Consider the following 922,746-nt stretch of genomic DNA (forward strand, 5'->3'; position numbering starts at 1 on the left):
CACGAACAGCTGCTTGCCGGTGAGTTCCTCCAGCCGCTGCAGCTGCAAGGTGATCGCCGGCTGGGTGCGTCCCAGCCGCCGGGCGGTTTCGGTGATGCTGCCGGTCTCGACCACGGAGATCAGCGACCGCAGCATGCGGATGTCGAGGCTGATGAGGTTCATTCTTGGCCCATACATCCAGCAAAGCAAATTTCGTGCAATGGCCACATGGAAGCGCCGGTCAGACAATGCGCATCTCTGTTTCAGGTCGTTTGCAGTTGCTTATTCTGAGGTGCCGCGCCGCTCAGGTCGGCCGCGGAAGGCCGCCTTGCTAACTGGTCAAAACAAGATGAGAACGTAAGGAGTGAATGGTCGCTCATTTGAGCTTCCGAAACTGGAGGGATCTTGCGCGACGTTTGGGCGCAAGTCCCGAAAGCCATGAAGAACAATGAGGCCTTTTCCTCCCAAACGGATTGTCAATAATCTGATTTTGTTTGATTTTTCTGCTTCCCTAGGGAGCGCCATTTCCGGCGCTCAACCCTTCATGTCTGACCTGTAAGCGCGGCTCCTCGGCCTCGCGGCGCGCTGTCGCGTCCGAGCTTTGCTCTTCGTCACGCCCTTATCAAAGAAGGGCGCAGGGAAGGCCGGGTGCGGGCCGCACCCATGGCCCGCCTGCAGAAAAAAAGCAGGCGGCGTCACCACAGGATTGGCCGGACACACCGGCGGATTCAATCGGTCGTCGCAACACTCGATGAGGAGGTTGCGATGGGTATCCGAAAGCGGCGGTCGACGCGGGCGAAGCTGGGATCGATGGGGCGCCCACCAGTGGCGGGGCGTGCGGAACAGCAGAAGTTTTGGCGGGGGATTGCCGCCGGATTGAACAGCGAGAAGGCTGCGCTGGCTGCTGGATTGTCAGATGCTGTCGGCCCTCGATTGTTTCGAAGGGCGGGCGGCGTGACACCCGCGATGTTCAGATCTTCGGCGAAGCCGCTCTCCGGCCGACGCCTCTCCTTCTCTGAACGCGAAGAGATTGCCCTGCTGAATGCGCAGCGCCATTCTGTACGAGAGATAGCGCGGCGCCTCGATCGGTCTCCCTCGACCATCTCTCGTGAGCTTGATCGCAATGCGGCCACGCACGGCGGCAAGATGGCCTATCGAGCGACGGCCGCCCAGTGGCATGCAGATCGATCGGCCCGGCGTCCCAAGCCGAGCAAGCTTGCAAGCAACGCCGCCTTGCGCACTTATGTTGAAGACCGGCTTGCCGGCGTTGTCGCGCCTCCAGGTGGCATCCGGCGGAAGGCCGGTCGTGCGGGTTCGGACCAGGAACGGCGATGGGCAAAAGCTTGGATTCCTGAGCAGATCGCCCAACGCTTACCGATCGACTTCCCGGATGACGAGACGATGCGGATCAGCCACGAAGCCATTTACCAGGCGCTTTTTGTTCAGAGCCGAGGAGCGCTCAACCGGAAGTTGACGGCCTGCTTGCGAACAGGGCGGGCACTGCGAGTGCCTCGAGCGCGCACGCGAAAGCGCAGCAAAGGCTTCGTATCGCCAGAGATCATGATCAGTGAGCGTCCGGCCGAAGTCGCGGATCGCGCCGTGCCGGGACATTGGGAAGGAGATCTGATCGTCGGCTCCGAGAGCTCGGTAATCGGCACGCTCGTCGAACGCAGCACACGGTTTACAATGCTGCTGCACCTGCCACGCTTGCCGGGATTTGAAGACGGCCCACGTACGAAGGACGGGCCTGCGCTCTCCGGACACGGAGCTGAAGCGGTACGCGATGCGATTACGCGCACCATTATCACCTTGCCCAAGGAACTACGCCGCTCGCTGACTTGGGATCAGGGGACCGGGATGGCTCAGCACAGTGACCTCAAGATCGATACAGGCCTTCAGGTCTACTTCTGCGATCCAAGAAGCCCTTGGCAGCGTGGCACGAACGAGAACACAAATGGACTGCTGCGGCAGTACTTCCCGAAAGGCACCGATCTGAGCGTCTACGATGCTGACGGGATCGCCGCTGTGGCCGCAGCGCTCAATTCCCGACCGAGAAAGACGCTGGGATGGAAAACCCCAGCAGAGGCGCTTGACGAGTTCCTGTCCGGAATGAAAACACTTTGTGTTGCGACGACCGCTTGAGCCCGCCCCCGGCCCTCCCCTGCGCGATGGGCTTAACGGCTGCTCCGTGCTCTCCCAGGGGACCGGGCTTGCTTGCCCCCGTCATCGGGATGTCGCCGACCAAGACACCAGCGTCGGGGTGTCGGGACCACACGGCTTGACCGTCCGCACCGGGTTCGTTCGTCCGCACGCGAAACGCGCACTGCGACTCCAGCCGGCCACCGCATCTCCCGCTCCACGGTCCGTGACGATCGCGAAACGCCCCTTCAGTGAGCAGGAGACGGCGGAGAAGATCGATCTGATTTGCCCGACGGTGCAAGGCCGGATTTGCCCGACAGAATGCGACAAACTGGCACGACGGGCAGTTTGGGGCATAACGGTGGCCAGAGCAGCTTTGAGCTGCGGCCTGCATTCCAGAGCGTCAGGGCCCTTGCCCGTCTCCACCTCCGAACTCGTGGACAACCTCAAAGCCCTCTGCCTACGCGATTGTGCCAGAGCCTTGCCTTGCGGTCTCTGTGCCCAGCCGGGAGCGGCCTTGGCTTGCTGTGGAAACGCGGGTGTAGGTGACGAGCGCAGCAAGCTGCACGGTGGAAGGCCGTCCAGAATTGGTCGGAGCGATTCCGCCTTTGTATAGCTTGCCCCATTGGAGAAAACTTCGATCTTACACGGCTTGCGTGCGTTAAAGTAATCGCTGCACCAGGAATCGGTGTATTAGCGACCAAGAACGAATCACCGCGCGGAGCAGCAAATGTCGCATCGTCTGGAGTTCTTTAGTCTGGATTTGGAGGCATTTGGGGCGCGCCTCGACGCTGTGCTGTCGCCTGCGCGAGCAATCAAGTCTCATGAGTTTCTTCAGGGACGGGATGGACAGCTCACCGAAGTTCGCCAGGCCTTGTCAATGCAGGGCCGGCATGTGTTCATTCATGGCTTTCGAGGCGTGGGAAAGACGTCGCTTGCCTATACGGATGCCAATCTAATTCAGTCGTCAGAGATACGGATCATCAGACGATCACAACTAGCGAATTGCTCAATCGTGTTCATGAACTAACAATCGAACTTAGACGCTTTCAGCAAGATCATGACAGTCGAAAGGTGGACCAGAGAGCGACCGCAACCCGCGACAAGCACCTGTGGTTGGAGAGAGTAAAAACGAATAAAGAGCTGTTCGAACGAGATGGCCAATTGTTCAATCGGCTTTATCGGGAGAGGGCTCTGACCCTTGCCAGCGCTATGCTGTTCAAGACCGGCGGAGTAAATCTTTCTGAGACCAACCCCCAACAACAATCCGGGGCTCAAGTAATATTGCAAGGATGGGCAGGCGGCAGTCCTGCATCGGATGCCGCTGACTTCTTAGAATTTCTAGAGCATGCTGTTTTTGTACGGAAACATACCCTGAGTTTCTGAGGTAGTTTGCGCACTCCTGCTCCGAGAAGAGGTCGAGGAGATCTCCGGCCTTTCGCCAAGTCGTTTCGATGGTGCGAGGTTCTACATCTCGCATCAGGTGCTTCAGCTTGGCGAAGACCTGCTCGATCGGATTGAGGTCGGGACTGTAGGGCGGCAGGAAGAGCAGACGTGCACCTTTGGCGCGGATCGCGTCTCGTGCACGCGTGCCTTTGTGGCTGCCAAGATTGTCGAGGATGACAATGTCACCTTTGGTCAAGGTCGGAGCCAGCTCGTTCTCGACATAGAGCGTGAAAAGTTCGCCGTTGATAGGACCGTCGATGACCCAAGGTGCCGAGATCCGATCGCAGCGAAGTGCTGCGATAAATGTCATCGTCTTCCAGTGACCAAACGGCGCCGATGCCTCAAGCCGTTGCCCGCGTGGTCCCCAGCCACGCAGCGGGGCCATGTTGGTTTTGATCCAGGTCTCATCGATAAAGACCAGGCGAGACACCTCGATCTTGCCCTGGTGAGCTTTCCAGCGTGCTGGTTTACGAGCGACATCGGGACGCTCCTGCTCCGCCGCCCGCATCGTTTTTTTTGAAGCTCAGGCCTTCGGCGTGGACAAAGGTCGATACCGCCCGCACATCAGTCTTGATGCCACGCTCGGCCAACTCAGCCGTCAACTTGCGCAAGGTGAATGGACCGGAACGGATACGCTTACGCACCCATTCCGCATGCGCGCCGGACAAAGTCCGCTTCTTGTGGCCACCGATTTTGCCCGGAGTGACGCCTCCGGTCTGCTGTCTGAGGTTCTTCCACTTACTGATGCAGGACGGGCTGATCCGGAGAGCCTGCGCAATCGAGCGGACCGTCTCGCCTGCAGCAGCACGCGCCAGAGCGCGTTCGCGAATGTCTTCCGAATAGGGCCGTGTCATCCATGCTGGCCTCCGGCTCCCAGCATGGAATTTGAATCAGAACTTCCCCGACTCGAGAATCCCGATTCCGCCAAAAAACATCATGCTCTAGCTCGAAAGCTGAAATCCTAGATTGCCAGTGCCGCCGAAAACGGAAATCGGTCAAAGTTGTCGGACACTATTCCTGAGCTTTGCCGAAACGCCGCACTCAACTTCTGCGAGGCACGTAGCGAGGTGGGCCGGATCAGCACGACCCAGCGCATGCCTTCCCTGACGGCGGCACGCCGGCGCATCGGCTTACGCACGGCGGCGAGCAAGTCCCTCCTGGCCATGCGGATGGCTGCAGCGGAGAAGAACTCGCGGAACACATGGCGTCGCAAGTCACGCTCAGGGGGGCAGTGCGGCGTATCGACCACGTCCTCAGATGCTCACGTCCAGCTCACTGCTGCGGCCGCGACATAGAGGCCGCGCAGGTGGATCAGCGGGATGCCGGTTTCCGAGATCGTCGAGAACACCGAGACTTCGAACTGCAGCGTCGAGCGTGCCAGCAGGGCGGCCGGCAGCGCGTTGTCGCTCCGCCACTTGCCGAGCGCGGCGACGAGCTTCCCAACCAGCGGCGCCACGTCGGCGGCGCTCGGATAGAACGGCAAACCTTCCGGCAGATCGAGCAGGACCGGCAGCACGCGGTCCGGCAAGGCCAGCGGATTCGGGCCGTCCTGCACGGGATAGACCAGGTCGATGACGGTCTGGACGCTGCCCTGCGCGCCGGATTTGAGGTTGGTCACGCCCGTCAACAGGTTCACATAAAGCCGTGTGAGCGCGTCCGTCAGCGTCGTCGCCACCGGGCCGCTGCCGGAAAGCGGCAGCTTCGAAATGTCGATCTGCGGATCGAGATCCTTGTCGATGAACGGCAGCACCTTGTCCGGTGCCTTGATGGCCGGTGTCAGATACTCGAACGGCTGCGGCAGCCCGGGTATCCGGACCGGCGTATCGCCCTGGAGCACGACGGCGCCGGCGTTGCGGGCGATGCTGAGCTGATAGGCGCCGTTGTGGTGATCGATGATGCTCAACGGCTCGACCGCGAGCGTGCGCGCCGCGACCGACATCGCCTTGTCGGCTTTCAGCCCGTCCGCGGGATCGGTCTTGCCCTGGGGCAGGAAATAGGCGTCGCCATGGGCGTCGGGGGCGGCGCTGTAGGTGACGCCGTCGATGCTGATCCGCATCGTCGGCAGCGGGCAGTGCCAGGTCCCGATCGTCGGATTGTTCGGGTCCGCCACGACCTTGAGACGCCATGGCGCCGTCTCCGGCGTGAGCCGCGCGTCGAACCATTCCTGGACCGTGAAATTGAACGGCACGCCGCCGTCATTGTCGCCGACCGAGCGGCCGGACGGCATGCGCTGCGGCAGTTTGATCGGAACGTCGAGCGATCCCGCGACGTGCTCGACCGTCGTCGCAAAGGCCACCAGCGCGTCGGAGAGATGATCGGCGGTCCCGGTCCTGCGCAGGTTGTTGAACACGGCGCCAATGCCGCCGGAGGGACCGCCGGCGCCATAGATCGTGGCGAATTGCGTCAGCGTGTCGACGAGATCGTCCGCCACGCGCGCGGCCGCGAGCATGACCCGGCGCGGCTGCTCGCCGATATTGATGGTGACCGTGACGTTCAACGTATCCTGCGCGATGAACACGTGCTGATAGCCGAGCTCGAGCGACCATTCGTCGGCGCTGGCGAGCGGATCGTCGCCCTGCGTGACCTGCGAACCGAAGGTCTGCGCGTTGATGATCGGCGGCCGCGGATAGGCGCGCAGCGGCAGCGCGATGTTGGCCGGCTGCATCGTCAACGTCGCGTCGGCCGCGAGCACGAAGCGCAGCCAGGTGCCGAGATTGAACGCCCCGTCGGGAACGTTCAGCGTGCCGGTGACGTCCTCGAAGGCGTCGATCTGGAACGTCTGGGGCAGGCTAAAGACGGCTTCCTCGCCCTTGCGATGCGCGCTGAGCGTGAGCGCCAGCGGCTGCGCGGCGGCCGGCGACATCGCGACCTTGCCGGGCGACACGGTGACGTTGTTGTTGCTGGTCGTGCTCTGCGCTCCGACCGAGCGGCCATAGAGATTGAGGTTGAGGCCGGTCGGCCATGTCGCCTGGCCGACGCTCGTCGTCGTCTCGGTCTGGGCGACGGCGTCGATGCCGTAGAAGTTGGAGAGGCTGATCAGGCAGGACTGGCGATAGGCCTCGGTTGCAGCCGGCGACTTGGTGGTGCCGTCGGCGAGGCTGACGACGCGGCCGCTCAGCCTGGTCGCAAGGTCGCGCTTGGCGGCGAGGCAGCGGTCGACCGCGCTCGGCACGGCGGTGTCGTGCAAGGTGGCCGGAATGCCGCAGTCGGGCGCCAGGAAATTCTCGACCATGGCGAGGAAATTCGCAAACGCACCGTCGAGATCGAGGTCGGTGGCGGTCATCGCCGTGGCGCCGAGCAGGAAGACGTTGCTCGGAGTCTGTTGCGCGATGAGCGCGTCGAGATTGGCGCCGCTGATGCCGCCGCGGCTGATCAGCGTGTTGTTGACGCCGGGCGGCGCATAGGCCAGCGGCTTGGGCGCGAAGCCGGTTGGCGGCGCGAAGGCGACCGAGAGCGCGCCTGTGCCATAGCGCATGATCCACAATTGCGCGCCGCCGGGCACGTCGGCGTCGCCGGCCAGCACCTTCATCCGGGTCGAGGTCAGCGCCTGCTCGAACGCGGTGGCGAACACCGTGTAGGACTGCACCGAACTGCCCGCCTCGGTCGGGTAGTAGGGCGACAGCACCGTCGTCATGACGGAGATCGCAGCATCCGAGGCGAAATTGGGATCGACGGGGCCGCGCCGCTTGAATGTCATGGTCGCGGTGAGCGGGAACAGCACGTCGGTCCGATAGGAGGGATCGTCCGTGGGCAGCGTCAAGGAGAGATCGGGGAGGGCGCAGCCCGTGCGGGCGTCAACGGCCGTCATGATGGCCTTGATGTCCGCTTGGAGCAGCTCGGCGATGCTACCGCCACCGCTCGGAATAGACAGCGGCTGCGACAGGAACGACACTGTGACGCTGGCGTCGATGTCGGCGAGCTGATGATAGATGGTGGCGTAGGTGCGCTTGAGATTGTTGGTGCGGCGAACGTCGCTGCCGTCGTCTTGGTAGACGAAGGTCCGCTTCAGCGTGAGCACCCGCTGGCCGCCGACTTGCTTCACCATGTAGCCATAGACCAGATGCGGCCAGTCGCCGAGGCCGGCGACGGGATCGGTGTAGCCCACCGGCAGCACCGATGTCGTCAGCTGCCGTGACGGCAGCGTGTTGCCGTAGAGATCGATCCATTCGAAGCCCAGCGACAGCGAGCCGCCGATGAACATGTAGGGATCGAGCACCCGCAGCGTCTCCCAGCGGATCGACGGCGCGGGGATGCTGAGGTCGGGCGGATCGCTCGGCCAGGCGTTGCCGGTGAGTTCGAGCAGGTTGAACAGGCGTTGATAGGCGATGCGTCCCTCGGCGGCCGCGGCGTCGTCGCGCAGCGGCCCGGTGACGAACTGATCCCGCGGCGGATTCACGATCGGCACCGCCTTACCGCTCGCGGTGACCGGAGCCTGCGGGACGAAAGCGAGCAGGTGGAACAGATTGTCCAGCGTCGCCTGATAGTCGCTGGTGGACGGCGGCGTCAGGCGCGTCACCCGGATGCCGACATTGCCGGTCGGCGCCGTCGCGTGCAGGTCCTGCAAGGTCCAGGCGGAGGCAAACAAGGTCGGGTCGGCGCCCGTGGCCGGGTCGCTCACGCGCGCGGCGTTCACCGTGCCGTCCAGCGCGGCGCCGAAATCGGTCGGCGACTTGGTCTGCTGCGGCAAATTGAAGGAGACGACGAGCTGCATCTGGCCGAGCCCGTCGCTGTCGAACAGGCTGTCGGGCAGCGGCGTCGGAGCGCCGAAATACAGATAATAGCCGCCGGAGTTGGTCAGTCCCCCCGTCATCATGTGTTCGATGAAGGTGATGATCGCCGGATCCGGCGCCGCTGCTGCGGCCGCACCCCGCACCGCCATCAGCATCCGCGGTGGATTGGTCTCGGTCGAGACGTTGCTGCGGAAGATGAAGGTCTGCTGCGCCGTGACCAGTTGGATCGACAGCGCGCCGGAGCCGGTGCCGCCACTGCCGGCGACATAGGCGATCTCGAGCGCGGTCGGCGGCTGGGCGTCCTTGCGCTGATAGATCCTTTCGAGCACCCGCAGGTCGTCCGACTGCACCCCGAACAGCTCATAGACATTGGCGAGGTAGGTCGGCTTCGCGCCGGTGGATTCGGCGGCCGGCACGCGCCGGACCGTGAAGGAAATGGTCGCGCACCACGCATAGGCCGACGCCGGCACGTCGTGCGCGACGTTCTGGGCGTCGAGCGTTTGCAGATGGAACAGAAGCGAGGCGTCGGCGCCGGCGATCGTGCTGATCAGCGCCGGCGGCAGGCTGCGCAGATAGGCCGATGTGCCGGGGCTGGCGAGCACCTTGCCGGGCTGGCCATTGGCCAGCGTGAAGCTGCGCGGCGCCGACGCCGCCAGCGACATCGTGGCGGCCACCGCGCTGGAATCATCGACGCCCGTCACGGATGTCGGGATCTGAACGCCGATCGGAACGGGCGCGGACGGCAGCACCAGGCCCCAGGACTGAGCCGCCGAATTGGTGAGATTGACCGTCGGCGATGGCGCCGTTGGATTGGCGACGACCACTTCCTGCCCGGTGGCGCTGTAAAGCGCCTGCCAGCCGATGCGTGTTCCGTGCAGCATGAAGCGCGTGCCATTGCCGACCGCCGACGACATCGCCGAGGGCGCTCCGCCGCTCGTCTGCTCCATCAGATCGTAGAGCGCCGACAGCGCCATGGGCGAGGTGCCGATGAGCTGACTGCCGCCATGCAGCGCCGCCTGAACGGTGATGCGCAGATAGTCGGATACGATGACTGCGAGATCGGTGGTCGCGATCGGCACGGTTTCGGTCGACACCGACACGACCGTACCGGGAAGCAGCGGGAAGAAGGCGAGGCCATAGTCGGCGCCGGTCGCCAGTTGCTGCGGCGTCAACGACAGGTTGGTCCCGAAGAAGGATTGCAGTTCGGTGAGCGACGGGGCGCGTGCGGTCGAGCCGGGCTGGCCGATGCTGCTGAGATAGGTCGACAGGCCGTCGAGATCGGACGGCAGCACCGTGATCGCCTGATACAGCGCATCCGGCGTTGGCGCGCTGGCCGGCGGCACGCCGCGGGCCCAGCTCTGATAGGCCTGCAGCAGCCACGCGGTGAACAGCTTCACGGCTTCGTTCGCCGGGCTTGGGCCGGTCGCGTTGGCGAGCCTGACCTGCGACGGCGTCTTCGTCTGCGGCGACATCAGTGCCGTCTGGATGACGTAGATCCAGTTGGTTTGGGTGCTTGTCGGACTTGCGAGCCCGAGCGTCAATTGCGGCACCACATAGAGGTCGAGCGCGAGCGGTTGGCAGTTCAGCGGCGGATAGGCGATGGGCGGCGGCGCGGCCAGAGTCGTCGCGAACATGCGCTCGGCCTGCAGCATCGCAACCGAGGATGACTTGTTCCACAGCGCGTCCTGCCAGGTGTCGGTGCCGAAGGTCGCAGTGTAGCTGACCGTGGTCGAGAAGCCGACATGGATGTGGATCGTGAACAGGCCGCAGTTGATCGACACGGTCAGCTCGACGTCGACGCTCGCCGACATCGGCACCGTGACCTGGCGGCGCGTCTCGGCAGTGACCGCGACGGAGATCGTGATCTCGACCAGGAGCGATGCAGAGATGATCGCGAAATCGATCTTGCCCTCGAGCTTGCCTATGATCGTCAGCGAGGCATAGACATTGTAGTAGTCCTCGGACACCTGCTGACCGCCGGACGGATTGCGGGTGAACTTCGAGAACGTGCCCTGGAAGATGCCTTGCAACAGCACGCCCAGCGAGGCCGACATCGGCCCGGCCGAGAATTCGCGGTAGATGCCGATGCGGAAGCCGAGCCCGATCTCGATGACGTTGCCGAACGCGCCGACCGGCAGGTTGTTGCTGCCGACCGCGATGGGCGGCAGCTTGTCATCGGTCGCGCCCGACAGCTTTCCGAACAGCAGCCCGCCCGAACCGTAATACTCGGCCGCGGCAATCACGGCCGAATGCGAGAAATCGCCATTGTGCGGATAGCCGATGTCGATCTCGAAATCGCCGTTGGTGAACACCTTGACGCCGAGCGACGGCAGCTGGACCTCGAAGGCCTCCATGTTGATCTTGCGGATCTTGTCGGGCAGCGTCAGGTAGGCCTCGTAGACGCCGATCGTGGCCGATACCTTGCGATAGAGGATCTCGGCCGACAGCCCGACCAGGGCGTCGAGATAGTCAGATTTCGGCGCGCCCTCGATGTTGAGGTCGTCGCGCACGAGGAGATGCACGCCGTAGATCTGCGGATCGGCGAACACCAGCCGCACGTCGATCTGCCCGAGCAGGATCATGCGGGCGCCGATCAGCCACCCCGCATCCTTGTCGAACAGGTGGACCGGCAGGGGGTTGCCCTCGCTGATGCCGGCAACGATGTTCTGGATCTGGATCAGCGCGTCCTCGACCGAGACGGGCTGGGTCGGCAGCCCGACATGCTGGCCGAAGGCGGCGAGCACCACGTCGAGATAGGCCGCGCCGAGCCCCGGCGCGGTCGGGGCCTGCGATGGTTGCGTCGGGTCCCAGCTCGGATTGCTGGAGGTGCCGAGCATCGGGAAGTTGCCCTTGACCGTAAAGCTGAAGCCCGAGCCTGTCTTCGCTTTCGCGCTGTCATAGACGAGCCCGAAGCCGGTCACGGAGCAACCGAGGAAATCGAAGTCCAATCCCTCGTAGTCGATCTCGATGACGCGCGATGACTGCCCGAGCGTGATCGACAACGAGAAGCTGCTCAGCCCGATGTCGTTGAGCAGGTCCCACGGCGCCGGCAAGGTGGTGAAGGAATTGCCGGTGAAGATCGCGACGAAGTCGGCCAGCAGTTGTCCCAGCGTGGTTTGCTGGCTGGTCGACAGCGTCACCTTGTTCTGAGAGATGTCGAAGGTGCCGACCAGTCCGGCGAGCTTCGGGGCGTTGACCGACAGGATGGTGCCGCCGCCTGCCTGCTTGCTGGAAAAATCGAAGGTGAGCACCAGCGCGAAGCCGTCGATGTCGAGCGTGCCGACGATGGTGTTGCTGTCGCCGCCGAGCTGGGCGTCGGTGTCGGTCGAAATGGCGATGCCGCCGAGCGTCCAGTTGGTGGTGAAGGCGACGTGCAATTGCCAGGTGGTCGCGCCGGCTTGCGGGATGGTGACGCTGCCGTCGAGAGCCTCCAATGCGAAATGATCGAGGAACGACTGCATGTCCGTGGGCAGGTTGAGTCCCAGGGCACCCAGCAGGTCGCCGAACAGCAGCGAGGTTGCCTGTGGCTTGCCGAGATTGGCGAGCGTGGCCGGCAGATCGAGCCCGGCTGCGGCGGTCCAGCTCGACGACGCCTGGGCACTCGAGGCGACATCGGCCATCAACACGACGCCGAGGGCGATCTTGTCGTGGACCAGCAACTGCGCCGCAATCGATGCCGAGGTGGCGGCCTGCGCGTATTGAACGCCGAGCGTCAGGCTGTCGAGGGCGAGCACGCCGTCGAGGATCGAGAACGGCTGACCGTTCGGCGTCGTCACCTGCGCCATGAAGTCGACCGCCTTGTCGCGGCTCATCACCGTGAGCTGCAGGCCGCTCAGCAGCAGATTGGCGAAGGAGGCCGGCGACGGAAGTTTGAACGCTTCCAGCAGCGCCTTGAAGCTCGGTGTCGATCCCGGGGCCTCGGTTGCTGTGAAGGTGAAGCTCGGGCAGTCGACCGCGACGTCCAGATTGAGCGCGCCGAAGGTGAGGTTGCCGCTGAGCGTCGCGGTGACGAAGGGCGACGAGAACGGGCCCTGAACGACGAGATTGATGTGGGACAGCGTCGCGGTGATGTTGAGCGCATCGAGCACCGTGACGGAGAAGCCGGCGCGCTGTCGTCCCAAGGCGACGCCGACCGACAGGCCGACCAGCTGGCTGGAGCCGCCATTGCTGTCCTTGAGAACCTCGAAGCCCATCTGGTCGACCGAGACCAGGCTGTTGTCGCTCGTCAACGGCGACAACAATCCCTCGCGCGGCAGCCATTGCGCCAGCGGCAGGCCCGGAAACAAGGCGGCCAGGCGATAAAGTCCTAGATCGGCCAGCGGGTCTTCGCCGGCGGAGAAGGGAATCACGGTTGAAACGACCGGCAGATCGGCCAGCGGCGATGCCGCGATGAGGTCGGCCGTGGCGACCACCAGCGGCTTGCCTGATTTGATCGAGTCGCTGACGGCCTGGCGGATCGCGTCCGATGGGGTGCCGCCGGTGGTCATTGCCATCGTCCGCTCCCTTAGTTCTGCACGATCTGGACGGGAAGATGATCACTGAGCAGCAAATTGAACATCAGCGCCCGCCCCGTAGCGACATCACCGACCGTATAAGGACCGCCGGAATAGAACTCGTTTACGACCGTGCCGGCGTTGTTTGGAAACCATTCATCCACCCATTGCAGCAGCGTGTTGGTGATGAAGTTTCTGATGGCCTGCTGCCGGAGCAGCGCGTAGGCGCGGGTCCCGTTCTGGGTGAAAAGCCCGAGCACGTCGGGCACGCTGGTCGCGTTGGCCGTGGTGCCGAGCCCGATGTCGCGTGGCGAGGTCAACACGCCGGCGCCCTGGTGCCACGGGCCGTTGGTGCCGACGGCGGAGTGGACCGACGTATTGGCGAATGCGTTGTTGGCATAGGTCTGGCCAACGAAGTTCAAGGCGGTGGCGCGGTTGCGCAGAACGGTCAGGTCGCCGTTGACGACCACGTTGAAGTCGCCGATGTAGCCGCGCGCACCCGCATTGGCGCCGAGCGCGGCTGCGGCAAAGCCGAGCAGGGCGCCGTAGATGGGGCTCTTGGAATTATTCTGGCCGACCGGCGCGTGATAGACGACGGTCGACACCGGCGTCTGCGGATTGGCGTGGGGATCGACGATCGAGACCTGGCACGGCCGCCGCGACATCCGTTGCTGCGGGATGACGTTGTTCGAGTGGAACACGCGCCCACCGCGCAGATTGCGGACGATGTTGGCATCCGGACAGGTCGAGGTTGGGAAGCCCAGCGCTGCCGCCGCGCCGAGCGCGTTGAAGGTGATGACGGGATTGTTCGCGTTGAACTGGATCGGCGATCCGTTCAGGACGAGATCGATGCGATTGGCGCCGCCGCCGCCAGCGGCGTTCAAGGTGTCCTGGCCGGCCGACCGTGCGCCAGCCTGCTGCTGCGCGTAGCCGTTGCGGTAGAGCACGCCGTAGCCTTCGAGATTGCCGGGCGCGGTGAAGCCGAGATCGCCGATCCCTGCAGGAGGCATCGCCCCGGCATTGGTAATGGCGCCCGGAACCCAGTCGAAGTGCCAGTCATTGTTGCCGGTCGCGTTGAGGAAGTTCTGCAGACGCGCGAGAAAGGGGACGCCGTGAACCCTGAGCTCCTGGATCACCAGCACCTGGGCGCCGAGATCGGCCACCACAGCGGCGATCAGCGCACAGCGCACGATCTCGCATTGACGGCTGGTCGCTTCGAGGCCGTAGCGGACGCCGAATTCCTCGAGGTTCCAGGCGAGCGCAGTGACGGCCATCATTGTCCTCCCGTCACGGCTTGGGTCGGCGACAATGGCGGCGCATTCGGATCGACATAGGCGCCGAACCAGCCAAGCGTGCGGTCGCCGAATCCGGCGACGAGAATGTTGGTCGAGCCCTTTGGCGGGAACGAGCGCGTGAACACGGTGACGCCGATCGAGGCGAAGGTGAAGACGTAGACCGACTGCTGCCCCTGCGCGATGCGCGACAGCATGATGCCGTCGGCACCAAATTTGAGGATGCCTTCGAGGTCGAAGCTCAGGTTGACGCCGCCGGGCCCGGAGAGCCGGATGAAGGGCGCGTAGGCGGCAACGCCGGTGCCGCCCGCCGTCCAGGTGAACATCAGCTGCGCGTTGATCAATCCGGACGCATCGAGCGAGCCGGAGCCGCCGAGCGGCAGATCGAAGGCGAGGCCGTACCACTCGCCGCTTGGCGGATCGCCGCCGGTCGACGGATTGGTGGCGAGCGCGCGGTAGCCCAGGTCGCTCGGCGATTTGCTGTCGGCTCCAATGACGAAGCTCTTGAGCTGCAGCGGGAAGCTGGCCGCGAAGCTGTCGGCGCGGTAGAGCGTATTGGCCGCGGCCGAGCTGGTATCGACGAAACTGCCGTCGAACAGCTTGTCGGGCAGGCCTGTCAAGGCGAAGCCACTGAGATCCGCTGTAAACTTCTTGTCGCCGCCGGGCGTGGGACTCTGGTTCGAGTCATATGACATGGTCAGCCCGAAATTGACGAAGGACAGCGCGGCGTAGGACAGCAGGTCGAAGACAGGATCGTCTCCGGCAACCGGCGGCAGCGTGCCCATCCAGCCCGACATCTGGAAGGTGACGGACGAGGTCAGATCGACGTCGGCGTTCTGCGCGACCACCGCACGGTCGATCTCGATACGGTCAATCGCGCTGCTCGACAGGTAGAACGTGCTGGTCACGCCCGGCGCGGTTGCGAACACGTAGCTCGGCGCGCCGTCGTTCTGCTGCAAGGCGCCGCGGATGACGATGAGATCGGTGGCGATCGGGCCGGGACCGCTCGGCGCGGCTAGCACGGCATCGCCGAAGAACGTGTTGAGGATGACGGCGGCGCTGGAGGAAAAGCTCTTCAGCGCCGAGTTCTCGAACAGGGTCTCGAGCGCCAGCAGCTGGAAATCATACGGCACTGACGTCGCGATGAAGCCCGAGCCCGGGCTTCCGTTCGGCGACGTTCCCGGACTGAGATAATGCACCAGGCCGAAGAACGCGCTGTCCGGAGCATAAGAGCTGCCGTCGTAAACCGTATGATTGACCGCGCAGCCGACGTGGTGGGCAACGAGTGCGCTCGGATCGACGCCGGCAAGCAGAAACGACAGGCTGGGGTCGAGTTCGCCGGCGGCCACCGGCACGTTCAGGAACACGAAGCCGTTCCATGCGGGATCATCGATGAGTTCGCAGAAGGTCTGCAGGCCGGCGAGCCCGAGTCCATTGTTGTACTGGGCCTTGGCGTTGGCGATGTAGCTGCTGAGCCAGCCCGACAGCACCGCGCCGGTCGGATCGAGCGAGGCGGCGTTGAATTGCTGGTAGGCGGTCCAGGCCGCCGGCGTGGCCGCGAGCTCGCTGACGCGCCCCTGCGCCGATTTGATGATCAGGACCGACTGGTAGTCGCCGGGCGCGATCTTGTCCGGCGGCGCGGGGGCGAAGGAGAAGCCCCAGCCGCTCATGGCGAGCGTCACCGTGCAGTTGGCGACATACTCCGCCGTGGCGGCGCTGATGACGATGAACTGCTGCGTCGCCAGAAAGGCGTCGCGCAGGTCGTCCGGCAACGGCAGGCCCGTCGGCTGTCTATTGCCGTCGAGCACCTGGAAGATCAGCTCACAGCCCGCTGCTGCGCCAAGCTCGACCGACACGATATCGCCCTTGCCGTCCAGGCCAACGATATAGCCCTGCGGCGTGACGGCAATCTTGCGCGGATCGCCGAGATCGGCCGGCTGCGTCGGGAGGCCGCGGATCGCCTGGGCGCGGGTCGTTGCGACATAGCCATATTCGAACGCCGCGACCGCGCCCTTTTGGGCAGCGAAGCCGGGCGTCGGGGCCACTGCGGCATAGGGCAGCAGCGGAAAGCCGGCGCCCGTAGGCGGTGTTGGCGGCAGGGCGCGTAAGGCGAAGCCGTCATGCCGCAGCAGCTGAGGATCCTGACCCGCTCCGGCCAATGGGCTGAACAGCGGCGAGTTGGCCGATTCGGAATAGTAGACGTTGTAGGGCGGCGCCGCGCCGCTCTTGACGACTGCGGCCAGCGCGGTGGTGTGACCGTTGCTCGGGCCGGGTGCGAACGTGAAGCTGCCGCTCGTGGTCGTCACCGCGATGTCGGCCGGCATTCCCGGCGTGAAGCGCAACAGGTCGCCGTCGGCGAAGCCGATCTCCTCGGTGGCTGCGAAGCCGCAGACCAGCCGGTGCGCGGCCATCGGTGCGCCGGGCACCGTCATCGCGAAGTCGCCGCTGGGCGCGAAATAGAGTCGCGCCGGCTGGACCGGATCGGCCGTCGCGGCCGCGACGAATTGCGCCTTGTTGCTGACGGGGCCGAGGGAAATCGGCTCGTCCCAGATCGTGCGATAGGCCGAGACGAAGCTGCCGCCCTTGGGCGAGATCGTCATGTTGTTGCGGATCGGGCTGCCGAAGCCGAACGGATCGATGACGCCGCTGACCGTCGCGTCCGCCAGCACCTCGCTGCCATCGAGCAGCGGGAACGGCAGCCGGCTCGGCGGGCCGCCGTCCTGCGCCATGGCATAGTCGAAGCCGAACTCGAAGGCGGTCAGCGCGCCGCCATTGCTGCCCTGGAAGGTGAGGCAGCCTGCGGTCTGCCCCGCCAGCGGGACCGTCAGCGCCCCCAGCTTGACCGCAGGCTGGCTTGGCGCGGCATCGCCGAACGACAACGTCGCGCCGTTGGGCGCAATGACGAGGTTGCCGTTGCCGTCGTAGTTCATGGCGCTGGACGGGCTGAGCTTGCTGGCGTCGAAGAACAGCGTCCGTCCCTGGCCACCGGCCGCGAACAACCGATAGGCCTGCGGCTGCAGCGCATAGGCCGGGTAGGGCATGCTGAGGCCGGCGGCCAACGAGTCGAGCTGCTGCAGCCACAGCAGAAAGCCGCCAAGAGTTGCGTTGCTGCCGAACGCCGGAAATCCCTTGGCCGCGGCCAGCATGCTGGCGCGGAACGCAGCCATGCTGGATGAAGCCGGCGGTTGCGGCAGGAACACGAAGCCGGCGTGCTGGAATATCGCGTGATTTCCGATCACGTTGGTGAAAAACTGACTGAGCGTCAGCTGCGGCAAATTCGGCTTCGCGTTCACCGCATAGGCGAACGCGCCAACCCAGGGACCTCCCGCAGGCTGAGCCGTCGCTGCCAACAAATAAGTATTGTCCGCGGGGGATGGGTTGGTGAAGGCATAGAGTGGCGCAAACGTCACAACCGTCATTCGCGCGTGCCCCCTGGCTTTTCTGCGGCACCAGAGTATGCTCTTATCGTGACGATTGTATAGTCCCATCGAGACGATATAAGGTTGTTTGCGGCTTCGGCCTGCAGCTGAACAGGAAAAAGGGTCATGGCCGGCTTGTCGGGCGGCGGACGATGCGGCCGTCTCGTCGTCGCAGCTGCCTTTATCTTGGCGTTTGCCGATCGGGCGGCCTTCGCCGGTGAGTCGTTCGACCAGCGGTTCTGGTCGCCACTGCCGCCTTCGAGTTCGTTCGCCGGGCCGCTGCTTTCGGCGGACAATGCGATCGTGCGCGACGGCTGGACCGCCTACGCCACCGGCTACAGTATCGATGGCCATAGCATCACCGACAACATTGTCGCCGACGGCCGCTTCACCTCGAAGGGATATGTTGCCGGCCTCGCCAAGCGGCTGTCGCCGAATTTCACGATTGGCCTTCGCGGACAGCACGGGACGACCGACGTCAACTACAAGCAGACGCCCGACCGGAACATGAGCAGCAGCAGCCACGGCATCGGCTTCGACCTCATCGTCGAGGACCAGCACGTGCTGTGGCGCACGACCGCGAGCTATGCCGACGACAGCTTCAATGCCAACTTCAACGCATTCACGCCCGGCAGCTGGAACGGTCGCGAATGGGCTGTGGACTCCCAGTTCAACGTGCGCTGGACGTTCTCGCGGCTCGTGACCACCGGCTTCGTCGGCTTCCGCTACCTGACGCTGGAGCAGAACGCCTTCACGGCCGGCGACATCTTCTCCACGCAGTTTCCGGGGCAGCGCCGCGAATCCAGCCAGGTTCGCGCCGGCATCGATCTGCTGTGCTCGCTTCTCAACGTCGGTCCGTTCGAACTGCTGGCCTCGGCCTCCGGGCAGGTGCGCAACGAGATGGACAAGCACCCGCCGATCTATGGCGCGGTCGATCTCACCGGGATGGCCGGCAACAGCTTCACCTTCGACTATGCCAATGCGGAGCCGGTTCGTTTCCCTGCCGCCGTCACCTGGCAGGCATCGGGCGGATTGGAATTACGTGCGGCGAACACCTTTCACGTTTTCGTCAACGCCACGACAAGTCGTAACGCGATGCTGGGCTGGACCGGCTATCAGGTCGGCGCCCGTCTCCTGTTTTGATCGCGGCCAACCGCTGATCGTGAAGATGGCGCCGCTGAACCTGCGCCCAAGTCGATGCTCCCAGGGATGCCGCCGCGGCTAAACAGATCGCTCGGTTCCAAACGCATCACCGGCCTTCGCTCGGCGGTCAATGCCAGCATCGCCTCGCTGGTCGAAGCTCGGGTCGACAATGAGCCGGCGGAGCTCGGCACGATGTCGGCGCGTATCGGCGGGCTCGAGCAGAATTTCAATCGGCTCATCGCGTATCAACGCGAGGTGCTCAGAGAGGACACAAGCGAAGATTTGCCCGACGGAACGCGACAAACTGGCACGACGCCGCGCGCCGACCTCTCCCCGACGGGGAGAGGTGAGCTGAACTTGCGGTAAGCGCTTTGATTCGACAAAGGGCGTCACGCTCTAAGCCAGCGCCTCGGCCATCGTGCGCATCTGGATCTGGATGATGCGCGAGCCTTTCGGCTGGGTGCAGGCGAAATGGATGGCGGCGGCGACGTCCTCGGCTTCCAGCATGTCCGATTGCGCCACCCCCGCCTCGGTACGGCCCTTGCCGAGGGCGAATTCCGTCTTCACCCCGCCAGGGTTAATCGTTCCGACCTTGATTCCGTGCGGACGCAGCTCCTTGTCGAGCCCTTGCGCAAAACCAACCTGCGCGAATTTCGTGGCGCAATAGACCGCCTCACCGGCGAAGCCGTAGACGCCGGCCATGGACGAGACCATCAGGATGATGCCGCTGCCCTGCGCGATCATGACCGGCGCCACGTGGCGGCTGAACAGGAACGTCGAGCGGACGTTGACGTCCATCATCTCGACGTAGTCCGCGAGGCTGGTGTCCGCCAGCTTCTTGTAGTTGCCGACCCCGACATTGTTGATCAGGATATCGATGCTGCCGAAAGCCTTGGCTGCTTCGACGACCGCATGCGCAGTCTCCTCCTCGCGCGCGTCGCCGATCACCGCGACGCCATCTCCGCCGAGCGAACGCGCCTCATCGATCAGCGCCGTGAGCCGGTCTGGCCTGCGGGCGGTGAGCACCAGGCGCGCGCCCTCGCGGGCGAGCGCGCGGGCGCTCGCCTGACCAATGCCGGCGCTCGCCCCCGTGATAATCGCAACCTTGCCCTCGAGCTTTCCAGTCATCTGTCGAATCCTTTCCACGAACACATCGTCCACCAGCGCCGTCCTGAGGCGAACGGCTGGCGCAGTGCCGCGGCAAGATGCTGATCGATCCCCCGGGCGTCCAACAGATAATCAAGATCACTCTGATCGATCTCGGCGATGAACCGCACTCGAGCCGCACTCGAGCGCACTTGGCCGAGCTATTGGAAGGTCAGAAGATCGAGGAAGCCTTGAGCCGCGCCATTCAGCGGGGCATCGCCGTCGGTCCGCAAATAGGCGATGAGCAATTCCCAGCAGATGGCGGGCTCGGCCAGTTCGCAGACCGAAATCTTCGAGCGCCGCATTTCGGCGATCGTCTCTGGCAGAAGCGCTATTCCAAGTCCTTGACCGACGAGGTCGACGATGGTTTCGAGATCCGTGACGTCGAAGTTGGTCTGCCGTTCCAGGTTCGCTTGGCCAAAGGCGCGATCGATCAGCGGCCGCGTGCCCCAGCCGATCTCGAAATCAACGAACGGATAGGGCATGAGTTCGCGCAGATCAACGCCGGTTCGCCCTGCAAGAGGGTGGTTTGGCGGCGTGGCGGCGACGAGATCCTCGCAGGCGATGATCGCAGTGAAGATGTCGTCCGGCGCGTCCAGGAGCGGCAGGAAGGCAAGATCGAGCCGCCCGCTGCGAAGCTGCTCCATCAGCCCTGCTGCATCGCCCTGGCGCAGCCGCACCTCAATTCCGGGCGAGATCGCGTGATAGCGGGAGATCAGAGTGGGCAGATCGAGAAACGCGGGCAGGCTGTGAACGGTCCCGATTGACAGCGAGCCACGCCGCAACCCCGCGATGTCAGCGACGGTCTCCCGTCCGATGTCGATGACCTTGAGGGCCTCGCGGGCCTTCTCCAGAAAGGCGCGCCCCGCCGGGGTGAGCCGCACCTGTCTTGTGCTGCGCACAAAGAGGCGGACACGCAGCTCCTCTTCGAGACTGCGGATCGAACTGGACAGCGCCGACTGGACGATGTGAACGCGATCCGCGGCGCGAGTGAAGTTCAGCTCTTCGGCGACAACGATGAAATGCTGGAGTTGACGCAATTCCATTGCACGAACCGAAGGCTTTCATTCATCAGACAGATTAACGCGATCTCTACTATCTGTTGGACGGACGAGCAACCGTTTCCCATTGTTCTGGCGGTGAGCAATCGCCCGGCGGCAACACCTTCTCCGCCGGGGATTGGCAATCGGCTAGGCGCATCAAAAAGGGACGTAAGTCCGGGCGCCTTTCAGCCGGGTTCGAGTAGAGGAAACGCCGGCGCATCGCACGCCGGTTCAAGGGAGCGAGAACTGCCATGAAGTACGCGAGTGTGATCGCCGCCGCCAGCCTGATGCTGGTCGGCGCGGCGGAGGCTGCCGATAAGAAAGTCATCGTCTGGGTGCCGAACGGGGCGTCGGATTTCTGGAAGCTTGCCGAAGCTGGCATGCACAAGGCGCAAAAGGAGCTGCCGAACGTCGATCTGCAGTGGAAATATCCTGAGCGCGCCGACGCGGCCATCCAGCAACGCCTGATGGAAGACCTGGTTGCGGCCGGCGCCGCCGCAATTGCGGTGTCGCCGCTCAACCCGAAGACCCAGGCCGAAGCGTTCAACAAGATCGGCGCTCAAGTGCCGCTGTTCACCTTCGACAGCGACGCTGCCGACGCCAAGCGCGTGTTCTACATCGGCTCGTCCAACGTCGACCTCGGCAAGAATGCGGGCGAGGTCGCGGTCAAGGCCCTGCCAAATGGTGCCAAGTGCATGGGCTTCGTCGGCAACACCGGCGCCGACAACGCTCGTGAGCGCATCGAAGGTTTCAAGGCGGTCGCCGGCGTCAAGAATATCGAGTTGGTCGACGTGCGCACAGACGACCACGACCAGGCCCGTGCCCGCGCCAATGTGGACGACACGCTCGTCGCCCACCCTGAAATCGACTGCATGGTGGGATTCTACTCGTACAACCCGCCGAAGATCTACGAGTCGCTTCGTGACAACCGCAAGCTCGGCAAGATCACGGTGATCGCGTTCGACGAAGACCCGATTACGCTCGGCGCCGTCAAGGACGGCTCCTTCGCCGGCACGGTCGTGCAACAGCCGTACGAGTGGGCCTACCAGGGCAGCAAGTTGTTTGCCGCCTATCTGAGCGGCGACAAGTCGGTCGTCCCAGCCAAGGGCATCGCCATCATTCCGGGCAAGATCATCAGCAAGGACAATGTCGACGCGTTCAAGGCCGATCTCCAGGCGAAGTTGACCAACTGAGCCTGAGTTCCCGCAGCCGGCCTCCGGTACACCTTCCCTCCGTTCCGGCTTTGCCGGCTGCGGGAGTCTTTCCTCGGGTTCAACATGTCTGTCGGCGATGTTTCGTCCGTGCCTTCGCAAGTCGCGGAGCCGTTCCTCAAATTGACCGCCATCACCAAATCCTATCCAGGCGTGGTGGCCCTCTCGGATTTTGCCGCCGAGGTGCGGCGTGGCGAGGTCGTCGGGCTCGTCGGCGAGAATGGCGCCGGCAAATCCACCCTCATGAAGATATTGGGCGGCGTCACCACACCCGACCGGGGCACGGTCGAGATCGATGGCGTACCCCACCACAGCCTCACGGTCTCCCAGTCGATGAGCGCCGGCATAGCCTTCGTTCATCAGGAGCTCAATCTGTTCGAAAACCTTGACGTCGCGGCCAACGTTTTCATCGGGCGAGAGCCTCGCAAGTTCGGTCTGCTCAACGTCGTCGACGGCAAGAAATTGCACGCGATGGTGCAGCCCTATCTCGACCAGCTCGGGGCGACTTTTTCCTCCTCGACCGCGGTATCCCGGCTTTCGCTCGCGCAGCGGCAGATGGTCGAGATCGCCAAGGCGCTGAGCCTGAACGCAAGGCTCGTGATCCTCGACGAGCCGACATCCAGCCTGCCGCTCGCGGAAACCGAGAAGCTGCTCAAGGTCGTGGCAGCACTCAAGGCCAACGGCATCGCGGTGATGTTCGTCTCGCATCGGCTGAACGAGGTGGTCCAGGCATCCGACCGCGTGATCATCCTGCGCGATGGCCGCCTCGTGGGCCATCTCCAGGGCGACGCAGTGACCCATGACGCGATGGTCAAGCTGATGGTCGGGCGCGATCTCAAGGTCGCCTATTCGGCGCCGGCGAGCGAACGCGGCGACGTCGTCGTGTCCGTGCAGAAGCTGCGAACAAAGACGTTCCCTCTCGCCGAAGTCAGCATCGACTTCCATCGCGGCGAGGTTCTGGGTCTTGCCGGCCTCGTCGGCGCCGGGCGAACCGAACTCGCCCACACCCTGTTCGGCATCGACCGCGCCGAGGGTGGCACCGTGCTGCTGGATGGCGCGCCCGTCCGGTTCGCAAACTCGGCCGAGGCCGTGCGAGCCGGCGTCTTCCTGGTGCCCGAGGATCGCAAGGGAATGGGCCTCCTGCTCGACTTCGCCATCACCGAGAACATCACGCTTCCCAACCTCCGCGCCTATGCGCGCGGCATGACGGTCTCACGCAGGGCCGAGCGCGAGCGCGCGGAAAAGAGCCGGGGTGAACTCGATATTCGTGCACCGAACGTGGCCGCGCGCGCCGGCTCGCTCTCCGGAGGCAACCAGCAGAAGGTCGTGCTGGCAAAATGGCTGGCGATGAAGCCGCGCGTCATCATCTTCGACGAGCCGACCCGGGGCATCGACATCGGCGCCAAGTCGGAGATCTACCGGCTGATGCGCATGCTCGCCGACTCCGGCGTTGCGGTGCTGATGATCTCTTCGGACATGGAGGAGGTGATCGGTGTTTCCGACCGCGTCGCCGTGATGCACCAGGGACGCATATCCGGGATCCTCGATCGCGCGCAATGCCGGGAAGAGGACATCTTGCGGCTGGCCGTGGGACACGGCGTGGCGCAGCCAGCAAACCAAGCGGGACATACTCAATGCTGAATTTCAAGAAGGACCTCGGGCTGTTCGTCCTCATCATCGTGGTCGGGACGGTTGTCGCGCTGATCAACCCGCGTTTCCTGTCGGCGGTGAACATCTCGAACACGGCCAACCTGGTCGGCTTGTTCGGCATGTTTTCCATCGGAGAAGCCTTCGTCATCATCACCGGCGGGATCGAGCTTTCGGTCGGCTCGATGATCGCGCTCTTGGGCGTGATCTTCGTCGATCTGATTGCCAGTCGCGGCGTTCCCTGGCCGGTCGCCTCGCTCATCATCCTCGCGATCGGCGTTCTGATGGGCCTGATCCATGGACTGCTCATCACCAAGAAGAGGATGCAGCCGTTCGTCGTGACGCTCTGCGGGTTGCTGATCTACCGCGGCGTCGCGCGCTTCTATACCGCCGACGCCACCGCCGGCTTTCCTTTCGGCGTCCGCTTCGAAACTCTGGAGTACCTCACGACCGGCCGCACCGACATCGTTGGGTTGTTCACGGGCGACGCCTACACGTCGATCCCGATTCCACATTCATTCGTTTTCATGCTGGTCGTTGCTGCGGCAATGTGGGTTGTGCTCCATCACACCGTCTTCGGGCGCCACCTTTATGCGGTCGGCAAGAACGAGGAAGCCGCGCGGTTCTCGGGGATTCGAACCGGCGGCGTCATTGTCGCCGCTTACGCGATCTGCGGAGTGCTGGCCGCCGTGTCGTCGATCTTCCTGGCCATGTATACGCGTTCGATTCTGCCGAGCTCGCATGGCAACTTCTACGAATTATACGCCATCGCGGCCGCGGTTCTCGGCGGCTTTTCACTGCGCGGCGGCGAAGGCTCGATCATCGGTGTCGTCCTCGGCGCCATTCTGCTGCAGGTGCTGCAGAACCTCGTCAATCTGCTGGGCATCCCGTCGTCGCTCAATTTTGCGGTGAGCGGATCGGTGATCCTGATCGGCGTGCTCGCAGACCAGGAGTACGCCGACTTCCGCGAACGCCGGGAAAGGCTGCGCAGGCTCGCCGCCGGCGTGGTCGGCACAAGGCAGACGGACGGCCCGCCGACACGGAACGACATGCCGGCCGCCGACGCGAGGCCAATCAAGGTGGATTGACAGGCCAGCTATCTCGAACTCGCTGGCGTGCTCTCCGGATTTCGACGACGCCTGACAGCTTGCGACGTAGGGGCTCGGGATATGCCACCAGTGGTCCGGTGAAAACGCTCTCCATCATCCACGTGGGCCTCGAACTGGAGCAGCTCCAACAAGCGGCGAGCCTTGATGTCCTGCGGAGCGGACAGAATCTGGCGAACCTCCATGAGGCGTTCTGCGGGAGCAATGCCGGCCGTACACTGGTCAAATTTTGTCTGCCGCTCCGATGCAGAAAACGGGTTCGACAAGGACCCCTTGGGATGCTGTAGTGATCGCGCCAGGCGCCGGCCGTCCTTCAAGGTCACGATCGTCGTATGCGGCAACAGATTTGTCGCAGTTTCCTCGCCGCTTTCGGCCTTCGGATCCAGCCGCATCTCGACAATTCGCATGTGGCGCCGGGTTTCGGCATCGCGCACCGCTTGCGGAGTGAAGTCGGCGAGCTCCACGCCGCCATAGCGAAGCATGGTTGCAATGGCGTACTGCATCGAGAACATGGCTTCCCGCGGATCGCCTGGCTCTGAATGCTTGAGGTTCACCATGTTGACCCGGCCTACCAGCGTTTCGACGCGTGCGACCTCATCTGCATCGAAGCGGTGCTCTGCAGCGAGAGCTTGCAAAGCATCAAGGCAGCGATGCGTGGACGCGCAGTTCGGGTAGAGCTTGAATGCAAACCCGTGGCTCTCGATGGCCAGGGGGTCTTCCTGGACATTTGCGACAGCGGACCAGTCAGCCATCGTGTGGCCGCTGTACAGCGCGCCAAAGCCGTGTGGGCCTTCCAGTGCCACTTCACTGCCCCTCACTCCCGCCGCGGCCAATGAGGCCGCCAGGACTCCGCCTTGGGCGGCCAGTCCAGCATGCAGCGGCTTGGCGTCGGTGCCGAACTGGACCTTGGGCCCCGCGGCCATGGAAACCGCCAGGCTGAGCGCGTGCGTCATCTTGTCGGTGTCCAAGCCCCGTAGCCTTGCGCATGCCGCTGCGGCGGCAATGACGCCGATGGTCTGCGTGCCGTGCCAGCCTTTTTCGAAATGCGCCCTGTTCATGGCCATGCCAATCCGGGCCATCACTTCGCTGCCGACAATCAGCGAATCCAGCACCTGGTCCAGAGAGGCATCCATCTCGCAAGCCTGCGCCAGGATCGCAGGGATGACGGCGCAGCCAAAATGGCTTCCCGCAACGAAAAACATTTCGTCGAGCTCTCTCGCATGCGCCGCCGTTCCGTTCGCCAGCGCGCTCAATGGGGCGCACAGTCGCTTGGTGCTGCCAATGACGGGAATATATCCTGCACCGGACGCCAGCCCCCGCCGGACGGACGCCGAAACGCGATCCCCTGCGCCCGCCACCATGGCTGCGATCGTGTCCTCCAGAGAATGCTCGGCGATGCGGAGCGTCGACGGTGCCCACTGCGCTGGTACCGTGGCTGCCCAGTGCGCGAGCGTTCTCGTGGCCTGCGGGTTCGCGCTCATGTCTTCTCCTTGAATTCGCCGGCTGCCTGGCCCTGGGTGCTGCGACTCTCGTCGTGGAAACAGACCGGAGCTCTTGCGACTCCACTTGCCTCCATGGTTGCGCCGTAACGCTATCCGCAATCAGATCGCTGACCGGAGACGATGGCTCGCAATCGCAACGAACATGCCGCCCGCGACCGGAAGGATCTCATCGCAGAAATCATACTTCGGGTCATGCAGATAGGCGCTCTCCTCGCCATTGCCGACAAAGAAGAAGCAACCCGGAACCTGCTCGAGATAGAATGCGAAATCTTCCGCGCCCATCGTCGCAAGCGTGTCGATGCGTCCCGCTCGATTCTCGCCAACAGTATCGATCGCGACCTTGATCACAAAATCTGTCTGCGCTCGATCGTTGATGACCGACGGAATGCGTAGGAGCTGCGTGATCTCTGCGCGTGCGCCATGCGCGCTACAGATGTTGGTCGTCACTTGCCGTATCTCGTGACCCAGCAGCGCAAAGACATCCGGCGAACCGTCACGGGCGCTGATCATGAGCCTTGCCGTCGGCGGGATGACATTGCCGCCCCCGCCGGCATGGAAACCGGTCACGGTGATCACCCCGGATTCGAGTGGCGACAGCCGTCGAGACACAATACTCTGGAGCCCCTGGACCACGGCGGATCCAACAAGGATGGGATCTATGGCGAGATCCGGTCGCGCCGCGTGGCCGCCATGTCCCGTGATGGCGAGTTCGTAGCGAGTACTGCCGCCCATTGCCGGACCTGATTTGGCGAAAACCCGACCGAGCGGAAAGCCCGGACGATTGTGAAAGCCATAGATGTTCTCAACGCCCTTCAGCACGTCAGCCTCGATCATGGCGACCGCGCCGAGGCCACCTTCCTCCGCCGGTTGGAACAATAGCTTGAGTCTGCCTGAGAGATGATCGTGGTCTTCTGCAAGCTTGCGCGCAGCCAGGAGCAGCGATGCGGTGTGCCCGTCGTGACCGCAGGCATGCATCTTGCCGGGGTTACGCGAAGCATAGGAAAGTCCGGTCTGCTCCTCGATCGGCAGCGCGTCCATGTCGGCGCGAAAAGCAATGGTGGGGCCGGGTCTGCCTGTATCCAGGAGACCGACAACCCCCGTCTTGGCGACGCCCTCGGTCACGTCATAACCCAACGCCTTGAGCCGGCTAGCGACCAGATCGGCGGTTTGACACTCTTCGTACCGCAACTCGGGATTGGCGTGCAGGTGCTGCCTGATTGCGGTCGCCTCCGCGATCGCCGGCTTTGAAAATACCGACACCGATGCCTCCCCGACGTTTTGCGCCTCATGCTGACCCATGGTTAGTCATGGGAATGCTCTGCCACAATCGCTTAGATTCGCATCCTTCATTGCTGAAATGGCAATGCATTGGTTGGCGCGGAGTACGATCGACGCGGTCGACCAAATCGCGCCGACGTCAGCTGGCCGCGGACTCCGATCGTGCAATTGAGCGACGGTGTGAATAGCGATGCTGCCCGCGCTAGGGCACTCATTTAGTCACCGGACCGAAGCCTACCCAGCACGATCTCAAGAAACGCCTGAACCGTTGCAGGAAGTGTTCGCTTTTCCATGATGATGACGTGGATCACTGTTTCCGCGACTCCATCGTCACGGATGGGAACGACCTTCAAACCTTCCGCATCGGCTTCTTCGGCAATTCGCGATGAACTAAAGACGACTGCGCCGGCACTCTTGGCGAATTGGCGCATGGCGGCAACGGAATTGGACGACATAGCCGGCTCGACCCTCAGCCCGTGCCTGGCGAATGCCGTCTCGATCATCTGACGCTGGGTTCTGGACTTGTCGGGCAAGGCAAGCGGATAGCGGGAAATGTCCTTCAGCGTGACGCCCCGCCTTTTTGCGAGCGGGTGGTCTTTCGGGACGACGATGCTGACCAGGCGCCGACTGACGTGAACAACGTCGACGCCGCGTGGCGACGGATGATTGAAGGTCACTCCGATGTCCGCTTCACCATCCTTGACCTGCCTGGCGATCTCGAACGAGTTGCCGAGGTATAGATCGAATGTCACCTGAGGATATGAGCCGCGAAAATCGGACATCATGCGAGGCAGAGGCTGAAGCGCAAAACCATCAAAGGCCGCGACCCGGATGTGGCCCTTGTGAGGACCGCGCAACTCCCTGATCTCGGCGATTGCACTGCTCGCGTCCAACTCGGTGCGGCGACCATGCGCGACCAGAATTTCTCCCGCCGCGCTCGGAACCATCCCGCGCGCACGCCTTTCGAAAAGCTCAACTCCAAGCTGTTCTTCGATCTTTGCGATCTGCCGGCTGATCGCCGATCCTGCGACATTCAGCCGTGAGGCGGCTTCGGCGATGGAGCCGTAGCGGGCGACCGCCAAGACATACCGTATGGAAATGGGCTGCATCGAAACCTCGTGCGTTGCCAATTAGGCAACGGATTATGCGAATTATGATTATTGTGGCACGGCCGGCCGATCGATATCAAGGCAGCTAGAACGAAAACCGACAGAAGAAGCCGGAATGACGCGGACGCCAAAGCCTCCGAAAAGAGACCGGCGTGCAGCGGGCAGATCTTCTGTTCAACTTTCAGGAGGAGCGAGAGTGCCAGGCAACAGCTATAGCCGTCGTACGATCCTGAAGTATGGATTGGGCGCAGCGACCGCCTTTCCGCTGGTCGGCCTCGCCTGTCCCTCATTCGCTCAAGATGCCGTTTTGCGGATCGCATTGTCTGCACCGCCAACGACGATCGATCCTCATCTCTACAACGCAATTCCGAATAATGCGCTGGCCAGGCACTTGTTTGATCCCGTCGTGCTGACAGACGAGAGCGTGAAGTCCATCGCCGGCCTTGCGAGGTCCTGGAAGGAAATCGACCCCACGCATTGGGAATTCGAGATCCGGCCTGACGTCAAGTTCAGCGACGGTGCGCGGCTCACCGGAGACGACATCATCGCTTCAATCGAGCGAGCGTCCAGGATTTCGACTCCGGGAAACTTTCAGATCTACACACGGTCGATCAAGAAGATCGTCTCGGGGGGCCGGACACTTCTCATCGAGACGAACGCCCGTGATCCCTTGCTGCCGAACTCGCTGAGCCGGATCGGGATCATCAAGGCACAGTTCAAGAACGCCACGACCGGCGATTTCAACAACGGTTCGGCGGCGATCGGCACCGGCCCCTTCGTGCTCGACAAGTATATTCCGGGAGACCGGATAAATCTGGTTCGAAACGACAGCTACTGGGGTGAGAGGCCTGCCTTTGAGCGCGTGGAGATGAAGATCATCTCCAACGAAGCTGCACGCATCGCGGCGCTGCTGTCGGGCGATTGCGACCTCGTTGAAGAACTGCCCCACACGGGGTTGGAACGGGTTGAGGCATCCCCGAGCTTCCACGTCGTTAGAGGTATGTCGAACCGGCTTGTCTATTTGGCCATGGACCAACACCGCGACGTCTCTCCATTCATCACGGACCAGTCAGGCAAACCGCTCGCGAAGAACCCGCTCAAGGATCCGACGGTGCGCAGGGCCTTGTCCCTCGCCATCAACCGGGAGGGAATCGTCAAGCAAGTCATGGCGGGAAACGCAGAAATTGCGTCTCAGTTTCTGCCAGCCGGGCAGCCCGGCACATCGCCAGACCTGCAGCCGGAAAAGTATAATCCGGGCCTCGCCCGATCACTGCTTGGGACGGCCGGATATCCTGACGGATTCCGATTGACCGTGCATGGGCCCAACGACCGCTACATCAATGACGCGAAGATCGTTCAGGCGGTCGCCCAGATGTTCTCGCGCGTCGGCGTCGTTTCGGCTGTGGATGTCATGCCATGGTCTGTGTATTCGGCGCGCAACAACAAGGGCGAATTCAGCCTGTCTTTGTCAGCTTGGGGTACCAACACCGGCGAGACCTCCAATCCGATGTCAGCGACCGTTGCGACGAGAAACGCAGAGAAAGGTCTCGGGGGCTCAAATGCTGGCTTCTATTCCAACCCGGCGGTCGACGAAAATCTGGAGAAGGCGGCAACGGCCCCTGACGATGCGACCCGCTACGCGATCCTCGCCGAAAACTCGAAGATCATTTTTGAGGACCACGCGATTCTTCCGCTGCACCGTGAAGCGATCGTGGTCGGCGCCAAGACGAGCATCCAATATACGCCGCGATCGGATCAGTTCATGTCTGTCATCGCTGCAAAGCGAACCGCGACCAGCAGGACATGATTGCGCGCTCACGTGCCGTCAGGCGCGTGAGCGGAGCAGTTGACTGAAGAAGACTTCATCGACAGTCGCCGCGGCGACACCCGCCTGTCGCCGGTGGTGCCGGCGGGCTCTTCCAGATGCGTCATGCCGGCGAGGCATGCGAGCGAGTTTCACGCAAGGAGGCATGATGTTTGGTTGGCTCACGAGCCGGCTCTTCCAATCGATCCTGGTCATGCTCGTCATGACCTTGATCGTTTTTGCCGGCGTCAATGTCATTGGCAATCCGATTGATATCCTCGTTCCTCCCGATGCCTCTCAAACCGAGAAACTTCGCATTGTCGCGCATCTCGGGCTCGATCGGCCGCTGTGGATTCAATATCTGCTCTTTCTAAAAGGCATCCTGCAGGGAGACCTTGGAACGAGCTACGTCTACAACCAACCGGCACTCGGCGTCATCCTTGAGCGGCTACCTGCGACGCTGGAACTGGCCATCGGCGCCATGCTGCTTTCGGTGGTTTTCGGCCTGCCGCTTGGCCTCTTTGCTGGATTGCGGCCGGATAGCTGGCTGGCCAAAACGTTGATGGCTGGTAGCATCCTCGGTTTTTCTCTGCCGACATTCTGGATCGGTCTGATCCTCATTATGATTTTCTCGGTCCAGTTGGGATGGTTGCCTTCTGGCGGGCGAGGAGCAACCGAAAGCCTGTTTGGCGTGCAATTGTCGTTTCTGACCGTCGGCGGGCTCAAACACCTGGTGCTGCCTGCGATCACCTTGGCTCTCTTCAAAATCGCGATGGTGATGCGCCTGACACGAGCAGGTGTCCGTGAAGCGATGCCGCAGGACTATGTTCGCTATGCTCGAGCCCGTGGGTTGCCGGAAAGACGGATCGTCGGCATCCATGTGCTCAAAAACATCATGATTCCGATCGTGACCGTCATCGCCCTGGAGTTTGGTTCGCTCATCGCCTTTTCGGTGGTGACCGAAAGCGTGTTCGCTTGGCCCGGCATGGGCAAGCTGATCATCGACAGCATAAAGGTTCTGGATCGACCGATCGTGGTCGCCTATCTCGTGCTGATCATGCTGATCTTCGTCGGCATCAATCTCCTGACCGACATTGCCTACACGATTCTGGATCCACGAGTCCGTCTCGGCACAAAAAGAGGCGCATAAATGTCAGCAATACTGGAAATCGAAGTTGAACCTGTTGTCGTGGAGCAGGCGGTCGAGCGACCTTGGCGGAGAACATTGAGGAGCTTTCTGCGATCGCGCATTGCTGTCGCTGCCCTTGCTCTCTTGGTCATCATTGTTTTGGTTGCCCTCTTTGCTCCTTGGATCGCCCCGCAGAACCCTTACGATCTCATGCAACTCGACATTCTCGACGGCATGCGGCCGCCGGGCAGCCCATCAAGCGGCGGGGGTTTTGTCTATTTGTTAGGCTCTGATGACCAGGGCCGGGATATGTTCTCCGCGATCCTCTTTGGTCTGCGCATTTCCCTGGTCGTCGGCGTGTTGTCGGCTCTCATCGCCGCTCTCGTCGGCGCTTCGGTCGGGCTGATCGCTGCCTATGTCGGCGGTCGAACCGAGAATTTGATCATGCGCATCGTGGACATGCAGCTATCGTTCCCGGCTATCCTGGTGGCGCTCTTGATCCTGGCGATACTCGGCAAGGGCGTCATCAACGTCGTGCTGGCGCTGATCATCGTCGAATGGGCGATCTACGCGCGCACGGCCCGTGCGGCGGCCCTGGTCGAACGTCGCCGTGAATATATCGAGGCCGCCCAGTGCCTCGGCTTTCCGCCCTATCAGATCATCTTCCGGCACCTGTTTCCCAACTGTCTCCCCCCGCTCATTGTCATTGCGACCATTCAAATCGCACGGGCCATTTCACTCGAGGCGACCTTGTCGTTCCTGGGTCTTGGCGTTCCGATCACAGAACCGAGTCTCGGCCTGCTGATTTCGAATGGCTATCAATACACGCTTTCGGGAAAGTTCTGGGTCGCTCTCTATCCTGGCATTGCGCTGCTCCTCACCATCGTCAGCATCAATCTGATTGGAGATCAGGTGCGCGACGTCTTTAACCCGAAGGGACGCGATTGATGTCGACTGGTCAGCCAGTGAGCGAAGCAGCAACCCAACCCCTTCTGGCGGTACGCGGTCTTTCCACTTCGTTTCTGAACGACGGCAAATGGAAGCCGATTGTCCGAGATATCTCCTTTGATGTCGGACGTGCAGAGACGGTGGCGGTCGTCGGCGAATCCGGTTCGGGCAAGAGCGTCACCGCAATGTCTATCATGCGGCTGTTGCCTTCGAAGACCAGCAAGCTGGAGGGCCGGATCGAGTTCGCAGGCAGTGATCTGTTGGCGTTGCCCGAGGAGGCGATGCGAAAGGTGCGCGGCAACAGGATCGCAATGATCTTTCAGGAATCGGCCCTCAACCCGGTTTACACCGTGGGCAACCATCTCGTGGAGACCCTGCTTCAGCATCGTGATCTTTCTAGAAAAGACGCAAGAATGGAGGCGCTGGGACTGCTGGAGAAGGTTCGCATACCATCTGCGAAACAGCGGCTTGACGAGTATGCGCATCAACTCTCGGGCGGCATGCGCCAACGCGTCATGATTGCAATTGCCTTGGCATGCCGGCCGAAACTGTTGATCGCGGACGAACCTACAACAGCGTTGGACGTGACGATCCAGGCTCAGATTTTGCAGCTCATCCGCGAACTCCAGCGTGCCGAGGACATGTCGGTGTTGTTCATCACCCACGATATGGGTGTGGTGGCCGAGATCGCCGACCGCACGGTCGTGATGTACAAGGGCTCGTTGGTGGAGACCGGTGAGACCGCACAGATATTCAACGCACCTCGCCACAATTATACGCGTGCGCTGCTTTCGGCGGTGCCTCGCATGGGCGAGATGGCGAGCCATTCGCGGCCGATGCGTTTTTCAACGGTGGACAAGACCACGGGAGAGATGGCCGGGGGCCAGGAGACGCCCGAGACGGTTGCGGCGTGCAGCCAGCCCTTGTTGCAAGTCAGGAATCTGGTGAAGAGGTATGACATCCATGGCGGTGCGCTCGGCGGATTGAAGGGACGCGTCCACGCTGTGGAGGATGTTTCTTTCGATCTCCGCGAAGGCGAAACGCTTTCTCTCGTCGGCGAGTCGGGCTGCGGCAAGTCGACGACGGGCCGTTCCGTCATGCGGCTGATCGAACCGACCTCCGGTTCGGTCGTCGTGGATAGCACGGATATGGCGACGCTGGGCAGCTCTGGCCTGCAGCGCCTGCGCAAGAAGATGCAGATGGTCTTCCAGGATCCTGTGGCCAGTCTCAATTCGCGCATGACGATCGGCACGGCTATCGCCGAGCCGTTTCTTGTTCACGGGATGGGCAGCAAAAAGGAAGCAAGAGACAAGGTCGCGCATCTACTCGATTTGGTGGGCCTGAAGGCAGATATGGCCAACCTCTATCCCCACGAATTTTCTGGCGGTCAACGCCAGCGCATCAGCATCGCCAGGGCGTTGATCCTCGATCCGAAGCTGATCGTTGCGGATGAATCCGTTTCCGCGCTCGACGTGTCGGTCAAGGCGCAGGTCGTCAATTTGCTGCTCGACCTGCAGGCGAAACTCAAACTCGCTTATCTGTTCATTTCGCACGACATGGCCGTGGTCGAGCGATTCAGCCATCGGGTCGCCGTGATGTATTTGGGTGAGATCGTAGAAATCGGCTCGCGCCGAGCGATCTTCGGCAATCCTCAACATCCCTACACGAAAAAGTTGATGGCAGCCGTTCCAGTCGCCGATCCGTCCCAGCGCTCGATGAAGCAAGATGTTCCCGCCGATGAAATCAAGAGCCCGGTCCGGTCGCTCGACTACGTCCTTCCCGCCCGGAAATATGTGAAGGTCGGAGACGACCATCTGATGCTCGCAACTGATTGATGTCCGGGCGATGTCAGCGGGACAAACGTCATGATCGAACAGCTCCAAGATCTGGAGATCGCCTTCAAGGAGCTGGCCTGGAAACGAAAAATTGGTTCCCGGTCAATACCGTAGCAATGAGCGTAAGCCGCGGCGTTTTCTCACTAACAAGGTGCTGACGATGGAAATCTCCGTAAGAGGGCACTTTCATCAAGAGGATTGGTCGCTCCCGGTTGCTGAGTGACGATGTCCGCGCGGGGGGACTGGAGTCCGACTGATTATTGCGCCGGCAGGCCTGCGTCGACCATGAGCTGGACGATGCGGCCGGCGACCTCGCGGTACAGCGGGCTGGTGTTCTTCTTCGGTGGGGCGACGTTCAATGCGGTCGTGCCGGGCCGCAGCTTGAGGCCGTTCTGCATCGCGGCTTTCGCCTCGTCGGTCTGCCCGGCCCGCTGGTAGGCGGCGGCCAGGAGCATGTAGGGACGGCCTGAGGCCGCCGTGATGGCGATCGAGCGCTGCAGCCAGGGCAGGGCGTCCTCGGCACGGTCCATCGTCATGTAGGCCCAGCCGATGCCGAGCAGCCAGGTCCACCGCGACACCGCCGGCGTGTCGTAGCGGTCGGCCTGCTGGAACGTCGCCAGCGCATCCTCGAAGCGGCCGAGATTGAGCTGTGCGAGGCCGATCAGATACATCGCCAGCCCGTTCCAGGGATCGCGGCTCACGGCTCTGGCACAGATCACGAGGCTCTCGACGAACCGGTTGGTGGCGCTGAGGAAGCGGCAATAGGTCTCTAACACCGGGATCGCGTTCGGCCGCGTGCGCAACGCCCGCTCGAGGTTGGCGGACGCCTGGGCCTCGGCCGCCGCGGCGGCCTCGGGACTGTACCAGACCATCTGGATGCCGCGCATCTGCAGCGCCGCCAGCGCGACCGCAGCGTCGACATTGTCGGGCTCCTCGGTGAGCGCGTTCTGCAGCATCGTCTGCGCCATGCCGAAGCGCTCCAGCGTCACGCTGTTGATCGATGCGGTCGCCTGCTCGATGGCGGCCTTCGCGCCGCCGGCGGTGGCGGCGCCATTCACCGTGGATCCGGACTCCGTCAATGCGTTGAGACGGCGGGCCAGCACGTCGCCGACGCCGGCGGCAAGCCGTGTCTGCTGCAGCGCGAGCGCACTGTCGTCGGCCTCGACGGCCTCGACCGAAATCGCGGCGACACCCTCGACCTTGCCGGTGGTCGTCTGAACCAGGCGGGCGCGCAGGGTCCAGGATGGCCCGTTGCGCTGCAGCTCGCCGTGGATCTCGAAGTCCGAGCGGACCGTGGCGGCCGCAGCAACAGGCGCGGGGCGCGGCGCGGTCGATGCCGGTGCGACCACGCTGATGCCGTCGATGCGGGCGAAACCATCGGCCAGCCGGGTGCCGATCTCGCTCGCCATCGTCGATCCGCGGGGATCCTCGGTCGCATTCGTGATCGCCATGACGGCGACGACCGGCGGGACGCTCCCGAACAGGTTCTGCTTCAACAGCGGCGTGGCGGCGGCGAGCCCGACGATCGCGCACAGTCCGAGCACGATGGCCGCCGCCACCCGCCCGCGTGAGAACCAGGGCGAGCCCAGCGGCGCGGTCGCAATTTCGGCCGGGGAGGCGGTTTCGGGTTCGGCGGCCGCCGGCGGTGGCTCGGCCTCGGGCGCGGGGACATCGGGCGCGACGACCGCGAGGTCGGCGGTGAAGATGTAGCCGCCGCCGGACGCCAGCTTGACCAGCTGCCGCCTATCGTCGCGCAGCGCGTTGCGAATCTCGCGGATGCATTGAAACAGGCTGTCCTCGCCGACATGGACCTCCGGCCACACCGCCTCCATCAGCTCCTGCTTGCTCAGCACCCGGCCGGGATTGGCGACCAGCAGCCGCAACATCTCGTAGGTCTTCGGGCGCAGCTTGATCGGCACACTGCCGGGGCCACGCAGCTCGGCGTGCTGCTGGTCGAGCTCGAACCCGGCAAAACGGACGATCATTCAGTCTCTCTGGATATGCTGCCCAAAATGCATTGGCATACCGGTACGTCGCCGAACCATGGCCTGACAGCTGGTCTCGATAGAAATTTCAGAAAACTTCGGAAATCGATACCCTAACCCGATACCGTATTGCGACATCGTGAACGGCGCTCGCGGGCCGCTGCCGTGGATGCGGCGATCGCGAGGCGTCCTCTACCCCTCGCCATGCGGCTGAAAGAGCGCGCCCGGATGGCATTTTGCGCGGGCTTGGCCGAGCTTGCTCTGCGGCTTCGATCAGGTGGATTGCCGGCGTTTTGCAGCGCATTCCGATTCTGATTCAGAAAATTTCACAGCATCACGGCCGGCTTCCTCAGGACTTCCCACGGTGCGGGTGAGACACCAGGGAGGGAAGGGCCGGTTGACTCGCCGACGGTTGTCACGCGGGGGCGTCCTTCGCCGCGAGGCAACGAGGGCATGGTGCTGACCGCCGAGCAGACTCCGGATCATGCCGCCCGCGTTCGGAGGCCGGCGGCGCCCTGCGGCTGTCGTCCGGCGGGGCTGTTCAGCCCGCGAGCATCGTTTCCGCTTCCGAGAGCCGCCCGGCTCGGCGGCGGCTGTTCGGACTGACGCCCGCATACGTCTTGGACGCATTGGTATTGTACGAGGATAGTTGAATGGTGGTCACGACGATCAAGTCCGACGGTTTGTCGTCGGATCCGTCGCCAAGCGGATCGATCACGAACGCGGGCGCCTTCGCGGCCCAGCATCCGGCGAGCCCGGTCGCCACCGCCGCCGTTCAGGGGCAGCCGCTGCAAGACCATCCCTTGCCACGGCCGTTTGCGCCGGCGGAGCGCCGTGACGAGCGTGTCCCTGTGCTGGAAGCGCGCCAGGACCCGGGCGAGCAGCCGGAGGCGACCTCGCCGAAGCCCGCCCAGGTCATCGGGCGCGTGGTGGAGACCAAGGGCCACGTCGTCGTTTTGCGCAACGGCGTCGCGGTCACGCTCCATGACGGCGACGCGCTGCACAAGGGTGATGTCGTTCAGACCGATGGTGACGGCGCCGCCAGTCTGATCTTCAGGGACGGCAGCGTTTTCCAGCTCGGCCACGAGTCGCGCCTCGCGCTGACCGAGTTCAGCTATGGCCAGCTTGGCGTCGAGAACCGTGAAGACTTCAACCTGCTGCAGGGATCGTTCAGCTTTGCCGCCGGCGCCGTCGCCCGGACCGGCGACATGCGCGTCAAGGTCGCATCCGCCTCGGCGAAGATCCTCGGCGGCGTCGGAGGCGCCGACATTGCCGAGAGCGGCGGCGTCGCCAAGCTCTCGATGTACCATCAGCAGCACGGCCGCGGCCACGCGACAATCTACGACGGCGACGGCAGTCCGGTCACGACCATCGATGGCGATGGCGGCAGGCTGACCCTGACCTCGACGAACCCGTTGCATGTTGCCGCCGACGAGCAGGCCAAGTCCGAGGCCGACAAGGCCCAGGAAGCCTCCACCCTCAACCAGATTCTGCAGATCAGGATCCTTGCGAAGGACAGCGTCGATCCCACCGCGATCGGCAGTCGCGGTTCGTCCTTTGCGCCTATTGGCGGCGACGACCACAGGACACCCGTGTTCGAGCCAGGCTCGTTTGGCTTCGGCTCTGGTCAGTCCGCGCCGTCCGACCCCACGGGCGGCTTCGTCCAGCGCGGTGCAGACGGCACCTCCGGAGGTCTGCCCGCCGACGCCGGGTTCGGGCCGGTCAACCACGCGCCAGTGCTCGATCTGCATGTCGCCGCGGTGGCGGCGCTCGAGCAGACGCCGCTGACGGTGTTGCCGCAGCTGACCTTGAGCGATGATGACGGCACGACGCTGCTGAAGGCGACGATCCGGATCGCCGGACATTTCGAGCCGGGCAAGGACATGCTCGCCTTCGCCGGTACGGCGCAGGTCGAAGGCCGCTTCGAGGCCAGCACCGGCACGCTGACGCTCGTCGCCGCGCCCGGCCACACCGCGAGCCTGGCCGATTTCCAGGCTGCGCTGAGCAGCGTCCGCTACATCTATGTCGGTGATGCGCCGTCGGCGCTGCCGCGCACGTTGATCGTCACGGTGCAGGACGCCGGCGGCACCGCATTCGATGGCCACGACTTGGCCACCGCAGCCGTCACGCTGACGGTCACGGGCATCAACGATGCGCCGACGCTCAGTGTGGGCCAAGCCCCGGTTGCCGCCGCCGAGCAGACCCCGACGGCCGTCGCTCCGCATGTGTCGCTGTCGGACGTCGACAGCACGGCGATCGATCACGCCTCGCTGCAGATCACCGGCAACTACCTGCCCGGCGAGGATGTGCTGTCATTCACCGACACGGCGCAGATCCACGGCGCCTTCGATGCGGCCACCGGCACGCTGATCCTGACCGCGCGCTCCGGCCATTCACCGACGGTCGCGGATTTCGAAGCCGCGTTGCGTTCGGTCACCTATATCGACACCAGCGACAATCCGTCATCGCTGCCGCGCACGCTGATCATCATTGTGCAGGACGCCGACGGCACCGCCCATGGCGGGCACGACACGACGGTGCGCACCGTCACGCTGACGGTCACGCCCGTCAACGATCCGCCTGCCATCACCGGCGAGACCGATCCGGCCGCCGTCGCCGAACTCGCGGATGCGCATGCGCAATCCGCAGGTCCGATCACCGGCACGCTGTCGGCTGTTGACCGCGATATCGGCGACGTCCTGACCGGGCATGTGGCGGCGTCCGCAACGGTCAGCTACAGCGGCGGCGCGCTGCCGGCCGGCGTCGACATCGACGCGTTGCGTGATGCGGCGGCGATCTCGTTCGACAGCGTGACGACCAGCATCAGTGGCGGCGTCAATCCGCTGACATGGACCTATCAGCCCGCCGCAGCAAATCTGGACTGGCTGGCGGCCGGCGAGACGCTGACCATCACCTATCTTGCAGAGGTCACCGACGGCACGGCGCATGTCGGCAGCCAGCCGCTCACGATCGTCATCACCGGCAGCAACGATGCGCCCACCATCGTCGCCGCGCAAACGGCGGCCACGGCGACGCAGGATGTCGCCGTTGATGCCCAGGGCCAGCTCCACGCGAACGGCAGCTTCGGTTTCGCCGACCTCGATCTCTCCGACACGCATTCAGCCTCGGCCATTTTGCTGAGCACGACCGGCCCCGGCGGAGTCGCGCTCGGCAGCATGGCCGCGCTGATCGACACGGATACGGCCGGGGGCAGCAGCGGCGAAGCGACATGGAGCTACCACGTCGACAACAGCGCGGTGCAATTCCTCGCTGCCGGCGAGAGCGTGGTCGAGACCTACCGCGTCACGGTCAGCGATAGCCACGGCGGAACGGTAAGCCGCGACGTCAGCGTCACCATTGCCGGTGCCAACGATGCCCCCGTGATCACCACGGCGCAGGCGACCGGCGCGGTGACCGAGGACAGCGCCGTCGATGCACACGGAGAACTGCAGGCCAGCGGCGTCATCGGCTTCGGCGATGTCGATCTGACCGATACCCACACCGTCTCGGTCGCCCTCGTCAGCTCCAGCAACGCCGGTGGCAGTGCGCTGGGGACGATGAGCCCGCAACTGACTGCTGATACCAGCCACGGTGCTGGCGGCGAGCTCGATTGGACTTACCAGGTCGACAACAGCAGCATTCAGTTCCTGCAGGCCGGCCAGACGGTGACCGAGATCTACGCCGTGACCGTCAGCGACGGACATGGCGGACAGACGACGCAGAACGTGGCGGTCACGATCACCGGCACCGAGGATGCGCCGGTGCTGACCGCCGGCGGCTCGGGCACCGTGACCGAAGCTGCCGACGCCTCTGCACAGGACATCGCGCCGATCACCGGCACGCTTGCGGTGACCGATCTGGATCTCGGCGATGCGCTGTCGGCGTCCATCGTCGGTTCACCGGCGGTCACGCTCGATGGCTATGACTTCACGTTGCCTGTTGCCGCCGCATCGCTGATCGATCACGCGCTCTCGTTCCAGAGCGGCGTCACCTCGAACGGCGGCGCCGCACAGATCGGCTGGAGCTATGATCCCGCGGCCGCCACCCTGGATTTCCTGCGCCAGGGCCAGCAGCTGGTTCTGACCTATACGCTGGCCGTCTCCGACGGGATCCACGACAGCGGCACGCAGACGGTGGCGATCACCATCACCGGCACCGATGACCTGCCGACCATCACCGGCACCGCGGGGGCAGTCGATGAGGCGGCCGACGCCCATGCCCAGACGATCACGCTGGCGGGCACGATCGCGGTCACCGATCTCGACGCCGGCAACCCGTTGACGGCATCGGTCATCAGCTCGCCGGCCGTGATGCTGGATGGCCAGGCCTTCACGCTGCCGGCCGGCGCGGCGGCGCTGGCTGACGCCGGCGCCCTGACGTTCGACAATGCCGGATATCTGTCGAATGGCGGCACCATCAACACCGCCTGGATCTACCAACCGGGTGCCGCGGATCTGGACTTCCTGAAACAGGGCCAGACGCTGACGCTCACCTACGCCGTCGACGTCAGCGACGGGGTAGCGACCGGTCTGCCTCAGACCGTGGTCATCACGATCAACGGCACCAACGACGCGCCGGTGGCGGCCGCCGACAGCTACACGACCGCCGAAGACAATGCGTTGATCGTTCCGGGCGCAGGCGTGCTCGCCAATGATCACGATGCCGAAGGCGATGCGCTCAGCGCGATCCTCGTCAATGGCCCCAGCCACGGCACGCTGGCGCTGAACCACGACGGCTCGTTCACCTATACGCCGTCAGCCGATTACAACGGTGTCGACAGCTTCACTTACAAGGCGAATGACGGCCTGGCCGATTCCGGCACCGCGACCGTCAACATCACGGTCACGGCGGTCAACGACCCCGCTGTGATCTCGGGCGTCAGCAGCGGCGCAGTCACCGAGGCTGGCGGCGTGAACAACACCGCGCCGGGAATGCCGACGGCGGCCGGCGCGCTGACCGATACCGACGTCGATAATCCCGCCAACACCTTCAACTCGGTCGCAACGCCTGCGGCGAGCACCGGCGGCTACGGCACCTACACCATGACCTCCGGCGGGGCGTGGACCTATCATCTCGACGACGGCAATAGCACGGTGCAGGCACTCAATGCCGGCGCAACACTAATCGACACGTTCACGGTGTCCACCATCGACGGCACGCCGCAGGTGGTGACGATCACCATCAACGGCGCCAACGATGCGGCTGTCGTATCGGGCACGACCGGCGGCGCGGTGACTGAGGCGGGCGGCGTCAACAACGGCGTGCCGGGTATCCCGGTCGCGACGGGCACGCTGACCGACAGCGATGTCGACAATGCCGCCAACACGTTCAACGCTGTGGGAACGGCAACCGTCACCGCGGGCGGCTACGGCACCTACACGATGACCTCGGGCGGCGTGTGGACGTATGCGCTCGACAACAGCAATCCCGCGGTTCAGGCCCTCAACACTGCCGCAACGCTGACCGACACTTTCACGGTGACGACGATCGATGGCACCGCGCAGGTTGTCACGGTCACCATCAACGGCGCCAACGACGCGGCGGTGGTGTCCGGCACCGCCAGCGGCGCGGTGATCGAGGCGGGTGGCATCAACAATGGCACCCCGGGAACACCGGTCGCGACGGGCACGCTGACCGACAGCGACATCGACAACCCGGCGAATACGTTCACAGCCGTCAGCACGGCGACGGCGAGCGCGGGCGGCTGCGGGACCTACACGATGACCGCGGGCGGCGTGTGGACCTATACGCTCGACAACAACAATGCCACGGTGCAGGCGCTCGACGTCGGCGGGACGCTGACCGACACCTTCACGGTAGCCACCATCGACGGCACCACGCAGGTGGTGACGATCACCATCAATGGCGTCCACGATACGTCCGTGGTGACCGGCACGATCAGCGGCGCGGTCATCGAGGCGGGTGGTCTCAACAACGGCACGCCGGGCGTGCCGGTCGCGACCGGCACGGTCACGACCGCCGAGGGGACCTTCGTGACGGTTGCCGCAGCCACGGCCAGCACCGGCGGCTATGGCACCTACGCGCTCACATCAGGCGGGGTGTGGACCTACACGCTCAACAACAGCAATCCCGCCGTCCAGGCGCTCAATTCAGGCGCCATTCTCACCGACACCTTCACCGTCACGACGACGGCCGGCAGCACGCAGGTCATCACCATCACGATCGCCGGCAGCGACGATTTGCCGGTGCTGTCCGGCGACGCGTCGGCCTCGCTGCTGCAGGGAACGTCGACGGTGATCACCACCGCCGACCTCAGCGCCGCCGATATCGACAACACGGCCAGCCAGCTCACCTTCAACGTCAGCAGCACCGTTCACGGCTACGTCGCGCTGTCGAGCACGCCCGGTGCGGCAATCACCAGCTTCACCCAGGCCCAGCTGGCGGCGGGACAAGTGATCTTTGTCCACGACGCGACCCAGAATCCGGCCGCGAGCTTTACGGTCACCGCGACCGACGGCAGCCTGAGCACGGCCGGGATGGCCGTGAACGTCGCCGTCAACAGCGACTTCGTCATCACCAGCAATCTCGATCTCGGCGCCGTCTCCGAGACCATCCACAGCCTGAGCCAGTCCGCCGGCATTCTGTCGGGCACGGGCACGCTGACCGACGCCAACGGCGCGACCTTCACCGGCGGCACCGAGAGCGGCAGCGGCACGACGGTCGTCAATGGCCTGGCGTCGTTCTTCGATGCCGGCAACGAGACGTTCACGCTCGACGGCCGGACGCTCCAGCTGCATGGCTCGGCCCAGAACGGGACATTCTCCGGCGATACGCTGCATCTCAACAACGGCGCCGTGCTGAAGATCGATGCCGGCGTCACCTTCACCGATGCCTCCGCCTCAGGCACCGCCTTCACCATTTCCTCGAGCGCCGGCACCGGCACCGTCAATGTCGCCGGCAGCTATGAGAAGACCGGCGGCGGCACCACGGCGATCTCGACCGCGCTGACCAACACCGGAACGATCGACGCCAAGGCCGGCACGCTCGACCTCGCCGGCAGCGTCACCAACTCCGGCACGCTCAAGGCGGAGAGCGGCGGCACGCTGCTGGTGGCCGGCAACGTCACCGGATCGGGCGCCGTGATCGTCGATGCCAACGGCACGGTCGAGTTCGGCGGCAATGTCGGCGCCGGGCAGACGGTCACGTTCAGCGGCTCGTCGGGCACGCTGAAGATCGATCATCCCGCCAGCTTCGCCGGCACCATCACCGGCTTCAGCGGTGCGACCGACACGATCGACCTCGCCGGGATCAATCACAATTCCGCGCAGTACGCGCAGTCGTTCAATCCGTCGACCGGCATCCTGACGGTGACGGACGGCGTCAACACCGCCAGTCTGCATTTCAGCGGCGCGACCTACGGCTTCGCAGCGACGAGCGACGGCGCCGGCGGCACCCTGATCAAGCCGGCCAATGTCTTCATCGTCCACAATGCCGCCGAGCTCAACGCGGCGCTGCTCGCGGTCAGCCAGGGCGGCTCTGCGGCCGCTGCCAACACCAGCTATTCGATCGAGTTCGCCGCGGACATTTCGGTCACCTCGCTCGGCGCCAACCTGACCGCGATCAATCTTGCCAGCGGCAGCTCGCTCGTCATCCATGGCGGCGGACATGCGCTGGATGGCGGCAACGCCTATCGCGGCCTGTTCGTGTACGGCGGCAACGTCACCATCGATCATCTCGCCATCAATCATACGCTGGCACAGGGTGGAGCCGGCGGGACACAGGGCGGCGGCGGTGGCGCCGGTTTGGGCGGCGGACTGTTCGTCGCCGCAGGCGCCACGGTGTCGATCAGCGACGTCAGCTTCAGCGGCGACAGGGCGGTCGGCGGCAAGGGCGGCAGCCTCGACGGTGGCGCTAACAGGGGTGCCGGCGGCGGCGGCATGGGATCGGCTGCCAGCGCCAACACCGGACAGTATCGGCACGACACGACACAAGGGCCGCAAGGCCATTCCACCTACGTCGCAACGGCGTTCGACGGTACGGCTGGCGGCGGTGTCGGACTCAACATTCCCGGCCAAGGTGGACTAGCGGATGGCGGCGCCGGTGGCGCCTGGACAGGCGGAAGCTTCACCAACTACACGCCGGCTGGAACCGGCGGCTTCGGCGGTGGCGGCGGTGGTGGCTTCTACAGCTACATGAACTCCATCGCTACGTCCCAGATCTCGCGGGTGGGCTCCAACGGCGGCAATGGCGGCTTCGGCGGCGGTGGTGGCGGCGGGGCCAGCGGCTCAGCCGGACTACACACCACAGGCGGCGCCGGCGGCTTCGGCGGCGGTGGCGGCGGCGGATATTTCGGCGGTGCCGGCGGCTATGGCGGCGGCGCCGGGGGCGGCAAGGTCAGCTTCGGTCTGCTCGGCTCCGGTGGCGGCGGCCTCGGTGCCGGTGGCGACATCTTCGTCCAGGAAGGCGGACACCTCATCGTCGGTGCTGGCTCTCTGTCGGGCGGAACCGTCGCCGGCGGTGCCGCAGGGAACCTCAGCACGGCAGCGCAAGCCGGCCAGGCGCTCGGCTCCGGCATCTTCATTCAGGGCAACCAGACCGTCACCTTCGCGCCGGCGTCTGGCGACGATCTGGCGATCTCCGACGTCATCGCCGACCAGCATGGCAATGGCGGCACCGGCAATGTCGAGATTGCCGGTGCCGGCACCGTGCATTTCGCCGCGGCCAACAGCTATGTCGGCACGACCACCGTCGATGCCGGCGCCACACTCGACATCGATGCTGCCGGCGGCCTGGGAACGGGTGCAGTCACCGACAACGGCATCCTCAATGTCAATGCGGCGACGACGTTTGCCAGCACGGTCAGCGACGGCGGCGTTCTCAACGTCAACGCAGCAACGACCTTTGCCGGCGCGGTCATTGACAGCGGTGTCCTCAACGTCAATGCGGTCACGACCTTTGCGAGCACGGTCACCGACAACGCCACGCTGAACGTCAACGCGGCGACGACATTCGCCAACACCGTCAACGACAACGGCGCGCTGAACATCAACGCGTCCGCGATCTTCCAGGGCACGGTTGTCAACAACGGCACCGTCACCATCAACGCCGCCAATGCCGATTTCGCCGGATCGATCACCGGCAACGGCACGATTAACTTCGGGACCTCCGGCGGGACTGCCGTGTTCGAGCATGGCGTGCCGACCCAGACCATCTCGGGCTTTACCAATGGCGACGTCATCGACCTCCGGTCGGTGGTGGCGACAACGGCCGTGGTTGGGACCAACAATGTCGTGACGCTGAAAGATGCCGGCGGCACTGCGGTTGCGACCCTGCATTTCGATCCGGCGCAGACGCTCGGGCCGTTCGGCGTGACCAGCGACGGCCAGGGCGGCACCAAGGTCGTCGCCATCCAGACCAGCTTCAACGTCAGCTCCGCGGCAGATCTCAACGCGGCGCTCGCCGCGATCAGCCAGGGCGGCACCTCCTACGCGAAGAACGCGGCCTATACGATTCACTTTGCCGGCGACATTTCGCTGGCCTCGCTCGCCACCTCCGCGCAGCTTGCTGCGATCAACCTCGACACCGGCAGCTCGCTGCTGATCGACGGCGCCGGCTTCAAGCTCGATGGCGCCGATGCGCATCGCGGCTTCTTCGAATATGCCGGCAATGTGCGAATCCAGAACCTCACGATCGCGCACACGCTGGCGCAGGGCGGCGACGGCGGCATTGGTGGCGGCGGGGGCGGCGCCGGGCTCGGCGGCGGTCTGTTCGTCGCGGCCGGCGCATCGGCTACGATCGCCAACGTGACCTTCCTCGACAACGCGGCCCATGGCGGCGACGGTGGTGGCGTGAACCCGGCCGGTCGGATTTTTCAAGGTGGCGCGGGCGGCGGCGGCATGGGCATCGATGGCGCCGCTGGCTCCACGACCGGGGTGTACCATCTCAATCACTACAACGTCTTGTCCGGCTGGGGCTATGCGGGCGGAGCGGGCGGCGGCCTGGGCCTGTCGAATCTTCCGGACGGAGGTGGCGCAGGAGGGACGTCGTATCGCGGATCGTCCCCGACCTCCGGCGCCTTTGGCGGTGGCGGCGGCGGTGGCAGCGCGTTTCTCGCCTCCGCGAAAGCCGGAACCACCGGTGCACAGGGCGGCTTCGGCGGCGGCGGCGGTGCCGGCGGCGGCTTCAACACGAACACCTACATGTACGGCAACGGTGAGAATGCTGGCGGCGGCAATGGCGGGTTCGGCGGCGGCGGTGGCGGCGGTGGGCTCCGCGGTCACGATGGCCTCGGGGGATTTGGTGCCGGCAATGGCGGCGTCTCCTTCGCCTATCGGGCCGGCGGGTATTACCAGGCGAAGATCGGCAATGTCGGCGGCGGCGGGCTCGGTGCCGGCGGCGGCGTCTTCGTCCAGGAAGGCGGCACGCTGATCCTCGAGAGCGGCTCGCTGTCCGGCGGTTCCGTGGCCGGAGGCGCCGCTGGCGCCATCCAGGCAGCTCATCAGTTGTATGATATGCCCGGCGCCGGTCAGGGGCTCGGCAGCGGCATCTTCTTCCAGGGCAATCAGTCGATCGTCCTCGCACCGACGGCGGGGAATGCGATCACGATTGCCGACGGGATCGCCGACCAGGGCGGCAATGGCGGCAGCGTGTCGTTTGAGATCAAGGGACCGGGCACCGTCGAGTTCGACGGCGCCAACTCCTATGTCGGCGGCACCATGATCGATGCCGGCGCCAAGCTCACGCTCGGCGGCCAGGGGACGCTCGGCTCCGGCGCGGTCGTCGACAATGGCGACCTCGTCATCGCGCACTCCGGCACGTTCGGCAATGCGTTCAGCGGCAGCGGCGATCTCGGGCTCGGCGCCCAGATCATCAACGTCACCTTCACCGCCTCGGTGTTGCTCAGTGGCTCGCTCGATCTCGGCAATGGCGACAATGTCGCCGCCTTCAACGGCGGGCTGTCCGGCCTGCAATCGATCAATTTCGGCACGGGCATGCAGACCCTGTCCGTCACGGGCGCGATGCCGAGTACGGTGGTGCACGGCTTCGGCGTTGGCGACACCATCGACCTTGCCTCGATCAACGCAACGGGCGTCGGCAGCTTCGTCAACAACGTGCTGGCGCTGACCGGCCCCGGTGGTGCTGTCGTCGCGACCGTTCACTTCGACCCGGCCCAGCAGAATCTCGCGCCGCACGGCTTCCTGCTGGTCTCCGATGGCGCCGGCGGCACTGACGTGATCCTCAACGAGGTGCCGGTCTATCATGTGTCGACCACGGCGCAGCTCGTCCGCGCGATCCATGAGATCAGCGTCGGCGGCACGTTCTCCTCCGCCAACCAGAGCTACGAGATCGATATCGTCGGCAGCTTCACGCTTGATGGCGCGCTGCCCAATATCAATCTCGCCAATGGCGACACGCTGACGATCCACGGCCTTGGCCATGAGATCAACGGCGCGGCCACTTATTCCGGCTTCCTCCTGCAATCCGGCGCCGTGACCATCGATCATCTGACCGTTTCCGGCTTCGTCCGGCACGGCGGCGACGGTGCGTCGCCAGGAAATGTGTCGTTTCGCGGCGGCGGCGGCGGCGGATTAGGTGCAGGCGGCGCGCTGTTCGTCGGCGCCGGCAGCTCGGCGACGCTGACCGATGTCGCGTTCACCGACAATCACGTGTTCGGCGGCAATGGTGGTCAGGGCGGCATCTACACACGGATCGCCGGCGGCGACCGGGGTGTTGCGACGGGCGGCGCATCGAACCCTGGCCAAGTGGGGTTCGGCTATGGCGGGACCGGTGGCAGCTCCCACAACGGTGACGCCGGCGGTTTCGGCGGTGGTGGCGGCGGTGGTGGGAGTGGAAGCCCGAACTCCACGCCCGGCGCGGGTGGCAGCGCCGGCTACGGCGCCGGGACCGGCGGGCTTGGCGGCTCCAACAACGGTGGCGGCGGCGGCGGCGGCGGCGCGGGCCTCGGCGGCGCCGTGTTCGTCGCGCCGGGCGGCGCGCTCAACCTCAACGACTCGGACTTCTCCAACAATGGTGCAGCCGGCGGCGCCGGCGGCGCCGGCCTGTGGGCGAGCGGCGGCACCGCGGGCCAGGGCATCGGCAACGATCTCTTCAACTATGGCGGCACGATCGGCCTGACGTCCAACCCCGGACAGACGACGACGATCGATCAGTACGTCGCCGGCACGCAGGGCAATTTCAACATCTACGCGTCCGGCATCGTCGTGCTGGCGCAGGGCATCGGAACCGGTGTCCTCAACATCTCCGGGTCCGGCACCGTCAGCGTGCTCAACGACATCACGGCCACCGCCATCAACGTGTCGGGGACCGGCAATGTGCTGTTGCAGGGCGAATTCCACGGCCAGCAAGCCATCACCCATACCGGCAGCGGCACGCTCACCGTCAAGCCGATCTACAACGTCTCGACCACTGCCGAGCTCGTCACGGCCATCCAGACCATCGACGGCAACCCGATCACGGGCCTGCCCGTCAACTACGTGATCAATCTCACCGCAGACCTGAACCTGAACGCGGTGCTGCCTATCCTGACGATCGCGGCCGGAGACACGCTGACCTTCGAAGGCAACGGCCACATCATCGACGGCGGCAACAGCTACGGCGGATTTTTTCTCCAGTCCGGCTCGGCGACGTTCGCCGATCTGACGATGCAACACCTCGTCGAGCGTGGCGGCGTCGGCGCTAACGGCTTTGTACTCCTGGGGGGCGGGGGAGGAGGCGGTAGCGGCGGCGGCGGTCTCGGCGCGGGTGGCGCATTTTTCATCGGCGGCTCCGCAACGCTCGAGAATGTCAACGTCATCGCAAACGGCGCGATTGGCGGAAACGGGGGCACCACTGCGCAGCGGTATCCCTACCCCGGCGGGACAGGACCAGGATACGGCGGCAACGGAGGCTATCTCGACGGCTGGACAGGACTCGGGTCCGGCGCTCATGGCAGCGCCCGTTGGAGTTGGAGTCCGGCACCCAACGGCGGGTTCGGCGGCGGTGGCGGCGGTGGGTTCGCAAGTGGCTTCTACACCGGTCGCTACGGTCTGCAACAGAGCGGTGGCTCCGGAGGTTACGGCGCCGGCAACGGCGGCTCGTCGGGTGGAGTCGGCGGGGGCGGTGGCGGCGGCGCCGGACTCGGCGGCGGCATTTTCGTCGACGGTGGTGGTTCGCTCACGCTCAAGGGCGGCGTTTCGATTGCTGGCAACTACGTGCAAGCCGGACTCGGAGGATCGGGCGCGAGCAACGGGGCTGGCATAGGTGCGGGTCTTTTCACCGCGTCGAACACCGTCACGCTGGCGCCCTCGCTCGGGCAGACGGTCCATATTTCCGATGCGATCGCCGGCCACATGACCGGCACGCTCCACATCGATGGGGCCGGCATCGTCGTGCTGGACGCGATCACGGCGACGGTCATCGACATCACGGGCAGCAGCGCGCTGACGCTGCCGTCGTCCCTCATCAACGACTCGCTGACCGTATCGGGCTCGGCCACCTACACCGTCACTGCCGGTTTCACCGGCGGCGGCCATTTCGGCGCGGCCGGCTATGGCGTGCTCACGATCGCCGCTGCGCAGATCGTGACCGGCGGAGTTCAACTCGCCGACCACGGCACGGTCGAGCTTGCCGCCGCCAATGCCGCGGGCAGCGGCGCGATCACCTTCCAGTCCGGTGCGCAGGCAACCCTGATCATCGATCAGGGCGCGACGCCGACCAATGAGATCGACGGCTTCGTTCCCGGCGATACGATCAGGCTGGCCGGCTTCGCCGCCGGCGCCACCGCGACGCTCGGCGCCGGCAATGTGCTCACCGTCAGCGACGGCGCGCACAGCGCTCAGCTTCATCTCAATCCGAACTTCGATTTCTCGACCACCCAGTTCAACGTGGCCGCCTATAGCGGCGGCATCGTGCTGAGCGAGACGATCGCGCCGAAGATCACGCTTGTCGGCCAGCCGCTGAACGGCAACCAGGTCGTGCTCAGCGGCATCGGGGCGCCCGGCAGCACCGTCCAGATCTTCATCGACGGCAATCAGGTCGGCACCGCCGCCCCGGACGCCAACGGACATTTCACGTTCTCGACCGCGGCGCTTGCCGATGGCGAGTATCATGTCACGGCCACGCAGACGGCCGTGGGCCAAGGCCCGCTCACGGCGTCGCTCGTCGTCGACGTTCTGCCGAACGTCCCGTCGGTCGCACTGGCCGCCGGGCAGCCGCTCTTGGTCAACAATGCCGGCGTGCATCTGCAGGGCAGCGGCGAGCCGAACCAGACCGTCACCCTGCATCTCAGCGGTCCCGGCGGCAGCTCCCTGACCTACACCACCACGACCGACGGCAGTGGCAACTACGACTTCGTCACGCCGAACCTGCCCGACGGCCACTACACGCTCAATGCGACCGAGACCAACGCGCAAGGCCTCGTCAGCCCATCATCGGGCGTGCTCGCCTTCGACGTCCATCCGAAAGCCCCGGTGATCGCCGTGGTCGGGCAGCCGCTCGATGGGGCCAGGATCGAGGTGGCAGGCAGCGCCGATCCCAACATCACGATCAACATCTGGGTCCGCAATGCCTCCGGCGACCAGTACATCGGCTCCGGCAGGAGCGATGCCACGGGTCATTTCGACTTCACGGCCAGCCAGCCGATCGGCCACGGCAACTACACGCTGCTCGCATCGGCGCAGGACGCCGTCAACCTGGTGAGCGACCAGGCGATCCCCTTCGCGTTCCATGTCGATCCGCAGGCGCCTGTCATCACCGCGATCGTCGGGCAGCGCGTCAACGGCGGCACCGCGGAGGTCAAGGGCAGTGCGCTGGCGGGCAGCACCGTGACTCTGTACGAGGGCAACGCGGTGGTCGGGGTGGGCGTCGCGAATGGCGCCGGCGTGTTCGATATCGTCACCACCGCGACGTTTGCGGATGGCGTCCACGCATTGCGGGCGACCGCGACCGACTCCGACAGCCTGACCAGCCCGTCCACCTCGTTCAACGTCAACGTGCTGCCGACCGCACCGGTGATCTCGGCCGTCATCGCGACGGCGGCTCAGACAATCAAGGTTCAGGGCACGGGCGAGGCGGGAGAAACCATCAAGGTCTATGCCGATGGCACGACCTTGCTGGGCTCCGGTGTGGTCGATCAGACCGGGCATTTCGATGTCAGCGTCGATGCGCCGGGCGGGCGTCACGTCATCACCACGACCGAGACCAACGGCGACAATCTGACGAGCGCCGTCTCCGCGGGCGTTGCGCTCGACGTGACGCCGCGGGCGCCCGTCATCACATCGGTGGCGCCGCTGGTTGCGACGCAGATCGACGCCAGCCACGCCTTCATCGTCAAGGGCACCGGCCAGCACGTCGGCGAGACCATCACGCTCGATGCCGATGGCGGCACGACTCCGATTGGCACGGGTGTCGTTGCCGCCGACGGCACCTTCACCATCACGACCACGGCGGCGCTCGCGAACGGCAGCCACACGCTGACCGCGACCGATGCCGCCGGCGCCGACGTCAGCGCGCCGTCGGCGAGCTTCGCCATGTATGTCGATCCAGCGCCGGTTACTAACATCGGTCAGGTCGGGGTCGGCGCGGATCACGGCGTCATCGAGTTGCAGGGCACCGGGCAGCCGGGCGATACGATCACCCTGATGCTCGGCAACACGGTGATCGGCACCGGAGCCGTCGATGCGTCGGGCCATTTCGACGTCACGACCGATGCAAGCGCGGGTGTGCTGCTCGGCCCCGGTCATCAGCACATCACGGTGATCCAGACCGACAGCCTCGGTCATGCGAGCCCAGCGGCCGCGTTCGATGCCAGCGTCGCTCCGGCTGCGCCCGTCGTCGCGTCGGTGGTCTCCGTGCCGGACCCGGTCGGACGCGTCGAGGTGAAGGGCAGCGGCGAGGCCGGCACCATCATCAAGCTCTATGCCGACAACGGCACCACGGTGATCGGCACCGGCACGGTCGATGCATCAGGCCATTTCGACATCACTAGCGAACTCCAGTCGGTCAGCGGCGGCGCGCACAGCATCACGATGACCGCGACGACCATCGACGGCATCACCGGACCGGCATCGGCGGGCGCTGATGTCACGATCACGCCGGTGGCGAATACCTGGACCATCACCTCGGCGGCCGATCTCGCCAAGGCGATCGCGGCCATCGACGTCTCCGGCGCCAGCGCGCAGAACGGAACGCATTATACGTTCGACATCGTCCGCGATCTGCAGCTCAGTGATCAGTTGCCGCTGTTCAATCTTCCACCGGGCGCCTCGCTCACAATCGCCGGCCATGGGCACGTGCTCGACGCCCATGGCCTGCCGGGCCTGTTCGTCTACGCAGGCAATGTCGAGATCGACGATCTCAGCATCATCAATGCCGTGGCGAAGGGCGGCGACAGCAGTTTCGGTGGCGGCGGCGGTGCCGGCCTCGGCGGCGGATTGTTCATCGCATCAGCAGGCACGGTGACGCTGTCCAACGTCAATTTCGCCAACGACAAGGCGGTCGGCGGCACCAGCAGCGGCGTGTTCGGCTATTTGGGATCCGCGCTCTACGGTGGCGGCGGCGGCCTCGGCGGCGCCGGCGGTTTCCAGGGCGGTGGCGGCATTGGCATTCATGCCTCCGGCGCCAGCCATCCGCGGTCCTACTATTCCGGCACGGGCGCTGGCAGCGGCATCGCCGTTGGAGCGCCCCCGGGAGGCGGGCAGGTCGTCGGTACGAATCCGGCCTATCTGGGCGGAGCCGATGGCGGCGGCGGCGGCCTCGGCGCTGGCTTCTATGCCAGCGCTGGCGTTTTCGGCCTTCCTGGATACGGCCGCCCGGGCGGCGGCGGTGGCATCGGCGGCGGCATTGGCACCTTCAATGGTAGCGTTGAAGCGGGCGGATCAGGCGGCTTCGGCGGCGGCGGCGGCGGCGCCACGATCGACGTCGTGAATGCAGGTGGAGCTTCCATTTCCGGATATGGCGGTGCCGGCGGATTTGGCGGCGGCGGCGGCGCTGGCCGGCATGGCGGCGGCGCCGGCGGCTTCGGCGGTGGCGGTGGCGCCGGTGGCGGCGTTTACGGCACGAACGGCGGCGCGGGCGGCTTTGGCGGTGGCACGGGGGGCAGTGGCGCCTATGGCGGCGGCGGCCTCGGCGCCGGCGGTGCGATCTTCGTTCAGCAGGGCGGCACGCTGATCTTCGCCGGCTCGGGCAGCGAGCAGAACGATGGCGTGACCGCGGGCATTGCGACCGGCTTCGACGCCAATGCCGGCGCGGCCTATGGCAGCGGCATCTTCCTGCAAGGCGATCAGTCCATCACCTTCGCCCCCGATGCGGGACACAGCATCACTCTTGCCGGCGTGATCGCCGACATGACCGGCTCGCACGATGCCAGCGGCCAGACCGGCGCCGGACATCTGCTGCTCGACGGCGGCGGCACGCTGGTGCTGGGCGCGACCAACACCTTCACCGGCGGCATCACGATCGAGAACGGCACGCTCGATCTGACGGCCCACGGCGCCGCCGGCTCCGGCGCGATCAGCTTCTCACCGGCCGACCATGCCGCGCTGGAATTCAGCGCGTCGAACGCGCCGACCAACGCGATCGCGAATTTCGGCACCCGCGACCAGATCGTCGTCGACGGCTTCCATGCGACCAGCGAGAGCTACAGCAATGGCGTGCTGGTGCTGAACGGCGCCAGCGGCTCGGTCAGCCTCAAGGTCGCTGGCGCGGATCTGCATTCGCTGTCCGACTTCCACTTCGCGTTCGATGCCGCCAGCGGCGCCACGATCATCACCGGCGGACCCGACCGCTCCGGCAATGACGTCATCCATGGCGGCAGCACGGCCGATCTCTTCACCGGCGGCACCGGCGACGACGTGTTCTTCTTCCGCGGCAGCGATCTTGCCGCCGGCGTCACCGACAAGATCACCGATCTCGGCTGGGCGAACGGCAGCGGCGAGCACGACCGCATCCATCTCGAGGGTGTCGATCCCAATGCGGTGGCGGTCACGACCGTCAATGGTGGCCACGACACCGACATTGCGATCGCCGTCACCGGCGGCACGTCGCACATCCTGGTCCAGGGCACCGGCGCGGCGCCGCTGGAGATCGAGTTCCAGAACACGACTCCGACCAGCGACGCCGACCTGAGCACCCTGCTGACAGCCTCGACCGTGAACGAGACGGTCGGCCGGTTCACGGTCGGGGCCAATCCGCCATACATGAAATCCCTGGTGAGCTACGGAGCCGATGGCAACGTTGCCGCGCAGGATGTCACCAACAATGACGGATCGCACACCATCACGCTGCAGGCGTCGAATGCGGCGGTGACGGCCTCGGCCGCCAGCGACACATTTGTATTCCAGTTCGCTGCACAGACGCGGGCCAATGCGACCATCACCGGCTTCGACGTGGCGCACGACATCCTGCAGCTCAGCCATTCCGTCTATGCGGATGCGGCGGCTGCGCTGGCCGCGATCGCCGCGGATCCGCACAACACCAATAGCCCCGCTGACACGACCGTCGCGATCGACGCCAGCCACAGCATCACCCTGGTGGGGATCAATCCGAGCCAGCTTGCACAGCACGACATTCTGCTAGTGTAGGGGTCTCGTCATTCACGAGTTTTGAGGATCATGCAGGCCGACATCCATTTCATCTCCGGGCTTCCGCGGGCCGGCTCGACCTTGCTGTCGGCCATCCTGCGCCAGAACCCGCGCTTCCGCGCCGGCATGACCGGGCCGGTCGGCTCGCTGGTCGATGCCATGCTGCGCAGCATGAGCATGAGCAACGAGACCTCGATCTTCATCACCGACGCGCAACGCAAGGCGCTGCTGGAAGGCATCTTCTCGGCCTACTACTCCGACGTCCCCAAAGGCGACGTGGTGTTCGACACCAACCGCAACTGGTGCACGCGCCTGCCGCTGCTGACCGAACTGTTTCCGCGCGCCAAGGTGATCTGCTGCGTGCGCGACGTGCCCTGGATCCTCGACTCGGTCGAACGGCTGATCCGCAAGAACAAGTTCCAGCCGTCGGGCATCTTCAACTTCGAGCCCGGCGGCACGGTGTATTCGCGCGTCGATGGGCTTGCCGCACCCAACGGAATGGTCGGCTTTGCCTGGAATGCGCTGCGCGAGGCGTTCTGCGGCGAGCAGGCCGACTGCCTGCTGGCGCTGACCTACGAGACATTGACGCAGCGGCCGCAGCAGGCGATCGCCGCCGTCTACGACTTCATCGGCGAGAAGCCGTTCGCGCATGATTTCGAGAACATCGAGTTCGACGCCGAGGAGTTCGATCGCCGGCTCGGCACCCCCGGCCTGCACAAGGTCGGCCGCCGCGTGGAATCGCCGGGCCGCAAGACCGTGCTCCCCGGCGACCTCTGGCGCAAATACGAGAACGACGCCTTCTGGCGCGATCCCGCCCGCAACCCGAACAAGGTGCGCGTCGTCTAACCAGACACGCTCGTCAGCTCGCCGCCGCCGCAAATCCGAGGCGTATGACGAGACGACGGCGAGCAGGTCGCAGTTGCTGAGCGACGATGTCCGCGCCCAGAGGGGGTGGACTGGCGTGGTCCAGCTACTAAACTGGTGACGGCTCACCGCGCCGGAGAGGCCGACGGTCGCGAGGTTCGCGTCGCAGAACAGAAGGCCCATCAGGATGCCCAAGGGATCGGATCCGCCCGGGCGGCTTGGGAAGCCGCGCATCGTGCTGTTTTCGGGGGGCACGGCGATGCGGGGCATCAACGTCGCCCTGTGCCGGCGCGGTGTGCAGATCACGCGGGTCGTGCCCGCATGGGACAATGGCGGCAGCTCGCGCGTTCTCCGCGACTGCTTCGACATGCTGCCGGTCGGCGACGTCAGGCACGCGCTGATGACGATGGCCTATGCGGAGGGTCGGGTCGGCAATGTCGTCAAGATCTTCAACGCGCGGCTTTCCAACGCGTCGGCGCCTGCCGAGCTGGACGAGGAGATCGACTTCTACGTCTCCGGCAAGCATCCGCTGATTGCCGCAATGGAGCCGGGGCTCAGGGGCGCGATTCTGAACTATCTCCATATCTTCAAATCGCGGATCGGACGAGATTTCGATCTGCGCCGGGGAAGCATCGGCAACTTCATTCTGACCGGCGCCTACTTCGCCCACAACTCGGATATCAACACCGCGATCTTCGTGTTCCGAAAATTGTGCGGGATCGAAGGCAATGTCTGGCCGGCGTCGACCTGCAACGACGCGCATCTCATGGCTGAGCTGCACAATGGAAAATCGGTCACCGGCCAGGATCGGATCACGGCCCTGGTGGGGGAGGATGCCGCGGCGGGGATCAGGCACGTCAGGCTGGCGAGCGCCCCCGGCGAGCCCTGCAGCGTTGGCGCGGTGGCCGCGAACCCGGCGGTGATCGAGGCGGTGCTGAACGCGGATGCCATCGTGTTCGGCCCGGGCAGCTTCTACACCAGCATCCTGCCCCATCTTCTGGTCGAGGGTGTCGCTGAGGCGATTTCGGGGCGCGCCGATATTCCGAGAATCCTAGTCTGCAACATGATGGAATGCGGCGAGACGCGCGGGCGCAGCGCCGGTGACCTGATCGCGACCTTCGCTGCGAAGGGCAGATCCCCCGGCGCTGTCGATGCGGAGGCCGGGTTGCTGACGCACGTCCTGGCGAACCGGCGCCCGCTGCCCTTCCTGCGCTCCGACGCGGGCGCGTCATACCTCGATCTCGGCGACGCCCAGCGCATCGCCGACTAGCGTGGCATCCGCCTGATCACCGACGACTTCGAGGATGCGTGGCAGCGCGGCCTCCACGATGCGGACGCCGTCGCATCGCAACTGTTGCAGCTCGCATCCGACGACTGAATCAGATCCGGCTTCCACTACCTCACGAGCGCGATGCTCTGCCTTGCGAAGGACAGCTCGATCGCCGAGCCGGCGGCGGGGCACGCGTCGGTCTGGCGACTGACGACCAGGAGCTCGCCGACCGCCGTCGCGACGATCAGCTCGATGTGGTCGCCGAGGTAGGAGGATTTTTGCACGGTGCCTGCGAGGCCCTCGCCGAGGGCGATGCCGTGGGGCCGGATGGCGGCCCTGGCCGGGCCGGGCGTGAGGCCGCGCGCGGGAAGCGTCAGGCGGAGGGGGCCGAGCGCGACATCGGCCTGGCCGTCCTGCACCGCCTCGATCGTGACGTCGACGAGGTTGGCATCGCCGATGAAATCGGCGACGAAGCCGTTGGCCGGGCTCTCATAGAGCTCGCGCGGCGAGCCCTGCTGCGCGATCTTCGCATTCGACATCACGATGATGCGGTCGGAGACCGCGAGCGCCTCCTCCTGGTCATGCGTGACATAGGCGACGGTGAGCTTGAGCGACTGCTGCAGCTCGCGGATCTCCTGCCGCACCCTGCGCCTGAGCTTGGCATCGAGATTGGACAGCGGCTCGTCGAACAGCAGCACCTGCGGCTCCAGCACCAGCGCGCGCGCCACCGCGACGCGCTGCTGCTGGCCGCCGGACAGCTCGGACGGGTAGCGCTTCTCGTAGCCGCCGAGCCCGACCAGCGCGAGCTTTTCGCGGGCCATCGCCTCAGCCCGGGCCTTGCCGAGACCTTTCACGCTCGGCCCATAGGCCGCGTTCTCGAGCACGGTCATGTGCGGGAACAGCGCATAGGACTGAAACACCATGCTGACGTCGCGGTCGGCCGCCGACAGCCGCGTCACGTCCTTGCCGCCGATCAGGATCTGCCCTTCGCTCGCGATCTCGAGGCCGGCGATCATGCGCAACGTCGTCGTCTTGCCGCAGCCGGACGGGCCGAGCAGGGTCACGAGCTCGCCAGCGGCGATGGTGAAGCTGACATCGTCCACCGCCGTCACCGGGCCATAGCGCATGCTGACATGGTTGAATGCGACCGAGGCGGGTCTGGATTTTTCCATGGCAGGTCCTAACTGGCGGGCGCGGCGGCCGGGGCCGCGAGCGTCACCTGCTTGCGCCCGAGCTTGCGCTCGCCGACGCCGAACTGGATGAGGGCGATGCCCGCCGCCATGATGACGATCAGCACCGAGGAGTAGGCGATGGCGAGGCCGAACTCGCCGGCCTCGACGCGGCCGACGATGTAGGCGGTCGAGAGATTGTATTCGGCCGAGACCAGAAAGATCACGGCGCTGACCGAGGTGATGCTGCGCACGAAGCTGTAGACCAGCGCGGCGACCAGCGCGGGCTTGAGCAGCGGCAGTACGACGCGGCGCAACGTCGTGAAGCTGCGCGCCCGCAACGTCGTCGAGGCCTCGTCGAGGCTCTTGTCGATCTGCGCCAGGCCCGCGATACCGGAGCGGATGCCGACCGGCATGTTGCGGAACACGAAGGCGATCACCAGGATCAGGCCGGTGCCGGTGATCTCGATCGGCGGCACGTTGAAGGCCAGGATGTAGGCGACGCCGAGCACGGTGCCGGGAATGGCGAAGCTCAGCATGGTCGTGAACTCGAGCAGCTTGCGGCCGACGAAACGTTGCCGTGTCAAGAGATAGGCGGTGAGCAGGCCGATCAGCGCCGTCAGCGGTGCCGAGATCGCGGCGACCTTCAAGGTCGTGAACAGCGACGGCCAGGCGGCGCCGCTGAAGAACAGCCCGTGGCTGACATCGACGGCGAAGCCGGTGCGGTAGTGCTCCAAGGTCGGCGTATGATCGCGGCCCATCGTCTTGACGAAGCCGCCGACCAGGATGACCGTGTAGATCACCGCGGTCAGCGCGACCCAGGGTCCGGTCACCGCGGCCGACAGCATGGTGACGGAGATCGGCAGCTTCGCCGGAAGGCCGGCATCGCCCTTGCCGGAGATGGTGGTGTAGCTCTTGCCGCCGAGCCAGCCCTGCTGCAGGCCGAATGCGGCGAGCGTGAAGGCGAGCAGCACGATCGCCAGCACGGCCGCCAGACCCTGGTTGTGCGCGGCGCCGACCACGGCAAAGAAGATCTTTGTCGAGAGCACTTCGAAATTGCCGCCGAGCACCAGCGGGTTGCCGAAATCGGCGAGGCTCTCGACGAAGCCGAGCAGGAAGGCGTTGGCGAGCCCCGGCCGCAGCAGCGGCCACGTCACCGTGCGAAACGTCGCCCAGCGCCGCGCGCCGAGCGTCTGCGCCGCCTCTTCGAGGCTGGGGGCGATGGCCTGGACCACGCCCATCAGCACCAGGAAGGCGATCGGCGCGAATGCCAGCACCTGCGCCAGCAGCACGCCGGGCAGACCGTAGATCCAGCGCGAGCGCGGGATGCCGAACCAGTCGAACATCAGGCCGGTGACGACGCCCGAGCGGCCGAACAGCAGGATCAAGGCGAGGCCGATGACGAACGGCGGCGTGATGATCGGCAGCACCGTCATCGCCCGCATCAGCCGCTTGCCAGGCATCGCCGTACGCAAAACCAGGAGCGCGCAGGCGAGCCCCAGCAGCGTGGTGATAAGGCCGGTCAGCACGCCCAGGATCAGCGTGTTCCAGGCGACGCCGCAGGCGATGCCGCCGCCGAGGCAGCCTGTGCCCCAGATCGTCGCGGAGAACAGGCGATCAAAGAAGTCGCCGAGCGCCCAGCTGCCGTTGCTGTCGACCAGCGCGCTGCGCAGGATGGTCGCGACCGGCAGGAAGATGAAGAGGCCGATCAACAGCACGACGACGCCGATGGTGGACGTCGTGAACAGGTCGCCGCGGCAGAAGCCGCGATAGGCGAGGCCGTGGCAGAGCAGCAGCAGCAGCGAGACCAAGGCCAGCAGCGCGCCGAACCCCATCCCCGGCTGCGCGGCACCGGCGCCGCCGAGCAAGGCTGCGAGCGCTGATATGCCTTGGCCGGGCAGCGTGATCGCGAAGCCTTGCGCGAAGAACGCGGCCAAGCCGAGCAGCCCGACGACGATCAATCCGCGGCCGCCCGCATTGGTATCGCCGCGGACCACGAGCACCGTCGCTGCGAGCAGCGCGATGCCGATCGGCCAGAGCCACGGCGCTGCGCCTGACATCGCCAGCGCCAGCGCGGTGCCGGCCTTGCCGAACGGATAGCCGGCGAGGTCCCAGCCCTCCGGCAGGTACCACGGCACGATGATGTAGCCGAGCCAGCCGACGATCAGGGCAAGCCGCGTCGCAGCACGCATCACGCTCTCCGCCGCCCGCTGCTACTTCGGCAGCGCCTTGACCTCCTTGTCCCACTTCGTCAGCAGCCGCGTGCGCTCGGCGGACGAGCCGTATTTGACGAAGTCGTAGTTGATCAGCTTCATCTCGCTCATCTTCGGCGCCTGCGTCGGCACCGGCGCGTTCTTGTTCGACGGCACCTGATACGACTTCGCGGGAGCGGCGAGCGCCTGCGCGGCCGGGCTCAGCGCCCAATCGTAGAACTTCTTCGCGTTCTCCAGATTGCGCGCGCCCTTGACGATCGACATCGAGCCGATCTCGTAGCCGGTGCCCTCGCACGGCGCCACGGCCTTGACCGGGTCGCCCTGCACCGTGAACACCAGGGCATCATGGACGAAGACGATGCCGACCGCGGTCTCGCCGAGGCTCGCCGCCTTGGCCGGCGCGGCGCCGGACTTGGTGTACTGGCTGACATTCTTGTGCAGCGCCTTGAGATAGTCGAAACCCTTGTCCTCGCCCATCAGCTGCACGACCGTGGCGAGCAGGGTGTAGGCGGTGCCGGACGAGTTCGGATCGGCGACCTGCACGTCGTCCTTGAGCTTCGGATTGAGCAGGTCGGCCCAGCATTTCGGCTCCGCGATGCCCTTGGCCTTGATCTGCTCGGTGTTGTAGCCGAAGCCGAGCGCGCCGGCGTAGATGCCGATCGCGCGCTGCTTGGCCGCCTTCCACTGGTTCAGCGCCCAGTCGTGCAGATCCTTGTTGGCGGGCGATTCATATTCGAGCGTCAGGCCCTCGTCGGCCGCCTGGAGATGCGGATCGCCGGTGCCGCCCCACCAGATGTCGGCGCGCGGGTTGGACGCTTCCGCCCGGAGCTGCGCGTAAACCTCGCCGGCGGATTTCCGGGTCATCGCGACCTTGATGCCGGTCTCCTTCTCGAACGTGGTGGCCATCGCGCGGCACCATTCCTCCTGCACGCCGCAATACATCACCAGCGAGCCCTCGGCCGATGCCGGCGCAAAAGAGCCGCCCGCGGCCAGGAGGCCGACGCCGAGCAGGACGCTCAAAGTCAGGGATTTCGAAACCATGGACCACTTCCCCCCAACGAGAAACTTGATGCTTCTCTGTCTTTGTCCTGACGGTGGCTCCTCTTCGGCTTCAAAGCAACGGTATTTTATCGCCTTACCCAATCCCCGTGATGTCGCGCAGCTGCGGCGCCAGCGCCGGCGTGCAGCACAGGATCGGGTTGCCCGTGCTGATGCCGTCCCCGGCAAAAAAATCGTTCACCCAGCCGCCGGCCTCGGCGACGATCACCATGCCGGCCGCGACGTCCCATGAATTGATGTGCGGCTCGGCATAGGCGTCGGTGCGGCCGTTGGCGACGTGGCAGAGGCCGAGCGCGCCCGAGCCCGAGCGCTTCACCGAGCAGCCGGCGGCATAGGCACGGCCCATCACGTCGAGATAGCGTTGCGCCGGCGTCCGCGCCGACCAGCCCAGCTCGACATAGGCGCGCCGGATGTCGTCAGTGCTCGAGACGGCGATGCGCTGCCCGTTCAGCGTCGCACCGTGGCCGCGCCGCGCGACAAAGAGCTCGTCGAGCGCAGGAGCGGCGATGATCCCGATCGTCGGCACGCGTTTCAGCAGGAAGCCGATGGAGATGCACCAGTTGCGATCGCCGCGGGCGAAGTTCGCCGTGCCGTCGATCGGATCGATGATCCAGACCGCATCGCTGGCGTCGCCGCCGCCTTCCTCGCCGATCACGGTGTCCTGGGGGAAGAGCTCGGCCAGCCGTGTGCGCAGATAGGTCTCGACGATGCCGTCCGCGACGGTGAGCCAGTCCTGCGTGCCCTTCATGGTCACGCCGAGGCTGTCCTTGCGGCTGAAATAATCGAGCGCGATACGCCCGGCCTCCGCGACGAGGCCCTGGACCGCGTAGCAGCGCAGCAGAATGTCGGTCTCATTCATTGTCAACGGGCCTCGACGGCGACAGGCCGCCCGCTGCGCGCCGACAAGGTCGCGGCATCGGCGAGCATCTGGGCCCGAAGCCCGTCGCGGCCGCTCGGCGACGGCGCAGTCTTGCCGGCGCAGACATCGATGAAGGCGGCGAGCTCGGCGCGATAGGCGGCGCTGTAGCGTTCGAGGAAGAAGTTCTGCACCGGGTCGGCGCGAAAACCCTGGCCGGTCGCGAGCTCGACGGTGGTCTCGTGGATGTTGCCGGCGCGCAGCATGCCCTTGGCGCCGTGCACCTCGACGCGCTGGTCGTAGCCGTAGGTGGCGCGGCGCGAGTTGGAGATCTGCGCGATCCGCCCGCTCGCCGTCTTCATCAGCACGGCGGCGGTGTCGACGTCGCCGGCTTCGCCGATCGCCTTGTCCACCAGCGCCGAGCCGAGCGCGAACACCTCGACCGGCTCCTCCGCCAGGAGGAAGCGCGCCATGTCGAAATCATGAATCATCATGTCGCGGAACAGACCGCCCGAGCGCTTCACATAATCGACCGGCGGCGGCGACGGATCGCGCGAGATGATGCTGACGATCTCGATGTCGCCGGCATCGCCGCCGCGCAGCCGCTTTTCCAGCGCCGCGAAGTTCGGATCGAAGCGGCGGTTGAAGCCGATCATCAGCGGCTTGCCGGCTTTGTCGACCGTGGCGAGGCAACGGCGGATGCGCTCCGAATCGAGGTCGACCGGCTTTTCGCAGAACACCGCCTTGCCGGCCGTTACAGCGGCTTCGATCAGATCGGCATGCGTATCGGTCGGCGTGCAGATCAGGATGGCGTCGATGCCGGGATCGCCGATCACGGCCTCCGCATCGGCCACCTTGGCGCCGGTGGCCTGCGCCAGCGACGACGCCGCCTCGTGCGAGGCGTCGGCCACCGCGATCAAACGCGCATCGCCGCGCGATGCGACATTGAGGCCATGAATGCGCCCGATCCTGCCGGCGCCGAGAAGTCCAAATCGCATCATCACCTTCACTGCTTGACTCTTCGGACGAGCATTCCATTCTCGCCGCCGCCACGTCAAGGATGGAGCCTGATCTTCTCGATGTCATCCGCCGCATCGCAACATCGCTGCTCGACGACACAGTCTCAAACAATTGCGTGAGTGCGCGCGTTTCGCAGAGAGGGCCGACAGCGCGGGCTTGCATCATGCCGGCGGGCTGGTGCATGTCGAGCGACGCGGTTGAGCGGGAGTTGAGGTGATGGCGACGATCAGGCTGACCATGGCGCAGGCGCTCGTCGCCGCGATGGCTGCGCAGCGCACGGTGATAGACGGGCAGACGCTGCCGCTGTTCGCCGGCGTCTGGGCGATCTTCGGGCATGGCAATGTCGCCGGTCTCGGCGAGGCGCTGCATGCCGTGCGCGACCGCCTGCCGACCTTGCGCGCCCACAATGAGCAGGCGATGGCCCATGCGGCGATCGCCTTCGCCAAGGCCGCGCGCCGCCGCCGCATGATGGCGGTGACGAGCTCGATCGGCCCCGGCGCGACCAACATGGTGACGGCCGCAGCCGTCGCGCACGTCAATCGCCTGCCGGTGCTGTTGCTGCCGGGCGATGTCTTTGCCGGACGCCGTCCCGATCCGGTGCTGCAGCAGATCGAGGATTTTGGCGACGGCACAGTCTCCGCCAACGACTGCTTCCGCCCGGTGTCGCGCTATTTCGACCGCATCACCAGGCCCGAGCAGATCATGCCTGCCTTCGAGCGCGCGATGCAGGTGCTCACCGATCCCGCCGAGTGCGGCCCGGTGACGCTCGCGCTGTGCCAGGACGTGCAGACCGAGGCCTGCGATTTTCCGACCTCGTTCTTCGCCGAGCGCGTCTGGCAGCCGCGCCGCGCGCGAGCCGACGAAGCGCAATTGGCCGAGGCCGCAGCGCTGCTCAAGGCCGCGAAGCGTCCGCTCATCGTTGCTGGCGGCGGCGTGCTCTACAGCGAGGCGGAGCGCGAGCTCGCCGCGTTCTGTACCGCGCACGGCATCCCGGCGGCGGAGACGCAAGGCGGCAAGAGCGCGCTGCCGCACGATCATCCGCTCAATCTCGGCGCGATCGGCGTCACCGGCACTGGCGCCGCCAACGCGGCCGCGCAACAGGCCGATGTCGTGCTCGCGATCGGCACGCGGCTGCAGGATTTCACCACCGGCTCGCGCGCGCTGTTCGCCGATCCCGCCTGCCGGATCATCGGCCTCAACACGCAGACCTTCGATGCCACCAAACACCGCGCGCAGCCGCTGGTCGCCGATGCCAAGGCCGGATTGGCCGAACTCAACGCCGCGCTTCAGGGCTGGGTGGCGCCTGCCGCCTGGACCGAACAGGCGAAAGCCGGCCGCGCGGCGTGGCTCGACACCGCGGCGCGCTACCTCGCTGCCAGCAACGCGACATTGCCGAGCGATGCCGAGGTGATCGGCGCCGTGCAGCGCCGCGGCCGGCCGGATGACGTCGTGCTGTGCGCGGCCGGCGGCCTGCCGGGCGAGCTGCACAAGCTGTGGCAGCCGGGCGGCCCGGGCGGCTATCACATGGAATACGGCTATTCCTGCATGGGTTACGAGATCGCCGGCGGGCTCGGCGTCAAGCTCGCCGACCCCAAGCGCGATGTCGTCGTGATGGTCGGCGACGGCTCCTACCTGATGATGAACTCCGAGATCGCCACCTCGGTGATGCTCGGCGCCAAACTCATCATCGTCGTGCTCGACAACCGCGGCTTCGGCTGCATCAACCGGCTGCAGAACGCGACCGGCGGCGCGCCGTTCAACAACCTGCTGCGCGACACCCGTCACGAGACCTTGCCCGAGATCGACTTCGCCGGCCATGCCGCCAGCCTGGGCGCGATCGCGCGCAAGGTCAGTGGGATCACCGAGCTCGAAGCCGCGATCGACGCCGCGCGCGGCCACGATCGCACCAGCGTCATCGTGATCGACACCGACCCGCTGCGCTCCACCGATGCCGGCGGCCATTGGTGGGACGTCGCGGTGCCGGAGGTCTCGGAGCGCGCGGAGGTCGAGACCGCGAGACGCAACTATGTCGAGGCGCTCGCGCGCCGCGACCATTGAATGAGTGAGGACGACATGCCCATCCGTATCGGCGCCAACCCCATCGGCTGGTCGAACGACGATCTGCAGGAGATCGGCGGCGAGACCCCGCTCGAGACCTGCCTTGCCGAAGCGCGCGAGGCCGGCTTCGTGGGCATGGAGCTTGGCCACAAATTTCCGCGCCAGCCGCAGGCGCTGCAGGCCGCGCTCGTGCCGTTCGGCATGGCCTGCATCTCCGGCTGGTACTCGGCCGAGCTGCTGACGCGCGACGCTGAAGCGGAGATGCGGCAGCTGCGCCCGCATCTCGATCTGCTCAAGGCGATGGGCTCCAACGTGCTGGTGTTCGCCGAGACCTCGAATGCGATCCACGGCGATCGCAGCAAACCGCTGTCGCAGCGGCCGGTGATGCAGGCCCGCGATTGGGCTCAGTTCGGCCGCCGCATCACCGAGGTCGCCGAGCGCACGCTCGCCGAGGGCGTCAGGCTGGTCTACCATCACCACATTGGCACGATCGTGGAGAGCGCCGACGACATCGACGCCTTCATGGCGGCGACCGGCGACGCCGTGCATCTCCTGCTCGACACCGGCCACGCCACCTGGGGCGGCGCCGATCCGGCGGCGCTGGCGAAAACCTATCGCGCCCGCATCAGCCACGTCCACGCCAAGGACGTCCGCCGCGCCGTCATGGAGCAGGCGCGCCGCGAGGACTGGAGCTTTCTCGATGCCGTGCTCGGGCAGGGCGACGCACTCGGCGTCTACACCGTCCCCGGCGACGGCATGGTCGACTACGCCGCCGTGTTCCGCGAGCTCATCGGCTACACGGGCTGGATCGTCATCGAAGCCGAGCAGGACCCGCGCAAGGCCCATCCGCTGACCTACGCGAAACAGGGTGTCGCCCATATCAAGCGGACCTTGCAGGAGGCCGGGCTGTCCTGAGCAGGAAACCAATCGACATCGCCGCGGGCGCGGTGGCTGTGACTGCGCCCTCGCCCCTTGTGGGAGAGGGCATGTAGGACAGCCCCGCAAGCTCGGTTAGGTGAGGGGTTTCTCTCAACGAGTCGTGCTCGCGGAGAGAACCCCTCACCCAACCGAGCCCGAGGATCGGCCGGCGCTGCCCTCTCCCACAAGGGGCGAGGGCACTGCATCGCGCAGCGATGCGGAGGTTACAGGCGGGTTCGAACGAGATCATCGAGGAACCAGAGATCGAGAAGCGGGAAGAGAGCCGGCGCCGAAATCGGAGTTGCACGTGATCCATGAGCCGCGTGTTCATGGAGAAGTGAGACCTCGCCGCACTCGATCTTCCATCTCGGCCCCTGCAGTCACGGCTTCGCCGCCTCGCGGCGCGCTTTTGCGTCCGAGCTTTACTCTTCGTCACGCCCTTATCCAAGAGAAGGGCGCAGGGAAGGCCGGGTGCGGGCCGCACCCATGGCCCGCCTGCAGAAAAAAAGCAGGCGGCGTCACCACAGGATTGGCCGGACAACCGGCCTTCCCTGCGCGATGGGCTTAACGGCTGCTCCGTGCTCTCCCAGGGGACCGGGCTTGCTTGCCCCCGTCATCGACATCGTCGCCGACCAAGACACCAGCGTCGGGGTGTCGGGACCACACGGCTTGACCGTCCGCACCGGGTTCGTTCGTCCGCACGCGAAACGCGCACTGCGACCCCAGCCGGCCACCGCATCTCCCGCTCCACGGTCCGTGACGATCGCGAAACGCCCCTTCAGTGAGCAGGAGACGGCGAGGAAGATCGATCTGATTTGCGCGACGACACAAGGCCGGATTTGCCCGACGGAATGCGACAAACTGGCACGACGGGCAGTTTGGGGATGGGTGGGATGCGAAGAAGCCATGGCGCGTTAGGCGCCTCCCCCGGTGCGGAGCTAACCATCGACTAGCCGCTGTAGCCGATCTAAGCCAGCATTGAGGGCTTCGATTTGATTGCAAATTTCACCGGCGCGAATTTTGATTTCAGCCTTAGTCAGCTCTTCGTCGAGCAGGTATCTTATATTTTCCCTAATGGTTCTTTTGCCGTAGGCTCTGTTGTTCAACACATTGTCGATCGCCCGGGCGACGGGGCCACCACCCAATTTGTTTCTGATCGTTTTCATAGTGTGGAGCGCCGCGAATACATCGTCCTCGCTCTTACTGAGCTTCGCATTGAGCTCGCGAAAAGTGGTCTTCTTTTCTTTCCCCTCCGCGATGAGCCTGAGCTGTTGCAACATGCCGTCTTCCCAGAAGCGAATCTTGCCCGCTTCTTCCGCAGCTCTCCTCTGGCGCCTCCCAGTCCATAAGCCCATTACGGCCTTTAGTAACTCGATGGTAGCCGCCTTATCCGGTCCTGATGCGCCTTCAGCCATTTTCGCTCCGGGCAATTGTCCAAAAGATTTTTGGACCGTTCGATAAATCTACCGCTTTATGCCGAGTGGCAACATGCGCTCGGAAGTTAGCTCTCACCACCCAGTTCGGATTCAATTTATCAAAGGCGAGATGCCAACCATCGTGTAAAAAGTGCGGGTTTCGTCCGATACCGTCTCAACAATTTCGACCTTTTCCAAGTGCGCGCTGCACCGACGACCAAAGTAATCTTGCAACTTTGGCTTCACCTCGCGGGTGAGCTTTCCTTCGATTATGCTCCGGTCTGACGTTAACAGCTCGAATCTGTCTCGCAGTAGGCTCGCTCCTAATAGGACGGATGGTATCGTTATCTCAACGCTCTGCCGTGTTTTGAAGCGTGCGACGTTCTTCTTTAAGGACGAGATTTTCTCACTATCGGCGGACCATTGAAATTCCGTGCCTGACATGTCCGTCCAAGATAATTCGAACCCAGCATCCGATCGATTGAGATCGTCAAGTACATGCCGCAGATGCCCTACGGCGCGTTGACCAAGCTCGGCAGATAGGCGCGATATTTCGGCCTCCTTAGCTGTCGAATTGAGGAGCGTGAAGAGTGTCTGAAGCGTAGATGCGGCTGTGCTGTCTCCAAACAAATCGTATCGAGGCCGAATAAATATCTCCATCCCAAACGATGATGGAAAAACGCTCGCAAACCGCATCGCGGTGGCAGACATTATTTCATTTGAAATCGGACCGCGCCTGCGAGGACCCGTGGTGATAGATTGGCCGATACTCGAAAAGAGTTTCTGTAGCCGAATAAGAAAGAAGCCTAGAGAGCCGACATTTGCTGAGTGATCCGCGTAAGCGCTTCCATTGAGCGATATCGTCAAGCGTTCTTTTTGGCGATGCTGTACTAGATCTGACCGCTCTGCCAAAAGCCGTTTTTGTAGATTTGAGAGGCTAGACAGACTCAGCTCGGCCGCAAAGCTACTAGGGTTTTCGGCCAAGATGATCTGGTTTGCGTGCAGCGCTTCATCCAATTCCGTTAGGCGCCGGGTAAGCCCTCGCACTCTCGCTTCGGCTTCGTCAGGGTCGATTCCTTCCCAAAGGTTCATGGGGTTGGCCCACTTGCCGGTACCGTCGGAATCGGACACGGTGGGGGCGGTGCTGGGGGAGCCAGCTGAACTTGAACAATCCCTTTTGGTACTTCCTGCCTATCGAAGCCGAACTCGCCCATCCAATACTTTCGAATTTGGCGAAACTGTTGAAACTGGGGATGAGTCTCGGGGTAGGTCGGGCAAAAGTAAGCGTCACATAAGTGCGTCGCTTTCGTCTGCTGGCCTGCGGTAAGCGCAGCGAATTCCGCTTTCTGTGACGATGACAGATTGTCGATTACCGACGCATCCACGAATAGCACCATGTCCACGTCACCCGGGTCGTTCTTGTTGGTGACAAAGCTTCCGTCAAGCAACTGCTCGCATGCGCCAACGAGCGCAGTAACCTCCAGCGAATGTTTTTTGTATCCCTTCATAATGTCGCCGCGAGTTGACGAGTGCGGAAAGGCCGTCACAAATGCTGCTTCCAAATCTGACTGAGCCATAGGGTGTAGCCCTGGCGCTATATATCCGTGTCCGTTAAAGGTGCCGCTCACGCGCTCTCCCCACCTCTTTTTTGCGGTTCATTAGGCTATAACAGGTTGTAGGGGCGCGGTAGCACTAATTTTTGGTGGCGCAACTGACGCGCGAGCGTGCGGCTGGACATTCTACGTTTGGATTGGGCCGATGATTGCCTGGATGATGTTCGCTGTCGCTTAGAGCGGCTTCAAGCTGCGATCCGAGTGCGCCATCCCCCCGGAAGCTGCCAATTCGGCGGGATAGGGCAACCGTGTGCTCAATATCTGCGCGTTCGAGGCGCCGTGGCGGACAATGATCCGAGACAACCCGCAACCGGGTCACGTGCACTGAGGCAACACAAAGAACGAGGCTGTTGCGCTCCGATCCTAATAGAGCCTCACCGCCAAACCCAGCGGCCCCCTGAACCCGAACCCGTGCCACCGCACGCTCGCCGCATCCGCGAACTCCATCTTCGGAAACCGCTCGAACAGCATCGGCAGCAGGATTGCGCCGACGGTGCGGCGGGAGAGGTGGGCGCCGGCGCAGTGGTGGGGGCCGTTGCCGAAGGCCTGGTGGGGATTGGGGTCGCGCAGCGCGTTGTAGTGCTCGCCGTCGGTGAAGATTTCCTCGTCGCGGTTGGCGGAGGCCTGGATCGTCATCACGGTGTCGCCCTTCGGGATCAGGCAGCCGCGGATTTCGGTGTCCTCCATGACAAGGCGTGAGCTCGCCTGGATCGGCGCCACCCAGCGCACGCCCTCCTCGAAGGCGGAGCGCCACTTCTCCTGCGCGCGCACGGCCTCCAACTGCTCCGGATTGGTCAGCAGGCCGTAGAGGATCGTCAGCAGCGCGTCGCGCGGCTCGTTGATGCCGCCGCCGATCGCGATCTTGATGTTGGCGATGATCTGGCTGTCGGGAATCGGGTTCTTCGCGTTGACCATGAAGGAGAGCGCCGACGAATCCGGCGCGGCGCGGACGCGATCCATGTTGGCCAGGATGCAGCGGTCCATCTCGGCATTGGCGATGTCGGAGGCGTCGAACGGCCCCGGCGTCCAGCCGAAATTGCCGGCGCCGTCGATCAGGGCCTGCGACCAGCGCTGCATGTCCTGATCGCTGGCGTCCGGGATTCCCATCACATGCGCGAGGATGCGCGCGGCCAAGGGGCCGGCCAGCGCAGGGAACAGGTCGACGATCTCGCCGCGCGGCAGCCGGTCGAGATACTCGCCGGCGAATTTCCTGTAGAGCGGCTCCCAGACGGCTTCGATGGTCTTCGGCATCAGCGCCGGCATCATCGCCATGCGCTCGGCGCGGTGCTCATCGTGATCCTTGCGCATCAGGGTGTGCGCGAGGAAGGCGCGCTTCATCGGCGTGTTCGGATCGTCGGACGAGAACAGCGTTGCGTTGTCCTTGACGACTTTGGTGTCGGCCGCCTTGGTGAGGAACGTCCGGCCCACCGACTTGACCCGCAACACCGGCGCCTCGCGGCGCAGGCGCTGGTAGATCGGATAGGGATCGTGCGTCAGCTCGGCGATGCCGATGGTTTCGTCGAGGGGAGCCAGGGTCGGCATGGGGCGCTCCTCCGGGATGCAGGCCAGCGCGGATCCGCGCAAGGATAGGCGCAGCGATGGACCGGTGCAATGCTGCGCCCGCGCCTTGGCGGGGACGAACGTCGATTGCTGAACGAGTTCCGGCCTCCTCCGTTTCGCGACGGGCGTGATTCCGCAGGGCGGAACGGTGGCGTCAGTTGGCCCTGGCCGCGCGTGCCGGCGGCGCGCGATCCGGCGCTCAGTCGCTGGCGACGTGGCCCATCAGCACCGACAGCTCGGCGGCGGATTCGCGCAGCAGCTCCTTGATGTCGGCGATCGAGGGCGTCACCTTGTTGTCGATGCGCTTGATGTAGGGCACGTTCAGCACCGCGTGCGCATGCGCGGACGCGCCGAACACGGGGAAGGCGATGTTGGTGACGCCGTGGGTCTGCCGGCTCTGCACCTCGGCGTAGCCCTGCCGCTCGACGTCGCGAACGATCTTCATCAGCTTGACCGGATCGACGTCGAGCTCGCCCTCCGCCTTCTGATGCGCTTCCAGCATGGCGCGCCGCGTCGCCTCGTCCTGGAAGGCGAGCAGGACGTAGCCGGACGCCGTGTCGGTCAGCCCGACCAGGGCGCCGATCTTCATTCCGAACGCATAGCGCTCGGGGCTGTCGACCTCGCTCACGACCATGACGCGGCCGGCGTGAAACACGGTGAGATGGCACGACTGCAGCGCCCGCTGCGCCAGCCTGAGCATCAGCGGCGCCGCCGCCGCGGTGAGCGACTTGATGGGACGGTGACGATGCGCCAGCTCGAACAGCTTGAGCGTCAGCGTATAGCGCTCGCCCTGCCGCTGCTCGATATAGCCGCGGCGCGCCAGCCCGATCACCATGCGAAACAGCTCGCTCGGCGTACGGCCGAGCGAGCTGGCGATTTCGTTCAGCAGCAGTCCCTCCGGCTCGCGCGCCAGGAGCTCCAGCACGTCGAGCCCCTTGTCGAGGGCTGGGACCGGATAGCGAACTTCGGCGGGCCGCTGCTTGCGGCGCGCCGGCGGACCCGCAGTTCTTCCGCCGGCGCGATTGCTACGCTTGATCAGTCTTCGCCTCCGGGCTGATGCCTGCGATAGAACAGCAACGCATTCTTGAACATGACCTTGTCGCGGACCTGCTCGCCGAGCGGCGCCAGGTAGTCCTCGGCCAGCTTGATCTCGTTCGCCATCGTGCCGTGCAGATCGGAGACCGGCCAGTTGCTGCCCCAGATCAACCGGTCCGCACCGAACGCCGTCATCAGCACGTCGAAATGTGCCTTGTAGGACGGCAGGTCGGTCGGCGAGATGAAGGGAACATCACCGGGCGCGTACATGTCATAAAACGACGAGAACTTCATGTAAAGATTGGGGCAGAGATCGGCGAGGCGGCGGATCGAGAACTCCCACTCGTGATCGACCGGCGGCGGGCCCTTGGCGCCGCCGAGATGATCGATGATGATCTTGAGATCGGGGACCGTCGTGCACAGCGCCTCGACCTGGTTCTTCGGATTCTTGTCGGACCGGCTGATGATGTCGAGTGACATGCCGCGCCGCGCCAGCTCGCGCAGGTCACGCAGCTGCGCCGCGCTCAGCGTGATGCCCTCGGCAGGGCTCCAGAGATAGCCGCGAATGCCGACGAAGCGGCGATCGGCCGACAGCCGGTTGAGGCCAGAGATGAAGCTGGATGAGCCGATCTCGAGCTGTCCGACGTAGAACGAGAAGAACCGGTCCCGGCCCAGCATGTCCAGGACCTTCAGGTTGTCCTCGAACAGAGGGCTGGCCTCGACGACGCCGGCCGTGACGATGCCGTTGGCCGCGGCCACCGCCTTGTACTCCGGCGGCAGCACGTCGCGGCACAGCGCGGACGGGCAGTCCGGCCACGGCACGCCGCCCGGCCGCGACGGCTTATAGAAGTGGATGTGCGTTTCCACGATCGGACGCGCGTGTCCGCGCTGCTTGAACGCCGCCAGATAGTCGTTGACCGCATCCACCTGGCTCGCCTCCTCGCTCGCCGCGATCGACGCGCCCTGCAGCGTTATCAGCGCCAGCGCGCCCATGCAACTACGCAAGAAATTAGTTCGAATGCCCATGGAGTTCTTCTCCTTGTTGTTTCCCCACTCTCGCCACTCCCCACGCTGTGGTTGAGGGCGGGCGAGTTTTATAGGCGAAATTTATTTTTGTAAAGGAAATCACTAATCGCGTTGCGGTAGAGCGGAGGGATCGCATGGTTGGAACCGATCTGCGATCGCGTCCGGCGTGGCGCGCAACTAATTCAGCTCGATCGCATAATTTGCTGTAGGAAGCGCACTTTTGGCCATCGCAGGTTGGAGAAGTGCCGAACTAATCATTTTTTCCGCGGGATCTGTTTTGCAACCCTCAAGTGTATTGCGGCACAGCATCACTGAACGACAGGGCGCTGCAGCGCCGTCGCTGCGGTGCGGTTGCAGTGCGCTCGTGCCACCCGGGTGGACCTTTCGCCTTTTGCGCGAGGTCAATTTCGTGGCCAATTCGTGATGTCTTCTTTGACAAAAATTGTTTTCGCTTATAAAACGAGCGGCAACTAACGAAGAATGCGGGGGAGGATTGCAGGCGCTGCGGATTGCCCAGGGCAAGCGGCGTCGACCGATTTCTCACTGAGAGCACGAACAAGCGGGCGGCGAACTCATCAGCCGTCCGAACGATGAATGCTGGTTGCGAGATGCGTCATGAGGGTGCCGGTCGTGCCGAAGTCTGTGGCTGCTCTGTCCGGTGCGTATCGTTCATGCGTCCATCGGCTCGGCGCCTTCAGGGCCGGTCGCGCCGGCGCGGCCGTCGTGCTGGTTCTGCTCGGTCTCCCCGTCCTTGCCGCCTGCAAGCTGACTGACGGGACCACCGCAGCGCCTGCCGACATCGACGTGCTCGACAAGGTCCGCTCGCTCGACATCCTGCCGCGGCAGACCCAGCCGGTCGATCGGCAGGCCGCCACTGCCGGCCGGCGCGGGCAGGCCGCGGTGTATGAGGGCGCCGAGATTTCCGACGTCGGCGAGGCTCCGGCGCGGCCGGCGGCCGGCGGCGGCGGCTACGACCTGAACTTCGAGAGCACGCCGATCCCAACCGTCGCCAAGGTGGTCATCGGCGACATCCTCAACACCGGCTACGTCATCGATCCCCGCGTGCAGGGCACGGTCAGCCTGGTCTCGGTGCGCCCGGTCGCGAAGTCCGACATCGTGTTCGTGCTGGAGAGTGCGCTTCGGGTGTCCGGCATCGTGCTGCTGCGCGATGCCGCCGGCTATCGCCTGGTGCCGCTCGGCGAGGCGCCCGGCGGCGGCCGCGTCGACCAGGCCGCCGCCAATCCCGAGCCGGGCTATGGCGTCTCGGTCGTGCCGTTGCGCTACGTGTCGGCGCCGGCCGTCCTCAAGCTGATCGATTCCTTCGCCACCAAGCCGGGCAGCGTTCGCGCCGATCCCGCGCGCAATCTGCTGCTGATCCAGGGCACCGGCGCCGAGCGCCGCACCGCCGTCGACACCGCCATCAGCTTCGACGTCGACTGGATGCGCGGGCAATCGGTCGGCATCTATCCGCTGAGCAACAGCACGCCCGACGTGATCAGCGCCGAGCTCGAGAAGATCATGGATTCCGGCGACAGCGGCCTCAGCCAGGGCGTGGTCAAGTTCCAGCCGATGACCCGGCTGAACGCGATCCTGGTGGTGAGCCGCAAGCCGGCGCTGCTGCAGACGGCGGCGACCTGGATCGCGCGGCTCGATCGCACCGACGCCGCCCGCACCAGCGTCCACGTCTACCGGGTCAAGTATGGCGAGGCCCGCCAGATCGCGCGCGTCCTGACCGACATGTTCGTCGGCGGCGCGACATCCGCGCTCGACAGCGCCGAAAATCAGCTGGCGCCCGGATCGGGCCTGTCCGCGAGTTCGAGCGGCGACCGGCTGTCGATGAATGCGAGCGGCACGTCGTCGCAGCCCGCCGGCTTCGGTCCGCGCCCGCGCGCGGCGACGGCGACCGGCATGTCGGCGGGTCTCGGCACGCCGCCGCCCGCAAGCGGCCTCGTCCCGGGCGGGACGCAGGCGGACACCCGCAGTTCGGCCGCGGCCGGGCAGCCGCTGATGCAGGGTGTCCGGATCACCCCGGACGTGGTCAACAACACCATCCTGATCTACGCCGATCGCGCCAACTACAACATCATCGAATCGACCCTGCTCCGGATCGACCAGCCCGCGCTGCAGGTCGCCATCGACGCGACCATCGCGGAGGTGACGCTGACCAACGAGCTGAGCTACGGCGTCCAGTTCTATCTGAACAGCAGGAACGTGGGCCTGCGCCCGGACCAGGGGTCGGCGCTCAATACCCAGACCCGGCCGGACACCACAGCCGGCGCCGTGGCCAAGGCGCTGATCAACCGCGCGCTTCCCGGGTTCAACTTCCTGATCGGCGCGGAGGCGCAACCGAATGCCATTCTCGACGCGCTGCATGCCGTGACCAGCGTCAAGGTGCTGTCCAATCCGTCGCTGGTCGTGATCAACAATCAGGTCGCCACGCTGCAGGTCGGCGACGTCGTGCCGGTCTCGACCGGCAGCGCGACCGTGCTCACCACCAGCAACACGGTGGTCAACACCATCGATTATCGCAACACCGGCATCATCCTGCACGTCTCCCCCCGCATCAACGTCAACGGCCATGTCCGGCTCGACGTCGAGCAGGAGATCAGCAACGTCGCCCCGCAATCGGCCACAAGCCTGACGCCGACGGTGTCCGAGCGGCGGGTCAAGAGCTCGATCTCGGTCGCGTCCGGCCAGACGGTGCTGCTCGCCGGCCTGATCAGCGAACAGCAGGACGGCCGGCGCGACGGCATCCCGCTGCTCGATGAAATCAAGGGCTTTGGCGACCTGTTTTCGCATCAGGACAAGAAGGGCACGCGCACGGAGCTGATCATCTTCATCCGTCCGCAGATCATTCGCGACAGTTCGGACGCGCATCATGTCGCGGAGGAGTTGCGGTCGAAATTGCGCGGCACGGTCGGAGCGAGCACCGATGACCTCAGCAGTCACACGGTCCGTTGAAGGAGCGCTCGTCGCGGCGCGCCGGGCGGCGCGGGGCGCCCTGCTGGCGCTCGCCGTCTGTTGCGTGCTCGAAATGCGCGGCGCAAATGCCGACCCGCTGTCGCGCGCGGACGTGGCCTATGCCAGGGGCGACTACGTTCAGGCCGTCGACGTCCTGACCCCGCTCGCGCTGCGCGGCAATTCGCGCGCGCAGGCCATGCTCGGATTCATGGTCGAGAACGGCTATGGCGCACCGCAGGCCTATGTCGTCGCCGCCGATCTCTACGCGAGGGCGTCGATCCGGGGCAACCCGTTCGGCCAGGCCATGCTCGGCCTGATGTACGACAAGGGCCATGGCGTGCCGCAGGATGTCGTGCTGGCCTACAAGTGGCTGAACCTCGCAGCCGCAGCCGCCTCGAAGCACGAGCGGGAGTACTTCGTTCGGCTGCGCAATGCGGTCGCGTCGAAAATGGCGACGGAGCAGATCGCCGAGGGCCAGCGGCTCGCCGCGCAGTGGGCGGTCGAAGCGCGCCATGGACGACGGCCATGAGCACAAGTCAGGAAGCGGCGCGGTTTGCCAGCCACGTCCTGAGCTCCGAGCATCGGTGGTCGGCCGAAGGCGCTGCGTCAGCCAATCCCACTGCATCCGGCCGGGAGAGCGAGAGCGCGCAGCGCGATCAGCCATTCGGCGCGCAGAAGAAGCTGTGGGAATTGACCGATCTCACGGCGAGCGAGTTCGCCGACGCGGCGGCCGCCTTCCATGGCCTCTCCCGCGTGACGCTGCAGGAGATGCTGGAGGCCGCGCCGCTGGTCGCGTCCTTCTCGCAGCGTTTCCTGCGCGACACGCTGATTTTTCCGTTCAGATCGCCGGACGAGACCATCGTGCTCGCGGTGGCCGATCCGACCGACCTTGCGGCGACGCGCGCCGCCGAGATCGTGCTCGGCCCGTCGATCACGATGAAGATCGCGGCTTTCGACGATCTCGCCGCCGTGCTCGACCAGCGCCTGGCGAGCGACAATCCGGAAGCCGCCATCGCCGCCGCCGCGTTCTCGCAGCTTCGCGAGGACGACATCGAGAGCCTGCGCGACCTCGCCAGCGGCGCGCCGGTCGTGCGTGCGGTCAACGATCTGCTGGAGAAGGCCGTCGAGCTGCGCGCCAGCGACATCCACATCGAGCCGTTCGCGGCCGGGCTGACGACGCGCTTCCGGATCGACGGCCTGTTGCGCCAGGTCGCAGCGCCCGCGGGCGTGCCGGCCCAGGCCGTCATCTCGCGCATCAAGATCATCGCGAACCTCAATATCGCCGAGCGGAGGCTGCCGCAGGACGGCGCGGCGCGGCTGCGTGCCGGCCGCGCCGACATCGACATCCGCGTTGCCATCATGCCGACCCAGCACGGCGAATCCGCCGTCATTCGCATCCTGCCGAAGGACCGTGGATTGCTGGTGATGGACCGGCTCGGCTTTGCGCCGCGCGACGAAGCCAGCCTGCGGCGGCTGTTGAAACTGCCGCATGGCATGATCGTCATCACCGGGCCGACCGGCAGCGGCAAGACCACCACGCTCGCCACCATCCTGTCGATCCTCAACGAACCGGTTCGCAAGATCCTCACCATCGAGGACCCTGTCGAATACGAGATCCCCGGTATCAACCAGTCGCAGATCAAGCCTGCGATCGGCCTGACCTTCGCCACTGCGCTGCGCTCCTTCGTCCGCCAGGACCCCGACGTGATCATGGTCGGTGAGGTGCGCGATGCCGAGACCGCGAATGTCGCGGTTCACGCCGCGCTGACCGGACATCTCGTGCTGACGACATTGCATACCGAAACCGCGGCGGCGGCGCTGCCGCGCCTGCTCGATCTCGGCATCGAGGCCTTCCTGTTACGCTCGACCTTGCGCGCGGTGATCGCGCAGCGCCTGGTGCGCCAGCTCTGCGAACGCTGCAAGTCCAGCAAGATGCTTTGCGAAGCCGATCTCGCCGAGGACCCACGGCTCGCCGTGCTCGGCTTCCGCGCCGGCGAAATCGTTCACGAGCCGGCCGGCTGCGAGCGCTGCGGCGGGTCCGGCTATCGCGGCCGGATCGGTGTGTTCGAGGTGCTCGAGCTCGACGGCGAACTGCGCGCGCTGATCGGTGAAAAGACCGACGGCCTCAAGATCGACGAAACAGCGATTCGCCAGGGCATGACGACGATGCTCGACGATGGGCTGGCGAAGTGTCGTGCAGGCCTGACCAGCCCGGCGGAGATCCTCCGCGTCACCACGACGAGGTGAGCCGTGCCGCACTATCGCTACCGCGCTTTGACACAGACCGGCGAGATCGTGAACGGCAGGCTGTCGGCGCCGAATCTGACCGAGGTCGCGGCCCGGATCGAATACCTCAGGCTGTTGCCGATCGAGACCGTGGAGGAGAAGCGCGCACCGACCTCGGCCGCCGGTTTCGGCAGCTTCGGCCAGCCGGGCCGCAGCGAGGTGACGACCTTCACCCGCGACCTTGCGCTGCTGCTGAAAGCCGGTGCCCGCCTCGACGATGCACTCGAGCTGCTCTCGAGCGATGCCGATGTCGGCCGGCTTCGCCCCGTCGTCGCCAGGTTGCGCACCGCACTGCTCAGCGGCGAGAGCTTCGCCGAGGCGGTCGGAGCTCACTCTGCGCTGTTTCCGCAGATGTATGTCGCGCTGGTCAGGGTCGGCGAGATCTCCGGAACGCTCGACCAGGTGCTGGAGCTGTTGGGCCAGGAGCGGCTTCGCGCCGAAGCGATGCGGCGAAAGCTGACGGATGCGATGCAGTATCCGCTGTTCGTCCTGATCGCGGCGATCGCGGTGATGCTGTTCTTCATTCTGTTCGTGCTGCCGCAGTTCTCCTCGGTGCTGCAGGACTTCGGCGGCAAGTCGGACTCGGCGCTGAGCTTCTTCATTCGCCTCTCGGATCTCATGCGCGCCAACGCGACCGCGCTCCTGCTCGCGAGCGCCGGCTTGATCGCCATGCTGGTTCTCGTGCTGCGCCGGCCTCACGCGCGGAGCATGATCATCGGTCTGGTTGCAGGTTTTCCAGGGATCAGCCGGATCGTTCAGTTCTATCGGGTCAGCCTGTTCTGCCGCAATCTCGGCGTCCTGCTCGGCAGCGGCGTCAGCCTGACCGCGACCTTGCGTATTCTCGTCGACATCATGGCGGTGACCGGCAAGGCCGGGACATGGGACGCGGCCGCAGATCGCGTGCGGCAGGGCGGCAAGCTGTCCGATGCCTTGTCTGCGTCGAGCAGCCTGCCGCCGATGGCCGTGCGGATGCTGCGGCTCGGTGAGGAGACCGGCCAGCTGCCCGTTCTCGCGGGCAGGGTCGCCGAATTCTACGAAGCGAAGCTGCAGCGGAGCCTTGATCGCGTCGTCGCCGTCATCGGGCCGCTCGCGATCATCGTCATCAGCGCCGTGGTCGGCGGCTTGATCGTGTCCGTGATGACTGCGCTGCTGTCGGTGACCCAGCTTGTCGGATAGGGGAGGAGGAGCGATGTCGAGACGATTAGTTCATGCACGCGGCGCTGGTCAGGGCAGGGCGCGCTGCGGCGAGCAGGGCTTCACCCTGGTCGAGATGCTGGTCGTGATCACGATCATCGGGCTGATCATGGGACTCGTCGGCCCACGCGTGCTCAACTATTTGAGCGAGTCCAAGGTCAAGGCCGCCAAGATCCAGATGCAGAGCCTGGCCAGCGCGCTCGATCTGTTCAATCTCGATGCCGGACGCTATCCGTCGAGCTCGGAGGGGCTGGTCGCGCTGACCCGGCGCACGCCGGGGATAGCGGGTTGGAATGGCCCTTATTTGAAGGGCGGCAGCGTTCCGAACGATCCCTGGAACCACCCGTACATCTATCGCGCGCCGGGCGGGCGTAGCGCCTTTGACATCGTCTCCCTCGGATCCGATGGGCAGGAAGGGGGCAGCGGCACGGCGGCCGACATCTCGCTCGACGGTGTGACCGGCACGAGCAGCGAGTGAGGCCGTCCGATGAGGCCCGAGACGAGGAGGGCGGAACACGGCTTCACCTTGTTGGAGGTGGTTTGCGTGATCGCACTCGTCGCGATGCTCGCGGCCGTGGCGCTGCCATTGCTCCCGCGCAATACGTCGCGGGCGCGGCTGCACGCCTATGCGCTCGAAGCTGCCTCACTGCTGAAGGCCGATCGCAACGCCGCGATCCGTGGCGGCGGCGAAATGTCGACGCTGGTGGATGCGCCCTCGCGCGCGATCCGGTCGGGCGCGACCGGGCAGGCGATCCGCATCCCCTCCGACGTGCGCTTCGATGCGCTGCTGCCGCAGACATGCCGGCGGCGGGCCGTGCTGTCGACCATCAGCTTCTTTGCCGATGGCACCAGTTGCGGCGGAGCCGTCGCGCTGACCGGGCTCGATAGTTCCTATGAAATTCATGTCAACTGGCTGACGGGAAGGGTGGAAGTTGTTTCACGCAGTCAAGGTGCCAGCTGAAGCCGACGAGGCCGGGTTCACGATCATCGAGGTGCTGACCGCGCTCGCGATCTTCGCCCTTTCGATCGTGGCCATCGGCCACGTGATGTCGACCAATGCCCGCGGCGTGCGCACGCTCGAGGATCACGTCGCGCTGGCGCAGACCACGCAAGCCGTGTTCTCGGCCGCCATCCCTATCCATGAGGATCTGGCGCCGGGCCGGTTGACCGGCAACATCAACGATCACCGCTGGCAGGTTGACATCACTCCATTCGCTGGACGCGCGATGAACGATCGTGGCGACGCGGCCTGGATCCCGGCGCTGGTCCGGGTCCACGTGCGCTCGCCCTCCGGTGCGGCGATCGAGCTCGAGACAGTGCGATTGATGCGGGGGCCCAAGCGGTGAGGACGGGAGGGGCAGTCGCTCGTCCAGGCGAGCAGGGCTTCACGCTGATCGAAGCGCTGGCGTCGTTGGCCTTGACCGGCCTTGTCCTGTCCGCGCTGGCAACGCTGACGGCGCAATGGTTGCCGAGCTGGAATCGCGGCTTCGACCGGATCCAGCAGAGCGAGCTGATCGGGATTTCGATGCGGCGAATTGCAGCCGATCTTGCTGCCGCCGAGTTCGTCGCCGCCGGCCGTACGTCGCCGAAGCCGCTGTTCGAGGGCACTGCGCTGGCGGTGACATTCGTGCGCGCGGCACTGGGGCCCAATGCCGGCACCGGCCTCGACGTGGTGCGGTTCGGCGAGATCATGGATCAAGGACGGCTGGTGACCGCGCGGATGCGCGTGCCGTTCGTCCCGTTGGCGGCGGGCGCTGAAGCCGGCCGGATCCGCGTGGCGGACCCGGTCGTGCTGTTGCGGCCGCCGTTCAGCCTGTCGTTCGCCTATGCCGGTCCCGATCATGTCTTCCATGATGAGTGGCGCGACATGGATGCGCTGCCGACGGCGATCAGGCTGACCGTGCGAGATGCCGCCAGTCAGCGCGCCTTGGCGGCATCGACCGTGACGCGTGTTCATGTCGAGGCTCCTGCCCGCGGCGGAACGGCCGACGATGACGGCAATGGGGCTCAAAAGGATGCTGCTGGTGCCGACAACGCCGCCGGCGGGACGAGATCGGAGCGGAGACGTTGATGATGGCACCGACCTCTCCGCTTCGTCATCCGGCCTCTTGCCAGCGTGGCTTCGTCCTGGTCGCGGTGCTCTGGCTGATCGCCGTGCTCGCAGCACTCGCCGTGATCTTCTCCGTGCACCTCTCGAATTCGGCGCGGGCGCTTGCGCTCAACGACACCGAGCTGCAGGCCGAGGCCCTCGTCGCTGCGGCGGTCGAGCTCACTGCGTATCGCATATGGCTTGCCGACGAACAGGCGCCGCCGCAGCGTGAGGATAACCAGCTTCCGCGCACGCGCTCCCGCCCCCCTGGTGGCGCGTTTCAGGCGCAGCTCGGAGGTGCCGAACTGTTCGTGGCTTTCGCCTCGGAGGCGGCGCGGATCGATCTGAATGCTGCACCGAAGGAATTGCTAGCCGGGTTGATGGCCGTGCTCGGCGCATCGTCGGACCAAGCCTTGCACCATGCCGAGCGCATCGTCGGCTGGCGCAGCAGGGCCACCGCGGAGACGTCAGACCGTGAAGATTCACTCTATCTCGCAGCCGGCCGCACCTATGCGCCGCGCAAGGCGCCGTTTGCCCACGTCAACGAGCTGGCGCTCGTGCTCGGTCTTCCGCCGGCACTCGTCGACCGCGCGCTGCCGTTCGTCACGGTGTTTTCCGGCATGCCCGGTGTCGACGCGCTCAACGCGCCGCCGGAGGTGGTCGCCGCACTTCCCGGAATGACTCCGCTGCGGCTCAAGCAGTTTCTCAATGAGCGAGGCGGGCTGGCCAACGAACCGGCGACGGTCGCAGCCGCCCTCGGCGTCACCAAGGCCAGCGTGGCGGCGGCGCCCAGCGAGGCCTATCGCCTGACAATCCGTGTTCGGCTCGCGAGTGGTCGCGAGTTCGGCTCGGAGGTGGTCATCTCGATGCGCGACGGCGAGGATCCTTTCCGTGTGCTGTCATGGCAGGATGCCACCGCCGCGCAGACGCGCCGACCGGCTGCGATGTGAGGAGAGCGCAAAGCGATGATCTCCGAGATCAAGGATCTGTTCGTAGCCTGGATGGAGGCGGTGGCTGCGGCCATCGACGCGGCCCTGGCGCGGATCAAGCCACCGAGGCGCGTCCGGCTGGTGGAAGGCGAAGCGGATCATTTCTCCGCGCAGCAGGCGCCGGGCAAGCGCGCGGGTCTGCCGCCGACTGATTTCCGTCTGTGGGACGGCGGGTTCGAACCGGCGCTCAGACGCGAATGGCAGGCCGCGCTGCGCGGCAGCCACATCGAGCTGATCATGCGATCAGATCAGGTGCTATGCCGCTCGGTGGAGTTTCCGAAAGCCGCGGCCGATTTCCTCCAGGGCATGGTCCGTGCCCAGATCGATCGCCTGACTCCATGGACCGCCGCCGATGCCGTATTTGGCTTGTCGGCGCCAGCGCCGGTCGCGGGCGATCGGATCGCGCTGATCGTCGCCGCGACATCGCAGCACAGGGTCCAGCGGCTCGTCGGACTGGCGGCGCACGCGGGCGCGGCATCGATTGCCGGGCTGGTCGAGGCGGATGACACGGTCAGAACGACGGCGCCGATCAAGGTGTTTCAACGGAAACTCGGTCCGACAGGCGCGGCGATCGACGTGCCGCGACTGTTGCGCCGCTTGCTGATCGGCGTGGCGCTGTCCGCCGCCGCTTCGCTTGTGGTTGCTGCCTATGTCGGCGGCGCGCTCGAGGACGAGCAGCAGGAGCTGGCGCGCTCGATCACGAGGCACCGCACCGCATTGCGCGCCAACCAGATGGGTAGCTCATCGGAAGCGCTGCTCGCCAGGCGCAAGCAGACCTCGCCGTCGGGCGTCATGGTGCTGGAAGCGATCTCCCGCGCCTTGCCCGACACGACCTATGTGACGGAACTCAGGATCGATGGCGACAAGGTTCAGGTCGTGGGTCTCACGCAGGATGCGCCGTCCCTGATCAGGCTAATCGAGCAGTCGCCACAGTTCACCCGTGCGACGTTCTTCGCGCCGACCACGCGCGGCCAGAACGAACCGGGCGAGCGCTTTCACATCGAGGCGCACATCACCGCCGATTTCGGATCCCGCTCATGACTCGGAAGCTGACATTGAGGAGTCTCGTCGCCACGCCGATCTTTGCCGCCGGCTCATATCTCGGCGTCATGCTGCTGCTGCTGTTCGCCATCGGCAGTGCCGTGACCGATGTCCTGAGCCAGCACGCCGAGGTCTCGAACCTGCAGACGATGCTGGCGCAGTTCGAGGGCCGAAAGCCGGTGACATCCCGCGGACAGATCGACGATGTCACGGGTCCCGCCGGGTCGCCATTTCTCGAAGGCGCGACCGTCACGATTGCAGGAGCCGCGCTGTTGCAGCGCGTGACGGCCGCGGTCACGAAGCTTGGCGGCAACGTGCTGTCGTCCCAGGTCGACCTGCAGGGCACGCAAGCCAAGAGCGGCTTTCTCTCCATCGTCGCGAGCTGCGACATCGACCAACCCGGTCTGCAGCGACTGCTCTACGACCTCGAGGCCGGCCAACCCTTCCTGTTCCTGGAGCAGTTGACGGTCCAGGTGCCGGCCAGCCTGGGCTCCTCAAGCGCAGGCAAACTGCGCGTTCTGCTCAGCGTGTCCGGACAATGGCAAGGCGCCAGATCATGATGATGCGCGTTTCGCCCATATGCCGAGCGCGGTTCGCGCTGTTAGTTGCGGCCTCGCTTGCCGCGTCTGAAGTCACGATGGCGCTGCCGACTGGCGCGCCCGATCTCGACACATCATCACGCCAGGATGCCCCTTCGGGGCCGTCGTCAGTTTGGGAGCAGCCCGCGCCAGAACCTGTCATCGTCGTTCGGCCGCAGGAAGCGCAGCCCCCTGCGGTGGAGCGTGTGCTGAGCCCCAATCCGCTCTGGGAGATTCCGCTCTCCAGCCTGACGGTGACCCGTGAGCGTCCGATCTTTTCGTCGTCGCGGCGGCCACCGCCTCCTGTTGCGGCAGCCGCACCGAAGCCTGTCGCGCCCTCGGCCAAGCAGCCGCAGGACGAGCGTCCGCAGTTGACGCTGGTCGGCACCATCGGAAGCGATGCGGAGAGTTTTGCAATCTTCGTCGAGCAGGCCACCAAGGTGGGACTGCGGCTGCGGCTCGGCGACGAATTCCAGGGCTGGACCTTGCGCTCGGTGCAAGGGCGCGAGGTGATCCTGGAGCGCGACCAACGCAAGGCGGTGCTGAGTCTGCCGCAGCCGAGCCCGGCAGCGGTTGCCGTGCCGCGCGACCGGGCCGAGAGCACGGCGGCGCAAAGGGCTGCGGATCTGCCATGGAGCGTTGAGCCGCGCCGCTGAAGCGGGCGCGATTCCTCCCGACGGCGCTATCTCGTGCCGGGGGCCATCGCCTGTTCGGCAACCGCTCGTCGCGCACCCAGCCGAAACAGCTGCGCCAATTGGCTGGTGACCACGCTTGCCACGCGGGGATCGCTTCCCAGCGTTCCGAACACCGGCTCGACCGCCAGCAAGGCCGGCGCAAGCCGTTCGGCTGTGGGGCCGGCTTCGTCTGCGATCGCTTTCAGCTTCGCTGCGATCGGATCCCGCACGTCGATGGCGTTGCCGCGCTCGTCGCGCGCGGTGACGTAGCGCATCCAGCCGGCGACTGCGAGCGCATGGGCTTCGATCGGCAAGCCGAGCTTCAAGCGGTCGCGCATCGCGCCGAGCAGCCGTTGCGGCAGCTTCTGCGATCCATCCATGGCGATCTGCCATGTCCGGTGATGCAGCGCCGGATTGGCGAAGCGCTGCAGCAATGAGGCCTGATAGGCGGCGAGGTCGGTGCCTTCAGGCATCTGCAAGGTGACGGCCGCGTCGTCCATGATGCGCGCCGCGAGCGCCGCAAAGCTCGCATCGGTCATGGTCGCGGCGATGGTCTCATAGCCCGCGAGATAGCCGAGATAAGCGAGCGCCGAATGGCTGGCATTGAGCAGGCGCAGCTTCATGTGCTCGAATGGGGTGACGTCGGACACGAGCTGCACGCCGGCAGCGGCGAAATCCGGCCGTCCCGCGGTGAAGCGATCCTCGACGATCCACTGCGTGAACGGCTCGGTCATGACCGGCCACGCATCGGTCATGCCGAGCGCGGACGCGATCGCAGCGCGGTCGGCGGCCGTGGTCTCCGGCACGATGCGATCGACCATCGTGCAGGGGAAGGCGGCGTGGTCCTCGATCCAGCGGCCGAGATCCGTGGCACGCAGTTCGGCGAAGCGGCTGACGATGCGCTGCACGGTGCGGCCATTGGCGGAAAGATTGTCGCAGCACAGCACCGTGAAGGGCGGGAGGTTCGCCGCCTTGCGGCGCGCCAGCGCTTCGACGAGAAAGCCGGGGGCGGACCGCGGCGCGTGCGGGTTGGCGAGATCATGCACGATGTCCGGATGCGTCTCGTCCAGCTCGCCGGTCTGCGGCGTGTGGCAATAGCCCTTCTCCGTGACCGTGAGTGACACGATGCGTGTCGCCGGATCAGCCATCCGGCTGATCAGGCGCTCCGGATCTTCGTTGCCCACCTCCATCGCCAGTAGCGAGCCGATCACCCTGATCTCGGTGCCGGCGCCGGAGCTGACCGCCACAGTATAAAGACAATCCTGCGGCGCCAGCGCGTCGCGCGTTTCGGGACTGCGCAGGCTCGCGCCCACGATTCCCCATTCGGCTGATCCGGCGGCAAGCAGGTCGTCGATGACGACGGCCTGGTGCGCGCGATGAAACGCACCGACGCCGAGGTGGACGATGCCCGGTTTGACCGCCGTCCGGTCGTAGCGGGGGCGGCGGATGGCGGCCGGCAGCCGATCGAGGGTCGAGGCAGAGAGGCGCAAAATGCCTCCAAATGGGGGCTGGATGTGGAGGATTACGGGCCCTTCGCTTGACATGCTCGCCGAGTTCCGTCAATGCTCTGGTCAATTGGTCAGGCCAATTGGCCAAAGAAAGCCCCACGGGGAAGGGATATCGGTGTGCCGCTGGAAGCCGTGGAAGCACGACGCCTCTACCGCCAGGTCGCCGATCAACTGCGCGCGCTGATCGACGGCGGCGAGTATCCCGTCGGCAGCCGCCTGCCGACCGAGCGCGAGCTTGCCGAACAATTGAAAGTGTCGCGCCCGACCGTGCGCGAAGCGCTGATCGCGCTGGAGGTCGAGGGCAGGGTCCGCATCCGCGTCGGCTCCGGCATCTATGTCATCGAGCCCACGGCGCCTGCATTCGCCGTGCCGGCCAGCGCGATCATCGAAGGCCCGTTCGAATTGCTGCGGGCACGCGAGTTCATCGAGGGCGCGATTGCCGGTGAAGCGGCGCGGCTCGCGACACCAGAGGACATCGCGCGCATCGACGCGGCTCTGGCCGCAATGGCTGCCGCCGATGATCCCAGTGAATCGATGATGGTGCACGACCGCGCCTTCCACATCGCGGTGGCCGGATGTCTCGGCAACGCCGTCCTGATGCGCGTGGTCGGCGAATTGTTCGACCAGCGCCTCAATCCCTATTTCACGCAGCTCGCGAACTACTTCGAGAACCCGGAATCGTGGCGCACGGCCTATGCCGAGCACCAGGAGATTCGCCACGCCATCGTGGCGCGCGATTCCGCGCTGGCCCAGGGCGCGATGCGCGAGCATCTGTCGCGCTCGCAAAACCGGTTTGCCCAGAGCTTCGGTGCAGAAACGCCGGCACCGCGGGTTCGCTCGCGCAGCGGATGAGATCAATCGTTTCGTTTGAGAAGAAGAGAATATCAAACCAGGGGAGGAAGTTGGAATGTTGAAGAGATTGACGGTTCTTTCCATCGCGGCCGCCGCCGCCTTGATCACCGCGCCGACCACCGGCATGGCTCAGACCAAGCTGAAATGGGCCCATGTCTACGAGACATCGGAGCCGTTCCATACCGCTTCGGTGTGGGCGGCGCAGGAGATCGGCAAGCGGACCAACGGTCGCTATCAGATCGACGTCTATCCGGCGTCCCAGCTCGGCAAGGAGACCGACATCAACCAGGGCCTCTCGCTCGGCTCGGTCGACATCATCATTTCCGGCTCGAGCTTTGCGGCCAAGAGCTATCCGCCGATCGGCGTGACCTACTATCCCTACACGTTCCGCGATGCGGACCATCTGCTCGCCTACACCAAGAGCGACGTCTTCAAGGAGCTCACCAAGGGCTATGAGGACAAGAGCGGCCATCACATCCTCGCCGTCACCTATTACGGCGTGCGGCAGACGTCGTCGAACAAGCCGCTCAAGGGCTGTGCCGACATGAAGGGCCTGAAGATGCGCGTGCCCGACGTGCCGGCCTATCTGGCGATGCCGCGCGCCTGCGGCGCCAACACCGCGCCGATCGCCTTCGCCGAGGTCTATCTGGCGCTGCAGAACGGCACGGTGGACGCGCAGGAGAACCCGCTGACGACCATCGAGGCCAAGAAGTTCTACGAGGTCCAGAAGTACATCGTGCTGACCGGACACATCGTCGATCACCTCAACACGGTCGTCGCCGGCGGGCTCTGGAAGAAGCTGAGCGAGGAAGACCGCAAGATCTTCACCGACGTGGCGCAGGAAGCGGCGGCGAAGGCGACGGGCGAGATCAAGGCCAACGAGGCCAAGCTGGTTGCCTTTTTCAAGGACAAGGGGCTCACCGTCACCGAGGTGAACAAGGACGAGTTCCGCGAAGCGGTCATGAAGGCGATCAGCTTCGAGAGCTTCGACTATCGCAAGTCGGACTGGGATCGTATCCAGGCGGTCAAGTAACGCCGGCGCAGCTGTCGTCCTTTCCGCCGCTCCGGCGGGAAGGACGGGTTGCCTCCACCACCTAGCGCGCTTAAGGAATTTCCATGTCCACCGCTGAATTGCATCGGCAGGCCACGGCCGATGAAATTGCGCATACTTTCCAGGAAGGCGAGCCCGTCACCGCCGATCTCAGCCCCTATGCGGCCGAAGATTGGATCGCGCTGGCGATCTTCTGGATCATGGCGCTCTGCGTCTTCCTGCAATTCTTCACCCGTTACGCGCTCAACGACAGCTATGCCTGGACCGAGGAGATCGCGACCTACTGCCTGATCGCGGTGGTGTTCGTGGGCTCGGCGATGTGCGTGCGGATGTCCCGGCACATCCAGGTCGACCTGGTGTTTCGCTATCTGCCGCGGCTTCCGGCGCGCGCGCTCTCCACGGCGATCGACGTCATCCGCATCGCCTTCCTGACCTATGTCATCAAGCTCGTCTGGGTGTTCATCGACGTGATCGGCGACGAGCGGATGACGACGATCAAGTTTCCCAAAAAATACGTCTACTATCTCGTTCTGTTCGGCTTCGTGCTGATGAGCGCGCGCGCCATCCAGGTTGCGATCCAGAACTGGCGCCGCGGCTATTCCATTCTCGAACGTCCCGGCGCGTTCGACGGCACGGAGGACTGACGCCATGCTGATCTTGCTCGGATCGTTCCTCCTCCTGATGCTGGTCGGCCTGCCGGTCGCGCTAGCGATGGCGGTGGCCTCGCTGCTCTATATCCTCATCACCGGCATCACGCCCGACGTCACCCTGGCGCAGCGCATGATCGCCGGCGTCGAAAGCTTTCCGCTGCTGGCCGTTCCGTTCTTCATCCTGGCCGGCAACCTCATGAACATCGCCGGCGTCACCGGCCGCATCTACCGCTTTGCGGTCGCGCTGGTCGGCTGGATGCGCGGTGGCCTCGGCCACGTCAACATCATCGGCTCGGTGATCTTCTCCGGCATGTCCGGCACCGCCATCGCCGACGCCGCCGGTCTCGGCACCATCGAGATCAAGGCGATGAAGGATCACGGCTACTCGACGGAGTTCTCCGTCGGCGTCACGGCCGCGTCCGCCACGCTCGGGCCGATCATCCCGCCGTCGCTTCCGTTCGTGATCTACGGCATGATGGCGAACGTCTCGATCGGGGCGCTGTTCCTGGGCGGCCTCATCCCGGGTGCGGTGATGACGCTGGCCATGATGGCGACGGTGGCCTATTTCGCGCACAAGAACGGCTGGGGCAGCGACTCGCCGTTTTCCTGGCCGCAGCTCGGCTCGGCTGCGCTCGAAGTTCTGATCGTGCTGGCGTTTCCGTTCGCCGTATGGCTGCTCGTCGTCGCCGGCCTGTCGGTCAATATCGCGGTGGGACTCGGTCTGGTCGTGCTGCTCGCAATCGACTGGTATTTCGACTTCTCCGCCGTCATGGCGCTGATGGCCCCGGTAATCCTGATCGGCGGCATGACGCTCGGCTGGTTCACGCCGACGGAAGCCGCCGTTGCGGCGGTGATCTGGTCGCTGTTCCTCGGCCTGGTGCGCTATCGCACCATGACCTTGCGCACGGTGGCGAAGGCGACGTTCGACACCATCGAGACCACCGCCTCCGTACTGTTCATCGTCACCGCCGCCTCGATCTTCGCCTGGCTGTTGACGGTGTCGCAGGCTGCGCAGACGCTGACCGATGCCATTCTGAGCGTCACGCAGAACAAATGGGTGTTCCTGCTGCTGGCCAACATCCTGATCCTGTTCGTCGGCTGCTTCATCGATACGATCGCGGCGATCACCATCCTGGTCCCGATTCTGATGCCGATCGTGCTCAAGCTCGGTATCGATCCGATCCATTTCGGGCTGGTCATGACGCTCAATCTGATGATCGGGTTGCTGCATCCGCCGCTCGGAATGGTGTTGTTCGTGCTGGCGCGGGTGGCAAAACTGTCTGTCGAGCGGACCACGATGGCGATTCTTCCCTGGCTGGTCCCGCTGCTGCTCGCGCTGATCGCCATCACCTACATCCCCGAGCTCACGCTGGGACTTCCGAGATACATGGGGCTTGCGAAATGACCTTGACGAGCTTTGCCGCCACGCTGTTTGGCCCTGAGGATCTGCGCATCGTGGAGCGGCCGCTTGAGCCGCTCGCGTCCGGCATGGTGCGGGTCCGCTTCGGCGCCGGCGGCATCTGTGGGTCCGACATGCACTACTTCCGTCATGCCCGCACCGGCGACTTCGTCGTGACGTCGCCGCTGGTGCTCGGCCACGAGATCGCCGGCGAGGTGATGGAAGTCTCGGGCGCCGCATCCGGCGTGAAGGTCGGCGACCGCGTCGCCGTCAACCCGTCGCGCTGGTGCGGCCACTGCGGACCCTGCCGCGAGGGCCGCCTGAACCTGTGCGAGAACATCTTCTTCATGGGCTCGGCCTCGAAGACCCCGCACATGCAGGGCGGCTTTGCCAGCTATTTCGACGCCATTCCTGCGCAGTGCGTGAAGATTCCGGATCACGTCTCCTATCAGGCTGCAGCGCTGGCCGAACCTCTCGCCGTCTGCCTGCACGCCGTGGCACGCGCCGGCGGCATCCAGGGCAAGCGCGTCGTGTTGTTCGGCGCCGGTCCGATCGGGCTGCTCACCATGCTCGCCGCGCGCCGCGCCGGCGCTGCCGACATCACGGTCGTCGATATCGCCCCGGCCCCGCTCGCTTTCGCAAGCCGGCTCGGCGCCGACCATGTCTTCGACATTTCCGGCGGTGACGATGGCCTGAAGGCGCAGGCGGCTGCCGCTCCGTTCGACGTCGCGTTCGAGGTGTCGGGTACGGCGGCCGGGCTGGCCGGCGCGATCGGCATCGTCAGGCGCGGCGGCGTGGTCGTGCAGATCGGCAATCTGCCGGGCGGGCAAATTCCGACGCCGTCAAATGCGATCATGGCCAAGGAGATCGACCTGCGCGGCTCATTCCGCTTCGGTCCGGAGTTCATGACCGCGGTCGAGCTGATTTCCGACGCCAGTGTCGACGTGCTCGCCCTTGTGACGGCGGAACGTCCGCTCAGCGCCGCGCCCGATGCGCTGCGCCTTGCGCTCGATCGTTCACAGAGCGTCAAGGTGGTTCTGACGGGCCATTGATGCGCAGGGAATAAGGCCTCGGCTCACGCTCGAGCCGGGGCGGTCCGCGAGCCCCGCGCGGCCTCTCGAAGAGGACGCGCGCGGGACGCTCTTGGACCTACGGACAGAACCAGGCCGGCCCGATCTGCGTGCAGCCGCGGCGGTGATAGTCGTGCGGCCGATAGCGGTAGCGCTGCCAGCCGGCGGGAGGACCGTGCCGCCGCCCGTGGTGGCCGCGCATGTCATGGCGGCGTTGCTCGCGCTGCCAGCGTCCGTCGCGGTGATCGCGCTGCGCGAGCTGCATCGGAGCCGTTGCCGCTTCGCGTACCACTGCCGCAGAAGGCGCAGGTGCGGCGGAGACTCCGACGGAGCCGGTCAGAAGAATCGCGGAGAGGGCAACAAGGGTCGGTCGCATCGGGTGCTCCAGTTCGTCGTTGCGGCTCGCGCTGAGCCCTGTGTCATGAATGACGCGGACGGTTGGGCTGCACGGCAGCACCGCGCTGCCGGTCCGCGTGGTTTGGCAACGTGTGGCCCTGGGGGGCGTTCCGAACGGGGCTGCGGCCGAAGCGCGTCAAACTGTCCTGCTGCTGCGCCGCCAGTCCTCCAACATCCCGCGCGGCACGCCATGGGCATCGCGACATTGCTGGAGGCAGAGAAGCTCTGACCCCACTCATAATCCTGCAATGGCCGCGGGGGACGAGGTTGATCGGCGGCATGGGTTCGGGAATGATGAGCATCATTGCTGGCGAAGAAGATCCTGCCCCGGAGTCGCCATTGAGTGTCGTCCTGTTGCTCTGTCTCAGTATGCTTGCCTTGGTTGGCGTGCGGCGGCATGGCCTTCACACGGTGCCGCTCGCGCGTTGGTCCCTGGGTGCCGGCGTGATCGCACTCTCCGTTGTGCTGCTCGCCACGTCCGCGTCTGCCCAGCAGGTCCCCACCAGCGAGGCCGCCTTCACCGACTTCGTCGCGCAGCGATTGCGCGCAGCGTTGCGTCCGACGCCGGTCGAGATCAAGGGACCGTTGACGCTCACGATTGGGCCGATGCAGGCCAATCTCGATCGCATCCACGCGTTCTGCCAAACCGATACCGCCGGGTGTCTTCGGGAGATCACCAACTATGTGAGCGGCGTCGTGCAGGCGACGCGCACCGCCACTGAGAAGCCGGTCAAGGAGAACCTGCGCGTCGTCGTGCGGCAGGCGACGGACATGCAGCGCGCCGCCGAGCAACTCGGAGCCAACGGTCTCGCCGCGACGCGGCCCCTTGTCGAGGGGCTGGTGATCGTGCCGGTGCTCGACTCCTCACGCACGACCAAGGTCGTTGCCAGACCGGATCTCGCTGCGCTCGGCCTCACGCCCGACCAGGTCATTGATCTCGGGCTCGCCAATGTCCGGCGTCGGCTCAAGCCGATCATGACGGTGGCCAAGGCGGTGCCGGCCGGACAGTTCGGCCACATCACCGGCGACTATTATGAGAGCAGTCGGCTGGCGCTGATCGACAGCTGGGCGCCGCTGGCGCAAGCGCTGGGCGGCGTGCTGATCGTCGCCGCGCCGTCGCCGGACCTCGCTCTACAGCGGCGAGGAGTCGCCCGCGGCGATCGACGCGCTGCGGACGCTCGCCAGCAATCTCACGGTCCGCGCGCCAAAACCGCTCTCCAACATGCTCCTGCGCTGGTCGCCGAAGGGCTGGCAGCGGGTGCGGTGAGCAGGAGATCCGGTCGGCCGGGCGGCAAGACAGCATCTGGCCCGTGGCCCCGCGCTCCTGCCAACGCGTGTACGGAGCTGGACGCAGCGGCCGTCCGGGCGCTGAGGTGATCTTATGGACTGGCGCACGGTCGCGCGCCGGCGCCATCGGCGAACGGACGATCAATAACGGCCGCCGCTGCGCTCCTGTTGCTTGATCCAGTCCGACAATGTTTTTGGCGCTGCTCCCGCCGCTGGGCGAGTCGGCTTCGTTGCCGTGGTGCGGCCGCTTCCACTCGCAGGCTCCGCCCGCGGACGCATTGCCGCGTGGGCGCCCTGGCCGCCGCGCGTCGCGGCGAGCCTGTCGGCTTCCTCCTTCTCCAGCCGCAGCTTGCGCAGCCGCTCCATCTTCTCGCGCTCCGGATCCGGGGGCGGTGGTGGCAGCTCGCGCTGGCGCGCTTCCTCGGCCGAGATCAGCATGCCCTTGATGGCGGGCTCGCCGAGCGCCCTGCAGGCCTCCAGGCGGTGCAGGCCGTCGACCAGCACGAAATGGTCCTTGTCGCGGCGCACCAGGATGGGCTCGCGCTGTCCGGATTCCAGGATGCTCTCGGCCAGCGCGTCGACCACGTCCTGCTTGAGGGCTTTGCGCTTCTTGTCTGGAACGTGGATCTTGTCGATGGCAAAGCTTTCCGGTGCGGACACGATCGAAACTCCGTCATGGGCGTGCGCGGCCGGACAATGTCACGATCCCCCGGTTCCGGACACTGGGCAGACCGGACATGGATGGAGACGCGGGCACGAAGGGATACAATAGGGACATTCGGCGGTTCGCCGCAAGGCGCGGCTGACGGGCGCGACGTCCGGCGAGGATCGGCATCGCATTGACGGCGTTGATCATGGCTTGGCCGCGACCGGCCTGGGGTATTGTCACTGCAGGGGAGGAACGGATGACATGCCTGTGGACGATCATCGGTGTCACCGACGTGGCGCGCAGCGTGGCGTGGTATCAAGCATTGCTCGGCCTGCCCGATCGGGTGCCGGCGCATGACCATTTCGGGCAGGTCATCGCGTCTGATGGAACGGTGCTGCTCTGCTGTCATGCCTGGGGCGCGCATGAGCATCCGTCGTTGGCGTCGCCGCACGCGGGAACGCCGGGCAACGGGCTCCTGCTGTTCTTCCGCCTCGACGCGTTCGACGCTGCCCTGTTGCGCGCGCGTCAGTTCGGCGCGCGGCTCGCCGAGGAGCCGCATCTCAACCCCAACACCGGAACGCTGGAGTTTTCGCTGCGCGATCCCGACGGCTACTACGTGACGATCAGCGCCACGACGGCGGTTTGAGCCCCTCGTCATTCCAGGCGCGCGAAGCGCGAGCCCGGACTCCGTCACCATGGACGGATGTTGGGAACTCATGACCGGTGTGCTCGTGGAGTTCCATCGCCGCGAAGCCGATTGCGATAATAATGAGCAACGTCTTCCCGGCGAAAGTCGCTCGCATGTCAATCGAGGCTGCTAAGCTGCGGTGCTCTTCAACAGGAGGATGCCGCTCATGATCCATCGCGCACGCGTCGCCACGCTGGCCGCCATCGTTATCGCCTTGCCCGCCGCAGTCTTCGCGCAGGACGCTCCGGTGGAGGAGCAACTCGTCAATGCGATGAACAAGGTGTTCGGCGTGCATGCCGGATTCCGCGCCAATCATGCCAAGGGCGTGGTGGTCGAGGGCAAGTTCAAGCCGTCGGCCGAGGCTGCGAGCCTGAGCAAGGCCTCGCTGTTCGGCGGGGCTGAGATTCCGGTGACGGTCCGGTTCTCGGACTCCACTGGCGTGCCCAACCTGCCGGACGGCTCCGGCGATGCCAACCCGCACGGCATGGCGGTGAAGTTTCATCTCGCCGACGGCAGCGAGATGGACCTCGTCATCAACTCGCTGAAGTTCTTTCCGGTCTCGACCGGTGCTGAGCTGCGCGACCTGTTCCTGGCGATCGCGGATAGCGGGCCGAACGCGGCCAAGCCGACCAAGCTGGAGCAGTTCATCGGCAGCCACCCGTCGGTGCCGGCGGCGCTCGGCACGATCGCGACGCCGGACAGCTTTGCCGACGAGGCCTATTTCGGCGTCAATGCCTTCGTGCTCGTCAACAAGGCCGGCGCCAGGCAGGCCGTGCGCTGGCAGATGCTGCCGGAGAAGGTCGTGCATCTCGACAAGGACGACGCCGCCAAGCGCGCGCCGGACTTCCTGATGGCCGAGCTGCCGGCGCGGCTGAAGCAGGGCACGGTCGCGTTCCGTTTCATGGCGCAGCTCGCCGCTGCCGGCGACGACACCAAGGATCCTGCGAAGCCCTGGCCTGAGGATCGCAAGCTGGTCGAACTCGGCGTCGTCACCATCGACAAGGCGGTCGACGACATCGACGCCGCGCAGAAGAAGCTGTTGTTCCTGCCTGGCCAGCTCACCGACGGCATCGAAACGTCGGACGATCCGATGATCGACATCCGCAACGCCGCCTACGCCATCTCGTTCTCCCGGCGCAATCCCTGAGCGTGACGCCGCGGCGGACGACACGCCGTCGCGGCGCGAATGCGCCGAAGCCGGTGCGCGATCGCGTCGCGCGCCGGGATGCGGACAAACTTTGGCCGCCGTTCCTTCGCTTCGCCTCGTCAATGACGCCGCAACTGCAGCGGCACAACGGCAATTGGCGCGATCATGTGGCGCGCGCCGACGCGCTGCTGTCTCCAACGCGCGAGGCCGCACGCCGTCGGGTCATCTCGGATGCGGCGAGACCATGAGCGCGCATGTCCGATGCGGCATCGTCTCCGGCATGGCTCCACGTCATCACTGATACGACGCGCTCGCAGCGCGACCGGCTCTGCTTCCGTCAGCGCGACCGACGGCTCGCCGTCGCTCGTATGCGAGAAGGCTGCTGCGGCAGGCTGTCAGAGTGATGCGGGTCTCCGCGATGCCGATGCCGCATGTGCATCGAAGTGCACGCCGCATTGGTCGCGTGTGATGTCGTCGCGCGACAACCGCGTCTCGATCGCTTCACATGCGCTGCTACATTTCGCCAGAATCCTGCGTCCCGCTTGCAACACTCAACCTTGAAGTTTGAGCGCGCCGCTGCCGCGACGCGCATTTCCTACGGCTGACATTTTTCAATTCAGATCGCGACACAATCTGACCCTCCTGATGCGGCCGTCGCTTGTTGCGACACGTGTTCAGGAGTTATGAGTTCGATGCGTCGCGTATTTGGCGTGTGTCTTTGTCTTTCTACTTTCGCAGGAAGTACGACATCGGTCTGGGCGACTGATCTTGCCCTGCCTCCCCCGCTTCCGCCGCCCGACGTCTTCGCCTACCGATGGAGTGGCTGCCATGCCGGCGCAAACGCCGGCATCGCCTGGTCGCGCCAGCAGCAGGCCTGGAATCAGGTCGCCAATGCCGCCGCGCCCGCGGTCCCTGGCCAGCCGGTCGGAAACCCTCCCGTCGTCAAACCGCCGGTCGTCAAACCACCGGTCGTCGTCAACCCGCCGCCGCCGCACAATCCGGGCGGATGGAAGCCGCCCCACAAGCCTCCTTATAAGCCGCCGGTCTACGGCGATCACGGCGGCAAGGGCTGGTGGCAGCCGGGCAAGCACCATCACGACGACAACTACAAGGATCACGCTTGGAACAAGCATGATCATAAGTACGACAAGCCTGACCATGACGATGGGCACTATTGGCCGCATGTCGGCAAGGGCGGCGGCTACGAGCATGCCGACCATGGCTGGCCGTGGGAGGCAAAGCCTTACAAGGACGGCAAGGACAAGGACGATTACAAGCCCGGCTATAAGGACGAGAAATATGCCGGAGGCGGCTGGTTCGGGAGAAAGTCTGACGACGATCACGACAAGTCCGGCGGCTGGTCGCAGCTCCGCTCGAGCGGCTATTCCGACCGCTACGACTGGCTTCGCCACGATCACAAGGACGATCACGACAAGCCGAGCTACGTCTGGGCGAAGCCGGGCAAGGGCGAGTATGACAAATACGCCTGGCTGAAGCCGGACCGCGACGACGACCACGACAAGAACTGGCAGAAGGGCGGCTATCAGAAGGACGTCTGGCAGAAGGACAATTGGAAGAACGACAATTGGCAGAAAGATAACTGGCCGAAGGATGGTTGGCAGAAGCACGACCATGGCGGCTGGGCTTGGAAGCCGATGCCGCCGAACAAGCCGGGCTGGCCGATGAAGCCGCCGCCGGTCAACAATGGCGGCGGGCAGCCACAGCCGCAGCCGAATCCGCCGCCCGTCGTCGGCGGTGGCGGCGTGGTGCCGGCGCCCGTGGTGGCGCTGCAGATTCCGGCTTCTGTCGCGACCAATAACAGCGACGTCGTCGGCGGCATCCAGCTCGGCTGCGACTATCAGGTCGATCGCTTCGTCGTCGGCATCCAGGCGATGGCCGATCTCGGCATCATCAACGCGTCGAACACCGTCTCGCCGCAGCTGACGCTGAACTCGCGCACCAGCAACCTCTACACCGCGACCGTGCGGGCCGGCTATCTCGTGACGCCCGAGGTGCTGCTCTATGCACGCGGCGGTGCCGCGTGGACCCGGACCGGCGTGACGGCGACGAACACCGGTACGGGTGGCTCCGCGAGCGTGGCCTTCAATCGCAGCGGCTGGACGGTCGGCGTCGGCGCCGAATGGATGTTCGCCCGCCACTGGTCGGCGTTCGCGGAATATGACTACGCCGATTTCGGCACGGCGACCGGAACGCTGCCCGGCGCAGCCGCGGTGACCGGCGGTCCGAACGTCGTCAGCCAGAAGACCCAGATCCACACGGCTCTGATCGGCATCAACTATCGCTTCGAGATGCTGTCGCGCGGCGGGCACTGAAACCGCGGCGGCGTGCGACACGACAAGGCCGCCTGGTTCGTCCAGGCGGCCTTTTTCGTCTGCGGCGGTCGGCTCGTCTAGGCCACCCGCCGTTCAGGCCCGGCCAGGCACGATCGGACGCAGGCACGCGCCAGCGTGTCGGTCGGGTCGAGCAGCCGTGATGCCAGATCGTCCTGCACGGCAGCGAGCGCCAGCGGGATCTCGGTGCAGGCCATGGCCACCTGGGCACAGCCCTTGGCGATCAGCGCCTTTGCCTGGCGGCTCAGGATCGCGGTCGCGGTGTCGACATGGCCCGCCTTCACCAGACGAATGGCGCGCATCACCTCGGCCTGTCCATCCGCAGCGGGCATCGCGCAGCTGAAGCCGCGCTTGGCGAGGCGACGCTGATAGATGCCGGCGCGGACCGTGCCGTCGGTCGCAAGCAAGCCGATCGCCGCGCCCTGCAGGCCGCGCTCGGCAAGCGCATCGGCCAGCGCGTCGACGATGTGCAGGATCGGCACCGCCGTGCGTGCCTGCAGCTCGCCGTGCCAATGATGCGCGGTGTTGCAGGGAATGGCGATGCAGGTCGCGCCGGAGCGCTCCAGCCGCTTCAGGGCGTCGAGCATCGCGGGCAGGGGATCGCAGCCCTGATCGAGGATCGCGGCGGTGCGGTCCGGCACCGAGGTGGCCGAGCACACCACCATCTCGATGTGGTCCTGGTCACAGGCCGCCGGCGTATTCCGGATCACCTTGCCCATGAAATCCACCGTCGCCATCGGGCCCATGCCGCCGAGAACGCCAAGCATCATCGTCTCATTTCCTCCCTGTCCCGCTGACAATGCGGGGGCGGCGCGGTCAAATCCAATGCCGAGGCCGACAGCGCCATTCCGATTTGGCATAGTTTAGGGCGATAGCTGCCGCGCCGCGGTCCAGACCCGCTCCACCACCGGCCGGGTCCGCCGCAGGCTGCGATATAGCCGGATCTCGAGCGGAATTTCCGGTCCGAGCAGGATCAGCGCGCCTTCGTCGAGATCCCGGGCGATCAGGCTACGCGGCAGCCAGGCGAGGCCGTGGCCTTCCAGCGCCATGAACCGCAGCGCGTCGGCCATCGCATTCTCGTTGGTATGGGCGACCTGCACCGGCGGCGCCCCGTCGGCCTGCGCGAACTGCGCCTGCGCGAAGGTCGCGAGCCGCCCCAGGAACGAGCTCGTGGCATAGCTCAGCAAGGGCAGCGGCGCGCTCTCGCCGCCGGAAAGCTGCGGGCTGCGCGCGGCGACCAGGCTGTCGGTGCCGACGACGAGATGCGGAAAGTGCTCCGGCTCGAGCGGAATCGGCACGTGGGGATGGTGGAAGGTGAGCAGAAAATCATAGCTGCCTTCGACGATCGCCTGCAGGCAGCTGTGGAAGTCGTCGGGCAAGAGCCGGCTGCCGACCTGTCCGATGCTTTGCTCGATGCTGCGAAACCAGCGCGGGAAGAAGCGCAGCGACAGCGTATGCAGCGCCGCGACCGAAACCATCTGGGTGCTCGGCCGCATGTTGGCCTGCAGCGAGACGCGGCTGGCATGCAACATACGAACGGTCTCTTCGGCGGTCTCGAGGAACAGCCGGCCTTCAGCGGTCAGGGTGGTCGGATAGCTGGAGCGGTCGATCAGCGACACGCCGAGCCACAGCTCGAGCGCCTGAATGCGGCGGCTGAATGCAGACTGCGTGACGTGGCGCTCCTCCGCGGCGCGCGAAAAGCTGCGGGTGCGCGCGAGGCTGAGAAAGTCCTCGAGCCACTTCAATTCCATGATCCGACCTCGTTCCTCCCACTGCGCAAACCCTTCGATCGGGGGAGGCGTCAGCGGCGTCATACCCGGTTGCAGCGTTGGAGTTCATGCAAACTCGGAATGACGGGTGCGCACATAGCATTGGATCGTTGCCGCGTCCTGAACAAAACATCCGCCGCATCGGCCCCGCGCGCTGCGACGCATCAATGTGGCGTGACCGTCAAGGACAACGAAGGGAAGAGACGTGCGTACCGAACATGATCTGCTGGGCGACCGCGAGGTCCCTTCCGAGGCCTATTATGGCGTGCACACGCTGCGCGCGGCCGAGAACTTCCGCATTACCGGGATCGCGATCTCCAGCTATCCGCAACTGATCAACGCGCTCGCCGCGATCAAGCAGGCCGCGGCACTCGCGAATATGGAGCTCGGCCTGCTCGACGAGGTCAGGGGCGAGGCGATCGTCGCGGCCTGCAAGGAGGTGCGCGCCGGCAAGCTGCATGAGCACTTCCCAGTCGACGCGATCCAGGGCGGCGCCGGCACCTCCACCAACATGAATGCCAACGAGGTGATCGCCAACCGCGCGCTGGAGTTGCTCGGCCACGCCAAGGGCGACTATGCGCGGCTGCATCCCAACGAGCACGTCAACATGAGCCAAAGTACCAACGACGTGTATCCCACGGCGTTGAAGATCGCGGCCTGCCGCGGCCTGCGCGATCTCGCAGCGGCGATGGACATCCTGCGCCTCGCCTTCGCCCGCAAGGCGGACGAATTCAAGGACGTGCTCAAGATGGGCCGCACCCAGCTGCAGGATGCGGTGCCGATGACCCTGGGGCAGGAATTCCACACCTATGCGGTCATGCTCGGCGAGGACCAGGAGCGGCTGCACGAGGCTGCGCTGTTGATCCAGGAGATCAACATGGGCGCGACCGCGATCGGCACCGGCATCGCCTCGCATCCGGCCTATGCCCGCATCGTCTGCAAGCATCTGATCGCGATCACCGGGCTGCCGCTGATGACCGCGCCGGACCTGGTCGAGGCGACGCAGGATTGCGGCGCGTTCGTGCAGGTGTCGGGGGTGCTCAAGCGCATCGCCGTGAAGATCTCCAAGATCTGCAACGACCTCCGTCTGCTGTCGAGCGGGCCGCGTGCGGGCTTCAACGAGATCAATCTGCCGGCGGTGCAGGCCGGCTCCTCGATCATGCCGGGCAAGGTCAATCCGGTGATTCCGGAGGTGGTCAACCAGGTCGCCTTCGAAGTGATCGGCAATGATCTCACGGTGACCATGGCGGCGGAAGCCGGCCAGCTGCAGCTCAACGCCTTCGAGCCGATCATCGCGCATAGCCTGTTCAAGAGCGTCAGCCATCTGCGGCAGGCCTGCCTGACGCTGGAGGAACGCTGCGTCAATGGCATCACCGCCAACCGCGACCGGCTGCTGGCCGATGTCGAGAATTCGATCGGCCTCGTCACCGCGCTCAACCCTTACATCGGCTACGCCGCCGCGACCGCCGTCGCGGTCGAAGCCCATGCCACGGGTCGCGGCGTTGCCGAGCTCGTGCGCGAGCGCGGCCTGCTCTCGGACGAGAAGCTCGCCGAGATCCTCAAGCCGGAGAACCTGACGCGGCCGCAAAGCATCATCGTGCCTGCCGGCGACAAGGAGAGCGCGGTGCGACCTCCACCGCTGCGGGATCGCCGCAAGGACTGCGCGGCCGACGGGCAGCGGCCGGCCGCCACGAACCTCAACTGATAAAATCAAGGGAGACCAAACGACCATGACGAGCGCCGCCGACAGTTCGACGATGCACTCCAAGCGCCTGACCCATGCCCTGATCGCCAGCCTGCTACTGGGCATCGTGACCGGCTACATCTGCCACATCCTGGCGCCGACGCCGGAGATGGCCAAGACCATCGCCGGCTATTTTTCGATCGTCACCGACGTGTTCCTGCGCCTGATCAAGATGATCATCGCGCCACTGGTGTTCGCGACCATCGTCTCGGGCATCACCAGCCTCGGCGCGGAGGGCCGCACGGTCGGGCGCATCGCCGCCCGGTCGATGGGCTGGTTCGTGTCCGCGTCCGTCGTCTCACTCGGGCTCGGCATGGTCTTCGCGAACCTGTTCGCGCCCGGTCACGACCTGATGCTCCCGCTGCCCAATGCCGATGCGGCGACGAACCTGCAGACGGCCGGCATCAACCTGAAGGACTTCATCACCCACGTCGTGCCGGCCAGCGCCGCGCAGGCGATGGCGACCAATGAAGTGCTGCAGATCCTGGTGTTCGCGGTGTTCTTCGGCCTCGCGCTCAGCCGGCTGAAGACCGGCTACGCCCGCACGCTGGCGACCTCGATCGACGAGCTCGTGCTCGTCATGCTGCAGATCACAAGCTTCGTGATGCGCTTCGCGCCGTTCGGTGTGTTTGCTGCGATCGCCGCGGTCGTGACCATGCAGGGCCTCGGCGTGCTCGTGACCTACGGCAAGTTCATCGCGACGTTCTATCTCAGCCTTACGGTGCTCTGGACGATCCTGATCATTGCGGGCCTGGTGGTGCTGGGATCGCCGGTGTTCCAGCTGATCAGGCTGCTGCGGGAGCCGATGCTGCTGGCGTTCTCCACGGCCAGCAGCGAGGCGGCCTATCCGAAGATGATCGAGCAGCTGACCAAGTTTGGCGTCAAGGGGCGGATCACCAGCTTCGTGCTGCCGCTCGGCTATTCGTTCAACCTCGATGGCTCCATGATGTACCAGGCCTTCGCGGCACTGTTCATCGCCCAGGCCTATGGCATCGAGCTCGGCATCGCGCAGCAGGTCGCGCTGCTGCTGGTGATGATGGTGACGAGCAAGGGCATCGCCGGCGTGCCGCGCGCCTCGCTCGTCGTGGTCGCCGCCACCCTGCCGCTGTTCAACCTGCCGGTCGGCGGCATCCTCCTCATCATGGGCATCGATCAGATCCTTGACATGGGCCGCACGATGACCAACGTGATCGGCAACGGCATCGCCACCGCCGCCGTCGCGACCTGGGAGGGCGAGCGGGAGATGCACGAAAGCCCGGCGCCCGAACAGGCTGTCACGGCTGAGGTCGCGATAGCAGGCTGAGGCTCCGAACATTCACGTCAGCGCACGGGCTCCGCTCATCGGCGGGGCCCGTTTCGCTTGCGGTGGTCTTCGCTCATGCCGTGCTCCGCCGTGCGGCCTTGCGCGTGCCCGGCTCAACCTCTTGCACCGTCCTCCGCCTTCGCATCATATGGCGCGCGTCGGCCGGAGACTTTCGCGAACGAGCGGTGCCATTGAACGTTTCGATGCCGCGCGCGGACATATTGATCCGACCATCGAACCGGCCGTACTCGGCTGCGTGCAGGGAGACGGAGAACCGCATGACGATCGTATCCCGCGCGCTGCTGGCCGGCTGTGCCATCCTGCTGGTGATGACCGGTGCCCGCGCGCAGGCTCCGCTGGTCGACGAGGCGGCGGCGCCGAGCGAACCGTATCAGGGGCCGTTCGCCTATGACGAGGAAGAGACCGTGGTGGCGCGATCGCCAGCCGAGGCGGTTGCGCTCGATCTGCCGCAGGGGCTCTCGTTGCGCGACTACGAGGCGTCGCCGACCGGAACCGAGGTTGCCGTCATCATCGAGGACGCCAGCCGCCGCCAGCAGGTGGCGTTCTGGACGTTCGGCCGCGATGGATTCTCCCGCCGCATCGACGTGCCGGCGCAAATCAGGCTTGCCTCGATCACCTGGCACCCGCGCGGCAAGGCGGTGTTTCTGCTCGCGACAAGCGAGCGTGGCTCGCAGATCCTGAAGCTCGACGCCAAGGCGGCGAGCTTCACCGCGCAGACGGTGTATTCCAGCGCCGCATCGCTGCGACGGCTCGTCGTCGGTCCGCGGCCCTATGAGGTGAACGGCGAGAAGGCACCGGTATTGCGCCTGTTCTTCGGCGAGAAGCTCGCCAGCGGCGCCTACGCGCTGCGCACCGTCACCGAGACCGGCAAGGGGCTGTATACGGTGGTCGGGCCGCAGCGCGATTCCGGCAAGAAGGACGACGACGAGACGCCGAACACCACGATCGCGCCGTCGGCGCTGCCGCTGCAATTCCATCCCGCCGGCAATCAGCTGGTCTGGGAGGACCAGAAGAAATGCCTGCACAAGCTCAGCTACGCCGCCGACAATTGGGGCAAGAGCGTGCCGTTCGGCCGCGACTGCGGCCATACGCTGACCTACACGCCGAACGGCATCGCGGCGATCGACTGGCAGGCCGGCCAGCCCGGCATCCGCATCAAGGGCCTGATCGACGGCTCCGACCAGCCGGCGCTCAGCGAGTTCAAGCTCGATTCGGTGCCGTCGCAGATGCCGGACGGCCGCGGTGTCGTCGCGCTCACTGTTGATGGCGCCACCAGGAGCCTGCGCTATCTGCCGATCTCGGTGCCGCTCGCCGACGTCGCCAATGCCTGGATGTACATGGAGAGCGCCGGGGATCAGCAGGCCTTCCTGCGCGATCGCGGCCTGTTCCGCCGGCTTCCGGAGATGGACCAGCTCTTCAAGCTGTACGACACCGAGTCCTATCAATGCGGCGCGCCCGACACGCGGGTGCCGACGCGGCCCTATTTCGTCACCACGGACCTGTTCTGGGAATTGTACAGCGCCGCCTTCGACGGGCTGTTCATCATCCTCGAGCGTGAGCAGGCGTCGCCGGCTTTCGCACGCTTCGTCGCCGCCGGCGATGCGGAGCTCGCCAAGCGCCATCCTGGCAGCCGCATGGCCAAGGCGTTCGCCGCGGCTCACGCGGTGCTCGAGGGTCGAAGCGACTCCAATGCTGAGGCCCGCCTGATCGTCGCGGCGCGCGGTACCGAGCAGTCGCTGGCGCTGCAGGCGCCGCTCGACTTTGCCCAGTTCAAGCCGCGCGGTCACTACACGACCGATCAGCAGAAGCGCTATTTCAGCGCGGTGCGCTATCTCAGCGCGCTGCCGCTGTCGGTCGAGGACACCGCTGTCCTGCGCGGCCTCGATGCCGCGGTCGGCAAGGCGGCGACGGACTGGATCGCGGTCTATCGGCCATTCATCGCCTCGTCGCGGCTCGACCTGGTCTGGGGTGGCGCCGCCTCGACCATCGCCTCGCACCCGGACACGCGCGGCACGCGGCTGTTTCCGCTGTCCTGGGGCTGGGACAACGAGGCGCTCGACAATGTGGTCGACCATTCTGATCGGTCGGCATCCGAGCGCATTGTGACGCGCGATGGTGGTTCGCGCCTGCTGCCCTCCGGGCTCGATTTCGCGGCCGTCGCCGGCAATCGTCTCGCCGGAGAACTGCTCGCCAGTGACATCGCCGCCTATCCCAATCTCGGCGGCCGCATCGCGGCCGTGCGCCAGCGCTTTGCCGCAGCCGGCGGCAAGTCGCGCAACGGCCTCTACGATTCCTGGATCGCCGCGCTGGCCACGCAATGGGCCGACAGTACCACCAATTCGGCGGTCGCCGGTCCTGTCTGGAACGCCAAGCGCCTGCAGACCGGCCTCGCGTCATGGGCCACGCTGCGCCACGCCACCGTCTTGGTCAACGACAAGACGGTGGCCGAATGCGGCGAGGGCGGCTTCGAGGCGATCGTGATGCAGCCGCCGCGCGGCTATGTCGAGCCTGATCCGGCGAGCTTCGCGGCCATCGCCGACCTGTTCGACGCGACCATCGCCATGGTGCGTGACAGCCGGAGCCTCGCCGCCGATCCGGCCGCCAACCGCCGGCTCCGCGACGGCATCGTCCGGCGCCTCACGGAATCGCGCGACAACGTCCGCAAGTATCAGAGGATCGCGGAAAAGGAGCTGCGCGGCGAGATGCTCGGCGCCGAGGACTACAAGCTGATCCAATATGTCGGCCGCGCCGCCGAGCACAACTTCCTGATCTTCTCGAGCCTGTCGAATCCGCAATACGCACTGTCCAATCCCGATCCGATGATGAAGGTGGTCGACGTCGCCGACGCGCCGTCCGGCACGCGCGAGCTCGGCGTAGGCCGGCCGCTCGAATGGGACCAGATCGTGCCGCACTACGGCCGCTCGGAGATCGTCAAGGGCGGCGTCTATTCCTACTACGAGTTCGCATCGCCGCGGCCGCTCGACGATGCCGAGTGGCGCAAGATGGTCGACGGGCAGGCGCGGCCGGACTGGGTGTCGCGGCATCTATCGGCCAATGTGCTGTCGTGTCCCGCGCGCCAGCCGTGATGCGGATTTGGCTATCACTGCTGCTCGCGCTCGTCAGCGCGCGAGCGGAGGCGGCGGACGCCGACGCAGCGCGGCTGCTGTTCACCGGTGACATCATGCTGGCGCGCCAGGTGTCGCGCGAGATCGCCGCGCGCGGCGGCCTGTCGCCGTGGCTTGGCCTGCGCGACGAGCTCCGGCGCGCCGATTTCGTACTCGGCAATTTAGAGGGCACTATCGGCGCGCCCGAGACATGCGAGGCGCCGAAGGAGCTGTGTTTCGCGATCGATCCGCATCTGGTGCCGCTGCTCAAGGATGCCGGCTTCACCGCGCTCGGCATCGCCAACAATCACAGCGGCGATCTCGGCGAAGCCGGGCGCAAGGCAACGCGCGAAGCGCTGCAGGCCGCTGGCCTCGGCGCGATCGGGGCGGCGGAGTCGCCGGCCTTCGTCAATGTCCGCGGGCGGACGATCGCGTTGATCAGCCTGAACCTCGTGGCCGGTCGCGACGGGCAGATCGATCGGTTGCCGTCCTGGCAGGTGGCGCAGAAGCTGCGGCTGGCGCGAAGCCTGGCGGAGTGGGTGATCGTCTCTGTGCACTGGGGCAAGGAACTCGCCGACTGGGTGGTACCGGAGCAGGAGGCCGGCGCCAAATGGCTGATCGGGCAGGGCGCCGATCTGATCATCGGCGCGCATCCGCATGTGGTGCAGCCACCGGCCTGCGTCGACGGCAAGCCGGTGTTCTACTCACTCGGCAATCATGTGTTCGACCAGAAATATCCGCAGACCAAGCGCGGCCTGATCGCCGATTGCGAGATCACCGGTGATCGTCTCGTCTGCGGCAGCCTGGACACCCGGACTCCCGAGGGCTCGGCGTATCCGGCCTTGGCGAAGGCTCAAGACTCGTCGCCGACGAATCTCGCGCAATGTCCGGTCAAGGCGGGGACGCCGCTGCGTATAGCCGGGCAGGCCATCAGCCCATGGATCCGCGATGGCGAGATCGCCTCGGGCCGTTTCGTTCTCGAAGGCCGCGCAGAGGCCAGCCGCTGGCGCACCCCGCCGCGCGCGCTGCTCTCGGCGGAAGCCGGACGGCTCGTTGCCGACCAGCCGCCGCTGCTGTTCACGCTCGAGCGTCACGCCTCGCCGATCGACGGCGAGGAGGGTCCGCGGCCCTATGTCTACGAGGTCACTGGTCATGGGCTGGTGGCGAAGTGGCGCGGATCGGCGCTGGCCTGGCCGCTGCTCGATGCGGTGCTGGTCGCCGACGACGCGGGGCAGTCCTATCTTTGCGCCCTGCATCGCGGCGACTCCTTCATCATGCTGGATTCGGCAACGCCCTCATCGACCCGGACGCAGGTCTATGCCTGGAACGGTTTTGGCTTCACCGGCGTGACTGACAGCGACCTCAACGCGCGCTGCGCGAGGCGCTTCGACCAGAGTGAGTGAGCGCGGCGTTCTCGCTCAGACCTTCTCGCACGTCCCGCTGGCGGCGGCGCGCTTGATCGCGGCGATCACGCGCAGCGTGTTCAGGCCTTCGCGGCCACTGACGACGGGTGCGGCCGTGCCGCGGATGACGGCGCAGAAATTGGCGATCTGCAGGCCGAGCGGGTCATGCTGCTCGTAGCTCAGCCGCTCGCGCGCAATCGGCGCCCACCAGCTTGCCGCGTCCGGGTGATGCCACAGATCGAGCTGAGGGATCGCCAGCGAGGCCTTGGTGCCGCCGATCTGGTAGCAGCTCTCCTGCGTCCGGCTATAGGCGGGGTTCTCGCCGCTGGTGAACTCATAGCTCCATGGCGCCTGGACCGTATCCGACACAGCGAACGTGCCGAGCGCGCCGGAGGCGAAGTGGAGGATGATGGCTGCGGTGTCCTCGACGGCATAGCCGCGCACATGATTGGACTGCGCCGCCTGCACCGCTGCGATGTCGCCGCAGAGATGACGCAGCAGATCGACGTCATGGATGAGATTGACGAGCACGGGACCGGCGCCCGGCTCGCGGCGCCAGGCCACGTCGAAATAGTCGTCCGGCTTGATCAACCAGAACAGGCCGTTGACCGCGACGATCCGGCCGAGCCGGCCGGACTCGATCTCCGCCTTGGCGCGCCGGATCATCGGATTGTGGCGGCGATGATGGCCGGTCAGCAGCGCCACGCCGGCGCGCTCGAACGCCTCGACCAACGTCTCGGCCGCCGCAACGTCATCGGCGAGCGGCTTCTCGATCAGCGCCGGCAGGCCGGCGGCGAGGCAGGCCATGCCGTTGGCGACGTGCATCTGGTTCGGGGTGGCGACCACCACGCCGTCCGGCCGGACCTCGGCAGCCATCTCGTCGAGCGATGAAAACCAGCGAACGTTCAGCCCCTGGGCGAGCTCCTGCGCCGCCGGCGCGGGATCGACGATTGCTGTCAGGACCGCCTCTCGCGAGGCGCCGATCTGCTCGATGTGGCGGCGGCCGATGAGGCCGGCCCCGGCGACGGCGAGCCGGACGGGCGGGCGGGTCATGATCCCGATTTGGCCTCGTCGATCAACCTGGCCACGCGCCGCAGCGCGAGTTGATAGCCCTGGGTGCCCAGTCCGGCGATCACCCCGTCGGCGCGCTTGGAAACGAAGGAATGGTGACGGAATTCCTCGCGCTTGTGCACGTTCGAAATGTGAACCTCGATGACCGGGCCATCGAATGTGTTGAGGGCGTCGAGGATCGCGACCGAGGTGTGGGTGAACGCCGCCGGATTGATGACGACGCCGCCCGCTGTCTCACGGGCCTCGTGGATCCAGTCGATCAACTCGTATTCTCGGTTCGACTGGTGGAAGCGGATCTCCAGCCCGAGCTCGGTCGCCAGCGTCCTGCAATCCCGCTCCACGTCGGCCAGCGTCTCATGGCCGTAGATGTGTGGCTGACGCTTGCCGAGCAGATTGAGGTTGGGGCCGTTGAGAACATAGACGAGGCGGCTCATGCGAGAACTCCGGTTCGGGGGCGGCCCGATGTTGGCCGCCTGCGTCTGAACGGCGGCCTTGCGCCGCCTGCGACCGTGCGGCGGATCCGAGGGTCGCTTCGTTCTGCCGCAAGTGCCTGGACGACCAACGATATGCCACGCCGCCCTGGCGCGGGGAGTTGATTGCCACGAAGCTCACGCGCTTGGCAACAGCCGGCGCAGGTCCGATCCGCCGATCCTTGACGCGGATCAAAGCGGGGTGTTGTAGTCCCTTCAATATGACGAAAATACCCGCGGGACCCGAAGGGCCGCAGGGGCTGGGAGAGGGCCGGAGGAAGGACATGGGGCGTTTGCCCGGGAATTCCCATTCGGACCATGTGCTCGACGTCGTCGCCAATGGCGGGCCGGCGGTATCGGCGCTTGCCGCATCCTGGCGCCGCTCGGGTCATCTGCATGCGCTCGACCCTGCCACCCACGCACCGTCCTGCCGCCTGACGGCGGCCGAGATCGCGGCTGCGCGCGAGCGGCTCGGGCGGCTGCTCGCGATCGCGCAGGCGAGCCTCGACCGCCTGTTCCTCGCCGTCGGCGGTGTCGGTTGCTCGGTGCTGCTCGCCGATGCCGACGGCACCGTGCTCGACCGTCGTGGCGCGCGGGGCGACGACTCGACCTTCGAGTCCTGGGGGTTGTGGACCGGTGCCGTCTGGAGCGAGCGGCACGAGGGCACTAACGCCATCGGCACGTGCCTGGTCGAGAAGCGGCCTTTGACCATCGACCGTGATCAGCACTACCTCACCCGCAATGCGCGGCTGTTCTGCACGACCGCGCCGATCTTCGACGAGCACGGCCAGCTCAAGGCCGCGCTCGACGTGTCGTCCTGCCGCACCGATCTCACCGAGGGCTTCGGCCGGCTGATCGCGACCACGGTGGCCGATGCCGCGCGGCTGATCGAGGCGGAGAATTTCCGCCAGGCCTTCCCGCACGCACGCATCGTGCTGACGCCGGACAGCGAGCGCGAGATCAACTCGCTGCTCGCGGTCGACAACAACGACCTCGTCGTCGGCGCCACGCGCGCCGCCCGCCGCGCGCTCGGCCTGTCCGGCTCAGCCCTGGCGCGTCCGGTGCCGGCCGGTGACGTCATCAAGGGCACGACCGCCGGGGACGATGACATCGACGCCGCCGAGCGGGCCGTGCTGAAGCGCGCGCTGGCGCGCGCCGGCGGCAATGTCTCCAAGGCGGCGAAGGAGCTCGACATGTCGCGCGCGACGCTGCATCGGAAGATGAAGCGGCTCGGGCTCGAGCGCTGACCAATCGTAGCTACGACCAAGGTCGTTAGTTCGTCATTACGCCCGGGGCTTGCTCCGGGCGTAGCTGTCTTCGCAGAGCTAATAATGAGGCGACGCGAGCTGGCTGTCTGACGATCCCGTCACGGTCGCTTAGCCCGATGAGATGGTTCGATCGCGTCCGCCCCTCCATCATTCCACTGCCATCTGTCTCAGAACTGCGACACTTCCGCAGCAGGGGTCGTGCCGGCCTCTGGCTTGTCGAGCTCATTTGCCCGAGCTTGTCCTCAACGCCGTGTGCATCGGCGTGAATGGGAGAGACAGATGACCAAGGTTGACGTCAATGCGGCGCTCAAGCCGCCGTTCGCTGCACGTTATGACAACTTCATCGGCGGCGCCTGGAAGGCTCCGAACGCGGGCCAGTATTTCGACAACGTTTCGCCGATCACCGGCCAGCCGGTGTGCCAGATCGCGCGTTCCGACGCCTCCGACATCGAGGCTGCGCTCGATGCCGCGCATGCCGCCAAGGATGGCTGGGGCCGCACCAGCGTCACCGAGCGCGCGCTGATCCTCAACAGGATCGCCGATCGCATGGAGGCCAATCTCGCCAAGCTCGCGCTGGCCGAGACCTGGGACAACGGCAAGCCGATCCGCGAGACCACCGCCGCCGACATCCCGCTTGCGATTGATCACTTCCGCTACTTCGCCGGCGTCATCCGCGGCCAGGAAGGCTCGATCGCCGAGATCGACCACGACACCATCGCCTATCACTTCCACGAGCCGCTCGGCGTCGTCGGCCAGATCATTCCGTGGAATTTCCCGATCCTGATGGCGGCCTGGAAGCTTGCGCCCGCGCTCGCCGCCGGCAATTGCGTCGTGATGAAACCGGCTGAGCAGACCCCGGCCTCGATCATGGTCTGGATGGAGATCATCGGCGACCTGCTGCCGCCAGGCGTGCTGAACGTCGTCAACGGCTTCGGCCTCGAGGCCGGCAAGCCGCTGGCGTCCTCGCCCCGCATCGCCAAGATCGCCTTCACCGGCGAGACCTCAACGGGGCGGCTGATCATGCAGTATGCCTCGCAGAACCTGATCCCGGTGACGCTCGAGCTCGGCGGCAAGTCGCCGAACATCTTCTTCAAGGATGTCTGCGCCGAGGATGACGACTTCCTCGACAAGGCGATCGAAGGCTTCGTGATGTTCGCGCTCAACCAGGGTGAGGTCTGCACCTGCCCGAGCCGCGCGCTGATCCACGAGTCGATCTACGAGCGTTTCATGGAGCGCGCCCTGCAACGCGTCGGCGCGATCGTGCAGGGTAGCCCGCTCGATCCGGCCACCATGATCGGCGCGCAGGCCTCGTCCGAGCAGATGGCCAAGATCCTGTCCTACATCGACATCGGCAAGAACGAGGGCGCGCAGCTGCTGATCGGCGGCGAGCGCAACGTGCTCGGCGGCGACTTGGCCGGCGGCTACTACGTCAAGCCGACGGTGTTCAAGGGGCACAACAAGATGCGCGTGTTCCAGGAGGAGATCTTCGGACCCGTCGTCTCGGTCACGACCTTCAAGACCGAGGACGAGGCACTGTCGATCGCCAACGACACGCTGTACGGTCTCGGTGCCGGCGTGTGGAGCCGCGACGCCAACACCTGCTACCGCTTCGGCCGCGCGATCCAGGCCGGACGTGTCTGGACCAACTGCTATCACGCCTACCCCGCGCATGCGGCGTTCGGCGGCTACAAGCAGTCCGGCGTCGGTCGTGAGACCCACAAGGTGATGCTCGACCACTACCAGCAGACCAAGAACATGCTGGTCAGCTACAGCCCGAAGAAGCTCGGCTTCTTCTGAGGCAGGGGAGCGCCGGGCCGGTCGGGCATGAGCGCCCCGACCGGCCCGTGCGTTGACCCGAGTCGCGCATTGTCCCGCGCGCACCAACCGGCCCTTGCGCCACATCGTCCGACAGTAAGACTTCCGGCAATATCGACCTCCGCCGACAGCCGATCGCGCCGTCGGCGGACATTCGGCCCGGGCTTCGTCGGTGTCCTGCGGGTTGGAAACGTCTTTGGCCTCCTTCGCCGACCGGCAAGGCGGTTCCCGGGCAGCGACAAGGTGAGGAGCGCCGCTCGCGGCGCCTTCGGGGGGCTCCCGCATCTCATCAAGAACCCTGAGGCTCCGGACGACGAGACAGCATGGTCTTGCCTACCGTCCGAATCCGTCGCTGGCCACGAGTGGGGGGCGTCCCGCCTCGCCGCGGGCGGACTCTGCATTTTGGCGGAGCTCCCGGTTAACGGGATATTTTACAGTTAACGTCAGATTGAGGCCGGGGAGGCGGACAGCCGTTTCCTGGGCCGACGAAAGCCGGCCGATGGGGTGCCGGCGACACCCGGCCGCACGCCGGGCGGCACCGGGATTCTGCCGCCGCGTCGACCCGGCCGGCCGTCCCGGCCGGGCCATCCCGTCTGTCCGCCCTGCATTGTGATGACCGCAAGAAGGACCTGCCATGGCCCACATCGTGCGACCGACCGGTGTCGAGCACATGCTCGGAGAAGAGGACCTGATCGTGTCGAAGACCGACCGCAAGGGACGCATCACCTATGCCAACGACGTCTTCATTCGCATGGCCAAGTATAGCTACGACGAGCTCCTGGGAGCGCCGCACAGTCTGATCCGCCACCCCGGGATGCCGCGCTGCGTCTTCAAGCTGCTGTGGGACACGCTGGAGGCCAAGCGCGAGATCTTCGCCTATGTCATCAACCTGGCCAAGGACGGCAGCCATTATTGGGTGCTCGCCCATGTGACGCCGACGCTGGACGACCAGGGCAATATCGTCGGCTATCACTCCAACCGCCGCAGACCCGAGCGGGCGCCGATCGAGCGCCTCGAGCCCATCTACAAGACGCTGTGCGACGAAGAGGCACGCCACGCCAATGCCAAGGACGGCCTGCGTGCAAGCTTCGACATGATGGTCGGCGTGATCAAACAACAGGGCGTTGAATATGATGAGTTCGTGCTCTCTCTCTAAGGCGCAGATCTCGATCGCGGCCGCTGCGCTGCTGGCGCTCGGCGGGGTGGCCTGGCTCGTCGTCGCGGGCGCGACCCCACTCGCCGGAGGCGTGGCGCTGCTCATCGTGGTCGTGCTGCTGCTCGGCCTTGCCCTGTGGCAGCTCCGGGTCGCCGCCGCCGTGGTCGCGGAGGCGGCCATGGTCTGCCACAGCGCGGCCAAGGGTAATCTCGAGCCGCGGGTGCTGAGCCGACGCCAGCACGGCGACCTCGGCTTGTTGCAGAAATCGATCAACGACATGCTCGACATCACCGATGCGTTCGTGCGCGAGGCGTCGGCGTCGATGGACTATGCCAGCCGAGGCAAGCATTTCCGCAAGATCATGGTGCGAGGCTTGCCTGGTGCATTCCGCCGCTCGGCAGCGCTCATCAACCAGGGCACCGACAGCCTCGGCCGCCGGGTGGTCGAGATCGCGGGCCTTGCGCGGCAATTCGGCACGCAACTCGATCAGATCGTCGTCGGCCTCGCCGGGGCAGCGGAGGATCTCGAGTCCGACGCCGGCCACGTTGCGACCGCCGCGACGGAAACCAGCCGTCAGACCGAAGATGTGATCGCCGCCTCGGGGCGTGCGTCGTCCAATGTTCAGACGGCGGCGGGCGCGGCAGATCAGCTCGCCTCTTCGATCGCCGAAATCGGCCGGCAGGTCTCACGCTCCACCGAAAGCGCGGGGCGTGCGGTCGGTGAGGCCAATCGTGCCGGCAGCGAGATCCGCGAGCTTGCCAATGCTGCGGTCCGGATAGGTGACGTGATCAAGCTGATCAGCGAAATCGCCGAACAGACCAATCTCCTGGCGCTGAATGCGTCGATCGAGGCGGCGCGAGCCGGCGAAGCCGGGCGCGGCTTTTCCGTCGTTGCGGCCGAGGTCAAGAGTCTTGCCGACCAGACCGCGAAGGCGACCGAAGAGATCAGCGCCAAGGTCACCGAGATGCAGCACTCGACCTCCACGTCGGTCGCTGCGGTCGAGGCGATCGCACGAACGATCGCGGAGATCGACGAGATCGCCTCGACCATCTCGGTCGCGATCCAGCAGCAGGGCGCGGCGACGCAGGACATCGCGCACAACGTTCAGGAAGCCTCGTCCGGCACGGCACGGGTCGCGTCCAACATCGGCGCGATCAGCAGCGCTGCCGCCGACACCGGCCGGATCGCGTCGCGGGTCAACAACGCGTCCGAGCGGGTTCATGGTCAGGTCGAAACGCTGCGTCGCGAGGTCGACCAGTTCATGAAGCGGCTGATGGCGACGGGATAGTCGGGGCAACCCGTCGCCCGCCGTTTGCTGCGCGACGTCGCGCGGCCGCGGCGAGTTCGCCCCGATCAGGTGGCGGCGCGCGCCGGCTTCACCGGGCCGACGTCCACCTGGATCTCGCTGCCTTCGACCTGCAGCGGGTAGGCGTGCAGCGCGTTGCGGACGAGATGGGTCACGCACTTGCCGTTCACGCCGTCGAAGCCCCATTGATGGTGCGGGCAGGTGATGGTCTTGCCGTCGAACGTCGCCTCGGTCAGGGGCACGTCGGCATGCGGACAGCGGCCGCGATAGGCCTTCAGTTCGCCGCCGGCGGGCCATAGCAGCAGCACGCTCTTCTTGCCAACCTGATACAAGCCCATGCCTCCCTCGGTCATGGCGCTTGTCGGACAGACTGCAGTGAAAGCCACCGGATCACCCGCTGATTGGACCGTTCGGACGCGCTTACGCAAGTTCCGGACCAGCGGGAAAGGCGCTCAAACGGGTCATCGCGGAGCGCGTTGTCGTAAACACGACAGGAAGCGGCGATCGAACAGCAACGCCTCCCGCCCGAACCAGACAGCGAAACGCCGCCCGAGAGGGCGGCGCTGCTGACTTGCACGGTCGATCTGGGCGATGCGGAGCGCCTACTCCTTCCGCTCCGAGGTCCAGCCCTTGTATTCGCCGACGTTGTCGCGGGTGATCAGCTTGGACGGCAGGAGCTCGACGGTCGAGGCCGGCTTCTGGCCGTTCAGGAGGCCGACGCCGATCTGCACGGCGCGGCGGGCCATGAAGAACGGGTCCTGCGAGGCCGAGGCCTGGATCTGCTGGGCGGCCGGATCCTTCAGCGCCGCTTCGATGTCGGGCGCGCCGTCGACCGCGGTGATGACAATGCCGGTGCGCCCCTGCTGGCGGGCGGCGAGATCGCTGCCGATCGCCTGCGGATCGTTGATGGCGAAGATCGCGTCGATCTTGGTGTAGCGCGTCAGATAGCCCTGCGTCACCGTCAGGCCGCCCTCGCGCGAGCCCTTGCCGTCCTGGTCGCTCGACAGCACCTTGATGCCCGATGCCTTGCCGAACACGGTCTTGCAGCCGTTGACGCGGTCGATCACGGCCGACACCTGCGGGCCGTTCTCGATGATCACGTCGCCTTTGCCGCCGAGCTTGTCGACGATGTACTGGCACGAGATCTCGCCGGCCTGGACGTTGTTGGTCGTCACGGTGGCGTCGGCGCCTTCGGCCGCGGTGTCGACCGCAACGACGAGGATGCCTGCGGCCTGCGCCTTCTTGATCGCCGGACCGATCGCCTTGGGATCGCCGGGGTTGAGCAGGATCATGTCAACGCCGGCAGCGATGAAGTTGTCGATCTGGGTGACCTGCTTGCCGAGGTCGTATTCGAAGCCGACCGTGGTGATCTTGACGTTCGGGTTGGTCTTCTTGGCCTCGAACTCCGCGCCCTTGGAGAGAGCGACGAAGAACGGGTTGCCGAGCGAGCCCAGCGACACGCCGATCGATTTAAGCTCCTTGGCCGAGGATGGCGCGGAGCTCATGACGAGCGCCAGCGCGGCTCCGGCAAACAACATCGACTTCAACATTGGTTTCCTCCCTGGTCCTTCCTTGTTCGTCTACGCACGGCGGACCAGTCACCGTGGAAGAATTCATTGTGGCGAGCGCGAGCGGCGCTCGCCGATGTCTCAGGTGCGGGCCGATCCCTGTAGCCGGTAGCGGTCGAGCGCGACGGCGCCGATGATCACGAGCCCCTTGATGACGTATTGCCAGATGTCGGACACGCCGACCAATATGAGCCCGTTCGATAACACCGCGATGATGAGCGCGCCCACCAGCGTGCCCCAGATCGAGCCGATGCCGCCGACGAAGGAGGTGCCGCCAAGGATGACCGCGGTGATGGCATCGAGCTCGTAGGACTGGCCGAGCTGCAGGCCGTTGGCGGCGTACAGCCGCGCCGCCTGCATGCCGCCGCCGAGGCCGGCGAGCAGGCCGGACATGCCATAGACGAACAGCAGAACGGCCCAGACCTTGATGCCGGCGAGGCGCGCCGCGCTCTCGTTGCCGCCGACGGCATAGATGTGCACGCCGAGCACGGTACGGCGCAGGATCACCCACGAGCCGAGGATGACCAGCAGGGCGATCACCGACAGCCAGGGGATCGAAACGACACCGGGAATGATCGTCAGCGAGGCGTTGCCGATGAACGCGTAGGGGATCGACGGATTGAACACGGTGGTGTCGCTGCCCATCAGGCGGGCGAGACCACGCACGGCGGTGAGCGAGCCCAGCGTCACGATGAACGGAGGCAATCGGAGCAGCGCGATCAGAGCTCCGTTGACCACGCCGAACGCGAGTCCCGTCAACACGGCGGCCGGCAGCCACAACGCGCCGAGATCCGGCATCTTCGACAGCGTGAGCCCGGCCATCGCCGCAGCGGCGAGGATCGAGCCCACCGAGAGATCGATGCCGCCGGTCAGGATGACGAAGGTCATGCCGGCCGCGAGCACGGTGTTGACCGCAGCCTGCTGCAGCACGATTCCCAGATTCTGTCCGGTGAAGAAGCGGCCTTCCGACAGCATGTGGAAGCCGATGCACAGGATCAGCAGCACCGGCAGCATGCCGGCGGCGCGAACGACGAGCCGCAGCCGCTGCTGCTTGTTGTCGGATGCGGCCGGCAGGCCCGGCGTTGCCTTGGATTGCGCTGCCGCGGGCTGGGCTTGAGCTGGGCTGTTGTCAGGCATCGACGTGCTCCGTCCCTGTGGCCAGCGCCATGATGTCTTCCTGGCTGATGGGTGATGTCGCGTTCTGCTGCAACTCGCCGGCGAGATGGCCGGAGCGCATCACCAGCACGCGGTCGCAGATGCCGAGGATCTCCGGCAGGTCGGACGAGATCACCAGGATCGCGGTGCCCGACTTGGCGAGATTGTCGATGATCGAATAGATCTCGGACTTGGCGCCGACGTCGACGCCGCGCGTGGGCTCGTCGAGGATCAGCACCTTCGGCGCGGTCGCGAGCAGGCGCGACAGCAGCACCTTCTGCTGATTGCCGCCCGACAGGCCGCCGACGGTGACGCCCGGATTGGGCGCGCGGATGCCGAGCGCGCTGAACGCGTCGTCGGCGCGGCTGCGCGCCTTGTCGCGATCGAGAAGGCCGCCGAGCCGCGCATCGCGGCCGATCACAGCGAGGTTGATGTTGTCGGCGCAGGACATGTCGAGGAACAGCCCGAGCGCTTTGCGGTCCTCGGTCAGATAGGCGATGCCGGCATCGAGCGCATCGCGCGGGGTGCCGATCTCGATCCGCTCGCCGTCGAGCTCGATATGTCCGGTCGTCTTCTGCGCAGCCCCGATGATGAGATGGGCGAGCTCGGTCCGCCCGGCGCCGATCAGCCCGGCAAGACCAACCACCTCGCCGGCATGAACCGTGAGCGAGCAGTTCCTGACGCGATGGCCGTCGCCGAGGTCGACGGCTGACAGCACCGCGCGATCGCGCTTGGCATGCGGATCGTGGTCCTTCTTGTAGAACGACGAGACATCGCGGCCGACCATCATGCGGACGATGCTGTCGGCGCGGATCTCCGGCTTGTCGAGCGAGCCGACCAGCCGGCCGTCGCGCAGCACGGTGACGCGGTCGCCGAGCGCGTAGACCTCGTCCATGCGATGCGAGATGTAGATGATGGCGAGCCCTTCGCTGCGGAGCTGGCGTATCAATGCGAACAGCTTCTCGCTCTCGCCGGCCGACAGCGACGTCGTCGGTTCGTCCATGATCAGGATCTTGGAGCGCGCATGCAGCGCGCGGGCGATCTCGACGAGCTGGCGCTGCCCCATCGACAGCTCGGCGACCAGGGTCGATGGTGTGAAGTCGGCGCCGAGCCGGTCCAGGATCGGTCCGACACCCTCGCGCATCGTACCGCGCGCCAGCAGGCCGGATTGCGACAGCTCACGCCCGAGATAGATGTTTTCGGCGACCGTCAGGTTCGGGGCCAGCGACAACTCCTGGTAGATGATGGAAATGCCGGCGTTTCGACCACCCATCGGTCCTTCGATGCGCGCCACCTTGCCCTCGATGCGGATCTCGCCGCCGGGATCGAACCGATAGGCGCCGGACAGGATCTTCATCAAGGTGGATTTGCCGGCGCCGTTTTCACCCATCAGCGCATGGACTTCGCCGGCATAGACGGTGAGGTCGACCTTCTGCAGGGCCTTGATGCCGAAGAAGGACTTCGACACCCCGCGCATCTCGAGGATCGGACCGCTCATCGTGCCTCCCATTGCACGCCGTATTACTTCCCGCGGCTCGTTGAAGTCTGGCGCGGGGAAGCCATTAAACTAGAGGCTGCTGCCGAATACAATATGAAAGAGAAACCAGGACAGCACGTCCTCGCGAGAGCCCTTGCTATGCACCGCCCGTTTCGCTGCGCGGGCGGTAGAGCCCGCGCCAGCGCAGCAGTCGCTCGGCATAATCGGCCGCCAGGCCGGGGGCCGGCGCAAACGTGCGCATGCGGGCCGGCGGCGTGCAGACGGTCGCAATCGCTTCACCCGTGACCGCGAGGCGCGCCAGCCGGGCTGCGCCGAAGGCCGCGCCGGTCTCGCCATCGGCGAGGCGATGGATCGGAATATTGAGCACGCTGGCCAGGATCGCGAGCCAGAGGTCCGAGCGCGAGCCGCCGCCGATCGCATCCGCTTCGGCGATCACCAGTCCCGTATCCGTCAGCGCATCGCGGCAATCTGCGAGCGCGAAGGCGACGCCTTCGAGCACGGCCTGCACGATGGCGCTGCGGTCGGTGGCGTGGCTCAGACCGTCGAGCAGGCCGCGGACATCGGGATCGTCATGCGGCGTCCGTTCGCCGGCGAGATAGGGCAGGAAGCTGACCGGCGAGGGCGCTGCGGGCTGCGCGCCCAGTGGCGCCAGCAGCTCGGCCTCGGAGGCGCCAAGCAGGCGCGAGATCCAGGCGAGGCAGGAGCCCGCCGACAACATCGCGCCGGCCTGCAGCCACATCGCCGGGATCGCATGGCAGAAGGTGTGAACGATGCGGTCGGGATTGGCGGTGACGGCCTCGACCGGCGTGATGACCGCGCCCGACGTGCCCAGCGTGATGAAAGTCGCGCCGGGCTGGATCGCGCCGATGCCGATCGCGCCGGCCGGATTGTCGCCGGCGCCGCCCGCGATGACCGGCCGCTTCGACAGGCCAAAGCGCGCGGCGAGTTCGCTTCGAAGCCGGCCCGCCGGCATACAGCCCTCGACGAGCCGCGGCATCTGCGCGCGTGTCAGACCGGTGGCGGCGAGCGCTTCGTCGGACCAGTCGCGCCTGGTGACATCGAGCCACAGCGAGCCGGACGCGTCGGACACGTCCTCGATCGCCTCACCCGACAGCACGAGCCTGACATAGGCCTTCGTCAGCAAGACGAGGCGCGTCGCCGCAAAAATCTCCGGCTCGTGATCGGCAATCCACAGCAGCTTGGGCGCTGCGAAGCCGGGCATTGCCTTGTTGCCGGTGGTCGCGCGCAACGCCGGCCAGCGCTGTTCCAGGACCTTGCATTCGGCGGCGGATCGGCCGTCGTTCCAGAGGATGCATGGCCGGAGCGGCGTCATGCTGGCGTTGAGCAGCACCGGTCCGTGCATCTGGCCGGACAGGCCGATGCCTTCGACCTCCGCCATCTCCGCGGCATGATCGGTCTTCAGCGCATCGAGCGTCGCGAACACGGCCGCGATCCATGCGGCGGGATCCTGCTCGGCCCAGCCGGGGCGTGGCACGTCGATCGACAGCGCCCGGCTCCGGCTCGCGATCACGCGCTGCGCAGCGTCGACGAGAACGGTCTTGACTGCCGAGGTGCCGAGATCGATGCCGAGATACATGGCGCCTCACGCTTGCCTGCGCAACGAGGGATAAGGCATCGAGCGATACCAGACTCCCGGTGGCTTTGCCATGCGAGGCGGGCTATGCCGGGGGGCGCTGTGGCGAGATCATTACGAGGAGTTGAGACATGCAGCCATCCGACCCGTCCGCCCGACGTTCGCCGCGTCTTGCGGGACACTACGCGCTCGTGACCGGCGCGGCGCAAGGGATCGGCCGCGCGATTGCGGTGCGTTTCGCCGAGGAGGGCGCGCATGTCGCGGTCAATTTCGGCGGGCCGTCAGCATCGGGCGACGAGACCTTGGAATTGGTGCAGGCCGCATCCTCAGCGCATGGCCACGGTCCGCGCGATCATGTCGCCGTCAGGGCCGATATCGGCGTCGAGTCCGATATCGCAGGCATGTTCGACACGTTGCTGAAGCGCTGGCCGCGGATCGACTGTCTCGTCAACAATGCTGGCTTCCAGCGGGAATCGCCGAGCGAAGCGCTCGACGTCGAGACCTATCGCAAGATCCTCGAGGTCAATCTCAACGGCGCCGTGCTGTGCGCGCGCCACGCGCTCGAACATTTCGTCACCCGAGGCAGCGGCAACATCATCAATACGTCGAGCGTGCACCAGATCATTCCGAAGCCCGGCTATCTCGCGTACTCGATCAGCAAGAGCGCGATGGCCGGTCTCACCCGGACGCTCGCGCTGGAGTTTGCCGGACGCGGCATTCGCGTCAATTCCGTCGGTCCCGGCGCGGTCGATACGCCGATCAACGCAGCCTGGACCGGCGATCCGGACAAGCGCGCGGTCGTCGAATCGCACATCCCGATGGGCCGTGTCGCGTCGTCCGAAGAGATCGCCGGCGTGTTTGCCTTCCTCGCCTCGTCAGAGGCGAGCTACATCACCGGACAGACGATCTATGCATGTGGCGGCATCACGCTGTTCGGCGAATTCCGCGACAGCTGGGCGAGCTAGCGCTCTGGGGCTGGAGAGGACAGCGGTCTAGTAAATCGGAATCTCAGTTCGTCGAGGCAATCCCTCTCGGCTCGCGCGCTGCAACCTCTCCCCGCTCTTTGCGGGGAGAGGTCGGATTGCGCAGCAATCCGGGTGAGGGGCATGGCACATACGGCGCCGCGGTCGCGGACCATCGAACGGGCACGACGCAGCATGAGCGCAGCAACTTTGCGGAGCTGAGAATTATTAGGCTTGCAGCCCAGCAGCTGCACCGCCCGTGCGGCTGCCCCTCACCCCGACCCTCTCCCCGTGAAGAACGGGGAGAGGGAGCGCACCGACGTCGCGGCGGGCAGCCATGACGATGTGGAGCCGGACGAACGCATCACTTCGATGACCAAATGCGATAGCTCCTGGTTGGCAAGTTGCGGCTCGACTGGCTATCCTCGGCGCAAACGTCGCATGCAGGGGAGGAGCCGCGATGCGGAGCATCAGGATCGGCGCCGGCGCGGGCTATTCCGGTGACCGCATCGAGCCAGCGGTCGAGCTCGCCGCGCATGGCGGACTGAACTATCTGGTGTTCGAATGCCTCGCCGAGCGCACCATCGCGCTGGCGCAGCAGGCGCGCTTGAAGGACCCGCAGTCCGGCTATGATCCGTTGCTGGCGGCACGCATGGAAGCGGTGCTGCCGATCTGCCGTGCCAACAACGTCCGCATTGTCACCAACATGGGGGCGGCCAATCCGCCTGCCGCGGCAGAGGCAACGCGCGTGATCGCGCGCAAGATCGGCCTGTCCGGCTTGAAGATCGCGGCGGTGATCGGTGATGATGTGCTCGACCATCTGAAGACAGCCGACGTTGTACTCGACACCGGCGACCGCGTGACCGGTCTTGGCAATCGCATCGTGTCGGCCAACGCCTATGTCGGCGCCCGCGCGATCGCCGACGCGCTCGCCGCCGGCGCCGATGTCGTGATCACCGGGCGCGCCGCCGATCCGGCGCTGTTCCTCGGGCCGCTGGTTCATGAATTCGGCTGGGCGATGGACGATTGGGACCGGCTCGGGCAGGGCACCGTGGTCGGCCACCTGCTCGAATGCGCCGGTCAGATCACCGGCGGCTATTTCGCCGATCCTGGATTGAAGGACGTTGCCGGTCTCGCGCGGCTGGGCTTTCCGATTGGCGTCGTGCGCGAGGATGGCGAACTCATCGTCACCAAGGTTTCAGGCTCCGGCGGCTGCGTCACGCCGGCTACGGTGAAGGAGCAGCTGCTCTACGAGATCCACGACCCCACGCAATATTTTCAGCCCGATGTGGTGGCGGATTTTTCACACGTCCATATCGACGAGCTTGGCCCCGATCGCGTCAGGGTCGTCGGCGGTCGCGGCAAGCCGAAGACCGGCCTGTTGAAGACCTCGGTCGGCTATCTCGATTCTTATGTTGGCGAAGGCCAGATCTCCTATGCGGGCCCAGGTGCCGTCGCGCGCGGCCGCCTCGCGCTCGACATCGTGCGCGAGCGGCTTGCGCTGACCGGCGTGGCGGTGAGCGAGCTCCGCTGCGATCTGATCGGGCTCAACGCGCTGCATGGCGATGCGCGTGCCGAGGGCGGCGAGCCGTACGAAGTGCGTGTTCGCGTCGCAGGACGCACCGAGACGATGGCCGAGGCGATCAGGATCGGCAACGAGGTCGAGACGCTCTACACCAATGGCCCCGCCGGCGGCGGCGGCGCGTGGAAATCGGCCCGCGAGGTCATCGCCGTGGCCTCATGCCTCGTTCGCGAGGACGCTGCGAAGTCCTGCGTTGCGATGCTGGAGGCCTGAATTTCCGAGGCCTTCACGGATCGTCGCGGATGCCGCAAGATGCTGCGCATGATTGCTGCGAGCGCGAGCGGTGGGGATTCAGTCGATGTATGACGTCATTGTGGTCGGCGGTGGATCGGCGGGGGCCGCCGTTGCTGCACGTCTGTCCGAGCGGCCGGAGACCCGGGTGCTGCTGCTCGAGGCCGGAGCCGATTGGCGCGCCGCCGACGTTCCGTGGGAGATCGCGACGCCCAATCCGATTCCCATCATTCATGATCGCGCCTTCCAGGAAAAATGGCAGTGGCCGCAGCTGATGTCACGGCGTGTCGCCGGACAGCCGATGCGCTTCTACTGGCGCGGCAAGGGTCTCGGCGGCAGCTCGATGATGAACGGGCAGATCGCGATCCGCGGAGTCGCCGAGGCGTTCGACGAATGGGCGGCCAATGGTTGCACGGGATGGTCGGCGCGCGATGTCATGCCGCTGTTCTCGCTGATCGAGGATGATCTCAGTTTCGGCGACACCGATGGGCATGGGTGCGGCGGGCCGCTGCCGGTGTATCGTGCGCCACCGGAGGGGGCCGATCGACTGCGGCTTGCGTGATGCGGCGCTGGCCAGCGGCTATGTCTGGTGCAACGATCTCAACGGGCCTGACGGCGAAGGCGTCGCCTGCTATCCGATCAACAGCCGCAACGGGCGCCGCATCTCGACCAACGAGGCTTACCTCGAGCCGGCGCGCGGCCGCGCCAATCTCGAAATCCGCGGACGCGCGCTGGTCGATCGTGTCCTGATCAGCGACCGCCGCGCCACCGGCGTGCGCGTCCACATCGAAGGGCAGGGCGTCCACGAGATCGCCGCGCGCGAGATCGTGCTGTGCGCGGGCGCGATCCACAGCCCGGCGATCCTGCTGCGCTCCGGCATCGGGCCAGGCGCGGACCTGCAGGCGATGGGTGTCGCGACGGTGCGTGATCTGCCGGTGGGGCGGCACTTCTTCGATCATCCGCTGTTTCGCACCACGATTCAGTTGCGCGAGGGTCTGCGTCCGACGGACCGCGATACGCGCCACACCAATTGCTGCGTGACCTATTCGTCGGGGCTCGCCGATGGCGGCAAGCGGGACATGATCCTGATCGCCTTCAACCATCGGGCCATCGGCGTGCCCGGCGCGATCGGCGCCGGCCTGTTCAACGCGTTCTCGCGCGGCACGCTGACGCTCGCGTCGACCGACCCGACGGTGGACCCGATCGTCGAGGAGAACATGCTCGCCGATCCGCGCGACATCGCGCGAATGCGCGACGCGGTGCGAAGGCTCGCGGTGATCACGGTACAGCCGGCGCTGCAGGAGATCGCCGACTGGATCCGGCTCGGCGATACCGAGTACACGCTGCCACAGGCAGCCGCGCTGCCCGATGTGGAGCTCGATGCTCTCCTGCGCCTGGTGACCGGCGACATCCAGCACGCCGCGGGAAGCTGCCGCATGAGCGGGGTCGGCGATGCCGACGGCGTGGTCGACCCGAATGGTGCCGTAAAGGGGATCGTCGGACTTCGCGTCGCCGACGCCTCGATCATGCCGTCCGACTGCCGCGCCAACACGCATTTCACCACCGTCGTGATCGGCGAGGCGATCGCGCGGAAGATGCGGCAGCGGCCATAGCTCGGATGAACGGGCGCCGCAGCCCGTAGGGACACGATGTCCACCCTCACCCTGAGGAGCCCGCCGCAGGCGGGCGTCTCGAAGGGCGAGGCCCCAGCTCTGGCCTCTTGGTTCGAGACGCGCCTTCGGCGCTTCTCACCATGAGGATCAAAAGCCGAGGGTGGCACTGCACACCGGACCATGAACACGCCAAGAGGCGTGTTCATGGAGAGGGCGAGATCAGCCCTGGCCGCGCGCCTCAGCCGATCGTGAAGCGCAGGCCGGCGCGGGCGCGGCCGCCGGAGATCGCGATCGGCGTGCCGTCGGCACGCCAGCACGCCGCGCCGGTCATCGTGCCATCGTCGCCGAAGGCAATCGCATTCATGCCGCCCGCCACCACCGGCTCGCGCTTGATCTCGTGGCCGCGCGCGGCGAGCTGCTGCGCGACATCATTGGGAAAGACCGGCTCGAGCTCGAGCACGCCGCCTTGCGTCCACAGCCGCGGTGCTTCGACCGCTTCCTGCAGCGACATGCCGTGGTCGATCAGGTTGACCAGCGCCTGGAAGGCGGACGGAAAGATGCGCAAGCCGCCGGGGAGGCCGAGCGCGTAGCGCAGCCGGCCGTCACGCAGCGCCATCATTGGCGCCATCGAGGTGAAGACGCGCTTGCCGGGCTGGATCGACAGCGCCCGGCCGGGATGCGGGTCGAAATTGTACATGTAGTTGTTGGCGGTCATGCCGGTGCCCGGGATCTGCACGCAGGCGCCGAACAGGCCGTTGATGGTCTGGGTTGAAGCGACGACATTGCCGTCGGCATCGGCCACGGTGACATGCGTGGTGTTGGCGGACTCGGTCGCCGACAGGCCCGGACCGAAACCCTGCGCGCGTCCCATGTCGATCTGTGCGCGGCGCTGGTCGGCATAAGCTTTCGACGTCAGCCGCTCGACCGGCACGTCGACGAAGGCAGGGTCTGCGGTCGCGACCGCGCGGTCGGCAAACGCGATCTTCAAGGCTTCCGCCAGCAGATGGGCGCCATCGGCCGAGCCGAAGCCGAGCGCGCCGATGTCGAAGCCTTCGAGGATGTTCAGCATTTGCACGATGTGCACGCCGCCGGAGGAGGGCGGCGGCGGGCCGACGATCTCATAGCCGCGGTAGGTTCCGCGGATCGGTGCGCGCGCGATGATGTCGTAGGCGCCGAGATCGGCGGTGTCGATCAGGCCGCCGTGGTCGGCCATGTAGGCGGCCAGCGCGTCGCCCAGCGGTCCGCCATAGAGGGCGCCGGGGCCGCGCTCGGCGATCAACCGCAGCGTCGCCGCGTAGTCGCTCTGGACCACGCGCGCGCCCGGCTGCACCGGCTCGCCGCCAGGCAGGAACAGCGCCGCGAGATGCGGATCACGCGCGAGGTCGCCGGCGACCAGGCGGGCGCAGTCGTTGAGATAGGGGCTCGCGACGAAGCCATGCTCGGCCAGCCGGATCGCCGGCGCCATCACCTCGGCCAGCGGCAGCTTGCCGTAGCGCGCCAGCGCCTCGCACCAGCCTTTCAGCGCGCCCGGCACCGCGACGGCGAGCGCGCCGACGGCGTTGCGGCGGCCACGCGTCTCGCGCGCCAGCGCGATCTCGTCGGACACCGGATCGTACATGCCCGGCGTGGCCCGTCGCGGCGCCGTGCTCAGTCCGTCGAGCACGACGTGGCGGCCGTCGGCGAGGTGGATGTGCGACAGCCCGCCGCCGAGGATGCCGACCATCATGGGCTCGACCACGGTGAGTGCGAACAAGGCCGCGACGGCAGCATCGATGGCGTTGCCGTCGCGCATCAGCATCTCGGCGCCCGCGCTCGATGCGAGCGGATGGTTGGTCACCACCATGCCGCGGGAGCCGGTTGCCGGCCGCTTCTCGCAACTGAACTCGGCGAAGCGCCGCGAGCCCGTCGACGTCATGCAGGATCTCCACTGTACCATGGCGCGGCAGTCGCCGCGCGAGGACTCTGATCCTGACCGATCCCCGGCGTCGAGGAAAGAGGATTGCGGTTGCAGCGTACTGACAAGTGCGCGCCATGCGTTGGACGGAGGGCGTCGCTCCTCGTCGCCTCGTTCTCATCGACGATCATCTGTGTTAGGCCTGCCATCAGTTCAATTTTGCGAGCGTGTTGACGGCATGACCCACTACGACCTGATCATTCGCGGCGGCCGCGTGCTCGACCCGGAGACACAACGCGACGCCAGCGCCGACGTCGCCGTCAAGGATGGCGCGATCGTCGCCGTCGGCGACGTCGCAGGCAGCGCGGACCGGATGATCGATGCGGCCGGGCTCGCGGTCGTGCCGGGCTTCATCGATCTGCACGCGCACGGCCAGTCGCTGCCGGCCGACCGCATGCAGGCGTTCGACGGCGTCACCACGACCTTGGAGCTCGAGATCGGCGTGATGCCGGTGGCGCGCTGGTATGATGAGCAGGAGGCGATCGGCCGCACGCTCAACTACGGCGCAGCATCGGGCTGGGTGTTCGCGCGCATCGCGACGATGACGACGCAGCAGACCGCCTCCACCATCGCCGGCATGGGCGAGGCGACGCGCGACAAGCGCTGGGTCGAGGAGGTCGCGACCGCGGCGGAGACCGCCGAGATCGTCGAGCGGACGCGGCAAGGCCTGGAGCAGGGCGGCCTCGGCATTGCCTTCCCGAACGCCTACGCGCCCGGCACCGGCATGAAGGAGCTGTCGGAGCTGTGCCGCCTCGCCGCCCGGCACAATGCGCCGACCTATACGCACATCGCCTACATGTCGAACATCGATCCGCGCAGCTCGGTCGACGCCTATACGCGGCTGATCGGGCTCGCCGGCTCGACCGGCGCGCACATGCACATCTGTCACTTCAACAGCACCAGCCTGCAGGATGTCGAGCGCTGCGCCGAGCTGGTGCAGACCGCGCAGGCGCAAGGCCTCAAGGTCACGACGGAGGCCTATCCCTATGGCACCGGCTCGACGGTGGTCGGCGCCGGCTTCTTCGCCGATCCGGCCTTCTGCCAGCGCATGGGCACCGGCTATGACGCGATCGAGATGGTGGCGGAGCGGCACCGGCTCGGCAGCCGCGACGAGCTGCTCGCGCGGCAGCAGGACGATCCCGGCGCGCTGGTGCTGATCCACTTCCTCGATGTCGCCGTCAACCAGCGCCATCGCGATCTGCTCGACGTCTCCGTGCTGTTTCCGGGCGGCGCGATCGCTTCCGATGCGATGCCGTGGATCCTGTCCAACGGCACCGACTACACCGGCGATGCGTGGCCGTTGCCGGACGATGCGGTGTCGCATCCGCGCTCGTCGGCGACCTTCACCAAATTCCTTCGCGAATGGGTGTTGGAGCGCAAGACGGTGCCGCTGATGGAGGGGCTTGCAAAGTGCACGCTGATCCCGGCCCGCATTCTGGAGCCGTCGACGCCGGCGATGCGGCGCAAGGGCCGGCTGCAGGCCGGCTGCGACGCCGACATCGCGGTGCTCGATCTCGCCGGCCTGCGCGACCGCGCCGACTTCCTCAACATGAACCGGCCGTCGGAAGGCGTGCGGCATCTGCTCGTCAACGGCCATGCCGTGATCGCCGAGGGACAGCTGATCCGCGACGCCAGGCCAGGGCGGGCAGTGCGCCGGCCCGTGCTGTCATGATCGTTCCCGTCCTGCTGGTCGCCGGCGCGCTCGGCGCCGGCAAGACGACCTTGCTCAATCATCTGCTGGCCAATCCCGGCGGCCGGCGCATCGCCGCGGTCGTCAACGATTTCGGCGCCGTCGACATCGACGCGCAGCTGTTGGGCACGGTGACCGAGGAGGTCATCAGCCTGAAGAACGGCTGCATCTGCTGCTCGCTGCAGGGCGATCTGCTGCGCACGCTGTCGTCCGTCATCAAGCGCGACCCGGCGCCCGACGCGATCGCGATCGAGACCTCCGGTATCTCGGATCCAGCCGAGATCATCCGCAACCTGATGGATCCCGTCATCTTCAAGGTCGCGCCGCTGGAGACGGTGGTGACGCTGGTCGATCCGCAGCGATTGCTCGACGATCCTGAGATCGCGCAGGATGCGCTGTGGCGATCGCAGCTGCGCGCCGCCGACTTCGTGCTGCTGACCAAGGCGGATCTGCTCGATCGCGATGCTCTCGACCGGGCCCGCGCGATCGTCGGTCGGACCAAGCCGGCATCGGCGATCTTCGAGATGGCGCATGGGGTCGTCGCGCCCGACCTGCTGTTCAGCCGCGATATCGGCGCGGCACGCGAGCTGCCGCCTCAGGTCCCGGCCATGTCGCAGCCATTCGCGACTCTCACCTGGACCTCGCAGGCGCCGCTGTCGCTGGCGCGCTTTCAAGAGGTGATTGGCCAGCTCGCACGGCGCACCCTGCGCATCAAGGGCATCCTGACGTTCACCGACCACCAAGGGCGGCCGGTCGTGTTCCAATCGGTTGCGACGCGCGGCACCCTTGCTCCTTCGCCGCTACCGCCGGCCGATGGACTGACCGCGCAACTCGTCGTGATCGGGCGCGAGGGAGAGCTCGATGCTGATGAGGTCGACGCGTTGCTGCGCTCGATCGAAGCGCCGTGACCATGCCGACCGTGCGCGGTGGGTGATTGATCAGGTGAGCGTGGAAGTTATGAAATACCTACGCTTGCGCTCACCACGTCATTGTCCGCGGCCGACGTCGCCCGGAAAAATCCGCATTGCTGCCGATATTCGCGCCGGGCCGGAAGCCGCCGTCGCCACATTTCGCGGCTCCATTCTGGGCGGTTCGGATCTGGCCTGGTCAGCCCTCGGCAGATCGGCTTTGGGCAGATCGGCCTTCGCCGAATCGTGTTTCGGCGGCTCGAGCTTCAGCGGCCGGAGCGGCTGACGCTTCGCCATGGCATCCATGACCGCTCTGTTGGCTTTCTCGATCCGCTTGGCTGCGGCGACGTCGGCGAAGGCGCGGTCGAACTTGCGCATGCGATAGAACACGATACCGCGGTCGATATAGGCTTCCTGATAGCGCGGATCGAGCTGGACGGCCGCGTCGAGATCGGTCAGCGCCGCGGTCAGATCGCCTTTCTGGAACGACGCCATGCCGCGATCACGTAGGGCACGGGCACCGTTCGACGGCGCATTGGCGGCCAACGCGCCCTCCGCATTGCACGCCGCCGGCGCGCTCGGCCCACAGCCGGGACGCTCCTGCTCGGCCGAATAGACCGCATCGACCTTGCTGACGCGCAACGGCAGCTGATCGGTCGCAGACGGCGCGTTGGGCGTCGTTGACGACGCAGTGGCTGCGGTATCGCTGCCGGCCGCGGGAGCCGACCCGGCAGCGACTACGCCCTCCGGCGCCGCCGACGCGCTCTCGATCGGCTTGGTGGGAACCTCGCTCGGCTTGACCTTGTTGGTCGCGACCACGATCGGCTCCACCGCTGCGATCGAAGCCGACGACATGTGGGTGAAGAGCAGATAGCCGGTCAGCGCGACCGCAGAGGCCCCGGCCAGCGCCATCACGCCCGAAGCCACCTTGTGAACCCTGGCGACGACCGCGAGCTTGGATTCCTGCCGTTGCTCGTCCTGCGCAGCACCGAGCAGGCGGTCATAGGCCGTGCGCTGATCCTTGTCGGCGAGAATGTCGTTGGCGCGGACGATCTGGCGGAACCGCAATGCGGTGTCGGGATCTCCGGGGTTGAGGTCGGGATGACTCTCTTTCACGGCCTTGCGAAAGGCAGCCCGGATGTCCTCAGCGTCATCGTCGGGAAGAGCTCCGAGCAAATCGTAAAGCGTCTTCATCGTCGCGCTCGCTGCAGGTTTCCTTCGTCTCCGACCGAAAATCCCACGGCGATTTTACGCTGGAGCACTCGTACTAACTCGTTCCACCTGACATGATGAGGGGTCAATTCGGCGGAAAAATGACTTAAAGTGGCGAAGTGCTGAGCCATTTCTGCCGAGTTGAAGCCCATTTTGAGCGTCCCTGCACGTGACCACAATCTTGGATTGAATTTCGACAGGTAATCGCCTTGGATTCAGGCCCGCGCCTATGACAGGCCCGCGCCTATGATGAGCGGTAAATTTGAAGCAGCGTTTAACGTCGCTACCGCTGGGATCACCAGCTCTGCTGGTTCGCTTGCAGGAGCGGCAGCCCGGCCGCTATACCGATGGCATGACCGAATTTCATGGTGTCTTCCCCTATCTCGCTTCGCCGATCGACGCGGACGGCACGATCCGCACCGACGTGCTCGGGCGGCTCTGCGACGACCTGATCAATGCCGGCGTGCATGGCCTGACGCCGCTCGGCTCGACCGGCGAATTCGCCTATCTCGACCGCGCTCAGCGCATGAAGGTGGTGGAGGCGACGATCGATGCGGCGCAGGGCCGGGTGCCCGTCATTGCCGGCGTGGCATCGACCGCGATCGCCGACGCGGTGGATCAAGCCAGGACCTACCAGAAGCGTGGCGCAAACGGCATCCTTGCGGTGCTCGAGGCCTATTTCCCGGTGAACGATGCCGGCATCAAAGCCTATTTTCGGGCGATCGCCGATGCCGTCGACATTCCCATCGTCATCTACACCAACCCGCAGTTCCAGCGTTCCGACCTCTCGCTCGATGTCATCGCTGATCTCGCCGAGCATCCGCGGATCAACTACATCAAGGACGCATCGACCAATACCGGCCGGCTGCTGTCGATCATCAACTGCTGCGGAGACGCCATTCAGGTGTTCGCGGCGTCGTCGCACATCCCCGCGGCGGTGATGCTGATCGGCGGCAAGGGCTGGATGGCCGGACCCGCCTGCATCATTCCGCGGCAGAGCGTCGAGCTCTACGATCTCTGCAAGGCGTCGCGCTGGGACGAGGCCCTGGCGCTGCAGCGGAAGCTGTGGCGCGTCAACGAGGCGTTCGCCCGCTTCAATCTGGCCGCCTGCATCAAGGCGGGCCTGTCGATCCAGGGCTACGACGTCGGCGATCCCGTGCCGCCGCAGGCCGCGCTCACGGCGGAACAGCGTAAGGTGGTCGAAGAAGTGCTGCAAAGCCTGGGGTGAACCCAGGCCGTCATGGCCGGGCTTGACCCGGCCATCCCATCCCAAGCGGAAGCGGGGTTTTGGATGCCCGGGCCTTCGCCGCGCCGAAGCGGCTACGGCCGCGCAGGCGGTCAAGCCCGGGCATGACGGTGTGGTATGCCGCACCAGCACAATCTCGGCTTGGCCAGCGGAACACCAATCCGCTAAAAAGCATGCAATTACATTGAACTCACCAAGGACTGACAATGAACATTCTTCCCAACAACATGCGGTTTGGTGCGGGGCAGCCCGTCAAGCGTCTGGAGGATCAGCGGCTGCTGACCGGGAAGGGGCAGTTCATCGACGACAAGCCGGAGGACGGCGCGCTGTGGCTCACCGTGCTGCGCTCGCCGCATGCGCATGCGAAGATCGTGTCGATCGATGCGGCTGCGGCGCGCGAGATCCCTGGCGTGGAAGCGATCTACACCGGTGCGGATCTCGTTGCCGACGACATCGGCACCATTCCGACGCTCGCGATCTTCAAGCGCCCGGACGGCAAGCCGATGACCGTGCCGCCGCGCCGTTTGCTGGCGCATGAGGTGGTGCGCTTTACCGGCGAGGCGGTCGCGGCCGTGGTCGCGACGTCGCGCACGATCGCGCAGGAAGCTGCGGAAGCCATTGCCGTGGATTACGAGGTGCTGCCGGCGGTGACCGATCCTGTGAAGGCGATCGAGCCGGGCGCGCCCGTGGTGTGGGCCGAGGCGCCCGACAACATCGTCGCCGCTATGAGCTATGGCGATGCCGCCAAGGTCGAGGACGCCTTCGCCTCCGCGCCCCACAAGGTGTCTCTCGACATCAACAGCCAGCGCCTGGTGCCGTCGGCCATGGAGCCGCGCTCGACCATCGCCGAGATCGAGAAGAAGACCGGCCGTCTGTTGTTGTACGTGCAGTCGCAGACGCCGGCTTCGACTCGCGACGTGCTCGCCGACGCGGTGCTGAAGCGGCCGAAGGAAAGCATTCGCGTGCTGGTCGGCGACATCGGCGGCGGCTTTGGCCAGAAGACCAACCTCTATCCGGAGGACGGCATCGTCGCCTACGCCGCGACCAAGCTGAACAAGAAGATCCGCTGGCGCGCCGAGCGCACCGACGAGTTCGTCGGCGGCACGCATGGCCGCGATCTCACCTCGACCGCCGAGTTCGCGCTCGACGCCAAGGGCAAGGTGCTGGCCTATCGCGTGCGCTCGATCGGCGCCACCGGCGCCTATTCGTCCGGTGCTGCGAATATTATCCCGCTGGTGCTCGGCCCGTTCGTGCAGACCGGTGTCTATGATCTCCCGCTGGTGCATTTCGAGGTCAAGACCGTGATGACGCACACCGCGCCGGTCGGCGCCTATCGCGGCGCCGGCCGCCCCGAGGCGGTGTTCATCGTCGAGCGGCTGTTCGACACCGCCGCGCGCCAGATCGGCATCGATCCGCGCACCATCCGCAAGGCGAACTACATCAAGCCGGCGCAGCTGCCCTACACCAACGCCGTCGGCCAGGTGTATGATTCCGGCGCCTTCGCCCACATGCTGGAGCGCGCCTCCAAGCTCGCCGACTGGGACGGCTTCAATGCGCGCAAGCGCGAGGCCAGGAAGCGCGGCATGCTTTACGGCCGCGGCCTCACCAGCTACATCGAATGGACCGGCGGCCGCGCCCACACCGAGAAGGTGTCGCTGCATGCGACGTCCGAGGGCCGCGTCATCCTGCATTCCGGCACCATGGCGATGGGGCAGGGGCTGCAGACCACCTACACGCAGATGATCTCCGACACGCTCGGCATCCCGCTCGACAAGATCGACGTCGTGCAGGGCGACACCGATCTCGCCACCGGCTTCGGCAGCGTCGGCTCGCGCTCGCTGTTCGTCGGCGGCACGGCGGTAGCGGTGTCGTCGAACGATCTGATCACGAAGGCGCGCGAGAAAGCGTCGAACCTGCTGGAGACCGCGGTCGAGGACATCGAGTATCGCGACGGCTTCCTGACCGTCGTCGGTACCGATCGCCGCATCAGCCTGTTCGAGATCGCGCAGAAGGAGCAGGCCGCCAAGCTGTCGGTCGACAGCGAGGGCGAGGTCGATGGCCCGAGCTGGCCGAACGGCACGCATATCTGCGAGGTCGAGATCGATCCGGACACCGGCATCAGCCAGGTGGTGCGCTACACCACGGTCGACGACGTCGGCGTCGCGGTGAACCCGATGCTGGTGGCCGGGCAAATCCATGGCGGCGTGGCCCAGGGCATCGGCCAGGCGCTGTACGAGAACGTCGCCTATGATGCCGACGGCCAGCTCCTGACCGCGACGTACCAGGACTACTGCATCCCGCGCGCCGACGACGTGCCGCCGATCACGGTGACGCTCGACGATTCCGCGCCGTGCAAGACCAACCCGCTCGGCTCCAAGGGCTGCGGCGAATCCGGCGCCATCGGCGGCCCGCCCTGCGTCACCAACGGCGTGATGGACGCGCTGTTCGAGCTCGGCATCACCAATCTGCAGACCCCGCTGACGCCCGAGAAGGTGTGGGCGGCGATCCGGGACGCGAAGGCGAAGAAGGCGGCGGCGTAAGATCGGAGTACAGCGCTCTCATCGGCGCATGTGAGATCCGAGCCCTCACCACAAGCACGCTGCGCCCCCCTCCCCCTTGCGGGGAGGGGTCGGGGGTGGGGGTCTCCGGGCGCTGAACTTGGTGGAGGCCGCCAAATACAATCTCTCAACGCGCATAGTCCGATCGACTCATATCGTTCGACGTCATCCGCCTCGCTGAGGACTGAACTCTCTCATCGACAGCGCGACTCGCGGACCCCCACCCCCGACCCCTCCCCGCAAGGGGGAGGGGAGCGCACCGGCGTCGGGGCGGCAGCTCGGGTCCGACTCTTACGTGTTGCCGACCTGAGATGAGACAGCGGGACGCTCGTTGGATTCATCGCTGACAGGCAATTCGATCGCCACGCTGAAATCGCCGGCCTTACCACCGAAGCGTAACGCGCCGCCATGCGCCAGCGCGACCTCGTTGGCGATGGCAAGTCCAAGCCCCGAGCCGTGCGAGCCGTCGCCCTTCTGGAACGGCACCAGCAGTCCCGCCTGCGCTTCCGCCGCAATTCCCGGGCCGTCGTCCCAAACAACGATCGCAACCTGCGACGCCGTACGCTCCACCTTCACCATCAGCCGCGTCCGCGCGCCATGCGCCAGGGCGTTGTGGATCAGATTGGCGAGCGCCTCGCGCAGGCTGATCGCGTCGGCGTCGACCACAGCCTCGGTCTCCGACGGCACGAAGCTGACCGAGACCTCGCGGTCCAGCGACAGTGGCACGCTCTGCGACAGCACCGATTTCGCCAGGGTATTGACGTCGGTGGCCACGAAGCGCGGCGCCTGCGCGCGGTGCTGGATCATGGCGTGGTCGAGCAGCTGGCTGGTGAGCCGGGCGAGGTCGGCGATGCGGCCGCGCAGCCGATCGAGCGCCTTGGGATCCCTGGTCTGATCGCTCAGCAGCTCGACCTCGGCATCGATCGCTGCCAGCGGTGTACGTAGTTGGTGCGTCGCGTCGGCGATGAAGCGCTGCATCAGCGTGATGCGCTCCGACAAGCGCTGCATGAAGCCGTCGATGGCGCCGACCAGCGCGCGCACCTCGCGCGGCGGCGTCATCGCGATCGGGCTGAGATCATCCGGCCTGCGCTTGACGATCTCGGCCTCGATCCGGGTCAGCGGCGCGAACACCAGCCGCAGGCACAATGCTGTCGCGACCAGCGCCAGCAGGCTCATCGCAGCGATCAGGCCGATCGCCTTGGACGCGAGATCCCAGGTCAGGACGTCGCGGGCGCGCAAGGTCTGCGCCAGCACGATCTGGCTCCAGCCGTCGCCGGGCGCACCGTCGAGCCGGCGCGCCACCGCCGCGATGCGCACGGGCTGGTCGCGGTAGACGCCGTCACGCAGCACGACGCCGTCGCGCAGCGTATTGGCGGGCGCGCTGACCGCGAGATCGTCATAGCCCGCAATGACCACGCCGCGCGGATCGGTGACGCGATAGAACACGAGGTCATAGGCCGACAAGGTCGCGAACGCGGCGGCCGGCGGATCGAGCGTCACCACGCCGCCCTGCATGTAGATGTTCTCGGCAATCTGCACGGCGCCGCCGGCGAGCAGCTTGTCATAGGCGTCGCGCGCGGCGGTCGCCGCATATTGCCAGGCGGCGAGGCTGAGCACGATGGCGCCGACGGCCAGGATCGCGCCGATCGCGATCAACAGCCGCGCGCGCAGCGACGCCCTGATTTCACGAAGCGTGGAGCTGATAGCCAAGGCCGCGCTCGGTCTTGATCTCGACGGTGGTCGCCGAAAGCTTGCGGCGCAGTCGCGCAATGAATTGCTCGACGGCGTTCGGGCTCGGGTCTTGGTCGAAGCTGAAGAGCTGCTCCACCAGCTCCTCCTTGGCGACATAGCGCCCGGGGCGTGCAGCGAGGATCTCCAATACGGTGAGCTCACGTCGGGTCAGGTCGAGCGGTTGGCCCGCCACGCTTGCGGTGCGCCCGGCGCGGTCGATCACCAGCGGCCCCAATGTCAGCAGATTGTCGGACTGGCCGGCGGCACGACGCAGCAGCGCGCGGGCCCGCGCCTCCAGCTCGCGATAGTCGAACGGCTTGATCAGATAATCGTCGGCGCCGAGGTCGAGCGCGCCGATGCGGTCGTCGACCGCCGAGCGTGCGGTCAGCACCAGCACCGGCGTGCGCAGGCCGCGCTTGCGCAAATGCTTGAGCACGGCGAAGCCGTCCATGTTCGGCAGCATCACGTCGAGCACGATCAAATCATAGGTCTGCACCTCGATCAGCTCGCTCGCGGTGCGGCCGTCCTTCTCCCAGTCGACGGCGTAGCCGATCCGCTCGAACCGGCTGGTCACGGCGGCGCCGATCTCGGGCGTGTCTTCCACCAGCAGGATGCGCAAAGTCTCGTCTCGGTCCGGAGTCAGGTTCGCGTCAGTCTCCTCCTCTATCACTTCGAATAAGGGCGCCGAAGTGCACCAGGCGAATTTTCGCACTGCAACATAGAGGGAGGGAAGGACGCATGACCGTCCATCAATCGCAATCCCAGTTCGAGCCGCTGCTCTCGGTCGAGGGCGTGACGCTGCAATACAAGACGCCGGACACGCTGGTCACGGCGACCTATCGCGTCGATTTCAAGGTCTTCGACTCCGACCGCTTCGTGCTGCTCGGCCCCTCCGGCTGCGGCAAATCCACCCTGCTCAAGGCCATCGGCGGCTATCTCAAGCCGACCGAGGGCCGCATCCGCCTCAAGGGCCACGACGTCACCGAGCCCGGCCCGGACCGCATGATGGTGTTCCAGGAGTTCGACCAGCTCTTGCCGTGGAAGACGGTGCGCGAGAACGTCGTGTTCGCGCTGACGGCGAGCGGCCGGCTGAGCGCGGCCGAGGCGCAGGAGCGCGCAAAATCCTACATCGACAAGGTCGGCCTCACCAAGTTCATCGACTCCTATCCCCACATGCTCTCAGGCGGCATGAAGCAGCGCGTCGCGATCGCCCGGGGCATGGCGATGGAGCCGGACGTGCTCCTGATGGACGAGCCGTTCGCCGCGCTCGACGCGCTGACCCGGCGCAAGATGCAGGACGAGCTGCTGCAGCTCTGGCAGGACACCCGCTTCACGGTGCTGTTCGTGACGCATTCGATCGAGGAGGCGATCAAGATCGGCTCGCGCATCCTGCTGCTGTCGCCGCATCCCGGCCGCGTCCGCGCCGAGCTCAACAGCGTGCCGCCGGGCACGATGGGCACGCCCGAGCAGGTCGCGCTCGAAGGGCGCATCAACGACATGCTGTTCGGCCATCACTGAGGGAAGGGAGAGAAAATCATGAGCGAGACGCTGGCGCTGCGCCCCGAAATCGTCAATGCAGACACCCCCCTCGGTGACGTCAAGGTCGAGGCGAGCCTGTCCTGGCTCGAACGCATCTATCGCATCAGCGCGGTGCGCAAGGCCATCATCCTGGTGGCGCTGGCCGCGCTGTGGCAGGCCTATGGATTGTGGCTGGCCAACCCACTGCTGTTTCCGACCTTCACCGACACGCTGTCGGCGTTCTTCGAGAACATCGCCAATGGTGTGATCCCGGCGCGCACGCTGGTGTCGCTGGAGACGCTCTTGATCGGCTACGGCGTCGGCATCGCGCTGGCGGCGGTGCTGACCACGATCGCGATCGGCTCGCGGATCGGTGCTGATCTGCTGGAGGCGCTGACCTCGATGTTCAACCCGCTGCCGGCGATCGCGCTCTTGCCACTGGCGCTGATCTGGTTCGGCCTCGGCAAGGGCAGCATCATCTTCGTGCTGGTGCATTCGGTGCTGTGGGCGATTGCACTCAATACCCATTCCGGCTTCCGCTCGGTGTCGAACACCCTGCGCATGGTCGGCCTCAACTATGGCCTGCGCGGGCTGAAGCTGGTGCGCTTCATCCTGATACCCGCCGCCTTCCCTGCGATCCTGACCGGCCTCAAGGTCGGCTGGGCCTTCGCCTGGCGAACCCTGATCGCGGCCGAACTCGTGTTCGGCGTGTCCTCCGGTTCCGGTGGCCTCGGCTGGTTCATCTTCGAGAACCGCAACCAGCTGGAGACGGCCAACGTGTTCGCCGGCCTGTTCACCGTGATCTTCATCGGCCTGGTGGTCGAGAACGTCGTGTTCGCCACAATCGAGCGCAAGACGGTGCGGCGCTGGGGCATGCAGCACTAAGATCAACTATAAGCACAATCACAAGGGAAGGAGACGACCATGTCTTTAGGCAAATCGCTCGCGGCCGCCGCATTCGGCCTCGCCACGCTGCTCGGCGCCAGCTCGGCCTCGCAGGCCGAGGTCAAGGAGATCCGGCTCTCCAAGGGCTACGGCATCCTCTATCTGCCGCTGATCGTGATGGAGGATCAGAAGCTGATGGAGAAGCAGGCCGAGAAGGCCGGCCTCGGTCCGTTCAAGGTGATCTGGCAGCTGCTCGACGGCGGCAACATCATCAACGATGCGATGATGGCCGGCTCGCTCGATATCGCCGGCACCGGTGCGCCCGGCTTCATCACCTTGTGGGCCAAGGCCAAGGGCATTCCGGCGGTCGAGGTCGTCGGCGTCAGCGGCTTGAGCTCGACCTCGCTGTGGATGAACACCAACAATCCCGAGATCAAGTCGCTGAAGGACTTCAAGTCCGGCGACAAGATCGCGCTGCCGGGCATCAAGACCTCGCTGTCGGCCGTGATGCTGCAGATGATGGCGGCCCAGGAGTTCGGCAAGGAGAACTACGCCAAGCTCGACCCGATGACCGTCGGCCTGCCGCATCCCGAAGCCGTGGCGGCGCTGACCTCGGGCAAGACCGAGATCACGGCGCACTTTACCTCGCCGCCGTTCTCCTACATCGAGCTGAAGGACTCCAAGATCCGCCGCGTCGCGAACTCTGCCGACGTGCTCGGACGGTTGACAATGGACGTGGTGTTCGCGCCGAAACGTTTCGTCGACGCCAATCCGAAGGTCGTGCAGGCCTTCCTCGACGCGCTGGACGAGGCCTGCACGCTGATCGCCAACGACAAGGCGGCAGCCGCCGAGATCTACGCCCGCACCGCCAAGGTGAAGACCACCAAGGAGGAGGTGCTGGAGATGCTGCAGGACAAGGACACCTGGTTCTCGGCGACGCCCGAGGGCGTGCTGAAGATCGCCGAGTTCATGCACGGCGTCGGTTCTATCAAGGTCAAGCCGGCGAACTGGCAGGACATGTTCGTCACCCAGCTGCGTGACCGCAAGGGCAGCTGATCAGCCCAAGCCGCAGCCGCGACCTCAGTGTCCTCCTTCTCCCCGTTCTTACGGGGAGAGGGTCGGGCTGAGGGGCAGCGGCACGAGTGGTGTAGTTGCTGGGCAAAGAGCGAAATCTCGATTTGCTCCGTAGTCTAATTAGTCGCGCTATCTTCCATTTGTGCGCCCTCATCGTGCCCGTCCGATGGACCATCATCTGAGCGACGCACGTGCCATGCCCCTCACCCGGATTGCTGCGCAATCCGATCTCTCCCCGCAGAAGAGCGGGGAGAGGTTGCAGCGCGCTTGCCGATGGAGATCGGCTCAATGATGAAGCCGCTTGGACTTTCAACCCGTCTGCTGAAATGCAACCCGCACCCGCACCCGCAGGCCGCCTTCCGGCGAGGTTGACAGATCCAGGTCGGCGCCGTGGGCGTCGGCGATCTGCTTGACGATGGCCAACCCCAGGCCGCTGCCGCCTGTGCTGCGGCTGCGCGAGCTGTCGAGCCGGAAGAACGGCTCGAACACGGCGTTGCGCGCGTCGGCCGGAATGCCCGGGCCGTCATCGTCGATGGCGATCACGACGGCCTTGTCCGGCAGCACTCGCACGGTGCAGCGCGTCGCGAAGCGCAGTGCGTTCTCGATCAGGTTGATGAACAGCCGGCGCAGCGCGGTCGGCTCGCCGAGCACGGTCAGCGGCGCGTGGCCGAGTTCCGCGCTGATGTCAGCGCCGCTCTGGCGCCGGTCGTCCACGATCCCCGCGAGCATCGCCGCGAGATCGACCGGCTGGCGCTGGATCGCCGCGAAGCCGCCGCGCGACACCGCCAGTGCATCCTCGAGCAGGTGCGTCATCTCGTCGAGATCGCCGGCCGCCTTGTCGCGCTGCTCTTCCTCGGGCAGGCGCTCGACACGCAGCCGCAGCCGGGTGATGTAGGTCTTGAGGTCGTGCGAGACCGCGCCGAGCAGCAAAGTGCGGCCGCGCACCAGATCGGAGATGCGGGTCTGCATGTCGTTCACGGCCGTGATCAGGTTGCGGATTTCAGGCGCGCCGGACGGCGTGACCGGCACCGCAGTGGCATCGCTGCTGAACCGGCCGAGCGAGCGGCTGAGCTGGCGCAGCGGCCGCGCCTCGCGTGCGATCGCAATCACGGCGGCGATGCCGATCAGGGCGCCGAGCAGGCCGACGCCGAAGCCCGGCGGCAGTCCGAACAGCCGCGTGCCTGCGGCGCCCCTGGCTTCGAACACGACGTAATCGCGGTCGCGCAGCGACACGGCAAAGCGCACCGAGCGGCCGGCATTGCGCCAATAATCCCCGAGGTGCCAGTCGCGCCAGCGTGGCAAGGTGGTGCGTGATCTCAGCACGATCACGTCGCGCGGCTGCAGTGACTGCAGGTACAGAGTGAGAAATTGCTCGGCGAGCGGCCGGCGGATGGCTTCGGCGGACGCTTCAGGGCGCTCTTGCGTCAGCGTGACCTCGAGTCGCTCGCTGCTGACGGCCTTGAGGACGAGCGGGCGCTCGGCCGGCCCGGCACTCTCGATCAGCTGGACGATGGCGCTGACCTGCTCGGGCAGCGGAAACAGCCGCCTGAAAATCTCCTCGCGCGATTCGCTCAGGACCAGCCAGCCGAGCCCGACCGCCCATAACGCGATCAGCGCGAACAGCACGATGGCCATCAGCCTGCCGGCGAAGCCGAGCCGACCGAGCACGTCTCACAGCTCCCTGACGGCGGCGGTGAAGATGTAGCCGGCGCTGCGCACGGTCTTGATCAGTTCGCCTTCGCCCTCGCGCTCGATCTTCTTGCGCAGCCGGCTCACCTGCACGTCGATGGTGCGGTCGAGCGGATCGGCTTGCCGTCCGCGGGTCCAGTCCATCAGTTGATCGCGCGACAGAACGCGGTTCGGCCTGACCAGGAAGCAGCCGAGCAGCTCGAATTCGGCGCTGGTGAGCGGCAGTGGCCCATCCTCCGCATGCGTGATCTCGCGCTTGTCGAGATCGACGGTCAGGTTGGCGTTGACCATGAAGCGGCGGTTCTCCAGCGGCGCCGGCTCGGCGCGGCGCAGGATGGCCCGGATGCGCGCGACCAGTTCGCGCGGGCTGAACGGCTTCGGCAGATAGTCGTCGGCGCCCATCTCGAGCCCGACGATGCGGTCGATCTCGTCGCCCTTGGCCGTCAGCATCAGGATCGGCACCCGCGACGTCGCGCGCAGCCGGCGGCAGATCGACAGCCCATCCTCGCCCGGCAGCATGATGTCGAGCACGACCAGATCGGGATCACCGAAGGTGTTGCGAAAGCGGTCGAGGGCCGCGCCGCCGTCGCCGACATCGACGCGAAAGCCCTCGCGCGCGAGGTGATCGCGCAACAGGCTGCGGATCTCGATGTCGTCCTCGATGACCAGGATATGCGAGCGCGTGTCCATGGCCATCGTTTTAAGAACACAGGGCCGTGCAGGGCAACCCGGGCTCTGACACCGTTACAAAACGTTACATGGCAGCTCTGTCCTGCAAACCGCCTGCAAACTTCGTGGGCGAAGCTCTGTTCACGCCGTCAGGCGGTGTCGATGTGGACAGGAGAGACAGATGGTTTCAGTTCGGACCTCGATCGCGGCGGTGGCGATCAGCGCAATGGTGACGGCCCTGGGCAGCTCGGGCGCGCAGGCCTGGTCGCGCAGCGGCGGCGGCGTCGGCCCGCGCGGCGGCACCTGGTCATCGTCGGCGTCCGGCAGCTGTGCCGGCGGCAGCTGCAGCCGCAGCCATAGCGGCACCTACACCGGGCCGCGCGGCGGCGTCGTGACCAACACCGGCCAGACGAGCTGCGCGGGCGGTACTTGCACCCACACCGGAACGACCACCGGGCCGTATGGCGGGACCATCAATCGCAGCAGCACTTTCACGCGCTGACGAGGCTCACGCCGCCGCGGCCGAGGACGGCGGGAAGCAGACCGCGACCCGCAGTCCGCCTTCCGGCGCCGTGTCCAGCCGGATTTCGGCGCCGTGGGCGTCGGCGATCTGCTTGACGATCGCAAGTCCGAGGCCGGTGCCGCTGATCCCGGCGCTGCGGGAGTCCTCGATCCGGAAGAACGGATCGAACACGGCGTGCCGCGCCTCGATCGGAATGCCGGGACCATCATCGTCGATCGCAACGACCGCCCCGGCTTCGCGCCAAATTCGGATCACGCAATGCGGCGCGTATTTCAGCGCATTGCCGACGAGGTTCGTGAACAGCCGGCGCAGCGCCACCGGATCGGCGCGGATGACGATGGGCGTGGACTTCAACTCGGTCCGGACCCTTTGGCCGCCTGGTTCGCCGTCGTTCGCGACGCTCGCGAGAACCGTTCGGAGGTCGACCAGCTTGCGTTCGGAAATCTTGAACTGGCCGCGCGACACCGCGAGCGCGCCGTCGAGCAAGGTCGTCATGTCTTCGAGATCGTGCGCCAGCCGGGCGCGCTGGGTCAGATCGGGAATCTGCTCGGCCCGGATTCGGATCCGCATGATGTAGCCCTTCAGGTCATGCGAGATCGAACCAAGCAGCAATGTCCGCCCGCGGATCAGCTCCGAGATGCGCGTCTGCATCTTGTCGGCCGCAATGATCAACTGGCGGATTTCCGGGGCGCCGCTCGGCGGCGGCAGCGGCAGCGTCGTGTCGCCGGCGAAGCCGGCGAGGGCCTTGCTGAGCGCGCGCAACGGGCGTGCCTCGCGCTCGATGACGATCACCGCGCCGATGCCGATCAGAGCCCCGAGCAGGCCCACCAGGATCCCCGGCGGGACTCCGAACAGCCGGCCGCGGATGGCTCCCTGGACGTCGAGCAGCAGGTAGTCGCCACCGGCCAGAGACACCGCCAGATGCGTCCGGTGCCGGACGATGCGGCGATAGTCGCCCGGATGCCAGTCGCGCCAGGAGGGCATCGGATCGGTGAACGCGATCACGTCGCGCGGGTGGGTGGCGTCGAAATAGGTCGAGAGGATGCGCTCCACGAACGGCCGGCGCCAACTGTTGGGCTCGGGGTCCGGGCGGCCGTGGACGACCGCGAGGCTCACGCGCGGGCTGCTGAGCGCGCGCAGGACGACAGTCTGCTGCGACGGCTCGATGGTTTCGACCAGATTGATGATGCTGCCGACATGCTCGGGCAATGACAGCATCTGCTCGGCGTTGTCCTCTGCAGTCAGCCAGCCGACTCCGGAGGCCCACAGCGCGATCAATGCGAACAGCACGATCGCGGTCAGCCGGCCGGCAAAGCCAAGTCTGCGGAACACCTCAGGCCTCCGTTGCGGAGCCGCCGTCGAACAGCATGTCCATCGTTTCGGCCCCCTTTTGCTGCGCAGCCTGCCCCGGTCGTATCGCGATGGTATTTATATCTGGATCAAATTGTTCCATGCCTGTCCAGCCCGGACGACCATTCGCGGCCATGCATCTGCCCTGCGCAGTGGAGAAAGTCCGCGAATGGTTGTAGGCGCGGCCGGCTGGTGGCCATGGTTTGCGCTGGCGCGGTGACGAGACTGGTCGCCGCGGTTCGGCGGCTGTGGATCTTGTCAGGGCGAACCGCGAACGATATCCAAGCCTGGACCGCCGACCGGAGCGGCTCTTGCTCGACGTGGTGCGAGCTGATCCATGCGAGCCGACCAATGGGGAGATTGCGATGCGCCGAATCCTGACCGTGCTCGCCGCGCTGATGACGCTGAGCCTCACCAATTGCGGCTACAACGCCATCCAGACCAATGACGAGCAGGTCAAGGCGGCCTGGTCCGAGGTGGTCAACCAGTATCAGCGCCGCGCCGATCTCGTGCCCAACCTCGTCAACAGCGTGAAGGGCTTCGCGCAGCAGGAGAAGGACGTGCTGCTCGGCGTCACCAACGCCCGCGCCAAGGTCGGCAGCGTCCAGGCCACGCCCGACGTGGTGAACGATCCGGCGGCGCTGCAGAAGTTCCAGGCGGCGCAGAGCGAACTGACCGGCGCGCTGTCGCGGCTGCTGGTCGTGACTGAGAACTATCCGCAGCTGAAATCGGATCAGCTGTTCCGCGACCTGATGTCTCAGCTCGAAGGCACCGAGAACCGCATCACCGTGGCGCGCAACCGCTATATCAAGTCGGTGCAGGAGTACAATGTCGGCATCCGCACCTTCCCGAACAACCTGACCGCGATGGCGTTCGGCTACAAGGAGAAGGCCAACTTCACCGTCGAGAACGAGCGCGAGATCTCGGTCGCGCCCAAGGTCGACTTCAACACGCCGTCGCCTGCGCCCGCCAAGTAGCCGGAGCACGCAATCGTGCGCACGCTGCCGGCCGTCAAGGCGCTGCTTGCGACGCTGCTCGTCTGCCTCGCCACGATGGTGCTGGCCGACGTCGCGGTGCCGCAGCTCACGGGCCGCGTCGTTGACCAGACCGGCACGCTGTCGTCGTCTGATATCGCAAGCCTGACGCAGAAGCTGAAGGACCTGGAAACGCGCAAGGGCAGCCAGGTCGCGGTGCTGATCGTGCCGACCACGCAGCCCGAGACCATCGAGCAGTTCTCGATCCGCGTTGCCGAGGCGTGGAAGATCGGCCGCAAGAAGGTCGATGACGGCGCGCTGCTGGTGATTGCCAAGACCGATCGCAAGCTGCGCATCGAGGTCGGCTACGGCCTCGAGGGCAGCCTCACCGACGTCACCGCGCGGCGCATCATCGACGAGGTCATCACGCCGAAATTCCGCACCGGCGATTTCGCCGGCGGCATCGATGCCGGTGTCGACAGGATCATCGGCGTCATCAATGGCGAGACCTTGCCGGTGCCGCAGCCGCAGGCCTCGCATGGCAACGACCTCGATTTCGATTCCATCACCTCGTTCGCGCCGGTGGCGCTGTTCGGCGCCATCGTGATCGGCGGCATCCTGCGTGCGCTGCTCGGCCGCCTGCTGGGATCGCTGGCCACCGGCGGCGCGATGGGCGTGATCGCCTGGGTGATGGTGGGATCGGCAGGGTTGGCTGCGCTGTCGGCCGTCGCCGGCTTCATCATCGCCTTCATCGCCGACAGCATTGCCTCGACGTCAGGCCCGGGCAGCGGCCGCCGCGGCGGCTGGTCTGGTGGATCGTCGTCATCAGGCTGGAGCAGCGGCAGCTCGAGCGACAGCGGCAGCTTCTCCGGCGGCGGCGGCAGTTTCGGTGGCGGCGGCGCCTCGGGCAGCTGGTGAGGACGACGATGAGCATCATGCGGATCGGCCGGCATCTCCTGCACCATCATTGGCAGCTGAAGCGCATCTTCACGCCGGACGTGCTGGCGCGCATCGAGCAGGCGATCAAAGCGGGCGAGCGCATCCATGCCGGCCAGCTGCGCTTCGTGGTCGAAGGCGCGCTCGACGGCCGGCCGCTGTGGCGCAACCAGCCGCCGCGCGCGCGCGCGCTCGATGTGTTCTCGCAATTGCGGATCTGGGACACCGCGCACAACAACGGCGTCCTGATCTACCTGCTGCTCGCCGACCGTGACGTCGAGATCATCGCCGACCGCGGCATCCACGATCGCGTCGGCGCGGCGGGATGGGAGACGATCTGCCGGGCGATGGAGGCGGAGTTCAGGGCCGGCCGCTTCGAGCAGGGCGTGATGCAGGGCATCGCCGCCGTGTCACGCGAGCTCGCGAAGCATTTTCCGCCGCAGGCCGGCGAGACCAACGAGCTGCCCGATGCGCCGGTGGTGCTGTAGCGCAGGTCTCATCTCCTTGCTTATCAGCAGCATCGCAAGCCACGCAATCGCTGGCCCCACTCTCTCCGTCATTCCGGGGCGCGCGGAACGCGCGAGCCCGGAATCCATAACCCCGAGCGGCGGTGAGGCGAAGACGCGCCGCCACGACCTTCGCGCCTCAGGACGGGTCGTGGCTATGGATTCCGGGCTCGTCGCTTCGCGACGCCCCGGAATGACGGCGGAGAGAATCTGCGCGGTAACTCAGCCCGCCGTCGCCGCTGCGCCGTAGCGCTTGACCATCTCAGCCGCCATCTCCGCCATCTTCGCGCGCAGCTCGGGCGGGGCGAGCACTTCGGCTTCGGGGCCGAAGCGCAGCAGCTCGCCGGCGGCGTGCCACAGCGTCGTTCCGGTCGGGATGGTGGCGATGCGCCAGCCATCGGCATCTGTCTCGTCGGCGAGGCGCGTGCGGGCGCGCACGTAGGGCTGGCTCCACACCTCCAGCAGTTTCACGCCGAGCGGCGACAGGCGCACGGTCGCCGCGTTCGGATGCATTTCCGCTTCCAGCCGCTCGGTCGCGGCGCGCCAATAGGCGGCGAGGTCGAAATCGGCCGGCCGCGCAAAACTCTCATCGGTGACCGCACAATCGAGGATCCGCGCGACCCGATAGGTGCGCACGCTGCGCTCGACGCCGCCGGCGAGATACCAGCTGCCGCCCTTGAGCACGAGGCCGAGCGGCGCGACGCGGCGGCGCTTTTCGGCGCGCCAGGTCTGATAGCGGATGTCGATCACGCGTTCGGTGAGCAGCGCATCGGCGATGGCGCGCAGATGCGCCGGCTCCTCGGCCGCGCCGAACCAGCCGGGCGCATCGAGATGGAACCGCGCCTGCATCCGGCCGGCATTGGCGCGCAGGCTCTGCGGCAGCGCCGCCACCAGCTTGGTCTGCGCCGCGCTCATCGCATCGTCGAGGCCGAGCGCCGCAGCCGGGCCGGGCAGGCCGGCCATGAACAGCGCGTCAGTCTCGGCCGGCGACAGCCCGTTGAGCCGGACGCGATAGCCGTCGAGCAGGCGATACCCGCCCTCGGCGCCGCGCTCGGCATAGACCGGGATGCCGGCGGCCGCGAGCGCGTCGATGTCGCGATAGATCGTGCGCACCGAGACCTCGCAGGTCTCCGCGAGCTCGGGAGCGGTCACCCGACCCTTGGCCTGCAGGGTGGTGAGGATGGAAAGCAGACGGCTGGCGCGCATGGGTCATCATCAAAACATACCTGACACGGATTGTCAGGTATGCCGTGCGACAATACCGGCATCCGAGAACCGACCCCGGAGGAGATCATCATGACCGCCGACGACAAGATCACGCTGTATTATTCGCCGCAGACCCGCGCCGCCGGCGCCCGTGTCCTGCTCGAGGAGCTCGGCGCGCCCTATGAGCTCCACGTCCTGAACATGAAGGCGGGCGAGCAGCGCCAGCCGGCGTTTCTCGCCATCAACCCGCTCGGCAAGGTGCCGACGGTCGGCCATCGCGGCCAGATCGTGACCGAGCAGGTCGCGATCTTCATCTATCTCGCCGATCTGTTCCCGCAGGCGGGCCTGACGCCGGCGCTCAATGATCCCCTGCGCGGGCCCTATCTGCGCTGGATCGCCTATTACGGCGCCTCGTTCGAGCCGGCGGTGATCGATCGTTTCATGAAGCGCGAGCCGGCCCCGGTCACGCAGTCGCCTTATGCCGACTACGACACGATGCTATCAGCGCTGGAGCAGCAACTCGCCAAGGGGCCTTATCTGCTCGGCGAGCGCATGACGGCCGCCGACGTGCTCTGGGGCATCGCGCTGAACTGGACCATGATGTTCGGTGTCGTGCCGCGCAAGGACGTGTTCACGAGCTATGCCGAGCGCATCACCTCCCGCGCGGCGTTCCAGCGCGTCATGGCCGCCGATGCCGAGATGGCTGCGCAGCACGAGGCTGCGGCGGGCGCTTGATCGCCAGCCGACGCGGCTGGCCGTGAGCTGCCGCGTCAGCGAGCGAGCAGGATGAAGCGGTGCGGACAGCCGCTCACGCGATGCGATCCGGCACCGCCGGATCGCCAGGATCAAATTGCGTCGGGCGGCGATCGAGGCGCGGGTCCTCTCCTCCAGCCATTAACCGGTTGTTCAGCACATCGTCCCCGGCGCGGCATCCGTCCGGTCCCTTAAGACGATTTTAGCCGCCTGCGCCACTTACTGGACTACCCGCGATTCATCCGTCCTTGGGGACCCAGGCCGGCTCGCTCACTCTCGCCGTTGAATCGAGACCACCCAGATGTCGCTCGTCGTTGCCAATCGCGTGACCGCCGCCCGCATGACGCCCGGTCTGCTGCATCTTTGCGTCGGCGTGGGGACCTATCTGTTCCTGTTCGTGGTCGGCGACCTGCTGCTGCAGGATGCCGATACGTACTGGCACATCAGCGTCGGGCAGTGGATCATCGACCACGCGGCGATGCCGTATGTCGACGTCTATTCGTTCACGCGCTCCGGCAGCCCGTGGATGTCGAGCTCCTGGCTCGCGCAGGTGCTGTATGCGGTGGCGTATGCGCAGGCCGGCTGGGCCGGCGTCGCGGCGCTGGCCGCGCTGGCAGTCGCGGCCGCGCTGGTGATCTTTCTCGATCTGATCGAGCCCTGCTTCAAGCCGGTCCACCGCGTGCTGCTTGCGCTGCTGGTGCTGGTGGTGTCGGCCCCGCATCTGCTCGCGCGGCCGCACGTCCTCGCCCTGCCGATCATGGTCGCTTGGGTGGGCGGACTGATCCGGGCCGTCGACCAGCGCGCGGAGCCGTCGTGGATGCTGCTCCCGCTGATGATCGCCTGGGCCAATCTGCATGGCGGCTTCGTGCTCGGCCTTGCTCTGATCGCTCCGCTCGCGCTCGAGGCCGTGTGGCAGAGCGCGGCCAGCGACCGCGTCGCTGTCGCGAAGCGCTGGACGCTGTTTGCCGGCGCGGCGCTGCTCGCCAGCTGCTGCACGCCCTATCTGCACAACACGCTGATGGCGGCGCTGAAGATCCTGGCGCTCGGTCCGGTGCTGTCGCTGGTGTCGGAATGGCGGCCGGCCGATTTCACCAGCTTCGGACCCTTCGAGGCCGCGCTGCTCGGCCTGATCGCGGTCGCCTTGCTTCGCGGCGTCGTGCTGTCGCTGCCGCGCATTGCGTTGTTGTTGCTGCTGACGCACATGGCGTTGTCGCATGTGCGATGCCTCGAGATCTTCGCGTTCCTGGTGCCGCTGGCGCTGGCCGCGCCGATGCGCCACCGCGCTCATGCGTCCACGGCAGATCCCGAGACCAACGGCGCCTCGCCGCTGGTCTCGGCGTCGACGGCCTCCGCGATCATTGCCGGCGCGCTGGCCGTCACGCTGCTCTACGCCGCGAACCACACTTTTGCAGCCGTCAGGACGCAGGCGCCGGTCGCCGCGCTCGAGGCGCTGCGCCAGCACAAGTCGGCGCGCATCTTCAACGACTATCAGTTCGGCGGCTACCTGATCGCGAACGACGTCCCCGTCTTCATCGACAGCCGGGCCGAGCTCTACGGCCAGGACTTCATGATGAGCTATCTCAAGGCCGCCGACGGCCGCAGCCACGAGCAGATCGCCGCATTGCTCGACCAGTACCAGGTCGATGCTACTCTGCTCGCTCCGGACAGACCCGCAGCACAGCTCCTCGACCAGATGCCGGGCTGGAAACGGCTCTACGCCGATGACGTCGCCGTCGCGCACGTCCGCGTGATGCCTGCGAAGTAGGCGTCGAGCGTCGGAGTCTTCAAGCCGTCCGCGCCAGCAGCAGCGCCGCGGCCGCACCAACCAGTTCGGGCGACCATCCCGGACTGTCGCCGCAATGCGCGCACTCCGATCGAACTTGACCGGTGCGCTGCGGCAAGGCCTGTCCCCTGGTTCACGATTGCAAGACGAAACCCGTGCTCTCGCCGAAGGGAGGATGGCTAATCCTCTCGTCCGCGTTACTATGTCGCAATGGACCCCGGCAAACGAGGGCTCCGGGTGGGAGGAATGGAATGAGTGAATGCAGTTTGAACCGGCGCGATCTTCTGCTGGGCAGCGTCGCACTGGCCTCGATCGCGCCATCCGTGGCTTTGGGACAGACTGCGCCTGCCGCGCCGGTGACGTTGAACATCATCGACGTCGCCGGAAACCTCGCGCTCACGCAACCGGCGTTCGAGGAATATCGCAAGGCCAAGCCCAAATTCGTCTCGAAGATGACGTTCACCAAGGCGCCTGCACCCGAACTGCCCGGCAAGCTCAAGGCGCAGCAGGACGCGGGCCGCGTCGATATCGACTTGGTGCTGACCGGCGCCGATGCGCTCGCCGCCGGCATCGAGCAGAAGCTGTGGATCGACGTCGTCGGCACCTACGCCGCCAAGCTGCCCAAGCTCGATACCATCTTCGAGCCCGGCGCGAAGATGATGCAGTCGCTGGCTGCGGATCAGGGCGTCTGCATTGCCTGGTATCCGTCGGGACCGCTGCTCGAGTACATGCCTGACAAGGTCAAGACGCCGCCGACGTCGGCCGCCGAGCTCCTGGCCTGGGCCAAGGCCAACCCGAACCGGCTGGTCTACGCGCGTCCGGCCAATTCCGGTCCCGGGCGGACCTTCCTCATGGGCCTTCCTTATCTGCTCGGCGACAAGGACCCGAAGGATCCTGCCAAGGGCTGGGACAACACCTGGGCGTTCCTGAAGGAGCTCGGCGAGTACATCGAGTACTACCCGACGGGCACCGGCGCCACGATGAAGGAGCTCGGCGAAGGCACCCGCGACATGATCATCTCGACCACCGGCTGGGACATCAATCCGCGGGCGCTCGGCGTCGTGCCGAAGGAAGCGAAGATCCAGACCCTCAAGGGGTTCAGGTGGGTGATCGACGGCCACTACATGGCGATTCCGAAGGGCCTGTCAGACGACAAGGTCGCTGTCCTGCTCGACCTGATCAATTTCATGCTGAGCAAGCAGGCGCAGGCCTACATCTATGACCAGGGCTATCTGTATCCCGGCCCCGCCGTGAAGGACGTGCCGCTGTCGATGGCACCGAAGGAGAGCCAGGACACGATCCAGGAGTTCGGCCGGCCCGAATACGCCAAACTGTTCGCCGAAGTTCCGATGGAGCTCCCGCTGCCGCCGGACAAGATGGTGGTCGCCTTCCGACTCTGGGACGAGCAGGTGGGCGCGAAGAAGACGAAGTGATCCTCGTTCGAAGCAAAGGCCGCGTGCTGACGCCGTATCGGCGAATGCGGACGGCGTCACATCACGCGATATCTTCAACTCGGACTGCATTTGCATGGCGTCTTTGCTTCGGACCTTCAATTCGCTTCGCCTTGACCATCTGGGACGGGATTTCGGCACCCTCAATGCGCTGAAGGATCTCAATTTCACGATCGAGCGCGGCGAATTCGTCGCGCTGCTCGGACCGTCGGGATGCGGCAAGTCGACCGCGCTCAACTGCATCGCAGGCCTGTTGCCCGCGACGCGCGGCGCCATCTGGCTCGACGACACCCGCATCGACGTCCTGGCGCCGGAAGCGCGCGGCTTCGGGATGGTGTTCCAGAACTACGCCCTGTTTCCGCACATGACCGTGCGCGACAATGTCGGCTTCGGCCTCAAGATGCGCGGCATGCCGCGCGCCGAGGCCGCCAAGCGGATCGATCAGGCGATCGCGACCGTGCGGCTCGAATCGCAAGTTGCCAAGCTGCCGGGCCAGCTCTCGGGCGGCCAGCAGCAGCGTGTCGCTATTGCGCGGGCGATCGCCATCGAGCCGCCGCTGGTGTTGATGGACGAGCCGCTGTCGAACCTCGACGCCAAGCTGCGGCTGGAGATGCGGCAGGAGATCCGCCGCATCCACGCCAGTCTCGGCGCGATCACGATCTATGTGACGCACGATCAGGACGAGGCGATGTCGCTCGCCGATCGCATCGTGGTGATGCGCGACGGCGAGGTGCGCCAGATCGGCACGCCGGAGGATCTCTATCTCCGTCCTGCGACGCTCGACGTCGCCGACTTCATGGGGTTCCGCAATCGGCTTCCCGGTGTCGTGGCGGAGGCGTCGGGCAGCGAGGTCGCGATCGACATCGGCGGCGCGCGGCTGAGCGGGATGGCACGCGAGCCGATCATCGGCAAGACGGCCGTTGCCGCCATTCGCCCGGACGATCTCCGTGTCGCCGACGCCGGGCTGCCGGCGACGGTCGAGGCCTGCGAGTACCGCGGTCACGGCTTCTTCGGCTCGGCGCGGGCGAGCGATGGAGCCGAGGTCTTTTTCCGCGCCCAGGGCCGGCACAAACCGGGCGAGGCGGTCATGCTGGCGGCCGATCCGGCGCGCGTCCTCATCTTCGCCGGGGGCCAGGCATGACCCGCGCCACGCTCGACCCGGACGGCGCCCGGCCGCCGATGCCGCTGCGGTTGCGGCTACAGGCGAAGGGGATCGACAGCGTGACGCTGCTGGTGCTCCCCGTGACGCTGCTGCTGCTCGCCTTGTTCATCTATCCCTTCCTCTACGGGCTCTGGCTGTCGTTCCGCCCCAAGGACGGCTCGCTGTTCGGCAACTACGTGACATTCTTTTCCGACCCGTTCCTGTACGAGACGGTCGGCAAGACGCTATGGCTCGCGCTGCCGGTGACGATCCTCAACCTCGTGCTCGCGATTCCGGTCGCGTTTCGCGTCCGCCGGATGCGCAATCAGAAGCTGCTGACGACGATCCTGGTGCTGCCGATCACGCTGGGCACCGTGCTGGTCGCCGAAGGCCTGCTCAATTATCTCGGGCCGCAAGGCTGGTTCAACCGCACGCTGATTACGCTCGGCCTGATCGGCAGTCCGCTCAAGCTCGTGCACAACTACACGGGCGTCTTCCTGTCGCTGGTGATCACGGGCTTTCCGTTCACCTTCCTGCTCGTGCTGTCGTATCTGACCGGAATCGACCCGGCGCTCGAGCAGGCGGCCGCCACGCTCGGCGCCAAGGCGCCATCGCGCTTCTGGCACATCCTGCTGCCGCTGATGGTTCCAGGGCTGACGGTGACGTTCTGTCTCGGCTTCGTGCAGGCGTTCTCGGTGTTCCCCTCCGCCGTGCTGCTCGGCGCGCCGGCCGGCCCGACGCGCGTCATCTCGATCGCGGCCTATGAAGCGGCGTTCGAGCGCTACGACTATTCGCTGGCGTCGGCGATCGCGATGCTGATGGCGCTGGTGCTGCTGGTCGTCATCGTCCTGGCGCTGGGAGCACGCTCGATGTTCTATCGCGGCCCGGCCTCGGGCGGAAAGGGCTAGACGTTGCGCACCAGTCGATCGCTCGCCGGCCGTGCCTGGGTCACCTGCGTCTGGGTGCTGACCGGCTTTTTCATCCTGAACCTGCTGGCGATGATCGCCACCGTCCTGACAAGTTCGCTCGCGACGCGTTGGCTGGGGACCTGGCTGCCCGCGGCCTGGACGACCAAGTGGTACGTCTCGGCCTGGCGGGAATTCCAGCTCGACGATCTCCTGATCGTGACCTTCGAGGTCGTGTTCGCGGTCGTCGCGCTGTCGGGCCTGTTCGGCATTCCCGCCGCCTACGCGATGGCGCGTCGCGACTTCCCCGGCAAACGGCTGCTGATGCTGCTGTTCCTGCTGCCGCTGCTGGTGCCGCCCGTCACCTACGGCATTCCGCTCGCCACGGTGCTCTACAAATCGGGGCTCGGCGGCACGATCGGCGGCGTCATCGCCGCCAATCTCGTGCCGGCGGTGCCGTTCGTCATCCTGGTGATGATCCCGTTCATCGAGCAGATCGATCCGAAGATCGAAGCCGCAGCCCGGGTGTTCGGCGCAAATACGTTCCGCCTGTTCGTGCATGTGCTGCTGCCGCTTCTGCTCCCCGGCGCACTGGCGGCGCTTCTGCTGGTGCTCGTGCGCACGATCGGGATGTTCGAGCTGACGTTTCTCACCGCCGGTCCCGGCAGCCAGACGCTGGTCGTCGCGCTCTATTATGCGGTGTTCGCGGCCGGCGTGCGCGCGGTGCAGTCGATCGACGCCATGGCCATGGTCTACATGCTCACGACCCTGGTCTGGCTCGTCGTCGCGCTGCGTTTCGTCAGCCCGACGCAGTTCGTCACCAGGGGAAAACAGCAGCAGCACTAGGCATTGCGGCGACTGAAACTAACCTGGCCAGCGTGATGCCTTCTTGTCGGAACAAAGCGGCTACCGCGAGTTCAGTTCACCTCTCCCCGTCGTGGAGAGGTCGGCGCGCAGCGCCGGGTGAGGGGTTGCCAGATGGACCGTAAGCCCTCACCCGGATTGCATCTGGCGATGCAATCCGACCTCTCCCTTCGGAAGAGGTCAACGAGACCGCGGCTGCTGGTCGATCAAACCAAAACGCATACTGCTCCAATCTCGCAAATACCCCTTGCCTGCGACGTGCGGCTTTGTTGGATTGCGCGACCAGCGAAACACAGTCTACCGCAGCAGCGAAGGGGAGACCCATGAAGATCCTGATCACAGGCGCCACCGGCAAGGTCGGGACCAGGCTGATCGAGGCTCTCGGGCAGCACGAGACATTGGGCGCGGCCGCGCTGCGCGCGCTCTGCCACAACCGCCAGCTCAGCGGCATCGAGGTTGTCAGGGGATCGATCTCGGACCGCGACTGTGTGAGGTCGGCCCTGACGGGGGTGACGCACGTCGTTCACCTCGCAACCTGCAAGGAGACGCCCGAGGCGGTCATGGACGTCGCCGTCAAGGGCCTGTTCTGGCTGCTGGAAGAGTATCGGATCAGCCCGACGGCACAGCAGTTCATCCTGCTCGGCGGCGATGCCGCCGTGGGGCACTTCTTCTACAAGCATGATGGTCCACTGACGGAGAAGACCCGCCACATGGCCTATCCCGGCTGCTACGCCCTGTCCAAGGTCCTCGAGGAGGTGATGGTCGAGCAGTATTGCATCCAGTATGGGATCAACGCCTGCTGCCTGCGCGCGCCGTGGATCATGGAGAAGGACGACTTCAAGTTCAGCCTGTCGTTCGGCGATGACGTGTTCGGCGGCCCGGTCTGGAAAGACCTGGTGGCTCCCGAACTCGCCCGGCAATATGCCTCCGACGGCACGGTGCCGCTGCTGCTCGACGCCGAGGGCGCGCCGCTGAAGCGCAACTTCGTCCATCTCGACGATCTCGTCGCCGCCATCATCCTTGCGCTCGACAATCCCCGCGTTCGCGGCAGGACCTTCAACATCAGCATGGACGAGCCGGTCGATTATGGCGCGCTGGCCAGCTATCTGCGCCAGCGGCGCGGGCTGAACTCGGTCAGGATTCCGAGCAGCTACCAGTCCAACTGGATGGACAACAGCGCCGCGAAATACGCGCTCGACTGGCGCCCCGCCTACGATCTCGAACGCCTCGTCGATGCCGCATGGGACTACAGGCGTGACCCCGCCGACCCCAGAACGATATGGTATCCCGGCTGATGGGCTAAGGTATTGCGGTCCAGCACTGTCACCCTAACAACGGCGGGCCGGTGGCGCTGCCGAACGGTCGGCTCATTCCGGCGGATCGGTGACCGGCTTGCCGGACAACGGCCATCCGTACTCATCGGCTTGCCAGCGCTGAATCAGCGTCTCAAAATCATTGAAGAGCTTTTCTTCATCGACGGGTGGCTCGTCTCGCGGGTCGATCCGGTAGGCGATCAACTGAAAATCGATAAGGGTTCGGAGGCATTTTCCGGCCTCGCCCTCCAGAAGAGCTGCCACGTTCGAAACTTCTTGCTCCCTGAGAGTCTGGCGCGAAACGTGGAAGAGCATTCCGCTTTCATAGTCAGTCCACCACGACTTACCGTGGGCCACTTTTACGCGGAGATTGTTGAGTTCCCGAGCGCGACTAATCACCGACTTCAGTCTGTTCTTTTCGTCTTCCGTCTCTAAGGTTTCGCTGAAAACCGCCAATACTGTCGAGCACAGCATCGCGAAGTCGTGGGTAATGACCCTGTTCATGAACTTCACGCTCATTCCGACTTCAGCGCAAAGAAAGTAGCGCAGCGAATGCTCCAGAAACGCAAACTTAGTGAGGAATAGTCCGATGGCGCGATACGTCGCGTTATCTGCTTCAGTGTCCTTCACGATTGCTTGCCCCTCGCGTCGCTGCAAAAAGACACCAAAACTCGGGAACCGACAAGCGCCCGATGGCTACCCGATGGGTCTCTCCCGCCGCTGATCTGCGCGAGCTTCGGGTCATGGAAACCCGCGTCCTCAACACCATCTGCCTCCACGACATGGAGGACCGGGGTCTGCGCTTCACATGCGCCGGCGACATGCGTTACGGTGCATGCGTACGGTGACAGTCCACAACTGAGCCGACTCCGCGGCCGCGCTTACACCTCCTCCGCCGGCTTCGGCCCGCGCTTGGAAGGTTTGAGCACGCGGCCGGTCAGCTTCTCGATCCGGCTCCTTCAAAAACGCGTTGATCTGCTCTTCCGTGAACCGCGTCCGCTTCATCTGTCCGTCCTTCGTCAGGGCGGGCTCTAGATCCTTCTCGAGGAAATTCTTACGGGCAGGTCAACACGGGCAAGAACATGCCCACTGTAAGACGTCGCGCCATCGCTTTGCCCGAGGCCCGGCGCGTCAAAGCGTTCGACAACTAAACGCAAGAGCTTCCGAGTTTCCCTGGAAACGGCTGGCGGTCGAGTTCATTTCCGATGAACGGTCGTAGTGCCAGATTAAATTTGGGCAAGCTCATCTTTAGATAGAAAATCTACTCAAGAGAAAAATACTTCATAGGAAACTTATCGAATCTCGGGTCGGTGGCTAAGTGCGCAGGTAGGAAGAATTCGTTCTCATGTTCGGTAACTCTTAGCCAGTCCTCGACCAGGAAGGGCCCCATAATCGCGAAGCACTCGAGAATGAATTCGCTACAAAAAATGCGGTCGCTATGCTTGGCACCATTTGGTCGCCATTTAAAATGCGATTGTATTGCGCCCCATATGTCGTAGTCGCGCGGGGATAGGTAGGGACTCATTAAAGCATACCGGTTGATCGCATCGCGTCGCTTCGCGAAATCCGGGTCTTTGTAGCGCAACACGAGGAATTCGCGGTTATGGGCATCTCGGGTAAGAGGAGCCAGCGCGATTCCCGTTCGAATGCTGGTCGGCTTGTTTGATTCAATGACGTGAAGTTCGCCCACGTAGAGCATTGCATGCACCCAATGGCACGCATCGGCGGGGTGGCCGTTAGAAGCTTGGCTCTGGTGAACGGGATGCCACTTGTATCTTCCGTCCTCCTTTCTGGGATAGCCAGAAAGGATGATGTCTCCGACTTCCAGATGCTCATAGGACGGGATAAGGCGTTGAGGCAGTCTACCAATGTATCTGAGTCGACCCATTGCAGAATGAGCAGCGGGCTTACCGATCTCAGCTACGAGCGCATTGCGAGAGATGTTGCCGATGATGTTTTCATCGGCAACCCAAGGATAGCCCTCCACAGCTCATCTCAATCGGCAGCGAAAACCGAGATAGCTCTGAGTGCTTCGCTGCCAGTCTCAGCTTCTCCCTTGACGTGCTTACCAGCTTGTAGCTGTCCGACGCCGTTCATTAGCGAGATACGGCCGCGTGTATCGGGGGAAATAACCGCAAAGGTCTTTCCCTCAATGATGTGATCCAACTCAACCACGCCGCTCCTGCCGTCGCGCGTGATCGTCCTGATCGTACCAGCGAATTTTACCGTTGACATGGCGTGCATGTTCTCGTTGTGTTCACAGGCGCGAAATTCTATCCAGCTGACTCCCAAAGCTGGGTAAACGTTCGACCCCCAAAATCACATGCCTGTGAAGGCCCCCAAAGGACGTCAAATCAAACACATTCGCCCTCTCCATGCAAGACACAAGAATCGCTAGTTTAGGTAGTAATTCTTGCGGTTCAAAATTCAAGGTCTGCACTACTTCTAAGCACGACGTTCTCGCAAGGTCGCATGCGGGGTCGACAAGAAGACCCCTCACAGTGAAATCGGGTCCGACTAGACTCCGCATCCGGGGCAGACAATGACAGAAGACGAGTTGATCTCAGATTTACGCGAACGGGTGGCTTGGCTAGAGCGCAAGATGGTTCGGGTGTTGTGGCTCTTAATATCCGCAACGTCTGCCTTCGCCGGCATTATCGTCGCTCATACGATTGATCCATCGTTTGGTTTGCCTTCAATCGTGATGGGTGTGGCGACTTGGCTTATCGCTGCCTTCATAGTTCACAGACAAGAATTTAAGGGATCGCCGGAACACATCGACTTCATCGACTCATAGCGCTCGCAGAGCGCAGAGAGGACGAAATGGCACCTAAACCGCTCCATCGAATGCTGCCGAAATTGGGGCGCGCTACTCGCTGATGCTGAGCAGCCGGCCCTGCGGATGTCTAGCGTGAATTGGAGGATTGCTGTGAATTTGCATGGAGGCGGACGATGTACAAACATTTTTTGCACCTTGGTGCACGACGGGCACTTCCCGCATCCCCGTCATGCGCAAACTGCCCGTCGAGCCAGTTTGTCGCATTCCGTCGGGCAAATCTTCGCTTGTGTCGTCGGGCAAATCACATCGATGATCCCGGCCATCCCGTCGCGATGAAGAGGGGCGTGTCGGCCGATCGTCACGAGGCGTAGCGGCGGGGAGCGGTGGACGTGTCGGACCTGGGGCCTGCAGATGCGGGCCGGCGAGCAGGTCGGATGCGGACGGTCAAGTCGTAGGGTCCTGGCATCCCGATGCCGATGTCAAGTTCGTAGCCGGGCCTTGGCCTGCTGCGGATGACGGTGACCAGAAAGCCCGGCGCACCGGGGAGACTACGAAGCAGCCGTAACACCATCGCGCAGGGAAGGCCGGGTCGTTCCGGCTGAACCTGTGGTTCCTGCCCCGTGCATTCTTTCCGCACGGGGGCCACGGGCCTCAGCCGAGGCTCGGTCTTCCCTGCACCCTCTCGATCGAGAGGGGAAAAGACCTGCAAAGGCTCGGGCGCGGATCGCGCCGCGAGGTCGTCGCGTGCTGCTCGGATGAGCCGGCGGCCCGGCCGCCGGTGCCCGGCTGGGGGTCAGGAGGCGCGCTCCCTTAAGCAAGGATTATTAGAGCACCGCTTGCCACATCTGTTCCACTTTGTCGGCGCAAATCCGCCCCGGATGAATCCCTAAAACTCAGGTAAGCCCTTCAAAAGTAAGATTTTGGCAATCAATCAAACGCTAACTAAGGTTACCAAGGGCTGAACGTCATCTGGAGACTTGAACGTGAGCGAGCAAAAGGCCGATCCGACCAGCCTTAGCATTGCCGAGGTTGGCGCTGCCGATCATGGCATCGCCAGTGTTGAGCCGGTGCTGAAGACCTCTGCGTCCCCTGATGTTGTCGACGTCGCTGCGCCGGAGATCGCTCCGGTCGCGCAGGGTCTGATCTCGCCCGATCACGAAGCCCCGGGCGCTGACCGGCCGGCTACCGTGGCCAAGGCCGATGCCCCGGACGCGTCCGCCGTGCTGCCTCACGCCAAGCCCGAACTGGTCGTGGTCGAGGACGCCAAGGTCGAAGCGAAGCCTGAGATCGACGCCGGCAAGCTGCAGGACATCAAGCCTCAAGACTTCAAGCCGCAGGACGCCAAGCTCCAAGACGCCAAGCCTCAAGGCGTCAAGGCTGATCCGATCGCCGCTGAGCCGGCCGCATCGAAGCCGGGCAAGCCCGAGGCCGGCAAGCCGGAGCTGAAGCGGCTCGATCTGGTCAAGTCCGACAAGCCAAGCCCCGAGGTAGTCAAGCCCGAGACCAGTAGGACCGATGCAATCAAGGCCGGTGCTGCCAGGCCGAACCCTTCAAAGGCCGTTCCAGGCCAGGGCGCGCCGCGCCAGTCCGCGTCAAAGCCTTCGACGATCCTCGACCTGATCAGGACCGAGCCGGTCAGGTCGGACGCGATCAAGACGGTCGTCTCCGCGGGCGAGATGCTCAAGGTCGAGACACCCAAATTGTCGGCGCTCGCCGCCAACGCGCCGAAGATCGGCCCGATGGGGTCGGCCAAGCCTGAGTCTGCAGCCAAGCCTGAGCCCGCGGTCAAGCCTGAGGCGATGGTCAAGGCTGAGCCTGCGGTCAAGTCCGAGGCCCCGGTCAAGCCGGATATGTCGAGCAAGCCGGCGAGCGTGAAGCCGGACGCGCCGGTCAAGCCGGAGGCCGCCATGAAACCGGAGCCCGTTGCCAAGGTGGAGGCCGCTGTCCGTCCCGAGGTGGCTGCGAAGGCGGAGAGTGTTGCGAAGCCGGAGCCGGCGGTGACCCCGGAGCCGGCGATGAAATCCGAGCCGATCGTGAAGCCCGAGGCCGCCGTGAAGACCGAGGCTGTGGCGAAGCCGCCGGCGGCACCGCCCGCGGCGGCGTTCGATCCGGCGAGCAAGGCGGCTGCGGCCGCTGCCGTCGTCGACAAGGCTGCGGCCTGGGCCAAGGCCAAGTTCGCGGCCGAGCCGCCCAAGGCTGCTGCTACGGCTGCGGCGACGTCACAGAAGCCATCAGCGCCGCCATCCGGGACGACCGGCCCGGCAGCGGGACGGCCGCCGCAGCAGCCAGGTAGAGCCGCGCCATCCCGGATCCCCCTTGTGGGCCGGCTCGGCGGCCTGCCGACCATTGCAGCCACCGTGCTGCTGGCGATGGTGGTGGGCGGCGTGGCGGGCAGCCTGGTGACGGCGACCTTCGTCGACCGCCGCGGCACCGACACGGCTGACGCCGGAGGCGCCACCACGGACGCAACGCTGAGCGCGACGGTGTCGCGGATCGAGAATGACGTCGCTGCGCTCAAGGCCGGTCTGGAGCAGACCAACCAGACCAGCCTGGTCGAGCTGAACAAATCCGCCGAGCGTCTGGACCGCCTCGAGAAGATTCTCGGTGAGCTGTCGACCAAGGCGTCGGGCAAGCCGAGCGAGCTGCAGCGGCTCAGCGATGCAGTGGAGCGGCTGCGCGCCGCGCAGGCCTCGGCGCAAGGCAACGCGGGCTTGCAAGCGGCCTCGCGCGACACGACAGGGTCCGTCCCTCAGGCGGTGGGTGCGATCAATGCCGCCGCGCCGCCGGTCGGCGTCGCCAGCCGGCAGGAAGCGAGTCGGCAAGAAGCCAACCGGCAGGAGGCCAGTCGGCAAGAGGCGAGCCGGGCCGAACAGGCTCGCGCGGAGGCCACAAGGACCGAGCCGAGCCGTGCCGAGGCCGCGCGGACCGAAGCGGCGCGCGCCGACGCCAACCGGCCGAAGGTCGTCGAGGGCTGGGTGCTGCGCGACGTCGGTCGTGGCGGCGCGCTGATCGAGGGCCGCGGCGGGCTCTACGAGGTCTATACCGGTGATCCCGTGCCCGGGCTCGGCAAGGTCGATGCGATCAAGAAGCAGGACGGCCGCTGGGTCGTCTACACCACCAAGGGGCTTGTCGTCGCGCGCTGACCGACCATCTCTGACGTGAACGTTTCCGGCGAGGCGCCTCACTGCGACGTGAGGCGCCTCGTCGCATATTGGCCCGCAACTGCCGCCTTTCGGCTATCTTCGTTCGGTAGCAAGCCGGCGCTCCGCGACAGCCGCCCGTCCGGCTCGCGCGGTGAGTTGCGAATGAGGAGACGCATGTTGCGACCGTTGCTAGTTGGCCTGGCCTTGCTGTGTAGCTGCCCGCTCGCGCAGGCCGACGAGAGCGCGCCGATCGAGCGCGGCGCTGCGATCCTCGAGCCGTTTGCACTGCGCGATCTCGACCAGGGCCCGTTCAGTCTCGCCCGGATGCTGGCGCCTGCGGCGGCCAATGCGCCGCTGACGGATGCGGCGCTGTTCGCGCTGCCCTCGATGCAGCCCGTGCGCAAGGCGCTGGATGCCGAGCTCGATCGCTACGTCGAGCGGCACAAGGCGACCTTGCCCAACGAGAGCATCGGTGTCGGGCCGCCGCATGCCTTCCAATTGTTCGATCGCACGGTGCTCGATTCCGCCGATGCGCGCTTCGTGCTGGCGGGTGTCGTCAACCGCATGGACCGCGCCTTCGTCGATCCCGAGCATTGCGGCGAGGTGCGGCTGTTGTATCGGCTGACGCGGACCACGCCGCCGGAAACCAAGGACGGCGAGGTGGCCTCGCCGCGGCTGCCGATGACGCTCAACATCGTGCTGAAGGCGCGCAGCGATGCGCAGGCCAAGGCCAATGCGCCGAGCTGCGCCGAGATCGCCAAGCGCTGGCTCGCGACCGCGGATCTGCAGTTGACCGGCCCCGCGCTTGCGGAGAAGCTGATGGCGCCGGACGGGCCGCTGGCGCTGATCGCGCCCGGCAACATCCATCGCATCGAGACCAATCTGCAGATCGCGCATGCGCCGAAATCGCCGATCCGCGATTTCCGCACCGACTACATGATGAAGGTGTTCGACTATCAGGCCGCGGGCGCAACCTTCGAGGAGGCGGTGCTGGAGGATCAGATCGATCGCGACCGGCTGCTTGCGGACGGTGCGCTGGCGCGCGAGTTCAAGGACTGGCTGCTCGATCCCGTCCATCTCGGCGAGCTCGACCGCGGCATGGCTGTCATCCCGGACAAGTTCCTGGCCAAGGTCGCGGTGGCGCCGACGCCGACCGGCTTCGTCGAGTCCGACATGCTGCCGGCCCATGGGCTGGTGCAAAGCGAGGGCGGCGGGGCGACGGCTGTGTTCAGCGAAAGCGACGTGGTCGGGGCGCTGGCGAAGGCCGCGGCGCAGGGCATCCAGCTTGAGAACATCCAGTCGGTCGCGGGCTTCGAGCGCCGCCTCAACGATTCCAGCTGCGGCGGCTGTCACCAGACCCGCGGCATCGGCGGCTTCCACTTCCCTGGCGTCGACTGGATGGCGGAGAAGCCGTCCAACACCGTCGTGGTGCCCGGTTCGCCGCACTTCTTCGGCGACCAGATCCGGCGTCGCGACATCCTGACCGCGATCGCCGAGGGCCGGACGCCGGATTTCTCGCGCGGCTTCGCCAGCCGTCCGCAGCTGCGCGGCAGCGCCGAGCTCGCCGGCTCCGTCTACAATGACGGCTGGGGCGGGCATTGCTACGCGGCAAGCAGCGCGGCCGCCGGCAACGACAAGAGCTTCTCGACCTGGACCTGCGCCGCCAACCTGTCCTGTCAGACCGGCCCGGCGACGCGGTTCGGGATGTGCTTCATCGCGACGCGCTAGCGTCAGGCCACCGCGCCGCGCGCGCGCAGGGCCTGAATGGCGTCGGCATCGAAGCCGGCCTGGCGCAGGATCTCGTCGCTGTGCTGGCCGACCTCGGGCGGCTTGCGCGGCGCGACCTTGCGCTGGCCGTCGATGAAGATGGGGCTGTTGACGGTCAGCATGGTGTCGTTCTCGAACGGCACCAGCACCTCGTTCTCGATCATCTGCCTGTCGTGGGGAATATCGTCGAGAATGCCGATGACCCCGAACACGAGCCCGCTGCCGTCGAGGATCTTGCGCCACTCGGACAGCGGTTTCGTCGCGAACACCGCGTCGAACTCCTGGATCAACTCGACCGAGCGGGCGTGGCGGTCGGCCTTGGTGGCAAAGCGTGGATCGTCGATGAGGTCGTCACGGCCGAGGCAGCGCGCCAGGATCGGCCATTGCTTCTCCTCGTTGAGCAGCGACAGCATGATCCAGCGGCCGTCCCGGCATTTGTAGTGATTGGCCACCGCGTTCAGCGCCCGCTCGCGTGGCCGCCTCTCGACGAACGTCGCGCCGCACAGCTTGGCCTGGGCCAGCACCGACGCGGCCCAGACCCCGTTCGCCATCAGGTTGGAGGCGACGTGGCTACCCTTGCCGGTCTTCTCGCGCTGATACAGCGCGGTCACGATCGCCCCATAGAACGCCATCGCGCAGGGGTGGTCGCCCATGCCCGCCACCGAGCGCGCCGGCGTCGTGCTCTCGTCGGCGCGCACCAGGTCCATCAGGCCGGACCGCGCCCAATAGGCGTTGCTGTCGAAACCGGGCTTGTCGGCTTCCTCGCCTTTCTCGCCATACCCCGTGAACGACGCATAAATTAGCCGCGGGTTCAGCGGCGCAAGCTTTTCGTAGGTGAGGCCGAGCTTGGCCCGCACCGACGGCGGGAAGTTGGTGATGAAGACATCCGCCTCGCTGACCAGCCGCTGCAGAACCGATTGCGCTTCGGGTTTTGACAAATCGAGCGCGATGCTGCGCTTGTTGCGGGCTTCGAGATACCAGGCGTAATTGTGCTCGCTGCGCGGATAGCCGGGCAGGTTCGGCAGGTTGCGATAGGGATCGCCGGCGCCGGGGGGTTCGATCTTGATGACGTCGGCGCCGAAATCGGAAAGCACGGTCGCGGCGGCGGGGGCGGCGATGAAGCTGGCGCAATCCAGCACCTTCAGGCCGTGGAAAATGCCCTTGTCGTCCATGAGGCGTCGCTCCCGATATCTGTTTCCGCGTGCTGGAATTCGATGATTTGCACGGTTCGACAGCCATTTGACCCCGGTCGGGCAGCTGAGGCAATGGCGGGGAGAGAGCTCCAACTACAAACAAACGTAAGTATGGTCAGGAGCGGGCACCGCTCCTGTCTGGTCTCTTGGTGCCTCGTGTCACGCTGGCTTGGCGAAAGCAGCGTTGCGCGCCGAAAAAGCCGTGAGGCGGAATGACGCGGCTCAGCTGCTACACCTTCAAATTCTCGGCCGAGCTTCTGCCGCGGTTGGCGATCTCGTCATACTCGATCGTCTGGCCTTCGTTGAGGGTGGTGAGCCCGGCCTTCTGAACTGCAGAAATATGGACGAAAATGTCTTTGCCCCCGGCCGCCGGCTGAATGAAGCCGTAGCCCTTGGTCGGGTTGAACCACTTGACCGTACCTTTAGCCATACGTTGCCTCCGCGGGATCAATCCAGTTCGAGCCGCCGGTCCCCGCAAGCCGTCGGACTCCCTTTCAGACTACTGCGGTTGAGACAGGCTTGATAGCTCAAACCGCGGGCGCTCCTAGCCCGAAATGATCGACATCGTGGCGGCTTTGCGGCTTTTGGCTGCCGCGCCGCTCGCCGTCCCGCGTCCGCTGCGGCCGTTTTGGTATGACAATGAGGCGCGCGATGAGGTTCAAACAGCCGCCTCATACTGTCTGCGTCGCCCCGGTCGCCTGCGGCAGCATCGCGAGATCGGCGGCCTCCGTTGCCGTCCGGACGCGCATCGGCTCGGCACGGCCGCGGATCTCCACGTCCTGCTGCGGCAATGCATCGGGAGCAAGCCCGGCCCGCGCGTAGACCTCATTCGAAATGATGACCTGGCAGCCCAGGGTCTTGGTCATGTCCTGCAGTCGCGACGCGACGTTGACGGCATCGCCGAGTGCGGTGAACACCATGTGGTCCCGATAGCCGATGTCACCGACGATCACCTCGCCGCCGTGAATGCCGATTCCGAAGCGGATCGGATCGGGCAGATCGTGGCTGAGCAGAGCATTGAGCTCGGCGATGTTCGCCGCGATGTCCCGGGCCGCCTGAATGGCCTGACTGCAGGCGGCCTGCGGACCGGCGGAAAGCCCGAACAGCGCGAGCATGCCGTCACCTATGAACTGATTGGGCTGGCCGCCATTGCTGATGACGGCCTGCGAGACCGCGCCGAGGAAACGGTTGACGATGAAGACGACGTCGAACGGCAGCCGCTTCTCGGCAAGGCTGGTCGAGCCGCGCATGTCGACGAACAGGCTGACGAGGTAGCGTTCCTGTCCGATGCCGGTGCGCGCGCCGCCGTGCTCGCCCGGTGCAAGGTTCGGCATGAACAGCTGGAAGAAGGAGATGTCCGCCGTCGGACGCAACTGACAGGCCAGCCTGATCGAGGGATCGGCGGCGCCGACCTGCGCCAGCACGAATGCTTCGCGCGGCGACGGCGCGGGCAGGGTGCTGACATCGCCGATCACCCGGATGCGGCAGGTCGAGCAGCGCGCGCGGCCGCCGCACATGCTGGAATGCGGAACGTTGTTGCGCTGGCTGGCCTCGAGCACGGAAAGACCCTTGGGCACCCGGATGATGCGTCCATTGTTGTAGGACAGCGTCAGCAGGCCGCCACGCCGTTCATGCAATGCGCGCGCCCCTCGGGCTGCGAGCACGATACCGATCAGCCCGAGATAACCGATCAGGAAACCATTCATGATGGTCTCGAGCTTCGCCTGTTCGGCCGCCGTCCCGGTCTGCTTCTGAGACAGGTTCTCGGCACGCCACTGTGGCGTCGCGCTCGCGGCGATGACGTCGCGGCCGCCGCGGTAGAACCCGAGCAGCGCCAGCGTCGGGATCAGCACCGCGCAAGCGAGTAGCCATGGCGCGGCCCGCTTGTAGAACGGCTTCAGGCGCAGCCAGAAGTGCAGGCCGATACAGCCATGGGTCCACGACGTCAGCAGCGCGGCCGACATCAGCCAGACGCGCCAGGATGGACCGGCCCAATAGGAATACAGAACCTGTGGATACAGCTTCTCCTGGCCATAGAGCGTCTGACCGAGGCGAACGCCGGCAATGTGGCTGAAGATCAGGGCCGGAATGCTTAGGCCGAGAACGAGCTGCAGCGGCTCCAGATTCTTACGGCCGAATTGCCGACGCTGGTAGAGCGCCCACAGGCCGAGGCCGCCATGGGTGAGAACGGCAGCATAAAACAGGACGGCCACCGGGAGGAACTGCCAGAACGCCATGTGGTACGCCACGCCTTGGGCGAGCGCCTGCAGGGAGACGTTGCCGAGCGCATGGTTGAGAAAATGGCTGAGCAGGTAGCTGAAGAGGATGAGACCGCAGATCAGCCGCACCTGGCGGATGCCGATGCCGCGAAACGCAGTTTTGAGACGATGGGACAACGAGAGGGTCATGCGGTCCGTTTGATCATGAGCCGCGATGCTAGAGATTTATTCCCTGCCGGCCTAGAGGGGCGGGCCGCGCGCAGCAGGCGATGCCGGCGGGTGGAAGCGTTGACTTGCCCGGCGCGTTCGGGGAAAAGCACCGCGTGACGGCCGTTTCCCCCAGCATCGACGATCCGCATCCGGGCTCCGTGCGCGCCGCGTGGCTGACCGCGGCGGCGATCATCGCCGGCATGACGATCATGCGGCTGGTCTATGCCGGCATGCTCGATCTGCGTACCGACGAGGCCTACTACTGGACTTGGTCGAAGGAGCTGCAGCTCTGCTTCCTCGATCATCCGCCGATGATCGCCTGGTTCATCCGGCTGGGCACCGCGCTGTTCGGCGACACCAATCTCGGCGTCCGTTTCGCGGGCATTCTCGCCATGGCCGCATCGCAGCTCTTGCTCGCCGACATCGTCCACCGTGTCACGCATGATGTCCGCGCCGTGCTGCTCGCGATCCTGCTGCCGGAGGCCGCGCTGTATTACGGGCTGCTGATGGCCAAGGTCGCGCCGGATACCGCAGCGATCCCGTTTGCGCTCGCGATGATCTGGGCGCTGGTGCGGCTCGCCGAGAGCGACGACGGCCGCTGGTGGCTCGTCGCCGGTCTGTTCGGTGGCTTGGCGCTGCTGTCGAAATTCACCGTCGTCATGTTGCTGCCGGCGGTTGCCGCGTTCCTGCTCGTCCCCTCTTGGCGTGGCCGCTGGCTCGCCAGTCCCTACCCGTGGTGCGGCGCGCTGATTGCGCTCGCGGTGTTCTCGCCGGTGCTGATCTGGAATGCGCAGCACGACTGGGCCTCGTTCCGATTCCAGCTCGTCCGCGCGACCGCGCCGCGTGACTTCTCGTGGCGGACCCTGGGTGACTACATCGGTCTCCAGTTCGGACAGGTCGGCTTCGTTCTGCTGCCGGTCACGCTGACAGCGCTGGTGTTGACGGCGTGGCGCGGCTATCGCACGCGTGAGCCGGTCGCGATCCTGCTGTCGACCGCGGTGCTCGTGCCGTTCCTGTACTTCCTCTGGAAGTCGCTCACCCTGCGGATCGGCGACACCTGGCCGATGTTCATGTGGCCGGTCGGCTTTGCCGCGGTCGCCATCAACATCGTGAAGCTCGAGCAGGACGGCGCGCCGGTCTGGTTCATCCGCTCGACCGTGCGCTGGGCGCGCATTGCGGTGGTCACCGGCATTGCCATGGTCGTGCTGATCTTCCTCTACTACGTCGCCGCGCCCTGGAATTTTCTCGGACGGAGCGATCCGATCGGCGCCGAGGCCGGCTATCAGCAGGTGGCGGCGCGCGTCGAGCAGGAGCTGGCAAAGACCGGCGCCACCTGGATTGCGACCTCCGATTATCGCACTTTTGCAATGATGCGCTGGTTCTTCAGGGGACGCGTCCCTGTCGTGCAGATCAACGAGCGCGCCCGCTTCATCGGCTTTCGTGATCCCGGCATGAGCCTGATCGAAGGTCATGCCGGGATCAATGTCGTGCGCGAGCCGGACAACACCGGCCGGCTGCTCGCGGACACCACCGCAAGCCGCGAGCCGCTCGACCGCGTCGAGCGGGTCTGGCGCGGCCGGGTCATGGACAGCTACGCGCTGGAAAAACTGACCGGATGGACGCCGGAGCTGTCGCCGCCGCCGGACTCGCCGCTGTACCAATGGCGCTGGCTCGCCGGCGATCTCGACAGCACGCCGCGCGGCTGATCATTTGTCGTCGTCCTCCTGCTTGCGCAGAAGATCCTTGGCGAGATCTGCGAGCGCCGGACGCGGCAGCGCGGCAAACGGCATCGGCCGCGTCACGTCGATCGCCGCCAGCCCGAGACGTGCCGTCAGCAGGCCATTGAGCACGCCCTCGCCGAGCCGCTGCGAGAGTTTGGCGGCGATGCCGTGCCCGAGCACCTGCTGGATCAGGCTGTCGCTTGCGGCCATGCCACCGGTGATCGCGAGATGGGCGATGACGTGGCGGAGCAGGCTGATCATCCCGAGCGCGCCCGGTCGTCCACCATAGAGCATCGCCAGCTGGCGGATCATCCGCAGGCTCGCGACGAACACGAACAGCACATCGATCATCGCGCGCGGGCTGACGGCGGTGACGACGGAGACACGCTGCGCCGCTGTCGACACCAGCTGCCGCGCCTCGATGTCCAGCGGCGTCATCAGTTCGCGCTCGGCGAGCTTGATCATGTCGGCGCCGTCGATGATGTCGTCGGCATGGCCGGCAAGCTCCGCGCGCGGACGCGCAAGCCGGGGATTGGCATGGGCGATCCGCAACAATTCGGCGACGACCTCGCGGCTCTCGGCGCGATCGTCGGACAGCAGCACCGCAGCCGCGCGTTGATGCAGCTTCTCGATCGTCGCCAGCCGGACCAGCCCATAGGTCTCGCGGCCGATCACGGCGGCAAGTGCCACGGCGGCGGCGGCGGCGAAGCCCGCGCCGACATAGCCCAGCGCCTCGCTGCGCGCGAACAGGTCCTCGATCAGCCTGACGACACCGAGGCCGAGGCCGAGCAGGACGAGGCCGGCCACCGATCCCCAAAAAACCGCGCCCCAGCGGAAGCCGCGGCGGACCGGCAGCACGAGCTCGACCGGCACGGGCAACTGCGCCGGATCGGCTTCCGGTGTGATCTGAATGGTGCCGCGGCCGGGTCGCGCGGTGTCGTCGGCATCGACCACCACGACATCGGGATCGTCGAGCCGGAACGTCTGGGGGCGGCGGTGCTTGGGGCGCTCGCTCATTGCAGCCGGTCTCCGATCAGGAACTGAAGGGCACGGTCCAGACGAATATGGGGCAGCGCGGGCTCGCCGCCAGCGTCGGCCTCCAGCAGCGGCGGTCGGAAGCGGAGAAAGCGGAAGTCGGTGCCGTCGGCTTCGGCGCTCGACAGGCCGCGATAGGCGCCGCCCTTGAACAGCTCCTCGGGGTCCGCCGGCAACTCGCCCGGAAAGGTCGCCACCTCGGTGTTGCCGTCGAAGATCTCGCCATTGGCGCTCTCGCCTGCCGCTGGCGTGCCGAGCAGCGACGGCAGCTTGTCGCGGCCGCGTGCGACCACCGCCTCGCGCGTGGCCCTGACGGCCGCGAGTGCGACGACGTCGATCTCGGCGCCGGTGCTCTCGGCACGCGCCAGCGCGCGGTTGACCGCGCGCCGCAGTACCGCTTCGAGCCGGTCGTGGCTGGTGTGATGCAGATGGTCTGCCTTGGTGGCGGCGAACAGGATGCGGTCGATGCGCGGCCTGAACAGGGTCGACAGCACCGAGCTGCGCCCGACGCGGAAGCAGTCGAGAATGCCGGTCAACGCGGCCTCCAGATCATGCAGCGCCTCCGGTCCGGCGTTGAAAGCCGAGAGCGCATCGACCAGCACGATCTGGCGGTCGAGCCGGGCGAAATGGTCGCGGAAGAACGGCCTGACGACGATGTCCTTGTAGGACTCGTAGCGCCGCGCCATCATCGCCCACAACGAGCCGGCCGGCGCGTGGCCATCGGCGGGCACGTCGAGCGGTGCGAAGGTCAGCGCGGGCGAGCCTGCGAGATTGCCGGGCATCAGGAAACGGCCGGGCGGCAGCAGGCTCATGGCGAAGCGATCGTCACGGCAGGCGCGCAGATAATCGGTGAACAGGCGCGCCGCTTCCAGCGTCGCCGGTTCGTCCTCGCGGCCCTCGGCGGAAAGCGTTGCCAGATGCGCGTGCCAGGCCGCTGCCAGGTTGGCCCGCGGCTCGCTGCGCGACAGCGCCAGGCTTTCGCGGGCCCAATCTTCATAGCTCTTGTTGAGCAGCGGCAGATCGAGCAGCCATTCGCCGGGATAGTCGACGATGTCGAGCGTCAGCGTGCGCTCGGCGCCATTGCTGCGCTGGAATTCGATCACCAGCCGAAGCTCGCTGATGTCGACGGTCGAGCTCGGCCAGCGCCGCTCGGCGACCAGCGCCCGCACGTGGCTCTCATAGGCAAAGCGCGGCACGCCGTCGTCCGGTTGCGGCGCCAGAGCGGCGCGGGCGATGCGGCCGGACGCCTGGGCCTCGAACACCGGCAGACGTCCACCGCGCACCAGGCCATGGATCAGCGCGGTGATGAACACGGTCTTTCCGGCCCGTGATAATCCGGTGACGCCGAGCCGGATCGTCGGGTTGAAGAAGCTCTCGCCATAATCGAGCAGGGCGCGGGCGGAGAGCCGCGCTTCCTCGACGAGTTCGGAAAAGGACACCATCGGGGGAACGAAATTGGGAGGGAAGAGATTCGCCTGTTGAAAAGGCCGTGAGCGACTTTTGAAAGGTGGCGATGCAAAACGCCGGATTCAAGCTCACATTCGCGACCCGTTCCGGGTAGAATCACAGCTTGAACGGAACGTTGACCATCGGAAACCATAATCGTCCTTCCAACATTGTCCCGGGCAACCAGCGCCAGGTTTCTCCATGACCGTATTTCAACTGAAGCAGCTCGCCTCGTCCTCGGTTCATGCCGCCACTGGTGCGGTCCGCTGGAATTACGACAAGGTCGAGATGATCGCGGACGGCATCGTCCACATCGTGGGCATCGCCGCGGGGCTCGTCGCCACGACGGTGCTGGTGGTCCTGACGTCGATCTATGCCAACCCGATCGACGTCGTGGTGGTGTCGATCTATGTCGCCGGACTGCTGTCGATGCTGATCCTGTCGGCGACCTACAATCTCTGGCCGGTTTCGCCGACCAAATGGGTGCTGCGCCGGTTCGACCATTCGGCGATCTATGTGCTGATCGCGGCCACCTACACGCCGTTCATCGCCGCCCTGAAGGATACCGTGTTCTCGGTGGCGCTGCTGCTCGGGGTCTGGGGCGTAGCCATCTTCGGCATCGTGCTGAAGCTGCGCTGGCCGGGCCGGTTCGACGCGCTGTCGATCGGGTTGTACCTGGCGCTCGGCTGGAGCGGCATCATGATGTATGACCGCGTCATTGCGGTCATGCCGACCTCGGTGCTGGCCTGCGTGCTCACCGGCGGCATCCTCTACAGCCTCGGCGTCATCTTTCATTCGTGGCGGCGCTTGCGCTTCCAGAACGCGATCTGGCATGGTTTCGTTCTGCTCGGCGCCGGCTTCCATTACACGGCGGTGCTCGATCTCGTCCTGACATAGAATATTCCGCGCGGAGGGCTTCGCATGCAGGTGACCGGCAAGATTGTAGTGGTCACCGGCGGAGCCCGGGGCATTGGCAAGGCGCTGTGCGAGGCATTCGCCCGCGAGGGCGCCGCCAAGGTGATCGTGGCCGATCTCGATGGCGAGGGCGCCAAGGCGGTGGCCGACAGCATCGGCGGCGCGGCCTTCACATGCGACGTCTCTCGGGAAGCCGACATCAAGCACGTCATCGACGAGACCGAGCGGCAGTTCGGGCCGATTGCGCTGTTCTGCTCCAATGCCGGCATCGGCGGCGGCTTCGATCCGCTGTCGGTGAATGTCGGCGGCACCTCGGACGAGCCGTGGGCGCGCAGCTGGGCGATCCACGTCATGGCCCATGTCTGGGCGGCGCGGCATCTCATCCCGCGCTACAAGGCGCGCGGCGGCGGCACTTTCCTCAACACCATCTCGGCCGCCGGCCTGTTGTCGCAAGTTGGCAGCGCGCCTTACTCGACCACCAAGCATGCGGCCGTCGGGTTCGCCGAAAACCTCGCGATCTCGCACAAGGCCGACAACATCAAGGTCTCGATCCTGTGCCCGCAGGGTGTCGACACCGACATGCTGCGCGGGATCCCGAAGGGCCCGCAATCCGGCGACGGCAACCTGTCGCCGGAGCAGGTGGCGCAGGACGTGCTGAAAGGTCTTGCTGAAGAGAGCTTCCTGATCCTGCCGCATCCCCAGGTGCTCGGCTACATGCGCAAGAAGACCGAGAACTACGACCGCTGGCTCGGCGGCATGGCCAAGATCCAGGCCAAGATGCGCGAAGAGTTCGGGAAGTAGCAGTGCGCCGATAGCTGGCGGGCGATGTCCATCAACAGGCTCCGCTGTCGTCCCGGCGAACGCCGGGACCCATAACCCCAGGGAGCGGTTCGAGGCACACGCGTCGACCATCTCGCTCAACGACCTCGGGCGCGGCGTATGGATCCCGGCGTTCGCCGGGATGACGATGGGGAGAGATCGTACACACCATCGACGATCGACTTGATACAACGACGTTGGACATGACCTCGCGCTCTCGCTGCGCATGACGCCCGAGCTTTGCGATAAACATGGCCCTTCTCACAAACGAAGGGCGCAGGGAATGCCGGGTGACGGCGTCACCCATGGCCCGCCTGCGAAAAAAATGCAGGCGGCAGGTACCACAGGTGCAGCCGGATCAGCCCGGCATTCCCTGCGCGATGGTTTTCACGCTTACTTTGCGCTCTCCCCGGTGTCCGGCTCGTTAGCCACCGTCATCAGCGCGATGCGCGAGGCATCGTCGCGAACTTGACGCCAGCGTCGGGGCGTCGGGACCACGCAACTTCACGTCCGCAACGGCTTCGTTCGTCCGCGCCTCGTTGAGAAGCGCTGCGAGCCGCTGCAGCCACCGCATCCCCGCCTCGCGTGTCGTGACGATCGCGCGCAACGCCCCTCCGTGGTGAGGCGGGATGCGCGGGACAATCGTCGTGATTTGCCCGACGGCACAAGACCTGCGGCTGCGACAATTCACCACGACGGGCAGTTGCCGCATGGCCCTCATGCGAAAAATGCCCGTCGTGCAGTCGCTCGCGCCGAATCCGATTGAATCACCGTCGGTGCGGCCGGAATCGCGCGGCTTGCGTGCTCGCTTTGAGGCGCAAGTGGGGCTGCGTCACGTCCGGCTCGAATTCCGACTAATTAGTCCATTCAGCGCACGGCATGGTGCGACATCAGATCGCACTCTTGCGAATGCTTTTGATTGTCGCATGAAATCTCCCCAGCTCGGCAAAACTTCCGCCGACGTTTGCCGGTCATCTGGCAGGCAAGGGGAGCTGGTCGTGCACATGCTGCGCGTGGTGTCGGCGGCGCCCTGACGTCATCGGCCATCTCTGCACAGTCCGGCGTTCAATTGCCAGCTCATTCACCACCCAAGACCAGCGCGTTCGCCGTGCGGACGAAGCGGCTCATGGTGACGCGCTCCCAGCGAGGGGTCACGCTTGCGCTGGTCGAGGTGCTGCTGACCGTGATGGTGGTCGATGCCGCATCCGCGCAGCAAGTCATCAAGGCCAAGCCGACCGACGTCGTCCCGGGGCGCGCCGATCGCCTGTTCTTCCGTCATGTCACCGCACGCAGCATCTACTACAATGTGCCGCGCGTCGCGACCGACAGCCGCACATTGATGATGCGCCAGGATCCGCGGAGCATCACCGCGCTGCTGCGTCCCGTCCGCGAGGCGGGAGCGCCTGCGCTTGCTGCGCCCGGCAGGCCCAATGCTGCGAGCGGCGGCTTCGCATTCGGACCCGCGACCTTTCAACCTGCTCGTGGCGCACTCGTCGCGACGGCGGCGCCGTCGCCGGCATCGCAACCCGCCAAGCAGATTGCGGCACCGGTTGCGGCACCGGCGGCAGCTGCCAAGCCCGAGGCGCCGGTGACGACGGCGCAGCCTGCGGCCGTGTTGCGCAATCGCGACGTCCTGCCCGACCGCAATCTCGACACGGTGAAGCCGCCGCCGGTGACGCCCGATGCCAAGCCTTACGACCCGACCGGCCTGACCGTCGGATCATTTCTCGTAAAGCCGGCCGTCGAGATCCAGGCCGGATACGACAGCAATCCGACGCGGCGAACCGGTGGGCCGGGATCGCCGGTCGCGATCGTGGCGACCGAGGTCTCGGTGCGCTCGCAATGGGAGCGGCATCAGCTCAACGCGGATTTCCGCGGCGCCTATACCGAGGACACCAACGTCCGCTCGCTCAGCCATCCGACCTTCGAGGGGCGCGCGCAGGGGCGCTACGACGTTACCGAGGGCACAACAGCGCTCACCGGGGAGGCGCGTTTCGTCAACGATGCGCTGGCGCTGCCGGGTGCGCTCAAGCTGCCGCGTGCCACGACGTTCGGCGGCAGCGCCGGCGTGCTGCAGAAGATCGGCCCGACCGAGATCGCCTTCAAGGCGTCGGCCGACCGGGTCGTGTTCAACGATGCCATGATCACGGCCAATGTGCCGTTGCGCACGCAGGATCGCAACTACACCCAGCCCGGCGCGCAGGTCCGCGTGACCTATGTGCTGACGCCGACCATCTCGCCGTTCATCGACATGAGCTTCGACCGTCGCACTCACGATCTGCAGGTCGACTTCAACGGCCAGCGCCGCGATTCCACCGGCGTCGCCGGTCGCGCCGGCGCCGTCGTCAACATGGGATCGCTGACCGGCGAGGCCTCGGTCGGCTATCTCACGCGCCGCATGGATTCGCCGCTGATGCCGAACATCAGTGGCGTGATTGCGGATGCGACGCTGGCCTGGGCCGCCACCGATGCCACGACGTTCGTGCTGGTGGCGCGATCGCAGGCGTCGGAGACGCCGGCGATCAACGTTTCCGGCATCCTGTCGCGCGACGTGATCCTGCAGATGGATCATCAGTTCGAGCCCTGGCTGATCGGAACGCTGCGCGGCGGCTACGGCCAGGATCAGTTCGTCGGCGTCGGTCGCACCGACCAGCGCATGTTCGTCGCCGCCGGCGGCGTCTACAAGATGAACCGCAACATCCAGCTGAAGAGCGAGGTCCGCACCGAATGGACCCGCTCCAACGTTCCGATCAACAACTTCATGGCGGTCGTCGGCGTCGTCGGCGTGCGCGTTCAGTATTGAGCGCGTCGCGGGAGCTCTTACTCGTCCGCCGCATTGCATGGCAATCTCCGCGGGTCACACGCCCGCGGCGATGACTCGTGTCGCATTGGCATTTCGATCGTAGCTGGCTAGTAAAGTAGAGAGCTTAGCTCGTTCATTGAGGAAATCTCGTCCGGCGCGGGGGCTGCAACCTCTCCCCGCCCTTTGCGGGGAGAGGTCGGATTGCGCAGCAATCCGGGTGAGGGGCATGGCACATACGAGGCCTGGATCGAGGTCTATCGGACGGGTGGGGCTCCGCAGCGACGGACGACACTGAACGCGTACTTCTCGTCACGCTGCCGAGCTAACAGAAAGAATTTTATAGCAAAGAATCTATACCACCCGTGCGGCTGCCCCTCACCCCGACCCTCTCCCCGTGAAGAACGGGGAGAGGGGGCGAGCGTGCTCGCGGCGATGGCTGTGCTGTACTAGCTGAGAGAGTTAGTTCGTAGAACGGGCGCTGCACCGTTCGTTTTCTCCGATCCCAAGCCGTGGGCGTGCTCTGCGCCGGCGGCAGAAAAAAGCCCCGCGTGGGGGGCGGGGCTTGAGGCAGTGCATGGCCGGCGGATGGGGGCCGGGGCGGATCGCGCGACGGGGTGAGGTTAGATCCTGTCCCGAGATCATCTCCGGCCGGTTCGGCATGCGGCTGGTGGTGGCCTTGTTGTCGTTATCGGACCCGCGCCGCCCCCAGGGAACCAAAGGGGCGACGCGGAGTGCCGGGGCCTTACTGCTCGAGCGCGGCGAGCGCAGCGTTGCCGATCTGCTGCGCCTCGGCCCAGGCGGCCTGGGTCGCCTGCTGTGCGGCCGTGTAGCCGGCCTGGATCTGCTGCTGGGCCGCGGCCCGCAGCGCCTGCTCCTGCTGCTCGCCGGTGTCGCGGGCCTGCGTCAGCGCCTGGTTGTCGGCGTTCAACTGATTGTTGGCAGCGTTGAACGCGTTGGCGGTGGTCTGCGCCTTGGCATTGGCGGCGGCGAGCGCGGCCTGGTTGGCGGCGGTGTTGGCCCTTTCGACCACCTCGGCCGCCTCCTGGGCGTCCTGCTTGGCCTGCTGCGCCACCTGGCGCGCCTGCTCCAGCGCCTGGCGGTCGGCATTGACCTTCTGCTCGGCCGCTTCGACCGTCGCGTCGATCACGCCGATCTTCTGGTTGAGCGCGGCCTCGACCGTTTTCTGGTTCGCCGACGCTGCGGCGTTGGCGGCCTGGGTCTTCTGCTGGGCGACCGCGCGCGCCTGTTCGCCGGTCTTCAGCGCCGCCTGCAGCGCGGCCTGCTCGGCGGCCTCATTGGCCTGCTGGTTGTTGTTGTTGTTGTTCTTGCCGCCGTTGCCGGCTGCGGCGCCGCCACCATTGTTGGCATTCCCGCCGTTGTTGGCATTGCCGGCAGCCTGACCTGCCTGCTGGGCAGCCTTTGCCGCGGCTTCCGCGGTCTCGCGCGCCGTATCCTTGGCGGCATTGGCGGCTTCCTTGGCCTCGTTGGACACGTCGATGTCCTTGTCGAGCTTCTGGAAGGCGGCCTGCAGCGCGGCGGAGGCCGCGGCGAGCTTCGCGGCATTCGCGGCGGCCGCGGCCTGGTTTGCGGCCGTCGGGTTCTTCTCGGCCTGTTCCTGGGCCTCGATCGCGGCGCCCTTCGCGTTCTGCTCGGCCTGGCGGGCGGCGTCGATCGCCTTGCGGTCGGCGGCGACCTGGGCTTCGGCCGCGGTGGCCTTCTGCGCGGCGGCGGCCGCAGCGGCGTTGGCCTTGGCTACGGCGTCGTTGTTGGCTGCGCCTGCAGCAGCTGCGGCCTTGGCCGGGGTGGCTGCGGCGGCGGCCGGCGCTGCGGCGGCCTTCGCGACGGCCACGGTGGTGGCGGCTGCGGCCGGCTTAGCTGCTGTCGTCGTGCTGCTGGTGGCGGCCGCAGCGGCGGTCTTGGCGATGCCGGTGGTGGTTGCGGCGGCGGCAGCCGGCTTGGCAACGGGGGTCGGCGTCGCCGCGGTGGCAACGGCGGTGGGCTTGGTCGCCGCGCCAGTGGTGGTCGCAGCCGCAGCGCTCTTTGCGGCGGTGCTCGCCGCAGCCGTGGCGGCGGTCGTCGCAGCCTTGGTAGCCGCGCTGGCGGCGGCCTTCGCAGCGGCGTTGGCGGCCGCCTGCGATGCGGCCTTGGCCGCGGCGGCGGCAGCAGCCTTGGCAGCCGCATCCTGTGCGGCCTTGGCGGCAGCCTTGGCCGCAGCCTCCTGGGCGGCCTTCGCCGCAGCATTGGCGGCGGCATTGGCGGTCGTGGTGGTGGTGGCGAGCGCCAAGGCCTGCGCATTCGCCTGATGCGGCAAGGCGGCCACGACAAGCGCGGACATGAGGGCAAGTGCGCTGACGTGGCGATAGAGGTGGGTCTTCGATGTCGCCGTTTTAAGGTTCTTCTTGTCCGCCATCAGCTCAACTCCATTGGTACGCTGGATTGGATGATGGAACCTTCTGATAATGATTTTTGCTTGCAGCATGGTCGGACCTTGCAAGCAGCATGGCGTCCGCTTGCAAGGTGACGGCAGGATTTCGCGATGTTTGCGGCGGAGCGCCTGCGGCAGGACAGCGCAACTCGGCAGAAAGCTTTCGAAACAATCGGTTGCGCCTGAACCGCCGGTTGCACCGTTGCGGCGGGCCGATGCGCAATTCGCGGCAGGACACATTGTTGCCGCTGCGCCGCGACGCATTGTCGCATCATCGATGATTGACAAAGCTGTCCGGTAATCGAACGGGCTCAGCTCTTCTGCGCGTAGAGCAGCGGCACGGCGGAATCGACCACGACTTCGACCAGGCTGGTGCCGTCGTGAGACAGGCTGCGCGCGAGTGCGGAGGCCAAGTCCGCGGATCGGGTGACACGCACAGCGTCGCAGCCCATGCCCTCGGCGAGCTTGACGAAATCGAGACCGGGCAGCTCGAGCCCGGGCACGTTGCGCACCTGCATGACCTGGCTGAACGAGCGCATCGCGCCATAGCCGGAATTGTTGATGACGACGACCGTCATCGGCAGCTTGCGCTGCGCTGATGTCCACAGCGCCTGCAGCGAGTACATCGCCGAACCGTCGCCGATCAGGCAGACCGTGCGGCCCGCCTTGCGGCCGAGCGCCATGCCGACCGCGGCCGGCAGGCTGTAGCCGAGCCCGCCGCTCGCCATCGTGTAGAAGGAATCCGCGCCCGGCATCGGCATGTGCTTGTACATCACCGGCCGATGCGAGGGGATCTCCTCGACCACAGCCGAGCCGGCCGGCAGCGCCTGCGACAGCGTGTGCAGCAGATAGTCGACGGGAATCGGATCAGCCGGCTTTGGCGTGTCGGGCAGAGCGCGCCCCTTCGGCGCGGCGCGCTTCGTCTCGGGCAGCAGCTCCAAAAGCAGCGACAGTGCGGGGCGCATCGTCGCGATGATACTGGTGCCGATCGGCGGCACCGCAGCGCCCTCGGCATCGTCGGTGATCTGATAGAGCGCGGTGCCGCCGTCGAAGATCGCGGCGTGGCCCTCGACATGGAAGGTGAAGACCGGCGCGCCGATCACCACCACGACATCATGCGGCTTCAAGGCGTCCGACAATTGGCCGGGCGCGGCATGCAGGAAGCCTTGGAATTGCGGATGGCGCTCCGGGAACGAGCAGCGCGCCGAGAACGGGGCGACCCAGACGCTGGCCTTGGTCTTTTCCGCAACCTGCACCATCAGCTCGACGCAGCCGGCGCGGTCGATGCCTGGGCCGACGACAACGGCGGGATTCGTCGCCGCCGCGAGCGCGGCGACCAGTTCGTCCATGGCGGCGCGGTCGGGGCCGAGTTCGCGGCTGATCTTGCGGGCCGCGACGGGCTGCGCCGGATGCATCCAGTCGTCGATCGGGATCGAGACGAAGGTCGGCCCGCACGGCGGCTGCATCGCCGTGTAGTAGGCGCGGGCGATCGCGCCGGGCACGTCCTCGGGGCGCGCCGGCTCGACGCTGTATTTGACATAGGGGCGGGGGAATTCGCTCGGGCGCTCGGCATAGAGGAATGCCTGCAGCGGCAGGATCGAGCGCGCCTGCTGGCCGGCGGTGATCACCAGCGGCGTCTGGTTGCGATGCGCGGTGTAGATGTTGCCGAGGGCATTGCCGACCCCCGCGGCCGAATGCAGGTTGACGAAGCCGGCATTGCGCGTCGCCTGCGCATAGCCGTCGGCCATGCCGACGACCGAGGCCTCCTGCAGGCCGAGCACGTAGTCGATGTCGTCAGGCCAGTCGCTGAGGAACGGCAGCTCGGTCGAGCCGGGATTGCCGAAGACGCATCTGATGCCGAAGGCGCGCAACAGGTCGAAGGTGGCCTGCTTGACGGTGACGGGCTTGGTCGTCGTTTTCGTTGTCCTGGCCACAGGCGTTTCCTCGGGTGTCTTGTGTCGTCATTCCGGGGCGATGCGAAGCATCGAACCCGGAATCTAGAGCGGTTCTTTTCCCTCACCTCGAGGTTCCGGGTTCGATGCTCTGCGCCAAAATGGCTACGCCATCTTGTCGCGACGCATCGCCCCGGAACGACGGAGCCTATCTCACCACGTCGCGGTGCCCTTCATGGTCGGCTGCCGCTCGGCGTTGGCGGTCCACAGCTCGAGGCCGCCGTCTTTGTCGTTGGCATTCACCGAGAACTCGCTGCCCTCGAACAGCGGCTGGACGCCGCGATAGACGAACCTGGCCGGTGGCTTGCCCTTGAGCCTGGCGGCGAACTCCACCAGCAGCGCGGCCTGTAGCGGCCCGTGGAAGATCAGACCCGGATAGCCTTCGACCTTGGTGACGTAGTCGCGGTCGTAGTGGATGCGGTGGCCGTTGAAGGTCAGCGCCGAATAGCGGAACAGCAGCACGGGGTCGGAGACATGGCTCTCGCTGTGCTGAGCCGTCGGCGGAGGCGGCGGGGCTTTCGCCGGAGCAGGCCGCGCGCTGCCCATGTCCCGATACACGATGTCCTGACGCTCGCGGATGGCGACACCACGCGGTGTCGACACGACATGCTCGACGGCGACGAAGCAGAGCTGGCCGGTCGAGCCGCTCTTCAAACTGACGTCCGTGATCGTCGAGACGCGCGTGGCGACGTCGCCGACGCGCAGCGGATCGATGAACTGCACCTCGCCGCCGGCCCACATCCGGCGCGGCAATGGCACCGGCGGCAGGAAGCCGCCGCGGGTCGGGTGGCCATCGGGGCCGAGCTGATCGTGCGGAAACACCGGCTGGCCCAGGCACCAATGCACCGTGTAGGGCGCGATGTCGCCGGTGGCGGGCTCGCCGATGTCCTGGAACAGCGTCGCGCGCAACCCCTTGGTGAGCTGCGCCGTGACGATGTCGGTGGCCTCGGCGCTGCGGCCGACCCATTGCTTGAGGTGATCGAGATCGAGCGTCTGCGTCATGATCATCCCTTTCGCTGATGCGGCGAGGCGGCCTCGCCGATCGCCGGCACGGCGCCGTAGTGTCTGTCATCGCCGACCACGATGGCGGCGGGCGCCGGATAGCTGACGACGCCGTTCGGCGTGTCGACCTCGATCCGCCGGAGATGCGGATGGGTCGAGAGATCGGCCATGCTGTTGACCTCGGCGAAGGCAATGTCGGCCGCAGCGAGCTTCGCCAGCAGTTCATCGCGCGACAGCCCGGCGAAGCGCTCGGCCACGATGCCGTCGGTCAGCGCGCGATTGCGCACGCGCGCGACCATGTTGGCGAAGCGCGGATCGTCGGGCAGGCCGGGCTGGTCGAGCACCTTGGTGCACAGCGTCGTCCACTCGCGCTCGCTCTGGATCGAGATCAGGATGTCCTTGCCGTCCTTGGAGGTGAACACGCCGTAGGGCGCGATCGAGGGATGGGCGAGGCCGATGCGCTTCGGCGCATTGCCGGCTTCCGCATTGAGCAGCGGCACCGTGAGCCAGTCGGCCATGACGTCGAACATCGAGATCCGGATATCGGCACCTTCGCCGGTACGGCCACGCTTGATCAGTGCCTCCAGGATCGCTGCATGCGCGGTGGCGCCGGTGGCGACGTCGACGATCGACATGCCGACGCGCGACGGACCCTCCGGGCCGCCGGTGATCGAGGCGAGGCCGCTCTCGGCCTGAATGAGGAGATCATAGGCCTTGCGGTCGGCGTACGGACCGGTGTCGCCATAGCCGGTGATGGTGCAGCAGATCAGCTTCGGATAGTCCTTGCGCAGCCGCTCGCGCGCAAAGCCGAGTTTGTCCATCGAGCCGGGCTTGAGATTCTGCAGCAGCACGTCGGCGCTCGCAATCAGCCGCTCCAACTCGGCGCGGCCGTCGGGCTTTGACAGATCGACGATCCGCGAATCCTTGCCGCGGTTGAGCCAGACGAAGTAGCTGCTCTGTCCCTTCGCTGCGGCGTCATAGCCGCGTGCGAAATCGCCCTCGGGCCGCTCGATCTTGATGACATGGGCGCCGGCGTCGGCCAAACGCGACGAGCAGAACGGCGCGGCCACCGCCTGCTCGACGGCGACGACGGTAATCCCTTCAAGCGGCAGCATGGTATGAACTCGTAGAGTGGGGCCTCATGGGTTCGAGACGCGCCGCAAGGGCGGCGCTCCTCACCATGAGGGTGGAGAGAGACGCTACCGCGCCCGAGATCCTCATCCCGAGGAGCCCGCCGGAGGCGGGCGTCTCGAGGGATGGCCGCGGGCGATTGTTCCGACCGAGCATATCAGTAGGAGCGCGGCATGCCGAGGACGTGCTCGGCGACGTAGGACAGGATCAGGTTGGTCGAGATCGGCGCCACCTGGTACAGCCGCGTCTCGCGGAACTTGCGCTCGACGTCGTATTCCTCGGCGAAGCCGAAGCCGCCATGAGTCTGGATGCAGGCGTTCGCCGCCTCGAACGAGGCGTCGGCGGCGAGCATCTTGGCCATGTTGGCCTCGGCGCCGCAATCGAGCCCGGCCTCGTATTTGCGGGTGGCCTCCTTGACCATCAGCTCGGCCGCGCGCATCGACGCATAGGCCTTGGCGATCGGGAACTGGATGCCTTGGTTCTGGCCGATCGGTCGGCCGAACACGACGCGCTCCTTGGCGTAGGCGGTGGCTTTCGCGATGAACCATTTGGCATCGCCGACGCACTCGGCTGCGATCAGGATGCGCTCGGCGTTCATGCCGGAGAGGATGTAGCGAAAGCCCCTGCCTTCCTCACCGATCAAATTCTCCGCCGGTACGCGCATGTCGGTGAAGAACACTTCCGTCGTGGCGTGATTCATCATCGTCCGGATCGGGCGGATGGTGAGTCCGGCATTCTTCGCTTCGCGCATGTCGACGATGAAGACGGAGAGACCGTCGGTGCGCTTCTGCGCCTGCTCCTTCGGCGTGGTGCGCGCGAGCAGGATCATCAGGTCGGAATATTCAGCGCGGCTGGTCCAGATCTTCTGGCCGTTGACGATGTAGCTGTCGCCGTCGCGCTTGGCGAAGGTCTTCAGCGACGACGTATCCGTGCCCGAGGTCGGCTCGGTGACGCCGAACGCCTGCAGCCGCAATTCGCCGCTCGCGACCTTCGGCAGCCATTTCGCCTTCTGCTCGGCCGAGCCGTGCCGCAGCACCGTGCCCATCGTGTACATCTGGGCGTGACAGCCGCCGCCATTGCAGCCGGCGCGCTGGATCTCCTCGAGGATCGCCGCAGCCGCCGACAGCTTCAGCCCGGCACCGCCATATTCCTCGGGGATCAGCACCGAGAGGTAACCGGCCTGCGTCAGCGCATCGACGAAGGCGGACGGATAGGCCATCTCGCGATCGAGCTTGCGCCAATATTCGCCGGGGAACTGGGCGCACAGCTTGGCGACGGCGTCGCGGATGTCGGCGTAATCGTCGTGCTGATGGTGGTCTGTCATGTGTTGCTCCGCGGGCCGCGTGACGCAGCCTGGGCTCTCTCCCCGAACTCGTTCCTGATAGCCTATGACCAAGCGGGTCCCGCTTGGCAAGCTTGGAATGCCCGCGTTGCTGCCGTGCAGCCTTGCCGGGGCGACAGAGCAGGGCGCCCTGCGGTCCCGTTCTAGCTGACGGGAAATCCAAGATGGCCGCGGAAGCGGTTCTTGAGATAGACGCCGTCGCGCGCAGGCAAGGCGCGGTCGACGTGATCAGTCGAGATCGCGACGCGGGCGAAATGGGGTCCTGCGAGATCGTGCAGCTTCGGCCGGAAGCTGGCGAGCGCGTCGTGATCGAGGATGGTCGTCACCGAGGGAAAGCCTGCTCCGGTAGCGATCAGCTCGAGATTGGCGCCGAGTCCCGAATGGCTCATCTGCATGCCGGTCTCGCCGAAATGAGCGTTGTCGAGCACGACGATCGAGAGGTTCCTGGGCTTCTTGGCCGCCGATGTCGCGAGGCTGCCGAGCCCCATCAACTGCTCGCCGTCGCCGGTGATGACGGCAACCGGCCGCGACGGCTGCGCCAATGCGAGGCCGAGGCCGATCATGGCCGCGCCGCCCATCGCGCCCCAGAGGTAGAAATTCGCATCGTGATCGCCAGCGGCGAACACGTCGTAGGACGACGAGCCGAGGCCGCTGACGACCAGGAGGTCGCCGCGGTCTTGCAGCAGCGCCTTGACGGCGGTGCGGCGGTCGAGTGCCGGACCCATCACTTGCCCTCCGTCCATTTCTTGGCGCCGATCATGCGCTGGGAGATCAGCACCGCGATCGGCTGATCGCTGTCATAGGCGAGCCTTGCGGCCGCCGCGGCCATCTCGCCGGCGTCCTCGGGACGCTCCAGCCGGAACACGGTGACGCCCATGATCTCGAACCCCGCCTGCGTCGCCTTGCCCATCGGCACCTGCCACGGATTGAACTCGGCCCACTCGCCGCGCATGGTCACGAAGGTCAGGAACGGGAAGCGGCAGCTCTGCAGCAGCGAGAGCATGTTGACGCAATTGCCGACGCCGCTCGACTGCATCAGCAGCACCGCGCGCTGGCCGCCGAGCCAGGCGCCGGCCGAGAGCGCGACGCCTTCCTCCTCGGTGGTGAGAACGGTGGTGGCGATCGCCGGATCGTCGTGGGCGAGCCGGATCAGGCGGGAATGGCCGGCGTCCGGCACGTAGCAGAGCTGGCGGACGGAGGCCGCTTTCAGCGCCGTGTAGATGGCGAGCGGCCAGTCGGGGCCGGGGATGGGTGTGTCGGAAGCGGGCATGACGTCCTGCGATTCATGGGCATGCGGGTGCGGGGGCCTCGTGGTTCGAGACGCGCCGCGAGCGGCGCTCCTCACCAGAGGGTCGAGAGTTCTCGTTCGTTGCGCGACGCTGTCACCCCTCATGGTGAGGAGCCGCGCAGCGGCGTCTCGAACCATGAGGCCAAGGTCTCGGGCCTCGCCCTTCGAGACGCCCGCCCAGGGGCGGTCTCCTCAGGGTGAGAGGCGGAGTACTCATCCCGGAATCCGCACCGGCAGTGACTCGTAGCCGCGGACGAAGCTGGAATAGACGCGCTTCGGCTCGCCCACCACCTCGATGCGGTCGAAGCGCTTGAGGATTTCCTGCCAGACGATGCGCAGCTGCAGTTCGGCGAGGCGCATGCCGACGCAGCGGTGGATGCCGAAGCCGAAGGAGAGGTGGATGCGCGGACGCTTGCGGTCGATAATGAAGGCGTTCGGGTTCTCGATCACCTCCTCGTCGCGGTTGCCCGAGACGTACCACATCACGACGCGGTCGCCTTTCCTGATCTTCTGCCCGCCGAGTTCGGTATCGGCCAGCGCGGTGCGGCGCATATGCGCGAGCGGCGTCTGCCAGCGGATCACTTCCGGCACCATCGTCTCGATCAGCCCGGGGTCGTCGCGCAGCTTCTGGTATTCGCCGGGGTTCTCGTTCAGCGCCAGCACCGAGGCGGTCATGCTGTTGCGTGTGGTATCGTTGCCGCCGACGATGAGCAGGATCAGATTGCCCAGCAGATTGTCCGGCGTCATGTGGCGCGTCGCTTCGCTGTGCGCCATCATCGAGATCAGGTCGCGGCCCGGATTGGCCTGGCGCTCCTTCCACATCCGGCCGAACGTCTCGGCGCAGTCGGCCAGCTCACGCCGGCGCTCCTCCTCCGATGAGACGATGCCGCTCTTGGGCAGCGCAGTGGAGACGTCGGACCAGCGCGTCAGCTTGCGCCGCTCCTCGAAGGGAAAGTCGAACAAGGTCGCCAGCATCTGCGTCGTCAGCTCGATCGACACCCGCTCGACCCAGTTGAAGGTCTCGTTGCGCGGCAGCGAGTCCAGCACCTTGCCCGAGCGTTGCCGGATCAGCACCGCCAACTCGTCGAGATGCTCCGGCGTGAACATCGGCTGCACCGTCTTGCGCTGCTCGCCGTGGCGGGGCTCGTCCATCGCGATGAAGCTCGGCCATTCGTAGCCGGGCGCGACGTCGCGGATCGTGATGCCGCCATTGCCGACGTCGGAGGAGAAGATCGCGTGATTGGTGTCGACATGCATGATGTCGTGATAGCGCGTGACAGACCAATACGGCTCGATCGGCGCCTTGGTGCAGTAGTGCACCGGCGCCTCCTTGCGCAGCCGCTCGAACCACGGCCACAGCGTGTCGTTCTGGAATAGCCGCGGCGCGCCCGGGTGGAAGTCCTCGATCGGCGTCGCATAGGCCTCCAGCCGCGCCTCGCGCAGCAGATCGGCATGGTCGGAACGAAGCGCGGCCTCAGCGGTCATGGGGTGGTCCTTTTGTTGAACTCATCACCGCGCCGGTTGAGGATCGGCAGATGAGCTGCAAATGACTGCGCCCTCTCCCCTTGTGGGAGAGGGCATGTAAGACGGTTCTGCGAATTCGGTCGGGTGAAGGGTATGTCTCTACGGGCGTTGTCCGCGGAGAGAACCCCTCACCCGACCGCGTGCGCGGATAGGCCGGCGATGCCCTCTCCCACAAGGGGAGAGGGCGCTGTATCGCGCAGCGTGATGAGCGGGGAATGAGGACAGCGTACTCACCCGACCAGACCCTTCCTGCCGCCCCCAAATTCCGCGATCGATTCGTCTCAAATGCAACCTACGCCGTAATCCTCACCGGCAATGTCTCAAATCCCTTCACGAAGCTGGAATAGACCCGCTTCGGCTCGTCCATCACCTCGATATGATCGAATCGTTTCAGGATCTCCTCCCAGATGATCTTGAGCTGCAGCTCGGCCAGCCGCAGGCCGACGCAGCGGTGGATGCCGAAGCCGAAGGACAGGTGCTGCCGCGGCCGGGCGCGGTCGATGATGAAATCGTAGGGGCGTTCGATCGAGGCTTCGTCGCGGTTGCCGGAGACGTACCACATCACGACCTTGTCGCCCTTTTTGATCTGCTTGCCGCGGAACTCGATGTCGGCGAGCGCGGTGCGCCGCATGTGGGCGAGCGGCGTCTGCCAGCGGATCACCTCCGGCACGAAGCTGTCGATCAGCGCCGGGTTGTCCTTGAGCTTGCGGTATTGGTCCGGATGCTGGCTCAGCGCGTAGATGCTGCCGGACATGGTGTTGCGCGTGGTGTCGTTGCCGCCGACGATCAGCAGCACGAGGTTGCCAAGGAAGTTCTTCGGATCCATGTTCCGCGTGGCTTCGCTGTGCGCCATCATCGACAGCAGGTCACTCTTCGGCGGCTGGCTCTGCCGCTCCTGCCACAGCCGCGCGAAATAGCGGGCGCACTCCATCAGCTCGGCCTGCCGCTCGTCCTCGGTCGCGACCAGCCCGTCCGGGCCGGGGATCGTGGTCGCGATGTCGGACCAGCGGGTCAGCTTGCGGCGGTCCTCCCAGGGGAAGTCGAACAGCACCGCGAGCATCTGCGTCGTCAGCTCGATCGAGACGCGGTCGACCCAGTCGAACACCTCGCCGACCGGCAGATTGTCCAGGCACTCGGTCGAACGCTTGCGGATGTTGATCGCGAGCTCGTCGAGATGCGTCGGCGTGAACATCGGCGCCACCGTCTTGCGCTGGGCCGCATGCCGCGGCGGGTCCATCGCGATGAAGCTCTCGCGGCGCAGGTCGGGATCGATGTCGCGGATGGTGATGCCGCCGAGCGCCGACGCCGAAGAGAACACTGCGTGATTGGTTTCGATCTCCATGATGTCGTCATAGCGCGTGATCGACCAATACGGGCCGAACATCGAATCCCTGCAATAGTGCACCGGGTCCTCGCGGCGCAGGCGGTCGAAATAGGGCCAGTGCGTGTCGGTGCGGAACAGCTCCGGATGGCCGGGGTCGAAGTCGGCGAGCGGCAGCGACGCAGCGCGGCGGGCCGCCTCGTCGACCGCGCGGGTGTCTGCTTCGGTGTGCCGGCGTGCCTCGGCCGTGTTGGCGGTCCCGTGCATGGACATCTCCCTGATGGCCGGATTCTCGATCGGTCCGGCAATATTTGGCGCGATTACATCCTGCCCGGGAGCGCACGGCAAGCGCGGAGTTTGACGGGTAACGGCCCACCCGGTCTTGCGTCGCGACGCTGGTGTTTGGCCGGATGTTGGACGTGACAAGCGCCGCGCCACGGAATATGGCTGGACGCAATTGTTGCAGAGCAGAAGACTAGCAGGAGGCCGCCACCATGATCGCCAACGCGCAGCGCATGTTCAACTTCGATCTCGGTGAGACCGCCGATGCGATCCGCGACACGGTGGCCAGCTTTTCCCAGGAACAGATCGCGCCGCGTGCGGCCGAGATCGACCGCTCCAATCAGTTTCCGCGCGATCTTTGGCCGAGGATCGGCGAGCTCGGCCTGCACGGCATCACGGTCGAGGAGGAGTATGGCGGGGCTGGGCTCGGCTATCTCGAGCATTGCATCGCGATGGAGGAGATCTCGCGCGCCTCGGCCTCGGTCGGCCTGTCCTACGGCGCCCACTCCAATCTCTGCGTCAACCAGATCCGCCGCAACGGCAACGAGGCACAGAAGCGCAAGTACCTGCCCAAGCTGATCTCGGGTGAGCATGTCGGCTCGCTGGCGATGTCCGAGCCGCAGGCCGGCTCCGACGTGGTGTCGATGAAGACCCGCGCCGACAAGAAGGGCGACCGCTTCGTGCTCAACGGCAACAAGATGTGGATCACCAACGGCCCGATCGCCGAGACGCTGGTGGTCTATGCCAAGACCGATCCGCAGGGCGGCCCGCGCGGCATCACCGCCTTCATCATCGAAAAGGGCATGAAGGGATTCTCGACCGCACAGAAGCTCGACAAGCTCGGCATGCGCGGCTCCGACACCTGTGAGCTGGTGTTCGAGGATTGCGAGGTGCCGGAGGAGAACGTGCTCGGGCAGGTCGGCCGTGGCGTCAACGTGTTGATGTCCGGCCTCGACTACGAGCGCGCCGTTCTCGCCGCCGGTCCGCTCGGCATCATGCAGGCCTGCATGGACGCGGTGCTGCCCTACGTTCACGAGCGCAAGCAGTTCGGCCAGCCGATCGGCACCTTCCAGCTGGTGCAGGGTAAGGTCGCCGACATGTATACGACGATGAATGCGGCGCGCGCCTATGTCTATGCGGTGGCCAAGGCCTGCGACCGCGGCGAGACCACGCGCGAGGACGCGGCGGGTGCCATTCTGTTTGCTGCGGAGAAGGCCACGCAGTGCGCGCTCGACGCAATCCAGCTGCTGGGCGGCAACGGCTACATCAACGACTATGCGACCGGACGGCTGCTGCGTGACGCCAAGCTGTACGAGATCGGCGCTGGCACCAGCGAAATCAGGCGCATGCTGATCGGACGTGAGCTGTTCGATAAGACATCATAGAACGCGAATTGGCCGGATGCGCGCGCCTGCAGCGTGTTCGCGCACCGGCCAGAAGCACATATTTTATTCAGTCTCGCCAAGGCCGGTGTTTTTTTCCGGCCGACTTGCGTACAAATAGCGTCGAACCTCGGAATCGACCCCGCGACGAATAGCCGGGGCATATTTTAGTCTTTTTCGCGTGTCGGAGGCGTGAGCCGTGAACCAGATGAGTTACGTTCCGGGGCAGCCTCCGCCGCTTCCGCCGTTGACGGCGACCTTCTCCGGGGCACGCGGTGAGTTTTTCCGGCTGGTCAGCCGCGGTGCGGCCATCGAACTGATCACGCTCGGCTTCTACCGATTCTGGCTGGCGACCGACATCCGGCGGCATCTGTGGGTCAATACGGCCATCGACGGCGATGCGGCCGAGTATACCGGACGCGGCAAGGAGCTCTTGATCGGCTTCCTGTTCGCGATGGCGATCCTGGTCCCGATCTACCTTGCCTATTTCCTGGTCGGCGTCGAGGCCGAGCGCTACCAGGGCTTCGCCAGCGTGCCCCTGGTGATCGCCTTCTATGCGTTCGGCCAGTTCGCGATCTATCGCGCGCGGCGCTACCGGCTGACGCGCACGGTCTGGCGCGGCATCCGGTTCTGGATGGACGGCTCGGGATGGGCCTATGCCGGGCGGGCGATGCTGTGGACGCTGCTGGCGGTGCTGACGCTCGGCTTGGCGTGGCCGTGGCGCGCCGCCGCGCTGGAGCGCTACAAGATGCGGCACTCGCATTACGGCGACCTCAGCGGCGATTTCGAGGGACGTGGCTGGGACTTCTTCAAGAACGCCTGGTATCTCTGGCTAGTCGCGCCGTTTGCGCTCGTGCTGTTTCCGCTGTTCCCCTTCGTCTACGCCCAGCTCAAAGCGGTCGAATGGCGCTGGTGGCTGTCCGGCATCCGCTTCGGCGGCGTGCGCCTGGAATCCACCTTGTCCAGTGACGCCTTCTACGCCCTGTACTGGAAGGTGATCGTCTGGTGGGTGCTGCTGTCGATCGCCTCGGGGCTGTATTTCACCGCGACTGGGGCGCTGATGATCAACCTGCTCGGCCCGGGGAGCGATGGTGAGCCGCAGTTGCAGGCGCTGTCCAACAACATTCCGATGCTCTTGCTGATGGGGCTCGGCTACATCGTCTGGATCCTGGCGCTCAACGTCGTGATGCGGATGTATCTGGTGCGCGACATGTGGGCGACGGTGCTCGAATCGGTCGAGGTGCATGGCATCGAGGCCATGGCCAACGTCGGCGCCAAGGGCGATCTGGCCAGCGCGCTGGGTGAAGGGTTTGCCGATGGACTCGACGTCGCCGGATTCTGAATCCGAGCCCGGCGGCGGCGCAGGTCGTTCGCTCGACGGCACGTCGACCGAGCCGGCCGCACCGCCCGGCGGCCCTGCGACCTATTTCGACGGCTTGTCGAACCGGCGCCAGACGGTGACGATCAGTTTGGCCAATCAGCTGGTGATGCGCAGCGCCGACAATTTCGTGTCGTGGCCGTATGTCGACATCCGGCGGGTGGATGGTCCGAGCGGCACGCTGCGGGTCAGCTGTCTGTCCGCATCTCCGCTGGCGCGGCTCGAGATTCGCGACGCGGCGCTCGCCGACGAGTTGATCGCGCGCTGCGTGCAAATCGACGAAAACCGGCTGACGCGGAGCGGGATTGCCCGGATCGTCGGCTGGTCGCTCGCGGCCGCGGCCTCGATCGTCGCGCTCGTTCTCGTCGTGCTTCCGCGGGCCGCCGAGCGGCTGACGCCGCTGGTGCCGCCGGCGATGGAGCGGCATCTCGGCGAGGCTGCCGTCGTGCAGATCCACGCGCTGTTCGGTGAAAAAGCATGCAGCGAGGCGGCCGGGCAGGCGGCGTTCGCCAAGCTGGTCACGGCGCTGCGCCAGCCTGCGGGCCTCGACGACAGCATCGCGTCGGAGGTGCTGGATACGTCGATCCCCAACGCCTTTGCGCTGCCGGGCGGTCGCTTCTTCCTGTTTCGTGGACTGCTCGACAAATCGAACGATCCCGACGAGGTCGCCGGTGTGCTGGCGCATGAGCTCGGCCATCTGAAGCATCGCGACAATCTGCGCCAGGTGATCCACAATGGCTCGAGCTCATTCCTGATCGGCCTGCTGTTCGGCGACGTCACCGGCGCCGGCGCCGCGATCTTCGCCTCGCGCGCCATGATCGACGCGTCCTACTCGCGCGAGGCGGAGGAGGCGGCCGACAGCTTTGCCATCGACGTCATGCACAAGCTCGGACGGCCGACGCGGCCGATGGGCGAATTGCTATTCCGCATCACCGGCAAGGAGGACGGCAAGCGCCCGTCGCTGTGGGGCAGCCACCCGCTGACCGAAGACCGCCTCGCCCGCATGCGCGCCGAAGACCGCCCCGCCAGCGGCCCGCCGCTGCTCAGCCCCGAAGAGTGGAAGGCGCTGAAGGGGATTTGCAGTAGATGATGGTGATCTGGTGCCTCACGAACGGCTGATCAGGACCACCGATCGTCTCTCATCCGTCATTGCGAGCGCAGCGAAGCAATCCAGTGTGGTGTGCGGGACTCTGGATTGCTTCGCTGCGCTCGCAATGACGGAGTGAGAGCGGTGTGCGTCAGCTGCTAGGCGGGTTGAGCGACAATACCTCTGCTACATAGGGAAGTTCGTGGATCGACGGACCGCACAAGCTTTCGGTGACGTTGACTGAGTCGTGGCCGATGTCGCAGATCTAGCGACTACTCCGCCAGATTGTTCACCTTCTTCACCCACGCCCGGACGTCGGTGAGCACGTCAGGCAGCACCGCCTTGACCTCGGTCAGCGTCATGCCGGCCTTGACGCGGGGGTCGTAGAGCAGGTTGAGAATGTACTGGTCGTAGATGTCGAAATAGCCCATCGAGACGTTGTCGTTGAACATCGTCCAGGGCACGCTCGAGGTGTCGTTGATCGGCCCGAGCGACTGCAGCAGCTCCTCATAGGCGCAGTCGAGGAAGACGAAGTCGCCATTGTCGACGGTCAGGATGACGTCGGAATGCTCGATCTCGAACGCCTCGTTCTTGCGGAAGCCGGACAGGCATTGCGGGTCGAGCGAGGTCTTGATCTCGCGGGCGCGCTCGCTGCCATAGGCCTGGCTGATGGTGTGATAGAGGTCCCGGTCGCGCACCAGCTTGACGCGGACATTGGCGTCCTCGTCACTGTCGGTCATCGCGATGTCGAGATTGCGGATGCGGGCGGCGATGTCGCCGACGACCTTGGCGAGCTGGGCCTTGCGGTCGGTACGGCGGCCGTCGGCATAGACCCGCACCGGGGCGCTGTATTTCCTGATGCGGTCGACCCGGCCGGCGAGATGATATTCGGCGCCGAACGCGGTCTTGTAGAAGCCGTCGGTGATTTCGGCGTCGGTGAAGCTCTTCTTCTCGGCGCGCTGGCGCGCGGCGATCGCAGGGATCTCGGCGGTGAAGGCCGGCTGCGGCAGCAGCAGCGTGACGAACGGTCCGAGCGCCGCGGACAGAACGATGGCCGCCATTCCAAGCGACCCCCGGGAGCATCTGTCATGCTCCCGGCCTGGATGAGCGCTCCGGCGTTGCGACATGATCCCCCGGCGCGACCCTGTCAGTTCTTGACGACGACAGTGGTGCCGACCGGGACGCGGTCGTAGAGGTCGGCGACGTCGTCATTGGTCATTCGGAAGCAGCCCGACGACACCGCCTGTCCGATCGTCTCCGGCTCGTTGGAGCCGTGGATGCGGTACAGGGTGGAGCCGAGATACATCGCGCGCGCCCCAAGCGGGTTCTCGATGCCGCCGGCCATGTGGCGCGGCAGGTCGGGACGGCGGCGCAGCATCTGCGACGGCGGCGTCCAGGCTGGCCATTCCTTCTTGGCGGTGATGCGGTGCACGCCGCTCCAGCGGAACCCGTCGCGGCCGACGCCGATGCCGTAGCGCAGCGCCTGGCCGTTCGGCAGCACCAGATAGAGCCGGCGCTCGCCGGTGTTCACGACGATCGTGCCTGGCGCATAGTCGCCCTGGAACATCACGGTCTGGCGCGGGATCGGGCTGACGCCGGTCCGATAGTTGTTCGTCACGGCACTGAACGGGTCCGTCCATTGAGCATGTGCCATCCCGGCACTCGACAGCAAGGCGAACGCAGCGACCACCCCAGCAAAATACCGCTTCATTTCCATCCCCTGGCATAAATCAAATTACGTCGAAGAGAGGCCACAATCCGCCCGATTTCGCAACCCACGGCAGCGTGACAGGCGCATGCGAGCGGCGGCTGTGATGCAAATCCCACGGACATTCCAAATGTTGCGGCTGGGGCCGTTGCCAATACCGCGTTAGCCAAAGCTGCGCGCGCGCATCATGGCGATGGCAGCAATGCGGCCATCCCCTTTGACGCAGGCAGCGAACAATGATTGATCTGGCGTCTTGCAAGACAGAGCGCGGTGTCACGGGAGCAAATGATGAACGGTGCGGAAAGCCTGGTACGGACCCTGGTCGCGGGGGGCGTTGACGTCTGCTTTACCAATCCGGGCACCTCCGAGATGCACTTCGTCGCCGCGCTCGACCGGGTCGAGGGCATGCGCTGCGTGCTCGGCCTGTTCGAGGGCGTCGTTACCGGCGCCGCCGACGGCTATTTCCGCATGAAGGGCACCCCGGCCTCGACCCTGCTGCATCTCGGTCCCGGCCTTGCCAACGGCCTCGCCAATCTGCACAACGCCAAGAAGGCGCGCTCCGGCATCGTCAACATCGTTGGCCAGCACGCCACCTACCACATCGGCTTCAATGCGCCGCTGACCTCCGACATCGAGGGCCTGGCCCGGCCGATGTCGGACTGGGTGCGGACCTCGCCGAGCGCGAAGGCGGTCTCCGCCGACGGCGCCGCGGCGATCGCCGCCGCCAAGAGCGCACCGCCGCAGATCGCCACCCTGATCCTGCCCGCCGACACCGCCTGGAACGAGGCCGACGGCATCGCCCCGGTTCCGGCCGATACCCAGCGTCCGAGCTACTCGGCCGACGCCGTCGAGAAGGCCGCCAGGATCCTGCATGCCCACGGCCCCGAGACCCTGGTGCTGATGACCGCGGGCGCGCTGACCGAGCAGGCGCTGACCTTCGCCCAGCAGATCGCCGGCAAGACCGGCTGCCGCGTCATGGGCCAGACCTATCACCCGCGCATGGCGCGCGGCGCCGGGCGGTTCTCGATCGACCGCATTCCCTATGTGATCGAGCAGGCGCTGCCGATCCTGAAGAACTACAAGCACATCGTGCTGGTCGAGGCTAACGATCCCGTCGCCTTCTTCGCCTATCCGAACAAGCCGAGCCAGTTGAAGGCCGAGGGCACCGAGGTGCACCGCATGACCGCCTGGGGCGAGAACTCGGCCGCCGCGCTCGAGGCGCTGGCCGGCCATCTCGGCGCCAAGGCCGCGGACGTGAAGCCGCAGCCGCTCGCCGAGCTGATCAAGCCGCAAGGGGCGCTCAACCACACCACCATCGCCCAGGCCATCGCTTACGCCATCCCGGAAAACGGCATCATCGTCGACGAATCCATCACCACCGGCCGCGGCTTCTTCCCGCCGACCGCGGCCGCGAAGCCGCATGACTGGCTGCAGAACATGGGCGGCTCGATCGGCTTCTCGACCCCGGTCGCGACCGGCGCCGCGGTGGCTTGTCCGGACCGCAAGGTGATGTGCCTCGTCGGTGACGGCAGCGCGATGTACACGATCCAGTCGCTGTGGACCCAGGCGCGCGAGAACCTCAACGTCGTCACCGTCGTGTTCGCCAACAGGATCTACCAGATCCTGCGCGGCGAGTTCGACGGCGTCGGCGCCGGCGAGCCCGGCCAGCGCGCCCAGGACATGCTCAAGATCGACCGTCCGACGCTCGACTTCGTCGCCATGGCCAAGGGCATGGGCGTTCCCGGCCGCGCCGTCACCACGGCGGACGAGTTCAACGCGGCGCTGGCCGAGGCCAATGCCGAATACGGCCCGCGCCTGATCGAAGTGCAGATGTAAGTCTTTGCGCCGAGCAACCGGCGGCCGCAAATCAGCCGCCGGTTGATGGCAGCCTCATTGCCGCATTTTGGTGGTTGGCGACTCAGCACGAACGCGTGTTGATGGTGACGTCTCCATCGTTTGTTCTGTTTGGGCGGCATGCACAGCGAATTGAACCGGCTGATCTCAGCGCTGCAGGAGTTCTATGCGCGCGAGCGCTTCATCCTCGACCGCGATCTCGGTGAGCGCGCCCTGACGCACCGGCTGTCGGTGCATGTCGAGCGCAACTTCCTCGGCTGGGACGTCGATTGCGACTACAACCGGCTCGGCGACCGCGCCATGCTGCTGCCGCGCGGCTCGATCGTCTCGACCGACGACGAACTGGCCAAGTCGGTCTACCCGGATATCGTCGTCCACAAGCGCGCGGTGCCGGACAATCTGCTGGCCATCGAGGTGCGCAAGGCCAGCAACCACCAGCCGCTGGCACATGACCGTCACAAGCTGATGGCCCTGACTGATCCGCATCTGTGGTTTGCCTATTGGATCGGCGTGCTGGTGATCCTCGACCGCCGCAGCGTGATCACGCCGGAGATCTATGTCGGTGCGCGGATCGATCCGGCGCTGTCCGCCTGGTTCGCCGGACGACTGCAGCAACTGCAGCTGGGGGCGGGATAAGGATTGCAAGAAGCGGGGAGCGTTGCTTGCGGCGCGGTGACGCGACGCTCTCGCCCCGCCCTCGAGCAAACCCCGGCCCGCAATTGACGCGGTGGGCGTGCCCTCGAGGCACGCCCGCGCCGCCGGCCTACTTCGACATGCCGTCGCCGGAGGTCTTCTTCGCCGACTTCTTCTTCGGCTTGCTCATCTTCATGTCGTCGCCGCCGCTCATTGCATCGCCGCTCTTGGCCGCCTGTCCGGTGGTCGTCATCGGCTTCTCGGTCGACTGCGCAAGAGCGGCCGACGAGACGAACGCGAGAGCAGCGGTGGCGATGATCAGTTTACGCATGCGGAAAACCTCCGTGGGTTGGAAACGCGCCGGACCATAGGCGGATTCGCGCCGCGGCGTTCTGACGCAGGAATAAGGAAAACGTGAGAGTTTCGCCCTGCAAAAGCCGATTTGCGCGCCAGCGCGGGGCGCCTTGGGCGCATTCTGTGGCGCGTGCGGTCGACGCAGGAGACCCATGCGCGGGCGCACGAGGCCAAATTGGCCGGGTGGTCCATGGCAGGGCGTCGTCGAAGGAAGTCCGCCCGCCATGCCATTCACTTGGCTCATCAAGATTTTGGGCGATACACCTCGTTCAAGGTGACGGCCCTCGCGATCCGAGTACAGTCGAAGGCGCATTGTTCACCCTGACCGGAGCGGCAATTAAGTGTACTGGACTTTAATCGAGAGCAACGAGCCGCCCTCGTCGGTCCGACCACGGCCGAAGGCGCGTTCATCTCGACCCGATAGGCTAAACTGTATACCGCACCTGATTTCGGGAGCAACTATTAGCGAAGAGAGGGTAGGGAGGCTGGAATGGCGAAGCCAGAAGAGCCGTACATCGAGTTCATCGTAGAGACGTATTACGAAAGTGGCTCAGGGCTTCATGGCGACATTCATGTTCGTCCGGCCGCGGGGCAACCCTTCCCGCAACATCTGCGTGTCCGTTTTCCACGCAAAATACGTTATGCGAATCCCGTGCCTTCTCGGTTTCTGGTTGCTGGGAAGCTTTCCGACCGCGAAGGCGGCAATGAGTTCATTCATACGAACCATGCCTGGGGTTATCGAAAATTATGACCGCGGACTGCGCTCAATCTGTTGTTTGATGGCCGCGCCAATCTCAGGAATCGCGAGATCGAAATACCTAATGATTGCATGAACGTTTTTGAAGCATATCCATTGGTTCAGCCGTGTAGAGCTGGCTTGAAGTCCCACAAAGCGAAGTCTGTATTTCGCAGACCAAAACGAGGGTCTATCGTCGGCCACGCGAAATATCGGCCCGCCGCTGACCCCGCCAACGAATGGCGACTTTACGGTCGCGTTGTTGTCGTGAAAATTCAGTGTTTCGGGGGCGTACTTCAGAACGATATCATATCGGGGGTCATAGTCCTTTATGGCCTCTGGTACATGATCGGTCTCTTCAGTCTGAAGAAACAACAAAGACGCGCCGATAGCTTCGCCAAACTTCTTCTCGCGCTCTTTTGGGAAGCCGGAAACAAAGTACGGCGAATCCGAGCGAGGTAGCGCGAATTGGTCGACGTAATAAAGCTCCAGTGCTGCTTTTTACCCGCCAGAAGGCTTTTCTCGAACAGTTCAATTGCGACGATGTCCAATTTGTTTGCCTCATCGGCTTCTTTGCCGCCGACGGTATGAACAAAAATCGTTCCAAACTCCGCCGGAGACTCGTCGCGCTTACCCAGTGGGCCAATAAGACCTTCATAGGGAAACCGGATGTGTGTCTTTTCATCATATTCCTCAAACAAGTGGAGTGCCGTCAGTAAGAAGTGACGGTCGCTATGACGGAAGAGGACGCATGAGCCAAGGGATATTAGCCGGTCGCCACCAGCCCACAGTACGGGATAGGTGACTGTAGCCCAGTAAGCTTGCATTGCCATGCGAGCTGTAGTCTGCATACGGGATTCGTCCGACATGTTGCCTCGATGGCGGTTGCCTCGCCGATTACTGCTGACGGCAATTAGCAATTGAAGGTGGAACGTGGAAGCAGTGACGCAGCACTGTGCGGAACGATTGCGATCAGTAGGAGGCGGCTCAGGAGAAGTTCTCCCCACGCGGCTGCGAACCTCACTTAAAGTCAGCCCTCGAACGGAACGCACGGGCCGGACTGACGTGCCGAGCAACTGTTACGGCTCCGGCCGCTCGGGGCATGTTGCTGCCTGCCGAGACGCTCCTCGCCTTGCCGCAAGGCATGGGTCGAAAGCGAAAACAACGCCAGCAGATTGATCTTCAATAATTTCATTGGCATCTCCTAAGTGAATGATGAGGAGGCTATCGCGTCGCTGATGGACTGCAAGCGATGTGATGATGGATTGCAGCGGACACGCGGGAGTTTTTCGTGGACGATGTCGTCCCGGTGTCATCTTGCGATCAGGGCTGCATATCTCACGAACGCATCTCCTTGAGCGCAGACGAGCGAAGCGCCATCTCCAGGCTTCGTCCCGCCGCCAAAGAGCCGCGACGGTCGTCTTCATCGGCCCGCGGATATCGTCGGTATTGCGGAGCGCGGCGTCTCGACCAGGGCGGCCCTGATCGCACCGAGGATCCAGTTCGCGTCGCCGGACGAGAGCCGACGGCCGACGCGGACGAGGCCCATCGCGAACAGTGGCGGGAGACAACCAGCCAAGGGCATCAGCCAGAGAATTGGATCGTGGGAGCCCTCGATCAATTTCAGCGCGGCGGAGCGGATCATGAACCGGCTCATCGCCAGGCCAGCGCCGACGAACAGGCTAGCCTGGCCGTTCAGCCCCACCCATTTTCCGATCAGGATGACGCGGTCATCGAACGTCTGAAAACGGCCGATGAACACCGGCCTCAGGCCGTTGGCAATGAACAGCCGCTCGCAGTAGAGCGACACGTGATCCTCCGCCACCTTGCCGACGACGACCGTGAGCTTCATCGAGACCAGTGGGGTCAAGCCGAGCAGGTCCGGTTTGATCCGGGACGCCAGCCGCCGCACCGATTCATCGATGCCGAAGTCGTTCTCGAACGCGATCGGCTCGCAGAGACGATTGACGAGATGGTGGGCGCACAAGGGATCGAACCTTGGACCTCTCCCGTGTGAAGGGAACGCTCTCCCGCTGAGCTATGCGCCCGGATCCCGGTGGCTGCTGGCCGGAAGGCCATTGGAGGCAGCTGCCGAAGCAGTCCGTCGGAGCCCGCGATTTACGAAGCGCGGGCAGGGGGTGTCAAGGAGTTGCGGCGCGGCTGGCGAGGAAAACTGAACGGATCGTGCCGCGCGGCGGCGATTGGGGTCGAAATCGGCCCTTTCGCGACCCGTCCCCTCCCCGGGGCGAGGAGGGGCCGTTCCAGCGTCGATCGATGAGCTCTCAGGCCCCGATCTGCCGGGCCCGCGAGGCGTGCGACTGCAGCGCGCGGATACGGTCGGCCAGAGTGCCGCCCTGCGCAGCCCCGCCGCCTGCGGCTGCTGCTGGCGCCGGTGCGCCATTGGCGTTGGCGGGCTTGGCAGCGGGCTCGGCGGCCAGCATGGCCTCGATGGTCGAGTTCGGGCCCTCGATCTGCATCGCCAGCTTGGCGACCTCGGCGGCGATGTCGTTGATGCGCTCGCGCAGCAGCGCGTTCTCCATCCGCTCCTGAGCCCAGGTGCTCTCGGCCTGCTGCTGGATCGCGTTCATCTCGCGTTGCAGCTTGGTGCGCTCGTCGCGGGCGGCCTGCAGCTGCTCTTCCAGGGAGGCCTTCTCGGACTTCAGCCGCTCGAACGCCGCCGACTTGCCGCTGCCGAATCCGGCGAGCTCCTCGCGCAGCTCCTTCAGGGCGCGGTCGGCAGCCGTATTGGCTTCGCGCAGCTGGTTGTTCTCGAAATCGCGCTCGGCGAGCAGCTTGCCCTGGGTCGCCAGCCGTCCCTCGAGGTCGGCGACACGAGAAGCCAGCATCTCGGCTTCCTTGACCTGGACGATCAGCTGGCGGTCGAGCTCGGTGACGCGCTGGCTGAGATTTTCCACCCGCGCGCGGGCGTCGTTGAGCGCCTTGGTGGCGGTGTCGGATTCGTCGCGCTCGAGCGCCAGGCGGGCCTGGGTCGCGGAGAATTCCTTCTCGGCGTCTGAGACGCGGGTGCGCAGCTCCTCGACCTGGGTCTTGACCGACACCAGCTCGACCTGCCGGCTGTCGGCCAGCAGCGACTTGTCATTGAGCTCGGCGGTGAGGCGGACCTGCTCGGCCTGCTTCTCCTTGAGCGCCTGCTCGGCGGCGCGTAGCGCCTCGGTCTTGGCGGCGAACTCTTCTTCGGTGGCGCGGAGCTGGTCCTTGAGCGCCTTCTCGCGCGCCTCCAGCGCGAAGATCGCGGCGTTCTTCTCGCCGAGCTCGATCTTCATGCGGTTGATGGCGTCGGTCTTCTTGCCGAGATCGGCGAGCTGGCCGGTGGCCTTGTTCTTGAGCGCGTCGACGCTCATCTCCAGCCGCCGCGCCGACATCGCGAACTCCGCGCGTAGCTGGTCCTTGTCGGCCTGGATCTCGGCCATCGACAGCGGCGTCGCCGCCTCGAGCCGGCGCGTCGTCAGCCGCACTGCACGATTGTGCACCAGCGGAACGACCATCAGGGCACAGAGCATGGCGATCAGAAAACCGATCGCAAAATACATGATCGGCTCGACCATGACGCACAACTCCCGGTCAGAAGTGATTAACGGAATGACAATGCACGGCCGGCTGATTCAACGCCAGCCCAATGCCGTGTTAACCTTGATCCGTCACGGGAGAACGTGTCGTGCTGGTATCAGCTGGCGGTCTCAGAACGGGTTCCAGGTCGCGTTCGGCGTATATTTGAGGTAGCCGACATTGGCGCCGAGCCGCAGGCCGATGCCTGACCTGATCGGCACCAGCACGATGTTGTTGGCGGTCAGCGCCGTCATGCCGAAGCCGCCGACGATGTAGGCCGACCCGTCGATGCCGACGAAGCGCTGATAGATCGCGCTGGTGGCCGGCAGATTGTAGACCAAGGTCATGGTCCGCGCGCCGTCGCCGCCCCAGTCGAAGCCGAGCGAGGGGCCCTGCCAGTAGACCCGGAGGTCGCCGGCGTTCTTCGTGTACAGCGTGCCCTCGCCGTAGCGGAGACCGGCGACGAAGGCACCGGCGCCTTCCTCGCCGAGGATGTAGCCGTTCGGCAGGCCCCATTGGCTGACGGCGCGCTCGATCACCGAGGCCAAGCCACGGGAGACGTTGCCGAAGAAGCGGTGGCCGGCATTGACCAGCTCGTCCGGTCCGAAATTGTCGGGGCTCGGCGCCGGCCGCGGCGGCGGAGCCGGCTGCTGGTAGGGCGGCGCAGCCTGGTAGGGCGGCGCAGGCGGGGGCGCCTGCTGCGCGGCGACCGACGCGGTCAGGCCCAGAACGGCCGCAAGCGTCGTGACGGCGAGGCGTGATGCGAAACTCATCGATGGAATCCCCTGCTATCGGCTGCCCGACCGCCGCCTTAACCTGACGCCAACCGCATCGGGGCGATTGTCGGACGAGGGGCATCCGCCCCTGCGACTCCCATGTTATCGGCAGCAACTATGACCGCACAACGGCAACAACGGATCTGGAGCTGGTCAAAGCCGCTGTTTTGCCGCGCTATTGCCGCGATCCTGCTCGCGGCGCAGCTGCTGCCGGCCGGTGCGCCCGCCGCGACCACCCAGCGGATCATCGCCAACCGCTTCAGCGGGCTCGCCATCGACGGCTTTGACCCGGTGTCCTACTTCGTGGACGATCAGGCGCTGGTTGGCGAGGAGGATTTCGAGGCCGCGCAAGGCGGGGTGGTCTGGCGGTTCCGCAACGAGGGCAACCGCGCCTCCTTTCTCGCCCATCCGGAGGTCTATGGCCCGCAGTTCGGCGGCTACGACCCGACCGATGTGGCGCGCGGCGTCACCGTGGCCGGCAACCCGCGCTTTTTCGCCATCGTCGAGGACCGGCTGTTCCTGTTCAGCCGCGAGGAGAGCCGGGATTCCTTCAAGGCCGACCCGGCCCGCTACCTGCCCCGCGCCGAGGCGCGCTGGCCGGCGCTGGAGCAGGATCTGCCGCAATAGGTCAGGCCGCGTGAACCGCGGCCGGATCGCCCCAGGCGATGAAGGCCGGCACGATGAAGCTGTCGGCGCGCTCGCCGAAGCGCAACGGTTCTCCGGCCGCGCCGGTGACCGTGCCGCCCGCCGCCGTCACCACCGCATGTCCGGCCGCCACGTCCCATTCGCAGGTCGGTCCGAGCCGCGGATAGATGTCCGCCAGTCCCTCGGCGAGCCGGCCGAACTTCACGGCCGAGCCGAGCGGCAGGCGCGTCGCGCCCGGCCGGGCCGCGATGAAGGCTTCGGTATGGGCGTCGCCATGCGACCGGCTGACGGCGGCGATCCAGGCCTCGCCCGGCTGCGGCATCGGCCGGGTGCGGATCGGCTCGGCCGCGCCCAGCCCGGCCTCCGTGAACGACAGCCGCTCGGCGCCACGGCCGACCAGGCCACGCCAGATCAGCCCGATCGCCGGCGCGCAGACGATGCCGAGCAGCGGGCTGCCATGGCTGACGAGCGCCAGATTGACCGTGAACTCGCCGCGGCCGGCGACGAACTCCTTGGTGCCGTCGAGCGGGTCGATCAGGAAGAAGCTGCCCCCGAACGGCGCCGCGCAGCCGTCGGCCCGTTCTTCGGACAGCGCCGGGATCTCCGGCGCCAGCCGCGCCAGGCCGTCGGCGATCACCTGGTCGGCGGCAAGATCCGCCTCCGTGACCGGCGAGCCGTCGGATTTGTCGGTGACGGTCATGGCGCGCCGGTTCACGGCCATGATCGCATGCGCGGCCTCGACCACGAGCTCGGTCAAGGGCGTCATCAGGGCGGCAGCCGCCGCCGCCGCGTCGACGGTTGCTGCGGTCGGGCCGGTCGTCATCGTGATGCGCTCCGTGCGGCTATTCCGTCTTCAGCTTGCATGATCGATTTTCCTGGTCCTGGCCCGGCAGTGAAGGCGCATCCGGATACTGCCATTTGACGTCTCATTGGGCAGCCCTGCCCGCAAAACCGCTACGTACTTTCCCGTGTCCTGCCCTCAGCTCGGTGGCGGTTCATGCTCTCGCAGTGTATCAAGCCAACAGGCAAGCATGATTCGTCAAAGTTCGCGGATTTCAGGAACATCGAATGTCCGGCACGTCGTCTTCAGAGATCGCCAATCCGATTCCCGCTCCCGACACGCTCGAACTTGCCGCGCTGCTCTGCTCGAAGGTCTGCCACGACCTGATTAGTCCGGTCGGCGCCATCGTCAATGGGCTCGAGGTGCTCGACGACAATCCGAAGCCGGAAGATCGCGATTTCGCGCTGGAGCTGATCCGCAAGAGTGCCAAGACGGCCTCGGCCCGGCTGCAATTCTGCCGTCTCGCCTTCGGGGCCGCCGGCTCGGCCGGTGCGCAGATCGATCTCGGCGACGCGCAGACCATGGCACGCGGCCAAATCGAGGATGCCAAGACCTCCATCACCTGGAATCTGCCGCGGCTGCTGTTGCCGAAGAACCGGGTCAAGCTGCTGCTCAACATGATGGTGGTGGCGCAGCAGACGATTCCGCGCGGCGGCATGCTGACCGTCGATCCGATCGGCGAGGGCGAGACCATGAGCTTCCGTGTCGCCGCGACAGGCCTCAACGCGCGCCTGCCGCAGAACATCGTTAACCTGCTCGGCGGGACCCAGCAGTCGACCATCGATGCCCATGCCGTGCAGCCCTATTACACGCGCCTGCTGGCCGAGGCCTGCGGCCTCACCGTGACGCTCGCCGCCGAAGGCGATGCGATGGTGGTCCGAGCGGCCTGATCGCGCGTCCGACGCGGTCGTTCCGCCGCCATGCTGCGACTTTCTGTCGTGAATGGCCGTGTGAAATCGTTTACGATGGTTAAGCAAGTCTTAGCTGCGCATCCGAATTTGTCCGGATGCATCTTATCTCTTTGTTGAGTCCGTTCATTTGCGCTTACTCAACTAATATTAAACGCTTTGGACCGAAACTGGCCACGGTTTGAAGGGCGCGTCATGTCGCGTACCGTTGCGTGCGAAGGCCAGTTTCATGGATGACCTGTTGCGTGAGTTCCTGACGGAGACCAGCGAGAGCCTGGATACCGTCGACAATCAGTTGGTGCGGTTCGAGCAGGAGCCGAACAACGCCAAGATTCTCGATAACATCTTCCGCCTGGTGCACACCATCAAGGGGACCTGCGGCTTTCTCGGCCTGCCGCGGCTCGAAGCGCTGGCGCACGCCGCCGAAACCCTGATGGGCAAGTTCCGTGACGGCATGCCGGTGACCGGCGAGGCCGTGACGCTGATCCTGACCACCATCGACCGCATCAAGGACATCCTGGGCCAGCTCGAGGCCAACGAGGCCGAGCCCGAGGGCGAGGACCGCGACCTCATCAGCGAGCTCGAGGCGATGGTCGAGCGCGGCATGGCCGCGATGGCAGCCGGCGAAGCCGCGCCGCCGCTCGTCCCGGCAGCGCCCGCAGCACCATCCGCGCCCGCGGTCACGCAGGGCAGCCTGATCGATCAGACGCTGGAGCGTCCGCTGCGTCCAGGCGAAGTCTCGCTGGACGAGCTGGAGCGCGCCTTCCGCGAGACCGCGATCGAGACGCCGCCCGCCCATGAGAAGGCGCCCGAGCCGAAGGCTGCAGCGCCTGCAAAGGCCGAGCCGCCCAAGGCTGAAGCCAAGGCTGAGGCGCCGAAGAAGGCCGCGCGGCCGAAGGCCAATGCCGACGGCGAGGTGCACGAGAACGACAAGGTCGCCAACCAGTCGATCCGCGTCAACGTCGACACGCTCGAACATCTGATGACGATGGTCTCAGAGCTCGTGCTGACGCGCAACCAGCTGCTCGAGATCGCCCGCCGCAACGAGGACACCGAGTTCAAGGTGCCGCTGCAGCGGCTCTCCAACGTCACCGCCGAGCTGCAGGAGGGCGTCATGAAGACGCGCATGCAGCCGATCGGCAATGCCTGGCAGAAGCTGCCGCGCATCGTCCGCGACCTCGCGACCGAACTCGGCAAGCAGATCGAGCTCGAGATGCACGGCGCCGACACCGAGCTCGACCGCCAGGTGCTCGACCTGATCAAGGATCCGCTCACCCACATGGTGCGCAACTCCGCCGATCACGGCCTGGAAACGCCGGCCGAGCGCGCCGCGGCCAACAAGCCGGACCAGGGCACGATCCGTCTCTCCGCCTATCATGAAGGCGGCCACATCATCATCTGCATCGCCGACAACGGCCGCGGCCTCAACACCGAGCGCATCAAGGCCAAGGCCCTGCAGAACGGTCTCGTCACCGAGGCCGAGCTCGAGAAGATGACGGAAGCGCAGATCCACAAGTTCATCTTCGCGCCGGGCTTCTCGACGGCGGCGACCATCACCTCGGTGTCCGGCCGCGGCGTCGGCATGGACGTGGTGCGCACCAACATCGACCAGATCGGCGGCACCATCGACATCAAGTCGGTGGCCGGCGAGGGTTCCTCGGTCACCATCAAGATCCCGCTGACGCTCGCGATCGTCTCGGCGCTGATCGTCGAGGCCGGCGGCGACCGTTTCGCGATCCCGCAATTGGCGGTCGTCGAGCTGGTGCGCGCACGCGCCAACTCCGAGCATCGCATCGAGCGCATCAAGGACACCGCGGTGCTGCGCCTGCGCAACAAGCTGCTGCCGCTGATGCACCTGAAGAAGCTGCTCAAGATCGACGACGGCTCGTCGACCGATCCGGAGAACGGCTTCATCGTCGTGACCCAGGTCGGCAACCAGACCTTCGGCATCGTGGTGGACTGCGTGTTCCACACCGAGGAAATCGTGGTCAAGCCGATGTCGACCAAGCTGCGGCACATCGACATGTTCTCGGGCAACACCATCCTGGGCGACGGCGCCGTCATCATGATCATCGATCCGAACGGCATCGCCAAGGCGCTCGGCGCCTCCGGCTCGGCCTCGCAGGCGGTGACGGACGAGCATTCGTCGCATCACATCATCGGCGGCGAGCAGCTCACTTCGCTGCTGGTGTTCCGCGCCGGCACGGCACAGCCCAAGGCGGTGCCGCTGGCGCTGGTCACGCGCCTCGAGGAGATCGCGGCCGACAAGATCGAGATCAGCAACGGCCGCTACATGGTGCAGTACCGCGACCAGCTGATGCCGCTGGTGCAGATGGAAGGCGTCTCGGTGCAGACCACGGGATCGCAGCCGATCCTGGTGTTCGCCGACGAGACCCGCGCGATGGGCCTCGTGGTCGACGAGATCATCGACATCGTCGAGGAGCGGCTGAACATCCAGGTCTCCGGCGCCAAGGACGGCATCCTCGGCTCGGCCGTGATCAAGGGCCAGGCCACCGAGGTGATCGACGTCGGCCACTTCCTGCCGATGGCGTTCGCCGACTGGTTCATCCGCAAGGAGATGGCGACCGAGGCGCAGACGCAGTCGGTGCTGCTGGTCGACGACTCGCCGTTCTTCCGCAACATGCTGGCGCCGGTGCTGAAGTCGGCCGGCTACAAGGTACGCACCGCGGCCTCCGCGCTCGAGGGTCTCGCGACCCTGCGCTCGGGGCACACCTTCGACATCGTCGTCACCGACATCGAGATGCCGGAGATGAACGGCTTCGAATTCGCCGAGGCGATACGTGCCGACCAGAACCTGAACGAGCTGCCGGTCATCGCGGTGTCGTCGCTGGTATCGCCGGCGGCGATCGAGCGCGGCCGCCAGGCCGGCCTCTACGACTACATCGCCAAGTTCGACCGTCCCGGTCTGATCGCGGCGCTGAAGGAACAGATCGAGGAACGGGCCCGTGCTGAAGCCAACCGGCGGGCGGCGTAACACAAGGGCCCAGGAGTAGCGTGCGATGAGCAGCAAAATCGAAACCACCGACGGCGCGGCCGTCGAATACGTGACCGCCATGATCGGCGGCCAGCTGTTCGGCCTGCCGATCTCGCGGGTGCAGGACGTGTTCATGCCGGAGCGGGTGACGCGCGTGCCGCTGTCCTCAGCCGAGATCGCCGGCGTCCTGAACCTGCGTGGGCGCATCGTCACCGTGGTCGACATGCGGGCGCGGCTCGGCCTTGACCGGGCCGATGACGGCAAGCCGCCGATGGCGGTCGGCGTCGACCTGCGCGGCGAGTCCTATGGTCTCCTGATCGACCAGATCGGCGAGGTGCTGCGGCTGCCCGAGGAAGGCCGGGAGGACAATCCCGTCAACCTCGACCCGCGCATGGCGAAGCTCGCCGGTGGCGTGCACCGCCTCGATGGCCAGCTGATGGTCATTCTCGACGTCGATCGCGTGCTCGAACTCGCCGCCGACAAGATGGCGGCCTGACGGCCGTAGCGTAAGCCCGGCCATGCGAGAGCGCGTGACCGGATTTGGACCCTGATCCCGAGAGGCTGAAATGAGAACGTGTCTGGTAGTTGACGACTCGAGCGTCATTCGAAAGGTGGCCCGCCGCATCCTCGAGGGTCTGGATTTCCAGATCGTCGAAGCGGAGGATGGCGAGCAGGCGCTCGAGATCTGCAAGCGCGGTCTTCCCGATGCGGTCCTGCTCGACTGGAACATGCCGGTGATGGACGGCTACGAGTTCCTCGGCAACCTCCGCCGCATGCCCGGCGGCGACGCGCCGAAAGTCGTGTTCTGCACGACCGAGAACGACGTGGCGCACATCGCACGCGCACTGCATGCCGGTGCCAACGAGTACATCATGAAGCCCTTCGACAAGGACATCGTGACGGCGAAATTCCAGGAAGTCGGGCTGCTCTGATCTTCGTCAGCTCGACGGTTCCGTGCTCGCCCGGGGTTGCCGTCGCCCTGAGCCTCTGTCCTGTTGGTGAACTATGAGCGTCGCGTTGGCCAGTTCTTCGATTCCAAGTTCGACCAGGCAGGAACCTCTTCGGGTGATGGTCGTGGACGACTCCGTCGTCATCCGCGGCATGATCTCGCGTTGGATTGCGTCGGAGCCCGACATGGTCGTGGCCGCGTCACTCCGCACGGGCCTCGAGGCCGTGAACCAGATCGATCGCGTCAATCCCGACGTTGCCGTTCTCGACATCGAGATGCCGGAGCTCGATGGCATCGCCGCGCTGCCGAAGCTGCTTGCCAAGAAGAAGAACCTCGCGGTGATCATGGCTTCGACCCTGACCCGCCGCAACGCCGAGATCAGCTTCAAGGCACTCTCGCTGGGCGCCGCCGACTACATCCCAAAGCCGGAAAGCACGCGCGAGGCGTCGGCCGCCGATAACTTCCACCACGATCTGATCCAGAAGATCCGCACGCTCGGCGCCAAGGCACGCCGTTCCTCGCCTGCACCTCATCTCCACCCCGCGCCAGCCGCGCCGCACGTCCATGAGCTGAAGCCGGCTCCGGTGCCACGACCGCTCGCGGCTCCCGTTCCCATGCACGCCGCGCCCGCCGTCGCGGCTCCGCTGGCGCGTCGCGCCTTTGGCACGCAGATGCCGAAGGTGCTGCTGATCGGATCGTCGACCGGTGGTCCGCAGGCCCTGATGTCGGTTGTCACCGAACTCGGTGCGGTGATCGATCGTTTCCCGGTGCTGATCACTCAGCACATGCCTCCGACCTTCACGACCATCCTGGCCGAGCATCTGGCGCGGTCGAGCCGCCGGCCGGCCCACGAGGCCGTCGATGGCGAGGTTATCAAGGCAGGCCAGATCTATCTTGCGCCGGGCGGCCGGCACATGCGCGTCGCGCGTCACGGCACGGATGCAGTGATCGCGCTCGACAATGGTCCACCGGTCAATTTCTGCAAGCCGGCGGTCGATCCGCTGTTCACCTCCGCCGTTGAGGTCTGGCAGGGCGCGACGCTGGCAGTGATCCTGACCGGCATGGGCTCCGACGGCATGCGCGGCGGCAAGGACGTCGTCGCCGCCGGCGGTAGCGTCATCGCGCAGGATGAAGCGACCAGCGTCGTCTGGGGCATGCCTGGTGCCGCCGCCAATGCCGGCATCTGCGCGGCCATCCTCCCCTTGAATCAGATCGCATCGAAGGTGGTCCGTCTGTTTGCAGGAGACCGTTCGTGACCCCCCTGGACTATGAGTTCTTGCGTAAGCTTCTGAAAGAGCGCTCCGGTCTCGACCTCTCGGCCGACAAGCAATATCTGGTCGAGAGCCGCCTGCTGCCCCTGGCGCGACGCGCCAACCTGTCCGGCATTTCGGAGCTGGTGCAGAAGATGAAGAGCGGCGGCGAGCAGCTGACGACGCAGGTGGTCGAGGCGATGACCACCAACGAGACGTTCTTCTTCCGCGACAAGGTGCCTTTCGACCATCTGCGCGACTACGTCCTGCCGGCGCTGATCCAATCGCGCGCCAATCGCCGGTCGTTGCGGATCTGGTCGGCCGCCTGCTCGACCGGGCAGGAGCCGTATTCGATCGCGATGTGCCTGCGCGAGTTCGGTGCGGCCCTTGCCGGCTGGCGCATCGAGATCGTCGGCACCGATTTGTCGCAGGAGGTGCTGGAGAAGTCGAAGGCCGGCCTCTACAGCCAGTTCGAGGTGCAGCGAGGGTTGCCGATCCAGCTCCTGGTGAAGCACTTCACCCAGCTCGGCGAGCTCTGGCAGCTCAGTGCCGACATTCGCGGCATGGTGCAGCACCGTCAGCTCAATCTGCTGCAGGACTTCTCGCATCTCGGCAAGTTCGACGTGATCTTCTGCCGTAACGTGCTGATCTATTTCGACCAGGAGACCAAGGCCTCGATCTTCGAGCGCCTCGCCAAGCAGCTCGAGCCCGACGGCACGCTGCTGCTGGGCGCGGCCGAGTCGGTGGTCGGCATCACCGACGCCTTCAAGCCGAACCAGGAGCGCCGCGGTCTCTATCAGATCAATCCGGTCCGCAGCCCGCGCGGCGGAGCAGCCCTGTTGCCAGGGCTCAAGGTGGTCGCGGCCCGCTGACGCGGGCCGGCGCAGAGCTTCCGCTGGGCCTGTCGTAACGCTGGCCGGTCGTCCCTGGACCTTCTGCAAAGCAAAATCTTTTCCCCGCAGGCGGAACCTTTTCCGCTCTGACGCGTCGATTCACGCCTTGGTGTGGCCGAAGCGTGTTGGTTCGACGGCGGGGGGATCTTGATGAAAACGAGTGTGCGTCCTCGGATCGTGACGCGGGATCTTCCTGTCATCGCGAAGTCAGCGACCGGGATCGACGGCCTCGACGAGGTCACCTTCGGCGGCCTGCCGCAGGGGCGTCCGACGCTGCTGTGCGGCGCCGCGGGCTGCGGCAAGACGCTGTTCGCCATGACGTTTCTCTATAATGGCGCGGTCACCTATGACGAGCCGGGTGTGTTCATCGCGTTCGAGGAGCAGCCCGAGGACCTGATCAAGAATGTCGGCTCGCTCAGCTACGACATCGAGCGGCTGATCGAGCAGAAGAAGATCGTGGTCGACCACATCCATCTCGATCGCAACGAGATCGAGGAGGCCGGCGACTACGATCTCGACGGCTTGTTCATCCGCATCGGCTTCGCGATCGATTCGATCGGCGCCAAGCGCGTCGTGATCGACACGATCGAGACCCTGTTCGGCGGCCTCGACAATCAGGCCGTGCTGCGCTCCGAGCTCCGCCGGCTGTTCGAGTGGCTCAAGAGCAAGGGCGTCACCGCCATCATCACGGGTGAGCGCGGCGACGGCACGCTGACCCGCTACGGCCTCGAGGAATATGTCGCCGACTGCGTGATCCTGCTCGACAACCGCGTGCACGATCAGCTGTCGACGCGGCGGCTGCGCGTCGTGAAGTATCGCGGCACGGCGCACGGCACCAACGAATATCCCTTCATCATCGACCAGGAAGGCATCACCGTGATGCCGATCACCTCGTCGGGTCTCGCCCATGATGCGTTCACCGAGCGCGTCTCGACGGGCATCGCCGACCTGGACGCGATGATGCAAGGGCAGGGCTACTACCGCGGATCGAGTATCCTCGTGTCCGGCATGGCCGGCGCCGGCAAGTCGACGGTGTCGGCCCATTTCGCCAATTCGATCTGCCAGGCGGGGCAGCGTTGCATCTATTTCGCGCTGGAAGAATCGCCGCAACAGATCGTGCGCAACATGAAGTCGGTCGGCCTCGACCTGCAGCAATGGGTCGATTGCGGCCTGCTGCGCTTCTCGGCGCGGCGGCCCAATCTCTACGGGCTCGAGACCCATCTGGCCTCGATGCATCGCGAGGTCAAGGAGTTCGATCCTGCGGCCGTGGTCATCGATCCGATCTCCGCACTGATGGGGGCCGGGCAGGCCGGCGACGTGCACTCGATGACGTTGCGCCTGATCGACTTCTTGAAGTCGCGCGGAGTGACCGCGCTGTTCACCAATCTCGGTACGGGAATTGCGGAAACTGTGACGACCGAGATGCAGATCTCGTCGCTCACCGACACCTGGCTCCTGCTCTACAATCGCGAAACCAATGGCGAGCACAACCGCCAGCTCTATCTCCTGAAGTCGCGCGGCATGGCGCATTCCAACCAGGTGCGCGAGTTCCTGATGAGCGCGGACGGCATTGCGCTGCGTGAGGTCTATGTCGGGCCCGACGGCGTGCTCACGGGATCGGCACGGACGGCCCAGGAGGCCAGGGATCGTGCCGATCAGCTGCTGCGCATGCAGGAGATGGATCGTCGCACGCGGGAGATTACGCGTCGCCGCGAGGAGATCGCGGCGCAGATCGAAGTGCTGAAAGCCCAGCTTGCGGGCGAGGAGGGGGAAATGGAGCTTCTGAACCGGGAAGGGGCCGCCCGCGATGATCAGCGCTCGGCCGATCGTGTCGCCATGGTACAGACCCGCTCGTCGATGCGTGCGGTCAGCTCGCCGTCGAAGCCGAAGTCAAGCAAATGACGGCCGCACCCATGGAACAGGATGGCTACAATCTTCGGCTCTATGTCGCGGGCCAGACCCCGAAATCGGTGGCCGCGCTCGCCAATCTCAAGAAGCTGTGCGAGACGCATCTGCCCGGCCGCTACACGATCGAGGTGATCGATCTGATGCGGGATCCTGCGCTCGCCCAGCGCGACCAGATCGTTGCGATCCCGACGCTGATCCGGCAGCTGCCGGAGCCGCTCAAGCGCATCATCGGCGATCTTTCCAACGCGGAAAAGGTCCTGGTCGGTCTCGATATCGCCCCGAGCTGAACGGAGGATTCGTGGCAGCAAAAGACGCGATGCAGGCGGCACGGCCGCGCAACGAGGCCGAAGAGACCGTCGAGGCGATCCATCGCGGCAATGTCGATGCCGTCGTGGTGCAGGGCCCGTCAGGACCTCAGGTCATCATGCTGCAGGGCGCCGATGCGCCCTATCACGTACTCGTCGAGCGGATGAGCGACGGCGCGCTGACGCTCGATGGGGACGGCTGCATCGTCTACGTCAATTCCAGGCTGTGCGCGCTGACTGGACTTGCCGCCGAGCAGCTTGTAGGGCGCGACTTCGCCGCGCTGTTTGCCGGACCGGTGCCGCGGCAGCGCGCGGACGATGCCGCGACCGATGCGCAGCTCAGCCGCGCCGACGGCGGTCATCTGCCGGTCTCGGTGTGGATGCGGCAGATGGCGATGGGCGGCGTGGTGGCCACGCTCGTGACCTTGACCGACATGTCGATCCAGCGCCGCGCCGAGGAGTTCGCCAATGCCGAGCGTTTCGCGCGCTCGATCCTCGAGCAGGCGACCGATGCCGTCGTCGTCCTCGCGCCCGACGGCAGGATCACCCATGCGAGCTGGGTCGCCGAGCAGCTCGCCGATCGACCGCCGGTCGGGCAGTTGTTCTCCGAAGCTTTTCCGCTCGATGCGCGCAGCGCCAGTCAGCAGGGCACCTTCACGCGCTTCTCCCGCGAAAGCCTTGATCAGGCGCTGGCGACCAAGCCGTTCCACGGCGTCGAAGTCGGACTTCCCAACGACCGCGTTGCAGGCCGCTCGTTCCTCCTGTCGGGTGGCCCCCTGGTCAACGACGCCAAGGACATGATCGGCTCGATCGTCACCTTGACTGATATCACCGAGCGCAAGCGCGCCGAGGAGCAGCAGACGGTCCTGGTCGCCGAGCTCAATCACCGCGTCAAGAACATCCTGGCGATCGTGCAGTCGGTGGCCGGGCAGACGCTGCGCACCTCGCCGTCGCTGCCGGCTTTCAACAAGGCGTTCTCCGGACGCATCCAGGCGGTCTCGATCGCGCACGACATTCTCACGCAGACACGCTGGATCGGCATCGGATTCAACGAGCTGCTCACGACCGTGCTGGCGCCCTACGGCGTCGGTGAAGGGCGGATCGCCATCGACGGGCCGCCGGTGCTGCTGGAAGCGCGGCTGGTGCTGCCGCTGTCGATGGTGCTGCACGAACTCGCGACCAACGCATCGAAATACGGCGCGCTGTCGGCGCCGTTCGGCCAAGTTTCGATCTCCTGGCAGCTGTGCGACGACCGCCGCCGGCTCGAGCTGGTCTGGCTGGAGCGCGGCGGCCCCCCGGTCGAAGGCGGCGGCGCCCGCGGCTTCGGCACCACGCTGATCGATCGCGTCGTCCGCTTCGATCTCGACGGTGATGCGGACCTGGCCTTCGAGCCGGCTGGAATTCGCTGCACGCTGCGCTTTGCGCTGATAGCCGAGACCGTGCCGGAGCAGGTGCCGGCCTCTGCCGTGCAGCCTGATTAGTCCCGGATCATGCGTTAGCTCGCAACCGAGCCCAGGAACGTCGCCTCGCACATCGCGCGTAGCGCCCGCTCGTCGAACGGCTTGGCGAGGCGCGGCAGGCTGCGGAAGTCCGGCGGGAACAGGGTCGCGTCGTCATAGCCCGAGGTGATGACGATCTTCAGATCGAGCGCGATCAGCTGCGGCAGGATGGCGAAGATCTGCTCGCCCCGCAGGTTGACGTCGAGCAGCGCGCCGTCGACATGGCCGCGCTCGGCTTCACGCAGCACCTCGGCGACGCGCGAAACGGGGCCGATCACCTCGCAGCCGAACCCCTGCAGCACGGTTTCGAGCTCGAGCGCGATCAATCCCTCGTCCTCGGCGACCAGGATGCGCAAGCCTTCGAGCCGAGAGTTGTTTGTCGCCATGCCTCGCATCCGGTCGCAGTCGCCGCGTCCAGGAGTTCTGCCCCTTGCTCTATTTAGTCATCCGAAACGGAGAGTCGAGCCGTTTCGAGCGAGCTCGTTAACGACTACAGGATCGCATGCGGCAAAAAGCGCGAGCGATTTCCCGTGATCGGAGTTGCATCCTCGCGGATCGACAGCCCGCAGGGGGTGTTGGCGACGAGCCAGCTGCCGATCACCGGGAACACGCCGCCGAAATCCGGCAGCGGCGCCAGCGCCTGTCGGATGTAGCCTTCGGCGCCGTAGGGTCCGTCCTGGGCCGATACGGCGACCCCGCCCGAGACCAGGCTGACATTGGCGCCCTCGCGCGAATAGATCGGCTTGCGCACGAAGCTCTGCCCGAGGCTCGCCGCGTTGGGATCATCCTCGAAATAGGCCGGCAGCAGGTTCGGGTGGCCTTCGAACATCTGCCACAGCAGCGGCAGGATGCCCTTGTTGGACAGGATCGCCTTCCAGGGCGGCTCGACCCATCGCGTCGGCGCGGTCCGGAGCTTGGCACCGAAGGCGTCGTGGAACATCCACTCCCAGGGATACAACTTGAAGGCGAGTCGGATGTCCTCATTGTCGAGATCGACGAAGCCGCCACCGGTGTCGCGCCAGCCGATATCGGTGATGTCGAGCACGGTTGTCGCCAGCCCGGCCTGCGCGGCGGTGTCGGCGAGATAGGCCAGGGTGGCGGCATCCTCGGGCTCGCCGGTGACGCCTGCGAGGTGTAGCCGGCCGCCTTTGCCGAGCGCGCGCCAGCGCTCGATCAGCCGCTCATGGATCGAATTGTACTGGTCGGCGCGGCCGGGAAGGATGCGCCGCTCGATCGCCTGTTCGAGCCATGTCCATTGGAACACCGCGGCCTCGAAGATCGAGGTCGGCGTATCGGCGTTGTATTCGAGCAGCTTTGCCGGCACGCGGTCGCCGCCCCTGAAGCCGGGAAAGCTGAGGTCGAGACGGCCGTAGAGGCTCGGGTCGCGCCGCGTCCAGCTTTCGGCCAGCAACGGCCAGGCGGATTCGGGAATCTGCAGCCGCCGCAGCAGCACCTCGTCGGCAACGACGCGCCGGACGAGCTCGAGGCACATCTGTTCGATCTCGCCGGTCGGTTCCTCGATGCCGAGCTCGATCTCGGCGATGGTGAAGGCGTAGTACGCGCGCTCGTCCCAATAGCGCTCGCCCTCGACTTCGTAGAAATCGAAGCCGCATTGCGCGGCCGTCTCCCGCCAGTCATCGCGTTCGGGGCAGGGGATGCGCTGCATCTGGGCTAGCCGCCGGCGTGAGCAGGCGTGCCGTGGCCATGAACGCGGCGCACAGCATGACCCGAGCCGCCGTCGACGACGCGGCAATGAAGATCGCGGAGCCCCGGCGCCTGATCGTGCCCGGGGCCGCTCGATGGCTTGCGTAGAAACCTCGTCGAGACTGCAGCGTTGGCGGCAGCCTCGATCGACGTCCGCACCATCGGGCGCGGACGTTTCATCGGATGCATTCCGATCAGTCGGCGGGCGAGTTTTTTATGATCGTTGGTCTGTGTCAAAGATCCGAATCCGAACAAACAACACAAAGGCGGTGTTTTCGCGGCAGCTCCGGGACGGAAATCAGCCGCCTCCACCGAAGCCGAAACCATGCCCAAAACCGCCGAAGCCGCCGCGCGAGACGTGCGACGAGGACGCGTCGGCGACGTGCGTCGAGCTGGAGCCGGCGCTGCTGCTGCGCGACGACGAGTCGCTGCTCGAAAAGCCCCAGCGTCCGGAGCCGCTGCCGCCGCTGCTTCCCGAACGATGTGTCGTGCACTCGGTCGCCTGCTGCTGGCCGGCCACCGCAGGCGTATCCGGGCCAGACTGCGGGCAGCTCTGGCGGTGCGGCATCAGCGCATAGGCGGTGCCGCCGACCGCGAGCGTGCCCATCAGCAGCAAGGCGACCTGGCCGGAGCGCTTCACCGGCGGTGTCGTCGGCGGCGGCGGCAGCGGCTTGCGCTTGCCGAAATCGCGGCGTTGCTCGGCCATGGTCAGATGATCATCGAGGCGGCGTTGAGCGCGCCGGCCGAGAGCGAGGCGAGCCCGAGCCAGATCGCCGAGGCCAGCTCGCCGGCGACGATGCGGTTGGCGAGGTCCGGCACCGGGATGCGGACGAGATAATAGACGATCACCTGGACGATCAGCGCCACCAGCGCCCAGATCAGGCAATCCAGCACATTGGCGGAATGCGCGATGGCGCTGACCAGCGGCAAGGTGAAGCCGAGCAGGCTGAGGCCGAGCGAGATCGCAGCGGACGGGTGGTTGTCCCGGATCAGCTGGAATTCATTGTAGGGCGTGACCCTGGTGTAGACGAAGAGGTATGCTGTCACCGCGAACAGGGCGGTGCAGAAATACACCAGGAATGCCGGCAGGCCGGCGAGCGATTGCAGGATCATGATCGGGTCCGACGCGGGAAGTCTTCATCTGTCGCGGCGCCAGCCTGACCGGTTCGACGTGAACAAAGTCTATGCGCTCGTCACGGATTCCCTGGCCTGATTCAGCATCTGCAGCACGGAATCGCCGGTCTTGCGGGTGTGCGCGCTGAGCGCCTGCGCAAAACCCTGGGCATCGCGCGCGCGCAGCAGCGCCATGAATGCGTCGTGCTCCCGGATCGACTCGTCCCAGCGCCGCGCATCGTAATTGGCCACCGCGCGGGCACGGAAGACGCTCGCATGCAGCGTGGTCCACATGTTCAGGAGCACGGCATTGCCGGCGAGCCTGGTGATCTCCAGATGGATCTGCTGATTCAGCCGAAAATAGCCGGCGCGCTCGGCGCGGCCGTGCAACGCGACCAGCTCGGCATGCATCGCGTCGAGTCTCGCGATGTCGTCTGCGTTTGCACGCAGCGCCGCAGCGTGACCGGCGGTGGCGTCGAGTGCGACCATCACGTCGAAGATCTCGGCGATCTCGCGCGCGTCGATCGGCGTCACCACCGGGGTGCGATGCGGCCGCAGCTCGATCAGACCCTCGGCGGCGAGGATCTTGAACGCCTCGCGCAACGGCGTACGCGACACGCCGAAAGTCTCGCACAGCATGCGCTCGGGCAGGGCGGCTCCGGCTGCGAGCTCGCCGTCGATGATCATCTCGCGCACCTTGGCGACGAGCTGGTCGTGCAACGACAGCCGCGCCAGCGGCCGCGGGGACTGATCGGAGGACAGCTTCAGCCGCGCCGGTTTGAAACGCGTCTTCAGTCGGGGCCGGGTTGCCGGGGACGTCATGTCGGGCGCGGCTGCTCTGCTGCGAGATGCCTGAATTTCGGGCGGTTCGCCTGTGGATCAGGCAAATCAGCCGAATTCGATAGACGATTAGTACATGATTTTGCTATGAAAAAGCAACATTGCATATCGCATCCAACTGGCATGTCGCTTGCTGATGGGAAGCCAAGCCCTGACTCGATTGCCTTGGAGATGGCTCGTGAAACGTTTCGTGCTGCCCATTCTTGCCCTGCTCATGCTGACGCTGCCCTCGCTCGGCTTTGCCGACGACGCGCCGAAGATCAAACTCGGCTACGCCAAATGCGCCCATTGCACGCCGATGTCGCTGACGCCGCAATTCGCCGAGGGCGTGGCGATCGACGCGGTCGGCTTCAACACCGGCACCGATGCGTTGACGGCGCTGGTGTCGAAGAACATCGACGTCGCGCAGGTCACCTACCTGCATTACGCCATCGCGCTCGACAAAGGTTTTGACGTCGTCGCCATCTCCGGCCAGGTCAATGGCGGCTCGGCGATCCTGCTCGCCAATGATCTCGACGTCGCGCAGGGCGACTGGAGCGCGTTGAAGGCCCTGATCGCCAAGTACAAGGCCGACGGCAAGCCGTTCCGTGTCGCCGCCTCGCGCGGCAATGCGCAGGACATCCACATGCGCGGCGCCTTCGCCAAGCAGGGCATCGACATCAACAAGGACGTGCAGTTCGTCAACATCCCCAATCCCTCGGACCATCTGCAGGCGCTGCGCCGCGGCGAGGTCGAGCTGATCTGCTCCGTCGAGCCGTTCGCAACCCAGATCATGCAGGCCAAGGCGGCGAAGTTCTTCGGCTTCCCCTATGACCAGGCAGCCGGCAAGCTCACCAATCTGATCCTGACCCGTTCCGACGTCATCGCCTCCAACCCGAAGGCGCTGGAGGGCGTGGTGCGCGCCGTCGTGAAGGTCGATGCGCATGTCGCCGCCGACAAGCCGGCGCTGATCGAGGTCATCTCCAAGGTCACCGGCCTCGACAAGGCGATCGCGACCGGCGCGGTCGAGAATCTCGATCCCGATCCGAAGATGTACCGCGCCTCGGCGCTCGCCATCGCCGCGATGATGCGTGATCTGAAATACATCAACTCGGATGTGTCGGCCGCCGTGGAGAAGAACCTCGACTACCGCTTCCTGGAGGCCGCCACCGGCAAGCCGAAGACCGAGCTCGGCTACTGAGATGACGGCGCTCGCCCAGTTGCGCAGGCTCGACCGCTACATCGTTCCGGTGCTCGTGCTGGCCGGCTGGGAGGCGTTCTCGCGCTCGGGCGCACTGCCGGCGGCGCTGCTGCCGGCGCCGTCGATGGTGGTCTGGGCATGGGCGGACTGGTTGTTCGGCACCGACGGCAACACCCAGACCTACAGCGCGCACAGGCTCGCCGACATGCTGGCGAGCCTGTCGCGCGTCGCCGCAGGTTTCGCGATCGCGACCGTGGCGGGCGTGTCGCTCGGCGTCGCCATCGGCTGGTCGCGCAAGACCGAGATCGTGATCGAGCCGACGTTGCAGATGCTGCGTCCGATCCCGCCGGTGTCGTGGATCCCGCTCGCCATCATCTGGTTCGGCATCGCCAACAAGCCGGCGATCTTCCTGGTGTTCTTAGGGGCCTTCTTCCCGATCCTGCTCAACACCATCCATGGCGTGAAGACCTGCGACCGCAATCTCATCCGCGCCGGCGCCATGGTCGGCGGCAGCGAGCGCAAGCTGCTGCGCTACATCGTCGTTCCCGCGGCGCTGCCGAGCATCTTTGCAGGGCTGCGCATCGGCATCGGCTCGGCCTGGATGCTGACCGTCACCGCTGAGATGGTCGCGGTGAAGAGCGGGCTCGGCTACGTGCTGTGGGACTCCTACTACTTCCTGCGCTACGATCTGGTGCTGGCGGCGATGGCGAGCATCGGCCTGCTCGGCTTCTGCAGCGACCTCGTCATCCGCACCGTGATGGCGCGGGTGCTGCACTGGCAGCGCAACACCACCTTGCGCGGCGGAGAGTGAGCATGGCGACGATCGACATCCGCGGCGTCTCCAAGATCTTCACCGACAGGAAGCGCAACGCCGACGTGACCGCGCTTTCAAACATCGACCTGTCGATCGCCCGCAACGAGTTCGTCTGCCTGCTCGGCCCCTCCGGCTGTGGCAAGTCGACGCTCCTGAACATGATCGCCGGGTTCGAGCAGCCGAGCGCCGGCACCGTCAGCGTCGACGGCCGGACCGTGACCGCGCCCGGCGCCGATCGCGGCGTCGTGTTCCAGCACGCCAACCTGATGCCGTGGCTGCCGGTGTGGGAGAACGTCGCGTTTCATCTGCTGCTGGGTGGTGGCCAGAAGGCCGAGCGCCGCGCCAAGGCGCAGGTCTATATCGACATGGTCGGCCTCACCGGCTTCGAGAACCACTATCCATCCGAGCTGTCCGGCGGCATGAACCAGCGCGTCGGCATCGCCCGCGCGCTCTTGATGAACCCGCAGGTCATCCTGATGGACGAGCCGTTCGGCGCGCTCGACGAGCAGACGCGCATGGACATGCAGACCGAGCTCGTGCGGATCTGGCAGCAGCACCAGGGCACGATCGTGTTCGTCACCCACGGCATCGACGAGGCGCTGACGCTCGGCACGCATGTGGCGGTCATGAGCGCGCGCCCGGGACGCATCGTCGAGATCATCCCGATCGACCTGCCGCGGCCGCGCGATATCACGAGCCCGCAGTTCAACGCGCTGAAGCGGCATGTTCTGGCGTTGCTGCGGGGGGAAAGGGCGGAGCAGGGGAGGGCGCTGGCGTGAACCGTGGCCGTCTCCATCGCGCAGAGATTCAGGAACTGCTCTTGCGGCGGGGACGGACCGCTGCATCATGGATAGCGGGTGACTTCGAGGCACGGGCGGTGCACCCTCTCCCCCCGCGGCAATCGCACAGCGATTGCCTAGAGTGGGAGAGGGTGGTTTCTCACGAAGTGAGAAACCGGGTGAGGGGTCTCTCTCCGCGATCTCATCTGCCGAGGCAGACCCCTCACCCCACCGAGTTTGTTGGACCCACTGAGATGCCCTCTCCCACAAGGGGAGAGGGCGCAGTCATGGGCGGCTCGCTCGCGGCTGCTATTGAAGTATTTCCTCATCGGCTGGAGTCGGCTGTGGCAAAGAGAGTCGCTCACCTATGACCAAACGCACTCTGCTCGGCATGCTGACCCCGTCGTCGAACACCGCGCTGGAGCCGATCACCTCCGCCATGGTCGCGGGGCTGCCGAACGTGTCGGCGCATTTCTCGCGCTTCAAGGTCACCGAGATCGCGCTCTCGACCGATGCACTGGCGCAGTTCGACACCAGCAACATCCTGCGCGCGGCCGAGTTGCTGGCGCATGCCAAGGTGGACGTGATCGGCTGGAGCGGCACGTCCTCGGGCTGGCTCGGCTTCGATACCGACGTGAAGCTGTGCGAGCAGATCACGGCTGCGACCGGCATTCCCGCCACCACCTCGATGCTGGCGCTCAACGAGATCCTGGCGACGGCGAAGGCGACCTCGCTCGGCCTGGTCACGCCCTACCGCGACGACGTGCAGGCGCGCATCATCGCCAACTACGCCACGCTCGGTATCGCCTGCCGCGGCGACCGGCATCTCAACCTGCAGGACAATTTTTCCTTCGCCGAGGTGACGCCGGCCGAGATCGAGACGATGATCCGCGAGGTCGCGCGCGAGAAGCCGGATGCGATCGCGGTGGTCTGCACCAACATGCGGGCGGCGCCGCTGGTGGCGCGGCTCGAGCTGGAGACGGGAATTCCGATTCTCGACAGCATCGCCACCGTGGTATGGAAATCCCTGAAACTGGCCGGCGTCGATCTCAGTGGCGTCGGCGAATGGGGATCGCTGTTTCACAAATTCGCCTGAGCCTCGATTGCCTGGAATTGGGAGAGCGCGTCACATGGCTGCCTTCGACACCGTCATCCGCAACGGCACCGTCGCCACCGCGAGCGACACCTACAAGGCCGATGTCGCCATCAAGGGCGGCCGCATCGCCGCCATCGGCGAGGCGATCACCGACGCCGACGAGACTGTCGATGCGTCGGGCCTGCTGGTACTGCCCGGCGGCATCGACAGCCACGTCCATATCAGCCAGCCCTCCGGCCCGGGCATCGTCATGGCCGACGATTTCGAGAGCGCGACGCGCGCCGCAGCCTTCGGCGGAAACACCTTCGTCATGCCCTATTGCCTGCAGGAGAAGGGGCAGCCCTTGCGCGCGGCGCTGAAGGATTATCACGCGCTGGCCGACCAGGCCTGCTACGTCGATCATTCCTTCCACCTCATCATCGCCGATCCCACCGATGCCGTGCTCGGCCAGGAGCTGCCGGCGCTGGTCGCCGACGGCTATTCGTCGCTGAAGATCTTCATGACCTATGAGGGTCTCGCGCTGAACGATTACGAGATCCTCGGCGTGCTGCAGGTCGCGCGCGAGCAGGGCGCCCTGGTGCAGATCCACGCCGAGAACTACGACGCCATCCGCTTCCTCACCGACCGCCTCGAGCGTGCCGGCAACACCGCGCCGTACTATCACGGCAAGTCGCGCCCGATTCCGGTGGAGCGCGAGGCGACCCACCGCGCGATCTCGCTGGCGGAGCTGATCGACGTGCCGATCGTGATCGTCCACGTCTCCAACCGCGAGGCGATGGAGGAGATCCGCCGCGCGCAGATGCGCGGACTGAAGATTCATGGCGAGACCTGCCCGCAATATCTGGTGCTGACCGAAGAGGACATGCAGGGCCTCAACATGGAAGGCGCCAAATATGTCTGCTCGCCGCCGCCGCGCGACAAGGCGAGCCAGGAGGCGTGCTGGGAGGGGCTGCAACGCGGCGTGTTCTCGCTGTTCTCGTCCGACCACTGCCCGTTCCGCTATGACGACGAGGCCGGCAAGCTGAACCCGAAGGGCCGCACCAGCTTCCGCTGGGTGCCGAACGGCATCCCCGGCGTCGAGACCCGGCTGCCGATCCTGTTCTCCGAGGGCGTCGGCAAGGGCCGCATCAGCCTCAACCAGTTCGTCGCCTTCACCGCGACCAACCACGCCAAGACCTACGGCCTGAAGGGCAAGGGCTCCATCGCCATCGGCTATGACGCCGACATCGCGCTGTGGGACCCGACCAAGACGGCGAAGATCAGCCAGTCCGGTTTGCACCACGGCTCCGACTACACACCGTATGAGGGCATCGAGATCACCGGTTGGCCCGTCGCCACCATGCTGCGCGGCAAGTTCGTGGTCCGCGACGGGAAGCTCGTGGGCGCCAAGGGCGAGGGGCGTTACGTGACGCGGGGCAAGCCGGGCGCCGTCGGCTAGGGCAAACTCTATCCCCACGTCATTGCGAGCGAAGCGAAGCAATCCAGGGCGGCGGGCGGGACTCTGGATTGCTTCCGCCGTCGCCCTTCGGGCTATGGCGGACAAGTCGTCGCGGAGCCTGTCCTCGGGCTCGCCGCAGGCGAGGCCCGGGGGCTCCTCGCAATGACGCGGGGATGGAATGTACCCCGTCGTTATCTTTGTATGCCGAAGCCTCGTCCCGCGACCGGTGCGCCCCCCTCCCCCTTGCGGGGAGGGGTCGGGGGTGGGGGTCCACGAATCCCGCTCTCTCGGTCAAAGCGTTCCGCGCAAGTCGGTCGGCAATCAAAGGCACAGTCCATCCATGGCCTGCAAGCCTCTCCAACGACGTTCAGCGCCCGGGGACCCCCACCCCCAACCCCTCCCCGCAAGGGGGAGGGGGGCGCACCGTGCGCAGACGGCGGGGGTCTCATCACGGCGCGGACTCACGCTTCGCTGCACCGCACTTCCACCCGCCGCGACCTCAATCCCGCATTCCTGTCCCGGATGTGTCGAACCCTTGTTGCAACTCCGAGACATATTCTTGTCTGAGCTGCTTCACTCCTGGGGGGGTTCGACGAAAGGGATTGCTGCCATGCCCGCGCTTGCATTTTCCAACAATGATATTGCCGTCGTCGCCTGGACCTTCGACCGCCGTCTCGACGGCTGTCTCGGCTTCGCCATTCATTGCATCGACGTTGCCGCCAACACCGACACTCTGCTGCCCGCGCTGGCGCGCTTTGCCGGGCAGACAGCCGACAAGCTCAACACCGACCGGGCGCCGGTGCAGAAATTCTGGTGGAAGGATCTCTACGCCAAGCGCGGCGGAACCTACAAATATCGCATCGTGCCGATGGGCGGCACGCCGGGCCAGACGCTCACCCCGCTCGCCGGCGTCGCGCCGCTGGAGAGCAATCAGGTGACGCTGACGCCGGAGCGGCCGCCGTTCCACGCCTATTTCAACCGCGGCATCACCGCGACGCAGGCGCTGAGCCATGCGCTGAACGATCATCCCAGCATCCCAGCGCTGGCGCCGCACATCCTCGATCCCAGCGATCCGATCCGCATCCGCCTGATGGGCCAGCTGCAGGACGGCCTGACCTCGCTGCTGAAGCGCGCCGACACCGGCGGCGGTACCATCCATGCCGCGCTGTACGAGCTCAACGATCCCAACGGACTCGAAAAGCAGCTGCACCAGAATCCGGCGAGCCGCACTGTCATCCTCGGCAACGAGCAGGGCAAGGACTCCGACGATGCCGATGCCGAGAACCGCGCCAACCTGAAAGCCGCGGGCGTCACAGTCATCGACCGCATCCTCGGCAAGGGATCCATCCCGCACAACAAGTTCATGGTGCTCACCGAGAACGACAAGCCGACGGCGGTGCTGTCCGGCTCGACCAACTGGACCTCGACCGGCCTTTGCACCCAGACCAACAACGCCCTGGTGGTGGAGAGCCCGGAGCTCGCCGAGCGCTATCTCGGCTACTGGAATGCGCTGAAGGCCGATGTCGACGCCGCCGATGGCGACAAGTCGGCGCTGCAGTCGAAGACCTTGCGCGACTTCGCGCGCGCCAACAACGCGAGCTCGATCAATCAGCCGATCGATCTCGGCCAGGGCGTGACCATCGAGCCGATGTTCTCGCCGAACACGCCGGGCAAGCTTGGCAAAAATCCCAAGACGCCTGGCGACATGGGCCGGGTGTTCGAGCTGATGCGCTCAGCCAAGCACGCGGTGCTGTTCCTCGCCTTCGATCCCGGCAACAACTCGATCCTCGACGTCGCCGGCCAGCTGCTGAAGGACAAGCCCGATCTGTTCGTGCGGGGAGCGCTGACCAGCCCGGTGCGCGCGACGAACTTCTCTGCCGCGCTGCATTCCGGCGGCCAGTCGGAGAGCGGCGGCGACGAGGGCGGCGAGGAGTCCGCGCCCGAGGTGAAGGTGGTCGGCGAATCCGGCACGCCGAAGAAGGCGGGCGCCAAGGGCAGCATCGATTTCCGCGGCGTGCCCGCCGGCGCGGTGCAGGACGCCTTCGGCAAGTGGGAAAAGGAGCTCGCCAAATACGGCTTCGCCATCATCCACAACAAGATCGTGGTGATCGATCCGTTCAGCGACGATTGCGTCGTCGTGACCGGCTCGCACAATCTCGGCTTCCGCGCCTCGCACAACAACGACGAGAACATGCTGATCATCCGCGGCCATCGCGGCCTCGCGGAGGCCTATGCCTGCCACGTGCTCGACCTCTACGACCACTACGCCTGGCGCTGGCTGCTGAAGGAGCACCCGGAGATCTTCGGCAAGCCGCTGCAAGGCGACGACAGCTGGCAGGACCGCTACATCAAGGGCGCGGACGAGAAGTCGCCGGAGCTGCGGTTCTGGCTATCGGCGGCAGGCGAGGCAGCTGCAAGCAGCAATGAGAGCAGCCGTGGCGGTGCGGCGGGAAACAGCAAGCCATCGACGGGCGGCGGCGCCGGCAAGCCTGCCGGCACGTCTGCAAAGACCAAGGCCCCGAAGACACCGACCAAGCCCGCCAAGAAGGCGCCGAAGAAAGCCGCCGCCGCGGCGAAGAGTTCGGCCGGCCGCAAGACGACGAAGACCGTCAAGAAGGCGTCGAAGACGGCACAGAAGAAGACCGTAGCGGCGAAGAAGGCGAAGGCCAAGACGAGCAAAAAGACGAGCAAGAAGACGAGCAAGACGGCGGCGAAGAAGGTCGCGAAGACGCGGGCCAGGAAGAGCGCTGCCAAGAAGAGATAGTAGAGGAGACCTCTCGGACGGCCGTCGCGGCGTCGATCCTCGCGGCGGCCTTCAAGAGTACCCGCCCGTCGGCTGACTTGGCGAGCCGGTCATGGAAGGGCACCAGTTGCGCGGCTCCTGCTCCCGGCTTGGCGACGACCACCGCCAGCACACACATGCGTTCTGTCGAATCGCCTGCAGCATCCTGACCTGAGATCAGTTGGTGCGATGAGAGCTTGGATGTGTGGCGGTGGCGCCGGCCGCTCTAACGCGCGGGTAGCTCTAACGCGGCGGCGGCGCGCTCTCGCTCTTAACAGCCGACCGCTCCTGATGACTGATCGCCCAGACATAGGCCGACACGGCCTCGACATCTGCCAAGTCCAGGTCGCCATCGCGTCCGGGCGCCACCTCCATGTTGTGCAGGATGGTGCGCTTCACGCCGTTGACGCTGCCGTCGCTCCAGACGAACATCCCGGCGGTCAAATCGTTGCCGTTCGGCGTGCCCTTGCCGTCGATGGCGTGACAGACGCTGCACTGACCGTTCGCGGCCTCGCCGTGGAAGATGCGGTCGCCGAGCAGGATGTGCTCCCTGGTGAAGCCGGACGGCACCGGCAAGTTCTCGGCCGCAGGGCGCCGCTGATCCCGGTAGATGCTGAGCGGCGGCGTCACCAGCTTGAACTCCGTCGACTCCGCGTCAGCAGCCGACGCAGGGGGAGCGCCCGCAAGGATGACGCAGGCCGAAGCCGCCAGGGCGATGAAGCGCAATGTCATGAGTCCCCCCTTTCAGAGCGCATGATCGGACCGCGCCAGACTAACCGCTGCGATGTTTTAGACGGCGCGCGGCATGAAGCGAAGCTTCATCGATCGAAGCGGCGGATCGCTGCCTCGATGTCGGCATCGGTTGCGAATTGTCGGCGCTTCGCCTCGGCAAGACTCTCGAGCACGTCTCGCAGATGCGACGGGGAAATGTCTTCGGGCTCGCGGTCCTCGCCGGCCAGTGCGAGCATCGCTCGCGCGACCTCGTCCTGCGCGTCGGAGGGCAGGCGGCGGACGGCTTCGAGCCCTTGATCGAGCAGTTTGGTCATGCCCGGCTCCTTGCCGCCGACAATAGCGCATTACGACGCGGTTTCCATAGGGATTGCCTTATCGCGACTCTATCGTCTCGCGGTGCACCGCAGGACTATCGTATTTGGAGACGGGAGTTTTGCGCTCATCTGTTTCCACATCGTCATGGCCGGGCTTGTCCCGGCCATCCACGTCGTTCGGCATCCTGTGAACGGCGTGGATGCCCGGGACAAGCCCGGGCATGACGGAGTTACTAGCTAGCAGGATGACTCGTCGCGAAAGACCGAAATCGGCATATGCGATTGCCGTGCGGTGCAACGGGCGTGCCGCGCAAACGCTGGTCACTCAGGCCCACAGGGATCGATTTCGGCTTCTCAAAAATTCTTCTTTCGTTTTCTCAGAAAACGTGCTCTACTCCGCTTCGTCCCGCCCCAACGAGGGGATGCTTCGCGGTCGTCACGGACGTCGGGTGTGGGATGCGATGGGCGCTTGGGGTCGCAGCATGGCTTGGCTGTGCGGACGAACGATCTGGGCGCACGATGAAATCGCGTGGTCCTGGCCTCCCGGTGCTGAGGTCAAGCCTGTGGGCGTTGCTGATGAGCTGCCTGCGGGTGATGGGGGCAAGACAGCCGGTCCCCAGGGAGATCGCGTATAAATCGTAAAGCCATCGCGCGGGGAGGGCCGGGTGTTTCGGCCAGACCTGTGGTGACTGCCGCCTGCTTTCTTTTCTGCAGGCGGGCCACGGGCGCGGCCAGCGCCCGGCCTTCCCTGCGCCCTCAGTTTGGAGGCGTGAGGATGCCGAACAACTCGGGCGCGGGGCGCTGCGAGACCGCGATGATGTGGGATGATGGATCTGGGAAAGCTGAGCGGGCGATTGCGCTTGAGCGCGAGGCGCTCGCGTTTGTTGGCTGAAAGGCGAGGGCGGCGGTGCCTGGTCGTTTGAGACGCGCAGGCGCGGCAATGACGGTGGGCTCCCCTCCCCCACGCCGCGATCGCGCCAGCGATTGTCGGCACGCGGGGAGGGGTTGGGGATGGCGGTTTCTTGCTCAGGATGGAGTTTGGGGCAGGGGGCGTGCGAGCGGCGGGATGAGTGCTTAGTTGGCTCGAGTGGGGTGAGTCTCATGCAGACCATTTCCGGGGACCCCCACCCCCGACCCCTCCCCGCAAGGGGGAGGGGAGCGCAGCGGGGCCGGGGCGAGAGCTTGGCTCCAAGGCCTGTCGGCCACGGCGCAAATGGCCGGCCCATCAGCAACACCGCCCCCACAAACAAAAACCCCGCCATTTGCGGCGGGGCCCAGTCTGGGAGGAGCAAGCGGTGAGGCTTGCCGGAGTACCCAGTGAAAGATCAGGCGGGGATGCGCTCGTCCATGTCGTGCGGCTCGCGCAGCACGTAGCCGCGGCCCCAGACGGTTTCGATGAAGTTGCGGCCTTCGGAGGCGTTGGCCAGCTTCTTGCGCAGCTTGCAGATGAAGACGTCGATGATCTTCAGTTCGGGCTCGTCCATGCCGCCGTAGAGATGATTGAGGAACATCTCCTTGGTGAGGGTGGTGCCCTTGCGGAGCGAGAGCAGCTCCAGCATCTGGTATTCCTTGCCGGTCAGATGCACGCGCTGGCCGCCGACTTCCACCGTCTTGGTGTCCAGGTTGACGACGAGGTCGCCGGTCTGGATGACGGACTGGGCGTGGCCCTTGGAACGGCGGACGATCGCGTGGATGCGGGCGATCAGCTCGTCCTTGTGGAACGGCTTGGTCATGTAGTCGTCGGCGCCGAAGCCGAGACCCTTGACCTTGTCCTCGATGCCGGCGAGGCCGGACAAAATGAGGATCGGTGTCTTGATCTTCGAGACACGAAGCTGCTTGAGCACGTCGTAACCGGACATGTCGGGCAGATTGAGGTCGAGAAGGATAATGTCGTAATCGTACAACTTGCCGAGGTCGACGCCTTCTTCGCCGAGGTCAGTCGTGTAGACATTGAAGCTTTCAGACTTCAACATCAGCTCGATCGACTGCGCGACGGCGCTGTCATCCTCAATCAGCAAAACGCGCATGCCAGTTCCCCATAGTCGCCGCTCCGGGCGTCAGGTCGGCCGCCACCGCGGCACTCAAAACGCCTTTGAACAACTGATTCGGATCCTGACGAGAGATGGTTAACAAATCCTGATTCCGCTGCGCAAGCTCTATCCGTGCAATTTTTGTCGAATCGCCGTAAGGTGTTGCGAAGAAGCAGTTTTTCTCAGCCGTCCTCGTTCAAGCTCCATGTGAAGAGATGGAACTAACCGACTCTCGTTCCTCACCGCTTTTGGGGGGGCGGCAAAGCGCACTACGTCAGTCACTCCAGACCATGACGCAATGATTAATGATGCGAGTAAACACAGAGTTAAACCAGCCAGGCGAATCGATCCCTATTTAAGGTTTTCGCAATGAAGGCTGTTTCGTGATGAAAGCGGTTTGGCGATGAGGGTGGTTTCGCGATGAAGGCGGCTTCGCAATGAAAGCTCTTGCCGAACAGATCAACGACATCGACGCCGTGAACACCTATGGTCGTGTCGTCGGCGTGAAGGGACTCATGGTGGAGATCGCCGGGCCCATTCATGCGATGTCGGTCGGCGCGCGCATCGTGATCGAGACCGGCAGCAATGTCATTCCTGCCGAGGTGATCGGGTTCTCCGGCAGGAACGCGGTGGTGATGCCGTTCGCCGGGTTGGAAGGGGTGCGGCGCGGCTGCCGCGCGGTCATCGCCAATGCCGCGAACCAGGTGCGGCCGTCGCTGGCCTGGCTCGGCCGCGTCGTCAACGCCATGGGCGAGCCGATCGACGGCAAGGGGCCGCTGCCGCAGGGCGCCGCGCCGGTTCCCTATCGCAACAATCCGCCGCCGGCGCATTCGCGCAAGCGCGTCGGCGATCCGCTCGATCTCGGCGTGCGCGCTATGAACACGTTCCTAACCTGCTGCCGCGGCCAGCGGCTCGGTATCTTCGCCGGCTCCGGCGTCGGCAAATCCGTCCTGCTGTCGATGCTGGCGCGCAACGTCGATGCCGCGGTGTCGGTGATCGGACTGATCGGCGAGCGCGGCCGCGAGGTGCAGGAGTTTCTGCAGGATGATCTCGGCGAGGAGGGCCTGGCGCGCTCCGTCGTCGTCGTCGCGACCTCCGACGAGCCGGCGCTGATGCGGCGGCAGGCGGCGTATCTGACGCTCGCAATCTCCGAATATTTTCGCGACGAAGGTAAGGACGTTCTGTGCCTGATGGACTCGGTGACGCGCTTTGCGATGGCGCAGCGTGAGATCGGGCTGTCGGCCGGCGAGCCGCCGACCGCCAAGGGCTACACACCGACTGTCTTTACGGAGCTGCCGAAGCTGTTGGAGCGGGCCGGCCCGGGCAGCGGCGATGGAACTATCACTGGAATCTTCACGGTGCTGGTCGACGGCGACGACCACAACGAGCCTGTCGCGGACGCGGTGCGCGGCATTCTCGATGGCCACGTCGTGATGCAGCGTTCGATCGCCGAACGCGGCCGCTATCCCGCGATCAACATCCTCAAATCGGTGTCGCGGACGATGCCGAAATCGGCCGACCCCGTATTCTTGCCGACGATCATGCGCGCGCGCCAGGTGATGGCGACCTATGCCGACATGGAGGAATTGATCCGGCTGGGCGCCTATCGGGCAGGCTCGAGCCCGGAGGTCGACGAGGCGATCCGGCTGCACGAGCCGCTGGAGGCGTTCCTCAGGCAGCGCAAGGACGAGGTCAGTACCCTTTCTCAAGGGTATCTGGAGCTGGAACAGATCCTGGGGCGTTTGGAAACGGAAAGCTAACTTTGTCGGGTAATCATCCCCTCCATGTAACGAGCTTAGTCGGCAAGCCCAGGAAGGGCGGCCGGCCCTGTCCCGCGCCGTCTACGGGACTTCTGGGGAGTATGAGTCGATGAAGTCGCGCGAAACGCTGATCCGCCTGAAAAAGTTTCAGGTGGATGAGAAACGCCGCCGGGTGACGCAGATCGAAGGCATGATCGCTGACTTCCAGCGCATGTCCGCCGAGCTCGAGCGGGAAATCCAGACCGAACAGGACCGGGCCGGCATCAACGACCCGACCCATTTCGCCTATCCGACCTACGCCAAGGCCGCGATCCAGCGCCGGGAAAACCTGACGCGCTCGGCCGACGAGCTGCGCGGGCAGCTCGAGGACGCCAAGGCGGCGCTGTCGGAGGCGTTCGAGGAGATGAAGAAGGTCGAGCTGCTCGATGAGCGCGACCAAGCCCGCGAAAAGGCCGAGGAGAGCGCCCGCGAGCAGGCCGACATGGACAGTATCGGCCTGATGCGCGCCCGGCTCGGCGTCATCGCCTGAGCCGGTCGGCCACGGCCGCAAGCTTTACGTGAACCCGGGCCGCGAGGTCCGGGTTTTTCGTCTTTGCCCAGGCCGGGTAGAGCGCCGCGCGCGATGTGTGCTACGGGAGGACGTGAGCTCGAACGAGGGAGTGGGGCGATTTTCGGGGACGCTGAATGCTGACGCCGGCAGATCTGGTCGAGCTGCTGGCCGCAGTCGCCAAGGGCGACGAGGCTGCGTTCGAGCGCCTTTACGCGGCGACGCGCGCGAAACTCTATGGCGTCGTGCTCCGTATCTTGCACCGACAGGACCTCGCCGAGGAGGTCGTCCAGGAGACCTATGTGAAGGTCTGGAACAACGCCGCCCAGTTCAATCCGGCGGTGTCTTCGCCGATCACCTGGATGGCCGCCATCGCCCGCAACCGTGCCATCGACCTGGTGCGCAAGCGTGGCGAGCTGTCGTTGGAAGATGAGCCTTCCGCGCTGGAGGTCGCTGCCGAGACGCCGGATCCGCTGGCGCGCCGGGAGATGTCGGAGGAGCTCAAGCGTCTTTTGGAATGCGTCGGCCGGCTCGAGCCCGATCGCCAGAAGCTCGTGCTGCTCGCCTACTACAATGGCTGGAGCCGCGAGCAATTGGCGACCAAGTTCGAGGCGCCGGTGAATACGGTCAAGACCTGGCTGCGGCGGAGCATGATGGACATCCGCCAATGCCTCGGTCTCGGATGAGGTGTGGCTCGACTGGACTAAAAGATCTCGTAGGTGACGTGACCTGGATCCGTGATGGCGTATAGCGAAGACCATATCGCGCTGGCGGCGGAATATGCGCTCGGGACGCTCGATGGCGCCGAGCGTGCCCAGGTCGAGACCATGATGGCGGTCGACCGTGACTTCGCTGCCGTCGTGCAGGCCTGGGAATTGCGCCTCGGCGCGCTCAACCAGATGGTCGGGCTCGTGGAGCCGCGGGCCGAATTGTGGGAGCGCATCAAGGCCGAGATCGCGCGTTCGAGCCCGAAAGCCGTCGCTGCCGATCTGCCCGAAGCGGAAGCGCCGGCGGTCGCAGAGGCTGCGGTGATTGAGGAGGCCCCGGTCACGGTCAAAGCGCCCGAGCCGCCGCCTGTGCCGGTTGCCGAAGCTCCGCCGCCGCAAGCTCCACCGGTCGAGCTCTCCAAGGCGGAGCACTCTGTCGCTTCGCCGCCCAGGATCGAAGCGCCGTCGGTCGAGGTCTCCAAGCCTGAAGTCTTCAAGGCTGAAGTCTCCAGCGCCGACGCCGCCAAGGTGGAGACCTCGAGCACGCGATCGCGGGCTGCCGCACCGCCAGTGATCGCCCCCGTGCGCATCGGCACGGCGGCCGAGAGTGCGGCGAACGACAATGCCGCGGTCGTCAGATTGTCGTCCCGCGTGCGGCGGTGGCGCGCGGTCGCCAACGTGATGACGGCGCTCGCTGCGGTGCTGCTCGCGCTGGTCGGCGTGCAGGTCTATCGGCCGGATCTGCTGCCGCAGCGGCTGCAGCCGAAGCCGCGGATTCAGACCGTCGAGGTCAAGGTCCCGGCCGCGCCGGAGCCTGCGGCACAGTTCGTCGCCCTGCTCCAGAAGGATGCGGCGTCCCCGGCCTTCATCCTCACCGTGGATTCCGCCACGCGAAGCTACACCGTGCGACGGGTCGGCGCCGCGCCGGAGCCGGGCAAGAGCTTCGAGCTGTGGATCGTGTCGGACAGGTTGCAGAAGCCGCGCTCGCTCGGGGTGATCGGCGGCAGCGATTTCACCAGCCGCCCGGTTCTGTCCTCCTACGACCCCGACATCGTCAGCCGCGCCACCTACGCCGTGACCGTCGAGCCGGAGGGCGGCTCGCCGACCGGGCAGGCTACGGGGCCGATCGTGTTTACGGGCAAGCTGATCGAGACGGTGCCGCCGGGCAAGTAGCTCAAGGCGACAAAAAGAAAACGCCCGTGGGGAGCGGGCGTTTTCGGTAGTCGACTTGGGGTTGGGTCTACTACATATCCACGCGGCCAGTTGGGGGGCTGTGAGAACCGCGTGAATTCCGGGAATTCCTCTCAGCGAACCACCGACGCTTGCGAGCTGGTCACCACCACCGGCTTGCCGGCCTTGATCACCTTCGCGGTCTGCGCGTAGTTCGGCTCGGCGTTGAGCCGGGCGGAGATGCCGAAGCCGGCCACCGCGATGCCAGCCACGAGCGCCACCACCACGATCTTGAGGTGGGTCGTCCGATCCGCGCTGTAAATCGAGTGGTTCATGGAACCCTCCTGCCGTCTTCCGTCCTTCGCTGATTCGTGCGAGCCGACGTCCTTCCGGTTCATCGTCTCGCTTGCAAGAACGTAGGAAACCTCGATTCCGTTTCGTAGATGGCATCACAAGCGTGTGATAATGCGTGATGCTTCGCGATCGCGGGTTGGAAATAACGATCTTTTTCATTCTATATCAATAACTTGACGCCTTGTTCGGTCTGCGGCGAAAACTTCAGCCACCTAACGCAAAATTAAGAAATTATTTGCCTGTGGCGGCAAAACACAGGTCGGTTTGCCCCTAAAAGCGGCAAGACCGGCGCGATGCGCCGGCCCTGACCTCAATAACTTCGGAATGAGTCGCAGGTTCCGCGCCATTCGTCTCAAACACTCCCCACGGTCTTCAGCCGCGCCCGCGGATGGATCTCGGCCTGCGACAGCACCGTGGTCTGGGCGCGGAAGCGCTCGACCAGCGAACGGACGAACGGACGGATCGCCGCCGATGTCACCAGCACCGGCGACTCGCCCTCGCGTGCGGCCCGCTCGAACGCCTCGCGCGTCGCGGTCATGAACTCCGACAGCCGCGACGGCTGCATCGCCAGGCTGCGCTCCTCGCCCTGGCCGATCAGGGACTCCGCAAACGCCTGCTCCCACTTCGCCGACAGCGCGATCAGCGGCAGATAGCCCATCGGCGAGGTGTTCTGGGCGCAGATCTGGCGGGCGAGGCGGGCGCGCACATGCTCCACGATGGTTGCTGGATTGCGCGAGAACGCGAGCGCATCGGCGACGCCTTCGAGGATGGTCGAGAGATCGCGGATCGAGATCCGCTCGGACAACAGCAGCTGCAGCACGCGCTGGATGCCGGAGATCGTGATCTGCGTCGGCACGATGTCCTTGACCAGCTCGCCCTGCTCTTTCGGCAGCTCCTTCAGCAGCTTCTGCACCTCGCCGTAGGACAAGAGGTCGCTCATGTTGGCCTTGAGCAGCTCGGTCAAATGGGTCGAAAGCACCGTCGCCGCGTCCACCACCGTGTAGCCCTTCAGCGTCGCCTCTTCCTTCAACCCGGCATCGACCCAGGTGGCGGGCAGGCCGAAGGTCGGCTCCGTGGTGTGGATGCCGGGCACCGCAACCTGGTTGCCGCCGGGATCCATGACCATGAATTGGCTCGGCCAGATCTTGCCGGAACCGGCGTCGACCTCCTTGATCTTGATGATGTAGGTGTTGGCCTCGAGCTGGACGTTGTCGAGGATGCGCACTGACGGCATCACGAAGCCCATCTCGATCGCCAGCGAGCGCCTCAGCGCCTTGATCTGGTCGGTCAGGCGGTCGGTGCCATCAGGCGCGTTGACCAGCGGCAGCAGCGCATAGCCCAGCTCGATCTTGAGGTCGTCGATCTTGAGCGCGGCGGAGATCGGCTCCTCGGCTGCCGCGGCACTGGCTGCTGCGGTCGGCGCGGCGGCGGCTGCGGCGACTTCCTCGGCCTTCGCCATCTCCTTCTGCTTGCGCGCCTTGACCGCGAGCGCAGCGGCGCCGCCGCCGAGCGCCAGGAAGGGCAGGGTCGGGATGCCCGGCAGAAGCGCCAGGATCAGCATCACGGCGGCCGACAGGCCGAGCGCCTGCGGATAGCCGGAGAACTGCTTCATCAGCGCCTTGTCGGCGGCGCCGCTGACGCCGGCCTTGGAGACCAGCAGGCCGGCCGCGGTCGAAACGATCAGCGCCGGCACCTGGGTCACGAGACCGTCGCCGACGGTCAGCGTGGTGTAGGTGCGGGCGGCCTCGGCAAAGCCGAGACCCTGCTGGGCGACGCCGATGATGATGCCGCCGATGATGTTGATGAAGACGACGAGCAGGCCGGCGACCGCGTCGCCGCGGACGAATTTCGAGGCACCGTCCATGGCGCCGAAGAAGCCGCTTTCGTCCTCCAGCTCCTTGCGCCGGATCTTGGCGACCTTCTCGTCGATCAGGCCAGCGGAGAGGTCGGCGTCGATCGCCATCTGCTTGCCGGGCATGGAGTCCAGATGGAAGCGCGCCGCGACCTCGGCGATGCGGCCCGAACCCTTGGTGATGACGACGAAGTTCACCGTCACCAGGATCGCGAACACGATGATGCCGATGACGAAATTGCCGCCCATCACGAAATTGCCGAACGCCTCGATGACGTGGCCGGCCGCGTCCGTGCCCTCATGGCCGCGCGACAGGATCAGCCGGGTCGAGGCCAGGTTCAACGACAGCCGCAGCATCGTCGAGATCAGCAGGATGGTCGGAAACGACGAGAATTCCAGCGGCGCCTGGATGAACAGGGCCGTCATCAGGATCAGGATCGACAGCGTGATCGAGATCGCCAGAAAAAGATCGAGCACCAGCGAGGGCAGCGGCAGGATCAGCACCACCAGGATGGTGAGGATGCCGAGCGCCAGCGCGATGTCGCCGCGCAGGATCATCGTCTTGAGGTCGCCGAATGAGAACCCGCCGGCCGGTGCGCCGGCCCCCTGACCCGCCGTGACGTCGACCATGGCTTTCGCCCCTTCCCGTGAGCCGCGTTTGCCGGCCCCAAACGACTGCGCGGCGGCCACAGGGCCACCGTTCCTGAACTGAGGTACCGCGCTGGCGTCCACGGAAGCTCTCCCCCGTCAACCGCACCCAACCACGACACGCACATTCCACTGGGCAATTTTTGCCCGGTGGATGGTTAGCGTTCGGTTAACGGCGGTTAACAAGAGGTTGCCGGGAGAGCGGCATGTGCTCTCCTGCCGCCTCTCGGGGACGCCGCGAAAATACGGGCCTCGCCGTTCGAGACGCGTAGCGCTCCGGGGCTCGGAGCCTGACCCTCTTCCCGCTATCCTTTGATGATGGCGTTCGAAGCAGCCAGCAACTTCCGCACCGCTGCGCGATGCAGTGCCCTCGCCCCCAAGGCGAAGCGAAGCTTCGCCGGGGTGGGAGAGGGCAGCGCCGGCCGATCCGCAGACTCGGTTGGGTGAGGGGTTCTCTCCGCGAGCGCAACTCGTTGAAACAAACCCCTCACCCGACCGAGATCGTTGTACTGCCATGCATGCCCTCTCCCACAAGGGGCGAGGGCGCAGCCACTGCCTTCGCGCCCGCGGCGAGGTCGATTGAGGAGCGTCGCCCTTGCGGCGCGTCTCGAACCATGAGGCCTCCGCCGCCGGCCGATGCGCCCAACCGAATGTCGTCGTGAAGACAAGCGCGATCCTCTCCCGCGGCGCATCGCGCCCGAGCTTTCGCATCAGGTCCGCCCTCGATCAGATGGAGGGCGCAGGGAAGGCCGGGCGCTGGCCGCGCCCGTGGCCCGCCTGCAGAAAAAAAAGCAGGCGGCAGTCACCACAGGTCTGGCCGAAACACCCGGCCTTCCCTGCGCGATAGTTGGAACGGCTTATACGTGGTCTCCCTGGTGCGCCGGGCTTGTTGGCCACCATCACGGGCGCGATGCGCGAGCACCGCCACCTGCGACGCTGGTGTCAAGCGGGGTGTCAGGACCGCACGACTTCGCCGTGCGCAACGAACCGTTCGTCGGCGCGGCACGAAGCCACGCTGCGATTCGCTGCGCCCATCGCATCCCACCTCCCACGTCTCGTGACGGTCGCGACACGCCCCTCCGGCGGAAGCAGGACGGGGAGTGATATACACTATTTCTGAAAAAAGTAAATAGGAAAATTCTGTAAATCGAAAAATGATTGAGGGGCGGGATGCCTCGTGCGTAGAGGGGGCGTGCCGAACTCGATTAACGATCGGACGCGTTTGCCGTGCGGCTTCAATTGAAAGTAGGTCAAGTGGGCAGGACTTCTCTTGAAAATGCGTCCTTCACCGCGTGCCCGTCCTCAGACGGATATTCGAGCCGACCTTGTATCACTCTCGCATTTCGATGGAACGAGGGGCAGCGTCGTTCACGTGAGTGCATGCAATGACAGATGGCTTCCACTACGCGATCGACTTGTCCTTGGCGCAATCGCGAGCGGAAAGATCATCGCGTGCATCAAGCGGTGGCAGGCGGAGCACGATTTGCGTGCGTTCGAATACACCAGGCATCTGCGGGTTTCGCCCACGTCGATCCCTCACAGCCATCCAGTCTTGACGTTGAACACCGAGTTGCACGACCCGAACGCGATCCTTTGCGAGTATCTCCACGAGCAGATGCATTGGTATCTGACCAGGTTGAAAGTTGCGGAAAATGGGTCGCCTCTCATTGCCGAATTGAAGCGCCGCTACCCCGCGGCGCCTGTCGGATTTCCTGACGGAGGAAACGATGAATACTCGACCTATCTCCATCTGCTGGTGAATTGGCTGGAGATCGAGGCAGCCTCCCGGTTTGCTGGCCGAGACCGGGTTGAAGAGATCGCCCGCAACAAGCACTATTATCGGTGGATGTACCGTACGGTGCTGTTGGATTGGCGCCCGCTGGAAGAGCTTTACCAGAGCTACGATGTCGTTCCGATCAAGCCAGCCGAGAGTCTCCTGGATTGAGCCTTTTGCCGCTGCGATCTAGACGAGGGTTTCCATGGGCCTGGTGCTGGCTGAGGCGCATGCCGCAGCGAATTCTCGAATGACCGGCACGTTCAATGGTCGCGCTTCAGAGAATGGACGTCGGAACGGGTCGATGCGCCGCTCATGTGGCAACGGTCGAGGAAGTCCAGCGGGCAGTCGCTGGATCAGGAAATGCCTCGCATCCGTCGCGAGCCGCCGGTCAGGCTGCTCTCACCGAGCCGAGAAACTTGACGACCTCGGATTTGAGGCGGTGCGAATTGTGGGATAGCGACCGCGCGGCGGCGAGAACCTGCGAGGAGGCGGCGCCAGTCATTCGCGCGCCGCCCTGAACGTCCGCGATGTTGGACGAGACCTGCATCGTACCGTGGGCGGCCTTCTCGACGTTGCGCGCAATCTCCTGCGTTGCCGTCTCCTGCTCTTCCACGGCAGAGGCGATCGCCGATGAGATCCCCGACAACTTTTCGATGGTGCTGCTGATCTCCCGGATCGCGCCGACGGACTCGTGTGTCGCCGTTTGAATGCCATTGATCTGTTGGCCGATCTCACCGGTCGCTTTCGCGGTCTGCTCGGCCAACGCCTTGACTTCCGATGCCACGACCGCAAAGCCTCGGCCCGCGTCCCCCGCACGCGCGGCTTCGATCGTCGCGTTCAGCGCCAGCAAATTGGTCTGTCCGGCGATCGCATTGATCAGTTCGATGACATCTCCGATGCGACCAGCCGCCTTAGACAGTTCGCCGACACGATCGGTCGTCGTGCGCGCCTGGCCGACGGCTTCGGTCGCCACGAGCGCCGATTCCTGAACCCTGCGACCGATCTCGCTGACCGAGGAAGACAGCTCCTTCGTGGCAGAAGCCACTGATTGTACGTTCGCGGACGCCTGATCGGATGCGCCTGCGACCACGATGGTCAGTTCTTGCGAGCGCGCCGCCGTGGTCGTCAGCGACGAGGCAGACGTCTCGAGCTCGGTGGCTGCCGCGGACACGATTTCGACGATTTCGCCGACGGCAGCCTCGAAGCCATCGGCGAGTGCGATCATATCGGCCTTGCGACGCGCCGCCGCGCCTTGCTCCTGGTTTGCCGCAGCTTCAGCTTCGTCCCGCGCTCTCCGCTCGGCGTTCTCACGAATGACGACAACCGTCTTGGCAACGTCGCCCACCTCGTCGCCACGACTGGCCCCTGGAATCTCGATGTTCAACTCGCCGGCAGCCATTTTCCCGAGTGCTCCGTTGAGCCGCATCAAGGGTCGTGCGATCCCGGCAAACGTGAAAGCGACGGAGCCGATCAGCGACAGCATGAGAACGACCGCCACCACGAGGTTCAGGCGATTCTGCTGGCTCAACTCGGCTGCAGCTTGCGACTTTGCGTCCTCGGCGTTCTCAGCTGCGATATCGAGCGCTGTTCGCATCAGCTCGATGGTCTGCTTCGCAGCCGGCACCGCCTTCGTGTTGAAGAGTGCCTTCTTTGCCGTCTCGACCTTGATCGCCTCGTTGGTGACCGCAGTGAATCCCTTCACGGTCGTCGCGAGCCCATCGATGGTGCGGAGAAGTCCGATATCGCTGATGATGCTCCTGGCGCTGTCCAGCGTGTCTTCCAGTCCGCCCGTGCGGTTCACGATGACCTGCTTTTCGCTCTCGTCGCCCGTGGCGATCAAGCGCCATGTCGCTGCCTGTACCGAATTGAAATTCGAATCGGCTTCGCTCAGCACCTTCTCGATGTCGCTTCGATTTGCCGCGCGGATCAGCGACGGCGACAGCTGGAACCCTTCGAAGGTCTTGGTCCATTCGGCCGAACGTTCGCTCCGCTTCTTCGTGATCTCGAAGATCTTGAGCTGGGCTTTCCCGATCTCTGATGCGACATCGTGATACTCGGCGCCAAGGGAGCTGATTTTCTGCAGCCGTTCCTTGTCGTCCGGCTTCTTGACATCCGCGATCGCCTCATCGAGCTCCTTGTTCAGGGTCGCAAAGAATCCATTCAGCTGGCCTGTTTGCAGTTCGAGTTCGGATGAGTTCTTTGACTGTCCGATGTCGCGCAACGCCAACTCCATCCCCCGCAGAGCGATATTGGCGCGAACGGAATGGTCGGCGATCTTCTGCTGCACCCGAGCACGATTGTTCGCGAAGGCAATGGCCGACTCCGACGCCATCTGATTGGCCACCATGGTGGCGGAAAGCAATACGCCAAACAGCCCCACGGCGCCGAGCTTGTTTCCAATGCGATTGAGCTTGATCAATTTTCGCCCCACCTAATTTCCGCCTTATCGGATTGCAGGATAGCCGGAGCGCCTTGTTTTACCGTTAATTCATCGATCTTTTTGCTCGATTGCTAAGGGCCGGTGATCGTTGCACGGCTAATCAGTCCAGGATTCGATCCCGGGGTGGTGTCCTCCGCGGCCGGGTTGTCTGCCCAGTGCGCGCGTTTGGCGAGCAGACCCTCAACCTTCGCCTGTCCGGGCGCCCGTTCGTGACATTTTGTAACGATGGCCCGCGTGGCCTTCATGAGGCGACGCTTGCTGCTATCGTCTCGTGGCGATGGAGCGATCGATGTTGCGTTCGATACTTGCCGTTCTCTTGGCTGCTAGCTTGTGGTTCGTGCTGCCCATTTCGCTGTCACCTGCGTGCGCTGGCCCGTTCCTGGAGCGCTGGCAGGCGCGAATGGCGGCGCGCGCGACTGAGAGCCGGGTCGCGCCAGATGCGGAATATGCCTATGGCACCGATCCGCTGCAGACGCTCGACTTCTGGCAGGCGAGGGGAGGCACGGCCGCGCCGCTGATCGTCTTCGTGCATGGCGGCGGGTGGAAGCGGGGCGACAAGCGCAACGCCACCGGAGCTGCGAAGGTCGAGCACCTGCTCGCGCAGGGCTACGCGTTCGCCTCGATCGACTATCGCCTGGTGCCGGCCGCAACCGTCGAGCAGCAGGCGGCGGATGTCGCGGCGGCCGTGGCGTGGCTGCGCAACAATGCGGGACGCCTGGGGATCGATGCCTCGCGGATCGTGCTGATGGGGCACAGCGCCGGCGCGCATCTGGTGGCGCTGGTCGGGACCGATCCACGTTATCTCACGGCGGCCGGGCTGACGTTGCGCGACGTCAGCGGCGTCATCGCGCTCGATGGTGCCTGCTACGACGTCGCGCGCCAACTCGCCGACAGCGGGCGCTTCATGCGCGACACCTACGTCCAGGCGTTCGGCACCGACCCTGTGCGACAGCGGGTGCTGTCGCCGACTTTGCAAGCCGCAAAGCCGAACGCGCCGGCGTTCCTGATCCTCCACGTCGACCGCGCCGACGGCAAGGCGCAGTCCGAGGCGCTCGGTGCGGCCTTGATGCAAGCGGGAACGCCGGCCGAGGTCGCAGCCGTCCCCGGCACCGGACTGCGTGGCCACATCGAGATCAATCGCGACCTCGGCGATGCCGGCCATCCGGCCACCGCCATCGTTGACGCCTGGCTGCGCAGGATGATCGGCACCAAGTGACGATCGGATGACGGTGCATTGACGCCTCGCGCTCGCACTCGGAGCGGATTGCAGCCTGATCTCGCCGGGCGCGCCGGCGACCTCATCAAGAATTTCTGATCTCTCTGGCCAGCGATGGCCATTGGCCTCGCCAATACCGTTCTTTAGAACGCTTCTAAACTGATGTTGGAGAGTTCAAGATGCGTCGATGGAAGCTTCGCCCTGCCTTCCGGATCTCACTGACCGTTGCAGGCCTTGCCGCGCTTGCGTCGCTCGCAACCGTGGCCGGCTTGCGCGCCGAAGCGCCGGCGCCCGCGCCGGCCTATGTGCCGACCATCAGCGACCTGATGATCGCGACCATCCAGCCGCGCCATGTCAGGCTGTCGATTGCCGCGCGCAGCGGCAATTGGGCGTTCGCGGCCTATGAGCTCGGCAACCTCAAGGGTGCGTTCAACCGCGTCGGCCGGGCGCAGCCGCAGGTCGACGGCAATTCGTTCGCGGACATGACGACGGCGGTGACGCAGCAGCCGTTCGATGATCTGGCGCAGGCGATCAAGCAGAAGGACGTCGCGCGGTTCGAGCAGTCCTACGCGGATCTCACGGCTGCCTGCAATTCCTGCCATCAGGCGCTGAACCGCGCCGCCGTCGTGATCAAGGTGCCGCAGGGCGCCAGCGTGGCCGATCAGGACTTCACGCCCGGCGCGGAATGAGGCAGCTCGCCCGCGAGAGTCCGGTGACGGAGCTATCGCATTTGATGATCGCCTTCTTGCGCTCGTCTCTCTCCACGCCGTCATGGCCGGGCTTGTCCCGGCCATCCACGTCGTCCGGCATGCTGAGAACCGCGTGGATGCCCGGGACAAGCCCGGGCATGACGGAGTAACAAATGGGCAGGGTCGTTAGGGACGGCTCCGCATCACCTATGCGATACACCTAGGGACGAAGGAGATATCTGCATGAAGCTCTATTCGTTCTGGCGCTCGCTCGCGAGTTTTCGCGTGCGCATCGCGCTCAATCTGAAGGGCGTGGCTTACGAGCAGATCGCGGTCGATATCGACCGGCGGCAGCATCGCGACGGCGCCTATGCCGCGCTCAATCCGCAGATGGCGCTGCCGTCGCTGGTGCTCGACGACGGCACGGTGCTGACGCAGTCGCTGGCGATCCTCGATTATCTCGACGAGGCCTGTCCCGGTCCGGCGCTGCTGCCCGAAGACGCCAAGGGGCGGGCGCGGGTGCGGGCGCTGGCGGCGATGATCGCGTGTGATGCGCATCCACTGACGACGCCGCGGGTGCAGCGCTATCTCACCGAGGTGCTGCACGTCGACGAGGCCGGGCGCGCGGCGTGGCTGAAGCATTGGGCAGCGGAGATGCTGGTGGCCGTCGAGGCGCAGCTGGCCGGCCATGCGGCGACCGGGCGCTTCGCCCATGGCGATGCGCCGACCGTCGCCGACATCTGCGTTGCCGGTCACGTCACATTCGCGCGCAACCAGGGCCTCGACCTCGCCGAGACGCCGACCGTGCAGCGCGTCTTCGCGGCTGCGATGGCGCTGCCGGCGTTTGCCGCGGCGCATCCGCTGGCGCAGCCGGATACGCCGGAGGCGATGCGGCTCAAACCTGCAGCGCCGTAGATCTCGATCAGGTGCTGGGCTTGGCGCAATAAGTGCGCCAGAACTGCCGGTAGGCCGCCTCGACGCAGCGCGTGTAGTTGGCGACGTCGCCGGCCGGCGAGCGTGCGACCAGGCCAGGCAGGTCGGCGCGCAGCTTCGTCAGCAGCTCGGGCTTCCCCGCAAAGCTCTTGGCAATTCGGATGTAGCCGTCGTCGTCATCGGCCACCCAGTCGGCGAGACCGGCCGCGGTGAGGATGCCGCCGGCCGCGCGCGACGCTGCGCCGCTGCCGAGCTTGGCGACGACGGGCACGCCCATGTAGAGCGACTCGAACGTCGAGATGCCGCCGTTCTGCGGGAACGGATCGAGCGAGATGTCGATGCGCTCGTATGAGCGCAGATGCTCGCTGCGCTCGGTGGCGCCGAGGCAGAGCAGGCGCGAATCCGGCACGCCCTTGGCCACGAACCTGCCGATCAGGCCGTCGCGCACCAGGGCATCGTTGAGCGCGAGGTGCTTGATGACGAGCTTCGCCTCCGGCACCTCCGCGAGCAGCCGCGCCCACAGCGTGATCGCTTCGTCGGAGATCTTGTCGATGCGGTTGTAGACGCCGAAGGTGACGTGGCCGTTCTGCAGCATCGGCAGCGGCGACGGCGCGATGTCGAGCAGCGGATCGATCGTGATTACCGAGGGCAGGTCGTGGACGTGCTCGGCGAACAGCGGCCGGACGTTCGCCGGCACCGTCACCGGATCGGCGAAGAAGTAGTCCATGGTCGCGAGCCCGGTGCCGGTGCCGCTGCCCCAGGCCGTGACCTGGATCGGCGCCGGCTTGCGGGCGAACACCGGCATGCGCGTGCCCGTGGTGTAGCCGGAGAGATCGACCAGGATGTCGACGCCGTCGGCCTGGATCCGGTCGGCCAGCTCGTCGTCCGAGAGGCTCGAGGCCTCGACCCAGACGTCGGCGGCCGCCATGAACTTCGCAGTGAAGTCGTCGTGCCGCGGCGAGGTCGAGTAGCAGTTGACCTGCACCTGGGTCTTGTCGTGTCCGCGCAGCACCGGCAGGAAGGCGAAGGCGGCCGAGTGGGTGCGGAAATCGGCCGAGACGTAGCCGACGACGATGCGCCGGTCGGGATCGAGCGAGCGCGGCGAAAACTTGCGGCGCTTGAATTTCGAGCCGACCGCGATCCACCAATAATGCCGCGCCGCCTGCTGGCTTGCGAAATCGGCGCCGGGCAGGAAATCGAGATAGAAGATCTTCTTGGTGATGGCCTCGTCGTAGTCCGGCTGCACCGTCAGCGCCTGGTCGAACTGCGCGACCGCGCCGGCGATGTCGCCGAGCCGCCCGCGGCAGGCGCCGAGCAGGGTCAGCGCGACCTGGGCGGTGGGATTGGTGTCGAGCACGCGCTTGCAGGCCGCCATGGCCATGGCGACGTTGCCGTTGAGCATGCAGATCTGCGCCTTGCCCTGCCAGCCGACCTGCAGCTGCGGATCGAGGGTGATGGCGCGGTCGAAATCGGCCTCCGCCTCGGCGGTGCGTCCCGAGACCATGTACAGCCGGCCGCGATGCGCCAGCAGCTCGGCATGCGCCGGCCGCGCGGCGAGCGCCGCATTGAAGGTGGCTTCGGCCAGTTCGTAGTGATGCAGCTCGAGATGCGCGAGGCCCTTGTTGACGATGGCCTCGAAATGGTTCGGGTTGAGCGCCAGCGCGCGCTCGGCGCTGGCGGCGGCGGCGTCCCAGCGCCGCAGCATCAGCTCGGCCACGGCGCGGTTGCACCAGCAATCGCCATCTTCCGGATTGAGCTCGAGTGCGCGCGCGGCGGCGGCGAGCGACGCCTCGCCCTTGCGCAGCCGCAGCAGCGTGGTCGCCAGGTTGCGCAAGGTGATCGGTGATTTCGGCCGCAGCGCCAGCGAGCGCTCGAGCGCCGCGCGCGCCTCCTCGAACTGCTCGCAATTCAAAAGCGCCCAGCCGAGGTTGGATTGCGCGTCCGCCGAGTTCGGGTCGAGCACGATCGACTGCCGCAGGAACACGACCGCCTCGCCGAAACGGCCCGCGGACACCAGGGAGATGCCGAGCAGATGCATGGCCTCGAAATGGTCCGGCACCTCCTGCAGCAGCTTGGCGCACGCGGCCTGGGCCTCCGCCTGCCGCCCGGCGCGAAACGCCACAGCGGCCGCCGTCAGTTGCGTCTCGATCAGCTTCTTCTGCTTCTTTTCCTGCCGCGCCTTCTGGAAGGCGCGCGAACCGACGGTGCTCAAGGCTGTTCTCCGGGCGAACTCTGCGGTGGCGCGCTCGAACGGGCCCGCGCCGCGCCCGGCGGAGCGCCCCGCCAGGGCCGCAGGTCGGGCCGATTGCGCCGTCGTGCCGGCCGCGGCGTCGACCAGCGATCCGGCAGGTTCTCCGGCGACCGGCCACGCGCAGCGCGACGCGGCAAAGCTTGCCCGCGCCATGGTTAGCAAATGGTTAACGGGGGGCGATGAGGGCGTTGCAGAACGACCGACCAAAGCCTTCGGTGCGTAGGGCGGATTGGCCGTTAGTCCGTTGCGCCCAAGCGGGACTTCCCGTGCGGCTGCCCCTCACCCCAACCCTCTCCCCGTAAGAACGGGGAGAGGGAGTGCACCGCGCTGGTGGAAAGGGCTTGCGACGCATTGGAGACGGAGAGCCAAGTCGTTCAAGGCAATCTCGTTCGGCGCTGACGGTACGACCTCTCCCCGCCCTTCTGCGGGGAGAGGTCGGATTGCGCAGCAATCCGGGTGAGGGGCATGGCACGCGCGAATCCCAGGTCGCAAGTCCATCGGACTCGCAAGTTGTCTCGGCACTAACACGCCATACGAATTGTCGGGTATGTCTCAGCGGCTTCCAGATACGTCAGTGGCCGGTGGTGCCGGCTTCTGCGCCGCAGGCTGCGCCGGCGCCGCTGCCGTCCCCATGCTCATCTCGCCATTGGGGCGCCGCAACTGCCAGCCCTGCGCGACGCGCGTCAGATCGGTCGGAGCCTCCTTGTTGCTCCCGCCGGACGCCTGCAGGCGGACGCGGCCGTCGCCGATCCAGGTGTCGACCTGGTATTGTTCGAGGCCGTCGGGCTTGTAGCTCCATTCCAGCTTCGGATTGTCGCCGTACGAGAACAGGCCGATCCGATAGTCGATGCCGCAATTGCCGTCGTCGCGCGGATCGATGGCGATGAAGCGCTTGCCGTTGGGCGACAGGAAGGGCCCGCTGCCGATGTTGAGCTCGGCGCCGGTGCGGCGGTTGATCAGCATCACGTAGGGACACTCATAGGGTGAGACGAGCACGATGTAGTGCCGGTCGCCGATGTGGCCGACCAGCCGATAGCTGATGCAGGAGGCCTCCGGCCCTTCCGGTTCGCATGCCTTGTCATCGGTGATCACCTTGGTCTTGCCGCCCGCCAGGCTCAGCGTCAGCTTGCGGCCCTGGCGCAGGATTGTCGCGGGCATCTCCGCTACGCGGGCGCTCTCCTGCGGCACTCCGTCGTGAATTTCGAGCGGCTGGCACAATGTCCGCAGGTCGAAGAAGCCGGCGCCGGCCGAGGCCGCGCCGGGCTTCAGCACCGCGAGCGCGGCAATGATGATGATGGTGGCGCGAAGGAGGGTGTGTGGCATCGGCAGCTGCGGTGCATGCGGGGTGGAAATGCCGTAAGGCGAGTCATCCGTGGCACGGGAGCCGCATTGGATCAAGCGCGTGTCGTCGTGCGCTGGGCGTTCGCTCCGTGCACCCGTCAGAACGGGCGCTATCACATCCGACGATCGGAGTGATGCGCTCGTCCGTCTCCACGTCGTCTTGGCCGGGCTTGTCCCGTCCATCCACGTCGTTCAGCACGCTGAGAACCACGTGGATGCCCGGGTCAAGCCCGGGCATGACGGAGTAACTAACTGCCGGGATTGTTCGTCACGACGGCCCCGTATTTCCCTATGCGATCGCCCCGACCTTCGCAGGGCGAGTCGGGACCGCGCAGCAATCCGGGTCGTACGCGAGTGCGGCGGATTACGCGGGCGCTAATCCGCCCTACGAATTGTGCCGTGAGATGCACAAGCTTCTGCTACTTCCCCTTTTCGATCTTCGTCACCGTGTAGCCCGACGCATCCTCCTGCGCCTCGAACTTCACTTTGTCGCCGGCCTTGAGGCCTTTCAGCAGGGCGGCGTCCTTGACGCGGTAGACCATGGTCATGGCCTCGTCCATGCCGAGGCTCTTGGCCGGGCCGTGATGCAGGGTGATCTTGCCGTTGGCTTCGTCCACCTTCTTGACGTCGCCGCTGATGCTGTCCGCGGCGACGGCGGAGGTCATGAGAGCGAGGACCAGCGCGGCAGCGGTCGTGAGCTGATGATGCGTCTTCATGCGTGCTTCCTTCTGTTGATTGCGGAGATGCGGAGGGCGGATGTCATCCGCCATCTCGCGCGGGTGCTGTGCCGGCGGATGACGCTGCGCTGATGCGCCCTACGAACTGACGCGCGTCACTTCACGCTGACATGGCCGGTCATGCCGTAGTCGCGGTGGTCGGGGATCAGGCAGGAATATTCGAACGTCCCTGGCTTGGTGAACCGCCACAGCAGTTCCGCCGTCTTGCCCGGGGCGAGACGCACGCCGTTCGGCTCGTCATGCTCCATGTGCGGGTGCTTCTTCATGACGGCGGCGTGCTTGAGGTTTTCGCGTTTGGTCGCGAGCAGGAATTCGTGATCCTCCTTGCCGGTGTTGCGCAGCACGAAGCGGATCTGCTCGCCGCGCTTGAGATCGATGCGTGCGGGCGTGAACTCCATCTCGCTGAGCAGCACCTCGATGGTGCGCGACGGCTGCGCGGGATCGCCGGGTTCGCCGGCGGAGTAGCTGGGCGCCCCGTGCTGCTCGTGGCTCTCGGCGGGGACAGCGGCGATCAGAGCAGCAGCAACGGCCGCGCCGGTCACGAATAAACTCTTCATCGGGATCTCCTGATCGTCACTGTCGATCTTTCTGCGTGTTTCGCCGCGTCATCAGCGGCTCCGCGTTCCACTGCTCTCGCTTCGCCGCACCGGCTCCGGCGCACTCGCGACCTCCCGGGCGACGGTGCCCGACGGAAACTGATAGGGGCCGGGATCACGATAGTCGTCGCGGGCGAGGCCTTCACGCACCTTCACGGTGGTGAACATGCCGCCCATCTCGATCGGGCCGAACTGGCCGTTGCCGGTCATCATCGGCAGCGTGTTGTCGGGCGCCGGCATTTCCATGCTGCCCATCGCCATGCCGGTGTGACCCATCACCATGCCCTCGGGTGCGAGCTTGCCGACGGCGCGCGCAAGCTCGGCCTTGGACACGCCGATCAGGTTGCGCATGTCATGGCCCATCGCGTTCATCGTGTGATGCGATTTGTGGCAGTGGAACGCCCAGTCGCCGGGATTGTCGGCCGTGAAGTCGAGCACGCGCACCGCGCCGACCGGCACGTCGGTCGTGGTCTCCGGAAATTGTGCGGCTTCAGACAGCCAGCCGCCATCGGTGCCGATCACCTTGAACTTGTGGCCATGCAGATGGATCGGGTGATTGGTCATGGTGAGATTGCCGATGCGGATGCGGACGCGATCGCCGAGCCGCGCCGGCATCGGATCGATGCCGGGAAACACCCGGGCGTTCCAGGTCCACATGTTGAACTCGGTCATCTCGTTGACCTTCGGCAGATAGCTGCCAGGCTCGATGCGGTAGCTCGACATCACGAATACGTAGTCGCGGTCGGCCGGCGGCGGCTGCGACCCGCGCGGATGTACGACGATCATCCCCATCATGCCCATCGCCATCTGCACCATCTCGTCGGCGTGCGGGTGATACATGAAGGTGCCGGCATGCTTCATCTCGAACTCGTAGACGAAGGTCTTGCCGGGCTTGATGTGCGGCTGCGTCAGTCCGCCGACGCCGTCCATGCCGCACGGCAGGATGACGCCGTGCCAGTGCACGGTGGTGTATTCCGGCAGTTTGTTGGTGACGAAGATCCGGAGCTTGTCGCCTTCGACCGCCTCGATGGTCGGGCCGGGCGATTGGCCGTTGTAGCCCCACAGATGCGTGGTCATGCCGGGCGCGAATTCGCGCGTCACGGGTTCGGCGACGAGATGGAATTCCTTCCAGTCGCCGTTCATGCGGAACGGCAGCGACCAGCCGTTGAGCGTGACCACGGGCTGATAGTCCGGGCCGGCGGCCGGATGCAGCGGCGGCTGCATCACCGCCTTGTCCATCGTCGGCGCCTCGGGGATCGCGGCGGCCTGGACGCGGCCGGACACGGCGGACGCGCTGGCCAGCGCCGCGGAGCCGAGCAGGGTTCGGCGTGACAACATGCTGTTGCTCCTGTCAGTCGTTGCTGGACGCGAGCGCGCTCGCGGTCTGCTGCGGGACATCCTCGCGGCCTGCGCCGCCGCCATTGACGGCCGCCGACAGCTCGGCCTCGGCGAGGAAGAAGTCGCGCTTCGCGTCGATGGCGGCACGGCGCGAGGCGAGCCGCTGGCGCGCTTCGACCAGCAGCGCGAAGATGTCGACCTGCATGCTCGAATAGCGCAGCTGCATCTCCTCGCTGATGATCTGGCGCAGCGGCAGCACCTCGCGGGCATAGTGGCCGGCGATCTCGAATGTCGCGCGATAGCTGCGATAGGCGTCGCGCGCCTCGGAGCGGATCGTCACGGCGCGCTCGGTCAGCCGGTTGAAGGCGATGTTGTAGGTCTCCGCCGCCTGCCGTACGCGCACCTCGCCGCCGTCGAAGATCGGGATCTGGAACTGCACGTCGTAGCCGCGCTCGCGGATGATGCGGCCGTCGGGCTCGACGGTCTTGCGGTCGAGGCCCGCGAGATCGAGCAGGGTGACGAAGCGCGTGGCGTCGCTGAGCTGCAGCGAGGTTGCGAGAGCCGTCAGCTCGAGCCGCGCCATCTGCAGGTCGATGCGATGCGCCACGGCGTCGCGCTCGACGAACGGCTCGGTCAGCGGCCGGCGCGGCAGCGCGGGCAGCCGGTCGGGCAGGCGGAACCCCAGATCGTCGCCCCACAGGCCCATCAGCCGGATCAGCCGCTCGCGCGCGCTCGCTGCCGCGCGGCGGGCGCCGGCGAGCTCGGCGGTGGTCTCGGCGTAGAACACCTGCTCGCGCGCCTGATCGAGACGATTGAGCGCGCCCGTCTCGCCGAGCTTCTGCGCGAGCTTGGCGGTCGTCTCTGCAGCCGACTGCGCCTCGGCCAGCAGCGCCACCAGCTCATTGGCGGCGACAACGCGGACATGAGCGCGGCGTACCTCGGCGGCGAGCCGCACCGTGGCGAGCGCCGCCATCAGCTGCGCCTGATGGAAGCGCTGGCGTGCGATCTCCGAGCGCAGCGGCAAGGTCGCGAGCGCCAGGATGTCGCCGGCGACCTGGCGCTCGGCCTCCAGCGCGCCGTCGCCGCTGATGCGCATCAGGGAGAACGTCGGGTTCGGCGGCAGGCTGGCGCCGATCGTATCAGCCTCGCTCAGCGCCAGCTGATGATAGGCCGCCTGCAGGCCCTTGTTGTTGAACAGCGCGACCTGCACGGCGGCGTCCGCCGACAGCGGCCGCGCCAGCAGCCGTTGCGTCGCGGTCCGCACGCGTGCGGCGTCATCGTCGCTACGGATGGACACGACCTCTCGGCCGGTGGTGTGGCCCGCGAGGTCGACGACTGCACTCATGCCGCCGTCTGGCGAGAACGAGGCGCAGCCCGCGAGTGCGGCGGTCGCAGCCAGGAGTGCAAGCCTGATGATGCTCTGCATGTCGGCGTTCCCTAGCGGCTCGGTTCGGAGCGCGGAGCGCCGTCGCGCGGGCCCCAGGCCGAGGGGGCGACGGGACGCAGCGGCGTGTACGGCGCTGTCACGGCTGACGTGCGCAGCGGGGCGACAGCAGCGGCTGGATCGGCGGGGTCTGCGCCCGACAGGGCGACCGTGCGCGGCTGGCAGGCGGCGAGGCTCAGGGCCGCGAGCAGCACGGCGGCGCTCGGACCGATGCGAGACGGCCGCCCGCGCCGCGCCTGACATGCGGCCGCACGCGTCGCCCGAAAGTGCGACAACATAGTTGAGTCCTTTGGTCTGTCCACGAGATGCGAGCGGCCGCACGCCGGTGGCGCGCAAGACCGGAATCGTTCGCTCAGACCAGGACGATGGGGGGACGATCGAGCCGCGGCGGCGTGCGGCCGGGCAGGCGGGTTTCCCGATCAGCTTCGCTCGCCGTGGCGAGCGGAGCGGGCAGCGTCACCGCTGGAAGCGCCGCGGTGAGACCGACGGCGCACATCATGGCGCAGCAGGGACCGGGGATCTTGCCGTGGTCGTGGTGCGACGGCGCCGGAGCCTGAGCCGGCGCTTCGGCTTCGGCACCGGCGTGATCGTGACCATGATGAGAGGCGTGTGCCGCATGCATCTGCGGCATCATCGTCTCGGCCATCTCGTGATGATGCGCAACGGCGAGGGTCGCATCGTCCAGACACGGAGCCGCGCCGTGAGCGAATGCGAGCGCGACGCCCGGGCTGAGCACGCAGATCAGGTAGGCGAGGACGACCAGCCGCCCCGCCAGAACCCGCATCCTTCGTGTCAGTCCCAACGACATCAGCCGCCAATCTCTCCGCTCGGTCCGCAGTCTAGCGCACGATGCGCTGCGCCGCAAAGAGCGCAAAGAGGGGGAGCAATATCGAGCCCTCCCACGAACGCTCGTTTGAGCCCGTGATCGGGCCGCAGCACACCTCTCCCCGCCCTTCTGCGGGGAGAGGTCGGATTGCGCAGCAATCCGGGTGAGGGGCATGGCACATAAGTGGACCAAATCGCAGGTCCATCGGACGGGCGCATTCGCTCCGAGTCGGATGCGAAATTCGCGACAGGAGAGGCAGCACCACCCGCGTGGCTGCCCCTCACCCCAACCCTCTCCCCGTGAAGAACGGGGAGAGGGAGCGCACTGCCCCTTTGGCGCAGCCGCTCGCGACTCATCATCTCAATGCGGCATAGCAACTCTTTGAACAACACCAAGACGGATCCGCCCTGCGCTCCGCATTGCCTCTGTTGCGCTGCTTCTGCATGGCCAATGCTGCAGCAATGTGGCTTGACCGGATGCGATGCAGCAACGAAGTTGCCGGGATCGTGCACGCACCCAAGACGAGATTCGAGGAAGCGCCTCAGTTCAAACCGGATTCGCGCCAGGCCTGGGCGCGGCTGGTGCTGGCGCTCGTCATCGGTTCCATTGGTGGCGCCGGGATGTGGACGGTCGTGGTCGTGCTGCCGACGGTGCAGGCCGAATATGCCGCGAGCCGCGGCGCGGTCTCGCTGGCCTATACGCTGACGATGTTCGGCTTCGGCCTCGGTGGCGTCATCGTCGGCCGCATCACCGACCGCTTCGGCATCGTCACCGCGATGGCGCTCAGCATCGCCACGACATCGGCGGCGTATCTGCTGGCCGGGGCCTCGGTGACCTTGTGGCAGTTCCAGGCGGTGTATTTCCTGATCGGGCTCGGCTCCTCCGTGACCTTCGCGCCGCTGATGGCGGAGGCGTCGCACTGGTTCGTGCGCTATCGCGGCGTCGCGGTCACCATCGTCGCGTCCGGCAACTACGTCGCCGGCACGGTGTGGCCGCCGCTGGTGAACTATGGCGTGCAGCAGATCGGCTGGCGCGCGAGCCATGTCGCGCTCGGCATCTTCTGCGCCGTCACGATGAGCGCGTTGTTGCTGGTGCTGCGTGCCCACATGGGCGGGGCCGGCGCGCAAAACCATGCGCATGCGGCGCCCCCGCAGCTGGAACTGCCGATCTCGACCAACGCGCTGACCGTGCTGCTCAGCGTCGCCGCGATCGCCTGCTGCGTGGCGATGGCGATGCCGCAGGTCCACATCGTCGCCTATTGCGGCGACCTCGGCTATGGCGTCGCCGTCGGCGCGCAGATGCTGTCGCTGATGATGGCGCTCGGCATCGTCAGCCGGATCGGCTCGGGCCTGCTCGCCGACCGCATCGGCGGCGTCAGCACCTTGCTGATCGGCTCGCTGGCCCAGGGCTTTGCGCTGTTGTTCTATCTGTTCTTCGACGGCCTGACCTCGCTGTACCTGATCTCCGGGATGTTCGGCCTGTTCCAGGGCGGCATCGTGCCGAGCTATGCGATCATCGTGCGCGAGGCGATGCCGGCGCGCGAGGCGGCGACCCGGGTCGGCATCATCATCTTCGCCTCGGTGTTCGGCATGTCGTTCGGCGGCTGGGTGTCCGGCGTGATCTTCGACGCCACCGGCTCCTATGCCGCGGCCTTCGCCAACGGGATCGCCTGGAACGGGCTCAATCTCGCGATCGTCCTGACGCTGCTGATCCTGGCGCGGCGGCAACACCGGCTGGCCGCCTGACCCAAACAGTGTTGCGGGGCAGTGACACTGGCTGCGGATCGTTTCCATACGATCCTCTATATGCACGGCGTCATACAAAATCCCGATCTGTGCCGCAAAAGCATCGAATCCCCTCCAGCAACTAGGAAATTGGATCGAGCCCGATAGCGCCGCCAAGGCGCGGGCGTCGGATTGCGCGCGGAAACTGCCGCGAGGTCTCCGTGGGGGCCACGGACGACCGTCGCTTGCCTGAAGCGCTAAGGAGGCGTCGAGGTGAAAGCTCCGGACAGGTCGAGATCGCTGCGGCGGCATGGCGTTGTCGGAGAGCATCGCTCTTCTCAAGGCGTGCTGCGAGCTGTTGCCAAGCTGCTACTCGCTGGTATCACCGCACTCTCGTTCGCCGGTGACGGCTGGGCGCAGGCGTGGCCTCAACTCCAACCCCAAGCTCAGCCGGCGCGCCCCGGGGCGACCCGGTCGCTGATCGTGCCGGTCGCGCCAGCTCCCGCGCGGCCCAACGCCGCTGCCGTCGTTCCGGCGCCGCCGCGTCCCGCCGGCCTGCCCGCATCGCTGCAGCCCGCGCCGGGCAGCGGTCCCGACGTGTGGCGGCTGCCCAATCCGAACGACGTCAACGACGGCACCGTGACCATCATCACCGCGCCGGCCGGCGGCGCGACCTCGGTGTTCGGCTCCGACATGGCGCGCGTGCTTGATGATCAGACCAATGTCCGCGTGTTGCCGGTGCTCGGCAAGGGGCCGGTGCGCAACGTCTCCGATATTCTCTTCCTCAAGAGCATCGACATGGGCGCGGTCGCCGCCGACGTGCCCGAATTCTATCGCCTGCAATACGGCATTCCGGACATCACCTCGCAACTGCGCTACGTCGCGCGGCTGTATCACAACGAGATCCACGTCATCGCGCGGTCCTCGATCCGCTCGATCGCCGATCTCAACGGCAAGCGCATCATCGCGCCCACCGACGTCGGCTTCTATTCCGCGCGCGTGATCTTCAACCGGCTCGGCATGACGGCGTCGTTCGACTACGCGACCGACGACGCGAAATCGATCCAGAAGCTGATCGACGGCGATGCGGACGCCTACATCGTCTCGACCGGCAAGGTGTTCCAGCTCGCCCGCAATATCAGGAACGAGAACCGCGCGCTGCATCTGGTGACGATTCCCTATGATCGCCGGCTGCAGGATCTGTATCTGCCGACGACGCTGTCGTCGGATGAATATCCGAACCTGCTCAATCCCGGCGAGACGATCGAGACCGTGGCGATCGGCATGCTGCTCGTCAGCTACAACTGGCCCGAGAATACCGAGCGCTACCGCAAGGTGGCGCGCTTCGTCGATGCGTTCTTCGCCAACTACGACGAGTTCATGAAGCCGCCGCGGCATCCGAAGTGGAAGGAGTCGAGCATCGTCGCCACCATCCCCGGCTGGAGGCGCTTCAAGGCCGCCGACGACTGGCTGATCGCCCACAACATGACGCCGCGGCCGCAGGTCTCCGACGTGCAGCGGCCGCAGGTCGCGGATGTGCAGCAGCAGCAGTTCGAGAGCTTCGTGCGCCAGAGCGGCGGCCAAGTGTCGAACGATCCGGCCGAGCGCAGCGCGCTGTTCCGGCAATTCCTGCAATGGCGCCAGCAGCACGGCGGCCCGCCGACGCCGTCACGCTGAATGCGTTGAGCGCATTCCAGCTTGCCTTCAGACCGCCTGTCCGGCCTTCAGCAGCGAGCAGCCGGTGATCTTGAGGCTGCCGTCCGGCTGGGTCTGCAGCGTGTAGAGCGCCTCCCACGCCTCGCCATCGGCATCGACGATGTGCACGCGTTGCGCGATGCTGCCATCCTCGACCTGTGACGGGCCGAATTCGAAGCTCTTGTGGCGGTAGACCGGCGGATAGCCCTCGCGCACCATCGTCATGAAGACCTCGATGCTGGGAAACCGTGCCTGGATCTCCGGCGCCGCCTGCGCATAGGCGGCAGGGCCGTCGTCGCGGGCCAGCGCCTGCTCCTGGGCGCGGATGACATTCTGCGCGGTGGTGACGTCGTTGCCGGCGAGGGCCGGCGTCGCCAATAAACAGAAACAGATGAGCCAGGCTGATACTCTCATCGGACTTGCTCCGTAACGGCGGTCGTGACAGACGCAGATCTTGCGATCTGGGGGCAGGCGCCCGCCGGTCGATCTGGTCTCTTGCGGCCCGAATCATGCATTCAGGACGGCGAACAGAGCAAGGCAGCATGGCGGATTTTTCTCATACGCGATCACTTTTCCGAATCCCTGACGGCGTCATCTATCTCGACGGCAATTCGCTCGGCGCGCTGCCTTCGGCCGTGCCCGCCCGCGTCGCCCGCATGCTGGAGGCGGAATGGGGACAGGAGCTCATCCGCGGCTGGAATAGCGCCGGCTGGATGGTGCAGCCGCGCCGCGTCGGCGACCGCGTCGCCCGCCTGATCGGCGCGGCCCCCGGCACGGTCGTGATGGGCGATACCCTCTCGATCAAGGTCTATCAGGCGCTCGCCGCGGCGCTCTCGCTTAATCCCGGCCGTCGCGTGATCCTGTCCGACAGCGGCAATTTTCCGTCCGATCTCTACATGGCGCAGGGCCTGGTGCGCATGCTCGGCGATCGCGCGACGCTGAAGGTGGTCGAGCCCGAGCAAGTGGAAGCCGCGATCGACGACAGCGTCGCGGTGCTGATGCTGACCGAGGTGGATTACCGCACCGGCCGCATGCACGACATGAACGCGCTGACCAGCAAGGCGCATGCCGAAGGTGCGCTCACGGTGTGGGACCTCGCGCATTCCGCCGGCGCCGTGCCGGTCGATCTCGCAGGCAGCGACGCCGACTTCGCGGTCGGCTGCACCTACAAATATCTCAATGGCGGGCCCGGCGCGCCGGCCTTCATCTATGTCGCGCCGCGTTACGCGGATATCGCGCCGCCGGCGCTGTCGGGCTGGATGGGCCATGAGGCGCCGTTTGCCTTCGATCTCGATTATCGCCCGGGCGGCGGCATCGAGCGCATGCGCATCGGCACGCCGCCGATCATCGCGCTCGCAGCGCTCGATGCGGCGCTCGATGCCTGGGACGGCGTGTCGATGCAGGACGTGCGCAAGGCCTCGATCGCGCTGTCGGAACTGTTCATCGCCGAAGTCGAGGCGCGCTGTCCGTCACTGACCTTGGCTTCGCCGCGCGATGCGTCGCGGCGCGGCAGCCAGGTGTCGTTCCGCCACGCCGAGGGCTACGCGATCATGCGCGCGCTGATCGCGCGCGGCGTGATCGGCGATTTCCGCGCGCCGGATGCGCTGCGATTCGGCTTCACGCCGCTCTACATCGGCGAGGCCGAGGTGCGTGGCGCCGTCGACATCCTCGCGGAGGTGCTCGATCGCAGACTGTGGGACAAGCCCGAATATCGCCAGAAGGAGCTCGTGACGTGAGCAACGGCCCTTACGATCCCGCCACCGAAGGTGCGCGGATGAACTTCAAGGGACGGATGTCCTACGGCGACTATCTGATGCTGGAGCGCCTGCTCGATGCGCAGGCGCCGCTGTCTTCGGCGCATGACGAGCTGCTGTTCATCATCCAGCACCAGACCTCCGAACTATGGATGAAGCTCGCGATCCACGAGATCAAGGCCGCGATGGCCGCGATCGCTCGGGATGACGTGCAGCCGGCGTTCAAGATGCTGACGCGGGTGGCGCGCATCTTCGAGCAGCTCAACGGCGCCTGGGACGTGCTGCGCACGATGACCCCCAGCGAATACACGCTGTTCCGCGACAAGCTCGGCGAGTCCTCCGGCTTCCAGTCGTTCCAGTACCGCTCGATCGAATTCCTGCTCGGCAACCGCAATCTCGCGATGCTGCGTCCGCATGCGCATCATCCGGCGCTGACGGCCGAGCTGGAAGCGATCCTTGCGAAACCCAGCCTGTATGACGAAGCGCTGCGGCTCTTGGCGCGGCGCGGCTTCTTCATCGGCGCCGACGGCCAGCGCACCGACTGGCGTGGCACGCGCGCCGAGAGCCCGGAGGTGGCGGCGGCCTGGACCCAGGTCTACCGCGACCCGCAGCGGCATTGGGAATTGTACGAGCTTGCCGAGAAGCTGGTCGATTTCGAGGACTATTTCCGCCGCTGGCGCTTCAACCACGTCACCACGGTCGAGCGCATCATCGGCTTCAAGACCGGCACCGGCGGCACGTCAGGCGTGAACTATCTGCGCAAGATGCTGGAGATCGTGCTCTTCCCCGAACTCTGGAAGCTGCGCACCGGGCTGTGAGCAGGCCGGTCGCATCTGAGGAAGGGCTTACCGCAGATGATGTCAGAGCTCGAGTTCGGCTCCCTCCGCGCGGTCATGGCCGGGCCTGTCCCGGCCATCCACGTCGTTTGGCATCCTGGGAAGGACGTGGATGCCCGGGATGGAGCCCGGGCATGACGGCGTGGAAACAGCCTCGCGAAAAACTCAGATAGCCATATGCGATCGACCTCGGATCGTGAGGTCGTGCGCCAATCACTCGATCAGGAGATATTCATGCTGTACGCCGTCAAGGACTGGGACAACGCCTATGCCAACGGCCCGAACATTCCCGGCGGCGAGCGCTGGCCGGGGCTGTGGGTCGCGCCGGCGGAAGCCTATCGTGCTGAGCTCGGCAAGCAGGGCCGCGCCAAGCTCGACATCACCTATGGCGGACACGAGCGCCAGCGCCTCGATCTGTTCCTGCCCGAGGGCGCGCCGAAGGGCCTCGTCGTGTTCGTGCACGGCGGCTACTGGATGCGGCTCGACAAGAGCTTCTGGTCGCATCTCGCGCGAGGGCCGCTCGTGCGCGGCTTTGCCGTGGCGATGCCGTCCTACCGGCTGTGCCCCGAGGTCGGCATCGCCGATATCTCCGCCGATGTGGCGCAGGCGATCGCGCAGGCGATGGACGAGGTTGCGGGCCCCGTGGCGCTGACCGGCCATTCCGCCGGCGGCCATCTCGTGAGCCGCATGATCTGCCGCGGCGCGCCGCTGGCGCCTGAGCGGCAGGCGCGCATCACCAGCGTCGTCTCGATCTCCGGCCTGCATGACCTGCGCCCGCTGCAGCGGACCGCGATGAACGAGACCTTGCACATCGATGATGCGACGGCCGTGAAGGAAAGCCCGGCATTGCTCGTGCCCGTCGACGGCGTTGCCGTCACCGCCTGGGTCGGCGGCGCCGAACGCAACGAATTCCGCCGTCAGGCCCAGCTGCTCGCCAACATCTGGACCGGGGTGAGCGCGTCGACGGCTTATGTCGAAGCGCCGGACCGGCACCATTTCGATGTGATCGACGATCTCGCGGATGCGGAGAGCGGGCTGGTGAAGGCGCTGGTAGAGTAGTCTCGCGGCCCTCTGCGCACCCTTCCGCCGAATATGAAATGCTTGTGTTCTGCAGTGAAGGCGCCGCGATCTCATCTCCCCTCCCCCTTGCGGGGAGGGGTCGGGGGTGGGGGTCTCCGGGCGCTGACCTCAGTGGGATGCGCCGTTGCTAAATTAGTTCGAGCCAAGCGACGCGCAAGCGCGGACGAAGCTCCGAGGATGTTTGGATTGCGCAGCGGCGTCAGTCATCGTGATCTCAGCAAAATCGAAATGTTCCTCGCGAGAGCGGGATTCGTGGACCCCCACCCCCGACCCCTCCCCGCAAGGGGGAGGGGAGTTCACCGCCGTTGCGGCGACAGCTCGACTTCAACTAGCCCCGGCTAGCCCTCCGCCACCGCATCGCTCCAGGCGTGCGCGATCTCGGTCGCGCCACTGTTCGTCGCTCCTTCGCGCATCACCACGCTGGGGCAGGCGAACTTCATCGGCATGGTCTGTACGGGGGCAGCGACGGTCTCGAACTTCGCAGCCAGCGCAGTCATCACCTCCGCCGGCAGCCGCGTATCCGCGCCGACCACCTCGCCTTCGCTGGCATCGATGCGGGGCTGGTGGATGGCGGCGTCGAGGTCCATGCCGTAATCCATTACGAACGACAGCACCTGCGCCACGGCGGGCAGGATGCGGCGGCCGCCGGAGGCGCCGAGGGCGAGACGGCGGCCATCGGCCGTCTGGGCGACCACCGGCGTGTAGTTGGTGAGGCAGCGCTTGCCCGGCGCCAGCGAGTTGGTCGTGCCCGGCGTCGGGTCGAACCACATGATGCCGTTGTTCATCATGATACCGCTCTGCGGCGCCTGGAATTTCGAGCCGAAGCCGGACAGCAGGGTCTGCGTCACCGCCGCCATGTTGCCGTCGCGGTCGACCACCGAGTAGTGCGTGGTGCAGGCCGGCGCGAGATATTCAGCGCCGAGCGCGCGCTTGCCCGGCGCGTCGCCCATGTCGTTGAGCCGCTCGCGATAGGCCGACTGCATCGCCTCGGCATAGGCGATGAACGTGCCGGCGTCAGGGGCGTTGCCCGATGCGGTCACGCTCGCCTGCATCAGCCGCAACGCGTGCGCCAGCGTCGGCCCAGCGGTGAGCTCCGGCGTGGCGAACACGGTGCCGCCGCGATAGGGAATGCGCAGCGGCTCGCGATGATGGGCTTCGAAAGCGGCGAGATCCTCGACCGACAGCGCGCCGCCGGCGGCCTGGATGTCGCGGGTCAGCGAGCGTGCGATGTCGCCCTGGTAGAAGTCGCGCGCGCCGGCCTGAGCGAGATGCGACAGTGTCGCCTTCAGTTGCTCCTGCGGCAGCCGCGTCACCGCCTTGGCGCCCCATTGCGGGTTCGGCGGCAGGCCGTCCTTCAGATAGGCCGCGGCGCTGCCGGGATAGCGGCGCAGATCGGCGGCGCAGCTCGAGATCATCACGGTGGTCCACCAGTCCACCAGCAGGCCTTCGGCGGCGAGCGCGACGCTCGGCGTCACGAGGTCCTGCCACGGCAGCCTGGCGTAGCGGCGGTGGGCGGCCTCCATGCCGGCAACGACGCCGGGCACAGCGATGGCGCCGGGCCCATGCAAATTGCGGTCGTCCTTGACGCGGGGCCACGGGAAGATGTCGGCCGCGACGCTGCCGTCATTGGCCAGCGGATAGTCCTCGATGCGCAGCGAGTCCGGCGCGCGCATGCCGTAGTCGATCACCTCGATCCGGTTTTCCTTGGCGCGGTAGAGCACCATGGCGCCGCCGCCGCCGAGGCCGCTCATCCACGGCTCGACCACGCCGAGCGCGAAGCCGGTCGCGACGACCGCATCGATGCAGTCGCCGCCCGCCGCCAGCACCTCGGCGCCGATTTCGGCCGCGCGCCGCGACTGCGCCGCGACGATGCCGCCCTTGCTGGTCACCGCCGGCTTGCGGATCTCCTGGCGATTGGAAAACTGGTACGGCATGGCGGCTCCCCTCGATCCGTCTCGTTGGTCGGGCGAATTGACACCGGCCAGCGCCGACGCACAATCGGCAACAGCGTCTGCCTCCTCAGACCAGATCGAATGCCGCTGATGGTGTTGAGGATTAATTTACCATTCGGATCTAGGGTCGTCGGCAGACCAGATCGATCTCGATCAGCGCGTCATAGGCCAAGCCGGTGACGCCGACGCAGGTGCGGGCCGGCAACCGGTCCGGCGGGAAGAATGAGCGGTAGCATTCATTCATTGCCGCGTAATCCCGCTTGAACTCGGTTAGGTAAATCCGAGACATCACAATATGTTCGAGGTCGAGGTTAAGACCTTGGAGGATGTACTTCAAGTTCTGCATCACCGCCTTCGTCTGATCCACGATCCCCTCCGGCAGCACGCCCGGCGCATCGGCTGAGTCCGGCATCTGGCCGGTCACGAACACGAAGCCGTCGGTCTCGACCGCATGACTGAACGGCGCCACCGGCTTCGTCGCGCCTGATATCATGTGGAACTGCATGGTGGGGTCCTTCTGCGAGTGAATGAGTAGGGTGGGCAAAGCGGCGCCGCAGGCGGCGCGTGCCCACCATTCAGAGCATCGGGGGGCACGGCGCGCGATACATCATCTGATACATAGACAACGTAGGCGCGCCTTTGCCCACCCTACGTGTCACCGTCATATCAATCCGCATCCTCGAACAGCCGCTTGCTCAGAATCGCGTGCACGCCCCAATTGCCGTCGACCACCTGCGTGACGCCGAAATCGACCGCCGCCGACATCAGCGCGATCGCCTCGTCCTCGCTGAGGCCTTTGATGTGCATCAGGAAACGGCGCATCTTGCGGAATGCGTCCTTCATGGCGAGGTCGAGCGATGATGTCGCGTAGACTTCGCTTTGGCCCTGCGCGCCGAATTCGGCGAGGTAGTTCGGGTGGCTGAAGCCGGTCAGCACCCAGTCGGTTGCGGTCTCGATCAACGGATAGCTCAGGTCGGCGAAGGGTTTGCTCGCGAGTTGCGACTTCTTGTGAAGGATGACCTGGAACGTGCCAGTCATCGAGCATTCGATCGCGGTGCCGCCGAGCTCGCCGTCGCCCTGCGCCGCATGGGGATCGCCGACCGACAGCAGAGCGCCGGGAACCGCGACCGGCAGATACACTGTAGAGCCCTTGCCGAGTCGCCAATTGTCCAGATTGCCGCCGAAATAGGACGGTGGAATCGAATCGACGAAGTCGGCCTCGCGCGGCGCCACGGCGATAACGCCGAAATGCGGCCGCAGCGGAATCCGGATGCTGTCGAGCACGCCGTGGCGGCGCTTGATGCTGCCGGGCGCGACGGGAACGCCCGGATAATCGTAGGTGGCGTGCACGATCCCGGCCGGATCGGTCTGCGGTCCCCAGCGGTACGAATACAGCGCGCGGGCGTGCGGCTCGGGATCGTCGGCGAAGATCTCGTAGATGGTCACCGTCTCGCGCGGCTGTGGCGAGGCGATCAGCTCGTTATAGTGATAGCCCCACCAGGCCGCGACGCTGGAGCCGAACACGCGGCCTCTGTGCGTCGGGCTCCGGCTCGGCCGCGGCACGATGTCGAGGATGCGCACCTCGAGCACGTCGCCGGGTTGCGCGTCCTTGATCGCCACCGGGCCGGTGCAGATGTGCACGCCAAAGCCTTCGCCGGCGCCCCGGCCGAGCACGCTGGCATCCATCGGGCCGGCGCCGCGGCGATCGACGTTCTTCGTCGTTGCCGTCCAGCCGAACACGCTGAGTGCGCCGTCGTCGCCCGAGATCATCAGCTCCGGGTCATCGGAGGCGTGCTGGGTCAATGTTTCAATCGTGACCGTGTCGCCGGACGCGATTTCCAGCTGCGGCGGCAGCGAGCGGCTGAAATAGCCCCAATGCACGCGCTCGGCCGAGACGGCGAGATGATGGTGATGTTGTGTGTCCCGGTCATTGACCGGAGCGGGCAGGGCTGCCTCGCTCCTGGTCGCGGCTGCGGCCTGACAGCTGCGCTGCTGCGCCAGCGCATCCTGCGGCCAGCCGCGCTGGCCGCGTGGCGCCGCCGAGGTCAAGGCCTGCTCGGCCTTCTGCTGCCGGAACTCGCGCGGCGACAGGCCGAAGCGGGCGCGGAAGCTGCGGCTGAAATGCGCGGAGTCGCCGAAGCCGTAGCGATAGGCGATCTCGGAGATCGAATGATGGGCCTCAGTGGGATTGGACAGATCGGTCCAGGCGCGCTGCAGCCGGCGTTCCTTGAGATAGTGCGTGAAGTTGTCTCCCGCGCTCTCGAACAGCTTCTGCAGATAGCGCTCGGAGATGCCCTCGGACTGAGCCACGCGCGCAGGTGTCAGCTCGGCATCGTCGAGTTGACGTTCGATGGTCTGGCAGATTCGGTGCAGGGTCGCGGACTGCGCCGCGCTGCTGCCGGTTTCCGAACTGGGCGCCGCCTGCCGATGAGCGAGCGTGAGCAGCAGATCGACCAGGCTCTGCGCGACCGTGCTCCACTCGGCGTCGCTCAGCGTTTCCAACGCACGCGCCGTGGCCTCGATGCTGCGGCAGACCACGTCGGCGAGCCCGCTCGGCGCGATAACCTGCGGCTTGGCCAGCTTCAGCTTGCCGCCGATGCGACCATGCAGGGCGTCTGAGGTGACGGAGAGAACAATGGCGCGCAGATCGCGCTGGAACGCGATGCTCCAGTCGCCGACGCGCGGCAGCAGCATGAGATGCCCCGCCGGCACGATGCGATGGCCGTCGCCGCTGTGGAGCACGGCGCCGTCCTCGATCGCGAGCAGTGCGATCGGCAGGTCTTCCTGGGACTGCGGAACCGCGGTCACGGCCTGCGCGCCCGCCGATAGCCGCGACAGCGATATTCCCGACGCCGTCCGATGCGAGGCGGTGGCGTGGCCATCATAGAACGGCGCCTTGGGCGCCGGCCGCAGCCCAGCCGCATTCAAGACATCGCGCCACGCCTCCGGGCGCTCGCCCTGCGCATAGGATTCGCTGGTGAACGGACGAAAACTCATGGCACGCCCCGGGTCCGGGAATTCGAAGCAACCCCCGTGCCAGCTGAGCTTCATGGTTTGTCTTGGTTCGGTCTTGATCAGTCCGGTGCTCCGAAGCTCATGGTGATCCGCGCTGTCGCCACACCCGCGCTCTGTCCCCCTCCCCCTTGCGGGGAGGGGTCAGGGGTGGGGGTCCACAGCGGCGGTATCGCTCGGGGCACCCCCCACCCCAACCCTCCCCCACAAGGGGGGAGGGAGCGCACTGTCCTCGGCGTTATGGCTCGCGTCACCACAGCCAAATCACTCACATCGAAACACGTTCTTCCTGATCGTGCCGTGCACGCCCCAATTGGCGTCGACCACCTGGGTGACGCCAAAATCTGCGCCGACGGACATCAGCGAGATCGCCTCGTCCTCGCTCAGGTGATGCACCGTCATCAGAAAGCGGCGGAGTTTCCGGAAGGCATCACGCATGGCGCGGTCGAGGCTGGAATGGTTGGCGATCTCGGTCTGCGCATTGGCGCCGAGCTCGGCGAGATAGTTCGGATAGGTGAAGCCGTAGACCGACCACGCCTGGTCCGTCTCCAGCATCGGGTGCGTGAGGCCCTCGAGCGGGGTGCCGCCGAGATCGCTCTTCTTGTGCAGAATGAACTCGAAGTCGCCGGTCAATGACGTCTCGATCGCGGTGCCGCCGAGCTCGCTGTCGCCCTGGGCGGCATGGGGATCGCCGACCGAGAAATAGGCGCCGGGCACGGCCACCGGATAATACATCCGCGCGCCCTTGCCGATGCGCCAGTCGTCGATGTTGCCGCCGGTGTAGCTCGGCGGAACTGACGAGACGTAGTCGGCCTCGGACGGCGCGAGACCCATGGTGCCGAAATGCAGCCGCGCCGGCACCTTCACATTGGGCAGAATGTTCTCGCGCTTCCTGATCGTGGTGTGGTCGACCGGCAAGCCGGGATAGTCGATGGTCGGATGTACGATGCCGTCGGGATCGATCTGCGGCGTCCAGACGTAGTTGTAGACCGCCTTGGCGAACGGCTCGCCCGCGGTGTCCAGCTCGAAGATGGTGATGACCTCGCGCGGCTTCGGCTCTTCGATCAGGTCATGATAGTGAAAGCCCCAATTGGCGGCGGCGTTGGAACCGAAGCATTTGCCGGCATGGCAGCCGCACTGGCTCGGCCGCGGCCGGATGTCGAGGATGCGCACCTCAAGCACGTCGCCGGGCTCGGCGCCCTCGATCGCGACCGGGCCGGTCATCACATGCACGCCGATGCCTTCGCCGGAGCCGCGGATGAACGGGCCTTCGGTCGGACCCGAGCCGCGCCGCGCCACGGCCTTGTGTTCTTTCGTCCATTTGAACACGCTCTCGGCGCCCGGATCGTCCTTGATCATGCGCTCATAGTCGTCATTGGCGTGATGCGTCAGGGTCTCGATCGTGGCGCGATCGCCGGAGCGCAAGGTGAGCGCCGGCGTCACCACCTTGGAGAAATAGCCCCAATGGACGGTCTTGTCGGACACCGGCAGCAGATGGTGCTTCATGCGAGGGCCTCTTTGCTCAGAGATCGAGGATGTTGAGAATTTGGTGGAGCGTGCTCATGCCGCCGCCTCCTTCGGTCGCTCGGCATCCATCACCGAGAGGAAGCGCGCCGTCAGCGGATGGCGCGGGTTGGTCAGCACCTCGTGCGCCGGTCCTTCTTCGAGGATCACGCCGCCGTTGAGGAAGGCGACGCGGTCGGCGACCTCGTCGGCGAAGCGGATCTGATGCGTCGAGATGATCATGGTCAGCCCGTCGTCGATGGCGAGCCGGCGGATCACCTCGAGCACTTCGTTGACCAGCTCGGGATCGAGCGCCGAGGTCGGCTCGTCCAGCAGCAGCACGCTCGGGTTCGGCGCCAGCGCGCGGGCAATGGCGACGCGCTGCTGCTGGCCGCCGGACAGATGCCGCGGCAGCGCATCGGCGCGATGCGACAGGCCGACGCGGTCGAGCAATTCGGCGGCACGGCGCTCGGCCTCGAAGCGGCCCATCCCGTGCACCCAGCGCAGCGGACCCGCGATGTTCTCCTTCGCGGTCAGATGTCCGAACAGATTGAATTGTTGGAACACCATGCCGACGCCGACATTGGCTCGCTCATTGGCGATCGCGCGCGGTGACAGCCTGCGGCCCTGGTCGTCGAAGCCGAGCTTGCGGCCGCCAACGCGGATCTCGCCGGCGTCCCAGTTCTCCAGGTGATTGATGCAGCGAAGCAGCGTGCTCTTGCCGGAACCGGAGGGGCCGAGCAGCGCGATCACCTCGCCGATGCGCACGGTGAGATCGAGCCCGTCGAGCACCTTGTTGCCGTCATAGGCCTTGCGCAGCTCCTTGACCTCGACCGCGACATTGTTGCGGGCGATGGTCGTGGCGCGCCTGGCGCGGTCTTCGATCGACAAGGCGAGCGGCGGCGTTTCCTTGAGCTCGGCTGGCTCGGGCTGGGCGGCGTCGGTGGCCGTAGAGGTCTTCTCAGCGAGTTGAAGCTTCGTCCCGAGATCGGCGCGGCGCCACGGAAGGTAGTCGGCAAGCTTGCGCGGCTTCGCCGTGCGGTCGAGATCGAGCAGCCACTCCAGCGCCAGCTGGATGACGCTGATGGCGCCGGTCAGCACCAGATAGATCAGGCCGGAGGCGAAGAAGATCGAGAAGAAATCGAAGGTGGAGGACGCAAGCTGGGTCGAGCGCAGGGTCAGCTCCTGCACGGCGATCACGGACGCGAGCGAGGAGTTCTTCAGCGCGCTCACCGCCTCGTTGCCGAAGGCCGGGATCATGGTGCGGATCGCCTGCGGCGCGATGATCCGGCGCAACAGCACGGATGGCGTCATGCCGAGCGCCTGGCCGGCCAGCAACTGGCCGCGATCGACTCCGAGCACGCCGGAGCGCAGCATCTCGGCAATGAACGGCGCCTCGTTGCAGGCGAGCGCGAGGCCCGCTGCGAGAACAGCCGGCAGCTTGATGCCGATGTGCGGCAGCGCGTCGTAGGCGAACACCATCTGCAGGATCAGCGGCGTGCCGCGAAAGATCACGGTGTAGCCGCGCGCGATCGCCGCCAGCAGCCGGAACCGGCTGAGCTGCATCGCCGCGAGGATGAGGCCGAGAAGGAGGCCGCCGATCAGGCCGAGCGCGGTGACCTGCAGGGTCAGCTCGATGCCCTGCAGCAGATACGGCATGCTGAGATAGTGCAGGAAGAGGGACATCGGAGATCGACCTGGCTGCGTAGGGTGGGCAAAGGCGCGACGCGCCGTGCCCACCGTGATCATCGTGTGGAAGCAATGGTAGGCACGCTACGCTTTGCCCACCCTGCGAATCTTGCGTACGTCGCACGCGTCCGAGCTGGGATCGTCGGCGGTTGCGAAGCTCAGCGTTCTGATCGTAGCTGAGCAAACCGCCGCTGCTTGACGCTGCTACTGTGAGGCAAACCATCACCGCGGCGGTGCAGCGCTCCCTCCCCCCTTGTGGGGGAGGGCTGGGGAGGGGGGTACCCAGGAAAGACTTCCCGTGTGGACCCCCACCCCCGACCCCTCCCCGCAAGGGGGAGGGGAGCGCACCGTTGCTGTGGCAGCAGTTTCGCTTTCGAAGCCGCGCGCCTGTTAGTCCGCCGTCAGGATGTCCGGTTCCTTGAAGTTCGCCGGATCGAGCTCCCACTTCTTCAGCAGCTCCTGGTGGATGCCGGCCTTCTGCACCTCGATCAGCGCGGCCATCACGGCGTCGCGGAATTTCGGCTTGTCTTTCGGGACTGCGATGCCGACCGAATAGGGGATGGTGACCGCGATCGCCTTCTCCAGCTTGTCCGGATAGGCCTTCACCGCCTGGTCCACCGTGTTCACGTCGTTGATGTACGTGTCGGCACGGCCGGCCAGGATCGCCTGGATGCAGTTGGCGTTGTTGTCGTAGAGCTGCAGGGTCGGCTCCGGCTTGCCGGCCGCCTTGCACTTCGGTCCCATGTCCTGCACCAGCGGCACCTCGACGAAGCCGGTGTTCTCCGCCGCGGCGGCGCCGCACAGGGTCAGGTCGATGCCGTGGATGCCTTTCGGATTGCCCTTGGCGACCAGCACGCCGTCGAACACCTTGGAGTAGGTGATGAAGTCGGCCGCCTTGGCGCGCTCCTTGGTGGCGTAGATATCGGAGATCACGATGTCGGCCTGGCCGCTGGCCAGCGTCGTCAGCAGGGCCGCGAACGTCACCGGCTTGTAGGTGAGCTTGAAGCCGAGGCAGTCGCCGATGGCCTCGCCGAGGTCGATGTCGAATCCGACATATTTGCTCGGATCCTTCGGATCGATCGATTCGTAGCCCGGCGTGTGCGGGTTGATGGCGTTGACGAGCGTCTTGCCCTTCCAGTCCGGATATTTCTCTGCCAGCGCCGCGCAACCCGCCGGTGTTGCCGCCTGTGCGTCGATGGGGGCGAGAAGTCCTGCCGCGATGATGGCGCCGAGCGCGGCAAGCCACACGCGCTTCGCCCCAGTGAATAGCCTCGTCTGCATGTTGCCAGCTCCTTCGAACGATGATGTCGCGCTGGTCCGGCGGTGCACGGGTGCCGTCGCCCGGTCCAAGCTCGGAGGCAAGCTTAGGTGCGCGCCCACGCGGGTGACTTGTCCGAGGGCGCACAAAATATTGCACCGCGCCGGTGCAAGAATTGAGCACGGTCTGCCCAAAACCGCGCCGCTGCGACCGACGAACGCGCGTGTCACGAGCTCCCGTCGCCGCCTCGGCGACCGCCTGCTGGGTGACATGAGCCCTTGACCTGCAGCATGATTGCGATGAGTGAGTTCAACTCGCTCCGATCATTGGCCAGGACTGCGAATTCGCCATGCCGCTGCTGCATCGTCTCATCCGCAACGACAGCCCCCTGATCGGCTTCACGATGGACGGCGTGCCCTGCGAGGGCCGCGTTGGCGACAGCGTGCTCACGGCGGTGCTCTGCCAGGGCGAGCGGCTGCGCGAGAGCGAGTTCTCCGGCGCGCCGCGCGCCGGCTTCTGCCAGATGGGGGCGTGCCAGGATTGCTGGGTTCAGCTCGAAGGCGGCGAGCGGCTGCGCGCCTGCACCACGCCGCTCGCTCAGGGCATGCACATCATCACGGGGCGTGCACACCGTCATGGCTGAGCGCGCTCCGCCACTGATCGTCGGCGCCGGCCCGGCCGGCATCCGCGCCGCGATGACGCTTGCGGCGGCCGGCTTGCGGCCCATCGTGATCGACGAAGGCCATGCTTGCGGCGGCCAGATCTATCGTCAGCCGCTGAGCCCCGACGGCCGCGATGCCAGGGCGCGCTACGGGTCCGAAGCCGCGAAGGCCACGCGCCTGCATCGGGACTTCGCAGCGCTTGCGTCCCACATCGATTATCGCCCGAGCACCCTGCTGTGGAACCTGCGCGATGGCGCCGCGGACACATTGCGCGACGGTGTCAGCCGGCGCGTGAGTCATGACGGGCTGATCCTGGCGACCGGCGCCACCGACCGCGTGCTGCCGATTCCCGGCTGGACCTTGCCGGGCGTGTTCACGCTCGGCGGCGCGCAGATCGCGCTGAAGGCGCAGGGCTGCGCGATCGGCCGTCGCGTGGTGTTCGCCGGCTCCGGCCCGCTGCTCTATCTCGTCGCTTGGCAGTATATGAAAGCCGGCGTCGAGGTCGCCGCCGTGCTCGATGCGGCGCCGCTGTCGGCGAAGCTCAATCTGCTGCGTGCCTTGCCGCTGGCACCAAGCCTCGTGCTGCGCGGGCTGCGCATGGCGGTCGAACTGCGTCTGGCCGGCACGCGCGTGCAGCTCGGCATCACGAGCCTGCGGATCGAAGGCGAGGGCAGGGTCGCGCGCATCGTCTATCGGACGGGTGACCGCGAGCACACGATCGCCTGCGATGGCATCGGCTACGGCTTGAACCTGCGCTCGGAGACGCAGGCCGCCGATCTCGCCGGCTGTGCCTTCCGGTTCGATTCTCGCGACCGCGCGCATCTGCCGCTGCGCGATGCCGCTGGCCGCAGCAGCGTCGCCGGAATCTATCTCGCGGGCGACGGCGCCCGCATCGCAGGCGCCGACGCGGCGGAGGCCGCGGGAGAGCGCGCGGCGCTGGCGCTGCTGGAGGATCGCGGACTGCGATATGATGCTGCACGCGCCGCCAGCCTCGAACGCACGCTGGCGCGGATCGACAGGCTGCGCGTTGCGCTGGAGGCGGCGTTTCCCTATCCCGCGCATTGGGCGGACGACATCGCCGATGACACGCTGCTCTGCCGCTGCGAGGAGATCAGCGCCGGCGATGCGCGTCGTGCGATCGCGGATTTCGCGCTCACCGAGATCAACCGGCTCAAGGCCGTGACCCGCGTCGGCATGGGCCGTTGTCAGGGCCGGATGTGCGGCGCTGCCGCCGCGGAGCTGCTGGCTGCGCAGGCGCGCCACGACATCGGCGCCGTCGGCCGGTTGCGGAGTCAGGCGCCGATCAAGCCGATTCCTCTGGCCGCGGGTTCGCTCGTCGATGCGAGGCAGCATGACGCGGCACATTGATTGCGACGTCGCGATCATCGGCGGTGGGCTGGTCGGCAGCTCCGCGGCGCTGGCGCTGCGCGGCATGGGCTTGTCCGTCGCGCTGCTCGACAAGGGTTTTTGTGGCGCGCAGGCGAGCGGGGTGAACTACGGCGGCGTCCGCCGGCAGGGCCGTCCGCCCGAGCAGCTGCCGCTGGCGCAGCGGGCGCATGCGATCTGGCCGCGGTTGTCGCAGCTGATCGGCATCGACGGCGAGTTCATGCGCTCCGGCCATCTCAAGCTCGCGCGCAACCTCGCCGACATGGCGAACCTGGAGCGCTACGCCGCTGATGTCGCGCCATTCGGTCTCGATCTCGAACTGGTCGGCCACAATCAGCTGCGCGAGCGCTTCGGCCTCGCGGAGGGCGCCATCGGCGGCTCGTTCTCTCCCGGCGACGGCCACGCCAATCCGCGGCTGGTCGCAACCGCCTTTGCCGCCGCCGCCCGCCGCGCCGGGGCGGAGGTGCTGGAGACGACGGAAGTCGCAGGCGTCACCCGGACATTCGAGGGCTTTGCGCTGGAGGCGCGCGATGTCGCCATCAAGGCGCGCACGATCATCAACAGCGCCGGCGCCTGGGCGGACAGCTTCGCGCGTGCTTTCAACGAGCCGGTGCCGCTGGCGCGCACGTATCCCGCCATGATCGTGACTGAGCCGCTCGATCCGTTCCTGGCCGTCAACATCGGCATGGAGGGCGGCGGCATCTACGCGCGACAGGTCTCGCGCGGTAATGTCGTGGTCGGCGGCGAACGCGGCGCGCCGCTCGACGATCCCGACTACTCACGCCCACACAGCGACGGCGTGCTCACGATCATGCAGCGCGCGAGCGAGCTGTTCGGTCCGCTGCGCCATGCCCAGGCGATCCGGTTCTGGAGCGGCACCGAGGGCAACATGCCCGACGGCAATCCGGTGATCGGTCCGAGCGCGACGACGCCGGGCCTCATCCACGCCTTCGGCTTCTCCGGCGCCGGCTTCCAGATCGCGCCGGGGGTCGGCGAGGTGCTGGCCGAGCTGGTGCGCGACGGCCAGACATCGACACCGATCGCGCCGTTCGCGATCACGCGGTTCTCATCCGGATCGTAGACGGGCGCGGTGCTGAAGCCATCGTAGGGTGGGCAAAGGCGTTCCGCGCGATGCATCGCATCGCGTGGAGCGGCGTGCCCACCGGACCGAGCACGAATGCGGTGGGATGGTGGGCACGGCGCAGTCGGGCAGCGGCCACGGGAACTAATAGACGGGCGCGCCTTTGCCCACCCTACGGTTTCGCCGGATAGCTCGTCGCATACGCCTCCGTCAGCGCCTCGTCGAGTTGCCGTCCCGCATTGAACCCGGAGAGCGTCGCGGGCCGCGTCACGCCGGCCAGCAGCCGGCCATCCGGCTCCGGCGCGCCGAGCACGGTGCGCACCGGAATGCGCTCGGCATAGATCGGCAGCGCATAATCCTCCTCGTCGTCGATCACACCGGCGGCGCGGATCTTGGCGGACGCCTTGTCGATCTGCATCGACACGACCGACGTCGCCTTGATCTCCTGCTCCGTCGTCGGGCGCAACATGGCGGTGCGACCTGGAAACAGACGGTCGACCATCATGGTCAGCGCCCGTGCCTTCTCGGCCTCATCATCGATCAGCCGGGCGTGGCCGAACGCCATCACCGAACGATAGTCGGCGGAGTGATGAAAGGCGCTGCGCGCCAGCACCAGAGCGTCGAGCCGAGTCACCGTCAGGCAGGCCGGCTGCCCTTCGGACAGGTTGCGCAGCATGCGGCTGGCGCTTGAGCCATGCCAATACAGCGTCGTCGCCTCGCGCCAATACAGCGTCGGCGTGCAATAAGGCTGGCCGTCGATGACATAGGAGACGTGACACAGCGTGCCGGCGTCGAGCAGCGCATGCACGGTGGCATGATCGTAATGCGCGCGCTGATGCCGCCGCTTGACGCGGTTGGTGTCGTCGACGGGATAGCTCGCCACTGATTGCTCGAACATCGTCATTCTCCTGTTCCCGCCGCCATCATGCCATGGCAAAGTGGTTGCCGGGAGTTCCACTTGGGTGTCAAAACGAACAACCACTTCGCGACGACGGGACGATGTGCTGGCGCTGCCGATCAGGCTCGATCGCGCCATCCGCAGCCAGTCGCAGCAGGTTCACGCCGCGTTGCGCGCCGGCATCGTCGACGGCCTGCTGGCGCCGGGTCTGCGGCTGCCCTCGACCCGCGGGCTCGCGGAGCAACTGGGTGTCCGGCGCAACGCGATCGTCGCCGCCTATGAGGCGCTGCTGTCGGACGGTCTGATCGAGGCACGGCACGGCGCGGGCACTTATGTGGCCGCCGAGCTGCCATCGCCGCAGCCGCCGGCTCCGGCCGCCGAGCTGGAGGTGAGGATTCCACCGCGCCGGCCGTTCACGCTCGGCGTCACGCTGGTCGATCCGATGCTGCTGAAGCGGCTCGCCGCTGCCAGCCGCCGCCGCATTGCGCAGGCCGCGCCCGACGATCTCGGCTACAGCGATCCGCGCGGCAGCCTGCATCTGCGCACGCAAGTCGCGCATTATCTTGCTGCCAATCGTGGCGTGCGCTGTGATCCCAGCTGCGTCCTGATCGTGAGCGGCACCCAGCACGGACTGCGCCTGTGCATCGACGCGCTGTTGCCGCCAGGCGATCCCGTCTGGTTCGAGGATCCCGGCTATGCCGCCTCACGTTACACGCTGACGACGACAGGGGCGAAGCTGGTGCCCGTGCCGGTCGATAGCGAGGGCCTCGTCGTGAGCGCGGGAGAGAAGGCGAACGCAAACGCCAGGGCAGCCTACGTCACGCCGTCGCACCAGTTTCCAATGGGCGTTGCGATGAGCATGGCCCGGCGGATTGCGCTGCTCGACTGGGCGCGCCGCTCCGGTGCCTACATCCTTGAGGACGATTATGACAGCGAGTATCGCTTCGCCGGCCCGCCGCTCACGGCGCTGGCTGGCATCGGCGCCGAGCGCGTGATCTATCTCGGCACCTTCGGCAAGACGCTGTTCGCCGGATTGCGGCTCGGCTATCTCGTGGTGCCCCCGGAGCTGGTGCCGCGTGTCGTCGCCGCGCGCGCGGCGCAGGATCGCTTCCCGCCGGCCTTCATGCAGGACGCCCTGGCCGACCTCATGGCCGACGGCGTGGTCGCCGCCCACATGCGCCGGATGCGTCCGCGCTATCGGCAGGCGCGCGACGTCGTTGCCGAAGCCCTCGCGAAGCATGGCAAAGGCAGTCTGCATCTGGATGCGCCGTCGCAGGGATTGCATCTGCTGGCGACCTTGCCGTCAGGAGCGCCGAAAGGCGCGGCCAGGTTGATCCGCGAACGCGCCGGCATCGAATGCCGGCTGTTGTCGGACGCGCGCATCGTTCAGCGCGGGCCAGACGGATTCATCCTCGGCTATTCCGGCTTCGCGGCGAAAGATCTCGCCGATGCCGCCAGGCGGCTCGGGCGTGCGGCACAGGAGGTCCTGGCGAGTTCATCGGGCGCGCGCCGAGCTGTCCGATGAGCGGCGTGCGGGTGTGATCCATTCGGCACGTCGGGCAAATCAGTCCGCGTGACGGGCACGTGCGGAGCGAAAAGAATGGTGAAGCCACGCCCGCATGCAGCAGGGACGCCGCGGATTTCGTCAATCCGTTCAAGGCACCTTTGACGTGAAACACGCGCGCTGCATTTTTCGCTTTCGTTTTTACGGAAATCATGCTCTGGTGCCGCATCCCGCCTCGTTGCAGAGGGCGTAGCGCGCGATCGTCACGACACGCGAGGTGGGGAAGCGATGGCCGCGATGGAGCCGCAGCGTATCCTTGTGATGCGCGGACGAACGGCTCGGCGCGGACGTGAAGTCGCAGGGTCCTGATACCCCGACGCTGGTATCAAGCCGCGTGGCGCCGATGCGCCGCGTGGTGATGGTGGCCAATAAGCCCGGCGCACCAGGGAGACTGCGTATAAGCGTTAAACCCATCGCGCAGGGAATGCCGGCGTGTTCGGCTTTGCCTGTGGTACTGCCGCCTGCATTTTTTTCTGCAGGCGGGCCATGGGTGAGGTCGTCACCCGGCATTCCCTGCGCCTCTGCAGTTCTGCAAGGCGCGACTACTGGAAGACCTCGGGCATTCCGTGCCGCGAGAGCGCGCCGTCATGTCATCATGTTCGAGATGGAGATCGAATGAGACGAGTATTCGCGCGTTGCCGTCACGCGGCCACGAACTCATTCGTAAGGATTGTGCTCGGCATTCGTCATCGTCTGGCGCACCCGGCGCAACGTGATGGGGGTGCCGTCGGAGACGAACTGCAGCTCATAGGCGCGGCCGCTATCGTCCTTGGCCGAGCAGGTTACGCTCGTCACCTTGAGCATGGCGAAATTGCCGACCTGCCGGCACGAGCCGGACGAGCCCTGCGCCGCCGGCACGGGAATGCCGTCGACCTTGGGGCGATGCTTGGAGTTCAGCAGCATGCGATCAACCGGCAGCTCGTAGACGTTCTGCAGCGAGCGTTTGCCGTTGATGCCGGAGAAGGCGATGATGTGACTCTCGTCGGCGGGATCGTCGAGCGCGACCGTGAAGTGGGCGCGGCCCTTCTCGCTGTGGAAGAACGCCACCGTCTTGCAGGGGAATTCACGGCCGTCGACCTTCAGCGTGCGGCAGGTGCCGGACATCAGCGCGTAGAGATCGATGTCGGGCCGCTCCTCCGGCGAACCGGCCAAGGGCAACGGCTGTTGAGCTGCGCACGGCATGGCCAGGCTGAGGCCAAGGGCGATGGCGGCGAGGCGAGGATAGTGCAAGGGCATGCGCGGCTGCTTGCCTTAGAATCGGGAGGGCGACACGAGGTTAGCGATGTGTCAGCTTTGCGGCAAAAAGAGGTCTGAGCAGGGCCTGCTTGCATGGAACGGGAAGGCTGCGCGCAGCGCTGCCAGCGGGCTGAAGCCTGCGAAATCGATAGAAAGGCCGCTGTGCTGCTTGTATGGAACTTTACGGCCGTCGACGGCCGATGACAAGAATGAGGGGGAGGAACTGATGACATTGTCGCGTCGCGGCATTCTTTCGGCCGCACTGAGCGGAGCGGCCTTGGCGGTCTCGGGCCAGGCGAGGGCGCAATCCTTCGCCTTCAAGCCGAACCAGCGCTATCCTGATCCGGCGGTCGAGATCCTTGATCCGAGCTTTGCCAAATACCGGCTCTACAGTTCGACCGTGGAGCAGGTCGCCAGCGGCATGCGCTGGGCCGAGGGGCCGGCCTATTTTCCGGAGGAAGGCTATCTGCTGCTCAGCGACATCCCGAACAACCGGATCATGAAGTACAGCGAGAAGGACGACAGCTTCACCGTCTTCCGCAGTCCGTCGAACTACGCCAACGGCAACACCCGCGACCGCCAGGGCCGGCTTGTCAGTTGCGAGCATTCGGTGACGCGGCGCATCACCCGCACCGAGAAGAACGGCACCGTGACGGTGCTCGCCGACAGCTTCGAAGGCAAGCGGCTCAATGCGCCGAACGACATCGTGGTGAAGTCCGATGACACGATCTGGTTCACCGATCCCGTGTTCGGCATCGGCGGCAATTGGGAAGGCTTCAAGGCCAAGCCCGAACAGGCCAGCACCAACGTGTTCCGGATCGGCACCGACGGCAAGCTGACGGCCGTCATCACCGACCTGGTCAATCCCAATGGTCTCGCATTCTCGCCGGACGAGAAGAAGCTCTATGTCGTCGAGTGGAAGGGCACGCCGAACCGCAGCATCTGGAGCTACGACGTCAATGCCGACGGCAGCGTCGGCAACAAGGTGAAGCTGATCGATGCCGCCGACCAGGGCTCGCTCGACGGTTTCCGTGTCGATCGCGACGGCAATCTCTGGTGCGGCTGGGGCTCGAACGGCGCGCTGGCTGCCGAGCCCGTGGATGTCAACGGCCGCAAGGTCTATCCGCTCAAGGCCAAGTCGGAGGATCTCGACGGCGTCATGGTGTTCAACCCGCAGGGCAAGCCGATCGGCTTCATCCATCTGCCGGAGCGTTGCGCCAACCTGACGTTCGGCGGGCCGAAGAACAACCGGCTCTACATGGCGGCGTCGCATTCGCTGTACGCGCTGTATGTCGAGACGGAAGGCGCGGTGTAGGACAGCCGGAATGGCGTGGATGGGCCTTGGAGTCGTTTCCACTGCTCTTCCGCGCCAGAGCGGCGCGGCGGCGAAATGCGTGAGGCTACTTCGCCGCCGGTGCCTGCACCTTCTGCTTCCACAGCGCCCAGGCGCGGTCCATGATCACCATGTTGACCGCGTCGGCCTTGGTGGCCTCCTCGGGACTCAGGAAGCTGATCTCGCTGCCGAGCCCGATCGCCTGCGCCTGCAGCTTTGCGTTCACGTCGGTGTAGTAGGCACGGAAGACGGCAGCCTTGATCGACGGTCCGACCGCGACATCGCCATGTCCGCGCATCAGCACGACGGACTTGTCTCCGAGCGCAGTCGCGAGCGACTTGCCGATCGCATTGTTGCTGACCAGCATGTTGGTCGCGCCGAACGCCTTGCCGATGTCCCACACCGGCGCGCCTTCGCCAAGAAAGGCGGCGTTGTGATAGAGCGGCTTCAGCGGCGTGCGGCTGACGCTGAACGGCACGACGCCCGGCGAATGGGTGTGCACCACCGCCTTCACGTCGGGGCGCGCGCGGTACATCTCGGCATGGATGAAGCGTTCGAGAAAGACGGCGCGGCCGCGGACATCGACAGCCTCGCCATTCTCGTCGAACTCCATGACGTCGTCGGCCGTGACCTGCGCCGGCGCGACGGAGCGCGGCATCAGGAAATGGCCGGGGTTGGTGGGATGTCGCGCACTGACATGGCCGAAGGCATCGACGACGCCGAGATCGGCGAGGATGCGGCTGCCTGCGGCGATGTCCTCGAGCAGCTCGTGGGGGACGCCGGGCATGGCGTCCTGGGCGCGGGAGGGCGTGGCGGAGAGGAGGAGGGCGGCGATCGCAATCGCGGCGACGCTGTTGAAGTTCGACATCTGCGAGTTCCCCCTGGCGCCTGTTGTCTCGGCTTGCCGCCTCAGCATACGCGTCATTGCGAGCGAAGCGAAGCAATCCAGGATGGTGGGCGGGACTCTGGATCGCGTCGCTGCGCTCGCGATGGCGGGGAGAGGTCTGGGCAAGGCAACGGCCACCGCAGGATGGGCGACGTTGCTCCCTCAGGTCACCGGCGCCGGATTGAACAGTGTCAGGTCGTTGTGGATGCCCCATTTGTCGGACCACGGCTTGGTGCGGCCGGAGGCGACGTCGAGGATCAGCTTGAACAGCTCCCAGCCGGTCTCCTCGATGGTCATCTCGCCGGTGGCGATGCGGCCGGCGTCGAAGTCGATCAGGTCCTTCCAGCGCCGCGCCAGTTCGGTGCGGGTCGCGACCTTGATGACGGGCGCGGCGGCCAAGCCGTAGGGCGTGCCGCGGCCGGTGGTGAACACCTGCAGCGTCATGCCGGAGGCAAGCTGAAGCGTGCCGCAGATGAAGTCGGAGGCCGGCGTGGCCGCGAACAGCATGCCCTTCTGCTTAGCTTTCTCGCCCGGCGCCAGCACGCCATGGATCGGGCCGGAGCCGGACTTCACGATCGAGCCGAGCGACTTCTCGACGATGTTGGCGAGGCCGCCCTTCTTGTTGCCGGGCGTCGTGTTGGCGCTGCGGTCGGCGCCGCCGCGCGCCAGATAGGCGTCGTACCAGTCCATCTCGCGGATCAGCGCGCGGCCGACGTCCTCGTTGATGGCCCGCCGCGTCAAGAGCTGGATGGCGTCGCGCACTTCGGTGACTTCCGAGAACATGACGGTGGCGCCGGCGCGTACCAGCAGGTCGGCGGCGAATCCGACGGCGGGATTCGCTGTGACGCCGGAGAACGCGTCGCTGCCGCCGCATTGCAGGCCGATCACCAGATCGGAGGCCGGGCAGGTCTGGCGTGTGCGCTTGTTGAGCTCGGCCAGACGGCGGTCGGCCTGGGTCATGATGGCGTCGACGATCGCGCCGAAGCCGTCGAAGGCCTCGTCCTGCATGCGAACGATCGAGTCTTCAGTACCTTCCGGCAGCAGCCGCTCCGGCGCGAGCTTCTCGCAACCGAGGCCGACGACCAGGATCTCGCCGCCGAAATTCGGGTTGAGCGCGAGGTTCTGCAGGGTGCGGATCGGCACCACGGCATCGGGCGCGGTGATCGCGACACCGCAGCCATAGGCATGGGTGAGGGCGACGACGTCGTCGACGTTCGGGTACTTCGGCAGCAGCTCGCTCTTGATGCGCTTGATCGCGAATTCGAGCGTGCCCTTGACGCATTGAACGGAGGTCGAGATGCCCAGCACGTTGCGCGTGCCGACCGAGCCGTCGGCGTTGCGATAGCCCTCGAAGGTGTAGCCCTCGAGCGGCGGCAGCGGTGCGGGCACGGCGGTGGAGATTTCGAGCTTGTCGAGCTCGGGAGCCTCGGGCATGTCGATGCGGGCTTCATCCACCCACTCGCCGGCGGCAATGAGCGACTTCGCATACCCGATGATCTCGCCATAACGGATGATCGGCGCGCCCTCGGCGATGTCGACCAGCGCGGTCTTATGGCCCTGCGGCACAAAGCTCTTCAGCGTCAGGCCATCGGCGAATTTGGTGCCGGCAGGCAGGCCGAAATCGTTCACCACGATCGCGACGTTGTCGCGCGCATTGAGCTTGATGGTGCGCGGCTCCTGGTTCACGACCTGCTGGTTCATGCTGGCTCCGTTCTGCTCCGTAGGGTGGGCAAAGCGAAGCGTGCCCACCGTCTTTCGTCTCGCTCGACTGCCGGTGGGCACGACGCTTCGCGCCTTTGCCCACCCTACAGATCTTGTTTCCAGGCGAGGCGCTTCCCGTGCGGCTGCCCCTCACCCCGACCCTCTCCCCGTGAAGAACGGGGAGAGGGGGTGGACCGCGGATGCGGCCCGTCTGTTAGTTCACAACGGAGAGGCTCACACCGGGAAGGTGTAGGCCGTCTTCACCGTGGTGTAGAACTCGCGCGCGTAGGAGCCCTGCTCGCGGGCGCCGTAGCTCGAGCCCTTCCGGCCGCCGAACGGGACGTGGTAGTCGACGCCGGCGGTCGGCAGGTTGACCATCACCATGCCGGCCTCGCTGTTGCGCTTGAAGTGCGAGGCGTATTTCAGGCTGGTGGTGCAGACGCCGGCCGCGAGGCCGAACTCGGTGTCGTTGGCGATCGCCAGCGCCTCGTCGTAGTTCTTGGCGCGGATGACGCAGGCGACCGGTCCGAAGATCTCCTCACGCGCGATGCGCATGTTGTTGGTGGCTTCGGTGAACAGCGCCGGCTGCATGTAGAAGCCGGGGGTCTCGCGGTTCAGCAGTTCGCCGCCCCAGGTCAGCTTGGCGCCTTCGTCCTGGCCGATCTTGAGGTAGCGCTGGTCCTGCTCGAGCTGGTTGCCATCGACGACCGGGCCGATATGCGTGCCCTGCTTGACGGCGTCATCGACGACCAGGCCCTTCAGACGCTCGGTCAGCGCAGCCACGAACTTGTCGTGGATGCCCTCGGTGACGATGAGGCGCGAGGACGCCGTGCAGCGTTGGCCGGTCGAGAAATAGGCGCCGTTGGCGGCGGCTTCGACCGCGACCTTGACGTCGGCGTCATCGAGCACGACGAGCGGGTTCTTGCCGCCCATCTCGAGCTGGAACTTCTTCATCGGGTTCGACAGCACGCAGGCCTGCGCGATCTTGCGTCCCGTGCCGACCGAGCCGGTGAACGAGATCGCGGCGACGTCCGGATGCTCGAGCAGGGTCTGGCCGACCACCGAGCCGGAGCCGACGACGAGGTTGAACACGCCGGCCGGAATGCCGGAGCGCGCGATGATCTCGGAGAGCGCGTGCGCCGAGCCCGGCACCAGTTCGGCCGGCTTGAACACCACCGTGTTGCCGTAGCACAGCGCGGGCGCGATCTTCCAGGCAGGGATCGCGATCGGGAAATTCCAGGGCGTGATCATGCCGACGACGCCGACCGCCTCGCGGGTGATCTCGACATCGAGGCCCGGACGCACCGAGGCGCCCTTCTCGCCGGTCAGGCGCAGCGCCTCGCCGGCGAAGAATGCGAAGATCTGGCCGGCACGGGCGACCTCGCCGATGCCCTCCGGCAGGGTCTTGCCTTCCTCGCGGGCGAGCAGGCGGCCGAGCTCTTCCTTGCGCGACAGGATCTCTGCCGAGATCTTGTTCAGCGCGTCATAGCGCTCCTGCGGCGTCGAGCGCGACCAGGCGGGGAAGGCGGCCTTGGCGGCAGCGATCGCCTTTTCGGTCTGCGCCTTGTCCGCCTTGGCGTACTCGCCGACGACATCATTGGTGTTCGAGGGATTGATGTTGCGGGTGACCCCGCTGCCGTCGACCCACTCGCCGGCAATGAAATTCTTGAGGATCGCGTTCATTTAAAACTCTCCAGGCTTGCGCGACTGTGCTGGCACAATCTAGCCGATTACGTCCGTCATCGCACGAGACAGGGACGCTTGTCGTCGAAGGTCCAGCCGGGGATCAGATACTGCATCGCGACGGCGTCGTCTCGTGCGCCGAGCCCGTGGCTCTTGTAAAGCGCATGAGCCTTTTCGATGGCGCCGCGGTCAACTTCGATGCCGAGCCCGGGTTGCTCGGGGACTGCGATCTTGCCGCCCTTGATCTGCAGCGGCGCCTTGGTGAGCGCCTGGCCGTCCTGCCAGATCCAGTGGGTGTCGATCGCGGTCACCTTGCCCGGAGCTGCGGCGGCGACATGGGTGAACATCGCCAGCGAAATGTCGAAATGGTTGTTGGAGTGCGAGCCCCAGGTCAGGCCGTTGTCCTTGCAGGTCTGGGCGACGCGCACCGAGCCCTGCATGGTCCAGAAATGGGGATCGGCCAGCGGGATGTCGACCGCCCTAAGCCGCAGCGCATGGCTGAGCTGCCGCCAGTCGGTGGCGATCATGTTGGTCGCGGTCGGCAAGCCGGTGGCGCGGCGGAATTCCGCCATGATCTCGCGCCCGGAGAAGCCGGCTTCGGCGCCGCAGGGGTCCTCGGCATAGGCGAGGATGCCATGCATGTCCTTGCACAGCCGGATCGCCTCATCGAGCGACCACGCGCCGTTCGGATCGAGCGTGACGCGGGCCTGCGGGAAGCGCTTGGCGATCGCGGTCACCGCCTCGATCTCGGCCTCGCCCGCGAGCACGCCGCCCTTCAGCTTGAAGTCGGCGAAGCCGTAGGCCTCGTGGGTGGCCTCCGCGAGCCGCACGACAGCTTCGGGGGTCATCGCCTCCTGATGTCGCAGCGTATACCAGCCATCATTTTCGCCCTCGCCGGTGGCGTAGGGCAGGTCGGTCTTGCGACGGTCACCGATGAAGAAGAGATAGCCGAGCGCCTCGACTGAAGCACGTTGCTGGCCTTCGCCGAGCAGCGCCGCGACGGGCAGGTTGAGATGTTGCCCAAGCAGGTCGAGCAGCGCGGATTCGACTGCGGTGACCGCATGGATCATCACGCGCAGATCGAACGTCTGCTTGCCGCGGCCGCCGGCGTCGCGATCGGCGAAGGCGGTGCGCATCGAGGCCAGGAGCGTGTTGCAGGCGCCGATGCTCTTGCCGACGATCAGGCTCTTCGCATCCTCCAGCGTCTGCCGGATCTTCTCGCCGCCCGGCACCTCGCCGACGCCGGTATGGCCGGCATTGTCGGTGAGGATGACGAGGTTGCGGGTGAAGAACGGCCCGTGCGCGCCGCTGAGATTGAGCAGCATGCTGTCACGGCCGGCCACCGGAATGACCTCCATGCCGGTGACGACCGGCGCGCCGGAGATTCCTTTGCGGGTGGCGTCGTGACTCATGTGCTCCTCCGTCGTCTCTCGTTTGCGCCGCCCCTCCTCATGGTGAGGAGGCGCACAGCGCCGTCTCGAACCATGAGGCCCCGGACCGGGCTTCATCCTTCGAGACGCTTGCTGCGCAAGCTCCTCAGGATGAGGAGCTCGGCGCAGCTTTGCAGTTTACTCCGCGGCCTGGCTCACCGCCGCTCCCGGCAGCGCCTTCACCAGCGTGGTCAGTTCGGCCATCTCGGCCTCGGTCAGGTCGGTCAGCGGCAGGCGGACTGGGCCGGAATCGCGGCCGATCACCTTCATGCCGGCCTTGATGATCGAGACCGCGTAGCCCTTCTTGCGGTTGCGTATCGCGATCAGCGGCAAAATGAAATCCTTCAATCCCGCATGGATTGTGGCGTGGTCGCGCTTGCGCACTGCGGCATAGAAGTTGGTGGCGAACTCCGGCACGAAGTTGAACACCGCCGAGGAGTACGTCGTCACACCCATGTCGAGATAGGGCAGGGCGAAGGTCTCGGCGGTCGGCAGGCCGCCGATATAGGTCAGGCGGTCGCCCATCTTGGTGTAGACGCGGGTCATCAGCTCGATGTCGCCGATGCCGTCCTTGTAGCCGACCAGGTTCGGGCAGCGCTCGCACAGCCGCGCCAGCGTATCTGGCTGCAGGATGGCGTTGTCGCGATTGTAGACGATGACGCCGATCTTGATCGACTTGCAGACAGCCTCGACATGGGCGGCCAAGCCCTCCTGCTCGGCATGCATCAGATAGGGCGGCAGCAGCAGCAGGCCGTCGGCGCCGGCCTTCTCCGCACCAACAGCGATCTCGCGCGCGATCGCGGTGCCGTAGCCGGTGCCGGCCAGCACGGGCACGCGGCCGCGGGTCTCGTCGACGGCGACCTTGACGACCTCCGGGACCTCGGCAGATGTCAGCGAGAAGAACTCGCCGGTGCCGCCGGCGGCGAACAGGCCGGCGACCTCATAGCCGCACAGCCAGTCCATGTTGGCGCGATAGGTGGCCTCGTCGAACGAATAGTCGGCCTTGAACGGCGTCACGGGGAAGGAGAGCAGGCCGCTGCCGATCTTCGCAGCCATTTCCTGGGGGGTCATCTTGCTCATCGCGCGTCTCCTCAACGAATGTTCTTGGAATCGCCGCGGCGAGTGGACCGGCGCGCGCATTCCTCGCGCCGTTTGGTAGGACCAAGTTCGATGCCGGTCCAAGCCAAACACGGTATTGATTGATGCCGCCGGGGCATCAATCCTCCGCCTGCTGCACGGCGAGACGGCCTGCGAGTTCGACCAGCGCCGGCAGCAGCGGATTGTCGTGATCGCGCCGCCAGACCAGAAACAGCTCGGCCGGCGTCGGATTGCGCAGCTTCAGCGGCCGCAGCCGGACGTCGGCGATCTTAAGGCTCGCGGCGGCCTCCGGCACGATCGCGAGGCCCAGGCCGGCGCGGACCATCGCCAGGATGGAGTGGATCTGGCTGAGATGCTGGACGTAGCGCGGCAGCACCTCGGAACGCATGAACTGCGATACCAGCAGATCGTGGAAATAGCGCGCCTCGGTCTGCGAATACATGATGAAGGGCTGGCCGTCGAAATCGCGGATCGACACGTTCTCGGCGGCAGCCAGCCGGTGGCGGCGCGGCAGCGCGGCGCAGAGCGGCTCGGCGACGACGCGGCGGGTGGCGAATTCCGGCCGCGCAATCGGCGGCCGCAGCAGGCCGGCATCGATCTGGCCGGAGGCCAGCGCCTCGATCTGGTCGCCGGACACCATCTCCTTCAGCGACAGGTCGGCCTCGGGCAGCTCGGTGCGGCAGGCCGCGACGAGATCCGGCAGGAAGCTGTAGGCGGCGGCCGCGGTGAAGCCGATCTTGAGCGAGCCGCTCTTGCCGCTGGCGATGCGCTGCGCGACCTGCGCGGCGCTCTCCGCCATCTTGAGAATGCGCCGCGCCTCGGGAAGAAAGCTGCGTCCGGCCGGCGTCAGCTTGACCGAGCGGCTGGTGCGCTCCAGCAGCACGGCATCGATGATGTGCTCCAGCACCTGGATCTGCCGCGAAAGCGGCGGCTGCGTCATGTTGAGCCGGACGGCGGCACGGCCGAAATGCAGCTCCTCGGCCACCGTGACGAAGCAGCGCAGCTGGTTGAGGTCGAACATCGATGCCTCCTCGGCATGGATCGGGCGGGTGGTGCGGCTTTGTAGCATTGATTGGGTGGGGTGAAAATGCTGGGAAAGAGACCTGATCGACGACCACCCCTGTCGCTCCGTCCGTGTGGGCAATGGCGCACGCAGCTTTGGGGGAGTGAGACGCATGTCTCGCGCCACAACCACTGTCGTCGTCCCGGCGAACGCCGGGACCCATACCCCCAGGGAGTGGTTTGAGGCAGGCTGGTCATTGGCATTTCGCACATCACGTCTGCTGCGGCGTATGGGTCCCGGATCGGCGCATCGACGCGCATGCGCGCGTCGATGCTTGTCCGGAACGACGGCGGAGAATCTCGAGGGTTCACGGCTCAAACAGCTGCAAGATGGGTCAGGGACAAGCCATCGCGATCTCGCGGCGCGTACGCCCGAGCTCAGCTCTCAGTTCGTCCCTCGCAAATAGTGCAGAGGGCGCGGGGAATGCCGGGCGCTGGCCGCACCCATGGCCCGCCTGCGAAAAAAATGCAGGCGGCAGAACCACAGGTTCAGCCGAGACATCCCGGCATTCCCCGCGCGATGGGTTTCACGCTTATACGCAGTCTCCCTGGTGCGCCGGGCTTGTTGGCCACCATCACCACGCGGCGCATCGGCGCCATGCGGCTTGATACCAGCGTCGGGGTATCAGGACCCTGCGACTTCACGTCCGCGCCGAGCCGTTCGTCGGCGCATCACAAGGACACGCTGCGGCTCCATCGCGGCCATCGCTTCCCCACCTCGCGTGTCGTGACGATCGCGCGCTGACGCCCCTCTGCGGTGAGGCGGGATGCGCGGATAAAATCATGATTTCCGAAATTACGCAAGAGATTTATTTTTATCAGAATTCTTCCGAGGCCCACCACTGTCGTCCCGGCGAACGCCGGGACCCATACCCCCCGGGAGATGTTTGAGGCTTGCTGCCAATTGGCCTTTTGCCCTGCAAGTCCGCCGCGGCGTATGGATCCCGGATCGGCGCTGCGCCGCGCTGGCGCGCGTCACAGCTTGTCCGGGATGACAGCGGAGTTTGAGACGCGCATCGCAAGAAGCAGCCCCGCTGCTGTCGTTCCCGCATTCGCATGCGAACGCGGGGGCATACCCCCGGAGAGTGGTTGGGCGGCTCGCTGGTCGTTGGCGTTTTTCTGCAATCGCTGCGCGATCGCAGCGGGGGAGGGGAATGCACTCTCGTCAGTGAGAGATGATCAAGTTCACGCGCTCATGCGCGCAAAAAAAAAGAACGGCGGCCGGGTGGACCGCCGTTCAAGTGGAGACCACGCAAGGGGGCGTGGTGCTCAGGAGGCTCGGAGCTGGACGCGCTGGATGCGGCCCACGATGAAGAGATAGGCGAACGCTGCGACCAGGGCGTTGACGCCGACGAACACCAGCGCGCCGTTGAACGAGCCGGTGGCCGACAGGATGTAGCCGATCACGATCGGCGTGGTGATGCTGGAAAGGTTGCCGAAGGTGTTGAACAGGCCGCCGGAGATGCCGCCGGCTTCCTTGGGCGAGGTGTCGGAGACGACCGCCCAGCCGAGCGCGCCGATGCCCTTGCCGAAGAAGGCGAGCGCCATCAGGCCGACCACCAGGGCCTGGCCGTCGACATAGTTGCAGCCGATGATCGCCATCGACAGCAGCATGCCGCCGACGATCGGGATCTTGCGGGCGAGCGTCAGCGAACCGGTCTTGCGCAGGATGGCGTCGGAAATGAAGCCGCCGAGCACACCGCCGATGAAGCCGCACAGCGCCGGCAGGGTGGCGACGAAGCCGGCCTGCAGGATCGACAGTCCGCGCTCCTTGACCAGGTACACCGGGAACCAGGTCAGGAAGAAGTAGGTCAGCGTGTTGATGCAGTACTGGCCGATATAGACGCCGAGCATCATGCGGTTCGAGAGCAACTGCCCGATATGCGACCAGGTCGGACCGCCGGTCGCGGCCTTGCTCTCGCGCGCACCCTCCATGTCGACCAGCGCGCCGCCTTCCTTGATGTAGTCGAGTTCGGCCTCGTTGACGCCGGGGTGATCCTTCGGGCCGTACATGGTCTTGATCCAGACAAGGCCCATGATGATGCCGAGCGCGCCCATCACGCTGAAGACATGGCGCCAGCCGAATTCATGCGCGATCCAGCCCATCAGCGGGGCGAAGATCACGGTCGCGAAATATTGCCCGGAGTTGAAGAAGGCGGAGGCCGTTCCGCGCTCGTTGCTCGGAAACCACGACGCGACGATGCGGGCATTCGCCGGGAAGCTCGGGGCCTCGGCAAGGCCGACGAGGAAGCGCAACGCGAACAGCGCAGTGACCGCGGCGCCGCCTGTGAAGAAGCCGATCCAGCCCTGCATCATGGTGAAGATGGACCAGATGACGATGCTGCACGCGTAGACCCAACGCGAGCCGAAGCGGTCGAGCAGCCAGCCGCCCGGCACCTGCGCGATCACATAGGACCAGCCGAAGGCGGAGAACACGTAGCCCATTGCGACGGAATCGAGATGGAGATCCTTGGACAGCGCGGGACCAGCAATCGACAGGGTTGCACGGTCGGCATAGTTCACCGTCGTGACCAGGAACAGCATGGTCACGATGAACAGCCGCACACGCGATCGGCGCAACTCGGCCGTGGATACGATTGCGCTCATGCGCTCCACCTCTCTTAAACGTTCCTCAAGGATGTCCTAGAGGAGAGGAGCGGTCCGGGTCCAAACCGAAGCCTGTATCGATCAATGCAAGTTTTGGATCGATCGCACGGTCTTCATGCCAATGAAGGCGGATCGGCAAGGCCATGTCGCGGGGATGGCGTGGGTATGAAAACAATGAGGCGCAAAGGTCGGCGTCCCATCCGAAAGCTGATGACGCTCAAGGCGTGGCGGTCGCGTCGAGTGTTCAGCCGTGTCGAAGCGCTGCGGCTACGGCCTGCAACAACGATTCTCGTGCGCAGAGCTGCGTGTGCTTGTATCAGTTGCCGCCGCGTGCACAATCGATCGGGCATTGCATCAGGAGCTCAACCGCGTGAAGGCCGTCTACACCGAGCTGCATCGCAGCCATGATCCGCAATTCTATCTGGTGCGCGGCGTGGTCAAGCGCACCACCGAGCAGCCCGAACGGGCGGATCGGCTGCTTGTGGGATTGAAGGCCGGCAATCACGAGTTGGTCGCGCCCGTTCAGTTCGGCCAGGAAGCCCGCGCGCGCGTGCACAGTCCGGAATATCTCAACTTCCTGGAGGAGGCGTGGGACGCCTGGGCCGCGCTCGGCGACGTCGGCAGCGAGATGATCCCGAACATGCATCCGGTGCGCAACGCCGCGACCTATCCGACCCATATCGTCGGGCGGCTCGGCTGGCACACGACCGACACCTCGGCGCCGATCGGGCCGGGGACATGGGCGGGGGCCTGTGCCGCCACCGACGTGGCTGCCTCGGCGGCCCAACTGCTGCTCGAGGGCGAGGACGCGGTGTACGCGCTGTGCCGTCCGCCGGGGCATCATGCCTATCGCGACATCGCCTCGGGCTTCTGCTTCATGAACAATTCGGCCATCGCGGCGGCGCATCTGCGTCAACGCCATGAGCGTGTCGCGATCCTCGATGTCGATGTCCACCATGGCAACGGCACGCAGGGCATCTTCTACGAGCGGCCCGACGTGCTCACGATCTCGATCCACGCCGACCCGACGCACTATTACCCGTTCGTCTGGGGCTATGCGCATGAGCGCGGCGCCGGCGCAGGCCTCGGCGCCAATCTCAACATTCCCTTAGGCCTGAAGAGCGGCGACGACACCTATCTGAAGGCGTTCGAGACCGCGGCCAAGACCATCCACGCCTTCGCGCCCGGCGCGCTCGTCGTCGCGCTCGGTCTCGACGCCTCGGAGCACGATCCGCTCAAGGGGTTGGCCGTGACGACGCCCGGCTTCCGCCGCATCGGCGCGGCGATCGCGCGGCTCGGCCTGCCGACCGTGTTCGTGCAGGAAGGCGGCTACCTCTCCGACATCCTCGGCCAGAACCTGACCGCGGTGCTTGCCGGCTTCGAAGAGGCCCGCTAGCTCTCATTCCTCACAGGCTCGGTCATGACCGTCTGGCGCGTACTCCGTGGACAGTTGTTGCCAGTGGCTTCAGGGCTGCTCGGCGCAAACTGGCCGCCGCGCGCGGCGCTGGCCTGCTCCCTGGTCGACGTCAAGGAGGCGGTTGCCGAGGCCATTGCCAGCGCTCAGGCCTGGTGGGTCGCGAGCGCGGTGGTGGCTATTGGAATTGTTATCGTCGAGGTCGGAGGCCGCCGTCGGTCCCTGCCGCTGTTGGCGGCTCCGCTGCTCGTCGCGTTTCACCCGGCCTGGTGGGGCGGGCCGAGCTACGGGCCGGATTGCTCATTCGCGATTGTCGAGGCGTCGCATGTCGTGTTTGCGGTCCTGCTCGTGATGCTCTGCTGCACGCTGTTTCTGGCCTGGCGCGCGAGAAGGCGCGGATGATGACCGGCGCACGACGTGGGTACCGCGACGCCTTCGGTACTCCGCGAAGCTACGGGCTTTGCCGATAACAAGAGCCGCTCGCCCGGAGTTCCACGGGCGGCGAAAGTACAAGGTTCTTTAAGGTCCACAACGACAATGCGTTGCAGTCTGGCCGCGGCGCATTCACGGCGTGCGGCTCTGCCAATGCAGCCACTGATCACGATGGATCGGTGGGCGTGCTGATTGGTATCTCGGGGTTGAGTCGATGGCCAAGATCATCAAATTCCCTGCGGCCACCGTGCAGGCGGTGTACGTCGAGGGAGCGGACCTCGCGCCCGAGAGCTCGGTTGCACTTCAGCTCGTGCAACTCCGGCGGACGCTGGAGTCGTGGCGGCAGATCCTGCGGCAGCTTGACCAGTTGGCCGAGGCGGACGGCAGTGACGGCCCGTGCGAGCAGTCGCGCCATATCCGCGCGCTGATCGCCGATGCCGAGCGCGCCATTGCCGAGGTCCAGGACCGCCGCGACATCTAGCTCGCGAGCGCGTGCCGCGCAGGCGTGGCGATCTCCTTTTCCGCCGCGCGCACGATCTCCATGGTCCGCACGATGCTCGCCGGATTGACGCTGATCGAATCGATGCCGAGGCCGGCGAGATAGTGCGCGACCTCCGGATAGTTGGCTGGCGCCTCGCCGCAGATGCCGACATGGCGATGGTTGCGGTGCGCGCCCTCGACCGCGAGCTTCAGCATGGTCATGAGCCCGGGATCGCGCTCGTCGAAATCGAACGCGACGATGTCGGAATCGCGATCGACGCCCAGCGTGAGCTGGGTGAGGTCGTTGGAGCCGATCGAGAAGCCGTCGAAATGCTCTGCGAACGCGTCGATCAGGATGACGTTGTTGGGGATCTCGCACATCATGTAGATCTCGAGCCCGGTCTCGCCGCGGACGAGCCCATGACTGCCCATCGCCGCGATCACCTTTTCCGCCTCGGCGACGCGGCGGCAGAACGGCACCATGATCTTGAGATTGGACAGCCCCATCACGTCGCGCACGCGCTTGAGAGCCGCGCATTCCAGCGCGAAGCCGGCGGCATAGGCCGGGTGCGCATAGCGCGAGGCGCCGCGGAAGCCGAGCATCGGGTTCTCTTCCCTGGGCTCGAAATCGCGGCCGCCGATCAGGCTGGCATATTCGTTGGTCTTGAAATCCGACAACCTGATGATGACCGGCCGCGGATAAAACGCCGCGGCGATGGTGCCGACGCCCTCCGACAGCCGCTCGACGAAGAACTCCGCCGGCTTCTTGTAGCGCGCGGTCAGGCGCTTGATCGTCGTGCGGTCCTTCGCCGACGTCACCTTGTCGGGCGCGGCGAGTGCCATCGGATGGATGCCGATCGACTGGTTGATGATGAATTCCATGCGCGCCAGCCCGACGCCGTCGTTCGGCAGCAGCGCGGTCTTGAAGGCGAGCTCGGGATTGCCGAGATTGACCATGATGTGGGTGTGCGGCTTCTCGAGCTTGTCGATCGCGAGGCGCTGCACCTCGAACGGCAGGGCGCCGTCATAGACATGCCCCGCATCGCCTTCGGCGCAGCACACGGTGACACTCGCGCCGGTCCTGGCGCGCCTGCTGAAATCCTCGGTGCCGACCACCGCGGGCACGCCGAGCTCGCGGGCGATGATCGCGGCGTGGCAGGTGCGGCCGCCATGGTCGGTGACGATCGCCGCCGCCGTCTTCATGACGGGCTCCCAGTCCGGGCTGGTCGAGGGCGCCACCAGCACCTCGCCCGGCTTGAACGCACGCAGGTCCTTCGCGGATTTGATCAGGCGGACCTTGCCGGCGGCGATCTTCTCGCCGACGGCGCGGCCGGTGGCCAGCGCCCTCCCCGTCTTCTTCAAGACGTAGGTCTCGACCTGCTCCGGCCGGCGCTGTGAAGCCACGGTCTCGGGCCGCGCCTGGATGATGTAGAGCGCGCCGTCGCGGCCGTCCTTGGCCCATTCGATGTCCATGGGCGTCGGCCGGCCGGCCTTCTGCGAGTAGTGCTGCTCGACGGCGATGGTGGCCTGCGCCAGCTCCAGCACGTCGGAATCGTCGATGCAGAACTTGGCACGTTCAGCCGGCAGCGTCGACTCGGTGCGGGTGGTGGCGCCGCGCGCGCCGGCTTTGGCATAGACCATGCGCTTGCTCTTGGCGCCGAGCCGGCGCGACAGCACGCTGCGGAAGCCGGCGGCGAAGGTCGGCTTGTGGACGTAGAACTCGTCGGGATCGACCGCGCCCTGCACGATGGTCTCGCCGAGACCGTAGACGCCGGTGATGAAGGCGACGTCACGGAAGCCGCTCTCGGTGTCCAGCGAGAACATCACGCCGCTGGCGCCGAGATCCGAGCGCACCATCTTCATGACGGCCACCGACAGCGCGACCTTGTCGTGGGCAAAACCGTTGTCGATGCGATAGGAGATTGCGCGATCGGTGTAGAGCGAGGCGAAGCAGCGGCGGCAGGCCTCGAACAGCTCCGTCGCGCCGCTGATGTTGAGGAAGCTCTCGTGCTGGCCCGCGAAGCTGGCGTTCGGGAGATCTTCCGCGGTCGCTGAACTGCGTACCGCGACCGCGACGCGGCGGCCATATTCCTGCTCGAGCTGCCGGTAGGCCACGGCGACCTCGCGGCGCAGATCGTCACGGTCGGTCGCCTCGAATACGATCGCGCGCGCCTTGGCCGCGCGCCTGGCGAGGTCGGCGATGCGGCGCTTGTCGAGGCCCGCGAGCAGCTTGCGAAGCTCATCGTCGGCGCCATCGGCGCGCAGCGCGTCGCGATAGCTCGCCGCCGTGAGCGCGAAGCCGTTGGGCACGCGGACACCCCTCGGCTGGAGCGCCGAATAGAGCTCGCCGAGCGAGGCCGTCTTGCCGCCGACGTCAGGCACGTCCTCGATGCGGAGGTCCTTGAACCAGCGGATGTAACCGGATGCCGTCATGACGAGCCTCCCGCATCGCAACGCGTCAGCAGAGTTTGCCGTGTTGGACGCCAGCAGGCTTGCGCAAGATCAAGCGGCAGTGACGTGAGGCTCCTTAGATGATTCACATGAGCAAGGTTCCACAGCCGTTCGCAGCGCCGGACGACCTCCGCACGGCTGGTCTGCCCGAGGACGACAACGAGGATGGCGATCTGCAATGGTCGCGCTTCTGGCTGACGGCGCGGAATTTCTGGTGCGGCTGGAAAGCCTGGCGGGTCTGGCTGCTCTGCGCCGTGCTGGTCGGCATCGTCGTGCTGCAGCTCTACGTGCAGTTCCGCTTCAACACCTGGAACCGGGATTTCTTCAATGCGCTGGAGGGGCGTGATCCGGCGCGGCTGCGCCAGCAGGCCATGCTGCTCGTACCACTGTGCGCGGCGAGCGTGGTGCTCGCGATCGCTTCGGTGTGGGGCCGCATGGCGATGCAGCGCAACTGGCGGCAATGGCTGGCGGCCAAGGTGATCGACTATTGGATCGAGAACGACCGCTACGCGCGGCTTGCCACCGTGCAAGGCGACCAGAAGATTCCGGAGTATCGCATCGCCGAGGATGTCCGCATCGCCACCGATGCGCCGGTCGACTTCGCCGTTAACGTGGTCTCGTCGCTGCTGACCGCGGTGATCTTCCTGCAGGTGCTGTGGCAGGTCGGCGGCCCGATCGGGTTTGCCGTCGCCGGCTTTCAGCTGTGGATTCCAGGCTATCTCGTCGTCAGCGTGGTCGCGTATTCAGGGCTCGTCACCGGCGCGATGCTGTGGGTCGGCGCGCCGCTGACGCATGTCATCCAGGTCAAGAACCAGGCGGAGTCGGAGCTGATCACGGCGGCGCATCGGCTGCGTGACATCGGCGAGGGGGTGACGCCGAAGGACGACAAGCGCGGGGTCATCGCCGTGCTGTGGCAGGCGCTCGACCGCACCATCCGGCAATGGCGGCGGCTGTGCTGGCGGCTGATGCGCATGACGCTGGTGTCGCATACCAACTCGCTGGTTGCGCCGATCATCGGGCTGGTGCTGTGCGCGCCGAAATTCCTCGACGGCCAGATGACGCTCGGCGAGCTGACGCAGGCGGCGGCCGCGTTCACCCTGGTGCAAGGCTCGTTCAACTGGCTGGTCGACAATTACAGCCGCTTCGCCGACTGGATGTCGTCGCTGGAGCGGGTCGGCGGCCTGCTGCTGTCGCTCGACCGGCTCAACGGCGATGCGCCGGTCGACGTCACGCCGACTCCAGCTGCACGTCAGCCAGCAGACGGCTGACATCGGCGGGATCGCAGAGCGCGGTGCCCGTGCGCAGCAGCGCGGCGGCGCCGGCCGCGACCGCGAAGCGGAACGCATCGTCCAGGCGCTCGCCTGCAGCCAGCTTGGCGATCAGCGCGCCGAGAAAGCTGTCGCCGGCGCCGACCGCGGTGACCGGCACCATCGTCAGCGGCTTGGCCCGCAGCACGCGATCGCTGGTCACCAGAAGCGCGCCGAGATGGCCCATGGTCAACGCGACCGTTGCGACCCGTCCGGTCGCGACCAGTTTGCGGGCCGCCGTTTCCCACGCAGCGGCGTCGGGCAGATCGCCGCCGACGAGGTCGCGCATCTCGTGCAGCGACGGCTTGATCAGGTCGACGCCGTGCTCCACCGCGGCGGCGAGTGCCGGGCCCGATGTATCGAGCACGAACTGCGCACCGCGCGCCCGCGCGATCGCGGCAAGGCGGGCGTAGTAGTCGGTCGGCACGCCCTGCGGCAGGCTGCCGCTGCCGACGACGAACCGCGGAAACGGTGCGAGGCCGGCGAGCAGCGCGAGCCCCGCCTGCCACTCGGCCTCGGTCAGCGTCGGTCCCGGCAGGATGAAGCGGTAGGGCTGCCCGGTGGCGCGCTCCTGGACGAAGAAGTCCTCGCGGGTGTCTTCGGCCGTGGTCCAGGTGCGGCTTAGGACGCCCTCGGCCTCCACCAGCTGCTTCAGCAGCAGGCCGGTCGGGCCGCCCACTGGATACAGCGCGGTGACGTCGCCGCCGAGCCGGGTGATGACGCGCGCGACATTGATGCCGCCACCACCGGGATCGCGGTGTTGCGTGGTGCCGCGCAGTTTCGTCACCGGCACGATTCTCTCCACGACCGTCGAGACGTCGACGGCCGGGTTGGGCGTGATCGTGACGATGTCGCTCATCTCAGGTCAATTCGTGGGAGAGCCGCCGTTCGCGGTGACGCCGGACTCATGGAACGACTTGAGGCCGAGGAAGCTGATGTCCGGCTTGGTGACGAGATGCACGGGGATCGGGCGCAGATAGCTGTCATAGCGGCCCTTGCTCTCGAATTGCCGGCGGAAGTCGGACTTCGCGAAATAATCAGGAAAGCGCGGCGGTATGCCGCCGGCGATGTAGACGCCGCCGCGGGCGCAGAAGGTCAGCGCGAGATTGCCGGCGACAGCGCCGAGCCAGGCGCAGAACATGTCGAGCGTCGCCCGGCTGGTCGCGCAGCTGCCGTCGAGCGCGGCGTGGGTGATCGCCGCGGCATCGCGCGGCGGCACGGTGACGCCATCGACCGCCGCGATCGCGTGGTAGACGTTCTCGATACCCATGCCGGACAAGGCGCGCTCGATCGATACGTGGCCGAAGCGCTCGCGCATCTTGGCCAGCACCGCAGCCTCGCGCGCGGTGGTCGCCGGCAAGGTGGCATGGCCGGCTTCGGTGACGGCCACGGTCGGACGGCCGTCACCGGGAAGATAGCAGGCGGCACCGAAGCCGGTACCCGGGCCGATCACCAGCATCGGCGCGCCGTCGACCGCGGCGCTGCCGCCGAGCGGAAACAGGTCATCGGGATGCAGCGCCGGCAGCGACCAGCCGACCGCTTCGAAATCGTTCAGCAGCTTGGCGGACCGCAGATCGAACCGGGCAGCCAGCTCGGCGCCGTCGATGACCCAGGTCGAGTTGGTCAGCATGCCGCGGTTGCGTTCGACCGGGCCGGCGATGTCGAGCACCGCCGCGACCGGCGGGCCGCCCGCGTCATGCCTGGCCAGGAACGCCGTGATCGCGTCCGCGATCGTCGGGAAGTCCGCGACCTTCAGATGTGCGACGTCGCCGATCTTGCCGCCCTCGAGCAGCGCGAAGCGCGCATTGGTGCCGCCGATGTCTCCCAGAAGAACGCGCTCGCTCATTCCTCAGCCGCTTTCCGTCAATCTGTGCGGCTCGGCGGCGTTCGCCAGGGCGCGCCGCGCCGCGATCATCTCCGCATACCATCGCGCCGATGCCTTGGGAATGCGGCGCTGCGTGGCGTGGTCGACATAGACAATGCCGAAGCGCTGCGAATAGCCCGCCCCCCATTCAAAATTATCCAAGAGCGACCAGACGAAATAGCCGCGGACGTCAGCGCCGGCGGCGATCGCCTGTTCCATCGCCGCCGTAAAGGCCTTGAGATAGCCGATCCTTACGTCGTCCTGGATCACGCCGGCAGGATCGATCACGTCGTTGGCCGCGGTGCCGTTTTCCAGCACATAGATCGGCAGCCGGAACCGGCTGGCGATATCGATCAGCGTGTCGCGGAACGCCTCGGGTACGACCGGCCAGCCGATCGCGCTGCGCGGCACGGCCTCGGGTGCGGGGCTGAAGCTGGCGCCGATCAGGTTGCTGTCGGCCTTGACGTAGTGCGGCGAGTAGTGATTGAGCCCGAACCAATCGACGGGCCGCGCGATCTCGGCCATGTCACCCGGCGCAACATAGGGCGCCATCGCCGCGTGCAGCTCAGGGGGATAGGCGGCAAAGGCCTGCGGGAACGGAAAGGCATCGTTCCAATAGGCTGCGAGCCGCAGGGCCGCGGCAGCATCTTCCGGGCTGCTGGTCACCGGATAGCAGGGCTGGCGGTTGTGGATCGCGCCGATGGAGGCACCGGCCACCTCCTTGCGCAGCACGTCAACGGCGCGGCCATGGCTGAGATTGACGTGATGAATGGCCTTGTGCAGTGCCGCCGCATCGGCGATCCCAGGCGCATGCCAGCCGAGGCCATAGCCGAACAGCGTGAACACGCAGGGCTCGTTGAAGGTGGCGAAGCGCTTGACGCGGTCACCATAGCGCCGCGCCACCAGCGCGGCGTAGTCGGCGAACCAGCCGGCGATGTCGCGGCTCTGCCAACCGCCGAGATCCTCCAGCGCCTGCGGCAGGTCCCAATGGTAGAGGCAGAGCCACGGCTCTATCTCCGCGGCCAGCAGCGCATCGATCAGGCGATCGTAGAAGGCGAGGCCAGCCTCATTCGCGGCGCCGCGGCCCTGCGGCAGCACGCGCGGCCAAGCGACCGAGAAACGGTAGGCGCCGAGGCCGAGCGCGCGCATCAGCGCGACGTCCTCGGCGTAACGGTGATAGTGGTCACAGGCGACCTCCGCCGTGTCGCCATGGCTTGCCCGCCCGGGCGTCCGCAGAAACACGTCCCAGATGCTGTCGGCGCGGCCCTCGAGATGCGCCGCGCCTTCGATCTGGAAAGCGGAGGTGGAGGCGCCCCAGACGAAGCGCGGAGGAATGGTCATGGCGGAATGGGCCTGCGCGGCTGCGAACGCGGCCATGATGCAGGTCGCGCGGTCTCTCCCGTTGACCGGGATCAAGCTCTGCCGGCGTTGTGCGGCCTGCGCCGGGCAGGGGGGATCATGCAGCCAACGGGCTTGCATCCAGCGCGAAAGCTGTGGAACGTGCGGCCGCCGAAACCTGGAGCCCCGGCGCGAATGAGCGTGTTTCTGCTGCGGCGATGCCTGACCCTGCTGGCCACCCTGGTCGGCGCGTCGCTGATCATTTTCCTGGTGCTCGACGCGCTGCCGGGCAACGCCGCGCAGATGCTGATGGGCGCCGATGCCTCGCCCGATGCGGTCAGGGCGCTCACCGTCAAGCTCGGCCTCGATCAGCCGCTGGCGGTGCGCTACGTGCAGTGGCTCGGCGGCCTCGCCACCGGCCAGCTCGGCAACAGCTACGCCTATGGCACGCCGGTCGCCGAGCTGATCCGTGAGCGGCTGGCGATGACGATTCCGCTCGCGATCATGGCGATGGCGCTCACGACCGTGCTGGCGCTGGCGGCCGGCATCTACACCGCGGCCAATCACAACCGCCTCGGCGACGTCGGCGTGATGTCGCTGACCCAAATCGGCATCGCGCTGCCGAACTTCTGGTTCGCGATCCTGCTGATCCTGTTGTTCGCCGTGAAGCTGCAATGGCTGTCGGCTGGCGGCTTCCCAGGCTGGGAGGACGGTCTCTGGCCCGGCCTGCGGTCGCTGCTGTTGCCGGCGGTGGCGCTGGCCGTGGTGCAGGCCGCGATCCTGGCGCGGGTGACGCGCTCCGCCGTGCTCGACGTGCTGCGCGAGGATTTCGTGCGCACCGCGCGCGCCAAGGGGCTCAGCAGGCGCGAGGTGCTGTGGCAGCACGTGCTGCGCAATGCGATGATCCCGGTGCTGACTGTGATGGGCCTGCAATTCGCCAATCTCTTGGCCGGCACCATCGTGATCGAGAACGTCTTCTATCTGCCCGGCCTCGGGCGTCTCATTTTCCAGTCGATCGCCAACCGCGACCTCATCGTCGTCCGCAACTGCGTGATGCTGCTGGCGGCGATGGTGATCATCGTCAACTTCGTGGTCGACGTGCTCTATGCTGTCATCGATCCGCGCATCAAGGTGCACGAGCTGTGAGTGCATCAGTGATCGCCACCGCCGGCCCGGGGCCGTCGCCGAACGCGTTCTGGCGCCGCGCGCTGCGTCATCGTAGCTTCACGATCGGCGCGCTGCTTTGCCTCGTCGTGCTCGGCGCCGCGCTGCTGTCGCTGGTGTGGACGCCGTGGTCGGCCTACGAGATCGACGTCGCCGCCAAGCTGCGGCCGCCGTCATCCGCGCATTGGCTCGGCACCGATGTGCTCGGCCGCGACATCATCTCGCTGCTGCTGGTCGGCGCGCGCGCGACGATCCTGGTCGGCATCATCGCAGTCGGCATCGGCCTCACCTGCGGTGTCTGCCTCGGCCTGGTCGCGGCCGCGCAGCGCGGCTGGACGGAAGAGCTGATCATGCGCTTCAGCGACTTCACCTTCGCGTTCCCCGCGGTGCTTTCGGCGATCATGCTCGCCGCGGTGATCGGGCCGGGCATGGTGACCTCGATCACAGCGATCGGGATCTTCCAGATCCCGGTGTTCGTCCGCGTCACCCGCGGCTCGGCCGGCGCGATCTGGGCGCGCGAGTTCATCCTCGCGGCGCGCGCCGCCGGCAAGGGTCGCTTCCGCATCACCATCGAGCACGTGCTGCCGAACATCCTGTCGATCCTGATCGTGCAGGCGACGATCCAGTTCGCACTCGCCATCCTGGCCGAGGCCGCACTGTCCTATCTGGGTCTCGGCACGCAGCCGCCGCAGCCGTCCTGGGGACGCATGCTGAACGACGCACAGACCCTGCTGTTCCAGTCGCCGAGCCTGGCGGTCTATCCGGGCGCCGCGATCGCGCTCGCGGTGCTCGGCCTCAATCTGCTCGGCGATGGTCTGCGCGACCTGCTCGATCCGCGCCTGGCGAGGCAACGATGAGCGCAGGCGAACAGGCTTTGCTCGACGTCTCCGGTCTCGGCATCCGGCTCAACACCAGCCGCGGCCCGGCGCAGGCCGTGCGCGAGGTATCGTTCACATTGAGGCGTGGCGAGACGCTCGGCATCGTCGGCGAATCCGGCTGCGGCAAGTCGATCACGGCACTTGCCTTGCTGGGGTTGCTGCCCGACAGCGCGGTCGTCAGCGGCAGCATCAAGCTCGACGGCCGTGAACTGGTCGGACTTGATGACGCTGACTACTGCAAGCTGCGCGGCAACCGCATCAGCATGATTTTTCAGGAGCCGATGACGGCGCTCAACCCGATGCACACGATCGGGCATCAGGTCGCCGAGCCGCTGCTGCGCCACACCGGCTGCTCGGCCGCCGACGCGAAGCGCCAGGCGATCGCGCTGCTCGACCGCGTCGGTCTGCCCGATGCCGCCAGGCGCTACGACGCCTATCCGCATCAGTTTTCCGGCGGCCAGCGCCAGCGGGTCACCATCGCGATGGCGCTCGCCTGCAAGCCCGACTTGCTGATCGCCGACGAACCGACCACCGCGCTCGACGTCACCATCCAGCGCCAGATCCTCGATCTCATCGCCGACCTCGTCGCCGAGCGCGGCATGGCGATGATTCTGATCTCGCACGACCTCGGCGTGATCGCCGAGAACGTCCAGCGCATGATCGTGATGTATGGCGGCACCATCGCCGAAAGCGGCACGACCGACGCGGTGTTCTCGCGCATGGGCCATCCCTACACGCAGGGTCTGTTCAGGGCGCGGCCGCGGCTCGGCGCGCGCAAGGGCACGCGGCTTTCGACCATCGCCGGCACCGTGCCGGAACTGGCGGATCTGCCGGCCGGCTGTCCGTTCGCCGATCGTTGCGGGCTGGTGATCGACGCCTGCCGCGCGGCGCTGCCGCCATTGATCGAGATCGGCACCGGGCACGGCGTCCGCTGCATCCGGACCGATGTCGCGCTCGCGCATGATCCGGTGGGAGTGGTCGCGTGAGCGCCGCCGTGCAGGACGTCCAATCGCCACTGCTCGAGGTCCGCGATCTCGTCCAGCGCTACACGCTACCGCGCGAGAGCCTGCTGCGGCCCGCGGGGCAGGTGCTCGCCCTCAACGGCGTTTCGCTGCAATTGATGCCGGGCAAGAGCCTCGGCATCGTCGGCGAGTCCGGCTCCGGCAAGTCGACCCTGGCGCGGCTGATCATGGCGCTGGAGCGGCCGTCTTCGGGATCGGTGCTGATGTCCGGGCGCGACCTCGATCGTCTGTCCGCGGACGAGCTGCGGCGCGCGCGCCGCGATTTCCAGATGGTGTTTCAGGATCCCTATGGCTCGCTCGATCCGCGCCAGACGATCGCGCGCATCGTCGCGGAACCGCTGACCGCGCTGGAAATCCCCGATCGCGAGTCGCTGCGGACGAAGGTCGCCGGCGTGCTGCGACAGGTCGGATTGCGCGACGCCGACATGGACAAATATCCGCACGAGTTCTCCGGCGGCCAGCGCCAGCGCATCGCGATTGCGCGGGCGCTGATCACCCAGCCGAAGCTGATCGTCGCCGACGAGCCGGTCTCGGCGCTCGACGTCTCGGTGCAGGCGCAGGTGCTCAACCTGATGCAGGACCTGCAGGAGCAGTTCGGCCTCAGCTACGTCCTCATCAGCCACGACCTCGCGGTTGTCGACTATCTCTGCGACGAGGTCGCGGTGATGTATCTCGGCCGCATCGTCGAGCGGGGGCGGCCGGAGGATCTGTTTGAGCAGTGCGCTCACCCCTACACGCGCGCGCTGCTGGACGCGGTGCCGCGGGCTCAGGCCGGTGCGGTCAGGCGAAAGCGCGCAGACGTTGCGATCGCGTCGCAATCCCGTGGGTCACAAGGATGCGCCTATGCGCCGCGCTGTCCGCTGGCCGACGCGCATTGCCGCGAGGCGGCGCCCGCGCTGCGGTCTCTCTCGGAGCAACATTCTGCTGCCTGCCACAAGGCGGAAAGCGTCATGGCGCTACCGGCGCTGGCCGCTGCAGAACAACCGCCTCTTGTCTAAAGGCCGCTTTGACGCATAATTTGGTTCCGTCCGGGAGAAACAAACAAATGTTGAAAAGACTATCCATCATCGCCTTGACCGCGCTCGTCGCGGCCGCCGCCGTCCCAGCCTCCGCCCAGAGCAAGAAGGACAGCGTCGTCGTTGGCATGACGCTGGAGCCGCCGGGGCTCGATCCGACCAGCGCGGCTGCGGCTGCGATTGCCGAGGTCACGCTCTACAACGTCTATGAGACGCTGACCAAGATCAACGAGGACGGCTCGGTGTCGCCGCTGCTGGCCACCAGCTGGCAGGCCTCGTCGGACCTGAAGAGCTACACCTTCAAGCTCGCCAAGGGCGTCAAATTCCAGAACGGCGAGACGTTCGATTCCGCTGCCGTAAAGTTCTCGTTCGAGCGCGCCGGTGCCGCCAACAGCACCAACAAGGACAAGGCGCTGTTCCAGGCGATGGAGGCCGTCAACGCCCCCGACGCCGAGACCATCGAGCTCAAGCTGAAAAATCCCGAGCCGAACCTTCCGTTCCTGCTCGGACAGGCCACGGCATCGATCGTCGAGCCGAAGAGCGCGCCGACCAATGCGACACAGCCGGTCGGCACCGGACCGTATACGCTGGGCGCCTGGGCCAAGGGCTCGTCGCTCACCTTGAACAAATGGCCCGAGTATCGCAACGCTGCGTCGGTCAAGCTGTCCAAGGTGACCATCCGCTTCATCTCCGATACGGCGGCGCAGGTCGCAGCCCTCCTGTCGGGCGATGTCGATGCGTTCCCGCGCGGCACCTCGGCGCGCACGATCGCGCAGTTCAAGTCCGACCCGCGCTTCACCGTGTTGATCGGCGGCTCCAAGGCGAAGACCATCGTCACCATCAACAACAAGAAGAAGCCGCTCGACGACGTCCGCGTCCGCCGCGCCATTCTCGCTGCGATCGATCGCAAGGCGATGGTCGAGGGCGCGGTCGACGGGCTCGGCACGCCGATCGGCAGCTTCTACACTCCGGGCTCGCTCGGCTATGTCGACACCACCGACATCAACCCCTACGATCCGGAGAAGGCGAAGAAGCTGCTGGCGGAAGCCGGCGTCACCACGCCGCTGCAGCTGTCACTGCGGCTGCCGCCGCCGGGCTATGCGCGGCAGGGCGGCGAGGTGCTGGCGGCGCAATTGGCCAAGGTCGGCATCGTCGCCAAGATCGAGAACCTGGAATGGGCCGCGTGGCTGTCGCAGGTGTTCAACGGCCCGCATGACTTCGACCTCACGATCGTCTCGCATGTCGAGCCGTTCGACCTCGTCAAGTTCACGGAGCCGAACTACTATTTCGGCTATCAGTCCGAGGCGTTCAACAAGCTGTACCAGAAGATCGTCGACACGCCGAACGAGGCCGAACGTGCCAAGCTGCTCGGCGACGCCCAGCGCATGCTGGCCACCGACGCCGCCGCCGGCTTCCTGTTCCAGCCGCAATGGATCACGGTCATCAACAAGAAGCTCAAGGGCGTCTGGAAGGACGTGCCGCAGTTCGAGAACGATTTCGCGGGCTGGAGCTGGGAGTGAGTGACGAGGCTATTCTCACGACGCCGCGGTGACGCTGCGAGATACTGTGCCCTCTCCCCTTATGGGAGAGGGCATCAGTGGCCTCTCCGCAAACGCGGTTTGGTGAGGGGTTCTCTCAACGAGCGATACTCGTGGAGATATACCCCTCACCCAACCGCGTTTGCCGCTCTATCCTACATGCCCTCTCCCACAAGGGGAGAGGGCGCATTAACTGCTACCGCGCGGTCGTGCCTCAACGCGAGGCGCAACTATAAGCCCCACGAGAGTTGTCCAAATCAGTGCGGCCACTCGATCGGCGTGAAACGCAACTGTCGGCGCCGCATCTCGGCCTGCAACTCCTGGGCGTATTGCTTGGCCCGCTCGCCGATCAGCCGGTAGGGTCCCCCGATCCGGCTGTCCGCGGCCACCTGCTTGCGGACACTTTCGTAGTACGCCATCAAGCTTTCATCAGTTGAATTTACAAATCGCATCAACGCGCCCTCGCAATAGATCCCCCTTGCCGCCAAGTTTGCACGACTTTTTCGCCATGGCAGCGACATAGGTTAAAATCCGTCGCCACAATCAGTTCCATTTGTGTTCCGCTGCAGGCGCGGGTTTATGCCGAGTGTTGCCGCAGGAACGCATTGGCCGCGGAACGTCTTGTTCCCCTGAGAGGGCGAACCAGGCGAGGGCGGCGATGCGCACGGAAATTCTCGTCATTGGCGGCGGGCCGGCAGGCCTGATGGCCGCGATCTATCTGGCGCGGTTCCGCCGTCAAGTGATCATCATCGATAGTGGTGCCTCGCGAGCGGCGCTGATCCCGCGGAGTCACAATCTGCCGGGATTTCCTCAGGGCATCCCAGGCCCCGAGCTGCTTGCGCGCATGCGGCGACAGGTCGAGGAGCTCGATGTGCCGATCATCCGCGGCACGGTGACCGCGCTGAAGCAGCGCAACGATCAATTCGTGGCGCTTTGCGAAGGCGAAGCGCTCGTCGCGCAGCGGACCATCCTGGCGACGGGGATCGTCGACAAGCAGACACCCCTGACCGATTGGACGACGGCGGTGCGCGACGGCGCGCTGCGCTACTGTCCGGTCTGCGATGCGTTCGAGGCCGCCGGCCGCAAGATTGCCATCATCGGCCCGCTCGCGCACGCCGCAGGCAAGGCGCTGTTCATGCGAGTCTATAGTTCCGAAGTCGTTCTGGTTCCCATCGACGATGAGCAGGACGAGGACAAGCGACGCGAACTGGCGGCCGCCGGCGTTCGCGTGACGCCGCCGTTGCGCAGGCTTCAGCGATGCGACGGCGGGATCGAAGCGGTGTTCGTCGACGCCAGCAGCGAGTGTTTCGAGATCGTCTATCCGGCCATGGGCGCCGATGTCCGCTCAGAGCTCGCCATCGCGCTCGGCGCGCGTCATACGTCCGAGGGATTTCTCGACGTCGACGCCAAGCAACGGTGTGGCGTTGCGGGACTCTATGGCATCGGCGACGTGGTCACCGATCTGCATCAGATCGCGGTAGCGTTCGGCCATGCCGCCGTTGCCGCGTGTCACGCCCATCACTCGCTGCCGATGAAGTATGCGGAACCGTCTGCCCGCGACGCCCGGATGTCGATCGCAACCTGAAATCGTGTTATCTTATGTTGGTGCCGCTGCCGTTGATCTGTCGGACCATCACGCATGGACAGGAAATCGGCATGCATGACCGCCGCCGCCAGCTGCCGCGAAGAGGCCGAGCGCGATTCGGCGCGGCGCGATCTTTGGCTGGAGCAGGCGTCGAGATGGATGGCGCTGGCCAGCGAGCAGGCGCAGCACGCCTTGATCGTCTGTGAGCCTACGCCGGCGATGCGCCGGGACGCCCACGGCTGAGCAGCATCACTGCAACGTCGGATCCAGCCGGTCGCGCAGCCAGTCGCCGATCACGGAGACCGCGAGCGTCGTCACAACGATTGTGACTGCCGGCGCCAGCATGATCCAGGGCGCGCGCGTGAGATACTCGCGGCCATAGCCGACCATGTTGCCGAGGCTGGTCATCGGCGGCTGCACGCCGAGGCCCAGGAATGAAAGACCGGATTCCAGCAGGATCACCTCGGGAAACACCAGCGTCATCGACACGATCAGAGTCGAGGCGATGTTCGGCAGAATGTGTCTGAGATAGACGCGCTGCGGCGTGGCGCCGAGTTGCCGGACTGCCGCCGCGTAGCCTTGTGCATTGGCTGAGATCGCGAGCCCGCGCGCGATGCGCGCATAGCGTTCCCAGCCGAACAGGCCCATGAGCCCGATCAGCAACGGCAACGAGTTGCCGAAGAAGGCGAGCACCGCGAGCGCCAGGATCAGGAACGGCATGCTGGCCTGGAAGTCCGCCAGCATCAGCACGGCCTGCTCGACGAGGCCGCGGAAATGCGCGGCGAGGAAGCCGAGCGTGGTGCCTGCGATCGCCGAGATCGCGGTGGCGCCGAATGCGATCAGCAGCGAGATCCGGATCGAGACGATCAGGCGCGACAGCACGTCGCGACCGAGCTCGTCGGTGCCGAGCCAATGCGCCGGATTGCCCGGCGATGACAGGCGATTGCGCAGGTCGAACTTGGTGAAGCCGTAGGGCGCGAGCTGATCGGCGAAGATCGCCAGCACCAGCATCGCCAGGATCCAGCCCGCGGCGATGGTGACGGAGATCGGAATGTTCGGCCAGCGCAGCCGCCTTGCGGCCGGCGCCTTCATCGCAACGTCGGTCATGCCGCCGCTCCCTTGCTGCGCAGTCGTGGATCGAGCAGGCCGTAGAGGAAATCCACGATCAGGTTCGAGGTCACCATCGTCATCGCCACCAGCAGCAGGATGCATTGCACGACGGCGAGGTCGCGGTTGGCGACGGCGACGACCAAGAGCCGTCCGACTCCAGGCCACGAGAACACGCTCTCGACCACGACGGCGCCGGCGATCAGGCTGCCGACCATGAAGCCGAGGATCGTCACGGTCGGGATCGCCGCATTTGGCAGCGCGTGATCCGTGATGACGCGGCGCCACGGCACGCCCTTGGCGGACGCGGTTCGAATATAGGGCTGACCGAGAATTTCCAGCATCGCGCTGCGGGTAAAGCGCGCGAGCACGGCCGCACCGCCGAAGCCGAGCGTCACGATCGGCAGGATCGCGTGGCGCCAAGAATCCTGACCGCCCGACGGCAGCCAGCCGAGCTGCACTGCGAAGATCAGCACCAGCAGCAGCGCCAGCACGAAGCTCGGTACAGTAAAGCCCGCGACGGCCGTGATCATCACAATGCGGTCGATGGCCGAGCCGCGATGCAGCGCGGCGTAGATGCCGGCGGGAATGCCGAGCAGCACCTTCAACAGGAACGCCGGGATGGTCAGCGCGAGAGTCGCCGGGATGCGCTCGATCACGAGCTCGATCGCGGGGCGTCCGTCGCGCATCGAGCGTCCGAGCTCGCCCTGGCCGATCGCCTTGAAGTAGTCGAGATATTGCACCCAGATCGGATGATCGAGGCCCCACGCCTTCCGGAACGCGGCGATGACCTCGGGCGGCGCTTCCGGTCCCATGATCATCAGCGCCGGATCGCCGGAGAGGCGCAGCACGATGAAGGCGAAGGTGACGACGAGCGCGATGGTCAGCAGCGCGCGCGACAGGCGGATGGCGAAGAAGCGCAGCATCACGCGGCGTCCTGGTTCTGCGCCGGCGCGCCCGTCACGAGATGGCAGGCGACCTGGCGCTGCGGATCGAGCGCGGTCAGCGCGGGGACCTCGACCTTGCAGCGCGCGGTCGCATGGCGGCAGCGCGGATGGAAGGCGCAGCCGGAAGGGCGCGCGGCCGGATTGGGCGGATCGCCGGCCAGTACGATGCGACCCGTGCTGCGGCGGCCCGGGGCAGGCGAGGCCGACACGAGCGCCTGCGTGTAGGGATGCTGCGGCCTCGCGAACAGATCGTCGGCATCGCCATGCTCGACGATGCGGCCGAGATACATTACGGCGACCTTGCTGCTGATCTGTCTGATCACGCGCAGGTCATGGCTGATGAACAGCATGGTCAGTCCGAGCCTAGCCTGGAGATCGACGAGTAGGTTGACGACCTGCGCCTGAATGGACACGTCGAGCGCGCTGACCGGCTCGTCACAGACGAGGAAGTCGGGCTTCGTCGCGAGCGCGCGCGCCAGCACGATGCGTTGGCGCTGGCCGCCGGACAGCGCGCCGGGATAGCGGGCGCCATGGCTGTCGTTGAGGTCAACGGACCGCAACAGCTCGCGCACCCGGGCGTCGCGCTCGGCCGTCGTGCCGATGTTGTGGATGTCGAGCGGCTCGCGGATCTGCTCAGCAACCGCGAGCCTGCGGTCGAGCGCGCCGAGCGGGTCCTGGAAGATCATCTGCATGCGGGCGCGCTGAGCACGCCACACCGCCGTGCCCGCTGCTGCGATCGGCGTGCCGTCGAAGCGCACGTGGCCCTGATCAGGCGGCTCGAGCCCGAGCACCATGCGTCCGGTGGTCGATTTGCCGGAGCCGGACTCGCCGACGATGCCGAGCGTCTCGCCTTTGGCAATCGTAAAGCTCACGCCGTCGACGGCGTGGACGGAGGTGGGGCGTCCGAACAGACCGGAGCGCATCCGGTAGGTGCGCGAGATCCCGTCGACCTCGACCAGCGGCGCTGTCATTCGGCGGCGAGCTCCACCGGCAGCCGCTGCGGCCGCAGGCAGGCGACCGCACGATCCTGCTCGAACGGCGCCAGCGGCGGCACACCGGCGTGACAGCTCTCGCCGGCGAACGTGCAGCGCGGCGCGAAAGCGCAGCCGCTCGGCAGCGCGCGGGGATCGGGCACCGTTCCGGGAATGGCCTGCAGCCGCCTGCGCGCGCCATCGAGCGGCGGCAGCGCGCCGATCAGGCCTTGTGCATAAGGATGCCAAGGATCGTCGAACAGCCGCGTGGCGGGCGCGCGCTCGACGATGCGGCCGGCATACATCACGCAGACGCGCTCGCAATTCTCCGCGACGACGCCGAGGTCATGACTGATCAGCACCATCGCCATGTTGAACTCACGCCGCACCGCCGCCAGCAGGTCGAGGATCTGCGCCTGGATGGTGGCATCGAGCGCCGTGGTCGGCTCGTCGGCGATCAGCAGGTCAGGCTGGCCGGCCAGCGCCATCGCGATCATGATGCGCTGGACCTGGCCGCCGGAGAACTCGTGCGGATAGGCCGACAGTCGCCTGACAGAATCGGGAATGCCGACGAGATCGAGCAGCCTGAGCGCCTCGACCCGTGCGGCCTCGCCGCGCAGGCCGCGATGCAGGGCCAAGCTCTCGCACAACTGGCGCCGGATCGTGAGCACCGGGTTGAGCGCGCTGGCGGGATCCTGGAAGATCATCGCGATGCGCCGGCCGCGCACGGCATCGAGCACGGCGCCGGGAGCACCGATCAGCTCGCGGCCTTCGAGCTTGGCCGATCCAGCAATCTTCGCCTTGGCCGGCAGCAAGCCGAGCGCCGCGAGCCAGGTCACCGACTTGCCGGATCCTGATTCGCCGACGAGGCCAACGGCCTCGCCTTTCTCGATATCGAGATCGATGCCATGCAGCACGGGTGTGCCGTCGAAGGCGACCTTCAGGCCGGAGATGCTGACCAGCGGCGCCACGGCATCAGACTCCGTAGTTGCCGTTGCGGAAGTCCATCGCGAACGCCGGCGAGGCCTTCCACTTGATCGACTTCGGCTTGGCGGTGAAGGTCGCGTTCTGATGCAGCACCGTATAGGCCGGGTCCTCGCGCTCGGCGATCTCCAGCATGCGGCGGAACGCCTTCTTGCGCGCATCGCGATCGGTGGAGGTCTCCAGGAACTCGGAGAGCTGGTTCAGCTCCGCATTGGTCCATTCGCCGATCTGCTGCTGTTGGCCGTTCGGACCGTGCTGGGCGACCATCGAGGACACCGGATCGTTGAAGGCGGCGGAGTTGGACCAGTCGCGCACCGCGCGGGTCGGGGCGCGCTCCATGATCTGCGACCAGTTTTCCTTGGTCTCGATCTGCACGTTGAGGCCGACGGCCTGCCACATCTCGACCAGCACCTGCGCGGTCGCCACCTGGTTGGTGTAGTAGTTGTTGAGCAGGCGGTAGGGGATCGGATCGCCCTTGTAGCCGGCCTGCTTCAAGAGGTCCTGCGCCAGCTTCGGATCGAACGCCGGCACGCTCCAGTCGGCGATGAACATGTCGCCGTAGAACTCCCATTGCAGGCCCTTCGGCACACGGGTGCGGCCGGCCCACAGGCTGTCGACGATCGCCTGGCGGTCGATCGCATGAGTGAAGGCGCGACGCACCAGCGGATTGGCGAGCTGTGGATGGTTCTTGTCGAACACGGTGAGGCGGTGATTGAGAATGGTGCCGCCCTGGACCTCGAACGCCGCGTTCTTCTCGATGCCCGTGATCTGGTCCGGCGGGATGTCGCAGGCGAACTGATATTCGCCGGACAGCAGGCCGTTGATGCGGCTCGCGACCTCCGGCACTTCCAGGAAGCGGATGCGCTTCAGCGGCGGGCGGCCGCCCCAGTATTCGTCATGCGCTTCGAGCGTCAACGAGACGTCCGGCTTGAACTCGACGATCTTGTAGGGGCCCGTCGTGATCGGCTTGCGCGCCCAGTCGAGATAGCTCGCAGCCTCCTCCCAGCCGCGTCGGCTCATGATGTCCGAGCCGTAGCGCATCAGGCGGCCTTCGATGGTCACGTCAGGCGTCGCGTTGACGAAGCGCACGGTGTATTTGTCGACCGCGTCGACGCGGACGAGATCCGGCCACATCCGGCGGGCGACGCCGATCACGTCCGGTGGCAGCTCCTTGCCCGGACGCGGGCTCGGGATCTTCTCGAACGCCTTGATGGTCGTGCGGCTCTTGGCCTCGCTGTCGCCAAACATGCGCTCGCGGCTGAACGAGAACACCACGTCCTCGGACGTCATCTCGTCGCCATTGTGGAACTTGACGCCCTGGCGCAGCTTCAGCTCGACGGTCTGGTCGTCGATGCGCTTCCATTCGGTGGCGAGGCCGGGGACGGCTTCGAGATTGCCGCGGAAGTTCTTCGAGATCAGACTTTCCCAGAGCGACGAGTAGAACACGCGCTCGCCGACATTGGACTGCTCGCGCAGCACGTCGAGCACGTTCGAGTTGCTCACCTTCTGCACGGCGATGGTGACGGAGGGACGATTGTCTGCTTGCGCGATCGAGACGCGCGGCAGGATGAAGCTGCCGCCGATCGCGGCGCCGGCGCCGAGCAGGCCGCGGCGGGTGAGCTTGGTCATGGCAATCTCTCTTGAGGTTGTCGATGGCTGTGAAACGAACGGAGTTATTGCGCGAGCTCGAGCGCGGCGAGATACGCCGCGCCCGCCTTGACGTGATCGTGGTTGCGCAATTCGAGGATCAGGCGCGGATTCGAGTTGAGCTTCGCCAGCGCCCGGAACACGGCGACCCAGCGGATGTTGCCTTCGCCCGGCGCCCAATGGCGGTCGGCGTAGCCGTCGGTGTCCTGCAGATGCACGTGGGTCAGCATGTCACCGGCGGCGTCGACGTAGTAGTCGACCGGCGGCGCGCCGGTGGAGTGGTGCGCGTAGTTGGCATGGCCGGTGTCGAGCGACACCCGTACCTTGCCGCTGCCCAACGCCTTGGCGAGGCCGACGCGATCCAGCGGATCCTTGTCCTCGATGTTCTCGATCACCAGCTCGCAATTCGCCTGCTCGGCCGAGGCGATCACGTCCGACAGCGTGGTGCGCACGCGCTCGATCAGCGCCTCGCGATTGTCCGGCAGCATGTCGATGTTGTTGTAGTCCCAGGTCGTGTAGGGCGAGTGGATCACCATCTGCGTGGCACCGAGGAACTCGGCGACTTCCAGGCCCTGCAGCAGCCGCTTGGTGACGGCGCGGCGGATCATCGGATCGTGGCTGGCGATGGTGAAGCCCCAGAACGGGCCGTGGATGCCGAGCCGGCCGGTATGGCCCGACAGCATCGACTTGATTTCCCTGGCCGTGCTGCGCCAGTCGCTGTCGAGCAGGTCGGCGCGGAAGAAGTCCTGGATCTCGAGATCCCGCTGGCGCTGGAGCAGCCAGTCGGTGTGAGCCGGAATCGATTTGACGGAGAGGGCGGCACCGAGGACGGGCAGCGTGGCGGACATGGCAAGATCCCTTGGTTGAGACCTTGAGAGCGCTAGCGGAGTTCAATGACGTCCCCATGAAGGGGCTGTGGATGGCGACGGCGACATGTTGTGTCGAGCAGGCCTTTGCGTCCTGCTGGCGTTCTATTCCTGGGGTAGACGGTCCCCTCTGGTCTCTACTTGACGTAGCCGCGGGAATTGCAACAATGCGGCGGAAATGGGGGCGGGTGATGATGGTGTGGCGTGCGATCCTTGCGGTGATGGCTTTGATCTGTGCGCTGATGTCTGCGCTGGTCGCGCCGGCGCACGCGAAGGGACCCTACGGCACGATCTCCGTCGCCGGCTGGTCGGGCGGCGCCTACACCGACGACAACACGGGCAAGTTCTCGAGCTGCATCGCATCGGCCAGCTACAAGAGCGGCATCAATTTCGGCGTGCTCGCGCTGCCGACCTATAATTGGGCGCTCGCTTTCATTCATCCAGGCTGGTCGCTGTCGCAGGGACAGAAGTTTCCCATCGTGCTCAGCTTCGACGGCCGCCAATCCTACAACGTTGAGGGCTCGGTCTGGTCGGCCAACATGGTGGTCGTGCCGATGCCGAACGATTCCAGCCTGATCAAGGCGTTCCGGGCGGCGCGCACGATGTCGGCTTTCGCCCAGGGCAATCTGTTCCAGTTCGATCTCAACGGCACGTCGGTGCTGATGCCGTCGCTGGCCAATTGCGTGCGCATGATCAATGCCGGCGGGCTGGCGGCTGCCACGAACTTCACGGCGCAGCCCGGTGCCGCCGCGGCACAACGTCCGGGCGCACCGCCCGCGGCCGCACCCGCCGCCACGGCGAGCGTGCAGCCCGCCCGTGCCGCAGAAGATTCTCCCGAGCTGCAGCTGGAAGCGATGCAGATCGCCTCCAATTTCATTCTCAAGGCGTCGCTGCAGCATCCCGCCATCCTCGGCGGCGGCGAGCGGCCGGTGTGGCTGACGGCGGGCGGCGTCGCGTGGAAGGCGGACAACGCCACCGGCTTCGTGCGGATCGTGCCGCCGCAGCGCAATGTCGATGGTCTCGAAGTCGCCGCCACGATCATCGGCAACGACGCGCGCGACTGCAAGGGCAAGTTCATCTCGGCGCGCAACAGTGAGCTGGTTGACAGCGCCGTCGTGTTCCGCGGCATGTCCTCCTGCGAGGACAGCGAGAAATCCGATGTGGCCGAATACTTCATCTTCCCGCGCAAGGCCGGCGGCTTCGTCCTGTTCTCGGTGATCACGCCGACCAGGTCGGTCGGCGGCGGCGGTGGCCAACCGCTGCAGACGCATGAGGAGGCCAATGCCAACTTCCGCAAGGCGGCGTTCACGTCGATCGCGAAGTAGGACGGCCCTCTGCTCGTCGCGCCCGCATGGCCGCGACGACCCGGGCATGAAGATCAACTGTGTAGCTCGTCTCAGCCGCGTTCATAGAACGGCAGCCTCGCGGGCGGCCGTTCTCTCCGTTCATCCACGCGAGCGCTTCGGCCGCCTGACCGCGCGTACCTTGCCGCTGCCGCCGCCGCCGCAATACAGCGTCTCGCGGCCGTCGGACTCCATCCCGGACACGCCGGCCCCCTCGGGCATGTCGAGCTGATCGAGCACCTCGCCGGTCGCGGGATCGATCCGCCGGATGTCGCTGACGTCGTCTTCCCAGGTGCCGTGCCACAGCTCGCCATCGACCCAGGTCACGCCGGTGACGAAGCGCGTGCAGGGGATGCTGCGCAGGATCTTACCCGTTGCCGGATCGATCTGGTGGATCTTGCGGTCGCGATAGGCGCCGACCCAGAGCGATCCTTCCGCCCAGGCCAGCCCGGAATCGCCGCCGCCGGACGGCGCCGGGATCGTCGCAAGCACGCGCCCGCTGTCGGGGTCGACCTTGTGGATGCGGTCCTCCGCGATCTGATAGAGATGCCGGCCATCGAAGGCGGTGCCGGCATGCGAGGGCACATCGAGCGACTTGCGCACCGCGCCGTCGGCGGGATCGAACGCCTTGATGCTGCCGCCGGTCGCGATCCACACCTGCGCGCCGTCATAGCTGACGCCGTTGACGCGATCGGCGTCCTCGAACGGTCCGTACTCGCGAATGATCTCTGCTGCTGCTCGTGTCATGTCGTGATCCATTCCGTTGCTGACGGCCGCACGCTAGTCGAGCGACGACCAGGCCGGGAGTAACAACGCGGTCGCGAATTCCGCGACGACCGGGCAGGTCCAGCGTTGCGCCCGGCCGCGCCCGAACGACTGCACCTTGCCGGACGATGCGAGCGTATCGAGCGCGCGCTGCACCGTGCGCTGGCTTTCCCCCAGCGCCACGGCGAGACCCGAGCTCGACCATGCCTCGCCATCGGCAAGGCAGGCGAGAACCGACGCGTTCTCGTCCTCGACCGGCGGCGCGAGCACCACGACATCCCGGTCTCGGCCCGGCCGAAGCGCATAGCCATCCTTCGTTGCGTCGATCTCGGCCAGGCTCCGAAGCAGTTGGCGCAGCCGCCCGATCTCGACGCGCAGGCGGACGCGGTGCGACTCGTCGGCATCCTTGCCGCGGAACGCATGGGCGATCAGCTCTGCGCGCGGCACGTCGGCGGGGACCTTCTCGGCCAGCCGCCGCGCCAGCGCGAAGAGCACCGGGCGTCGCGCCAGTGGCACGATCCGGTTGCCCTGGCGGATCGACAGCCGGCAGGCATCGAGGATCAGGACGTCCGATCGAAACAGCGCCTCGACGTCGTCGAGCTGTAACAGTCGATCCTCGCCTGCGCGGATCAACCGTGCAGCTGGCGCGGTCAATGTCGCCGAAGCCCGCTCGACCTCCGCATGCAGCTCCGGGCTACGCGCCTGCCGCGCCGTGCGCGTGGCGCGCTCCAGCGCCGCGCGCGCCGTCTTGGTCTGCAGACGGCGCAAGGCCAGGCCGGCAACGATCAGCTCGTAGATCGTGCGCGCGGCCGGCTGTAATGGCGAAGGATCGAGTTCCGCAAGTCCGCGCTCGGCGGTGTCGAGATGGCCGATGAGGACCATGCGCCGGATCTCGAGGCTGCGCGCATAGGCGGCGTTGGCCTGGTCGCCGTGCTGCTCCAGGGTCTCCCGTGCTGCAGCCAGCGCCTTGGTCGGCCAGGACAGATCACGCGCCGCGAGCGCGATCTCGGCTTCGGCCACCGCACAGCGCGCACGCGCCAGCGCAGCCTTGGGACCAAACGCCCGCGCCGCCCGCCGCAGCAGCGCCTTCGCTTTGACGACATCGCCGAGCCGCGCCATCGCGATGCCGCGCAGCGCCAGCGCCGGCGGATCATCGCGCAGCGCGACGCGGTTCAGCGCGCCGAGCGGATCACCGGCGGCAAGCGCCTGCGCCGCCGCCGAGATCAGCGAGTCCATGCAAATCCCGCCAAACTTGTCACTCCCGGTCCGTCCCGCGCCGATCCTAGTCTCAGTTGCGGTCAACACGCAAAGGGATGACAGACATGACCATGCACCAAACTGGAACTCGCGAAGACTGGCTGAAGGCACGGCTCAACCTGCTGCAGGCCGAGAAGGACTACACGCACCGCGGCGACGAGCTGGCGCAGCGCCGCCAGGCCTTGCCCTGGGTGCGCGTCGACAAGACGTATCGTTTCGATACCGAAGAGGGGCCGGCGACGCTGCCCGATCTGTTCAAGGGCCGCTCGCAGTTGCTCGTCTATCACTTCATGTTCGGGCCCGACTTCCAGGCCGGCTGCCCGTCCTGCTCGATGATCGCCGACGGCTTCAACGGTTTCCAGCTCCATCTCGCCAATCACGACGTGATGCTGTGGGCGGTGTCGCGCGCCCCATTGGCGAAGCTGAAGTCCTACAAGACGCGCATGGGCTGGAGTTTCCCCTGGGCTTCGTCGGCCAGCAGCGACTTCAACTTCGACTTCAACGTCGCGATCACCGAGGAGCAGCAGCGGCAAGGCGGCACCGAGTACAACTACCGCACCAGCCCTCCGCTCGGCGCGGGCGACGTGCCGGCCATGGTGTCGGAAATCGCGGCCACCGCCGGCACCGACGGCGCGACCTTCATGCGCGATCGCCCGGGCATGAGCGCGTTCATTGTCGAAGACGGTGCCGTCTATCACACCTACTCGGCCTATGCGCGCGGCCTCGACGGCCTGTGGGGCGCCTATCAGTGGCTCGATCGCGCCCCGAAGGGCCGCAACGAGCAGGGTGTGTGGTGGCGTCGCCGCGACGAATACGGGGCACGCTGAGAGCACGGAGCGAAGCCATGGCGTTCTTCCTGTCCAACAAGCGCTTGATGCCCGGCATCACCACCGGTCTCCGCTTCGCCGCGGCGCCGACCTTCGCGCTGATGGCCGTGCTGAACGCCATGGCCCGCGACGGCCGCTCAGACCTGATCTGCTCGGCCATGCCCGCCGGCGCGCCGCTCGGCAGCATGACGGTGATGTATCTGCTGATGAGCGCGTTCCATCTGGCACCGTGGTTGAGGAGGATAGGGGGTGGCTTCCCAAGGCCTCGACGCAATGAAGCTGACTGCCGGCTCAAGAGTTAGCCATGTAGCTACAGGTTTGCTTGCGGAGAGAACCCCTCACCCAAGCGAGCTCGCGGAACGGCCGGCGATGCCCTCTCCCACCCTGGCGAAGCTTCGCTTCGCCTTGGGGGCGAGGGCGCTGTATCTGGCAGTCTTGCTGCGGGAGGGAAGTGATAATTTTGGGCAGCACAGTGCCCGTTATTGCGCCCTCGCCCCTAAGGCGAAGCGAAGCTTCGCCAGGGTGGGAGAGGGCATGTACGCCAGATCGACAAACTCGCTTGGGTGAGGGGGATGTCTCCGCTAGTTCGCCTCGTTGAATGGGTACTCTGACGCGCGACGATGTCGCGCATGGGCCGCCCTCACGCCTCCGCCGCCACCTTCAGCGCCTCGGCCCGGATCTCCTCCACCAGCCGCTCCTTCAGCGCCACGAACTCCGGCGACGTCTTGATCTTGTAGGAGCGCGGATGCGGCAGGTCGATCTTGATGTCGGCCTTAATGCGACCGGGACGGGCGCTCATCACCAGCACGCGGCTGCCGAGGAAGATGGCCTCCTCGATGTCATGGGTGACGAACAGCACCGTCTTCTGGTCGCGCTCCCAGATGCCGAGCAGCATCTCCTGCATCAGCACCCGGGTCTGGTTGTCGAGCGCGCCGAACGGCTCGTCGAGCAAGAGGATCTTCGGATCATTGGCGAGCGCGCGGGCGATCGCGCAGCGCTGCTGCATGCCGCCGGACAGCTGCTTGGGCCAGTGGTTCTCGAAGCCCTTGAGGCCGATCTGCTGGATGAAGCGGTCGGCAACGGCGTTGCGCTTGTCCTCGGGCGCGCCGCGCTCGCGCAGGCCGAAGGCGATGTTCTCGCGCACGGTTAGCCAGGGAAACAGTGTGTAGGACTGGAACACCATGCCGCGGTCGGCTCCGGGGCCGGTGACCTCGCGGCCGTCGAGCAGCACCTTGCCGCTGGTCGGATGGTCGAGCCCGGCGACGATGCGCAGCAAGGTCGACTTGCCGCAGCCGGAGGGGCCAAGAATGGTGACGAAGTCGTTGTTGCCGATGGAGAGCGCCACCGGCTCCAGCGCGCGCGTCGGCGCGTGGCCCTGGCGGGCGGGGAAGGTGCGCGTGACCTGATCGATGACGAGCGTGGTCATGCGAGCTTCCACGGAAACAGCCAGGCGTTGAACGCCTTGAACAGGAAGTCCGAGATCAGGCCGATCAGGCCAATGATGATGATGCCGAAGATGATCTGGCCGGTGTTGAGCAGCGCCTGGCTGTCGGTGATCATGTGGCCGATGCCGGACGACGAGCCGATCAACTCGGCGACAATCACATAGGTCCAGGCCCAGCCGAGCACGAGGCGCAAAACTTCGGCGATGTCAGGTGCAGCCGACGGCAGCAGCACCCGGCCGATGATGCCACGGTCGCTGGCGCCGAGCGTATAGGCGGCCTCGACCAGGTCGCGTCGCGTGTTGCCGACCGTGACCGTGATCATCAGGATGATCTGGAACACCGAGCCGATGAAGATGATAAGCAGCTTCTGCAACTCGCCGATGCCGGCCCAAAGGATCAGCAGCGGAATGAACGCGGAGGCAGGTAAATAGCGTGCGAAGGACACGAACGGCTCGAGAAATGCCTCGACCGGCTTGTAGGCGCCCATCAGCAGGCCGAGCGGCACGGCGATCACTGCTGCCAGCACGAAGCCGCCGACGACGCGCCAGACGGTCATGCCGATATCATAGAGGAAGCCGAACTTCGTCAGCAGGTCCCAGCCTTCGCGCAGCATGGTCAGCGGATCGGCGAGGAACGTCTTCGGCACATAGCCGCCGAACGTCGCCAGCGACCACGCCGCGACGAACACGACGAAGAAGGCGAGGCCGAGCGCTGTTCTTGATCGGGCGCTGACGGGATCGAGAGGACGGATCACGGATCGGGCTTTCGTGGTGGAGGCAGCCCGCGCGGTGTCGCGGGCTGCTGGTGGTCGGTTCGGTGTCAGTGTGGGGCAGGCTATCTCCACACCGTCATTGCGAGGAGCGGAGCGACGAAGCAATCCAGAGTCGCATCCTGAGCCCTGGATTGCTTCGCTTCGCTCGCAATGACGGATAGTCTGGGAGGCTTTAGCGCTTACTTGATGAAGCTCGCATCATACAGATCCTCGACGTTCGGGACCTGCTTGATGATGCCGACCTCGAGCAGCAGTTCGGCCGCATCCTTGTTGAAGGTCTTGAACTCGGTCTCGAAGAACTTCTGGCTCGCGGCCTTGTCCTGCCAGCGCAGATATTTGGCGGAGTTGCCGAACTGCTCGCCGCTCTGCTTCACGTCGGCACCCATGATCTCATAGGACTTGGCCTGGTCCTTGGCGATCATGTCGAGCGCCTCGTAGTAGCTGTCGGCGAGCGCCTTGGCGGCCTTCGGGTTCTCGGTCAGGAACTTCGGCGTGCAGCCGAACGTGTCCATCACCATCGGATAGTCCAGCGTGGTGGCGATGATCTTGCCTTTGTCGGGCGCTGCGCGCACCGTCGACAGATACGGCTCGTAGGTCATGGCGGCGTCGTTCTGGCCAGCGACGAACGCTTGCGCGGCCGGGCCCGGCTCCATGTTGACGACGGTGACGTCCTTGATGCTCAGGCCGTTCTTCTTGAGCATCCAGGCCAGCCCGAAATAGGGCGAGGTGCCGGGCGCGGACGCGGCGACCGTCTTGCCCTTCAGGTCCTTGATCGAGGCGACGTCGTTGCGCACGGCCATGCCGTCGGCGCCGTAGCTCTTGTCGAGCTGGAAGATCTGCTTGGTGGCGACGCCATTGGCGTTCCAGGAGATCCAGGTCTCGACCGTGGTCGCGGCGCACTGCACGTCGCCGGCGGCGATCGCGAGGTGGCGGTCCTTCTGCGGGATCTTCTTGATGGTGACGTCGAGGCCGTTCTTCTTGAAGATGCCGGCTTCCTTCGCCAGCGTCAGCGGCGCGAAGCCGGTCCAGCCGGAAATGCCGATGCCGACCTTGACGTCGTCGGCGAAGGCCGCGGTGGAGGCCAGCAGCGCGGCCGTTACGGCAAGGAGTCCAAGTCTGCGCATGGTCGTCATCCTCTACTGTTGAAAGAAATCTTCGGAACGGTCGGCGGTCTCCCGCGATGACCGCATGTCTCTGCAAGAGCTGTCCGCTCGCTTGCAAATCTCATGCTCGGATATGGCGCGGAGGAGCTGGCTCATTCGCTCCCCCTGAATCGCGCCACCAGGCGGTGCTGCTCACCGGGATAGACCAGCCTGACAGCCGTGAGCGGCTGCCCCTGGCGCCAGGTGTGGCGCTCGATCACGAGACAGGGCGCGCCGACGGCGATGTCGAGGCCCTCGGCGATCGCCTTGTCGGCGACGATGGCACTGATCGCATGCTCCGCTTCCGTCCACGGCACGTGATGCAGCAGCCATGAGCCGGGCGGATCGACCTTGAAATTGGCCTTGGCGGCGTCGGGCACGGCATCCAGGTCAATCAGCCGGTCCTCGATCGCGAACGGGACGTCGTCGGCGCTGTGGCGGCAGCGGATCGCGATCACCTTGCACGGCTTCTTGACTCCGAGTCGTTCCCGATCAGCCGCGTTGGCTGGCCGGCGCGCCGACGCGATCAGCTCATAGCCATAGGCGCGGCCGAGTGCGCCGATCTCGGCCCGGATGTCGGGAATCTTCAGCACAGCCGACAGGAATTGCGGGCGCCGCACGAAGCTGCCGGCGCGACGGCGGCGCTCGATCAGGTCGGCCTGCGCGAGCTCCGACAGCGCCTTGTTCACGGTCATGCGCGAGCAGCCATAACGGGCCATGATCTCGTGCTCGAACGGAATGCGATGGCCGGGCGGCCATTCACCGGTGAGGATGCGGCGCTCGATGTCCTGCCGGATGGTCTTGTAGAGCGTGCCGCCGCCTGGCTTGGCGCGATCCTCTGCGAGGCTCATGAGAGCAGCCTCCGCACGGCCGTGTTGAAGCCGCGCCGGGCCGCGTCGCGCGAGCGATGGTGGCCGCCCTGGACGACCTTGGCGCCGCCGGCCCAGACGCAGTCGATGGCGTCGGACGACGTTGCGAAGATCCAGCCGTCCAGTAGCGCATCTTGCGTCCGCCCGGCGAGCGACGGATGCGTCAGATCGAGCGTGACGATGTCGGCACGGCCGCCGACCTGCAGCCCGACGTTGGATTGCGCGAGCGCCTGCGAGCCGCCGGCGAGCGCGGCGTCGAACAGCGTCCGGCCGGTCGAGGCTTGCGGACCTGGCGTGAGCACGTTGCGCTCGCGATGCGTCAACCGCTGGCCGTATTCGAGCTGGCGCAACTCGTCGCTGACGCCGACCAGCACGTTCGAGTCGGTGCCCACGCCGATGCGTCCGCCTGCGCGCAGATAGTCGCGCGCGGGAAAGATGCCGTCGCCGAGGCTGGCTTCGGTGACCGGGCACAGGCCGGCGGTTGCGCCGCTCCGCGCGAGCGCCGCCGTCTCGTCCGCCGTCATATGCGTCGCATGGATCAGGCACCAGCGCGCATCGACCGCGTGATGATCGAGCAGCCATTGCACCGGACGCTGGCCGGACCAGGCGAGGCAGTCCTCGACCTCCTTGACCTGCTCGGCGGCATGGATGTGGACCGGGCCGCCGTCAGCGAGCGGAAGCAGCGCGCTGAGCTCATCCGGCGCCACCGCGCGCAGGCTGTGCGGCGCGATGCCGAGATTGGCGCCGCGGAGCGTGCCGATCGCCTTGCGCGAGGCCACGAGCAGCCTCTCGAACCGATCGACATCGCAGATGAAGCGCCGCTGTCCCTCGTGCGGCGCGGAACCGCCGAAGCCGCCATGCGCGTAGAAGCTCGGCAGCAGGGTCAGGCCGATGCCGGATGTCCGCGCAGCCGCGGCGATACGCACCGCCATCTCGCCGATATCGGCGTAAGGCGTGCCGTCGCGATCGTGGTGCAGATAATGGAATTCGCCGACCCGCGTGAAGCCGCGCTCGAGCATCTCGACATAGAGCTGGGTGGCGACCGCCTCGACATCCTCCGGGCGCATCGACAGCGCGAAGCGGTACATCGTCTCGCGCCACGTCCAGAACGTATCGGTGGAAGAGCCGCTGATCTCGGCAAGCCCGGCCATGCCGCGCTGGAAGGCGTGGCTGTGCAGGCTGGCGATGCCGGGGATGGCGACCTCGTGTTGCTCGTCGTCGAGGGTCGGCGGCACGCCCGCGGAAACCTGTGCGATCTCGCCGTTGCTGATCACGACCTGCACGTCCTCGGCCCAACCGGCGGGCAGGAGCGCGGATGCGAAGTGCAGTGACGCCATGATCGATAGACCCGCTGGACAGGACGGCGGAAGCGAGTTTATGTATAGACATATCGCCCGTCAAGCATTCGTGAAGGTGGGAGGCAGCATGGCCGAGCGTTTCGACCGGATCTGGCGCAATGCGCGGCTTGCGACCCTGCGCGAGGACGAGCCGGGTCTCGGTGTGATCGAGCAGGGCGTGATTGCCGCCCGGGACGGTCGCATCGCGTTCGCCGGTTCGCGAGCGGATTTTCCGGCCGACGCCGACGCGCCGGAGCGCATCGATTGCGAGGGACGCTGGATCACGCCAGGCCTCGTCGACTGTCACACCCATCTCGTCTATGGCGGCGACCGCGCGCACGAGTTCGAGCTGCGCCTGGCCGGCGCGAGCTATGAGGAGATCGCGCGGGCCGGCGGTGGAATTGTATCTACCGTCGCAGCGACGCGCGCCGCGAGTGAAGAGGCGCTCGTCGCCAGCGCACTGCCGCGACTCGACGCGCTGCTCGCTGAGGGCGTCACGACGATCGAGATCAAGTCCGGCTATGGGCTGGAGACGGCGACCGAGCTGCGACAATTGTCCGCAGCGCGCGCGCTCGGCAGCAAGCGGCCCGTAACCGTGCGCACCAGCTTTCTAGGCGCCCATGCGCTGCCGGTCGAAGCCGGCGGCGACAAGGACCGCTACATCGATCTGGTCTGCAACGAGATGCTTCCCGCGGTCGCCAAGTCGGGACTGGCCGATGCGGTCGATGCCTTTATGGAAAACATCGCGTTCTCGGCCGCGCAGACGTCGCGCGTCTTTGCGGCGGCGAGGGCGCTTGGCCTGCGCGTCAAGCTGCACGCCGACCAGCTCTCCAATCGCGGCGGCGCAGCACTTGCGGCCGAGTTCGGGGCGCTGTCGGCCGATCATCTCGAGCACACCGACGAAGCCGGCGCGGCTGCGATGGTGCGCGCTGGAACCGTGGCAGTGCTGCTGCCAGGAGCGTTCTACTTCATTCGCGAGACGCAGAAGCCGCCGGTGGAGCTGTTTCGCAAGCATGGTGTGAAGCTCGCGCTCGCCACCGACTGCAATCCCGGCTCGTCGCCGCTGACGTCGTTGCTGTTGACCATGAACATGGCGGCGACCTTGTTCCGGATGACCGTTGACGAATGCATCGCGGGCGTGACCCGCGAAGGCGCCCGTGCATTGGGCGTATTGGGCGAGACCGGCACACTTGAAGTCGGCAAGTGGTGCGATCTCGCGATCTGGGACATCAGCCGTCCCGCAGAAGTGGTCTACCGCATGGGCTTCAATCCGCTGCATCAGCGTGTCTGGAGAGGCCAATGAGTCCGATCCTCGTGGCTCCCGGCCGCGTCGGCTTCGACGATCTCGCGCGCGTCTACGCGGGGGCGCCGTTCGCGCTGGATCCTTCCTATTGGCCGCGCGTCGAGGCTGCGGCCGCGATCGTCGCCAAGGCGGCGCAGGGCGCGGAGCCGGTCTATGGCATCAACACCGGCTTCGGCAAGCTGGCCTCGAAGCGCATTCCGCCGGACCAGACCGCGCAGCTCCAGCGCAATTTGATCCTGTCGCATTGCTGCGGCGTCGGCCCGGCAACGCCCGAGCCGGTGGTGCGGCTGATGATGGCGCTCAAGATCATCTCGCTCGGTCGCGGTGCTTCGGGCGTGCGGCGCGAGATCATCGCGCAACTTCAATCCATGTTGGCGCAAGGCGTCCTGCCATTCGTGCCTCAACAGGGCTCGGTCGGCGCGTCCGGTGACTTGGCGCCGCTTGCGCATATGACGGCGGTGATGATCGGCGAAGGCCAGGCCTTCGTCGACGGCCGACTGGTTTCGGGCCGGGATGCGCTCTCGCAGGCCGGACTTGCTCCGGTCACGCTCGGGCCGAAGGAAGGACTCGCGCTGATCAACGGCACGCAGTTCTCGACCGCCTATGCGCTCGCCGGCCTGTTCCGCGCGCATGATCTGATCAACGCGGCGCTCGTCACCGGCGCGTTGTCGGTCGATGCTGCGATGGCCTCCACTGCGCCGTTCCGCCCAGAGATCCAGGCGCTCCGCGGTCATCCCGGCCAGATCGAAGCCGGCCGTGTGCTCACCGAGCTGCTCGACGGCAGCGCGATCCGGCTGTCGCATCTTGAGGGCGACGAGCGCGTGCAGGATCCGTATTGCCTGCGCTGCCAGCCGCAGGTCGCAGGCGCCGCGCTCGACCTGCTGACGCAGGCGGCGCGCACGTTGGTCACTGAAGCCAATGCGGTCACCGACAATCCGCTGGTGCTCGTCGAGACCGGCGAGATCATCTCCGGCGGCAATTTCCACGCCGAGCCGGTGGCGTTCGCCGCCGACCAGATCGCGCTGGCACTGTCCGAACTTGGCGCCATCAGCGAGCGGCGCATCGCGACGCTGGTCGACCCGGCGCTGAATTTCGGCCTGCCGCCATTCCTCACGCCGGAGCCGGGCCTGAACTCCGGCTTCATGATCGCGGAGGTGACGGCCGCGGCGCTGTTCGCCGAGAACAAGCAGCGCGCGCTGCCGTGCTCGATCGACTCGACGCCGACCAGCGCCAACCAGGAAGACCACGTCTCGATGGCCGCGCATGCCGCGCGGCGACTGCACGACATGGCCGACAATCTCGCGCACATCATCGGCATCGAGCTGCTGGTTGCTGCGCAGGGCATCGAGCTGCGCGTGCCGCACGGCACCAGCGCGGCGCTATCGGCCGTGATCGGCACGCTGCGCCAGCATGTGCCGGCGCTGGAGAGCGACCGCTACATGGCCGACGACCTCGCGAAGGCCGCCGCGCTCGTCGCCGGCGGTGTGCTGGCCAGCGCGGCGAGCGATGCACTCGGACGCGATCCGTTTCCCAAGCTTGGATGAGAGGGACCCATGAACCGACGCCTCGACAATGCCCGGGTGATCCGTGCGCCGCATGGCAGCGACATCAGCGCCAAGAGCTGGCTCACCGAAGCGCCGTTGCGCATGCTGATGAACAATCTCGATCCTGACGTGGCCGAGAAACCGAGCGAGCTGATCGTCTATGGCGGCATCGGCCGCGCCGCGCGCGACTGGGACAGCTTTGATCGCATCGTCGCGTCCTTGCGCAAGCTGGAGGCCGACCAGACGCTGGTCGTGCAGTCCGGCAAACCCGTCGGCGTGTTCCGCACGCATCCGGATGCGCCGCGCGTGCTGATCGCCAACTCCAACATCGTGCCGCATTGGGCGACGCTCGATCACTTCAATGCGCTCGATAAAATGGGCCTGATGATGTACGGCCAGATGACGGCCGGCTCCTGGATCTACATCGGCAGCCAGGGCATCGTGCAGGGCACCTACGAGACGTTCGTGGAGGTCGGCCGCCGCCACTACAATGGCGATCTCTCCGGCAAGTGGATTCTCACGGCGGGCCTCGGCGGCATGGGCGGCGCGCAGCCGCTGGCCGCGACCATGGCCGGCGCCTCGATGCTCGCTGTCGAATGCCAGCCGAGCCGCATCGAGATGCGGCTGCGTACCGGCTATCTCGATCGCCAGGCCGCCACGCTCGACGAGGCGCTCGCGTTGATGGCGGAGGCCGCAACGACCAAGAAGGCGGTCTCGGTCGGCCTGCTCGGCAATGCCGCCGAGATCTTTCCCGAGTTGGTGCGCCGTGGCGTGCGTCCCGATATCGTCACCGACCAGACCAGCGCGCATGATCCGATCAACGGCTATCTGCCGAAGGGTTGGACGCTCGCCGAGTGGGAGACGAAGCGCGCCGCCGACCCGAAGGCGGTCGAGCAGGCGTCGAAGACCTCGATGGTCGGCCATGTCCAGGCGATGCTGGATTTCCACGCCATGGGGATTCCAACGCTCGACTACGGCAACAATATCCGCCAGATGGCGAAGGACATGGGCCTCGCCAACGCGTTCGATTTCCCCGGCTTCGTGCCCGCCTACATCCGTCCGCTGTTCTGCCGCGGCATCGGCCCGTTCCGCTGGGCGGCGCTGTCGGGCGATCCCGAGGACATCTACAAGACCGACGCCAAGGTGAAGGAGCTGTTGCCCGACAACAAGCATCTCCACAACTGGCTCGACATGGCTAGGCAGCGCATCAAGTTCCAGGGCCTGCCGGCGCGGATCTGCTGGGTCGGCCTCGGCGACCGCCATCGCCTTGGGCTTGCCTTCAACGAGATGGTGGCGCGCGGCGAATTGAAGGCGCCGATCGTGATCGGCCGCGACCATCTCGATTCCGGCTCGGTCGCGAGCCCGAACCGCGAGACCGAGGCGATGAAGGACGGCTCCGACGCGGTGTCGGACTGGCCGCTGCTGAATGCGCTGCTCAATTGCGCCAGCGGCGCGACCTGGGTGTCGCTGCACCATGGCGGCGGCGTCGGCATCGGCTATTCGCAGCATGCCGGCATGGTCATCGTCGCCGACGGCACGCCGGATGCGGCGCGCCGGCTGGAGCGCGTGCTGTGGAACGATCCGGCCACCGGCGTGATGCGCCATGCTGACGCCGGCTACGAGGACGCCATCGCCTGCGCCGACGCCAACGGGCTCGATCTGCCGAGTCTGTCGCGATAGCGCGCGAAACCTCCTGGGTTGAACAGCGGCCCCTGATTGTGGTCTCATGCTGAAAACGCGACCGGTACGCGTCGCGGCGCAGAGGGAAGCCTATGGGAATCGCGTTTCCGTTCTCGGCCATTGTCGGCCAGGACGAGATGAAGCTGGCGCTGATGATCGCCGCTGTCGACCCGAAGGTCGGCGGCGTGCTGGCCTTTGGCGATCGCGGCGCCGGCAAGTCCACCGCGGTGCGCGCGCTGGCCGCGCTGCTGCCGCCAATGAGCGCCGTGGTCGGCTGCCGCTATCAATGCGATCCCGCCGATGCCGCCGCGCAATGTGCCGATTGCCGCGCCCGCTCCAAGCCGAGCGGCAAGGCCAAGAAGCCCGCCGCGCTGAAGGCGCATCAGGTGCCGGTGCCGGTGATCGACCTGCCGCTCGGCGCCACCGAGGACCGCGTCGTCGGCGCGCTCGATCTGGAGCGCGCGCTGGCCCATGGCGAGAAATCGTTCGAGCCGGGGCTGCTGGCGCGCGCAAACAGAGGCTTTCTCTACATCGACGAGGTCAACCTGCTGGAGGATCATCTCGTCGATCTCCTGCTCGACGTCGCCGCGTCCGGCGAGAACGTCGTCGAGCGCGACGGCCTCAGCATCCGTCATCCTGCGCGCCTCGTGCTGGTCGGCACCGGCAATCCGGAGGAGGGCGAGTTGCGGCCGCAACTGCTCGATCGCTTCGGCCTGTCGGTCGAGGTCAAGACGCCCGGCGATCTGCCGACGCGCATCGAGGTGATCAAGCGCCGTGACGCGTTCGAGACAAATCCCACGGCGTTCGTCGCGCATTGGGAGAAGGAGGAGGCCAAGCAGCGCAAGCGCATCCTCGCCGCGCGCGACCACATCGTCTCGGTGAAAGTTGCCGACCGCGAGCTGGAGCAGGCGGCGCGGCTGTGCATGGCGCTCGGCACCGACGGCCTGCGCGGCGAGCTCACCTTGATGCGGGCAGCGCGCGCTGCCGCGGCGCTCCAAGGCGCCAAGGCGGTCGATAACAGCCATCTCAAGACGGTTGCGCCGATGGCGCTGCGGCACCGTCTCCGACGCAATCCGCTCGACGATTCCGGCTCGTCGGTGCGGGTCGAGCGCGCGCTCGCCGAGCTGTTCGCAACGTGAGCGACGGCGCCGCGATCTGGGCCGATGCGATGATCGCGGCCGCGCTGGCCGCGATTGATCCGGCCGCGTCGGTGCTCGTGCGGGCAGGTGCGGGACCGGTGCGCGAGCAATGGCTCGAGCTGCTGCGCGAGCTGATGCCGGCGTCGATCCACATCCGCAAACTGCCGCCGTCGATCTCCGACGATCGCCTGCTCGGCGGCCTCGATCTCGCCGCGACGCTGCAGGCGGGACGGCCGGTGCTGCAGCGAGGCCTGTTGGCCGAAGCCGACGGCGGCGTGCTGATCGCCGTGATGGCCGAGCGGATCGCGCCGTCGACAACAGCGCATCTCTGTGTTGCCCTCGACACGGGCGCTGTCCGGATCGAGCGGGATGGAATGTCGCTGCATGCTCCGGCGCGATTTGGCGTGATCGCCCTCGATGAAGGCCTTGGCGACGAGCGCGTGTCGCCGGCTCTCGCGGATCGCCTCGCCTGTCAGCTCGATCTCGGCACCGTCGCGCGCGCCGATCTCGGCGAGAGCCTGTTCAAGCTGTCGGACATCGCTGCTGCCCGCGCGCTGCTGCCGCAGGTCCGCCTGTCCGACGATGCGATCGCCGCATTGACCACCACGTCCGTGGCACTCGGTATCGACTCGCTGCGTGCGCCATTGCTGGCCTGCCGCGTCGCGCGCCTCGCCGCGGCGCTCGACGGCGAGACTGTCGTTGCGGAAGCCCACATCGCCTGCGCCGCGCGGCTGGTGCTGGCGCCGCGCGCGACCCGGCTGCCCGCGACGGACGACGACACCGAGAGCAACGAGGCGCCGGAGCCGCAGAACGATCAGGCCGAGAGCGAGGAGGACCGCAGCAATGATGGTCCGCTCGAAGACCGCGTGCTCGAAGCCGCGCAGGCCGCTATTCCCGCCGATCTGTTGAAGCGTCTGCAGGACGAGCGCGCGATGCGGATGCGATCGAGCAGCGCCAGCAAGCAGGGCACCGCGCAGAAGGCGCCGAAGCGCGGCCGGCCCATTGGTGCGCGGCGCGGCGAATGGCGCGCCGGGGCGCGGCTCAACGTGCTTGAGACTCTTCGCGCGGCAGCGCCATGGCAGCCGTTGCGACGGCGGACGCGCCGCGCGGGCAAGGGCGGCCGCCTCATCGTGCACAAGGACGACATCCGCATCACCCGCTTCAAGCAGCGCTCGGGCACCACGACGATCTTCGTCGTCGACGCCTCCGGCTCGTCGGCCTTGCAGCGTCTCGCGGAGGTCAAGGGCGCGGTCGAGCTGCTGCTCGCCGAGTGCTACATCCGCCGCGATGAGGTCGCGCTGATCGCGTTTCGCGGCAGGAGCGCCGAGCTGTTGTTGCCGCCGACGCGCTCGCTGACGCGCGCCAAGCGCAGCCTCGCCGCACTGCCCGGCGGCGGCGGCACCCCGCTGTCGGCCGCGATCTTCGCGGCGACCGAGCTCGCCCTCGCGGTGAAGGCGAAAGGGCAGGCGCCGACGATCGTGCTGATGACCGACGGCCGCGCCAATGTCGCGCGGGACGGCGGCGGGCGCAGCGAGGCCGAGGCGGAAGCGCTGGTGGCCGCGAAGCAGCTCGCACTGACCGGCATTCCCGTGGTGCTGGTCGATTCCTCGCCGCGGCCGCAGGACAAGGCCGCGCAACTGGCTGGCGCGATGCAGGCCCGCTACGTGGCGCTGCCCCATGCCGATGCCACCCGTTTGTCGCAGGCGGTGATGGCGCAGGCCGGCCGCGGCTGACGGAACCGTTGGCGTCAGGCAGCGTTCCCAACGACGACTGACAAGCGGGTCGATCAGCGTTATGCTCGCGTCGGATCGGTTGCACCGGGCGATTTTGCCGGTCGACATGAAATCGCCAACCAGGAGCATGCCATGCCGATCGCCTCGACAACCCAGCGTGAGCATGCGGTGAGCTCGCGCGCGGTGACGATGCCGCCGCCGCTGGCTGCGCCGCGCTTCGAGCTTGCCGATGCCCGCACCGGGCGGATCACCTGCTATGGCGATGTGCCCGCCGCGCCGGTCGAGCAGCGGCCGCTGCTGCTGATCCACAGCGTCAACGCCGCGGCGACCGCCTACGAGATGAAGCCCCTGTTCGAGCACTACCGCACGACGCGTCCGGTCTACGCCCTCGATCTGCCCGGCTTCGGCCTGTCGGACCGCGCCGACCGCATCTACACGCCGCGCCTCATGACCGATGCGATCCTGCTCGCCGCCCACGAGGTTCGGCGCCGTCACGGTGATGTCGCCATCGATGCGATCGCGCTGTCGCTCGGCTGCGAGTTCGCGGCGAGGGCCGGTACCGAGGCGCCGAACCTGTTTCACACCCTCGGGCTGCTCAGCCCGACCGGGTTCGATCGCCGGGCCGAGGCGGCGGCCAAGAAAGCCGGCAACAAGGACACGACGCGGGCGATGCCCTGGGTGCGCAACATCCTCAACGTATCGCTGTGGAAGCACGGCTTCTTTACGCTGCTGACGTCGCGCGCCAGCATCCGCTTCTTCCTGCAGAAGACCTTCGGCCGCAAGGACATCGACGAGGGCCTGCTGGAGTACGACTACATCACCACCCATCAGCCCGGCGCGGAGAATGCGCCGTATTCGTTCGTCTCCGGCTATCTGTTCAGCGCCAATGCCTTGAAGCTCTACCAGGCGCTCGCCATGCCGGTCTGGATGGTGCATGGCGTGCGCGGCGACTTCGTCGATTACAACGGCAAGCATGCCGTCGAAGGCCTGCCGAACTGGCGCATCGAGGTGGTGGAGACCGGAGCGATGCCGCATTTCGAGCAGCTTGATAAAGTCGTCGCCAGCTACGATGATTTCCTGGCGCGTGCGGACGGCCCTTGAGGACGTCAGCCGCGTCCAACCCCTGTGGGCCGGCATGAGTGACAAGCCGAACTGGAGCGTCGACGGCAAGGACTGGCCCAACCGTGCGGCCAGCCGCTTCGTCGAGGCCGCGGGCCTGCGCTGGCATGTGCAGATCATGGGGGAGGGGCCGGTCGCGCTGCTCGCTCACGGCACCGGGGCGGCGACCCATTCCTGGCGCGACCTCGCGCCGCTGCTCGCCAGGCATTTCACCGTCGTCGCGCCCGATCTCTCCGGCCACGGCTTCACCTCGACGCCACATTGGCAGCGGCTGTCGCTGGATGGCATGTCGCGCGATCTCGCCGGCCTCTGCGACAAACTCGCGGTGAAGCCCGAGATCGCGATCGGCCACTCCGCGGGCGCCGCTGTGCTCACCCGCATGACGCTGGACGGCCTGATCGCGCCGAAGCTGATCGTCAGCCTGAACGGCGCCTATCTGCCGTTCGGCGGCCTTGCCGCGCAGTTCTTTTCGCCGCTGGCCAAGATGATGGCGCTCAATCCGCTGGTGCCGCGGCTGTTCGCATGGCGGGGCCGCGATCCGGCCGCCGTGCATCGGCTGCTGAAGGGCACCGGCTCGACGCTCGATGCGACCGGCGAGCGGCTGTATCGGCGCCTGGTCGGCAGCCCCGGTCATGTCGGCGCCGCGCTGGAGATGATGGCGAACTGGGACCTGCATCCCCTGCTGCGCGATCTGCCGCGGCTCAAGACCAGCCTGCTGCTGATCGCCGCCACCCACGACCGCGCCATTCCACCCGACGTGGCGCAGCGCGTGCGCCAATTGGTGCCGCAGGCGCAGCTCGAACTCATTGATGGCCTTGGTCATTTGGCGCATGAGGAGCAGCCTTCCCGGATCGCCGGGATGATCGTCGCGGCCGCTGAGCAGGCTGGCGTGCTTGCGGTGCAGCAGGAAATGTCCAGTTGAGTTGACATTTTTGGCTGGCGAAAGCGTCAATTCCGATTTACGCTTTCGATCATGCTCGACGTCTCCACCATCAAGGCCGCCGCCATTCCGGCTGAGCTCGGAGACCGGCCGCATGCCGTCGTGATCGGCTCCGGCTTCGGCGGCCTCGCCGCCGCCGTCCGGCTCGGTGCGCGCGGCTATCGCGTCACCGTGTTCGAGCAGCTCGATGCGCCCGGCGGCCGTGCCTACGTGCATCGCCAGGACGGCTTCACCTTCGACGCCGGCCCGACCATCGTCACTGCGCCGTTCCTGTTCGAGGAGCTGTGGCAGCTGTGCGGACGGAAAATGTCCGACGACGTGATCCTGAAGCCGATCTCGCCATTCTACCGCATCCGGTTCGACGACGGCACGGTGTTCGACTGCTCGGCCGATCCCGCCGCGATGCGCGCCGAGGTCAGCAGGATCTCGCCGGGCGATGTCGACGGCTACGAGCGCTTCATGAAGGCGAGCGAGGCGATCTTCAAGAAAGGCTTCGAGGAGCTCGGCGACGTTCCTTTTCTGTCGCTGCTCGACATGGCCAAGATCGCACCAGCGATGATCAAGCTGCAGAGCTTCCGCTCGGTCTACGGCCTGGTCTCCCAGCATGTCCGCGACGAGCGGCTGCGCGTCATCCTCAGCTTCCATCCGCTGCTGATCGGGGGCAATCCGTTCACCACGACGTCGATCTACTGCCTGATCGCCTATCTCGAGCGCCGCTGGGGCGTGCACTTCGCGATGGGCGGCACCGGCGCGCTGGTCAACGGCCTCGTCAGTCTCATCGAAGGGCAGGGCGGCCAGGTGCGCTGCTCGACCCCCGTTGCCGAGATCACGACCAGCAATGGTGTCGCCACCGGCGTGCGGCTCAAGTCCGGCGAGACGATCGCGGCCGATGTCGTCGTCTCCAACGGCTGCGCCGCCTGGACCTACAAGCACCTGCTGCCATCGGTGCCGCGGCGGCGCTGGACCGATGCGCGCATCGACCGCGCGCGCTATTCGATGAGCCTGTTCGTCTGGTACTTCGGCACGAAGCGCCGCTATGACGATGTCGAGCATCACACCATCCTGCTCGGCCCGCGCTACCGCGAGCTGCTCGACGACATCTTCCGCCGCAAGGTGCTGGCGGATGATTTCAGCCTCTATCTGCACCGGCCCACGGCGACCGATGCGTCGCTGGCGCCCGACGGCTGCGATGCGTTCTACGTGCTGTCGCCGGTGCCGCATCAGGAGAGCGGCATCGACTGGGCCGCCGCCGCCGAGCCGTTCCGCAAGCGCATCGAGACCGCGCTGAGCAACACCCTGCTGCCGGATCTCGCCGGGCAGATCGTGACATCCCGGCTGCTGACCCCTGATGATTTCGAGCATCGGCTATCCTCCTATCGCGGCGCCGCGTTCGGGCTCGAGCCGGTGTTGATGCAGAGCGCCTGGTTCAGGCCGCACAACAAGAGCGAAGAGGTCGAGCGGCTGTATCTGGTCGGAGCCGGCACCCATCCCGGCGCCGGCTTGCCGGGCGTGCTGTCCTCGGCCCGCGTGCTCGATGATCTCGTCCCGTCACCGCATGAGCTGGAGCGCCGATGAGTTGGGCAGAGGACATCGCGATCTGTCGGCGGATGTTGCAGGGCGGATCGAAGACCTTCTTTGCCGCGTCGAAGGTTCTGCCACGCGCGGTCGGTGATCCCGCGATCGCGCTCTACGCGTTCTGCCGCGAGGCCGATGACGCGATCGACGGCCCTGGCCGCCGCGTCGACGCGGTCGAGATGCTTCACGAGCGGCTCGATCGCATCTACGATGGCGTGCCGGATGACAGCCCGGTTGATCGCGCATTGGCCGGCGTGGTGGCGCATTTCGTGATTCCGCGCGCGCTGCTGGAGGCCCTGCTCGAAGGTCTCGCCTGGGACGTTCAAGGCCGCCGCTACGAGACCTTGAGCGACGTGCTGGGCTATGCCGTGCGCGTCGCCGGCACCGTCGGCGTGATGATGTCGCTGCTGATGCACCGGCGCGAGGCCGAGACGATCGGACGGGCTTGCGATCTCGGCATCGCCATGCAGCTTACCAACATCGCCCGCGACGTCGGCGAGGATGCGCGCGCCGGCCGGCTGTATCTGCCGCAGCAATGGCTGCGCGAGGCGGGCCTCGATGTCGAGACCTGGCGCGCCGCGCCGTTCTTCGACGACCGCATCGCGCGGGTCACCGCACGTCTTCTTGCAGTGGCCGACGTGTTCTACGTCCGCGCCGCGGCGGGCATTACGGATCTGCCGTGGAGCTGCCGGCCCGGCATTCATGCGGCGCGGCTGATCTATGCCGAGATCGGCCGCGAGGTCGCGCGTGCCGAGTTCGACTCGATGTCGCAGCGCGCTGTCGTCTCGATGGCGCGCAAGCTGCAGCTGCTCGGCAAGGCCGCGGCGGTGTCGGTGCTGCAGGAGCCATGTTCGCTGGCGCCGCTGCGGCCGGAGGCGCGCATCCTGATCGACGCGGTGATCGCAGCCGACGCGCAGCGTCCACATGCGATCGCACCGCGGCGCCGCACCATGCAGGACCGCGCGCTGTGGGTGCTCGATTTGTTCGAGCGGCTGGAACGCCGCGACCAGCTGTCGCGCTCCGGGCGGACCTCGTAGCTGCGTGGACGTCGCGATGTGATGCGCGAGTTGCGAGACGTCCGGTTTGATGAGTGAGACGCCATGAGCGAGATGGGCGGCCTGCTCGAATTCGTCGTCGTCACCATGTGCGTGCTCGGCTGGCTCGTGCTCGAATGGCAAGGCCGCCGCCTCGACCGCCAGCGCGCCGAGCGCGAGGCGAGCGAGCGCGACGCGGAGAAGAAGTAGGGTGGGCAAAGGCGCGCACGTGGCGAAGCCGCGGGTGTGACGTGCCCACCATCGGCGTCGGATGTGGAGCACGGTGGGCACGGCGCGTACCGATCTTTGCTCACGGCGGCATTGGGGCGCGCCTTTGCCCACCCTACGGCAGGGTCGCTGGTGGTGAGTTTCACGGTCTCAAACAGCAGAAACATGACATCTCGTTCTCGCGGCGCGTACGCCCGAGGTCTACTCTTCGTTCGTCCCTCCAAGCCAGTGCAGAGGGCGCAGGGAATGCCGGGTGAAGGCCTCACCCATGGCCCGCCTGCAGAAAGAAATGCAGGCGGCAGGTACCACAGGCAAAGCCGAACACGCCGGCATTCCCTGCGCGATGGGTTGAACGCTTATACGCAGTCTCCCTGGCGCGCCGGCTTGTTGGCCACCATCACCACGCGGCACGTCAGGCCATGCGGCTTGATACCAGCGTCGGGGTATCAGGACCCTGCGACTTCACGTCCGCGCCGAGTCGTTCGTCGGCACGCTAGATCAGCATGCTGCGACTCCATCGCGGCCATCGCTTCCCCACCTCGCGTGTCGTGACGATCGCGCGCTGCGCCCCTCTGCGGTGAGGCGGGATGCGCGGATACAATCATGATTTCCGAAAATACGCAAGATATTTATTTTTATCGGAAGTGTGCCCGGGGCCCATCGCTGTCGTCCCGGCCTTGAGCCGGTGGGCGGGGCGCGCTTCTCGCGCAACAATCTCCGCTGTCATCCCGGCGGACGCCGGGATCCATACCCCCAGGGAGGAGTTTGAGGCACACTGAGAATTGGCCTTTTGCCTATCACGTCCGCCGCGGAGTATGGGTCCCGGATCTGCGCCCCGCCGCGCTGCGCACGTCGTGGCTTGTCCGGGACGACACCTGTTATTTGTTGCGCCAGCACACGCCGGGGACGAAGAATCGGCCGCTCGATCAACCTCTGCGACCCTCACCATCTCGGCATGCGGAATGGCAACATGGCCTGCACGATCGGCTGCTTGAATCGATCCAGCGACAGGCTCTCGTGCATCACGGCGACGTCCTCGCCCTGGATGCGCGCCGCGAGATGCGAGCGGGCGTAGAACGGGGCGTCCTCCAGGGTGCTCACCACGTGCACCGGCGCATCGACATCGGCGCGGGCGCTGCGGTCGACGCGCCAGGCGGTCTTGCGCAGCGGCGCGTCCGCCAGTGGCGCGATCCGCTGCAGATTCGCGTTGGGATCGATATGCAGTGCGATCGACTTGTCGGCGCCGGCGCGCGCGACCGTGTCGTAGGAGATCACGGTGCCGGTGCGGGTTGCCGCGCGCGACCATTGCCAGCTCTTGAAGTCACGCTCCAGCGGCGCGTCGCCGTGGTTGAGGTCGAAATAGCCGTCGCCGCGCCAGTGCAGGTCGGGATGATCGAAATCGACCGAGACGCGGCAGCATGGCGCGATCGGATGCCAGCGATGGCGTCCCTCGGCATCCAGGGTGAACGCGACCTCGTTGAGCGCGGATGGCACCACGCGCACCCTGCCGCGCAACGGCAGCGGCCACGGCACGGTGACCTCGTGGATGTCGATCGACAGCTCGCGGCCGTTCCACTCCAGCCGGCTCGGCCCGACCGCAAAGCTCGACTCCGTCCGCGTGATCGCACCGCGGCCGCGCTCGGTCATCGCCCAGCGTCGCGCGCGCTCGCCATAGAGCGCGACGTTGACCGCGCAATGATTTTCCGGATCCGCCGGCCCGCGCCGGCGTGCCCACGCGTAGTAGGGCGAGAACACGCTGCCGACGAAGGCGATGATGGTAAGGCCAAATCGCCCGTCGTCGCTCAGCGCGTCGACGTACCACCACGCATAGCCGTCCTGCGCGACGGCGCGGTCGAAGCGAGGTCCGCCATCGCCCGCGCTGCGGCCATCCGCCCCGACAGCGCCGCCATCGGCACGCCCGGTCCCGGATGTGCGCTGCCCCCCGCGACGTAGAGTCTCGGCAGCTTCGTCTGCGCGCCCGGCCGCTGGAACGACGCCATCCAGCCGTGCGAGCTGCGGCCGTACAAGGCGCCCCCCGTGCCCGGAAACATCCGGTTGAAATCCGCCGGCGTCGTCACGCGCGTCAGCTCGGGCGTCGTCGCGATGCTCAGGCCGCAGCGCTGCAGCAGGTCGAAGGTCTGGCGGGCACATTGGCTGATCTCCGGGGGAGCGAAGCGATGATGGTCGCCTGACGCGGGCGCATTGATCAGCACGAACAGCTGTTCGTTGCTGCCGGGTTGCCGCGGCTGGTCGTCGCGGTCCTGCGCGCAGACGTAGACGGTGGGCTCGGTTGGCATCGCGCGGCGCTCGACCAACTGATCGAACTCGGCGCGGTAGTCGCGCGAGAAGAACACGTTGTGCCGCACCAGCGGAAAGCCATCGGCGCGCGCGAGACAGCTCCAGGTCATGGCCGACAGCGAGCGCGCGGACTCCGGAATGGCCGGTAGCGCACGCGCCGCGTCCGCGCCGAACAGCCCCTGCGCCAGCGCGGCCACGTCGGCGGTCACGACGACGGCATCGGCGGTGATCTGCTCGCCATTGGCGAGGCGCACGCCCGCCGCGTGGCCGGACGTCGTGACGATGCCGGCGACCTCGCTCTCATAGCGGATGCTGACGCCGTGGCGCCGCGCCAGCGCGGCAAGGCACGCGGCGAGCTCATGCATGCCGCCGTCGATCAGCCAGACGCCGGCCTGCTCGACATGGGCGACCAGCATCAGCGTTGCCGGCGCGTGGAACGGCGACGAGCCGCAATAGGTCGCGTAGCGGCCGAACAGCTGCTGCAGCCTCGGATCGCGAAAATAGCCGCCGAGCGCCTTCCACAAGGTCTGGAACGGTCGGATCGCGGTGAGATCGCGGAAGCCGGCATTGCGCAGCAGATGCGTCATGCTCGGCGCCGGCGTGCGGATGAACGGATCCCTGAGCGTTTCGAAGATGCGGCGCGCGTCGCGGCAGAACGCGCGATAGCCGTCGGCCTCGCTGCGCCCGGCGAAATGGCCGATCGCGTCGGCCGATCTGTCCTCGTCCGCGAAGAGGTCGAGCGTGCGGCGGTCGGTCCAGGCGTGGCGGGCGAGGATGTCGAGCGGCGCCAGCGTCAGGTGATCGTCGAGCGAGGTGCCGAGTTCGTCGAACAGCTCGTCGAACACCCAGCGCATCGTGAACACGGTGGGACCGGAGTCGATGCGGGCAGGTCCGATGGCGATCTGCCGCATCTTGCCGCCGGGCGACGGCGCGCGCTCCAGCACCGTCACCTCGGCGCCGCGTGCCGCCAGGGTAAGTGCGGCGCTGAGGCCGGCGATCCCTGCGCCAACCACGATCACGCGGTGATCGGCCATTCCTCGCACTCCCGTCCGCAGGACCTGACACAGGAAATGTCTAGCATGATTTACAGTATGGGTGTAAGTTGAAATTTACATAAGCGATGACCCTTCGATAACCCACTGGGCATCGCGGCAGGGGAGGCTGGCATGGACGTGATGACCCGGATCGAAAAATCCCTCGTCGCAGCGGTCGCGTTGGCCGACCAGCCCGGATGTCCCCCACGATTGTCGGCCGCGATGAAGGCGGCTGTGTTTCCGAAAGGCGCGCGGGTGCGGCCCCGGCTCTGCCATGCGGTGGCAGCGGCCTGCGGCGACGACGAGCCGGGCGCGACCGATGCGGCGGGATCGGCGATCGAGCTGCTGCACTGTGCCTCGCTGGTTCACGACGATCTGCCGTGCTTCGACAATGCCAAGCTGCGCCGCGGCCGGCCCTCGGTGCATGCCGCGTTCGGCGAGCCGCTCGCGGTGCTCGCGGGCGACGCGCTGATCGTGCTGGCGTTCCAGTCGCTCGCCAAGTCGCGCTGCTCGCCGCTGCGGCTGGCGCGGCTGATCGCGACCATCGGCGACGCCGTCGGTGTGCCGCATGGCATCGCCGCCGGGCAAGCCTGGGAATGCGAGCCGGAGATCGACCTGTCGCATTATCACCGCTCCAAGACCGGCGCGCTGTTCGCGGCCGCCACCGTCTCCGGTGCCGCAGCCGCGGGGCACGCGGACCCCGAGGCCTGGCGCAGCCTCGGCGAAAAGATCGGCGAGGCCTATCAGGTCGCCGACGACATTCGCGACGCCGCGAGCGATGAAGAGGAGGCCGGCAAGCCGGTCGGGCAGGATGCCGCGCTCGGCCGTCCCAACGCCGTGCTGCGCTATGGGCTCACCGGCGCCGTCAGCTATCTGCACGATCTCGTCGCCGACGGCATCCGCACCATGCCACCCTGCGCCCACGCGCATGAGCTGCGCGCTTTGATGGAGCAGGAAGCCAAGCGCCTTGTCCCGCGCCGCCTGGCGGCGTCGGCGGCGTGAGCTCAGTTCATTTGGAGGCGTGTTCGTCGCTGTCGTTACGACGAGAGCGTCTGCTCATCAGTGGCTCGTCATGCCCGGGCTCGACCCGGGCATCCACGTCTTTCTTTCCGTCTGCACCAAACGTGGATGGCCGGGTCAAGCCCGGCCATGACGAGAGGTGGGGGTCATGAACCAAATCGGCTTGCTACGTTGGTGCCCAACTGGAGCACCGAAAAGCTCGGCCCGGCTGGAGCTCTGACAGGCATGCCCGCCGCCATCCGCCACGACTCACCGGCTCCGATCCGCTTCGGTGATCGCTGGCGGGGGTGGCGCGATTCGTTGCTGGCGAGTGCGGCGTTCCAGCGCTGGGCGGCGGCGTTTCCGTTGACGCGGCCGATTGCGCGCCGCCGGGCGGCGGAGTTGTTCGATCTGTGCGCCGGCTTCGTCTATTCGCAGACGCTTGCCGCCTGCGTGCAACTCGATCTGTTCGAGACGTTGCGGCCAAGCCCGTGTGAGGTCGCAGATCTGGCGTCGCGCGCGGCGATGCCAGAGGCGGCGATGGAGAGCCTTTGCGAGGCGGCTTCCGCGCTGCAATTGCTCGAGCGCCGCGGCCGGGCGCGCTATGGGCTCGGGCCGCTCGGCGCGGCGCTGCTCGGCAATCCCGGCATCGCCGCGATGGTCCGGCATCACGCGGCACTCTATTCGGATCTCGGCGATCCCGTCGCGCTGTTGCGGGGCCAGGATCGCGAGCGCCGCCTCGCGCATTACTGGCCCTATGCGCTCGACCATGGCGGCACGCCGCTGTCGCGCGAGAGCGTCGCGCCCTACACCGCGCTGATGGCGGCGTCGCAGCCGATGATCGCTGACGTGGTTCTTGCCGCCTATCCGCTGACGGGCCATCGCTGCCTGCTTGATGTCGGCGGCGGCGACGGCAGTTTCCTGGCGGCGGCCGCGCGGACCGCGCCCGAGCTTCGGATGCAACTGTTCGATCTGCCCGAGGTCGCTGCGATCGCGCAGGAGCGCCTGGCGCAAGCAGGGCTCGCCGATCGCGTCACGATCACCCCCGGCAGCTTCTACGATGACCCGCTGCCGACCGGCGCAGACGTGATCTCTCTGATTCGTGTCGTGCATGATCACGACGACGCGGCGGTGGCGCGGTTGTTCGCGAAGGCCCGCGCCGCATTGCCCGAGCATGGCGTGCTGCTGCTGGGCGAGCCGATGCGTGACGTGGCCGGCGGCAGCGAGGGCGTCAGCGCCTATTTCGAGATCTATCTGCGCGCCATGGGTCAAGGACGGCCGCGCAGCGTCGCGCGCCTGCGCGAGATGCTCAACGCGGCAGGGTTTTCGCAGGTGCGAGCGCTTCGCACGCGCATCCCGTTGATCGCGAGTGTGATTGTCGCGAAAAGCTGACACTCATACTGTAAATATATGTTGACACTCTCTCCAGTCGGACTAACCTGACACCCGTAAGAGAGCGGGCGTCGCCGGGGAGTTTGGGCTATGGACGCGATCGCCGTGGTGCTGGGGAGGCCGAGGGAGTTGTCGCTGCAGCATCTGCAGTTGGCGGATGCCCCGGACTGTCTCACCGTCGACATCGAATGGAGCGCGATCAGCACCGGCACCGAACGGTTGCTGTACGAAGGCCGCATGCCGGCCTTCCCGGGCATGGGCTATCCGCTCGTGCCGGGCTACGAGGCCGTCGGCCGTGTCGCGCACGCGACACCGCATTCGGGTTTTCGGAAAGGCGAGCGCGTATTCGTGCCGGGCGCGGCGCGCTGCTTCGGCGAGGTCAGGAGCCTGTTCGGCGCTTCCGCTTCACGCCTCAACGTTCCCCCTCAGCGCGTCGTCGCGATCGATGAGTCAAATGGCGAGCGCGGCGTGCTGCTGGCGCTGGCGGCCACCGCCTATCATGCGCTGTCAATCGGCGGTGATGGCCAAGCCGAATGCGTGGTCGGTCATGGCGTGCTCGGCCGTCTGCTGGCGCGCTTGATCGTGGCGATGGGCGGCGATCCGCCTGTGGTGTGGGAGAGCAATCCCGAACGCGCCGCCGGCGCGAGGGGCTATCGCGTCATCGATCCGGCCGAGGACAATAAGCGCGACTACCGGCTGATCTTCGATGCCAGCGGCGATGCCGGGCTGCTCGACAGCCTCATTGCTCGCTTGGCTCCTCGGGGCGAGATCATCCTCGCCGGCTTCTACAGCGCGCCGCTGACCTTCTCCTATCCGCCGGCCTTCATGCGCGAGGCGGCAATCCGCGTCGCCGCCGAATGGAAGCATGATGACCTGCTCGCGGTGCGCAACCTGATCGACACCGGCCGGCTGTCGCTGGACGGGCTGATCACGCATCACGCGGAAGCGTCGACGGCAGGCAGCGCGTACCAGACCGCGTTCGACGATCCGTCATGTCTCAAGATGGTCCTGGACTGGAGAGCTGCCGCATGAACGCCCCGACCAAGATCAGTGCAATGACCGATGCCTTGCGTGCCGAGGCCGCTATCGAGCCGGATGCGCCGGTGACGGCCGCGCCGAAAAAGACGACGCAGATCATCGCGATCTACGGCAAGGGCGGCATCGGCAAGAGTTTTACGCTCGCCAACCTGTCCTACATGATGGCGCAGCAGGGCAAGAAGGTGCTGCTGATCGGTTGCGATCCGAAGAGCGATACGACGTCGCTGCTGTTCGGCGGCCGGGCCTGCCCGACCATCCTGGAGACCTCGTCGAAGAAGAAGCTGGCCGGCGAGGAGGTCAAGATCGGTGACGTCTGCTTCAAGCGCGACGGCGTGTTCGCGATGGAGCTCGGTGGTCCTGAAGTGGGACGCGGCTGCGGCGGACGCGGCATCATCCACGGCTTCGAGCTGATCGAGAAGCTCGGCTTCCACGATTGGGGTTTCGACTACGTGCTGCTCGACTTCCTCGGCGACGTCGTCTGCGGCGGCTTCGGCCTGCCGATCGCGCGCGACATGTGCCAGAAGGTGATCATCGTCGGCTCCAACGACCTGCAGTCGCTCTACGTCGCCAACAACGTCTGTTCGGCGGTGGAGTACTTCCGCAAGCTCGGCGGCAATGTCGGCGTCGCCGGCATCGTCATCAACAAGGACGACGGCACCGGCGAGGCGCACGCCTTCGCCGAAGCGACCGGCATTCCGGTTCTGGCCTCGATTCCGGCCGACGACGACATCCGCCGCAAGAGCGCGAGCTATCAGATCATCGGCCGGCCCGGCACGCCCTGGGCGCCGCTGTTCGAGCATCTTGCCAAGAACGTCGCCGAAGCGCCGCCACAGCATCCGCATCCCCTGACCCATGACGGCCTGCTCGGTCTGTTCAAGGCCTCGGAGACGGGCCGCGACGTCGTGCTGGAGCAGGCGACGCTCGAGGATATGTGCGGAAGCACGGCGGTGATGAAGCCGTCGCTCGAAGTGATCTACGACAATGTGTGATGGGTGCGTGCTGAGCAGCGGAATGTAGTAGCGGAATCTCGTGCAATGAGCGATGCAGTGGTCCACCAGGCAGTGAGCGCGGAGAGCGGCGCGGCGGCAGGCATGCCGGCGCAGCCCGAGGCGCTCGGCTGCCACGCCGGCAATGCCGAGCTCAAGAAGGCCGCCGATGCGGCTGGCAAGAGCGAGGTGCTCCAGCGCTATGCGGCCGATTATCCGATCGGGCCGCACGACCAGCCGCAGAGCATGTGCCCGGCGTTCGGCTCGTTGCGCGTCGGCCTGCGCATGCGCCGCACGGCGACCGTGCTGTCGGGCTCGGCGTGCTGCGTTTACGGCCTGACCTTCACCTCGCACTTCTACGGCGCGCGGCGCAGCGTCGGCTATGTCCCGTTCAACTCGGAGACGCTGGTCACCGGAAAACTGTTCGAGGACATCCGCGAAGCGGTCTTCAAGCTCGCTGACCCCGCGAACTACGACTGCGTCGTCATCATCAATCTCTGTGTTCCCACCGCCTCTGGCGTTCCGCTGCAGATTCTGCCCAAGGAGATCAACGGCGTCCGCGTGATCGGGATCGACGTTCCGGGCTTCGGCGTGCCGACCCATGCCGAGGCCAAGGACGTCCTCGCCGGCGCGATGCTCAACTACGCGCGGCGCGAGGCGGAGCAGGGGCCGGTCCAGGCGCCCCGCGCGCCGCGAGGCGACAAGCCGACCATCACCTTGCTGGGCGAGATGTTCCCGGCTGATCCCGTCGGCATCGGCATGCTGCTGGCGCCGCTCGGATTGGCGGCGGGGCCCACCGTGCCGACGCGCGAATGGCGCGAGCTGTACGGTGCGTTGGACTGCGCGGCCGTCGCGGCGATCCATCCGTTCTACACGGCCTCGATCCGCGAGTTCGAGGCGGCGGGCCGTCCGATCATCGGCTCGGCGCCGGTCGGCTGCGACGGCACCGCGGACTGGCTCGAGTCTGTCGGACAAGCTTGCGGCGTTGGCCGTGCGCAGATCGATGCGGCGAAGAATGCGGTGCTGCCGGCGATCCGCGGCGCGCTCGCGGACAAGCCGATCCGCGGCCGCATCACGCTGTCGGGCTATGAAGGCTCGGAACTCCTGGTCGGGCGTCTGCTGGTCGAGAGCGGCGCCGATCTGCGCTATGTCGGCACGGCCTGCCCGCGCACGCGCTGGTCCGAGGCCGACTGCGCCTGGCTCGAACAACGCGGCGTGCGCGTGCAGTATCGCGCCTCGCTCGAGCAAGATCTCGCGGCGGTCGACGAGTTCGCGCCCGATCTCGCCATCGGCACCACGCCGGTCGTGCAGAAGGCCAAGGCGCGGGCGATCCCGTCGCTGTACTTCACCAACCTGATCTCGGCGCGGCCGCTGTTCGGCGTCTCCGGCGCCGGCTCGCTGGCGCAGGTCGTCAACGCCGCGATCGGCGGCAAGGCGCGGTTCGACGAGATGCGCGAGTTCTTCGAAGGTGTCGGTGAGGGCGACGCCGCGGGCGTGTGGCAGGGCGCACCTGTCGCGCGTCCTGACTTCCGCGACAAGTACCGCAAGGCGGTCGCGGCGCAGGCCAAGAAGCGCAAGTCCGAGGAGATGGTGTAATGCTGATCCTCGACCACGATCGCGCCGGCGGCTATTGGGGTGCGGTCTACGCGTTCACCGCGATCAAGGGCCTGCAGGTCATCATCGACGGCCCGGTCGGCTGCGAGAACCTGCCGGTGACTTCGGTGCTGCACTACACCGACGGCCTGCCGCCGCACGAACTGCCGATCGTCGTCACCGGCCTCGGCGAGGACGAGCTGGGACAGAAGGGCACCGAGCAGGCGATGAAGCGGGCGCGGGCCGCGCTCGATCCGGACCTGCCCGCGGTGGTCGTCACCGGCTCGATCGCCGAGATGATTGGCGGCGGCGTGACGCCCGAAGGCTCAAACATCAAGCGCTTCCTGCCGCGCACCATCGACGAGGACCAGTGGCAGAGCGCCAACCGCGCGCTCAGCTGGCTGTGGAGCGAATACGGTTCGCGCAAGATTCCCGAGCGCAAGCCGCGCGCCGAGGGCGAGAAGCCTCGCGTGAACATCATCGGGCCGATCTACGGCACCTTCAACATGCCGTCCGACCTCGCCGAGATCCGCCGCCTGGTCGAAGGCATCGGCGCCGAGATCAACATGGTGTTCCCGCTCGGCAGCCATCTCGCCGACGTGCCGAAGCTGGTCAATGCCGACGTCAACATCTGCATGTACCGCGAGTTCGGCCGGCTGCTCTGCGAGACGCTGGAGCGGCCCTATCTGCAGGCGCCGATCGGGCTGCACTCGACGACCAAATTCCTGCGCACGCTGGGCGAGATGCTCGGGCTCGATCCCGAGCCGTTCATCGCGCGCGAGAAGCACACCACGATCAAGCCTGTATGGGATCTCTGGCGCTCGGTGACGCAGGACTTCTTCGGCACCGCGAGCTTCGGCATCGTCGCCTCGGAAACCTACGCGCGCGGCCTTCGCAATTTCCTTGAGACCGAGCTCGGTCTGCCCTGCAGCTTCGCGATTTCGCGCTGCGCCGGCGCCAAGACCGACAACGACGCGATCCGTAAGCTGATCCACGAGCGGCCGCCGCTGGTGCTGTTCGGCAGCTACAACGAACGCATGTATGCGGCGGAAGCCGGCAATCGCGCGATCTACATCCCGGCCTCGTTCCCGGGCACGGTGATCCGCCGCCACACCGGCACGCCTTTCATGGGCTATGCCGGCGCGACCTACGTCGTGCAGGAGGTCTGCAACGCGCTGTTCGATGCGCTGTTCAACATCCTGCCGCTCGCCACGCAGCTCGACCGGATCGCTGCGACGCCGGCGCGGCTCGAGCGCGAATTGCCATGGGACGACGGCGCCAAGCTGGCGCTGGATCAGATCATCGAGACCCAGCCGGTGCTGGTGCGGATCTCGGCAGCCAAGCGCCTGCGCGACGCTGCCGAGAGCGGCGCGCGCCAGGCGGGGCTCGACAAGGTGACGGAGGACGTTCTCGCGCAGGCGCGGTCACGGCTCGCAACGGGCCAGGCGGCGTAGGCAAGGGAACGAGGCGGAGAGGGAGAGGACGATGTCGTTATACGAACGCATGGATCGTGACGTCGCGCCGAAATCGCGCGAGCGGATCGACTATCTCCTGGTCTACGCGGTGTGCTTCGTCGTGCTGATGGTCGAGGGCGTGCTGCGCCGGATCGGGTCGGTCATCACCGGCCACCGTCCCGCGCCGCTCGGCGCGATCTTCGGCGAGGCAAGGATCAAGGCCGCGAACTGCGCGACCTCGTCGTTCATGGGGCTGTGAGGCCCCACAGGTTGAGAGTGCTGGGCCGATGAGTTGAGGCCCGGCGAGTCTTGCAAGGAATTCGCGCGGCGTGCCGCGCGGATGTCATCCCGGCAACGGGATGGCGCTTCGACGCCGCTCATTTCGGTGAGCGGCATCCGGCCGAAAGGCCAACACCAGGAGGTACTACTATGGTGGAACCAAACAAGGGAGGCTCTCTGTCGGGGCTGACCGAATCGGAGGCTAGGGAATTCCATAGCATCTTCATGACGAGCTTTGTGGTCTTCACGGCGGTTGCGATCGTCGCCCACATTCTCGCCTGGATGTGGCGTCCCTGGCTGCCCGGGCCGACTGGCTACAAGGCGGCGGCGCTGGATGGGGCAACCCACTACGCCAATCTCGTGCTCTCCTACCTGACCTGACCGAAAGGAGAAAACTATGTGGCGCTTGTGGTTGTTGTTCGATCCGCGCAGAGTCCTCGTGGCTCTCGGGGTTTTCCTGTTCGGGCTGGCATTGGTGATTCACTTCATCCTGCTCAGCACGAACCGGTTCAACTGGCTGGAAGGACCTCGTGCGGCGAAGACGTCGTCGATCTCCGCTCCGGTCACACCGGTGAAGCTCACCTAGAGCTTCGGCGACAGCAATGGGAGGCGGGCGCACGCCCGGCGGCAGACCGTGCCCGCCCGCTTCCCAGATCTCTCGGCAATCAAGATCTCTGGAGCTCCAAGAATCCTGGAGCTCTACGAGTTCACCACTTCACGACCTCGCGATACGACACGTAGCATATCGAGCGACGGGCAGCGGAGGCAGACCGATGGCAATGCTCAGCTTTGAACGAAAATACCGCGTCCGCGGCGGCACGTTGATCGGCGGTGACCTCTTTGATTTCTGGATCGGACCGTTCTACGTCGGCTTCTTCGGCGTGACGACGATCTTCTTCACCTTCGTCGGCGTGGCGCTGATCCTCTATGCCACGGCGCTCGGACCGACGTGGAATCTCTGGCAGATCAGCATCAATCCGCCCGACGCCAAATACGGGCTGTCATTCGCGCCGCTCACCGAAGGCGGCTTCTGGCAGCTCATCACGGTGTGCGCGCATGGGGCGTTCGTCTCGTGGGCGCTGCGCGAGGTCGAGATCTGCCGCAAGCTCGCGATCGGCTATCACGTGCCGTTTGCCTTCGGTTTCGCGATCTTCGCCTATTTCACGCTGGAGGTGATCCGTCCGGTGCTGATGGGCTCGTGGAGCTACGCCTTCCCCTACGGCATCATCACCCATCTCGATTGGGTGTCGAACACCGGCTATCAGTTCGGCAACTTCCACTACAATCCCGCGCACATGATCGCGATCACGTTCTTCTTCACGACGTGTCTCGCGCTCGCGCTGCACGGCTCGCTGATCCTGTCCGCAGCCAACCCTGGCAAGGGCCAGGAGATGAAGTCGCCGGAGCATGAGAACACGATGTTCCGCGACCTGCTCGGCTATTCCATCGGCACGCTCGGCATCCATCGCCTCGGCCTGTTCCTGGCGCTGTCGGCGGTGTTCTTCAGCGCCGTCTGCATCGTCATCTCCGGTCCCGCCTGGCTGATGCCCGAGGGCAATGCCTGGTCGGATTGGTGGGATTGGTGGCGCAGGGTCCCGATCTGGTCGCCGGTGCAATGAGTTCAAGGAGAGGTCGTCATGGCCCAATACCAGAACATCTTCACGCAGATCCAAGTTCGTAGCGCAATGTACCCGGGCATCCCGATCGAGCCCGGGGTCTGGGAGCGGCTCGGCAAGGGCAGCTTCAACTACTGGCTCGGCAAGCTCGGCGACGCCCAGGTCGGCCCGGTCTATCTCGGCTTCCTCGGCCTCGCCTCGCTCATGTCCGGCTTCGCTGCGATCGAGATCATCGGTCTCAACATGCTGGCCTCGGTGAACTGGAGTCCGCTCGAGTTCATCCGCCAGTTCTTCTGGCTGTCGCTGCAGCCGCCGGCGCCGGAGTACGGCCTGCAGATCTTCCCGCCGCTGCAGGAGGGCGGCTGGTGGCTGATGGCCGGCTTCTTCCTGACGACGTCGATCCTGTTGTGGTGGGCGCGCACCTATCGCCGCGCCCGTGCACTCGGCCTCGGCACGCATGTGTCGTGGGCGTTCGCGTCGGCGATCTGGCTGTATCTGGTGCTCGGCTTCATCCGGCCGATCTTCATGGGGAGCTGGAGCGAGGCGGTGCCGTTCGGCATCTTCCCGCACCTCGACTGGACCAACAACTTCTCGATCACCCACGGCAACCTGTTCTACAACCCGTTCCACATGCTCTCGATCGCCTTCCTGTATGGGTCGGCGCTGCTGTTCGCGATGCATGGCGCAACGGTGCTGGCGATCAGCCGCTACGGTGGCGAGCGTGAGCTCGAGCAGATCGTCGACCGCGGTACGGCCTTCGAACGCGGTGCGCTGTTCTGGCGCTGGACCATGGGCTTCAATGCGACGGCGGAGTCGATCCATCGCTGGGCCTGGTGGTTTGCCGTGCTTTGCACCTTGACCGGCGGCATCGGTATCCTACTGTCGGGCACCGTCGTCGACAATTGGTTCGAGTGGGGCGTGAAACACGGGCTGGCGCCGCCGCGCTGAGGTCTTGCCAATGCTGAGTCTTGCTCGTGCTGAGTCTTGCAGGTTGAGAGATGTTGGACCGAGTTGATTCTGATCACGTCGATAGGGCCGGGCGCAGCGTGCGCCCGGCCAGTCTTTTAGAGGCGATGCGCGAGCGGACCAAGGCGCTCCACGTCACCGCCGAGCGGACCGGCATCGTCGCCGAGCTGTTGCGGGGACGCGGCACGCGAGAGGCCTATGCGCTGCTGTTGCGCAACCTGCTGCCGGTCTACGAGGCGCTCGAAGCGGAGCTGCTGCGGCACGCGGCTTCGCCGGTGACGGGCCTCATCGTGCGGCCCGAGCTCAATCGCAGCGCTGCGATCGCGGCCGATCTTGCGCAGCTCGATGCGACTGATCTGCCGCTGCTGCCCGAGACCATCGCCTATGTCGGCGCCATCCGCGAGGCGGGGGAAGGCGAGGGACATGCGCTGCTGGCGCACGCCTACACCCGCTATCTCGGCGATCTCAGCGGCGGTCAGATCATCAAGAAGATTCTCGCGCGCTCGCTGGAGCTCGGGCCGGAGACGCTGTCGTTCTACGATTTTCCGGCAATTGCCGACATCCCGCGCTTCAAGGACGCATATCGAGACTCGCTGGAGCAGGCAGGCACGCTCATGGCCGAGCATGACCCGGTCATCGAGGAAGCCGCGACGGCGTTTCAGCTGAACATCACGCTGTCGCAAGCGCTGCAGCAGGCAACGGGGCTTGCTGGCTGAGGCAGCCGAGCCGGTTTCCAGCCTCACATCGCTCCCGCCAATCAGCGACGCGCTTGGGCGCAACACCGAGCCGATGTGTTTCCCGGAAGACGGTCGGCTCCCCTCCCCCTCTTGCGGGAAGGGGTCGGGGGTGGGGGACCACGAGTCGCGCTGTCTCTGATCGAGCTCCGCACGAAAGCTGCCGTTTGCGTGCGATATTGAAAGCGAAGAGACCATCGTCTCGCGCGTTGTCGCGTGCCGCGAAAAGTCGTTATGCTAACCACGTCGTTCGGAGTGCGCGGACCCCCACCCCCGACCCCTCCCCGCAAGAGGGGGAGGGGAGCAGAGCGCGGGCGGGGTAAGATTGTCGGGCTCCATCGTCAAGGCGTGAGCTACGTCCTCAAGCCGCAGCGTCTCGGATTGACCAACGACGCCACCGCAAACGCGCGGCCTGTGTCACCCGCCTGGTCTCACTCCTGGCTCTGCGAACGGTACCACACCAGATGCTCGATGATCTCGAGCGTCCGTGCGGTCGAGGTGCGGATGCTCTCCAGCATTTCGGGCATGCTGCCGGCCTGGGCGCCGTGCGTCACTTCGAGCGCGGCGAGCTGGGCGTTCTCCACGGTGGATGCGGCAAGCTCCTTGTAGATCAGGCTGGCGCTCTGATCGAGCCGCAGCGTCGGACGTCGTGCGCCTTCGATCTCCTCCTGGAAGCGCGCGCGCGCGGCTTCCGCGGCCTTGCGATCGGTGAGGTCGGAGAAGATCAACACGAAGCCGAGCACGCGGTCGTAAGGAGCGATCACCGGATCGGCGCGGACCATCAGCGGGCGTCGCGGCGAGGAACCGCCCGTCAGCGTCAGCTCGCCGCGCCAGCTGCGCTTGTTGCGCATGAGATCATCGAGATTGGCGCGGAATTCCGCCGGCGCTGTGCAGTAGGCGCCGAGATCGCGCAGATGCGGGATATGCGGATGCGAGGCGGGCAGCTGCTGCTCGAACGCCTCGTTCATGAGCAGGACGCGGCCTTCGACGTCGGCAATGATCACCGGCTGCTCGGAACGCAGCACCTGCGCGCTGATCGTGGCGAGCTGGTCCTGCGCGATCACCATGCGCACCGAGCGCAATTGCAGCGCGACGTCGGCAACGGTCTCGCTGATCAGCCGTGCAGAGGCCAGCTCGGCAGCCGACCATGGCTCGGATTTGCCCTCGACGAGCTGGTGCCATTGCGCAAATGAGCGTCGCGGCGACAGATCGGACGGGTCGTCGCCGATGATGACGGCCTTCAGCGGGTCACCGCCCCAGGTCACGGTCCGCACCTGCTCCGGCCTGAACCACAACAGATACTCGCCGTCGCTCGCCGACAGCGGGGCGGCGATCAGGCCGCTCGCAATCGAGCGGATGTCCATGAAGGCCGGCTCGTTCAGCGTCAGTGCCGCGGTCACCGTCAGCCCTTGCGGACCAGCCTCCGGCGGCGGACGCTGACGGTCGAGCCAGGCGGCGATGTCGCGGATCCGCTGCGTCGAGGGAACATCCCCCGCCGTCGTGACCTGACCCTCGAACAGCAGCGCCGCGCCAGTCGCGCCGAGCGGCTGCAGCAGCGATTGCGAGCCGTCGAACAGCGCCGCCTGCCACTCGCCGTCGCGCGACACCGCCTCGACGAGCCGCTGTTCCAGCCGGCGCACGACGAGCTCGGACTGGCTCTGGGCGAAGCTCTCCAGCGCCGCGATCCGGATCGCGCAGGTCTCGGCCAGCGCCTCGCCGGCGGCGCGGATGTCGAACGGCACGAAGCGCGGCTCGTAATGATGGCAGGCGATCAGCCCCCAGAGCCGGCCGCTGACCATCAGCGAGCACACCAGGGTGGCGCCGACGCCCATGTTCTGCAGATATTTCTGATGAATCGGCGACATGCTGCGCAGGCAGCTCAGGGACATGTCGAGGTCGCGGCCGTTGAGCGGCGAAATGCGCGGCTGCAGCGGCACCGGCGTGTAGTTCACGTCGACCAGCAGCCGCACGCGGTTGCGCTCGTACAGCCGGCGCGCGATCTGCGGAATGTCGGACGCGGGATAGCGGTTGCCGAGAAACGCCTCGAGTTCGGGCCGCCGCCGTTCCGACAGCACCTCGCCATGGCCCTCTTCGTCGAAGCGGTAAACCATGACACGGTCGTAGCCCGTGATCTCCCTGAAGATCGTCGCCGTCTCGTCGCAGAGACCGACCAGCGACGAGGCCGAGGTGATGCGGTGAAACGCGCCGTCCAGGGCGGGCGCAACGTTGGTCGTCTTGGTGGCCGGCTCCAGCTCGACGATGAAGCCGCCATTCGAGGGACGGTGCACGGTGCAGTCGACACGCCTTGGCGGCGATCCAATGCTGCATCGCAGGGTCATCGGCGCGAGGTGCAGGGGGCCGTTGAGATGAGGCAGGATCTGCAACGCCAGGTCGCCGCCGAGATCACGGAGCGGCCGGCCGACGACGGCGTTGGTGTTCAGGAAGGCCGCGGCATTGGCGCTGGCCTGGATGACGATGCTGTCCGGCTCCTTGAGCGCCAGCAGAATGCCGTGCGGCTGGATCGAGCCGGCGAGATGGATCTGTTCGCGCTCGCAATCCGCAAGAGTCGCGTGGCCGAAGGCCGGCGTTTTCAGCGGAATGGGCAACTATCTCCCCTTTTCGGTTTCCTCGCCGTTTTCTTCGAGTTGGCTCAGATTATACCGATCAAGCTTGGCGTAAAGACTCTGGCGGCTGAGACCGAGGATTTCGGCGGCCGACGTCCGGTTCCCGTTCGCAAGCTCGAGAGCTGCGCGGACGTAGTGCTGTTCGACGACCTCGACGGTGCTCCTGACCAGATCGCGCAGCGGAGTCTTGCCGACCGATTCGTTCATCGCCGCAAGCGCGGTCCGCAGATTGTCATGCTCTGCCGTCGACGACAACCTCCGCGAAATGTTCCGCAGCACGAGGCCGATCCGGCGCTGGCCGTCGAGACCGTGAGCCGCGGCCGAGATCTCGACCTCGGTCTCGGTGCCGAGCTCGCCCTGGATGGTGGTGGACAGCAGCCGGACGGCGCCATGACGCTCGACGTTCGAGATCAGGACCGACAGGTCGGCGCCGGGACGCGTCAACCAGCGGCTCAGCTTCTCGCCGATCAGCGCCTCTTTCGTGCCGATCTCGACCAGGTCCAGGAAAGCGCGATTGGCGCGCTTGACGGTGCCGGAGGCATCGATGCTGAGGACGGCGTCGGGGAGGTTGTCGATCAGCCCTTCCGGATCGTCGGGCGCGGGGCCGGGCTGCGCAGCCTTGCCGATCGGCGCCATGTGCAGCAGGAACATCGGCGCATTGTCGCTGGTCATCAGCGAGCCCCTGAGCATCCAGGGGGCGGCTTCCTCGCCGACATGGATCACGATGCCGGGCGCCTTGCCCTGGTCGCGGACCCGCCTCAGCATCAGTTCCACCGCTTCGCGGTCCTTCGGCGGAATCTCCTGCAGAAACTCGCGGCCGACCAGATTGTCACGGCGCCGGTGGGAGCCCGCGAGCGCCGCCACGGCGGTCCGGTTGGCTTCGACGATGCGCAGGTCGGAGACCTTGGTCAGCAGCACGGCCTCGTTGGAGTCCTCGATGACCAGGCGGTAGCGCGTCTCGATTTCGCGCAGTCGCCAATAGTCGCGCTCGATGGTCTGCTGCGCCGAGATCAGCCGCGCCTGCAACTCGGCCACCGCTTGCAGGTTCTTGCCGATCGCCAGCATGCCGGCGCGACCGCCGAGCAGCACGGTCGTGAACTCCATCGGGAGTTCCAGGCCGCTCGGGAACCGCTGGGTGATCTGGCGAAACGCGGACAGGCCGGTCCGCTTGGTGTCCTGCATGATGCGTTCGATCTTCTCGCTCGCATCATCGACGATCTCGGACCACGGACGGCCGAGCCATGCGTCGACATTCTCAGCTGACATGTTGGGAGACAGCGTGGCCTCACGGATCACGCCGTCCATGTCGAGCAGCAATGTCACGTCGGGTCGTGGACCGTGAAACTCGGCCATCGTCTTGCCACCCGTTGAGACGCTTACAGGATCGCGCGGCCAATCCGTTTGGCGCGCATTTTGAAGGCGTTGCGCCGCATCCCGCTAACGTATTGAGAGTCTTGGAGATGTCGTTAGCCCACGCAGCGCCTTCGGTGTCAAGGTTTATTTCCGAGCATGCAACTTTCGTTGGTGTTCCTATGCCGGTTCCGTGGTCGAAGTGCGACTTAACCGCCCAGTTTTGTCGTGCTTGTGAATGACAAGACGTCATGACACTGCTAGCTGTAAGGGGCAATGACATGCACTAACAAAAGATTGGGAGGACGCAGGATGCTCAGAGCGGGTTTGGTCGCGATGCTTGTCACGGTAACGTCAGCCGGTGCGGCGTTCGCGCTGGATGGAGGCGATGCTACGAAGGGCGAACAGGTCTTCAAGCAGTGCATGACGTGTCACCGCATCGGACCCGACGCCAAGAACGCAGTCGGTCCCGTGCTGACCGGCGTCGTCGGCCGTCCGACCGGGACCTATCCCGGTTTCGCCTATTCCGATCTCAACAAGCACGCGGGCGAGGCCGGCCTGGTCTGGACCGACGACAACATCTTCGAATATCTGGTCGACCCCAGCGCCTTCCTGAAGAAGTACCTGACCGAGAAGGGCAAGGCGGACCAGGCCACCGGCTCGACCAAGATGGTGTTCAAGCTCGCCAACGAGCAGCAGCGCAAGGACGTCATCGCCTATCTGAAGACGTTCTCCGAGAAGAAGTGAGCGGGCAGGGGCCGTCGTTCCTGCGCTGATCGTGATGCAGGCGATGGCTCTCCACTCTCCGATCTCGTCCCGGGCAAGCCAAGTGACGCGCAGCATCGCTTGGCGCCGACCCGGGATCCACACCGCGTGATCTCCCTCCAGGCACGCTGCGCGTTGAAGCATTTGCGCAACCGACTGCATCCCGTGGTTATGGATCCCCGCTTTCGCGGGAATGACAGCTTTGGGAGTCGTGGGCAGCCGGGCATACGCACGGTCGGCTGAGCGACCAATCCCGGCCATTTATAGCGTTCAGCGCCACCGCTGCCGCAGATCAACCACATTGGCGACGCCCGACGCGGCGAGACATCCCGCGAGCCAGAACCACGGCGCCCCAGTCAGCGCGCAACGCAGCGCCAGCAGCAGGAAGACACCGGCGAGCAGGTTGGGTAGCAGCGCGCGCGGGCGGATGCCGCGGCGGTGCCGCTGCCAAATCCAGGTGACCGCCGCGAGTTCGATTGCCACCACCGCGAGAATCAAGTCGACCACATGCGGGCTGCGAAACAGCTCATCCATCGCGTGAGCTGCTACGCCGCCTTCGCGAGCCCGGTGAGGTGGGCGATGTTCTTGAAGAAGATCCGCACATGCGACAGCGGCTTCGCCTTCACCAGCTCCTTGTTCATGTAGGCGTCCCACGTCAGCTGCTGGACGTCCTTGTCACGGCAGATCGCGACGAAGCGCTCGCGGCGGGCGTCGTTCGTGTACCAGTAGCGCTGCATCATGCCGAGGATGAAGAACACGCCGCCATGCTTGCGCATGAAGGCCTTTCGCGCCGTGGCGAGCGCAGCGGCATCGCCGTTCCTCAGCATCAGCGCGACGGCGTTCGCCGCCGCACGGCCGCCGGCCATCGCGTAGTAGATGCCTTCGCCCGACGCGGGCGCGACAACGCCGGACGCGTCGCCAGCGAGCACGACATCGCGGCCATTGTCCCAGCGCGACAGCGGCTTCAGCGGGATCGGCGCGCCCTCGCGGCGGATGGTCTCGAGATCGTCGAGCGCGGCGGCCTTGCGGAATTGGGCGACCGAGCCGCGTAGCGAGAATCCCTTGTGGGCGCTGCCGGTGCCGATGCTGGTCGTCGGGCCGTGCGGAAACACCCAGCTGTAGAAATCCGGCGACAGCTGGCCGCGATACACCACGTCGCAGCGCGTGGGGTCGAACACCGGATGGCTGCGATCCGGCGAGCGGATGATCTCGTGATAGGCGAACACGTAGCGCATCTCGCTGGTCTCGGGGATGCACTGGCGCGCGACCGCCGAGACGGCGCCGTCGGCGCCGATGACGACCCGCGCCCGCACGCTGTCAGCCCGCACGCTGCCGTCATCCATTCGGCGTTCGTAGTGGATCACGGCCACGCCGTCCTTGTCGCGGGTGAGCTCGCTGAATGTCCCGGTGCGGCGGATCGCGCCGCCCTGCGCGGCCCGCGCCCGCAGCCATTCGTCGTAGTGCTCGCGATCGACCATGCCGACGAAGCCGCCGTCGATCGGCATGTCGACATCCCTGTTGCTCGGCGACACCATCCGCGCGGACGAGATCCGCGCCACCAGCAGATGGTCGGGGATCTCGAACTCCGCGATCAGCCGCGGCGGGATCGCCCCGCCGCACGGCTTGATGCGGCCGGCCTTGTCGAGCAGCAAGACATGGTGGCCCTGGCGCGCGAGGTCGTTGGCAGCGGTGGCGCCGGCTGGTCCGCCGCCGACCACGACAACATCGAACGTCTCGGAAGAGGTCGAGGGGGTCATCACACTAGGCTCCCTGATTGGCTGGCTGCGCCTGAAGCGTCGATGTCTGCTCGCGGGGGCGCTTGATCCAGATCGCGAGCCAGGCGGAAAGGACGAACAGCGCCGCTTCGGCGGCGAACACCGCCGCGTAGGCCGAGGCGGTCGACGGCATGAAATGACGCGCGGCATCGGCCGCCGCCGTGCCGACGAATCCGCCGATGCCGAATGAGATCGCCTGGGAGGCGCCCCACAGGCCCATCCGCGTGCCCTCGCGATTGTCGCGGCCTTCGCTCACCATGTTCATCATCGCGCCAATCGCAGCGATGGCGTAGACGCCATTGGTGATGCCGAGCAGCAGCACCGAGCCACGTAGCGGCCAGGCCGGCCCGACGGTGGCGGCCGCCACCAGGCTCAGCAGCGCCAGCGCCGAGGCGAGGCAGCCGCCGATGATCCAGGGCTGCGGCCGCGTCCGCCAGTCGGCATGCAGGCTCGCCATCGCCGGCATCAGAATCATGCCGATCAGCGCGCCCATGTGCTGGACTGACGAGAGCTGCGTGGTCTGGCCCGGCGTCATGCCGAACACGCTGCCGGCGAACGGCTCCAGGATCAGGTCCTGGGCGCTGTAGGCAAGCATCGAGACGAAGATGAAGAGCGCGAAGCGCCGTGCCTGCGGCTCCCGGCAGATCTCGCGGAAATCCTCCATGAAGCCGCCACGCTCGGCTGCGGCGGAGGCTGCCTGCGTCGACAGCTCCGGCTGTTCGATGCCCCAGACCCCGAGCAGGGTCAGCACCATAGCGATTGCCGAAACGGTGCCCGACACCAGCATCAGCCGCTCGCCAGAAAACGGGTCCAGCGCCTTGCCGGCCACCGCGGTCGTGACGATGAAGCCGGCGATCATCATGATCCAGGCGATCGAGGCGGCGGCGCTGCGCCGCGCCGGCGCGGTGCGCTTGGCGAGCAGCACCAGCAGCGAGGTGCCGGCGGCGCCGACGCCGATGCCGATCATGATGAAGGCGACCACGGCGAGCGCGAGACCGAGGGCGAGCTGCGTGGCCATCAGCGCGGTGGCGACGGCAGCCAGCAGGCCGCCCGCGGCGAGCACGGCCATGCCGCCGACGATCCAGGCGAAGCGGCGGCCGCCGACATCGGAGCCATGGCCGAGCCAGGGCCTGAGCACCTGCATCGCGTAGTGGATGGCCACCAGGAGTCCTGGGATCATCGCCGGCAGCGCCAGCTCGATCACCATGACGCGGTTGAGGGTCGAGGTGGTCAGCACCACGACCGCGCCAAGCGCGGTCTGCACCAGGCCGAGCCTGACGATGCCGAACCAGGAGAGGGACGCGGGCGCGGCGGTGCTCATGCTGCCATTCCCGCCAGCGCGAATGCCGTCACCAGCATGCCCAGCACATAGAGCAGAACGCCGGTCCCGTTGTACCAGGGCGCGAGCTCGCGTGGCTTCGTCATCAGCCGCCGCATCAGCACCAGCTGAACCACGATCAGCGCGGCCACGATCATGGCATGCACCGGTCGGCTCCAGGCCACCAGCAGCACGAGCACGCCGACCTGTGCCAGTGCCATCGTGATGCAGGCAAGGCGCGCAGCTTTTTCCGGACCAAGCAGCACCGGCAGCGAGTTGACGCCACTGACGCGATCGCCGCCGATCGACTTGAAGTCGTTCAGGGTCATGATGCCATGGGCGCCGGCGCTGTACAGCAGCGCGATCGCAAGCACCGGCCAGGATGGCGCCTGCGTGCTCATGATCGCGGCGGCCGTGATCCACGGCAGTCCCTCGTAGCAGAGCCCGACGGCGCTGTTGCCCCACCAGCCGTTCTGCTTCAGCCGGATCGGCGGCGCACTGTAGGCCCAGGCCAGCGCGAGGCCGAGTGCGGCCGCCGCAAAGCCCCAGGTGCCGAGCAGGGTCGCGACGCCGAGCGACAGCACGGTCCAGATCAAGGCAATGTAGAGGCCCCAGCGGCCGGGAATCCGGCCCGATGGGATCGGCCGGTCCGGCTCGTTGATCGCATCGACATGGCGGTCGAACCAGTCGTTCACGGCCTGGCTGGTGGCGCACACCATCGGGCCTGCCAGCACGAGGCCTGCGATCACGATCGGCCAGCGCGGCGCCAGCGGCGCACCCGACGACACCACCCCGCAGCCGAACGCCCAGATCGGCGGAAACCAGGTGATCGGCTTCAACAGTTCGAGAACGGCCGAAGGATGAAGCCTTGCAGAATTCCTTGAAGGAATCCTTGGGGCGAGCGGGACGGGCGCGATCTCGGTCATTGCAGAACTCTTCCCACTATTCCAACTGACTGTCTTCCTCGCTCAACTCGGCGAGGCCGTAGCGCCTGAGCTTGACGTAGAGGCTCTGCCGGCTGAGGCCGAGCATTTCCGCGGCGGTGGCACGGTTGTCGCCGGTGAGCTTGAGCGCGGTCTCGATGCACATCCGCTCGATCACGTCGGTGGTCTCGCGCACCAGCTCCTTCAGCGGCACGCGCCCGATCAGCTCGGCAAGCTGCTCGCGCGATCGCGGAATGTAGCCGTGGTCGCCGCCGTCGCTGGTGATGCGTGGTCCGACATTGCGGATGGTGAAGCCGAGCCGGGCCTGGCCGGGCGCGCCGACCGTGGTGGCGGAGATCTCGACGTCGACCGGCGAGCCATGCTCGCCGCGGATGACGCTGGAGAACAGCTTCAGGGTGCCGTGCTGGCGCAGATTGCTCAGCATCACCGAGAAATCCACCGCCGACTTGCCGATCCAGCGGTCGATCGTCTCGCCGAGGATCTGATGCATGTTCTCGATCTGGGCGAGCTGCAGGAAGGTGGCGTTGGCGTGCAGCAGCCGGCCCTCCATGTCGGTGATGACGAAACCGTCCGGCGCCGATTCGACGAACTGCACCAGCTGGGTGTTGACGTCCGATGCCTTCGGAAGCGCCTGATGTACGGACTGCGGCGAGAAGCGCAGCAGGAACAGCGAGGACGTATCCTGCCGGAAGAAGGTGCCGTCGAGCAGATAATCCTGGCCGCCGTCGAGCGTAACCTTGGCGCGCTCGATCTTGCCCTGCGAACGGATCGCCAGCGACAGCGATTGCGAGACCGCGGTGTCGTCGAGCAGCAGCGCGTCGGGAAACAGCTTGCCGATCAGGGTGGCGGCGCCATGATCGAGCAGGGTGGCCGCGGCCGGATTGGCCTCGACGATGCGGTGGCTGACCGCGTCGATGATCAGCACCGGCTCGGCGGTGATCTGAAACAGGATCCGGTAGCGCGATTCGGCGTTGCGCATGCGCGAGTAGTCGCGCTCGATCGCAACCTGCGCCTCGATCAGCTTCTGCTGGAGGGCGGCCGTGGCGCGCACGTCGCGGCCGACGGCGATGTAGCGGGCCGCCCCCTGGATCGCCACCACCGCGAACAGGATCGGAATGTCCGGCCCGCGCGCGGCCGGATAGCGCACCTCGCGCCAGCGCGACACCTTGCGCTGGGAGGCTTCGGCGAGCAGTAGCTCTGGCTTGGTCTGGCTTTCCTCGGACACTGTTGCTTGCCAGGATCGGCCGATCCACTCGTCTGTGTTTCTCAATTCAAGCGGTAGCCCGGCCTGCTGAAAGGCCAGGTCCTGAATGTTGCCGTCGGCGTCGAGCGCGAGCGCAATGTCGGACGCTGCGGCCACCAGCATGGCCGCAACATCCGCATTGAGATCGCCAAGCGACTCTTTCGGAGCTCTGAACGCCCTCACCAACGCCGTTGTCCTCCCAGTCAAGGAGCATTCGCGCGGCAAGTCTCGTTCCAGCATTCATCTTCACTGCACCCTCTTGGCTATCGCCGTTCGGTCAGAAGACTGACGACGTGCCGGGCTTGCGAAGCCTCTCTGCTCAGGTCGGAGACGACACCGTCGCCGCCGACCAGAAGAACGAGTTCAGGCCGTTCAATAAACGCAGGACCGCAGACCAGCACGCCGATGTCCTGGTTGGAGGACTCGCGCCGGACCATCCTTATGTTTGAGGCGAGATCGTCAAGCTTCTTGTCGCTGGTGGCGAAAAACTCGACGACGTTGAACCATTGCGTGCGGAGCGTCTCGACAAAGCCGCGATCCGCAGTATCCGGCTCGATCCAGGTGTCGAAGCCGTCGCGGCGGAAGAATTCGCCCGCCAGCACCAGGCCGAACATCATGTGGCCGATCTCGCGCCGATCGCCCGGAGCGGTCGTCAGCAGCACGCGCAGGCCCGCCGGCGCGACCGCGAGCTCGGCGCAGAACGCCGGGCTGAAATGCCGCAGCAGCTGCTGCAGCCGCCACAAGCCGAGCGTGACGTCGGCGAAGTCGCGCTCATCGTCGGCCCACAGATGGCGCAGATAGTTCGCGGTCGGCACCAGGAGATCGAGATAGATCCGCTCCAGCGTCTCGCCATGATCGCGATGCGCCTGGATGCAGGCGACGGCGCGATCGTCGTCCGCCCCCAACACGATCTCGGCGAAATCGGCGGCCTCCTGCGCGGATGCCGCGATGGTCGCGGGCACGCGTTCGAGTGAGGAGGCATGGGCCATCACGAGTCGCGGAATGATCTCGGCTTCGATCGCGTCGTTGAGCTGCGGATGGCGGGTGGTGTGCAGCGGCACGTTGATGCGCGGCGTCCCCGGCGAAAGAAAGCCGGGTGACCCACGCTTCGTCCGAAAGCGTGCTCGCGGAAATCGGGCTGTCTCATTGAGCTCGGTCATCAGCGCCTCCCCTCCATATGAGCGCACGTCACTCGTTGCGTCAATATTATTTGACGTCAATTTTGATTGACACTCTTCCTGCCCAGGTCTAGCGTTTCCCCATCGGGCTCGCACTCGGGGATTTGCGATGCGCCACCTGCGAACTGCACAACGTAGCGTTGACCAAACCGAGTGCGGTGCACCAACAACATCCCTGTGGTTGCCGTTATCGCACCACCCGGAACTGATGTTGTCAAATCATCTTTACACATCGTGTGACGCTCAATTCACGTCCGCCACTGATCCGTCGCTGTGGAGTCAACTCTGCTTCACACCTGAGAAGTCGGCGCGTGCGCCGCGGCAAGCGCTTTACACGCCTGAGGAAAAGCGCAGGCGGGACGCGACGCCGTGGACCCTGGTGCAGGGAATCCTGGCGCCGCTGCAGTTTCTCGTGTTCCTGATCAGTCTCGGATTGGTGGCGCGCTATCTCGCGACGGGCGAGGGACTCTGGCTCGCGACCGCCTCCGTCGTCCTCAAGACGGCGCTGCTCTACACCATCATGATCACCGGCTCGATCTGGGAGCGGGTCGTGTTCGGGCGCTATCTGTTCGCACCGGCCTTCTTTTGGGAGGACGTGTTCTCGATGCTGGTGATCGCGCTGCATACGGCCTACCTCGCCGCGATCATCGGCCACGTTGGCTCGGCGCAGCAGCAGATGCTGCTGGTGCTCGCCGCCTACGCCGCCTACGCGATCAATGCCACACAGTTCCTGCTCAAGCTGCGCGCGGCGCGGCTGCAGGAGCAGGCTGCGGTCGCCAGCGTGGAGCGCGCGTCATGAATGTCCACGCGCAGGCTTGCACGGTTGCCCCGGCCTCGTCGACGGATGGCGTGCTGCGCGAGCGCGGCCAGCGCGAGGTGTTCTGCGGCCTGACCGGCATCGTCTGGCTGCACCGGAAAATCCAGGACGCTTTCTTTCTCGTGGTCGGCTCGCGCACCTGCGCGCATCTGATCCAGTCGGCCGCCGGCGTGATGATCTTCGCCGAGCCGCGCTTCGCCACCGCGATCATGGAGGAGCGCGATCTCGCTGGCCTCGTCGACGCCAATGACGAGCTCGACCGTATCGTCGCGCAACTCCTGGCGCGGCGTCCGGACATCAAGCTCTTGTTCCTGGTCGGCTCCTGTCCGTCGGAAGTCATCAAGCTCGATCTGTCGCGTGCGGCGCTCAGGCTGTCGCAGCGCTTCTCGCCCGGCGTGCGCGTGCTCAACTACTCCGGCAGCGGCATCGAGACCACCTTCACGCAAGGCGAGGATGCCTGCCTTGCCGCGCTGGTGCCGGTGTTGCCGACAGCGGATCGCGCGGCGCGGCCGTCGCTGCTGGTGGTCGGCGCGCTCGCCGATGTGGTCGAGGACCAGTTCAAGCGCACGTTCGCCGCGCTCGGCATCGACCAGGTCGCGTTCCTGCCGCCGCGCCGCTCATCGGAGCTGCCGGCGATCGGCCCGGAGACACGTGTGCTGCTGGCGCAGCCGTTCCTCGGCGACACTGCGCGCGCCTTGGAAGAGCGTGGCTGCCGGCGTATCGCTGCGCCATTCCCGCTCGGTGGCGAGGGCACCGCGTTGTGGCTCGCGGCCGCGGCCGATGCCTTCGGCGTGTCGCGCAGCCATGTCGAGCGCACCCTCGCGCCGCTGAAGCAGCGGGCGGAGAAGGCGCTGGCGCGCTACCGCGCGCAGCTCGCCGGCAAGCGTGTCTTCCTATTCCCGGACTCGCAGATCGAGATCCCGCTGGCGCGTTTTCTCGCCCGCGAGATCGGCATGGAGCTGGTCGAGGTCGGTACGCCCTATCTGCATCGCGATCATCTCGCTTCCGAACTCGCGCTGCTGCCCGGGGGCACGCAGCTCAGCGAAGGCCAGGACGTCGAGCGCCAGCTCGATCGCTGCCGCGAGGCGCGTCCCGATCTCGTCGTCTGCGGGCTCGGCCTCGCCAATCCGCTGGAGGCCGAAGGCCTCACGACCAAATGGTCGATCGAGCTGATCTTCACGCCCATCCAGGGGTTCGAGCAGGCCGGCGATCTCGCCGAGCTGTTCGCGCGGCCGCTGCTGCGGCAAACCAGACTGGCGGTGTGAGATGCAGCTGTCGGTCTGGACATATGAAGGACCGCCGCACATCGGAGCGATGCGCATCGCCACCGCGATGCGCGACGTGCACTACGTGCTGCATGCGCCGCAGGGCGACACCTATGCCGACCTGCTGTTCACGATGATCGAGCGCCGCGACCAAAGGCCGCCGGTCACCTACACCACCTTCCAGGCGCGCGATCTCGGCGGCGACACCGCCGATCTCCTGCAGAGCGCGGCGCGGTCAGCCTATGAGCGCTTCCAGCCGCAAGCGATGCTGGTCGGCGCGTCCTGCACCGCCGAGCTGATCCAGGACGATCCCGGCGGCCTTGCACTGGCGTTGAAGCTTCCGATTCCGGTGATCCCGCTGGAGCTGCCGGCGTATCAGCGCAAGGAGAATTGGGGCGCCTCGGAAACATTCTACCGGATTGTACGGGCGTTGGCTGCGTCTTCCGCTGAGGGCTCCCCCCGCCGTCAACGGGAGGCGGGCGCTCGTCCAGTCTGCAACCTGCTTGGTCCGACGGCTCTCGGCTTCCGTCACCGCGACGACCTCGCGGAAGTGACCAGGCAGGTTGTGGAGCTCGGCATCGAGATCAACGTCGTCGCGCCGTGGAACGCGACGCCGGCCGATCTCGCCCGCCTGCCGCAAGCCGATTTCAATATCGTGCTCTATCCCGAGATCGCGCTCACGGCCGCGCAATGGCTGAACCGCCAGTTCGGCCAGCCCTATACGCACACGATCCCGATCGGCGTCGGCGCCACGCGCGATTTCATCGCCGAAGTCGCCGCTCTTGCCGGCGTCGATGCCGCGCCGGTGCTGGCCCGGACCGAGAGCCGCCTGCCGTGGTACTCGCGTTCGGTCGACTCGACCTATCTCACCGGCAAGCGCGTCTTCATTTTTGGCGATGCGACCCACGCCGTCGCTGCTGCCCGCGTCGCGACGCAGGAGTTGGGCTTCGAGGTCGTCGGTCTTGGCACCTATGCGCGTGAGTTCGCGCGCGAGATCCGCGAAGCCGCCGCGCTCTACGGCGTCGAGCCGTTGATCACCGATGACTATCTTGAGGTCGAGGCCCGCGTCAGCGAGCTCAGGCCGGAGCTGGTGCTCGGCACGCAGATGGAGCGCCATATCGCCAAGCGCCTGGGCATTCCCTGCGCCGTGATTTCGGCGCCATGCCACGTGCAGGATTTTCCTGCACGCTACTCGCCGCAGATGGGCTTTGAAGGCGCCAACGTGCTGTTCGACACCTGGGTGCATCCGCTGATGATGGGCCTGGAGGAGCATCTGCTCGGCATGTTCCGCGAGGATCATGAGTTCGCCGATCACGCGCCGTCGCATCTCGGCGCCGCGCCGGCTGCGCCGCCGCAGCAGACGCAGCTGCGCGTCGTCGAAACCGTCACCACCAACGAGCTCGCCTGGGCGTCCGACGCCGAGCGCGAGCTGACCAAGATTCCGTTCTTCGTGCGCGGCAAGGCGCGCCGCAACACCGAACGCTACGCGCGCGAGCGCAACGTCAACCTGATCACGCTCGAGACCCTGTACGATGCCAAAGCGCATTTCGGTCGCTGACGTCACACCCATCCGGGTGGTGATCGTGACGATGGACAGCCATCTCGCCTCGGCTGCCGTGCGTGCGCGCGCGACCTTGCAGGCGGAGCTGCCTGGGCTCGATCTCAAGGTGCATGCGGCCGACGAATGGGGCTGCAATCCGAACGCGCTGGAGCATTGCCTCGCCGACATCGCGACTGGCGACATCGTCGTCGCCACCATGCTGTTCATGGAGGACCACATCCAGCCGGTGCTGCCGGCGTTGCAGGCCCGCCGTGATCATTGCGACGCCATGATCGGCTGCCTGTCGGCCGGTGAAGTGGTGCGGCTGACCCGGCTCGGCAAGCTGACGATGTCGGGCTCGGCGACCGGCGTGCTCGGCCTGCTGAAGCGGCTGCGCGGCAGCAATCGCTCGGGCAATGCCAGCGGCCAGGGCCAGATGAAGATGCTGCAGCGGATGCCGCGCCTGTTGCGCTACATCCCCGGCACCGCGCAGGACCTGCGCGCCTACTTCCTGACGCTGCAATATTGGCTCGCCGGCTCCGAGCAGAATTTCGCGAACATGGTGCGCTTCCTGGTCGGCCGCTACGCCGACGGCCCGCGCGCCGCCCTGCGCGGCAAGCTCAAGGCGGCCGAGCCGGTGAGCTATCCCGATGTCGGTCTCTATCATCCCAGGATGAAGCAGCGCATCGCCGAACGCATCGACGAGCTTCCGGCGCCGCCGAAGCCGGTCGGCCGCGTCGGCGTGATCCTGATGCGCTCCTATCTGCTCGCTGCCAACACCGCGCACTATGATGGTGTGATCGCGGCGCTCGAGGCGCGCGGCCTGGCGGTGGTCCCGGTGTTCGCCTGTGGACTCGATTCGCGTCCGTCGATCGAGCGCTACTTCCAGAAGGACGGTGTGGGGACCGTCGATGCCGTGGTCTCGCTCACCGGCTTCTCGCTGGTCGGCGGCCCCGCCTACAACGATGCGCGTGCCGCCGAAGAAGTCATGGCCGGGCTCGACGTCCCGCTGATCGCCGCGCATCCGCTCGAATTCCAGACCGTCGAGCAGTGGCGCGACGATGCGCGCGGGCTCACGCCGGTCGAAGCCACGATGATGGTGGCGATCCCCGAGCTAGACGGCGCGGTCGGTCCGACCGTGTTCGGCGGCCGCTCGGCGATGGCCGATGACGGGCGCGACATGGCGAGCCTGCCGGAGCGCGCCGCGCAGCTCGCCGCGCGCGTGGCGAGGCTGGTCGAGCTCCGCCGTTCGGCGCGGGCCGAGCGCAAGATCGCGACGGTGCTGTTCAACTTCCCGCCCAACGGCGGCAGCGCCGGCACCGCAGCCTACCTCTCTGTGTTCGAGTCGCTCTTCAATGTGATGAACTCGCTCCGCGCCGCCGGTTACACGATCGATGTGCCGGCTGATGTCGATGAGCTGCGCGCCCGCGTTCTGAAGGGCAATGCCGAGCGTTTCGGCACCGTCGCCAACGTCGCTGCGCGCATTCCGGTCGATCAGCATGTCCGCCGCGAGCGTCATCTTGCCGAGATCGAGAAGCAATGGGGCCCGGCGCCCGGCCGCCACCAGACCGATGGCTCCGGCCTGCTGGTGCTCGGCGAGCAGTTCGGCAATCTGTTCGTCGGCCTGCAGCCGGCTTTCGGCTATGAAGGCGATCCGATGCGGCTGTTGTTCGAGCGCAGCTTCGCGCCGACGCATGCGTTTGCCGCGTTCTATCGCTGGCTGCGCGAGGATTTCCGCGCCAACGCGGTTCTGCATTTCGGCACCCATGGTGCGCTCGAATTCATGCCGGGCAAGCAGGCGGGCCTCTCCGCCGAGTGCTGGCCCGAACGGCTGATCGGCGACCTCCCGAACTTCTACATCTATGCGTCCAACAATCCCTCCGAAGGTGCGCTCGCCAAGCGCCGCGGCGGCGCCACCCTGGTCAGCTATCTCACGCCGTCGATCACGCGCGCCGGCCTCTACAAGGGCCTCGCCGATCTGAAATCCTCGCTCGACGCCTGGCGCAATCTGTCGCCGGATGCGACCGAGCAGGTGAGGGGCGACAGCGCGGCGCTGATCCAGGCGCAGGCGGCGGCGGTCGATCTCGCCGCGGCTGAGCCGCTGTGGGGCGACGAGCGCGACGCCAGCATCGGCGGGCTCTCCGCGAGCGTGCTGGAGTTGGAGTACTCGCTGATCCCGCATGGCCTGCATGTCGTCGGCGCGCCGCCGCCGGAAGGGCAGCGGACCGAACTGCTCGACCTCGCCGGCATCACCGATACGGCCAAGCGTGCCGAGCTCGACAGGATGCTCGCGACCGACAGCGAGACGCCCGCAATCCTTCACGCGCTCGACGGCGGCTACATCCGTCCCGTTCCGGGCGGCGATCTCTTGCGCAACACCGACGTACTGCCGACCGGCCGCAACCTGCATGGCTTCGATCCGTTCCGTATCCCCAGCGCCTTCGCGCTCAAGGATGCCGAGCGCCAGGTCGCCCGGCTGCTCGCCCGCCATGCCGGCGAAGGCCACAAGCTGCCGGAGACGATCGCGCTGGTGCTGTGGGGCACCGACAATCTGAAGACTGAGGGCGGGCCGATCGCACAGGCGCTGTGGCTGATGGGCGCCGCGCCGCGCCATGACAGCTATGGCCGTCTCTGCGGCGCGAAGCTGATCCCGCTGGAGCAATTGGGACGCCCGCGCATCGACGTCGTCATCACGCTCTCCGGCATCTTCCGCGATTTGATGCCGTTGCAGACCAAGCTGCTCGCGGAAGCCGCGCTGCTCGCCGCGTCGGCGGATGAGGCTGTCGAATTCAACTACGTCCGCAAGCATGCGCTGGCGTTCCAGGCTGCCCATGGCGGCGAGATCGCGGATGCGGCGCTGCGTGTGTTCGGCAATGCCGAGGGCGCCTATGGCGCCAACGTCAATCACCTGATCGATTGCGGCGCCTGGACCGACGAGGACGAGCTCGCCGACGTCTATACCAAGCGCAAGGGCTTTGCCTACGGCACCGACGGCCGGCCTGTCCGGCGCGACGCGCTGCTCGGCCATGTCTTGGCCGGCGTCGACGCCGCCTATCAGAACGTCGACTCGGTCGAGCTCGGCGTCACCACGATCGACCATTATTTCGATACGCTCGGCGGCATCAGCCGCGCGGTGAAGCGCGCCAAGGGCGAGGCCGCGCCGGTCTATATCGGCGACCAGACCCGCGGCGAAGGCACGGTGCGCACGCTGTCGGAGCAGGTCGCGCTGGAGACCCGCACCCGCACGCTCAATCCGAAATGGTACGAGGCGCTGCTCGCCCATGGCTATGAGGGCGTGCGCCAGATCGAGTCGCACGTGACCAACACGGTCGGCTGGTCGGCCACCACGGGCCAGGTCGCGCCCTGGGTCTATCAGCAGATCACCACGACCTTCGTGCTCGACCCCGCGATGCGCGAGCGGCTTGCCTCGCTCAATCCGGCGGCGTCCGCGAAGATCGCCAACCGTCTGATCGAGGCGCATGAGCGCAATTACTGGACCCCGGACCCCGAGATGCTCGACGTGCTGCGCAAGGCCGGGGAAGAGCTCGAAGATCGCCTCGAAGGCGTAGGAGTTGCCGCATGAACGTCACCTTGAGACCTCCGCTGACGACAGCGCCGCGCCGCCCCGACGGGGCCGGCAGTGTCCAGGTGCAGCTCGACCCGAACGTGGTCATCGGCACCGCGAAAGTGTTTTCTGTTTACGGCAAGGGCGGCATCGGCAAGAGCACGACGTCGTCGAACCTCTCGGTGGCGCTGTCCAAGCTCGGCAAGCGCGTGCTGCAGATCGGCTGCGATCCGAAGCACGACTCGACTTTCACGCTCACCAAGCGTCTGGTCCCGACCGTCATCGACATCCTCGAGCAGGTCAATTTCCACTCGGAGGAGCTGCGCCCCGATGACTTCGTCTATCAGGGCTACAACGGCGTGATGTGCGTCGAGGCAGGCGGGCCGCCGGCCGGCACTGGCTGCGGCGGCTATGTCGTCGGCCAGACCGTCAAGCTGCTCAAGGAGCATCATCTGCTCGAAGACACCGACGTGGTGATCTTCGACGTGCTTGGCGACGTCGTCTGCGGTGGCTTTGCCTCCCCGTTGCAGCATGCCGATCGCGCGCTGATCGTCGCCGCCAACGATTTCGACTCGATCTTCGCCATGAACCGCATCGTCGCGGCGATCCAGGCCAAGTCGCGCAATTATCCGGTGCGGCTCGGCGGCGTCATCGCCAATCGCAGTGCCGCGACCGACCAGATCGACAAGTTCAACGAGCGCATCGGCATGAAGACGCTGGCGCACTTCCCGGATCTCGACGTCATCCGGAAGAGCCGACTGAAGAAGTGCACGCTGTTCGAGATGGAGCCGTCGCCGGACGTCGAGCGTGCCCAGAACGAATATCTGCGGCTCGCGGCGTCGCTGCTTGCCGGCGTCGAGCCGATCCAGGCCTTGCCGCTCAAGGACCGCGACATCTTCGATCTCCTGGGCTTCGACTGAGTGAGGCTGGCAATGACTTCAGCGCAATATCTCGCCCGCCGCAATGAAGTGGAGACCTACTTCGACCGCACCGCGGTCGCCGCCTGGACGCGGCTGACCTCGGATGCACCGGTCAGCCGCATCCGCGCCACCGTGCGTGCCGGCCGCGACGAGATGCGGCGGACGCTGCTGTCCTGGCTGCCGCTCGATCTGCGCGGCGCGCGCATCCTCGATGCCGGCTGCGGCACCGGCAGCTTCTCGATCGAGGCGGCCCGCCGCGGCGCCGACGTCGTCGCCGTCGACATCTCGCCGACGCTGATCGAGATCGCGCAGAAGCGGCTGCCCGACGACATCAGCCGCAAGGCGATCCACTTCGTCGCCGGCGACATGCTCGATCCCAAGCATGGCGGCTTCAACTTCGTCGTCGCGATGGACTCCTTCATCCACTACCGGGCCGAGGATGCCGTGCGCATCGTCGCCGGTCTCGCGGGCCGCACGTCCGATGCGATCCTGATGACCTACGCGCCGCGCACGCCGCTGCTGGCGGTCATGCATGCGGTCGGCGGCGTGTTCCCGCGCGGCAATCGCGCGCCGTCGATCGAGCCGGTCGCCGAGCAGACGCTGTACCGCCTCATCGCCGACCACCACGATCTCGCCGACTGGCGCTGCGCCCGCAATTGCCGCATCGCCAACGGATTCTATATCTCGCACGCGCTGGAGCTGCGGCCGTCATGAGCCTGCGCGCACCATCGATCATGCAAGCGTGGATGCGGCTGTCGTCGCGCTATCTGCCGTTTGCGGATGCCGCCTCGACCGAGCTGCCGCTGTCGCGCCTGATGCGGCTGTCGCTGTTCCAGGTCTCGATCGGCATTTCGGTGGTGTTGCTCAACGGCACGCTCAATCGCGTCATGATTGTCGAACTCGGCGTGCCCTCCTGGCTGGTCGCGACCATGGTGGCGCTGCCGCTGGTGTTCGCGCCGCTGCGCGTGCTGATTGGCTTCAAGTCCGATCACCACCGTTCCGTGCTCGGCTGGCGTCGTGTGCCCTATATCTGGATGGGGACACTGCTGCAGTTCGGCGGCCTCGCCATCATGCCGTTCGCGCTGCTCTTGCTGTCCGCGGGCGACGCGCCGGGCCAGGTGATCGCCGGCCGTATTGGCGCAGCACTCGCCTTCCTGCTGGTCGGCGCCGGGCTGCACACCACGCAGACCGCCGGCCTGTCGCTCGCGACCGACATCGCGCCCGAGCACTCCCGCCCGCGCGTCGTCGCCTTCCTCTATGTCATGTTGATGTTCGGCATGATGGCCAGCGCGCTGACCTTCGGCGGGCTGCTCGCCGAGTTCAGCGAGATGCGCCTGATCCAGGTGATCCAGGGTGCCGCGGTGACGGAAATGGTGCTCAACGTCATCGCGCTGTGGAAGCAGGAGGCGCGTGATCCCGCGCGCACATCGGCTGCCCGCGAGCGTCCGCGCTTCGGTGACTCCTGGCGGCAGTTCCGCGATGCCGGCGGCTCGATGCGCGTGCTGGTCGCGGTTGGCTTGGGCACCGCCGGCTTCACCATGCAGGACATCCTGCTCGAGCCATACGGCGCAGAGATCCTGCATTTGACCGTCGGCGAGACCACCGCGCTGACCGCGCTGTTCGCGGCTGGGACGCTCGCCGGCTTCGGCCTGTCGGCGCGCCGGCTCGGCAAGGGCTCCGACCCTTATCGCATCGCAGCCCTCGGCGGCCTCGTCGGGTTGCTCGCCTTCTCAGCCGTGATCTTCTCGGCACCGCTGGCTTCGCCATTGTTGTTCCGGATGGGCACCACCTTGATCGGATTCGGCGGCGGTCTGTTCGCGGTGGGCACGCTGACCGCAGCGATGGCGCTGGTGCAGAACGGCGAGAGCGGGCTTGCGCTCGGCGCCTGGGGCGCAGTGCAGGCCACCGCGGCAGGTGTCGCGATTGCCGGCGGTGGCGCCATTCGCGATGTGATGTCGCAGCTCGCGCTCGATGGCCGGCTCGGCGTCGCGCTCGCGGGTCCGGCGACCGGCTACAGCATCGTCTACCACATCGAGATCGGTCTGCTGTTCGTCACGCTCGCGGTCATCGGGCCGCTGGTGCGGCGGCAGGCCGCGCCGCAACAGCAGCTACACTTCGGAATAGCGGAATTTCCAGGATAGCCCAGTCGGGGAGGAAGCCATGACGTCTTTCACGAGCTACATCGATGTCGCGCAGGTCGTACTTTACGGGTTCTGGATCTTCTTCGCGGGCCTGATCTTCTACCTGCGTACCGAGGACAAGCGCGAAGGCTATCCGCTGCAGTTCGAGGGCCGGGTCGGCCGTCAGACCGCTTCGAGTGGTCATGGCTTCCCGGTGCCGCCGAGCCCGAAGACCTACCACATGCATGGTGGTCGCACCGCGACCCTGCCGAATTGGGACAACGACCGTGCCGATGCGCCGGTGACCCCGATGTACGCCTGGCCGGGCACGCCCTATCTGCCGACCGGCAACCCGATGCTCGACGGCGTTGGCCCGGGCTCCTACGCCGCGCGCAAGGACGAGCCGGAGCTGACCATGGACAACATCCCGGCGATCGTGCCGCTGCGCGTCGACGGCAGCATCTTCATCGCGGCGGAGGATCCGGATCCGCGCGGCATGCCGGTGATCGGCTGCGATGGTAACGTCGGCGGCAAGGTCCGCGAAGTCTGGGTCGACCGCGCCGAGATGCTGATCCGCTATCTCGAAGTCGAGGTCGCAGGCATCGCCGGTCGCCACGTGCTGTTGCCGATGACCATGGCGATCGTCGACAAGTCGCGCAAGGCGGTGCTGGTCGATGCCATTCTCGGTTCGCAATTCGCCAACGTGCCCGGTCTCGCCAAGCCCGATCAGGTCACCAAGCTCGAGGAAGACAAGATCGTCGGCTACTATGGCGGCGGCCATCTCTATGCGACTGCTGCACGCCAGGAGCCGCTGCTGTGAGTACGCGCAAGGAGATGGATACGCTGATGCTGCCGGAGGGCGAGCGGCTGCTCTGGCAGGGACAGCCGACGGTGAAGGCGCTGCTGCTGCGGGTGTTCCACCTGCGCCTGGTGCTCGCCTATTTCGCAGCGCTGTTCGGTGCCCATGTGGTGTCGGGTTGGCTGGCGCATCAGCCGCTCGCGGCATCGCTCGCGACCGCGTCGTCGCTGGCGATGCCGGTGGCGGTTGCGACCGCGCTGCTCACCGGCCTCGCCGTGCTCTATAGCCGCACCACGCGCTACACCATCACCTCCAGGCGCGTGCTGCTGCAGTTTGGTGCCGTGCTGCCGATGACCTTGAACGTGCCGTTCAAGCAGATTGCCCGTGCCGACGTGAAGCTGTTCTCGGACGGCTCGGGCGACCTGCCGCTCGGCGTCATCGCCGAGCAGCGGCTGTCCTATCTGCTGCTGTGGCCGCATTCGCGTCCGTGGCGGCTCAACGAGGTCGAGCCGATGTTGCGTGGTGTCCCGAATGCCCGCGATGTGGCCGAGATTCTCGCCAAGGCGCTGGTCGCAGCGTCCGACGGTGCCGTCGCGGCGCAGCCGCTCGCGGCAGCCACTGGTCAGCCGCAGGGTGCGCCTGCGGGGGCCGTCGCCAGCGCGGCGTGATGAGGAGGAGGGCGTCATGAGCCAAGCCGAGGGTCATGCCGAAGCCGAGATCATCATCCCGAAGGGCGCGCTTCGCGCGGCCATCGCACTGGTCGCCTTCGCGCTGCTCGCAGCCGCGCTCGGTCGTCTGACCGGGCTCGGCACCGTGCACGTGGATCACGTCGCGGCGGTGCAATCGGTGCCGCTGCGGTTCGAGGATCGCGCCGATGGCGGCATCTCCGTGGTGGCGCCGGACAGCGGCAAGGTCGTCGGCGTCGTCGAGGCCGGCGTCGATGGCTTCCTGCGCACGGTTCTGCGCAGCATGGCATTCGACCGCCAGCGCCACGCCATTGGCTCGGGGCCGGCCTTCACCATCAACCGCTGGTCCGACGGCCGTCTGAGCCTGGATGATCCCGCGACGGGGCGGCGCGTCGATCTCGCGCCGTTCGGCGCCGACAACAAGCGCCGCTTCACCGAACTGATGACGATGGGAGAGACGCGATGAAAGGACTATGGGCCAACGAGCCCCGCCGCTTCGACATCGGCTGCAGCATCGAGGTCGAGCAGACCTCCGAGACTCTGCATGCCCATGTCACGCTGGACCGCGACGTCAACATTCGACCGGGCGACGAGGTCGTCATTCATGGCGATCCGATCACGGTCAAGTTCGGCGAGCAGCTCAATCTGCGCCGCACCGCGACCGTGGTGCGGGCAGGTCCCCTGAAGCGCGCGATGATGCACGTCGCGGGCTATCTCGAACTCACGGAATTGTACGACGTCAGCTTTTCGGACGGGAGGGTCAGATGATCGCAATGGAAGGCGGATCCGGCAATATCTCCACCAAGATGGCGCTGGAGGATACGATCCTCACGCCGCGCTTCTACACCACCGACTTCGCGGCGATGGATCGCCTCAACGTCGACCTGGTGCGCCGGGAGTGGGATGCGGTCATGGCCGAGCTGCGCGCCGACCACAACCGCAAGCACTTCGTGCGCACGCCGGAATTCGAGAAGGATCTGAACGAATTGCCGGAGGCGCTTCGCGCTGAGTTCAAGGACTTCCTGGTGTCCTCGCTGACAGCCGAATTCTCCGGCTGCGTGCTCTATGCCGAGATCAAGAAGCGGATCACCAATCCCGATATCCGCGAGCTGTTCCAGTTCATGAGCCGCGACGAGGCCCGCCACGCCGGCTTCATCAACGAGATCCTCAAGGATCACGGCATCGGCGTCGATCTGAGCTTCCTTACCAAGACGAAGAAGTACACCTACTTCAGGCCGAAGTTCATCTTCTACGCGACCTACCTGTCCGAGAAGATCGGCTATGCCCGCTACATCACCATCTATCGGCAGATGGAGCGGCACCCGGAGCGCCAGTTCCATCCGATCTTCAAGTGGTTCGAGCGCTGGTGCAACGACGAGTTCCGCCATGGCGAGGCGTTTGCGCTCCTGATGCGTGCCGATCCGAAGCTGCTGAGCGGCCTCAATAAGCTCTGGATCAAGTTCTTCCTGCTCGCGGTGTTTGCGACCATGCATGTGCGCGACCACATGCGGCCGGCCTTCTATGAAGCGCTCGGCATGCCCGTGGACGAGTACGACATGCGGGTGTTCCGGATCACCTCGGAGATCTCGCGTCAGGTGTTCCCGGTGATGCTGGACATCGACAATCCGCGCTTCTGGGCCGGCTTGAACCAGCTGCGCCAGGTGTCGGAGGCGATTGCCGAGGCCAAGGCGCAGGGTGGTGTGATGGGAGCGATCAAGCGCACGCTGCTGCCGATCAAGGCGGCGCTGACGTTCGGCCGCCTCTACATGCTGCCGGCCAAGAGCAACGAGCTGCCACGGGAGATCAGGCTGCAACCCGCCTGGTGACAAGGAGCCGGCCATGGGCGCGACCGCGATTGCCATTCCCTATGTCGTGTTCGTCTGGTGGTTCTCGACCGGCGCCGTGCTGGCGCTGGTCGGGCTCGCCGCCCGCTATCCGGCCGCGTTCAAATGGGGCACGGCCGCGGCCTTCGTCGCGGCCCTGTCGGGCGTCGCGGTGTCCAGCCAGGCCGCCGCTGAAGCCAACGCCTATTGCGCCTTCACCTGCGCGATCCTGCTGTGGGGCACGGTGGAGATGTCGCTGCTCGCTGGCTGGATCACCGGCCCGCGGCCCGAGCCGTGTCCTGGCGACTGCACGCCGGCCTCCCGTGTGGGCTTCGCGCTGCAGGCGATCGCCTATCATGAGCTGGCGCTGATCGCGACCGCGGGTCTCGTCTTCGCGGTCACCTCTGGTGCGCCGAACCGCCTGAGCTGGTGGACCTTCGCCGCGCTGCTGGTGCTCAGGCAGAGCGCCAAGATCAATCTGTTCCTCGGCGTGCGCACCCTGAACGACGAGCTGCTGCCGCAGCAGGTCCGCTTCATGCGCAGCTACTTCGCCAAGAAGTCGATCAACCTGCTGTTTCCGTTCTCGATCGCCGCCGCGGCGACCGCGACCGTGCTGGTCGCCGCCGCCGCGCTCGGCGCAAAGTCCTCGTTCGACGGCGTGGCGCTGTCGCTGCTGGCGTCGCTGATCGCGCTCGGTCTGCTCGAGCACGGCTTCATGGCGCTGCCGATGCCGGTGATCAATCTCTGGCGCTGGAGCGCGCCGGTCGAGCCGGCGCTGGCAACCGTCGCGGCCATCCCCGTGCCGGTTCACGCGCCACCGCCTGCGCCTGCAATGCCCTTAGCAGTGCCCTTGGCGCGGCCGACGCTGGCCGTGGTGCCGCCGACGCCGGAAGCCGAGCGCCCCGCGCCGCAGCCAAAGGCATCCATGTCGGCGCAAAAGAACGCCGCCGCCTTGGCGCGGCAGCGGCTGGAGGAGCAATTCCGCCAGGCCTATCGCCAGGCGCGCGCCGATGCGCAGGCGCAAACCATCACCGGACTGGCCGCGGTGTCAGTCACGACACCGGTCGATCCGAACACGACAGCACAGGGGGGAGTACCATGAACTACGAAGACTATTTCCGCCGCCAGCTCGACGGTCTGAGGCGCGAAGGACGCTATCGCGTCTTCGCCGATCTCGAACGCAAGGCCGGCGCCTTCCCGATCGCGACCTATCGCGGTCCCCATGGCGAGCGTGACGTCGCGGTGTGGTGCTCCAACGACTATCTCGGCATGGGCCAGCACCCCAAGGTGCTCGAGGTGATGCACGAGGCGCTCGACCGCTGCGGCGCCGGCGCTGGCGGCACCCGCAACATCAGCGGCACCAATCACTATCACATCCTGCTGGAAGAAGAGCTCGCCGATCTCCACGGCAAGCAGGCGGCGCTTCTGTTCAACTCCGGCTACGTCTCGAACTGGACCTCGCTGTCGACCTTGGCGGCGCGGATGCCCGGCTGCGTGATCCTGTCCGACGAGCTCAACCACGCCTCGATGATCGAGGGCATCCGCCACAGCCGCTGCGAGACAAGGATCTGGCGCCACAACGACGTCGCCGACCTGCGCGACAAGCTGTCGGACCTCGATCCGAAGGTGCCGAAGCTGATCGCGTTCGAGAGCGTCTATTCGATGGACGGCGACATCTCGCCGATCTCGGACATCTGCGATGTCGCCGACGAGTTCAACGCGATGACCTATCTCGACGAGGTCCATGCCGTCGGCCTGTACGGCCCGCGCGGCGGCGGCATCTCCGAGCGCGACGGCGTCGCCGATCGCCTGACCGTCATTGAAGGCACACTGGCCAAGGCGTTCGGTGTCATCGGCGGCTACATCACCGCCTCGAACACCGTCTGCGATTTCGTCCGCAGCTTCGCCTCCGGCTTCATCTTCTCCAGCTCGCTGCCGCCGGCCGTCGCCGCGGGTGCGCTCACCAGCATCCGCCATCTCAAGTCCAGCAATGTCGAGCGCGCCCGGCACCAGGATCGCGTCGCGCGGCTGCGCCGCCGGCTCGATGAAGCGGGCGTGAGCCATCTCGACAATCCGAGCCACATCGTGCCGGTGATGGTGCGCGATGCCGTGCTGTGCAAGCGGATCAGCGACATCCTGCTCGATCGCTACGGCATCTATGTGCAGCCGATCAACTATCCGACGGTGCCGCGCGGCACCGAGCGGCTGCGCATCACGCCGTCGCCGTATCACTCCGACGCCGACATCGAACATCTGGTGGGGGCGTTGTCGGAGATCTGGGCCGAGATGGGCCTCGCGCAGGCAGCCTAAAAAAGGAGGATTCGCGCGGCGTTTGAGCCAGATCAATTTGTCAATCAAGCTTGACGTTAAGATGATTGGACAAATTGATAATCGGGGGAGGACGCCGTGCGGATCTTATTGCTGCATCCGAATTATCACTCCGGTGGCGCCGAGATCGCCGGAAACTGGCCGCCAGCCTGGGCGGCTTACATCTCCGGCGCGCTGAAGGCCGCCGGCTTCGCCGATCTCCGCTTCATCGACGCGATGACCAACGATCTGTCCGAAGATCAGGTCCGCGCCATCCTGCGCAGCGAAAAGCCCGATGTCATCGGCTGCACCGCGATCACGCCCTCGATCTACAAGGCCGAGCGTCTCCTGGAGATCGCCAAGGAGGAGCACCCGGATGCGCTGACCGTGCTCGGCGGCATCCACGCCACCTTCATGTATCAGCAGGTGCTGACGGAAGCGCCGTGGATCGACGCCATCGTGCGCGGCGAGGGCGAGGAGATCATCGTCGACCTGATGCGCGCCCGCGAGGATGGCCGCTGGGCGAAAGACCGCCGCAGTATCAAGGGCATCGCCTATCGCGACGGGAGCGAGGTGGTCGCGACCGTCGCGGCGCCGACAGTGAAGAATCTCGATGCGATCACGCCCGACTGGAGCGTGCTCGAATGGAGCAAATACATCTACATCCCGATGAACAAGCGTGTCGCCATTCCCAACATGGCGCGCGGCTGCCCCTTCACCTGCAGCTTCTGCTCGCAGTGGAAGTTCTGGCGCGACTACCGCATCCGTGACCCCAAGAAGGTCGTCGACGAGATCGAGACCCTGATGCGCGAGCACGATGTCGGCTTCTTCATCCTGGCCGACGAGGAGCCGACCATCAACAAGAAGAAGTTCGTCGCATTCTGCGAGGAGCTGATCCGGCGCGACCTCAAGATTCTCTGGGGCATCAACACCCGCGTCACCGACATCCTGCGCGACGAGGCGCTGCTGCCGCTGTACCGCAAGGCAGGCCTGATCCATGTCTCGTTGGGGACGGAGGCCGCGGCGCAGATGAAGCTCGACCGCTTCAACAAGGAGACCACGGTCGCGCAGAACAAGAAGGCGATTCAGCTGCTCCGCGACGCCGGCATCGTCGTCGAGGCGCAGTTCATCGTCGGCCTGGAGAACGAGACCCGCGAGACCCTGGAAGAAACCTACCAGATGGCGCGGGACTGGAAGCCGGATCTCGCCAACTGGGCGATGTATACGCCGTGGCCGTTCTCCGACCTGTTCCGCGATCTCGGCGACAAGGTCGAGATCTTCGACTACGAGAAGTACAATTTCGTCACGCCGATCATGAAGCCGGACGCGATGGATCGCGGCGAACTGCTCGACGGCGTCATGAACAACTACCGCCGTTTCTACATGCACAAGGCGCTGTTCTCGTATCCCTGGGCCGGCTCCGGCGAGCGAAGGCGGTATCTGCTCGGCTGCCTCAAGGCGTTCCTGAAGTCCGGCTTCGAGCGCAAGTTCTACGACCTCGGCCGCGTCAATTATTGGGGGCCGCAATCCAAGGGCAAGGTCGATTTCGGCTTCGATACCTCGCGCCAGCGCGCCGATCCCGGCAAGATCGAATGGAAGACCAGCCATAATCGCAAGCTGACCGGACCGCAGCAGGCGCAGGCGATGGCCTGCGGCGGCGGCACCGAGCAGATGAGCGAAGAGGCCGAGACCAGGGTGCATTGACATGCACGGCACGCGCGCCCAGCACCTGTCGCTGCCGCGCGCTGCCGATGCGTCTCATCATGCAGCCGGGCGTATCGGCCCCAATGCGATCATCCAGACGGCCGAGGCCTTGCGGCTGCTGTTGGGAGAGGACATTGCGCGCCGCGTGTTCGCGGCCGCGCGCCTGGAAGACTATCTCACCTGTCCGCCGGCCGAGATGGTCGACGAGGCCGAGGTCATCAGGTTGCATGGCGCGCTGCGGATGATGCTCGACGATGACACCGCGCGGGCCGTCAGCAGCAAGGCAGGGCAGCTGACAGCCGCCTATCTCCTCGCGCATCGCATTCCCAGGCCCGCCCAGCGTGTGCTGCGACTGCTGCCGGCGCGGCTTGCAAGCCGGGCACTGTCGCGGGCGATCACGGCGCATGCGTGGACCTTCGCCGGCACCGGCATTTTCACCGCGCGCCCGGGACGGCCGACCGTCTACGAGATCAGCCAGTGTCCATTGTGCCGCGGCCATCACGGCGATCATGCCATCTGCGACTTCTACGCCGCGACATTCGAGACGCTCTTCAGGACGCTGGTGCATCCCGAAGCCCGAGCGCGCGAAATTGCTTGCGAAGCCGTGGGCGCTTCTGCCTGCCGCTTCGAAATCGATTGGTGAGACCACGCCATGCCCGAAGCGACAATGTCATGGCTTCGGGACCAGCGCTCACTTGGGCAGGAACCGCGCCCCTTCCTTGCCGAAGAAATCCAGCATCGCCTGCGCTGGCGGCAGCAGGAGCTTGTCGGCACGACGCACGGCATGCCATTGCCGGACGATCGGCAGGCCCACCACGTTGAGCATTACCAGCCGGCCTTCGCTGAGCTCATGCGCCACCGTGTGCTGCGAGATGAAGGCGATGCCGAGGCCGGCGATCACCGCCTGCTTGATGGTCTCGTTGCTGTCCATCTCCATGCTGGTCTTCGGATGCAGCCCGTGCTTGTCGAAATAGGTTTCCATCAACAGTCGCGTGCCCGAGCCCGGCTCGCGGGTGATGAACACCTCGCCGGCGAGATCCTCGGCCGCGATGCGCTTGCGGCGGGCGAGGCGGTGGCCGGCCGGCGCGATGATGATGTGGGGGTGCTTGCCGAACGGCCGCATGTCCACCGGAATGTCGGCCGGCGGCCGTCCCATGATGGCGATGTCGAGATCATAGCCGCGCAGTGCCTCGCGCAGGCTGTCGCGATTGCCGATCCGCAAGGTCACGTCGATCTTGGGAAAGCGCCGCGAGAACTCCGCGATCGCGAACGGAACGAAGTATTTCGCGGTGCTGACCGCGCCGATCGCGACCCGGCCGCCGCTTCGTCCTGCCAGGATGTCGAGCGCCTGCTCGCAATCCAGCAGCGCCGCCTCGACCCGCTCGGCGAGCGCGAGCACGCTGCGGCCGGCCTCGGTGAGGATCATGCCGTCGGTGGTGCGCTGGATCAGCGGCAGCCCGGCGAGCTCCTGAAGATTGCGAATCTGCAGCGTCACCGCGGGCTGGGTGAGATTCAGGCGACCCGCCGCTGAGGTCACCGATCCCGAGTTTTGCACGGCCACCAGCGCGCGAAGCTGGCGAATGGTGAGGTCACGGGAGAAGTGCCTGCTCATGGAACCCTCGATGATATCGATCGCATAAGGAAAACTTTGGTCATTCCAAAGATAATGAAATTTCCCAAATGGGGCAAATCGAGTGTTGATAGCGGCGCGGCACGACGCATTCGTGCGGCTTCATCAAGTTCCCGGTAGAGGAGCTGATGGCGAGGGAGTGGCCCATGACCGACCAGGCAGATCATCATCCGACATTGCAGGCTCATCTGACGTCCCACGGGGCGGACGCCGACTGCGCTGCCGTCATCGAGGCCCTCGCCGAGGCGGCGCGCGAGCTCGCGCGGCAGATCGCGATCGCGCCGCTGTCCGGGGTCGACGAAGGCGCCGCCACCGTCAACACCGACGGCGACATCCAGAAGGCGCTGGATATCGTCGCCGACAATCTGATGCGGGAGGCACTGCGTCGGTCGCCGGTCGCCGGCATCCTGTCGGAGGAGGGCGATCGTCCCGAAATAGTCAACGAGACTGCCCCACTTTGTGTGGCGATCGATCCGCTCGACGGTTCCTCGAACCTGCAGAACAACATCTCGGTCGGCACCATCTTCTCGATCCGTCCGCGCGGCCGCGACGTGCTCTCCAGCTTCTTCGAGCCCGGCACGGCGCAGCTCGCTGCCGGTTTCTTCGTCTATGGCCCGCAGACCTGCCTCGTGCTCGCCATCGACCACCGCGTCGACCTCTATGTGCTGCATCCGACGCTGCACGAGTTCATTCTTGCGAAGTCCGGCATCCGCATCCCGCAGGACACGCCGGAATTCGCCATCAACGCATCGAACCGCCGGCACTGGAGCGGCACCGTCCGCAACTATGTCGACGAGTGCCTGTCCGGCGCCGCGGGACCGCGCGGCCGTGACTTCAACATGCGCTGGATCGCGTCTCTGGTTGCCGAAGCCTATCGCATCCTGATGCGCGGCGGCGTGTTCCTGTATCCAGCCGATTCACGCCCGGGCTATCGCGAGGGCCGGCTGCGCCTGGTGTACGAAGCGCATCCGATGGCGCTGATCATGGAGTGGGCCGGCGGCTCGGCCTCGAGCGGCCGCGCGCGCATCCTCGAATTGTCGGCGCGCTCGCCGCATCAGCGTGCACCGCTGATCATGGGTGACGTCCGCCTGGTGCGCGATGTCGATCAGCTTCACGAAGGCGTCGAGCCGCTGTTCGAAACCAGCGATGCGCCGCTGTTCGCCCGCCGCGGCCTGTTCCGCTGAGCGAACGCTGCCGGGCGCCTCCTGCTCGGCGAGACTTCCGGAGAAAAGTCATGTCACGTCGTCATCCCATCATCTCGATCACGGGCTCGTCCGGTGCGGGCACCACGTCGGTCAAGAAGACCTTCGAGAACATCTTCCGCCGCGAGAACGTCAAGGCGGCCTACATCGAGGGCGACGCGTTCCATCGCTACAATCGCGAGGAGATGCGCCGCAAGATGGTCGAGGAGGCCGAGTGCGGCAACAAGCACTTCAGCCATTTCAGCCCGGACACCAACCTGTTCGAGGAGCTGGAGAAGACGTTTCGCGACTATTCCGAGACCGGCACCGGCATGACGCGCCACTACGTGCACGATGAGGAGGAGGCGCGGCTCTACGACACCAGGCCCGGCAATTTCACCGAATGGAGCCGGCTGCCGGAAGATTCCGACCTGCTGTTCTATGAAGGCCTGCACGGCGCCGTGGTCACCGAGAAGGTCAACATCGCGCAGCATGCCGACCTGAAGATCGGCGTCGTGCCGGTGATGAATCTCGAATGGATCCAGAAGCTGCACCGCGACCGCGCCTCGCGCGGCTACACCACCGAGGCGGTGACCGACACGATCCTGCGCCGCATGCCGGACTACGTGAACTACATCATCCCGCAATTCTCCGAGACCGACATCAACTTCCAGCGCGTGCCGACGGTCGATACATCGAACCCGTTCATCGCGCGCTGGATCCCGACGCCCGACGAATCGATGGTCGTGATCCGCCTCAAGAATCCGCGCGGCATCGACTTCCCGTATCTGCTCTCGATGATCCAGGGCAGCTTCATGTCGCGCGCCAATTCGATCGTGATCCATGGCTCGAAGCTCGACCTTGCCATGCAGCTCATTCTCACCCCGATGATCATGCAACTGATGGACCGAAAGAGGCGCACGCTATGACCGCCACCGCTCTGCAAAAGCCAGCCGCCAAGGTCGATACGGCCCATGCCGAGATGGCGAACGCCATTCGTTTCCTTGCGATCGACGCCGTGGAGAAGGCGAAGTCCGGTCATCCGGGTATGCCGATGGGCATGGCCGACGTTGCCACCGTGCTGTTCTCGCGCTTCATGAAGTTCGATCCCGCCGATCCGGCCTGGCCGGATCGCGACCGCTTCGTGCTGTCGGCGGGCCACGGCTCGATGCTGCTCTATGCGCTGCTGCATCTGACCGGCTACGAGGCGGTGACGATCGACGAGATCAAGGCGTTCCGGCAATGGGGCGCCAAGACGCCGGGACATCCGGAGTACGGCCACACGCCGGGCGTCGAAACCACCACCGGTCCGCTGGGGCAGGGCATCGCCACCGCCGTGGGCATGGCGCTTGCCGAGCGCCTGATGAATGCGCGCTACGGCGACGATCTGGTCGATCACTATACCTACGTCATCGCCGGCGACGGCTGCCTGATGGAAGGCATCAGTCATGAGGCGATCTCGCTCGCCGGCCACCTCAAGCTCAATCGCCTGATCGTGCTGTTCGACGACAACGGCATCTCGATCGACGGCTCGACCGGGCTTGCCTGTTCCGACGATCAGCTCGCGCGCTTCGCGGCGTCGGGCTGGGCTACGAGCCGCATCGACGGCCACGATCCAGAAGCGATCGAGGCGGCCATCGCGGCGGCGCGCAACAGCGATCGTCCGAGCATGATCGCGTGCCGCACCACGATCGGATTCGGCTCGCCCGGACGGCAGGGCTCGGAGAAGGCGCATGGCGCGCCGCTCGGGCCGGAGGAGGTCGAGAAGACCCGCGCCGCGCTGCATTGGCCGCACCGTCCGTTCGAGGTTCCCGCCGACGTGCTGGTGAGCTGGCGCGAGATCGGTGCTCGCGGCCGCAGCGTGCGCCAGGCCTGGAAGGAGCGTGCGCGCAAGCAGTGCGGCGCGGACCGCTCGCCCTGCCACGATGCTCTGAACAAGAAGATGCCAGCGGCCTATACGGAACGGATGGCGCAGTTCATCGCGCAGCTCACCGCCGAGCGGCCGAAGATCGCGACGCGCCAAGCCTCGCAGAACGTCATCGACGTGATCGCGACCGTGCTGCCCAACCTGCTTGGCGGCTCGGCGGACCTGACCCATTCGAACCTGACCAAGGCCAAGACGCACAAGTCGGTGACGCCCTCGACCATGGATGGCAACTACGTCCACTACGGCGTGCGCGAGCACGCGATGGCCGCGGCCATGAACGGCGTCGCGCTGCATGGCGGTTTCATCCCCTATGGCGGCACCTTCCTTGCGTTCGCCGACTACAACCGGCCGGCGATCCGTCTCGCCGCATTGATGGGGATCCGCGTCATTCACGTCATGACGCACGATTCCATCGGCCTCGGTGAGGACGGCCCGACGCATCAGCCGGTCGAGCACGTTCCGAGCCTGCGCGCCATTCCCAATCTCCTGGTGTTCCGCCCCGCCGACGCGGTCGAAACCGCGGAAGCCTGGGACTGCGCGCTGCGCGCCGAGACCTCGCCGTCTGTGCTGTGCCTGTCGCGCCAGGCGCTGCCCGCTTTTCGCACCGAGGCGTCTGACCAAAATAAGGTGGCGCTCGGCGCCTACGTGGTGGTCGAGCCGGAGGCTGGCCGCGACGTGACGCTGATTGCGACCGGTTCGGAGGTGGCGATCGCGATGGAGGCGGCCAAGCTGCTCGAGGCCGACGGGGTGCATGCGGCGGTGGTGTCGGCACCGTGTTTCGAATTGTTCCGCAAGCAGAGCGCGGACTATCGCGCCCAGGTGCTGGGCAACGCGCCGCGCATCGGCGTCGAGGCCGCCGTCGAGGGCGAGTGGGCGCGCTGGCTCGGCGATGCTGGCGAGTTCGTCGGTATGCAGGGCTTCGGCGCCTCGGCCCCGGCCGATGTCCTTTACCGCGAGTTCGGCATCACGCCGGCAGCGGTGGCCGATGCGGCCATGCGCAACATCATCAGGGCACGGGCGTCCTGACAGACGTTTCGACGCTCACAGAACAGAACACGAAGAGGGACGGAGACGACCATGGCGCGGATCACGCTCAGACAATTGCTGGACCATGCCGCCGAGCGCGGCTACGGCGTGCCGGCGTTCAACATCAACAACATGGAGCAGGGGCTCGCGATCATGGAGGCGGCGGCCGCGGTCGACGCGCCCGTGATTATCCAGGCCTCGCGTGGCGCCCGCTCCTATGCCGGCGACATCATGCTGTCGAAGATGATCGATGCGCTGGAGGAGATGTATCCGCAGATCCCGCTGTGCCTGCACCAGGACCACGGCAACGACGAGGCGACCTGCGCCACCGCGATCAAATACGGCTTCACCTCGGTCATGATGGACGGCTCGCTCAAGGCCGACGCCAAGACCGCGGCCGACTATGACTACAACGTCGACATCACCCGCCGCGTCACCGACATGGCGCACTGGGTCGGCGCCTCCGTCGAAGGCGAGCTCGGGGTGCTCGGCTCGCTCGAGCATGGCGGCGGCGAGCAGGAGGACGGCCACGGCCTCGAAGGCAAGGTCAGCCGCGACCAGCTGCTGACGGATCCGGACCAGGCCGTCGATTTCGTCCGCGCCACCAAGGTCGACGCGCTGGCGATCGCGATGGGCACCTCGCACGGCGCCTACAAGTTCTCGCGCAAGCCGGACGGCGAGATCCTCGCCATGAACGTGATCGAGGAGATCCATCGCCGGCTGCCCAACACGCATCTGGTCATGCATGGCTCGTCCTCGGTGCCGCAATCCTTGCAGGACATGTTCAACCAGTTCGGCGGCGAGATGCCGCAGACCTGGGGCGTGCCGGTCGAGGAGATCGTGCGCGGCATTCGCCACGGCGTGCGCAAGGTCAACATCGACACCGACTGCCGGCTGGCGATGACCGCGATCTTCCGCAAGGTCGGTGCGTCGTCGAAGGTCGAGTTCGATCCGCGCAAGTTCCTGAAGCCTGCGATGGATTCGATGCGCGACCTCTGCCGCGAGCGCTTCGAGCAGTTCGGCGCCGCAGGCAATGCATCCAGGATCAAGGTCATTCCGCTCGCCGAAATGGCCAAGCGCTACCGCTCCGGTGCGCTCGATCCGCGAATTGGGGGAATGACTGAAGCTGCGTGACGTCAACAGCCACAACAATACAGCCAGGAGGAACACATGAACGACCCATCGATCACGGTGCGCGGCAAGGATCGCTACAAGTCCGGCGTCATGGAATACAAGAAGATGGGCTATTGGGAGCCGTCCTATCAGCCCAAGGACACCGACGTGATCGCGCTGTTCCGCGTCACGCCGCAGGACGGCGTCGACCCGACCGAGGCCTGCGCCGCAGTGGCCGGTGAATCCTCCACCGCGACCTGGACCGTGGTGTGGACCGATCGCCTGACCGCGGCCGAGAAGTATCGCGCCAAGTGCTACCGCGTCGAGCCGGTTCCGGGCTCGCCCGGCAGCTACTTCGCCTACATCGCCTATGATCTCGACCTGTTCGAACCGGGCTCGATCTCCAATCTGACCGCTTCGATCATCGGCAACGTGTTCGGCTTCAAGCCGCTCAAGGCGCTGCGGCTCGAGGACATGCGGCTGCCCGTGGCCTATGTGAAGACGTTCCAGGGGCCGGCGACCGGCATCGTCGTCGAGCGCGAGCGACTCGACAAGTTCGGCCGTCCGCTGCTGGGCGCGACCGTCAAGCCGAAGCTGGGCCTTTCCGGCCGCAACTATGGCCGCGTCGTCTACGAGGCGCTGAAGGGCGGCCTCGACTTCACCAAGGACGACGAGAACATCAACTCGCAGCCGTTCATGCATTGGCGCGAGCGCTTCCTGTACTGCATGGAGGCGGTCAACAAGGCGCAGGCGGCGAGCGGCGAGATCAAGGGCACCTATCTCAACGTCACCGCGGCGACGATGGAGGACATGTACGAGCGCGCCGAGTTCGCCAAGGAGCTCGGCTCGAACATCGTCATGATCGACCTCGTGATCGGCTATACCGCGATCCAGTCGATGGCGAAGTGGGCACGCCGGAACGACATGATCCTGCATCTGCATCGCGCGGGCCATTCGACCTATACGCGGCAGCGTGCGCACGGCGTGTCGTTCCGCGTCATCGCCAAGTGGATGCGGCTCGCCGGCGTCGATCACATCCATGCCGGCACCGTGGTTGGAAAGCTCGAGGGCGATCCCAACACCACGCGCGGCTATTACGACATCTGCCGCGAGGACTTCAACCCGATGCGGCTCGAGCATGGCGTGTTCTTCGACCAGAACTGGGCGAGCCTGAACAAGCTGATGCCGGTGGCGTCCGGCGGCATCCATGCCGGCCAGATGCACCAGCTGCTCGACCTGCTCGGCGAGGACGTCGTGCTGCAGTTCGGCGGCGGCACCATCGGCCATCCGCGCGGCATTGCCGCCGGCGCGACTGCCAACCGCGTCGCGCTGGAAGCGATGATCCTCGCCCGCAACGAGGGTCGCGACTACGTCCACGAAGGTCCGGAGATTCTCGCCAAGGCGGCGCAGACCTGCACGCCGCTGCGTGAGGCGCTGGAGATCTGGAAGGACGTCACCTTCAACTACGAATCGACTGACTCGCCGGACTTCGTGCCGACCGTCACCCCCGCCGCCTAACCGTCGTTCGATGCGTCGCCGCGCTGCGGGCCGGACACCGGCCCGCCCGGCAGCACAACATCAGGAGATTTCACCATGCGTGTGACCCAAGGCTGCTTTTCCTTCCTGCCCGATCTGACCGATGATCAGATCACCGCCCAGATCCAGTACTGCCTCGAGAAGAACTGGGCCGTGAACATCGAGTTCACCGACGATCCGCATCCCCGCAACACTTATTGGGAGATGTGGGGCCTGCCGATGTTTGACCTGCGTGATGCCGCCGGCATCATGCGCGAGTTGTCGGAATGCCGGAAGATCTACGGCGACCGCTACATCCGGATCTCGGCATTCGATTCCAGCCATGGCTGGGAGTCGATCCGGCTGTCCTTCATCGTCAACCGGCCGAAGAACGAGCCCGGCTTCCGGCTGGACCGCCAGGAAACCGTTGGGCGCAATCAGCGTTATTCGACGCGGTCCTACGCGGCCGAGCGTCCCGAAGGCGAGCGCTACTCCTAACATAAGCTACGCTGGAGTCGCCGGCCTGGTCGGCGGCTCCAGCGCCGGCCCTGCCGTCGTGGCAAAGTCCGATTTGCTGATTCCGATTTGACGGCGTACCCTGCTTGCCGGAGTTCGCGGGGGCATTCCGCCAGCGTGTGCGAACTTCGGCGAGCGGAGCACAGCCCATGATGCAGGCCACGCAGGCGGATGCCAAAGAGGCGACGCCGGTCGAGACGATCGATCTGCGCCGCGAGTTCGAGAGCGTCGACATCGCCCCGGTGCTGGAGCAGCTCGACCGCGAACTGGTCGGCCTCGCGCCGGTCAAGACGCGGATCCGCGAGATCGCCTCCCTGCTGCTGATGGAGCGCATCCGCCAGAAGATGGGACTGGCAACGACGTTCCCGACCCTGCACATGTCGTTCACCGGGAACCCCGGCACCGGCAAGACCACGGTCGCGCTGCGCATGGCCGGCATCCTGCACCGGCTCGGCTTCGTCCGCCGCGGTCATGTCATCAGCGTCACCCGCGATGACCTCGTCGGTCAGTATATCGGTCATACCGCGCCGAAGACCAAGGAGGTGCTGAAGAAGGCGATGGGCGGCGTGCTGTTCATCGACGAGGCCTATTACCTGTACCGTCCCGAGAACGAGCGCGACTACGGCCAGGAGTCGATCGAGATCCTGCTGCAGATCATGGAGTCGCAGCGCGAGGACCTGGTGGTGATCCTCGCCGGCTATGCCGACCGGATGGAGAAGTTCTTCCAGAGCAACCCCGGTTTCCGCTCACGCATTGCGCATCATATCGACTTTCCCGATTATTCGGAAGGCGAGCTCTTGACGATCGCCGAGATGATGCTCGAGGGGCAGAACTACCGATTCTCCCCCGAGGCGCGCGCGGCCTTCGAGAAGTACATCGCGGTCCGTCGCACCCAGCCGCTGTTCTCCAACGCCCGCTCGATCCGCAATGCGCTGGACCGGTTTCGGCTGCGTCAGGCCAACCGGCTGGTGTCGCGGCTCGACCGCGTGCTGACGGCGGAGGAGGTGATGTCGATCGAAGCCAGCGACGTATTGGCGAGCCGCGTGTTCGCCAAGGGAGCGGCGAAGCAGGAGATGAGTACGGAGGAGCAGCCATGAGCCTCGCCGTGGTCACGAACTTGACGCGTGACGAACTCCGGGCGCGGATCGCCGGCGCCGGCGCATTGCTGCTCGACGTCGACGGCACGATGGCGGAGACCGAGGAGATTCACCGTGAGGCGTTCAACGAAGCCTTTGTGGATGCGAAACTGGACTGGCATTGGGGCCGCCGCGTCTACAAGGAGCTGCTGCGCGTCGCCGGCGGCAAGGAGCGCATTCGCGCCTTCGATCAGATGCGGCGCAGTGGACCGCCCTTGAGTGACGCCGTGATCGCGAGGCTGCACCGGGTCAAGACGGAACGTTTTGCCGCCCTGATGGCCGACAAGGGCTGTCCGTTGCGGCCCGGCGTGAAGGAGCTGCTCGATGCGGCGATCGGCCGCGGTCAGCGGATGGCGATCGCCACCACGACCACGCGTGTGAATATCGACGCGCTGCTCGCACCGGTGCTCGGTCGGGATTGGGAGACGATGTTTGCAGCCGTCGTCGCCGCCGACGACGTTGCGCGCAAGAAGCCTGCGCCCGACGTCTACATCGAGGTGCTGTCACAGCTCGACCTGCCAGCTGCGAATTGTATCGCGATCGAAGATTCCGGCAATGGACTGATGGCGGCGACACGCGCCGGTGTCCCGGTGCTCATCACGCGCAGCCTCTACTTTCATGATGACAGTTTCAACGGCGCGCTCGCGGTGCTCGACGACCTCAGCGAATTATTTGCTTGAGGTGTCTTGAGGTACCAGCAAACTCAAGAACGTTTCTAACTATATACATCATAGTGCGCATGGCTGCTCGCCATCGCGTTCTATTGCTGTTGCGATGAGAACGTGTAATGCCTTGATCGCATGCTGACATGTCGAGTCGAGGTCGTGAGTATGGCCCGCACGCAGGCCAAGGTTAACAAACGCAGTGACGTCCCGCGCGCGGTCGCGTTGCGTGGGCGAGTCGGACGGCCGCCGAAAGCGCTGGCCGGTAATATCGAAGAACGGATTCTGGACGCGGCGCGTGAGGTATTCCTCGAGCGCGGCTTCGACGGCACCAGCATCGATGAGATCGCCGAGCGGGCGCCAGCCTCCAAGCCCACTATTTATGCACGCTATTCCGGCAAGCCCGCCCTGTTTGCCGCCATCGTCGAACGTTCCATCGATGAGCGGATGGCGCTGGGCTCGTCCTACACGTTGCCGTCCGGAACGGTGCAGGAGAAGCTGGCCGGGCTTGCGATGGCCATCGTCGACCGTGCGTTGAAGGAGTCGATTGGGCTGTTCCGCGTCACGATCGGCGAAGCCTATCGCTTTCCCGATCTGAGCTGCCAGTTTCACGAGCTGTCGCGCCAGCGGGCAAGCCGCGCCGTGGCATCGTTGCTGGCTGATACGATCGGCTCGCCGGCAACATCGGGCAAGCGCGCGCCGTCCAAGGCGGCGACGGCATCCGCCGAGATCTTCATCGACCTGATCGTGCTACCGCTGCTGATGCGGTCCTTGATGGGAATGACTGAAAAGTCCCTCCGCAAGGAGATGCCGGGCTTCGTCCGCGAGCGCGTCAAGATCTTCCTGGCGTTGCATGCCAAGACCTCATCGTGACCTCATCGTGAGCTCAGCGGCGGCGCAGTGACGTCGGTTCGAGCGTCACCTGCTTGAGGTCCTTGCCGCTGACGACGACGATGATGAAGGCGAGCTTGCCGTCCTTGGTGATCAGGCCGCCACTGATGGCCTTGCCCGCTGCGGATCGTTCCGCGATCCGGATCGCATCCGACATCCGTAGCGCGATGCCGTTGAGCGCGGCCAGGCTGGTGCGGTCGCCCTCGTTGAGGCCCTGCACGGTTGAGAACAGGACGCTGCTCAGCACCTTGGCGGTGGCGCAGTCGATATCGGATTCCCAGATCTGGCCCTTCAGCAGCGTGCGTACCTTGTAGACCGGCGCGCCGAGGCCGCCCTCGAAGCTGATGTCCGCGGTCTTGGATCCCGGATGCAGCTTCTCAGCGACCCGCAACGCCTGGTGCAGCGATACTTCCGTTCGGCGGAACCGGTCGAGCTCGAGGTCGATCGTTGCCTGGCTGAGCGCGGGATCCGTGGCGGACGGTGCTTCCGTAGTGGACGGCGGCTGAATGTCGGTGACGCGGGCCATTGCAGCGGCCGGCGTCAACGCCGTCCAGCACGACAGCATCAGCGAAAGAAGAAGCTTTGATCTCATGGACGTCTCACCGGCTCCACGCCTCGCCCGGCAGTTTGGGGCGTCATATCCGAATCGATCGTTAAGAACTAAACTGTTTCGTTTCTTAAAGGCTCGCCATCAAGGCCTGTCAACGCGGCGTTCTGCCACTCGGCGATGGCTTCGATCAATTGAGCGCGAGCAAGGTGGTCGGGAACCTCAATGGCACCGCGCTGGGCGTTTGTCGACAACTGCGATAAGTTGTTCGGCGTTTCAATCTTTGCGGTGAATTTTGCCGCGACGGCGTCTTCCATTGTCATGCCAGCGTCATGCAAGCCGGCTGGAAGGGCGTCATCAGAAGGAGCATCAATGATCAAGCGCCGGGCCATCATCACGATCACCTTCACCGCGGCGGCGCTGCTCGCGGCTTTCGGCAGCGGGGCGGAGGCGGCGCAGTGCGGCTCGTCACCGGCGGGTTTCGAGGGCTGGAAGCGTGAGTTCGGCGAGGAGGCGCGCGCCAAGGGGATCGGCAACACCGCGCTGGCGGCGCTGATGCAGACCAACTACGCCTCGGCCACCATCGCCGCCGACCGCGGCCAGCGCAGCTTCGGCCTGTCGCTCGATCAGTTCCTCGCCAAGCGCGGCGCTGCGACCATCGTCGCGCGCGGCCGTCAGCTCAAGCAGTCGCAGGCGGCGATGTTCGCCTCGATCGAGCAGCGCTACGGCGTGCCGCCGGGACCGCTGATCGCGATCTGGGGCATGGAGAGCGGCTTCGGCAGCCAGCGTGGCAACCAGCACATGCTGTCGTCGATCGCGACGCTCGCCTATGACTGCCGCCGTCCGGAATTCTTCACCGAGCAGCTCTATGCCGCGCTCAAGCTGATCGACCGCGGCGTGCTGTCGGGCGCGACGCGCGGCTCGATGCACGGCGAGGTTGGGCAGACCCAGTTCATGCCCAAGAACATCTTGGCCTACGGCATCGGCAATCTCGACGTCGCCGCCAATGCGCTGGCCTCGACCGCCAACTTCCTGCGCGCCAATGGCTGGAAGGCCGGCGCCGGCTATCAGCCCGGCGAGCCGAACTTTGTCGCCATCGAAGCCTGGAACGCCGCCGGCGTCTACCAGAAGGCCATCGCTTTGATGGGCCGCCAGATCGACGGCGGCGGCTCGGCCGCGGAGCGGTGAGGCCGGCAGATCTCTTCAAACAAAAGCGGCGCTCCATCGCTGGAGCGCCGCCTCTTGTTAGTCAGTCAGCCTTTTGGCCTTACGCCTTCAGCTCGAATCGGTCGAGGTTCATCACCTTGGTCCAGGCGGCGACGAAGTCCTTGACGAACTTTTGCTTGGCATCCGAGCTGGCATAGACCTCGGCGAGCGCGCGCAGCTGCGAGTGCGAGCCGAAGATCAGGTCGGCGCGGGTCGCGGTCCACTTCACGGCGCCGGACTTGCGGTCGCGGCCCTCGAAGGTGTGCTCGCCCTTGTCGACCGGCGTCCACGCCACGCCCATGTCGAGCAGGTTGACGAAGAAGTCGTTCGACAGCGTCTCCGTCTGCGCGGTGAAGACACCGTGCTTGGAGCCGGCTGCATTGGCGCCGAGCACGCGCAGGCCGCCGACCAGCACGGTCATCTCCGGCGCGGTCAGCGTGAGCAGCTGGGCCTTGTCGACCAGCAGCTCCTCGCCCGACAGCCACTGCTTGCCGGAGAGATAGTTGCGGAAGCCGTCATGGGTCGGCTCGAGCACCGCGAACGACTCGACGTCGGTCTGCTCCTGCGAGGCGTCGGTGCGGCCCGGTGCGAACGGCACCGTCACCTCGACGCCGGCCTTCTTGGCCGCCGCCTCGACGCCGGCATTGCCGGCCAGCACGATCAGGTCGGCGAGCGAGATCTTCTTCGCCCCGGCATTGAACTCCTTCTGGATGCCTTCCAGCGCGGACAGCACCTTGGCGAGCTCGGCCGGGTTGTTGACCGCCCAGTCCTTCTGCGGAGCGAGGCGAATGCGCGCGCCATTGGCGCCGCCGCGCTTGTCGGAGCCGCGGAAGGTCGAGGCCGAGGCCCAGGCGGTCGAGACCAGCTGCGCGACGTTGAGACCCGAGGCGAGGATCTTCGCCTTGAGCGCGGCGACGTCCTTGTCGTCGACGAGCGCATGGTCGACGGCCGGCAGCGGATCCTGCCAGATCAGATCCTCCTTCGGCACCAGCGGGCCGAGGTAGCGCACCTTCGGACCCATGTCGCGATGGGTCAGCTTGAACCAGGCGCGAGCGAAGGCGTCGGCGAACTGATCCGGGTTCTCCAGGAAGCGCCGCGAGATCTTCTCGTAGGCGGGATCGAAGCGCAGCGCGAGGTCGGTGGTCAGCATCGACGGCGCGTGGCGCTTGGACTTGTCATGCGCGTCCGGCACGGTGTTGGCGCCGGCGCCGCCCTTCGGCGTCCACTGGTGCGCGCCGGCCGGGCTCTTGGTCAGCTCCCACTCATAGCCGAACAGGTTCCAGAAGAAGTTGTTGCTCCACTTCGTCGGCGACGACGTCCAGATCACCTCGAGGCCGGAGGTGATGGTGTCACCGGCCTTGCCCGAGCCGTATTTGTTGGCCCAGCCGAGACCCATCTGCGCGATATCCGCGCCTTCCGGCTCGGCTCCGACCAGCGACGCATCACCGGCGCCGTGAGTCTTGCCGAAGGTATGGCCGCCGGCGATCAGCGCGACGGTCTCTTCGTCGTTCATCGCCATGCGGGCGAAGGTCTCGCGAATGTCGCGCGCCGCCGCCAGCGGATCGGGGTTGCCGTTCGGACCTTCCGGGTTGACGTAGATCAGGCCCATCTGCACCGCCGCGAGCGAGCCGGCGAGATCGCGATCGCCGCTGTAGCGCTCGTCGGCGAGCCACTTGCCTTCCGGACCCCAATAGATGTCCTGCTCCGGCTCCCAGGTGTCGGCGCGACCGCCGCCGAAGCCGAAGGTCTTGAAGCCCATCGATTCCAGCGCGACGTTGCCGGTCAGCACGAACAGGTCGGCCCAGGAAATCTTCTGGCCGTACTTCTGCTTGATCGGCCACAGCAGGCGGCGGGCCTTGTCGAGGTTGGCGTTATCAGGCCAGCTGTTCAGCGGCGCGAAACGCTGCTGACCGGTGCCGGCGCCGCCGCGGCCGTCGCCGATGCGATAGGTGCCGGCGGCATGCCAAGCCATGCGGATGAACAGCGGGCCGTAATGACCGAAATCGGCCGGCCACCATTCCTGCGAATCGGTCATCAGCGCGGTCAGGTCCTTGACCAGCGCGTCGAGATCGAGGCTCTTGAATTCCTTGGAATAATCAAACGCCTCGCCGAGCGGATCGGAGAGGTTCGAATGCTGATGCAGCACCGACAGATCGAGCTGGTTGGGCCACCAATCCTTGTTCTTGAATCCTTTCACGCCGCCCGAGAATGGGCACTTGCTGACGTCATCCATGTCTGCCTCCTGACCTGCATCTTCCCCCTGGGGGGTGGGTGGCGGGACCCTACGCGGCCACCCCGATCAGGGGAAGTTGAGATTGATGATCGCAGCGATAAGATAATCTGATGACAGGCCTGTGATGCCGTGGAGGTCAGATCCAGCCCGTCGCGGTGGCCAAGCGCGCCGTCGGGAACGGGATGGGGCGGCCGTCGTGCCTCGCATGTCTCCCTGGGGCTATGGATCCCGGATCGGCGCGCGCGTGGCCGCGCGCTTGTCGGGGACGACAGCGGAGAATGACGCGACCGTGAAGAATGACGCGATAAGGGAGGACGCCGCGGGAGCTCGCCACACAAGAAGTGTCATCCCGGGCAAGTCTGCCACCGCGACAGCGGCGGAGGACGCCGACCCGGGATCCATACGCCGCGGCGGATGTGGTTCCGCTGCAGGCCGTCGTTCGGTCAGAGACAGGTTCCGCTGCCATGCGCGTTGGAGCACGGCAGCTGCTTCGACAGGTGGTCGACCTTCTGCTTCAACGACGCCTGCGCGAGCACGTCGAAGACGCTTCGCGGCGGCAAGGCCATCGCCTTGCGGAAATCGGCGGCCGCCTTGGTGGCATTGTTGCGTGCCTCGTAGGCCAGTCCGCGGCCGATAAAGCTCTCGATCGTCTCGCGCCGCGCCAGCGCGCGATCGAAATCGGCGATCGCCTGCTGATGTTCCTTGTTGGCGTTGTGCAGAAGACCTCGCACGGCAAGATATTCGGCGTCGTCGGGATGGGTGATGCCGATCTGGTCGAGATCGGCGGCCGCATGCACCAGATCCTTCTGGGCGAGGTAGACGCGGGCGCGCAGGATACGCGCCATGGTGTCGTCCCCGGTCTTGCCGATGATCTGGTTGAGCGCGACGATCGCGCGATCGAGCTGGCCTGTCGAGATCAATGCGAGGCTTCTGCCGAGCAGGGCGATCTGGTTGTTGGGGTTGCGCTCCAGCAGGATGTTGACGTCGGACAGGCTTTCGCTGGCGCCGCCCCGCCAGAGCAGTGCCAGCGCGCGTGCGGCGCGCGCGTCGTCGTCGCGCGGGTTGATGGCCAGCGCCTGGTCGAAGTCGACCACGGACTTGTCGGCCTCGTTCATGAAGATGCGGGCGAGGCCTCGCTGGGTGAAGGAGGCGCTGTCCTTCGGATTGAGTGCGATGGCACGATCGAGATCGGCGATCGCTTCCGGAAACCTGCCTTGCAGCCGGTTGATCATGCCGCGATAGGCGAAAGCGACCGGATAGTTCGGCTGCAGTTCGAGCATTCGCTGGACGTCCGCTCGCGCCAGTTCGAGCTGCTTCAAGGCGATGAGACTCATCGCGCGCAGCGACAGTGAGTAGACATCGTCGGGCTTGATCCGCAGCACCCGGTCGAGATCGACGCGGGCCTCGGCGGACCGGCCGAGGCGCAAAAAGGCGAGCGCGCGGAGTTGCAGGGCGACGACGTCGTCCGGCTTTTGCGCCAGGGCGCGCTCGATGTTCTGGATGGCGTCCTGCCACTTGCCCTGGGCGAACAGCTGCTTGGTGGTTTCCAACAAGCCCTGCGACCCCGACGGCGCCTGCTGCGGGTTGGCCGAAGCGTTTGGCGGCGCCGAACCGTTGCCGAGCTCGGCCTGCATCGCCTCGGCCGATTTCACCAGATCCTTCGCTTCGGGATTATCCGGTGCGATCGCCAGCGCGGCCTTGAAGTCGGATACGGCCTTCGCGTAGTCGCCCTTGGCCAGCAGCAGCCGGCCGCGCGCGAGATAGGGCATGATCTCCTTGCCGCCACTCTGCGCGACCGCCCGCGAGAAATCCTCGATGGCGCGCGGCGTGTCGCCCTTGCGGCGATAGATCTGGCCGCGATGGAAATAGGCGACACCGACATTCGGCGCCGCCGTAATGGACACGTTCAGCTCGTTCAGCGCTGCATCGAGATCGCCGGTCTCCAGCAGCGCGCGGCCGCGTCCGAGATGGGCCGGCGGCGAATCCTGCTGCAGGTGCAGCGCCGCATCGAAATCGCTCAGGGCTTCCGGCCAGCTCCTGGTCTGCAGCCGGAGATTGCCGCGCGCGAGATAGCCGTTGATGTTCTTCGGATCGATCTCGATGGCCCGGTCGAAATCGGCGCGTGCGGCATCGATCGCATTCTTGCGCTGCCAGATCTGGCCACGCACCATGAGCGCAGGAACGAAGCCGCCGTCCAGCCGCAGTGCCGCCTCGGAGTCCGCCAGCGCGGGGTCGAGCTTGGACTGATTGATGTAGACGCGGGCTCGGTTGACGTAGGCCTGCAGGTGATCGTTGTCGGAGCGCGCCTGGTCGTCGATGATCGAGCTGCAGGCCGCGACGGTCCGCTCGTTCGGGCGCGGATTGCAATCCTCCCACTCGCCAGCGCGGGCCGCAGCCGAGGCCAGCACGGCCGCCACCGCGATCCCTGACAGAGCCATGGCCCGCGCGTTCGGGCGCCGGCCGGAGCGTTCGACCGAGCCGACGAGATCCTTCATCGATTCTGCCATGGTTTACCCGCAGTCTTGCCGTTTGTCTGACGATAGCGCATGCGGGTTTCAGCGGCCACAAACCGGGCCGTCGGTTCGTAGATATTTGCGGGCAAAGCCGAAAATCGCGCTTCTGCAGCTCCCGGTTGCAGTTGCCAGGTGAGGGAAAATTGACCTCCGCTCAGCCAATCGATAAGATTATCTGATGATACACCTGACGATGCGGCAGCTTCGCTACTTCGATGCGCTGGCGCGTCTCGGCCATTTCGGCCGCGCCGCGGAGGCCTGCGCGATCTCGCAGCCGGCGCTCTCGATGCAGATCAAGGAAATGGAGGACGCGCTCGGCGGCGTCCTGCTGGAGCGCAGCGCGCGCCAGGTGGTGCTGACCCGCTTCGGCGAACAACTGGCCGAACGCGTTCGCGAGATTCTGCGCTCGGTCGATGAGCTCGGCGATTTCGCCCGCGCCTCGCGCGACAAGCTCACCGGCCGGCTGCGGCTCGGCATGATCCCGACCGTCGCGCCCTATCTGTTGCCGAAGGTGATCGGAAGTCTGACGCGCAAGCAGCCCGAGATCGACATTCACGTGCGCGAGTCGAAGACGCCGACCCTGATCGAGGAGCTGATCGAGGGCCGGCTCGATGCAGCGATCGTCGCGCTGCCGGTGTCGGAGCCCTCGCTCACCGAGGTCGCGCTGTTCTCGGAATATTTCCTGCTGGTGCGTCCGCCCGAATATGAAGGCGCACCGGTGCCGAGCGGCGAGAGCCTGCGCGAGATGCGGCTGTTGCTGCTGGAGGAGGGACACTGCTTCCGCGACCAGGCGCTGTCGTTCTGCAACATGCAGGCGCCGCGCGAGATGCTCGATGCCTCCTCGCTCTCGACCCTGGTGCAGATGGTCGGCGCCGGCATGGGCGTGACGTTGATCCCGGAGATGGCCGTCGGCGTCGAGACGCGCTCCGCCTCGGTGTCGCTGGCGCGCTTCGCCGAGCCGCAGCCCCAGCGCACCATCGGCATGGTCTGGCGCAAGACCAGCCCGCTCGCCAAGCAGCTCATGCAGATTTCCGAGGTCGTCGGCAGCGCGGCGGAAGGGCTGCGCAAGCAGGCGGGAACGGGGCAGGGCAGGAAGCGAAGGGGGTGAGTGAGGTTCTGGTGTTCGCCAGCGAGCTATAAGTACTGTTATTCATGAGGTGAATCAGGCGCGCGTTCGATCATCAGATCCAACTCGGATGCGATGAGCTTGATGGCTTCAAACCAGTTCGACGTTCGTTGCGAGTGGGCGCTCTTGGACATCGAGAGCAACCGAAAACTCGTCATGTCGAGAAACGGCAGGTCTCGGTAGGCGGTCGGGATCTCCTCAAAAGCTCCAGTCAGCACCACGATCAACACCCGATTGTCCTTGCGCTCCGGCTGAAGTTCGAGAAACTGTTGTAGTTCCCACATTGCCCATTTGGAAACGGCGTATCTGTGTGTCCACAGGACGAGCATTACCTTCGAACGTCTGATCGTATCCCCAACTATTTCCGTCCAAACGTTGCTCGGCATGACCTCACTGACGTCCAGATATACATGAGTGTCCTCATGTCGCATGAAGGACAGTTCGCGCTTCAATGTATCAGCTATTTCGATCGCCAACTCAGCCGAGGATCGGTCATGGCTCAGGAAAACGTCGTAGCCGTGGACATTTTTACGATCCGAGAAGCTTGACGGAACTGAAACATTCAGACGCTGGCTGTGAACAACGGGCTCCCTAGCCGTCTCCAGAACGGTGGGATCAACCCCCGTCAACGCCTTGACGTCCTGTAGCTCACTGGCCAGGAACGCGGCGACCTTGTCGTAGACGAACCCCATGCCGGTGGGGTCGCTAGTCCCTTGCTCTTGGACCGCGAGCCGCTCGCCGAAGCCGAAATAGGAGTGATGCGGAATCTTGATTGTCTCGGCTACTTGGCGAGGATTGACGGAGACCGGCAGCCAGTCGGCGTAGAACTCGCGAACGCCCTCGACCACGCGGTCGAGCCAAGCCTGGGTTTCTTGGAATTCCTGCACGCCCCAGCGCGAGGGCAAGGGCAGGATCGACAGCGGCATGCGATCATAGGCCAGCGACTGCCGGGCGCGCTGCGCCAGCCGCATCACGTCGCGCACGCCATAGAGGCTCTGGTAGTTTGCCGTGAACATTGCCACGACGACGTCCGGCATTTGGATGGTGCAGATGCCGCCGGTGTCGCTGAGACCCGTCCGGCTGTCGATCAGGACGATGTCGTATTCGCTGCGCCAACGGTTGCGCAGTTCCTCGAAGAAGGCGCCGCCGCCACTGGCAAAGAACTCGCTCCAGTCGAACGATTCCAGATTGGTGGAATATGCGGTATCCTGCTCACGTCCGCTCGGCAGTAGCGTGAGAGGATGCGAGCCGCCGCAATGCACCGATAGCGTAAACTTGCTCTCGTCGATCTTGCCAAGCTCACGTGTCTCGACGTCTATGTCAATCTTGGCGGTCTTACGCGCTTCTACGAGCATGCGCAGCAGGCCGGTGCCCTTACCCGTCATCTCGTAGTAGCTGAAATAGCGCTCCAGTCCCGGCGCCTCGAGGTCCCAGTCGACCGCCAGCACCTTCAGGCCACGCCGCGCCAGCAGCACGGCGATGTTCGCCAGTGCCATGCTGCGTCCGACGCCGCCCTTATAGGAATAGAAGGTGACGATGCTGCTCATGGCGCGGTGAACCGCGGTACGGTGGTCTGCACCGCCTCGACGCTCTGGTGAAAACGCGCGTACATCTGCTCGGCGGCCGTCTGCGGCCAGGTGGCACGGAACGCGGGCGCGTGCTCGATGCAGGCGGCGATAGCGGGCGCCTGCGCCGCGAGCGCGGCGTCGAGTTCTTCGGCGCGCGGGCTTTTCGGCGCCATCCGCACGTTGAAGCATTGCTGGATTTCGAACCGCTGCATGTAGCCAAGCTCGGCCGGAAAGCGATGGCCGTCATGGATGAACGCCGGGATCACGACGCCGTGCGGATGCTGCGCGGTTCGCAATTGCGCCTCCTGCTCACGCGCCACCATGTGGCTGAGTTCGGCGGAGCACCATACGCTCGACAGATAATTCCCTGTCCACAGTGCGATCAGCGTGCGGGAGCAGCCCAGGGCCGTTCCCAGCGCCTGCGGCCATGACGTTCCCGTCTCCACCTGCTGATCGATGAACACGGTGAGTGTGCGGCCCAGCTCCATCTCCACCCGAAGCGTCAACAGCGGCAGGAAATGCTGCTGGATCCAGGCCAGGGTCTCGGGGTGGCGGCGATAGCTGATGAAAATATCGTGCGTGTAGCTCACGGCGGCGACCGGAATGAAGGGCGAGCGTCCATCCAATGCTGCAACTATAGACGGAATCTCGACCGGGCGGCAATGCTGCGATGCGGCGGCCTACGTGAAGACGAGCGGCGCAGCGCCCCGCGCCCGTTTGTCGGGCTCCTTCGCGTCATCGAAGCGGGCGGCGACGGCCCGTTGTTACCCGTGAAGCGGATAACGACATGGCCTGCCACGAGCGGGTGAACCATATACCGTGCATTCGAGTTAGGAACGCGCTTGCGGAGCGGCTGTTCGTAGGTCGAGCAGCTCACGGGCTCAAGGTCGTCGCGGTCGCGGCGGCCGACTGCGCCGGATGACGATCGCAAGCAGTCATGCGTGATGACCTTGTCGAGGAGTCCTAGCGATGCGAAGCTTGAATCAAGTTGCGGCGTTGGCCCTGTCGGGCGCGCTGCTGGTCGGCGCAAATGCGCCGGCCTCGTCCGCCCCGGTCACGGCACTGTCGGCCGCTGCGAAGCCCGATGTGTCCTCCGGCAGCACCATCCAGGTCCGCTACGGCGGCTGGCATGGTGGTTGGCACGGCGGCGGCTGGCGGGGAGGTGGCTGGCGGGGCGGCGGTTGGGGCTTTGGTGCGCTCGCGGCCGGCGCGCTGCTCGGTGCCGGCATCGCGGCTGCGACGACGCCTTATTATGATTATGACGATCCCTACTACTATGGCGGCGCCTACCCTTACGGCTATGTCGGCGTCGGCTACGCGCCGTATTATGGCTATGCCCGTCCCTACTACGCCCGCCGGTACTATGCCCGTCCGTATTGGCGTCATCGCTACAATGGCTGGGGCGGCGGTCCCTGGGGCCCCTGGTGGTGAGCCCGGGCTGATCGATCGCGCGATCCCGTCTGCGCGAGCCGTCGCGCGGACGGGCTGACCGAACTGACGACGTCGCGGCCGAATCTTGGGGGCCCGCCCGCGGCGATGGCATGGCTTTTGTATCGATCTCCGCAAACGGCTGCGCGCCGAGGGCGCGCGCCGGGAGAGCGGTCATGTCTGAAGCGGCGAACACCGAGACGTTCTGGGTCGGAACGATCGTCGACTGGCTGGTCAAGAACGCCAGCCTGCGCAGGGAACGCGTCGACCTCAAGCGCAAGTTCACGCAGGAACCGTATAATCTGAGCGCCGTCAGGGTGCTGACCATGATGGATGAGCTCGTCGCGCTCCATCATGCGCGCAGCGGCGCGAAGCTCGTGCTGTCACAGAACTGGCGGCTCGCGCATCGCAACGACAGCGTCGGCGATTTCATTGTCGCCTTTCTTCGCCTGGTTCTGCCCGATGCTCCCGTCAAGACTGACAATGGCGCGCCGTCCCCCGGCCAGATGTCGGAAAGCCGACAGGGCCGGGCGCATAATCAGCGTCTCGAGGCGCTGCGCGCCGATCCGTGTGGCGATTGGCGGCCGGTCGATCTCGAGATCATCGCTTCGCAATATGCGATGAAGTTTCGCAAGATTACCGGGACGCACGAGGTCTTCCTGCATCCCTCGGTGCCGCACTGCGTGACCATTCCGCTCAAGGCCCGGATCAGGGCGCCCCACATCCGCGCCTTCGTCGCCATGATCGACCGCATGGACGAGGTGGTGCGATGAGCGATCTCAGCGCCTACGCCTATCAGGTGACGGAGCTCGGGCGCGAGGATGGCGGCGGCCTGCTCGTCACCTTTCCGGATCTTCCCGGCGTTATCGGCATCGGCGAGACGACCGAGCAGGCCGTCGCGGACGGACGACAGGCGCTGTTTGCCGCGCTCGATGCGTTCAAGGCCGTCGACCGCGAGCCTCCGGTCCCCGGCGCGGTCCGCCTGCCGTGAGACCTGCCCCGCCAACTCAGCCATCACCGCCACGGGAGAGACCATGCCATTGACAGAGGACGCCATCCAGGTCGGCAAGTGCTACAAGACGAAGATCGCCGAGAGCTACAAGGTGCTGTCGATCACCCGCGGCATCGTCACCTACCAGACGCTGACCTCGCCCCTGCGCATCAACACCGGCATCAAGGCGTTCGCGGACGCGGTCTACAAGGAGATCCGCTGTCCAGAGCAAGGTTAGCGGAGCAGTCCCGGCGTGACCTTGTCGTCCGCCGCGCGACTCCGAGAGTGAGAACCGCGATCCCTCCGCCGTCATTGCGAACGCAGCGAAGCAATCCAGGGTGGTCGGCGGGACTCTGGATTGCTTCGCTGCGCTCGCAATGACGCGGAGAGGGTTTCGCTTGTGTCGTGCGGAGGGAGGGGATGAGAGTGGAACAGCGTGACGACGGCGTGCTGGCTTTTGTCGACGATGACGGTCGGATCTGGGCGCAATGTGCACGGCCGTCGCAGCATCCTGACGATCCGGACTACGTGATCGAAGGCCCGCTATGCGGCTTCATTTATGACGAGGGCACCTTCACCCCCGACAGCGAGCAGGCCTTCCGGGCCTGGCTGGACGACCGCCTGATCAGCGACGAGATCTTCCATGTGAGGCACAGGGACGCGGCGTTGGAGCTGTGCCGGCGCATCGCGGCGGCCGGGCGTGAGATCCTGAAGGACCGGACGGTCTTGCCGCCTGGTGGATGAATTATTCTGAAAAACAAAAATAACTTGCGAATAATCGGAAATTGTGCTTACTTACGTCCATCCCGCCTCGAGCAGAGGGACGTACGCGTCGTCACGAACGTGAGGTGGGCTGCGATGGACGTGACATCCGTGCTTGACGAGCGCGGCTGGCACGGACGGCGAAGTCGTGTGGTCCTGGCCTCTCGACGCTGAGGTCAAGTTCGCGGTCGATGCTGTGACGGCTCGCGCGGGCGATGGGGGCAAGAGAGCCGATCCCCAGGGAGAGCACGAAGGACACCGTTAAAACCAGTCGCGCGGGGAAGGCCGGGATGTCCCAGCCGAACCTGTGGTACCTGCCGCCTGCATTTTTTTCTGCAGGCGGGCCATGGGGGCGGCAGGCTCCCGGCCTTCTCCGCGCCCTCTCATTGTTCGAGGGCGATGCCGATGCATCACTCGGGCACGACGTGTCGCGGGAAGGCGATGCCCTGTGTCTTCGATGTTGTCTCTCATGTCGGATGTCATTGATGTCATGTCTCATTGCCGGATCGCTAACGACACCCTCCGCCGTCATCCCGGACAAGCGCGCGGCACGCGCGCGCCGATCCGGGATCCATAACCCCAGGGAGACGTGTGAGGCAGGAAGGTCGCGCCATCTCGCCCAGCCACACCCGTCACGGCGTATGGATCCCGGGTCGGCGCTCACCAACGCTGCGCGTTGGTGAGCTTGCCCGGGACGACACCGTTTGTGTGGTGGCCGCGGTGGCCAATCAGGACGCAGTGGGTGTGCTTGCCAAGACCGTCAACGAACTCCTCCGCCGTCATCCCGGACAAGCGCGCGGCACGCGCGCGCCGATCCGGGATCCATAACCCCAGGGAGATGTATGAGGCACGATGGCCGTTCTATCTCGCCTAGCTACGACCGTCACGGCGTATGGATCCCGGGGCAGCGGCCACCAACGCTTCGCGTTGGCGGCCTTGCCCGGGATGACACTGTTTGTGTGGTGAGCGATGCGGCCAATCAAATGCACGGATGTGAGTGGCAACTGCCGACGCCTCGTGAACGGATCAGGGATGTGACGCACGTTCGGTCCTCCCATTCCGATAGGTGTCTGTACACCGCCGCCTCGGGCGAAGAACCTCGCACGCGCGCATCGGTAGCGAATCAAATAAGTTCGAGACGAGCGCGGGAGGTTAGGCTTTTTGTCGGGCGTACGGCCTTCGATCCGCAGGTGTTGCTGCGATCTTTCCCCTGGGGAGGGGGCTATACGATGAGGAAGTTCTGCGCGCTGGGAGCCGCGATGAGCCTGTGCGGCTGCACGCTGCTGCCGCTGGACGAGCACCGTGGCGCGGCCACGATCCAGTCATTCAAGAGCGCTATCCAGTGTGAAGTCGCAGCCGTCGCCTCCGAGGAGCGCTACAAGCATTTCCATCTGTCGAAATGGCTGGTCAAGGCGTCGCTCGACATGACGCTGATCAATACCGTGTCGGGAGATACGTCGGGGATCGCCACCGTGGTTTCGGCCAGCTTGGCCACGATCAATCCAAGCACGTCGCTCAGCGGCAAGTTCACGCATAGCGGTCATCTCGACTTCGCCATCGCCGTCCCGGAGGCGCTGGAGCTCTACGGCGAAACCTGCCGCGGGCCAGATCCCTCCCAGACCCGCCTCGGTCTCGCCGGCTGGATCGCGGCCACCCTCGATGAAATCAAACCCGAGCATCACGGCGGACTGAGCTACACCGTCGACGTCGACGTTGTCGCCAGCGCAGGCACCCGCTTCGGCTTCATCTTCAGCATTCTCAACACCATCAATTCCGGCGGCCTCTACAGCCGCGAGGGCGTCCACCATCTCGTCGTCACCATGGCCGAGCCGCTGCCGCCACCGATCCCGATCCCGCTGCCGGTTCACGTGGTCGGCCCGGTGACCGTCGAGACCGAGAAGGAGGCCGATGCAAAGAAGGCGGCCCGGCCCGCACCGGCCGAGGGCAAGCCGGGTGCTGCGCGTGCGCGTCATCCCGCGCTCCAGGATCGCAATCTGGACCGGATGCTCCAGCAGCAGGCTCCGGTCAGGCTCGCGCCGGGGACGAGCTTGAGGTGATGTCTGGCCGGCAGCCGATCGATGATCCCGCTTTCCAATCAGTCAGTTCAGGACAAGATCCGATCTATGGATGACATCACGTGAACTGTGTTAGAGATCACTTGAATACGTCATTGCCTTTCTGACATCGCCGCACCGGCCGGGATTTATCTGCTGCGTGCGGACACGAGGTTGATCATTCGGCTCACCGTGGCGCGGCCACGGGAGCGGCGTAACGGCGGACCACTCGGACGATGATGTTTCTCAATCTCCTCCGTCAAGAGATGGGAGGGTCGTTCTATCAGCTGCTGATCATGGCCGGACTCGCCGGCCTGAGCAACGCGGCGGTGCTGGCGACGGTGAATGCCGCCGCGCAGGCCAGCAAGAACGGCAAGCCCGGCGCGGCGCTCGGGGTGCTGTTCGTAGCCTCGCTGCTCCTGTTCATGGTCGCCGGACGGTATCTGTTGCTTGGGGCGGTCGGACAGATCGAGGCGCTGATCCACCGTTTGCGGTTGCGCCTGATCGGCTATGTGCGGCAATCCGAGCTGCTCAAGCTGGAGGAGATCGGCCGGCCGCAGATCTACGCCGCGATCGTCGAACAGACCGATGCACTGCGGCAAGCGACCAGCTCGCTGGCGTTCGCGACCCAGGGCGCCATCCTCATCGTCTTCGTTGCGCTCTACATCGCCTGGATGTCGTTGACGGCCTTTGCCTTGAGCGCAGCGGTGATCGGCTTGGCCAGCGCGGTCTACTTCATTCGGAGCCGGGACCTCGCCGGACGGCTGAAGGCGGCCGCCGAGTCGAATGACCGGCTGTTCCAGCGCGTCACCGATCTGCTGGATGGGTTCAAGGAGGTGCGGCTCAACAGCTCACGCAGCACGGATCTCTATGACGACTTCGTCGAGGTGTCGCGCACCGCGGCCAATCTCAGGATCCGGACCCAGGCCGAAACCTTCAAGCGGCTGCTGCTGTCGCAGACCTTCATGTACGTGCTGCTCGGCGTCATCGTGTTTGTGGTGCCTGCGTTGAGTACCGTTTCGGAAGGTGCGCTTTCGAAGACCACGATGGCCGTGCTGTTCGTGATCGGCGCCTGCTTCGGGCTCGTTCAAGCCGTTCCGGTGATGCAGACGGCCGGCGTTGCGGCGGACGGATTCGAGAAGCTCGAGGCGCGGCTGCAGGCGTTCGCCGCCGAGGACAAGGTCTGCGAACAGGAGGCCGAGCCGACCTTCGCGACGATCGAGGTCCGCGACGTGCACTTCCATTACCAGGACAGGAAGCTGGACAAGCCGTTCCAGATCGGCCCGGTCGATTTCACGCTGCGCAGGGGCGAGCTGATCTACATCACCGGGGGCAACGGCTCCGGCAAGTCGACCTTCCTGCAGGTGCTGGCCGGCCTGTATGCGCCGGATACCGGCGAGATCACTCTCGATGGCGTGCGCGTCACCGACGACAATCGCAATGCCTATCGCGCGCTGTTTGCCGCCGTCTTTGCCGATTATCATCTGTTCGATCGGCTCTACGGCGTCCCCGAGCCGCCGGCCGGCGAAGTCGAGCGGCAGCTGGCGCGCTTCCAGCTGACCGGGAAGACGGCGGTCACCGACGGGGAGTTCGACACGCTGAACCTCTCGACCGGCCAGCGCAAGCGGATCGCGCTGATGGTCAGTCTGCTGGAGCGGCGCCAGATCCTGCTGCTCGACGAATGGGCGGCGGAGCAGGATCCTGAGTCGCGCCGCCGGTTCTATGACGAGCTGCTGCCGGAGCTGCATCGTGCCGGCCTGACCATCGTGCTGGTGACGCATGACGACCGCTATATCGGTCGTCTCGACCAGATCGGTCGCGGGCTGCGCATGCAGGATGGGCGTTTTGTCGCAAAGCCGATCCCGAGAGAGGAGACGGCGTCCTAATGATCCGCCCGGGCGAGGTCGACAAGAGGCGCGAATTCGACTATTAGTTGCTCGGGCGCTTTGCATATCTCGTTGGAGGAGCCGGGCCAATGGTGCAGTCAACGACTGAAACGGGAGTTAAGGCGAAGATGGATGCGAAGCGAGAGGCCGAGTCGCAGACGATCGACAACCCGCCGACAGACGCGGAACGCGATGAGATGGCGGCGGCGCTGGTCAGCCGGTTCTCGAAATGGTCGGCGGCCGCCGGTGTGATTCCCCTTCCGATCGTCGACATGGTCGCGGTCGGCGGCATCCAGCTGCAGATGCTGCGCCGGCTCGCAGAGATCTATGATGTGCCGTTCTCGGACAACCGCGGCAAGTCTGTCATCGCCAGCCTGGCCGGCTCGATCATTCCGGTCGGGGCGGGCGCTGCCGCGGCGACCGGGCTGTTGAGCGCGCTGAAGGTCGTGCCGCCGCTCGGCATGACGTTGGCCGCGGTGACGATGCCCGCCGTCTCCGGTGCTGCGACCTATGTGATCGGCAAGGTGTTCATCCAGCACTTCGCCTCCGGCGGCACGCTGCTCGACTTCAATCCCGGTGACTATCGGGAGTTCATCAAGAAGCAGACGTCCAGCGCCTCCACCGCGGGGTCCGATCTCTGATCAAGCCTCGTGCGCTCCTCTCGTGAGGGAGGAGCGCAAATTGGCGCGGGCGAGTGGTTGACGGCTGTTATAAGCCACCCCAATTCCATGGCGATGCATACACGTGCCCTCCGACTGGTGACCCGGACTGAATTGTCCGTCGCCAACACATCGGTCGGAAGCGTTTTTAGATTCGGATGGCAGGCTGATATCGATGTGGTCCCACTCTAGCGGCTCGCCTTGGCTTGCCGAAACGGATTACGTCGGACGACCAAAACTCCGTCTGTTCTGTCTGCCCTATGCCGGCGGTGGCGCGGCGATCTATCGTGGCTGGTCGCGCGAATTTCCGAGCACGATCGATGTGCGCGCGGTCCGGCTGCCCGGACGCGAGCAGCGCGCGGCAGAACCGGCATGGACCAACCTGGAGCAGGTCGCGGCCGCGCTGGCGCGGGCGCTGTTGCCGCTGCTCGACCAGCCCTTCGCCTTCTTCGGTCACAGCATGGGCGGCGCCATCGCCTATGAGGTGGCGCGCGTGCTCGCCCGCGACCATGGCCGGATGGCGTCGGGCTTCATGGCGTCCGCATGCCGCGCGCCGCAACTGCCCTCGAGCCGGCCTTGGCTGCATCCGCTGCCTGATCGCAAGCTGCTGGACGAACTGCGACGGCTGGGCGGCACGGCACCGAGCGTGCTGGACAATGCGGAGCTGATGCAGCTGGTGCTGCCGACCTTGCGCGCCGATCTGCAACTGATCGAGACCTATGTCGCGGCCCGGCCGTCCAGCCTGGATTGTCCGATCGTCGCGTTCAGTGGCCTGCGCGATTTCGAGGTCGGCCGCGACGACATCGCGGCGTGGCGCCAGGTCGGCAATGGCGACTTTCGCCTGCACGTCGTCGAAGGCGACCATTTCTTCATCAACAGCGAACGCGAGCGGCTGATCAGTCTCGCGGCGACGGAGGCCGAGCGCTGGATCGCCTGACGCGGACCGTGTGCGGAGTTGCCGCGGCGAAGGACATCATCGCGGCGGCTGCGGTTGTTGCGGTGGTCGTTCCGTCCGGGGACGATACGGCCGCGGAGCCGGCCGCGATGCTGGCGGAGGCGGCGCCGGCGACACCAGCGACGGGATGTCCGACCAGCTCGGAGGAAACAGCGATTGCGACTTGGGCGGCGTACCGGAGTCCTGCGGGCCCGGCTCGGGCGTGACGGGAGCGGGTTTGGCCGCCTCGGCCGGCGGCAAGGCGACCGGCGCGGCATCCGAGGTCGAACCTGCAGGCGCGGCAGTCTCGGTGCGCGGCCGTGGTGCGGGAGGCGGGGCTGCCGGTTCGGCATTGGCGACGGCCGGAGCAGGGGCGGGCGCGTCGGCATTGCCGAGGATGATCGGCAGGCCGTCCTTGTTGCTGCCGATGATCACGGTCTTGGCGTTGTGCGATTGCGCGAGCTGCAGCGTCGCCTCGATACCGCGCCAGCGCAGATAGGAATCCGAGATGCCCTGGCTGACGATCTGCTGGAAATCCCGGATGCCGGTTGCCTCGATCCGCTTGCGTTCCGACTCGCGCGTTTCCCGGATCACGCGGTACTCATACTCCTGGGCCACATAATACTGCTCGATCTTGCGATTGATCGCCGACATCACCGCCTCCGGCAGCACGATCTCGAGCACCAGGACGTCGACGATGTCGATGGCGTCGTTCAGGGCCGGCGCCAGCGGCACGTTGTCCGGAAGTTGCGAGCGATGCACCGTCTCCGGCTGCACCAGCCGGTTCAGCTGCGCGTCCACCTTGGCCTGGCCGCTGCTGCGGATGGTCGTCTTGATGGCCTCGCGCGCGGTCGAGTAGACCTCTTCGGCGCTGTACTGCGCGATCACCTCGCGCGCTCGGCTGCCGAGCTCGGGTCGCACCACGAGGTCCATGTACTCCGGGCCGATGAACTTGTGCAGCTGCGGCAGCGAATTGTGCTTCAGCTGGAAGCGCACGTTGATGGTTGCGGCGATGCTGACGCCGTCCTTGGAGATCGCGTTGTAGGTCTGGGTCGCGCTCTGCAGCCTCAGATCATAAAGGAAGAGCCGATCCCACGGCCAGACGAAGTGCAGCCCTTCGTTGCGAAGCTCGTGCGGGTCGAGCACGGTGCCGCGCCCGGCCATGCAGAAGCAATACAGGCTGAAATGGCCGATCCGCTTCCACAGCACGCCGGCCTGGCCGCTCGGAACGGTGACCGCGACGAAGGGGTACATCACCGACAGGAACACCGTCGCCACCATCAGGCTGACGACGATCAACGGCAGCCAGCGCGAGGCAAAACGTTGCCAGCGCGTTGGCGGGGAAGCCGACGAAACGGTTGTACGCGTCTTCACACCCCGGTCTCCGCCGCATGCCGCTCCACGAGCCGCCCTTCATCCATGCGCAATCGCCGCGACGGGAAGGTCAGCTCTTCGATGTCCAACTCGTCGTGGGTGATCATCACCACGGTCGTCCGGCTTCGCTTCAGCTCAGGGAGCAGGTCCTGATAGAACGTCCGGCGAAATTCCGGGTCCTGCTCGGCCGTCCACTCGTCGAGCAGGAGGATGGGGCGGTTCTCCAACAGCCCGATCACCAGCGCCAGCCGCTTTCGCTGGCCGCTCGACAGGTCGAGCGTGGTGAACTCGCCGTCGACCAGCCCGGTCTTGCGGTCGAGTTCGAAATAGGTCAGCAGCCGCTCGACCTCCTTCAGATCCGCCGCGGCGATGCCGTAGGGCCGCTGGAAGAGATGGAAGTCGGAGAAGATCGCCGCGATCAGCTCGTGGTAGTCCTGGCGGGTTCGTGCATTGACGCGCACGCCGTCGAACGTGATGTCGCCCGACAGCGGTTCATAGAGGCCCGCAAGCAGCTTGAGGAAGGTCGACTTGCCGGATCCGTTGCCGCCGGTGATGAAGACGATGTCGCCGCAACGCAGCGTGAAGTCCAACGGTCCGACCTGAAACAGCGTGTCCGACGATGGCTCGGTGCGCTGGAAGACCACGTTGCGGAGGCTGATCTCATTGAATTCGCGCCGCGGCGCCGACGGCAAGACCGATGCCGCGGTGCGGGCGGAGCGCAGTTTGGACTCGATCCCGATGATGCCCTCGGTCGCTGCATTCGCAGCCGCGATGACCGGAATGGCCTGGACCGCGCCGAAGCAACTGCCGACCAGAAACAGCAAGGGCAGGGTGACCTTCGCGATCGCCTCGCCGTCGACATCGCCGAAACGCGGGACCACGAAGACGACGATGCCAAGCAGCCCGTAGAGGGAGCTCTGGGTGAAGATCGTGCCGCGGAACGTGTCGCTCTGGGTGCGGATGCGGATGTTGGCAGCCTGTCGCGACACCTCGATCGTGTCCTCAAACAGCTCATCGCTGCGCGCGCGGTTGAGGCGGACCTCCCGGAAGCCGTCGAGAAAGTCGGACAAGCGATTGAGCATCCGATCCTCCAGTCCGGACGACTCGATGGCTCCAGCGGAGTGCGCGCGATTCATCACGTGGGTGACCCAGATGATCATTCCGATCATGAGGGCGCTCATCGTGAAGATCAACGGCGAAAGGTAAGCGATGTAGATCCCGACGAAAAACAGCATCACGACGCCTTGCCCAGCAAGCGCGAGGCTTTGCGCTGCCTGGGTCATGGTCGTGGTGTGCCCGAGGATGGCTGTTAGGATGGCGGGACGACCGATTCCCTCCAGCAGCACGAGCTCGGACTGGCGGATCTCGTCGGCGAGACGCGATTGCAGCCTGTGCACGATGGCGCCGATCTCGTTGGTCGTCGCGACCAGGAGGTAATCCTGTGTCTTCACGAACACGAACAGCGACAGCGCGAACGCGCCCGCCATCCAGACGTTCATCCCTTCGTTGCCGGAGGTCTGGGAGCTCGCGTTGATCGCCCCCAGCGCCGCGGCGTTGCTGGCGCCCGCGACGCTGGAAATGACGGTCAGCCGTCGCAAGGTCCCGCGCATTTCCCGCCGGATGAGTTGGAAGAAATGCATGTCTGGGGACTCGACCCGTTCAAGCTCGAAGATGGCGGCGTGGGCCGGCCCATGTCCTCAAGTTCTGGATAATGGTTGCGGATTGATGGTTTGCTGGATCTACAATCGGGTCGAGTTGGCCGGGGCGGTTAAGAGAAGGATGACGAGCACGACGACGGGCGTCACGATGATCGACGCAATGAATGTCGCGAGAAATCCAAGGCGGCGCTGGGTTCCGCACAGCCCGACGAGCACGCAGAACGTCAAATAGATGAGGGCGTAAGCGGCTCCCGTCATTGCCGCGTCCGCTGTATGAGGGGGACGCGCGCTTTACGCGCACGAGCGCGACACGGGGCGATGATCATGCGCGCGACCGGCATGGACTCGGGACCAGGTACTTGAGACGATTGACAGACATCACGGACTTCAGATCGGAAGCTTGGAATCAGTCACTTGCGAGATCATGCGACCATCTCAGGCTGAAGCGTCGGCCTCAACCGGAGTGGCTCATGCTTCCGATCTGGCTGAAGAGCCGGCGCGGCGGCGCAAGCTGAAATCGTCCTTCGCTGTCCGTGCGAACTGCCGATAGTCGGGCGGCGTAAAGTCGAGCAGCGTTCCGCCGGACGCAAAGTGCTGAATGAAGGCGCGGCCGATCGTGTAGGTCGCGCCGGCGCAGAGCGTCGGCATGGTCACCGCAGCAACCGCGGTTCCGACGCCCGGGATGGCCTTCAGAAGTCCTGCGGCGGCTGGAGCCGCGCCGGCCGGGATCAGCGTACCAGCAAAGCTGGCGATGATCGACTTCCCCCGGTTCTCCGAATAGGGAACGCCGTAGATATCGGACAGCTTGCGCAGCATCTGCAATTGAAGTCCGCCCACTGCCGCCAGGTCCAGCAGCGGCACCGGAATGAGTGCGGCGGCACCGGCCCCCATTGCGAAGCGGTCGACCAGCTTCATGGCGGCTTCGTCCCGCTCCTGGTCCGAGACCGACGCCGTGGTACTGTCGCCGGCCGGGGTCGTGACTCTCGCCGGCGGAATGACGGTCGCCTTCGGCTTGCGCGCGCCTTGTTCGTTCGCGTCCTGGCTCATCTGCGAACCCCTCGCCCCGACACCGCGGAGTATTAACAACTATTTCGTGGTATGATCCTGCATACCTATCATAAGTTTGTGCTCTAGACCAGTCATCATCTCACTCATCACGTGCTGATGCATGGTTCGCAGCCCGGCGTCGTCCCAACATCGGACATTCGCCGAGAGATGAGCTTGAATTTGATGAGATGCCGTCGATGCTGCGACCAGCCTCGGCTGGATCAGTCACCTGCCCCTCGATGTGCGTTTGTCCGAGCATGACGCTCCGCGCCGTGGCGCGGAATGGAAGGCGTCACGGGAATACCAACCGGATTGTGATAGTTGGTGATAGCTGACGCGGCGTTGGATTCGATGCTTGCGTTGCGGTCGCGCTGTGAGGAGGAATGAACTTGATCGGCTCACACTTGCCGGACGTCCGCACCCGGAGGCGAAGCTCGAGCACCGAGTGCTGTCGCGCATATATAAAGTGTCGGTAGGAAAAAGGAGGCGGCATAGAGAGTAAGTGCCGGGACAGACTGACGAAAGTTAGCGGATTGCCGTCGCGCTCGTTGGATCGCCTTGGAGCCGTTGGCCTTGGAGCCGTTGGCCTGGAGCCGTGCCCAGGAGTCTGCGGTATTTGTTGCTTGACCGTGCGTAGTGATTGAATAACACTATAGGTTGTTGATTTTGATGGAAACACCCGCGAGACGCCAGGGCGTAACTTTGTTGGAGCGTTCGAGACAGGTGAATTTGGAAGGGGATCGCAGCGTGTCCGAACATAGAATGCGGATGCTGAGCCGTATTGATGCAAAAGTCGGGTTCGTGCCGTCCCCCGTCGAGCAGTCATACCCCCCCAGCAAGTCCGGCTTTGACTATGAATCCGTCGATCCATCAGTGGCGAGATTCCTGAAGGGGCAGGCCCGGCGGATCAGCCAGACAAGTTCGCGTTCGATCATCCAGGTCGGCAAGGATCTGCTGGCCGCCAAGCACTATCTTGCGCATGGCGCCTTTGCGAACTGGGTCGAGCAGGAAGTCGGTATCCCGGTGCGAACGGCGCAAAACTACATGCAGGTCGCGAACTGGACGACCGGCAAAAGCGAAAACGTTTCGCATTTGCCTGCCTCGCTGCTTTACATCCTGTCTGCTCCGAGCGCTCCGAAGGAGCTGGTGGATGACGTGTTGGCCGACGTTGTCGCCGGAAAGCACATCGCCGTGTCGTCGGTTCGCGAGCGGGCGCGGGCGCTGCGACGGGGCGACGACCGCCGTGCTTCGATGATCGGCAGCAAGCGCGACGACGCTGTCATCGAGGAGGATGACGCGGACGTGAGTAACGACGTGCGGCTCGATCGCGAAGCGTCGCTGGCCGAGTTCGTTCGCGTGCTCCGCGACGGATTGTCCGCGCGCGATCTCGAGCGCGTGATCGGGATATTCGCTCGCCCGTCGCTGAGATCCGATCCCGAACTGGGAAATTCCATTTACAACGCGGTCGCCATGGTTCGATCGGGAAAAATGCATCTCGATCACTTGGCCGTCGAGCAATGATGGCGTCGCACCCGTCATGTCAGTCGCGGATGCCGCAACGTGTGCCGTGCGGGGCAGCTTCGGCTGCGAAGACGGTCTCGAGGTAGGGTGCGCGACGCCGGAGGTCTGCACTTACAACGATCGTCCACAGATAATAGTCGCATGTGGGCCGGGACCGTGATCCACTTGCAGAGCTCCCGGCGATGTTGACGTACAACATTGAGGTGAAAGGCCGGCCGATCACCGGATCATCCTCGTTCTCAAACGGCTTTGTCGATCAGGAGCACCGATGTCCAGCATGTCCGCCGAGCCGCGTTACCTCGTCGTCATGAACCACGAGGAGCAGTACTCGATCTGGCCCGAAGGGCGTGAGATGCCGCCGGGCTGGCACGCCACGGGCATGGCGGGAACGAAGCCGGAATGCCTGGCTCATATCGACGAGGTCTGGACGGACATGCGGCCTCGCAGCCTGCGCGAGCAGATGGCCAATCCGGGTCCCGCGCCGACTCCGATTGCCATGCCGGAGGGGCCGACCGTCGTGGAAACTCTCAGCCGTGGCGATCATCGCGTGGAGATCGTCGGTCTCGGCGACGATCCGTCACGGCGGCTGCGCGAACGCATCGAGCTCGGACATGTGATGGTGCGGTTTCCAGAGACGCGCGGCGGCACCGAGCTCGGCATCCGGTTCGATCCGAAGACGCTCGAACTGGCCGGCTGCGACTTGGAGTCGCGCCAGGGCATGTTAGCTCTGCAGGGCAAACTCACGCTGGATGGCACACGCGTGTGTGTTCACGCCAAGATCGACGTCGCTGAACTGGCCGGTCGGGGCTGGCTCGAAGTGCTGAACTAAGCTCCGGAGTCGATGCCTCTGCGCGCGTTGCGAGGCGCTCGCAGATCCTGCGGCGGACTTGGCGAAGGACATCGCCGGCTGGACGAGGTGCTGGAGCGATCTCCAGCGGACTATCAACGTCCGCAATCGACTCGTCGCATCTCCCCTGTGTCTTCGACGATCAGGTGGTTGCGGGTGACCGCGTGGTCGATTCGCGACGTCGCTTCGTAACAGCGGGCCGATCTCAATCGTGGACGAAGGCGCGCGAACATTGACGTTGTTAGTACCCATGATATACGTGATCTAATTTTGGGGAATTTGTTTTCATGCATTCCCGCCGCCCTCAGATTTTCGTCGACATTTTGCGGGGGCACGCGGTTGCTCACACCAAAAGTCCCGCGATCACGTTCCTCGGCGATGACGGCGACGAGCAGACGTGGAGCTATGGCGAGCTCGACGCGCGCGCGCGTGCGATGGCCGCCGCTCTGCTCGATGTGACGCAGCCCGGGCAGCGCGCGCTGTTGTTGTGTCCGCAGGGGCTCGAATTCGTCGCTGCTATTCTCGGCTGCTTCTATGCCGGTGTCGTTGCCGTTCCCGCCTATCCGCCGGCAAATGCGCGCCATTGGCCGAGGCTCGCGCGAATCCTCGCGGACTCGCAGGCCAGCGTCGTGGTGTCGACATCAGGCGCGAAGGCACGCACCGAGGCCTGGCTCGAGGGGATGCGTCGCGACGGAGCAGCGGCAGGCGCGCTGCTGATCTGCGAGGATGTCGATCTCCAGCTTGCCGACCGGTTCGTCGGGCCGGAGCTGTCGCCTGAAAACTACGCGTTCCTGCAATATACGTCGGGATCGACGATGTCGCCCAAGGGGGTCGTCGTCACGCACGCCAATCTGTTGGCGAACCTGATCATGATCCGCGACAGTTTCGGATTGACGAGCCGTTCGGATACGGTCAGCTGGCTTCCCGTCTTCCACGACATGGGGCTGATCGCCAGCCTTCTGGAGCAGCTGTTTCTTGGCGCGCGCGCGGTGTTGATGGCGGCGCCGACCTTCATCCGGCGGCCCGCGACATGGCTCGAAGCCATCACGCGCTTCCGTCCTGATTGGGTCGGGGCGCCCAACTTCGGATATGCGCGTTGCGTCGAGGGCGTCAGCGACGAGCAGCGGCGTGGGCTCGACCTGTCGTCTGTGCGTGTCGCCTATTGCGGCTCGGAGCCGGTCGATTCCCGTGTCGCAGACGCGTTTGCGGCCGCCTTTGCTCCGAGTGGCTTCGCTCCCAAATCGTTCCATCCTTGCTACGGCATGGCCGAGGTGACTTTGTTTGCCGCCGGAAGCGAACCCGGCAGCGGCGGCCGGCGTATTCACCTCGACGGTGCCGCGCTCGAGCGACGCCAGGCTCGGCGAGTCGACGCGGCAACGCCTGGCGCGAAGGTGTTGTTCTCATGCGGCAGGCCGCCACGCGGCGAGACGCTGCGCGTCGTCGATCCCGAGAGCTGTCGGCCACTACCGGATGGGGACGTCGGCGAAATCTGGCTGGCCGGTCCGCATGTTGCGCTCGGCTACTGGCGCAATCCCGAGCAGACGCGCGCATCGTTCGGCGCGAAGCTGGCAGGCGAGGGCGACAGCGAAAGCTACTTGCGCACCGGCGATCTCGGCTTTGTCGAGGCCGGCGAGGTCTGCGTGACCGGTCGCATCAAGGATCTGCTGATCATCCGTGGCCTCAATCATTATCCACAGGACATCGAGCGCACGGTCGCGGCCGCGCATCCAAGCCTGCAGCCGGCGGATTCGGGCGCGGCGTTTGCGATCTCGCGCGACGGCACCGAGCAGGCGGTCGTGGTGCACGAGGTGCGTCGTACGGCGCTGCGCCAGCTCGATGCAGAGAAAGTCGTCAGCGCGATCCGCGAGGCTGTCGCGCAGCAGCACGGGCTTGCCCTGGCGGCTGTCGTGCTGCTGCAGCCACCGACTTTGCCGCGGACGTCGAGCGGCAAGGTTCAGCGCCGCGAATGTGCCCGCGCCTTCGCGGCCGGCGAACTGGCCGAAGCGTATCGCTGGGAAGCGCCGGCGCTGCGCGTCGGACAGTCCGGCAGCGAAGCTGCGTCAGGCGCCCGTGAGAAGTCTGAGAGGCCCGGCAGCGCCGAGCGAGCCGAACGCGTGATCGGCTGGCTGCGCGATTATGCCGAGACGCGCATCGACTCCCGCCTCATCGACGAGCGCCGTGCGATGTCGCCTCACATCGTGCTCGATTTCGGCCGCATGGGCCTGCTCGGCATGCGGGCTTCGCAGGAGATCGGCGGTCTCGCGCTGTCGTATCGCGATATGCTTCGCGTGCTGCAGCAGATCGCGGCGATCGACACCACGATCGCGGCGTTCGTGGCGGCGCATAATGTGCTGGGTGTTCAGCCCGTGCTTCGCCATGGCACGGAGGCGCAACGCCGGCTGTTGCTGCCTGATCTCGCGCAGGGACGTCAGCTCGGAAGCTTCGCATTCACGGAGCCCGCGGCTGGCTCCAATTCGGCGGCGATCGCGGCGACGGCGGTCGAGAACGACGACGGCACGTTCACGCTGAACGGCAGCAAGCGCTGGATCGGCACGGCGGCCTGGGCCGGCACCATTCATGTCTTTGCCCGCGTCATCGATCGTGCCGGCGTGAATCGCGGCGTCACCGCGTTCACGCTCGCGCAGCACACGCCAGGTCTGGTTCAGGGACCGGAAGAGCTGACGGTCGGCCTGCGCGGGATGGTGCAGAACTGCGTCGAGCTGCGCGACGTCAGGGCCACTGCGGCCGATGTGCTCGGCGAGATCGGGCGCGGCATGCAGATCGCCCAGGACATTCTGCAGTTGGGCCGTGCGTGCACGGCCGCGGTCTCGGCAGGGGTGCTGAAGCGCAGCGCCCAGCTCATGGTGCGCTATGCCGGCCGGCGGCAGATTGCGTCGGGACGGCTGCTCGACAACATCATGTCGCGGGACCGATTGACGGCGCTGCTGGTCGAAGCGGTCGCGCTCGATCAGTTCGTCGACGCCCTCGCCGGATGGCTCGACGCGGGACTAGACGTGCCTGCGGAGATCTACGCGGCGATCAAGGCACTCTCGGCGGAGGCCGCCTATCGCGGCGTGGACAGCCTCGTCCAGATGCTCGGCGGGCGCGGCTATATCGAGACCAATCTCGCGCCCCAGATGCTGCGCGACGTTCGCCTGCTGCGCATCTTCGAAGGACCGACCGAGACGATGCAGATGTTCGTCGGCAGCCGTATCGCCGCCGGCAGCGAGCCGTTGCACTCCTTCTTGCAAGACCATCTGAAGGCTCGCGCGCTCAGTGAGGCGCTCGATGGCGCGGCGCGGCGGCTCGTGCAGACGAATGTCGATGTGCAGCGGCGCGTCGCGCTTCTCGCCGAGCTCGGCTGCTGGACGGTGTGGTGCGCCGTGCTCGATGTCGCAAAGGACGTCGGTGCCGCGGCGTCAGATCCGCTCGCGGCACGCGCGCGCGACTGGACCGGGCAGCGCCTAGCCCTCGCGGCCAAGGCGGTCGACGACGCGATGGCCGGTGCCACACCCGAGGCGCTTGAGGTCACCGAGATTGAAGCTGCGGTGGCACGGTTCGCTGGTGACATCGGCGATCACGAACAGCATCGGCCCGGCGTCGTCGATCAGATCGATCCGCTGTTGCGGCGGGAGGACCGCCCTGTCGAGATCACGAGCACGCAGCCGTCGGCGCTCGCGCACGCGCCGATATCGGCGCCGCGCGTGAAGGTCATGCCGCTGCAAGGCGTGCTGGGCGCGGCGTTGCAGACGCGCGCGATGGTCAGTGCTCCAGGCGCTCCGGACCAGCTCGGAATCGAGCGCTGGCTGCAGCAGTGGATTGCCAGACGCGCCCAACTGGACATCGCGAGCGTCGACAGGCGACGTGCATTTGCGGATTTTGGCCTGGACTCCGTCACCTCGGTCGAACTCGCATCGGACCTGGCGCAGTTCGTCAAAGCCGAGGTGTCGCAGACCGCTGCATGGGACTACCCCAACATCGAGGGGTTGGCGCGGGCCACGGCCGAAAGCCTCGCCGCGCGGGCAGGCAGCGATGTCCCGGCTCGCGCGCCGCGTGACCGGCGCAGCATGGTGGTGCCGACGAAAGCCCGCGTCGCCGCGGTCGATCTCGATGGGCTGTCCGAGAAGGAGCTTGCGGCACTGTTGTCCGCTGAGATCGACGGCCGGGATCGCCAGCCATGATGGATCGGCGCGGACTTGCACCTGAGGGCGAAGCCCGGCAGGCGGAACGACCTATTCACGATGTGCTGCGGCTCGCCTATGAACAGATCCGTTCGCTGCGCGTCGAGCTCGCCGAGCGCGATGCGGCCGCGAGCGAGCCGATCGCCGTTGTTGGCATGGGCTGCCGCTTCCCGGGCGGTGCGCGTGACGCCGCGAGCCTGTGGCGTGTTCTGCGCGATGGGGTCGACGCCGTCGGCACTGTTCCGCGCGCGCGGTTCGATGCTGATGCGCTCTATGACCCCGATCCCGATGCTCCCGGCAAGATCCTGAGCCGGAGCGGCGCCTTCATCGAGGACGTCGATTGCTTCGACTCCGAACTGTTTGGAATTTCTCCGCTCGAAGCGGCGAACATGGATCCGCAGCAGCGCGTCCTGCTGGAGGTCGTCTGGGAGGCGCTGGAGGACGCTGGCTACGATCCGCTCGGCCTGAGCGGCAGCCGCACCGGCGTCTATGTCGGAATGATGTACCAGGATCACTACGCCCGGCAGCTGCGCGAGATGGGGCGTGACGAGATCGGCGCCTATCTCGGCACGGGTGCGACCTTCAGCGCCGCCGCCGGCCGCGTATCGTATGTGCTCGGTCTGCAGGGACCGAGCATCGTAGTCGACACGGCGTGCTCGTCGTCGCTGGTGAGCGTGCATCTGGCCTGTCAGGCGCTGCGCAACAACGAATGCGACATCGCGCTCGCGGGCGGCGTCAACGTCATGCTCGTTGCCGAGCCGACGATCAACCTGTCGCGTGCGCGCATGATCTCGCCGAGCGGCCGCTGCCGGACCTTCGATGCGGCTGCTGACGGCTATACGCGCGGAGAAGGGTGCGGCGTCATCGTATTGAAGCGGCTGTCGGCGGCCGAGGCCGACGGCGATCGCATTCTCGGCCTGGTGCGCGGTTCGGCCGTGAACCAGGATGGCCGGAGCAACGGTTTCACCGCGCCGAGTGGCGCGGCGCAACGCGCCGTCTTCCGCGATGCCTTGGCCGCAGCCGGCGTGACGGCGGCGGATGTCGGCTACGTCGAATGTCACGGCACCGGCACGCCGCTCGGCGATCCAATCGAGGTCGGCTCGATCGGGGATGTCTATGGCGACCGGCCCGCGGAGCGCCCGCTGGCGCTGGGCGCGGTCAAGACCAATTTCGGTCATCTGGAAAGCGCCGCGGGGATCTGCGGTGTGATCAAGGCGTTGCTGGTCTTGCAGCACGGTGAGATTCCGCCGAGCCTGCATCTGCGCGAGCTCAACCCGAAGATCAGGTTGTCGGGCCGGCCGATCCAAATTCCAACGGCGCCGACGCCCTGGTTCGGCAATGGCCCGCGGCTGGCGGCGGTCAACGCCTTCGGCTTCGTCGGCACCAATGCGCAGGTGATCCTCGAGGCGGCGCCCGTCGACATGAAGCCGGCACGGCCGATCACCGGCAGGGATGATGTTGCAGATGTGCCGGGCGAACTGCCGCGCGGACAACATTGGGTGTTGCCGCTGTCGGCAACCGGCCCGGACGTGCTCGATGCGTTGTGTACGCGCTACGCCGACCGTCTCGCGCAGGCTCGTCGGAACGAATTGGCTGATATTTGCTTCACCGCGAGCACCGGACGCGCTCATCTGCCCGAGCGGGTCGCGATCGTCGCAGCTGATGCGGCGGAGATGTCCGAGTTGTTGCGGGAAGGCGCCTCGGGTCGCTCGGCGCGAGTTTTGCGTGGGCATGCCCCTCGCGAGGCCGTTCGCCCGGTGCTGCTGTTCACGGGGCAAGGCTCGCAACATGCCGGCACCGGCCGCCGGCTCTATGCATCCCAGCCGCGCTTTCGCGACGCGCTCGATCATTGCTGTGAGGTGCTGCGCGAGCAGGTGGGACTGCGGCTGACCGATCTGCTGTTTGCCGAGCCGGGCTCTGCACAGGCGGCTCTGCTGGACCAGACGCGCTACACGCAACCGGCACTGGTCGCGTTGCAACTGGCGCTGCTCGAACTCTGGCGGCACTGGGGTGTCGAGCCGGCGGCCGTGCTCGGACACAGCGTCGGTGAAATCTCTGCGGCGGCCGCCGCCGGCGTGCTGACGCCGGAGGATGCGCTGCGTCTGGCCGCGATCCGCGGCAGCCTGATGCAGGAGCTGCCGCCGGGCGGCGGCATGGCGGTGGTGTTCGCCCCGGCGAGCTGGGCGCGACAGGCGGTGGCGGCGTTTCCCGAGACGCTCGCCGTCGCCGGCTTCAATGCACCGGGCGAGAACGTGATCTCAGGCCGCCTCGAGGATCTTCTCGTCGTCATCGAAAGGGCCAAGGCGGACGGGATCGAGGTCAAGCGGCTGTCTGTCTCGCATGCCTTCCACTCGCCGCTGATGCGCCCGATGGTCGCGCGCCTGCGCAGCGCGCTCGCCGGGATCAGCATGCAGGCGCCCGTCGTTCCGCTGGTGTCGAACCTGACCGGCCGCTTCGTGACGCCCGACCATATCGCGCAGCCGGACTACTGGTGCGAGCACGTGCTGGCACCGGTCCGTTTCGAGGACAGCGTGCGCACGCTGGCAGCGGCCGGCTACACACACGCGCTCGAGCTCGGACCGCAGCCGACGCTGGCTGGTCTGGCGATGCAGACCGTGCCTGAGCTGACCGCCTGTCCGGCGCTGCGGCGTGGCCGCGACGATGACGAGACGGCGTGCCTGGCGCTCGCACGTCTTCACGTTGATGGCGTTGCGATCGACTGGCGCGCCGTGCATGCCGGATCCGACCGGCATCGCACCGAAGCGCCGCATTATCCGTTCCGGCGCGAGCGTCACTGGCTTTATCCCGAGGAGGATCGCAGGCCGGTCGAATTAGCCGGGCCGCGTGGTCGTGGCTCCGAGCTGCTGCTGGGTGAGCGCGTCGATGTGGTGGGAGCGCCCACGGGGACACAGACGTGGGAGGTCGACGCAGATTTTTCGCGACGCCGCTATCTCAGGGAGCACGCGCTGCTGGGACGCGCGATCTGGCCGGTCTCGGCCCAGATCGAGCTGGCGCTCGAAGCGGCGCGCGCCGGCCTGTCGGTCGATTGCTGCGAGATCGAAGACATCGAGCTGGTGCGGACGCTGTACGCGGAGGATCCTGCAGCCCAGCGCATTCAGGTTCAGCTCGAGCAGCGCCCGGGAGGCTCGGCCGCGCTCAGCATCCATGCGCGCCGCGCCGGTGACGACGCGATCGGATGGCAGCTTCACACCCGCGCGCAGGTGCGGCTGCGGCGCGACGGCGCTGTGCAGAGATCTGAGATCACGGCGCGCGATGAAGCGCCGGCGGTTGCCGCTCGCACTGCGCTCGAATTCTCGATGATGTTCTTTGCGGCGATAGAGTCCGACGAGCCGGCCGACCGCTACGCGCTGATCCTCGAGGCGGCCCGGCGAGGCGATGCGGCTGGATTCGGCGCCGTCTGGGTGCCGGAGCGTCACTTCACGCCGATGGGAAGTCTGTATCCGAATCCATCGGTGTTGCATGCCGCGCTGGCGCGCGAGACGCGCCGCATCCATTTGCGGGCCGGCAGCGTGGTGTTGCCGCTGCATCACCCGATCCGCATCGCCGAGGAATGGGCGATGGTCGACAATCTGTCGGGCGGCCGCATCGGCATCTCGCTGGCGCCAGGCTGGAATCCTGCCGATTTCCTTCTGGCGTCCGGCAACTACGAGGATCGCTATCGCGATCTCTACGACGGCGTCGGGCGCGTGCGCGCGCTGTGGCGCGGCGAGCCCGTCGTCGTCGACGGCGCGAACGGGACCAGGACGGAGGTCCGGGTCTATCCGACCCCGTTGCAGAAGGAGCTGCCGCTGTGGATCACGGCGGCGCGCAATCCGGAATCGTTCCGGCAGGCCGGTGCGTTGGGCACGCACCTGCTGACACATCTGCTCGACCAGGATGTCGACGCGCTCGCCGAGAAGATCGCGATCTATCGTGCGGCGCGCGCCGAGCACGGCCACGATCCGGCTTCCGGCCGCGTCACGGTGATGTGCCACACCTTTGTTGCCGGCGATATCAAGACGGTTCGTCGCGTGGCCCGCAAGCCGTTCTGCGACTATCTCAAGGCGAGCAAGCCGCTGCTGCGCGGGCTCGCCGAAAGCCGCGGCCAGGACTTCGACATCGACGCGCTCTCCGACGCCGACATGGAGGCGTTCGTCGGCTTTCTCTACGAGCGTTTCGAGGGCACGCGCGCGCTGTTCGGCACGCCGGACAGCTGCCTCGACATGACGCTGCGGCTGCGCGCGGCGGGAGTGGACGAGATCGCCTGCCTGCTGGATTTCGGTCTTGGTGATCAGGATATCCTGGCCCACCTGCCGCAGCTCGCCGCGCTGCGCGATCTGCATGAGCAGGCCTGCGCGCGTGAGACGCCGGCGGTTGGAATTGATGCTGCTATCGCGACAGACGACGGCGCCTTGCCGCAGCAGGACGCGTTTGTCGACCTCACCGCCGCGCAACAACGCTGTCCCGTCGACGTGCCCGTTGCCGATTTCTATCGCGATCTCGCGGCGCGTGGAGTCGAGCTGACCGGAAGCCTGCAGGTTTTGAGTTCGATTACGGTTGGCGAGGGCCGTGCGATCGGCCGCCTTTTAGGCCGCGTGCGCGGCAGCCAAGCACGCGAGGTCGGCGCCCCCTTCATCGATGGCTGTCTGCAGACGGCGCTCGCCGCGTTGTTGCATCATGTCAAGGCGAGCGATCCCGATGGCATCTTCGTTCCGACGAGGGTGGGCAGCGTGCAGTTGCATCGCCCTGTCGCGGAATGGCCCGAGGACGACATCAACGCGGCTGCGCGGATCGCGCGCGGGTCTGCCGGCTCGTTGAGCGGGAGCGTCATCGCGCTCGACGCAAATGGGCAGCCCTTGCTGTCGATCCGCGACCTCGTCGTCGAGCGGCTCAAGACCGAGGCCGCCGAGGATGAAATCGCGCAGTGGGGCTACGAGGTCAGTTGGCGCGCCAGCCAGGCTGCGGCAGCGTCCGCGGCAGCGCCGCCCCTCGCAACCTGCGAGAACTGGATCGTGCTGGCCGATACCAGGGGTGTCGCCGATGCGTGGCTGAGCGCCACCGTCGGCAGGCCGCTTTGCGTCCGCCGATTCGAGCAGCAGGCGGATCAGCCACTTGGTGATCCGTTCGCTTGGCTTGATGCGCTTGATCTGAAGAAGTGCCCCGGCATTCTCTGCCTGTGGCCGCTGGATACGCCGCCGATCTCGGAGCTCGACGGTGAGACCGTGCTCGCAGAGCAGTCGCGGGGTGTCGCGACCATCGTCGCCCTGGTGCAGGCGGTCGCGCGCCGCGCGGGTTGTCCGACGCGCATCTTCATCGGGACATCGGACGCTCAGGCGGTCCGTGACGATGACGCGGTCGCGGGCTGCGCGCATGCGAGCCTGTGGGGCATGGCGGCGGCCGTTGCGCGTGAACACCCGCGGCTGTGGGGCGGCATCGTCGACCTCGATCCCAAGGCGACGCCTGCAAAAGCCGCCGCGGGGATCGCCGCTCTGTTGCGGGCCGCGCCCGGCGAGGATCAGATTGCGCTGCGAGGCGGCGCCTCCTATGTGCGACGGCTCGTCCGCGCGCCGCTGCGTCCCGCCGTCGAAGAGATCGGCGTCAGCGGCGATGGCGCCTACCTGATCGCAGGCGGTCTCGGTGGCCTTGGCCTCGCGGTTGCGCGCTGGCTGGTCGAGCAGGGCGCACGGCATCTGCTGCTGCTGGCACGCTCAGTGCGGGATGCCGATGATCCGCTCATCGCCGACCTCACCGCGCGCGGTGCGACCGTGGACTACAGGAGCGTCGACATCGGCGATGCCGCTGCGCTCGCACGCATCCTCGACGATTGGAAGGCAGCCGGCCGGCCCGCCATCCGCGGAGTCATCCACGCTGCCGGTGTGTTTCACGATCAATCGCTGGAAGCGGTCAAGGCGGCCGATGTCGAGGCAGGCTTGCGCGCCAAGCTGGTCGGGGCTCTCGCCCTGGATCGCGCGCTGGCAGATCAGCCGCTGCAGTTCTTCGTGCTGTTTTCGAGCTTCTCTTCGTTGACACCGCCGGCGGGACAGTCCGTCTACGCGTCGGCCTGCGCCTTCCTCGACAGCCTTGCCGAGCGGCGCCGGGCGAGCGGACAGGTCGCCTTGTCGGTCGCATGGGGCGCCTGGTCCGATGTCGGCTTCGCCACCACGGCCTATGGGCAGCAAGCGCATGCGCGTCTGGCGCAGGCCGGGATGAAGCGAATGACGCCAGCGCAGGGCATTGCGGTGCTGGCGCGGCTGCTCGGTCATCGCTCGCCGTCACGCATCGCCGTGCTGCCGGGCGATCTCGGACTGCTCGCCGAACATGACAGCCACCTCGCAGGATTGCCGCTCCTGCGCGACGTGCTGGGCGATAAGGCTGGCCGGGCCGCGCCGCAATCTGCGGCCGCGGCAGCATTCCTGGCGAAGCTGAAGCTGGGCGACGTCGACGAGCAGCGCGAGCTGCTTGCAAGCGCGCTGTGCAACATCGTCGGCGACATCTTGAAACAGCGCCGCGAACGCATCGAAATGAGCCGTCGGCTGACCGATCTCGGACTCGATTCGCTGGTTGCCATGCAGTTCAAGAACCGCGTCGGCCGCGACCTCGGTCTGGATGTCTCGCTGGTCGATCTGCTGCGTGGAGCCAGCATTGCATCCCTCACAGAGGCGCTGCTGATCGGCGTCCGCGTCGACGCTGTCAGGGCGAAGCAGGCTCCTGCCGATGTCGATCAGGGACGAGAAAAGGTACGGGATGAGTTCACGCTCTGATCTGCTGCAGCTGCTGGAGACCTGCGCGCGCCAGGGCATCGATCTCGGCGTCGCCGGGGAGGATCTGCGCGTCAGCGCGCCCGCGGGCGTGGTGACGGCGGAGCTCCGGGACCAGCTGCGCTTTCACAAAGCGGAACTGATCACCTATCTGAATAGGGGACACGCCGCGCCGGCGCCGGCGATCGGTCCAGCGCCGGCAGGCGCCGACCGGACCCGGCTCTCGCTGGCCCAGCAAAATCTGTGGTTCCTGCATCAGCTCGATCCGGCAAGCCTTCCTGCCTATGTCCTGCGCCAGGCGATCCGCATCGAGGGCGATCTCGATCCCGCGCGCTGGCGGGCCGCGCTCGACAGCAGCGTGCAGCGCCATGACAGTCTGCGGACGACGTTCGATGTGGTCGATGGCCAGCCCGTCGCGCGCATCCACGCCCGCGTCACAGTGCCGTTTCGCAATGTCGATCTCCGCGCGCTTTCGCCGAGCGAGCGCGACGCGGCGCTGGCTGCGCTGATGGATGCCGACGGCCGTCACGCGTTCGATCTCGCCGAGCCGCCGTTGCTGCGCGCGACACTGGTCCAGCTGGCTGAGCGCGACTGGTGCTTCCTGGTCTGCGCCCATCACCTCATAGCCGACGCCTGGTCGGCGGGCGTGGTTTTGCGCGAGATGGTCGAGCATTATCGCGGCACGAAGCTGCCGCCGCCGCGACTGCAATTCGCTGACGCCGTGCATTGGCAGGCGGATCAGCTTGCCGGGACTGAGACCGACCGCGATCTCGCCTATTGGCGTGAGCATCTTGCCGACGCTCCTGAATTGCAGCTCCCGACCGACCGGCGCGCGCCGGCCGCGCCCGACTATCGCGGGGCGTCGGAGCCGTTCACGCTGCCGGCGGATGTGGCCGATGCGCTGGCAGGTCTCGCACGCCGGCAGGGCGTGACGATGTTCTCGGTCATGCTCGCCGCCTTCGGTCTGTTGTTGCAGCGCTATGCGGCGAGCGACGACATCTCGATCGGCACCTCCATTGCTGGACGCAATGAGCGCGAGCTCGAGGACATCGTCGGCTTCTTCGCCAGCCTGCTCGTGCTTCGTTTCGACCATGGCGGCCGCGACGCCGCCTTTCGTGATCTTCTCACGCAAGTCCACCGTGAGGTGCTGCAGGGCTTCTCGCATCAGGCAACGCCATTCGACGCTGTCGTGAAGGCCGTCCGGCCTGACCGGATGATCGGCCAGAATCCCCTGTTCCGCGTGCTGTTCCTGTTCCTGAAGAGCGACGTCGAGCAACTGTCTCTCCCCGGTCTTCGGTTCAGCACCGTTCAGATGCCGAGCGTTACCTCCAAGTTCGATCTTAGCTTGCACGTCGAGCAGACGACCGACGGCTGGTGCGGCCTGATCGAGTACAAGACCTGCTTGTTCAGGCCGGAGACGATCAGGCAGATGCGGGACGGCCTACTCGCGCTGCTGCAAGCGATCGCACACAACGATGCCGTGCCGGCCAGCCTGCTTCCGGTCATCAACTCCGCTACGCGCATCGAGCTGATCCAGCGGCGCAACGAGATCGATCGCTTCATCGTCCCCGATGAGACTTTGCATGGCTGGTTTGCACGCCAGTCGCGCCGCTACGCCGACCGCATCGCCGTGACCGACGGCGATGCGCAGCTGACCTATGCCGAACTCGACCGTCGCGCCAACCGGTTCGCGCGCAGGCTGTCGGCTTGCGGCATCGGGCAGGAAGATCGCGTCGCTGTCTACCTCGACCGGTCCTGCGACATGATCGTCGCCATCCTCGGCATTCTGAAGTCGGGCGCGGCCTATGTGCCGCTGGACCCGCGCGATCCCGCAGCGCATCTGGCCGCGACGCTTGCCGCCAGCCGCACGGCTGTCGTGGTCACGTCGCGCGCCATGGTCCAGCAGCTCGATGTCGGCGAGGTGCAGGCCATCCTCATTGACGCGCCCGGTGCTTCATCGCTCGCCGATGACCGGCGGCCCCAGGTTGAGGTTACGCCGGCGAATGCGGCCTATGTGATTCACACGTCCGGCTCGACCGGGCGGCCGCGCGGCGTCGTGGTCAGCCATGGCAATGTCACGCGACTGCTGGCGGCCACGCAGGCCTGGTTCGACTTCACCTGCGATGACGTCTGGACGCTGTTCCACTCCTTCGCCTTCGATTTCTCGGTCTGGGAAATGTGGGGCGCGCTGCTGCATGGCGGGCGCGTGGTCATCGTGCCCTATCTCACCAGCCGGGCTCCGGAGCAGTTCCTCGATCTGCTGGTGGAGGAGGGCGTCACGGTGCTGAATCAGACGCCATCGGCGTTCCGGGCGCTGATCGCGGGCTCGCGCCACGCCGAGCGCGCCGCTGCCTTGCGGCTGCGGACCGTGATCTTCGGTGGCGAAGCGCTCGATCCGTCGATGCTGGCGCCGTGGTTCGACGCTCACGGCGACCAGCGGCCGCAGCTCTTCAACATGTACGGGATCACCGAGACCACCGTTCATGTCACGCAGCGGCGGATCACACAGCCGGACTGCTTGGGCACCAGCCGGAGTCTCATTGGACAGCGCATCCCCGACCTTGCGCTCTACATCCTCGACGACGCCTTGCAGCCCTCGCCGGAGGGCGTGCCGGGCGAGCTCTATGTCGGCGGCGCCGGCGTGTCGCGCGGCTATCTGCATCTTCCCGGTGCCACCGCGGCGCGCTTTGTCCCGGACCCTTACGCAGCCGATTCGGGTGCGCGGCTGTATCGAACCGGCGATCTGGCGTGCTGGCGGCCCGACCGTGACATCGAATATCTCGGCCGCTGCGATGATCAGATCAAGCTGCGCGGCTTCCGGATCGAACCTGGCGAGATCGAAGCCGTTCTGACGGCCCATCATCAAGTGCGCGATGCGGTGGTCGTGGTCCGCGAGGATTCGCCCGGCCGGCGGCAACTCGTCGCCTACTACTTGGCTGCGGCTGATGATCCCGATATGGCAGTTGATCTGCGCTTGCGTTGCGAGCGGGCGCTGCCGTCGCACATGGTGCCGGTCGCTTTCGTGGACTTGCCGAGTTGGCCGCTGACGCGCAACGGCAAGCTCGATCGCAAGGCGCTTCCGGCTCCGGGCGGCATCGCCCGTGCCGCCTCCGGCACCTATGAACCGCCTTGCACCGATACCGAACGCGCGATCGTACGCGTATGGCAAGAACTGCTTGGTGCGCAGCGCGTCGGACGATCAGATGATTTCTTCGCGCTCGGCGGCGACTCGATCATCAGCCTGCAGGTGCTCGCCAATCTGCGCCGGGCAGGATTCTCAACCTCGGTTGCGACGCTCTATCGCTGTCCGCGCGTGGCCGAACTGGCCCGCGCGATCGATGCTGAAGCCGCGCAGACTGCAGAGCGGCCGGAGCTGACCAGATCGTCGACGCCTCCCTTCGCTTTGCTCTCTGCGGCCGATCGCGCGCGCATCCCGGCCGGGATCAGCAATGCCTATCCGTTGTCGCGGCTGCAGGCCGGCATGCTGTTCGAGGAACAGCTCAATCCGGCGGACTGTCTGTATCGCGACGTGTTCACGTTCCACGTCCGGCTGCCGCTCGATCTACAGGCGTGGACCGCCGAACTCGCTGCCGCGATGGCGCAGCACGACGTGCTGCGCACCAGCCTTTCGCTGGACCATTTCGATGAGCAGCTGCAGCTCGTGAACGAGGTTGCGGCGCCGCGCTGCAGCGGCGAGGACATCTCGGCCCTCGGTCACGACGCGCAGGAACGGCGGATCCTCGACATCGTCGAGCAGATGCGGCGCACGCCATATGAGCTCGCTGCGGCGCCCCTGCTGCGCTTCCATCTGCTGCGGCGTTCTGCTGACGAGATGCAGATCGTGCTCGGCTTCCATCATGTCATCCTCGATGGATGGAGCGTCGCGACCCTGATGACGCAGTTGCTGTCCGGCTACGCCAGTCGTTGCCGCGGCGGCATTGCCTTGAACGGCAGGCGTCCGCCGGTCGCGTTCGCCGAACTGATTGCGCGGGAACGCGAGGCGGTCGCTGCGCCGGTCCACCAGCAGTTCTGGGCGGCGGAGGTCGAACGGCTGCCGTCGAGCCGCGTGCCAAGGTCGCCGAACGCGGCCGGGTCTCGCGGCCGCGACATCCGGCTGGTCCCGGTGCCGATCGCGGCCTCGGTCGCGTCAGGCCTACGCGTGTTGGCGGCCCGGGCGGAGGCGCCCTTGAAGAGCGTGCTGCTCGCGGCGCATTTGCGCGTGCTGTCGTTCCTGACCGGAGAGAATACGGTCGCGACCGGCGTGACGATCAATTGCCGTCCCGAAGCCGACGGCGGGGAGCGCGTGCTCGGCCTGTTCCTGAACACGCTGCCGCTGCAGCTGTCGCTGGCTGATGCCGGAAACAGTGTCGACCTGGTGCGGGACACATTCGCTGCCGAACGCCGCTTGCTGCCGCATCGGCATTATCCGATGGCTGCGATCAAGACGCTCGCCGGCGGCCGGAGCCTGTTCGATGCCGTTTTCAACTTTGTCCATTTCCACGTCTACGAGGCGATCACGCAACAGGGCGGGGTCGAGGTTCTCGGCTACAGGGTGTGGGAACAGACGGACTTCCCCCTGATCCTGCAGGCCAGCGTGCTGCCGTCCTCCGAGACGCTCGAGCTGGTGATGATCGCCGACACGACCGTGTTTCCGGCCGCGCAACTCGAGCGCATGGCCGGTTACTACGCGCGCTGTCTGGAGACGATGGCTGCGACCATAGACGCATCATGGTCATCGGTAAGCCTTCTCTCGGCCGCGGAGCTGAGCTTGCTCCTGAATCGCGGGCAGGCCCAGTCGCTTGCGGTCCGTGAGGAGATGGCCGCTCCGGCCGGCCTGCACAAGCGCTTCCTGCTCATGGCGCGCCGCCAGCCGGATGCGATCGCCGTGACGGACGCGGGTGAAGCCGTGAGCTATGCCGAGTTGGCGAGGCGAAGTGCCCGGCTCGCGCATCATCTGCGTGCGCTCGGCGTCCTCGGCGAGACGCGGGTCGGCCTGTGCCTGAATCGCTCGGTCGACCAGGTCGTCGCCATTCTTGCGGTGTTGCAGGCGCAAGGAATCTACGTGCCGCTCGATCCCGCGCACCCGCCTGGCAGGCTCCAAGGCACCATCGCGGATAGCGCAGCGCTGCTGGTGCTGGCGCATGCCGAGCACGCCGAGATGTTGCGGCCGGCGCGTGTTGTGCTGATGGACGATGATGCGCCGTGGCGTGACCTGCCGGACTTGCCTCCGCCCGGGGTGACGAGTCCCGACAGTGGCGCCTACGTCATCTACACCAGCGGATCGTCCGGCCGGCCAAAAGGAGTCGTCGTCTCGCACAGCAATGCGACGCGTCTGTTCGAAACGACGGCTGCGATCTACACGCCCTCGGCCGAAGATGTGTGGACGCTGTTTCATTCCTATGCGTTTGATTTCTCGGTATGGGAGATCTGGGGCGCATTGCTCCATGGCGGACGTCTCGTCGTGGTGCCGCAGGACACCAGCCGCGCGCCCGGCGAGTTTCTCGACCTGGTCGAACGCGAGCGGGTGACGATTCTCAATCAGACCCCGGCGGCATTTGCCCAGCTTACGGCTGAAGACGCGCGGCGTGACAGCTCTGGCATTCGTCGGCATCTCGCGTTGAGGCACGTGATCTTTGGCGGCGACGTACTGCACGCCGCGACGCTCGCGGACTGGATCCGGCGCCGTGGCGACGCGCAGCCGGTTCTGACCAACATGTACGGCATCACCGAGACGACGGTGCATGTCACCCATCGGCGCATCCGCGCAGCCGATGCGTGCGAGCCGCAAGGCAACATGATCGGCGTGCCGATCCCGGACCTCGGTGCCTATGTCATGAACGCGGATGGGGAGCTGGTGCCGGTCGGCACGGCCGGCGAACTCCATGTCAGCGGCGCCGGCGTGGCGCGCGGCTATCTCGGGCGCGGCGGGTTGACGGCATTGCGCTTCGTCCCGGACCCCTTCCGCGCCGGCCGTCTCTATCGAACCGGAGATGCGGGGCGCTGGCATGACAACGGCGAGCTGGAGTTTCTCGGTCGTCTCGACGGCCAGATCAAGGTGCGCGGCTTCCGCGTCGAGCTCGGCGAAATCGAGCAGGTGCTCCGCGCCGTCGGGGTGCGCGACGCCGTGGTGCGGCAGCAGGGCGAGAGCGGGCGGCTCGTGGCGTATTGCGTGCCGGCCGAGGGGCAGGCGCTCGATGCGCGCAGTCTGCGCCGAGGATGCGAGGCCGTGTTGCCCGACTACATGGTGCCGGCGGCCTATGTGATGCTCGACGCGTTGCCCTTGACGATCAACGGCAAGCTGAACGCCGCGGCGTTGCCGCCGCCCGATGACGGCGCGCTGCTCACGACGAGTTTCGTCGCGCCACGAAATGCCATCGAGGAAGGCCTGTGTGAGATCTTCAGATCGGTGCTGCAGATCGAGCGCGTCGGTGTCGAGGACAGCTTCTTCGCGCTGGGCGGTCATTCGCTGCACGCGACGCAACTGTTGTCCCGCACCCGGCAGGTGTTCGGCATCGATCTGCCGCTGCGCGCCGTGTTCGAAGCGACCACGGTTGCACAACTCGCGCAGCGCATCGCCGAGCTCGGGGCAACGGCCGCGGCAAGCCCGGACGCCCGTCTGTCCGGAACGGAAGAGCGTTTGCGGCCACGGCGCCGGCAGCGTGCGACTCTCGATGGCCGGTAAACGATGAGCAGCGTCGCCGACAATTTCGACATGACCGTTGAGGTCGCGCCGCTCAGCTCGGCGCAGGCGCGGCTCTGGCAGCAGGTGTCGCTCGATCCGGCTAATCCGGCCTATCACGTGCCCGCGGCGCTCCGCCTGCGCGGCGTCCTGGATCGGCGCGCATTACAGCTCAGTCTCGACGCGCTGATCGGCCGCCACGAGATGCTGCGCACGACCTTCGATGTCGCGCAGGGCGAAACCTTGCAGATCATCCATCCGCATCTGCCGGTCGCGATCCGTGCCGGAGGCGCGATCGCGGAAAGCGAGCTGCAGGAATCCATCCGACTCGAGATCCATCGCCCGTTCGATCTTGCCCGCGGGCCTTTGCTCCGCGCGGTCATCTTCGATCTCAACGATCGCAGCGCGGTGCTGCTCGTGACCATGCACCATCTCGTCACCGACGGCTGGTCGATGGGCATCTTCGTCAGCGAATTCTCGGCCTGCTACCGCGCCTTCGCGACGGGGGGCCGTCCAGCGCTGCCGCCGCTCGAGATCCAATATGCCGATTTCGCGGATTGGGAACGCGAGCGGCTGGAGACGCTGGAGCCGCGTCAGCTCGGCTATTGGCGCGATCAACTTCGGCCCCCGATCCACGCGACCGAAGTGCTGCCCGACTATCCGCGGCCGCCCGTGCCGGGCACGCGCGGCGCGACGGAGTGTTTCGAGCTCGACGTGCTCGTTGCCGCCCGCCAGCTCGCCAACAGCCTCGGCGCGACGCTGTTCATGGTGCTGCTCGCCGCGTTCAAGGTCGTGCTGCAGCGGCACACGCAGGCCGACGAGATCGTCCTGGGCTCGCCGGTGGCCGGCCGCAACCACGCCGACATCGAGCCGCTGATCGGCTTCTTCGTCAACACCCAGGTGCTGCGCGTCGACGTCAGCGGCGACCCCAGCTTCGCGGAGCTGGTCGCTCGGGTGCGCCAGACCACGCTCGCCGCCTGGGACAATCAGGATCTTCCGTTCGACAAGCTCGTCAGCGCCTTGAAGCCGGAGCGCCGGCCGGGCCGGCGCCCGTTCTGCGATCTGATGTTCGCGCTGCAGAATGCGCCACGCAGCGAGCTCGAGCTGCCGGGATTGACGATCGACATCCTTCCGGTGTTCACCGACACGGCCAAGTTCGACATGACCGTGATCTGCGAGGAGACGCCGCGCCGGCTCGACCTGCGGATCGAATACGCCACCGATCTCTACGAAGCCGCAACCGTCCGGCGCCTCGCCGGAAACTTCGAGCAGGTCATTCGCGCCGCAGTTGCGGATCCGCAGGCCCGCATCACGACCATGCTGATCGTCGCTCCAGCGGAGCTCGACGAACTGCTGGGCGCGCGCCGTGGGCCGGTACTGAGTTCATCCCTCGAACTCACTCTGACCGAATGGCTTGGGCGGACAGCTGCGCGCTATCCCGATCGCGTCGCGGTGTCGGCGCAGGACGAGCAGCTGACCTACGCTGCACTGATGCGGCGCTCTGCCAGCCTCGCTGGACGCCTGCAACGCGCTGGGGTCCGTCGCGGCGATCGCGTGGCGCTCGCGGTGGAGCGCTCGATCGATCTCGTCGTTGCTATCCTCGGCGTGCTGCGCACTGGCGCCGCCTACGTCCCGCTCGATGCTGCCTATCCGACCGCGCGCCTGGCCTTCATGCTGGCCGACAGCCACGTGTCCGCGGTGGTGACGCATGCCGCGGCGGGGTCGATCGCCGAAGGGCTGGCGGCAGCGGTGCCCGCTGCCCCCGTGATCCGCATCGAAGACATCAGTGATAAGGATGCCGAGACCTTCGCCGACGTGGCGATCACCGCATCCGATGCGGCCTATGTGATCTACACCAGCGGGTCGACCGGAAAGCCGAAGGGCGTGGTGGTCACGCACGGCAACGCGACTGGGCTGTTCACCGCGACCGCAGCCACCTTTGATTTCAACAGCGATGATGTCTGGACGCTGTTCCACTCCTATGCGTTCGATTTCTCAGTGTGGGAGATCTGGGGGGCGCTGCTCTATGGCGGCCGTCTCGTCATCGTCTCCCATGCCGTCAGCCGGACTCCGGATGCATTCCGCGAACTGGTGGATCGGGAGCGGGTGACGGTGCTCAACCAGACGCCCTCGGCCTTCGCGCAGTTCGATGCCGCCGACGAGCGCGCTGCTGCGGCGGGCGCCGACGTCCGGAATCTGGCTCTGCGCCATGTCGTCTTTGGTGGTGAGGCGCTGGACCCGGCCAAGCTGTCCGCGTGGTTCGCGCGGCACGGCGACGAACGTCCCGTCCTTACCAACATGTACGGCATCACCGAAACGACGGTGCATGTGACGCACCGCCGGCTTGGCTTTGCCGACACCGCGCGCGGCGCGGCCAGCGTGATCGGTCGGGGGATCGACGATCTGTCGCTGATCGTGCTCGATCCGCAGCTGCAGCCAGTCCCGATCGGGACGCCGGGCGAGCTGTTCGTCGGCGGCCGCGGCGTTGCCCGCGGTTATCTCGGCCGTCCCGGGCTGACCGCGGAACGCTTCATTCCGGATCCGTATCGCCCGGGCCGCTTGTATCGCACCGGCGATCGCGTGCGCTGGGTCCGCGACGGCGGGCTCGCGTTCTTCGGCAGGCTCGACAATCAGGTCAAGATCCGGGGCTTCCGCATCGAGCTTGGCGAGATCGAGCAGGTGCTGCGCGCGGCGGGCCTGCGCGACGTGGCCGTGCTGCCGCGTGATGACGACGGCACCACGCGGCTGGTCGTCTACGGAGTCGCGACGGATCCTGACCACTGCTCGCCGGCCACGCTGCGCGAGGCCTGCGCCGCCGCGCTTCCCGGCTACATGGTGCCGGCGGCCTACGTCCTGCTCGATGCGCTGCCGCTGACCCAGAACGGCAAGCTCGACGTCGGCGCGCTCGCCGCGCCCGATTTCGGCCAGGATACCGCGCGCGACACATTCGTTGCACCGCGTACCGAGATCGAGAAGCGTATCGCGGCGATCTGGCAGGAGATGCTGGGCGTCGAGCGGGTCGGCCTGCGCGACAACTTCTTTGCGCTTGGCGGCGATTCGATCATGATGCTGCAGATGGCCGCGCGCATCGGTCGCGCCGGATACAGCGTCGCCCGCCGCGACCTGATCGAGTGTCAGACCGTCGGCGACCTCGCCGGGCGCGCCAAGCCGGCGTCCGCCGCGCGCGACCGGCGCCGCGGTGCCGTTGCCGTGGCCGCGGTGTCTGCGCCTGCGACGTCCGCCGTGGCTGGTGACATCGAAGACGAGTACGTGCTGACGCCGCTGCAGGAGGGATTGCTCTTCCAGAGCCTCTACGCGCCCGAGGATGGCCACTACGTCGAGCAGCTGCACGCCTCGCTACAAGGCGATCTCGATGTGACCGCCTTCACCCGGGCCTGGCAGACGGCGATCGACCGTCACGCGGTGCTGCGAACCTCGTTCCACTGGCGTGACGGCGAGCGCGCGGCGCAGCGCGTGGCGCGCAGCGTGCGCTTCGTGCTTGAGCAGGAGGATTGGCGCGAGCTGGCGCCGTCGGAGCAGGAGGCGCGGCTGGCCACGCTGCTCGGTCGCGATCGCGCGCGCGGCTTCGATTTCCGCCAGGCGCCGCTGATGCGGGTGATCCTGGTCCACCTTGGGCCGGGCCGATGGCATTGGATCTGGACGCATCACCACCTCATCCTCGATGGCTGGTGCCTGACGCTGGTGGTCGGTGAGGTGCTGGCCGCCTATGACGCCTATCGACGTGGTGTCGATCCCGGGCTGCCGCAGCGCCGGCCCTATCGTGACTTCATCGCGTGGCTGGCAACGCAGGACGCCGATGCGGCGCGCACGTTCTGGCGCGGTTATCTCCATGGATTCACGGCGCCAAACCGGCTCGATGCGCTGCAAGGCGCAGCGTCTGGCCGGCTTGCTGCAACAGGCACCGGCGAACGCGATATTGTGCTCGCCGTCGAGGAGACCGCCGCGCTGCAGGAGTGGGCGCGCAGCCAGCATGTGACGCTGAATACCGTCGTCTCGGCGTGCTGGGCGCGCGTGCTTGCGGCCTGTTCGCATAGCGATGACGTCGTGTTCGGCGTGACGGTGTCCGGACGGCCATCCGAGCTCGAAGGCTTCGAGCACATGATCGGCCTGTTCATCAACACGCTGCCGATGCGCGTCCGCCTCGACGCCGACGCGCCGCTCGGTGCGTGGCTGCGCGAGCTGCAGGCCCAGCAGGCGGCGATGCGTGTCCATGAGCATGCACGGCTGGTCGACATTCAGCGCGAGAGCGGGATCAGGGCTGGCGAGCGCCTGTTCGAGACGCTGCTGGTGTTCGAGAACTATCCCGTCGATCCCGCCAATCTGCAGCAGCCCGCCGGCCTCGCGCTCGGCCCGGTGACCTTCCTCGAACGGACCAACTATCCGCTGGCCATCGCAGCCATCCCGGGCCCGGGCCTGACATTGCGCCTCTACTACGACCGCGCGCGCTTCAGCGATGAAGTAAGCGCACGCATCCTGAGCGACGTTGCAGGCCTGTTGCGCGCCGCCTTGGCGAGTCCGGCGCACGATCCGCGGCGCGTGGCCGATTGGGCAGTCCCGGAGCTGACGGACCGAGAAGACAGCCGCTCGGTAGAGCATGCCGCGTGGAACGACACCGCGCGAGACCTGCCGCCGGTCACGTTCCCCGACTTGTTTGCCGCTCAGGCAGCTGAAAGCCCCGATGCGATCGCTGTCGTCGACGGGGACGAGTGCCTCAGCTATGCCACTCTCGAGGCCCGCGCCAACCGGCTGGCGCATCATCTGCGCGATCTCGGCGTCGGGCCCGAAACCGTGGTCGGTCTCTGCGTCGAGCGCTCGCCGGCATTGCTGGTCGGCCTGCTCGGAGTCCTGAAGGCGGGCGGGGTGTATCTGCCGCTCGATCCGAGTTATCCGGATGACCGCATCGGCTTCATGCTGAAGGATGCCGGCGCATCGGTGCTGGTCACCCACGCAGCCTTGCGCGATCGATTGTGCGGGCCGGACGGGCCGCGCAATGTTGTCCTGCTCGATGCCGATCAGCCGGCGCTCGCGCAGCGCCCCGCCACCGCGCCCGCGTTGCGCCTCGAACCGCAGAACGCCGCCTACGTCATCTACACGTCCGGTTCGACGGGGACGCCGAAGGGCGTCGTGATCACGCACGCCGGGCTCGCCAACAAGCTCGTCGCGCTGCGCGATGACTTCGGCGTGGGAGCGGACTTCCGTTCGGTGCTCGTCATCTCCAGCGCCTTCGACGCGGCGATCGAGCAGACTTTGCTGCCGCTGGTCGGCGGTGGCGCCGCCATCATCGTCAGCAACGCGACGAGGGAGCAGCCCGCCGCCTTCTGGCAGCAGATGGTCTGCGATCGCGTCACCTTCATGAGTTGCGTGCCCTCCTTCCTTGGCTCCGTGCTCGCCGGCGCGCCCAACGGATTGCGACTGCAGCATCTCGCCTTGGGCGGCGAAGCGTTGACCACCGGCTTCGTGCGTCAGCTTTCCGAGCGCATCGCCGTCACGCGGCTCACGAATCTCTATGGCCCGACGGAGGCAACCATCGATGCCGCCGCCTTCACGGTCGAAGGCGAGCAGGTCGGTGCCGACGTTCCGATTGGCCGGCCGATGCCGAACTACGTCCTGCATGTGCTCGACACCGCGAAGGACTTCGGCCTCGATCCCGTGGCGACCGGTGAGGCAGGTGAACTCCACATCGCCGGTCTCGGTCTCGCCCGCGGCTATCGGGGGAGTGCGGGGCTGACAGCCGAGCGGTTCGTCGCCAATCCCTTTGGCCCTCCCGGCAGCCGCATGTACCGGACAGGCGATCTTGCGCGCCGGCGTGCTGACGGATTGCTGGAATTTGCCGGGCGCGCCGATGAGCAGCTGAAGATTCGAGGCTACCGGATCGAGCCCGGCGAGATCGAGGCCGCGCTGGCCGCGTGTCCCTCGGTGGCGCAGGCCGCTGTGATCGCGCGCCAGGATGTCGCGGGGCATCAGCGCCTCGTCGGCTACGCGGTCCCGCGCGCCGGCGAGACCATCGACCCGGCGCGGCTGCGGGCGCAGCTAGGCCGAACGCTGCCGGACTACATGGTTCCGGCCGCGATCGTGGTGCTCGATCGGCTCCCTTTGTCCACGAGCGGAAAGCTTGACCGGCGGGCGCTGCCGGCCCCGGACCTGGCGCCCGCCTCGCCGGAAGCTCCGCACACGCCGCAGCAGGATCTGCTGTGCCGGCTGTTGGCCAAGGTGCTTGGGCTGAAGCATGTCGGCATCGACGACAACTTCTTCGCGCTTGGCGGCGACTCGATTCTCAGCCTGCAGATCGTGTCGGGAGCGCTCGCCGCGGGCCTGCGCATTTCGCCGCGCAACCTGTTCGAACATCCGACGGTGCGCGAGCTTGCGGCGGTCGCCGTGGCGGCAGGCATGGAGTCCGCAGAGGCCGCCCCCGGCGACGTGCCGCTGACGCCGATCCAGCGCTGGTTCTTCGCGCGCGGCCTCCGTCATCGCGACCGATGGAATCAGTCGGTCGTGCTCGAGGTCGATCCGCGTGTGACGCCCGACATGCTGCAGCAGGCCTTGCATGCTGTCGCGGTCGAGCATGACGCGCTGCGGCTGCGCTACGAGGATGCTGATGGTCCGACGCAGCGGTTGCTCGACGCGAGCGCGACTACGGAGCCTCTGCCCTGCGTCGTTGCCGCCTCGCCGACGGATACGCCGCCGACGCGTGATGCGATGCTGCAGTGGATTGCACCGTTCGCCGAGCAGGCGCAGGCCGGACTGGATCTTGCCGGTGGCCCGCTCGCCCGCGCCGTGATTTTCCCGTCCCGCTCCGCGGGCGAGCCGTCGCATCTGCTGCTGGTCGCGCATCACCTTGTGATCGACGGCGTGTCGTGGCGCATTCTCACCGATGGCGTGCAGCAGCGGCTGAAGGAGCAGCTCGAGGGCCGCCCGCCCGAACCGCTCGGCAGGAGCGTCTCGTTCGCCACCTGGGCGCGACGCCTTGCCGGCTACGCGGCGACGGCCACGCTGCCGGTCGATTATTGGCTAGCGCTCGCCGATGCCGAGCCGCCGCCGATTCCGATCGATCGTCCCGATGCGGCCAGCGCCAACATCGCGGCCAGTCTGAACAGCGTCGACATCGTGCTCGATGCTGAGACGACCGCGGCGCTGCTGCGCAAGGTTCCGAAGGCATACAACACCCGCGCCCAGGAGCCGCTGGTCGCTGCCTGCGCCGCCGCGCTGGCGGAGTGGACCGGCGTTCCGCGGGTCCTGCTCGATCTCGAAAGCCACGGACGCGAGGCGCTTCCAGGGCTCGACCTCGATCTGTCGCGCACGCTCGGCTGGTTCACCAGCGTCTATCCCGTCAGTCTTGATCTGCCCTCCGCCGGTGGTGTGGGCGCCACGCTGTGCGCGGTCAAGGAGCAACTACGACAGATCCCGTCGAACGGCACGCCCTTCGGTCTGATGGTCGCGTATTCCGAGGACCGTGATCTGCAGCACCGGTTGGCGCGGGTGCCGCAGCCGAAAGTCACGTTCAACTATCTCGGCCAGTTCGATCAGGCCCATGACGATGGCGCCCTGCTCAGGCTCACCGACCTGCCGTCCGGGCAGGGCCAGCACGGCGACGAGTTGCGCAGCCATGTGCTCGACATCGTCGCGATGGTCCGTCGTGGCGAGCTGGTGACGTCGTTCCAGTTCTCGGATGCCCTGCATGACCGTGACACCATCGTGCGACTCGCCGACGGCTTCGAGCGACACCTGCGAGCGCTGATCGACCACTGCCTTCAGCCCGGGGCAGGCGCGCATACCCCGTCGGACTTCCCGCTGAGCCGCATCACCAGCGATGCACTCGCGCGGTTGGAGCAGGCGTGCGGAGCGATCGAAGACCTGCATGCGCTGTCGCCGATGCAGCAAGGCCTGTTCTTCCATGCCTTGGCTGCTCCCAACAGCGACCTCTATCTGCAGCAGCTGCACGGCGAACTGCGCGGCGACCTCGACATCGGCGCCTTTGAGCTGGCATGGCGCGATCTCGTGCGGCGGCATGCGATCTTCCGCGGCCGATTCGTCTGGGAAGGTCTCGCCGAGCCGCATGTCGTGGTGCTGCCGACCGCGGAGATCGAGATCGCCGTGCAGGATTGGCGCGACATCGATGCATCCGCGCAGGAGTTGCGTCTCGCCGAGCTGCTGCGGGAGGATCGGCGCCGCGGGATGGCGCTCGATCGCGCGCCGCTGATGCGTGTAACTCTGGTGCGACGTGACGACCGGCACTGGCACTTCCTATGGACGCATCATCACGTCCTGCTCGACGGCTGGTGCATCGGCCTCGTGCTGCGCGAGGTGCTGGACAGCTACGAGGCGCGTCGGCAAGGTATTGCCGCTGAGCCCGCCGCGAGGCGTCCTTATCGCGACTACATCGCATGGCTGCAGCAGCAGGACCGCAGCCGGGCCGACGCTTTTTGGCGCGCGGCCCTTGCCGATTTCACCACGCCGCCCCGTCTTTCGCTGCCAGCCGCGCCCGCCGACACGATCGCGGACGAGTTTGAGGCCGCAGGCGAGGCGGCATTGTCCTTGTCGGAAGCTGCCACCGCCCGGATCGAAGCTTTTGCGCGCAAGCATCGCCTGACGGTCAACTCGGTTCTGACCGGCGCGTGGGCCCGTCTGCTGTCGAGCTACGCGCACAGCGACGACGTCGTGTTCGGCGTCACCATGGCCGGCCGCCCCGTTGAGCTGGAAGGCGCCGATCGCATGATCGGCCTGTTCATCAATACGCTGCCGCAGCGCGTACGGATCCCGAGCGGCGTGCCCGTCGTCGACTGGCTGCACGCGCTGCAACAGCAGCAGCTTGCGCTGCGCGAGTTCGATCATTGCCGGCTGGTCGACATTCAGCGTCAAAGCGGCGTCGAGCAGGGCGTGCCGCTGTTCGAAACATTGATCGCTTTCGACAACTATCCCGTTGATGAGGCCCTGGCGCAGGGCTTCCGCGACATCGAGGTGATCGCAACGCGGGGCGTCGAGCGAACGCATTATCCGTTGTCGTTGTCAGTCGTGCCCGGCCGGCAGCTGCATGTGCGCGCCCTGTTTGATCGCCGTCGCATCGACGACGACGCCATGGAGGTGATGCTCCCATCGCTGCAATATCTTCTCGAAACCTTGTCCAGCGGCGCGGTCGAAACGGTCGATGGCTGGAGCCTCGTGCCACCGCCGCAGCACTTGCCGCTGCGGGTGGCGGTGTTTGGTCGGGAGGACACACTGCCGCAGCGCTTTGGCAGGGCCGCGGCGGCCTATCCGGACCGGATCGCCGTCAGCTGTGGCGACGGCGGGCTGACCTATCGCGAGCTCAGCGCCCGCGCCGGGCGACTTGCTCATCACCTTCAGGAGACAGGGGCCGGTCCGGAGTCGCTGGTCGGCCTGTATCTCGAGCGGACCGTGGACGTTGTCGTCGGGATCCTCGGCATTCTGCAGGCCGGCGCCGCCTATGTGCCGATCGATCCCCGCGCTCCGGTCGAGCGCATCGGCAGCACCGTCGCTGACGCTGGTCTGAAACTGATCGTCACCGAGTTCGCGCTGCTCGATGCGCTCGATCCGGCGGTGCGCGGCACGGCATCGGTCGTCGTCCTCGATCGTGACGCGGCGTCGATTGCGCGGCATCCGGCGATCGCTCCGCCAGCGGTCATCTCGCCGGCGAATGCGGCCTACGTGATCTACACCTCCGGCTCGACCGGCCGGCCCAAGGGCTGCGTGGTCACGCACGCCAACGTGATCCGCCTGTTCGACGTGACGCAAAAAAGTTTCGCGCCGAGCGCCGACGACGTCTGGACGTTGTTTCACTCGGTGGCGTTCGATTTCTCGGTCTGGGAGCTCTGGGGCGCGCTGCTGCATGGCGGACGCCTCGTCGTCGTGCCCCACGACGTCAGCCGCTCGCCGGAGCGGATGCATGAGCTGCTCCAGCGCGAGCGCGTGACGATCCTGAACCAAACGCCCTCCGCATTCCGGCAACTCGCCGCGGTCGATGCGGCGCGGCAGCACGGTGACCAGTCGGCGCCGCTGGCGCTGCGTCATGTCATCTTCGGCGGCGAGGCGCTTCAGCTCGAAGAGCTGCGCGACTGGATCGCGCGGCGGGGCGAGACGCGGCCGGTCCTGACCAACATGTACGGGATCACTGAAACGACCGTGCACGTGACGGAGCGGTGCATCCGACAAGCCGATATAGCGGCTGCCTCCGGCAGTGTCATCGGCGATGCGCTGGCTGATCTGTCGCTGACGGTGCTCGATCCGTTCGGCTTGCCCTTGCCGCAAGGCGTGGTCGGCGAGCTCTTCGTTGGAGGGGCCGGCGTTGCGCGCGGCTATCTGCATCGTGCCGCGCTGACGGCGGAGCGGTTCCTGCCGGGGGCAGGCGGCCAGCGTCTGTACCGCAGCGGCGATCTCGTGCGGCAGAGTCCGGCCGATGTCGAATATCTCGGCCGTATCGATCAGCAGGTGAAGGTGCGCGGCTTCCGCATCGAACTCGGGGAGATCGAAGCGGCGCTGCTCGATAGTCCGTCCGTGGCCATGACGACGGTGCAGGCATTTGCCGCGGCACAGTCGGGGCAGCAGCGTCTCGTCGCCTACGTCGTCCCGCGCGGATCGGTCTCGGTCGAGCGGCTGCGCGAGCAGCTCGCCCGCAGGCTGCCCGACTACATGATCCCGTCACTGTTCGTGCTGCTCGACCAACTGCCCCTGACCGTCAACGGCAAGATCGACCGCCGCGCCCTTCCGTCGCCCGAGAGTGCACAAGGCGCGCACGCGACGGCGTTCGCGGGGCCGAGCAACGACATCGAGCGCGTTCTCGCCGCTGCCTTTGCCGCCGGCCTTGAGCTCGATCGAGTCGGCGTGCACGACAATTTCTTTGCGCTCGGCGGCGACTCCATCCGCAGCATCCGCGTGCTGGCGCATGCGCGTGCGGCGGGTGTCGCGCTCGAATTCGGCGATCTCTTCAGCCATCCCTCCGTGGCGGCGCTTGCCGCGCATCTCGCCGCGGGCTCGACAGCAGGGTCCGCCGAGCGGCCCATCGGCCCGTTCGAGCTCGTGGCACCGGAGGTCGCCGGCGCACTGGATGGCGAGGTAGAGGCGGCCTATCCGCTGACGCGCCTGCAGCAGGGCATGCTGCTGGAGACGCTCGATGCTGACACCGCGACCACCTATCACGACGTGATGAGCTATCATCTGCAGGCGCCGTGGGATCACGACGCCCTGAAGGACGCTTTGGCTGTCGTCGTCGCGCGGCACGACATTCTGCGATCGAGCATACGGATCGGGCTCGGACCTGAGCCGCTTCAGCTCGTTCATCGCAAGGCGACAATTCCGCTGGCCGTCGATGACCTCACGGCATTGAGCGCAGCGGGGCAGGATCTGCACATCGAGACCTGGGGGCGCGCCGAGACCGCGCATGCGTTCGAGCACGCGCAGGCTCCGCTGCTGCGCGTGCAGGTCCACCGTCGTTCGGCGTCCATGTTCCAGTTCAGCCTCAGCTTCCATCACGCCATTCTCGATGGCTGGAGTGTCGCGACGCTGCTCACCGAGCTGTTTGCAGCGTATGCGGAGCGGCTCGGATACCCCGTTGCACCGCTCCCGCCGCCCCCGACCGCAACCTTCCGCGACTACATCGCGAACGAGCGTGAGATGCTCACCGACGCGGACGAGCGGCGCTTCTGGTCGGACTATGTCGAGGGCGCCCGCCCGACGCTGCTGCCGAGGCTGCCACGTCCCCATGACGCCGCGCCGCAACGGCGTGTGCGCTCGTTTGCGATTCCGATCGCGGCTGAAACGTCCATGCGGCTCGAGCAACTGGCCGGTGAGTGCGCGGTGCCGCTTCGCACCGTTCTGCTTGCGGCGCATGTGCGTGCCCTCAGCGTCATTTGCGGCGAGAGCGACGTCGTTACGGGATTGGTGACCAACGGGCGGCCGGAGCGGCAGGATGGCGAGCGCGTGCTCGGCCTCTTCCTCGGAACGTTGCCGTTCCGGCTCCGTGTCGATGGCGGCGATTGGCGCGCGCTCGTGGCGCAAGTGCACGAGGTGGAGAAGCGGATCGCCAGCCACCGTCGCTTCCCGCTGGCGGAAATCCAGCGCCTGGCCGGGCAGGCGCTGTTCGAGACCGATTTCAACTTCGTGCATTTCCACGTCTTCGAACAGGCGCTGCGGATGCACGATGCGTTTCGGGTGCTGGGTGCGCGCGGGTTCGAAGAAACCGGCTTTACGCTCGCAGTGAATTTCGGCCTCACGGTGGAAGCCCGAGCGCTCGCGGGCAGCCTCGATCTCGACATCAACGTCATCACCGAGGCGCAGGGCGCCAGCTACGCCGGCATCTATAGCCGTGTGCTGAAGCATCTCGCACATCATACCGATGAGGATGTCGGTGCGACCGGTGTCCTCGACGCTGATCAAGCAGATGCGTTGATCGCCGCCGGCCGCGCTCCCCAGGCGTCGGTCCCGGCCTGTCTGCCCGAGCTCGTGGGCCACCAGATGGCGCGTACGCCCGATGCGGTGGCAGTGGTCGCCGGCGATCAATCGCTCACATTCGCCGAGCTCGACCGGCGCGCCAACCAGCTCGCGCATCTGCTGCTCGCGCGCGGCATCCGGCCGGATGCCGTCGTCGCGGTGTGCACGGGATCGTCCTGCGATCGTGTAGTGGCTTTGCTGGCGGTCCTGCGCGCCGGGGCGGCCTATCTGCTGCTCGAAGCCGAGCAGCCGCGTGCGCGGAGCGCAGAGGTGCTCGCGGATGCAGGCGCGCGAGCGATCATCGTCGATGACACGATTGCTGGATGCGCGTGGCCGGCGGATGTCGATATCATTCCATTGCGAGCAGATCTGCTCGCGGCGCAGCCGTCGACCGGGCCGGCGGTTGCCGTTCTGCCGGGCAATCTGGCCTACATCATCTCGACCTCCGGTTCGACGGGCCGGCCGAAATGCGTACAGATCACGCATCGCGCCATCGCGAACCACATGGCCTGGATGCGCCGCGCGTTTCCACTCGGTCCTGGTGATCGTGTGCTGCAGAAGACCCCGGTCGGGTTCGACGCCTCGGTCTGGGAATTCTGGGCGCCATTGGTCGAAGGCGCGTCGCTGGTGCTGGTGCCGGATGGATCGCATCGTGATGCGGACCATCTCGTGCGGGTGATCCGCGATGAGCGCATCACTGTCCTGCAACTCGTGCCGACGCTCCTGCGTGCGCTGCTCGATGTCCCGGAGTGGAGCCGCTGCGACACCCTGCGCCGTCTGTTCGTCGGTGGCGAGTCGTTGTCGCGCGATCTTGCAAGACGTGCGCTGACGATCCACCCGGGTCTTGAGCTCGTCAATCTCTATGGACCCGCGGAGGCCACCATCGATGCGACCTCTTGGGTCGTCCGCGCCGAGCATGAGCTTGTTGCCATAGGCCAGCCGGTCGACGGCGGGGTGGCGTTCGTGCTCGACGGTGTTGCTCGTTGGCTCGTCCCGGCAGGGACCGACGGTGAACTACATCTCGGCGGCGTGGGATTGGCCCGCGGCTATGCCGGGCGTCCCGGCTGGACCGCGGCGAGCTTCATCCCCGACGCGCTCACGGGCGAGGCCGGGGCGCGGCTCTACGCGACCGGAGATCGCGCGCGCTGGGTGAATGTGACAGAAGGTGATCCCGCGCTGGCCCTCGAGTTTCGTGGCCGTGCCGATGATCAGGTCAAGCTCCACGGCCAACGGGTCGAACTCGGCGAGATCGACGCGGCGCTGCGCTCGCACGCGGCGGTGCGCGAGGCAGTGACGCTGCTGATCGACGACGGTGCGCGGCAACGGCTAGTGGCCCATATCGTCGGCGCGGCCGCTGCCGCCGACGATCTGCGCAATCATCTCGCCGACCGGCTGCCACGCGCGCTCATTCCGGTCAGCTTCGTGCACCACGATGCCTTGCCGCAGACCGCGAGCGGCAAGATCGACCGCATGGCTCTGGCCGTTGCGAGCACCGATGTCGCCGCGATCCGTCCGGCGCGCAGCCATGTTCCGCCGCACACCGACGTCGAGCGACTTCTGACCGATATCTTTGCCGATGTGCTCCGATCGCCTCTAGTCGGCATCAGCGATGATTTCTACGAGCTTGGCGGCGACTCGATCGTCGCGCTGCAGATCGTGTCACGGCTACGAAGCGCCGGCTGGCGGCTGTCACCGCGGCGCATCCTCGAGCAGCCGACGATTGCACGGCTCGCACCGCAGCTCGTGCCGCTCAACGCGGACATATCGGCGGAAGCGCCGCCGCGCGCCGTAGCCGGCGTCGTCCCGCTCGCGGCGATCCAGCGCGACTTCCTGGCGCGTCTCGATGCGATCGCCGCGGCCGGACTCGCCGCCGGTCGGGTGTCGCATTGGAACCAGTCGGTCCTGCTCACGGTCCCGGCGGCGCTGACCGCTGAGCAGGCGGAGCGCACTGTTCGCGCCGTCGCCGCGAACCACGACGCGACACGCCTGCGCTTCCGTCGCGCAGAGGCAGGATGGCAGCAGCGCTATGAGTCCGCGGACGTTGCGACCGGCATCGCGTTCGAAGCCGTCGATCTCTCGGCGGTTGGTGACTGGCAGAACGAGCTCACCTCGCGTGCCGAATTGGCTCAGGCCGGTTTGGATCTGGACGTCGGTCCTGTCGGCCGGGCGGTCCATTTCACGCGGGACAACGAGCCGGGCCGGCTGCTGCTGGTGCTGCACCACCTCGTCGTCGACGCCGTGTCATGGCGGATCCTGCTCGAGGATCTCGCGACCGCTCTGCGGCAGGTGATGCTCGGCGATCCCATCCTATTGCCGCCGGCGTCGAGCTCCTATTCGGAATGGGTTTCGAGCCTTGATGCACGAGCGCGTTCTGCTGACACTGCACCGTGGCTCGCGTTGGTTGGACAACAAGATGCGTCCGCGATCGAGCGGTTGGCCGAGGGCGGTCTCGTCCCGTCAAGGCATGCCGGCAATCTCGTCAAGGACGCGGACAGGGTGCGGGTGAAGCTGACTGCGACGGATACGTCGACGTTGCTTCGTGCGGCACCGGCTCTGCTGCGAAGCCGGCCGGAGGAAATGCTCCTGGCTGCCTTCCTCGATGTCTTGTCGCCGGATGACGCGGCGTCGTCGCTGTGGCTCGATCTGGAAGGCCATGGCCGCGAGGAGATCGCGGGCACGGAACGATCCGGTCTGGATTTGTCGCGCACCGTTGGCTGGTTCACCGCGCTGTACCCTGTCTGCCTGCAGCGTGCCGCCGGATCGCGTGGCGGCGATCTGCTGCGATCGGTCAAGCGCTGCCTTCGTCCGCTGAGTGCGAACGGCGCGGATTTTGGTGCCTTGCTCCATTTGTCTCCCGACCCGCATGTCAGGGCCCAGCTGGCGGCGCTGCCGCGGCGTGACATCGCGTTCAATTTCCTCGGCCATGTCGACGCCGGGACGATGGACCTTGCGTCCGCCGTCGGTATCCAGCCGGCGCCGGAGTCGTGCGGTCATGACCATGATCCGCACGGCGAGCGGCACTATCTGCTCGAACTGATCGCGCGCGTGAGCGATGGCGAGTTGATCATCGATTGGATCTTCCCGGGCGGGATGATTCCGCGGGCCGCAGTCGAGCGGCGCGCCGAGGACATGATGCTCAGCTTGAAGCAGCTGATGGCGTCCGATCCGGCCGCTGCCGCTGCTCCGTCGGACTTTCCGCTGCTGCAACTCCCGGACGACGAGCTGGATGCGCTGCTCGCTGAGCATCCCGATACGCAAACCATTCTACCGCCGTCGCCGCTGCAGGACGGCTTGCTGTTTCACGCGCTGGATGACGACCAGCCCGGTGTCTATGTGCAGCAGATCACCGCCGCGATCGACGGTCGTATCGACCGGTGCGCGTTCGAAGCCGCGTGGGACCGCACGCTCGCGCGTCACGACGCGTTGCGCGCGTCGTTTCATCGCAGTGCGCGCGACGGCCGCAGCTATTCCATCATGCATCAGGGGCTGCGCTGCCCGGTCAGCTGGCTCGATTGGCGAGACGGCGATGCCGACACGCGTTGGCGGCAGATGCTGCGCCACGATCGGGCGCGCGGCTTCCAGCTCGATCGTCCGCCACTGATGCGAGTCACCGTCGTCCAGATCGCGGAGCGCAGCTGGCACCTGTTGTGGTCGCATCATCATCTGCTGCTCGACGGCTGGTCATTGCCGCTCGTGCTCGGCGACGTCATCGCTCACTATCGCGCGTTGACCGAGGGAGCGCCTGCGCCCGTTGCGTCATCGGCGGCCTATTCGGACTATCTGGTCTGGCTGTCTCGCCGCGACGATAGCGCGGCCCGCGCGCATTGGCGCGAGTTGTTGCAGGGCCTGGAGACTCCGAGCACCATGCAGCTGCCGGCTGCGGCGGACCCGGAGCTTGCGGCGTCCGCAGGGGAGACGCACGGCGAGATTGAATTCGGGCTCTCGCAGGCTGACACGACGGCGCTCTCCGCCTTGGCGCGCGGAGCCAATGTGACGCTGGCCGCTGTCATCCAGGCGTGGTGGGCTCATCTCGTCGCGCGCTTCAGCGGCCGGCGCGACGTCGTCTTCGGCGTGACGCTCGCGGGGCGGTCGGCACCGGTGAGCGGCATCGAGACGACTGTCGGCCTTTTCATCAACACCTTGCCGTTGCGTGTAGACGTGCCGGCCGGATGCCCTCTGCTGCAGCTCGCCGCACGGTCCGATGCCGCCCGCGCTATGCTGGCCGAGCACGAGCACAGCCGTCTGGTCGATGTCCAGCAGCTCGCCGATCTGCCGCGACGCACGCCTCTGTTTGACAGCATCCTGGTGTTTCAGAACTATCCGCTCGGCGATGCCGTCGCGCCGCTCGCCGATTTCACCGTTCGCGACCTTGCCGCCGTCGAGCGCACGCATTACCCGCTGACCTGCTTCGTCATGCCCGGCGATGGCCTGCACGTGCGGCTCGTCTACGATGCGAAGCGGTTTTCGCGCGAAGGCGTGGTGCGTGTTCTGGCGCATGGCCGCAGCACGTTGCTGGCGACCATCGAGAACCCGCTGCGGCCGCTTGAGGCCGTCGATAGTTTCCCGCCGCCCGAGCGCGATGCCTTGGTCCTGGGTTCCGGCAAAATCGCCGACGGCGACAGCTGGACCTCCGTGCACGATCAGATCGCGGCGATGGCGGGACGGGACCCGGATCGCACGGCCATCGTCTGCGGCGACGACGTGCTGACCTATCGCCAGCTGATGGCCCGGGCCGGACGTGTGACGGCGGCCTTGATCCGGCGCGGTTTCGGTCCGGAGGATCTCGTCGGGATCTGTCTCGACCGGTCCGTCGACATGGTCGTTGCGCTGCTCGGCGTCCTTGGATCGGGCGCGGCCTACGTCCCGCTCGACCCGCGTTTTCCACGCGCGCGCCTCGAGCTGATGCTGGCGGAAAGCGCGCCGCGCGCGGTGCTCACCGGACGCACGCTTGCGGCCGAACTGGCCGACGCCGATACGTCCGGGCGGTCGCTGCTGGCGCTCGACGATCTCGTCGCTGAAGCCGGCGATGTCGTGTTGCCGGGCGCGGCCGTCCAGTCCGGCAATCTGGCCTATGTCATCTTCACCTCCGGCTCGACTGGCCGGCCCAAGGGGGTGCAGGTCACCCATGGCGCTCTCGGCAACGTCATCAGAAGCTTTGCCGCGACGCCTGGATTGTCCCGCGAGGATACGCTGCTCGCGGTCACGACGTTGTCCTTCGACATCGCCGCCCTCGAATTACTGCTGCCACTGATTGTCGGAGCGCGGCTCGTCATTGCGAGCGCGGATCAGGCCGCGGACGCGGAGGAGCTTGCCAACCTCATCACAAGTGAGCGCGCAACGGTGATGCAGGCGACGCCGGCGACGTGGCGGATGCTGATTGCCGCGGGATGGGCCGGCGCGCCGGACCTTGCGGTATGGTCGGGCGGCGAGGCCTTGCCGGCCGATCTGGCCGCCGAGTTGCTGGCGCGCAGTCGCGGGCTTTGGAATCTGTATGGTCCCACCGAGACGACGATCTGGTCGCTGGCCGGTGCGGTGAATACGGCGGCGGACACTGCGGTGCTCGGCCGTCCGATTGCGGCTACAGCGGTCTACGTCGCGGACGCTGCGCTGGAGCTGGCGCCGGCCTTCGTGCCAGGCGAACTGTTGATTGCCGGAGATGGATTGGCGCGCGGCTATCGCGGGCAGCCCGGACTGACGGCAGAGCGCTTCGTGCCAGATGCTTTCGGAGCGCCGGGCGCACGCGCCTATCGCACCGGTGATGAAGTGCGCAGCACCGCTGCTGGCTTTGCGTTCCTCGGCCGTCTCGACCAGCAGATCAAGATCCGCGGCTTCCGCGTCGAGCTCGGCGAGATCGAGGCGGCGCTCCGCGCCTTGCCGGCCATTGCCGACGCCGTTGTGGTGAAGGCTGATCATGCCGGCCATCAGCGACTGGTCGCCTACGTGGTGCCGAGCGGCATGGCGGATGCAAGCCTCCGTCAGACCATGCAGGAAGCGCTGAATGCGCTATTGCCGGGCTACATGCTGCCGTCGGCCTATGTGGTGCTCGATGCTCTGCCGCTGACGCCCAACGGCAAGGTCGACCGCCGAAGCCTGCCGGCGCCCGAGGCTGACGAGACGCCGGATCGGGCGCGCGTGGCGCCGCGCACCCCGATCGAGCAGGCGATCGCCGCGATCTGGCAGGACGCGCTCGGTCTGCCGCTCGTCGGCGTGACCGATAACTTCTTCGATCTCGGTGGCCAGTCGCTGCAGGCCGCGTCGCTGCTCGCCACATTGCGGCAGGCCTTCAAGGTCAAGCTGCCGATGCGGACGCTGTTCGCAGGGCCGACGGTCGAACAGCTCGCGATGGCCATCACGTCGCTGGAGGAGCGGCCCGGGCTGACGCAGCAGATCGCACAGGCACTGGTCCGGCTGCAGGCGATGTCGCCCGAGGCCAAGGCGCTGCTGCGTGAACGGCAGAAGGCGAGGAGCGAATCATCCGCCGCAGGGGCGCGGGCCGTCGAGGCGAAGCGCGGCTGAGATCGCGCCTGAAAGGTCGTACGTCTCAGCAGCTCACCAATATCGGCGTGCGCTCAGGAGCAGCGATGCGCCAACTTACCTGGCTTCGAGAACGACCGGCAGATAGTCATCGGCGCGGTTGAACGGGCGCACCTTGATGGCGCGTTCGGGATTGGTGGCGCGCGGCCGGTGTCTCTGCGCAATCGTCACCAGCATCAGGCGCAGCATCAAGGTCGCCATCGGAGCGCCGATGCAGGTGCGGGGGCCGCGTCCGAACGGCAGATACGCGCAGGTCGGCAGGCTACGCTCGAACTCGGCGGTCCAACGCTCCGGCTTGAAGCTGTAGGGATCGTCGAACCAGCGTGCATCGCGATGCATCACCCAGGACGAGATCAGCATGCGCGAGCCCCGTGGAATTCGCCAGCCGCCGATCTCGTCCTCGCCGGCCGCGATGCGCACCATGGCGCCCGACGGCGGCACCAGCCGCAGCGCCTCCTTCACCACCTGCTCGGCATAGGGAAGATTGACGAGGTCGTCATAACGGACCGGCCGACCGTCCAGTACCTCTGCCGCCTCGGCGTGAAGCGCGTCGTCGATGGCAGGATTTAACGCGATCTGACGGATGGTCTGGTTGAGTGCGATACCGATGCCGTCGGCGCCGGCAGCGGTCGTGCTCACCAGCGAGTCGCGGATCTCGACGTCGGTCAGGCCCTCGTCCGGTAGCGATACGAAGGCCGAGAGCAGATCGGCTCCGACCGGACCGGAGGCACGCCGGGCCTTGATGCGGGCGAAGACGTCCCGGTTGAGCCGCTCGATCGCTCGCAGGTATTTGCGGTTGACGGTGGTGGGAACCCACTCGGGCAGCGCGGCGTGGGTGCGGAATTCGTCTGCTTCGCGGAACAGCGTCGCCAATTCGTCGGTTTCCGCGCCCGGCTTTGTGCCGAAGTGGATCTGCACGCTGGCGCTCAGCGCGACCTGCATGAGCTCCTCCATCAGCGTGGCGCTTGGAAACGTCGTCCAGCCATCCACCACCGATCGCGTCAGATCGACGACCACCCTGCAATAGTCCCGCGCCATCAGCGATTGCTGGAACATTGGGCCGATGACCCGGCGCAGGCGCCGGGCCTCGTCGCCGTTGTTCACCTGCATGGAATTGCCGAAGAACCGCCGCTCGCGCTTGCTGCCCTCGGACCGCAGGTAATTGTCGCGATTGTCGATCAGGACGTGCCGGATATAATCCGGATGGTTGAGCATATAGAAGCGCCGGCCCGGAAATTTCGCGCAGACGATGTCGCCGTATTGCTGCGCGAGGTGCTCGAGTGCGACGAGCCCGTTCTTGCGCCAGTCGTTCAGGGCGGTGAAGAATTGCGTGCCGCGCGGGCCGGGTGGTTCAGCCATTGGCAACCCTCGTTGATCAGGCAATCTGATCCATGCTCGCGACAGCCGCAAGGAGCAGCATCAACTGACGATGCCCGGCTGGCATAGTACGTTCGGACGGCGAGGGGCTCAAGCTCTCGCCGGTCATGTTCACACGTCGTCGGGGATCATCAACTGCTTGATGTCGCTCGTCCTGGAGTCCTGATGTAAGATCGACTTGGGACGACGGAGGACTGGGGTGAAGCTCGGGAATATCAAGGCGATCGTGACTGGAGCGGCGAGTGGGATCGGCCGGCAGTTCGCCCTGCAGCTCGCGCGGTCCGGTGCAAGCCTGGTTGCCGTCGATGTCGATTCGGAGGGGCTGCGCAGTCTGGCGCGCGAGGGGCAGGGCACCCCAGGCAGATTGCTGACGGCGCAGGTCGACGTCACGCGCGAGGACGAGGTCAAGGCCGCGGTCGAGGACGCTCTGACGCGGCTCGAAGGACTCGATACGCTGGTCAATTGCGCCGGCATCCTGCGCGACGGATTGCTCGTCGCTCCCGAGGAGGAGTGGGTTCGCAAATTGCCGACGGCACAATGGAAGGCGGTGATCGACACCAACCTGACCGGTCCTTACCTGATGGCCCGCGAAGTGGCCGCCGCGATGCTGCGGCATCGCGTCCGGCCGGGCCTCATCGTCAACGTCTCCTCGGTGACCAGCAAGGGCAATCCGGGGCAGTCCAACTACTCAGCCTCGAAGGCCGGCCTCGACGCGCTGACCAGAACCTGGGGACTCGAACTCGCGCCGCACGGCATCCGCGTCGCCGGGATCGCGCCCGGCCTCACGGATACGCCCATGCTGGCGACGATGAGCTCCGAGCAGCGCGAACGGTTGCTGGCTCAGGTGCCGCTCGGCAGGGTCGGCACCACCGAAGAGATCTGGCTGGCGCTCGAGTTCATCATCAGGTGCGATTATTTCACGGCCCGTGTGATCGATATCGACGGCGGGGCGACGTTCTGATGGACCTGCAGGATCTCGATCTTCTCGACGAGTTGCTGCAGGAAGAAGGGCTTGCAGAGACCGCTCCGCGATTGCGCCCGCGCGGCGCGACCGAGGCGCCGGCGTCGCTGCAACAGCGGCGGCTGTGGTTTCTCGACCGGATGGATCCGGACTCCGCGGCCTACAATATAGCAACCGCGCTGTCGCTGACCGGACAGCTCGACGTATCAGCGCTCGCACGTGCGGTCGGACTGGTTGTGCAGCGGCAACAGGGGCTGCGGACGACGTTCCGGGAGCGCGACGGGCTGCCGTGGCAGGTCGTCGAACCGCCCGGCCGGATCCGCCTCGACTGCGACGACTGGCGGGATCGCATCGTCGGCGTGGACGAGCTGAACGATCTGGTCTGGCGTGCGAGCCGGCAGCGGTTCGACCTCGCGCAGGGTCCCTTGTTTCGTGCGCGCCTGGTGCGGCTTCCGGATCGCTCCGAGGGTGTTCCGACTGCCGTTCTTCTGATCTGCCTGCACCACATCATCGCCGACGGTTGGTCGCTTGGCGTGCTGGTAGATGAGATCGTTGAGAGCTATCGCGCGTTCCGTGCGGGCCGGGCGCCAGCGCTTGCAGAACTTCCGATTCAATATCTCGACTACACGGCCTGGCAGCAAGAGCAGCTCGATCAGGTGGGATTGACGACACAGCTGGCTTATTGGGAGAGCCAGCTGCAGGATCTGCCGCTGGTCGAATTTCCGACCGACTTCCCGCGGCCGCGGCTGCGGACTTTCGCCGGCGACCTCGTCCCGTTCTCGCTGCCCGTGCGCGTCACCAGCCGGCTGCGGCAGTTGGGCGGCGACAGCACCACGTTGTTCATGGGGCTGACCGCGGCGTTCGGCGTGTTGTTCGCGCGCCATACGCGGCAGCGCGACATCGTGATCGGGACGTCGATCGCGCAGCGCGCGGACCGCCAGACCCACGGCCTGATCGGCTTCCTGGTCAACATGCTCGTGCTTCGCTTCGAGCTGAAGGCCGAGGACAGGTTCGGCCAATTGCTGGACCGCGTACGTGCTGTCATGGTCGATGCCATCGACCACGGCGACGTTCCCTACGAGACGCTGGTCGAACGGCTGCAGCCCGAGCGTGATCCGTCGCGCAATCCGCTGTTCCAGGTCGCGTTGACGATGCTGAACGCACCGGAGCCCCGCGTCGAGATCGACGGCCTGGTGATCGAAGCCATCGCCAATCAGAGCGCCGCGCGCTTCGATCTCGAAGTCTTCTTTCACGAGCGGCCTGACGGCGAGCTCGATGGCGTCGTCTCGTTCAACACCGATCTGTTCCTGCGCGCATCGATCGAGCAGTTGGCGCGCGAGCTGTGCACCCTGCTGGACGACATCGCCGCCGATCCGGAGCGACCGGTCGCGCAGCTTCGCCTGCTCAGTGCACAGGAGGAGCAGGTGCTCGCCGGCGCCGGTCGCCGGCAGCCGATCACGGTCACGGACTGCATCCACCAGCGTTTCGCCCGGCAGGTCGCCGCGACGCCGGAGCAAATCGCGCTGGAGTGGGGTGGGGCGCCGCCATCATCAGCCGCTTCGTTGCCCTATGCGGAGCTCGACGCTTGGGCGAACAGGATCGCTGGCCGGCTCGTCGCCGCCGGCGTGGGTCCCGAAGTGCGCGTCGGGCTGTGGTTCGAGCGTTCGCTCGAGATGGTGGTCGCCATTCTCGCGACGCTCAAGGCAGGCGGCGCCTATGTGCCGCTCGATCCGGCCTATCCGCCGGATCGCGTGAGGTTTGTGATCGAGGACAGCGGTCTTGCCGTCATCGTCACCAGCCGCGAGCTGACCGAGCGCGTGCGGGTGTCTGGCCGGCCGCTGATCGTGATGGAGGACGCGGCCCGGCCTGATACGGACGAGCATGTGTCGCCGCCTCTCGTCATGGTGCATCCGAACAATGCGGCCTATGTCATCTACACGTCGGGCTCGACCGGCACGCCGAAGGGCGTCGTCGTCTCGCACGCCAACGTCATCCGGCTGATGGATGCGACCGACCGCTGGTTCGGCTTTGGCCGCCGCGACGTCTGGACGCTGTTCCACTCGTTCGCCTTCGACTTCTCGGTATGGGAGATCTGGGGCGCGTTGCTCTATGGCGGCCGACTGATCGTGGTGCCCTACGAGGTGACGCGTTCGCCTGATGAGTTCTACGACCTCTTGTGCCGCCGCCGCGTCACCGTGCTCAACCAGACGCCATCCGCGTTCGGCCAGCTGATCGAATCCGACCGGCGGCTTGGGCGTGAAGGCGAGATCAAGCTGCGGGCCGTCATCTTCGGCGGCGAGGCACTCGACCTCGCGATGCTGGAGCCGTGGATCGACCGTCATGGCGATGAGTTTCCGCAACTCGTCAACATGTACGGGATCACCGAGACGACCGTGCACGTGACCTACCGCCGCATCCGGCTGGGTGACGTGGCGCGCCGGTTCGGCAGCGTCATCGGCCTGCCGATGTCGGATCTCACCTTGCATCTGCTCGATGATCATTTGCAGCCGGTGCCGCCGGGCGCGCTGGGTGAAGTCGCGGTCGGCGGCGCCGGCGTGGCGCGTTGCTATCTGCAGCGGCCGGCGCTGACGGCGCAGCGCATGGTGCCGGATCCGCATGAGCCCGGCGGACGGCTATATCTGACGGGTGATGTCGCGCGGCGGCTGCCGGATGGCGGTCTGGAGTATCGCGGCCGTGCCGACGAGCAGGTGAAGCTGCGCGGCTTCAGGATCGAGCCGGGTGAGATCGAAGCGGCGCTGATGACGCATCCTGCTGTTCATCGGGCCGTGGTGATGGTGGGGCACGATACGTCCGGCGAAAAACGGCTGGTCGCCTATGTGGTGGCTGACGGCGCGCGCGTCGGGAACGGCGAGGCGCTGGAGACGACGCTGCGGGCGCATGCGGCCAAGCGGCTGCCCGACTACATGTTGCCTTCGGCCATCATGCTGCTCGGTACGTTGCCGATGACGCCCAACGGCAAGCTCGACCGCAAGGCGCTGCCGACGCCGTCGGCCGGCAAGCTGGCGGCCCGCGGCTTCAAGCCGCCGCGGACGGCTGCCGAACAGAGGCTCTGCGTGCTGTTCGCGGAGGTGCTGGAGCGCGAGCAGGTCGGGATCGACGACAATTTCTTCGCGCTCGGCGGCCACTCGCTGCTGGCAACGCGACTCATCAGCCGCATCCGTACCGCTCTGGGAATGGAGCTTCCAGTCCGCGCGCTGTTTGAGGCACCGACTGTAGCTGGCGTTGCCGCGAGGCTCGGAGACGTCGCGGCCACAGCTTCGACGACGGCGGTCGAACCCGCTGTTGCCGAAGTCTCCATTCCGCGCGCGCGCGGTGACCGGCCAGTGCCTTTGCTGCTGGCGCAGACGCGCTTGTGGTTTCTCGACCGGCTGGAGCCAGGCAATCCGGCCTATAATGTCGTGCTCGGGCTGCGGCTGCGCGCCATGGCGGATCGGCCCGGCGAACCGGCCGGGCTGGACGAGGACGCGCTACGTCGCGCGCTCGACGAGATCGTCAGGCGCCACGAGATCCTGCGCACGGTGTTTCAGAGCGACGACGATGGGCCGCGGCAGATCGTGCAATCACCGCGGCCGTTCGAGCTGGAGATCGTTGACCATAGCGGACTGTCCCAGGACCAGCAGACCTCGCGGCTCGCGGCCGAAGCGCACGGGGCGGCAAGGCATCGGTTCGATCTCGCGGCCGGTCCGCTCGCACGCGGCTGGCTGGTTCGCCTGTCCGACAGCGAGCATCGTCTGCTCCTCGTCATGCACCACATCGTCACCGATGGCTGGTCGTTCGGTGTGCTGACGCGCGAGTTGCGCGACCTCTATGCGGCGTTCCGTGCCGGTCGTCCGTCGCTGCTCGCCGAGCCGTCTTTGCAATACGCCGACTACGCCTGCTGGCAGCATGATCGCCTTGCTGACGGCGGCCTCGCCCGGCAGCGCGACTATTGGCTGCGGCAACTCGCGGGGCTCGAACCGGTCGAGATCCTTCCTCTCGACCATCCACGCAGGCCGGAGCCCATCGGGCGTGGCGCGAGCTTGCGTTTTCAGCTCGAGCCCCGGCTCGCGCGCGAGTTGACTGAGACCGCGGCTCAGCATGACGCGACTCTGTTCATGACGCTGCTGACCGTCCTCGCTGCCGTGCTGCACCGCTCGTCAGGCGCGGTCGATCTGCCGGTCGGCGTTCCCGTCGCCGGGCGCGACGGGGTCGAGGTCGAGCAGCTGATCGGCTTCTTCGTCAACACGCTGGTGATGCGAGTCAGCGCGGCCGGCGATCCGACGATGGCGCAGCTGCTCGCGCGCGCGCGCGAGGTGGCGCTCGGCGCATTCTCGCATCAGGATCTACCGTTCGAGGATCTCGTCGAGCGGCTGGCGCCACCGCGCCATCGCGGCCGGCATCCGCTGTTCGGCGTCATGCTGGTGCTGCAGAATCTGCCCGGAGAGCCTCTGTCGCTACCAGGCCTGACGATCGACCCGCAGGAGATCGAGACTGGAGTCAGCAAGTTCGATCTCACACTGCAGGTCGCGCCATCGGCCGGCGGTCTTGATTGTACGATCGAATACAACGCCGACCTCATCGAGCGATCGACGGTCGAGCAGTTGGCGTCGCGATTCGTGCTTGGCTGTGCGGCGCTGGTGCGGAGTCCGCAAGCGCGCCTGTCACAGCTGCGAATGGAGTCCGACGCCGAGCTGTCGCGCCGCCGTGCGCTCGCGCGCGGTCTGCCGCTGGCGGAGCCCATTCGTGGCGTCCTGGAGCAGATCTTCAGTCTTGCCGCACGGCAGCCGGATGCTGTCGCGCTGTCCTGGAACGGCGGGGGGCTGTCCTATCGTGAGCTGGCGCGGCGTGTTCGGCGTACCGGCGCAGGGCTGCGGGCCGCCGGTGTCGCCATTGGCAGCCGCGTCGGAGCGGCGTTCGAGCGCTCGCCGGAGATGATCATCGCCCTGCTCGGGATCATGCAGGCCGGCGCAGCCTATGTGCCGCTTGATCCCGGCTATCCGGCTGAGCGTCTCGCCTTCACGATCGAGGACAGTGGCGTCTGCCTGATCCTGGCGACGTCCACCGACGCGTTGAGCGACGTCACGGCGCAAGTCACATCCTGTCCGCCGGTGTTGTCACTTGCTGATCTAGCGCCTGGTGACGACCTCCGTCCGGAGCTGCCGTCTGGCGATCGTCTCGCCTACATCATCTACACTTCCGGTTCGACCGGCGCGCCCAAGGGCGTGATGGTGTCGCAGAGCAATCTGGCCGCGTCGACGGCAGCGCGAATGTTCGTCTATGACGATCCGCAGCCGCGCTTCGCGTTGTTGTCGTCGTTCGCCTTCGATTCGTCGGTGGCTGGCATTTTCGGAACTCTCTATGCCGGCGGCACCTTGGTGCTGCCGCCGCCCGGCGCGGAGCGCGATCCGATCGAGCTCAAAGTCGTGCTGCGGAGCCAGCGCGTAACGCAGTCGCTGATGCTGCCCGCGCTGTATCTGGCGCTGCTCGATGCGGCTGACGGCGGCGAGCTCGACACGCTCCGCACGGTGATCGTCGCCGGCGAGGACTGTCCGCCGCGTCTGGTCGAGCGGCATCGGCATGCGCTGCCGCACGCCACGCTGGCGAACGAATATGGCCCGAGCGAAGCCACCGTCTGGTGCACGGTCAAGCTCTGGCCGGCCGCTGCTGATGACGACAAGGACGTGTCGATCGGCACGCCGATTCCGGGCGTGCGCGTGTGGATCGCCGATGCCCAGGGATATCCAGCGCCGCTCGGTGCCGCAGGCGAGCTTTGCGTCGGCGGAGCCGGAGTTGCCATCGGCTATTCCGGCCGGCCGGGCCGGACAGCCGACAGCTTCGTGCCCGATGCGCAAGCGGACGCGCCAGGTGCGCGCTGCTACCGCAGCGGCGATCGCGCGCGCGTGTTGGCCTCGGGTGAGATCGGCCTGCTTGGCCGGATCGATCGTCAGATCAAGGTGCGCGGCTTCCGCGTCGAGCCGGGAGAGGTCGAGGCGCGGATCCTGCAGTCGGAATGGGTGCGCGAGGTGGCAGTGACGACTGCGCGCGATGCCCGCGAGCGCCTGCAACTCGTCGCCCATCTCGTGCCGCTGCCGGGACACGACCGACCGGAGTCCAGCTTGCGGGCCTGGCTGGCGGAACGCGTGCCGGCGCATCTCGTGCCGGCGAAGTTCGTCTGGCACGATCAGTTGCCGCGGGCGGCGGGCGGCAAGGTCGATCTCGCGCGGCTCGAGACCTCGTCAGGACTGCCGCGCCGGGATGAGGTGGCGGCGCCGCGCAATCGCCTCGAGCTCGAGCTGCTGCGCGTCTGGGAGGACGTGCTGGGCCGCGATGCCATCGGGATCGACAACGACTTCTTCGAGCTCGGTGGTCACTCCCTGCTTGCGATCGAGCTGATCGCGGAAATCCGCCGCAGGCTCCGCCGCGACGTGCCGCTCGCGGCGCTGTTTGCTGGCGGCACTGTGGCGCGGCTCGCCGAACTCATCAGCTCGGCTCCGCCGCAGACCAGCGTCACGCAGGCTGAGCCGAGCCAGAAGCAGTCGGGCGTGCTCGTGCCGTTGTCGTCAGGCGATGGTCCGCCACTGTTCCTCATTCATCAGGCCGGCGGCAACGTCATGTCCTATTTGCCGCTTGCGCGGCAGCTTGGGATGGCGGGACTGTCGCTCATCGGCCTGCAGTCGGTCGGACTCGACGGCTCCGAAGCGCCGTTGACGCGCATCGACGACATGGCGGCGCACTATCTGGCCGCGATCAGGGCCACGCAGCCGCGCGCTCCCTACAGGCTCGCCGGGCACTCGCTGGGAGGGCGGCTGGCGCAGGAAATGGCGCGGCAGTTGGGCGAGGCCGGGCTGGATGTGGATTTTCTCGGCGTGATCGACGTGCCCGGAATCGAGGCCGACCTGAGCTGGACCACGATCCTGGATGAGGAGGAGCATGAGGTTCTTGCGCAACTCGTCCGGCAGATTGAGCTCTTCCATGGCCGGCCGCTGGAGGTCTCGGCCGAAGCGTTGCGCGTCTTGACGGCTGACGCGCGCATCGATCTGGTCGTGAGCCGCATGAAGCAACGCGGCCTGCTCCCGATCGATGCCAGGGCGGACGAGGTGAGCGGGCTGTTGAATGTCTACAAGGCGAACATGCGCGCGATCGCGGCGTTCACGCCGAGGCCGTGCCGTGCCGACATCCACGTCTTCGCAACGCGTGCGCTGGCGCAAGCTCATCCGCAGGATCCAACGTTGGGATGGGGCATGCTGACGGCTGGCCGCACCCATGTGGTGCCGGTGCCAGGGGAGCATATGTCGCTGCTTGGCGCCGACCACGCGCCCGCATTGGCTGCCGTGATCCTTGAAGCTTGCCGCGATGGATAGGGCGAGCGATTGCCGCTGATCAATGTCCTTTCGGTCGGGAGAGGCTGGTCGAGACCAGATGGTACAGCATCTGACCGGTCGACGGCGGGCTGTACAGCCGGTCCGGACGCGGGCGGGCGAGCAGGCCGTGCCAGATGAAGTCGCGCGCCAGCAACGCCCAGGCGGTGGGGCTGCGCATCCGCATCATCACCTCGACGTCGTGGCGCGGCGTGAGCGGCTCGCCGTGCCAGCAGGACAGCGAGATCGAGCTCTCGGACGAGGCGAAGTAATGCCACCAGGCGCGCGGCAGGAACAGGATGTCGCCGGGCTCCAGAAAGCCCTGCAGCATGGCCGCGCGGGCAAACCGCGGATGGGCCGCAAGGTCGGGATGCTCCGGCGCGACCTGGCTCTTGGTATGTGAGTCCGGAAACAGATGCAGATTGTAAGCCTGCTCGGGCGCTGCCATCAGCACGCGCTTGGTGCCGTGCACCTGGGCGAACAGATTGTCGGCATGGTCGTAGTGCAGGCCGGAGCGCGTGTTGGCGCCGATCCAGATGATCACCGCCTTGATGTCCGACGTCAGCGGCGTGAAATCGTAGTCATCCGCGAGGCCCGGCAACCGGTCGACCGGGATCTGATCGATGTAGCAGCGGTCGCCGCTCTGCATCAGCGCGACGAACTCGCGCACGGTCATCGCGCGGCGGTAGTCCTTGTCGCGCAGCGTGTAGGGCACCTCGGTATCCGGCAGGCCGACGCTGGGCCGGACCTGGACGTCGCCTGCGATCTCGGCGAGGTAGGCCGGCGACCACAGTTTGACGGCACGCCACGCCGCGCCGGCGCCCTCCAGGATCAGCGGTCGCCGCTGCTCGCGGTGCAGGGCGAGGGCCGGGCCGATGTCGGCGCCGCGCACCCGCGGTATCTCGGGATAGGCGAGATGCTTCGTCCCTTCGACTCGTTGCAGCATCGCGAGACCCTCCCATTGCCTGTCGATGAGCTCGATGACCGCAGGACGTTCAACTAGAACATGCGATCGGTCCAGGATCGCGGCGTCTTGTCGCTGACGATCTCGACGTCGAGATGATAGCGGAATTTGCGCGGGCCGAGGCGGCGGATGTAGTCGGCGAGATCGGTCAGGCCTTCGCGCAGCGTGACGTTGGTCTTGTAGCCGAGCATGCGGCGCGCCTTGTCGGCGGAGCAGGTGGCAAAGCGCACCTCCTGCGGCCGGTCGGGCAGATAGATCGGGTCGAGGTCGAAATCGAGAATGTCGGCCAGGATCTCGGCCAGCTCGTTGATCGAGATGAATTCGTTGTCCGGGCCGATGTTGAAGGTCTCGCCGACGACGTCGTCGCGCAGTGCCGCCTGGCCGATGCAGTAGACGCAATCCTGGACAAACGAGAAGCAGCGCTTCTGGGTGCCGTCGCCATAGATGATCGGCTGCCGCTTCTGCAGCATCAGGTTGGTCATGATGGCGGCGACGTTGCGATAGGGATCGTTGAACTTCTGTCGCGCGCCGATGATGTTGTGCGGCACGCAGATCACATATTCGAGGCCATGGGTTCGGCACAGCGTGGCGACCAGCATTTCGGCGGCGTATTTGGCGATGCCGTAGGGGTCCTGCGGCCGGCACACCATGTCCTCGGTGAATGGCAGCGTGTCCTGGGTGCCGTAGCGCGCCATGCTCGAGCAGTAGACGAAGCGCTTGACGTTGTTCTGGATCGCCGCGCTCAGCATGGTCGAGGTGATCTGGAACGTGTTCTGCGTCACCAGGTGCGGCGAGAACACCGACAGCCCCTCATAGGCGGTGCAGGCGGCGTGGATGATGACGTCGCAGCCCTTGGTCAGCTTGACCATGGAATTCAGATAGCCGCAGTCGATCTGGTGGAATTCGGCGTCGTCCGGCACGTTTTCGAGATAGCCGCCGATCAGCGAGTCGTTGCCGCAGACCTCGTGGCCGAGCTGCAGGAAGTAGTCCGCGAGATGACTGCCGAGAAATCCGGCGATGCCGCTGATGAAGATCTTCATGGGTGACTGCTTGCCATCCGGCCGGGGAGCGATGCTTGGACGGGGTGATGCGCGGCGCGGGCCCGCGCGACATGATCCTGGATGAGATCCGCGGCACGTGCCGCGCCGCCGGCACGGCGGCAGGCATCACCGATCCGGGCGCTGTGGCGGGCAAAACCAGGCTCGGAGAGCAGGCGCCGCGCAGCGTCGCGCAGCTCAGCGGGAGACGAATCGACGCTGCGGCGAAGTCCGGCGCCCTGTCGCTCAAGCCGGATCGAAATGATGTCGGTCTCGAACGTGGTCGGGACCGCGAGCATGGGAATGCCGAACCACGAGCCCTCGCGGGCGCCACCCATGCCGCCATTCATCACGAACAGTTTGGCACGCGGCAGGATGTCCAGCTGCGGCAGCAGGCCGTCGCGATCGATGCTCCAGACGATGAAGTTGGGCGGTACCTCGCCGAGATCCTCCGGCGTGGTGCTGGCGGAGAGCAGCATCACGACCTGAAGGTCGAGGTCGGCGAAAGCGGTGAGGCACTTGCGGAAGAACTCCGGACCTGGATCGCAGATGGTGCCAAAGCCGATATAGATGATGTCGTCGTCGAGCCGGCTCATGTCGAAGCCCGGAACCTCCTGGCTCGGCCGGTGATGCACCGAGCCGACGAAATGGTAGCTGGCATCGAACAGATGATCGTGCGGCTGCAGCTCGCGCGGCGTATGGCAGATGTTGACCGGCTGCGGGTTGGTGTAGGTCTCGATCGCCGAGACCCTGGTGCCGTGCCGGCGCTCCAGCTCGCGGGCAAGGCGGCGGAAGCCGAAGTAAGTCCCGGTCCCGCGCATCACCATCCGCGGCAGGTCGCGCCAGAACGTCCAGCACGACAGCTGCAGGCGCCAGCTCAAGGCGGGGGTATGCACCGAGGTGATCGCGGGAATGCCGAGCTTGGCGGCGATCATCTTGCCCCACAGGCAGAGCGAATCGTGGACGATGTAGTCCGGCCGCTCGGCGGTCACGCGCTCCAGCAGCTCCGGATACCAGGCGAGCGTCCACCAGCACATCGCGGTCGGCAGATCGAGTTCGTGGTGGAAGCGCCAGCCGGCCATCGGGCCGGAGTAGGGCCCGGGGACGTCGGGATAAGCCTGGAAGGTCGCGCCGAGCGCCTCGATCTCGGTGCGGTAGCGCTCGGTCTCGAAATAGACGATCTCGTCGCCGCGCCGGACCAGTTCGGCCACCATGCCGTAGGTGGCGATGACGTGCCCGCCGCCGCAAACGTTCAAAAACACGCCCTTGGCCATGTCCGTCCGGGCTCCGAAATCAGGCGACGCGCGCGTTGACCGGCCGGGCGCTGACCGGCTGGAACACGCCGCGCAGCTGCGCCCATTCACGATCGTAGTTCGGCCGCTCCTCATCGAAGGAGCGGATCACCATGCTCTGGGCGATCCGCAGGAAGTCGATCAACTGCTGCCGCGTGATGCCGTTGGCCAGGAAATACGGCACCGACCACATGTCGACGCCGTAGAGCGGCAGCAGCACCGAATTCTTGACGTTGCGGTAGAGATAATCGACATGGTCGCTGGCTTCCTGCCACGTCATGGTGTTGTGGCTCCAGCTGTAGCCGGATCCCTGCAGGCCGAACTCGGCGGCGCGCTCCTGCACCGGCACCTTCGGATCATGGAAATAGCTCTCGACCGCGTAGAAGGTCGGAGCAGTCTCCTCGATGAAGGAGAGGGTGTTCTGGACGGAGGCGGCGGTCTCGCCCGGGAAACCGATGATGAAGGAGGCGTGGACCATGATGTCGCGCTCGGCCAGCATCCGCATGCCGCGCTTGTAGCCGTCGACCTTGACGGCCTTGTTCATGTTCTTGAGGACCTGCTGATCGCCGCTCTCGATGCCGGCGAACACCGCGACGCAGCCGGCTTTCTTGATCAGGTCGAAGGTCTCCTCGTCGGCATTGGCGCAGCGGAAATACGACGCCCACTGGAAGCCGAAATCCTCCTCGATCATCATGCGGCACAGCTTCTTGAAGCGCGGCAGCGGCACGTTGAAAGTGTCGTCGATGAAATAGATGAACTTGACACCGCGGGATTTCAGCATGCGGAATTGCTGCCTGAGCACCTCGATGTCGTTGAGCGTCAAGGCCCCGCCGATCGCCGGGTAGCGGCAGAACGCGCAGGCGAAGGCGCAGCTGCGGGCGGTGCGCATCCAGACGAACGGCGACAGGTAGTCGTCACTGAATACGGTCCAGTCGATGACGTTGGCATCGAGGTCGTTGTTCTCCGGCCGGCGCTCGCTGCGCGCGAAGGTGAAGCCGTCCTCGGTCCAGATCAGGTTCGGCACCTGGGAGAGGTCCGGCTCCGGCCGGCGCAGCTCCAGCAGCAGCTCGGCGAGCGTGTTCTCACCCTGCGAATCGAACACATAGATGTCGGCGTCCATCTCCTGGAACAGGACATCCTGGGTGTCGGCATCATGGTCCGAGCAGGTGTTGAAGATATGGGGACCGCCGACCACGATGCGGACGTCCGGATTGTGCTGGCGGATGAACTCGACGACCTCGCGGACCGGTCGCGGCGTGGTGTAGACCGTAGTGGTGATCGCAACCGTGCGCGGCGACTGTGCCAGCAGCTCGATCAGCCGGCCGCGGTCATGGTTGAAGAAGTTGACGATTTCAGACTTGAGCCCCCGTGCGGCGAGGAAGCTCTTGAGAATACAGCAGGCGAGGCTCGGCGTGCGCGCTACGTGTAGCCCGTGCCGCAGGCCGGTGGCGTCCTCGAGCGCGCAATTGAGCAGGTCGGTGAAGTGCCGCCAGCGTCCCCTGGTGTGCACGGCATTACCGCGGAAATGCCGGTAGGCGCCGGAGAAGTTCTGAAGGGGCTTGAGCTCGTCGTCGATCCAGTTGAGGTCGGTATCGTTGTATCCGATGAGAATGCAGTCGATCTCGGATCCCAAGGTCGCTCTCCTCAGTCCGGCGCGCAAAAAGCCGGTTTCGGCGCATGGGTTGACCGCACCGAACAAAGCCTAGAATTGCTGAGATAACAAAAGTAACTAAGGAGAGAATATTACGGTTGGATCAATGCGTCCACTGTTCAATTGCCCGTTGTACCGCCAACAGCCGTTGTCCCTGTGGGCTACTGAGATCTGCAGCCAGCGAATCGTTCAAGGTGGTCACCGCGTCAGTCGATCTCGGCCGCGTGATGCTCGAACGGCTTTGGACATTCTCGCGCGGCGGCGCTCCAGGCAGCCGATTCGCCGAACGGTCTTGATTTCCTGTCGTGGGAGCGTGTTTTCCGGTCAGCTCAAGACCGGGTGCGAATGACGATGGTCTTCACGATCTGGACGCACCCTTGGGACGTCGTGAAACGATGTCTTGCGTTCGCAACAGCAATCACGAGGATCGCAATCCCAATCGCACTCTGCGTTGGCTCGGCTGAACCAACACGCCTGAAAGGGCTCAAGAGAGCGGCTAGTGGCTATCGGTCCGACTGATGGATTGTTTCCTCCATCGCCGGACTGGATGCACCGCGTCGTCGTTGGCGAGCGCCGATGTGCTGAACGCGGCAGGTATGGATACGATCACGATGACTATTGCGGATGTTCAGGTCGCCAACCTCGTCGCGAGCGACTTCCTGTTTCACTGATGGGACGACGCGGCGTCGGGCCGCCGATCAGGCGGTGCGACCCGCGTGTATGCGTCCCGATGTTTCGATCTGCAGCCGCATGTCTGTGCGAGAAGCTTGGCGGGCCCGGCGGGACTCGACTCCGCTCATCGGCGATTCCTCACCGTGCAGGTAGGCCCCGTCAACTCGCTACGCAGCGACAGCGTGATGATGGCATCTAACGAACAAGCTCCCGCACGGGATGGGTCGTCACCAACTGCCGGGCGTGGAATTGACGCAAAATTCCCGCGGAAATTGCATTGTTGATCGTGCTTGCGCCTAACTGGAACTCCACACTTGCGCGCGGCGATGCTGGATAGGAGGATGTCCATCAGCTGAAGCTCATCGCCGATCGGAAGCGCTGGTGCGCTGCCGCTATTTCGGAGGTGGGCACCCGCCAATATCGCAACGCCGACGATGTGGTGAGCCGCCTGATGGGTCCGGACGAGCGCTCGAAGTTCCGGTTCGGCCGTTTTGAACTCGACCTGCGCCGGGGGGGCCTGTTCGATTCCGAAGGTGAAATCGAGCTGCGTCCCAAAACGTTCGAGGTTCTCTGCCACCTGGTTGTCAACGCCGGACGTCTCGTCCGTAAGGACGAGATCATGGACGCGGTGTGGTCGCGCGTCACCGTGAGCGACGGATCGCTGACGCAGTGCATCAGCGAGATCCGGTCGGCGCTCGGTGATCACAACCAGCACATGATCAGGACCGTCGCACGACGTGGCTACGTGTTCGCGGCACCCATGTTGCTTGCGTCGACATCCGCCACCGACGGCGAGACGCCGGTGGGGTCGTCCGCGCCAGCGACTGATCCCGCTCTGCACGATCTGCAGCCGGCAGAGAAAAATGAACCATCCGCAGCAGTGCATGCGTCCGAACGGCGCGAGTTGACGATCCTTGCGGGTGAATGGGTCGACCTGGCCGCGTTGTCGGCGGCGCTCGATCCGGAGGACCTGCAAGTTGCGATGAGCGCCTGTTTCGATCGCTGCGTCGCCATCGCAGCGCGCTATCACGGTCACGTCGCGCGCAAGCTGGACGATGGCGTGCAGATCTATTTTGGTTATCCGCTTGCAGGCGAACACGACGCGGAAAACGCGGTGCGCGCAGGTCTCGACATGATGGCCCAGATGATGGTGCCGTCTGGCATTGCAGGTGCGGCTGGTTCGGGACGTCCGATGGTGCGTATGCGCATCGGCATTGCCAGCGGCATGGTGCTGATGGCAGAGACCATCCGCCGCGGACCGCGGCAGCCGGATGCCGTCGGCGTGACGCCGCATCTCACCAAGCGCCTGATGGCTCAGGCGCCCGCAGGCGGCGTTCTGATCGACGACAGAACGCGTCGTCTTGCTGGCGAGTGGTTCGACTGCCAGATGGCCGAGCCGGTGCAACTCGACGGCGCGGCGGGGCCGGTCGGGACGTGGCGGGTGGTCGGCGCGCGCCAGGTCGACAGCCGGTTCGAAGCGTTACGGGCAATTGCGGTGGCGCCTCTCGTCGGACGCCGTGTCGAGGCTGAGCTGTTGCGGCGGGCGTGGCGGCGCGCGGCTGGCGGCGATGGACAGCTTGTGATGATCTCGGGCGAGCCGGGCGTCGGCAAGTCTCGATTGGCGCGGGAGCAACTGTATCTGGTTGCGGGCGAACGTCACGCCGTCGTCCAGTATTCCTGCTCGCCACAACATTCCGACAGCGCACTCTATCCATTCATCCGGCAACTGAAGCGTGCTGCAGGGCTCTCGGGAGGTGTCGAACCCTCCCTGCAATTGGATCGGCTCGACGCGTCTCTGATGCAAGTCCCGGCCGACAGGCGGGCCCGGCTCGCCGAGTTGCTGGAGATTCCGATTGACGACCGATATCCCGCGTTTCGTGGCACGCCCCAGGAGCGGCGCGAAAGCACGATGGACGCCCTCATCGACTGCCTCGAGAACGAGGCCCGACGACAGCCGTTGATCGTCATTGTCGAGGATCTGCAATGGATCGATCCGAGCAGCCTGGAGGTCCTGTGCCGGAGCATCCCCGGTCTGGCCCGACTGCCGGTGCTGATGATGCTGACGTTCCGCCCGGAATTCAAACCGCCCTGGCGGACAGCAGCAAACGCGACACAGTTGCCATTGGACCGGCTCACGATTCGTGAGTGCCGGACGCTGATCGGCCAGGTCGCCGGGCCCGCACGACTGAGCGAAGACGTGACCGAGCAGCTGATCGCGCGGTCCGATGGCGTACCGCTGTTTCTCGAGGAACTGACGCGGGCAGCAACCGCGGCGGGCGTGCCGGCATCACGCCATCGACCTTCGATGGACGTGGCCGCGCCGGTGCCGCCGACCCTGTCGGGCGTCCTGCTGGCCCGCATCGATCGCCTCGGGCCAGCACGAGAGGCGGCGCAGATCGGGGCGGTGATTGGCCGCGAATTCTCGCGTGACCTCGTGGCAGCCGCAACCGGATGGGACGAGAGCAAGTCGACGGAAATGTTCGACCGATTGATCGATAGCGGCATCGTGGTGCGGGACGCCGGGTCCCAGCATGCGAGCTTCGTCTTCAGGCACGCGCTGGTCCAGGATGCGGCCTATGCCACGCTCGCGCGCGAGAGGCGGCGAGAGCTGCATCGGCGTGTGGCCGATGCGCTCCGCACGCAGCCGCCGCTGCTCGGAGGCGCCACGCCAGAGATCATCGCACGCCATTACTTCGAGGCCGGGTCCTTGCAGGACGCAGTCATGTTCTGGAGTGAGGCCGCCGACCTCGCCACGCGGCGCGTCGCGCTCGAGGAAGCCCTCGCACATCTGTGCAGGGCGATCGAGGTTGCCGACGGTGCAGCCAGCGCCGGCGCACCCTGGGCCTCGAGCAGCCTTCGTGTGAAGCTATACATCGCCTACGGCCAGGCTCTGTTGTGGGCCAGATCGCTGGAGGAGACCATCGAGGCATTTGCCCGTGCCCGCGAACTGGCTGCGGAGCTCGACGACCCGTCGGAGCGGCTGTCCACCTATTACGGGCTGTGGGCGAGCAGCCTGGTGTTTGCTCAAGTTACATATGCTGGCGAGACCGCCGATGCATTCATGCGTGATGCCAAGATCGGCGCGCGACCGGACGTGATCGCGGTCGCCCATCGGATCGTCGGCACGACGCTGTGGCACCGGGCTGACTTCTCCAGCGCCCGTGCCAACCTCGAACAGGCCCTCGCGATGGGAGCACGTGGCCACGACCCGCGTTTCGGTCCCGATCTCGATGCGGCCGCCTCGATGATGCTGGCGGCGACGCTCTGGTGCGAGGGCGAACTCGATCGCGCAAGGCGTCTGCGCGAGCACGCGGTCGCGCGCGCGACGGAAGGCGGCAGCGTCCTCACCATGGTTTATGTCACGATGTATCATCTGATCATGGACATGGTCCGGGGTGATGCAACGGCTGCTGCTCTGCGTTCTCCGCACCATGTTGCGTTGTGCCGCGAGCACGGCCTGCGTCACATTGCCTACGCTGAAATCTGCCGCGCGGCCTCGCGGTGGGGCATCGGTGAACGCGACGGCACGCTCGACGAACTCAGGCGCGCCATCGACAAGCAGCGCTCATACGGTCAGACGCTCGGACTGCCCTGGTCGCTATCGCTGCGGGCGCAGGCCGAACGCGATGTTGGGCAGATCGAAGCAAGTCTCGACTCGATTGAGGCCGCTGTGAAAACCGCGGAGCAGACCGGCGAGCTCTGGTATGTCGCCGATCTGCACCGCCTGCGCGGCGAGATCTTGCTGGCAAAGGGAACGGCGGCAGCGGAGGCCGGCGAGGCCGCGCTGCGCGTTGCGCTGTCGACGGCGCAGCAGCAACAGGCCCGTAGCTATGCGCTGCGCGCGGCGTTGTCACTTGCGCGACGGTTGGCTGGCACTGGGCGGCGCGCCGAGGCACATGATGTGCTCGCGCCGGCAGTCATCGGGTTTTCAGCAACTCCCGAGCTGCCGGAGATCGAACTGGCGCTCGCCCTGCAGGCCGACCTCGCGGCTGGTCTGACAGCGCAGGTCAAGAACGAGCAAGCGGCGGAGTGATCCTTAGGCAATTCGCGCGAGGCTCGCAGTCTGTGCCATGAGGCCGTCGTTCTGCCAGCGCCCTTGTCGGGCGTTCTGATGTTCTGCAAATGCCGCGCGAGTGCCTTGATCAGTTCCGGGTCGCTGTCGCTCTCGACCGGAGGCCTTTGCGGCGTGTCGGCGAGGGCCTGTGAGAGGGTGTAGCGTCCGCTGTCCTTCGCGTCGACCTTGGCGCGGTGAAAGGCCACGATCGCAGCTAAGGGATGCTCGAGGGTCCTTCAAGGCGGCAATTGCACACGCTGGCGCACGATCGTGCTGATCGGCGCTCTTATCTTGGGAACGAGATCTGGTTGCCGGCGTCCACGTTGATGATATTGCCGGTCGACTTGGCCGAGAGGTCCGAGGCGAACCAGAAAATGCCTTCGGCGACGTCTTCGGGCAGGACCGAGCGCTTGAGCATCGAGCGCTGGCGATAGACCTCCTCCAGATCATCAACGCCGACCTTGTTCGAGGCGGCACGCTGCGCGCGCCATTCGCCCTGCCAGATGCGCGAACCGCGCAGCACCGCATCGGGGTTGACGGTGTTGACGCGAATGCCGTGCGGCGCGCCTTCCAGCGCAAGGCAGCGCGCAAGGTGGATTTCGGCGGCCTTGGCGCTGCAATAGGCTGAGGCGCCGGGCGAGGCGGCCAGTCCGTTCTTGGAGGCGACGAAGATGATGGAGCCGCCGCTGTTCTGGCGCTTCATCAGGCGGAAGGCGGCGCGGGATACCAGAAAATAGCCGGTGGCCAGGATCGACATGTTGCGATTCCACAGCTCGAGCGTGGTGTCCTCCACCGCGGCCGCGGAAGCGATGCCGGCATTGGACACGACGATGTCGAGGCCGCCGAAGCGGACGACGAGCTCGGCAAAGGCGCGGTCGATCGCCGCCTCTTCGGTCACATTCATGACGACGCCGGCGACATTGTCCTTGCCGAAGCGTCGCGTGAAGCTGGTGACCGCCTCGTCCAGCGCGGCGGCGTCGATGTCGGCCAGAACCACGGCCGCGCCCTCGGCAGCCAGGCGCGCCGCGGTGGCCTGTCCGATGCCGCCGGCTCCGCCGGTGACGAGAGCGACGCGGCCGGCCAGCGATTTCGGCTTCGGCATGCGCTGCAGCTTGGCTTCTTCGAGCAGCCAGTACTCGATGTCGAACGCCTCCTGCTCCGGCAGGCCGACATAACGGTCGACGCCGGAAGCGCCGCGCATCACGTTGATGGCGTTGACGTAGAACTCGGCCGAGATCCGCGCCGTCGCCTTGTCCTTGGCGAAGGTGATCATGCCGACGCCCGGCACCAGATAGACCACGGCGTTGGGATCGCGCATCGCCGGCGAGTTCGGCCGCTTGCAGCGCTCGTAGTAGCCGGCGTAGTCGGCGCGATAGGCGGCGAGCAGCGGATCCAGCTCGGCGACGAGCCGGTCGATGTCGCCATTGGCGGGATCGAACGGCAGCACCAGCGGACGGATCTTGGTCCGGAGGAAATGGTCGGGGCAGGAGGTGCCGAGCGGCGCCAGCTCTGCAAGCGCGTTCGCGTTGACGAAGTCGAGCACCTCCGGGCTGTCGACGAAATGACCGACCTTCTTCTCGTCGGCGGAGATCCGGCCGCGGATCTCGGGCATCAGCCGGCGCGCCACGTCGAGACGCGCGGCGGATGGCAGCGCGGCGCAGCGCGCGCCGCGGAACACCGGCTTGGCCTCGTTGGCTTCGAGCCAATCGGCCGCCTTCTGGATGATGCGCAGGGTGGTCTCGTAGCAGGCCCTGGAGGTGCTGGCCCAGGTGAACACGCCATGACCACCGAGCACCACGCCGACATATTCGGGGTGCTCGGCAGCGAGCTTGCCGATCTTGAGGCCGAGATCGAAGCCGGGCCGCTGCCAGGGCAGATAGCCCATCTCGGCGCCGAAGATCTCGCGCGTCAGCTGTTCGGAGCGCGCTGCCGCGGCGATGGCGATGACTGCATCGGGATGGACGTGGTCGACATGCTCATAGGGCACGAAGGCATGCAGCGGCGTGTCGATCGAAGCGGCGCGCGGATTGAGATCGAACGTGCAGTGCGGCAGGTAGCCGACCATTTCATCCTCATGCGCGAGGCCGCGATACAGCCCTTTCAGCGCATTGAGCTTGTCGAGATAGAGCGTCGCGAACCCATCGCGCTTCATCGAGCCGATGTCGCCGCCCGAGCCCTTGACCCACAGCACGGTGACGTCCTGCCCCGTGAGCGGATCCCTTGCACTAACCTTGGCCGAGGTGTTGCCGCCGCCGAAGTTGGTGATCCTGAGATCCGAGCCGAGCAGGTTGGAGCGGTAGAGCAGGCGGCCCGGCTCGTCCAAGGTCGCGGCGTGGGCGTCATCCCAGGCGTTCACGAGGCGGGACGGGGCGGAGGAGACGGCAGACATCTCGGTCATCGGGCGTGTCCGTATCGTGCCGTGAGAAGCGGAGCGCCGGGCGTGCTGGCGGCAGCCCCCTCACTCGATCCTCCCCGCAGCTGTGGGCGTTTTGAGCAGGATAGGAGCCCGATGTGAGCGAGGTCAATCGTTTTTGATCGATATTGCGCTGCAATGATCGTTTTTGCCCTGCAAATGCGCATTTCGTTTGACGTTCGTGAGCGTGCGCGCCTACTCTTGATCGCCAGGGGAGGAGCGGCATGCTCGAGCGGGAGCGCTTTCAGATCATCTTACGGATGGCCGCAGACCTCGGCGTGGTCCCGATCGGCGATCTCGTCGCCGCAACCGGCGCATCGGCGGCCACGATCCGCCGCGACGTCGCCGAGCTCGCGGCGTCCGGGCAGATCCGGCGCGTTCATGGCGGCGTCGAAGCGCTCGATCTGATGCAGCCGCATACGCTCGCGACCCGGGCCTTCGACGTCAGCCAGACGCTCAACATCCATCGCAAGCGGGCCATCGCGCGCGCCGCCACCGATCTCTGTGTCGACGGCGAGTCGATCATCATCAATGCGGGGACGACGACCTTCCAGATGGTGGAATGGCTGGCGTCGCGACGCCTGCACATCCTGACCAATTCCTATCCGATGGCGCAGGAGCTGATCGCCCGCAGCGACAACCGCATCGTCCTGCCCGGCGGCGAGGTCTATCGCAAGCAGGGCATCATTGTGTCGCCGTTCGACGACGATGCCATCCAGCACTACTCCGCCTCCAAGATGTTCATGAGCTGCGCCTCGATCGGTCCGATGGGGCTGATCGAGGGCGATCCGCTGATTGCCCGCGCCGAGGCGAAGCTGTTGCGGCGGGCCCAGGAGCTGATCGTGCTGGCGGATCATTCGAAGTTCGACGCTCGCGGCGCCATTGCGGTGTGCCCGTTGTCGCGCGTGTCCAAGATCATCACCGACGATCGCGCGCCGCAGGCGGCGATCGACATGTGCTCCAGTGCCGGCATCGAGGTCATCGTCGTGCCCACTGAGGACACCAACGACAAGGCCGTGACGGCCGCGTGAAGACGATCCGCCCTGGCGGATCGAACTGATAAAGCCGCGACGGCAAGTCGCGGCTAACAAATGACAATGGGAGAGGAAACACCATGCAGTCCAATCGTCGTGACACATTGAAGCTTCTCGCCGCCACCGCTCTCGGCGCCACCACGGCCTCTTGGGCCGGCGTCGCACAGGCCGCGGAGAAGACGCGCATCGCCATGGTGGTGAAGGCGCTCGGCATCGGCTTCTTCGATGCCTGCCGGGACGGTGGTCAGGAAGCCGCCAAGGAGCTCGGCAATGTCGAGCTGATCTACACCGGGCCGACCACCACCACCGCCGAGGCGCAGATCCAGGTCATCGACGCGCTGATCGCCCAGAAGGTCGATGCCATCGTCATCTCCGCCAACGACACCAACGCGCTGGTGCCGGTCGGCAAGAAGGCCATGCAGCGCGGCATCAAGGTGATCTCGTTCGATTCGGGCATCGCGCCCGAGGGACGCATCATGCATCTCAACCCCTCGAACAATCAGCTCATCGGCAGCAAGTGCGTGCAGATGATGGCCAAGACGCTGAAGAGCGAGGGCGAGGTCGCCATCCTGTCGGCGACGGCGCAGGCGACCAACCAGAACATCTGGATCGAGGAGATGAAGAAGGAATGGGCCAAGCCCGACTACGCCAAGATGAAGCTCGTCACCACGGTCTATGGCGACGACCTCGCCGACAAGAGCTATCGTGAGGCGCAGGCGCTGATCAAGGCCTATCCGAATCTCAAGGGCATCATTGCTCCGACCTCGGTCGGCATCGTGGCGGCCGCCAAGGCCGTGGTGGATGCCGGGCTGGTCGGCAAGGTCTATGTCACGGGCCTCGGTCTGCCGTCCGAGATGAAGGGCGCTGTCGTGGCCGGTGCGACCGACACCTTCGCGATCTGGAATCCGATCGATCTCGGCTATAGCGCCACCATGATCGCCGCCGCTCTCATCGCCGGCAGCGCCACCGGCAAGGCCGGCACCTCGGTCAAGGCCGGCCGCATGGGCGAGATCAAGATCGGCGACAACAACGATGCCGCCATGGCCGATCCGTTCACCTTCGACAAGTCGAACATCGAGCAGTTTGCCAAAATCTTCTGATCAGCAAGATCTGCTGATCAGGCGTTCGACGCATGCACGCCCGGGCTCAGCCCGGGCTTTCATGAAATCCTGCACTGGGTCCCTGGCGAGCAAACGGGGACGACGAGCGGAGCCGTTGTGGCTCCGGTGCATTGCCGCGGGGCCGCGTCCTTGTCTGTTGCTTTCCAGATTCCTGTTCGACCCGACCCGACCGAGCCGGTCCTCGCGCTGACGGGACTCTCGAAGCGCTTTCCGGGTGTGCGCGCGCTCCACGGCGTGCATCTCGCGCTGCATGCGGGCGAAACGACGGCGCTGCTCGGCGAGAACGGCGCCGGCAAGTCGACGCTGGTGAAGATCATGACCGGCCTGTACACGCCAGATGCCGGGACGATCCGGGTCGGTGGCGTCGAGCGCAGCTTCGCGACGCCCCGCGAGGCCTGGGCGGCCGGCATCACCGCCATCCACCAGGAACCGACCATGTTCGATGAGCTGTCGGTGGCCGAGAACATCTTCATGGGCCATATGCCCGTGACGTCCCGGCGGCTGATCGACTGGACGCAGATGCGCGAGCGCACGCGCGAGCTGCTCGACCGGCTGGAGGCGGATTTCGCTCCCGACACCCCGTTGAAGCGGCTCGGCGTCGCGCAGAAGCACATGGTCGAGATCGCCCGCGCGCTCTCCCACGATGCCCGCATCGTGATCATGGACGAGCCGACCGCCGCGCTCTCCGCGCGCGAGATCGACGATCTGTTCCGGATCGTCGCCGACCTCAAGCGCCAGGGCCGGGCCATTCTCTTCATCTCGCACAAATTCGATGAGATCTTCCGCATCGCCGATCGCTGGACCTGCCTGCGCGACGGCACCCATGTCGGCGAGGGCCTGATCGTCGACACCAGCGAAGCGGAGCTCGTGCGGCGCATGGTCGGCCGCTCCATCGACCAGGTGTTTCCGAAGCGAAGCGTGGCCATCGGCAAACCGATGCTCGAGGTCGAGGGGCTCGCCAACGCGACAGAATATGCCGACATCTCGTTCAGGCTGCATCAAGGCGAGATCCTCGGCTTCTATGGTCTGGTCGGCGCCGGCCGCTCCGAAGCGATGCAGGGGCTGATGGGCATCACCCGGCCGACCCGCGGCCGAATCCTGATCGACGGCAAGGAGGCCCGCATCGCGGTGCCGGCCGATGCGATTGCGGCCGGCATGGCCTATGTGCCGGAGGACCGGCAGACGCAGGGCGCCGTGACCCAGCTCGGCATTCGCGAGAATATCAGCCTGGCAAGTCTCGGCACGGTGGCAGGCGGCACCGGCTTCATCGACTACGGCCGCGAGCTCGGCCGCGCCCGCAAGCTCGGCACCGATCTTGCGGTCAAGGCGGCGCATTGGGATCAGAAGCTGATGGAGCTGTCCGGCGGCAACCAGCAGAAGGTCGTGATCGCGAAATGGCTGGCGACCGAGCCCAGGATTCTCATTCTGGACGAGCCGACCAAGGGCATCGACATCGGCTCCAAGGCCGCCGTCCATTCCATCATGGTCGATCTGGCGGCCTCCGGTCTCGCCATCATCCTGGTCTCGTCGGAACTGCCCGAGGTCCTCGGCATGTCGGATCGCATCGTCGTGATGAGCGAGGGGCGCATCGCGCGCATCTTCGATCGCGCCGAGGCGACGCCGGAAGCGCTGGTCAGCGTGGCCGCGGGAGGTGCCGCATGATCCTTTTGATGTCACGCCGCGAGTGGGTGCTGGCCGGGATCATCGTGGTGATGACGCTGCTGATCGGCCTGCGCGCGCCGGTGTTCCTGTCGCCCGGCAACCTCTTGTTCATCCTCACCGACACCTCGGTGCTGTTCATGATGGCGCTGGCGCAGATGACGGTGATCCTGACCCGCGGCATCGATCTGTCAGTGGCCGCCAACCTGGCGCTGACCGGCATGATCGTGGCGCTGCTGTCCCGCACCATGCCCGGCCTGCCGATTCCGGTGGTGATGCTCGCCGCCATGCTGCTGGGCGCCGGGCTCGGCCTCGTCAACGGGCTCTTGATCGCCGGGCTCGAGATGCCGCCGATCGTGGTCACGCTCGGTACGCTGTCGATCTATCGCGGGCTGATCTTCGTGCTGGCCGGCGGTGCCTGGCTGACCTCGAAGGACATGACCGAGGCGTTCCTCGCGTTTCCGAAGGCCAGCATGCTCGGCATCCCGTCGCTGATATGGGTGGCGGCAGCGGTGGCGGTTGCGTTCGCCATCTTCCTCGGCCGGTCCCGCACCGGGCGCGGGCTCTACGCCGTCGGCGGCAACCCGGTCGCGGCGCGGCATTGCGGGGTCAACCTGAAGCGGCTGCAGCTGCTCGTGTATACGCTGACCGGCACGGTCTCTGGGCTCGCGGGCTATCTCTGGGTGGCGCGCTTCGGCATCGCTTATGCGGACATTGCCGCCGGCTACGAGCTGACGGTGATCGCCGCCTGCGTCATCGGCGGTGTCTCGATCGCCGGCGGCATCGGCTCGGTGCCCGGCACGCTGCTCGGCGCGCTGTTCCTCGGTATCGTCGCCAACGCGCTGCCGCTGATCAACATCTCGCCGTTCTGGCAGATGGCGATCTCCGGTGCGGTCATTCTCGCCGCCGTCATCGTCAACACGCGCTCGGAATGGAAGCCGCAGAAACTGATCCTGCGCGAGGCGCGGCAGGCCGCGGGAGGCAGGCGATGAGCGTGTCCGAGCATGCGCCGCGCTACCAGGTGGGGGATCGCAAGCCGTTCCGGCTGCTCGACCTGATCCTGGCTTGGGAGAGTGTGCTCGTTGTCCTGCTCATCACGGTCATCGTGGTGAACGCGTGGATCTCGCCGTATTTCCTCGATGTGTTCAACCTCTCAGACGCGACGGTCAATTTCTCCGAGAAGGCCATCGTCGCGCTCGCGATGGCGCTGTTGATCCTGGTCGGCGACATCGACCTGTCGGTGGCGGCGATCATCGCGCTCGCTTCGCTGGCGATGGGCCTCGCCTCGGTCGCCGGCATCCCCACACCCGGTTTGGTGCTGATCGGCCTCGGGATCGGCGCGGTGGCCGGCGCCTTCAATGGCCTGCTCGTCACCGGCATCGGGCTGCCCTCGATCGTCGTGACCATCGGCACCATGTCGCTGTATCGCGGCATCGCGCAGGTCGTGCTCGGCGATCAGGCGATCACCCGCTATCCGGCCGGGCTGCAGGCGCTGGGGCAGGGCACGCTGTTCGAGATGCCGCCGCTGCCCTGGTCGTTCGCGATCTTCCTGGGGCTCGCGCTGGTCATTGGACTCGTTCTCCACCGCACGACCATTGGCCGCCGCCTCTATGCGATCGGCAACAATGCCGTCGCCGCGCGCTACTCCGGCATTCGGGTCGAGCGCATCCGCTTCTGGCTGTTCGTGCTCTCCGGGCTTGCCGGCGGGCTCGCCGCCGTGCTGCTGACCGGCCGCATCGGCTCGACCCGTCCGAACATCGCGCTGGGCTGGGAGCTCGAGATCATCACCATGGTGGTGCTCGGCGGCGTCTCGATCTCGGGCGGATCGGGCAGCATTCCGGGCGTGGTGCTGGCGGTGTTCGTGCTCGGCTTCACCACCTTCGGCATGAGTCTCGTCAATGTGCCGGGTATCGTCATCAACGTGCTGCTCGGCGTGCTCCTGATTGCGGCGATCGCCGCGCCGTTGATCGTCCGCCGGCTGGTGAAAGGCAACCGATGACCCGCGAACGCATCGGCTTCAAGATGCATCTCTTTACCGGGCAGGAGGCGGAGTATCGCCGCCGCCATGACGCGATCTGGCCGGAGCTCAAGGCGCTGCTCACCGAGACCGGAATCCGCAACTACTCGATCTTCCTCGATCCGGAGACGCTGACGCTGTTCGGCTATCTCGAATGCGAGCCGGGGCACGGCCTCGCCGACCTCCCCGCTCACCCGGTGATGCGGCGCTGGTGGGACTACATGAAGGACATCATGGCTTCGAATCCGGATGGCTCGCCGGTGTCCGAGCCGCTTGTCGCCGTCTTCCACATGGCGTGACGCCAGCTCACGAGTTCAGACCATGGCCACGGCGGTGCTCGATATCGGCAAGACCAATGTGAAGGTCGCGCTGTTCGACGGCGAAGGCCGCAGGCTGGCCGAAACCAGCCTCCCGAACGCGTCGTTGCCGGGCCCGCCGTACCGGCACTACGACACTGGCATGATCTGGCGCTTTCTCTTGTCCGCGCTGGCGGAGCTCGCGCGAACCCACGCCATCGAGACCATCGTGCCGACCACCCATGGTGCGACGGTCGCCTTCGTGACGGACGATCCCGACGTCGACGAGGGCCTGGCGCTGCCGATCATGGACTATGAGGATCCGGTGGTGGAGGCGATCGAGCCGGACTATGCGCGGCTGCGTCCGCCCTTTGCCGAGACCTTCTCGCCGCCGCTCGGCAACGGGCTGAACTACGGCCGGCAGATCGCCTGGATGCGCAAGCACCATCCCGATCGCATGGCGGCTGCGCGCGCCATGCTGCCCTATCCGCAATATTGGAGCTGGCGGCTGTCCGGCGTGATGTCGGCAGAGCCGACCTCGCTCGGCTGCCACAGCGATCTCTGGGAGCCGGCCCATGGCCGGCTGTCCCGCCTGGCGACGGCGCTCGACGTGCATCGCCTGATGCCGCCGGTCGTGCATGCCTTCGATCGCATCGGCGCGATCCGTCCCGAGATCGCCGCCCGGACCGGATTGTCGCCGACGACGCGTATTCTCTCCGGCATTCACGATTCCAACGCCTCGCTGCTGCCGCACCTGCTGACACGGCAGGCGCCGTTCACGGTCATTTCCACCGGAACATGGGTGGTGATGATGGGCGTCGGCGCGCCGCTGGAGCGGCTCGATCAGCGCGCCAGCATGCTCGCCAATGTCGCGGCAGACGGACGGCCCGTCGCCTGCGCGATCTTCATGGGCGGGCGCGAATTCGATGTTCTGACCAAGGGCCATCCGGCAGTCGCGACGCTGGCCGATGTCGAGGCGGTGATCGGCGCGGGCGCGCTGGCGCTGCCGTGCTTTTCCGGCGAGGGCGGCCCGTTCGCGCAACACGCCGGCAGGATCGAGGGCACGCTGCCTGCGTGCGAAGGCGCCCGGGCGGCGCTCGCCACGCTCTACAGCGTCTTGATGACCGACCACATGCTGACGCGGCTCGGCGCCGACGCCGGCGCCCTCGTAGTCGAAGGCGGCTTCGTCAAATCGCCGCTCTATGCCGGGCTGCTGGCCGCGCTCCGTCCGCAGCAGCCGATGCTGATTGCCGATAACACCGCCGGCACCGCGCAGGGCGCAGCGCTGCTCGCCACCTGGCCGAAGCCGCCCGTCGATCTCAGCCGCCCGGTGTCTCCGCTCGTTCCCAAAGGTCTCGACAGCTATGTTCGGCGCTGGCGGGACCGCGTTCACCATCTCTGACATCCGCCCGTTCGCAGGAGTTTGCCCGTGACTGACCAGACCGTAGAAAAGGCCTTTGCGCAGGCGCAGGCGCATTTCGCCGCGACCGGCGTCGACGTCGAGGCGGCGCTCGCCAAGCTCGACCAGGTCGCGGTGTCGCTGCACTGCTGGCAGGGCGACGATGTCCGCGGTTTCGAGAATCCTGAGGCCGCGCTGACCGGCGGCATCCAGGTGTCCGGCAACTACATCGGCCGCGCGCGCACGCCCGACGAGCTCAGGGCCGACCTCGACCTCGCGATGTCGCTGATCCCCGGCCGGCTCCGGCTCAATCTCCATGCCATCTATCTCGACACCGACGAGAAGGTCGGGCGCGATGAGATCCAGCCAAAGCACTTCCAGTCGTGGGTCGACTGGGCCAGCCGCAAGGACATCGGCCTCGATTTCAATCCATCCTGCTTCTCGCACCCGCTCAGCGCCGACAACCTGACACTCAGCCATCCCGATCCCGGCATCCGCCGCTTCTGGATCGATCACTGCAAGGCGAGCCGCAGGGTCTCAGAGCATTTCGGTCGCTCGCTCGGCTCGCCGTCGGTCATGAACATCTGGGTGCCCGACGGCACCAAGGACTATCCGGCCGACCGCTTCGGTCCGCGCGCGCGCCTGCGCGACGCGCTCGACGAAGTGCTGGCGGAGCCGATCTCACCGGCCTTCCACAAGGACGCCGTGGAAGGCAAGCTGTTCGGCATCGGCGCCGAGGCCTTCACGGTCGGCTCCAATGAGTTCTACCTTGCCTACGCCGTGAAGCGCGGCACGCTGTTGTGTCTCGATGCCGGCCATTTCCATCCGACCGAAGTGATCTCGGACAAGCTCTCCGCGGTGCTCAGCCTGGTCGATGAGCTGCTGCTGCATGTCTCCCGGCCGATGCGCTGGGACAGCGATCACGTCGTGCTGCTCGACGACGAGACGCAGGCCATCGCGAACGAGCTGGTGCGAGGTGACGTGCTGCACCGGGTCGCGATCGGCCTGGATTTCTTCGACGCCTCCATCAACCGCATCGCGGCCTGGGTGATCGGCACCCGCAACATGAAAAAGGCCTTGCTCAAGGCGATGCTGGAGCCGCGTGCGGCGCTGCTGGAGGCCGAGGCGCACGGCGATGGCACCCGCCGCATGGCGCTGTTCGAGGAACATCGGTCGAGCCCGTGGGGCGCGGTCTGGGACTATTTCTGCCTGACGCGCGGTGCTCCGGTCGGCCTGCGCTGGCTGGATCGCGTCAAGGCCCATGAGCGCGACGTTCTCGTGCATCGATAAGCGCCAGCGAATGCTGACGCACCTGCCGTTAAGCTAGCTGAGAGCAAGGGCCGCAGCCGAAGCCGCCTTCACGCAGCCATTCTGCTGCGTGAGCGATGCGATCGCTACACGAACGAAAAGTTGACGTATCTGGAGCGGCGAGGCAGTTGCGACAAAATGAGAGCAAGCCCGCCGTTGAGATCATTGGTGGGCCCGGCAGGACTCGAACCTGCAACCAGACCGTTATGAGCGGGAGGATATCGGGCGCCTTCGTTGATTTTACTGCGGTTTGTTTGATTTCGATCGCATTTGCTGTCGTTTGTTCAGGTTGTTTCTGGTGCGAAATTGGTGCGGTAGCTGCATCGGCAGCAGCTCAACTTTTGCCTTAGTCTAGGCTGTTTGCTATTTGTTCCGAGATGTCTTCCCCTTTACGCTCCAAACGCGCACTCTACATTCTTGAGCAAGAATGTTGTCGGAGAGGGCAACTCTTGCGTTGCCCGACATGATAGCGCGAAAAGCATTTCAGTCGGATCCCGCCAGTGTGAGCCTTACAGAGCGTACTCGCCGCGCTCCTGCGACGGATTGGCTGTCTGCGGACGGCTCACGGCCGGCAACCTCGAGGGCAAAATAGGCGATGGTCGATTCCAGCCCTTCTCGGAGGGCAACCCGCGGACGCCAATCCAGCAGCTGCTCCGCGGTTGAAATCACTGGTTTGCGCCGCTTGGGATCATCGACCGGGAGCGGCTTGAATTCCAGGGTGGAGGCCGAGCGGGTGCATGTCAGCACCTCCCGGGCGATCGCCTCGATGGTCATCTCATGCGGATTGCCGAGATTCACCGGACCCGTCACTTCCGCAGGACTTTCCATCAGTTTTTCCAGTCCCCGAACGAGATCGTCGACGAAGCAGAAGCTGCGCGTCTGGCTGCCGGATCCGTAGATCGTGATCGGCGCGCCACGGAGCGCCTGCACGATGAAGTTCGAGACCACCCGGCCGTCGTTCTCGTGCATGCGTGGGCCATAAGTGTTGAAAATGCGGGCAACCTTGATCTCCAGCCCGTGCGTGCGGTGCGCGTCGAACATCAAGGTTTCCGCAGCACGCTTGCCTTCATCATAGCAGGCGCGCGGTCCGATGGTGTTGACGTGACCGACATAGCTCTCCGGTTGCGGATGGATCTCGGGGTCGCCATAGACTTCACTGGTCGAAGCCTGCAGGATGCGCGCGGACTTATCGCGTGCTAGCTCCAGCAGATTGAGCATCCCGAGCACGCAGGTCTTCATCGTGCCGAGCGGATCCTGCTGATAGTGCGGCGGCGACGCCGGACAGGCCAGATTGTAGATGCGGTCAAGCTGTCCCTCGATCTCCAGCGGATCGCGCACGTCGTGGGCAAGGAAGCTGAAATTGGGATGATTGAGCAGGGGGCGGATGTTGCGCTGCGAGCCGGTGTGCAGATTGTCGACACAGATCACGGTATCGCCACGTCGCAGCAACGTATCGCAGATGTGTGAGCCGATGAAGCCTGCGCCGCCGGCGACGAGCGTTCGGTGCGGTGGACGGGATGAAATCGTGGAACGAATGGTCATGACAGTCCCAGCTTGAGTTCGATGGCATCAGAGGTCGCAGAGACGGCGGAGCGCCGCGCGATCCGCGCGCGGCGGGCAAGCGCCTCGCGGTGATAGTCTTCGAGCTGCCGCGCCCGGTGATCGGGGGTGTGATCACGCAGCACGCGGCGGCGGGCTCGGTCGCCTATCGCCCGACGGGTGTCCTCCGGCATCTCGCGCAGGATCGTCGTAACCTCCCGCGGCGAGGACACCACAAGGATTTCCTTGTTTGGCGTGAAGATCGTCTCCAGACCGGGCCAGGCATCGGAGAGCACCGGCGCGGCGCAGGCCGCGGCTTCGAACAGCCGGACGCTCGGCGAAAAGCCGAGGTTACGCATGTCGGCGCGGGTGACGTTCAGTGTGAAGTGCTGGGCGGCAAAAAAATCGGCATGTTGGTGCGGCGGGAGGTGTGTGATCCGATCGACATTGGCAGGCCAGACGATGTCGTCCGGATATTGCGCTCCGGCGATGGCGAAACGCGCATCAGGCGTGGCGCGCGCCGGCGCGAGCAGCAGGTTCTCGAGCTGGGGCTGACGGTCAGCGCTGTAGGTGCCGAGATAGCCGAGCGACCAACGATTGGGAACGTCGCGCGGTTGATACAGCTCAGTGTCGGCGCTGCAGTAGAGCACGCGCGCCATCGGACTGCCGTAGAGATCCTCGACCATGGCTAACGCTGGCCCGCCGGAGAACGAGAGATAAAGATCGAAGCGGGGAATCATCGACGCCGACAGATACGACAAGCCGTGACCATCCTCGAGACCGGCGAGCGTAACCGGAGTGTCGATGTCGTAAAATGCCGTGACGCCCTGGGCATGCGAGGTCATCCAGTCGGCGATGGCGATGCCGTCCGGCACGTAGGACCCGATGATGACGAGGTCGGCATCGCGGATCAGCGCGCCGAACCTGCGCGGCAGCTCCGGAAGCTCCTTGTAGAGATGGATGCGCCAGTCGCGGGGATCGGTCAGGTCGCGATGATCGCGGTACCACGGCACGTCGCGCTCCAGGAATGTCACGCTGTGGCCGCGACTCGCCAGCGCCGCGAGCAGCGCGCGGTAGGTGGTGGCGTGACCGTTGCCCCAGGACGAAGTGACCGACAATCCGATGACGACGATGTTGAGTTTCATTCTGCAGCCTCGATACGGGGGCTTCTGCCTTGAAGCAGGGCGTGGAATTGTCGCGCGCGGTGACGATAGGTGTGATGCGCCATGACGCGCGCGCGGCCGCGTTCACCAATGGCGCGTGCGCGCGCGGGAGAGAGCGTATCGAGATGCGCTGCAACGGCAGCACCATCGGGAGCCACCAGGATCTCGTGGTCGGGTTCGAGGAAGAGCTCGATCCCCTCCCATTGGTCCGTGATGAGGCAGGCGGCCGCGCCCGCCGCCTCGAAGACGCGGGTCGGCGGCGAGAAGCCGTAAGCCGCCATGCTGTCGCGGTTGACGTTCAACGTCGCGCGCGCCGAGCCGAAGAAGGCGTTGTGATCGGCGGTGCCGACATGGCCGACGGCACGAATATTCGCCGGCATCGCCTTGTCGTGCCAGCCGGAGCCGCCGAGCACGAAGCGTTTCCCCGGCAGCCGGCTGGCAGCGTCGATGAAGAAACGTTCGATGCGGGCCTCACGGTCGGGCAGGCGGTTGGCGAGCAGATTGAGCTCGGAGTCGAAATCCGCGCGGGCCGCTGCCGGATGATGGGTGTCTGGATCGAGCGCATTGTAGATCGGCACGCAATCGCGCGCGCCGACGTCGCGATAGGTCGTCACGACCGGATCGCCACCGCCGTAGGTCAGGACCGCATCGTAGCGCGGGACGGCACGGCGGAGATGATGGCGGGGATCGGCCGCGATCGCATCCAGGGTGGCTGGCGCGTCGACGTCCCAGTAGAACCGCAGCGCACGACCTTCGATGGCCGATATGGCGTCTTCGAGTTCGGCATCGAACACGCCGACGCCACTAGCCTTGATCAGAAGATCCGCCGATCGGACCGCGTCGTCGAGCGCGCGTTGCCAGCCGTCCGGTGTCGCCGGATAAACGACGACGCGTGCCCATGGCGGATCTGCGATATCGCGATGGGCCTGCCGCTTGAAGGCGTCCGGCTCGTAGAAGGTGATGTCGTGACCGAGCTTGGCGATCTCCTTCAGCATGCCGCGGTAATAGGTCGCGGCACCGTTCCAGTAGGAGGAGACGAGGCTGGAGCCGAAAAAGCAGATGTTCATGAGGCGGCCCTTTCGAATGCGGTCGACATCCGAGTCTCGCCGCTGCTCAGCGGCCCCACGATGTCGAGCAATTGCTGCGCGCGATGGCGGCAGGTGTGACGCGCCAGCACCGTGCGGCGCGCCTTGTCGGCGATGGCTCCGGCCAGCTCCGGATCACTCGATAGTCTTCGCAGCTCGCGCCGCATGTCATCGCCGCTGGTCGCTCGCAGATAGGTGCCGTCGGGGAACAGACTCTCGACATCGCTCCAGGGGGCCGAGACAATCGGAATGCCGCAAGCCATCGCCTCGAACATGCGGATGGTAGGAATGCCCGGCAGCGATTGCGCATAGGGCGCGCGGGGGACATGCACCGTGGCGCGGGCTGCAGCGAACGCTTCGGGGACGCGATGCGCCGGCAGCCAGCCGCCGTATCGGATGCCCGCCCGCTGCATCGCCGACAGCGCGTCGTCCGGATATCGCACGCCATAGATCGTTGCATCGAGCCGAAGCGCGGCGATTGGGTCGATGAGATATTCGCGCAACTCGGCGCTGCGCTCGTTGTCGCCCCAATTGCCGACCCAGACGAGGTCGTGTTGCGGAGTGACGTCAGGCAACGGACGGTACAGGGCGGTGTCCGCGGCCTCGTGCCACGTGAATGCGCGTCGGGTCCACCCGAGCTTCAGATAGATCTGGCGCAGCACCTCGCCAAAGGCGAGCACGCCGTCATAGCCGGCGAGATCGAAGCGCGCGAGCTCGTCCGGCGCCGTGACGGCGCGATGATGCGTATCGTGGAACAACAGGGCGTAGCGGCCACCGGCGATGCGGTGACGGCCGATCGCCTTGACCAGATCCGGCGGGTTCCACTCGTGCACCACGACCAGATCGGCGCCGTCGAGCGCACGGGGCAGGTCGAGCGTGCCGTCGTAATGCTTGACGTCGACGCCCTGAAAAAGCTGGGGCAACTCGCGCAGACTTGCCTCGCCACCGTCATTGACCGCGTTGAGACGGCTCCAGCCTTCAGCCGGCTCATAAACGATCACCTCATGTCCGACGGCATGAAGCTCGCGCGTGACACCGCGCAGGAAATGCGCATTGCCATTGTTCCAGCACGACGAGAACGCATGGTAGAACAGCACACACTTCATGCAAACGCCTCGGCGAGGATGTTGGAGTGGGAATCCGGCGACGCCGTAGCCAGCAGCTCGCTGTAGACATCGGCGTAAGCCTTCGCTGTCCGGCGGAGCGAATAGCGGAGGGACCTTTGGCGTGCAGCCTCCTGCAGCACGCTCCGCGCGGTCTGATCGGCGATGAGCCAGTTCAGGGTGCTCTTGAGCGCGCCGATGTCACCGGGGGGCACGAAGACGGCCGCATCCTGCCAGAGTTCGCGAAACGTCGGAATGTCCGACAGCACCAGCGCGCAGCCGGCGGCGGCGGCCTCCAGCACCGACATGCCGAATGGCTCGTACAGCGCCGGGCTCACGAAGATCGCGGCGTGGCTCATCCACTGCTGCAGCTCGGCATGGGCAAGCTCGCCCAGGGCATGCAGATCGCGCGGCAGGCCGTCCTGGTCCGAGCCGGATCCTGCAACATGGATCGGACAGGGACCTCCGGCCGCGACCCCGACGAGTGCGCGCAGGTTCTTGGCTTTGTCCCACATCCGTCCGGCCGCGAGGACGACCATCCGTTTGTCCGCCGGAATGTCGTCGGGTGAGACGATGCCGTTCCAGATCAGCCTCCCCGGGTGTGGCGGATCATAGAGCCGGCTCACGACCTCGCCGAAGGCACTGCTTGGCGCGACCCAGGCGGCGGCACGCCGCAATCCCTCGGTCACAAGTGCGCTGTAGCACAGCCATTGTGGCTCCTGCAGGAAGCCCGTCTCATTGCAAACCAGCCCCCACGATCCCACGCAGGAGTGGGCCACTACGAGGACCGGCGCTTCCCAATCGAACGTCGCCTCGCGGAAGCTGTTGAGATGGACGACATCGGGCTCCACGTCGCATGCGATGGCATGCAGCACGCGCCTTGCTTGATCGACGTTACGCCCATCCGGATCCTGCCATTCCAGGGCCAGATCGGTTTCGATCACTCGGATGCCACTTCCGGCGATGTCCGCGCGCTGATCGGAGCTCATCCGGCGCCCCAGCGTGACCAGATAAACCTCGATGCCAAGGATGCCCAGCGCGGGCGCTAGGCTGGTCGCGTATCTCCACACGCCCCCCACGGTGTCGGTGGTCATCAGCACGCGCTGGCGTCGCACCGTGCTCATGGCGTAACCTGAATCTCGAGCGCGGCCAGCGGCACCGGACACTCGTTCTGAACGTCGCTGAACTGGCTGAAGAGCGTCAAGTAGTGGGCATGAGCCCGCTCCCACGCCTGGTCGTCGGGCGTGCCCCATAGCTTCTGATAGTCCGGCGATCCCGGATACGGGTACAGCGGCACGGGATCGTTGGCCCAGACGCCGGCATCCTGCATGCGCTGGCGCCAGCGCTGTACGACCGGATCGTCATCCTGCGGCATTTCGATCAGATTGGCCTGCACGAACGGAACATGCCGCCGCGCTTCGACCAGGCGCTCAGCGAGCTGTTCGGTGGTCATGCGGCAGTTCTTGGCCAGTGCGGCGCGGCCCTCAGGCGACAGGCTCTCGATGCCAGCCTCGATCGACACGCAGCCTGCGCGCCCGAGCAGAGCCAGCATCTCGGGCTTCCACAGGTCGATCCTGGTCTGCACACCGAATTTGAGGCCGCTGCCCACGAGCCCCTGCAGCAGCTCGGGATTGGGCAGGAAGATCTCGTCGACGAAATAGACATACTCGACCTCCTGCGCCAGCAGAGCATCGATCTCGTCGAGGATCACGGCAGCCGGGCGCTTGCGGTAGGCGTTGCGGAAATTGTCCTTTGCGCAGAACGTGCAGTGATACGGACAGCCGCGCGATGCCTCGACCTCGGCACCCGGCCCGACCGGCTTGGCCTCGAAGCGATGATGGTGGTGCTCATGCCGGTGGATCATTTCGGCCGGCCATTGCAGCGCCGGCTGGTCGATGAAGCTGGCGGCCAGCGGTCCGCCATGGATGCGGATCGCGCCGTGGGCATCTGCAAAGCAGAGACCGCGGAAATCGCGCTCGCCATCGGCCAGCCGTCTCACGGCCTGTTCACATTCGCCCATGACGACGATGTCGACACCGAGCTTTCGCAAGGTGGCCCGCGGCGTGGTCGAGCCGTGCGGGCCGACGGCGATGAGGGTTGCTCCGCTCTCGCGCAAGGTCGACACCAGCTCCTGCGGCACCCGCAACTCCGGCGGGGCACAGCGCCAGAATAGATAGGTAGGGGCCGTGGTCAGCACGATCATGTCGGGGCGGAACGTCACGAGCTCGGCCCGAATATCGGACGGCGTCAGGTCGAACATGTGCGCGTCGAGCAGCAGCGTCGCGTGCTCCGCCTCGCGCAGCAGGTGCTCGGAGATTCCGAGCTCGAGGGGCAGATGCGGGCTGCGGCAGCCGAAATAGATGCTGCCATCGAACGTCCAGTTCGGATTGATGAGGGCGACGCGGGTCATGCCAGCGCCTCCCGGCCGGAGGCTTGGGCAAATCGCCCCGTCAACCAGGCGTGCAGGCCACCCAGACCGTCAGCGAATGCGGTCCTTGGCTGCCAACTGGTGGCGCGGTTCAGCTCGGTGATATCCGAGACGTACCAAGGCTGATCGCCCGGACGCCAATCCGCGAAGCTGAAGGAGGGCGAGCCGGCCAACGGCGTGATCATATCGATCAGCTCCAGCAGGCTGATCGCGTTCGAGGGGCCGCCGCCGAGATTGAAGACTCGGCCTTGCGCTGCCTCGATCCCGTTGAGCACTGCGAGCCAGGCGTCGACCGCATCGGCCACGTAGAGCGCGTCCCGGACTTGACAGCCGTCGCCATAGATCGTCAACGGCGTGCCACGCAAGGTGGAGAGCACGAAATGCGCGATCCAGCCCTGATCCTCCGTGCCGAACTGGCGCGGCCCGTAGATGCAGCTCATCCGCAGCACTGCCGTCTTCAGGCCGTAAACCCTGGAATAGTCGTGGACATATTGATCGGCGGAGCCCTTCGAGCAGCCATATGGACTGTAGAGATCGAGGGGCGCGGCCTCCGAGACGCCTTGCCTCAAGGCTGGATCGATTGGCTGATAGCGCTGGCCGTTGCGGACGATCTCGTCGTTGCCGATCAGGCGGCCGTACACCTTGTTCGTCGACGCGAACAGCATGGCGGCTGACGGGTTGTGAAGCCGAACGGCCTCGAGCACGTTCAGCGTGCCGCGGGCATTGATCTCGAAATCGTCCATCGGACTGTCGAGGCTCGACGTCACCGCGACCTGCGCGGCGAGGTGCAGCACGGCCTTCGCCGGCTTGATGCTGTCTATGACGGCGATGGGATCCCTGATGTCGCCGACCACGATCGTGATCCGATCGCCGTGCCTGGATTTCAGCCATTGCGCATTCTCACGCACGCCGGCGCGGATCAGGCTGTCCAGGATCAGGACGTTGTCGCCGCGCGTGGCGAGCCGGTCCGCGAGATTGCAGCCGATGAAGCCGCAGCCGCCGGTGATCACAATGGGGGCGGAGGAGGAGGTCAGATCCGTCATGCTACAAGTCCACGACGCAACAGCTCATCGGTGGCCTTCTCAGCTCGGTCCTCGGCGATCTGGCCAGCGAGATAGCCCGCCAGATCGGAAAGCCCATCCTCGAAGCGGACCTGCGGCCTGAAGCCGAGCAGGCGCTCGCTCTTGGTGATGTCGGCGAAGCAGTGCCGGATGTCTCCCGCGCGGTACTTGCCGGTGATCGATGGCGTCATCTGCGACCGGCCCATGACGCGGGCGAGATCTTCCGCGACGGAGACGATCGTGCGGCTCTGTCCGGAGCCGACGTTGAGAACGTCATCGGACTGGTCGCCGTCGAGCGCGAGCACGCAGGCGCGTGCGACGTCATGGACGTGGACGAAGTCGCGGCGCTGCAGGCCGTCCTCGAAGACGAGCGGCGGACGATCGTTGAGGAGTCGGGCTGCGAAGATCGCGAGCACGCCGGTGTATGGATTGGAGAGCGCCTGGCGGGGTCCGAACACGTTGAAGAAACGCAGCGCCAGGGTGGGGATGCCATACGCCTTACCAGTGATCAGGGACATCCGTTCCTGGGCATATTTGTTCAGCGCGTAGATCGAGCTCAGCGTCGGCTGCTTGGTCTCCGGCGTCGGGATCGGCTCGAGCGGGCGATCCTCTGAGTCGGCAAGCTCCCAGTCGCCGCGCCTGAGCTGCGCGAGCGCACGCTCGTCCGGCGCGACCGTTGCGCCATCCGTGGTCCGGCAGGCGCCCTCGCCATAGACGCTCATGGACGACGCGACCACCAGCCGCGCCACTGGGCGATTGGCCAGAGCCTGCAGCAGCACAGCGGTCCCGAGCTCATTGGTGCGGACATAGGGCTCGATGTCGTACATGCTCTGGCCGACGCCGACGCTGGAGGCCAGATGGAGCACCTTGTCGACGCCGCGCAGCGCCCGCTCGACCAGCACGGCATCCGTGACGTCGCCGACCATCAGTTCGGCGTCAGCGTTTAGGTAGGAGGGGCGTTGACCCTGCGCGCCGTGCACCTGGGGAGAGAGCGAATCGAGCAGCCGGACCTCGTGGCCTGCGGAGATCAGTGCGTCGGCCGTGTGCGAGCCGATGAATCCTGCGCCTCCGGTGATAAGGACACGTGTCATGCAGGGCTACTCCGTCGCGGCGTCGTGAATGAACTTCTGAAGGTGAGAAGCAGCGCAAGGAATGTTCGTTCCTCCGCCACGTACAAACAATAATTTCCCTAATCTGGATCAATAACCCACATGTAGGTGTGGTTCACCAGAAGGGGGCGCCGTGGTGCCCTGGGGCAAGCTGAAGATGGCGTGCGACGGTCGCGCCTATATCGGCGAAACTCGCGCGACCACCGATAGGTCCGGCGCTGGCGCCGTTCGCGATCAGGATCGGCACGCGCTCGCGCGTATGATCGCTTCCGCTCCAGGTCGGATCGCAGCCGTGATCGGCGGTCAGGACAAGGAGGTCGTCATTGCCGAGCCGGCCCAGCAGCTCCGGCAAACGCGCGTCAAAGGCTTCGAGGGCGTGTGTGTAACCGGCGACATCGCGACGATGACCGTAGAGCGTATCGAAGTCCACGAAGTTGGCGAACAGCAGGCCGCCGTCGCCGAGGGCGTCGAGACCTTCGAGAGTGCGCGTGAACAGCGCATCATTGCCGTCGCCTCTCAGGTTCCTGCCGGTGCCGCGATGCGCGAAGATATCGTCGATCTTGCCGATCGACACGACCGGCCGTCCTTCCGCGGTCGCGACATCGAGAATGGTCGCCTCCGGCGGAGGAACGGCGTAGTCGCGGCGATGCGCGGTGCGGCGGAATGTGGTGGCGGTGTCGCCGACAAAGGGCCGGGCGATCACACGTCCGATGTTGATAGGATCCACCAGGAGCCGCGCCACCTCGCAAAGGCGATAGAGCCGGTCCAGGCCGAAGGTCTCTTCGTGGGCCGCGATCTGGAACACCGAGTCCCCTGACGTGTAGCAGATCGGCTGTCCGGTTTGCATATGCATCTCGCCCAGCTCGGCGATGATCTCGGTGCCGGAGGCGTGACGATCACCGAGCACGCCGGGCAGCTCCGCCGTCGCGCACAGCTGCCGAATGAGCTCCGGGGGAAAGGCAGGAACGGTCCGCGGAAAGTAGCCCCATTCGAACGGCACGGGAACGCCAGCGATTTCCCAATGTCCCGACGGCGTGTCCTTGCCGCGCGATCGTTCGCTGGCACAACCGAACGCCGCGCCGGCGCTCGCCGGGCCATGAAGACCGGGCGGACGCCGGCCGGTCGCGAGCTCGCAGGCCTCGCCGAGGCCGAGCGTCACCAGATAAGGGAGCCGTAACGGGCCCTCGCGCAGGTCGGTGTCCGCGCGGCCGTCTGCACAGGCCTCGGCGATATGGCCGACGGTGTCGGCGCCGGCATCGCCGTAGTCGGCTGCATCGGGGGCGCCGCCGATGCCCACGGAATCCAACACGAGGATCAAGGCACGCATGGCAATGGCTCCCGCAGGTCGGACGTAGCGGCCGCAGAGCCTGTCCGTGCGCAATAGCGCATGATCATGCTGGCGCAGAAGTCGGCGAACTCGTTGGCGTCGAGCGGCGGGCTGGTGTGGTGCGCGGCAAGGCCGCGATGCTCTGGCGTGAAGCAGAACGTGACGGTGACGTCGAACTCCGCCAGCGCCTCCATCTGGCGATCGAACCAGTCGAGCGCGTTGGGACGGAAGCTGTCGGCCCAGGACAGCCCGGTGCGGACGCGACGGACGCCGAGCCGGCGCAGCCACAGCACGGCGTCGTTCAGGCGATGGTCCTCGAAATGAAACCATTGGCACAGGCCCATGCCGTGGGCATGCTCCGGAAACAGCTCTGCGGCCAGCTTGGGCGCGCCATCCTCGCGCAGGAGACCCATGTGGAAATGCCGATAGTAGGACGAGCCTTCGGCCTCCTTGTGCCGGGTCGTCGCCTCCCAGGCCATCGGCAGATCGTAAAGACTGTACCAGTGGACGCGCGGCGCGCGCCCGTTGAGCAGCTCGGCAGTGCGCTGTAAGCCCCAGGCCTGGACCTCGTCGGCGCCGAACGAGGATACCCCGACCTCGGTGACCCAGACCGGCACGGAGACGAGCGCCTGGATCTCGGCCAGCTTGGCTGGCCATTCGTCGATCTTCCAGAGATTCCAATCCAGTGGAAAGCCGTGCACTGCGACGGCGTCGACGTGATCCAGCACGCCGCGCGCCTTCATGTTGTTGATGAAGGCGGGATCAATCGGCGAGATGCCGCCGAGCACCCGCGGCAACGTCGCGTGCGCCGAGCGGATCGCCTTTCCGGCTGCGATCGCGGTCTCGGCGAAGCGCGCCCAGTCGGGATCGAGCTGTAGGTCCCAGTGCGACTTGTTGTTCGGCTCGTTCCAGATCTTGGCAGCCTCGATCATCGCACACCTCGCGCCGGATAGACCGGACCGTCCTGTTGGGGTCGCGGCGCCTTGCGGCACAGATAGACCTCGGCTTCGGGATGCGCGACGATCGCGAAGCCGGCGCTGCGCAGCATGGCCTCGACGCAGGCACGGTTCGGCGCCCACCAGTTCGTGGGATCATCGGCATAGCTGTGCTCGATGAAATGCATCCTGGGATAGCTCGGGCTGTCGAACGGACTGGTCGTCCAGAAATCATAGTTGCGGGCGATCTCGTCGACCTCCGATGAGCCACGCTGCATCGACTGGAACAACAGCTGATCGTCGACGACGTGCTCGCGGATGAGGTCGAGCGCCAGAAGCGGATGGCGCAGGTGATAGAACACGCCCATGAAGATCACGAGATCGAAGGTCTCGCCGAGCTGCCCGACATCGTAGGTCGAGAGCTTTCGAAACTCGATGTCGAGCCCGTTGACGTCGGCAGCAAAGCGCGCCTGTGCCAGATAGTCGTCGTCCGTGTCCAGGCCGAGCACGCGATCGGCGCCGCGCCGCTTCATCTCAATGGCATAGAAGCCCGCGTTGCAGCCGATATCGAGCACGGACTTTCCGGTGAGATCATCCGGAATGACGTCGGCGAAGCGTCGCCACTTCACGTTGGGATAATCGCCCAGGAAGTGCGTCGGCGCCGTCGCGACGCCGTTCAGGTTGAGGTTGTGAAACCACGGGCCCAGTGCATCGACGCGGCGGCGAATCTCGTCTCGGGACAGCAGGGCGCTGGTCATGCGCGTCCTCCCGGGAGAGGCGCGGGGACGCCCACTCCGGCGGCCGCGCGCAGCATGGGACGCGGCTCTCGGCCATCCTGCGAGGCCGCGAGCAACGCGATCGCCGTGCGGTAGCCGTGGATCGTTCCCACATCGACATAGGCCTCGCCGGCCTTGACGCCGATACCCGCGCCTCCGGCGGCGAGATAGCTGTTCACCAGCGTGCCGAAGTACTCGTCGCTGCGGCTACGAGCCTCCCACAGGGTGTTGAGGTCATGGAAGCCTCGCGCCGACATGCGAAAGGCGCCCCAGATCCAGTTCGAGGTGGCGTCGCGCTGCTTGACCTGGATCTCCTTGACGGCGTCGCCGTCCAGCACGACTGCGTCGAAGAATTCGGGATGCTCGACCGGGAACAGCAGGAACGACAGATCGGCAGCGGGCAGGCGGGCGAGCGCCGCCTTCGGAAACCACACCGTATCCGGCAGCCCGACCAGCACGTCCTGGTGGTCGCCGATCACGGTCGAGGCGCGGAACACGGCATCGCACAGGCCTGCGGCCTCGGGTTGGACGACATAAGCGAGGCGCGCGCCGCCGTAACGATCGCCGAAATATTCGAGGATGTCCGATTTTCCCGGCGAGATGACGAAGCAGATCTTGTCGGCGCCGCCGAGGATCAGCCGCTCGACGAGATATTCCGACACGGCGCATGGCCGCTCGACGTCGCCGTCGCTGCGGCTGCCGACCGGAAGCAACTCCTTGGAAAACGCCAGCGGCTGAATGCGGCTCCCGCGGCCGGCGGCTGGCACGATGCCCCACATGTCAGGCCTCCTGTGTCGTTGGTGTCGGCGCGTGCCGGATCGCCCGTTCGAACAGACCGATCATCTCGTTCGCGCGCGTCTGCGAGCTGTGTTCGTCCAGCACGCGCTGCCGGGCGCGCGCGGCCATGCGCGCCAGCTCCCCATCGTCCCGGGCGAACGCGGCAAGCGTATCCTCGGAACGACCGGCCAGGATGATCTCCTCATCAGGCGCGAAGAAATTTGCGATGCCGTTCCAGGTGTCACTGAGCAGGGGCACGCCGCAGGCCGCCGCTTCAAACAGCCGTCCCGAGGGACACCAGCCCATCTCGGCCATCGCGCGACGCGTGACATTCAGGGTCAATCGCGACGAGGCGAAGAAAGCGGCGTGCTCCGCCGGCGGCAAATGGCGCACGAAGTAGATGTTCGACGACCAGGGAAAATCCTGCGGATATTGCGCGCCGCCGATCAGGAAGCGCAGGTCGCGACGACCCCGCGCCGGCTCGACGAACAAGTCTTGGAGTACAGCCTGGCGATCGGCCGAATACGTCCCGAGATAGGACATCGCGGCCCGATACTGCGGCTGCGGTGCGACTGGCCGATGCACGTCGGGATCGACATGGCCGTAAAGCGGCGCGATCGCGCGCGCCCCGAGCCGGCTGCGGTATTCGTCGACCAGACGCGGCCCGCCGGTGAAGCTGAGCACGAGGTCGAAATCGGCGAGTCCGCGCGGGCCGATATAGGAGAGCGCCTCGCCGCTTCGCAGTCGCTCGAGCGTGACCGGCGTATCGAGGTCGTAGAACACCTTCAATTCGCAGCGGCTGTCGAGGATCAAATTGGTGGCGTCATGTCCATCCGGGCAATAGGACGTCAGGATTGCGACATCCCCGTCGACCAAGGCCGCGGCGGCCTGCCGCGCGACGTCCTGCCAGGCACGATAGAGAATCAGATGACCGCCTGCGAGCTCGGCCATGTCGCGGTTGTCGGCATAGTAGGGCACGTCGCGCTCAAAGAACACGACGCTGTGGCCGGCCCGGATCAGGTTCTTGCACAGACCACGCCATAGCGTGGCATGACCATTGCCCCAGGACGACGAGATCGTCAGCCCGAAAATGACGATCTTCACGCCGGCACCTGCATGTTGGCCTGGATCAGCTTCAGGCCGGTGGAATCCGCGACCAGCGTGCTGATGCTGGCGGGCGCGACGTCGACAGATACGAAGTCATCGAGGGCGATCCTCGCGAGCTGCATGATGACGGCCCGGATCGGCTCCGCATGGCTGACGAGCACGATGCAGGCGTTGCCCTGCGTCCGGCAGAGTTGTGCGACGTGTGACATCATCCGCTGCTGCACCGCGGCCATGCTCTCTCCATGGGGCGGCGTCGACGAACCACGTTTGACGTTCCATCGCTGCCACGCCGGGTCGGTGTCGAGCTCGGCAAAGCTGCGGCCGGTCCAATCACCGACATCCAGCTCGTCCAAGGCCGGCGCGATCTCGACTGATAGCCCGTACTGGTGCGCGATGAGTTCGGCTGTCTGCAGCGCGCGCAGTTGTGGGCTCGACTGGATCAGCGACGGAGCGGGATCGATCAGCCTAGCACAGATCTTGGTGTCGCGGCGCCCCTGGTCATCGAGCGCGACGCCGGCCATGCGGCCGCAAAGGTTACGGCCGAGCAAGGGATGATGCCCATGCCGGATCAGGTGAATCGTGGTGGTCATCATCGGGGCCTTCAGCAAGCGTCGTCGAGCGGCATGTCGTCAATGAAGGCGCGCGTTCGGCGTCGGGCCTCCTCGTCGGTGAACTGCCTGGGCGGCGATTTCATGAAATAGCTGGATGGGCCGGTCAGCGCCCCGCCGACGCCGCGGTCCATCGCCAGCTTGGCGCAGCGAACGGCGTCGATGACCACGCCTGCGGAGTTCGGCGAGTCCCACACCTCGAGCTTCAGCTCGGCGCTCAACGGCACGCCGCCGAAGGTCGTTCCTTCAAGGCGGATGTAGGCGAGCTTGCGGTCGGTAAGCCACGGCACGTGATCGCTCGGACCGACGTGAACATCGTCGGCAGGCAGCGGCACGTCGAACTGGCTGGTGACCGCCTGCGTCTTGGAGATCTTCTTGGAGCTCAGCCGCTCGCGTTCCAGCATGTTCTTGAAGTCGGTGTTGCCCCCGACGTTGAGCTGATAGGTGCGGTCGAGCCGGACTCCGCGCTCGCGGAACAGATTGGCCAACAGGCGGTGAACGATGGTGGCGCCGACCTGACTCTTGATGTCGTCGCCGACGATGGGAAGACCCGCATCCTCGAAGCGTTTGCGCCAGGACGGATCGGATGCAATGAAGACCGGAATGCAGTTGACGAAGCCGCAACCGGCCTCGATGGCACGAGCGGCATAGTACTCCGTCGCTTTCTGTGCGCCGACGGGCAGATAGGAGACGACGATGTCCGTGCGCGTGCGCCTCAGGACATCGGTCACGTCCGCTTCCGGCCCCTGCGCCAGCGGCACGTCGTCCTCGAGATAGCGTCCGATGCCGTCGAGCGCCGGCCCGCGCGCGACGATCACCCCGGTTTCCTCGACCGGTGAGAAGCGACAGGTGTTGTTCGGCCTTGTCCAGATCGCGTCGGCCACATCGCGACCGACCTTGTCGGCATGCACGTCGAAGGCGGAGGCGATCTCGACGTCGCTGATGTGATAGCCGCCGATGTCCGCGTTCATGAGCCCGGGGACGGGCTCGTTGGACTTCGCATCACGATAGTAGCTGAGGCCCTGGATGAGGGAGCTGGCGCAATTGCCGACCCCGACGACCCCGACACGAACGCGGTGTCGGTCTTGAAGACGGGAGTGCATCGAGTGTCGTCCTCCGGAGCTGCGCGACATGAGCGAAACCTAAGTACGTCGGCGAACGTGCCCGGGGTATGTTCGTTCCTGTTGGAGCACCTTACGGTGCTAGGCCCGTGTCGTTTTCGCCCGAAAAGGCTGGAAAGGCTGATCTAGATTAGATTCCGCGAACGAAACGCAGGAACGATCTTCTTCAAGGATGATGAAGAAGAAGCTTGGCAGCCAGCATTGCCATGGCTCGATTTACGAACGAATCGGATGCTCTCGCGTTTTGACTGCAGCAGCGAGGCACGATCAGTCTCGTCCGTCTTGTGAGGAGGCCCGCGATGAGCGAGAGCGCAACCACCACCGATCACGGCAAGATCCGCAAATGGGCCGAAGAGCGCGACGGCCGTCCGTCCACCGTCGCGTCGACGGAGGAGGACGGGCACGCAGGAATCCTGCGCATCGACTTCGGGCCGAAGGAAAAGTCGCTGGACGAGATTGATTGGGATGAGTTCTTCCGCAAGTTCGACGACGCCGAGCTCGCGTTCCTGTATCAGGACCGCACCAAGGACGGGAAGATCAGCCGCTTCCACAAATTCGTCCGCCGCGACGCGTGAGCGAAACGAGCTGCCAAAGTTCGGACGAGAACGACTGGGGCGCCGCGATGCGGGCGCGGGACTTCGCGCGCGCCTGGACGATCGCAGACCGCGACTTGTCCACGATGCGGTCGGCCGGCCCGGCGAAACACGACGGCCCGCGTCACCTACAGAAGATCTGGCGTGGCGAGGACCTCAGCGGCCGCGTCGTGCTGGTGCGCTGCTATCATGGGCTCGGCGACACAATCCAGTTTGCTCGGTTTCTGCCGGCGCTTGCCCGCGTCGCCCGCGAGGTGATCGTTTGGTGCCAGCCGGCGCTTTGCGGGCTGATCGCGCGTGTGCCGGGTGTGCGGCGCGTGCTTCCTCTGCATGACGGTGCCCCGGATGTCGCCTTCGAGGTGGATATCGAGATCATGGAGCTCGCGCATGCGCTGCGCGTCGCTGGCGACAATGTCGGCATGAGGGGGCCGTATCTCACGCCCGCGGGCTCCCCCGTTTCGCTGCCGGCGCATGACGGCCTCGCGGTCGGATTGGTGTGGCGCGTCGGGAATTGGGACAAGCGGCGGGAGCTGCCCGCCGACCTGGTTCGAACGTTGCTGATCCCGCGCATTGCTGCATTCTCGCTGCAACCCGACCTCGTTCCGGCGGAGATCGCCGATATCGGCGCCCGAGATATCAGCTCGGCCGACATCGATGTGCTTGCGAACGCGTTGATCGCCCTCGATCTCGTCATCACCGTCGATACCATGGTGGCCCACCTGGCCGGCGCGCTCGGTTGCGAAACCTGGATCATGTTGCACGCAGACCCCGACTGGCGTTGGCCCGCGGCGGGAACGCGAACCTATTGGTATCCGCGAACGCGGTTGTTTCACCAGCAATCGCCGGGAGACTGGACCGGTGTCGTCGCCGAGCTCAGGCAATCGCTGTGCGACCGGGTCGCCGCGATCAGCTCGCCGCGCCAAGACCCAGTGTAGACTCTGTGCCCAGCGGCCCCGCCGCGTAAGGCTCGAGGGTCGGCGGTTCGCGTAGCATCAGATAGTCCGGCCGGAAGCCAGCCAGTCGCGTCAGCCCCTTCCAATCCATGATCGTGATCGTTCGCGAATGCCAATGCAGCAGCGCCCGGCGGCGGAGGTCCTGGATGGTCCGGTTGGCATGCACCGGGGAGATGCCGCAGATCGCCGCAAGATCCGATTGGGTGAACGGCGACGGGAAACGCAGTTCCTGCCCCAGCCCGACGGCCCTCAACCGCATGGTGACTTCGCAGATCAAGTGCGCCACGCGGCTCAGCGAGTCCCGGCTCCCCAGATTGGTCAGCCAGGTTCGCAGCGCCGCCGCATCTGCCAGCATCAATAGCGAGAGCGCCTTCGCCAGTCTTTCGGAGTGGGCGCGCGCGTCACGAAAGAAGGCGTGCGGCACGAAGGCCGCGACGACCGGCGTCAGAGCGCAGAGGTGTCCCGCGACTTGCGGGACGATGGTCGTGTAGAGATCCGGAATATCCCCGGGGACGTAGATTGCAGTGATCTGGCCAGCGCCCGCATCGACATCCTTCCAGCAGAGATAGCCCTGGAGAAGCAGGCAGCAGGTCGAAGGCTCATCGTTCTTGCGCCAGACCTCCTCGTGCGGAGCGAAGCTTCGTATCGTGCTGGGCATTCGCCTGAGGAGCTCGAGATCGTCGACCGACAATTCCGACAGGCTCGTCAGGCGGTCAACCAGCTTCGTAAACGCAAAACCTGCCTGCATCCGCTCTCGTCCTCAGGGGCCCTTGTCGTCGACGAGCCCAGTCTCCTTCTGCAATCAACTCAAGATCGGCACGGCGAATAGTTCCTATGGTTCGAGGTGCAGGCGTTCGTGCGTGTTCCCCGCGCAGGAACGATCGAGTTCGCGTCGGCGTTTGCGCTCGCGTCAGGTGTGGGAGGTGGAACGCGTTGCCGCGCCGATGGAAGCAGCTCTCGAGCTGGCTGGCGGCGGCTCTTTGCCTGGTGTTGGCCGGCCTCGCAGGGACGTGGCTGATCACCGCGCCGAGGCCCGCGCTGTCGGCGGACGCGACCAGCCTCTACGATCAGGCGGGGGATCCCAAGCGGGGCGAGCAGGTGTTTCTCGCCGGAGACTGTGCGTCCTGTCATGCCTCGCCGGGCCAATCGGACAGGCTCCGGCTTGGCGGCGGCATCGCGCTGGCATCCCCCTACGGAACGTTCCGCGCGCCGAACATTTCCAGCGATCCCGAAGACGGCATTGGCGCCACCGTGAAGGATCTTGCCAACGCGCTGCTGAGCGGCGTCTCGCCGAACGGCAGCCACTACTATCCGGCATTTCCCTATTCCGCCTATGCGCATATGAGCCTCAGCGATGTCGCCGATCTCCTGGCCTATCTGCGCACCCTGCCGGCGGTGCAGGGACGCGCGCCGCCACATCAGCTCGATGCACTGTTCCAGATCCGCCGCTTCGTGGGCTTCTGGAAGCTGCTCTATTTCAAGCCCGGCGAGATCAAGCCGGATCCGGCGCACGATCCGCAATGGAATCGCGGCCGCTATTTGGTCGAAGCGCTCGGACATTGCGACGAATGTCACTCCACGCGCGACCTGTTCGGCGGCATCAAGGACAAGACGCGGTTCGCGGGCGGCCAGGACCCGGTCGGCACCGGCTTCTATCCGAACATCACGCCGGCGCGGATCGGGCATTGGTCGCAGGAACAGATCGCCGAGCTGCTGAAATCCGGTAACCACACCCGATCATGGCCGCGTCGGCTCGTCGATGGCCGATGTCGTGACCGACACCGCGCAGCTGCCGCAAGCGGATCGCGACGCGATCGCGGCTTACATCAAGGCGTTGCCGGCGCGGCTTACACCAAAGCCGTGAGTTTGCTCAGTGCGCGTAGAGGTACGCCGCGACGTCGCGAGCCTCCGCCCGGGTGATGCCCGTGGCCGGCATCGCGGTGCGCGGCGAAGCTCTGCGGCGCGACGATCTATTGCACCAGATTGTCGGCGGAGTTGTTGGCGACGCCGCCGATATAGACCCGCTGGCGCAGGCCGGCGAGCGGCGGTCCGACCTGTCCATCCGCACCCGTGATGCCGGCAATGGTTATGGCATCCGGCACAGCCATAGCGCCGCAGCAACGCGGGGGCATGGTCGGGATCGCCGCCAGTCATGGCGCGGGCAGCGCGCTCGCTCTGCTGGCGCAGCGACAACGCCATCGTGGTCGGACCGGCGATGGCGGCAAGCGCGATCACGACGGCGGCGCTGATCAGCACCCGCCTAGACAGCATGGAGGACATGGACCGACCTCGCTTTCTCACCCGACCTCTTGATCCAAAGCACGACGAGCGCGAGCGCCGCGCCGGCATAGATGGTGCCAGCGGGCACCCACATGATCAGCCCGGCAAGTTGCTGGTCCTCGAGCGGCGTCAATCCCCACGCGACAGAGGTCGCCGTCTGCGCGCCATAGATCACGCGGGGCGCCAGTACCATCAGCGCGCCCAGCAAGCTGGTGTGCAGCATGGTGATCACGACGTGCCACGCCGAGGCGCCGGCCTGGCTACGCCATGGCACCGCCCACCAGAACAGCACGGCGGTGCCGAAGAAGCTCAGATGCTGCAGCCGGTGCAGAGCGATCTGCTGGACCGCAGCGTCGAACAGCGGCGGAACATGCCAGACCCAAATGGCGACGCCGTGGAGCAGGGTCGCGTTGCCGCCGCGCGCGAGCCATGACCATCCGCGGCGCAGCATCGCAAGGTTCAGTGTGCTGCCGCTCCGTCGCCTCGCCTCGCGAGGCAGAGCCCACAGCATCGTTCCGAGCGGACGCGCGGCGACGATCAGCGGCGCCGAGATCGCCATCAGGATCTCGTGCTCGATCATGTGGAAGGTGAAAAGGTGCTCGCCCAGCCAATGCAGCGGTGAGGGTGAGCGTCGCGGCCAGCGTGAGCCAGCCGGCCCAGAAGGCGACAGCGCGGCCCGCCTGGAGACGATGCGCGCGTCGTGCTAGCCGCGCTGCCGACGACATAGAGCACGCAGCTGACGAGCAGCGGCGTGACGATCCAGGGATCGAACGTCCAGGACGCGCGGTCGCTGTCGGGCGCACCACCATGCGCCGATGCCGCGCCCGTCGACGCGAGCAGCACGATCGCCAGGGCAATCAGCGCTCGCATCCGCTCAAAACCACCGATGCGATCGCCTGCAGCAACACTGCGAAGGCGAACAGCGGCGCCGTCAGCGCGCTCAGTTGCGAGGCAAATGGCGGCGTCCGGTCGGCTCGCGCCGACGGCTCGCCATCGAGCCACCATGACAGCCCGGCCGCAAAGAGGATGACCGCAAATAGCGCCGCCGAGACGATGGCCGAGGGGCGCGCCGCACTGATGCAGTCGGTGATCGCCAGCATCTCGCCAAGCTGGGTGTTGACAGTCCAGGCAAGCCCGCCGATCACAAGGCCGGCCCAGGCCGTCAGCTTTGCCGTGGTCGTCGTTGCCATCATATGCGCGCCAGCCAGTAGATGCAGCCATAGATCGGAAGCCACGCCGCCACGACAAAGTTCCAATACATCGCATTGTCCTCGACGTCGCCGTACCGGCGCAGATTGTTACCGTGCCGCGTGAACATCAGCGCGGTCAGCACCAGCGTGTCGATCAGGTCAGTGATGATGTGCGTGGTGTGCAGCCCGAGCAGGGTCCACACCACGGAGCCATAGGCATTGGTGTCCCATTTGACGTTCAGCGCCGCGAACTCGAAGATGCGGATGATCAGCGGCACGGCGCCCAGCACGGACATTGCGCTTTCCTTGACGATCTGATCGAGAAGCGTCGTAAACTTATCGACGCCTTGGATGCCAACAAAGGCGAGGTCAACCTCGATATTTTTGAGGATTTCTACCCGGATCGCGCTCACTTCGTTTACGAGCTTCTTCAGAATGCGGAGGATGCAGGCGCAACGCAGGTTACGTTCACGCTCAAACAGGACCGTCTCGTCTGCGAGCATGACGGACGCCGTGCATTCACGGAGGCCGACGTAACGGCGATCACAGGCATCCACAACAGCACTAAAGACAAGATACTGGACCGGATCGGAAAGTTCGGCGTCGGGTTCAAATCCGTCTTTGTCTACACGCAATCCCCAATCGTTCGGTCCGGCGAGTTTTCCTTTCGCATCGTCGAGATGATCCTCCCGGAGCCGATTGCGCCTGATCCGTCCATTGGAAATCGAACCCGTTTTGAGTTTCCCTTCGACAACGACAAGAAGCTGCCGGATCAGGCTTGCGCTGAGATTGCGGCGGGCCTCAATGATCTGGACGAAACCACACTTCTGTTTCTGTCCAACCTGCAAGTTATCAAATGGAAAATCGACAATGGCGGCTCGGGCGAGGTGCTTCGCCATGTGCATTCGGACTCGCATTTCGAAATTCTGAAACAAACCGAAAGCCAAACGACGGCGAGTTCGCACTTTCTAAAATTCGATCAGTCGGTTCCCGGCCTATCGACATACCGAGTCGCCGTCGCATTCCCGATGGGCTTTCTGGCAGGCGTGCGCGAGTTTGACTCAGCCAAACCGCTTGCCGAGCAGATGAAGATCGTCCCGGCACCCCAGGGGCGCGTCGCTGTGTTCTTCACCGCCGCCAAAGAAACCTCTGGATTGCTGTTCCACCTTCATGGCCCGTTCGTCCCGGAATTAAGTCGCGCAAGCATTAAGGAGACGCCAGCGAACGAGCCTTTGTTCAAGCAGCTTGCAGAGCTTTGCGGGCATTCGCTGCACAAGATCAAGACCTTGGCTTGTTGACGTCCGAATTCCTGTCGGTCCTGCCAAACCCACAAGATCAAATACCTCCTCGGTATCAGTCTATCCGGGACGCGATAATCGAGGAGATGAAATCCAAACCTCTAACCCCGACCCATGACCGACGTCATGCTTCCGCCAATCGCCTGATCCAGGCTAAGGGATCTCTGAAAGGTCTTCTGTCCGAGGACGACATCGAATTCCTCGTGGATTATGAAGACGACCCGCCGCTATGGGCTATCGGGGCAACGCAGAGGAACAATCGTATCGACAACTTCCTCGACGGCCTCGAGATACGAGACTGGGGGATCGATAAGCTTATCGAAACGCTTCAGGAAAAAGCTACAATGGGCGCGCGGTATATCAGCGTCGCGCCCTACTATGTGACGGGACCAGATGAGTAGTTCATACGGTGGCTGGAACGGAAATCACCAGAATGGCTACAACAATTCTACGCTCTGCTGCACGACGAAACCGTCCAGTCGGCACTTCTACGTAGTCTCAAGAGCCTGAAGATCGTGCGCTTGGCGACGGCACGTTCGGCGTTCCAGCTCATTGCTTTTTTGAAAACGATCACACCGGCGACGGGTTGCCCACGGTGGATGCGCTCATCTATTCGTCGGGCAGGTCGAAGCCACAACAAGAGAAAGAAAAGAAGTTTCTTTCCGACCTCGGCGTGCGCGAGTTGGGCGAGGCCGAGGAAGTCGAACTTATCCTAAATGCTCGCTACACAAAGGAAGCGGAAATCCCCGCCGACAAGATATAATTGCGAGACTTGAAACGCTTTGTCGCGCTCGTAAGGCAGCAGTCGGAAAAGGCAAAGCTGTTCGCGTCCTACTACATCTTCCTGGGCGACGATGACCAATGGCACACCCCAGACGGCATCTATCTCGACCACCCATTCAAGCAAACTGATCTCTCCGCATATTACGGCAGATTGGGGGAGGATCCGGAATGCGCGGCGCTTCATACGTCCTACAAGGAGCGCGGCATCAAGCTGGAGCAGATCGGGGCGTTTACCCAACTCGTGGGTGCCCGGACGAACCTAAAGATCGAACACCGCGACTGTCGGCGTAACCCAAAGTGGGATTACCTGCGCAATGTCGGAGGCGACAGATATACCTCGCCAATCGACCGTGATTTTTGTATCCCGAAGCTGGGCGAATTGTTGAAGACCCCTAGCTTGGAATTGTCTCGGTTGGTTTGGCGAACGCTGACGGCGCTTCCGTCATATCCCGACTACCTGCAGGCAACGTACCAGCGCAATCAGAGTTGGGGTGCGCGCTACGCCGATTCGATGCTCGTGCACGAACTGCGGAACGCAGCGTGGGTTCCGCAGGGCGATGGAAGGTTCGTTCGCCCTGCAGAGGCGTCCAGGGGGGCGCTGCCGGAAGGATTTCCTTTCGATTCAGGCTCCAAAGGTTTGAAGGCAATCCAGTTCGGTAGTGAGGCTGAACGGCTGTCAGCACAGAAGCGTGAAAAGGAAGACGTCGCCAAGATAGCGGGCTTTTCTGATGCAAGCGCCTTGGAACGCGCGAAGCGTTTTGCGGCGTTACCGGAGGAAGAACAGGAAAGGTTTTTTGCAGAGCGTGAAGCCGCAGCAAAGTCCGCGGTCCCAGATCGAGATCCGGCCAATCCTCAGAAGCGTGCACGGAATGTTGCTGAACAGGCAGAGAATGCTCCTGACAAAGAGAGCGAGATCCGCAGCCGGTCGGTGTCCGTCGGTCGGGAGGATGTGAAAGCAGAGGCAGAGCAATACTTGCGGCAGCACTATCGCAACGCTGATGGCGAGATGACGTGCCAGATTTGCAAAGGCCCGTTGCCGTTTAAGCTGGACGATGGCAGCGAGTTCTTTGAAACAGTCGAATTTTTGCCCGAACTCAAGAAGCGCTACCACCAGAACTATCTGGCGCTCTGCCCCAATCATTCGGCGATGTACCGCCATGCGAATGGGTCCAAGGAAATTATTTGCAATATGTTCGAAGACCTTACCGGAAATGAGCTTGAGGTCATTCTCGCGCAGAAAGACATGACGATCTATCTCAGCGCGGTTCACGTCATAGACATCAAGGCCGTTCTCGCGGCGGAGGCTAAGCCTTTGCCCGAGGTTGAGGATGAAACCGCTGCGTAGGGCCCTCAATGTATGGCGACCAGCACGAAGCGACAGCGCAACTTGCCGAAGAAATCTGCTGCATCAATTCAATTACATTGCGGATTGCACCTATGGGGATAGAGCAACTTAGCGACGAACAGCTCGATGCTTTCGAGTCGAACTATCGGAAAGCGTAGAAAACGAAGGGGGGAAAGTATTCGCTCAGCGAAATTTTGCTAGAGAAGTTGCGACGGAAACCGGCAGTGTTTGGTACCTGCGAGGTCGCCGCAAAGATCATCGAATTGGCGCTACAGTCGAAGGATGGATTGTGCACCTATGGTCAAATCTGGTCTGAGTTTCGGCCAAACACTCCCTGGGAGGGACACAAGACCCTCGCAGTTGTAGCGGCAAGCCTGGGGCGTGTGGTGCATTACTGCGTCACAAACAATCTGCCAATTCTCACAACCCTCGTTGTCCAGACTGGCAGCAGGCGTCTATCGCACGAGGCGATTCAAAACATCTACAATGAGTGTCGAGAGTTGGGGATCAGTGTAGGCACCGATCCGGAAGCATTTGTGCGGACCCAAGCTGAATTGGCGCGGCGCTTGGCCTTGCATGATCTTCCAGCCGCCGACTGAACGGGTTGCGCACCGCACCTCAGCGCTCTCGCGGTCATTGAGAAATTGCGAGTGAGTCGGTAGGTCCGGGCCGAGCGGACTGGTCAACCGGTCCGCGAAACGGTCCGCTGCGAAAATGGCTATTCCGTCAAGTGTTTGATCTCATTGGTGGGCCCGGCAGGACTCGAACCTGCAACCAGACCGTTATGAGCGGCCGGCTCTAACCATTGAGCTACAGGCCCCGCGGCGCGGAGGGCTTGGGGGCGGCGGGCAGGAACGGGCCTGTCCGGCGCGCGAGCGACCCGGCGACGGTGCGGGGTTCGTTTACAGCCCCGGCGGCGATCCGGCAATGCTGCTGCCGGATCGTTTTGGAAGGGTGGCGGCCGTTGTGGCGGGCGTGGGCCACCACTGTCCGGGCGCGCTGCGGGGCTAGTCCACCGAGACCCCGGCGAATTCCACCACCTTGCGCCATTTCTCGGTCTCGTCGACGACCAGTTTGCCGAACTCGGCCGGGGTCATGGCGCGCGGGATGCCGCCGGTCTCAGCCAGCCGTGCCACCAGCTTGGGATCCTTCAGCGCCTCGCCGACGGCCTTGTTGAGGATCTCGACGATTTCGGGCGGCGTGCCCTTTGGCGCGGAGATGCCGTAGAAGCCGACCGATTCGTAGCCCGGGATGGTCTCCGCGATCGCCGGCACCTCGGGCACCGTGGGCCAGCGCTGCGGCGAGGTGACGCCGAGCGCGCGGACGCTGCCGCCGCGCGACTGCTCCAGCGCCGTCGGCAGATTGTCGAAGATCAGCTGCACCTTGTTGGAGATGATGTCCGGGAAGGCCAGCGCCGAGCCGCGATACGGCACGTGCAGCATGTCGCACTTCGTCATCGCCTTGAACAGTTCGGCCGCCATGTGCACCGAGGTGCCGTTGCCGGACGAGGCGAACGCGATCTTGCCGGGATTGGCGAGGCAGTAGTCGATGAACTCCTTCACCGTCTTGGCCGGCAGGTCGTTGCTCACCACCAGCATGTTGGTGAGCTGCATGATGCTGGCGACCGGCACCGTGTCGCGGATGAAATCGTAGGGCAGCTTCTTGTACAGCGAGGTGCTGATCGCGTTGTTCGGCGCTACGAACAGCAGGGTGTAGCCGTCGGGCGGCGAATTGATCGCCGCCGCCGCCGCGATGTTGCCGCCCGAACCGGTGCGGTTCTCGACCACGAATTGCTGCCCGAAGCGGTCGGAGAGCCATTGCGCCATGATACGCGCAACGATGTCGACCGGCCCGCCGGGGGCAAAGCCGATCAGCCAGCGCACCGGACGGTCCGGATAGGCGGCCGCGGCCGGCTGCATCAGGCCGATGGTGGCCACGAGGCCGACCAGGATCGCACGCATCCACTTCATCTCGTCCTCCCCAAGCTCTTGTCGTTGTCGTGGGCGCCATGCTTCCATAGATCGGCTCGCTTGCATACAAGCGCGTGGTGGGCGTGCAGGTACGGAAAGGCCGGCCGATGAAGCGATTGCCATGGCTCGGCCTTGCCGTTGCACTGCTCGCCTCCGGCGCCGCAGCGCAGCAGGGAGGACAGGCCATCAGCACGCTCACGCTCAGCGGGACGGCGACGCCAGGGGGCGGCTTCCCGGTCTATGGCCAAGCCTTCGCCAAGGCCATCAACGATGCCGATCCCAAACTCGCGATCGTCCCGCGCAACACCATGGGCAGCAACGAGAACATTCCGCTGCTCGAGCGGGGTGAGCTCGATGTCGGCCTGGTGGCCGGCGAGCCGGCCTATCAGGCCTTCATGGGCATCGATCGCCCGAAGACCAGGCTCAAGATCCTGACGGCGATGTTCTCCAGCCCGGGCCTGTTCGTGGTGCGCCGCGACAGCGCGTATCGCAGCATCCGCGATCTTGTCGGCCATGTGGTCGTGTTCGGCGCCAAGGGCTCGGGCCTGCCGATCATGTCGCGCTACATGCTCGATGGGCTCGGCCTGAAGCAGGACGAGGATTTCGAGGCGATCTATCTCGATCGCGCCGGCGATGGACCGGCCATGGTGCAGGACGGCCGCGCCGTGGCGCTGTGGGGCGCCGGCACTGGCTGGCCGGGGTTCCACGCCATGGCAAAGGCGCCGGGCGGCGCGCGCTTCATCGCGCCCTCGGCCGAGGAGATTGCGCAGATCAGGGCTAAGCACAGCTTCCTGAAGCTGCTCACCGTGCCGCCGAACAGCTATCCCGGCCAGAGCGAAGCCATCGCCTCGATCGGCTCGTGGAGCTACGTGCTGACGCGCGAGAGCCTGCCCGACGACGTCGCCTACCGCCTGGCCAAGACGCTGCATGGCGCGGAAGCCGCGCTCTGCACCGCGCTGGCGCAGGCCTGCGAAACCACCGCCGCCAACACGGTGGCGGCGGCGCCAAGTCTCGATCTCATCCACCCGGGTGTCCTGAGATATTTCCGCGAGATCGGCGTGGCGAAATGAGGGGGGCGAATGGCGAATAGGGAGTAGCGAATGGGGCGAATCGGATTGCCTACTCGCTACTCGCTACTCGCTACTCGCTACTCGCTACTCGCTACTCGCTACTCGCTACTCGCTACTCGCCTATTTCATCGGGCACGCCGGATCGGGCGGCCCGAACGCATCCTCGCCCTTGATGGTCGCGAGGATCTTGTAATAGTCCCACGGATATTTGCTTTCCTCCGGCGACTTGACCTGCGCCAGCACGAGGTCGTGCACCATCAGATTGTCGGCGCGGAGCTTGCCGTTCCGGGCGAAGAAGTCCTCGACCGGCGTCTCCCGCATCTTCGCGGCCACCGCGAGCGGATCATCGCTGCCGGCCGCCTTGATGGCGTTCAGATAGTGCGTCACGGCGGAGTAGACGCCGGCCTGCCACATCGTCGGCATGCGGTTCATCTTGGCGAAATAGCGCTTCGACCATTCGCGCGTCTTGTCGTCCATGTCCCAGTAGAACGAGGTCGTCAGCAGCAGGCCTTGCGCCGCCGGCAGGCCGAGCGAGTGGATATCGGTGATCAGAGCCAGCAGCGCCGCCATTTGCTGGCCGCCCTTGAGCAGGCCGAACTCGGCCGCCGTCTTGATCTCGTTCATGTTGTTCGGCGGACCTGCGGCAATGCCGATGATCTTGGCCTTCGAGGCCTGTGCCTGCAGGATGAAGGAGGAGAGATCCGGCGTCGCGAATGGCGGCCGCACCGATCCGACGACCTTGCCGCCATTGGCGGTGACGACGCTCGAGGCATCGCGCTCGAGCGAATGACCGAAGGCGTAGTCGTCGGTGATGAAGAACCAGCTGTCGCCGCCGCGCTTGACGACTTCCTTCGCCGTGCCGGTGGCGAGCGCGCGGGTGTCGAACACCCATTGCATCGCGTAGGGCGAGCAGAACTTGCCGTGGAAATCGGCCGCGCCGGTCGATTGGGTGATGAACAGCTTCTTCTTTTCGGTGGCAATCGTCTGCACCGCGAGGCCGACGGCGGAGACCGGCACGTCGACGATCAGATCGACCTGCTCGGTGTCGTACCAGCGGCGCGCGATCGCAGCACCGATGTCGGGCTTGAGCTGATGATCGCCGACGATGACGCTGATCGGCTTGTCCAGCACCTTGCCGCCGAAATCATCCACCGCCATCTGCGCGGCCGTGACCGAGCCCTGTCCGGTCGGCGTCGAGGCCGGGCCGTTCATGTCGCTGAGCACGCCGATCTTGACGACGTTATCCGAGATCTCGGCGTGCGTGGCCGTCGTGACCAGCAGCGCTGCCGCGGCGCATGCCGCCCGCCTCAAGGAACCGAGTTGCAATCCGTCCTCCACCGCTGTCGGCGTCGCGCCGTTGGTCGTCGCGGCTCTGCTGGCCGCTCCGCCTATCTGCAATCAATCCGGGGCGGCCGTCAATCACACCGCAGAGCGGCCGAAAGGGACGAACGTTTGCACCGCAAAGAGTGGCCGGGCGGGTGGTCCGTCCGCTTCAGGCCTTGGCGGCCTTGTGCTCCTCATGCGCGGCCTCCCACACTTCGCGCGCGGCGTCAGCGTTCATCAGCGCGATACCGACGCCGACGATCAGATCGGGCCATATCGAGCGCCACAGGAAGGCGGTGACCAGGCCGACCGCGATGATGGCGATGTTGGCGAAGGCATCGTTGCGCGCCGACAGGAAGGCGGCCCTGGTCAGGCTGCCCTGGTGATCACGGACCCGCGCGAGGATCAATGCGCAGCCGAGATTGACGACCAGCGCGCCGAGGCCAGCCACGGTCAGCGGCAGCGGCGCCGGCACGACGGGAGTGACGAAGAGTTTCTCTCCCGCGGTCCACAGCCCGGCCAGCGCGGGCGTGAGCAGGATCAGCGCCAGCACCTTGCCGAGCTGCGCCCGCCGCGCAGCACTCCAGCGCAGCGCCAGCGCGATCAGCAGATTGACCGACGCATCCTCGAGGAAATCGACGCTGTCGGCGAACAGCGAGACCGAGCCGATCGCCAGCGCGACCGCGAACTCGATGCCGAAATAGCCGAGATTGAGTGCCGCGACGGCGAGTACGGCCCGGCGGACGGAGGTCGTAGCATCCATCGTGCGTCCTCAGTCGCCCATAGCGGCGAGCCGCTCCGCCTCGGCAAGATCGTCGGCGGTGTTGGCGTTGAAGAACGGGTCGCGCGGCTCAATCGGCCAGGTCACGGTGGCGACGTTGTAGCGCGCCGTGAAGCGGGTGACCTTCCTGATGTCCTCAGTGAGGAGAGCGCGGCGGAGATCGTCGCGCAATCCGACCGGCCACAGGCCGATCACCGGATGGATCTGACCGCCCGAAGCCGCCAGCGCAATATCGGCGCCTTCAGCCGCGCGGGCGGCGGCGAGGCGCGTGACCAGATCGGGCGGCAGGAACGGACAGTCGGCGGCGGCGCTGAGCATCCATTGCGCGGCGGGCATCCGGGCTGCGACGACGTCGAGGCCGGCCAGGATGCCCGCCAGCGGACCCTGAAAGCCGTCGATGCTGTCGGGCACGACAGGGAGGCCGAGCGCGCCGAAGCGGGCCGGATCGCCATTGGCATTGAGGAACAAGGTTCCACATTGCGGGGTCAGTCGCGCGATCACCCGCTGCAGAATGGTCTGGCCGCCAATCAGGCGCATCGGCTTGTCGCCGCCGCCCATCCGCCGGGAGAGGCCGCCCGCGAGCAGGACGCCCGGGATCGATGCCGCGGGCATCGCTGTCATGGTCACTGGTTCCGTATTGCCGAACGCGGTCTATCACGTCCCGCGGCGCAGCGTGAGTGCCGGGTTGGCCGCAGCGAACCCGGTCCGCTCCGGCCGCGCGAAGCCTCCCGGCATGACATTGCAACGCCGGGGTTATAAAGCTTCAGGTCACCGCCCCAATCTGCAGCGGCGCGTTCGCGCAGGCAGTGGCCGTGCTCGAGACATTCTGGAGACCGCAATGAACGTCATCGGCCTTGCCGGCTGGAGCGGCGCCGGCAAGACAACCCTGCTGACGCGGCTGATTCCACACCTGATTGCGCGGGGACTTCGCGTCTCCGTGGTCAAGCATGCCCATCACCGATTCGATGTCGATGTGCCCGGAAAGGACTCGTGGCGGCACCGGGAGGCCGGCGCCGCGGAGGTCCTGGTCGCATCGGGAACGCGATGGGCCTTGATGCACGAGTTGCGGGGCCGGCCCGAGCCGACGATGGCCGATCTGCTGGGCAAGATGGCCGAGGTCGACCTGGTCGTCGTGGAAGGGTACAAGGCCGGTCCGCATCGCAGGATCGAGGTGCATCGCAGCGACAATGGCAAGCCGTTCTTGTTCCCGGATGACCCCGGCATCGTTGGCATTGCCTGTGATGTCCGGGTCGGAACCGAGTTGCCGCAGGCTCATCTCGACGACATCCCCGCGATTGCGGAACTGATGCTGAGGGCGGCGATGCCGTTGTCCGAGGTCCAGGCCCTAGTCCAGGCCTTGCCGAGATATTGAGTTGCGGCGGAGAACCGTCGGGTTCCATCGTGAGAACCTGGGCGGAGAGAGTACGACATGGAACCGATGACGACGCGGTTGCTGCAGCGCCGCACCTATTCTGGAACTCACGATCGCGCGATCGCCTCTTTCGGACGGAGCAGATGATCAGGCTCGACCTCTCCGGCTTGAAGTGCCCACTGCCCGTGCTCAAAACCCGCAAGGCGCTGCAGTCGCTGAAGGCGGGCCAGCGCCTGGAAGTGCGCTGCACCGACCCTTTGGCCGTCATCGACATTCCAAACCTGATTCGAGAAACCGGGGATCGGATCGAGATTGTCGACCACGGCGAACGCAGCGTTCTGTTTTTGATCGAGAAGAGGGCGGGAGATGACGTCGCTGGCCCGCCGGAAAGCGCAGCATGACGTGCTGCAGGTTGTCTCAACTAAGTAGTTCGTGCGAGAGGCCTGGAAATTAAGTGTCAAGCCATCGAGTTGCTGCCGATCGTCGCATGGTGGTCGGCGTTCGCCCATAACAATGCCGCCTTCTCAGTCGAGGCTTGCGTCAATGTGGCGAGGCAAGGAGAGGTTGTTTCCTTCACATCTTCGAGAGCGGTGTCATCTCATTCCGACGGCCGTCACCTGCATGGGTGATTCTGATTAGTTGGTTTGGCGGAGCGCGACATCGACCGAAGTATCGGCGACACAGATGACTGCAGCCGAGAGTGGCGACGGTGTGAGTTGCACGTGAATTTTTTGGTTTGATAGCAACACTTGTTGGTTGCGGTGCGATCAATCCACGACGATCGACCAAATATTACCATTTTACTATCGACAATTTGCCTCGGTTCTGCACCAATTGAGGCGCCTCCGCGGAGGTTGCGGAAGTTTGGTCGTGCCCGCAAGTGATCGGGCCAAGCAGGACCGCTGCAAAATGATGGTCACGGCATACGTCCTCGGGTGAGGGGGTCTTATGCCAGCGGCCAGAATGAGCGTTTGTGCGTTGCAAAGCGGTTCGGCAGGCCAAGCGGGTAGGCAAGCGTATCGATTCTGATCAAGGGGACAGAACATGACGGTGTTGCGTTGGACGGGCAGGGGAGGAATGCATGGCAAGCATTGAAAGCGCGGGGACGCTGCAGAACCCGCAAGCGGGCATTTTCGATCGTGAACACACCGTCGCAAAAGCGGGCTTCAATCGCTGGCTGGTTCCTCCGGCGGCGCTGTGCATCCATTTGTGCATCGGCATGGCCTATGGCTTCTCGGTGTTCTGGCTGCCCCTGTCGCGCGCGATCGGTGTGACGCAGACGCAGGCCTGCCCGGACATGAGCCTGTTGCAGGAGCTGGTCACGACCACCTGCGATTGGAAGGTCGCGAGCCTCGGCTGGATGTACACTCTGTTCTTCGTGCTGCTTGGCGGCTCGGCAGCGATCTGGGGCGGCTGGCTCGAACGGGCCGGACCGCGCAAGGCGGGCGCCGTGGCGGCCTGCTGCTGGGGCGGCGGCCTGCTGTTCGCGGCACTCGGCATTTACGTGCATCAGCTCTGGATGATGTGGCTGGGCGCCGGCGTCATCGGCGGCATCGGTCTCGGCCTCGGCTACATCTCGCCGGTCTCGACGCTGGTGAAATGGTTCCCTGACCGCCGCGGCATGGCGACCGGCATGGCGATCATGGGCTTCGGCGGCGGCGCAATGATCGGCGCTCCGCTGGCCAACCTGCTGATGAACTACTTCAAGACGCCGACCTCGGTGGGTGTCTGGGAAACGTTCGTCACGATGGGCCTGATCTACTTCGTGTTCATGATGATCGGCGCCTTCGCCTACCGCGTCGCTCCGGTCGGCTGGCAGCCCGAGGGCTGGACGCCGCCTGCGGTGAAGAAGGCGATGATCTCCGAGCACCATGTCCATCTCGACAACGCGCACAAGACGCCGCAGTTCTGGCTGGTCTGGTGGGTGCTCTGCTTGAACGTGTCGGCGGGTATCGGCGTGATCGGCATGGCTTCGCCGATGCTGCAGGAGATCTTCGCCGGCAAGCTGATCGGCATGCCCGACGTCAGCTTCAACCAGCTCGATGCGACGCAGAAGGCAACCGTCGCGGGCATCGCGGCAGGCTTCGCCGGCCTGCTCTCGCTGTTCAACATCGGCGGCCGTTTCTTCTGGGCCTCGCTGTCGGACCATATCGGCCGCAAGGCCACCTACTACTGCTTCTTCCTGATCGGCATCGCGCTCTATGCACTGGCGCCGACCTTTGCAGCGATGGGATCGAAGCTGTTGTTCGTGGGCGCCTTTGCCATCATCCTCTCGATGTATGGCGGCGGGTTCGCCACTGTGCCGGCCTATCTCGCCGACCTGTTCGGCACCCAGTTCGTGGGCGCCATTCACGGTCGGCTGCTGACGGCCTGGGCGACCGCCGGCATCATCGGTCCGGTGGTGGTCAACTACATCCGCGAGTTCCAGCTCGCCGCCGGCGTGCCGCGCGACCAGCTGTATAACACGACGATGTACATCCTCTGCGCCATGCTCCTGGCGGGCCTGATCTGCAACCTGCTGATCAAGCCGGTCGATCAAAAGTGGAACATGAGCCAGGATGAGGTCGCTCGCTACCAGGCCCAGCTCGCCAAGAACGAGTCGGCGATCCAGCACGGCTCGTTCGGCATCGGCAGGGGCGGCTTGGACGGCAGATCCGCGCTGTTCTGGGCCTTCGTCGGCGTGCCGCTGGCGTGGGGTGTCTGGAAGACGCTGGAAAGCGCGGTCAAGATCTTCTGATCCAAGCAACGGATCGAAGCATGCGGGGCGGCCGATCTGGCCGCCCCGTTTTTTTGTCTCGCTGATTGGCTCGCCGCTCTAGAAATTTTCGCAGCAGATCGTCTCCTCGAGCGTCGGCTCGGCTTCGCAAGCGCGTCTTGCATGCGACGATGTCGCGGATCCCTCGAGCCGGTGCGCCTCGACGGCTGCCTCGAGCAGAGCAAGCGCGATGTCGGCGTGCCGTCCCTCGGCGCAGTGGTCGAGCCAGTCGGGCAGCTCGCGCCGCTGCGACAGTGCGCAGTGCCATTCGCCGCCGTCATAGTCCAGCCGGCGCAGCGACCAGCTCGGCAGCTGCAGAGCGATCAGCTCAAGCGCGGCATCGACACGCGCGCCGGCTTGAACCATCCGATCGATCCTGGTCCGGCGCCGTGCGCGCGCCGACAATGCTGAAATGCCGTCGGCCTGACCGAGCAGCTCGGCCATCAGCGCGGCGCCGCGCTGTGCGATCTGCGGAGGCGCGTCGAAATCGAATACCGTCGTGACCGGCATGGCGCTGTCCCATTGTCCTTGAACCATGGCCGTCGTGGCCGGACAGCAATCTGGCGCCGGAGGCCGTAGGAAGGCGAGAGGGGCGGAGGACCAGAGATATAGGCGGCGCATAAACGCGCGGTCCCGCGCCGGCGCCAGCGCTGCGGCCTCATATGAGATTCCTATAACGCCGCCGGCCGCGCCGTCTCGAAAACCTATGGGACCGAATGCCATCTGGCACCGTGGACGAGGCGGGGGCGCACACGCGCGCCCCAGCCGCTCTACGCGCTGCGCGCCGGTTGCGCGCATGAGGAGAACACCATGCTGGACCTCTTGATGCTGGCGCTGGCCGCCAGCCTGTTCGCCTTGGCGATCGGCTACACCTACGCCTGCGAGCGGCTGTAGGAGGCGGGCCATGATCGTCGACTATTCGCTCGCCGGCGCCGTGTCGCTCGGCCTCCTGATCTATCTCACCTACGCGCTGCTGCGGCCCGAGCGGTTCTGAGCCGGCCTCGGCACTTCCAAGGACATTCCCCATGACTGTGATCGGCTGGATCCAGATCCTGCTCTATTGCGCCGTCATCGTCGCGCTCGCCAAGCCGCTCGGCTGGTACATGACGCGCGTCTTCAACGGCGACCGCACCTTCCTCTCTCCGGTGCTGCGGCCGGTAGAAGCCGCGATCTACTGGATCGGCGGCGTCGACGAGCGGCGCGAGCAGCATTGGCTGACCTATACGGTGGCCATGCTGCTGTTCCACGTCGGCGGCTTCCTGATCATCTACGGCGTGATGCGGTTGCAGGCCGTGCTGCCGTTCAACCCCGCCGACCAATCCGCCGTCGCGGAAGATCTGTCGTTCAACACCGCGATCAGCTTCCTCACCAACACCAACTGGCAGAACTACGGCGGCGAGAGCACGATCTCCTATCTCGTGCAGATGCTCGGCCTGACGCACCAGAACTTCCTCTCGGCCGCCACGGGCATCGTGCTGGCGATCGCGCTGATCCGCGGCTTCTCACGAGCCTCCGCGCGCACCGTCGGCAATTTCTGGGTCGACGTCGTCAGGTGTACGCTCTACATCCTGCTGCCGCTGTGCATCGTGTACACGCTGTTCCTGGTCTGGCAGGGCATCCCGCAGACGCTGGGGCCCTATGTCGAGGCGACGACGCTCGAAGGCGCCAGGCAGACCATCGCGGTCGGGCCGGTGGCCTCGCAGGTCGCGATCAAGATGCTCGGCACCAATGGCGGCGGCTTCTTCAATGCCAATGCTGCGCATCCGTTCGAGAATCCGACCGCGCTGTCGAACTTCATACAGATGCTCTCGATCTTCGCGCTCGGCGCCGCGCTGACCAACGTGTTCGGCCGCATGGTCGGCAACCAGCGCCAGGGCTGGGCGATCCTCGCCGTGATGGGCGTGCTGTTCATCTCAGGCGTTGCCATCACCTATTGGGCAGAGGCCAATGGCAGCAACGTGCTCAACGCGCTCGGGCTGACCGGCGGCAACATGGAGGGCAAGGAGGTCCGCTTCGGCATCGTCGCATCCTCGCTGTTCGCCGTGATCACGACGGCGGCGTCCTGCGGCGCCGTCAACGCGATGCATGACAGCTTCACCGCGCTCGGCGGCATGATCCCGCTGATCAACATGCAGCTCGGCGAGATCATCATAGGCGGCGTCGGCGCCGGCCTTTACGGCATGCTGCTGTTCGTCGTGCTCGCGATCTTCGTCGCCGGCCTGATGGTCGGACGCACGCCGGAATATGTCGGCAAGAAGATCGAGGCCCGCGAGGTCAAGATGGCCATGCTGGCAATTCTCGTGCTGCCGCTGATGTATCTCGGCTGGACAGCGGTCGCCGTCGTGCTGCCCTCGGCCGTCGCGTCGATGGCCAATGCCGGCCCGCATGGCTTCACCGAGGTGCTCTACGCCTTCACCTCGGCCACTGCCAACAACGGTTCGGCCTTCGCAGGCCTCACCGGCAACACCTTCTTCTACAACCTGACGCTGGCGTCATCGATGTTCGTCGGCCGCTTCTTCATGATCATCCCGGCGATGGCGATTGCAGGCTCCCTCGCCGAGAAGAAGTCGATCCCGCCGTCGGCCGGCACCCTGCCGACGACGGGTGGCCTGTTTGTCGGCTTGGTCGTGGGCGTCATCCTGATCATCGGCGGCCTCACCTTCTTCCCCGCACTCGCCCTCGGTCCGATCGTCGAGCATCTCGCGATGACCGCTGGCACCGTGTTCTGATCTCGGAGCAACCTCCATGGAAACCGTCAAACTGCAGAAGCGCTCGTCGATGTCGACCATGCTCGACGCGAAGATCGTGCTGCCCGCCATCAAGGCTGCGTTCGTCAAGCTCGATCCGCGGCTGATGATCAAGAACCCGGTGATGTTCGTCGTCGAGGTCGTCGCCGCCCTCACCACGGTGATCTTCCTGCGCGACGTCGTGTCCGGTGGCGCCAACCTCGGCTTCACCTTCCAGATCATTCTCTGGCTGTGGTTCACCGTGCTGTTCGCCAACTTTGCCGAAGCCGTCGCCGAAGGCCGCGGCAAGGCGCAGGCGGATTCGCTGCGCAAGACCCGCACCGAGAGCCAGGCCAAGCTGCTGACCGGCTCTGGTACGACCGACCACAGCTACAAGCTGGTCGCAGGCACCAGCCTGAAGGTCGGCGACATCGTGCTGGTCGAGGCCGGCGACACCATCCCGTCCGACGGCGAGGTGATCGAGGGCGTCGCCTCGGTCAACGAAGCCGCGATCACCGGCGAGTCCGCGCCTGTCATCCGCGAATCCGGCGGTGACCGCTCGGCGGTGACCGGCGGCACGCAGGTGCTGTCGGATTGGGTGCGCGTGCGCATCACGGCCGCCCAGGGCTCGACCTTCATCGACCGCATGATCAAGCTGGTCGAGGGCGCCGAGCGGCAGAAGACGCCGAACGAGATCGCGCTGAACATCCTGCTCGCCGGCCTCACCATCATCTTCGTGTTCGCGACGGTGACGATCCCGAGCTACGCGGCCTATGCCGGCGGCTCGATCTCGGTGGTGGTGCTGGTGGCGCTGTTCGTGACCCTGATCCCGACCACCATCGGCGCGCTGTTGTCGGCGATCGGCATCGCCGGCATGGACCGCCTGGTGCGCTTCAACGTGCTGGCGATGTCCGGCCGTGCCGTCGAGGCCGCCGGCGACGTCGATACGCTGCTGCTCGACAAGACCGGCACCATCACGCTCGGCAACCGCCAGGCGACCGCGTTCCGTCCGGTGCGCGGCGTGAGCGAGCAGGAGCTCGCCGACGCTGCACAGCTCGCCTCGCTGGCCGACGAGACCCCGGAGGGCCGCTCGATCGTCGTGCTGGCCAAGGAGAAGTACGGCATCCGCGGCCGCGACATGGCCGAGCTCGGCGCCACCTTCGTGCCGTTCACCGCGCAGACCCGTATGAGCGGCGTCGATGCCGGCGGCTCGTCGGTGCGCAAGGGCGCGGTCGACGCGATCCTCAACTATATCGGCGGTGGCGCCGTCACGCAGGTCGCCTCCGGCAATACGATGCGCGCAATTCCGCAGGCCGAGAGCGAGCTCGCCCGCGAGATCCGCGCCATCTCGGACGACATCGCCAAGTCCGGCGGCACGCCGCTGGCGGTGGCGAGGGACGGTCGCCTGCTCGGCGTCATCCAGCTCAAGGACATCGTCAAGGGCGGCATCCGCGAGCGCTTTGCCGAGCTGCGCCGCATGGGCATCCGCACCGTCATGATCACCGGCGACAACCCGATGACCGCAGCCGCCATCGCGGCCGAGGCGGGAGTCGACGACTTCCTGGCGCAGGCGACGCCCGAGGACAAGCTCAGGCTGATCCGCGACGAGCAGGCCAAAGGCAAGCTGGTGGCGATGTGCGGCGACGGCACCAATGACGCGCCGGCGCTGGCGCAGGCCGATGTCGGCGTCGCCATGAACACCGGCACGCAGGCGGCGCGCGAGGCCGGCAACATGGTCGATCTGGACTCCAACCCGACCAAGCTGATCGAGGTGGTCGAGATCGGCAAGCAGCTGCTGATGACGCGCGGTGCGCTGACGACGTTCTCGATCGCCAACGACGTCGCCAAGTATTTTGCGATCATCCCGGCGATGTTCCTGGCGTTCTACCCGCAGCTCAACGTGCTGAACGTCATGAATCTCGCGAGCCCGCAGAGCGCGATCCTGTCGGCGATCATCTTCAACGCGCTTGTTATCATCGCGCTGATCCCGCTGGCGCTGAAGGGCGTCGCCTACCGCGCCATCGGCGCCGGCGCGCTGCTCGGCCGCAACCTGCTGATCTACGGGCTCGGCGGCATCATCATTCCCTTCATCGGCATCAAGGCGATCGACCTGCTCGTGACCGCCTTGCATCTGGCTTGACCCACCAACCGCCGTCATTGCGAGCGCAGCGAAGCAATCCAGAGTTCCGCGCGCAGCCCTGGATTGCTTCGTCGCTTCGCTCCTCGCAATGACGGCAGAGATATCGGAGACTCAACCATGCTCAAAGAAATCCGTCCCGCCATCTTCGTCCTGCTCGCGCTGACCTTCATCACCGGGCTGCTCTATCCGCTTGCGATGACCGTCGTTGCCGGCACGATCTTCCCGGCCCAGGCCGAGGGCAGCCTGATCACGCGCAACGGTGTAGTGATCGGCTCGGCGCTGATCGGCCAGGAGTTCAAGGACGACAAATACTTCCATGGCCGTCCATCCGCGACGTCAGCCGCCGATCCGAATGACGCCACCAAGACGGTGCCGGCACCCTACAACGCCGCCAACTCCTCCGGCTCCAATCTCGGCCCGACCAGCAAGGCGCTGGCCGACCGCGTCAAGGAGGATGTCGACAAGCTCAAGGGGGAGAATCCCGCGCAGGCCGTGTCGGTCGATCTGGTTACGACCTCGGCGAGCGGGCTCGATCCGAACATCTCGCCGGAGGGCGCGCTGTTCCAGGTGCCGCGGGTGGCCAAGGCGCGCGGCTTGCCGGAAGCCAGCGTTCGGGCGCTGGTTGCTCAGCAGACCCAGGGCCGCCTGATCGGACTGCTCGGCGAACCCCGCGTTAACGTGCTGGCTCTCAATCTGGCGCTCGACGCCGCCAAGGTGCAATGAACCGGCCCCGCGCCCTGGCTTGGCGGCAATGACATCAGGTCTATAATGCCGCATGGCCAGCCAACGCCGCAATCCTGACCAACGTCCCTCGCCGGAAGCGCTGCTCGAAGCGGCCCGGCGCGAGGAGAGTCCTGCCGGCAAGCTCAAGATCTTCGTCGGCGCCGCGCCCGGCGTCGGCAAGACCTATGAGATGCTGTCGAGCGCGCATGCCAAGGTGAAGGCCGGCGTCGACGTCGTCGTGGGCCTGGTCGAGACCCATGGCCGCGCCGAGACCGAGGCGCTGGTGCGCGGCCTGGAGGTGATCCCGCGCAAGCGCATCTCCTACAAGGATCAGAGCGTCGAGGAGATGGATCTGGATGCCGTGATCGCGCGGCGGCCGAAGCTCGCGATCGTCGACGAGCTCGCGCACACCAATGCCGCCGGCAGCCGTCATCCGAAGCGCTATCTCGACGTCGAGGAGCTGCTGTCGCACGGCATCGATGTCTATACCGCCGTCAACGTCCAGCACATCGAGAGCCTCAACGACGTCGTCGCCCAGATCACCCATGTGCGGGTGCGCGAGACGGTGCCAGATTCGATCTTCGACCGCGCCGATGCCATCGAGCTGATCGACCTCACGCCCGATGACCTGATCCAGCGGCTCAAGGAGGGCAAGGTCTATGTGCCCAAGCAGGCCGAGCGGGCGCTGGAGCATTATTTCTCGCCGGGCAATCTGACCGCCCTGCGCGAGCTGGCGCTGCGCCGGACCGCCGAGCGGGTCGACGAGCAACTGCTCACTCACATGCAGGCCAACGCCATTGCCGGCCCCTGGGCGGCCGGCGAGCGCATTCTGGTTTGCGTCTCCGAGGATCCGCGTGCGGCGAGCCTGGTGCGCTACACCAAGCGGCTCGCCGATCGCGTCCATGCGCCCTGGACCGCGGTCACGATCGAGACACGGCGCAATCTGCAGCTCACGGACAAGCAGCGTGACCGGCTGGCCGATACGCTGCGATTGGCGGAAAGCCTGGGCGGCGAGGCGCTGACGATCCCCGGCGTCGGCCGCCGCATCGCCGACGACCTCATCAGCTTCGCGCAAGCCAACAACGTCACCCAGATCATCATCGGCAAGTCCAGCCGCTCGCGGCTGTTCGAGATGATCAGGGGCTCCGTCGTTCACGACCTCGTCCGGCACGCCGGCAACATCAGCATCCATGTCATCGCCGGCGAGGAGCCGTCGGAGGCGCCCGGGCCTTCGGTGCAGACGCGCGCCCGTAGCGAGCCGTTCCAGCCAAAGCCCTATGCGATGGCGCTGCTGATCACGACGGCCGGCCTCGGCCTCGCCGAGCTGATCCAGCCCTTCTTCGGCATCGAGAACGTCGACCTGGTGTTTCTCACCGCCGTCGTCGGCGTCGCCGCGCGCTACGGCCTCGGACCGTCGCTGCTGGCGAGCCTCGCCGCGTCGCTGTGCTACAACTTCTTCTTCCTGCCGCCGCTGTATACGTTCACGATCACCGACCCGACCAACATCGGCGCGTTCTTCTTCTTCATGCTGATCGCGATGCTGGTGTCGAATGTCGCCGCGCGCGTTCGCATTCAGGCCGATTCCGCGGCCCTGCGCATCCGGACCACCGAGCAGCTCTACGCCTTCAGCCGCAAGCTCGCCGGCACGGCGACCTTGGACGACGTGCTGTGGACGACCGCCTATCAAGCGGCCCTGATGCTGAAGGTCCGCGTCGTGTTGCTGCTGCCTCAGGACGGCAAGCTCACGGTGATGGCCGGCTATCCGCCGGAGGACCAGCTCGACGATGCCGATCTCGCCGCGGCGAGCTGGGCGTTCGCCAACGATCGCGCCGCCGGCCGCGGCTCCGACACGCTGCCCGGTGCAAAACGCCTGTTCCTGCCGATGCGCACCGGCCGTGGCCTGATCGGCGTCATCGGCATCGATGACGACCGCACCGGCCCGCTCTTGACGCCCGACCAGCGCCGGCTGCTCGATGCGCTGGTCGACCAGGGCGCGCTGGCGATCGAGCGCGTGCTGCTGGTCGAGGACATGGACAAGGTCAAGCGCACCATGGAGCAGGACCGGCTGCGCTCGGCGCTGCTGACCTCGATCTCGCATGATCTGAAGACGCCGCTCGCCTCCGTGCTCGGCGCGGCCTCGACGATGCGCGACCTGGCGACGCGGCTGTCGGACCGCGAGAAGCTCGATCTTCTCGCCACCGTGATCGACGAATCCGAGCGGCTGAATCGTTTCATTGCCAACCTGCTCGACATGACCAAGCTGGAGTCGGGTGCCATCGTGCCGAATGCGGCGCTTCATGATGTCGGCGAGATCGTCGGCAGCGCGCTGCGGCGAGCGAGCAAGATCCTCGCCGCCCACCAAGTGTCGCTCGACCTGGCCTCCGATCTGCCGATGGTCGAGGTCGATGCCGTGTTGTTCGAGCAGGTGCTGTTCAACCTGCTCGACAACGCCGCCAAATATGCACCGGCCGACACCTCGATTGCGATCCGCGCCTTCAGCGACGCGAATTGGGTCGTGCTCGACATCCGTGACGAAGGCGACGGCATTCCGGCCGCCGAGGTCGAGCACGTGTTCGACAAGTTCTACCGCGTGCAGAAGGGCGACCAGGTGCGGCCGGGCACCGGGCTCGGGCTTGCGATCTCGCGCGGCTTCATCGAAGCCATGCATGGCCGCATCGTCGCCGGCAACCGCACCGACCGGCGCGGCGCCGTCCTTACCATTCGCCTGCCGGTGCCCGCGCAGGCCAAGCCGCTGGAGACCGCTGCATGACGGGCGCTCCAATCAAGGTCCTGGCCATCGACGACGAGCCGCCGATCCGCAAGCTGCTGCGCATGGGCCTGGCGACGCAGGGCTACGAGATCCTGGAGGCGCCGAGCGGCAGGGTCGCGCTCGAAAAGCTCGCCGAGAATCCGGCGCTCATTATCCTCGACCTCGGGCTGCCCGACATCGACGGCCATGAGCTGCTGCGCACCATCCGGGCGCGCAACGACAGCATCCCGATCGTGGTGCTCTCCAGCCGCGGCGATGAGGCCGGGAAGGTCAAGGCGCTCGACCTCGGCGCCGACGATTACATCACCAAGCCGTTCGGCATGGACGAACTGCTGGCGCGGCTGCGCGCGGCGCTGCGCCACCAGCTGCAGGTGCAGGGCGAGCGCCCGGTGTTCCGCACCGGCGACCTCTCGGTCGACCTCGTCCGCCGCATCGTCAAGCTCGGCGAGCGCGAGATCAAGCTGTCGCCCAAGGAATACGACCTGCTGCGCGTCCTGGTGCAGCACGCCGGCAAGGTGCTGACGCATCGCTTCCTGCTGAAGGAGCTGTGGGACGAACTGACCGACGCGCAATATCTCCGCGTCTACGTCCGCCAGCTCCGCCAGAAGATCGAGACCGACCCCGAACGCCCGCACTTCGTGTTGACCGAGACTGGTATCGGCTATCGGCTAAGGGCGCCGGATTAGCCTGATGTTTGATCGTTTCGAACTATCGTCATTGGGTGGCAGGTCTTGATGAGCTGGAATCAGGATGAGATCGTGCGGGCTCGACAGACGATCATCGAGACGGCGCGGCAGATTCTGTCCAACGCTCTTTCCCCGATCGAGGGAGCAAGGATCATCGTCGCGCATCGGATGTCCGCGCGACTCGAGACAGATCGCGATATTCTGCCGTTTGTTGGCATCGACTCCGAAACCGAGGCCTTGCCGCTTGGTCGTGATCGCATTCATTGGCGAGCCGAGTCTCTGCGCGATCTGGAGCCTTCGATCGCGTCCGCCGAGGCCTGGGCGCGGGGAGTTGCAACGAGACCGTGCGAAAGCCTGTTGCAGCGAACTGAAGAGCTTCTCTTTCGGCGTTGACAGAACGGAACCATCGTTGTTCCCGATCATTTTTGTCGTGTCAGAATGGAGAGCCGTTTCATGGCACGCACAGCACGCAAATATTCCAAGGGCGCCTCGAAGGACGTCGAGCGCGCGATGAAGAAACGCAAGGCCGGGACGTTGAAGAGCGGCGGCTCCGGCCGCAAGGTCAAGAGCCGCAAGCAGGCGATCGCGATCGGCCTGTCCGAGGCACGTCGCGAAGGCAAGAAGGTGCCGGCGAAGAAGAGCGCGAGGTCCTCGGCGAAGAAGACGGCCAAGTCCTCCTCGAAGACGTCGAGCAAGAAGAGCACGAGGAAGACCACCAAGAAGGCGACGAAGAAGAAGTCGTCGAAGAAGAGCTGACGAGGCGCTCACCCTGGCTACGCGTGTCGCGCAAGCTGTGACGCGCAGCCGTCGCAAAACCCCCGCTGTCGTCCCGGCGAGCGCCGGGACCCATAACCCCAGGGAGATGTGATTGGGCGGGATGTCGACCAGTCTCGTCTCACCACACTTGCCGCTGAGTATGGATCCCGGCGTTCGCCGGGATGACGGCGGTGGGCGTGGAAGCCGCTTGCGTCACACGGAGAGCTCGGGGGTCATCACCCCGCCTTCCTCTGCCGCGCCGCGGAGCGGTGCGCCTTCTTTGTGGAGCGACGGTGCGACGCCGGCCGCCGTGACGGTGCGCGTGACGACTTCTTGCCGCCCTTGCCCAGGCTCTGCTTCAGGGCATCCATCAGGCTCACCACGTTGTCGGACTTCTCCTCCGGCTCCGGCAGCTTGATCGGTTTGCCCGATGCCTTGCGCTTGACCAGCGCCTTCAGCGCGGTCTCGTACTGGTCCTTGAACTCCGCCGGCTTGAAGTGCGCCGCCTTGGTCTGCAGGATGTGGCCGGCGAGCTCCACCATATCCTTGGTGATCTTCGGCGACTTGATGTCGTCGAAGAACTCGGCTTCGTCGCGCAGCTCATAGGGGAAGCGCAGCGTGGTGCCGAGCATGCCCTTGCCCATCGGTTCGATGGCGATGATGTGCTCGCGATGGGTCAGCACGATCCGTGCGAGCGCGACGCGGTCCTGGTCCTTCATCGCGTCGCGGATGACGGCGAAGGCGTCGTTCGCTGCCTTGCCGTCGGGGGCGATGTAATAGGGATGGTTCAGGTAACGCTGGTCGATCTCGTCGCGCGGCACGAAGCTGTCGATGTCGATGGTGTGGTTGCTCTCGATCTGGACGGCTTCCAGCTCCTCCGGCTCGATCTCGACATACTGCCCCTTGGACAACTCGTAGCCGCGTCCCTTCTGGTCGCCTTCGACGATGTCGCCGGTCTCGGCGTCGATCATCTGCTGTTTCAGCCGGTTGCCGGTCTCGCGATTGATCAGGTGAAAGCGCGTCTTCTCGACCGAGGTCGACGCCGGATAGAGCACGACCGGGCAACTGACGAGCGAGAGTTTGAGCGAGCCTTTCCAGTAGGCGCGGGGGGCCATCATGGTCTCCGTACAAGCGATACGGTGCCCAACCAGATTGCTCCTGTTTAGGTTCCGCAGGGATCGCTCTGCGACATCCCGCACACCGGTTGCGTGACGAAGCCCATCAACGATACTCCATTGATCTCGTCAGCTGCCACCATTGGGGTGGCGTGCTCAGCCGGGCCAAGTCATTGCCCTTGGCCGGATTGAGAGCACGTAACTCGCTGAAGAGACTTGCTTGCATCGACCACCGATCGGGGTAACCCGTGACTGTGGCTGCGGTATCGGTCGGAACGTCGAACAGATAGTCAACGGTCCAGCGGCCGGGTTGGCTGGGCCGTTGCTTAGCGATGGCCTCGTCGCGCAGCCTTGCATAGTCTCCCGGTAGCGCTCCCGTCGCCTCGAGATGGTCGCCGGCATCGTGCCGAATCTCCCACACCCGCTCGGCGCCTTGCCAGTATCCGGCATAGGAGACCATGGCATGTTCAAGGACGACGCATGCGATGCAGCGGGACTGCGCCGGCAGGCGAGCGAGCCGAGGCGGCGTCGTGCCAAGGAGCAGATCCATGACGAGAGCGTATTTGCCAAAAATGGCCGACCAGCCTGGTGCGAGCTTGGCACCCGCCAGAGGAAAATCGCTCGTCCCCAGATCCGTATAGTCGAGAGACGCGTCGGTCGGCTCAAGGTCGAGAATCCTGTAGAGCTCGTCTAGGCCGACGCCATCCACGAAAGCCCAAGACATGTTTGTGCCCATGATCAGTCCTGCCCTGCGCCAGAGTCCAGAAAGCCATTATTCAGGGCATGGACGGCGTTGGCAACATGACGCGCGAACGGCAGGAGGGCCGCGGCTCATCTATAGAGTCGGGTCAACCAGGCGCAGTGTTGTTCGGAAAAATGAAATTCTGGCTTGACAACTTCGCAAAATCAGCATTATGGTGTGCGCGTTCCGTTGCGTCGGAAGGGGACGTATCGCGGTCGTCACGGACGTTGGCAGCGGAATGCGATGGGCGTGTGGGGTTGCAGCGTGACTTGGTCGCGCCGACGAACGGTCCTGCACGCACGGTCAAGTCGCGCGGTCCTGACACCCCGAAGCTGGTGTCCCGCGTCATGGGCAGAAGCCCATGGCGCGCACGGTGGCCAAAAGCCGGCGCACCGAGGAGAACGCGAAGCAGCCGTTAAAACTGTCGCGCAGGGAGGGCCGGGATGTCTCGGCTGCACCTGTGGTACCTGCCGCCTGCATTTTTTGAGCAGGCGGGCCATGGGGGCGGCGAGCTCCCGGCCTTCCCTGCGCCCTCCGGTTTGACCCAGGGGCGGACCATCGCAAGACCCGGGCTCTGCTGAGCCGCGGGAACGCGGAACTTTGCCCGGTGTTATCAGGCAGATGCGAGCCGAGGGTCGCGCGGCGCCACCGGCGAAGCGGTTCCAGGACCCCACCGGCTTTGCTACGCTGCCGCTCAACGCGAGGGATCACCGTGGCGCTCAAGAAGCTCTCCACCTATCGCAAGAAGCGCGACTTCGAGAAGACGGCGGAGCCGTCGGGCGACGCCAAGGTGGCGCGCGCCGCGCGGCCGCGCTTCGTCATCCAGAAGCATGATGCGACGCGGCTGCATTACGACCTGCGGCTGGAGTTTGGTGGCGTGTTCAAGTCCTGGGCCGTCACCAAGGGGCCGTCGCTCGATCCGCACGACAAGCGGCTCGCGGTCGAGGTCGAGGACCACCCGCTCGACTACGGCGATTTCGAAGGCACGATTCCGGAAGGCGAGTACGGCGGCGGCACTGTCATGCTGTGGGACCGTGGCTATTGGGACAGCGAGGATCCCGAGCGCGGCTTCAAGAAGGGCGATCTGAAGTTCACCCTCGACGGCGACAAGCTGCATGGCAGCTGGGTGCTGGTGCGGATGCGCCACGATCGCACCGGCGGCAAGCGCACCAACTGGCTGCTGATCAAGCATCGCGACGAATTCGCCAGAGAGGGCGAGGCCAACGATATTCTGGGCGCCGACAAGTCGGTCGCCTCGGGCCGCACGATGGAGCAGATCGCGGCCGGCAAGGGCAAGGCTCCGAAGCCGTTCATGCTCGGCAAGACGCAGCGCATGAACGCCGACGCGGTGTGGCACTCCAACCGCAGCGACGGCAAGACGGAGAAGACGTCTTCAGCGAAGTCCAAAACCTTAAGGTCCACGGCGAAGGCGAAAGCAGCAAAGCCTCGCGCCGGCAAGGCGGCGGTCGCGCCGACCACGGTGACGTCGCTGCCCGACTTCGTGCCGCCCGAACTCTGCACGTCGGTCGCGCAGCCGCCGAGCGGCGAGGGCTGGGCGCATGAGATCAAGTTCGACGGCTATCGCGTGCAGATCAGGGTGGAGGACGGCAAGGCCACGTTGAAGACGCGCAAGGGCCTGGACTGGACCGCCAAGTTCGGTGCGATCGCCGAGGAGGCGGCCAAACTGCCGGATGGGATCATCGATGGCGAGATCGTCGCGCTCGACAAGGACGGCAATCCGAACTTCTCCGCACTGCAGGCGGCGATCTCCGCTGGCAAGACCGATGAGCTGGTCTACTTTGCCTTCGACCTGATGTTCGCCGAAGAGTTCGACCTTCGTCGCCAGCCGTTGCGCGAGCGCAAGGCGCGGCTGGCCAAGCTGCTGAAGGCGAACATCAAGGGCAAGACGCCGCGCATCCGCTATGTCGAGCACTTCGAGAGTGACGGCGAGTCGGTGCTGGAATCCGCGCGCAAGCTGCAGCTCGAAGGCATCGTCTCCAAGAAGCTGGACTCGGCCTACCATTCGGGACGCACGGAGAGCTGGACCAAGGCGAAGACGCGGCCCGGCCACGAGGTGGTCATCGGCGGCTGGAAGACGACCAACGGAAAATTCCGCTCGCTGATGGTCGGCGTCAACAAGGACGATCATCTCGCTTATGTCGGCATCGTCGGCACCGGCTTCGGCCAGGAGACGGTGAAGGAGATCATGCCGAAACTGAAGGCGGCGGCAGCTGACAAGAGTCCGTTTGGCGGCAGGAACGCGCCGCGCAAGGCGCGTGAGGTGCACTGGCTGAAGCCGGAGCTGGTCGCCGAGATCGAGTTCGCCGGCTGGACCGCTGATAACAATGTCCGGCAAGCCTCGTTCAAGGGACTGCGGCAGGACAAGCCGGCGCGCGAGGTGGTCGCCGAGGAGCCGGTCGTAGCAACGAAAGTCGCCAAACCACTGGCGCGTGCGGCGGCCACGGTCGCCACCGGCGGCACCACGGTGCACAAGACGCCGTCACGGACCAAGAGCGCCGCCACCGTGATGGGCGTTGCCATCTCCAAGCCGGACAAGGCGCTGTGGCCCGACGCCGGCGACGGCGAGCCGGTGACCAAGCTCGATCTCGCCAACTATCTGGAAGCGGTGGGCAGTTGGATGATCGATCATCTGAAGGGCCGGCCGTGCTCGATCGTGCGTGCGCCCGACGGGATCGACGGCGAGCGGTTCTTCCAGCGCCACGGCATGCAGGGCATGTCGGACCTGCTCGAACTTGTGAAGGTCTCGGGCGATCGCAAACCTTATCTGCAGATCGATCGCGTCGAGGGATTGATCGCGGTGGCTCAGGTCGCCGCGGTTGAACTGCATCCGTGGAATTGTGCGCCGAATGCTTATGACGTCCCCGGCCGCCTGGTGTTCGATCTCGACCCCGCGCCGAACGTCGCATTCGATGAGGTCATCGCGGCGGCCAAGGAGATGCGGCAGCGGCTCGAGAGCCTCGGCCTGGAAAGTTTCTGCAAGACCACCGGCGGCAAGGGCCTGCACGTCGTGACGCCGCTGCTGCATGGCGCGCGCGACAAGGTGACATGGCCCGAGGCGAAGGCCTTTGCGCAGGGCGTCTGCCAGTGGATGGCGAACGACAATCCCGAGCAGTATCTGCTCAACATGTCGAAGAAGCTGCGCAAGGGAAAGATCTTCCTCGACTATCTGCGCAATGACCGGATGTCGACGGCGGTTGCCGTGCTGTCGCCGCGGGCGCGTGACGGCGCGACGGTGTCGATGCCGGTGACATGGGCGCAGGTCAAGAACGGGCTCGATCCCAAGCGCTACACGGTTCGCACCGTGCCGGCGCTGCTGGCCAAGACCAAGGCGTGGGACGGCTACGACGAAGCCGCTGGGTCGATCAAGCCGGCGATCAAGAAGCTGGCGGAAAAGTTGTGAGAGGTCGCCGGGCAGACGCGGCTCGCGCCGCATCTGTCCGAGCGAAGAGTGGTTACAGGTGAATTAGATCCGTCCGAGCAGGACGAGGATCAGCACGATGATGATGATGAGGCCGAGGCCGCCGCCGCCGTAGTAGCCGGTGCCGTAGAACGGACCGCCGCCGATGCCGGAGAAGCCGCCGAGCAGGGCGATGACGAGAATGATGAGAATGATTGTTCCGATGGACATGTACTTCCCTCCAGAGCCCGGCAGCGGGGCGGTGCGTCACTCTGCCTTCGCCGAGGAAACTGGTCGGAACTTCGAAAGTTCCGAGAAGGAACAGGTAAAATGCGGCATGTGTCTTTGCGGTCGGTGCGGCGCGTGACTACATGAAAACGGTTGTTAGGAGATCGCGATGTCAAGACCGCTTGTCGTTTCCATTCCGCATCGCCTCGGCAAGGACGAGGCCGTTCGTCGGCTACAGTCCGGATTGAGCCGCGCTGCGCAGAGCGTTCCCGTTCTGAGCGTCGACGAAGAGCGCTGGGAGGGCGACAAGATGATCTTCCGGGTCCGCGCGCTCGGGCAGGCGGCGTCCGGTCATGTCGACGTCGCCGAGGATCACGTCCGCGTCGAGGTCACGCTGCCCTGGCTGCTGCAGCGCTTCGCGGAAGCCGCGCAAAATGCCATCCGCAGTCGCGGCCAGCTGCTGCTGACCAAGAAGAGCTGATCAGCTGGGCGTGGCGAGAGCAGCGGCCTTTTTAGCATCGGAATCGGAGACACCTTCCACACGCGCCGTGATCAGCGCGCCCGGGAGGTGAGTGAAGAGGGAGGAGACAGGGAGAGCACCATCGCGGATCTCAGGTGCAGCATAGGAGGGAACCTGCACCGCTGCGTCGAACGTATCGGCATGCGGCCAGACCCGGCCGCTATCGGTGAACGGCGCCAGCGTGCGCGCGGCGACCACGATGACGGCCTCGCGCCCGCGCCGCCGTGCGAAGGCGATGACGTGCTGGGCATCACGGCCGGTCACCTCGAGCGGTTCATAGCTGCCGTCCGTGAACACGCCGGGAAGGGCGTTGCGCAGCTTGAGCAGATGCCGCGTCCAGGCGAGCTTGACGCGCCCGTCCGGCCAATGATCCGCGAGGTCAGCCCAGTCCGGCGTCTCGCTGTCGCGCAACGCTTGCGCGCGCGCGGCGAAATCGACCGGGCGTCGGTTGTCGGGATCGACCATCGAGAGGTCCCAGAACTCGGTGCCCTGGTAGAAGTCGGGAACGCCGGGCATCGTCGCCTTCAGCGTCAGCTGCGTCAGCGAGCTCAGCGCGCCGAGCAGCGCCAGCCGTCTCGCCACCGTCTCGAGCGACTGCAGGAATTCGCCAGACCGCTCGCGGTCGAGGATTCGTTCGATGAACAGGCGCAGGCCGTTCTCATAGGCCTCGTTGGGATTGAGCCAGCTGGTCTCCTCCTTGCCCTCGCGCGCCGCCTTGAGCGCATAGGCCTGCAGACGCTCCGGCAGGCTCTCATCCGAGCCGGCCGCAGGCCAGATGCCGACAAGGGTCTGATACAGCATGTACTCGAACGCCGCCGAGGGCGCGCGCATGTTGCCCTCGGTCACGACGTGCGGCGCGTTCATGGTCTTCCAGCGTGCGACCGCGGAGGTCCAGTCGTTGGGCAGCTCGGTCAACGCCGCGAGGCGGGTGCGGGCATCCTCGCCGCGCTTGGTGTCGTGGGTGGCCGTCGCCGTCATGCCGTGCGGCCAGTGCTTGGCGCGATCCTGCATCAGTCTGTGGAAGGCGGATATCGCGAGCCCATGCGCCGCCGGGTCACCGCCGACCTCGTTCAGCGCGAGCAGGCGGTGGAAGCGGTAGAAGCCGGTGTCCTCGAGCGACTTCGCCATCATCGGCCCGGTGAACTGCTGCACCTTGAGCGCGAAGCGGCGCACGCGCGGGACGCTGTGGGTGGTGGTGCGATCGCGCTTGATGAGGTCCATCGTCAGCGCGTCGCGCAGGAAATCGAAGATCGAGCCGTCGGATGCGAACCACTCGGCACGCGCGGCGGCGACGGCGTGGTCGATCAGCTTGCGGTCCGCCTCGGTCGGGCCCGCCGCGGTCAGATAGGTGCGGTAGACCGGGAAGTGCAGCACGTACAGCTCCAGCGCCTGGCGCAGGCTGTCTTCCGAATAATCGCGCGTGGAGTAGTGGCCATTGGCGATGCGCGCCAGGAGGCGCGTCAGCACCGTGAACTCGCTGGTCAGCAGCGTCTGCAGGACCCGACGCTTGGCCTCCTTGATCACGGGATCAAGCTTGGGCGGCTTGTTGCTGATCTGGCGCCAGATCTCGTCGAGCGGCTCCAGGCCCTTGCCGTCGATCAGGAGCTGCGTGATGACGTTCATCCACTCGTAGCCGGTGGTGCCGTGCACGCCGGTGAAGTTCGGCAGCTTCTCGTGCTCGCACAGGATCTTCTCGATCACGACGTAGAACGGACCCACAGCAGGGCCGCGAGCGTCGCGGATCAGGCGGCGCAGGCGCTGGAAGTATTGCGCGGGGTCGCGCAGGCCGTCGATGTGATCGAGCCGCAGTCCCTGCAATTGCCCGCTGGCGATCAGCTTCTTGACGAGGCGGTGAATGGCCTCGAACGTTCCGGCATCCTCGACGCGCAGGCCAGCCAGCGTGTTGACGTCGAAGAAGCGGCGATAATTGATGTCGCTGGAGGCGAGCCGCCAGTGGCCGAGCTTGTAGTGCTGCCGCTCCAGCAGATGATGCAGAGCGAGCGTCGGACCCGGGCGGTCGGGCCCGGCCTTGTAGGCCGCGAGTCCGCGGGCGATGAGATCGGCGCCGCCCGGAATGCCCCGAAGCGCGGCCTTGAAGTCCGGCGCTTCCTTGCGGTTCGGGTGGCGCAAGCCGCGGTAGCGCGAGGCGAGATCGAGAATGGCTTTGCCGGTCTCGCTGCTCTCCTCGCCGGCTTCCTTGACGATGATGCGCAGCATCTCGCCGTAACGCTCGGGCGCGATCGGCAAACGATGCTCGAAGTACCAGCACGAGAACGAGCCTTCGTTCGCATCGTAGCGCAGCTCGATGTCGCCATGTTCGAGCGCGTGCCCATAGGAGGTGCCGATGATCGGCAGCAGCACGCCGCCCCTGGCACGATAGGGCAGCTGCTCCCAGTCGATGTCGAACGACGCCGCATGCGGCGAGGCCTGGCCCCATTCGAGCAAGTCGAGCCACCACGGATTGTCGTCGAAATGGATGCCGACATGGTTCGGCACGAAGTCGAGGATGAGCCCGAGGTCGTGCTGCTTCAGCGCAGCGCTCAGCACGGCGAAGCCGGCTTCGCCGCCGAGCTCCGGATTGAGCTTGGAATGGTCGGTGATGTCGTAGCCGTGCGTCGAGCCCTTGCGCGCCGTCATGAACGGCGAGGCATAGACATGGCTGATGCCGAGCGCCTTCAGATAGGGCACGACGCGCGCCGCCGCTTCGAAGTTGAAATCGGCGGTGAGCTGCAGGCGATAGGTCGCGAGCGGAATGGCAGGAGGCATGGCTATCCTCCGATGCTCCAGAACACGGACCAGGGCGACAAGCGATCGCTCGGTGTCCCGCCCCAGATCGGCGTGCCGGTGAAGCCGTCGGTGGCGCCTGCGATCTCCCTGTCCGAGACGTTGGCCAGCAGTCGCAGCCTGCTGCCGTCACCCATGATCCAGTGCGCGCGTAGCCGGCCGTCATCGGTGACGTCGGCCTCGCCGAAGCTTGCTCCCGGAAGTCGCGGAGCCACGTGCTCGTGCCTGATGGCGAGGAGATCGCGGACCAGCGCCAGTCGCTCGCGGCCGGGCGATGCGTTGCGCGCGTCCCAGTCGATGATCGCCGACTTGAAGGTTTCGATAGCGAGCGGGTCCGGTACCTCGTCGCCATATTTGGCATACGCCCATGCGTATTCCCGGCGCCGTCCTTTGCGCACGGCGTCCGCGAGATCGCCCTTAAAATCGCAAAAGAACGGAAATGGCTGCTTCGAGCCCCATTCCTCGCCCATGTACAGCATCGGCACGGTCGGCGCGAGCAGGGTCACGGCGAGCGCCGCGGCGATGCCCTCCGGTGGCGCCAGCGTCTCCAGCCGGTCGCCGAACACGCGATTGCCGATCTGGTCGTGGTTCTGCAGGAAATTCACGAATGCGCCGGGGGCCAGATGACCGCTCGGCTCGCCTCGCGCAATGCCGCCCCAGAAGGCTGCCTGCTCGCCCTGATAGATGAAGCCGGATGCCAGCGCGCGGGCAAGGTCGCGGCGCGGCGAGGTCTGATAGTCGCCATAATAGCCGCCGCTCTCGCCGGTCAGCATCACGTGCCAGGCGTGATGATAGTCGTCGTTCCACTGCGCGCGGAATTTGCCGCGCGGCGGCTCCTCGGCCGAGTCCAGCATGCTGGCGCGATTGTCGCCGTTCTCCAGCACGAGATGGATGTGCCGCCCGCTTGTTTCCACGAGCTTGCCGACCGCGGCGCTGAGATCGTGCAGCATCGGGATCTCACCCTCGTTGGCGAGGATGTGGTTGACGGCATCGAAGCGCAGGCCGTCGAAGCGGTAGTCGGTCAGCCAATGCAGCGCGTTCTCGATCGCGAAGGCGCGGACCTCCGGCCGTCGATAATCGATCGCGCTGCCCCACGGCGTGTGCGCGTCGGTGAAGAAGGTCGGCGCGTAGCGGCCGATGTAGTTCCCCTCCGGACCGAAATGATTGTAAACGACGTCGAGGAACACCATCAGCCCGCGCAGATGCGCCTCGTCGATCAGTGTGCGCAAATCGTCGGGACGGCCGTAGACGCTATCGGGCGCATACAGCAGCACGCCGTCATAGCCCCAATTGCGCGAGCCTGCGAAGTCCGCCAGCGGCATCAGCTCAAGCGCGGTGATGCCGGTCGCGACGAGATGATCGAGCTTGTCGATCATCGCGCGATAGGTGCCTTCAGGCGTGAAGGTGCCGACATGGCTCTCCAGGAACACGGCATCCTGCCAAGGCCGGCCGCGCCACTCCTTGGCGCGCCAGGCGTAGGTGCCGTGATCGATCACCTCGCTCGGACCGGAGACGTCCTCGGGCTGGAAGTCGGAGCCGGGATCGGGAACGTCGAGTTCATCATCGATACGAAACTTGTAGCGCGCGCCGGCACCAATCCCCGCGACATCCAGCGTGTACCAGCCGCCATCGCTGCGCTGCATTTCATGCTTGCCGTCGAGGACGAGATCCACACGCTTGGCCGCAGGCGCCCACAGCCGGAACGTCGTGCCATCAGACGTGATCCGGGGTCCGAACTGCCGCGCCGTCATGACAGGCCCGCATACGCCAGCACGGAGCGGGGCGGCGCCTTGAGGTCGCTGCCCGCTGTGAAGTCGGCCTGCCTCTGCTGGGCTTGCGTGGTGTCGAGAACCTGCTGCCACGTCTTGGTTTCGGCGAGCTTGGGCAATTTGAATCCGATCTCTTCGGGGGCCGCGTTCAGGACGATAAAGATCGGAGCCTGCTCATGTTCCACCGGGGCGAGCACATAGGCGAGAAAACGTCCATCAGGAAAGGTCCAGTCGGTTTGCGTCATCTCCTCCGCCGAGGGCGTCAGCCACAGCACGCCGAAGCTGCCGTCCGGCCGGCGCCCGTCGAGCCAGCGGCGCGCGCGGATCTGGCCGAAGCGGCGGCGCAGCTCGGTCATGTGGGCGATGAAGTCGATGAGGTCATCACCTTCGCGGCCGATGCCGCTCCAGTCGACCCAGCCGACCTCGTTGTCCTGGCAGTAGGCATTGTTGTTGCCGCTCTGCGAGTTGCCGACCTCATCCCCCGCAAGCAGCAGCGGCAGGCCCTGCGCGAGGAACAAACAGGCCAACTGGTTCTTGCGCGACTGCCGCCGCAGCGCGTTGATCACGACATCGTCGGTCGGCCCCTCCTGGCCGAAATTGTTGCTGTGGTTGTCGTTGGAGCCGTCGCGGTTGTCCTCGCCGTTCGCCTCGTTGTGCTTGCTGTTATAGGCGAAGAGATCGGCGAGCGTGAAACCGTCATGGACGGTGACGTGGTTGACGCTGGCGCGCTGGGTGCGGCCGTCGTGATTGAAGATGTCGGACGAGCCGGTCATGCGGCTCGAGACCTCGCCGATCAGGCTGCCTTCGCCGCTCCAGTAGCGGCGCATGGCGCTGCGATAGCGGTCGTTCCATTCCGACCATTGCGACGGGAAGGCGCCGACCTGGTAGCCGCCGAGGCCGACATCCCAGGGTTCGGCAACGAGCTTGACGCTGGCCAGCACCGGGTCCTGGCGGATCGCGGTGAGGAAGCCGCTGCGGCGATCGAAGCCGTGCTTCTCGCGGGCGAGCGTGGTGGCGAGATCGAAGCGGAAACCGTCGACGTGACAGACCTCGACCCAGTAACGCAGCGAGTCCATCACCATCTGCAACACACGCGGATGGGTGAGGTTCACGGACGAGCCGCAACCGGTGAAGTCGTCGTAGAAGCGCGGATTGTCCGGCTGGAGCCAATAGTAGGAGGCGTTGTCGATGCCGCGATAGCACAGCGTCGGTCCGAGGTGGTTGCCTTCGGCAGTGTGATTGTAGACGACGTCCAGCATGACCTCGATGCCGGCATCGTGCAGCCGCGCCACCGTCGTTCGGAAAGCGTCGAGCGGGTTGTCCTGCGCGTAGCGCTGCTCGGGGGCGAAGAAAGAGATCGTGTTGTAGCCCCAGTAGTTAACCAGTTTCTTCTCGACCAGCGTGCGGTCGTCGATCAAGGCATGGATCGGCAGCAGCTCGACCGTGGTGACGCCGAGGCGCTTGAGATGCTTGATCATCGCCGGCGACGACAGCCCGCCATAGGTGCCGCGCAGATTGGGCGGGATGTCGTCGCGCTTGTTGGTCAGGCCCTTGACGTGGGCCTCGTAGATGATCGTGTCCTCCCACGGGATCTGCGGCCGCATCTCGCGCCGGCCCCAGTTGAAGGTCTCGTCGATGACGACGGCCTTGGGCATGCCGCGCGCATTGTCTCGACGGTCGAAGGACAGATCCTCGCGTGGCGAGCCGGCGCGATAGGCGAAATGGGCGTCGCTCCAGACCAGCCGCCCAGCGAGCCGCTTGGCGTAGGGGTCGAGCAGCAGCTTGTTGGCATTGAAGCGGTGGCCGCGCTCCGGCTCGTAGGGACCGTAGACCCGATAGCCGTAGAGCTGCCCTGGAGAGACGTCGTTGAGGTAGCCGTGCCAGACGTCCTCGGTCCGCTCGGGCAGCTCGATCCGTTCGATCTCGCGGCGGCCCTGGCTGTCGAACAGGCAGAGCTCGACTTTTTCGGCATTGGCGGAAAACAAGGCAAAATTGGTCCCGCGTCCGTCCCAGGTTGCTCCGAGACGGGCGTGACTTCCTGCGGCCAGACGCATTGCGTCAGGCTTCCGGGACGAGAAATACCGCTGCCATGGGCGGGAGGATGAGGTTGAGCTGGTGATCTTCAGAGGCATGGACCTGCCCGACATTGCCGACATTGCTGCCGCCATAATGCAGGGAATCGGAGTTGAAAGCTTCCCTCCATTTGCCGCCGAACGGCACGCGGACCCGGTAATTGTAATACACGTTGGGCGAAAAATTCACGACCACGACGCAGCGCGCCTGCTCGTCGAACCCCTTGCGCACCCAGGCAAAGACGTTGCGGTCGGCATCATCGGCGATGAGCCATTCGAAGCCGTCCGGCTCGCAGTCCCGCTCGTGCAGCGCGGGGACGCTGCGGTAGAGATGGTTGAGGTCGCGGATCAGCGCCTGGATTCCGGCATAGCGGCGGTCGCCGAGCAGGTGCCAGTCGAGCGAGGTGTCGTGATTCCACTCGCGTTCCTGCGCGAGCTCGCAGCCCATGAACATGAGCTTCTTGCCGGGATGGCCGAACATGAAGCTGTAATAGGCGCGCAGATTGGCAAAGCGCTGCCAGTCGTCGCCGGGCATGCGGCCGAGGATGGAGCGTTTGCCGTGGACGACCTCGTCATGCGACAGCGGCAGGATGAAGTTCTCGGAAAAGGCGTAGTGCAGCCCGAACAGGATCTCGCCGTGATGATATTTGCGGTGAATCGGATCCTTGCCGATGTAGCGCAAGGTGTCGTTCATCCAGCCCATGTTCCACTTGTAGCCGAAGCCGAGCCCGCCCATGTCGACGGGACGCGAGACCTGCGGCCACGCGGTCGATTCCTCGGCGGCCGTCGTGGCCTGCGGGAAGTGGCCGAACACGTCGACATTGGTCCGGCGCAGAAACTCGATGGCCTCGAGATTCTCCCGTCCGCCGTATTTGTTCGGAATCCAGCCGCCGGACGGACGGCTGTAGTCGAGATAGAGCATCGAGGCGACGGCATCGACACGCAGGCCGTCGATCCCGTAGCGCTCCAGCCAGAACAGTGCGTTGGAGCGCAGGAAATTGGCGACTTCGGTGCGGCCGTAGTTGTAGATCAGGGTGCCCCAGTCGAGATGCCGGCCCTGCATCGGGTTGGCGTGTTCATAGAGCGCGGTGCCGTCGAAATGTCCGAGCCCGTGCGGATCGTCTGGGAAATGCCCGGGGACCCAGTCGAGCCAGACCGCGAGGCCCTCGCGATGACAGGCGTCGACCAGCGCACAGAAATCCTCCGGGCTGCCGAAGCGGCTGGTCGGCGCGTACAGGCCTGTCGGCTGATAACCCCAGGAGCCGTCGAACGGATGCTCGCTCACGGGCAGGAATTCGATGTGGGTGAATCCCATGTCGCGCGCATAGGCCGGCAACTGCTCGGCGAGCTCGCGATAGGTCAGCCACTGGTTGTTGTCCTTGCGCCGCCAGGAGCCGAGATGCACCTCGTAGATCGAGACCGGCTTGTTCAGCCTGTTGATGTCCTGAGGCGCGGGCCGTGGCCGGGGCAGGGTCGTTTCGTCGACCACGATCGAGGCGGTCTTGGGCCGCATCTCGGCTGCGAACGCCATCGGGTCCGACTTCAGCGGCAGGTGCTCGCCTTGCGGACCGATGATGTCGAACTTGTAGTGATCGCCGGCCCGGGCGCGGGGAATGAACAGCTCCCAATAGCCGTTGCCGCGGACGCGCATCGGATGACGCCGTGCGTTCCAGAAGTTGAAGTCGCCGACCACGCTGACACGGCGCGCGTTCGGTGCGAGCACCACGAAGCCGACTCCGTCGACGCCATCGATCACCATCGGATGGGCGCCGAGCTTGTCGTAAAGCCGCTCATGATTGCCTTCGCCGAGCAGATGCAGGTCGAATTCGCTCAGGATGGGCAGGAAACGGTAGGGGTCCTCCAGATCGGTGACCGAATCGCCGAAGGTGGCGCGAAGGCGATAGCGCTGCATGGACGACATCGTCCCGGTGAACAGGCCGGCATCGTGGATGCGCGCCAGCGGCGCGACCTCGCCGTGCTCACCGACCACCTCGACGCGCGAGGCCTCGGGAAGGAATGCGCGCACCACGGTCCTGCCGTCGACGCTGTGCTGACCGAGATAGCGAAACGGGTCGGCATGCCGACCTTCGATGATCGCAAACGCCTCGGGAGAGAGATGGGTCATGCGGACTCACTGGCAGGGGCTGGCTCGGACAGGACGCGAAGCAGGTTGCCCAGCGCGACGCGGAGCCAGTCCGGCCGGTGGGCAAGGTCATATTCGAGCGCCCCGAGGGCTTTTTCCAGCAGGAAAAAGTTAAGGAGCGCCTCCGCGCTGCGCGGATCGTCCGGCCAGAGCCTCTGATGAGCCTTGACGTCGCGATAACCGGCCAGAAATGCAGCAATTGCCTCATCGCGCCAGCCCGTGAGCGCCGCAGCAAGTCGGCCGTGATCGTCGGGGCCGGCGTTCAGGGCGCGATCGAGCGCGACGCGGACCGAGCAGTCGATCGAGCGCAGGAAGCCGGCCAGGTCGCGGGCGGGCGGTGCCTTGCGCCGGCGTTCGGCGAGCGGCTGCTCCTCGTCGCCGTCGAAGTCGATGATGAAGATGTCATCCTTCACGATCAGGATCTGGCCGAGATGGAAGTCGCCATGAACTCGGATGTCGTGCCCGCCGACATGGCCTGGGATCAGCGCGCCCAGCCGCTCCGACAGCTCGCCACGCCTGGCCAGCACATGGTCGATCAGCCCGCGCTCGGGCTCCTTGAGGCGGTCGCGGCGCTCGCTCATGCTGGCGAAAATCCGGCTGGCCTGCGCCCGCAGCCGGTCGATCCAATGATCGAGGCTGTCGGCCGTGGTGGGCTCGGGAGCGAAATCAGCGATGTCTCCGCGCGAGGCCAGCGCAACGTGCAGCTCACCGAGGCGTCGTCCAGCTTGCGTCACATAGCGGAGATAAGGCGGCAGCTCTTCGCTCTGCCGCTTGTCGCCGCTCGCGGCGAAGACGCGCTGGTCGTCGACGTAGCGGTCGAGATAGGCCGCAGTGACGGTCCAGCCGTCGCCCTGGTTCTCGACGAACGCATGGACGCTGCCGACCGAGCGCTGCTCGCCGTCCTGAAACAGTTCGACGCTGCCGAGCAGCGGCGGCACGTTGGCAAAGCCGACCGTTTCGGTGAGAAACTGACCCATGCCGACCTCGGGCAGGATTCCCGCCTCGAGCTGGCGATGGATCTTGACGAAGAACTCGTTATTGACGACCGCCTTGCTGCTGCAGCGATCGGTCTCGATGACGCGGACCTGCTCGGACTCGCGCACGGGCTTGTCGGGAAAGCGCGAGGTCGGGCGGAATTCAAGGCGCAGCCCGTTCTCTTCCACCGTCAGCGACTGCGCGAGATTGCGCAGCAGCAGCGACAGGAAGATCGGATTGGTGGCAGCGTCCAGCAGCGTCCCCTCGCGGGCGCCCTGCCGCACGGCTGCGAAGGCCTGCGGATTGTAGCGCTCGCGGTCGAAGCGCACCCAGTCAATCTGCATCGGCAGCAGATAGCGCAACTCGTCGTTGCGCTCTGCAGATTTGAAGAAGATCAGCCAGGGACGGTTGTCGCCGATGTCGCAGAACGGGATCGCCGACGTCAACGTGGGATGGATCGCCTCCGGCGACCGCTCCGGATACCAGCGCGTGCGCGAGAGGTGACCGGGCAGCACGTCGCGTTCGAACAGGCTGCGCGTCCGCGCCAGCGACACCCAGGTCGATCCGAGCGGCACCACCAGGGTCTCGAATTCCGGGACCGCGCGCTGCACGACCGGCTCGGACTTGTCCCGCTCCTTGAGCTGGAACCAGTAGAAGCCATATGGCGCCAGCGTGATCATGTAGGGCAGTTCGCCGATCGCAGGGAAGCGCGAGCGGCCGAGCATCTCGATCGGAATGCGATCCTTGAACGCGGAGAGATCGAGCTCGGTCGCCTGCGCCGAGCGCGACAGATTGGCGACGCAGAGAATGACCTCGTCCTTGTATTGCCGGACGTAGGCGAGCACGGAGCGATTGGCGGGGCGGATGAACGACATCGTGCCGCGGCCGAAGGCGAGCGTCGACTTGCGCACCGAGATCAGCTTCTTGGTCGCATTGAGCTGCGACGACAGGCTGCGCGACTGCGCCTCGACGTTGACCGCCTCGTAGCCATAGACCGGGTCCATGATCATCGGCGCATAGAGCCGCGCCGGGTCGGCGCGCGAAAACCCGCCGTTGCGGTCGGGGGTCCACTGCATCGGTGTACGCACGCCGTTGCGGTCGCCGAGATAGATGTTGTCGCCCATGCCGATCTCGTCGCCGTAATAGATGATCGGCGTGCCCGGGAACGACATCAGGAGCGAGTTCATCAGCTCGATCTTGCGCCGGTCGTTGTCCATCAGCGGCGCAAGGCGCCGGCGGATGCCGACATTGATGCGCGCGCGGGGGTCGTTGGCATAGGTCGACCACAGATAGTCGCGCTCGACATCGGTCACCATTTCGAGCGTCAGCTCGTCATGGTTGCGCAGGAACAGCGCCCACTGGCAGGTCGCGGGGATGTCCGGCGTCTGGCGCAGGATGTCGGTGATCGGAAAGCGGTCCTCCTGCGCGATCGCCATGTAGATGCGCGGCATCAGCGGGAAGTGGTAGGCCATATGGCATTCGTCGCCCTGGCCGAAATATTCCTGCACATCCTCCGGCCATTGATTGGCCTCGGCCAGCAGCAGCTTGTCCTTGGCGTAGTTGTCGAGCTCGACCCGCAGGCGCTTGATGATCGCGTGGGTCTCGGGGAGATTTTCGTTGCTGGTGCCGTCGCGTTCGCACAGATAGGGAATTGCGTCGAGGCGGAAGCCGTCGACGCCGGCATCGAGCCAGCGCTTCATCACCTGGATGATGGCGTTCACCACGCGCGGATTGTCAAAGTTCAGGTCCGGCTGGTGCGAGAAGAAGCGGTGCCAGTAGAACTGGCCGGCCTCGTGGTCCCATGTCCAGTTGGACTTCTCGGTGTCGGTGAAGATGATCCGGGTTTCCTGGTATTTCTGGTCGGTGTCGCTCCAGACATACCAGTTGCGGGCGCTCGAACCGCGCGGACTGCGGCGGGCGCGTTTGAACCAATGATGCTGGTCGGAGGTGTGGTTGACGACGAGCTCGGTAATGACGCGCAAGCCGCGGCGCTGCGCTTCCTGAATGAAGCGCTTGAAGTCCTTCATGGTCCCGAAATCGGGATTGATGCTGCCATAGTCGGCGATGTCGTAGCCGTCATCGCGCCCGGGCGAGGGGTAGAACGGCAGCAGCCACAGTGCGGTGACGCCGAGATCCTGCAGGTAGTCGAGCTTGTCGGTCAGGCCTGCGAAGTCGCCGATGCCGTCATTGTTGCTGTCCGCGAACGCCTTGACATGCAACTGGTAGATGATCGCGTCCTTGTACCAGAGACCATCGCCATCGGTCTCGGTCTGGAGGTTGGGGCCGTCCAGGGATGACATCACGTTCATGAGGCCCTCACACCGAGAGAAAAACGAATGGATAGGCTACGGTCGGAGACGGGTCGGCCCCGCCAGATGCGGCTCTCCTCAAAAGAGGGCAGAATAGGGGAGAAAGCGTCTCGCGGGGCGACGCTCTCGAACGTGTGCGCAAATTTGTTCACGGTGATGCCATTGACAAGAAAACGGTGTCCCGGTTCGCTAGGGAACCGTGACCACCCCTGACAATGCCGGGGACCTCGCTTTTGTTCCCGGGGGAACGAGGGCGGACGCGGCGCGTTAGGGCTCTATCCTCTTGCCGTTCAACAACAATTTTTTCGACGTGCGCCCCGTCACGTCCAGATCGCGTGCCGAATGGATCTCTTCAACGAAGCTCACAGTCTCGGAATCCTGACAGAATTCTACGACGGTCAGGGGCAGCGCCGTGTTACCGACGAAACGGCCCTCAAGATCATCGTCGAGGCTTTCCCCAGGCCGACTCCTCGCCGGCTCCTCAGCGGCGCGATCGTGCTTCGATCCGGGCAGCCGACCCGCAGCCGGCTCAGCGAAGCGGCGAAGCTGCCGGTCACATGGATCGTCAAGCAGGGCGACGCGGTGGCCGCGAGCGGCGAGACCAATGACGCATTCATCGAATGGCCGACGGATCTTGCCGTCGGCAGCTATCGCCTTGAGCTGCTGGATGCGTCGTCATGTCGCGAGGATCTGCCGCTGCTGGTGGCGCCCGACAAGGCCTTCGTTGGCGATTTCGACCGCGTCTGGCTGCTGGCCGTGCAGCTCTATGGCATTCGGTCGCGCCGCAACTGGGGTATGGGCGACTTCACGGACCTCGCCAATCTGATCGAGATCTGCGCCAAGCTCGGCGCCGATGGTGTCGGCCTCAACCCGCTGCACGCGCTGTTCGACGACCGGCCGGGCGATTTCAGTCCGTATGCACCGAACAGCCGGCTGTTTCTCAACGCGCTCTATGTCGATGTCGAGCAGGCCCCGGGCTTCGCGAACGGACCCGACAGCAAGGTGCTGGAGCCGCTGCGCCAGACCGAACTGGTCGACTACAAGGGTGTCGCGGCGCTGAAATGGCCGGCGCTGCGCGCGGCCTTCGATGCGTTCATGTCTGCTCCCGAGGGGGCCGAATCTGCGGAGTTCAAGACCTATCGCGCCGAGCGCGGCGATCTGCTGGCGCGCTTCACCTGTTTCGAGGTGCTGCGGCATCGTTTCCAGAAGCCGTGGTGGGACTGGCCAGAGGAATGGCGCCAGCCCAATCCGGCGCGCTGCGCGGCGCTGCTGAGCGGTCCCGACCGGCGGGAAGCCGATTTCGTGGCCTATGTACAGTGGCTCGCCGAGCGCCAGCTGCGTCATTGCAAGGACCTTGCTCATCGATTGGGCATGAAGGTCGGTCTCTATCTCGATGTCGCGGTCGGTGTTCAGTCCGACGGCTTCGACGCCTGGAACGAGCAGGGCGCGATCTCGCGCACTTTGTCGGTCGGCGCGCCGCCGGATCCGTTGAACACGGTCGGACAGAACTGGGGCCTCGCCGGCTTCAATGCCCCCGGGCTCGAGTTGAAGAACTTCGAGCCGTTCCGCGAGATGATCAGGGCGTCGATGCGTCACGCCGGGGCAATTCGGCTTGACCATGTGCTCGGCCTGAAGCGGCTGTATCTGGTGCCGCACGGCTTTCCCGCCAAGCAGGGCGCCTACGTCCAGATGCCGTTCGACGCGCTGCTGGCGGCTACCGCCATGGAGAGCGTCGCCAACGAATGCATCGTCATCGGCGAGGATCTCGGCACCGTGCCGGAAGGTTTTCGCGAGCAGATGGCCGATTGGGGGCTGTGGTCCTACAAGGTGATGATCTTCGAGCGCGATGACAACGGGCGCTTCCGTGACGTCGACTACTACCCGCCGAATGCACTGGTGACGCTGAACACCCACGACCTCTCGACCTACGCCGGCTGGCGCTCGTTCGGCGATCTCAAGACGAAGCGCGGCTTGGACATCGATCCCGGCGAGAGCGATCAGGATCGCTGGCATGCGCTCGGGCTGTGGGACGAGGTGCTCCGCCACAACGGCATCCATGCCAACGACGTCCATTCCGCGATCGGCTTCCTGTCGCGCACGCGTTCGCGCCTGCTGGCGATCTCGCTGGAGGACCTGCTCGGCGTCGTCGATCAGCCCAACATCCCCGGTACCATCGACGAGCATCCGAACTGGCGCCGCAAGATGCCGATCAATGTCGAGGACATCGCCGGCGCCGTCGGCCTCGACGCGCTAAAGGCTGCGACCGCCGAACGGATCAGCCCGGCCGGCGTTTGAGCAGTGGGGAATTTCGGCGGGGGGCATTTGCACACGGATGTGGAATGTCCTGCAGGATCGAAGATTACGCGCTGATCGGCGATTGCGAGACGGCTGCGCTCGTCAGCCGCAACGGGTCGATCGACTGGCTGTGCTGGCCGGCATTCGATTCGGATGCCTGCTTCGCGGCGCTGCTCGGTGATCACAGCAACGGCCGCTGGCTGATCGAGCCACGCGGCGAGATCAAATCAACCACCCGTCGCTATCGCGGCGACAGCCTGATCCTCGAGACCCGGTTCGAGACGGAGACGGGCACGGTCGAGCTGATCGACTTCATGCCGCCGCGCGGCAAGGCCTCCGACGTCGTCCGCCTCGTCCGTGGCGTGTCCGGCAAGGTCGGCATGCGCATGAACATGATCATCCGCTTCGGCTTCGGCGTCGAGATCCCCTGGGTGAGGCGGTCAGAGGATCGCTCGGCGCTGCTCGCCGTATGCGGTCCCGATATGGCTGTGCTGCACACGCCGGTCGAGACGCAGGGCGAGGACATGACGACCGTCGCGGAGTTCCAGGTTGCGGCGGGGGAGACGGTGCCCTTCGTGCTGACCTATGGCGCGTCGCATTTGCCGGTCCCCAGGGCGATCGACTACGAGCAGGCGCTTGATGACACCGAGGCGTTCTGGTCGGACTGGTCGCGCCGCTGCACCTATCAGGGCGAGCATCGTGACCTCGTGATGCGCTCCCTCGTCACGCTGAAGGCGCTGACCTACGGCCCCACCGGCGGCATCGTCGCCGCTCCGACCACGTCGCTGCCGGAGAAGCTCGGCGGCTGGCGCAACTGGGACTATCGCTTCTGCTGGCTGCGCGACGCAACGTTCACGCTGCTCGCCTTGATGAACTCCGGCTACACCGAGGAAGCGCTGGCTTGGCACAATTGGCTGCTGCGCGCGGCCGCCGGCGCCCCGGCGCACATGCAGATCATGTACGGCATCATGGGCCAGCGCCGGCTGACGGAGTGGGAAGCCGAGTGGCTGCCGGGCTACGAGGGCGCGCAGCCGGTCCGGATCGGCAACGCCGCTCACGCCCAGCTGCAGCTCGACGTCTATGGCGAGCTGATCGATGCCTTTCACCAGGCACGCATGAGCCGGCTCAAGCTCGATGACGGCACCTGGGCGCTCGAATGCGCGGTGATCGACCATCTCACCGATGTCTGGGACCAGCCCGATCACGGCATCTGGGAGCGTCGCGGTGACGGCCGTCACTATGTGTTCTCGAAGGTCATGACCTGGGTCGCGTTCGACCGCGCCATCAAGAGCGCCGAGCGATTCGGCCTGAAGGCGCCGCTCGACCGCTGGCGCCAGCTGCGCGAGACTATTCATCGCGACGTGTGCGAGAAGGGCTACGATGCCGGGATCGACAGCTTCGTCGATTCCTATGGTTCTCGGCTGCTCGACGCCAGCCTGCTGTTGTTGCCCGCGGTCGGTTTCCTGCCGTGCTCCGATCCGCGCATCCGCGGCACGATCGCGGCCATCGAGCAGCATCTGATGCGCAATGGCTTCGTGCTGCGGCACGATCCGCGCGAGACGTCCTCGCAGGAGCAACAGCCGATCGAAGGCGCGTTCCTCGCTTGCACCCTGTGGCTGGCCGACGCGCATGTGCTCGCCGGCGAGATCGCCAAGGCGGAGGCGCTGTTCCAGCGCGTGGTCGACATCGCCAACGATGTCGGATTGCTGGCGGAAGAATATGACATCGCGGCGCGCCGGCAGACCGGCAACTTCCCGCAGGCGCTGACGCATATTGCACTGGTCAACACGGCGCAGAACCTGTGCGGCGCCAAGAAGACCAGCGACAAGCCGGCCAAGCAGCGCTCGGAGGCGTGAGCTGGCAGGCTAGCCCTGCGCATTCTCCGCCAGGATCATCTCCATCGCGTTGGCAAAGCCTTCGTCCTGGTTGGAGGTCGTGACGCGCTTGGCGTGGCTCTTCACCTCGTCGCTGGCATTGCCCATCGCGATCGACAACCCGCTGACCTTGAACATGGCGACGTCGTTGTGCATGTCGCCGATCGTCGCGACGGCATCGAGCGGAATGCCGAGCCGCTGGGCCATCGCCGTCACGAAGGTGCCCTTGTCGCGGCCGGGCGGCGTGACGTCGAGATAATAGCTCTGCGAACGGATCGCGGTCGCTTCGGTGCCGAGCAGAGTCTGCATCTCGCCTTCGCAAGCCGCCAGCAGCTCGAAGTCGCTGCTGGAGCCGACGATCTTGCAGGCGCTCGAAAGATAGGGCGAGAAGTCGTCGATGATTGTGGGATCTGCGCGGATCGCGCGCTGCTCGTTGGGCACGTAGCCGCCGTCCGGATTGCGGGTCAGCCAGGCATCGGCGGTGAACACCCAGATGTCGATGCCGCGCTGATGCAGCAGATCGATGCAGCGTCCGGCGGCGTCCGCCGGGATCAGGCTCTGTTCGATCGGTCGCATGTCCGGCCCGATCACCGAGCTGCCGTTGAAGGGCCCGACCGGAAGGTTGATCTGCAACGGCGGGATGAGGAAGCCCATTCCGATCGCGGGCCGGCTCGATGTGATGGTGAAGGCGATGCCGGCTTCGTGCAACTGGCGCGCGGCCTTGGCCGCACGCTCGGTGAGGATCTTGTCCTTGGTCAGGAGCGTGCCGTCGACGTCGGACACGACGAGAGCGATGCGCGTCATGGGACCTTCCATTCGCGATCAGGCGCGGCGCTGATCGATGTGAATCTGCTGCAGGATGTCGTTGACGATGCGCTCGACCGGCGCGTCGACCGAGACCGTGATCGGATGCTCGCCGGCTTGCGGCGGCTGCAGCGTGGCAAACTGGCTGTCGAGCAGGCCGGTCGGCATGAAATGCCCCTTGCGGTGGCGCATCCGCTCCGCGATCAGGTGCTGGCTTCCCGCCAGATAGACGATGCTGATATCGCTGCGGCCGCCGGTCAGAATGTCGCGATAGGCCTTCTTGAGCGCCGAACAGGCGATGATGATGTGCTCGCCCTTGTCCCGACAGCGCGCGATCTCGTCGGCGATCGCCCGCAGCCAGGGCCAGCGATCCTCATCGGTGAGAGGATGGCCCGCGCTCATCTTGGCCACGTTGGCCGGCGGGTGGAAACTGTCGCCGTCCTCGAAGCGCCAACCCAGGCGGCGCCCGAGCGCTTCGCCGATCGTGCTCTTGCCCGAGCCGGCGACGCCCATGATGATCAAGGCCTGCGGCAGGTCAGGCGATGCCGCGGCGTCGATCATGAACAACGTCTGATCGTTCGAGCGCGCGCGATTGGCCGGCAGATCCTCCCCAGCCAGCACGCGCGTCAGGATCGGCCGCTTGTCGGCGCCCGCGACCTCGAACAGCATGGTGCGGCAGGAGGCCAGCGCCGGCAGCGTCAGGCTGACACGCGGCACGAATGGCGCGACATGCGCCTTGTCGACGCCCACCACCCAGCGGTCCCGGACCTCGATCGCGGGGTAGCCGGGAAACAGCGAGGCGACATGGCCATCGGGACCGATGCCGAGCAGCACCAGATCAAACAGCGGCCGCGCCGGATCGAGCTGCTCGGCGCCGTAGAATTTTTTCAGTTCACGCTCATAGGCGCGCGCGCCCGCGTCCGGATCGGTGGTGTCGGTCGGAATGGGATGGATGTTTGCCGCCGGAGCACAGGCGTCGAGGAAGGCGTGGCGCGCCATGGTCATGTTGTGCAGCGGATCACCTGCTGGCACGAAGCGCTCGTCGCCGATGAACCAGTGCACGCGGGGCCACGGAATTCGCTCGCGGTAGGCGGCCGTCATCAGCAGTTCGTACAGCTGCTTGGGGCTCGAGCCGCCGGTCAGGCAGATCGCAATCCGGCCGGGGTTGGCGGCGACGACTGCGAGCAGGCGATCGGCGGCAGCTTGCGCCATCGCCGGCTTGTCGGCGACGCGAATGAGCTCAGGCGGCGGGGTCCGCATCGGTCAGGCCAGCTTGCGCCAGCTGCGGCCATCCCGCGCCAGCAGATCGGCCGCGGCCTTGGGACCATCGCTTCCCGCTTCGTACGCATGCAGGCCGTCGCGGCCGGCCTTCTTCCAGGCCTCGATGAACGGCTCCACGGCTTTCCAGCCGGCCTCGACGCTGTCGGCGCGCTGGAACAGGATGTTGTCGCCGATCATGCAGTCATAGATCAGCGTCTCGTAGCCGGTGGCCGGCTCGGCCTGGAAATAATCCTTGTAGTTGAACTTCATCTGCACGCCGTCGGTGCGGATGGTCGGCCCCGGGATCTTGGTGTTGAACTGCAACGTGATGCTCTGGGTCGGCTCGATGCCGATGACGAGATAGTTTTCGGCCAGCGTGTCGATCGGCGTGCAGCTGAACATCGCGAACGGCGCCTGGCGAAACTTGATCGCAACCTCGGTGCGCTTGGCGCCCAGCGCCTTGCCGGTGCGCAGATAGAACGGCACGCCAGCCCAGCGCCAATTGTCGATCGTCAGCTTGAGCGCGGCATAGGTCTCGGTCGCGCTGTCGGCGCTCACATCCTTGGTCTTCCGATAGTCGGCCAGCTCGGTGTCGCCGATCACGCCGGCCTTGTATTGGCCGCGAACGGAATTCAGCAGCGCCTCCTGCTCGGTGAGCGGCTGAATTGCGGAGAGCACCTCGGCCTTCTCGGAGCGGACAGTGTGCGCATCGAACCGCGCCGGCGGCTCCATCGCGACCAGCGACAGCAGCTGGAACAGATGGTTCGGCACCATGTCGCGCAACGCGCCGGTCGCATCATAGAAGCTGCCGCGCGTGCCGACGCCGAGCTTCTCCTCCACGGTGATCTGCACGTGGTCGATGTGGTGCCTGTTCCAGATCGGCTCGAACATGCCGTTGGCGAAGCGCAGCACGAGGATGTTCTGCACCGTCTCCTTGCCGAGATAATGATCGATCCGGTAGATCTGGTGCTCGGCGACGAGCTCCAGCAATTGGTCGTTGAGCTTCTTGGCTGATGCCAGATCGGTGCCGAACGGTTTCTCGACCACGATCCGCCGCCAGGCCTTGCCGTCCTCCTTCAACAGGCCGACACGCCCGAGCTGCTGGGCGATCGGCGCGAAGGCGCTCGGTGGCGTCGCCAGATAGAACAGCCGGTTGCCGTGTGTCTCCCGCGCGGCCTCCAGCTTCTCCAGCCGCTCCTTCAACTGGTCGAAGCTGTCGGGCTCCTTGGGATCAGCCTCGATCGCGGTCACGCATTGCAACAGCCGCTGCGCGACCTCGTCTTCGATCGGCCGCGTCGCGTACTTGCGCAGGCCCTCCATCAGATTGGTGCGCAGCTGCTCGCTCGACATGCCCTTGCGAGCGATGCCGACGATGCAGAAGCGATCCGGCAGCAGCTGGTTGGCGGCCAGATTGTACAGCGACGGCAGCACCAGCCGATGTGTCAGGTCGCCGGTGACGCCGAAGATGACGAACGCGCAGGCGTCGGGTTTCTGATGTGGCGGCTGGTGAGGATGATGCAGTTGGTTCACGCGCGGTCAGCTTTCGGCTTGACGATTTCGGGCGCGCTCTGGCGCGCGGGATCAGGATGCTGCTCCGGCTCCTTGTGGCCGCCAAAGCCCTCGCGCATGGCGGACAGGATCTTCTCGGCAAACGTATGCTCCTGACGCGAGCGGAAGCGCGCGAACAGCGCCGCCGTCAACACCTCCGCCGGCACGGCCTCGTCGATCGCAGCATTGACCGTCCAGCGACCCTCGCCGGAATCCTCGACATAGCCGGAATACTTCTCCAGCGTCGGCTGGCGCGCCAGCGCACTCGCGGTGAGATCGAGCAGCCACGACGGAATGACGCTGCCGCGGCGCCAGACCTCGGCGATATCAGCGAGGTCGAAGTCGAAGCGGTGCGCCTCGGGCAGGGTGGCACTGTTCGCATTCCTGAGGATATCGAATCCCTCGGCGTAGGCCTGCATCAGGCCGTATTCGATGCCATTGTGGATCATCTTGACGAAATGGCCGGCCCCGGTCGGCCCGGCATGGATGTAGCCCTGCTCGACGCGGGCGTCGCGGCCGTCACGGCTCGGCGTCCGCGGGATATCGCCAATGCCTGGCGCGAGCGTCGCGAAGATTGGATCGAGCCGGTCGACCACTTCCTTGTCGCCGCCGATCATCATGCAATAGCCGCGATCGAGGCCCCACACTCCGCCCGAGGTGCCGACGTCGACATAGTGCAGGCCGCGCTCTTTCAAAGCCTGGCCGCGGCGGACATCGTCCTGCCAGAAGCTGTTGCCGCCATCGATGATCACGTCATCCGCAGACATCAGCTTGGTCAGCTGCTCGACAGTGGCTTCAGTGATCTTGCCCGCCGGCAGCATGATCCAGGCATGCCGCGGCGTGGCGAGCTTGCCGACGAACTCCTCCAGACTGGCGGCGCCGGTGGCGCCTTCGGCGACCAGCGCGGCGACCGCCTTGGCATCGCGATCGTACACCACGCAGGAATGTCCCGCGCGCATCAGGCGGCGCACGATGTTGCCGCCCATCCGCCCGAGACCGATCATACCCAACTGCATCGACGCGGCCCTTCCTAGCTCAGCGCTTCGTTGATGGCGCTGTCGAGCATCTTGAGACCCGATTTCAGATTGCCCTTGAGGTGGACTCGCAGCGCGCGCCGGCCACGCTCGGTAAGCACGTCGAAATCGCCGCGCGCCTGCGCCGCCTTGATGACGCCGAAGCTCGCCTTCTGTCCGGGAATGGCAAGATCCGGGGCGTCATCGGCGGTGATCTGGAGAAAGACGCCGCTGTCCGGTCCGCCTTTGTAGGCCTGGCCGGTGGAGTGCAGGAAGCGCGGCCCGAACTCGGCACAGGTCGCCAGATGCTTGCTGTCGCGCAACTTGAGCCTGATCCGCTGCAGCACCTCGGTGTTCGCGCCATTGTGCTCGATGTAGCCGAGCAGGGCAATGTAGTCGCCGTCGCCGGCGCGGCCGAGATGTGCCTTGAGCCAGGAGGCGAGGGTGCCGTCTGCGCCATGCTCGCGCAGGCTCTCGGCATTGTGCGCATCGGTGTAGAGTTCGCAGCCCTTGATGGCGACCACCGGCTCTTCCGGCGGCAGCGCGCCCGTCTGTTCGAACGCCGCCGTGAGCTCGCGCGTCTTGATCTTGGCGGACTCGACGTCGGGCTGATCGAACGGATTGATGCCGAGAACGGCACCGGCAACGGCCGTGGCCATCTCGAAGCGGAAGAACTCCTGCCCGAGCTGGTCGATCGAGGCCATCACGATACGAACGACCGGGTGACCGGCCTGTTCGAGCGCCGCGAGCTTGTCGTCGTGGCCGGCGACGTCGTCACCCTCCACCTTGATGTCGATGAAGAAACGATCGTGGCCGTAGACCTCGGGCGAGGCGACCGGCTCCGCGTCGATCGGGATCAGGCCCTTGCCCTCCTTGCCGGTGGACTCCGCGATCAGCTGCTCGGCCCAGGCGCCAAAATCGGCGATCTTGCGTGAGGCGAAGATCGTCACCTTGTCGCGTCCATCGAGCCCGGCAAGTCCCATCGCTAGCCCGAGCTGCACGCCCGAGTTCTGGAGTGGCGGCACGTCGGGGCCGCATGAGCGCACCATCGACAAGGCGTTCGTGATCAATTTGCGCACGTCGATGCCCGCGGTCGCCGCCGGCACCAGGCCGAATGGCGACAGCACCGAATATCGCCCGCCGATGGTCGGCTCGCCGTGAAAGATGCGCGCAAAGCCCTGCGCCTTGGCCGCCTTCTCCAGTGACGAGCCGGGATCGGTGACGGCAATGAAGCGATGGCCCGCCTTACTGGCGCCGATCGCTTCGCTGACGCGTGCGAAGAAATAATCCTTCATCGCGTTGGGCTCGGTCGTGCCGCCCGATTTGGAGGACACGATGAACACGGTTTTCGAGAGATCGATCGCCTTCTCCATGGCGCGCACCTGTGCCGGATCGGTCGAATCGAGCACGTGCAGCCTGGGGAAGCCGGCCTTGCGCGGGAACGTCTTGGCGAGCACCTCCGGTCCGAGGCTGGAGCCGCCCATGCCGAGCACGACGGCATCGGAGAACTTCTGTCCCTTCACCCGCTGGGCATAGTCCTCATAGTCGGCGATGTCGGCCTTCTCGGCGCTGGTCAGCCAACCCAACCATTTGTGCTCGTCCTTGCCGGTCCAGACACTGGCGTCCTTGTGCCAGAGGCGGCGAATCTTGGCAGCCTTGCGCCACTCCTCGGTGGCCGCGGCAACCTTCTTCTCCAGATCAGCAGCAACCGCGATCGACTGCTGCCCGAGCGCTTCGCCGAGCACCACGGCGCGTTTGTGCGCCACCGCGCCATAGAGCTTGTCGGCGGCGTCGGCGAACTGCTTGACGCCGTCGATGACGAGATCGGCGGTGATGGCGTCGAGCGAGATGCCGGTCTTCGCCAGCTCGTCGAGCGCGGTCTCGGCCGCCTCGATATTCTCTTCAAGGCTGTCGCGCGCCTTGCCATGGTCGCGGAAGGCGTCCAGCGTGGCCGGCGGCACGGTGTTGACGGTGTTGGGGCCGATCAGCTCCTCGACATAGAGGACGTCGCTGTAATCCTTGTTCTTGGTGCCGGTGGAGGCCCACAGCAGCCGCTGCGGCTTGGCGCCCTTGGCCGCCAGCCACTCCCAGCGCTCGCCGGCGAACAGGTGCTTGTAATCCTGATACGCCATCTTGGCATTGGCGATCGCGATCTTGCCTTTCAGCGCCGTCAGCCGCTCCTTCTCCGAGGGATCGTTGGCCTGGGCGATCTTGTCGTCGAGCTGCTTGTCCACGACGCTGTCGATGCGGCTGACGAAGAACGAGGCGACGCTCGCCACATGCGACGGATCACCGCCGTCAGCGACATAGGCCTCGAGCCCGGCGAGGTAGGCCTCGGCAACCTGCCGGTAGACCTCCTGCGAGAACAGCAGCGTGATGTTGACGCTGATGCCCTTGGAGATCAAATGCTGGATCGCCGGCAGGCAGGCATCCGTCGCCGGCACCTTGATCATCAGGTTCTTGCGGTTCACCGCCTTCCACAGCGCCTCGGCTTCCTTGATCGTGCCGGCAGCGTCCATGGCGAGATAGGGCGACACTTCGAGGCTGACGAAACCGTCATTTCCGTCGAAAGCGTCATAAACCGGCCGCAACACGTCGGCGGCGTTCTGGATGTCCTCGACGGCGACGGCCTCGAACAGCTGTGTCGGCGAATGGTCGCCGCCCTTCAGCGCCTTCGCAATCGGGGCGTCATATTCGTCCGAGCTGCCGATCGCCTTTTCGAAGATCGCGGGGTTCGAGGTCACGCCCTTGACGCCATCCTCGTCGATCAGCCGCTTCAGGTCGCCCTTGGCGACGAAGCCGCGGGCAAGGAAGTCGAGCCAGACCGCCTGGCCGTGTTTTTCGAGTGCTTTGACGGGGTTCATGATGCCTTATCTATGTGCGCTGGCTGGCTTTTTCCGGGTTCCAGACCGTGCCTGGCCCCGCGCCGAAACTATGCGTCACGACGGCGGATAACGCCATTCATATTGGATTGATCCCCGTTGAATCCCAACAGCTTCGTGCGGATTCGGGGCGGAGCGGTCCGGCTCAAGGGCGGAGATACAGGTAGCCCTGGGACTGCAGCTCGGCGAGCCGCACCACGCCGCCCCGCTCAGCCACCGTGAAGCCGGGCAGGAGATCGCCGAGCGTCAGGTTCTGGGCCTTCATCGTGTTGCCACAGGCGGCGAGCGCCAGACCGGCTCTGGACAGGTGGCCCAGTCGACTCTTGATGTCCGTGGCGGCGCCTGACGTGAAGGCGCGCAGTGCGGGGCCATGAACGACCAGCGCAATCGTGACGTGATCCGGGCCGCCGACTCCGTCGTAATGATTCTGAATGTTGCCGAGGACGAAGCCGACCTTCTCGATTTCGTTCAAATGGTAGACGACCTTGAGCTTGGCGCCGGATGGACCGTCAGCGGCGGCCCGCGCGCGGGACGTCGCGAACAGGACTGCGCATGTCGACATCGCCGTGCTCAATAATCTGCGTCGCTGCATGGCGGTCTCCTTGCAAAGCGGGCACTGCGTCACATCTGTTGAACGACATGATGTCATTTGTGCCGAATGGCTGCGAGCTCCTTGCGGTCGGTGACGAGGCCCGCGCAGTCGGCGACGTCGCTGCGGTCGACCCGGAAGATCTTGTCGTCCGTGCCCGCCACCAGCGCATCGCCTGCCTCGTCGTCGGGCTTGTTGTTTCGCTGCCAAACGGTGATCCGCGTCAGGCTTACGATGGCGGATTTGTCGTCCCTCGCCATCGCAATCTCGATGCCGCCGCCTTCGCAATCGACCGGGCAGCTGTAGCGCACCTCGTGTCCCGCGTTCTCGGCGCGTGCATGTTCGCACGACCCGCTGGAGTCGAAGTCGCCGGGACGGTCGCGATAGTTGACGCCGAGGCGGAACGAGTAGCTCATCTCGTGTTCGCCTTGCGGGATCTCCGCAGTGACGAGCAGCTGCATGGCGGAGACCTTCTGCTTGGGATGTCGCATGAGGTGATCGGGGTCGTAGTGGCGGGTGAAGCAGGCATAGGCTTTCTGTCCTGGTGCCTTCGTGAAAACACGCTGGTCGAAGGCACGCGCCTGCGCCTTGCTGACGACGTCGTCGGCGCGAGCCGGAACTGCGACAGCGAGTCCGATCGTGGCGAGGATGAGGATGAAGAGTGCTTTCATGAGTCCCGCCGGTTGAAGGTGCGCCGCGTGCGCTCGGTCACGAAATGGATCAATCGTTCCATTTATTCGTCGCAGCCGGGAAGATCTTCGTTCATTTGGCGTTCACTTGGAGCGCGACCGCACTCTTTCCGCTTCGTTGCGGCCCGCTCACGCCGCTTCACAAGGCCTTGTGCGGCGCAGGGAGATTACGGTGCCGGGGTATTGCGGATGTTGCGAAGCAGAGACAATAGGCTACAAATGGAACGATTGGCGCGTTTTTGCCGAACTATTGAGCGAAGTGCATGTTGATAGGGCATATGCTGCATGCACTTGGCGTTGCGGAGAAGGATGAAGACGGTGCCCAATAGGGGCTAGCACGCTTCACTCTGAGTCGGTTCGGGATCAGTAGGAACGTACTTAGATCTCGGCCCGTTGCCACAGGTGCGGCGGAACCTACGTGGAGAGGGATCATGTACAACGATTCGTTGTTCAACGCGTTCGCGAGGTCGTTCGAGGCTCGAAGCCAGACCGACATGTCGATGCAGGAATATCTGGAATCGTGTCGAACCGACCCGATGCGATACGCGAACGCCGCTGAGCGACTACTAGCTGCGATCGGTGAGCCTCAAATGATAGACACGGCCAAGGACCCACGCCTTGGCCGTATTTTTTTGAACCGCACGGTTCGGCTGTATCCAGCCTTTGCCGGCTTCTACGGCATGGAAGATACGATCGAGCGCATCGTCGGCTTCTTCCGCCACGCCGCCCAGGGCCTCGAAGAGCGCAAGCAGATCCTCTATCTCCTCGGCCCGGTCGGTGGCGGCAAGTCGTCGCTCGCCGAGCGACTGAAGCAGCTGATGGAGACCCATCCGATCTACGTGCTGAAGGCCGGGGATGAATTAAGCCCGGTCTTCGAATCGCCGCTCGGCCTGTTCGATCCCGACACGCTGGGCCCGATGCTCGAGGAGAAGTACGGCATTCCGCGCCGCCGCCTGTCGGGCCTGATGAGCCCGTGGTGCTACAAGCGGCTCGAAGCGTTCGGCGGCGACATCTCCCAGTTCCGCGTCGCCAAGATCCAGCCGTCGCGGCTGCGCCAGATCGGCGTCGCCAAGACCGAGCCGGGCGACGAGAACAACCAGGACATCTCGTCGCTTGTCGGCAAGGTCGACATTCGCAAGCTCGAGACCTACGCGCAGAACGATCCCGACGCGTACTCCTACTCGGGCGGCCTCAATCGCGCCAACCAGGGCATCCTCGAATTCGTCGAGATGTTCAAGGCGCCGATCAAGATGCTGCATCCGCTGCTCACGGCGACGCAGGAAGGCAATTACATCGGCACCGAGAACATCGGCGCCATTCCCTATAACGGTGTCATTCTGGCACACTCCAACGAGGCGGAGTGGCAGAGCTTCAAGACCAACAAGAACAACGAGGCCTTCATCGACCGCATCTGCGTCATCAAGGTGCCGTACTGCCTGCGGACCACCGAAGAGCGCAAGATCTACGAGAAGCTGATCCAGGGCTCCGAACTGGCCACCGCGCCCTGCGCGCCGGCCACGCTCGACACGCTGGCCCGCTTCTCGGTGATGTCGCGGCTGCGCAAGCACGAAAACTCGACGCTGTACGCCAAGATGCGGGTGTATGACGGCGAGAGCCTGAAGGAGTCCGACCCCAAGGCGCGCAGTGTGCAGGAATATCGTGACGCAGCCGGCGTCGACGAGGGCATGGACGGCATTTCGACGCGCTTCGCGTTCAAGGTGCTGGCCGCCACCTACAATCACGACACGTCGGAGGTCTCCGCCGACGCCGTTCATCTGATGTACGTGCTGGAGCAGTCGATCCGGCGCGAGCAGCTGCCGGAAGAGATCGAGAAGCGTTATCTCGAATTCATCAAGGCCGATCTGGCGCCGCGCTATGCCGAGTTCATCGGCCACGAGATCCAGAAGGCCTATCTCGAATCCTATTCCGATTACGGCCAGAATCTGTTCGACCGCTACGTCGACTACGCCGACGCCTGGATCGAGGACCAGGACTTCAAGGATCCCGATACGGGACAGCTGCTCAACCGCGAGCTCTTGAACCAGGAACTGACCAAGATCGAGAAACCGGCGGGCATCGCCAACCCGAAGGACTTCCGCAACGAGGTTGTCAAGTTCTCGCTGCGCTCCCGGGCCCAGAATGGCGGAAAAAATCCGTCCTGGACCTCCTACGAAAAGATCCGCGAGGTCATCGAAAAAAGGATATTCTCACAGGTCGAAGACCTTCTGCCGGTCATCTCCTTCGGCACCAAGAAGGATGGTGATACCGAGAAGAAGCACGACGACTTCGTCGCGCGCATGGTCGAACGCGGCTACACCGAGCGGCAGGTCCGCCGGCTGGTCGAGTGGTACATGCGGGTGAAGCAGGCCGGTTGATCGTGCGCGGCGCCGATGTTTGACTGCATGTGCTACAGGCCATCGGTCTGACCTCGGCGCCAAGGCAACACACGCGAACCGTTCGACGCTTCATCGGAGGGCGCCGGACAGGCGAAGGATGCAGGTGCAGCGTCGAGTCTGACGCCGCACCGTGGCATCGCGGCGGGGGAGAGCAGGAGCAGAAGCCGCTGCAGCAGGAGGCGTAGCAAACGTGGTCATGCACATCATTGATCGGCGCCTGAACCCGGGCGGCAAGAGTCTCGAAAACCGCCAGCGGTTCTTGCGCCGGGCCAAGGCGCTGGTTCAGGGAGCCGTGAAGAAGACGTCGCAGGACCGCGACATCAAGGACGTGCTGGAAGGCGGCGAGGTCTCGATTCCGCTCGATGGCATGGACGAGCCGCGCTTCCGCCGTGAAGGCGGCACCCGCGACATGGTGCTGCCCGGCAACAAGAAGTTCGTCGAGGGTGACATCCTGCCGCGCTCCGGCGACGGCAGCGGCCGCAAATCGGGGCCGGGGCAGGGCGATAGCGAGGACGCGTTCCGCTTCATGCTCAGCAAGGAGGAGTTCGTCAACCTCTTCCTCGACGATCTCGAACTGCCCGATCTCGCGAAGCGCAAGTTTGCGGAAGCCGAGAGCGAGGGGCTGGTGCGCGCCGGCTATGCGACATCAGGCTCGCCCGCCAACATCTCCATCAGCCGCACCGTGACCCGGGCGCTGGCGCGGCGGGTCGCGCTGCGCCGTCCGCGGCCGCAGGCGATCGCCGAGTTCGAAGCGCAGCTTGAGCAGGAGACCGACGAGGACAAGCGCGCCGCGCTCATGGCCGAGATCGAGGCGATGAAGGCCAAGGCCAAGCGCATCCCCTTCATCGATCCGATCGACATCCGCTATCGCCGCTTCGAGACGGTGCCGAAGCCGATCGCGCAGGCCGTGATGTTCTGCCTGATGGACGTGTCGGGCTCGATGTCCGAGCACATGAAGGATCTCGCCAAGCGGTTCTACATGCTGCTCTACGTGTTCCTGACCCGGCGCTACCGCCACGTCGAGATCGTGTTCATCCGCCACACCGATCGCGCCGAGGAGGTCGACGAGCAGACGTTCTTCTATGGCCCGGCCTCAGGCGGCACGCTGGTGTCGAGCGCCCTGCAATGCATGCACGACATCGTCCGCTCGCGCTTCCGGCCGTCTGATTGGAATATCTACGCCGCACAGGCCTCGGACGGCGACAACGCCACCTCGGATTCCGAAAACGTGGCGCGCCTCCTGACCGACAACATCCTGCCGGTGTCGCAGTTCTTCGCTTATCTCGAGGTCGGTGAATCCGGCACCTACTCGTTCGAGATGCCCGATTCCGCGCTGTGGTCGCTGTACGAGCGTCTCCGCGCCAATGGCCAGCCGCTGTCGATGCGCAAGGTGCGTGACCGCAGCGAGATCTTTCCGGTGTTCCACGACCTGTTTCAGCGTCGCGGCACCACGCAGGAAAGGGCAGCGTCATGAGTGGGCTGCTGTTCGAAGGCGCGGATTGGAATTTCCTCACCCTGCAGCGCATCCACGATGCCTGCGAGAGGGTGGCGCAGCAGGAGCTCGGGCTCGACACCTATCCGAACCAGATCGAGGTGATCACCGCCGAGCAGATGCTCGACGCCTATTCCTCGGTCGGCATGCCCCTGTTCTACAAGCATTGGTCGTTCGGCAAGCACTTCGCCTATCACGAGGCCTCGTACCGCAAGGGCCTGATGGGCCTCGCCTATGAGATCGTGATCAACTCCTCGCCGTGCATCTCCTATCTGATGGAGGAGAACACCGCGACGATGCAGACGTTGGTGATCGCGCATGCCGCGTTTGGCCACAATCATTTCTTCAAGAACAACTACCTGTTCAAGCAGTGGACCGACGCCGACGGCATCCTCGACTATCTCGATTTCGCCCGCGGCTACATCGGCCAATGCGAGGAGCGGTTCGGACGGCTGGCGGTCGAGCATACGCTGGACGCGGCGCATGCGCTGATGTCGCATGGCGTTGACCGCTATCCCGGCAAGAAGAAGCTCGACTTCCGCGAGGAGGAGAAGCGCGCCGGCAAGCGAAGGCTCTACGAGGAAGGCACGTTCAACGACCTCTGGCGCACGGTGCCATCAGGCCCGGTCAAGACCAGCGCGGTGCTCAACGTCGAACGGCGCAAGGCGCTGCTCGGCCTGCCGCAGGAGAACCTGCTCTATTTCCTGGAGAAGACCGCGCCGCGCCTGGCGTCCTGGCAGCGCGAATTGCTGCGCATCGTCCGCCACATCGCGCAGTATTTCTACCCGCAGGGCCAGACCAAGGTCATGAACGAGGGCACGGCGACCTACGTGCATTATCGCATCATGAACCGGCTGCATCAGGACGGCCGCCTCACCGACGGCAACTTCCTGGAATTCCTGCAGTCGCACACCAACGTCGTGTTCCAGCCGCAGTTCGACGATCCGCGGTTCTCCGGCTTCAATCCCTATGCGCTCGGCTTTGCGATCATGCAGGACATCGAGCGCATCGTGAAGGATCCGACCGAGGAGGACCGCGAATGGTTCCCGGACATCGCCGGCACCGGCGATGAGATGGCGGTGCTGCGCGACGTCTGGGCCAATTATCGCGACGAGAGCTTCATCAGCCAGTTCCTCAGCCCGGCCCTGATCCGGCAGTTGCGGCTGTTCCATCTGCACGACGATCCGGCCGAGCGCGCCGGCATCCTGGTCGACGCCATTCACGACGAGCGTGGCTATCGGCGCATCCGCCGCGAGCTGTCGAAGCAGTACGATGTCGGCTATATCGATCCGAACATCGAGGTGGTCGACGTCGATCTCGCCGGCGACCGCCGCCTGATGCTGCGGCATACCGTCGTCAAGGGCGCGCAGCTCAACGAGACCGACACCAAGCGCGTGCTGCAGCACCTTGCCGACCTCTGGAGCTACGACGTGCAGCTGACCGAGGTCGACGCCGCCACCGACAAGGTGCTGAAGGAGTACGTGCTCAATCCCCGGATACAACCGGCGGCCGCCTAGCGCGGCCGCCAGGCATTAAATCTCCGCGTATACTTCCAGCAGGTTTCCATCGGGATCCCGGAAGAACAGCGTGCGGTGGCCGAAGGGCTGGTCCGTCGGCGGCTCCACGAGAGCGATGCCCTTGTCCGACAGCTCGGCCGCACAGCGGTCGACGTCGTCTCTGGACACTTTGAACGCCAACTGAAGCGAGGCGCTGCCTTGGGGCGTCGGCTGGTCCGATGCCAGCCGCTTCGGCCTGGCCAGTGCCAGCGTGTTGGGGCCGACCTGATACTCGATCCAGCCCTGCGACAGCTCGCGCGTGACTGGGAAGCCCAGCACGTCTTCATAGAAGCTGCGCATTGCAGGCCAATCTCGCACGAGGATGATCGTATAGTCGATGGCACGAATGGCGTTGAAGGCGGACTTGATCTCCGGAGTGCCAGTCACGAACGTTCTCCCTGTCTGTGAGGTCACCCTAGCCGATAGAGATGAGGCTCGTAGCAAAACCTCTTTTCGTCATGGCCGGGTCAAGCCCGGGCATGACGAGTGAGAACAGCGGTCCCCGTCGACCTGGCGTTAGGCGCAGACCGGGCATCGCCTTGCGCCTCCGTAAGGGGCCCAGCATTCGGCGAGTGGCGCTAGTCGCCTGAGCCCGCTATGTTGCGGAGAGCCACCCGGCCGCACTAGCTGGATTGGCTGTTGAGAACGTTACAAGTCGGGCGTGGCGCGCGTGGTTGAACCAGGAGAGACGACGAGCCGGCGGGACCGGTTCATTCCGATACGCAAGTCCGACGTCCTCGACGCCGTGATCTCGCATGGTGGCCTGGACGATGCTCAATCCAGCGATCTGCGTGAGCTCACGCGCATGCTCGGCGCCATCCTGCATCATGAATATTTCGACGAGCTCGACCGGCTGCGCGATGCGTATTTCGACTTCGATCCCGAGGTGCCCGCCGGGCGCCATCATTCTCCCGAGGCTCTCGACGCCGCCTATCGCAACCTCAGCGACGAGTTCGTCCGGGTGCTGGGCGAGGCCAATTTCATCGAGATCACCCATGACGAGATCGAGCGTGCCTTTTCTCAGCACGCGCTGGTCCGGGTCAAGCTGAAGGCGCCGCTCTCGGACTACCGGTCCGTCCGGATGTTCCGGCGCGGCCAGCACCAGGAGACGATCGAGGTGCCAGCGCTGTATGGCCTGCGGCGGCGGAGGCAGGAGATCGAGGTCTATGACGACATCCTGCTGATGGTCGCGACCAGGCCCGACGAGCCGGCCCAGAAGAAGCGCAAGACCGCCGCCTGGCGCGGCCGCAACAAGCTCCGCGGCGGCGCGGTGCTGTTCAAATATTTCCGCCACATCGCGCGCTTCGATCTTGAGGCGCTGCTGCCGAACGTCCGCGTCGTCATGGGGCTGCGCGAGCAGCTCACGCTCGGCGTGCCGGCGCTGGTCGGCGGGGTGCCGATCCTGCTCAAGCTCGCCTCGACGCTCACGGTGCTGTTCATCGTCGCCGGCTTCTATCTCGGCCTCAGCGGCACGGCTCACGACAACGACACCGAGCAGGCGCTGGCGGCGCTGTCCGGCCTGTTCGCGCTCGGCGCCTTCATCCTGAGGCAATGGGGCAACTTCCACCGGCAGTCGCTGATCCATCAGAAGCAGGTCACCGACAACATCTACTTCCGCAACGTCAACAACAATTCCGGCATCTTCAACTACCTGATCGGTGAGGCCGAGGATCAGGACTGGAAGGAGGCGGTGCTGGCCTATGGCGGCCTGCTGCTGGCATCGGTGCCGCTGAGTCGCGCCGCGCTGGGCGGCCATGTCGAGGAGCTGTTGCAGCAGATGTTCGGATTGGCCCGTGCGTTCAATGTCGATGAGGCATTGATCAGGCTGCGGGAGTTCGGCCTTGTCACCGGGGACGACGAAGCGCTGTCGGCGCTGCCGCTGCGAGAGGCGATCGTGCAGCTCGAACACGTTTGGGCGAATGCGCTGCGGAAGTGAGGGCGGGGCCTCATGGTTCTCAAGGCGATGCGATAGCATTGCCTGAACGCGCCGCCACTCATGCTGATTGCGATGGCCCGACCGGTGGCGCGGCGCTCCTCACCATGAGGAGGTGGCTCCGAATCCAGAGTGCACATTGGCCATGAGCAGCGTGTTGATGGAGAGGGGTGACAGCGAGGCTCCCGCCAAGCAGGCGCCACACACTCCGCCCTCGTCCTGAGGAGCCCGCCGGAGGCGGGCGTCTCGAAGGACGGCTGCGGGGATGTCAGAGCAGACCTTGGCCTCTGCGAGATTAGCGCAGGCTGGCGTTGAGCTTGTCGAGCACCGACTGGCCCGGGCAGAGATCCGCGGCCTCCAGCCGGTTCAACGGCCGCTCCACCGTGTTGAGGTGGCTGTGCAGGTCATCGGCCTCGGGGTCGACGTAGAGCAGGCCGGTCACGATCTGGCCCTGCGCGGAGTGCCTCTGCAGGAAGGTCATCGCGCCGAGCCGGTCGTGCGGATCGTAGTCGGCGTCGAGCTTGCGCAACGCCAGCCGCGAGCCGTCGTGCTGCTCGACGATCTGCACCGTGCCCGGATCCTGGTCGATCTCGATCGGATCACGGCCGGTCAGCACGTCGAGCCGATTCACGGCATCGTTGTGCTCGCGGACGTAATCGAAGCTCTTGGTCGAGCCGGCGTGATTGTTGAAGGCGATGCACGGGCTGATGACGTCGATGAACGCCGCGCCCCGATGCCGGATGGCACCTTCGATGATTGGAACCAGCTGCTTCTTGTCGCCGGAGAACGAGCGCGCGACATAGGTCGCGCCCAGCTGCAGCGCGATGCCGACGAGGTCGATCGGATTGTCGGAGTTGGTGACGCCCTTCTTGGACTTGGAGCCGCGGTCGGCGGTCGCCGAGAACTGGCCCTTGGTCAGGCCGTAGACGCCGTTGTTCTCGACGATATAGGTCATGTTGACGCCGCGGCGGATCGCGTGGGCGAACTGGCCGAAGCCGATCGAGGCGGAGTCGCCGTCGCCGGAGACGCCGAGATAGATCAGCTCGCGGTTGGCGAGATTGGCGCCGGTCAGCACCGACGGCATGCGGCCGTGTACGGTGTTGAAGCCGTGCGAATTGCCGAGGAAGTAGTCCGGCGTCTTCGACGAGCAGCCGATGCCGGAGATCTTCGCCACCCGATGCGGCTCGATCGACAGCTCGAAGCAGGCCTCGATGATCGAGGCCGTGATCGAATCGTGGCCGCAGCCGGCGCACAGGGTCGAGATCTTGCCCTCGTAGTCGCGATGGCTGTAGCCGAGCGCGTTCTTCTTGATCCCGGGATGCTGGAATTTCGGCTTTGCGATGTAGGTCATGAGAGCACCATGGATCTCGAATTCGTCATGGCCGGGCTAAAGCGCGGAGCGCGTCTTCGCCAAGATGTCCCGGCCATCCACGTGGGAGCCAGGAAGAAAGACGTGGATGCCCGGGCCTTCGCCGCGCCGGAGCGGCTTCGGCCGCGCAGGCGGGTCAAGCCCGGGCATGACGGCGGAGAGAGTGAGGGCAGGGTCACGACACGGCCTTCCGCAGCGGGGTGACCTTGATCTGGTCCTGATGAGTCCCGATGGCATCCGCGATGAAGCGTGCGGTGATCGGGGTGCCGTCGTAGTGCAGGATCGGCACCAGGCGTACCGGATCGATGCCGTTCTCTGTGACGATCAGCTGGCGCAACTGGGCGTCGCGATTCTGCTCGACGACGTAGACGAAATCGTGCTCGGCGATGAAGCTCGCCACGCTCGAATGGAACGGGAAGGCGCGGATGCGGAGACGGTCGAGCTGGTGGCCGCGGGCCTCCAGCAGTTCGATCGCTTCGTCCATGGCCGGCGCGGTTGAGCCGAAATAGATCACGCCGTATTTGGACGGCTTGGCCGCGTTGGCCTGCAGCGGACGCGGCACCATGTCCTGGGCGGTCTGGAACTTGCGCAGCAGGCGCTGCACGTTGTCGGCGTAGACGGCGCCTTCCTCCGAATAGCGGGCGTAGCGGTCGCGCGACGTGCCGCGGGTGAAGTAGGAGCCCTCGGTCGGATGCGTGCCGGGATAGGTGCGGAACGGGATGCCGTCGCCATCGACGTCGAGATAGCGGCCGAACTCGCGGCCTTCGTCGAGCATCTCGGCGGTCATCACCTTGCCGCGGTCGTACTGCCGGGAGTCGTCCCATTTCAGCGGCCGGCACAGCCGCTGGTTCATGCCGATGTCCAAATCGAGCATCAGGAAGACGGTGGTCTGCAGCCGCTCGGCGAGATCGAACGAAGCGGCGGCGAATTCGAACGCCTCCGCCGGATCCTCGGGGAACAGCATCACGTGCTTGGTATCACCGTGCGAAGCATAGCCGCAGGCGATCAGGTCGCACTGCTGCGTCCGCGTCGGCATGCCGGTGGAGGGGCCGGCGCGCTGCACGTTGATGATCACGGCCGGGATCTCGGCGAAGTAGGACAGGCCGATGAACTCGGTCATCAGCGAGACCCCCGGGCCTGACGTCGTGGTGAAGGCGCGCGCGCCGTTCCAGGACGCACCGACCACCATGCCGATCGAGGCGAGCTCGTCCTCGGCCTGCACGATGGCGTATTTGGCCTGGCCCGTTTCCGGATCGTGGCGCAGCTTCTTGCAGTGATTGGTGAAGGCCTCGGCCACCGAGGACGATGGCGTGATCGGGTACCAGGCGCACACCGTAGCGCCGCCATAGACGGCACCGAGCGCGGCGGCATTGTTGCCTTCGAGGAAGATGCGGTCGCCGACCTTGTCGGCCTTCCTGATGCGCAGGCCGATCGGGCATTTCAAATTCTGCAGCGCCCAGTCGCGGCCGAGATGCAGCGCATGGACGTTGGAGGAGAGGAGCTTCTCCTTGCCCTTGTACTGTTCGCCGATCAACTGCTCGATCAGCTTCGGGTCCATCTCGAGCAGCGCGGAGAGGACGCCGAGATAGATGATGTTCTTGAACAGCTGGCGCTGGCGTGGATCCGAATAGGTCGAGTTGGTGATCGCCGTCAGCGGCACGCCGATCACGGTGACGTCGTCGCGGAACTTGGTCGACGGCATCGGCTTGGTCGAATCGTAGAACAGATAGCCGCCCGGCACGATGCCGGCGACGTCCTTGTCCCAGGTCTGCGGATTCATCGCCACCATCAGGTCGGTGCCGCCGCCGCGCGCGCCGAGATGGCCGGCTTCGGTCACGCGCACCTCGTACCAGGTCGGCAGGCCCTGGATGTTGGACGGGAAGATGTTGCGGGGGCTCACCGGCACGCCGTGGCGGAGCACGGCGCGCGCGAACAGCTCGTTGGCGCTGGCCGAGCCGGAGCCGTTGACGTTGGCGAAGCGGACGACGAAGTCGTTTACGCTGCTGAGCGGCGCTTGCTGGGACATGCGTTACCTGCGTGAGTCGTCTCGATGAAATACTTTTGCATGTCCCACGCACCGGTGGGGCAGCGTTCGGCGCACAGGCCGCAATGGAGGCAGACGTCCTCGTCCTTCACCATCACGCGTCCGGTTTTCAGGTCCGATGACACGTAGAGGTCCTGGTCGGGATGCAGCGACGGCGCCCGCAGGCGCGAGCGCAGATCAGCCTCCTCGCCATTCTCGGTGAAGGTGATGCAGTCCATCGGGCAGATGTCGGCGCAGGCGTCGCATTCGATGCACAGCGTGTTGGAGAACACGGTCTGCACGTCGCAGTTCAGGCAGCGATGCGCCTCGCCGAGCGCAAGCTTGACGTCGTAGCCGAGCTCGACCTCGGCGCGGATGTCCTTCAGCGCCACCACCTTGTCACGATGCGGCACCTTGAAGCGCTTTTCCTGCGAGACGTCGTTGTCATAGCTCCATTCGTGGATGCCCATCTTCTGCGACGAGATCTCCACCTCGGGCAACGGGCGTTCCGTGATGTCCTCGCCCGAGAGCAGGCGATGGATCGACAGCGCCGCCTCGTGCCCCTGCGCCACCGCCCAGATGATGTTCTTCGGGCCGAACGCGGCATCGCCGCCGAAGAACACCTTCGGGTTGGTGGAGACGAAGGTGGCCGGGTCGACCTTGGGCATGTGCCATTTGTCGAACTCGACGCCGCAATCGGCTTCGATCCAGGGGAACGCATTCTCCTGGCCGACGGCGACCAGCACGTCGTCGCATTCGAACGTCTGGTCAGGCTCGCCCGAGGGCACCAGCGAGCGCCGGCCCTTGTCGTCGTATTCGGCCTTCACCTTCTGGAAGGTGACGCCGGTGAGCTTGCCGTTGTCGTGCGTGAAGGCGACCGGAACCAGATAGTTGAGGATCGGAATGTCCTCGTGCAGCGCGTCTTCCTTCTCCCACGGAGACGCCTTCATCTCCTCGAAGCCGGAGCGCACGATGACCTTGACGTCCTCGCCGCCGAGCCGGCGCGCGGTGCGGCAGCAATCCATCGCGGTGTTGCCGCCGCCGAGCACGATGACGCGCTTGCCGATCTTGTCGGTGTGGCCGAACGACACGCTGGACAGCCAGTCGATGCCGAGATGGATATTCCCTGCGGCTTCCTTGCGGCCGGGAATGTTCAGCTCGCGGCCGCGCGGCGCGCCGGAGCCGATGAAGACGGCATCATAGTTGTCGGCCAGCAGCGCCTTGAGGCTGTTGACGCGATGGCCGGCCTTGTAGTCGACGCCGAGGCTGAGCACGTAGCCCGTCTCCTCGTCGATCACGCTGTCGGGTAGGCGGAACTTTGGAATCTGCGAGCGCATCATGCCGCCCGGCTTGGGATCGGCGTCGAACACGGTGCAGTGATAGCCGAGCGGCGCGAGATCACGCGCGACGGTCAAGGAGGCGGGACCGCCGCCCACCAGCGCGATGCGCCGTCCATTTTTAGGGGCAGGGCGCGGCATGCGCTGCTGCACGTCGTCCTTGAAGTCGGCGGCGACGCGCTTCAGGCGGCAAATGGCCACCGGGCTCTCCTCGACGCGCCCGCGCCGGCATGCCGGCTCACAGGGGCGATCGCAGGTACGTCCGAGGATGCCGGGGAATACGTTCGATTTCCAATTGATCATGTAGGCGTCGCTGTAGCGACCCTCGGCGATCAAGCGGATGTATTCGGGGACCGGCGTGTGTGCGGGACAAGCCCATTGGCAGTCGACCACTTTGTGAAAGTAGTCGGGCGCCGAGATATCAGTCGCTCTCATTCCTACCCTGTCCGCGCGGCGAACCACGAGCGCGCGGCCTTCCTGACGTGAGGACGACTGATTGTTCAGGATCAGCAGAGGATCGGTAGAGGTCCGGAGCAGGCCCTGGTCGTCGCCCTTCTGTTTTTTGAATGGCTCAATTGAATAGTCATATCAGACTAGAGCCATTCCAAGGCGCACACAAAGGCAAATTTGCAACGCTGCCCCTCATGCACAGTGTGCGGTGCCGCATTGCCGGCGTTCCGCCGCCACGTGTGCGATGCGGTATGGTGGGGATGGTAATGAATTCGAGAACAAAAGAACGAGCCGGGCACACGGGCTGCCACACACAGTCGTCATGCCCGGGCTTGACCCGGGCATCCACGTGTCTCCGCGAATGCCGAATGACGTGGATGGCCGGGACAAGCCCGGCCATGACACGTGGAGAGACGCGGGGCTGCAGCCTAGCGCGATGAGATGTCAGCGCGACTCAAATCCCACATCAGGCGGTAGATGCCGGCGGAGATCTGCGTCGCGAGCGGACCATCGACAGCAGCGAAGCGCGTCGTCATCAGGGTGGCGATGGCGTGGCTGTCGGTGCCGTCGATCAGGATGAACCAGTCGGCATCGCGCGAGCTGGCCGGCAATCCGGCCGCGGGGCCGGAGAGATCGGCATCGCCTTCGAGCAGATGCATCGAGATCACGCCCCGGAGCTCGCGCGGGTCGAGCTCGATCTGCAACGCCTCGCGCAAGGCCTGGTCTTGGTCCGGCTTCGGCCGCAGCCGGATGATGCCGAGCACGGCGCCGCGGCCACAGCCTTTGGAGATCGTGATGCGCGCGACGCTGCGGATCATGTTCTTGAACCGCGCCATCACCGTCGTCGACCATTCCGTCGGCGCCTCCAGCCGCGCGCGGTAGGGCGCGCTGTCGAGCACGTCGATGCTCTCCGTCGAATACAGGGAGAGATATTTCGGGCTGCCCTGCTCGGCGACATAACGCCGCGCCTCGATGAAGCCGGGAATCGCGACGCGCTCTTCGAGATGCTCGCTGTCGTACCAGCGGTTGAAGTCTGCCTCGTGAGCCGCGTCGATATTCATCGACGTCAACAGCATGCCTTTCCCGGCGATGGGCATTTGGAGATGTCCTTGTTCAGCGGCCAATTCCTCATGGTGAGGAGCGCCAGTCGGCGCGTCACCCGGACAATGCTTGCGCATTGCCTGGTGAACCATGAGGCCGGGATGTCTGGGGCCTCATCCTTCGAGACGCCATGCTGCGCATGGCTCCTCAGGATGAGGAGAGGTGATCATGTGTTTAAGGCGCGCTCGTGCGCGTCGCCATATCGCAGATGGCTTTCATGACCGCATCGCGGATGCCGGGGTCATAAAGATTGTGACCTGCGGCTTCGACGACACGGATTTCGGCATCGCGCCACACCTCGGCGAGGCGCGCGGAGGTCGAGGGCGGGCAGAGCAGGTCGTAGCGGCCCTGCACGATGATGCCGGGAATGCCGGCGAGCTTCGTCGCATCGCGCAACAGCTGGTCGGGGGCCATGAAGCTGTCGTTCGAGAAATAATGCGCTTCCATGAACGGCGTCGCCGGCAGCGCGCTGCCGGAGCGGATGGCGAGCCGGTCGAGATGGGTTCGCGCCGGCTTGACTTCGGACAGCGCCCGCTCGGTGTCGTGCCACGCGCGGGCAGCGGGACCATGGATGGCAGGATCGGGGTCGAGGATGCGGCGGAAATAGGAATCGCAGGGGTCGCTGCGCTCGGCCTCGGGCAGGAACTCGAGGAAGTCGCGATGCAGCGCGGGGTGGAAGCGCGCCAGTGTCTCGCCAAAGGCTGTTGCGACTTCTGCGCGCGTGCCGAGAAAGGTCGCGCGCAACACCAGGCCCGTGACGCGCTTGGGATGCGCCTGTGCATAGGCCAGCGCCAATGTCGCGCCCCAGGAGCCGCCGGCGACGATCCAGCGTTCGAAGCCGAACTTTTCGCGGATCGCCTCCATGTCGGCGATCAGATCGGGCAGGGTGTTGTTGTCGCGGCTGCGCGAGGGACGCGAGCGGCCGGCGCCGCGCTGGTCGAACAGCACGGCATGGAAGCGCTCGGGATCGAACAGGCGGCGGTGATCCGGCTGGCAGCCGGAGCCCGGCCCGCCATGCAGATAGACCGCGGGAATGCCGCCGGTGCGGCCGCTGCTCTCGACGTAGATCTGGTGGCCGCCGGAGACGGGGAGCCATTCCGACGTCAGCGGCGCGAACGGATCGTTGCGGCCTGCGGACGCGCGGCCGGCTTCGGCGTCAGGCATCGCTGCCGCTCTCCGGCGTGCCGCCCGCGAAGTTGCGATACAGGAAGCGGTCCTGTCCCGAAGCGGCATCGCGCTCGGCCTGCTTGAAGATGCTCTCGTGCAGCGGCGACAGCGTGCAGGCCGGATCGGTGTTGGCGGCGTCGCCGGTCAGCGCAAACGCCTGGCAGCGGCAGCCGCCGAAATCGATCTCGCGGAACTCGCAGGATTTGCACGGCTCCTTCATCCAGCCGGTTCCGCGATAACGGTTGAAGGCCTCCGAGTTCTGCCAGATCCAGGCGATCGAATTGTTCGAGCGCACCGACATGAAGTCGAGCCCGGTGATGCTCTCGGCGGCATGACACGGCAGCACTTTGCCCGACGGCGAGATGTTGAAGAACTGCCGGCCCCAGCCGCCCATGCACTTCTTCGGCCGCAGCGCGTAATAGTCCGGCACCACGTAGTCGATGGTCAGCGTGCCCTTCAGCCGCTCGCGGGCGTCCTCGACGAGGCGATCGGTGTCTTCGAGCTGCTGATAGGTCGGCATCAGGCTGGCGCGGTTCTTCAGCGCCCAGCCGTAATATTGCACGTTGGCCACCTCGAGCCGGTCGGCGTCGAGATCGACCGCCATCTGGATGATGTCCGGCAGCTGGTGCAGGTTCTGCCGGTGCATCACGGCGTTGACCGTCAGCGGCAGATCGAGCTCCCTGGTCCAGCGCGCCACTTCAAGCTTTTTGGCATGGCCGCCCTTGTAGCCGCCGACGCGGTCGGCGACCACGGGCTCATTGCCCTGGAAGCTGATCTGCACGTGGCACAGCCCGGCATCGGCCAGCTCCTTCAGCCGCTCGCGCGTCAGCAGCACGGCCGAGGTGATGAGATTGGTGTAGAGCCCGACGTCGTTGGCGTGCTGTACCAGCTCGACGATGTCCTTGCGCGCGGTCGGCTCACCGCCGGAGAAATGCACCTGCAGCACGCCAATCTCGGCGAGCTCCGAAAGCACCTTCTTCCACTCGGTGGTCGTCAGCTCCTGCCCGGATTTGTCGAGCTCCAGCGGGTTGGAGCAATACGGGCATTGCAGCGGGCAGCGATGCGTGAGCTCGAGCAGCACGGCCAGCGGAATGCCGTAGGTCTCGGCCACGGAGCCGCGGCGCTCCAGCACGGCAAGGCCGTCATTGCTGTCGATCTGCGGTGCGGTATCGGTGAGCTCGGTCATGATGTCGTCTCCCGAACCTCGGTGAGAAAACCCTTGTCGGCGAGATCCTGCAGCATCGCGACAACGTCGGTCGCGATGACGTCGCGCGGCGCGGCATATTTGGCGACCAGCTCGTCGATGATCACGGCGACGCTGCGCGCACCGTCGCACAGCTTGAGCACCTCGACCGCGATCTCATCCGGCGCCAGCACCCGTTCGGGGGCGAGGATCACCCAGACCTGCCGCGTCTCGTCATACTTCAGCTTGGTATGCCGCGGCAGCACCACGCGGCTGGTTACGGTGACCTGGATGTGACGCGGGGCCATGGTGGGTCTCTAGAGCTTTTCGTTATGAAGCGCGATGGTCGCGCCGAGCACGGTGCAACTCCCCTCCCCCTTGCGGGGAGGGGTCGGGGGTGGGGGTCCCAGCAAAGACTTCCCGTGTGGACCCCCCACCCCGACCCTCCCCCGCAAGGGGGGAGGGAGTACAGTGCCCGTGTGGTGAGAGGCTCGTTTCGCAACGCGCACGCTCACCCCTCCTTCGGCACGAACGCGCCCGGCGGGATGTGGCCCTCGACATACGCGTGATACAGCGCGTCGAGCTGCACCCACAGCACGTTGGTCTTGAAGATCAGCGCATTGCACACCGCGGCGCGTTGCTCCGGCGTCGTGGCGTGCTCTTTCACATAATGCAGCGCGAAGTTGGCGTCGCGCGGCGCCTGGGTCAGGCGGCGCTTGAAGTAGCTCATCGTGTCATTGTTGACGAAATTGTAGTGCTCCAGCATGCCCGAGATGCGCTCCTCGTGAATGCTCGGCGCGAACAGCTCGGTCAGCGACGAGGCGATCGCCTCGAGCGGCGAGCGGTCGCGGCAGAAATGCACATAGGCCTCCACGGCGAAGCGCGTCGCCGGCAGGATGCCTTCGGTGGATTCGACATAGGCGGTGTCGAGACCGAGGCCTTCGGTCAGCTTGATCCAGCGCTCGATGCCGCCCTCGCTGCCGACATCGCCGTCGTGATCCTCGATGCGGTGCCGCCATTCCAGCCGCGTGGCGCGGTCGCGGAAGCGCGTCATCACCATCGCGTCCTTCAGCGGGATCGTCGACTGGTAATAGTAGCGGTTCAGCGCCCAGGCCTGCACCTGGCCCTTGTTGAGCTTGCCGCCATGCAGGAGCTTATGGAACGGATGATGGTTGTGATAACGCGTCGCCCCGATGTGGCGCAGCGCGGCTTCCAGCTCGCTCGCATTGTTCAGCGTGACGCCGCGTCCGATCGACAGCGCCGTCATCCCGCTCAGATTGACCTCACTCACAGTACGATCTCCATCCCTTCAGCGGGGATTTCCCATCCCTCGCGTTCCAACGTTTGCCGCTCGGGTGAGGCGTGCAGCCACGCCGGATTGGAGTTGTTGATGTGCAGGAAGATCTTCCTGCCGATCGCGAGGTCCGCCAGCCGCTTGATCGCGCCGCTTTCTCCGGACATCGCGATATGTCCCATGCTCTGCCCGGTCTTGTTGCCGAGTCCGGCCTGGATCATCTCGTCGTCGCGCCATACCGTGCCGTCGAACAGCACCAGCGGCGCGCCTTGCAATCTCGTTCGCAGATCATCGTCGACGTTGGCGCAGGCGGCGATGACGTAGCAATATTGTCCGCTCGCCACATCCGCGATCTTCAGGCCGAGCGTGTCGCCGGTCGAGGAGCTGCCGCCGGGATGCTGCTTGTCGCGCAGATACCAGGCGCTGGTGCCGGACACTGCGAAGGCGGTGACCTCCAGGCCTGACGGGGAGCCGTCCTGCAGCGCGGGGCGGAACGGAACATCGATCTCGATCGGCAGGCGCTTGACGTTCTCTTCCTTCAGCACATCGAAGATGTTGTTCGATCGGAGGATCGCAAGCACCTTGGGGTGCGCATGGATCGAAAATGGTGAGCTCTCGCGCATCGACAGCAGCCCGGTGACGGCGTCGATCTCGCCATTGGTCAGGATCACGCCGGCGATCGGGCTGTGGCGCAGCGCGCCCGGCTTCGGATGCAATTGCGGCGTCGAGGTGACCTGCTGGCGCAGGTCCGGCGAGGCGTTGATCAGGAACCAGTTGGCGCCATCGGCGCTGACCGCGACGGAGGCCTGGCTGTTGCGGATCTCGGGATGTTCGGCGCGCGCGGCACGGCAGACTGCACAGCCGCAGTTCCACTGCGGGACTCCGCCGCCCGCGGCGGCGCCCAGGACGACGAGGCGAAGCATGAGCCGTCTCCTGGAATTCAGCTGTGGTGACGCACGCGATTACCAGCGGCAGGACGAGCGGTGGCAGGACGGCTGGATGTCAGCACGACCGGCGGCCGCGAGGTGACGAGGGTGGGACATCGCATCAGCGCATGGGCTGGCACATGCGCGACCGCTGATCCCCACCCTCAAGCGTCGACGTCCGCCCCGAGCGGGATTTGCAGGCGGGACTTGGACGTCACACCCGCGAATTATTTGCGGGCGGCGCAGGCGTACATGTTGATTTCCATGCCGACCGGCACTTCAACAATCTTCGGTGCTTTCCAGGCCATTGTCCTCTCCTTCAAGACGGGACGGTTATCGTCCTCGGATTTAAACTACCGTTCTACGAAAAGTTCGCCAGTGGAATCTTTTTGTTTGAGCTTCTCAGGCCCGCTTATTGCAGTGCGAAGCCGCAGCCGCGAATTGCCCGGGTTTTCGTCGGATCGAGCCGCGAAAACAACGAATTCGTGATCGATGGCTTCGCAACGCCGTCCTGTTCCACCAATAGCCTTAGGTGGAATGGGCTGGATAAAGCAGTTGTGAGACGTTCGAGCCTTCAAAATCCCAGCGTGTGACCCCATTGGAAGCTGACGATGCCTAGATATTTCTTCAACACACGGATCGGCGAAGAACTGGTCTCCGACACCGACGGCGAGGTGCTGCGCAATCCCGACCGAGCCTGGGAAGTCGCACGCGACATGATCAAGGAACTGCTGCGCACCGAAGGTGGCAATGCGGCGCTGATGACGGCCGTCATCGAGGTCACCGACGAGGAGGGCGAGATCGTGCTCGAGTTTCCGTTCTCCGAGGCGATCTTCAACATGATGCCGGCGCAATCGATGACCCGGCACTGAGCGCCCCGCGCGGCAGCATGGCCGCGCAGCGAACGGCGTGAACGATGCTCCCGGGTGACCGGGGCTAGACGGAATGACGGGGCCGCACGAGTTCGCCCCGCGTACTGGCGATTCCCATCTCGAAGCTGTCGGCGATGCGCCGCGCCCGGCTGATGAACAGCTCGGCCAGCTCCGGCGCGAACAGGTCGCGCGCGGTGGCCTCGAACAGCTCAAGCCAGCGATCGAAATGCGGGCCCTGCAGCGACAGCATGAGATGCGGCCGCATCGGCGCGCCAGTGTAGCGACCGGTCTTCAGCAACATCGACGACCAGAAGTCGCTGATCCGCCCGATATGCTCGTCCCAATCCTCGACCGTTTGATTGAAGATCGGGCCAATCAGTTCGTCCCCGCGCGCCCGGCCATAGAAGGTCTGCACCAGCAGGCGGATGGAGGCGTCATCGAGTTCCGGATGTTGAACCGCGAGCGGATGGCGTTCGGGTTGGGCGGCGGGGCTGTTCATGGCGCTGTATATAGGGACTGATCACGCCGATGAGAATGCCGCGCCGCCGCAACCCGCCCGCTCACGGCAGGGTGACGAACTCCACCCAGTTCGGCTTCTTGCCGACCGCATGCGACTTCACCTTCTCAAGCGCGCCGCTGGCGGCGTCGATCTTGTACACGGTCATGCCGTTCGACACCTCGCCGACGGCGGCGAGATAGCGGCCTGAGGGATCGATGGCGAAGCCGCGCGGCTGGGTCTCGGTCGGCACGCTGCCGACCAGCGCGAGGCGCCCGCTGGCCGCATCGATCTTGAACGCCGCCAGCGTGTTGGAGCCGCGCTCCGAGGTGTAGAGGAACTTGCCGTCCGGCGTGGCGTGAAGATCGGCCGCCCAGGGCTTGCCGGTGAAACCGGCGGGCAGGGTGGTGAGCCGCTGCTGCTCGGTCCAGCTGCCCTTGTCAGCGTCATATGCATAGACCGCGAGATCGGCGTTGAGCTCGTGCAGAAGGTAGATGAACTTGCCGTTCGGGTGGAAGATGAAGTGCCGCGGCCCGGACTTCTCCGGCGTCTTCACCGTCAGCGCCTCCTGCGCCGTGAGCGCGCCCGTCGCCGCATCGAAGGCGAAGCCGAGCACCTGGTCGGAGCCGAGATTGGTCGCGAACACGAAGCGGTTGTCGGGCGAGGGCAGGAACGCATGCGCGTTCAGCCCGGTCGGGATCACCTGGCTCGGCGCTGCGACGACGCCATTGGCCTGGATCGGGTTCGCCGCCACCTTGTTGCCGCCATAGGAGGCGCTGAACAGCACCTTGCCGGTGCGGTCGAAGGCGATGTTGGCCATGCTGTCGGCGAGCGGACCGTTGCCGATGTGCTTGAGCTCGCCGGTCTTGGCGTCGATCGCAAAGCTCTGCGCCTGGAACGGCTGCGAGCGAACGCCTGATATCAGCACCTTCTTGTCCGGGCTGACCGCGAGCGGGGTCGACGAGCCCGGCTTCTCGACGCCGACGAAGGCGGCGGTCTGTACCGGCGCCATCTCACCGGAGGTGCCATCGAACTTGAAAACGCTGATGTCGTTGCTGTCGGCATTGCCGACATAGGCGAAGGTGTCGGCGTGGCCTGTGCGCGGCGAGAGCGTGGCCGCGGCGGCGAGGACGAATGTTGCGGCCATGATGGTGCCCGATCTGATCATGCTGGTTTCCCCCTTTTGTGATGTCGTTGATTGAGGTCTTAAAGTCGATTGTGAGGGTTGACCAAGCCTGATTCCGGATCGATCGATGCAGGATGGGTATTGATCGCTGAACGTGATCCTCCCGAAGGCGACGTGCGACGGAGCCGTTGAACGCGATGCCAGTTTGTTTCTCCGTCATGCCCGGGCTTGTCCCGCCTGCGCGGCCGAAGCCGCTTCGGCGCGGCGAAGGCCCGGGCATCCACGTCGGTCCACGCGCGCCGTACGACGTGGATGGCCGGGACAAGCCCGGCCATGACGAGGAGGAGGAGAGGGCGAGGGCAACAAGACCCATGCGGTTTGCTGTCGAAGCCATGCTGGAGTGCCGCGCCGCGACGGCTTTCTCCCCTCCAGCCCGCGCGCTACAACAAGCCCGTCACCACGGAGCCCCTCATGACCGATCTCTGGCGCCTGCCGGCTGCCGATCTCGCCGCCCTCATCAAGTCGAAACAGGTCTCCGCCCGCGACGCCGCGACCGCGGCGCTGGCGCGGCTCGATGCGGTCAATCCAGCGATCAATGCTGTGATCGACCACCGCCCCGAGGACGTGCTGCAGCAGGCCGACGCGATTGACGCCAGGCTCGCGCGCGGCGAGGATCCCGGGCCGCTCGCCGGCGTGCCGGTGACGGTCAAGGTCAATGTCGACCAGGCCGGCTACGCCACCACCAACGGCCTCAAGCTGCAGAAGGACGCGATCGCGTCCGCACACAACCCGGTGGTCAACAATTTGGTCAAGGCCGGCGCCGTGCTGCTCGGCCGCACCAACACGCCGGCGGTGTCGTATCGCTGGTTCACCAGCAACCTCATCCACGGCCACACCAGGAATCCGCGCGACCCCGGCATCACGCCCGGCGGCTCCTCCGGCGGCGCCGGTGCGGCCACTGCCGCCGGCATCGGCCATATCGGCCACGGCACGGATATCGCCGGCTCGGTGCGCTATCCGGCCTACGCCTGCGGCATCCACGGCCTGCGCCCGACGGTCGGCCGCATCCCCGCCTTCAACACACAGTTCCCCGAGCGGCCGATCGGCCCGCAGATCAGCGCCGTCTCCGGCCCGCTCGCCCGCACCGTCAACGACGTCAGGATCGCGCTGGCCGCGATGTCGGCGCGCGATGTCCGCGATGTCTGGTGGATGCCGGTGCCGCTCGAAGGCCCACCGCTGCCGAAGCGCGTCACCCTCTGCGTCAACCCCGACGGCCTGAACCCCGTGCCCGAGGTCGTCGCCGCGCTGCGCGACGCCGCCAGGCGCCTCGAGGCCGCCGGCTGGACCGTCGAGGAGATCCAGGACACGCCGCCACTGCAGGAAGCCGCGCTGCTGCAGACCCGCCTGTGGCTCGGCGACGGCTACGAGGCCCAGCTCGCCGCCGCTGAAAAGGAAGGCGATCCCGGCGCGCTCGCCTGCCTGCGCGGCAACCGTGACAAGGTGCATCCGTTCGACCTCTCGGCGACCTTGGCGCGCCGCGCCGCGCTGACCCGGCAGTGGCTCCTGTTCATGGAGCAGCATCCGCTGCTGCTGCTGCCGGTCTCCGGCATGCTGCCGTTCGCCGACCAGCTCGACCGCAAGGACGAGGAGTCGTTCCAGCGGGTCTGGCACGCCCAGCTGACGCAGATCGCGATTCCGTTCTTCGGCCTGCCGGGCCTGGTGGTCTCGACCGGAATGGTCGGCCGCATCCCCGTCGGCGTCCAGCTCGTCGGCCAGCGCTTTCGCGAGGACATGTGCCTCGCCGCAGGCGAGGCGATCGAGGCCGGTGGCACGCCGCCGTCGCCGATCGATCCGGTGCTGCGCTGATGGCCAGCGTCTACGATTTCACCTCGACCTCGCTCGCCGGCGAGGAGGTGCCGCTCAAACGCTTCGAAGGCCAGGTGCTGCTGATCGTCAACACCGCCAGCGCCTGCGGTTTCACCCCGCAATATCGCGGCCTGGAAGCCCTGCACCGCGCCTACGCGGGCAGGGGCTTTGCCGTGCTCGGTTTTCCCTGTAACCAGTTCGGCGCCCAGGAGCCCGGCACGGCCGCGGACATCGGCGCGTTCTGTTCGACGAAGTACGATGTCACCTTCCCGCTGTTCGCAAAGATCGACGTCAACGGCGCCGAGGCGCACCCGCTGTACAAGTTCCTGAAGGGCGAGAAGACCGGCCTGCTGGGCTCGGCGATCAAATGGAATTTCACCAAATTCCTGGTCGATCGCCGGGGCAAGGTGGTGGCGCGCCACGCGCCGACCACCACGCCCGAGGCGCTGAAGAAAGAGATCGAGGCACTGCTGTGAGCGACAACGAAACCTTCACCTTCCCGGACCGCCTCTCGGTCGATCCGAAGAGCCCCTATTACAACGAGGCGATCCTGTCGCGCGATGTCGGCATCCGCTTCAAGGGCGCCGAGAAGACCAATGTCGAGGAATACTGCATCAGCGAAGGCTGGATCCGCGTCGCCGCCGGCACCGCCAAGGACCGCCACGGCAACCCGCTGACCATCAAGGTCCACGGCCCGGTGGAGCCGTATTTCAAGGACTGAAGGAGGGTGGCCACTTCTCGGCACCACTCTTCAAGTCTGAGGCATTGGCCGCGCAACCATCGTCCGCCCTCGAGATGGGGCACTCTGCCAACCCCGTCGTCATGCCCGGGCTTGTCCCGGGCATCCACGTCGCTCCGCGGATGCCGCAGGACGTGGATCGCCGGGACAAGCCCGGCCATGACGAGTGGAGAGAGCGGGGCCATCAAGCGCAGTGCCCGCCGCCGGACAATTCCTTCCGTCCATAAAAATGAGCGTCGCTCAAAAATCATATTGAACGTCGCTCAAGATTTGCTACACTAACCCTCGTCCGCTCCGGCATCCGCCTGTCCCGACGCGCAACGCGCCAGCGTTGCCGCGAACGCCATCGGCATGCCCGGCGCGCCCAGACGAGGTGACGACCATGTCCTATTCCGACCACGACCTCCGCGCCGCCGCGAGCGCCGGTGCCATCGCCCCCGACGAGCTGCAGCGCCTGCTCGCCTTCCTCCAGCACAACGCCGCGGCGCATTCACCCCGCGCCAAATTCGATGCCGCGCATCTGCTCTGGTACGCCGGCGCGCTGATCGTGATCGGCGCGATGGGCCTGTTCTCGACCGTCGCCTTCTCGCAGATGGGCGGCCGCGCGCTGACCGCCTGCGCGCTCGCTTATGCCGCAGCCTTCGGCCTTGCCGGCAACCACCTCTGGCGCCGCGACCTGCGCGTCCCCGGCGGCCTGCTGATCGCCATTGCGGTGTCGATGGCGCCGCTTGCCGTCTACGGCGTGCAGGAGGAGCTCGGCTGGTGGGGCAGGTTCGGCAAGCCCGGCACGGTTCAGGACTTCTACGTCTGGATCAAGGGCAGCTGGCTGTTCATGGAGCTCGCCACCATCGCGGCAGGCAGCATCGCGCTGCGCTTCTACCGCGTGCCCTTCATCTACGCGATCATCTCGGTGGCGCTGTGGTTCATGTCGATGGACCTGACGCCCTGGATCTTCAACGTCAGCCACATCGATTGGGAGATGCGCCGCATCGTCTCGATCTGGTTCGGGCTCGGCATCCTGAGCCTTGCCTGGATCGTCGACTACACCAGCGACAACCGCGATTTCGGCTTCTGGCTGCATCTGTTCGGCCTGATGGCGTTTTGGGGCGGCATCAGCGCCACCGACGGCGCCACCGAACTCGGCAAGGCGGTCTACTGCCTGCTCAACGTCGGCCTGCTGCTGACAGCCGTCATCATCGTCCGCCGCGCCTACGCCGTGTTCGGCGCCATCGGCATCACGATGTATCTCGGCCATCTCGCCGACGTCGTGTTCAAGAACTCGCTGCTGTTCCCATTCGCGCTGTCGCTGATCGGCGTCGCTGTCGTCGCGGCGGGGCTGGCGTATCACCGGAAGCAGGGGGCGATTGCCGCGTGGCTGCAGGCGAACCTGCCGCCGGCGGTGCTGCGGTTGCGGCCGCGCGAGGCGGTCGGCTGAAACCTCGGTGACGACCGATGTTGCGGCCGTCCTTCGAGACGCCCGTCTCCAGCGGGCTTCTCAGGGCGAGGTCAGTCTCCGCGGCGTCAGTCGTCAGTCGATCTCCTCGCTGGCCGATCACAGCGGCTGGACACCATGAAGCTCCAACAGCGCATCCACATATTGTGCGTAGTTGACCGAAGGATCCGCACTTATCGGGCGCTCCCGATGGGCTGCGACGTACTTACGCAGCGAATCCAGCTGGCCGAGTCTGATCAGGAAAATCGGCAGGTACATGATGAATGCAGGGGATGCCCTTCTTTCCTCGACGGCTGTGCGCCACACGGCCTCGATGTCGGTGTTCGCCTGGATGAAAGGATATCCGCACGTCCGGATGCAGTGAACGATGTCATCCGCTACACTTGGCTGCAATGGCTTGCCACTATATGTCCAGGACATCCGCGCCTGGCTGTCCGCGTCTTGTTCGGCAAGCTGCTGCAAGTTGATCATGATCAGGGGCGGTCCATTCTTGCCAGTTTGCCATGGCGCCCCCAATCGCTTCAGCGCCTGGCTTGAGGTCTTCAGGAGTTCGTCGTTGAAGAGTCCAACCACCGGACCCAGGCTATAGCGTCCAGAATCGATGGTGATCCATCCCCGCCAGACCCCGCTCCATGGCTTGACATAGATCCTGCGGGACGGCTGCTTGAACCCATCCTCAGCGAGCGCCTCGGAAATGCGCTTGAATATCTCAATCGACGCCGTCACGGGACACGCCTTGCCAAGTCGCAGTTCGACCTTCGATCAAGCGCCGCCCCGCGTCGTCCGATCCGCCAACAGCGTTTCGAGCATGTAACGGCACGCTTCATCCTCACTGGCAGACTGGCGAATGCCCACCTGCTTGACATTCGCCCGCTGGCACGCGGCGCTCTCCCCAATCTTGTCATTCCTTCCGAGCCATTGCATGGTCGGTCGAGAGATGCGTTCTCTCGGCGCGCAAGCTGACGGCGACGCTTGATCGAAAATGACGGGGGCGATGCCGGTCCATGCTCTATCAGACGCTGACATTGATTCACATCATCAGCTCGACGGTTCTGTTTGGCGGTGGCGTCTTTGCTGGTGTGCTCGGCACGATCGTCTATGGCTCGAAGAAGGCGAGATGGATTGCAGACTTCGGGCCCGCCATCGTCAAGGTGGAGCTCTATCTGACGGTCGTGGCCGCGCTGATCCAGGTGGTCACTGGGTCTTGGATGGCATCGATCGCGGATTATCCGATGTCGACGGGATGGATCGGATGGGCCTTGACGCTGCTTGGCGTAGCCGGGGTCTGCTGGATCATCGGCGTCCGGCTGCAGCATCGCATGGTCGACCTCTCGAACAAGGCGGTTGCGACCGGCTCGGAACTGCCCGCCGAGTATCACAGGGGATTCAAGATCTGGACCTTCCTCGGCCTCCCGTCGACGGCAGCCATGCTCGGCATTTTCTATTTGATGGTGTTCAAGCCGTCCTGAAAGCCTCGGAGTGAGGGGTTTGTTTCCACAAGCTCGACCGTCGATGCGGAGACAGACCCCTCACCCGGTTTCTCACTTCGTGAGAAACCACCCTCTCCCACAAGGGGAGAGGGTGCACCGGCGGCTTGGCGAAAATGGGCGTCGCTGCGGTGCCAATGACTGCGCCCTCTCCCCTTGTGGGAGAGGGCTACACAGATATCGACGACAGGCTCGCTCGGGTGAGGGGTCTCCGCACGCGCGAACGCATCTGCGGAGAGAAACCTCTCACCCAACATGATCGTCACTTCGAGCGGCCAGCTCATGCTTCGTCCTGAGCACAACCTTGGAAAATTCGACGCCCGCCCACATTCCCAAAAGACCGCCCATGCCGAGGCCGACCAGGACGCCCAGCAGCGCGAGGATGCTCCAGTCGTTGTGAATGCCGCCTCGTGCGAAACTCAGGGCAAAGAAGCCGATCGCCAGCGCCGCGTAGCCAAGACCGGCCGCTCCGAGCGCGCCGCCCATCAGGGCCGCGACGGCAATGAATGATGCTCGCATCGCTGTTCCCACCGATCATGCTTGCAGCGGTCCCGGGGCATAATTTATCTCACCAATTGTCGGGACTGGCCAGCCTGCTTCGTCCTTCGAGCACATCTGCTGCACGCTTGCAGCGAGCCGTCAAACCGAGCCAGGAGCAACAGCCATGCGGATCACCGTCGAAACCACCGTCGCAGCCCCGATCGACCAAGTCTGGCGCGCCTATACGACGCCGGCCGACATCGTGAAATGGAACGCCGCCTCGGACGATCGGCATACGACCAAGGCCACGGGTGATTTTCGGTGACAGTGCATGAAACTCGTCGCTGAAAACCTGAAGCTCAGCGGCAGATGTCCTGCAGCGTCGCTGCTTGCTCGCTCCGACTGCATGGGTGCGACGCTCAACGCCGCGTCGTCTGGTCCGCCAGCAGGGTGTCGAGCATGAAGCGACAACCCTCATCCTCGCTGGCAAACTCCCGAATGCCGACCTGCTCCCCGCGCTCATAGTAGTAGAATCTCCAGACGGGGCCGTCTCGCTCCAGTCGATACTGCTCTTCGGTGGCCCCGACGCCGTCGATGCTGAAAGCGTATTTTGAGATGTTGTGGTTAGCCAGGGTTCGTTTCAACTCGGAAGTGTTCACGTCAGGGCCCTTCAGGTGAGACTTTCGTCACTGCCTCTCGCGCGGCACGCCCCGGCCCGGATATAAGGCGCGAAGTCGGCGGCGATGTGCGAAAGCCTGCACCGCCATGGTGGACAGGCGGCCGGTGCCGGTCAATGCTATCGTTCAACCGACCGCAGTTGCACGAGCCCGCCATGAACCTCGATCCCGAAAACGGCCACCTCCTGGACGACGTCATCAGGCACCTCGCCGAGACCGTCGCCTGGTGCACCTCGCGTCCGCGGCCCTGGTTCGCTGCAACGACATTTCGGAGCGCCGACATCGCGCCTGAGTTCGGCTGCCGCACGCGCAAGGCCTGGGTGCAGTCGGTCGCCGACCAGCGACGCCAGCGCCTCGGCGATGGCATTATCACCTTCTCGAAGATCTACAATTACAAAGGCCGGCTGCTCGCGTTCTTCCCGGACGGCAGTCTCGATTGTGGCGTGGCCCACGACGAGACCGAAGGCTTTTTCACCTACGGCAACGTGCCGCCGTGGGATACGTGGGTCGCCTATCTGCAGGAGGGGCCCACCACCAGCTATGTCCTGGCATGGGTCCCGCAGCCTCTGGCGCCGATGGTCAACGACGGCATTCGTGTCATTCCCGAGGAGTGCGTCGAATGGATCGACGAGCGCCGGCCGCATCTGCTCGAGGCGCTTGCGGCGCGAGGGCTTCACGTTGAAAAGCCGGGGATGTGATCTGCGATGTCGCACGGCAAGCCTGATCCAGCGACGGTGCAAGGGCATTCATCGCTCCGTTCCGGTCGGGAGCGCCGTGCGTTGCGGTCATCGATACGGCTCCTGGCCGTGCTCACGTATCTGATGCTGGGCCTGGGCTGCCTCGTCCCGGGCGGGACCGCGGTGTCGCGTGCCGACGACCTTCAGAGCGGCCGGTTGGCGCAGGACGATAGCTATCAGGCCTATGTCGACCAGGTCGTCGCCGTCGAGACGGATCTCAGAGGACCGCTCCCTCCGGTCTTCGGCCTCATCCTGAGCGGGCCGCCAAAACCCTGGCTTGGCTTGGCGAGCTTCAAGCGGCTGCGGCAGTTCGAAGCGCAGCATCCGAATTTCGCCGTCCGCTTCATCGCCGAGCCCGATCAGTCAGCCGTCCGCCGCGCGGTCGCCATGTGGCCGAAGCTCGAACGCGGCACCGCGGACTACGTCAGCTTCCTTCAAGAGATGTTCGACCTGCGGGACCGGGACCTGATCTCCTCGGAGGATCTCGCCTGGGCATTCCGGCCATTTCCTCCGGTCGCGATCATCTGCGATCACGCGGCGCCTCGCCTGCAGTCGACGCTGCGCCGCATCCTGGCGCTCAGCGATCTCACGCCGGACTTCAGATCATATCTCGAAGATGGTCTCTCCGGAAAGTTGTCCAGGATCTGGCGGCGAGACGATCGCGGCGAATGTTCGGTCTCTCGGTGAGAACAGTGCCGGACGCGGTGTCGCTTCGGCTCGCAGCTACTCCCTGAGCAGGTGCTTCGCGAACTGGACGCCCGCCCGAACTCCCAAAACACCGCCCAGACCAACGCTGAACACCATGCCCAACAAAACGAGCATGGTCCGGCCGGTGTGGGTGTCTCGTTCCGCGAAACCGAGGGCAACGAAATCAATCGTCAGAACAGCGTAGGCGTAGCAAAGAATGGCCGCTCCGAGCGCGCCGCCCACCAGGCCTGCGACGGCAATGAATGATGCTCGTATCGCTGGTCCCAAAGACAATCCTTGCAGCGGTCCCGGAGCAGAATTTATCTCACCAATTGTCGGGGCAGGCCAGCCTGCAACGTCCTTCGAGCACACCCGCTGCACGTTTGCAGCGAGCCGTCAAATCGAGCCAGGAGCAACTTCCATGCGGATCTCCGTCGAAACCACCGTCGCAGCCCCGATCGACCAGGTCTGGCGCGCCTATACGACGCCGGCCGACATCGTGAAATGGAACGCGGCGTCCGACGACTGGCATACGACCAAGGCCACCGTCGACCTGCGGGAGGGCGGCGCGTTCTCGTCGCGGATGGAGGCCAAGGATGGCAGCTTCGGATTCGACTTCGCCGGCACCTACACCAAGATCGTCGACCACAAGCTGATCGAATATGCCTTCGGCGACCGCAAGGCTGAGGTCCATTTCGAGCCCGGCCCGAACGGCGTTGTCGTTCGCGTCGTTTTTGATGCCGAGACGACGCACTCCGTCGAGCAGCAGCAAGGCGGCTGGCAGGCGATTCTCGACAGGTTTGCGCGCCACGTGGAAGCGAAGGCGTCGTGACGGCCACGGGCAAAAGGAAGCCCAATGCGCGCCGTGAGCGGAATCCGAATCTTTCCGCTTGACATTTTCCGAAAATCAGCAATGATGCGCGCATCCTGTCCCTTTCGCAGAGGGGCGTACGCGTCGTCACGAACGTCGGGGCAGGGATGCGGTGGCTGTGAGGATGCCGGCAGACGACCGGCGTCCTTGCGGACGGAGAAGTCGTGTGGTCCTGGCCTCTCGACGCTGAGGTCAAGTCTGCGGTCGTTGCTTGACGGCACGCGCGGATGACGGGGGCAAGAACGCCGATCCCCGGGGAGAGCACGAAGGACACCGTGAAAACCATCGCGCAGGGAAGGCCGGAATGCACCGGTCGTACCTGTGGTTCCTGCCCCGTGCACTTTTCTCGCACGGGGGCCATGGGTTGCGGCCAGCACCCGGTCTTCCCTGCGCCCTCTGTTTTCATTGGAGGGACATGCATCATAGCAACTCGGGCGCAACGCGCTGCGAGGCTATTGTCGCACGTCCCGGCTGTTTGAGATGTGAAGCGGTTTTTTCCCCACCGTCGTCCCGGCGAACGCCGGGACCCATACTCCGTGTCGGTTGTGGTTTGGTGGGTCTAACGACGTGCCTGCCTCAAACCACTCCCTGTGGTTATGGATCCCGGCGTTCGCCGGGATGACACTGACTTTGTAGCGCGGGTGTTCCGCCTCATGAGCCTCGTAACGGCCCAACTACGACGACAATCTCATATCCAGCAGCCGCCGGCCTTCGCCGCGCAGCAGCTTCTTCACGGCGCTGGAGGCGACGACCTCGCCGTCATTGGCGTAGGCCTCGTGGTTCTTCTCGATGTCCTCGAGCCGGTACAGGTAGTTCACCATCACGGTCGCCGACTCGCGCTGGCCCTTCGCCGAGAGGTCGCCGAGCCAGTTGATGCGCTCGAGCCTGGCGCCGTTGCCGAGGTGGAAGCGGGCGACGGGGTCGATCAGCTTGCCCTTCGGCGTGCGCGCCTTCAGGAAGTAGTGCGCCGCGAGCGGCTCGATCACGCCGCGCAGCTCGGTGGTGATGTCGGCGTCCTCGATCCAGCGCGGCTCGTTGAGGAGCTTGAGCGTATTACGATCGTCCTCGGTCGCGTCATCGGTCGATTTCAGCCAGTTCATGAAGCCGGGCACCGGCGACAGCGTGACGAAGGTGTCGAGCTTCGGCAGCTCGCGCCGGAGCTCCTCGACCACCTGCTTGATCAGGAAGTTGCCGAACGAGATGCCGCCAAGGCCGCGCTGGGTGTTGGAGATCGAATAGAACACCGCGGTGCGGGCGCGATCGGCCGGCACCGGCGCCCGGTCGACCGCCAGCAGCGGCGCGATCGCGCCGGGGATGGTCTCGGTCAGCGCGATCTCGACGAAGATCAAGGGCGCGTCGGGCATCGCCGGATGGAAGAAGGCGTAGCAGCGCCGGTCGATCGGATCGATGCGGCGGCGCAGATCGTCCCAGTCGTGGATCTCGTGCACCGCCTCATAGCGGATGATCTGCTCCAGGATGTTCGCCGGCGTCGACCAGTCGATCTTGCGCAGCACCAGAAACCCCCTGTTGAACCACGAACTCAAGAGATGCACGACGTCGCGATCGAGCGCGGCGAGTTCCGGATTCGCCTTCAGGAGATCCAGGAGATCGGTGCGCATGGCGACCAGCTCGGGCGTGCCGCCTGGCGCGCGGTTGAGCCGGCGGATCAGCTCCTGCCGCCGCGGCTCGGAGGCGAAATGCAGCGCACTCGCGCCGTCATCGGACGGCGCCGCGCGCCACGCCTCGATCGCCTTCTCGAGCCGGGTATTGTCGGGACCGAAATCATGCACCAGCGCGGTGAAGAACGCCTTGCGTCCGTCGGCGTCGAGATCATGATAGCCGTCGAGCACGTCGCGCGCCATGGCGGTGCCCGAGGCCTCTCCGGCGCCGGACACCAGCGCCTCGCACAGCTCCACGAGGCTCTTCGCATCGTGCTTGGCGACATCGGCACCGCTACCGCGCAGCAGCGTCCGGCCGCGCTCGGAAATGGTGGTGATCAGATCGGTGAAAAAGGCATTGGCCATCTGGTGTCGGTCTATTCCCCGCGAAGCATTCGCCCGTGATGTTACATGGATTTATGGCAAAGGTGGCCACATTCAACCATAACAAAACGTCAACGGACGCCGTCGCGCAGGGCAGGCCCGCGCACGCGTCACGTGCGCGCCTGCTCGCAGAACTCGGTCGGGGTCCGGCCGGTCACCTGGCGGAACGCATGCGAGAACGCCGGCACGCTGGCGTAGCCGAGATCGGCGGCGAGCTGCTTGACCGAGAGCTGACGATCGGTTGCGAGGCGTTCGATCGCCGCGGCGATGCGGGCGCGCTGGCACCAGGCCTTGAAGCTCAGCCGCGTCTCCGCCGCGAACAGCCGCGACAAGGTGCGCGCCGAGCTGCCGACCTTGCTCGCGAGGGTCGCGAGATCCTGCTCGCTCGCCGGCGAGGCGAGAACGAGCTGGGCGGCGCGGCGGGCGCGCGCGTCCTGCGGCAGGGGAATGAAGGTCGAGGAGTCCTCGGCGCGCCGCAGTTCGTGCAGCGCCAGGCGGACCAGCAGCGCGGCGCGTTCCGCCCCGCCGGTCGGCTCGAACAGCGCCAGGATGGTCTGATGCAGCAGCGGCGACACCTGCACGACGAACTCGCGGTCGAGCCGCAGCCCGCGCATCTCGCGCGCGAGCCAGTCGAGCTCGAAATACAGCGTCCGCATCTGGCTGTCCGCCAGCATGTCGATGGCATGGCCGTGGCGCGCCGGCACCCACACCGCGCGATCCGGCGGCACCAGCCAGCGGCCGCGCGGCGTCGTCACCTGCATCGTGCCGTGCGAGGCGTAGATCAGCTGGGATTCGCGGTGCATGTGCGGCTCGAGCCGGGCGCCCTTGTGATAGGTGCGGGCGATCCGGTGGACGCCGGGCTCGGTCGTCACCCGGTCGTTGCCGAGCGGCTTCAATGGCGTGTCCACGATGGTCATTGGCGCCTTCTCGTTGGGGCGGCCCAGTATAACCGATTTATCCGGGAATCGAGGATAGGCCCATGAACAGCCCAAGCTTGAATAGACCAAGCCTGAACAGACCAAGCCGCGTGATCGGCTTCGTCAACGCGGCCCATTTCATCGACCATTACGCGATGCTGATCTTCGCCGCCGCCGTCATCATCATGGGCCCGGCGCTCGGCATGGCCTATGCGGACCTGTTGCCCTATGCGACCCCGGGCTTCATCGCCTTCGGTGCCGGCGCGCTGCTGACCGGTTGGCTCGGCGACCGCTGGAGCCGGCGGCACATGATGCTGATCTTCTATCTCGGCATCGGGCTGTCGATGATCTCGGTCGGCTTCGTGCAGACGCCGTGGCAGCTCGGCGCGGCGCTGTTCGCGATCGGCCTGTTCGCCTCGATCTATCATCCGGTGGGGACCGCGATGCTGGTGTCCTATGCCGACCGGCTCGGCCGCGATATGGGGCTGAACGGCGTGTTCGGCAATCTCGGCGTCGCCTCGTCGGCGCTGGTGACCGGCGTCGTCGGGCAATATCTCGGCTGGCGCTTCGCCTTCATCGTGCCCGGGGTGATCACGGTCGGGATCGGCATCGTGTTCGCGATGCTGGTGGCGCATGAGGACCGCCGCGGCTCGAAGCAGGCGGCGGCGCAGGCCCGCGTCGCGCGCGACCAGATGTGGCGCGTGGTGCTGGCGCTGCTGCTGGTGGTGATCGCGATCTCGACGACGTTCAACGCCATCACCGTGGCGCTGCCAAAGCTGTTCGCGGAGCGGCTCGCCGGGCTGACGCAGAGTCCGGCGCTGCTCGGCGTGATCGCCGCCGGCGTCTATGTGTTCGGTGCGATGACGCAGTACACGATCGGGCGGCTGCTGGATCGTCATACGCTCAAGGCCGTGGCGCTGCCGCTGTCGCTGGTGCTGGCGCCGCTGCTCTATCTCGCCGCCGACGCCCGCGACTGGGCGCTGATCGTGGCTTCGATCGGCATCGTGATGGGCGCGTTCGGCCAGGTGACCGTCAACGACGCGATGGTCGGCAAGTACACCGCCGAGGAGTGGCGCTCGCGCGCCTATGCGGTGCGCTATTTCGTCGGCTTCACCGCGGCGGGCGCCTCGGTCGGCCTTGTCGCCTGGCTGTATGAGCGCGGCGGCTTCGCCACCATGCTGCAGGCCTTCGCCGCGCTGGCCATGGTCGCGATCATCGCTGCGCTGATCCTGCCGCCGGAGCTTCCAGTGGCGCGGCCGGTGTTGCGGGAGGCGCCTGCTGAATGAAAGCCAAGGCGCTTGCATTGGACGGCCCGCAGGCCATGATGGCCCCCAACATCACGGGGAGGGAACGATGGGCCAGGGGCGCAGGCTGTTGGTGGCGACGCTGGCCGTCGTGGCAGGCATGATGACATCATCTCACAGCGGAGCCGCCGAGTTGAAGGACGAGATCGCACCGACCGGCAAGCTGCGTGTGGCGATCGCGATCAGCCCGGCCGGTGGCGCGTTCTGGTCGACCAAGACCGAAACCGGCTACGCCGGCGTCCCCGTCGATCTCGGCCGTGCGATGGCCGACAAGCTCGGCGTTCCCGTCGAATACGTCGTGCACCAGAACTCCGGCCAGATCACCGATGCCGCGGCTAAGGGCATCTGGGACGTGACGTTCCTGCCGAAGGATCCCGAGCGCGAGGCCAAAATGGCGTTCGGGCCAATCTACGAGGTCGCCGACGCCACCTACATCGTCAAGCCCGGCTCGTCCGTGACGAGCTTCGCGACGCTCGATCAGGCGGGCGTCAAGGTCGCCGCGGTCAACAACACCACGACGATGCGCGGCGCGATCGCGCATCTGAAGAACGCCGCAGTGACCGGCTACCAGACCTATGACGAGATCTTCGGCCTGCTGCAGCGGGGCGAGATCGACGCCTTCGCGCTGTCGCGCGACCAGCTTAACGCGATGGCCAGGAAGCTGCCGGGCACGCGGGTGCTCGACGAGACCTTCAAGAAGACGGTCACGGCCGTCGCCGTGCCGCTGGGGCACCCGCAAGCGCTGGCCTTCGTCACCAGCTTCATGACCGAGGCGGTGTCGAACGGGTTGTTGCGCAAGGCCTATGACGCCAACGGACTGAAGGAGACGCCGTTGCGAACGCAGTAGATCATTCCGCCGGCTGCGCGACGACGGCCTTCGCCTTGCGCGCAGCACGCCAGTTCTCGAACCGCTGCACCACGACGAAGAACGCCGGCACGAACAGCACGGCGAGGCAGGTCGAGGCCAGCATGCCGGAGAACACGGTGATGCCGATCGACTTGCGGGCGCTGGCGCCGGCGCCAGTCGCCAGCACCAGCGGCAGGACGCCGAGGATGAAGGCGAACGAGGTCATCAGGATCGGCCGGAACCGCGACCGCGCCGCCTCGATCGCGGACTCGATCAGCGGCTTGCCGTCGCGGCCGTGCAGCTCGAGCCCGACCTCGACGATGAGGATCGCGTTCTTCGCCGACAGCGCGATGAGGAGGATCAGCCCGATCTGCACATACAGATTGTTGTCGATCTTGAGCGCCGTGAGCACCGCCATCGGCCCCAGCAGCGACAGCGGCACCGCGAGGATGACCGAGATCGGCGCGTACCAGCTCTCATACTGGCCGGCGAGGACGAGGTAGACGAGCAGGAGAGCGAGACCGAAGGTGAGGTAGATCTGATTGGAGACGACCTTCTCCTGATACGACATCGCCGTCCACTCATAGCCCGTGCCGGGCGGCAGCGTGCGCGCGGCGATCTCCTCCATCAGCTTCAGCGACTGGCCGGAGGAGTAGCCCTGCGCCGGCAGGCCGACGATGGTGGCGGAGGGGTAGAGATTGTACAGGCTGATCAGCGATGGTCCTACCGACGGCTTGACCGTCGCGACGGTGCCGAGCGGGATCATGTCGCCGCTCTGGTTGTGCACCATCAAATTCTCGATCTGCCGCGACGTCAGCCGCGAACTCGCGTCGGCCTGGACATAGACCTGGAAGACGCGGCCGAACTTGTTGAACTGGTTGACATAGGAGGCGCCGAGGTAGGACGACAGCGCCGAGAACACCTGGTCCGTGGTGACGTGCAGGGTCTGGGTCTTGACCCGGTCGATCTCGATGTCGAACTGCGGCACCATGGCGCGGAACGGCGACTGCACGCGCTGCAACGCGCTCTGGTTCTCGGCGCTGGTGACAACCGCCGACGTCATCGCCTGCAGCTTGGCATAGTCGCTGTTGCCGTCGCGCAGCTCGACCTGCATGGCAAAGCCGGCGGCGTTGCCGATGCCCTGGATCGGCGGCGGCGGCAGCACCAGGGTGCGCGCCTCCATCACCGCCGACATCTTGTCGTTGAGGCCATAGACCAGCGAGCGCAGATCCTCGCCCTTGCCGCGAGCATCCCAGTCCTTGAGGATGATGTAGGCGACGCCGGCATTGGCGAGGCTCGCACTGTTGTCGAGCGCCGAGATGCCGGCGATGGTGATGACCTGGGCGACGCCGGGCGTGGCCTTGGCGATGGCGCCGACCTTGTCGAGCGCCTTCTGGGTGCGCTCCAGCGAGGCGCCGTCGGGCAGTTGGACGGCGGCGATCAGGTAGCCCTGGTCCTCGATCGGCAGGAAGCCGGTCGGCACGCGCGACAGGCCGTAGCCGCCGGCCGCGATCAGGATCAGCGCGACGACCACGGACGCGATGCTGTGCCTGACCAGCCCGCCGATCAGCGCGGTGTAGCGCCGCTCCAGCCGTTCATAGAGATTGTTGAACAGACGGTAGAACACGTTGCGCTGTTCCAGCGGCACCGGCGGCCGCAGCCACAGCGCGCATTGCGTGGGCTTCAAGGTGGCGGCGTTGATCGCCGAGAGCAGGGCGGTGGCCGCGATGACCAGCGCGAACTGCGCGTAGATGCGGCCCGTGAGGCCGGGCAGGAACGCGGCCGGCAGGAACACCGCAATCAGCACCAGGGTGATGCCGACGATCGGCGCGAACAGCTGGTCCATGGCGCGGATCGCGGCATCGTGGCCGTTCATGCCGCGCTCGATGTTATGCGCGGCGCCCTCGACCACCACGATCGCGTCGTCGACCACGATGCCGATCGCGAGCACGATCGCGAACAGGGTCGACAGGTTGATGGTGAAGCCGAGTGCGGCCATCGCCGCGAAGGCGCCGATGATGGTCACCGGCACCGTCGTGGTCGGCACCAGCATCGCGCGCCAGTCCTGCAGGAAGATCAGGATCACGATCAGCACCAGCACGCCGGCCTCGATCAGGGTCTTGTAGACCTCATGGATCGAGGCATTGACGAACTTCGTGGTGTCGAACGGCGTGTCGTACTGGATGCCTTGCGGAAAAGTCTTCGCCAACTGCGCCATCTTTTTCTCGACGGCCTGCTCGACCTCAAGCGCATTGGCGCCGGGCGACTGGAACACGCCGATGCCGACCGCGGGCTGGCCGTTCAGCGAGAACTGCTGACCGTAGGTCTGCGCGCCGAGCTCGACCGAGCCGACGTCGCGCACGCGCGTGACGTCGCCATTGCTGCCGGATTTGACGATGATCTCCTCGAACTGCCTGGTGTCATCGAGCCGTCCGGCGACATTGAGCGTGTACTGGAACGCCTGGCCGGCCGGCGTCGGCGGCGCGCCGATCTGGCCGGCAGCGACCTGCTGGCTCTGCTGCTGGATCGCCTGGATCACGTCTTGCGGGACCAGGTTGCGCACCTGCAGTTTGCTCGGGTCGAGCCAGATCCGCATCGAGTACTGACCGGCGCCGAACACGGTCACGTTGCCGACGCCCGGCAGCCGCGCCAGCTCATCCTTCAGATTGATCGTCGCGTAGTTGCTGAGATACAGGCTGTCATATTTGGCGTCCGGCGATGTCAGCGTTACGAACATCAGGATCGAGGTCGAGCGCTTCTGCACCGTGACGCCCTGGTTCTGCACCGCCTGCGGCAGCTGCGCCAGCGCGCTGGAGACCCGGTTCTGCACCAGGACCTGTGCGAAGTTCAGGTCGGTGCCGATCTTGAACGTGACGGTCAACGAATAGCTGCCATCGGCGCCGCTGTAGGACTGCATGTACAGCATGCCTTCGACGCCATTGACCTGCTGCTCGATCGGCAGCGCCACGGTGTCGGTTACTGTCTTGGCGCTGGCGCCGGGGTAGCGCGTCGTCACCTGGACGGTCGGCGGCACCACGTCGGGATATTGCGCGATGGCGAGATTGACCAGCGCGACGGCGCCGATCAGCATCATCAGGATGGCGATGACGTTGGAGAGGACCGGGCGCTCGATGAAGAATTTGGAGATCACGGTCGGCCCTCACTTGTTCGCCGACGCCGGGGGCTCGACCGGCTTGAGTTGCGGATCGACCTTCTGACCTGGAATGGCGCGCAGCAGGCCAGCGACGACCACGCGGTCGTCGGCCTTCAGGCCGCTGTCGATCACGCGCAGGCCGCCGTCGAGCGGTCCGACCTTGACCTTGCGCTGCTCGACGACATTGTCGCCGTTGGCGACGAGCACGTAGCGGCCGCTCTGGTCGCTGCCGAGCGCGGTGTCGGGCACCAGCAGGGCGTCCGTCGTCCGGTCGACGGGAATCCGGATGCGCACGAAATAGCCGGGCAACAGCACGTGATCAGGGTTGGGCACGAGACCACGGACGGCGAGCGTGCCGGTCGAGGCGTTGACTGTCGGTGCGGCATAGTCGAGCTTGCCCTGATGCGGATAGCCGTTCTCGGTCTGCAGGCCGAGCTCGATCGGAAACTGCTTGAGGTCGGATGAGGTCATGCCGCGGCGCCGCGCCTCGGCGCGGATGCGCAGCACGTCCTGCTCGTTGACGGTGAAGTTCACATAGACCGGATCGAGCGCCACGATGGTCGCAAGCTGGGTCGGCGACGCGACGCCGACGAGTTCGCCGACCGAGACCTGGTGCGCGCTGACGACGCCACCAAACGGCGCCGTCACTTTGGTGTAGCCGTAATTGACCTTGGCGATCTTGGTGTTGACCTGCGCCTGCTGCAGATTGGCCTGGGCGTTGTCGCGCGCCGACGTCGAATTGTCGAGCGCCACCTGCGAAGCGGCTTGGCGCGCGACGAGGTCGGTCTGCCGCTTGTAGTCGGCCTCGGCCTGCTTGTACGAGGCCTGTGCGCCGGCCTCGGCCGCCTGTGCCTGGTCGAGCTTGAGCTTGTAGGTCTCCGGCTCGATCGTGAACAGGGTTGTGCCTTCCTTGACCGTGTCGCCATCCTTGTAGTCGATCGACTGCAGGAAGCCTTGCACGCGCGCGACGAGGTCGACATTCTTGACCGGCGCGGTATTGCCGGTCGCCTCCAGATATCGCGTCACCGCGCGCTGCACCGGCTGCGCCACTTCGACCTTCGGTGGTGGCGGCGGCTGATAGCTGTTCTGCTCGCAGGCCGCGAGCCCCATCGCCAGTCCGATGAGCACCGCTGCGCGGCCGGCTCGAAACGCGCCCGTTCCGCAGGGCTTCGGCAAGTCGGGTTGTGAAACATGATGCGATGGTGAGCAGGTTGGCGCCATTCCGCTTTCCCTATGCAAATGACCGTCGAGGCAATGTCGGCGTCGAACAACAAACAACAATGTTGGTCGTCTCAATATCAACAATCGTTCAGCGGCGGAACAGGCATGTGCGGACGCAGCGCGGAAGAAATCTGCGCGGCCTTCAGATCCACCCAAATTTTCCCAGTTGCCAAACGCCGGTCGGCGGCGCAGCTTCGTTGGCACATTGCGATCAGGTGTCCCCGGGCGACGATACGTCGGACGGTGGCGCCTGATTTGCGCGGACTGATACTGGCAAGACGTAATATGTCGTCGTGCGCAGCCCGCGTTGGCGACGATGATTGAAGCACAACAGCATTGAGGATCGACCGATGATCAATCACTCCAGATGGATGCTTGCGCTCGGCATGGCCGTCGTAACCGGCTTCGTTGCAACGCACGCGCTGGCGCAGACGGATGCGCAGCGTAACGCGATCAAGTCAGCGTGCCGGTCGGACTATATGTCGAAATGCTCCAGCGTGCCGCCCGGCGGCGCGGCGGCTTTCCAGTGTCTCCAGAAGAACATGGCCGGCCTGTCGTCGTCCTGTCAGACCGCAGTGAAGGCGCTAGAACCTGTCGCGGAGCCGAAGCCCGCTGCGGAGGCCAAGCCGGCTGCCCCGCCGCCGGCTGCAGCCAAGCCGCCTGTTGCAGCCGAGGTACCCAGGACCGCCGATGCGCCCAAAGCGGCCGTCGAAACACCGAAAGCTGCGGCGCAGCCGGTTGCGCCAGCGGCGCCGGTCCAGGCCTCGACCACGCCCGAGCCCGCCAAGCCGCCCGCATCGGCGGCAGCCGCTGCGCCGGCCGCCAAACCCAGCGACGCGCAGGTCGCGGCGATCCGCGGTGCCTGCAGCGGCGACTACCGCAAGGTCTGCAGCAGTGTGCCGCCCGGTGGGGCGGCTGCCCTGCAGTGCCTCGAGCAGAACAAGGCGAAGGTGTCCGCCACCTGCGCCAAGGCGATCGCGTCAGCGAGCGGGGCCGGCGGGTCGACCGCCGCCGCATCGACCTCAGCCGTCGCCGCCGCACCAGCGACATCGCCGGCGGCCGCACCAGCGGCGGCGCCTGCGGCTCCGGCCATGGTGCTGCGGCCACTGCGGCCCCTCGAGGAACTGCGCATCGTCAGGGCCGCGTGCGGCGCCGACGCCCGCGCGTTTTGCAGCGGCATCGAGCCTGGCGGCGGCCGCGTCGCGCAATGCCTCGCGGCCAATGCGGGATCGCTCTCGCCAGCATGCAACGGCATGCTCGCTCAGTTCGCAGCAAATCGGTAACCAGCTGTGTTGGCGGCACGGCTCACATCGGCGCTCACGGCAGAGTGCATTCGTTCGATCCACCCAAATTGTCACAGTTGCCAAGCCGAGGCCGCGTCTGCACAGTTCAGACAGGGTGGATAATTTACTAATCACATGATGATCATCAGGAGTTCGACATGCGCATTTTCTCACGCATCATTCTTTCGACCTTGTGCGGACTTTTTCTCCTCGCGTTGATGCCGTTTGTCTCGATGTCCGATGCGAACGCCGTCGTCTGTGCGCGCGGCGTGGTGCGGGCGGGCTGTGCCGGCGCGGCCGGAGCGGTCGTCGTCCGTAGACCCCCCGTGGCCGCTGCAACGGCGGCCTGCCGGACCGTGCTTGTCAACGGCGTGTGGGTTCGCCGCTGCGTTTAAGGCGCGTTTAATCAGTTTTCGCTATGGGCTAATTTGAAATGACAATTGCGGCGCGTAAGTTTTACGCGTCGCAAGTTCCGCTTTGCGCAAAGAAAGTAAGCTGTATTTAACGGTGCTCCCGGCAAGGTGCGACGCGGTTTCATCTTTGCAATTCTATGGGAGAGGGCCATGTTGAAGTGGCACTGGCTGCGCAACGCAGCGCTCGTCGCTGCGGTATTTGCGTTGTTCAGCAACGCCGCTGATGCGGCTGGCTTGAAGGAGGAGATTGCTCCGACCGGCAAGCTCAGGGTCGCGCTCGCGGTGGGACCGGCCGGCGGCGCGTTCTGGTGCGTGAAGTCCGACAGCGGCTACGCCGGCGTTCCGGTCGAGCTCGGAAAGGCGATGGCGGCGCAGGTCGGCGTGCCCGTCGAGTTCGTCGAGCATCCGAATTCCAACGCCATCACGGACGAGGCCGGCAAGGGGACCTGGGACGTGGCGTTCATGCCGAAGGACGCCGAGCGCGAGACCAAGGTCTCGTTTGGCCCGGTCTATGATTCGGTCGAGACCACGTTCATCATCCGTGCCGGCCTCGATATTCCGAACATCGCCGCGCTGGATGCCGCCGGTCATGAAATCGCGGCGATCAACGATACGACGGTTCTGCGTGGGGCGAAGGCCTTTCTGAAGAAGGCGACTGTCACCGGCTTCAAGTCCTACGAGGAGGTCTATGCACTGCTGAGCGCGGGCGAGATCGATGCGCTGGCGTTGGCGCGGGATCAGCTGACGCTCATCGCCAAGCAGGTTCCCGGCACAAAGGTGTTGAGCGAGACCTTCAAGAAAACGGACACGGCTGTTGCGGTGCCGCAGAAGCGACCGCAGTCGCTCGCCTTCGTGACCAAGTTCATGACCGAAGCCAAGACGAACGGGACGCTGAAGAAGGCCTACGGTGCCAACAATCTCAGCGAGTCGACCCTGCTCACGCAGTGAGCGCGTCTGCGGCCTTCCTGTGTGATGCAACTGCTGGAACTCTCCCCGCGCTGGGCGCGAGGGAGAGTTTTTAGTTCCAGAACTTGATAGATCAGTTCGGAGATCTCCGGACGATCGGATCGAGTCCGCTCTCCGTGATCGTCTTGCGCGCATCCGGTGATCCCAGGAAGTGGATCAGCGCCTTGCCGGCCTCAGGCTCCTTCGAGGCGGTCGCGATGCCCGCCGAAAACACCGTGATCTTCTGCAGCCCGGCGGGCAACGGGCCGACGATGTCGATGCCCTTCACCGGCTTCAGCTCGCTGATCTGCTGGAAGCCGATTTCGGCCTCGCCCTGAGCGACGATTTCGCCGACCGGAGTCGCCGGAATCATCCGCGCCTTGCCCTTCATCTCGTCCTTGATGCCGAGCTTGTCGAACATCTCGGTCGAGACGTAGACGCCGCTGGCGCTGTCCGAATAGGCGATGGTCTTAGCGGCGATGAGCATGCGCTTTACGGCGTCCGCGCTCGAAATGTCGGGATGCGGCGTCCCGGTCTTCACGGCGACGCCGATCGGCGAGTTGGCGAGCTCGACGAGGCTGTCGGGCATCACCTTGCCCTTGGTGGCGAGATCGCTGAGCGCGTAGCCGACCATGATCAGGACATCGGCAGGCTCACCGCGATCGAGGCGAACGGGAATCGCATTCGCCGTCGTTCCCATCGACGGACCATAGGCGATCGTGACCTTGTGTCCGGAGCGCCGCTCGAACTCCGGCACCAGGGATTTGAACGCCGCGGTCATCCCGCCGGAGATCATGACGTGAATATCCGCGGCCTGCGCAGCGCTGGTTAGCAGGAGGGCGGCCGAGATCGCGAGAGCGATGGTGCGGCGATGGATCGAGAAGGTCATGGCTGGCTCCGAAGACGGACGGCTGGAGGCCGAGGGACGCCCTGCATAGCCCGGCCGGGGTGGCAAGGCCAGCGGCCGGGACATCCGGCACGGCCTTGCGGAGCCGTGATGCGAACTCCGCGTCCAATCTGGCCCGGTCTGCGGCGCCGCGATGTCTGCAGTGCGGCGCAACAGATCGGCGTTCCCGCGCTCAGCCGGCCTGGTACGCTGGTGCGGACGCAAGGAAGCCGCCATACGCGTCCGCGTCGGGCGGCGTGAACATCTCGGCCAACGGGTTGCGCCGCCGCCGCGTCGCGCCGATGTCGGCCAGCAGCTCGTCGAAATGTTTGAAATGGTAGGGTGCGACGCACAGTCCGCCATACACGCCGGCCGCGGGGCGCTCCACCCGCTTGAAGTGCAGCATCATCTCGATGTTGTCGCGCATCTCGCGCTCCGTCGGCTGGTGCGCCAGCTGCTTGTCGGCATAGCGCACCAGCCAGTGGGCAGCCATGTCGGCGCAGAGCACCGTGCAGAAGCTGGAGTTGAAGCCGACGAAGCCCATGTCGGGCAGGTCGGGATTGGCGATCAGACGGTAGAGGCGATACTGGCCGTCGGGGTCGACGAGCTTGGCGCGGTCGGCGTCGGACAGAAAGGGGACGCTGAGCTTGTAGCCGATCGCGAGCACCGCGACGTCGGCGGCAATCCGTTCGCCATTGCTGGCGACGATCGTGTTCGGCTCGTAGTGATCGAAGGTGCCGAGCACGGCCTTGATGCGGCCGTCGGCCACCATGGGAAAGAAGTCCGGCGTGGCGATCGGCACCGAGCAGTTCACGCCATCCTCGATCCTGATCTTCGGCACCATCTTGCATTTGGCCAGCTTGAGCTGGGCCTTGAGCAGGCTTTCGAGGCCGCGCCAATTGGCCCAGACCAGCGGCTTGGCCAGTGCGTGAGCGAGGCGCGACATCGGGCCGATGCCCCAGCTCGCAAACATCTGCTCCTGGGCGCGGATGTAGAGGATCCGCTTGAAGTTGATCAGGCCGCCGATGAAATAGGGAATGCGCCACACCGGCTCGCGGAACACGATCGTGACCGAGCGCGCCCCGGACCTGACGGCGTTGACGGCGATGTCGGTCGCCGATTTCGAGCCGCCGAGCACGACGACGTTGCGGCCCTTCGCAAGCGTTGCGTCGTTGTATTTCGACGAGTGCAGGATGTGGCCGCCCGCGGCCTTGAACTGATCCTCGCCGGGAAGCGACAGCGTCTGCGGCTCGTTGAACTGGCCGGTACAGACCGCCACGAAATCGAAATCCTCGCGGCTGGTACGATCCTTCGTCCTGAGATCCAGCGTCCAGCCCGGTTTGCCGTCCGCGCGTCGCTGCATCGACAGAACATCGGTGTTCAGCCGCATCAAGCGGGTCAGATCGTGTGACTTCGCGTAGTCGGCGAGGTAGGCGTAGACCTGCGGACCCTTGGGCCATTCCGGATAGCTGTCCGGCATTGCCTTGTCGGCGTAGCGATAGAGCTCCTTCGGACTCTGCGTCTGCACGTCGGGATAGGATCGCGCCGGCTCCCAGACGCCGCCGAGATCGGCGCTGCGCTCGACGATGGTGACGTTGTGGCCGCGGGCGGCAAAGGCCTTGGCTGTGGCAAGGCCGGAGACGCCGGCTCCGATCACGCAGACGTTCTTGCGGTTGATCATGGGACCTCCTGATGTCGCGAGCGCAGCCGCATGCCGGCAGCGTTCGCCTGCCGCGCGAGACCGGCCCTTGGAAAGGGTGATGATGACGAAGGTCGCCCGGCGCGACCGAAGCATGCGACGCCAAGGCCCGCCTGCATGAAGGAGGGCCGCCGTCGCACGCGAGAGCGACAGGTAGCGACAGACGCACTGCTCCTATGCCCGGCGCGATCAGGCGCCGGTGCTCGCAGCAGGCCGCGTCGCTGCGGCCATGAGTTGATGATTAGTCGTTGGCCTCGGGCGGCAGGAAATTGACCTCATGCTCGGCCGAGATCCGCACGACCTCGGCCGGGTCGGCGAGATTGTCCAGCATCTTGAACAGCGCCTCCAGCTTCTGCATCGGCGACACCCAGAACAGCGCGCGGGCCGGCTTGTCGGACTTGTTGAAGTAGCCGTGCGGAATGCCGCGCGGCATGCGGACGAGATCGCCGGCATGCGCCTTGACCCAGACGCCGTCGAGCTTGAGATCGAGCACGCCTTCCTGGACCAGGATGAATTCATCCTGCGTGGGATGGACGTGAACCGGGACGAACTGTCCTGGCTCGCTGTTGGTCTCGAACGCAAAGGTGGAGTCGGTGACCGCTTTGGGGAAGTACAGCTGGCCCAGGATGTTCCAGGTCGTGCCGGCGTAGCCGGTGCCGGCGCGCGTAATGCCCTTTTCGAGTGTGATCATGACGTGTCTCCCTTCCTGCACACGCATGAAGGATCGAGCCAACGCGTCGCGGTGTCTATCCAGAAAACGAATCTCTCGACGCCACTTGCTAATTATTATAGGTTTCAAATGAATTCGACGGGCGATGTAGATCATGACTGCAAGTGCAGCCTGGGATCGCAGTGCGACACCGACCGCAAAGCCGCGGCTATCAGCCTATCGTCGTGTTGCAACGCACGATGTCGATGAGGCGGCTGAACAAATAGGCCGCATCTTCTGTCCGCACGGGCTGCAGCCGAAGGCAGAGACTGCGCGCGATTTCCTCGCTCTGCATAATTGCGCGGCATTCGATGGCTTCTCAATCAGCTATGTCGCCTATGGCGGCGTGGTCACGATCGATCCCGGCTGCCTGGATCGCTTCTTCCTGGTCCAGCTTCCTTTCTCGGGGGCAGCATCCATCCGCGCCGCTGCGCGCGAGGTTGCAACCGGGCCGGATGACGCGGCCTCGTTGCTGTCGCCGACCTTGCCGACGCGCATGGTCTGGGACAATTGCGCCCAGCTGATCCTGCTGCTCGACCGCCGGCTGGTCGAGCAGCGCGCCGCCGCGCTGTCCGGACGGACGGTGCAGCCGGTCGAATTCGACCCTGCGATCGCGCTGTCGGCCGGTCATGGCTTGCGCCTCAGCGCCCACATGCTCGAGCTCGCCGATCTGGCTGAACGCTTGTCCGAACGCCCGTGCGGTGAGCGCCATCTGCCTGCGGTGATGGCGGCGAATTGGCGGGAGACGCTATTGGACATTCTGTTGCAGCAGCCGGGCAGCGGGCTGTCGGAGGCGATCAGGCTGCATTCCGGCCGGGCCGACACGCTGCCGGGAGCCGTGCGAAGGGCCCGTGATCTGCTCGATTCCCACGCGGCCGAGCCGCTCGATCTCGCCGAGCTTGCGGCCGCCGCCGGCGTCGGGATCAGGGCGCTGCAGGGCGGCTTCCGCCGTCATTTCGGCATGTCGATTTCCGACATGCTGCTCGACATCCGGCTGGCGCGGCTCAACGCGCAGCTGATGACCGCAGCGCCCGACGCCCGGATCATCGACATCGCCTTCGAGCTCGGCTTTTCACACCTCGGGCGCATGGCGGGCGCCTATCGCGACAAGTTCGGAGAGACGCCCTCGGCGACGCTGCAGCGTGTGCAGCGCAGCCGGAGTGGCCTCACGAATTGACGTGCACGAAATCGCGCAGCAGCGGGTAGATCTCGTTATTCCACTTCCTGCCGCTGAACACGCCGTAATGGCCGACGCCGGCCTGCATGTGATGGACGCGGCGATAGGCGCGCACATTGGTGCAGATGTCCTGCGCTGACAGCGTCTGGCCGATCGAGCAGATGTCGTCGCGCTCGCCTTCGACCGTCATCAGGCCGATGCGCCGGACGGCCTTCGGATCGACAGGACGGCCGCGATGCATCAGTCGGCCCTGCGGCAGCAGATGCTCCTGGAAGACGTCGCGCACCGTTTCGATGTAGAACTCCGCCGGCAGATCCATCACGGCGAAATATTCGTCGTAGAACGTCTTGATCGTCTCGGCCTTGTCGACCTCGCCCTTGGCGAGGTGGTTGGCGAGGTCCATGTGCTGCTTGAGGTGCCGCTCGAGGTTCATCGACACGAAGGCGGTGAGCTGGACGAAGCCCGGATAGACCTTTCGGAAGGCGCCACGGCACTGCAAGGGGACGTAGTGGATCAGATTGTTCTCGAACCAGTCGATCGGCTTGCTCTTGGCGAACTCGTTGACCTTGGTCGGCTGAATCCGGGTGTCGATCGGCCCGGCCATCAAGGTGAGCGTCGCCGGGCGTGACGGGTGGTTGGCCTCGCACATCACCGCCGTCGCGGCGAGCGCCGACACCGAGGGCTGGCAGATCGCGACCATGTGCGGGCGCGGCCCGAGCTGGCCGAGGAAGCTGATGAGATGATCGGTGTAATCCTCCAGCCCGAAGCGGCCGTGACCCGGCGGAATGTCGCGCGGATTGTGCCAATCGGTGATGTAGACGTCGTGATCCTGCAGCAGCGTCTGCACCGTGCCGCGCAGCAGCGTCGCGAAATGGCCGGACATCGGCGCCACCAGCAGCACCTTGGGCTGATCCGGCGCGCCGTCCTTCTTGAAATGCAGCAGCGAGCCGAACGGGGTCTTGAACGTCACCTCCTCGGTGACACCAAGCTCGCGATTGCCCACCATGACGCTGTCGATGCCGTAGGCGGGGCGGGCGTAGGTCAAGGCCGAGCGGGAGACCAGCTCGAAAGCGGCTGACAGCCGGCGCATGGCGCGGCTCGAGAGCCCTGAAGGGATCAGGTTGAGGTAGCGCATGGCCGCCGCGGCGCCCTGGCGCCATGGCTCGGTCAGGTCCATGTGGTTCTGGTAGGCTTGGTACAGCAGCGCCATCGGTCCTGTCCGTTATTCCACTTCGGGATATGCAATATCGGAGCCACAGCCGCGGAGTCTTGCCTCAAAAACTGGCATGTCGCTTGCTGCGTGAAATCACTGGAGTATCGGGCTCCGGCGTCATCTCCGAACAATGCGGCCGGATCGGCGCTGAACGACAAGCGACAAGAGGGCAGGGCGACATGGCCAAAGCGACGTTGACCATCAGCAGCAAGAACTACTCGTCCTGGTCCTTGCGCGGCTGGCTGCTCGCCAAATTCGCGGGGCTCGATTTCGACGAGGTGGTCGTCGGTCCCGATGATGCCTCCGCGCGGGCCGAGATCCTGCTGTTGTCGTCCTCGATCCTGGTGCCGTGCCTGCGGCACGACGGCGCCACCATCTGGGATACGCTGGCCATTGCCGAATATCTCAACGAGACCTTTCCGGACGCCGGCCTGCTGCCGGCCGACCGCATCCAGCGCGCGCATTGCCGCTCGATCTCGGGTGAAATCCATTCCGGCTTCACCACGTTGCGCGCCTCGCTGCCGGTGAATCTGAAGGGGCATTTCCCGGGCTTCAAGGTCTGGACTCGGGCGCAGGCCGATATCGACCGCATCTGGGCGATCTGGCGCGACTGCCTGGAGAAGTCGGGCGGCCCCTTCCTGTTCGGACAACGCGGCATGGCCGACGCGATGTACGCGCCGGTTGTGACGCGCTTCGTCACCTACGACGTGAAGCTGGATCCGCAGCTCGACGCCTATGCCAAGCTGATCATGGCCATGCCCGAGATGCGCGAGTGGATCGAGGCGGCCCGGGCGGAGCCCGAGGAGATCGAGGAGCTCGAGGTCGAGTACTAGCCCGTCATCAGCGACGGCTCACGGGCGGGGCAGACTCTGCACAATTTAGAGCCGGACTCGCGGCTGACCAGGCGGCGGCCGTGGCGCGCGTGCGGGCTGGAGCCGATCTTGCAACGCACGCAAAACTTCGTTGTTACCAAGTGCTTCGCGGCATGACGTGCAGCAATGGAGGGTGATTCCTGCACGCGACGCTGCGCGTGGCGTGGTTCTCGCATGGCACAATCCGCTTTCGGGCGAGGTGGCCGTTGCGGCCGATCGTGGGTCTCAACGGCTGCCGCTGCCGCGAATCAACCGGTGGAGGCCGTGATGAACCAGCATGCCGCAGTGACCAAGTTCTCGCATACCAAGCCCGAGGATACCGACTACAAGGGAGGAGGCCTGCGCGACTTCTTCCTCTATCGCGATCTCGGCATCGCCGACGCCACCGGCGGCCAGGTGATCTGCCATCTGGTCAAGGCCAATCCCGATTGTCCGCCCGTCGACGGCACCGGCTGGCATCGGCACGATTGCGACTTCCAGATCGTCATCATGATGAAGGGCTGGGCGCGCTTCATGTACGAGGACAAGCCGACCCTGGTGAAGGCCGGCGACGTCGTGCACCAGCGGCCGGGCATCGTTCACTACCTCTACGATTATTCGCCCGACATGGAATACATGGAGATCGTCAGCCCGGCCGATTTCAAGACAGTCGAAATGCCTCCGGCGACGGACAATGTGCCGCCGGTCACGCCGTGGACCTGAGCGGTCGCGCCGCTCTCTCGCGTTAACCTCTGCCATCCGGTCGCGTCGTGCGGCCGGATGCTTCGCTTCATCATCTGGTGGGTCTCGCCGCCGGATGTCCATATCTCGCCGTGAACGGGATTCGTACAGCGCGCGCCGGCTGATTCGGGCGTGATTCGTTCCCGCCGCGTTCCGAGAATTAAGACGCCCCAGGTGCGGCGTCACATTTTGAAACATTCCGCATGCGCAGCGGCGGCTCCTCCTCGTTCAAGGAGCCGACGCTCTCGATGCGCTGCGGATGTGGGGACCAGGTGCCGTCGATCTGGAAAGATTTGTTTCGGCAATGGTCATCGGCGTGCTGCTGATGACGGTCGCGTCGTGAATGGCTGATCTTCTCTGTTCACGACGTCGACTTCCGGCAGGACCGGCCCTGAGGCGAGGCCCAGGGCGATCCGTCCGGCGCGATACGATCAATAAGACGAGGCAGGCGAGGTGCGAACGGAAGCGAAGGCCGGCTGCGCGCGCCGCCCATTGCGTTCTTCGAAGCGTGCGCGCGGCAGGCGCCAGCCGATCACGGTGGCCTCGATCGCGCCGCCGGATTCCTTGTTGTGCCATTTGCCGTCGACGTAGAAGCAGGGGAACGGCAGCTGATAGGTGCCGCTGTGATCCTCGCACAGCACCTCCACGACCTGTCCCGGCGGCGGTTCGCCGCTGCCGTCGAATTGCGCCAGCCGTTTTTCGCGCGTAGCCATTCTGTGCATCTCCCTGAAAACGGGTCTGAGCGGCGAACCACAATGCGCGAATGAGGTCTCAGTATGGTATCATTCAGGAAACGGTGCCAGTTCCACGCAAAATCATGTGTTTGGCGAGCCAATGAGGAAATTGTGATGAGATGTTTGCTTGCCGTATCTGTGCTGACAATGTGGTGTGTGAGTTACGTTGCATATGCGCAGGATATTCCGGGCATCGAAATCTGCACGGCAGAAAAGGCCATGGATCGCCGGACATCCTGTCTGCAAAGCAACATCGATTTCCTGCAGAAGACGATGTCGAAGCAGGCGCTCGATCATCAGCAGAAGCTCGACGCCGCGAATCGCCAGATCCAGGCGCTGAAGGCCGCGCTCATCGCGCAGCAGGGCGCGATCGAAGAATTGAAGGCATCGCAGGCGAAGCTCGCCGACGACATGAAGAAGAAGCCCGATGCGCCGGCCGCGAAGGAGACGGTGCCGGCGAAGCCGGACAGCAAATAAGCCGGCGCGCAGCGCAACAACGATCAAGCAGCCGAGGCTGCGATCGCGCAGGCTAGGCCGCTTCGTCAGGAGACCCGCGTGTCCACCAATCCCGCGCAGAAGGCGCTCTGGTTCATCGAGAGTCATCTGTCGGCGCCGCTGTCGCTCGACGACATCGCTGAGATCGCGGGGGTGTCGCGCTTTCACATCGTCCGCGCCTTCGCAGCCGCGACCGGCGTGTCGGTGATGCGCTATGTCAGGCTGCGCCGTCTCAGCGAGGCGGCACGGGCTCTGGCCGGCGGTGCGCCGGACATTCTCAGTCTGGCGCTGGAGGCGGATTACGGCTCCCACGAAGCGTTCACGCGCGCGTTTCGCGATCAGTTCGGCGTCACGCCGGAATCCGTGCGCAGCAACGCGCGTCTCGATGGCATCGTTTTGCAGGAGCCGATCCTGATGGACCAGACCCCGCTCGACAGTCTCGCCGCGCCACGCTTCGTCACCGCCGAGCCGCTTCTCGTCGCCGGAGTGGGCGAGCGCGTCAGTGTCGACAACGGCGCGGGCATTCCCGCGCTGTGGCGCCGCTTCCACGAGGTCGTGCACGACATCCCGGCCCGTCGTGGCGCGCTGGCCTATGGCGTCTGCTGCAACGGCGATGATGCCGGCAATTTCGATTACATCGCTGGTGTCGAGGTGGCCGAGTTTTCCGACCTGCCGCGCGCCTTCGGCCGCGTCCGGGTTCCGGCGGCGACCTTCGCCGTATTCACCCATGCCGGCCACATCTCGTCGATTCGCCGCACCGTGCATACGATCTGGAATCGCTGGCTGCCGCAGTCGGGCCATGAGGTCGCCGACGCGCCGAACTTCGAGCGCTACGATCAAAGGTTCGATCCGCTGACCGGCAATGGCGGCTTGGAAATCTGGCTGCCGATCGTCCGCTGAACACCTGCGACTTGTGTAGACACGCTGCGAGCATCTCCCGCAGCAAGGCTGCTCTGCGGTCCTGCGCCCGGCCGCTTGCTTGGCAAGCGGCGCGGGCTTTGCGATAACGTCCCGCACAACAACAACGCGCCGCATTGCGGCGTGGCCAGCGGGAGGTTCGTCCGATGTCCAACATGCGCGTGCTCGCCACCGATCTCGAATTTCCGGAAGGGCCGGTGGTGATGCCCGACGGCTCGGTTGTGCTGGTCGAAATCCGCGGCCGCCGCCTGACGCGGGTGTTTTTCGACGGCCGCAAGGAGATCGTGGCGCAGATCCCGGGCGGGCCGAACGGCGCGGCGCTGGGGCCGGACGGCAAGATCTACATCTGCAACAATGGCGGCTTCTCCTGGATCCCGACTGGCAAGATGATCATGCCGGGTCCGCAGCCCGAGGACTATCTCGGCGGCTCGATCCAGCGCGTCGATCTGCAGAACGGCAAGGTCGAGACGGTCGTCACGCGCTGCGGCGAGCACGAGTTGCGCGGGCCCAATGATCTCGTGTTCGACCGCCACGGCGGCCTGTGGTTCTCCGATCTCGGCAAGCGCCGCGCCCGCGACATGGACGTCGGCGCGTTCTACTATCTCAAGCCTGACATGAGCGAGATCGTCGAGGCCGTGCACGGCATCCTGCCGGCCAATGGCATCGGCCTGTCGCCGGACGAAAAGACCGTCTACATCGCGGAGACGCCGACGGCACGGCTCTGGGCCTACGATGTCGCCGAGCCCGGCACGGTCAAGCCGCGCGAGGTGATCTATCGCGGCGAGCGCGGACGGCCGATCTGCGGCCTCGGCGGCTACCAGATGTTCGATTCGCTGGCGGTCGAGGCCAACGGCAATGTCTGCGTCGCGACCCTGATCTCGGGCTGCATCAGCGTGATCGCGCCCGATGGCACGCTGGTCGAGCAGGTGCCGACCGGCGATCGCGTCACCACCAACATCGCCTTCGGCGGGCCGGAGCTGAAGACGGCCTACATTACGCTGTCGGGCAGGGGCGAACTGGTCGCAATGGACTGGCCGCGGCCGGGCCTGCCGCTGAATTTTCTGAACAAGTGACGTTCGGCATGATAGTTCCGTCATTGCGAGCGTCAGCGAAGCAATCCAGTGCGGCATGCGCCGCTATGGATTGCTTCCGCCGTCGCCCTTCGGGCTATGGCGGACAAGTCGTCGCTTGCGCTCCTCGCAATGACGGAATCCGCTGATGGCCTTTCTCGAACCGGTCTCCCTTCGCGGCGCGCACGCCAGCCTGGTGCCGCTGTCGCCTGACCACCACGACGCGCTGGTCGAGGCCGTCCGCGACGGCGAATTGTGGAACCTGTGGTACACCGCGGTTCCGAAACCCGAGACCATGGCCAAGGAGATCGACCGCCGGCTCGGCCTGTTCACGGCCGGCAGCATGCTGCCGTTCACGGTGCTCGATGCCGACGGCAAGGTCGCCGGCATGACCACCTACATGAACGTCGATGCCGCCAACCGCCGCGTCGAGATCGGCTCGACCTGGTATGCGAAGCGCGTGCAGCGCAGCGCGCTCAATACGCAGTGCAAGCGACTGCTGCTGGCGCAGGCCTTCGAGGCGATGGACTGCATCGCGGTCGAATTCCGCACCCACTTCTTCAACCATCAGAGCCGCCGCGCCATCGAGCGGCTCGGCGCCAAGCAGGACGGCATTCTGCGCAGCCACCAGATCGCGCCGAACGGCACGCTGCGCGATACGGTCGTCTACAGCATCACGGCCGCGGAGTGGCCGACGGTGCGGGCGCATCTCGACTACCAATTGAACGACAAGCCGCGCTGATCGCGCTAACGCCGCCTTGCCGCGCCACGCGGCAGGCCTGACGAGACCGGGACGACGAGATGGATACGTTCGATTATGTGATCGTGGGCGCCGGCTCTGCCGGCTGCGTGGTCGCCAGCCGCCTCAGCGAGGATCCGTCGATGACGGTGTGCGTGCTGGAGGCGGGGCCGCGCGACTGGCACCCGTACATCCATCTCCCGGCCGGCTTCATCAAGACCTTCTACATGAAGAGCATCAATTGGGGCTACCAGCAGGAGCCGGGGCCCTATACCAACGGGCGCAGCATCTATGCGCCGCGCGGCAAGACGCTCGGCGGCTCGTCCTCGATCAACGGCCACGTCTACAACCGCGGGCAGCATCAGGACTTCGACACCTGGGCGCAGATGGGCAATCGCGGCTGGAGCTATTCCGATGTGCTGCCGCACTTCCGGCGCATGGAGAAGCGCATCGGCGCCGGCGACGAGCAGTATCGCGGCCGCGACGGCAACCTTCATGTCACCACCATGGAGTGGAAGGACACGCTGTGCGAGGCCTTCATGGACGGTGCCATGTCGCTCGGCATCCCGCGCAATCCCGACTACAACGGCGCCATCCAGGAAGGCGTCTCCTACGTCCAGCGTACCATCCAGAACGGCCGCCGCGTCTCCTCGGCGACAGCCTTCCTGAAGCCCGCCAGCAAGCGGCCGAATGTCGAGGTCCGCACCAACGCCCATGCCACGGGCATCATGCTGGAGGGCAAGCGCGCGGTCGGCGTGCGCTATAGCCGGGGCGGACGCGGCGGCGTGCCGGTCGAGGTGCGCGCGCGCAAGGAGGTGATCCTCTCGGGCGGCACCTACAACTCGCCGCAGCTGTTGCAGCTCTCCGGCATCGGCGCGCCCGAGCTGTTGCAGGAGCATGGCATCGAGGTCCGACACGCGCTGCCAAGCGTCGGCGAGGGCCTGCAGGACCACTACGCGCCGCGCACAGTGGCGCGCGTCAAGAACATCAAGACCATCAACGAGCTCGCGCGCGGCCTCAATCTGTGGGGCGAGGCACTGAAATGGGCGGTGACGCGGAAGGGCATCCTGTCGCTGTCGCCGACCATGGTGTACTGCTTCTGGCATTCCGGCGAGACCGCCGAGCGTTCCGATCTGCAGCTCACCTTCACGCCGGCAAGCTACAAGGAGGGCGTGCAGGGCCAGCTCGAGGATGAGCCCGGCATGACGGTGGCATCGTGGCAACAGCGGCCGGAGAGCCGCGGCTACGTCCGCATCCGCTCCGCCGATCCCTTTGCGCCGCCGCTGATCCAGACCAACTATCTCACCGCCGAACTCGACCGCCGCGTCATCGTCGCCGGCATGAAGCTCGCGCGTCGCCTCCTGGCCTCGGCGCCGCTGGCGCCGTACTACGCCTACGAGGACTTTCCGGGCCCCAAGGTGAACAGCGACGACGAATTCCTCGCCGCCGCCATCCAGCGCGCCACCACCACCTTCCACCCCGGCTGCTCCTGCCGCATGGGCCCGGCGGATTCGACCTGGGCCACCGTCGACGACCAGCTCCGCGTCCACGGTTTGCAGGGCCTGCGCGTCGCTGATGCTTCCATCATGCCGCGTATGATCTCGGCGAACCTCAATGCCGCAACGCTGATGATCGGCGACAAGGCGGCGGATCTGATCTTGGGCAAGGCGGCGGCGGTTGACAGCGTGCCGGCGTGACACTGCGTCGCGAGAGAGGGGAGCTCTGAGGCCAAGCGCGCGCCGCGACGGCTGTGCGCTCCCCTCCCCCTTGCGGGGAGGGGTCGGGGGTGGGCGTCTCCGGGCGCTGAACGGCGTAGGATGCACCGGGGCGTCAACTGAGCTAACTACACGTCCTGCCTCCGTCGGCGTTCTCGATCGACATGACCCGTCATTGCGAGGAGCGACGCGACAAAGCAATCCAGGGCCGGGCGAACGGCCCTGGATTGCGTCGCTTCGCTCGCAATGACGCGGTGAGGCCGTTCGACTCGCGCGGGCCACTGCGTCCGCAGCCGCGCTCAGCTCTCATCACTTGCTGCGGGACTCGTGGACCCCCAACCCCCGACCCCTCCCCGCAAGGGGGAGGGGAGGAAACTGGCTGCTTGGCAGTCGGGCGTGACACGCGCAGCCTTGCTACTTCACCAGCCTGAATCTCCCACCCTCGACCTTGATCAGAAACGCCGAGCGCTCGTCGTAGCCGTTGTGGTTGGTGGGGCTCATGGTGGACAGGCCGTTGTTGAGATAGACGTCCTTGCCGCGCTCTAGCTCGTCGCGCAGCGCGGCGCGGAATTCTGGCGTGCCGGGCTTGGCGGCCTTCAGCGCGCCGGGGATCGCGCCTTTCAGCAACGTGGCCGTGTCCCACAGATGCGCGGCAAAGATGTTCGGCTTGTCGCCATTGGCGGCCTGGTAGGCCGAGACGAAGGCGTCGTTGGCGCGGCGGAACGGATCCTCGGCTGCGAGATCGTCGGCGATCGAGAACGCCTCGCCGGCGAAGATCGCGCCTTCGACGTTCTCCTTGCCGAGCTTGATGAACTCCTGCGTCGCCACGCCGTGGGTCTGGAAGATCTTGCCGGCATAGCCGCGCTCGCGCAGCGCCTGCTGCGGCAGCACGGCGGGCGTGCCGGCGGAGGCGATGAACACCGCGTCCGGATTGGTGGCGATCACCTTCAGCGCCTGGCCGGTTACGCTGGTGTCGCCGCGCGCATAGACCTCGTGGGTCGTCACGGTGATGCCGAGCGTCGGCGCCAGCTTGCTGACCTCCTGATAGTAGCCCTCGCCATAGCCGTCGGACACGCCGATGAAGCCGAGCGTCTTCACGCCCGTCCTGGCGATGTATTTCAGCATCGCCGCGGCCATGATGTCGTCGTTGGGCACCACCTTGAACGCCCATTTGCGCTTGTCGTCCATCGGTTGCACGATCGCCGTCGATGCCGCGAGCGACAGCAGCGGCGTCCGGCTCTCCAGCGCGACGTCGAGCATCGGCATCGTGACCGGCGTCAAGGATGAGCCGATGATGACGTCGACGCCGTCCTGGATCACCAGGCGTCGCGCATTCTGCAGGCCCTTGACGCTGTCGGACTCGTCGTCGAGCGCGATGTAGACGATCTTCTCGCCGCCGATCTCCTTCGGCAGCGCCGCCACCGCCTTGATCTGCGGCTGCCCGAGCGCCGACCCCGGCCCGGTTGCGGACACCACGATACCGACCTTGATGTCGGCTCGCGCCGCCGGCATGGCGAGCGCCATCGTCGCAGCCAAGCCGAGCACAGTCAGAGCGGCTCTCATCGCAGTTCCTCCCCGTCGAGCGTGTCCGGCGCGTTAATCGGCCGAGACTTCGAGCCGGGGAGAATAGTGTGGCGGGCGGCCGGCGTCTGTCCCCGTGGTTGGTGACGCCGTGCCGCCTTCCAGGCCTGCGCCGTTGCTGCTAGGCTTTGCAAAACAGACCATCCGGGAGGAACGCATGGAGGCCTCGAGGCCAGGCGTCGATGCGACCGGCGCCGTCAGCGCCATGGTGCTCGCCATCGGCAAGCCTTCGTTTCCGCACGTCCTGATCGACACGCTGCGCGCCGTCGCCGATGTCGGCCACTGCATGGTGTTCACCTTCGAGGACCAGCGCTCCGCGCGCTGTCTGCTCAGCACGGGAAACATTCCGATCGGCCCCGACCTCGGCGCTGCCTATTCAGAGCATTTCCACACCGCCGACCCGAACCGCGAGGTGATCTTCCGCGAGCGCGCGGAGTCCCGTCACATCCTGCTGCCGCACTTCGCGCGCCGGATGTATCCGAAGGGCTATCGCAAGCTGTTCTTCGAAGACTCCGAGATCGTCGACAAGGCGGCGACCGCGATCTGGGTCGGTGATCACTGCACCTATGTGAACTTCTATCGCACGGTCGCTCAGGGCGGCTTTACGCCCGGCCAGCGGCAGCGCATCACGGCGGTCGCCCCGGTCGTTGCCGCCATCGTCGCGCGGCATTGCCAGGAGCAGACGGCCGCCACGGACCCGGCCGACAAGCTCGCGCTGCTGTTCGTGGCCGGCGGCCCGCTGTCGGTGCTGACGGCGCGCGAGAAGGATGTCTGCCGCCGCATCCTCGAGGGCTTCAGCTCGGAGGCGATCGCGGGCGATCTCGGCATCGCGCTGAACTCGGTCTTCACCTATCGCAAGCGCGCCTATGAGAAGCTCGGCATCGCCTCGCAGAACGAGCTGTTCGCGATCGCGCTGCGGCTGATGGCGGCGCCGCGCCCGCTGAATTGAGTGCTGTCACCCATCACCGGGACAGACGCGGCCAGCGCGTGCAGCTAGCCTGCGCCGTCTGACCGGAGACCGAACGTGAGCACCGCACCGCATTTCGACGTCGATCCCGCCGCGTTCTGGGCCGATCCCTACCCGGCGCTCGCGCGGATGCGCAAGGAGGCGCCGATCGCGTTCGTGCCGCAGCTCGGCAGCACCTTGCTGTGCCGGCGCGACGACATCTTCGTCTCCGAGAAGCAGATCGAGGTGTTCAGCTCGCACCAGCCGCAGGGGCTGATGAACCGGCTGATGGGCCACAACATGATGCGCAAGGATGGCGCGGCGCACATGGCAGAGCGGCAGGCGATCGCGCCGGCGGTGTCGCCGCGCGCGGTGCGCGTGCACTGGCTGGCGCAGTTCCAGGCGCATGCCGACCGGCTGATCGATGCGCTCGACCCGGCCGCCAATGTCGACCTCGTGCGCGATTTCGCGCTGCCGTTCTCAGCCGAATGCCTCAAGCTGATCACCGGCCTCACCAACATGCGCTTCCAGGACATGAACGCATGGTCGCAGGCGATGATCGACGGCATCGCCAACTACACCGGCGATGCCGCGGTCGAGGCGCGCTGCAATTCCGCGACCTCCGGCATCGACGCCGCGATCGACGATATGCTGCCGGTGCTGGAGAACAGCCCGAACCAGAGCCTGCTGGGCGTGATGCTCGCAAGCGGGATGCCGATGGACAGTATCCGCGCCAACATCAAGCTCGCGATCTCGGGCGGCCAGAACGAGCCCCGCGATGCGATCGCCGGCACGGTGTGGGCGCTGCTGACGCATCCCGAGCAGCTCGCGCCGGCGATCAACGGCGAAATTCGCTGGCTGCAGGTGTTCGAGGAATATGCCCGCTGGATTTCGCCGATCGGCATGTCGCCGCGTCGCATCGCGCGGCCATGGACCATCCGCGATGTCGCGTTCGAGCCGGAGGAGCGGGTGTTCCTGATGTTCGGCTCCGCCAACCGCGATGAGGCGCATTTCGCCGATCCCGAGCGCTTCGACATCCGCCGCGATGTCTCCAAGAGCATCGCCTTCGGTGCCGGCCCGCATTTCTGCGCCGGCGCCTGGGCCTCGCGCGCGATGATCGCCGACGTCGCGCTGCCGACGCTGTTCGCCCGGCTGCAAAACCTGCGGCTGCGCGACGATCAGCCCGCGCGCATCGGTGGCTGGGCCTTCCGCGGGCTGCTCGACCTGCCGGTCGCGTGGGACGCGACGCGGCGCTGATGTCCTAATTCACGGGCACGGGCAGCAAGACGGCGCCGATCGTGCGTAGCCGAACTGGCCGATGATCACGCCCGGATCGTGTGAGCCAAGCCGATCGTCCAGCCGCCAGACGCCTCATCGCCGCCGAAACCTAGGCCCGCCCGGCGGAAATTGCCTGCGCTTCCGCGGCGGCCCGTTGCATGCTGGACGACATCTCGCCGGTGACGGTGCTTTGCTCCTCCACCGCGGCGGCTGTCGAGGTGACGTATTCGCTGACGTTCTGGATCTCGGCCTTGATCGCGCTCAGCGCGTTCACCACCTCGGTCGAGATCTCGTTGAGGCCGGAAATTTCCATGCCGATCTTGTCGGTGGCGGCCTTGGCCTGATTGGCGAGGTTCTTCACCTCCGACGCCACCACGGCGAAGCCGCGGCCGGCATCGCCGGCGCGTGCCGATTCGATCGTGGCATTGAGCGCCAGCAGGTTGATCTGTCCGGTGATGTTGCTGATCATCTCGACGATGCCGCTCATCGCCTGGGTCGCATCGCTGAGGCGCTTGGCCTGCGAATCGGCCGAGGCGACGCGGTCGGCCGCACCCATCGCGGTCTCACGCGACTTCGTCATGGCTGCCGAGATCTCACGGACGGAGGCGTTCAACTCCTCGGAGCCTGCTGCGACCGACTCCATCATGCTGCGGACGCGCTCGTTGCCCATCCGCGCCAGAACCTGCTTGGTGATGTCGGTGGCGTATTTCACCACCTTGAACGGCTTGCCGTTGAGGTCGAGGATCGGATTGTAGGACGCCTGGATCCACACCTCGCGACCGCCCTTGCCGATGCGTTTGTATTCTGCCGCCTGATATTCGCCGCGGTTCAGCGCGGACCAGAAATCGCGATAGGCCTGACTTTCCCGCTCCGATGGATCGACGAACATCGAGTGATGACGGCCCTTGATCTCGGACAGCGAATAGCCGAGCGCGTGAAGGAAATTGTCGTTGGCGTCGATGATCGTGCCGTCGAGGTTGAAGGCGATGACGGCCTGCGATTTGCCGATCGCCGCGATCTGGCCGGCGAGATCGGCGTTCTTCAGCTTCTGGGCGGTCACGTCTGTGGCGAACTTGACCACCTTGAACGGCTTGCCTTTGTCATCGAACACCGGATTGTACGACGCCTGGATCCAGACCTCCTTGCCGCCTTTTCCGATCCGCTTGTATTCGGCGGCCTGGTACTCGCCGCGATTCAGCGCCGCCCAGAACTCGCGATAGGCCGGGCCGTTGCGCTCCTCCGGCGCGACGAACATGCTGTGATGCTTGCCCTGGATCTCCGCCAGGCTGTAGTCCAGCGCATGCAGGAAGTTGTCGTTGGCGGTGATGATCGTGCCGTCGAGATTGAACTCGATGACGGCCTGCGATCGGCCGATCGCATCGACCTGGGCGCGGTAGTCCAGATTCTGCAGGCGGATGCTCGCGTCTGACCATTCCACCACCGTGCCGGCACGACTTCCATCCGGGTTGCGCAGCGGCTGCGCGACCAGGTCGAAGGTCCATTTGCCGATCTTGATGGTCGCCCGGTGCTCGGAGGTGAGCGCCCGCAGCATATTGCGCTGGTGCGACGGGTCCTTGTGAAAGATGTCGATATTGGTGCCGATCAGGCCGTCGACACGGAAGTTCGGCAGTTGCTTCTTCAGGTCGGATTCCGCCTCGCGCAACAGTGCCGTCACTGCTTCGTTCATGTACACGATGTTGAGCTTGTCGTCCGCGACCATGACTTTCGCGGTGATCGCGTTCGTCGCCAGGGTGGCCAGGGTCTCGCTATGGGTCTTGCGGCCGAACATCGATGTCTCCTGATGAACGCGAATTCTGCTGCCGGCATCCCCCGATCGTTCGCGGGCGACACGGGAAACCGGCGCAAAGGCGCAGCTGAGTAAGAACCCCGTAAAATTCCGGGCTTCATTCAATTTAGCAGCACGCTAGTAAGATTTAGTTAGCCGGGATTCTGCAGTCCTGTTCCGATTCTGCAGAGTCCGAGAGTGCGCGTCGGCCCGACGCCCGAGGGCAACCGGGGATCAATTGTCCCAAATCAAGAACACGGCAGCGACGACTGCTAGGGTGAGTGGAGTCACAATTTCGGCCGCTGACATGCCAGAGAAGGACATTGTCGAGATCGTCGAGATGCCGCGGCTGTTTCTCGACAGCCTGGGCGTCGGCATCTCGATCGTGGACGTCGAGACCGGGCTGATCCGCTTCGCGAATGCCGAGTGCTGCCGGATCGTCGGCTACACGCTGGAACAGCTCAGGTCGGGCGGGATCAGCTTCCTCGACCTGACTTATCACGAAGATCGGGACAGCAACCGGGTGCAGCACGAAAAGCTGCTCGCCGGCGAGATCGACAGCTATCGCATCGACAAACGCTACGTGCGACAGGACGGGAGCATCGTCTGGGGGCGCGTGATCGTCAATCCGATCCACGACGCGGCGGGCCGCGTGAAATGGTTCTGCGCCGTCGTCGAAGACATCACCGCAACCAAGATCCTGGAGAGTCAGTTGGCTGCGGCGGAGAAGCTCGCCGGCCTTTCGACGTTCAATATCGTCATCGGCATGGATGAGCCCGCGCAGACTCCGGAAACGGCCTCATCGCTCAGCGATATGCTGAGCCTCGTGCACCCCGAGGACAAGGCCACGCTCGAGAAGACGATCCGCCGCGCCATCGCGAAGCGGACAGGATATACGTGCGACTACCGCGTCGTCGCGCAGGACGGCGCGACGCGCTGGGTCCGCGGCATGGGCAGTTGCGTCTACAGCCCGTCCGAAGGCCGCGTACATCTCGTCGGCTCGACCCTGGATCTGACCGCGAGCCGGCAGCACCAGGACGACGGCATGCCGGAGCCGATCCGCAACATGCTGAACTACATCGAAGCGAACTGGCAGCGGAAGATTTCGATCGAACAGCTCGCCGGGCAATTCGGCATCAGTCCCCGGACGGTCTACCAGTATTTCGCGAACAGCGGCATGTCGCTGGGCGAGAAGATCAAGCAGAACCGCATGCAGCATGCGCGCCGCATGCTGTGCGCTCCGGAGCCAGGCGATACGGTGATGTCGATCGCGTTGCGTTGCGGTTTCAACAACCCGGGTCATTTTGCCAAGGAGTATCGCAAGATCTACGGCGAGTCCCCGTCGGAAAGTCTGCGCGACGCGTCGCTGCCGGCTTGGCATCAGGAGACACCGCGTGCCCCGGTCTCTGACGTAGCGCGCCGCCGCGGCGATTGATGCAGGTTCAGGAATGGCCGACGAGCAATTTCCGCATGGATGGCATGTCTGAATTGCCCGTCGTGTTAGTTTGTCGCAGGCGTCGGCCTTGCCTCGTCGGGCAAATCAAGACGATGTTCTCGCTCAACCCGCCTCGAGCAGAGGGACGTACGCGTCGTCACGAACGTGAGGTGGGCTGCGATGGACGTGGCGGTTGCGCTTGACGAGCGCGGTCGACGCGGACGGAGAAGTCGTGTGGTCCTGGCCTCTCGACGCTGAGGTCTGCGCAACGTGCCGAAGGCGCGTTGTCGCAAAAATGGGGGCAAGACAGCCGATCCCCAGGGAGAGCACGAAGGACACCGTTAAAACCAGTCGCGCGGGGAAGGCCGGGATGTCCCAGCCGAACCTGTGGTACCTGCCGCCTGCATTTTCTTCTGCAGGCGGGCCATGGGGGCGGCAGGCTCCCGGCCTTCTCCGCGCCCTCTCGTTGTTTGGAGGGCGATGACGAATGCATCACCCGGGCACGACGTGTCGCGGGATGGCGATGCCGTGTGTCGTTCGGATGTCGCGTGTTGTTCGTCGAGGCTTCGTCGTTCGCCGCCTTCAGCTTGGTTGAGTCCAGGAATTGGGCAGCTGCCAACCCAACCCTCCGCCGTCATCCCGGACAAGCGCGCGGCACGCGCGCGCCGATCCGGGATCCATAACCACAGGGAGACATATGAGGCACGATGGCCGCTCCATCTCGCCCAGCCAAATTCTGCACGGCGTATGGATCCCGGGTCGGCGTCCACCAACGCTGTCGCGTTGGCGGCCTTGCCCGAGATGACACTTTTTGTGTAGTGGGCGGCGTTGGCAAACCGGGCGCATGCTTGTGGATGCCGACACCGCCAGCTACACCCTCACCGTCATCCCGGACCGGCGCGCCACGCGCGCACGGGCCACGGCCTCAGGCCTCGATCGCCGTTCTGATCATCCGCGCGAGATCGGCGCTGACATATGGCTTGGCGAGCAGCAGCACGTCGGCGTCGAGGCGGCCGTGATGGACGATGGCATTCTCGGTGTAGCCCGAGGTGTAGAGCACCTTCAGCCCGGGACGGCGCTTCTCGGCTTCGATGGCAAGCTGGCGGCCGTTCATGCCGCCGGGGATGATGACGTCGGTGAACAACAGGTCGATACGCTCCCGGCTGTCGATCAGCGCGAGACCCTCGGCGGCGTTGCTGGCGGACAAGGTGCGATAGCCGAGCCGGTGCACCTGCGTGACCACGTAGTCGCGCACCAGCGCATCATCCTCGACGATCAGGATGGTCTCGTCGCCGCGCGCCATGGCCGGTCGTCCACTGTTGGCGGCAGGCAATTCCGGCGCGCTCGCAGCGCGCGGCAGATAGAGCTTCACGGTGGTGCCGTGGCCTTCCTCGCTATAGATCTTGACGTGACCGTTGGACTGCTTGACGAAGCCATAGACCATGCTCAGTCCGAGGCCCGAGCCCTTGCCGACGTCCTTGGTGGTGAAGAACGGCTCGAACACCTTGTCGAGCAGCGCGGCGGCAATGCCCTGGCCGGTGTCGCTGACCGCGATCATGACGTAGCTCCCCGGCTTGGCCTCGCTATTGAGCTGGGCGTAGTCCTCGTCGAGGCTGACGTTCTTGGTCTCCAGCGTCAGCTTGCCGCCATCAGGCATCGCGTCGCGCGCGTTCAGCGCGAGATTGAGGATCGCGGTCGAGAGCTGGCTCGGATCGATCAGCGCCGGCGCGCTGTCATCGGCGAGCATCGACTCGATCTCGATCTGCTCGCCCAGGGTCGGACGCAGCAGGCGGGCTGCATCCACCACGAGGGTGTTGATGTCGGTGGCGCGCGGCTGCAGCGGCTGCCGGCGCGAGAAGGCGAGCAGGTGTCGTGTCAGGTCGGCGCCGCGCTCGGCGGCGGAGCTGATCATGTTGGCGATGCCGGCGAGCTGCGGCTTGTCCTTGACGGCGTCGGCGAGAATCTCGATCGTCCCGGTGATGACGGTCAGAATGTTGTTGAAGTCGTGCGCGACACCGCCGGTGAGCTGGCCGATCGCCTCCATCTTCTGCGCCTGCCGCACCTGGGCCTCACTGGCCTCGATCTCCTGGAATCGCCGCACCATCGCTTCGGCGGCGCGGCGCTGCCGGATCTCCTCCTCGAGTTGGGCGTAGGCTTTCTGCAGAGTGATGCGGGTCGGCAGCACCAAGAGCCGAGGCATGATCTTGAGCATGGTGGCGATGACGCTGAGCGCCATCAGCGCCTGAAGGACATCGATGGCAATCGTGAGCGACGGGACAGGGACCCAGAGATCGATCACCGACAGAAGCCAGCCAGTGCCGCCGATGATGACCCAGATCGCAAGCCCCGCCACGATTCCGCGAAACATCACGTCGCGCCAGCGCCGCCACAGGAACAGACCGATCACGAAGGCGATCGTGAAGAAGGCGCAGGCGATGATGGCGTGGGAGGCGGCCTGCAGCCAGATCAACTCCGTCGCGCCCAGCACGTCCACTGCCAGCGGTGTCAACCTCGGCATACTCAAAGCATCCTCAACAACGCAACACACCCAGCACGGGACCCACCGGCCCATCGCCGCCTCAAACCGACCGGATCATTCAGCTTTTCGGCCCCGACGCAAGGGCGCGGTAGCTCTATCGCCTTAGTTGTGCGACGTCGAAGTCATACCGAAAGGTTGATGCGAGCCTTGCTCGGCCGTTTCGTCAGCGTTGGTTGGCGGTCACCAACGCTTCGCGTTGGCAGTCTTGCCCGGGACGACACTGTTTGTGTGGTGGCCGCAGCTGCCAATCGTGACGTAAGTGTGCTCGCTAATACCGCCAAGCAACTCCGCCGCCGCCGGCCCAGACAAGCGCGCACCACATGCGGACGGGCCAAAGCCCTACGCCTCGATCGCCGTCCTGATCATGCGCGCGAGATCGGCGCTGACATACGGCTTGGCGAGCAGCAGCACGTCGGCGTCGAGGCGGCCGTGATGCACGATGGCGTTCTCGGTGTACCCCGAGGTGTAGAGCACCTTCAGTCCGGGGCGGCGCTTGTCGGCCTCGATGGCGAGCTTGCGGCCATTCATGCCGCCGGGAATGATGACGTCGGTGAACAACAGGTCGATGCGCTCGTTGCTGTCGATCAGCGCGAGGCCCTCGGCGGCATTGCTGGCGGACAGGGTGCGATAGCCGAGCCGGCGCACCTGCGTGACGACGTAGTCGCGCACCAGCGCATCGTCCTCGACGATCAGGATGGTCTCGTCGCCGCGCGCCACCGCCGGTCGTCCGCTGTCGGCGACAGGCAGCTCCGGCGCGCTGGCCGCGCGCGGCAGATAGAGCTTCACGGTGGTGCCGTGGCCTTCCTCGCTGTAGATCTTGACGTGACCGTTGGACTGCTTGACGAAGCCATACACCATGCTCAGCCCGAGGCCCGAGCCCTTGCCGACATCCTTGGTGGTGAAGAACGGCTCGAACACCTTGTCGAGCAGCGCGGCGGCAATCCCCTGGCCGGTGTCGCTGACCGCGATCATGACGTAGCTCCCGGGCTTGGCCTCGCGGTTCAGCTGGGCATAGTCCTCGTCGAGGGTGACGTTCTTCGTCTCCAGGGTCAGCTTGCCTCCGTCAGGCATCGCGTCGCGCGCGTTCAGGGCCAGGTTGAGGATCGCGGTCGAGAGCTGGCTCGGATCGATCAGCGCCGGCGCGCTGTCGTGGGCCAGCATCGACTCGATCTCGATCTGCTCGCCGAGCGTTGGGCGGAGCAGGCGGCCTGCGTCGACCACGAGGGCATTGGTGTCGGTGGCGCGCGGCTGCAGCGGCTGCCGGCGCGAGAAGGCGAGCAGGTGTCGCGTCAGGTCGGCGCCGCGCTCGGCGGCGGCGCTGATCATGCTGGCGATGCCGGCGAGCTGCGGCTTGTCCTTGACGGCGTCGGCGAGAATCTCGATCGTCCCGGTGATGACGGTCAGGATGTTGTTGAAGTCGTGTGCGACGCCGCCCGTGAGCTGGCCGATCGCCTCCATCTTCTGCGCCTGCCGCACCTGGGCCTCAGTGGCCTCGATCTCCTGGAATCGCTGTACCATCGCCTCGGCGGCGCGACGCTGCCGGATTTCTTCCTCCAACCGTTCGTAGGCCCTTTGCAGCACGATACGCGTCGGCAGTACCAGGATCTGGCGCAGCATCTGAATCATGGCCGCGATGACCACGACCGAGATCACGGCGAGAAGGGCGTAGACGAGGCTCTCGACTCTGACGTCCGACACCCAGAGATCGAGAATCGAGAGCAGACGCGTGAGGCCGAACAGCGCCACGAACACCCCGAGCGCGGCCAGGGCGCCGCGGAACATGACCTCTTTCCAGCGTCGCCACAGATAGAGCGCGATGACGGCGGAGATCGTGAAGAAGGCGCAGGCGATGATCGCGTTGGACGCGACATACAGCCAGAACCACCCCGGCGCCTCCGGCAGGCCCGCCGCTTGCACCGTCAACGTTGGCATTTGCGAACCATCCTCAACAATGCAACGCGTCCGCCCTGCGGCCGGCCCGGCCTTCCAGCATCGCAAACCGGACGGATCATTCAGCTTTTCAACGCTGGCGCAAGGGCGAGGCCGGCATATTGTCCCCCGGCTTCAAAGGCGCGATCAAGCCTGCGAGTTGAGGCAGCCTTGCTCGGCCGCGTCGTCGGCATTGGGATCGCCGGGGGCGGTGGCCCAGGCGAGCTCGACCAGGGTGACGATGCGGCGGCCGGCGCCGTCGAGCTGGCAGACGATCAGGCCCTGGTCCTCGATATAGGTCAGCAGGCGTTGCGCCCGGCGCAGCGAATGCGAGCCGTAGGCGCGGGCGATGGCGGCATCGCTCGGGCAGGGACGGCCGTCCTTGGCGGCACGGGCGATCATCATGAACACACCCTGCATGTCCTCGGGCAGCAGCGACGCGCGCAAGCTGACGTCCTGCCAGCCGGCGTCGTCGGCGGTCTCGTCGCCGCCCAGGCCGGCACGGGCGCGGGTGAGCATGCGGCGGAATTCGGTGAGGTCGGGCACGGCCGTGCCCAGCCCCTCGATGCGGCAGCGGACGACGAACTCCTGGTAGAGCACGCCGACGGCGCGGAAGCCGGCATCAGGCTCGGCTAGCACGGCGCGCAAGACGCGTTCGACGCGGGCGCGGCGCCCGGCGAGCTCCTCCTCGCTGACCTCGGGTGCGGGCGGCTCGGGACGCAGCTCGAGCGCGGCCGACTTCGCCGCCATTAGCTGGTCGAGCAACTCGGGCTGCGGCCTGCGCTGCGGCCGCGCGTTGGTCTCGGGCGGCGGCGCAGCCAGGATGACGGCGCGGGCGTCCTCGAGCGAGGCCTCCGGCAGCGGCATCAGCCGCGGCGTCGCGTTACGCGGCTTGGTGTCGGTGGGCCCGATACGCAGGCCGAGCGGACGGCGCGACAGCGCCGGGCCGAGCGCCATGAACTGGCCGCGCTCGAGGTCGCGGAACGCTTCCGCCTGGCGCCGCTCCATGCCGAGCAGGTCGGCGGCGCGGGCCATGTCGATGTCGAGGAAGGTCCGGCCCATCAGGAAGTTCGAGGCCTCGGCGGCGACGTTCTTGGCGAGCTTGGCCAGCCGCTGCGTCGCGATCACGCCGGCCAGCCCGCGCTTGCGGCCGCGGCACATCAGGTTGGTCATCGCGCCGAGCGAGGCCTTGCGGGCCTCGTCGGACACCTCGCCGGCGATAGCCGGGGCGAACAGCTGCGCCTCGTCGACCACGACCAGCATCGGGTACCAATGGTCGCGGGAGATTTCGAACAGGCCGTTCAGGAAGGCGGCCGCGCGCCGCATCTGGTTCTCGGCGTCGAGCCCCTCGAGATTGAGCACGGTGGACACGCGATGGATCCGCGCCCGCTCGCCGGCGACCTGCAAAGCGCGCTCGGTGTGGTCCTCGGCCTCGATGACGAGATGGCCGAAGCGCTCGGCGAGGGTGACGAAGTCGCCTTCGGGATCGATGATCGTCTGCTGCACCCAAGGTGCGCTCTGCTCGAGCAGCCGTCGCAGCAGATGCGACTTGCCGGAGCCGGAATTGCCTTGCACGAGGAGCCGGGTCGCCAGGAGTTCTTCGAGGTCGAGGGCCGCAGGCGCACCTGCCGCCGTCTGCCCCATCTCGATTGCAATCGTCATGTGCCCCGACTCGAACGCGCGTCTCGCAGAGGGTGGCGCATAACAAGCCCGGGCCGGCGCGTCGAGCGCCGGACAACCGCTTGTCCCGTGTTCCGCGTGCCCTGTGGAAGGTTCCCGGCGACGGGAACTTTCATGCTTCCGCCGCGTTCCATCTCTGCTGGTCGGGGTGGGCCGGGCGCTCGCTTGGCGCGATCCAGCTGTTCGTTCTACGGTACGGACAAAAGGGGCGGAAAGTGAACGAGCGTCAGGATGTCGGTGGTGCGGCGTCTCCGCCTCTCGGCGGGGCGGACCTCCCGTGGTGCGGGCTACGAAAACGCGCCGGAGCGCGATGAGCATGCTCGAACGCCCGCTCAATGATCGTCTCATCCTCGTCGTCGAGGACGAGTACATCCTTGCCGACGAGTTGCGCTGTGAGATCGGCGATGCCGGGGCCAAGGTTCTGGGCCCGGTCGGCACGGTTGCCGATGCGCTCGCCCTCGCGAAGCGCGAGGCGCGAATCGACGGCGCCGTTCTCGACGTCAATCTGCGCGGCGAGATGGCGTTCCCGGTCGCCGATCTGCTGATCGAGCGCGACGTCCCGTTCGTGTTCACGACGGGCTACGACGGATCCATCATCCCGGACCGCTTCTCGAAGATTCTCCGCTGCGAGAAGCCGATCGCGGTCGACGGGATCATCCGTGCGCTTCATCGCATGGCCGGACGTTGAGGGCGCGGCCGATGCGCGCCCTTGCCCGGTCGAGTTACGAGGGGGCTTTCTCAGACCTCCCGGCGGCTCAGGAAGGCCAGTCGCTCGAACAGGTGCACGTCCTGCTCGTTCTTGAGCAGCGCGCCATGCAGCGGCGGGATCAGCTTGCGCGGATCGCGCTCGCGCAGCTGCTCGGGGCCGATGTCCTCGTTGAGCAGCAGCTTGAGCCAGTCGAGCAACTCGGACGTCGACGGCTTCTTCTTCAGGCCGGGCACGTCGCGGACCTCGAAGAAGATCCGCAGCGCCTCCTCGACCATCCGCTTCTTGATGTTCGGGAAGTGCACGTCGACGATGCGGCCCATCGTGTCCGGGTCGGGGAACTTGATGTAGTGGAAGAAGCAGCGGCGCAGGAAGGCGTCAGGCAGCTCCTTCTCGTTGTTCGACGTGATGATGACGATCGGGCGCAGCTTGGCCTTGATGGTCTCGTTGGTCTCGTAGACGTGGAATTCCATCCGATCGAGCTCGAGCAGCAGATCGTTCGGAAACTCGATATCGGCCTTGTCGATCTCGTCGATCAGCAGCACCGGCCGCTGCTCGGCGGTGAAGGCCTCCCACAGCTTGCCGCGCTTGATGTAGTTCTTGATGTCGGAGACCCTGGCATCGCCGAGCTGGCTGTCGCGCAGCCGCGAGACTGCGTCATATTCGTAAAGGCCCTGCTGGGCCTTGGTGGTCGACTTGATGTGCCAGGTCAGCAGCGGCGCGTTGATGGCTTTCGCGACCTCCTCGGCCAGCACGGTCTTGCCGGTCCCCGGCTCGCCCTTCACCAGCAGCGGGCGCTCGAGCACGATCGCCGCGTTGACGGCCACTTTGAGGTCGTCGGTGGCGACGTAGTCCTGGGTGCCGGTAAATTTCATCGCGCCTCGCTTGTCGGTCGAACTTGTGTTGAGTGGCTACGCAGCGGCCGGGGCCGCTGCGGCTTTGAGATGATGGCTGCCATTGGAAGGGAAAATAATCAAGCGCGCCTGATCAACGAGAGGATCACGAGCACGATCACGGCGCCGATCGTGGCGTCCAGAATGGCCCCGAGCGTGCCGCTGGCGAGCGCGATGTGCAGCTCCGGCAGCACGTAGCTCGCGACCAATGCGCCGATGATGCCGACGACCATGTTGCCGATCAGGCCGAAACCGGCCCCGCGCACGATCAGGCCGGCCAGCCAGCCCGCGACGGCGCCGATGATCAGCGCTGCAATGATACCCATGACAACCCCCATTTGCTGTGTTGTTCCAGGGATTGTAGAGCAAAAACCCGGCCGGTCCAGGCGGCCGCCCGGAGCAGCCCTTGACGCGCCCTGCGGGCCGGGCGATCTAATGGGCATGTTCCTGCAATTCTTCACAGCACTGCGCGACGCGCAGGTCCCGGTCTCCCTGCGCGAATATCTCACGCTGATGGAGGCCATCGACGCCGATCTCGCCGAGCATTCGGTCGAGAATTTCTACTATCTGTCGCGCACGGCGCTGGTGAAGGACGAGCGCAATCTCGACAAGTTCGATCGCGTGTTCGGCACCGTTTTCAAGGGGCTCGAGAACCTGCTCGACGCGATGGAAAAGGCCGAGATCCCCGAGGAGTGGCTGAAGAAGCTGGCCGAGAAATATCTCACCGAGGAAGAGAAGAAAGAGATCGAGGCCATGGGCTGGGACAAGCTCATGGAGACCTTGAAGAAGCGCCTGGAAGAGCAGAAGGGGCGTCACCAGGGCGGCAGCAAGTGGATCGGCACGGCGGGTACCTCGCCGTTCGGCGCCTACGGCTACAACCCCGAAGGCGTCCGCATCGGCCAGGAGAAGAACCGCAACAACCGTGCCGTGAAGGTGTGGGACCGCCGCGAGTTCAAGGATCTCGACGGCAATGTCGAGCTCGGCATCCGCAACATCAAGGTGGCATTGCGCCGGCTGCGCAAGTTCGCCCGCACCGGGGCGCCGGACGAGCTCGACCTCGACACCACGATCCGCGAGACCGCCAATCATGGCTATCTCGACGTGCACATGCGTCCCGAGCGGCGCAATGCGGTCAAGGTGCTGGTGTTTTTCGACATCGGCGGCTCGATGGATTCGCACATCGCGCAGGTCGAGGAGCTGTTCTCGGCGGCGAAGAGCGAATTCAAGCACATGGAATATTTCTACTTCCACAACTGCCTCTATGAGGGCGTGTGGAAGCAGAACAAGCGGCGCTTCACCGACCGCACGCCGACCTGGGACGTGCTGCACAAGTACCCGCACGACTACAAGGTCGTGTTCGTCGGCGACGCCTCGATGTCGCCTTACGAGATCATGGTGCCCGGCGGCTCGGTCGAGCATGTCAACGAGGAGCCGGGCTCGGTCTGGCTCGACCGGATCATCCGCACCTATCCGCACGCGGTGTGGCTCAATCCGGTGGCGCAGAAGCACTGGGACTATTCGGAGTCCACCACCATCATCCGCCGCATCTTCTCCGAGCGCATGTATCCGATCACGATCGAAGGGCTGGAAGGGGCGATGAAGGAGCTGGTGCGGTAGGACAGTCGCCTTGCTGCGCGCGATCATCGAGCGCCCTGGAGGAAACGAAAGAATGGCCCAGACCATCACTCGCGGCATCAAGGCGCTGCTCGACGAAGCCAACGCCGAGATCGAGACGCTCTCCGCGGCGGACGCCATCGAAGCGGCCAAGCGGGACGACGTCGTCATCGTCGACATCCGCGATCCCCGCGAGATTGAGCGCGAAGGCAAGATCCCGGGTGCGTTTTCATGCACCCGCGGCATGCTCGAGTTCTGGATTGACCCGCAGAGCCCCTATGCCAAGCCGATTTTCCAGCAGGACAAGACCTTCATCTTCCACTGCGCCGGCGGCCTGCGCTCGGCGCTCGCGGCCAAGACCGCCAAGGACATGGGGTTGAAGCCGGTCGCTCATATTGGCGGCGGCTTTGCCGCCTGGCGCGAGGCGGGCGGCCCGGTCGAGGCATGGGCGCCGAAGAAGAAGGATTGAACCTGCCGTCAGGCGCGGGCTTGACCCGCGTGTCCATCGCTTCGACAAGATGGATCGCCGGATCAAGTCCGGCGATGACGGTCGAATTTACGGCTCGGAGTGTTTGCGCATGACCACCCCCAACGACCCGCTCGTCACCACCGACTGGCTCGCGGCGCATCTCGGCGACCCCAAGGTCAAGGTGGTCGATGCGACTTTCAAGATGCCGGGCGTGCTGCCGCTGCCAAAGGACGACTACCTGAAGGCGCACATTCCCGGCGCCGTGTTCTTCGACGTCGACGAGGTCTCCGACCATTCCAATCCGTTGCCGCACATGTATCCGAGCGCCGAGCAGTTCGGCCGCGATGCTGCGCGGCTCGGGGTCAGCAATGCCGATACGGTGGTGGTGTATGATTCCGGCGGCTGGGTCGCCGGCCCGCGCGCGTGGTGGATGTTCCTGTCGTTCGGTCATCAGGACGTGCGCGTGCTCGATGGCGGCCTGAAGAAGTGGATTGCCGAGGGACGTCCGGTCGACAGCGGGCAGGTGACGCCCGCAGCGGGGACCTATCTTGCAAGCTTCGACGCGGCGCGCGTGCGCAAGATCGAGCAGATGGTTGCCAATCTCGCCGGGGGCGCCGAGCAGGTGATCGACGCGCGCCAGGCGCCGCGCTTCGCCGGCGAGGTCGCGGAGCCGAGGCCGGGGCTGCGTTCGGGTCACATCCCAGGCAGCCGCAATCTGCCCTATGCGGAGTTGTTCAACGCCGCGACCGGCGAGATGAAGCCGCTGGACGAATTGCGCAAGGCGTTCGGGGTCGCGGGTGTCGATCTCGCAAAGCCGATCGTGACGTCGTGCGGCTCGGGCGTGTCGGCCGCCGTGCTGACGCTGGCGCTCTATCGTCTCGGCATCCGCGACAGCGCGCTCTACGACGGCTCCTGGTCGGAATGGGGCGTCGAAAACGGTCCGCCGGTCGCGACCGGGCCCGCCTGAGCGGCGGAGCCTCTATCGCGTTCGCGGCCCGGCCGCCTGCTGTCCAACCGGCTGCGGTTGAGCGAAGGGCTGCGAGAACGGGTCCATGAACTGCTGCTGCTGTTGTGCGGCGGCCTCGCGTGCGGCCCGGGCCCGCTGCGCATAGCGCCGCTGCTGGGCCCTGCGCGCAGCGAGATGCTTCTCGCGGGCGCGCTTCTTCACCACGCTCCGGCGCAACTGGACGCTGGCCACCTTCACCGACGCGCGATGCTCGCTCATGGCGGGCTTCTCCGGCACCGGCTGCTCGGCCAGCGCGGCGAGCTTGGCTGCAATCGGATCCAGCACGGCGGGGACCGGCGTCGGTGCGGCGGCGGGTTGAGTCGTCGAAATCGGATCGGCACTCGCCAGCACCTGCGGGACAGGTGACGCTGCGACCGGAACGATCGTGGCCTCGCTCGGGGCCGGCGCCGCTGCAGGCGCCGGAGCATCGGGCGTGGTGTCGAGCCGTGGTTTGTCGGAGGCCTTTTCGACGAGCACTGGCGTCGAGGCGCTCGCGTCCGCCATGCTGGGAGCAGCGGCCTTGGAGGCTTCGGCACGCTCATCTGCCGCTGGTCGGACCAGATCCGATGTTGCGGCCGTGTCGACCGTTTCAGCCGGCAGCGATGGCGTCGGCACGGCCGTCGCTTCGACGGCCGGCGGCACATCGGCCTTGTCGCTGGCGGACGGCACGTCCGTCTGCTCGGCCGGGGCCGCAGGAGCCACCGCGAGAGCCAGTGGCGGAGGCGCGGCCGGCTCGACGCGCAGCACCGCCAGAACCGGCGGTGGTTCGGCCGGTGGCAGGAACGCCGTGAAACCCGACGCCTGGGTCTGATGCCAGGACGAGTTGCTGGCGAACTGCTCGTGGGCGGCTCGCAACAGGGCGGCGGCGCCCATGCCGAAGATGGTGAGAGAGATGGAGCAGACGATCGCGGCGACGAGGAAACGGAAGCCGGGAAGCATTGACGGGAACTCTCGTCACGGCAGCGGGACTGCCGAGACCTTAGAGCCAGTAGGGAACGCGGTGATCACAGGGAATGCCGCGTTCGCGACGGTGCCGGCTTCTGCCGTGCATCGCGAATCAGGCTGAGATCACCATATCGCAAGCGTTCCCGCCCGCGCGCCAAATCGAGCCGCCCAACGCCCCGGCCACGGCTCCGCTGCACTTTTTCGGCGGCATGAGACTTCCGTGCAACGACGGTGACATGATCACAAATTGCCGAAATGGGACCGTCTTGGGCCGAATTGTCTTGAATGCGCCGCTATCTTCGGCCATTTGGCAGGGCAAAGGTCCCAATCGGCGGCTTGGGGATACTGCAAGGGCGATGATGATCAGACATATCCTGACGGTTTGCGCGGTCGCGGCGGCGGGCGTGGCGGCAGCCTCGTCTGCTGGAGCACAGCAGGTCTATCAGACGGCGCCGGGCGCCTATTCGCCGCAGCCCACGCCCTATCCGGCCGACGTGCGCGGACAGAGCCCGGATTTCGACGAGCTCGACGACGAGGATACGCCGGGCAACTCCGCGGCTCTTCCGCCGCCCGGCCCAGTCATGTCGCCGGACGATCCGCGCTACCGCCGTCCCGCCAATGGCCCCGTCTACGGCGCGGCGCCGACCGGACCTGTGATGTCGCCGGACGATCCCCGCTACGGACGTCCCGGCACGGCTCCGGTGTACGGCGCGGCTCCGACCGGTCCGGTGATGTCTCCGGATGATCCGCGCTATGGTCGCCCGGCTGGTCCGCCCGCCGTGATCTATGCCGATCGTCCCGCGTCCGGGCAGCAGGCCTATGGCAATGGTGCGCCCGGCGGTGATACCGGCGCGCCGCGACCGCCGGGTGTGGTCGGCAATGCTGCTCCGCCCGTCGCAGGCGCGGTCCAGGCGCCGGCCGGCGACCGGCCGATGACGGTGGCGGCACTGCCGCCGGAAGAGCAGCCGGATGCGGCACCCGCGCCGCTGCCGGCGAACCTGCGCCGTCAGGAAGTCGACTTCGTCACCAAGGAGCCGCCGGGAACGATCGTCGTCGATACGCCGAACACCTATCTCTATCTGGTGCTCGGGAACGGACGGGCGATGCGCTATGGCGTTCGCGTCGGCCGCGAAGGCTTCACCTGGACCGGCGTCCAGAAGATCACCAAGAAGACCGAGTGGCCGGACTGGTATCCGCCGAGCGAGATGATCGAGCGCCAGCCCTATCTGCCGCGCTTCATGGCCGGTGGCCCGGGCAATCCGCTCGGCGCTCGGGCGATGTATCTCGGCTCCACCGTGTACCGCATCCACGGCACCAACCAGCCCTCGACGATCGGCAAGTTCGTGTCCTCGGGCTGTATCGGCATGCTGAACGACGACGTCTCGGACCTGTTCGACCGCGTCAAGGTCGGCACCCGCGTGGTCGTCATGCCGGGCGGAGCCCCTCCGGGCTCGGCGAAGAACATGGCGGCTGCGGCGTCCGGGCAGCCTCCGGTTCAGGCGCAGGTCACCGTTCCCGTCAATCAGCCGACCGCGGTGCAGCCGCTGCCGCCGCCGGTGACCATCCGCTGAACGGCTGATCCAATTACGAAGATCAAAACACCCTCCCTTCCGGAGGGTGTTTTGCGTTGGGGCCGTCTCTGGTCAGGCGAGCCGGCGCGGCGGCTCGATGCCGTCGAGCCAGGCGGCGATGCAGTCGACCATCTGGCCATAATGCGCCCGGAAACTCTCCTCGGTGACATAACCGAGGTGCGGCGTCAGCACGACATTGTCGAGCCCGCGCAGCGGGTGCGCGACCGGCAGCGGCTCCACCGAGAACACGTCGAGGCCGGCGCCGGCGATGCGTTTCTCGCGCAGCGCCTGTAGCAGCGCGGCCTCGTCCACGATCGGCGCGCGCGAGGTGTTGACGAGATAGGCGCTCGGCTTCATCCGGGCGATGTCGGCCGCCCCGACCAGCCCGCGTGAGCGCTCGCTGAGCACGACGTGGATGGTGATCACATCGGCGGTCGCGAACAGTTGCTCCTTGGTCGCGTAGCCGACGCCCGCCTCCTGGCAGCGCTCCGGCGTGAGGTTGGGGCTCCAGGCGATCACGTTCATGCCGAAGGCTTTGGCGAGCCCGGCGATCTTGGTGCCGAGCTTGCCGAGGCCGATGATGCCGAGCGTCTTGCCCTCGATCTCGACGCCGCCGAGCGCCTGCCACGGCTCCCCGGCATGCATGCGGGCGTTTTCCTGGCCGATTTTGCGGGTCAGCTCCAGGATCAGGCCCATGGTCAGCGGCGCGGTGGGATCGCGGCCATATTGCGTGCCGCAGACGACGATGCCGCGCCCTTTGGTGGCGTCCATATCGATGGCAGCGTTGCGCATGCCCGAGGTGATGAGCAGCTTCAGCTTGGGCAGCCGCTCGATCAGGGTGCGTGGCAACGGCGTCCGCTCGCGCATCGCGCAGATGACGTCGACATCGGCCAAGGCGGCGGCCGCCGTGTCCTCAGTGGCGAATGGATGCGTGAAGGCGGTTACATCGATGCGGTCGGCCAGCTTGGGCCAGTCGGCCAGCGACAGGGCGGTGTCGTAATAGTCGTCGAGGATTGCACAGCGCAGCCGCGTCATCGGTCGGATCCATTCGGAGCGGGAAGGGCGACGCGAGGCCGCCGGGGCGAATGGATGTCATCGTTGCGCGCAAAGCGGCGGCCGCGCAAGCAGGGGCGCCGTTCAAGATCAGTCGAGGTCGGCCTTGAGCCGGAACGCGGCGTCGCTGCCGTATTTGGCGCGCCATGCCGGGCCCGGACCGCGCATGTAATGCTGTTCCGGCCGGTACGGGTTGAAGGCGCGCGTCGCGAATTCACGCCAGAAGCTCCTGACTTCGTCCAGGAGGCCGGTGCGGTTTCGGCGTTCTGCCGCTGGGGCGGGCAGGGAGGCTGACGTGAGGGTGGCCATGACGGGCTCTCGCTGTTGTCGTCTCGGGCTTTGTGCCGCTTGGGCGCGCGGTTCTGCGTGCCGAGACCGAGTGTCCCGCCGAATTAATTAAAAGATGGTTGCAATTGTCGTGATCGGCCGCACACAAGGTGAGGGACCCGTAATCGTCCGCGGGCGTGCGGCCCGACTGTGACCGATCCGACGGTCATTCTCCCGGTGATTGTCGCCGCCCAGACGGCCTCGCCGGTTGCCCTTTGGGGACCGCGCGGTTACATCAGCGGCAACCATTTTCCGCAAATTTCCGGCAGGTTTCGAGGGACACGCGATGGCGCGCCAGTTCGTCTACTTCATGCAGGGCCTGTCCAAGGCCTATCCGACCCGCAAGGTGCTCGATAACATCCACCTGTCGTTCTATCCCGACGCCAAGATCGGTGTGCTTGGCGTCAACGGCTCGGGTAAGTCGACCCTGCTCAAGATCATGGCAGGCATCGACAAGGACTACACCGGCGAAGCCTGGGTCGCCGAGGGCGCCCGCGTCGGCTATCTCGAGCAGGAGCCCCAGCTCGATCCCAAGCTCACGGTGCGTGAGAATGTCATGCTCGGCGTCGGCAAGCAGAAGGCGATTCTCGATCGCTACAACGAGCTGGCGATGAACTACTCCGAGGAAACCGCCGACGAGATGACCAAGCTGCAGGACGAGATCGAGGCGCAAGGCCTGTGGGATCTCGACAGCAAGGTCGACCAGGCGATGGACGCGCTGCGTTGTCCGCCCGACGATGCCGACGTCAGCAAGCTCTCCGGCGGTGAGCGCCGCCGCGTCGCCCTTTGCAAGCTGCTGCTCGACCAGCCCGAACTGCTGCTGCTGGACGAGCCGACCAACCATCTCGACGCCGAATCGGTGTCTTGGCTCGAAGGTCATCTGCGCAACTATCCCGGCGCGATCCTGATCGTCACCCACGACCGCTACTTCCTCGACAACGTCACCAGCTGGATCCTCGAGCTCGACCGCGGCCGCGGCATCCCCTACGAGGGCAACTACTCGTCCTGGCTGCAGCAGAAGCAGAAGCGGCTGGAGCAGGAGGGCCGCGAGGACGCCGCGCATCAACGCACCCTGTCGCGCGAGCAGGAGTGGATCGCGGCCTCGCCCAAGGCCCGCCAGGCCAAGTCCAAGGCGCGCTACCAGCGCTACGAGGAGTTGCTCAAGAAGGCCAGCGAGAAGCAGACCCAGACCGCGCAGATCATCATCCCCGTGGCCGAGCGGCTCGGCCAGAACGTTGTCGACTTCGAGGGCCTGTCCAAGAGCTTCGGCGATCGACTGCTGATCGACAATCTCACCTTCAAGCTGCCGCCCGGCGGCATCGTCGGCGTGATCGGCCCGAACGGCGCCGGCAAGACCACGCTGTTCCGCATGATCACCGGGCAGGAGAAGCCCGACGCCGGCACTATCACCGTCGGCGAGACCGTGCATCTCGGCTATGTCGACCAGTCGCGCGACGCGCTCGACGGCAACAAGACGGTGTGGGAAGAGATCTCCGGCGGCAATGAGCTGATCCTGCTCGGCAAGAAGGAGGTGAACTCGCGCGGCTACTGCTCGTCGTTCAACTTCAAGGGCGCCGATCAGCAGAAGAAGGTCGGCGCGCTCTCCGGCGGTGAGCGCAACCGCGTGCATCTCGCCAAGATGCTGAAGTCGGGCGCGAACGTGCTGCTGCTCGACGAGCCGACCAACGATCTCGACGTCGACACGCTGCGCGCGCTCGAAGAGGCGCTGGAGGATTTCGCCGGCTGCGCCGTCATCATCAGCCACGATCGCTGGTTCCTCGACCGTATCGCGACCCACATGCTCGCCTTCGAGGGCGACAGCCACGTCGAATGGTTCGAGGGCAACTTCCAGGACTACGAGAAGGACAAGATGCGCCGGCTCGGCCAGGACAGCGTGATTCCGCACCGGGTCAAGTACAAGAAGCTGACCCGCTGATTCGCCAAATGGCGAGGCGCGATGCTGTCTCCGATCCGGGACAAAGCGTCGCGCCCTCGTTGCGACGTGTTGTCGCTTCCGCGTGCTATGCGATTGCGTAGATAGACGTTCCGCATTCCATCCCAGCCGCGAGATTCCCCATCATGTCTTCCCCCGACGCGACCCTGTCCTCCAAGGGCGGAGCGCTGCGCCCCATTCCCATGCTGATCTTCGGCTCGCGCTGGCTGCAGTTGCCGCTCTATGTCGGGCTGATCATCGCGCAAGGCGTCTACGTCGTGCTGTTCCTGAAAGAGCTCTGGCACCTGTTCGCGCACGCCTTCGATTTCTCGGAGCAGCAGATCATGCTGGCGGTGCTCGGCCTGATCGACGTTGTCATGATCTCGAACCTGCTGGTGATGGTGATCGTCGGCGGCTATGAGACGTTCGTGTCGCGGCTCAATCTGCAGGGTCATCCCGACGAGCCGGAATGGCTCAGTCACGTCAATGCCAGCGTTCTGAAGATCAAGCTGGCGATGGCCATCATCGGCATCTCGTCGATCCACCTGCTACGCACCTTCATCGAGGCCGGCGCGCTGTCGTCGGGCAAGTCGACCTACACGGAGACTGGCGTGATGTGGCAGACCATCATCCACACGGTGTTCATCCTCTCGGCGATCGGCATCGCCGTGGTGGACAAGATTTCGAATGCCGCGATCGAGGACGCAAAGCGGGCGGCGGGGCATTGAGGCGCTGAGTTCCAGCGGACTGGCGACGTTCACAACACCTGTGGTCTGTGATAGCCCTATCAGATGGCCCAACAGCTGTTATTCCGCTTGCGCACCTTCGTCATCGCTGGTGTTTCGTTTTGTTTGCTCGGCGGCGGTCATGCTCTCGCCGCCGACGCAGCCTTCACGCAATTCGTCGCCTCGCTCTGGTCGGAAGCCAAGGAGCAGGGCGTCTCGCGCGCGGCGTTTGATGCCGAAACCCGGGGACTCGAGCCCGACTACAAACTGCCCGATCTGCTGCTGCCCGGCCGTCCCGCGACCGGAGCGCCAGCGCAGGCCGAGTTTGTGCAGGTGCCGGCCGACTACATCAAGGAAGCCTCGATCGCTCGCCTGGCCGCGCATGGCCAGACGTTGATCCAGCAATATCGTCCGGCGCTCGCCGAGATCGAACGCCGCTTCGGCGTGCCCGGCCCGATCGTGCTCGCGATCTGGGGCCGCGAGACCGATTTTGGCCGCTACGCGCTGCCCTATGACGCGCTGCGCGTGCTGGCGACCCAGGCCTATGTCGGCCGGCGCAAGGACCAGTACCGCACCGAGTTCATCATGGCGCTGAAGCTGCTGAGCGATGGTGTGGTGTCGCGTCGCGATCTCAGGGCGTCGTGGGGCGGCGCGGTTGGCCTCACCCAGTTTCTGCCCTCGGAGTACTACAAGCACGGTGTGGATCTCGACGGCGACGGCAAGGTCGATCTCTGGCACTCGGTGCCGGATGCGCTGGGCTCGGCGGCAAAGCAACTCGCCAACAAGGGCTGGCAAGGCGGTGTGCGCTGGGCTTACGAGGTCAAGCCGCCGGCCAATGTCGATTGTGCAATCGGCGTGCCCGAGGTGAAGAAGCCGATCGGCGAGTGGTTGCGATCCGGCTTCGTGCCGGTACGCGGCCAGCGGCTGAGCGCGGCGGAGCAGCAGCAGCCGGCGTCCCTGCTGCAGCCCGAGGGCATCTACGGTCCGGCATTCCTGACGACGGCAAACTACTTCGTCATCAAGGAGTACAATTTCTCCGACCTCTACGTGCTGTTCGTCGGCCATCTCGCTGACCGCATGACCAGCCCGGCTGGGTTCGCAACACCGTGGTCGGCGTCCCAGCAGTTGCGAAGCAAGGATGTCGAGGCGATGCAGAAGGGGCTGACGCGACTTGGCCTCTACGCAGACAAGCTCGACGGCAAGGCCGGGATGCAGACCCGTGCGGCGCTCGGCACGTTCCAGAAGAAGGCCGGCCTGAAGGTCGATTGCTGGCCGAGCGAATCGGTGCTGCGGGCGATCAACGCCGCGCGCTGAAGGCGCTGCCACTGGAGGCGGCCAACAAAAAGCCCGGCCGCAGGGCCGGGCTTGCCGCATCGAAATGCGTTGTCTCGATCAGTAGCAGACGCGAACCGGGCGCGACACCCAGCCGTAGCCGTCCCAATAGCGCTCACGGCGCCACACGCACGGCGGCGGACCGGGCGGGGGGGCTTCGACGTAGACCGGGCCGCCATAGGCCGGACGGCTGGACGCGATCGCGCCGCCGATCAGGGCGCCGCCGATCAGGCCGGCCGCAACGCCAGCGCCGACGTCGCCAGCCTTCGCAGCCGGTGCGGTCACGCTGAGCGAACCGGCGATTGTCGCAACCGCAAGCACCGCGGTCAGGATCTTCTTCATGGTCCAAGATCTCCTGGAGGAGCGCCGAGGCCGGCGCCGGGTGGGTGATAGTTTTACGCTCGATTGAGGGCCGTCAGCTTCGTGAGAAAACACGAGAATCCGTCAACCCTTCGTAAACCCTCCGGACCCCATGGGACCGAAAAACGGCTTTTTCTGGCCAGCGCGGCCAGCGCGTCCGAAATTCCGCTGCAGGGTCATGGAATTAATGAAGGTGAACGATCACTCGCACACCCGCACGCGGCGAATCCGCCAGCCATAGCCGTCCCAGAAGCGCTGGCGCTGCCAGTAGCAGGCATAGCCGGGATCGGCGACGTAGGCCGGCCCGCCATAGTAGGAATACCCGGGTCCATACGAATAGCCGGGTCCGTAGTAGTAGGGATTGCTGCCCGCTGCGATGGCCCCACCAATGAGGGCGCCGCCGAGCAATCCAGCCGCGACACCGGCTGCCACGCGACCACCACGCGCTTCCGCCGGAGCGGGCGCCATTGCAGCAGTCGTCAGGGTTGCCACGGCGGCCATAACCGCAAGAGTCTTCTTCATGACCTCACCTCTTTCACTCCGATCGGCGAATGGCGCACAGGCCATACGATAGGTTCCCATATCCCGCTTGAATGATCAATGAACGGGCTCGTTCCATTGGACGACCCATGCCCAGGTTACGTTCAATGCTGCGTTGCACAAAATGCAAAGATTAGAGGCTGTCATGCCCAGTGCCTTGGTGATTGCCGTCGCGGTCTTCCTGGCCGCGGGCGCCGGCTACGTGCTGCTGGTCGTTATAGACTGGAGAGGACGGCGGAGCGTGGCCGACACGACGGGGGCCGATTCGGGCGGTTCGTGGCCCTCGGAGTCCGGCGGTCTGTCCAGCTGGTTCAGCAATACCGCGAGCGACGTCATGGGTAATCCCATCAATGGCGGCGGTTCCGACAGCGGGAGCGGAGGGGACGGAGGCGGGGGCGACGGAGGCGGAGGCGATTGAGCCCAGCGCGCAGCGAGTTTGATCTGCGACAAGGTCGCATTCCTGGATTCGTTCTAGATGAGCTACGAGATTGGAATAGCTTCAAAAGCGCCGTTTTCCCTTTGCGCGGGCAAATGCCAATCACTATCGATAGCTGACCAAAGACGACTGGCCGGTTTCTCATGATTGTTTGTTCCTGCAACGTCATTAGTGATCACGACATCCGCAAGGCGGTGACGTCGGCGGACGAACTGCCGCGGAGCCCGAAGCAGGTTTATGGCTGTCTCGGGTGCAGTGCGGAGTGCGGCCGCTGTGCGCGCACCATCAAGACGATCATCGATGAGGCGTTGGGCCCGTGCGCGCGTGCCTGTCAGACCGGCTGCAAGCACGCGCATGCCCATGCCGCCACTGCTGTCCAGAGGGGCGAGGACGACATTCAGAGCCGGTTCGCGCTGGCGGCTTGTTGACGCGCATTTGCCTTCAAACGCGCCCGTTTCGCTCGGAAAATGCGCATGAACGGGGTCGTCTCCGCACTCTGAACCTGTTATTGAGCGCCTGCGGCCTCTAACTTTTTTCGGAGCTTATCTATGCAGGGCGACCCCAAGGTCATCGAATATCTCAACAAGGGATTGCGCAGCGAGCTGACTGCCATCAACCAGTATTGGCTGCACTATCGGCTGCTGAACAATTGGGGCCTTCTCGAGATGGCCAAGGTCTGGCGCAAGGAATCCATCGAGGAGATGGAGCACGCCGACAAGTTCACCGACCGCATCCTCTTCCTCGATGGCTTCCCGAACATGCAGGTGCTCGATCCCCTGCGCATCGGCCAGAACGTCAAGGAGATCATCGAGTGCGACCTTGCCGCCGAGATCGGCGCGCGCACGCTCTATCAGGAAGCCGCAACCTACTGCCACGGCGTCAAGGACTACGTGTCGCGCGATCTGTTCGAGCAGTTGATGAAGGACGAGGAGCATCACATCGATTTCCTCGAAACCCAGCTCGATCTGATCGGCCGCATCGGCCTCGAGCTCTACACCCAGAAGCACGTCGGCGGCCTCGAGAGCTAGCACTGACGTCTGTCGGCCGGCGGCATTTTGTTTCGCGAAACGGTCGGTTCGAGGCTGATTGTCCAGAGCCTCGAATCGACTGGCCGGTTCGAACAATCGCACGGGCGATCAGTCGATTACGCCGGAACTCGTGACGGGCATGACCCAATAGACGAGCTTGGTTCCGGCGAATGCGCTTCTGATCCGGTCAAGCAGCCGCTCGCAATCCTTCTCCTGCAGCACCAGACGCACGACGACCTCGTCGGCATATCCCTTGACGCGTTCGGCGGCCGTTCGCAGCTGGATCCGCGTGCCATGGCCGGCGGCGTCGGAGGCGGTGAAGCCCACGACCAGATCGGCCTGCTCGCTGAGATAGTCGAAGACGTCGCCGCGCAGCGCGTGCGGCACGACCAGTGTCAGGCAGACCGCTTGGGCCGTCATGTCGCATCCTTCGTTGCCGCACCGTAGCGGCGGTACAGGATCGGCAGCAGGATGAGCGTCAGCAGCGTGGACGACAGCAGCCCGCCGATCACCACGATGGCCAGGGGACGCTGAACTTCCGATCCCGGCCCGGAGGCAAACAGCAGCGGAATCAATCCCAGCGCAGTGATGCTGGCCGTCATCAGCACCGGCCGAAGCCTGCGCATGGCGCCTTCGACGACGATGCGCTGCTCGGACAGCCCATGAGCACGGAGCTGGTTGAAGTGAGACACCAGCACGACACCGTTCAGGACCGCAATTCCGAGCAGGGCGATGAAGCCGACCGAGGCCGGCACGGAGAGATACTCGCCCGTCGAGATCAGCGCGAACACACCGCCGATCAGGGCGAAGGGGATGTTGATCAGCACGAGCATGGCCTGACGGACGGAGCCGAAGGTCGTGAACAGCAGCACGAAGATCAGGCCGATCGCGACGGGAACCACCACCGAAAGCCGCGCCGCGGCGCGCTGCTGGTTCTCGAACTGTCCGCCCCAGGTCAGCCGGTAGCCGGCTGGAAGCTGAAGCTCGGCCGCCACCTTCTGCTGGGCGGCCTGCACGAAGCCGACCATGTCGCGGCCGCGCACATTGCTGCGAACCACGCTCATCCGATTGCCGTCCTCACGATCGATCTTGACCGGGCCGTCGACCCGCTGAATGCGCGCCACCTGTGACAGCGCCACGTGCTGGCCGGAGGCCAGCGTCAGCGGAAGCATCGCCAGCAGGGTCGGCGCTTCCCGCGTGGTATCGCTGCCGCGGACCAGGATCGGCGTCCGGCGCCCGTCTTCGAGCGCTGTGCCAATGGTACGTCCCTCGATCTGGGTCCGCAGCGAGTTGGCGATGGAATCGACGGTGAGGCCGAGACGTCCGGCCTCCAGGCGGTTCACCGCCACCGTGTAGTACTGCGCCCCCTCGTTCAACGTCGTGTAGACGTCCTCGGCGCCTTCGATGCCCGACAGCATCGACGAAAGCCGGGCCGCAATGTCGTTGAGCTTGGCGATATCAGGGCCGAAGATCTTGATCGCGACGTCGCCGCGCACGCCGCTGATCATCTCTTGCACCCGCATGTCGATGGGCTGCGTGAAGCTCAGCGATATGCCGGGAAAACCGGCGAGCACGTCGCGCAACTTCTGCAGCAGGACTTCGCGATCCTGGTTCGCCCGCTGGTCGGCGGGCTTGAGCACGAGGAACGTGTCGGTCTGGTTCGGTCCCATCGGATCGAGGCCGAGCTCGTCGGATCCCGTCCGCGCGACGATCGCGGCGATGTCGGGCACCTTGAGCAGCGCCGTCTGCAGCCTGCCGTTGATCGCGATCGACTCGTCGAGATTGACCGACGGCAGCGTCTCGACGCTGACGATGACATCGCCTTCGTCCATTGTCGGCATGAACGTCTTGCCGAGCAGGGTGTAGCCGTATCCGGCCGCCAGCAGGCTCACCAAGGCGGCGACGATCACCGTGCGCTCGTTCCGTAGCGCCCAGCCGAGGGCGGGTGCGTAGACGCGCTGCGCGGCGCGGATGAGCAACGGATCCTGATGCGACGCAGATCTGAGTACAAAGGACGTCGCCACCGGAATCACCGTCAACGCCAGCAGCAGCGACGCGGCCAATGCGAAGATGATCGCCAGCGCGACGGGGATGAAGAGCTTGCCCTCCAATCCCTGCAAGGTCAGCAGCGGCACGAAGACGATGATGATGATCAGGACGCCCGATGCAACCGGCTCAAGGACCTCGCAGACCGAGCGAAACACGAGGTGGATCAGGGGTGACGTCTCGCCGGGGGCGCGCTTTCCGAGATTGCCCACGATGTTCTCGACCACGACGACGAGCGCATCGATCAGCATCCCGATCGCGATCGCAAGCCCGCCGAGGCTCATCAGATTGGCCGACATTCCAACGGCGCGCATCACGATCAGGGCGATCACGATCGCGAGCGGCAGGCTGAACGCAATGACCAGCGAAGCGCGCCAATTGCCGAGAAACAGAAGCAGGAGGACCACGACCAGCACCGTGGCCTCGGCGAGGGCGCGCACCACCGTGCCGACGGCGCGGTTCACCAGCCGGCTGCGATCGTAGAACACGTTGATGCTCACGCTGCTCGGCAGAGATGGTTTCAAGTCTTCGAGTCGCGCACGCACGTCGCGCACCAGCTGACCGGCATTGGCGCCGCGGAGACCGAGCACGAGGCCTTCCACAGTTTCGCCCTTTCCGTCCGCCGTGACAGCGCCATAGCGCGTCAGCGCGCCGATCTTGACGCGCGCCACGTCGCTGACGCGAACCGGAATGCCGTCGCGGCTTTCGATGACGATGCCCCTGATGTCGTCGATGGTCCGGATGCTGCCTTCGATCCGGACCAGCGCGCTGTCCTCGCCCTGGTTGACGCGTCCCGCGCCGTCGTTGCGGCTGTTGGCCTCGATCGCCTTGCGGAACAGCTCGGAGGAGATTCCCCGGGCGGCCAGGGCATCGTTGCGCGGCACGATCTCGAAGGCGCGGACGAGGCCGCCGAGCGCGTTGACGTCGGCGACGCCAGGCACCGTGCGCAGCGCCGGGCGGATCACCCAATCGAGCAGGCTGCGGCGCTCGGCGAGCGACAGTTCGGGACTGTCGATCGTGAACATGAACATCTCGCCGAGCGGACTCGTGATCGGCGCCAGGCCGCCGCTGACGCCGTCGGGAAAGTCGCGCGAGACGTTCGACAACCGCTCCGAAACCTGGTTGCGCGCCCAGTAAATGTCGGTGCCGTCCTCGAACTCGACGGTGACGTCGGCGAGGGCGTATTTCGTCGTCGACCGCAGGATCTTCTTGTTCGGAAGGCCGAGCAGCTCGAGCTCGATCGGCACGGTGATGCGCTGCTCGACCTCCTCCGGAGTGAGGCCGGGCGCCTTCATGATGATCTTGACCTGCACCGGTGAGACGTCCGGGAAGGCGTCGATCGGCAGGCTTGGCAGGACCACGGCCCCAGCGCCGAGCAGCAGCAGCACGCCGAGCACGACGAACAGGCGCTGCGACAATGCGAATGCGACCAGCCTTTGCAGCATCGGTCTATTGCCCTAGGCGCGAGAGGATGCCTCGAAGCGCCGAGATGCCGCCGATTGCGATATCGTCCTTGGCGGCGATGGGTCCGGAAACGACAACGTGATCCTGATCTTCCGCAAGCAGCGTCACCGGCACCTGCCGAAAGCCGCCCTCCATGGCGACGAAGATCGACGCCTGCTCGCCGCGGCGGACCAGCCCGGCATAGGGGATTTCCCAGGCGCTTTCGCCTGCCGAGATGAAGCCGATGCGGGCCGCAGCGGTCTGTCCGGAATGCAGCTCGCCATTGTTCGGGATCTCGGCGCGGACCAGGATGGTCTGCGTCGCCGCGTCGGTGGTCTCGGAGACCAGGATGACGCGCCCCGGCGTCGCGTAGCCGTCGATCTCGACCTTGGCGCCGGACTTGATGGAGCCAATGTTTGCGGCGGGAATGGCGATCTCGGCCCACAGCGGCGACAGGCGCGCGAGCTTCACCAGCGGCGCCGCCTGCTCCATCCGTTGGCCGGGAGACACCGCGATCTCCACGACGGACGCGGCCTGCGGTGCGGCAACGGTCAACGTGGCGCTGATCGCGGCCTCGTTGGTGAGGCGCGCGATGGCCTCGTCCGAAAGGCCGCTGAGGTGCAGCATCTGCCGTCGTTCCGCAACCACAATGCTGGCCTGGCGCGCCTCGGTCTGGCTGGATTCCAGCACGCGCTGCGGAATCGCCTTGCCTTCGAACAGGTCGGCGTTGCGCTTGAGCTGCTGCGCGGCGAGCACCTCCTGCGTGAGCGCGTGCAGATACTCGCGCTGCAGCGAGACGAAGCTCGGGCTCTCCAGCGTCAGTAGTGGTTGTCCGACGCTGACACGATCGCCGCGTGCCACGGCCAGGTTCGTGACCATGCCGGACACGGGCGCGCTGACGACCCAGAGCTGGGGCGTGGGAATGACGATCTGCGCGGGGTAGGGCAGCGTCTTGTCGGTCGGGCTCGGCACCGGATGGGTGACGCGCACGCCGAGATTGCGCGCCTGCTCAGGCGTGAGCTTGACGTCCTCGGCAAGCGCCGGAGCGCACGCCGCCGCTCCCAGCACCAGCAGCGCGCCGGCGAAGCGGTAAGGCCACCCACGATGGGCAGCGCGGGAGAGCGCGGGCATCGGCGAGGTTCGTCCAAGGATACAAATTCGTCGCATTGATACCTAGGTTTTGCCGCCTCGACGATTGTTGACCTGCATCAAGGCGCGAACAGCGCCTGGTTGCCGTTCGCGTGATAGCTGCTCGCAGCTGACCATCTGCTGACATCATATTGCGAACGAATGTCATCTCAGAGTTGCTCGCGCCACCGCGCGTCGGTGATGTCCTGGGGCTCGGGCGTTCCGAGGCTGGTCTGATCGTGAATGATCTCGCTGATGCTCGACATCGCCGAGCGCGCCACCTGGGCCTCCTGCGACCAGAGCCGGGATCGCATGATGGCCTTGCCGCAATGGAAGTAGACCTCCCGCACGTCGATGACGAGCAGAGAGCGCGGCGGCTTGCCGAACTCCTCGAGCCTTGCGAGCAGAGAAGATTCGGTCGACAGCGAAGCCGTTCCGCCGACGCGCAAGGTTTCGTTGATCCCGGGCACGAAGAAGATCAGTTGTACCTTCCCCGAGCCCGCGGTGACGTTGGTGAGCGTGTCCAGCCTGTTGTTGCCGGCCCGGTCCGGCAGCAGCAGGCGCCGGTCGCCGTCGATGTGGACGAACCCCGGATGACCGCCGCGGGGCGATGCGTCGACGGCGCCGTCCCTGCCTGATGTCGCCACCACGCAGAACGGCGACAGCGCGATGAACTTGCGGCTGTGACCATCGAGCGCCGGCCGGACCTTGGCGATCACCCGCTCGTTCGGCTTCGGATAGATCGCGGCCAAGTCGGCAGCCAAGTCGGCAGGGGGCGCGTCGTTCAAGGCTCTTCTCCTCGGTTGCCGGATCCGTCCGGGTCAGACCGCATCGGCCGGCACGAAACAGCTGATGATGATGTCGCCGCGGTGATGGACATACCAGACCACGGCCTCGCCGACCGGATTGCCGCGGTCGCGGATGATGGCGCGCTCGGGCACCGGCATCCAGCGCCCCTCGATCGGCACCCAATAGATGCCGTTGCGCACATCGTAGCTCGTGCGATGGCCGTCCGAGACGTCGCAGCACGGCACGCCATTCGGCGCGATCACGCTCTTGAACCAGGCGCGCACGTCCGGTGGAACGTTCTCGAACTGCCCGTTGTCGACCGCGAAGGCGAGCGTCGCGCAGGCGACGGAGCCGGCCGCGACGGCGGCCACGATGATCCTGCGCATCGCTCGCTCCTTCCGCCGTTTCACATGCCCCGCTGCGGTGCCGTGGCGAGCAGCTCGCGCAGCGGCTCGACATAGAACTTCGCGTTGCCCGTCGTGAGGTGTCCGCGCGTTTCGGCGGAGGCCGGGATCAGCAGCACCTTGCCGTTCGCGATGCGCTTCATCGCCTCGCTGGTGACGCCGGTTTCCGGCGGATTGCGCTCGTCGTCAGCGGAGTTGATCAGCAGCACCGTCGCCTTGATCTTCTCGAGATCGGCGGACGGATTGTAGTCGTGCGACGAGTCCCACTGATAGATGAAGTCGTTCGCATCGGCCGGTATAGGCGTCGCCAGCCGCTCGTCGACCATCTTGTCGGCCTTGGCGGCGGTCGGCGCCGCCAGCTGATAGGCGATGGTGCCGCCGGCCGTCGCCGTGCCGTAGGCGGTGACGGCATATTTCATCATGCGCGGCTGGGCCGTGTAGTTGCCGCCATTGTAGTCGGGATCGTTGCGGATCGTCTCCAGCATGATCCGGCGCAGCATCCAGTTGCGGGCGGCCATCTCGGTCGGCTGCGAGGCCATCGGCACCGCCACGTCCATGAACTCCGGATAGCGCGTGGCCCACACCCAGCTGTGCATGCCGCCCATCGAATTTCCGATGATCATGCGGAGATGCTTGATGCCGAGACCCTCGGTGAGCAGCCGGTGCTGCGCATCGACCATGTCGGCGTAGTCATAGGCGGGAAACTTGGTCTTCAGCCCGTCCGAGGGTTTTGAGGATTTGCCGTGCCCGACGCTGTCGGGAATGATGATGTAGTATTTGGTCGCGTCGAGCGGCTGGTCCTTGCCGAACAATTCGCCGGCGAAGCTCGGCACCAGCATGCTGGCGCCCGAACCACCGGTGCCGTGCAGCACCAGCACCGGCTGCCCCGTGGGCTCGCCGACCGTGGTGTAGTGCAGCTTCAGCTCCGGCAGCGTCTCGCCGGTGTGGAACTTGAAATCCTTGATGACGACATCGCCCTGCTTCGGTGCGGGGTAGTCGGCGGCGCGGGCTGGCGCGCAAAGAACGACGAACACGGAAACGACGGCGGCGAACGGTCGAAGCATGGATTCCCCCTGATCTGTGCGCGACTCTTTCGGCCGCCTCGGGGGCATGATAGCACATCGGGCGACTTGGTTCAGCACCGGATTCAACCGTCATGTGCCGCAACATCAAGACGCTGTTCAATTTCGAGCCACCGGCCACGGAAGCCGAAATCCAGGCTTCGGCGCTGCAATTCGTGCGCAAGCTGTCCGGCTTCAGCGCACCCTCGCAGGCCAACGAGGCCGCCTTCGCACGCGCGGTGGAGGAGGTCGCCGATGCCGCGCGGCGGCTCCTCACCTCGCTGCAGACCCAGGCCGCGCCGCGGGATCGCGAGATCGAGGCCGCCAAGGCGCGCGAGCGCTCGGAGATCCGCTTCGGCAAGCGCTAGTCCGCCAAACACCGGTCCGGCAAACATCAGTCCGCCAAGCGCACGTTGCGTCGCACTGGGCGATTTCAGAAGCCGTCGTCGCCGTGATCGCGCTCGTCACCGTCGTGGTCGCCGTCATCCTCGTCACGTGCGTGCTTGCCGTGCTTCTTTTTCTTCTTGTGCTTCTTCTTTTTCTTCTTCTTGGGGACGTCGATCTCGTGCGGATCGTCGTCCTCGAAGGCTTCCTCCAGCGCTTCGTCGTGCTGGGTCGCCGCGAAGATGTCGCGGACAGCGACGAGCTGCGCGTCGCGTTCGTGCGCCTCGCGATCCCTGTTGCGCTTGTACTCGTCGTAGGCGGCGAAGATCTGCTCCAGCCAGGGCATCAGCTGATCGATCGTCGGCAGCGTGCCCGGCGGACCCGGTTCGCCCCGCGGTCCCTGCGATCCGGCAGGTCCTTGCGGGCCGGGCTTGCCGGCTTCGCCGCGCGGCCCCTGCGGACCGGGCTTGCCCTGCGGACCGGGCTTGCCCTGCGGCCCGGCCTTGCCGTCAGGACCCGGCTTGCCGCGCTGACCATCCGGTCCGCGCCGTCCGGGCTGCCCTTGCGGGCCACGTGGACCCACGGGGCCCTGCAGGCCGCGTCCGGCCGGATTCCTTGCCACTACCGCAACTCCGCTACAAACCGCTGATTCGTGGCGAAGCCTAACAGAGCAGCGACGAAGGCAGCAATTGCAGCAGGGCTGCGGGGCCGATTGATCAACACCAATCGGCGCCGCATCCTGATCAGTTCCACGCGACGGGAGGTCGCGCGGCCGGCGTTGGTTCAGGCCGAATAGGCCGGCACCGAGATGCCATCGGCCGTGTAGCTGCGGATCTTGTTGCGCAGGGTGCGAACGGGCATGCCGAGCAGCCTGGCGGCGTGGGTGCGATTGCCGTTGCAGTGCGCCAGCGTCTGAACGATGAGCTCGCGCTCGATCTCGGACAAGGGCGTGCCGATCAACAGCGGCAGGACCTCCGTCGCGGAGGGCGACGGCGGCATTGCGATGGGAACCAGCGAGGGACTCGCGGCTTCGGCTGACAACTCTTGCGACATAACTCCTCCCGATCAACGCCCGCGCCGATACTGAACGACGCGAAAACATCGAGACCAACTGAACATCCAGCCCGTAAATCACCGTGGTCGGACAAGGTTAATGGGGCCTTAACAAACGGCCCGTAGCCGCCGTGCGGGCCCGAATACCCCGAAAGCGCCATGGTTTCGCGCGGGTCTCGACGAATTTGGGCGGAGAAGCTGCAGCCGCTCCGCCCCGGTGCGTGGTCGGAGAGGGGCGATCAGAACTTGCAGTGACCGTGTCGGAGCAGATGCTCCTTCATCGTCAGCGCCTCGATGACGGTCGGCACCTTGGCGGTGATCGACTGATAGTTGCCCGGCCACGGCGCGGTCGGCACGCCATTGTCCCACACCTGGCAGAAGCCGGTGTCGTTCCAGCGGATCAGGTGATAGGGCGCGGCGCTGGCGGGCGTAGCGGCGGATAGCGCGGCTCCGGCAATGGCGGCGGTGGCACACAACAGCGAAATGCGTTTCATCAGTAAGGCTCCTCAAATGATCATACGAATGATGCGCCCCGGGTCGTGCGTGAGCCGGAGCCCGGTCGGGCTTTGGCCCGGCCACCCCTTCGTGTCGATCGTCATGGAACCGGTTCAAATCCGATCGCCGCCCATGCGGCGCTGCAGCGGTATTTCGACCACATGTGCGACACGCTGTGCGTCCCGCCGCGCAAACGGCTAAATTCGGCCCGATCGATTCGCTTGGTGGGGCATGATCGTCAGACATGATGGTCCCTGGGCCATCGACCGACCTCGGTTCGCATCTTCGTAGTTCACGTCGCAAAATCACTTCGCTGGAGACTTCATCCATGAAAATTGCATCCTCGCTTCGCGGTCTGCTGGTGGCATTGACGGCCGCAGCCGGCGCCATCCTGCCGGCCACGGCGCACGCGGATGGTGGCTTCATCACGCTGACCATCTACAAGGCGGGATGGATCATCGGCGGCTCCGGCGGCAGCGGCGTGCTGAACTTCCACGGCCGCGCCTATCCGCTCTCGACCGGCGGCATCGACTACGGCCTGGTGTTCGGCGGCTCGCGCACCGTGCTGCGCGGCCGCGTCAGCAACATCTGGCGTCCGTCCGACGTCGAGGGCGTCTACGGCGCTGCCGGCGCCGGTCTCGCCGTCGGCCGCGGCGTGCGCGGCATCATTCTGACCAACCAGAAGGGCGCTGTGCTCGAGCTCTCCGGCGAGCAGGTCGGCCTGCTGGCGAACGTCGACCTGTCGGGCCTGGCGATCACGATCAGGTAGTTGGGGCAATCGGCGCATCGCAACTAACAACGATGTGGTCCCGGCCCTGAGCCGGGCTCCACAGACATGCGTTCCGCTTTACCACCGCCGCTGACCACAAAAACGATGTCGTCCCGGGCAAGGCCACCAACGCGAAGCGTTGGTGGACGCTGACCCGGGACCCATACGCCGTGCCGAGCGTGGCTGGGCGAGATGGAGCGGCTATCGTGCCTCATACTACTCCCTGGGGTTATGGATCCCGGATCGGCGCGCGCGTGCCGCGCGCTTGTCCAGGACGACAGTGAGGGTGGGGTGACGGTTGCGGCAACTCATGACACGCGACATCGCCTTCCCGCGGCACGTCGTGCCCGAGTGATGCATTCGTCATCGCCCTCCAAACAACGAGAGGGCGCGGAGAAGGCCGGGAGCCTGCCGCCCCCATGGCCCGCCTGCAGAAAAAAATGCAGGCGGCAGGTACCACAGGTTCGGCTCGGACATCCCGGCCTTCCCCGCGCGAGTGGTTTTAACGGTGTCCTTCGTGCTCTCCCTGGAGATCGGCTTTATTGCCCCCATCGCCCGCGCGTGCCGTCACAGCAGCGATCACGGACTTGACCTCAGCGTCGAGAGGCCAGGACCACACGACTTCGCCGTCCGTGCCAACCGCGCTCGTCAAGCACGGATGTCACGTCCATCGCAGCCCACCTCACGTTCGTGACGACGCGTACGTCCCTCTGCTTGAGGCGGGTTGAGCGAGACCATCGTCTTGATTTGCCCGACGTGACAAGGCCAACGCCTGCGACAAACTAACACGACGGGCAGTTTGCGCATGGCGGCATGCACGGACTGCCCGTCGGGCAAGGGCGTAGTTCATCATCATTTGGCCGATGCGGCGCTCGAAGATCAGGTCCGGGAGCCACCCGGGGCGGGCGGCTTCGGAGCGCGCTGCGCCGGCGCGGCGGGTCCGCTACGCGGAGGCTGCGTTGCCGCCGGCGGCTGCATCAGCTCGGTAAAGCGAGAAAGACCTTCGCAGGATTCCGTGCCTTTTCCCACCTCGTGGAGCTTCCCGCCCTCGAAAGTCAGGACATGGTTGTCCTGGACCACCATGCCCAGCATGTTGTCCCGATGCAGCACGACGCATATGGCGATGAAGGTGCCACCGGCGAACAGTCCGCCCCAGCGTTCGTAGGGCGTTGATATCTGAGCATCGCGAAGGACGTATCCGTTGCGTACACGGACATAGTCGGCGATTTGCCGGCGATAGTCGGCGGGCAGGCGCGCCGCCAGATTGGCCTGGGCTCCCTGTCGGGCGTGATCCTCGGCGTACGCATCGCAAGGTAACAGCGCGAACAGGAGGCCGATGGAGACGAGTACGCTGGCTGATACATTCACGTGACGCACGCCAAGATCCTCCCTTGTGTCGGTCCAGGTTCCCTATTGCGGCTGAGCTGTCAACATGTCCACTTTAGCGAGCTGCGCCGCAAGCTCGCGCCACGACCGCAATGTCCGCGCAAAGGCGCGCTCGCTTGGATCGGGTTTGCTGCGATGTCTCGCGCGCCGTGCCCACCATTGCTTCCGAGTGCGCGGATGCGTGGTGGGCACGCGACCGCCCTGCGGGCGGTGGCTTTGCCCCCGCCCTGCCGATCATCATGGGTGCGCCGCATATCAGTTCGTCCCGACGACATGCGCCGCCAGCTCCTGCCACGGCTGCAACGTCCACGCGCCCGACGCGGCGCCGGATGGGGAGGCGAGCACGAACGTGGTCGGAAAATCCTCGTGCTCCGGCTGCCGGCCGAGCGCGATCGCGCTGGTCGGTCTGCCGTAGAACAGGCTCGCGGCCTTCTTGCTGGTGAAGGCGATCGTCGCCGGCCGATGCTGCCGGATCTTCGCGACAAATCCCGCGATGTCGACGCCCGCCTTCAGCGCGACATGGTCCATGCCGGCGCCCTGCTTGCACAGATCGGTGAAGCCGATCCCGAGCGCGAGCAGCGCCGGAAACTCCTCCGGCCGGTAGAGCCGCGACGTCAGGCCCGCCGCGTGCAGCGTGGGCCAGAAGCGGTTGCCGGGATGCGCGTAGTAGTGGCCGGTCGCAGCCGAGCGTTCGCTCGCGGCGGTGCCGACGAACACGAGGCGCAGGCCGGGCTGCAACTGATCGGGCAGGCGGTCCATGACGCTGCGGCCGGGCGGCACCCTTGCGCGTTCGGCTTACAGGAAGCAGCGGCGCTCCTCACGCAGCTTGAGCTGGATGTTGGTCGCCTCCACGAAGGTCGGCACCGGCTTGGAGACGATCTTGTAGGTCGAGGGCCATTCGACCGGCTTAGACTGCAGCTCGGTGTTCCAGATCTGGCAGATGCCGGTGTTGTCCCAGCGGATCACGTAGTAGCCGCTCTTGGGCGCAGGCGCGGCGAGGGCCGGCGCAGTGACAGACGCAGCCGACAGGGCCGCAGCAACGACGAGAGTGGTCAAGCGACGCATCGTCAATCTCCTCAAGCAAACAAAAGCCGCCCGCGGTCGCGGGCTGGCGTGAAGGCCAGCGCGAGGCAGGCCTCCGGCGAAAGTGGTGCGACAAAAGGGCGCGCGGCGCAAGCCGCGACGTGGCGCCGTTCACAGCGATGTCAGCGCGGATGAGACGACATGCTGCTGTCATGACGGAGGAGGTGCGGAGCGCGCCTCCTGGCGTGCAAATGCGGCGCCCGCCTTGCGGCTTCAGAGCGTGCAGCGTCCCTCGCGCCGCAGCTTCACCTGCAGCGTGACCGCGTCGTTGAAGGTCGGCACGAGACGGCTGATGACCTTGTAGCGCGACGGCCACGGCGGCGGCTTGAATGCGAACGCTTCGCTCCAGACCTGGCAGATCCCGGAATTGTCCCAGCGCAGGATGTAGTAGCCGGCTTGGGCGGGCGTGGCGGCAAGCAAGGCTGCGGCAAGGCCTGAACCAATCCAGATCATGGTGAAACGAGGCATCGACAAACTCCGGCAACAAAGTAGCCCCTTCCCAGGACGCGGTGTCGGTGCGGTCTCGATCATTTTGAAGGCAGCCGCGCCCGCCGCGTGCGGCAAATCCGCGCGAGCGGACATGCGTTGCCGCTCCTGCATGGCTGAGGCAGCGCGAGGCTGCCTCTCAGCTAGGCCAGCCGTGCCTCGACGGTGGCTGCCGGTCGCGACGCCGGCTTCAACTCTGCGACGGTCCGCTCGGCATGCGCGAGGGATCCCGGGGCAAGCAACGGCATGGCGGCCATGACGGAGGCCCGTGCCGCGGGTGGTCGCGAGGCTGCTGCCTTGCGCAGGAAGCGCCGCTCCAGCACCGCATAGGACAAGGTCGCCGCGAGAATGGACAGCGGCAGCCCGATCGCGAGCCGCATCGGCCACCAGACGCCGTAGCTGTCGAGGAAATTCAGGATCGGCAGGTGCCAGAGATAGATGCCGTAGAAGATCCGGCCGAGGAAGATCGCGACCGGCTGCTCGAAGATGCGGTGCAGAATCGTGCCTTGGCTGCGGCCCAGCAGGGTCAGCACGAGAATGCCGGGCAGCACGCCGCACACCATGCTGCCGAACAGATAGTAGTTCATGCTCGGGCCGTCCGCGGGCCAGAACAGGAAGGTGACCGTGCCCCAGTAGAGCAGCAGCGGCCATGCCAGCTTCGGCCACAGCCGGTCGAGCGCGGGATAGGCGCCGTGCGGCACCAGCCGCAGCACGACCGCCATCGCGCAGCCTGCCATCAGCGCATCCGCGCGGGTGTCGAATGCGGTGTAGAGCCGCCGCCACTCGGCGCCGCCGAGCACGAGCGACACGCGCCACGCCCAGAACGCTGCCGCGATGGCGCAGATGGCGCCGACCAGCCGCCACGTCGCGCCGAAGCGCTTCACCAGAAGCGCGAAGGTCAGTGGCCACAGCAGGTAGAACTGCTCCTCGGTCGACAAGGTCCAGGTGTGGCCGATGTCCTCGATCGTCTTGGGGTCGAACACGTACCAGTAGTTGGCGATGTAGCCGAGCGCGATCGCGGCGCGCTCCAGCGCCGGCAGGAACGGCGGCCGCAGCAGCCAGGTGAACAGCAGATAGGCCGCGAGCATCAAGAGCAGCGGCGGCACGATCCGCGCGAAGCGCCGGGCGTAGAACTCGCGGAACCGGATGCGGCCGTGCTTGTCGACGTCGCGCAGCAAGAGGCCGGTGATGTAGTAGGCGCTGGCGACGAAGAACAGGTCGATATACAGCACCGCGCCCGGCACCAGCGTGTGCGACACATGCGCCGTGACCACACCCAAGGTCATCAGCCCGCGCATGCCGTCATGCGACGGAACGTAGCCGAGTGGGTAGACCTGCGCCCGGAAGGCATCGCGGATGGGCGCCAGCACCGGCGCGGCGGCCGTCCGCAGCAGACCGGGCAGGGCGTGAGAGGGCCATGAATGAAACATTTATTTCGGCAGTTTCTAATATAATGTTTCCGATTATTTCATAATATTTAAAATTTAAATGTACGCAAGAGGAGAAATAGCAGCGCGCAGGTCAGGCCGACGCAGGGTTGCAACGGGAATGGGCAGCGATGCGCAGTTTCTATTCGCCGGACGCAGCGATCACCGCGGACACCGTCCGGCCGCAAGCGCTGCGCGACTTCGAGCGAATGACGGCGCGGGCGGCCTGGTGGGATAGTGGTCTCGCTTGCGAAGCCCTATGGCGACGATGTGAAGTTCAGGCTGGCAAACTCCGCCGGTGGGGTCTCCTGAACGGCAAAGCCGACCTGCTGATGGGCCACGCGATCGACGACGACGGCCGAGCCGACCATCGTGACGCGTTGATCGTTGCCGGCAAACCAATGTGTCGGCACGGCATAATAGGTCTTTCCGGCGGCTGCGACGAAATCGACGGGATGCGCTGTGCCGGCCGTTGCGCCGCTCCAAATATCGTCCGGCACTCCGATGGTGTGCTTGCCGGGTGTGAGCTCGAGGGTGGTGTAACGGCCAGGTGTCAGCGAGGCGACTGTCTTGCCGTCGATCTGAATATTGATGGGGAAGATGCTGACGTTTCTTCCCATGGGCCTGCCGACATGCAACGCGGCGTAGCCGGGCCGCGGCGCCTCCGGCGGCTTTGCGGCTTCGGTCTGGGTCGGGACCGATGAGCAGCCAGCCGTCAGCAAGAGCGCTGCACCTGCGAGCTGCAAGCGCAGGGTCCGATCCAGCGCCGCCCTGAAATATGCAATGAACATCGCCGGCATTCCCCCGCCTCGACGGTATTCAACCACGGCCCGCATCGCAATGACAAGTGTGAGTCGGTCGCCGATGTTACTCGGAGCGTGCAGGGTGGGCACGGCGCCATGACGACTGCGAACGCTGAGGGAGTGCGCCCCGCCTTTGCCCACCCTACGGTTTTGCGATTGACGCGACACCCTCGATCTCGATCAGCATCTTCGGATCAGGCAGAGCCAGCACGACGCACGTCGTCCGCGCCGGATAAGGCGCCGGCCCGAACGCAGCCGCATAGAGCCGGTTCATCACCGCCACATCGGCCGCGCGCGTCAGCAGCACGTTGACCTTGACGAGATGGCGCAAGGTCGCGCCGCCCTCGGTCAGCACGCGCGTGAAGTTGGTCACGACATTGGCGAACTGCGCATCGAACTCATCGGGCAGGTTGCCCTGGGCGTCGAAGCCGGGAATGCCGGAGATGAAGAGAAGGTCGCCGACGCGAGTGCCGAAGGAGAGCGGCGGGGCCTTGATGTGGGGTGGGGCGGGGATGTGGAGGATAGGCATCGGCTATTCCGCGGTTGTTGGAGCGGCTGGTTGCATTTCCAGATCGACAACTTCTAGCAATTTTGTAAGCTGTCCTTCTTTGAAGAAATCGGAGCCATTTGGCTCGATTTGTGGACCTTCGACCTCGCTGCTTCTTCCGGTCAAGATATTGATGGGATATCCGTGCCAAACTGGAATAATCAGGATCTGATTGTCTACCATGGGACAGACAGTCACTCGGTTGGAGCCCAGTCGATACGAAGTAAGAATCCCGTTCCATTTACGGTGAACTTGTCGGTGTGTCGGCCGTTTACCGATTTCGGCCAAGGGTTCTATGTGACCACGAATCTTCATCAGGCGAAGCAGTGGGCAAATACCCGGGTCATCAGCCGCCCAAATCCGGGTCTTGTCGCGATTGTAATGCAGTTTCAGCTGCGAAGGGATTGGCTTGCAAGCTTGGAAAGCCTATCTTTTATCAGGCCAGCATCAGATTTTTGGGATTTGGTCGCGGACTGTCGCATAGGCTTTCCACCACATCAGCGTATGTCGGCGCGTCGAGCCTATGATATGGTGTCTGGACCAGTTACGCTTTGGCCGCAGCTCCTGACAATCCAGGATTGCGATCAAATCAGCTTCCACACAACGGCTGCGATTTCGGCCCTTCCGCAGCCGCTGTTATACGAAAGGGCTGACGACCATGGTTCGAGCCGAACTCTATTCTAGCCGGCGGGCGACCTGAAACATCGGGTGTTACATGCCATCATCGAGCCCTCAGCTTCCGAAATCAACAGCGGTGAACAAGAGCGCCGACCTCAAAGCTGAGGAAGTTGAGACATTCTGGAGAATAGTGGTTCGGTGCCTGCGGGATGTTTTCGGAAAATCGGATTGGGATGCGAGCCAACTCGTCAGCGACATGAAGTCCAAAATGAAAGGTCTGACGGAAGAGGCAAGGCTTCTCGTCTATCATGATGCGCCGATTCAGGTTGCGGCGAATTTGGCTGGAGTCGCGCATCGTCCTCTCGGAGATCGAGAAGTGCTTGAGTATGAAGAGTTGCTGAAGCAGGAATATCCGGAAGCGCTGACGGAAGATAATATTCCGCCCAATTCATCTGAATTGCTCGAAGGATATTTCCGGCGCCCGCGGTTCGACTAGTTTCGAACTTCGTGACCTGACCGACATAGGAAATGTGCGGCCTATGGTCTGGCGACTTGGCGCTGCCCAAGACCCTTCAATAGGAATTCGAGGGTCTGAACCGCAGCTCGATCCGGCGCTTCTTTGAAGTTCTCGATAGTGTTCAAAGCTTCTGTAGTTGCGCAGCCTCCCTCTCGTCTGAGCGGCTGACCCAGTGTTGACAACATTCTGGGGGGCCAGCGCTGCATGACAAAAGACGACTCCGACAATAGTGAAAGCGAAGGATTAGATGGCTCGCCAATAGCGACAACATGAGCAAAAAAAAGCCGGGCTTTCGCCCGGCTTGATGGATGGTCGGGGCATCCTGAAACGAGTTCAGCACAGGCGCCCGGCGATGACGATGGAGAGAGCGAGGTCGAGCGTCAGGACAACGCCTTGTTGCTCTCCTTCACCTTGTCAGCGTCGAGATACACGCTGCCGCCCATTTCCTTGAACTTGGCGCTCATCTGGGCCATGCCGTCCTCGATGGTGCCGCTGATCGTCATGCCGACCGTGGCCGGATCGTTCAGCGTCGCCGCGTAGTCGCGGACGTCCTGGGTGATCTTCATCGAGCAGAATTTTGGACCGCACATCGAGCAGAAATGCGCGACCTTGTGGGCTTCCTTCGGCAGGGTCTCGTCATGGAAGCTTTTTGCGGTGTCCGGGTCGAGGCCGAGGTTGAACTGGTCGGTCCAGCGGAACTCGAAGCGGGCGCGCGACAGGGCGTCGTCGCGCAGCTGCGCGGCGGGGTGGCCCTTGGCCAGATCAGACGCGTGGGCGGCGATCTTGTAGGTGATGACGCCGGTCTTGACGTCGTTGCGATCCGGCAGACCCAGATGCTCCTTCGGCGTCACGTAGCACAGCATGGCGCAGCCGAACCAGCCGATCATGGCAGCGCCAATGCCTGAGGTGATGTGGTCGTAGCCCGGCGCGATGTCGGTGGTCAGCGGCCCGAGCGTATAGAACGGGGCCTCGCCGCACTCCTTGAGCTGCTTGTCCATGTTGATCTTGATCTTGTGCATCGGCACGTGGCCGGGGCCCTCGATCATGACCTGGCAGCCCTTGTCCCAGGCGATCTTGGTGAGCTCGCCCAAGGTCTCCAACTCGGCGAACTGCGCGCGGTCGTTGGCGTCGGCGATCGAGCCGGGGCGCAGGCCGTCGCCCAAAGAGAACGACACATCATACTTGCGCATGATGTCGCAGATCTCGTCGAAATGGGTGTAGAGGAAGCTCTCCTTGTGATGCGCGAGGCACCACTTGGCCATGATCGAGCCGCCGCGCGAGACGATGCCGGTGACGCGGCTCGCGGTGAGGTGGATGTAGGCGAGCCGCACGCCGGCGTGGATGGTGAAGTAGTCGACGCCCTGCTCGCACTGCTCGATCAGGGTGTCCTTGTAGAGCTCCCAGGTCAGCGCCACCGGATCGCCGTTGCACTTCTCCAGCGCCTGATAGATCGGCACGGTGCCGATCGGCACCGGCGAGTTGCGCAGGATCCATTCCCGCGTGGTGTGGATGTTGCGGCCGGTGGAGAGGTCCATCACGGTGTCGGCGCCCCAGCGGATCGCCCACACCATCTTGTCCACTTCCTCTTCGACTGAAGAGGTCACCGCCGAGTTGCCGATATTGGCGTTGATCTTGGTGAGGAAGTTGCGGCCGATGATCATCGGCTCGAGCTCGGCGTGGTTGATGTTGCAGGGGATGATGGCGCGGCCGCGCGCGATCTCGGAGCGCACGAACTCCGGGGTGATGAAGGCGGGCACGGAGGCACCGAAGCTCTCGCCGTCCGCGAGCGCGGCCTCGGCGCGCTCGAGCTGCTTCTTGCGGCCGAGATTCTCACGCTCGGCGACGTAGATCATCTCCTTGGTGACGATGCCGGCGCGGGCGAATTCGAGCTGGGTGATCTTGTGGCCGTCGAGGCCGCGCAGCGGCTTGTGATGCGCGGTGAACGCCTTCGCCGCCTTGTCGGCGCCGACATTGCCGTTGTCCTCCGGCTTGATGTCGCGGCCGACATATTCCTCGACGCCGCCGCGCTCCAGCACCCAGGCGGAGCGGGCGCGCGACAGGCCGGCGTTGACGTCGATCGTCACGGACGGATCGGTGTAGGGCCCGGAGGTGTCGTAGACCGGCAGGTTCGGCTCGGACGCTGCTTCCGACAGGATGATCTCGCGCAGCGGCACGCGCAGGTCGGGCGCGGTGTCCGGCACGGCGTAGATCTTGCGCGAGGACGGCAGCGGGCCGGTCGTGACGGCGGGCAGGGTGGTGTCGGGATTGGAGCGGATGTTCATGGGATCCTCCTTCTCAATTGTTGTTGTTGGAGTGAATGGGGGACGTCATTGCGAGGAGCACTTGCGACGAAGCCATCCGGGGCGGCACCCGCGGCCCTGGATTGCGTCGCTTCGCTCGCAATGACGGTGGAGCGAGTGGGGCCACGAGCGGCTCTCTCGCCCGCGTCGAGTTGCGGTTTGTCCAGCGTGTGAGGAGCGCAGAGTGTTCAGGCTCCCCTCCCCCTTGCGGGGAGGGGTTGGGGGTGGGGGTGCCCGGAGCTCGGTGCTGACGGGTGAGCGCGCTTGCGAAGTTGCTAGTTGCTCTTAACTTCACACGAAGAGCGGTGCGTGTGGACCCCCACCCCCGACCCCTCCCCGCAAGGGGGAGGGGGGCGCACCGCGCTTGCGGCAACGAGCTCTTGCAACAATTCTCAGACGCATTCGCAAAAATCGCGCGCATCATGCCGGCTCCTTCGCCGCATCCAGCCATGCGCGGACACGCGCGTCAGGGTCGGGGTTCTGGGTGACGTCGCTGACGACGGCGATGGAGTCGGCGCCGGCGGCGAAGATCTCCGCGGCCTGCTCCAGCTTGATGCCGCCGATGGCGACCAGGGGAATGTTGCCGATGCGCTGCTTCCAGACGCCGATCTTCGCGATGCCCTGCGGCGCGAAGCGCATCGCCTTCAAGGTGGTCGGAAAGATCGGGCCGAGCGCGACGTAGTCGGGCTTGGCGGCGAGCGCGGTCTCCAGTTCGGCGTCGTCATGGGTCGAGAGGCCGAGCGTGAGGCCAGCGTCCTTGATCGCCTTGACGTCGGCCTCGGCCAGATCCTCCTGGCCGAGATGGACGTGCTCGGCGCCGGCGACGACGGCGGCGCGCCAGTAATCGTTCACGATCAGCTTCGTCGCCGTGCCCTTGGTGATGGCGAGCGCATCGGTGACGATCTGCAGCGCCTGGCCGTCGTCGAGATTTTTCGCACGCAATTGCACGGTGCCGACGCCGAGTTTTGTCAGGCGCTCGACCCAGGCGAGGCTGTCGACGACGGGATAGAAGCGATCAGGATACGGCATGCCAGAACGGGGTCCCAACGACAGGGGTGGAGGGCGAGGCGAAATCGCGGGCGTCCATCAGCCCGGCCTCGTAGGCGGTGCGGCCGGCCTCACAGCCGAGCCGGAAGGCGCGCGCCATCGCGACGGGGTCGGCGGCCTTGGCGATCGCGGTGTTGAGCAGCACGGCGTCGTAGCCGAGTTCCAGCGCTTCCGCGGCGTGGCTGGGCGCGCCGAGGCCGGCGTCGACGACGAGCGTGATGTCGGGCAGCCGATCGCGTAAGAGCTTCAGCGCGTCGCGATTGATGATGCCCTTCGCCGAGCCGATTGGCGCCGCCCAGGGCATCACGACCTTGCAGCCGGCATCGACCAGCCGCGTCGCGACGGTGAGATCCTCGGTGCAATAGGGGAAAACCTCGAAACCGTCCTTGATCAGGATGGTGGCGGCCTCGACCAGCCCGACGACATCGGGCTGCAAGGTGTCGTTGTCGCCGATCACCTCGAGCTTGATCCAGGAGGTGCCGAACAATTCGCGCGCGAGCTTGGCTGTCGTCACCGCCTCGCGCACGCTGCGGCAGCCGGCGGTGTTCGGCAGCACCGTGACATTGAGCGCGTTGATCAGCTTCCAGAATGCATCACCGCTCTTGCCGCCCGCAGCCTCGCGCCGCAGGGAGACGGTGACGATCTCGGCGCCGGAGGCGCGGATCGCGTCCTGCATGATCGCGGGCGACGGGTAGAGCGCGGAGCCGATGAGGAGGCGCGAGGTGAAGGTCTTGTCGTAGAATTTCAGCATAGATGATCTCCGTCATGTCGGACGGTGGTCCCGGCGCACGCCGGGACCCATACCGCGTGATGTCGCGATGGGGCACGAGAGGAGAGACCGAGCGCTATCACCGCCGACGGTGGTTATGGGTCCCGGCATGCGCCGGGACGACGGCGGAGTGTGTGGCGCGAGCGCGCGCTCCATCGGCATCACCCTCCCTGCCGCGGCGTGATGATCTCGATCTCGTCGCCGGCGTTCAGCGCCGTCTCGGCCCAGCGGCTCTTCGGCACGACATCGTAGTTCAGCGCGATCGCGAAATGGGTGCCTTCGTAGTCGAGCTCGGAGAGCAGCGCGGCGACGCTGGTGGCGCTGATGTCGCGGGCTTCGCCATTGACCGTTACGCGCATCGCATCACCTCGTTATCGATCTGGCCATGCGCGACATAGTTGAGCGTCGCCTGCGCCAGCGCCGGCGCGATCAGGAAGCCGTGGCGGTAGAGGCCGTTGACGCGGATCTCGCGCTCGCTCTGCACCGTGATGCGCGGCAGGTTGTCGGGATAGGCCGGCCGCAGGCCGGAGCCGAATTCGAGGATGCGCGCCTCGCCGAACGCGGGATGCACGGAGTAGGCGGCGCCGAGCAATTCCAGCGCCGAACGCAAGCTGACGCCGGTGTCCTCGGCCTCGAGCGAGGTCGCGCCGAGCATGAACAGATTGTCCTCGCGCGGGATCAGATACAGCGGAAAGCGCGGATGCATCAGCCGCACGGGGCGCGCCAGCTGCACCTCGGATGTCTCGATCAGGATCATCTCGCCCTTGACGCCGCGCAAGTCAGGCTCGGCGTCGCGTGCCTCCAGCCCGCGGCAGTCGATGACCAGGCCGTCGAGATCATCAGCGCTGACAGCGCTGTTGAACAGCACGCGGCCGCCGGCCTCGACGATGCGCTGGTGCAGCCTCGGCAGCACGCGGCGCGGTTCGACATGGCCTTCGCTCGGATAGAACAGGCCCTCGCGGAAGCGGCCCTCGAGCGACGGTTCCAGCGCCGCGAGAGCCGCCGCATCGAGCCGCTGATAGCCCGAGGTGCGGCGGGCGAAGCGGTCGTAATCGGCGCGGTCGCGGGCATGCGCGATCACCAGCGAGCCGTTGAATGGCGTTTCCGGCATCTCGTGCCGCCAAATATCGAGCGAGGCGAGGCCGAGCCGGCTGATGACGGGCTCGGAGATTTCGCTCTCGCAATACGGTGCCAGCATGCCGCCGGCCCAATGGCTGGTGGAGAGCATCAGCGCGGCGTCGCTGCGCTCGTGCAGGGTCACGTCGTGACCGGCACGCGCGAACAGCAGCGCCTGCCAAGCGCCGGCAATACCTGCACCGATGATGGATACGGGGACATCCCCGCGCGTAAGCGTCTGCTGCATCCCTGTCCCTTCGCCGGCATGACCCGGATCAGGTTCAAAGGGTCACCGCATTCACGCTGCGGTATCTCAGCTCCCCCTCGGAGCTCCCCTCGGAACGCGCTTAAAATAGACCGATACGGCCCCGTGTCAACGGAGTGTCACGGAAAGACGGTGTACGGCCGTTAGGAACCAAATCGCGTCAGTGCGCGCGGGCGTGGCGGCTGCCGGCGATTTTCGGCGTGATGTCGAGCGGCGCGCTGACGCGCTCCGGCCGGCCCGCCGGCCTGGCATCGGCGAGGCGCTGCCGCTTGGCCACCTCGTAATAGCCCTTGGCGAAATAGGCCACGGCGCGGTCGTGATCGCCGCGCGCGGCGCGATAGGCGCCGGCGAGGTAGCGCACGCCATAGGTGAGGTTGGTGTTGGGATCGTGCAGGCCGGCCGCATCGCCGGTGTAGCCGAGGCCGCGCGCGGTGCCGAGCTTGATCTGCATCAGGCCGATGCAGCCGCAACTGCCGACGAGGTCCTTCTGGTACTTGCTCTCGCGCACGATGACGCGGTGGATCAGCGCTTCGGGAATGTTGTTGGCGGCGGCATGCACCGCGACCAGTGCATCGATATGCGGATGGCCGGTGTTCATGTGCTTGGGCTTGATGTCCGCAGCCCGGCGTTCGGTCTCGCGCGGCTCGGCGGCGGGCTCGGCCGGCAGGGCGTCGGCATCGGCGGGCGCGGCGGCATTGGCATCCATCGGCTGGGTGGTGTCGGCGCTGCTGACCGCCTCGATCGCCTCGACCTCGCGCGCGGCCTTGGTCACGGCGCTGCGGGCGGCGAGTTCCTTGATTCCCTCACCGCGCAAATGCGCCAGCTTGATCTTCCCGGACCGTGCCTTGCCGGCCGTGTCCGATGCCAGATTCGCATCCTCGGCCGCCATGACCGACGGCAGGTGACCAGCCACGGCAAAGGCCGCAAGGCAGGCCGTCAGCGCGAGACGTTTCATGTGTCAGGATCCCCCGGGAACCATGCGCGTGCCAAGCAGCCCCCCGACACGCATTTACACTTTACGCACCGTAATTGGTGCGAACGCCGGGCGATATTATGGCCGAAATGCGGCGATGGCGCTGGTTTGGGCATGATGGTTTCCGGGGTTTACCCCGAATTATGGCCGGCGTGCTTGGTTGGCGGACGTCTCCCGATCAGGGCCCTTGCCGCAATGACGCTGTCCGTGACCCACTCCGAAGCGACCGCCCGTCCGGCGCACGCGCAGCTCGCGCTGTGGGTCGGCGCCGGCGTCTACGCGCTGCTGCTGATCTCCGGCAACCGGCTGCTCAACGATCCCGACACGCTGTGGCAGATCACGGTGGGGCAGTGGATCATCGACCATCGCGCGGTGCCCGAGGTCGACGTCTATTCCTTCACCATGCGCGGCGCGCCGTGGATCTCGACGCAATGGCTGGCGCAGGTCGCCTATGCCGGCGCGTATGCCATCGCCGGCTGGACCGGCCTGGTGGTGCTGGCGGCGTCCGCAATCGCGCTCGCCTTCGCGCTGCTCGCGCGCGCCTTGAGCCGGCATCTGCGCGACAGCACGACGCTGGTGTTCGTCATCGCTGCCTTCCTGCTCTGCCTGCCGCATCTCTTGGCGCGGCCGCACGTGCTGGCGTTTCCGATCCTGGTGGCCTGGATGGCCGGGCTGATCGACGCCGCCGACCGCAAGCAGGCGCCGCCGATCGCGATGGTGCTGCTGCTGGCGCTGTGGGCCAATCTGCACGGCGGCTTCGTGTTCGGCCTGTTCTTCATCGCCCCCGCCGCGCTCGACGCGCTGGTCAATGCCGAGCCGCACGCCCGCCGCGCGCTCGCGCTGCGCTGGGCCGCCTTCGCCGCCCTGGCACTGGCCGCGAGCTGCTGCACGCCCTATGGCTGGAACGCGCTGCTCGCGGCGCGGAAGATCCTGTCGCTCGGCGAGGCGCTGCCGCTGATCGTGGAATGGAAGGCGGCGGATTTCCAGGGCCTCGGTCCGTTCGAAATCTGCCTCCTGCTGGCGATCGGCCTTGCACTAAATCACGGCATCCGGTTGCCGCCGGTGCGCATCCTGATGCTGCTCGGCCTGTTGCATATGGCACTGTCACAGGGGCGCGCGGCGGAAATTCTGGCGCTGGTCGGTCCGCTGGTGCTCGCGGCACCGCTGGCGCGGCAGCCGGGTGGCGAGCCCATGCAACCTGCCGCCGGCGGCGCGCGGGCGTTGCTGACGGCCGCGGTCGTGCTCGCGCTCGGCATGGCCACCTTCGCCTCGGCGCCGATCCTCGCCTTCGCGCCCAACCTGCGCGGCACGCCGGTGGCGGCGGTGACCGAGCTCAAGAAGCTCAACCTTGCCCGCGTCCTCAACGACTACGATTTCGGCGGCTACCTGATCTCTGTCGGTGTGGCGCCCTTCATCGACGGCCGCACCGAGCTCTATGGCGAAAAATTCTTCGTCGATCACAACGCCGCGTCAGGCCTGATGGAGCCGGACAATCTGTTCCGCCTGCTGAAGGACTACCAGATCGAGGCGACCTTGCTGCGCACCCAGAGCGCGGCCACCAAGCTGCTCGACCATGTCGACGGCTGGCAGAAGGTCTATGCCGACGACATCGCCACCATCCATGTGCGCAAGGCGGGCGCCCGGCATGCAGTGGAACCGGCGGTTGATTCTGCCGCTCACTGAATCGAGTACAGCGATCGCATCCGCGTGAGGTCGGATGTCGCGCGGCATCCCGGCGCGTGCAAACCGGCAGCCATGCGGCTATGATGAGACCTGTCAGTTCGACAGCAAGCCTGACTCATTCAAGAAGACTGAACAGAGAGGGAGCGCGTCATGGCCGCGAAGCCAGCCGACATCAAGTCAACCAACATCCATTTTCGAGGCATCGACAGCCCGCAACCTGCCGTGCGCGTCCTCGACATGCCGCGCAACAATCCCTGCGCCCAATGCGGCGAGCCGATCGCGCTGCCGTCCTGGGTCGAGAAGGATGGCCGGCGTACCGCCTATCTCTGGCACTGCCGCCTCTGCGACTACCGCTACGAGACCATCGCGTTCTACGCCGAAGCGGTTGATGACGACGCAATGGCGGCGTAGGTGGTCGCCATTGCCTGCAGGGTATCAGCTAAAAATCTGCTGATCTCCTCTTGAACACATGAATATTTAAGACGCGTGCTGCGACCGCCACGACGGTGCGCTCCCTCTCCCCGTTCTTCACGGGGAGAGGGTCGGGGTGAGGGGCAGCCGCACGGGCAGACTTAGTTATTAGAACTGAAGTCTGCTCGACGCTCCTAAAATCTCCGACGCAGTCCGAGCTTCCATAGCTCTTTCATCACAAGCTCTCGGGTAGACACTGGCACTTCCCGTGCCGTTGCCCCTCACCCCAACCCTCTCCCCGTGAAGAACGGGGAGAGGGAGCCGACTGCCGCTGCAGCGAGCAGCTCGCATCTATCGACGATGTTTCAACCAAGATCTCACCAATCAAGATTTCAAGGATGACCGGGCGCGCAAATTCAAAGCGGCCGGATTGACGAATTCGCGCGCCCAACCGTCACTCAGTAACACTTCCGCGGCGCAGTGAGACCGCTTGTCGCGCAAGGTGACGAAATCGTGGTTCCGGCGGAACGCGGACTGTCCGTTGCAGTTCTCTCGTCACCATTCACTGAGAGGAGACACCACATGGTGATGAAGACTGTTGCGGCCGGCCTCGCCGGTTCCCTGCTGCTCGCGACGGCGGCATTCGCCGCTGAGAGCACCACCACGACCACCAGCACCACGACGACTGCCAATACCACGGCAGCGTCCTACCAGGGTGACTGGCGCAGCTCGAAGCTGGTCGGTGTCAAGGTGTACAACAACAACAACGAGAACGTCGGCTCGATCGACGACATGCTCGTCGACAAGAGCGGCAATATCAAGGGCGTCGTGATCGGCGTCGGCGGCTTCCTCGGCATGGGCGAGCACATGGTGGCCGTCGCATTCGATCAGCTGAAGTTCTCGGATCAGCCGGTGCAGGCGAGCACGGCGTCCAACGCTCCGGCCACCGGCACCACGCCGCCGGCCTCAACGACGCCGCCGGCTTCGACCACCACGACCGGCGCCGCCACGGGTACTTCGTCGTCGTCATCGATGAGCTCGTCAAAGAACCGCTGGTATCCCGACCACGCCATGATCAACGCCACCAAGGATCAGCTGAAGTCGATGCCCGAGTTCAAGTACTCGGAGTAATTCGAACCGAAGGCCTGATTTGAGCGACGCGGCGCGCCCGGATTCGTCCGGACGCGTTCGCGCGTCAGGCAGCAGGGCGGAGTGTGGTTCGGCCGAGCGGCAGCTCGATGCGCGCGACCAGTCCGCTGGGCTTGCGATCGTGCAGCGAGAGCTCGCCGCCATGCGCCTGGACGATCGCCTTCGCGATCGACAGGCCGAGGCCGAAGCCGGTGGCTTCGTCCATATTGCGGGCGTCGTCCCCGCGCACGAACGGCTCCAGCATGGTCGGCTTGAGCGCATCGGCGATGCCGGGTCCGTCATCCTCGACGTCGATCGTCAGACACGCCCCGGAGACGGTCAGCCTGATCACGACCAGCTTGCCGTACTTCGCAGCATTCTCGACCAGGTTGGTGACGGAGCGCAGCAGATCGTCCGGCCGCACGGTGGCCATGGCATGCGGCGGCCCGACGTAGGTCACGTCGTGCCCGACATCGGCGAACTGGTCGGCGACGAGTTGCAGGATGCTGGCAATGTCGACCAGCGTCATCGGCTCGAGCTTGCGGCCGTTGCGCAGGAACGACAGCACGGATCCGAGCATGGCATGCATCTGATCGAGGTCGGCCAGCATGCGGCTGCGCTGCAGCTCATCCTCGACGAACTCGCAGCGCAGCCGCATGCGGGTCAGCGGCGTCCGCAGGTCGTGGCTGATCGCCGCGAGCATCTTGGTGCGGTCGTTCATCAGCGCGGTAATGCGTTGGCGCATGCGGTTCAGGGCGCGCGCCAGCGAGCGGATTTCCTCGGGGCCGCGCTCGGGCAGAGCGGCGGAGTCGCCATCGAGGCTGAAGGTTTCCGCAGCCTTCGCGAAGCTCGACAAGGGTGAGGTCAGCGCACGTGCGGCCCACAGGCCGAGCAGCGTCGTGCTGATCAGCGCGAACAGGATCGTCGTCAGCCACGGCGCACCCCAGAACGGCGGCCGGTGCGGCCGGTCGGGCGTCTTGGCGGAGATCAGCTCGCCATCGGGAAGCGCGAAGACGACACGGTGCAGGGGCGATCCGGGCGGCGGCATGAAGACCCCGTAGCCGGGGCCGAGACCCCGAAAGCCGCCGGGGCCGTGTCCGCCATCCGGTTCGCCGCCACGCCGCCCGCCGTCTCTCTCCGCGGCCTGCTGCGCCGGATCGGCCGGCATCGGCTCGGACTGCGCCTTGATGTCGAACTCCGGATAGGCGCGGGCGATGTCGGCGAGCAGCCGCGTCCGCTCGTCGGCGGGCGCGTGACCGAGAACGTGGATGACGGCGGCGAGCTGAAAAGGGCCCGCCTCGTTCTCACCCGGCGGCTGCTCGGCGCGATACAACAGGAACGTCGCCGTGATGATGGCGTGGAGCGCCACGATCGAGATCGCCACCAGCGCGGTGATCTGGCCGCGGATTCCCTTCAGGTTGAGAAAGCCGAACGACCTCATCACCGCCCCGTCAATGGCTCTGCGGCGCGGTCAACACCTCGACGACGGGCGTGAACATGTAGCCGCCGGAACGCACGGTCTTGATCATCGTGGCCTCCTGCGGATCAGGCTCGATCTTGCGGCGGATGCGGCTGACGAGAACGTCGATCGAACGTTCGAACGAGCCGGCGCTGCGGCCTTGCGTCAGGTCGAGCAGGCTGTCGCGGGACAGCACGCGACCAGGCCGTTCGCAGAACGTGCGCAGCAGGTCGAACTCCGCGCTCGTCATCGCCACGCGCGCCCCTTCAGGGTTGCGCAGCTCGCGCAGCCGGAAATCGATCTTCCAGCCGAGGAAGCTCAGCGCGGTCGCGCCCTCGGTCGCACTGGCGGTGATCGCGGCGGCCTGCCTGCGCAGCACCGCATTGATGCGGGCGAGCAGCTCGCGCGGATTGAACGGCTTGGGCAGGTAGTCGTCGGCGCCCATCTCGAGACCGAGAATGCGGTCGACGTCCTCGCCGCGCGCCGTGAGCATGATGATCGGCACCTGCGATTCCGCGCGCAGCTTGCGGCACAAGGTCAGGCCGTCCTCGCCGGGCAGCATCACGTCGAGGATCAGCAGGTCGATCCGGTGATCTCCCATGATGCGGGTCATCTCGCGGCCATCGGTCGCGGTCGTCACGTTGCAGGCATTGTTGCGCAGATATTTCGCAATCAGCGTCCGCGTCTCGCGGTCGTCCTCGACGACCAGGATGTGGGGTTGTGTCTGGGCCATACCGTCAATTGACCTAGAATCGCGGCGTTTTGCGAAGTTTTTTGTTGCGAAATGTTTCCTGGTGGCAACGTCCGGCACGGCCTGGACATCAGCTAGACCCGTGTTGCGGCTTTCGTGTGGGTGCGTCAAGCGTGATGGATGAATGCGGCGCCGGCTTGGCTGCACCCGACTACCGATGCAGCGTCCGTAATGTCGCCGTAGAGGGCCAAATCAGTGCTTGTAATTAACTGAGCCGTCGCTCCGAGCGCGGTGCGCTGCCTCTCCCCGTCAAGAACGGGGAGAGGGGGAGACCGTCGTCGCGGTTCGATCAGTTCGGCTTCACCAGCGGGCAGCCGCCCTTGTCGAGCGGGCGGAAGGCTTCGTCGCCGGGCACGGTCGCGATCAGCTTGTAGAGGTCCCAGTCGCCCTTGGACTCCTCGGGCTTCTTGACCTCGAACAGATACATGTCGTGCACCATGCGGCCGTCGATGCGGATCTTGCCGTTCTTGGCGAAGAAATCGTTCACCGGCGTCGCGCGCATCTGCTCCATCACCTTGGGGGCCTCGTCGGTGCCGATGGCTTCGATCGCCTTCAGGTAATGCATGGTCGCGGAGTAGAGCCCGGCCTGAATCATGGTCGGCATGTGCCCGACCTTGTCGTTGAAGCGCTTGGAGAACGCGCGGGTCTCGTCGTTCATGTCCCAGTAGAACGCGTCGGTTACGATCAGGCCAGCGGTCGATTTTGTGCCGAGCGAATGCACGTCGGTGATCTCCATCAGCAGTGCGATCATCTTCTGGCCGCTCTGCGCCAGGCCGAACTCCGCCGCCTGCTTGAGCGCATTCTGCGTATCGCCACCGGCATTGGCGAGGCCGACCACCTTGGCCTTGGACGCCTGCGCCTGCAGCACGAAGGACGAGAAGTCGGACGAGTTCAGCGGATGGCGCACGTCGCCAAGGACCTTGCCGCCGGCTTCCTTCACGACGTTGGCCGCGTCGCGCTCCAGCGCCTGGCCGAACGCGTAGTCGGCGGTGATGAAGAACCAGGTGTCCTCGCCTTGCTTGACCATCGCCTTGCCGGCGACATTGGACAGGGCGTAGGTGTCGTAGGTCCAGTGCACGGTGTTCGGCGAGCATGCCGTGCCGGTGATGTCGGACGAACCGCCGCCGGAATTGATGTGGATCTTGTTCTTCTCGCGCGTCAGCGCCGAGATCGGCAGCGCCACCGAGGAGGTCGGCACGTCGAAGATCGCATCGACCTTCTCGTTGTCGTACCAGTTGCGCGCAATGTTGATGCCGACGTCGGGCTTGTTCTGGTGGTCGGCCGAGACCACTTCGACCTTCTTGCCCTTGACCTTGCCGCCATAATCCTCGACCGCCATCTGCACGGCGACCAGCGAGCCCTTGCCGGTGGCATCCGCATAGAGGCTCGACATGTCCGTGAGCACGCCGATCTTGACGACGTCGTCCGAGATCGTCTGGGCCTGAGCGGTTCCGCAAAGGGCTGCCAGTGCCAGGGCAGCGGCGATGGCTTGCGCCGAAGGTCTCATCTGTTTCTCCCGAGATTGTTGTTGTTGGCTCGGGATGTTTAGCCTCGTTGGCAGCGCGGTGCAAAGCAGGGACCGTGCATGGGACCGTTGCACGACCGCGGACTACAGGCCCGGCAAGGTGTTGACCCGGACCGACAGGGTGCCTTCGGCCGAGGCGATCACGCGCAGCACCTTGGCGTCGAACGCGATGTCGGTCAACGCGAGGTTGTTGATGTCGGTGTCGACGCGGATGCCGTTCTCGTTCTTCTGCAGCTCCGCAACCGCGGTCGCGATTTTCTCACGGACATTGTCCGCGAACGGCTTGAGATCGACCACCGACCGTTCCAGCAGCGCGCGCTGCAGATGCGGAACCGCGGCGCGGGCCGCGGCGCCGAGCAGGCCAAATGCGGCCTCCGATTCGACCGCGAGCTGCAGGTCGGCGAGCCGCAGGATCTGCTGCGCCTGGTCGACGATGGGGCGTCCCCAGATATGCACAGTCGCCTCGGCAGCGAGGCCGAAGAAGCTCTCCTTCTCCTTGCCCTTGACCTGCAGCGAGATCAGCAGCCGGTTGCCCGAGGGCGTGACGGTCGCATGCTTGACGGTGACGGCAACCGGCCCGGAGCCGTCCTCGGGGAAGGTCCGGCCGGCGAGCTGCGAGTCGACGAGCTTGGTGAGCTCGGCGAAGGGCACGTCGATCGGGACCGCGACGTTGATGCCGCCGGTGGTCGGCGGAACGATCGTGAGCTTCTCGGGAAACGGACACTCGGGCTTGGTCTCTGCCGGCGTCACCCGGGTCTCCGCCTCGATGCCCATCGTCACCGTCGCCACGGTGGCATCGATCACCGGCTGGGCTGCGAGCGCGCGCGTCGGCTTGATCTCGAGCCAGACCGGCGGCAGTCCGGGCGCCGAGCCCTGCAGCGGGACCGAGCGGCAGGCGCGGGACCATTGGATCTGCGCATTTCGTCTCAGCGTCGGGTCCTTGCGCAGCCGTTCGCTGAGGGCACTGAGCTGTTCATTGACCTGCTTGTCGATGATCGGCTTCATCTGCGCCGGCACGTTGACGCGCGCGCCGGCGACGGTCAGCGCGGTGTCGCCGAGATTGACCTGGGCCGCGAAATTGGGCTCGACATACCAGGACACGGCCAGCCGTGGCCGCATCGCGATCATCACGCTCCCCTTGATGTCGGCCGTAGCGTTCAGGTTCTTGATGTTGATGCCGCCGATCTTGCTGGCGGCGTCCGATCCGAGCAGCCCGCCGATGGCATCACCGAGCGCGCCGGTCGCTTTCGCCGACAGCGATCCCGTGACGTTCAGCCGGCCCGAGAGCGGCGTCATCAGCGAGAGCGTGTCCTGCGCGCCCGTCGCGGCGATCGCCCCGCGCGACACCGTCCAGCCGATGTCGGCATTCTGCAGCAGCTGAGACACCGGATTGTCGGACTTGCCCGAAAAATTGCGCGGCGTCGCCTTCTCGGCGGCATCCCTGATAGCCCCGAGCGAGATCGTGACCGGCGCCATGATGATCGAGTTGCGGGTCGCCGGCGGCAACGGCGGCAGCTCGGCGAGCTGGGGCGCCGGTGTGCTGCCGGAAAACAGGAACACTTCGGCGATGATGATGCCGATCAGGACCAATGCGGCAAGCCCGGCAACCCCGATCAGCACCGTTCGCAGCCAGGGCGGCGAGCGTCGCGCCGGCCGCTGCTGCGGTTTCGGAGCGAGCGGATGAGGCCTGCCCTGCCAATCCGGTGGCGGCGTCGGAAGCTTCATGTCGGGTCCACGGACTCCAGCTGCCGCGATGTCGGCGCGCCGCGGCGGCGAGATCACGGTTAATGCGAGATTGTCGAGTTTACAGGGCTGGACCGAGGCGCGCCAGAGCAGCGCCTGCGGCGGGATGCCATCAATCGGGCGTGATGGTGAACGTCCCGGGTGCAAAAAAAGGACCGCCGGAGCACGAGGCCACGGCGGTCCAAGTCTGGGAGGAAGAGGGAAGCTGGGAGGAAGAAAGTAGGAAAGGGCAGGAGCCGGAGCGTCGCGCCGTTCAGCGCGTCACGCGGCCAAGAACTCGGCCGAGATCGGCGCGGCGCTCCATCGGCAGCACGATGACCCTGGCGCCGACAGTCACGCGGGAATAGAGATCGATCACGTCCTGATTGGTCAGGCGGATGCAGCCCGACGACACATGGGTGCCGATGGTATCGGGGGCATTCGTGCCGTGAATGCGATAGACGGTGCCGCCGAGATACATCGCGCGGGCGCCGAGCGGATTACCGGGGCCGCCGGCCATGTGGCGCGGCAGATAAGGCTGGCGTGCGATCATCTCCGGCGGCGGCGTCCAGTCCGGCCACTCGGCCTTCCTGGTCACCGACTGCACGCCGGACCAGGTGAAGCCGTCGCGGCCGACGCCGATGCCGTAGCGCATCGCCTGGCCGTTGCCGAGCACGTAGTACAAATAGGTATTCGGGGTGTCGATGATGACGGTACCCGGGGCTTCGCGGGTCGCGTAGTTCACGATCTGACGGCGCAGGCGCGCGGGCAACTCATAAGTTGTCGATTCGTCCTCGCGCGGATCGACAAGCTGCGGCACCGTGGCCTGCGGCTCATAGCTCGCGACTGGCGGCGGCAGCAGGAACGGGAAAGGGAATGGAGCGGGGGACGCGGCTTGCGTCGGCGACGCGGTCGCGACCGCGCCGGCGAGCAGCGCGCCAAGGATGATGCGGGATTGCCAACGGGTCGTACCTGACGTGAACATGAACGTCCGCCTGTTTGATCGTCGTTGCGCGGCTGTTGTCTCAGCCAGCGCGCTTGAAATCAGTTGACTGTCATCATTGTCGGAGCGCTTGGTCCGGCTCCTTGATGCTGCAACTCATAAGGGAGAAAAGTTTCATTGCGTTTGCACGCTGCAAGTAAAACGGTTTCGTCGGCTTAACCGTTTGTTTCATGACGGTTTCACGACAGAGACTGCGCAGATCGTGGTCGTGGACGGTGGATCGCGGCAAAAACAGCCTTCGACAGTTCGATGACGTCACACGCCTGAAATAACAATGTCGGATTTTGCGGCTGTTCAGAATCGCTGCAACTTTCCGGATCGCCTTATGCGGATCTTAATCGCAACTGACGCCTGGCACCCGCAGGTCAACGGCGTGGTACGCACGCTCACCTCCTTGTCGCGTGCCGCGGCGGGCCTCGGCTACGACATCACCTTCCTGACGCCCGAAGGGTTCTCCTCGTTCGGCGTGCCGACCTATCCGGGCCTGCGGCTCGCGATCACGCGGGCCGGCGAGATCGCCCGCCGCATCGAGGCGGCTGCGCCTGATGCGATTCACATCGCCACCGAAGGCACGATCGGGTGGGCGGTGCGTCGCTACTGCCTGCGCAACGGCCTTCCTTTCACCACCTCCTACACGACGCGCTTCCCGGAATATGTCTCGGTCCGCACCGGTATTCCCGACGCGGTCGGCTATTGGGTGATGCGCCGCTTCCACGACGCGGCCGCGATGACCATGATCGCAACGAATTCGCTCAAGCAGGAGCTCGCCTCGCGCGGCTTCAAGCGTCTCGGCTTCTGGACGCGGGGCGTCGATACCAAGCTGTTCAATCCCGACGAACCAGCGGCGCTCGATCTGCCGCGCCCGATCTTCATGAGCGTCGGCCGCGTCGCGATCGAGAAGAATCTCGAAGCGTTCCTGTCGCTCGATCTGCCGGGGTCGAAGGTCGTGGTCGGCGACGGTCCGGCCAAGGCCGAGCTCGCGCGGCGTTTCCCGACCGCGCATTTCCTCGGCGAGAAGACCGGCAAGGATCTGACTGCGCACATGGCGGCCGCTGATGTCTTCGTATTTCCGAGCCTGACCGACACGTTCGGCGTGGTGCAGCTGGAATCGCTCGCCTGCGGTACGCCGGTCGCGGCGTTCCCTGTCACCGGTCCGCTCGACGTCATTGCCGATCATCCGGTGGGTGCGATCGACTGGGATCTGCGCGCGGCCTGCCTGAAGGCGCTGACGATGTCGCGCGCCGAGTGCCGCACCTTCGCGCTCGACCGCTCCTGGGAGAACAGCGCACGCCAGTTCATCGGCAATCTCGCCGTGCCGCAGCTGTCACGCGTCGTTCGTCCTGCACCGATCCTGGCCGGCCAGAGCGCGGTGCGCGGCTGACGGCCAAGCCTTCAATTATCAGATTCAATCCAAACGTAGTGAGATGTGAGATGGCAGAAACCATGAAGCTCGACGGCGCGCGTGAGCTCGATTTCGACCGCGAGCAGGTCGAGCAGGCCTACGACCGCTGGGCGCCGGTCTACGATCTCGTGTTCGGCGGCGTGTTCGAGAAGGGCCGCAAGGCCGCGATCTCGGCCACCAACAAGATGGGCGGGCGCGTGCTCGAAGTCGGCGTCGGCACCGGCATCTCGCTGCCGCTCTACGCGCCGCATGTCCGCGTGTTCGGCACCGACATCTCCGAGGCGATGCTCGGCAAGGCGATGCGCCGCGTCGCCGATCAGCGGCTGAAGAACGTCGAGGGTCTGGCGGTGATGGATGCCGAGAACCTCGACTTCCCAGACGATTCCTTCGACGTCGTGATGGCGCAATATGTCGTCACGGCCGTGCCGAACCCCGAGGTCGCGCTCGACGAGTTCGCCCGCGTGCTGCGACCCGGCGGCGAGCTGATCATTCTGACCCGCGTCAGCGCCGATGACGGCCTGCGCCGGGTGATCGAGCAGGCGCTGCAGCCGGTGGTGCGCCGGCTCGGCTTCCGCACCGCCGAGTTCGGCTGGTCGCGCTACATGCGCTGGCTCGCCGGCGCCGAGCGCATGGAGCTGGTCGAGCGCCGCCTGATCCCGCCGCTCGGACACTTCTCGCTGGTGCGTTTCCGCAAGATCGAGCGTTCCGCGGCGGCCTGACGCCGCGCCCAGCCGCGGCAGAGTTCCGCGTTCCCGTGTCCTGACGTGTGACAGCTCGATGTTGTCACATCACCTACATCGAATCCCCTTACACGCCTTGCAACTCAGTCCTTGGAGCAACCATGATCAAGCACTTCCTGGAGCAGCTGCGGATCCAGCGCTGGGACGACCATCGCTATTATCACCATAGCCGCATCAATCAGAGCCTGCATTTCGTCAGCGCGGTCAGCTTCATGATCGCCTATGTGATGATGGTGTTCGATCCGCTGATCTCGGCGCTGATCGGCTGGCTGGTGTCGATGACCTCGCGCCAGGCGGGACATTTCTTCTTCGAGCCGCGCGGCTACGATCATATCAACCACGCGACGCACGAGCACAAGGAAGAGATCAAGGTCGGCTACAATCTGCAGCGCAAGGTCGTGCTGATGACGATCTGGGCTGCCGCGCCGGTGGTGCTGTATCTGCAGCCGTCGTTCTTCGGCCTGTTCACGCCCTGGGCCTCCGCGATGGATTTCGCGCGCGAGACCGCCAAGCTGTGGCTCGTGATCGGCGTCGGCGGCCTGATGTTCCGCACCATCCAGCTGTTCTTCATCCGCGACGTCGAGACCGGCTTGGTCTGGATGACCAAGATCCTCACCGACCCCTTCAACGACTTCATGCTGTACCGCAAGGCGCCGATCGCCCTGCTGCGCGGTGAGCTGATCGACCCCGGCCTCGACCTGATCGGCGAGGGCCTCGAAGAGCAGCACGCCTGAGTCGGATGCGATCAGAGCGGCGCGATGCCCGGGCCAGTCCCGGGCATCGGTGTTTATGGGATTGTCGATGCTGAGACAGGCAACTTTGCCGTTGGGTTACCCCGTCATGCCCGGGCTCGTCCCGGGCATCCACGTGGTTCTCAGAATGCCGAACGACGTGGATGGCCGGGACAAGCCCGGCCATGACGATGTGGAGACGGATGAGCGCACCACTCAGATCGTCAAATGCGATTGTTCTGCCCTCCCAGAGAGGGCAGCGAGATCAGCGCCGGACAACGGCGCCGAGCATCTCCTTCAGGATCTGCCGCTTGATCGCCTTGTTGGTGAGCGTGCCGTCGTTCCACCACCAGCCGTCCTGCTTCATTGTCTCCGCGGCCGCGACGAAGCGCCTGGTCACCTCGGCGAAATCTGCGTCGGTGTAGTTCAGGCTGAAGATCAAGCGGCCGGTGCCCACCCAGCTCAGCGCCAGGCCTTCGGCGCGCAGATAGTATTGCAGCATCCAATTGTAGCGCGACGGCGCGGTGTATTCGACCAGCCAGATCGACTGCATGTTGGACACGCGTACCGGCAGGTCCTTCGCAGTCAGCTCCGCATTGAGCTGCGCGGCACGTCGATTCCAGGTGTCGTCGAGGCCATCATAGATCGCGCGGAAGTTCGGGCTGTCGAGCCGGCTCAGGAACTCGTCCATCGCCGTCATGACGTAAGGGTGCGAGTTGAAGGTGCCGCGGGCGAAGCAGATGTCGGCCGGGCGGTCGTCGCGGAAGCGGCGCATCAGCTCCTTCTTGCCGCAGACCACGCCGATCGGCAGGCCGCCGCCGAGGCTCTTGCCGTAGGTCACCATGTCGGCCTTGACGCCGAAATATTCCTGCGCGCCGCCCGGCGCGAGCCGGAAGCCGAGGAACACCTCGTCGAACAGCAGCACGATGCCGCGCTCCGTGCACACCTCGCGCAGTTGCTTCAGCCAGGTGGTGTACGCCGCGCGGTCGTAACGCCCCTTGCGGGAGGAATCGACCAGCGCCGAATCACCGGGCGCGTTGCCGTTCGGATGCAGCGCCTGCAGCGGATTGACCAGCACGCAGGCGATGTCGCGCCGCGTGCGCAGGACATGCAGCGTGCGCTCGGACATCTCGGCCAGCGTGTAGGTCTCGTGCGGCGCGATCGGATTGCCGACGCCGGGCTGCACGTCGCCCCACCAGCCGTGATAGGCGCCGGCAAAGCGCACCAGATGGCTGCGGCCGGTGTGGTAGCGGGCGAGCCGCACCGCCTGCATGACCGCCTCGGTGCCGGACATGTGGAACGAGACCTCGTCCATGCCGGACAGCTCGGTCAGCCGCTTCACATTGTCGGCGACGACGGGATGATACAGCCCGAGCACCGGTCCGAGCGCCTGCGCGCGCCGCTCGGCGGCCGCGATACACTCCTTGTAGAAGTCGTAGCCGAAGATGTTGACGCCGTACGAGCCGGTCAGGTCGTAGAACTGGTTGCCGTCGAGATCGGTGATCGTCACGCCGGACGAGGACTGCATGAACGAGCCGGCGCCGAGCTGCTCCTTGACCAGTCTGCTGTACTGGAACGGCACCCGGTAGGCCTGGGTGAACTGCAGGTCGGAGATGCGGCTCGCGGCCTCCGCGGTCAGCGCCCGGCTCTTGGCGAACCTCTCCTGGAACAGCGCGCCGAGCCGGAAGAAGCCGTCCTGCCGCTGCATGGCGATCGCCTGGGGCGCGCCGTCGGAGCGGAAGAAATGTTCCATGTCGAACTCATAGCGCGGGATCAGCTTGGAGATTCGGCGCGACATCTTGGAATGGCCGGCCAGCGAGCGGTGCTTTGCGCGCGACAGTTCGATGCGGGCCTTGACCTTCGGGGCTACTGCGGCTGTCACGGCAGCGCCAACGGCGAGCGATACATAAGGAATTGAGTTTTCCATCATGTCCAAAAGCGCTAACCACTCCTGCTGACAGATTCATGACAGTCAAAAGCCTGATCACCTCCTTCACCCAACAGGAAGACCTCAACTTCCTGCTCACCAACCGCGTGCCGCGCGCCGCGCTGACCCGCTTCATGGGCTGGTTCTCCAAGATCGAGAACCCGCTCGTCCGCGACGCCTCGATCGCGCTGTGGAAGCTGTTCTCCGACCTCGACCTCTCAGAGGCCAAGGAGAGCCACTTCAACAGCCTGCACGCCTGCTTCACGCGCGAGCTGAAGCCCGGCCTGCGGCCGTTCGATCCCGATCCCGCTGTCGTCACGACCCCGTCGGACGGCATCATCGGCGCCCACGGCCTGATCCGCGACGGCGAGCTCTACCAGATCAAGGGCGCACCCTATTCGTTGAAGGATTTGGTCGCCGATCCCGCCGTCGTCGAGACCCATCGCAATGGCAGCTTCGTCACGATCCGGCTGACGTCGAGCATGTATCACCGCTTCCATGCGCCGGATGACATGACGCTCGAGCATGTCAGCCTCATCCATGGCGATGTCTGGAACGTCAATCCGATCGCGCTGAAGCGCGTCGAGCGGCTGTTCTGCAAGAACGAGCGCGCCGTGATCCGCACGCATCTTGCCACAGGCGAGCCGTTCACCATCGTGCCCGTCGCCGCGATCCTGGTTGCGAGCATCCGCCTGCACGCGCTCGACCGCGTATTGAACGCGCAGACCGAGCGGCCGCTCTCTTATGTCTGCAACAAGCAGGTGGCGAAAGGCGACGAGCTCGGCTGGTTCGAGCATGGCTCGACCATCATCCTGCTCGCGCCGGGCGACTTCACCTTCGCTCCAGGCATCGCCGAGGGCGCGCGTGTCCGCGCCGGCCAGCCACTGTGGCGCAGGCGCGTCGCCGCGCCGTGAATGTGAGCTACTGGGAACCCAAGCTCGATTTCGTCGTTGCGCGTCGTCATGTCCTGGCGTTGAACTGGCGAATCAGCAGGCTGCAACCGGCAGCATGGGAGAGGCGATGGCGAGAGCGCCGATCGTGGCGGCAGGGGGCATCGTGCTGCGGCGGGAGCAACCGCCGCGGATCGCGGTCGTGCGCCTGCGCAAGCGCGACGAATGGGTGCTGCCGAAGGGCAAGCTCGACGACGGCGAGACGCCGCGCGATGCCGCCAAGCGCGAGGTGCTGGAGGAGACCGGTCACAGGGTGACCGTGCACGAATTCCTCGGCACCTTGGTGCACGACACCGGCACGCGCTCCAAGGTCGTGCACTACTGGCGCATGGAGGCGGCAGGCGAAGCGTCGCAGCCGCTGATGGACGATGTCCGCGCGGTGGACTGGCTGCCGCTCGACGCTGCAGTGGATCGGCTGTCGCGCGATCACGAGAAGACCTTCCTGGAAACGGTCGGGCCGTACGCGCTGGCCGGGCTGATCCGCAAGACCCGCGCGAAGCCCGCGCTCGAGCCGGCCAGCACGGCGCCTGCCGAGAATGCGGGGGTCGAGAAGCCGGCGCCTGCCCGGCGGCGTCGTGGCCGCGTGACGGAGCAGCCGGCGCCGTCGCAACTCCCCGACGCTCCGGTTCCCGCGCTGGAGCCCGCCGCGGCGATCGTCGAGTCGACGCCCGAGCCCGTGCTGGAGCAGGCACCGATGCCCGCGGCTCCCGACATGACTCCGCTGCCGGTGCCGACCGATCCGGTCGCCGCGCAGCCTGATGCGCCGGAGCGCGTGCCCGCGGATCTTGCGCGCATCGAGGCCGTGGCTGCGGCGATCAAATCACTTGTGCCGCCACCGGCGGCGCCCGCTGCCGAAAGCGGCCGTCAAAGCGAGGACAAGTCTCCGGCCATGCCACCCGCGGACGTGGGCGGTGCGTCGCGCGAGCACGCCGACGCAGCAGCCATGGACGCGCCGGACGGCCGGCCGCGCACCCTGGCTCAGAAGATGCGGGCGTGGCTCGGCCGCGCCGCCTGAGCGCATTGCGCAGCTTGCAGCGCCCGCCGGGGTAGGCGCGCCTTCCGTCGTCCGAAAAATCGATGAGAACCAATCGCGCCATCGCGGGTTGACGCGGGTCCGTCAACGGAGACCCCCGCATGAGCCCGTCGCGCGAGAGTGCCGCACCTCTCACCAAGCCCGCACCGCTGTCCATCACGCTTCGGATCAATGGCGAGAGCCGCACGCTGTCCGTGGCACCCTGGACGACGCTGCTCGACCTCCTGCGCGATCATGTCGATCTCACCGGCACCAAGAAGGGATGCGATCACGGCCAATGCGGCGCCTGCACCGTGCTGATCGACGGCCGTCGCGTGCTGTCCTGCCTGACGCTCGCGGTCATGAAGGATGGCGCCGAGATCACCACCATCGAGGGGCTCGCCAAGGGCGATGAGCTGCATCCGCTGCAGCAGGCCTTCATCGATCACGACGCCTTTCAATGCGGCTATTGCACGCCCGGCCAGATCTGCTCGGCCGCCGGCCTGATCGCCGAGGGCAGGGCGAAGACGAAAGACGAGATCCGCGAACTGATGAGCGGCAACATCTGCCGCTGCGGCGCCTATCCGAACATCGTCGGCGCGATCGAGCAGGCGATGGGAGGCAGTCGATGAACAATTTCGACTACGCGCGCGCCAGCGATGTCGCTGATGCCGTCAGGCTGAAGGCAGGCGTGCCCGATGCAAAGTTCATCGCCGGCGGCACCAATTTGATCGACCTGATGAAGTATCGGGTCGAGCAGCCCCCCCGCCTGATCGATATCAGCCGGCTGCCGCTGACCACGGTAGAGGAGACCAGCGGCGGCGGCGTCAGGATCGGCGCGCTCGTGCCGAACAGCACCTTGGCCTATCATCCCCTGATCGAGAGCCGCTATCCGTTGCTGGCGAGCGCGATCCTCGCCGGCGCCTCGGCGCAGCTGCGCAACATGGCCTCGACCGGCGGCAACCTGCTGCAGCGGACCCGCTGCGCCTATTTCTACGATGTCGCCACGCCCTGCAACAAGCGCAACCCGGGCGCAGGCTGCTCCGCCACCGAGGGCCTCAATCGCAACCATGCGATCCTCGGCACCAGCGCGGCCTGCATCGCCACCCATCCCTCCGACATGTGCGTCGCGCTCGCCGCGCTCGACGCCACGGTGCACGTTGCTGGGACCCAGGGCGAGCGCGTCATCGCCTTTGCCGACTTTCACCGGCTGCCCGGCGATCGCCCCGATCTCGACAACACGCTGCAGGCCGACGAGATCGTCACCGCCATCGAGCTGCCGGCGCAGGGCTTTGCCGCGAACTACAGCTATCTCAAGATTCGCGACCGCCTGTCCTACGCGTTCGCGCTGGTCTCGGTGGCCGCTGCGCTCGCGCGCGATGGCGATCGCATCGCCGAAGCCCGCCTCGCGCTCGGCGGCGTCGCCCACAAGCCGTGGCGCAGCGAGGCCGCGGAATCGGTTCTGTGCGGACAGACGCCGAGTCCTGAGGCGTTCGGCCGGGCGGCGGACATTCTGCTGAGGGATGCGAAGCCTTACCGGCACAACGCCTTCAAGCTCCCGCTCGCCCGCCGCGCCATCATTCGTACGCTGACGCAGGCCGCGAACGGCACGCCGCAGATTCAATCCATCAAGACCATCCGGTGATCGCATGACAGCTCACATCGGCACTGCCACCTCCCGCGTCGATGGCCGCGCCAAGGTCACCGGGGCCGCAAAATATGCCGGCGAGTTCACCGCGCCCGATCTCGCCTTCGGCGTCGTCGTCAGCTCCACCATTCCGAGAGGCCGCATAGTCAGCATCGACAGCAGCCGCGCACGCGCGGTCGAGGGCGTCATCGATGTGCTGACCCACACCAATCGCGTCCGCATGGCCGACAAGGACGACGGCTACCGTGACGAGGTCGCGCCGGAGGACGGCTCGCCCTATCGCCCGCTCTACGACGACCGGGTGCATTTCAACTTCCAGCCGGTCGCGCTCGTCGTCGCCGAGGATGAGGACACGGCGCGCTTCGCGGCGACGCTTGTCGACATCAGCTATCACAGCGAGGAGTTCGCGACCGATCTGCATGCCAAGCGCGAGCAGGCGTTCAAGGTCGACAAGCCGGTGAAGCCACGCGGGGATGCGACCAAGGCACTGGCCGGCGCGCGGGTGCGCCAGGATGCGGACTATGGCGTGCCGATCGAGTACCATAACCCGATGGAGCTCTACGCCTCGACCGTGCTTTGGAAGGACGGCGGCAAGCTCGTGGTCTACGACAAAACGCAGGGCGTGCAGAACGTGCAGCGCTACGTCTGCAGCGTATTCGAGCTGAGGGATGAGGACGTCCAGGTGATGTCGCCTTTCGTCGGTGGCGCCTTCGGCTCCGGCCTGCGGCCGCAATACCAGGTCGCGCTCGCCACCATGGCGGCGCTGAAGCTGAAGCGGTCGGTGCGGGTCGTGCTCAGCCGGGCGCAGATGTATGGCCTGTGCTATCGGCCGGCGACGATCGAACGGCTGGCGCTCGGCGCTGATGAGGACGGCACGCTGGCGGCGCTGACCCACGAGGCGATCGCCATGACGTCGCAGCACGAGGCGTTCTCGCGCAACGACATCGGTTGGGGCGAGGTGCTCTACACCTCCGAGACGTCGCGCGCGACGCATCGGCTTGCCAGGCTCGACGTGCCGACTCCGGGTGACATGCGCGGGCCCGGCGCCGCCAGTGGCGTCTATGGGTTGGAATGCGCGATGGACGAGCTCGCTGTCGCGCTGAAGATGGATCCGCTCGAGCTGCGGCTGCGCTGCTACTCCGACCGCGACCAGGACAAGAACCTGCCGTTCTCCAGCAAGCGGCTGAAGGAGTGCTATCAGCAGGGCGCCGACGTCTTCGGCTGGTCGAAGCGCAACCCGGAGCCGCGTTCGATGCGCGACGGTCGCGAACTGGTCGGCTGGGGCATGGCGAGCGGCGCCTGGGAAGCATTGCAGATGCCGTTTGCGACCCGTATCGTGATGACGGCAAACGGCCACGTCGAGGTGGCGAGCGCCACGTCCGACATCGGCACCGGTACCTACACAATTATAGCCCAGGTCGCCGCAGACATGCTCGGCGTTCCGCTCGACAGCATTACGGTGAAGCTCGGTGATTCCAGTCTGCCGAAGGCGCCGGTCGAGGGCGGCTCGTGGACGGCGGCGTCGATCTCGCACGCCATCGTCAATGCTGCAGATGACATTCGCGCCGAACTGCTGAAGATGGCCCAGACCATGCCGGACTCGCCGTTGCAGGGTTTGACCGCCGACGCGGTGACCTTGGTCGACGGCGCCGTCGTCGCAATCGCCGATCGCAGTCGGTCGGTGGCGATGTCCGACGTGATGCGCCATGGCGGCATGGATCGCATCGAGAAGGAGCGCGGCTCGGAGTTCGAGGACGACGACAAGCACGCCCATAACACGCATTCGGCGGTCTTCGCCGAGGTGAAGATCGACGAGGAGCTCGGCGTCATCAGGGTGACGCGCATCGTCAATGCCGTCGCGGCGGGACGCATCCTCAACACCAAGACGGCCGCTAGCCAAATCATGGGCGGCGTGGTCATGGGGATCGGCATGGCGCTGCACGAAGAAGCGCAGATTGATCATCGCTTCGGGCGCATCATGAATGCCAACATCGCCGAGTATCACATGCCAGTGAATGCCGACATTCACGACATCGAGGTGATCTTCGTCGAGGAGGAGGACCGCATCATCAACAAGATGGGCATCAAGGGCGTCGGCGAGATCGGCATCGTCGGCGTGCCCGCTGCGATCGCCAATGCAGTCTATCACGCCACCGGCAAACGCGTGCGCGACCTGCCGATCACCTTGGACAAGCTAGTGGGGTGAGCGTAGGCGGATCTCGAACATGGTTGCCGCAGAGGCTGTGCCACGGCATCGCCTCGGCTTGGTGCATGAACGCCACGGCTGCGACAAACTCGCCGCACTCTCTCCTTTGTTGGCGCCGGTGCCGTGACATTCTTCCACGCTTCCGCCCCACGCTGTCCGAATTGTCGGAGGACAAGCAGGCGCCGCCCGCGATGGGCGATGCACAGAGCAGGGCGGTCCGGGCATGGTCGACGGCAAGGTCGGGGCTTTCGTCAGATCAGGTCGCGGAACGATCGGCATCCATCTCGCGGTGCTGTGCACGGGCTTGAGCCTCGCCGGCTGCGCCACGGCGCCGATGACGCAGAGCGGCGCGCTCCGTTCCTATCAGACGCTGGCGGAATCGAACGGTGTCCTTGCCAAGTCGCTGCTCGACGTCAACAAGGACAGCGTGCTCGCGGCGTCGACCATCCGCATCATGCCGACATCGTTTTCAGGAGAAGCGGGCGCGGTGCTCACCGTCGAGCAGCGCCAACTGGTAGCCAACGCGGTGGACCGTGCGCTGTGCCTCAATTTGAGCGAACGTTTCACCGTCGTCGCGCCGAACGAGCGGGCGGATCTGACCACGCGCACCTTCATCACCCAGGCCAGCCCGACCGATCCGGTCGCCGCAGGGGCCTCCAAGGTCGTCTCCGCGGTGCCGGGCGCGCTCGGCGTTCCCGTGCCGGTGCCGCGGCTGCCGATCGGGCTCGGCAGTCTGACGATCGAAGCGGAAGCGCTCGATCGCAAAGGCCAGCAGCAGGCCGCGATGGTGTGGGCGCGCGGCGCCAACTCGTTCACCAATTCGCCCGTGCTGTCGCAGGCGGGCGATGCCTATGATCTCGCCAGTTCGTTCAGCGCCGATTTCGGCCAGATGCTGATCACGGGTGAAACGCCATTCGGCAAAGCCCCCAAGCTGCCATCGATCGACCGCATCGGGGCGGCCCTCGGCGGCAAGCCGAAGAACGCGGCCTGCGAAGCGTTCGGCCGGGACCCGGGCCTGATCGGCATGGTCGCCAACCGCCTCGGCGCCCCGCCCGAATGGGTCGACAAGGGCGCCGTCGCGAAGGATGCGCCGGCGGGGACGCAGGTGGCGGCGAAGCGGTAGCCAGCGGCACAACAACGCTGTGGCACGATGCCGGCTCACACTCCGTTGTCGTCCCGGCGAACGCCCGGACCCATACCGCGTGATGTGAATTGGCGGAACGGCTGCGCGTCATCTTCCTTCGTAATCAAGTTCAGCGGTGGTTATGGGTCCCGGCGTTCGCCGGGACGACGGCTCTTTACGTGGCGACCCGCCGGGTTGACCGCAGCCAATGGAACTACTCCCTCGCCAATGCCGTGGCCGGATCGAGCCGGGAGGCGTTGCGGGCGGGCATGTAGCCGAAGGCGATGCCGATCGCCATGGAGATCACGGCGGAGCCGGCCATCGCGAGCGGCGAGTAGATCAGCTGGAAGCCGAGGTCGAGCGCATTGAAGGCCGCGCCGAATCCGATGGCGAGGGCGAGCCCCAGCGCGCCGCCGAGCAGGCACACCAGCACCGCCTCGATCAGGAACTGCATCAGGATGTCGCTGCGCCGGGCGCCGACCGCCATCCGCACGCCGATTTCGCCGACGCGCTCCGACACCGACACCAGCATGATGTTCATGACGCCGATGCCGCCGACCAAAAGCGAGATCACCGCGATGGCTGCCACCAGCAGGGTCAGCACCTGCGTCGTGCTCTCGACGGTCTTGCGGATGTCGTCGGTGTTGAGGACGAAGAAATCCTTGGCATTGTGCCGGGCAGTCAGCAGCGCCGTCGCGGCGCGCTCGGCTGCAGCCATCGGCGTCGCCTCGTCGACGCGGACGCTGATGCTGCGCAGCACCTGGTTGCCGAGGAAGCGCGCCTGCACCGTGGTGTAGGGCAGATAGACGATCGGCGTCGAGCTGGAGCCGAACCCGGCCTGCTGCTGCTTGGTCACGCCGACGATCCGGCACGGCACCTTGCCGATCAGGATCACGCTGCCGAGCGGGCTGACATCCGTATCGGGAAACAGCGCCTTGCGCGCATTGTCGTCGATCACGGCATCCTGCGCATAGGAGCGCACGGTGTCGGCGTCGAGATAGCTGCCCTCGGCGAGCTCGGTGTTCTTGACCCGGAAATACTGCTCGCCCACGCCCGAGATCTGCGCGCTGACCTCGGTCGCGCCGAAGCGCAGCGTGCTCGTCGTCGACACCGTCGGCGAAATCGCATCGACATAAGGCTCCTGCGCCATCACCCTGGCGTCGGCGAGCACCAGCGTCCTGATCTTGCCGGAGCGCGTGTCGCCGAAATCCTTGCCGGGAAAGAATTCGAGCGTGTTGGTGCCGAGCCGGTTGATGTCCTTCAGCACCCTGGCCTGCGAGCCGCTGCCGAGCGCGAGCACCATGATGACCGAGGCGACGCCGATGATGATGCCGAGCATGGTGAGGAACGCGCGCATCCGGTGCGCATTCATGGCGAGCAGCGCCATCCGCGCCGCTTCCCGGAAGCGATCGACCTGGCTGCGCCACCACGAGGACATCGCGGGGGGGTGATCCTCGACCGTTGCGGGCGGCGTGATGACCGATCGCTGCGGATTGGGCCGGTCGGAGAGCACGCGGCCGTCCTGGATCTCGATGATGCGCCGCGCCCGCTGCGCGACGCCGGCATCATGCGTGACGATGATGACGGTGCGTCCGGACGCACTGATCTCGTCGAGAATGCGCAGCACCTCGTCGCCGCTGGCGCGATCGAGCGCGCCGGTCGGCTCGTCGGCCAGGATCACGTCGGGGTCGTTGACGAGGGCGCGGGCGATCGAGACCCGCTGCTGCTGGCCGCCCGAGAGCTGCCCCGGCGTATGGCCGCTGCGGCTGCCCATGCCGAGCCGCTGCAGCAGCCGCTCCGCCTTGCTGCGGCGAGCGTCTGGCCCGAGGCCGGCATAGACGGCGGGCACTTCGGTGTTTTCAGCGGCGGTGAGTTCGCCGAGCAGATGATAGCGCTGGAAGATGAATCCGAAATGCTCGCGGCGCAGCGCCGCCAGTTCGTCCGGATCGAGCGAGCCCATCTCGCGGCCGGCGATCCGGTAGCTGCCGGAGGTCGGCCGGTCGAGGCAGCCGAGGATGTTCATCAAGGTCGATTTGCCGGAGCCGGATTGGCCGATGATGGCGACCATCTCGCCGCGCGCGATCCGGATGTCGACGCCACGCAAGGCATGCACCGTGCTCTCGCCCGACGCGTAGCGCCGGCCGACATCCTGCAGGTCGATGAGGAGGTCCGCCATCACATGCCTCCAGCGTTGGGCGGCGGCGGCATGATCGTCTGCTTCGGGCCCTGGTCGGGCGCGGAGATGACGACGCGGTCTCCCTCGCGCAGGCCGGACGTCACCTCCGCCCGGATCTTGTTGTTGAGGCCGATCCGCGCGCTGCGCTTCTCGAGCTGGCCGGCGCCGTCGAGCACGCGAACCGGGTAGCTGCCGTCGGCAGCAGCGTTGCCGAGCGCTGATGACGGGATGGTCAGCACGTTGCGGGCCTCGCCGAGCAGGATGTGGACCTCGGCGGTCATGTAGGTCATCAGCCGCCCGTCGGGATTGGCGATATCGAAGACGCCGTTGTAGTAGATCGCCGTGGAGGAGGACGACGTGCTGGAGCTCGACGTCGTGGTCGTGGTCGAGGAAAAGCTCGAATCGCTCTTGATCGATTCCGGGGCGGGCTCGATGGTGCCGAGCGTCGCCTGGTAGCGGCGGTCGGGATCGCCGAGGATCGTGAAGTAGACGTTCTGTCCGGGCCGGACCCTGACGACATCCGCTTCCGAAATCTCGACGCGTACGATCATGGTTTCGACCTGGCCGAGCACGACGATGGTCGGTGCCGATTGCACGGCATTCACGGTCTGGCCCTGCTGCGTGACGATCGACAGCACGCTGCCGTCGATCGGCGCGGTGATCCTGGTGTAGCCGAGATTGACGCGCGCCGTTTCGATCGCGACCTCGGCCTCGATGATCTGCGCCTCCAGCTGCGCGATCTGCGCCTCGGTCTGCTTCACGGTGGCCTCGGCGCTGTCATAGTCGGCGCGCGATGAGGCCTTCTGCGCCAGTGTCGTCTGCTGCCGCGCCAGATTGGCCTCGGCGAGCGCCAGCGTGGCCAGTTTCTCGTCGCGCTGGGCACGGACGTTGCGCAGGCTCGCTTCGTTGGTGCGCAGCGTATTCTGCTGCGTCAGCGAGTCGATCTCCCCGATCAGATCGCCGGCCCTGACCTTCTGGCCAAGCTTGACATTGAGCGCGACCAGACGCCCCGATGCCTGGGCGCCGACCGCAACCAGCTTGACCGGCTTCAACGTGCCGGTGGCCAGCACCGTCTGCTCGATGTCGCCGACGGTGACGGGGGCCGTCATCAGGCTCGCGTTTGGATTGCTCCGGTATCGGTTGGCGATCAGGCCGGCGGCGAGCAACACGGCCACGCCGATGGCAAGCCACATCCGGCGACGCGGCCGCTTTGATTTTGTCGGCGGCGAGAGGCTCTCGTCGGTCGCGACCGGCCGGGGCATTTGGGGCAGGGGTGCATTCATTGAACGGTTCGCTTTTGATGCTTGGAACGGCACGTCACCTGGGCATCATGGTCTGTGCGAGATGCGGCCCCGTGCCTTCGTCGATAATCTCGGGCACCGAGCTGTCGATCGGGCCGGTCCAGCCGCCGCCCAGCGCCTTGGCCAGCGCCACGTAGTTCTTTGCGAGCGTGGCGCGGCTCGCGAGCAGGCTGTCCTCGGCGCTGAACTGCGAGCGCTCGGCGTCGAGCACGTCGAGGAAGGTGCTGGATCCCGTCTGGTACAGCGCGCGCGACAGCCGCGCGGCTTCGCCATACCGCCGCGCCGACTCGCTCAGGCTGCGGATGCGCAGGCGCTCCTGGCCGAGGCCGACGATGGCGTTCTCGACATCCTCGAGCGCGCTCAGCACGGCGCTGCGCCACGCGACGTGATGCTCATCGCGCTGCGCTTCGGCGATCTCGACGGCGGCGCGCAGCTTGCCGCCGTTGAAGACCGGGACAGACACGCTCGGTCCGATCGACCAGCCGATGGTCGAGCTCTTGCCGAGATCGCCGAGCTTCAGCGCCGTCGTCGAGACCGTGCCGGTCAGGCTGACGTCCGGGTACAGCGCGGCGGTCGCCTGTCCGATCTTCGCGGTGAATTGCGCGAGCTGGCGCTCGGCCTTGCGAACGTCGGGCCGCATCACCAGCACGTCGGCGGGAATGCCCTTCGACAGTGGCAGGCGCGGCGAGGGGATCGGCAGCGCCCGCGCCAGCCGCTGGCTCAGCGCGGCGGGATCGCGGCCGAGCAGCACGCCGAGGCGGTGCACCGCCTGCTGATAGCTGCTCTCATAGCTCGGAATGGTGGCTTCCGTGCTGGCGGCCAGCGCGCTCGCTCTGGCGGTGTCGACCGCGGACGCCGAACCGGCCTCCTGCTTGCGCTCGGTGAGCGCGGCGGTCTCGCGCTGCGAGGCGGCGGTGCGCCGTGCCAGCGCCGCCCGCGCCTGGTAGGCGCGCGCGTCGATGTAGTTCGAGGCGACGTCGCCGATGAGAGTCAGAAGCGTCGCGCGCAGATCGTCCTCGGCGGCGTCGACGCCGTAGGTCGCGGCTTCAACCGCGCGGCGGTTGGCGCCGAACAGGTCGAGCTCCCAGCTCGAATCGAAGCCGGCCTGATATTGGCTGTACGTCGTCGGCGCGATGGCGATGCCGCTCGTCGCCGTGCCGGCGCTGCGGGTTTCCGTCGCCGTGCCGGTGCCGCTCACCGACGGAAACAGCGCGCCGACCGCCTGGCGTTGCGTGGCGCGGGCCTCGCGGATACGGGCCTTTGCGGCTGCGACGTCGAGATTGCCGCCCACCGCCTCGCCGATCAGCCGACCGAGCTCCGCGTCGCCGAGATTGCGCCACCACTGCGCGAGCTTGAGTGCCTGAGCGGGCTGGTTGCGATCGCTGCTCCAGCGCTGCGGCACGCCGAAATCCGGCTTGACGTAGTCGGGACCGACGGCGCAACCGGCGAGCAGCGGCATGGCGAGACAGAAAGCGAGCGGGACGGGCTTCACGGGCTGAGGTTGTCGCGGTTGGGGCAGGACCGCGCTGGCCGAAGAGCCACGGGCTTCCTTGCTGATGCTTGTTCGATGCCGCGACCCTAGGCGCGCCGCCCATTGCGCAGGATTAAGTCGCGTGAAGAAATGTTTCCGCCTTAACAATACAGCTTGATTTCGCCACGATCGCAGCCCGGTTCGGGCTGTTCTTTTCGGCGCAGATCGACCATGTTCTGCGCATGATGTCGTCACACAATACCGTCGTGGCCGTCGACGCGAACATGCCGGCTGCTGCGCGCATCCTCTGCGTCGAGGATGACCGCGAGATCGCGGCACTGCTCACCGAGCTGTTGCAGGAGCACGGCTTCGCGCCGCGTTTCGTGTCGTCAGCGGCGGCGATGAACGAGCTCCTGCAGCGCGAGCAGGTCGATCTCATCATGCTCGATCTGATGCTGCCCGACGAGGACGGCATGAGCATCTGCCGCCGGCTGCGCCAGATCTCGACCGTGCCGATCATCATGGTGACCGCGAAGGGCGAGGACATCGACCGCATCCTCGGTCTCGAGCTCGGCGCCGACGACTACGTGGTCAAGCCGTTCAATCCGCGCGAGCTGGTGGCGCGCATCCGCGCGCTGCTGCGCCGCTCGCAACTGCATCCGGCGGTGATCGCCGCGCGTCAGGCGGCGATGAGCTTCGATGGCTGGCGCATCGAGCCGGCGACGCGCACGCTGTTCGATCCGGACCGCGTCAAGATCACCTTGACCAGCGCCGAGTTCGACATCCTCCTCGCATTCTGCCGCAACGCCGGACGGGTGCTGTCGCGCGAGCAGCTGATCGAGCTGGCGCATGGCGGCCAGGCCGGGCCGGTCGAGCGCAGCATCGACGTTCACATCAGCCGCATCCGGCAGAAGATCGAGCCCGGCGCCAGGAGCTGGAGCCTGATCAAGACCGTGCGCCTCGGCGGCTACGTCTTCACGCCAAAGGTCGAGAGCCTCGATGAAGCCTGATCGCAAGACATGTCCGCGGCTCGGCCTCACCACGCAGATCGTGACGCTGGCATCGCTGTCGGTGCTGTTCGGCATGGTGCTGATGATCGCCGCCGCGCTGATGTTTCTCGATCCGCCGGACGAGCAGGAATCGCCGGCCTACGGCGTCGCGCGGGTGGCCGAGGCGGTGCACTTCGTCCGTGCCGCGAACGATCCGGTGGCGGTGGAGAGCAGCCTGTCCAGCCTGCGCAGCTCCGGCATTCAGGTCGAGCTGGTGCCGCTGACCGCGCTGACGCTGCTGGCGAAGCCGGTACCGAACGTGCCGTTGACCTCGAAACTGGCGCGGCGCCAGCTCGCCGTGCTGCGCGACGTCACCTTGCTCCATGGCGTCAGCTACGGCGCGGCGCCGCCGACCCAGATCATCGTGCAGATCGACGGCGAGCGTGCGCTCGTGTTCGACGACGTGCCGCGGCTGGAGTTCTGGTCGATGGTGCTCAAGCCGGCCGCGGTGTTCCTGTTCCTTATCCTGATCCTCGGCGTGCTCTTGTCGATCTATGCGGCGCGCGCCATCATCCGGCCGCTGTCCGACGTGGCGCGCGCGGCGGCCGCGTTCGGCCGCTCGCCGGGCGCGCAGGAGGCTCTGAGCCGGCGCGGCCCGCGTGAGATCGTCCAGGTCGCCGAGGCCCTGAACGACATGCAGGCGCGCATCCGCGCGCTGCTCGACGACCGCACGCGGATGCTGGCGGCGATCAGCCACGATTTGCGCACGCCGCTGACGCGGCTGCGGCTGCGCTCCGAGCGGATCGGGCAGGGCGACATGCGCAACGCCATGCTGCGCGACATCGACCAGGTCAGCCGCATGCTCGACGAGACGCTCGATTACTTGCGCGACGACACCAAGGCCGAGCAGCCGGCGCGCATCGAGCTGGCGAGCCTGCTGGAAACGATCTGCTGCGACTTCGCCGATGTCGGCCACGCCGTCAGCTTCGATGGACCCTCGCGCTTGGTCTGCGAGGGCCGGCCGCGCGCGCTGTCGCGCGCCGTCACCAACGTGGTCGAGAATGCCGTCAAGCACGGCAGCGTGGTGATGGTGAGCCTGTCGGCGGCGTCCGACGGCATGATCGCGATCGAGGTCGCCGATGACGGCCCGGGCATTCCGCAGGCCTTGCAGGCGCGCGCGCTGGAGCCGTTCGTCAAGCTCGACCAGGCGCGCTCGGCGGGCGGCTTCGGCCTCGGCCTGTCGATCGCACAGGAGATCATGAAGAAGCACGATGGCGGCATCGCCTTGATGCCGAACACGCCGCGCGGCCTGCGCGTGCGGCTGTCGCTGCCGCTGCCCGCCGCATTGCCGGCGCCGGCCGTCGCGGCAAAGGTGGCGTGAGCGGTGACGAATGAGATAAGGCCCCGCCGGTACTGAACCGGCAGGGCCTTGGCGCGTGCTGACGTCGAGGGAGGAGCGTCAGCCGACGCGTTTCCAGGTCGGCGTTAGCCGACGCGTTTCCAAGTCGGCATCAGCCGACGCGCTTCCAAGTCTGGCCGCCGCAGAACAGGCCGCCGAAGGCGCAGCCCTGCACCCGCAGTGTGGTGGCGTTCTTCAGCACGATCGTGGAGTCGTAGTTGCCGCCGCCGTCCGGATCATGGATGCGGCCGACCCATTTGCTGTCCTTCGGCTTCATGTTGATCAGGATCTTCTCGCGCGTCTTCTCGGCAAAGCCGCAGATGTTGCTGCCGCACGGCTCGATCACGACGTTGCCCTTGCCGCCTTCGGTGGCCCACAGGCCGAGCGGCGAATTCGGATCCGCGGCCGGCGCCGGAGCCGGCTGAGTGGGGGCCGGCGCTGTGGCCACGGTGGTCGGGGCCGGCGCCGCAGCGGCAGCCGGGGCGGCCGCGACGGGCTGTGAGTCCACCGGCGCGGCGGCCGTGATCGGTGCCGGCGGCACCGGCATCTGCACTGTCGTGCCGGCGGCAGCCGGTGCGGCGACGGCCGGCGCCGGCGGCGTGACGGCCGGGGCGGCCGCGACGGGGGCGGGCGGCGCGGCTGCGGGAGCTGCGGCCGGAGGCGCGGTGGCAGGCGTCGCCGACGCCGCTGTGCTGGTCGCCGGCGGATCGTCATCGTCGAGCTTGGACTTCAGGCCGCTGAGATCGACGCCGGAGACCTGCAGGCAGGACAGCGACTGGCAATTGCGCGGCACGGTGACGCGGATCTTGTGGCCGTCGAAGTTGAAGGCGATCGAGCTGCCGGCCTGCGCGGCGCTGCTCGCGACCAGAATGGCGGCTGCGGCCAGAAAGATGGACTTCATGTTGGAGCTCCCTCGAGCGTCGTGAACCTGAGGAAACCCTAGTCGTCGTGGTCGTCCCGCTTCCGTGATGCAGGTCACGCTCGCAGCTGGAGCGCGCTCCGCCGATCAAGTTCGCGTGTGACGCAGCCTCAGAACAGTCCGACCACGATCGCGCCGACGAAGGCGAACGCGGCATAGGCTGCCACCATGCTCAGCCGACCTGCAGGGATCATGACACGGCTCCCGCTTTCACATCACCTGCGCTGTGCAGCGCAGGATGATGATAGGCGGTCGGCGTCGGCAGAAAAGACAGCGCGGCTGCCGCTTCAACCGCGGCCGACGCGGTCCGTTGCGGCGATGGTTTCTACGCCGTCAACAGACGGCATTGACAGGTCCTTAAGCAAATTGCCGCAAACCTCTGCAGATGACGCGCGGAGTTCGTTTGTATCTCGTCGGCTCCATCGTCCTTGTTTCGCTTGCGGGGTGCGGCCGTGGATTTTTCCAGGAGCGCGAGCCGTGGCGGGCCGAGGCCGAGATCGCGTGCCTGAAATCCGGCACGGTGAAGGAAAGCGCGGACATCGTCCGCATCGAGCCGATCTCCGGTCCGGGCATGTGCGGCGCCGATTATCCGCTGAAGGTGGCGGCGCTCGGCGAAGCCACAGCCAGCTACGGCTTCGCCGATGAGAGCCTGCGCCCGCCTGCGGGCATCGGCGGCCAGCCGCGCTGGCCGGTCAACCGCCAGCCGCAGTCCTATTCATCGCCATCCTATCCGCCATCGGTCGCGCAGCCGCAGGCGGCCTATCCATCGTCGCGCGCGGCCTATCCGGGCGCAGCGTCACAGCCGTCGTCCTATGGCGCGCCTGGCGCGCCGCTGCAGCTCGAGCCGCCCGTGGATGAGGACGACGTCGCTGTGCCGCCCGATCCGTCCTCTCCCGGCTCGCTTTATCGCAGCCCGCCCGCCGCGCCGCGCGCGGCCTATCCGCCGCCGGACACGTCGCCGCGGCTCGGACCGTCGCGCGATCCGGTCGGCAGTGTCGGCCCGGTCGCGGTGAAGCCGACCGCGACGCTCGCCTGTCCGATCGTCTCGGCGCTCGATCATTGGCTCGCGGAGTCGGTGCAGCCGGCGGCACAGCGCTGGTTCGGCACCAAGGTCGTTGAGATCAAGCAGATCTCGGCCTATTCCTGTCGCGGCATGAACGGCAATCCGAGCGCGCATATTTCCGAGCACGCGTTCGGCAATGCGCTCGACATTGCCGCATTCACCCTGGCCGACGGCCGCCGCATCACCGTCAAGGACGGCTGGATCGGACTGCCGGAGGAGCAGGGCTTTCTGCGCGACGTCCAGGGCGGCGCCTGCCAGCAGTTCACCACGGTGCTGGCGCCCGGCTCCAACGTCTATCACTACGACCATATCCACGTGGACCTGATGCGCCGCGCCAGCCGTCGGCTGATCTGCCAGCCGGCTGCGCAGTCCGGCGAAACGGTGGCCGCCCGCGCCCAGCAGCGCCGCTACGGCTATGGCCGGCGCGATCCCGACGTGACCAGCTCGATCGCGTCGCGCAAGCAGCCCAAGTCGATCGGCCAACTGATCAACGAGGAAGACGAATACCGGGATTACTGAGAAGGAGCGAATGGCGAGTGGCGAATAGGGATAAGGCGGTGCATTCATTCGCTACTCGCTACTCGCTACTCGCTACTCGCCATTCGCTCGCGCCTGTGCGCACCTGTGGATTTCTCTCTCCCAGGATGCAGCGGAAAGCGCGTCCTGTCCCGCGCCGGAACGCAACGGCCGCTATCGCGACGCGCGCGTTAAAACTTCGTTTACCAGCTTTGCCGTCCGCCATTGGCCGACACTAGACCTGCCACAGTCACCAGGAACAAGGCACGCGGGGTTCTGGTTGCTGCCGGAGTGGGAGAGGCGGAGATGGCATCGTATCGCATCAAGGCGATTGGCGCGGGCTTCGAGGTCAGCACGGAGGAGCATGCCGTGCTGGTGTGCCGATCGTTGAAGACCGCACGCCGCGCCGTTGCCGACGCGCAACGCCTGGAGCACCTGCCGCCGAAGCCGATCCCCTGGCGGGTGCCGCCGGAGAGCGAGCAGATGTCCGCCACGGCGGATGCCGCGTGCGACGATGTCACGGATTATGATCTCGCGATCGTGACGGACGGCCCGCCCTTGTGCTGCTGACTAGCGGGTACGAAACCGGCAGAACTGGAACTGCTGCACCGAGCCCCACGGCGTGCGATGCGCCTCGGTGCAGCTGTCCTCAAGTACGAAGGCATCACCGAATGTTGCGGCGAGGGCGGCTGCATCGTAGCGGACCACCGGCAGCCCGCTGCACTTCTCCGGACCGTCGGGTGCAAACGTGCCGATGATCACGACACCGCCGGGCGCGACGGCCGAGCTCAGTCGCGCGACGTAGGCGGCACGATCATTGGCCTCAGTGAGGAAGTGGAATGCGGCACGGTCGTGCCAGACGTCGTAGTTCGCGTGCGGCATCCACGACGTCACGTCGGCTGCGATCCAGTCGACCGCAGTTGCTGCCGCGCCCAGCCGATGACGCGCTGCCGCCAGCGCCGCCTCGGAAATGTCCAGCACCGTGAGCGCGCGGTATCCGGCGACAAGCAGCGCATCGACCAATCGCGAAGCGCCGCCGCCGATGTCGATGATGCGCGACGAAGGTCCAGCACCGGACTCCCGGATCAGCCGGAGCGACGTGGCCGGTTCGTTCTGATACCAGCTGACCTCGGTCTCGGCCTTGGTGGCGTAGACGGTCTGCCAATGCGCGGCGCGGTCGGACATGACTTTGTATCCCGAGAAGAGAGGCACACATCATAGCACGCGACGTGCGCGAACTCTTCCCCGGGGGCGGCGGTCAACTCCTGATCGCAAGAGAGAGGAAGTCACCGCCGTCGTCGCGAGGGCGGCCCGCTTCAGAACGTCCCCGCCACCGTCACCCGGAACGTCAGCGGCTCGATCGGGTGCAGGACGCGGTCCATGACGCCGGTCTGGCAGAGCTGGGCCGGTAGACCCGCCGGCGCGCTGCCGTAGCAATCATTGTAGAGCTTGTCGGCGGGCAGCTTCAGCAGCGAGCCATAGCCATAAGAAATCTGGTTCGCCCTGGTGTTGAACAGGTTCAGCACGTCGAGCTGAATGCGCCAGCCATTGGCGTCGCGGAAGCCAATGCGGCCGTTGAAAACGCTGGTCGCGGTCGAGCGGAAATAGTTGTCCTCGGTCAGCGGCGTCGATCCGAGATAGCGCCAGCGCAAGGACCCGAACCATCCAGTCTTTTCGCCGAGGTTGATGCCGGCTGAAGCGATCAGCGACGGCGCGTTCGGGATGTAGTTGCCCGGCGCGTTGCCGCGCAGCACCTCGGCTGGCGCGCCCAGACCGACGAGCTGGGCATAGGTTGTCGCCTGGTCCGCATCGTCGCCGACGAAGCGGGCATGCGTCATCGCGAGGTCGGCGTCGATGTCGATCCACGACGCCGGGCGGTAGTGGTTGGTGAACTCGAAACCGTAGCGCCGGCTCGGCCGGCTCGCTGTGGTGTCGCCGGCATCGCCGGAGAACAGGATCTCCGAATCCTGATTGAGCATGAACAGGCTCAGCGACGAATCGAGCCCGGGAATCACGCGCGTGCGCACGCCGATTTCGGCGCCCTTGGTGCGCACCAGCAGCGGCGACGAGTCGATCCGGTTGCCCGGCGCGTTCGGATCGTCCGTCGTCGTCGCGCCGCGGGCGTCGTTGCTGTGCATGCCGTAGCCGGCGCCGAGGAAGAACTCGGTCTGGTTGAACGGCCCGATCACCATGCGGAACTTCGGGCTGCCGAGGCTGGCTGCGGCATCGCCGGTGTTGTTGCCGTTGTACAGCGAGTACACATGCGTCTGGTAAGTGTCACCGCGATAGCCGACGGTAGTGCGCAGCCAGTCGGTCCAGCGCACGGTGTTCTCGACATAGATCCCGACGCTGCCTTCGCCGACCTTGTCGCTGCGCACGGGTGTCAGAAAGGTGCGTTGCGCCGTGTAGCTCAGCGCCAGCGCGATGTCGTCATAGCGGGTCTGGACGCCAAACGTCGTCTCCATCGGTCGGCCGGCGAAGCTGCCAGTTATGGTTCGCGAGGCGTTGGCGCCGACCATCAGCCGATCGTCATGCTGGTGAAACTGATCGCCATCGACGGGATCGCGCAGCGCATAGGTGAAGTTGTTGTAGAGGTCGAGCTGGCTCTTCACCACATAGGCATTGGCCTTCCACGAGCCGGCCTCGTCCGACCCGGCGAGGCGGCCGGACAGCGCGAAGCGGTTGGTCTTGCCGCCGTCGGTCGGATCAGCGGCATCGTAGCGGCCGAGTTGGCCCGACACGATGGCGCGCTGCGGCACCTGGTCTGTCGAGGTCCAGCGGTTCGCATAGGCCATGCCGGTGATCGAGAAGCCGTCGGTCGCCGTGCCCTGCGAGTAGCGCATCAGGCCGTTGAGCTTCTTGGCATCGTCGGGCGTGGTCCAGGGGCCGTCATAGCGGCCGGCTTCGCCGGCGATCAGCAGATGACCGTCGCCGACATGCACCGAGTCCATGCCGAAGAAGCGGCGATAGCCGAAGCTGCCTGCCGTCATCTGCGCGATCGCCTTGGGCACGCTGTCGATGAGGCCGATATGCATGCTGCCCACCGAGGCGAAGTCGCCCTCGTCGGCGAAATAGGGGCCCTTTCGGACGTCGACGCGGCCGATCGTCTCCGGCATCAGCCAGTTGAGATCGGCATAGCCCTGGCCATGCGCATGGGTGCGCATGTTGACCGGCACGTCGTCGACGAACAGCGCGAGGTCGATGCCGTGGTCCAGATTATAGCCGCGCAAAAAATACTGGTTGGCTTTGCCTTCGCCGGAGTGCTGCGTGACGATCAGGCCGGGCACGGCTTCGAGCACCTCGCCGGGGCGCGCCGCCGGGCGGGCGTTGATGTCCTCGCCCGAGATCGTGGTCTCGCTGGCCATGCCCTGCGCCCGCGCCGGGCCGGAGCCGACGTTGGGCGCGCCTGATGTTTCGGCCGCCGACGTCGGAGTCGTGCTCGTCGCCACGCGTGGCGCCCCCGGCTTCGGTCGCTGCGCCTCGCGCCGGACCTGCGGCTTCGGCCTGCTCGTGCGTTTGGGCGCATCGACATCGACGGTCGGCAACTCCGCCGGGGGACGCTCCGGATGCGCTTGCGCCTGCTGCGCCAGAGCCGCCATCAGCACCGCTGCACTCGCCCCACGCCACCGCATCGCCACGAAGCCCCGTCTCGGCATCGGGCGCGCATCGTCATCCGCCACGCGCCGTCGTTGGCACGCGTCGAGCTTGCTTTCATCGCCCCGCTATCGAGTGTTAAAGAACGCTATGGTGATGCCAGTATGATGTCAACGTGAAAACATCATACTCATCGGGTGGTTAGGCGCTTGCCGCCGCAGCGGGAGACGAAAGATGCAGCGCCTGACGATCACGATCGATGATGATCTGCTGGCCGAGGTCGATGCCTTCATGGCGCGGCGCGGCTACGACAACCGCTCTGAAGCGTTTCGCGACCTGCTGCGCAGCGGTCTCGAAACCATGGACGCCGGAGCCAGCGACAGCCGCGCCTGCATCGCGACGCTCAGCTACGTCTACGACCACGCCGCGCGCGAACTGCCGAAGCGGCTTACCCAGGAGGCGCACGATCATTCCGGCCTCGCGCAGGCGACCCTGCACGTCCACATCGACCAGGAAAGCTGCCTTGAGGTCACCGTGCTCAAGGGCGAGCGGGCGGAGGTCAAGGCCTTCGCCGATCACGTCATCGCCGAACGCGGCGTCCGCCACGGCCACGTCGCGATGATGCCGATCGAGGCGACGCATGATCACGGGCACGCGCATGGCCACAGCCATTCGCATAGTCACAGCCACAGCAGCAGCCACTCTCATTCCCACACCACCAAGAGCGGGAAGAAGTAGGACTGGAGCTTGCGGCGGGCGGTCCTTGCAAATCAGAGCGCCTATGTGTTGACGCAAACACCGCAACCCAAACTCCGTCGTCATCCCGGACAAGCGCGCGGCACGCGCGCGCCGATCCGGGATCCATACCCCCAGGGAGGAGTTCGAGGCACGATGGCCGTTCCATCCCGCCTAGCCACACTCGTCACGGCGTATGGATCCCGGGTCAGCGTCCACCAACGCTTCGCGTTGGCGGCCTTGCCCGGGATGACGCTGTTGGTGTGGTGAGCGGCGCTGGCAAGCTGGAGCGCATGCACTGGGAGGCCGACGCGGCTAACTACAAGTTCGCCGTCATCCCGGACAAGCGCGCGGCACGCGCGCGCCGATCCGGGATCCATAACCCGAGGGAGATTTGCGAGGCACGATGGTCGCACCATCCCGCCCAGCTACATCCGCCACGGCGTATGGATCCCGGGTCAGCGTCCACCAACGCTTCGCGTTGGCGGCCTTGCCCGGGATGACGCTGTTGGTGTGGTGAGCGGCGCTGGCAAGCTGGAGCGCATGCACTGGGAGGCCGACGCGGCTAACTACAAGTTCGCCGTCATCCCGGACAAGCGCGCGGCACGCGCGCGCCGATCCGGGATCCATAACCCGAGGGAGATTTGCGAGGCACGATGGTCGCACCATCCCGCCCAGCTACATCCGCCACGGCGTATGGATCCCGGGTCAGCGTCCACCAACGCTTCGCGTTGGCGGCCTTGCCCGGGATGACGCTGTTGGTGTGGTGAGCGGCGCTGGCAAGCTGGAGCGCATGCACTGGGAGGCCGACGCGGCTAACTACAAGTTCGCCGTCATCCCGGACAAGCGCGCGGCACGCGCGCGCCGATCCGGGATCCATAACCCGAGGGAGATGTGCGAGGCACGATGGTCGCACCATCCCGCCCAGCCACATCCGCCACGGCGTATGGATCCCGGGTCAGCGTCCACCAACGCTTCGCGTTGGCGGCCTTGCCCGGGATGACACTGTTTGTTTGGTGGCAGCGCGGGCAACCCGGGACGACGCGGAGTTTGGAGCGGACGGCCCGCCGCACCCTCCGCCGTCATGCCCGCGCAGGCGGGCATCCAGGAGGCCGCGGCCTATCGGCCCCATCACGTTCGCCTCGGCGTACTGGATCGCCCGGGCAAGGCCGGGCGATGACAGCGCGTGTGTGGCGCGGTGCCTGCCCAATCGTCATTGCGAGGAGCGTAGCGACGAAGCAATCCAGAGCCGCGCGTGACACCCTGGATTGCGTCGCTTCGCTCGCAATGACGCTGGAGCTACGTTCGCGAACTCCAGAAACCGCGTGCGCTTGGACACTGATTTCTTCAGCCACATCAAGCTGATTTGCCCTGTCCAGTCCCCGCGCGAAAAAATTCCTCTTCCAATTTTCCGAAAATTGTGATTGTCTCTCCGCATCCCGCCTCGATCGAAGAGGGACGTGTCGCGGTCGTCACGAGCGTTGGGGGCGGGGAGCGGTGGCCTGTCGGCGCGCAGCGCGCTGAAATCGCGAGCGGACGAACGCGACCGGCAGGACGGTGAAGTCGTATGGTCCTGGCGCCCCGATGCTGGCGTCAAGTTCGTCATCGATGCTCGGAGCATCGTACGAACGACGGTGGCTACAAGCCGGACATCGGGGAGAGTACGTATAAATCGTAAGCCCATCGCGCAGGGAAGGCCGGGTGTCTCTGGCCAGACCTGTGGTTCCTGCCGCCTGCATTTTTAGCAGGCGGGCCACGGGCGCGGCCAGCGCCCGGCCTTCCCTGCACCCTCCGACCGAAACGTGGGTGATCTGAAAGCAAAGCTCGGGCGTCACCAGCCGCGAGAAGGAGAACGGATGTCCCGGATCGAGCTTGCCGCGATCGTCATGACCGCACGCCTCGGCGCGAGCCGCGCAGTCTCACGTCCTGAGGGCGTAAGCGGCGAGAAACATCCGCACGGCACTCGCGACGACCTTGTCGACCGCGCCGGGCGAGGGCGCCGGCGCTCCCTGGAAGATGAAGGGCAGGAACAGCGTCGCCTGGCACATCAGCTGGAACTGCGAGGCGGCGAGATGGCAGTCATCGATCGCGAGCTCCTTGGCCTCGACCCGGGCCTGCAGGTAGGCGGCGAGCCGGCCGATGGTCCCCTCGATCACGCAATCGTAGTAGCGGCGTCCGACCTCCGGCATCCGCTCAGCAATCGCCATGACGGTGCGGATCGCCGAACCGCCACCGGGCCGGCAGACCACCGCGATCCAGGCATGGCCGAATTCGCTGAGCACGGTTTCGGCGTCGCGGGCCGGATCGAAACTGAAGTTCGAGCCGCCGCGGTGTACGGCCTCTTCTTCCACGATCGCTTCGAACAGGCGGAACTTGTCGGTGAAGTAGACGTAGAGCGTGCCCTTCGAGACGCCGGCGACCCGCGCGATCTCGCCCATGCTGGCGCCGTCGAAACCGAGATCCATGAAGACCTTGCGGGCGCCTTCGAGGATCTGGCGCCGCTTCGAGGAATCCTCGTCGTGCGTCACCGGGGGTGTGGTGTCGGCAGCATCAATCATTGGTTCAGCTTGTTCCCGAAGATTCGGTAGGTGCGAACGTCATAAAAGCATCTGCACGGATATGTTGCAGTGGCGAAGATATAAATTGACCGAACCGTTCGGTCAATGGTAGATATGGATTGACCGAACGGTTCGGTCGGAATTGCGGGGCGACGCGCCTCGGGTTGATGGGTGGGAGTCACTGATGGCCGCTGCGAGAGAACAGGCTGTGCGGGCACGCCGGCCAGACGCTGAAGAAGCGCCAGTCCGTTCGCAGGAAACAGCGCAGCGCAGATCGACTGAAGCCAAGGCGACTGAGACTAAGGCGACTGAAGCCAAATCGGCCGAGACCAAAGCCGATGTCACGACCGAGGCACCGCTCGAGCTGCCGGTGGCCCCCTCGGCGGACGCTCCGGCCGCAGCGAAGCCTCAGGCGCCAGCGGCCGCTGCTCCCAAATCCGGCAAGCGCAAGCGGGTGCTCGCGAGCATCGGTGTGCTGCTGGCGCTCGCCGCCGCCGGCTACGCCACGCACTACGTCATGATCGGCCGCTTCATGGTGTCGACCGACGATTCCTATGTCCGCGCCAACAACACCATGCTCGGTGCGCGCGTCTCCGGCCACATCCAGGAGATCATGCCGCGCGACAACTCGGTCGTGCACAAGGGCGACGTGATCTTCCGTATCGACGACGGCGACTACAAGATCGCCGTCGACGCTGCCCGCAGCAAGATCGCGACGCAGGAGGCGACCATCGCGCGGATCGGCCGCCAGATCGCCGCGCAGCAGAGCGCGGTCGAGCAGGCGCAGGCCAATTTGACGTCCTCCGAAGCCGCCATGAAGCGCGCCGGGCTCGACTATGAGCGCCAGCAGGCGCTGAGCAGCAAGGGCTTTGCCTCGCATGCGACCTTCGAGCAGTCGGAGGCCGCGCGCGATCAGGGCCTGGCCGCCGTGCGTGCCGCGCAGGCCGCGTTCGATGCCGCGCGCGACAATGTCGAAGTCACCAAGGCGCAGCAGGCCGAAGCCCAGGCGCAGCTCGCCGAGCTGAAGACCTCACTCGCCAAGGCCGAGCGCGATCTCGACTTCGCCACGGTGCGTGCGCCAGTCGACGGCACCTTCTCCAACCGCCTCGTCAACACCGGCGACTTCGTCGCGGTCGGCCAGCGGCTGGGCAACGTCGTGCCGCTCGATGACGTCTTCATCGACGCGAACTACAAGGAAACCCAGCTCAAGCGGATTCGTCCGGGCCAGCCGGTCACCGTCAAGGTCGACGCCTATGGCGCGCGCGGCTTCAAGGGCGTCGTCGACAGCATCTCGGCAGCGTCGGGCTCGGTGTTCACCCTGCTGCCGCCGGACAATGCGACAGGCAATTTCACCAAGATCGTGCAGCGGCTGGCGGTACGCATCCGCGTCCCGAAGGACGTCGCGCGGCAGAACCTGTTGCGCGCCGGCATGTCGGTCTACGTCACCGTCGACACCACCGACGGCGCCAAGGATGCCGACAACGATTCCGACCTCGACGCGCCGGCGATGGTGCAGGGGAAGTAGTTAGCTCCTCGAATGACTGAAGGCTGCAGGCGCGTTGGTCCTCAGCGATGTTGAATGAAGATGCTTCGGCATCGGCGGTGAACTCCCTCCCCCCTTGCGGGGGAGGGTCGGGGTAGGGGGTCTCCGGGCGGCACTGCCGTTGTGGACCCCCACCCCCGACCCCTCCCCGCAAGGGGGAGGGGAGCGCACCGTCGACGCGGCGCGATTCCCCTGACCTAAGCGGACTAATTAGACGATGGCCACCGCCACCACAGCCGACCCCACCATGAGCGCGCCGGCGGCGCCGGCGGATCGCATCGCGCCGCGCAGGCTGATCGCGTTCCTGATCATGGTGTTCGGGATGTTCATGGCGATCCTGGACATCCAGATCGTCTCGGCGTCGCTCAGCGAGATCCAGGCCGGCTTGTCGGCGAGCTCCAGCGAAGTGTCGTGGGTGCAGACCGCCTATCTGATCGCCGAAGTCATCGCGATCCCGCTGTCCGGATTCCTGTCGCGCGCGCTCGGCACGCGGCTGCTGTTCGCGATCTCGGCGGCCGGCTTCACCATCTCCAGCTTCCTGTGCGGCTTCGCCTCCTCGATCGAGCAGATGATCGTATGGCGTGCGCTGCAGGGTTTCCTCGGCGCCGGCATGATCCCGACCGTGTTCGCTTCGGCCTACACGGTGTTCCCGCGCACCAAATTCCACATCGTCGGTCCGATCATCGGCCTCGTCGCCACGCTGGCGCCGACCGTCGGCCCGACGGTCGGCGGCTACATCACTGATGCGATGTCGTGGCATTGGCTGTTCTTCGTCAACATCGTGCCCGGTGTGATCATCACCACCGGCGTGCTGGCGCTGGTCGATTTCGACCAGCCCAATTTGGCGCTGCTCGACCGCTTCGACTGGTGGGGCCTGCTGTTCATGGCCGGCTTCCTCGGCTCGCTCGAATACGTGCTGGAGGAGGGGCCGCTGCACGAATGGCTGCAGGACACGTCGGTCGCGGTCTGTGCCGCGGTCTGCACGGTTTCGGCGGTGTGCTTCTTCTGGCGCGTGCTGACGGCCGAGGAGCCGATCGTCGATCTCAGCGCGTTCGGCGATCGCAATTTCGCCGTCGGCAGTCTGCTGCAGTTCTGCATCGGCATCGGCCTGTACGGATTGACCTACATCTATCCGCGCTACCTCGCCGAGGTCCGCGGCTACAGCGCGCTGATGATCGGCGAGACGATGTTCGTCTCCGGCGTCACCATGTTCCTGATGGCACCGGTGGTCGGCCGTCTCATGGTGAAGATCGACATGCGCCTGATCATCTCCTTCGGCCTCGTGACTTTCGCGATCGGCTCCTACCAGATGACCGGCATCACCCGCGACTACGACTTCTGGGAGCTGTTCCTGCCGCAGGTGCTGCGCGGCGTCGGCATGATGTGCGCGATGGTGCCGACCAACAACATTGCGCTGGGCACGCTGGCGCCGGACCGCGTCAAGAACGCCTCCGGCCTGTTCAACCTGATGCGCAACCTCGGTGGCGCCGTGGGACTTGCGATCATCAACCAGGTGCTGAACGATCGCACCGACCTGCACATCTCGCGCCTGCACGAGCGCGTGAACTGGGGCAATGCCACCGCGGTCGAGACGCTGAACATGCTGCAGCAGAAGCTGCAGGGCATGGGCGACTCGGCCTTGATGGCAATGAAGCAGCTGTCGCAGATCGTGCACCGCCAGGCCGTCGTGATGGGCTATGGCGATGCGTTCTTCATGCTGACCTGCTTCTACATCGCGCTCAGCTTCATGGTGATGCTCTTGAACAAGCCGAGCTCGCCGATGGCCGGCGGCGGCGACGCACATTGACGTGAGCGGCCCGCGCGCGAGGGCCGCGGGTTGCCAAATCTTACCGCTGCTGCTATGGAACGAGGATTGTCGCTCGAACCGGGGAGATTTGCATGACTGAATCGCATCTGCAGATCGCCTGCACCCGCTCGATGCTCGCGCTCTCGACGCGCATCCCTTCGACCACTGCGCTTTCAACCACTGTGCTTTCGTTGCCAGTGCTGGTGTTCCGCCGCTCGCTTTGAGCGCCGCCTTTCGTCCCACCACCTGATTGTTCATTCGCAGACCGCGCGCCGCGTCGCGTCTGCCTGATTGGAGCCGGCTGGCGCTGCGAGCGCGGCCGGATGATGCCATGACCGTCGACGTCTCCGGCCTGAAGGCCGACAAGCGTCCCGCCGCCATCCGCGTCGTGATGCCGTTCGTGTTCCGCCACTGGCTGAAACAGCCGCGCATGACCCTCGGGGTTGCGGTGTGCTTGCTCGGCGCCACCGCAGCCGACCTGTTCATGCCTGTGTTCTCCGGCCAACTCGTCGATGCGCTGACCCTGGGTCCGGCGAACATGGATGCACGGCACGCGGCCCAGGTCGCGTTCGCCGCCATCGTCGCACTCGGCTTCGCCTCGATCGTGCTGCGGCTGTCCGGACTGCGGCTGATCGTGCCGTTCACCTTGCGCATCATGTCCGACGTGGCGCGCGAGGCCTTCGTGCGGGTGCAGCGCTTCTCGACCGACTGGCACGCCAACAGCTTCGCCGGCTCGACGGTGCGCAAGATCACGCGCGGCATGTGGGCGCTCGATCTCTACAACGACACCATCCTGCTGGCGCTGCTGCCGTCGCTGTCGGTGCTGCTCGGCTCGATGGTGCTGCTCGGCCTGCATTGGGGCGCGCTGGGCGGCGTCATCGCCGTCGGCGCGGTGCTGTACGTCGCGATGACGGTCGCGTTCTCGACCCGCTACATCGCGCCGGCCGCGCGCATCTCCAATGCCTGGGACACCAAGGTCGGCGGCACGCTCGCGGATGCGCTGAGCTGCAACGCGGTGGTGAAGTCGTTCGGCGCCGAGGCGCGCGAGGACGGCCGGCTGATGCGCGTCGTCAACCGCTGGTCACGCCGCGTCAACCGCACCTGGCTGCGCTACAACACCACGGCGGCGGTGCAGCTCGGCGTGCTGCTGTGCCTGCGCTCGTCGGTGATCGGCGGCGCCGTGCTGCTGTGGATGGCGGGCCGGGCCTCGCCGGGCGACGTCACCTATGTGCTGACGAGCTACTACGTCATCCACGCCTATCTGCGCGACGTCGGCATGCACATCAACAACCTGCAGCGCGCGGTCAATGACATGGACGAGCTGGTGGCGATCCACGGCGAGCCGATCGGCATCGTCGATGCTGAAGATGCCCGGCCGATCGCGGTGACCGGTGGGCACATCGTGTTCGACGGCGTGACGTTTCACTACGGCGGTCATCGCGCGCCGCTCTACGACCGGCTGTCGGTGGACATCCGGCCGGGCGAGCGGATCGGGCTGGTCGGACGCTCCGGCTCCGGCAAGACGACCTTCGTCAAGCTGGTGCAGCGGCTGTACGACGTCAGCGGCGGCCGGATCCTGGTCGACGGGCAGGACATCGCCCACGCGAAGCAGGATTCGCTGCGCAGCCAGATCGCGATCGTGCAGCAGGAGCCGATCCTGTTCCACCGCTCGCTGGCCGAGAACATCGCCTATGGCCGGCCCGGCGCCAGCCAGGCCGAGATCGAGCAGGCGGCGCGGCTTGCCAATGCGCACGAGTTCATCACGCGTCTGCCCAAGGGCTACGGCACGCTCGTGGGCGAGCGCGGCGTCAAGCTGTCGGGCGGCGAGCGGCAGCGGGTGGCGCTGGCGCGGGCGTTCCTGGCGGATGCGCGCGTGCTGATCCTGGACGAGGCGACCTCGAGCCTCGATTCGGAGTCGGAGGCGCTGATCCAGGAGGCCATGGAGCGGCTGATGAAGGGCAGGACGGCGATCGTGATCGCGCATCGGCTGGCGACCGTGCGCAGCCTCGACCGCATCCTGGTGTTCGATCGTGGCCGGATCGTCGAGCAGGGCGGTCATGCCGCGCTGGTCGGCCGGCCCGGCGGGCTCTATCGCAGCCTGTTCGAGCGCCAGGCGATAGAGATCGGCCAGCTATCCGCAGCCGGATGATCAAAATGGTGAGGGGCCCGACGCTTGAGCGTCGAGCCCCTCATGAACATATCAGCCGGCCTGTAAGCCGGGTTCTGTAGGGCACCGTATGCTTGCGCATGACGATACGTGACGGCCATTCCTCTGGGATCGCGCTTGCGCGTGACCTCGGGCAACCTACCCGGACGGCGAGCCTGACATCGCTCCCGCGGACGTCATCGCCTTGGCGATTGTCTCCGCGTGGCCGTCCCTATTCGGTTTTGCTCCCGGTGGGGTTTACCATGCCGGTTCCGTTGCCGGCCCCGCGGTGCGCTCTTACCGCACCTTTTCACCCTTACTGCCTCCCTCGCGGGAGGAAGCGGTTCGTTCTCTGTGGCACTGTCCCTGGGGTCGCCCCCGCCGGACGTTATCCGGCACCGCATGTCGATGGAGCCCGGACTTTCCTCCCCGGCGGCCTTTCGGCACCTGCCGGAGCGGCCGTCCGGCCGACTGACGCGGCTTGCATGGGGCTTATCGATCAGCGCGTCAAGCCATCGCGGCGCGATCGAAAAATATTACCCTGGGCGTGTCGTCCCGCGCGCGCACCGTTCGACTGAATGTCGGCGCAACAGCCGCAACCGAGGAGCAGTCCGATGCAGTACCTGTTGATGATCTACCAGAACGAAGTCGACTACGCGAAGATGGAGAAGGAGGCCGAGGGCAAGATGCTGGCCGAGTATCAGACCTTCACCCAGTCGATCATCGCCAGCGGCAATTTCAAGGGCGGCGACCGGCTGCAGCCGACCACGACGTCGACGACCGTGCGGGTGCGCGACGGCAAGATCCTGACCACCGACGGACCGTTCGCCGAGACCCGCGAGCAGCTCGGCGGCTACTACATGATCGAGGCGCAGAACATCGACGAGGCGATCGGCATCGCCGCACGCATTCCGGGCGCCCGTTTCGGCTCGATCGAGGTGCGACCCGTCTGGCAATACAATCATTGAGGCGGAAGACGCAGGCCGGCGGTTATGTCAGCGATGACGCCAGACGCGATCGACAAGGTGTTCCGCGACGAAGCCGGCCGCGCGCTCGCGACCTTGATCCGGCTCGTCGGGGACTTCGACCTGGCCGAGGACGCGTTGCAGGATGCGTTCGCCGCGGCGCTGCAGAGCTGGCGGGGGTCCGAGGCCCCCGCCAATCCACGCGCCTGGCTGGTCAATGTCGCCCGCAACAAGGCGATCGATCGCGTCAGGCGTCGCCGCAATTTTCGCGACAAGGAAGCGGAGATCGTCCACGCGATCGAGCGTGACGCCGCCAGCGATGACGTCGAGGCGCCGGCCGATCTCGACGACGACATGCTGCGGCTGATCTTCACCTGCTGCCATCCCGCGTTTGCGCCGGAGGTCCAGGTGGCGCTGACCTTGCGGACGGTGTGTGGTCTCACCACGGCCGAGGTCGCGCGCGCCTTTCTCGCCAGCGAGGAAGCGATGGCGCAGCGCCTGGTGCGTGCCAAGCAGAAGATCCGCCTTGCCGGAATCCCCTATGAGGTGCCGGGACGCGAGGCGCTCGATGAACGGCTGCGTGGCGTGCTGACCGTGATCTATCTCGTCTTCACCGAGGGTTATCTCGCCACCTCGGGCGACGAACTGATCCGGCTCGATCTCGCGCGCGAGGCGATCCGGCTCGGCCGGCTGCTGCTCGGACTGGTGCCGGACGCGGGCGACGTCAAGGGGCTGCTGTCTTTGATGCTGCTCCACGATGCGCGCCGGCCGGGACGCATCACTGCGTCCGGCGACATCGTCCTGCTCGAGGAGCAGGATCGATCGCTATGGGATGCCGGGCAGATCGCCGAAGGATTGGCCCTGGTAGATCAGGCGCTGCGCGTGAAGGGGCTGCCGCAATCCTATACGGTCCAGGCTGCCATCGCCGCACTCCACGCCCAGGCACCGAACTATCACGACACGGATTGGCGCCAGATCGTGGGCCTCTACGAGGTGCTGCTGCGAATCGCGCCGTCGCCCGTGATCGAGCTCAATCACGCCGCCGCGGTGTCGATGGCCGACGGCCCGGCGCGCGCGCTGGCGCTGGTCGATGCGCTGGCTGCGCGCGGTGGCCTGAAGCAGTACGACCTGCTTCCCGCGGTCCGCGCCGATCTGCTCCGGCGGCTCGACCGGCGCGAGGAGGCACGCGCAGCCTATCGCGCAGCAACCGAGGCGACGCAGCTCGCCCCGCTCAAGCGCCTCTATGCGCGCCGGCTCGCCGAGCTCGGCGACGACGCGTGAAGCGTCACGCCCGCGGCGCGGTCTCTTCGGCCGGCAGGCTCGTCAGCAGCGCATGCAGCGTCCACAAGGTCGAGCGGTCGGCGATGCCGTCGATGCGCTCGGGGCGGAAATGCCGTTGGAATGCGGTCACGACGTCGAGCGTGATGCCGTCGAATTTGCCGGTGATCGGCACGCCGTAGCCGTATCTGGCGAGCGCCTTCTGCAGGCCCTTGACGTCGTCGCCGATGCTGCCGAGCTTCAGCGTCTCGCCCTTGGTGATGGCCGCCGGCTGCACCCAGTGGCCGACCCCGGAATTGGCGAGGGAGTGCCAGGGGAATTTCTCGCCCGGATCCTTCTTTCGCGACGGCGCCACGTCGGAGTGCCCGAGCACGCGATGCGCCGGAACGTTGCGGCGGAGCATGATGCCGCGGCACAGCGCGATGACGGCGGCAATCTGCCGCGGCGGGAAATCCGGATAGCCCCAATCATGGCCGCGATTGACGATCTCGACGCCGATCGAGCAGGAGTTGATGTCCTCGTCACCGCCCCATGACGACAGGCCGGCGTGCCAGGCGCGCATCGCCTCCGGGACGCACTGCACGATGCGGCCGTCCTCCAGCACGATGTAATGCGCCGAGACCTCGCTCCCGGACGTGCACAGCTTGGTGATCGCGCCCTCTACGTCCGGCATCCCGGTGTAATGCAGGATGATCATGTCGGGCTGACGCCCGCCCTTGCGCTCGCCGAAATTCGCCGACGGGATCACGTCGGACGCGATCGAGGAGTCCGGCGTGAAGACAGGCAGATCCGAGACGCCCTTGGGGATCGGCAGCGCACGAAGGCGCTTCGATTCGGGCTTGTCTGTTGAATTCGGCATGAAGCACTCGAAGCGGGCGGCGAAGGCAATGGATCAAATTGAATATGGGCAGCCACTACTCTCTTACATATCCCGGTCGCAATCGAAATCGCATGTGAGCACCTCGGATTGAGCAAAGTCGTTGCGCGAGCGACGCGGCGGTCGATCGGACCGCGATCCGGCGATGTTCCGCATCGGCCGTGCCGTCCCGAACGACTGCCCAACATCCGCCACAGACCGTCAACGGTTTGTTAACGCTAAACGCCGTTACTAAGTGGTGAAGAGCCAAGCCGGTTTTCGGGACGGCAAGCCGCCATATGCAAGGTCCTGCACGGGATATTATCGTTTCGGGCGTTGTCGGGCGCATCCGGCAGGGCGCGATCGCTGATGGACGGGGGAATGCCCCGGCACGGTCGCGTGCGGGGGTCCAGGCATTTGGAAGGCTGGCCGTCGACCGTCCTCGACGATGGCTTGGCGAATTGACGGGGCGCGAGGATCGAAGGCGCGATGGGCTCGCAGCCGACCAGGATCAGTCTGAGACAGCGGCATGCGCGTGGAGCGGCCGCGTGAGTACGGCTGACCAGCGTCATGTTCCGGTGCTCGGCCACGAAGCGGTCGACATGCTCGCGGTCCGCGCGGGCGGCACCTATGTCGATGCGACCTTTGGCGCGGGCGGTTACACGCGGCTGATTCTTGCCACGCCGGGAACCCGGGTATTCGCGATCGACCGCGACAGCACCGCGATCGCCGGCGGCGCCGGTCTCGTCGCGGAGGCGGGCGGACGGCTGACGCTGGTCGAGAACCGCTTCTCCGCACTGGCGGACATCTGCGCGGCGCAAGATCTCGAGCATGTCGACGGCGTCGTGATGGACGTCGGCGTCTCGTCGATGCAGCTCGATTCGGCCGTGCGCGGTTTCTCGTTCAGGTTCGATGGCCCGCTCGACATGCGCATGGGCGGGCAGGGACCCACTGCCGCCGACATCGTCGCATCCGCGTCCGAGCGCGATCTCGCCGACGTCATCTACATCTTCGGCGAGGAGCGTCACTCACGTGCGGTGGCGCGCGCGATCACGGCCGCGCGCAAGGAGCAGCCGATCGCGACCACGCGGCAGCTCGCCGACATCGTGGCCCGTGTGGTGCGGTCGAAGCCGGGCGACATTCATCCGGCGACGCGGACGTTCCAGGCGCTGCGCATTCTCGTCAACGAGGAGCTCGACGAACTCGAACAGGCGCTGTCCGCAGCGGAGCGCATCCTGGCGCCTGGCGGCCGGCTGGCCGTGGTCTCGTTCCATTCGCTCGAGGACCGCATCGTCAAGACGTTCTTCGCCGAGCGCAGCAAGACCGGCGGCGGCTCGCGCCATTTGCCCGAGATCGCCCAGCAGACGCCGAGCTTCCAGCTGCTCACCCGCAAGCCGGTCGTGGCCGCGGAGGCCGAGACCGAGGCCAATCCGCGGGCGCGGTCCGCCAAGCTGCGCGGCGCCGAACGTACGGCGGCGCCGGCCCACGTTCCGTCCGACGTCTCTGCCTGGCCGCGCTTGGCCGACGTGCTGCGGGGAGGCTGATCGATGCGCCTCCTGCATCTCGTCGTGATCTGCTCGCTGATCTTCGCGGCCGCCTATGTCTATCGCATCAAGATGGAATCGACCGCGCGCGTCGAGCGCGTGCTGCAGCTGCGGGCGGAGATTCGCGAGCAGCGCGAGGCGATCGCGATCCTGCGCTCAGAATGGGCCAAGCTCGACGCGCCGCTGCGGCTGCAGGGATTGGTCGAACGGCATCTGCCGCTGAAGCCGCTCAACGCCACGCAATATGACAGCCTCAAGAATCTACCGGAGCGGCCGCCGCGGTTCGCGCGGTCCGACAATCCGGATCCGATCGGATCGATGATCGATGCGATCGATGCGATCAATGAAGAGCCCCCCGTGACCGGATCGGTGCGTCGCCCGGAGGATCAGCAATGACCGATCAGATCAGGCCTCAGGTCAAGCCGCAGGAGGTCAAGCCGCAGGAGCCCTGGCGGCAACGGCTGGTGCGCACGTTGCTGTACGGGCGCGATGTCGATCGCACCGCCAAGGCCCGCGCCCGTATTGGCCTGGCGATCATTGCCTTCGCCGCGGTCTATGCCGTCATCGGCGGCCGTCTCGTGATGTTTGCGGTCGGCTCCGACGGCCCGAGCGCGCGGCGCGCCGCGCAGCAGGACGCCATCGCCACTGCGCGGCCCGACATCGTCGACCGCAACGGCGCCGTGCTGGCGACCGACGTCAAGACGCCGAGCCTGTTTGCCGAGCCGCGCCGCCTCATCGACAAGGACGAGGCGATCGAGCTGCTCACCGCGACCTTGCCCGATCTCGATACGAGCGAAGTGCGCGAGCGCATGATGTCCCGCAAGGGCTTCGTCTGGCTCAAGCGCGAGATGACGCCGAAACAGCAGCAGGACATTCACCGCCTTGGCCTGCCCGGTGTTGGCTTCCTGCGCGAGAACAAGCGCGTCTATCCGACCGGCAACGAGGTGGCGCATCTGATCGGCCTGGTGAACATCGACAACCAGGGCATCGCCGGCATGGAGAAGTGGCTCGACAATCAGGGCCTCGCCGACTTGCACCGCGCCGGCTTCGCCACCGATCGCCTGCAGCGCCCGATCGAGCTCTCGGTCGACCTGCGTGTCGAGCATGCGTTGCGTGATGAGCTGCTCAAGGCCAAGGACAAGTTCAAGACCAAGGCCGCCTCCGGTCTCGTGGTCAACGTCAGGACCGGCGAGATCATCGCGATGGTGTCGCTGCCGGATTTCGATCCGAACAATCCGAAAGAGGCGCACGATCCCGATCGCATCAACCGCCTTACCACCGGCGTCTATGAGATGGGCTCGACCTTCAAGGCGTTCACCTTGGCGATGGCGCTCGACACAGGCAAGTATGATCTCAACTCGCTGTGGGATGCGCGCGGGCCGCTGCATTACGGCAAGTTCGCCATTCACGACGACGAGCCGAAGGGCCGCTTCCTCACCATGAAGGAGGTGTTCACCTTCTCCTCCAACGTCGGCGCCGCCAGGATCGCGCTGACGCAGGGCGTCGAAGGCCACAAGGCCTTCCTCCGTAAGATGGGACAGTTCGACCGGCTGCGCACTGAGTTGCCGGAGAGTGCCTCGCCGATCCTGCCCAAGCGCTGGGCCGAGTTGAACACGGTCACGATCGCGTTCGGCCACGGCATGGCAGTCGCGCCGCTGCAGGGCGTGATGGGCGTCAGTGCGCTGGTCAATGGCGGTTACTTGATTCCGCCGACCTTCATGAAGCGCACCGAGGCGGAGGCGATGCAGGTTGCCAAGCGCGTGATCAAACCGGAGACTTCGGAGAAGATGCGGTACCTGATGCGTCTGAACGCCGAGATCGGCACCGCGCGCAAGGCCGACGTGAAGGGCTATTACATCGGCGGCAAGACCGGCACGGCCGAAAAGGTGATCAACGGCCGCTATGCCAAGAAGAAGGTGCTGACGCTCTTCACCGCGGTGATCCCGGCCGACAAGCCGAAATACCAGGTGCTGATCATGCTGGACGAGCCGCAGGCGCTGAAGGAAACCTACGGCTTCATCACCTCCGGCTGGAACGCGGTTCCGACCGCAGGCAACGTGATCTCCCGGATCGGGCCGCTGCTGGGCATCGAGCCTCGTTTCGACCTGCCGCCGTCCGACCGCCAAATTCTTGCGGCATCGCGGCTGACGCAGTAAGCCGTCCGCGAATCGCAAGGCTTTGGAGCTGCCGCCACCCGGGGCGGGGGCCAGGACCGGTACGGATCAGGATGAAACTTCACGACCTTCTCGGCGATCAGGCGGGGCTCGACCCGCAAATCGCCGCCGTCGAAGTCTCCGGCCTCGCCGTGGACAGCCGCGCAGTCAGGCCCGGAGACCTGTTCTTCGCGCTATCGGGAACCAAGACCGACGGCGCGCGCTTCATCGCGGCGGCGATCGCCGCCGGAGCGGCCGCCGTGGCCGGTGCTGCGGCACCAGAGGGCGAGCTCCCGGTTCCGTTCGTCGCACTGCCCAACCCGCGGCGGGCACTGGCGCTCGCCGCGTCGCGCGTTTTCCCGCGGCAGCCGGCAACAATCGCGGCGGTGACCGGCACCAGCGGCAAGACCTCGGTTGCAGCCTTCACGCGGCAGATCTGGCAGAGGCTCGGCCACAGCTCGGCAAGCATCGGCACCGTCGGACTGGTCTCGGACAAGCGCACCGTCTACGGCTCTCTCACCACGCCGGACCCGATCGCGCTGCACCGGCAGATCGACGAGATCACGCAGGACGGCGTCACGCATCTGGCCTTCGAAGCCTCGTCGCACGGGCTGGATCAGTTCAGGCTCGATGGGGTGAAGGTCTCGGCCGGCGGGTTCACCAACCTGTCGCGCGACCACATGGACTACCATCCCGATCTCGCGCACTACCTCAACGCCAAGCTGAGGCTGTTCCGTGATCTGGTGCCGCCGGGCGGCCCTGCGGTCATCTCGGCCGACCATGAGTGCTCGCCTGATGTGATCGCCGCGGCTGAAACGCGTGGGCTCCGGCTGATGACGGTGGGGACGCATGGCGACGGCGCAGGAGCGGGCATCCGCCTCGTGGCCGCGGCGGTCGATGGTTTTGCTCAGCAACTCGAGATCCAGCATTGCGGCCGCATCACTTTCATCCGGCTGCCGCTGGTCGGCGCGTTCCAGGTCGAGAATGCGCTGGTCGCCGCTGGCCTTGCCATCGGCACCGGCAGTGATCCGCAAGCGGTGTTTGAATCGCTGGAGCAGCTCGAAGGCGCCAAGGGGCGGCTTGAGCTGGTCGGGGAGCACAATGGTGCACCGATCTTCATCGACTACGCCCACAAGCCGGATGCGCTCGCCAAGGCGCTGCATGCGCTGCGGCCGTATGCCGCGCGGAAACTCGTCGTCGTGTTCGGCGCGGGCGGCGACCGCGACACCGGCAAGCGGCCTCTGATGGGGGCGATCGCCGCCGCCGAGGCCGACAGCGTCATCGTCACCGACGACAACCCGCGCAGCGAGGATCCCTCGGCGATCCGCGCCGCAATCCTTGCGTCCGCGCCAGGCGCACGCGAGATCGGCGACCGCGCCGAAGCGATCCGGGTTGCGATCAGCGAGCTGCAGCCCGGCGATGCGCTCGTGATTGCCGGCAAGGGGCACGAGACCGGACAGATCATCGGCAGCGACGTGCTGCATTTCAGCGATCATGAAGCGGTCGCGGACGCATTGGCGGCGAGGGCATCATGACGAAGGCGCTGTGGACGGTGGCCGAGGCGGCGCGCGCGCTCGGCCTCGCCGGCGACTATCCGGCGACACCGATCGATTTCGTCACGCAGGACAGCCGCGCCGTAAAGCCTGGCAGCCTGTTCGTCGCCCTGAGCGGCACGCCCAGCGGCGGCTTCGTATCGAGCTTCGCCTCCAGCCGTGACGGCTGGGAGTTCGCGGCCAATGCCGAGAAGGCCGGTGCGGTGGCGATGATCGTGCCGCACGAAATCGAGGGCATCACGGTCCCACAGCTCGTGGTGCCGGATACGTTGATCGATGGTCTGTGGGCGCTCGCTCGCGCCGCGCGGGCCCGCTTCCATGGTCCTGTCATCGGATTGACCGGCAGCGCCGGCAAGACCTCGACCAAGGAGTTCATCGCCGCCTATCCCGGCGCGTCGGCGAGCCCGTCGAGCTTCAACAATTTCTGGGGCGTGCCGCTGACGCTCTGCAATGCCGATCCGGGCGCGTCGGTCTGGGTGATCGAGATGGGCATGAACCAGACCGGCGAGATCGCGCGGTTGACGGAGCTGTCGCAGCCGACCGTGGCGCTGGTGGTCAACGTGCAACCGGTGCATCTGGAGAAGCTCGGCAGCCTCGAAGCGATCCGGAAGGAGAAGGTCTCGATCGCGCGCGGTCTGCCGGCCGACGGCATCCTCGTGCTTCCCGCCGATCTCGCGGCGCCCGAGTGGAGCGGCAAGGTGGTCCGTTTCGGTGGCGACAGCGAGGTGCGCGAGCTTTCGCATGCAGCGCGCGGCGAGAGCTGGGATGTGACGTCGGAGGTGGCAGGCCGCCGCATCGAATTCGCGCTGACGCCTGGTGCGCCGCATCGCCTGCACAATGCCCTCGCGGCGCTTGCTTCGGTGGCCGCCGCCGGGCTCGATCCCGCACTGCTGGCGAGCGAGCTTGGCCAGGTCGGCATCATGACGGGCCGCGGCGTCGAGCAGACCGTCAGTGATATCGTGCTCATCGACGACAGCTTCAATGGCAATCCCGCCAGCATGGCGGCGGCGCTCGACAGCCTGCAGGCGCGGCCGGTGAAGGGACGACGGATCGCCGTGATCGGCGATATGCTCGAGCTTGGCGAAGAGGCGCCAGCGTATCATGCCGGGATGGCCGGACATCTCGCCGCGATCGACGGCGTGTTCTGCGTCGGGCCGCTGATGCGCCATCTCTTCGAGCGGCTGCCGCAGGAGCAACGGCTGGGCTGGCACGAGGATCCGGTGACGCTCGATGCCGGGCAGATCGCAGCGCTGCTCGCACCCGGCGACGTCGTCGTGATCAAGGGCAGCAAGAAGATCTTCTGGGTCAACAAGTTCGTCTCGAAGCTCGCGGCCGCCCTGCAGGGCCGCGCCTGAAAAATCGGGCGATATCGCGGCGCGGCACAGAGGTGTTTTCCACTGGTGTTCGAGCGGTCATGCCGGACGAATCATTTCGCCCGGCTACGATTCGCACCCGGCACCGATCATGGTTAAAAGAGGCGGACTGGATTCGTGCGCGGGACTTTGGGCGTTGCGCGCTCGGTCCCGGTGAGGCGGCATAGGCGGGTCGGATGTTCTATTGGTTGATCGAGCTGACGAATACGTTTCCGAGCCTGTCGGCGTTTCGCGGGCTGCTCAACGTGTTCCGTTACATCACGTTCCGGACCGGCGGCGCGGTGGTCACCGGCGCGCTGTTCGTGTTCCTGTTCGGACCCTGGATCATCGATCATCTTCGGCTGCGCCAGGGCAAGGGGCAGCCGATCCGCACCGACGGGCCGCAATCGCATATCATCAGCAAGAAGGGCACGCCGACGATGGGCGGGCTGATGATCCTGTCGGGACTCGTCGTTTCGACCGTGCTGTGGGCCAATCCGCTCAACCCCTATGTCTGGATCGTACTGGCGGTGACGCTCGGCTTCGGCTTCGTCGGCTTCTATGACGATTATCTGAAGGTCACCAAGCAGTCGCATTCGGGCTTCGCCGGGCGCGCGCGGCTGCTGATCGAGGCGGCGATCGCGCTGGTCGCCTGCTATGCGCTGGTCCGGCTGGGACGCGATCCCTCATCGATGGGGCTCGCGATCCCGTTCTTCAAGGACCTCATCTTCAAGTTCGGCTGGATGTACGTCATCTTCGGCGCCTTCGTGATCGTCGGCGCCGGCAATGCTGTCAACCTGACCGACGGCCTCGATGGTCTCGCCATCGTCCCTGTGATGATCGCCTCCGCGAGCTTCGGCCTGATCGCCTATCTTGCCGGCAACGCTGTGTTCTCCGACTATCTGCAGATCCATTATGTCGCGGGCACCGGCGAGCTCGCCGTGCTGTGCGGCGCGGTGCTCGGCGCGGGCCTCGGCTTCCTCTGGTTCAACGCCCCGCCGGCCTCGATCTTCATGGGCGACACCGGCTCGCTCGCGCTCGGCGGCATGCTTGGCTCGATCGCGGTCGCGGTGAAGCATGAGATCGTGCTGGCTGTGATCGGCGGCCTGTTCGTGCTCGAAGCCGTGTCGGTGATCGTGCAGGTCGCCTCGTTCAAGCTGACCGGCAAGCGCATCTTCAAGATGGCGCCGATCCATCACCATTTCGAGCAGCTCGGCTGGACCGAGCCGCAGATCGTGATCCGGTTCTGGATCATCTCGGTGATGCTGGCGCTGGTCGGTCTCTCGACCTTGAAGCTGCGCTGACATGATCCCCGTCACCTCCTTTGCCGGCAAGACCGTCGCCGTGTTTGGACTCGGCGGCTCGGGGCTGGCGTCGTGCCATGCATTGCGGGCCGGCGGCGCCGAGGTCATCGCGGCCGACGATGGCGCCGATCGCATGACGGAAGCGGCGAAGGCCGGCTTCATCACCGCCGATCTGCGCACCGTCTCCTGGGCGAACTTCGCCGCCCTGGTGCTGGCGCCGGGCGTGCCGCTGACCCATCCCGTGCCGCATTGGAGCGTGCTGAAAGCGCGCGAGGCCGGCGTCGAGGTGATCGGTGACATCGAGCTGTTCTGCCGCGAGCGCAAGCGCCACGCGCCGGATGCGCCGTTCGTCGCTATCACCGGCACCAACGGCAAGTCGACGACGACGGCGCTGATCGCGCATCTGATGCGGGTCGCCGGTTATGACACCCAGATGGGCGGCAACATCGGCACCGCGATCCTGTCGCTGGAGCCGCCGCGGATGGGCCGCGTCCACGTCATCGAGATGTCGTCCTACCAGATCGATCTCACACCCTCGCTCGATCCGAGCGTCGGCATCCTGATCAATGTCAGCGAGGATCACATCGATCGCCACGGCACGATCGAGAACTACGCCGCGGTGAAGGAGCGTCTGGTCGCGGGTGTCCAACCGGCGGGCACCGCGATCGTTGGCGTCGATGACGGCTTTTGCCGGGCCATTGCCGACCGGCTCGACCAGGCCGGCAAGCGCGTCGTGCGCATCTCGGTGAAGAACCCGCTGGCCGACGGGCTCTACACTGAGCACGAGACCATCGTGCGCAGCGCCGGCGGCGCGCGCAGCGAGGTCGCACGGCTCGGTGGCATCGGCTCGCTGCGCGGCCAGCACAATGCCCAGAACGCCGCCTGCGCCGCCGCTGCCGCGCTCGCGATCGGCGTGAAGCAGGATGTGCTGCAGCAGGGGCTGCGCAGCTTTCCCGGCCTCGCACACCGCATGGAGCAGGTCGGCCGCCGCGCCAACGTGCTGTTCGTCAACGACTCCAAAGGCACCAACGCGGATGCGACCGCGCATGCGCTGTCGTCCTTCGCCGACATCTTCTGGATCGCGGGCGGCAAGCCGAAGGCCGGCGGCATCACCAGCCTGACCGGCTTCTTCCCGCGCATCCGCAAGGCCTACCTGATTGGGGAGGCGGCGACGGAGTTCGCCGCCACGCTCGGGGAGAGGGTGCCGCACGCCATGTCCGGCACACTCGAGGTCGCGGTCGCGCAGGCGGCCGCGGATGCGGAGGAGTCAGGCCTGAAGGAGGCCGTCGTCCTCCTGTCCCCGGCCTGCGCCTCCTTCGACCAGTTCCGCAATTTCGAGATCCGCGGCACCCGCTTCCGCGATCTGGTGCAGGCGCTGCCGGGGGTGGAGAAGGTCGTTTAGGCAGCATGCACCGCTGTCGTCCCGGCGAACGCCGGGACTCATACCCCCAGGAAGCTGTTTGAGGCACGCCGGCCATTGGCTCTTTGCCCATCACGACGGCCGCGGAGTATGGGTCCCGGATCGGCGCCGCGACGCGCTGCGCGCGTCACGGCTTGTCCGGGACGACAGCCGAGAGGTCCTTAACCCTTCGATAACCATCCTGGGCGCCAATGGGCTGATTCCTTCAGGCCTCAGGTGGTCGCCCGATGCTCTCCCGCGAAGAACGCAATCCGCTGTCGGACTGGTGGTGGACGGTCGACAAGCCGCTGCTCGGCGCGATCCTCGCGCTGATGCTGTGCGGGGTGATCCTGTCGCTGGCGGCGAGTCCGCCGGTCGCGACCCGGATCGGGCTCGATCCGTTCCACTTCTTCAACCGTCACGTCCTGTTCCTGCTGCCGTCCTTCATCGTGCTGATCGGCGTGTCCTTCCTGTCGCCGCGGCAGATCCGGCGCACCGCGCTGGTGGCGTTCGCAATCGCCATCGTGCTGATCGTGCTGACGCTCGCCGTCGGCCCCGAGGTGAAGGGCTCGCGGCGCTGGATCACGCTGGTCGGCGTCAACATCCAGGCCTCGGAGGCGGCGAAGCCCGCCTTCGTCGTCGTTGCCGCCTGGCTGTTCTCGGAATCGGCGCGGCGGCCCGACATGCCGGCGACGACGATGGCGCTGGTGCTGCTGCTGATGCTGGTGTCGCTCCTGGTGATGGAGCCGGATTTCGGCCAGACCATGCTGATCCTGATGGTGTGGGGCTCGCTGTTCTTCATCGCCGGCATGCGCATGATCTGGGTCGCGGGCCTGGCGGGCGCTGCGGCCGCCGGACTGTTCGGCGCCTATCTGCTGGTGCCGCACGTGGCTGGGCGCATCAAGCGCTTCATGAATCCGGCCTCGGGCGACACCTTCCAGGTCGACACCGCGATGGAGGCGTTCTCCAATGGCGGCTGGTTCGGGCTCGGACCCGGCGAGGGCATCGCCAAGCGCAGCCTGCCGGACAGCCACACCGACTTCGTGTTCGCGGTGGCCGCAGAGGAGTTCGGCATCATCCTGTGTCTCGCTTTGGTCGCGCTGTTCGGCTTCATCGTCATCCGCACACTGTCGCGCGCCTATGCCACCGAGGACGGCTTCTCGCGCTTCGCGGCCTCGGGCCTCGCGATCCTGTTCGGCATCCAGGCTGCCATCAACATCTCGGTCAACCTGCAGCTGATCCCCGCCAAGGGCATGACCCTGCCGTTCATCTCCTATGGCGGCTCGTCGATCGTGTCGCTCGCCTACGGCGTCGGCATGATGCTGGCGCTGACCCGTCAGCGCCCGCGGATCGAGGCCGAGGTGACAGACGCGGCGGGGGCGCTGCGCAATTACGCCTAACGCCGGGCCGGCTCGCCATGACGACACATTGGCTGTAAACATCAGCGCATGACCTCAACTGCGCCTCTCATCCTGCTGGCCGCCGGCGGCACCGGCGGCCATCTGTTTCCCGCCGAAGCGCTCGGCGTCGAGCTGATCAAGCGCGGCTATCGCGTCCGCCTCGTCACCGATGCGCGCGCACTGCGCTACAGCGGCCTGTTCACCAAGGACATGATCGACGTGGTGCCGAGCGAGACGGTGCGCAGCCGCTCGCCGGTGGCGCTGGCACGCACCGCGCTGCTGCTCGGCACAGGGACGCTGGCAGCGTTCAATCTGATGCGGCGGCTCAAGCCTGCCGCCGTGATCGGCTTCGGCGGCTATCCGACGGTGCCGCCGCTGCTGGCGGCGCGGCTCGCCGGCGTGCCCAGCCTGATCCACGATGCCAATGCCGTACTCGGCCGCGCCAACCGATTTCTATCCACGCATGTGAAGGCGATCGCGACCTCGCTGCCCGGCGTGCTCGACCGTGATCCGGCACTGGCCGGAAAGACCACAACGGTCGGCACGCCGATGCGGCCGGCGATCCTCGAAGCCGCGGCCGTGCCGTACGCCGCGCCGGAGACCTCCGGCCCGCTGCGGCTGCTCGTGGTCGGCGGCAGCCAGGGCGCGCGGGTGATGAGCGACATCGTTCCCGGCGCGATCGAACGGCTGGAGCCGGCGCTGTGGAGCCGGCTGGTGCTGACCCAGCAGGTCCGCCAGGAGGACATGGCGCGGGTGCGCGCGGTCTACGACCGGCTCAAGATCAATGCCGAGCTGCAGCCGTTCTTCACCGATCTTCCGGCGCGGCTCGCGGCCAATCATCTCGTGATCTCGCGCTCCGGCGCCGGCACGGTCGCCGAACTCGCCGCGATCGGCCGGCCCTCGATCCTGGTGCCGCTGCCCGGTGCCATCGATCAGGACCAGTTCGCCAATGCCGGCGTGCTGTCGCAGGTCGATGCCGCGATCCGGATCGTACAGAGCGACTTCACGTCCGACCGGCTGGCGTCGGAGATCTCGTCGCTCGCGGCCGAGCCGTCGCGCCTCGCCGCCATGGCCCAGGCCGCGCGTGCCGCCGGCCGGCTCGATGCCGCCGAGCGGCTGGCCGACCTCGTGCTGAAGACGGCCGGGCTCTGAGCGGGACGGCCAAAATCGGCCAAAATCCGGGCGGAGCGACTGAAAATTCGTGGTTTTTCCGGTTTTTGCGGGCTTGTCCCGGCCTGCCATGTCTTGCATGAAAGGCGCATGATTCGGGCGGTCGGGCTCAACCCCGCTCCCCGCGAGACCATGGACGGGATGCCCTCATGAGACTGCCGCGCGAGATCGGACCCATCCACTTCGTCGGGATCGGCGGTATCGGCATGAGCGGCATCGCCGAGGTGCTGTGCAATCTCGGCTACACGGTGCAGGGCTCGGACGCTTCCGACAACGCCAACGTCGCGCGTCTGCGCGAGAAGGGCATCACCGTCAGCGTCGGCCACACGGCCGAGAACGTCGCGGGTGCCGATGTCGTCGTCGTCTCGACCGCGATCAAGCGCGACAATCCGGAACTGATGGCCGCGCGTGCGCAGCGCATTCCGGTCGTCCGCCGCGCCGAGATGCTCGCGGAGCTGATGCGGCTGAAGAGCTGCGTTGCGATCGCAGGCACCCATGGCAAGACAACGACGACCTCGATGGTCGCGGCGCTGCTGGATGCCGGCGGCCTCGATCCGACCGTGATCAACGGCGGCATCATCAATGCCTATGGCACCAATGCGCGGCTCGGCGGTGGCGAGTGGATGGTGGTCGAGGCGGACGAGAGCGACGGCACCTTCCTGAAGCTGCCGGCGGATGTCGCCATCGTCACCAATGTCGATCCCGAGCATCTCGATCACTTCAAGACCTTCGATGCCGTGCAGGATGCGTTCCGCGCCTTTGTCGAGAACGTGCCGTTCTACGGCTTCGCCGTGATGTGCATCGATCACCCGGTGGTGCAGGCGCTGGTCGGCAAGATCGAGGACCGCCGCATCATCACCTATGGCGTGAACCCGCAGGCCGATGTCCGCTTGGTCGATCTCACGCCGATGGGCGGCGGCTCGGCGTTCAAGGTCATCTTTCGCGACCGTAAGAGCGGCGCGACGCACGAGATTTCCGACCTCGTGCTGCCGATGCCGGGCCGGCACAACGCCTCGAACGCAACGGCCGCGATTGCGGTGGCCCGAGAGCTTGGCCTGTCCGACGAGGCGATCCGCAAGGCGATTGCGGGCTTCGGCGGCGTCAAGCGCCGCTTCACCCGCACCGGCGAGTGGAATGGCGTCACCGTGATCGACGACTACGGCCATCACCCGGTGGAGATCGCGGCCGTCTTGAAGGCGGCGCGTGAATCCACCAACGGCAAGGTCGTCGCCGTGGTGCAGCCGCATCGCTACACCCGGCTGCAGTCGCTGTTCGAGGAGTTCTGCACCTGCTTCAACGATGCCGATGCCGTCGTCGTCGCCGATGTCTATCCGGCCGGCGAGGCGCCGATCGAGGGCATCGACCGCGATCACTTCGTGCTCGGCCTGCGCGCCCACGGCCATCGCGACGTGGTGCCGCTGCCCAGGGCGGCCGATCTCGCCGGCATCGTCAAGGATCTCGCCAAGCCGGGTGATCTCGTCGTGTGTCTCGGGGCCGGCAACATCACACAATGGGCCTACGCGCTGCCGAACGAGCTCAAGGCGCTGGGGTAGGGCAGTGGGCTTCCCCGACATCACGCCCGATCTGAAGGCCGCGATGCCTGAATTGCGCGGGCGTCTGCTCGCCAACGAAAGCCTCGCGCCGCTGACCTGGTTTCGCGTCGGCGGACCGGCGCAGGTGCTGTTCACGCCGGCTGACGCCGACGACCTCGCTTACTTTCTGAAGCGCCTCGCGGGCGATCTGACGGTCTACGTCATCGGTGTCGGCTCCAACATGATCGTGCGCGACGGGGGCGTGCCGGGCGTCGTGATCCGGCTAGCGCCTCGCGCCTTCGGTGAAGTCAAGGCAGAGGGGGACGTCGTCTCCGCTGGCACCGCGGCGCTCGACAAGCGCGTCGCCGAGGTCGCGGCGTCCGCCAATCTGGCTGGTCTCGAATTCCTGTTCGGCATCCCCGGCACCATCGGCGGCGCCTTGCGGATGAATGCCGGCGCCAATGGCGGCGAGACCAGGGACATTCTCATCGAAGCGACCGCGATCGACCGCCAGGGCGAGACGCATCGCTTCACCAATGCCGAGATGAAGTTCACCTATCGCGCGAGCGGCGCCGATCCGTCGCTGATCTTCACGGCCGCACGCTTCCGCGGCACGCCGTCGTCACCCGAGGCGATCCGCGCGCGCATGGCCGAGGTTCAGGCGCATCGCGAGACCGCGCAGCCGATCCGCGAGAAGACCGGCGGCTCGACCTTCAAGAACCCGCCGGGGCGTTCGGCCTGGAAGTTGGTCGATGCCGCGGGCTGCCGCGGCTTCAAGGTCGGCGGCGCCCAGGTCTCGGAGATGCACTGCAATTTCCTGATCAACACCGGCAACGCTACGGCCGACGATATCGAGACCCTCGGTGAAACCGTGCGCGAGCGCGTCAAGGCTCATTCGGGCATCGAGCTGCAGTGGGAGATCAAGCGGATTGGACTCAACGCGAGCTGATGCTTGCGGGTTCACGTGAAGTCCGCGTTGTCGCAACCGCGTTTTGAGATCGATCGAGAAACCATTGATGCGCACCACGATTTTATTCGGCGGCTCTAACAAGGAGCGCCTCGTCTCGGTCGCCACCGCCAAGGCCCTGCACGCCGCGCTGCCCGAGGCCGACCTCTGGTTCTGGGAAGCCGACGACACCGTGCATCGGGCGAGCGGCCCGGCGCTGGTCGCCCATGCCAAGCCGTTCGAGGAGCCGTTCACGGCCGATGGCGTGGGGATCGGTACGCTGGCCGAGGCGCTCGATCGGGCCCGCGCGGAAGACCGACTCCTGGTTCTCGGACTCCATGGCGGACGCGCCGAGAATGGCGAGCTTCAACTGATGTGTGAGATGCGCGGCGTGCCGTTCACCGGCTCGGCGTCGGCGTCCTCCCATCTCGCCTTCGACAAGGTTGCCGCCAAGCGTTTTGCCGTGCTCGGCGGCGTCACGGTAGCCGAGGGCGTGGTGCTCGACGATGCGGAAGCCGCGCTCGCGCGTTGCGGCAAGCTGATCGCCAAGCCCGTCAAGGACGGCTCGAGCTTCGGGCTGATCTTCGTCAACGCCAAACAGGACCTCATCGCCGTCAAGGCGGCGGCGGCGACCGAGGAGTATCTGATCGAGCCGTTCGTCACCGGAACGGAGGCGACCTGCGGCGTGCTCGAACAGGCCGATGGCGCGCTGATCGCGCTTCCGCCGATCGAGATCCTGCCGGCCGACGGCGCCTTCAACTATTTCGCGAAGTACCTCGCGACGGCCACGAAGGAGATCTGTCCGGGGCGCTTCAGACCGGAGGTGACGGCGGCCCTGCAGGCGGAGGCGATCAAGGCGCATCGCGCGCTGTCCTGCGGCGGCTATTCGCGGACCGACTTCATCGTCTCGGCCAATGGCCCGGTCTATCTCGAGACCAATACGCTGCCGGGACTGACCGCCGCCTCGCTCTATCCGAAGGCCTTGGCGGCGCAGGGCATCCCCTTCGTCGACTTCCTGCAGCAGCAGATCGCCCTGGCGGAGCGCCGCCTCCGCCGTTGAAAATGTGCGGTAGTCGCACCGGGGGAACCCGGCCCGGCGTCCCCCGGAGGTTCCTGTAACCCGTAAAATGCTTAAGAATTTCGGGCAAGGTCCTCATAAATCGGAGAAAAAAATCGCCTCTCCGGACCTATTTTACTTTTTGTTTACCAGGACGTCCGAAGGTTAACGCTGGCGCCTCAGTGGTGCTCGGCTGCCGGGTCGAGCTGTCGTGACGAACCGCATTGGGATGGTCACGAGTGTCCGGCCTGTCGAGACCGTGGGCGTGGGTCCGCGAGTATCTGCGGGCGCAACAGTTGATGAGCTCGTGCAATGGATGGTGCAGGACGCCTCGCTCGAACGCAGAGGCCTCAAGCTGACCTCAAAGCCGCTGCCCTTGGCGCGGCAATCCTGCTGCGCGAGTATGTCTCAGCCCGTCTTCCGCGCTTCAAACTGTCGCGAGAGCGCAAGAAGGATCTGCACGGCAGGTCCACGCGCAAGGATCGTGCGCAGATGCAGTCTGCGCTGGCGCCGATGGTCGAGCGCGACGCGCCGCCACGTGTGGTGGATTTCGTCGAGCGCTATCTGCCGCGCCGGCTCGGCACCATTGCGACGGTAGGGTTGCTGTTCGGCAGTGTCTGGCTCGGCATCGTCAAGGGCGGTCACGCCCAGGATGTCAGCATCGCCTTCGCCGACACCCGCAACGCGCTGGCCAACGCGGCCGGGTTTCGCATTACGGCGGTCGCGATCAATGGCCGCAAGCAGCTCACGCAGGACGAGGTGCTCGCCATCGGCGGCGTCTCCGGCCGCTCGTCGCTCTTGTTCCTCGACGCCGCAGCCGTTCGCGACAAGCTCAAGGCCAACCCGTGGATCGCCGAAGCGACGGTGCAGAAATTCTTTCCGAACCAGCTGCAGATCGACATCGTCGAGCGCAAGGCGTTCGCGTTGTGGCAGCAGGACGGCCGGCTCTCGGTGATCGCCGATGACGGTGCCGTGCTCGAACAATATGTGTCGCGCCGCTTCCTCACCCTGCCGCTCGTCGTCGGCAAGGGCGCCGAGAGCAGGGCCCGCGACTTCCTGGCGCTGCTCGCGCGCTATCCGCAGGTGCGCGCCGTGACCAAGGCCGCGATCTTCGTCGGTGAGCGCCGCTGGAACCTGCGCACCAAGGACGGTCTCGATATCCGCCTGCCGGAGAACGACGTCGGCAATGCATTGGCGGCGCTGAGCCAGCTCGACCAGGAGGACAAGCTGTTCTCGCGCGACATCGTCGCGATCGACATGCGGCTGTCGGACCGGCTGACCGTGCAGCTCGGCGACGATGCCGCGAAGGCACGCGACGAGCTGTTCAAGGACAAGAAGTCCAAGAAGAAGGCCGGTGACGCATGACCGGCTTCGATCGCCAGACCCCGAAGACGCGCCCGATGGCGCAGAAGCGCACCGCTTTGGTCGCCTCGCTCGACGTCGGCACCAGCAAGATCGCCTGCATGATCGCGCGGCTGAAGCCGGCGCCGCCGAGCGATGCGCTGCGCGGCCGCACCCATGCCGTGGAGCTGATCGGCTACAGCCAGATCCAGTCGCGTGGCGTCAAGGCCGGCGCCGTCGTCGATCCGGTCGAGTGCGAGCAGGCCGTGCGCCAGGCGGTCGCGTTGGCCGAGCGCATGGCCAAGGTGCGTGTCGAGTCGGTGCTGCTGCCGGTCGCAGGTGGTCGCCTGACGGGGCATCTGATCGAGGCCACCTCGGACATCCGCGGCGGCGCCGTGACTCAGGCGGACGTCAGCCGCGTCACCTCCACCGGCATGCACCACGCTACCGGCGAAGGTCGGTCGGTGCTGCACGCGCTTCCCGTCGGCTACACGCTCGACGGCGTGAAGGGCATTCGCGATCCGCGCGGCATGCTGGCCCGGCAGTTCGGCGTCGATATGAACGTGGTCACGACCGACGCGACCGTCGCCAAGAACCTGATGCTGGTGGTCGAGCGCTGCCACCTGAACGTCGAGGCGATGGCGGCGAGCCCGTATGTTGCCGGGCTCTCGGTGCTGACCGACGACGAGGCCGATCTCGGTGCGGCCGTCGTCGAGATGGGAGCGGGCACCACGACGATCGCGATCTATTCCGGCGGGCGCTTCGTCCACGCCTCCGGATTTGCGCTCGGCGGGCATCATGTGACCATGGATCTTGCGCGCGGACTATCAGCGTGCATTGCAGATGCCGAGCGAATCAAGACGTTATATGGCACGGTGCTGACTGGCGGGTCCGACGCGCGTGAGTTGATGTCTGTTCCGACGGCGGGTGACAACGAGCGGGATGTTCCGCAGATCGTGTCCCGCGCCACCATCGCGAACATCGTCAGGCACCGCGCAGAGGAGATTTTTGAAATGGTCCGCGACCGGCTGAAGGATTCGCCCTTTGCGGCAGAACCCAAGGCGCGCGTCGTCCTCAGCGGAGGCGCCTCCCAACTGACGGGTCTGGTCGAGCTCGCGACACGGATCCTCGGCCGCCCGGTCCGCATCGGCCGCCCGCTCGGCTTCGGCCGCCTTCCCAACGAGGCCAAGAACGCAGCCTTTGCGGTTCCGACCGGGCTCCTGGTCTATCCGCAATATGCGCACCTCGAACACGTCGAACCGCGGCATACGCGGCAGGCTGGGACAGGGACGGACGGATATTTCGGGAAGGTCGGCCGATGGCTACGCGAGGGCTTCTGATGACCGTTTTCCGCACCATGCCATTTTCACCAACACCACCCACGGCCGGCGGCCGGGGCGAACCCACGCGCGCGTGACTCGAGAGGCACCCATGGCACTCACTATTACCCCTCCTGATATCCACGAGCTGAAGCCCCGGATCACCGTGTTTGGCGTCGGCGGCGCGGGCGGCAACGCCGTCAACAACATGATCACGGCCGGCCTGCAGGGTGTCGACTTCGTCGTCGCCAACACCGACGCCCAAGCGCTGACCATGTCGAAGGCGCAGCGCATCATCCAGATGGGCACGCAGGTGACGCAGGGCCTCGGCGCCGGCTCGCAGCCGGACGTCGGCGCTGCCGCCGCGCAGGAGGTGATCGACGAGATCCGCGATCATCTCTCGGGCGCCAACATGGTGTTCGTGACCGCCGGCATGGGCGGCGGAACCGGCACCGGTGCAGCCCCCGTCATCGCCAAGACCGCGCGCGAGATGAACATCCTCACCGTGGGTGTCGTCACCAAGCCGTTCCACTTCGAGGGCGCGCGCCGCATGCGCACCGCGGAGTCGGGCATCTCCGAGCTGCACAAGGTCGTCGACACGCTGCTGATCATCCCGAACCAGAATCTGTTCCGGGTCGCCAACGAGAAGACGACCTTCGCGGATGCTTTCGCGATGGCCGACCAGGTGCTCTATTCCGGCGTCGCCTGCATCACCGACCTGATGGTCAAGGAAGGCCTGATCAACCTCGACTTCGCCGACGTCCGCGCCGTCATGCGCGAGATGGGCAAGGCGATGATGGGCACCGGCGAGGCCTCCGGCGAGAAGCGCGCGCTGACCGCGGCGGAAGCCGCGATCGCCAATCCGCTGATCGATGATTCCTCGATGAAGGGCGCCCGCGGCCTCTTGATCTCCATCACCGGCGGCAAGGACCTCACGCTGTTCGAGGTCGATGAAGCCGCGACCCGCATCCGCGAAGAGGTCGACCAGGACGCCAACATCATCGTTGGCGCCACCTTCGACGAATCGCTCGACGGCTTGATCCGCGTCTCCGTCGTTGCCACCGGCATCGAGCAGGCGCAGTTCAACCGCGGCGTCACGACGACTGCACAGCCGGCGGCGGCTGTCGCTCCGATTGCCGCCGCCCCGACCGCTCACGCGGGACACCCCGAAAGCCGCCTCGCTGATCTGACCGCGCGCCTGCGCGCGGACAATCAGCGGCTGGCCGAGCGCGCCGCCAAGCTCGAGCAGCAGGCGTCGCAGGCTCCGGCCGTTGCGGCGCCCGCGCCAGTCGCGCCGCCGGTGCAACGCCCGGCTCCGAACCTCGAGCGCGAGACGCTGGCCGCGGTGGCCGCCGCCATGGCGAGCGAGCCCGCGCCGACGGCACCGGTGCAGCCGGCATCGTATGGCGACGTGACCGTGCGGCCTATTGCGCAGAAGCCGTCGCTGTTCCCCGAGCCTGAAGCGCAGCGTGTCGCTCCGGTCGAGCCGGCCGCGCCGCCGGAGACCTTCATTCCGCAGGCCGCGGAGCGGGTTCCCACGCGCGCGCCGCGGATGCCGAAGTTCGAGGATCTGCCGATGCCCGCGCAGGCCGAGATCCGGCAGGCGAGGGGCGACGAAGGCGACGAGCATCCGCAGAAGACCCGGATGTCGCTGCTGCAGCGTCTCGCCAATGTCGGCCTCGGCCGTCGCGACGAGGACAACGAGCAGCCGATCTCGACCCGTAACGCAGGTCCCGCGATGCCGCAGATGCCGCAAATGCCACCGCTGCCGGACCGTAAGCCGCAGCGGAACGTTGCCCAGCAGATCGCGAGCCACGAATCGCCTGTCTCCGAATACGCCCGCCGTCCTGCTCCGCAGGGCTTGGACACTCATGGCCGTCCGGCACCTGTGTCGCCGGCGCCACAGGGCGACGACCATTTGGATATCCCGGCCTTCCTCCGCCGGCAGGCAACCTGAGAATTGTTACAGCCCCGAAGGTGCTGAACAGGCCCGGCTCGCGAGAGTCGGGCCTTTTTAGTGCGCTGCAGCATGCGATGAATGAGTGTTCAACTAACTGATTTTAAATGATTAATTATTCTTTCGGCGCTTGGATGGGGAACGAGGAGGGTGAAAGCCACGTTCCAAATCGGTTAAGGGTTGGCGCAAATACGGCAGAGATGGGGTAACAATCCGTAAAGAAGCGTGAGTTGGCGCTCTTTGGGGCCGTCGGTAAGGTCTGTCGTGACTTGGGGATGCCTGAAAGTGAGTCGGTTTCGCGAGGGGCGGCCGGCGGGACGATCAGGTGGGGTCTTGGGCGATAGTCGATGAAATTCAGCCGGCAAACAACGCTTCGATCACAAGCCACCGTCACTGGTATTGGAGTGCACTCCGGCACGCCCGTGAGCCTGACCATTGGGCCGGCGCCGATCGACAGCGGTATCGTGTTCGTCCGGACCGGCCTCGACGGGGCTGATCGGGAAGTCAAGGCGGCCTTCAATTCCGTCATTTCCACCGAGCTTGCCACCGTTCTGGGCGACCGCAATGGCCCGCTCGTCGCGACGGCAGAGCATGTTCTGTCCGCCCTGCGCGGCATGGGCGTCGACAACGCCCTGATCGAGATCGACGGACCCGAAGTTCCGATTATGGACGGCAGCGCTGCACCGTTCGTGGCCGCCATCGACCAGGCCGGGATCATCAATCAGTCCGCTCCGCGTCGCTACATCCAGGTCCTGAAGCCCGTTCAGGTCACCATGGGCGCCTCCAGCGGCGAGCTTCGTCCGAATGCCACCGGCTTCCGCGTCGAAATCGAAGTCGACTTCGCCAACACCGTGATCGGCCGCCAAGCCTATAATTTCGAGCTCAATCCGGAGCGCTTCCGCCGCGAGATCGCGCGGGCGCGGACCTTCGGCTTCATGAGCGACGTCGCCCGCCTCTGGAGCGCCGGATACGCGCTCGGCTCCTCCTTCGAGAACTCGCTCGTGTTCGACGAGGAGCGCCTGCTCAACCCGGAAGGCCTGCGCTACGCCGACGAATGCGCCCGCCACAAGGTGCTCGACGCGATCGGCGATCTGGCGCTGGCCGGCCTGCCGATGCTCGGCACCTATCGCTCGGTGCGCGGCGGCCACAAGCTCAATCATGCCGTGCTCACCGCGCTGATGGCGGATCGTACGGCTTGGCGAGTGGTCGAGGGCGAGACGGTGCGCCGTCCGCGCGTTGCGGCCGAGGTCGCTGGCGGCATGGTCGGTGGCATGATCGCCCCGGCCTTCGGGCCCGACGTGTCCTGAGAGCTTCGATCCGTCTGCACGCTCTGGCGCCAGATGGCGCGGTTACCCGTGGCAGAATGTCGTCACCAATATTTTCGTGACTGCGCGTTTCCAGGCGCGTCGCGACTCCTCCGTTGTGGAGGCATCTGCGCGTTTTCCCAAGGCATTTTGAGCGCTACGAAGGCTTTTTCAGCGCTAACCACGTTCCGATACCGTCGTCCAGGTCTCGCCTTAATCCGGGCGAATTGGCTGCCTATGCGGTTGGTCGATGATGGTTTTTCAGATAGAGAGGCCGGGGCAGCGTAATCCGCGCCGGACTTCTCCTTCGCGTTCATGAGACGGCGCTCATAATGCGCGGCGTAGATCAAACCACAGGCATCGGGTTCCAAAGCAGCATGTCGAACCAGCGTCTCACGCGCGAACTCCGTTCCTCCGTCATCCCGGCTGGCCGCCATCTGCGGCTTGCGGCGTCGTTGGCCGTGCTTGCGCTGCCTCTGGCGGGATGCGGCACCGGTGCGCTGTGGGACAAGTTCATGGCCAAGGACGATACGTTCGCCGATGTGCCAGCGGACAAGCTCTACAATGAGGGCTTGTACCTCATGAACGAGAAGAAGGACGTCAAGGCCGCGACCAAGAAGTTCGAAGAGGTCGACCGCCAGCATCCCTATTCCGACTGGGCGCGCAAATCGCTGCTGATGTCGGCCTACGCGTCATATCAGGCCGGCGACTATGACGGCTGTATCGGCGCGGCTTCGCGCTACGTGACGCTGCATCCCGGCAGCCCCGACGCTGCCTATGCGCAATACCTGATCGCCGCGTCCCACTACGACCAGATCCCGGACATCAGCCGCGATCAGGGCCGTACCGAAAAGGCGATCGCCTCTCTCGAGGAGGTGGTGCGCAAATATCCGAACTCCGAATACGCCACCAGCGCCAAGGCGAAGATGGAAGGTGCCCGCGACCAGCTCGCCGGCAAGGAGATGGACGTCGGCCGCTACTACATGCAGAAGCGCGACTACACCGCGGCCATCAATCGCTTCAAGACGGTGGTGACCCAGTACCAGACCACCCGGCACGTCGAGGAAGCTCTGTTCCGGTTGACCGAGGCCTACATGACGATCGGCATCGTCGGCGAGGCTCAGACCGCGGCTGCCGTGCTCGGGCATAATTTCCCGGACAGCAAGTGGTACAAGGACGCCTACAATCTCGTGAAGTCCGGCGGCGTCGAGCCGGAGGAGAACAAGGGCTCCTACATCTCGCGTGCCTTCAAGAAGCTCGGTCTGGGCTGAGCGAACTCTCAGGATCAGTTCTCGCTGATCCCGCTTTGTTCTATATTCTTGTTTTGTTCTCGAATTGCTGCTAGCATCGAGTCGTTCGCTCAGGGGCCTTTTGCCCCGTTACGAAGGACCTCGGTTCCATGCTGGCGCGACTGTCGATCCGTGACATCGTCCTGATCGAACGACTCGATCTCGAGTTTTCCGATGGGCTTGCGGTGCTGACCGGCGAGACCGGTGCCGGCAAGTCGATCCTCCTCGACGCGTTCGCTTTGGCCCTCGGCGGCCGCGGTGATGCAAGCCTGGTGCGACATGGTGCCGACCAGGGCCAGGTCACGGCCGTGTTCGAGATCGGCAAGGATCATCCGGCCGCCCGGATCCTGGCCGCCAACGGCCTCGACGCTGACGGCGAGATGATCCTGCGCCGTGTGCAGTACGGCGATGGGCGCACCCGGGCCTTCATCAACGATCAATCCGTGAGCGTGCAGACCTTGAAGGCGATCGGCGCCACGCTGGTCGAGATTCACGGCCAGCACGATGAGCGGGCGCTGGTCGATGCCGCCACCCACCGCCGGCTGCTGGATGCCTTTGCCGGCCTCGAGAAGGATGTCGCGGCTGTCGAGAGCTTGTTCGCGGCCCGCCGGATGGCGGTCACCGCGCTCGAGCAGCATCGTGCCGGCATGGAGCGCGCCGCCCGCGAGGCTGACTATCTGCGACATGCCTCGGACGAATTGAAGAAGCTCGCGCCGAAGGAGGGTGAGGAGACCCAGCTGGCCGCCCGGCGGACCGCGATGATGCAGGGCGAGAAGATTGCCGGCGATCTGCGTGACGCCCAGGATGCGGTCAGTGGCAACCAGTCGCCGATCGCGGCGCTGGCGGCCGCGGTCCGCCGCCTGGAGCGGCGCGCGGTGAGCTCGCCGGCGCTGGTCGATCCCGCCGTGAAAGCCATGGATGCCGCGATCAACGCGCTGGAGGAGGCCGACCAGCATCTGACGGCGGCGCTCGCGGCGACCGATTTCGACCCGCTGGAGCTGGAGCGGATCGAGGAGCGGCTGTTCGCGCTGCGGGCGGCCGCGCGCAAATATTCGACGCCGGTCGATGGGCTCGCCGCGCTGGCCGCCAAATACGCCGCCGATGTCGTGCTGATCGATGCCGGTGCGGAGCAGCTCAAGAAGCTCGAGGCCGCGGCGGCCGGTGCAGACTCCCGCTATGCCGCGGCGGCAGCCAAGCTGTCGGCAGCGCGCACCAAGTCGGCGGAGAAGCTGAACCGCGCCGTTCTTGCCGAACTCGGCCCGCTCAAGCTCGAGCGCGCCAAGTTCATGACCCAGGTCGATAGCGACGCGGACGCGCCGGGGCCGGAAGGCATCGACCGCGTCGAGTTCTGGGTCCAGACCAACCCGGGCACGCGGCCGGGCCCGATGATGAAGGTCGCTTCCGGCGGCGAGCTGTCGCGGTTCCTGCTCGCGCTGAAGGTCGTGCTGTCCGATCGCGGCTCGGCCCCGACCCTGGTGTTCGACGAGATCGACACCGGCGTGGGTGGCGCCGTCGCGGACGCCATCGGCGCCCGGCTGGCCCGGCTCGCGCATGGCGTCCAGGTCATGGCGGTCACCCATGCGCCGCAGGTCGCCGCGCGGGCAGACCAGCATCTGTTGATCTCGAAGGATGCGCTCGATCGCGGCAAGCGCGTCGTCACCCGGGTCAACACGCTGGCCACCCTGCATCGCCGCGAGGAGATCGCCCGCATGCTGGCCGGCGCCGAGGTCACCGCCGAAGCCCGCGCCGCCGCCGACCGCCTGCTGGAGGCCGCCGCGGCCTAGCGCGCCGCGCCTGCGCCCGAACGCTTTGGCTCCGGCGCGCGCATTGTGTACACCGTCATGTCGGCGAGGCCCCGGGCCTCGCCCCGTCATGACGAGCAGATCATACGCAGCATGCCCAAGACAGCGAAACCCAAGCAGCCCGTCGACGTCGCCGATCTCACCAAGGCGCAGGCCAAGGTGGAATGGAAGCGGCTGGCGCTGGAGCTCGAAACCCACGACAGGCTTTATTATCAGGACGATGCGCCGAAGATCTCGGACGCCGCCTATGACGAGCTGCGCCGGCGCTTCAACGCGATCGAGGCGCGCTTTCCCGAACTCGTCAGCACCGAATCCCCATCCCAGAAGGTCGGCGCAGCGCCGTCCGGCCGGTTCAAGAAGGTGCGGCATGCGGTGCCGATGCTGTCGCTCGACAACGCCTTCGCTGAGGAGGACGTGCGCGACTTCGCCGGCCGCATCGCGCGCTTTCTCAAGCTCGCCGACGACCGCATCGATTTCTCCGCCGAACCGAAGATCGACGGGCTGTCGATGTCGTTGCACTATGAGGGCGGCGAGCTGGTCACGGCGGCCACGCGCGGCGACGGCGCCGAGGGGGAGGACGTCACCGCCAACATCCGCACCTTGAAGGACGTGCCGCAGAAGCTGCACGGCCGCAACCTGCCCGACATCTGCGAGGTGCGCGGCGAGGTCTACATGACCAAGCAGGCCTTCCTCGCGCTCAACGAGCGCCAGAAGCAGGCCGGCGACACCATCTTCGCCAATCCGCGCAACTCCGCCGCCGGCTCGCTGCGGCAGAAGGATCCGACCATCACGGCCTCGCGTCCCCTCGGCTTCTTCGCCTATGCCTGGGGCGAGATGAGCGCGATGCCGGCGGAGACGCAGAGCGGCATGATCAAATGGTTCGAGCGTTGCGGCTTCACGACGAACCCGTTGACCAGGCTCTGCCACTCGGTCGAGGAACTGATCGCGTTTCACCGCTCGATCGAGGAGCAGCGCGCCGAGCTCGACTACGACATCGACGGCGTCGTCTACAAGGTCGACCGCATCGACTGGCAGGAGCGGCTTGGCTTCGTGTCGCGCACCCCGCGCTGGGGCATCGCGCACAAATTCCCGGCCGAGCGCGCCATGACCGTGCTCAAGGACATCGAGATCCAGGTCGGGCGCACCGGATCGTTCACGCCGGTCGGCAAGCTGGAGCCGGTCGGCGTCGGCGGCGTCATCGTGCAGAACGTGACGCTGCACAATGAGGACTACATCAAGGGCATCGGCAACAAGGGCGAGGTTCTGCGCGAAGGCCGCGATATCCGCATCGGCGACACCGTGGTGATCCAGCGCGCCGGCGACGTCATCCCGCAGGTGGTCGACGTCCTCGTCGACAAGCGACCTAAGAACTCGGAGCCGTTTGAGTTTCCAAAGAAGTGTCCATGCCCGCTGCACACCGCCGTCGTGCGCGAGGAAACCGCGGCCGGCGAGGAGGGCTCGCGCGCGCGCTGCACCGGCGAGTTCGCCTGCCCGTATCAGAAGATCGAGCATCTCAAGCTGTTTTCGTCGCGCCGCGCCTTCGACATCGACGGCCTCGGCGAGAAGCAGATCCAGTTCTTCTTCGACGAGGGTTGGGTCAAGGAGCCGGCCGACATCTTTTCCCTGCAGAAGCGCAACGCGACGCTGAAGCTAGAAGAAGTCGAGGGCTACGGCGAGACCTCGGTGCGCAACCTGTTCAATGCCATCGACGCGCGCCGCGAGATCGCGCTGGAGCGCTTCATCTACGCGCTCGGCATGCGCCATGTCGGCGAAACCACCGCGCTGGCGCTCGCCCGCGGCTACGGCTCGTGGGAGGCGTTCCACGATGCCTGCCTGAAGGTCACGGCCGGCGACGAGGAGGCGATTGCGGAGATGGATGCGCTCGACCAGATCGGCGACACCGTGATCAAGAGCATCGCGGCCTATTTCGGCGAGGACCACAACCGCGGCATCGTCGATCGGCTGACGAGCGAGGTGAGGATCCTCGATGCGGAGAAGCCCAAGCGCAACTCGCCGATCGCAACCAAGACGGTGGTATTCACGGGCACGCTGGAAAAGATGACCCGCGACGAAGCCAAGGCCACAGCCGAGCGGCTCGGGGCGAAAGTGTCGGGCTCGGTGTCGAAGAAGACCGACTACGTCGTCGCCGGCCCCGGCGCGGGCTCGAAGCTGAAGGACGCCGAGAAGCACGGCGTGAAGGTGCTGACCGAGGACGAGTGGCTGCAGCTGATCGGGGAGTAGCCCTTCGCCGAGGCTGCTTGTTACAGACGCCTATCGCGACGTCCACAACCGTCATCATCCGCGAAAGCGGATGATCCAGTATTCCAGAGGCAGTCCTGATAGAGCCGACAGGCCTCGGCGTACTGGATACCCGCCTTCGCGGGTATGACACCGAGAGGCACGCGAGTGCGTACGTCCCTCACATCACCCCGGCCTCATCCTCCTCCGCCGCTTCGATCAGCTCCTTCGTCACCACCACGGGCGTGCGCGGGACGAGGAAGATCATGGTGCAGGCGCAGGCCAGCGACAGCGCGAGCATGGCCGAGGTGAGCGGCAACGTCGTCGCATAATGCCCGCCGAGAAACGCGCCAAGCTGCGAGGTCAGCGCGCCCACGCCCATCTGCAGGAAGCCCATCGCGCCGGACGCCGTGCCGGCGGCGCCCGGCCGGACGCTGATGGCCCCGGCTGCGGAGTTCGCCATCACGGCGGCGTTGGCGAACATCAAGAGCATCTGCGTGCCGAACAGCACCGACGGCACCTGGTTGAAGCCGAAGAGGCTCCAGGCGAAATTCAACGCCGCGCTGGTGAGCTGCAGCGCCAGCCCGAACCAGATCAGCCGGTCGAGCGAATGCCGCGGCGCATATCTGACGCAGAACAGGTTGCCGACGAAGTAGGCGAAGCCGGTGGTCGCGAACCACGCGCCATACTCGGCCGATGAGCGGCCCATCTGCACTTCGACGATGTAGGGGCCGCCGCCGGCAAAGGCGAAGATGATCTGCGACGCCAGCACCTGGCACAGCATGTAGCCGAGGAACGCCCGGCTTCTGACCAGCATCGCGACGTCGCGGCCGAAGCTCGCGCCTTCGACGCGGGCAGGGCGGGTCTCCGGCAGTGCCATGGTGACCGCGATCGCAATCGCAATCGACAGCGCGGCCACCACGTAGAAGATCGCATGCCAGCCGAACGCGATCTCGATCAGGCCCCCGGTGAGCGGCGACAGCATCTGCGCGATCATCATGACGGCCACGACGAGACTGATCATCGCGCCGATGCGCTCGCGCGGATAGAGATCGCGAATGATGGCGCGGCTGATCACCATGCCGCTGGCGCCGCCGAGCGCCTGGAAGAAGCGGGCCGCGATGAGCTGAGGCAGCGTATCGGCGACGATGCAGCCGAAGCTCGCGACGATCGAGAGCGCGAGGCCGGCGAGCATCACGGGACGGCGGCCGAACCGGTCCGACAGCGGTCCGAGCAGGAGCTGCGAGATCGCAATGCCGATCATGTAGAACGACACCGTCATCTGGACGACGGAGGCGTCGCGGCCGAACGTGGTCGCCAGCAGCGGCAGCGCCGGCACCAGCAGGTACAGCGAGATCGGCGCCAGTCCGGTCATCACGACCAGAAGCACCAGCACCGTACGCGAGGGCATGACGCGCTGCGGCGCCACCTCGGGCGGTCTGCTGATGATTCCATGCATCGAGGCGTCGCTCGGATCGTTTAGGACGCCGCCGACTGTAGCGAGCTTCCGGCTCGCGGAAATGCCTGTTTCCGCATATGCCCATGCGGTGAGCGACGGCGCGCCGCTCGGATCAGAGCGGCGCCGTCGCCTGGTCGAGCCAGAGCTGATCCGCCTCGTCGAGCGCGTCGCGAACCGTCTCCCTGACGCGGGCATGATAGGCGTCGAGCCAGCTGCGCTCCTCGCCGCTCAGCATCGCGACATCGATCAGCCGCCGGTCGATCGGCGCAAGCGTCAGCGCCTCGAAGCCGTTCATCGGCTTCTCCGCCCCGGGCACGTCCTTCGGCACCACCAGCTCGAGGTTCTCGATGCGGATGCCGAACGCATCGGCCTTGTAGTAGCCGGGCTCGTTGGACAGGATCATGCCGCGCTTCAGCGGCGTGGTGCCGAGCTTGGAAATCCGCGCCGGCCCTTCATGCACGGACAGATAGCTGCCGACGCCGTGACCGGTGCCGTGCTCGAAATCGACGCCGGCCTGCCACAGGAATTGCCGCGCCAGCGTGTCCAGCTGCGCACCGGTCGTGCCGTCCGGAAAGATCGCGCGCGCGATCGCCAGATGGCCGCGCAGCACGCGAGTGAAGCGGTCGCGCATCTCGGCGGTCGGTTCGCCCACCGCCATGGTGCGCGTCACGTCGGTGGTGCCGTCCTGATATTGTGCGCCGGAATCGATCAGCAGCAGATCGCCGGGCATGATTCGCCGGTTGCTCTTGCGGGTCACACGGTAGTGCACGATGGCGCCGTTGGGCCCGGTGCCGGAGATGGTCGGGAACGACACGTCCTTCAGCGCGCCGGTGTCGCGGCGAAATGTCTCCAGCGCCTCGACCGCATCGATCTCGGTCAGCGTGCCCTTCGGCGCCTCGCGGTCGATGAAAGCGAGAAAGCGCACCAGGGCCACGGCGTCGCGCTGATGGGCGCGCCGCGTGCCCTCGATCTCGACCGGGTTCTTGGCGGCCTTGAGCAGGCTGACCGGATCGGCGCCGCGCACGGCCTTACCGCCGGCGTCCTGAATGAGTCGCGTGAGAGCATCGGCAGCAGTGGCGGTGTCGAGCGCAATGGCGGCGCCCGTTCGGGCCAGCTCGGCCAGGCTCGGTGTCAGCGCATCCGGCTCGGCGACGTCGGCGCTGTGCTCGAGATGGTCGCGCGCGACGTTGGAGAGCTTCCGATGATCGATGAAGACGGTCGGTCGTCCGCTCTTCGGCACCAGTGCATAGGACAGGGGGAGCGGCGTGTGCGAAACGTCGGCGCCGCGGATGTTGAAGGTCCAGGCGACGTTGTGGGAATCGGACAGCACCAGCGCCTCGACCCCGAGCCGCTCGATCTCCAGGCGGATGCGGCCGAGCTTGTCCGCCTCGGTCTCGCCTGACAGGTTCGCGCCATGAATTGACACCGGCCCGAGCGGCGGTTGCGGGCGCTCGGTCCAGACGCTGTCGATCGGATTGCCCTCGACGGGCACCAGCTCCGCGCCCGCCTTGGCGCAGGCTGCGGCCAGACGTTCGGCAGCGGCTGTGGTGTGCAGCCAGGGATCGAAGCCGACGCGGTCGCCGCTCTGCAGATGGCGCGTCAGCCAGCTCTCCGGCGGCGGCTCGATCAGCGATTCCACCACCCAGGCCTTGCCGTCCACCTGCTTGCCGGCCTGCAAGGTGTAGCGGCCGTCGACGAAGATCGCGGCTTCCTTCGCCAGCACGATCGCGAGACCGGCGGAACCGGTGAAGCCGGTCAGCCAGGCCAGCCGCTCATCGGACGGCGGCACATATTCGTTCTGCTGCTGGTCGGCGCGCGGCACGATGAAGCCGGCGAGCTTGCGGCGCGCAAGTTCTTCGCGCAGCGCCGCCAGGCGGGCGGTCAAGGCGACGCCGGCTTCGGGATCCTCGAATGTCTGGAAGTGTGCTTCGAACATCGGTCTCATACTTTAGGAGAGGGGGTGCGTCTGCGACGAATACTCTTTCACGCAGGCGTGCAGTGCACGAAGAATCTCCTTGCATTCGCCAGTGCAAAAAGATTTGCTGTCACCTGTCAGTCATCCGAAAGAGATGTGACGAGGAGACGTAGGGATCGGCGACCACGATCGGTAGATCGATCTGCCACGGTCGCACAATCCGGGGAGTGCCTCAACTCAACGGCGAGGGGACGCACGATGCCTGCATTTACCTTCGAGAAATTGTCGGCGCCTGCTCCACACAGCCCGGCGCCTGCGACGACGGAGAAGCCGCGCAGTCGGCTTGCCGGTTTCGTCAATCGGCTCGTCGAACCGCGCATCCGCCGTTCATCCGGCGGGCAGCTGCCATCGAGCGACTCGCACCCCAAGCCCAAGAAGTAACATCCAGAACGACTTTCGACCGACGCCCGGCGGCAGGACGCCGTGATGAGTCGGCAACTCAGTTGACCTTGCGCAGCAACAGGCTGCTCCAGCCCTCGATGCGCAGATGCCGCACTGGCACCAATCCGCGCGCACGATAGGCCGCGATCACGCTGCGGGCCTGCGAGGTCAGCAATCCCGACAGGATGACGTAGGCCGAGGGCGCCAGATGGCGCTGCATCGGACCCGCCAGGTGCCGCAACGGATTGGCGAGGATGTTGGCCAGCACGAGGTCGAAAGAACCTTCCTTGGCGAAATCCTCTGCAGCGAATCCCGTGGCCCTGACAACGCGGACCAGAGGCGCCGCGCCGTTCAGCCGCGCATTTTCTTGCGCCACCATCACCGACGGCGGATCGATGTCGCTGGCGAGCACCGGCCGATGCTGCGCCTTGGCCGCCGCGATGGCTAGCACGCCGGTTCCCGTGCCGAGGTCGAGCACGCGCCGCGGTCTGGCCGACTTCAGCACGTGATCCAGCAGCAACAGGCACCCTCGGGTGGTGCCGTGATGGCCGGTGCCGAACGCGAGCGCCGCCTCGATCTCGATGCCGAGCTTGTTTGCGGGAACTCGGCTGCGGTCGTGGCCGCCATGGACGACGAAGCGTCCGGCAGGGACCGGCACCAGGTCGTCCAGGCTGGCTTTTACCCAGTCCTTGGCTTCGACCACTGCGAAGGCGAGCGTTCCGGCCACCTCTGCACCGGCGGCGCCCCCGACGAGCTCCCGGACCAGCTCCTGATCCGGCGGGTCGGCAAAATGAACGGTAACATCCCACTGCAGATCAGGCCGCTCGAACGCGGCAACCGCCGCATCGCCGTCGAAGAACACCTCGGTCAGAACGTCCACCGCTTGGCGGGCGGTCATTTCGTCGGCCACGGTGAAAACAGCCTTATGGGTGGCGGGTGTTGCGGTGGAAGTCATCAGCGGGATCCGAGCGGCAATTGCTGGCGTGGTTAAGCAATTTTGTCGTCAACGCAAGCCGTCGCGTCGGAAATCTGGCAAAAGCGCTGCACTTCATGGTTGTTTTTGGCCAGGGCCAACGCCCCTAAAACTTGTCATTCAATTGCGGAAAAAAAACCAAACGACTCGATCGACGGTCGTTATCTCAACCTTAGGTTCTGGACCCCTAACGTTCCTGCCATGGGAACCGGTTGAGCCTCGGTTCCTGGGTTGGGAAACGAGGTAAGAGATGAAGACGTTTCTTTTGAAGTTCTTGCGCGACGAATCAGGTGCTACCGCCATCGAATACGGCCTGATTGCAGCCGGCATCTCGCTGGCCATCATTGCGGCCGTCAACGGTCTGGGCACCTCGCTCAGCAGCAAGTTCGACCAGATCAATACGTCGCTGAAGTAAGGCCGGTCGCAACGCGGCGTTCTCGAAAAACCGGGCCAGTGCCCGGTTTTTTGGTCTCCGGGCACAAGCTCTCCACAGCTCGTCCATTGGTTCATCACAGCAACTTGGGCGCGTTGCCCGCGCGTTATCCGCCTTGCTGTCCACAGCTTGTCGGCTGGTTTCCCACAGGCCTTCCCTCGGTTTGTCCTCAGTTGAATAGGCCGCGGTGGTCGGCGAGGATGGCCTGGGCGGCGTTGTGGCCGGGAGCCCCCGTGACGCCCCCGCCGGGATGGCTGCCCGATCCGCAATGATAAAGCCCTTTCACGGGCGAGCGGTAATCGGCGTGACCCAGCATCGGCCGTGCTGAGAACAGCTGGTTCAGCGTCAGCGCGCCGTGGAAGATATCGCCCCCGAGCAGGCCGAACTGCCGCTCCAGATCGAGCGGCGACAGCACCTGCCGGCCGAGGACGCTGGCGGCAAAGCCGGGTGCGTAGCGGTCGACGGTCGCGATCATGAGATCGGCGACCTCGTCGCGATGGTCGTCCCAGGAGCGGCCGTCGGGCAGTTCCGGCGCGACATGCTGGCAGAACAGGCTGGCGACATGCTGCCCCGGCGGGGCCAGCGTGGCGTCCAGCGTCGAAGGAATCAGCAACTCGACGACGGGATCGCGGCTCCAGCCATGCGCCCGCGCATCGAGATAGGCGCGGTCCATGTACGCCAGGCTTGGCGCCAGAATGATACCGGCCGACAGATGGTCGCCGGTGCCGGGGAGGGCGGTGAAGGACGGCAGCGCGCTCAGCGCCACGTTCATGCGGAACGTGCCGGAGCCGTTCCGCCAGGTCTTGATGCGGTTGAGGAAGTCCGGTGGCAGGGCACCGGCGGGCACCAGACGGGTATAGAGCAGCTTCGGATTGACGTTTCCGACCACGTAGCGGGCGCGGATCGCGCGGCCATCCTCCAGCACGACACCCACGGCGCGGTCGCGCTCGACGATCACTTCGCGCACGCCGCTGTCGACCTCGACCAGCGTTCCCAACTGCTTCAAGGCACGGGCCATCGCCTGCGTGATCGCGCCCATGCCGCCGATCGCATGGCCCCAGACGCCCTTCTTGCCGTTCACCTCGCCGAACACGTGATGCAGCATCACATAGGCCGAACCGGCGGCGTAGGGGCTGGCATAGTTGCCGACGATGGCGTCGAAGCCGAACAGCGCCTTCACCAGATCGGTCTCGAAGATATCATCGAGCATCTCGCCGGCGGATCGCGTGAACAGGTCGAGCAGATCGCGCTGCTGCTCCAGCGACAGCGCGCGCAGCGTGTTGGCGGTGCCGAGCGCATTGAAGGCCTCGCGGATCGCGGACAGCCCGAACTGCGGAACGAGATTTGGCGGCGCGCGCAGCACAAAACTGCGCAGCACGTCGGCGATCGCCTCAAGGCGCGCCGAGAACGGTCCGATCGCTTCGGCATCGCGCGGGCTGAGCCGTGCAACGGAGTCGTGGGTGCGGCCTTCTCCGGTCAGCAGATAGCGTCCATCGGGCGCGGGCAGGAAATTCTGCGCGCGGCGCTCGACGATCTCGAGCCCGTGCTCGTGCAGTCCGAGATCGGCGATCACCTGCGGATTGAGCAGGCTCACCGTGTAGGACGCGACGGAGTTGCGGAAGCCCGGATGAAACTCCTCGGTCACCGCGGCGCCGCCGACCACCTTGCGCCGCTCGACGACGTGCACGCGCAGACCCGCCTTGGCGAGATAGGCTGCGCAGGTCAGGCCATTGTGGCCGGCGCCGATGATGACGACGTCGATTTCGTTCATGTTCGCTTCAAAAAGCCCTGATTAAGCACCCTGTAGATGCGGGAACTGGCGCCGCGGATCGTGCTGTCGCGCCGGATCGGCGCGCCGTCAAGCGAAACTCCGTGGTCCGTTGCCACCTCGCCATACCGCCCTGCGATCCGCTATGTGTCGTCGGCACGTCGCAGTCCTGCTATCCGATGCCGGCCGCGCCGTTGCTGGAGTTGTCATGACCACAATCGCCCCATCCGCCGCCGTTGCCCAGCCGACCACATCCCGCAACCGGCTGGTCCTCGTCGTCTATACCGCCGCGATCTTCGTCAGCGCGCTGCTGCTGTTCTCGGTGCAGCCGCTGTTCACCAAAATGGTCTTGCCGCGGCTCGGCGGCTCGCCGGCGGTGTGGTCGGTGGCGATGGTGTTCTTCCAGGCGCTGCTGCTCGCCGGCTATGCCTATGCGCATTTTCTCACCCAGCTGCGCAGCCGGGTGATCCCGGTTGCGATTCATCTCGTGCTGCTTGGCTTCGCCATGCTGAGCCTGCCGCTGTCGATCGCGGGCCATTGGGGCGACCCGCCGAATTCGGGCTATGCGCTCTGGCTGCTCGGCCTGTTCGGTGCCTCGATCGGCCTGCCGTTCTTCGCGCTCGCCGCCAACAATCCGCTGCTGCAGGCGTGGTTCGTGCGCACCGGCCATCCGGATGGCCCGGATCCCTACTTTCTCTATGCATCATCGAACATCGGCAGCTTCCTCGCGCTGCTGTCCTATCCGCTGCTCATCGAGCCGATCTTCAGCCTGCGCATGCAGAACCTGATCTGGACCGGCGGCTATGGCGTGCTGATCGCGCTCATCGCCCTCTGCGGCGTGCTGCTGCTGCGCTCGCCGGTGACGGTGGCGAGCCTGCTGCAAGGCGATGACACCGACGCGCCGGCGCCGCGCTGGCTGCTGCGCGTCCGCTGGATCTTCCTGGCCGCGGTGCCCTCGGGCCTGCTGATCGCGGTCACTGCGCACATCTCCACCGACGTTGCGGCCGCGCCGCTGCTGTGGGTGCTGCCGCTGTCGCTCTATCTCCTGACCTGGGTGCTGGTGTTCCAGTCGCGGCCCTTGCTGTCGCACAAATGGATGCTGGCGCTGCAGCCGCTGGCGATCGCCGGCGTCGTCATGCTGCTCGCCTTCGGCGGCGAGCAGAATTTGGCGTTGACGCTGGGCGGTCATCAGCTCTGCTTCTTCGTGATCGCGATGGCCTGCCATGGCGAGCTCGCACGCACCCGGCCGCCAGCGAAATACCTCACCGGATTCTACGTCGCGCTGTCGTTCGGCGGCATGGTGGGCGGTCTGTTCGCCGGATTGATCGCTCCGTTCACCTTCTCCTGGGTCGCCGAGTATCCGATCCTGCTGGCAATGGCGGCGCTGTGCCGTCCGGCCGTGGCCGAACGCTGGCCGGGGATCACGCGCTGGTACTGGATCCTGCTCGCGGCTGTCGCAGTTGCGCTGCTGGTGCCGGCGGGCATGACCGGCAAGGTGACGACCTATCTGGAAGATCACCGCGTCTATGTCGCGGGCGCGGTGGGCGTGCTCGCGGCGCTGGTCGCACTGCTGCTCAATGCCGGGCGCTGGAAGGTGTTCGCGACCGCGGCGCTCGCGCTGGTGCTGATCCGCGCCTATCCCGCCGACGACGGCCGCGTCGAGACGGTGCGGAGCTTCTTCGGCGTGCATAAGATCGTGGTCACGTCCGATGGCCACTATCACGTGCTGATGCACGGCACGACCATCCACGGCGCGCAGAAATATATCAACGCCGACGGCTCCAAGGTCACCGGACGCCCTGAGCCGATCACCTACTATCACAAGGACGGCGGCATCGGTCGCGCCATCACCGCCATTCGCGAGCGCAAGGGGACGCCGCTCAGGGTTGCCGTGATCGGCGTCGGCGCGGGCACGCTCACCTGCGCGGCCGAGCCTGGCGAGAGCTGGACCTATTTCGAGATCGACCAGACCATGGTCGATACCGCCAGCGATCCAAAGTACTTCAGCTACATCAGGAACTGCGCGCCGGACTTCAAGCCGGTGATCGGTGATGCCCGCCTCACCTTCGCGAAGGAGCCGGACGGCGCCTACGATCTCATCATCGTCGATGCCTATTCGTCCGATGCGATCCCGATCCATCTGGCGACCGAGGAGGCGATGGCGATCTACAAGGCGAAGCTGGCGCCGCAGGGCGCGGTGGTGATGCACGTCTCCAACCGTCACCTCGAGCTGGAGAGCGTGGTGGTCGGCATTGCCGACGAGAACGATCTCAAGAGCTGGGTCTACAACGAGGACTCCGGCCGTGACGACGAGTACATCTTCTCGACCGATGTCGTGATCAGCGCGCGAGAGGAGGCCGACATCGGCAAGCTCGCGTCGTCGGACAAATGGACCGAGACCGAGCCGACCGAGGGCGAGCGGGTCTGGACCGACGACTATTCCAACATCCTCGGTGCTGTTTATCGGCGGTTGCGCGACGGCGAGTGAAGGGTAGGGCCAACTCGCCGCCGAGGCACTTCCGCGCGTGTTGCGCGGACCGCCGATCCTGATCTCCGGCAAGGAGACAAGAGGTGCGTGCCTCGATTTGAAAGAGTTTTTGGTTGCAGTGCGGCAGCCGCACCTGAGGATTCGCGCCTCTTGCACTGCAAAGCGCCGCGTGTATGCGCTTTCTTCGGCGGCCTTGTTGCACGCCTCGGATGACCATGCTACCCTGAGGTGCGTGCCTCATTCGACCTTCATCTGCTCACGTTTTTTGAAGGGCGGAAGTTGGTACGCGAGCCGTTAGTCTCGGAAAACGATCTGTGACGATGACCCTTCTCGTCTCGCTCAATGAAGCGGGACGCACGCATGGGCGGTGTCGAGATTGAGCTGGGACACGCGGTGGCGTCCGGGCGAGCCTCGCCTGGGGCGCAAGACTTGTCTTCGTGAGTATAAACGTCGGCCGCAACAAGCAGGCCGGTTTCACATGGGAGGGGTTCGATGAAGCGTCTTTGGATGGCCGGTGCGTCTGCTCTGTTGGCAATGGCGGTCGGTGTGGGCTCGGCGGGAGCGGCGGACAAGAAGGTCCTGGCCTTCGTTGTCAATGGCGCGTCCGACTTCTGGAAGATCGCCGAGGCCGGCGTGAAGAAGGCGCAGGGCGAACTGCCAGACTACAATCTGCAGCTCAAATATCCGGAGCAGGCCGCCGCCGCCGTGCAGCAGCGCATGATGGATGACCTCGTCGCCGCCGGTGCCGCCGGCATCATGGTGAGCGCGGTCGATCCGAAGAACCAGACCGAGCACCTCAACAAGGTCGCCGCACAGACGGTGCTGCTCACCACTGATAGCGATGCCCCGCAATCGAAGCGCATCGCCTATATCGGCTCGTCCAACGTCGAGCTCGGCAAGGATGCCGGCAAGCTGATGCTGAAGGCGCTGCCGAATGGCGGCAAGTGCGTCGGCTTCGTCGGCCTGCTCGGCGCCGACAATGCGCGCGAGCGCATCGAGGGCGTCAAGGAGACGATCAAGGGCTCGAAGGTCGAGCTGGTCGACGTCCGCGGCGACGAGATCGATCAGACCCGCGCCAAGCGCAACGTCGAGGACATCCTGGCGGCGATGCCCGACGTCAGCTGCCTCGTCGGCTTCTATTCCTACAACACCCCGCGCATCTATGAGGTGCTGAAGGAGGCCGGCAAGCTCGGCAAGATCAAGATCATCGGCTTCGACGAGGATCCGATCACGCTCGGCGGCGTGAAGGACGGCGCCATCGAAGGCACCGTCGTGCAGCAGCCGTTCGAGTGGGGCTATCAGGGCATGAAGCTGATGGCGAAGGTGGTGCAGGGCGACAAGTCGGGCGTTCCGGCCAACGGCATCATCATCGTCCCCGGCAAGGTGATCGAGAAGTCGAACGTCGACGACTTCATGGCCCAGATGAAGACGATGCTGAAGAAGTGATGCGACGGCCGGCGTGCGCGAGCCTTTTCTCGAACTGATCGACATCGGCAAGACCTACCCTGGCGTGGTCGCTCTCGACCACGTCAGCCTGTCGGTCGCGCCCGGTGAGGTCATTGCGCTGCTCGGCGAGAACGGCGCCGGCAAGTCGACCTTGATGCGCGTGCTCGGCGGCGTTGTTCCGCCGAGCACCGGTACGATCCGTATCGATGGCAAGGCGCGGACGAGCTACGCCGTGGCGGATGCCATTGCGGCCGGCATCGCCTTCGTGCATCAGGAACTGAACCTGTTCGACAATCTCGATGTCGCAGGGAACGTCTTCATCGGCCGCGAGCCGGTGTATGGCGGGCCGCTGCGGCTGATCGACCGCAAGACGCTGCAGGCCAAGGTGCGCCCGCTGATCGCGCGCCTTGGTGCGGATTTTGCGCCGGACACGCCGATTGCGGAATTGTCGCTGGCGCAGCGCCAGCTCGTCGAGATCATCAAGGCGCTGTCGCTCGATGCGCGCTGCGTCATCATGGACGAGCCGACCTCGAGCCTGACGCTGTCCGAGACCGAGCGGCTGATGCAGGTCATCGCCGGGCTGAAAGCCGACGGCGTCAGCGTCATCTTCATCACCCATCGGCTCAACGAGGTGATGCAATGCGCTGATCGCGCCATCGTGCTGCGCGACGGCCGCATGGTCGGCAGCCTGGTCCGAGAAGAGCTCAATCCAGCAGCCATGATCAGGTTGATGATCGGCCGCGATCTGCGGTCGCTCTACGTGCCGCCGGCGGCCGCGCCGGGCGCCGCCGTGCTCGACATCGTCGATGCCGTGACATCCACCTATCCCAGCCGGACCGTCAGCCTGCAGCTCCAGCGCGGCGAGATTCTCGGGCTCGCGGGGCTCGTCGGCTCGGGCCGCACGGAGCTGGCGCGCGCCATCTTCGGGGTCGAGCCGCTGCTCGGCGGTGCCCTCAAGCTCGAGGGCGAGCCGATCCGTATTGCGACGCCGCGCACCGCCATCGATCGTGGCATCTATCTCATCCCGGAGGACCGCAAGGCCTGCGGTCTGTTGCTCGACCTGCCGATCGCCGAGAATGTCTCGCTGCCCGACCTCGCGTCCTATTCCAGCTTCGGGCTGGTGGACACCGCGCGCGAGACCGCGAATGCCGATCGGCAGCGCGAGCGCCTCAAGATCCGGGCGACGGATGTGAAGATGCAGGTGGGCACGCTGTCCGGCGGCAACCAGCAGAAGGTCGTGCTCGCCAAATGGCTGTCGATGCGGCCCAAGGTCCTGATCTTCGACGAGCCGACGCGCGGCATCGACGTCGGCGCTAAGCAGGAGATCTATGATATGCTGCGGCGGCTCGCGGACGCCGGCGTCGCGATCCTGATGATCTCGAGCGACATGGAAGAGGTCATCGGGGTGAGCGACCGGATCGCCGTGATGCATGAAGGCAGGATTTCCGGTTTCCTGGCGCGCAGCGAGTTCAGCGAGCACAACGTGCTCCAGCTCGCCGTCGGCCATTCCGTCTGAGCGAGGCGCACTTGCAAAAGAAAGATCTCAGCCTGCTGATCCTGATCCTGGTGGTCGGCGCCGTCGTGGCCTTCATCAATCCGCGCTTCCTGCTTGTCGGCAACCTCTCCAACACCGCCAACCAGGTCGGCATGTTCGGCATCTTCTCGATCGCCGAGGCCTTCGTGATCATCGTCGGCGGCATCGAGCTCGCGGTGGGATCGGTCATCGCGCTGCTCGGCGTGCTGTTCATCGACCTGATCGTCAACCGCGACGTCGACTGGATCCTGGCCTTTGCGCTCATCATCGCCGCGGGCATCGCGATCGGCACCGTGCACGGCACGCTGATCACCAAGATGAAGATTCAGCCCTTTGTCGTGACCTTGTGCGGGCTTCTGATCTATCGCGGCGCCGCCCGCTATTACACCGAGGACGCCACTGCCGGCTTCGGTTACGGCGCGAGCTTTCCGGTGCTGGAATGGCTGACGGCCGGCCGCACCAACGTGCTCGGCTTTCCGCTGCCGCACAGCGTCATCGCGCTGATGATCGTGGCCGGCATCGCCTGGCTGGTGCTGCACCGCTCGGTCTATGGCCGCTACTTCTACGCCGTCGGCAAGAACGAGGAGGCGGCGCGCTATTCCGGCATCAGCTCCGATCGCGTGACGATCTCGGCCTATGTCATCTGCGGTGGCCTGACGGCGCTGTCCGCGATCCTGATCGCGATGTACACGCGCTCGATCTCGCCGGCGGTGCATGGCTCGTTCTACGAGCTCTATGCGATCGCCGCGGCGGTGCTCGGCGGCTGCTCGCTGCGCGGCGGCGAGGGATCGATCATCGGCGTGGTGCTCGGCACGATCCTGCTGCAGGTGCTGCAGAACCTGGTCAACCTGCTGGGCATCCCGAGCTCGCTGAATTTCGCCGTGATGGGCACCGTCATCCTGATCGGCGTGCTGGCCGACCAATACTTCGTGCAGCGCCGCAAGCGCATGCCCTCGGCGCGCGGTCAAGCCGCCGCCGAGCCGCCTCCCGCCGCGCTCGAGCGCGTCAACGCGGAATAGAAAAGGCCGGGCGCCGCATAACGGGCCCGGCCTTCGGCAAAAAATTCCCGGATCAATCCTGGTAGGTGTAGTAGCCGCGCGGTTGATACGAACGCGGCTGGTAATAGCGCGGCTGCGCGTAGCTCGGATTGCTACTGTCGTAGTAATATTGCTGCTGCGGATAGGCCTGGGCGTCGTAGACGCGGCGGCTGGTGCCGCGCGGCGCCGGATAGCGCACGCCGTTGTCGCTGCCGTCGGCCGGATAGATGTAGCCGTCATCCGGACGCTGCTGCGGAGCGGCTTGCCGACCCGGCAGCAGCTGGGGCTGCGGCGTCAGCATGACCGGCTCGCCGCTATCGTCATATTGCTGAGGCGCCTCGCGGCGGGCCACAGCGGTGCCGCGGCGCGGGTTGCGCGCCAGCGCCACTTGAGAAGATCCGGTGAGCGTCACGGTGGTGTTGAGCACACCGTCCTTCTGCACGAGATCGTAGAGCGTCGTGGCATTGGCCTTCGACAGCCGCACGCAGCCGTGCGAGGCGGGGGTGCCGAGCCGGCCCTCCGACTCGGTGCCGTGGATCGCATGACCGATCTTGGTGAAGAAGATCGAATGCGGCATCGGCGCGTCGTCGAACTCCTTCGAGTAGTGATCGGCTTCCATGCGGAAGGCGCGGAAGCTGCCGTTCGGCGTCTCGCGGGACGGGATGCCGGTCGAGACCGGCCAGCGATAGCGCTGCACGCCGTCGACGGCGACCGTCATGACCTGGTTGTCCTTGTCGACGGTGATGTCGATCTTGGCGAGTGCCGGCGTGCCTGACAGCAGCATTAGTCCGGCAATTGCAAGTAAAGTGGTACGCATCGAACCTCAGGCCTCCGGGCCGCTGGACGCTCAACTGGACGTCGACTGAATTCAACAGGGGTCGCGGCTCGTGAGCCGGCGTGCAATATGTCGGAAGTGCAGGCTTTGTTCCAGTCAGGGACAGTCTCAACCTTAATGTCGGCAGCGGCTGAGGCAAAGCCTTCCGCCGTTCACCCACAGTGACATTTCCGCGACCCGCACGGCGGGCCGTGCGGGCTCTTAGTACCTTTCTAATCCGCCGCATTTGTCCCGCGCACGCAACTTTTTGGCCGCATCGGCGTTTCATGGATTGATCCCATGCGGTTCCCAGGATTGAAAATGCTGACCATGAAGGCCAAGACGGCGGTGCTCGACGACCGCGCGCCGCAACGGCTGACCTATATGCTCGCAGCGCTGGCGCTGTTCATTCTGGCGCTGGCCTGGTTGGCGCTTCCGCAATTCGCCCACGCCCAAGGCATCATCCGCGGCGCTCATGAAGGCGCCCACGAGGGTAACCGCATCGCCGGGCCGGTGGGCGGTGTCGTCGGCGGCGCGGTCGGCGCCGGTGTCGGCGGGGCTGTCGGAGCGGTCGAGGGCGTGCTCGGAATTCCGCACCGGTCCTATTATCACCGGCACTATCATTGCCGCGGGTATCGCGACGGGGCCGGCCATTTCCACTGCACCAACTGAGCGGGCCGCGTCGGCGGCCACTTAGCGCTTCAGCCGGTAGCCGGTTTTGAAGATCCACCATATGACGGTCATGCAGATCGCCAGGAAGGCCAGCGTCATGGCGATGCTGACCTCCACCCGCACGTCGGCGATCTCGTAGAAGCTCCAGCGGAAGCCGGAGATCAGGTAGACGACCGGGTTGAGCAGCGCGATCGAGTGCCAGGTCGGCGGCAGCATGTTGACCGAGTAGAAGCTGCCACCGAGAAAGGTCAGCGGCGTCACCACCAGCATCGGGATCATCTGCAGCTTCTCGAAGCCGTCGGCCCAGATGCCGATGATGAAGCCGAACAGGCTGAAGGTGACCGCCGTCAGCACCAGGAAGGACAGCATCCAGACAGGGTGCTGGATGTGCAGCGGCACGAACAGGCCGGCGGTGGCCAGGATTATCAGCCCGAGAACGATCGATTTCGTCGCCGCCGCGCCGACATAGCCGAGCACGATCTCGAAATGCGAGATAGGCGCGGACAGGATTTCGTAGATGGTGCCGATGAATTTCGGGAAGTAGATGCCGAACGAGGCGTTGGCGATGCTCTGCGTCAGCACCGACAGCATGACGAGGCCCGGCACGATGAAGGTGCCGTAGCTGACGCCCTGGACCTCGCTGATGCGCGAGCCGATGGCGGCGCCGAACACGACGAAGTACAGCGAGGTCGATACGACCGGCGACACGATGCTCTGCAGGATCGTGCGCCAGGTGCGCGCCATCTCGAATTTATAGATTGCGCCGACGGCTCGAAGGTTCATTGGCTCACCAGGCTGACGAAGATGTCCTCGAGGGAGGACTGCTTGGTCTCGAGATCGACGAAGCGGATGCCGGCGGCGCGGAGATCGCCGAGCAGGCTGGTGATGCCGGTGCGCTCGCCCTTGGTGTCGTAATCGTAGGCTAGCCGCCAGCCGTCGTCGGACAGCGCTAGCCGATACGGCGCGAGCGCCTCGGGGATGGCGTCGATCCGCTGCTGCAGGTGCAGGCTCAGCCGCTTGCGGCCGAGCTTCGCCATCAGCTTGGCCTTGTCCTCGACCAGCACGATCTCGCCCTTGTTGATGACGCCGACGCGGTCGGCCATCTCCTCGGCTTCCTCGATGTAGTGCGTGGTGAGAATGATCGTGACGCCGGCGGCCTTCAGCTCGCGCACGACGTCCCACATCCCCTTGCGCAACTCGACGTCGACGCCCGCTGTGGGCTCGTCGAGGAACAGCACCTGCGGCTCGTGCGACAGCGCCTTCGCGATCATCACGCGCCGCTTCATGCCGCCGGAGAGCGTGATGATCTTGGCGTCCTTCTTGTCCCAGAGCGACAGGTCCTTGAGGATCTTCTCGATCAAGGCAGGGTTCTTCGGCTTGCCGAACAGGCCGCGGCTGAAGCTGACGGTCGCCCAGACGCTCTCGAACGAATCGGTGTGCAGCTCCTGCGGCACCAGCCCGATCAGCGCGCGGGCGGCGCGGTAGTCGCTGTTGATGTCGTGACCGCCCACCGCGACCTTGCCGGACGAGGCGTTGGCGATGCCGCAGATGATGCTGATCAGCGTCGTCTTGCCGGCGCCGTTGGGGCCCAGCAGCGCGAAGATCTCGCCGCGCTCGATCACGAGGTTGATGCCGTTGAGCGACGTGAAGCCCGACGGATAGGTCTTCGACAGGCCGGAAACGGAAATGACGGGAGCCATTGCGGGATGATTGTTCCGGGTGATTCGATGCGGATGGGGAGCAGTGTGTGCGTGAAGCCGCACGAGACGCGCGAAACGCTGAGATAGGAACGGGAGCGCGTTCCTGCAATCGAATCGCCCGTCCCGGTTCGTGTCAGTTATCAGGCTTTTCCATGACGGATTGCGGCGAGTGTTGCCGTGCGGCCACGTCACGGCGATGAACGCCGCGGACAGTGTTGCACGATGTTGCGTCCGCGAGCATCTTGGGTACGGTTTGCGCCGTCTCGACGTATCCGCCGCGGAGAAGGACCGATGACGCCACGTTTCAGCACCAGTCATACCAACGCGACGCGCAGCCGGTCGGCGCGCTGGTTCGGGTTGGTCGCGCTGGCGATGGCGCTGGCTGTACCGCTCGGCACCGGCTCGGTCCGCGCCGCGCCGAGCCCCGCGGCCGCGAGCGCCGCCAGCACCACCCACGTCTACCTCCTGCGCGGCGTGCTCAACATCTTCTCGCTGGGGCTGGATGACATCGCGAAGAAGCTGGATTCGCAGGGCATCCCGAACACGGTCGCCAATTTCGTGTCATGGTCGTCGCTGGCCGATGAGGCCGCCACCGCGTACAAGGCCGGCCGCATCAAGACCATCATCCTGGTCGGTCACTCCTCGGGCGCCACGGCGCTGCCGGACATGATCAACAAGCTCGGCCAGCTTGGCGTGCCCGTGAAGCTCGCGATCGGCCTCGATTCGGTGTTCAAGACGAAGCTCGTCGGCGGCAATGCCGAGCGCTACATCAACTTCTACATCGCCAGCGGCGCCGGCGAGCCGGTTCGCCATGACGACGGCTTCCGCGGCAAGGTCGAGAATGTGGACGTGCAGGCGGTTCCCGGCGTCGGCCACATCACCATCGAGAAGAACGTAATCATGCAGCAGAAGGTGATCGGCGCTATCGACTCGGTCGTGTTCAGCGGCCGGGGTCGGCCGGCCGCCGCGCCGCCCACCCGCATGGCCGCCCCGCAGCGTGCCGCCAGCGCCACGGGGTACCGCTAAGCTGCGGGCGGCGCCCTCGGGCATGCCCCAAAATGCTCCCATTCGGTGACGACAAGCGGTATGGCAGGGGGACATGACCCTGCTTGACCTGAGCTTTCCCGGGGAGCGCGAATGACCGGCGTGGCGCGACACGCGAGAGGCTGGCTCGAGGGCGCGCTCGCCGCAATCAGGCGGAGCCTGCCCGCGCTGCTGGCCGCAGCGCTCGCTGCCGCCGCTATGCCGCAAGGCGCCCAGGCCGGCGCTGCGGTCGCGGCCGCTCCCAGCAGATCCGCCAAAGTCGTGACGTCCCCGACCCAAGCGGCCATCCGTCCGGCGCCGGAACGCCCGGCCGAGACCGCGGCGCCGCAGGGGCCGCCACGGGTCTATCTGTTCCGCGGCGCGCTCGGTCCGCTGTTCTCGACCGGAATGGATCGCCTCGCCGAGAAGATCGAGAAGGCCGGGTACTGGGCCAGCGTGTACGAATTCACCCTGTGCGACCTGATCGCGCTTCAGGTCGCGAAGAACTACCGCCAGGATCAGGGGCCGATCGTGCTGATCGGTCATTCCATGGGCGGGCTGTGCAGCGTCCGCATCGCGATCGCGCTGCAGGAGCAGAACATTCCGGTCAGCCTGGTCGTCACCGTCGATCCGGCACATGCGACCAAGGACGTCCCGCCGAACGTCCAGCGCTTCATCAACCTGTTCCTGTCGGACAACATTCTCGGCGGCGGCGACGTCAAGCCGCAGCCCGGCTTCCGCGGCCATTACGCCAGCTTCGACATGAAGGATCATGACGAGGTCACGCACATCAACATCGACAAGATGGACGACGTGCATGCCCAGCTGGTCGCCATGATCAGCCAGTTGTCGCAGACCTCGGCCACGGCTGATGCAGAGGCGGTGCCGCTGCGCTATCTCGTGCCGCCGAAGACGGCCGTCGAACTGTGGGACAGCGGGACGCCGTTGTCAGCGCGCCCCGGCGAGACGCTCGACCAGATCGCCGCGAGTTATCGCATTCCGCTCTGGGCCCTGCAGCAGGCCAATCGCGGCGTCGGCAGCGCGCCGCTGATCCCCGGGCAGCGCATCGTCCTGCCGCGCCATCTGTTGCCGCAGGCCGCCAACCAGCCCGCGGCGCTCACGCCGGACACGCCGATCCGGAGATAGCTGAACTTCAGCTTCAGCCCGGCGGCAGGAACGGGATGATCATCGGCACGCGCTGGCGATAGGTGACGTAATCCGGGCCGAGCTCCTGGCCCAGGAACACCTCTTCCATCTTGGCCTTCCAGGCCATGCCGAGCGAGATCAGGATGGCGCCGAGCACGGCAGTCACCGTCCCCACCGCAATCCCGGTGGCGATCATGCCCAGGATCAGGCCGGTGTAGATCGGGTGGCGAACCAGTCCGTAGGGGCCGGTATCGATGACCTTGTGGCCTTCCTTGTGGGTGATCGCGTTCGACCAGAAGCGGCCGAGATGGATCCGCGCCCACCAGGTGAAGGCGATGCCGAGCAGGGTCACGACCGTCAACAGGTAGACGCCGGTCTCGCCGGGGTTCCAGAACGGCTTCTCACCCAGGAGACGCGAGGTCCACGGCGTGAACAGGATGCCGCCGAGCACGATCAGCGCATGGTAGCGGCTGGTCTTCACGACGGAGACGTGCTTGCGCGTCCGTTCGGACCACAACGAGGCTCCGACCCAGCTGGCCAGCCAGATCAGCCAGATGATCGCTAGCAGGGACGTTGGCCAGGTGGTGGTCCATCCGCTGAATGCGACTGACGAGATGGGGCTGGCATCGCCGGACATGTCTGGGAACCCTTATGAGACGCGAGACCGGCTGGTCTTAGCTATTCGGCCGCGGTGCGAAAAGGGTGTTGTTTCTCGTCGGGCCGCTTGCCCGGCTCGGAATCGAGCAGGAACGCGATGGTTTCGCGCAAGGTCGGCTCGATCGGGCGCGGCGCGTAGCCGAGCTCGCGCCTGGCCTTGTCGATCGACAGGTCCGAGGCCGAACGGGCGATCCGCACGCCTTCGGCCGTGCCCGACGGCGTCTGCTTGGTGAGGTGATCGGAGATGAACTCCAGCATGCCGGCGGAGAGTTCGGCCAGCCGGCCGGGCACCGAGATGGCCACATGCTTGCGGCCGCTGATGGCAGCCATCAGTTCGAGGATGCGGCTGAGGTGCAGGCTTTCGCCGCCGAACACGTAGCGGTCGCCGATCTTGCCGCGCTCCATGGCGAGGATCAGGCCGGCCGCAACGTCGCGGACGTCGACCAGGTTGACGATGAAATCGAGGTACAACTGCACCCGGCTGTCCAGGAAATGGCGCAGCATCTGCGAGGGCGGCGTGAGATTGCTGTCATGCGGGCCGATCGGCATCGTCGGCGTGCCCACGATGACCGGGAAGCCGTCAGCGGCAGCCGCCATGGCGCGGGCCTCGGCAAGCGCCTTGGAGCGGGTGTAGGCGCCCGGCATGGCGTCCGCCGGCGGGGCGACAACGGCTGCGGCCGCACCCGTCGAGCCAGGGTAGTCGAACAGGATCGATTCCGTCGAACAGTGCAGGAAGCGGCGCACCTTGCCGGCGCGCGCGGCGGCCAGCACCGTTTCCGTCCCGACGCAGTTGACGCGGTAGAAATCCTCGCGGTCCGGCATCCACATGCCGGGCAGTCCGGCGAGGTGGTAGACCTGATCGACACCCGAGACCGCCTGCCTGACCAGGGCGGCATCGAGCACCGAGCCTTCGAGGTACTCCACCTCGGCCATCATGTGGGTCGGGCTGCGGATGTCGAGCACGCGCACCTCTAGACCCCGCGCGACGAGCGCAGAGACGAGGTGATGGCCGATGAAGCCGCTGCCGCCGGTGACGAGGACTTTCATTAGGAGCGTGAGTGCTGATCGCCTTGAAGGTGGTCCGATGCGAGCCGATCCGACGACCAGTTCGGCGCCACGAGGTCGGCTACCGAAGGCCGGAATCCCAACGCCATGTACAGTTTCGCCATCACGAACATCGGTCCAAGAAATAGGTGTGCCGGATGATCCAGCAGAGACGGATTGTTGCGCTCGAACAGCTTGTGTCCCACGGCCTGCGACACGAGTCCCAGGATGATGAGCGCGGCAAACAAGGCCCACAGGGCCGGGCCATGAACGTAATCGGCAATCATCATGGCCACAGAAAGGAACAAGATGGCGAACGCCAGGATGCCGGCACCGAGCGCGGCATCGAGCAGCAGCCAATAGATCAGCACAGGCAACGCCAGAACGGCGCCCAGACTGATCCGGATGCCGAGCGCGTCGAAATGCCACAAGCTCAACGGCAGCACCGCGCCGAGGAACAGCAGGATGATTCCGAGCACATGCATCATGCCGTTGCGCGGATCGCGATGATATTCGACATAGTCGATCATCTGGCGTCGGAACATGGCGTTCATGGTTGGCTCGCTCGTCAATGACATCGACCACCGCTCAATCGACGGCCGTAAAGACCGGGCTATACCACAAGCAGCTGTAGCGACAAATCGGCAATCGGAATACCACCCCGATGGCGCGCCGCCGGACCGCACGCAGTCTGCAAACGGGTTCCATGAGCGGCAAAAGCACGGTGCCGCCGCCGCATCCTGACACAGCAGTCGCGCCAAAAGCGCCTCAGGTTCATGGCCTGCGCGCAGGTCTCAATTGCATCAATTGCGATGCTTGCGCGGCGCCTGCTTGCCGGGAGCTGCGGGGGCAGGGGGCGGAGGCGGGGCTGCGGCCTCCTCGGCAGCCTTGGCTACCGTAATGATCTGGATCTGCTGATTGACGGCAGCCGTCGGCTTGGAAGGATCGAGCAGTTGCTCCTCGCCGAGCCCGATCGACTGCAGGCGCTTGACCGAGATCTTGAAGGTGTTTGCGAGGATGTCGCGGATCGCGTCGGCGCGGCGCTGGCTGAGAATGACGTTGGACTCGCGCTTGCCGTTGGCCTCGATGTGGCCGACGATCAGGAACGTGTAGGGAAGCAGATCGGAATAGACCATTGCGTCGGCAATCCGTCCGACGGTCTGATAAGATTCGGGACGGACGATCGGCGTGTCCACGTCGAACTGGATGTCGACGTTGAACGTCGGCAGCGTCGTCAGCTCCGGCGCGATCGGCGTCCGCTTTTGCGGCGGCGGCTCGTTGCGGCTGCGGATCTTCGAGCGCTCCTGTGTCTGCTGTTTCAGCGCCGCCAGATCGAGCGCCGGTGCGGTCTCGAAACGGTTGAGCTGCCGCACGATGTCCTCGCGCGACACTTCCTGCGCTCGCGCCGGCAAGCACGCGACGACAGCCGAAGCGGCCAACATCGCAGACAGCAATGACATCGTCCGACGTCGCATCAGCGATACCCCGCCTCGCCAAGGGACTGCTGGCAGCGCGGGCTGACGCCGTTCGCCGTCATCAGGCACGGAATCGACTTGCTGGTCTCCTTGGTCGAGCCGCCGCACAGCTTGACGATCTCACGCTGGCAGGCATTGGCCACGGCGACGCGCGCCGAGATACGCTTCTGGATGGCCTCGAATGCCTTGAAGTAAGTCGCCTTGCACTGAGGGGAGACGACGTCCTGATTGCGCGACAGACATTCCTTGAGACGGTTGGAATCGAGATTGACGCCGCGACAATTGGCGGTGATGTCGGCGCCGCAACTCGATGCGATCAGCCCCGCGGAATCGCCAAAGCTCATCGTCTGCGCCGTCGCGAGCGACGGTGCCGACAGCGCGAGCGCTACACTCAACAGCATGTATGTCCGGACCATGGTTGCATCTCATACGATGCGCACTGCCACGGTCAAGGCCTAACCAAGGCGAAGCGTGAAGTTCGATTGCCGCAATCGGCGCCCGCCACATCACGATGAGCGCACCGTGGCCGACAGGTCACGCCCGCTGCACGAAGCTGTCGACGACGTGCTTCTCGCCGGCCTTGTCGAAAGCGATGGTCAGCTTGTTGCCATCGACCTTGATCACGTGGCCGTAGCCGAACTTCTGGTGAAACACGCGGTCGCCACGCCCAAACTCCGACGTGGTGCCGGTGGATTTCGCCACCAGTTCGCCTTCGATGGTCAGAGGCCCGCGCTTGTTACGGCCAAAATTACCGCCGAACGGATCGCGCCCGGAGAACGGCGATGGTTCTTCCTGGAAGCCGCCATCCGACGGGCCGCGCGTGCCGGGACGGCGCGCCTGTGCGCGCTGCCAGCCGGGCGTGGAATAGCTCGACCCGAACGACTCGACATTGTCGAAGCGCGACGGGCCGTAGCCGCCGGCGCCGCCCCAGCCGGAGCCGCCCTTGGATTCCGTGATCTCGACGCTCGCGGTCGGCAATTCGTCGAGGAAGCGTGACGGGATCGTCGTGGTCCAGGTGCCGTGGATGCGGCGGTTGGTCGCGAAATAGATCTTGGCGCGACGGCGTGCGCGCGTCAGGCCGACATGGGCGAGGCGGCGCTCTTCTTCGAGGCCGGCGCGGCCCTGCTCGTCGAGGGTGCGCTGGCTCGGAAACAGGCCTTCCTCCCAGCCCGGCAGGAACACGTTGTCGAACTCGAGGCCCTTGGCGGAGTGCAGGGTCATCAGCGACACCGCTTCCTCGTCGGCTGCGCCCTCGCGGTCCATCACCAGCGAGATGTGCTCGAGAAAGCCGTGCAGATTCTCGAACTCCTCCATCGAGCGGACGAGCTCTTTCAAATTGTCGAGACGTCCGGCCGCGTCGGCCGAGCGGTCCTTCTGCCACATCTCGGTATAGCCGCTCTCGTCGAGCACGATCTCGGCGAGTTCGGTGTGCGGCGTCACCTCGCGCTGGGCCCGCCAGCGCTCGAACTGCAGGATCAGTCCGCGCAGCGAGCCGCGCGCCTTCGGCTTCAGTTCGTCGGTCTCGACCATTGCGCGCGCCGCCTCGAACAGCGGGATGCGGCGCTTCCGCGCGTGGTCGTGCAGCATCTGCACCGTGGCATCGCCGAGCCCGCGCTTCGGCACGTTGACGATGCGCTCGAAGGCGAGGTCGTCAGCCGGCGAGTTGATGACGCGCAAGTACGCCAGCGCATCGCGGATCTCGGCGCGCTCGTAGAAGCGCGGACCGCCGATGACGCGATAGGGAAGGCCGAGCGTGACGAAGCGGTCCTCGAATTCGCGCATCTGGTAGGACGCGCGCACCAGGATGGCGACGTCGTTCAGATGCTCGCCCTTGCGCTGCAGCTCCTCGATCTCCTCGCCGATGCCGCGGGCTTCCTCTTCCGAATCCCACGCACCGGTCACCGTGACCTTCTCGCCCTCGACATCCTCGGTGTGCAGCGTCTTGCCGAGCCGGCCTTCGTTGTGCGTGATCAGATGCGAGGCGGCAGCGAGGATGTGCCCGGTCGAGCGGTAGTTGCGCTCCAGGCGAATGACTTTGGCGCCGGGGAAGTCGTGCTCGAAGCGCAGGATGTTGTCGACCTCGGCGCCGCGCCAGCCATAGATCGACTGATCGTCGTCGCCGACGCAGCAGATGTTCTTGGGCGCGGGCGCAGACCCAGGCGCGGCAACACCTCTGTCGTCATCACCGGGCCGACGCGCAGCGTCGAGACCCGGTGATCCATCTTCTTCCGAAGCAACGATGGATTGCCGGGTCGAGCCCGGCAATGACGAGCCAGACGACGGCGCCTGCGACAGCAGCCGCAGCCACAGATATTGCGCGACGTTGGTGTCCTGATACTCGTCGACCAGGATGAACTTGAAGCGGCTCTGATACTGCCGCAGCACGTCCGGGTTCTCGCGAAACAGCCGGATGTTCTCGAGCAGCAGGTCGCCGAAATCGGCGGCGTTGAGGATCTTCAGCCGCTCCTGATAGCTCGCATAGAGCTTGCCACCCTTGCCGTTGCCGAACACGGCGGCTTCGCCCGAGGGCACCTGCGACGGTGCCAGGCCGCGGTTCTTCCAGCCGTCGATCAGGCCGGCCAGCATGCGCGCCGGCCAGCGCTTGTCGTCGATGTTCTCGGCCTGCAAGAGCTGCTTGAGCAGGCGGATCTGGTCGTCGACATCGAGCACGGTGAAGTTGGACTTGAGCTGCACCAGCTCGGCATGGCTGCGCAGGATGCGCCCGGCGATCGCGTGGAAGGTGCCGAGCCACGGCATGCCTTCGACGGCCTGGCCGAGCATCTCGGCAAGCCGCGTCTTCATCTCGCGCGCGGCCTTGTTGGTGAAGGTCACCGACAGGATCTCGCCGGGGCGTGCGCGGCCCATGCTCAGGATGTGCGCGATGCGCGTCGTCAGCACGCGGGTCTTGCCGGTGCCCGCGCCGGCCAGCACCAGCACGGGGCCGTCGAGCGTCTCCACCGCGTCGCGCTGCTCCGGATTGAGGCCGGCGAGATAGCGCGCACCGCCGGTTGCGGCGGCGCGGGCGCGCGCGGCGATGCCGCCGGCGACGGGTTGGTGGTCAGGCGCAGGAAACGGGCTCACGCGGTTGGGCTCGGTCATCAGCGAATCAGTCTCGTCCTCTGGCCGCATCATAGGGCGGTATCAAGAGGTCTGCAGGAAGGAGCCCTCATAGCAGGGATTGACGGTGATATGGGGCCGTCCGAAGCGTTTTACAGCCCTAAATCCGGTCAGCCTGGGGACATCATCCCGCGCGCCAACGAACGAATGTTCCGGCGAACCGTGAATTTTTACCGGCTGAATCCGGCGGAACCATTGTTCCCAGCCACGATTGTTGAGGAAACGGCGCTTGCTCCGCGTCGATTTGAACCGCAATCGAGAGACAGAGGTCGTGTCATGTTAGGCTGGGTCGTTACCTTCCTGGTTATCGCATTGATCGCCGGCATCCTCGGCTTCGGCGGCGTCGCCGGTGCCTCCATCGAGATCGCCAAGATCATCTTCTTCATCGCCATCGTGCTGTTTCTGGTGTCGGCCGTCGTGGGCCTCGCCCGCGGCCGCACCCGCGTGTAGTCGGCCTCATCCCCTGACAATGAGGTCGGCGAAGGGCGCAGTGCCTCGAAAGAGGTGCTGCGCCCTTTGCGCGTCTGCGACTGAGTTCGACTGGCGCGACGGGTACCTCGGCGCGCGCGGATCGACTTGCGGGCGGTCCGTTTGCGCCGGCGGAATCGATCCGGATCAGCTCAAACAGTTGATGATCCTGAGTTCGACGCGACGGTCGAGTGCGTCGCTCGGATCGTCGCGGCCGGTTCCGACGATCATTTCGCGGGACCCGCGGCCGCTGGCGATCAGTCGACCCTCCAGGCTCCTGTCCTGGGCCTGCACCTGATCCCTAATATAAGCGGCGCGCAGGATGGACAGTCGGTCATTGATGCCGGAATATCCCGTCGCGCTGGTATGACCCACTACTTCGAGGCAGACATGGTTGGCGGCGGTTCGTTGGGCGATCTTGCCGATCCAGGCCTGATAGGGCGCGCGCGCCTCTGGATCGGCGTAGAACAACGTCGTGCCCGGCTTGAATAGGAACTTGATCGCGAGCCGATCGCTGTTCTTCAGCCCGAAATCGAGCAGCCGGTCGAATGCCTGCATTGCGAGTTGCGTGCGGCCGAGTTTAAGGGCCGACAGGTAGATTCCGCTGTAGATGCGCAGCTGCTCGCCTCCCTCCATCCGCAGCGCGATCTGATAGAGTTCGAGCGCGGCCTTGTAGCGGCCGGCGTTGTAGGCCTCAATTCCCTCGTTGACCTGAGCCGAGGCAAGGATGTGATTGGTATAGGTCTGGTCGACGGCGTCGCCCGGCTTGGCGCCCTGGCAGCTTTTCACATAGGCCTCGGTGGCCGGGTCCTTGGTGTAGACCGGGCTATCCTTGAAGAAGGGGGCCGGTGTCGGATCGACGTCGTCGGGCAGCGCGCGCGCGACGCCTTTTGAGACGACCGTGTTGCGGTTCAAATCGGCGATCGCAAGGCAGATCCGGTAGGCGTCGCGGGGGCCCGTGGGCAAGCCGTCGTTGTTGATCGGGGTGAGGGTGCCGATCAGGACCAGCGGCTTTCGTTGCAGCGAGGCCACCGTGAACGGCAGGGTGCGGATCCGGGGATAGTTCGCCGCGATGAGCGCGGTGATGCGTTGCTGCTCGAGTAACGTTGCTGCCGATTGCACCCGGGTGACGCCGTCGATCAACGGGTCGATCACCAGTTCGAGTTGGCCCTGCGCAGCGTCGTCCTTGAACTTGGACAACAGGTCATGGGCCGCTTTCGACAGCGCATTCTCGAGCGGCACGGGCGTCGGAGGAGGCGCGATCGCCGCCAACGGCGGCGTCGCCTGTGCCGACGGCGAGATCTCCAGCGCCCGGATCGCCGGAGCCGGACACGCGACGATCAGCCAGCAAAGTGCGAGCCCGATCGGGCCCTTGCGAAGTAACACAACGCGCTCTCGTCAGAAGACAGATCCCAACCTGTGGAATGATTGAGGAAATTCTTGTCGAAAGCAGGTCGCTCAACCGGGGTTGGTGGATTTTCAAGTCGCACGAATTTTGCGCTGGGCAGGGGATCTGGCACAGACTCGCCACACCTTCGCTGGATTTCGAATGCGCCAGGGGCGGCGCACTGGCCACTCCCCGATCGCCTAATCCTGTTGGACTCAATACGATTGCGGCGGCTGCGCATTGCGGCGGCGATCGCATTTCGTCGCCCAGATTATGGCGGTCGGATCCGGGGTATACGGAGGCGCCGCCCAGATGTTGTACGATATTCGCTGAAAGTGTGACTTCGGCAGGGTCCGTGAATCGTTTGCCGCGTGAGGTCGGCGAAGGGCGCAGTGCTTCGAAAGAGGTGCTGCGCCCTTTGCGTTTCCGCTCGATCAGGCCGCCGCGGTCAGCGCCACCTGAACCTTGGCGAGGGCGGGATCGAGCGCCACCGAGGCGAGGCGCGGATCGCTGGAGAGCGCGGTCAAGGTCAGCGTCTGGTCCTGCACGCGGAAGATCCGGCACAGCGTCGTCGCCTCCGAGGCGTCGCGCAGCATCACGGACAGCGGCGCAACATCGTGCTCGGCACTGACCTTTTCGGCGACCAGTGACAGCCGCGTCGCGGCCGCGGCCAGCCGTTCGGTGTGACGCCCGGTCGTATTGGCCGCGAGCGGCAGGCCTTCCTCGTTCGTCAGCAGCACGGTTTCGAAGCGGCCGACCTCGGCGATCCTGTCGAGCAGCGGCACCAGTTCGCGTCGTCGCCCCGGGCGGCTCGCGAGTTGCGCCAGGTCGAGCGAGATGCGCTCGCGCTCGACGAGGGGCGCCAGCACGTCCTCGATCGCGCTGCGCAGGCGGGTCTCGCGCTCGGTCGCGTCGTGGCTGCTCTGCTCCTGCAACTGATCGAGGCTCGCCGCCTGCAATTGCACCTGCCGACGCAACTGGTCGCGCGCCAGCACGCCCCGCCGGACGCCGAACAGATAGCCCGCGGTCAGCAGCAGGATGGCGGCGCCCAGGCCGCTCACGATGGCATAGATCGTCATGGTCGCTTTGCCTCGGTGAGGTGATCGCAGTCGTCGACGCCGGCGATGCGCAGCACCGCCTTGCGGTCCGCCGCCACAGCCTCGGCATCGCCATGCGCCGCGCCGGCGCCGGCGGCGCGCACCGCGATCTGCTGGGCCGGGATGCCGTCCTTCTTGAACAGCTCCGCAACCGCCTTGGCGCGCGAATAGCTCAGGAGCACGTTGAGATCCTCGCTGCCGCTGGCATCGGCATGTCCCTCGATCACGAGGGTCGCGTCGGCGTGCCGTGACAGCGCCTTCTGCAGGATCGCCCGCGAACGCTTCATGTCGGCCGGATTCGGTCGTGTGCTGCCGCGCTCGAACGCGATCGCCAGTGGCGCGAAACATTCGGTGCTCGCCTTCGCGGCGCTCGGCGGCTCGGCGCGGGCCGCCGGCGCTGCGGGAGCAGCGGGTGGCTCGGCCGGAGTGGCGGAAGGCAACGGCATCGGAGGCGCGACGATCAGAGCGGGGAGAGGCGCCGGGGGCTCGGGCGGTCTCCGTACCGGTTCGACGACGATCGGCTGTGGTGCCGGGATCGCGGCCACCACTTGCGGCGCCGCCGGGGCTTGTTGCCACAACGAGGCCGACATGATGGCGACCAGCGTGCCCGCGACGGCAAAGGCGGCAACGAGCCAGACCGGCGCATCCTCGCCGGCCACGACATACGCATCGGCGCGCGCCGCTGGCGCAGGGAACGCGGCATGGGGGGAGGGCGCCAGCATGTCAGCCCGCCGGCACCTTGAACTTCGGCGTGATCAGGTCGATGCCGCATTCGAGGCCGGCACACCATTCGATGAACTGGCGCGACATCGCCGCGTCCGGAAACAGCGCGCCATGTTGTGGCGCGATGATCTCGATGTCGAGCGGCCGCACCATCTCAGCCCACGCCTTCATGACGCGGTTCGACACCATGTAGCGGCGGTGAAAGCCCTCCATGAAACGGATATGCGCCTTGAAGTCGCGCGTGACCGTGTAGTCGACGCCGATCGAGGCGCCGAGATCGCCGCTGTAGAGGATCTTGGAGTGGGGATCGTAGAGCTGGAAATTGCCCTCGCTGTGCAGGAAATGCGCCGGCAGCGCGTAGAGCTTGCAGCCGGCGAGATCGAACACCATGCCTTCGTCGGGGATCGGCTTCAGCCTATCGGCGACGATGTGGTCGAAGCCGAAATGCGGCACGAAGCGGGTCCACAGCGCGGAGATGTAGGCATCGGCGTCGGTCGTCATCAGCCAGCCGTTGATGGCTGCCACGATGTCGGGATCCTGATGCGACAGGAACAGATATTTCAGCCGGCCGCCCGACAGCTCGCTGAAGGTCTCGCCGAGCACCCGCGAATAGACCTTGTGGCCGCCGGGATCGAGCAGCATGCCGACGCGATCGTGAATGATCAGGTGCTGGTTCGCCTGCACCGCGAGGTCGCCGGCGCTGAAATCCTCCAGCAGGATGTTCTTGTGGATGCCGTCGTCATAGAGGACGGTATTGGCCATGTACGCTACTCCCGCCGGCGCAACGCGCGCCGGCTCACGTGTAATACGACTGCGCTACAGCACCTTCTGCAGCGACCGAACGGCCTCGCGCATGTCGAAGAAGGTCAAGCCCAGCTTGCTGTTCTCGTTGGTCAGCGCGAGCAGCAGCGCGCCGCGGCCGGCGCTGACCAGCACCGCATAGCCGGACTCGCCGCGGATGATCACCTCCTGGAGATGGCTGCGGCCGAGCTCCATCGCGGCGCGGCCGCCGAGCGAGAGCAAGGTCGCGGTCATGCCGGCGACCCGCGTCTCCTCCATGTCGGCGGCGAGCACGCTGGCGATCATCAGCCCGTCCTCCGAGATCAAAGCGCAGGCCTCGACGCCGAACGAATCGCTCTGCAGCTTGCGCAGCACCCGGTTGATTTCATCGAGTCGTGACATCGGCTTCTCCTCGATGGCGCGCGGGGTAAACCTGGAATGAAACTGAGTTTGAGCCATGGTGGGATCCTGGTCGTCAGTGTGGGCTGTCGAAACGGACGCATGAGAAATTGCGGATGGGTCGGAAATGGAATGCGGAGGTTCGTTCGGGGCGAGCGTCGCCTGGTCGGGATCATCGTCCGGCGCCGTCAGCGCGCGGGTCTCGATCGTCTCGACGGCGTCGTCGAGCGCGCGCTGCTCGGCCTTGATCCGCGATCGCGAGACCGGCGGGTCCATGGCTTGAAGCTGGGCGACCAGCGCCTGGCGCGCCGACTGGTAGACTTCCGCCCGGCGTTCGGGCGTCGCTTCCGGCAGGTTCTCCATCGCACGCGACAGCACGATGAAGTAGTCGGCGGTGGTCACGGGGATGGCTGAAGCATCCTCGTAGGGTCCATGCGCTCTGCTCAGCAGGCTTGCGAGACGTCCCATCGCTCTCTTGACCACTCTACGCAACTAACGGTGCGTAAGGGTAGGTCGATGCAAGGGACGGCACGAATGATCTGAATCAAATTAACAAAAATCCCGATCATCAGGCACGGTTCGGCCACGAAATCGGCTGACCAACGTCGCCACACCGCCGTGTCTGTCCTGATTAGGCCGCATTGTTGCCGCGATCGCTGCAAGTGCGCCGCTGTTGCAGCCAGAATCAGCTACGATGATGGCCGTCCGTTGCAGTTCGGGAGAGCAATGTGAACGTTCAGGACTATCTGCAGCGCGACGCGACGGCGCTGGCCGAGGCGGTGAAAGGTGGCGAGACCAGCGCGGCCGAGCTGCTGCAACTCGCTCTGGCGCAGAACGCACGCGCCCAGCCGCGAACCAACGCCATCTGTGCGCTGATGGAGCGCGAGGCGCGCGCGCAGCTGGCAAAGCCGGCGGCTGGTCCGTTCACCGGCGTGCCGTTCCTGATCAAGGATTGCGCGCAGGATTATGCCGGCCTGCCGACCGCCTATGGCAGCAAGGCGCTGTCGCGCGTCGTCGCCGGCGATCATGCCCATGTCGTGCGGCGCTATCTCGCCGCCGGCCTCGTGATCTTCGGCAAGACCAACCTGCCGGAGCTGGCGCTGAAGGGCGTCTCGGATTCGCGCGCCTTCGGCCGGGTCAGCAATCCCTGGAATAGCGCGCACACGCCGGGCGGCTCCAGCGGCGGCGCTGCCGCGGCCGTCGCATCGGGCGTCGTGCCGATGGCCGCCGGCAATGATGGCGGCGGTTCGATCCGGATTCCGGCCGCCTGCTGCGGCCTGTTCGGCCTGAAGCCGTCGCGCGGCTTGATCTCGTCCGGGCCGGGCTTCGGCGAGTACTGGTACGGCGCGTCGAGCGAGGGTGTGATCTCGCGCAGCGTTCGCGACACCGCGCTGGCGCTCGACGTCATCGCCGGCGCCGAGCCTGGCGATCCTTTCCTCGTTGCCGAGCCGGGCACGGTGTTCGCAAATGCCGTGACGCGCGACCCGCCGCGCCTGCGCATCGGTTTCAGCACCGTTTCACCGATCGGAACGGAGGTGCATCAGGAAGCGAAGCTCGCGGTCGAACATGCCGTGAAGCTGCTGCAGGGGCTCGGCCACGAGGTCGAGGAGGCCACGCCCGACATCGACGGCGCGGCACTGGCGACGTCGTTCCTGCACGTCTATTTCGGCCAGGTCGCAGCGTTCGTCGCCGACGCCCGCAGCAAGGGCGCCAAGGGCGAGGATTTCGAGCTGTTGACGCGGGTGCTGGCGACGCTCGGCGGCGCGATCTCGGCCGGCGCGCTGACGACGCAGCTGTTGAAGTGGAACGTGTTCGCGCGGGCGCTGGCGCGCTTCCATGCGCGCTACGACCTGCTGCTGACGCCGACGCTCGCGCATCCCCCGATCCGGCATGGCCAGGGTGATCCGTCCACCGCCGAGCAGACCCTGCTCGACATGCTCGATCGCATCGGCCTGCTCGGACTGCTGACGCGCTGGGGCGCGCTCGACGGCATGATCAACAAGATCGCCCGCGACAGCCTGCAATACGTTCCGTTCACGCAAGCGGCCAATCTCACGGGAACGCCGGCGATGAGCGTGCCGCTGCACTGGACCGCCGACGGCCTGCCGCTCGGCGTCCAATTCGTGGGCCGGCTCGGCGACGAGGCGCGGCTGCTGCAGTTGGCGCGCCAGCTCGAGCAGGCTCAGCCGTGGTTCGAGCGCCTGCCGGATTGGGTGGTGCAGAGCTGACGATCTCAGCGCTTGGTGATGACCACCTCGAGATATTCCGATGGCACCACCATCGTGCCGTCCTCGGCCCGATTGAGCGATCCGATCAGGGCCAGCATGTCGCGCCTGAGCTCGGCCTGCCGGTCGCCGTCGAGCGCCGCGAAGGCCTTGAGCACCGGGCCGTAGTAGGTCTTGAACACGTCGACGAAGTGCTCCGGCGAGCGATAGCGCATCGTGAAATGGCGCCTGTCGCAGCCGATGTGGGCGGCGGCATGACCGAACATCTCGCGAAGGCGTGCTTCGGTGCCCCACAGCGCCGGCGACCTGGCGCCGGCCGGCGGCGGCAGGTATTTGCCGAGCGTCTTGAAAAGCTGGCCGATGAAGCCGTCGGGGGTCCAGTTGGCCAGTCCGATCTTGCCGCCGCTGCGGCAGACGCGCGCGAGCTCGGCGGCGGCGCGGTCCTGCTGCGGCGTGAACATCACGCCGAAGGTCGAGACCACGACGTCGAACGTTCCGTCATCGAAGGGGAGCGCCTCCGCGTCGGCCTCCTTGAACTGAACTGCAAGACCATCGGCGGCGGCACGCTGGCGGCCACGATCGAGCAGGGCAGGCACATAGTCGGTCGAGACGACGTCGCACCACCGCCGCGCCGCAGCCAAGGTGACATTGCCGTTGCCGGCGGCGACGTCGAGCACCTTATGGCCAGCGCGGATGTCGAGCGCCTCACAGAGGTCCTCGCCGACGATCTGCAGCGTGCTGCCGACGATGGCGTAGTCGCCGGACGACCATGCGCCGTGCTGCCGCGCTTTGAGCGCGGTGAAATCCGGCTCGAGGGTCACGCCGGCCTGATTTGCAGGTGATGAGGTCATGATGGTCTCCTGTCGGGGAATGCCGCGCCGATGCGCGTCCTGTCCACAGACGTACGCGGCAGCCCTCGGCTCGGCCTATCCAGATCGCGACACGGCCATCCGGATCGTGAACTTTTCGGCCGTCCCCGTGACCCATTGGCGAATGGACATCGTCTCATGATGGACGAAGAGCAGGTTCCCCTGGCTGCCCGGCAGCCTCTACCGCGCAGCGTGCGGCGCGCGCTCGAGGCGATGCACCACGACCTCGGGCGGCGCTGGACGCTGGCCGAACTGGCGAAGGTGGCCGGTGTGTCCGGACGCACCTTGCAGCGCCATTTCGTCAGTTCGATCGGCCGGTCGCCGCAGATGGTGCTGCAGGAGATCGGCTACGCGCGCGCCCGTGTCGAGTTGCTGCAGGGCCGCGCCGGCGAGAAAGTGATGGACGTCGCGCTACGCTGCGGCTTCCCGCATTACGGCCGTTTCGCCGCCGGCTATCGTCGCTGTCACGGCGAGACGCCGTCGGACACCCTGAAGCGGCAGGCGGTGTTCATGGCGAAGCTCGCAGCGCCGCGCACCACCCTTGCAGCCGTCCGCGATCGGCCGACCATTGCCTTCGCCATGATCGCCGCCGATCCAGGCGCGCGCGAACTGGGCGACGACCTCGCGGCCGAGCTCACACTGGCGCTGACTCGCGCGGGATTTGCCGTGACGACGCAGCCGCAGGCGGCGCGCTACCACATGAACGCGTCTCTCCGCAGTCGGAATGGTGCGTCACGGCTGCTGCTGCAGCTGATCGACCAGGACAGCGGCGGGCTGATCTGGGCGCATCGCGGCGAGGTCATGCTGCAGTGGGAGCCCGACAGTCACGAAAGGTTGGCCACCCGCGTTGCCGCATCGCTGCTCCCCAGCGTGCGCCGCGCCGAGATCGATCGGGCGCTGCGCAAGCCGGATGAGGGGCTGACGGCGCAGGATCTCGCGCTGCGCGCCATGCCCGGCGTGTTGTCGCTCGACGCCGAGGGCAATCGCCGGGCGCTCGAGTTGCTGCATCAGGCGATCGCTCGCGATCCTGGTCATGCCCTGGCCACTGCGCTTGCGGCCTGGGTCTACGGCCAGCGCGCAGTCTATCATTTCGGCACCGCCCCAAGAGCTGACCGGCAGCTTGGCCGCGCTTTGGCGCAGCGCGTGCCGACCGAACTCGCAGATGCGACCGTGCTGTGCGTACTCGGCAATGCGCTCACCTTGCTGGACGAGCTCGCCGAGGCCGAGCAGGTGGTGGGCCGGGCGCTCGCGCTGGACGGCGGCGCCGCCTGGGCCTGGAGCCGCAGCGGCTGGCTCGATGTCTACCGCGGTGATGCAGCGTCCGCGATCGAGCGCTTCCGGATTGCGCTGGACCTCGCGCCGCAGGACCCGCTCGCCTTCAACGCGGTCATAGGAATCGGCTGCGCGCATTTCGCCGCCGGGACCTACATGGAGGCGGCGCGCTGGCAGCAGCGCGGCTTGAGGCAGCACCCGTCGTCGCTGTGGGTGCACCGGACCCTGTGCCCTTCGCACGTGCTGGCGGGCGAGCGCTCCGAAGCCCTGCGCAGCCTGACGGCGCTGCGCGCCGGCTATCCGGACCTGACCTTGGCCGAGGTCCAGCGCGGCATGCCGCCGCTGCCGGACGCCTATTCGAATCGGGTGTTCGAGGGATTGTCCGATGCCGGCCTGCCGGCGTAGCGGCGGACAATCGCCTTCATTTCTTAGGCATGCCGATGGCACGTCCCAGGCCGTCCGGCCGCGGCAGTGCGGCATGAGCCTGCTGCATGCGGCCGATGTTGGCCTGGATGTCCGGCGGGAACGGCGCGACCTTGCGCCTGGTCATGTCGATGTGGACCGACATGTTCTCGGAGGTTGCCGAGATCCAGCCTTCCTCCGCATGGCGCAACTCCTCGAACGTATGCAGCCGCTTCTCGTCGGCGGCGATCAGCCACACCGCGACCTGGACGGGATCGCCGAGATGAATCTCGCGCAAGTACCGCACGTGGCATTCGGCGGTGAAGGTCGAGCCCTGGCGCTCCTGCATGTAGGCCGGGCCGATGCCGAGCTCGGCCCAGATCTGGTCGATCGCGCGATCGAACATCACGTTGTAATAGGCCATGTTGAGATGGCCGTTGTAGTCGATCCATTGCGGCTCGATCTGCATGATGGACGACAGGAACGGCCCCGCGCCGGCTTGTGTGGGCACTGCATTATCGCTCATCGGCTCTTCCGTTTGCTCCCTTGACCCTTGTTGCGTCCTTTGCCACCGTCCGCCCAACTTTCGGAGGAAGCAGTGGCGACGACGATCCCTCATCACGACTTGAAACGGCCGGCGCCGGAGGCGCTGAAAAGCGCGCTCGACGCGCTCGCGGCCCGCTTCGGCAACAGGCTCATCACCTCGCAGGCCGTGCGCGAGCAGCATGGCCATACCACGACCTGGCTGCCGACGCAGCCGCCGGATGGCGTGGTGCTGGCGCAGGAGACCGTCGACATCCAGGACGTCGTCCGCATCTGCGCTCCGCTCGGCGTGCCGATCATTCCGTTCGGCACCGGCACCTCGCTGGAGGGCCAGGTCAACGCGCCGGCCGGTGGAATCTGCATCGACATGCGCGACATGAACAAGGTGCTGGAGGTGCATGCCGAGGACCTCGACTGCGTGATCCAGCCCGGCATCACCCGCAAGACGCTGAACGAATATCTCCGCGACCAGGGCCTGTTCTTCCCGATCGATCCTGGCGCCGACGCCTCGCTGGGCGGCATGGCCTCGACGCGCGCCTCCGGCACCAATGCGGTGCGCTACGGCACCATCCGCGAGAACGTGCTGGCGCTGAAGGTCGTGCGCGGCGACGGCGAGATCATCAAGACCGGCACCCGCGCCAAGAAATCCGCCGCCGGCTACGACCTGACGCATCTGTTCGTCGGCGCCGAGGGCACGCTCGGCATCATCTGCGAAATGACCATCCGGCTGCGCGGCATCCCCGAGACGATCGCCGCCGCCGCGTGCTCGTTCGAGACCGTGCGCGGCGCCTGCCAGGCGACCATCCTCGCGATCCAGACCGGCATTCCGGTGGCCCGCATCGAGCTGCTCAACGCCGCGCAGGTCAGGGCCTGCAACGCCTATTCGAAGCTGACCTTGCCGGAGACGCCGCTGCTGCTGCTCGAGTTCCACGGCAGCGAGGCCGAGGTCGCCGAGCAGTCGAAGAACTTTGCTGAGATCGCGGCCGAATGCGGCGGCGGCGACTTCAGCTGGACGACCAAGCCCGAGGACCGCACCAAGCTGTGGCAGGCGCGCCACGACGCCTACTGGTCCGTCAAGGCGATCCGGCCCGGCGCCGGCGTGGTCGCGACCGACGTCTGCGTGCCGATCTCGCGTCTCGCCGATTGCGTCGGCGAGACCGAGGAGGATCTGGCGCGGCTGAACCTGACCTCGCCGATCGTCGGCCATGTCGGCGACGGCAACTTCCACTGCTCGCTGATGTGCGACGTCGACGATGCCGACGAGATGGCGCGCGGCGAGGAGTTCATGCACCGCCTCGTCGAGCGCGCCCAGGCGATGGGCGGCACCTGCACCGGCGAGCACGGCATCGGCCAGGGCAAGCAGAAATATCTGAAGTCCGAGCTCGGCCAGGAAGCCCTCGACGCCATGCGCGCTGTCAAGCAGGCACTCGATCCGCAGAACATCTTCAACCCCGGCAAGATCATCCCGGCGAACTGAGTCCACATCTGTCCCGCGCTCTCGCTCCGAGCACGCTGCGCTCCCTCTCCCCGTTCTTCACGGGGAGAGGGCGGGGGTGAGGGGGCAGCGGCACAGGAATTGTTTGAGAGGGACTGAACCCTCTTCTCGGATCGCATCGACCAGTTGCAGTGAGGCTGAGCGATTCGAAGGCTCGCCATTCGGACCACCCGCGCGACTGCCCCTCACCCCGACCCTCTCCCCGTGAAGAACGGGGAGAGGGGGTTCACTGAACGCGCGGCGACAGTGCCGATCTCACTTCGTTAGTACGGCACCAAATACAAAAACGCCGCCGCATCCTGGATGCGGCGGCGCTTTTGCTTGCGCTCAGATCAGCGGCAGACGCGGCGCGGGCCGTAGGGGGTCGGGCGGATCCAGCAGGTGCGCGGGCCGTAGCCACCATAACCGTAATAGGCGCGCGGGGCGGGGCGGCAGTTGCCCCAGCGATCACGGGCCCAGCCTGGACCGCAGCCGCCGGCCACGCTCTCGATATTGCTGTCCGGGGAGGCAGGCTGGGCCGGCAGTGTGAAGGCCTGCGCCGCCGATGCACCCAGCATGACGGTCGCGCCGAGCAGGGCGGAGGTGAACAGATTGCGCATTGCGGTGCGGTCCTCTCGTTGGTTGGGAATCAGTACAGTCGTTAGACGTTGTCGCACGCGAGTTGGTTTCGCAATTTTTTCGACGTCGCGAAACCTCGCTCTGATACCATAGCGGGTAGCGCTGCGATGTTCATGCCGCGCATTTCTGCTGATCATGCGACGCATCGCTGCAGCTTCACAGCGTCCCAATCACTACAGCTTCTTTGCTGCAAGGAAGATGAACAACGGCAGCTGGTGCGTTCTGCAGCGCACGCTCTCGTACGCGGACTCATTTGCCGCCCTGTTGCGCCTTCGCGTCCTTCAGCGCATGCCTGCAGCCATCGGAGAGCTTGTCGAACTTCTCGATCATGCACTGCTTGATGCGGCCGCCGCCCGGCATGATTCCGGCGCACAGCGTGCGCACCTCGCTTCCGCAAGCCTGGCGCACGGCGCTCGTGTCCCGGGCCTGTGCGGTGGCGATCGTGCCGACGATGAACAGCAACGGGAGCAGCTTGCGCATGAACGATGATCCTTGTCCTAGGCCTCGGGCGTCATGAAGGGAGGAGTTCTCGTCGCCGAACTTTGCCCGGATGTGTCATGCCGCACTGCAATTCGTAACGATTTGTATCCGCACCGCTGATCGCGCTCAACTCAGGCCGGCCTGAGCTTCTGCAAGGCCAGATCGACGCTGCGGAAGACGCGGTCGCGCGGCAGCACGTCGTAGAGGCCGAAGCGGTCGAACGCCGCCTGCGCGCGCAGCGATTCCAGCCGCGCCACCGCGAACACGATGCCTTCAGCATTGCACAACGCGATCACCTCGCGCAGCGCCTGCGCCGCCGTGAAGTCGATCTCCACCATCGCGCTCGCCTCGAGTACGAGGAGCTGGGGACGGCGGCGCCGCAGCATGTGCTGCAGGTCGGCGCGGAACGTGGCCGCGTTGAGGAAGCTGAGCGGTGCCTGGAAGCCGACCACGGCGATGTCGGACAGCTCCTCGCCGCGGATGTGCGGATGGGCCGGCCACCAGATCGTGGTGTCCGGCACGCGCTCGAACGTGATGAGATGCGCGCGCGTCGTGCTCCAGATGCCGTGCAGCAGCGATAGCGAGATACCGAGCGCGACACCCTGCTCGATCGGCAGCACCACGATCGCGGCCGCCGTCGCTAGGATCAGCAGGAACTCGCCCTTGGACTGCCGGTACACCGTGACGATCTGCGCCATGCGGATGATGCGCAGCGCGACGAACAGCAGCACCCCGCCGAGCGCCGCCTCCGGCACATGCGACAGCAGCCGCGCGCCGAACAGCACGAGCAGCAGCACGATGGCGGCCGCGAGCAGGCCGGCGACCTGCGAGCGCCCGCCGGTTTCGACCACGATGCCGGTGCGCGGCGGACTGGCATTGACGGGAAACGCGCCAAACAATCCGGCGAGCACGCTGCCGGCGCCGGCGCCGAGAAAATCGCGGTCGACATCGGCCGGGCGATCCGGTTCGGAGGGGAACGAGCGCGTCGTCGCCGCCGTCTGCATCATCACCACGACGGCAATCAGGAATGCCAGCGGCACCAGCTTGACCCATTGCTCCGGTCCGATCAGCGGCACGGATGGCATCGGCACGGCGCCGGAGAGGGTGCCGATGACCGGCACGCCGCGCCCCTCGAGCCCGGCTCCGATCACGAACAGCGTCGCAGCGACGAGCGCGATCAGTGCACCGGGAATGCGGGCGCTGATCCGCTCGCACAGCGTGACGGTCGCGAGCACGCCGAAGCCGATGACGAGCGTGTAGCCGTTGGTCTTGCCGAGTTCGCCGGCGATGATCGCGATCCGCGCCAGCGTCGGCCCGCTCGGCTGTGGCAGGCCGAGCACGCCGGGCAATTGCGAGACGATGATGTGCACCGCGATGCCGGCCAGGAAGCCGACCGTCACCGGCACCGACAGGAGATTTGCGATGCCGCCGAGCCGGAAGCCGCCGGCCAGCACCAGCAGGATTCCGACCAGCAGCGCCAGCGCTGCGGCCTGGCTGCCATACTCGGGCGACCCGGTCGCGGCGAGCAGCGCCAGCCCGCCGGCAAAGATCGGCGTGATGGTGGAATCGGCGCCGCAGGACAGGAAGCGGTTGGCGCCGAACAATGCGAACGCGAGCGACCCCGCCACGAAGGCGAAGAAGCCGATCTCCGGCGTGAAGCCGCCGAGCTTGGCGGTCGCCATCTGCTCGGGAATCGCAATCGCCGCCAGCGTCAGCCCCGCGGCAAGGTCGGCGGGCAGGGTGCTGATCCGCCAGCCCTGCAACGAACGCAACATCGGCCAGTGCAGCGCGTGATCAGGTGGTTGATCCGTCATGTCGATGGCTCCATGCGGCTGGGTCACGCGAGGTCGCGATCCCAAGGCGGCTCCGGCGCGAACGCCGCGGCAAGATAGTCGATGAAGGCGCGCACCTTGGCCGAGGGGGTGCGGTCCGGCAGGTAGACGGCGTGCACGGCCAGCAGATCCGATGGCGGCACGTCGATCGTCACCGGCCGCAGCCGCCCCGAGCGGAGCTCGTCGCCCACGATGAAGGTCGGCTGGTAGATCAGGCCTTGCCCGGCGAGCGCCGCTGCCAGTAGCGCATCGCCGTTGTTGGCGCGCAGGTTGCCGTTCACGGTGACATCGACCGCCGGCTTGCCGCCCATGCGCCAGCGCGACGGACCAGCGGCGGCCAGCGTGTAGCCGAGGCAATTATGGCCGGCGAGATCGGCTGTCGTGCGCGGTGTGCCATGCGCTGCGAGATAGGCGGGCGCGGCGCAGATCATCATCCGGCACGGCGCCAGCCGCCGCGCCCGCAGGGTCGAGTCCTTCAGCGCCGCGATCCGGATCGCGAGATCCCAGCCTTCCTCGATCAGGTCGACCAGACGGTCGTTGAGTCCGAGCTCGACGCTGACACCGGGGTACAGCTCCGCGAACCCCGCGAGCAGCGGCGCGATCTGCCGCGTGCCGAAGGCGAGCGGGACGTTGATCCGCAGCAGGCCGCGCGGCTCGACCCTTTCAGCGGCGATCGCGCTCTCGGCGGCCTCGAAATCGCCGAGCACGCGTTCGGCCAGATCGAGATAGCGCCGGCCGGCCTCGGTGATCGTCAGCCGCCGCGTGGTGCGATGAAACAGTTTTGCCCCCAGCCGCGTCTCGAGCGCCGCGAGATGCTTGGTGACCATGGTCGGCGACATCCCGAGCAGACGCGCGGCGCCCGACAGGCTGCCGGACCCGGCTACCTTGGAGAGCACCTCGAGACCGGTGAGGCGGTCGAGCAAGCTCAATCTCACTCTGACAGTGTGAATTGAATTTCCATTATACCGGATTATCGTCTCGGGAGAAATGATCCATATCGCGGGGGTCCCCACGGAGGTTTTGATGATCGATTCCCGTACCGCCCCCTATGCCGCGCTCCTGCTCCGCCTGACGCTCGGCGGTCTGTTCCTGGCTCATGCCGGTCTCAAGCTGCTCGTCTTCACGCCGGCCGGCACCGCGAAATTCTTCGGCAGCATCGGCCTGCCGCCCGAGCTTGCCTATGTCACGATCACCGCCGAGCTCCTTGCCGCCATCGCCCTGATCCTCGGCGTCTACACCCGCTGGGTCGCGCTCGCCGCCGTGCCGATCCTGCTCGGCGCCATCTTCACAGTGCACGGCTCGGCCGGCTTCTTCTTCAACAATCCCAAGGGCGGCTGGGAGTATCCGGCGTTCTGGGCCGTCACCCTGGTGATCCAGGCCCTGCTCGGCGACGGCGCCTATGCGCTGGGCAGCCTCCGCGCCAGCCTTGCCGGCGGCCAATTGCGCAGCGCGCATTGACGGCGAAGGCGGCTGCTGTCGCTCCAAACTCGGTGTCATCCCCGCGAAAGCGGGGATCCATAACCACCGGCCGGACTGAGTTGAGCAATCTGGTCGACGCCCAGCCTGCCTCAAATTGCGATCACGCGGTATGGGTCCCGGCTCGAGGCCGGGACGACAGTTGTGGTCGACGTGCCAGCTGAGATATTCGGAAAGAGAACGAGGAGCGATGACATGACCCTGCCCAGCATCTTCCTGTCGCACGGCTCGCCGATGCTGCCGCTGACGGCCTCGGCGGCGCGTGACTTCCTCGCCGGCCTCGGCGACAGCCTGCCGCGGCCCAAGGCCATCCTCGTGATCTCGGCGCATTGGGAAACCGACATTCCCGCCGTCAACGTCGTCGCTCAGAACGAGACGATCCATGATTTCTACGGCTTCCCGCCCGAGCTCTATCAGCTGCGCTATCCCGCGCCGGGCGCGCCCGATCTCGCCCGCGCCGTCGCGGAGCGCCTGCACGCCGCCGGCTTTCCCGTCGGCGCCGATCGCGAGCGCGGCCTCGATCACGGCGCCTGGGTGCCGCTGCTCCTGATGTATCCGCACGCCGACATTCCCGTCATGCAGCTGTCGATCCAGACCGAGCAGGGGCCTGCGCATCACCTCGCGCTCGGCCGCGCGCTGGCGCCGTTGCGTGACGAGGGCGTGCTGATCATCGGCAGCGGCAGCTTCACCCATAATCTCGGCGAGTTCCGCAAGCGTCGGCTCGACATCGACGATCCCGCGCCGTCCTGGGTGGTCGACTTCGCCGACTGGGTGCACCAGGCCGCGATCGAAGGACGCGTCGACGATCTCGTCAACTATCGCCACCTGGCGCCGCACGCGCGCGAGAACCACCCGACCGACGAGCACTTCCTGCCGTTGTTCGCCGCGTTGGGCGCGGCCGGCGAAGGCGCCCGCGTCGAGCGCCTGCACAACAGCGCCAATTACGGCGTGCTGCGCATGGACGTGTACGCGTTCCATGGCGCCGACGAGGTGAAGGCCGCGGCGTAGAACGCTGAACTGATTAGTTCGCCGTCACCCCATGGCGTCATTCCGGGGCAAGGCCGCAGGCCTTGAACCCGGAATGACGGCCTCGCATGCTTTGCCCGTCGGGTTACTTTGTCGCAGCCGATTTCCCTTGTGTCGTCGGGCAAATCACCGCGATCTTCTCGTACATCCCGCCTCACTTCGGAGGGGCGTTGCGCGCGATCGTCACGACACGCGGGGCGGGGAGCGGTGGCCGTGAGATGTTGCAGCATGTCCTTGGATGTGCGGACGAACGATGATCTTGCGGACGTGAAGTTGCAGGGTTCTGATACCTCGACGCTGGTATCTCCGCGCAGCGTGTGAAACGCGTTGTCGCGCATGGCGGCCAACAAGCCGAGCGCCAGGAAGCCTGCCTATAAGCGTTAAGACCATCGCGCAGGGAGGGCCGGGCGTCTCCGGCCAAACCTGTGGTACCTGCCGCCTGCATTTTTTGAGCAGGCGGGCCACGGGCGCGGCCAGCGCCCGGCCTTCCCTGCGCCCTCCTGTTGGAGGAGGGTGAGTCACCAAGCATAACTCGGGCGCGTCGCGCCGCGAGGATGTGTAGCCGTGACCCGGCAAGCGCATCACACATTCGGTGTCGTCCCGGCCTTGAGCCGGGACCCATAGCCACCGGATGCCACGAGACGCGCAATTGCCAGCCACGTTCCTCGCGAGATCACGCGGTATGGATCCCGGCGCGGAGGCCGGGACGACCAGCGAGGATGACGACGGTGCGCTGCACACATGACCTCGGAGGTAGCTGACGCCGCCGGTGCGAGAGCAGAAAATCCTTGACCCGTTCGCATGCAAATGATGCGAAGGATGCACCAGGGAGTGAAACAACAACAATGCGCCTGCCGTTCTATTATGGCTGGGTCATCGTCGCCGTGACCTTCGTGACGATGGCGGTCGGCGTCAATGCGCGCACCGCGTTCTCGCTGTTCTATCCGCCGATCCTCGCCGAATTCGGCTGGGACCGCGGCGTCACCGCCGGCGCGTTCTCGTTCGGCTTCGTCGCCTCCGGCATCGTCAGCCCACTGATCGGGCGGCTGATGGACCGCACCGGACCACGCGCCGTCATGGAACTCGGCGTCGCGCTGATGGCTGGCGGCCTGCTGCTGGCGCCGCTGACATCGCAGCCCTGGCATCTCTACGTCACCATCGGCGTGATGGTCGGTTCCGGCAGCGTCTGCCTCGGCTATTCCGGCCAATCGCTGTTCCTGCCGAACTGGTTCATCCGCCGCCGCGGGCTCGCGATCGGCATCGCCTTCGCCGGCGTCGGCTTGGGCTCGATGACGCTGCTGCCCTGGGTGCAGCACATGATCGCGCAAACCAATTGGCGCACCGCCTGCACCGCGATGGGCATCGTCGTGCTGGTCGTGCTCGCGCCGATCAATCTCTTGTTGCGCAAGAAGCCGGAGGAGATCGGCCTGCGTCCCGACGGCGATGCCGCGCCACTCGCCAATGCCGCCAAGCCTGCGTCGAACATCGTCGACCCGGCGTGGGCCGGTATCGACTGGACACTGTCGCGCGCGCTGCGCACGACGCGGTTCTGGTGGCTCGCGCTCGGCTACTTCTTCGGCCTCTACGTCTGGTACGCCGTGCAGGTGCATCAGACGAAATACCTGCTCGAGATCGGCTTCAGCTCGAACGTCGCGGTGTGGGCGCTCGGCGCCGTCAGCCTGCTCGGCATTCCCGGGCAGATCGCGCTCGGTCATCTGTCCGACCGGCTCGGCCGCGAGGCGGTGTGGGGCCTCGGCTGTCTCGGTTTTGCGATCTGCTTCGCCGCGCTGATCGCGCTCAAGGCCGCGCCGTCGCTCGTGCTGGTCTACGTAATGGTCGCGACGCAGGGGGCGCTCGGCTACGGCATCACCTCGGTGATGGGCGCGGTCGTGCTGGAAATATTTCAGGGCGCGCAATTCGGCAGCATCTTCGGAACGCTGATGATGATCGGGCTGTGCGGCGGCGCCGCAGGACCATGGGTGACCGGCGTGCTGTATGATCACACATCGAGCTACACGCCGGGCTTTGCGATCGCCTTCGCCGGCGCGTTCGTTTCGGCCGCCGCGGTCTGGATCGCGGCGCCGCGCCGGGTTCGCGTCGTGGCCGGCCAGTTGCACAGGTTAAAGACGGTGGCCGGGACTGCGGCATGATGTGTGAGCTGGCCGACTTGCCATAGCGACGGGGCCGTGAGCTAATCCGGCCAGATCTGGGAGAGAGACCACATGAACGAGCATGTCCAGGCTGCCAAGGCCGCGCCGCTGTTCAATCCGCTGTCGCCGGAGTTCATCCGCAATCCCTATCCGTTCTATCAGCAGCTGCGCGACAACGATCCCGTGCATGTGACGCCGTTCGGCTCATTCCTCGCCAGCCGGCACGCGGAGTCGAGCCTCGTGCTGCGCGACAAGCGCTTCGGCAAGGATTTTGTCGCCCGCTCGATCCGCCGCTATGGCCCGGAGATCATGAACGAGCCGATCTTCCGCAGCATGAGCCATTGGATGCTGCAGCAGGATCCGCCGGATCACACGCGCTTGCGCGGCCTCGTGGTGAAGGCCTTCACGGCGCGCCGGGTCGAGGACATGCGGCCGCGGATCCAGGCGATCGTCGACCGCGCGCTCGACGAGATCATCCCGCGCGGCAAGATGGACCTGATCGAGGACTTCGCCTTCAAGCTGCCGGTCACGGTGATCTGCGACATGCTCGGCATTCCCGAAGAGTATCGCGAGGCGTTCTACAAGAGCTCGCGCGAGAGCGGCCGGCTGCTCGATCCGGTGCCGCTGTCGAAGGCGGAGATCGCCGAGGGCAATGCCGGCAACACGGTCTCCACGGCGTATTTCCAGCATCTGTTCGAGCTGCGCCGCAAGCAGCCCGGCGACGACCTGACGACGCAGCTCCTGCAGGCGGAGGAGGACGGCGCGAAGCTCTCGCACGAGGAGCTGACCGCCAACATCATCCTGCTGTTCGGCGCCGGTCACGAGACCACAGTCAACCTGATCGGCAACGGGCTGTTGGCGCTGTATCGCAATCCCGACCAGCTGGCGCTGTTGAAGGCGCGCCCCGAGCTGATCACCAATGCGATCGAGGAATTCCTCCGCTACGATTCCTCGGTGCAACTGACCGGGCGGGTGGCGCTCGAGGACATCGAGGATCTCGGCGGCCGCCGGATCCCGGCGGGCGAGACCGTACTGTGCCTGCTGGGGTCGGCCAACCGCGATCCGGCGGTCTATCCGGATCATCCGGAGCAGCTCGACATCACCCGGGCGAACGTCAAGCCGCTGTCGTTCGGTGGCGGCATCCACCATTGCCTGGGCGCGCAGCTCGCCCGCATCGAGGCCGAGGTGGCGATCGGAACCCTGCTGCGGCGGCTGCCGGAGCTGAAGCTCGACGATCCCGACAACCCGGAGTGGCGGCCGACCTTCGTGCTGCGCGGCCTCAAGCGGCTGCCGGCGCACTGGTAACCATCTTCGTTAACGGAGTTGTTGTGCAACGCCCCCGGAAAGACCGACAGCGCTGTGACTTCGCCATACTTAATCCTATATGATGCAGCGCTCCGGTATCGACGTCCGTGGGGCCGCGCCCGCATGGGCTGAAGGTTTTGGGACGCCGGAGCGTTGTCCTTTGAGGGAGACCCCGTGCAGACGACCCTGCTCGGCCTGGCGATTGCCTTCATCCTTGCGCTCCTTGCTGCGCTGATCGGCCCGTATTTCGTCGACTGGAACCAGTTCCGGCCGCAGTTCGAGGCCGAGGCGAGCAAGATCATTGGCGTGCCCGTGCGGGTCGCCGGTGCGCTGGACGCACGGCTGCTGCCGACCCCCACGCTGCGGCTGCGCCAGGTCACCTTTGGCGGCGCCAACGATCTCGGCAAGCTGCGCGCCGACAAGCTCGACCTTGAGCTCAGCCTCGGCGATCTGATGCGTGGCGAGTGGCGGGCCAACGAGCTCACGGTCGGCGGCATGGCCGCCGATTTCGGCCTCGACGCCAAGGGCCAGGTCGACCTGCCGGCCGCCTCGGGCCGCTTCGACCTCGCGTCGCTGGCGATCGACCGGCTCAATCTGACCGGCCGGGTCGCGCTGCACGACGCGGCCAGCCGTTCGACGCTCGAACTGACCGACATCGTTTTTTCCGGCGACGTCCGCTCGCTCGCCGGCTCGCTGCGCGGCGACGGCGCCGTGTCGATCCGCGGCGGCCGCTACCCGTTCCGGGTGTCCTCGAGCCAGGACAAGGACTCCAGCGGCCTGCGTGTTCATCTCAATGTCGACCCGGGCGAGCGTCCGGTCGTGGCCGATCTCGAGGGGCTGATCAGTTTCGCCAGCCGGGCGCCGCGCTTCGATGGCGCGTTCACGCTGTCGTCGCCGCCCAAGGAGCAGGGCGACGGCAGGGACAAGGCCGCGCCGGATCAAGCCGGTAGCAAGACCGCTGCGGCCAAAGCTCCTTCCGACAAGGCTCCTGCTGCCAAGGCCACCGCGACGTTGCCGGCCGGCGCCACGCCGTGGCGGATCGCCGCCAAGGTCGGCGGCGATCCGACCGCTGCCAAGCTCGACCAGATCGAGGTGACGTTCGGCGAGGAGGAGCGGTCGCTGAAATTCGCCGGCAGCGGCGACATCAAGTTCGGCGCTGCCCCGATGCTGCGCGCCTCGCTCTCCGCGCGGCAGCTCGATGCCGACAAGCTGCTGTCGGGCGGGGACCTCAAGGACCGGCGCGCGATGGCGCCCGCGCGTGTGCTGCCGGCGCTGCGCAATTGGATCGCCCAACTGCCGACCCTGCCGGTGCCGGCCAGCGTGCAGTTCTCGACCGAGCAGATCATGCTCTCGGGACGGCCGGTGCAGAATTTCACTGCCAACCTGCACAATGAGACCACCGCGTGGAGCCTCGAGAAGGTGGATCTGCGCGCGCCCGGCTCGACGCATCTGACGTTCCGGACCATCGGCATCTCGACCTCGGTCACATCAGGCTTCACCGGCGCGCTCGATCTCGACTCCTCGGAGCCGGATGCGCTCGTCGCCTGGTTGCAGGGCCGTAGCGACACCAGCTATCGGACCCAGCGCCCGCTGCGTCTGCGCGGCGACCTCAACGTGGCGCCGGAGCGGGTCGCGATCAACGGCCTCAAGGCTGACATCGACGGCGGCTCGGTCGACGGCCGCGTCGCCCTGATCAACCGTCCCACTGGAGGCGGCACGCGTTTCGAGGCCGTGCTGAAGGGTGACCGTCTCGATCTCGATGCGGCGATGGCCATGACGCGGTCGCTGGTCGGCGTCACCGGCGAGTGGCCGGCGGAAGCCAGCGTCGCGCTCGATGTCGGCCGCGCCAAACTGAGCGGCCAGGAACTGACCCCGCTCACCACGCGCTTCTCCTACGATCCGAAGACAATTGCCGTCGATCAGTTGAAGTTCGGCCAGAGCGGCGGTGTGACGAGTGAAGGCTCCGGGCGCTTCGACCGGACTGACGCGACCGGACGCCTGGTCGTCACGTCGCTGGCCGGCTCGCTGAAGGAGATCACCGCGCTGGTGCAGCCGTTGGCGCCGCAGATCTCAGCGCGGTTCGACGCGCTCGGCACGCCCGCGGGCGCGGCACGGCTGAAGCTGACCTTGGATCTGGCCAAGGACCCCGGCAATGCCGACCGCAGCCAGGCGAAAGCCGTGCTCGATCTCGACGCCCCGCAACTGAAAGGCTCCGCGACGCTGATCGCAAAACCGTCGGCGGCGGCGCTGCGCAGCTTCGAGGTGGATGCGATCGATCGCACCGAGCTCAGCGTCGAAAGTCGGGTTTCGGCCGAGCAGGGCAACGTCGTGATGGCGTTGCTCGGGCTCGATCGCGTCGCGGCCGTTGGCAATGGCCCGGCCGAGTTCCAGTCGAGCGTGACCGGCAGCTGGCGGACGCCGCTGCGCGTGAACGCGAAACTGTCGGGCGCAGGACTCGATGGCGAAGCTCAGGGCACGGTCGAGCCCTGGGGCGATGCCACCAAGGCCAATGTCAATCTGCGTCTGCGCACAGCCAATCTGGCACCGCTGCTGGGATTGAAGCCGCAGGATACGGCGGCACAGAACATCCGCCTGTTCGGGCGGCTTGCACTCGCCGCCAACCGGGTGACGCTCGAGGACATCGACAGCACGATCGGCGGCTCGCGGCTGCGGGGCCGGCTGGCGATGAACCTCGACGACGACAAGCAGGTCGACGGCGAACTCGGGTTGGACACGATCGATGTCCCGCAGATCTTCTCGGTGCTGATCGGGTCAGCCGGGCGCGAGCAGGCCGAGCCGCTGGGGGCAGGCCTGCTGAAGGGCTGGCGCGGCCGCGTCGCGTTCCAGTCGCTCAACGGCGCCGTGATGAATGGGACTGACCTGCGTCCGTTCGGCGGAGCGATCAAGAGCGACGGTCAGTCGCTGACTATCGAAAACCTCAAGGGCAAGCTCGGCGGCGGCGAGGTGACGGCCACCGTCGAGGCGCGGCCCAATGCCAATGGCCTGGTGCTGAACGGCCGCGTCGAGCTCTCCGGCATCGATGGTGGCGCGTTGCGCTATCGCGGCCTCAAGATGCCGGCCGGCAGGGTGTCGGCGCAGATGACGCTGGCCGCCGAGGGGCGCAGCGTGCAGGGGCTGGTCAATGCGCTCTCGGGCAATGGCACCGTGACGCTCGACAATGCATCGATCCCCAATCTCGATCCGCGCGCGTTCGACGCGGCCTTGCGTGCCGCCGATGCAGGACAGCTCGGCGACGACGGCAAGCTCCGGCAGGTGGTCGAGCCGGCGCTGGCCTCCGGCAGCCTGCCGGTGGCCTCGGCACAGATCCCCTTCATCATCCGCGATGGCCGCTTGCGCGTCGGCGCCACCACGCTGGAGTCGCAAGGCGCGCGCACGATCGTGTCCGGCGGCTTCGACATTCCCGCCGATCAGGCCGACATCCGCGCCAGCCTCAGCTCGAACACGGTCGGCAATGCCAACAGCCGTCCGGAGCTGCAGTTGTTCGTGGTCGGTACGCCGGACGCGCTGACGCGGGCGCTGGACGTCACGTCGCTGTCGTCGTGGCTCGCGGTCCGCGCGATCGATCGCGAGACGCGGCGCCTGGATGCGATCGCGCGCGGCGAGCCGCCGCCGGTCTACCCGTCGTCGACGGCGTCATTGCCGGGCGGTGCCGATGCCAATGCGGCCGTGCCCGGCAACGTTGAGGTGCCGTTGCCCGGGCGCGACCCGCGGCGTGATCCGCGCGCCAGGCTCGGCGGCCCGCGCGCGGCCGTGCCGCCGCTCACCGCGCCGCTGTCGGCTCCGGCCGCTGCGCCGCCGGCGGCGGCCGTTCCGCCTGTTGCCGCAAGCCAGTCTCAGGTCGCGCCGCTGCCGCCGCCGGTGGAGATCAAGCCGGCGCCGGGCGCCCTGCCGCCGCGACCCAGGCCCATGCCGCGGCCGCCGGTGGTGTTGACGCCGCCGGGCAATCCGTGACGGCCGCGCGCGTCGGGGAGGGGCCGCGCCGATGATGACGTTGCGACAGGTCGAGGTGATCCGCGCGGTCATGGTGACCGGCACCATCAACGGCGCTGCGCGGCTCCTGAAGGTGTCGGCGCCCGGCGTCAGCCGTCTCGTGAAGTACACCGAGCGCTCGCTCGGCATCCGCTTCTTCCAGCGCCAGAACGGCCGCTACTTCCCGACCCCCGAGGCGCAGAACATCTTCGAGCAGATCAACAGCGTCTACGAGAAGGTCGACGACCTCAGCTACATCATCTCCAACATCGGCCGCGGCGCGCTGTCGGAATTACGCGTCGGCTCGGTGCCGAGCATTTCGCAGGTCATGGTACCGCGCGCGATCGAGCGCGTCCGCCGCCGCTATCCCGACCTGGGCATCGACATCAACATCCTCAAGATCGAGGAGGCGATCGACTATCTGATGCTGGGCAAGGGCGAGTGCGTGGCGATGAGCTACCGGCTCGACCATTCCGGACTCGAGTTCATGCCGCTGGCCTCGGGCGAGCTGTTCTGCATCGTGCCTGAAGGTCACGAACTGGCGGGTCGCAAGCAGGTCTCGGCCGCGGAGATGACGCGCTATCCCCTGATCGGCATCGATCCGAACGATCCCTACGGCCGGATCATGGCCGAGATCTTCGCGCGCAACAAACTGAGCTACAACATCTCGATCAAGGCGCGCTTCGGCACCACGGTGTGTGCGCTGGTGAAGGCCGGGCTCGGCATTGCCGTCATCGACCAGTTCACGGTGGCCCATGGCGGCTATCCCGGCATCGAGCTGATCAAGATTGCCGAGCCGACGCGTTTCGACACCTACATCGCCGTCAAGCGCGATACGCCATTGTCGCTCTATGCCGAGCACTTCATCGATTGCCTGCGCGCCGAGATGCGCGCGCTGGAGCCGGGCCGCCGTCAAGTGGCAAAGCCGGTCAAGGCGGCTGCCGGTAAAAAGTAACATGATGTTAGGTTCGGCGGATATTTGGGTAATTGTGTTAGCTGGCGAACGCGCTATCGTCCACAGCGACATTCATCGCTCGTGCGGCGATCGCGCGAAGCGGCAGCAGAGACTGAAGCGAACGTGCCTGATCTTTCCGCGCTCAAAGCCCGCAAATTCCTGACCGGCTTGATCGGTGCGCCGATCGCGCATTCGGCTTCTCCCGCAATGCACGAATACGCCGCGGCGGCGCTCGGCGTGCGGTGCCATTACCAGCTGATCGAGGTCGCAGGCGCCGACCGGGCCGGCCTGACGGTGCTGCTCGAGGGCGTGCGCCGGCTGGGCTTCTCCGGCGTCAACGTGACCTATCCCTACAAGGAAGCCGTGGTCGAGCTGCTCGACGAACTCGCGCCGAAGGCGGCGGCGATGGGCGCCGTCAATACCGTCGTGGTTCGCGATGGCCGGCTGATTGGCCACAACACCGATACGACCGGCTTCGAACGCGCTGCAGCGCCGCTGGTCAGCCAGACCGGTCGCGGCGTCGTGGCGCTGATCGGGACGGGCGGGGTCGGCAAGGCCATTGCCTTCGCACTTGCGAACCTCGGCGTCGCAGCCTTGCGCATCTACGACACCGAGCGGTCGCGCGCCGAGAAGCTCGCCAGCCTGCTGCCGGCCGGCACGACGGTGACGGTCGCCGACAGCGTCGAAGCGGCGCTGCAGGGGGCCGTCGGTGTCGTCAACGGCACGCCGATTGGGATGCTGCCGAACCGCGGTACGCCGGTGCCGGATCATCTGCTGCGGGCCGATCTCTGGGTCGCCGACGCGGTCTATTCACCGCTGTGGACGCCGCTGCTGAAGGCCGCCAAAGCCAGGGGCGCGCAGGTCCTGCTCGGCCGCGAGCTTGCGATCTATCAGGCCGCGGATGCCTTCGAGCTGTTCACCGGTCTTGCGCCGTCGACCGAAGCGATGGGCGCGGCCTTCGACAATCACATGGCGGAGAGATATCGGGCGGTTGACGCCGCCTGAGCCGACGGCCAATACGCGCCGGAACAAGTCGTTCAAGCAAGAAACGCAAACAAGCGTTTTAATCAGAGGAGGAAACAACGTGAGATCGATCATCCTGGCTGGCCTTTGCTCGGCCGTACTGATGTCCGGAGCCGCCTACGCGCAGTCCGGCGCCCCCATCAAGATCGCCAACGTCGCCGAGCTCTCGGGCGGCGGCGCCACCGTCGGCACCAACTGGAAGAACGGCATCGATCTCGCCGTCGAGGAGATCAACGCCAAGGGCGGCATCCTCGGCCGCAAGATCGAGGTCAGCCACGCCGACTCGCAGTCGAACCCCGGCGTCGCCCGCGCCCAGGTGCAGAAGGCGCTCGACGGCGAGCCCTACGTGCTGCTCGGGCCGGGCTATTCCGGCTCGGTGAAGGTGACGGCGCCGCTGGCGGCCGAAGCCGGCATCACGCAGATCATGGGCGGAGAAGCGGCCGAGCTGACGCAGGCCGGCAACAAGTTCCTGTTCCGCACCTCGTTCGGCCAGCAGTCCTCGATGCCGAAGGTGGCGAAGTACATCAACGACGAACTCAAGGCGAAGTCGGTCGCGGTGGTCTGGGTCAACAACGATTTCGGCCGCGGCGGACGCGACGTCATCACCAAGGAGTTCAACCGCCTCGGCATCAAGGTCGCGGCCGACCTTTCGACCGAAGCCGGCCAGGCGGACTTCGCCGCCGACGTCAGCAAGATCAAGGCGGCGGCTCCCGACGCGGTCTTCATCTACGTCAACGAGGAAGAGAGCGCGCGCATCCTCAAGGAGATCAAGCGCCAGGGCGTGACCGCGCCGCTGATCGGCGAGACCACGCTGGTCGGCCAGAAGGTCATCGAGCTCGCCGGCGACGCCGCCAACGGCGCTCGCGGCCATGTCGGCCTTACGACCGACGCGCCGGTCGAGGCCATCAAGGCGTTCCGCGACCGCTTCGTGAAGAAGTACAACTACGTGCCCGATCACAACGGCCTGAAGGGCTATCTTGCGATCTACATGGTCAAGGCCACCACCGAGAAAATGGGCAAGGTCGACTCCAAGGCGTTCGCTGACACCTTGCACGGCCTGACCATCAAGACCTCGGCCGAGCCGAACATCCTGATGGATGTCACCTTCGACCAGAACGGCGACATCGACCGCCAGGGCTTCCTGGTCGAGGTCGTCGAAGGCAAGCAGGTCGTCAAGCAGGTGCTGCCGAAGCTGAACTGAGGACAACGGTCGATCGGCGGTGCTGGGAGGGGATGCCCGGCGCCGCCATCACCCAAGGGCTCACGGGGAAACCATGTCCAATCTGCTCGACCTGATCGTGGCGGGATTAGCCACCGGCGCCATCTACGCGCTCGTTGCCGTCGGCTTCACGCTGCTGTGGCAGACCTCGCAGACCATCAACTTCGCTCAAGGCGAGTTCGTGATGCTGCCGGCCTTCCTGATGCTCGCCGTCATGCATGTCGGCGCGCCGTTCTGGCTCGCGGTGCTCGTCGGCATCCTGCTGTCGGCACTGTTGCTCGGTCTCGGCTTCAAGATGCTGCTGGTCGATCCGATGCTGCGGCATGGCGTGCTGCCGCTGGCGATCGCGACCATGGCGCTGGCGATCGGCATCAAGGAGGCGGTGAAGCAGTTCTTCAGCGCCGAGGCCTCGCCGTTCCCCTCGATCGTTCCGGTGGGTGACGTCTCCATCCTGGGACGTGCGATTTCGCTGCAGAGCCTCGGCGTCCTCGCCGTGGCCATTCTGGCGGTCGTCGGCCTCACCATGCTCCTGAACCGCACCTCGCTCGGCCATCAGATGCAGGCGGCGGCGCAGAATCCGACGGTGGCGCGCATCATCGGCGTGCCGGTCGAGCGCATGATCCTTCTGACCTTCCTGATCAACGCCGTGCTGGTCGCGCTGGCGTCGCTGCTGATCACGCCGATCTATCTCGCCAAGTTCTCGAGTGGCGAGGTGCTCGGACAGGCCGCCTTCATCGCCGCGATCGTCGGCGGCTTCAACCAGGTGCGCGGCGCGATCGCCGGCGGTCTCCTGATCGGCATCGTCGACAATCTCGCCGCTGCCTATGTCTCGACCCAGTACCGCGCAGCGGTTCCGATGCTGCTGTTGATCCTGATGATCCTGTTCCGGCCGCAGGGCCTGCTCGGACGAGCCGAGGAGCGCACGGTATGAGCAAGCACAGCAGACTGCTCCTCGCTGCCCTGGCCGTCGTGGTCATCGCAGGCCTGATCATCATCCCGATGAACTTCAACCGCTACGGCCTGTACATCCTGAGCCAGTGGGCAGTGATGACCATCGCGGCGATGGGGCTGAACCTGACGCTCGGCTATGCCGGGCAGGTGTCGCTGGCACAGGGCGCCTTCGTCGGCATCGGCGCCTATGGCGCCGCCATCCTGACGGCCCATGGCTGGCCGCTGATCGCGGCACTCGGGCTCGTGATCGTAATCTGCTTCGCCGTCGGCTGGCTGCTCGGCTATCCGGCGCTGCGCGTGCAGCATCACTATCTCGCCTTCGTCACGCTCGCCTTCTCGACGCTGATGTTCCTGGTGTTCCGCAACGAGAGCTGGCTGACCAACGGCATCTACGGCATCAGCAACATCCCGCGTCCCGAGATCTACGGCTTTTCGTTCCGCAAGCCGCTGCCGTTCTACTACCTCTGCCTCGGCTCGCTCGCGCTCGTCACGCTCGCGATGTGGTGGCTGATCCGCTCGCCCTGGGGCCGCGCCTTCATGGCGCTGCGCGAGAACCCGATCCGCGCGCAGTCGCTCGGCATCGATACGCGCCGCTATACGCTGATGGCGTTCGCGATCGGCTCGGTGCTCGGCGGCATCGCCGGCGTGCTCTATGCGCCGCTGACGCAATATGTCGATCCCGTGCCGTTCAACCTGCAGCTCTCGCTCGATCTGCTGATGATGGTGATCGTCGGCGGTTCCGGCTTCATGTTCGGACCCTTCCTCGGCGCCATGATCGCAGTGCTGCTGCCGGAGTGGCTGCGCTTCGCCGAAGGCTACTACCTGATGCTCTATGCCGTGGCGGTCATTCTGCTGCTGATCTATTCGCCGACCGGCATCCTCGGCATTCTCGACCGCTATCTCAGCTCGCGTCGGACCCAGGCGGCGTCTGCATTGCGCGCGGCGGCTCAATCCAAGCTGGAGGCGGCACAATGACCGCGGTCCTCGACGTTCGCGACGTCAAGAAGAGCTTTGGCGGCATCACCGCCGTGGACGGCGTCAGCTTCGACGTGCAGGAGGGCGAGATCCTCGGCCTGATCGGCCCCAACGGCTGCGGCAAGTCGACTCTCTTCAACTGCATCCTCGGCCAGCTGGTGCCGAGCGCCGGCGAGGTCAGGGTCGACGGCAAGCTCGTCACCGGCCAACGGCCGTCGGAGCTCAATCGCCTCGGCGTCAGTCGCACCTTCCAGCTGCTGCAGGTGTTTCCCAAGCTGTCGGTGCGCGACAATCTCATCCTGGCCGGCCAGGAGCATCGCGGCAGCATGCTGTCGCGCCTGCTCGGTCCGTCGGATGCGGGTCTCACCGCGACCGCCGATCAGATGATCGGATTCTTCAAGCTGGAGCATCTTGCCAACGAACCGGCCGGTGGCCTGTCCTACGGTCAGCAGAAGCTGCTCGATGCCGCGATGGCGTTCATGGGCGGGCCGCGGCTGGTGCTGCTCGACGAGCCCGCCGGCGGCGTCAACCCGACCATGCTTGGCGATCTCAAGGAGCGCCTGATCGCGATCAACCGCGAGCGCCGCGCCACCTTCGTCGTCATCGAGCACAACATGGAGTTCGTCATGTCCCTGTGCTCGCGCGTGATGGTGATGGCGGAAGGCAAGGTGCTGGCGATCGGCAAGCCCGACGAGATCAGGGCCAATCCGGCCGTGATCGAAGCCTATCTCGGACATTGACGGAGGCGGCCGTGAGCGAACCCATTCTCGACGTCCAGAACCTCGTCGGCGGCTACGGCAAGATGACGATCCTCAACGGCACCACCTTCTCGGTGCCGAAGGGATCGATCACCACGGTGATCGGACCGAACGGCGCCGGCAAGTCGACCGTGTTCAAGGCGATCTTCGGCCTCCTGAAGCTGCGTGAAGGCAAGGTGGTCTTCAAGGGCCGCGACGTGACCGGTCTCAGCCAACGCGCGCTGCTCGGCGCCGGCATCTGCTACATCCCGCAGGGGCGCAACATTTTTGGCGAGCTGTCGGTGCGCCATAACATCGAGCTGGGCGGCGTGGCCGCGCCGGCCAACATCGATCTGCCGGCCCGCGTCGAGTCCGCCCTCGACGTGTTCCCGGTGCTGCGCAAGAAGGCGGACCGACAGGCCTCGACATTGTCGGGTGGCGAGCAGAAGCAGCTCGAGATCGCGCGTGGGCTGCTGCTCGAGCCGCAGCTCGTGCTGATCGACGAGCCCTCGATCGGCCTGTCGCCCTTGATGGTGCAGCAGACCTTCGACATGCTGAAGCAGCTGCGCGACAAAGGCGTGTCGGTGCTGCTGATCGAGCAGAACGCGCGCTCGGCGCTGGAGATCTCCGACTACGGCATCGTGCTCGAGCTCGGCCGTACCCGGATCATCGACAGGGCCGATCGCGTGCTGGCGGATCCGCGGGTCGGACAGTTGTTTCTTGGCGGCGCGATGGAGGAGACGGCGGCATGAACCAGCGCTCGATCGCAACGGTCTCCATCTCAGGCGCACTCGACGAGAAGCTCAAGGCGATCGCCGCCGCTGGCTTCGAGATGGTCGAGATCTTCGAGAACGATCTCGTCGCGTTCGGAATGCGGCCGCGCGAGATCGGGCAGATGTGCCGCGATCTGGGCCTCTCGATCTGCGCCTATCAGCCGTTCCGTGATTTCGAGGGCATGCCGGAGCCGCAGCGCGCGCGCAACTTCATTCGCGCCGAGCGCAAATTCGACCTGATGCAGGAGCTGGGCACCGATCTGCTGCTGATCTGCAGCAGCGTGTCGCCGCTCTCGCTCGGCGGCATCGACCGGGCCGCCGCCGATTTTCACGAGCTGGGCGAGCGCGCCGCAAAACGCGGCCTGCGCGTCGGCTACGAGGCGCTCGCCTGGGGACGCCACGTGCACGACTACCGCGATGCCTGGGAGATCGTGCGCCGCGCCGATCACAAGGCGATCGGCGTCATCCTCGACAGTTTTCACGCGCTGGCGCCGGCGCTGCCGACCAATGCGATCCGCGCCATTCCCGCCGACAAGATCTTCCTGGTGCAGCTTGCCGACGCGCCGAAGCTGGAGCTCGACGTGCTGTCCTGGAGCCGGCACTTCCGCAGCTTCCCGGGGCAGGGCGATCTGCCGGTCGGCGAGTTCATGGAGGCCGTCGCCGCGACCGGCTATTCCGGACCGCTGTCGCTCGAAATCTTCAACGACCAGTTCCGCGCCGGCTCGGCGCCGCGCACGGCCGTCGACGGCATGCGTTCGCTGCTGTTGCTGCAGGATGATCTCGCCGGAAAGATGCCGGCCGCGGCGGAGCCGCGCTTCGAACCTCGCGTCAAGAGCCACGGCATCGGCTTCGTCGAATTTGCGGTCAGTGCCGACAAGGCGGAGTCTCTCGCGGCACTGTTCGGCCAGCTTGGCTTCCGCAACACCGGGCGGCACCGCAGCAAGGCGGTCCAGCGCTGGTCGCAGGGCAAAATCGAGCTGGTGATCAATTGCGAGCCGGCGAGCTTTGCGCATTCGCATTACGTCACGCATGGGCCCGGCGTCTGCGCCTTGGCACTGGATGTCGACAGCGCCGCGCGCGCCATGGCGCGGGCACAGTCCTTGAGGACACGCACCTTCACGCAGCCGGTCGGGCCGGGCGAACTGGAGATTCCGGCGATCCATGGTGTCGGCGGCAGCCTGCTGTATTTCCTCGACACCCACGGCCGGCACTGGGACGTCGACTTCGAGGCGGTCGCCAGCGACAAGACGACTGATCGGCTGTTGGCCGTCGATCACATCGCGCAGTCGATGCCGCATGAAGAGATGCTGTCCTGGCTGCTGTTCTATGCCGGGATCATCGACTTCTCGCGCCTGCCGCAGATGGAGATCGCCGACCCCAGAGGTCTCGTGCAGAGCCAGGCGATCGTCAACGGCGACCGCAGCCTGCGCTTCATCCTCAACGGTTCGACCGCGACGCGGACGCTGTCGTCGCGCTTCATCTCGGAGTTCTTCGGCTCGGGCGTCCAGCACATCGCCTTCGCCTGCGACGACATCTTTGCGGCGGTGGCCGAGATGCGCGCCCGTGGCGCCGGCTTCCTCGACATTCCCGACAACTACTACGACGATCTCGAAGCCAAATACGATCTGGCGCCCGAGACGATCACAGCGCTCCGCGCGAACGAGATCCTGTACGACCGCGACGGCGACGCCGAGTTCTTCCAGGTCTACACCCACATCTTCGAGGAGCGCTTCTTCTTCGAGATCGTGCAGCGTCGCAACTACCAGGGCTTCGGCGCCCCGAACGCCGCGATCCGCTTGGCGGCGCAGGCGCGCGAGGTGCGGCCGGACGCGATGCCGAGGCTGTAGCTCACGGCTCCGGCCGGATCCCCGGCAGGCGCGTGATCGTCTCGGCCAGATAGTCGATCAGCAGCCGCACGCGGGCGATGCCGGCGCGCTCGGGCACGATCAGCATGTTCAGCGGCGTCGATGGCAGGCGGTGGTCGGGCAGGATCACCGTCAACCTGCCGGCCGCGATGAGGTCGTCGACCAGCCAGGCATGGCTGCCGCCGATGCCGCGCCCGGCCAGCACGGCCTCACGAACCGCAAGGCCGTGATTGGTGCGGAAACAGCCTCTGAACGGCACCTCATGGCGCGCTCCATCCGGTCCGATGACGGCGAGCACCTCGCTGCCGGCGACATTGGTCATGCGGATGCCGTCATGGCCGACCAGCTCCTGCGGCGCCCGCGGCGTGCCGCGCCTGGCGAGATAGTCCGGGGAGGCGACCAGCAGACGGTGCGAGTAGCCGAGCGACTGCAGCTTCAGCGAGCTGTCGGTAAGCGGGGCGAGACGCAGCGCGATGTCGACGCCGTCGCGCACGAGATCGATGCGCTCGTCGGTCAGGTTGAGATCGATCGCGATGTCCGGATAACGATCCTGGAAGGCGAACACGAGCCGGGTGATGTGCAGGATGCCGAACGCGGCCGTGCAGGAGATGCGGATCGTGCCGGCGGCGGCGCCACGCGTGCCCCGAGCTTCGTCGCCGGCCTGCTCGATCAGCCGCAGGATCTGGACGCAGTGGGCATAGTAGCGGCTGCCCTCGTCGGTCAGGGTCACGCGCCGCGTGGTCCGGCTGAGGAGCGGCACGCCGATGGTGTCCTCCAGCTCCTGCAGGTGGCGCGAGACGGTGGATTGGCCGACGCCGAGCTCGCGCGCCACGGCCGAGAGGCTGCCGCGTTCGGCGACCCGGACGAAGCTGCGCATATGCGCGATGCTGACTTCAGATTTATCCATAAAACGGCAGAATATTATCGATATAGGCTGTATAGCGGATAGGTGAGGCGCCGTCTATGTCATGGCCATCCGGTCAAAGGAACTCAGCCATGAATGTCCTCTTCGTCTTCGCCCATCCCGAACCCCGCTCCCTGAACGGTGCCCTCCGCGACGTTGCCGTCGCCGAACTCGAGGCCCAGGGGCATCAGGTCAGGGTCTCCGACCTCTACGCCATGGGTTGGAAGCCGGCCGCCGACCGCGACGACTTTCCACAGCTGCCGCCGGACGCGCGCCTCAACGTCGCCACCGCATCGGGCGACGCCTTCAAGACCCAGACGCTCACCGCCGATGTCCGGGCCGAGCAGGACAAGCTGCTGTGGGCCGATGCTGTGATCCTGCAGTTTCCGCTGTGGTGGTTCACGATGCCGGCGATCCTGAAGGGCTGGGTCGATCGGGTCTATTCCTACGGGTTCACCTATGGCGTCGGCGAGCACAGCGACAAACGCTGGGGCAACCGCTACGGCGAAGGTGTGTTCGCTGGTAAGCGGGCGATGCTTGTGGTGACGACGGGTGGCTGGGAGGAGCACTATTCCGAGCGCGGCATCAATGGCCCGATCGACGACCTCCTGTTTCCGATCAACCACGGCATCCTGTTCTATCCCGGCTTCGACGTGCTGCCGGCCTTCGTGGCGCACAAGGCGAGCCGGCTGGACGATGCTGGCTTTGCCACGATTGCCGAGCGGCTGCGCGCGAGGATGCGGACGCTGTTCACGGATCAGCCGATCCCATACCGCCGGCAGAACCACGGTGACTATCTGATCCCGTCGATGCAGCTGCGGCCCGGGCTTGGCACGACCGATGTGCGCGGCTTTGCGCTGCATGTCGAGGCATCGCGCTGACGCGAATCGGGCGCGGTTCAGCCCGCGCCCATCGCGACCGCGATGTGGTAGGTCGCATACGCCGCCGCATAGGCGAGCGCGAACATGTAGACGAACGTCACGGCCATCCAGCGCCAGCTGCCGGTCTCGCGGCGGATCACGGCAAGCGTCGAGGCGCATTGCGGGGCGAAGATGTACCAGGCGAGCAGTGCCAGCGCCGTGGCGAGGCTCCATCTGCTTGCCAGCACCTGGCCGATCTGCTCGGCCGCCTCCTTGCCGCCTTCGATCGCATAGACGGTGCCGAGCGCTGCGACCGCGACTTCGCGGGCGGCCATGCCGGGGACCAGCGCCACCGCGATCTGCCAGTTGAAGCCGACCGGGGAGAGCAGGGGGGCGATGGCCTGGCCGATCATCGCCGCCAGGCTGTAGTTGATCGCCGGCTCCGTGGCGCCCACCGGCGGCTGCGGGAACGACGCCAGGAACCAGATCAGCACCATCATCGCGAAGATCGTGGTGCCGGCGCGCTGCAGGAACATTTTTGCCCGGGTGTAGACGCCGATCGCGATGCTGCGCAGCCGCGGCATCTTGTAGTCGGGCAGCTCGAGCATGAACGGCGCCGGCTGGTAGTCGCGCATCAGGAAGAACTTGACCAGGAACGACACCAGCAGCGCGCTGACGATGCCGGCCCCGTAGAGCCCGAACATCACCAGGCCCTGCAGGTTGACCAGGCCCCAGACCTTGGTCGGCGGGATGAAGGCCGAGATGATCAGGGTGTAGACCGGGATGCGCGCCGAGCAGGTCATCAGCGGCGCGATCAGGATGGTGGTGAGCCGGTCGCGCCGATTGTCGATCACCCGCGTCGCCATGATGCCGGGAATGGCGCAGGCGAAGCTGGAGAGCAGTGGGATGAAGGCGCGGCCATGCAGCCCGGCACCGCCCATGATGCGGTCCATCAGGAACGCCGCACGCGCCATGTAGCCGAAATCTTCCAAGAGCAGGATGAACAGGAAGATGATGATGATCTGCGGCAGGAACACGATGACGCTGCCGACGCCGGAGATCACGCCATTCTGCAGGAAGCTCTGCAGCAGGCCTTCAGGCAGCTGGTCGTGCACGAGCTGGCCGAGCGCGTCGAACGACGCCGACAGCACCTGCATCAGCGGCTGCGCCCAGGCGAACACCCCCTGGAACATGACGAACAGGATCGCCAGCAGGATGAACAGGCCGCCGACGGGATGCAGCGCGACCGCGTCGATCCTGGCCGTCCAGGTGTCCGGCCGCTCGGGCAGGCTGACAGTGGCGGCGATGATGCGGTCGGCCTCGCGCTGGGTGGCGCGCAGCTCAGGCACGGTGAGCGGGCGCCAGGTGTTGGCCCGCTCGCCCGTAGCCGCGGTCGCCTGCGCCAGCAGGCGATCGGTCAACTGCAGCAGGTCGTCGGTGCCGCCCTTGCGGACCGCGATCGAGGTCACGACCGGGACGCCGAGCGCCTGCGACAGGGCGGCGACGTCCACCGTCACGCCGCGCCGCTTGGCGATGTCGAACATGTTGAGAACGAGCGCCAGCGGCCGGCCGGTGCTCTTGAGCTCCAGCAACAGGCGAATCGTCAATCTCAGGTTGGTGGAATCGGCGACGCACAACACCAGGTCGGGGAGGACCTCGCCGGTGGCGCGTCCCAGCACGAAATCCCGGGTGATTTCCTCGTCCGGGCTGCGGCCGCGCAGCGAATAGGTTCCGGGCAGATCGACCAGCGAAACCTGACGACCCTGCGGGGTGACGAAGCCTCCCTCTTTGCGTTCCACCGTGACGCCGGGATAATTCGCGACCTTCTGCCGGCTTCCCGTCAGCGCATTGAACAGCGAGGTCTTGCCGCTGTTGGGCGTACCCACCAGGGCCAGATGCAGCAGAGGGCTTTCCATGGCAACGCTTCCCGCGCGGCTCATGCCACGATGACGGCCATGGCCTCACGCCGGCGGACCGCGACGGTGATGTTGTCGACACGGACGGCAATCGGGTCGCGCCCGACGATCCCTTCATGCAGGATCTCGACCCGGGCTCCTTCGACGAAGCCGAGTTCGATCAGCCGGCTCTCCAGCTCGACGTCCGGCAGCGACGATGCCGTGCCGCCAGCCGCGAGATGCTGAATCGTTCCGGTATAGCCCCGCCGGGCCAAGCCGAGCGGCAGGGGCGGCCGCGTATCGCAGATTTCGCTCATAGCCTGTATTTTCAATCGCGTGCCAAGAGGTCAAGCGCGGCATGGGACATGCCGCGGCTTCTTAGAGCGATTTTAAACAGACCGAGCGGGCCGCCCTCTGATCTGCCTCAAGGAGCCACGGCGGCTGCCGAGTGCCGGCTGTCCACCGTCGCCTTCGGTTCGAGGCCCGAGGAGGCCACGGCGCGGTTCTTGAAGTGGTCGAGAACGAACAGACGGATCGCCGAGGACAGGTTGCCCTGCTGGCGATTGTTGTCGATCTCCCCGACCAGCTCCGACAGGGTCATATTACGGAGACCCGAAATTTCCTTCATTCCGTTCCAGAACGCTTCTTCGAGGCTGACGCTGGTCTTGTGACCTGCGACCACGATAGAACGTTTTACGACGGGCGACTTCATCACGCGTCCTCGCCATTGATACGATGTTGATCGAGTAAATCATTCGCGCGCTTGTCGCGTTGTGCGTCAGTTGCGCGTTCGGACTTCGTCCTGCCATGGCGAGCACGGTTGCTTTCGGCGACCTTCGCTGCCTGTTCGTGCTCTACGCGCTTTCTAAAACGCTTCAAGTTGATGATGTCCCCCATGCTCGCTCCGATCTATCAAGCCATCGAATGTCGCGGTGAGAGCGAACGCGTTGTGCAGATCAGCCTCGGCTTTCTCCAGACAATCACGTCATCGCTCCCTGTTAGTTCAATAGCCATTCGCTTCATCGCGAGCGGGGTTCGTATTCATCAAACGCAGCAGAACTTGTAGTCGAGAGTATCCTTTAGGGGTTAACGGCGAGAATTGCATCACCCCCCGTAGTACTACGGGACTACCGTCAGGCTCTTCCGGGTCTCGTCATCCTCTCCGGCTGAACGAGGTGGTCGAATTCGTCTTCGGAGACGAAGCCGAGCCGCAAAGCTTCCTGTTTCAGCGTCGTGCCACGCTCATGCGCGGTCTTCGCGACCTTTGCTGCATTGTCGTAGCCGATTTTCGGCGCGAGCGCGGTCACCAGCATCAAAGAACGCTCCATCAGCTCGTGAATCCGGGCCTTATCGGCTCGAATCCCGGTTACGCAATGTTCACTGAATGAACGTGCTGCATCACCTAGTAATTGTATGGACTGCATCATGCAATGTGAGAGCAGTGGCTTGTAGACGTTGAGTTCGAAATGGCCCTGACTGCCCGCCACCGTGATCGCAGTGTGATTGCCGAACACCTGGCAGCACACCATCGTCAGTGCTTCGCACTGAGTCGGGTTCACCTTGCCGGGCATGATCGAGGAGCCCGGCTCGTTCTCGGGTAGAATCAGTTCGCCCAGTCCCGATCGCGGGCCGGATCCGAGGAAGCGAATGTCGTTCGCGATCTTGAACAGGGCGGTGGCCGCCGCATTGAGCGCGCCATGCGCATAGACATAGGCGTCGTTCGACGCGAGAGCTTCGAACTTGTTAGTTGCGCTGGTGAACGGCAGTCCCGTGAGGTCGGCGATGTGCCTGGCGAACAGCTCGGCGAATCTGGCATCGGCGTTGAGTCCCGTGCCGACGGCCGTGCCACCCTGGGCCAGCGGCAGGAGATCACGGGCCGCCGTTTCGATCCTGGCGATGGCGCTCTCGACCTGCGCTGCATAGCCGGAGAACTCCTGGCCGAGCGTCAGCGGCGTGGCGTCCTGGGTGTGGGTCCGGCCAATCTTGACGATGTCGGCAAACGCGTCCTGCTTGGCGCGCAGCGCAGCGAGCAGCTCCGACAGGGCGGGCACCAGGTCAGCCGCGATCGCGCGGGCCGCCGCGACATGCATGGCGGTCGGGAACGAATCGTTCGACGACTGGCTCATGTTGACGTGATCGTTCGGATGCACCGGCTTCTTGCTTCCGCGCTCACCGCCCAGAAGCTCGCTGGCGCGATTGGCGATCACCTCGTTGAGGTTCATGTTGCTCTGGGTGCCGGAACCGGTCTGCCAGACCACCAGCGGAAAATGCTCGTCGAGCTTGCCGTCGATCACCTCCTGCGCGGCCTGCACGATGGCCTCGGCCATGCGTGGCTCCAGCAGCCCGAGCTCGAGGTTGGTCCTGGCGGCAGCCAGCTTCACCAGCGCCAGCGCATGCACGACCCCGATCGGCATGCGGTCATGGCCGATCCGGAAGTTCTGCCGGCTGCGCTCGGTCTGGGCGCCCCAATAGCGGTCAGCCGCGACCTCGATCGGGCCGAAGCTATCGGTCTCAGTCCGCGTCGATCCGGAAGACGATGAACTCGCTGAGTCTGCCATGACGGATGCCCATGATTGATCGTGAACCGGCGTCGGCCAGTTCCAGCCTGCTTCAATCTATGGGCTCGGGGGCCGTTCCGCTCGCGACGAATGCGCCTACTTCTTGCGGAAGCGGTCGAGGCGGACAACCTCGGCGCCTTCGCCGGACGGAGCCGGCGGAGCCGCCTCGTCGTCGCCAGCCTTGGCGGCCGGAGCCGGCAGCGGCGCAGCGACCGCGGACGGAGCCGGAGCAGCCGGCAATTTCGGTGCGGCCGGCGTTTCCGCGATCGCCTCAGACGGCTCGAATTGCAGACCGAACTGCACTGAAGGATCGAAAAAGCTCTTGATGGCGTGGAACGGCACCACCAGGCGTTCGGGAATGCCGCCGAACGACAGGCCGACCTCGAACCGGTCCTCAGTCACGACCAGGTCCCAGAACTGATGCTGCAGGATGATCGTCATCTCTTCGGGATATTGCGCGAGCAGCCGCTGCGACAGTTTCACGCCCTCGGCCTTGGAGACGAAGGTGATGAAGAAATGATGCTCGCCGGGGAGGCCGTGGGTGGCGGCGTCGGTCAGCACCCGGCGCAGAACCCCGCGCAGCGCGTCGCGCGCCAGCACATCGTATCGAATATGATCGGTCGCCATGATCGGTCCTGTGTCGTCTGGGCCGCGCTCCGCCCTCGTCAGATCGCCGCGCCGTTACGGGCAGCAGCGCTCCCGACTCGTGTCCGGCACATCGTACCCCGCCTTGGCGCGAAGGTCAGCAGCGAAGCCGGCCCGCCGCAAGATATGGGAACGCGTAGAAGCCCACGGAAGTCGGGTCAATGAAGGAATGAACGAGACGGGGCATCAAAAAGTTGGGGAGAGTGGCGCCCGCTGAGCCGGCTGAGGAATGAAATGAAAGTGGAGGCTTCTGTTGCCAGGTGCCTCCGAACCCCGCCTAACGGAGCTTAACCCGTTAGGACTTTAAGGTGGTCTTTCAAACTGCGTTACGCAGCCTGAGCAACCGGAGCAAAGTTGTCGTTGGCAACTATTGCAGTAGCCCGATAACGGCGGAACAATACCGGGAAAAAGCTCGCCCTTTACGCCCTCGTCGATCCTATTTCGCCCCCGCCAAAACCCGTCTCAGTCACTTGCTCGTTGAGACGGGCTTTGGTGGAGGCGCCGGGTACCGCCCCCGGGTCCGAATGGTTTATTTCGACGGCGATTTATTTCCATAGCCGGCAAGCCGGCACCCCCAATATAGGCCGCCCGCCGGCGGATGGACAGGGCCCACAAGCCGCACCGCTCCACAAAAATGTGGGCCGCTCCGGGGAACCTGCCGTTCGACCTTGGCAGCATCAATTTCGTCCCCCTAAAGTGCCACATGGCTCCCGAAACCGCGCCGGCTGTCGTTCCTGCCGCCGACATCGTCAAACACCCGCCCGGCCTTCGCACGCTCTTCTTCGCATTTGCGAAAATGTCGCTGTCGGGTTTCGGGGGAGTGCTGGTGTTCGCCCGGCGTGCGATCGTTGACGAGCACCGCTGGATGACGGCGGAGGAGTTCAACGAGACCTTCGCGATCTGCCACTTCCTCCCGGGCCCCAACATCGTCAATCTCGCCATGGTGTTCGGCGCGCGGCTGCGCGGCATTCCCGGCGGCATCGCGGCGTTTGCCGGCCTGCTCGGGCCGCCGATGCTGCTGGTGACGGCGCTCGCCGCGCTCTACGGACATTTCGGGCAGGTCGATGCGCTGCGACGGGCGCTGGCCGGCGTATCCTGCGTCGCGGTCGGGCTGCTGGCGTCGGTCGTATTCCGCATGATGTCGCCACTCCTGAAGAAGCGCGACGTGCTCGCGCTCGTGGTGATGGCCGCGGTGTTCGCCGCCATCGGGCTGGCGCGCCTGCCGCTGCAGGAGGTTCTGCTGGCGGCCGTGCCCATCAGCCTCCTCGTCACCTACGCCAGACTGCGGTGGGCGCGATGAGCGGGGACGACAATCCGCTCTCCGAGCTGTTCTGGACGTTTGCCCTGATCTCGCTGTTTGCTGTCGGCGGCGCCGTTGCCGCGATTCCCGAACTGCACCGGGTCGCTGTCGACGTCCGGCATTGGATGACCGACAAGCAGTTTGCGGACGTGTTCGCGCTGTCGCAATTGTCGCCGGGTCCCAACGTCCTGATCGTGGCGCTGATCGGTTACTCCGTCGCAGGTGTCGCGGGCGCGGCTGTCGCAACGCTCGCCATGTGCGGCCCGACGGCGGTGCTGTCGTATTTCGTCAGCCGGTGGCTTGCGAATGCGCGAGACGCGCGCTGGACGGTCGTGCTGCAGGCCGCCCTGGTGCCGCTTTCGATCGGCCTGATGGCCGCGAGCGCCTGGATTCTCGGGCAGGCCTCCGACCAGACCTGGGCTGCGTTCGCGTTGACCGTCATCGCTGCGATTGTTGCATCCATGACCCGGCTCAATCCGCTCTGGCTCTTGGCCGCGGGCGGTTGTCTGGGTTTCGCTGGCCTTCTCTAGGGAAAGCCGTTAGGCAGGCAGAGTGGGGCTGGACGCGTTCCGGACCACGAATGAGAACAATGCCGGCCATCAAGGCCGATCGGGGAGGATGAGGCATGGCCGAAACCACGGGCCAGTTGTCGGGCGGGGCGGCCGTGCCTTCCGCGCGCAACGCGACTGGCGCATTGATCATTCTGCTGCTCGCTTTCGCGCCACAACTCGTCGAACTCGCCATCTCGCTCGCGAGCCTCGTTGCGACGCTGTCGGCGCGCTCTCCGCTGCAGGTCGTTTCAGCGCACGGCGCCGCCCTGTTCGAATCGCTGCCGGCGCTGCTTCGCCAATGGAGCGACGGCGGCAAGATCACCTTGCGATCCGACGCCCTGCTCGCGCTGATCTACACCTATCCGCTCCTTGCCATCGCGCTGTTCACCTTCCTGGCGCGTCCGCGTGCGCCGCAGGATTATTTCGGCGGTGTGGCGCTGATGGCCATTGCGCTGTTTGCATTGTGGGCCGCGAGCGATCTGTCGGGCATGCGCGGCTTCAATTTCGGCCCGGGCACGGCGCCGCGCATGCTGGGTGTGCTGCTCCTGGGCATGGGCGCGGCGGTCGCGGTGATCGGGCTGATGACGGAGGGACCGGCGCTTCAGGTCTATCACTGGCGCGGGCCATTGTTCGTGTCGCTGGCCATCCTGACGTTTGCCGTCGCGATCCGGCCGCTGGGACTGATCGTCGCGGCGCTCGCGAGCTTCCTGATTTCGGCGCTCGGTACATCTGAGACGCGCTGGGGTGAGACGCTGATCGTCGGCATCGTCCTGACGCTCGGCTGCGCGCTGCTCTTCCCCTACGTGCTCGGCCTGCCGATGCCGTTGTTCCCGCGTTTCCTGGTGCAGTGAGGCCGGCATGCTCGATCTGTTTCAGAACCTGTTGCACGGCTTCGGCGTCGCGCTCAGCCCGATCAATCTGCTGCTCTGCCTGGTCGGCGCGCTCGTCGGCACGCTGGTCGGGGTGCTGCCCGGCATCGGCACCATCGCCACCGTCGCCATGCTGCTGCCGATCACCTTCGGCCTGCCGCCGGTCGGCGCCCTGATCATGCTCGCCGGCATCTATTACGGCGCTCAATATGGCGGCTCGACCACCTCCATCCTCGTCAACATCCCGGGCGAGGCGACGTCGGTCGTGACCACGCTGGACGGCTTCCAGATGGCCAAGCAGGGGCGGGCGGGTCCGGCGCTGTCGATCGCGGCGATCGGCTCCTTCATCGCCGGCTGTGCTGCGACCGTGCTGATCGCGGTGCTCGGCGCGCCCTTGACCAAGCTCGCGCTGCTGTTCGGGCCGGCCGAGTATTTCTCGCTGATGGTGCTCGGCCTCATCTTCGCGGTCGTGCTCGCCAAGGGCAGCGTGCTCAAGGCAGTGGCAATGATCGCGCTCGGCCTGTTGCTGTCGATGGTCGGCGCTGATGTCGAGACCGGCGCCTCGCGCATGGCCTTCAACATCCCCGAACTCGCCGATGGGCTCGGCTTCGCCACCGTGGCGATGGGCGTGTTCGGCTTCGCCGAGATCATCCGCAATCTCGACGGCGGCGCCGAAGCCGATCGCGAGCTCGTGCAGCAGAAGATCACGGGGCTGATGCCGACGCGCAAGGACCTCCGTGACTCGGCCCCGGCGATCGTTCGCGGCACCATTCTCGGATCGATTCTCGGCATCCTGCCCGGCGGCGGCGCGGTGATCGCCTCCTTCGCCGCCTACACCTTCGAGAAGAAGATCGCGCGCGATCCGTCGCGGTTCGGCCGCGGTGCCATCGAGGGTGTCGCGGCGCCGGAAAGCGCCAACAACGCCGCCGCGCAGACCTCCTTCATTCCGCTGCTGACGCTCGGAATTCCGCCCAACGCCGTGATGGCGCTGATGGTCGGCGCCATGACCATCCACGGCATTCAGCCCGGTCCCCAGGTGATGATGAAGCAGCCGGACCTGGTCTGGGGCATGATCGCCTCGATGTGGATCGGCAATCTGATGCTGATCATCATCAACCTGCCGCTGGTCGGCATCTGGGTGCGGCTGCTGCGCGTGCCGTACCGGCTGATGTTCCCTTCGATCGTCGTGTTCTGCGCGATCGGCATCTATTCGATCAACAACGCGCCCGTCGACGTGATCCTGGCCGGGGCGTTCGGCCTGTTCGGCTACTGGCTGATCAAGCACGATTTCGAGCCGGCGCCGCTGCTGCTCGGCATGGTGCTGGGCTCGCTGATGGAGGAGAACCTGCGCCGCACGCTGCAGATCTCCCGCGGCGACTGGTCGGTGTTCCTGACCCGCCCGCTGTCGGCGGCGCTGCTGGCCATCGCCGCCATGCTGCTGGTGCTGGCCGTGCTGCCGGCGCTCCGTCGCAAGCGCGACGAGGTGTTCGTCGAGGGGTAGGGCTTCGGCTCCGCGTTGGGTCGGCCGGGGGCTGCGGCCCCTGGTGAACGGCTTTTCCCCAGTATATTTCACGGGGGTCAGGTGGCATGCTGGGCGGGGCCTGTCGGCGACAGGGCAGGTCCGCTAAAGCTGCAGCTTCAGGAAACCGTACCTTCCGGCCATGCACCAGTATCACGATCTGCTCGAACGCATCTTGTCTGACGGCGCTGAGAAGCACGACCGGACCGGCACCGGCACGCTGTCGGTGTTCGGCCACCAGATGCGCTTCAATCTCGCCGCCGGTTTCCCGCTGCTCACCACCAAGCGGCTGCCGCTGAAGGCGATCGTGCACGAGCTGCTGTGGTTCCTGAACGGCGACACCAACATCAAGTACCTGCACGACCACGGGGTGACGATCTGGGACGAGTGGGCCGATGCCAATGGCGATCTCGGACCCGTCTATGGCTATCAATGGCGCTCCTGGCCGACGCCCGACGGCGGCCATATCGATCAGATCACCAACGTCATCGACATGATCCGGCGCAACCCGGATTCGCGTCGGCTGATCGTGACGGCGTGGAATCCGGCCGACGTCGAGAAGATGGCGCTGCCACCGTGCCACTGCCTGTTCCAGTTCTACGTCGCCAACGGCAAGCTGTCGTGTCAGCTCTACCAGCGCTCGGCCGACGTCTTCCTCGGCGTGCCCTTCAACATCGCCTCCTACGCGCTGCTGACGATGATGGTGGCGCAGGTGACCGGGCTGAAGCCGGGCGAGTTCGTGCACTCCTTTGGTGACGTCCATCTCTATTCCAACCACATCGAGCAGGCCCGGCTGCAATTGACCCGCAGCCCCCGGTCGCTGCCGACCATGACGCTCAATCCTGATATCAAGGACATCTTCGGCTTCCGCTACGAGGACTTTGCGCTCGCCGGCTACGATCCGCATCCGCACATCAAGGCGGCGGTCGCGGTCTGACTCATGTCGTTGTCCATCCGCCGCGCGAGCCCGTCCGACATCGGCGTCGTCTTTGCGCTGATCAACGAGCTTGCCGAGTACGAGAAGCTCGCGCACGAGGTGACGGCCAGCGAGGCCGACATCGCCGCGGCGCTGTTCTGCGATCATCCCACGCTGTTCTGTGATGTCGCCGAGTGGAATGGCGAGGTCGCCGGCTTCGCGGTCTGGTTCGTCAACTTCTCGACCTTCGCCGGCAAGCCCGGCCTCTATCTCGAGGACCTGTTCGTCCGGCCGGCGTTCCGCCGCAACGGCATCGGCCAGGCGCTGCTCGGCCATCTCGCGCGCACCTGCGTCGCCGAGGGCTGGGCGCGGCTGCAATGGTCGGTGCTCGACTGGAACGCGCCCTCGATCACTTTCTACAAATCACTGGGCGCCGAGCTGATGGACGACTGGACGCTGTGCAAGGTGACCGGCGAGGCGCTGGAGCAACTCGCGGAGAGGGCGCCATGATCGAGATCGTTCTCGTCGTCGCCATCGCCGACAACCGCGTGATCGGGGCTGCCGGCGGCATCCCGTGGCGGCAGAAGAGCGACATGCAGCGCCTCAAGGCGATGACGATGGGGCGGCCGATCGTGATGGGGCGCAAGACCTTCATGTCGTTCCCGCGCCGCCCGCTGCCCGGCCGCACCAACATCGTCATCACCCGCGATGGTGCCTTTCGCGCTGATGGTGCGATCGTGACCCACAGCGTCGGTGAGGCACTCGCCATCGCTCGCGGCGACGCGCTGCGGCGTTCAGCCGCGGAGATTGCGATCCTCGGCGGTGCCGAGATCTACGCGGCGACCATGCCGCTGGCCGACCGGCTGGAAATCACCGAGGTCCACGCGCGGCCGCCCGGCGATACCCTGTTTCCGGCCATCGACCCCGCCCAGTGGGAAGAGGTCGGACGTGAGCGCCACCCGTCGGGTCCGGACGATCAGGCCGACTATTCCTACGTCACCTATCGGCGCCGGCGGTGAGCAGCTGCCGGCAAGGCCGCCACGTCAAGACCCATCCGTTAATGATGAAGTCGCATTACCAGGCCGCTCAAGGCCGTCCGGGCCGCGGCAAACCAGCGCTTCGGCCGCTGTTTACATTGACAAAACCCGGTTCGGGCTTAGCTGGAGCGCTACATTGTAAGGGGCGTGGCCGTCCCTTATAAACCGGCGACCGTCGGCGGCCGGCGTTTGTGCACTATCAGCCTCTCGGAGGAGATCGATCGATGGCGTGGAAGAATCAGGGCGGAGGCCCGTGGGGTCCGGGTCCGAAGGGGCCCTGGGGCTCGGGACCGCAACCGGTCGGTCCAAGGCCACCCGATCTGGAAGATCTTCTGCGGCGCGGTCAGGACCGCCTCCAGCAGTTCGTTCCCGGCGGCGGCTTCGGCGCTGCCGGCGTGCTGCTGATCGTCGTCGGCGCGATCGCCATCTGGCTGCTGTCCGGCTTCTACCGCGTGCAGTCCGAGGAGCTCGGCGTCGTGCTGCGGTTCGGCAAATATGTCCGCGATGAGCAGCCGGGCCTGCGCTATCACCTGCCTTACCCGATCGAGACCGTGCTGCTGCCCAAGGCGCTGCGCGTCAACTCGATCTCGATCGGCTTCACCGCCAATGACGATCCCGGCCGGCGCGGCCGCGGCGGGCGCGATGTGCCCGAGGAGAGCCTGATGCTGACCGGCGACGAGAACATCGTCGACGTCGACGTCACCGTGTTGTGGCGCATCAAGCCGAAGGGCGCCGCCGACTTCCTGTTCAACATCCAGAATCCCGAGGGTACCGTGAAGGCGGTGGCCGAGAGCGCGATGCGCGAGGTGATCGGACGCTCCAACATTCAGCCGGTGCTGACCGGCGCCCGCACCCAGATCGAGCAGAGCGTTCTCGAACTGATGCAGAAGACGCTCGATACCTATGGCTCGGGCATCCAGGTCGACAATGTGCAGATGCAGAAGGTCGACCCTCCGGCGCAGGTGATCGCGGCGTTCCGTGACGTCCAGGCGGCGCGCGCCGACTTGGAGAAGGCGCAGAACGAGGCCCAGACCTACGCCAACAAGGTGGTCCCCGACGCCCGCGGCCGTGCCGCGCAGATCCTGCAGGTTGCCGAAGGCTACAAGGAGCAGGCGATCGCCGAGGCCAAGGGCCAGAGCGCGCGCTTCCTCAAGGTCTACGAAGAGTACAAGAAGGCGCCCGACGTGACCCGTGAACGCATCTATCTCGAGACGATGGAGCGCGTGCTCTCCGGCTCCGAGAAGCTCGTGCTCGATAGCGGCCCCGGCGGCGGTCCCGTGCCGCTGCTGCCGCTCGGCGATCTCGCGCCGCGCCGCCAGGCTGCCCCGAGCACCACGCAGCAGGGAGGCGTCCGATGAGATCGCCCGTCACAGGCATCGTCGCGCTGGTCGTCGTCCTCGCGCTCGTCGTCATCGGCTACAGCTCGCTGTTCACGGTGGCGCAGACCGAGCAGGCGCTGGTCGTGCGGTTCGGCAAACCGGTCGACGTCGTCACCGAGCCCGGCCTGAACGTCAAGGCGCCGTTCATCGACAACGTGATCTCGATCGACAAGCGCATCCTCGACCTCGAGAACCCCTCGCAGGAGGTCATCGCCTTCGATCAGAAGCGGCTCGTGGTCGACGCCTTCGCCCGCTACCGGATCAAGAACGCGCTGCAGTTCTACCAGCGCGCCGGCACGATCCAGAATGCCAACGTCCAGCTTGGCACCCTGCTCAACGCCGCCCTGCGTCGCGTCCTCGGCGAGGTCACGTTCACCCAGGTGGTTCGCGACGAGCGCGAGACCTTGATGCGCAAGATCCGCGACCAGCTCGACAAGGAGGCCGACGCCTACGGCATTCAGGTGGTCGACGTCCGCATCCGTCGTGCCGACCTGCCGGAGGCCAACAGCCAGGCGGTCTACGACCGCATGAACAGCGAGCGGCAGCGCGAGGCGGCCGAGTTCCGGGCGCTCGGCGGCCAGAAGGCGCAGGAGATCAGGTCCAAGGCCGACCGCGAGGCGACCGTGATCGTCGCCGAGGCCAACTCGCAGGCCGAGCAGACCCGTGGTGCCGGCGACGCCGAGCGCAACCGGCTGTTCGCCGAGGCCTACGGCAAGGACCGCGATTTCTTCGCCTTCTACCGCTCGATGACGGCGTATGAGAACGGCCTGAAGTCCGGCGAGACCCGCTTCCTGCTGCGGCCCGATTCCGAGTTCTTCCGCTACTTTGCCAACCCCTCGGGGAAGGTCGGTGCGAGCTCGGAGACGCCCTCGGCCGCCAGCACGACCGCGGCTGCGGCACAGGCCCCGAAACCCTGACATCGTCGGGCGTTGATCCCGGCGAATAAGAGTTGACACGGACGGGGCGAAGCCTTTGCTTCGCCCCGTCGCATACAAGAAGGTCAAACGGGAGGTCCGGGTCCGATGAGGTCCATTGCGTTTTCCGATTTCCTCATCGGATTAGGTATCCTGTTCGTGCTCGAAGGCCTGTTGTTCGCAGCCAGTCCGGACTGGATGCGCCGCGCCATGAAGACGGCCATGACCACCCCCGACAACGTGCTGCGCGCGGTCGGCATCGGCTCGGCGGTGGCGGGCCTGGTGTTGATCTGGGTGATCCGGCGTCCGATCTGATTCGAAGGTATCCCTGCGGCGTACGCGGCCCACGACAGGAAACCACGGACCGCTGCAGCGATTTCCCATGCGCTGCCCGGCCAACGCCATTGTGAGGCGATGGCTGCGCCATTTTGCCGTATTAGGTCGCCTTCAATGATAAATCCCGCGTGGGGTCCGGCCTGCTTGCGTCATCGCCCGGTTCCGGCGCACTGTACCGATTGAATTTACCGGCTTTTTTGGAGATCCGCCCGATGACCGCAACCCTTGCTTTCAGCCGTCGCCTGCGTCCGGTCCTGACCGCGGCCGTGCTTGCCGCCGGCTGGGCGTTCGCGCCGGTGCCGGCCTTGGCACGGGGACCCGAGGGGATCGCCGACGTCGCCGAGAAGGTGATCGACGCGGTCGTCAACATCTCGACCTCGCAGACCGTCGAGGCCAAGGGCGGCGGCGGGGGAGGCGAGGGCCGCAATGCCAATCCGCAGGTGCCGCCGGGCTCGCCGTTCGAGGAATTCTTCGACGACTTCTTCAAGAACCGCCGCGGCGGTCCGGGCGGCCGGGGCGGCGCCGACAACTCGCCGCGCCGCACCAACTCGCTCGGCTCCGGCTTCATCGTCGACGACAGCGGCATCGTGGTCACCAACAACCACGTCATCGCCGATGCCGACGAGATCAACGTGATCATGAACGACGGCACCAAGATCAAGGCCGAGCTGGTCGGCGTCGACAAGAAGACCGACCTCGCCGTGCTCAAGTTCAAGCCGACGCGGCAGCTCACGGTGGTCAAGTTCGGCGACTCCGACAAGCTTCGGCTCGGCGACTGGGTGGTCGCGATCGGCAACCCGTTCAGCCTGGGTGGCACCGTCACGGCGGGCATCGTCTCGGCCAAGAACCGCGACATCTCGTCGGGGCCTTATGACAGCTACATCCAGACCGACGCCGCCATCAACCGCGGCAACTCCGGCGGCCCGCTGTTCAACCTCGACGGCGAGGTCATCGGCGTCAACACGCTGATCATCTCGCCCTCCGGCGGCTCGATCGGCATCGGCTTCGCCGTGCCGTCGAAGACCGTCGCCGGCGTGGTCGACCAGTTGCGTCAGTTCGGCGAGCTGCGCCGCGGCTGGCTCGGCGTCCGCATCCAGGGCGTTACCGATGAGATCGCCGAAAGCCTGAACATCAAGCCGGCGCGCGGCGCGCTGGTCGCCGGCGTCGACGACAAGGGCCCGGCCAAGCCGGCCGGCATCGAGCCCGGCGACGTCGTCGTCAAGTTCGACGGCCACGACATCAAGGAGCCGAAGGACCTGTCGCGCATCGTCGCCGACACCGCGGTCGGCAAGGAAGTCGACATCATCGTCATCCGCAAGGGCCAGGAGCAGACGCTCAAGGTCAAGCTCGGCCGGCTCGAGGACAATGAGAAGGTCCAGCAGGCGGCGATCAAGAAGGACGAGCCGGCCGACAAGCCGGTGACCCAGAAGGCGCTCGGCCTCGATCTGGCGGCGCTGTCGAAGGATCTGCGGACCCGCTACAAGATCAAGGACAGCGTCAAGGGCGTCGTCGTCACCGGTGTCGACCAAGCCTCCGACGCCGCCGAGAAGCGGCTGTCGGCCGGCGACGTCATCGTCGAGGTTGCCCAGGAAGCGGTGACCTCCGGCGCCGACATCAAGAAGCGTGTCGACCAGCTCAAGAAGGACGGCAAGAAGTCGGTGCTGCTGCTGGTCTCCAACGCCGACGGCGAACTCCGCTTTGTGGCGCTGAGCCTGCAATAACCGTCCGTCATTGAGAGCGCAGCAACGCAATTCAGGGTCTCTCCCGCGACCCTGGATTGCTTCGTCGCAACTGCTCCTCGCAATGACGTTGGGAGTGTCGTCCCGTCACCAGCCACAAACTCCGCCGTCGTCCCGGCCTTGAGCCGGGACCCATACCCCCAGGGAGCGGTTTGAGGCAGGGTAGCCATTGGCATTTTGCCCGTCACGACCGCCGCGGAGTATGGGGCCCGGATCGGCGCCGCGCTGCGCTTTCGCGCGTCGCGGCTTGTCCGGGACGACAGCGGTGGGTGTGGAGCGATTCACGATTCAAACAGCTGAGGGCAGGTCAGTGGCACGGCGTCACGATCTCGCGGCGCGTGCGCCCGAGGTCTGTCATCAGGTCGTCCCTCGCGAACAGTGCAAGGGCGCAGGGAATGCCGGGTGAAGGCCCCACCCATGGCCCGCCTGCGAAAAAAATGCAGGCGGCAGGTACCACAGGCAAAGCCGGTCATCCGGCATTCCCTGCGCGGTGTCTTCACGCTTATACGCAGTCGCCCTGGTGCGCCGGGCTTGTTGGCCACCATTCGCGACAATGCTTGCGCACTGTGCGGGACACCAGCTTCGGGGTGTCAGGCCGCTGCGACTTCACGTCCGCGAGCGATCGTTCGTCCGCACCCTCGTCGCCGAGACTGCTGCGATCTCCCGCGGCCACCGCATCCCCGCCTCGCGTGTCGTGACGATCGCGCGCAACGCCCCTTGCAGTGAGGCGGGATGGGCGCAGACAATCATGAATTCTGAAAAATAGCAAGTGATTTATTTTTATCAGAATTAAGGCGGGCGCTCGCCGCACGTGCGATACGGCGCCCCGAGCCGCCGTCGATGCACCTGGCGGCTCACAGCGTTCGCTGATTGACCCGTTTCGAGAGCTCCTCGGCGCTTTCCTTGCGCTCGGAATAGCGGTCGACCAGATAGTCGGCGCGGTCGCGGGTCAGCAGCGTGAACTTGACGAGCTCCTCCATGACGTCCACGACGCGGTCGTAGTAGGGCGACGGCTTCATGCGGTCACTGTCGTCGAACTCCGCGAACGCCTTTGGCACCGAGGACTGGTTGGGAATGGTGATCAGGCGCATCCAGCGCCCGAGTACGCGAAGCTGGTTGACGGCATTGAACGACTGCGAGCCGCCGCTGACCTGCATTACCGCCAGCGTCTTGCCCTGTGTCGGCCTGACGGCGCCGACCGACAGCGGGATCCAGTCGATCTGGGTCTTCATCACGCCGGTCATCGCACCGTGCCGCTCGGGCGAGCACCACACCATACCTTCGCACCAGGTCACGACGTCCATCAGCTCGCGCACCTTGGGATGATCGGGCTCCGCATCGTCGACCAGCGGCAGTCCGCGTGGATTGAAGGTGCGCGCTTCCGCGCCGAGGCGCGTGAGGATCCGCGCGCCCTCTTCGGTGAGCAGCCGGCTGAACGAGCGCTGCCGCAGCGAACCGTAGAGCAGCAGAATACGCGGCGGGTGGGACGAGCGCGCGGGCTGCAGCAGCTTCGCGTGATCGATCGGCTGAAACGAGGCTTCATCCAACTGCGGCAGGCGATCAGGCAATGCGGCATCCTCGCGCTTCAAGGCCGGAGCAGGGCGCTTCCAGGCAACCGCGTCATGCTCTGATCCTTCGGTTGGAGCGTGATCCTCTCGGAGAGCCGTTGCGCTCTTCCGGATCACGCTCTGCGCATCGTATTTCGCAACGAAACCGGAGCGCGGCAAGCGCGATCAGAACTCGATGCCGGCCTTCGCGCAGACATCGTCATTGTCGCCTCCCGGCGCGCCGGACGCACCGATCGCTCCGACCTGCCGGCCGCCGGCCTCGGTATGTGATCACGCGGTCAGCCATTTCGCCATCTCCTCCGGCTTTGGCAGTCCACCGGTGTGGACCACCCGGCCGTCGACAACGATGCCTGGCGTTGAGGCGATGCCGTATTGTGCGATCGTGGCGAGGTCCGTGACCTTCTCGAGCGCGACCCGGATGCCCAGCCGGCTTGCCTCGGCCGCGACCATGTCCGCCGTTTGGATGCAGCGCTTGCAGCCGGAGCCGAGAATCTTCACGTTCTTCATTGGATCAATCCTTTCAAGAGAACAGGGCATTGAAGAGATAGCCGACGGCGACGATGCCGGCGGCAACGACGCCGGCGAACACGGCGATCAGCCGCAGCGTCAGGACTTTGCGCAGGATCAGCATTTCGGGGAACGACAGCGCGATCACGCTCATCATGAAGGCGAGCACGGTTCCGAGCGCGGCGCCCTTGTCGAGCAGCGCTTCGACCACCGGAATGATGCCCGCTGCGTTGGCGTACATGGGAATGCCGATCAGCACGACCGCCGGCACCGACCACCAATGGCCCTTGCCCATGATCGCGGCCAGCAGGTCGTTCGGGACATAGCCGTGAATGAACGCGCCGGCGGCGATGCCGACGACGATCCAGACCCAGACCCGTCCGACGATGTCGCGCACCGCCTCGATGCCGGCCTGAATGCGATCGACGACGGTGTGCGCGTTCGCTGGCAGGTCGGCCGCACTCGCGCGAACGTTGCGCACCCATTCCTCGAGCCATGCTTCGAGGTGCAGACGTCCAATGATCCAGCCGGCGAGCATTGCCAAGGTCAGGCCGAAGCCGAGATACATCGCCGCGATCTTCCAGCCGACCAGCGCGAACAGCAGGCCGAGCGCGACCTCGTTCACCATCGGCGCTGCAATCAGGAACGAGAAGGTCACGCCGAGCGGCACGCCGGCCGAGACGAAGCCGACGAACAGCGGCACCGCCGAGCACGAGCAGAACGGGGTGAAGACGCCGAGGATTGCCGCTGCGGCGTTGCCGAAGCCCTCGCGCCTGCCGGCGAGCAATGCACGGGTCCGCTCGGCTGAAAAGAAGCTGCGCACCACGCCCATGCCGAACACGACGAGCGTCATCAGCATCAGGACCTTGGGCGCGTCGAACACGAAAAAGCGCGCCGCTTCGTCCAGATGGCTGCCGGGCGTCACCGGCAGCGCCGACACCAGCCAGGCCGAAAACGGCTGCAGCTGCCAGTAGACCCCGAACCAGATGGCGATGGCGGTCGCCGTGGCCATGACCCAGATCGGAGCCGATGCCGATCCGTCGGCATAGGTCGGGACGTCCTCCGTCATGCTGCGCTCCTGTCCGGTTCGATCATGGCCGCCATGACGGCGTCGAGGATGGCGCGCCGCTCCGGCGCAAGATCGGGTCTCAGTCGATACCGGACCCATTGGGCGTCGCGCCGGTCGATGACGAGACCGGCGCTCCTGAGCGCGCCCATGTGCCGGCTCATGCGCGACGGGCTGGCGCCGAGCCGCTGCGTGAGCTCGCAGACACAGTGCTCGCCACCATCCGAAAGGATGCGCAGGGCGGCGAGACGGGTCGGCTCGGCGAGAGCCGCGAGCAACGGGACAGGATCGAACATGGCGGAAACATATTCATAATTTCGTATTTGCGCAATAGCGCATATAATAAGCGCCGCGTATGGAATGCATGGCGGATCGCGACAGGCGGTGGGCAGGTTTCGCCAGTTGCCGACGACGGCTGACGCGTGCGCAGCGCGGCGAAGCTGACAACGATGCAGGCGCGACGGGAATGAAGCCGGATGAGTCTCGCAGGCGACGCTGATGCGCCGAATCAGCGGCGGCTGCAACGCCGCTGCATTCCTGCGGCCCGCCCGTCGGCTTCAATGCCGCAGCTCAGAAGCTCCGGCGCAGGATGGGTGGGATGTGCGTGGCACGAAGTCGCGGCACGAATTGCGGACGCGGACGAGGCGAAGTCGTCGATCGCGGCGGCCGGATGCCATTGTCGTCCGGCAGTCCCGCTACGTCGTATCGGCGGCCACGTATGGTGGGAGAGGAAGCGCGGCCTTGCTCAGCAAGGCGCGCGCCACCTATCAGGCAGGACGCAGTGCCGCTCGCTCAGTTGCGCACGCTGCCGACCGTGGTCGGAACGACGAGAGCCGCGCTGCGGCGATGATGAGTGAGCACGGCGAGCTGGTGCGGCGAGGCGGTGCTGTCGGTGTTGACCGCAGCGATCTCCTGCGCCGATGAGGCGCCCACGACGGAAAGCTGATGCGGGGTGGCCGGCAACGCGCCGACTTCGTAGCTCGGCAGCTCGGCCGCAACGGCGGCGCCGCTCAGCAAGGCGAGCGCAACGAGAGAGCCGGGAATGATGTGCTTGATGGTCATCGGGAGAGTCCTTCTGTAACGATGATCGATTGCATCGTCGTGCAACCGTTTTCGTGTCCTTGGACGCTCCCTAGCGCAGTTAGATTTATATGCGATGCAGCATGATTTGGCAATTCATCTAATGGTGATGCGGTTAATCCTGTGACGCGCGACCTGCTTCGATGTGGAGAGCGAATGATCTGATTTGCGATCCGGAATGAATTGGAATGGTGTTGCGTGGGAGTGCGTGGGATTGAAATAAAATCCTGCCGAGCTGATCGCGAGGACCAATGACATCGCGTCCTCTCGGAGCGAATCTCGCTTGCAGTCGCGATAAAGGCACGAGGCGCGATTGCGATCGTCCAGCATTTTCAGAATTCATCAAAATGTCACGGATGATCGCAGCGTTCACCGTTCGCTGCGCTCGCAATGACGAGCGAGGGGCTGCTCATGATGGCGCCCTTATGCGAGATCCGTAGGGTAAGCAAAGGCGCGGCAACTCTGTTTGTCGCCTTCTCCGCTCGATCGCGCGCCGTGCCCACCATTCGCTGCGGCCGCGCCGATAGACGGTGGGCACGCTGCCGCCTTCGGCGGCTGCTTTGCCCACCCTACGGTCCGACGGCCGCAGTCTTCTCAGTCCACGAACTGATCGCGCGTGTAGCCCTGGGCGTAGAGCAGGGCGGTGAGATCGCTGTGGTCGATGCGGGCGGAGGCGGCGGCGGAGACGGCGGGCTTGGCGTGATAGGCGACGCCGAGACCGGCGGCCTCGATCATGCCGAGATCGTTGGCGCCGTCGCCGACCGCCAGCGTGTCGATGGCGTCGAGATCGAACGATTCGCGTAGCTCGATCAGGGTGGCGAGCTTGGCGTCGCGGCCGATGATCGGCTCGCGGACTTCGCCGGTGAGCTTGCCGCCGGCGACGACGAGCTCGTTGGCGCGGTTCTCCTGAAAGCCGATCTTCGCCGCGATGGCGTTGGTGAATAGCGTGAAGCCGCCGGAGATCAGGCAGGTATAGGCGCCGTTGGCGCGCATCGTCATCACCAGATGGCGGCCGCCCGGCGTCAGCGCGATGCGCTTGGCGAGCACCTCGTCGACCACGCTGACCGGCAGGTCCTTCAGCAGGGCGACGCGTTCGCGCAGGGCCGGCTCGAACGCGATCTCGCCGCGCATCGCCCGCTCGGTGATCGCAGCCACGTGTGGCTTCAGGCCGGCGAAATCGGCGAGTTCGTCAATGCATTCCTGGCCAATCATGGTGGAATCCATGTCGGCGAGAAAAAGCTTCTTGCGCCTCACGGCCTCCGGCTGCACGACGATATCGATCGGCATGTCGCCGCGCAGGTCGCGCAAGCGGGCCTCGATCTTGTGAACTTCGCCGTCGCCGCCGAACGGGATGTCGATGGCGACTTCGTCGAACAGCCAGCGCGGCGTGCCTGGCTCTGGCAGCACGGCCAGGAAGGCCTCCACGATCGTGGTATCCAACGCGGGGTCGGCGGGATTGCAGATGAAGGTGGCGACGAGAGACATCAGGTGACTTTGCCAGACAACAATAAAGCGGTGCTTATCGCAGGGCCGACCGCCAGCGGCAAGTCGGCCCTGGCCATGGAACTTGCGCAAAAAGCGGGCGGGGTCGTCATCAACACCGATTCCATGCAGGTCTACCGTGATCTGAGGGTTCTGACGGCGCGGCCGACGGTCGAGGAAGAAGCGGCCGTGCCGCATCGGCTGTACGGCCATGTCGATGCCGCCGTGAACTACTCGGCCGGCCATTTTGTCCGGGATGCCGCCGCGGTACTCGATGATGCCAGGCGGTCGGGCCGGCTGCCGATCTTCATCGGCGGCACCGGGCTGTACTTCAAGGCGTTGACATCAGGGCTCTCAGCGGTGCCGCCGGTGCCGGAGGACGTTCGTGAGGCGGTGCGCCTCCGGCTCGCGCGCGACGGCGTCGAGGCGCTGCATGCCGAGCTGGCGCGGCGCGACCCTGCCGCGGGCGCGCGGCTCAACCTGCGCGATCGCACCCGCATTGCCCGGGCCCTGGAGGTGATCGAGGCGACCGGTCGGCCATTGGCCGACTGGCATGCCGAGACCACGCCGCCACTGCTGCCCGCGGGCAGCACGCGCGCGCTGTTCATCGCCCCGGAGCGGGAGACGCTGTATGCCAGGATCGATGCCCGCTTCGACATCATGCTGGAGCGCGGCGCGCTGGAGGAGGTCGAACGTCTCGCCGCCCGCGGCCTCGACCAGCTGCTGCCGGCGATGAAGGCCCACGGCGTCCCGGCCCTGATCCGCTACCTCAGGGGCGAGATCACGCGGGAGGAGGCGTCCACCATCGGCAAGGCCGATACCCGGCACTACGCCAAGCGGCAATTCACCTGGTTTCGCCACCAGCTGCCGGAGTTCGAATGGATGAGCCCGGAGGCGGCCAGGGCGTGGGTGGGGGCTTGGTAACTCAGGCTTGGCTGAAGGGAGGTCGCGATGGCTGAGATTCTGATCAGGGATGTCGACCAGAGAACCATTGACTTGCTGCGGCACCGGGCCAAACGGTTTGGCCGCAGCTTGGACGATTTTCTTTCGGAGACGCTTAAACAGCTTGCTCTTGAGGCATCCGGCGAGCTTCGATGACGCGAAGCCGTTTGGCAGCTGGCTGGTCGCGATATCCAGACCCGGCGTTGATCTGGACGAAGTCTTGCTGAGGATGCGAGGTCCCAGCTCCGCCGTCGTTCCGGGGCGCGCGGAGCGCGAACCCGGAACCTAGAGTTTTGAGTCAGCCTTCCAGCCCCGGGCGACCGGCGAGGACTACAATCTCGAGATTCCGGGTTCGACGCTGGCGCGTCGCCCCGGAATGCCGGTCTTGGAGTTCGCTGGCCACACATCAAGCTCGGCTATAGCGGCCAAATTACCGCTCGCCGAACGGAAAATTCCGCGTTAACATCGTTAAATCGCGCTGATGGAGCCGGCTTTGCCTTGACATCGAGGCAACCATGGCTATGTTTCGCGCAACCTTTGGGAAGCTTGCTCGGCACCATGCGCAACTTTATTACCCTCCTTATCGTAGTCGTACCCAGGCGCATCGCCGGGGATGGCTAGCGGCCATCCATCATCCGAGCGGTGCGCAGGGCCTTCCAGGGCCCTTTTTTATTGCCCGAAACGACCCCGACCACGCTGAACCGACCGAAACCATCCGACCGACCAAAACGACAAGCCGCTGAGACCCAGCGATCCGGAGCCCACCATGACCGACAAGATCCACGATCCGAACCAGATGACCGGCGCCGCGATGATCGTGCGCGCGCTCATCGACCACGGCGTGCAGCACATCTTCGGCTATCCGGGCGGCGCGGTGCTTCCGATCTATGACGAGATCTTCCAGCAGAGCGAGGTCGAGCACATCCTGGTCCGCCACGAGCAGGGCGCCGGCCACGCCGCGGAGGGCTATGCGCGTTCGACCGGCAAGCCCGGCGTCGTGCTGGTGACCTCGGGCCCCGGCGCCACCAACATGGTGACGCCGCTGGCGGACGCGCTGATGGACTCGATCCCGCTGGTCTGCATCACCGGCCAGGTGCCGACGCATCTGATCGGCAACGACGCGTTCCAGGAGTGCGACACCGTCGGCATCACCCGGCCCTGCACCAAGCACAACTGGCTGGTCCGCAACGTCAACGATCTCGCCAAGGTGCTGCACGAGGCGTTCTATGTCGCGACTACGGGCCGTCCCGGCCCGGTCGTCGTCGACGTGCCGAAGGACGTGCAGTTCGCGACCGGCACCTATCATCCGCCGCGCAAGTCGGACGTTCACATCTCCTATTCGCCGCGCGCCAAGGGCGACGCGATGCAGATCCGCAAGGCCGTGGCGCTGCTGGCCTCGGCCAAGCGGCCGGTGATCTATTCCGGCGGCGGCGTCGTCAATTCGGGCCGCGAGGCCTCCAAGCTGCTGCGCGAGCTCGTCGAGGTCACGGGCTTCCCGATCACCTCGACCCTGATGGGGCTGGGCGCCTATCCGGCGTCGGGTCCCAACTGGCTCGGCATGCTGGGCATGCACGGCACCTACGAAGCCAACATGACGATGCATGATTGCGACGTCATGCTGTGCGTCGGCGCCCGCTTCGACGACCGCATCACCGGCCGCACCGACGCGTTCTCGCCGAACTCGAAGAAGATCCACATCGACATCGATCCGTCCTCGATCAACAAGAACATCCGCGTCGACGTGCCGATCATCGGCGATTGCGGCGACGTGCTCGCCGACATCCTGCAGGTGTTCAAGGCGGAAGCGAAGAAGCCCGACATCAAGTCGTGGTGGCAGGAGATCGCGGTCTGGCGCGCGCGCAACTCGCTGGCCTACCGGCCGAACCGCGACGTCATCATGCCGCAATATGCGATCCAGCGGCTGTTCGAGCTGACGCGCGGCCGTGACACCTACATCACCACCGAGGTCGGCCAGCACCAGATGTGGGCGGCGCAGTTCTTCGGCTTCGAGGAGCCGCACCGCTGGATGACCTCGGGCGGTCTCGGCACCATGGGCTATGGCCTACCGGCGGCGATCGGCGTGCAGGTCGCGCATCCCGACAGCCTGGTCATCGACATCGGCGGCGACGCCTCGGTGCAGATGACGATGCAGGAGATGTCGACGGCAGTGCAGTACGAGCTGCCGGTCAAGATCTTCATCCTCAACAACCAGTACATGGGCATGGTGCGGCAGTGGCAGCAGCTGCTGCATGGCAACCGCCTGTCGCATTCCTACTCGGAGGCGTTGCCGGACTTCGTCAAGCTCGCCGAGGCCTATGGCGGCGTCGGTCTGCAGGTGAGCAAGCCGGGCGATCTCGACGGCGCGATCAAGGAGATGATCTCGGTCAGGAAGCCGGTGCTGTTCGACTGCCGCGTCGCGGCGCTGGAAAACTGCTTCCCGATGATTCCTTCGGGCAAGGCGCACAATGAGATGATCCTGCCGGCCGAGGCGAGCGATCCTGCCGCGGCGTTCGCGGGTGGCAAGGCGCTGGTGTGAGGCCTGACTGTGAGCACGACGCCAACTCAAAACTCCACTGTCATCGCCCAGCTTGACCGGGCGATCCAGTACGCAGCGGCCGCCGTGAGTCCCACGACGGCCGCGGCGTACTGGATGCCCGCCTTCGCGGGCATGACAGCTCGTATGAGGAGGCGGCCGTGTTCACACTAGCTGAGCTGGAGCAGGCGCACGCCATCGTCGCAGCCGCGGTGCCGGCGACGCCGGCGCATGCGTGGCCGCTGCTTGCCGAGCGGCTGGGGACGCATGTCGTCGTCAAGCATGAGAACCACACCCCGGCCGGCGCCTTCAAGGTGCGCGGCGGGCTCGTCTATGTCGATCAGCTCAAGCGCACGCAGCCGGATGTCCGCGGCCTGATCACCGCGACGCGCGGCAATCATGGCCAGAGCGTCGCGTTCGCCGGCCGCCGCAACGGTCTGCCGGTGACGATCTACGTGCCGCGCGGCAACTCGGTCGAGAAGAACCGCGCAATGGCCGCGTTCGGCGCCGAGCTGATCGAGCACGGCAGTGACTTCCAGGAAGCGCGCGAGGAGGCGATCCGTCACGCCGCGCGCGACGGCCTGCAGATGGTGCCGTCGTTCCATCCGGACATCGTCCGCGGAGTCGCCACCTACGCGCTGGAGCTTTTGCGCTCGGCGCCAGATATCGACGTGCTCTACGTCTCGATCGGTCAGGGCTCGGGCATCTGCGGCTGCATCCTGGCGCGTGACCTGCTGGGACTGAAGACCGAGATCGTCGGCGTCCAATCGACCGGTGCGCCGTCCTATGCGCTGTCGTTCGCGGCGCGGACCGTCGTGACGACAAACAGCGCCGATACCCATGCCGACGGGCTCGCCACGCGCAGCCCGGATGCCGATGCGCTCGCGATCATCCTGAAGGGCGCCTCGCGCATCGTGCAGGTCAGTGATGCCGAGATCGCCGAGGCCGTGCGCATCCTCTGGACCGACACCCACAATCTCGCCGAAGGCGCCGGCGCGGCACCGCTCGCGGCCGCGCTGCAGGAGAAGCAGAAGCTCGCCGGCAAGCGCGTCGGCCTGGTGCTGACCGGCGGCAACATCGATCTCGACCTGTTCAGGCGCTGGGTGATGCCGGCGGCCGCCCATGCCGAAGCGGGGGCCGCATGATGCGCACCCGGCCAACTCCAAATACCGCCGTCATGCCCGGGCTTGACCCGGGCATCCACGAGCCGCACGCGCGACGCTCGACGTGGATGGCCGGGACAAGCCCGGCCATGACGGATGAAATTCTGAGGGGACACCAATGAACCAGCCAGCCTCCGCCTACTTCATCGAAGACCGCCACGATCCGAACGAGACCCATACGCTCTCCGTCCTCGTGCAGAACGAGCCCGGCGTGCTCGCGCGCGTCATCGGCCTGTTCTCGGGGCGCGGCTACAACATCGAGAGCCTCACCGTCTCCGAGACCGAGAGCCAGAAGCATCTCTCGCGCATCACCATCGTGACGACCGGCACGCCGATGGTGATCCAGCAGATCAAGCATCAGCTCGACCGCATGATCCCGGTCTACCGCGTCGTCGACATGACGCTGACCAAGCGGGCGATCGAGCGCGAGCTCGCGATGGTCAAGGTGCGCGGAATCGGAGAGCCGCGGGTCGAGGCGCTCAGGCTGGCGGATGCGTTCCGCGCCCGCGTGATCGATGCGACCACCGAGAGCTTTGTGTTCGAGATCACAGGCAATACCGACAAGATCACTCAGTTTATCGATCTGATGCGTCCGCTCGGCCTGGTCGAAGTCGCCAGGACGGGCGTTGCGGCGATCGGGCGGGGACCGGAAGGGATGTGAGCCATGCTGGCGCGCGACTGGTACTACAACGAACGCAACCGGTTCGGACTCGATCATGCCGTGGCCTCGATCTACGGCTCGGGAGAGGATGCCGACGAGCGCGCGCGCGCCGCGCTGAGGATGCTCGGCGTCAAGCCGGGCTGGCGGGTGGCCGACATCGGCTGCGGCAATGGTGTGCTGGCGACGGAAGCGGCGCTGATGGGTGCCGTGGTCGACGCCATCGACATCTCGCCGGCGATGCTGGCGCTGACCAAGATCTACACCCGCGATCGCCGCACCGCGGTGCGGATGCATGCGGCGGGCCTGCTGTCGTTCGCCTATGAGCCGAACTCCTATGACCTCATCGCCAGCGAGTTCACGCTGCACCATCTGCCGGATTTCTGGAAGGCGGTGGCGCTGGCGCGGATCTTCGCGGCGCTGAAGCCGGGCGCGCAGTTCTTCCTGCGCGACATCGTCTATGTCTCGATGCCCGACGGCGCCGAGCGCTCGATCGAGCAATGGGCCGATTTCAACATCAAGAACCACGACCTCGCCCGCGACAGCGTCATCACCCACATGCGCGACGAAAACTCGACCTTCGCCTGGGTCATGGAGCGCATGCTGGCCGAGGTCGGCTTCGTGACGGTCTCCGCCGACTACCATGCCCCGATGCATGCGACCTACGTGCTGCAGAAGCCGGCGGGGCAGGGCTAGCAATGAACGACACGTGGGTGAATTTCGCTCTGGCGCAGCCGTCGGCGCGCCCCCTCGCCCCGTTCTTACGGGGAGAGGGTCGGGGTGAGGGGCAGCCACTCGGGGAGTGTTCGTGGAGAGACCTGTACCCCTTCACCCCGATTGCATCTGATGAACTGAGGCTGCCGCTCCGGCGCGGCGAAGGCCCGGGCATCCACGCCTTTCCCAGGATGCCGATCGACGTGGATGGCCGGGTCAAGCCCGGCCATGACGACGCGGAGGCAGGTGAGTAATGTCCCAGCAGCTCCTCATCGCCTTCGTCGCCTTCGCCTTCGTGATGTCGTTCACGCCCGGGCCGAACAACATCATGCTGCTGTCGTCCGGCGTGACCTACGGCTTCCGCCGCACGGTGCCGCACATGATGGGGGTCAGCTTCGGCTTCGCTTTCATGGTCGGCGCGGTCGGCGTCGGGCTCGCCACCGTGTTCATCACCTATCCGGTGCTGCAGGAGGTGCTGAAATATCTCGGCGCCGCTTATTTGATCTACCTGGCGGTCGCGATCGCCTTCTCGGGCGCCGCCAAGCCCGAGGACATCGCGCCGCGCGGCCCGATGTCGTTCTGGGGCGCAGCGCTGTTCCAGTGGGTCAACGCCAAGGGCTGGGTGATGGTGATCAGCACCATCACCGCCTATGCCGCGATCGCGCGCTTTCCCGCCAATGTTGCACTGCAGGTCGCGATCAGCTTCGTGATGGCGATCGGCTCGACCGTCACCTGGACGCTGTTCGGCACCGCGCTGCGGCCGCTGCTCAGCTCCGAGCGCGCGGTGCGCGGCTTCAACATCGTGATGGCGGTGCTGCTCCTGGCCTCGCTCTATCCCGTGTTCATGGACGCATGAGGGACCGGGGCGCCATGCGAGATCGGGGTTTCCATCGGAGCCCAAAATGCTCTAGACACGGGCCGGATTTTGTCCGGGCGCAGCCGCCCGTGCCTCACCCAAGCGTCTGACTTTTCAGCCAATTCCGGCCATCTCAAAGAGGAAACGACAATGCGTGTCTACTACGATCGCGACGCCGATCTGAACCTGATCAAGGGCAAGAAGGTCGTCATCGTCGGCTACGGCAGCCAGGGCCATGCCCATGCGCTCAACCTGAAGGATTCCGGCGTCAAGGACGTTGCGATCGCGCTGCGCAAGGGCTCGGCCTCGGCCAAGAAGGCCGAAGGCGCCGGCTTCAAGGTGATGGAAGTCGCCGAGGCCGCCAAGTGGGCCGACCTCGTGATGATGCTGACCCCGGACGAGCTGCAGGGCGACATCTATCGCGAACACCTGCACGACAACATGAAGCAGGGCGCAGCGCTGGTGTTCGCGCACGGCCTCAACGTGCATTTCAACCTGCTCGACCCGCGCGCCGATCTCGACGTGCTGATGATCGCGCCGAAGGGCCCCGGCCACACCGTCCGCTCCGAGTACCAGCGCGGCGGCGGCGTGCCCTGCCTGATCGCGATCGCCAAGGATTCCTCGGGCAACGCCCATGACCTCGGCCTGTCCTATGCTTCTGCTATTGGCGGCGGCCGCGCCGGCATCATCGAGACCACCTTCAAGGAAGAGTGCGAGACCGACCTGTTCGGCGAGCAGGCGGTGCTCTGCGGCGGCCTGGTCGAGCTGATCAAGGCCGGCTACGAGACCCTGACCGAGGCCGGCTACGCCCCGGAGATGGCCTATTTCGAGTGCCTCCACGAGGTGAAGCTGATCGTCGACCTGATCTATGAAGGCGGCATCGCCAACATGAACTACTCGATCTCCAACACCGCGGAGTATGGCGAGTACGTCACCGGCCCGCGCATCATCACCCCGGAGACCAAGGCCGAGATGAAGCGCGTGCTCGACGACATCCAGTCCGGCCGCTTCGCGCGCGACTGGATGCTGGAGAACAAGGTCAACCAGTCCTCGTTCAAGGCCACCCGCGCCCGCCTGTCGCAGCACCCGATCGAGGAAGTCGGCGCCCGCCTGCGCGACATGATGCCCTGGATCAAGAAGGGCGCGCTGGTCGACAAGACCAAGAACTGAGTGGTGTCATCGACGGCCGAGACCGCGGTTCGCGGTCTCGATCGTCAGTTTAATCGAAAGCCTCCGTCCTTCGGGCGGAGGCTTTTTCGTTACCGCAGCAGCGAAATCGCGCGGTTCAGCCCGGCTGCCTGCGACAATCATTGCTGTGGTCCCCGCGAACGCGGGGACCCATAACCACCGTTGCCCTTGATGACCAACGGCGGCAACTCCAGCCTGTCTCCGCCAACTCACATCACGCGGTATGGGTCCCGGCGTTCGCCGGGACGACAGCGGAGGATGAGGCGCCAGCAGAGGATGACGTGTCAATTCAGGTAAGGAGCAGGCTCGGAAGCCCCGCTCACTTCTCGACCCGGTTGTGCACCATCCAGAACCGCAGGGTGCGCTGGGCGGTGTCGTGGGACAGCCGCGCGTAGTCGCGCTCGGCGAGCTTGAGCGTGTCGCTGTCGATGCCGTGCTTGATCGGGCGGTGGGTCAGGATCTTCGCCACCACCGACCAGGTCAGCCCGGCGGCGCGGCAGGGGATCAGCACGATGTCGGTGCGCGGGCCTTCCAGCACCTTGGCCATCATCTCGGTCGGCAGGTTGTTGAGCAGTCCGAGCGCGGCGGCGACCTCGCCGAACCGACGGGTCTCAGCGAAGAATGAGATCGCGGGGTCGTTGAGCTCGTTGAGGCCCTTCATTCGCTTCACCGCCTCTTCGGCCAGCGTGAAGTCGCGTCCGACGAGACCGCCATCGGTGCGGGCGACGTCTGCGATGGACTTGATGACTTTCTTGATTTCCTGCTGCAGCACCGGCGGCGCTGAGGCCATCATCTTGGCGCGGACCGCGTCGGTCGCCCGGCGCAACAGATCGCGGAGATGCCGGTTGGGCAGGTCGACGCGCAGGCCGATGACCTCGGTCAGTTCGTCGTCGTCCTCGGCGTGGGCGATCATCCCGGTATAGCCGGTCTCGGAAAAGCGCGCGGTCTGGTTGTTGGCGAGCTTGCGGATCACCCGGCGTTCGCCGCGGTCGACGATGATGTCGGTGATCGCCGCGGTCAGATGCGGGCGGCTGGAGATCGCCATCAGGTGGTCCTGGCCCCTGGTCGCGGCGACCTCGACCAGGGTGTGCTCGGACAGCCGCGTCGAATGCATCAGCACGCTTTCGGCGACGGAGATCTCCTCGTCCCGCGCCAGCCGCTGGATGACCTCGACCGGCGCATGGTCGACCGGGGCGAGATGCTTGCTGAGCTCGCTCCGCGCGCGGGTTTCCACGCGCGAGACGAGCATGCACAGCACGTCGTCGAAAACCTTGATCTGCTCTTCGCTGAGACGCTCGCCGTCGTGCAGGAACAGGTTCGTGACCTGGCGGAGCGTATGGACGCGTTTCTCGGACGAGCCGCTGCGAACGGCGTCCTCGAGCTCGGAGATGATCGAACGGTCCGGCTGCGGATACTGTTCTGACTGATGCACGTTGACGCTCGTCTCGCCCAAGGGAATGACCGACGCGGCAGCGATGCTTCGGCTCCGCTGCCCAGCTGCCGGCCGGGCCAGCTTTCAGCAGGGGCGATAACAAGGAGTTAGGGGGCGTAGGCGTAGTACTCCGGGGAAACACGGATACGGAAAATTAAGACGATGCTGCTAGCCCTTGAAGCGCGACGCTCCTGCTCGCACGCGTCGAGACCTCCAGTGTCGGCGGTGGCTGCCTCGAGTGGTCCCGCGAGCGACCTGGTCGATAAAGGAAATGTTAATGATCCCATGAGGTCAGAAGCATTTCTTCATCTTCACGTTGCGGTCCTGTGCAGCTCACCTCAGCTGTGATCCTCCAAGCATCGAATTTTAAATCACATTCTTGCTGCAGGCATGCTGGCCCTGAAGGCGATGCTGTCCGATCGCCTGTCTCTGCTCGAGGCCGTGCCGGGCGGCCAGGGAGCGATCTGGAGCGATCTCATGGCGCGAGTTTCTTCGACGCGTGAAAATCAGCGCCAGCACGAGGCCGCATCCCGTGCGATAATCGCTCCGCAACTCGTTGAGGTCGCCATGAAATCCGTCGTCGTCACCGGTGCGTCCACCGGCATCGGTTTCGCCTGTTCCAAGGTTCTCCTCGCACGCGGCTTCCGGGTGTTCGGGAGCGTTCGCAAAGCGGCTGACGCGGACCGTCTGCGCGCCGAGCTCGGTGCCAATTTCACGCCACTGCTGTTCGACGTCACAGATGAGGCCGCGGTGAAGGCCGCCGCGCAACAGGTGCGCGTGGCTCTCGACGGCGAGGCGCTCGCCGGTCTCGTCAACAATGCCGGCATCGCCGTCGCCGGTCCGGTGACGGAGCTGCCGATCGAGCAGTTTCGCCACCAACTGGAGGTCAACGTCATCGGCCCTGTCATCGCGACCCAGGCGTTCGCGCCGCTGCTCGGGGCCGATCCTTCGATGCGCGGCGGGCCCGGGCGGATCGTGATGATCAGCTCGGTCGCCGGGCGCAACGGCAATCCGCTGTTGGCGCCGTACTCGACCTCGAAGCACGCGGTCGAGGGACTGTCGGAGAGCCTGCGCCGTGAAATGATGCTGTTCGGCATCGACGTCGTCATCATTGCGCCGGGAGCGGTGAAGACGCCGATCTGGGGCAAGGCGGAGGAGGTCGACCTGTCGCCGTATCAGCGCTCGCCGTTCTTCCCGGCGCTGCAGAAGGTGCGCAGCTTCATGCTGCATCTCGGCAAGATCGGCTTGCCGGCCGAGACCATCGCCGAAAAGGTGGCGGAGGCCCTGACGGCGGCGGCGCCCAAGGTGCGCTACGAGATCGCGCCGGATGCCTTGCAGCAATGGGTCGTGCGGATACTGCCGAAGCGGACGGTCGACCGGATCATCGCGAAGCGGCTCGGCCTGACGCCGGCGGGCAAGGCCTGACGGGCGGGCATGGCGACGACGGGCAAGACCCAGGCGGAGCTCCTCTGCCTGGTCGAACAGGCGATCCAGGCCCAGCCCGGATGCGAGACCGCGCGCGTGCCCGCCCTTCATGCGCTCGACGTGCGCAGCGGCCGCAACTGGGAGATCCCGCACGTCATCCTCGGCGACAGCCTGATCAGCGACGTCGACCGCGCCGTCATGAGCGTGCAGCGCCGGCTGGGGCGGGAGTTTCATCTGATTGCCGATGATGAGGCGGTGGAGACGACGAGTGCGGGGCCCGCCGTCTCGCACGGCGCCTGAAGGCCCTCAGGTCAACAGTCTCAGGTCAACAATCCCTGGCGCAACGCCAGCCGCACCAGCTCGATGTCGGTGGCGACGCCCAGCTTGTCCTTGATCAGCGAGTGCAGATTGGCGATCGTCTTGGGGCTGAGGTGGAGGGCTGCCGCGATCTCGTCGGTGGTGCGCTCGGCGAGCAGCATCTGCATCACTTCGAACTCGCGCGCGGTGAGGACGTCGCTTGCGACGGTCTCGCCAGACAGGCGGCTGAGCGCAAGCTCGTGATCGATGTCCGGGCTGATCGATAGCCCACCGGCAAGCACGTCCATGACGGCGCGCACGAGCATCTCTGGCGTGCTGCTCTTGGTGACGTAGCCGCGGGCGCCGGCACGGATCGCCTGCACCGCGAAGCCGGCATTCTCGTGCATGGTGAACACCAGGATCCGCGCGTCGCGGTCCCATTGCCGGATGCGGCGGATGCCCTCGATGCCGCCGACGCCCGGCATCGTCAGGTCCATGATGACGAGGTCGGGTCTGACCTCCTTGAACAGCCGGTAGGCCTCGGCCCCATCGGCAGCCTCGGCGACCACCCGCAGCCCCGGCTGCTTCTGCAGCATCGAGCGATAGCCCTCGCGAACCACGGCATGATCGTCGACCAGCAGGATGGTGCCGCCGCGCGTGCTCATGCGGCGCGCCCGAGCGCAGCCGGCGTCGGCGGGCCGGATCCGACCGGCACGGGGATGACGACGCGGAGCTGCGCGCCGCCGCCGGCCCCGCTCGCAAAGCTCATCTCGCCGGCCAGGGACGCGACGCGCTCGCGCATGCCGAGCAGTCCCATGCCGGATTTGCCGACGGCCTCGCGCGCCGGACCGTCGTCGTCGACGGTGAGCGCGATGGCCTCGCCGCCATCACCTGGCTGCTGCTGCACCGCCAGCTGCAGCCGCACGCGGGTTGCCCCGGCATGCCTGGCCGCGTTGGTCAGTGCTTCCTGGGCGATGCGATAGAGGTTGGTGGCGATCATGTCGGGGACATGGTCGATGCGCCCCGACAGCGCGATCTCGAACCGGGTTGCCCCGTGCTGGCGCCGGTTCCAGCCGGCAACGAGGCCTTCGAGGCTCGCGGCCAGGCCGAGTTCGTCGACATCGGGCGGCCGCAGCCGCACCAAGGCGCCGCGCAGCGTGTCCATCATGTCGGTTGCGGTGCGGGCGATGCTGTCGCATTCGCCGGTCAGTGCCGGGCAGTCCTGCGCAGCGGTGTGACGGATCGAGGCCGCGAGCGCGCGGATCGCCGCAAGCGACTGGCCGAACTCGTCGTGCAGCTCGCGCGCCAGATGGCGCCGCTCGTCATCCTGCAGGGCGATGAGGCGCCGGGTCAGTTCATTGCGCTGCGCCAGCGCCGTCTCCAACCCTTCGGCAAGCTGGTTGAAGGCATCACCGATCGCCGAGAGCTCGGCCAGATCGAACGGCGGCAGCCGTGCCGTCAGATCGTTCGCGGCGATGCGCTCGAGCCCGGCGCGGATCAGCCGCGTCGGCCGCAGCGCGCGGGCTAGCGCCGCATGGGCCAGCACGCACAGCAGGATCAGCGCGGTCCCGAGCACCGGCAGCAGCCGGCTCAATTCGCGCCAGGCGTTCGCCGTCATCACCCCGGCATCGATCCCGACCACGGCATCGCCGGTCCTGCTGTTTCGAAACAGCACCGGCCGCGTGGTCTCGCGGCCGGGCGCGAATAGCCGTTCGTAGAGCCAGGCGAAGGTGCGCGGCGGCTCGTCCGTCTGGGCATCGGGGCCGCCGCAGATGCGCTGCACGACGTCGCCCCCGACATCGCGATAGGCGATGCAGAGGCCGGGCGCCATCGCGGCGGCGGCGATCGCATCGAGGTCGGGAAACGATGCCGGGGGATTGTTGACCCAGTGCATCTTGTTCTGCTGCAGCTGCAGCGTCCGCGCGGCGATCTCGGCGACCGCAGCGTTGCGCGCCTGCGCCGAGCGATCGATGTCGAACAGCACATAGGCGCAGATCGCCGCGAAGCAGAGCGCCGACACCAATGCGATGCGCAGGGTCAGGCGATATTTGAGGTCGTAGCGGGTCCACATCATCTGCGCGTCCTTGGCCGCCCAGCCCGCATTTAAAGGCAGAACCGCCGGCTCCGGAAGCGCCGCGGCCTGGATGACCCGACGTCGTGAAATTTTCCCGTCTTCCGTCGGGACGGCCGCCGGTTCAGCCCCGGCGCAGTGTGCCTAGGCTCGGACCATGCAACACCTTGCCGGGGGAGCTCCGATGACAAACCGCCGCCTCGTCCATTGCCTCGTTTTCGCGCTTGCTGCTTTCTGCGGTGCGGGCTCCGCCGCGGCGTCCGATCAAGCACCGGCCGTGACGGTCGACGAATTCAGCTATCTCGACACGTCCGGCGAGCCGGCCGACCAGACGGCCGCGCATCAGCGCCGGCTGCAGACTTTCGTGACCGCGCTCAAGCGCGATGTCGCCGCTGACACGCGCTTGCGCCTGGTCAGTCCGTCCTGCGCCCCGGCTTGCCCGGGCGATGCGTCTCCGGACGACCGCTTGCGCATGGCGGCCGAGGCGGGTGCCGGGATCGTGATCACGGGCGGGGTCCAGAAGCTTTCGACGCTGGTGCAGTGGGCGCGGGCCGCGGCGATCGACGTCGCATCGCACCGGGTGCTGTTCGACAAGGTCTTCACCTTCCGCGGCGACAGCGACGAGGCGTGGGAGCGTGCCGAGCTGTTCGTGTCGCGCCAAGTCCGCGACGCGCTGGTGCCGGAGCCGATCCGGCTGGTGTTGCTGCCGTTCGAGCTCGACGATACCAGCGCCGGCGCGGCCCTCGGCGAGACCGAGACGGATCGCAACAGCCTGCAGGCGGCGACCGACGCAGTGCGGCAATTGCTGCAGCATTCGGCCCGCTATCGGCTCGTCGACAACGTCGGCGAACGCTCGCCGGAGCAGCCGATGCGCACCTGCGAGGATTGCGAAGCCCGTGCTGCCCGCGCACTCGGCGCCCAGCAATCGCTGCTCGGGATCGTGCGGCGGATCGGCCGCACCGAATACATCATCGGCTTTCGCGTCCGTCAGGCAGACACGGGTGCGCTGATCGCCGCAGGCGACAGCGGGCTCAGGCTCGGCGCCAACGAGTCCTGGAGCCGCGGTGCAATGCGCCTGGTGCGCGAGCGGCTGCTCGAGAGCGGCGGCGCCGAGCGCTGATCGGGGTCAGGGAGCGGCGTGGCGGCAAGAGCGATCGCCGCGTTGTCTCCGCTGCAACGCCGAATGGCGAAAGCGGCTCCGTGCAAATCCGGACTGTTGTCATTTGTGACGATTTCATTACGGTCACATGACAGGATGGGACGTCCTCGATCTGCCGGCATGCGCCGGCGATGGACCGTCGTGTCCGAGCATCGCCGCCGCATGTCGCTCTCCCCGAACGAACCGATCACCACGCTCAGCGCGGCCAGCGCAACCCGTGCAGCCATCATCCGGATGTCAGCCGTCACCGCGCCGCACGTCGCCGCGCTGGCGCTGATGCTGCACACCGAGACCGATTTCGGCTCGCGGCTCGGCTTCGTGCTGGCCTGGGGCATCCTGAACGGCTTCTGGCTGGTGCTGTTGCGGCGGCCGGCGGTGTCCGGTGCGCTGGCGCTAACCATGGTGGTGGTGCTGGTGCTGCTGTCGCAGCTGAAGCACGCCGTGGTCCAGATGACCGCGAACTTCGTCGACGTGATGCTGATCGACCACGACAGCGCGGCGTTCCTGTTCACGATCTTTCCGAACCTGAAGCTGTCGGTGCTGGTCGCGGCCGCTGTCGTGCTGCCGCTGATGGGCCTGTTGTGGTGGGCCGACCCGTATCGCGTGGCGCGGCTGCCGGCGCTGGCCGGCAAGCTCGCCTGCCTCGCGGCGCTGACGCTGTATTCGCTGAACTGGCGCGACGAAGCCTGGCGCGGCTATTACGACGACGGCTATCTGTCGAAATTTGCCCGCTCCGGCGTGACCGCAGTATCGGATTTCCTCGCCAACGGCTTCATGGAATCCGATGCCACGGCGGACCGCAAGCTGGCGGCCTTCGTTCCGGATTCCTGCCATCCGGCCGGGCAGCGGCCGAACATCGTGCTGGTCCACGACGAATCCAGCTTCGACATCCGCGCGGCCGCCGGCATCAAGGTGCCCGCCGGCTACGGCAGCCACTTCAAGTCGTTCGACGGCAAGGCGCGCCAGTTCATGGCCGAGAGCAACGGCGGGCCGAGCTGGTTCACCGAATACAACGTGCTCGCCGGGCTGTCGTCGCGCTCGTTCGGCCGCTTCGCCTATTTCGTCACGCGCATCGCGTCGGGCCGGGTCGAGCGCGGCCTGCCGCTGGCGCTGCGCAACTGTGGTTACGACACGGTGTCGTTGTATCCGGCGCATGGCGCCTTCATGAGCGCGCGCAGCTTCCAGACCACGGTGGGCGTCGACCGCTTCCTCGACGCGCGCGATCTCCATGCCAAGGGCGTCGAGCCCGACGGCTTCTTCTACGATGCGGCGCTCGACCTGATGCAGCAGCGCAAGCCGGGCAAGCCACTGTTCATGTTCGTCTACCTCGCCGCCAATCATTTCCCCTGGGAGACGACGTTCCGGCCCGATCTGATGCCGTCCTGGCGCGCGCCCGGCAACATGCCGACGATCGACGAATATCTGCGCCGGCAGGCCATGAGCGCGTCGGACTATCAGCGCTTCCTGGCGAACCTCAAGAAGCGCTTCGGCGACCAGCCGTTCCTGATCGTGCGCTACGGCGACCATCAGCCGGAATTCTCGCCGCACATTCTCGATCCCAAGCTGGACGAGGCCGGCATCGGCCAGAAGCTCGAAAACTACGATCCGCGCTACTATCAGACCTATTTCGCGATCGACGCCGTCAATTTTGAACCGCGCCGGAGCGACGCCGTGATGGACAAGATCGACGCCGCCTATCTGCCGCTGGTCACGCTCGAAGCCGCCGGCATTCCGCTCGATCCGTCCTTTGCCGAGCAGAAGGACATCATGCTGCGCTGCAAGGGCGTGTTCTACGCCTGCGGCGACGGCGCCGAGGCGCGCCGCCTCAACCGCATGCTGATCGACGCCGACCTGATCCGGGGATTATAGGCGGCGCGCTGCCGACCTCACGGCATTGCGACCGTTCACCGTCCGATCGGAGCATTGCCGCGCGCCCGGCGCTGCGCTACGCCGTGCGCTTCGTGCAATTGGGAGGTTCGACATGTCCACATCGGTCAAGGAACTGATGGCCGCCGCCAACGCCGTGGTGCCGAAAATCACGCCCGCCGAGGCGCAGGCGATGATCGCCAAGGGCAACACGCTGGTGCTCGACGTGCGCGATGCGCCGGAGGTCGAGAAGAGCGGCAAGATCGAAGGCGCCCACCACGTCTCGCGCGGCATGCTCGAATTCCGCGCCGATCCGGACTCGCCCTATCACGACAAGAATTTCGCCAAGGACAAGAGCATCATTCTGTATTGCGCCTCCGGCGGCCGCTCGGCGCTGTCGGGCAAGACGCTGAAGGATCTCGGCTACGACAAGGTCTTCAACGTCGGCGCGTTCAAGGACTGGGCCGAGAGCGGCGGCTTGGTCGAGAAGCCGATCGAGCCGGGGATGTGATTTCGCTCAGCTGATTGGCGAGCGTGGTCGTCTGTTTGGTGCGGGCGGTGGTTGCGCAATCCACCGCCGTCATTGCGAGCGAAGCGAAGCAATCCAGAGTCCTCGTGACGCCCTGGATTGCTTCGCTTCGCTCGCAATGACGGAGGAGAGACCGCCGTCGTAACTTCACTTCGAAATCTTGCTCCACAGCCAGCGCGCCACCGCCTGTGGCGAGGACTCCGCGTCGCTGCCGGACGCCCGCAAATTCGCCTGCTGCATGGTCGCAATGTCGATGCGGCCGAGCAGGGGCCTTAGCGCATCCTGCAACGCGCGGTCATCGGCGCGCTTCGGCGACAGCAGCAGGATCGCGTCATAGGGCGGGATGGCGTGCTTGGGATCGTCGAGCACGACGAGGTCGTATTTGGCGATCAGCCCGTCGCTGGTGTAGCCGGCGATGACGTCGACCTCGCCCGAGGCGACCGCGGCATACATGAAGTCCGGCTGCATCTGGCGCTGGGCGCGGAAGGCCAGGCCATAGGCGTCACGCAACGCGGCCCATTCCGGACGCGAGAAGAATTCGTAGTCGCCGGCGATCGACATCTGCGACGTGTGACGCGCGAGGTCCGCGATCGAGCGGACGCCGAGCGCCTCTGCCTTCTTGCGCGGCATCACCAGCGCATAGGCGTTCTCGAAGCCGAGTTCGCCGAGCAGCGTCACCTTGTCCTTGGCGAGGTCCTGTTTCAGCGCCGCCAGCAGCGCCTTGGGCGGCAGCTGCTCCTGGTGATGAAACTGGTTGGCCCACAACGTGCCTGAATATTCGACATAGGCGTCGATGTCGCCGTTCTTCAGCGCCTCGTAGATCACGCTGGAGCCGAGCCCGGCGCGCGACGTCGCCGACAGGCCCGCGGCCTGCAGCCGCTCGCCGATCAGCGCCGACAGCACATATTGCTCGGTGAAGGTCTTTGCGCCGATCACGTAGCGCGCGGCGCCGCCGGCGAGCGAGGGCAGCAGGCTTGCCGCCACCATCAGCGCGATGGTCGCGGTGCCCAGTGCCACGCGGGCGCGGCTGCGCGTCCGCAGGCCAGTCTCGATCAACGCCAGCAACTGATCGACCGCGAGCGCCAGCACGGCGGCGGCGACGCAGCCGAACACGACCAGCACCCAGTTCTGGGTCTGCAGTCCGGCGAAGATGTAGTTGCCGAGCGAGGTCTGGCCGATCGGCGTCGAAAGGGTCGCGGTGCCGATCACCCAGACCGCCGCGGTGCGGATGCCGGCCATGATCACCGGCAGCGCCAGCGGCAGCTCGACCATGGTCAGCGCCTGGCGCTCGGTCATGCCGACGCCCTTGGCAGCCTCGATCAGGCCGGCATCGACGCCGTTCAGTCCGGTGATGGTGTTGCGCAGCACCGGCAGCATCGAATACAGCGCCAGCGCCAGCACCGCCGGCAGGAAGCCGAACGCCGAGAATGACACGCCGAACCAGCGCAGCGTCACGGCCGCGAGCGCCAGCAGCAGCGGATAGAACAGTGCCAGCAGCGCCAGGCCCGGCACGGTCTGCACCACGCTGGCCAGGCCGAGCAGGACGTTGCGCAGCGACGGCGTGTTGCGCGCGGCGAGCGCCAGCGGGAAGCTGACGGCGAGGCCGAGCGCGAGCGCGGTGATGCTGACGCGCAGATGGCTGCCGAGATAGTCGGCGAGATGCGACAGCGCTTCGGCAAAGCGGGGATCGGACAGCAGGCTCATGCGGCGCCGCTCCCGGGCAGCAGCGCCGCCAGACGCGCGGCCTGGCGGCGCGGCGTCGTCATCAGCTCCGTGACATAGGCCTCATTGCTGGCCGCGAGCGCGGCGGGCGTGCCGACCTCGACCAGGCGTCCCGATCGCATCACCGCGATGCGGTCGGCGAGCAGCAGCGCCTCGGTGATGTCGTGCGTGATCATCAGCGTGGTCAGCCCGAGCTTGTCGTGCACCGCGCGGTAGTCGCTGCCCAGCGCATCGCGCGTCAGCGGATCGAGCGCGCCGAACGGCTCGTCCATCAGCACGATGCGGGGATGCGCCGCGAGCGCGCGGGCGACGCCGACGCGCTGGCGCTGGCCGCCGGAGAGCTCGTCGGGAAGGCGGTCGCGATGGGTCTTGCGGTCGAGCTGCACGAGGTCGAGCAGCTCGTCGACGCGCGCGGCGATCTCGCTCGGCGGCGTGCCCAGCAGCTTGGGGGTGATGCCGATGTTGGCGGCAACCGTCATGTGTGGAAACAGCGCGCCGCTCTGGAACACCGTGCCGATGCGGCGGCGCAGGGCGACCGGCTCGACAGTGCCGATGTCCTCGCCGCCGATCCGGATCGTGCCGCCGTCCAGCGCGATCAGGCGATTGGTCAGCCGCAGCAGCGTCGTCTTGCCCGAGCCGGAGCCGCCGACGATCGCCAGGAACTCGCCCTCGGCGATCTCCAGCGAAACATCGTCCACCGCGACCACCGGACCCGGGAAAGTCTTGCGGACATGATCATAGGCGATGAGGGGCGTGCGCGGCATGCGGCCTTTCGGGGCAGGGGGCCTCGGCTGCAGACCTAGCACGTCCGGGCGCCGCGTTGAACTTCAGCGCGCAAGCGGCTAAGCCGTCCGGGCGATTTTCGGGGGAGGAACTTGGACGTGACGCAGCCCACGGCCGCCGCGGTCTCGCTCGACGGGACCACGGTCGCATTCCGTCTCGCTGGCGGACGCAGCTATACCGCCGTGGAGACGGCCGATCTGAGCGTCGCCGACGGCGAGTTCGTCGCCATCGTCGGGCCCACCGGCTGCGGCAAGTCGACCCTGCTCAACGTCGCGGCCGGGCTCTTGAAGCCGGCCGCAGGTCACGTGCGCATCTTCGGCCAGCCGCTCGCGGGCCTCAATCGCGAGGCCGGCTACCTGTTCCAGGCCGATGCGCTGTTCCCGTGGAAGACGGCGCTGGAGAACGTCGCCATCGGGCTCGAGGTCGCCGGCACGCCCGCGCGCGACGCGGCGGCGAAGGCGCAGCAATGGCTGACCTCGGTCGGCCTCGGCGCCTTCGGCAACCGCTATCCGCACATGCTGTCCGGCGGCCAGCGCAAGCGCGTCGGCCTCGCCCAGGTCTTGATCCGCAATCCCCGCATCATCCTGATGGACGAGCCGTTCGGGCCGCTCGACGCGCAGACCCGGCAGATCATGGGCAATCTCTTGCTCGATCTCTGGAGCGCCGACCGCAAGGCCGTGCTGTTCGTCACCCATGATCTGGAGGAGGCGATCGCGCTCGCCGACCGCGTCGTCATCATGTCCGCCGGACCTGCCTCGCGCATCATCGGCGACTGGCGCGTGAGCCTGCCGCGTCCGCGCGACATCTTCGAAGTGCGCATGAAGCACGAGTTCCACGAGCTGCATCGCGACATCTGGCAGACGCTGAAGGCCGAGGTCGAGAAGACCTACAAGCAGGCGGAGGCGGTGTGATGAGGCGTTCAGGTCCGGCTGTCCGCCCCGTGCACAGGTCCAGCTCCCCTCCCCCTTGCGGGGAGGGGTCGGGGGTGGGGGTCCCAGCAAAGACTTCCCGTGTGGACCCCCCACCCCGACCCTCCCCCGCAAGGGGGGAGGGAGTGCACCGCCGGCGTCGCGCTCACATCGCTTTCACCATGCAAGGTGGAGCAGCCTGATGTCGCGTCTCGGTCTGCTCGCGCTGCAGCTGCTCGTCGCCATCGTCGCTCTCGCGCTGTGGCAGTTTCTGGCCAAGGTCCCGCTGTTCGGGCGCATCTGGCTGCCGCCGTTCTTCTTCTCCAACCCGGTCGACGTGTTCACACAGGTCGTGAAGTGGTTCGCGAGCGGTGCGATCTGGAAGCATCTCGCGATCACGCTGTGGGAATCGATCCTGGCGTTCGCGATCGGCTCGCTCGGCGGCGTGCTGGTCGGCTTCTGGTTTGCGCGCAAGCCGCTGGTGGCCGCCGTGTTCGACCCCTACGTCAAGATGGCCAACGCACTGCCGCGCGTGGTGCTGGCACCGATCTTCACGCTGTGGCTGGGGCTGGGCATCTGGTCGAAGGTCGCGCTCGGCGTCACGCTCGTGTTCTTCATCGTCTTCTTCAACGTCTATCAGGGCGTCAAGGAAGTCTCGACCGTGGTGCGCGACAATGCGCGCATGCTCGGCATGAGCGAGCGGCAGCTGATGCGCCACGTCTATTGGCCGTCGGCGCTGTCCTGGATGTTCTCCTCGCTGCACACCTCCGTCGGCTTCGCCGTGGTCGGCGCCGTCGTCGGCGAATATCTCGGCTCGGCGGCCGGGCTCGGCTATCTCATTCAGCAGGCCGAGGGCATCTTCGACGTCGCCGGCGTGTTCGCCGGCATGTTCGTGCTGTCGGCCTTCGTCATCCTGATCGACATCTGCGTCACGCTGGTGGAACGACGGCTGCTGGTGTGGCGGCCCGATGCGGCGGATGGACGATGAGGGCCTCAGTGCTTCACCACACTCCGGTGTCGTCCCCGCGAACGCGGGGACCCATAACCACAGGGAGGGGTTTGGGGCACGCTCGACGACCAGTCTTTTCTCACCGCGACATCACGCGGTATGGGTCCCTGCGTTCGCAGGGACGACGGCGGTGGTTTGGGGCGGCCCTTCTCAATCAAATCGCTGACGCCTAATCTGATCGACACGAACGGAGGAAACAACATGAACAAGATCATCGGCCGGGTTACCGGCGCGCTGCTGGCGCTGACGCTGAGCACGGGGCTGGCGAGCGCGGCGACCAAGATCACGATTGCGGTCGGCGGCGGCGCCTGCCTGTGCTACCTGCCGACGGTGCTGGCCAAGCAGCTCGGCGAATATGACAAGGCCGGGCTCGACGTCGAGCTCGTCGATCTCAAGGGCGGCTCGGATGCGCTCAAGGCGGTGCTCGGCGGCAGCGCCGACGTCGTCTCCGGCTATTTCGATCACTGCGTCAATCTCGCCGCCAAGAAGCAGGAGATGCAGTCCTTCGTCGTCTATGACCGCTATCCCGGCCTGGTGCTGGTGGTGGCGCCGTCGCACAACAAGGAGATCAGCTCGGTCAAGGATCTCGCCGGCAAGAAGGTCGGCGTCAGCGCGCCGGGCTCCTCGACCGACTTCTTCCTGAAATACATGCTGAAGAAGAACGGCCTCGATCCCGCGGGCACTGCCGTGATCGGCGTCGGCCTCGGCGCGACCGCGGTCGCGGCGATGGAGCAGGGCCAGATCGACGCCGCCGTGATGCTCGATCCCTCGGTGACCGTGCTGCAGGGGACGCATCAGGACCTGAAGATCCTTGCTGACACGCGCACCCAGCACGACACGCTGGAGGTGTTCGGCGGCGAATATCCGGGCGGCGCGCTGTACTCCACCGCGGCCTGGATCGCCGGCCACGACAAGGAGACGCAGGCGCTGACCAACGCGATCGTCGCGACGCTCGGCTGGATCCATGCGCATACGCCGGAGGAGATCATGGCCAAGATGCCCGAGGAGCTCGTCGGCAAGGACAAGGCGCTGTATCTCGCCGCGCTGAAGAACACCATTCCGATGTACTCGCAGACCGGCAAGATGGACCCGAAGGGCGCGGATGCCGTGCTCGCGGTGTTCTCGACCGGCTCGCCGGACGTCGCCAAGGCCAATGTCGACGTCAGCAAGACCTTCACCAACAAGTTCGTCGAGCAGGCGAAGGTTGCGAAATAGCGGATGACCGACGTCGTCATCCACCGCGTCACTGCGCTCGACCTCAAGGTCGAGCCGTGGGACTGGCCGTTCGCGCGAGAGCGCCGCGACGACATCACGGCGCATTTCGCCGAGCACCAGCGCGAGAAGCCCGGGCTGTGGAACGGCCGCATCCTGCTCGGACGCGACGCCCGCTTCGACGGCGGGCAGTTCTCGGCGCGCTACTTCGAGACTGATTTCGCCAGCCTGCTGGCGTGGCGCGACTGGGGCTTTCCGGACCGCACCGCCTTCAACGGCTTCGGCATGGGCGCGCTGCGCTCCGCCGACGGCGCCTTCGTGCTCGGCGAGATGGGGGCGCACACCGCCAATGCAGGCCGGCTGTATTTCCCCGCCGGCACGCCGGATCTCGACGATGTCAGCAATGGGGTGCTTGATCTCGCCGCCAATGTCGCGCGCGAGGTCGAGGAGGAGACCGGGCTCACGCCGGCGGACTATCAGGCCGCGGCGCATTGGGACTGTGTCGTCACCGGCGCCTCGATCGCGCTGATGCGCGTGCTCGACGCGGCCGAGAGCGGCGACGTTCTGCAGCGCCGCATCGAAGCCAACCTCGCCGCGCAGCAGGAGCCGGAACTCGCAGGCATCCGGCTTGTTCGAAGTCTGGGTGATCTGAACGCGGCGATGCCGCGGTTCGTCACCGCCTTTCTCGAGACCCAGTTCAGCGAGGCAGTTCCATCCGCATGAGCAAGAAAGCGCGCACGCTCGCCAGCGAGCTCGATCCGTTCATCTCGCCGTTCCGGGTCGATGGCGGCCACAAATTTCATCTCAAGTCGCACAAGACCAAGGTGAAGGGCGGCCTCGACAAGGAGCAGGGCGAGGCGATCATCGAGCAGAACCGCAAGCGGCTCGCCGACTTCCAGGAGAAGCTCTACGCCCAGGACCGCTGGTCGGTGCTGGTGCTGCTGCAGGGCATGGACGCCTCGGGCAAGGACAGCGCCATCAAGAGCATCTTCGAGGGCGTCAATCCGCAGGGCTGCGAGGTGACCTCGTTCAAGCAGCCGACCTCGAAGGAGCTCGATCATGACTTCATGTGGCGCAGCAATATCGCGCTGCCCGAGCGCGGCCGCATCGGCATCTTCAACCGCTCCTACTATGAGGAATGCCTGGTCACGCGGGTGCATCCGGAGATCCTCAAGGCCGAGAAGCTGCCACAGAGGCTCGTCACCAAGAACATCTGGCGCGAGCGCTTCGAGGACATCTCGGCCTTCGAGCGCTATTTGACGCGCAACGGCACCGTGATCCTGAAGTTCTTCCTGAACATCTCCAAGGAGGAGCAGCGCGAGCGCTTCCTCGACCGGCTCGAGCAGCCGGCGAAGAACTGGAAGTTCTCGATGGGCGACGTCACCGAGCGCGCCAAATGGCACCGCTACCAGGCGGTCTACCAGGACATCGTGCGCCACACGTCGACGCCGTACGCACCCTGGCACGTCGTGCCCGCCGATCACAAATGGTTCGCCCGCGTCGTCATCGGCTCGACCATCGTCGCCGCGCTGGAAAACCTCGACCTGCATTTCCCCCGCGTCGATCCCGACGCGCGCGAGGAGTTCAAGTCCGTCCGCAAGGCGCTGGAGAACGAGGGCAAGGGCGGGAAGAAGGGATGAGGCGCGCGAGGAGACGCGAGACCGAAGCCGCATTCGCCGTCATTCCGGGGCGCGCGCAGCGCGAGCCCGGAATCCATAACCCCAACAGTTTGTGAGGTTCGAGCTGTCGCCACGGCGAGCCGTTGCTACCAACGGCCGACTGTGGCTATGGATTCCGGGCTCGCGCTACGCGCGCCCCGGAATGACGGCGGAGAGAGCTACTCAATAGTCGCACAGTCACGCCGCTCCGGCCTGCCGTGCCTCGTCCACCTGCAGGAACCGCTGCGCGAACTCCGCTGCCGGCATCGGCTTGCCGAAGTGATAGCCCTGGCCGTGCTCGCAGCCGAGACGGAGCAGGAACTCGGCGGTGGCCTGGTTCTCGATGCCCTCGGCGATGACGGACAGGCCGAGCTGCTTGCTGAGGCTCACCGTCGAGCCGACGATGGCGGCGTCGTCTGACTGGGTCAGCACGTCGAAGACGAAGGAGCGATCGATCTTGAGACCGTCGAGCGGGAACTTCTTGAGATAGCTGAGGCTCGCATAGCCGGTGCCGAAATCGTCGAACACCAGGCTGACGCCCAGCGCCTGCAGCCGGTTGAAGGTCTGCAGCACGCGGGCCTCGTCATGCAGCAGGATGTCCTCGGTGACTTCGAGCTCGAGCAGACCAGGCGTCAGTCCCGTCACGTCGAGCAGCTTGGCGACGAACGCCGCGAGGTCGCCCGACTGGACCTGGGATGGCGCGAGGTTGACGCCGATTCGGATCGCGTGGCCGGCGAGCTGCCAATCCCGCGCTTGCCGGCAGGCCGTCGTCATGACCCAGGAGGCGACCGCTTCCGACAGCGGCGAGCTGTTGACGACCGGAATGAAATCATTCGGCGGCACGAGGCCGCGCGTCGGGTGGCGCCAGCGGATCAGCGCCTCGGCGCCGATCACCCGGCCACTCAGCAATTCGACCTGCGGCTGGTAGAACAGCTCGAACTCCTGCCGCTCGACGGCGAGCGCAAGCTCCTCCTCCAGGGTCAGCCGCTGCTCGAGCTCCTGCCGGATCGCGGGCTCGAAGATCAGATGGCTGCCGCGCCGGTCCGTCTTGGTGCGACACAGAGCGAGGTGAGCGTTGCTGAGCAACTCGTCGGCAGTCTGTCCGGCCTCTGGATGCACCGCGACGCCGAGGCTGATCCTGACGCGCTGGCGGCGCGCGCCGGTCTCCAACGGCGTCTCGAACAGGCCCGAGATGTGCTCGGCGAGTTCGCTCACCGTGCCGCCGATCGCGGAGCAGGGAATGGCAACGGCAAACTCGTCGCCGCTGAGCCGGGCCACGCGGCCCTCGCTGCCAATCTCCGCCCGAAGCCGGTCGGCCGCCGCGCGCAGCACGCTGTCGCCATAGGCGTGGCCGAGCATGTCGTTGATGTGCTGGAACGCGTCGAGGCCGATCACCAGCAGCACGACGCGATCGGATGCGGCGTCGGCGCGCGCGATCATGGACGCGAGCTCGCTCTGCAGCGTGTGGCGGTTGATCAGTGTGGTGAGCGTGTCGTGCTCGGCCAGATAACGGATCCGCTCGGCTTCGCGCTTGCGCAGCGAGATGTCGCGCAGGATCACGCCATATTGCAGGCCGTCCGGGCCCTGCCAGGCGGAGAAGCTCGCCTCGGCCGGAAACACCTCGCCGTCCTTGCGGCGGCCGTCGAATTCCATCGTGGCGCCGCCCGGCAGCAGGGTCGCCGGCAGCGCCGCCTCGGATTGCGGAAACAGCGCGTCAGCGCCGGCGCCGTCCTCCAGCAGCGATGCGAATGGCCGGCCGATGATCTCATCCTCGCCATAGCCGAAAATCGCCACGGCGCCTGGATTCCAGACGGTGATGCGCTTGTCCTGATCGGTGCACACCAGCCCATCGCCGATCGACATCGCGATCCGCTCGAAGCGGCTCTCGGCGACGTTGCGCAGCAGGCCGCGGAAATCGATCTCGTCGAGGGCGGTCGCGATGAGGTAGGCGACGAGCGCGATCTGCAGCAGCGAGGTGTCGAGCACCAGCGCGGAGCGGTCGTGTAGCACCAGTGCGGCGACCTCGACGCCGATGCTGATCATGGCGATCAACAGGGCGCGCCGCGCCGCGCACAGGCGCGGCCAGCTCGCCAGCATCAGCACCACGATCAGCAGCAGGCCGGCCAACGTCGCAACCGTCGATGTCGGCAGCAAAGTGCGATGCTGAACGATCGATTCGGCCGCCAGCGTCTGCAGCACGACACCGGGCAGCACGCGGCCATTCGGCACGCTGTAATAGTCACCGAGCTCGATCGCGGTCGCCCCGACGATCACCCGCTTGTTCCTGAGCTGCGCCAGCGCCGTCTCGTCGCCGCGGAGCACGTCGACATAGGAGACTTTCGGCAGCGTTGACGGATCGATGCCGTAGTCGATCAGGAACGAACTGTCCTTGACGGCATCGCTGCCGGCAATGAACGCTCCCATGGATTGCAGGAATGTCCTGCCGCTGCCAGCGTCGCAATATTCGCCGAAGGCGTAGCTCCTGACACGGCCGTCGCGCGCCACCTCGATGTTGACCAAGGCCGACCACGCCAGCTGTTCGAATTCCCGCAGCGGCCGGTTGACATGAATGACTGTCTCTTTGCCGGCGACGCTGAGCTGCTTGAAGGCCGGCAGCACGACCGAGCCGTTGGCACTCTGCAGCGCATTCGCGAACGCCTGGTCCGCGGCAGGAACGGACGGCGCGCTGAAATCGACGTCGAAGGCGACGTCATGCACACCGGCGCGCTGCAGCTGATCCAGCAGCCGCGCGTGAGTCGTGCGGTGCCAGGGCCAAGCGCCGATCGCCTCGATCGAACGCGGGTCGATGGTCACGACCGCGATCTCGCCGCTGGCCGGACGTCCATCGAGACGGAAGCGCAGATCGATCAGCGCATGGCCGAGGAGCTCGTAGCTGCCCGACAGGCCGACGGTCAGCAGCGCCACCACCACCAGAATATGCGGCATGAACCGCCTGAGCATACCCCCTCCCGATCGTCCGCGGACCGGCTTGTCGCCTGGCTTCCGTGATCCCGGATTCACCCTCTCGTCCCCATCTGTCGGCAATCATCCGCCCCGACAGCCAGCGCTTGCATCATCGCAACGGCGCCGCGTGCCATCGCGGCCTCGCATCAGTCCTTGCCGCGCCCATTGCCATGGCCGCGCCCGTGGCCGCTGCTTTCGTCGTCGCCGCTGTTGCCTCTGCCGCTGTTTCCGTTGCCGCTATTTCCGTTGCCGCCGTTTCCATTTCCGCTATTGCCGTTGCCGCTGTTACCATTTCCGGCGACAGCGACGCCGGCATTGCCGCTTGCGTTGGCGGATGCCGATGGTGACCCGACGGCGGCAGTCACGGCGGCCGCAACCGACGAATCTCCAGATGAACCGCCGGCGGCGGCATTGCCCGATGCGTTGCCGCTGTTGCCGCGCGCATCACTTCCGCCGTTGCTTCGCCCGCTGCCGATGGTGGCCGTCTGGGGACCATGGGCCAGGCCGCGCGTCGCCTTCTGGATGTTCAGATTGACCTCGCCGATCGAGCTCGAGATCCTGATGACGTTGGGCTTGGCTCCAACCGATGTGGCAGCCGAATGTTGGTGCACGGGAGCCGTCGCGTTGGTGCGCGCTGCGGGCGTCGTGCCGTTGAGCGTGTGGATCACGCTGCCCTTGGCTTCACGCGGCGCATGCAGGCCGTCACGCGGCACCTGAACGCGATCGATCGTCGGCGCCCGCGGGCGGCCCTGCTCGATCGGGCTGAAGGTGCCGGAGCCGGACAGGCTGAGGCCGGACCGGCCGCTGGCGAAGGCTGTCGCGGCCTGGCCCGGCATGACCTGAGCGATCTGTCCGGTCTTGAAGTCGGAGACCTGCACCTGGCCTCGGCTGACCTCGACCTTGGTGTTGCGGCCGGAGATCGTGACGCTGAACTGGGTTCCCTTGACGACGGCGGCGAGATAGGGCGTCTCGACCTCGAAATGCTGGACGTTGCGCTTCTCGACGTCGAGCAGGATCGAGCCGGCGCGTTGCAGGATCGTCGTCGCCATGCCGTCCTTCGGCGCCGCCGGCAGGCCGACCTCCGAGTTCGGCGCGATCACCATCGTTTCGGCCCCGCGGGTCAGCCGCACGCGCCCGTTCGGACCGGTGCGGATCGTGTCGCCCGGCTTCAATGCTTCCTCGCGCCCGAGCGAGACCTGCACGGCCCCCTTGGTGGATACCCAGACCTCACCGGACGATTTGCTCACCAGCCACGGATCGCCATCAGCTGCGATCGCAGCGGGCATTGCTCCGAAACAGCATGCGGCGACCAAGGCCGACAACAGGATTCGCTTGGATGACATGATGCTACTCGCGGCGGTTGTCAGGTCCCGAAAGTAGACAAAATGTTTCAAGAGAGCCTTATGAGTTGTGGCTAGGTTTTTCTCCCGTATTTACGCTTCATTGACCTTAACAAATTAAGAACGACAGCATGGGTCGCTGTTGTGTCAGGAGCGTCGGGAGGACTACGGATCGGCGCACGACAGCCGTCGGGCGATCCGCACGACGCCTGTCCGGTGGATACGCGGCCTTAGTCATTGCGCTGATCGCAGCGTTGCTTACTGGCAACGCGCAGGCGCAGCAGGTCAGCCAGCCGAGCTTCGATCCGCGGCAGACTGAAAGGTTTTTCGACGACCAGTCCCGCTCCGCGCAGCCGCTGCCGCCGCGCCCGCGCGCGCCGCAATTCGCCACGCAGGACGGCGGCGATCGTAAACCTTTGTTTACCCTTCGCGGCGTTGCGCTGACCGGCGCCGCGGCGCTCACGGCCGAGCAGCTCGCCACGGCCTATCAGCCTTTTCTGGGGAAGACGGTCTCGCAGGCCGACCTCGCCGCGATCGCGGCCGCCATCAGCGATCAGTATCGCGCCGCAGGTTTTCATCTCAGTCGCGCGATCATCCCGCCGCAGGACATCAGCAATGGCGTCGTGCGCATCCAGGTGCTCGAAGGCAGCATCACCGAGGTGAGCCTGAAAGGCGAGGGGGCGGAGGAGTTCGGCATCCGTCCGATGCTCGGCCCCGTGCTCGCCGAGCAGCCGTCGCGGCTGGCGACGCTCGAACGGCAGCTGCTGCTGATCGGCAGCCGCGGCGGTGTGCAACTCGCGGATTCCTCGCTGGAGGAGATCGGCGGCACCACCGGCCGCTTCCGCCTGGTGCTCGAGCTCAAGACCTGGCACCTCTACGGTTTTGCCGGGATCGACAATTTCGGGTCGTCCACCGTCGGACCGTGGCAGAGCTACGCCACGGCGGCGTTCAATTCCTATCTGATGCCTGGCGACACGCTCACCGCCAACATGTCGACGACCCCTGGTGACCCGCGTCAGCTCGCCTTCGGGCGGTTATCCTATGATGTTCCCGTCGGCACCGATGGAGCCCAGGTCGGTGCATCCGCGTTGTACAGCGAAGTGCGGCCCGGCGATTTCAGGCGTCTGTTCCTCGACCGAACCGTGACCGAGACGTTCGAGCTGCGCGGCAGCATCGTGCCGGTACAGTCGCAGCTCGCCTCGCTGAAGCTGACGCTCGCGGCCGCGTTCAGCGACGCGACCGAGCGCGACATGCTCGGCCTCTTGTATCGCGATCACATCCGCATGCTGACCTTCACCGGCGACTATCACTGGAAGGATGATCTCGGCGGCGACAGCTATCTGACGCTGGCCTATCGGCAGGGCCTGAACGCATTCGGCGCGACGCGGGAGAATGATCCGCTGGCCTCGCGCGCCGGCGCCTCGCCGAGCTTCTCCGTCCTCAACGGCTGGTTCGCGCGCTACCAGACGCTGTCCGAGGCGTGGTCGCTGAAGCTGGCGGCCGCCGGGCAGCTCGCCTCCGGCCGACTGTACAATTCGCAGCAGTTCTATCTCGGCGGGCTGTCCTATGGCCGCGGCTATGGCAGCGCCGAGGTCAGCGGCGACAATGGCGTCGCGGGCACGTTCGAGGTCCGCTTCGATCAGAAGCCGAACTGGACCTATCTGAAGAGTTTTCAGCTCTACAGCTTCTTCGACGCAGGGCTGGTCTGGAACGATGGCTTTCGGCCGTCCGACGGCGTGGCGCTGACCTCGGCGGGGGCGGGCGTGCGCTTCACCTTCCCGAACGACTGGCGCGCCGATCTCGGCGTCGCCGTGCCGCTCGGTTATCGCGCGCCCGACAACACCACGCGCGGCGCGCGGCTGATGCTGTCGCTGTCGAGCGTCCTGAAGCTGTGTCCGCAACGCGGCCAGGGGCCGTGCATCTAGAGCCTATCAGACCGGCTTGGCCGAACCGCGGAACAGCCGGCCCTTCTCGGTGATCAGCACGACGACCAGCGCGCTCGCGGTGCAGGCCAGGAAGCCGGTGGCGAACGGCAGCGGCGTGCCGTCGAAGGCCTGGCCGACCGCCGCGCCGGCGGCCATGCCGAGCAGGGTGGTGATCGAGCCGTACAGCGAGGAGGCCGTGCCGGCATTGGCGCGCTGCGGCTCCATCGCGAGCGCGGTGAAGTTCGCGAACATCAGGCCGAACGAGAACATCATCCCGGCCGACAGCACCATGAACAGCCACAGCGGCAGCGTGCCGAGCAGCGCGGCCGTGAAGCAGGCCAGCGCGATCGCGACGCTGCCGATCAGCGCCCCATGCGAGATGGCACGCATGCCGAGGCGGCCGACCAGGCGGGCGTTGAGGAAGCCCGCGACCGCGATGGTCACGGCGATCGCCGCGAAGGCGAGCGGGAAGTACTGGCCGAGATGATAGACGCCGGTGAACAGCTGCTGCGACGACAGCACGTAGCCGAGCACGGCCCCGAAGATGCCGCTGGCGGCGAGCGCATAGCCGAGCGTTTGGCGATTGGTCAGCGTACGGCGGAACGCGGCGCTGATCTCGGCGACCGAGAACGGCTTGCGTTCGGCTTCCGGCAGCGTCTCAGGCAGCCGCGCCGCGGTCCACAGCAGCGCGACGATGCCGTAGAGGGTCAGCACGACGAAGATGCCGCGCCATTGCGTCAGCAGCATCACCGCCTGGCCGAACGACGGCGCGATCACGGGAACGGCGATGAACACCATCATCGCCAAGGAGACCACGCTCGCCATGCGGCGGCCGGCATAGCAGTCGCGCACGATCGAGGTCGCGATCACGCGCGTCGCGGCGGTGCCGAGGCCCTCCAGCGCGCGCGCCAGCAGCAGCATCTCGAACGACGGCGCGGCGATCGCGAACACGCTGGCGGCCGCATACACCACCATGCCGCCGATCAGCACCGGGCGGCGGCCGTAGCTGTCCGACAACGGACCGATGGCGAACTGGCCGAGGCCGAAGCCGATTACGAACGCCGACAACACCGTCTGCAGGCGGTTGGCGACGTCGATGTGGAACGAGGCGCCGATGTTCGGCAGCGCCGGCAGCATCATGTCCATGGCGAGCGGGTTCAGCGCCATGATCGCGGCGATCACGATCACGAATTCGGTGAAGCCCATCGGCCGGTGGCGGACGATTTCGATGGAGTCGGCACTGGTATCGGTCAAAACGCGAGCCTTCCGTGGGGAGCAGCAGGATGGGCAGCTATATGTATCGGACTTGCTGCGCCGCACAATGTCCGTTTCGGAATGGCTGCCCGGCACCGCACTTGGCAGCTCACTTGGCGCAATCGTGACCAGGCGTGAACTGGCGAAAATTGCGCCGGCTGAGAGCTGGTGGTAACGCCCGCGTGATGGTTGAACGGATTCCCTCGCGCATGAAGATCTACAAGATCGTCGTCTTTGTCCCCGAAGCGGATGGTGAGGCCGTCCGCGGCGCGATGGGCGAGGCCGGTGCCGGGCGCATCGGCAACTACGATTACTGCTCATTTACCATCAAGGGCATCGGCCGGTTCCGGCCGCTCGCCGGGGCCAATCCCGCGATCGGTCAAATCGGGCAGATCGAGACCGTCGCGGAGGAGCGCATCGAGACGGTCTGTGCCGAGGACCGGTTGAGAGCCGTGCTGGCGGCGATCCGGGCCGCGCATCCCTATGAGGAGCCGGCGATCGACGTCTATCCGATCGAGGTGGCGACGTAGCATGCGGACCGTTCGTCTAGCTTGCGCGATGCTGCTCGCCGCCGCCGTGGCGATCATGTCGCACGCCGCCACCGCCCAGGATGCCGCGCCGGCCGAGCAGATCTCGGCGTTCCGGCTCAAGCACGGCGAAGGTCGCGTTACGCGCGACGCCACGCTCGACCGCATCGCGATGGAGCAGGCGCGGGCGATGGCCGACAAGGACGATCTCAGCCACGAGGTGCTCGGCCCGTTCTCGCGCCGTGTCGCGCCGTCCAACGCCGGACGCGCCGCCGAGAACATCGCCTATGGCTACGACAATTTCGACAAGACGCTCGGGCAGTGGATCAACTCCGCCGGTCATCGCAAGAACCTGCTGCTGCCGAAGGCGACCAAGGTCGGCATCGCCAGCGCCAGGACCGCCAGCGGCAAGCGCACTTATTGGGCGATGGTGATCGCGGGCGACTACGACAAGCCGAAGGGCAGTCCGAAGAGCAAGGGCAAGCCGGTCGTGGCGCAGGCGAAGTCCGAGCCGAAGCCGGCCACGCGCTGGGGCGCGAAGCCGCCGGCGACCAAGGATTGCCATCTCAGCATCAAGGTGATCGGCCTGTGCATCTGAGCGTTGCGCGTCAGCGCGGCTGTTTCTTCAGATGCAGATAGTTTGGATCGAACTCGCCCAAGGCGCACAGCCGCGACCAGTTGTGCACGGAGAGCGTGCCCGAGCGGAAATCCGCGGCGCGGCTGGCGCGCAGCTCGAGCAGGGTGCGGTTGACGGTCGCGATCGCCATTCCCAGGGTTTCGCCGAGCTGGATCAGGCTGACCGGCAGCTGCAGCTGATCGCCGCGGACGTGGCCGAGCGCGCGGGCGCGATAGAACAGCTCGCAGAACAGATGCGCCATGCGCGCCGGCTTGCGCCGCGCGCTGTTGTTGGTGATGGCCTCGCGGAAGATCGCCGCGTCGATCAGCGTCTCGCGCCAGATCGCAAATCCCAGCGCCGGCCGCCGGCTGATCGCGCGGGTCATTTCCTTGTGGGCGACACTGGCGACCATGGCGGGGCCGATCGCGCACACCGCATGGTCCATGCGGTCGAGAAACAGCGCCTGCGCATCCGGCCAGTCGCCGGCCATGTGAAACGAGAGATATTGCCGGCTCCCGCCGGGCAACAGGTGATAACGCGCCACCCAGCCCGACATCACCACGACGGACTTGTCGGGCTCGTCGCCCTGCCGGATCAGGTCCTCCTGGTCGGCGAGTTCGCGCGGAACGAAGTTGAAGTTCCTGATCTCGGCGAGGTCGTCGGCCGACAGGCGCGAATGCTCCTTGAGCTTGTTGGTGACGATCTTGTCGACATCCATGCGAAATCGAGTCCTCTGATCCTCTCCCCTATCAAATGAGACGACGCGGACCGCAGTTCCTACTAAAGTCGAGATGGTATCCAGGGTACGTCAGTGAATAGCCGGTCGCCGCATCGGGAGAACAGCCGTGCCGCACATCGCGTTCCTTGACCGGCTTCGCCGCTTGTTCGGTGGCTCCGGCCCGCAGATCGAGAGCATCGCGGCAGCTCTGAGCGATGGCCGCCTCCGCCCGCCGGTACAGCCGATGTCCGACCATGAGCTGGCGCGTGCGATCCGCGAGTTCCAGAGCCGGCCGCCGTCGGAGGCGACGCTGAGAGAGCTCGCGCAGCGGCTCGGCGAGACCGAGCGCAAGCCGCATTAGCAGGGCGAGGGCGAGGGCGGGGGATCCGCTTCGAGCAGGAACAGCACGAGGCGCACCAGCTCGTCCTCCAGCTCCGTCGTCGCGACCAGACGATGCTCGCGCATGATTGCAGCCCGGATCGGGCTGAGGGCCGAGCGGATCAGGATGTAGCGGCGCGCCGGCGGCAGCGCCTCGGGGGCGAGCCCGACGGCCTCGATCAGCCGGTCGGTCATGCGGTCGACCATGTCGTGCAGCGCGCGCTGCAGCTCGACGTCATTGCCCAACAGCACCAGCAGTTGGCGGCGCACGCCGTGGCGTCCGGCAAACGGCGCGAAGCCCTGACGCACCGCCGCGCGCACGATCGCCTCGCGTCCGAGCCCGCGATGCGCCGCCAGGGCGTCGGCGAATTGCGCCTCCTGGCGGGCGAACTCGCGCAGCGCCAGCGCGCGCAACAGCGAGGTCTTGTCCTTGAAGTAGCTGTACAGCGTGCCGATCGAGAAGCCCGCGCGCTCCGCGATCGCGTTGGTGTTCAGCCCCTTGCCGCCATCCCTGTGCAGAAGTTGAGCGGTCGCCTCGAACAGCACGTCCAGGGTCTGCCTGGTGCGCTTCTGCACCGGAGTTTTTCGAAGCATTTCAGGAGCTTCCTGCATCGGTCTGGTCCGGTCTCGCGGCTTTCGGAAATCGAGTAGGCGTTGAACGGCGGGCGGGTTAGATCAGAGCCCGTTCGCAGGGCGGCCGGTGTTGGATGAGTTGGAGCCGAGCCTGCGTGCACCAGACTGAACCGCATTTGAACGAAGGACCGATTGCCATGCTGCGCGTCGTATTTCCGTTTGTGACCCTCATCGCCGTCTCCCAATGTCTGCTGTCGCAGAGCGCGTTTGCCGGCAACCGCGCCGCAGCGGACAGCTGCGCTGCCAAGCTGTCGCCGGTGGCGAAGCAGATCTACGACGTCACCGCGCCGGCGATCGGCCCGGACAGCGTCGTCAAGGACGTGATCGTCGACCGCGTCCGGCCGCTGGTCGTGGCCGGCAAGTTCGATCGCGACACGGCGCGCACCAATGCGACGCCGGCCGGCGAGTGCCTGGTGCTGCTGAAGTGAGTCGCGCGGCGCCGCGCCGGGTTGCACGCTGCGGCCTGACATAAGGTCGCAGCCGCTCCGGCGCGGCGCACGTGCGGTGCCCCGGGGGAACCCGGCTTGGCAAGGTCCGCCGACTCGCGCATCACTGCATGATGCTCGACCTCCTCGCCCGCCATTGGGTTGCCGGCGCCGTGTTCATGGCTATAGCGCTGCTGGCGCTGGTGCCGCTGCTGGCGGCCGAGTGGCCGCTTTCGCTGCTGCTGATCTTCCTGCATTCGCCGGGCTACATGATCCATCAGGTCGAGGAGCACAGCGGCGACCGCTTCCGCCGCTTCGTCAACGACGTGATGTTCGGCGGCCGCGAGGCGCTGACCACGGTCGACGTGCTCTGGGTGAACTGCGGCGCGGTGTGGGGCATCGATCTGATCGCGCTCTACGTCGCCTGGATCGCCGGGCCCGGCTGGGCGCTGGTCGCGCCCTATCTGATGCTGGTGAACTCGCTCGGCCACATTGGTCCGGCGCTGCGCTTTCGCGGCTACAATCCGGGCCTCGCCAGCGGCGTCGTGCTGTTCATTCCGCTCGGGCTGGCGACGGTGCTGACCATCCCCGCGACCGCGGCCCAGCATGCCCTCGGCTTCGGCCTGTCGCTGCTGCTGCATGTCATCATCGCCGCCAACGCCGTGCGCCGCGCCCGCGGCGCTGCGCCGGCGAAGGCGTAGTCATCAGCAGCGCGAACTCCCGCTAATTCAAGGCTTGGCCCTCGACCGCCAGCTCCTTGCCGTAGCGGCCCTTGGTCCTGAACGTCACCTTGTCGCCGTCGAAGCTGAGGCGCCAGTTGCGCTCCTCGCCCTGGCCGATGAACTGCACGTCGATCGCGAAGGTGGTGGGGTCGGTCCAGCTGCCCTTCATCGCCCGATAGGCGAAGGGCTGCCAGGGATGCGGTGGCGTGGTCTTGCGATACGAGCCGTCGAGGCCGATCGGATTCTGCAGATGCATCGTGCCGCCGGAGCCTTGCCGCGGCACGTCCCATTCGACGTGCGGATCGGAACTGGTGAGATCGAGCTTGATCGCGTTCACACCGAGCGGGCCGGGCGGGAAGCTGTAGGTCTTGCCCGAGATGGCCGCGGCAATGTCGGGCACGGCGCCGACTGCATCCCGATGTTCCGTCGCGGCGTCGCTGACGGCCGCGGCGAGCGCGGCAACGGCCTCCGGCGCGGCAGGCAGCGCGCTGTCCGATGTCACCGTGGCCGAAATCTCATTGGCGAGCTTGCGGAACGGACAGAAGTCGCGCGCGGTCATCACCGCCACGACATCGCGGTCCGGCAGCACCATGACGACCTGGCAGTGATAGCCGACGGTCATGACGACGTTTCGATCCGGCAGCGTCCAGAACTGGTTCGCGTAGCGCAGGCCCGGATCGAACGTCGCATTCATGCTGACGGTCGCGTGGTTGACGGCCTCGATCCAGTTGTCGGGCAGCAATTGCTGCTCGCCCCAGCGGCCGCGGCGCAGATAGAGGTAGCCGATCTTCGCCATGTCGCGCGGCTTCAGCGCCAGTCCGAAACCGCCGCCGGAGATCCCCTGCCGATCCTTGAACCAGGAATGATCGGTGATCCCGAGCGGCTTGAACAATCGCTCGGCGGCAAAATCCTCCGCGCTCTTTCCCGTCAGCCTGGTGACGATCGCGGACAGCAGATGCGAGCCGCCGCTGTTGTAGTAGAACGTCTCGCCCGGCGCATGCGCCATCGGACGGTCGAGGATGTACTGCACCCAGTCCGCGCTCCGTGTCATCCCGACGATCGACGTCTCCGCGCCGCCATTATAGCCTTCGTCCCAGTCCAGGCCGGAGGTCATGTTGAGCAGATCCTGCACGGTGATCGCTTGCTTGCGCGCGTCGACGTTGTCGATCTTGCGATCCTTGAAGAAGTCCAGCACCGGGTGATCGAGGCTGTCGAGCGCGCCGTCCTTGAGCAGGATCGCGATCAAGGTGGCGACAACCGCCTTGGTCGAGGAATTGATGATGTGCAGTTCGTCAGCCTTGTACGGCGCATAGGAGGCGTCGAGCACGACCTGGCCGTGACGTGTGATCAGCAGACTGTCGAAGCGCATCGTCTTGCCGGCGGCGACGAGCTTCGTCAGCGCCGCGGAGTCCACCCCTTCGGCCTCGGGCGCAGCGGTGGTCCAGTCGGCCTGGGGGAAGCGGGAGAGGCTCGCGTCTTCAGCCGAAGCCGCGCTGGTGAAGAGACCGGCGACCAAAACCGCCGCGGACAACGAGACGCCAATCCTGAGACGCACCATGCCGAACGTCCTCTGATGAACGAAACAACGATAGGGTATCAGAAGACCACAATCCATCGAAGATTGTGTGATGATCGCTCCGCACGCGGCTAAAGCGGCACGTGGCCACCGCTGGCGAAATCTCCAGCTCGGCCGGCAGTCCTGGCCGCGCTCGCGCAAGTTCTCGGTGTCGTCGCGGTACGTGGCGCGAGCGCGCTGTCGGAGTTGCCTCCTATTCGGTCAACGCCTGATAGACGAGATTGCGCACCAGTGAGCGATAATGCGGCGCCTGTGACGGCGGCACCTGTATCATCAGCACCGCGACCAGCTTCTCCTCCGGGTCGACCCAGAACGCGGTGCCGTAGAGTCCTGTCCAGTAGAACTCTCCCACCGATCCCGGCAGTGGGTTGCGTCCCGCCTGGGTGCGGATGGCGAAGCCGAGACCGAAGCTCTGGCCGTCCTCTGGCGTCGGCGCGATCGCCTGCGGATGGAAGCCCAGCAGGGTGACCTGGCTGAAGGCGATGCCGGGCGGCAGATGATCTGACGTCATGAAGGCAACCGTCTTGGCCGCGAGCAGATGCTTGCCGCCCCATTCGCCGCGATTGAGCAGCATCTGGGCGAACTCCGTGTAGTCCGCCGCCGTCGACACCATGCCGCCGCCGCCCGACATCCAGTTCGGCTGCTTGGTCATGTCGGGCATCGGCGGCCGCTTGCCGCTCGCCGGGTCGATCTGCGGCTCGGCGATGCGTGCCGCCTTGTCCTCGGCGACGGAGAAGCCCGTCCCGCTCAGCGCCAGCGGCTTGCTGATGCGCTCGGCGATGAACTGATCCAGCCGCTGGCCCGAGACGACCTCGACGATGCGGCCGAGCACGTCGGTGGACATGCTGTAGTCCCAGGTCGTGCCCGGCTGCGCTGCGAGTGGCAGCTTCGACAGCTTGGTGATCAGGTCGGCCAATGTCTGGGCGGGATCGAACAGGTTGGCATTGTTGTAGGCCTGCTTGACCAGCGACTTGCCGAAGATGCCGTAAGTGAGGCCCGACGTGTGCCGCATCAGGTCCTGCACCGTCATCTCGCGGCGCGCCGGCTCCAAGATCAGCTCTGGCTGGCCGGTGCCTTGATTGATCTTCTCGACGCCGACCTGCAGGCCCTTGAACTCCGGCAGGTAGACCGAGACCGGATCGAGCAGCTGCAGCCGGCCTTCCTCGACCAGCATCATGGCGGCAACCGAGGTGAATGGCTTGCTCATCGAGGCAATGCGGAAGATCGCGTCCAGCTTCATCGGCACCTGCTTCTCGCGGTCCTGGAAGCCGATGGCCTGGGCATAGGCCACCTTGCCCTTGCGCGCGATCATCACCACGGCGCCCGGGATCAGTCCCTTGTCGACATCGCCCTGGAACGCCTGGGTCAGGCGCTGCAGCCGTTCGGACGACAGCCCGACGCTCTCGGGTTGGTTGGCTTTGGGCAGGCCTTCGGCGAAGGCCGGGATGGTGAGGCTGGCGGCCAGCAGCAACGATGACAGCGTGGCGCGCCACGGCCTTTGCATCTGCAGAGACGGTCGCATGGCTCCTCCCTCTGGTGATGTTGGACAGTCGGCGCAGCCTGCGCGTGCGGAAGCCATCCGTGATTGATTTGGGTCAATCGCAACCCGCCGGCGGCAAGGCGGGGCGTAGTTCGACTTCGGGAACCAGTTCAGGCGGTTCCCCAATGCGCCCGCAGCGCCGCGGCGATGCTCTGCGGCCGCTCGACGATGCTCCAGTGGCCGGCGTCCTGCTCGACATGGAGAAGCGCGCCATACGCTTGCGCGAAACGGCTGAGCGTGGCGAGCGGCACGAAAGGATCCTGCGTGCCTGAAATCACCAGGCCGCGGCGCGGCAGCTGCGCCAGCCCTGCGATCCAGTCGCCACCGAAGCGCAGCCCATCGGCCGAGCGATACAGCGCGAGGATGGCCCGGCGCATCGGTGCCTGCCAGGCCGCGGCTTCGCGCGCGGCGAGGTCGGCCGGCAGTCCGCTCTGGCGGAACATGCGTGCCATCGCCCGTTGTGACGACAGCGCCATGAAGATCTCGCCGAGGATCGGCGTGTTCCAGATCCGCGCGATGCGATGGCCGCGATAGTCGGCGTCGAGCGCGGCGCCGGCGACGGCCCAGCTGCGCACCAGCTCGGGCCGCAGCGACGCCGCGCGCAGCACCAGCAGCGCGCCCCAATCATGCCCGACCAGATCGAGCGGCCCGAACGCCGCATGCTGCGCCTCCATCAGCGTAACCAGCCAGTCGGCGTAGGCGTCCTTGGTGCATGCAAAGCCGTCCGGCGCCCGGCCGCAGAAGCCCGGCAGGCACGGCAGCGCGACGGTCTCGCCGAGCGCCGCGATCAGCGGATCCCAGATTGCGGGCGTGTCGGGCACGCCGTGGAGGAAGATGCGGTTGGTCATGACGTTGATGATAGCATGGCTCGCAGCCTAATGACCTGCTCGCGAACGGTTCCTTCGCAGGAACGATGATGTCCTCGCGTATTCTGCGTTCAATGCGCGATCTGTCGGGTGATCGTCGGGTCAGTGATCTCGTCGTCCTTGGCGAGCAGGAACGCCTTCGACAGGATGATCGAGAGCGTGCCGTCGCCCTCGAACGGCAGCATCAGCCGCGCGGAGCCCGGCTCGGCCGATTTGCCGCGTCCGGGCACGATGCAGAGATATTGGCCATTCGGCTCCATCTGGATGTTGCCGCTGCCGAGATGGATCTTGTAGGTGCGCAACTTGCCGCGCACGATCAGAAAGCGGTCGTCGAGCGTGCAGCGGTCGGCGATCACCAGCGCCGGCAACAGGCTCGCCAGCACCTCGCCGCGAGTCCTGGCGGACGGGCCGAGTTCACCGAACGCGTAGGATCGCCAGTAGGTCAGGTAGTCACCCCGCGGTCCACCGTCGCTCCAATTGGGATCATTGCCCACGCTGCACACGCCGATAAACAGGTCGACGTCGCGCATCAGCTCCGAAAACAGCATTGGCGGCACATCGGCGAGCGGAATCGTCTCACCATGGGATTGGACGAACCGAACCTGATCCGTCGCGATCAGGTCGTACACGCCGGTTTGTCCGGTGGCGGCATTCTCGATCCAGTTGACCCAGAACTCCACGAACAGATCGCGCTCCGGCAGCGGACGCGTCGGCGTATTGTGCGAGTCCCAATCGCCCATCAGCCGGTAGGTCCAGCCGCGCTGGTCGCACAGCGCCTTGAACTGGTGCTGGCGGATGATGTGGGCGGCAAAGCGGTTGGAGTAGGTGTCCGTGGCGAGCTCGGCATCGGTGAGCAGATAGATCTCGCGATGCGCCTGCTTGAACGGCTGGGTGATGCCGCAGGCGGCGAGGCGGCGGCGCCACGCCAGCACCTGCGCAGCCTCATCCATCATCGGATGCCACAGTGACACCCTCGCATCGGCATCGAGCGCAACAACCCGGCCGTCGACATCCTCGATCTCGCCTCCGGCGCGCGGCAGGCCGGCCATGACGCCTGCGGAGGACATGAAGCGCCAGATCAGTCGCCGCGTCAGTCCGGCCACGAGCGGATGATCGAGATAGCGCGCGCGCCAGTCGGCGAGGGGGATCGTGCGCTCGGACAGATACAGCCGCTCAAGGCGTGCGGATTGTCCGGCCAGAGCGGCCTCGATCTCCTTGCGCAGCCGGCGCGCCGTTGTCAGCGCCTCTGGCGCCGCGATCTTGAGCGCCGCGGGTGCCGAAGCCGTCTCGCGGCCGCTGCCGGCGCGGAACGACAGCGTCACCTCCTTGCTGCCGGTGACGCGCAGGATCGCAGCGCCGTCGCCCATCGGCATCACGCGCTCGCCGTCAGCTGTTAGACCGAAGGTCGGCAGGGCCATTTCCTCGAGCTCGGCGGCGCTGACCTGCCGCGTCGCCGCGAGCTCATCGAGCGTCGCCGCAATCCGGCGGACGACGACCGGATAGCGGATGCGACTCTTCAGCCGTGTCAGCTCGGCGATGGCCAGCGGCGTGCCGAGCACCGCCAGCGCCTGGATCGCCGCGTTGCCGAGCTTGATCGAATGCGCGCCGACCATCGGGATCTTCTTGAAGCAAAGCTCGCAATGACGGCCGAGGCGAGCGGCGACGAAGTCCTGCGGGGCAGTCGCCATCATCCAGATCAGGCCGCGGATCGTGTCCTCGTTCGGGTCCGCACGTTCGGGATGCGGCGTGTAGGCCTCGATCCAGCTCATGATCTGCTCGGCAAGGTCGGCATCCTCTGCCATGAGCTTTCCCGCCGTCCTCAGAAACTTCGCGCTCGGCTTGGATTTTCCGGACGCGATGGCCTGGGAGAGCGCACGATCCTGGATCTCGCTCCTGCGCTGGGAGAGCAACTGCCGAGACCAGTCGCTGGACAGCAGCGCGGGCGTTCGATCCTCTCGGGGCACGAGTTTCTCCGCCCGGGAAACGATGGCGCGACTGGGTCCTCCCGGACCTCGCATGGCAATGGCAAAGGATTCGATGGCGTTCGCGAGCTCGCCATTGGCCTCCGCGCGCGCGGCCAACGGCTCGATCTGGCGGAGCAGGCCATCGTAAGGGAGGCTGTGGCGTAGTTGATTGACCCCTGGACCGCAGACTCGAAGCAAGGTGATGAGCTGAGCTTCCGTAAATGGGAGCGGCTCCTTCAACAGCTCGCCCATGAGCTGACCTAGCCCAATCAGGAGATCCCAGCGATTGCCTGTTTCGATCGTGTAGGGCTGGTTGTTGAGCTCGTCCATGCGCTGAATGATCAGGATCGTCAGGTCCGGCCATTCGCTCCTTGGCCTGGCAAGGAAGGCCTGGCTGGTCGGCGGACGAAACAACCTGCCGCGACGTGTCTCGTCGGCGATCCCCTTCTCATACGCGAGGATCAAGTCTGCGGGGGCGAGCGTGGGGGGCGAGTCCTCGGATCTGCCTCCGCCGAGCAAGGACGTCAATCGCTTGATCAGATCCATGACGTCAGCCGCCGACCAGCGGCACCAGCTTGATGAACCGCACCTCTGTGTCGGGCATGATGGTGATCTCCTCGTCGAGATCGAGCACCTGCCGGCGATCGACGACGACCAGAATTCGCGTCCGTTCGAAGGCTTCGATCGCCGCGGCGAGCTGCTTGTCGGCGTCGACCTTGCGCGGTCGCGCGGTGCGTTCGCCGTTCACGCGAGCTTCGTGTTCGGTCGGGGCAACCACCAGCGGATGAATGGTCCGGTCGGCGGCATTGATAGCCGCCACCTCTTCCTCGATGCGGCGCCTGAGCACCTCGCGCAGGGTGGTGCGCTCGCTCGCGAGATAAAGTTGACGCACAACCGGGGCGTGTTGGCCCGGGGTCTGGTCGATGATCTTGAGAGCAACGGTCATGCGGCCAGTCTGTTGCCGGACAGACTGCCGCGCAAGCGATTGTTGCTGTCGAGCGATCGCAAGGCCGAGCGTGCAGAAAAAAATGTCTTTCTTTTTTTCAGAATTTGTGATTGGATATGCGCCATCCCGCCTCGTCGAAGAGGGGCGTACGCGTCGTCACGATACGTGGAGTGCGGGGAGCGATGGCCGTGAGACGCCGGTGGACGACCGGCGTGTTGCGGACGGCGAAGTCGTGTGGTCCTGGCGCCCCGAAGCTGGCGTCAAGCCGGCGGCGTTCATGACGAGCGCGCCGGCGACGGGGGCAATCAAGCCGGTCCCCGGGGAGAGCACGAAGTAAGCCGTAAAGCCGTTGCGCAGGGAGGGCCGGGATGTCCTGGCCGATCCTGTGGTTCCTGCCCCGTGCACTTCTTCCGCACGGGGGCCGCGGGTGTCGGCAGACGCCCGGCCTTCCCTGCACCCTCGAATTGCAGAGGGTTTCGATGTCGATGATCAACCCGGGCACGATCGTGCCGCGGCGATGATGAGGTGTGTGCTGATGCAGATGCCGACCGCCAACTACACACTCGCCGTCATCCCGGACAAGCGCGCGGCACGTGCGCGCAGATCCGGGATCCATAATCCCAGGGAGCAAGTCGAGGCACGATGGCCGCTCCATCCCTCCAAGCCACGACCGTCACGGCGTATGGATCCCGGGTCGGCGGCCACCAACGCTATCGCGTTGGCGGCCTTGCCCGGGATGACACTGTTTGCGTGGCGGGCGGCGCTGGCAAACCGGGACGCTTGGACGTGTATGCCGACATTGCCAACTCCATCTCCACTGTCATCCCGGACAAGCGCGCGGCACGCGCGCGCCGATCCGGGATCCATAACCACAGGGAGGAGTTCGAGGCACGATGGCCGCTCCATCCCTCCAAGCCACGACCGTCACGGCGTATGGATCCCGGGTCGGCGGCCACCAACGCTGGCGCGTTGGTGGACTTGCCCGGGATGACACTGTTTGTGTGGTGGGCGGCGCTGGCAACCGGGACGCGTGGATGTCGACGCTGACGCTGCCAACCACAACCCCCACCGTCATCCCGGACAAGCGCGCAGATCCGGGATCCATAACCCCAGGGAGGAGTTCGAGGCACGGTGGCCGCTCCATCCCGCCCAGCCACGACCGTCACGGCGTATGGATCCCGGGTCGGCGTCCACCAACGCTGGCGCGTTGTTGGCCTTGCCCGGGATGACATTGAATGTGGGGTGGGCAGCGCTGGCCAATCGGAACGCATGTGCACGTGGAGGCCGACAGGTGCCGACCACACCCTAACCGTCGTTCCGGACGGGCGCGCGGCCACACGCGCGGCCGGTCCGGGATCCATGGTCCCAAGGACGTCCGCGATGCAGAAACCTTGCAATACGTCACCCCTTTTGACCATTTTTCGGCGTTGCGGGGCCCCGGCAATCCCGGTAAAAGCACCGGCGAGGGCACCTCGGCAACAAACCATCAATGGTTTTGCCGCACAGTTTTCGTGTCTTCGCAAAGGGTTTGGCAATGCTGATTCGCAGCGCAGAGATCGAGGCCATCGCCGGGGCAGACGCCCGGTCGATCGCGCTCGCCTCGCTGCCGGCTCGCGGCCTGACCGGCGCGCTCGAGCTTCTGCTTCTTAGCTGCCCCTGAGGGCCGGCTGGGCGGGATGCGCCTGGGCACTCAGGGGGCTGCTTCGACACCGCAACACCCTTCAGCGCTCACGTCTTCAGAAATGCTCGACGCCAAGCGCACCACCTGAACTCGAGGAATTCAGCCGATGTCCACCGCACCGAAGTCCGACAAGGACCGCGTCATCATTTTCGACACCACCCTGCGCGACGGCGAGCAATGCCCCGGCGCCACCATGACCTTCGAGGAGAAGCTCGAGGTCGCCGAACTGCTGGATGACATGGGCGTCGACGTCATCGAGGCCGGCTTTCCGATCACCTCGGAAGGCGACTTCCAGGCGGTCAGCGAGATCGCCCGCCGCTCCAAGAACGCCGTGATCGCCGGCCTGTCGCGCGCCCATCCCGCCGACATCGACCGCTGCGCCGAAGCGGTGAAGTTCGCCAAGCGCGGCCGCGTCCACACCGTGATCGCGACCTCGCCGCTGCACATGCGCGTGAAGCTGAACAAGACCCCGGAGCAGGTGATCGAGACCTCGGTGGCGATGGTCGCCCGCGCCCGCAACCAGATCGACGACGTCGAGTGGTCGGCCGAGGACGGCACCCGTTCCGAGATGGACTTCCTGTGCCGCATCGTCGAGGCTGTCATCAAGGCCGGCGCCACCACGGTGAACATTCCCGACACCGTCGGCTACACCGTCCCCGACGAATACACCCACTTCATGCGGACCTTGATCGAGCGGGTGCCGAACTCCGACAAGGCGGTGTTCTCGGTGCACTGCCACAACGACCTCGGCATGGCGGTGGCCAACTCGCTGGCCGGCATCGTCGGCGGCGCGCGGCAGGTCGAGTGCACCGTCAACGGCATCGGCGAACGCGCCGGCAATGCCGCGCTCGAAGAGATCGTGATGGCGATCAACGTGCGCAACGACAGATTTCCCTACTGGAACCGGATCGACACCACCAAGCTGACCTCGGCCTCGAAGCTGGTGTCGGCGGCGACCTCGTTCCCGGTGCAGTACAACAAGGCGATCGTCGGCCGGAACGCGTTCGCGCATGAGAGCGGCATCCACCAGGACGGCGTACTGAAGGATGCGTCGACCTACGAGATCATGCGGCCGGAGATGGTCGGCCTGAAGCAGTCCTCGCTGGTGCTGGGCAAGCATTCCGGCCGCCATGCCTTCGTCCACAAGCTGGAGGAGATGGGCTACAAGCTCGGCCAGAACCAGATCGAGGACGCGTTCGTGCGGATGAAGGCGCTGGCCGACCGCAAGAAGGATATCTTCGACGAGGACATCGAGGCACTGCTCGACGAGCGCATCGCCGCCGCGCATGACCGCATCAAGCTGGCGTCGCTGACGGTGATCGCCGGCACCCATGGGCCGCAGCGCGCGACCATGAAGCTCGACATCGATGGCCAGGTGAAGATCGAGGAGGCCGAAGGCAACGGTCCGGTCGACGCGGTCTTCAACTGCATCAAGGCGCTGGTGCCGCACCAGGCCAAGCTGGAGCTGTACCAGGTCCACGCGGTGACCGAGGGCACCGATGCGCAGGCCGAGGTGTCGGTGCGGCTGTCGCATGACGGCCGCTCGATGACGGCGCGGGCGGCGGATCCGGATACGCTGGTGGCCTCGGCCAAGGCCTATCTCGGTGCGCTGAACAAGATCGTCATGAAGCGCCAGCGCGACACCGTGCCGAGCGGCGGAACCTCGGCGGCGGCGAGCTGAGCTGACGACCATTGTTCCGGGCTGGCCGCGTCCGCGGTCGAGCCCGGGGCGATGATATCTGTTGTTGCGCCGCAGCACGGGAATTGGTCCGTCTGCGGCGAACGGTCAATGGCATTCCCGCCCGCCAGCCGCTAACAATGCCCTTGGCATACAAAGCGGGGGCATCGTTGCAATGTCCCCCGGGAAACGTCGGGAGGACATTTTGCGTCAATTCACACTCCGCCATTTGATCGCCACCGCAGCCGCGCTCGCGGTCGTCGCGCTGGCCGGCCCGGCCGTGGCCGCCGATCCGATCGTGATCAAGTTCAGCCACGTGGTGGCGTCGAACACCCCGAAGGGTCTCGCGGCCGACAAGTTCAAGGAACTGGCCGAGAAGTACACCGACGGCAAGGTCAAGGTCGAAGTCTATCCGAACTCCCAGCTCTACAAGGACAAGGAAGAGCTCGAGGCACTGCAGCTCGGCGCCGTGCAGATGCTGGCGCCGTCGAACTCGAAGTTCGGCCCGATCGGCATCAAGGAATTCGAGGTGTTCGATCTGCCCTACATCCTGCCCGACCTCGCCACCTTGCGGAAGGTGACCGATGGTCCGCTCGGCACCAGGCTGCTCAAGTTGCTCGAGCCGAAGGGAATGATCGGGCTCGCCTACTGGGACAACGGCTTCAAGCAGATGAGCGCCAACAAGAAGCTCGTCGATCCCGCCGACTACAAGGGCCTGAAATTCCGCATCCAGTCCTCCAAGGTGCTGGATGCCCAGTTCCGCACGCTCGGTGCGATCCCGCAGGTGATGGCGTTCTCTGAAGTCTATCAGGCGCTGCAGACCGGCGTCGTCGACGGCCAGGAGAACACGCCCTCCAACATCTATACCCAGAAGATGCACGAGGTGCAGAAGTACATCACGCTCACCAATCACGGCTACATCGGCTACGTGGTGGTCGTGAACAAGAAGTTCTGGGACGGCCTGCCGCCGGACATCCGCGCCGCCTGCGACAAGGCGATGAAGGAAGCCACCGAGTATGGCAACGGCCAGTCGGCCAAGGAGAACGACGACGCGCTGGAGGAGATCCGCAAGTCCGGCAAGTCCGAGCTGGTCAAGCTGACGCCCGCCCAGGACGAGGCGATGCGCAAGGCGATGATGCCGGTCTACAAGGACGTCGCGGGGCGCGTCGGTCAGCCGCTGATCGACGAATTCCTCAAGGAGACGCGCGGCACGACGAACTGACGACTTGAGCGAGAGATGCGCGGGCCCTGTGGCCCGCGCATGACAGCGACAAGGCCTGGCGGGGCGCCAGGAAAATCGGACGGCGCAGTCAAGCGTCGCGGACGTTTGATTGTGGGGGGAGGGGACTTGGGCTTGCTGTTGCGCATCCTCGATCGGCTCGAGGAGATCCTGATTGCATTCCTGATCGCGGCGGCGACCTCGATCATCTTCGTGGCCGTGCTGCACCGCTATCTGGTCGGCATCCCCTTGCTCTATCCGATCCTGTTCCCGATCGACCTGTCCTGGGCGCAGGAGCTCTGCATCTACATGTTCGTGTGGATGGCGAAGTTCGGCGCCGCCTACGGCGTGCGCACCGGCATCCATGTCGGCGTCGACGTGTTGGTCAACATGCTCCGGCCGTCACTGCGAAAGGTCACGATCCTGTTCGGCCTGCTGTGCGGGGCGCTGTTCACCGCGATCATCGGCACCATGGGCGCGAAATTCGTCTACGGCCTGTCGCAGACCGACCAGGTGACGCCCGACATGGAGCTGCCGAGCTGGCTGGTCTATCTCTGCATCCCGCTCGGCTCCTATCTGATGTGCTTCCGCTTCCTGCAGGTCGCCTGGCACTACCTCCGCCACGACGAGCTGCCGCACCATGACCATGCGGCGGTCGAGGGCATCGAGACCCCGGGCGTGGAGGCCGTGCGATGAGCAGCCTCCTGATCTTCGGCCTGCTCATCTTCCTGATGCTGACGGGCATGCCGATCTCGATCGCGCTCGGCCTTACCGTGCTGTCTTTCGTCTTTTTCATGACGAACGTGCCGACGGAGTCCGTCGCGCTGAAGCTGTTCACGGGAATCGACAATTTCGAGATCATGGCGATCCCGTTCTTCATCCTCGCCGGCAACTTCCTGACCCATGGCGGCGTCGCCCGGCGGATGATCAACTTCGCCACCTCGATGGTCGGGCACTGGTACGGCGGCCTGGGCCTTGCCGGCGTCATGGCCTGCGCGCTGTTCGCCGCGGTGTCGGGCTCGTCGCCAGCCACCGTGATCGCGATCGGCTCGATCATGCTGCCGGCGATGGTCAAGCAGGGTTTTCCAAAACGCTTCGGCGCCGGCGTCATCACCACCTCGGGCGCCCTCGGCATCCTGATCCCGCCGTCGATCGTGATGGTGGTCTATTCGGTCGCGACCGGTGGCAGCATCGCACTCGATCCCGCGGGCCACCGCGTGTCCTCGGCCTCGGTCGGGCAATTGTTCATGGCCGGCGTCATCCCCGGCCTGATGCTGGCGAGCCTGCTCGGCTTCACCACCTTCTACCGCGCCTGGAAGAACGACTATCCGCGGCTGCCGCGCGCCAGCTGGGCAGAGCGCCTCACCGCGTTCCGCAAATGCATCTGGGGCCTGCTGCTGATCGTCATCGTGCTCGGCGGCATCTACACCGGCAAGTTCACGCCGACGGAAGCGGCCGCCGTCAGCGCCGTCTACGCCTTCGTCATCGCCGTGTTCGTCTATCGCGACATGTCGCTGAAGGACGTGCCGAAGGTGCTGCTCGGCTCGGCCAACATGAGCGCGATGATCCTCTACATCATCACCAACGCCGTGCTGTTCTCGTTCCTGATGGCCAACGAGAACATCCCGCAGCAGATCGCCAACTGGATGGCGACGGCCGGCGTCAACTGGATCGTGTTCCTGCTGGTCGTCAACATCCTGCTGCTGCTCGCCGGCAACGTCATGGAGGCGACCTCGATCGTGCTGATCATGGCGCCGATCCTGTTCCCCGTCGCGGTCAAGCTCGGCATCCACCCGGTGCATCTCGGCATCCTGATGGTGGTCAACATGGAGGTCGGCATGTGCCATCCGCCGGTCGGCCTGAACCTCTATGTCGCCTCCGGCATCGCCAAGATGGGAATCACCGAACTGACCATCGCCGTGATGCCGTGGCTGCTGACCATGCTCGGCTTCCTGGCGCTCGTGACCTATGTGCCGGAAATCTCGCTGTGGTTGCCGCGCATGCTCGGGATGCTCTGACCTGCAGCAATCAATTGAAACCGAATTGCAAAAACAGAAAGGTATTTGAAGCAATTACATCTTCGTAAGGTGGTCCACTCTGTCCAAACTGTAAGTTGAAGGTGCGGCGCGGCAGGCCCATGCTCGCCCGGCTTTCCAGAGGAGGTTGGCATGAGAAGGTTCACCATTGCCGCTGTCGCCGTGCTCGCAATCGCCGGCTCGACCGCGGTCTACGCCCAGCACCGCGCCTGGTTTCATGATCACATGCACCATGCGCGGATGAATCCCGAGGATCGCGCCGCGATGCTCGACGCGCGCATCGCGTCGGTCCATGCCGGCCTGAAGCTCAACGCCGACCAGGAGAAGCTGTGGTCGCCGGTCGAGAGCGCCGTGCGCGATCTCGCCAAGCTGCGCTTCGACCGCGCCAATGCGCGGATGAACGCCGCCGGCGACGCCCAGGACAAGGATGCCGATCCGGTGGCGCGGCTGCGCGAGCGGGCCGATACGATGGCCGTGACGGCGGACGCAATGAAGAAGGTCGCCGATGCGGCCGACCCGCTCTACAAGACGCTCGACGACGGCCAGAAGCGCCGGCTGTCGATGCTGACCCGGCCGATGGGGCACATGATGGGACCCGACGGTCCGCGCCACCACCGCTGGATGGAGCGCGGCGAGGGCGACGGTCCGCGCTTCGGCGAGCACCGATTCGGCCCGGGCCGCATGGGTTGGTCCGACGAGGAACGCGAGTCCGGACGGCTCTGATCGCCGGTTAACGATCCCTCTGATTTCATGTGGGGAAAACCGCCGCCCGCCGGCGGTTTTTCTGCATCGATTGTGCCGAAAAATCCTCTGACATCGCTGGACATCCCGGAATCCCTTTGCTAAACGACCGGCTCTCGCGGAAGGCTTTCTCCGGATGCAAGATCCGGGCGCATAGCTCAGTTGGTAGAGCAGCTGACTCTTAATCAGCGGGTCCTAGGTTCGAGCCCTAGTGCGCCCACCAAGCCTTCAAAATCCTAGCCACGATCAGCTTCAAAACGGGCCTTCAAGTCAGAAGGTTGGTTGGGAGTTTTCGTTCGTGCTCATCGATTGCGCCGATGTTTGGCGGGACGGCTGCCCGACAGCCGGTGAACGTCTTCATCCGATCTGTGACAGCCCAAATCCCCATCTATGCTTCAGACGTAGCCACGCTGAACGGCTTGATTGCTGACTCGGCAAATTCGTCCTGTCCGCCAAAGTAGTTTGCATCGAGCTCTGCAAAGGCGCGGAGCCTGCGCGCGATCGTCCTCCAGACGCAGTCTGCTTTGCATGGCGTGGATGCGAACGTGCTCCGGCCGCCCCGGAGGGACAGCGCTTGGTGCCGGGCTGCCGTTGGCCTGGGCGGGAGGTATTCGCACCAACCCGAGCCTGCCGCTCTCGCCGTCGTGCCGCGTCGCGATGGTATCTTGTTCTGGCTTGTGCCCGGGGTCCGCCGCCCCGCTGCCAGCGCCCGGGGAGAGCAATTTAAGCAATTTGCCAGATCGGGAACCGTTTGCCATTGCCTATGCGCCGCCGAAACAGGCACTATCCTCAATCTGCTAACGAGCGCGATCAACGCGCTGGATGTTGAGGGGAGGATCAGATGGGTGACGGCAAGAAACTGTCATCGCTGGACGCATCGTTTCTGTATCTCGAGACACCTGAGATGCCGATGCATGTCGGCAGCATGGCGATCTTCCGGCTCCCCGAGGACCACAAGGGCGATTTCTTCGAACAGTTCAAGGCGATGCTCGCCTCGCGGCTGCACCTCGCCCCGATCCTCAAGGCTCGCCTGGAGAAGGCGCCGCTCGACATCGATCACCCTTCCTGGGTCGAGGACGACCAGTTCGACATCGACCGCCACATCTTCCGCGCCAGCCTGCCGGAGCCGCGCGACCGAGCAACTCTCGAGCGCATCGTCGGCTGGATGCACGCCAAGCTCTTGAACCGCGCTCGCCCGCTGTGGGAGTTCTATGTCTTCGAGGGCATGAAGGACAACGAGGTCGGGCTCTATTCAAAGATGCACCACGCCTGCATCGACGGCGGTGCCGGCGCGGCGCTGACCAATATGATCTACGACCTGACGCCGGTGCCGCGGCAGGTTGAGCCGCCGAGCGCGCGGCCGAAGGCCGGGCAGGAGCCGCGCGACATCGCTGCCACCCTTCTCAATGCCTACACCCAGCTATGGAACCAGCCGCTCAATGCCAACTTGGCCAAGGGCATCGAGCTGCCGCGCTCGGGCAAGAGCGATCTCGGCTCGATCCTGTTCGACAACGCCATGTATCAGATCGAGAGCGCGGTGCGTTTCGCCGGCAGCATCCCCTCGATGCTGCAAAGCGTCTCGGACGTCGTCGGCAAGGCCTCCGATCCCGCTGCGCGGCGCAGTCTCGCCAGCATGGCTTCGCCGCCCTCCATCCTGAACAAGTCGATCTCCTCGGAGCGCAGCTTTGCCGGTGCCTCGATCTCGCTGTCGCGGGCCAAGGCGCTCGCCAAGCGGGCCGAGGGCAAGCTCAACGACGTGGTGCTGGCGCTATCCTCCGGCGTGGTGCGCCGCTATCTCGAGGAGCAAGGGGCGTTGCCGCAGAAATCCCTGACCGCGGCGGTGCCGATATCGCTGCGCGAGGAGGGCAACACCGAGGCCAACAACCAGGTGTTCGGCATGATCTGCGGCATCGCCACCGATGTCGCCGATCCCAAGGAGCGGCTGCACACCATTATCGCGCAGTCGACCAAGTCCAAGGAGATGTCGCATCCGCTGCGCGCCTTCATGCCGCAGGTCTCCAACGTCTCCATGCTCGGGACACCGATCCTGGTGCAGATCCTGGCGCTGCTGTACAGCCGCTCCAGCCTGTCCGACGTGCTGCCGCCGGCCGCCAACATCACGGTATCCAACGTGCCGGGGCCGCGGCAGACGCTGTATGCCGCCGGTGCCGAGCTCCTGCACATCTTTCCGGTCTCGATCTCGGCCCATGGGCTCGCGCTCAACATCACCGTGCAGAGCTATCGCGACCAGCTCGATTTCGGGTTCATCGCAGGCGCCAACATCATCCCGCATGTGCAGGTGCTGTGCGACATGCTGCCCGAGGAATTCGAGCGACTCGACAAGGCGTTCGCACCGGCGCCGCGCAAGAGCGCGGCGAGCTGATCGTTCGAGCGTTCTCTTGGGTTGGCTTGGCTGCTCAGCATGGCCGGTACGCTGCCTCTCTTCGCCGTTCGAGGAGAGGGGCGGGGGCGGGCGAACAGCCGAGAGCGTGGTCGTGACGAGTCTCCTCATCCGCCGCGCGGCCGCAGGACAGAACGAGAAATTCTTCGTGTGTTTGAGGAAATGACCATGATCGAGATGCCTCCGCTGCAGTTCGCCACCGTCAACGGCATTCGCATGGGCTATTACGAAGCGGGCCCGACAACCGATGCGCCGCCGCTGGTGCTCTGCCATGGCTGGCCCGAACTGGCGTTCTCCTGGCGCTACCAGATCAAGGCCTTGAGCGAGGCCGGCCTGCGCGTGATCGCACCGGACCAGCGCGGCTACGGCGCGACCGACCGGCCCGAGGCGGTCGAGGACTACGACATGGAGCATCTGACCGGCGACCTCGTCGGGCTGCTCGACCACCTCAAGATCGACAAGGCGATCTTCGTCGGCCATGACTGGGGTGGCTTCGTCGTCTGGCAAATGCCGATGCGGCATCCGGCGCGGGTCGCGGGTGTGATCGGGGTCAACACCCCGCATCTGCCGCGCGCGCCGATCGATCCGGTCGAGCTGTTCCGGCAGCGATACGGCGAGCACATGTATATCGTGCAGTTTCAGGACCGCTCGCGCGCGGCCGACAAGGTCTTCGACGGCCGTGTCGAGCAGACCTTCGACGCGTTCATGCGCAAGCCCGTGCCGCGTAGTCATGACGCGCCGGCGGACCAGCCGGTCGCCGGTGTCGGAGCCTCGCCGCGGGTCAACCTCGCTTTTCCGCAGATGATCGCCAAATACGACGCGCGGCACGATCCGCGCGCCCCGATCCTGTCAGACGAGGAAAAGCAGGTGTTTGTCGACACCTTCCAGCGCACCGGCTTCACCGGCGGCATCAACTGGTACCGCAACTTCACGCGCAACTGGGAGCGCTCGGCGGATCTCGACCACACCGTGCGGGTGCCGTCGCTGATGATCATGGCCGAGAACGATCACGTGCTGCCGCCCTCGGCCGCCGACGGCATGGAGAAGCTCGTGCCGGACCTGGAAAAATATCTGGTGAAGGACAGCGGCCATTGGACGCAGCAGGAGAAGCCGGACGAAGTTTCGGCCAAGCTGATCGAATGGCGGCGACGGCGGTTCGGATGAGGCAAACGTGTTGTTGCGGAGATGTTTTGATGCAAGCAATGCTCGTCGCTGCGGCAACCCCGAATGTCTGACACCAGTGAGAAAGCGTGAATAGCGGGCCGGCAACAATGGCCCATGTGACAGATTCCGAGTTCGCGCTGCGCGCTCCGGAACAAAGGTGAGGGACCGAAAGCGACAATGTCGTCCAGCAACAGACTGAGCCCGATTCCGCAACCGCCGGCCAAGCCCGTGGTCGGCAACATGCTTTCGCTCGATGCGAACGCACCGGTGCAGCATCTGACCCGTCTCGCCAAGGAGTACGGGCCGATCTTCTGGCTCGACATGATGGGCTCGCCGATCGTGATCGCCTCCGGCCATGATCTGGTCGACGAACTCTCCGACGAGAAACGCTTCGACAAGGTGGTCCGCGGCTCGCTGCGGCGGGTGCGCGCCATCGGGGGCGACGGCCTGTTCACGGCCGACACCAAGGAGCCGAACTGGAACAAGGCCCACAACATCCTGCTGCAGCCGTTCGGCAACCGCGCCATGCAGTCCTATCACGCAAGCATGGTCGACATCGCCGATCAGCTCGTCAAGAAATGGGAGCGCCTCAACGCCGACGAGGAGATCGACGTCGTCCACGACATGACGGCCCTCACGCTCGACACCATCGGCCTGTGCGGCTTCGACTACCGCTTCAACTCGTTCTACCGGCGCGACTACCATCCGTTTGTGGAAGGGCTGGTCCGCTCGCTCGAGACCATCATGATGACCCGCGGCCTGCCGTTGGAGCACCTGTGGTTGCAGCGGCGGCGCGCCGTCCTCGCCGAGGACGTCGCGTTCATGAACAAGATGGTCGACGAGATCGTCGCCGAGCGGCGCAAGAACGCCGAATCCGCTGCGGCATCCGCGGATGCCAAGAAGGACATGCTCAACGCGATGATGAGCGGCGTCGATCGGACGACCGGCGAGCAGCTCGATGACGTCAACATCCGCTATCAGATCAACACGTTTCTGATCGCAGGCCATGAGACCACCAGCGGCCTGTTGTCCTACACGATCTGTGCGCTGCTGAAACACCCCGAGGTCCTGAAGAAGGCCTATGAGGAGGTCGATCGCGTCTTTGGCCCCGATATCGATGCCAAGCCGACCTATCAGCAGGTCACGCAGCTCACCTACATCACGCAGATCCTGAAGGAATCGCTGCGGCTGTGGCCGCCGGCGCCGGCCTACGGCATCGCGCCGCTGCAGGACGAGACGATCGGCGGCAAGTACAAGCTGAAGAAGGGCACCTTCATCACCATCCTCGTGACCGCGCTGCATCGTGATCCCAGTGTCTGGGGACCGAACCCCGACGCGTTCGATCCCGAGAATTTCAGCCCGGAGGCGGAGGCCAAGCGCCCGGTCAATGCGTGGAAGCCGTTCGGGAACGGCCAGCGCGCCTGCATCGGCCGCGGCTTTGCCATGCACGAGGCGGCGCTCGCGCTCGGCATGATCCTGCAGCGCTTCAAGCTGATCGACCATCAGCGCTACCAGCTGCATCTCAAGGAGACCCTGACGATGAAGCCGGAAGGCTTCAAGATCAAGGTGCGTCCGCGCAGCGATCGTGATCGCGGCGCTCACGATCCAAAGCGCCCGGGGGCCGCGGCGCCCGGCGCGCCGATCGCGCGTGCGCGCACGCGACCGGGGCACAATACACCGCTCCTGGTGCTGTATGGCTCCAACCTCGGCACCGCCGAGGACATGGCGACGCGCGTGGCCGATCTCGCCGAGGTCAACGGCTTCGCGACTCGGCTTGCCCCGCTCGACGAATTCGCCGGCAAGTTGCCGAAGGACGGCGGCGTGCTGATCTTCTGCGCCTCCTACAACGGAGCGCCGCCCGACAACGCCGGGAAGTTCGTGAGCTGGCTGCGCGGCGAGTTGGCGCCGGATGCGTTCGCGGGGCTGCGTTATGCCGTGTTCGGCTGCGGCAACCGCGATTGGGCCGCGACCTATCAGACGGTGCCGCGCTTCATCGACGATGCGCTGGCGGCGCATGGCGCAAAGCGCGTCCACACGCGCGGCGAGGGCGATGCGCGGAGCGATCTCGACGGCCAGTTCGACACCTGGTTCGCGTCGCTGGGCGCCGCGGCAGCGAAGGAGTTCGGCCTCGACACCGGCTTCAGCCGCAGTGCGGATGATGCGCCGCTCTACTCCGTGGAGCCGGTGGCGCCGACCGCGGCAGGCGCGGTGGTGGCGCTCGGCGGTGCCGCGCCGATGACCATCCTGGCCAGTCGCGAGTTGCAGAACAGGTCGGGTGCCAATCCGTCCGATCGCTCGACGCGGCATATCGAGGTGCAGTTGCCCGCCGGTGTGAGTTATCGCGTCGGCGACCATCTCAGCGTGGTGCCGCGCAACGATCCGGCCCTGGTGGACCAGGTGGCGCGCCGCTTCGGCTTCTCGCCAGCCGACCAGATTCGTTTGCACGTCGCCGAGGGCCGTCGCGCGCAGCTGCCGGCGGGGGAAGCGGTCTCGGTCGGCCGGCTGCTGACTGACTTCGTCGAGCTGCAGCAGGTCGCGACGCGCAAGCAGATCCAGATCATGTCCGAGCATACGCGCTGTCCGGTGACCCGGCCGAAGCTCGCCGCCTTCCTCGGCGACGATGCCGAATCCGGCGAACGCTATCGCGCCGAGATCCTCGCCAAGCGCAAGTCGGTGTACGATCTGCTCGAGGAGTTTCCCGCCTGCGAGCTGCCGTTCCATTCGTACCTCGAAATGCTCACGTTGCTGGCGCCGCGCTACTATTCGATCTCGTCGTCGCCATCGATCGATCCTTCGCGCTGCAGCGTCACCGTCGGCGTGGTCGCGGGACCGGCGGCCTCGGGCCGCGGTGTCTACAAGGGCGTCTGCTCCAACTACCTCGCCTCGCGTCGCGAGGGCGAGAGCGTGTTCGCCACCGTGCGCGAGACCAAGGCCGGTTTCCATCTGCCTGAGGATGCGCAGCTGCCGATCATCATGATCGGGCCAGGCACGGGACTGGCGCCCTTCCGCGGCTTCCTGCACGAGCGCGCCGCGCAAAAGGCGACTGGGAAGTCACTCGGACCCGCGATGCTGTTCTTCGGCTGCCGCCATCCCGAGCAGGACTACCTCTACGCCGATGAGCTCAAGGCGTTCGCGGACGGCGGCATCTGCGAATTGTTCACGGCCTTCTCGCGCCGCGATGGACCGAAAACCTATGTTCAGCACCTGCTCGCCGGCCAGAAGGCGCGGGTCTGGGAATTGATCGAGCAGGGCGCGGTCATCTTCGTCTGCGGCGACGGCTCGAAGATGGAGCCGGACGTCAAGGCGACGCTGATGCAGATCCATCGCGACTGCACCGGATCCGATGGAGAGGCGGCAGCGAACTGGATCGCCGACCTCGGCGCGAAGAACCGTTATGTGCTCGACGTCTGGGCCGGGGGATAGCTCGACTGCCGGGTGCGTCAGCGCGGCAAGCCGCGCGCAGGCATTGGCTGATTTTTGCGGAGGAACTGATGGCCGACAAAGGCAACGATCCATGGGCCATGTGGCAGACGATGCTCGGTGAGATGGAGAAGAGCTTCAATACCTTCGCCGGCCAGGCCGTATCCTCGCCCGAGTTCAGCAAGGCCATGAACCAGGCCGGCGGGGCTTCGGCGGGCGCGCAGAAGCAGATGTCCGAGATGATGGAGAAATATCTCGGCGGAATGAACATGCCGAGCCGGGTGCAGATGGTCGACATGGCCGTGCGCCTGCAGTCCATCGAGGCGCAGCTCGCCGAGATCAAGTCGCTGCTGCTGCAGTCCGGTGCGGCGGCCGGCGCGCCGCGCGCGGGGCAGCCGTCGTCGCCACGTCCGCCACGCACGAAACAGCCGCCCGGAGCGCAAAAATGAGCGCGTTCGCCCCGTTCGACGAACTGGCCTCGATTCCCGAGCGCATTCAGGCCGAGGTGCAGCGCGCGATCCAGCGCAGCATCAAGGGCGTGGAGTATCTCACGACCTCCGGCCCCACGCTGGGCTCGACACCGAAGGATGTCCTGAGCACGCGCGGGACGATGAGTCTCTATCACTATCGCCCGCAGTCCGATGAGATCTATCGGGTGCCGATCCTGATCGTGATGGCGACCACCAATCGCGGCTACATCCTCGACATGGTGCCGGGCCAGAGCTTCATCGAGTTTCTGCTCAAGCGCGGCTACGACGTCTACATGCTGGACTGGACCGCTCCGAATCCGGAGGAGAAGGGCCTGCGGATGGAGGACTATGTCCTCGACTTCATTCCCTATTGCGTCCGCCGCGTGCAGGAGGATTCCGGGGAGCATGACGTCTCGGTCATCGGCTACTGCTTCGGCGGCGTACTGTCGCTGCTGTATGGCTCGATCTTCCACGACGGACCGATGAAGAATCTGATCTGCTTCACCACGCCGATCGATTTCCGCGAGATGACGCTGTTCCAGAATTTCTCCGATCGCCGCTACTTCGACGTCGATCATCTCGTCGATTCCATCGGCAACGTGCCGCCGGAAATGATCTTTTCCTCGTTCGAAATGCTGCGCCCGGCGTCGCGCGCGATCAGCCAGGTGCAGTTGTGGGAGAACATCTGGAACGACGATTACGTCAAATCCTATCGCATGTTCGATCGCTGGGCGACCGACACGCTGCCGCTCGCCGGCGAGTATTTCCGCGCCATCACCAAGGACCTGATGTGGGACAACAAGCTCTACAACGGTACGATGTCGGTCGGCGGGCATCGATGTGATCTCGCCGATATCAAGGTGCCGATCCTGCACGCTGTGGCCGAGCACGACCATATCGTGCCCTATGAAGCGGCAAAGCATCTCATCCCGAAGGTCGGGTCGACCGACAAGGAAGAGGTGATCCTGAAGGGCGGCCACGTGTCGCTGGTCGCCGGCGCCAATGCTGTCCGGCGGCTGTGGCCCAAACTGGATTCCTGGCTAGGTGGACGATCCATATGAGTGAAACGCGATCCTATCCCCGTCACGTCACGACGGATGTCGGCGAAATCGAATTTCGCCTGATGTCGCGCGCCGATGAGGCCGCGGTGCTCGGTTTCGCCCGGGCGCTGCCGACCCATGACCTGTTGTTCCTGCCGCGCAACATCAGCGAGCCCAAGGTGCTGTCGGCCTGGATTGCTGAGATCGAACGCGGGCAGATCACGAGCCTGCTCGCGCTCCGGGGCGGCGAGGTGGTGGGCTGCAGCGCCGTGGTTCGCGATCCGCATTCCTGGTCGCCGCATGTCGGTGAGATCCGGATGGTCATCTCGTCTGGTGCACGGGGGCAGGGGGTCGGGCGGGCGCTCTCGCAGGAGACCTTCGCGCTCGCCCTCGAGGCCGGGCTGGAGAAGCTCACCGTCCAGATGACGGTGGATCAGCGCGGGGCGATTGCGCTGTTCGAGAGCCTCGGATTTCGTGCCGAGGGGCTGTTGCGCGACCAGGTTCGCGATGTCGACGGCAAGACGCACGACATCGTTGTCTTCGGACACGACGTCGCCAGGGTGCGGGCCCAGCTGGACGCCTATGGAGTTCCGGGAGCGGTATCGGGATAGGCCCGAGAGGAAGGCGTTCCATCTCCCGATCTCGGATTCGTGATATCGCGGTGCAACATTAATGTTGCGTTGCACCATTGGCCGTGGCATCAAGACTTCGCCCCGGGCCAAATCCGGACGGGTGAGGCCATAGCTCTCAAGAGGATGGAGACACGATCATGACCACCGAAACCAACACTGTGCTCGACAGCGTCAAGGAAGCCTTTGCTCCCGTGACCGAGGCCTTCAAGAACCTCCAGAACATGGAAGTCCCCGAAGCTGCCCGCGAGTTCGTCAAGAAGTCCGCCAACACCGCCAAGGACCGCGCTGCCGAAGCCTATGCCGGCTCCGAGAAGGTGACGGCCGTGATCGAGACGGCCGTGTCCGATTCCGTCAGCGAGGTCGCGAAGGTCAGCCGCAACATCCAGCAGGCGCTGTATCACGACGCGGAGGCTCTGTTCGCCGGCATCGACAAGCTCGCGTCTGCCAAGTCGTTCGGAGAAGTCGTGCAGATCCAGTCCGAGCTGGCGCGCGCGCACGGCGAAGTGCTGGTCAACCGCGCGAAGTCGACCACTGAGTATTTCGGCAAGCTGGTTGCCAATGGCGCGAAGGTCGCGCAGGACAACTTCTCGAAGGTCGTCAGCAAGACCGCCTGAGCGGTCCTGATGGTCAGCCGCCGGAGGCCCGCGTTTTGCGGGCCTTCTCTTTTTGGCACGGCCGCATAGCTCTGGTTGATGAAAACCGGCTCTTTTTCACTCGACATGCCCGGCGACGCCGCCCGCGCCGCCGAGCTTCGGCGCGTCAAGACGCAGGCGACACTGGTGCTGGTCGGCGCGCTGGCGCTGTTTGCGATTTCAAAATCTCTGGTCGGCACGCATCCGGCGTTCGGCTTCATCGCCGCCTTCGCCGAGGCTGCAGCGATCGGTGGCCTCGCCGACTGGTACGCCGTCGTGGCGCTGTTTCGCCACCCCCTCGGCTTGCCGATCCCGCACACGGCGATCATCCAAATCAATCAGCACCGCATCGCCGACAAGCTCGGCGAGTTCATCGAGGTGCATTTTCTCGAGCAGGCCCCGGTCGAGGCCAAGTTGCGCGAGATCGATTTCGGCTCCTTCATCGCGGATTGGCTGCGCGATCGTAAACGCAGCGACGATCTTGCGCGCTTCACCCTGCGCCTCCTGCCCGAGGCGATTTCTGCGACCGAAACATCGGGGCTGAAGACTTTCATCATTCGCCGCCTGAACAGCCAGTTGCAGGCGATCAATCTGGCTCCGCTCGCCGCCGGCACCTTGCGCGCCTTCGTCGCGGAAGGACGGCACCAGGTGCTGTTCGACGACTTCCTGCGCGTCATTCATGAGACGCTGACTCAGGCCGAGACCGTGGCGATGATCCGCGCCAAGATCCGGGCAGAACTGCCAACCCTGCTGCGGCTCTATCGCGCCGACAAGTTCCTGATGAACAAGATCGTGGCCTCGGCCGGCGCGTTCTTCGAGGAGGTCCGCGGCGATCCCAATCATCCGTTCCGCGGTGAGTTCGATCGCATGGTGCTATCCTTCGTGGAGCGCCTCGGCACCGACCCGACCTACGCCGGACGCATCGACGCGCTGAAGCGCGACCTCCTGGCGCGGCCGGAGCTCGGTGAACTCGCGCAGAGCGTCTGGTCCAATACGCGCTCCTTCATCGAGCGCAGCGCGAGCGGCGAGACTCAGGTGCTGCGGCATTACCTGTCCGGAATGTTCGTGAACGCGGGCGAGACGCTGGCCGGTGATGCCGAACTACGCGGCGAGATCAATCGTGGGTTAGTTACCGTACTCAGGACCTTCATTTCCGATCAGAAGAGCGGCGTGTCGACCTTCATCTCCGACCAGGTCAAGTCCTGGAACATGGAGCAACTCATTTCGGTGATCGAACTGAATATCGGCAAGGACCTGCAGTACATCCGCTTCAACGGCTCGGTGATCGGCGGGCTGGCGGGACTTGTGCTTTATACTGCCGAGGTCCTGCTGCGTTTATTGTGACTGCTTCACTACAGACGCCTGAGATCGCGTTCCCGCCTCTTGTCGAACCGGGCGTTAACCGCTTCAATGAGGGAATCGGTCGTCTGGGCTGATAATAGATTTGCTGCACTGCGGAACAATCGCGCCTGCTCGCGCGTTTTCGGGGCACAGCATGAGAGAGGAAAAAGGCATGTCCGCATCCGCCCACGCGTTCGGTCCGCCGTCGAAGCTCCTGATGCTGTTGGAGGGGCGGGCGCTGCATGAGTTGGGCGCGTTCGTTGCCGCCACGCCGCTGCTGAGCATGGCCCCGCGCGGCGATGGTCATCCGGTGCTGGTGCTGCCCGGCCTCGTTGCCTCTGACGTTTCGACCCGGCCGCTGCGCAGCTTCCTGAAGGGCAAGGGCTACGCCGTGAGCGGCTGGCAGCAGGGCCGCAATCTCGGCCTGCGTCCAGGCGTCCAGCAATCCATGGTCGACCTGGTCGAGCAGATGAACGACAGCCATGGCCGCAAGATCTCGCTCGTCGGCTGGAGCCTTGGCGGGCTGTATGCGCGTCAGCTCGCCAAGATGATGCCGGACCGCGTGCGCAGCGTGATCACGCTCGGCAGCCCGTTTGCGGGTTCGCCCAAATCGACCAACGCCTGGCGCGTCTATGAGTTGGCGAGCGGGCGCCGCGCCGATGAGGAGGATCTGCGGTTCGGCGGACATCTGTCCGAGCCGCCGCCGGTGCCGACGACGGCGATTTTCAGCCGCTCGGATGGCGTCTGTGCCTGGCAGGGCTGCAAGGAAAAACCTTCTTCGATCGCGGAAAGCATCGAGGTCGAAAGCAGCCATTGCGGGATGGGCCATCATCCGGCGGTGGTCTACGCGGTCGCAGACCGGTTGGCGCAGCCTGAAGGGGAATGGCAGCCGTTCGACCGCAGCGGCTGGCGGAGCCTCGTCTTCCCCGATCCGCATCGGTAGTTCGCGGGCCGCGTTGTCGCGGGATTTGTAGGCGGCGCACGTCATGCGTGTCGCCGCCTTTTGCCTTCTTTGTCGACGACATCAAGCGTGAGCCGCGCGCCGGCTAGTCGTCATCACCGTGTTCGGAGATGCCAGCCTGTCGCGCGGTGGTTCGGTCGACAACCGCGCGTCATAGTCAGGAGCTCATTCAAGGCTTCAGCAGCACCTTGCCGGCCTTGCCTGGTGTCAGCGAGGCCTTCACGGCGTCGGCAACTCGCGCGAGTTCGAAGATGCCCTCGATCGGCAGCTTCAGGTCGCCGCTCGCGACGAGTCTCAGCAGCTCGCCGATCAGACGGCCCTTGGTTGCCGCCGGCATCGCGGCGCTGACTTTTGCGCCCCAGAATCCCTTGACGACAGCGTGCTTGAAGATGAGGTCTCCGGAGGAAATCTGCATTGGCTCGCCTGTGGCGGTGCCGAACGACACCAGCAGCCCGTCCTCGCCGAGCAGGGACAGCAACTCGTTGCTGGCCTTGCCGCCAATGGAATCCACCGCCGCGCGGATGGGCGCGCCTCCGGTGATGGCACGGACCTGCTTCTGCCAGCCTGCGGTCGCTGTCGAGACGGCATTCGTGATCCCGAGCGCGCTCAGTTCGTCGACGCCCGCGTCGCGACGGACGAGATTGACGATATGCACGCCGCGCGCGGCCGCGAGCATGGCCAGCGTCTTGCCCACGGCGCCGTTGGCGGTGTTCTGGATCACCCAGTCGCCGCTCTTCACTTCGAGGAATTCAAGCAGTGAGATGGCGCTGAACGGCATGGCAATCAGTTGCGCCGCCGCCTCGTCCGAAATCGCGGCGGGCAGCGGGACGAGCCCGGCAGCAGGGGCGATGAAATACTCGGCCCAGGTGCCGTGGACCGAAGCGACCGCGACGCGCTGGCCGATCGTCGCACCGGTGACGCCGTCGCCGAGAGCGTCGATCGTGCCGACCGCTTCCGAGCCGCCGATGGCCGGCAGCTTGGGCTTGTAGCCATAGCTGCCCCGCACCGTCCAGAGATCATGGTTGTGAATCGGCGACAGGATGGTCTTGATGCGGACCTCGTTGGGGCCCGGTTGGGGAACGGGGCTATCCCCGGCGACGAGGACGTCCGCGGGTTCGCCGAACGCGTTGTGGATGGCACTGCGCATGAAAAGATCCTTGAGATGATGTATCGAAACTAATAACCGCCCGTCCAGCTTGCGCCGAGGCGTCAACGGGCAGCGGCCATCGCTCCTGCAGCCGCAGCCCACGTCGACCTGTCAGTAGCAGGAGCAAGCTGCCCGCGTCGGACTAGGCCGGGCTGGCGCCCTTGCGCTTCTCCTCGTCGTAGAGCTCCTTTTTCGAGAGCTTGCCGACAGCGGTCTTCGGCAGCTCGGCACGGATTTCGAGCGCCTGCACCATTTCGTGCTTGCCGAGCTTGTCTTTCAGAAAGCTCTGCAGCTCGCCGAGGGAAGGGGCCTCCGCTCCAGCCTTCAGCTTGACGAACGCTTTCGGGGACTGGCCACGATACGCGTCGGGAATGCCGATCACCGCGACCTCCTCGACGGAGGGATGCTTGTAGATCGCCTCTTCCAGCACCCGCGGATAGACGTTGTAGCCGCTGCACAGCAGCATGTCCTTGGTGCGATCGACGATGAAGATGAAGCCGTCCTCGTCCATATAGCCGACGTCGCCGGTGCGCATGAAGCCATCGAACGTCGTCACCTCGGCGGTCGCCTGAGGGTTGTTCCAGTAACCCTTCATGACGTTGGCCCCCTTGATGCAGATTTCGCCGCGCTCGCCGAGCGCGACATAGTGCGTGGGGTCGTCGACACTGAGGAACTTGATCACGATGCCAGGCGAAGGCATGCCGCAGGAGCCTGCCTTGCGCATCGCGCCCGGCTGCGCCGGCGTGAAGGTGCCGCTCGGCGAGGTCTCGGTCATGCCCCAGCCTTCGGTCAGCTGACAGCCCGTGATCGCGGCAAATTGCTGCGCGACCTCGAGCGGCAACGGCGCTCCTCCGGAGCCGCAATATTTGAGCGAGCGCAGGCTGTGATTGGGCGTCTCCGGGTGGTTGATCAGTGCGGTGAACATCGTCGGCACGCCGCAGAAGACGCTTATTTGCTTCTGCGCGATCTCGGCCAGCGCCGCCTGCGGATCGAACCGGACATGCTGGACGATCTCCATGCCGTACAGCAGGCCGAACAGCACGTTCACGGTCAGCGCGTAGATGTGGAAGGGCGGCAGCACCGCCAGCAACCGCTCCTGTCCTTCGTGGAGCACCGCCGGCTCGCCGCGCGTGGTCTCCTTGTATTGCTGGCATGCGGCCGACAGATTGCCGTGCGTCAGCATGGCGCCCTTCGGCAGGCCGGTGGTGCCGCCCGTATACTGCAGCACGGCGATGGTTTCGCGCGGATCGGCAATCGGGTGGGTTTCGAACGCGCCGTCATTGTCGAGCAGGTCAACGAAGCTGATGTGGCTGCCGTCCCAGTTGACGTCGCTCACCTGCTTCCCGGCCTTCATCTGGGCGGCGACCGCGTCAGGCGCCGAGGTCATCTCGGCGAGGCTCCCGACCACCAGCTTCTTCAGCCGCGTCTTGCCGAGCATTCCGCCCATCTGCGGATACAGCGTCACGTGGTCGAGCGTGATCAGGATGTCGGTCCGGCTGTCCTCGATCTTGTGCTCCAGCACTTTCGCCGCATCGAGCGGCGAGTAGTTCACGACCGTGCCGCCGGCCTTGAGAACGGCGAAGAACGAGATGATGTAGTGCGGCGTGTTGTGCAGAAACAGGCCTACATGAACCCCGGGCTTTACGCCGAGCTTTTGCAATCCCTGGGCCGCGCGGTTCACGTGATCGCCGAGCTCGCGATAGCTCAGGCGCTTGCCCATGAAATTGACGGCGGGTTGATCCGGCCACTTGGCGATGCTGTCATCGAGAATTTGCTGCACCGGCTTGGGAACGATCGTCGTGTCCCAGCGGACGCCTGGCGGGTAGGACTTTGTCCAGGGCATGTCGTTCATGGCAAAGGTTTCCTGCTGTTGTGCTGCGGATCGGGATAGAGCAGGGCGCTGGTCGAGCGGTCGCTCGCCGCCAGACCCGGCAGGACGAGCACGGGATGACCGTCTCCTTGCGGAGCCCGTCGCAACAGCGGATAAACGGCGGAGAATGCCTGCAACTCAAAGATGCCGCGCATTTCCAGCGCCAGCATCAGCCGCGACGGCGGAGCTACAGGCTCGGTCGCCCGTCCCATGCCAACGTTCCTTCCCCGGTTGGTGCGTCTCGCGCGCCCTGATTTGGGAACAAGGCTATCGGGAACCCGGAGCCTCGGAAAGGCGCAAATGAACCTTTTGGCCGGTGAATTTGAGACACGACGTTGCCGGTCAGCGTGACGCGCGCCTTCTGTCGCCCGATACCGCCGTGCAGGCGGCGGGCGGCTGGTCAGGACACGCTGGCCGCGAGACGGATATCGGACGGACTCTTGCCCGTCCATCGCAGGAACGCATGCCGGAAATTCGCAGCATCGGGAAGAGCGCACCGCGCGCTATCAAGCCCGGAAGACCTGTCGGGGCCGAGCCCGGCCGTCAGACAGTCGCAGTCTTCTGCATGCTCTTGCGCCAGACCGCCAAGAGAAGCGATGTCACGAACTCCCTTGCGGGACACTCGCTCCAATGGCCGTGCATGAACGCCATTTCTTCACCGGGTGCCTTGGCGTGCGCAGCTTCGAGTTGCAGGACGACGAGCGTCCCGGCCGAAAGCGGCTGATCCACGATCGGAGTCTGGACCTCGGTCTCGACGGTCCGCGGGACCTGTTTGGGCGCGGCGATGCAGCGCCGGACGGCGGCCTCGTCGCTCAGCGCTGAGAGATCCGGCGCAGCCCTCAGCTGGCGCATCCGCGATAGCGCCGCAACGACGCCATGCAATCCGATCGCCGTACCGTGGAAGCACCACGGATCGTCCTTGGCACGCGCTCTCAACAGATCGAAGGCGCGACGCAGCCGTCCGGTGAGCTGCCAGATGATGGTCTTTGCGGACAAGCCATCGCGAAACTGATCGATCTTGCTCGCGGCCTCCCAGCTTGCCTGGTCCGATCGATAGGTTGGTACGAACCGGCAGCCGATGATCTGCTGGACCAGTATCGCGGCCTCGTCGTCACGTCCTCGGCCGCACACGTAGTCAGCGAGGATGGCAACCTGCTCGTCGGCCCATGGCTCGCTTGGCTGGGAGCCACTGAGCATGGCTGCGAGCTCTTGCTGTCGACCGCAGCGGCCGAGATCGTCTCGCGGCGCCAGCACCGGCAAGAATTGCTCGCCGAAGCGAAACCATCGCCGGATCTTGCCGATCACCAGGCGATTGATCAGCGGGCCTCGCACAACAAAATTGCGATCGAGGAATGGCTGCTCGGCCAAAGACCGGATCTCCTGGGGATCGGAGACCTGGACGACGTCGACGAGACCGGGCACCCTAACGCGACGTGCCATGCTCTTGACCATCAGCCATTGTTTGAAATCCCAAAAGTTGTCGTCGCCTATGCGGGCGTGGCAGGCAAGTCCGGCACGACGGAAATCTGGCGACTGACGGGCGCGAGAAAACCCGTTTCGAGCCGCTACGCAAGCTAGCGTTCCCGATCCGGCCTGCCAAGTGTTCGCCGGATGAATCCTCCGGGGTGGCTCGTGATGCAAAAATCGTCGCTCTCAACGGTTGTCACCACGTCCACGGGATCTTCGTCCTCGCCATCTCGGTTGGTGAGTCTCGGAGCCGCAAATCCACGGGGGGGGTGACGTGCTCGCAACGGGACGTATGGCTGCTCAACATCGGCTAGGATGCTGCGCATCCTGCTGCACGGAAGGAGGCTGCGATGTCGCTTGGGAAAACCACAATCGGGCTCATCCATTCGTCGCCCGCGTTTGCCGCGTTCAACGCCACCGTCGTGCGACAAAGCGGCCTGCGGGCGGCGATCACCGCGGCCTATCGTCGTGCCGAGCCAGACTGTGTGAAGCCTTTGCTCGATCTGGCCGCGCTCTCCGACACCGCTTCGCAGCGCGTCGCCGCATTGGCGCGCGACCTCGTCGTCCGGCTGCGCAGCAAGGCGGGGGCGGGCGGCATTGAAAGCTTGATCCAGGAATATTCGCTGTCGAGCCAGGAGGGCGTGGCGCTGATGTGCCTGGCCGAGGCGTTGCTGCGGATCCCGGACGTTGCGACGCGCGATGCGCTGATCCGCGACAAGATCGCGACCGGCGATTGGCGTGCCCATATCGGACATAGTCCGTCGCTGCTCGTCAACGCGGCGACCTGGGGGCTGATCGTCACCGGCAGGCTCACGGCGGCGGCCAGCGAGGACAGCCTCGCCTCGGCGCTGACGCGGCTGATTGCGCGCGGCGGCGAGCCGGTGATCCGCCAGGGCGTGACGCTCGCGATGCGGCTGATGGGCGAGCAGTTCGTGTCGGGACAGACCATTGCCGAGGCGCTGTCGAACGGCCAGCGCTGGGAGGCGCAGGGCTTTCGCTACTCCTACGACATGCTCGGCGAGGCTGCGACCACGGCGCATGATGCCGCGCGCTATCTCGCCGCCTACGAAACTGCGATTCATGCCATCGGGCGCCACTCCGCCGGGCGCGGCATCTACGAAGGAGCGGGCATCTCCATCAAGCTCTCGGCGCTGCACCCGCGCTACAGCCGTCCTCAGCGGGCCCGGGTGATGGACGAACTGCTGCCGCGCTTGAAGCAGCTGGCGGGGCTCGCCAGGCACTACGACATCGGTCTCAACATCGATGCCGAGGAGGCCGACCGGCTCGACCTGTCGCTCGACCTGCTCGAAGCGCTGTGCTTCGATGCGGAGCTTGCCGGCTGGAACGGCATCGGCTTCGTGATCCAGGCCTATCAGAAGCGTTGCGCGTTCGTGGTCGACTGGATCATCGATCTGGCGCGCCGCTCGCAGCGCCGGCTGATGGTGCGGCTGGTCAAGGGCGCGTATTGGGACAGCGAGATCAAGCGGGCGCAGGTCGACGGCCTCAAGGATTTCCCGGTCTTCACCCGCAAGGCCCATACCGACGTGTCGTATCTGGCCTGCGCGCGCAAGCTGCTGCGCGCGCCCGATGCGGTGTTCCCGCAGTTCGCCACCCACAACGCGCGAACCCTGGCCGCGATCGTCGAACTCGCCGGACCGAACTACTATCAAGGGCAGTACGAGTTTCAGTGCCTCCACGGCATGGGCGAGCCGCTCTACGAGGAGGTCGTCGGTCCCGGAAGGCTGGGCCGCCCCTGTCGGATCTATGCGCCGGTCGGCTCGCATGAGACGCTGCTGGCCTATCTCGTCCGGCGGCTGCTCGAGAACGGCGCCAACACCTCGTTCGTCAACCGCATCGCCGATCCCAGCGTGACGATCGACGAGCTGATCGCAGACCCCGTCGAGATCTTGCGGGCCTCGGAGCATCCTGGCGCAGCTAACGACAAGATCAGGCGTCCGCGCGAGCTGTTCGGCAAGGCCCGCATCAACTCGGCTGGCCTCGATCTCTCCGATGAGAGTGCGCTGGCGCATCTCGGCGACGGACTCGTCGCGAGTGTCAGTTGTGCCTGGATGGCTTATCCGTCCGGCGCCGCGGACAGCCAAGGCACGCGCCTGATCCGCAACCCAGCCGACCACAACGACATCGTCGGCAATGTCAGGGATGCGAGCTCATTCGAGATCGAAGCCGCGCTTGCGCGGGCGGCAGCTGCTGCTCCCGCCTGGGCGGCGACGCCCGCAAGCACGCGCGCGGCCTCTCTGCGTGCGGCGGCCGACGCTCTTGAGGCACGCAGCACGATCCTGATCGGCCTGATCGTGCGCGAAGCGGGCAAGACCTTCGCCAATGCCATCGGCGAATTGCGCGAGGCGGTCGACTTCCTGCGCTACTATGCGAGCGAGATCGAGCAGGTGACGGAGGACGATGGCCACGTTCCGCTCGGCCCGATCGTCTGCATCAGTCCGTGGAACTTCCCGCTCGCGATCTTCACCGGCCAGGTCGCGGCGGCGCTTGCGGCCGGCAATCCCGTGCTGGCGAAGCCGGCCGAGGAAACGCCGCTGATCGCTGCCGAGGCGGTGCGCATCATCCAGGAGGCCGGCGTCCCAGTGGATGTCCTGCAACTGCTGCCGGGCGATGGCCGCGTCGGCGCGGCCTTGGTCGGCGACGCGCGCGTGCAGGGCGTGATGTTCACGGGATCGACTGAGGTCGCGCGGCTGATCCAGCGTCAGCTCGCCGAGCGCGTCGGCGCGCATCGACAGCCCGTGCCGCTGATCGCCGAGACCGGCGGCCAGAACGCGCTGGTCGTGGATTCCTCGGCGCTTGCCGAGCAGGTCGTGGGTGACGTGATTGCGTCGGCCTTCGATAGCGCCGGCCAGCGCTGCTCGGCGCTGCGCATCCTCTGCCTGCAGGAGGATGTCGCCGACCGCATCCTGTCGATGCTGCGCGGGGCGATGCGCGAGCTCGAGATCGGCAATCCGTCCCTGTTGTCCGTCGATATCGGCCCCGTGATCAGCGCGGAGGCGCGCGCGACGCTCTCGGCCCATGTCGCTGCGATGCGCGCGCGCGGCCACGCCGTCGACGAGCTGCCACTGCCGCCGCAGGCAGCTGTTGGCAGCTTCGTTGCGCCGACCATCATCGAGATCGCCAATATCTTCGATGTCGAGCGCGAGGTGTTCGGCCCGGTGCTTCACGTGCTGCGCTATCGCCGCGACCAGCTCGTCGACCTCATCGAAGCGATCAACCTCACGGGTTATGGTCTGACCTTCGGCGTACACTCGCGGATCTCGGAGACGATTACTCGCGCGACGAGCCACAGCGCGGCCGGCAACATCTACGTCAACCGCAACATCATCGGTGCCGTCGTCGGCGTGCAGCCGTTCGGCGGCTCCGGCCTATCGGGAACCGGGCCGAAAGCAGGAGGTCCGCTGTACCTGCGCCGGCTGTTCGCAACGCCGCCGAGGCCGACCCTTGCTCCGGCTCAGCTGCCCGACGAATCTACGAGTATCTATCTCGGTTGGTTGCGCGCCAACGGACGGGAGGACGCGGCCCGACACTGCGAGTCCTATTTGCCTCACGTGTTGGCCGGCCTCGAAATCGAGCTGCAGGGCCCTGTCGGCGAGCAGAACATCTATCGCGTCACCTCGCGCGGGGCCGTGGCCGCGCTGGCGCGAAGCGAGCAGGCGTTGCTGATCCAGATCGGCGCCATCCTGATGACAGGCAACGATGCATTCGTTGAAGGCGCGAATCCTGTCGCCGGCATGCTGGAACCTCTCATCAGCCCGCTGCGCGGCCGGCTGCGAATCGTGGACAGCTGGCGGGCTCTCGGTGGCCTGCAAGCCGTCCTCTCGGACAGCGATGCGCAGGAACTCATCGCGCTCGGTCGCGACCTCGCTGCGCGGCCGGGGCCCATCATCCCGTTGGTGACGCCCCGCGCCTCAGACGGTTGCTATGACCTCGACAGGCTGGTCATCGAGGTCAGCGTCTCCACCAACACCGCGGCTGCGGGCGGCAATGCCAGCCTGATGTCGATCGGCTGAGCGCAGCCAAGGTCGTCCGGGCTGGGCAGGCTAAGGGCACTGCTATAGCCCGACACGTGCACGCCTACGCATTCGATGATGCGACTCACGTTCGCTCATCATGGCGCGATCCGCTTGCGTATGCTGCACACGGTCTGGTGATCGCAGCGCGTCGTCATCAGGCGGCCACGAACCGATGGCATGGAACCGCCATGATCTGCTGCGGCGCGGTCGAATCCGCTGGCGCGGCGACATCGCGCATGGATTAACGCAGTTGATATCGCCTAGTCTCCCGAGAGGATTAGTTAGGTCGCATCAGGGCTCGGAGCTGCCACATGCACGACCCCGTTGACCAGCCGCGTGATGAGCCGAGTTCCACGGGAGCGGATGCCGCAGGCCAGCCTGATGGCGTCATCGGCGTCACGACAGCACAACTGATACAGCTTGAGAGGTCGCCGGCGATCGGGCCGGTGACGGGCGCCGAGCTCAGCGAAGATCAGCTTGACCACGAGCAAAAGAATCCCTGCGTCAAGGAGCAACTCGTGACGCCGACGATGTGGCGCTGATCGCGCTGCGGTCGCGCCCCCGTACAGGACTAAGAGCCTCGTTGCTGCGGCGACGGCGCCAGCCGAAGTTAGGAACGTTTCCCGCGAGCGGCCGGTTGTGCGCACGGCGATTGGGCTTCCGCCCATCATAGATACGGGAACAACGACGACATGAGCAACAAAGCGCGGGACATTTTCATCCTCGGCCTTCGCAACGCCCATGCCATGGAGGTTCAGGCACGGGAATTGATGGAACGCCAGTCCGAGCGGATGGACGACTATCCGGACGTCAAAGCGATGCTGCAGACGCATCTGCAGGAGACCAACGAGCAGCTGAAGCGGCTCGATCAGTGCCTGACTGCGTGCGGCGAAAGCAGTTCGACTCTCAAGGACACGATGCAGTCCGGAATGGCGAATCTGATGGCGATGGGACATGCGATGTCGGGCGACGAGATCCTGAAGAACACGTTCGCCAACAATGCCTTCGAGAATTTCGAGATTGCCGCCTACAAGTCGCTGCTGGCGCTGTGCAGTGCTGCCGGCGTCGAGGAGGCCCGCGGCCCGCTGCAGCAGTCGCTGCAGGAGGAGGAGCGGATGGCGAAATGGGTCGATTCCAACGTCGAAAAGGTCACGCTGCAGTTCGTCCAGCACGAAGAACGGCAGCCGGTCTGATCATAGGTATCTCGGGCCGGGTGCGGAACCCGTCAACCAGATCGCAACCTCCGGTATCAACCGGATACCCGCGAATCAGTTGATCGGGTACACCAAATCCAGCCCTTCTTGGGGCGTTTCCTCCCTGGACTTGGGCCGCCTGCACTGAACGTGCGGGCGGCTTCTTTCTTTTTGGGGCTGCAGTTCAGGCCCGCCGGTTCCCCAGCTCGATCCAGGGCCGATCAGCCGCGTCGCGCGTTTCGAAGGCGGCGATATCACCAGCTCGCGATGCCGTCAGATCGAGATCGTCCCAGCCGTTGAGCAGCTTGGTGCGCCAGATCGGATCGATCGAGAAGGTAAACGTCTGGTTTCCGAGCCGGATCAGGCCGTCCTTGAGATCGATGGTGATAGTCGTTCCCGTTTGCAACAGCGTGAGAATCTCCTCGGCATCAGCTTCGCTGACCCTGGCTGGCAGCAATCCGTTGTTGACGGCGTTGGAAGCGAAGATGTCGCCGAAGCTCGGCGCGATCACGCAGCGGAAGCCGAAATCGGCCAGCGCATAGACCGCCGCCTCGCGCGAGGAGCCGGCGCCGAAATTGCGCCGGGCGACCAGCACCTCGGCGCCATCGGCGCTCGGTGCGTTGAGCGGGAAATCAGTTCGCGCCTTGCCCGCCTCGTCGAACCGGAGGTCGTGGAGCAGATACTGGCCATAGCCGTCGGCGCGCGAGCGCTTCATGAAGCGCGCCGGAATCAGCTGATCGGTGTCGATGCTGGCGAGCGGAAGCGCGCAGGCGGTCCCTGTGAGGATGTCGAACGGCTTCATGCATCGCTCCTCAGCAGCGGCCGCACGTCGGTCAGATGGCCGGTGATCGCGGCCGCCGCGACCATGGCCGGCGACATCAGGTGCGTGCGCGCGCCGGGCCCCTGGCGGCCCTTGAAGTTGCGGTTGGTGGTCGATGCGCAGCGCTCGCCCGGGGGCACGAGGTCGCCGTTCATGCCGACGCACATCGAGCAGCCCGAACCGACCCAGTCGAGACCGGCGTCGATGAAGATGCGGTCGAGGCCTTCCTGCTCGGCCTGCTGCTTGACGAGGTGCGAGCCGGGCGACACCAGCCCGGGCACGCGGGCCTTGCGGCCTGCGAGAACGCTCGCCGCGGCACGCAGATCCTCGATGCGGCTGTTGGTGCAGGAGCCGATGAAGACCCGATCGATCCCGATCGTGTCGAGCGCCTGGCCCGGCGTCAGCCCCATGTAGTCGAGCGCCTCGCGGACATGGCCCGCGCGTGAGGACTCGTCGAGGCAGGCGGGATCCGGTACGCGCGAATTGATCGGCAGCGCGTCCTCGGGACTGATGCCCCAGGTCACGGTCGGCGCAATGTCCAGGCCATCAACAACGATCTCGCGATCGAACCCCGCGCCGGCATCGGTCGGCAACGCGCGCCACGCCGCGATGGCGCGCTCCAGCACGTCGCCCTCGGGCGCGAACGGCCGTCCCTGGACATACGCGAAGGTGGTCTCGTCAGGTCCGATCATCCCGCAGCGCGCGCCGCTCTCGATCGAGAGGTTGCACAGCGTCAGCCGCCCCTCCATGGAGAGCGCGCGGATCGCGGCGCCTGCATATTCGATCGCATGCCCCTGCGCGCCGTCGGCGCCGATCCGCGCGATGATCGACAGTGCGATGTCCTTGGCGGTGATCCCCGGCGCGGTGGCGCCGTCGACGGTGATCCGCATCTGCTTCGGCTTCTTCTGCCACAGCGTCTGCGTCAGCAGCACGTGCGCGACCTCGGAGGCGCCGATGCCGAAGGCGAGCGCGCCGAACGCGCCATGCGTCGAGGTGTGGCTGTCGCCGCAGACCATGGTGAGGCCCGGCAGCGTGAGGCCTTGCTCCGGCCCGACCACATGAACGATACCTTGGCGCGGATCGTCGAAGCCGAACATCCTGATGTCATGGGCGCGGCAATTGTCATCGAGCTGCCGGATCATGCCGGCGATCTCGGGCGCGATCTCGCTCAGCACGCGCGTCCGCGTCGGCACGTAGTGATCGGCGACGCCGATGGTCAGATAGGGCCGCCGCACCCTGGCACGCTTCTCCTTGAGCTTGTTGAAGGCGTGGAACGAGCCCTCGTGCACGAGGTGCCGGTCGATGAACAGGAGATCAGCGCCGTCCTCCCGGCGCGTCACCACATGCGTGTCCCAGACCTTGTCGAACAGCGTCCGCGGCAGCCGTGCTGCATCCGTCATGTCCTGGCGTCCTCGATCGATCTCGGCGTCATCGACTCCTCATGTCGTCACTGCCGAGCCCGCAGGGAAGGGGGCGCGGGCTGCCATGTGACCCTGATAGACCGCTTCCAGCGCCGTGCGCGGTGCATTGTTGTCGCCGACCTGCATCACCGGCAACCCGGCGCGCCGCAAGGCGAGATAGAGCGACTGATCGGCCCTGTTATGATCGACGGCGATCAGCGCCGAGAAGCCGGAGATGCGCTCGACCTCGCCGGTCGACAGATCCTCGACCTCGAGCGTCTCGCCGTCGTAGGAGCGCACCGCGCGCAACGTCGCGATCCGCACCTTGCGCTCGCGCAGGCGGCGGCTGTTGGCGAGCGTCGAATAGATCGTGGTGCGCCAGGCGTAGCTCGTCGCCGGCACGAACAGCGTCACGGCCTTGCCGAGATCGGCGAAGTGCTCCAGCGCGGCGAGCGTGCCCCATTCGCCGGTGCGATCGAACACGGCGACCGAGGCGCCGAGCTTCTCCGGCGCATGCAGCGCGTCGGGCAGGGTGAATACCGGGCCGTTGCCCGCAATCGGCATGGCAGTCGTGGTCGATCCGGTTGCCAGCACGATGCGGTCGGCGCCGAGGGCCGCGATGTCAGCCGCGTTCGCCTCCTTGTTGAAGACGACCGACACACCGAGCCGCGCCAGGGCCGCGATCTGGAACTCGACGAACGCCTTGAAGTTCGCACGCTTCGGCATCAGCCACGCCGTGCCCAATTGACCGCCAAGCTGATCGCTGCGCTCCCACAGCGTGACGTGGTGTCCCAGCGCAGCGGCAACGCGCGCGGCTTCCAGTCCCGCAGGCCCACCGCCAACCACCAGAATGCGCCGCGGCGCTATGCGCGGCAGTGCCTCCGGCTCCTCGAACCGTCCTTCCAGTCCCGCGATCGGATTGATCAGGCAGCGGATCGGCAGGTTCCGCTCGAGCATGCCGGCGCAGCCTTGGTTGCAGCCGATGCAGCGGCGGATCTCGTCGACACGGCCCTCGACCGACTTGCTCACGATCGCCGGCTCGGCGAGATGCGCGCGGGCCATGCCGACCGCATCGGCGTCGCCCGCCGCGATCATCGCATCGGCCTCGTCGAGTCCCGTGAAGCGGCACACGGCGAACACTGGGGTCGCGAAGCCTTCCGCACGCAGCGAATGGCGGATGCGCGCGGGCAGGGTGCGGAACGGCGCCGGGTCGAACGCCATGTCGGCCATCTGTGTCGCCAGCGAATAGCTCGCGACATAGGCCGAATGCGAGACGTTGACGAAGTCGATCCGGGTCTGCTGCGCCAGCATCGGCACGATGCGCGCAGCCTCGTCGATGCCGAGTCCGCCCTCGGCATATTCCTCGCCGCTGATGCGGATGCCCAGGCAAAAGCCGTCACCAAGTTCCGCCCGCAACGCCGCGAGCACGCGCCCCGGAAAGCGCAGCCGGTTCTCCAGCGAACCGCCGTACGCGTCGTCCCGCTTGTTCGATAGCGGCGACATGAACTGCTGCAGCAGATGCCCATGCGCCATCTGCAGCTCGATGCCGTCGAAGCCGGCGGCGACGAGGTTACGCGCCGTCACCAGATGCCCCTCTATCACCTGCTCCATGTCGAACTCGTCCATCGGCCGCGGCGGCAGCGCCGAGATCGACCACGGGATCGGCGAGGCGCCCCACGACACCGTGCGCTCGAAGTCCCCCTCGACCTGCCGTCCGAGATGGATGATCTGGCCGAGCATGCAGGCCCCTTCGGCCTTCACCGCATCGGTGATGCGGCGGAACGGATCGATGCAGGCGGGATCGAAGCCGCACACGGCCTGCGGCCGGCCCAGCGAATTGGCATGCACGCGGATGGATTCGAAGATGATGGCGCCGACGCCGCCGCGCGCGCGGGCGCGATGATAGGCGAGGTGCTGCGCACTCGGCAGGTGGTTCTCGCCGAAATTGGTGGTGTGCGCGGGAACGAAGATGCGGTTGCGGAAGCGCAGGGGGCCGACGTCGAGCGGGCTCAGCGCCTGTGCATATGGCTGATGCTGCGACAAATCGCGTGATCCTCCCGGTGCCCAATCCGTGGCTCGATCCTTGCTCCAAAGGAGCAGGCGGGGCCAGTTGACCTAAGCTGTCATATTTTCTATACACCTACTGTATTGAAAGCAAGATAGCTCTCATCAACGGGACTTCCCGCCCTTGCGCACCGCGTCCGAGCCACTGAAGGCACGACGGATCTACCTGCTCCTGAAGGACAAGATCGCCTCCGGCGAGCTTGCGGACGGCGAGCGGTTGCCCGGCGAGTTCGCGCTGGCCGAGGAGCACAACGTCTCCCGCGTCACCATCCGCCAGGCGCTCGATCTGCTCGCATCGGAAGATCTCATCGAGAAGAAGAGCGGGCTCGGCACCTTCGTGCATCGCCCGGCGTCGAAGGTGCGCACGGTGCTCGCCGATGTCGCCAATGTGTTTGCGCATCTGATCGAGATGGGGCGCACGACGGACGTGCGCCTGCTGTCGTTCGACTATGTCACGCCGCCGGACCAGATTCGCGAGGTCCTCCAGCTCGCGCCTGATGAACGCTCGCAGCGCTCGGTGCGCGTCCGACTGGTCGACGGCGTTCCGTTCTCCTATCTCATCGCGCATGTGCCGGAGCGCATCGGCCGCAACTATTCGCGCGAGGATCTCGCGCGCATGCCGCTGCTCGAATTGATCGAGCGCTCCGGTTTGACCAGCGCCTCGGCGCGGCAGGAAATCAGCGCCGTGCTGTCGAGCCCCGATGTGGCGGCGGCACTCGACATCGATGTCGGCATGCCGCTCGTGGCCTTGCGCCGCACGGTCTACGGCAAGGACGGCCAGCCGATGGAGCACCTGCAGGCGCTCTATCGGCCCGACCGCTACACATTGCAGATGAACCTCGAACGGACGGGCGACGAAGGGCACCGGCACTGGAGCCCGACCGCCGAGGTGTACCGCAGGGAGCGCCCGCGCCGGCGGCCGCCAGTCAGGAAAGTGGGGAAGTCATGACGCGTCGCTCGAACTCACTGTCACGCCGCACCGTGCTCAAGAGCGGTGTTGCACTCACCTCGATGCTGGCAGCGCCAGGCCTGCTGCGCGCCGAGCCGGCGCCGGTCAAGGTCGGCCTGCTGCAGCCGATCTCCGGCGCCTTCGCGCTCGACGGTGACCTCGCCAAGATCGGCGCCGAGTTCGCGGTCAAGGAGATCAATGACGCGGGCGGCATCAAGGCGCTCGGCGGCGCCAAGCTCGAGCTCGTCGTCGGCGACAGCCGCTCGAACGCCGAAGCCGGTGCGCAGGCGACGGAGGAGTTGCAGTCCGCCGGCGTCGTCGGCGTGCTCGGTGGCTTCGCGTCCGGCATCGCGCTGACGGCGACGCAGACCGCGGCGCGCTACGATCTGCCGTTCGTGGTCGACTGCGCGGTGGCCGACACCATCACCGAGCGCGGCCTGAAGAACACCTTCCGCTTCAACCCGAACTTCAGCATGGCGACCGCGGTCGCGCTGAAGAACCTCGTCAAGCTCAACGACGACGCCGGCAAGCCGATCAAGACGGTGGCGATCGTCCATGAGGACGGCCTGTTCGGCTCGGGCCTCGCCAAGATCATGCAGGAGAAGCTGCCGCCGCTCGGCTTCCAGATCGTCGAGACCATCGCGCATCCGACGCCGGCGCGCGACATGACCAATGTCGTGCTGCGGCTGCGCGCGCTCAATCCCGATCTGATCGTGCCGTCGCATTACTTCAACGAGTTCGTCCTGATGGCCCGTACTCTGCAGCAGCAGCGCGTACGCCCGAAGGGCATCTACGCCGTGTTCGGCGGAGCCGCCTCCAGCTATCGCTTCGTCAACGAGTTCCCCGAGGCCGCCCAGGGCGTGATGGACTGCAACCATTGGGGCGATCCGAAGAGCCCGATCACCGCCAAGCTGCGCGAAACCGTGACCGCCGCCGGCAAGTTCTACGCCTACAACACGCCGATCAACTACTCGCTGATGAAGGTGTTCGCCCAGGCGATCGAGAAAGCCGGCAGCGCCGACCGCGCCAAGATCATCGAGGCCCTGGCCGCGAACGAGTTCGACAGCGGCATCATGCCTTACGGCAAGACCAAGTTCGACGCCAAGGGCCAAAACACCAGCGCACTGCCGATGAACACGCAGGTGCAGGGCAAGGACATCAAGGTGATCTATCCGGCGGAGTACGCAGAAGCCAAGCCGATTTTCCCGATCAACGGGTGAGCGAAGAGGAGATGAAGCGCCGGCTGCAGTCAAACGACTGACGCCCGCGCTTTCGTTCGGGTCGAGCGCTCACCGCGTTGGCGGTACGCTCCCTCGCCCCGTTCTTACGGGGAGAGGGTTGGGGTGAGGGGCAGCCGCACGGGAGGCGCGCGCGGACAGACCTGTACCCCCTCACCCGGATCGCATCTCGCGATGCGATCCGACCTCTCCCCGCCCTAGCGAAGCTTTGCTTCGCCCTGGCGGGGCGAGGTGAGGACCGAGTAAGCGGCGATGGCGTCGCGTATCAGGCAGATCGTGGGTCACGCCTGCTGAACCAGAGGATGTGATGTACTCGCCCCAGATCGTGGTGGAGGCGCTGTTGAACGGGCTGATGCTGGGGGCGATCTATGCCTTGATCGCGCTTGGCCTGACCCTGATCTACGGCGTGCTGCACATCGTGAATTTCGCCCACGGCGCGCTGCTGACGGTAGCGATGTTCATGGTGTGGCTGGCCTGCGCGCGCTACGGGCTCAATCCATATCTGGCAATCCTGTTCGTCGCTCCCGTCATGTTCGCGCTCGGCTACGTCCTGCAGCGCTTCATCATAGGCCCCGCCAGTCACGGCAAGGACAACGGCATCCTGCTGGTGACCTTGGGCCTGTCGATCATCATCGAGAACGCGCTGCTCGCCGCGTTCCAGTCCGACACCCGCACGATCACCACTGATTATTCGTTCCGCGTCGTCGAACTCGGCCCGCTGCTGTTGTCGTTCCCGCGTGTCGTCGGTTTCGGTGTCACCATCGCCACCACCTTGCTGCTGTGGCTGGTGCTGCACCAGACTGATATCGGCAAGGCGATCCGCGCGGTAGCCAAGGAGAAGCTCGGTGCGGCTCTCGTCGGCATCAGCGTGCCGCATGTCTACGCGATGACTTTTGCAATCGGCTGCGCCTGCCTCGCGGTGGCCGCGGGCCTACTGATGCCGTCCTTCTATGTCAGCCCGAAGACCGGCGCCGCCTTCGTGCTGGTCGCGTTCACCATCGTCGTGCTCGGCGGCATGGGCTCGATCCCCGGCGCGTTGATCGGCGGACTCCTCATCGGTGTCGTCGAGGCGGCGTCCAGCCTGTTCCTCGGTGACAGCCTCGGCCAGATCGGCATCTTCCTGATCTTCATCGTCACGCTGCTGGTGCGCCCGACCGGCCTGTTCGGAGCGCGCGCATGACCAAGCCGCGGCTCTCGACCCTTGCGATCATCGTTGCCGTGCTAGCCGCGATCGCCTTCACCGGTCTGTCCGGCGCGCTGCTCAACCTGATGATCTTCATGATGATCATCGCGTTGGCGGCGCAGGGCTGGAACATCCTCGGTGGCTATGCCGGCCTGTCGTCGTTCGGCCACGCCGCCTTCTTCGGCGCCGGCGCCTATGCGATGGCGGTGCTGCAGACCCGCTTCGGCGTCAATGCCTGGATCGCGCTGGTCATCGGCATCGCGCTCGGCGCGCTGGTTGGCGCCTTCATCGGCTTTCTCAGCTTCCGCTCCGGCCTGAAAGGCTCGTACTTCGCGCTGATCACGCTGGCCTTCGCCGAGGTCGCGCGTATCCTCGCCAACAGCTTTAACTTCACCGGTGGTGCCGCCGGCATCCTCATCAAGCTGCAGACCGGCCTGCCATATCTGCAGTTCGCCGACCGCCGCTATTTCCTGCTGATCGCGCTGGCCTTCGTCGCGATCGGCCTCGTCGTCAGCTGGTGGCTGGAGCATTCGCGCTTCGGCGCCTATCTCGTCGCGCTGCGCGAGAACGAGCAGGCGGCGCAGGCGCTCGGCGTCGACGTGTTCGCGGTCAAGATGAAGGCGATCGTGATCTCCGGCGCGCTGACGGCCGCCGCCGGCTGCCTGTACGCGCAGAACTATCTGTTCATCGACGCCAACGTCGCGTTCGGCTCGTGGATCTCGATCGAGGCGCTGTTCGCGGCGATCGTCGGCGGCTCCGGCACCGTGCTCGGCCCCCTGATCGGCGCGATCGTGCTGCTCGGCCTCGGCGAACTCACCAAGGGACTCTCCGGCGGCATCCCGGGCATGGACCTGATGGTGTTCGGCGTCATCCTCGTGCTGTCGGTGGCGTTCTCGCCGAACGGGCTGGTGATGCTGATGAGGAGCCTCGGCCTGCGTTCACCGGCTAAGGCGAAGGAGGCGTGATGCTCGAGGTCAAATCCCTCACCAAGCGCTTCTCCGGTCTCGTTGCGGTTGACCAGGCGTCGCTGTCGGTCGCCAAGGGCTCGATCACCGGCCTGATCGGACCGAACGGCGCCGGCAAGACCACGCTGTTCGCGATGGTTGCGGGCTTCCTGCAGCCCGATGGCGGCAGCGTCAGCTATGACGGCCGTGACATCACGGCGCTGGCCCCGCATGTCCGCGCCCGTCAGGGCATCGCCCGCACCTTCCAGATCGTGCAGCCCTTCGAAGGCCTGAACGTGCAGGAGAACATCGCGGTCGGCGCCTATCTGCATACGGCTGACGCCAACGAGGCGATGCATCAGGCAGCTGAGATCGCCAAGCGCGTCGGCCTCGGCGCCGATCTCGCCAAGGCGTCCTCCGATCTCACTGTCGCCGGCCGCAAGCGGCTGGAGGTGGCGCGCGCGCTCGCGACCAAACCAAAGCTGCTGCTGCTCGACGAGGTGCTGGCCGGCCTCAACCCGTCGGAGATTCGTGACGTGCTGCCGCTGGTGCGCGATATCCGCGACCAGGGCGTGACGATCCTGATGATCGAGCACATCATGCAGGCGGTGATGAATCTCTGCGACAAAGTCTACGTTCTCTCGCAAGGGCGCATGATCGCCGAGGGCGAGCCCAAGTCCGTGTGCGAGGATCCCCAGGTGATCGAGGCCTATCTCGGCCACGGCGCAGCGGAGCGGCTGCGCGCGGAGCAGGCCCATGCTTGAGATCCGCGATCTCCGCGCCGGCTATGGCGGCACCGAGGTGCTGCGCGGTGTCAGTCTCGACGTCAACGCCGGCGAAGTCGTCGCCGTGCTCGGCTCCAACGGCGTCGGCAAGACGACCTTGAACAAGGTGCTGTCAGGCGTGGTGCCGGCGACGTCGGGCACGATCCGCTTCAACGGCGCAGCGCTTGAGCATGCGGCGGCGCCCGACATCGTCATGGCCGGTCTGATCCAGGTGCCCGAGGGGCGCAAGATCTTCCCCAATCTGTCAGTGCGCGAGAACCTCGAGCTCGGCGCCTATTGCCGGCCGCGGCGCGGCCGGGCCGAGCGCATCGAGCAGATCTACGCGACCTTTCCGAAGCTGAAGCAGCGCGCGCGGCAATATGCCGGCACGCTGTCCGGCGGCGAGCAGCAGATGCTGGCGATCGGCCGCGGCCTGATGGGCGAGCCAAAGCTCCTGATCCTCGACGAGCCGTCGCTCGGCCTGTCGCCGCTGATGGTCGAGGAAATGTTCGCGCTGATCGCGCGGCTCGCGGCATCAGGCCTCGCCATCATGCTGGTCGAGCAGAACGTCGTGCAGTCGCTCGAGCTCGCCGGCCGCGCCTACATCATGGAGAACGGCATCATCACGCTCTCCGGCCAGGCCTCCGAACTGAAATCCAACGCCGAGCTGAAGCGCGCCTATCTCGGTCTGTGACGACAGCGTCAGCGAACAGTTGAGACAAACAAGGAAACGACAATGAGCCTGAGATCCACTCTGGCATCCGCCGAGACGACGATCGCGCCCGGCGTCTACGATGCGCTGACCGCGAGCATTGCCGCCGAGGCCGGCTTCAAGGCGCTGTATCTGACCGGCGCCGGAATCGCCTACACCAAGCTCGGACGTCCCGATATCGGCCTGGTGTCGATGACGGAGGTCGCCGACACCATCGCCATGATCCGCGACCGAGTCGACGTGCCGCTCGTGGTCGATGCCGATACCGGCTTCGGCAACGCGTTGAACGTGCAGCGGACGATCAGGCTGTTCGAGCGCATGGGGGCCTCCGCGATCCAGCTCGAGGACCAGACCACGCCGAAGCGCTGTGGCCATCTGACCGACAAGACCGTGATCAGCGCCGGCGAGATGGTCGGCAAGATAAAGGCCGCGCTCGATGCGCGGCAGTCGGCCGAGACCCTGATCGTCGCGCGCACCGATGCGCTGGCGATCGAGGGCATGGCGGCCGCGATCGAACGCGCCGAGCGCTATGCCGAGGCCGGTGCCGACGTGCTGTTCGTCGAGGCACCGAAAAGCAATGAGCAGCTGTCCGCGATCGCCGGGCGGCTGGCCTCGAAGCGGCCGCTGCTCGCCAACATGGTCGAGGGCGGCGCGACGCCGATCCATGCGGCGTCGGAGCTTGGCGCGCTCGGCTTCAAGCTCGTGATCTTTCCCGGCGGCATCGTGCGCGCGCTCGCCTTTGCCGCGCGTGCCTACTACGCGTCCTTGGCGCAGGCTGGCTCGACCAAGCCGTTCGCCGACCGCATGCTCGATTTCAACGGCCTCAACGCGATGCTCGGCACGTCAGACATCCTCGCCAACGGCGCGCGCTACGCGTCCACCGATGAGGAGCCGCGGGCATGACCACCTTGGATCCGATCACGCTCGCGGTGCTGAAGGGGCGGCTGGAGCAGATCGCCGACGAGATGGACGCGACGCTGTATCGCTCCGCTTTCAATCCGACCATCGCCGAAGCACGCGACGCCTGTCACGGCATCTACCATGCGACAACAGGCGATACGCTGGTGCAGGGGCAGGGCGGGCTGCCGATCTTTGTCGGCGCGATGGCCTTTGCCGTCCGCGCCGTCATCGCCAAAGTCGAGAAGGACGGCGGTCTCGAAGAGGGCGATACGTTCATTTTCAACGACCCGTATGACGGCGGCACGCATCTCAACGACTTCCGCCTTGTCCGTCCCGTGTTTCGCGACGGCCGGGTGTTCTGCTGGATCGCCTCGGTCGGCCACTGGCTCGACATCGGCGGCAACGTCGCCGGCGGCTACAATCCGAAGGCGGTCGAGAGTTTTCAAGAGGGCATGCGCATTCCGCCGGTCAAGCTGATCGCTGCGGGGAGCATGAACCACGACATCCTCGGCATCATCGAAGCCAATTCGCGCGTGCCGATGTCCAACTGGGGCGACCTCAACGGTCAGCTCAATGCGCTCGATCTCGGCGAGGGCCGCCTGCGCGCGCTGCTCGACGACTACGGTGACGCTACAGTGGCTGATGCATTCGAGGCGTTCTCCGACCGCGCCGAAACCCTGATGCGGGCGGCGATCGCCTCGCTGCCGGACGGCACCTATTCATTTGAGGACGTGCTCGACAATGACGGCATCGTCGACGCACCGCTGACGGTCGCGCTCGACGTCACCATCACCGGCGATACGCTGACGCTTGATTTCACCCGCTCGTCCGGCGCCTGCAAGGGCCCGATCAACATCTCGCGCTCGACCACGATCGCCGCCTGCTATGTCGCGCTCAAGCACGTCTTCACCGAGGTGCCGGCCAATGCTGGCTGCCTGCGGCCGATCTCGTTCGCGATCACCGACGGCTCGCTGCTGGCGGCCGGACCGCCGAAGCCGGTCGCTGGCTACACCGAGACCATCCTGCGTCTGATCGGCGTCGTGCTCGGCGCGCTCGCCAAGGCCGATCCGTCGCGGGCGACCGCGGCGCCGTTCGGCACCATCAACGCGCTGTCGATCGCTGGCCATCGCAAGGACAACAGCCGCTTCGTGATGTTCTCGTTCTTCGGGGGCGGCCTCGGCGGCAACCCCGCGACCGATGGCCTCAACCACGCCAACAACCCGATCTCGACCGCGACCATTCCGCCCGTGGAAATTCTCGAAGCAGCCTATCCGGTGATGTTCACGCAATGGGCGCTGCGCCCGGACTCCGCCGGCGCCGGCACGCACCGCGGCGGCGTCGGTGCGGTCTACGAGGTCGAGCTGCTCGCCGATGCCGACGTTGCACTGCTCGGCGAGCGCGGCAAGGCGGCGCCGTTCGGCGTCGCCGGCGGTGGCAGTGCCGCGCTCAATCATTTCGCGTGGCAGACGGAGACGGGCGAGGCGAGCCCGCCGATGGTTTCCAAGATCACCGATCTGCATTTGAAGGCGGGCAGGCGCGTGCGGCTGGAGACGCCGGGCGGCGGCGGCTGGGGGCCGCCGGAGGCGCGGCCGGTCGCCGATGTCGCGCATGACGTCGCGCTTGGCTTCGTGTCTCCGGAGCAGGCGCGCGCGGTCTACAAGGTCGCCGTCGCGGCTGACGGCGCGGTCGACGAGGCCGCGACGCGCACGCTGCGCGCCGGAGGTGCGACATGAGCAAGCTCGGCACCATCGTCGGCGTCGATGTCGGCGGCACCTTCACCGATCTGTTCTACTTCGACGAGGCGAACCGGACGTTCCGCACCAACAAGGTGCCGTCGAACCGCGGCGACGAGGCGACAGGCTTCCTCGAAGGCCTGCAGGGCTTCGGTGCCGTGTCGCATCTCACCTCGATCGTGCACGGCACCACCGTCGGCACCAATGCGCTCTTGGAGCGCAAGGGCGCGCGCATCGGCCTGATCACCACGCGCGGCTTTCGCGACGTGCTGGAGATGCGCCGCCGCGACCGCCGCAACACCTGGGGCCTGTGGGGCGACTTCGTGCCCGTCGTCGAGCGCGACATGCGCGCCGAGGTCGACGAGCGCGTGCTGTCGGACGGCACCATCCGCGCCGCCGTCGACGTTGAACAGGTGAAAGCGACCGCGCGCGAGCTGCTGGCAAAGGGTGCGCAGGCGCTGGCGATCGTGTTCGTCAATGCCTTCGCCAATCCCGACAACGAGCGGCGCGCGCTCGAAGCCGTGCAGGCGATCTGGCCGAACGACAATGTTGCCTGCTCCAGCCAGATCCTGCCAGAGATCCGCGAGTTCGAGCGCACCTCGACCACGGCTCTGAACGCCTATCTGCAGCCGGTGGTCGGCTCTTACTTGCAGAAGCTGCAGAACGCGCTGGCCGGCGAGGCCTTCGACGGCCGCTTCCACATCGTGCAGTCCAATGGCGGCGTGATGTCCACCGACGCGGCGCGGCGCTTCCCGATCCGTACCGCGCTGTCAGGCCCGGCGGCCGGCGTGATCGCCGCGGCCGAGATCGCGAAGGCGGCGGGCTTCCCCAACGTCATCACCGGCGACCTCGGCGGCACCTCGTTCGATGTGTCGCTGGTGGTTGATGGCGCGACGTCGCTCGCGGCGCAGACCACGATCGATTTCGGCCTCGTCGTGCGCACGCCGATGATCGAGATCACCACGATCGGCGCCGGCGGCGGCTCGATCGCCCATGTCGATGCCGGCGGCCTGCTGCAGGTGGGCCCGGAGAGCGCGGGCTCGCGGCCCGGTCCCGTGTGCTACGGCGGCGGCAATGAGCGGCCGACGCTGACCGATGCGAATGTCGTGCTCGGCCGCATCAATGCGGAGAGGCCGATCGGCGGCAAGCTGAAGGCGCTCGACGTCGAGGCGGCCAAACGCGCCATCGCCAGGCATGTCGGCGAGCCGCTGGGCCTCGGCGTCATGGAAGCTGCTGAAGCGATCGTGCGCATCGCCGACAGCAAGATGGCGGGCGCCATCAGGCTGATGTCGATCGAGCGCGGCCATGATCCGGCGCGCTTCGCGGCCGTGCCGTTCGGCGGCGGCGGCGCGCTGCACGTCTCGGCGCTGATCAAGGATGTCGGGCTCAAGGCGGCGCTGGTGCCGCGCTATCCCGGCGTCACCTCGGCGCTCGGCTGCGTCATCGCCGACATCCGCCACGACCAGGTGCAGACGCTCAACATGTTCGTCGACGGCTTGGACATCGCGGCGCTGACGCGCTGGATGCTGTCCGAGGCCGAGCACGCGCAGGGCGTGGTCAAGGACGCGCGCCTCGCCGTCGAGCGTATCGACACCCTGTTCGAGCTCGACATGCACTATGTCGGCCAGACCCACACCATCCGCGCGACCTTGCCGGCCGAGATCCGCGACGGCGCGATCAAACTCACCGTCGAGGACGTCCGCAAGGCGTTCGAGACGGCCTATCAGAAGAGCTTCAGCCGGCTGCTGCCGGGCGTCCCGATCAAGATCGTCAACCTGCGCACGGCGGCCATCGGCGTGCGCCCGCGCTTCGATTTGTCGGCGCTCGCGCCGGAGGCCGGCGCCGATCTCATGAAGGCGCGGCTCGGCAGCCGCGAGGTCTGGTTCGACGGCAAATGGTGGAGCACGGCGATCTATGCGCGGCTCGATCTGCCGGTCGGCAGCGACATCGCAGGGCCCGCGATCCTGGAACAGCCGGATGCGACGACGGTGATCGCGCCCGGCTTCAAGGCGCGGGTGGACAAGTTCGGCAACGTCATCGTGGAGCGCAGCGCATGAGTGATCACCCCATCCCGGCCGCGCAGAGCGCGCTGCTGATCGTCGATCTGCAGAACGACTTTCTCGATCCGAAGGGCGCCTATGGCCGTGCCGGCCAGACGGCGGCCGACATCGCGGCGCTGCCGCCGCGGCTCAAGCCGTTCGCGGATCTGATGCGGAGCAGAGGCGGCTTCGTGATCTCGACGCAGTTCACACTTGTTCCGGGCAAGGGCGGCGAGCCCCTGATCTCGCCGCATCTGAAGCAGCTGCGGCCGTTCCTCGCCAAGGGCGACTTCCTGCCCGGCGCGTGGGGCCATCAACTGGTCGACGTGCTGCAGCCGGCCGACGTCACGATCGAGAAGATCGCCTATTCGGCGTTCTACATGACGCGGCTCGAATGGGTGCTGCGCAAGTGCCGCATCGAGAAGCTCTATGTCGCGGGGATCGTCACCAATGGTGGTGTGGCGTCGACCGTGCGTGACGCGCATATCCGCGATTTCGAGACTGTCGTGCTGGAGGACGGTTGTGCGGCTTTCACCGCGGAGACGCATGCGACGGCGATTGCGGCGCTGAAGCCGGTGTGCCGTGTGGCTTCGATCGCGGAGACGATGGCGGAGTTGACGGCGGCATGAGTCCAGTCGAACAGATCGATCGCGTTCCCGAGATCGTCGTCGACTGCCTGATCATCGGCGCCGGCGCGGCCGGTCTCGTCGCAGCGTTGTCAGCCGTCGAGAATGGCGAGAGCGTGCTGGTGCTGGAGCGCGATGGCGTGCCGCAGGGCTCGACCGCGCTGTCGGCTGGACTGATCCCCGCCGCGAGGACGCGCTGGCAGGCGGCGCTCGGCATCGACGACAGCCCCGCACGCTTCGCCACCGACATCATGCACAAGGCTCATGATCAGCCGGATGCTGCGCTGGTGAACCTCGTGACGACCACCATCGGCCCGACCCTTGAATGGCTCGCCGACCGGCATCAGCTGCCGTTCTCGCTGGTCGACAATTTCAGCTACCCCGGACATTCGGCGTTGCGCATGCACGGCCTGCCGAGCCGCGCTGGGCGCGAGTTGATCGATCGGTTGCGCGCCGCGGCGGAGGCCGCCGGCATCGACGTCCTCTGCAACGCGCACGCGACGACGCTGCTGGTCGATCTCACGCGGCGCATCGTCGGCGTACGCTTCACGCGGCCCGATGGCACCATCGACGAGATCGGCTGCCGCCGCCTGATCCTCGCCTGCAGCGGCTATGGCGGCAATCCGGCGCTGGTGGCGCGGCATATCCCTGAGATGGCGACCGCCACCTATTTTGGCCATGTCGGCAACCAGGGTGATGCGCTGACTTGGGGCGAGCAGCTCGGCGCAGCGACGCGCCATCTCGGCGGCCATCAGGGCCATGGCTCAGTGGCGTATCCCGCGGGCATCCTCATCAGCTGGGCGACCATTACCGAGGGCGGCTTCCAGGTGAATGCGCGAGGAGAGCGCTTCTCCAACGAGGCGTCGGGCTATTCCGAGCAGGCGGCCAATGTGCTGGCACAGCCGGACGGCATCGCCTGGACGATCTTCGATGCGCGCATCGCCGGCATCGCTGCGCAGTTCGAGGATTTCCGCAATGCCGTCGCCCATGGTGCGGTGCTGGAGGCGGAGACCATCGCTGATCTCGCAGCCGGCATGCGTGTGCCGGCGGCTGCGCTTGCCGCAACATGCAATGAGGTGGCCGAAGCCAAGGCCCAGCAGCGCGTCGATCGCTTCGGTCGCAGCTTTGCCGGTGTGCCGCAACTCGCTTCGCCTTATCGCGCGGTGAAGGTCACCGGCGCGCTGTTCCACACCCAAGGCGGCCTCGTGATCGACGACCGCGCGCGCGTGATGCGCACCGATGGCAGCGTCATCGACAATCTGTTCGCGGCCGGCGGCGCCGCCTGCGGCGTCTCCGGGGCCGATGCTTCCGGCTATCTCTCCGGCAACGGCCTGCTCACCGCGGTCGCGCTCGGCCGGGTTGCCGGGCTGGCGCGCTAAGTCACCGCCGTGCGTGCTGCCAGCGCAGCAGCCGGCTTTCGGCGGCGCCCATCGCGAGCGCGGTGACATAGCCGATCACGCCGAGCAGCATCACGCCGGCGAACAGATCGGCGGAGCGGAACGAGCGGGCGGACAGCAGCACCCATTGGCCGAGGCCGTCGAGGCCGGCGAGCATCTCGCAGACCACGGCGAGGATCAGCGCGACCGTCAGGCTCAGCCGCATGCCGGCAAGAATGTCGGGGGCAGCCGACGGCAGCGCGATCTTGACGATTACCGCCAGCCGCGACATATGCAGCACGCGCGCCACCTCATAGAGCCGCGGCTCAACCGCGGCGAAGCCGTGGATCGTTCCGAGCAGCATCGGCCACAGCGAGCCGAACGCGATCACGAACAGCGCCATGCCCTGCGACAAACCCAGCGCGGCGATCGCGACGGGAATGATCGCCGACACCGGCAGCGGCCGCAGCAGCTCCAGGGTCGGCGCGACATAGCTGCGCATCGCGCTGGACGAGCCGATCATGGCACCGAGCGCGACGCCGACGATCGAGGCGAGCAGCCAGCCATAGGCCATGTGGGTCAAGGTGCCCGCGAGCTTGGTCAGCAGATCGCCGGAGGTGAAGCCGCGCAGCAGCGACGCCCAGGCGCGGTCAGGGCCGGGCAGGAATACCGGTGAGACCAGGCGCTGATCGGCCGCGACCTGCCACAGCGCGATGACGCCGGCAGCGACCATGAAGCTGGCAAGACGCCAGGCGATCACGGACCATCTCATGCCTGCTCTCCCGCGACGGCCGCGCGTCCGAACAGGCCGCGTTGCGCAGCCATCAGCGCGGTGTTGAGCGCAAACCCGGTCACGCCGATCCAGACGAGATAAGCGAGCATCAGGTCAGGCCGCAGCGCCTGCTGCGCGATCATGATGCCGGCGCCGAGACCCAACGGATTGATCGCGATCTCGACCGTGACGGCGACGATCAGCGCAATGCCCGCGGCGAGCCGGAAGCCGAGGAAGATGCGGGGCAGGGCGGCGGGGATCACGATCTTGCTGATACGATCGAGCTGCGACAGGCGCAGCACGCGCGCCACCTCGATCAGGCGCGGCTCGATGCTGCCGACGGCGGCGCGCGTCACGATCAGCACGGGCCAGACGCAGGCAAAGGCCACGATCGCGATCTCCATGCGATAGCCGAAGCCGAGGGCGATCAGCGCGATCGGCAGCAGCGCGACCGACGGAATCGGCCTGATCGCCTCGATCGTGACCTCCATCAGCCGGTCGAAGATCTGCGACAGACCGAGCGCAATGCCGAGCACCAGACCGATCGTACCGCCGAGCACGAGGCCGGCGAACGCCGACGCCAGCGTGTCGCGCGTCGCCGCCAGCAGCGAGCCGTCGGTCAGCGCGTCCAGCAAGGCCAGCGCGATCGCGCTCGGCGGCGCCAGCGAGTCGCTCTGCACGGCGGCGAGCCGCATCCAGGCCTCGAAGGCGAGCAGCGCCGCGAGCGGCAGCAGCACCGGCTTGATGCGCTCCGGCATGCTCATTCGCTCGCCTTGATGAAATCGAACAGCTCTCTGCGCAACCGCAGGAACTCCGGATGCTCGCGCGTCGCCAATTGGTCGCGCGGTCGCGGCAGGTCGATCGCCATGGTGAGGCCGACGCGGCCGGGATGCGGCAGCAGCCCGACGACGCGGTCGCCGAGATAGATGGCCTCTTCGAGATCATGCGTGACGAACACGACGGTGGCGCCAGTCGAGGCGACCAGCGCCAGCATCTCGTCCTGCAGGCCCTGCCGCGTCATCGCATCGAGCGCGCCGAACGGCTCGTCCATCAGCAGCACCTTCGGATCCTGCGCCAGGCAGCGCGCGATCTGCAGCCGCTGTTGCATGCCGCCGGACATCTCGGTCGGATATTTCGTCGCATGGCCGGCAAGCCCGACCTTGGCCAGCAGCTCGGTAATACGCGCCTCGCGCTGGGCGGCGGGCATGCCGATCGTCTCCAGCGCTAGCGAGATGTTGCCGGCCGCGGTGCGCCACGGCAGCAGCGCCTTGCCATAGTCCTGGAACACCACCGCGATCTCGCGCCGCGGCGCGTGCATCGGCTCGCCTTCGAAACGGACGCTGCCGCCGGTCGGCTGGTAGAGGCCGGCGGCGAGCCGCAGCGCGGTGGTCTTGCCGCAGCCGGAGGCGCCGACGATGCACAGGATCTCGCCGGCGGCGACCTCCAGACTGATCGTGTCGATGATCGCCTTGCCGCCGAGCACCAGCGCGACCTTGTCGAACGCAATTTGTGCCCGGGCCGGCGAGGGAGACGGTTGCACCAAAGCGAGGGCGGGCTCTGCCATCTCAGGCTCCCTTCGATTGCGGATAGACGATGGCGATCGTCGAGCGCAGATGCGCCTCGAGCCGCGCCGCGGCCGCGGCGGCATCGCGGGCGAGCACGAGGTCGGCGAGGGCCTCGTGTTCCCGGATGAAGCCGTTGCCGTCGTCGAAGCTGCGCATCATGACGCGGCGATAGCGGTAGGCCTGGTCGTAGAGATCGGAATGAGCCGCGAGCAGGCGGCGCGATCCGCAGGCCGAGAGCAGGGCGGTGTGAAATGCCTTGTGCAGCCGATCGAAGTCCGCCGCGCCTTCACGGAATTCGCTTTCCATGCGCTCGATGTAGCGGCGCATCTGATGCAGCGCCGCGATGATGCCGGCCTCCCATGTGTCGCCGCCGCTTTGCATCGCCAGCCGCAGCGCCTCCTTCTCGACGACGGTGCGCATCCGCGTGATGTCGACGAGGTCGTCGCGGCTGACCTCGGCGACACGAAACCCACGCTGGCCGATGCCGACGATCAGGCCGCGCGACACCAGCCGCGACAGCCCTTCGCGCACCGGCGTCGGACCGATCTCGTAGCGCTGGGCGAGCTCGACGATGCCGAGCCGCGAGCCGGGGGCCAGAACGCCCGCGACGATATCGCGTTCGATCAGCGCCGCGGCGCGCTCACTCAGCGTGTCGCTTGCCGGCTCAGCGGGCAGGATCGGAGTAGCCGCCGTCATCAGTTCAGGATCAGCTTCTTGAGGTCCAGCTTGCTTTGCAGCATCTTCTGCGCCGACATCACGTCGATCCACCAGGCGAGCTGCTCGGGCTTCAGCACCGGCTCGGAATGGTTCGGCGGCGTCAGCTTGACCAGCTCCAACGGCTGCTTGGTGAACTTCGCGATCGCGGCCGAGGCTTTCTCGCGATCATTGTTGACGATGGGCGCCGCCTCGGCGATGGCGGCGCGGAATTTCTTCACCGTCTCCGGGTTCTTCTCCGCCCATTCGCGCGACGCCGCGTAGAAGATGATCGGCTCGGTGCGGGCGAGCTCGGCCGCATAGCGCGCGCCGACCGTGCCGAGATTGGCATTGGTCATCCGCATCACGAACGGCTCGGCGGTTAGCACGGCGTCGACGCCGCCCGACTTGATGGTGTCGGCCATGGTCGGGAACGTCACTTCGACGAAGTTCACGCTCTTCGGATCGACGCCTTTCTCGACCAGCCATTTCACGAACAGCACCTGCAGGAACGCGCCGATGCCGGGCGCGCCGACCTTCTTGCCCTTGAAATCCTGCGGGCCGTTGATGGTGATGCCGTTACGCACGAAGGCGGCGATGGCGTCGTTCGAGGTCTTGTTCATGATCGAGGCGCCGGAGACCGCGACGAGGTCGAGCCCGCCATCGGCCGCCTGCAGGAACACCGTCGACGTCGGGCCGCCGATCTGGATCGAGTTGGAGAGGATGGCCGCCGGGATGTTCGAGTTGATCCCGATCAGTACCATCTCGGCGTCGAGGCCGTGCTTCTTGAAGAGGCCCTCGTCGACCGCGACCATCGCCGAGGCGCAGTCAGAGGTCGCGGTGCAGCCGATCTGGATCTTCTCGGCCTGTGCCGCAGTGGATGTCAGCGCGAACGTCAGCATGCCGCCGACAACAGCACCCATGAGCCGATGACGCATCGTTGAACCCCTCCCTGGGCGCCCCATCGCGGTCGCCTCTTGTTTATCGATATTTTGTATGTTTGTATATTTTCAGACAGAACACAAGGGGAGGCCGGCGTGAAACTTGCGACATTTCGGAACGATGGCAGGGAGCGGATCGGCGTGGTCCATGCCGGCGACGCCAAGCTGTTCGATCTGGCGGCGGCCGCCGACCGTGCCGGCAAGAGCAATCCAGCCTTCGTCTCGATGCTGTCGCTGATCGATGCCGGCGACGCCGCGCTCGACGAGGCGCGTGGGCTGGTCGCGCGGTACGGTGATGACGAGAGCCTGTCGCGCGACGTCGCGGCGACCGAGCTGCTCGCCCCGGTCCCGGAGCCGCGGCAGATGCGCGATGGCATGTCGTTTCCGCTGCACATCCTGCAGGCGCCGCGCGGCCAGCGGAAGCTCGCGGCGCGCCAGCGCGGCGACATGGATGAGCTCGCGCGCATCGATGCCGAGCCGCTCGGCGAGCTGCCGGAGGTCTATCGCAAGGTGCCGATCTTCTACATCACCAATCGCTTCAGCGTGCGCGGTCCCAACACGACCGTGAAGTGGCCGCGCTACAGCAAGGTGATGGACTACGAGCTCGAGTTCGGCATCATCACCAAGGGCCGGGGCAAGGACATCTCTGCCGCGAAGGCGCGCGACCACATTTTCGGCTTCACGATCTTCAACGATTTCTCGGCGCGCGACACCCAGCGGATCGAGATGGACGGCCGGCTCGGTCCCTCCAAGGGCAAGAGCTTCGACGGCGGCAACGTCATGGGGCCGTGGATCGTCACCCCCGACGAGATCGGCGATCCCTATCGGCTCAAGATGGAGGCGCGCGTCAATGGCGAGGTGCGCTCGCGCGGTATCAGCGAGGGCATGCTGTTCTCGTTCGAGGAACTGATCGCCTATATCAGCAAGGACGAGACGCTGATGCCGGGCGAGTTCATCGGCTCTGGGACCGTCGGCAATGGCTGCGGGCTGGAGCTCGGCTGGTATCTCGAACATGGCGACGTCATCGAGCTCGAGGTCGAGAAGATTGGTATCTTGAAGAACAAGGTCGAGCGGCAGGACGTCTGATCCCGCGATCATCGACGCCTCAAGCTGACAAATACAACAACAAGAGAGAGGACCGCCCATGGCCCGCAAGCTGATCGACATCTCCGTGCCGCTGCAGAACGACGTTCCGGCCGATCCGCCGGGCGCGCATCCGACCATTACCTACATCGATCACCAGCAGGGGCTGCCGCGCATGCTGCAGTTCTTCGACGGGCTGAAGGCGGAGGATCTGCCGGACGGGCAGGGCTGGGCGGTCGAGCAGGTCAGCCTGTCGACGCATAACGGCACGCATCTCGATGCGCCCTGGCATTTCCATCCCACGATGAACCGCGGCGAGCGCGCCTGGACCATCGACGAGGTGCCGCTGGAATGGTGCCTGCAGCCCGGCGTGAAGCTCGACTTCCGGCATTTCGCCGATGGCTATGTGGTGACGGCCGCCGACGTCGAGGCGGAGCTGAAGCGCATTGGTCACACGCTGTCGCCGCTCGAGATCGTCGTCGTCAATACCTCCGCCGGTGCGCGCTATGGCCAGGCCAACTACGTCAATTCGGGCTGCGGCATGGGTTACGAGGCGACGATGTATCTGCTCGAGCGCGGCGTGCGCCTGACCGGCATCGACGGCTGGAGCTGGGATGCGCCGTTCGTGTTCACCGCGCAGAAATACGCTGAGACCCACGACGCATCGCTGATCTGGGAGGGCCACAAGGCCGGCCGCCACATCGGCTATTGCCACCTCGAGAAGCTGCACAATCTGGAGCAGCTGCCGTCGACGGGGTTCATGGTGTCATGCTTCCCGGTGAAGATCGAACGCGCGTCGGCGGGATGGACGCGGGCGGTGGCGATCATCGAGGGGTGAGGCACTCTCTCACAGCGCGGACGCTGCAACCTCTCCCCGCGCGGACGGTGCAAACCTCTCCCCGCTCTTTGCGGGGAGAGGTCGGATTGCGTAGCAATCCGGGTGAGGGGCATGGCACATACTCGGCCCCGATCCCCGGTCCATCGGACGGGCACGTTCGCGTCGGGTGAATTGCACGAATTCTTCGCGGGGAAGCGACACTTCCCGGGCGGCTGCCCCTCACCCCGACCCTCTCCCCGTGAAGAACGGGGAGAGGGAGCGCACCGGTCGCTTGGGTAATGTGTCGGTTCAAGCGAGCTTGGGAAAAAAGCTGCTTCAATCTCGACTAACAACTACACGCCAACATCACCTCGTTCCGCCGCAGCATCGGCAAGGTCCAGGGCGGATTGTAGAACGCCAGCAGCGGTGCACCCGACACGGCCAGCCCGTTCCGCTGCGCGTAGTCGCGCAGCTCGCGGGTCTTCTCGGACAGGATGCCGTCGGAATATGCGCCCGAGAAGGTCAGCGCGAGCATGCGCTGGGCCGGCACTTGTGTCAGCTTGATCCTGCCGTCAGCGGGCGGCGGCAGCGTCTCGAGCGACCAGCTCGACGGCATCACGAAGCTGACGCTCCAGCGGTCGCTGCCGGTCTCGTTCTCCGCCGCTGGCAACGCGGCCGCCTGCTGCTGCACCGGCGCGGTCATCGCGATTTTCATCCTGCCCTGGTTGGCGCCGAAGATGTAGCCGGCAATGATGCGGAAGCCTTCCTCGATGGCCGGCCTGCGCGCACCCTGCACCTCGGCCTGCGCGATGATCATCGGCGCATAAGCGCGAATCTCGAATTCGCCGTCGCGCTTCACCACGTCGTATTTGGGATGTTCGACCCGGCTCATGATCGGTCCTGCGGCAATGGCGGCACCGGCCACGACGAGCACGGCGGCGCCTGCGATCCAGATCAGCATGCGGCGTTTCCTCGGTGGTATCGGCTCGGTCATGGCGGCTGCGCCGTTGTTGGTATCAACGAGGGAACGAGGTGAGAGGTCCTGCGGATCAGATTTTCAGCGTCCCGTCGGGCAAATCAAGCAGCGACGATGATCAATTGAGATACGTTCTTGCATTTGCGCGGCTGCGGCAGGCGCAAATTCATCCTGCGCGCGAAGCGAAATTGCTGCAGCGTCCTCAACAAGATCACCCCTGTCCAGATATCCGGCCAAAAATATTCTTGTTTCGCTTTAGCAGAAATCATGCTCTCCTCCCGGCATCCCGCCTCATGCAGAGGGACGTACGCGTCGTCACGATACGTTGGGGTGGGGAGCGGTGGCCGCGGGCCTGTCAGGTGCTGATGCGCTGGACGATTGGCAGGCCTGCGGACGTTCAAGCCGTGTGGTCCTGGCGCCCCGAAGCTGGCGCCAAGGTCGCGACGATGCTGGCGCATCGCGCGGGTGACGGGGGCAAACAAGCCGGTCCCCGGGGAGAGCACGGAGCAGACGTTAAGCCCATCGCGCAGGGAAGGCCGGGTCGTCCGGCTGACCTGTGGTTCTGCCGCCTGCATTTTTTTCCGCAGGCGGGCCACGGGCCTCAGTCGAGGTCCGGTCTTCCCTGCGCCCTCGCGTTTTCGGCGAGGGTCCCGAGCATCCCTTCGGGCGCGTGTTGCGCCGCGAGAGCGACGGCGCGTGAGCGCATGGTAGCGCTGGCATACTGGATATGCTTAGCAGTCGAGGCGCCAAATGCTGCGCTCACGACGAACAAGCCGCGACCCGAACGGCTGATCCCAGGAGGAACCAATGGCAGACACCTCACGACGCAACCTTCTCGTCGGCGCCGGCAGCCTTGCTGCGGCCGCCGCGATCACGACCGAGACGAGCCCTGCCGCAGCGCAGGCCGGACCGCAGCCGATCTTCGCGGTGCCGGCGATCACCATTCCGATCGCAGGCGAGCAGGGCGTCTTCCCGGTGCGCCGGATCTACTGCATCGGCCGCAACTACGCGGCGCATGCGATCGAGCGCGGCTCCGATCCGAACCGCGAGCCGCCGTTCTTCTTCCAGAAGCCGACCGACGCGATCCAGAACGTCGCCATCGGCGAGGTCGCCGACCATTCTTATCCGTCGCTGACGAAGAACTATCACCACGAGGTCGAGCTGGTCGCGGCGCTGAAATCCGGCGGCACCAACATCCCGGTCGAGTCTGCGCTCGATCACGTCTATGGCTATGCGCTCGGTCTCGACATGACCCGGCGCGACCTGCAGAACGGCATGGCGGCCGAGAAGAAGCCCTGGGAGATCGGCAAGAGCTTCGATCATGCCGCGGTGCTTGGCCCGATCCATCCGGTGGCGAAGGTCGGTCACTTCACCAAGGGCGGCATCTCACTGGCCGTCAACGGCACGGTGCGGCAGAACTCCGATCTCACCAAGATGATCTGGAGCGTCGCCGAGCAGATCGCAAAACTCTCCGAGGCGTTCGAACTCAAGGCCGGCGACATCATCTATTCCGGCACGCCGGAGAATGTCGGCCCGGTCGTCAAGGGCGACGTGCTGCTGTGCAAGCTGGAGGGCCTGCCGGACATGTCGATCAGGATCGTGTGAGGGCGAGAAGGGCAGATGGTGCGATCTGCCGCGAATAGCTCAACCTGCCCGGCGGGACAAACGTCGTCATCGCGAGGGCGGTGCGCTCCCTCTCCCCGTTCTTCATGGGGGCGCGACGAGCTTCGCTCGCGCTGAGAGGGTGGGGTGAGGGGCAGCCGGGGCAGCCACACGCACCAGCCCAGCGGAAACTCTCCTCGCCCAGGCGGAGGGACTGCCTATCGAGATGCGAGACTGTTGCTACGAACAATTCTGCCAGTTAGTGACTCCGTCATGCCCGGGCTCGTCCCGGGCATCCACGTCGTGCTCAGGATGCCGAACGACGTGGATGGCCGGGACAAGCCCGGCCATGACGACCTTGAGAGACTTGAGCGTAAAACTCCGGTCGTCAGTCGCAGACGCTCTCCCGCACGCGATCCCTACGAGGGCGGCAGCCACACCCATCCCCTCGGATGTTGCGCCTGCCGCCGCGGCACTCGCGGTGCCGCGCCTCTCATCGCCCGCTGGGAGTAAGCCATCGTTGTTCCCGCGCAAACACCCACTGCCACCCGTTCGCAAGTTTGTCGGCCGACAAAGAGCCGCCCGGCCGAGCCCCGTACCGTCGTCTGTACGACGCAAGCGAACGAGGGCAGACGTGGCCATCACCATCGAGATCGATCATGCCAGGACGCGCCGGATGGCGCAGGGCGAAGGCCAAAGCCAAGGCAAGACGCAGGTCCGCAGCCCGGTGCGACCATCGGGCAGCTCGCGATCACCGCGCCAGGCCGGCGGTCCCGTGGTCCCTCAGGGTGTCAAGGGGCCGATCCGGCGCCTCAAATGGCTGATCCTGGTGCTCACGCTCGGCGTCTACTACGTGACGCCGTTCATCCGCTGGAACCGCGGCCCAAACGCGCCGGATCAGGCTGTGCTGCTCGATTTCGCGCATGGAAAGCTCTATCTCGGCCCGGCCGAGATCTGGCCGCAGGACCTCTATCTGATCACCGCGGCGATGCTGCTGGCGACGTTCATCCTGATCCTCGTGAACGCGCTGGCCGGCCGCCTGTGGTGCGGCTTCGCCTGTCCGCAGACGGTCTGGACCGACCTGTTCCTGCTGGTGGAGCGCCTCGTCGAGGGCGACCGCCGGCAGCGGCTGAAGACTATCGGCGCTCCGCTGACCACCAGGCGCGTCGCACAGATCGCGACCAAGCATGCGCTGTGGATGCTCATCGCGCTCGGCACCGGCGGCACCTTGATCTTCTACTTCACGGATGCGCCCGACCTGGTGCGTGATGTCTTCCATGGCGAGATGTCCGCGACGGCGCTGACCTGGACGCTCGCCTTCGCCGGCACGACCTATGGCCTCGCCGGTTTTGCGCGCGAGCAGGTCTGCACCTTCATGTGCCCGTGGCCGCGTCTTCAAGGCGCGATCTGGGATCCCGAGGCCTTCACCGTGAACTACCGCGACTATCGCGGCGAGACCCGGACGTCGGCGAAGAAGGCGGCCGAGGCGCGGGCCAAGGGCGAGCCGGCCGGCGACTGCGTCGATTGCGGCGCCTGCGTCGCGGTCTGCCCGATCGGCATCGACATCCGCCAGGGACCGAACTTCGCCTGCATCAATTGCGGCCTGTGCGTGGACGCCTGCGACGGCGTGATGGCCAGGCTCGATCGTCCGCGCGGGCTGATCGACTACGAGAGCTGGCGCAACATCGAGCGCGGCCGCGTCGGCGAACCGCGCCTCTCGCGGCTGGTGCGGCCGAAGACGATCGGGCTGACGCTGGCATGCGTCGCCCTGGCCGGCGTGATTGCGGTGTCGTTCGTCACGACGACCACCGCCGTGCTGTCGGTGCAGCACGACCGCGATCCGATGTCGGTGCGGCTGTCGGACGGCTCGGTGCGCAACGCCTACACGGTGAAGCTGCTCAACAAGTCGTCTGTCCCGCAGAGCTTCAGGCTCGCCATCCGTGGCGTCGACGCGGCGCTCGCCATCGTCGGCCATGCGCAGGCCTCAGCGATCGAGGTCGAGCCGGACGGTTCGGAGACGCTGCGCGTCACCTTGACGATGCCGGAGTCTGCGGACGCCGACGTCACCTTCGAGGCGCTCGATTCGAACGGACAGGTCGTGCTGACCGCGCGCGACCGCTTCGTGAATCACTAGGGGGGGCCGCAGATACGAGGTTGGCTGAATAAGCCGCGCTGGCTTCCTCCAGGGATCATCGGCCGGATTGCTCCGGCCGATGATGTCGTCATCGTCGCTCGCTCAAATCGCGAGCTGCTTGCCGATCGGCAGCGATCGCAGGCGTTTTCCGGTGGCGGCGAAGATCGCATTGGCGAGCGCCGGCGCAAACGGCGGCACGCCCGGCTCGCCGGCTCCGCTCGGCGGCGTGTCGGCATCGACGGGCACGATGTGCACGTTGGTGACCAGCGGCGCCTCGTCGATCCGGATCACCCGGAAGTCGTCGAAGTTGCGCTGCTGCACCCGGCCGTTCTTGAAGCTGATCTCGCCATATTTGGCGAGGCTCAGTCCCATGATCGCCGCGCCCTCGAGCTGGGACTGGATGCGCTCGGGGTTGACGAAGACGCCGCAATCGATCGCGCTGTCGACCTGGTGCACGGTCAGCTTGCCCTTGTCGTCGACCGACACCTCCACGATGGTGGCGATGTAGCTGACGAAGCTGCGATGCGCGGCGATGCCGAGGCCGTGGCCCTTGGGGATCGACCGGCCCCAATTGCCCTTCTCGGCGACGAACTCGACGACGCGACGCAGCCGCCCGGTATCGATCGGGTAGCTCTCATAGGGCTCGCCGTAGTTCCAGAGGTCCTTCACCGAGGCGAGCTTGACGATCCGCGGACTGCCGATCAGTTCGAGCAGCATCTCCTTCTGATCACGGCCGGTGGCGGCAGCGATCTCGCCGACCATCGACTGCACGGCGAAGGCGCGCGGGATGTTCGAGACCGAGCGGAACCAGCCGATGCGGGTCATCGCCTTGGCGGCCGGATTCTCGCATTGGATGTTGGCGATCTCGAACGGCATGTCGACGAGGCCCATGCCGAGCTCGAACGGCGCCGCATGATCGGCACCGGCCGCGAAGGTCGACAGGATGGTCGGCGCGACGCTGCGGTGACGCCACGCGACCACCTTGCCGCTCTTGTCGAGTCCGGCCTCGATGCGCTCCACCGAGACCGTGTGCAGGAAGTCGTGATGAATGTCGTCATCACGCGTCCACTGCACCTTCACCGGCGCGCCCAGGGTCTTGGAGAGCAGGGCGGCTTCGAGGGCGAAGTCGCACTTCGACTTGCGGCCGAAGCCGCCGCCGAGCAGGGTGACGTTGACCGTCACGTTCTCCGGCGGGATCTGCAAGGTCTTGGCGACGTCCTCGCGGGTGCCGCCGGGGCTTTGCACCGGCGCCCAGATCTCCGCCTTGTCGCCCTTGACGTCGGCCACTGCGACCGGCGGCTCCATGCTGGCATGGGCGAAATGCGGCAGATAGTACTCCCCGGTGATCACCTTATCGGCCGACTTCAGCGCGGCGTCGGCGTCGCCTTCCTGGCGCACGACGAGGCCGGGCTGGCGTGCGGCGGCTTCGAGCTCGGCGCGGTAGGCGACCGAGTCGTAGGCGGCATTCGGTCCATCCTCCCACTCGATCTTCAGCGCGTCGCGGCCCTTGATCGCCGCACCGGTGTTGCGCGCGATCACCGCGACACCGCCGAGCGGCTGGAACTTGGACGGCCACGGCCAGCCCTTTACCTCGAGCACCTGCTCGACGCCGGAGACCTTGAGCGCGTCGGCCGGATCGAACGACTTCATCTTGCCGCCGGTGACCGGCGGCCGGGCGATGACCGCATACTTCATGCCCGGCAATCGTACATCGGCACCGTAGCGCGCCTTGCCGACGGTGATGTCGCGCAGGTCGACGATGCTGACCTGACCCTTGCCGAGATAGCGGAAGTCCTTTGGCGACTTCAGCTGGATGGTGTCGACCGCAGGCACCGGCTGGCTCGCGGCATCGGCGGCGAGTTCGCCGAAACCGAGGCGGCGGCCGCTGGCGCTGTGCACGACCTCATGGTTGACCGCCTTCACCTCGCTCGCGGGCACGCCGAGCTTCTTCGCGGCAGCTGCCTCCAGCATGGCGCGCGCCATCGCGCCGATCTGCCGCATCGGCAAAAGATAGTGCCTCGTGCTGCGCGAGCCGTCGGTGTCCTGGTTGCCGAACTTCACCTCGTCGCCGGGGGCCTGGACCACGCGCACCTTGGTCCAGTCGGCTTCCATCTCCTCCGCCACGACCAGCGGCAGGCTGGTGCGTATGCCGGTGCCCATCTCGGAGCGGTGCGCGAGAATGGACACGATGCCGTCGGGCGCGATCGATACGAAGACCTTGGGATCGACGACCGTGCCGTGGGGCATCTTGCCGGCGCCGGTCTCGTAGGCGGCGAAGGCCGGACGCGACAGCAACGGCGCGGCGAGCACGAAGCCGCCGGCAAGGCCCAGTGTCTGCAGGATGGCCCGGCGGGAGACGTTCTCGACCTTGAGATGCCTTTCGAAGCCGCGGCGCGAAGTGGCGTTCGTCTTGTCGGGGTTTGCGATGATGTTCATGATCACACTCCCGTCGAGGCCAGATGAACCGCGTTCTCGATGCGCTGATAGCAGCCGCAGCGGCAGATGTTGCCGGACATCGCGTCCCTGATCTGGTCGTGCGAGGGTTTCGGGTTCTCGTTCAACAGCGCTGCGGCCTGCATGATCTGCCCGGCCTGGCAGAAGCCGCATTGCGGCACGTTGACTTGCCGCCACGCCTTCTGCACGGGATGATCGCCGGTCGGGTGCAGGCCCTCGATGGTGGTGACCTCACGTCCTGCGACATCGGACAATGCGGTGATGCAGGCGCGGGCGGCCTGCTTGTCGACCATCACGGTGCAGGCGCCGCACAGCGCCTGGCCGCAGCCATATTTCGAGCCGGTGAGGCCCATCTCATCGCGCAGATACCACAGCAGTGGCAGACTCGGATCGCCATCCCAGTTCTGCTCCTGTCCATTGATTTTCACCTTGATCATGTTCGCCCTCGCTCTGTCGGACCCTTGGTCGTCAGTTCTGATCGTTGGTGGACGCGCGCGGGACCACATGTCCAAGATGCACGCGCCGGCTCAATTGAGAGTTGTCGGAAAGCTGCTCATGATAGCAGACCGCGACTGCCATCTGTCTACACACGCTCGTGTGTTGTCAGGCCCGTCATCAGCGGCGCGTGTACCTGCGCTGCGACGCAAACGGTGCGGTTCGACGACTTGCGCCGCAACATCTCGAATGCGGGGCGATGGCATTGCAGACAATGGCATCGCACGAGATGGCATCGCACAAAAAGAATGCCTCGCCAGCGTGGGGCAGGCGAGGCACCAAGTCTTCAGGAAGGAACGCTTCAGTTTGGTACGCTTGGTACGTTACGGCCCTCAGGCCGCCTTTGCTTTCGCCACGTGCGTGGCAATCGCATCCATCAGGGCCGGCGACAGGCAGTCATAGGGCTCCAGCCCAAGCTCCTTCAGCCGCGCCCGAATCTCTCCCATCTGTTCCGGCTTCACGCCCGACTCGATCACCGAGGAGACGAACGCCGCAAAGCCAGGCGCCGCCGAACCCTGCTCCTGGAACAGCTCGGGATGGATGAAGTCCAGGCCGTAGAACGGATGGCCGGTGTTCTCGATGCGGCCATACATGTGCGTGCCGCAGCCAGTGCAGGCGTAGCGCTGGATGACCGCGGAGGCATCGACGATCTTCAGCTTGTCGCCGTTCTCCAGCACCGTGACATTCTGCCGCGGCACCACCGCGACGACCGAGAAGGTCGCGCCCGAGGGCTTCCAGCACTTGGTGCAGCCGCAGGCGTGGTTATGCGCTACGTCGCCCTTGATGCCGACCTTCACAGGACGGTCGTGGCACTTGCAGACCAGGGTGCCGCCCGCGAAGTGGCCGCTCCCTTGTTTGACTCCATGGTCGACGGACGGGTGGATGTGGACAGTCATGGCGCAATCCTCCTCAGTTTTGCGTGGCTCGGGTCAGAACACGACGACGGAACGGATCGATTTGCCCTCATGCATCAGGTCGAAGCCCTTGTTGATGTCTTCGAGCGAGAGCGTGTGGGTGATCATCGGGTCGATTTCGATCTTTCCGTTCATGTACCAGTCGACGATCTTGGGGACGTCGGTGCGCCCGCGCGCGCCGCCGAACGCAGTGCCCTTCCAGACACGGCCGGTGACGAGCTGGAACGGACGGGTTGCGATCTCCTTGCCGGCCTCGGCGACACCGATGATGATCGATTCGCCCCAGCCGCGATGACAGGCCTCCAGCGCCTGACGCATGACCGTGGTGTTGCCAGTGCAGTCGAACGTGTAGTCGGCGCCGCCATCGGTGAGCGCGACAAGGTGCTGGACGATGTCGCCGGTCACCTTCTTCGGGTTGACGAAATGGGTCATGCCGAAACGGCGGCCCCATTCCTCCTTGCTGTCGTTGATGTCGACACCGATGATCTTGTCGGCGCCCGCCATCCGGGCGCCCTGGATCACGTTGAGGCCAATACCGCCGAGGCCGAAGATGACGACATTCGAGCCGGGCGTGACCTTCGCGGTGTTCACGACAGCGCCGACGCCGGTGGTGACGCCGCAGCCGATGTAGCAGCTCTTGTCGAACGGAGCGTCGTCGCGGATCTTCGCCACCGCAATCTCGGGCAGAACCGTGTGGTTGGCGAAGGTCGAGCAGCCCATGTAGTGATAGATCGTCTGGCCCTTGTAGCTGAAGCGCGAGGTGCCATCGGGCATCAAGCCCTTGCCCTGGGTGGCCCTGATCGCGGTGCAGAGATTGGTCTTGCGGCTGAGGCAGCTCTTGCACTGGCGGCATTCCGGTGTGTACAGCGGAATGACGTGGTCGCCGGGCTTGACCGAGGTCACGCCAGGACCGACCTCACGCACGATGCCGGCGCCTTCATGGCCGAGGATCGAGGGGAAGATGCCTTCGCTGTCGAATCCGTCGAGGGTGTAGGCATCGGTGTGGCAGATGCCGGTCGCCTTGATCTCGACCAGAACTTCGCCGGCCTTCGGTCCTTCGAGGTCGACCTCGACGATCTCCAGCGGTTTCTTGGCTTCGAAAGCGACCGCGGCGCGCGTCTTCATGTCTTCAACTCCTGTTTTAGTCTCTTGAGGTCCGCGGCGCTGCTCAGGGCAACTGTTCAGGCGCGGTCCCGTCGTCAGCTATTTCTTGCCCATGCAAGAGTTCTCCGCTTCCGTGTAGGCTGGCGGCTTGTCCTCGTGCTTGCCCGGGCGGACGCGTCCCACCGCATCATTGCCGCGGGCGCGCAGGTAGATGTAGAGGTCGTCCATGTAGCAGGCCACGTTCGGGTTGTCGCCGAAGGCCGGCATGACGTTCTCCTGGGCCGTGCTGATGTTCTTGCGGCCGCTGGCGATGGTGCCGATGAAATCGCCATAGCTCAGGTTCTTGACCGAGTCCTTGAGCGCGGGCGCATAGGTCGATCCCATGCCGTCGGGGCCGTGGCAGACATGGCATTCGGAGTGATAGCGGCGGTATCCGGAGTACGTGTACCAGTCGACCGTTCCGTCGGCAGCCACCTTGTAGGTCGGAATACCGTCCTTATCGAAATACTTGCCGTCTTCGGATTTGACGGCCGTTGGATCTCCCGGGCCTTCCGCCCAGGCGTTTCCGGCGACAGTCATCCCACCGGTTGCCGCGCACAATGCTGCAGCGACCGCAATCAAAATCTTACGCAAGGGCGTCATCCCCAGGTTTTCGAGGCAGGCGAACCGGCGCATGGACGAGATCCATGCGCCGGAAGCAGACCGTTCAGCTCACTGCTGCGGGAGCGAGAACACGGTGAGCGTGCCGCCGAGCGCGGTGTAGTTGCTCAGCGCTGCGTAGCCACCGACCGCACCGAGACCGGCGGTCGGATCCGTCAGACCCGCCGCGAGACCGATGCCGGCCCAGCCGCCGACGCCCGAGAGCACGGCCACGTACTGCTTGCCGCCGTTCTCGTAGGTCGAGACGTTGCCGATGATGCCAGACGGAGTCTTGAACTTGTAGAGCTCCTTACCCGTCTTGGCGTCGACTGCCTTGAGGTAGCCTTCCAGCGTGCCGTAGAACACCACGCCGCCTGCCGTTGCAAGGGCACCCGACCACACCGAGAACGGCTCCTTGTTCGACCAGGCGATCTTGCCGGTCTTGCCGTCCCAGGCGATGAAGTTGCCCATGTGGGTCTCACCCGCCGGCGGATACATCGACAGCGTCGCGCCGACATAGGGCTGACCTGCGGTGTAGCTCACCTTGAAGGGCTCGTAGTCCATGCAGACGTGGTTGGTCGGCACGTAGAACAGCTGGGTGTCCGGCGAGTAGGCAGCCGGCTGTTCGTCCTTGGTGCCGAGCGCCGCCGGGCAGATGCCCTTGGTGTTGACGTCCTCGCCCTGCTTGTCGGTCGAGTACTGATCGACAACCTTCGGACGGCCATAGGTCGCCGAATTCTTGTCCATGTCGACGCCGGTCGTCCAGTTCACCTTCGGGTCGAACTTTTCTGCGACGAGCAGTTCACCGCTGGCGCGGTCGAGGGTGTAGCCGAGGCCGTTACGATCGAAGTGCGTCAGCAGCTTGCGCGGCTGGCCGTTGATCGCCTGGTCCGACAGGATCATCTCGTTGACGCCGTCATAGTCCCACTCGTCGTGGGGCGTCATCTGATAGACCCACTTCGCCACGCCGGTGTCGGCGGCGCGCGCGAAGATCGTCATCGACCATTTGTTGTCGCCCGGACGCTGCTTCGGATTCCAGGTCGAGGGGTTGCCCGATCCGTAGTAGACCATGTCGAGCTGCGGGTCATAGGAGATCCAGCCCCAGGTGCAGCCGCCGCCGGTCTTCCACTGATCGCCCTGCCAGGTCTTCAAGCTCGAGTCCTTGCCGACCGGCTTGCCGAGCGAGGTGGTATTGGCGTCGAACAGGATCTGGTCATCCGGACCTTCAGAATAGGCCTTCCAGGCCTGCTTACCGGTCTTGATGTCGTAGGCCGTCATGCTGCACTGGACGCCGAATTCACCGCCGGACGTGCCGACCAGTACCTTGTCCTTGACCACCAGCGGGGCCGACGTGCCGGTCTGTCCCTTGCTCGGATCGCCGTTGACGGCGGTCCACACCTGCTGGCCGCTCTTGGCATCGATCGCCACCAGCTTGTCGTCGGCCTGGTGCAGGAAGATCTTGCCGTCACCATAGGCGACGCCACGATTCACCGTGTCGCAGCACATCACCGGAATGACGTTCGGATCCTGCTTGGGCTCGTACTTCCAGACGATCTTGTTGTCGTTCGACAGATCGATCGCATACACCTTATTGGGGAAGGGCGTATGCACATACATCATGTTGCCGACGATGAGCGGTCCGCCTTCATGGCCGCGCAGCACGCCGGTGGAGAAGGTCCACGCGACCTGCAGCTTGCCGACGTTCTGTGCGTTGATCTGGTTGAGCTTGGAGTAACGCGTGTTGGCGTAATCTCCCGCCGGCATCACCCAGTCCTTCGGGTTGGCCGACATCTTGACCAGCTCTTCGCTGGCCCACGCGCCACCCGCGGCAAGCGCCGCGACTGACGTCAGACATGTTGCGAGTAGCACTCTTCGCATCGTCTTTCCTCCCGGGTTCAACTGAGGTTCCGCAGCACGCGGCCCAGTATTCGTTTTCGGCATCATTGATTATCCACTTCCCAACCGGGAAACTTGCCCAAAAGAGAAACGAGCTTGCTCAAGAGTGAAGCGGAGAGAAGTTTTTGAGGAAGATTTGCTTTGCTGGTCCGCAACATGAGGGGCATTCTTGCTGCGCAGCATCAATTCGCAGCATGCTGGTTCCACCGAAGGTTGATGTTTTTCTTGACCTTACAGAGATGAAAGCGGAGGATCACTTGGGGGCGCTTTATGGAACTAATGCGCCGCGAAAGTCCCGCGGCCTTAAATTGGGAGTAATCTGGCTGCAGTCTCGTTCGTCGTCCTGCGGCGGACACGTTGCGTTTCGATCCTGAATCGGTGGATGAATATGTCCGATACGATCCGCTCGCTTAGCACCATGGGCTTCTCGCCCAAGAGCCAGATTCAACGTTGGTCAGATGCACTGACCGATCTCTGCGGACGGTTCGACGTCGACCCGCTGGAGGGTGCGTCGTTCGAGGGGCATATCAACTTCACGACGGTCTCCCGCCTGAAGCTGTGCCAGATCGAGGCAAGCCAGCATCGGATTGCACATACCTATGCGCGCGCTCGTGAGACGGCGCATCCTTACATCAAGATTCTCTTCCAGACCTATGGAACGTCGTATTTTGAGCAGGATGGGCGCCAGATCGAGATTGGCCCCGGCGATTGTCTCGCTTACGACGTGTCCTCGCCGCACACCATCGTCAGCCCCGCGCTGACGCGCCATGACGTGGTGATCGTGCCCAAGGAGCTGTTGCGGGAGCGCGGCTTCCGGTCCGAGAAGATGCCGGCCTACAAGCTGTCGGCGCGGAGCGGGACCGGCCGCATCGCCCACGACGTGACCCATGCGGCGTTCGACGAGGCGACACGGCTGTCGCCCAACTCGGCGCTCAGCGTCGCCGAATCGCTGATCGATTTGCTGTTGCTGCCGTTGCGTGAAGCGGACCGGATGCTCGATCGCGCCGGCCCCGAAGCCGTCTACATCCGGGCGCAGGCCTTCATTCGCGAGCATTTGCGTGATCCCGACCTCAGCATCGATCAGATCTCGGCAGCCTTGGGTTGTACCAAGCGTTACCTTCACATGGTGTTCAGCGACCGCGGAATGACGGTGAGCGACTATATCTGGCGTGCAAGGCTGCAGCACTGCCGGCAGGAGCTCGAGGCGCAGACCGGCAAGACCATCACCGACGTCGCCTTCTCGTGGGGCTTTTCGAGTTCATCGCATTTCAGCCGCGTCTTCCGAAAGTACTTCGGCGTCGTGCCGTCGTCCGTTCACAAGACGGCGGCGCGCTGAGCTATCCCGGTGGTGCGTGCGTGCCTAGCGCGCGCCGCTCCTGATGATCCTCTGGAACGCATCGCCGAGGACGAGCGGCTCGCGCGGCGGCACATAGGTTAGGCCTGCATCGGCTCCCAGCTTCGCCAGGGTACCGGACGCATCGAGCTCCGACAGCACCTTGTCGACCGACTTCAGCAAATCGGCCGAGCTCGAGAGGCCGACATAGCCGCGATTGACGCCAATCGGGTAGTTGTAGCCTGACCGCGTCAACCTGGTGTCGGGATGAGCAGCCCGATAGGCATCGAAGCGCCTGTTGTCGAGCAGGGTGGCGTCGAACTTGCCCTGTTCGAGAGCGCCGAGCAGATCATCGCGTGTCGGAATCAGATGAGTGATGTCGTCGATCAGGCGACCCTTGTCGAACGTCATCAGGATCGCATCGGCCAGCGTGCCGCTCTCGATGGCCAGCCGCAGTCCGGCAAGATCGCCGATGTCGGTGATCTGGCGCTGCTTGGCGCCGGGTCCGAGAACGACGGTCAGGGTCGAGAACATGTACGGCTTGCTCGGCGTCAGCGCGCCGAGCGCAATGCGCCGACGCCGATCGTCGCGGGTGGCGCCGTCGAAATCGGGGAGCTTGGCGGTCTTCACGCCGGGCGTAACCAGGCCGTCCTGGGTGAAGGCATAGCTGCCGATCAGGGCGCACCGTCCATCCGACAGCAGCGCGTTGGCCTCCAGCGCGGGACTCGAATCTTCGTCCAGCTTGCTTTCGTACCACTGGATCTCGAGCGTCTTGCCAAGCCGTTCCGCGACGGCCTGACCCAGCAGGACGTCGAAGCCGCTGCCCGGCTTGCCGCGATGATGGACGGAGAGCGGCGGAAGATTTTCGTCCAGGCAGATCCGCAGCACGTCGTCAGCGGCCGAGGCCGCTGTCGACACGGTCGAAATCATGAGAGCGGCGACCAACCGGAAAAGGCGGCGCATCACTGCGTTCTCCGGCTCGAAACGTAGGCCCACAGCGCGGTGATCTCGTCATCGCTGAGAATGTCGCCCCAGGGCGGCATCCGGCCGTTCTTGCCTTGCTTCACCGTGGTGACGAAGCGCGGCTGATCGTCCGGAAATCGGCGTAGATCAGGGGTGATCGTGCCGGAGTTCACCATGTTCGGGCCGTGGCAATGCGAGCACTTCTGAGCGAAGGTCGTCTTGCCCAGGTCCACTTGGGCCACCTGGCTGTGCGCAGTGCCGTCGTCTTGTTGTTGGGCGACAGCGACCGGCGATAGGACGGCCGCTACCACCACGGCGGCGAAAATCGCCGCCGTTTTCATGAACCTGTTCTGTCTCACGGGCAATCTGCGCTCAGTTCTTGACCGCGAAAACCCACAGCGAGCCACCCGCCGGCACGTTGGCCAGACGCTCGTCGCCGGAGAACAGTGAGTACACTCCGCCGTAGCCCGAGGTGACGGCGACATACTGCACGCCGTCCTGCTGCCAGGTCACAGGCTGTCCCTCGATGCCGGAGCCGGTCTGGAACTGCCATAGTTTCTTGCCGCTGTCGGCGTCGAAGGCCTCGAACTCGCCGGTGAGCTTGCCCGAGAACACCACGCCGCCGCCGGTCGACAGCACGCCCGAGAAGCGCGGAATGTCGCTCGGCTGCTCCCACTTGGTCTTGCCGGTCATCGGATCGATGGCCTTCAACTGACCGCGCGGACCCTCCGGCCAATCCCAGAGGTCGGTAAGGTCCATGCCGAGGTACCACTCGCCGGCCTTGTAGGTCGCGGGCTCCGTCTTGTAGTGACCGCCGAACACCAGCGTGTTGGCGTAGGCCAATCCCGTCTGCGGATTGAACGACATCGGCTCCCAGTTCTTGCCGCCGAGAATCGACGGATACACCGTGACCTTCTTGCCCTCGCGTGCGTCACGCGTGACGTCGGTCTCGACCGGCTTGCCGGTCTTCAGGTCGATGCTGGACGCCCAGTTCACCTTCACATAGGGGTTGGCCGCCAGCAGCTTGCCGTTGGTGCGGTCGAGCACGTAGAAGAAGCCGTTGCGATTGGCGTTCATCAACACCTTGGTCGGCTTGCCTTCAACGTTCATGTCGGCGAGCACCATCTCCGCGACCGCGTCATAGTCGAACGGATTGTTCGGCGAGAACTGGAAGTGCCACTTCATCTTGCCGGTCTTCGGGTCGAGCGCCAGCACCGAGCAGGTGTAGAGATTGTCGCCCGGGCGCACAGCGGCATTGAACGGACCGGGATTGCCGACGCCCCAGAACACGGTGTTCTGCTCGGGATCGTACGATCCTGTGATCCAGGTCGAGCCGCCGCCAAGCTTCCACGTGTCGCCCTTCCAGGTGTCGCCGCCCGGCTCGTCCGGTGTCGGCACCGTGTGCGTGCGCCACAGATGCTTGCCGGTTGCCGGATCCCAACCGTCGATGAAGCCGCGGGTGCCGAACTCAGCGCCGGAGATGCCGGTCAGCACGACGCCGTCGGCGACGAGCG

Annotated in this window: 744 protein-coding genes, 3 tRNA genes, 2 other RNA genes, 8 pseudogenes and 1 riboswitch (2 of these 758 only partly in view); of the genes and pseudogenes, 413 read left to right on the top strand and 344 right to left on the bottom strand. The window is 65.9% G+C overall.

The window, feature by feature from the left end; all coding sequences use genetic code 11:
• Window positions 1-162 carry the 5' portion of a LysR substrate-binding domain-containing protein gene (locus ACQR1I_RS04145; RefSeq protein ID WP_434867889.1) on the bottom strand. The gene continues 738 nt to the left of window position 1, outside the view, so only the first 162 of its 900 coding nucleotides appear in the window; its start codon is at window positions 160-162; its stop codon lies off the left edge, out of view.
• A gap of 582 nt (window positions 163-744) precedes the next feature.
• Here ACQR1I_RS04145 and ACQR1I_RS04150 point away from each other — a divergent pair.
• Window positions 745-2,121 carry an IS30 family transposase gene (locus ACQR1I_RS04150; RefSeq protein WP_434867888.1) on the top strand — a complete coding sequence of 459 codons (1,377 nt, stop codon included), beginning with the start codon at window positions 745-747 and terminating at the stop codon, window positions 2,119-2,121.
• A gap of 727 nt (window positions 2,122-2,848) precedes the next feature.
• Window positions 2,849-3,148 (top strand): hypothetical protein, encoded by a 300-nt coding sequence (locus ACQR1I_RS04155; protein ID WP_434867887.1) that lies wholly within the window; start codon window positions 2,849-2,851, stop codon window positions 3,146-3,148.
• 327 nt (window positions 3,149-3,475) lie between these two features.
• Here the strand turns inward: ACQR1I_RS04155 and ACQR1I_RS04160 are convergent.
• The 5 genes and pseudogenes from ACQR1I_RS04160 to ACQR1I_RS04180 all read right to left on the bottom strand — a co-directional run.
• Window positions 3,476-4,418: pseudogene (locus tag ACQR1I_RS04160) on the bottom strand (IS630 family transposase); the annotation flags it as partial.
• 107 nt (window positions 4,419-4,525) lie between these two features.
• Window positions 4,526-4,813, bottom strand: coding sequence for a hypothetical protein (locus ACQR1I_RS04165; protein WP_434888705.1), 288 nt, complete (start codon window positions 4,811-4,813; stop codon window positions 4,526-4,528).
• A 12-nt stretch (window positions 4,814-4,825) separates the two neighbouring features.
• Entirely contained in the window at window positions 4,826-12,787 is a 7,962-nt protein-coding gene (locus tag ACQR1I_RS04170) for a hypothetical protein (protein ID WP_434867885.1), read from the bottom strand.
• A gap of 11 nt (window positions 12,788-12,798) precedes the next feature.
• On the bottom strand, window positions 12,799-14,061 hold the full coding sequence (locus tag ACQR1I_RS04175; protein ID WP_434867884.1) for a hypothetical protein: 1,263 nt from the start codon (window positions 14,059-14,061) through the stop codon (window positions 12,799-12,801).
• Window positions 14,061-17,498 carry a hypothetical protein gene (locus ACQR1I_RS04180; protein WP_434867883.1) on the bottom strand — a complete coding sequence of 1,146 codons (3,438 nt, stop codon included), beginning with the start codon at window positions 17,496-17,498 and terminating at the stop codon, window positions 14,061-14,063. Before ACQR1I_RS04180 ends, ACQR1I_RS04175 begins: the two co-directional genes overlap by 1 nt.
• A 126-nt stretch (window positions 17,499-17,624) precedes the next feature.
• Between ACQR1I_RS04180 and ACQR1I_RS04185 the strand changes: the two genes are divergently transcribed.
• Together ACQR1I_RS04185 and ACQR1I_RS04190 are read left to right on the top strand one after the other, a co-directional pair.
• Window positions 17,625-18,641 carry an autotransporter outer membrane beta-barrel domain-containing protein gene (locus ACQR1I_RS04185; protein ID WP_434867882.1) on the top strand — a complete coding sequence of 339 codons (1,017 nt, stop codon included), beginning with the start codon at window positions 17,625-17,627 and terminating at the stop codon, window positions 18,639-18,641.
• A gap of 66 nt (window positions 18,642-18,707) precedes the next feature.
• Window positions 18,708-19,007 (top strand): hypothetical protein, encoded by a 300-nt coding sequence (locus ACQR1I_RS04190; RefSeq protein ID WP_434867881.1) that lies wholly within the window; start codon window positions 18,708-18,710, stop codon window positions 19,005-19,007.
• 30 nt (window positions 19,008-19,037) lie between these two features.
• Here ACQR1I_RS04190 and ACQR1I_RS04195 read toward each other — a convergent pair whose 3' ends face one another.
• A complete protein-coding gene (locus ACQR1I_RS04195) occupies window positions 19,038-19,769 on the bottom strand; it encodes an SDR family oxidoreductase (protein ID WP_434867880.1) in 732 nt (243 codons plus the stop codon).
• 179 nt (window positions 19,770-19,948) lie between these two features.
• Window positions 19,949-20,833: a LysR family transcriptional regulator gene (locus tag ACQR1I_RS04200; protein ID WP_434867879.1), complete on the bottom strand. Its 885-nt coding sequence runs from the start codon at window positions 20,831-20,833 to the stop codon at window positions 19,949-19,951.
• A 248-nt stretch (window positions 20,834-21,081) separates the two neighbouring features.
• On the opposite strand from ACQR1I_RS04200, the gene ACQR1I_RS04205 reads away from it, so the two are divergent.
• The 3 genes from ACQR1I_RS04205 (at window position 21,082) to ACQR1I_RS04215 (ending at window position 24,776) form a co-directional block, all read left to right on the top strand.
• Window positions 21,082-22,023, top strand: a complete 942-nt coding sequence (locus tag ACQR1I_RS04205) for a sugar-binding protein (protein WP_434867878.1) — start codon at window positions 21,082-21,084, stop codon at window positions 22,021-22,023.
• 84 nt (window positions 22,024-22,107) lie between these two features.
• Window positions 22,108-23,682 carry a sugar ABC transporter ATP-binding protein gene (locus ACQR1I_RS04210; protein ID WP_434867877.1) on the top strand — a complete coding sequence of 525 codons (1,575 nt, stop codon included), beginning with the start codon at window positions 22,108-22,110 and terminating at the stop codon, window positions 23,680-23,682.
• Window positions 23,676-24,776, top strand: a complete 1,101-nt coding sequence (locus ACQR1I_RS04215) for an ABC transporter permease (RefSeq protein ID WP_434867876.1) — start codon at window positions 23,676-23,678, stop codon at window positions 24,774-24,776. Before ACQR1I_RS04210 ends, ACQR1I_RS04215 begins: the two co-directional genes overlap by 7 nt.
• An 8-nt stretch (window positions 24,777-24,784) precedes the next feature.
• Here ACQR1I_RS04215 and ACQR1I_RS04220 read toward each other — a convergent pair whose 3' ends face one another.
• From ACQR1I_RS04220 to ACQR1I_RS04230, 3 genes are all read right to left on the bottom strand, one after another.
• On the bottom strand, window positions 24,785-26,275 hold the full coding sequence (locus ACQR1I_RS04220; protein ID WP_434867875.1) for an MmgE/PrpD family protein: 1,491 nt from the start codon (window positions 26,273-26,275) through the stop codon (window positions 24,785-24,787).
• A gap of 120 nt (window positions 26,276-26,395) precedes the next feature.
• The gene (locus tag ACQR1I_RS04225; protein WP_434867874.1) at window positions 26,396-27,595 is read right to left on the bottom strand and encodes a M20 metallopeptidase family protein; all 1,200 of its coding nucleotides are present in this window, start codon (window positions 27,593-27,595) and stop codon (window positions 26,396-26,398) included.
• Between the two features lie 194 nt (window positions 27,596-27,789).
• On the bottom strand, window positions 27,790-28,683 hold the full coding sequence (locus ACQR1I_RS04230; RefSeq protein ID WP_434867873.1) for a LysR family transcriptional regulator: 894 nt from the start codon (window positions 28,681-28,683) through the stop codon (window positions 27,790-27,792).
• A gap of 196 nt (window positions 28,684-28,879) precedes the next feature.
• Between ACQR1I_RS04230 and ACQR1I_RS04235 the strand changes: the two genes are divergently transcribed.
• The 4 genes from ACQR1I_RS04235 to ACQR1I_RS04250 all read left to right on the top strand — a co-directional run bounded on the left by ACQR1I_RS04235 (window position 28,880) and on the right by ACQR1I_RS04250 (window position 34,399).
• Complete coding sequence (locus tag ACQR1I_RS04235; RefSeq protein WP_434867872.1) at window positions 28,880-30,490, top strand: ABC transporter substrate-binding protein; 1,611 nt, start codon at window positions 28,880-28,882, stop codon at window positions 30,488-30,490.
• A 166-nt stretch (window positions 30,491-30,656) separates the two neighbouring features.
• Window positions 30,657-31,637: an ABC transporter permease gene (locus tag ACQR1I_RS04240; protein ID WP_434867871.1), complete on the top strand. Its 981-nt coding sequence runs from the start codon at window positions 30,657-30,659 to the stop codon at window positions 31,635-31,637.
• Window positions 31,638-32,564: an ABC transporter permease gene (locus ACQR1I_RS04245; RefSeq protein ID WP_434867870.1), complete on the top strand. Its 927-nt coding sequence runs from the start codon at window positions 31,638-31,640 to the stop codon at window positions 32,562-32,564.
• Entirely contained in the window at window positions 32,564-34,399 is a 1,836-nt protein-coding gene (locus ACQR1I_RS04250) for an ABC transporter ATP-binding protein (RefSeq protein WP_434867869.1), read from the top strand. Before ACQR1I_RS04245 ends, ACQR1I_RS04250 begins: the two co-directional genes overlap by 1 nt.
• A 257-nt stretch (window positions 34,400-34,656) precedes the next feature.
• Here ACQR1I_RS04250 and ACQR1I_RS04255 read toward each other — a convergent pair whose 3' ends face one another.
• The gene (locus tag ACQR1I_RS04255; protein WP_434867868.1) at window positions 34,657-36,384 is read right to left on the bottom strand and encodes a winged helix-turn-helix domain-containing protein; all 1,728 of its coding nucleotides are present in this window, start codon (window positions 36,382-36,384) and stop codon (window positions 34,657-34,659) included.
• Between the two features lie 653 nt (window positions 36,385-37,037).
• Between ACQR1I_RS04255 and ACQR1I_RS04260 the strand changes: the two genes are divergently transcribed.
• The 3 genes from ACQR1I_RS04260 (at window position 37,038) to ACQR1I_RS04270 (ending at window position 57,057) form a co-directional block, all read left to right on the top strand.
• Window positions 37,038-54,923 (top strand): VCBS domain-containing protein, encoded by a 17,886-nt coding sequence (locus ACQR1I_RS04260; protein ID WP_434867867.1) that lies wholly within the window; start codon window positions 37,038-37,040, stop codon window positions 54,921-54,923.
• Between the two features lie 30 nt (window positions 54,924-54,953).
• Window positions 54,954-55,769, top strand: a complete 816-nt coding sequence (locus ACQR1I_RS04265) for a sulfotransferase family protein (protein ID WP_434867866.1) — start codon at window positions 54,954-54,956, stop codon at window positions 55,767-55,769.
• 205 nt (window positions 55,770-55,974) lie between these two features.
• Window positions 55,975-57,057: a gluconeogenesis factor YvcK family protein gene (locus tag ACQR1I_RS04270; RefSeq protein ID WP_434867865.1), complete on the top strand. Its 1,083-nt coding sequence runs from the start codon at window positions 55,975-55,977 to the stop codon at window positions 57,055-57,057.
• Between the two features lie 125 nt (window positions 57,058-57,182).
• Here ACQR1I_RS04270 and ACQR1I_RS04275 read toward each other — a convergent pair whose 3' ends face one another.
• From ACQR1I_RS04275 to iolG, 5 genes are all read right to left on the bottom strand, one after another.
• Window positions 57,183-58,229, bottom strand: coding sequence for an ABC transporter ATP-binding protein (locus ACQR1I_RS04275; RefSeq protein ID WP_434867864.1), 1,047 nt, complete (start codon window positions 58,227-58,229; stop codon window positions 57,183-57,185).
• Window positions 58,230-58,237: 8 nt separating this feature from the next.
• Complete coding sequence (locus tag ACQR1I_RS04280) at window positions 58,238-60,418, bottom strand: ABC transporter permease (protein WP_434867863.1); 2,181 nt, start codon at window positions 60,416-60,418, stop codon at window positions 58,238-58,240.
• Window positions 60,419-60,439: 21 nt separating this feature from the next.
• Entirely contained in the window at window positions 60,440-61,480 is a 1,041-nt protein-coding gene (locus ACQR1I_RS04285) for an ABC transporter substrate-binding protein (protein WP_434867862.1), read from the bottom strand.
• A gap of 94 nt (window positions 61,481-61,574) precedes the next feature.
• Window positions 61,575-62,357 (bottom strand): inositol monophosphatase family protein, encoded by a 783-nt coding sequence (locus tag ACQR1I_RS04290; RefSeq protein ID WP_434867861.1) that lies wholly within the window; start codon window positions 62,355-62,357, stop codon window positions 61,575-61,577.
• Between the two features lie 2 nt (window positions 62,358-62,359).
• Entirely contained in the window at window positions 62,360-63,355 is a 996-nt protein-coding gene (iolG, locus tag ACQR1I_RS04295; RefSeq protein WP_434867860.1) for an inositol 2-dehydrogenase, read from the bottom strand.
• Window positions 63,356-63,590: 235 nt separating this feature from the next.
• Here iolG and iolD point away from each other — a divergent pair, with 235 nt between their 5' ends.
• Window positions 63,591-65,432, top strand: a complete 1,842-nt coding sequence (iolD, locus tag ACQR1I_RS04300) for a 3D-(3,5/4)-trihydroxycyclohexane-1,2-dione acylhydrolase (decyclizing) (RefSeq protein WP_434867859.1) — start codon at window positions 63,591-63,593, stop codon at window positions 65,430-65,432.
• 15 nt (window positions 65,433-65,447) lie between these two features.
• The gene (gene iolE / locus ACQR1I_RS04305) at window positions 65,448-66,347 is read left to right on the top strand and encodes a myo-inosose-2 dehydratase (protein WP_434867858.1); all 900 of its coding nucleotides are present in this window, start codon (window positions 65,448-65,450) and stop codon (window positions 66,345-66,347) included.
• A 941-nt stretch (window positions 66,348-67,288) separates the two neighbouring features.
• On the opposite strand, the gene ACQR1I_RS04310 is transcribed toward iolE, so the two are convergent.
• The 6 genes from ACQR1I_RS04310 to ACQR1I_RS04335 all read right to left on the bottom strand — a co-directional run bounded on the left by ACQR1I_RS04310 (window position 67,289) and on the right by ACQR1I_RS04335 (window position 72,999).
• Entirely contained in the window at window positions 67,289-67,765 is a 477-nt protein-coding gene (locus tag ACQR1I_RS04310) for a hypothetical protein (RefSeq protein ID WP_434867857.1), read from the bottom strand.
• A 111-nt stretch (window positions 67,766-67,876) separates the two neighbouring features.
• A complete protein-coding gene (locus tag ACQR1I_RS04315) occupies window positions 67,877-68,857 on the bottom strand; it encodes a hypothetical protein (RefSeq protein ID WP_434867856.1) in 981 nt (326 codons plus the stop codon).
• Window positions 68,854-69,393 (bottom strand): DUF6932 family protein, encoded by a 540-nt coding sequence (locus ACQR1I_RS04320; RefSeq protein WP_434867855.1) that lies wholly within the window; start codon window positions 69,391-69,393, stop codon window positions 68,854-68,856. Before ACQR1I_RS04320 ends, ACQR1I_RS04315 begins: the two co-directional genes overlap by 4 nt.
• 348 nt (window positions 69,394-69,741) lie before the next feature.
• Complete coding sequence (locus tag ACQR1I_RS04325; protein WP_434867854.1) at window positions 69,742-70,920, bottom strand: cytochrome P450; 1,179 nt, start codon at window positions 70,918-70,920, stop codon at window positions 69,742-69,744.
• Window positions 70,921-71,137: 217 nt separating this feature from the next.
• A complete protein-coding gene (locus ACQR1I_RS04330) occupies window positions 71,138-71,977 on the bottom strand; it encodes an IclR family transcriptional regulator (protein ID WP_434888722.1) in 840 nt (279 codons plus the stop codon).
• Complete coding sequence (locus ACQR1I_RS04335; RefSeq protein WP_434867853.1) at window positions 71,974-72,999, bottom strand: amidohydrolase family protein; 1,026 nt, start codon at window positions 72,997-72,999, stop codon at window positions 71,974-71,976. The genes ACQR1I_RS04330 and ACQR1I_RS04335 overlap by 4 nt, the downstream gene beginning before the upstream one ends.
• Window positions 73,000-73,614: 615 nt before the next feature.
• On the opposite strand from ACQR1I_RS04335, the gene gspD reads away from it, so the two are divergent.
• The 12 genes from gspD to ACQR1I_RS04395 all read left to right on the top strand — a co-directional run bounded on the left by gspD (window position 73,615) and on the right by ACQR1I_RS04395 (window position 84,793).
• Window positions 73,615-75,960, top strand: a complete 2,346-nt coding sequence (gene gspD, locus ACQR1I_RS04340) for a type II secretion system secretin GspD (protein ID WP_434867852.1) — start codon at window positions 73,615-73,617, stop codon at window positions 75,958-75,960.
• Window positions 75,932-76,489 carry a tetratricopeptide repeat protein gene (locus ACQR1I_RS04345; RefSeq protein WP_434867851.1) on the top strand — a complete coding sequence of 186 codons (558 nt, stop codon included), beginning with the start codon at window positions 75,932-75,934 and terminating at the stop codon, window positions 76,487-76,489. The genes gspD and ACQR1I_RS04345 overlap by 29 nt, the downstream gene beginning before the upstream one ends.
• Complete coding sequence (locus ACQR1I_RS04350) at window positions 76,486-78,207, top strand: GspE/PulE family protein (protein WP_434867850.1); 1,722 nt, start codon at window positions 76,486-76,488, stop codon at window positions 78,205-78,207. The genes ACQR1I_RS04345 and ACQR1I_RS04350 overlap by 4 nt, the downstream gene beginning before the upstream one ends.
• Window positions 78,208-78,210: 3 nt before the next feature.
• Window positions 78,211-79,422: a type II secretion system F family protein gene (locus ACQR1I_RS04355; protein WP_434867849.1), complete on the top strand. Its 1,212-nt coding sequence runs from the start codon at window positions 78,211-78,213 to the stop codon at window positions 79,420-79,422.
• 13 nt (window positions 79,423-79,435) lie between these two features.
• On the top strand, window positions 79,436-79,918 hold the full coding sequence (gene gspG, locus ACQR1I_RS04360) for a type II secretion system major pseudopilin GspG (RefSeq protein WP_434867848.1): 483 nt from the start codon (window positions 79,436-79,438) through the stop codon (window positions 79,916-79,918).
• A 9-nt stretch (window positions 79,919-79,927) separates the two neighbouring features.
• On the top strand, window positions 79,928-80,401 hold the full coding sequence (locus ACQR1I_RS04365) for a pilus assembly FimT family protein (RefSeq protein WP_434867847.1): 474 nt from the start codon (window positions 79,928-79,930) through the stop codon (window positions 80,399-80,401).
• Complete coding sequence (locus ACQR1I_RS04370; protein ID WP_434888706.1) at window positions 80,391-80,786, top strand: PulJ/GspJ family protein; 396 nt, start codon at window positions 80,391-80,393, stop codon at window positions 80,784-80,786. The genes ACQR1I_RS04365 and ACQR1I_RS04370 overlap by 11 nt, the downstream gene beginning before the upstream one ends.
• Window positions 80,783-81,511, top strand: a complete 729-nt coding sequence (locus tag ACQR1I_RS04375) for a PulJ/GspJ family protein (protein WP_434867845.1) — start codon at window positions 80,783-80,785, stop codon at window positions 81,509-81,511. The genes ACQR1I_RS04370 and ACQR1I_RS04375 overlap by 4 nt, the downstream gene beginning before the upstream one ends.
• Complete coding sequence (locus ACQR1I_RS04380; RefSeq protein WP_434867844.1) at window positions 81,511-82,479, top strand: general secretion pathway protein GspK; 969 nt, start codon at window positions 81,511-81,513, stop codon at window positions 82,477-82,479. Before ACQR1I_RS04375 ends, ACQR1I_RS04380 begins: the two co-directional genes overlap by 1 nt.
• Before the next feature lie 15 nt (window positions 82,480-82,494).
• Window positions 82,495-83,559, top strand: a complete 1,065-nt coding sequence (locus tag ACQR1I_RS04385; RefSeq protein ID WP_434867843.1) for a PilN domain-containing protein — start codon at window positions 82,495-82,497, stop codon at window positions 83,557-83,559.
• Entirely contained in the window at window positions 83,556-84,119 is a 564-nt protein-coding gene (gene gspM / locus ACQR1I_RS04390; RefSeq protein WP_434867842.1) for a type II secretion system protein GspM, read from the top strand. The genes ACQR1I_RS04385 and gspM overlap by 4 nt, the downstream gene beginning before the upstream one ends.
• Before the next feature lie 77 nt (window positions 84,120-84,196).
• Window positions 84,197-84,793 carry a hypothetical protein gene (locus tag ACQR1I_RS04395; RefSeq protein ID WP_434867841.1) on the top strand — a complete coding sequence of 199 codons (597 nt, stop codon included), beginning with the start codon at window positions 84,197-84,199 and terminating at the stop codon, window positions 84,791-84,793.
• A gap of 26 nt (window positions 84,794-84,819) precedes the next feature.
• Here the strand turns inward: ACQR1I_RS04395 and ACQR1I_RS04400 are convergent, their stop codons facing one another.
• Window positions 84,820-86,355, bottom strand: a complete 1,536-nt coding sequence (locus tag ACQR1I_RS04400; protein ID WP_434867840.1) for a mannitol dehydrogenase family protein — start codon at window positions 86,353-86,355, stop codon at window positions 84,820-84,822.
• A gap of 81 nt (window positions 86,356-86,436) precedes the next feature.
• Between ACQR1I_RS04400 and ACQR1I_RS04405 the strand changes: the two genes are divergently transcribed.
• The 5 genes from ACQR1I_RS04405 (at window position 86,437) to ACQR1I_RS04425 (ending at window position 91,323) form a co-directional block, all read left to right on the top strand.
• Window positions 86,437-87,171 (top strand): FadR/GntR family transcriptional regulator, encoded by a 735-nt coding sequence (locus ACQR1I_RS04405; RefSeq protein WP_434867839.1) that lies wholly within the window; start codon window positions 86,437-86,439, stop codon window positions 87,169-87,171.
• A 55-nt stretch (window positions 87,172-87,226) separates the two neighbouring features.
• On the top strand, window positions 87,227-88,204 hold the full coding sequence (locus ACQR1I_RS04410; RefSeq protein WP_434867838.1) for a sialic acid TRAP transporter substrate-binding protein SiaP: 978 nt from the start codon (window positions 87,227-87,229) through the stop codon (window positions 88,202-88,204).
• Window positions 88,205-88,287: 83 nt separating this feature from the next.
• The gene (locus ACQR1I_RS04415; protein WP_434867837.1) at window positions 88,288-88,866 is read left to right on the top strand and encodes a TRAP transporter small permease; all 579 of its coding nucleotides are present in this window, start codon (window positions 88,288-88,290) and stop codon (window positions 88,864-88,866) included.
• Between the two features lie 4 nt (window positions 88,867-88,870).
• Window positions 88,871-90,277: a TRAP transporter large permease gene (locus tag ACQR1I_RS04420; RefSeq protein ID WP_434867836.1), complete on the top strand. Its 1,407-nt coding sequence runs from the start codon at window positions 88,871-88,873 to the stop codon at window positions 90,275-90,277.
• Window positions 90,274-91,323: an L-idonate 5-dehydrogenase gene (locus ACQR1I_RS04425; protein WP_434867835.1), complete on the top strand. Its 1,050-nt coding sequence runs from the start codon at window positions 90,274-90,276 to the stop codon at window positions 91,321-91,323. The genes ACQR1I_RS04420 and ACQR1I_RS04425 overlap by 4 nt, the downstream gene beginning before the upstream one ends.
• A gap of 97 nt (window positions 91,324-91,420) precedes the next feature.
• Here the strand turns inward: ACQR1I_RS04425 and ACQR1I_RS04430 are convergent, their stop codons facing one another.
• Window positions 91,421-91,717, bottom strand: coding sequence for a hypothetical protein (locus tag ACQR1I_RS04430; RefSeq protein WP_434867834.1), 297 nt, complete (start codon window positions 91,715-91,717; stop codon window positions 91,421-91,423).
• A gap of 287 nt (window positions 91,718-92,004) precedes the next feature.
• Here ACQR1I_RS04430 and ACQR1I_RS04435 point away from each other — a divergent pair, with 287 nt between their 5' ends.
• Entirely contained in the window at window positions 92,005-93,114 is a 1,110-nt protein-coding gene (locus tag ACQR1I_RS04435; RefSeq protein ID WP_434888707.1) for a hypothetical protein, read from the top strand.
• Between the two features lie 51 nt (window positions 93,115-93,165).
• Here the strand turns inward: ACQR1I_RS04435 and ACQR1I_RS04440 are convergent, their stop codons facing one another.
• The gene (locus tag ACQR1I_RS04440; RefSeq protein WP_434867832.1) at window positions 93,166-93,684 is read right to left on the bottom strand and encodes a ParB N-terminal domain-containing protein; all 519 of its coding nucleotides are present in this window, start codon (window positions 93,682-93,684) and stop codon (window positions 93,166-93,168) included.
• A gap of 179 nt (window positions 93,685-93,863) precedes the next feature.
• Here ACQR1I_RS04440 and ACQR1I_RS04445 point away from each other — a divergent pair, with 179 nt between their 5' ends.
• The 3 genes from ACQR1I_RS04445 (at window position 93,864) to ACQR1I_RS04455 (ending at window position 97,841) form a co-directional block, all read left to right on the top strand.
• On the top strand, window positions 93,864-94,319 hold the full coding sequence (locus ACQR1I_RS04445; protein ID WP_434867831.1) for a VOC family protein: 456 nt from the start codon (window positions 93,864-93,866) through the stop codon (window positions 94,317-94,319).
• Window positions 94,320-94,527: 208 nt separating this feature from the next.
• Entirely contained in the window at window positions 94,528-95,508 is a 981-nt protein-coding gene (locus ACQR1I_RS04450) for a catalase family peroxidase (protein WP_434867830.1), read from the top strand.
• Between the two features lie 692 nt (window positions 95,509-96,200).
• Window positions 96,201-97,841 carry an outer membrane protein gene (locus ACQR1I_RS04455; protein ID WP_434867829.1) on the top strand — a complete coding sequence of 547 codons (1,641 nt, stop codon included), beginning with the start codon at window positions 96,201-96,203 and terminating at the stop codon, window positions 97,839-97,841.
• Window positions 97,842-97,918: 77 nt separating this feature from the next.
• Here ACQR1I_RS04455 and ACQR1I_RS04460 read toward each other — a convergent pair whose 3' ends face one another.
• On the bottom strand, window positions 97,919-98,629 hold the full coding sequence (locus ACQR1I_RS04460) for an aspartate/glutamate racemase family protein (protein ID WP_434867828.1): 711 nt from the start codon (window positions 98,627-98,629) through the stop codon (window positions 97,919-97,921).
• Window positions 98,630-98,722: 93 nt separating this feature from the next.
• Window positions 98,723-99,610, bottom strand: coding sequence for a LysR family transcriptional regulator (locus ACQR1I_RS04465; protein ID WP_434867827.1), 888 nt, complete (start codon window positions 99,608-99,610; stop codon window positions 98,723-98,725).
• A gap of 223 nt (window positions 99,611-99,833) precedes the next feature.
• On the opposite strand from ACQR1I_RS04465, the gene aspA reads away from it, so the two are divergent.
• The 4 genes from aspA to ACQR1I_RS04485 all read left to right on the top strand — a co-directional run bounded on the left by aspA (window position 99,834) and on the right by ACQR1I_RS04485 (window position 107,203).
• Window positions 99,834-101,333, top strand: coding sequence for an aspartate ammonia-lyase (gene aspA, locus ACQR1I_RS04470; RefSeq protein ID WP_434867826.1), 1,500 nt, complete (start codon window positions 99,834-99,836; stop codon window positions 101,331-101,333).
• Window positions 101,334-101,358: 25 nt separating this feature from the next.
• On the top strand, window positions 101,359-102,675 hold the full coding sequence (locus ACQR1I_RS04475) for a dicarboxylate/amino acid:cation symporter (RefSeq protein ID WP_434867825.1): 1,317 nt from the start codon (window positions 101,359-101,361) through the stop codon (window positions 102,673-102,675).
• A 278-nt stretch (window positions 102,676-102,953) separates the two neighbouring features.
• Complete coding sequence (locus ACQR1I_RS04480) at window positions 102,954-105,782, top strand: DUF3160 domain-containing protein (protein ID WP_434867824.1); 2,829 nt, start codon at window positions 102,954-102,956, stop codon at window positions 105,780-105,782.
• On the top strand, window positions 105,782-107,203 hold the full coding sequence (locus tag ACQR1I_RS04485; RefSeq protein WP_434867823.1) for a CapA family protein: 1,422 nt from the start codon (window positions 105,782-105,784) through the stop codon (window positions 107,201-107,203). The genes ACQR1I_RS04480 and ACQR1I_RS04485 overlap by 1 nt, the downstream gene beginning before the upstream one ends.
• 15 nt (window positions 107,204-107,218) lie before the next feature.
• On the opposite strand, the gene ACQR1I_RS04490 is transcribed toward ACQR1I_RS04485, so the two are convergent.
• Entirely contained in the window at window positions 107,219-108,256 is a 1,038-nt protein-coding gene (locus tag ACQR1I_RS04490; RefSeq protein WP_434867822.1) for a Gfo/Idh/MocA family protein, read from the bottom strand.
• Window positions 108,253-108,708: a type II 3-dehydroquinate dehydratase gene (aroQ, locus tag ACQR1I_RS04495; protein ID WP_434867821.1), complete on the bottom strand. Its 456-nt coding sequence runs from the start codon at window positions 108,706-108,708 to the stop codon at window positions 108,253-108,255. The genes ACQR1I_RS04490 and aroQ overlap by 4 nt, the downstream gene beginning before the upstream one ends.
• Window positions 108,709-109,028: 320 nt before the next feature.
• Here aroQ and ACQR1I_RS04500 point away from each other — a divergent pair, with 320 nt between their 5' ends.
• The 4 genes from ACQR1I_RS04500 to ACQR1I_RS04515 all read left to right on the top strand — a co-directional run bounded on the left by ACQR1I_RS04500 (window position 109,029) and on the right by ACQR1I_RS04515 (window position 114,271).
• Window positions 109,029-109,991, top strand: coding sequence for a helix-turn-helix domain-containing protein (locus ACQR1I_RS04500; RefSeq protein ID WP_434867820.1), 963 nt, complete (start codon window positions 109,029-109,031; stop codon window positions 109,989-109,991).
• Between the two features lie 300 nt (window positions 109,992-110,291).
• Window positions 110,292-111,809, top strand: a complete 1,518-nt coding sequence (adh, locus tag ACQR1I_RS04505) for an aldehyde dehydrogenase (RefSeq protein ID WP_434867819.1) — start codon at window positions 110,292-110,294, stop codon at window positions 111,807-111,809.
• A gap of 652 nt (window positions 111,810-112,461) precedes the next feature.
• Window positions 112,462-112,983: a PAS domain-containing protein gene (locus tag ACQR1I_RS04510; RefSeq protein ID WP_434867818.1), complete on the top strand. Its 522-nt coding sequence runs from the start codon at window positions 112,462-112,464 to the stop codon at window positions 112,981-112,983.
• Window positions 112,961-114,271, top strand: a complete 1,311-nt coding sequence (locus tag ACQR1I_RS04515) for a methyl-accepting chemotaxis protein (RefSeq protein WP_434867817.1) — start codon at window positions 112,961-112,963, stop codon at window positions 114,269-114,271. The genes ACQR1I_RS04510 and ACQR1I_RS04515 overlap by 23 nt, the downstream gene beginning before the upstream one ends.
• Before the next feature lie 65 nt (window positions 114,272-114,336).
• Here ACQR1I_RS04515 and ACQR1I_RS04520 read toward each other — a convergent pair whose 3' ends face one another.
• From ACQR1I_RS04520 to xylB, 5 genes are all read right to left on the bottom strand, one after another.
• Window positions 114,337-114,675, bottom strand: coding sequence for a Rieske 2Fe-2S domain-containing protein (locus tag ACQR1I_RS04520; protein ID WP_434867816.1), 339 nt, complete (start codon window positions 114,673-114,675; stop codon window positions 114,337-114,339).
• A gap of 216 nt (window positions 114,676-114,891) precedes the next feature.
• On the bottom strand, window positions 114,892-115,839 hold the full coding sequence (locus ACQR1I_RS04525) for an ABC transporter substrate-binding protein (RefSeq protein WP_434867815.1): 948 nt from the start codon (window positions 115,837-115,839) through the stop codon (window positions 114,892-114,894).
• Window positions 115,840-115,938: 99 nt separating this feature from the next.
• The gene (locus ACQR1I_RS04530; RefSeq protein WP_434867814.1) at window positions 115,939-116,994 is read right to left on the bottom strand and encodes an ABC transporter permease subunit; all 1,056 of its coding nucleotides are present in this window, start codon (window positions 116,992-116,994) and stop codon (window positions 115,939-115,941) included.
• Entirely contained in the window at window positions 116,987-118,510 is a 1,524-nt protein-coding gene (locus ACQR1I_RS04535; protein ID WP_434867813.1) for a sugar ABC transporter ATP-binding protein, read from the bottom strand. The genes ACQR1I_RS04530 and ACQR1I_RS04535 overlap by 8 nt, the downstream gene beginning before the upstream one ends.
• A gap of 136 nt (window positions 118,511-118,646) precedes the next feature.
• Entirely contained in the window at window positions 118,647-120,107 is a 1,461-nt protein-coding gene (xylB, locus tag ACQR1I_RS04540; RefSeq protein WP_434867812.1) for a xylulokinase, read from the bottom strand.
• A gap of 128 nt (window positions 120,108-120,235) precedes the next feature.
• On the opposite strand from xylB, the gene ACQR1I_RS04545 reads away from it, so the two are divergent.
• The 3 genes and pseudogenes from ACQR1I_RS04545 to ACQR1I_RS04555 all read left to right on the top strand — a co-directional run bounded on the left by ACQR1I_RS04545 (window position 120,236) and on the right by ACQR1I_RS04555 (window position 124,492).
• Complete coding sequence (locus ACQR1I_RS04545; protein ID WP_434867811.1) at window positions 120,236-121,069, top strand: SDR family oxidoreductase; 834 nt, start codon at window positions 120,236-120,238, stop codon at window positions 121,067-121,069.
• A 457-nt stretch (window positions 121,070-121,526) separates the two neighbouring features.
• The gene (locus tag ACQR1I_RS04550; RefSeq protein ID WP_434867810.1) at window positions 121,527-122,861 is read left to right on the top strand and encodes an acyclic terpene utilization AtuA family protein; all 1,335 of its coding nucleotides are present in this window, start codon (window positions 121,527-121,529) and stop codon (window positions 122,859-122,861) included.
• Window positions 122,862-122,946: 85 nt separating this feature from the next.
• Window positions 122,947-124,492 (top strand): annotated as a pseudogene (locus ACQR1I_RS04555) (GMC family oxidoreductase).
• Window positions 124,493-124,730: 238 nt separating this feature from the next.
• On the opposite strand, the gene ggt reads toward ACQR1I_RS04555, so the two are convergent.
• Window positions 124,731-126,407 carry a gamma-glutamyltransferase gene (gene ggt / locus ACQR1I_RS04560; protein ID WP_434867809.1) on the bottom strand — a complete coding sequence of 559 codons (1,677 nt, stop codon included), beginning with the start codon at window positions 126,405-126,407 and terminating at the stop codon, window positions 124,731-124,733.
• Window positions 126,408-126,624: 217 nt separating this feature from the next.
• Here ggt and ACQR1I_RS04565 point away from each other — a divergent pair, with 217 nt between their 5' ends.
• Both ACQR1I_RS04565 and ACQR1I_RS04570 read left to right on the top strand, forming a co-directional pair.
• On the top strand, window positions 126,625-128,118 hold the full coding sequence (locus tag ACQR1I_RS04565) for an amidohydrolase family protein (protein WP_434867808.1): 1,494 nt from the start codon (window positions 126,625-126,627) through the stop codon (window positions 128,116-128,118).
• Complete coding sequence (locus tag ACQR1I_RS04570) at window positions 128,115-129,044, top strand: CobW family GTP-binding protein (RefSeq protein ID WP_434867807.1); 930 nt, start codon at window positions 128,115-128,117, stop codon at window positions 129,042-129,044. The genes ACQR1I_RS04565 and ACQR1I_RS04570 overlap by 4 nt, the downstream gene beginning before the upstream one ends.
• Window positions 129,045-129,122: 78 nt before the next feature.
• On the opposite strand, the gene ACQR1I_RS04575 is transcribed toward ACQR1I_RS04570, so the two are convergent.
• Window positions 129,123-130,238: a DnaJ domain-containing protein gene (locus ACQR1I_RS04575; protein WP_434867806.1), complete on the bottom strand. Its 1,116-nt coding sequence runs from the start codon at window positions 130,236-130,238 to the stop codon at window positions 129,123-129,125.
• A gap of 370 nt (window positions 130,239-130,608) precedes the next feature.
• On the opposite strand from ACQR1I_RS04575, the gene ACQR1I_RS04580 reads away from it, so the two are divergent.
• Both ACQR1I_RS04580 and ACQR1I_RS04585 read left to right on the top strand, forming a co-directional pair.
• Window positions 130,609-131,484, top strand: a complete 876-nt coding sequence (locus tag ACQR1I_RS04580; RefSeq protein WP_434867805.1) for a dihydrodipicolinate synthase family protein — start codon at window positions 130,609-130,611, stop codon at window positions 131,482-131,484.
• 224 nt (window positions 131,485-131,708) lie between these two features.
• Complete coding sequence (locus tag ACQR1I_RS04585; protein WP_434867804.1) at window positions 131,709-134,042, top strand: xanthine dehydrogenase family protein molybdopterin-binding subunit; 2,334 nt, start codon at window positions 131,709-131,711, stop codon at window positions 134,040-134,042.
• Between the two features lie 309 nt (window positions 134,043-134,351).
• Here ACQR1I_RS04585 and ACQR1I_RS04590 read toward each other — a convergent pair whose 3' ends face one another.
• Entirely contained in the window at window positions 134,352-135,770 is a 1,419-nt protein-coding gene (locus ACQR1I_RS04590; RefSeq protein ID WP_434867803.1) for a sensor histidine kinase, read from the bottom strand.
• The gene (locus ACQR1I_RS04595; protein ID WP_434867802.1) at window positions 135,745-136,410 is read right to left on the bottom strand and encodes a response regulator; all 666 of its coding nucleotides are present in this window, start codon (window positions 136,408-136,410) and stop codon (window positions 135,745-135,747) included. Before ACQR1I_RS04595 ends, ACQR1I_RS04590 begins: the two co-directional genes overlap by 26 nt.
• Before the next feature lie 119 nt (window positions 136,411-136,529).
• Here ACQR1I_RS04595 and ACQR1I_RS04600 point away from each other — a divergent pair, with 119 nt between their 5' ends.
• The 3 genes from ACQR1I_RS04600 to ACQR1I_RS04610 are packed head-to-tail and all read left to right on the top strand — an operon-like array spanning window position 136,530 to window position 139,250.
• Window positions 136,530-137,309 carry an ABC transporter ATP-binding protein gene (locus tag ACQR1I_RS04600; RefSeq protein WP_434867801.1) on the top strand — a complete coding sequence of 260 codons (780 nt, stop codon included), beginning with the start codon at window positions 136,530-136,532 and terminating at the stop codon, window positions 137,307-137,309.
• Between the two features lie 18 nt (window positions 137,310-137,327).
• Window positions 137,328-138,194, top strand: coding sequence for an ABC transporter permease (locus ACQR1I_RS04605; protein ID WP_434867800.1), 867 nt, complete (start codon window positions 137,328-137,330; stop codon window positions 138,192-138,194).
• A 39-nt stretch (window positions 138,195-138,233) separates the two neighbouring features.
• Window positions 138,234-139,250 (top strand): ABC transporter substrate-binding protein, encoded by a 1,017-nt coding sequence (locus ACQR1I_RS04610; RefSeq protein WP_434867799.1) that lies wholly within the window; start codon window positions 138,234-138,236, stop codon window positions 139,248-139,250.
• A 327-nt stretch (window positions 139,251-139,577) separates the two neighbouring features.
• On the opposite strand, the gene ACQR1I_RS04615 is transcribed toward ACQR1I_RS04610, so the two are convergent.
• Window positions 139,578-140,936 (bottom strand): ATP-binding protein, encoded by a 1,359-nt coding sequence (locus tag ACQR1I_RS04615; RefSeq protein WP_434867798.1) that lies wholly within the window; start codon window positions 140,934-140,936, stop codon window positions 139,578-139,580.
• 3 nt (window positions 140,937-140,939) lie between these two features.
• Complete coding sequence (locus ACQR1I_RS04620) at window positions 140,940-141,647, bottom strand: response regulator (RefSeq protein ID WP_434867797.1); 708 nt, start codon at window positions 141,645-141,647, stop codon at window positions 140,940-140,942.
• 160 nt (window positions 141,648-141,807) lie between these two features.
• Between ACQR1I_RS04620 and ACQR1I_RS04625 the strand changes: the two genes are divergently transcribed.
• Window positions 141,808-142,128: a hypothetical protein gene (locus ACQR1I_RS04625; RefSeq protein WP_434867796.1), complete on the top strand. Its 321-nt coding sequence runs from the start codon at window positions 141,808-141,810 to the stop codon at window positions 142,126-142,128.
• 6 nt (window positions 142,129-142,134) lie between these two features.
• Here ACQR1I_RS04625 and ACQR1I_RS04630 read toward each other — a convergent pair whose 3' ends face one another.
• Entirely contained in the window at window positions 142,135-143,481 is a 1,347-nt protein-coding gene (locus ACQR1I_RS04630; RefSeq protein WP_434867795.1) for an ATP-binding protein, read from the bottom strand.
• Between the two features lies 1 nt (window position 143,482).
• On the bottom strand, window positions 143,483-143,635 hold the full coding sequence (locus ACQR1I_RS04635) for a hypothetical protein (protein ID WP_434867794.1): 153 nt from the start codon (window positions 143,633-143,635) through the stop codon (window positions 143,483-143,485).
• 229 nt (window positions 143,636-143,864) lie between these two features.
• On the opposite strand from ACQR1I_RS04635, the gene ACQR1I_RS04640 reads away from it, so the two are divergent.
• The 3 genes from ACQR1I_RS04640 to ACQR1I_RS04650 are packed head-to-tail and all read left to right on the top strand — an operon-like array spanning window position 143,865 to window position 145,897.
• On the top strand, window positions 143,865-144,476 hold the full coding sequence (locus ACQR1I_RS04640; RefSeq protein ID WP_434867793.1) for a LemA family protein: 612 nt from the start codon (window positions 143,865-143,867) through the stop codon (window positions 144,474-144,476).
• Between the two features lie 15 nt (window positions 144,477-144,491).
• Window positions 144,492-145,391 carry a TPM domain-containing protein gene (locus tag ACQR1I_RS04645; protein ID WP_434867792.1) on the top strand — a complete coding sequence of 300 codons (900 nt, stop codon included), beginning with the start codon at window positions 144,492-144,494 and terminating at the stop codon, window positions 145,389-145,391.
• 8 nt (window positions 145,392-145,399) lie between these two features.
• On the top strand, window positions 145,400-145,897 hold the full coding sequence (locus ACQR1I_RS04650) for a TPM domain-containing protein (RefSeq protein WP_434867791.1): 498 nt from the start codon (window positions 145,400-145,402) through the stop codon (window positions 145,895-145,897).
• Window positions 145,898-146,137: 240 nt separating this feature from the next.
• Here ACQR1I_RS04650 and ACQR1I_RS04655 read toward each other — a convergent pair whose 3' ends face one another.
• Complete coding sequence (locus ACQR1I_RS04655) at window positions 146,138-147,121, bottom strand: helix-turn-helix transcriptional regulator (protein ID WP_434867790.1); 984 nt, start codon at window positions 147,119-147,121, stop codon at window positions 146,138-146,140.
• Window positions 147,122-147,211: 90 nt separating this feature from the next.
• Here ACQR1I_RS04655 and ACQR1I_RS04660 point away from each other — a divergent pair, with 90 nt between their 5' ends.
• The 7 genes from ACQR1I_RS04660 (at window position 147,212) to ACQR1I_RS04690 (ending at window position 155,313) form a co-directional block, all read left to right on the top strand.
• Entirely contained in the window at window positions 147,212-147,856 is a 645-nt protein-coding gene (locus tag ACQR1I_RS04660; protein ID WP_434867789.1) for a glutathione S-transferase family protein, read from the top strand.
• Between the two features lie 319 nt (window positions 147,857-148,175).
• Window positions 148,176-149,639, top strand: coding sequence for a hypothetical protein (locus ACQR1I_RS04665; RefSeq protein ID WP_434867788.1), 1,464 nt, complete (start codon window positions 148,176-148,178; stop codon window positions 149,637-149,639).
• A gap of 269 nt (window positions 149,640-149,908) precedes the next feature.
• The gene (locus ACQR1I_RS04670) at window positions 149,909-151,090 is read left to right on the top strand and encodes an ABC transporter substrate-binding protein (protein ID WP_434867787.1); all 1,182 of its coding nucleotides are present in this window, start codon (window positions 149,909-149,911) and stop codon (window positions 151,088-151,090) included.
• A gap of 94 nt (window positions 151,091-151,184) precedes the next feature.
• Window positions 151,185-152,249: an ABC transporter ATP-binding protein gene (locus ACQR1I_RS04675; RefSeq protein WP_434867786.1), complete on the top strand. Its 1,065-nt coding sequence runs from the start codon at window positions 151,185-151,187 to the stop codon at window positions 152,247-152,249.
• A gap of 38 nt (window positions 152,250-152,287) precedes the next feature.
• Window positions 152,288-153,157 carry an ABC transporter permease gene (locus tag ACQR1I_RS04680; protein ID WP_434867934.1) on the top strand — a complete coding sequence of 290 codons (870 nt, stop codon included), beginning with the start codon at window positions 152,288-152,290 and terminating at the stop codon, window positions 153,155-153,157.
• A 90-nt stretch (window positions 153,158-153,247) separates the two neighbouring features.
• Window positions 153,248-154,000, top strand: a complete 753-nt coding sequence (locus ACQR1I_RS04685; protein WP_434867933.1) for an ABC transporter permease — start codon at window positions 153,248-153,250, stop codon at window positions 153,998-154,000.
• Between the two features lie 341 nt (window positions 154,001-154,341).
• A complete protein-coding gene (locus tag ACQR1I_RS04690) occupies window positions 154,342-155,313 on the top strand; it encodes an NAD-dependent epimerase/dehydratase family protein (RefSeq protein WP_434867785.1) in 972 nt (323 codons plus the stop codon).
• A gap of 72 nt (window positions 155,314-155,385) precedes the next feature.
• Here the strand turns inward: ACQR1I_RS04690 and ACQR1I_RS04695 are convergent, their stop codons facing one another.
• The 3 genes from ACQR1I_RS04695 to ACQR1I_RS04705 all read right to left on the bottom strand — a co-directional run bounded on the left by ACQR1I_RS04695 (window position 155,386) and on the right by ACQR1I_RS04705 (window position 157,575).
• A complete protein-coding gene (locus ACQR1I_RS04695; protein WP_434867784.1) occupies window positions 155,386-155,961 on the bottom strand; it encodes a hypothetical protein in 576 nt (191 codons plus the stop codon).
• A 631-nt stretch (window positions 155,962-156,592) separates the two neighbouring features.
• The gene (locus ACQR1I_RS04700; protein ID WP_434867783.1) at window positions 156,593-157,318 is read right to left on the bottom strand and encodes a hypothetical protein; all 726 of its coding nucleotides are present in this window, start codon (window positions 157,316-157,318) and stop codon (window positions 156,593-156,595) included.
• 8 nt (window positions 157,319-157,326) lie between these two features.
• On the bottom strand, window positions 157,327-157,575 hold the full coding sequence (locus ACQR1I_RS04705) for a hypothetical protein (protein ID WP_434888708.1): 249 nt from the start codon (window positions 157,573-157,575) through the stop codon (window positions 157,327-157,329).
• 298 nt (window positions 157,576-157,873) lie between these two features.
• Between ACQR1I_RS04705 and ACQR1I_RS04710 the strand changes: the two genes are divergently transcribed.
• The 3 genes and pseudogenes from ACQR1I_RS04710 to ACQR1I_RS04720 all read left to right on the top strand — a co-directional run bounded on the left by ACQR1I_RS04710 (window position 157,874) and on the right by ACQR1I_RS04720 (window position 162,981).
• On the top strand, window positions 157,874-158,128 hold the full coding sequence (locus ACQR1I_RS04710; RefSeq protein ID WP_434867781.1) for a hypothetical protein: 255 nt from the start codon (window positions 157,874-157,876) through the stop codon (window positions 158,126-158,128).
• A gap of 2,939 nt (window positions 158,129-161,067) precedes the next feature.
• Window positions 161,068-161,253: pseudogene (locus tag ACQR1I_RS04715) on the top strand (hypothetical protein); the annotation flags it as partial.
• A gap of 174 nt (window positions 161,254-161,427) precedes the next feature.
• Window positions 161,428-162,981 carry a hypothetical protein gene (locus tag ACQR1I_RS04720; protein WP_434867780.1) on the top strand — a complete coding sequence of 518 codons (1,554 nt, stop codon included), beginning with the start codon at window positions 161,428-161,430 and terminating at the stop codon, window positions 162,979-162,981.
• 2 nt (window positions 162,982-162,983) lie between these two features.
• Here the strand turns inward: ACQR1I_RS04720 and ACQR1I_RS04725 are convergent, their stop codons facing one another.
• The 3 genes from ACQR1I_RS04725 to ACQR1I_RS04735 all read right to left on the bottom strand — a co-directional run bounded on the left by ACQR1I_RS04725 (window position 162,984) and on the right by ACQR1I_RS04735 (window position 166,621).
• Window positions 162,984-164,192: a CaiB/BaiF CoA transferase family protein gene (locus ACQR1I_RS04725; RefSeq protein ID WP_434867779.1), complete on the bottom strand. Its 1,209-nt coding sequence runs from the start codon at window positions 164,190-164,192 to the stop codon at window positions 162,984-162,986.
• Between the two features lie 250 nt (window positions 164,193-164,442).
• Entirely contained in the window at window positions 164,443-164,643 is a 201-nt protein-coding gene (locus ACQR1I_RS04730; protein ID WP_315734280.1) for a cold-shock protein, read from the bottom strand.
• A gap of 241 nt (window positions 164,644-164,884) precedes the next feature.
• On the bottom strand, window positions 164,885-166,621 hold the full coding sequence (locus ACQR1I_RS04735; RefSeq protein ID WP_434867778.1) for an adenylate/guanylate cyclase domain-containing protein: 1,737 nt from the start codon (window positions 166,619-166,621) through the stop codon (window positions 164,885-164,887).
• 221 nt (window positions 166,622-166,842) lie between these two features.
• On the opposite strand from ACQR1I_RS04735, the gene ACQR1I_RS04740 reads away from it, so the two are divergent.
• The gene (locus ACQR1I_RS04740) at window positions 166,843-168,348 is read left to right on the top strand and encodes a glycosyltransferase family 39 protein (RefSeq protein WP_434867932.1); all 1,506 of its coding nucleotides are present in this window, start codon (window positions 166,843-166,845) and stop codon (window positions 168,346-168,348) included.
• Here the strand turns inward: ACQR1I_RS04740 and ACQR1I_RS04745 are convergent, their stop codons facing one another.
• Window positions 168,349-169,380 (bottom strand): YcjF family protein, encoded by a 1,032-nt coding sequence (locus ACQR1I_RS04745; RefSeq protein ID WP_434867777.1) that lies wholly within the window; start codon window positions 169,378-169,380, stop codon window positions 168,349-168,351. It lies immediately after the preceding gene.
• Window positions 169,377-170,840 (bottom strand): YcjX family protein, encoded by a 1,464-nt coding sequence (locus tag ACQR1I_RS04750; protein ID WP_434867776.1) that lies wholly within the window; start codon window positions 170,838-170,840, stop codon window positions 169,377-169,379. Before ACQR1I_RS04750 ends, ACQR1I_RS04745 begins: the two co-directional genes overlap by 4 nt.
• A 205-nt stretch (window positions 170,841-171,045) precedes the next feature.
• Here ACQR1I_RS04750 and trhA point away from each other — a divergent pair, with 205 nt between their 5' ends.
• From trhA to ACQR1I_RS04770, 4 genes are all read left to right on the top strand, one after another.
• Window positions 171,046-171,741, top strand: a complete 696-nt coding sequence (gene trhA / locus ACQR1I_RS04755) for a PAQR family membrane homeostasis protein TrhA (RefSeq protein ID WP_434867775.1) — start codon at window positions 171,046-171,048, stop codon at window positions 171,739-171,741.
• Window positions 171,742-171,765: 24 nt separating this feature from the next.
• The gene (locus ACQR1I_RS04760) at window positions 171,766-172,560 is read left to right on the top strand and encodes an SDR family oxidoreductase (RefSeq protein ID WP_434867774.1); all 795 of its coding nucleotides are present in this window, start codon (window positions 171,766-171,768) and stop codon (window positions 172,558-172,560) included.
• 647 nt (window positions 172,561-173,207) lie between these two features.
• A complete protein-coding gene (locus ACQR1I_RS04765) occupies window positions 173,208-173,612 on the top strand; it encodes a hypothetical protein (protein WP_434867773.1) in 405 nt (134 codons plus the stop codon).
• A 92-nt stretch (window positions 173,613-173,704) separates the two neighbouring features.
• Window positions 173,705-175,381 (top strand): outer membrane beta-barrel protein, encoded by a 1,677-nt coding sequence (locus ACQR1I_RS04770; RefSeq protein ID WP_434867772.1) that lies wholly within the window; start codon window positions 173,705-173,707, stop codon window positions 175,379-175,381.
• Between the two features lie 742 nt (window positions 175,382-176,123).
• Here the strand turns inward: ACQR1I_RS04770 and ACQR1I_RS04775 are convergent.
• The 9 genes from ACQR1I_RS04775 to ACQR1I_RS04815 all read right to left on the bottom strand — a co-directional run bounded on the left by ACQR1I_RS04775 (window position 176,124) and on the right by ACQR1I_RS04815 (window position 187,633).
• The gene (locus ACQR1I_RS04775) at window positions 176,124-177,791 is read right to left on the bottom strand and encodes a hypothetical protein (RefSeq protein ID WP_434867771.1); all 1,668 of its coding nucleotides are present in this window, start codon (window positions 177,789-177,791) and stop codon (window positions 176,124-176,126) included.
• Window positions 177,792-178,117: 326 nt separating this feature from the next.
• Entirely contained in the window at window positions 178,118-179,740 is a 1,623-nt protein-coding gene (mdlC, locus tag ACQR1I_RS04780; RefSeq protein ID WP_434867770.1) for a benzoylformate decarboxylase, read from the bottom strand.
• A gap of 171 nt (window positions 179,741-179,911) precedes the next feature.
• Window positions 179,912-180,760, bottom strand: a complete 849-nt coding sequence (locus tag ACQR1I_RS04785) for an FAS1-like dehydratase domain-containing protein (protein ID WP_434867769.1) — start codon at window positions 180,758-180,760, stop codon at window positions 179,912-179,914.
• A 2-nt stretch (window positions 180,761-180,762) separates the two neighbouring features.
• Window positions 180,763-181,875 (bottom strand): CaiB/BaiF CoA transferase family protein, encoded by a 1,113-nt coding sequence (locus ACQR1I_RS04790; protein ID WP_434867768.1) that lies wholly within the window; start codon window positions 181,873-181,875, stop codon window positions 180,763-180,765.
• 173 nt (window positions 181,876-182,048) lie between these two features.
• Window positions 182,049-183,215 (bottom strand): acyl-CoA dehydrogenase family protein, encoded by a 1,167-nt coding sequence (locus tag ACQR1I_RS04795; RefSeq protein WP_434867767.1) that lies wholly within the window; start codon window positions 183,213-183,215, stop codon window positions 182,049-182,051.
• Between the two features lie 161 nt (window positions 183,216-183,376).
• Window positions 183,377-183,958 (bottom strand): thiamine pyrophosphate-dependent enzyme, encoded by a 582-nt coding sequence (locus ACQR1I_RS04800; protein ID WP_434867766.1) that lies wholly within the window; start codon window positions 183,956-183,958, stop codon window positions 183,377-183,379.
• Window positions 183,958-184,503: a phosphonopyruvate decarboxylase gene (locus ACQR1I_RS04805; RefSeq protein ID WP_434867765.1), complete on the bottom strand. Its 546-nt coding sequence runs from the start codon at window positions 184,501-184,503 to the stop codon at window positions 183,958-183,960. Before ACQR1I_RS04805 ends, ACQR1I_RS04800 begins: the two co-directional genes overlap by 1 nt.
• Window positions 184,504-184,734: 231 nt before the next feature.
• Window positions 184,735-186,006 (bottom strand): cytochrome P450, encoded by a 1,272-nt coding sequence (locus ACQR1I_RS04810; RefSeq protein WP_434867764.1) that lies wholly within the window; start codon window positions 186,004-186,006, stop codon window positions 184,735-184,737.
• A gap of 331 nt (window positions 186,007-186,337) precedes the next feature.
• Entirely contained in the window at window positions 186,338-187,633 is a 1,296-nt protein-coding gene (locus ACQR1I_RS04815; RefSeq protein ID WP_434867763.1) for a cytochrome P450, read from the bottom strand.
• A gap of 227 nt (window positions 187,634-187,860) precedes the next feature.
• On the opposite strand from ACQR1I_RS04815, the gene ACQR1I_RS04820 reads away from it, so the two are divergent.
• The 3 genes from ACQR1I_RS04820 (at window position 187,861) to ACQR1I_RS04830 (ending at window position 191,498) form a co-directional block, all read left to right on the top strand.
• Window positions 187,861-189,033, top strand: coding sequence for an isovaleryl-CoA dehydrogenase (locus ACQR1I_RS04820; RefSeq protein ID WP_434867762.1), 1,173 nt, complete (start codon window positions 187,861-187,863; stop codon window positions 189,031-189,033).
• A 205-nt stretch (window positions 189,034-189,238) separates the two neighbouring features.
• Window positions 189,239-190,372: a DUF898 family protein gene (locus ACQR1I_RS04825; RefSeq protein WP_434867931.1), complete on the top strand. Its 1,134-nt coding sequence runs from the start codon at window positions 189,239-189,241 to the stop codon at window positions 190,370-190,372.
• The gene (locus ACQR1I_RS04830; RefSeq protein ID WP_434867761.1) at window positions 190,347-191,498 is read left to right on the top strand and encodes a M48 family metallopeptidase; all 1,152 of its coding nucleotides are present in this window, start codon (window positions 190,347-190,349) and stop codon (window positions 191,496-191,498) included. Before ACQR1I_RS04825 ends, ACQR1I_RS04830 begins: the two co-directional genes overlap by 26 nt.
• A gap of 269 nt (window positions 191,499-191,767) precedes the next feature.
• Here ACQR1I_RS04830 and ACQR1I_RS04835 read toward each other — a convergent pair whose 3' ends face one another.
• A complete protein-coding gene (locus ACQR1I_RS04835; protein ID WP_434867760.1) occupies window positions 191,768-192,556 on the bottom strand; it encodes a DUF2927 domain-containing protein in 789 nt (262 codons plus the stop codon).
• A gap of 86 nt (window positions 192,557-192,642) precedes the next feature.
• The gene (locus ACQR1I_RS04840) at window positions 192,643-193,206 is read right to left on the bottom strand and encodes a L,D-transpeptidase (RefSeq protein WP_434867759.1); all 564 of its coding nucleotides are present in this window, start codon (window positions 193,204-193,206) and stop codon (window positions 192,643-192,645) included.
• Between the two features lie 285 nt (window positions 193,207-193,491).
• On the opposite strand from ACQR1I_RS04840, the gene ACQR1I_RS04845 reads away from it, so the two are divergent.
• Entirely contained in the window at window positions 193,492-195,039 is a 1,548-nt protein-coding gene (locus ACQR1I_RS04845) for an acetolactate synthase large subunit (RefSeq protein ID WP_434867758.1), read from the top strand.
• A 138-nt stretch (window positions 195,040-195,177) separates the two neighbouring features.
• Window positions 195,178-195,693: a hypothetical protein gene (locus ACQR1I_RS04850; RefSeq protein ID WP_434867757.1), complete on the top strand. Its 516-nt coding sequence runs from the start codon at window positions 195,178-195,180 to the stop codon at window positions 195,691-195,693.
• Window positions 195,694-195,820: 127 nt separating this feature from the next.
• On the opposite strand, the gene ACQR1I_RS04855 is transcribed toward ACQR1I_RS04850, so the two are convergent.
• Complete coding sequence (locus ACQR1I_RS04855) at window positions 195,821-196,021, bottom strand: hypothetical protein (RefSeq protein WP_434867756.1); 201 nt, start codon at window positions 196,019-196,021, stop codon at window positions 195,821-195,823.
• Window positions 196,022-196,534: 513 nt separating this feature from the next.
• On the opposite strand from ACQR1I_RS04855, the gene ACQR1I_RS04860 reads away from it, so the two are divergent.
• Window positions 196,535-196,795 (top strand): hypothetical protein, encoded by a 261-nt coding sequence (locus ACQR1I_RS04860; protein WP_434867755.1) that lies wholly within the window; start codon window positions 196,535-196,537, stop codon window positions 196,793-196,795.
• Between the two features lie 314 nt (window positions 196,796-197,109).
• Here the strand turns inward: ACQR1I_RS04860 and ACQR1I_RS04865 are convergent, their stop codons facing one another.
• The 5 genes from ACQR1I_RS04865 to ACQR1I_RS04885 form a co-directional block, all read right to left on the bottom strand.
• Entirely contained in the window at window positions 197,110-197,649 is a 540-nt protein-coding gene (locus ACQR1I_RS04865) for a hypothetical protein (RefSeq protein ID WP_434867754.1), read from the bottom strand.
• 554 nt (window positions 197,650-198,203) lie between these two features.
• Window positions 198,204-198,767 (bottom strand): hypothetical protein, encoded by a 564-nt coding sequence (locus ACQR1I_RS04870; protein WP_434867753.1) that lies wholly within the window; start codon window positions 198,765-198,767, stop codon window positions 198,204-198,206.
• Window positions 198,754-198,828 (bottom strand) — tRNA-Val (locus ACQR1I_RS04875). The genes ACQR1I_RS04870 and ACQR1I_RS04875 overlap by 14 nt, the downstream gene beginning before the upstream one ends.
• Before the next feature lie 234 nt (window positions 198,829-199,062).
• Window positions 199,063-200,346, bottom strand: coding sequence for a hypothetical protein (locus ACQR1I_RS04880; RefSeq protein ID WP_434867752.1), 1,284 nt, complete (start codon window positions 200,344-200,346; stop codon window positions 199,063-199,065).
• 132 nt (window positions 200,347-200,478) lie between these two features.
• Window positions 200,479-201,120 (bottom strand): DUF1134 domain-containing protein, encoded by a 642-nt coding sequence (locus ACQR1I_RS04885; RefSeq protein WP_434867751.1) that lies wholly within the window; start codon window positions 201,118-201,120, stop codon window positions 200,479-200,481.
• Window positions 201,121-201,240: 120 nt separating this feature from the next.
• On the opposite strand from ACQR1I_RS04885, the gene ACQR1I_RS04890 reads away from it, so the two are divergent.
• Complete coding sequence (locus ACQR1I_RS04890; protein ID WP_434867750.1) at window positions 201,241-201,750, top strand: YHS domain-containing (seleno)protein; 510 nt, start codon at window positions 201,241-201,243, stop codon at window positions 201,748-201,750.
• Window position 201,751: 1 nt separating this feature from the next.
• On the opposite strand, the gene cysQ is transcribed toward ACQR1I_RS04890, so the two are convergent.
• Window positions 201,752-202,591: a 3'(2'),5'-bisphosphate nucleotidase CysQ gene (gene cysQ / locus ACQR1I_RS04895; protein ID WP_434867749.1), complete on the bottom strand. Its 840-nt coding sequence runs from the start codon at window positions 202,589-202,591 to the stop codon at window positions 201,752-201,754.
• 245 nt (window positions 202,592-202,836) lie between these two features.
• Here cysQ and chpT point away from each other — a divergent pair, with 245 nt between their 5' ends.
• The 9 genes from chpT (at window position 202,837) to ACQR1I_RS04940 (ending at window position 213,298) form a co-directional block, all read left to right on the top strand.
• Window positions 202,837-203,499 carry a histidine phosphotransferase ChpT gene (chpT, locus tag ACQR1I_RS04900; protein WP_434867748.1) on the top strand — a complete coding sequence of 221 codons (663 nt, stop codon included), beginning with the start codon at window positions 202,837-202,839 and terminating at the stop codon, window positions 203,497-203,499.
• A gap of 247 nt (window positions 203,500-203,746) precedes the next feature.
• Window positions 203,747-206,512 (top strand): hybrid sensor histidine kinase/response regulator, encoded by a 2,766-nt coding sequence (locus ACQR1I_RS04905; protein ID WP_434867747.1) that lies wholly within the window; start codon window positions 203,747-203,749, stop codon window positions 206,510-206,512.
• Window positions 206,513-206,537: 25 nt separating this feature from the next.
• The gene (locus ACQR1I_RS04910) at window positions 206,538-207,008 is read left to right on the top strand and encodes a chemotaxis protein CheW (RefSeq protein WP_434867746.1); all 471 of its coding nucleotides are present in this window, start codon (window positions 206,538-206,540) and stop codon (window positions 207,006-207,008) included.
• 70 nt (window positions 207,009-207,078) lie between these two features.
• A complete protein-coding gene (locus ACQR1I_RS04915) occupies window positions 207,079-207,444 on the top strand; it encodes a response regulator (protein ID WP_434867745.1) in 366 nt (121 codons plus the stop codon).
• A 73-nt stretch (window positions 207,445-207,517) separates the two neighbouring features.
• Window positions 207,518-208,717 carry a protein-glutamate methylesterase/protein-glutamine glutaminase gene (locus ACQR1I_RS04920; protein WP_434867744.1) on the top strand — a complete coding sequence of 400 codons (1,200 nt, stop codon included), beginning with the start codon at window positions 207,518-207,520 and terminating at the stop codon, window positions 208,715-208,717.
• Window positions 208,714-209,583, top strand: coding sequence for a CheR family methyltransferase (locus ACQR1I_RS04925; RefSeq protein ID WP_434867743.1), 870 nt, complete (start codon window positions 208,714-208,716; stop codon window positions 209,581-209,583). Before ACQR1I_RS04920 ends, ACQR1I_RS04925 begins: the two co-directional genes overlap by 4 nt.
• A gap of 171 nt (window positions 209,584-209,754) precedes the next feature.
• Window positions 209,755-211,506, top strand: a complete 1,752-nt coding sequence (gene kaiC / locus ACQR1I_RS04930; RefSeq protein WP_434867742.1) for a circadian clock protein KaiC — start codon at window positions 209,755-209,757, stop codon at window positions 211,504-211,506.
• Entirely contained in the window at window positions 211,503-211,799 is a 297-nt protein-coding gene (locus ACQR1I_RS04935; protein ID WP_434867741.1) for a circadian clock KaiB family protein, read from the top strand. The genes kaiC and ACQR1I_RS04935 overlap by 4 nt, the downstream gene beginning before the upstream one ends.
• Before the next feature lie 11 nt (window positions 211,800-211,810).
• Window positions 211,811-213,298, top strand: coding sequence for an HWE histidine kinase domain-containing protein (locus ACQR1I_RS04940; protein WP_434867740.1), 1,488 nt, complete (start codon window positions 211,811-211,813; stop codon window positions 213,296-213,298).
• Between the two features lie 14 nt (window positions 213,299-213,312).
• Here ACQR1I_RS04940 and ACQR1I_RS04945 read toward each other — a convergent pair whose 3' ends face one another.
• The 6 genes from ACQR1I_RS04945 to ACQR1I_RS04970 all read right to left on the bottom strand — a co-directional run bounded on the left by ACQR1I_RS04945 (window position 213,313) and on the right by ACQR1I_RS04970 (window position 216,955).
• Window positions 213,313-213,702, bottom strand: coding sequence for a response regulator (locus ACQR1I_RS04945; RefSeq protein WP_434867739.1), 390 nt, complete (start codon window positions 213,700-213,702; stop codon window positions 213,313-213,315).
• Window positions 213,703-213,806: 104 nt separating this feature from the next.
• Window positions 213,807-214,982, bottom strand: coding sequence for a glutathionylspermidine synthase family protein (locus tag ACQR1I_RS04950; RefSeq protein WP_434867738.1), 1,176 nt, complete (start codon window positions 214,980-214,982; stop codon window positions 213,807-213,809).
• A gap of 5 nt (window positions 214,983-214,987) precedes the next feature.
• Window positions 214,988-215,347 (bottom strand): hypothetical protein, encoded by a 360-nt coding sequence (locus ACQR1I_RS04955; protein WP_434888724.1) that lies wholly within the window; start codon window positions 215,345-215,347, stop codon window positions 214,988-214,990.
• A complete protein-coding gene (locus tag ACQR1I_RS04960; protein WP_434867737.1) occupies window positions 215,319-215,726 on the bottom strand; it encodes a hypothetical protein in 408 nt (135 codons plus the stop codon). The genes ACQR1I_RS04955 and ACQR1I_RS04960 overlap by 29 nt, the downstream gene beginning before the upstream one ends.
• A 2-nt stretch (window positions 215,727-215,728) precedes the next feature.
• Window positions 215,729-216,133 (bottom strand): DUF350 domain-containing protein, encoded by a 405-nt coding sequence (locus ACQR1I_RS04965; protein ID WP_434867736.1) that lies wholly within the window; start codon window positions 216,131-216,133, stop codon window positions 215,729-215,731.
• 69 nt (window positions 216,134-216,202) lie between these two features.
• A complete protein-coding gene (locus tag ACQR1I_RS04970) occupies window positions 216,203-216,955 on the bottom strand; it encodes a GntR family transcriptional regulator (RefSeq protein ID WP_434867735.1) in 753 nt (250 codons plus the stop codon).
• Between the two features lie 232 nt (window positions 216,956-217,187).
• Between ACQR1I_RS04970 and ACQR1I_RS04975 the strand changes: the two genes are divergently transcribed.
• The 6 genes from ACQR1I_RS04975 to ACQR1I_RS05000 all read left to right on the top strand — a co-directional run bounded on the left by ACQR1I_RS04975 (window position 217,188) and on the right by ACQR1I_RS05000 (window position 225,044).
• On the top strand, window positions 217,188-218,153 hold the full coding sequence (locus ACQR1I_RS04975; protein WP_434867930.1) for an ABC transporter substrate-binding protein: 966 nt from the start codon (window positions 217,188-217,190) through the stop codon (window positions 218,151-218,153).
• A gap of 1 nt (window position 218,154) precedes the next feature.
• Entirely contained in the window at window positions 218,155-218,964 is an 810-nt protein-coding gene (locus tag ACQR1I_RS04980; protein WP_434867734.1) for an ABC transporter permease, read from the top strand.
• Window positions 218,965-218,966: 2 nt separating this feature from the next.
• On the top strand, window positions 218,967-219,746 hold the full coding sequence (locus ACQR1I_RS04985; RefSeq protein WP_434867733.1) for an ABC transporter ATP-binding protein: 780 nt from the start codon (window positions 218,967-218,969) through the stop codon (window positions 219,744-219,746).
• 367 nt (window positions 219,747-220,113) lie between these two features.
• Window positions 220,114-220,842, top strand: a complete 729-nt coding sequence (locus ACQR1I_RS04990) for a maleate cis-trans isomerase family protein (RefSeq protein WP_434867732.1) — start codon at window positions 220,114-220,116, stop codon at window positions 220,840-220,842.
• 34 nt (window positions 220,843-220,876) lie between these two features.
• Complete coding sequence (gene hydA, locus ACQR1I_RS04995) at window positions 220,877-222,280, top strand: dihydropyrimidinase (protein ID WP_434867731.1); 1,404 nt, start codon at window positions 220,877-220,879, stop codon at window positions 222,278-222,280.
• Window positions 222,281-222,890: 610 nt separating this feature from the next.
• Window positions 222,891-225,044, top strand: a complete 2,154-nt coding sequence (locus tag ACQR1I_RS05000; RefSeq protein WP_434867730.1) for a phospholipase D-like domain-containing protein — start codon at window positions 222,891-222,893, stop codon at window positions 225,042-225,044.
• 261 nt (window positions 225,045-225,305) lie between these two features.
• Here ACQR1I_RS05000 and ACQR1I_RS05005 read toward each other — a convergent pair whose 3' ends face one another.
• The 3 genes from ACQR1I_RS05005 to ctrA all read right to left on the bottom strand — a co-directional run bounded on the left by ACQR1I_RS05005 (window position 225,306) and on the right by ctrA (window position 228,135).
• Window positions 225,306-225,794 carry a hypothetical protein gene (locus ACQR1I_RS05005; protein WP_434867729.1) on the bottom strand — a complete coding sequence of 163 codons (489 nt, stop codon included), beginning with the start codon at window positions 225,792-225,794 and terminating at the stop codon, window positions 225,306-225,308.
• Window positions 225,795-225,880: 86 nt separating this feature from the next.
• Window positions 225,881-226,108, bottom strand: coding sequence for a hypothetical protein (locus tag ACQR1I_RS05010; RefSeq protein ID WP_434867728.1), 228 nt, complete (start codon window positions 226,106-226,108; stop codon window positions 225,881-225,883).
• Between the two features lie 1,325 nt (window positions 226,109-227,433).
• On the bottom strand, window positions 227,434-228,135 hold the full coding sequence (gene ctrA, locus ACQR1I_RS05015; RefSeq protein ID WP_012046382.1) for a response regulator transcription factor CtrA: 702 nt from the start codon (window positions 228,133-228,135) through the stop codon (window positions 227,434-227,436).
• Between the two features lie 440 nt (window positions 228,136-228,575).
• On the opposite strand from ctrA, the gene fliI reads away from it, so the two are divergent.
• The 4 genes from fliI (at window position 228,576) to ACQR1I_RS05035 (ending at window position 232,325) form a co-directional block, all read left to right on the top strand.
• Window positions 228,576-229,898, top strand: a complete 1,323-nt coding sequence (fliI, locus tag ACQR1I_RS05020; protein ID WP_434867727.1) for a flagellar protein export ATPase FliI — start codon at window positions 228,576-228,578, stop codon at window positions 229,896-229,898.
• 109 nt (window positions 229,899-230,007) lie between these two features.
• The gene (fliJ, locus tag ACQR1I_RS05025; protein ID WP_434867726.1) at window positions 230,008-230,427 is read left to right on the top strand and encodes a flagellar export protein FliJ; all 420 of its coding nucleotides are present in this window, start codon (window positions 230,008-230,010) and stop codon (window positions 230,425-230,427) included.
• A 155-nt stretch (window positions 230,428-230,582) separates the two neighbouring features.
• A complete protein-coding gene (locus tag ACQR1I_RS05030; protein ID WP_434867725.1) occupies window positions 230,583-231,131 on the top strand; it encodes a sigma-70 family RNA polymerase sigma factor in 549 nt (182 codons plus the stop codon).
• 54 nt (window positions 231,132-231,185) lie between these two features.
• Entirely contained in the window at window positions 231,186-232,325 is a 1,140-nt protein-coding gene (locus tag ACQR1I_RS05035) for an anti-sigma factor (RefSeq protein WP_434867724.1), read from the top strand.
• A 131-nt stretch (window positions 232,326-232,456) separates the two neighbouring features.
• Here ACQR1I_RS05035 and ACQR1I_RS05040 read toward each other — a convergent pair whose 3' ends face one another.
• Window positions 232,457-232,657: a hypothetical protein gene (locus ACQR1I_RS05040; protein ID WP_434867723.1), complete on the bottom strand. Its 201-nt coding sequence runs from the start codon at window positions 232,655-232,657 to the stop codon at window positions 232,457-232,459.
• Window positions 232,658-233,028: 371 nt separating this feature from the next.
• The gene (flhA, locus tag ACQR1I_RS05045) at window positions 233,029-235,158 is read right to left on the bottom strand and encodes a flagellar biosynthesis protein FlhA (protein WP_434867722.1); all 2,130 of its coding nucleotides are present in this window, start codon (window positions 235,156-235,158) and stop codon (window positions 233,029-233,031) included.
• A 1,501-nt stretch (window positions 235,159-236,659) separates the two neighbouring features.
• On the opposite strand from flhA, the gene ACQR1I_RS05050 reads away from it, so the two are divergent.
• A complete protein-coding gene (locus ACQR1I_RS05050) occupies window positions 236,660-237,121 on the top strand; it encodes a hypothetical protein (RefSeq protein ID WP_434867721.1) in 462 nt (153 codons plus the stop codon).
• 220 nt (window positions 237,122-237,341) lie between these two features.
• On the opposite strand, the gene ACQR1I_RS05055 is transcribed toward ACQR1I_RS05050, so the two are convergent.
• Entirely contained in the window at window positions 237,342-239,369 is a 2,028-nt protein-coding gene (locus ACQR1I_RS05055) for a methyl-accepting chemotaxis protein (RefSeq protein WP_434867929.1), read from the bottom strand.
• Window positions 239,370-239,682: 313 nt separating this feature from the next.
• On the opposite strand from ACQR1I_RS05055, the gene ACQR1I_RS05060 reads away from it, so the two are divergent.
• From ACQR1I_RS05060 to maiA, 3 genes are all read left to right on the top strand, one after another.
• On the top strand, window positions 239,683-240,609 hold the full coding sequence (locus ACQR1I_RS05060) for an alpha/beta hydrolase (protein ID WP_434867720.1): 927 nt from the start codon (window positions 239,683-239,685) through the stop codon (window positions 240,607-240,609).
• 179 nt (window positions 240,610-240,788) lie between these two features.
• Complete coding sequence (locus ACQR1I_RS05065) at window positions 240,789-241,298, top strand: cytochrome family protein (RefSeq protein ID WP_434867719.1); 510 nt, start codon at window positions 240,789-240,791, stop codon at window positions 241,296-241,298.
• A gap of 243 nt (window positions 241,299-241,541) precedes the next feature.
• Window positions 241,542-242,213, top strand: coding sequence for a maleylacetoacetate isomerase (gene maiA, locus ACQR1I_RS05070; protein WP_434867718.1), 672 nt, complete (start codon window positions 241,542-241,544; stop codon window positions 242,211-242,213).
• A 7-nt stretch (window positions 242,214-242,220) separates the two neighbouring features.
• On the opposite strand, the gene ACQR1I_RS05075 is transcribed toward maiA, so the two are convergent.
• The 8 genes from ACQR1I_RS05075 to ACQR1I_RS05110 form a co-directional block, all read right to left on the bottom strand.
• Entirely contained in the window at window positions 242,221-244,443 is a 2,223-nt protein-coding gene (locus tag ACQR1I_RS05075; protein ID WP_434867717.1) for a tetratricopeptide repeat protein, read from the bottom strand.
• Between the two features lie 591 nt (window positions 244,444-245,034).
• On the bottom strand, window positions 245,035-245,805 hold the full coding sequence (locus ACQR1I_RS05080; protein WP_434867716.1) for a hypothetical protein: 771 nt from the start codon (window positions 245,803-245,805) through the stop codon (window positions 245,035-245,037).
• Between the two features lie 437 nt (window positions 245,806-246,242).
• Complete coding sequence (locus ACQR1I_RS05085) at window positions 246,243-246,539, bottom strand: copper-binding protein (RefSeq protein WP_434867715.1); 297 nt, start codon at window positions 246,537-246,539, stop codon at window positions 246,243-246,245.
• 116 nt (window positions 246,540-246,655) lie between these two features.
• Window positions 246,656-247,117 carry a cupredoxin domain-containing protein gene (locus ACQR1I_RS05090; protein ID WP_434867714.1) on the bottom strand — a complete coding sequence of 154 codons (462 nt, stop codon included), beginning with the start codon at window positions 247,115-247,117 and terminating at the stop codon, window positions 246,656-246,658.
• Between the two features lie 51 nt (window positions 247,118-247,168).
• The gene (locus tag ACQR1I_RS05095) at window positions 247,169-248,494 is read right to left on the bottom strand and encodes a multicopper oxidase family protein (RefSeq protein ID WP_434867713.1); all 1,326 of its coding nucleotides are present in this window, start codon (window positions 248,492-248,494) and stop codon (window positions 247,169-247,171) included.
• A gap of 13 nt (window positions 248,495-248,507) precedes the next feature.
• Window positions 248,508-249,920: a TolC family protein gene (locus ACQR1I_RS05100; protein ID WP_434867712.1), complete on the bottom strand. Its 1,413-nt coding sequence runs from the start codon at window positions 249,918-249,920 to the stop codon at window positions 248,508-248,510.
• An 11-nt stretch (window positions 249,921-249,931) separates the two neighbouring features.
• A complete protein-coding gene (locus ACQR1I_RS05105; RefSeq protein WP_434867711.1) occupies window positions 249,932-250,216 on the bottom strand; it encodes a hypothetical protein in 285 nt (94 codons plus the stop codon).
• Window positions 250,217-250,290: 74 nt separating this feature from the next.
• A complete protein-coding gene (locus ACQR1I_RS05110; protein ID WP_434888709.1) occupies window positions 250,291-250,746 on the bottom strand; it encodes a hypothetical protein in 456 nt (151 codons plus the stop codon).
• A 524-nt stretch (window positions 250,747-251,270) separates the two neighbouring features.
• Here ACQR1I_RS05110 and ACQR1I_RS05115 point away from each other — a divergent pair.
• Both ACQR1I_RS05115 and ACQR1I_RS05120 read left to right on the top strand, forming a co-directional pair.
• The gene (locus ACQR1I_RS05115; RefSeq protein WP_434867709.1) at window positions 251,271-252,509 is read left to right on the top strand and encodes an MFS transporter; all 1,239 of its coding nucleotides are present in this window, start codon (window positions 251,271-251,273) and stop codon (window positions 252,507-252,509) included.
• Window positions 252,510-253,055: 546 nt separating this feature from the next.
• Complete coding sequence (locus ACQR1I_RS05120) at window positions 253,056-254,165, top strand: TAXI family TRAP transporter solute-binding subunit (RefSeq protein WP_434867928.1); 1,110 nt, start codon at window positions 253,056-253,058, stop codon at window positions 254,163-254,165.
• 27 nt (window positions 254,166-254,192) lie between these two features.
• Here the strand turns inward: ACQR1I_RS05120 and ACQR1I_RS05125 are convergent, their stop codons facing one another.
• The gene (locus tag ACQR1I_RS05125; protein WP_434867708.1) at window positions 254,193-254,597 is read right to left on the bottom strand and encodes a DUF4864 domain-containing protein; all 405 of its coding nucleotides are present in this window, start codon (window positions 254,595-254,597) and stop codon (window positions 254,193-254,195) included.
• 128 nt (window positions 254,598-254,725) lie between these two features.
• Between ACQR1I_RS05125 and kynU the strand changes: the two genes are divergently transcribed.
• The 3 genes from kynU to ACQR1I_RS05140 all read left to right on the top strand — a co-directional run bounded on the left by kynU (window position 254,726) and on the right by ACQR1I_RS05140 (window position 257,832).
• Complete coding sequence (gene kynU, locus ACQR1I_RS05130; protein WP_434867707.1) at window positions 254,726-255,919, top strand: kynureninase; 1,194 nt, start codon at window positions 254,726-254,728, stop codon at window positions 255,917-255,919.
• Window positions 255,916-256,755, top strand: coding sequence for a tryptophan 2,3-dioxygenase (gene kynA / locus ACQR1I_RS05135; RefSeq protein ID WP_434867706.1), 840 nt, complete (start codon window positions 255,916-255,918; stop codon window positions 256,753-256,755). Before kynU ends, kynA begins: the two co-directional genes overlap by 4 nt.
• A 252-nt stretch (window positions 256,756-257,007) precedes the next feature.
• Window positions 257,008-257,832 (top strand): alpha/beta hydrolase, encoded by an 825-nt coding sequence (locus tag ACQR1I_RS05140; protein WP_434867705.1) that lies wholly within the window; start codon window positions 257,008-257,010, stop codon window positions 257,830-257,832.
• Window positions 257,833-258,191: 359 nt separating this feature from the next.
• Here ACQR1I_RS05140 and ACQR1I_RS05145 read toward each other — a convergent pair whose 3' ends face one another.
• The 6 genes from ACQR1I_RS05145 to ACQR1I_RS05170 form a co-directional block, all read right to left on the bottom strand.
• Entirely contained in the window at window positions 258,192-259,787 is a 1,596-nt protein-coding gene (locus ACQR1I_RS05145) for a gamma-glutamyltransferase family protein (protein ID WP_434867704.1), read from the bottom strand.
• A 139-nt stretch (window positions 259,788-259,926) separates the two neighbouring features.
• Window positions 259,927-260,310 (bottom strand): RidA family protein, encoded by a 384-nt coding sequence (locus tag ACQR1I_RS05150; RefSeq protein WP_434867703.1) that lies wholly within the window; start codon window positions 260,308-260,310, stop codon window positions 259,927-259,929.
• A gap of 161 nt (window positions 260,311-260,471) precedes the next feature.
• The gene (locus tag ACQR1I_RS05155) at window positions 260,472-262,802 is read right to left on the bottom strand and encodes an acetamidase/formamidase family protein (protein ID WP_434867702.1); all 2,331 of its coding nucleotides are present in this window, start codon (window positions 262,800-262,802) and stop codon (window positions 260,472-260,474) included.
• A 279-nt stretch (window positions 262,803-263,081) separates the two neighbouring features.
• A complete protein-coding gene (locus ACQR1I_RS05160) occupies window positions 263,082-264,323 on the bottom strand; it encodes an acetamidase/formamidase family protein (RefSeq protein ID WP_434867701.1) in 1,242 nt (413 codons plus the stop codon).
• Window positions 264,324-264,377: 54 nt separating this feature from the next.
• Window positions 264,378-266,006, bottom strand: a complete 1,629-nt coding sequence (locus ACQR1I_RS05165; RefSeq protein ID WP_434867700.1) for an amino acid ABC transporter permease/ATP-binding protein — start codon at window positions 266,004-266,006, stop codon at window positions 264,378-264,380.
• A 393-nt stretch (window positions 266,007-266,399) separates the two neighbouring features.
• Window positions 266,400-267,290, bottom strand: a complete 891-nt coding sequence (locus ACQR1I_RS05170; protein ID WP_434867699.1) for an ABC transporter substrate-binding protein — start codon at window positions 267,288-267,290, stop codon at window positions 266,400-266,402.
• A gap of 326 nt (window positions 267,291-267,616) precedes the next feature.
• Here ACQR1I_RS05170 and ACQR1I_RS05175 point away from each other — a divergent pair, with 326 nt between their 5' ends.
• The 3 genes from ACQR1I_RS05175 to ACQR1I_RS05185 are packed head-to-tail and all read left to right on the top strand — an operon-like array spanning window position 267,617 to window position 270,396.
• Entirely contained in the window at window positions 267,617-267,910 is a 294-nt protein-coding gene (locus ACQR1I_RS05175) for a (2Fe-2S)-binding protein (protein WP_434867698.1), read from the top strand.
• Window positions 267,903-269,297, top strand: a complete 1,395-nt coding sequence (locus tag ACQR1I_RS05180) for an FAD-dependent oxidoreductase (RefSeq protein WP_434867697.1) — start codon at window positions 267,903-267,905, stop codon at window positions 269,295-269,297. The genes ACQR1I_RS05175 and ACQR1I_RS05180 overlap by 8 nt, the downstream gene beginning before the upstream one ends.
• A complete protein-coding gene (locus tag ACQR1I_RS05185) occupies window positions 269,281-270,396 on the top strand; it encodes an NAD(P)/FAD-dependent oxidoreductase (protein WP_434867696.1) in 1,116 nt (371 codons plus the stop codon). The genes ACQR1I_RS05180 and ACQR1I_RS05185 overlap by 17 nt, the downstream gene beginning before the upstream one ends.
• 172 nt (window positions 270,397-270,568) lie before the next feature.
• Here the strand turns inward: ACQR1I_RS05185 and ACQR1I_RS05190 are convergent, their stop codons facing one another.
• Window positions 270,569-271,294 carry a pyridoxamine 5'-phosphate oxidase family protein gene (locus ACQR1I_RS05190; protein ID WP_434867695.1) on the bottom strand — a complete coding sequence of 242 codons (726 nt, stop codon included), beginning with the start codon at window positions 271,292-271,294 and terminating at the stop codon, window positions 270,569-270,571.
• Between the two features lie 64 nt (window positions 271,295-271,358).
• Between ACQR1I_RS05190 and ACQR1I_RS05195 the strand changes: the two genes are divergently transcribed.
• On the top strand, window positions 271,359-272,819 hold the full coding sequence (locus ACQR1I_RS05195; RefSeq protein WP_434867694.1) for a PLP-dependent aminotransferase family protein: 1,461 nt from the start codon (window positions 271,359-271,361) through the stop codon (window positions 272,817-272,819).
• Between the two features lie 189 nt (window positions 272,820-273,008).
• Here the strand turns inward: ACQR1I_RS05195 and ACQR1I_RS05200 are convergent, their stop codons facing one another.
• Both ACQR1I_RS05200 and ACQR1I_RS05205 read right to left on the bottom strand, forming a co-directional pair.
• Window positions 273,009-273,368, bottom strand: coding sequence for a hypothetical protein (locus ACQR1I_RS05200; protein ID WP_434867693.1), 360 nt, complete (start codon window positions 273,366-273,368; stop codon window positions 273,009-273,011).
• Window positions 273,369-273,515: 147 nt separating this feature from the next.
• A complete protein-coding gene (locus ACQR1I_RS05205) occupies window positions 273,516-274,094 on the bottom strand; it encodes a hypothetical protein (RefSeq protein WP_434867692.1) in 579 nt (192 codons plus the stop codon).
• A gap of 226 nt (window positions 274,095-274,320) precedes the next feature.
• Here ACQR1I_RS05205 and ACQR1I_RS05210 point away from each other — a divergent pair, with 226 nt between their 5' ends.
• Window positions 274,321-275,409, top strand: coding sequence for an SMP-30/gluconolactonase/LRE family protein (locus ACQR1I_RS05210; RefSeq protein ID WP_434867691.1), 1,089 nt, complete (start codon window positions 274,321-274,323; stop codon window positions 275,407-275,409).
• Between the two features lie 85 nt (window positions 275,410-275,494).
• Here the strand turns inward: ACQR1I_RS05210 and ACQR1I_RS05215 are convergent, their stop codons facing one another.
• The 6 genes from ACQR1I_RS05215 to ACQR1I_RS05240 form a co-directional block, all read right to left on the bottom strand.
• Window positions 275,495-276,295 carry a class II aldolase/adducin family protein gene (locus ACQR1I_RS05215; protein ID WP_434867690.1) on the bottom strand — a complete coding sequence of 267 codons (801 nt, stop codon included), beginning with the start codon at window positions 276,293-276,295 and terminating at the stop codon, window positions 275,495-275,497.
• Window positions 276,296-276,475: 180 nt separating this feature from the next.
• The gene (gene garD / locus ACQR1I_RS05220) at window positions 276,476-278,014 is read right to left on the bottom strand and encodes a galactarate dehydratase (protein WP_434867689.1); all 1,539 of its coding nucleotides are present in this window, start codon (window positions 278,012-278,014) and stop codon (window positions 276,476-276,478) included.
• 234 nt (window positions 278,015-278,248) lie between these two features.
• Window positions 278,249-279,697 carry an aldehyde dehydrogenase family protein gene (locus ACQR1I_RS05225; protein ID WP_434867688.1) on the bottom strand — a complete coding sequence of 483 codons (1,449 nt, stop codon included), beginning with the start codon at window positions 279,695-279,697 and terminating at the stop codon, window positions 278,249-278,251.
• Window positions 279,698-279,753: 56 nt separating this feature from the next.
• Window positions 279,754-281,109, bottom strand: coding sequence for a glucarate dehydratase (gudD, locus tag ACQR1I_RS05230; protein ID WP_434867687.1), 1,356 nt, complete (start codon window positions 281,107-281,109; stop codon window positions 279,754-279,756).
• Window positions 281,110-281,265: 156 nt separating this feature from the next.
• Complete coding sequence (gene kdgD, locus ACQR1I_RS05235) at window positions 281,266-282,207, bottom strand: 5-dehydro-4-deoxyglucarate dehydratase (RefSeq protein ID WP_434867686.1); 942 nt, start codon at window positions 282,205-282,207, stop codon at window positions 281,266-281,268.
• A 136-nt stretch (window positions 282,208-282,343) separates the two neighbouring features.
• Window positions 282,344-283,246, bottom strand: coding sequence for a LysR substrate-binding domain-containing protein (locus ACQR1I_RS05240; RefSeq protein ID WP_434867685.1), 903 nt, complete (start codon window positions 283,244-283,246; stop codon window positions 282,344-282,346).
• 603 nt (window positions 283,247-283,849) lie between these two features.
• Here ACQR1I_RS05240 and ACQR1I_RS05245 point away from each other — a divergent pair.
• On the top strand, window positions 283,850-284,032 hold the full coding sequence (locus ACQR1I_RS05245; RefSeq protein ID WP_434867684.1) for a hypothetical protein: 183 nt from the start codon (window positions 283,850-283,852) through the stop codon (window positions 284,030-284,032).
• A gap of 524 nt (window positions 284,033-284,556) precedes the next feature.
• Here ACQR1I_RS05245 and ACQR1I_RS05250 read toward each other — a convergent pair.
• Window positions 284,557-285,894: an MFS transporter gene (locus ACQR1I_RS05250; protein ID WP_434867683.1), complete on the bottom strand. Its 1,338-nt coding sequence runs from the start codon at window positions 285,892-285,894 to the stop codon at window positions 284,557-284,559.
• Window positions 285,895-286,264: 370 nt separating this feature from the next.
• On the opposite strand from ACQR1I_RS05250, the gene ACQR1I_RS05255 reads away from it, so the two are divergent.
• The 3 genes from ACQR1I_RS05255 to ACQR1I_RS05265 all read left to right on the top strand — a co-directional run bounded on the left by ACQR1I_RS05255 (window position 286,265) and on the right by ACQR1I_RS05265 (window position 288,221).
• A complete protein-coding gene (locus tag ACQR1I_RS05255; RefSeq protein WP_434867682.1) occupies window positions 286,265-287,290 on the top strand; it encodes a histone deacetylase family protein in 1,026 nt (341 codons plus the stop codon).
• A gap of 24 nt (window positions 287,291-287,314) precedes the next feature.
• Window positions 287,315-287,710, top strand: a complete 396-nt coding sequence (locus tag ACQR1I_RS05260) for a hypothetical protein (protein WP_434867681.1) — start codon at window positions 287,315-287,317, stop codon at window positions 287,708-287,710.
• Between the two features lie 244 nt (window positions 287,711-287,954).
• Complete coding sequence (locus ACQR1I_RS05265) at window positions 287,955-288,221, top strand: hypothetical protein (RefSeq protein ID WP_434867680.1); 267 nt, start codon at window positions 287,955-287,957, stop codon at window positions 288,219-288,221.
• Here the strand turns inward: ACQR1I_RS05265 and ppsA are convergent.
• Window positions 288,218-290,653 carry a phosphoenolpyruvate synthase gene (gene ppsA, locus ACQR1I_RS05270; RefSeq protein WP_434867679.1) on the bottom strand — a complete coding sequence of 812 codons (2,436 nt, stop codon included), beginning with the start codon at window positions 290,651-290,653 and terminating at the stop codon, window positions 288,218-288,220. The two genes, ACQR1I_RS05265 and ppsA, sit on opposite strands and share 4 nt — an antisense overlap.
• Window positions 290,654-290,760: 107 nt before the next feature.
• Between ppsA and ACQR1I_RS05275 the strand changes: the two genes are divergently transcribed.
• A complete protein-coding gene (locus ACQR1I_RS05275; protein ID WP_434867678.1) occupies window positions 290,761-291,939 on the top strand; it encodes an SbmA/BacA-like family transporter in 1,179 nt (392 codons plus the stop codon).
• Here the strand turns inward: ACQR1I_RS05275 and ACQR1I_RS05280 are convergent.
• The 3 genes from ACQR1I_RS05280 to ACQR1I_RS05290 are packed head-to-tail and all read right to left on the bottom strand — an operon-like array spanning window position 291,899 to window position 295,219.
• Window positions 291,899-292,837, bottom strand: coding sequence for a 1-phosphofructokinase family hexose kinase (locus ACQR1I_RS05280; RefSeq protein ID WP_434867677.1), 939 nt, complete (start codon window positions 292,835-292,837; stop codon window positions 291,899-291,901). The two genes, ACQR1I_RS05275 and ACQR1I_RS05280, sit on opposite strands and share 41 nt — an antisense overlap.
• Before the next feature lie 6 nt (window positions 292,838-292,843).
• Window positions 292,844-293,824, bottom strand: a complete 981-nt coding sequence (gene glk / locus ACQR1I_RS05285) for a glucokinase (protein WP_434867676.1) — start codon at window positions 293,822-293,824, stop codon at window positions 292,844-292,846.
• 3 nt (window positions 293,825-293,827) lie between these two features.
• The gene (locus tag ACQR1I_RS05290) at window positions 293,828-295,219 is read right to left on the bottom strand and encodes a GH1 family beta-glucosidase (protein WP_434867675.1); all 1,392 of its coding nucleotides are present in this window, start codon (window positions 295,217-295,219) and stop codon (window positions 293,828-293,830) included.
• Window positions 295,220-295,375: 156 nt separating this feature from the next.
• Between ACQR1I_RS05290 and ACQR1I_RS05295 the strand changes: the two genes are divergently transcribed.
• The 5 genes from ACQR1I_RS05295 to ACQR1I_RS05315 are packed head-to-tail and all read left to right on the top strand — an operon-like array spanning window position 295,376 to window position 300,780.
• Window positions 295,376-296,326, top strand: a complete 951-nt coding sequence (locus ACQR1I_RS05295) for an ABC transporter permease (RefSeq protein WP_434867674.1) — start codon at window positions 295,376-295,378, stop codon at window positions 296,324-296,326.
• Window positions 296,323-297,201: an ABC transporter permease gene (locus tag ACQR1I_RS05300; protein ID WP_434867673.1), complete on the top strand. Its 879-nt coding sequence runs from the start codon at window positions 296,323-296,325 to the stop codon at window positions 297,199-297,201. The genes ACQR1I_RS05295 and ACQR1I_RS05300 overlap by 4 nt, the downstream gene beginning before the upstream one ends.
• Entirely contained in the window at window positions 297,198-298,208 is a 1,011-nt protein-coding gene (locus ACQR1I_RS05305; protein WP_434867672.1) for an ABC transporter ATP-binding protein, read from the top strand. Before ACQR1I_RS05300 ends, ACQR1I_RS05305 begins: the two co-directional genes overlap by 4 nt.
• Complete coding sequence (locus ACQR1I_RS05310; RefSeq protein ID WP_434867671.1) at window positions 298,205-299,242, top strand: ABC transporter ATP-binding protein; 1,038 nt, start codon at window positions 298,205-298,207, stop codon at window positions 299,240-299,242. The genes ACQR1I_RS05305 and ACQR1I_RS05310 overlap by 4 nt, the downstream gene beginning before the upstream one ends.
• A 47-nt stretch (window positions 299,243-299,289) precedes the next feature.
• Window positions 299,290-300,780, top strand: coding sequence for an ABC transporter substrate-binding protein (locus ACQR1I_RS05315; protein ID WP_434867670.1), 1,491 nt, complete (start codon window positions 299,290-299,292; stop codon window positions 300,778-300,780).
• Window positions 300,781-301,055: 275 nt separating this feature from the next.
• Here ACQR1I_RS05315 and ACQR1I_RS05320 read toward each other — a convergent pair whose 3' ends face one another.
• On the bottom strand, window positions 301,056-301,217 hold the full coding sequence (locus ACQR1I_RS05320; protein WP_434867669.1) for a hypothetical protein: 162 nt from the start codon (window positions 301,215-301,217) through the stop codon (window positions 301,056-301,058).
• A gap of 239 nt (window positions 301,218-301,456) precedes the next feature.
• Here ACQR1I_RS05320 and ACQR1I_RS05325 point away from each other — a divergent pair, with 239 nt between their 5' ends.
• Both ACQR1I_RS05325 and ACQR1I_RS05330 read left to right on the top strand, forming a co-directional pair.
• A complete protein-coding gene (locus tag ACQR1I_RS05325; RefSeq protein WP_434867927.1) occupies window positions 301,457-302,383 on the top strand; it encodes an NAD(P)/FAD-dependent oxidoreductase in 927 nt (308 codons plus the stop codon).
• A gap of 75 nt (window positions 302,384-302,458) precedes the next feature.
• The gene (locus tag ACQR1I_RS05330) at window positions 302,459-302,626 is read left to right on the top strand and encodes a hypothetical protein (protein ID WP_434867668.1); all 168 of its coding nucleotides are present in this window, start codon (window positions 302,459-302,461) and stop codon (window positions 302,624-302,626) included.
• A gap of 6 nt (window positions 302,627-302,632) precedes the next feature.
• Here ACQR1I_RS05330 and ACQR1I_RS05335 read toward each other — a convergent pair whose 3' ends face one another.
• Genes ACQR1I_RS05335 through ACQR1I_RS05360 form a run of 6 tightly spaced genes read right to left on the bottom strand, consistent with a single transcriptional unit; the run spans window position 302,633 to window position 308,887 of the window.
• Window positions 302,633-303,475, bottom strand: a complete 843-nt coding sequence (locus ACQR1I_RS05335; protein WP_434867926.1) for an ABC transporter permease — start codon at window positions 303,473-303,475, stop codon at window positions 302,633-302,635.
• Window positions 303,476-303,486: 11 nt separating this feature from the next.
• Entirely contained in the window at window positions 303,487-304,416 is a 930-nt protein-coding gene (locus ACQR1I_RS05340) for an ABC transporter permease (RefSeq protein ID WP_434867667.1), read from the bottom strand.
• Window positions 304,416-305,408 (bottom strand): ABC transporter ATP-binding protein, encoded by a 993-nt coding sequence (locus tag ACQR1I_RS05345; protein WP_434867666.1) that lies wholly within the window; start codon window positions 305,406-305,408, stop codon window positions 304,416-304,418. The genes ACQR1I_RS05340 and ACQR1I_RS05345 overlap by 1 nt, the downstream gene beginning before the upstream one ends.
• Window positions 305,405-306,379, bottom strand: coding sequence for an ABC transporter ATP-binding protein (locus ACQR1I_RS05350; RefSeq protein WP_434867665.1), 975 nt, complete (start codon window positions 306,377-306,379; stop codon window positions 305,405-305,407). Before ACQR1I_RS05350 ends, ACQR1I_RS05345 begins: the two co-directional genes overlap by 4 nt.
• A 4-nt stretch (window positions 306,380-306,383) precedes the next feature.
• Complete coding sequence (locus tag ACQR1I_RS05355) at window positions 306,384-308,021, bottom strand: ABC transporter substrate-binding protein (RefSeq protein WP_434867664.1); 1,638 nt, start codon at window positions 308,019-308,021, stop codon at window positions 306,384-306,386.
• A 44-nt stretch (window positions 308,022-308,065) separates the two neighbouring features.
• Window positions 308,066-308,887, bottom strand: coding sequence for a sugar phosphate isomerase/epimerase family protein (locus ACQR1I_RS05360; RefSeq protein WP_434867663.1), 822 nt, complete (start codon window positions 308,885-308,887; stop codon window positions 308,066-308,068).
• Between the two features lie 185 nt (window positions 308,888-309,072).
• Here ACQR1I_RS05360 and ACQR1I_RS05365 point away from each other — a divergent pair, with 185 nt between their 5' ends.
• Window positions 309,073-310,230, top strand: a complete 1,158-nt coding sequence (locus ACQR1I_RS05365; protein WP_434867662.1) for a hypothetical protein — start codon at window positions 309,073-309,075, stop codon at window positions 310,228-310,230.
• Window positions 310,231-310,350: 120 nt separating this feature from the next.
• Here the strand turns inward: ACQR1I_RS05365 and ACQR1I_RS05370 are convergent, their stop codons facing one another.
• Together ACQR1I_RS05370 and ACQR1I_RS05375 are read right to left on the bottom strand one after the other, a co-directional pair.
• On the bottom strand, window positions 310,351-310,995 hold the full coding sequence (locus ACQR1I_RS05370; RefSeq protein ID WP_434867661.1) for a Vgb family protein: 645 nt from the start codon (window positions 310,993-310,995) through the stop codon (window positions 310,351-310,353).
• A 33-nt stretch (window positions 310,996-311,028) separates the two neighbouring features.
• The gene (locus ACQR1I_RS05375) at window positions 311,029-312,249 is read right to left on the bottom strand and encodes a helix-turn-helix domain-containing protein (protein ID WP_434867660.1); all 1,221 of its coding nucleotides are present in this window, start codon (window positions 312,247-312,249) and stop codon (window positions 311,029-311,031) included.
• Window positions 312,250-312,335: 86 nt separating this feature from the next.
• On the opposite strand from ACQR1I_RS05375, the gene ACQR1I_RS05380 reads away from it, so the two are divergent.
• Window positions 312,336-313,097: a DUF899 domain-containing protein gene (locus ACQR1I_RS05380; protein ID WP_434867659.1), complete on the top strand. Its 762-nt coding sequence runs from the start codon at window positions 312,336-312,338 to the stop codon at window positions 313,095-313,097.
• Between the two features lie 17 nt (window positions 313,098-313,114).
• The gene (locus ACQR1I_RS05385) at window positions 313,115-313,399 is read left to right on the top strand and encodes a hypothetical protein (RefSeq protein WP_434867658.1); all 285 of its coding nucleotides are present in this window, start codon (window positions 313,115-313,117) and stop codon (window positions 313,397-313,399) included.
• A gap of 338 nt (window positions 313,400-313,737) precedes the next feature.
• Here the strand turns inward: ACQR1I_RS05385 and ACQR1I_RS05390 are convergent, their stop codons facing one another.
• From ACQR1I_RS05390 to ACQR1I_RS05410, 5 genes are all read right to left on the bottom strand, one after another.
• Window positions 313,738-314,523 carry an ABC transporter ATP-binding protein gene (locus ACQR1I_RS05390; protein ID WP_434867657.1) on the bottom strand — a complete coding sequence of 262 codons (786 nt, stop codon included), beginning with the start codon at window positions 314,521-314,523 and terminating at the stop codon, window positions 313,738-313,740.
• Window positions 314,520-315,293, bottom strand: coding sequence for an ABC transporter permease (locus tag ACQR1I_RS05395; protein ID WP_434867925.1), 774 nt, complete (start codon window positions 315,291-315,293; stop codon window positions 314,520-314,522). The genes ACQR1I_RS05390 and ACQR1I_RS05395 overlap by 4 nt, the downstream gene beginning before the upstream one ends.
• A 200-nt stretch (window positions 315,294-315,493) precedes the next feature.
• Window positions 315,494-316,438: an ABC transporter substrate-binding protein gene (locus ACQR1I_RS05400; protein ID WP_434867656.1), complete on the bottom strand. Its 945-nt coding sequence runs from the start codon at window positions 316,436-316,438 to the stop codon at window positions 315,494-315,496.
• 131 nt (window positions 316,439-316,569) lie between these two features.
• A complete protein-coding gene (hutC, locus tag ACQR1I_RS05405) occupies window positions 316,570-317,307 on the bottom strand; it encodes a histidine utilization repressor (RefSeq protein WP_434867655.1) in 738 nt (245 codons plus the stop codon).
• Complete coding sequence (locus ACQR1I_RS05410; RefSeq protein WP_434867654.1) at window positions 317,304-318,662, bottom strand: formimidoylglutamate deiminase; 1,359 nt, start codon at window positions 318,660-318,662, stop codon at window positions 317,304-317,306. The genes hutC and ACQR1I_RS05410 overlap by 4 nt, the downstream gene beginning before the upstream one ends.
• A gap of 88 nt (window positions 318,663-318,750) precedes the next feature.
• On the opposite strand from ACQR1I_RS05410, the gene hutI reads away from it, so the two are divergent.
• The 10 genes from hutI (at window position 318,751) to ACQR1I_RS05460 (ending at window position 330,939) form a co-directional block, all read left to right on the top strand.
• Window positions 318,751-319,965, top strand: coding sequence for an imidazolonepropionase (gene hutI / locus ACQR1I_RS05415; RefSeq protein ID WP_434867653.1), 1,215 nt, complete (start codon window positions 318,751-318,753; stop codon window positions 319,963-319,965).
• Window positions 319,962-321,509, top strand: coding sequence for a histidine ammonia-lyase (hutH, locus tag ACQR1I_RS05420; RefSeq protein ID WP_434867652.1), 1,548 nt, complete (start codon window positions 319,962-319,964; stop codon window positions 321,507-321,509). Before hutI ends, hutH begins: the two co-directional genes overlap by 4 nt.
• Before the next feature lie 9 nt (window positions 321,510-321,518).
• Window positions 321,519-323,189, top strand: coding sequence for a urocanate hydratase (gene hutU, locus ACQR1I_RS05425; RefSeq protein ID WP_434867651.1), 1,671 nt, complete (start codon window positions 321,519-321,521; stop codon window positions 323,187-323,189).
• A 92-nt stretch (window positions 323,190-323,281) separates the two neighbouring features.
• The gene (bchI, locus tag ACQR1I_RS05430) at window positions 323,282-324,328 is read left to right on the top strand and encodes a magnesium chelatase ATPase subunit I (RefSeq protein ID WP_434867650.1); all 1,047 of its coding nucleotides are present in this window, start codon (window positions 323,282-323,284) and stop codon (window positions 324,326-324,328) included.
• Window positions 324,325-326,061, top strand: coding sequence for a magnesium chelatase subunit D (locus ACQR1I_RS05435; RefSeq protein WP_434867649.1), 1,737 nt, complete (start codon window positions 324,325-324,327; stop codon window positions 326,059-326,061). The genes bchI and ACQR1I_RS05435 overlap by 4 nt, the downstream gene beginning before the upstream one ends.
• A gap of 132 nt (window positions 326,062-326,193) precedes the next feature.
• Window positions 326,194-327,162 carry an alpha/beta fold hydrolase gene (locus ACQR1I_RS05440; RefSeq protein WP_434867648.1) on the top strand — a complete coding sequence of 323 codons (969 nt, stop codon included), beginning with the start codon at window positions 326,194-326,196 and terminating at the stop codon, window positions 327,160-327,162.
• Window positions 327,163-327,196: 34 nt separating this feature from the next.
• On the top strand, window positions 327,197-328,102 hold the full coding sequence (bchO, locus tag ACQR1I_RS05445) for an alpha/beta fold hydrolase BchO (RefSeq protein ID WP_434867647.1): 906 nt from the start codon (window positions 327,197-327,199) through the stop codon (window positions 328,100-328,102).
• A gap of 51 nt (window positions 328,103-328,153) precedes the next feature.
• Entirely contained in the window at window positions 328,154-329,695 is a 1,542-nt protein-coding gene (locus ACQR1I_RS05450) for a phytoene desaturase (RefSeq protein WP_434867646.1), read from the top strand.
• Complete coding sequence (locus ACQR1I_RS05455; protein ID WP_434867645.1) at window positions 329,692-330,732, top strand: phytoene/squalene synthase family protein; 1,041 nt, start codon at window positions 329,692-329,694, stop codon at window positions 330,730-330,732. Before ACQR1I_RS05450 ends, ACQR1I_RS05455 begins: the two co-directional genes overlap by 4 nt.
• Before the next feature lie 63 nt (window positions 330,733-330,795).
• Window positions 330,796-330,939, top strand: coding sequence for a hypothetical protein (locus ACQR1I_RS05460; protein ID WP_434867644.1), 144 nt, complete (start codon window positions 330,796-330,798; stop codon window positions 330,937-330,939).
• 960 nt (window positions 330,940-331,899) lie between these two features.
• Here ACQR1I_RS05460 and ACQR1I_RS05465 read toward each other — a convergent pair.
• Together ACQR1I_RS05465 and crtD are read right to left on the bottom strand one after the other, a co-directional pair.
• On the bottom strand, window positions 331,900-332,712 hold the full coding sequence (locus ACQR1I_RS05465; RefSeq protein ID WP_434867643.1) for a hydratase: 813 nt from the start codon (window positions 332,710-332,712) through the stop codon (window positions 331,900-331,902).
• Between the two features lie 47 nt (window positions 332,713-332,759).
• Window positions 332,760-334,310 carry a 1-hydroxycarotenoid 3,4-desaturase CrtD gene (gene crtD / locus ACQR1I_RS05470; protein WP_434867924.1) on the bottom strand — a complete coding sequence of 517 codons (1,551 nt, stop codon included), beginning with the start codon at window positions 334,308-334,310 and terminating at the stop codon, window positions 332,760-332,762.
• Between the two features lie 111 nt (window positions 334,311-334,421).
• Here crtD and ACQR1I_RS05475 point away from each other — a divergent pair, with 111 nt between their 5' ends.
• From ACQR1I_RS05475 to ACQR1I_RS05530, 12 genes are all read left to right on the top strand, one after another.
• Window positions 334,422-335,291, top strand: a complete 870-nt coding sequence (locus ACQR1I_RS05475; protein WP_434867642.1) for a polyprenyl synthetase family protein — start codon at window positions 334,422-334,424, stop codon at window positions 335,289-335,291.
• A gap of 243 nt (window positions 335,292-335,534) precedes the next feature.
• The gene (locus tag ACQR1I_RS05480) at window positions 335,535-336,680 is read left to right on the top strand and encodes a methyltransferase (protein WP_434867641.1); all 1,146 of its coding nucleotides are present in this window, start codon (window positions 335,535-335,537) and stop codon (window positions 336,678-336,680) included.
• A 90-nt stretch (window positions 336,681-336,770) separates the two neighbouring features.
• Window positions 336,771-337,712, top strand: coding sequence for a chlorophyll synthesis pathway protein BchC (gene bchC, locus ACQR1I_RS05485; protein WP_434867640.1), 942 nt, complete (start codon window positions 336,771-336,773; stop codon window positions 337,710-337,712).
• On the top strand, window positions 337,709-338,707 hold the full coding sequence (locus ACQR1I_RS05490) for a chlorophyllide a reductase iron protein subunit X (RefSeq protein ID WP_434867639.1): 999 nt from the start codon (window positions 337,709-337,711) through the stop codon (window positions 338,705-338,707). The genes bchC and ACQR1I_RS05490 overlap by 4 nt, the downstream gene beginning before the upstream one ends.
• 45 nt (window positions 338,708-338,752) lie before the next feature.
• Window positions 338,753-340,300 carry a chlorophyllide a reductase subunit Y gene (gene bchY, locus ACQR1I_RS05495; protein ID WP_434867638.1) on the top strand — a complete coding sequence of 516 codons (1,548 nt, stop codon included), beginning with the start codon at window positions 338,753-338,755 and terminating at the stop codon, window positions 340,298-340,300.
• Window positions 340,300-341,751 carry a chlorophyllide a reductase subunit Z gene (bchZ, locus tag ACQR1I_RS05500; RefSeq protein WP_434867637.1) on the top strand — a complete coding sequence of 484 codons (1,452 nt, stop codon included), beginning with the start codon at window positions 340,300-340,302 and terminating at the stop codon, window positions 341,749-341,751. The genes bchY and bchZ overlap by 1 nt, the downstream gene beginning before the upstream one ends.
• Before the next feature lie 31 nt (window positions 341,752-341,782).
• A complete protein-coding gene (locus ACQR1I_RS05505; RefSeq protein WP_434867636.1) occupies window positions 341,783-342,010 on the top strand; it encodes a hypothetical protein in 228 nt (75 codons plus the stop codon).
• 170 nt (window positions 342,011-342,180) lie between these two features.
• The gene (gene pufB, locus ACQR1I_RS05510) at window positions 342,181-342,411 is read left to right on the top strand and encodes a light-harvesting antenna LH1, beta subunit (protein WP_434867635.1); all 231 of its coding nucleotides are present in this window, start codon (window positions 342,181-342,183) and stop codon (window positions 342,409-342,411) included.
• 16 nt (window positions 342,412-342,427) lie between these two features.
• Complete coding sequence (gene pufA, locus ACQR1I_RS05515) at window positions 342,428-342,616, top strand: light-harvesting antenna LH1, alpha subunit (RefSeq protein ID WP_006615514.1); 189 nt, start codon at window positions 342,428-342,430, stop codon at window positions 342,614-342,616.
• A 187-nt stretch (window positions 342,617-342,803) separates the two neighbouring features.
• A complete protein-coding gene (gene pufL / locus ACQR1I_RS05520) occupies window positions 342,804-343,649 on the top strand; it encodes a photosynthetic reaction center subunit L (RefSeq protein ID WP_434867634.1) in 846 nt (281 codons plus the stop codon).
• 18 nt (window positions 343,650-343,667) lie between these two features.
• Window positions 343,668-344,594, top strand: coding sequence for a photosynthetic reaction center subunit M (gene pufM, locus ACQR1I_RS05525; RefSeq protein WP_434867633.1), 927 nt, complete (start codon window positions 343,668-343,670; stop codon window positions 344,592-344,594).
• Between the two features lie 50 nt (window positions 344,595-344,644).
• The gene (locus ACQR1I_RS05530) at window positions 344,645-345,328 is read left to right on the top strand and encodes a heme oxygenase (biliverdin-producing) (RefSeq protein WP_434867632.1); all 684 of its coding nucleotides are present in this window, start codon (window positions 344,645-344,647) and stop codon (window positions 345,326-345,328) included.
• Between the two features lie 449 nt (window positions 345,329-345,777).
• Here the strand turns inward: ACQR1I_RS05530 and ACQR1I_RS05535 are convergent, their stop codons facing one another.
• A complete protein-coding gene (locus ACQR1I_RS05535) occupies window positions 345,778-347,952 on the bottom strand; it encodes a GAF domain-containing protein (RefSeq protein WP_434867631.1) in 2,175 nt (724 codons plus the stop codon).
• The gene (ppsR, locus tag ACQR1I_RS05540) at window positions 347,953-349,323 is read right to left on the bottom strand and encodes a transcriptional regulator PpsR (RefSeq protein ID WP_434867630.1); all 1,371 of its coding nucleotides are present in this window, start codon (window positions 349,321-349,323) and stop codon (window positions 347,953-347,955) included.
• Between the two features lie 324 nt (window positions 349,324-349,647).
• Here ppsR (ACQR1I_RS05540) and ACQR1I_RS05545 point away from each other — a divergent pair, with 324 nt between their 5' ends.
• Window positions 349,648-350,067 carry a c-type cytochrome gene (locus ACQR1I_RS05545; RefSeq protein WP_434867923.1) on the top strand — a complete coding sequence of 140 codons (420 nt, stop codon included), beginning with the start codon at window positions 349,648-349,650 and terminating at the stop codon, window positions 350,065-350,067.
• 288 nt (window positions 350,068-350,355) lie between these two features.
• On the opposite strand, the gene ACQR1I_RS05550 is transcribed toward ACQR1I_RS05545, so the two are convergent.
• From ACQR1I_RS05550 to ACQR1I_RS05575, 6 genes are all read right to left on the bottom strand, one after another.
• Complete coding sequence (locus ACQR1I_RS05550; protein ID WP_434867629.1) at window positions 350,356-350,619, bottom strand: hypothetical protein; 264 nt, start codon at window positions 350,617-350,619, stop codon at window positions 350,356-350,358.
• Window positions 350,620-350,630: 11 nt separating this feature from the next.
• Window positions 350,631-351,842, bottom strand: coding sequence for a geranylgeranyl diphosphate reductase (locus ACQR1I_RS05555; RefSeq protein ID WP_434867628.1), 1,212 nt, complete (start codon window positions 351,840-351,842; stop codon window positions 350,631-350,633).
• Between the two features lie 4 nt (window positions 351,843-351,846).
• Window positions 351,847-353,181: a BCD family MFS transporter gene (locus ACQR1I_RS05560; RefSeq protein WP_434867627.1), complete on the bottom strand. Its 1,335-nt coding sequence runs from the start codon at window positions 353,179-353,181 to the stop codon at window positions 351,847-351,849.
• A complete protein-coding gene (gene chlG, locus ACQR1I_RS05565) occupies window positions 353,178-354,104 on the bottom strand; it encodes a chlorophyll synthase ChlG (RefSeq protein WP_434867626.1) in 927 nt (308 codons plus the stop codon). Before chlG ends, ACQR1I_RS05560 begins: the two co-directional genes overlap by 4 nt.
• A gap of 16 nt (window positions 354,105-354,120) precedes the next feature.
• Window positions 354,121-355,488: a transcriptional regulator PpsR gene (gene ppsR / locus ACQR1I_RS05570; protein ID WP_434867625.1), complete on the bottom strand. Its 1,368-nt coding sequence runs from the start codon at window positions 355,486-355,488 to the stop codon at window positions 354,121-354,123.
• 140 nt (window positions 355,489-355,628) lie between these two features.
• A complete protein-coding gene (locus ACQR1I_RS05575) occupies window positions 355,629-356,525 on the bottom strand; it encodes a cobalamin B12-binding domain-containing protein (protein ID WP_434867624.1) in 897 nt (298 codons plus the stop codon).
• Between the two features lie 229 nt (window positions 356,526-356,754).
• On the opposite strand from ACQR1I_RS05575, the gene bchF reads away from it, so the two are divergent.
• The 16 genes from bchF to bchJ all read left to right on the top strand — a co-directional run bounded on the left by bchF (window position 356,755) and on the right by bchJ (window position 374,732).
• Window positions 356,755-357,342, top strand: coding sequence for a 2-vinyl bacteriochlorophyllide hydratase (bchF, locus tag ACQR1I_RS05580; RefSeq protein WP_434867922.1), 588 nt, complete (start codon window positions 356,755-356,757; stop codon window positions 357,340-357,342).
• Complete coding sequence (locus ACQR1I_RS05585; RefSeq protein ID WP_434867623.1) at window positions 357,339-358,625, top strand: ferredoxin:protochlorophyllide reductase (ATP-dependent) subunit N; 1,287 nt, start codon at window positions 357,339-357,341, stop codon at window positions 358,623-358,625. Before bchF ends, ACQR1I_RS05585 begins: the two co-directional genes overlap by 4 nt.
• A 1-nt stretch (window position 358,626) precedes the next feature.
• Window positions 358,627-360,183 (top strand): ferredoxin:protochlorophyllide reductase (ATP-dependent) subunit B, encoded by a 1,557-nt coding sequence (gene bchB / locus ACQR1I_RS05590; RefSeq protein WP_434867622.1) that lies wholly within the window; start codon window positions 358,627-358,629, stop codon window positions 360,181-360,183.
• Window positions 360,158-363,748 (top strand): magnesium chelatase subunit H, encoded by a 3,591-nt coding sequence (locus ACQR1I_RS05595; RefSeq protein WP_434867621.1) that lies wholly within the window; start codon window positions 360,158-360,160, stop codon window positions 363,746-363,748. The genes bchB and ACQR1I_RS05595 overlap by 26 nt, the downstream gene beginning before the upstream one ends.
• Window positions 363,745-364,650: a ferredoxin:protochlorophyllide reductase (ATP-dependent) iron-sulfur ATP-binding protein gene (gene bchL, locus ACQR1I_RS05600; protein ID WP_434867620.1), complete on the top strand. Its 906-nt coding sequence runs from the start codon at window positions 363,745-363,747 to the stop codon at window positions 364,648-364,650. The genes ACQR1I_RS05595 and bchL overlap by 4 nt, the downstream gene beginning before the upstream one ends.
• A gap of 12 nt (window positions 364,651-364,662) precedes the next feature.
• Complete coding sequence (gene bchM / locus ACQR1I_RS05605; RefSeq protein ID WP_434867619.1) at window positions 364,663-365,364, top strand: magnesium protoporphyrin IX methyltransferase; 702 nt, start codon at window positions 364,663-364,665, stop codon at window positions 365,362-365,364.
• On the top strand, window positions 365,361-366,791 hold the full coding sequence (locus ACQR1I_RS05610) for a BCD family MFS transporter (protein ID WP_434867618.1): 1,431 nt from the start codon (window positions 365,361-365,363) through the stop codon (window positions 366,789-366,791). Before bchM ends, ACQR1I_RS05610 begins: the two co-directional genes overlap by 4 nt.
• A 19-nt stretch (window positions 366,792-366,810) precedes the next feature.
• Window positions 366,811-367,590 carry a photosynthetic reaction center subunit H gene (gene puhA, locus ACQR1I_RS05615; protein WP_434867617.1) on the top strand — a complete coding sequence of 260 codons (780 nt, stop codon included), beginning with the start codon at window positions 366,811-366,813 and terminating at the stop codon, window positions 367,588-367,590.
• Window positions 367,591-367,616: 26 nt separating this feature from the next.
• Entirely contained in the window at window positions 367,617-368,237 is a 621-nt protein-coding gene (gene puhB / locus ACQR1I_RS05620) for a photosynthetic complex putative assembly protein PuhB (protein ID WP_434867921.1), read from the top strand.
• 16 nt (window positions 368,238-368,253) lie between these two features.
• The gene (gene puhC / locus ACQR1I_RS05625) at window positions 368,254-368,721 is read left to right on the top strand and encodes a photosynthetic complex assembly protein PuhC (protein ID WP_434867616.1); all 468 of its coding nucleotides are present in this window, start codon (window positions 368,254-368,256) and stop codon (window positions 368,719-368,721) included.
• Entirely contained in the window at window positions 368,718-369,023 is a 306-nt protein-coding gene (locus ACQR1I_RS05630) for a hypothetical protein (protein WP_434867615.1), read from the top strand. The genes puhC and ACQR1I_RS05630 overlap by 4 nt, the downstream gene beginning before the upstream one ends.
• Complete coding sequence (gene acsF, locus ACQR1I_RS05635; RefSeq protein WP_434867614.1) at window positions 369,020-370,081, top strand: magnesium-protoporphyrin IX monomethyl ester (oxidative) cyclase; 1,062 nt, start codon at window positions 369,020-369,022, stop codon at window positions 370,079-370,081. Before ACQR1I_RS05630 ends, acsF begins: the two co-directional genes overlap by 4 nt.
• Before the next feature lie 13 nt (window positions 370,082-370,094).
• Window positions 370,095-371,180, top strand: coding sequence for a putative photosynthetic complex assembly protein PuhE (puhE, locus tag ACQR1I_RS05640; RefSeq protein ID WP_434867613.1), 1,086 nt, complete (start codon window positions 370,095-370,097; stop codon window positions 371,178-371,180).
• A complete protein-coding gene (hemA, locus tag ACQR1I_RS05645; RefSeq protein WP_434867612.1) occupies window positions 371,177-372,388 on the top strand; it encodes a 5-aminolevulinate synthase in 1,212 nt (403 codons plus the stop codon). The genes puhE and hemA overlap by 4 nt, the downstream gene beginning before the upstream one ends.
• 96 nt (window positions 372,389-372,484) lie before the next feature.
• The gene (bchE, locus tag ACQR1I_RS05650; protein WP_434867611.1) at window positions 372,485-374,089 is read left to right on the top strand and encodes a magnesium-protoporphyrin IX monomethyl ester anaerobic oxidative cyclase; all 1,605 of its coding nucleotides are present in this window, start codon (window positions 372,485-372,487) and stop codon (window positions 374,087-374,089) included.
• A gap of 1 nt (window position 374,090) precedes the next feature.
• A complete protein-coding gene (gene bchJ, locus ACQR1I_RS05655; RefSeq protein ID WP_434867610.1) occupies window positions 374,091-374,732 on the top strand; it encodes a bacteriochlorophyll 4-vinyl reductase in 642 nt (213 codons plus the stop codon).
• Between the two features lie 48 nt (window positions 374,733-374,780).
• Here bchJ and ACQR1I_RS05660 read toward each other — a convergent pair whose 3' ends face one another.
• Window positions 374,781-375,701: a LysR family transcriptional regulator gene (locus ACQR1I_RS05660; RefSeq protein WP_434867609.1), complete on the bottom strand. Its 921-nt coding sequence runs from the start codon at window positions 375,699-375,701 to the stop codon at window positions 374,781-374,783.
• Window positions 375,702-375,847: 146 nt separating this feature from the next.
• On the opposite strand from ACQR1I_RS05660, the gene ACQR1I_RS05665 reads away from it, so the two are divergent.
• From ACQR1I_RS05665 to ACQR1I_RS05705, 9 genes are all read left to right on the top strand, one after another.
• Window positions 375,848-376,903: a class 1 fructose-bisphosphatase gene (locus tag ACQR1I_RS05665; RefSeq protein WP_434867608.1), complete on the top strand. Its 1,056-nt coding sequence runs from the start codon at window positions 375,848-375,850 to the stop codon at window positions 376,901-376,903.
• A 50-nt stretch (window positions 376,904-376,953) separates the two neighbouring features.
• On the top strand, window positions 376,954-377,829 hold the full coding sequence (locus ACQR1I_RS05670; protein WP_434867607.1) for a phosphoribulokinase: 876 nt from the start codon (window positions 376,954-376,956) through the stop codon (window positions 377,827-377,829).
• Window positions 377,826-379,853 (top strand): transketolase, encoded by a 2,028-nt coding sequence (gene tkt, locus ACQR1I_RS05675; RefSeq protein ID WP_434867606.1) that lies wholly within the window; start codon window positions 377,826-377,828, stop codon window positions 379,851-379,853. The genes ACQR1I_RS05670 and tkt overlap by 4 nt, the downstream gene beginning before the upstream one ends.
• Before the next feature lie 51 nt (window positions 379,854-379,904).
• Window positions 379,905-380,987: a class II fructose-bisphosphate aldolase gene (gene fba / locus ACQR1I_RS05680; RefSeq protein ID WP_434867605.1), complete on the top strand. Its 1,083-nt coding sequence runs from the start codon at window positions 379,905-379,907 to the stop codon at window positions 380,985-380,987.
• A gap of 36 nt (window positions 380,988-381,023) precedes the next feature.
• Window positions 381,024-382,484, top strand: coding sequence for a form I ribulose bisphosphate carboxylase large subunit (locus tag ACQR1I_RS05685; RefSeq protein ID WP_434867604.1), 1,461 nt, complete (start codon window positions 381,024-381,026; stop codon window positions 382,482-382,484).
• A 75-nt stretch (window positions 382,485-382,559) separates the two neighbouring features.
• Window positions 382,560-382,979: a ribulose bisphosphate carboxylase small subunit gene (locus tag ACQR1I_RS05690; protein ID WP_434867603.1), complete on the top strand. Its 420-nt coding sequence runs from the start codon at window positions 382,560-382,562 to the stop codon at window positions 382,977-382,979.
• 170 nt (window positions 382,980-383,149) lie between these two features.
• On the top strand, window positions 383,150-384,094 hold the full coding sequence (gene cbbX / locus ACQR1I_RS05695; RefSeq protein ID WP_434867920.1) for a CbbX protein: 945 nt from the start codon (window positions 383,150-383,152) through the stop codon (window positions 384,092-384,094).
• A complete protein-coding gene (locus tag ACQR1I_RS05700; RefSeq protein ID WP_434867602.1) occupies window positions 384,091-384,813 on the top strand; it encodes an HAD-IA family hydrolase in 723 nt (240 codons plus the stop codon). The genes cbbX and ACQR1I_RS05700 overlap by 4 nt, the downstream gene beginning before the upstream one ends.
• Window positions 384,814-384,963: 150 nt before the next feature.
• Window positions 384,964-385,668, top strand: coding sequence for a TetR/AcrR family transcriptional regulator (locus tag ACQR1I_RS05705; protein ID WP_434867601.1), 705 nt, complete (start codon window positions 384,964-384,966; stop codon window positions 385,666-385,668).
• A gap of 13 nt (window positions 385,669-385,681) precedes the next feature.
• Here ACQR1I_RS05705 and ACQR1I_RS05710 read toward each other — a convergent pair whose 3' ends face one another.
• Both ACQR1I_RS05710 and ACQR1I_RS05715 read right to left on the bottom strand, forming a co-directional pair.
• Window positions 385,682-386,278, bottom strand: a complete 597-nt coding sequence (locus ACQR1I_RS05710) for a PepSY domain-containing protein (RefSeq protein ID WP_434867600.1) — start codon at window positions 386,276-386,278, stop codon at window positions 385,682-385,684.
• Window positions 386,279-386,346: 68 nt separating this feature from the next.
• Window positions 386,347-386,628 (bottom strand): hypothetical protein, encoded by a 282-nt coding sequence (locus ACQR1I_RS05715; protein WP_434867599.1) that lies wholly within the window; start codon window positions 386,626-386,628, stop codon window positions 386,347-386,349.
• Between ACQR1I_RS05715 and ACQR1I_RS05720 the strand changes: the two genes are divergently transcribed.
• Window positions 386,606-387,421: a lytic murein transglycosylase gene (locus ACQR1I_RS05720; protein WP_434867598.1), complete on the top strand. Its 816-nt coding sequence runs from the start codon at window positions 386,606-386,608 to the stop codon at window positions 387,419-387,421. The genes ACQR1I_RS05715 and ACQR1I_RS05720 overlap by 23 nt on opposite strands.
• Window positions 387,422-387,500: 79 nt before the next feature.
• On the opposite strand, the gene katG is transcribed toward ACQR1I_RS05720, so the two are convergent.
• Both katG and ACQR1I_RS05730 read right to left on the bottom strand, forming a co-directional pair.
• Window positions 387,501-389,672, bottom strand: coding sequence for a catalase/peroxidase HPI (katG, locus tag ACQR1I_RS05725; protein ID WP_434867597.1), 2,172 nt, complete (start codon window positions 389,670-389,672; stop codon window positions 387,501-387,503).
• Window positions 389,673-390,115: 443 nt separating this feature from the next.
• A complete protein-coding gene (locus tag ACQR1I_RS05730) occupies window positions 390,116-392,179 on the bottom strand; it encodes a tetratricopeptide repeat protein (RefSeq protein WP_434867596.1) in 2,064 nt (687 codons plus the stop codon).
• A 184-nt stretch (window positions 392,180-392,363) separates the two neighbouring features.
• On the opposite strand from ACQR1I_RS05730, the gene ACQR1I_RS05735 reads away from it, so the two are divergent.
• Entirely contained in the window at window positions 392,364-393,293 is a 930-nt protein-coding gene (locus tag ACQR1I_RS05735; RefSeq protein WP_434867595.1) for a LysR substrate-binding domain-containing protein, read from the top strand.
• A gap of 38 nt (window positions 393,294-393,331) precedes the next feature.
• Here the strand turns inward: ACQR1I_RS05735 and ACQR1I_RS05740 are convergent, their stop codons facing one another.
• Both ACQR1I_RS05740 and ACQR1I_RS05745 read right to left on the bottom strand, forming a co-directional pair.
• Entirely contained in the window at window positions 393,332-394,858 is a 1,527-nt protein-coding gene (locus tag ACQR1I_RS05740; RefSeq protein WP_434867594.1) for a KGGVGR-motif variant AAA ATPase, read from the bottom strand.
• The gene (locus ACQR1I_RS05745; protein WP_434867593.1) at window positions 394,855-395,469 is read right to left on the bottom strand and encodes a TIR domain-containing protein; all 615 of its coding nucleotides are present in this window, start codon (window positions 395,467-395,469) and stop codon (window positions 394,855-394,857) included. The genes ACQR1I_RS05740 and ACQR1I_RS05745 overlap by 4 nt, the downstream gene beginning before the upstream one ends.
• A 379-nt stretch (window positions 395,470-395,848) precedes the next feature.
• Here ACQR1I_RS05745 and ACQR1I_RS05750 point away from each other — a divergent pair, with 379 nt between their 5' ends.
• The 9 genes from ACQR1I_RS05750 to ACQR1I_RS05790 all read left to right on the top strand — a co-directional run bounded on the left by ACQR1I_RS05750 (window position 395,849) and on the right by ACQR1I_RS05790 (window position 403,596).
• Entirely contained in the window at window positions 395,849-396,310 is a 462-nt protein-coding gene (locus ACQR1I_RS05750; RefSeq protein WP_434867592.1) for a hypothetical protein, read from the top strand.
• A gap of 173 nt (window positions 396,311-396,483) precedes the next feature.
• Window positions 396,484-397,080: a hypothetical protein gene (locus ACQR1I_RS05755; RefSeq protein ID WP_434867591.1), complete on the top strand. Its 597-nt coding sequence runs from the start codon at window positions 396,484-396,486 to the stop codon at window positions 397,078-397,080.
• Window positions 397,077-397,298, top strand: a complete 222-nt coding sequence (locus ACQR1I_RS05760; protein ID WP_434867590.1) for a type II toxin-antitoxin system HicB family antitoxin — start codon at window positions 397,077-397,079, stop codon at window positions 397,296-397,298. Before ACQR1I_RS05755 ends, ACQR1I_RS05760 begins: the two co-directional genes overlap by 4 nt.
• A gap of 43 nt (window positions 397,299-397,341) precedes the next feature.
• Window positions 397,342-397,536, top strand: coding sequence for a hypothetical protein (locus ACQR1I_RS05765; RefSeq protein ID WP_434867589.1), 195 nt, complete (start codon window positions 397,342-397,344; stop codon window positions 397,534-397,536).
• Between the two features lie 182 nt (window positions 397,537-397,718).
• A complete protein-coding gene (locus ACQR1I_RS05770) occupies window positions 397,719-398,042 on the top strand; it encodes a hypothetical protein (protein WP_434867588.1) in 324 nt (107 codons plus the stop codon).
• 1,247 nt (window positions 398,043-399,289) lie between these two features.
• Entirely contained in the window at window positions 399,290-400,117 is an 828-nt protein-coding gene (locus ACQR1I_RS05775) for a hypothetical protein (RefSeq protein WP_434867587.1), read from the top strand.
• A 233-nt stretch (window positions 400,118-400,350) separates the two neighbouring features.
• Window positions 400,351-402,000: a cyclic peptide export ABC transporter gene (locus tag ACQR1I_RS05780; RefSeq protein ID WP_434867586.1), complete on the top strand. Its 1,650-nt coding sequence runs from the start codon at window positions 400,351-400,353 to the stop codon at window positions 401,998-402,000.
• Window positions 402,001-402,128: 128 nt separating this feature from the next.
• Window positions 402,129-402,641 carry a YcjF family protein gene (locus tag ACQR1I_RS05785; protein WP_434867585.1) on the top strand — a complete coding sequence of 171 codons (513 nt, stop codon included), beginning with the start codon at window positions 402,129-402,131 and terminating at the stop codon, window positions 402,639-402,641.
• Window positions 402,642-402,834: 193 nt separating this feature from the next.
• Window positions 402,835-403,596, top strand: a complete 762-nt coding sequence (locus ACQR1I_RS05790; protein WP_434888710.1) for a thioesterase II family protein — start codon at window positions 402,835-402,837, stop codon at window positions 403,594-403,596.
• A gap of 36 nt (window positions 403,597-403,632) precedes the next feature.
• Here ACQR1I_RS05790 and ACQR1I_RS05795 read toward each other — a convergent pair whose 3' ends face one another.
• From ACQR1I_RS05795 to ACQR1I_RS05810, 4 genes are all read right to left on the bottom strand, one after another.
• On the bottom strand, window positions 403,633-404,967 hold the full coding sequence (locus ACQR1I_RS05795; RefSeq protein WP_434867583.1) for a prohibitin family protein: 1,335 nt from the start codon (window positions 404,965-404,967) through the stop codon (window positions 403,633-403,635).
• Window positions 404,964-406,607 (bottom strand): ATP-binding cassette domain-containing protein, encoded by a 1,644-nt coding sequence (locus ACQR1I_RS05800; RefSeq protein WP_434867582.1) that lies wholly within the window; start codon window positions 406,605-406,607, stop codon window positions 404,964-404,966. The genes ACQR1I_RS05795 and ACQR1I_RS05800 overlap by 4 nt, the downstream gene beginning before the upstream one ends.
• Before the next feature lie 99 nt (window positions 406,608-406,706).
• Window positions 406,707-406,883: a hypothetical protein gene (locus ACQR1I_RS05805; RefSeq protein ID WP_434867581.1), complete on the bottom strand. Its 177-nt coding sequence runs from the start codon at window positions 406,881-406,883 to the stop codon at window positions 406,707-406,709.
• Between the two features lie 210 nt (window positions 406,884-407,093).
• A complete protein-coding gene (locus ACQR1I_RS05810; RefSeq protein WP_434867580.1) occupies window positions 407,094-407,672 on the bottom strand; it encodes a YcjF family protein in 579 nt (192 codons plus the stop codon).
• Window positions 407,673-408,434: 762 nt separating this feature from the next.
• Between ACQR1I_RS05810 and ACQR1I_RS05815 the strand changes: the two genes are divergently transcribed.
• The 6 genes from ACQR1I_RS05815 to ACQR1I_RS05840 all read left to right on the top strand — a co-directional run bounded on the left by ACQR1I_RS05815 (window position 408,435) and on the right by ACQR1I_RS05840 (window position 446,633).
• Complete coding sequence (locus ACQR1I_RS05815; RefSeq protein ID WP_434867579.1) at window positions 408,435-409,193, top strand: DUF3102 domain-containing protein; 759 nt, start codon at window positions 408,435-408,437, stop codon at window positions 409,191-409,193.
• Window positions 409,194-409,470: 277 nt separating this feature from the next.
• Complete coding sequence (locus tag ACQR1I_RS05820) at window positions 409,471-410,022, top strand: MbtH family protein (RefSeq protein ID WP_434867578.1); 552 nt, start codon at window positions 409,471-409,473, stop codon at window positions 410,020-410,022.
• 305 nt (window positions 410,023-410,327) lie between these two features.
• Window positions 410,328-414,221, top strand: coding sequence for an AMP-binding protein (locus ACQR1I_RS05825; RefSeq protein ID WP_434867577.1), 3,894 nt, complete (start codon window positions 410,328-410,330; stop codon window positions 414,219-414,221).
• A complete protein-coding gene (locus ACQR1I_RS05830; protein ID WP_434867576.1) occupies window positions 414,218-420,982 on the top strand; it encodes a MupA/Atu3671 family FMN-dependent luciferase-like monooxygenase in 6,765 nt (2,254 codons plus the stop codon). Before ACQR1I_RS05825 ends, ACQR1I_RS05830 begins: the two co-directional genes overlap by 4 nt.
• Window positions 420,966-427,661, top strand: coding sequence for an amino acid adenylation domain-containing protein (locus ACQR1I_RS05835; protein WP_434867575.1), 6,696 nt, complete (start codon window positions 420,966-420,968; stop codon window positions 427,659-427,661). The genes ACQR1I_RS05830 and ACQR1I_RS05835 overlap by 17 nt, the downstream gene beginning before the upstream one ends.
• Before the next feature lie 3 nt (window positions 427,662-427,664).
• Window positions 427,665-446,633 (top strand): non-ribosomal peptide synthase/polyketide synthase, encoded by an 18,969-nt coding sequence (locus ACQR1I_RS05840; RefSeq protein WP_434867574.1) that lies wholly within the window; start codon window positions 427,665-427,667, stop codon window positions 446,631-446,633.
• Window positions 446,634-446,708: 75 nt separating this feature from the next.
• Here ACQR1I_RS05840 and ACQR1I_RS05845 read toward each other — a convergent pair whose 3' ends face one another.
• The gene (locus tag ACQR1I_RS05845; RefSeq protein ID WP_434867573.1) at window positions 446,709-448,010 is read right to left on the bottom strand and encodes a cytochrome P450; all 1,302 of its coding nucleotides are present in this window, start codon (window positions 448,008-448,010) and stop codon (window positions 446,709-446,711) included.
• A gap of 217 nt (window positions 448,011-448,227) precedes the next feature.
• Between ACQR1I_RS05845 and ACQR1I_RS05850 the strand changes: the two genes are divergently transcribed.
• Window positions 448,228-448,989, top strand: a complete 762-nt coding sequence (locus tag ACQR1I_RS05850) for an SDR family NAD(P)-dependent oxidoreductase (protein WP_434867572.1) — start codon at window positions 448,228-448,230, stop codon at window positions 448,987-448,989.
• On the top strand, window positions 448,989-456,350 hold the full coding sequence (locus tag ACQR1I_RS05855; RefSeq protein ID WP_434867571.1) for an amino acid adenylation domain-containing protein: 7,362 nt from the start codon (window positions 448,989-448,991) through the stop codon (window positions 456,348-456,350). The genes ACQR1I_RS05850 and ACQR1I_RS05855 overlap by 1 nt, the downstream gene beginning before the upstream one ends.
• A 19-nt stretch (window positions 456,351-456,369) precedes the next feature.
• Here the strand turns inward: ACQR1I_RS05855 and ACQR1I_RS05860 are convergent, their stop codons facing one another.
• From ACQR1I_RS05860 to ACQR1I_RS05875, 4 genes are read right to left on the bottom strand one after another with little or no spacing between them, the layout of a single operon-like run.
• On the bottom strand, window positions 456,370-457,293 hold the full coding sequence (locus ACQR1I_RS05860; protein WP_434867570.1) for a cupin-like domain-containing protein: 924 nt from the start codon (window positions 457,291-457,293) through the stop codon (window positions 456,370-456,372).
• A 53-nt stretch (window positions 457,294-457,346) separates the two neighbouring features.
• Window positions 457,347-458,351 (bottom strand): NAD-dependent epimerase/dehydratase family protein, encoded by a 1,005-nt coding sequence (locus ACQR1I_RS05865; RefSeq protein ID WP_434867569.1) that lies wholly within the window; start codon window positions 458,349-458,351, stop codon window positions 457,347-457,349.
• A complete protein-coding gene (locus ACQR1I_RS05870) occupies window positions 458,348-459,622 on the bottom strand; it encodes a nucleotide disphospho-sugar-binding domain-containing protein (protein ID WP_434867568.1) in 1,275 nt (424 codons plus the stop codon). The genes ACQR1I_RS05865 and ACQR1I_RS05870 overlap by 4 nt, the downstream gene beginning before the upstream one ends.
• 19 nt (window positions 459,623-459,641) lie before the next feature.
• Window positions 459,642-461,273, bottom strand: coding sequence for a radical SAM protein (locus ACQR1I_RS05875; RefSeq protein WP_434867567.1), 1,632 nt, complete (start codon window positions 461,271-461,273; stop codon window positions 459,642-459,644).
• A gap of 1,093 nt (window positions 461,274-462,366) precedes the next feature.
• On the opposite strand from ACQR1I_RS05875, the gene ACQR1I_RS05880 reads away from it, so the two are divergent.
• Window positions 462,367-465,996 (top strand): AAA family ATPase, encoded by a 3,630-nt coding sequence (locus ACQR1I_RS05880; protein ID WP_434867566.1) that lies wholly within the window; start codon window positions 462,367-462,369, stop codon window positions 465,994-465,996.
• A gap of 307 nt (window positions 465,997-466,303) precedes the next feature.
• On the opposite strand, the gene ACQR1I_RS05885 is transcribed toward ACQR1I_RS05880, so the two are convergent.
• Window positions 466,304-468,406, bottom strand: coding sequence for a bifunctional rhamnulose-1-phosphate aldolase/short-chain dehydrogenase (locus tag ACQR1I_RS05885; protein ID WP_434867919.1), 2,103 nt, complete (start codon window positions 468,404-468,406; stop codon window positions 466,304-466,306).
• A 248-nt stretch (window positions 468,407-468,654) separates the two neighbouring features.
• Here ACQR1I_RS05885 and ACQR1I_RS05890 point away from each other — a divergent pair, with 248 nt between their 5' ends.
• The 8 genes from ACQR1I_RS05890 (at window position 468,655) to ACQR1I_RS05925 (ending at window position 477,246) form a co-directional block, all read left to right on the top strand.
• Complete coding sequence (locus ACQR1I_RS05890) at window positions 468,655-469,461, top strand: DeoR/GlpR family DNA-binding transcription regulator (protein WP_434867565.1); 807 nt, start codon at window positions 468,655-468,657, stop codon at window positions 469,459-469,461.
• 83 nt (window positions 469,462-469,544) lie between these two features.
• The gene (gene rhaS, locus ACQR1I_RS05895) at window positions 469,545-470,564 is read left to right on the top strand and encodes a rhamnose ABC transporter substrate-binding protein (protein ID WP_434867564.1); all 1,020 of its coding nucleotides are present in this window, start codon (window positions 469,545-469,547) and stop codon (window positions 470,562-470,564) included.
• 150 nt (window positions 470,565-470,714) lie between these two features.
• Complete coding sequence (locus ACQR1I_RS05900) at window positions 470,715-472,247, top strand: sugar ABC transporter ATP-binding protein (protein WP_434867563.1); 1,533 nt, start codon at window positions 470,715-470,717, stop codon at window positions 472,245-472,247.
• Entirely contained in the window at window positions 472,244-473,236 is a 993-nt protein-coding gene (locus ACQR1I_RS05905) for an ABC transporter permease (RefSeq protein WP_434867562.1), read from the top strand. Before ACQR1I_RS05900 ends, ACQR1I_RS05905 begins: the two co-directional genes overlap by 4 nt.
• Entirely contained in the window at window positions 473,233-474,243 is a 1,011-nt protein-coding gene (locus tag ACQR1I_RS05910) for an ABC transporter permease (RefSeq protein WP_434867561.1), read from the top strand. The genes ACQR1I_RS05905 and ACQR1I_RS05910 overlap by 4 nt, the downstream gene beginning before the upstream one ends.
• Complete coding sequence (gene rhaM / locus ACQR1I_RS05915; protein WP_434867560.1) at window positions 474,240-474,560, top strand: L-rhamnose mutarotase; 321 nt, start codon at window positions 474,240-474,242, stop codon at window positions 474,558-474,560. The genes ACQR1I_RS05910 and rhaM overlap by 4 nt, the downstream gene beginning before the upstream one ends.
• Before the next feature lie 22 nt (window positions 474,561-474,582).
• Window positions 474,583-475,959 (top strand): FGGY-family carbohydrate kinase, encoded by a 1,377-nt coding sequence (locus ACQR1I_RS05920; protein WP_434867559.1) that lies wholly within the window; start codon window positions 474,583-474,585, stop codon window positions 475,957-475,959.
• 27 nt (window positions 475,960-475,986) lie between these two features.
• On the top strand, window positions 475,987-477,246 hold the full coding sequence (locus tag ACQR1I_RS05925) for an L-rhamnose isomerase (protein ID WP_434867558.1): 1,260 nt from the start codon (window positions 475,987-475,989) through the stop codon (window positions 477,244-477,246).
• 501 nt (window positions 477,247-477,747) lie between these two features.
• Here ACQR1I_RS05925 and ACQR1I_RS05930 read toward each other — a convergent pair.
• The 15 genes from ACQR1I_RS05930 to ACQR1I_RS06000 form a co-directional block, all read right to left on the bottom strand.
• Complete coding sequence (locus ACQR1I_RS05930) at window positions 477,748-478,806, bottom strand: UDP-glucuronic acid decarboxylase family protein (protein ID WP_434867557.1); 1,059 nt, start codon at window positions 478,804-478,806, stop codon at window positions 477,748-477,750.
• Window positions 478,803-479,948, bottom strand: a complete 1,146-nt coding sequence (locus ACQR1I_RS05935) for a CgeB family protein (protein ID WP_434867556.1) — start codon at window positions 479,946-479,948, stop codon at window positions 478,803-478,805. The genes ACQR1I_RS05930 and ACQR1I_RS05935 overlap by 4 nt, the downstream gene beginning before the upstream one ends.
• Window positions 479,945-481,033, bottom strand: a complete 1,089-nt coding sequence (locus ACQR1I_RS05940; RefSeq protein WP_434867555.1) for a CgeB family protein — start codon at window positions 481,031-481,033, stop codon at window positions 479,945-479,947. The genes ACQR1I_RS05935 and ACQR1I_RS05940 overlap by 4 nt, the downstream gene beginning before the upstream one ends.
• Entirely contained in the window at window positions 481,030-482,157 is a 1,128-nt protein-coding gene (locus tag ACQR1I_RS05945) for a CgeB family protein (protein ID WP_434867554.1), read from the bottom strand. Before ACQR1I_RS05945 ends, ACQR1I_RS05940 begins: the two co-directional genes overlap by 4 nt.
• The gene (locus tag ACQR1I_RS05950) at window positions 482,154-483,278 is read right to left on the bottom strand and encodes a glycosyltransferase family 4 protein (protein ID WP_434867553.1); all 1,125 of its coding nucleotides are present in this window, start codon (window positions 483,276-483,278) and stop codon (window positions 482,154-482,156) included. The genes ACQR1I_RS05945 and ACQR1I_RS05950 overlap by 4 nt, the downstream gene beginning before the upstream one ends.
• Entirely contained in the window at window positions 483,275-484,564 is a 1,290-nt protein-coding gene (locus ACQR1I_RS05955) for a TIGR04295 family B12-binding domain-containing radical SAM protein (RefSeq protein WP_434867552.1), read from the bottom strand. The genes ACQR1I_RS05950 and ACQR1I_RS05955 overlap by 4 nt, the downstream gene beginning before the upstream one ends.
• Window positions 484,561-485,625, bottom strand: coding sequence for an NAD-dependent epimerase/dehydratase family protein (locus ACQR1I_RS05960; RefSeq protein WP_434867551.1), 1,065 nt, complete (start codon window positions 485,623-485,625; stop codon window positions 484,561-484,563). The genes ACQR1I_RS05955 and ACQR1I_RS05960 overlap by 4 nt, the downstream gene beginning before the upstream one ends.
• Complete coding sequence (locus tag ACQR1I_RS05965; RefSeq protein WP_434867550.1) at window positions 485,622-486,734, bottom strand: NAD-dependent epimerase/dehydratase family protein; 1,113 nt, start codon at window positions 486,732-486,734, stop codon at window positions 485,622-485,624. The genes ACQR1I_RS05960 and ACQR1I_RS05965 overlap by 4 nt, the downstream gene beginning before the upstream one ends.
• A 133-nt stretch (window positions 486,735-486,867) precedes the next feature.
• Window positions 486,868-488,079 carry a phosphopentomutase gene (locus ACQR1I_RS05970; protein WP_434867549.1) on the bottom strand — a complete coding sequence of 404 codons (1,212 nt, stop codon included), beginning with the start codon at window positions 488,077-488,079 and terminating at the stop codon, window positions 486,868-486,870.
• Entirely contained in the window at window positions 488,067-489,011 is a 945-nt protein-coding gene (locus ACQR1I_RS05975) for a beta-xylosidase (protein WP_434867548.1), read from the bottom strand. Before ACQR1I_RS05975 ends, ACQR1I_RS05970 begins: the two co-directional genes overlap by 13 nt.
• Complete coding sequence (locus ACQR1I_RS05980; RefSeq protein WP_434867547.1) at window positions 489,008-489,772, bottom strand: TIGR04290 family methyltransferase; 765 nt, start codon at window positions 489,770-489,772, stop codon at window positions 489,008-489,010. The genes ACQR1I_RS05975 and ACQR1I_RS05980 overlap by 4 nt, the downstream gene beginning before the upstream one ends.
• Window positions 489,769-490,569 (bottom strand): nucleotidyltransferase family protein, encoded by an 801-nt coding sequence (locus ACQR1I_RS05985; RefSeq protein ID WP_434867546.1) that lies wholly within the window; start codon window positions 490,567-490,569, stop codon window positions 489,769-489,771. Before ACQR1I_RS05985 ends, ACQR1I_RS05980 begins: the two co-directional genes overlap by 4 nt.
• Window position 490,570: 1 nt before the next feature.
• Complete coding sequence (locus ACQR1I_RS05990) at window positions 490,571-491,671, bottom strand: CgeB family protein (protein WP_434867545.1); 1,101 nt, start codon at window positions 491,669-491,671, stop codon at window positions 490,571-490,573.
• Complete coding sequence (locus ACQR1I_RS05995) at window positions 491,668-492,264, bottom strand: histidine phosphatase family protein (RefSeq protein WP_434867918.1); 597 nt, start codon at window positions 492,262-492,264, stop codon at window positions 491,668-491,670. The genes ACQR1I_RS05990 and ACQR1I_RS05995 overlap by 4 nt, the downstream gene beginning before the upstream one ends.
• Window positions 492,265-492,275: 11 nt before the next feature.
• Window positions 492,276-493,385, bottom strand: coding sequence for an inositol-3-phosphate synthase (locus ACQR1I_RS06000; RefSeq protein ID WP_434867544.1), 1,110 nt, complete (start codon window positions 493,383-493,385; stop codon window positions 492,276-492,278).
• Window positions 493,386-493,702: 317 nt separating this feature from the next.
• On the opposite strand from ACQR1I_RS06000, the gene ACQR1I_RS06005 reads away from it, so the two are divergent.
• Together ACQR1I_RS06005 and ACQR1I_RS06010 are read left to right on the top strand one after the other, a co-directional pair.
• Window positions 493,703-493,978: a hypothetical protein gene (locus ACQR1I_RS06005; protein ID WP_434867543.1), complete on the top strand. Its 276-nt coding sequence runs from the start codon at window positions 493,703-493,705 to the stop codon at window positions 493,976-493,978.
• Window positions 493,975-494,931 (top strand): hypothetical protein, encoded by a 957-nt coding sequence (locus tag ACQR1I_RS06010; RefSeq protein WP_434867542.1) that lies wholly within the window; start codon window positions 493,975-493,977, stop codon window positions 494,929-494,931. The genes ACQR1I_RS06005 and ACQR1I_RS06010 overlap by 4 nt, the downstream gene beginning before the upstream one ends.
• Here the strand turns inward: ACQR1I_RS06010 and ACQR1I_RS06015 are convergent.
• On the bottom strand, window positions 494,903-495,697 hold the full coding sequence (locus tag ACQR1I_RS06015) for a Crp/Fnr family transcriptional regulator (RefSeq protein ID WP_434867541.1): 795 nt from the start codon (window positions 495,695-495,697) through the stop codon (window positions 494,903-494,905). The two genes, ACQR1I_RS06010 and ACQR1I_RS06015, sit on opposite strands and share 29 nt — an antisense overlap.
• A 218-nt stretch (window positions 495,698-495,915) precedes the next feature.
• Between ACQR1I_RS06015 and ACQR1I_RS06020 the strand changes: the two are divergent.
• Window positions 495,916-496,813, top strand: a pseudogene (locus ACQR1I_RS06020) (c-type cytochrome).
• Window positions 496,814-496,819: 6 nt separating this feature from the next.
• On the opposite strand, the pseudogene ACQR1I_RS06025 reads toward ACQR1I_RS06020, so the two are convergent.
• From ACQR1I_RS06025 to ACQR1I_RS06040, 4 genes and pseudogenes are all read right to left on the bottom strand, one after another.
• Window positions 496,820-497,148 (bottom strand): annotated as a pseudogene (locus tag ACQR1I_RS06025) (c-type cytochrome).
• A 61-nt stretch (window positions 497,149-497,209) separates the two neighbouring features.
• Window positions 497,210-498,099 (bottom strand): annotated as a pseudogene (locus ACQR1I_RS06030) (cytochrome c oxidase assembly protein).
• Window positions 498,087-498,422 carry a hypothetical protein gene (locus tag ACQR1I_RS06035; RefSeq protein ID WP_434867540.1) on the bottom strand — a complete coding sequence of 112 codons (336 nt, stop codon included), beginning with the start codon at window positions 498,420-498,422 and terminating at the stop codon, window positions 498,087-498,089. Before ACQR1I_RS06035 ends, ACQR1I_RS06030 begins: the two are co-directional and overlap by 13 nt.
• A pseudogene (locus tag ACQR1I_RS06040) lies at window positions 498,419-498,715 on the bottom strand (cytochrome c oxidase subunit 3); the annotation flags it as partial. The pseudogene ACQR1I_RS06040 and the gene ACQR1I_RS06035, both read right to left, overlap by 4 nt.
• 51 nt (window positions 498,716-498,766) lie before the next feature.
• Between ACQR1I_RS06040 and ACQR1I_RS06045 the strand changes: the two are divergent.
• The 4 genes from ACQR1I_RS06045 (at window position 498,767) to ACQR1I_RS06060 (ending at window position 501,845) form a co-directional block, all read left to right on the top strand.
• Window positions 498,767-499,717, top strand: a complete 951-nt coding sequence (locus tag ACQR1I_RS06045) for a sacsin N-terminal ATP-binding-like domain-containing protein (RefSeq protein ID WP_434867539.1) — start codon at window positions 498,767-498,769, stop codon at window positions 499,715-499,717.
• Window positions 499,718-499,803: 86 nt separating this feature from the next.
• Entirely contained in the window at window positions 499,804-500,118 is a 315-nt protein-coding gene (locus ACQR1I_RS06050) for a hypothetical protein (protein ID WP_434867538.1), read from the top strand.
• Between the two features lie 194 nt (window positions 500,119-500,312).
• Window positions 500,313-500,480, top strand: a complete 168-nt coding sequence (locus ACQR1I_RS06055; RefSeq protein WP_434867537.1) for a hypothetical protein — start codon at window positions 500,313-500,315, stop codon at window positions 500,478-500,480.
• A gap of 9 nt (window positions 500,481-500,489) precedes the next feature.
• On the top strand, window positions 500,490-501,845 hold the full coding sequence (locus ACQR1I_RS06060; RefSeq protein ID WP_434867536.1) for a hypothetical protein: 1,356 nt from the start codon (window positions 500,490-500,492) through the stop codon (window positions 501,843-501,845).
• Window positions 501,846-502,589: 744 nt separating this feature from the next.
• Here ACQR1I_RS06060 and ACQR1I_RS06065 read toward each other — a convergent pair.
• Together ACQR1I_RS06065 and ACQR1I_RS06070 are read right to left on the bottom strand one after the other, a co-directional pair.
• A tRNA-Ile gene (locus tag ACQR1I_RS06065) sits at window positions 502,590-502,665 on the bottom strand.
• Window positions 502,666-502,852: 187 nt separating this feature from the next.
• Entirely contained in the window at window positions 502,853-503,815 is a 963-nt protein-coding gene (locus tag ACQR1I_RS06070) for a Bug family tripartite tricarboxylate transporter substrate binding protein (RefSeq protein WP_434867535.1), read from the bottom strand.
• Between the two features lie 107 nt (window positions 503,816-503,922).
• Here ACQR1I_RS06070 and ACQR1I_RS06075 point away from each other — a divergent pair, with 107 nt between their 5' ends.
• Window positions 503,923-504,885: a TAXI family TRAP transporter solute-binding subunit gene (locus ACQR1I_RS06075; RefSeq protein ID WP_434867534.1), complete on the top strand. Its 963-nt coding sequence runs from the start codon at window positions 503,923-503,925 to the stop codon at window positions 504,883-504,885.
• Between the two features lie 120 nt (window positions 504,886-505,005).
• On the opposite strand, the gene ACQR1I_RS06080 is transcribed toward ACQR1I_RS06075, so the two are convergent.
• From ACQR1I_RS06080 to mobA, 3 genes are all read right to left on the bottom strand, one after another.
• The gene (locus tag ACQR1I_RS06080) at window positions 505,006-506,211 is read right to left on the bottom strand and encodes an ABC transporter substrate-binding protein (RefSeq protein WP_434867533.1); all 1,206 of its coding nucleotides are present in this window, start codon (window positions 506,209-506,211) and stop codon (window positions 505,006-505,008) included.
• Between the two features lie 166 nt (window positions 506,212-506,377).
• Window positions 506,378-506,971 (bottom strand): cation transporter, encoded by a 594-nt coding sequence (locus ACQR1I_RS06085; RefSeq protein WP_434867532.1) that lies wholly within the window; start codon window positions 506,969-506,971, stop codon window positions 506,378-506,380.
• 9 nt (window positions 506,972-506,980) lie between these two features.
• Complete coding sequence (mobA, locus tag ACQR1I_RS06090; RefSeq protein ID WP_434867531.1) at window positions 506,981-507,610, bottom strand: molybdenum cofactor guanylyltransferase MobA; 630 nt, start codon at window positions 507,608-507,610, stop codon at window positions 506,981-506,983.
• 217 nt (window positions 507,611-507,827) lie between these two features.
• On the opposite strand from mobA, the gene mobB reads away from it, so the two are divergent.
• The 3 genes from mobB to ACQR1I_RS06105 all read left to right on the top strand — a co-directional run bounded on the left by mobB (window position 507,828) and on the right by ACQR1I_RS06105 (window position 511,098).
• The gene (mobB, locus tag ACQR1I_RS06095; RefSeq protein ID WP_434867530.1) at window positions 507,828-508,361 is read left to right on the top strand and encodes a molybdopterin-guanine dinucleotide biosynthesis protein B; all 534 of its coding nucleotides are present in this window, start codon (window positions 507,828-507,830) and stop codon (window positions 508,359-508,361) included.
• 143 nt (window positions 508,362-508,504) lie between these two features.
• Window positions 508,505-508,762, top strand: coding sequence for a sulfurtransferase TusA family protein (locus tag ACQR1I_RS06100; RefSeq protein WP_434867529.1), 258 nt, complete (start codon window positions 508,505-508,507; stop codon window positions 508,760-508,762).
• 680 nt (window positions 508,763-509,442) lie between these two features.
• Window positions 509,443-511,098 (top strand): OFA family MFS transporter, encoded by a 1,656-nt coding sequence (locus tag ACQR1I_RS06105; protein WP_434867528.1) that lies wholly within the window; start codon window positions 509,443-509,445, stop codon window positions 511,096-511,098.
• A gap of 78 nt (window positions 511,099-511,176) precedes the next feature.
• On the opposite strand, the gene ACQR1I_RS06110 is transcribed toward ACQR1I_RS06105, so the two are convergent.
• A complete protein-coding gene (locus ACQR1I_RS06110) occupies window positions 511,177-511,626 on the bottom strand; it encodes a hypothetical protein (RefSeq protein WP_434867527.1) in 450 nt (149 codons plus the stop codon).
• 394 nt (window positions 511,627-512,020) lie between these two features.
• On the opposite strand from ACQR1I_RS06110, the gene ACQR1I_RS06115 reads away from it, so the two are divergent.
• From ACQR1I_RS06115 to ACQR1I_RS06150, 8 genes are all read left to right on the top strand, one after another.
• Entirely contained in the window at window positions 512,021-512,110 is a 90-nt protein-coding gene (locus ACQR1I_RS06115) for a K(+)-transporting ATPase subunit F (RefSeq protein ID WP_006614032.1), read from the top strand.
• 31 nt (window positions 512,111-512,141) lie between these two features.
• Complete coding sequence (kdpA, locus tag ACQR1I_RS06120) at window positions 512,142-513,845, top strand: potassium-transporting ATPase subunit KdpA (RefSeq protein ID WP_434867526.1); 1,704 nt, start codon at window positions 512,142-512,144, stop codon at window positions 513,843-513,845.
• 16 nt (window positions 513,846-513,861) lie between these two features.
• The gene (gene kdpB / locus ACQR1I_RS06125; protein WP_434867525.1) at window positions 513,862-515,982 is read left to right on the top strand and encodes a potassium-transporting ATPase subunit KdpB; all 2,121 of its coding nucleotides are present in this window, start codon (window positions 513,862-513,864) and stop codon (window positions 515,980-515,982) included.
• A gap of 117 nt (window positions 515,983-516,099) precedes the next feature.
• Window positions 516,100-516,705 carry a K(+)-transporting ATPase subunit C gene (locus tag ACQR1I_RS06130; protein ID WP_434867524.1) on the top strand — a complete coding sequence of 202 codons (606 nt, stop codon included), beginning with the start codon at window positions 516,100-516,102 and terminating at the stop codon, window positions 516,703-516,705.
• 52 nt (window positions 516,706-516,757) lie between these two features.
• Window positions 516,758-519,475: a DUF4118 domain-containing protein gene (locus ACQR1I_RS06135; protein ID WP_434867523.1), complete on the top strand. Its 2,718-nt coding sequence runs from the start codon at window positions 516,758-516,760 to the stop codon at window positions 519,473-519,475.
• Entirely contained in the window at window positions 519,472-520,161 is a 690-nt protein-coding gene (locus tag ACQR1I_RS06140; protein WP_434867522.1) for a response regulator, read from the top strand. Before ACQR1I_RS06135 ends, ACQR1I_RS06140 begins: the two co-directional genes overlap by 4 nt.
• A gap of 48 nt (window positions 520,162-520,209) precedes the next feature.
• A complete protein-coding gene (locus tag ACQR1I_RS06145; protein WP_434867521.1) occupies window positions 520,210-520,554 on the top strand; it encodes a hypothetical protein in 345 nt (114 codons plus the stop codon).
• Between the two features lie 60 nt (window positions 520,555-520,614).
• Window positions 520,615-520,917: a DUF6496 domain-containing protein gene (locus tag ACQR1I_RS06150; protein ID WP_434867520.1), complete on the top strand. Its 303-nt coding sequence runs from the start codon at window positions 520,615-520,617 to the stop codon at window positions 520,915-520,917.
• A 236-nt stretch (window positions 520,918-521,153) separates the two neighbouring features.
• Here ACQR1I_RS06150 and ACQR1I_RS06155 read toward each other — a convergent pair whose 3' ends face one another.
• The gene (locus ACQR1I_RS06155) at window positions 521,154-522,032 is read right to left on the bottom strand and encodes a Ku protein (protein ID WP_434867519.1); all 879 of its coding nucleotides are present in this window, start codon (window positions 522,030-522,032) and stop codon (window positions 521,154-521,156) included.
• Window positions 522,033-522,138: 106 nt separating this feature from the next.
• The gene (locus ACQR1I_RS06160) at window positions 522,139-522,768 is read right to left on the bottom strand and encodes a hypothetical protein (RefSeq protein ID WP_434867518.1); all 630 of its coding nucleotides are present in this window, start codon (window positions 522,766-522,768) and stop codon (window positions 522,139-522,141) included.
• 718 nt (window positions 522,769-523,486) lie between these two features.
• On the opposite strand from ACQR1I_RS06160, the gene ligD reads away from it, so the two are divergent.
• Window positions 523,487-526,195 (top strand): DNA ligase D, encoded by a 2,709-nt coding sequence (gene ligD, locus ACQR1I_RS06165; RefSeq protein WP_434867517.1) that lies wholly within the window; start codon window positions 523,487-523,489, stop codon window positions 526,193-526,195.
• 63 nt (window positions 526,196-526,258) lie between these two features.
• On the opposite strand, the gene ACQR1I_RS06170 is transcribed toward ligD, so the two are convergent.
• Window positions 526,259-526,423 (bottom strand): DUF3309 family protein, encoded by a 165-nt coding sequence (locus ACQR1I_RS06170; protein ID WP_008965851.1) that lies wholly within the window; start codon window positions 526,421-526,423, stop codon window positions 526,259-526,261.
• 166 nt (window positions 526,424-526,589) lie between these two features.
• On the opposite strand from ACQR1I_RS06170, the gene ACQR1I_RS06175 reads away from it, so the two are divergent.
• Complete coding sequence (locus tag ACQR1I_RS06175; protein WP_434867516.1) at window positions 526,590-526,901, top strand: polyhydroxyalkanoic acid system family protein; 312 nt, start codon at window positions 526,590-526,592, stop codon at window positions 526,899-526,901.
• On the opposite strand, the gene treY is transcribed toward ACQR1I_RS06175, so the two are convergent.
• Genes treY through treS form a run of 5 tightly spaced genes read right to left on the bottom strand, consistent with a single transcriptional unit; the run spans window position 526,902 to window position 538,992 of the window.
• On the bottom strand, window positions 526,902-529,706 hold the full coding sequence (treY, locus tag ACQR1I_RS06180) for a malto-oligosyltrehalose synthase (RefSeq protein ID WP_434867515.1): 2,805 nt from the start codon (window positions 529,704-529,706) through the stop codon (window positions 526,902-526,904).
• Between the two features lie 2 nt (window positions 529,707-529,708).
• Complete coding sequence (gene treZ, locus ACQR1I_RS06185; RefSeq protein WP_434867514.1) at window positions 529,709-531,475, bottom strand: malto-oligosyltrehalose trehalohydrolase; 1,767 nt, start codon at window positions 531,473-531,475, stop codon at window positions 529,709-529,711.
• Window positions 531,472-533,547, bottom strand: coding sequence for a glycogen debranching protein GlgX (glgX, locus tag ACQR1I_RS06190; RefSeq protein WP_434867513.1), 2,076 nt, complete (start codon window positions 533,545-533,547; stop codon window positions 531,472-531,474). Before glgX ends, treZ begins: the two co-directional genes overlap by 4 nt.
• Before the next feature lie 4 nt (window positions 533,548-533,551).
• Entirely contained in the window at window positions 533,552-535,690 is a 2,139-nt protein-coding gene (gene glgB, locus ACQR1I_RS06195; protein ID WP_434867512.1) for a 1,4-alpha-glucan branching protein GlgB, read from the bottom strand.
• Window positions 535,687-538,992, bottom strand: coding sequence for a maltose alpha-D-glucosyltransferase (treS, locus tag ACQR1I_RS06200; RefSeq protein ID WP_434867511.1), 3,306 nt, complete (start codon window positions 538,990-538,992; stop codon window positions 535,687-535,689). The genes glgB and treS overlap by 4 nt, the downstream gene beginning before the upstream one ends.
• Window positions 538,993-539,334: 342 nt before the next feature.
• Here treS and malQ point away from each other — a divergent pair, with 342 nt between their 5' ends.
• The gene (gene malQ / locus ACQR1I_RS06205) at window positions 539,335-541,287 is read left to right on the top strand and encodes a 4-alpha-glucanotransferase (RefSeq protein WP_434867510.1); all 1,953 of its coding nucleotides are present in this window, start codon (window positions 539,335-539,337) and stop codon (window positions 541,285-541,287) included.
• A 44-nt stretch (window positions 541,288-541,331) separates the two neighbouring features.
• On the top strand, window positions 541,332-543,143 hold the full coding sequence (locus ACQR1I_RS06210) for a glycoside hydrolase family 15 protein (protein WP_434867509.1): 1,812 nt from the start codon (window positions 541,332-541,334) through the stop codon (window positions 543,141-543,143).
• Window positions 543,144-543,152: 9 nt separating this feature from the next.
• Here the strand turns inward: ACQR1I_RS06210 and ACQR1I_RS06215 are convergent, their stop codons facing one another.
• From ACQR1I_RS06215 to ACQR1I_RS06245, 7 genes are all read right to left on the bottom strand, one after another.
• Window positions 543,153-543,965, bottom strand: coding sequence for an HAD family hydrolase (locus ACQR1I_RS06215; RefSeq protein ID WP_434867508.1), 813 nt, complete (start codon window positions 543,963-543,965; stop codon window positions 543,153-543,155).
• 18 nt (window positions 543,966-543,983) lie between these two features.
• The gene (gene pgl, locus ACQR1I_RS06220; protein ID WP_434867507.1) at window positions 543,984-545,225 is read right to left on the bottom strand and encodes a 6-phosphogluconolactonase; all 1,242 of its coding nucleotides are present in this window, start codon (window positions 545,223-545,225) and stop codon (window positions 543,984-543,986) included.
• A gap of 3 nt (window positions 545,226-545,228) precedes the next feature.
• The gene (gene zwf, locus ACQR1I_RS06225; RefSeq protein ID WP_434867917.1) at window positions 545,229-546,746 is read right to left on the bottom strand and encodes a glucose-6-phosphate dehydrogenase; all 1,518 of its coding nucleotides are present in this window, start codon (window positions 546,744-546,746) and stop codon (window positions 545,229-545,231) included.
• Window positions 546,747-546,751: 5 nt separating this feature from the next.
• Window positions 546,752-547,789 carry a phosphogluconate dehydrogenase (NAD(+)-dependent, decarboxylating) gene (gnd, locus tag ACQR1I_RS06230; RefSeq protein ID WP_434867506.1) on the bottom strand — a complete coding sequence of 346 codons (1,038 nt, stop codon included), beginning with the start codon at window positions 547,787-547,789 and terminating at the stop codon, window positions 546,752-546,754.
• Between the two features lie 14 nt (window positions 547,790-547,803).
• The gene (locus ACQR1I_RS06235) at window positions 547,804-550,650 is read right to left on the bottom strand and encodes a bifunctional transaldolase/phosoglucose isomerase (RefSeq protein WP_434867505.1); all 2,847 of its coding nucleotides are present in this window, start codon (window positions 550,648-550,650) and stop codon (window positions 547,804-547,806) included.
• 163 nt (window positions 550,651-550,813) lie between these two features.
• Window positions 550,814-551,260 (bottom strand): DsrE family protein, encoded by a 447-nt coding sequence (locus tag ACQR1I_RS06240; RefSeq protein ID WP_434867504.1) that lies wholly within the window; start codon window positions 551,258-551,260, stop codon window positions 550,814-550,816.
• Window positions 551,261-551,313: 53 nt separating this feature from the next.
• Complete coding sequence (locus ACQR1I_RS06245) at window positions 551,314-551,928, bottom strand: hypothetical protein (RefSeq protein WP_434867503.1); 615 nt, start codon at window positions 551,926-551,928, stop codon at window positions 551,314-551,316.
• A 449-nt stretch (window positions 551,929-552,377) separates the two neighbouring features.
• Here ACQR1I_RS06245 and ACQR1I_RS06250 point away from each other — a divergent pair, with 449 nt between their 5' ends.
• The 3 genes from ACQR1I_RS06250 to ACQR1I_RS06260 all read left to right on the top strand — a co-directional run bounded on the left by ACQR1I_RS06250 (window position 552,378) and on the right by ACQR1I_RS06260 (window position 557,351).
• A complete protein-coding gene (locus ACQR1I_RS06250) occupies window positions 552,378-554,321 on the top strand; it encodes a PrkA family serine protein kinase (RefSeq protein ID WP_434867502.1) in 1,944 nt (647 codons plus the stop codon).
• A 217-nt stretch (window positions 554,322-554,538) separates the two neighbouring features.
• On the top strand, window positions 554,539-555,816 hold the full coding sequence (locus ACQR1I_RS06255; RefSeq protein WP_434867501.1) for a YeaH/YhbH family protein: 1,278 nt from the start codon (window positions 554,539-554,541) through the stop codon (window positions 555,814-555,816).
• Window positions 555,813-557,351 (top strand): SpoVR family protein, encoded by a 1,539-nt coding sequence (locus ACQR1I_RS06260; protein WP_434867500.1) that lies wholly within the window; start codon window positions 555,813-555,815, stop codon window positions 557,349-557,351. The genes ACQR1I_RS06255 and ACQR1I_RS06260 overlap by 4 nt, the downstream gene beginning before the upstream one ends.
• 15 nt (window positions 557,352-557,366) lie before the next feature.
• On the opposite strand, the gene ACQR1I_RS06265 is transcribed toward ACQR1I_RS06260, so the two are convergent.
• Complete coding sequence (locus ACQR1I_RS06265; RefSeq protein ID WP_434867499.1) at window positions 557,367-557,777, bottom strand: VOC family protein; 411 nt, start codon at window positions 557,775-557,777, stop codon at window positions 557,367-557,369.
• A 283-nt stretch (window positions 557,778-558,060) separates the two neighbouring features.
• Between ACQR1I_RS06265 and ACQR1I_RS06270 the strand changes: the two genes are divergently transcribed.
• Window positions 558,061-559,326: a TMEM143 family protein gene (locus ACQR1I_RS06270; RefSeq protein ID WP_434867498.1), complete on the top strand. Its 1,266-nt coding sequence runs from the start codon at window positions 558,061-558,063 to the stop codon at window positions 559,324-559,326.
• A 292-nt stretch (window positions 559,327-559,618) separates the two neighbouring features.
• On the opposite strand, the gene ACQR1I_RS06275 is transcribed toward ACQR1I_RS06270, so the two are convergent.
• The 10 genes from ACQR1I_RS06275 to pqqA form a co-directional block, all read right to left on the bottom strand.
• Window positions 559,619-560,674, bottom strand: a complete 1,056-nt coding sequence (locus tag ACQR1I_RS06275) for a 2-oxoacid:ferredoxin oxidoreductase subunit beta (protein ID WP_434867497.1) — start codon at window positions 560,672-560,674, stop codon at window positions 559,619-559,621.
• 193 nt (window positions 560,675-560,867) lie between these two features.
• A complete protein-coding gene (locus ACQR1I_RS06280; protein ID WP_434867496.1) occupies window positions 560,868-562,718 on the bottom strand; it encodes a 2-oxoacid:acceptor oxidoreductase subunit alpha in 1,851 nt (616 codons plus the stop codon).
• Window positions 562,688-564,487 (bottom strand): FAD-dependent oxidoreductase, encoded by a 1,800-nt coding sequence (locus ACQR1I_RS06285; protein ID WP_434867495.1) that lies wholly within the window; start codon window positions 564,485-564,487, stop codon window positions 562,688-562,690. Before ACQR1I_RS06285 ends, ACQR1I_RS06280 begins: the two co-directional genes overlap by 31 nt.
• Before the next feature lie 443 nt (window positions 564,488-564,930).
• Window positions 564,931-565,599 (bottom strand): hypothetical protein, encoded by a 669-nt coding sequence (locus ACQR1I_RS06290; RefSeq protein WP_434867494.1) that lies wholly within the window; start codon window positions 565,597-565,599, stop codon window positions 564,931-564,933.
• 178 nt (window positions 565,600-565,777) lie between these two features.
• Window positions 565,778-566,767, bottom strand: a complete 990-nt coding sequence (gene pip, locus ACQR1I_RS06295; RefSeq protein ID WP_434867493.1) for a prolyl aminopeptidase — start codon at window positions 566,765-566,767, stop codon at window positions 565,778-565,780.
• Window positions 566,760-567,956: a pyrroloquinoline quinone biosynthesis protein PqqE gene (gene pqqE / locus ACQR1I_RS06300; RefSeq protein WP_434867492.1), complete on the bottom strand. Its 1,197-nt coding sequence runs from the start codon at window positions 567,954-567,956 to the stop codon at window positions 566,760-566,762. The genes pip and pqqE overlap by 8 nt, the downstream gene beginning before the upstream one ends.
• The gene (pqqD, locus tag ACQR1I_RS06305) at window positions 567,953-568,261 is read right to left on the bottom strand and encodes a pyrroloquinoline quinone biosynthesis peptide chaperone PqqD (protein WP_434867491.1); all 309 of its coding nucleotides are present in this window, start codon (window positions 568,259-568,261) and stop codon (window positions 567,953-567,955) included. The genes pqqE and pqqD overlap by 4 nt, the downstream gene beginning before the upstream one ends.
• Before the next feature lie 203 nt (window positions 568,262-568,464).
• Complete coding sequence (gene pqqC / locus ACQR1I_RS06310; protein ID WP_210261728.1) at window positions 568,465-569,220, bottom strand: pyrroloquinoline-quinone synthase PqqC; 756 nt, start codon at window positions 569,218-569,220, stop codon at window positions 568,465-568,467.
• 20 nt (window positions 569,221-569,240) lie between these two features.
• Entirely contained in the window at window positions 569,241-570,170 is a 930-nt protein-coding gene (gene pqqB, locus ACQR1I_RS06315) for a pyrroloquinoline quinone biosynthesis protein PqqB (protein WP_434867490.1), read from the bottom strand.
• A gap of 230 nt (window positions 570,171-570,400) precedes the next feature.
• Window positions 570,401-570,481 carry a pyrroloquinoline quinone precursor peptide PqqA gene (gene pqqA / locus ACQR1I_RS06320; protein WP_012029362.1) on the bottom strand — a complete coding sequence of 27 codons (81 nt, stop codon included), beginning with the start codon at window positions 570,479-570,481 and terminating at the stop codon, window positions 570,401-570,403.
• 303 nt (window positions 570,482-570,784) lie between these two features.
• On the opposite strand from pqqA, the gene ACQR1I_RS06325 reads away from it, so the two are divergent.
• On the top strand, window positions 570,785-571,045 hold the full coding sequence (locus tag ACQR1I_RS06325) for a DUF6894 family protein (protein ID WP_434867489.1): 261 nt from the start codon (window positions 570,785-570,787) through the stop codon (window positions 571,043-571,045).
• Between the two features lie 64 nt (window positions 571,046-571,109).
• Here the strand turns inward: ACQR1I_RS06325 and ACQR1I_RS06330 are convergent, their stop codons facing one another.
• Together ACQR1I_RS06330 and ACQR1I_RS06335 are read right to left on the bottom strand one after the other, a co-directional pair.
• Window positions 571,110-571,544: a group III truncated hemoglobin gene (locus ACQR1I_RS06330; protein WP_434867488.1), complete on the bottom strand. Its 435-nt coding sequence runs from the start codon at window positions 571,542-571,544 to the stop codon at window positions 571,110-571,112.
• A gap of 61 nt (window positions 571,545-571,605) precedes the next feature.
• Entirely contained in the window at window positions 571,606-572,709 is a 1,104-nt protein-coding gene (locus ACQR1I_RS06335) for a lactonase family protein (protein ID WP_434867487.1), read from the bottom strand.
• Between the two features lie 429 nt (window positions 572,710-573,138).
• Here ACQR1I_RS06335 and ACQR1I_RS06340 point away from each other — a divergent pair, with 429 nt between their 5' ends.
• The 4 genes from ACQR1I_RS06340 to ACQR1I_RS06355 all read left to right on the top strand — a co-directional run bounded on the left by ACQR1I_RS06340 (window position 573,139) and on the right by ACQR1I_RS06355 (window position 576,707).
• The gene (locus ACQR1I_RS06340) at window positions 573,139-574,533 is read left to right on the top strand and encodes an amidase family protein (RefSeq protein WP_434867486.1); all 1,395 of its coding nucleotides are present in this window, start codon (window positions 573,139-573,141) and stop codon (window positions 574,531-574,533) included.
• Window positions 574,533-575,009 carry a glutathione peroxidase gene (locus tag ACQR1I_RS06345; RefSeq protein ID WP_434867485.1) on the top strand — a complete coding sequence of 159 codons (477 nt, stop codon included), beginning with the start codon at window positions 574,533-574,535 and terminating at the stop codon, window positions 575,007-575,009. The genes ACQR1I_RS06340 and ACQR1I_RS06345 overlap by 1 nt, the downstream gene beginning before the upstream one ends.
• The gene (locus ACQR1I_RS06350; RefSeq protein ID WP_434867484.1) at window positions 575,006-575,254 is read left to right on the top strand and encodes a DUF3297 family protein; all 249 of its coding nucleotides are present in this window, start codon (window positions 575,006-575,008) and stop codon (window positions 575,252-575,254) included. Before ACQR1I_RS06345 ends, ACQR1I_RS06350 begins: the two co-directional genes overlap by 4 nt.
• Window positions 575,255-575,654: 400 nt before the next feature.
• Window positions 575,655-576,707 carry a hypothetical protein gene (locus ACQR1I_RS06355; RefSeq protein ID WP_434867483.1) on the top strand — a complete coding sequence of 351 codons (1,053 nt, stop codon included), beginning with the start codon at window positions 575,655-575,657 and terminating at the stop codon, window positions 576,705-576,707.
• A gap of 117 nt (window positions 576,708-576,824) precedes the next feature.
• Here the strand turns inward: ACQR1I_RS06355 and ACQR1I_RS06360 are convergent, their stop codons facing one another.
• On the bottom strand, window positions 576,825-577,451 hold the full coding sequence (locus ACQR1I_RS06360; protein WP_434867482.1) for a hypothetical protein: 627 nt from the start codon (window positions 577,449-577,451) through the stop codon (window positions 576,825-576,827).
• A 278-nt stretch (window positions 577,452-577,729) separates the two neighbouring features.
• Between ACQR1I_RS06360 and ACQR1I_RS06365 the strand changes: the two genes are divergently transcribed.
• Entirely contained in the window at window positions 577,730-578,194 is a 465-nt protein-coding gene (locus ACQR1I_RS06365; RefSeq protein WP_434867481.1) for a DUF2269 family protein, read from the top strand.
• Window positions 578,195-578,458: 264 nt separating this feature from the next.
• Here the strand turns inward: ACQR1I_RS06365 and ACQR1I_RS06370 are convergent, their stop codons facing one another.
• Window positions 578,459-578,731 (bottom strand): hypothetical protein, encoded by a 273-nt coding sequence (locus tag ACQR1I_RS06370; RefSeq protein WP_434867480.1) that lies wholly within the window; start codon window positions 578,729-578,731, stop codon window positions 578,459-578,461.
• A 145-nt stretch (window positions 578,732-578,876) separates the two neighbouring features.
• Between ACQR1I_RS06370 and ACQR1I_RS06375 the strand changes: the two are divergent.
• Window positions 578,877-579,014 (top strand): annotated as a pseudogene (locus ACQR1I_RS06375) (SRPBCC domain-containing protein); the annotation flags it as partial.
• Between the two features lie 97 nt (window positions 579,015-579,111).
• Here ACQR1I_RS06375 and ACQR1I_RS06380 read toward each other — a convergent pair.
• A complete protein-coding gene (locus tag ACQR1I_RS06380) occupies window positions 579,112-579,351 on the bottom strand; it encodes a hypothetical protein (protein ID WP_434867479.1) in 240 nt (79 codons plus the stop codon).
• Window positions 579,352-579,524: 173 nt separating this feature from the next.
• Here ACQR1I_RS06380 and ACQR1I_RS06385 point away from each other — a divergent pair, with 173 nt between their 5' ends.
• The 4 genes from ACQR1I_RS06385 (at window position 579,525) to ACQR1I_RS06400 (ending at window position 581,625) form a co-directional block, all read left to right on the top strand.
• Window positions 579,525-580,067: a hypothetical protein gene (locus ACQR1I_RS06385; RefSeq protein WP_434867478.1), complete on the top strand. Its 543-nt coding sequence runs from the start codon at window positions 579,525-579,527 to the stop codon at window positions 580,065-580,067.
• Between the two features lie 108 nt (window positions 580,068-580,175).
• Window positions 580,176-580,793: a hypothetical protein gene (locus ACQR1I_RS06390; protein ID WP_434888711.1), complete on the top strand. Its 618-nt coding sequence runs from the start codon at window positions 580,176-580,178 to the stop codon at window positions 580,791-580,793.
• 51 nt (window positions 580,794-580,844) lie between these two features.
• Window positions 580,845-581,060 carry a hypothetical protein gene (locus tag ACQR1I_RS06395; RefSeq protein WP_434867476.1) on the top strand — a complete coding sequence of 72 codons (216 nt, stop codon included), beginning with the start codon at window positions 580,845-580,847 and terminating at the stop codon, window positions 581,058-581,060.
• 154 nt (window positions 581,061-581,214) lie between these two features.
• Window positions 581,215-581,625 (top strand): SRPBCC family protein, encoded by a 411-nt coding sequence (locus ACQR1I_RS06400; RefSeq protein WP_434867475.1) that lies wholly within the window; start codon window positions 581,215-581,217, stop codon window positions 581,623-581,625.
• Window positions 581,626-582,338: 713 nt separating this feature from the next.
• On the opposite strand, the gene ACQR1I_RS06405 is transcribed toward ACQR1I_RS06400, so the two are convergent.
• Window positions 582,339-583,688 carry a malonyl-CoA decarboxylase gene (locus tag ACQR1I_RS06405; RefSeq protein ID WP_434867474.1) on the bottom strand — a complete coding sequence of 450 codons (1,350 nt, stop codon included), beginning with the start codon at window positions 583,686-583,688 and terminating at the stop codon, window positions 582,339-582,341.
• Window positions 583,689-583,816: 128 nt separating this feature from the next.
• Window positions 583,817-584,623 carry a helix-turn-helix domain-containing protein gene (locus ACQR1I_RS06410; RefSeq protein ID WP_434867473.1) on the bottom strand — a complete coding sequence of 269 codons (807 nt, stop codon included), beginning with the start codon at window positions 584,621-584,623 and terminating at the stop codon, window positions 583,817-583,819.
• A 92-nt stretch (window positions 584,624-584,715) separates the two neighbouring features.
• Between ACQR1I_RS06410 and ACQR1I_RS06415 the strand changes: the two genes are divergently transcribed.
• The gene (locus ACQR1I_RS06415) at window positions 584,716-585,909 is read left to right on the top strand and encodes an MFS transporter (RefSeq protein WP_434867916.1); all 1,194 of its coding nucleotides are present in this window, start codon (window positions 584,716-584,718) and stop codon (window positions 585,907-585,909) included.
• A 118-nt stretch (window positions 585,910-586,027) separates the two neighbouring features.
• Complete coding sequence (locus ACQR1I_RS06420) at window positions 586,028-586,774, top strand: ABC transporter substrate-binding protein (protein ID WP_434867915.1); 747 nt, start codon at window positions 586,028-586,030, stop codon at window positions 586,772-586,774.
• Between the two features lies 1 nt (window position 586,775).
• Here the strand turns inward: ACQR1I_RS06420 and ACQR1I_RS06425 are convergent, their stop codons facing one another.
• Window positions 586,776-589,925: an efflux RND transporter permease subunit gene (locus ACQR1I_RS06425; RefSeq protein ID WP_434867472.1), complete on the bottom strand. Its 3,150-nt coding sequence runs from the start codon at window positions 589,923-589,925 to the stop codon at window positions 586,776-586,778.
• Window positions 589,926-589,934: 9 nt separating this feature from the next.
• The gene (locus ACQR1I_RS06430; RefSeq protein ID WP_434867914.1) at window positions 589,935-591,038 is read right to left on the bottom strand and encodes an efflux RND transporter periplasmic adaptor subunit; all 1,104 of its coding nucleotides are present in this window, start codon (window positions 591,036-591,038) and stop codon (window positions 589,935-589,937) included.
• A 461-nt stretch (window positions 591,039-591,499) separates the two neighbouring features.
• Here ACQR1I_RS06430 and ACQR1I_RS06435 point away from each other — a divergent pair, with 461 nt between their 5' ends.
• The 3 genes from ACQR1I_RS06435 (at window position 591,500) to ACQR1I_RS06445 (ending at window position 593,793) form a co-directional block, all read left to right on the top strand.
• Complete coding sequence (locus ACQR1I_RS06435) at window positions 591,500-592,432, top strand: hypothetical protein (RefSeq protein WP_434867471.1); 933 nt, start codon at window positions 591,500-591,502, stop codon at window positions 592,430-592,432.
• A 158-nt stretch (window positions 592,433-592,590) separates the two neighbouring features.
• Complete coding sequence (locus ACQR1I_RS06440; RefSeq protein WP_434867937.1) at window positions 592,591-592,827, top strand: hypothetical protein; 237 nt, start codon at window positions 592,591-592,593, stop codon at window positions 592,825-592,827.
• A gap of 168 nt (window positions 592,828-592,995) precedes the next feature.
• On the top strand, window positions 592,996-593,793 hold the full coding sequence (locus ACQR1I_RS06445) for a transporter substrate-binding domain-containing protein (protein ID WP_434867470.1): 798 nt from the start codon (window positions 592,996-592,998) through the stop codon (window positions 593,791-593,793).
• Between the two features lie 91 nt (window positions 593,794-593,884).
• On the opposite strand, the gene ACQR1I_RS06450 is transcribed toward ACQR1I_RS06445, so the two are convergent.
• From ACQR1I_RS06450 to ACQR1I_RS06460, 3 genes are all read right to left on the bottom strand, one after another.
• On the bottom strand, window positions 593,885-594,679 hold the full coding sequence (locus ACQR1I_RS06450) for a substrate-binding domain-containing protein (protein ID WP_434867469.1): 795 nt from the start codon (window positions 594,677-594,679) through the stop codon (window positions 593,885-593,887).
• 190 nt (window positions 594,680-594,869) lie between these two features.
• Window positions 594,870-596,471 carry a flavin-containing monooxygenase gene (locus ACQR1I_RS06455; protein WP_434867468.1) on the bottom strand — a complete coding sequence of 534 codons (1,602 nt, stop codon included), beginning with the start codon at window positions 596,469-596,471 and terminating at the stop codon, window positions 594,870-594,872.
• Between the two features lie 145 nt (window positions 596,472-596,616).
• Window positions 596,617-597,066, bottom strand: coding sequence for a cupin domain-containing protein (locus ACQR1I_RS06460; RefSeq protein WP_434867467.1), 450 nt, complete (start codon window positions 597,064-597,066; stop codon window positions 596,617-596,619).
• A 133-nt stretch (window positions 597,067-597,199) separates the two neighbouring features.
• On the opposite strand from ACQR1I_RS06460, the gene ACQR1I_RS06465 reads away from it, so the two are divergent.
• The gene (locus ACQR1I_RS06465; protein WP_434867466.1) at window positions 597,200-598,261 is read left to right on the top strand and encodes an AraC family transcriptional regulator; all 1,062 of its coding nucleotides are present in this window, start codon (window positions 597,200-597,202) and stop codon (window positions 598,259-598,261) included.
• Here the strand turns inward: ACQR1I_RS06465 and ACQR1I_RS06470 are convergent.
• Complete coding sequence (locus tag ACQR1I_RS06470; protein ID WP_434867465.1) at window positions 598,251-599,471, bottom strand: polyhydroxyalkanoate depolymerase; 1,221 nt, start codon at window positions 599,469-599,471, stop codon at window positions 598,251-598,253. The genes ACQR1I_RS06465 and ACQR1I_RS06470 overlap by 11 nt on opposite strands.
• Before the next feature lie 182 nt (window positions 599,472-599,653).
• Between ACQR1I_RS06470 and ACQR1I_RS06475 the strand changes: the two genes are divergently transcribed.
• Together ACQR1I_RS06475 and ACQR1I_RS06480 are read left to right on the top strand one after the other, a co-directional pair.
• Window positions 599,654-600,307 carry a glutathione S-transferase family protein gene (locus ACQR1I_RS06475; RefSeq protein ID WP_434867464.1) on the top strand — a complete coding sequence of 218 codons (654 nt, stop codon included), beginning with the start codon at window positions 599,654-599,656 and terminating at the stop codon, window positions 600,305-600,307.
• A 306-nt stretch (window positions 600,308-600,613) separates the two neighbouring features.
• Entirely contained in the window at window positions 600,614-601,048 is a 435-nt protein-coding gene (locus tag ACQR1I_RS06480; protein ID WP_434867463.1) for a cupin domain-containing protein, read from the top strand.
• A gap of 449 nt (window positions 601,049-601,497) precedes the next feature.
• Here the strand turns inward: ACQR1I_RS06480 and ACQR1I_RS06485 are convergent, their stop codons facing one another.
• The gene (locus ACQR1I_RS06485) at window positions 601,498-601,779 is read right to left on the bottom strand and encodes a hypothetical protein (RefSeq protein ID WP_434867462.1); all 282 of its coding nucleotides are present in this window, start codon (window positions 601,777-601,779) and stop codon (window positions 601,498-601,500) included.
• 135 nt (window positions 601,780-601,914) lie between these two features.
• Here ACQR1I_RS06485 and ACQR1I_RS06490 point away from each other — a divergent pair, with 135 nt between their 5' ends.
• From ACQR1I_RS06490 to ACQR1I_RS06510, 5 genes are all read left to right on the top strand, one after another.
• Window positions 601,915-602,277 carry a hypothetical protein gene (locus tag ACQR1I_RS06490; protein WP_434867913.1) on the top strand — a complete coding sequence of 121 codons (363 nt, stop codon included), beginning with the start codon at window positions 601,915-601,917 and terminating at the stop codon, window positions 602,275-602,277.
• 78 nt (window positions 602,278-602,355) lie between these two features.
• Window positions 602,356-603,195, top strand: coding sequence for a GyrI-like domain-containing protein (locus ACQR1I_RS06495; RefSeq protein ID WP_434867461.1), 840 nt, complete (start codon window positions 602,356-602,358; stop codon window positions 603,193-603,195).
• 164 nt (window positions 603,196-603,359) lie between these two features.
• A complete protein-coding gene (locus ACQR1I_RS06500; protein ID WP_434867460.1) occupies window positions 603,360-604,286 on the top strand; it encodes an SMP-30/gluconolactonase/LRE family protein in 927 nt (308 codons plus the stop codon).
• 145 nt (window positions 604,287-604,431) lie between these two features.
• Complete coding sequence (locus tag ACQR1I_RS06505) at window positions 604,432-605,025, top strand: GNAT family N-acetyltransferase (protein WP_434867459.1); 594 nt, start codon at window positions 604,432-604,434, stop codon at window positions 605,023-605,025.
• A 59-nt stretch (window positions 605,026-605,084) separates the two neighbouring features.
• Entirely contained in the window at window positions 605,085-606,719 is a 1,635-nt protein-coding gene (locus ACQR1I_RS06510) for a GMC family oxidoreductase (RefSeq protein WP_434867458.1), read from the top strand.
• Window positions 606,720-607,151: 432 nt separating this feature from the next.
• Here the strand turns inward: ACQR1I_RS06510 and ACQR1I_RS06515 are convergent, their stop codons facing one another.
• On the bottom strand, window positions 607,152-608,300 hold the full coding sequence (locus ACQR1I_RS06515) for an ABC transporter substrate-binding protein (protein WP_434867457.1): 1,149 nt from the start codon (window positions 608,298-608,300) through the stop codon (window positions 607,152-607,154).
• 175 nt (window positions 608,301-608,475) lie between these two features.
• Between ACQR1I_RS06515 and ACQR1I_RS06520 the strand changes: the two genes are divergently transcribed.
• Together ACQR1I_RS06520 and ACQR1I_RS06525 are read left to right on the top strand one after the other, a co-directional pair.
• Complete coding sequence (locus tag ACQR1I_RS06520; protein ID WP_434867456.1) at window positions 608,476-609,267, top strand: helix-turn-helix transcriptional regulator; 792 nt, start codon at window positions 608,476-608,478, stop codon at window positions 609,265-609,267.
• 75 nt (window positions 609,268-609,342) lie between these two features.
• Window positions 609,343-610,521: a cytochrome P450 gene (locus ACQR1I_RS06525; protein ID WP_434867455.1), complete on the top strand. Its 1,179-nt coding sequence runs from the start codon at window positions 609,343-609,345 to the stop codon at window positions 610,519-610,521.
• 130 nt (window positions 610,522-610,651) lie between these two features.
• Here the strand turns inward: ACQR1I_RS06525 and ACQR1I_RS06530 are convergent, their stop codons facing one another.
• The gene (locus ACQR1I_RS06530) at window positions 610,652-612,331 is read right to left on the bottom strand and encodes a PAS domain-containing protein (protein ID WP_434867454.1); all 1,680 of its coding nucleotides are present in this window, start codon (window positions 612,329-612,331) and stop codon (window positions 610,652-610,654) included.
• Between the two features lie 304 nt (window positions 612,332-612,635).
• Here ACQR1I_RS06530 and ACQR1I_RS06535 point away from each other — a divergent pair, with 304 nt between their 5' ends.
• On the top strand, window positions 612,636-613,763 hold the full coding sequence (locus tag ACQR1I_RS06535) for a PAS domain-containing protein (protein ID WP_434867453.1): 1,128 nt from the start codon (window positions 612,636-612,638) through the stop codon (window positions 613,761-613,763).
• Window positions 613,764-614,688: 925 nt separating this feature from the next.
• On the opposite strand, the gene ACQR1I_RS06540 is transcribed toward ACQR1I_RS06535, so the two are convergent.
• The 3 genes from ACQR1I_RS06540 to ACQR1I_RS06550 form a co-directional block, all read right to left on the bottom strand.
• Window positions 614,689-616,161: an ATP-binding protein gene (locus ACQR1I_RS06540; protein WP_434871154.1), complete on the bottom strand. Its 1,473-nt coding sequence runs from the start codon at window positions 616,159-616,161 to the stop codon at window positions 614,689-614,691.
• Between the two features lie 480 nt (window positions 616,162-616,641).
• Window positions 616,642-618,234, bottom strand: coding sequence for an ATP-binding protein (locus ACQR1I_RS06545; RefSeq protein ID WP_434871153.1), 1,593 nt, complete (start codon window positions 618,232-618,234; stop codon window positions 616,642-616,644).
• 144 nt (window positions 618,235-618,378) lie between these two features.
• Complete coding sequence (locus ACQR1I_RS06550; RefSeq protein WP_434871152.1) at window positions 618,379-619,893, bottom strand: helicase HerA domain-containing protein; 1,515 nt, start codon at window positions 619,891-619,893, stop codon at window positions 618,379-618,381.
• A gap of 334 nt (window positions 619,894-620,227) precedes the next feature.
• On the opposite strand from ACQR1I_RS06550, the gene ACQR1I_RS06555 reads away from it, so the two are divergent.
• Window positions 620,228-620,599, top strand: coding sequence for a response regulator (locus ACQR1I_RS06555; RefSeq protein WP_434871151.1), 372 nt, complete (start codon window positions 620,228-620,230; stop codon window positions 620,597-620,599).
• A 50-nt stretch (window positions 620,600-620,649) separates the two neighbouring features.
• Here ACQR1I_RS06555 and ACQR1I_RS06560 read toward each other — a convergent pair whose 3' ends face one another.
• Window positions 620,650-621,492 (bottom strand): AAA family ATPase, encoded by an 843-nt coding sequence (locus ACQR1I_RS06560; protein WP_434871150.1) that lies wholly within the window; start codon window positions 621,490-621,492, stop codon window positions 620,650-620,652.
• Between the two features lie 98 nt (window positions 621,493-621,590).
• A complete protein-coding gene (locus ACQR1I_RS06565) occupies window positions 621,591-621,836 on the bottom strand; it encodes a GlsB/YeaQ/YmgE family stress response membrane protein (protein ID WP_434871149.1) in 246 nt (81 codons plus the stop codon).
• Between the two features lie 115 nt (window positions 621,837-621,951).
• Here ACQR1I_RS06565 and ACQR1I_RS06570 point away from each other — a divergent pair, with 115 nt between their 5' ends.
• The 3 genes from ACQR1I_RS06570 (at window position 621,952) to sseA (ending at window position 624,560) form a co-directional block, all read left to right on the top strand.
• Window positions 621,952-623,127 (top strand): vWA domain-containing protein, encoded by a 1,176-nt coding sequence (locus ACQR1I_RS06570; RefSeq protein ID WP_434871148.1) that lies wholly within the window; start codon window positions 621,952-621,954, stop codon window positions 623,125-623,127.
• 52 nt (window positions 623,128-623,179) lie between these two features.
• A complete protein-coding gene (locus ACQR1I_RS06575) occupies window positions 623,180-623,593 on the top strand; it encodes a rhodanese-like domain-containing protein (protein WP_434871147.1) in 414 nt (137 codons plus the stop codon).
• Between the two features lie 109 nt (window positions 623,594-623,702).
• On the top strand, window positions 623,703-624,560 hold the full coding sequence (gene sseA / locus ACQR1I_RS06580; protein ID WP_434871146.1) for a 3-mercaptopyruvate sulfurtransferase: 858 nt from the start codon (window positions 623,703-623,705) through the stop codon (window positions 624,558-624,560).
• 12 nt (window positions 624,561-624,572) lie between these two features.
• Here sseA and ACQR1I_RS06585 read toward each other — a convergent pair whose 3' ends face one another.
• Window positions 624,573-625,538, bottom strand: a complete 966-nt coding sequence (locus tag ACQR1I_RS06585; protein WP_434871145.1) for a hypothetical protein — start codon at window positions 625,536-625,538, stop codon at window positions 624,573-624,575.
• A 362-nt stretch (window positions 625,539-625,900) separates the two neighbouring features.
• Between ACQR1I_RS06585 and ACQR1I_RS06590 the strand changes: the two genes are divergently transcribed.
• On the top strand, window positions 625,901-627,115 hold the full coding sequence (locus tag ACQR1I_RS06590; protein ID WP_434871144.1) for a L,D-transpeptidase family protein: 1,215 nt from the start codon (window positions 625,901-625,903) through the stop codon (window positions 627,113-627,115).
• A gap of 72 nt (window positions 627,116-627,187) precedes the next feature.
• Here ACQR1I_RS06590 and ACQR1I_RS06595 read toward each other — a convergent pair whose 3' ends face one another.
• Together ACQR1I_RS06595 and ACQR1I_RS06600 are read right to left on the bottom strand one after the other, a co-directional pair.
• On the bottom strand, window positions 627,188-628,150 hold the full coding sequence (locus ACQR1I_RS06595) for a D-2-hydroxyacid dehydrogenase family protein (protein WP_434871143.1): 963 nt from the start codon (window positions 628,148-628,150) through the stop codon (window positions 627,188-627,190).
• Between the two features lie 108 nt (window positions 628,151-628,258).
• Window positions 628,259-628,477, bottom strand: coding sequence for a hypothetical protein (locus ACQR1I_RS06600; protein ID WP_434871142.1), 219 nt, complete (start codon window positions 628,475-628,477; stop codon window positions 628,259-628,261).
• A gap of 304 nt (window positions 628,478-628,781) precedes the next feature.
• Between ACQR1I_RS06600 and ettA the strand changes: the two genes are divergently transcribed.
• The 3 genes from ettA (at window position 628,782) to ACQR1I_RS06615 (ending at window position 632,467) form a co-directional block, all read left to right on the top strand.
• Window positions 628,782-630,431, top strand: a complete 1,650-nt coding sequence (gene ettA, locus ACQR1I_RS06605) for an energy-dependent translational throttle protein EttA (protein ID WP_434871141.1) — start codon at window positions 628,782-628,784, stop codon at window positions 630,429-630,431.
• Window positions 630,432-630,574: 143 nt separating this feature from the next.
• Window positions 630,575-631,156 (top strand): TIGR00645 family protein, encoded by a 582-nt coding sequence (locus ACQR1I_RS06610; RefSeq protein WP_434871140.1) that lies wholly within the window; start codon window positions 630,575-630,577, stop codon window positions 631,154-631,156.
• 63 nt (window positions 631,157-631,219) lie between these two features.
• A complete protein-coding gene (locus ACQR1I_RS06615) occupies window positions 631,220-632,467 on the top strand; it encodes a lytic murein transglycosylase (protein WP_434871139.1) in 1,248 nt (415 codons plus the stop codon).
• 78 nt (window positions 632,468-632,545) lie between these two features.
• Here the strand turns inward: ACQR1I_RS06615 and ACQR1I_RS06620 are convergent, their stop codons facing one another.
• Both ACQR1I_RS06620 and ACQR1I_RS06625 read right to left on the bottom strand, forming a co-directional pair.
• A complete protein-coding gene (locus ACQR1I_RS06620; protein WP_008964967.1) occupies window positions 632,546-632,827 on the bottom strand; it encodes a hypothetical protein in 282 nt (93 codons plus the stop codon).
• Window positions 632,828-633,046: 219 nt separating this feature from the next.
• On the bottom strand, window positions 633,047-633,367 hold the full coding sequence (locus tag ACQR1I_RS06625; RefSeq protein WP_434871138.1) for a hypothetical protein: 321 nt from the start codon (window positions 633,365-633,367) through the stop codon (window positions 633,047-633,049).
• Between the two features lie 597 nt (window positions 633,368-633,964).
• Between ACQR1I_RS06625 and ACQR1I_RS06630 the strand changes: the two genes are divergently transcribed.
• Both ACQR1I_RS06630 and bfr read left to right on the top strand, forming a co-directional pair.
• Complete coding sequence (locus ACQR1I_RS06630) at window positions 633,965-634,249, top strand: (2Fe-2S)-binding protein (protein WP_434871137.1); 285 nt, start codon at window positions 633,965-633,967, stop codon at window positions 634,247-634,249.
• Between the two features lie 120 nt (window positions 634,250-634,369).
• The gene (bfr, locus tag ACQR1I_RS06635; RefSeq protein WP_434871136.1) at window positions 634,370-634,849 is read left to right on the top strand and encodes a bacterioferritin; all 480 of its coding nucleotides are present in this window, start codon (window positions 634,370-634,372) and stop codon (window positions 634,847-634,849) included.
• Window positions 634,850-634,957: 108 nt separating this feature from the next.
• Here the strand turns inward: bfr and ACQR1I_RS06640 are convergent, their stop codons facing one another.
• From ACQR1I_RS06640 to ACQR1I_RS06665, 6 genes are all read right to left on the bottom strand, one after another.
• Window positions 634,958-635,269: a DUF3240 family protein gene (locus tag ACQR1I_RS06640; protein WP_434871135.1), complete on the bottom strand. Its 312-nt coding sequence runs from the start codon at window positions 635,267-635,269 to the stop codon at window positions 634,958-634,960.
• The gene (locus ACQR1I_RS06645; protein WP_434871134.1) at window positions 635,266-638,340 is read right to left on the bottom strand and encodes an efflux RND transporter permease subunit; all 3,075 of its coding nucleotides are present in this window, start codon (window positions 638,338-638,340) and stop codon (window positions 635,266-635,268) included. Before ACQR1I_RS06645 ends, ACQR1I_RS06640 begins: the two co-directional genes overlap by 4 nt.
• A gap of 4 nt (window positions 638,341-638,344) precedes the next feature.
• Complete coding sequence (locus ACQR1I_RS06650; protein ID WP_434871133.1) at window positions 638,345-639,469, bottom strand: efflux RND transporter periplasmic adaptor subunit; 1,125 nt, start codon at window positions 639,467-639,469, stop codon at window positions 638,345-638,347.
• 167 nt (window positions 639,470-639,636) lie between these two features.
• Window positions 639,637-640,254 carry an MSMEG_1061 family FMN-dependent PPOX-type flavoprotein gene (locus ACQR1I_RS06655; protein ID WP_434871132.1) on the bottom strand — a complete coding sequence of 206 codons (618 nt, stop codon included), beginning with the start codon at window positions 640,252-640,254 and terminating at the stop codon, window positions 639,637-639,639.
• Between the two features lie 33 nt (window positions 640,255-640,287).
• Complete coding sequence (locus tag ACQR1I_RS06660) at window positions 640,288-640,641, bottom strand: hypothetical protein (protein ID WP_434871131.1); 354 nt, start codon at window positions 640,639-640,641, stop codon at window positions 640,288-640,290.
• Between the two features lie 20 nt (window positions 640,642-640,661).
• Entirely contained in the window at window positions 640,662-641,723 is a 1,062-nt protein-coding gene (locus ACQR1I_RS06665; protein WP_434871130.1) for an alpha/beta fold hydrolase, read from the bottom strand.
• A 92-nt stretch (window positions 641,724-641,815) separates the two neighbouring features.
• On the opposite strand from ACQR1I_RS06665, the gene ACQR1I_RS06670 reads away from it, so the two are divergent.
• The gene (locus tag ACQR1I_RS06670) at window positions 641,816-642,088 is read left to right on the top strand and encodes a DUF2277 domain-containing protein (RefSeq protein ID WP_434871129.1); all 273 of its coding nucleotides are present in this window, start codon (window positions 641,816-641,818) and stop codon (window positions 642,086-642,088) included.
• A gap of 65 nt (window positions 642,089-642,153) precedes the next feature.
• On the opposite strand, the gene ACQR1I_RS06675 is transcribed toward ACQR1I_RS06670, so the two are convergent.
• From ACQR1I_RS06675 to ACQR1I_RS06685, 3 genes are all read right to left on the bottom strand, one after another.
• Window positions 642,154-642,726: a collagen-like protein gene (locus ACQR1I_RS06675; RefSeq protein ID WP_434871128.1), complete on the bottom strand. Its 573-nt coding sequence runs from the start codon at window positions 642,724-642,726 to the stop codon at window positions 642,154-642,156.
• A 161-nt stretch (window positions 642,727-642,887) separates the two neighbouring features.
• Entirely contained in the window at window positions 642,888-643,157 is a 270-nt protein-coding gene (locus ACQR1I_RS06680) for a helix-turn-helix domain-containing protein (RefSeq protein WP_434871127.1), read from the bottom strand.
• A 239-nt stretch (window positions 643,158-643,396) separates the two neighbouring features.
• A complete protein-coding gene (locus ACQR1I_RS06685) occupies window positions 643,397-643,651 on the bottom strand; it encodes a hypothetical protein (RefSeq protein WP_434871126.1) in 255 nt (84 codons plus the stop codon).
• A gap of 329 nt (window positions 643,652-643,980) precedes the next feature.
• Between ACQR1I_RS06685 and ACQR1I_RS06690 the strand changes: the two genes are divergently transcribed.
• On the top strand, window positions 643,981-644,421 hold the full coding sequence (locus ACQR1I_RS06690) for a hypothetical protein (protein WP_434871125.1): 441 nt from the start codon (window positions 643,981-643,983) through the stop codon (window positions 644,419-644,421).
• 879 nt (window positions 644,422-645,300) lie between these two features.
• Here the strand turns inward: ACQR1I_RS06690 and ACQR1I_RS06695 are convergent.
• The 8 genes from ACQR1I_RS06695 to ACQR1I_RS06730 form a co-directional block, all read right to left on the bottom strand.
• Window positions 645,301-645,798 carry a hypothetical protein gene (locus tag ACQR1I_RS06695; protein ID WP_434869065.1) on the bottom strand — a complete coding sequence of 166 codons (498 nt, stop codon included), beginning with the start codon at window positions 645,796-645,798 and terminating at the stop codon, window positions 645,301-645,303.
• 264 nt (window positions 645,799-646,062) lie between these two features.
• Window positions 646,063-646,566 (bottom strand): mismatch-specific DNA-glycosylase, encoded by a 504-nt coding sequence (locus ACQR1I_RS06700; RefSeq protein WP_434869064.1) that lies wholly within the window; start codon window positions 646,564-646,566, stop codon window positions 646,063-646,065.
• Window positions 646,567-646,602: 36 nt separating this feature from the next.
• Complete coding sequence (locus tag ACQR1I_RS06705) at window positions 646,603-646,872, bottom strand: hypothetical protein (protein WP_434869063.1); 270 nt, start codon at window positions 646,870-646,872, stop codon at window positions 646,603-646,605.
• A 231-nt stretch (window positions 646,873-647,103) separates the two neighbouring features.
• A complete protein-coding gene (locus ACQR1I_RS06710) occupies window positions 647,104-647,358 on the bottom strand; it encodes a hypothetical protein (RefSeq protein ID WP_434869062.1) in 255 nt (84 codons plus the stop codon).
• Between the two features lie 161 nt (window positions 647,359-647,519).
• Window positions 647,520-648,806 (bottom strand): acyltransferase family protein, encoded by a 1,287-nt coding sequence (locus ACQR1I_RS06715; protein WP_434869061.1) that lies wholly within the window; start codon window positions 648,804-648,806, stop codon window positions 647,520-647,522.
• A gap of 254 nt (window positions 648,807-649,060) precedes the next feature.
• The gene (locus ACQR1I_RS06720) at window positions 649,061-649,696 is read right to left on the bottom strand and encodes a hypothetical protein (protein ID WP_434869060.1); all 636 of its coding nucleotides are present in this window, start codon (window positions 649,694-649,696) and stop codon (window positions 649,061-649,063) included.
• A gap of 52 nt (window positions 649,697-649,748) precedes the next feature.
• The gene (locus ACQR1I_RS06725) at window positions 649,749-650,135 is read right to left on the bottom strand and encodes a RidA family protein (RefSeq protein WP_434869059.1); all 387 of its coding nucleotides are present in this window, start codon (window positions 650,133-650,135) and stop codon (window positions 649,749-649,751) included.
• A 3-nt stretch (window positions 650,136-650,138) separates the two neighbouring features.
• Window positions 650,139-650,336 (bottom strand): hypothetical protein, encoded by a 198-nt coding sequence (locus ACQR1I_RS06730; protein ID WP_434869119.1) that lies wholly within the window; start codon window positions 650,334-650,336, stop codon window positions 650,139-650,141.
• Between the two features lie 75 nt (window positions 650,337-650,411).
• On the opposite strand from ACQR1I_RS06730, the gene ACQR1I_RS06735 reads away from it, so the two are divergent.
• Entirely contained in the window at window positions 650,412-650,837 is a 426-nt protein-coding gene (locus ACQR1I_RS06735) for a DUF3990 domain-containing protein (RefSeq protein WP_434888723.1), read from the top strand.
• A gap of 31 nt (window positions 650,838-650,868) precedes the next feature.
• Window positions 650,869-651,267 (top strand): hypothetical protein, encoded by a 399-nt coding sequence (locus ACQR1I_RS06740; protein WP_434888712.1) that lies wholly within the window; start codon window positions 650,869-650,871, stop codon window positions 651,265-651,267.
• A 401-nt stretch (window positions 651,268-651,668) separates the two neighbouring features.
• Here ACQR1I_RS06740 and thiC read toward each other — a convergent pair whose 3' ends face one another.
• From thiC to ACQR1I_RS06770, 6 genes are all read right to left on the bottom strand, one after another.
• A complete protein-coding gene (thiC, locus tag ACQR1I_RS06745) occupies window positions 651,669-653,570 on the bottom strand; it encodes a phosphomethylpyrimidine synthase ThiC (RefSeq protein WP_434869057.1) in 1,902 nt (633 codons plus the stop codon).
• A 438-nt stretch (window positions 653,571-654,008) separates the two neighbouring features.
• Window positions 654,009-654,617: a thiamine phosphate synthase gene (locus ACQR1I_RS06750; protein ID WP_434869056.1), complete on the bottom strand. Its 609-nt coding sequence runs from the start codon at window positions 654,615-654,617 to the stop codon at window positions 654,009-654,011.
• Window positions 654,604-655,386 (bottom strand): thiazole synthase, encoded by a 783-nt coding sequence (locus tag ACQR1I_RS06755; RefSeq protein WP_434869055.1) that lies wholly within the window; start codon window positions 655,384-655,386, stop codon window positions 654,604-654,606. Before ACQR1I_RS06755 ends, ACQR1I_RS06750 begins: the two co-directional genes overlap by 14 nt.
• Before the next feature lie 179 nt (window positions 655,387-655,565).
• Complete coding sequence (thiS, locus tag ACQR1I_RS06760) at window positions 655,566-655,763, bottom strand: sulfur carrier protein ThiS (RefSeq protein ID WP_434869054.1); 198 nt, start codon at window positions 655,761-655,763, stop codon at window positions 655,566-655,568.
• Window positions 655,754-656,767 (bottom strand): FAD-dependent oxidoreductase, encoded by a 1,014-nt coding sequence (locus tag ACQR1I_RS06765; RefSeq protein WP_434869053.1) that lies wholly within the window; start codon window positions 656,765-656,767, stop codon window positions 655,754-655,756. Before ACQR1I_RS06765 ends, thiS begins: the two co-directional genes overlap by 10 nt.
• Window positions 656,756-656,867, bottom strand: a riboswitch (TPP riboswitch). (Overlaps the previous gene by 12 nt.)
• Window positions 656,868-656,945: 78 nt before the next feature.
• The gene (locus tag ACQR1I_RS06770; protein ID WP_434869052.1) at window positions 656,946-657,740 is read right to left on the bottom strand and encodes a transglycosylase SLT domain-containing protein; all 795 of its coding nucleotides are present in this window, start codon (window positions 657,738-657,740) and stop codon (window positions 656,946-656,948) included.
• A 213-nt stretch (window positions 657,741-657,953) separates the two neighbouring features.
• On the opposite strand from ACQR1I_RS06770, the gene ACQR1I_RS06775 reads away from it, so the two are divergent.
• The 3 genes from ACQR1I_RS06775 to ACQR1I_RS06785 all read left to right on the top strand — a co-directional run bounded on the left by ACQR1I_RS06775 (window position 657,954) and on the right by ACQR1I_RS06785 (window position 660,983).
• Window positions 657,954-659,441 (top strand): hypothetical protein, encoded by a 1,488-nt coding sequence (locus ACQR1I_RS06775; RefSeq protein ID WP_434869051.1) that lies wholly within the window; start codon window positions 657,954-657,956, stop codon window positions 659,439-659,441.
• A gap of 150 nt (window positions 659,442-659,591) precedes the next feature.
• Window positions 659,592-659,852 (top strand): hypothetical protein, encoded by a 261-nt coding sequence (locus ACQR1I_RS06780; protein ID WP_434869050.1) that lies wholly within the window; start codon window positions 659,592-659,594, stop codon window positions 659,850-659,852.
• 582 nt (window positions 659,853-660,434) lie between these two features.
• A complete protein-coding gene (locus ACQR1I_RS06785) occupies window positions 660,435-660,983 on the top strand; it encodes a PRC-barrel domain-containing protein (protein WP_434869049.1) in 549 nt (182 codons plus the stop codon).
• A gap of 64 nt (window positions 660,984-661,047) precedes the next feature.
• Here the strand turns inward: ACQR1I_RS06785 and ACQR1I_RS06790 are convergent, their stop codons facing one another.
• From ACQR1I_RS06790 to ACQR1I_RS06810, 5 genes are all read right to left on the bottom strand, one after another.
• Window positions 661,048-662,421, bottom strand: a complete 1,374-nt coding sequence (locus ACQR1I_RS06790) for an ATP-binding protein (RefSeq protein WP_434869048.1) — start codon at window positions 662,419-662,421, stop codon at window positions 661,048-661,050.
• 10 nt (window positions 662,422-662,431) lie between these two features.
• Entirely contained in the window at window positions 662,432-663,172 is a 741-nt protein-coding gene (locus tag ACQR1I_RS06795; protein WP_434869116.1) for a response regulator, read from the bottom strand.
• A 307-nt stretch (window positions 663,173-663,479) separates the two neighbouring features.
• Window positions 663,480-664,697: an ABC transporter substrate-binding protein gene (locus ACQR1I_RS06800; RefSeq protein ID WP_434869047.1), complete on the bottom strand. Its 1,218-nt coding sequence runs from the start codon at window positions 664,695-664,697 to the stop codon at window positions 663,480-663,482.
• 102 nt (window positions 664,698-664,799) lie between these two features.
• Window positions 664,800-666,440, bottom strand: a complete 1,641-nt coding sequence (locus tag ACQR1I_RS06805) for a DUF4403 family protein (protein WP_434869115.1) — start codon at window positions 666,438-666,440, stop codon at window positions 664,800-664,802.
• 271 nt (window positions 666,441-666,711) lie between these two features.
• A complete protein-coding gene (locus tag ACQR1I_RS06810; RefSeq protein ID WP_434869046.1) occupies window positions 666,712-667,422 on the bottom strand; it encodes a L,D-transpeptidase in 711 nt (236 codons plus the stop codon).
• A gap of 343 nt (window positions 667,423-667,765) precedes the next feature.
• On the opposite strand from ACQR1I_RS06810, the gene ACQR1I_RS06815 reads away from it, so the two are divergent.
• From ACQR1I_RS06815 to ACQR1I_RS06825, 3 genes are all read left to right on the top strand, one after another.
• Window positions 667,766-668,821, top strand: coding sequence for a glycosyltransferase family 4 protein (locus ACQR1I_RS06815; protein WP_434869045.1), 1,056 nt, complete (start codon window positions 667,766-667,768; stop codon window positions 668,819-668,821).
• A 50-nt stretch (window positions 668,822-668,871) separates the two neighbouring features.
• Window positions 668,872-669,561 (top strand): class I SAM-dependent methyltransferase, encoded by a 690-nt coding sequence (locus tag ACQR1I_RS06820; protein WP_434869044.1) that lies wholly within the window; start codon window positions 668,872-668,874, stop codon window positions 669,559-669,561.
• A gap of 122 nt (window positions 669,562-669,683) precedes the next feature.
• Entirely contained in the window at window positions 669,684-670,316 is a 633-nt protein-coding gene (locus tag ACQR1I_RS06825) for a hypothetical protein (protein ID WP_434869043.1), read from the top strand.
• Between the two features lie 262 nt (window positions 670,317-670,578).
• Here the strand turns inward: ACQR1I_RS06825 and ACQR1I_RS06830 are convergent, their stop codons facing one another.
• Window positions 670,579-672,243 (bottom strand): aminotransferase class III-fold pyridoxal phosphate-dependent enzyme, encoded by a 1,665-nt coding sequence (locus ACQR1I_RS06830; RefSeq protein ID WP_434869042.1) that lies wholly within the window; start codon window positions 672,241-672,243, stop codon window positions 670,579-670,581.
• A 35-nt stretch (window positions 672,244-672,278) separates the two neighbouring features.
• On the opposite strand from ACQR1I_RS06830, the gene asd reads away from it, so the two are divergent.
• The 6 genes from asd (at window position 672,279) to ACQR1I_RS06860 (ending at window position 679,179) form a co-directional block, all read left to right on the top strand.
• Window positions 672,279-673,154, top strand: coding sequence for an archaetidylserine decarboxylase (asd, locus tag ACQR1I_RS06835; protein ID WP_434869041.1), 876 nt, complete (start codon window positions 672,279-672,281; stop codon window positions 673,152-673,154).
• A 106-nt stretch (window positions 673,155-673,260) separates the two neighbouring features.
• Window positions 673,261-674,205 (top strand): NUDIX domain-containing protein, encoded by a 945-nt coding sequence (locus ACQR1I_RS06840; RefSeq protein WP_434869040.1) that lies wholly within the window; start codon window positions 673,261-673,263, stop codon window positions 674,203-674,205.
• 119 nt (window positions 674,206-674,324) lie between these two features.
• The gene (locus ACQR1I_RS06845; RefSeq protein ID WP_434869039.1) at window positions 674,325-674,834 is read left to right on the top strand and encodes a (2Fe-2S)-binding protein; all 510 of its coding nucleotides are present in this window, start codon (window positions 674,325-674,327) and stop codon (window positions 674,832-674,834) included.
• Entirely contained in the window at window positions 674,831-675,847 is a 1,017-nt protein-coding gene (locus ACQR1I_RS06850) for an FAD binding domain-containing protein (RefSeq protein ID WP_434869038.1), read from the top strand. The genes ACQR1I_RS06845 and ACQR1I_RS06850 overlap by 4 nt, the downstream gene beginning before the upstream one ends.
• A 4-nt stretch (window positions 675,848-675,851) precedes the next feature.
• Window positions 675,852-678,056, top strand: a complete 2,205-nt coding sequence (locus tag ACQR1I_RS06855; RefSeq protein ID WP_434869037.1) for a xanthine dehydrogenase family protein molybdopterin-binding subunit — start codon at window positions 675,852-675,854, stop codon at window positions 678,054-678,056.
• A 223-nt stretch (window positions 678,057-678,279) separates the two neighbouring features.
• Complete coding sequence (locus tag ACQR1I_RS06860) at window positions 678,280-679,179, top strand: DUF3313 domain-containing protein (RefSeq protein WP_434869036.1); 900 nt, start codon at window positions 678,280-678,282, stop codon at window positions 679,177-679,179.
• Window positions 679,180-679,393: 214 nt separating this feature from the next.
• Here ACQR1I_RS06860 and ACQR1I_RS06865 read toward each other — a convergent pair whose 3' ends face one another.
• The 3 genes from ACQR1I_RS06865 to ACQR1I_RS06875 are packed head-to-tail and all read right to left on the bottom strand — an operon-like array spanning window position 679,394 to window position 684,115.
• Window positions 679,394-681,355: a MacB family efflux pump subunit gene (locus ACQR1I_RS06865; protein ID WP_434869035.1), complete on the bottom strand. Its 1,962-nt coding sequence runs from the start codon at window positions 681,353-681,355 to the stop codon at window positions 679,394-679,396.
• Window positions 681,355-682,638 carry an efflux RND transporter periplasmic adaptor subunit gene (locus ACQR1I_RS06870; protein ID WP_434869034.1) on the bottom strand — a complete coding sequence of 428 codons (1,284 nt, stop codon included), beginning with the start codon at window positions 682,636-682,638 and terminating at the stop codon, window positions 681,355-681,357. Before ACQR1I_RS06870 ends, ACQR1I_RS06865 begins: the two co-directional genes overlap by 1 nt.
• A 34-nt stretch (window positions 682,639-682,672) precedes the next feature.
• Window positions 682,673-684,115 (bottom strand): efflux transporter outer membrane subunit, encoded by a 1,443-nt coding sequence (locus ACQR1I_RS06875; RefSeq protein WP_434869114.1) that lies wholly within the window; start codon window positions 684,113-684,115, stop codon window positions 682,673-682,675.
• 254 nt (window positions 684,116-684,369) lie between these two features.
• Between ACQR1I_RS06875 and ACQR1I_RS06880 the strand changes: the two genes are divergently transcribed.
• On the top strand, window positions 684,370-685,137 hold the full coding sequence (locus tag ACQR1I_RS06880; protein WP_434869033.1) for a response regulator: 768 nt from the start codon (window positions 684,370-684,372) through the stop codon (window positions 685,135-685,137).
• Entirely contained in the window at window positions 685,127-686,497 is a 1,371-nt protein-coding gene (locus ACQR1I_RS06885; RefSeq protein WP_434869032.1) for an ATP-binding protein, read from the top strand. The genes ACQR1I_RS06880 and ACQR1I_RS06885 overlap by 11 nt, the downstream gene beginning before the upstream one ends.
• A gap of 130 nt (window positions 686,498-686,627) precedes the next feature.
• Here the strand turns inward: ACQR1I_RS06885 and ACQR1I_RS06890 are convergent, their stop codons facing one another.
• Window positions 686,628-687,416 carry a DUF2147 domain-containing protein gene (locus tag ACQR1I_RS06890; RefSeq protein WP_434869031.1) on the bottom strand — a complete coding sequence of 263 codons (789 nt, stop codon included), beginning with the start codon at window positions 687,414-687,416 and terminating at the stop codon, window positions 686,628-686,630.
• Between the two features lie 403 nt (window positions 687,417-687,819).
• Here ACQR1I_RS06890 and ACQR1I_RS06895 point away from each other — a divergent pair, with 403 nt between their 5' ends.
• Window positions 687,820-689,016: an extensin-like domain-containing protein gene (locus ACQR1I_RS06895; RefSeq protein WP_434869030.1), complete on the top strand. Its 1,197-nt coding sequence runs from the start codon at window positions 687,820-687,822 to the stop codon at window positions 689,014-689,016.
• 303 nt (window positions 689,017-689,319) lie between these two features.
• Window positions 689,320-689,583: a hypothetical protein gene (locus ACQR1I_RS06900; protein WP_434869029.1), complete on the top strand. Its 264-nt coding sequence runs from the start codon at window positions 689,320-689,322 to the stop codon at window positions 689,581-689,583.
• Here the strand turns inward: ACQR1I_RS06900 and ACQR1I_RS06905 are convergent, their stop codons facing one another.
• Together ACQR1I_RS06905 and ACQR1I_RS06910 are read right to left on the bottom strand one after the other, a co-directional pair.
• The gene (locus ACQR1I_RS06905; RefSeq protein WP_434869028.1) at window positions 689,584-690,198 is read right to left on the bottom strand and encodes a class I SAM-dependent methyltransferase; all 615 of its coding nucleotides are present in this window, start codon (window positions 690,196-690,198) and stop codon (window positions 689,584-689,586) included.
• Between the two features lie 131 nt (window positions 690,199-690,329).
• Window positions 690,330-692,669 carry a TonB-dependent receptor domain-containing protein gene (locus ACQR1I_RS06910; RefSeq protein WP_434869027.1) on the bottom strand — a complete coding sequence of 780 codons (2,340 nt, stop codon included), beginning with the start codon at window positions 692,667-692,669 and terminating at the stop codon, window positions 690,330-690,332.
• A gap of 172 nt (window positions 692,670-692,841) precedes the next feature.
• Between ACQR1I_RS06910 and nikR the strand changes: the two genes are divergently transcribed.
• On the top strand, window positions 692,842-693,345 hold the full coding sequence (gene nikR / locus ACQR1I_RS06915; RefSeq protein WP_434869026.1) for a nickel-responsive transcriptional regulator NikR: 504 nt from the start codon (window positions 692,842-692,844) through the stop codon (window positions 693,343-693,345).
• A gap of 1,916 nt (window positions 693,346-695,261) precedes the next feature.
• Here the strand turns inward: nikR and ACQR1I_RS06920 are convergent.
• Complete coding sequence (locus ACQR1I_RS06920) at window positions 695,262-695,900, bottom strand: TetR/AcrR family transcriptional regulator (RefSeq protein ID WP_434869025.1); 639 nt, start codon at window positions 695,898-695,900, stop codon at window positions 695,262-695,264.
• 184 nt (window positions 695,901-696,084) lie between these two features.
• Between ACQR1I_RS06920 and ACQR1I_RS06925 the strand changes: the two genes are divergently transcribed.
• The 4 genes from ACQR1I_RS06925 to ACQR1I_RS06940 all read left to right on the top strand — a co-directional run bounded on the left by ACQR1I_RS06925 (window position 696,085) and on the right by ACQR1I_RS06940 (window position 701,399).
• Window positions 696,085-697,425, top strand: a complete 1,341-nt coding sequence (locus ACQR1I_RS06925) for an HlyD family secretion protein (RefSeq protein ID WP_434869024.1) — start codon at window positions 696,085-696,087, stop codon at window positions 697,423-697,425.
• A gap of 235 nt (window positions 697,426-697,660) precedes the next feature.
• Window positions 697,661-699,250: a DHA2 family efflux MFS transporter permease subunit gene (locus tag ACQR1I_RS06930; RefSeq protein WP_434869023.1), complete on the top strand. Its 1,590-nt coding sequence runs from the start codon at window positions 697,661-697,663 to the stop codon at window positions 699,248-699,250.
• Between the two features lie 92 nt (window positions 699,251-699,342).
• Window positions 699,343-699,474 carry a hypothetical protein gene (locus ACQR1I_RS06935; RefSeq protein WP_434869022.1) on the top strand — a complete coding sequence of 44 codons (132 nt, stop codon included), beginning with the start codon at window positions 699,343-699,345 and terminating at the stop codon, window positions 699,472-699,474.
• A gap of 107 nt (window positions 699,475-699,581) precedes the next feature.
• Window positions 699,582-701,399 carry an ABC transporter ATP-binding protein gene (locus tag ACQR1I_RS06940; protein ID WP_434869021.1) on the top strand — a complete coding sequence of 606 codons (1,818 nt, stop codon included), beginning with the start codon at window positions 699,582-699,584 and terminating at the stop codon, window positions 701,397-701,399.
• A 47-nt stretch (window positions 701,400-701,446) separates the two neighbouring features.
• Here ACQR1I_RS06940 and rnpB read toward each other — a convergent pair.
• Window positions 701,447-701,871: RNase P RNA component class A (gene rnpB / locus ACQR1I_RS06945), an RNA gene on the bottom strand.
• A 139-nt stretch (window positions 701,872-702,010) separates the two neighbouring features.
• Here rnpB and ACQR1I_RS06950 point away from each other — a divergent pair.
• The gene (locus ACQR1I_RS06950; protein WP_434869020.1) at window positions 702,011-702,364 is read left to right on the top strand and encodes a YciI family protein; all 354 of its coding nucleotides are present in this window, start codon (window positions 702,011-702,013) and stop codon (window positions 702,362-702,364) included.
• 33 nt (window positions 702,365-702,397) lie between these two features.
• On the top strand, window positions 702,398-703,642 hold the full coding sequence (locus ACQR1I_RS06955) for an RNA polymerase sigma factor (RefSeq protein WP_434869019.1): 1,245 nt from the start codon (window positions 702,398-702,400) through the stop codon (window positions 703,640-703,642).
• Window positions 703,643-703,646: 4 nt separating this feature from the next.
• On the opposite strand, the gene ACQR1I_RS06960 is transcribed toward ACQR1I_RS06955, so the two are convergent.
• Window positions 703,647-704,498: a peptidoglycan recognition protein family protein gene (locus tag ACQR1I_RS06960; RefSeq protein ID WP_434869018.1), complete on the bottom strand. Its 852-nt coding sequence runs from the start codon at window positions 704,496-704,498 to the stop codon at window positions 703,647-703,649.
• Between the two features lie 545 nt (window positions 704,499-705,043).
• On the opposite strand from ACQR1I_RS06960, the gene rsmH reads away from it, so the two are divergent.
• The 19 genes from rsmH to ligA all read left to right on the top strand — a co-directional run bounded on the left by rsmH (window position 705,044) and on the right by ligA (window position 731,158).
• Window positions 705,044-706,039, top strand: a complete 996-nt coding sequence (gene rsmH, locus ACQR1I_RS06965) for a 16S rRNA (cytosine(1402)-N(4))-methyltransferase RsmH (protein WP_434869017.1) — start codon at window positions 705,044-705,046, stop codon at window positions 706,037-706,039.
• A gap of 3 nt (window positions 706,040-706,042) precedes the next feature.
• A complete protein-coding gene (ftsL, locus tag ACQR1I_RS06970) occupies window positions 706,043-706,435 on the top strand; it encodes a cell division protein FtsL (protein ID WP_434869016.1) in 393 nt (130 codons plus the stop codon).
• A complete protein-coding gene (locus tag ACQR1I_RS06975; RefSeq protein WP_434869015.1) occupies window positions 706,432-708,195 on the top strand; it encodes a peptidoglycan D,D-transpeptidase FtsI family protein in 1,764 nt (587 codons plus the stop codon). The genes ftsL and ACQR1I_RS06975 overlap by 4 nt, the downstream gene beginning before the upstream one ends.
• Before the next feature lie 71 nt (window positions 708,196-708,266).
• Window positions 708,267-709,727: a UDP-N-acetylmuramoyl-L-alanyl-D-glutamate--2,6-diaminopimelate ligase gene (locus tag ACQR1I_RS06980; protein WP_434869014.1), complete on the top strand. Its 1,461-nt coding sequence runs from the start codon at window positions 708,267-708,269 to the stop codon at window positions 709,725-709,727.
• Complete coding sequence (locus tag ACQR1I_RS06985; RefSeq protein ID WP_434869013.1) at window positions 709,724-711,100, top strand: UDP-N-acetylmuramoyl-tripeptide--D-alanyl-D-alanine ligase; 1,377 nt, start codon at window positions 709,724-709,726, stop codon at window positions 711,098-711,100. The genes ACQR1I_RS06980 and ACQR1I_RS06985 overlap by 4 nt, the downstream gene beginning before the upstream one ends.
• A gap of 194 nt (window positions 711,101-711,294) precedes the next feature.
• Window positions 711,295-712,401 (top strand): phospho-N-acetylmuramoyl-pentapeptide-transferase, encoded by a 1,107-nt coding sequence (gene mraY / locus ACQR1I_RS06990; protein ID WP_434869012.1) that lies wholly within the window; start codon window positions 711,295-711,297, stop codon window positions 712,399-712,401.
• Window position 712,402: 1 nt separating this feature from the next.
• Window positions 712,403-713,803 (top strand): UDP-N-acetylmuramoyl-L-alanine--D-glutamate ligase, encoded by a 1,401-nt coding sequence (gene murD, locus ACQR1I_RS06995; protein WP_434869011.1) that lies wholly within the window; start codon window positions 712,403-712,405, stop codon window positions 713,801-713,803.
• A gap of 245 nt (window positions 713,804-714,048) precedes the next feature.
• The gene (gene ftsW / locus ACQR1I_RS07000) at window positions 714,049-715,200 is read left to right on the top strand and encodes a putative lipid II flippase FtsW (protein ID WP_434869010.1); all 1,152 of its coding nucleotides are present in this window, start codon (window positions 714,049-714,051) and stop codon (window positions 715,198-715,200) included.
• 48 nt (window positions 715,201-715,248) lie between these two features.
• Window positions 715,249-716,352, top strand: coding sequence for an undecaprenyldiphospho-muramoylpentapeptide beta-N-acetylglucosaminyltransferase (murG, locus tag ACQR1I_RS07005; protein WP_434869009.1), 1,104 nt, complete (start codon window positions 715,249-715,251; stop codon window positions 716,350-716,352).
• Window positions 716,353-716,519: 167 nt separating this feature from the next.
• Entirely contained in the window at window positions 716,520-717,923 is a 1,404-nt protein-coding gene (gene murC / locus ACQR1I_RS07010) for a UDP-N-acetylmuramate--L-alanine ligase (protein WP_434869008.1), read from the top strand.
• 4 nt (window positions 717,924-717,927) lie between these two features.
• On the top strand, window positions 717,928-718,851 hold the full coding sequence (murB, locus tag ACQR1I_RS07015; protein WP_434869007.1) for a UDP-N-acetylmuramate dehydrogenase: 924 nt from the start codon (window positions 717,928-717,930) through the stop codon (window positions 718,849-718,851).
• A 67-nt stretch (window positions 718,852-718,918) separates the two neighbouring features.
• Entirely contained in the window at window positions 718,919-719,908 is a 990-nt protein-coding gene (locus tag ACQR1I_RS07020; RefSeq protein ID WP_434869006.1) for a D-alanine--D-alanine ligase family protein, read from the top strand.
• Between the two features lie 309 nt (window positions 719,909-720,217).
• Window positions 720,218-721,270, top strand: a complete 1,053-nt coding sequence (locus ACQR1I_RS07025) for a cell division protein FtsQ/DivIB (protein ID WP_434888713.1) — start codon at window positions 720,218-720,220, stop codon at window positions 721,268-721,270.
• Window positions 721,267-722,586: a cell division protein FtsA gene (ftsA, locus tag ACQR1I_RS07030; RefSeq protein ID WP_434869004.1), complete on the top strand. Its 1,320-nt coding sequence runs from the start codon at window positions 721,267-721,269 to the stop codon at window positions 722,584-722,586. Before ACQR1I_RS07025 ends, ftsA begins: the two co-directional genes overlap by 4 nt.
• A gap of 91 nt (window positions 722,587-722,677) precedes the next feature.
• Window positions 722,678-724,522, top strand: coding sequence for a cell division protein FtsZ (ftsZ, locus tag ACQR1I_RS07035; protein ID WP_434869003.1), 1,845 nt, complete (start codon window positions 722,678-722,680; stop codon window positions 724,520-724,522).
• A 347-nt stretch (window positions 724,523-724,869) separates the two neighbouring features.
• Window positions 724,870-725,829: a UDP-3-O-acyl-N-acetylglucosamine deacetylase gene (lpxC, locus tag ACQR1I_RS07040; protein WP_434869002.1), complete on the top strand. Its 960-nt coding sequence runs from the start codon at window positions 724,870-724,872 to the stop codon at window positions 725,827-725,829.
• A 374-nt stretch (window positions 725,830-726,203) separates the two neighbouring features.
• The gene (locus ACQR1I_RS07045; RefSeq protein ID WP_434869001.1) at window positions 726,204-727,097 is read left to right on the top strand and encodes an outer membrane protein assembly factor BamD; all 894 of its coding nucleotides are present in this window, start codon (window positions 726,204-726,206) and stop codon (window positions 727,095-727,097) included.
• A 128-nt stretch (window positions 727,098-727,225) separates the two neighbouring features.
• On the top strand, window positions 727,226-728,899 hold the full coding sequence (recN, locus tag ACQR1I_RS07050; RefSeq protein ID WP_434869000.1) for a DNA repair protein RecN: 1,674 nt from the start codon (window positions 727,226-727,228) through the stop codon (window positions 728,897-728,899).
• Window positions 728,900-729,010: 111 nt separating this feature from the next.
• On the top strand, window positions 729,011-731,158 hold the full coding sequence (ligA, locus tag ACQR1I_RS07055) for an NAD-dependent DNA ligase LigA (RefSeq protein WP_434868999.1): 2,148 nt from the start codon (window positions 729,011-729,013) through the stop codon (window positions 731,156-731,158).
• A gap of 178 nt (window positions 731,159-731,336) precedes the next feature.
• On the opposite strand, the gene ACQR1I_RS07060 is transcribed toward ligA, so the two are convergent.
• From ACQR1I_RS07060 to ACQR1I_RS07070, 3 genes are all read right to left on the bottom strand, one after another.
• The gene (locus ACQR1I_RS07060) at window positions 731,337-732,614 is read right to left on the bottom strand and encodes a multidrug effflux MFS transporter (RefSeq protein ID WP_434868998.1); all 1,278 of its coding nucleotides are present in this window, start codon (window positions 732,612-732,614) and stop codon (window positions 731,337-731,339) included.
• Window positions 732,615-732,726: 112 nt separating this feature from the next.
• Window positions 732,727-734,550, bottom strand: coding sequence for an aminopeptidase P family protein (locus tag ACQR1I_RS07065; protein ID WP_434868997.1), 1,824 nt, complete (start codon window positions 734,548-734,550; stop codon window positions 732,727-732,729).
• A 478-nt stretch (window positions 734,551-735,028) separates the two neighbouring features.
• A complete protein-coding gene (locus tag ACQR1I_RS07070; protein WP_434868996.1) occupies window positions 735,029-735,925 on the bottom strand; it encodes a 50S ribosomal protein L11 methyltransferase in 897 nt (298 codons plus the stop codon).
• 268 nt (window positions 735,926-736,193) lie between these two features.
• Here ACQR1I_RS07070 and ACQR1I_RS07075 point away from each other — a divergent pair, with 268 nt between their 5' ends.
• Window positions 736,194-736,358, top strand: a complete 165-nt coding sequence (locus ACQR1I_RS07075) for a Flp family type IVb pilin (RefSeq protein WP_434868995.1) — start codon at window positions 736,194-736,196, stop codon at window positions 736,356-736,358.
• A 187-nt stretch (window positions 736,359-736,545) separates the two neighbouring features.
• Here ACQR1I_RS07075 and ACQR1I_RS07080 read toward each other — a convergent pair whose 3' ends face one another.
• Window positions 736,546-738,147, bottom strand: a complete 1,602-nt coding sequence (locus tag ACQR1I_RS07080; protein WP_434868994.1) for a phytoene desaturase family protein — start codon at window positions 738,145-738,147, stop codon at window positions 736,546-736,548.
• Window positions 738,148-738,352: 205 nt separating this feature from the next.
• Between ACQR1I_RS07080 and ACQR1I_RS07085 the strand changes: the two genes are divergently transcribed.
• From ACQR1I_RS07085 to ACQR1I_RS07100, 4 genes are all read left to right on the top strand, one after another.
• A complete protein-coding gene (locus ACQR1I_RS07085) occupies window positions 738,353-740,632 on the top strand; it encodes a fused MFS/spermidine synthase (RefSeq protein WP_434868993.1) in 2,280 nt (759 codons plus the stop codon).
• A 492-nt stretch (window positions 740,633-741,124) separates the two neighbouring features.
• Entirely contained in the window at window positions 741,125-742,078 is a 954-nt protein-coding gene (locus ACQR1I_RS07090) for a sugar-binding protein (protein ID WP_434868992.1), read from the top strand.
• 13 nt (window positions 742,079-742,091) lie between these two features.
• Entirely contained in the window at window positions 742,092-743,594 is a 1,503-nt protein-coding gene (locus tag ACQR1I_RS07095; protein ID WP_434868991.1) for a sugar ABC transporter ATP-binding protein, read from the top strand.
• A gap of 11 nt (window positions 743,595-743,605) precedes the next feature.
• A complete protein-coding gene (locus tag ACQR1I_RS07100; RefSeq protein ID WP_434868990.1) occupies window positions 743,606-744,631 on the top strand; it encodes an ABC transporter permease in 1,026 nt (341 codons plus the stop codon).
• 52 nt (window positions 744,632-744,683) lie between these two features.
• On the opposite strand, the gene ACQR1I_RS07105 is transcribed toward ACQR1I_RS07100, so the two are convergent.
• Window positions 744,684-745,466 carry a L,D-transpeptidase gene (locus ACQR1I_RS07105; RefSeq protein WP_434868989.1) on the bottom strand — a complete coding sequence of 261 codons (783 nt, stop codon included), beginning with the start codon at window positions 745,464-745,466 and terminating at the stop codon, window positions 744,684-744,686.
• Window positions 745,467-745,784: 318 nt separating this feature from the next.
• Here ACQR1I_RS07105 and ACQR1I_RS07110 point away from each other — a divergent pair, with 318 nt between their 5' ends.
• Window positions 745,785-746,135 carry a hypothetical protein gene (locus tag ACQR1I_RS07110; RefSeq protein WP_434868988.1) on the top strand — a complete coding sequence of 117 codons (351 nt, stop codon included), beginning with the start codon at window positions 745,785-745,787 and terminating at the stop codon, window positions 746,133-746,135.
• 21 nt (window positions 746,136-746,156) lie between these two features.
• On the opposite strand, the gene ACQR1I_RS07115 is transcribed toward ACQR1I_RS07110, so the two are convergent.
• Both ACQR1I_RS07115 and ACQR1I_RS07120 read right to left on the bottom strand, forming a co-directional pair.
• On the bottom strand, window positions 746,157-746,918 hold the full coding sequence (locus ACQR1I_RS07115) for an ABC transporter permease (protein ID WP_434868987.1): 762 nt from the start codon (window positions 746,916-746,918) through the stop codon (window positions 746,157-746,159).
• Complete coding sequence (locus ACQR1I_RS07120) at window positions 746,915-747,835, bottom strand: ABC transporter ATP-binding protein (RefSeq protein WP_434868986.1); 921 nt, start codon at window positions 747,833-747,835, stop codon at window positions 746,915-746,917. The genes ACQR1I_RS07115 and ACQR1I_RS07120 overlap by 4 nt, the downstream gene beginning before the upstream one ends.
• 291 nt (window positions 747,836-748,126) lie before the next feature.
• Here ACQR1I_RS07120 and ACQR1I_RS07125 point away from each other — a divergent pair, with 291 nt between their 5' ends.
• A complete protein-coding gene (locus tag ACQR1I_RS07125) occupies window positions 748,127-748,861 on the top strand; it encodes a hypothetical protein (RefSeq protein WP_434868985.1) in 735 nt (244 codons plus the stop codon).
• 111 nt (window positions 748,862-748,972) lie between these two features.
• Window positions 748,973-750,004, top strand: coding sequence for an alpha/beta fold hydrolase (locus ACQR1I_RS07130; RefSeq protein WP_434868984.1), 1,032 nt, complete (start codon window positions 748,973-748,975; stop codon window positions 750,002-750,004).
• Between the two features lie 13 nt (window positions 750,005-750,017).
• Here ACQR1I_RS07130 and ACQR1I_RS07135 read toward each other — a convergent pair whose 3' ends face one another.
• Genes ACQR1I_RS07135 through ACQR1I_RS07145 form a run of 3 tightly spaced genes read right to left on the bottom strand, consistent with a single transcriptional unit; the run spans window position 750,018 to window position 752,259 of the window.
• Window positions 750,018-750,641, bottom strand: a complete 624-nt coding sequence (locus tag ACQR1I_RS07135; RefSeq protein ID WP_434868983.1) for a methyltransferase family protein — start codon at window positions 750,639-750,641, stop codon at window positions 750,018-750,020.
• A gap of 41 nt (window positions 750,642-750,682) precedes the next feature.
• A complete protein-coding gene (locus ACQR1I_RS07140; RefSeq protein WP_434868982.1) occupies window positions 750,683-751,708 on the bottom strand; it encodes an NAD-dependent epimerase/dehydratase family protein in 1,026 nt (341 codons plus the stop codon).
• The gene (locus ACQR1I_RS07145) at window positions 751,708-752,259 is read right to left on the bottom strand and encodes a DUF962 domain-containing protein (RefSeq protein ID WP_434868981.1); all 552 of its coding nucleotides are present in this window, start codon (window positions 752,257-752,259) and stop codon (window positions 751,708-751,710) included. Before ACQR1I_RS07145 ends, ACQR1I_RS07140 begins: the two co-directional genes overlap by 1 nt.
• Here ACQR1I_RS07145 and ACQR1I_RS07150 point away from each other — a divergent pair.
• Window positions 752,249-752,449, top strand: a complete 201-nt coding sequence (locus tag ACQR1I_RS07150) for a hypothetical protein (protein WP_434888714.1) — start codon at window positions 752,249-752,251, stop codon at window positions 752,447-752,449. The genes ACQR1I_RS07145 and ACQR1I_RS07150 overlap by 11 nt on opposite strands.
• Before the next feature lie 59 nt (window positions 752,450-752,508).
• Here the strand turns inward: ACQR1I_RS07150 and ACQR1I_RS07155 are convergent, their stop codons facing one another.
• The 3 genes from ACQR1I_RS07155 to ACQR1I_RS07165 form a co-directional block, all read right to left on the bottom strand.
• Window positions 752,509-753,180 (bottom strand): OmpA family protein, encoded by a 672-nt coding sequence (locus ACQR1I_RS07155; RefSeq protein WP_434868980.1) that lies wholly within the window; start codon window positions 753,178-753,180, stop codon window positions 752,509-752,511.
• Window positions 753,180-753,596 (bottom strand): hypothetical protein, encoded by a 417-nt coding sequence (locus ACQR1I_RS07160; RefSeq protein ID WP_434868979.1) that lies wholly within the window; start codon window positions 753,594-753,596, stop codon window positions 753,180-753,182. Before ACQR1I_RS07160 ends, ACQR1I_RS07155 begins: the two co-directional genes overlap by 1 nt.
• Before the next feature lie 118 nt (window positions 753,597-753,714).
• Window positions 753,715-756,279, bottom strand: coding sequence for an ATP-dependent helicase (locus tag ACQR1I_RS07165; RefSeq protein WP_434868978.1), 2,565 nt, complete (start codon window positions 756,277-756,279; stop codon window positions 753,715-753,717).
• 294 nt (window positions 756,280-756,573) lie between these two features.
• Between ACQR1I_RS07165 and ACQR1I_RS07170 the strand changes: the two genes are divergently transcribed.
• Complete coding sequence (locus tag ACQR1I_RS07170; protein WP_008964634.1) at window positions 756,574-756,747, top strand: DUF1328 domain-containing protein; 174 nt, start codon at window positions 756,574-756,576, stop codon at window positions 756,745-756,747.
• 165 nt (window positions 756,748-756,912) lie between these two features.
• Here the strand turns inward: ACQR1I_RS07170 and ACQR1I_RS07175 are convergent, their stop codons facing one another.
• The 5 genes from ACQR1I_RS07175 to ACQR1I_RS07195 form a co-directional block, all read right to left on the bottom strand.
• Window positions 756,913-758,037, bottom strand: a complete 1,125-nt coding sequence (locus ACQR1I_RS07175) for an OmpA family protein (protein WP_434868977.1) — start codon at window positions 758,035-758,037, stop codon at window positions 756,913-756,915.
• A gap of 549 nt (window positions 758,038-758,586) precedes the next feature.
• Window positions 758,587-759,231 carry a hypothetical protein gene (locus ACQR1I_RS07180; protein WP_434868976.1) on the bottom strand — a complete coding sequence of 215 codons (645 nt, stop codon included), beginning with the start codon at window positions 759,229-759,231 and terminating at the stop codon, window positions 758,587-758,589.
• Window positions 759,228-759,971: an OmpA family protein gene (locus tag ACQR1I_RS07185; protein WP_434868975.1), complete on the bottom strand. Its 744-nt coding sequence runs from the start codon at window positions 759,969-759,971 to the stop codon at window positions 759,228-759,230. Before ACQR1I_RS07185 ends, ACQR1I_RS07180 begins: the two co-directional genes overlap by 4 nt.
• Window position 759,972: 1 nt before the next feature.
• A complete protein-coding gene (locus ACQR1I_RS07190) occupies window positions 759,973-760,734 on the bottom strand; it encodes an MBL fold metallo-hydrolase (RefSeq protein ID WP_434868974.1) in 762 nt (253 codons plus the stop codon).
• 54 nt (window positions 760,735-760,788) lie between these two features.
• A complete protein-coding gene (locus tag ACQR1I_RS07195) occupies window positions 760,789-761,619 on the bottom strand; it encodes a roadblock/LC7 domain-containing protein (protein WP_434868973.1) in 831 nt (276 codons plus the stop codon).
• A 260-nt stretch (window positions 761,620-761,879) separates the two neighbouring features.
• On the opposite strand from ACQR1I_RS07195, the gene ACQR1I_RS07200 reads away from it, so the two are divergent.
• Complete coding sequence (locus tag ACQR1I_RS07200) at window positions 761,880-763,379, top strand: amidase (protein ID WP_434868972.1); 1,500 nt, start codon at window positions 761,880-761,882, stop codon at window positions 763,377-763,379.
• Window positions 763,380-763,384: 5 nt separating this feature from the next.
• On the opposite strand, the gene ACQR1I_RS07205 is transcribed toward ACQR1I_RS07200, so the two are convergent.
• On the bottom strand, window positions 763,385-764,227 hold the full coding sequence (locus tag ACQR1I_RS07205; RefSeq protein ID WP_434868971.1) for a class I SAM-dependent methyltransferase: 843 nt from the start codon (window positions 764,225-764,227) through the stop codon (window positions 763,385-763,387).
• Window positions 764,228-764,383: 156 nt separating this feature from the next.
• Between ACQR1I_RS07205 and ACQR1I_RS07210 the strand changes: the two genes are divergently transcribed.
• Window positions 764,384-765,922: a helix-turn-helix domain-containing protein gene (locus ACQR1I_RS07210; protein ID WP_434868970.1), complete on the top strand. Its 1,539-nt coding sequence runs from the start codon at window positions 764,384-764,386 to the stop codon at window positions 765,920-765,922.
• Between the two features lie 16 nt (window positions 765,923-765,938).
• Here the strand turns inward: ACQR1I_RS07210 and ACQR1I_RS07215 are convergent, their stop codons facing one another.
• A complete protein-coding gene (locus ACQR1I_RS07215) occupies window positions 765,939-766,445 on the bottom strand; it encodes a thioesterase family protein (RefSeq protein ID WP_434868969.1) in 507 nt (168 codons plus the stop codon).
• A 72-nt stretch (window positions 766,446-766,517) separates the two neighbouring features.
• Between ACQR1I_RS07215 and ACQR1I_RS07220 the strand changes: the two genes are divergently transcribed.
• A complete protein-coding gene (locus tag ACQR1I_RS07220) occupies window positions 766,518-767,939 on the top strand; it encodes an FAD-binding oxidoreductase (RefSeq protein ID WP_434868968.1) in 1,422 nt (473 codons plus the stop codon).
• Window positions 767,940-768,289: 350 nt separating this feature from the next.
• On the opposite strand, the gene ACQR1I_RS07225 is transcribed toward ACQR1I_RS07220, so the two are convergent.
• The 4 genes from ACQR1I_RS07225 to ACQR1I_RS07240 form a co-directional block, all read right to left on the bottom strand.
• Window positions 768,290-768,556 carry a GCG_CRPN prefix-to-repeats domain-containing protein gene (locus ACQR1I_RS07225; protein ID WP_434869113.1) on the bottom strand — a complete coding sequence of 89 codons (267 nt, stop codon included), beginning with the start codon at window positions 768,554-768,556 and terminating at the stop codon, window positions 768,290-768,292.
• 268 nt (window positions 768,557-768,824) lie between these two features.
• Entirely contained in the window at window positions 768,825-769,055 is a 231-nt protein-coding gene (locus ACQR1I_RS07230; RefSeq protein WP_434868967.1) for a hypothetical protein, read from the bottom strand.
• Window positions 769,056-769,186: 131 nt separating this feature from the next.
• Window positions 769,187-770,869: a SulP family inorganic anion transporter gene (locus ACQR1I_RS07235; RefSeq protein WP_434868966.1), complete on the bottom strand. Its 1,683-nt coding sequence runs from the start codon at window positions 770,867-770,869 to the stop codon at window positions 769,187-769,189.
• Between the two features lie 23 nt (window positions 770,870-770,892).
• A complete protein-coding gene (locus ACQR1I_RS07240; protein WP_434868965.1) occupies window positions 770,893-771,810 on the bottom strand; it encodes a LysR family transcriptional regulator in 918 nt (305 codons plus the stop codon).
• Between the two features lie 100 nt (window positions 771,811-771,910).
• Here ACQR1I_RS07240 and ACQR1I_RS07245 point away from each other — a divergent pair, with 100 nt between their 5' ends.
• The 13 genes from ACQR1I_RS07245 (at window position 771,911) to ACQR1I_RS07305 (ending at window position 789,314) form a co-directional block, all read left to right on the top strand.
• The gene (locus ACQR1I_RS07245) at window positions 771,911-772,345 is read left to right on the top strand and encodes a DoxX family protein (RefSeq protein ID WP_434868964.1); all 435 of its coding nucleotides are present in this window, start codon (window positions 771,911-771,913) and stop codon (window positions 772,343-772,345) included.
• 213 nt (window positions 772,346-772,558) lie between these two features.
• Window positions 772,559-773,371, top strand: coding sequence for a DODA-type extradiol aromatic ring-opening family dioxygenase (locus ACQR1I_RS07250; protein WP_434868963.1), 813 nt, complete (start codon window positions 772,559-772,561; stop codon window positions 773,369-773,371).
• Window positions 773,372-774,234: 863 nt separating this feature from the next.
• Window positions 774,235-775,539, top strand: coding sequence for an MFS transporter (locus tag ACQR1I_RS07255; RefSeq protein WP_434868962.1), 1,305 nt, complete (start codon window positions 774,235-774,237; stop codon window positions 775,537-775,539).
• Between the two features lie 72 nt (window positions 775,540-775,611).
• A complete protein-coding gene (locus ACQR1I_RS07260; protein ID WP_434868961.1) occupies window positions 775,612-776,844 on the top strand; it encodes a cytochrome P450 in 1,233 nt (410 codons plus the stop codon).
• 174 nt (window positions 776,845-777,018) lie between these two features.
• Window positions 777,019-780,816 (top strand): AsmA family protein, encoded by a 3,798-nt coding sequence (locus ACQR1I_RS07265; RefSeq protein WP_434868960.1) that lies wholly within the window; start codon window positions 777,019-777,021, stop codon window positions 780,814-780,816.
• A 31-nt stretch (window positions 780,817-780,847) separates the two neighbouring features.
• Window positions 780,848-781,789, top strand: a complete 942-nt coding sequence (locus tag ACQR1I_RS07270) for a LysR family transcriptional regulator (protein ID WP_434868959.1) — start codon at window positions 780,848-780,850, stop codon at window positions 781,787-781,789.
• A gap of 123 nt (window positions 781,790-781,912) precedes the next feature.
• Window positions 781,913-782,794, top strand: coding sequence for a shikimate dehydrogenase (locus ACQR1I_RS07275; RefSeq protein WP_434868958.1), 882 nt, complete (start codon window positions 781,913-781,915; stop codon window positions 782,792-782,794).
• A gap of 79 nt (window positions 782,795-782,873) precedes the next feature.
• Window positions 782,874-784,013, top strand: coding sequence for an ABC transporter substrate-binding protein (locus tag ACQR1I_RS07280; protein ID WP_434868957.1), 1,140 nt, complete (start codon window positions 782,874-782,876; stop codon window positions 784,011-784,013).
• A gap of 73 nt (window positions 784,014-784,086) precedes the next feature.
• The gene (locus ACQR1I_RS07285; protein WP_434868956.1) at window positions 784,087-784,962 is read left to right on the top strand and encodes a branched-chain amino acid ABC transporter permease; all 876 of its coding nucleotides are present in this window, start codon (window positions 784,087-784,089) and stop codon (window positions 784,960-784,962) included.
• Entirely contained in the window at window positions 784,959-785,957 is a 999-nt protein-coding gene (locus ACQR1I_RS07290; RefSeq protein ID WP_434868955.1) for a branched-chain amino acid ABC transporter permease, read from the top strand. Before ACQR1I_RS07285 ends, ACQR1I_RS07290 begins: the two co-directional genes overlap by 4 nt.
• On the top strand, window positions 785,954-786,697 hold the full coding sequence (locus tag ACQR1I_RS07295; RefSeq protein ID WP_434868954.1) for an ABC transporter ATP-binding protein: 744 nt from the start codon (window positions 785,954-785,956) through the stop codon (window positions 786,695-786,697). Before ACQR1I_RS07290 ends, ACQR1I_RS07295 begins: the two co-directional genes overlap by 4 nt.
• 11 nt (window positions 786,698-786,708) lie before the next feature.
• Entirely contained in the window at window positions 786,709-787,446 is a 738-nt protein-coding gene (locus ACQR1I_RS07300) for an ABC transporter ATP-binding protein (RefSeq protein ID WP_434868953.1), read from the top strand.
• Window positions 787,443-789,314, top strand: coding sequence for a bifunctional sugar phosphate isomerase/epimerase/4-hydroxyphenylpyruvate dioxygenase family protein (locus ACQR1I_RS07305; RefSeq protein WP_434868952.1), 1,872 nt, complete (start codon window positions 787,443-787,445; stop codon window positions 789,312-789,314). The genes ACQR1I_RS07300 and ACQR1I_RS07305 overlap by 4 nt, the downstream gene beginning before the upstream one ends.
• A 1-nt stretch (window position 789,315) precedes the next feature.
• Here ACQR1I_RS07305 and ACQR1I_RS07310 read toward each other — a convergent pair whose 3' ends face one another.
• Complete coding sequence (locus tag ACQR1I_RS07310; RefSeq protein ID WP_434868951.1) at window positions 789,316-790,239, bottom strand: LysR family transcriptional regulator; 924 nt, start codon at window positions 790,237-790,239, stop codon at window positions 789,316-789,318.
• An 89-nt stretch (window positions 790,240-790,328) separates the two neighbouring features.
• Here ACQR1I_RS07310 and ACQR1I_RS07315 point away from each other — a divergent pair, with 89 nt between their 5' ends.
• A complete protein-coding gene (locus tag ACQR1I_RS07315; RefSeq protein ID WP_434868950.1) occupies window positions 790,329-791,117 on the top strand; it encodes an NAD(P)H-dependent oxidoreductase in 789 nt (262 codons plus the stop codon).
• A 17-nt stretch (window positions 791,118-791,134) separates the two neighbouring features.
• On the opposite strand, the gene feoB is transcribed toward ACQR1I_RS07315, so the two are convergent.
• The 7 genes from feoB to ssrA form a co-directional block, all read right to left on the bottom strand.
• A complete protein-coding gene (gene feoB / locus ACQR1I_RS07320) occupies window positions 791,135-793,012 on the bottom strand; it encodes a ferrous iron transporter B (RefSeq protein ID WP_434868949.1) in 1,878 nt (625 codons plus the stop codon).
• A gap of 20 nt (window positions 793,013-793,032) precedes the next feature.
• Window positions 793,033-793,308, bottom strand: coding sequence for a FeoA family protein (locus ACQR1I_RS07325; protein ID WP_434868948.1), 276 nt, complete (start codon window positions 793,306-793,308; stop codon window positions 793,033-793,035).
• Between the two features lie 107 nt (window positions 793,309-793,415).
• Window positions 793,416-793,703, bottom strand: coding sequence for a ribbon-helix-helix domain-containing protein (locus ACQR1I_RS07330; RefSeq protein WP_434868947.1), 288 nt, complete (start codon window positions 793,701-793,703; stop codon window positions 793,416-793,418).
• Window positions 793,703-793,888 (bottom strand): DUF4169 family protein, encoded by a 186-nt coding sequence (locus ACQR1I_RS07335; protein WP_434868946.1) that lies wholly within the window; start codon window positions 793,886-793,888, stop codon window positions 793,703-793,705. The genes ACQR1I_RS07330 and ACQR1I_RS07335 overlap by 1 nt, the downstream gene beginning before the upstream one ends.
• Window positions 793,889-794,124: 236 nt before the next feature.
• Window positions 794,125-795,549 (bottom strand): class II fumarate hydratase, encoded by a 1,425-nt coding sequence (fumC, locus tag ACQR1I_RS07340; protein WP_434868945.1) that lies wholly within the window; start codon window positions 795,547-795,549, stop codon window positions 794,125-794,127.
• Between the two features lie 96 nt (window positions 795,550-795,645).
• Window positions 795,646-796,176, bottom strand: a complete 531-nt coding sequence (locus ACQR1I_RS07345; RefSeq protein ID WP_434868944.1) for an SspB family protein — start codon at window positions 796,174-796,176, stop codon at window positions 795,646-795,648.
• A gap of 257 nt (window positions 796,177-796,433) precedes the next feature.
• Window positions 796,434-796,803, bottom strand: a transfer-messenger RNA (tmRNA) gene (gene ssrA, locus ACQR1I_RS07350).
• Window positions 796,804-796,897: 94 nt separating this feature from the next.
• Between ssrA and ACQR1I_RS07355 the strand changes: the two genes are divergently transcribed.
• The 11 genes from ACQR1I_RS07355 (at window position 796,898) to ACQR1I_RS07405 (ending at window position 806,736) form a co-directional block, all read left to right on the top strand.
• Entirely contained in the window at window positions 796,898-797,494 is a 597-nt protein-coding gene (locus tag ACQR1I_RS07355) for a chromate transporter (protein ID WP_434868943.1), read from the top strand.
• Window positions 797,491-798,024, top strand: coding sequence for a chromate transporter (locus ACQR1I_RS07360; RefSeq protein WP_434868942.1), 534 nt, complete (start codon window positions 797,491-797,493; stop codon window positions 798,022-798,024). Before ACQR1I_RS07355 ends, ACQR1I_RS07360 begins: the two co-directional genes overlap by 4 nt.
• Window positions 798,025-798,119: 95 nt before the next feature.
• On the top strand, window positions 798,120-798,896 hold the full coding sequence (locus tag ACQR1I_RS07365) for a tripartite tricarboxylate transporter TctB family protein (protein ID WP_434868941.1): 777 nt from the start codon (window positions 798,120-798,122) through the stop codon (window positions 798,894-798,896).
• A gap of 7 nt (window positions 798,897-798,903) precedes the next feature.
• A complete protein-coding gene (locus ACQR1I_RS07370) occupies window positions 798,904-800,415 on the top strand; it encodes a tripartite tricarboxylate transporter permease (protein ID WP_434868940.1) in 1,512 nt (503 codons plus the stop codon).
• A gap of 160 nt (window positions 800,416-800,575) precedes the next feature.
• Complete coding sequence (locus tag ACQR1I_RS07375) at window positions 800,576-801,370, top strand: thymidylate synthase (protein ID WP_434868939.1); 795 nt, start codon at window positions 800,576-800,578, stop codon at window positions 801,368-801,370.
• Between the two features lie 3 nt (window positions 801,371-801,373).
• On the top strand, window positions 801,374-801,859 hold the full coding sequence (locus ACQR1I_RS07380) for a GNAT family N-acetyltransferase (protein ID WP_434868938.1): 486 nt from the start codon (window positions 801,374-801,376) through the stop codon (window positions 801,857-801,859).
• Window positions 801,856-802,368: a dihydrofolate reductase gene (locus tag ACQR1I_RS07385; protein ID WP_434868937.1), complete on the top strand. Its 513-nt coding sequence runs from the start codon at window positions 801,856-801,858 to the stop codon at window positions 802,366-802,368. The genes ACQR1I_RS07380 and ACQR1I_RS07385 overlap by 4 nt, the downstream gene beginning before the upstream one ends.
• Before the next feature lie 242 nt (window positions 802,369-802,610).
• A complete protein-coding gene (gene hflK / locus ACQR1I_RS07390) occupies window positions 802,611-803,744 on the top strand; it encodes an FtsH protease activity modulator HflK (RefSeq protein ID WP_434868936.1) in 1,134 nt (377 codons plus the stop codon).
• Complete coding sequence (gene hflC, locus ACQR1I_RS07395; RefSeq protein ID WP_434868935.1) at window positions 803,741-804,682, top strand: protease modulator HflC; 942 nt, start codon at window positions 803,741-803,743, stop codon at window positions 804,680-804,682. The genes hflK and hflC overlap by 4 nt, the downstream gene beginning before the upstream one ends.
• Window positions 804,683-804,787: 105 nt before the next feature.
• The gene (locus ACQR1I_RS07400; RefSeq protein ID WP_434868934.1) at window positions 804,788-804,994 is read left to right on the top strand and encodes a DUF2065 domain-containing protein; all 207 of its coding nucleotides are present in this window, start codon (window positions 804,788-804,790) and stop codon (window positions 804,992-804,994) included.
• A 233-nt stretch (window positions 804,995-805,227) separates the two neighbouring features.
• A complete protein-coding gene (locus tag ACQR1I_RS07405) occupies window positions 805,228-806,736 on the top strand; it encodes a Do family serine endopeptidase (RefSeq protein WP_434868933.1) in 1,509 nt (502 codons plus the stop codon).
• An 872-nt stretch (window positions 806,737-807,608) separates the two neighbouring features.
• On the opposite strand, the gene arsH is transcribed toward ACQR1I_RS07405, so the two are convergent.
• The 6 genes from arsH to serB all read right to left on the bottom strand — a co-directional run bounded on the left by arsH (window position 807,609) and on the right by serB (window position 812,460).
• On the bottom strand, window positions 807,609-808,322 hold the full coding sequence (arsH, locus tag ACQR1I_RS07410; RefSeq protein ID WP_434868932.1) for an arsenical resistance protein ArsH: 714 nt from the start codon (window positions 808,320-808,322) through the stop codon (window positions 807,609-807,611).
• Between the two features lie 270 nt (window positions 808,323-808,592).
• The gene (locus ACQR1I_RS07415; RefSeq protein WP_434868931.1) at window positions 808,593-808,829 is read right to left on the bottom strand and encodes a thioredoxin family protein; all 237 of its coding nucleotides are present in this window, start codon (window positions 808,827-808,829) and stop codon (window positions 808,593-808,595) included.
• A 13-nt stretch (window positions 808,830-808,842) separates the two neighbouring features.
• Window positions 808,843-809,841, bottom strand: a complete 999-nt coding sequence (locus tag ACQR1I_RS07420; RefSeq protein ID WP_434869112.1) for a permease — start codon at window positions 809,839-809,841, stop codon at window positions 808,843-808,845.
• A 53-nt stretch (window positions 809,842-809,894) separates the two neighbouring features.
• Complete coding sequence (locus tag ACQR1I_RS07425; protein ID WP_434868930.1) at window positions 809,895-810,419, bottom strand: ArsR/SmtB family transcription factor; 525 nt, start codon at window positions 810,417-810,419, stop codon at window positions 809,895-809,897.
• Between the two features lie 268 nt (window positions 810,420-810,687).
• Window positions 810,688-810,957 carry a hypothetical protein gene (locus ACQR1I_RS07430; protein ID WP_434868929.1) on the bottom strand — a complete coding sequence of 90 codons (270 nt, stop codon included), beginning with the start codon at window positions 810,955-810,957 and terminating at the stop codon, window positions 810,688-810,690.
• A gap of 612 nt (window positions 810,958-811,569) precedes the next feature.
• Window positions 811,570-812,460, bottom strand: a complete 891-nt coding sequence (serB, locus tag ACQR1I_RS07435) for a phosphoserine phosphatase SerB (RefSeq protein WP_434868928.1) — start codon at window positions 812,458-812,460, stop codon at window positions 811,570-811,572.
• Window positions 812,461-812,463: 3 nt separating this feature from the next.
• On the opposite strand from serB, the gene miaA reads away from it, so the two are divergent.
• From miaA to ilvC, 8 genes are all read left to right on the top strand, one after another.
• On the top strand, window positions 812,464-813,381 hold the full coding sequence (gene miaA / locus ACQR1I_RS07440) for a tRNA (adenosine(37)-N6)-dimethylallyltransferase MiaA (protein ID WP_434868927.1): 918 nt from the start codon (window positions 812,464-812,466) through the stop codon (window positions 813,379-813,381).
• 27 nt (window positions 813,382-813,408) lie between these two features.
• The gene (locus tag ACQR1I_RS07445) at window positions 813,409-813,555 is read left to right on the top strand and encodes a FitA-like ribbon-helix-helix domain-containing protein (protein WP_434868926.1); all 147 of its coding nucleotides are present in this window, start codon (window positions 813,409-813,411) and stop codon (window positions 813,553-813,555) included.
• Window positions 813,556-814,165: 610 nt separating this feature from the next.
• A complete protein-coding gene (locus tag ACQR1I_RS07450) occupies window positions 814,166-815,935 on the top strand; it encodes an acetolactate synthase 3 large subunit (RefSeq protein WP_434868925.1) in 1,770 nt (589 codons plus the stop codon).
• Between the two features lie 158 nt (window positions 815,936-816,093).
• Entirely contained in the window at window positions 816,094-817,077 is a 984-nt protein-coding gene (locus ACQR1I_RS07455) for a threonine dehydratase (protein WP_434868924.1), read from the top strand.
• A gap of 136 nt (window positions 817,078-817,213) precedes the next feature.
• A complete protein-coding gene (gene ilvN, locus ACQR1I_RS07460; RefSeq protein ID WP_434868923.1) occupies window positions 817,214-817,756 on the top strand; it encodes an acetolactate synthase small subunit in 543 nt (180 codons plus the stop codon).
• A gap of 3 nt (window positions 817,757-817,759) precedes the next feature.
• Window positions 817,760-818,449, top strand: coding sequence for a class I SAM-dependent methyltransferase (locus tag ACQR1I_RS07465; RefSeq protein ID WP_434868922.1), 690 nt, complete (start codon window positions 817,760-817,762; stop codon window positions 818,447-818,449).
• Between the two features lie 271 nt (window positions 818,450-818,720).
• Window positions 818,721-819,323 (top strand): LysE family translocator, encoded by a 603-nt coding sequence (locus ACQR1I_RS07470; RefSeq protein WP_434868921.1) that lies wholly within the window; start codon window positions 818,721-818,723, stop codon window positions 819,321-819,323.
• A 150-nt stretch (window positions 819,324-819,473) separates the two neighbouring features.
• Window positions 819,474-820,493, top strand: a complete 1,020-nt coding sequence (gene ilvC, locus ACQR1I_RS07475; RefSeq protein ID WP_434868920.1) for a ketol-acid reductoisomerase — start codon at window positions 819,474-819,476, stop codon at window positions 820,491-820,493.
• Between the two features lie 337 nt (window positions 820,494-820,830).
• Here ilvC and ACQR1I_RS07480 read toward each other — a convergent pair whose 3' ends face one another.
• Window positions 820,831-821,943, bottom strand: coding sequence for a DUF2336 domain-containing protein (locus ACQR1I_RS07480; RefSeq protein ID WP_434868919.1), 1,113 nt, complete (start codon window positions 821,941-821,943; stop codon window positions 820,831-820,833).
• Between the two features lie 567 nt (window positions 821,944-822,510).
• Between ACQR1I_RS07480 and ACQR1I_RS07485 the strand changes: the two genes are divergently transcribed.
• On the top strand, window positions 822,511-823,368 hold the full coding sequence (locus tag ACQR1I_RS07485) for an SDR family oxidoreductase (RefSeq protein ID WP_434868918.1): 858 nt from the start codon (window positions 822,511-822,513) through the stop codon (window positions 823,366-823,368).
• Window positions 823,369-823,377: 9 nt separating this feature from the next.
• Entirely contained in the window at window positions 823,378-823,668 is a 291-nt protein-coding gene (locus ACQR1I_RS07490) for a hypothetical protein (protein WP_434868917.1), read from the top strand.
• Between the two features lie 20 nt (window positions 823,669-823,688).
• Here the strand turns inward: ACQR1I_RS07490 and ACQR1I_RS07495 are convergent, their stop codons facing one another.
• Together ACQR1I_RS07495 and ACQR1I_RS07500 are read right to left on the bottom strand one after the other, a co-directional pair.
• Complete coding sequence (locus ACQR1I_RS07495; RefSeq protein WP_434868916.1) at window positions 823,689-824,330, bottom strand: response regulator; 642 nt, start codon at window positions 824,328-824,330, stop codon at window positions 823,689-823,691.
• Complete coding sequence (locus ACQR1I_RS07500) at window positions 824,327-825,736, bottom strand: HAMP domain-containing sensor histidine kinase (RefSeq protein ID WP_434869111.1); 1,410 nt, start codon at window positions 825,734-825,736, stop codon at window positions 824,327-824,329. Before ACQR1I_RS07500 ends, ACQR1I_RS07495 begins: the two co-directional genes overlap by 4 nt.
• Before the next feature lie 184 nt (window positions 825,737-825,920).
• On the opposite strand from ACQR1I_RS07500, the gene ACQR1I_RS07505 reads away from it, so the two are divergent.
• The 3 genes from ACQR1I_RS07505 (at window position 825,921) to ACQR1I_RS07515 (ending at window position 829,272) form a co-directional block, all read left to right on the top strand.
• Window positions 825,921-826,856: a DUF2380 domain-containing protein gene (locus ACQR1I_RS07505; protein ID WP_434868915.1), complete on the top strand. Its 936-nt coding sequence runs from the start codon at window positions 825,921-825,923 to the stop codon at window positions 826,854-826,856.
• A 201-nt stretch (window positions 826,857-827,057) separates the two neighbouring features.
• Window positions 827,058-828,764, top strand: a complete 1,707-nt coding sequence (locus ACQR1I_RS07510) for a sulfatase-like hydrolase/transferase (protein ID WP_434869110.1) — start codon at window positions 827,058-827,060, stop codon at window positions 828,762-828,764.
• A 112-nt stretch (window positions 828,765-828,876) separates the two neighbouring features.
• The gene (locus tag ACQR1I_RS07515) at window positions 828,877-829,272 is read left to right on the top strand and encodes a rhodanese-like domain-containing protein (protein ID WP_434868914.1); all 396 of its coding nucleotides are present in this window, start codon (window positions 828,877-828,879) and stop codon (window positions 829,270-829,272) included.
• 165 nt (window positions 829,273-829,437) lie between these two features.
• Here ACQR1I_RS07515 and ACQR1I_RS07520 read toward each other — a convergent pair whose 3' ends face one another.
• Together ACQR1I_RS07520 and ACQR1I_RS07525 are read right to left on the bottom strand one after the other, a co-directional pair.
• Window positions 829,438-830,994, bottom strand: coding sequence for a glycine betaine ABC transporter substrate-binding protein (locus ACQR1I_RS07520; RefSeq protein WP_434868913.1), 1,557 nt, complete (start codon window positions 830,992-830,994; stop codon window positions 829,438-829,440).
• Window positions 830,991-831,776 (bottom strand): ATP-binding cassette domain-containing protein, encoded by a 786-nt coding sequence (locus ACQR1I_RS07525; RefSeq protein ID WP_434868912.1) that lies wholly within the window; start codon window positions 831,774-831,776, stop codon window positions 830,991-830,993. The genes ACQR1I_RS07520 and ACQR1I_RS07525 overlap by 4 nt, the downstream gene beginning before the upstream one ends.
• A 117-nt stretch (window positions 831,777-831,893) precedes the next feature.
• On the opposite strand from ACQR1I_RS07525, the gene ACQR1I_RS07530 reads away from it, so the two are divergent.
• From ACQR1I_RS07530 to ACQR1I_RS07550, 5 genes are all read left to right on the top strand, one after another.
• Window positions 831,894-832,706 (top strand): ABC transporter ATP-binding protein, encoded by an 813-nt coding sequence (locus ACQR1I_RS07530; protein WP_434868911.1) that lies wholly within the window; start codon window positions 831,894-831,896, stop codon window positions 832,704-832,706.
• Between the two features lie 199 nt (window positions 832,707-832,905).
• Window positions 832,906-833,691, top strand: a complete 786-nt coding sequence (locus tag ACQR1I_RS07535; protein ID WP_434868910.1) for an ABC transporter permease — start codon at window positions 832,906-832,908, stop codon at window positions 833,689-833,691.
• A gap of 222 nt (window positions 833,692-833,913) precedes the next feature.
• The gene (locus ACQR1I_RS07540; RefSeq protein ID WP_434868909.1) at window positions 833,914-834,927 is read left to right on the top strand and encodes an ABC transporter substrate-binding protein; all 1,014 of its coding nucleotides are present in this window, start codon (window positions 833,914-833,916) and stop codon (window positions 834,925-834,927) included.
• A gap of 3 nt (window positions 834,928-834,930) precedes the next feature.
• Window positions 834,931-835,647: an NUDIX hydrolase gene (locus ACQR1I_RS07545; protein ID WP_434868908.1), complete on the top strand. Its 717-nt coding sequence runs from the start codon at window positions 834,931-834,933 to the stop codon at window positions 835,645-835,647.
• Window positions 835,644-836,564 (top strand): polyphosphate kinase 2 family protein, encoded by a 921-nt coding sequence (locus ACQR1I_RS07550; protein ID WP_434868907.1) that lies wholly within the window; start codon window positions 835,644-835,646, stop codon window positions 836,562-836,564. Before ACQR1I_RS07545 ends, ACQR1I_RS07550 begins: the two co-directional genes overlap by 4 nt.
• A 216-nt stretch (window positions 836,565-836,780) precedes the next feature.
• Here the strand turns inward: ACQR1I_RS07550 and ACQR1I_RS07555 are convergent, their stop codons facing one another.
• On the bottom strand, window positions 836,781-839,543 hold the full coding sequence (locus ACQR1I_RS07555) for an EAL domain-containing protein (protein ID WP_434868906.1): 2,763 nt from the start codon (window positions 839,541-839,543) through the stop codon (window positions 836,781-836,783).
• Between the two features lie 149 nt (window positions 839,544-839,692).
• Window positions 839,693-840,889, bottom strand: a complete 1,197-nt coding sequence (locus ACQR1I_RS07560; protein WP_434868905.1) for a FecR domain-containing protein — start codon at window positions 840,887-840,889, stop codon at window positions 839,693-839,695.
• A 128-nt stretch (window positions 840,890-841,017) separates the two neighbouring features.
• On the opposite strand from ACQR1I_RS07560, the gene ACQR1I_RS07565 reads away from it, so the two are divergent.
• The gene (locus ACQR1I_RS07565; protein WP_434868904.1) at window positions 841,018-842,811 is read left to right on the top strand and encodes a ShlB/FhaC/HecB family hemolysin secretion/activation protein; all 1,794 of its coding nucleotides are present in this window, start codon (window positions 841,018-841,020) and stop codon (window positions 842,809-842,811) included.
• A 6-nt stretch (window positions 842,812-842,817) separates the two neighbouring features.
• Here the strand turns inward: ACQR1I_RS07565 and ACQR1I_RS07570 are convergent, their stop codons facing one another.
• A complete protein-coding gene (locus tag ACQR1I_RS07570) occupies window positions 842,818-844,065 on the bottom strand; it encodes a multidrug effflux MFS transporter (protein WP_434868903.1) in 1,248 nt (415 codons plus the stop codon).
• Window positions 844,066-844,274: 209 nt separating this feature from the next.
• Between ACQR1I_RS07570 and ACQR1I_RS07575 the strand changes: the two genes are divergently transcribed.
• The gene (locus tag ACQR1I_RS07575; protein ID WP_434868902.1) at window positions 844,275-844,595 is read left to right on the top strand and encodes a hypothetical protein; all 321 of its coding nucleotides are present in this window, start codon (window positions 844,275-844,277) and stop codon (window positions 844,593-844,595) included.
• 1 nt (window position 844,596) lies between these two features.
• Window positions 844,597-845,190 carry a CAP domain-containing protein gene (locus tag ACQR1I_RS07580; protein WP_434868901.1) on the top strand — a complete coding sequence of 198 codons (594 nt, stop codon included), beginning with the start codon at window positions 844,597-844,599 and terminating at the stop codon, window positions 845,188-845,190.
• Window positions 845,191-845,200: 10 nt separating this feature from the next.
• Here ACQR1I_RS07580 and ACQR1I_RS07585 read toward each other — a convergent pair whose 3' ends face one another.
• Window positions 845,201-845,926: a Crp/Fnr family transcriptional regulator gene (locus ACQR1I_RS07585; RefSeq protein ID WP_434868900.1), complete on the bottom strand. Its 726-nt coding sequence runs from the start codon at window positions 845,924-845,926 to the stop codon at window positions 845,201-845,203.
• A 127-nt stretch (window positions 845,927-846,053) separates the two neighbouring features.
• Here ACQR1I_RS07585 and ACQR1I_RS07590 point away from each other — a divergent pair, with 127 nt between their 5' ends.
• Window positions 846,054-846,287 carry a hypothetical protein gene (locus ACQR1I_RS07590; protein WP_434868899.1) on the top strand — a complete coding sequence of 78 codons (234 nt, stop codon included), beginning with the start codon at window positions 846,054-846,056 and terminating at the stop codon, window positions 846,285-846,287.
• On the opposite strand, the gene ACQR1I_RS07595 is transcribed toward ACQR1I_RS07590, so the two are convergent.
• On the bottom strand, window positions 846,284-846,898 hold the full coding sequence (locus tag ACQR1I_RS07595; protein ID WP_434868898.1) for a TetR/AcrR family transcriptional regulator: 615 nt from the start codon (window positions 846,896-846,898) through the stop codon (window positions 846,284-846,286). The two genes, ACQR1I_RS07590 and ACQR1I_RS07595, sit on opposite strands and share 4 nt — an antisense overlap.
• A 176-nt stretch (window positions 846,899-847,074) precedes the next feature.
• Here ACQR1I_RS07595 and ACQR1I_RS07600 point away from each other — a divergent pair, with 176 nt between their 5' ends.
• Both ACQR1I_RS07600 and ACQR1I_RS07605 read left to right on the top strand, forming a co-directional pair.
• Window positions 847,075-847,365 carry a hypothetical protein gene (locus ACQR1I_RS07600; RefSeq protein ID WP_434868897.1) on the top strand — a complete coding sequence of 97 codons (291 nt, stop codon included), beginning with the start codon at window positions 847,075-847,077 and terminating at the stop codon, window positions 847,363-847,365.
• A 131-nt stretch (window positions 847,366-847,496) separates the two neighbouring features.
• Entirely contained in the window at window positions 847,497-848,063 is a 567-nt protein-coding gene (locus ACQR1I_RS07605; RefSeq protein ID WP_434869109.1) for an HXXEE domain-containing protein, read from the top strand.
• A 22-nt stretch (window positions 848,064-848,085) separates the two neighbouring features.
• Here the strand turns inward: ACQR1I_RS07605 and ACQR1I_RS07610 are convergent, their stop codons facing one another.
• The 5 genes from ACQR1I_RS07610 to ACQR1I_RS07630 all read right to left on the bottom strand — a co-directional run bounded on the left by ACQR1I_RS07610 (window position 848,086) and on the right by ACQR1I_RS07630 (window position 854,976).
• A complete protein-coding gene (locus ACQR1I_RS07610) occupies window positions 848,086-849,642 on the bottom strand; it encodes a serine hydrolase domain-containing protein (RefSeq protein WP_434869108.1) in 1,557 nt (518 codons plus the stop codon).
• 211 nt (window positions 849,643-849,853) lie between these two features.
• Window positions 849,854-851,182 carry a serine hydrolase domain-containing protein gene (locus ACQR1I_RS07615; protein WP_434868896.1) on the bottom strand — a complete coding sequence of 443 codons (1,329 nt, stop codon included), beginning with the start codon at window positions 851,180-851,182 and terminating at the stop codon, window positions 849,854-849,856.
• 128 nt (window positions 851,183-851,310) lie between these two features.
• On the bottom strand, window positions 851,311-852,048 hold the full coding sequence (locus tag ACQR1I_RS07620; RefSeq protein ID WP_434868895.1) for an alpha/beta fold hydrolase: 738 nt from the start codon (window positions 852,046-852,048) through the stop codon (window positions 851,311-851,313).
• Window positions 852,049-852,137: 89 nt separating this feature from the next.
• A complete protein-coding gene (locus ACQR1I_RS07625; RefSeq protein WP_434868894.1) occupies window positions 852,138-853,868 on the bottom strand; it encodes a DUF4132 domain-containing protein in 1,731 nt (576 codons plus the stop codon).
• A gap of 712 nt (window positions 853,869-854,580) precedes the next feature.
• Window positions 854,581-854,976: a hypothetical protein gene (locus tag ACQR1I_RS07630; RefSeq protein WP_434868893.1), complete on the bottom strand. Its 396-nt coding sequence runs from the start codon at window positions 854,974-854,976 to the stop codon at window positions 854,581-854,583.
• A gap of 1,534 nt (window positions 854,977-856,510) precedes the next feature.
• On the opposite strand from ACQR1I_RS07630, the gene ACQR1I_RS07635 reads away from it, so the two are divergent.
• From ACQR1I_RS07635 to ACQR1I_RS07710, 16 genes are all read left to right on the top strand, one after another.
• The gene (locus ACQR1I_RS07635; RefSeq protein WP_316192860.1) at window positions 856,511-856,636 is read left to right on the top strand and encodes a hypothetical protein; all 126 of its coding nucleotides are present in this window, start codon (window positions 856,511-856,513) and stop codon (window positions 856,634-856,636) included.
• A gap of 127 nt (window positions 856,637-856,763) precedes the next feature.
• On the top strand, window positions 856,764-858,338 hold the full coding sequence (locus ACQR1I_RS07640; protein WP_434868892.1) for a 2-isopropylmalate synthase: 1,575 nt from the start codon (window positions 856,764-856,766) through the stop codon (window positions 858,336-858,338).
• Window positions 858,339-858,540: 202 nt separating this feature from the next.
• On the top strand, window positions 858,541-859,557 hold the full coding sequence (locus ACQR1I_RS07645; RefSeq protein ID WP_434868891.1) for a TRAP transporter substrate-binding protein: 1,017 nt from the start codon (window positions 858,541-858,543) through the stop codon (window positions 859,555-859,557).
• Between the two features lie 126 nt (window positions 859,558-859,683).
• On the top strand, window positions 859,684-860,250 hold the full coding sequence (locus tag ACQR1I_RS07650) for a TRAP transporter small permease (protein WP_434868890.1): 567 nt from the start codon (window positions 859,684-859,686) through the stop codon (window positions 860,248-860,250).
• Window positions 860,247-861,572, top strand: coding sequence for a TRAP transporter large permease (locus tag ACQR1I_RS07655; RefSeq protein WP_434868889.1), 1,326 nt, complete (start codon window positions 860,247-860,249; stop codon window positions 861,570-861,572). The genes ACQR1I_RS07650 and ACQR1I_RS07655 overlap by 4 nt, the downstream gene beginning before the upstream one ends.
• Window positions 861,573-861,722: 150 nt before the next feature.
• Window positions 861,723-862,313, top strand: a complete 591-nt coding sequence (locus ACQR1I_RS07660; RefSeq protein ID WP_434868888.1) for a Spy/CpxP family protein refolding chaperone — start codon at window positions 861,723-861,725, stop codon at window positions 862,311-862,313.
• Between the two features lie 165 nt (window positions 862,314-862,478).
• Window positions 862,479-862,554: transfer RNA gene (locus ACQR1I_RS07665), tRNA-Lys, on the top strand.
• Between the two features lie 618 nt (window positions 862,555-863,172).
• Complete coding sequence (locus ACQR1I_RS07670; protein WP_434868887.1) at window positions 863,173-864,714, top strand: WS/DGAT/MGAT family O-acyltransferase; 1,542 nt, start codon at window positions 863,173-863,175, stop codon at window positions 864,712-864,714.
• 186 nt (window positions 864,715-864,900) lie between these two features.
• Window positions 864,901-865,896, top strand: coding sequence for an alpha/beta fold hydrolase (locus tag ACQR1I_RS07675; protein WP_434868886.1), 996 nt, complete (start codon window positions 864,901-864,903; stop codon window positions 865,894-865,896).
• A gap of 177 nt (window positions 865,897-866,073) precedes the next feature.
• Window positions 866,074-869,319, top strand: a complete 3,246-nt coding sequence (locus tag ACQR1I_RS07680) for a bifunctional cytochrome P450/NADPH--P450 reductase (protein WP_434868885.1) — start codon at window positions 866,074-866,076, stop codon at window positions 869,317-869,319.
• 68 nt (window positions 869,320-869,387) lie between these two features.
• On the top strand, window positions 869,388-869,765 hold the full coding sequence (locus ACQR1I_RS07685) for a poly(R)-hydroxyalkanoic acid synthase subunit PhaE (protein ID WP_434868884.1): 378 nt from the start codon (window positions 869,388-869,390) through the stop codon (window positions 869,763-869,765).
• Window positions 869,762-870,847, top strand: coding sequence for a PHA/PHB synthase family protein (locus tag ACQR1I_RS07690; protein ID WP_434868883.1), 1,086 nt, complete (start codon window positions 869,762-869,764; stop codon window positions 870,845-870,847). Before ACQR1I_RS07685 ends, ACQR1I_RS07690 begins: the two co-directional genes overlap by 4 nt.
• Window positions 870,844-871,437 carry a GNAT family N-acetyltransferase gene (locus tag ACQR1I_RS07695; protein ID WP_434868882.1) on the top strand — a complete coding sequence of 198 codons (594 nt, stop codon included), beginning with the start codon at window positions 870,844-870,846 and terminating at the stop codon, window positions 871,435-871,437. Before ACQR1I_RS07690 ends, ACQR1I_RS07695 begins: the two co-directional genes overlap by 4 nt.
• Before the next feature lie 158 nt (window positions 871,438-871,595).
• Complete coding sequence (locus tag ACQR1I_RS07700) at window positions 871,596-872,072, top strand: phasin (protein WP_434868881.1); 477 nt, start codon at window positions 871,596-871,598, stop codon at window positions 872,070-872,072.
• A 78-nt stretch (window positions 872,073-872,150) separates the two neighbouring features.
• Window positions 872,151-873,434 (top strand): DUF445 domain-containing protein, encoded by a 1,284-nt coding sequence (locus ACQR1I_RS07705; protein ID WP_434868880.1) that lies wholly within the window; start codon window positions 872,151-872,153, stop codon window positions 873,432-873,434.
• A gap of 169 nt (window positions 873,435-873,603) precedes the next feature.
• The gene (locus ACQR1I_RS07710; protein ID WP_434868879.1) at window positions 873,604-874,374 is read left to right on the top strand and encodes an esterase/lipase family protein; all 771 of its coding nucleotides are present in this window, start codon (window positions 873,604-873,606) and stop codon (window positions 874,372-874,374) included.
• A gap of 187 nt (window positions 874,375-874,561) precedes the next feature.
• Here the strand turns inward: ACQR1I_RS07710 and ACQR1I_RS07715 are convergent, their stop codons facing one another.
• The 4 genes from ACQR1I_RS07715 to ACQR1I_RS07730 form a co-directional block, all read right to left on the bottom strand.
• Window positions 874,562-875,539: a zinc-binding dehydrogenase gene (locus ACQR1I_RS07715; RefSeq protein ID WP_434869107.1), complete on the bottom strand. Its 978-nt coding sequence runs from the start codon at window positions 875,537-875,539 to the stop codon at window positions 874,562-874,564.
• 142 nt (window positions 875,540-875,681) lie between these two features.
• A complete protein-coding gene (locus ACQR1I_RS07720; protein ID WP_434868878.1) occupies window positions 875,682-877,391 on the bottom strand; it encodes a long-chain-fatty-acid--CoA ligase in 1,710 nt (569 codons plus the stop codon).
• Window positions 877,388-877,621 carry a hypothetical protein gene (locus ACQR1I_RS07725; protein ID WP_434868877.1) on the bottom strand — a complete coding sequence of 78 codons (234 nt, stop codon included), beginning with the start codon at window positions 877,619-877,621 and terminating at the stop codon, window positions 877,388-877,390. The genes ACQR1I_RS07720 and ACQR1I_RS07725 overlap by 4 nt, the downstream gene beginning before the upstream one ends.
• 331 nt (window positions 877,622-877,952) lie before the next feature.
• Entirely contained in the window at window positions 877,953-878,669 is a 717-nt protein-coding gene (locus ACQR1I_RS07730; protein ID WP_434888715.1) for a hypothetical protein, read from the bottom strand.
• A gap of 3 nt (window positions 878,670-878,672) precedes the next feature.
• Between ACQR1I_RS07730 and ACQR1I_RS07735 the strand changes: the two genes are divergently transcribed.
• The 4 genes from ACQR1I_RS07735 to ACQR1I_RS07750 all read left to right on the top strand — a co-directional run bounded on the left by ACQR1I_RS07735 (window position 878,673) and on the right by ACQR1I_RS07750 (window position 884,103).
• Entirely contained in the window at window positions 878,673-878,987 is a 315-nt protein-coding gene (locus ACQR1I_RS07735) for a hypothetical protein (RefSeq protein WP_434888716.1), read from the top strand.
• A 239-nt stretch (window positions 878,988-879,226) separates the two neighbouring features.
• Window positions 879,227-882,907 carry a trifunctional transcriptional regulator/proline dehydrogenase/L-glutamate gamma-semialdehyde dehydrogenase gene (gene putA / locus ACQR1I_RS07740; protein WP_434868875.1) on the top strand — a complete coding sequence of 1,227 codons (3,681 nt, stop codon included), beginning with the start codon at window positions 879,227-879,229 and terminating at the stop codon, window positions 882,905-882,907.
• 314 nt (window positions 882,908-883,221) lie between these two features.
• Complete coding sequence (locus ACQR1I_RS07745; protein ID WP_434868874.1) at window positions 883,222-883,452, top strand: hypothetical protein; 231 nt, start codon at window positions 883,222-883,224, stop codon at window positions 883,450-883,452.
• A gap of 150 nt (window positions 883,453-883,602) precedes the next feature.
• Entirely contained in the window at window positions 883,603-884,103 is a 501-nt protein-coding gene (locus ACQR1I_RS07750; RefSeq protein ID WP_434868873.1) for a ferritin-like domain-containing protein, read from the top strand.
• A gap of 184 nt (window positions 884,104-884,287) precedes the next feature.
• Here ACQR1I_RS07750 and leuD read toward each other — a convergent pair whose 3' ends face one another.
• The 3 genes from leuD to ACQR1I_RS07765 are packed head-to-tail and all read right to left on the bottom strand — an operon-like array spanning window position 884,288 to window position 888,366.
• On the bottom strand, window positions 884,288-884,905 hold the full coding sequence (leuD, locus tag ACQR1I_RS07755) for a 3-isopropylmalate dehydratase small subunit (RefSeq protein WP_434868872.1): 618 nt from the start codon (window positions 884,903-884,905) through the stop codon (window positions 884,288-884,290).
• A complete protein-coding gene (gene leuC, locus ACQR1I_RS07760) occupies window positions 884,902-886,323 on the bottom strand; it encodes a 3-isopropylmalate dehydratase large subunit (RefSeq protein ID WP_434868871.1) in 1,422 nt (473 codons plus the stop codon). Before leuC ends, leuD begins: the two co-directional genes overlap by 4 nt.
• A gap of 39 nt (window positions 886,324-886,362) precedes the next feature.
• Window positions 886,363-888,366: an FAD-dependent oxidoreductase gene (locus ACQR1I_RS07765; RefSeq protein WP_434868870.1), complete on the bottom strand. Its 2,004-nt coding sequence runs from the start codon at window positions 888,364-888,366 to the stop codon at window positions 886,363-886,365.
• 145 nt (window positions 888,367-888,511) lie between these two features.
• On the opposite strand from ACQR1I_RS07765, the gene ACQR1I_RS07770 reads away from it, so the two are divergent.
• The 11 genes from ACQR1I_RS07770 to ACQR1I_RS07820 all read left to right on the top strand — a co-directional run bounded on the left by ACQR1I_RS07770 (window position 888,512) and on the right by ACQR1I_RS07820 (window position 900,854).
• A complete protein-coding gene (locus ACQR1I_RS07770) occupies window positions 888,512-889,336 on the top strand; it encodes a GntR family transcriptional regulator (protein WP_434868869.1) in 825 nt (274 codons plus the stop codon).
• Window positions 889,333-890,556 carry an ABC transporter substrate-binding protein gene (locus ACQR1I_RS07775; RefSeq protein ID WP_434868868.1) on the top strand — a complete coding sequence of 408 codons (1,224 nt, stop codon included), beginning with the start codon at window positions 889,333-889,335 and terminating at the stop codon, window positions 890,554-890,556. Before ACQR1I_RS07770 ends, ACQR1I_RS07775 begins: the two co-directional genes overlap by 4 nt.
• A 325-nt stretch (window positions 890,557-890,881) precedes the next feature.
• Complete coding sequence (locus ACQR1I_RS07780) at window positions 890,882-891,754, top strand: branched-chain amino acid ABC transporter permease (RefSeq protein WP_434868867.1); 873 nt, start codon at window positions 890,882-890,884, stop codon at window positions 891,752-891,754.
• Window positions 891,751-892,722: a branched-chain amino acid ABC transporter permease gene (locus ACQR1I_RS07785; RefSeq protein ID WP_434868866.1), complete on the top strand. Its 972-nt coding sequence runs from the start codon at window positions 891,751-891,753 to the stop codon at window positions 892,720-892,722. The genes ACQR1I_RS07780 and ACQR1I_RS07785 overlap by 4 nt, the downstream gene beginning before the upstream one ends.
• A complete protein-coding gene (locus ACQR1I_RS07790; protein WP_434868865.1) occupies window positions 892,722-893,465 on the top strand; it encodes an ABC transporter ATP-binding protein in 744 nt (247 codons plus the stop codon). The genes ACQR1I_RS07785 and ACQR1I_RS07790 overlap by 1 nt, the downstream gene beginning before the upstream one ends.
• Entirely contained in the window at window positions 893,458-894,159 is a 702-nt protein-coding gene (locus ACQR1I_RS07795; protein WP_434868864.1) for an ABC transporter ATP-binding protein, read from the top strand. Before ACQR1I_RS07790 ends, ACQR1I_RS07795 begins: the two co-directional genes overlap by 8 nt.
• Before the next feature lie 42 nt (window positions 894,160-894,201).
• The gene (locus tag ACQR1I_RS07800; protein WP_434868863.1) at window positions 894,202-895,080 is read left to right on the top strand and encodes an isocitrate lyase/PEP mutase family protein; all 879 of its coding nucleotides are present in this window, start codon (window positions 894,202-894,204) and stop codon (window positions 895,078-895,080) included.
• Window positions 895,077-896,810 carry a hydantoinase B/oxoprolinase family protein gene (locus ACQR1I_RS07805; RefSeq protein WP_434868862.1) on the top strand — a complete coding sequence of 578 codons (1,734 nt, stop codon included), beginning with the start codon at window positions 895,077-895,079 and terminating at the stop codon, window positions 896,808-896,810. The genes ACQR1I_RS07800 and ACQR1I_RS07805 overlap by 4 nt, the downstream gene beginning before the upstream one ends.
• A complete protein-coding gene (locus ACQR1I_RS07810) occupies window positions 896,807-898,867 on the top strand; it encodes a hydantoinase/oxoprolinase family protein (protein WP_434868861.1) in 2,061 nt (686 codons plus the stop codon). Before ACQR1I_RS07805 ends, ACQR1I_RS07810 begins: the two co-directional genes overlap by 4 nt.
• A complete protein-coding gene (locus ACQR1I_RS07815; RefSeq protein ID WP_434868860.1) occupies window positions 898,864-899,478 on the top strand; it encodes a cysteine hydrolase in 615 nt (204 codons plus the stop codon). Before ACQR1I_RS07810 ends, ACQR1I_RS07815 begins: the two co-directional genes overlap by 4 nt.
• Complete coding sequence (locus ACQR1I_RS07820) at window positions 899,475-900,854, top strand: FAD-dependent oxidoreductase (RefSeq protein WP_434868859.1); 1,380 nt, start codon at window positions 899,475-899,477, stop codon at window positions 900,852-900,854. Before ACQR1I_RS07815 ends, ACQR1I_RS07820 begins: the two co-directional genes overlap by 4 nt.
• Window position 900,855: 1 nt before the next feature.
• On the opposite strand, the gene ACQR1I_RS07825 is transcribed toward ACQR1I_RS07820, so the two are convergent.
• From ACQR1I_RS07825 to ACQR1I_RS07845, 5 genes are read right to left on the bottom strand one after another with little or no spacing between them, the layout of a single operon-like run.
• The gene (locus ACQR1I_RS07825; protein ID WP_434868858.1) at window positions 900,856-901,623 is read right to left on the bottom strand and encodes an ABC transporter permease; all 768 of its coding nucleotides are present in this window, start codon (window positions 901,621-901,623) and stop codon (window positions 900,856-900,858) included.
• On the bottom strand, window positions 901,620-902,387 hold the full coding sequence (locus tag ACQR1I_RS07830; protein ID WP_434868857.1) for an ABC transporter permease: 768 nt from the start codon (window positions 902,385-902,387) through the stop codon (window positions 901,620-901,622). Before ACQR1I_RS07830 ends, ACQR1I_RS07825 begins: the two co-directional genes overlap by 4 nt.
• Complete coding sequence (locus ACQR1I_RS07835) at window positions 902,384-903,187, bottom strand: ABC transporter ATP-binding protein (protein ID WP_434868856.1); 804 nt, start codon at window positions 903,185-903,187, stop codon at window positions 902,384-902,386. The genes ACQR1I_RS07830 and ACQR1I_RS07835 overlap by 4 nt, the downstream gene beginning before the upstream one ends.
• Window position 903,188: 1 nt before the next feature.
• Window positions 903,189-903,884: a GntR family transcriptional regulator gene (locus tag ACQR1I_RS07840; protein ID WP_434868855.1), complete on the bottom strand. Its 696-nt coding sequence runs from the start codon at window positions 903,882-903,884 to the stop codon at window positions 903,189-903,191.
• Complete coding sequence (locus ACQR1I_RS07845; RefSeq protein WP_434868854.1) at window positions 903,884-904,819, bottom strand: ABC transporter substrate-binding protein; 936 nt, start codon at window positions 904,817-904,819, stop codon at window positions 903,884-903,886. The genes ACQR1I_RS07840 and ACQR1I_RS07845 overlap by 1 nt, the downstream gene beginning before the upstream one ends.
• A gap of 99 nt (window positions 904,820-904,918) precedes the next feature.
• Here ACQR1I_RS07845 and ACQR1I_RS07850 point away from each other — a divergent pair, with 99 nt between their 5' ends.
• Both ACQR1I_RS07850 and ACQR1I_RS07855 read left to right on the top strand, forming a co-directional pair.
• Window positions 904,919-905,908 (top strand): fumarylacetoacetate hydrolase family protein, encoded by a 990-nt coding sequence (locus tag ACQR1I_RS07850; protein WP_434868853.1) that lies wholly within the window; start codon window positions 904,919-904,921, stop codon window positions 905,906-905,908.
• Between the two features lie 58 nt (window positions 905,909-905,966).
• Window positions 905,967-906,743, top strand: coding sequence for a cyclase family protein (locus ACQR1I_RS07855; protein ID WP_434868852.1), 777 nt, complete (start codon window positions 905,967-905,969; stop codon window positions 906,741-906,743).
• 325 nt (window positions 906,744-907,068) lie between these two features.
• Here the strand turns inward: ACQR1I_RS07855 and ACQR1I_RS07860 are convergent, their stop codons facing one another.
• Together ACQR1I_RS07860 and ACQR1I_RS07865 are read right to left on the bottom strand one after the other, a co-directional pair.
• Window positions 907,069-907,683: an SOUL family heme-binding protein gene (locus ACQR1I_RS07860; protein ID WP_434868851.1), complete on the bottom strand. Its 615-nt coding sequence runs from the start codon at window positions 907,681-907,683 to the stop codon at window positions 907,069-907,071.
• Window positions 907,684-907,799: 116 nt separating this feature from the next.
• The gene (locus ACQR1I_RS07865) at window positions 907,800-907,967 is read right to left on the bottom strand and encodes a hypothetical protein (protein WP_434868850.1); all 168 of its coding nucleotides are present in this window, start codon (window positions 907,965-907,967) and stop codon (window positions 907,800-907,802) included.
• A gap of 538 nt (window positions 907,968-908,505) precedes the next feature.
• On the opposite strand from ACQR1I_RS07865, the gene ACQR1I_RS07870 reads away from it, so the two are divergent.
• Both ACQR1I_RS07870 and ccoG read left to right on the top strand, forming a co-directional pair.
• Window positions 908,506-909,303 (top strand): fumarylacetoacetate hydrolase family protein, encoded by a 798-nt coding sequence (locus ACQR1I_RS07870; RefSeq protein WP_434868849.1) that lies wholly within the window; start codon window positions 908,506-908,508, stop codon window positions 909,301-909,303.
• A 631-nt stretch (window positions 909,304-909,934) separates the two neighbouring features.
• Window positions 909,935-911,434 carry a cytochrome c oxidase accessory protein CcoG gene (gene ccoG, locus ACQR1I_RS07875; protein WP_434868848.1) on the top strand — a complete coding sequence of 500 codons (1,500 nt, stop codon included), beginning with the start codon at window positions 909,935-909,937 and terminating at the stop codon, window positions 911,432-911,434.
• A gap of 102 nt (window positions 911,435-911,536) precedes the next feature.
• Here ccoG and ACQR1I_RS07880 read toward each other — a convergent pair whose 3' ends face one another.
• From ACQR1I_RS07880 to xoxF5, 6 genes are all read right to left on the bottom strand, one after another.
• On the bottom strand, window positions 911,537-913,870 hold the full coding sequence (locus ACQR1I_RS07880) for a molybdopterin cofactor-binding domain-containing protein (RefSeq protein WP_434868847.1): 2,334 nt from the start codon (window positions 913,868-913,870) through the stop codon (window positions 911,537-911,539).
• A 2-nt stretch (window positions 913,871-913,872) separates the two neighbouring features.
• Window positions 913,873-914,325 (bottom strand): (2Fe-2S)-binding protein, encoded by a 453-nt coding sequence (locus ACQR1I_RS07885; RefSeq protein WP_434868846.1) that lies wholly within the window; start codon window positions 914,323-914,325, stop codon window positions 913,873-913,875.
• Window positions 914,326-914,715: 390 nt separating this feature from the next.
• Complete coding sequence (gfa, locus tag ACQR1I_RS07890; protein WP_012029076.1) at window positions 914,716-915,279, bottom strand: S-(hydroxymethyl)glutathione synthase; 564 nt, start codon at window positions 915,277-915,279, stop codon at window positions 914,716-914,718.
• 33 nt (window positions 915,280-915,312) lie between these two features.
• Window positions 915,313-916,422: an S-(hydroxymethyl)glutathione dehydrogenase/class III alcohol dehydrogenase gene (locus ACQR1I_RS07895; RefSeq protein ID WP_434868845.1), complete on the bottom strand. Its 1,110-nt coding sequence runs from the start codon at window positions 916,420-916,422 to the stop codon at window positions 915,313-915,315.
• Window positions 916,423-916,500: 78 nt separating this feature from the next.
• Window positions 916,501-916,980: a c-type cytochrome, methanol metabolism-related gene (locus ACQR1I_RS07900; RefSeq protein ID WP_434869106.1), complete on the bottom strand. Its 480-nt coding sequence runs from the start codon at window positions 916,978-916,980 to the stop codon at window positions 916,501-916,503.
• Between the two features lie 132 nt (window positions 916,981-917,112).
• Entirely contained in the window at window positions 917,113-918,918 is a 1,806-nt protein-coding gene (gene xoxF5, locus ACQR1I_RS07905) for a lanthanide-dependent methanol dehydrogenase XoxF5 (protein ID WP_434868844.1), read from the bottom strand.
• Between the two features lie 406 nt (window positions 918,919-919,324).
• Here xoxF5 and ACQR1I_RS07910 point away from each other — a divergent pair, with 406 nt between their 5' ends.
• Window positions 919,325-920,272 (top strand): helix-turn-helix domain-containing protein, encoded by a 948-nt coding sequence (locus ACQR1I_RS07910; protein ID WP_434868843.1) that lies wholly within the window; start codon window positions 919,325-919,327, stop codon window positions 920,270-920,272.
• Window positions 920,273-920,296: 24 nt separating this feature from the next.
• Here ACQR1I_RS07910 and ACQR1I_RS07915 read toward each other — a convergent pair whose 3' ends face one another.
• The 3 genes in view from ACQR1I_RS07915 to ACQR1I_RS07925 are tightly spaced (at most 31 nt apart) and all read right to left on the bottom strand, a layout consistent with a single transcriptional unit that may run on beyond the window.
• Complete coding sequence (locus ACQR1I_RS07915; RefSeq protein ID WP_434868842.1) at window positions 920,297-921,232, bottom strand: substrate-binding periplasmic protein; 936 nt, start codon at window positions 921,230-921,232, stop codon at window positions 920,297-920,299.
• Window positions 921,232-921,573: a c-type cytochrome gene (locus tag ACQR1I_RS07920; RefSeq protein ID WP_434868841.1), complete on the bottom strand. Its 342-nt coding sequence runs from the start codon at window positions 921,571-921,573 to the stop codon at window positions 921,232-921,234. The genes ACQR1I_RS07915 and ACQR1I_RS07920 overlap by 1 nt, the downstream gene beginning before the upstream one ends.
• A gap of 31 nt (window positions 921,574-921,604) precedes the next feature.
• Window positions 921,605-922,746 carry the 3' portion of a methanol/ethanol family PQQ-dependent dehydrogenase gene (locus tag ACQR1I_RS07925; protein ID WP_434868840.1) on the bottom strand. 523 nt of this gene lie beyond the right edge of the window, so 1,142 of the gene's 1,665 nt are visible here — the last part of the coding sequence; its start codon lies beyond the right edge, outside the window — the gene reads right to left on this strand; the stop codon is at window positions 921,605-921,607.

The organism is Bradyrhizobium sp. HKCCYLS2038 (genome assembly GCF_051167655.1).
GTDB lineage: Bacteria > Pseudomonadota > Alphaproteobacteria > Rhizobiales > Xanthobacteraceae > Bradyrhizobium.

Bases quoted from the DNA above. Each gene is read 5' to 3' on its own strand.
- ACQR1I_RS04150 (WP_434867888.1), top strand. From the start codon at position 745: ATGGGTATCCGAAAGCGGCGGTCGACGCGGGCGAAGCTGGGATCGATG.
- ACQR1I_RS04155 (WP_434867887.1), top strand. From the start codon at position 2,849: ATGTCGCATCGTCTGGAGTTCTTTAGTCTGGATTTGGAGGCATTTGGG.
- ACQR1I_RS04170 (WP_434867885.1), bottom strand. From the start codon at position 12,787: ATGGCAATGACCACCGGCGGCACCCCATCGGACGCGATCCGCCAGGCC.
- ACQR1I_RS04175 (WP_434867884.1), bottom strand. From the start codon at position 14,061: ATGGCCGTCACTGCGCTCGCCTGGAACCTCGAGGAATTCGGCGTCCGC.
- ACQR1I_RS04180 (WP_434867883.1), bottom strand. From the start codon at position 17,498: ATGACGGTTGTGACGTTTGCGCCACTCTATGCCTTCACCAACCCATCC.
- ACQR1I_RS04185 (WP_434867882.1), top strand. From the start codon at position 17,625: ATGGCCGGCTTGTCGGGCGGCGGACGATGCGGCCGTCTCGTCGTCGCA.
- ACQR1I_RS04190 (WP_434867881.1), top strand. From the start codon at position 18,708: ATGCCGCCGCGGCTAAACAGATCGCTCGGTTCCAAACGCATCACCGGC.
- ACQR1I_RS04195 (WP_434867880.1), bottom strand. From the start codon at position 19,769: ATGACTGGAAAGCTCGAGGGCAAGGTTGCGATTATCACGGGGGCGAGC.
- ACQR1I_RS04200 (WP_434867879.1), bottom strand. From the start codon at position 20,833: ATGGAATTGCGTCAACTCCAGCATTTCATCGTTGTCGCCGAAGAGCTG.
- ACQR1I_RS04205 (WP_434867878.1), top strand. From the start codon at position 21,082: ATGAAGTACGCGAGTGTGATCGCCGCCGCCAGCCTGATGCTGGTCGGC.
- ACQR1I_RS04210 (WP_434867877.1), top strand. From the start codon at position 22,108: ATGTCTGTCGGCGATGTTTCGTCCGTGCCTTCGCAAGTCGCGGAGCCG.
- ACQR1I_RS04215 (WP_434867876.1), top strand. From the start codon at position 23,676: ATGCTGAATTTCAAGAAGGACCTCGGGCTGTTCGTCCTCATCATCGTG.
- ACQR1I_RS04220 (WP_434867875.1), bottom strand. From the start codon at position 26,275: ATGAGCGCGAACCCGCAGGCCACGAGAACGCTCGCGCACTGGGCAGCC.
- ACQR1I_RS04225 (WP_434867874.1), bottom strand. From the start codon at position 27,595: ATGGGTCAGCATGAGGCGCAAAACGTCGGGGAGGCATCGGTGTCGGTA.
- ACQR1I_RS04230 (WP_434867873.1), bottom strand. From the start codon at position 28,683: ATGCAGCCCATTTCCATACGGTATGTCTTGGCGGTCGCCCGCTACGGC.
- ACQR1I_RS04240 (WP_434867871.1), top strand. From the start codon at position 30,657: ATGTTTGGTTGGCTCACGAGCCGGCTCTTCCAATCGATCCTGGTCATG.
- ACQR1I_RS04245 (WP_434867870.1), top strand. From the start codon at position 31,638: ATGTCAGCAATACTGGAAATCGAAGTTGAACCTGTTGTCGTGGAGCAG.
- ACQR1I_RS04250 (WP_434867869.1), top strand. From the start codon at position 32,564: ATGTCGACTGGTCAGCCAGTGAGCGAAGCAGCAACCCAACCCCTTCTG.
- ACQR1I_RS04255 (WP_434867868.1), bottom strand. From the start codon at position 36,384: ATGATCGTCCGTTTTGCCGGGTTCGAGCTCGACCAGCAGCACGCCGAG.
- ACQR1I_RS04260 (WP_434867867.1), top strand. From the start codon at position 37,038: ATGGTGGTCACGACGATCAAGTCCGACGGTTTGTCGTCGGATCCGTCG.
- ACQR1I_RS04265 (WP_434867866.1), top strand. From the start codon at position 54,954: ATGCAGGCCGACATCCATTTCATCTCCGGGCTTCCGCGGGCCGGCTCG.
- ACQR1I_RS04270 (WP_434867865.1), top strand. From the start codon at position 55,975: ATGCCCAAGGGATCGGATCCGCCCGGGCGGCTTGGGAAGCCGCGCATC.
- ACQR1I_RS04275 (WP_434867864.1), bottom strand. From the start codon at position 58,229: ATGGAAAAATCCAGACCCGCCTCGGTCGCATTCAACCATGTCAGCATG.
- ACQR1I_RS04280 (WP_434867863.1), bottom strand. From the start codon at position 60,418: ATGCGTGCTGCGACGCGGCTTGCCCTGATCGTCGGCTGGCTCGGCTAC.
- ACQR1I_RS04285 (WP_434867862.1), bottom strand. From the start codon at position 61,480: ATGGTTTCGAAATCCCTGACTTTGAGCGTCCTGCTCGGCGTCGGCCTC.
- ACQR1I_RS04290 (WP_434867861.1), bottom strand. From the start codon at position 62,357: ATGAATGAGACCGACATTCTGCTGCGCTGCTACGCGGTCCAGGGCCTC.
- iolG (WP_434867860.1), bottom strand. From the start codon at position 63,355: ATGATGCGATTTGGACTTCTCGGCGCCGGCAGGATCGGGCGCATTCAT.
- iolD (WP_434867859.1), top strand. From the start codon at position 63,591: ATGGCGACGATCAGGCTGACCATGGCGCAGGCGCTCGTCGCCGCGATG.
- iolE (WP_434867858.1), top strand. From the start codon at position 65,448: ATGCCCATCCGTATCGGCGCCAACCCCATCGGCTGGTCGAACGACGAT.
- ACQR1I_RS04310 (WP_434867857.1), bottom strand. From the start codon at position 67,765: ATGGCTGAAGGCGCATCAGGACCGGATAAGGCGGCTACCATCGAGTTA.
- ACQR1I_RS04315 (WP_434867856.1), bottom strand. From the start codon at position 68,857: ATGAACCTTTGGGAAGGAATCGACCCTGACGAAGCCGAAGCGAGAGTG.
- ACQR1I_RS04325 (WP_434867854.1), bottom strand. From the start codon at position 70,920: ATGCCGACCCTGGCTCCCCTCGACGAAACCATCGGCATCGCCGAGCTG.
- ACQR1I_RS04335 (WP_434867853.1), bottom strand. From the start codon at position 72,999: ATGGGCATTCGAACTAATTTCTTGCGTAGTTGCATGGGCGCGCTGGCG.
- gspD (WP_434867852.1), top strand. From the start codon at position 73,615: ATGAGGGTGCCGGTCGTGCCGAAGTCTGTGGCTGCTCTGTCCGGTGCG.
- ACQR1I_RS04345 (WP_434867851.1), top strand. From the start codon at position 75,932: ATGACCTCAGCAGTCACACGGTCCGTTGAAGGAGCGCTCGTCGCGGCG.
- ACQR1I_RS04350 (WP_434867850.1), top strand. From the start codon at position 76,486: ATGAGCACAAGTCAGGAAGCGGCGCGGTTTGCCAGCCACGTCCTGAGC.
- gspG (WP_434867848.1), top strand. From the start codon at position 79,436: ATGTCGAGACGATTAGTTCATGCACGCGGCGCTGGTCAGGGCAGGGCG.
- ACQR1I_RS04365 (WP_434867847.1), top strand. From the start codon at position 79,928: ATGAGGCCCGAGACGAGGAGGGCGGAACACGGCTTCACCTTGTTGGAG.
- ACQR1I_RS04380 (WP_434867844.1), top strand. From the start codon at position 81,511: ATGATGGCACCGACCTCTCCGCTTCGTCATCCGGCCTCTTGCCAGCGT.
- ACQR1I_RS04385 (WP_434867843.1), top strand. From the start codon at position 82,495: ATGATCTCCGAGATCAAGGATCTGTTCGTAGCCTGGATGGAGGCGGTG.
- gspM (WP_434867842.1), top strand. From the start codon at position 83,556: ATGACTCGGAAGCTGACATTGAGGAGTCTCGTCGCCACGCCGATCTTT.
- ACQR1I_RS04395 (WP_434867841.1), top strand. From the start codon at position 84,197: ATGGCGCTGCCGACTGGCGCGCCCGATCTCGACACATCATCACGCCAG.
- ACQR1I_RS04400 (WP_434867840.1), bottom strand. From the start codon at position 86,355: ATGTCAAGCGAAGGGCCCGTAATCCTCCACATCCAGCCCCCATTTGGA.
- ACQR1I_RS04410 (WP_434867838.1), top strand. From the start codon at position 87,227: ATGTTGAAGAGATTGACGGTTCTTTCCATCGCGGCCGCCGCCGCCTTG.
- ACQR1I_RS04415 (WP_434867837.1), top strand. From the start codon at position 88,288: ATGTCCACCGCTGAATTGCATCGGCAGGCCACGGCCGATGAAATTGCG.
- ACQR1I_RS04420 (WP_434867836.1), top strand. From the start codon at position 88,871: ATGCTGATCTTGCTCGGATCGTTCCTCCTCCTGATGCTGGTCGGCCTG.
- ACQR1I_RS04425 (WP_434867835.1), top strand. From the start codon at position 90,274: ATGACCTTGACGAGCTTTGCCGCCACGCTGTTTGGCCCTGAGGATCTG.
- ACQR1I_RS04430 (WP_434867834.1), bottom strand. From the start codon at position 91,717: ATGCGACCGACCCTTGTTGCCCTCTCCGCGATTCTTCTGACCGGCTCC.
- ACQR1I_RS04450 (WP_434867830.1), top strand. From the start codon at position 94,528: ATGATCCATCGCGCACGCGTCGCCACGCTGGCCGCCATCGTTATCGCC.
- ACQR1I_RS04455 (WP_434867829.1), top strand. From the start codon at position 96,201: ATGCGTCGCGTATTTGGCGTGTGTCTTTGTCTTTCTACTTTCGCAGGA.
- ACQR1I_RS04460 (WP_434867828.1), bottom strand. From the start codon at position 98,629: ATGATGCTTGGCGTTCTCGGCGGCATGGGCCCGATGGCGACGGTGGAT.
- ACQR1I_RS04465 (WP_434867827.1), bottom strand. From the start codon at position 99,610: ATGGAATTGAAGTGGCTCGAGGACTTTCTCAGCCTCGCGCGCACCCGC.
- ACQR1I_RS04475 (WP_434867825.1), top strand. From the start codon at position 101,359: ATGACGAGCGCCGCCGACAGTTCGACGATGCACTCCAAGCGCCTGACC.
- ACQR1I_RS04480 (WP_434867824.1), top strand. From the start codon at position 102,954: ATGACGATCGTATCCCGCGCGCTGCTGGCCGGCTGTGCCATCCTGCTG.
- ACQR1I_RS04485 (WP_434867823.1), top strand. From the start codon at position 105,782: ATGCGGATTTGGCTATCACTGCTGCTCGCGCTCGTCAGCGCGCGAGCG.
- ACQR1I_RS04490 (WP_434867822.1), bottom strand. From the start codon at position 108,256: ATGACCCGCCCGCCCGTCCGGCTCGCCGTCGCCGGGGCCGGCCTCATC.
- aroQ (WP_434867821.1), bottom strand. From the start codon at position 108,708: ATGAGCCGCCTCGTCTATGTTCTCAACGGCCCCAACCTCAATCTGCTC.
- ACQR1I_RS04500 (WP_434867820.1), top strand. From the start codon at position 109,029: ATGGGGCGTTTGCCCGGGAATTCCCATTCGGACCATGTGCTCGACGTC.
- adh (WP_434867819.1), top strand. From the start codon at position 110,292: ATGACCAAGGTTGACGTCAATGCGGCGCTCAAGCCGCCGTTCGCTGCA.
- ACQR1I_RS04510 (WP_434867818.1), top strand. From the start codon at position 112,462: ATGGCCCACATCGTGCGACCGACCGGTGTCGAGCACATGCTCGGAGAA.
- ACQR1I_RS04515 (WP_434867817.1), top strand. From the start codon at position 112,961: ATGAGTTCGTGCTCTCTCTCTAAGGCGCAGATCTCGATCGCGGCCGCT.
- ACQR1I_RS04525 (WP_434867815.1), bottom strand. From the start codon at position 115,839: ATGTTGAAGTCGATGTTGTTTGCCGGAGCCGCGCTGGCGCTCGTCATG.
- ACQR1I_RS04530 (WP_434867814.1), bottom strand. From the start codon at position 116,994: ATGCCTGACAACAGCCCAGCTCAAGCCCAGCCCGCGGCAGCGCAATCC.
- ACQR1I_RS04535 (WP_434867813.1), bottom strand. From the start codon at position 118,510: ATGAGCGGTCCGATCCTCGAGATGCGCGGGGTGTCGAAGTCCTTCTTC.
- xylB (WP_434867812.1), bottom strand. From the start codon at position 120,107: ATGTATCTCGGCATCGATCTCGGCACCTCGGCAGTCAAGACCGTTCTC.
- ACQR1I_RS04545 (WP_434867811.1), top strand. From the start codon at position 120,236: ATGCAGCCATCCGACCCGTCCGCCCGACGTTCGCCGCGTCTTGCGGGA.
- ACQR1I_RS04550 (WP_434867810.1), top strand. From the start codon at position 121,527: ATGCGGAGCATCAGGATCGGCGCCGGCGCGGGCTATTCCGGTGACCGC.
- ggt (WP_434867809.1), bottom strand. From the start codon at position 126,407: ATGACGTCGACGGGCTCGCGGCGCTTCGCCGAGTTCAGTTGCGAGAAG.
- ACQR1I_RS04565 (WP_434867808.1), top strand. From the start codon at position 126,625: ATGACCCACTACGACCTGATCATTCGCGGCGGCCGCGTGCTCGACCCG.
- ACQR1I_RS04570 (WP_434867807.1), top strand. From the start codon at position 128,115: ATGATCGTTCCCGTCCTGCTGGTCGCCGGCGCGCTCGGCGCCGGCAAG.
- ACQR1I_RS04575 (WP_434867806.1), bottom strand. From the start codon at position 130,238: ATGAAGACGCTTTACGATTTGCTCGGAGCTCTTCCCGACGATGACGCT.
- ACQR1I_RS04580 (WP_434867805.1), top strand. From the start codon at position 130,609: ATGACCGAATTTCATGGTGTCTTCCCCTATCTCGCTTCGCCGATCGAC.
- ACQR1I_RS04585 (WP_434867804.1), top strand. From the start codon at position 131,709: ATGAACATTCTTCCCAACAACATGCGGTTTGGTGCGGGGCAGCCCGTC.
- ACQR1I_RS04600 (WP_434867801.1), top strand. From the start codon at position 136,530: ATGACCGTCCATCAATCGCAATCCCAGTTCGAGCCGCTGCTCTCGGTC.
- ACQR1I_RS04605 (WP_434867800.1), top strand. From the start codon at position 137,328: ATGAGCGAGACGCTGGCGCTGCGCCCCGAAATCGTCAATGCAGACACC.
- ACQR1I_RS04610 (WP_434867799.1), top strand. From the start codon at position 138,234: ATGTCTTTAGGCAAATCGCTCGCGGCCGCCGCATTCGGCCTCGCCACG.
- ACQR1I_RS04620 (WP_434867797.1), bottom strand. From the start codon at position 141,647: ATGGACACGCGCTCGCATATCCTGGTCATCGAGGACGACATCGAGATC.
- ACQR1I_RS04625 (WP_434867796.1), top strand. From the start codon at position 141,808: ATGGTTTCAGTTCGGACCTCGATCGCGGCGGTGGCGATCAGCGCAATG.
- ACQR1I_RS04635 (WP_434867794.1), bottom strand. From the start codon at position 143,635: ATGGCCGCGAATGGTCGTCCGGGCTGGACAGGCATGGAACAATTTGAT.
- ACQR1I_RS04640 (WP_434867793.1), top strand. From the start codon at position 143,865: ATGCGCCGAATCCTGACCGTGCTCGCCGCGCTGATGACGCTGAGCCTC.
- ACQR1I_RS04650 (WP_434867791.1), top strand. From the start codon at position 145,400: ATGAGCATCATGCGGATCGGCCGGCATCTCCTGCACCATCATTGGCAG.
- ACQR1I_RS04655 (WP_434867790.1), bottom strand. From the start codon at position 147,121: ATGCGCGCCAGCCGTCTGCTTTCCATCCTCACCACCCTGCAGGCCAAG.
- ACQR1I_RS04660 (WP_434867789.1), top strand. From the start codon at position 147,212: ATGACCGCCGACGACAAGATCACGCTGTATTATTCGCCGCAGACCCGC.
- ACQR1I_RS04665 (WP_434867788.1), top strand. From the start codon at position 148,176: ATGTCGCTCGTCGTTGCCAATCGCGTGACCGCCGCCCGCATGACGCCC.
- ACQR1I_RS04670 (WP_434867787.1), top strand. From the start codon at position 149,909: ATGAGTGAATGCAGTTTGAACCGGCGCGATCTTCTGCTGGGCAGCGTC.
- ACQR1I_RS04675 (WP_434867786.1), top strand. From the start codon at position 151,185: ATGGCGTCTTTGCTTCGGACCTTCAATTCGCTTCGCCTTGACCATCTG.
- ACQR1I_RS04680 (WP_434867934.1), top strand. From the start codon at position 152,288: ATGCCGCTGCGGTTGCGGCTACAGGCGAAGGGGATCGACAGCGTGACG.
- ACQR1I_RS04685 (WP_434867933.1), top strand. From the start codon at position 153,248: ATGATCGCCACCGTCCTGACAAGTTCGCTCGCGACGCGTTGGCTGGGG.
- ACQR1I_RS04690 (WP_434867785.1), top strand. From the start codon at position 154,342: ATGAAGATCCTGATCACAGGCGCCACCGGCAAGGTCGGGACCAGGCTG.
- ACQR1I_RS04705 (WP_434888708.1), bottom strand. From the start codon at position 157,575: ATGCACGCCATGTCAACGGTAAAATTCGCTGGTACGATCAGGACGATC.
- ACQR1I_RS04710 (WP_434867781.1), top strand. From the start codon at position 157,874: ATGACAGAAGACGAGTTGATCTCAGATTTACGCGAACGGGTGGCTTGG.
- ACQR1I_RS04720 (WP_434867780.1), top strand. From the start codon at position 161,428: ATGTTGCGACCGTTGCTAGTTGGCCTGGCCTTGCTGTGTAGCTGCCCG.
- ACQR1I_RS04725 (WP_434867779.1), bottom strand. From the start codon at position 164,192: ATGGACGACAAGGGCATTTTCCACGGCCTGAAGGTGCTGGATTGCGCC.
- ACQR1I_RS04730 (WP_315734280.1), bottom strand. From the start codon at position 164,643: ATGGCTAAAGGTACGGTCAAGTGGTTCAACCCGACCAAGGGCTACGGC.
- ACQR1I_RS04735 (WP_434867778.1), bottom strand. From the start codon at position 166,621: ATGACCCTCTCGTTGTCCCATCGTCTCAAAACTGCGTTTCGCGGCATC.
- ACQR1I_RS04740 (WP_434867932.1), top strand. From the start codon at position 166,843: ATGACGATCATGCGGCTGGTCTATGCCGGCATGCTCGATCTGCGTACC.
- ACQR1I_RS04745 (WP_434867777.1), bottom strand. From the start codon at position 169,380: ATGAGCGAGCGCCCCAAGCACCGCCGCCCCCAGACGTTCCGGCTCGAC.
- ACQR1I_RS04750 (WP_434867776.1), bottom strand. From the start codon at position 170,840: ATGGTGTCCTTTTCCGAACTCGTCGAGGAAGCGCGGCTCTCCGCCCGC.
- trhA (WP_434867775.1), top strand. From the start codon at position 171,046: ATGACCGTATTTCAACTGAAGCAGCTCGCCTCGTCCTCGGTTCATGCC.
- ACQR1I_RS04760 (WP_434867774.1), top strand. From the start codon at position 171,766: ATGCAGGTGACCGGCAAGATTGTAGTGGTCACCGGCGGAGCCCGGGGC.
- ACQR1I_RS04765 (WP_434867773.1), top strand. From the start codon at position 173,208: ATGCGCGGGACAATCGTCGTGATTTGCCCGACGGCACAAGACCTGCGG.
- ACQR1I_RS04770 (WP_434867772.1), top strand. From the start codon at position 173,705: ATGGTGACGCGCTCCCAGCGAGGGGTCACGCTTGCGCTGGTCGAGGTG.
- ACQR1I_RS04775 (WP_434867771.1), bottom strand. From the start codon at position 177,791: ATGGCGGACAAGAAGAACCTTAAAACGGCGACATCGAAGACCCACCTC.
- ACQR1I_RS04785 (WP_434867769.1), bottom strand. From the start codon at position 180,760: ATGACGCAGACGCTCGATCTCGATCACCTCAAGCAATGGGTCGGCCGC.
- ACQR1I_RS04790 (WP_434867768.1), bottom strand. From the start codon at position 181,875: ATGCTGCCGCTTGAAGGGATTACCGTCGTCGCCGTCGAGCAGGCGGTG.
- ACQR1I_RS04795 (WP_434867767.1), bottom strand. From the start codon at position 183,215: ATGACAGACCACCATCAGCACGACGATTACGCCGACATCCGCGACGCC.
- ACQR1I_RS04800 (WP_434867766.1), bottom strand. From the start codon at position 183,958: ATGGGTCCGGCACTCGACCGCCGCACCGCCGTCAAGGCGCTGCTGCAA.
- ACQR1I_RS04805 (WP_434867765.1), bottom strand. From the start codon at position 184,503: ATGCCCGCTTCCGACACACCCATCCCCGGCCCCGACTGGCCGCTCGCC.
- ACQR1I_RS04810 (WP_434867764.1), bottom strand. From the start codon at position 186,006: ATGACCGCTGAGGCCGCGCTTCGTTCCGACCATGCCGATCTGCTGCGC.
- ACQR1I_RS04815 (WP_434867763.1), bottom strand. From the start codon at position 187,633: ATGCACGGGACCGCCAACACGGCCGAGGCACGCCGGCACACCGAAGCA.
- ACQR1I_RS04820 (WP_434867762.1), top strand. From the start codon at position 187,861: ATGATCGCCAACGCGCAGCGCATGTTCAACTTCGATCTCGGTGAGACC.
- ACQR1I_RS04825 (WP_434867931.1), top strand. From the start codon at position 189,239: ATGAGTTACGTTCCGGGGCAGCCTCCGCCGCTTCCGCCGTTGACGGCG.
- ACQR1I_RS04830 (WP_434867761.1), top strand. From the start codon at position 190,347: ATGGACTCGACGTCGCCGGATTCTGAATCCGAGCCCGGCGGCGGCGCA.
- ACQR1I_RS04835 (WP_434867760.1), bottom strand. From the start codon at position 192,556: ATGGCGGCCATCGTTCTGTCCGCGGCGCTCGGACCGTTCGTCACGCTG.
- ACQR1I_RS04840 (WP_434867759.1), bottom strand. From the start codon at position 193,206: ATGAAGCGGTATTTTGCTGGGGTGGTCGCTGCGTTCGCCTTGCTGTCG.
- ACQR1I_RS04845 (WP_434867758.1), top strand. From the start codon at position 193,492: ATGAACGGTGCGGAAAGCCTGGTACGGACCCTGGTCGCGGGGGGCGTT.
- ACQR1I_RS04850 (WP_434867757.1), top strand. From the start codon at position 195,178: ATGCACAGCGAATTGAACCGGCTGATCTCAGCGCTGCAGGAGTTCTAT.
- ACQR1I_RS04855 (WP_434867756.1), bottom strand. From the start codon at position 196,021: ATGCGTAAACTGATCATCGCCACCGCTGCTCTCGCGTTCGTCTCGTCG.
- ACQR1I_RS04860 (WP_434867755.1), top strand. From the start codon at position 196,535: ATGGCGAAGCCAGAAGAGCCGTACATCGAGTTCATCGTAGAGACGTAT.
- ACQR1I_RS04865 (WP_434867754.1), bottom strand. From the start codon at position 197,649: ATGTCGGACGAATCCCGTATGCAGACTACAGCTCGCATGGCAATGCAA.
- ACQR1I_RS04880 (WP_434867752.1), bottom strand. From the start codon at position 200,346: ATGGTCGAGCCGATCATGTATTTTGCGATCGGTTTTCTGATCGCCATG.
- ACQR1I_RS04885 (WP_434867751.1), bottom strand. From the start codon at position 201,120: ATGAGTTTCGCATCACGCCTCGCCGTCACGACGCTTGCGGCCGTTCTG.
- ACQR1I_RS04890 (WP_434867750.1), top strand. From the start codon at position 201,241: ATGACCGCACAACGGCAACAACGGATCTGGAGCTGGTCAAAGCCGCTG.
- cysQ (WP_434867749.1), bottom strand. From the start codon at position 202,591: ATGACGACCGGCCCGACCGCAGCAACCGTCGACGCGGCGGCGGCGGCT.
- chpT (WP_434867748.1), top strand. From the start codon at position 202,837: ATGTCCGGCACGTCGTCTTCAGAGATCGCCAATCCGATTCCCGCTCCC.
- ACQR1I_RS04905 (WP_434867747.1), top strand. From the start codon at position 203,747: ATGGATGACCTGTTGCGTGAGTTCCTGACGGAGACCAGCGAGAGCCTG.
- ACQR1I_RS04910 (WP_434867746.1), top strand. From the start codon at position 206,538: ATGAGCAGCAAAATCGAAACCACCGACGGCGCGGCCGTCGAATACGTG.
- ACQR1I_RS04915 (WP_434867745.1), top strand. From the start codon at position 207,079: ATGAGAACGTGTCTGGTAGTTGACGACTCGAGCGTCATTCGAAAGGTG.
- ACQR1I_RS04920 (WP_434867744.1), top strand. From the start codon at position 207,518: ATGAGCGTCGCGTTGGCCAGTTCTTCGATTCCAAGTTCGACCAGGCAG.
- kaiC (WP_434867742.1), top strand. From the start codon at position 209,755: ATGAAAACGAGTGTGCGTCCTCGGATCGTGACGCGGGATCTTCCTGTC.
- ACQR1I_RS04935 (WP_434867741.1), top strand. From the start codon at position 211,503: ATGACGGCCGCACCCATGGAACAGGATGGCTACAATCTTCGGCTCTAT.
- ACQR1I_RS04945 (WP_434867739.1), bottom strand. From the start codon at position 213,702: ATGGCGACAAACAACTCTCGGCTCGAAGGCTTGCGCATCCTGGTCGCC.
- ACQR1I_RS04950 (WP_434867738.1), bottom strand. From the start codon at position 214,982: ATGCAGCGCATCCCCTGCCCCGAACGCGATGACTGGCGGGAGACGGCC.
- ACQR1I_RS04955 (WP_434888724.1), bottom strand. From the start codon at position 215,347: ATGGTTTCGGCTTCGGTGGAGGCGGCTGATTTCCGTCCCGGAGCTGCC.
- ACQR1I_RS04960 (WP_434867737.1), bottom strand. From the start codon at position 215,726: ATGGCCGAGCAACGCCGCGATTTCGGCAAGCGCAAGCCGCTGCCGCCG.
- ACQR1I_RS04965 (WP_434867736.1), bottom strand. From the start codon at position 216,133: ATGATCCTGCAATCGCTCGCCGGCCTGCCGGCATTCCTGGTGTATTTC.
- ACQR1I_RS04970 (WP_434867735.1), bottom strand. From the start codon at position 216,955: ATGACGTCCCCGGCAACCCGGCCCCGACTGAAGACGCGTTTCAAACCG.
- ACQR1I_RS04975 (WP_434867930.1), top strand. From the start codon at position 217,188: ATGCTGACGCTGCCCTCGCTCGGCTTTGCCGACGACGCGCCGAAGATC.
- ACQR1I_RS04980 (WP_434867734.1), top strand. From the start codon at position 218,155: ATGACGGCGCTCGCCCAGTTGCGCAGGCTCGACCGCTACATCGTTCCG.
- ACQR1I_RS04985 (WP_434867733.1), top strand. From the start codon at position 218,967: ATGGCGACGATCGACATCCGCGGCGTCTCCAAGATCTTCACCGACAGG.
- ACQR1I_RS04990 (WP_434867732.1), top strand. From the start codon at position 220,114: ATGACCAAACGCACTCTGCTCGGCATGCTGACCCCGTCGTCGAACACC.
- hydA (WP_434867731.1), top strand. From the start codon at position 220,877: ATGGCTGCCTTCGACACCGTCATCCGCAACGGCACCGTCGCCACCGCG.
- ACQR1I_RS05000 (WP_434867730.1), top strand. From the start codon at position 222,891: ATGCCCGCGCTTGCATTTTCCAACAATGATATTGCCGTCGTCGCCTGG.
- ACQR1I_RS05005 (WP_434867729.1), bottom strand. From the start codon at position 225,794: ATGACATTGCGCTTCATCGCCCTGGCGGCTTCGGCCTGCGTCATCCTT.
- ACQR1I_RS05010 (WP_434867728.1), bottom strand. From the start codon at position 226,108: ATGACCAAACTGCTCGATCAAGGGCTCGAAGCCGTCCGCCGCCTGCCC.
- ctrA (WP_012046382.1), bottom strand. From the start codon at position 228,135: ATGCGCGTTTTGCTGATTGAGGATGACAGCGCCGTCGCGCAGTCGATC.
- fliI (WP_434867727.1), top strand. From the start codon at position 228,576: ATGAAAGCTCTTGCCGAACAGATCAACGACATCGACGCCGTGAACACC.
- fliJ (WP_434867726.1), top strand. From the start codon at position 230,008: ATGAAGTCGCGCGAAACGCTGATCCGCCTGAAAAAGTTTCAGGTGGAT.
- ACQR1I_RS05030 (WP_434867725.1), top strand. From the start codon at position 230,583: ATGCTGACGCCGGCAGATCTGGTCGAGCTGCTGGCCGCAGTCGCCAAG.
- ACQR1I_RS05035 (WP_434867724.1), top strand. From the start codon at position 231,186: ATGGCGTATAGCGAAGACCATATCGCGCTGGCGGCGGAATATGCGCTC.
- ACQR1I_RS05040 (WP_434867723.1), bottom strand. From the start codon at position 232,657: ATGAACCACTCGATTTACAGCGCGGATCGGACGACCCACCTCAAGATC.
- flhA (WP_434867722.1), bottom strand. From the start codon at position 235,158: ATGGTCGACGTCACGGCGGGTCAGGGGGCCGGCGCACCGGCCGGCGGG.
- ACQR1I_RS05060 (WP_434867720.1), top strand. From the start codon at position 239,683: ATGTTGCGTTCGATACTTGCCGTTCTCTTGGCTGCTAGCTTGTGGTTC.
- ACQR1I_RS05065 (WP_434867719.1), top strand. From the start codon at position 240,789: ATGCGTCGATGGAAGCTTCGCCCTGCCTTCCGGATCTCACTGACCGTT.
- maiA (WP_434867718.1), top strand. From the start codon at position 241,542: ATGAAGCTCTATTCGTTCTGGCGCTCGCTCGCGAGTTTTCGCGTGCGC.
- ACQR1I_RS05080 (WP_434867716.1), bottom strand. From the start codon at position 245,805: ATGCCACACACCCTCCTTCGCGCCACCATCATCATCATTGCCGCGCTC.
- ACQR1I_RS05085 (WP_434867715.1), bottom strand. From the start codon at position 246,539: ATGAAGACGCATCATCAGCTCACGACCGCTGCCGCGCTGGTCCTCGCT.
- ACQR1I_RS05090 (WP_434867714.1), bottom strand. From the start codon at position 247,117: ATGAAGAGTTTATTCGTGACCGGCGCGGCCGTTGCTGCTGCTCTGATC.
- ACQR1I_RS05095 (WP_434867713.1), bottom strand. From the start codon at position 248,494: ATGTTGTCACGCCGAACCCTGCTCGGCTCCGCGGCGCTGGCCAGCGCG.
- ACQR1I_RS05100 (WP_434867712.1), bottom strand. From the start codon at position 249,920: ATGCAGAGCATCATCAGGCTTGCACTCCTGGCTGCGACCGCCGCACTC.
- ACQR1I_RS05105 (WP_434867711.1), bottom strand. From the start codon at position 250,216: ATGTTGTCGCACTTTCGGGCGACGCGTGCGGCCGCATGTCAGGCGCGG.
- ACQR1I_RS05110 (WP_434888709.1), bottom strand. From the start codon at position 250,746: ATGTCGTTGGGACTGACACGAAGGATGCGGGTTCTGGCGGGGCGGCTG.
- ACQR1I_RS05125 (WP_434867708.1), bottom strand. From the start codon at position 254,597: ATGAGAGTATCAGCCTGGCTCATCTGTTTCTGTTTATTGGCGACGCCG.
- kynU (WP_434867707.1), top strand. From the start codon at position 254,726: ATGGCGGATTTTTCTCATACGCGATCACTTTTCCGAATCCCTGACGGC.
- ACQR1I_RS05140 (WP_434867705.1), top strand. From the start codon at position 257,008: ATGCTGTACGCCGTCAAGGACTGGGACAACGCCTATGCCAACGGCCCG.
- ACQR1I_RS05145 (WP_434867704.1), bottom strand. From the start codon at position 259,787: ATGCCGTACCAGTTTTCCAATCGCCAGGAGATCCGCAAGCCGGCGGTG.
- ACQR1I_RS05150 (WP_434867703.1), bottom strand. From the start codon at position 260,310: ATGCAGTTCCACATGATATCAGGCGCGACGAAGCCGGTGGCGCCGTTC.
- ACQR1I_RS05155 (WP_434867702.1), bottom strand. From the start codon at position 262,802: ATGAGTTTTCGTCCGTTCACCAGCGAATCCTATGCGCAGGGCGAGCGC.
- ACQR1I_RS05160 (WP_434867701.1), bottom strand. From the start codon at position 264,323: ATGAAGCACCATCTGCTGCCGGTGTCCGACAAGACCGTCCATTGGGGC.
- ACQR1I_RS05165 (WP_434867700.1), bottom strand. From the start codon at position 266,006: ATGTCCCTCTTCCTGCACTATCTCAGCATGCCGTATCTGCTGCAGGGC.
- ACQR1I_RS05170 (WP_434867699.1), bottom strand. From the start codon at position 267,290: ATGCAGACGAGGCTATTCACTGGGGCGAAGCGCGTGTGGCTTGCCGCG.
- ACQR1I_RS05175 (WP_434867698.1), top strand. From the start codon at position 267,617: ATGCCGCTGCTGCATCGTCTCATCCGCAACGACAGCCCCCTGATCGGC.
- ACQR1I_RS05180 (WP_434867697.1), top strand. From the start codon at position 267,903: ATGGCTGAGCGCGCTCCGCCACTGATCGTCGGCGCCGGCCCGGCCGGC.
- ACQR1I_RS05185 (WP_434867696.1), top strand. From the start codon at position 269,281: ATGACGCGGCACATTGATTGCGACGTCGCGATCATCGGCGGTGGGCTG.
- ACQR1I_RS05190 (WP_434867695.1), bottom strand. From the start codon at position 271,294: ATGTTCGAGCAATCAGTGGCGAGCTATCCCGTCGACGACACCAACCGC.
- ACQR1I_RS05200 (WP_434867693.1), bottom strand. From the start codon at position 273,368: ATGCCGGGTGACGACCTCACCCATGGCCCGCCTGCAGAAAAAAATGCA.
- ACQR1I_RS05205 (WP_434867692.1), bottom strand. From the start codon at position 274,094: ATGCCCTTGCACTATCCTCGCCTCGCCGCCATCGCCCTTGGCCTCAGC.
- ACQR1I_RS05210 (WP_434867691.1), top strand. From the start codon at position 274,321: ATGACATTGTCGCGTCGCGGCATTCTTTCGGCCGCACTGAGCGGAGCG.
- ACQR1I_RS05215 (WP_434867690.1), bottom strand. From the start codon at position 276,295: ATGTCGAACTTCAACAGCGTCGCCGCGATTGCGATCGCCGCCCTCCTC.
- garD (WP_434867689.1), bottom strand. From the start codon at position 278,014: ATGAACCAGCAGGTCGTGAACCAGGAGCCGCGCACCATCAAGCTCAAT.
- ACQR1I_RS05225 (WP_434867688.1), bottom strand. From the start codon at position 279,697: ATGAACGCGATCCTCAAGAATTTCATTGCCGGCGAGTGGGTCGACGGC.
- gudD (WP_434867687.1), bottom strand. From the start codon at position 281,109: ATGAGTCACGACGCCACCCGCAAAGGAATCTCCGGCGCGCCGGTCGTC.
- kdgD (WP_434867686.1), bottom strand. From the start codon at position 282,207: ATGAGCAAGATGACCCCCCAGGAAATGGCTGCGAAGATCGGCAGCGGC.
- ACQR1I_RS05240 (WP_434867685.1), bottom strand. From the start codon at position 283,246: ATGTTCGACCTCAACCAGCTGCGCTGCTTCGTCACGGTGGCCGAGGAG.
- ACQR1I_RS05250 (WP_434867683.1), bottom strand. From the start codon at position 285,894: ATGAGCGCAATCGTATCCACGGCCGAGTTGCGCCGATCGCGTGTGCGG.
- ACQR1I_RS05260 (WP_434867681.1), top strand. From the start codon at position 287,315: ATGACCGTCTGGCGCGTACTCCGTGGACAGTTGTTGCCAGTGGCTTCA.
- ACQR1I_RS05265 (WP_434867680.1), top strand. From the start codon at position 287,955: ATGGCCAAGATCATCAAATTCCCTGCGGCCACCGTGCAGGCGGTGTAC.
- ppsA (WP_434867679.1), bottom strand. From the start codon at position 290,653: ATGACGGCATCCGGTTACATCCGCTGGTTCAAGGACCTCCGCATCGAG.
- ACQR1I_RS05275 (WP_434867678.1), top strand. From the start codon at position 290,761: ATGAGCAAGGTTCCACAGCCGTTCGCAGCGCCGGACGACCTCCGCACG.
- ACQR1I_RS05280 (WP_434867677.1), bottom strand. From the start codon at position 292,837: ATGAGCGACATCGTCACGATCACGCCCAACCCGGCCGTCGACGTCTCG.
- glk (WP_434867676.1), bottom strand. From the start codon at position 293,824: ATGAGCGAGCGCGTTCTTCTGGGAGACATCGGCGGCACCAATGCGCGC.
- ACQR1I_RS05290 (WP_434867675.1), bottom strand. From the start codon at position 295,219: ATGGCCGCGTTCGCAGCCGCGCAGGCCCATTCCGCCATGACCATTCCT.
- ACQR1I_RS05295 (WP_434867674.1), top strand. From the start codon at position 295,376: ATGAGCGTGTTTCTGCTGCGGCGATGCCTGACCCTGCTGGCCACCCTG.
- ACQR1I_RS05305 (WP_434867672.1), top strand. From the start codon at position 297,198: ATGAGCGCAGGCGAACAGGCTTTGCTCGACGTCTCCGGTCTCGGCATC.
- ACQR1I_RS05315 (WP_434867670.1), top strand. From the start codon at position 299,290: ATGTTGAAAAGACTATCCATCATCGCCTTGACCGCGCTCGTCGCGGCC.
- ACQR1I_RS05320 (WP_434867669.1), bottom strand. From the start codon at position 301,217: ATGGCGTACTACGAAAGTGTCCGCAAGCAGGTGGCCGCGGACAGCCGG.
- ACQR1I_RS05325 (WP_434867927.1), top strand. From the start codon at position 301,457: ATGCGCACGGAAATTCTCGTCATTGGCGGCGGGCCGGCAGGCCTGATG.
- ACQR1I_RS05330 (WP_434867668.1), top strand. From the start codon at position 302,459: ATGACCGCCGCCGCCAGCTGCCGCGAAGAGGCCGAGCGCGATTCGGCG.
- ACQR1I_RS05335 (WP_434867926.1), bottom strand. From the start codon at position 303,475: ATGAAGGCGCCGGCCGCAAGGCGGCTGCGCTGGCCGAACATTCCGATC.
- ACQR1I_RS05340 (WP_434867667.1), bottom strand. From the start codon at position 304,416: ATGCTGCGCTTCTTCGCCATCCGCCTGTCGCGCGCGCTGCTGACCATC.
- ACQR1I_RS05345 (WP_434867666.1), bottom strand. From the start codon at position 305,408: ATGACAGCGCCGCTGGTCGAGGTCGACGGGATCTCGCGCACCTACCGG.
- ACQR1I_RS05355 (WP_434867664.1), bottom strand. From the start codon at position 308,021: ATGACCAAGCTCACCCGCCGCGGCCTGCTCGGCGCCGGCGCCGCGATC.
- ACQR1I_RS05360 (WP_434867663.1), bottom strand. From the start codon at position 308,887: ATGTCCGCCACGCTGCCCGTCCTCGGTGCCGCCCTCTCCGTCAAATCG.
- ACQR1I_RS05365 (WP_434867662.1), top strand. From the start codon at position 309,073: ATGCGGCGGAAATGGGGGCGGGTGATGATGGTGTGGCGTGCGATCCTT.
- ACQR1I_RS05370 (WP_434867661.1), bottom strand. From the start codon at position 310,995: ATGACACGAGCAGCAGCAGAGATCATTCGCGAGTACGGACCGTTCGAG.
- ACQR1I_RS05375 (WP_434867660.1), bottom strand. From the start codon at position 312,249: ATGGACTCGCTGATCTCGGCGGCGGCGCAGGCGCTTGCCGCCGGTGAT.
- ACQR1I_RS05380 (WP_434867659.1), top strand. From the start codon at position 312,336: ATGACCATGCACCAAACTGGAACTCGCGAAGACTGGCTGAAGGCACGG.
- ACQR1I_RS05385 (WP_434867658.1), top strand. From the start codon at position 313,115: ATGGCGTTCTTCCTGTCCAACAAGCGCTTGATGCCCGGCATCACCACC.
- ACQR1I_RS05390 (WP_434867657.1), bottom strand. From the start codon at position 314,523: ATGACCACGCTCGTCATCGATCAGGTCACGCGCACCTTCCCCGCCCGC.
- ACQR1I_RS05400 (WP_434867656.1), bottom strand. From the start codon at position 316,438: ATGCGCAGACTTGGACTCCTTGCCGTAACGGCCGCGCTGCTGGCCTCC.
- hutC (WP_434867655.1), bottom strand. From the start codon at position 317,307: ATGAGCCTCGCAGAGGATCGCGCCAAGCCAGGCGGCGGCACGCTCTAC.
- ACQR1I_RS05410 (WP_434867654.1), bottom strand. From the start codon at position 318,662: ATGGCGTCACTGCACTTCGCATCCGCGCTCCTGCCCGCCGGTTGGGCC.
- hutI (WP_434867653.1), top strand. From the start codon at position 318,751: ATGGCCGAGCGTTTCGACCGGATCTGGCGCAATGCGCGGCTTGCGACC.
- hutH (WP_434867652.1), top strand. From the start codon at position 319,962: ATGAGTCCGATCCTCGTGGCTCCCGGCCGCGTCGGCTTCGACGATCTC.
- hutU (WP_434867651.1), top strand. From the start codon at position 321,519: ATGAACCGACGCCTCGACAATGCCCGGGTGATCCGTGCGCCGCATGGC.
- bchI (WP_434867650.1), top strand. From the start codon at position 323,282: ATGGGAATCGCGTTTCCGTTCTCGGCCATTGTCGGCCAGGACGAGATG.
- ACQR1I_RS05440 (WP_434867648.1), top strand. From the start codon at position 326,194: ATGCCGATCGCCTCGACAACCCAGCGTGAGCATGCGGTGAGCTCGCGC.
- bchO (WP_434867647.1), top strand. From the start codon at position 327,197: ATGAGTGACAAGCCGAACTGGAGCGTCGACGGCAAGGACTGGCCCAAC.
- ACQR1I_RS05450 (WP_434867646.1), top strand. From the start codon at position 328,154: ATGCTCGACGTCTCCACCATCAAGGCCGCCGCCATTCCGGCTGAGCTC.
- ACQR1I_RS05455 (WP_434867645.1), top strand. From the start codon at position 329,692: ATGAGTTGGGCAGAGGACATCGCGATCTGTCGGCGGATGTTGCAGGGC.
- ACQR1I_RS05460 (WP_434867644.1), top strand. From the start codon at position 330,796: ATGAGCGAGATGGGCGGCCTGCTCGAATTCGTCGTCGTCACCATGTGC.
- ACQR1I_RS05475 (WP_434867642.1), top strand. From the start codon at position 334,422: ATGGACGTGATGACCCGGATCGAAAAATCCCTCGTCGCAGCGGTCGCG.
- ACQR1I_RS05480 (WP_434867641.1), top strand. From the start codon at position 335,535: ATGCCCGCCGCCATCCGCCACGACTCACCGGCTCCGATCCGCTTCGGT.
- bchC (WP_434867640.1), top strand. From the start codon at position 336,771: ATGGACGCGATCGCCGTGGTGCTGGGGAGGCCGAGGGAGTTGTCGCTG.
- ACQR1I_RS05490 (WP_434867639.1), top strand. From the start codon at position 337,709: ATGAACGCCCCGACCAAGATCAGTGCAATGACCGATGCCTTGCGTGCC.
- bchY (WP_434867638.1), top strand. From the start codon at position 338,753: ATGAGCGATGCAGTGGTCCACCAGGCAGTGAGCGCGGAGAGCGGCGCG.
- bchZ (WP_434867637.1), top strand. From the start codon at position 340,300: ATGCTGATCCTCGACCACGATCGCGCCGGCGGCTATTGGGGTGCGGTC.
- ACQR1I_RS05505 (WP_434867636.1), top strand. From the start codon at position 341,783: ATGTCGTTATACGAACGCATGGATCGTGACGTCGCGCCGAAATCGCGC.
- pufB (WP_434867635.1), top strand. From the start codon at position 342,181: ATGGTGGAACCAAACAAGGGAGGCTCTCTGTCGGGGCTGACCGAATCG.
- pufA (WP_006615514.1), top strand. From the start codon at position 342,428: ATGTGGCGCTTGTGGTTGTTGTTCGATCCGCGCAGAGTCCTCGTGGCT.
- pufL (WP_434867634.1), top strand. From the start codon at position 342,804: ATGGCAATGCTCAGCTTTGAACGAAAATACCGCGTCCGCGGCGGCACG.
- pufM (WP_434867633.1), top strand. From the start codon at position 343,668: ATGGCCCAATACCAGAACATCTTCACGCAGATCCAAGTTCGTAGCGCA.
- ACQR1I_RS05530 (WP_434867632.1), top strand. From the start codon at position 344,645: ATGTTGGACCGAGTTGATTCTGATCACGTCGATAGGGCCGGGCGCAGC.
- ppsR (WP_434867630.1), bottom strand. From the start codon at position 349,323: ATGGCCGAGTTTCACGGTCCACGACCCGACGTGACATTGCTGCTCGAC.
- ACQR1I_RS05550 (WP_434867629.1), bottom strand. From the start codon at position 350,619: ATGGATGAGCTGTTTCGCAGCCCGCATGTGGTCGACTTGATTCTCGCG.
- ACQR1I_RS05555 (WP_434867628.1), bottom strand. From the start codon at position 351,842: ATGACCCCCTCGACCTCTTCCGAGACGTTCGATGTTGTCGTGGTCGGC.
- ACQR1I_RS05560 (WP_434867627.1), bottom strand. From the start codon at position 353,181: ATGAGCACCGCCGCGCCCGCGTCCCTCTCCTGGTTCGGCATCGTCAGG.
- chlG (WP_434867626.1), bottom strand. From the start codon at position 354,104: ATGACCGAGATCGCGCCCGTCCCGCTCGCCCCAAGGATTCCTTCAAGG.
- ppsR (WP_434867625.1), bottom strand. From the start codon at position 355,488: ATGCTGGTGGCCGCAGCGTCCGACATTGCGCTCGCGCTCGACGCCGAC.
- ACQR1I_RS05575 (WP_434867624.1), bottom strand. From the start codon at position 356,525: ATGACCGAGCTCAATGAGACAGCCCGATTTCCGCGAGCACGCTTTCGG.
- ACQR1I_RS05585 (WP_434867623.1), top strand. From the start codon at position 357,339: ATGAATGTCCACGCGCAGGCTTGCACGGTTGCCCCGGCCTCGTCGACG.
- bchB (WP_434867622.1), top strand. From the start codon at position 358,627: ATGCAGCTGTCGGTCTGGACATATGAAGGACCGCCGCACATCGGAGCG.
- ACQR1I_RS05595 (WP_434867621.1), top strand. From the start codon at position 360,158: ATGCCAAAGCGCATTTCGGTCGCTGACGTCACACCCATCCGGGTGGTG.
- bchL (WP_434867620.1), top strand. From the start codon at position 363,745: ATGAACGTCACCTTGAGACCTCCGCTGACGACAGCGCCGCGCCGCCCC.
- bchM (WP_434867619.1), top strand. From the start codon at position 364,663: ATGACTTCAGCGCAATATCTCGCCCGCCGCAATGAAGTGGAGACCTAC.
- ACQR1I_RS05610 (WP_434867618.1), top strand. From the start codon at position 365,361: ATGAGCCTGCGCGCACCATCGATCATGCAAGCGTGGATGCGGCTGTCG.
- puhA (WP_434867617.1), top strand. From the start codon at position 366,811: ATGACGTCTTTCACGAGCTACATCGATGTCGCGCAGGTCGTACTTTAC.
- puhB (WP_434867921.1), top strand. From the start codon at position 367,617: ATGCTGCCGGAGGGCGAGCGGCTGCTCTGGCAGGGACAGCCGACGGTG.
- puhC (WP_434867616.1), top strand. From the start codon at position 368,254: ATGAGCCAAGCCGAGGGTCATGCCGAAGCCGAGATCATCATCCCGAAG.
- ACQR1I_RS05630 (WP_434867615.1), top strand. From the start codon at position 368,718: ATGAAAGGACTATGGGCCAACGAGCCCCGCCGCTTCGACATCGGCTGC.
- acsF (WP_434867614.1), top strand. From the start codon at position 369,020: ATGATCGCAATGGAAGGCGGATCCGGCAATATCTCCACCAAGATGGCG.
- puhE (WP_434867613.1), top strand. From the start codon at position 370,095: ATGGGCGCGACCGCGATTGCCATTCCCTATGTCGTGTTCGTCTGGTGG.
- hemA (WP_434867612.1), top strand. From the start codon at position 371,177: ATGAACTACGAAGACTATTTCCGCCGCCAGCTCGACGGTCTGAGGCGC.
- bchJ (WP_434867610.1), top strand. From the start codon at position 374,091: ATGCACGGCACGCGCGCCCAGCACCTGTCGCTGCCGCGCGCTGCCGAT.
- ACQR1I_RS05660 (WP_434867609.1), bottom strand. From the start codon at position 375,701: ATGAGCAGGCACTTCTCCCGTGACCTCACCATTCGCCAGCTTCGCGCG.
- ACQR1I_RS05665 (WP_434867608.1), top strand. From the start codon at position 375,848: ATGGCGAGGGAGTGGCCCATGACCGACCAGGCAGATCATCATCCGACA.
- ACQR1I_RS05670 (WP_434867607.1), top strand. From the start codon at position 376,954: ATGTCACGTCGTCATCCCATCATCTCGATCACGGGCTCGTCCGGTGCG.
- tkt (WP_434867606.1), top strand. From the start codon at position 377,826: ATGACCGCCACCGCTCTGCAAAAGCCAGCCGCCAAGGTCGATACGGCC.
- fba (WP_434867605.1), top strand. From the start codon at position 379,905: ATGGCGCGGATCACGCTCAGACAATTGCTGGACCATGCCGCCGAGCGC.
- ACQR1I_RS05685 (WP_434867604.1), top strand. From the start codon at position 381,024: ATGAACGACCCATCGATCACGGTGCGCGGCAAGGATCGCTACAAGTCC.
- ACQR1I_RS05690 (WP_434867603.1), top strand. From the start codon at position 382,560: ATGCGTGTGACCCAAGGCTGCTTTTCCTTCCTGCCCGATCTGACCGAT.
- cbbX (WP_434867920.1), top strand. From the start codon at position 383,150: ATGCAGGCCACGCAGGCGGATGCCAAAGAGGCGACGCCGGTCGAGACG.
- ACQR1I_RS05700 (WP_434867602.1), top strand. From the start codon at position 384,091: ATGAGCCTCGCCGTGGTCACGAACTTGACGCGTGACGAACTCCGGGCG.
- ACQR1I_RS05705 (WP_434867601.1), top strand. From the start codon at position 384,964: ATGGCCCGCACGCAGGCCAAGGTTAACAAACGCAGTGACGTCCCGCGC.
- ACQR1I_RS05710 (WP_434867600.1), bottom strand. From the start codon at position 386,278: ATGAGATCAAAGCTTCTTCTTTCGCTGATGCTGTCGTGCTGGACGGCG.
- ACQR1I_RS05720 (WP_434867598.1), top strand. From the start codon at position 386,606: ATGATCAAGCGCCGGGCCATCATCACGATCACCTTCACCGCGGCGGCG.
- ACQR1I_RS05715 (WP_434867599.1), bottom strand. From the start codon at position 386,628: ATGATGGCCCGGCGCTTGATCATTGATGCTCCTTCTGATGACGCCCTT.
- katG (WP_434867597.1), bottom strand. From the start codon at position 389,672: ATGGATGACGTCAGCAAGTGCCCATTCTCGGGCGGCGTGAAAGGATTC.
- ACQR1I_RS05730 (WP_434867596.1), bottom strand. From the start codon at position 392,179: ATGGCAGAATCGATGAAGGATCTCGTCGGCTCGGTCGAACGCTCCGGC.
- ACQR1I_RS05735 (WP_434867595.1), top strand. From the start codon at position 392,364: ATGATACACCTGACGATGCGGCAGCTTCGCTACTTCGATGCGCTGGCG.
- ACQR1I_RS05740 (WP_434867594.1), bottom strand. From the start codon at position 394,858: ATGAGCAGCATCGTCACCTTCTATTCCTATAAGGGCGGCGTCGGACGC.
- ACQR1I_RS05750 (WP_434867592.1), top strand. From the start codon at position 395,849: ATGCGAAGCTTGAATCAAGTTGCGGCGTTGGCCCTGTCGGGCGCGCTG.
- ACQR1I_RS05755 (WP_434867591.1), top strand. From the start codon at position 396,484: ATGTCTGAAGCGGCGAACACCGAGACGTTCTGGGTCGGAACGATCGTC.
- ACQR1I_RS05760 (WP_434867590.1), top strand. From the start codon at position 397,077: ATGAGCGATCTCAGCGCCTACGCCTATCAGGTGACGGAGCTCGGGCGC.
- ACQR1I_RS05765 (WP_434867589.1), top strand. From the start codon at position 397,342: ATGCCATTGACAGAGGACGCCATCCAGGTCGGCAAGTGCTACAAGACG.
- ACQR1I_RS05770 (WP_434867588.1), top strand. From the start codon at position 397,719: ATGAGAGTGGAACAGCGTGACGACGGCGTGCTGGCTTTTGTCGACGAT.
- ACQR1I_RS05775 (WP_434867587.1), top strand. From the start codon at position 399,290: ATGAGGAAGTTCTGCGCGCTGGGAGCCGCGATGAGCCTGTGCGGCTGC.
- ACQR1I_RS05780 (WP_434867586.1), top strand. From the start codon at position 400,351: ATGATGTTTCTCAATCTCCTCCGTCAAGAGATGGGAGGGTCGTTCTAT.
- ACQR1I_RS05785 (WP_434867585.1), top strand. From the start codon at position 402,129: ATGGATGCGAAGCGAGAGGCCGAGTCGCAGACGATCGACAACCCGCCG.
- ACQR1I_RS05790 (WP_434888710.1), top strand. From the start codon at position 402,835: ATGTGGTCCCACTCTAGCGGCTCGCCTTGGCTTGCCGAAACGGATTAC.
- ACQR1I_RS05800 (WP_434867582.1), bottom strand. From the start codon at position 406,607: ATGCATTTCTTCCAACTCATCCGGCGGGAAATGCGCGGGACCTTGCGA.
- ACQR1I_RS05805 (WP_434867581.1), bottom strand. From the start codon at position 406,883: ATGACGGGAGCCGCTTACGCCCTCATCTATTTGACGTTCTGCGTGCTC.
- ACQR1I_RS05810 (WP_434867580.1), bottom strand. From the start codon at position 407,672: ATGAGCCAGGACGCGAACGAACAAGGCGCGCGCAAGCCGAAGGCGACC.
- ACQR1I_RS05815 (WP_434867579.1), top strand. From the start codon at position 408,435: ATGCGGATGCTGAGCCGTATTGATGCAAAAGTCGGGTTCGTGCCGTCC.
- ACQR1I_RS05820 (WP_434867578.1), top strand. From the start codon at position 409,471: ATGTCCGCCGAGCCGCGTTACCTCGTCGTCATGAACCACGAGGAGCAG.
- ACQR1I_RS05825 (WP_434867577.1), top strand. From the start codon at position 410,328: ATGCATTCCCGCCGCCCTCAGATTTTCGTCGACATTTTGCGGGGGCAC.
- ACQR1I_RS05830 (WP_434867576.1), top strand. From the start codon at position 414,218: ATGATGGATCGGCGCGGACTTGCACCTGAGGGCGAAGCCCGGCAGGCG.
- ACQR1I_RS05835 (WP_434867575.1), top strand. From the start codon at position 420,966: ATGAGTTCACGCTCTGATCTGCTGCAGCTGCTGGAGACCTGCGCGCGC.
- ACQR1I_RS05840 (WP_434867574.1), top strand. From the start codon at position 427,665: ATGAGCAGCGTCGCCGACAATTTCGACATGACCGTTGAGGTCGCGCCG.
- ACQR1I_RS05845 (WP_434867573.1), bottom strand. From the start codon at position 448,010: ATGGCTGAACCACCCGGCCCGCGCGGCACGCAATTCTTCACCGCCCTG.
- ACQR1I_RS05855 (WP_434867571.1), top strand. From the start codon at position 448,989: ATGGACCTGCAGGATCTCGATCTTCTCGACGAGTTGCTGCAGGAAGAA.
- ACQR1I_RS05860 (WP_434867570.1), bottom strand. From the start codon at position 457,293: ATGCTGCAACGAGTCGAAGGGACGAAGCATCTCGCCTATCCCGAGATA.
- ACQR1I_RS05865 (WP_434867569.1), bottom strand. From the start codon at position 458,351: ATGAAGATCTTCATCAGCGGCATCGCCGGATTTCTCGGCAGTCATCTC.
- ACQR1I_RS05870 (WP_434867568.1), bottom strand. From the start codon at position 459,622: ATGGCCAAGGGCGTGTTTTTGAACGTTTGCGGCGGCGGGCACGTCATC.
- ACQR1I_RS05885 (WP_434867919.1), bottom strand. From the start codon at position 468,406: ATGTCTGCCGTCTCCTCCGCCCCGTCCCGCCTCGTGAACGCCTGGGAT.
- ACQR1I_RS05890 (WP_434867565.1), top strand. From the start codon at position 468,655: ATGCTCGAGCGGGAGCGCTTTCAGATCATCTTACGGATGGCCGCAGAC.
- rhaS (WP_434867564.1), top strand. From the start codon at position 469,545: ATGCAGTCCAATCGTCGTGACACATTGAAGCTTCTCGCCGCCACCGCT.
- ACQR1I_RS05905 (WP_434867562.1), top strand. From the start codon at position 472,244: ATGATCCTTTTGATGTCACGCCGCGAGTGGGTGCTGGCCGGGATCATC.
- ACQR1I_RS05910 (WP_434867561.1), top strand. From the start codon at position 473,233: ATGAGCGTGTCCGAGCATGCGCCGCGCTACCAGGTGGGGGATCGCAAG.
- rhaM (WP_434867560.1), top strand. From the start codon at position 474,240: ATGACCCGCGAACGCATCGGCTTCAAGATGCATCTCTTTACCGGGCAG.
- ACQR1I_RS05920 (WP_434867559.1), top strand. From the start codon at position 474,583: ATGGCCACGGCGGTGCTCGATATCGGCAAGACCAATGTGAAGGTCGCG.
- ACQR1I_RS05930 (WP_434867557.1), bottom strand. From the start codon at position 478,806: ATGACCATTCGTTCCACGATTTCATCCCGTCCACCGCACCGAACGCTC.
- ACQR1I_RS05935 (WP_434867556.1), bottom strand. From the start codon at position 479,948: ATGAAACTCAACATCGTCGTCATCGGATTGTCGGTCACTTCGTCCTGG.
- ACQR1I_RS05940 (WP_434867555.1), bottom strand. From the start codon at position 481,033: ATGAACATCTGCTTTTTCGGCTCCAGCCTCGTCTCCTCCTACTGGAAC.
- ACQR1I_RS05945 (WP_434867554.1), bottom strand. From the start codon at position 482,157: ATGAAGTGTGTGCTGTTCTACCATGCGTTCTCGTCGTGCTGGAACAAT.
- ACQR1I_RS05950 (WP_434867553.1), bottom strand. From the start codon at position 483,278: ATGAGCACGGTGCGACGCCAGCGCGTGCTGATGACCACCGACACCGTG.
- ACQR1I_RS05955 (WP_434867552.1), bottom strand. From the start codon at position 484,564: ATGACCCGCGTCGCCCTCATCAATCCGAACTGGACGTTCGATGGCAGC.
- ACQR1I_RS05960 (WP_434867551.1), bottom strand. From the start codon at position 485,625: ATGACGGATCTGACCTCCTCCTCCGCCCCCATTGTGATCACCGGCGGC.
- ACQR1I_RS05965 (WP_434867550.1), bottom strand. From the start codon at position 486,734: ATGACACGTGTCCTTATCACCGGAGGCGCAGGATTCATCGGCTCGCAC.
- ACQR1I_RS05970 (WP_434867549.1), bottom strand. From the start codon at position 488,079: ATGCGTGCCTTGATCCTCGTGTTGGATTCCGTGGGCATCGGCGGCGCC.
- ACQR1I_RS05975 (WP_434867548.1), bottom strand. From the start codon at position 489,011: ATGATCGAGGCTGCCAAGATCTGGAACGAGCCGAACAACAAGTCGCAC.
- ACQR1I_RS05980 (WP_434867547.1), bottom strand. From the start codon at position 489,772: ATGACCAGCGCCCTGCTGTCCCGAGACGAGATTCGCCGCCGCGTCGAT.
- ACQR1I_RS05985 (WP_434867546.1), bottom strand. From the start codon at position 490,569: ATGTGGGGCATCGTGCCAGCCGCCGGCCGCGGGAGCCGCATTCAGCCG.
- ACQR1I_RS05995 (WP_434867918.1), bottom strand. From the start codon at position 492,264: ATGACCACCACGATTCACCTGATCCGGCATGGGCATCATCCCTTGCTC.
- ACQR1I_RS06000 (WP_434867544.1), bottom strand. From the start codon at position 493,385: ATGCACTCCCGTCTTCAAGACCGACACCGCGTTCGTGTCGGGGTCGTC.
- ACQR1I_RS06005 (WP_434867543.1), top strand. From the start codon at position 493,703: ATGAGCGAGAGCGCAACCACCACCGATCACGGCAAGATCCGCAAATGG.
- ACQR1I_RS06015 (WP_434867541.1), bottom strand. From the start codon at position 495,697: ATGCAGGCAGGTTTTGCGTTTACGAAGCTGGTTGACCGCCTGACGAGC.
- ACQR1I_RS06035 (WP_434867540.1), bottom strand. From the start codon at position 498,422: ATGATGGCAACGACGACCACGGCAAAGCTGACGGCCTGGGCCGGCCTT.
- ACQR1I_RS06050 (WP_434867538.1), top strand. From the start codon at position 499,804: ATGAAATCCAAACCTCTAACCCCGACCCATGACCGACGTCATGCTTCC.
- ACQR1I_RS06070 (WP_434867535.1), bottom strand. From the start codon at position 503,815: ATGAAGTGGATGCGTGCGATCCTGGTCGGCCTCGTGGCCACCATCGGC.
- ACQR1I_RS06075 (WP_434867534.1), top strand. From the start codon at position 503,923: ATGAAGCGATTGCCATGGCTCGGCCTTGCCGTTGCACTGCTCGCCTCC.
- ACQR1I_RS06085 (WP_434867532.1), bottom strand. From the start codon at position 506,971: ATGGATGCTACGACCTCCGTCCGCCGGGCCGTACTCGCCGTCGCGGCA.
- mobA (WP_434867531.1), bottom strand. From the start codon at position 507,610: ATGACAGCGATGCCCGCGGCATCGATCCCGGGCGTCCTGCTCGCGGGC.
- mobB (WP_434867530.1), top strand. From the start codon at position 507,828: ATGAACGTCATCGGCCTTGCCGGCTGGAGCGGCGCCGGCAAGACAACC.
- ACQR1I_RS06100 (WP_434867529.1), top strand. From the start codon at position 508,505: ATGATCAGGCTCGACCTCTCCGGCTTGAAGTGCCCACTGCCCGTGCTC.
- ACQR1I_RS06105 (WP_434867528.1), top strand. From the start codon at position 509,443: ATGGCAAGCATTGAAAGCGCGGGGACGCTGCAGAACCCGCAAGCGGGC.
- ACQR1I_RS06110 (WP_434867527.1), bottom strand. From the start codon at position 511,626: ATGCCGGTCACGACGGTATTCGATTTCGACGCGCCTCCGCAGATCGCA.
- ACQR1I_RS06115 (WP_006614032.1), top strand. From the start codon at position 512,021: ATGATCGTCGACTATTCGCTCGCCGGCGCCGTGTCGCTCGGCCTCCTG.
- kdpA (WP_434867526.1), top strand. From the start codon at position 512,142: ATGACTGTGATCGGCTGGATCCAGATCCTGCTCTATTGCGCCGTCATC.
- kdpB (WP_434867525.1), top strand. From the start codon at position 513,862: ATGGAAACCGTCAAACTGCAGAAGCGCTCGTCGATGTCGACCATGCTC.
- ACQR1I_RS06130 (WP_434867524.1), top strand. From the start codon at position 516,100: ATGCTCAAAGAAATCCGTCCCGCCATCTTCGTCCTGCTCGCGCTGACC.
- ACQR1I_RS06135 (WP_434867523.1), top strand. From the start codon at position 516,758: ATGGCCAGCCAACGCCGCAATCCTGACCAACGTCCCTCGCCGGAAGCG.
- ACQR1I_RS06140 (WP_434867522.1), top strand. From the start codon at position 519,472: ATGACGGGCGCTCCAATCAAGGTCCTGGCCATCGACGACGAGCCGCCG.
- ACQR1I_RS06145 (WP_434867521.1), top strand. From the start codon at position 520,210: ATGAGCTGGAATCAGGATGAGATCGTGCGGGCTCGACAGACGATCATC.
- ACQR1I_RS06150 (WP_434867520.1), top strand. From the start codon at position 520,615: ATGGCACGCACAGCACGCAAATATTCCAAGGGCGCCTCGAAGGACGTC.
- ACQR1I_RS06155 (WP_434867519.1), bottom strand. From the start codon at position 522,032: ATGGCCCCCCGCGCCTACTGGAAAGGCTCGCTCAAACTCTCGCTCGTC.
- ACQR1I_RS06160 (WP_434867518.1), bottom strand. From the start codon at position 522,768: ATGGGCACAAACATGTCTTGGGCTTTCGTGGATGGCGTCGGCCTAGAC.
- ACQR1I_RS06170 (WP_008965851.1), bottom strand. From the start codon at position 526,423: ATGTCCATCGGAACAATCATTCTCATCATTCTCGTCATCGCCCTGCTC.
- ACQR1I_RS06175 (WP_434867516.1), top strand. From the start codon at position 526,590: ATGTCAAGACCGCTTGTCGTTTCCATTCCGCATCGCCTCGGCAAGGAC.
- treY (WP_434867515.1), bottom strand. From the start codon at position 529,706: ATGCCTCCTGCCATTCCGCTCGCGACCTATCGCCTGCAGCTCACCGCC.
- treZ (WP_434867514.1), bottom strand. From the start codon at position 531,475: ATGACGGCGCGGCAGTTCGGACCCCGGATCACGTCTGATGGCACGACG.
- glgX (WP_434867513.1), bottom strand. From the start codon at position 533,547: ATGCGTCTGGCCGCAGGAAGTCACGCCCGTCTCGGAGCAACCTGGGAC.
- glgB (WP_434867512.1), bottom strand. From the start codon at position 535,690: ATGACCCATCTCTCTCCCGAGGCGTTTGCGATCATCGAAGGTCGGCAT.
- treS (WP_434867511.1), bottom strand. From the start codon at position 538,992: ATGAACGTGATGTCATCCCTGGACGGCCCCAACCTCCAGACCGAGACC.
- malQ (WP_434867510.1), top strand. From the start codon at position 539,335: ATGGATCTCTTCAACGAAGCTCACAGTCTCGGAATCCTGACAGAATTC.
- ACQR1I_RS06210 (WP_434867509.1), top strand. From the start codon at position 541,332: ATGTCCTGCAGGATCGAAGATTACGCGCTGATCGGCGATTGCGAGACG.
- ACQR1I_RS06215 (WP_434867508.1), bottom strand. From the start codon at position 543,965: ATGACGCGCATCGCTCTCGTCGTGTCCGACGTCGACGGCACGCTCCTG.
- pgl (WP_434867507.1), bottom strand. From the start codon at position 545,225: ATGCGGACCCCGCCGCCTGAGCTCATTCGCGTCGCCGACAAGCCGGCG.
- gnd (WP_434867506.1), bottom strand. From the start codon at position 547,789: ATGCAGTTGGGTATGATCGGTCTCGGGCGGATGGGCGGCAACATCGTG.
- ACQR1I_RS06235 (WP_434867505.1), bottom strand. From the start codon at position 550,650: ATGAACCCCGTCAAAGCACTCGAAAAACACGGCCAGGCGGTCTGGCTC.
- ACQR1I_RS06240 (WP_434867504.1), bottom strand. From the start codon at position 551,260: ATGCAGCGACGCAGATTATTGAGCACGGCGATGTCGACATGCGCAGTC.
- ACQR1I_RS06245 (WP_434867503.1), bottom strand. From the start codon at position 551,928: ATGAAAGCACTCTTCATCCTCATCCTCGCCACGATCGGACTCGCTGTC.
- ACQR1I_RS06250 (WP_434867502.1), top strand. From the start codon at position 552,378: ATGTACAACGATTCGTTGTTCAACGCGTTCGCGAGGTCGTTCGAGGCT.
- ACQR1I_RS06255 (WP_434867501.1), top strand. From the start codon at position 554,539: ATGCACATCATTGATCGGCGCCTGAACCCGGGCGGCAAGAGTCTCGAA.
- ACQR1I_RS06260 (WP_434867500.1), top strand. From the start codon at position 555,813: ATGAGTGGGCTGCTGTTCGAAGGCGCGGATTGGAATTTCCTCACCCTG.
- ACQR1I_RS06275 (WP_434867497.1), bottom strand. From the start codon at position 560,674: ATGACCTACATCGCAAAGCCGAAATTCCAGCATCCCGGGATCAAGAAG.
- ACQR1I_RS06280 (WP_434867496.1), bottom strand. From the start codon at position 562,718: ATGTCCCAGCAAGCGCCGCTCAGCAGCGTAAACGACTTCGTCGTCCGC.
- ACQR1I_RS06285 (WP_434867495.1), bottom strand. From the start codon at position 564,487: ATGAGAGCGACTGATATCTCGGCGCCCGACTACTTTCACAAAGTGGTC.
- ACQR1I_RS06290 (WP_434867494.1), bottom strand. From the start codon at position 565,599: ATGCCCATCGCCGGGAAAGGCATGCTGTTGACGTCGATGAATATCGAC.
- pip (WP_434867493.1), bottom strand. From the start codon at position 566,767: ATGCCTGACGCCGAAGCCGGCCGCGCGTCCGCAGGCCGCAACGATCCG.
- pqqE (WP_434867492.1), bottom strand. From the start codon at position 567,956: ATGACCGAGCTCACCGATACCGCACCGCAGATCGACAGCAATGACGGC.
- pqqD (WP_434867491.1), bottom strand. From the start codon at position 568,261: ATGGCCCCGCGTCACATCCAGGTCACCGTAACCAGCCGCGTGGTGCTG.
- pqqC (WP_210261728.1), bottom strand. From the start codon at position 569,220: ATGACGGCGCTGTCGATCGGACGCGGCGTCACGCTGAACAATGCGAGC.
- pqqB (WP_434867490.1), bottom strand. From the start codon at position 570,170: ATGCTTCGCCTCGTCGTCCTGGGCGCCGCCGCGGGCGGCGGAGTCCCG.
- pqqA (WP_012029362.1), bottom strand. From the start codon at position 570,481: ATGGCCTGGAAAGCACCGAAGATTGTTGAAGTGCCGGTCGGCATGGAA.
- ACQR1I_RS06325 (WP_434867489.1), top strand. From the start codon at position 570,785: ATGCCTAGATATTTCTTCAACACACGGATCGGCGAAGAACTGGTCTCC.
- ACQR1I_RS06330 (WP_434867488.1), bottom strand. From the start codon at position 571,544: ATGAACAGCCCCGCCGCCCAACCCGAACGCCATCCGCTCGCGGTTCAA.
- ACQR1I_RS06335 (WP_434867487.1), bottom strand. From the start codon at position 572,709: ATGATCAGATCGGGCACCATCATGGCCGCAACATTCGTCCTCGCCGCC.
- ACQR1I_RS06340 (WP_434867486.1), top strand. From the start codon at position 573,139: ATGACCGATCTCTGGCGCCTGCCGGCTGCCGATCTCGCCGCCCTCATC.
- ACQR1I_RS06345 (WP_434867485.1), top strand. From the start codon at position 574,533: ATGGCCAGCGTCTACGATTTCACCTCGACCTCGCTCGCCGGCGAGGAG.
- ACQR1I_RS06355 (WP_434867483.1), top strand. From the start codon at position 575,655: ATGTCCTATTCCGACCACGACCTCCGCGCCGCCGCGAGCGCCGGTGCC.
- ACQR1I_RS06365 (WP_434867481.1), top strand. From the start codon at position 577,730: ATGCTCTATCAGACGCTGACATTGATTCACATCATCAGCTCGACGGTT.
- ACQR1I_RS06370 (WP_434867480.1), bottom strand. From the start codon at position 578,731: ATGCGAGCATCATTCATTGCCGTCGCGGCCCTGATGGGCGGCGCGCTC.
- ACQR1I_RS06385 (WP_434867478.1), top strand. From the start codon at position 579,525: ATGAACCTCGATCCCGAAAACGGCCACCTCCTGGACGACGTCATCAGG.
- ACQR1I_RS06400 (WP_434867475.1), top strand. From the start codon at position 581,215: ATGCGGATCTCCGTCGAAACCACCGTCGCAGCCCCGATCGACCAGGTC.
- ACQR1I_RS06405 (WP_434867474.1), bottom strand. From the start codon at position 583,688: ATGGCCAATGCCTTTTTCACCGATCTGATCACCACCATTTCCGAGCGC.
- ACQR1I_RS06410 (WP_434867473.1), bottom strand. From the start codon at position 584,623: ATGACCATCGTGGACACGCCATTGAAGCCGCTCGGCAACGACCGGGTG.
- ACQR1I_RS06420 (WP_434867915.1), top strand. From the start codon at position 586,028: ATGATGACATCATCTCACAGCGGAGCCGCCGAGTTGAAGGACGAGATC.
- ACQR1I_RS06430 (WP_434867914.1), bottom strand. From the start codon at position 591,038: ATGGGGCTCGCGGCCTGCGAGCAGAACAGCTATCAGCCGCCGCCACCA.
- ACQR1I_RS06435 (WP_434867471.1), top strand. From the start codon at position 591,500: ATGATCAATCACTCCAGATGGATGCTTGCGCTCGGCATGGCCGTCGTA.
- ACQR1I_RS06440 (WP_434867937.1), top strand. From the start codon at position 592,591: ATGCGCATTTTCTCACGCATCATTCTTTCGACCTTGTGCGGACTTTTT.
- ACQR1I_RS06445 (WP_434867470.1), top strand. From the start codon at position 592,996: ATGTTGAAGTGGCACTGGCTGCGCAACGCAGCGCTCGTCGCTGCGGTA.
- ACQR1I_RS06450 (WP_434867469.1), bottom strand. From the start codon at position 594,679: ATGACCTTCTCGATCCATCGCCGCACCATCGCTCTCGCGATCTCGGCC.
- ACQR1I_RS06455 (WP_434867468.1), bottom strand. From the start codon at position 596,471: ATGCTTCGGTCGCGCCGGGCGACCTTCGTCATCATCACCCTTTCCAAG.
- ACQR1I_RS06460 (WP_434867467.1), bottom strand. From the start codon at position 597,066: ATGATCACACTCGAAAAGGGCATTACGCGCGCCGGCACCGGCTACGCC.
- ACQR1I_RS06465 (WP_434867466.1), top strand. From the start codon at position 597,200: ATGACTGCAAGTGCAGCCTGGGATCGCAGTGCGACACCGACCGCAAAG.
- ACQR1I_RS06470 (WP_434867465.1), bottom strand. From the start codon at position 599,471: ATGGCGCTGCTGTACCAAGCCTACCAGAACCACATGGACCTGACCGAG.
- ACQR1I_RS06475 (WP_434867464.1), top strand. From the start codon at position 599,654: ATGGCCAAAGCGACGTTGACCATCAGCAGCAAGAACTACTCGTCCTGG.
- ACQR1I_RS06480 (WP_434867463.1), top strand. From the start codon at position 600,614: ATGAACCAGCATGCCGCAGTGACCAAGTTCTCGCATACCAAGCCCGAG.
- ACQR1I_RS06485 (WP_434867462.1), bottom strand. From the start codon at position 601,779: ATGGCTACGCGCGAAAAACGGCTGGCGCAATTCGACGGCAGCGGCGAA.
- ACQR1I_RS06490 (WP_434867913.1), top strand. From the start codon at position 601,915: ATGAGATGTTTGCTTGCCGTATCTGTGCTGACAATGTGGTGTGTGAGT.
- ACQR1I_RS06500 (WP_434867460.1), top strand. From the start codon at position 603,360: ATGTCCAACATGCGCGTGCTCGCCACCGATCTCGAATTTCCGGAAGGG.
- ACQR1I_RS06505 (WP_434867459.1), top strand. From the start codon at position 604,432: ATGGCCTTTCTCGAACCGGTCTCCCTTCGCGGCGCGCACGCCAGCCTG.
- ACQR1I_RS06510 (WP_434867458.1), top strand. From the start codon at position 605,085: ATGGATACGTTCGATTATGTGATCGTGGGCGCCGGCTCTGCCGGCTGC.
- ACQR1I_RS06515 (WP_434867457.1), bottom strand. From the start codon at position 608,300: ATGAGAGCCGCTCTGACTGTGCTCGGCTTGGCTGCGACGATGGCGCTC.
- ACQR1I_RS06520 (WP_434867456.1), top strand. From the start codon at position 608,476: ATGGAGGCCTCGAGGCCAGGCGTCGATGCGACCGGCGCCGTCAGCGCC.
- ACQR1I_RS06530 (WP_434867454.1), bottom strand. From the start codon at position 612,331: ATGTTCGGCCGCAAGACCCATAGCGAGACCCTGGCCACCCTGGCGACG.
- ACQR1I_RS06535 (WP_434867453.1), top strand. From the start codon at position 612,636: ATGCCAGAGAAGGACATTGTCGAGATCGTCGAGATGCCGCGGCTGTTT.
- ACQR1I_RS06545 (WP_434871153.1), bottom strand. From the start codon at position 618,234: ATGCCAACGTTGACGGTGCAAGCGGCGGGCCTGCCGGAGGCGCCGGGG.
- ACQR1I_RS06550 (WP_434871152.1), bottom strand. From the start codon at position 619,893: ATGACGATTGCAATCGAGATGGGGCAGACGGCGGCAGGTGCGCCTGCG.
- ACQR1I_RS06555 (WP_434871151.1), top strand. From the start codon at position 620,228: ATGCTCGAACGCCCGCTCAATGATCGTCTCATCCTCGTCGTCGAGGAC.
- ACQR1I_RS06560 (WP_434871150.1), bottom strand. From the start codon at position 621,492: ATGAAATTTACCGGCACCCAGGACTACGTCGCCACCGACGACCTCAAA.
- ACQR1I_RS06565 (WP_434871149.1), bottom strand. From the start codon at position 621,836: ATGGGTATCATTGCAGCGCTGATCATCGGCGCCGTCGCGGGCTGGCTG.
- ACQR1I_RS06570 (WP_434871148.1), top strand. From the start codon at position 621,952: ATGTTCCTGCAATTCTTCACAGCACTGCGCGACGCGCAGGTCCCGGTC.
- ACQR1I_RS06575 (WP_434871147.1), top strand. From the start codon at position 623,180: ATGGCCCAGACCATCACTCGCGGCATCAAGGCGCTGCTCGACGAAGCC.
- sseA (WP_434871146.1), top strand. From the start codon at position 623,703: ATGACCACCCCCAACGACCCGCTCGTCACCACCGACTGGCTCGCGGCG.
- ACQR1I_RS06585 (WP_434871145.1), bottom strand. From the start codon at position 625,538: ATGCTTCCCGGCTTCCGTTTCCTCGTCGCCGCGATCGTCTGCTCCATC.
- ACQR1I_RS06590 (WP_434871144.1), top strand. From the start codon at position 625,901: ATGATGATCAGACATATCCTGACGGTTTGCGCGGTCGCGGCGGCGGGC.
- ACQR1I_RS06595 (WP_434871143.1), bottom strand. From the start codon at position 628,150: ATGACGCGGCTGCGCTGTGCAATCCTCGACGACTATTACGACACCGCC.
- ACQR1I_RS06600 (WP_434871142.1), bottom strand. From the start codon at position 628,477: ATGGCCACCCTCACGTCAGCCTCCCTGCCCGCCCCAGCGGCAGAACGC.
- ettA (WP_434871141.1), top strand. From the start codon at position 628,782: ATGGCGCGCCAGTTCGTCTACTTCATGCAGGGCCTGTCCAAGGCCTAT.
- ACQR1I_RS06610 (WP_434871140.1), top strand. From the start codon at position 630,575: ATGTCTTCCCCCGACGCGACCCTGTCCTCCAAGGGCGGAGCGCTGCGC.
- ACQR1I_RS06615 (WP_434871139.1), top strand. From the start codon at position 631,220: ATGGCCCAACAGCTGTTATTCCGCTTGCGCACCTTCGTCATCGCTGGT.
- ACQR1I_RS06620 (WP_008964967.1), bottom strand. From the start codon at position 632,827: ATGAAGAAGATCCTGACCGCGGTGCTTGCGGTTGCGACAATCGCCGGT.
- ACQR1I_RS06625 (WP_434871138.1), bottom strand. From the start codon at position 633,367: ATGAAGAAGACTCTTGCGGTTATGGCCGCCGTGGCAACCCTGACGACT.
- ACQR1I_RS06630 (WP_434871137.1), top strand. From the start codon at position 633,965: ATGATTGTTTGTTCCTGCAACGTCATTAGTGATCACGACATCCGCAAG.
- bfr (WP_434871136.1), top strand. From the start codon at position 634,370: ATGCAGGGCGACCCCAAGGTCATCGAATATCTCAACAAGGGATTGCGC.
- ACQR1I_RS06640 (WP_434871135.1), bottom strand. From the start codon at position 635,269: ATGACGGCCCAAGCGGTCTGCCTGACACTGGTCGTGCCGCACGCGCTG.
- ACQR1I_RS06645 (WP_434871134.1), bottom strand. From the start codon at position 638,340: ATGCTGCAAAGGCTGGTCGCATTCGCATTGTCGCAGCGCCTGTTCGTC.
- ACQR1I_RS06650 (WP_434871133.1), bottom strand. From the start codon at position 639,469: ATGCCCGCGCTCTCCCGCGCTGCCCATCGTGGGTGGCCTTACCGCTTC.
- ACQR1I_RS06660 (WP_434871131.1), bottom strand. From the start codon at position 640,641: ATGCGCAGGATCATCGTGGCCGCCGTCGCGGCCGGCTCCGTCGCCTGC.
- ACQR1I_RS06665 (WP_434871130.1), bottom strand. From the start codon at position 641,723: ATGCTTCGACCGTTCGCCGCCGTCGTTTCCGTGTTCGTCGTTCTTTGC.
- ACQR1I_RS06670 (WP_434871129.1), top strand. From the start codon at position 641,816: ATGTGCCGCAACATCAAGACGCTGTTCAATTTCGAGCCACCGGCCACG.
- ACQR1I_RS06680 (WP_434871127.1), bottom strand. From the start codon at position 643,157: ATGTCGCAAGAGTTGTCAGCCGAAGCCGCGAGTCCCTCGCTGGTTCCC.
- ACQR1I_RS06685 (WP_434871126.1), bottom strand. From the start codon at position 643,651: ATGAAACGCATTTCGCTGTTGTGTGCCACCGCCGCCATTGCCGGAGCC.
- ACQR1I_RS06690 (WP_434871125.1), top strand. From the start codon at position 643,981: ATGAAAATTGCATCCTCGCTTCGCGGTCTGCTGGTGGCATTGACGGCC.
- ACQR1I_RS06700 (WP_434869064.1), bottom strand. From the start codon at position 646,566: ATGGACCGCCTGCCCGATCAGTTGCAGCCCGGCCTGCGCCTCGTGTTC.
- ACQR1I_RS06705 (WP_434869063.1), bottom strand. From the start codon at position 646,872: ATGCGTCGCTTGACCACTCTCGTCGTTGCTGCGGCCCTGTCGGCTGCG.
- ACQR1I_RS06710 (WP_434869062.1), bottom strand. From the start codon at position 647,358: ATGCCTCGTTTCACCATGATCTGGATTGGTTCAGGCCTTGCCGCAGCC.
- ACQR1I_RS06715 (WP_434869061.1), bottom strand. From the start codon at position 648,806: ATGTTTCATTCATGGCCCTCTCACGCCCTGCCCGGTCTGCTGCGGACG.
- ACQR1I_RS06725 (WP_434869059.1), bottom strand. From the start codon at position 650,135: ATGCCTATCCTCCACATCCCCGCCCCACCCCACATCAAGGCCCCGCCG.
- ACQR1I_RS06730 (WP_434869119.1), bottom strand. From the start codon at position 650,336: ATGGTAGACAATCAGATCCTGATTATTCCAGTTTGGCACGGATATCCC.
- ACQR1I_RS06740 (WP_434888712.1), top strand. From the start codon at position 650,869: ATGCCATCATCGAGCCCTCAGCTTCCGAAATCAACAGCGGTGAACAAG.
- thiC (WP_434869057.1), bottom strand. From the start codon at position 653,570: ATGAACATCCGCTCCAATCCCGACACCACCCTGCCCGCCGTCACGACC.
- ACQR1I_RS06750 (WP_434869056.1), bottom strand. From the start codon at position 654,617: ATGCCGTATCCTGATCGCTTCTATCCCGTCGTCGACAGCCTCGCCTGG.
- ACQR1I_RS06755 (WP_434869055.1), bottom strand. From the start codon at position 655,386: ATGCTGAAATTCTACGACAAGACCTTCACCTCGCGCCTCCTCATCGGC.
- thiS (WP_434869054.1), bottom strand. From the start codon at position 655,763: ATGCGCGTAACGGTCAATGGCGAAGCCCGCGACATCAGCGCCACCAGC.
- ACQR1I_RS06765 (WP_434869053.1), bottom strand. From the start codon at position 656,767: ATGCAGCAGACGCTTACGCGCGGGGATGTCCCCGTATCCATCATCGGT.
- ACQR1I_RS06770 (WP_434869052.1), bottom strand. From the start codon at position 657,740: ATGAAACGTCTCGCGCTGACGGCCTGCCTTGCGGCCTTTGCCGTGGCT.
- ACQR1I_RS06775 (WP_434869051.1), top strand. From the start codon at position 657,954: ATGACGCTGTCCGTGACCCACTCCGAAGCGACCGCCCGTCCGGCGCAC.
- ACQR1I_RS06780 (WP_434869050.1), top strand. From the start codon at position 659,592: ATGGCCGCGAAGCCAGCCGACATCAAGTCAACCAACATCCATTTTCGA.
- ACQR1I_RS06785 (WP_434869049.1), top strand. From the start codon at position 660,435: ATGGTGATGAAGACTGTTGCGGCCGGCCTCGCCGGTTCCCTGCTGCTC.
- ACQR1I_RS06790 (WP_434869048.1), bottom strand. From the start codon at position 662,421: ATGAGGTCGTTCGGCTTTCTCAACCTGAAGGGAATCCGCGGCCAGATC.
- ACQR1I_RS06795 (WP_434869116.1), bottom strand. From the start codon at position 663,172: ATGGCCCAGACACAACCCCACATCCTGGTCGTCGAGGACGACCGCGAG.
- ACQR1I_RS06800 (WP_434869047.1), bottom strand. From the start codon at position 664,697: ATGAGACCTTCGGCGCAAGCCATCGCCGCTGCCCTGGCACTGGCAGCC.
- ACQR1I_RS06805 (WP_434869115.1), bottom strand. From the start codon at position 666,440: ATGAAGCTTCCGACGCCGCCACCGGATTGGCAGGGCAGGCCTCATCCG.
- ACQR1I_RS06810 (WP_434869046.1), bottom strand. From the start codon at position 667,422: ATGTTCACGTCAGGTACGACCCGTTGGCAATCCCGCATCATCCTTGGC.
- ACQR1I_RS06815 (WP_434869045.1), top strand. From the start codon at position 667,766: ATGCGGATCTTAATCGCAACTGACGCCTGGCACCCGCAGGTCAACGGC.
- ACQR1I_RS06820 (WP_434869044.1), top strand. From the start codon at position 668,872: ATGGCAGAAACCATGAAGCTCGACGGCGCGCGTGAGCTCGATTTCGAC.
- ACQR1I_RS06825 (WP_434869043.1), top strand. From the start codon at position 669,684: ATGATCAAGCACTTCCTGGAGCAGCTGCGGATCCAGCGCTGGGACGAC.
- ACQR1I_RS06830 (WP_434869042.1), bottom strand. From the start codon at position 672,243: ATGATGGAAAACTCAATTCCTTATGTATCGCTCGCCGTTGGCGCTGCC.
- asd (WP_434869041.1), top strand. From the start codon at position 672,279: ATGACAGTCAAAAGCCTGATCACCTCCTTCACCCAACAGGAAGACCTC.
- ACQR1I_RS06840 (WP_434869040.1), top strand. From the start codon at position 673,261: ATGGCGAGAGCGCCGATCGTGGCGGCAGGGGGCATCGTGCTGCGGCGG.
- ACQR1I_RS06845 (WP_434869039.1), top strand. From the start codon at position 674,325: ATGAGCCCGTCGCGCGAGAGTGCCGCACCTCTCACCAAGCCCGCACCG.
- ACQR1I_RS06850 (WP_434869038.1), top strand. From the start codon at position 674,831: ATGAACAATTTCGACTACGCGCGCGCCAGCGATGTCGCTGATGCCGTC.
- ACQR1I_RS06855 (WP_434869037.1), top strand. From the start codon at position 675,852: ATGACAGCTCACATCGGCACTGCCACCTCCCGCGTCGATGGCCGCGCC.
- ACQR1I_RS06860 (WP_434869036.1), top strand. From the start codon at position 678,280: ATGGTCGACGGCAAGGTCGGGGCTTTCGTCAGATCAGGTCGCGGAACG.
- ACQR1I_RS06865 (WP_434869035.1), bottom strand. From the start codon at position 681,355: ATGGCGGACCTCCTCATCGACCTGCAGGATGTCGGCCGGCGCTACGCG.
- ACQR1I_RS06870 (WP_434869034.1), bottom strand. From the start codon at position 682,638: ATGAATGCACCCCTGCCCCAAATGCCCCGGCCGGTCGCGACCGACGAG.
- ACQR1I_RS06875 (WP_434869114.1), bottom strand. From the start codon at position 684,115: ATGCCGCTGCTCGCCGGTTGCGCCGTCGGTCCCGACTACGTCAAGCCG.
- ACQR1I_RS06880 (WP_434869033.1), top strand. From the start codon at position 684,370: ATGATGTCGTCACACAATACCGTCGTGGCCGTCGACGCGAACATGCCG.
- ACQR1I_RS06885 (WP_434869032.1), top strand. From the start codon at position 685,127: ATGAAGCCTGATCGCAAGACATGTCCGCGGCTCGGCCTCACCACGCAG.
- ACQR1I_RS06890 (WP_434869031.1), bottom strand. From the start codon at position 687,416: ATGAAGTCCATCTTTCTGGCCGCAGCCGCCATTCTGGTCGCGAGCAGC.
- ACQR1I_RS06895 (WP_434869030.1), top strand. From the start codon at position 687,820: ATGACGCGCGGAGTTCGTTTGTATCTCGTCGGCTCCATCGTCCTTGTT.
- ACQR1I_RS06900 (WP_434869029.1), top strand. From the start codon at position 689,320: ATGGCATCGTATCGCATCAAGGCGATTGGCGCGGGCTTCGAGGTCAGC.
- ACQR1I_RS06905 (WP_434869028.1), bottom strand. From the start codon at position 690,198: ATGTCCGACCGCGCCGCGCATTGGCAGACCGTCTACGCCACCAAGGCC.
- ACQR1I_RS06910 (WP_434869027.1), bottom strand. From the start codon at position 692,669: ATGCCGAGACGGGGCTTCGTGGCGATGCGGTGGCGTGGGGCGAGTGCA.
- nikR (WP_434869026.1), top strand. From the start codon at position 692,842: ATGCAGCGCCTGACGATCACGATCGATGATGATCTGCTGGCCGAGGTC.
- ACQR1I_RS06920 (WP_434869025.1), bottom strand. From the start codon at position 695,900: ATGATTGATGCTGCCGACACCACACCCCCGGTGACGCACGACGAGGAT.
- ACQR1I_RS06925 (WP_434869024.1), top strand. From the start codon at position 696,085: ATGGCCGCTGCGAGAGAACAGGCTGTGCGGGCACGCCGGCCAGACGCT.
- ACQR1I_RS06930 (WP_434869023.1), top strand. From the start codon at position 697,661: ATGGCCACCGCCACCACAGCCGACCCCACCATGAGCGCGCCGGCGGCG.
- ACQR1I_RS06935 (WP_434869022.1), top strand. From the start codon at position 699,343: ATGACTGAATCGCATCTGCAGATCGCCTGCACCCGCTCGATGCTCGCG.
- ACQR1I_RS06940 (WP_434869021.1), top strand. From the start codon at position 699,582: ATGACCGTCGACGTCTCCGGCCTGAAGGCCGACAAGCGTCCCGCCGCC.
- ACQR1I_RS06950 (WP_434869020.1), top strand. From the start codon at position 702,011: ATGCAGTACCTGTTGATGATCTACCAGAACGAAGTCGACTACGCGAAG.
- ACQR1I_RS06955 (WP_434869019.1), top strand. From the start codon at position 702,398: ATGACGCCAGACGCGATCGACAAGGTGTTCCGCGACGAAGCCGGCCGC.
- ACQR1I_RS06960 (WP_434869018.1), bottom strand. From the start codon at position 704,498: ATGCCGAATTCAACAGACAAGCCCGAATCGAAGCGCCTTCGTGCGCTG.
- ftsL (WP_434869016.1), top strand. From the start codon at position 706,043: ATGCGCCTCCTGCATCTCGTCGTGATCTGCTCGCTGATCTTCGCGGCC.
- ACQR1I_RS06975 (WP_434869015.1), top strand. From the start codon at position 706,432: ATGACCGATCAGATCAGGCCTCAGGTCAAGCCGCAGGAGGTCAAGCCG.
- ACQR1I_RS06980 (WP_434869014.1), top strand. From the start codon at position 708,267: ATGAAACTTCACGACCTTCTCGGCGATCAGGCGGGGCTCGACCCGCAA.
- ACQR1I_RS06985 (WP_434869013.1), top strand. From the start codon at position 709,724: ATGACGAAGGCGCTGTGGACGGTGGCCGAGGCGGCGCGCGCGCTCGGC.
- mraY (WP_434869012.1), top strand. From the start codon at position 711,295: ATGTTCTATTGGTTGATCGAGCTGACGAATACGTTTCCGAGCCTGTCG.
- murD (WP_434869011.1), top strand. From the start codon at position 712,403: ATGATCCCCGTCACCTCCTTTGCCGGCAAGACCGTCGCCGTGTTTGGA.
- ftsW (WP_434869010.1), top strand. From the start codon at position 714,049: ATGCTCTCCCGCGAAGAACGCAATCCGCTGTCGGACTGGTGGTGGACG.
- murG (WP_434869009.1), top strand. From the start codon at position 715,249: ATGACCTCAACTGCGCCTCTCATCCTGCTGGCCGCCGGCGGCACCGGC.
- murC (WP_434869008.1), top strand. From the start codon at position 716,520: ATGAGACTGCCGCGCGAGATCGGACCCATCCACTTCGTCGGGATCGGC.
- ACQR1I_RS07020 (WP_434869006.1), top strand. From the start codon at position 718,919: ATGCGCACCACGATTTTATTCGGCGGCTCTAACAAGGAGCGCCTCGTC.
- ACQR1I_RS07025 (WP_434888713.1), top strand. From the start codon at position 720,218: ATGGATGGTGCAGGACGCCTCGCTCGAACGCAGAGGCCTCAAGCTGAC.
- ftsA (WP_434869004.1), top strand. From the start codon at position 721,267: ATGACCGGCTTCGATCGCCAGACCCCGAAGACGCGCCCGATGGCGCAG.
- ftsZ (WP_434869003.1), top strand. From the start codon at position 722,678: ATGGCACTCACTATTACCCCTCCTGATATCCACGAGCTGAAGCCCCGG.
- lpxC (WP_434869002.1), top strand. From the start codon at position 724,870: ATGAAATTCAGCCGGCAAACAACGCTTCGATCACAAGCCACCGTCACT.
- ACQR1I_RS07045 (WP_434869001.1), top strand. From the start codon at position 726,204: ATGTCGAACCAGCGTCTCACGCGCGAACTCCGTTCCTCCGTCATCCCG.
- recN (WP_434869000.1), top strand. From the start codon at position 727,226: ATGCTGGCGCGACTGTCGATCCGTGACATCGTCCTGATCGAACGACTC.
- ligA (WP_434868999.1), top strand. From the start codon at position 729,011: ATGCCCAAGACAGCGAAACCCAAGCAGCCCGTCGACGTCGCCGATCTC.
- ACQR1I_RS07060 (WP_434868998.1), bottom strand. From the start codon at position 732,614: ATGCATGGAATCATCAGCAGACCGCCCGAGGTGGCGCCGCAGCGCGTC.
- ACQR1I_RS07065 (WP_434868997.1), bottom strand. From the start codon at position 734,550: ATGTTCGAAGCACACTTCCAGACATTCGAGGATCCCGAAGCCGGCGTC.
- ACQR1I_RS07070 (WP_434868996.1), bottom strand. From the start codon at position 735,925: ATGACTTCCACCGCAACACCCGCCACCCATAAGGCTGTTTTCACCGTG.
- ACQR1I_RS07075 (WP_434868995.1), top strand. From the start codon at position 736,194: ATGAAGACGTTTCTTTTGAAGTTCTTGCGCGACGAATCAGGTGCTACC.
- ACQR1I_RS07080 (WP_434868994.1), bottom strand. From the start codon at position 738,147: ATGAACGAAATCGACGTCGTCATCATCGGCGCCGGCCACAATGGCCTG.
- ACQR1I_RS07085 (WP_434868993.1), top strand. From the start codon at position 738,353: ATGACCACAATCGCCCCATCCGCCGCCGTTGCCCAGCCGACCACATCC.
- ACQR1I_RS07090 (WP_434868992.1), top strand. From the start codon at position 741,125: ATGAAGCGTCTTTGGATGGCCGGTGCGTCTGCTCTGTTGGCAATGGCG.
- ACQR1I_RS07105 (WP_434868989.1), bottom strand. From the start codon at position 745,466: ATGCGTACCACTTTACTTGCAATTGCCGGACTAATGCTGCTGTCAGGC.
- ACQR1I_RS07110 (WP_434868988.1), top strand. From the start codon at position 745,785: ATGCTGACCATGAAGGCCAAGACGGCGGTGCTCGACGACCGCGCGCCG.
- ACQR1I_RS07115 (WP_434868987.1), bottom strand. From the start codon at position 746,918: ATGAACCTTCGAGCCGTCGGCGCAATCTATAAATTCGAGATGGCGCGC.
- ACQR1I_RS07120 (WP_434868986.1), bottom strand. From the start codon at position 747,835: ATGGCTCCCGTCATTTCCGTTTCCGGCCTGTCGAAGACCTATCCGTCG.
- ACQR1I_RS07125 (WP_434868985.1), top strand. From the start codon at position 748,127: ATGACGCCACGTTTCAGCACCAGTCATACCAACGCGACGCGCAGCCGG.
- ACQR1I_RS07130 (WP_434868984.1), top strand. From the start codon at position 748,973: ATGACCGGCGTGGCGCGACACGCGAGAGGCTGGCTCGAGGGCGCGCTC.
- ACQR1I_RS07135 (WP_434868983.1), bottom strand. From the start codon at position 750,641: ATGTCCGGCGATGCCAGCCCCATCTCGTCAGTCGCATTCAGCGGATGG.
- ACQR1I_RS07140 (WP_434868982.1), bottom strand. From the start codon at position 751,708: ATGAAAGTCCTCGTCACCGGCGGCAGCGGCTTCATCGGCCATCACCTC.
- ACQR1I_RS07150 (WP_434888714.1), top strand. From the start codon at position 752,249: ATGGCGTTCATGGTTGGCTCGCTCGTCAATGACATCGACCACCGCTCA.
- ACQR1I_RS07145 (WP_434868981.1), bottom strand. From the start codon at position 752,259: ATGAACGCCATGTTCCGACGCCAGATGATCGACTATGTCGAATATCAT.
- ACQR1I_RS07155 (WP_434868980.1), bottom strand. From the start codon at position 753,180: ATGCGACGTCGGACGATGTCATTGCTGTCTGCGATGTTGGCCGCTTCG.
- ACQR1I_RS07160 (WP_434868979.1), bottom strand. From the start codon at position 753,596: ATGGTCCGGACATACATGCTGTTGAGTGTAGCGCTCGCGCTGTCGGCA.
- ACQR1I_RS07165 (WP_434868978.1), bottom strand. From the start codon at position 756,279: ATGACCGAGCCCAACCGCGTGAGCCCGTTTCCTGCGCCTGACCACCAA.
- ACQR1I_RS07170 (WP_008964634.1), top strand. From the start codon at position 756,574: ATGTTAGGCTGGGTCGTTACCTTCCTGGTTATCGCATTGATCGCCGGC.
- ACQR1I_RS07180 (WP_434868976.1), bottom strand. From the start codon at position 759,231: ATGACGATCTATGCCATCGTGAGCGGCCTGGGCGCCGCCATCCTGCTG.
- ACQR1I_RS07185 (WP_434868975.1), bottom strand. From the start codon at position 759,971: ATGCTGGCGCCCTCCCCCCATGCCGCGTTCCCTGCGCCAGCGGCGCGC.
- ACQR1I_RS07190 (WP_434868974.1), bottom strand. From the start codon at position 760,734: ATGGCCAATACCGTCCTCTATGACGACGGCATCCACAAGAACATCCTG.
- ACQR1I_RS07195 (WP_434868973.1), bottom strand. From the start codon at position 761,619: ATGGGACGTCTCGCAAGCCTGCTGAGCAGAGCGCATGGACCCTACGAG.
- ACQR1I_RS07205 (WP_434868971.1), bottom strand. From the start codon at position 764,227: ATGACCTCATCACCTGCAAATCAGGCCGGCGTGACCCTCGAGCCGGAT.
- ACQR1I_RS07210 (WP_434868970.1), top strand. From the start codon at position 764,384: ATGATGGACGAAGAGCAGGTTCCCCTGGCTGCCCGGCAGCCTCTACCG.
- ACQR1I_RS07215 (WP_434868969.1), bottom strand. From the start codon at position 766,445: ATGAGCGATAATGCAGTGCCCACACAAGCCGGCGCGGGGCCGTTCCTG.
- ACQR1I_RS07225 (WP_434869113.1), bottom strand. From the start codon at position 768,556: ATGCGCAATCTGTTCACCTCCGCCCTGCTCGGCGCGACCGTCATGCTG.
- ACQR1I_RS07230 (WP_434868967.1), bottom strand. From the start codon at position 769,055: ATGCGCAAGCTGCTCCCGTTGCTGTTCATCGTCGGCACGATCGCCACC.
- ACQR1I_RS07235 (WP_434868966.1), bottom strand. From the start codon at position 770,869: ATGACGGATCAACCACCTGATCACGCGCTGCACTGGCCGATGTTGCGT.
- ACQR1I_RS07245 (WP_434868964.1), top strand. From the start codon at position 771,911: ATGATCGATTCCCGTACCGCCCCCTATGCCGCGCTCCTGCTCCGCCTG.
- ACQR1I_RS07250 (WP_434868963.1), top strand. From the start codon at position 772,559: ATGACCCTGCCCAGCATCTTCCTGTCGCACGGCTCGCCGATGCTGCCG.
- ACQR1I_RS07255 (WP_434868962.1), top strand. From the start codon at position 774,235: ATGCGCCTGCCGTTCTATTATGGCTGGGTCATCGTCGCCGTGACCTTC.
- ACQR1I_RS07260 (WP_434868961.1), top strand. From the start codon at position 775,612: ATGAACGAGCATGTCCAGGCTGCCAAGGCCGCGCCGCTGTTCAATCCG.
- ACQR1I_RS07270 (WP_434868959.1), top strand. From the start codon at position 780,848: ATGATGACGTTGCGACAGGTCGAGGTGATCCGCGCGGTCATGGTGACC.
- ACQR1I_RS07285 (WP_434868956.1), top strand. From the start codon at position 784,087: ATGTCCAATCTGCTCGACCTGATCGTGGCGGGATTAGCCACCGGCGCC.
- ACQR1I_RS07290 (WP_434868955.1), top strand. From the start codon at position 784,959: ATGAGCAAGCACAGCAGACTGCTCCTCGCTGCCCTGGCCGTCGTGGTC.
- ACQR1I_RS07295 (WP_434868954.1), top strand. From the start codon at position 785,954: ATGACCGCGGTCCTCGACGTTCGCGACGTCAAGAAGAGCTTTGGCGGC.
- ACQR1I_RS07305 (WP_434868952.1), top strand. From the start codon at position 787,443: ATGAACCAGCGCTCGATCGCAACGGTCTCCATCTCAGGCGCACTCGAC.
- ACQR1I_RS07310 (WP_434868951.1), bottom strand. From the start codon at position 790,239: ATGGATAAATCTGAAGTCAGCATCGCGCATATGCGCAGCTTCGTCCGG.
- ACQR1I_RS07315 (WP_434868950.1), top strand. From the start codon at position 790,329: ATGAATGTCCTCTTCGTCTTCGCCCATCCCGAACCCCGCTCCCTGAAC.
- feoB (WP_434868949.1), bottom strand. From the start codon at position 793,012: ATGGAAAGCCCTCTGCTGCATCTGGCCCTGGTGGGTACGCCCAACAGC.
- ACQR1I_RS07325 (WP_434868948.1), bottom strand. From the start codon at position 793,308: ATGAGCGAAATCTGCGATACGCGGCCGCCCCTGCCGCTCGGCTTGGCC.
- ACQR1I_RS07330 (WP_434868947.1), bottom strand. From the start codon at position 793,703: ATGAAGTCGCCCGTCGTAAAACGTTCTATCGTGGTCGCAGGTCACAAG.
- ACQR1I_RS07335 (WP_434868946.1), bottom strand. From the start codon at position 793,888: ATGGGGGACATCATCAACTTGAAGCGTTTTAGAAAGCGCGTAGAGCAC.
- fumC (WP_434868945.1), bottom strand. From the start codon at position 795,549: ATGGCAGACTCAGCGAGTTCATCGTCTTCCGGATCGACGCGGACTGAG.
- ACQR1I_RS07345 (WP_434868944.1), bottom strand. From the start codon at position 796,176: ATGGCGACCGATCATATTCGATACGATGTGCTGGCGCGCGACGCGCTG.
- ACQR1I_RS07355 (WP_434868943.1), top strand. From the start codon at position 796,898: ATGGCTCCCGAAACCGCGCCGGCTGTCGTTCCTGCCGCCGACATCGTC.
- ACQR1I_RS07360 (WP_434868942.1), top strand. From the start codon at position 797,491: ATGAGCGGGGACGACAATCCGCTCTCCGAGCTGTTCTGGACGTTTGCC.
- ACQR1I_RS07365 (WP_434868941.1), top strand. From the start codon at position 798,120: ATGGCCGAAACCACGGGCCAGTTGTCGGGCGGGGCGGCCGTGCCTTCC.
- ACQR1I_RS07370 (WP_434868940.1), top strand. From the start codon at position 798,904: ATGCTCGATCTGTTTCAGAACCTGTTGCACGGCTTCGGCGTCGCGCTC.
- ACQR1I_RS07375 (WP_434868939.1), top strand. From the start codon at position 800,576: ATGCACCAGTATCACGATCTGCTCGAACGCATCTTGTCTGACGGCGCT.
- ACQR1I_RS07380 (WP_434868938.1), top strand. From the start codon at position 801,374: ATGTCGTTGTCCATCCGCCGCGCGAGCCCGTCCGACATCGGCGTCGTC.
- ACQR1I_RS07385 (WP_434868937.1), top strand. From the start codon at position 801,856: ATGATCGAGATCGTTCTCGTCGTCGCCATCGCCGACAACCGCGTGATC.
- hflK (WP_434868936.1), top strand. From the start codon at position 802,611: ATGGCGTGGAAGAATCAGGGCGGAGGCCCGTGGGGTCCGGGTCCGAAG.
- hflC (WP_434868935.1), top strand. From the start codon at position 803,741: ATGAGATCGCCCGTCACAGGCATCGTCGCGCTGGTCGTCGTCCTCGCG.
- ACQR1I_RS07400 (WP_434868934.1), top strand. From the start codon at position 804,788: ATGAGGTCCATTGCGTTTTCCGATTTCCTCATCGGATTAGGTATCCTG.
- ACQR1I_RS07405 (WP_434868933.1), top strand. From the start codon at position 805,228: ATGACCGCAACCCTTGCTTTCAGCCGTCGCCTGCGTCCGGTCCTGACC.
- ACQR1I_RS07415 (WP_434868931.1), bottom strand. From the start codon at position 808,829: ATGAAGAACGTGAAGATTCTCGGCTCCGGCTGCAAGCGCTGCATCCAA.
- ACQR1I_RS07420 (WP_434869112.1), bottom strand. From the start codon at position 809,841: ATGGCCACGGCGACCGCCATCGCCATCTGGTTCGGGGTCTACTGGCAG.
- ACQR1I_RS07430 (WP_434868929.1), bottom strand. From the start codon at position 810,957: ATGACCATCAAGCACATCATTCCCGGCTCTCTCGTTGCGCTCGCCTTG.
- serB (WP_434868928.1), bottom strand. From the start codon at position 812,460: ATGTCTCTCGTCGCCACCTTCATCTGCAATCCCGCCGACCCCGCGTTG.
- ACQR1I_RS07445 (WP_434868926.1), top strand. From the start codon at position 813,409: ATGGCTGAGATTCTGATCAGGGATGTCGACCAGAGAACCATTGACTTG.
- ACQR1I_RS07450 (WP_434868925.1), top strand. From the start codon at position 814,166: ATGACCGACAAGATCCACGATCCGAACCAGATGACCGGCGCCGCGATG.
- ilvN (WP_434868923.1), top strand. From the start codon at position 817,214: ATGAACCAGCCAGCCTCCGCCTACTTCATCGAAGACCGCCACGATCCG.
- ACQR1I_RS07465 (WP_434868922.1), top strand. From the start codon at position 817,760: ATGCTGGCGCGCGACTGGTACTACAACGAACGCAACCGGTTCGGACTC.
- ACQR1I_RS07470 (WP_434868921.1), top strand. From the start codon at position 818,721: ATGTCCCAGCAGCTCCTCATCGCCTTCGTCGCCTTCGCCTTCGTGATG.
- ilvC (WP_434868920.1), top strand. From the start codon at position 819,474: ATGCGTGTCTACTACGATCGCGACGCCGATCTGAACCTGATCAAGGGC.
- ACQR1I_RS07485 (WP_434868918.1), top strand. From the start codon at position 822,511: ATGAAATCCGTCGTCGTCACCGGTGCGTCCACCGGCATCGGTTTCGCC.
- ACQR1I_RS07490 (WP_434868917.1), top strand. From the start codon at position 823,378: ATGGCGACGACGGGCAAGACCCAGGCGGAGCTCCTCTGCCTGGTCGAA.
- ACQR1I_RS07495 (WP_434868916.1), bottom strand. From the start codon at position 824,330: ATGAGCACGCGCGGCGGCACCATCCTGCTGGTCGACGATCATGCCGTG.
- ACQR1I_RS07500 (WP_434869111.1), bottom strand. From the start codon at position 825,736: ATGTGGACCCGCTACGACCTCAAATATCGCCTGACCCTGCGCATCGCA.
- ACQR1I_RS07505 (WP_434868915.1), top strand. From the start codon at position 825,921: ATGACAAACCGCCGCCTCGTCCATTGCCTCGTTTTCGCGCTTGCTGCT.
- ACQR1I_RS07510 (WP_434869110.1), top strand. From the start codon at position 827,058: ATGTCGCTCTCCCCGAACGAACCGATCACCACGCTCAGCGCGGCCAGC.
- ACQR1I_RS07515 (WP_434868914.1), top strand. From the start codon at position 828,877: ATGTCCACATCGGTCAAGGAACTGATGGCCGCCGCCAACGCCGTGGTG.
- ACQR1I_RS07520 (WP_434868913.1), bottom strand. From the start codon at position 830,994: ATGAGCCTGCTGTCCGATCCCCGCTTTGCCGAAGCGCTGTCGCATCTC.
- ACQR1I_RS07525 (WP_434868912.1), bottom strand. From the start codon at position 831,776: ATGCCGCGCACGCCCCTCATCGCCTATGATCATGTCCGCAAGACTTTC.
- ACQR1I_RS07535 (WP_434868910.1), top strand. From the start codon at position 832,906: ATGTCGCGTCTCGGTCTGCTCGCGCTGCAGCTGCTCGTCGCCATCGTC.
- ACQR1I_RS07540 (WP_434868909.1), top strand. From the start codon at position 833,914: ATGAACAAGATCATCGGCCGGGTTACCGGCGCGCTGCTGGCGCTGACG.
- ACQR1I_RS07545 (WP_434868908.1), top strand. From the start codon at position 834,931: ATGACCGACGTCGTCATCCACCGCGTCACTGCGCTCGACCTCAAGGTC.
- ACQR1I_RS07550 (WP_434868907.1), top strand. From the start codon at position 835,644: ATGAGCAAGAAAGCGCGCACGCTCGCCAGCGAGCTCGATCCGTTCATC.
- ACQR1I_RS07555 (WP_434868906.1), bottom strand. From the start codon at position 839,543: ATGCTCAGGCGGTTCATGCCGCATATTCTGGTGGTGGTGGCGCTGCTG.
- ACQR1I_RS07560 (WP_434868905.1), bottom strand. From the start codon at position 840,889: ATGTCATCCAAGCGAATCCTGTTGTCGGCCTTGGTCGCCGCATGCTGT.
- ACQR1I_RS07565 (WP_434868904.1), top strand. From the start codon at position 841,018: ATGGGTCGCTGTTGTGTCAGGAGCGTCGGGAGGACTACGGATCGGCGC.
- ACQR1I_RS07575 (WP_434868902.1), top strand. From the start codon at position 844,275: ATGAAGATCTACAAGATCGTCGTCTTTGTCCCCGAAGCGGATGGTGAG.
- ACQR1I_RS07580 (WP_434868901.1), top strand. From the start codon at position 844,597: ATGCGGACCGTTCGTCTAGCTTGCGCGATGCTGCTCGCCGCCGCCGTG.
- ACQR1I_RS07585 (WP_434868900.1), bottom strand. From the start codon at position 845,926: ATGGATGTCGACAAGATCGTCACCAACAAGCTCAAGGAGCATTCGCGC.
- ACQR1I_RS07595 (WP_434868898.1), bottom strand. From the start codon at position 846,898: ATGCTTCGAAAAACTCCGGTGCAGAAGCGCACCAGGCAGACCCTGGAC.
- ACQR1I_RS07600 (WP_434868897.1), top strand. From the start codon at position 847,075: ATGCTGCGCGTCGTATTTCCGTTTGTGACCCTCATCGCCGTCTCCCAA.
- ACQR1I_RS07605 (WP_434869109.1), top strand. From the start codon at position 847,497: ATGCTCGACCTCCTCGCCCGCCATTGGGTTGCCGGCGCCGTGTTCATG.
- ACQR1I_RS07610 (WP_434869108.1), bottom strand. From the start codon at position 849,642: ATGGTGCGTCTCAGGATTGGCGTCTCGTTGTCCGCGGCGGTTTTGGTC.
- ACQR1I_RS07615 (WP_434868896.1), bottom strand. From the start codon at position 851,182: ATGCGACCGTCTCTGCAGATGCAAAGGCCGTGGCGCGCCACGCTGTCA.
- ACQR1I_RS07620 (WP_434868895.1), bottom strand. From the start codon at position 852,048: ATGACCAACCGCATCTTCCTCCACGGCGTGCCCGACACGCCCGCAATC.
- ACQR1I_RS07625 (WP_434868894.1), bottom strand. From the start codon at position 853,868: ATGGCAGAGGATGCCGACCTTGCCGAGCAGATCATGAGCTGGATCGAG.
- ACQR1I_RS07630 (WP_434868893.1), bottom strand. From the start codon at position 854,976: ATGACCGTTGCTCTCAAGATCATCGACCAGACCCCGGGCCAACACGCC.
- ACQR1I_RS07635 (WP_316192860.1), top strand. From the start codon at position 856,511: ATGCTGATTCGCAGCGCAGAGATCGAGGCCATCGCCGGGGCAGACGCC.
- ACQR1I_RS07640 (WP_434868892.1), top strand. From the start codon at position 856,764: ATGTCCACCGCACCGAAGTCCGACAAGGACCGCGTCATCATTTTCGAC.
- ACQR1I_RS07655 (WP_434868889.1), top strand. From the start codon at position 860,247: ATGAGCAGCCTCCTGATCTTCGGCCTGCTCATCTTCCTGATGCTGACG.
- ACQR1I_RS07660 (WP_434868888.1), top strand. From the start codon at position 861,723: ATGAGAAGGTTCACCATTGCCGCTGTCGCCGTGCTCGCAATCGCCGGC.
- ACQR1I_RS07670 (WP_434868887.1), top strand. From the start codon at position 863,173: ATGGGTGACGGCAAGAAACTGTCATCGCTGGACGCATCGTTTCTGTAT.
- ACQR1I_RS07675 (WP_434868886.1), top strand. From the start codon at position 864,901: ATGATCGAGATGCCTCCGCTGCAGTTCGCCACCGTCAACGGCATTCGC.
- ACQR1I_RS07680 (WP_434868885.1), top strand. From the start codon at position 866,074: ATGTCGTCCAGCAACAGACTGAGCCCGATTCCGCAACCGCCGGCCAAG.
- ACQR1I_RS07685 (WP_434868884.1), top strand. From the start codon at position 869,388: ATGGCCGACAAAGGCAACGATCCATGGGCCATGTGGCAGACGATGCTC.
- ACQR1I_RS07690 (WP_434868883.1), top strand. From the start codon at position 869,762: ATGAGCGCGTTCGCCCCGTTCGACGAACTGGCCTCGATTCCCGAGCGC.
- ACQR1I_RS07695 (WP_434868882.1), top strand. From the start codon at position 870,844: ATGAGTGAAACGCGATCCTATCCCCGTCACGTCACGACGGATGTCGGC.
- ACQR1I_RS07700 (WP_434868881.1), top strand. From the start codon at position 871,596: ATGACCACCGAAACCAACACTGTGCTCGACAGCGTCAAGGAAGCCTTT.
- ACQR1I_RS07705 (WP_434868880.1), top strand. From the start codon at position 872,151: ATGAAAACCGGCTCTTTTTCACTCGACATGCCCGGCGACGCCGCCCGC.
- ACQR1I_RS07710 (WP_434868879.1), top strand. From the start codon at position 873,604: ATGTCCGCATCCGCCCACGCGTTCGGTCCGCCGTCGAAGCTCCTGATG.
- ACQR1I_RS07715 (WP_434869107.1), bottom strand. From the start codon at position 875,539: ATGCGCAGTGCCATCCACAACGCGTTCGGCGAACCCGCGGACGTCCTC.
- ACQR1I_RS07720 (WP_434868878.1), bottom strand. From the start codon at position 877,391: ATGAACGACATGCCCTGGACAAAGTCCTACCCGCCAGGCGTCCGCTGG.
- ACQR1I_RS07725 (WP_434868877.1), bottom strand. From the start codon at position 877,621: ATGGGACGGGCGACCGAGCCTGTAGCTCCGCCGTCGCGGCTGATGCTG.
- putA (WP_434868875.1), top strand. From the start codon at position 879,227: ATGTCGCTTGGGAAAACCACAATCGGGCTCATCCATTCGTCGCCCGCG.
- ACQR1I_RS07745 (WP_434868874.1), top strand. From the start codon at position 883,222: ATGCACGACCCCGTTGACCAGCCGCGTGATGAGCCGAGTTCCACGGGA.
- ACQR1I_RS07750 (WP_434868873.1), top strand. From the start codon at position 883,603: ATGAGCAACAAAGCGCGGGACATTTTCATCCTCGGCCTTCGCAACGCC.
- leuD (WP_434868872.1), bottom strand. From the start codon at position 884,905: ATGAAGCCGTTCGACATCCTCACAGGGACCGCCTGCGCGCTTCCGCTC.
- leuC (WP_434868871.1), bottom strand. From the start codon at position 886,323: ATGACGGATGCAGCACGGCTGCCGCGGACGCTGTTCGACAAGGTCTGG.
- ACQR1I_RS07775 (WP_434868868.1), top strand. From the start codon at position 889,333: ATGACGCGTCGCTCGAACTCACTGTCACGCCGCACCGTGCTCAAGAGC.
- ACQR1I_RS07780 (WP_434868867.1), top strand. From the start codon at position 890,882: ATGTACTCGCCCCAGATCGTGGTGGAGGCGCTGTTGAACGGGCTGATG.
- ACQR1I_RS07785 (WP_434868866.1), top strand. From the start codon at position 891,751: ATGACCAAGCCGCGGCTCTCGACCCTTGCGATCATCGTTGCCGTGCTA.
- ACQR1I_RS07790 (WP_434868865.1), top strand. From the start codon at position 892,722: ATGCTCGAGGTCAAATCCCTCACCAAGCGCTTCTCCGGTCTCGTTGCG.
- ACQR1I_RS07795 (WP_434868864.1), top strand. From the start codon at position 893,458: ATGCTTGAGATCCGCGATCTCCGCGCCGGCTATGGCGGCACCGAGGTG.
- ACQR1I_RS07800 (WP_434868863.1), top strand. From the start codon at position 894,202: ATGAGCCTGAGATCCACTCTGGCATCCGCCGAGACGACGATCGCGCCC.
- ACQR1I_RS07805 (WP_434868862.1), top strand. From the start codon at position 895,077: ATGACCACCTTGGATCCGATCACGCTCGCGGTGCTGAAGGGGCGGCTG.
- ACQR1I_RS07810 (WP_434868861.1), top strand. From the start codon at position 896,807: ATGAGCAAGCTCGGCACCATCGTCGGCGTCGATGTCGGCGGCACCTTC.
- ACQR1I_RS07815 (WP_434868860.1), top strand. From the start codon at position 898,864: ATGAGTGATCACCCCATCCCGGCCGCGCAGAGCGCGCTGCTGATCGTC.
- ACQR1I_RS07820 (WP_434868859.1), top strand. From the start codon at position 899,475: ATGAGTCCAGTCGAACAGATCGATCGCGTTCCCGAGATCGTCGTCGAC.
- ACQR1I_RS07825 (WP_434868858.1), bottom strand. From the start codon at position 901,623: ATGAGATGGTCCGTGATCGCCTGGCGTCTTGCCAGCTTCATGGTCGCT.
- ACQR1I_RS07830 (WP_434868857.1), bottom strand. From the start codon at position 902,387: ATGAGCATGCCGGAGCGCATCAAGCCGGTGCTGCTGCCGCTCGCGGCG.
- ACQR1I_RS07835 (WP_434868856.1), bottom strand. From the start codon at position 903,187: ATGGCAGAGCCCGCCCTCGCTTTGGTGCAACCGTCTCCCTCGCCGGCC.
- ACQR1I_RS07840 (WP_434868855.1), bottom strand. From the start codon at position 903,884: ATGACGGCGGCTACTCCGATCCTGCCCGCTGAGCCGGCAAGCGACACG.
- ACQR1I_RS07845 (WP_434868854.1), bottom strand. From the start codon at position 904,819: ATGCGTCATCGGCTCATGGGTGCTGTTGTCGGCGGCATGCTGACGTTC.
- ACQR1I_RS07855 (WP_434868852.1), top strand. From the start codon at position 905,967: ATGGCCCGCAAGCTGATCGACATCTCCGTGCCGCTGCAGAACGACGTT.
- ACQR1I_RS07860 (WP_434868851.1), bottom strand. From the start codon at position 907,683: ATGCTGATCTGGATCGCAGGCGCCGCCGTGCTCGTCGTGGCCGGTGCC.
- ACQR1I_RS07865 (WP_434868850.1), bottom strand. From the start codon at position 907,967: ATGATTTCTGCTAAAGCGAAACAAGAATATTTTTGGCCGGATATCTGG.
- ACQR1I_RS07870 (WP_434868849.1), top strand. From the start codon at position 908,506: ATGGCAGACACCTCACGACGCAACCTTCTCGTCGGCGCCGGCAGCCTT.
- ACQR1I_RS07880 (WP_434868847.1), bottom strand. From the start codon at position 913,870: ATGAACATCATCGCAAACCCCGACAAGACGAACGCCACTTCGCGCCGC.
- ACQR1I_RS07885 (WP_434868846.1), bottom strand. From the start codon at position 914,325: ATGATCAAGGTGAAAATCAATGGACAGGAGCAGAACTGGGATGGCGAT.
- gfa (WP_012029076.1), bottom strand. From the start codon at position 915,279: ATGACTGTCCACATCCACCCGTCCGTCGACCATGGAGTCAAACAAGGG.
- ACQR1I_RS07895 (WP_434868845.1), bottom strand. From the start codon at position 916,422: ATGAAGACGCGCGCCGCGGTCGCTTTCGAAGCCAAGAAACCGCTGGAG.
- ACQR1I_RS07900 (WP_434869106.1), bottom strand. From the start codon at position 916,980: ATGACTGTCGCCGGAAACGCCTGGGCGGAAGGCCCGGGAGATCCAACG.
- xoxF5 (WP_434868844.1), bottom strand. From the start codon at position 918,918: ATGCGAAGAGTGCTACTCGCAACATGTCTGACGTCAGTCGCGGCGCTT.
- ACQR1I_RS07910 (WP_434868843.1), top strand. From the start codon at position 919,325: ATGTCCGATACGATCCGCTCGCTTAGCACCATGGGCTTCTCGCCCAAG.
- ACQR1I_RS07915 (WP_434868842.1), bottom strand. From the start codon at position 921,232: ATGCGCCGCCTTTTCCGGTTGGTCGCCGCTCTCATGATTTCGACCGTG.
- ACQR1I_RS07920 (WP_434868841.1), bottom strand. From the start codon at position 921,573: ATGAAAACGGCGGCGATTTTCGCCGCCGTGGTGGTAGCGGCCGTCCTA.